566 protein-coding genes, 3 tRNA genes, 8 pseudogenes and 3 riboswitches are annotated in these 671,827 nt (G+C 69.7%); of the genes and pseudogenes, 262 read left to right on the forward strand and 315 right to left on the reverse strand.

Going from position 1 to position 671,827, the window contains the following annotated elements; all coding sequences use genetic code 11:
• Window positions 1-53: 53 nt before the first annotated feature.
• The 4 genes from ABZ348_RS03230 to ABZ348_RS03245 form a co-directional block, all read right to left on the reverse strand.
• Window positions 54-2,633, reverse strand: a complete 2,580-nt coding sequence (locus tag ABZ348_RS03230) for an ATP-binding protein (RefSeq protein WP_358928816.1) — start codon at window positions 2,631-2,633, stop codon at window positions 54-56.
• 427 nt (window positions 2,634-3,060) lie between these two features.
• Entirely contained in the window at window positions 3,061-3,384 is a 324-nt protein-coding gene (locus ABZ348_RS03235; protein ID WP_329023415.1) for an STAS domain-containing protein, read from the reverse strand.
• Between the two features lie 273 nt (window positions 3,385-3,657).
• Entirely contained in the window at window positions 3,658-4,515 is an 858-nt protein-coding gene (locus tag ABZ348_RS03240) for a 3-hydroxyacyl-CoA dehydrogenase family protein (protein ID WP_358928818.1), read from the reverse strand.
• 125 nt (window positions 4,516-4,640) lie between these two features.
• Window positions 4,641-5,282: a TetR/AcrR family transcriptional regulator gene (locus ABZ348_RS03245; RefSeq protein WP_358928820.1), complete on the reverse strand. Its 642-nt coding sequence runs from the start codon at window positions 5,280-5,282 to the stop codon at window positions 4,641-4,643.
• Between the two features lie 80 nt (window positions 5,283-5,362).
• Here ABZ348_RS03245 and ABZ348_RS03250 point away from each other — a divergent pair, with 80 nt between their 5' ends.
• From ABZ348_RS03250 to ABZ348_RS03260, 3 genes and pseudogenes are all read left to right on the forward strand, one after another.
• A complete protein-coding gene (locus ABZ348_RS03250) occupies window positions 5,363-6,178 on the forward strand; it encodes an ATP-binding cassette domain-containing protein (protein WP_358928822.1) in 816 nt (271 codons plus the stop codon).
• Window positions 6,154-6,901, forward strand: a pseudogene (locus ABZ348_RS03255) (ABC transporter permease). The gene ABZ348_RS03250 and the pseudogene ABZ348_RS03255 overlap by 25 nt, the downstream one beginning before the upstream one ends.
• Before the next feature lie 13 nt (window positions 6,902-6,914).
• Window positions 6,915-7,487 carry a cob(I)yrinic acid a,c-diamide adenosyltransferase gene (locus ABZ348_RS03260; protein ID WP_358928824.1) on the forward strand — a complete coding sequence of 191 codons (573 nt, stop codon included), beginning with the start codon at window positions 6,915-6,917 and terminating at the stop codon, window positions 7,485-7,487.
• Between the two features lie 96 nt (window positions 7,488-7,583).
• Here ABZ348_RS03260 and ABZ348_RS03265 read toward each other — a convergent pair whose 3' ends face one another.
• Window positions 7,584-8,162: a hypothetical protein gene (locus ABZ348_RS03265; RefSeq protein ID WP_358928826.1), complete on the reverse strand. Its 579-nt coding sequence runs from the start codon at window positions 8,160-8,162 to the stop codon at window positions 7,584-7,586.
• A 151-nt stretch (window positions 8,163-8,313) separates the two neighbouring features.
• Between ABZ348_RS03265 and ABZ348_RS03270 the strand changes: the two genes are divergently transcribed.
• The 3 genes from ABZ348_RS03270 (at window position 8,314) to ABZ348_RS03280 (ending at window position 12,221) form a co-directional block, all read left to right on the forward strand.
• Window positions 8,314-9,522: a histidine kinase gene (locus tag ABZ348_RS03270; protein WP_358928828.1), complete on the forward strand. Its 1,209-nt coding sequence runs from the start codon at window positions 8,314-8,316 to the stop codon at window positions 9,520-9,522.
• Window positions 9,519-10,208 carry a response regulator transcription factor gene (locus ABZ348_RS03275; protein ID WP_358928830.1) on the forward strand — a complete coding sequence of 230 codons (690 nt, stop codon included), beginning with the start codon at window positions 9,519-9,521 and terminating at the stop codon, window positions 10,206-10,208. The genes ABZ348_RS03270 and ABZ348_RS03275 overlap by 4 nt, the downstream gene beginning before the upstream one ends.
• Window positions 10,209-10,406: 198 nt before the next feature.
• On the forward strand, window positions 10,407-12,221 hold the full coding sequence (locus ABZ348_RS03280) for a glycoside hydrolase family 18 chitinase (protein ID WP_358929789.1): 1,815 nt from the start codon (window positions 10,407-10,409) through the stop codon (window positions 12,219-12,221).
• Between the two features lie 393 nt (window positions 12,222-12,614).
• Here ABZ348_RS03280 and ABZ348_RS03285 read toward each other — a convergent pair whose 3' ends face one another.
• From ABZ348_RS03285 to ABZ348_RS03410, 26 genes are all read right to left on the reverse strand, one after another.
• Window positions 12,615-13,064 (reverse strand): DUF2550 domain-containing protein, encoded by a 450-nt coding sequence (locus tag ABZ348_RS03285; RefSeq protein WP_329023397.1) that lies wholly within the window; start codon window positions 13,062-13,064, stop codon window positions 12,615-12,617.
• 138 nt (window positions 13,065-13,202) lie between these two features.
• Window positions 13,203-13,586, reverse strand: a complete 384-nt coding sequence (locus tag ABZ348_RS03290; protein WP_358928832.1) for a F0F1 ATP synthase subunit epsilon — start codon at window positions 13,584-13,586, stop codon at window positions 13,203-13,205.
• Between the two features lie 111 nt (window positions 13,587-13,697).
• Window positions 13,698-15,140, reverse strand: a complete 1,443-nt coding sequence (atpD, locus tag ABZ348_RS03295; protein WP_358928834.1) for a F0F1 ATP synthase subunit beta — start codon at window positions 15,138-15,140, stop codon at window positions 13,698-13,700.
• Window positions 15,140-16,057: a F0F1 ATP synthase subunit gamma gene (locus ABZ348_RS03300; protein ID WP_358928836.1), complete on the reverse strand. Its 918-nt coding sequence runs from the start codon at window positions 16,055-16,057 to the stop codon at window positions 15,140-15,142. The genes atpD and ABZ348_RS03300 overlap by 1 nt, the downstream gene beginning before the upstream one ends.
• A 20-nt stretch (window positions 16,058-16,077) precedes the next feature.
• Window positions 16,078-17,670: a F0F1 ATP synthase subunit alpha gene (atpA, locus tag ABZ348_RS03305; protein ID WP_358928838.1), complete on the reverse strand. Its 1,593-nt coding sequence runs from the start codon at window positions 17,668-17,670 to the stop codon at window positions 16,078-16,080.
• Between the two features lie 131 nt (window positions 17,671-17,801).
• Entirely contained in the window at window positions 17,802-18,617 is an 816-nt protein-coding gene (locus ABZ348_RS03310; RefSeq protein ID WP_358929791.1) for a F0F1 ATP synthase subunit delta, read from the reverse strand.
• A 5-nt stretch (window positions 18,618-18,622) separates the two neighbouring features.
• Complete coding sequence (locus tag ABZ348_RS03315; RefSeq protein ID WP_358928840.1) at window positions 18,623-19,177, reverse strand: F0F1 ATP synthase subunit B; 555 nt, start codon at window positions 19,175-19,177, stop codon at window positions 18,623-18,625.
• A gap of 41 nt (window positions 19,178-19,218) precedes the next feature.
• Window positions 19,219-19,449 (reverse strand): ATP synthase F0 subunit C, encoded by a 231-nt coding sequence (atpE, locus tag ABZ348_RS03320; protein ID WP_137993321.1) that lies wholly within the window; start codon window positions 19,447-19,449, stop codon window positions 19,219-19,221.
• A gap of 81 nt (window positions 19,450-19,530) precedes the next feature.
• Window positions 19,531-20,343, reverse strand: a complete 813-nt coding sequence (atpB, locus tag ABZ348_RS03325) for a F0F1 ATP synthase subunit A (RefSeq protein ID WP_358928842.1) — start codon at window positions 20,341-20,343, stop codon at window positions 19,531-19,533.
• A 225-nt stretch (window positions 20,344-20,568) separates the two neighbouring features.
• Window positions 20,569-21,006, reverse strand: a complete 438-nt coding sequence (locus ABZ348_RS03330; RefSeq protein ID WP_358928844.1) for a hypothetical protein — start codon at window positions 21,004-21,006, stop codon at window positions 20,569-20,571.
• 264 nt (window positions 21,007-21,270) lie between these two features.
• Complete coding sequence (locus tag ABZ348_RS03335) at window positions 21,271-22,635, reverse strand: MraY family glycosyltransferase (RefSeq protein ID WP_358928845.1); 1,365 nt, start codon at window positions 22,633-22,635, stop codon at window positions 21,271-21,273.
• 107 nt (window positions 22,636-22,742) lie between these two features.
• The gene (gene glyA, locus ABZ348_RS03340; RefSeq protein WP_358928847.1) at window positions 22,743-23,999 is read right to left on the reverse strand and encodes a serine hydroxymethyltransferase; all 1,257 of its coding nucleotides are present in this window, start codon (window positions 23,997-23,999) and stop codon (window positions 22,743-22,745) included.
• 226 nt (window positions 24,000-24,225) lie between these two features.
• The gene (locus ABZ348_RS03345) at window positions 24,226-24,894 is read right to left on the reverse strand and encodes a protein-tyrosine-phosphatase (protein ID WP_358928849.1); all 669 of its coding nucleotides are present in this window, start codon (window positions 24,892-24,894) and stop codon (window positions 24,226-24,228) included.
• On the reverse strand, window positions 24,891-25,538 hold the full coding sequence (locus ABZ348_RS03350; RefSeq protein ID WP_329023379.1) for an L-threonylcarbamoyladenylate synthase: 648 nt from the start codon (window positions 25,536-25,538) through the stop codon (window positions 24,891-24,893). Before ABZ348_RS03350 ends, ABZ348_RS03345 begins: the two co-directional genes overlap by 4 nt.
• Before the next feature lie 34 nt (window positions 25,539-25,572).
• The gene (gene prmC, locus ABZ348_RS03355) at window positions 25,573-26,418 is read right to left on the reverse strand and encodes a peptide chain release factor N(5)-glutamine methyltransferase (protein ID WP_358928851.1); all 846 of its coding nucleotides are present in this window, start codon (window positions 26,416-26,418) and stop codon (window positions 25,573-25,575) included.
• A gap of 37 nt (window positions 26,419-26,455) precedes the next feature.
• The gene (prfA, locus tag ABZ348_RS03360; RefSeq protein WP_358928853.1) at window positions 26,456-27,535 is read right to left on the reverse strand and encodes a peptide chain release factor 1; all 1,080 of its coding nucleotides are present in this window, start codon (window positions 27,533-27,535) and stop codon (window positions 26,456-26,458) included.
• Between the two features lie 100 nt (window positions 27,536-27,635).
• Entirely contained in the window at window positions 27,636-27,860 is a 225-nt protein-coding gene (gene rpmE, locus ABZ348_RS03365) for a 50S ribosomal protein L31 (RefSeq protein ID WP_250918244.1), read from the reverse strand.
• Between the two features lie 158 nt (window positions 27,861-28,018).
• Complete coding sequence (locus ABZ348_RS03370; RefSeq protein ID WP_358928855.1) at window positions 28,019-29,161, reverse strand: LCP family protein; 1,143 nt, start codon at window positions 29,159-29,161, stop codon at window positions 28,019-28,021.
• A 224-nt stretch (window positions 29,162-29,385) separates the two neighbouring features.
• The gene (locus ABZ348_RS03375) at window positions 29,386-31,107 is read right to left on the reverse strand and encodes a trypsin-like serine protease (RefSeq protein WP_358928857.1); all 1,722 of its coding nucleotides are present in this window, start codon (window positions 31,105-31,107) and stop codon (window positions 29,386-29,388) included.
• Window positions 31,108-31,442: 335 nt separating this feature from the next.
• Window positions 31,443-33,467, reverse strand: a complete 2,025-nt coding sequence (rho, locus tag ABZ348_RS03380; RefSeq protein ID WP_358928859.1) for a transcription termination factor Rho — start codon at window positions 33,465-33,467, stop codon at window positions 31,443-31,445.
• Window positions 33,468-33,858: 391 nt separating this feature from the next.
• Window positions 33,859-34,815, reverse strand: a complete 957-nt coding sequence (gene thrB, locus ABZ348_RS03385) for a homoserine kinase (RefSeq protein ID WP_358928861.1) — start codon at window positions 34,813-34,815, stop codon at window positions 33,859-33,861.
• Between the two features lie 466 nt (window positions 34,816-35,281).
• Window positions 35,282-36,364 (reverse strand): threonine synthase, encoded by a 1,083-nt coding sequence (gene thrC / locus ABZ348_RS03390; protein ID WP_358928863.1) that lies wholly within the window; start codon window positions 36,362-36,364, stop codon window positions 35,282-35,284.
• A 7-nt stretch (window positions 36,365-36,371) separates the two neighbouring features.
• Window positions 36,372-37,670: a homoserine dehydrogenase gene (locus tag ABZ348_RS03395; RefSeq protein ID WP_358929793.1), complete on the reverse strand. Its 1,299-nt coding sequence runs from the start codon at window positions 37,668-37,670 to the stop codon at window positions 36,372-36,374.
• 101 nt (window positions 37,671-37,771) lie between these two features.
• Entirely contained in the window at window positions 37,772-39,163 is a 1,392-nt protein-coding gene (gene lysA / locus ABZ348_RS03400; RefSeq protein ID WP_358928865.1) for a diaminopimelate decarboxylase, read from the reverse strand.
• Between the two features lie 10 nt (window positions 39,164-39,173).
• Window positions 39,174-40,145: an ArgS-related anticodon-binding protein NrtL gene (gene nrtL, locus ABZ348_RS03405; RefSeq protein ID WP_358928867.1), complete on the reverse strand. Its 972-nt coding sequence runs from the start codon at window positions 40,143-40,145 to the stop codon at window positions 39,174-39,176.
• Between the two features lie 55 nt (window positions 40,146-40,200).
• A complete protein-coding gene (locus tag ABZ348_RS03410; protein WP_358928869.1) occupies window positions 40,201-40,683 on the reverse strand; it encodes a response regulator in 483 nt (160 codons plus the stop codon).
• 194 nt (window positions 40,684-40,877) lie between these two features.
• On the opposite strand from ABZ348_RS03410, the gene ABZ348_RS03415 reads away from it, so the two are divergent.
• Window positions 40,878-40,949: transfer RNA gene (locus ABZ348_RS03415), tRNA-Arg, on the forward strand.
• Between the two features lie 228 nt (window positions 40,950-41,177).
• Here the strand turns inward: ABZ348_RS03415 and ABZ348_RS03420 are convergent.
• Window positions 41,178-42,494 (reverse strand): endonuclease domain-containing protein, encoded by a 1,317-nt coding sequence (locus tag ABZ348_RS03420; RefSeq protein ID WP_358928871.1) that lies wholly within the window; start codon window positions 42,492-42,494, stop codon window positions 41,178-41,180.
• Window positions 42,495-42,764: 270 nt separating this feature from the next.
• Here ABZ348_RS03420 and ABZ348_RS03425 point away from each other — a divergent pair, with 270 nt between their 5' ends.
• Window positions 42,765-43,325, forward strand: coding sequence for a dihydrofolate reductase family protein (locus ABZ348_RS03425; RefSeq protein ID WP_358928873.1), 561 nt, complete (start codon window positions 42,765-42,767; stop codon window positions 43,323-43,325).
• A 57-nt stretch (window positions 43,326-43,382) separates the two neighbouring features.
• Here ABZ348_RS03425 and ABZ348_RS03430 read toward each other — a convergent pair whose 3' ends face one another.
• The gene (locus ABZ348_RS03430) at window positions 43,383-44,243 is read right to left on the reverse strand and encodes a lipase (protein WP_358928875.1); all 861 of its coding nucleotides are present in this window, start codon (window positions 44,241-44,243) and stop codon (window positions 43,383-43,385) included.
• 129 nt (window positions 44,244-44,372) lie between these two features.
• The gene (locus ABZ348_RS03435) at window positions 44,373-45,035 is read right to left on the reverse strand and encodes a TetR/AcrR family transcriptional regulator (protein ID WP_358928877.1); all 663 of its coding nucleotides are present in this window, start codon (window positions 45,033-45,035) and stop codon (window positions 44,373-44,375) included.
• A 68-nt stretch (window positions 45,036-45,103) separates the two neighbouring features.
• Here ABZ348_RS03435 and ABZ348_RS03440 point away from each other — a divergent pair, with 68 nt between their 5' ends.
• From ABZ348_RS03440 to ABZ348_RS03475, 8 genes are all read left to right on the forward strand, one after another.
• Complete coding sequence (locus tag ABZ348_RS03440; RefSeq protein ID WP_358928879.1) at window positions 45,104-45,961, forward strand: AraC family transcriptional regulator; 858 nt, start codon at window positions 45,104-45,106, stop codon at window positions 45,959-45,961.
• A gap of 260 nt (window positions 45,962-46,221) precedes the next feature.
• The gene (locus tag ABZ348_RS03445; protein ID WP_358928881.1) at window positions 46,222-47,337 is read left to right on the forward strand and encodes an iron-siderophore ABC transporter substrate-binding protein; all 1,116 of its coding nucleotides are present in this window, start codon (window positions 46,222-46,224) and stop codon (window positions 47,335-47,337) included.
• 51 nt (window positions 47,338-47,388) lie between these two features.
• Complete coding sequence (locus ABZ348_RS03450; protein WP_358928883.1) at window positions 47,389-48,459, forward strand: iron chelate uptake ABC transporter family permease subunit; 1,071 nt, start codon at window positions 47,389-47,391, stop codon at window positions 48,457-48,459.
• Between the two features lie 32 nt (window positions 48,460-48,491).
• Window positions 48,492-49,595, forward strand: coding sequence for an iron chelate uptake ABC transporter family permease subunit (locus ABZ348_RS03455; protein ID WP_358929795.1), 1,104 nt, complete (start codon window positions 48,492-48,494; stop codon window positions 49,593-49,595).
• 101 nt (window positions 49,596-49,696) lie between these two features.
• A complete protein-coding gene (locus ABZ348_RS03460; protein ID WP_358929797.1) occupies window positions 49,697-50,524 on the forward strand; it encodes an ABC transporter ATP-binding protein in 828 nt (275 codons plus the stop codon).
• Window positions 50,521-52,335, forward strand: a complete 1,815-nt coding sequence (locus ABZ348_RS03465) for an ABC transporter ATP-binding protein (protein WP_358928885.1) — start codon at window positions 50,521-50,523, stop codon at window positions 52,333-52,335. Before ABZ348_RS03460 ends, ABZ348_RS03465 begins: the two co-directional genes overlap by 4 nt.
• Window positions 52,336-52,499: 164 nt before the next feature.
• On the forward strand, window positions 52,500-54,287 hold the full coding sequence (locus ABZ348_RS03470; RefSeq protein ID WP_358928887.1) for an ABC transporter ATP-binding protein: 1,788 nt from the start codon (window positions 52,500-52,502) through the stop codon (window positions 54,285-54,287).
• 3 nt (window positions 54,288-54,290) lie between these two features.
• Window positions 54,291-55,181 (forward strand): siderophore-interacting protein, encoded by an 891-nt coding sequence (locus ABZ348_RS03475; RefSeq protein WP_358928889.1) that lies wholly within the window; start codon window positions 54,291-54,293, stop codon window positions 55,179-55,181.
• A gap of 666 nt (window positions 55,182-55,847) precedes the next feature.
• Here the strand turns inward: ABZ348_RS03475 and ABZ348_RS03480 are convergent.
• From ABZ348_RS03480 to cseB, 4 genes are all read right to left on the reverse strand, one after another.
• A complete protein-coding gene (locus tag ABZ348_RS03480; RefSeq protein WP_358928891.1) occupies window positions 55,848-56,831 on the reverse strand; it encodes an endonuclease/exonuclease/phosphatase family protein in 984 nt (327 codons plus the stop codon).
• Window positions 56,828-57,793, reverse strand: coding sequence for a D-alanyl-D-alanine carboxypeptidase (locus ABZ348_RS03485; RefSeq protein ID WP_358928893.1), 966 nt, complete (start codon window positions 57,791-57,793; stop codon window positions 56,828-56,830). The genes ABZ348_RS03480 and ABZ348_RS03485 overlap by 4 nt, the downstream gene beginning before the upstream one ends.
• A 165-nt stretch (window positions 57,794-57,958) precedes the next feature.
• Window positions 57,959-59,233 (reverse strand): HAMP domain-containing sensor histidine kinase, encoded by a 1,275-nt coding sequence (locus ABZ348_RS03490; protein ID WP_358928895.1) that lies wholly within the window; start codon window positions 59,231-59,233, stop codon window positions 57,959-57,961.
• A 5-nt stretch (window positions 59,234-59,238) separates the two neighbouring features.
• Entirely contained in the window at window positions 59,239-59,964 is a 726-nt protein-coding gene (cseB, locus tag ABZ348_RS03495; protein WP_358929799.1) for a two-component system response regulator CseB, read from the reverse strand.
• A gap of 306 nt (window positions 59,965-60,270) precedes the next feature.
• Between cseB and ABZ348_RS03500 the strand changes: the two genes are divergently transcribed.
• Window positions 60,271-61,080, forward strand: a complete 810-nt coding sequence (locus ABZ348_RS03500) for an SAM-dependent methyltransferase (protein ID WP_358928897.1) — start codon at window positions 60,271-60,273, stop codon at window positions 61,078-61,080.
• Between the two features lie 58 nt (window positions 61,081-61,138).
• Here the strand turns inward: ABZ348_RS03500 and ABZ348_RS03505 are convergent, their stop codons facing one another.
• Together ABZ348_RS03505 and ABZ348_RS03510 are read right to left on the reverse strand one after the other, a co-directional pair.
• Window positions 61,139-62,893: a protein kinase gene (locus ABZ348_RS03505; protein ID WP_358928899.1), complete on the reverse strand. Its 1,755-nt coding sequence runs from the start codon at window positions 62,891-62,893 to the stop codon at window positions 61,139-61,141.
• Between the two features lie 144 nt (window positions 62,894-63,037).
• Window positions 63,038-64,069 (reverse strand): Ku protein, encoded by a 1,032-nt coding sequence (locus ABZ348_RS03510; RefSeq protein WP_358928901.1) that lies wholly within the window; start codon window positions 64,067-64,069, stop codon window positions 63,038-63,040.
• Window positions 64,070-64,127: 58 nt separating this feature from the next.
• On the opposite strand from ABZ348_RS03510, the gene ligD reads away from it, so the two are divergent.
• Window positions 64,128-65,003, forward strand: a complete 876-nt coding sequence (ligD, locus tag ABZ348_RS03515) for a non-homologous end-joining DNA ligase (RefSeq protein ID WP_358928903.1) — start codon at window positions 64,128-64,130, stop codon at window positions 65,001-65,003.
• 125 nt (window positions 65,004-65,128) lie between these two features.
• Window positions 65,129-66,034 carry an ATP-dependent DNA ligase gene (locus tag ABZ348_RS03520; RefSeq protein WP_358928905.1) on the forward strand — a complete coding sequence of 302 codons (906 nt, stop codon included), beginning with the start codon at window positions 65,129-65,131 and terminating at the stop codon, window positions 66,032-66,034.
• 20 nt (window positions 66,035-66,054) lie between these two features.
• On the opposite strand, the gene ABZ348_RS03525 is transcribed toward ABZ348_RS03520, so the two are convergent.
• Window positions 66,055-67,083 carry a nuclease-related domain-containing protein gene (locus tag ABZ348_RS03525; protein ID WP_358928907.1) on the reverse strand — a complete coding sequence of 343 codons (1,029 nt, stop codon included), beginning with the start codon at window positions 67,081-67,083 and terminating at the stop codon, window positions 66,055-66,057.
• 181 nt (window positions 67,084-67,264) lie between these two features.
• Between ABZ348_RS03525 and ABZ348_RS03530 the strand changes: the two genes are divergently transcribed.
• The 10 genes from ABZ348_RS03530 (at window position 67,265) to ABZ348_RS03575 (ending at window position 78,119) form a co-directional block, all read left to right on the forward strand.
• Window positions 67,265-69,448 (forward strand): PBS lyase, encoded by a 2,184-nt coding sequence (locus tag ABZ348_RS03530; protein ID WP_358928909.1) that lies wholly within the window; start codon window positions 67,265-67,267, stop codon window positions 69,446-69,448.
• Window positions 69,445-69,768, forward strand: coding sequence for a zinc-ribbon domain-containing protein (locus ABZ348_RS03535; RefSeq protein WP_358928911.1), 324 nt, complete (start codon window positions 69,445-69,447; stop codon window positions 69,766-69,768). The genes ABZ348_RS03530 and ABZ348_RS03535 overlap by 4 nt, the downstream gene beginning before the upstream one ends.
• 130 nt (window positions 69,769-69,898) lie before the next feature.
• The gene (locus ABZ348_RS03540; protein WP_358928913.1) at window positions 69,899-70,627 is read left to right on the forward strand and encodes a hypothetical protein; all 729 of its coding nucleotides are present in this window, start codon (window positions 69,899-69,901) and stop codon (window positions 70,625-70,627) included.
• A 134-nt stretch (window positions 70,628-70,761) separates the two neighbouring features.
• On the forward strand, window positions 70,762-71,964 hold the full coding sequence (locus tag ABZ348_RS03545; protein ID WP_358929801.1) for a HAMP domain-containing sensor histidine kinase: 1,203 nt from the start codon (window positions 70,762-70,764) through the stop codon (window positions 71,962-71,964).
• 112 nt (window positions 71,965-72,076) lie between these two features.
• Entirely contained in the window at window positions 72,077-73,432 is a 1,356-nt protein-coding gene (locus tag ABZ348_RS03550; protein ID WP_358928915.1) for an FtsW/RodA/SpoVE family cell cycle protein, read from the forward strand.
• A complete protein-coding gene (locus ABZ348_RS03555; RefSeq protein WP_358928917.1) occupies window positions 73,429-74,886 on the forward strand; it encodes a penicillin-binding transpeptidase domain-containing protein in 1,458 nt (485 codons plus the stop codon). The genes ABZ348_RS03550 and ABZ348_RS03555 overlap by 4 nt, the downstream gene beginning before the upstream one ends.
• Window positions 74,887-75,082: 196 nt before the next feature.
• Window positions 75,083-76,018 carry a diiron oxygenase gene (locus ABZ348_RS03560; protein ID WP_358928919.1) on the forward strand — a complete coding sequence of 312 codons (936 nt, stop codon included), beginning with the start codon at window positions 75,083-75,085 and terminating at the stop codon, window positions 76,016-76,018.
• A 53-nt stretch (window positions 76,019-76,071) separates the two neighbouring features.
• A complete protein-coding gene (locus tag ABZ348_RS03565; RefSeq protein ID WP_358928921.1) occupies window positions 76,072-76,806 on the forward strand; it encodes a TetR/AcrR family transcriptional regulator in 735 nt (244 codons plus the stop codon).
• Window positions 76,807-76,876: 70 nt separating this feature from the next.
• On the forward strand, window positions 76,877-77,179 hold the full coding sequence (locus ABZ348_RS03570; RefSeq protein WP_358928923.1) for a hypothetical protein: 303 nt from the start codon (window positions 76,877-76,879) through the stop codon (window positions 77,177-77,179).
• 124 nt (window positions 77,180-77,303) lie between these two features.
• On the forward strand, window positions 77,304-78,119 hold the full coding sequence (locus tag ABZ348_RS03575) for a hypothetical protein (protein ID WP_358928925.1): 816 nt from the start codon (window positions 77,304-77,306) through the stop codon (window positions 78,117-78,119).
• A 9-nt stretch (window positions 78,120-78,128) separates the two neighbouring features.
• Here ABZ348_RS03575 and ABZ348_RS03580 read toward each other — a convergent pair whose 3' ends face one another.
• From ABZ348_RS03580 to ABZ348_RS03600, 5 genes are read right to left on the reverse strand one after another with little or no spacing between them, the layout of a single operon-like run.
• A complete protein-coding gene (locus ABZ348_RS03580) occupies window positions 78,129-79,373 on the reverse strand; it encodes a styrene monooxygenase/indole monooxygenase family protein (RefSeq protein ID WP_358928927.1) in 1,245 nt (414 codons plus the stop codon).
• A gap of 40 nt (window positions 79,374-79,413) precedes the next feature.
• On the reverse strand, window positions 79,414-80,061 hold the full coding sequence (locus ABZ348_RS03585) for an ATP/GTP-binding protein (protein ID WP_358929803.1): 648 nt from the start codon (window positions 80,059-80,061) through the stop codon (window positions 79,414-79,416).
• A gap of 4 nt (window positions 80,062-80,065) precedes the next feature.
• Window positions 80,066-80,482, reverse strand: a complete 417-nt coding sequence (locus ABZ348_RS03590) for a DUF742 domain-containing protein (RefSeq protein WP_358928928.1) — start codon at window positions 80,480-80,482, stop codon at window positions 80,066-80,068.
• Window positions 80,479-80,961: a roadblock/LC7 domain-containing protein gene (locus tag ABZ348_RS03595; RefSeq protein ID WP_358876063.1), complete on the reverse strand. Its 483-nt coding sequence runs from the start codon at window positions 80,959-80,961 to the stop codon at window positions 80,479-80,481. The genes ABZ348_RS03590 and ABZ348_RS03595 overlap by 4 nt, the downstream gene beginning before the upstream one ends.
• Window positions 80,958-83,741, reverse strand: a complete 2,784-nt coding sequence (locus ABZ348_RS03600) for a nitrate- and nitrite sensing domain-containing protein (protein WP_358928930.1) — start codon at window positions 83,739-83,741, stop codon at window positions 80,958-80,960. The genes ABZ348_RS03595 and ABZ348_RS03600 overlap by 4 nt, the downstream gene beginning before the upstream one ends.
• A 373-nt stretch (window positions 83,742-84,114) precedes the next feature.
• Here ABZ348_RS03600 and ABZ348_RS03605 point away from each other — a divergent pair, with 373 nt between their 5' ends.
• The gene (locus ABZ348_RS03605; protein ID WP_358928932.1) at window positions 84,115-84,903 is read left to right on the forward strand and encodes a hypothetical protein; all 789 of its coding nucleotides are present in this window, start codon (window positions 84,115-84,117) and stop codon (window positions 84,901-84,903) included.
• A 71-nt stretch (window positions 84,904-84,974) separates the two neighbouring features.
• Here ABZ348_RS03605 and ABZ348_RS03610 read toward each other — a convergent pair whose 3' ends face one another.
• A complete protein-coding gene (locus ABZ348_RS03610; protein ID WP_358928934.1) occupies window positions 84,975-85,406 on the reverse strand; it encodes a MarR family transcriptional regulator in 432 nt (143 codons plus the stop codon).
• A 348-nt stretch (window positions 85,407-85,754) separates the two neighbouring features.
• Between ABZ348_RS03610 and ABZ348_RS03615 the strand changes: the two genes are divergently transcribed.
• The gene (locus ABZ348_RS03615; protein WP_358928935.1) at window positions 85,755-86,558 is read left to right on the forward strand and encodes a lysozyme; all 804 of its coding nucleotides are present in this window, start codon (window positions 85,755-85,757) and stop codon (window positions 86,556-86,558) included.
• Window positions 86,559-86,623: 65 nt separating this feature from the next.
• Here the strand turns inward: ABZ348_RS03615 and ABZ348_RS03620 are convergent, their stop codons facing one another.
• The gene (locus ABZ348_RS03620; protein WP_358928937.1) at window positions 86,624-87,463 is read right to left on the reverse strand and encodes a pentapeptide repeat-containing protein; all 840 of its coding nucleotides are present in this window, start codon (window positions 87,461-87,463) and stop codon (window positions 86,624-86,626) included.
• 286 nt (window positions 87,464-87,749) lie between these two features.
• Window positions 87,750-90,164, reverse strand: a complete 2,415-nt coding sequence (gene lon, locus ABZ348_RS03625; RefSeq protein ID WP_358928939.1) for an endopeptidase La — start codon at window positions 90,162-90,164, stop codon at window positions 87,750-87,752.
• A gap of 233 nt (window positions 90,165-90,397) precedes the next feature.
• Here lon and ABZ348_RS03630 point away from each other — a divergent pair, with 233 nt between their 5' ends.
• From ABZ348_RS03630 to ABZ348_RS03670, 9 genes are all read left to right on the forward strand, one after another.
• The gene (locus tag ABZ348_RS03630) at window positions 90,398-91,072 is read left to right on the forward strand and encodes an RNA polymerase sigma factor (protein ID WP_358928941.1); all 675 of its coding nucleotides are present in this window, start codon (window positions 90,398-90,400) and stop codon (window positions 91,070-91,072) included.
• Window positions 91,069-91,938: a zf-HC2 domain-containing protein gene (locus ABZ348_RS03635; RefSeq protein WP_358928943.1), complete on the forward strand. Its 870-nt coding sequence runs from the start codon at window positions 91,069-91,071 to the stop codon at window positions 91,936-91,938. The genes ABZ348_RS03630 and ABZ348_RS03635 overlap by 4 nt, the downstream gene beginning before the upstream one ends.
• Window positions 91,935-92,744 carry an ABC transporter ATP-binding protein gene (locus tag ABZ348_RS03640; RefSeq protein WP_358928945.1) on the forward strand — a complete coding sequence of 270 codons (810 nt, stop codon included), beginning with the start codon at window positions 91,935-91,937 and terminating at the stop codon, window positions 92,742-92,744. Before ABZ348_RS03635 ends, ABZ348_RS03640 begins: the two co-directional genes overlap by 4 nt.
• A 124-nt stretch (window positions 92,745-92,868) precedes the next feature.
• A complete protein-coding gene (locus ABZ348_RS03645) occupies window positions 92,869-94,188 on the forward strand; it encodes a hypothetical protein (protein WP_358928947.1) in 1,320 nt (439 codons plus the stop codon).
• Window positions 94,185-94,817, forward strand: a complete 633-nt coding sequence (locus ABZ348_RS03650; protein WP_358928949.1) for a hypothetical protein — start codon at window positions 94,185-94,187, stop codon at window positions 94,815-94,817. The genes ABZ348_RS03645 and ABZ348_RS03650 overlap by 4 nt, the downstream gene beginning before the upstream one ends.
• A 322-nt stretch (window positions 94,818-95,139) precedes the next feature.
• Window positions 95,140-95,841: a spermidine synthase gene (locus ABZ348_RS03655; RefSeq protein WP_358928951.1), complete on the forward strand. Its 702-nt coding sequence runs from the start codon at window positions 95,140-95,142 to the stop codon at window positions 95,839-95,841.
• Between the two features lie 91 nt (window positions 95,842-95,932).
• Window positions 95,933-96,670, forward strand: a complete 738-nt coding sequence (locus tag ABZ348_RS03660; RefSeq protein WP_358928953.1) for a response regulator transcription factor — start codon at window positions 95,933-95,935, stop codon at window positions 96,668-96,670.
• On the forward strand, window positions 96,667-97,761 hold the full coding sequence (locus ABZ348_RS03665) for an ATP-binding protein (protein WP_358928955.1): 1,095 nt from the start codon (window positions 96,667-96,669) through the stop codon (window positions 97,759-97,761). Before ABZ348_RS03660 ends, ABZ348_RS03665 begins: the two co-directional genes overlap by 4 nt.
• Window positions 97,762-98,061: 300 nt before the next feature.
• Window positions 98,062-101,949, forward strand: coding sequence for a multifunctional oxoglutarate decarboxylase/oxoglutarate dehydrogenase thiamine pyrophosphate-binding subunit/dihydrolipoyllysine-residue succinyltransferase subunit (locus tag ABZ348_RS03670; protein ID WP_358928957.1), 3,888 nt, complete (start codon window positions 98,062-98,064; stop codon window positions 101,947-101,949).
• A gap of 112 nt (window positions 101,950-102,061) precedes the next feature.
• Here ABZ348_RS03670 and ABZ348_RS03675 read toward each other — a convergent pair whose 3' ends face one another.
• The 4 genes from ABZ348_RS03675 to ABZ348_RS03690 form a co-directional block, all read right to left on the reverse strand.
• The gene (locus ABZ348_RS03675) at window positions 102,062-105,607 is read right to left on the reverse strand and encodes an SAV_2336 N-terminal domain-related protein (protein WP_358928959.1); all 3,546 of its coding nucleotides are present in this window, start codon (window positions 105,605-105,607) and stop codon (window positions 102,062-102,064) included.
• Window positions 105,608-105,611: 4 nt separating this feature from the next.
• The gene (locus tag ABZ348_RS03680) at window positions 105,612-106,625 is read right to left on the reverse strand and encodes a MoxR family ATPase (RefSeq protein WP_358928961.1); all 1,014 of its coding nucleotides are present in this window, start codon (window positions 106,623-106,625) and stop codon (window positions 105,612-105,614) included.
• 180 nt (window positions 106,626-106,805) lie between these two features.
• Window positions 106,806-108,812: a trypsin-like peptidase domain-containing protein gene (locus ABZ348_RS03685; RefSeq protein WP_358928963.1), complete on the reverse strand. Its 2,007-nt coding sequence runs from the start codon at window positions 108,810-108,812 to the stop codon at window positions 106,806-106,808.
• Window positions 108,809-109,345: a CU044_2847 family protein gene (locus ABZ348_RS03690; protein ID WP_358928965.1), complete on the reverse strand. Its 537-nt coding sequence runs from the start codon at window positions 109,343-109,345 to the stop codon at window positions 108,809-108,811. The genes ABZ348_RS03685 and ABZ348_RS03690 overlap by 4 nt, the downstream gene beginning before the upstream one ends.
• 118 nt (window positions 109,346-109,463) lie before the next feature.
• On the opposite strand from ABZ348_RS03690, the gene ABZ348_RS03695 reads away from it, so the two are divergent.
• A complete protein-coding gene (locus ABZ348_RS03695; protein ID WP_358928967.1) occupies window positions 109,464-109,646 on the forward strand; it encodes a DUF6104 family protein in 183 nt (60 codons plus the stop codon).
• 161 nt (window positions 109,647-109,807) lie between these two features.
• Here ABZ348_RS03695 and ABZ348_RS03700 read toward each other — a convergent pair whose 3' ends face one another.
• Window positions 109,808-110,623: a hypothetical protein gene (locus ABZ348_RS03700; protein WP_358928969.1), complete on the reverse strand. Its 816-nt coding sequence runs from the start codon at window positions 110,621-110,623 to the stop codon at window positions 109,808-109,810.
• Window positions 110,624-110,774: 151 nt separating this feature from the next.
• Here ABZ348_RS03700 and ABZ348_RS03705 point away from each other — a divergent pair, with 151 nt between their 5' ends.
• Entirely contained in the window at window positions 110,775-111,683 is a 909-nt protein-coding gene (locus ABZ348_RS03705) for a DUF4097 family beta strand repeat-containing protein (protein WP_358928971.1), read from the forward strand.
• 1 nt (window position 111,684) lies between these two features.
• On the forward strand, window positions 111,685-112,629 hold the full coding sequence (locus tag ABZ348_RS03710) for a PadR family transcriptional regulator (protein ID WP_358928973.1): 945 nt from the start codon (window positions 111,685-111,687) through the stop codon (window positions 112,627-112,629).
• Between the two features lie 240 nt (window positions 112,630-112,869).
• Here the strand turns inward: ABZ348_RS03710 and ABZ348_RS03715 are convergent, their stop codons facing one another.
• The gene (locus ABZ348_RS03715) at window positions 112,870-113,175 is read right to left on the reverse strand and encodes a beta-Ig-H3/fasciclin (RefSeq protein WP_358928975.1); all 306 of its coding nucleotides are present in this window, start codon (window positions 113,173-113,175) and stop codon (window positions 112,870-112,872) included.
• A 140-nt stretch (window positions 113,176-113,315) separates the two neighbouring features.
• Between ABZ348_RS03715 and ABZ348_RS03720 the strand changes: the two genes are divergently transcribed.
• Window positions 113,316-116,111 (forward strand): BTAD domain-containing putative transcriptional regulator, encoded by a 2,796-nt coding sequence (locus ABZ348_RS03720; RefSeq protein WP_358928977.1) that lies wholly within the window; start codon window positions 113,316-113,318, stop codon window positions 116,109-116,111.
• 102 nt (window positions 116,112-116,213) lie between these two features.
• On the opposite strand, the gene ABZ348_RS03725 is transcribed toward ABZ348_RS03720, so the two are convergent.
• Together ABZ348_RS03725 and ABZ348_RS03730 are read right to left on the reverse strand one after the other, a co-directional pair.
• Complete coding sequence (locus tag ABZ348_RS03725; protein ID WP_358928979.1) at window positions 116,214-117,179, reverse strand: zinc-binding dehydrogenase; 966 nt, start codon at window positions 117,177-117,179, stop codon at window positions 116,214-116,216.
• A gap of 387 nt (window positions 117,180-117,566) precedes the next feature.
• A complete protein-coding gene (locus ABZ348_RS03730; protein WP_358928981.1) occupies window positions 117,567-118,778 on the reverse strand; it encodes an NADP-dependent malic enzyme in 1,212 nt (403 codons plus the stop codon).
• A 528-nt stretch (window positions 118,779-119,306) separates the two neighbouring features.
• Here ABZ348_RS03730 and ABZ348_RS03735 point away from each other — a divergent pair.
• The 3 genes from ABZ348_RS03735 to ABZ348_RS03745 all read left to right on the forward strand — a co-directional run bounded on the left by ABZ348_RS03735 (window position 119,307) and on the right by ABZ348_RS03745 (window position 122,202).
• Window positions 119,307-120,296 (forward strand): ABC transporter substrate-binding protein, encoded by a 990-nt coding sequence (locus ABZ348_RS03735; protein WP_358928983.1) that lies wholly within the window; start codon window positions 119,307-119,309, stop codon window positions 120,294-120,296.
• Window positions 120,297-120,496: 200 nt separating this feature from the next.
• Window positions 120,497-121,438 (forward strand): amino acid ABC transporter permease, encoded by a 942-nt coding sequence (locus ABZ348_RS03740; RefSeq protein WP_358928985.1) that lies wholly within the window; start codon window positions 120,497-120,499, stop codon window positions 121,436-121,438.
• Window positions 121,435-122,202 (forward strand): amino acid ABC transporter ATP-binding protein, encoded by a 768-nt coding sequence (locus ABZ348_RS03745; RefSeq protein WP_358876082.1) that lies wholly within the window; start codon window positions 121,435-121,437, stop codon window positions 122,200-122,202. The genes ABZ348_RS03740 and ABZ348_RS03745 overlap by 4 nt, the downstream gene beginning before the upstream one ends.
• A 63-nt stretch (window positions 122,203-122,265) precedes the next feature.
• Here ABZ348_RS03745 and ABZ348_RS03750 read toward each other — a convergent pair whose 3' ends face one another.
• From ABZ348_RS03750 to ABZ348_RS03760, 3 genes and pseudogenes are all read right to left on the reverse strand, one after another.
• Window positions 122,266-123,006, reverse strand: coding sequence for a hypothetical protein (locus ABZ348_RS03750; protein ID WP_358928987.1), 741 nt, complete (start codon window positions 123,004-123,006; stop codon window positions 122,266-122,268).
• A complete protein-coding gene (locus tag ABZ348_RS03755) occupies window positions 123,003-123,497 on the reverse strand; it encodes a sigma-70 family RNA polymerase sigma factor (protein ID WP_358928989.1) in 495 nt (164 codons plus the stop codon). Before ABZ348_RS03755 ends, ABZ348_RS03750 begins: the two co-directional genes overlap by 4 nt.
• Before the next feature lie 133 nt (window positions 123,498-123,630).
• Window positions 123,631-123,804, reverse strand: a pseudogene (locus ABZ348_RS03760) (SAM-dependent methyltransferase); the annotation flags it as partial.
• A gap of 897 nt (window positions 123,805-124,701) precedes the next feature.
• Between ABZ348_RS03760 and ABZ348_RS03765 the strand changes: the two are divergent.
• The 5 genes from ABZ348_RS03765 (at window position 124,702) to ABZ348_RS03785 (ending at window position 129,059) form a co-directional block, all read left to right on the forward strand.
• Window positions 124,702-125,118 (forward strand): phage terminase small subunit P27 family, encoded by a 417-nt coding sequence (locus ABZ348_RS03765; RefSeq protein WP_358928991.1) that lies wholly within the window; start codon window positions 124,702-124,704, stop codon window positions 125,116-125,118.
• 170 nt (window positions 125,119-125,288) lie between these two features.
• A complete protein-coding gene (locus ABZ348_RS03770; RefSeq protein ID WP_358928992.1) occupies window positions 125,289-126,041 on the forward strand; it encodes a DUF6879 family protein in 753 nt (250 codons plus the stop codon).
• Window positions 126,038-126,883, forward strand: a complete 846-nt coding sequence (locus ABZ348_RS03775) for a helix-turn-helix transcriptional regulator (RefSeq protein ID WP_358928994.1) — start codon at window positions 126,038-126,040, stop codon at window positions 126,881-126,883. The genes ABZ348_RS03770 and ABZ348_RS03775 overlap by 4 nt, the downstream gene beginning before the upstream one ends.
• Before the next feature lie 507 nt (window positions 126,884-127,390).
• Window positions 127,391-128,512 carry an adenosylhomocysteinase gene (locus tag ABZ348_RS03780; protein WP_358928996.1) on the forward strand — a complete coding sequence of 374 codons (1,122 nt, stop codon included), beginning with the start codon at window positions 127,391-127,393 and terminating at the stop codon, window positions 128,510-128,512.
• 4 nt (window positions 128,513-128,516) lie between these two features.
• Entirely contained in the window at window positions 128,517-129,059 is a 543-nt protein-coding gene (locus ABZ348_RS03785) for an NUDIX hydrolase (RefSeq protein ID WP_358928998.1), read from the forward strand.
• A 160-nt stretch (window positions 129,060-129,219) separates the two neighbouring features.
• On the opposite strand, the pseudogene ABZ348_RS03790 reads toward ABZ348_RS03785, so the two are convergent.
• Window positions 129,220-129,600 (reverse strand): annotated as a pseudogene (locus ABZ348_RS03790) (class I SAM-dependent methyltransferase); the annotation flags it as partial.
• Window positions 129,601-129,688: 88 nt separating this feature from the next.
• On the opposite strand from ABZ348_RS03790, the gene ABZ348_RS03795 reads away from it, so the two are divergent.
• A complete protein-coding gene (locus ABZ348_RS03795) occupies window positions 129,689-130,321 on the forward strand; it encodes a CGNR zinc finger domain-containing protein (RefSeq protein ID WP_358928999.1) in 633 nt (210 codons plus the stop codon).
• On the opposite strand, the gene sodX is transcribed toward ABZ348_RS03795, so the two are convergent.
• Entirely contained in the window at window positions 130,222-130,644 is a 423-nt protein-coding gene (sodX, locus tag ABZ348_RS03800) for a nickel-type superoxide dismutase maturation protease (protein ID WP_358929805.1), read from the reverse strand. The two genes, ABZ348_RS03795 and sodX, sit on opposite strands and share 100 nt — an antisense overlap.
• A gap of 151 nt (window positions 130,645-130,795) precedes the next feature.
• Here sodX and sodN point away from each other — a divergent pair, with 151 nt between their 5' ends.
• The 3 genes from sodN (at window position 130,796) to ABZ348_RS03815 (ending at window position 132,813) form a co-directional block, all read left to right on the forward strand.
• A complete protein-coding gene (gene sodN, locus ABZ348_RS03805; protein ID WP_358929001.1) occupies window positions 130,796-131,191 on the forward strand; it encodes a superoxide dismutase, Ni in 396 nt (131 codons plus the stop codon).
• A 358-nt stretch (window positions 131,192-131,549) separates the two neighbouring features.
• Entirely contained in the window at window positions 131,550-132,029 is a 480-nt protein-coding gene (locus ABZ348_RS03810) for a hypothetical protein (RefSeq protein ID WP_358929003.1), read from the forward strand.
• A gap of 244 nt (window positions 132,030-132,273) precedes the next feature.
• Window positions 132,274-132,813 (forward strand): NUDIX hydrolase, encoded by a 540-nt coding sequence (locus ABZ348_RS03815; RefSeq protein WP_358929005.1) that lies wholly within the window; start codon window positions 132,274-132,276, stop codon window positions 132,811-132,813.
• Between the two features lie 3 nt (window positions 132,814-132,816).
• Here ABZ348_RS03815 and ABZ348_RS03820 read toward each other — a convergent pair whose 3' ends face one another.
• Window positions 132,817-133,773 carry a LysR family transcriptional regulator gene (locus tag ABZ348_RS03820; RefSeq protein WP_358929007.1) on the reverse strand — a complete coding sequence of 319 codons (957 nt, stop codon included), beginning with the start codon at window positions 133,771-133,773 and terminating at the stop codon, window positions 132,817-132,819.
• 233 nt (window positions 133,774-134,006) lie between these two features.
• Between ABZ348_RS03820 and snpA the strand changes: the two genes are divergently transcribed.
• On the forward strand, window positions 134,007-134,669 hold the full coding sequence (snpA, locus tag ABZ348_RS03825; protein WP_358929009.1) for a snapalysin: 663 nt from the start codon (window positions 134,007-134,009) through the stop codon (window positions 134,667-134,669).
• Window positions 134,670-134,885: 216 nt separating this feature from the next.
• Here snpA and ABZ348_RS03830 read toward each other — a convergent pair whose 3' ends face one another.
• The 4 genes from ABZ348_RS03830 to ABZ348_RS03845 all read right to left on the reverse strand — a co-directional run bounded on the left by ABZ348_RS03830 (window position 134,886) and on the right by ABZ348_RS03845 (window position 138,937).
• The gene (locus tag ABZ348_RS03830; RefSeq protein WP_358929011.1) at window positions 134,886-135,326 is read right to left on the reverse strand and encodes a DUF6304 family protein; all 441 of its coding nucleotides are present in this window, start codon (window positions 135,324-135,326) and stop codon (window positions 134,886-134,888) included.
• Window positions 135,327-135,532: 206 nt separating this feature from the next.
• Window positions 135,533-136,111 (reverse strand): dihydrofolate reductase family protein, encoded by a 579-nt coding sequence (locus tag ABZ348_RS03835; RefSeq protein WP_358929807.1) that lies wholly within the window; start codon window positions 136,109-136,111, stop codon window positions 135,533-135,535.
• A 139-nt stretch (window positions 136,112-136,250) separates the two neighbouring features.
• Window positions 136,251-137,288, reverse strand: a complete 1,038-nt coding sequence (locus ABZ348_RS03840; protein ID WP_358929013.1) for a family 2 encapsulin nanocompartment cargo protein polyprenyl transferase — start codon at window positions 137,286-137,288, stop codon at window positions 136,251-136,253.
• Between the two features lie 224 nt (window positions 137,289-137,512).
• A complete protein-coding gene (locus ABZ348_RS03845) occupies window positions 137,513-138,937 on the reverse strand; it encodes a family 2B encapsulin nanocompartment shell protein (protein WP_358929015.1) in 1,425 nt (474 codons plus the stop codon).
• Between the two features lie 286 nt (window positions 138,938-139,223).
• Here ABZ348_RS03845 and ABZ348_RS03850 point away from each other — a divergent pair, with 286 nt between their 5' ends.
• Complete coding sequence (locus ABZ348_RS03850) at window positions 139,224-139,814, forward strand: N-acetylmuramoyl-L-alanine amidase (RefSeq protein ID WP_358929017.1); 591 nt, start codon at window positions 139,224-139,226, stop codon at window positions 139,812-139,814.
• A gap of 98 nt (window positions 139,815-139,912) precedes the next feature.
• Window positions 139,913-140,830 carry a pyridoxal-phosphate dependent enzyme gene (locus tag ABZ348_RS03855; protein ID WP_358929019.1) on the forward strand — a complete coding sequence of 306 codons (918 nt, stop codon included), beginning with the start codon at window positions 139,913-139,915 and terminating at the stop codon, window positions 140,828-140,830.
• Here ABZ348_RS03855 and ABZ348_RS03860 read toward each other — a convergent pair.
• On the reverse strand, window positions 140,806-142,407 hold the full coding sequence (locus ABZ348_RS03860; RefSeq protein WP_358929021.1) for a Na+/H+ antiporter: 1,602 nt from the start codon (window positions 142,405-142,407) through the stop codon (window positions 140,806-140,808). The two genes, ABZ348_RS03855 and ABZ348_RS03860, sit on opposite strands and share 25 nt — an antisense overlap.
• A gap of 207 nt (window positions 142,408-142,614) precedes the next feature.
• On the opposite strand from ABZ348_RS03860, the gene ABZ348_RS03865 reads away from it, so the two are divergent.
• From ABZ348_RS03865 to ABZ348_RS03875, 3 genes are all read left to right on the forward strand, one after another.
• Complete coding sequence (locus tag ABZ348_RS03865) at window positions 142,615-142,875, forward strand: UBP-type zinc finger domain-containing protein (RefSeq protein ID WP_358929023.1); 261 nt, start codon at window positions 142,615-142,617, stop codon at window positions 142,873-142,875.
• Between the two features lie 242 nt (window positions 142,876-143,117).
• Window positions 143,118-143,531 carry an anti-sigma regulatory factor gene (locus tag ABZ348_RS03870; RefSeq protein WP_329023176.1) on the forward strand — a complete coding sequence of 138 codons (414 nt, stop codon included), beginning with the start codon at window positions 143,118-143,120 and terminating at the stop codon, window positions 143,529-143,531.
• The gene (locus tag ABZ348_RS03875) at window positions 143,528-144,526 is read left to right on the forward strand and encodes an RNA polymerase sigma factor SigF (protein ID WP_358929025.1); all 999 of its coding nucleotides are present in this window, start codon (window positions 143,528-143,530) and stop codon (window positions 144,524-144,526) included. Before ABZ348_RS03870 ends, ABZ348_RS03875 begins: the two co-directional genes overlap by 4 nt.
• Window positions 144,527-144,858: 332 nt before the next feature.
• On the opposite strand, the gene ABZ348_RS03880 is transcribed toward ABZ348_RS03875, so the two are convergent.
• Window positions 144,859-145,275: a hypothetical protein gene (locus tag ABZ348_RS03880; protein WP_358929027.1), complete on the reverse strand. Its 417-nt coding sequence runs from the start codon at window positions 145,273-145,275 to the stop codon at window positions 144,859-144,861.
• A gap of 141 nt (window positions 145,276-145,416) precedes the next feature.
• Here ABZ348_RS03880 and ABZ348_RS03885 point away from each other — a divergent pair, with 141 nt between their 5' ends.
• Both ABZ348_RS03885 and ABZ348_RS03890 read left to right on the forward strand, forming a co-directional pair.
• The gene (locus ABZ348_RS03885) at window positions 145,417-146,385 is read left to right on the forward strand and encodes a diacylglycerol kinase family protein (protein WP_358929029.1); all 969 of its coding nucleotides are present in this window, start codon (window positions 145,417-145,419) and stop codon (window positions 146,383-146,385) included.
• Between the two features lie 317 nt (window positions 146,386-146,702).
• Window positions 146,703-146,960 carry a WhiB family transcriptional regulator gene (locus tag ABZ348_RS03890; RefSeq protein WP_003953983.1) on the forward strand — a complete coding sequence of 86 codons (258 nt, stop codon included), beginning with the start codon at window positions 146,703-146,705 and terminating at the stop codon, window positions 146,958-146,960.
• A 181-nt stretch (window positions 146,961-147,141) separates the two neighbouring features.
• Here the strand turns inward: ABZ348_RS03890 and ABZ348_RS03895 are convergent, their stop codons facing one another.
• From ABZ348_RS03895 to ABZ348_RS03920, 6 genes are all read right to left on the reverse strand, one after another.
• The gene (locus ABZ348_RS03895; protein WP_358929809.1) at window positions 147,142-148,626 is read right to left on the reverse strand and encodes a histidine kinase N-terminal domain-containing protein; all 1,485 of its coding nucleotides are present in this window, start codon (window positions 148,624-148,626) and stop codon (window positions 147,142-147,144) included.
• Window positions 148,627-148,998: 372 nt separating this feature from the next.
• Window positions 148,999-150,066, reverse strand: a complete 1,068-nt coding sequence (locus ABZ348_RS03900) for an SIS domain-containing protein (RefSeq protein ID WP_358929030.1) — start codon at window positions 150,064-150,066, stop codon at window positions 148,999-149,001.
• 494 nt (window positions 150,067-150,560) lie between these two features.
• Complete coding sequence (locus ABZ348_RS03905) at window positions 150,561-152,096, reverse strand: glycoside hydrolase family 3 N-terminal domain-containing protein (RefSeq protein WP_358929031.1); 1,536 nt, start codon at window positions 152,094-152,096, stop codon at window positions 150,561-150,563.
• Between the two features lie 5 nt (window positions 152,097-152,101).
• Window positions 152,102-152,932 (reverse strand): carbohydrate ABC transporter permease, encoded by an 831-nt coding sequence (locus ABZ348_RS03910; protein ID WP_358929032.1) that lies wholly within the window; start codon window positions 152,930-152,932, stop codon window positions 152,102-152,104.
• Window positions 152,932-153,909, reverse strand: coding sequence for a sugar ABC transporter permease (locus ABZ348_RS03915; protein ID WP_358929033.1), 978 nt, complete (start codon window positions 153,907-153,909; stop codon window positions 152,932-152,934). The genes ABZ348_RS03910 and ABZ348_RS03915 overlap by 1 nt, the downstream gene beginning before the upstream one ends.
• Before the next feature lie 111 nt (window positions 153,910-154,020).
• Window positions 154,021-155,307 (reverse strand): extracellular solute-binding protein, encoded by a 1,287-nt coding sequence (locus ABZ348_RS03920; RefSeq protein WP_358929035.1) that lies wholly within the window; start codon window positions 155,305-155,307, stop codon window positions 154,021-154,023.
• Window positions 155,308-156,259: 952 nt separating this feature from the next.
• Between ABZ348_RS03920 and ABZ348_RS03925 the strand changes: the two genes are divergently transcribed.
• The 4 genes from ABZ348_RS03925 to ABZ348_RS03940 all read left to right on the forward strand — a co-directional run bounded on the left by ABZ348_RS03925 (window position 156,260) and on the right by ABZ348_RS03940 (window position 161,314).
• Entirely contained in the window at window positions 156,260-157,024 is a 765-nt protein-coding gene (locus ABZ348_RS03925) for a GntR family transcriptional regulator (protein ID WP_358929811.1), read from the forward strand.
• A 200-nt stretch (window positions 157,025-157,224) separates the two neighbouring features.
• Complete coding sequence (locus ABZ348_RS03930) at window positions 157,225-157,413, forward strand: hypothetical protein (RefSeq protein ID WP_358929037.1); 189 nt, start codon at window positions 157,225-157,227, stop codon at window positions 157,411-157,413.
• A gap of 222 nt (window positions 157,414-157,635) precedes the next feature.
• Window positions 157,636-157,715, forward strand: a riboswitch (cobalamin riboswitch).
• 162 nt (window positions 157,716-157,877) lie between these two features.
• Window positions 157,878-160,295 (forward strand): ribonucleoside-diphosphate reductase subunit alpha, encoded by a 2,418-nt coding sequence (locus tag ABZ348_RS03935; RefSeq protein ID WP_358929039.1) that lies wholly within the window; start codon window positions 157,878-157,880, stop codon window positions 160,293-160,295.
• Window positions 160,295-161,314: a ribonucleotide-diphosphate reductase subunit beta gene (locus tag ABZ348_RS03940; protein ID WP_358929041.1), complete on the forward strand. Its 1,020-nt coding sequence runs from the start codon at window positions 160,295-160,297 to the stop codon at window positions 161,312-161,314. The genes ABZ348_RS03935 and ABZ348_RS03940 overlap by 1 nt, the downstream gene beginning before the upstream one ends.
• Window positions 161,315-161,411: 97 nt before the next feature.
• On the opposite strand, the gene ABZ348_RS03945 is transcribed toward ABZ348_RS03940, so the two are convergent.
• Window positions 161,412-161,696: a hypothetical protein gene (locus tag ABZ348_RS03945; protein ID WP_358929043.1), complete on the reverse strand. Its 285-nt coding sequence runs from the start codon at window positions 161,694-161,696 to the stop codon at window positions 161,412-161,414.
• 82 nt (window positions 161,697-161,778) lie between these two features.
• Here ABZ348_RS03945 and ABZ348_RS03950 point away from each other — a divergent pair, with 82 nt between their 5' ends.
• A complete protein-coding gene (locus ABZ348_RS03950) occupies window positions 161,779-162,744 on the forward strand; it encodes a helix-turn-helix domain-containing protein (protein WP_358929045.1) in 966 nt (321 codons plus the stop codon).
• A 64-nt stretch (window positions 162,745-162,808) separates the two neighbouring features.
• On the opposite strand, the gene def is transcribed toward ABZ348_RS03950, so the two are convergent.
• From def to ABZ348_RS03990, 8 genes are all read right to left on the reverse strand, one after another.
• On the reverse strand, window positions 162,809-163,441 hold the full coding sequence (gene def / locus ABZ348_RS03955) for a peptide deformylase (RefSeq protein WP_358929047.1): 633 nt from the start codon (window positions 163,439-163,441) through the stop codon (window positions 162,809-162,811).
• A 122-nt stretch (window positions 163,442-163,563) separates the two neighbouring features.
• Complete coding sequence (locus ABZ348_RS03960) at window positions 163,564-164,565, reverse strand: hypothetical protein (protein ID WP_358929049.1); 1,002 nt, start codon at window positions 164,563-164,565, stop codon at window positions 163,564-163,566.
• A gap of 173 nt (window positions 164,566-164,738) precedes the next feature.
• On the reverse strand, window positions 164,739-166,058 hold the full coding sequence (locus ABZ348_RS03965) for an HD domain-containing protein (RefSeq protein ID WP_358929051.1): 1,320 nt from the start codon (window positions 166,056-166,058) through the stop codon (window positions 164,739-164,741).
• Window positions 166,055-167,521 carry an HD-GYP domain-containing protein gene (locus ABZ348_RS03970; protein ID WP_358929053.1) on the reverse strand — a complete coding sequence of 489 codons (1,467 nt, stop codon included), beginning with the start codon at window positions 167,519-167,521 and terminating at the stop codon, window positions 166,055-166,057. The genes ABZ348_RS03965 and ABZ348_RS03970 overlap by 4 nt, the downstream gene beginning before the upstream one ends.
• A gap of 216 nt (window positions 167,522-167,737) precedes the next feature.
• Window positions 167,738-168,067, reverse strand: coding sequence for a mycothiol system anti-sigma-R factor (gene rsrA, locus ABZ348_RS03975; RefSeq protein WP_358929055.1), 330 nt, complete (start codon window positions 168,065-168,067; stop codon window positions 167,738-167,740).
• Complete coding sequence (locus ABZ348_RS03980) at window positions 168,064-168,933, reverse strand: sigma-70 family RNA polymerase sigma factor (protein ID WP_358929057.1); 870 nt, start codon at window positions 168,931-168,933, stop codon at window positions 168,064-168,066. The genes rsrA and ABZ348_RS03980 overlap by 4 nt, the downstream gene beginning before the upstream one ends.
• A gap of 87 nt (window positions 168,934-169,020) precedes the next feature.
• Window positions 169,021-169,701 (reverse strand): alpha/beta family hydrolase, encoded by a 681-nt coding sequence (locus tag ABZ348_RS03985; protein WP_358929059.1) that lies wholly within the window; start codon window positions 169,699-169,701, stop codon window positions 169,021-169,023.
• Window positions 169,702-169,939: 238 nt separating this feature from the next.
• Window positions 169,940-170,755 carry an SOS response-associated peptidase gene (locus ABZ348_RS03990; protein ID WP_358929061.1) on the reverse strand — a complete coding sequence of 272 codons (816 nt, stop codon included), beginning with the start codon at window positions 170,753-170,755 and terminating at the stop codon, window positions 169,940-169,942.
• A 49-nt stretch (window positions 170,756-170,804) separates the two neighbouring features.
• Between ABZ348_RS03990 and ABZ348_RS03995 the strand changes: the two genes are divergently transcribed.
• The 4 genes from ABZ348_RS03995 (at window position 170,805) to ABZ348_RS04010 (ending at window position 174,502) form a co-directional block, all read left to right on the forward strand.
• The gene (locus ABZ348_RS03995) at window positions 170,805-171,602 is read left to right on the forward strand and encodes a M50 family metallopeptidase (protein WP_358929063.1); all 798 of its coding nucleotides are present in this window, start codon (window positions 170,805-170,807) and stop codon (window positions 171,600-171,602) included.
• A gap of 69 nt (window positions 171,603-171,671) precedes the next feature.
• Window positions 171,672-172,994, forward strand: a complete 1,323-nt coding sequence (aroA, locus tag ABZ348_RS04000; protein WP_358929065.1) for a 3-phosphoshikimate 1-carboxyvinyltransferase — start codon at window positions 171,672-171,674, stop codon at window positions 172,992-172,994.
• Window positions 172,995-173,006: 12 nt separating this feature from the next.
• Window positions 173,007-174,020: a ribosome small subunit-dependent GTPase A gene (gene rsgA, locus ABZ348_RS04005; RefSeq protein ID WP_358929067.1), complete on the forward strand. Its 1,014-nt coding sequence runs from the start codon at window positions 173,007-173,009 to the stop codon at window positions 174,018-174,020.
• 158 nt (window positions 174,021-174,178) lie between these two features.
• Window positions 174,179-174,502: a multidrug efflux SMR transporter gene (locus ABZ348_RS04010; protein ID WP_358929069.1), complete on the forward strand. Its 324-nt coding sequence runs from the start codon at window positions 174,179-174,181 to the stop codon at window positions 174,500-174,502.
• A 52-nt stretch (window positions 174,503-174,554) separates the two neighbouring features.
• On the opposite strand, the gene ABZ348_RS04015 is transcribed toward ABZ348_RS04010, so the two are convergent.
• Window positions 174,555-175,217, reverse strand: coding sequence for a TetR/AcrR family transcriptional regulator (locus ABZ348_RS04015; protein ID WP_358929071.1), 663 nt, complete (start codon window positions 175,215-175,217; stop codon window positions 174,555-174,557).
• Window positions 175,218-175,406: 189 nt separating this feature from the next.
• Here ABZ348_RS04015 and hisN point away from each other — a divergent pair, with 189 nt between their 5' ends.
• Complete coding sequence (hisN, locus tag ABZ348_RS04020; protein WP_358929073.1) at window positions 175,407-176,207, forward strand: histidinol-phosphatase; 801 nt, start codon at window positions 175,407-175,409, stop codon at window positions 176,205-176,207.
• Between the two features lie 375 nt (window positions 176,208-176,582).
• Entirely contained in the window at window positions 176,583-176,984 is a 402-nt protein-coding gene (locus tag ABZ348_RS04025) for a CBS domain-containing protein (RefSeq protein WP_358929075.1), read from the forward strand.
• A gap of 487 nt (window positions 176,985-177,471) precedes the next feature.
• On the opposite strand, the gene ABZ348_RS04030 is transcribed toward ABZ348_RS04025, so the two are convergent.
• Entirely contained in the window at window positions 177,472-178,923 is a 1,452-nt protein-coding gene (locus ABZ348_RS04030; RefSeq protein ID WP_358929077.1) for a catalase, read from the reverse strand.
• A 138-nt stretch (window positions 178,924-179,061) separates the two neighbouring features.
• Between ABZ348_RS04030 and ABZ348_RS04035 the strand changes: the two genes are divergently transcribed.
• Complete coding sequence (locus tag ABZ348_RS04035) at window positions 179,062-179,478, forward strand: Fur family transcriptional regulator (RefSeq protein WP_358929079.1); 417 nt, start codon at window positions 179,062-179,064, stop codon at window positions 179,476-179,478.
• Window positions 179,479-179,621: 143 nt separating this feature from the next.
• Here the strand turns inward: ABZ348_RS04035 and ABZ348_RS04040 are convergent.
• From ABZ348_RS04040 to ABZ348_RS04055, 4 genes are all read right to left on the reverse strand, one after another.
• A tRNA-Met gene (locus tag ABZ348_RS04040) sits at window positions 179,622-179,695 on the reverse strand.
• A 327-nt stretch (window positions 179,696-180,022) separates the two neighbouring features.
• Window positions 180,023-182,185: a tetratricopeptide repeat protein gene (locus ABZ348_RS04045; RefSeq protein WP_358929081.1), complete on the reverse strand. Its 2,163-nt coding sequence runs from the start codon at window positions 182,183-182,185 to the stop codon at window positions 180,023-180,025.
• A 202-nt stretch (window positions 182,186-182,387) separates the two neighbouring features.
• Window positions 182,388-182,461 (reverse strand) — tRNA-Met (locus ABZ348_RS04050).
• Window positions 182,462-182,664: 203 nt separating this feature from the next.
• Complete coding sequence (locus ABZ348_RS04055; RefSeq protein WP_358929813.1) at window positions 182,665-185,616, reverse strand: UPF0182 family protein; 2,952 nt, start codon at window positions 185,614-185,616, stop codon at window positions 182,665-182,667.
• 175 nt (window positions 185,617-185,791) lie between these two features.
• On the opposite strand from ABZ348_RS04055, the gene ABZ348_RS04060 reads away from it, so the two are divergent.
• The gene (locus ABZ348_RS04060; protein WP_358929083.1) at window positions 185,792-186,460 is read left to right on the forward strand and encodes a PPA1309 family protein; all 669 of its coding nucleotides are present in this window, start codon (window positions 185,792-185,794) and stop codon (window positions 186,458-186,460) included.
• Between the two features lie 255 nt (window positions 186,461-186,715).
• Here ABZ348_RS04060 and ABZ348_RS04065 read toward each other — a convergent pair whose 3' ends face one another.
• Complete coding sequence (locus ABZ348_RS04065) at window positions 186,716-187,807, reverse strand: PDZ domain-containing protein (RefSeq protein WP_358929085.1); 1,092 nt, start codon at window positions 187,805-187,807, stop codon at window positions 186,716-186,718.
• Window positions 187,808-187,923: 116 nt separating this feature from the next.
• Window positions 187,924-188,097 (reverse strand): hypothetical protein, encoded by a 174-nt coding sequence (locus tag ABZ348_RS04070; protein ID WP_358929087.1) that lies wholly within the window; start codon window positions 188,095-188,097, stop codon window positions 187,924-187,926.
• Between the two features lie 187 nt (window positions 188,098-188,284).
• On the opposite strand from ABZ348_RS04070, the gene ABZ348_RS04075 reads away from it, so the two are divergent.
• Window positions 188,285-188,569, forward strand: coding sequence for a hypothetical protein (locus ABZ348_RS04075; protein ID WP_358929089.1), 285 nt, complete (start codon window positions 188,285-188,287; stop codon window positions 188,567-188,569).
• An 8-nt stretch (window positions 188,570-188,577) separates the two neighbouring features.
• Here ABZ348_RS04075 and ABZ348_RS04080 read toward each other — a convergent pair whose 3' ends face one another.
• Both ABZ348_RS04080 and ABZ348_RS04085 read right to left on the reverse strand, forming a co-directional pair.
• Window positions 188,578-189,036: a molybdenum cofactor biosynthesis protein MoaE gene (locus ABZ348_RS04080; RefSeq protein WP_358929091.1), complete on the reverse strand. Its 459-nt coding sequence runs from the start codon at window positions 189,034-189,036 to the stop codon at window positions 188,578-188,580.
• A gap of 87 nt (window positions 189,037-189,123) precedes the next feature.
• Complete coding sequence (locus ABZ348_RS04085; RefSeq protein WP_358929092.1) at window positions 189,124-190,251, reverse strand: SDR family oxidoreductase; 1,128 nt, start codon at window positions 190,249-190,251, stop codon at window positions 189,124-189,126.
• 192 nt (window positions 190,252-190,443) lie between these two features.
• On the opposite strand from ABZ348_RS04085, the gene ABZ348_RS04090 reads away from it, so the two are divergent.
• Window positions 190,444-191,952 carry a zinc-dependent metalloprotease gene (locus ABZ348_RS04090; RefSeq protein WP_358929094.1) on the forward strand — a complete coding sequence of 503 codons (1,509 nt, stop codon included), beginning with the start codon at window positions 190,444-190,446 and terminating at the stop codon, window positions 191,950-191,952.
• A complete protein-coding gene (locus ABZ348_RS04095; RefSeq protein WP_358929096.1) occupies window positions 191,949-192,473 on the forward strand; it encodes an NUDIX hydrolase in 525 nt (174 codons plus the stop codon). Before ABZ348_RS04090 ends, ABZ348_RS04095 begins: the two co-directional genes overlap by 4 nt.
• A 141-nt stretch (window positions 192,474-192,614) precedes the next feature.
• On the opposite strand, the gene ABZ348_RS04100 is transcribed toward ABZ348_RS04095, so the two are convergent.
• From ABZ348_RS04100 to ABZ348_RS04115, 4 genes are all read right to left on the reverse strand, one after another.
• Window positions 192,615-193,355: an AIM24 family protein gene (locus ABZ348_RS04100; protein WP_358929098.1), complete on the reverse strand. Its 741-nt coding sequence runs from the start codon at window positions 193,353-193,355 to the stop codon at window positions 192,615-192,617.
• 19 nt (window positions 193,356-193,374) lie between these two features.
• A complete protein-coding gene (locus ABZ348_RS04105) occupies window positions 193,375-194,055 on the reverse strand; it encodes an AIM24 family protein (protein WP_358929100.1) in 681 nt (226 codons plus the stop codon).
• Window positions 194,056-194,068: 13 nt separating this feature from the next.
• Window positions 194,069-195,688, reverse strand: a complete 1,620-nt coding sequence (locus ABZ348_RS04110) for a TerD family protein (protein ID WP_358929102.1) — start codon at window positions 195,686-195,688, stop codon at window positions 194,069-194,071.
• Window positions 195,689-195,894: 206 nt separating this feature from the next.
• Window positions 195,895-196,518, reverse strand: coding sequence for a M48 family metallopeptidase (locus ABZ348_RS04115; RefSeq protein WP_358929104.1), 624 nt, complete (start codon window positions 196,516-196,518; stop codon window positions 195,895-195,897).
• Between the two features lie 258 nt (window positions 196,519-196,776).
• On the opposite strand from ABZ348_RS04115, the gene ABZ348_RS04120 reads away from it, so the two are divergent.
• Window positions 196,777-198,057, forward strand: a complete 1,281-nt coding sequence (locus ABZ348_RS04120) for a ThiF family adenylyltransferase (protein WP_358929106.1) — start codon at window positions 196,777-196,779, stop codon at window positions 198,055-198,057.
• A gap of 39 nt (window positions 198,058-198,096) precedes the next feature.
• Window positions 198,097-199,545, forward strand: coding sequence for an AarF/ABC1/UbiB kinase family protein (locus ABZ348_RS04125; RefSeq protein ID WP_358929108.1), 1,449 nt, complete (start codon window positions 198,097-198,099; stop codon window positions 199,543-199,545).
• 602 nt (window positions 199,546-200,147) lie between these two features.
• On the opposite strand, the gene ABZ348_RS04130 is transcribed toward ABZ348_RS04125, so the two are convergent.
• The 5 genes from ABZ348_RS04130 to ABZ348_RS04150 form a co-directional block, all read right to left on the reverse strand.
• Window positions 200,148-200,351, reverse strand: a complete 204-nt coding sequence (locus ABZ348_RS04130; RefSeq protein WP_358929110.1) for a hypothetical protein — start codon at window positions 200,349-200,351, stop codon at window positions 200,148-200,150.
• A gap of 91 nt (window positions 200,352-200,442) precedes the next feature.
• Window positions 200,443-200,766, reverse strand: a complete 324-nt coding sequence (locus ABZ348_RS04135) for a hypothetical protein (protein WP_358929112.1) — start codon at window positions 200,764-200,766, stop codon at window positions 200,443-200,445.
• Complete coding sequence (locus ABZ348_RS04140; RefSeq protein WP_358929114.1) at window positions 200,763-201,131, reverse strand: WhiB family transcriptional regulator; 369 nt, start codon at window positions 201,129-201,131, stop codon at window positions 200,763-200,765. The genes ABZ348_RS04135 and ABZ348_RS04140 overlap by 4 nt, the downstream gene beginning before the upstream one ends.
• Window positions 201,132-201,327: 196 nt before the next feature.
• A complete protein-coding gene (locus tag ABZ348_RS04145; protein ID WP_358929116.1) occupies window positions 201,328-201,654 on the reverse strand; it encodes a hypothetical protein in 327 nt (108 codons plus the stop codon).
• Window positions 201,655-201,818: 164 nt separating this feature from the next.
• Window positions 201,819-203,993: an ATP-dependent DNA helicase UvrD2 gene (locus ABZ348_RS04150; protein ID WP_358929118.1), complete on the reverse strand. Its 2,175-nt coding sequence runs from the start codon at window positions 203,991-203,993 to the stop codon at window positions 201,819-201,821.
• A gap of 313 nt (window positions 203,994-204,306) precedes the next feature.
• Here ABZ348_RS04150 and ABZ348_RS04155 point away from each other — a divergent pair, with 313 nt between their 5' ends.
• Complete coding sequence (locus tag ABZ348_RS04155; RefSeq protein WP_358929120.1) at window positions 204,307-204,561, forward strand: glutaredoxin domain-containing protein; 255 nt, start codon at window positions 204,307-204,309, stop codon at window positions 204,559-204,561.
• Window positions 204,562-204,738: 177 nt separating this feature from the next.
• Here the strand turns inward: ABZ348_RS04155 and nudC are convergent, their stop codons facing one another.
• The 5 genes from nudC to ABZ348_RS04180 all read right to left on the reverse strand — a co-directional run bounded on the left by nudC (window position 204,739) and on the right by ABZ348_RS04180 (window position 215,319).
• Complete coding sequence (nudC, locus tag ABZ348_RS04160; RefSeq protein WP_358929815.1) at window positions 204,739-205,626, reverse strand: NAD(+) diphosphatase; 888 nt, start codon at window positions 205,624-205,626, stop codon at window positions 204,739-204,741.
• Window positions 205,627-205,863: 237 nt separating this feature from the next.
• Entirely contained in the window at window positions 205,864-207,258 is a 1,395-nt protein-coding gene (locus tag ABZ348_RS04165; protein ID WP_358929122.1) for a dipeptidase, read from the reverse strand.
• Window positions 207,259-207,268: 10 nt separating this feature from the next.
• Window positions 207,269-210,946 (reverse strand): UvrD-helicase domain-containing protein, encoded by a 3,678-nt coding sequence (locus tag ABZ348_RS04170; protein WP_358929123.1) that lies wholly within the window; start codon window positions 210,944-210,946, stop codon window positions 207,269-207,271.
• A 90-nt stretch (window positions 210,947-211,036) separates the two neighbouring features.
• Complete coding sequence (locus tag ABZ348_RS04175) at window positions 211,037-214,636, reverse strand: ATP-dependent DNA helicase (protein ID WP_358929125.1); 3,600 nt, start codon at window positions 214,634-214,636, stop codon at window positions 211,037-211,039.
• A 110-nt stretch (window positions 214,637-214,746) separates the two neighbouring features.
• On the reverse strand, window positions 214,747-215,319 hold the full coding sequence (locus tag ABZ348_RS04180; protein WP_358929127.1) for an MGMT family protein: 573 nt from the start codon (window positions 215,317-215,319) through the stop codon (window positions 214,747-214,749).
• A 182-nt stretch (window positions 215,320-215,501) separates the two neighbouring features.
• On the opposite strand from ABZ348_RS04180, the gene ABZ348_RS04185 reads away from it, so the two are divergent.
• The 3 genes from ABZ348_RS04185 to ABZ348_RS04195 all read left to right on the forward strand — a co-directional run bounded on the left by ABZ348_RS04185 (window position 215,502) and on the right by ABZ348_RS04195 (window position 221,993).
• Window positions 215,502-218,525, forward strand: coding sequence for a lysylphosphatidylglycerol synthase domain-containing protein (locus tag ABZ348_RS04185; protein ID WP_358929129.1), 3,024 nt, complete (start codon window positions 215,502-215,504; stop codon window positions 218,523-218,525).
• Window positions 218,526-218,683: 158 nt separating this feature from the next.
• Window positions 218,684-220,264, forward strand: a complete 1,581-nt coding sequence (locus tag ABZ348_RS04190; protein WP_358929131.1) for an alpha/beta hydrolase — start codon at window positions 218,684-218,686, stop codon at window positions 220,262-220,264.
• Between the two features lie 142 nt (window positions 220,265-220,406).
• A complete protein-coding gene (locus tag ABZ348_RS04195; protein ID WP_358929817.1) occupies window positions 220,407-221,993 on the forward strand; it encodes an alpha/beta hydrolase in 1,587 nt (528 codons plus the stop codon).
• Between the two features lie 222 nt (window positions 221,994-222,215).
• Here the strand turns inward: ABZ348_RS04195 and moeZ are convergent, their stop codons facing one another.
• The 3 genes from moeZ to ABZ348_RS04210 form a co-directional block, all read right to left on the reverse strand.
• A complete protein-coding gene (gene moeZ, locus ABZ348_RS04200) occupies window positions 222,216-223,394 on the reverse strand; it encodes an adenylyltransferase/sulfurtransferase MoeZ (protein WP_358929133.1) in 1,179 nt (392 codons plus the stop codon).
• Between the two features lie 63 nt (window positions 223,395-223,457).
• Window positions 223,458-224,348 carry a spherulation-specific family 4 protein gene (locus ABZ348_RS04205; protein ID WP_358929135.1) on the reverse strand — a complete coding sequence of 297 codons (891 nt, stop codon included), beginning with the start codon at window positions 224,346-224,348 and terminating at the stop codon, window positions 223,458-223,460.
• Entirely contained in the window at window positions 224,336-225,304 is a 969-nt protein-coding gene (locus ABZ348_RS04210; protein ID WP_358876140.1) for an NAD-dependent epimerase/dehydratase family protein, read from the reverse strand. The genes ABZ348_RS04205 and ABZ348_RS04210 overlap by 13 nt, the downstream gene beginning before the upstream one ends.
• Window positions 225,305-226,115: 811 nt before the next feature.
• On the opposite strand from ABZ348_RS04210, the gene ABZ348_RS04215 reads away from it, so the two are divergent.
• Complete coding sequence (locus ABZ348_RS04215; RefSeq protein ID WP_358929137.1) at window positions 226,116-226,559, forward strand: hypothetical protein; 444 nt, start codon at window positions 226,116-226,118, stop codon at window positions 226,557-226,559.
• Window positions 226,560-226,892: 333 nt separating this feature from the next.
• Here the strand turns inward: ABZ348_RS04215 and ABZ348_RS04220 are convergent, their stop codons facing one another.
• Window positions 226,893-228,233, reverse strand: a complete 1,341-nt coding sequence (locus tag ABZ348_RS04220) for a DUF3152 domain-containing protein (RefSeq protein ID WP_358929139.1) — start codon at window positions 228,231-228,233, stop codon at window positions 226,893-226,895.
• A gap of 147 nt (window positions 228,234-228,380) precedes the next feature.
• On the reverse strand, window positions 228,381-229,355 hold the full coding sequence (locus tag ABZ348_RS04225) for an alpha/beta hydrolase (protein WP_358929141.1): 975 nt from the start codon (window positions 229,353-229,355) through the stop codon (window positions 228,381-228,383).
• Between the two features lie 155 nt (window positions 229,356-229,510).
• Between ABZ348_RS04225 and ABZ348_RS04230 the strand changes: the two genes are divergently transcribed.
• The 4 genes from ABZ348_RS04230 to ABZ348_RS04245 all read left to right on the forward strand — a co-directional run bounded on the left by ABZ348_RS04230 (window position 229,511) and on the right by ABZ348_RS04245 (window position 231,454).
• Window positions 229,511-229,777: a hypothetical protein gene (locus ABZ348_RS04230; RefSeq protein WP_358929143.1), complete on the forward strand. Its 267-nt coding sequence runs from the start codon at window positions 229,511-229,513 to the stop codon at window positions 229,775-229,777.
• 167 nt (window positions 229,778-229,944) lie between these two features.
• Window positions 229,945-230,598 carry a TetR/AcrR family transcriptional regulator gene (locus ABZ348_RS04235; protein ID WP_358929145.1) on the forward strand — a complete coding sequence of 218 codons (654 nt, stop codon included), beginning with the start codon at window positions 229,945-229,947 and terminating at the stop codon, window positions 230,596-230,598.
• A gap of 122 nt (window positions 230,599-230,720) precedes the next feature.
• On the forward strand, window positions 230,721-230,948 hold the full coding sequence (locus ABZ348_RS04240; protein WP_329027770.1) for a DUF3107 domain-containing protein: 228 nt from the start codon (window positions 230,721-230,723) through the stop codon (window positions 230,946-230,948).
• Window positions 230,949-231,184: 236 nt separating this feature from the next.
• On the forward strand, window positions 231,185-231,454 hold the full coding sequence (locus ABZ348_RS04245) for a hypothetical protein (RefSeq protein WP_358929147.1): 270 nt from the start codon (window positions 231,185-231,187) through the stop codon (window positions 231,452-231,454).
• 391 nt (window positions 231,455-231,845) lie between these two features.
• Here the strand turns inward: ABZ348_RS04245 and ABZ348_RS04250 are convergent, their stop codons facing one another.
• Window positions 231,846-232,571, reverse strand: a complete 726-nt coding sequence (locus ABZ348_RS04250; protein ID WP_358929149.1) for a ferritin-like fold-containing protein — start codon at window positions 232,569-232,571, stop codon at window positions 231,846-231,848.
• A 479-nt stretch (window positions 232,572-233,050) separates the two neighbouring features.
• Here ABZ348_RS04250 and ABZ348_RS04255 point away from each other — a divergent pair, with 479 nt between their 5' ends.
• Both ABZ348_RS04255 and ABZ348_RS04260 read left to right on the forward strand, forming a co-directional pair.
• Entirely contained in the window at window positions 233,051-235,174 is a 2,124-nt protein-coding gene (locus ABZ348_RS04255; RefSeq protein WP_358929151.1) for a DEAD/DEAH box helicase, read from the forward strand.
• Window positions 235,175-235,306: 132 nt separating this feature from the next.
• Window positions 235,307-236,176: an alpha/beta hydrolase gene (locus ABZ348_RS04260; protein WP_358929153.1), complete on the forward strand. Its 870-nt coding sequence runs from the start codon at window positions 235,307-235,309 to the stop codon at window positions 236,174-236,176.
• A 14-nt stretch (window positions 236,177-236,190) separates the two neighbouring features.
• Here the strand turns inward: ABZ348_RS04260 and ABZ348_RS04265 are convergent, their stop codons facing one another.
• Window positions 236,191-237,102: an NYN domain-containing protein gene (locus ABZ348_RS04265; RefSeq protein WP_358929155.1), complete on the reverse strand. Its 912-nt coding sequence runs from the start codon at window positions 237,100-237,102 to the stop codon at window positions 236,191-236,193.
• Window positions 237,103-237,289: 187 nt separating this feature from the next.
• Between ABZ348_RS04265 and ABZ348_RS04270 the strand changes: the two genes are divergently transcribed.
• Window positions 237,290-237,442 carry a hypothetical protein gene (locus ABZ348_RS04270; RefSeq protein WP_358929157.1) on the forward strand — a complete coding sequence of 51 codons (153 nt, stop codon included), beginning with the start codon at window positions 237,290-237,292 and terminating at the stop codon, window positions 237,440-237,442.
• 116 nt (window positions 237,443-237,558) lie between these two features.
• Here the strand turns inward: ABZ348_RS04270 and ABZ348_RS04275 are convergent, their stop codons facing one another.
• The 4 genes from ABZ348_RS04275 to ABZ348_RS04290 all read right to left on the reverse strand — a co-directional run bounded on the left by ABZ348_RS04275 (window position 237,559) and on the right by ABZ348_RS04290 (window position 240,774).
• On the reverse strand, window positions 237,559-238,164 hold the full coding sequence (locus ABZ348_RS04275; RefSeq protein ID WP_358929159.1) for a MarC family protein: 606 nt from the start codon (window positions 238,162-238,164) through the stop codon (window positions 237,559-237,561).
• Window positions 238,165-238,206: 42 nt separating this feature from the next.
• Window positions 238,207-239,079 (reverse strand): PHP domain-containing protein, encoded by an 873-nt coding sequence (locus ABZ348_RS04280; protein ID WP_358929161.1) that lies wholly within the window; start codon window positions 239,077-239,079, stop codon window positions 238,207-238,209.
• Window positions 239,080-239,282: 203 nt separating this feature from the next.
• Window positions 239,283-239,921: a DUF6758 family protein gene (locus ABZ348_RS04285; protein ID WP_358929163.1), complete on the reverse strand. Its 639-nt coding sequence runs from the start codon at window positions 239,919-239,921 to the stop codon at window positions 239,283-239,285.
• Between the two features lie 250 nt (window positions 239,922-240,171).
• Window positions 240,172-240,774, reverse strand: a complete 603-nt coding sequence (locus tag ABZ348_RS04290; RefSeq protein ID WP_358929165.1) for a suppressor of fused domain protein — start codon at window positions 240,772-240,774, stop codon at window positions 240,172-240,174.
• Window positions 240,775-241,247: 473 nt separating this feature from the next.
• On the opposite strand from ABZ348_RS04290, the gene ABZ348_RS04295 reads away from it, so the two are divergent.
• Both ABZ348_RS04295 and ABZ348_RS04300 read left to right on the forward strand, forming a co-directional pair.
• Window positions 241,248-242,363, forward strand: a complete 1,116-nt coding sequence (locus tag ABZ348_RS04295) for a magnesium and cobalt transport protein CorA (RefSeq protein ID WP_358929166.1) — start codon at window positions 241,248-241,250, stop codon at window positions 242,361-242,363.
• 60 nt (window positions 242,364-242,423) lie between these two features.
• A complete protein-coding gene (locus ABZ348_RS04300; protein ID WP_358929168.1) occupies window positions 242,424-242,936 on the forward strand; it encodes a hypothetical protein in 513 nt (170 codons plus the stop codon).
• Window positions 242,937-242,949: 13 nt separating this feature from the next.
• Here the strand turns inward: ABZ348_RS04300 and ABZ348_RS04305 are convergent, their stop codons facing one another.
• Entirely contained in the window at window positions 242,950-243,720 is a 771-nt protein-coding gene (locus ABZ348_RS04305) for a hypothetical protein (RefSeq protein ID WP_358929170.1), read from the reverse strand.
• Between the two features lie 247 nt (window positions 243,721-243,967).
• Here ABZ348_RS04305 and ABZ348_RS04310 point away from each other — a divergent pair, with 247 nt between their 5' ends.
• From ABZ348_RS04310 to ABZ348_RS04320, 3 genes are read left to right on the forward strand one after another with little or no spacing between them, the layout of a single operon-like run.
• A complete protein-coding gene (locus ABZ348_RS04310) occupies window positions 243,968-245,236 on the forward strand; it encodes a CBS domain-containing protein (protein WP_358929172.1) in 1,269 nt (422 codons plus the stop codon).
• A complete protein-coding gene (locus ABZ348_RS04315; RefSeq protein WP_358929174.1) occupies window positions 245,229-245,810 on the forward strand; it encodes a DUF1003 domain-containing protein in 582 nt (193 codons plus the stop codon). The genes ABZ348_RS04310 and ABZ348_RS04315 overlap by 8 nt, the downstream gene beginning before the upstream one ends.
• Window positions 245,811-245,852: 42 nt before the next feature.
• Window positions 245,853-246,986, forward strand: coding sequence for an Mrp/NBP35 family ATP-binding protein (locus tag ABZ348_RS04320; protein WP_358929176.1), 1,134 nt, complete (start codon window positions 245,853-245,855; stop codon window positions 246,984-246,986).
• Window positions 246,987-247,252: 266 nt separating this feature from the next.
• Here the strand turns inward: ABZ348_RS04320 and ABZ348_RS04325 are convergent, their stop codons facing one another.
• The 5 genes from ABZ348_RS04325 to sigE all read right to left on the reverse strand — a co-directional run bounded on the left by ABZ348_RS04325 (window position 247,253) and on the right by sigE (window position 252,419).
• A complete protein-coding gene (locus ABZ348_RS04325; RefSeq protein WP_358929178.1) occupies window positions 247,253-247,951 on the reverse strand; it encodes a hypothetical protein in 699 nt (232 codons plus the stop codon).
• A gap of 121 nt (window positions 247,952-248,072) precedes the next feature.
• On the reverse strand, window positions 248,073-248,528 hold the full coding sequence (locus tag ABZ348_RS04330; RefSeq protein WP_358929180.1) for a sec-independent translocase: 456 nt from the start codon (window positions 248,526-248,528) through the stop codon (window positions 248,073-248,075).
• Between the two features lie 314 nt (window positions 248,529-248,842).
• Window positions 248,843-250,561, reverse strand: coding sequence for a trypsin-like peptidase domain-containing protein (locus ABZ348_RS04335; protein WP_358929182.1), 1,719 nt, complete (start codon window positions 250,559-250,561; stop codon window positions 248,843-248,845).
• Between the two features lie 107 nt (window positions 250,562-250,668).
• Window positions 250,669-251,655, reverse strand: coding sequence for a zf-HC2 domain-containing protein (locus ABZ348_RS04340; RefSeq protein WP_358929184.1), 987 nt, complete (start codon window positions 251,653-251,655; stop codon window positions 250,669-250,671).
• Window positions 251,652-252,419 (reverse strand): RNA polymerase sigma factor SigE, encoded by a 768-nt coding sequence (sigE, locus tag ABZ348_RS04345; protein ID WP_329023019.1) that lies wholly within the window; start codon window positions 252,417-252,419, stop codon window positions 251,652-251,654. The genes ABZ348_RS04340 and sigE overlap by 4 nt, the downstream gene beginning before the upstream one ends.
• A 107-nt stretch (window positions 252,420-252,526) precedes the next feature.
• Between sigE and ABZ348_RS04350 the strand changes: the two genes are divergently transcribed.
• Window positions 252,527-253,228, forward strand: a complete 702-nt coding sequence (locus tag ABZ348_RS04350) for an O-methyltransferase (RefSeq protein ID WP_358929819.1) — start codon at window positions 252,527-252,529, stop codon at window positions 253,226-253,228.
• A 292-nt stretch (window positions 253,229-253,520) separates the two neighbouring features.
• On the opposite strand, the gene ABZ348_RS04355 is transcribed toward ABZ348_RS04350, so the two are convergent.
• Entirely contained in the window at window positions 253,521-253,688 is a 168-nt protein-coding gene (locus ABZ348_RS04355; protein WP_009997451.1) for a DUF3117 domain-containing protein, read from the reverse strand.
• 321 nt (window positions 253,689-254,009) lie between these two features.
• Here ABZ348_RS04355 and ABZ348_RS04360 point away from each other — a divergent pair, with 321 nt between their 5' ends.
• The gene (locus ABZ348_RS04360) at window positions 254,010-254,810 is read left to right on the forward strand and encodes an enoyl-CoA hydratase-related protein (RefSeq protein WP_358929186.1); all 801 of its coding nucleotides are present in this window, start codon (window positions 254,010-254,012) and stop codon (window positions 254,808-254,810) included.
• A 45-nt stretch (window positions 254,811-254,855) separates the two neighbouring features.
• Here the strand turns inward: ABZ348_RS04360 and ABZ348_RS04365 are convergent, their stop codons facing one another.
• Both ABZ348_RS04365 and ABZ348_RS04370 read right to left on the reverse strand, forming a co-directional pair.
• Window positions 254,856-255,470: a DNA-3-methyladenine glycosylase I gene (locus ABZ348_RS04365; protein WP_358929188.1), complete on the reverse strand. Its 615-nt coding sequence runs from the start codon at window positions 255,468-255,470 to the stop codon at window positions 254,856-254,858.
• Window positions 255,463-255,819 (reverse strand): DivIVA domain-containing protein, encoded by a 357-nt coding sequence (locus ABZ348_RS04370; protein ID WP_358929190.1) that lies wholly within the window; start codon window positions 255,817-255,819, stop codon window positions 255,463-255,465. Before ABZ348_RS04370 ends, ABZ348_RS04365 begins: the two co-directional genes overlap by 8 nt.
• 121 nt (window positions 255,820-255,940) lie before the next feature.
• On the opposite strand from ABZ348_RS04370, the gene folP reads away from it, so the two are divergent.
• Window positions 255,941-256,801, forward strand: a complete 861-nt coding sequence (folP, locus tag ABZ348_RS04375) for a dihydropteroate synthase (RefSeq protein ID WP_358929192.1) — start codon at window positions 255,941-255,943, stop codon at window positions 256,799-256,801.
• 109 nt (window positions 256,802-256,910) lie between these two features.
• On the opposite strand, the gene ABZ348_RS04380 is transcribed toward folP, so the two are convergent.
• Complete coding sequence (locus tag ABZ348_RS04380) at window positions 256,911-257,660, reverse strand: TIGR00730 family Rossman fold protein (RefSeq protein WP_358929194.1); 750 nt, start codon at window positions 257,658-257,660, stop codon at window positions 256,911-256,913.
• A gap of 259 nt (window positions 257,661-257,919) precedes the next feature.
• Between ABZ348_RS04380 and ABZ348_RS04385 the strand changes: the two genes are divergently transcribed.
• Both ABZ348_RS04385 and ABZ348_RS04390 read left to right on the forward strand, forming a co-directional pair.
• Entirely contained in the window at window positions 257,920-258,909 is a 990-nt protein-coding gene (locus ABZ348_RS04385; protein WP_358929196.1) for a hypothetical protein, read from the forward strand.
• Window positions 258,910-259,239: 330 nt separating this feature from the next.
• Complete coding sequence (locus ABZ348_RS04390; RefSeq protein ID WP_358929198.1) at window positions 259,240-259,686, forward strand: ATP-binding protein; 447 nt, start codon at window positions 259,240-259,242, stop codon at window positions 259,684-259,686.
• Window positions 259,687-259,903: 217 nt separating this feature from the next.
• Here ABZ348_RS04390 and dapC read toward each other — a convergent pair whose 3' ends face one another.
• Together dapC and fdxA are read right to left on the reverse strand one after the other, a co-directional pair.
• On the reverse strand, window positions 259,904-260,998 hold the full coding sequence (gene dapC, locus ABZ348_RS04395; RefSeq protein WP_358929200.1) for a succinyldiaminopimelate transaminase: 1,095 nt from the start codon (window positions 260,996-260,998) through the stop codon (window positions 259,904-259,906).
• A 118-nt stretch (window positions 260,999-261,116) separates the two neighbouring features.
• A complete protein-coding gene (fdxA, locus tag ABZ348_RS04400) occupies window positions 261,117-261,437 on the reverse strand; it encodes a ferredoxin (RefSeq protein ID WP_250919434.1) in 321 nt (106 codons plus the stop codon).
• A 115-nt stretch (window positions 261,438-261,552) separates the two neighbouring features.
• Between fdxA and ABZ348_RS04405 the strand changes: the two genes are divergently transcribed.
• Window positions 261,553-262,560: a GNAT family N-acetyltransferase gene (locus tag ABZ348_RS04405; protein WP_358929202.1), complete on the forward strand. Its 1,008-nt coding sequence runs from the start codon at window positions 261,553-261,555 to the stop codon at window positions 262,558-262,560.
• A 120-nt stretch (window positions 262,561-262,680) separates the two neighbouring features.
• Window positions 262,681-263,529 carry a transglutaminase-like domain-containing protein gene (locus tag ABZ348_RS04410; RefSeq protein ID WP_358929204.1) on the forward strand — a complete coding sequence of 283 codons (849 nt, stop codon included), beginning with the start codon at window positions 262,681-262,683 and terminating at the stop codon, window positions 263,527-263,529.
• A 194-nt stretch (window positions 263,530-263,723) separates the two neighbouring features.
• Here the strand turns inward: ABZ348_RS04410 and ABZ348_RS04415 are convergent, their stop codons facing one another.
• From ABZ348_RS04415 to ABZ348_RS04430, 4 genes are all read right to left on the reverse strand, one after another.
• Window positions 263,724-265,778, reverse strand: coding sequence for a hypothetical protein (locus ABZ348_RS04415; protein WP_358929206.1), 2,055 nt, complete (start codon window positions 265,776-265,778; stop codon window positions 263,724-263,726).
• A gap of 235 nt (window positions 265,779-266,013) precedes the next feature.
• Window positions 266,014-266,424 (reverse strand): DUF6113 family protein, encoded by a 411-nt coding sequence (locus tag ABZ348_RS04420; RefSeq protein WP_358929208.1) that lies wholly within the window; start codon window positions 266,422-266,424, stop codon window positions 266,014-266,016.
• Window positions 266,421-267,311: an N-acetyl-1-D-myo-inositol-2-amino-2-deoxy-alpha-D-glucopyranoside deacetylase gene (mshB, locus tag ABZ348_RS04425; protein ID WP_358929210.1), complete on the reverse strand. Its 891-nt coding sequence runs from the start codon at window positions 267,309-267,311 to the stop codon at window positions 266,421-266,423. The genes ABZ348_RS04420 and mshB overlap by 4 nt, the downstream gene beginning before the upstream one ends.
• 177 nt (window positions 267,312-267,488) lie before the next feature.
• The gene (locus ABZ348_RS04430) at window positions 267,489-267,683 is read right to left on the reverse strand and encodes a hypothetical protein (RefSeq protein ID WP_329022991.1); all 195 of its coding nucleotides are present in this window, start codon (window positions 267,681-267,683) and stop codon (window positions 267,489-267,491) included.
• Window positions 267,684-267,839: 156 nt separating this feature from the next.
• On the opposite strand from ABZ348_RS04430, the gene ABZ348_RS04435 reads away from it, so the two are divergent.
• Both ABZ348_RS04435 and ABZ348_RS04440 read left to right on the forward strand, forming a co-directional pair.
• Entirely contained in the window at window positions 267,840-269,975 is a 2,136-nt protein-coding gene (locus ABZ348_RS04435; protein ID WP_358929212.1) for a prolyl oligopeptidase family serine peptidase, read from the forward strand.
• Window positions 269,976-270,118: 143 nt separating this feature from the next.
• Window positions 270,119-272,302, forward strand: coding sequence for a hypothetical protein (locus ABZ348_RS04440; RefSeq protein WP_358929214.1), 2,184 nt, complete (start codon window positions 270,119-270,121; stop codon window positions 272,300-272,302).
• Window positions 272,303-272,497: 195 nt separating this feature from the next.
• Here the strand turns inward: ABZ348_RS04440 and ABZ348_RS04445 are convergent, their stop codons facing one another.
• The 14 genes from ABZ348_RS04445 to ABZ348_RS04510 all read right to left on the reverse strand — a co-directional run bounded on the left by ABZ348_RS04445 (window position 272,498) and on the right by ABZ348_RS04510 (window position 293,475).
• Window positions 272,498-273,418 carry a hypothetical protein gene (locus ABZ348_RS04445; protein ID WP_358929216.1) on the reverse strand — a complete coding sequence of 307 codons (921 nt, stop codon included), beginning with the start codon at window positions 273,416-273,418 and terminating at the stop codon, window positions 272,498-272,500.
• Window positions 273,419-273,633: 215 nt separating this feature from the next.
• On the reverse strand, window positions 273,634-274,665 hold the full coding sequence (locus ABZ348_RS04450) for a dipeptide ABC transporter ATP-binding protein (protein WP_358929217.1): 1,032 nt from the start codon (window positions 274,663-274,665) through the stop codon (window positions 273,634-273,636).
• A complete protein-coding gene (locus tag ABZ348_RS04455) occupies window positions 274,658-275,665 on the reverse strand; it encodes an ABC transporter ATP-binding protein (RefSeq protein ID WP_358929219.1) in 1,008 nt (335 codons plus the stop codon). The genes ABZ348_RS04450 and ABZ348_RS04455 overlap by 8 nt, the downstream gene beginning before the upstream one ends.
• 10 nt (window positions 275,666-275,675) lie before the next feature.
• Complete coding sequence (locus ABZ348_RS04460; protein WP_358929221.1) at window positions 275,676-276,656, reverse strand: ABC transporter permease; 981 nt, start codon at window positions 276,654-276,656, stop codon at window positions 275,676-275,678.
• A complete protein-coding gene (locus ABZ348_RS04465) occupies window positions 276,649-277,572 on the reverse strand; it encodes an ABC transporter permease (protein WP_358929223.1) in 924 nt (307 codons plus the stop codon). The genes ABZ348_RS04460 and ABZ348_RS04465 overlap by 8 nt, the downstream gene beginning before the upstream one ends.
• 114 nt (window positions 277,573-277,686) lie before the next feature.
• On the reverse strand, window positions 277,687-279,318 hold the full coding sequence (locus ABZ348_RS04470; protein WP_358929225.1) for an ABC transporter substrate-binding protein: 1,632 nt from the start codon (window positions 279,316-279,318) through the stop codon (window positions 277,687-277,689).
• Window positions 279,319-279,477: 159 nt separating this feature from the next.
• Window positions 279,478-280,413 (reverse strand): GNAT family N-acetyltransferase, encoded by a 936-nt coding sequence (locus tag ABZ348_RS04475; RefSeq protein ID WP_358929227.1) that lies wholly within the window; start codon window positions 280,411-280,413, stop codon window positions 279,478-279,480.
• Window positions 280,414-280,561: 148 nt separating this feature from the next.
• Window positions 280,562-281,680, reverse strand: coding sequence for a dipeptide ABC transporter ATP-binding protein (locus tag ABZ348_RS04480; RefSeq protein ID WP_358929229.1), 1,119 nt, complete (start codon window positions 281,678-281,680; stop codon window positions 280,562-280,564).
• Between the two features lie 12 nt (window positions 281,681-281,692).
• Window positions 281,693-282,754, reverse strand: coding sequence for an ABC transporter ATP-binding protein (locus ABZ348_RS04485; protein WP_358929231.1), 1,062 nt, complete (start codon window positions 282,752-282,754; stop codon window positions 281,693-281,695).
• Window positions 282,755-282,764: 10 nt separating this feature from the next.
• Window positions 282,765-283,742 (reverse strand): ABC transporter permease, encoded by a 978-nt coding sequence (locus ABZ348_RS04490; protein ID WP_358929233.1) that lies wholly within the window; start codon window positions 283,740-283,742, stop codon window positions 282,765-282,767.
• Between the two features lie 107 nt (window positions 283,743-283,849).
• Window positions 283,850-285,643 carry an ABC transporter substrate-binding protein gene (locus tag ABZ348_RS04495; protein ID WP_358929235.1) on the reverse strand — a complete coding sequence of 598 codons (1,794 nt, stop codon included), beginning with the start codon at window positions 285,641-285,643 and terminating at the stop codon, window positions 283,850-283,852.
• 98 nt (window positions 285,644-285,741) lie between these two features.
• Window positions 285,742-286,779 (reverse strand): ABC transporter permease, encoded by a 1,038-nt coding sequence (locus tag ABZ348_RS04500; protein WP_358929237.1) that lies wholly within the window; start codon window positions 286,777-286,779, stop codon window positions 285,742-285,744.
• Window positions 286,780-288,352: 1,573 nt separating this feature from the next.
• Window positions 288,353-290,254 (reverse strand): translational GTPase TypA, encoded by a 1,902-nt coding sequence (gene typA, locus ABZ348_RS04505; RefSeq protein WP_358929239.1) that lies wholly within the window; start codon window positions 290,252-290,254, stop codon window positions 288,353-288,355.
• A gap of 425 nt (window positions 290,255-290,679) precedes the next feature.
• Window positions 290,680-293,475, reverse strand: a complete 2,796-nt coding sequence (locus ABZ348_RS04510; protein WP_358929241.1) for an ABC transporter family substrate-binding protein — start codon at window positions 293,473-293,475, stop codon at window positions 290,680-290,682.
• A 329-nt stretch (window positions 293,476-293,804) separates the two neighbouring features.
• Here ABZ348_RS04510 and ABZ348_RS04515 point away from each other — a divergent pair, with 329 nt between their 5' ends.
• The 6 genes from ABZ348_RS04515 (at window position 293,805) to ABZ348_RS04540 (ending at window position 300,779) form a co-directional block, all read left to right on the forward strand.
• Window positions 293,805-294,059 carry a hypothetical protein gene (locus ABZ348_RS04515; protein ID WP_358929243.1) on the forward strand — a complete coding sequence of 85 codons (255 nt, stop codon included), beginning with the start codon at window positions 293,805-293,807 and terminating at the stop codon, window positions 294,057-294,059.
• A gap of 37 nt (window positions 294,060-294,096) precedes the next feature.
• Entirely contained in the window at window positions 294,097-294,918 is an 822-nt protein-coding gene (locus tag ABZ348_RS04520; RefSeq protein ID WP_358929245.1) for a hypothetical protein, read from the forward strand.
• Between the two features lies 1 nt (window position 294,919).
• Window positions 294,920-296,845, forward strand: coding sequence for a fumarate reductase/succinate dehydrogenase flavoprotein subunit (locus tag ABZ348_RS04525; RefSeq protein ID WP_358929247.1), 1,926 nt, complete (start codon window positions 294,920-294,922; stop codon window positions 296,843-296,845).
• Window positions 296,842-297,636 carry a succinate dehydrogenase/fumarate reductase iron-sulfur subunit gene (locus tag ABZ348_RS04530; protein WP_358929249.1) on the forward strand — a complete coding sequence of 265 codons (795 nt, stop codon included), beginning with the start codon at window positions 296,842-296,844 and terminating at the stop codon, window positions 297,634-297,636. Before ABZ348_RS04525 ends, ABZ348_RS04530 begins: the two co-directional genes overlap by 4 nt.
• 130 nt (window positions 297,637-297,766) lie before the next feature.
• The gene (locus ABZ348_RS04535) at window positions 297,767-299,863 is read left to right on the forward strand and encodes a TPM domain-containing protein (RefSeq protein WP_358929251.1); all 2,097 of its coding nucleotides are present in this window, start codon (window positions 297,767-297,769) and stop codon (window positions 299,861-299,863) included.
• Window positions 299,864-300,065: 202 nt separating this feature from the next.
• Entirely contained in the window at window positions 300,066-300,779 is a 714-nt protein-coding gene (locus ABZ348_RS04540) for a PspA/IM30 family protein (RefSeq protein ID WP_358929253.1), read from the forward strand.
• 132 nt (window positions 300,780-300,911) lie between these two features.
• Here ABZ348_RS04540 and ABZ348_RS04545 read toward each other — a convergent pair whose 3' ends face one another.
• From ABZ348_RS04545 to ABZ348_RS04565, 5 genes are all read right to left on the reverse strand, one after another.
• Window positions 300,912-303,527 carry a SpoIIE family protein phosphatase gene (locus ABZ348_RS04545; RefSeq protein ID WP_358929255.1) on the reverse strand — a complete coding sequence of 872 codons (2,616 nt, stop codon included), beginning with the start codon at window positions 303,525-303,527 and terminating at the stop codon, window positions 300,912-300,914.
• A 147-nt stretch (window positions 303,528-303,674) separates the two neighbouring features.
• Window positions 303,675-304,091 (reverse strand): ATP-binding protein, encoded by a 417-nt coding sequence (locus ABZ348_RS04550; protein WP_358929257.1) that lies wholly within the window; start codon window positions 304,089-304,091, stop codon window positions 303,675-303,677.
• A gap of 360 nt (window positions 304,092-304,451) precedes the next feature.
• The gene (locus tag ABZ348_RS04555; RefSeq protein ID WP_358929259.1) at window positions 304,452-304,889 is read right to left on the reverse strand and encodes a (deoxy)nucleoside triphosphate pyrophosphohydrolase; all 438 of its coding nucleotides are present in this window, start codon (window positions 304,887-304,889) and stop codon (window positions 304,452-304,454) included.
• A gap of 231 nt (window positions 304,890-305,120) precedes the next feature.
• On the reverse strand, window positions 305,121-305,300 hold the full coding sequence (locus ABZ348_RS04560; protein WP_329022951.1) for an SPOR domain-containing protein: 180 nt from the start codon (window positions 305,298-305,300) through the stop codon (window positions 305,121-305,123).
• Window positions 305,301-305,577: 277 nt separating this feature from the next.
• Entirely contained in the window at window positions 305,578-306,330 is a 753-nt protein-coding gene (locus ABZ348_RS04565) for a GntR family transcriptional regulator (protein ID WP_358929261.1), read from the reverse strand.
• Window positions 306,331-306,607: 277 nt separating this feature from the next.
• Here ABZ348_RS04565 and ABZ348_RS04570 point away from each other — a divergent pair, with 277 nt between their 5' ends.
• Window positions 306,608-307,996, forward strand: coding sequence for a glycoside hydrolase family 18 protein (locus ABZ348_RS04570; protein ID WP_358929263.1), 1,389 nt, complete (start codon window positions 306,608-306,610; stop codon window positions 307,994-307,996).
• Between the two features lie 231 nt (window positions 307,997-308,227).
• On the opposite strand, the gene ABZ348_RS04575 is transcribed toward ABZ348_RS04570, so the two are convergent.
• Both ABZ348_RS04575 and ABZ348_RS04580 read right to left on the reverse strand, forming a co-directional pair.
• Entirely contained in the window at window positions 308,228-309,379 is a 1,152-nt protein-coding gene (locus ABZ348_RS04575) for a DUF4190 domain-containing protein (RefSeq protein WP_358929265.1), read from the reverse strand.
• A gap of 192 nt (window positions 309,380-309,571) precedes the next feature.
• Window positions 309,572-311,146 (reverse strand): S8 family peptidase, encoded by a 1,575-nt coding sequence (locus tag ABZ348_RS04580; RefSeq protein ID WP_358929267.1) that lies wholly within the window; start codon window positions 311,144-311,146, stop codon window positions 309,572-309,574.
• A gap of 650 nt (window positions 311,147-311,796) precedes the next feature.
• Between ABZ348_RS04580 and ABZ348_RS04585 the strand changes: the two genes are divergently transcribed.
• The 6 genes and pseudogenes from ABZ348_RS04585 to ABZ348_RS04610 form a co-directional block, all read left to right on the forward strand.
• Window positions 311,797-313,041: a helix-turn-helix transcriptional regulator gene (locus ABZ348_RS04585; RefSeq protein ID WP_358929269.1), complete on the forward strand. Its 1,245-nt coding sequence runs from the start codon at window positions 311,797-311,799 to the stop codon at window positions 313,039-313,041.
• Between the two features lie 305 nt (window positions 313,042-313,346).
• A complete protein-coding gene (locus tag ABZ348_RS04590; protein ID WP_358929271.1) occupies window positions 313,347-314,141 on the forward strand; it encodes a toll/interleukin-1 receptor domain-containing protein in 795 nt (264 codons plus the stop codon).
• On the forward strand, window positions 314,138-316,138 hold the full coding sequence (locus tag ABZ348_RS04595; protein WP_358929273.1) for a hypothetical protein: 2,001 nt from the start codon (window positions 314,138-314,140) through the stop codon (window positions 316,136-316,138). The genes ABZ348_RS04590 and ABZ348_RS04595 overlap by 4 nt, the downstream gene beginning before the upstream one ends.
• Window positions 316,135-317,505 (forward strand): hypothetical protein, encoded by a 1,371-nt coding sequence (locus ABZ348_RS04600; RefSeq protein ID WP_358929275.1) that lies wholly within the window; start codon window positions 316,135-316,137, stop codon window positions 317,503-317,505. The genes ABZ348_RS04595 and ABZ348_RS04600 overlap by 4 nt, the downstream gene beginning before the upstream one ends.
• A gap of 50 nt (window positions 317,506-317,555) precedes the next feature.
• Window positions 317,556-317,732, forward strand: a complete 177-nt coding sequence (locus ABZ348_RS04605; protein WP_358929277.1) for a type II toxin-antitoxin system prevent-host-death family antitoxin — start codon at window positions 317,556-317,558, stop codon at window positions 317,730-317,732.
• Window positions 317,725-317,969, forward strand: a pseudogene (locus ABZ348_RS04610) (type II toxin-antitoxin system RelE/ParE family toxin); the annotation flags it as partial. The gene ABZ348_RS04605 and the pseudogene ABZ348_RS04610, both read left to right, overlap by 8 nt.
• Window positions 317,970-318,121: 152 nt before the next feature.
• On the opposite strand, the gene ychF reads toward ABZ348_RS04610, so the two are convergent.
• A complete protein-coding gene (gene ychF, locus ABZ348_RS04615; RefSeq protein WP_358929279.1) occupies window positions 318,122-319,210 on the reverse strand; it encodes a redox-regulated ATPase YchF in 1,089 nt (362 codons plus the stop codon).
• A 226-nt stretch (window positions 319,211-319,436) separates the two neighbouring features.
• On the opposite strand from ychF, the gene ABZ348_RS04620 reads away from it, so the two are divergent.
• Window positions 319,437-320,033, forward strand: a complete 597-nt coding sequence (locus ABZ348_RS04620) for a DUF6542 domain-containing protein (protein ID WP_358929281.1) — start codon at window positions 319,437-319,439, stop codon at window positions 320,031-320,033.
• 95 nt (window positions 320,034-320,128) lie between these two features.
• On the opposite strand, the gene ppgK is transcribed toward ABZ348_RS04620, so the two are convergent.
• A complete protein-coding gene (gene ppgK, locus ABZ348_RS04625; RefSeq protein ID WP_358929283.1) occupies window positions 320,129-320,869 on the reverse strand; it encodes a polyphosphate--glucose phosphotransferase in 741 nt (246 codons plus the stop codon).
• Between the two features lie 30 nt (window positions 320,870-320,899).
• Window positions 320,900-321,904, reverse strand: coding sequence for a 4-hydroxy-3-methylbut-2-enyl diphosphate reductase (locus ABZ348_RS04630; protein ID WP_358929285.1), 1,005 nt, complete (start codon window positions 321,902-321,904; stop codon window positions 320,900-320,902).
• Window positions 321,905-321,992: 88 nt separating this feature from the next.
• On the opposite strand from ABZ348_RS04630, the gene ABZ348_RS04635 reads away from it, so the two are divergent.
• The 4 genes from ABZ348_RS04635 to ABZ348_RS04650 all read left to right on the forward strand — a co-directional run bounded on the left by ABZ348_RS04635 (window position 321,993) and on the right by ABZ348_RS04650 (window position 325,864).
• On the forward strand, window positions 321,993-323,411 hold the full coding sequence (locus ABZ348_RS04635; RefSeq protein ID WP_358929287.1) for an APC family permease: 1,419 nt from the start codon (window positions 321,993-321,995) through the stop codon (window positions 323,409-323,411).
• Between the two features lie 149 nt (window positions 323,412-323,560).
• The gene (xseA, locus tag ABZ348_RS04640) at window positions 323,561-324,769 is read left to right on the forward strand and encodes an exodeoxyribonuclease VII large subunit (RefSeq protein WP_358929289.1); all 1,209 of its coding nucleotides are present in this window, start codon (window positions 323,561-323,563) and stop codon (window positions 324,767-324,769) included.
• 119 nt (window positions 324,770-324,888) lie between these two features.
• Window positions 324,889-325,137 (forward strand): exodeoxyribonuclease VII small subunit, encoded by a 249-nt coding sequence (locus ABZ348_RS04645; RefSeq protein ID WP_358929291.1) that lies wholly within the window; start codon window positions 324,889-324,891, stop codon window positions 325,135-325,137.
• A gap of 136 nt (window positions 325,138-325,273) precedes the next feature.
• Complete coding sequence (locus tag ABZ348_RS04650; RefSeq protein WP_358929293.1) at window positions 325,274-325,864, forward strand: malonic semialdehyde reductase; 591 nt, start codon at window positions 325,274-325,276, stop codon at window positions 325,862-325,864.
• 71 nt (window positions 325,865-325,935) lie between these two features.
• Here the strand turns inward: ABZ348_RS04650 and ABZ348_RS04655 are convergent, their stop codons facing one another.
• Window positions 325,936-326,487 carry a DUF4245 domain-containing protein gene (locus ABZ348_RS04655; RefSeq protein WP_358929295.1) on the reverse strand — a complete coding sequence of 184 codons (552 nt, stop codon included), beginning with the start codon at window positions 326,485-326,487 and terminating at the stop codon, window positions 325,936-325,938.
• A 115-nt stretch (window positions 326,488-326,602) separates the two neighbouring features.
• Between ABZ348_RS04655 and glpX the strand changes: the two genes are divergently transcribed.
• Complete coding sequence (gene glpX, locus ABZ348_RS04660) at window positions 326,603-327,634, forward strand: class II fructose-bisphosphatase (RefSeq protein ID WP_358929297.1); 1,032 nt, start codon at window positions 326,603-326,605, stop codon at window positions 327,632-327,634.
• 333 nt (window positions 327,635-327,967) lie between these two features.
• Here glpX and ABZ348_RS04665 read toward each other — a convergent pair whose 3' ends face one another.
• Together ABZ348_RS04665 and ABZ348_RS04670 are read right to left on the reverse strand one after the other, a co-directional pair.
• Window positions 327,968-328,321: a WhiB family transcriptional regulator gene (locus tag ABZ348_RS04665; RefSeq protein WP_329022912.1), complete on the reverse strand. Its 354-nt coding sequence runs from the start codon at window positions 328,319-328,321 to the stop codon at window positions 327,968-327,970.
• A gap of 163 nt (window positions 328,322-328,484) precedes the next feature.
• On the reverse strand, window positions 328,485-329,162 hold the full coding sequence (locus ABZ348_RS04670; protein WP_358929299.1) for a DUF1707 domain-containing protein: 678 nt from the start codon (window positions 329,160-329,162) through the stop codon (window positions 328,485-328,487).
• A gap of 202 nt (window positions 329,163-329,364) precedes the next feature.
• On the opposite strand from ABZ348_RS04670, the gene ABZ348_RS04675 reads away from it, so the two are divergent.
• The 5 genes from ABZ348_RS04675 (at window position 329,365) to ABZ348_RS04695 (ending at window position 337,688) form a co-directional block, all read left to right on the forward strand.
• On the forward strand, window positions 329,365-331,050 hold the full coding sequence (locus tag ABZ348_RS04675) for a fumarate hydratase (protein ID WP_358929301.1): 1,686 nt from the start codon (window positions 329,365-329,367) through the stop codon (window positions 331,048-331,050).
• Window positions 331,051-331,257: 207 nt separating this feature from the next.
• Complete coding sequence (locus ABZ348_RS04680; protein WP_358929303.1) at window positions 331,258-332,652, forward strand: class II fumarate hydratase; 1,395 nt, start codon at window positions 331,258-331,260, stop codon at window positions 332,650-332,652.
• A gap of 66 nt (window positions 332,653-332,718) precedes the next feature.
• Window positions 332,719-333,399, forward strand: coding sequence for a DUF402 domain-containing protein (locus ABZ348_RS04685; protein ID WP_358929305.1), 681 nt, complete (start codon window positions 332,719-332,721; stop codon window positions 333,397-333,399).
• A gap of 516 nt (window positions 333,400-333,915) precedes the next feature.
• Window positions 333,916-335,847, forward strand: coding sequence for a SpoIIE family protein phosphatase (locus tag ABZ348_RS04690; protein WP_358929307.1), 1,932 nt, complete (start codon window positions 333,916-333,918; stop codon window positions 335,845-335,847).
• A 377-nt stretch (window positions 335,848-336,224) separates the two neighbouring features.
• Window positions 336,225-337,688: a catalase gene (locus ABZ348_RS04695; RefSeq protein WP_358929309.1), complete on the forward strand. Its 1,464-nt coding sequence runs from the start codon at window positions 336,225-336,227 to the stop codon at window positions 337,686-337,688.
• 63 nt (window positions 337,689-337,751) lie between these two features.
• On the opposite strand, the gene ABZ348_RS04700 is transcribed toward ABZ348_RS04695, so the two are convergent.
• Window positions 337,752-339,992 carry a transglycosylase domain-containing protein gene (locus tag ABZ348_RS04700; RefSeq protein ID WP_358929311.1) on the reverse strand — a complete coding sequence of 747 codons (2,241 nt, stop codon included), beginning with the start codon at window positions 339,990-339,992 and terminating at the stop codon, window positions 337,752-337,754.
• A gap of 476 nt (window positions 339,993-340,468) precedes the next feature.
• Here ABZ348_RS04700 and ABZ348_RS04705 point away from each other — a divergent pair, with 476 nt between their 5' ends.
• The 5 genes from ABZ348_RS04705 to ABZ348_RS04725 all read left to right on the forward strand — a co-directional run bounded on the left by ABZ348_RS04705 (window position 340,469) and on the right by ABZ348_RS04725 (window position 345,400).
• A complete protein-coding gene (locus ABZ348_RS04705) occupies window positions 340,469-341,413 on the forward strand; it encodes an SPFH domain-containing protein (protein ID WP_358929313.1) in 945 nt (314 codons plus the stop codon).
• On the forward strand, window positions 341,410-341,655 hold the full coding sequence (locus ABZ348_RS04710; protein WP_358929315.1) for a hypothetical protein: 246 nt from the start codon (window positions 341,410-341,412) through the stop codon (window positions 341,653-341,655). Before ABZ348_RS04705 ends, ABZ348_RS04710 begins: the two co-directional genes overlap by 4 nt.
• A gap of 78 nt (window positions 341,656-341,733) precedes the next feature.
• Window positions 341,734-342,258 carry a PadR family transcriptional regulator gene (locus tag ABZ348_RS04715; protein WP_358929317.1) on the forward strand — a complete coding sequence of 175 codons (525 nt, stop codon included), beginning with the start codon at window positions 341,734-341,736 and terminating at the stop codon, window positions 342,256-342,258.
• Window positions 342,255-342,941 (forward strand): ABC transporter ATP-binding protein, encoded by a 687-nt coding sequence (locus ABZ348_RS04720; protein ID WP_358929319.1) that lies wholly within the window; start codon window positions 342,255-342,257, stop codon window positions 342,939-342,941. Before ABZ348_RS04715 ends, ABZ348_RS04720 begins: the two co-directional genes overlap by 4 nt.
• Window positions 342,942-343,003: 62 nt before the next feature.
• Window positions 343,004-345,400, forward strand: coding sequence for an FtsX-like permease family protein (locus ABZ348_RS04725; protein ID WP_358929321.1), 2,397 nt, complete (start codon window positions 343,004-343,006; stop codon window positions 345,398-345,400).
• Window positions 345,401-345,481: 81 nt separating this feature from the next.
• Here ABZ348_RS04725 and ABZ348_RS04730 read toward each other — a convergent pair whose 3' ends face one another.
• Together ABZ348_RS04730 and ABZ348_RS04735 are read right to left on the reverse strand one after the other, a co-directional pair.
• The gene (locus ABZ348_RS04730; RefSeq protein WP_358929323.1) at window positions 345,482-346,423 is read right to left on the reverse strand and encodes a LysR substrate-binding domain-containing protein; all 942 of its coding nucleotides are present in this window, start codon (window positions 346,421-346,423) and stop codon (window positions 345,482-345,484) included.
• Between the two features lie 265 nt (window positions 346,424-346,688).
• A complete protein-coding gene (locus ABZ348_RS04735) occupies window positions 346,689-347,009 on the reverse strand; it encodes a hypothetical protein (protein ID WP_358929325.1) in 321 nt (106 codons plus the stop codon).
• 389 nt (window positions 347,010-347,398) lie between these two features.
• On the opposite strand from ABZ348_RS04735, the gene ABZ348_RS04740 reads away from it, so the two are divergent.
• Window positions 347,399-347,953: a peroxiredoxin gene (locus ABZ348_RS04740; RefSeq protein WP_347729811.1), complete on the forward strand. Its 555-nt coding sequence runs from the start codon at window positions 347,399-347,401 to the stop codon at window positions 347,951-347,953.
• Window positions 347,954-347,956: 3 nt separating this feature from the next.
• Window positions 347,957-348,493: an alkyl hydroperoxide reductase gene (locus ABZ348_RS04745; RefSeq protein ID WP_358929327.1), complete on the forward strand. Its 537-nt coding sequence runs from the start codon at window positions 347,957-347,959 to the stop codon at window positions 348,491-348,493.
• Window positions 348,494-348,598: 105 nt separating this feature from the next.
• Here ABZ348_RS04745 and ABZ348_RS04750 read toward each other — a convergent pair whose 3' ends face one another.
• The 5 genes from ABZ348_RS04750 to ABZ348_RS04770 form a co-directional block, all read right to left on the reverse strand.
• Entirely contained in the window at window positions 348,599-349,318 is a 720-nt protein-coding gene (locus ABZ348_RS04750; protein WP_358929329.1) for a hypothetical protein, read from the reverse strand.
• Complete coding sequence (locus tag ABZ348_RS04755; protein WP_358929331.1) at window positions 349,315-350,673, reverse strand: AI-2E family transporter; 1,359 nt, start codon at window positions 350,671-350,673, stop codon at window positions 349,315-349,317. The genes ABZ348_RS04750 and ABZ348_RS04755 overlap by 4 nt, the downstream gene beginning before the upstream one ends.
• A gap of 170 nt (window positions 350,674-350,843) precedes the next feature.
• Window positions 350,844-351,575: a transglycosylase SLT domain-containing protein gene (locus tag ABZ348_RS04760; RefSeq protein WP_358929821.1), complete on the reverse strand. Its 732-nt coding sequence runs from the start codon at window positions 351,573-351,575 to the stop codon at window positions 350,844-350,846.
• Window positions 351,576-351,934: 359 nt separating this feature from the next.
• Window positions 351,935-353,257: a PhoH family protein gene (locus ABZ348_RS04765; protein WP_358929333.1), complete on the reverse strand. Its 1,323-nt coding sequence runs from the start codon at window positions 353,255-353,257 to the stop codon at window positions 351,935-351,937.
• Between the two features lie 660 nt (window positions 353,258-353,917).
• Window positions 353,918-354,682 (reverse strand): isoprenyl transferase, encoded by a 765-nt coding sequence (locus ABZ348_RS04770; protein ID WP_358929335.1) that lies wholly within the window; start codon window positions 354,680-354,682, stop codon window positions 353,918-353,920.
• A gap of 225 nt (window positions 354,683-354,907) precedes the next feature.
• Between ABZ348_RS04770 and mgrA the strand changes: the two genes are divergently transcribed.
• Complete coding sequence (gene mgrA / locus ABZ348_RS04775; RefSeq protein ID WP_358929337.1) at window positions 354,908-355,963, forward strand: L-glyceraldehyde 3-phosphate reductase; 1,056 nt, start codon at window positions 354,908-354,910, stop codon at window positions 355,961-355,963.
• A 570-nt stretch (window positions 355,964-356,533) separates the two neighbouring features.
• Here the strand turns inward: mgrA and ABZ348_RS04780 are convergent.
• A complete protein-coding gene (locus tag ABZ348_RS04780; RefSeq protein WP_358929338.1) occupies window positions 356,534-356,887 on the reverse strand; it encodes a helix-turn-helix domain-containing protein in 354 nt (117 codons plus the stop codon).
• Window positions 356,888-357,000: 113 nt separating this feature from the next.
• Here ABZ348_RS04780 and ABZ348_RS04785 point away from each other — a divergent pair, with 113 nt between their 5' ends.
• Complete coding sequence (locus ABZ348_RS04785) at window positions 357,001-358,155, forward strand: winged helix DNA-binding domain-containing protein (RefSeq protein ID WP_358929340.1); 1,155 nt, start codon at window positions 357,001-357,003, stop codon at window positions 358,153-358,155.
• Here the strand turns inward: ABZ348_RS04785 and ABZ348_RS04790 are convergent, their stop codons facing one another.
• Together ABZ348_RS04790 and ABZ348_RS04795 are read right to left on the reverse strand one after the other, a co-directional pair.
• Window positions 358,156-359,727, reverse strand: coding sequence for a DUF2079 domain-containing protein (locus ABZ348_RS04790; protein ID WP_358929342.1), 1,572 nt, complete (start codon window positions 359,725-359,727; stop codon window positions 358,156-358,158).
• A 65-nt stretch (window positions 359,728-359,792) separates the two neighbouring features.
• Window positions 359,793-360,674, reverse strand: coding sequence for an A24 family peptidase (locus ABZ348_RS04795; RefSeq protein WP_358929344.1), 882 nt, complete (start codon window positions 360,672-360,674; stop codon window positions 359,793-359,795).
• A 228-nt stretch (window positions 360,675-360,902) separates the two neighbouring features.
• On the opposite strand from ABZ348_RS04795, the gene ABZ348_RS04800 reads away from it, so the two are divergent.
• Window positions 360,903-361,262, forward strand: coding sequence for a DUF192 domain-containing protein (locus ABZ348_RS04800; protein ID WP_358929346.1), 360 nt, complete (start codon window positions 360,903-360,905; stop codon window positions 361,260-361,262).
• A gap of 104 nt (window positions 361,263-361,366) precedes the next feature.
• Here ABZ348_RS04800 and ABZ348_RS04805 read toward each other — a convergent pair whose 3' ends face one another.
• The 15 genes and pseudogenes from ABZ348_RS04805 to ABZ348_RS04875 form a co-directional block, all read right to left on the reverse strand.
• Complete coding sequence (locus tag ABZ348_RS04805) at window positions 361,367-362,695, reverse strand: hypothetical protein (protein WP_358929348.1); 1,329 nt, start codon at window positions 362,693-362,695, stop codon at window positions 361,367-361,369.
• 121 nt (window positions 362,696-362,816) lie between these two features.
• Entirely contained in the window at window positions 362,817-363,473 is a 657-nt protein-coding gene (locus tag ABZ348_RS04810; RefSeq protein ID WP_358929350.1) for an OmpA family protein, read from the reverse strand.
• The gene (locus ABZ348_RS04815; protein WP_358929352.1) at window positions 363,473-364,072 is read right to left on the reverse strand and encodes a hypothetical protein; all 600 of its coding nucleotides are present in this window, start codon (window positions 364,070-364,072) and stop codon (window positions 363,473-363,475) included. Before ABZ348_RS04815 ends, ABZ348_RS04810 begins: the two co-directional genes overlap by 1 nt.
• A gap of 29 nt (window positions 364,073-364,101) precedes the next feature.
• Window positions 364,102-364,734: pseudogene (locus ABZ348_RS04820) on the reverse strand (pilus assembly protein TadG-related protein); the annotation flags it as partial.
• A gap of 44 nt (window positions 364,735-364,778) precedes the next feature.
• Window positions 364,779-365,072, reverse strand: a complete 294-nt coding sequence (locus tag ABZ348_RS04825; protein WP_358929823.1) for a hypothetical protein — start codon at window positions 365,070-365,072, stop codon at window positions 364,779-364,781.
• 174 nt (window positions 365,073-365,246) lie between these two features.
• Window positions 365,247-366,278, reverse strand: a complete 1,032-nt coding sequence (locus ABZ348_RS04830) for a response regulator transcription factor (protein WP_358929354.1) — start codon at window positions 366,276-366,278, stop codon at window positions 365,247-365,249.
• 15 nt (window positions 366,279-366,293) lie between these two features.
• Window positions 366,294-367,754, reverse strand: coding sequence for a histidine kinase (locus ABZ348_RS04835; protein WP_358929356.1), 1,461 nt, complete (start codon window positions 367,752-367,754; stop codon window positions 366,294-366,296).
• Between the two features lie 70 nt (window positions 367,755-367,824).
• Window positions 367,825-368,712 carry a DUF5936 domain-containing protein gene (locus ABZ348_RS04840; protein ID WP_358929358.1) on the reverse strand — a complete coding sequence of 296 codons (888 nt, stop codon included), beginning with the start codon at window positions 368,710-368,712 and terminating at the stop codon, window positions 367,825-367,827.
• Between the two features lie 12 nt (window positions 368,713-368,724).
• On the reverse strand, window positions 368,725-369,666 hold the full coding sequence (locus tag ABZ348_RS04845; protein WP_358929360.1) for a type II secretion system F family protein: 942 nt from the start codon (window positions 369,664-369,666) through the stop codon (window positions 368,725-368,727).
• Between the two features lie 102 nt (window positions 369,667-369,768).
• Window positions 369,769-371,109, reverse strand: a complete 1,341-nt coding sequence (locus tag ABZ348_RS04850; protein WP_358929362.1) for a CpaF family protein — start codon at window positions 371,107-371,109, stop codon at window positions 369,769-369,771.
• A gap of 93 nt (window positions 371,110-371,202) precedes the next feature.
• The gene (locus ABZ348_RS04855; protein WP_358929364.1) at window positions 371,203-371,556 is read right to left on the reverse strand and encodes a TadE/TadG family type IV pilus assembly protein; all 354 of its coding nucleotides are present in this window, start codon (window positions 371,554-371,556) and stop codon (window positions 371,203-371,205) included.
• Complete coding sequence (locus ABZ348_RS04860; RefSeq protein ID WP_358929366.1) at window positions 371,553-372,086, reverse strand: TadE family protein; 534 nt, start codon at window positions 372,084-372,086, stop codon at window positions 371,553-371,555. Before ABZ348_RS04860 ends, ABZ348_RS04855 begins: the two co-directional genes overlap by 4 nt.
• A complete protein-coding gene (locus ABZ348_RS04865) occupies window positions 372,083-373,330 on the reverse strand; it encodes an AAA family ATPase (RefSeq protein ID WP_358929368.1) in 1,248 nt (415 codons plus the stop codon). Before ABZ348_RS04865 ends, ABZ348_RS04860 begins: the two co-directional genes overlap by 4 nt.
• A 7-nt stretch (window positions 373,331-373,337) precedes the next feature.
• Entirely contained in the window at window positions 373,338-374,051 is a 714-nt protein-coding gene (gene cpaB, locus ABZ348_RS04870; protein ID WP_358929369.1) for a Flp pilus assembly protein CpaB, read from the reverse strand.
• A gap of 375 nt (window positions 374,052-374,426) precedes the next feature.
• A complete protein-coding gene (locus tag ABZ348_RS04875) occupies window positions 374,427-375,257 on the reverse strand; it encodes a hypothetical protein (protein ID WP_358929824.1) in 831 nt (276 codons plus the stop codon).
• 425 nt (window positions 375,258-375,682) lie between these two features.
• On the opposite strand from ABZ348_RS04875, the gene ABZ348_RS04880 reads away from it, so the two are divergent.
• Together ABZ348_RS04880 and ABZ348_RS04885 are read left to right on the forward strand one after the other, a co-directional pair.
• Window positions 375,683-377,377 (forward strand): glycoside hydrolase family 18 protein, encoded by a 1,695-nt coding sequence (locus tag ABZ348_RS04880; protein WP_358929371.1) that lies wholly within the window; start codon window positions 375,683-375,685, stop codon window positions 377,375-377,377.
• Between the two features lie 305 nt (window positions 377,378-377,682).
• Window positions 377,683-379,590: a protein kinase gene (locus ABZ348_RS04885; RefSeq protein WP_358929373.1), complete on the forward strand. Its 1,908-nt coding sequence runs from the start codon at window positions 377,683-377,685 to the stop codon at window positions 379,588-379,590.
• A 120-nt stretch (window positions 379,591-379,710) separates the two neighbouring features.
• Here ABZ348_RS04885 and ABZ348_RS04890 read toward each other — a convergent pair whose 3' ends face one another.
• From ABZ348_RS04890 to ABZ348_RS04900, 3 genes are read right to left on the reverse strand one after another with little or no spacing between them, the layout of a single operon-like run.
• A complete protein-coding gene (locus ABZ348_RS04890; protein WP_358929375.1) occupies window positions 379,711-380,121 on the reverse strand; it encodes a RidA family protein in 411 nt (136 codons plus the stop codon).
• 40 nt (window positions 380,122-380,161) lie between these two features.
• Window positions 380,162-380,914, reverse strand: a complete 753-nt coding sequence (locus ABZ348_RS04895; RefSeq protein ID WP_358929377.1) for an IclR family transcriptional regulator — start codon at window positions 380,912-380,914, stop codon at window positions 380,162-380,164.
• Entirely contained in the window at window positions 380,911-382,110 is a 1,200-nt protein-coding gene (locus ABZ348_RS04900; protein ID WP_358929379.1) for a sugar kinase, read from the reverse strand. Before ABZ348_RS04900 ends, ABZ348_RS04895 begins: the two co-directional genes overlap by 4 nt.
• A gap of 133 nt (window positions 382,111-382,243) precedes the next feature.
• Here ABZ348_RS04900 and ABZ348_RS04905 point away from each other — a divergent pair, with 133 nt between their 5' ends.
• Window positions 382,244-383,518: an alanine racemase gene (locus ABZ348_RS04905; protein WP_358929381.1), complete on the forward strand. Its 1,275-nt coding sequence runs from the start codon at window positions 382,244-382,246 to the stop codon at window positions 383,516-383,518.
• Window positions 383,519-383,537: 19 nt separating this feature from the next.
• The gene (locus ABZ348_RS04910; RefSeq protein ID WP_358929383.1) at window positions 383,538-385,169 is read left to right on the forward strand and encodes a D-aminoacylase; all 1,632 of its coding nucleotides are present in this window, start codon (window positions 383,538-383,540) and stop codon (window positions 385,167-385,169) included.
• 21 nt (window positions 385,170-385,190) lie between these two features.
• Here the strand turns inward: ABZ348_RS04910 and ABZ348_RS04915 are convergent, their stop codons facing one another.
• Window positions 385,191-385,391: a hypothetical protein gene (locus tag ABZ348_RS04915; RefSeq protein ID WP_358929385.1), complete on the reverse strand. Its 201-nt coding sequence runs from the start codon at window positions 385,389-385,391 to the stop codon at window positions 385,191-385,193.
• Window positions 385,392-385,665: 274 nt separating this feature from the next.
• On the opposite strand from ABZ348_RS04915, the gene ABZ348_RS04920 reads away from it, so the two are divergent.
• Complete coding sequence (locus ABZ348_RS04920; protein ID WP_358929387.1) at window positions 385,666-385,938, forward strand: chaplin; 273 nt, start codon at window positions 385,666-385,668, stop codon at window positions 385,936-385,938.
• A 92-nt stretch (window positions 385,939-386,030) separates the two neighbouring features.
• Here ABZ348_RS04920 and ABZ348_RS04925 read toward each other — a convergent pair whose 3' ends face one another.
• Together ABZ348_RS04925 and ABZ348_RS04930 are read right to left on the reverse strand one after the other, a co-directional pair.
• Entirely contained in the window at window positions 386,031-386,900 is an 870-nt protein-coding gene (locus tag ABZ348_RS04925) for a tyrosinase family protein (protein WP_358929389.1), read from the reverse strand.
• Window positions 386,901-386,920: 20 nt separating this feature from the next.
• Window positions 386,921-387,397, reverse strand: a complete 477-nt coding sequence (locus ABZ348_RS04930) for a tyrosinase family oxidase copper chaperone (protein WP_358929391.1) — start codon at window positions 387,395-387,397, stop codon at window positions 386,921-386,923.
• A gap of 242 nt (window positions 387,398-387,639) precedes the next feature.
• On the opposite strand from ABZ348_RS04930, the gene ABZ348_RS04935 reads away from it, so the two are divergent.
• The gene (locus ABZ348_RS04935; protein WP_358929393.1) at window positions 387,640-388,938 is read left to right on the forward strand and encodes a cytochrome P450; all 1,299 of its coding nucleotides are present in this window, start codon (window positions 387,640-387,642) and stop codon (window positions 388,936-388,938) included.
• Between the two features lie 55 nt (window positions 388,939-388,993).
• On the opposite strand, the gene ABZ348_RS04940 is transcribed toward ABZ348_RS04935, so the two are convergent.
• Complete coding sequence (locus ABZ348_RS04940; RefSeq protein ID WP_358929395.1) at window positions 388,994-389,497, reverse strand: DUF5949 family protein; 504 nt, start codon at window positions 389,495-389,497, stop codon at window positions 388,994-388,996.
• 45 nt (window positions 389,498-389,542) lie between these two features.
• Window positions 389,543-390,127: a DUF4352 domain-containing protein gene (locus ABZ348_RS04945; RefSeq protein WP_358929397.1), complete on the reverse strand. Its 585-nt coding sequence runs from the start codon at window positions 390,125-390,127 to the stop codon at window positions 389,543-389,545.
• A 410-nt stretch (window positions 390,128-390,537) separates the two neighbouring features.
• Between ABZ348_RS04945 and ABZ348_RS04950 the strand changes: the two genes are divergently transcribed.
• Complete coding sequence (locus ABZ348_RS04950) at window positions 390,538-390,837, forward strand: hypothetical protein (protein WP_358929399.1); 300 nt, start codon at window positions 390,538-390,540, stop codon at window positions 390,835-390,837.
• Window positions 390,838-390,898: 61 nt separating this feature from the next.
• Here the strand turns inward: ABZ348_RS04950 and ABZ348_RS04955 are convergent, their stop codons facing one another.
• Both ABZ348_RS04955 and ABZ348_RS04960 read right to left on the reverse strand, forming a co-directional pair.
• Window positions 390,899-392,170: an NAD(P)-binding domain-containing protein gene (locus ABZ348_RS04955; RefSeq protein WP_358929401.1), complete on the reverse strand. Its 1,272-nt coding sequence runs from the start codon at window positions 392,168-392,170 to the stop codon at window positions 390,899-390,901.
• Between the two features lie 39 nt (window positions 392,171-392,209).
• The gene (locus tag ABZ348_RS04960; RefSeq protein WP_358929403.1) at window positions 392,210-393,691 is read right to left on the reverse strand and encodes an ATP-grasp domain-containing protein; all 1,482 of its coding nucleotides are present in this window, start codon (window positions 393,689-393,691) and stop codon (window positions 392,210-392,212) included.
• 181 nt (window positions 393,692-393,872) lie between these two features.
• On the opposite strand from ABZ348_RS04960, the pseudogene ABZ348_RS04965 reads away from it, so the two are divergent.
• Window positions 393,873-395,021, forward strand: a pseudogene (locus ABZ348_RS04965) (glycosyl hydrolase); the annotation flags it as partial.
• A 618-nt stretch (window positions 395,022-395,639) separates the two neighbouring features.
• Here ABZ348_RS04965 and ABZ348_RS04970 read toward each other — a convergent pair.
• The 9 genes from ABZ348_RS04970 to ABZ348_RS05010 form a co-directional block, all read right to left on the reverse strand.
• Window positions 395,640-396,791 (reverse strand): GNAT family N-acetyltransferase, encoded by a 1,152-nt coding sequence (locus ABZ348_RS04970; protein WP_358929405.1) that lies wholly within the window; start codon window positions 396,789-396,791, stop codon window positions 395,640-395,642.
• Window positions 396,791-397,507 carry a lipopolysaccharide biosynthesis protein gene (locus ABZ348_RS04975; protein WP_358929407.1) on the reverse strand — a complete coding sequence of 239 codons (717 nt, stop codon included), beginning with the start codon at window positions 397,505-397,507 and terminating at the stop codon, window positions 396,791-396,793. Before ABZ348_RS04975 ends, ABZ348_RS04970 begins: the two co-directional genes overlap by 1 nt.
• Window positions 397,504-398,751 (reverse strand): glycosyltransferase, encoded by a 1,248-nt coding sequence (locus tag ABZ348_RS04980; protein WP_358929409.1) that lies wholly within the window; start codon window positions 398,749-398,751, stop codon window positions 397,504-397,506. The genes ABZ348_RS04975 and ABZ348_RS04980 overlap by 4 nt, the downstream gene beginning before the upstream one ends.
• A 5-nt stretch (window positions 398,752-398,756) precedes the next feature.
• Window positions 398,757-399,509, reverse strand: a complete 753-nt coding sequence (locus ABZ348_RS04985) for a polysaccharide deacetylase family protein (RefSeq protein WP_358929411.1) — start codon at window positions 399,507-399,509, stop codon at window positions 398,757-398,759.
• Entirely contained in the window at window positions 399,499-401,247 is a 1,749-nt protein-coding gene (locus ABZ348_RS04990; RefSeq protein WP_358929413.1) for a lipid II flippase MurJ, read from the reverse strand. Before ABZ348_RS04990 ends, ABZ348_RS04985 begins: the two co-directional genes overlap by 11 nt.
• The gene (locus ABZ348_RS04995) at window positions 401,244-402,599 is read right to left on the reverse strand and encodes an O-antigen ligase family protein (protein WP_358929415.1); all 1,356 of its coding nucleotides are present in this window, start codon (window positions 402,597-402,599) and stop codon (window positions 401,244-401,246) included. Before ABZ348_RS04995 ends, ABZ348_RS04990 begins: the two co-directional genes overlap by 4 nt.
• A 2-nt stretch (window positions 402,600-402,601) precedes the next feature.
• A complete protein-coding gene (locus tag ABZ348_RS05000; protein ID WP_358929417.1) occupies window positions 402,602-404,110 on the reverse strand; it encodes an exopolysaccharide biosynthesis polyprenyl glycosylphosphotransferase in 1,509 nt (502 codons plus the stop codon).
• Window positions 404,107-405,291: a glycosyltransferase gene (locus tag ABZ348_RS05005; protein WP_358929419.1), complete on the reverse strand. Its 1,185-nt coding sequence runs from the start codon at window positions 405,289-405,291 to the stop codon at window positions 404,107-404,109. Before ABZ348_RS05005 ends, ABZ348_RS05000 begins: the two co-directional genes overlap by 4 nt.
• Window positions 405,292-405,353: 62 nt before the next feature.
• Entirely contained in the window at window positions 405,354-406,478 is a 1,125-nt protein-coding gene (locus ABZ348_RS05010) for a DUF3344 domain-containing protein (protein WP_358929421.1), read from the reverse strand.
• A 517-nt stretch (window positions 406,479-406,995) separates the two neighbouring features.
• Here ABZ348_RS05010 and ABZ348_RS05015 point away from each other — a divergent pair.
• Entirely contained in the window at window positions 406,996-407,286 is a 291-nt protein-coding gene (locus ABZ348_RS05015) for a hypothetical protein (RefSeq protein ID WP_358929423.1), read from the forward strand.
• 217 nt (window positions 407,287-407,503) lie between these two features.
• Here the strand turns inward: ABZ348_RS05015 and ABZ348_RS05020 are convergent, their stop codons facing one another.
• Complete coding sequence (locus tag ABZ348_RS05020; RefSeq protein ID WP_358929425.1) at window positions 407,504-407,743, reverse strand: chaplin; 240 nt, start codon at window positions 407,741-407,743, stop codon at window positions 407,504-407,506.
• A gap of 241 nt (window positions 407,744-407,984) precedes the next feature.
• Between ABZ348_RS05020 and ABZ348_RS05025 the strand changes: the two genes are divergently transcribed.
• The 6 genes from ABZ348_RS05025 to ABZ348_RS05050 all read left to right on the forward strand — a co-directional run bounded on the left by ABZ348_RS05025 (window position 407,985) and on the right by ABZ348_RS05050 (window position 412,919).
• The gene (locus ABZ348_RS05025; RefSeq protein ID WP_358929427.1) at window positions 407,985-408,395 is read left to right on the forward strand and encodes a rodlin; all 411 of its coding nucleotides are present in this window, start codon (window positions 407,985-407,987) and stop codon (window positions 408,393-408,395) included.
• A 494-nt stretch (window positions 408,396-408,889) separates the two neighbouring features.
• Window positions 408,890-409,300: a rodlin gene (locus tag ABZ348_RS05030; RefSeq protein ID WP_358929429.1), complete on the forward strand. Its 411-nt coding sequence runs from the start codon at window positions 408,890-408,892 to the stop codon at window positions 409,298-409,300.
• 321 nt (window positions 409,301-409,621) lie between these two features.
• Window positions 409,622-409,855: a chaplin gene (locus ABZ348_RS05035; RefSeq protein ID WP_358929826.1), complete on the forward strand. Its 234-nt coding sequence runs from the start codon at window positions 409,622-409,624 to the stop codon at window positions 409,853-409,855.
• A 289-nt stretch (window positions 409,856-410,144) separates the two neighbouring features.
• A complete protein-coding gene (locus ABZ348_RS05040) occupies window positions 410,145-410,798 on the forward strand; it encodes a DUF4360 domain-containing protein (RefSeq protein ID WP_358929431.1) in 654 nt (217 codons plus the stop codon).
• A 346-nt stretch (window positions 410,799-411,144) separates the two neighbouring features.
• Entirely contained in the window at window positions 411,145-412,356 is a 1,212-nt protein-coding gene (locus tag ABZ348_RS05045) for a pyridoxal phosphate-dependent aminotransferase (RefSeq protein WP_358929433.1), read from the forward strand.
• A 176-nt stretch (window positions 412,357-412,532) separates the two neighbouring features.
• Entirely contained in the window at window positions 412,533-412,919 is a 387-nt protein-coding gene (locus ABZ348_RS05050) for a hypothetical protein (protein WP_358929435.1), read from the forward strand.
• Between the two features lie 335 nt (window positions 412,920-413,254).
• Here ABZ348_RS05050 and ABZ348_RS05055 read toward each other — a convergent pair whose 3' ends face one another.
• Entirely contained in the window at window positions 413,255-415,075 is a 1,821-nt protein-coding gene (locus ABZ348_RS05055) for a phosphoenolpyruvate carboxykinase (GTP) (protein ID WP_358929437.1), read from the reverse strand.
• Between the two features lie 303 nt (window positions 415,076-415,378).
• On the opposite strand from ABZ348_RS05055, the gene ABZ348_RS05060 reads away from it, so the two are divergent.
• Entirely contained in the window at window positions 415,379-416,065 is a 687-nt protein-coding gene (locus tag ABZ348_RS05060) for a hemolysin III family protein (RefSeq protein ID WP_358929439.1), read from the forward strand.
• An 81-nt stretch (window positions 416,066-416,146) separates the two neighbouring features.
• Window positions 416,147-416,806, forward strand: a complete 660-nt coding sequence (locus ABZ348_RS05065) for a TetR family transcriptional regulator (protein ID WP_358929441.1) — start codon at window positions 416,147-416,149, stop codon at window positions 416,804-416,806.
• 73 nt (window positions 416,807-416,879) lie between these two features.
• On the opposite strand, the gene ABZ348_RS05070 is transcribed toward ABZ348_RS05065, so the two are convergent.
• Window positions 416,880-418,889 (reverse strand): thioredoxin domain-containing protein, encoded by a 2,010-nt coding sequence (locus ABZ348_RS05070; protein WP_358929443.1) that lies wholly within the window; start codon window positions 418,887-418,889, stop codon window positions 416,880-416,882.
• 178 nt (window positions 418,890-419,067) lie between these two features.
• Between ABZ348_RS05070 and ABZ348_RS05075 the strand changes: the two genes are divergently transcribed.
• The 7 genes from ABZ348_RS05075 to ABZ348_RS05105 all read left to right on the forward strand — a co-directional run bounded on the left by ABZ348_RS05075 (window position 419,068) and on the right by ABZ348_RS05105 (window position 428,576).
• Window positions 419,068-419,340 (forward strand): hypothetical protein, encoded by a 273-nt coding sequence (locus tag ABZ348_RS05075; RefSeq protein WP_358929445.1) that lies wholly within the window; start codon window positions 419,068-419,070, stop codon window positions 419,338-419,340.
• Window positions 419,337-419,744, forward strand: coding sequence for a PIN domain-containing protein (locus tag ABZ348_RS05080; RefSeq protein ID WP_358929447.1), 408 nt, complete (start codon window positions 419,337-419,339; stop codon window positions 419,742-419,744). The genes ABZ348_RS05075 and ABZ348_RS05080 overlap by 4 nt, the downstream gene beginning before the upstream one ends.
• A gap of 135 nt (window positions 419,745-419,879) precedes the next feature.
• The gene (locus ABZ348_RS05085) at window positions 419,880-420,254 is read left to right on the forward strand and encodes a hypothetical protein (RefSeq protein ID WP_358929449.1); all 375 of its coding nucleotides are present in this window, start codon (window positions 419,880-419,882) and stop codon (window positions 420,252-420,254) included.
• 76 nt (window positions 420,255-420,330) lie between these two features.
• Window positions 420,331-423,543: a tetratricopeptide repeat protein gene (locus ABZ348_RS05090; protein ID WP_358929451.1), complete on the forward strand. Its 3,213-nt coding sequence runs from the start codon at window positions 420,331-420,333 to the stop codon at window positions 423,541-423,543.
• Between the two features lie 232 nt (window positions 423,544-423,775).
• Complete coding sequence (locus ABZ348_RS05095; RefSeq protein ID WP_358929453.1) at window positions 423,776-426,169, forward strand: hypothetical protein; 2,394 nt, start codon at window positions 423,776-423,778, stop codon at window positions 426,167-426,169.
• Window positions 426,166-427,452, forward strand: coding sequence for a CHAT domain-containing protein (locus tag ABZ348_RS05100; RefSeq protein ID WP_358929455.1), 1,287 nt, complete (start codon window positions 426,166-426,168; stop codon window positions 427,450-427,452). Before ABZ348_RS05095 ends, ABZ348_RS05100 begins: the two co-directional genes overlap by 4 nt.
• A gap of 146 nt (window positions 427,453-427,598) precedes the next feature.
• The gene (locus tag ABZ348_RS05105; protein WP_358929457.1) at window positions 427,599-428,576 is read left to right on the forward strand and encodes a hypothetical protein; all 978 of its coding nucleotides are present in this window, start codon (window positions 427,599-427,601) and stop codon (window positions 428,574-428,576) included.
• A 24-nt stretch (window positions 428,577-428,600) separates the two neighbouring features.
• Here ABZ348_RS05105 and ABZ348_RS05110 read toward each other — a convergent pair whose 3' ends face one another.
• Window positions 428,601-429,350: a TetR/AcrR family transcriptional regulator gene (locus ABZ348_RS05110; RefSeq protein WP_358929459.1), complete on the reverse strand. Its 750-nt coding sequence runs from the start codon at window positions 429,348-429,350 to the stop codon at window positions 428,601-428,603.
• A gap of 273 nt (window positions 429,351-429,623) precedes the next feature.
• Here ABZ348_RS05110 and ABZ348_RS05115 point away from each other — a divergent pair, with 273 nt between their 5' ends.
• Entirely contained in the window at window positions 429,624-430,844 is a 1,221-nt protein-coding gene (locus tag ABZ348_RS05115; RefSeq protein WP_358929461.1) for a saccharopine dehydrogenase C-terminal domain-containing protein, read from the forward strand.
• 22 nt (window positions 430,845-430,866) lie between these two features.
• Here the strand turns inward: ABZ348_RS05115 and ABZ348_RS05120 are convergent, their stop codons facing one another.
• A complete protein-coding gene (locus tag ABZ348_RS05120) occupies window positions 430,867-431,586 on the reverse strand; it encodes a helix-turn-helix domain-containing protein (RefSeq protein ID WP_358929463.1) in 720 nt (239 codons plus the stop codon).
• A 276-nt stretch (window positions 431,587-431,862) separates the two neighbouring features.
• Here ABZ348_RS05120 and ABZ348_RS05125 point away from each other — a divergent pair, with 276 nt between their 5' ends.
• The 10 genes from ABZ348_RS05125 (at window position 431,863) to ABZ348_RS05170 (ending at window position 443,965) form a co-directional block, all read left to right on the forward strand.
• Entirely contained in the window at window positions 431,863-433,602 is a 1,740-nt protein-coding gene (locus tag ABZ348_RS05125) for an amidohydrolase (protein ID WP_358929465.1), read from the forward strand.
• Complete coding sequence (locus tag ABZ348_RS05130) at window positions 433,599-434,585, forward strand: PDR/VanB family oxidoreductase (protein ID WP_358929466.1); 987 nt, start codon at window positions 433,599-433,601, stop codon at window positions 434,583-434,585. The genes ABZ348_RS05125 and ABZ348_RS05130 overlap by 4 nt, the downstream gene beginning before the upstream one ends.
• Window positions 434,582-435,220: an MSMEG_1061 family FMN-dependent PPOX-type flavoprotein gene (locus ABZ348_RS05135; RefSeq protein ID WP_358929468.1), complete on the forward strand. Its 639-nt coding sequence runs from the start codon at window positions 434,582-434,584 to the stop codon at window positions 435,218-435,220. The genes ABZ348_RS05130 and ABZ348_RS05135 overlap by 4 nt, the downstream gene beginning before the upstream one ends.
• A gap of 32 nt (window positions 435,221-435,252) precedes the next feature.
• The gene (locus ABZ348_RS05140) at window positions 435,253-436,926 is read left to right on the forward strand and encodes a CocE/NonD family hydrolase (protein WP_358929470.1); all 1,674 of its coding nucleotides are present in this window, start codon (window positions 435,253-435,255) and stop codon (window positions 436,924-436,926) included.
• 31 nt (window positions 436,927-436,957) lie between these two features.
• Window positions 436,958-438,664, forward strand: a complete 1,707-nt coding sequence (locus tag ABZ348_RS05145; RefSeq protein ID WP_358929472.1) for an ABC transporter substrate-binding protein — start codon at window positions 436,958-436,960, stop codon at window positions 438,662-438,664.
• A 14-nt stretch (window positions 438,665-438,678) separates the two neighbouring features.
• On the forward strand, window positions 438,679-439,626 hold the full coding sequence (locus ABZ348_RS05150; protein WP_358929474.1) for an ABC transporter permease: 948 nt from the start codon (window positions 438,679-438,681) through the stop codon (window positions 439,624-439,626).
• Window positions 439,623-440,549: an ABC transporter permease gene (locus tag ABZ348_RS05155; protein WP_358929475.1), complete on the forward strand. Its 927-nt coding sequence runs from the start codon at window positions 439,623-439,625 to the stop codon at window positions 440,547-440,549. Before ABZ348_RS05150 ends, ABZ348_RS05155 begins: the two co-directional genes overlap by 4 nt.
• Window positions 440,546-441,538, forward strand: a complete 993-nt coding sequence (locus ABZ348_RS05160; RefSeq protein WP_358929476.1) for an ABC transporter ATP-binding protein — start codon at window positions 440,546-440,548, stop codon at window positions 441,536-441,538. The genes ABZ348_RS05155 and ABZ348_RS05160 overlap by 4 nt, the downstream gene beginning before the upstream one ends.
• A complete protein-coding gene (locus tag ABZ348_RS05165) occupies window positions 441,535-442,350 on the forward strand; it encodes an ATP-binding cassette domain-containing protein (RefSeq protein ID WP_358929477.1) in 816 nt (271 codons plus the stop codon). The genes ABZ348_RS05160 and ABZ348_RS05165 overlap by 4 nt, the downstream gene beginning before the upstream one ends.
• A gap of 97 nt (window positions 442,351-442,447) precedes the next feature.
• The gene (locus ABZ348_RS05170) at window positions 442,448-443,965 is read left to right on the forward strand and encodes an AMP-binding protein (protein ID WP_358929478.1); all 1,518 of its coding nucleotides are present in this window, start codon (window positions 442,448-442,450) and stop codon (window positions 443,963-443,965) included.
• A gap of 232 nt (window positions 443,966-444,197) precedes the next feature.
• On the opposite strand, the gene ABZ348_RS05175 is transcribed toward ABZ348_RS05170, so the two are convergent.
• Window positions 444,198-444,431, reverse strand: coding sequence for a hypothetical protein (locus tag ABZ348_RS05175; RefSeq protein ID WP_358929479.1), 234 nt, complete (start codon window positions 444,429-444,431; stop codon window positions 444,198-444,200).
• Window positions 444,424-445,305 carry a mycothiol conjugate amidase Mca gene (mca, locus tag ABZ348_RS05180; protein WP_358929481.1) on the reverse strand — a complete coding sequence of 294 codons (882 nt, stop codon included), beginning with the start codon at window positions 445,303-445,305 and terminating at the stop codon, window positions 444,424-444,426. Before mca ends, ABZ348_RS05175 begins: the two co-directional genes overlap by 8 nt.
• A gap of 174 nt (window positions 445,306-445,479) precedes the next feature.
• Here mca and ABZ348_RS05185 point away from each other — a divergent pair, with 174 nt between their 5' ends.
• Together ABZ348_RS05185 and greA are read left to right on the forward strand one after the other, a co-directional pair.
• Window positions 445,480-445,881, forward strand: coding sequence for a DUF4307 domain-containing protein (locus tag ABZ348_RS05185; RefSeq protein ID WP_358929483.1), 402 nt, complete (start codon window positions 445,480-445,482; stop codon window positions 445,879-445,881).
• A gap of 344 nt (window positions 445,882-446,225) precedes the next feature.
• Window positions 446,226-446,723, forward strand: a complete 498-nt coding sequence (gene greA / locus ABZ348_RS05190; RefSeq protein WP_358929485.1) for a transcription elongation factor GreA — start codon at window positions 446,226-446,228, stop codon at window positions 446,721-446,723.
• A gap of 636 nt (window positions 446,724-447,359) precedes the next feature.
• Here greA and ABZ348_RS05195 read toward each other — a convergent pair.
• The 4 genes from ABZ348_RS05195 to ilvA all read right to left on the reverse strand — a co-directional run bounded on the left by ABZ348_RS05195 (window position 447,360) and on the right by ilvA (window position 452,047).
• Window positions 447,360-448,211, reverse strand: coding sequence for an ABC transporter permease (locus ABZ348_RS05195; protein WP_358929487.1), 852 nt, complete (start codon window positions 448,209-448,211; stop codon window positions 447,360-447,362).
• A complete protein-coding gene (locus tag ABZ348_RS05200) occupies window positions 448,208-449,227 on the reverse strand; it encodes an ATP-binding cassette domain-containing protein (protein ID WP_358929489.1) in 1,020 nt (339 codons plus the stop codon). Before ABZ348_RS05200 ends, ABZ348_RS05195 begins: the two co-directional genes overlap by 4 nt.
• 324 nt (window positions 449,228-449,551) lie before the next feature.
• Entirely contained in the window at window positions 449,552-450,346 is a 795-nt protein-coding gene (locus ABZ348_RS05205; protein ID WP_358929491.1) for a phosphotransferase, read from the reverse strand.
• Window positions 450,347-450,811: 465 nt separating this feature from the next.
• Window positions 450,812-452,047: a threonine ammonia-lyase gene (ilvA, locus tag ABZ348_RS05210; RefSeq protein WP_358929493.1), complete on the reverse strand. Its 1,236-nt coding sequence runs from the start codon at window positions 452,045-452,047 to the stop codon at window positions 450,812-450,814.
• A 158-nt stretch (window positions 452,048-452,205) separates the two neighbouring features.
• On the opposite strand from ilvA, the gene ABZ348_RS05215 reads away from it, so the two are divergent.
• The 4 genes from ABZ348_RS05215 (at window position 452,206) to ABZ348_RS05230 (ending at window position 454,196) form a co-directional block, all read left to right on the forward strand.
• Window positions 452,206-452,751 carry a MarR family transcriptional regulator gene (locus ABZ348_RS05215; RefSeq protein ID WP_358929495.1) on the forward strand — a complete coding sequence of 182 codons (546 nt, stop codon included), beginning with the start codon at window positions 452,206-452,208 and terminating at the stop codon, window positions 452,749-452,751.
• 322 nt (window positions 452,752-453,073) lie between these two features.
• On the forward strand, window positions 453,074-453,571 hold the full coding sequence (locus ABZ348_RS05220; RefSeq protein ID WP_358929497.1) for a sigma factor-like helix-turn-helix DNA-binding protein: 498 nt from the start codon (window positions 453,074-453,076) through the stop codon (window positions 453,569-453,571).
• Window positions 453,568-453,840: a hypothetical protein gene (locus tag ABZ348_RS05225; protein WP_358929499.1), complete on the forward strand. Its 273-nt coding sequence runs from the start codon at window positions 453,568-453,570 to the stop codon at window positions 453,838-453,840. Before ABZ348_RS05220 ends, ABZ348_RS05225 begins: the two co-directional genes overlap by 4 nt.
• Before the next feature lie 164 nt (window positions 453,841-454,004).
• Window positions 454,005-454,196 (forward strand): DUF1059 domain-containing protein, encoded by a 192-nt coding sequence (locus tag ABZ348_RS05230; RefSeq protein WP_358929501.1) that lies wholly within the window; start codon window positions 454,005-454,007, stop codon window positions 454,194-454,196.
• 149 nt (window positions 454,197-454,345) lie between these two features.
• Here ABZ348_RS05230 and ABZ348_RS05235 read toward each other — a convergent pair whose 3' ends face one another.
• The gene (locus ABZ348_RS05235; protein WP_358929502.1) at window positions 454,346-455,503 is read right to left on the reverse strand and encodes a cystathionine gamma-synthase; all 1,158 of its coding nucleotides are present in this window, start codon (window positions 455,501-455,503) and stop codon (window positions 454,346-454,348) included.
• 184 nt (window positions 455,504-455,687) lie between these two features.
• Between ABZ348_RS05235 and ABZ348_RS05240 the strand changes: the two genes are divergently transcribed.
• Window positions 455,688-456,794 carry a hypothetical protein gene (locus ABZ348_RS05240; RefSeq protein WP_358929504.1) on the forward strand — a complete coding sequence of 369 codons (1,107 nt, stop codon included), beginning with the start codon at window positions 455,688-455,690 and terminating at the stop codon, window positions 456,792-456,794.
• 90 nt (window positions 456,795-456,884) lie between these two features.
• Window positions 456,885-457,550 carry a peptide-methionine (S)-S-oxide reductase MsrA gene (gene msrA / locus ABZ348_RS05245; RefSeq protein WP_358929506.1) on the forward strand — a complete coding sequence of 222 codons (666 nt, stop codon included), beginning with the start codon at window positions 456,885-456,887 and terminating at the stop codon, window positions 457,548-457,550.
• A 232-nt stretch (window positions 457,551-457,782) separates the two neighbouring features.
• On the opposite strand, the gene ABZ348_RS05250 is transcribed toward msrA, so the two are convergent.
• Entirely contained in the window at window positions 457,783-458,067 is a 285-nt protein-coding gene (locus ABZ348_RS05250; protein WP_358929508.1) for a hypothetical protein, read from the reverse strand.
• A 370-nt stretch (window positions 458,068-458,437) separates the two neighbouring features.
• On the opposite strand from ABZ348_RS05250, the gene ABZ348_RS05255 reads away from it, so the two are divergent.
• Together ABZ348_RS05255 and ABZ348_RS05260 are read left to right on the forward strand one after the other, a co-directional pair.
• Window positions 458,438-459,121: an ATP-dependent Clp protease proteolytic subunit gene (locus tag ABZ348_RS05255; protein WP_358929510.1), complete on the forward strand. Its 684-nt coding sequence runs from the start codon at window positions 458,438-458,440 to the stop codon at window positions 459,119-459,121.
• Window position 459,122: 1 nt separating this feature from the next.
• Window positions 459,123-459,725, forward strand: a complete 603-nt coding sequence (locus ABZ348_RS05260) for an ATP-dependent Clp protease proteolytic subunit (RefSeq protein ID WP_358929512.1) — start codon at window positions 459,123-459,125, stop codon at window positions 459,723-459,725.
• Between the two features lie 63 nt (window positions 459,726-459,788).
• On the opposite strand, the gene ABZ348_RS05265 is transcribed toward ABZ348_RS05260, so the two are convergent.
• Entirely contained in the window at window positions 459,789-460,223 is a 435-nt protein-coding gene (locus ABZ348_RS05265; RefSeq protein ID WP_358929513.1) for a helix-turn-helix transcriptional regulator, read from the reverse strand.
• A gap of 317 nt (window positions 460,224-460,540) precedes the next feature.
• On the opposite strand from ABZ348_RS05265, the gene abc-f reads away from it, so the two are divergent.
• Both abc-f and ABZ348_RS05275 read left to right on the forward strand, forming a co-directional pair.
• The gene (abc-f, locus tag ABZ348_RS05270) at window positions 460,541-462,190 is read left to right on the forward strand and encodes a ribosomal protection-like ABC-F family protein (protein WP_358929515.1); all 1,650 of its coding nucleotides are present in this window, start codon (window positions 460,541-460,543) and stop codon (window positions 462,188-462,190) included.
• 233 nt (window positions 462,191-462,423) lie between these two features.
• Window positions 462,424-464,010: a hypothetical protein gene (locus ABZ348_RS05275; protein ID WP_358929828.1), complete on the forward strand. Its 1,587-nt coding sequence runs from the start codon at window positions 462,424-462,426 to the stop codon at window positions 464,008-464,010.
• Window positions 464,011-464,254: 244 nt separating this feature from the next.
• Here ABZ348_RS05275 and ABZ348_RS05280 read toward each other — a convergent pair whose 3' ends face one another.
• Window positions 464,255-465,526 (reverse strand): Ig-like domain-containing protein, encoded by a 1,272-nt coding sequence (locus ABZ348_RS05280; protein ID WP_358929517.1) that lies wholly within the window; start codon window positions 465,524-465,526, stop codon window positions 464,255-464,257.
• A gap of 260 nt (window positions 465,527-465,786) precedes the next feature.
• On the opposite strand from ABZ348_RS05280, the gene ABZ348_RS05285 reads away from it, so the two are divergent.
• Window positions 465,787-466,059 carry a hypothetical protein gene (locus ABZ348_RS05285; RefSeq protein ID WP_358929519.1) on the forward strand — a complete coding sequence of 91 codons (273 nt, stop codon included), beginning with the start codon at window positions 465,787-465,789 and terminating at the stop codon, window positions 466,057-466,059.
• Window positions 466,060-466,282: 223 nt separating this feature from the next.
• Here ABZ348_RS05285 and hutH read toward each other — a convergent pair whose 3' ends face one another.
• The 5 genes from hutH to ABZ348_RS05310 all read right to left on the reverse strand — a co-directional run bounded on the left by hutH (window position 466,283) and on the right by ABZ348_RS05310 (window position 472,573).
• The gene (gene hutH, locus ABZ348_RS05290) at window positions 466,283-467,842 is read right to left on the reverse strand and encodes a histidine ammonia-lyase (RefSeq protein WP_358929521.1); all 1,560 of its coding nucleotides are present in this window, start codon (window positions 467,840-467,842) and stop codon (window positions 466,283-466,285) included.
• Window positions 467,843-468,003: 161 nt separating this feature from the next.
• Window positions 468,004-469,419 carry a diguanylate cyclase gene (locus tag ABZ348_RS05295; RefSeq protein WP_358929523.1) on the reverse strand — a complete coding sequence of 472 codons (1,416 nt, stop codon included), beginning with the start codon at window positions 469,417-469,419 and terminating at the stop codon, window positions 468,004-468,006.
• 72 nt (window positions 469,420-469,491) lie between these two features.
• Window positions 469,492-470,286 (reverse strand): enoyl-CoA hydratase-related protein, encoded by a 795-nt coding sequence (locus ABZ348_RS05300; RefSeq protein WP_358929525.1) that lies wholly within the window; start codon window positions 470,284-470,286, stop codon window positions 469,492-469,494.
• A gap of 125 nt (window positions 470,287-470,411) precedes the next feature.
• Window positions 470,412-471,584 carry an adenylate/guanylate cyclase domain-containing protein gene (locus ABZ348_RS05305; RefSeq protein WP_358929527.1) on the reverse strand — a complete coding sequence of 391 codons (1,173 nt, stop codon included), beginning with the start codon at window positions 471,582-471,584 and terminating at the stop codon, window positions 470,412-470,414.
• Window positions 471,585-471,712: 128 nt separating this feature from the next.
• The gene (locus tag ABZ348_RS05310) at window positions 471,713-472,573 is read right to left on the reverse strand and encodes a biotin--[acetyl-CoA-carboxylase] ligase (protein ID WP_358929529.1); all 861 of its coding nucleotides are present in this window, start codon (window positions 472,571-472,573) and stop codon (window positions 471,713-471,715) included.
• A gap of 131 nt (window positions 472,574-472,704) precedes the next feature.
• Here ABZ348_RS05310 and ABZ348_RS05315 point away from each other — a divergent pair, with 131 nt between their 5' ends.
• The 4 genes from ABZ348_RS05315 (at window position 472,705) to ABZ348_RS05330 (ending at window position 475,671) form a co-directional block, all read left to right on the forward strand.
• On the forward strand, window positions 472,705-474,297 hold the full coding sequence (locus ABZ348_RS05315; protein WP_358929531.1) for an acyl-CoA carboxylase subunit beta: 1,593 nt from the start codon (window positions 472,705-472,707) through the stop codon (window positions 474,295-474,297).
• Between the two features lie 35 nt (window positions 474,298-474,332).
• Complete coding sequence (locus ABZ348_RS05320) at window positions 474,333-474,539, forward strand: acyl-CoA carboxylase epsilon subunit (RefSeq protein WP_358929533.1); 207 nt, start codon at window positions 474,333-474,335, stop codon at window positions 474,537-474,539.
• Window positions 474,540-474,910: 371 nt separating this feature from the next.
• A complete protein-coding gene (locus ABZ348_RS05325) occupies window positions 474,911-475,039 on the forward strand; it encodes a hypothetical protein (RefSeq protein WP_358929535.1) in 129 nt (42 codons plus the stop codon).
• 20 nt (window positions 475,040-475,059) lie between these two features.
• Window positions 475,060-475,671: a nucleoside triphosphate pyrophosphatase gene (locus ABZ348_RS05330; RefSeq protein ID WP_358929536.1), complete on the forward strand. Its 612-nt coding sequence runs from the start codon at window positions 475,060-475,062 to the stop codon at window positions 475,669-475,671.
• A 121-nt stretch (window positions 475,672-475,792) separates the two neighbouring features.
• On the opposite strand, the gene ABZ348_RS05335 is transcribed toward ABZ348_RS05330, so the two are convergent.
• On the reverse strand, window positions 475,793-476,245 hold the full coding sequence (locus ABZ348_RS05335; protein ID WP_358929538.1) for a hypothetical protein: 453 nt from the start codon (window positions 476,243-476,245) through the stop codon (window positions 475,793-475,795).
• 490 nt (window positions 476,246-476,735) lie between these two features.
• Here ABZ348_RS05335 and ABZ348_RS05340 point away from each other — a divergent pair, with 490 nt between their 5' ends.
• Window positions 476,736-478,490 carry a biotin carboxylase N-terminal domain-containing protein gene (locus ABZ348_RS05340; protein WP_358929540.1) on the forward strand — a complete coding sequence of 585 codons (1,755 nt, stop codon included), beginning with the start codon at window positions 476,736-476,738 and terminating at the stop codon, window positions 478,488-478,490.
• Window positions 478,491-478,799: 309 nt separating this feature from the next.
• Window positions 478,800-479,384 carry a helix-turn-helix domain-containing protein gene (locus ABZ348_RS05345; protein WP_358929830.1) on the forward strand — a complete coding sequence of 195 codons (585 nt, stop codon included), beginning with the start codon at window positions 478,800-478,802 and terminating at the stop codon, window positions 479,382-479,384.
• Between the two features lie 170 nt (window positions 479,385-479,554).
• On the opposite strand, the gene ABZ348_RS05350 is transcribed toward ABZ348_RS05345, so the two are convergent.
• Entirely contained in the window at window positions 479,555-480,529 is a 975-nt protein-coding gene (locus tag ABZ348_RS05350; RefSeq protein WP_358929542.1) for a DeoR/GlpR family DNA-binding transcription regulator, read from the reverse strand.
• Window positions 480,530-480,697: 168 nt separating this feature from the next.
• Window positions 480,698-482,137, reverse strand: coding sequence for an NAD(P)H-quinone dehydrogenase (locus tag ABZ348_RS05355; RefSeq protein ID WP_358929544.1), 1,440 nt, complete (start codon window positions 482,135-482,137; stop codon window positions 480,698-480,700).
• A gap of 179 nt (window positions 482,138-482,316) precedes the next feature.
• Between ABZ348_RS05355 and ABZ348_RS05360 the strand changes: the two genes are divergently transcribed.
• The 4 genes from ABZ348_RS05360 to ABZ348_RS05375 all read left to right on the forward strand — a co-directional run bounded on the left by ABZ348_RS05360 (window position 482,317) and on the right by ABZ348_RS05375 (window position 487,570).
• Entirely contained in the window at window positions 482,317-482,754 is a 438-nt protein-coding gene (locus tag ABZ348_RS05360) for a gamma-glutamylcyclotransferase (protein ID WP_358929546.1), read from the forward strand.
• Window positions 482,755-483,336: 582 nt separating this feature from the next.
• A complete protein-coding gene (locus tag ABZ348_RS05365; protein WP_358929832.1) occupies window positions 483,337-484,113 on the forward strand; it encodes a purine-nucleoside phosphorylase in 777 nt (258 codons plus the stop codon).
• Window positions 484,114-484,461: 348 nt separating this feature from the next.
• The gene (locus tag ABZ348_RS05370) at window positions 484,462-486,174 is read left to right on the forward strand and encodes a phospho-sugar mutase (RefSeq protein ID WP_358929548.1); all 1,713 of its coding nucleotides are present in this window, start codon (window positions 484,462-484,464) and stop codon (window positions 486,172-486,174) included.
• A gap of 187 nt (window positions 486,175-486,361) precedes the next feature.
• Entirely contained in the window at window positions 486,362-487,570 is a 1,209-nt protein-coding gene (locus tag ABZ348_RS05375) for a glycosyltransferase family 39 protein (RefSeq protein WP_358929550.1), read from the forward strand.
• Between the two features lie 102 nt (window positions 487,571-487,672).
• Here the strand turns inward: ABZ348_RS05375 and ABZ348_RS05380 are convergent, their stop codons facing one another.
• Window positions 487,673-488,308, reverse strand: coding sequence for a PH domain-containing protein (locus ABZ348_RS05380; RefSeq protein WP_358929552.1), 636 nt, complete (start codon window positions 488,306-488,308; stop codon window positions 487,673-487,675).
• A gap of 130 nt (window positions 488,309-488,438) precedes the next feature.
• On the reverse strand, window positions 488,439-489,971 hold the full coding sequence (locus ABZ348_RS05385) for an FG-GAP-like repeat-containing protein (protein ID WP_358929554.1): 1,533 nt from the start codon (window positions 489,969-489,971) through the stop codon (window positions 488,439-488,441).
• A 182-nt stretch (window positions 489,972-490,153) separates the two neighbouring features.
• On the opposite strand from ABZ348_RS05385, the gene deoC reads away from it, so the two are divergent.
• The 3 genes from deoC to ABZ348_RS05400 are packed head-to-tail and all read left to right on the forward strand — an operon-like array spanning window position 490,154 to window position 493,490.
• Window positions 490,154-491,101: a deoxyribose-phosphate aldolase gene (gene deoC / locus ABZ348_RS05390; RefSeq protein ID WP_358929556.1), complete on the forward strand. Its 948-nt coding sequence runs from the start codon at window positions 490,154-490,156 to the stop codon at window positions 491,099-491,101.
• A gap of 6 nt (window positions 491,102-491,107) precedes the next feature.
• Window positions 491,108-492,544, forward strand: a complete 1,437-nt coding sequence (locus ABZ348_RS05395; RefSeq protein WP_358929558.1) for an aldehyde dehydrogenase family protein — start codon at window positions 491,108-491,110, stop codon at window positions 492,542-492,544.
• Window positions 492,537-493,490 carry an aldehyde dehydrogenase family protein gene (locus ABZ348_RS05400; RefSeq protein ID WP_358929560.1) on the forward strand — a complete coding sequence of 318 codons (954 nt, stop codon included), beginning with the start codon at window positions 492,537-492,539 and terminating at the stop codon, window positions 493,488-493,490. Before ABZ348_RS05395 ends, ABZ348_RS05400 begins: the two co-directional genes overlap by 8 nt.
• A 166-nt stretch (window positions 493,491-493,656) precedes the next feature.
• On the opposite strand, the gene ABZ348_RS05405 is transcribed toward ABZ348_RS05400, so the two are convergent.
• Window positions 493,657-494,061 (reverse strand): hypothetical protein, encoded by a 405-nt coding sequence (locus ABZ348_RS05405; RefSeq protein WP_358929562.1) that lies wholly within the window; start codon window positions 494,059-494,061, stop codon window positions 493,657-493,659.
• Between the two features lie 118 nt (window positions 494,062-494,179).
• On the opposite strand from ABZ348_RS05405, the gene ABZ348_RS05410 reads away from it, so the two are divergent.
• The gene (locus ABZ348_RS05410; RefSeq protein WP_358929564.1) at window positions 494,180-494,896 is read left to right on the forward strand and encodes an ATP-binding protein; all 717 of its coding nucleotides are present in this window, start codon (window positions 494,180-494,182) and stop codon (window positions 494,894-494,896) included.
• A 185-nt stretch (window positions 494,897-495,081) separates the two neighbouring features.
• Here ABZ348_RS05410 and ABZ348_RS05415 read toward each other — a convergent pair whose 3' ends face one another.
• Entirely contained in the window at window positions 495,082-495,825 is a 744-nt protein-coding gene (locus tag ABZ348_RS05415) for a SigE family RNA polymerase sigma factor (RefSeq protein WP_358929566.1), read from the reverse strand.
• A gap of 194 nt (window positions 495,826-496,019) precedes the next feature.
• Here ABZ348_RS05415 and afsQ1 point away from each other — a divergent pair, with 194 nt between their 5' ends.
• The 5 genes from afsQ1 (at window position 496,020) to ABZ348_RS05440 (ending at window position 500,095) form a co-directional block, all read left to right on the forward strand.
• On the forward strand, window positions 496,020-496,697 hold the full coding sequence (gene afsQ1, locus ABZ348_RS05420; RefSeq protein ID WP_175257369.1) for a two-component system response regulator AfsQ1: 678 nt from the start codon (window positions 496,020-496,022) through the stop codon (window positions 496,695-496,697).
• 64 nt (window positions 496,698-496,761) lie between these two features.
• Entirely contained in the window at window positions 496,762-498,363 is a 1,602-nt protein-coding gene (locus ABZ348_RS05425; RefSeq protein ID WP_358929568.1) for a HAMP domain-containing sensor histidine kinase, read from the forward strand.
• Window positions 498,360-499,091 (forward strand): hypothetical protein, encoded by a 732-nt coding sequence (locus ABZ348_RS05430; protein WP_358929570.1) that lies wholly within the window; start codon window positions 498,360-498,362, stop codon window positions 499,089-499,091. The genes ABZ348_RS05425 and ABZ348_RS05430 overlap by 4 nt, the downstream gene beginning before the upstream one ends.
• A gap of 111 nt (window positions 499,092-499,202) precedes the next feature.
• On the forward strand, window positions 499,203-499,784 hold the full coding sequence (locus ABZ348_RS05435) for a VanZ family protein (protein ID WP_358929572.1): 582 nt from the start codon (window positions 499,203-499,205) through the stop codon (window positions 499,782-499,784).
• 101 nt (window positions 499,785-499,885) lie between these two features.
• The gene (locus tag ABZ348_RS05440) at window positions 499,886-500,095 is read left to right on the forward strand and encodes a PspC domain-containing protein (protein WP_358929573.1); all 210 of its coding nucleotides are present in this window, start codon (window positions 499,886-499,888) and stop codon (window positions 500,093-500,095) included.
• 95 nt (window positions 500,096-500,190) lie between these two features.
• On the opposite strand, the gene ABZ348_RS05445 is transcribed toward ABZ348_RS05440, so the two are convergent.
• Window positions 500,191-500,562, reverse strand: coding sequence for an ATP-binding protein (locus ABZ348_RS05445; protein WP_358929575.1), 372 nt, complete (start codon window positions 500,560-500,562; stop codon window positions 500,191-500,193).
• 125 nt (window positions 500,563-500,687) lie between these two features.
• On the reverse strand, window positions 500,688-501,842 hold the full coding sequence (locus ABZ348_RS05450) for an adenosine deaminase (RefSeq protein WP_358929576.1): 1,155 nt from the start codon (window positions 501,840-501,842) through the stop codon (window positions 500,688-500,690).
• A 262-nt stretch (window positions 501,843-502,104) separates the two neighbouring features.
• Between ABZ348_RS05450 and ABZ348_RS05455 the strand changes: the two genes are divergently transcribed.
• The gene (locus ABZ348_RS05455; RefSeq protein ID WP_358929578.1) at window positions 502,105-502,791 is read left to right on the forward strand and encodes an alpha/beta hydrolase; all 687 of its coding nucleotides are present in this window, start codon (window positions 502,105-502,107) and stop codon (window positions 502,789-502,791) included.
• A gap of 65 nt (window positions 502,792-502,856) precedes the next feature.
• Here ABZ348_RS05455 and ABZ348_RS05460 read toward each other — a convergent pair whose 3' ends face one another.
• Window positions 502,857-503,810 carry a LysR family transcriptional regulator gene (locus ABZ348_RS05460; protein WP_358929580.1) on the reverse strand — a complete coding sequence of 318 codons (954 nt, stop codon included), beginning with the start codon at window positions 503,808-503,810 and terminating at the stop codon, window positions 502,857-502,859.
• A gap of 62 nt (window positions 503,811-503,872) precedes the next feature.
• Here ABZ348_RS05460 and ABZ348_RS05465 point away from each other — a divergent pair, with 62 nt between their 5' ends.
• The 3 genes from ABZ348_RS05465 to ABZ348_RS05475 all read left to right on the forward strand — a co-directional run bounded on the left by ABZ348_RS05465 (window position 503,873) and on the right by ABZ348_RS05475 (window position 507,167).
• Window positions 503,873-505,159: an MFS transporter gene (locus tag ABZ348_RS05465; protein ID WP_358929582.1), complete on the forward strand. Its 1,287-nt coding sequence runs from the start codon at window positions 503,873-503,875 to the stop codon at window positions 505,157-505,159.
• Between the two features lie 281 nt (window positions 505,160-505,440).
• Window positions 505,441-506,109 (forward strand): L,D-transpeptidase family protein, encoded by a 669-nt coding sequence (locus tag ABZ348_RS05470; protein WP_358929833.1) that lies wholly within the window; start codon window positions 505,441-505,443, stop codon window positions 506,107-506,109.
• 68 nt (window positions 506,110-506,177) lie between these two features.
• Window positions 506,178-507,167, forward strand: coding sequence for a sigma-70 family RNA polymerase sigma factor (locus tag ABZ348_RS05475; protein WP_358929584.1), 990 nt, complete (start codon window positions 506,178-506,180; stop codon window positions 507,165-507,167).
• A 49-nt stretch (window positions 507,168-507,216) separates the two neighbouring features.
• Here ABZ348_RS05475 and ABZ348_RS05480 read toward each other — a convergent pair whose 3' ends face one another.
• From ABZ348_RS05480 to ABZ348_RS05515, 8 genes are all read right to left on the reverse strand, one after another.
• Window positions 507,217-507,576: an STAS domain-containing protein gene (locus ABZ348_RS05480; protein ID WP_358929586.1), complete on the reverse strand. Its 360-nt coding sequence runs from the start codon at window positions 507,574-507,576 to the stop codon at window positions 507,217-507,219.
• A gap of 110 nt (window positions 507,577-507,686) precedes the next feature.
• Window positions 507,687-508,964 carry a thymidine phosphorylase gene (locus ABZ348_RS05485; RefSeq protein WP_358929588.1) on the reverse strand — a complete coding sequence of 426 codons (1,278 nt, stop codon included), beginning with the start codon at window positions 508,962-508,964 and terminating at the stop codon, window positions 507,687-507,689.
• Window positions 508,965-509,060: 96 nt separating this feature from the next.
• A complete protein-coding gene (locus ABZ348_RS05490; RefSeq protein WP_358929590.1) occupies window positions 509,061-509,459 on the reverse strand; it encodes a cytidine deaminase in 399 nt (132 codons plus the stop codon).
• Window positions 509,456-510,745, reverse strand: a complete 1,290-nt coding sequence (locus ABZ348_RS05495) for an ABC transporter permease (protein WP_358929592.1) — start codon at window positions 510,743-510,745, stop codon at window positions 509,456-509,458. Before ABZ348_RS05495 ends, ABZ348_RS05490 begins: the two co-directional genes overlap by 4 nt.
• Window positions 510,742-511,854 (reverse strand): ABC transporter permease, encoded by a 1,113-nt coding sequence (locus ABZ348_RS05500; protein WP_358929594.1) that lies wholly within the window; start codon window positions 511,852-511,854, stop codon window positions 510,742-510,744. The genes ABZ348_RS05495 and ABZ348_RS05500 overlap by 4 nt, the downstream gene beginning before the upstream one ends.
• Entirely contained in the window at window positions 511,851-513,581 is a 1,731-nt protein-coding gene (locus tag ABZ348_RS05505; RefSeq protein ID WP_358929835.1) for an ATP-binding cassette domain-containing protein, read from the reverse strand. Before ABZ348_RS05505 ends, ABZ348_RS05500 begins: the two co-directional genes overlap by 4 nt.
• 240 nt (window positions 513,582-513,821) lie before the next feature.
• Window positions 513,822-514,865, reverse strand: a complete 1,044-nt coding sequence (locus tag ABZ348_RS05510) for a BMP family ABC transporter substrate-binding protein (RefSeq protein ID WP_358929596.1) — start codon at window positions 514,863-514,865, stop codon at window positions 513,822-513,824.
• Between the two features lie 367 nt (window positions 514,866-515,232).
• The gene (locus ABZ348_RS05515; RefSeq protein ID WP_358929837.1) at window positions 515,233-516,462 is read right to left on the reverse strand and encodes an amidohydrolase; all 1,230 of its coding nucleotides are present in this window, start codon (window positions 516,460-516,462) and stop codon (window positions 515,233-515,235) included.
• A gap of 489 nt (window positions 516,463-516,951) precedes the next feature.
• On the opposite strand from ABZ348_RS05515, the pseudogene ABZ348_RS05520 reads away from it, so the two are divergent.
• The 3 genes and pseudogenes from ABZ348_RS05520 to ABZ348_RS05530 form a co-directional block, all read left to right on the forward strand.
• Window positions 516,952-517,527: pseudogene (locus ABZ348_RS05520) on the forward strand (CBS domain-containing protein); the annotation flags it as partial.
• A 230-nt stretch (window positions 517,528-517,757) separates the two neighbouring features.
• Complete coding sequence (locus tag ABZ348_RS05525) at window positions 517,758-518,624, forward strand: universal stress protein (protein WP_358929598.1); 867 nt, start codon at window positions 517,758-517,760, stop codon at window positions 518,622-518,624.
• Between the two features lie 206 nt (window positions 518,625-518,830).
• The gene (locus tag ABZ348_RS05530) at window positions 518,831-519,841 is read left to right on the forward strand and encodes a nitroreductase (protein WP_358929600.1); all 1,011 of its coding nucleotides are present in this window, start codon (window positions 518,831-518,833) and stop codon (window positions 519,839-519,841) included.
• Window positions 519,842-519,915: 74 nt separating this feature from the next.
• On the opposite strand, the gene ABZ348_RS05535 is transcribed toward ABZ348_RS05530, so the two are convergent.
• The 3 genes from ABZ348_RS05535 to ABZ348_RS05545 all read right to left on the reverse strand — a co-directional run bounded on the left by ABZ348_RS05535 (window position 519,916) and on the right by ABZ348_RS05545 (window position 522,721).
• On the reverse strand, window positions 519,916-520,215 hold the full coding sequence (locus ABZ348_RS05535) for a DUF1876 domain-containing protein (RefSeq protein WP_358929602.1): 300 nt from the start codon (window positions 520,213-520,215) through the stop codon (window positions 519,916-519,918).
• Window positions 520,216-520,295: 80 nt separating this feature from the next.
• Window positions 520,296-520,958, reverse strand: a complete 663-nt coding sequence (leuE, locus tag ABZ348_RS05540) for a leucine efflux protein LeuE (protein WP_358929839.1) — start codon at window positions 520,956-520,958, stop codon at window positions 520,296-520,298.
• Window positions 520,959-521,140: 182 nt separating this feature from the next.
• Window positions 521,141-522,721: a methylmalonyl-CoA mutase family protein gene (locus ABZ348_RS05545; protein WP_358929604.1), complete on the reverse strand. Its 1,581-nt coding sequence runs from the start codon at window positions 522,719-522,721 to the stop codon at window positions 521,141-521,143.
• Between the two features lie 238 nt (window positions 522,722-522,959).
• Here ABZ348_RS05545 and ABZ348_RS05550 point away from each other — a divergent pair, with 238 nt between their 5' ends.
• Window positions 522,960-523,889 (forward strand): L,D-transpeptidase family protein, encoded by a 930-nt coding sequence (locus ABZ348_RS05550; RefSeq protein ID WP_358929606.1) that lies wholly within the window; start codon window positions 522,960-522,962, stop codon window positions 523,887-523,889.
• Window positions 523,890-524,141: 252 nt separating this feature from the next.
• On the opposite strand, the gene ABZ348_RS05555 is transcribed toward ABZ348_RS05550, so the two are convergent.
• Both ABZ348_RS05555 and ABZ348_RS05560 read right to left on the reverse strand, forming a co-directional pair.
• A complete protein-coding gene (locus ABZ348_RS05555; RefSeq protein ID WP_358929608.1) occupies window positions 524,142-525,299 on the reverse strand; it encodes a hypothetical protein in 1,158 nt (385 codons plus the stop codon).
• Window positions 525,299-526,105 (reverse strand): RNA polymerase sigma factor, encoded by an 807-nt coding sequence (locus tag ABZ348_RS05560; RefSeq protein ID WP_358929841.1) that lies wholly within the window; start codon window positions 526,103-526,105, stop codon window positions 525,299-525,301. Before ABZ348_RS05560 ends, ABZ348_RS05555 begins: the two co-directional genes overlap by 1 nt.
• Before the next feature lie 275 nt (window positions 526,106-526,380).
• Between ABZ348_RS05560 and ABZ348_RS05565 the strand changes: the two genes are divergently transcribed.
• The gene (locus ABZ348_RS05565) at window positions 526,381-526,584 is read left to right on the forward strand and encodes a hypothetical protein (RefSeq protein WP_358929609.1); all 204 of its coding nucleotides are present in this window, start codon (window positions 526,381-526,383) and stop codon (window positions 526,582-526,584) included.
• Between the two features lie 237 nt (window positions 526,585-526,821).
• Here ABZ348_RS05565 and ABZ348_RS05570 read toward each other — a convergent pair whose 3' ends face one another.
• On the reverse strand, window positions 526,822-527,418 hold the full coding sequence (locus ABZ348_RS05570) for a hypothetical protein (protein ID WP_358929611.1): 597 nt from the start codon (window positions 527,416-527,418) through the stop codon (window positions 526,822-526,824).
• Between the two features lie 402 nt (window positions 527,419-527,820).
• The gene (locus ABZ348_RS05575; RefSeq protein ID WP_358929613.1) at window positions 527,821-529,455 is read right to left on the reverse strand and encodes a glycoside hydrolase family 20 protein; all 1,635 of its coding nucleotides are present in this window, start codon (window positions 529,453-529,455) and stop codon (window positions 527,821-527,823) included.
• A gap of 655 nt (window positions 529,456-530,110) precedes the next feature.
• Between ABZ348_RS05575 and ABZ348_RS05580 the strand changes: the two genes are divergently transcribed.
• The 6 genes from ABZ348_RS05580 to ABZ348_RS05605 all read left to right on the forward strand — a co-directional run bounded on the left by ABZ348_RS05580 (window position 530,111) and on the right by ABZ348_RS05605 (window position 534,893).
• Window positions 530,111-530,566: a 2-oxo-4-hydroxy-4-carboxy-5-ureidoimidazoline decarboxylase gene (locus ABZ348_RS05580; protein ID WP_358929843.1), complete on the forward strand. Its 456-nt coding sequence runs from the start codon at window positions 530,111-530,113 to the stop codon at window positions 530,564-530,566.
• Window positions 530,567-530,789: 223 nt separating this feature from the next.
• Window positions 530,790-531,170: a succinate dehydrogenase, cytochrome b556 subunit gene (gene sdhC, locus ABZ348_RS05585; RefSeq protein WP_351495233.1), complete on the forward strand. Its 381-nt coding sequence runs from the start codon at window positions 530,790-530,792 to the stop codon at window positions 531,168-531,170.
• 8 nt (window positions 531,171-531,178) lie between these two features.
• The gene (locus ABZ348_RS05590) at window positions 531,179-531,655 is read left to right on the forward strand and encodes a succinate dehydrogenase hydrophobic membrane anchor subunit (RefSeq protein WP_329022437.1); all 477 of its coding nucleotides are present in this window, start codon (window positions 531,179-531,181) and stop codon (window positions 531,653-531,655) included.
• A 20-nt stretch (window positions 531,656-531,675) separates the two neighbouring features.
• On the forward strand, window positions 531,676-533,430 hold the full coding sequence (sdhA, locus tag ABZ348_RS05595; RefSeq protein WP_358929615.1) for a succinate dehydrogenase flavoprotein subunit: 1,755 nt from the start codon (window positions 531,676-531,678) through the stop codon (window positions 533,428-533,430).
• On the forward strand, window positions 533,430-534,188 hold the full coding sequence (locus ABZ348_RS05600) for a succinate dehydrogenase iron-sulfur subunit (RefSeq protein WP_358929617.1): 759 nt from the start codon (window positions 533,430-533,432) through the stop codon (window positions 534,186-534,188). Before sdhA ends, ABZ348_RS05600 begins: the two co-directional genes overlap by 1 nt.
• Window positions 534,189-534,368: 180 nt before the next feature.
• Window positions 534,369-534,893, forward strand: coding sequence for a hypothetical protein (locus tag ABZ348_RS05605; protein ID WP_358929619.1), 525 nt, complete (start codon window positions 534,369-534,371; stop codon window positions 534,891-534,893).
• Window positions 534,894-535,001: 108 nt separating this feature from the next.
• Here ABZ348_RS05605 and ABZ348_RS05610 read toward each other — a convergent pair whose 3' ends face one another.
• The 3 genes from ABZ348_RS05610 to ABZ348_RS05620 all read right to left on the reverse strand — a co-directional run bounded on the left by ABZ348_RS05610 (window position 535,002) and on the right by ABZ348_RS05620 (window position 538,723).
• Window positions 535,002-537,479 (reverse strand): DUF4132 domain-containing protein, encoded by a 2,478-nt coding sequence (locus tag ABZ348_RS05610; protein WP_358929621.1) that lies wholly within the window; start codon window positions 537,477-537,479, stop codon window positions 535,002-535,004.
• Window positions 537,479-537,775 (reverse strand): hypothetical protein, encoded by a 297-nt coding sequence (locus tag ABZ348_RS05615; RefSeq protein ID WP_358929623.1) that lies wholly within the window; start codon window positions 537,773-537,775, stop codon window positions 537,479-537,481. Before ABZ348_RS05615 ends, ABZ348_RS05610 begins: the two co-directional genes overlap by 1 nt.
• Before the next feature lie 132 nt (window positions 537,776-537,907).
• Entirely contained in the window at window positions 537,908-538,723 is an 816-nt protein-coding gene (locus ABZ348_RS05620) for an alpha/beta hydrolase (protein WP_358929625.1), read from the reverse strand.
• Between the two features lie 361 nt (window positions 538,724-539,084).
• Here ABZ348_RS05620 and ABZ348_RS05625 point away from each other — a divergent pair, with 361 nt between their 5' ends.
• The 3 genes from ABZ348_RS05625 to ABZ348_RS05635 are packed head-to-tail and all read left to right on the forward strand — an operon-like array spanning window position 539,085 to window position 540,792.
• A complete protein-coding gene (locus ABZ348_RS05625) occupies window positions 539,085-539,531 on the forward strand; it encodes a hypothetical protein (RefSeq protein WP_358929627.1) in 447 nt (148 codons plus the stop codon).
• 4 nt (window positions 539,532-539,535) lie between these two features.
• Window positions 539,536-539,973 carry a DCC1-like thiol-disulfide oxidoreductase family protein gene (locus ABZ348_RS05630; RefSeq protein WP_358929628.1) on the forward strand — a complete coding sequence of 146 codons (438 nt, stop codon included), beginning with the start codon at window positions 539,536-539,538 and terminating at the stop codon, window positions 539,971-539,973.
• A 9-nt stretch (window positions 539,974-539,982) separates the two neighbouring features.
• Complete coding sequence (locus ABZ348_RS05635) at window positions 539,983-540,792, forward strand: TetR family transcriptional regulator (protein ID WP_358929630.1); 810 nt, start codon at window positions 539,983-539,985, stop codon at window positions 540,790-540,792.
• 45 nt (window positions 540,793-540,837) lie between these two features.
• Here ABZ348_RS05635 and ABZ348_RS05640 read toward each other — a convergent pair whose 3' ends face one another.
• The gene (locus ABZ348_RS05640) at window positions 540,838-543,267 is read right to left on the reverse strand and encodes an MMPL family transporter (RefSeq protein WP_358929845.1); all 2,430 of its coding nucleotides are present in this window, start codon (window positions 543,265-543,267) and stop codon (window positions 540,838-540,840) included.
• A 222-nt stretch (window positions 543,268-543,489) separates the two neighbouring features.
• Between ABZ348_RS05640 and ABZ348_RS05645 the strand changes: the two genes are divergently transcribed.
• Together ABZ348_RS05645 and ABZ348_RS05650 are read left to right on the forward strand one after the other, a co-directional pair.
• A complete protein-coding gene (locus ABZ348_RS05645) occupies window positions 543,490-544,197 on the forward strand; it encodes a response regulator transcription factor (RefSeq protein ID WP_358929632.1) in 708 nt (235 codons plus the stop codon).
• A complete protein-coding gene (locus tag ABZ348_RS05650) occupies window positions 544,194-545,876 on the forward strand; it encodes a HAMP domain-containing sensor histidine kinase (protein ID WP_358929634.1) in 1,683 nt (560 codons plus the stop codon). The genes ABZ348_RS05645 and ABZ348_RS05650 overlap by 4 nt, the downstream gene beginning before the upstream one ends.
• Here ABZ348_RS05650 and ABZ348_RS05655 read toward each other — a convergent pair.
• Window positions 545,842-547,215: a metallophosphoesterase gene (locus ABZ348_RS05655; protein WP_358929636.1), complete on the reverse strand. Its 1,374-nt coding sequence runs from the start codon at window positions 547,213-547,215 to the stop codon at window positions 545,842-545,844. The two genes, ABZ348_RS05650 and ABZ348_RS05655, sit on opposite strands and share 35 nt — an antisense overlap.
• 11 nt (window positions 547,216-547,226) lie before the next feature.
• Window positions 547,227-547,478, reverse strand: a complete 252-nt coding sequence (locus ABZ348_RS05660) for a hypothetical protein (RefSeq protein WP_358929638.1) — start codon at window positions 547,476-547,478, stop codon at window positions 547,227-547,229.
• A gap of 145 nt (window positions 547,479-547,623) precedes the next feature.
• Here ABZ348_RS05660 and ABZ348_RS05665 point away from each other — a divergent pair, with 145 nt between their 5' ends.
• Window positions 547,624-548,844 (forward strand): D-alanyl-D-alanine carboxypeptidase, encoded by a 1,221-nt coding sequence (locus ABZ348_RS05665; RefSeq protein WP_358929847.1) that lies wholly within the window; start codon window positions 547,624-547,626, stop codon window positions 548,842-548,844.
• A gap of 10 nt (window positions 548,845-548,854) precedes the next feature.
• On the opposite strand, the gene ABZ348_RS05670 is transcribed toward ABZ348_RS05665, so the two are convergent.
• The 3 genes from ABZ348_RS05670 to ABZ348_RS05680 are packed head-to-tail and all read right to left on the reverse strand — an operon-like array spanning window position 548,855 to window position 551,325.
• Window positions 548,855-549,757: a YihY/virulence factor BrkB family protein gene (locus ABZ348_RS05670; protein WP_358929640.1), complete on the reverse strand. Its 903-nt coding sequence runs from the start codon at window positions 549,755-549,757 to the stop codon at window positions 548,855-548,857.
• A gap of 55 nt (window positions 549,758-549,812) precedes the next feature.
• A complete protein-coding gene (locus ABZ348_RS05675; protein WP_358929642.1) occupies window positions 549,813-550,784 on the reverse strand; it encodes a decaprenyl-phosphate phosphoribosyltransferase in 972 nt (323 codons plus the stop codon).
• Complete coding sequence (locus tag ABZ348_RS05680) at window positions 550,777-551,325, reverse strand: phosphatase PAP2 family protein (RefSeq protein WP_358929849.1); 549 nt, start codon at window positions 551,323-551,325, stop codon at window positions 550,777-550,779. Before ABZ348_RS05680 ends, ABZ348_RS05675 begins: the two co-directional genes overlap by 8 nt.
• A 293-nt stretch (window positions 551,326-551,618) precedes the next feature.
• Here ABZ348_RS05680 and ABZ348_RS05685 point away from each other — a divergent pair, with 293 nt between their 5' ends.
• Together ABZ348_RS05685 and ABZ348_RS05690 are read left to right on the forward strand one after the other, a co-directional pair.
• Window positions 551,619-553,046 carry an FAD-binding oxidoreductase gene (locus ABZ348_RS05685; protein WP_358929644.1) on the forward strand — a complete coding sequence of 476 codons (1,428 nt, stop codon included), beginning with the start codon at window positions 551,619-551,621 and terminating at the stop codon, window positions 553,044-553,046.
• A gap of 80 nt (window positions 553,047-553,126) precedes the next feature.
• Window positions 553,127-553,882: a decaprenylphospho-beta-D-erythro-pentofuranosid-2-ulose 2-reductase gene (locus ABZ348_RS05690; RefSeq protein WP_358929645.1), complete on the forward strand. Its 756-nt coding sequence runs from the start codon at window positions 553,127-553,129 to the stop codon at window positions 553,880-553,882.
• A gap of 79 nt (window positions 553,883-553,961) precedes the next feature.
• Here the strand turns inward: ABZ348_RS05690 and ABZ348_RS05695 are convergent, their stop codons facing one another.
• Together ABZ348_RS05695 and trpS are read right to left on the reverse strand one after the other, a co-directional pair.
• Window positions 553,962-554,552 carry a 2'-5' RNA ligase family protein gene (locus ABZ348_RS05695; protein ID WP_358929647.1) on the reverse strand — a complete coding sequence of 197 codons (591 nt, stop codon included), beginning with the start codon at window positions 554,550-554,552 and terminating at the stop codon, window positions 553,962-553,964.
• Between the two features lie 335 nt (window positions 554,553-554,887).
• Window positions 554,888-555,901, reverse strand: a complete 1,014-nt coding sequence (gene trpS, locus ABZ348_RS05700) for a tryptophan--tRNA ligase (RefSeq protein ID WP_358929649.1) — start codon at window positions 555,899-555,901, stop codon at window positions 554,888-554,890.
• An 87-nt stretch (window positions 555,902-555,988) separates the two neighbouring features.
• Here trpS and ABZ348_RS05705 point away from each other — a divergent pair.
• A pseudogene (locus ABZ348_RS05705) lies at window positions 555,989-556,273 on the forward strand (sigma factor); the annotation flags it as partial.
• Window positions 556,274-556,332: 59 nt separating this feature from the next.
• On the opposite strand, the gene glyA (ABZ348_RS05710) reads toward ABZ348_RS05705, so the two are convergent.
• Window positions 556,333-557,601 (reverse strand): serine hydroxymethyltransferase, encoded by a 1,269-nt coding sequence (glyA, locus tag ABZ348_RS05710; protein WP_358929850.1) that lies wholly within the window; start codon window positions 557,599-557,601, stop codon window positions 556,333-556,335.
• A gap of 30 nt (window positions 557,602-557,631) precedes the next feature.
• A riboswitch (ZMP/ZTP riboswitch) is annotated at window positions 557,632-557,722 on the reverse strand.
• A 176-nt stretch (window positions 557,723-557,898) separates the two neighbouring features.
• On the opposite strand from glyA (ABZ348_RS05710), the gene rocD reads away from it, so the two are divergent.
• On the forward strand, window positions 557,899-559,104 hold the full coding sequence (rocD, locus tag ABZ348_RS05715) for an ornithine--oxo-acid transaminase (protein WP_358929651.1): 1,206 nt from the start codon (window positions 557,899-557,901) through the stop codon (window positions 559,102-559,104).
• 334 nt (window positions 559,105-559,438) lie between these two features.
• Window positions 559,439-560,104 carry a polysaccharide deacetylase family protein gene (locus ABZ348_RS05720; protein ID WP_358929653.1) on the forward strand — a complete coding sequence of 222 codons (666 nt, stop codon included), beginning with the start codon at window positions 559,439-559,441 and terminating at the stop codon, window positions 560,102-560,104.
• A 173-nt stretch (window positions 560,105-560,277) separates the two neighbouring features.
• On the opposite strand, the gene ABZ348_RS05725 is transcribed toward ABZ348_RS05720, so the two are convergent.
• Together ABZ348_RS05725 and ABZ348_RS05730 are read right to left on the reverse strand one after the other, a co-directional pair.
• Complete coding sequence (locus tag ABZ348_RS05725) at window positions 560,278-561,459, reverse strand: glutathionylspermidine synthase family protein (protein ID WP_358929655.1); 1,182 nt, start codon at window positions 561,457-561,459, stop codon at window positions 560,278-560,280.
• Window positions 561,460-561,472: 13 nt separating this feature from the next.
• Window positions 561,473-561,757 (reverse strand): hypothetical protein, encoded by a 285-nt coding sequence (locus ABZ348_RS05730; protein ID WP_358929657.1) that lies wholly within the window; start codon window positions 561,755-561,757, stop codon window positions 561,473-561,475.
• A 132-nt stretch (window positions 561,758-561,889) separates the two neighbouring features.
• Here ABZ348_RS05730 and ABZ348_RS05735 point away from each other — a divergent pair, with 132 nt between their 5' ends.
• On the forward strand, window positions 561,890-562,702 hold the full coding sequence (locus ABZ348_RS05735) for a hypothetical protein (RefSeq protein WP_358929851.1): 813 nt from the start codon (window positions 561,890-561,892) through the stop codon (window positions 562,700-562,702).
• Window positions 562,703-562,952: 250 nt separating this feature from the next.
• The gene (locus ABZ348_RS05740; RefSeq protein ID WP_358929659.1) at window positions 562,953-563,921 is read left to right on the forward strand and encodes an alpha/beta hydrolase; all 969 of its coding nucleotides are present in this window, start codon (window positions 562,953-562,955) and stop codon (window positions 563,919-563,921) included.
• A gap of 141 nt (window positions 563,922-564,062) precedes the next feature.
• Here ABZ348_RS05740 and ABZ348_RS05745 read toward each other — a convergent pair whose 3' ends face one another.
• The 4 genes from ABZ348_RS05745 to ABZ348_RS05760 form a co-directional block, all read right to left on the reverse strand.
• On the reverse strand, window positions 564,063-565,052 hold the full coding sequence (locus ABZ348_RS05745; RefSeq protein ID WP_358929661.1) for a malate dehydrogenase: 990 nt from the start codon (window positions 565,050-565,052) through the stop codon (window positions 564,063-564,065).
• A 261-nt stretch (window positions 565,053-565,313) separates the two neighbouring features.
• Complete coding sequence (locus tag ABZ348_RS05750) at window positions 565,314-566,369, reverse strand: DUF2690 domain-containing protein (protein ID WP_358929663.1); 1,056 nt, start codon at window positions 566,367-566,369, stop codon at window positions 565,314-565,316.
• 412 nt (window positions 566,370-566,781) lie between these two features.
• Window positions 566,782-567,624, reverse strand: coding sequence for a DUF3017 domain-containing protein (locus tag ABZ348_RS05755; protein WP_358929665.1), 843 nt, complete (start codon window positions 567,622-567,624; stop codon window positions 566,782-566,784).
• A 20-nt stretch (window positions 567,625-567,644) separates the two neighbouring features.
• Complete coding sequence (locus ABZ348_RS05760) at window positions 567,645-568,508, reverse strand: bifunctional methylenetetrahydrofolate dehydrogenase/methenyltetrahydrofolate cyclohydrolase (RefSeq protein WP_358929667.1); 864 nt, start codon at window positions 568,506-568,508, stop codon at window positions 567,645-567,647.
• Between the two features lie 255 nt (window positions 568,509-568,763).
• Between ABZ348_RS05760 and ABZ348_RS05765 the strand changes: the two genes are divergently transcribed.
• Window positions 568,764-569,363, forward strand: coding sequence for a hypothetical protein (locus tag ABZ348_RS05765; protein ID WP_358929669.1), 600 nt, complete (start codon window positions 568,764-568,766; stop codon window positions 569,361-569,363).
• A 316-nt stretch (window positions 569,364-569,679) separates the two neighbouring features.
• Here ABZ348_RS05765 and purH read toward each other — a convergent pair whose 3' ends face one another.
• Both purH and purN read right to left on the reverse strand, forming a co-directional pair.
• Entirely contained in the window at window positions 569,680-571,242 is a 1,563-nt protein-coding gene (purH, locus tag ABZ348_RS05770) for a bifunctional phosphoribosylaminoimidazolecarboxamide formyltransferase/IMP cyclohydrolase (protein WP_358929671.1), read from the reverse strand.
• Between the two features lie 23 nt (window positions 571,243-571,265).
• The gene (gene purN / locus ABZ348_RS05775) at window positions 571,266-571,907 is read right to left on the reverse strand and encodes a phosphoribosylglycinamide formyltransferase (RefSeq protein ID WP_358929673.1); all 642 of its coding nucleotides are present in this window, start codon (window positions 571,905-571,907) and stop codon (window positions 571,266-571,268) included.
• A gap of 304 nt (window positions 571,908-572,211) precedes the next feature.
• Between purN and ABZ348_RS05780 the strand changes: the two genes are divergently transcribed.
• Complete coding sequence (locus ABZ348_RS05780) at window positions 572,212-572,985, forward strand: hypothetical protein (RefSeq protein ID WP_358929674.1); 774 nt, start codon at window positions 572,212-572,214, stop codon at window positions 572,983-572,985.
• 120 nt (window positions 572,986-573,105) lie between these two features.
• Here the strand turns inward: ABZ348_RS05780 and ABZ348_RS05785 are convergent, their stop codons facing one another.
• Complete coding sequence (locus tag ABZ348_RS05785; protein WP_358929676.1) at window positions 573,106-575,220, reverse strand: DUF6350 family protein; 2,115 nt, start codon at window positions 575,218-575,220, stop codon at window positions 573,106-573,108.
• 116 nt (window positions 575,221-575,336) lie between these two features.
• Here ABZ348_RS05785 and ABZ348_RS05790 point away from each other — a divergent pair, with 116 nt between their 5' ends.
• Window positions 575,337-576,908: a helix-turn-helix domain-containing protein gene (locus ABZ348_RS05790; protein WP_358929678.1), complete on the forward strand. Its 1,572-nt coding sequence runs from the start codon at window positions 575,337-575,339 to the stop codon at window positions 576,906-576,908.
• A 249-nt stretch (window positions 576,909-577,157) separates the two neighbouring features.
• Here the strand turns inward: ABZ348_RS05790 and sucD are convergent, their stop codons facing one another.
• From sucD to ABZ348_RS05815, 5 genes are all read right to left on the reverse strand, one after another.
• Window positions 577,158-578,042: a succinate--CoA ligase subunit alpha gene (gene sucD / locus ABZ348_RS05795; protein ID WP_358929680.1), complete on the reverse strand. Its 885-nt coding sequence runs from the start codon at window positions 578,040-578,042 to the stop codon at window positions 577,158-577,160.
• A 21-nt stretch (window positions 578,043-578,063) separates the two neighbouring features.
• Entirely contained in the window at window positions 578,064-579,245 is a 1,182-nt protein-coding gene (sucC, locus tag ABZ348_RS05800; RefSeq protein WP_358929682.1) for an ADP-forming succinate--CoA ligase subunit beta, read from the reverse strand.
• A gap of 661 nt (window positions 579,246-579,906) precedes the next feature.
• Entirely contained in the window at window positions 579,907-581,184 is a 1,278-nt protein-coding gene (locus ABZ348_RS05805) for a VWA domain-containing protein (protein WP_358929684.1), read from the reverse strand.
• A complete protein-coding gene (locus ABZ348_RS05810) occupies window positions 581,181-583,982 on the reverse strand; it encodes a DUF5682 family protein (protein WP_358929686.1) in 2,802 nt (933 codons plus the stop codon). The genes ABZ348_RS05805 and ABZ348_RS05810 overlap by 4 nt, the downstream gene beginning before the upstream one ends.
• A complete protein-coding gene (locus ABZ348_RS05815; protein ID WP_358929688.1) occupies window positions 583,979-585,103 on the reverse strand; it encodes an AAA family ATPase in 1,125 nt (374 codons plus the stop codon). The genes ABZ348_RS05810 and ABZ348_RS05815 overlap by 4 nt, the downstream gene beginning before the upstream one ends.
• A gap of 118 nt (window positions 585,104-585,221) precedes the next feature.
• Here ABZ348_RS05815 and ABZ348_RS05820 point away from each other — a divergent pair, with 118 nt between their 5' ends.
• Together ABZ348_RS05820 and ABZ348_RS05825 are read left to right on the forward strand one after the other, a co-directional pair.
• Window positions 585,222-586,559, forward strand: a complete 1,338-nt coding sequence (locus tag ABZ348_RS05820) for an SWIM zinc finger family protein (RefSeq protein ID WP_358929690.1) — start codon at window positions 585,222-585,224, stop codon at window positions 586,557-586,559.
• A gap of 17 nt (window positions 586,560-586,576) precedes the next feature.
• Complete coding sequence (locus tag ABZ348_RS05825) at window positions 586,577-588,226, forward strand: DUF5691 domain-containing protein (RefSeq protein ID WP_358929692.1); 1,650 nt, start codon at window positions 586,577-586,579, stop codon at window positions 588,224-588,226.
• 504 nt (window positions 588,227-588,730) lie between these two features.
• On the opposite strand, the gene ABZ348_RS05830 is transcribed toward ABZ348_RS05825, so the two are convergent.
• Window positions 588,731-589,144: a cobalamin B12-binding domain-containing protein gene (locus ABZ348_RS05830; protein WP_358929694.1), complete on the reverse strand. Its 414-nt coding sequence runs from the start codon at window positions 589,142-589,144 to the stop codon at window positions 588,731-588,733.
• Between the two features lie 595 nt (window positions 589,145-589,739).
• Between ABZ348_RS05830 and ABZ348_RS05835 the strand changes: the two genes are divergently transcribed.
• Together ABZ348_RS05835 and ABZ348_RS05840 are read left to right on the forward strand one after the other, a co-directional pair.
• Window positions 589,740-590,777 (forward strand): alpha/beta fold hydrolase, encoded by a 1,038-nt coding sequence (locus tag ABZ348_RS05835; RefSeq protein ID WP_358929852.1) that lies wholly within the window; start codon window positions 589,740-589,742, stop codon window positions 590,775-590,777.
• Between the two features lie 346 nt (window positions 590,778-591,123).
• A complete protein-coding gene (locus tag ABZ348_RS05840) occupies window positions 591,124-592,908 on the forward strand; it encodes a M23 family metallopeptidase (RefSeq protein WP_358929696.1) in 1,785 nt (594 codons plus the stop codon).
• A gap of 206 nt (window positions 592,909-593,114) precedes the next feature.
• Here ABZ348_RS05840 and pcrA read toward each other — a convergent pair whose 3' ends face one another.
• A complete protein-coding gene (pcrA, locus tag ABZ348_RS05845; protein ID WP_358929697.1) occupies window positions 593,115-595,589 on the reverse strand; it encodes a DNA helicase PcrA in 2,475 nt (824 codons plus the stop codon).
• A gap of 346 nt (window positions 595,590-595,935) precedes the next feature.
• On the opposite strand from pcrA, the gene ABZ348_RS05850 reads away from it, so the two are divergent.
• Together ABZ348_RS05850 and ABZ348_RS05855 are read left to right on the forward strand one after the other, a co-directional pair.
• Window positions 595,936-597,576: an ATP-binding cassette domain-containing protein gene (locus ABZ348_RS05850; protein ID WP_358929699.1), complete on the forward strand. Its 1,641-nt coding sequence runs from the start codon at window positions 595,936-595,938 to the stop codon at window positions 597,574-597,576.
• Between the two features lie 324 nt (window positions 597,577-597,900).
• Window positions 597,901-598,065: riboswitch (cyclic di-AMP (ydaO/yuaA leader) on the forward strand.
• A gap of 62 nt (window positions 598,066-598,127) precedes the next feature.
• Entirely contained in the window at window positions 598,128-599,168 is a 1,041-nt protein-coding gene (locus ABZ348_RS05855; protein WP_358929701.1) for a C40 family peptidase, read from the forward strand.
• A gap of 222 nt (window positions 599,169-599,390) precedes the next feature.
• On the opposite strand, the gene ABZ348_RS05860 is transcribed toward ABZ348_RS05855, so the two are convergent.
• Window positions 599,391-599,744 (reverse strand): hypothetical protein, encoded by a 354-nt coding sequence (locus tag ABZ348_RS05860; protein ID WP_358929703.1) that lies wholly within the window; start codon window positions 599,742-599,744, stop codon window positions 599,391-599,393.
• A gap of 256 nt (window positions 599,745-600,000) precedes the next feature.
• Here ABZ348_RS05860 and ABZ348_RS05865 point away from each other — a divergent pair, with 256 nt between their 5' ends.
• Window positions 600,001-601,050: an NlpC/P60 family protein gene (locus ABZ348_RS05865; RefSeq protein WP_358929705.1), complete on the forward strand. Its 1,050-nt coding sequence runs from the start codon at window positions 600,001-600,003 to the stop codon at window positions 601,048-601,050.
• A gap of 31 nt (window positions 601,051-601,081) precedes the next feature.
• On the opposite strand, the gene ABZ348_RS05870 is transcribed toward ABZ348_RS05865, so the two are convergent.
• The 3 genes from ABZ348_RS05870 to ABZ348_RS05880 form a co-directional block, all read right to left on the reverse strand.
• On the reverse strand, window positions 601,082-604,708 hold the full coding sequence (locus ABZ348_RS05870; protein ID WP_358929707.1) for an ATP-dependent DNA helicase: 3,627 nt from the start codon (window positions 604,706-604,708) through the stop codon (window positions 601,082-601,084).
• A gap of 292 nt (window positions 604,709-605,000) precedes the next feature.
• Window positions 605,001-605,696: a response regulator transcription factor gene (locus tag ABZ348_RS05875; protein ID WP_358929709.1), complete on the reverse strand. Its 696-nt coding sequence runs from the start codon at window positions 605,694-605,696 to the stop codon at window positions 605,001-605,003.
• The gene (locus ABZ348_RS05880; RefSeq protein WP_358929711.1) at window positions 605,693-607,000 is read right to left on the reverse strand and encodes a PspC domain-containing protein; all 1,308 of its coding nucleotides are present in this window, start codon (window positions 606,998-607,000) and stop codon (window positions 605,693-605,695) included. The genes ABZ348_RS05875 and ABZ348_RS05880 overlap by 4 nt, the downstream gene beginning before the upstream one ends.
• 257 nt (window positions 607,001-607,257) lie before the next feature.
• On the opposite strand from ABZ348_RS05880, the gene ABZ348_RS05885 reads away from it, so the two are divergent.
• Together ABZ348_RS05885 and ABZ348_RS05890 are read left to right on the forward strand one after the other, a co-directional pair.
• The gene (locus tag ABZ348_RS05885) at window positions 607,258-608,661 is read left to right on the forward strand and encodes a PspC domain-containing protein (RefSeq protein ID WP_358929713.1); all 1,404 of its coding nucleotides are present in this window, start codon (window positions 607,258-607,260) and stop codon (window positions 608,659-608,661) included.
• Entirely contained in the window at window positions 608,648-609,058 is a 411-nt protein-coding gene (locus tag ABZ348_RS05890) for a hypothetical protein (protein WP_358929715.1), read from the forward strand. The genes ABZ348_RS05885 and ABZ348_RS05890 overlap by 14 nt, the downstream gene beginning before the upstream one ends.
• On the opposite strand, the gene ABZ348_RS05895 is transcribed toward ABZ348_RS05890, so the two are convergent.
• Complete coding sequence (locus tag ABZ348_RS05895; protein WP_358929717.1) at window positions 608,962-609,474, reverse strand: DoxX family protein; 513 nt, start codon at window positions 609,472-609,474, stop codon at window positions 608,962-608,964. The two genes, ABZ348_RS05890 and ABZ348_RS05895, sit on opposite strands and share 97 nt — an antisense overlap.
• Window positions 609,475-609,696: 222 nt before the next feature.
• Complete coding sequence (gene guaA, locus ABZ348_RS05900) at window positions 609,697-611,283, reverse strand: glutamine-hydrolyzing GMP synthase (protein WP_358929719.1); 1,587 nt, start codon at window positions 611,281-611,283, stop codon at window positions 609,697-609,699.
• A 330-nt stretch (window positions 611,284-611,613) separates the two neighbouring features.
• Here guaA and ABZ348_RS05905 point away from each other — a divergent pair, with 330 nt between their 5' ends.
• Complete coding sequence (locus ABZ348_RS05905) at window positions 611,614-611,910, forward strand: chorismate mutase (protein ID WP_329022317.1); 297 nt, start codon at window positions 611,614-611,616, stop codon at window positions 611,908-611,910.
• A gap of 472 nt (window positions 611,911-612,382) precedes the next feature.
• On the opposite strand, the gene ABZ348_RS05910 is transcribed toward ABZ348_RS05905, so the two are convergent.
• From ABZ348_RS05910 to ABZ348_RS05920, 3 genes are all read right to left on the reverse strand, one after another.
• The gene (locus tag ABZ348_RS05910; RefSeq protein ID WP_358929721.1) at window positions 612,383-612,991 is read right to left on the reverse strand and encodes an SMI1/KNR4 family protein; all 609 of its coding nucleotides are present in this window, start codon (window positions 612,989-612,991) and stop codon (window positions 612,383-612,385) included.
• 35 nt (window positions 612,992-613,026) lie between these two features.
• Window positions 613,027-623,631: a LamG-like jellyroll fold domain-containing protein gene (locus ABZ348_RS05915; protein WP_358929722.1), complete on the reverse strand. Its 10,605-nt coding sequence runs from the start codon at window positions 623,629-623,631 to the stop codon at window positions 613,027-613,029.
• Window positions 623,632-624,070: 439 nt separating this feature from the next.
• Window positions 624,071-624,382 carry a hypothetical protein gene (locus ABZ348_RS05920; protein WP_358929724.1) on the reverse strand — a complete coding sequence of 104 codons (312 nt, stop codon included), beginning with the start codon at window positions 624,380-624,382 and terminating at the stop codon, window positions 624,071-624,073.
• Between the two features lie 52 nt (window positions 624,383-624,434).
• On the opposite strand from ABZ348_RS05920, the gene ABZ348_RS05925 reads away from it, so the two are divergent.
• Window positions 624,435-625,022, forward strand: a complete 588-nt coding sequence (locus ABZ348_RS05925) for an LPXTG cell wall anchor domain-containing protein (protein ID WP_358929726.1) — start codon at window positions 624,435-624,437, stop codon at window positions 625,020-625,022.
• Between the two features lie 118 nt (window positions 625,023-625,140).
• On the opposite strand, the gene ABZ348_RS05930 is transcribed toward ABZ348_RS05925, so the two are convergent.
• The 7 genes from ABZ348_RS05930 to ABZ348_RS05960 all read right to left on the reverse strand — a co-directional run bounded on the left by ABZ348_RS05930 (window position 625,141) and on the right by ABZ348_RS05960 (window position 640,510).
• Window positions 625,141-627,105 (reverse strand): GMC family oxidoreductase, encoded by a 1,965-nt coding sequence (locus tag ABZ348_RS05930; RefSeq protein WP_358929727.1) that lies wholly within the window; start codon window positions 627,103-627,105, stop codon window positions 625,141-625,143.
• 51 nt (window positions 627,106-627,156) lie between these two features.
• Window positions 627,157-628,761 carry a succinic semialdehyde dehydrogenase gene (locus ABZ348_RS05935; RefSeq protein ID WP_358929729.1) on the reverse strand — a complete coding sequence of 535 codons (1,605 nt, stop codon included), beginning with the start codon at window positions 628,759-628,761 and terminating at the stop codon, window positions 627,157-627,159.
• A gap of 188 nt (window positions 628,762-628,949) precedes the next feature.
• Window positions 628,950-630,644 carry a serine/threonine-protein kinase gene (locus tag ABZ348_RS05940; protein WP_358929731.1) on the reverse strand — a complete coding sequence of 565 codons (1,695 nt, stop codon included), beginning with the start codon at window positions 630,642-630,644 and terminating at the stop codon, window positions 628,950-628,952.
• A 104-nt stretch (window positions 630,645-630,748) separates the two neighbouring features.
• Complete coding sequence (locus tag ABZ348_RS05945) at window positions 630,749-632,515, reverse strand: serine/threonine-protein kinase (protein ID WP_358929733.1); 1,767 nt, start codon at window positions 632,513-632,515, stop codon at window positions 630,749-630,751.
• Window positions 632,516-632,679: 164 nt separating this feature from the next.
• The gene (locus tag ABZ348_RS05950; protein WP_358929735.1) at window positions 632,680-635,649 is read right to left on the reverse strand and encodes a serine/threonine protein kinase; all 2,970 of its coding nucleotides are present in this window, start codon (window positions 635,647-635,649) and stop codon (window positions 632,680-632,682) included.
• 170 nt (window positions 635,650-635,819) lie between these two features.
• Complete coding sequence (locus tag ABZ348_RS05955; RefSeq protein ID WP_358929736.1) at window positions 635,820-638,540, reverse strand: protein kinase; 2,721 nt, start codon at window positions 638,538-638,540, stop codon at window positions 635,820-635,822.
• 263 nt (window positions 638,541-638,803) lie between these two features.
• Window positions 638,804-640,510 (reverse strand): glycerol-3-phosphate dehydrogenase/oxidase, encoded by a 1,707-nt coding sequence (locus ABZ348_RS05960; protein ID WP_358929738.1) that lies wholly within the window; start codon window positions 640,508-640,510, stop codon window positions 638,804-638,806.
• Between the two features lie 457 nt (window positions 640,511-640,967).
• Between ABZ348_RS05960 and ABZ348_RS05965 the strand changes: the two genes are divergently transcribed.
• Window positions 640,968-642,197: a nucleotide sugar dehydrogenase gene (locus tag ABZ348_RS05965; protein WP_358929740.1), complete on the forward strand. Its 1,230-nt coding sequence runs from the start codon at window positions 640,968-640,970 to the stop codon at window positions 642,195-642,197.
• A 165-nt stretch (window positions 642,198-642,362) separates the two neighbouring features.
• On the opposite strand, the gene ABZ348_RS05970 is transcribed toward ABZ348_RS05965, so the two are convergent.
• The 4 genes from ABZ348_RS05970 to ABZ348_RS05985 all read right to left on the reverse strand — a co-directional run bounded on the left by ABZ348_RS05970 (window position 642,363) and on the right by ABZ348_RS05985 (window position 647,235).
• On the reverse strand, window positions 642,363-643,487 hold the full coding sequence (locus tag ABZ348_RS05970) for a GuaB3 family IMP dehydrogenase-related protein (protein ID WP_358929742.1): 1,125 nt from the start codon (window positions 643,485-643,487) through the stop codon (window positions 642,363-642,365).
• Between the two features lie 150 nt (window positions 643,488-643,637).
• Window positions 643,638-645,140 (reverse strand): IMP dehydrogenase, encoded by a 1,503-nt coding sequence (gene guaB, locus ABZ348_RS05975; protein ID WP_358929744.1) that lies wholly within the window; start codon window positions 645,138-645,140, stop codon window positions 643,638-643,640.
• 382 nt (window positions 645,141-645,522) lie between these two features.
• Complete coding sequence (locus tag ABZ348_RS05980; RefSeq protein WP_329022294.1) at window positions 645,523-646,098, reverse strand: sigma-70 family RNA polymerase sigma factor; 576 nt, start codon at window positions 646,096-646,098, stop codon at window positions 645,523-645,525.
• A gap of 525 nt (window positions 646,099-646,623) precedes the next feature.
• The gene (locus tag ABZ348_RS05985; protein WP_003948568.1) at window positions 646,624-647,235 is read right to left on the reverse strand and encodes a response regulator transcription factor; all 612 of its coding nucleotides are present in this window, start codon (window positions 647,233-647,235) and stop codon (window positions 646,624-646,626) included.
• Between the two features lie 429 nt (window positions 647,236-647,664).
• Between ABZ348_RS05985 and ABZ348_RS05990 the strand changes: the two genes are divergently transcribed.
• A complete protein-coding gene (locus ABZ348_RS05990) occupies window positions 647,665-648,030 on the forward strand; it encodes a WhiB family transcriptional regulator (protein WP_358929746.1) in 366 nt (121 codons plus the stop codon).
• A 245-nt stretch (window positions 648,031-648,275) separates the two neighbouring features.
• Here ABZ348_RS05990 and ABZ348_RS05995 read toward each other — a convergent pair whose 3' ends face one another.
• Window positions 648,276-649,199: a LysR family transcriptional regulator gene (locus tag ABZ348_RS05995; RefSeq protein ID WP_358929748.1), complete on the reverse strand. Its 924-nt coding sequence runs from the start codon at window positions 649,197-649,199 to the stop codon at window positions 648,276-648,278.
• 81 nt (window positions 649,200-649,280) lie between these two features.
• Here ABZ348_RS05995 and ABZ348_RS06000 point away from each other — a divergent pair, with 81 nt between their 5' ends.
• From ABZ348_RS06000 to sigJ, 5 genes are all read left to right on the forward strand, one after another.
• On the forward strand, window positions 649,281-649,958 hold the full coding sequence (locus ABZ348_RS06000) for an MOSC domain-containing protein (protein ID WP_358929750.1): 678 nt from the start codon (window positions 649,281-649,283) through the stop codon (window positions 649,956-649,958).
• Window positions 649,959-650,142: 184 nt separating this feature from the next.
• Complete coding sequence (locus ABZ348_RS06005) at window positions 650,143-651,654, forward strand: multicopper oxidase domain-containing protein (RefSeq protein WP_358929752.1); 1,512 nt, start codon at window positions 650,143-650,145, stop codon at window positions 651,652-651,654.
• Window positions 651,655-651,664: 10 nt separating this feature from the next.
• Window positions 651,665-652,438: an SDR family oxidoreductase gene (locus tag ABZ348_RS06010; protein WP_358929754.1), complete on the forward strand. Its 774-nt coding sequence runs from the start codon at window positions 651,665-651,667 to the stop codon at window positions 652,436-652,438.
• Between the two features lie 57 nt (window positions 652,439-652,495).
• Window positions 652,496-653,530, forward strand: coding sequence for a hydroxyacid dehydrogenase (locus ABZ348_RS06015; RefSeq protein ID WP_358929756.1), 1,035 nt, complete (start codon window positions 652,496-652,498; stop codon window positions 653,528-653,530).
• Window positions 653,531-653,640: 110 nt separating this feature from the next.
• Entirely contained in the window at window positions 653,641-654,525 is an 885-nt protein-coding gene (gene sigJ, locus ABZ348_RS06020) for an RNA polymerase sigma factor SigJ (protein ID WP_358929758.1), read from the forward strand.
• Window positions 654,526-654,654: 129 nt separating this feature from the next.
• On the opposite strand, the gene groL is transcribed toward sigJ, so the two are convergent.
• The 3 genes from groL to ABZ348_RS06035 form a co-directional block, all read right to left on the reverse strand.
• Window positions 654,655-656,280 carry a chaperonin GroEL gene (gene groL / locus ABZ348_RS06025; RefSeq protein WP_358929760.1) on the reverse strand — a complete coding sequence of 542 codons (1,626 nt, stop codon included), beginning with the start codon at window positions 656,278-656,280 and terminating at the stop codon, window positions 654,655-654,657.
• Between the two features lie 132 nt (window positions 656,281-656,412).
• Window positions 656,413-656,721 (reverse strand): co-chaperone GroES, encoded by a 309-nt coding sequence (groES, locus tag ABZ348_RS06030; RefSeq protein ID WP_329022280.1) that lies wholly within the window; start codon window positions 656,719-656,721, stop codon window positions 656,413-656,415.
• A gap of 456 nt (window positions 656,722-657,177) precedes the next feature.
• Window positions 657,178-658,149: a polysaccharide deacetylase family protein gene (locus tag ABZ348_RS06035; protein WP_358929762.1), complete on the reverse strand. Its 972-nt coding sequence runs from the start codon at window positions 658,147-658,149 to the stop codon at window positions 657,178-657,180.
• A 202-nt stretch (window positions 658,150-658,351) separates the two neighbouring features.
• Here ABZ348_RS06035 and ABZ348_RS06040 point away from each other — a divergent pair, with 202 nt between their 5' ends.
• Entirely contained in the window at window positions 658,352-659,533 is a 1,182-nt protein-coding gene (locus ABZ348_RS06040) for an RsmD family RNA methyltransferase (protein WP_358929853.1), read from the forward strand.
• Between the two features lie 37 nt (window positions 659,534-659,570).
• On the opposite strand, the gene ABZ348_RS06045 is transcribed toward ABZ348_RS06040, so the two are convergent.
• The 3 genes from ABZ348_RS06045 to ABZ348_RS06055 form a co-directional block, all read right to left on the reverse strand.
• Window positions 659,571-660,821: an RNA polymerase sigma factor gene (locus ABZ348_RS06045; RefSeq protein WP_358929764.1), complete on the reverse strand. Its 1,251-nt coding sequence runs from the start codon at window positions 660,819-660,821 to the stop codon at window positions 659,571-659,573.
• 46 nt (window positions 660,822-660,867) lie between these two features.
• On the reverse strand, window positions 660,868-661,224 hold the full coding sequence (locus ABZ348_RS06050; RefSeq protein ID WP_358929766.1) for a YciI family protein: 357 nt from the start codon (window positions 661,222-661,224) through the stop codon (window positions 660,868-660,870).
• A gap of 93 nt (window positions 661,225-661,317) precedes the next feature.
• The gene (locus ABZ348_RS06055; protein WP_358929768.1) at window positions 661,318-662,793 is read right to left on the reverse strand and encodes an MFS transporter; all 1,476 of its coding nucleotides are present in this window, start codon (window positions 662,791-662,793) and stop codon (window positions 661,318-661,320) included.
• A gap of 81 nt (window positions 662,794-662,874) precedes the next feature.
• Here ABZ348_RS06055 and ABZ348_RS06060 point away from each other — a divergent pair, with 81 nt between their 5' ends.
• Window positions 662,875-663,597: a TetR/AcrR family transcriptional regulator gene (locus tag ABZ348_RS06060; protein WP_358929770.1), complete on the forward strand. Its 723-nt coding sequence runs from the start codon at window positions 662,875-662,877 to the stop codon at window positions 663,595-663,597.
• Between the two features lie 27 nt (window positions 663,598-663,624).
• Here the strand turns inward: ABZ348_RS06060 and ABZ348_RS06065 are convergent, their stop codons facing one another.
• The 4 genes from ABZ348_RS06065 to tsaB are packed head-to-tail and all read right to left on the reverse strand — an operon-like array spanning window position 663,625 to window position 666,228.
• Window positions 663,625-663,909: a hypothetical protein gene (locus ABZ348_RS06065; RefSeq protein ID WP_358929772.1), complete on the reverse strand. Its 285-nt coding sequence runs from the start codon at window positions 663,907-663,909 to the stop codon at window positions 663,625-663,627.
• Window positions 663,906-665,069 (reverse strand): tRNA (adenosine(37)-N6)-threonylcarbamoyltransferase complex transferase subunit TsaD, encoded by a 1,164-nt coding sequence (gene tsaD / locus ABZ348_RS06070; protein WP_358929774.1) that lies wholly within the window; start codon window positions 665,067-665,069, stop codon window positions 663,906-663,908. Before tsaD ends, ABZ348_RS06065 begins: the two co-directional genes overlap by 4 nt.
• On the reverse strand, window positions 665,069-665,536 hold the full coding sequence (gene rimI, locus ABZ348_RS06075; RefSeq protein WP_358929854.1) for a ribosomal protein S18-alanine N-acetyltransferase: 468 nt from the start codon (window positions 665,534-665,536) through the stop codon (window positions 665,069-665,071). Before rimI ends, tsaD begins: the two co-directional genes overlap by 1 nt.
• A 29-nt stretch (window positions 665,537-665,565) precedes the next feature.
• Window positions 665,566-666,228 (reverse strand): tRNA (adenosine(37)-N6)-threonylcarbamoyltransferase complex dimerization subunit type 1 TsaB, encoded by a 663-nt coding sequence (gene tsaB, locus ABZ348_RS06080; RefSeq protein WP_358929776.1) that lies wholly within the window; start codon window positions 666,226-666,228, stop codon window positions 665,566-665,568.
• Window positions 666,229-666,353: 125 nt separating this feature from the next.
• Between tsaB and ABZ348_RS06085 the strand changes: the two genes are divergently transcribed.
• The gene (locus ABZ348_RS06085) at window positions 666,354-666,905 is read left to right on the forward strand and encodes a hypothetical protein (RefSeq protein ID WP_358929778.1); all 552 of its coding nucleotides are present in this window, start codon (window positions 666,354-666,356) and stop codon (window positions 666,903-666,905) included.
• Window positions 666,906-666,964: 59 nt separating this feature from the next.
• Here ABZ348_RS06085 and ABZ348_RS06090 read toward each other — a convergent pair whose 3' ends face one another.
• From ABZ348_RS06090 to alr, 4 genes are all read right to left on the reverse strand, one after another.
• Complete coding sequence (locus ABZ348_RS06090; protein ID WP_358929780.1) at window positions 666,965-667,201, reverse strand: hypothetical protein; 237 nt, start codon at window positions 667,199-667,201, stop codon at window positions 666,965-666,967.
• A 199-nt stretch (window positions 667,202-667,400) separates the two neighbouring features.
• On the reverse strand, window positions 667,401-667,910 hold the full coding sequence (tsaE, locus tag ABZ348_RS06095; RefSeq protein ID WP_358929782.1) for a tRNA (adenosine(37)-N6)-threonylcarbamoyltransferase complex ATPase subunit type 1 TsaE: 510 nt from the start codon (window positions 667,908-667,910) through the stop codon (window positions 667,401-667,403).
• An 11-nt stretch (window positions 667,911-667,921) separates the two neighbouring features.
• Window positions 667,922-669,133: an alpha/beta hydrolase gene (locus ABZ348_RS06100; protein WP_358929784.1), complete on the reverse strand. Its 1,212-nt coding sequence runs from the start codon at window positions 669,131-669,133 to the stop codon at window positions 667,922-667,924.
• A gap of 21 nt (window positions 669,134-669,154) precedes the next feature.
• Window positions 669,155-670,372 (reverse strand): alanine racemase, encoded by a 1,218-nt coding sequence (gene alr / locus ABZ348_RS06105; protein ID WP_358929786.1) that lies wholly within the window; start codon window positions 670,370-670,372, stop codon window positions 669,155-669,157.
• A gap of 727 nt (window positions 670,373-671,099) precedes the next feature.
• Between alr and ABZ348_RS06110 the strand changes: the two genes are divergently transcribed.
• Window positions 671,100-671,540, forward strand: coding sequence for a VOC family protein (locus ABZ348_RS06110; RefSeq protein WP_358929787.1), 441 nt, complete (start codon window positions 671,100-671,102; stop codon window positions 671,538-671,540).
• Window positions 671,541-671,827 lie beyond the last annotated feature (287 nt).

Consider the following 671,827-nt stretch of genomic DNA (forward strand, 5'->3'; position numbering starts at 1 on the left):
GATGCGGCCCCGGAAGCTTGAGCTTCCGGGGCCGCATCCTGTGTCGTGGACGCTCAGGCCAGGGACGGCGACGCTCCGGCCGGTCCCGTAGGCGCGGAGGCCGAGGACGGTGAGCCGCTCACGGGCGCACTGCTGATCGGCGCGCTCGCGGTGACCCCGCTGGAGGTGGACGGGTTCGGATTGCTCGGACCGGTCGGTGGCTGGGAGGTGGAGGGCTCGCCCGGGTTCGAGGGGCCGGTGGGCGGCTTGCTCGTCGGTGGGTTGGACGGCGGCTTCGAGGTGGGTTTGGTCGACTGCGAGGTCGACGGACCTCCTCCCGGCTCTTCCGATGCGCTCGACGACGGGCCCCCGCTCGTACTGCCGGGGCCATCGGACTGGCCGGACTGGCTCGGGCGTGAGCGTTCGGGCGTCCTCGACGAACTGGGTCCCGGGTCGACCTCGTCGGAGCTACCGGGGAGGGGGTTCGCGGGGTCCTCGGGCTCGTCGGCGGGCTCGGTGTCCGGCTCGTCCGCCTGGAGGCCGTCCTGTTCGTCGTCCACGTTGGCGGACTGTCCGTTGCGGACGTTCACGCTGGGCTGTTCCTCACCGTCCCCGGCCATGCCCAAGGTCAACACCGTGCCCAGTAGGGCGACGATCACCGCACCGGCTCCCGCGGCGACCAGATTGCGCCGCGCGCCGCGCAGCACGGCGAACCGCTTGCCGGGCGCCGAGCGCGGCTCGTCGCGCCGGAAGGTGTACGGGGGTGGTGCGTGCGCGGCCACCAGGGTCTCCGGGATGACCGCCGTTTCCGCGGTGCGCGGCTCCTCCGATCGCCCGTCGACGGGGGCCGGCGGTACGACCTCTTTGCCGGGGGGCAGGGCGAGAACGGCCCGGGCAGCAGGCAGTTCCACCTCGGGCGCGGACACCGGCGGGGGTTGTACGGGACTCTGGGCGGCGCTCGGAACGAGACCGTTCTCACGGTCGGCCACCAGGGCCAGCGCACGGCGCCCGGCAACGGTGCCCCGTTTGTCGGCGAGTGCTCCGCGCATGGCGATGGAGGCTTCCAACTCGGCCCGCGCCCGGTCCAGACTGTCCGTGCAGAGGGCCAGAACGCCCAGTTCGTGGTGGAAGTAAGCCTCTTCGGCGACCTCGCCCGCGATGCGGGCGGCTTCCGAGCCGACGCGCAGAACGCGCTCCCAGGCACCCCAGTGCATCCCGGCGGCGAAGGCCGGTGCGGCACTGCGGGCGAGGAGGACGGCCGTGCTGGCGTCAGCGGCTTCCGTGCCGGGCACCAGTGCCGTGAGGGCAGCGACGATGGCGTCCACTTCGGCAACGGCCCGCTCGGGGGTGACGGAGGGGTGCGCGGTCCACCAGGCGTAGTGCTGTGCGGTGGTACGGGCGAGGGCCGCGGCCTCGTCGGCGTACCCCCGTTCGGTGAGCTGCACCAGCACGCCCGCGGCGAGCCGGTACCGACCGCCGACGGGTGAGAGCAGTCCGCAGCGCATCAGTTCGCCGATGGCGGTGTCCGCGTGGGTGTCACCGATGAGCGCCGGCAGATGCGCCTGGTGCGGGACCTCCCCGCCGAGGGCGACGGCGAAGCGCAGGGTGTTGCGGGCGGACTCGCTGAGTCGGGAGGCGAGCAGGGCGGCGGGCGCGGCCCCCTGTCCCAGGGTCGGTAGGGGGACCTCGCCGCCCGTGGCGTCGATGCGCACGAAGGCTTCGAAGGCGTCGGGGTCCTCTTGGAGTTCCTGGATCTCCTGGCGCAGCGCGTCGCACTGCCGCAGGAGCGCACCGGCCTGGACGAAGCGCAGGGGCAGGCCCTCGGACTCGAACCAGAGGTCGCCGGCCCAGTTCTGCTCGTCCTCGGTGAGGGGCCGGTCCACGGCGCGCTTGAGCAGTTCCAGGGAGGCGGGGCGACCGAGACCGACCAGGGTCACCTCTTCGAACCGTGAGCTATCGGTGGGCCCGGGCACCTCCGGAGTGGTCGCCGTCAAGAAGGCGCACTCGGGTGCGGCGTTGAGGAGTTCATCGAGGGCCGCGCCGCCGAAGTCGAGGTCGTCGAGGACGACGATCGCACCGATCTCCCCGATGTGGGCGAGGAGTTGACTGCGGTCGGGACGCTGCTCGGGGGTGGTGTGGATCGCGTTGAACAGGTCGTTCAGCAGATCGCTCGGCGTGCGCTGGCGGCCGTTGAGACGGACGACGCCATCGGGTGCGAGATCGGTGCACTCCGCCGCGACGGCGTCCAGCAGGGCCGTACGGCCGGAGCCCGCAGCTCCGGTGACGCGTATGGAACGGCCCCTGGCGAGCATCCGTATCAGTCGCTCGCGCTCCTCGTCCCGCTCCAGGAGCGGCAGTCGCGGAGTGGCCGGCCCGGCGAGCGCGGGCGGCCTGCCGATGCGCTCGTGCTCGATCCGTTCGGAAGTGCTACGGCGCACGGGTGCGGTGAGTCGCACCAGGCCGTCGGGGGTGCCTCCGGGTGGACAGAGTTCGACTTCGCTCCCGTCCACGGGGTTGACGGTCAGCAGAAAGTCGCCGGAGATCAGTCGGACCATACGGGCCGGTGCCGGCCCCGTCTGTCCGAAGCCCGGTGCCGCGACGTCACGGGGCGGGCGCGCCGCGCCCTCTTGTTCGCCGAAACTCTCGTTGTCCATCGTCCAAGCCCCCAAATGCACTGTGCATAGGTTCGTCCGCCGCCACGGTCCTCGCGGAGCCCGCGACGAAGGGCAGCCACGAAGGGGCCCTCCCGGTCACTTCGTACGCCCGGCCGTCGCTTCGGCTCCCCGCCAGCCGGTACGAGCCCCGTGAGGTGCTGGAACGGCGGGTGGGTGAGCCTTGAGACCCCCGCAGGGTATCCACCTGCGGTGGGGTACTGCCCCGTCCGCGACGTCACAGTCTCATGAGAATGGCCGCAGGGGTCCGCTCGGAGCCGACTACCGGGCTCTGTCACCGCAGGTGTTGTACAGCTGTTACCGCGCGGTCGCAGGAGCGTCACCGCTGGCCCGCGCCTTTTTCACATCACGGTCATCCCAGAGAATCCGGCGCATCCCGGAGATCCCGGGAGGCGGCGCTGGGTGCGCGTCAGACCCGAGGAAGCGATTCAGCGGCCAGTCCGCCTTCGATCGCGAGGATGCGGTGCAGCCGGGTGGCCACCAGGAGGCGCTGCATCTGCGGTGGTACGCCGCGCAGCACGAGTCGTCGGCCGCAGCGGCCGGCCCGGCGGTGGGCGCCCATGATGACTCCGAGTCCCGTTGCGTCCCAGGAGTCGAGGTCGGTGAGGTCGAGGACGAGATCGCCGTGACCGTCGTCGACCGCCGAGTGCAGGACCGTGCGGGCGTCCGCCGCGCTGCGCACGTCGAGGCGGCCCCCGACGACCAGCTCGGTGTGGTCGCCCCTGATGTGCATATGCGCTCCCCGGGAAGTGCTTCAGTGCCCTGTGCGAATGCCGCCGGCCGCCCTGGCATCACTCGCGCTGGCTGCTCTGACTGTGCTCGTTCGGTGCTCGTTCGGTGCTCGTGTCGTGCTTGAACCGCTGTGCTGGGCGCTCGCCCTGCGGTTCCAGCGGTGTTCTTGGGTGTTCTTGTCTTTCATCAACTGACTGCCCGAAGGGCACTCCAGTTGCTGGTTGTAAGCGAACCGATACCGAATTCACCCCTGAGGGTGATGTTCGACGGCCTGTCAGCGGGTTTCGTGGGTGTAGAAGCCCTGGCCGCTCTTCCGTCCGATGTCCCCGGCGTCGACCATCCGGCGCATCAACTCCGGCGGGGCGAACTTCTCGTCCTGGGACTCGGTGTAGATGTTGCTCGTGGCGTGGAGGAGGATGTCGACACCGGTCAGATCGGCGGTGGCGAGCGGGCCCATCGCATGTCCGAAGCCCAGCTTGCAGGCGATGTCGATGTCCTCGGCCGAAGCCACTCCCGACTCGTAGAGCTTGGCCGCCTCGACGACCAGCGCCGAGATCAACCGGGTGGTGACGAAGCCCGCCACGTCGCGGTTGACGACGATGCAGGTCTTGCCGACCGACTCGGCGAACTCACGGGTGGTGGCGAGGGTTTCATCGCTGGTCTTGTAGCCCCGTACGAGTTCGCACAGCTGCATCATCGGCACGGGCGAGAAGAAGTGGGCGCCGACGACCCGTTCCGGGCGGTCGGTGACCGCCGCGATCTTGGTGATGGGGATGGCCGAGGTGTTGGAGGCGAGCACGGCGTCGTCGCGGACGAGCCGGTCGAGGGCGCGGAAGATGTCGTGCTTGACGTCCAACTGCTCGAAGACCGCCTCGACGACGATGTCCGCGTCGGCGACGGCGTCGAGTTCGGTCGTGGTGGTGATGCGCGCCAACGCCGCATCGGCCGCTTCCGCTTCGAGCTTGCCCTTGGCGACGAATCTGTCGTAGGAGGTCCGGATGCCGTCGGTGCCCCGGGTCAGCGCCTTGTCGGTGACGTCCCGCAGAACCACGTCCCAGCCCGCCTGGGCAGAGACCTGCGCGATCCCGGAACCCATGAGTCCGGCCCCGATGACGGCGAGCTTCCTGGCCACTGCGACACCCCTTAACACACGTTTACATTTCGCCTCTCGGGCGGAGGTTAGCGGTCTGCGGCGGCCGTGTGGCGGTGAAGAGATGCGCGTCACGTCTCAAATGACGGACATCACACCGGGGTCGGTCAGCGAGCCGTCCGCACGGCGTAGTCACGGACCTTCGCGCCCAGCAGGTCTTCGATCTCGTCCAGGACGGCGAGGGCTTCGCGGGAGACCTCTTCCGGAGCACGGCCGGCCATCATCTCGCGTCCGATGAAGCTCATGGTGGCCTCGTGCGCCCAGGTGATCTGACCGGCGATCAAGCCGGGCAGCGGGTCGGCGGGTCCGGTCGCGAGTTCCGCACGGAGCTCCGCCTCCAGGTTCTCCTGAACCTCCTGCTGCATTCCCCAGAGGCTGGAGCGCAGGGTGGGCGCCGCATGGATGACCAGCAGGAACCTCTCCCATCCCGGGACCAGCCCCACCTTCGGTGAGATCGCCTCGACCTCCGCGCGCAACTCGCGCAGTACGGCGGCGGCGGCCGACTCCCCCGCGGGACGTCCCCGCACCCAGCGGGCGAGGCGGGTGGTGACCTCCTCGCTGCGGTCGAGGAACAGGTCCTCCTTGGTGGCGAAGTAGTTGTAGACGGTGTTGACGGAGACATCGGCCGCCTCGGCGATCTCCGCGATGGTCACGGCGTCGAAGCCGCGCTCCAGGAAGAGGCCGGTGGCGGTGTCGGAGATGTGCTGTCTGGTCTGGCGCTTCTTGCGCTCCCTAAGTCCCTCGGCCATGCCGGGCATCGTAGCTTTTCCTCCCTCTCTTAAATTTTAGAGTCATTGCAAAGTTTGAGTGACTCTGCTTTTCTGGGGCCATGGCAGTCATCAGCACGACCGGGCTCGCCCGGACCTTCCCCGGCAAGAACGGGCCCGTGGAGGCCGTGCGCGGGATCGACCTCACCGTCGAAGGCGGCGAGATCATCGGATTACTCGGCCCCAACGGCGCCGGCAAGACCACCACCCTGCGGATGCTCACCACCCTGCTGGCGCCCACCGGTGGCCGGGCCACCGTCGCCGGCTGCGATCTGGTGCGCGACCCCGTCGGCGTACGTCTCCGTACGGGCTACGTCGCCCAGTCCGGCGGGCTCGACCCCCACGTCACCGTTGAGGAGGAACTCACGACGCAAGGCAGGCTGTACCGGATGCCCAAGGCCGCGGCCGTCGCCCGTGCAGCAGAACTCGCGGAGGACTTCGGCTTCGCGGAGTTGACGGAGCGTCCGACCGCGGCCCTCTCCGGTGGCCAGCGACGCCGAGTCGACCTGGCCATGGGCCTGATGCACCGGCCCGACGTGCTCTTCCTCGACGAACCGACCACGGGGCTCGACCCCGGCAGCCGGGCCGACCTCTGGAACCTGGTGCGCAGACTGCGCGACGAACACGGCACGACCGTGTTCCTGACCACGCACCACCTGGATGAAGCCGACGCGCTCGCGGACCGCCTGATCATCGTCGACCGGGGCGTGATCATCGCCGAAGGAACTCCCGGCGCGCTCAAACTCCAGTACGGCGGCTCGCGACAGGCCACCCTCCAGGACGCGTTCCTCGCCGTCACCGGCCGCGCCCCGGCCCTGCCGACCCCGCGCCCCTCGCCGTCTAAGGACCGCCGATGCTCTTCCACGACACCGCACTGATCTTCGGTCGCTACGCCCGACAGACCCTGCGCTCCCGGTTCCACGTCCTCATCGGCATCCTGACGCCACTGCTCCACCTCCTCTTCTTCGGGCCGCTGCTCACCGGCTTGTCTCTAAGCTCCCGGGGCGACTCCTGGCAGGTCCTGGTGCCGGGGCTCCTGCTCCAACTCGCCCTCTTCTCAGCCGCGTTCGCGGGCTTCGGCGCCATCGTCGAACGGGGCCAGGGCGTGGTGGAACGCATGCGGGTCACGCCCGTGAGCCGCCTCGCACTGCTCCTCGGCCGAGTCCTGAGGGACACCGCACTCGCGGTCTTCCAATCCGTACTGCTGGTGCTCGTGGCGCTGGCGATGGGCCTGCGCGCACCGTTCGCCGGCGTTCTGATCGGTCTGGCGTTCGTCGCCCTGCTGGTCGTCTCCCTGGCGTTGTTGTCGTACGCGCTGGCGCTCAGGGTCCGCGCCCCCACGAGTTCGGCCCGGCCGTCAACGCGTTCGTGATGCCGTCCGTGCTGCTGTCGGGCCTGATGCTGCCGATGACCCTGGGCCCGACTGGTTGGACGGGCTCTCCCGGCTCGTGCCGTTCCGCCATCTGGTCGACGCGGTGCGGGACGCCTACGCGGGCGCGTACGCAACGACCTCCATGCTGTACGGCGGGATCGTGGCGGTCGCGTTCGCCGTGCTGGCCGTGACGGTGGGCACACGTGTCTTCCGTACGGCCAGCGCATAACTACGCTGGGCCCATGGTCAACCTGACACGCATCTACACCCGTACCGGCGACCAGGGCACGACGGCCCTGGGCGACATGAGCCGCGTCCCCAAGACGGACCTGCGGATCTCCGCGTACGCCGACGCCAACGAGGCCAACGCCGCGCTGGGCACGGCGATCGCCCTGGGGCACCTGCGGGAGGACGTCGTCACCGTGCTCGTGCGCGTCCAGAACGACCTCTTCGACGTGGGGGCGGACCTGTCGACCCCGGTGGTGGAGGAGCCGAAGTACCCGCCGCTACGCGTCGAACAGTTCTACATCGACCGACTGGAGGCGGACTGCGACCGTTTCCTGGAGGAACTGGAGAAGCTGCGCAGTTTCATCCTGCCGGGCGGCACCCCGGGCGCGGCCCTCCTCCACCAGGCGTGCACCGTCGTACGGCGGGCCGAGCGTTCGACCTGGGCGGCCTGGGAGGTCCACGGCGAGAGCATGAACCCGCTGGCGGCCACCTATCTCAACCGCCTCTCCGACCTGCTGTTCATCATGGCCCGGCTGGCGAACAAGGAGACCGGGGACGTGCTGTGGGTCCCCGGCGGAGACCGCTGAGACCTCGGCGTCCCTTCTGATCGCCGCGGCCCCGTCGACCGGTTCTCCCCGGTCGGCGGGGCCGTTCGTCCGGCACCGGCCCTCAGACCCGGGCGGCTACGGGCGGCTCACCTTGACCGGCTCACGGTCCGGCTCCCGGTTCCCGGGGTCCTTGTTGGGCCAGAGCACGTACGTCAGTGCGATCAGCCCGTGGATACCGGTGATCTTCCAGGCCTGGAAGATCCAGCCCTCCAGCGAGGCGGAGCCGGCCGGGTCTCCGACGTACCAGATCGCGAGGAGCAGCAGCACGCTCGCGACCGCGGCGCCGATCACCGTGCCGAACCAGATCCTGGCCTCGTGGGCGGCCCGTGCCTTCCCGTAGCGCGGCGGCTTCACGGGCGGCGGCGCACCGCCGAAGCGATGGGCCGCATGGCCGTCGAGCCAGGTGACCGTGCGGTGGCCATGCCCGACGGTGTAGCCGATGTAGAGGGCGGCCAGACCGTGCTTCCAACTGGGGTCCGCCCCGTTCTTGAGGTCGATCGCGGTGACGACCAGCAGCACGACTTCCAGCAGGGGCTCACACAGCAGCAGCGCCATGCCCGCCTTCGGCTTCTTCAGGATGTACCGCGTGGCGAGCCCCGCCGCCAGGAGCACCCAGAATCCGACCTCGCAGATGATGATCAGCGTGACGATCACGGCACAACTCCTTTCACTACCTCCAGCGTCTCCCCGAACGGGCCGCTGATCGTCGTCGCCGGTGACGAAGTCGTCCTGCATCTTTCGATGTACTCGCAGCTCACCCGGGCCGAGGACGCCCTGGAGCCGCCCCGCCGTGTTGGATGGGAACGTGACGTTTCCCCGCCCTCACCGTGACGATGTGATCCTCGCCGTCGCCGCGTTCCTCGGCGGTGTGCTGCTCTGGTCGCTGGGGCTGCACACCCAGTCCTCCCGCGACGAGTTGCCCGCCTGGGTGGCGCTGGTGCCGCTGGCGGTGATGTCCGCGCAGTCGCTGCTGCGCCGGATCCTGCCGCTCTCCATGCTGCTGGTCGCCACGGTCGCGCTGATCGCCGATCAGTTCACGGTCGGCAATCTGGTGGTCGTGGTCCTCTTCACCGACGCGGTGTACGCGGCGGTGCTCTACGGCCCTCCCTCTGCGGCCCACCGTGTCCCCGTGGTCTCGGGGCTGATCACCGTGGCGTCGACGATCACCCTGCTCGCCGTGCTCCAGGATCCGGTCGGGCTACTGCTGGGGGTGATCATCGGGCTGATCACCCTCACACCGGCCATCACGGGGAGCATCATCCGCAACCACCGGGAGGCGGCCGACGCGGCCCGGCTGCGCGCCGAGCAGACGGCGTTGCTCGCCGAGATGGACCGGGTGCAGGCGGTGACCGCCGAACGCAGCAGGATGGCCCGCGAACTGCACGACATGGTGGCGAACCACCTCTCCGCCATCGCCATCCACTCCACGGCCGCGCTCTCCCTCAACGATCCGCGGACGACCGAGGAGGCCCTCGGGGTCATCCGGGAGAACAGCGTCGCCGGCCTGTCGGAGATGCGACGGCTGATCGGGCTGCTCAGACAAGGCAGCGACGACAACGAACCGGCGGCGGCCCCGACCCTCGCGGGACTCGATGCCCTGGTCGCCCAGGCCCGTACCAACGGGGCGGCCAGCGGGCTCACCTTCCACCTGGACGACCGGCGGGAGCCGGGGATCGCGCTCCCCGCGCCGGTGGAGCTGGCGGCGTACCGCATCGTCCAGGAGTCGGTGACGAACGCCCTGAAGCACGCGGAGCCGGGGGAGGTGGAGATCCTCCTCTCCCACCGGGCGGGGCGCACCCTGACCGTGGAGGTGAACAGCCCCTTCGGGAGGAGACCGGGCCCCCGGGCACCGGGCTCCGGGGCCGGACTGGTGGGGATGCGGGAGCGGGTGGCCCTGTTGAAGGGCGAACTAGTCGCGGGTCCCGTCGAGGGGCCACCGGGCGGCCCGGCCAAGATCTGGTCCGTACGGGCGGTGCTCCCCGTACGGAATGACGACAAGGAGCCATCGGCATGACGGACGGAACCGACGGAATGCGCGAACAACCGGGCACGCCCATCCGGGTGTTGGTGGCCGAGGACCAGAGCTCGGTGCGCGCGGGACTGGTGCTCATCCTCAGGAGCGCCGCGGACATCGAGGTCGTCGCGGAGGCCGCCGACGGCGAAGAGGCGGTGGAGCTGGCCCGGAAGATCCGTCCCGATCTGGTGTTGATGGATATTCAAATGCCCCGTCTCGATGGGGTTTCAGCTACCCGACAGATCGTGGAGGACCGTCTCGCAGATGTCTTGATACTGACTACGTTCGACCTTGACGAGTACATCTTCGGAGCGCTAAGAGCGGGCGCCTCCGGGTTCCTCTTGAAGAACACCGAGGCACATGCCCTGTTGGACGCGGTGCGGACGGTCGCCCGCGGAGAGGGCCTGATCGCCCCGGCGGTGACCCGGCGTCTGATCGCAGAATTCGCTGCTCCGAGCCGTGTTCGCTCCCCTGACGCCCCTGACCCCGCCGTGCTGGACGTTCTCACCCGGCGCGAGCGGGAGGTCCTCTCGTGTCTCGGCCAAGGACTGTCGAATGCCGAAATCGCGGTACGGCTGTGCATGGCTGAGGCTACTGTGAAAACGCATGTGAGCCGACTGCTCGGAAAGTTGGACCTCCGTAGCCGGGTCCAGGCGGCCGTTCTGGCGCAGGAGTTGGGAATCTGACCCCATCTCTTCACGCCACCGGCTAGCTTTGGTCTGGACCTATTGACGATTGGTCCAGACCTCCTTACTCTCACCGCAACACACGCTGCAGTGAGCCACGCAGAGTGCGCAGTGCACGGTCCTACCCCACTATCCGGACCTCCCCAAGGAGCACCCTTGAGCACTCAACCCCCACCACTCAACGGCTTGAGAAAACGTATGTCTAAAAGATCGCGAATAGTCGCGGGCATGACCGCGCTCGCCCTGCCCCTGGCCGCAATGGTCGCCATGGCATCCCCCGCACAGGCCGCCACCTCGGCCTCCGCGAGCTATGTCAAGGGCTCTGACTGGGGCAGCGGCTTCGAGGGCAAGTGGACGGTGAAGAACACCGGCACCACGACCATCAACGGATGGACCCTTGAGTGGGACTTCCCCACCGGAACTAAGGTCCTCTCCTCCTGGGACGCCGACGTGACCAGCGCCGGCAACCACTGGACGGCGAAGAACAAGCCCTGGGCCAACACCCTGGCCCCCGGTGCTTCGGTGACCTTCGGCTTCAACGGTCAGGGCACCGGCGCCCCGACCGGCTGTAAGATCAACGGCGCTTCCTGTGACGGCACGGGCGGCGACGCTCCCCCGAGCGCTCCCGGCACCGTGACCGCTGGCGACGCGGACGTGACGGAGACCCAGGCGAAGATCAGCTGGGGCGCTGCCACGGACGACAAGCAGGTCAAGAACTACGACGTCTTCCGGGACGGGAACAAGGTCGCCACCACGACCTCCCTGACCCACACGGACACGGGCCTGGTCAAGGGCACCACCTACTCGTACACCGTCCAGGCGCGCGACAGCATCGACCAGCTCGGTCCGCTGTCCGGTGCCCTCTCGGTGACGACCAAGGGCGGGGTCATCGACCCGGGCGCCAAGAAGAAGATGGGCTACTTCACCAACTGGGGCGTCTACGGACGCAACTACTTCGTGAAGAACCTGGACACCTCCGGCACGGCGTCGAAGATCACCCACATCAACTACGCCTTCGGCAACGTCCAGAACGGTCGCTGCACCATCGGTGACGCCTACTCGGACTACGACATGGCGTACGGTGCGGACAAGTCGGTCGACGGTGTCGCGGACACCTGGGACCAGCCCCTGCGCGGTAGCTTCAACCAGCTGCGGAAGCTGAAGAAGAAGTACCCGCACATCAAGGTCCTGTACTCGTTCGGCGGTTGGACCTGGTCCGGCGGCTTCGGCCAGGCCGTTGCCAACCCGACCGCGTTCGCGCAGTCCTGCTACGACCTGGTTGAGGACCCGCGCTGGGCCGATGTCTTCGACGGCATCGACCTGGACTGGGAGTACCCGAACGCCTGTGGTCTGACCTGTGACACCAGTGGTCCCGCGTCCATCACCAACATGATGAAGGCCATGCGGACCAAGTTCGGGCCCAACTACCTCATCACGGCGGCCACCACGGCCGACGCGTCTGACGGTGGCAAGATCGACGCGGCCGACTACGGCGGCGCCGCTCAGTACATCGACTGGTACAACATCATGACGTACGACTTCTTCGGCGCATGGGACGCAAAGGGCCCGACGGCTCCGCACTCCCCGCTGACGGCGTACTCGGGCATCCCGAAGCCGAAGTTCACCTCGGCCGAGGCGATCGCGAAGTTCAAGGCCAAGGGCGTGCCGGCGAGCAAGCTCCTGCTCGGCGTCGGCTTCTACGGCCGCGGCTGGACCGGTGTGACCCAGGCTGCTCCGGGTGGTACCGCCACCGGTGCCGCCCCCGGCACCTACGAGCCCGGCAACGAGGACTACAAGGTCCTCAAGAACACCTGCCCGTCCACCGGCACCATCGGCGGCACCGCCTACGCCCACTGCGGCAGCAACTGGTGGAGCTACGACACCCCGGCGACCATCAGCTCCAAGATGGCGTGGGCCAAGCAGCAGAACCTGGGTGGCGCCTTCTACTGGGAGTTCAGCGGAGACACCGCCAACGGTGAACTCGCGAACGCCGTGCACACCGGCCTCCAGTAGCCGTACCCCGTAGGTAACCAGCACTGCACTGCACACAGAAGGGGCCGGGGAGAACCATCTCCCCGGCCCCTTCCGCATGTCCGCACCCGTACGGCTCCTCGGGCACCGCACCTCGGACCGTGCGATGAACGGCACCACTCACCGCTTGAGTGCTCAGCTCACCACGGGCCCCTCGCCCGGGTCGCCCCCACACTGCGGACGTGCCCGAGGTGGTCGGCCGCATCGCACCGCCCACGACGCCGGACCCGACCCGGCGGGTACGACCGACTGCCGGGCTCCCGGCCTGAGCGGCGGGCACGACAAAGGACGCTGCCCGGTGGACAGCGCCCCTGTGTTCCCTCACGTACGCCGGATCTGTCGGATCCCTCGGATCCTGCCGACTGCCGGCCGCCCCTACGCCACGTTCACCCGCTGGCCGGGAGGCGCCGCCTCCAGCCAGGCCAGGAAGCCGGTCAGGGCGTCCTCGCTCATCGCCAGTTCCAGCCGGGTTCCGCGATGCAGACACCCCAGCACCACCGCATCGGAGAGCAGGGCCAACTCCTCCTCGCCCTCCGGAGTGCGACGGGCCACGACCTCGATCGCCGAACGCTCCAGGGTGCGACGGGGGCGCGGGGCGTACGAGAAGACCCGGAACCACATGATCCGATCACCGCTGTAGCGGGCCACTCCGTACACCCATCCCTTGCCCGAGAGATCGGGCTCCTCCGGGAGGTTCCAACGGAGACTGCAGTCGAAGGTGCCGCCGGAGCGCTGGATCAGTCGTCGGCGCAGACCGAAGACGAAAAGGCCGATCCCCACCAGTGTGACGACGGCCAGGACGCTCACCAGCACTGCGAGGAACATCTCCACCGACCTCCTCGCATCGTGCTCGTCCTCGTAACCAAACGCACTGCTCTATGCACCTGCATCGCCTCAGCCGCGACACGGTCTGGATGAGTCCAGACCGGGCCGCGGCTGAGGGTTTGACTGTTGGCGGGGTGCTCAGCGCACCGCCACCGCACGCAGTCGGATGTCGGCACGACGCTCGGCGGCGGCGTCCTCCTCCGACTTGGCGCGCTCCAGCGCGCGCTCGGCGCGCTGGGCATCGATCTCGTCAGCCAGCTCGGCGATCTCCGCCAGCAGCGACAACTTGTTGTCGGCGAAGGAGATGAAACCGCCGTGCACAGCAGCGACGACCGTCCCGCCCCCCTCCTCGGAAGAGGTACGGATCGTCACCGGGCCCGACTCCAGCACACCGAGCAGCGGCTGGTGACCGGGCATGACGCCGATGTCGCCGGACGTGGTGCGCGCGACGACCAGGGTGGCCTCGCCGGACCAGACCTTCCGGTCGGCGGCGACCAGCTCGACATGCAGCTCAGCAGCCAAGGGTGGCTCCTCGGGTCACCACCCGGCGAAGACGCCGGGTGTTGGGTCAAAGTCTAATGGGGCTTGCGAAGGGGGACGGGACGGACCCGCCCCCCTTCAAGAGTCAAAGACTCAGGAGACGCCCAGCTCCTTGGCGTTGGCCTTGAGGTCCTCAATGCCACCGCACATGAAGAACGCCTGCTCGGGGAAGTGGTCGTACTCGCCGTCGCAGATCGCGTTGAACGCGGCGATCGACTCGTCGAGCGGCACGTCCGAACCGTCCACGCCGGTGAACTGCTTGGCGACGTGGGTGTTCTGGGACAGGAAGCGCTCCACACGACGGGCACGGTGGACGGCGATCTTGTCCTCCTCGCCCAGCTCGTCGATACCGAGGATCGCGATGATGTCCTGGAGGTCCTTGTACTTCTGCAGGATTCCCTTGACCCGCGTGGCGGCGTCGTAGTGCTCCTGCGCGATGTAGCGCGGGTCCAGGATGCGGGACGTGGAGTCCAGCGGGTCCACGGCCGGGTAGATGCCCTTCTCGGAGATCGGACGGGAGAGAACCGTCGTCGCGTCGAGGTGGGCGAAGGTGGTGGCCGGGGCCGGGTCGGTCAGGTCGTCCGCGGGGACGTAGATCGCCTGCATCGAGGTGATCGAGTGACCACGGGTCGAGGTGATGCGCTCCTGGAGGAGGCCCATCTCGTCCGCGAGGTTCGGCTGGTAACCCACTGCGGACGGCATGCGGCCGAGCAGGGTGGATACCTCGGAACCGGCCTGGGTGTACCGGAAGATGTTGTCGATGAAGAAGAGCACGTCCTGCTTCTGCACATCGCGGAAGTACTCCGCCATGGTCAGACCCGCGAGCGCGACGCGCAGACGGGTGCCCGGGGGCTCGTCCATCTGACCGAAGACCAGGGCGGTCTTGTCGATGACGCCCGACTCACTCATCTCGTCGATGAGGTCGTTGCCCTCACGGGTGCGCTCACCGACACCCGCGAACACCGACACACCGTCGTGGTTGTTGGCGACGCGGTAGATCATCTCCTGGATCAGCACGGTCTTGCCGACACCGGCACCACCGAACAGACCGATCTTTCCACCCTTGACGTACGGGGTGAGGAGGTCGATGACCTTGATGCCAGTCTCGAACATCTCCGTCTTGGACTCCAGCTGGTCAAAGCTGGGGGCCTTGCGGTGGATGGGCCAGCGCTCGGTGACCTCGGCGTTCGCCTCGGGCACATTGAGCACCTCACCGAGGGTGTTGAACACCTTGCCCTTGGTGAAGTCACCGACGGGAACGGTGATGCCCGTACCCGTGTCGGTCACGGCAGCCTGGCGGACCAGACCGTCGGTGGGCTGCATCGAGATCGCACGGACCACGCCCTCACCGAGGTGCTGGGCGACCTCAAGGGTCAGGGTCTTGAGCTTGCCGTCCTCGGCCGGGTCGGCCACCTCGACGGTCAGCGCGTTGTAGATCTCCGGCATCGCGTCGACGGGGAATTCCACGTCGACGACCGGGCCGATGACCCGGGCGACGCGGCCCGTGGCAACGGCCGTCTCAACTGTCGTCGTCATTACTTGTCACTCCCCGCGGTCGCGTCGGCCAGGGCACTGGCTCCACCGACGATCTCGCTGATTTCCTGGGTGATTTCGGCCTGGCGGGCCGCGTTGGCAAGCCGGGAGAGGCTCTTGATCAGCTCTCCGGCGTTGTCGGTCGCCGACTTCATCGCGCGGCGGGTGGCAGCGTGCTTGGAAGCAGCGGCCTGAAGCAGCGCATTGAAGATCCGGCTCTCGACATAGCGCGGCAGCAGGGCGTCGAGGACGTCCTCCGCCGACGGCTCGAAGTCGAACAGGGGCAGGATCTCGCCCTTGGTCCCGCTCTCCTCCACGGCCTTCTCAAGGCTGAGCGGCAGCAACCGGTTCTGCACCGGCGTCTGCGTCAACATCGAGATGAACTCGGTGAAGACGATGTGGAGCTCGTCCACACCACCGTCCGCCGTGTCCTTCTGGACCGCCGCGATCAGCGGACCCGCGACCTTCTTGGCGTCCGCGTAGGTCGGGTTGTCGGTGAAACCGGTCCACGACTCCGCGACCTTGCGCTCACGGAAGCCGTAGTACGAGACACCCTTGCGGCCGACGATGTAGCTGTCGACCTCCTTGCCCTCGGCCCGCAGCCGCTCGGTGAGCTGCTCCGCCGCCTTGATGGCATTGGCGGAGTAGCCACCGGCGAGACCGCGGTCGCTCGTGATGAGCAGGACGGCGGCCCGCACCGGACTGTCGGCCTCGGTGGTGAGGGGGTGCTTCGTGTTCGACCCGGTCGCCACCGCCGTCACCGCGCGGGTGAGCTCGGTCGCGTACGGAGTGGAGGCCGTCACCTGGCGCTGCGCCTTGACGATGCGCGAGGCGGCGATCATCTCCATCGCCTTGGTGATCTTCTTGGTCGCGGTGACGGATTTGATGCGACGCTTGTAGACCCGGAGCTGGGCTCCCATGAGTCAGGTCCCTTCCGTCGTCACTTGCTGGTGCTGACCGGAGCGTCTTCGCCCAGAAGCTTGCCGTCCGAAGTCTCGAACTGGCGCTTGAAGGCGGCGATCGCGTCGCCGATGGCCTGGATGGTGTCATCCGACATCTTCGCGCCCTCGGCGATGCTGGTCAGCAGCCCCTTGTGCTCACGGCGCAGGTGCTCCAACAGCTCGCTCTCGAAGCGGCGGATGTCCTCGACCGGGACGTCGTCCATCTTGCCGGTGGTGCCGGCCCAGACGGAGACGACCTGCTCTTCGACGGGCATCGGCTGGTACTGAGCCTGCTTGAGCAGCTCGACCATGCGCTTGCCGCGCTCCATCTGCGCCTTCGACGCGGCGTCCAGGTCGGAACCGAAGGCGGCGAACGCCTCCAGCTCACGGAACTGGGCGAGGTCCACGCGGAGACGACCGGACACCTGGCGCATCGCCTTGTGCTGGGCGGAGCCACCGACTCGGGAAACCGAGATACCGACGTTCAGGGCCGGACGCTGGCCGGCGTTGAACAGGTCGGACTCCAGGAAGCACTGGCCGTCGGTGATGGAGATGACGTTGGTCGGGATGAACGCCGAGACGTCGTTGGCCTTGGTCTCGACGATCGGCAGACCGGTCATCGAACCGGCGCCCATGTCGTCGGAGAGCTTGGCGCAGCGCTCCAGCAGACGCGAGTGCAAGTAGAAGACGTCACCCGGGTAGGCCTCACGGCCCGGCGGGCGGCGCAGCAGCAGCGACACGGCGCGGTAGGCGTCGGCCTGCTTCGACAGGTCATCGAAGATGATCAGGACGTGCTTGCCCTGGTACATCCAGTGCTGACCGATGGCCGAACCGGTGTACGGCGCCAGGTACTTGAAGCCGGCCGGGTCGGACGCCGGGGCGGCGACGATGGTCGTGTACTCCAGGGCACCTGCCTCCTCCAGCGCGCCGCGCACGGACGCGATGGTGGAGCCCTTCTGACCGATGGCGACGTAGATGCAGCGCACCTGCTTGTTGACGTCGCCCGAGCGCCAGTTGTCACGCTGGTTGATGATCGTGTCGACGGCCAGGGCGGTCTTGCCCGTCTGGCGGTCGCCGATGATCAGCTGACGCTGACCGCGGCCGATCGGCACCATGGCGTCGACGGCCTTGTAGCCGGTCTGCATCGGCTCGTGCACCGACTTACGCACCATGACGCCGGGTGCCTGAAGTTCGAGGGCACGGCGGCCCTCGGTGTCGATCTCGCCGAGACCGTCGATCGGGTTGCCGAGCGGGTCGACGACCCGGCCCAGGTAGCCCTCGCCGACGGCGACGGACAGAACCTCGCCGGTACGGGTGACCGACTGGCCCTCTTCGATTCCGCTGAACTCGCCGAGGACGATCGCACCGATCTCGCGCTCCTCAAGGTTGAGGGCGAGACCGAGGGTTCCGTCCTCAAACTTCAGCAGCTCGTTCGCCATGGCCGAGGGGAGACCCTCGACCTTCGCGATACCGTCGCCGGCCACGCTGACCGTACCGACCTCCTCGCGCGAGGCCGCGTCCGGCTTGTACGCCTGGACAAAGTTCTCCAGTGCGTCCCGGATCTCCTCCGGCCGGATCGTGAGCTCCGCCATCTGGGTTCCCTGCTCTCCTTGTTGGGCCCGAAGTTTCTTAAGGGGGTCTGGGGGCGACCCCCAGGAATCTTCTGCAATCTCTGCACGGCCCAACCGGGCCGCTTACTGCCTTGTTCAGTTGGTGACGGCTGTCAGCCGGCCATCCGACGGGTTGCCTCGTCCAGACGGCTCGCGACGGTCCCGTCGATCACCTCGTCGCCGACCCGCACCGAGATCCCGCCGAGGACCTCGGGGTCCACATCGAGGTTCAGGTGCATCTCGCGCCCGTACAGCCTGGCCAGCACACCGCCGAGGCGCTGCTTCTGGCCGTCGGTGAGCGGTACCGCCGAGGTGACGACCGCAACCATCCGGTCCCTGCGTGCCGCGGCGAGCTTGGACAGGGAGTCGAGTCCCTGTTCCAGGCTACGTCCACGAGGCGCGGTGACGAGACGGACGACCAGTCGCTCGGTGACCGGGTTCACCTTGCCGCCCAGCAGGCTGCGCAGCAGCCCGGCCTTGGCGGAGGGGGTGGCGGCCTTGTCGCTCAGCGCGGCGCGCAGATTCGGGTGGGATTCCGCGATCCGGCCGAAGCGGAACAGCTCGTCCTCGACGTCGTCCAGTACCCCGGCGTGCTGGGCCGAGCTGAGATCGGCGGTGGCCGTCAGCTCCTCCAGCGCGTCGACCAGGTCGCGCGACCTGGACCAGCGGGAGCGGACCATGCCGGAGACCAGATCGAGGGTCTCGCCGCTGATCTGCCCGCTGAGCAGGCGCGACACCAGCTGGGCCTTGGCTTCGCCGGCCTGCGCCGGGTCGGTCAGGACCCGACGCAGCGACACCTCGCGGTTGAGCAGCGCGGTGACGGAGGCCAGCCCCTCGGCGAGCGCCGACCCATCGACGGACGTGGAGTCCGTCAGTGCGTCGAGCGACTCGCGCGCGGTGGCGAGGGCCTCACGGCTCGCTCCGTTCAGGGGCTTCACCGGGTGGCCTCTGCCTTCACAGCGCCGTCTTCCAGCTCGTCGAGGAAACGGTCGATCGTGCGGCTCTGTCGGGCGGTGTCCTCAAGGGACTCGCCGACGAGCTTGCCGGCCAGATCGGTCGCGAGCTTGCCGACGTCCTGACGGAGCGCGGCGGCTGCGGCCTTGCGGTCGGCCTCGATCTGGGCGTGACCTGCGGCGATGATGTCCTCACGCTGCCGCTGGCCTTCCGCCCTCATCTCCTGGATGATCGCGGTGCCCTGCTCGGTGGCCTCCTGGCGCAGCCGAGCGGCTTCGTGACGGGCCTCGGCGAGCTGGGCCTTGTACTGCTCAAGTACGCTCTCGGCCTCGGTCTTCGCCGCGTCGGCCTTCTCGATGCCGCCTTCGATGGCTTCCCGACGCTGCTCCAGAACCTTGTTGATGTTCGGGAGGAGCTTCTTGGCGAGGAAGAAGAAGACGATGGCGAACGCGATCAGGCCGATGATGAGCTCGTCGGCGTGCGGGATGAGCGGCGGCTGCTCCGCCCCCGCTGCCGCAAGATTGAACTGAGTCACATCAGTGCCTTCCGTGAAATGTTGGCTGTCAGGTCCGCGTCTTAGTAGACGAAGCCCATGACGATGCCGATGAGGGCGAGCGCCTCACAGAAGGCGAAACCCATGATCTGGTTGGTACGGATCAGGCCGGCAGCTTCGGGCTGACGGGCGAGGGCCTGGGTACCGTTACCGAAGATGATGCCGACGCCGACGCCGGGGCCGATGGCGGCGAGACCGTAGCCGATCGAGGCGACGTTTCCTTCGACGGCGGCAAGGGTCTGGAGAGCGGACATGCCGGTTCTTCCTTCTCTTTCAAGGACCCGGTGGGGGTTGGCCACCGGACGTCTGGGGTGGAGTGACGGGCGAGGCTTGACTCAGTGGTGCTTGGCGAGCGCGCCCTGGATGTAGCTGGAGGCCAGCAGGACGAAGACGTACGCCTGGACTGCCTGGATGAAGAGCTCGAAGACGATCATCACCATGACCAGCACGAAGGACGTGCCGGCGTAGGCGAAGCCGATGCCGCTCATCAGGTAGTAGGTGGCGAGACTGAACATCACGATCAGCAGGTGGCCGGCGAACATGTTCGCGAACAGTCGGACCGCGTGCGTGAACGGGCGGATGAGCAGGTTGGAGAAGAACTCCAGGACCACGACGAGCGGCAGGATCGGGCCGAGCGACTTGTCGTAGCCGGTGATGTTCTTCCAGCCGCCGACGAATCCGTGGGTCTTGAAGGTCAGGCCGACCCACAGGACGTACACGATCAGGGCGAGGCCCGCCGGGAACGCGATGAGCGACGTCACCGGGAACTGGGCGAGCGGAATGATCGACCAGAGGTTCATCAACCAGATGAAGAAGAACAGCGACACCATCAGCGGGACGTACTTCTCGCCGTCCTTCTTGCCGATGATCTCGTAAACGATGCCGCGGCGAACGAAGTCGTACCCCGCCTCACCGATCATCTGGACCTTGCCCGGAACCAGCTTCGGCTTGCTGAAAGCGGCCCAGAAGAAGGCAACGACCAGGAACGAGCTGATGAAGGCCAGCAACATCGGCTTGGTGAACTCGAAGCCGCTCACCGTGAAGATCGGCTCGTAGAGGAAGGTGTGCAGGCCCGGAGCTGGGAACCCGCACCCAGAAAAGAGCTGGCAATCGGGGTCGAAGGCGAGCATCTGGGGGTCAGCACTCACCGCGGGCTCCTTCAGCGTGGCGCATAGGTACGGCAACCTCGTTGTGTCGGCGCGGCGCGCAGCCGCGGTTCGGCACTGGACTGGTGTTACGGATGTGAGGGCGGCTGGCGGGCAAGGAGCCTCGCGAATGAGCAGGCGTCAGCTCAGATGCCCGCGCCCGCAGAGCCGCAGTTGGCACCGGACGATAGCAGGAACGAGAACGGGTCTTTATACCGCCCCTACCTTTCACGTCGGAGACCCTGCGTTCTCGGGCTTCTGCGCCTTGGTGCCCTCGGGTTCCACGTAAAGGATCTTGGCCTTCATGTACGCACGCGCCTGCGCGGCGACCCATACGAGGGTCGTCGCGAGCAGCGTGAAGGCCATGGCCCTGGCGTTGAAGGCCGTGGTGTCCTTGAACGCCGCCATGAAGATGAAGAGCAACAACAACTGTGCCGTGTAGAGCATCAGACCCATGGCCTGGAACAGGTGCGGCAGGGACCTCGCCGTCCGCTGGAGCACCACGAGCCCCATCCCCATGAAGAGAATGACCACCAAGGTGCCGATGGCCGCACCGATCGCCCCCTTGCCACCGGCGATGCCCGCGCTCACCGCGACGGCGACAACGCCCGCGGCAGCCGTGGGTACGGCGGTGTGAATCAGGGTGCGTGCGTCATTTGACGGCATGGCGGCAGCTCCGCTTGCTTGGTGGGGGCAGTGGTGTCGTCATGGACGAGCCTAATCCGGGTCCGAGTTGGGTCCTCGGGGCCAACAGACCGTCGCACTACGGTCCCTTGGCTCTGTCGCCGGTTCTCGTGAACCGTATCACAAACTATTTGAAGAGGTCTTTACCCGACCGTGTGCCAACTATCACACATGAGAGCGAACCTGCCCGTGTGTGCATAGACCGCCCATTGCTTCGTCTGGTATTGGGCGGCAGTGGGCACTTTGTCAGCGGCGACTCACGGCCTTCCGGTGGTCAGAAATGCGCGAACGAGCGCCCATGGCGGTCGCCCCGTTGACGCCGACGGGAAGCGGAGTGCGCCCTTCCGGCGCCTCTCCAGTCTCAGTCGTCTCATCCGTGTCAAGAGTGTCGGCGCCCGAAGTCCCGTTCGGGTGAGCGGAAAGCGATGGCGTCGACTTCTTGCGCCGTCGATAACGGGGCGGAACGAACGCCTCCGCCCATCGCGGTGCACGCGGAGTGAACCTCGGCAGCAACAACAGCACCAGGCCGAGCGTGCTCAGCGCGACGATCACCATGACGATCCACATCGACGCCGAGTTGACCGAGTAGCCGACCACACCGAAAGCGATCAACGCCGACCAGAAGTACATGATGAGCACCGCACGGCTGTGGGAGTGCCCGATCTGGAGCAACCGGTGGTGGAGGTGCCCGCGGTCGGCCGCGAACGGCGACTGGCCGTTCCAGGTGCGCCGGACGATGGCGAGCACCAGGTCGGCGACCGGAATGGCGATGATCGTCAGTGGGAGCAGCAGGGGGATGAAGACCGGCAGCGCCGCATGGGTCGCCTGGCGTGTACTGCCCTCGAAGAAGATCTTCAGGGCGTCCGGGTCCACCTGGCCCGTCACCGAGATCGCCGCCGCCGACAGCACCAGGCCGATCAGCATCGACCCCGAGTCACCCATGAAGATGCGCGCCGGGTGCATGTTGTGGGGCAGGAAGCCCAGGCACATGCCCATCAGGATCGCGGTGAAGAGGGTCGCGGGCGCCGCTGCCTCGATGCCGTAGCTGAACCAGATCCGGTACGCGTAGAGGAAGAAGGCCGCCGCCGCCAGACACACCATGCCGGCGGCCAGACCGTCGAGTCCGTCGACGAAGTTCACCGCATTGATGCTGATCACGACGAGCGCGACCGTCAGCAGGGTGCCCTGCCACGACGTCAGCGAGACCGTGCCCACGCCGGGCACCGGAATCCACAGGATCGTCAGACCCTGCACGACCATCACACCGGCGGCGATCATCTGACCGCCCAGCTTGATCAGGGCGTCGATCTCGAACTTGTCGTCGAGCACCCCGATGATCCAGATGAGGGCAGCACCGGAGAGCAGCGCCCGCGGTTCGTTCGACAGCTCGAAGACGCTGTTCAGGTTCTGTAGGTGGTCGGCGACCAGCAGTCCCGCACACAGGCCGAAGAACATGGCGATGCCACCGAGCCGTGGTGTCGGTTCTCGGTGTACGTCACGTGCCCGGATCTCCGGCATCGCCCCGGTCGCGATGGCGAACTTGCGCACCGGACCGGTGAGCAAATACGTCACGGCGGCTGTGACACAGAGCGTCAGCAGATAATCACGCACGGGCTGCCCCACAGGAATCGCTGGCCATCTCAGCCCCACACCCTAGCTGTGGCGGCCACATGTTTGAGGACACCAGGGGTGCTGGCGATGGTTGCACTCGATTCCGGCTACCCCCGATAAGGCGGAAATCTACCTGCAAGCTCGCGTACTTCTGTACTTACTCTCCGCGACAGCTCCCCGTCATCACGGAGTGCCAGCGCGAACAGGGCCCCGATCCGTGCCATCTCCCGCTCCCCCATGCCCTGTGTGGTGACCGCCGCCGTACCCAGGCGGAGGCCCCGCGCATCGCCGTGGGGCAGCGCGCACGTGTCCAGGACCACTCCGGCAGCCGCCAGGTGCGCCCGTGCCGTTCTGCCGTCCCGACCGAGCGGGGCGGGGTCTGCGCCGATCAGATGGGTGTCCGTGCCGCCGGTCAGCACCTCGAACCCCTCCGCCTCCAGACCGGCGGCCAGTACCCGGGCATTGGCCACCACCTGATGGGCGTACGTGGTGAACGCCGGTGTCGCCGCCTCGCCGAACGCCACGGCCTTCGCCGCGATGGTGTGCATCTGGGCCCCGCCCTGGGTGAAGGGGAACACTGCGCGGTCGACCCGCGCGGCAAGCTCCCTGCCGCACAGGATCAGTCCGCCGCGCGGACCGCGCAGCACCTTGTGGGTGGTGGCGCAGACGACGTCCGCGTACGGAACGGGACTCGGTGCCGCCCCGCCCGCGATCAGCCCCATCGGATGGGAGGCGTCCACGATCAGACGGGCGTCGACCTCGTCGGCGATCTCCCGGAACAGGGCGTAGTCCGGATGCCGGGGATAGGAGATGGAGCCGCACACGAGCGCCTGGGGACGGTGTTCGCGCGCCAGCGCACGGACCTGGTCGTAGTCGATCAGGCCCGTCTCCCGGTCGACGCCGTAGCCGATGAAGCGGAACCAGCGGCCGGAGAAGTTCGCCGGGGAGCCGTGGGTCAGATGACCGCCGTGGGACAACCCCATCGCGAGGACCGTGTCACCCGGTTCGAGCAGGGCCGCATAGGCGGCCAGCACCGCGGACGAGCCGGAGTGGGGTTGTACGTTCGCGTGCTCGGCGCCGAAGAGTGCGGTGGCGCGCCGTACCGCCAGCCGTTCGGCCTCGTCCACCAGCTCGCACCCGCCGTGGTGCCGGGCGCCGGGGTAGCCCTCGGCGTACTTGTTGACGAGCGGGGAGCCGAGGACCGCAAGGACCGCGGGGGAGGTGAAGTTCTCGGCGGCGATCAGCTGGAGTCCCTCCGCCTCGCGAGCCGTCTCCCCCCGCACGATCTCGGCGATCTCCGGGTCCTGGCGCAGGAGGGAGTCGAAGTCCGCGGGGATGACGGGGGGTGCGGCGATGACGGCCATCGTGGGCTCCGGACCTGGCAGGCGCGGTGGGGGCTGCCCCTCCAATGTAGACCGCGGGGGGCCGGGATGCGGAGTGGTCGCCCCGTGACCCGCTCCTGCGGCAGGGTGTTGCGCTGTGCCCTCGGCGCGGTCCGGCATCGGGGGAACACAAGCGCGGCACTGAGGGTCGACGGCTCGGCGCCGCGGCCGTGCCGAGACGGTCCGACCAGGTCGCGCGCCGCGCCGATCAGCGCGGCGGAATGCCGGTGAGTGCCGTCAGCACCGGGTCGAGGGCCTGGTTGATCTCGTCACCGATCGAACGGAAGAACGTGATCGGTGCACCGTAGGGGTCGTACACCTCGTCCGCATCCGGGGTCGGGGCCAACAGCCAGCCGCGGAGCGCAGCCGCAGCACGCACCAGAGCGCGCGCACGCTCCACGACGCCTTCGTCCTTGGGGTCCGGCAGGGTCGTCGGATCGATCGCCCGCACCAGACGGGTGAACTCCTTCAGGGTGAAGGTCCGCAGGCCCGCCGAGTGGCCCATGGAGATGACCTGTGCGCGGTGGTCGCGGGTCGCGGTGAGCACGAGGTCCGCCCGGATCACATGCTCGTCGAGGAGTTCACGGCCCGTGAATCCCGTCGAGTCCGCGCCGAAATCCGCGAGGACCACTTCCGCATTGGCCTCCATCGGGGCGCCCTCGTGCCCCCAGGTGCCCGCGCTCTCGACGATCAGACCGCCGATGGGCGCGCCCGCGGCGAGGGTGGGCACGCGATCGCCGAGGCGGTCGCTGAGGGCATGACGGGTGAGCCGCTCGGTGATCGGCGAGCGGCAGACGTTGCCCGTGCTGACGTGGAGGATCCTGAAGGTGTCGCCGATGGCGTTCGCACCTATGCCACGCCCCTCAGGGGTGATCAAGGGGCCACCTCAAGGTCGGGTACGACCTTCCGGAGCTCATCGGCGTCGAGCGCGCCAACGCGCAGGAGGACCGGTACGTCGCCGGTGACGTCGACGATCGAGGAGGGCACGATCCCGGGGGTCGGACCGCCGTCGAGGTAGACGGAGACGGAGTCGCCGAGCATTCCCTGGGCGGCGTCGCAGTCCTCGGGTGCCGGGTGACCGGTGAGGTTGGCGGATGACACCGCCATGGGCCCGACCTCGGTGAGCAGCTCGATGGCGACGGGGTGCAGGGGCATCCGGATGGCCACCGTCCCCCGGGTGTCCCCCAGGTCCCACTGGAGGGAGGGCTGGTGGCGCGCGACCAGGGTGAGTGCGCCGGGCCAGAAGGCGTCGACCAGTTCCCAGGCGTCTTCGGAGAAGTCGGTGACCAGGCCGTGGAGGGTGTTGGGCGAGCCGATGAGGACGGGGGTGGGCATGTTGCGCCCCCGGCCCTTGGCGTCCAGGAGTTCGGCGACGGCTTCGGAACTGAAGGCGTCGGCACCGAGGCCGTAGACGGTGTCGGTGGGCAGCACGACCAGTTCGCCCCGGCGGACGGCGGACGCGGCCTCGCGCAGGCCGGTCGTACGCTCGTCGGCTTCGTTGCAGTCGTATCGCCGTGCCATCAGGGGGCCTCCTCGTACACGTACACGGTGGTCGTCACGGTGTCGCCTTGCGGGCGGTGGCGAAACGCGGACGGTTGTTGAGATCGGGGTGGTCCGCGGCGTCCGCCCAACCGGACTCCTCGCTGAAGATCCAGGGCACTTGGCCGCCCTGGGTGTCCGCGTGCTCGATCACCACGAGCCCGCCCGGCCGCAGCAGCCGGTGCGCGGTGCGCTCGATGCCGCGGATGGTGTCCAGTCCGTCCTCACCGGAGAAGAGGGCCATCTCCGGGTCGTGGTCACGGGCTTCGGGCGCCACGTACTCCCACTCGGTGAGCGGGATGTAGGGCGGGTTGGAGATGACGAGGTCGACCTGGCCGTTGAGTTCGGGCAGCGCGGTGAGGGCGTTGCCCCGGTGGATGGTGACCCGGGAGCCGTCGGCGTTCTTGCGGGCCCAGCCGAGGGCGTCGTCGGAGAGTTCCACGGCGTGGACGCGCGAACGCGGAACCTCCTGCGCCATGGCGAGGGCGATGGCACCCGAACCCGTGCACAGGTCCACGATCAGCGGTTCGACGACGTCCATGGCCCGGACGGCGTCTATGGCCCAGCCGACGACGGATTCGGTCTCCGGGCGGGGTACGAACACACCCGGGCCGACCTGGAGTTCCAGATAGCGGAAGAAGGCACGGCCGGTGATGTGCTGGAGCGGTTCGCGGGCCTCCCGGCGGGCGACCGCCTCCCAGTAGCGGGCGTCGAAGTCGGCGTCGTCGACGCTGTGCAGCTCTCCCCGCTTCACGCCGTGCACGAACGCGGCCAGCTCCTCCGCGTCGAAGCGCGGTGACGGCACGCCGGCGTCGGCCAGCCGCTGGGTGGCCTGGGCCACCTCGGCAAGCAGCAGGTTCACTGGTCCTCCACCCGATTCGTACGGGGTCTACTGCGGATTACTGGGCGGCGGCGAGTTTGGCGGCGGAGTCGGCGTCGACGCACGCCTGGATCACGGCGTCGAGGTCGCCGTCGAGCACCTGGTCCAGGTTGTACGACTTGAAGCCGACGCGGTGGTCCGAGATCCGGTTCTCCGGGAAGTTGTAGGTACGGATCTTCTCGGAGCGGTCCACGGTGCGGACCTGGCTGCGCCGGGCGTCCGCCGCGTTCTTCTCGGCTTCCTCCTGCGCCGCGGCGAGCAGCCTGGAACGCAGGATACGCAGGGCCTGTTCCTTGTTCTGGAGCTGGCTCTTCTCGTTCTGGCAGGAAGCGACGACTCCGGTGGGGATGTGCGTGATCCGGACGGCGGAGTCCGTGGTGTTGACGGACTGCCCGCCGGGGCCCGACGAGCGGTAGACGTCGATGCGGAGTTCGTTGGGGTTGATCTCCACCTCGATCTCCTCGGCCTCGGGGGTGACGAGCACGCCCGCAGCCGAGGTGTGGATGCGGCCCTGGGATTCGGTGGCCGGTACGCGCTGGACGCGGTGCACACCGCCCTCGTACTTCAGCCGCGCCCAGACGCCCTGACCGGGCTCGGTGGCGCCCTGGCCGCCCTTGGTCTTCACCGCGACCTGGACGTCCTTGTAGCCGCCCAGCTCGGATTCGGTGGCGTCGATGATCTCGGTCTTCCAGCCGACGCGCTCGGCGTAGCGCAGGTACATCCGCAGCAGGTCCCCGGCGAAGAGGGCGGACTCGTCGCCGCCGGCTCCGGCCTTGACCTCCAGGATGACGTCCTTGTCGTCGCTGGGATCGCGCGGTACGAGCAACAGCCGCAGCTTCTCGGTCAGCTCGTCGCGCTGCTTCTCCAGTTCCTTGACCTCGGCGGCGAAGTCGGGATCCGATGCGGCGAACTCGCGCGCCGTCTCGATGTCTTCCCCGGTCTGCTTCCAGGAGCGGTAGGTCCCGACGATCGGGGTCAGCTCGGCGTAGCGCTTGTTGAGCTTGCGGGCGTTCGCCTGGTCGGCGTGGACCGCGGGGTCGGCGAGCTTCTTCTCCAGATCGGCGTGCTCGCCGATCAGTTCCTCGACCGCCTCGAACATCGGGGGCTCCTGATCGTCAACGAATACCTGAGGGACGCCAAAGCGCCGGTCCCAGCCGCCCGCGCAGTGGGGGCGGCCGGGGACCGGCGCAAGTGACTCGCTACTTCTTGGCGGCTGCGGCAGCCTTGCCGAAGCGGGCCTCGAAGCGGGCCACGCGGCCACCAGTGTCGAGGATCTTCTGCTTGCCCGTGTAGAACGGGTGGCACTCGGAGCAGACCTCGGCACGGATGGTGCCGCTGTCGATGGTGCTACGAGTGGTGAACGAGGCGCCACAGGTACAGCTGACCTGGGTCTCGACGTACTCGGGGTGAATGTCGCGCTTCAAGGTGTCTCCTAGTTTCGGGAGGGCACCGGGTCGCAGGGACGGATTGTCGATGCGTGAACCGGGGCCGACGAACCAGTCTGCCAGGACTGGCCGTATCTCCCAAAACCGGGGTGGTCACGGAAGTATTCCCCCGTCCCGGAATCAACCGCTCCGGGCGGTCATCCGTGCGGTTTGGGTGCCGTATCGGACGGTACGGCGACGGTGTCGCTGACCATGTCGGCGGCATCGCCCTTGTCGCCTGCGGAATCCTTGAGCGCGGCGGCGGGAATCGGCTGGTCCAGCCGCAGGGCGGTCCACACCTGCTGGGACTCGGCCTTCAGCGGTATCACCCGGTTGGGGTCGACCGGGTCGTACTCCACCGGCATGGTGACCATCTGGACGTCCTCGGCGCCGAGCCCGCCGAGGCTCCGCGCGAAGCCCATGAGCTCGGTCACGGAGTCGAGCTCGGAGTCGGGGGTGATCGCCTTGGTGGCGGTGTCGGCGATGTCGAGCATCTTCTTGGGGTTGCTCAGGGCTCCGACGTCCTTGGCCTGCTGGATGAACGCCTTCATAAACGCCTGCTGGAGCTGGATGCGGCCGAGGTCGCTGCCGTCACCGACGCTCTTGCGGGTCCTCACCAGGCCCAGCGACTGCTCTCCGTCCAGGACGTGGGTGCCCGGCTCCAGATCGAGATGGCTGTCGTCGTCCTTGATCGGCTTGGTGGTGGTGATCTTCACACCGCCGAGTTCGTCGATGAGCCCCTTGAACCCGGTGAAGTCGACTTCGAGGTAGTGGTCCATGCGGATGCCGGAGAACTGCTCGACGGTCTTGACCGCGCAGGCGGGTCCACCGGTCTCGTACGCGGTATTGAACATGGCGCGCTGCTGACCGCGGACGGTCTCGCCGTCACTGTCGGTGCACTCGGGGCGTTCCACGAGGGTGTCGCGCGGTATGGACACGACGCTGGCCTTCTGATGGCCCTCATACAGATGGACGATCATGGCCGTGTCGGAGCGGGCACCCCCTTCGGCGCCGCCGTACTTGGCGTTATCCCCGGAGCGGGAGTCGGATCCGAGGACGAGGATGTCCATGGAGCCGTTGTCGACGTCGTCGGGCCGGTTCTCGCCGAGCTTGGCGTTGATGTCGACGCCTTCGAGGTTTCCGTCGATCTTGAAGTACACATAGCCGCTCGTGACCCCCCCGACGAGCAGGGCGGCTGCTATGGACCAGGCCGCGATGCGCAGGGGTCTGCGCCCCTTGGTCGGCGGTCTGTCCCGACGACCGCCCGCGCCGGATATTCGGCCTGTGCTCTGGTCTCCCATGTTTCCCCGGTTCCCCATCCGCTGCGTACTAGGCCGTGTCCCTATCCCCTCGTCCCCCTTGTCGACGACGAGTGTGCCCGACCTGTCAAGTTTTGCTCCGCCATTGGGGAGACACTCTGGGCGCCGCAAGGGTTGCACGTACGGCTGAGAACTCCCTGAGAAAAGGGCTGTGCCCACCGTGCGGTGCACGGTGGGCACAGGAGCGACGGGGCCGGGGCCGACCGTCAGCCGAAGAGGTTGTACGAACTCCAACCGGTACCGAACTGCTTGCGGGTCGCGAAGGCACCCACGGACTTGCCGGAGCCCGGGTAGAGCCAGAGCTTGCCGGCCGTGTCACGGGCCCACATGTCGGCGTGGCCGTCACCGTTGACGTCACCCGTGACCGCGATCGCGTTCAGGCTGCTGTTCGTGGTCAGCAGGGTACGGCCGCTGAGCGGCGCGGACGCCTTGCCGGTGCCCTTGTACAGGTAGATCTTGCCGCCGGCGGCACGGCCCACGACGTCTGCGCGTCCGTCACCGTTGAAGTCGCCGTGACCGCGGAGCATGGAGAACTGGCTCCAACCGCTGCCGACGAGCGTACGGGCGCCGAACGAGCCGCCGCCGTTGCCCAGGTAGAGGTACGCCTTGCCCGCGCTGTCGATCGCCAGCAGATCGGGGAGGTCGTCACCGGACAGGTCGTTCGGAGCGAGGATCTGCTTGTACGCCTTCCAGGTCGATCCGGAACCGATCTTCCGGTCGGCCAGGGTGTTGCTGTACGCCCAGAACACATCACCGTTGGGCGTGCGGTAGATCAGGTCCTGGCGGTCATCACGGTTGAGGTCCGCCTGCACCAGCAGGTTCACACCGGAGAAGTCCCCGTAGTTGAACCGGCGGGTGATGCTGCTGCCCCGGGACTCCCACGCGTACAGGGTCTTGCCGCTGCGGCCGAACAGGTCGGCGCGGTGGTCGTCGCCGGACCAGTTGGAGTCGTTGATCCGGTTGCGCAGGACGCCCTGGAAGGCGCTGACCTTGGCGTAGACGCCGTACTTGCCCCGCTTGGAGCAGTTGATGTCACCCCAGGAGACGATGCCGACGAGTCGGCCACCGGCCACCAGCGGACCACCGGAGTCACCGTTGCAGGTGGTCTCGGAGGTGCTGTCGCTTCCGGTCGGCGGCTTGCCCGCGCAGAGCATGGTGCCCGCGATGAAGCCAGTGCCGTAGGCGGTGCGGCAGGAGGTGTCGGACACGATGTCGGCGTCCGCCCGCTTCAGCACGTCGGACATGCTGTTGGGGTTGGTGGAACTGGTGCGGCCCCAGCCGTAGACCTTGCCGTCGGTGCCCGCGTTGTAGAGCGCGGTGTCCGTCGACCTGATCAGCGGCAGCGGCTTGGCCTTGGTCGGCGTGATCAGGGTCAACACGGCGACGTCGTTGTTCAGCGTGCGGCCGTCGTACTTCTCGTGGTGCCACTGCCGGTACACACCGCTGACCTTGCCGCCGTGGAGGTTGAGCGCTCCGGACGAGGTGGTGGTGGGCACGTGGTTGGTGCCGGTGACGACGGCACCGGTGGAGGCGTAGTTGATGCCCTCGACGCAGTGTGCGGCGGTGACGATCTTCGACGGGGAGACCACGACTCCACCGCAGAAGTAGTTGTCGCCCGCGCTGTCCTGGAAGTAGAGCTGTGCCATCCAGGGCGCGGAAGCGATGGTGGTCGTGCCGCCGCCGATGATGCGGGCGCTGGGCACCGACTGCTTCCCCGTACGGGGAGCCTTGGAGTCCGTCTCGGCCTTCAGTGCGGCGGCCACGCGCTGGCGCAGTTCGCTCTGCGAGGGCTCGGATGCCTGCGGGGCGCTACGGGGCGCCGGCTGGCTGGCGGACGGGGTGTTGTCGACGGCCTGGGCACTGGTCGCCAGCAGGCCGGTGCCGGCGAGGGCGAGAACGGTCGCCACGGCCGGAATCTCGCGTCTCATGCGGCGCTGCGGCCGACCACCACGGGTGCGTTGCTGCACTCGGTTAACCACCTTGGGTATGTATGGGGCGAGGCGCGGTGCGCCTGCCGGTGAACATGAGGTGGTGGGGCTCGAAGAATGTACGAAGCAGGTCTGGTTGTTGAGGCCCCCCGGCCTCTCCCGACACTGCGAACTCCCCCAGGAAATCCCCCCTGGAAACCCCCACCTGGGCTGATGATCGTATGTGTCGGAAGTATTGCTTGGCCAGCGTCGTACAGCTATCGCACAGAAATGAGACCGCCCCGTCACCTCGAAGGTGACGGGGCGGTCCCGTGGTGCGTCGTGCTGACCGTACGTCAGTCGTTGTTGCTGGCCGACGGGGTGGTCTTCTGGATCTGGAGCAGGAACTCGCCGTTCGACTTGGTCTGCTTCATCTTGTCCAGCAGCAGCTCGATCGCCTGCTGCTGGTCGAGGGCGTGCAGCACCCGGCGCAGCTTCCAGACGATGGCCAACTCGTCGCTGCCGAGCAGGATCTCTTCCTTGCGGGTGCTGGACGCGTCCACGTCCACCGCCGGGAAGATGCGCTTGTCCGAGAGCTTCCGGTCGAGCTTGAGCTCCATGTTGCCGGTGCCCTTGAACTCCTCGAAGATCACCTCGTCCATGCGCGAGCCGGTGTCGACCAGCGCGGTGGCCAGGATGGTCAGCGAACCGCCGTCCTCGATGTTGCGCGCCGCACCGAAGAAGCGCTTCGGCGGGTAGAGGGCGGTGGAGTCGACACCACCGGACAGGATGCGCCCGGAAGCCGGGGCCGCGAGGTTGTACGCACGGCCCAGACGGGTGATCGAGTCCAGCAGGACGACCACGTCGTGACCGAGTTCGACCAGACGCTTGGCGCGCTCGATCGCCAACTCGGCAACGGTGGTGTGGTCCTCGGCCGGACGGTCGAAGGTCGAGGAGATGACCTCGCCCTTGACCGACCGCTGCATGTCGGTGACTTCTTCGGGGCGCTCGTCGACGAGCACGACCATGAGGTGGCACTCGGGGCTGTTGACCGTGATCGCATTGGCGATGGCCTGGAGGATCATGGTCTTACCGGTCTTCGGCGGAGCCACGATCAGTCCGCGCTGGCCCTTGCCGATCGGCGACACGAGGTCGATGATCCGCGTGGTCAGCACGCCCGGGTCGGTCTCCAGACGGAGCCGGTCCTGCGGGTAGAGCGGCGTCAGCTTGTTGAACTCCGGTCGACCGCGGCCCGATTCGGGCGCCATGCCGTTGACGGAGTCCAGTCTGACGAGCGCGTTGAACTTCTCGCGACGCTCGCCCTCCTTGGGCTGACGGACCGCACCGGTGACGTGGTCGCCCTTGCGCAGACCGTTCTTGCGGACCTGGGCGAGGGAGACGTACACATCGTTCGGGCCCGGCAAGTACCCCGACGTACGGATGAAGGCATAGTTGTCGAGGATGTCCAGGATGCCAGCGACGGGGATCAGCACATCGTCGTCGGCGACCTGCGGCTCGTTGGTCGCGAACTCCTCGCGGCCACGACGGCCACGACGGTCGCGGTAACGGCCGCGACGACCGCGACGACCGCCGCCGTCCTCGTCGAAGTCGTCCTGCTGCTGGCTGCTGGGGCCCTGACGCTGCTGGCTCTGCTGCTGTTGGCGCTGACCGCCCTGCTGCTGGTCGTCGCTCTTGCCCCGGCGGTCCCGCTGACGGTCACGGCGTTCGCCGCGCTCGCCACGCTCACTGCGGTCGCCGCGCTGACCGCGCTCACGACGGCCTTCGCCGTCCTGTGCGGACGCGCTGACCGCAGCTTCCGCCTTGGCGTCACCCTGCGGCTCGGCCTTGACGTCCTTGGCCTCGACGGACGTGTCGGCGCGCGCTTCGCTCTGCGCGTCGGGACTGCCCGCCTGTGCGGTGGCCCGGCGACGACGGCGCTCGGCGACCGGCTGGTCGTCGCTGGCCGGCTGCCCGGGGATGTCGATCTGCTGCTGGGTGGCGGCCTTCTCGGCCGCAGGAGCCACGTCGGCGGCAGGTGCTTCCGCCGTACGCGCCCTTGATGTGGCGCGGCGCTTCGGCTTGGCCTCGGCCTCGTCGGCAGCCTTCGACGCGGGCGCCGTCGACGACTTGGCCGTGGACGCTCCGCCGCCGGCCTGCGCCTCCTTGATGACCTCGATCAGCTGGCTCTTGCGCATGCGCGCAGTGCCCCTGATGCCGAGGCCGGACGCGACCTGCTGCAGCTCGGCCAGGACCATGCCCTCTAGGCCGGTGCCGGAACGGCGGCGCCGTGAGGTGGTGCCGGAGGCAGCACCTTCGGCGGGCGCGGAGGTGTCGACATTGTTGTCGGCAGTCACGCCCATCAGATCGGTGGTGTCGCTCACGAAGGGTCCTTCCCTGGAGCGGACGTCGGCCTTCTGGCTCGGCGACCGGTTGTGCTGTCCGGAGGTCCGGATGTGCGGACCGTGCCGGGGCGGTGGTCCCCGCCGAATGTGGTGCGGCGGAGAGTCAGATACATGCAGGTCCGGCCCGAGATCCCCCTGCTCGGCCCACTCCTGGCGGAACGGGAGGTGTCGTGCCGGTTCCGGAGCGTGCTCAAAACTGCTCAGGCGGGCTGCTCAGGCAGTTGGGGAGGCTCCCGGAAGAATGCGCGGTCCCGAATGGGACACGAAGCTCCGAGCCGCAATGGCATCGGTTGCAGACTTGAGGTTAACACTACCGGCTCCAACAAACATTCCCCCTCTCCATCACCGGCAATCCCGTGTCACTGCGAAGTCACTGCGGAGGCGAGTCGTCACCGGACGAAGTCGCGCCCGCCGGTGCGAGCGGCAGCACGCTCGCACCCGAGGTGTCGATGGCGAGCCGGTTGGCGGCCCAACCGGTACCGGCCAGTAGGGCGATCTTGTCGGCCGTGCCCTCGTCAGCCAGCGCCAGTACCGTGGGACCGGCACCTGAGATGACTGCGGGGACGCCGTCCGCCCGCAAACGGTTGACCAGATCGACGCTCTGCGGCATCGCCGGGGCGCGGTACTCCTGGTGGAGACGGTCCTCCGTGGCGGGTAGCAGCAGCTCGGGACGCCTGGTCAGCGCCTCGACGAGCAAGGCGGAGCGGCCCGCGTTGGTCGCGGCGTCCACATGGGGGACGGTGCGCGGCAACAGGCCACGCGCCGTCTCGGTGAGCACCGGGTTCTCGGGGACGAAGACCACCGGGACCACGGAATCGGCCGGGTCCATCCTGATGGCACGGGCCGCTCCCCCGTCCGTCCACGCGAGGGTGAAGCCGCCGAGGAGACAGGCGGCGACGTTGTCGGGGTGGCCCTCGATCTCGGTCGCCAGCTCAAGCAACGCGGTGTCGTCGAGCCGGGCGTCGCCGCCTATCGTCACCGCGCGGGCGGCGACGATTCCGGCACAGATGGCCGCGGACGAGGAGCCGAGACCGCGCCCGTGTGGGATGCGGTTGGCGCAGACGACTTCCAGACCGCGCGGCTGACCACCCAGCAGCCCGAACGCCGTACGGAGCGACCGTACGAGCAGATGACTCTCATCGCGGGGCAGTGTGGATGCACCCTCACCTGCGATGTCGATATGCAGACCGGAGTCCGCGACCCTGACGACGACGTCGTCGTACAGCCCCAGAGACAGGCCGAGGGCATCAAAGCCCGGGCCGAGATTGGCGCTGGTGGCGGGCACGCGCACTCGGACGGCGGCGGCGCGGAACGCTGGACCGGCCATCGCTCGATGACACTCCTTGGTTCTGACTGCGAGATTTCGAGAGATTCACAGAGATTCACAACGACGAAACTACGAACAACCGGACACCCGAGGGCCGTAACGGCAACAGCACCGCGGCACACGCGGCGGGGCGGGTTCAGTACAGCCTATCGAAGGAAGGTTCTGTGGCGACATAGGGCGCACAGGAGGCGCACGATGCGTGTCGCAAGCCTGCTGTGCCTCTACGTTCGCCGATGCCCGGCTTTGCCGGACTTTCGCGGGGGTAGATCTTTCCTTCGGTCCGAAATACGCCTCAGCGGACCGGTGCGTTCACCGATTCGCCGACGTTCGGGAAAGACGCCGGAATCAGGTCCCGGAAAAGCGGATGCTTCGAATTCCGGAAGGCGATGCCTTGGGCCCGGCCGGAGGTCGTCCGGGGAGTTCGTGGTGAGCCCCTCCGGAGAGGGGCTCACCTCATGTTCGATGCTCAGGCGAGCCCGAGCCGCTCCGCCGCTGCGACCGCATCCACCGGGACGGTCACCGGCTGCGGCGCACCCGCCACGGCCCAGTCCGGGTCCTTGAGCCCGTTCCCGGTGACCGTGCAGACGATCCGCTGACCGGGGTCGACCTTCCCCGCCTCGGCCGCCTTGAGCAGTCCGGCCACGGAAGCCGCCGACGCGGGCTCGACGAAAACGCCCTCCTGCGAGGCCAACAGCCGGTAGGCGCGCAGGATTTCACGGTCCGTCACTTCGTCGATGAAGCCGCCCGACTCGTCGCGTGCGGCGATCGCCTGCTGCCAGGAAGCCGGATTGCCGATCCGGATCGCCGTGGCGATGGTGGACGGGTCCTTGACGACCTCGCCCCGGACGATCGGCGCCGAACCCGAAGCCTGGAAGCCCCACATGCGGGGCTTCCGCGTGGACAGACCGTCCGCCGCGTACTCCTGGTAGCCCCTCCAGTACGCCGTGATGTTCCCGGCGTTGCCGACGGGCAGGACATGGATGTCGGGTGCGTCCCCGAGGGCGTCGACGATTTCGAATGACGCGGTCTTCTGCCCCTCGATCCGGTACGGGTTCACCGAATTGACCAGGGCGACCGGATAGTTCTCGGACAGAGTTCTGGCCAGATTCAGGCAGTCGTCGAAGTTTCCGTCGACCTGGAGGATTTTGGAGCCGTAGACGAGCGCCTGCCCCATCTTCCCCAGCGCGATCTTGCCCTGCGGCACCAGGACCGCACAGACCATTCCCGCCCGTACCGCATAGGCGGCTGCGGACGCGGAGGTGTTGCCGGTGGAGGCGCAGATGACGGCCTGGGCGCCCTCCTCCTTGGCGCGGGTGATCGCCATCGTCATCCCGCGGTCCTTGAACGAGCCCGTGGGATTGGCGCCCTCGACCTTGAGGTGGACCTCGCAGCCGGTGCGCTCGGAGAGGACCTGGGCCGGAACGAGCGGCGTACCGCCCTCGCGGAGCGTGACGACCGGCGTCGTTTCCGTCACCGGAAGACGGTCCCGGTACTCCTCGATGATGCCGCGCCACTGGTGGGTCCCCCGCCGGGGGCTGTTGGTCGTCATGGGTCCCTTACTCCCCTTCAACACGCATGATGCTGGCGACACCGCGAACGGTGTCGAGCCTCCGCAGCGCTTCGACCGTCCCCGAGAGGGCGGCGTCCAGCGCACGGTGGGTGACGACGACCAGCGAAGCCTCGCCGCCGCCGTCCGGACGTCCTTGCTGACGAACGGTGTCGATCGACACCCCGTGCTCGGCGAAGACCGTGGCCACCTGGGCGAGCACACCCGGCTTGTCGGCGACGTCGAGACTGATGTGGTACCGCGTGACCACATCGCCCATGGGACTCACGGGCAACTGGGTGTACGCGGACTCGCCCGGGCCCGTGGCACCGGCGAGCTTGTTGCGGCAGACGGCCACCAGGTCACCGAGGACGGCGGACGCGGTCGGCGCACCGCCGGCTCCCGGACCGTAGAACATCAACTGCCCGGCGGCCTCCGCCTCGACGAAGACCGCGTTGTACGCCTCGCGGACGGAGGCCAGCGGATGGCTGAGCGGAATCATCGCCGGGTGCACCCGGGCGGTGACGGACCGGCCGTCGGCGGCGCGCTCACAGATGGCGAGCAGCTTCACGGTGCAGCCCATGCGCCGGGCGGATGCCATGTCCGCCGCGGTCACCTCGGTGAGGCCCTCGCGATAGACGTCGTCGAGGCGCACCCGGGTGTGGAAGGCGATCCCGGCGAGGATCGCGGCCTTCGCCGCGGCGTCGAAGCCCTCGACGTCGGCGGTCGGGTCCGCTTCGGCGTACCCGAGGGCCGTGGCCTCGTCGAGCGCCTCGGAGTAACCGGCGCCGGAGTTGTCCATCTTGTCGAGGATGAAGTTGGTGGTGCCGTTGACGATGCCGAGGACCCGGTTGACCTTGTCGCCCGCGAGTGATTCGCGCAGCGGCCGGATCAGCGGGATGGCGCCGGCGACGGCGGCCTCGAAGTAGAGGTCACGGCCGTGCTGCTCGGCGGCGGCGTAGAGCGTGGCACCGTCCTCCGCGAGGAGGGCCTTGTTCGCGGAGACCACCGACGCGCCGTGTTCGAAGGCGGTGGTGATCAGGGTGCGGGCGGGCTCGATGCCGCCGATGACCTCGATGACGACGTCGATGTCGCCGCGTTTGACCAGGGCGGTGGCGTCGGTGGTGATGAGGGCGGGATCGATGCCCTCGCGCACCCGGTCGGGGCGGCGGACGGCCACGCCCGCGAGTTCCACCGGGGCACCGATCCTGGCCGCGAGGTCGTCGGCGTGCGTCGTCATGATGCGCGCCACCTCTGAGCCGACCACTCCACAGCCCAGCAGCGCCACCTTCAGCGGACGCGTACGCATCATCCGACCTCGCTTCTCAATCACTTCTCAGGGTTGGACCAGTCTCACTCACCGGACGGTGATTTCTATCCCCCGTCCGGTATGCGAGACATCTATCTCACTCAACCGACGTCCAGACGCAGGAGATCTTCCTCCGTCTCACGCCGGACGATCACTCGTGCCGCCCCGTCGTTGACCACCACGACCGGGGGCCGAAGGGCATGGTTGTAGTTGCTCGCCATCGACCGGCAGTAGGCACCGGTCGCGGGTACGGCGAGCAGGTCCCCGGGGGCGACGTCAGCGGGCAGGAACGCGTCCTTGACCACGATGTCGCCGCTCTCGCAGTGCTTCCCGACGACGCGCGAGAGCATCGGCGCGGCATCGGAGGTACGCGAGACCAGGGCGACGCTGTACTCGGCGTCGTACAGCGCGGTACGAATATTGTCCGACATCCCGCCGTCGACGCTGACATAGGTCCGCAAACCCTCCAGCGGCTTGATCGTCCCCACCTCGTACAGCGTGAACGCGGTCGGGCCGACGATGGCCCGCCCCGGCTCGACCGAGATGCGGGGGGTGCGCAGCCCTGCGGACTCGCACTCCCGGGTGACGATCTCGTGCAGCGCCTTCGCGATGTGGTGCGGCTCGCGGGGGTCGTCGGCGGGGGTGTACGCGATCCCGAGACCGCCGCCGAGGTCGATCTCGGGCAGTTCGACGCCGTGCTCGTCCCGGATCTGACGCAGCAGACCGACGACGCGGTGTGCGGCCACCTCGAAGCCGGAGGTGTCGAAGATCTGGGAACCGATGTGGGAGTGGAGCCCGACCAGTTCCAGGCCGTCCAGCGTGAGGGCCCTGCGGACGGCTTCGGCGGCCTGGCCGCCGGCCAGCGGAATGCCGAACTTCTGGTCTTCGTGCGCGGTGGCGATGAACTCGTGCGTGTGTGCTTCCACACCGACCGTGACCCGGATCTGCACCCGCTGGCGCACCCCGAGGCCGGAGGCGATGTGGGCGACGCGCACGATCTCCTGGAAGGAGTCGAGGACGATCCGCCCGACCCCGGCCCGGATGGCGCGCTCGATCTCGTCGGGCGACTTGTTGTTGCCGTGGTAGGCGATGCGATCGGCGGGCATTCCCGCATCGAGGGCGGTGTTCAACTCGCCACCGGAACACACGTCGAGGTTGAGCCCCTCCTCGTGCAGCCAGCGCACCACGGCCCGGCTCAGGAACGCCTTGCCGGCGTAGAAGACGTCGGCGTTCTCCCCGAAGGCGTCCGCCCAGGCGCGGCAGCGGGCCCGGAAGTCCACCTCGTCGAGGATGTAGGCGGGGGTGCCGAACTCCTCGGCCAGGCGGGTGACTTCGATGCCACCGACGGTGACCACACCGTCCTCGTCACGACGGACGGTACGCGCCCAGACCTTCTCATCGAGGGCGTTCAGGTCGGCCGGGGGCGCGGAGTAGTGCCCCTCGGGGAGCACATCGGCGTGACGGGGCCCGGCGGGGTGTGCGGAACGGCTCATGGTGTCTCTCTCACAGATGTACGGGTGCGCTGATGCCGAGCAGGGACAGACCACCGGCCAGCACCGTCCCGGCGGCTTCGGCGAGGGCGAGCCGGGAGCGGTGGGCGGCCCTGGGTTTCTCGTCACCGAGGGGGAGGACGGCGTGCTGGAAGTCGAGCAGGGCGTCGGCGATCGCCTCAAGGTGCCGGGCGAGCCGGTCGGGCGCCCCCAGCCGGGCGGCGGAGGCCAGGACGCCGGGGTAGTCCTCGACGAGCCCGGCGAGCGGCGTCTCCACCTGCTCATCGGGCACGCCGACGAAGCCCAGCTGGGCGGCGTTACGGGTGAGGGCGTGGGCCCGGGAGTGCGCGTAGCGGACCTGGAAGAGCGGGTTGTCCTCGCGCTGGTGGAGGAAGTGGGCCGGGGGCCGGGGACGGTCGTGAGCGGCAGCGGAGAGCATGGCCCACCGGGTCGCATCGTCGTTCGGCCCGCCCGGTTCCAGGGCTTCCGAGTAACCGTCCCCCTCGGCGCACCCCTGTGTCGCCCGGAGCTGCTGAACCGTCCGGGCCCAGAGCCGGGCGCGGAGGTCGTCGGCACCCTGGCCGCGGGGCGCGTCGTACGGCGTCATCTCCGACTGCGCCCGAAGACCTTCCGGCTGTCCGTCCCGGTGTCCGTAGCGCAGCCCCTGCTCCAGCACGCGCCGTACGAGGTCCTGCTGTGCGCCGGCCCGCAGCGTGATGTTGAGGAAACCCGGCCCGGTGATCTCGATGCCGGCGATCCGTGGGTCATCGGCGATCCGCGCCCGCAGGGTCTCGGCGACGGCCCGGGGCGGCTGCCCCGCGGGGCCTGCGAGCCTGAGCGCAACGTTGGTGGCGTAGTCCCCGCACCCGCCCGGACGGGGTCGCTCCACACTGATCCGCTCGGGGACGGGCGCACTGAGCACACCGTCCTGCACCGCGCGATGCACAGCGTGCAGCACGGTTCGTGAGAGCTCAGCGGGGGTCACGGGACAAGCGTAGGGGAGGGAGGGGGGCGCTTAGCGAACGTGTTTCGACATGCGGTCAGCCACGGGCACTCCCCGCGTGCCCGGCCCCGTGCCGTCCGTCGACGGAGGGCGGGCCGTCCCGCCGCATCAAGCGCTCCACGAGCCGGACCAACTCGGTGGGCTCGAAGGGCTTGGCCAGAAAGGCGTCGACGCCCGCCGCGATACCGCTCTCGACCTCGTACTGTGTGCAGGCACTGATGATCGCAACGGGCAGATGGCTGGTTGCGGCATCGGCCCGCAGTCGAGCGGCGGTGCGGAGCCCGTCGAGCCTCGGCATGACGACGTCGAGCGTGACGACATCGGGGCGCACCTGCTGGACGACCTCCAGGCACTCGGCACCATCAGCCGCGGTCACGACCTCGAAGCCCTCCAGCTCAAGGTTGACCCTGATCAACTGCCGGATGACTCGGTTGTCATCGACAACGAGCACACGGCCGGACGCGCCTGACACAACTTGAGGGTAGGTCGCCGCCCAGGTTCCCGTCCGGGTTTTCCCCACTTCCACCCCGTGCGAGCGACCCCACCACACCCACACGGACGCCCGCCCACCGCCGTTCGTCCGAGGTGGAAGGGGGTGCGGGACGGCTCCGAGGGACGCGTGGGGCGATGGAAATACCTGTTCATGGGGAGCCCATGGGAGCTGGTAGTGTTCTACCCGTCACCGCCGAACGGCACTGCCGGGCGGGGTGGTACGCCCCCGTAGCTCAGGGGATAGAGCAACGGCCTCCGGAGCCGTGTGCGCAGGTTCGAATCCTGCCGGGGGCACCGTAGTTCAGGTGCCAAAAAGACTGCCTGATCAGCTGAAACGCTGGTCGGGCAGTTTGCATGTCAGGCATCATCCCGCAGCCCCTTCCACGTCAGGGACTCCAAGGACGTGGTGCGCCAGCCCTTCGCCGTCGGGCGCGGAGCGTAGGCGCGCAGGGTGGGCGCGGATCGTGCCGTGCGCGATGGTGGGCTGAGCGGTACTCGCGGCCCGGCAGCGGGGGCTTCGTCTCAGAACAGCGCCAGGCCCTCGCCGCTGGTGTCCGCGACGACCGGGCGGGGCTGGGCGGGGAGGCGGTCCAGGCGGTCGGGGCCCGCTGCGGTGGCCACCGTGGGGGCCGTGTCGGCCAGCCACGCGCGGAAGCGCTCGGCGGCCTCGCGGTAGGGGACCCGTGCCAGGACACGGTGCTCGCCTGCGGGGCAGAAGTCGACCGTGACCATGAACAGGCAGGACCGGGGCGTGTTCTGACTGCCCGTCCAGGACACCCGCAGAACGCCGCAGGGCTCGCGACCCCGCGAACCCCGGTGGCTCGGGCGCAGTGACCGGCAGCCTATGAAGGCGGTCCAGGCGGCCAGGTGCGGCAGTGGCAGGACGGTGCGTGCGCGACAGCCAGTGCAGCGGTGCCAGTGGCGCAGCCAGTCGGCGGCGTCGGTGTGGAAGAGGCGGGTGTAGCGATGCGCCACGCGGACATCGTTGGCGTACAGATGGTCGGGGCGTTCCCGCGTGTTGCAGGACTGGCAGACGGGGGCGCGGACGTAGCCGTGTTCGTGGCAGTGGTCGAGGACCGTGGCGGGCGCACCGTGGCAGACCGCGCACAACCACCCGGCCACCTTCCTGGCGATGCCGGGCTTCCTGCTGAGCACCGAGTACAGCTGACCTTCGAGCTCCTTGCCGTACGGGTGCGGTGGGACAGCGGGCTCCTCGGGGCTCGTTGACCGGCGGCCTTCGGCTTTCTCGGCCCGGCGGGTACGGGAGGGCGCCTGGGGCGGCACGGTCGTGGCCGTCTCACGGGTCCGCGCGGCCCGCAGCCACCGTGCCTCGGCGTGCTCGGCCGCATCGAGCAGCCGCACCAGCGCGCGGGGCAGCCACCACGTCGGCAGGATTCCGTCGCGGGTCTGCTCTACGAGCATCCGTCGCCAGTCGATCCCCGCCAGATGGCAGCCGGGACCGCCCGGCTCCCGCAGTTCCTCCGCGACGCAACGCCGCCAGCGCAGGGGCGCCTGCTCGCCGTGTTCCGGTTCCGGCGCCCCGCGGAACGGACCGACGCGGACCAGGTCCCGCCGGTCCAGCCCCAGCGCGTTCAGTTCCTCGGCGGCCCGGCGCACCTCGCGCTCCGCGACGCCCCACCGCCCTCCGTCCACCCCGACCGTCGCCACCACACGGCTCCCGAGCAGGACGTGCCCCGTCCGGGCACGGGCGGGTGAGCGGGTGAGGGCCCCGGAAGCCGTGGGCACGGCACCGCCTGCCGTGAGACCGACCCACAGTGCGTCCGCGACGTCCAGGGTGATCAGGCCGTCCGCTCGGCCGGGCACGACACGCTCCGTCATGCCGACAGGCTAACGGCGTCGACCGACCCGCCGACGGTTCTTCGAGCGCCCCGGCCGGGATGCCCGTTGGCGGCCGGCGGGGTTCGCGTCACGGGCCTGAGTCGCGCCTGCCCGGGGGAATCAGGGCCTGGTACGGCTGATTCGCCGTGCCTTCGATGACGACCCAGGGGTTGGTGGTGTCGTCCGGCCCGGGGGCGCTTTCGCGAGTCGCGATGAGTTCTGTGGGGTGGAGCGGTCGTACTGTCGAACCCGTTACCGAGGAGGACTTCGATGCGCAGCGTGACCTATTCGATGAACGTCTCACTCGACGGCTACATCGTGGGACCGGACGGCGGCTTCGACTGGAGCGGGCCCGACCCGGAGGTCTTTCGCTTCTGGATCGACGAGATTCGAGAGGTCGGCGTCCACCTGCTGGGGCGGCGGCTGTACGAGACGATGCTGTACTGGGAAACCGCCGACCAGGGTGCACCGCTCGACGACGCGACGCGTGAGTGGATCTCCCTCTGGAACCCGCTGCCGAAGGTGGTGTTCTCCACCACCTTGTCGGCCGTGGAGGGTCATGCCCGGCTGGCTTCCGGTGGTGTGGCGGAGGAGATCGAGCGGTTGCGCGCCGAGCCGGGGGAAGGTGACATCGCCATCGGGGGCGCGACTCTCGCCGCCGAGGCGGCTGCGGCGGGGCTGATCGACGAGTACCGGGCCGTTGTCTACCCGGTGTTGGTGGGCGGGGGCATTCCGTTCTTTCCCCAGGACGAGCGCCATGTGGACCTCGAACTCGTCGAGACCCGTAGGTTCAACTCAAAGGTCTATCTGCGCCACCGCGTGGCGCGCTAGCCGTCAGCGCTCACCGCGTGACCGCTGACGGCTCATCCTGCCCGCCGTTGCGCAGCGCTAGATGCCGAGGGTGGTGAAGGGGCGGCAGCGGAAGGGTGGGGAGTGGGTGGGGTCGAGGCGGTTGAGGACGAGTTGGGCGACGTTCGGGTCGATGGCCAGGCCGAGGTGGCCTGCCGAGTCCAGCCTGCACCTGTCCTGGAGCACGATGTTGGTGACGTTGTCCCCGCCGGTGAGCAGACCGTTGGTGTACGGCGTGACGACGGTGTCGTAGCGGGTGACGATGCTGGTGTACGTCGGTCCGGGCACGGCGACCGGGCCGTCGTTGAGCTTGGCGAGGAAGGCCGAGCCCGGCAGATAGTCCGTACAGGCTCCACAGCCGACACCCGTGAGCAGGCCCTGGAGTTTAAGGGCGGCTGCGAGGGTCGCCAGGCCGTTCAGCGTGGTGCCGCGGAAGTTGGAACCGAATCCGATGAAGTCGTCGACCTTTGTGGCTCCGCCCAGGTACTTGATGTAGTACGCGGGGACGGTGGTTCCCTCGGAGTGGCCGACGATGTCGACCTTTGCGGCTCCTGTGGCGGCTCGGACGCGGTCGACGAACGCGCCGACCTCGGCTGCGCTGTCCGCCATGGGAGCGAGTCCGCCGGCCAGGCCCCCCAGCACCGTTTTGCCGTACGTCTCGGAGAAGACGCAGTAGCCGGCGGAGCGGAGGGTGGGCGCCAGGGTTAGGAAGTTGTCCCAGCTGTTGCCGCCGAGTCCGTGGACGAGGACCACCGGCTCGGGGTGGGCAGCGCTGGGGCGGCAGGACCAGTTGTTCCACCCTGACCGCGGCGGCGCGTCGGCGGATGCCGTCGTCGTCAGGGTGGTCGAAGCGAGTACGGACAGCGCGAGCGCTGCCAGGAACGTGCGGAGCTTGGCCATGGGGCGACTCCTTGTTCGCGGTAGGTTACTCGAAAGTAGAGCACGCACTCTTGTTAGGAACAAGGCATCGTTTCCAAAGAAGGAGAACGGCTCGAAGGGCACATGCGGGGCGTGGGACGTGATGGGCCGTCAGGCGGCGCTGAGGCCGGAACTGATCACCGTGTAGAAACGGTCGAGTCCGGCCTGGAGGGAGGTGCGATCGGCAGGCTCCGCGGTGCCGGCGTCCAGGAGCCAGTCCGCGATGATGTCGAAGAGGCCGCCGATCAGCCCCATGGCCACCGCCCGCGACTGCGGGCCGGCGACGATGCCCAACCGCCGCCAGGCGCTCTCGACGAAGGAGGCCGCCCATCGGCGATTGGTCCGGCGCTGCGCCTCGACCAGCGGGGTCACGGCCCGGCCCTCGCCGAACGTCACGCGCGCCACCCGGACGTCATCCACGAAGGCGTCCGCAAAGTGCCGGATGAGGGCCCGCGCGGCCTCTCCCTCGTCCTGGTTGTCGCCCAGGGCTTCCAGTGCCGTGGTGAGACGTTCGGTCACGTCCTTGACGATGCGGTCGAGCAGCGCCAGGTACAGGGCTTCCTTGCCGGTGAAGACCTCGTAGAAGCTCTTGGTCCCGACGTACGCGTGCTTGCAGATCTGCTCGATCGAGGTGTCCTGGTAACCCTGCGCGGAGAACAGCTCCAAGGCTGCGTCCAGGAGGTCCTCGCGGCGCCTGGCCCGGCGCTCTGCGGCGTCCAGACCGCGGATCCGCCGCCCTTTGCCGCCTTCGTCACCCACCGCCGCACCAGCCACCGGCCCAAGATACAGGCCGTCACACCCGGGCCTCACGAACGAGAAAGAGGTTAGGCTAACCTAACTTCATGTCGGTTGCTGATATGTCGGGTTACACGCACGTCGAGACGGCGGCCTCGGTGGTGCCGCTCCGGTGGGCCGCCCCGGTGGCCGGTGGGGCCGAGGTGCGGGCTCCCTATCTGCTGACCACCGCCATCTTTGACGGGAGCGATTCTTCCGGTCCGGCGTTCAGCGAGCCGCACACCCATGTCGAAGCGCTCCTCATGTGGCCCCACGCCCGGTCCATGACGCTCCACACCAGTGCGGGGGTGCGGCGGCTGATCCCCGGGCAGGGGGTCTGGGTGCCGCCGGGGGTTCCCCATGCCGCCACTGCGGACCCCGGTGGCGTCGCCTGCTACACCTACGTGGCGCGTTCCGCGATCCCCGATCGCTGGACGTCCTTGCGGATGGTGAAGGTGGGGCGGGCGCTTCAGGAGATGCTGATCCACCTCGACGCGACGCCCATGCCCGACGACCTCCGACTGCGGACCCAGCGGGTCATTCTGGAGATGCTCCAGGAGGACCCGCTTCCGGTGCTGGAGGTGCCCGTTCCGGTGGACTGGCGCATCCGGGCGCTCGCGGACGACGTCCTACGCGATCCGGACAGCGACCGTTCGGTGGAGGAGTGGGCGGCCCGGCACTCGCTCAGCGTGCGGACGGTCACCCGGGCGTTCAGCCGTGACATCGGCATGTCGTTCACCCGCTGGCGCTCGCTCGTGCGGATGTCGGCCGCAACGGCGATGCTCACGCAGGGCCAACCGGTCAACCTGGTCGCGCACCGCTGCGGATACTCGACGACCAGTGCGTTCAGCGCCGCGTTCCGACGGGTCACCGGGGCGAGTCCCACGGAGTACCTCCGCGAGCGCTCCGTGGCCGCGGCTCCCTGAAGCGCGGCTTTCTGAAGCCCTTGTCGAGCGACCGGTGGGCGGCCCGCCGGGTGGTGGCCGATTCACGACGCACCATGGCCGGGACGCGACGCCCGAGAGCTCAGGGGTTCCCTAGCGTTGACCGAAGTGAGGGTTACCTAACTTCGGAAGGCCGACACCGCCCCTGCGCTCCGGCCACGCCCATGTCTCGCACCGCCGCGACGGCCCTCACCCCTGACAGCCGTCGCGATCCCTCGCGGTGCGCACAGCCGAGGAGAACCATGTCCCTACCCACGGTCGTCCCCGCGGCCTCCCCTACTCCGGCGCCCCGCCGACCGGCCAAGGTCTGGACCCGGGTCGCGGGACTCGCCGTCGCCGCCGCCCTCGTCCTGACGGGTTGCGGAGGTACCGCCGCCTCGGGCTCCGACGGGGAGGGGAAGTCCGAGAAGAAGACCTCATCCGCCGCGTTCCCGGTCAGCATCAAGCACGCGCACGGCACCACCGAGATCCCCGAGAAGCCCAAGCGCGTCATCGCCGTCAGTTGGATGTCCCTGGATGTCGTGGCCGCACTCGGCACCGTTCCCGTCGGTGTCGACGAGCAGTGGGGCGGTGACAAGGACGGCTACAACCCCTGGTTCAGGACCCAGGTCGAAAAGCTCGGCGGGGAACTCCCCGAGATCCTCAACTACGGCGACGCCGGAGAGATGGACTTCGAGCAGATCCTCTCCCTCGACCCCGACCTCATCATCGGTCTGTACTCCGGCATCTCGGACGTCGACTACAAGCGGCTCTCCGAGATCGCGCCCACGCTGCCGTATCTGGAGAAGCCCTTCGACGGCGGCACCTGGCAGAACATGACACGCACCATCGGCAAGGCCCTCGGCGAGAGCGACAAGGCGGAGGCGCTGGTGACCGATGTGGAGGGCCAACTCGCGACCGTCGCGAAGGAGAACCCCCAGTTCAAGGGGAAGACCTTCGCCTACGGCGTCGCCCTCACCCCCGGCTCCACCGAGGTCGGAATGTACGTCCCCTACGACCCGCGGGTGCGACTGCTCACCGAGATGGGCTTCGAGAACACCCCGTCCATGAAGGTCATCACCGACACCGTCAAGGGCACCAACTGGTACGGCGGCGTCAGCCTGGAGAAGCTCGACACCGTCGAGGCCGATGTGTTCGTGGCCTGGGCCAACGACCCCAAGGAGATCGGGTACTCCCTGAAGGACCCCCTCTTCAAGCGCTGGGCGCCGATCAAGACCAAGAACTACGCCTTCGTCAAGGACGCCACCCTCGGCATGGCGACCAGCGGACCCACCGTGCTCTCCATCCCCTGGGCCATGGAGCGGTACGTGCCGATGCTCGTTGACGCGGTCGCGGGCAAGGGGACCCCCGCCTCCTGAGCCGGCGCAAGCGCCCTCGTACCCCGCACCACCCATCCACGAGGATCACCCGTGACGACGACCGCATCACCCCCCGCACGGCGTGACGCACCAGACCCGTACTCCGGTACGGGTCTGGTGCCGCGCCACCGGCACCGCTTCGCGGTGCTGTTCGCCGCCATCGCGGTGCTCCTCGCCATGACCGTCCTCAGCGTCATGGTCGGCGCCCGCGGGATCTCACCGGGGACCGTGTGGGACGCCCTGTTCCACTTCGACTCCTCCCTCGACGAGCACGTCATGGTCCGCGAACTGCGCGTGCCGCGCACCCTGATCGGTGTGCTGGTCGGCGCCGCGCTCGGCATGTGCGGCGCCCTCATCCAGGCGTTCACCCGCAATCCGCTGGCCGACCCCGGCGTGCTCGGCGTCAACGCGGGCGCGGGATTCGCCGTGACCTTCGCGATCGCCGTGCTCGGCCTCACCGATCCGGCCCAGTTCGTGTGGTTCGCGCTCGCCGGCGCGTTCGGGCTGACCGTCCTCGTCTACACCCTCGGATCGCTGGGCGCAGACCGGGCCACCCCCGTGAAGCTCACGCTCGCCGGGGTGGCGCTCACCGCCGTGTTCAGCGGCTTCACCTCCGCCCTCACCCTGAAGAGCCTGGCCACACTCGACCTGATGCGGTTCTGGGGCGTCGGCTCCATCGGCGGACGCAGCCTCGACATCCTCCCCATCGCCGTCCCGCTCATCGGGGCCGGACTCCTCATCGGACTGCTCTCCGCCCGCCCGCTCAATGCGCTCGCGCTCGGCGACGACGCCGCCCGTGCACTGGGGGTGCCCCTCGGGGTGACCCGGGTGGGGGTTGTCCTCGCGGTCACCCTGCTCGCGGGAACCGCCGTCGCCGTCGCCGGTCCCATCGCCTTCGTCGGGCTGATGGTGCCGCACGTGGTCCGCTGGTTCACCGGTCCCGACCAGCGCTGGATCCTGCCGCTGACGATCCTCGTCGCGCCCGCCTTCCTGCTGGCCGCCGACGTCGTGGGACGGGTGGTGCTGCCCTCCGGAGAGCTTCGGGTGGGCCTCGTCACCGCGCTCGTCGGCGCCCCCGTCCTGGTCGCCCTCGTACGACGTCGGAAGGTGAGCGGACTGTGAGCGACCACCCCATCCGAGAGCGGGAACCCGCTGTGCTCACCGCCCGCGTCCCGACCCGGGCGCCCGCCCCGGTCACGCTCGACAAGCCTCCCGTACGCGTCGACTTCGGGCGTTCCACCTGGACCGTACGACGGTACGGAGCCGCCCTGCGCGTGGACCGTCGCACCGTCCTGGTCTGTCTCGCGCTCACGGCCGCCGTCTGCGTGCTCAGCGTGCTGACCCTGGGGACGGGCTCCATCTCGCTGACCCCCACCCAAGTGCTGACCGCGCTCTTCGACGCCGATTCGGAGCGTCGGGCGCGGCTCGTCGTCGTGGACTGGCGGCTGCCGAGGCTGCTGTTCGCGCTCCTGTGCGGCGCCGCGCTGGCCATCAGCGGGGCGATCTTCCAGTCCCTGACCAAGAATCCGCTCGGCTCCCCCGACATCATCGGCTTCTCCTCCGGCTCCTACGCCGGGGCGAGCGTCGTGATGCTGCTCTTCGGCACCGCGAACTACCTCGCGGTCGGTACCGGTTCGCTGATCGGCGGGGCCGTGGCCGCGCTGGTGGTGTACCTCCTCGCGTACCGGGGCGGGCTGCACCCCTTCCGGCTGATCATCGTCGGCATCGCCGTCGGCGCCGGGCTCAGCTCACTGACCTCGATGCTGCTGCTGTCGGTGAGTCCGCACCAGGCGATGCTCGCCGCAACCTGGGCGGCCGGGTCCCTCAGCGGTCTGGGCTTCGGGGAACTGGGCCCGACCGTCATCGTCTTCGTCGCCCTGCTGCTCTGTTCGGTCGCGGTCGTACGGCCCCTGGTCCAGTTGGAGATGGGCGACGACACCGCGGTCGCCCTCGGTGTCCGTGCGCAGCGCGCCCGGCTGGCCGGAACCGTCGTCGGGGTGGCGCTCACCGCCCTGGTGACCGCCGCCGTCGGCCCGATCGCCTTCATCGCACTGGCCGCCCCGCAGATCTCCCAGCGGCTGACGCGGAGTTCCACCACGCTGCGGATCGTGCCGGCCGCGCTCACCGGGGCCCTGGTCCTGGTCGCGGCCGACTTCGCCGCGCTGCGCATCGACCTGCCGGTCGGAGTGGTGACCGTCTGCGTCGGCGGGGTCTACCTCGCCTGGCTCCTCGCCCGTCAGTACGCGGCCCGCCGATGAGCACCACCCCGCTCGCACCCCAAGGACCCCTCATGCCCCCGAAGACCGACCACCCCGAACCCCACGGCACCTCAGCCGCCGTATCCGTCCGGCAGGACTCCATGAGCACCGCGGAAGGCGGTACGCCCCAGGGGGGAGCCCCGCGGCTTGAGGTGCGCGACGCGACCATCGGCTACGCCCGCCACCCCGTCTCCGAACATCTGGACCTACGGATACCGGACGGTTCCTTCACGGCGATCATCGGCCCGAACGCCTGCGGCAAGTCGACCCTGCTGCGTGCGGTGGCCCGGTTGCTCGCACCCAGCGGGGGCCAGGTGCTGCTGGACGGCCGGTCGATCTCCGAGTACCGCTCCAAGGAGGTCGCACGCCGGCTCGGGCTGCTGCCTCAGACCTCCCTGGCGCCGGACGGCATCAGCGTCGCGGAACTGGTCGCCCGGGGCCGCTACCCCCATCAGAAGATGACCCGCCAGTGGACCGCCGAGGACGAGCGAGCCGTCGCCGAGGCGATGACCGCGACCTCGGTCACCGATCTGTCCGGGCGGCTCGTCGACGAACTCTCCGGCGGCCAGCGCCAACGCGTGTGGGTGGCGATGGTCCTCGCCCAGCAGACGCCCGTCCTCCTCCTGGACGAGCCGACCACGTTCCTCGACATCGCCCATCAGATCGACCTGCTGGAACTCTTCACGGACCTGCACCGCTCGGGTCGTACGCTCGTCGCGGTCCTGCACGACCTCAACCACGCCGCCCGCTATGCGTCCCACCTGGTCGCCATGCGGGACGGGCGGGTCGTCGCCCAGGGCCCGCCGGGCGAGGTGATGACGGCCGATCTGGTGCACGAGGTGTTCGAACTGCCCTGCCGTGTGGTGCCCGACCCGGAGACGGGCACCCCGATGGTCGTACCGCTGGCTCGCCGCCGGGAGACCGTATGAGCCGGGACACGCACAGCATGAACCGGGGCACCCACACCATGAGCCGGGATGCGCGCACACGGTCCGCCGGGGGCGCCGGACCGCTGTTCAAGATGGCGCTGCTGCGGGGCGGGCGGGGGCTGCGACTGGGCCTCACCACCGTCGCGTTCATGCTCCACCAGCTCTGCGAGGCGCTGGTGCCGATCCTCATCGGCGTCATCATCGACCGGGCACTCGAACCCGCCGACCCCGGTGCCCTGCTGCGCTGGCTCGCCGTGCTCGCCGGGGTGTTCCTCGTCCTGTCGCTCTCCTACCAGCGGGCGTCGGCCGCGATGGTCAACGTCTACGGCTACGCCGAGCACGAGTTGCGCCAACTCACCATGACGCGCCTCCTCGACCCGTACGGGCTGCGTCGCCGCCCCGGCGCGGGTGAGGCGCTGTCCCTGGTGACCTCCGACACCTACCGGGTCGCCGGGGTGTCCTGGAGCGTCGTCGAGCAGGCGGCGACGATCACCGCGATCCTCACCGCTTCGACGGCGCTGCTGCTCATCTCCGTACCCCTCGCGCTCGGGGTCATCGCCAGTACGGTCCTGGTGCTGGTGTTGATGCGACGGCTAGCGATGCCGCTGGAGGCACGCGGGATGGCCGAGCAGGGCTCGGCCGCCCGTGCCGGGGAGGTCGCCACCGACATGATCACCGGGCTGCGGGTGCTGTCCGGCATGAACGCCCAGACCGAGGCCGCGGACCGCTACCGCGCCGCGAGCGAGGCATCGAAGCGCGGTGCCGTCGCCGCGGCGCGCGCTGTCCTCGGGTACTCGGCCCTCAGCCTGTCGCTGTCCGGTGTCTTCCTGGCCGGGCTCGCCACCGCTTCCGGCTATCTCGCCCTCCGGGGCGAGCTCACCATCGGCCAGTTGGTGACCGTCCTCGGTCTCGCCCAGTTCCTCCAGGGCTCGCTCGCCCACGTCGGAACGTTCGCTTCCAACTGGGCCCACAAGCGGGCGTCCGCCCGGCGGATCGGCGAGTTGCTGGCCGAACCGCCGCTGATCACCGTACCGGCGGCGGGAACGGTACCGGCGGTAGGAACCGTGCCAGCGGCGGGAACGGTGCCGGTTCAGCGGTCGGCGGTCGACGCATCGACCGCGCCCGATTCGACCGCACCCACTCCCTGGGCCGTCCCGGTCGTCTGGCAGCCGCCCGGCCACGGGACGCCGGTGGAGTTGGTGCCCGGCGAGCTCATCGGGTTTGTGCCCCGGCACCCGGCGCACGCACGGGACCTCAGCGACCGGCTGGCCTGTCGCGTCCCACCCGTCCGCGGGGACATCGTCATCGACGGCGCCGACGCCGTCGACCTCGGCCCCGAGACGGTCCGCGCACACATCGCGGCACCGCCCCACCGGGGCACCCTCTTCTCCGGCACCCTGCGGTCCAATCTGACCCCGCCCGGTGTCGCCCCCGTACCCGACGTGGTCAGGGCGGCGGTACTGGATGACGTACTGGAGCACATCGGCGGCCCGGACGCCGACATCGGCGAGCACGGGCGCAGGCTGTCGGGCGGGCAACGCCAACGTCTGCTGCTGGCACGGGCACTGCACGCGGACGCCCCCGTGGTCGTTCTGGACGAACCAGCCACCGCGGTCGATCCGGTGACCGAACGACGGATCGCGGAGGGGCTCGGCCGGCTGACGGGCACCACCGTGCTGATCACCACGAGCCGCATTCTGCTCTCCACCTGCGACCGGGTGGTCGACCTCACCGGAGCGACCGGGGACGGCGCCGACGACCCCACCCACGGCGGTCGAGCAGACGACGAATCGAACGGAACCCTGCGGTGACCCCGACCTCTTCCGGCCCGAAGCTGCCCATGGTCACGGACCCTGAGACTGAGACTGAGACTGAGACTGAGACTGCCGCTGCCGCTGGTGCTGATGCCGATGCCGCCGAGGCGGGCGCGGGGCGTCGGCTGCCCGTCGCGACACCCGCCCGGACGCGACGGGAGGTGATCCGCCGACTCGGTGACCACCGCCGACGGTTGGCCACCACGCTGGGCGTACTGCTCGCCGGGACCGCCAGCACCCTGACCACCCCTCCCCTGCTCGGCGCCATCGTCGACACGGTCGTCGACCGGGCCGGAACCGGGCGCCTGCTCGCCCTCGGCGCCGCCCTCGTCTGCGCCTCGCTCATCGGTGCCGCACTCGTCTACCTCGGTGGCCGGATGCTGGTCGCCCTGGTCCAGGACGTCCTGGCCGGGCTGCGCGAGGACGTGTTCGACGCCGCGGTGCGACTGCCCGCCGACACCCTGGAGGCGTCCGGCACTTCCGATGTGGTCTCCCGGGTCACGGGCGATGTCGAGGCAGTGTCCGAAGCCGCTTCGGGAGTGCTGCCCGAACTCACCGGCGCGGCCCTCACCATCGGCTTGACCGTGGCCGGCCTCGCCGTCCTCGACCCGCGCCTCGCGGTCGCCGGACTCGTCTGCGTACCCCTGCACTGGTACGCGACCCGGCGGTTCCTCGCCCGCTCGCACCACGTGTACGGGGACATCCGCCAGTTGGAGTCCACGCGCGGGCAGACCGTCATCGAAGCGGTACGGGGAGCCGAGACGATCCGGGCGTACCGTGCGCAGGACGTGCATCTGAGCGAACTCGCCGTGCGCAGCGAACGCGCCATCGAGCGGCAGCGCGACGGGGTACGGCTGCGCAACAGCTTCTTCGCGGTGCTGAACACGGCCGAGTACGTGGGCCTGGCCGCCGTGTTGATCACCGGGTACGCACTGCTCGGCCGGGACGCGATCACCCTGGGGGCGGCCACGGCAGCCGCCCTCTACTTCCACCGGTTGTTCGGCCCGATCGGTGTGTTGCTGACCAGCTTGGACGACCTCCAACGCGCCACGGTGGGCCTGGCCCGGCTGGTCGGCGTCACCGATCTGGCCCCGCCACGCGACTCCGCGCCCGAGCCCGCGCCGCACCCGCTGCGGGCACCCGCCGTCGCGGTGACCGGCGTCTCGTACACGTACGACGGCGCCGCCCGCGAGGCCCTGCGCGACATCACCCTGTCCGTCCCCGGTGGCAGGACCGTGGCCCTGGTGGGCGCCAGCGGCTCGGGCAAGAGCACCCTGGCGCGACTGATCGCGGGGGTCGGCCGGCCGGGGCGGGGCCGGATCACGGTCGGCGCCGGGGCACAGCGGGTCGCCGGCTATCTGGTGACCCAGGAGGTGCACCTCTTCGGCGGCACGCTCGCCGACAACCTCCGCCTCGCCAAGCCGGACGCGACCGATGGAGAACTGGTCACCGCACTGCGCGAGACGGGTGCCGACTGGGCGCTGGAGCCGGGCCGGGGACTCGATGCGGTCCTCGGCGGTCCGGACGGTGTGCCTCTGGACGACGGATCGGTACAACATCTGGCGCTGGCCCGGGCGCTGCTCGCCGACCCACCCGTCCTCGTGCTCGACGAGCCGACCGCGGAGTCGGGCCCGTCGAGTCGGACCGTCCTCGGCGCGGCTCTCGAACGGGTCACGCGCGACCGGACGAGCGTGATCGTCGCCCACCGGCTGGAACAGGCACGGGACTGCGACCACATCGTCCTCCTCAAGGACGGGAAGGTGGCCGAAGAGGGCACGCATCAGGCGCTGCTGGCCTCGGCGGGCGAGTACGCGGGACTGTGGAGCGCCTATGCGAGTCGCCCCGCACCACACACCTCGGGAGAGCAGCCAACCACGGCCGCCCCCGGAACCCACCCCAACGCGGCACCGGCACCCACCGCCGGTGCGCAAGTCGACAAGGAGCACTGAACCGTGGAGATCTACCGAGCCGTCGTCGCCAGGGTCGAGACCCTCACCCCCACCATGATCCGTGTGACGCTGACCGGCCCGGAACTGCCGGGGTTCACCTCGACGGGTGTGGGCGACGAGTACGTGCGCCTGTTCTTCCCCCACGGCCCGGACCGTTCGGACCTCTCCCTGCCCGTCGCGACGGAAACGAGTTGGGAGACCCCCGAGGGCCGTCCCACCGCACCCATGCGGACGTACACGATCCGCGCGGTGCGGCCGGAGCAGAACGAGATCGACATCGACTTCGTCGTGCACGACCACGGGGTGGCCGCGACCTGGGCGTCTGGCGCCGGGCCGGGTGATCCGTTGGGCTTCAACTCCCCCACCGGGCTCTACGACCCGCCGAAGGACATCACCCGTCAGATCCTGGTCGCGGACCAGACCGGGCTGCCCGCCGTGGCACGACTGCTGGAGAACACCCCGGACCACATCACCACCAGGGTCATCGTCGAAGTGCCCGACGAGGCGTCGGTGCAGCCACTGCCGGTCCACCCGCGCACCAAGGTCACCTGGGCGTACGGGGGCAACGGCCACGGCCCGAGCCGACTGGCTGACCTGGTGACGGCGGCGCTGCCCGATGACAGCGATCTCACCGGGACCTATGTGTGGACGGCGGGTGAGACCACGGCGCTGCGCACCGTGCGCAAACACTTCCGCAAGACGCTGGGCCTGTCGTCCGACCGGTTCAAGGTGGTCGGCTACTGGTCGCCCAACGCCGACTCGTGGACGGAGCGTTGGGAAGCCCTTCCGGCCGAGGTGAAGGCGGAGCTGGAGGCGCTGTGGGAGGACCCGGTGGACGATCTGGAGGACGTCACGATCGCCTATGAGGAGAGGTTGAGTGTGTTGGGGCTCTGAGCTCTGAGGCGGTTTCGGGGTGCCTGTTCGTTGGGCTTGGCCCTGGGGGCCGAGGGGGCCGTTCGTTGGGCTCGGCCCCGGGGGCCGAAGGGTCCGTCCTCAAGCGCCGGACGGGCTGGGAGGGCTCGGGTTCGGGGGTGCTGGGCTTTGGGGGGTCCGGGTGCGGGTCTGGGGTGGGGTGCGGGTGGTGGGGGTGCTTTCGGGCGTGACTCCTCAGCGTCGGCGGCCAGCGGCTGATCCGTAGGTTTCAGCTCTGGATGCCGCCAACGCTTCCGGGGACACCCCCTGCGCGCCCCCAGAACACCAGCCAAGGGGCTCAGGGGTCCTCGGCCTGGTCCGCGGGTGCGGGTTGGGGAGGGGGCAGAACACCAACCAGAGCTCCGGGACCTCCGGCCCGATCCACGGGTGGAGGCGAGGGCCCGCGGGACCCCGGCTGAGCGACGAGCAGGGCCCCGGGAGGGTCCCGAACAAACCCGCCAAAGCTTGCGGCACCCCAGCCGATCCACAAACACAGCCTCGGAAGAACCCCGAACAACCCACCAAAGCCTGCGGCACCCCGCCGATCCACAAACACAGCCTCGGGTTGGTTTCAGGGGCGGGCGTCAGGGTGGGGTGAGGCGGCCAGCGGGGGCAGGGGGTCTGCTTTGGGGGGTGGGTGGGGGTGGGTCAGAAGGTGAAGGAGGCGATCACGGGGAGGTGGTCGCTGCCGGTCGGGGGGAGGGTGTGGGCGGACGTCGGTTGGAGGCCGCGGGCGAGGACGTGGTCGATGCGGGCCAGGGGGAAGCGGGCGGGCCAGCTGAAGCCGAAGCCGTCCCCCGCCTCTTCCTGTGCGGAGGTCATGCCGTCCAGGAGCGGAGCGAGGCCGCGGTCGTCCGGTGTGCCGTTGAAGTCGCCCACGAGGAGGAGCCTCGCTGCGGGGTCCCGGTCGACGGCCCGGGTGAGCAGACCTGCCGCGTGGTCGCGGCGGTCGGTGGTGAAGCCGGATTCCGAGGTCACGCGCACCGAAGCGAGATGCGCGACGAACACGGTGACGGGCCCCTGCGGTGTGGTGAGGGTGGCGCGCAGGGCGCGTGGCCACGGCATGATGTCCACGGGTTCGGCCGCCGTCATCGCATGGATGCTCCACAGGCCCACGCCGCCGTGCACGGTGTGGTGTCGGTATCGGGCGGGCAGCCCCCGCTGGAACTCCTCACGTGCGGTGGCGGAGAGTTCTTGGACCGCGATCACCTGGGCACCGGTCTCGGCCAGGGCGCGGGCGGTGCCTGCGGGGTCCGGATTCTCCGCGCCGATGTTGTGGCTGACCACGGTGAGTTCCCCGCCGGCACCCCGTTTGTCGGTGAGTGAACCTCCGAAGAGGGCGAGCCAGGCCAGGCCGGGCAGGAGTGCCGCGATCAGGGCGAGCGGGGCGCGGCGCACCAGTCCGATGAGGAACAGCGGTGGGACCGCCAGCCACGACCAGGGCAGGAACGTGTCGACGAGACTGCCCGAGTTGCGGGCCCCGTTGGGTACGAGGGGATGGGCGAGCAGCGCGACCGTGCACAGCAGGCTCACGGCGGCGGTCCACCGTCCGTTGCGCAGCTGGAACTTTCGCGGTGGTCTGCCGTCTTCGGGGAGCGGCGGAGTGGTGGTGGGGGGTTGCTCGACAATCATGATCGGCCGCCCTGGCGTGCGGCCTCGGCGAGCTGTTCGGCGGCCAGGAAGGCTGCGTCGAGTCCCTCGGCGGGTGTGGTGTTGGGCTTCTGGTGGAGTACGACACCGAGGATCAGCCCCGTGTCCGGTGCTCGTCCGGTCGTGGCGGCCCACATCAGGGCCCCGCCGGCAGGAGTGCTCGATCCGGTCTTGACCCCGATGTTGCCCGCGGTGCCGAGCAGTCGGTTGGTGTTGGCGACGGTGCCCGTGGGGCCGCCGACGGTGACCTCCGGGGTGGCGACGATCGCCCGGAAGGTCGCGTTGCGCATCACCTTCCGGGCCAGTCGCAACTGGTCGTCGGAGGTGCTCATGGTGGTGGGCCCGAGTCCGCTGGCGTCGGTGTACGTGGTGCGCCGCATGTCGAGGTCGGCCGCGGTGCGGTTCATCTTGGCGACGAAGGCCGCTTCGCTTCCCGCGTCCCAACGGGCCAGCAGTCGGGCGATGTTGTTCCCTGAGGGGAGGAGCAGCATCTCCAGCAGTTGCCGTTGGGTCAGGCGTTGACCTGCTTCGACGCGGACGGTCGACTCAACGGACGAGACGGATTCGTCCTCCGCCTGCTGGTCGACGGTGATGAGCGGCCCCGACTGCCCCTGCTTGAGCGGGTGGCCGGTGAGAATGACGTGTGCGGTCATCACCTTGGTGACGCTGGCGATGGGTACGGGTTCCTGTTCGCCACTGGTGCCGGACGCACCGGTGCGGGTGTCGGTGACACTCGCCTGGCCGTCCCGCGGCCACGGCAACGAGAGGGCACCGGTGGACACCGCGCGCTTCGCCTCCCGGTCCTGACCGGTCCCGGTGGAGATGACCCATCCGCCGAGTGCGGTCAGCAGCAGCGTCATCGCCGCGCCCCAGATCACGGGGGCGGGTGCCCGTCGCGGTGGCCGGCGGTCGGGGATCGGACCGTGGTCGGACGGGATGTGCATGGCTGCCTCCAGGCGACGGACACGCGGGATTGCGCATATCGGTCACCTTGGAGGAGGGGTGTGTCCACACCGTCGAGACCACTCGTCGGGCAGCGCTCGGTCGTGTCTCCTGCGTGTATCAGATCGCGGGCGGCACACCTCGGCGGGTACGCGCCACGGCCGGGGTCAGGGGGCGGCCGGGGGCTGGTCGGGAAGGTGGAGCACGGCGAGCGCACCGCCGTCGTCCGCGTTGGAGAGGAGCAGTTCGGCCCCGATGACCCGGGCCTGTCCGAGCGCGATGGTCAGTCCCAGCCCGTGGCCGTGACCGCGTTCCGTGACACCGGTGCGAAACCGCTGCGGGCCGTTGGCCAGCAGGGATTCGGGAAAGCCCGGGCCGTGGTCCCGTACGGTCACGCTCGTGCCGTCCACGCGCACCTCGACGGGCTCGCGGCCGTGGCGGTGGGCGTTGAGCACCAGGTTGGTGATGATGCGGTCCAGGCGACGCGGGTCGGTGGGGACGCGCTGGTCGTGGACGATCACCGTACGGGTGGGCAGCCCGGTCCGTGCCACCGACTCCTCGACGACACTGCCAACCGGCACGATCCGTTCGTCCGCCGCCTCAGCGTTCGCGTCGAGGCGGGAGATCTCCAGGAGGTCTTCGACCAGTCCGCGCAGCACGCGCACCCGGTCCCGTACCAGTTCCGTCGCCGGTCCCTCTGCCAGCAGTTCGGTGGAGGTGACCAGTCCCATCAGCGGGGTGCGCAGTTCATGGGCGACGTCCCCGGTGAACCTCTGTTCGTCGATGAGCCGCTGTTGGAGGGAGTGGGCCATCGAGTCGACCGCTCCGGCGATCTCGGTGACCTCGTCGCCCTTGCGTCCACCCGCACCGGTACGGGTGTCCAGCTCCCCGTCCGCGATGCGTCGAGCGGTGCGCGCCACCCGGCGGAGCCGGCGGCAGAGGAGTTCGCTGAGGACCAGTGAGAGGGGGGTGATCACGCTGAGGGTGGCGGCGGAGACCTTGACGGTGGTGCGGTCCAGGGCGGCCAGATTCCGCTGGGCCGTGCCCATCTCGATTTCCACGGCGAGCACCTGGCCGCCCACCGACTGGCCGGCCCACATCCATGGACCGTGCCGGCTCTCGGTGTCGTACCAGGTGCTGGGCCCGCCTCGGTCGCGTTCCACCCGGCTGAGCAGTTGGGGCGGGATCTCCTCGCCCACCATCACGGTTCCGTCCCGGAACACCTCGTCGCCGCGTGTGTACTGCTCGACGACGGTCTCCAGTTCGCCCAGGGCACGCCCCTCGCCCTCGCCCAGTTGTCGCTGTGCGGTGGCCCGGTGGACGAGCACTCCGACCGTCACCGCCACCGCGCAGGACGTCAGGACCACCAGCGCGGCGATCTTCCACCGCAGTGATCGCCAGTTCCACGAGCTCCGGGAGGGGTCTTCGTTCCGTGTGCGCATCGCGGTCAGCGCCGCAGCTTGTAGCCGAAGCCGCGGACCGTTTCGATGCGGTCCGCGCCGATCTTCCTCCGCAGGCGCTGGACGCAGAGGTCCACAACCCGGCTGTCGCCGTCCCAGCCGTAGTCCCACACGTTGCGCAGCAGTGTCTGTCGGTCCAGGACGATCCCGGGGTGCGCGGCGAACTCCAGCAGGAGTTTGAGCTCGGTGGGGGCCAGGGCGATCCGCTCGCCGTCGCGGAACACGTCGAGCCCTCGGGTGTCCACCGTCAGATCGCCGAAGACGAGCAGGTCACGGTCCGATTCCAGGGCCCCATCGGTGGCGGCGGGATCGGGGGTGAAGGTGGTCCGCCGCAGGAGGGCGCGGATGCGGGCAACCAGTACGGGGGTGTCGACCGGCTTCACCACATAGTCGTCGGCGCCCGCTTCCAGGCCGAACACCACGTCCAGGGAGTCGCCGCGTGCCGACATCATCAGGATCGGGACCTGGCTGGTCTCCCGCACCTTGCGGCACAGCCCGATGCCGTCCAGTTCCGGCAGCATCACATCGAGCAGCAGCAGGTCGGGGGCGTGTTCGCGGAACATCTCCAGCCCGGTCAGGCCGTCGGCGGCCGAGTGCATCCCAAAGCCGTAGCGCGCCAGCGCCATCGAGACGGAGGTGCGGATCACCTCGTCGTCCTCGACGAGGAGGATGATCGGAGCTCCTTCGGGCGGCTGGGGGGTGCCGGGCACGATGTCGTCCTGTGTTGCTGCGCTCACTGCGGGCCTTTCGGTGTGGGGCTCTGGTCCACGATCCTCCCTGTTGGTGTGCCGGAGTCTCGCCGCGAGTGCCTCGACCCGCCGGACCCACTGTGCGACAGTCACCCATCCGTTCTGCGGAGGCCGTGTATCCATCAGGTATGCACTGGGCATCGGCCCGCGCATGTCAGCCGGTGGGCGGTCGCACCTCATTCCCAACGACGTTGCACCGCGGGCGGGTTGGGATCCAACGGGTCCGTACGCCTCTACACTCCAAGCCCCACCGACTTATGGAGGAACGTTGTGAAAGACGAGCGGCAGGCGGCGGACGGGATCGATGCGGGCCAGGCGCACTCCGCCCGCGTCTACGACTACCTGTTGGGTGGCAAGGATCACTACGCGGTCGATGTGGAGGCCGGCGACGCCATGTGTAGGGAGTGGCCGGCCCTCCCGATCCACATGCGGGCCAACCGCGAGTTCATGCACCGGGCAGCGCGCCATGTGGCCCGCGAGGCGGGCATACGGCAGTTCCTGGACATCGGTACGGGGCTGCCCACGTCTCCCAATCTCCATGAGGTGGTCCAGGGCGAGCGTCCGGACTCGGCGGTGGTCTACGTCGACAACGACCCCATCGTCCTCGCCCACGCCCAGGCGCTGCTCACCAGTTCGCCCGGGGGGCGGACCGCCTATGTGGATGCGGACATGCGCACCCCGGACGCCATCATCGACTCCCCCGCGTTCCAGGACGTGCTGGATCTGCGCGAACCGGTGGGGCTGATGATCATCGGCATCCTCCACTTCATCCTGCCCCCCGAGGACCATGCCTTGGTGCGGCGACTGCTCGATCCACTGCCGTCCGGCAGCTATGTGGCGATGTCCATCGGCACGGCCGACTTCGCCCCGGTGGAGGTGGGGCGGGTGGCGTCCGAGTACGAGCGGCGGGGGATGCCGATGTGCCTGCGCACACGGGAGCAGGCCGAGGCGTTCTTCGACGGCTTGGACCTCGTCGAACCGGGCGTTCAGCAGGTGCACAAGTGGCGACCCGGGGCGGATCCGTCACCGGTCGATGACCGTGACATCGCCATGTACGGGGCCGTGGCGCGCAAGCGCTAGTGGGGACGTGCGTACGGGGCGCTGCGGCGGGCCGGGGGTGACGGGAGTCAGTCGGTGATCATTGCGTGGCCGGCACCGTTCTGAGGACCTTGCCCTTGCGGTCGGCCAGGAGATAGCCCGAGCCGTAGGCGTCCGAGAGATAGACCGAGATGCCGGCGGGCGACTGTCGCAGGGAGTTCGGCATGGACAGCACCACATAGCGCGAGGTGGGATTCTTCACGCCCAGATCCCTCTCGGCCCGTTTGATCAGCGCGGGAAGGACGTCCCAGTCGTAGGTGTCGAGCCCCACCGGCTGCTCGCCGCCCATGAGCGTGCCGCTGATCAGGCCGCGGGATGTGCCCTGGCCCACGCGGTAGTCGTAGCTGTCGTAGCGGGTCTTGCTGCCCTTGACCATGGTCCAGGCGGATGCGTACTCCGGGTACACGACAAATCTGCCCACCTGGTCGGTGCCCGCCTTCGCCTTCAGTTCCTTCGTCACGAGCCGCAGCCCGGCGGGGGTCAGCAGGCTGTCCGGCTCGCCCTTCTCCTGCTCCTGGTCCTGTTCCTGCGGGGTGTCGTCCTTCTGTTGTGCTCCCGAGCCCGACGGGGACGCCACGACGCCCTTGGCGTTGGACGGGGAGGCGGCGCCGCCCGGCGTCGCCGAGGTCTTCTTCCCGTCGTCGGGCTCGGGCAACAGGTTCCACACGAGTACGGCGATCAGGGTGGTGGCGAGGAGCGAGGAGACGACGGCCGTCCGGCGCCCGAGCCCGGATCGCCGCGGTGGGGCGGACGGGGGCACGACCGTCGGCGGCAGCCCGCCGTGCCCACCCGTGGCGTACGGGGGAACGGCATCGGCGTGGGAGACGGGCGGGCCGAACGTGCCGAGCGGTGCGGTGGGCGGCACGCCCGCGGGCGCCAGTCGGTACGAGGTCTCGTCCGGTGCGAAAGCGGGCGGTGCGAAGCCGAGCGGTGCATAGCCGGGCGGGCTGCTCTCTCCGCGGGCGGCGGCAGCCAGCATCCGGTCCACGGACTCCGCGTCGGGTCGTGCGGCGGGGTCCCTCACCAGCAGGGCGCTGAGCACTGCGGTCAGCGGACCGGCCTGGCGCGGGGGCGGCAACTCCTCGTTGAGGACGGCGGCGAGCGTGGCCAGCGTCGTCCCCCGGCGCAGCGGATGGTTCCCCTCCACGGCCACGTAGAGCATCATCGCCAACGACCACAGATCGGAACCGGGCCCGCCGTCCTGTCCGGCAATGCGTTCCGGCGCCATGTAGTCGGGCGTGCCGATGAGGGAGCCGGTCGCGGTCAGCACGGTCGACTCGCGGATGGCGGCGATGCCGAAGTCGGTGAGCACGGGGCGGCCGTCCGGCCGTAGCAGCACATTGGCGGGCTTGACGTCCCGGTGTTGGATGCCGACGTCGTGCGCGGCGCGCAGGGCTGCCGATATCTCCAGTCCGAGTGTGGCGGCCTCCACGGGGGCCATCGGTCCACGGGCCAGCCGGTCCTGGAGCGAGCCCCCGGTCACGAGCTCCATGACCAGCCAGGGGTAGGTGTCGTCGCCGCCGTCGACCACGTGGTGGATGGTCACCACATTGGGGTGTTCGACGCGCGCCAGTGCGCGGGCCTCCCTCAACACCCGGGCGCGCAGCAGTCGGGCGGCCTCGGGGTCGTACTCGGCGAGCCCGGGGTCGGGAGGTCGCACCTCCTTCAGCGCCACCGCACGATCCAGTACCAGATCGCGCGCACGCCACACCGTGCCCATGCCACCGCCGCCGAGTCGTGCCTCCAACTCGAAGCGCCCGTCGATGACCCGTCTTGCCGCATCCCCGCCGCTCATGGCCCGGAGCTTACGAGATCGGGGCGACATCCCACTCGTCCGGCCGTCTGGTGGACTTCTGCCGGCCGTGGCGATCAGGCCGGGCGGCGGCCCGACGGGGACGGTCGGCGCGGGCCGCGCACGGCCGGGGCCGTGGCAGTCCGGTCAGGAAGCGCGCTTCTTCGGCGTGGACCGCGCGGTCTTCTTCGCGGCCGTCTTCTTCTCGGCTGCCTTGGCGGCCGTCTTGGCTGTTGTCTTCTTGGCGGCTGTCTTCTTCGTGGCCGTACCGGATTTGGCCGTACTGGCCTTCGCGGTGGTCTTCTTGGGGGATTCCCGCGTGGACGTGCTCTTTTTCGCAGTCCGCTTCCGTCCCTTGATCGACGTCACCTCGGCGACCGCTTCGCCCTCGGCGCCCTCGCCCCTGGCCTCCTGTGCCGCCTTCACACTGCTCTCCAGCGCGGCCATCAGATCGATGACCTTGCCCCCGCGCTCGGCGGGTTCGGCCTCGGGCAGTGCCCCGCCGCCCTCGACCTTGGCGGCGATCATCGATTCGACAGCGGTTCGGTAGTCGTCCTGGAGCGAATCCATGTCCACCTGGCCGAGGGTCTCCATCAAGGCGTCCGCCAGATCGAGTTCCGCGTCCCGGACGGTCACCTCTGTCTCCGGGGCCACCCCTTCGGGGCGTCGGATCTCGTCCGGCCAGAGCAACCCGTGCATGGCGATCACATCGTCGACGACTCGCAACATGCCCAGCCGCTCCCGTCCCCGGAGCGCGAACTTCGCCAGGGCGACCTTCTGGCTCCGCTTGAGCGCTTCGCGCAGGAGCGTGTACGGCTTGGCGGCCGGGACCCCGTTGGCGGAGAGGTAGTAGGCGGCGTCCATCTGCAAGGGGTCGATCGATGCGGCCGGCACGAAGGCCACGATCTCGATCGTCTTGGCCGTCGGCAGCGGGAGGGCGGCGAGGTCCTCGTCCGTGATGGGGATGATCGAGCCGTCGGCCTCCTCGTACCCCTTGCCGATCTCGGCCGCCGTGACCTCCTTGTCCTCCAGTTCGCAGACCTTGCGGTAGCGGATGCGTCCGCCGTCGGCGGTGTGGATCTGGCGGAAGGAGATGGAGTGGTTCTCGGTGGCGTTCACCAGCTTGATCGGGATGCTGACCAGGCCGAAGGAGATCGCGCCGTTCCATATGGATCGCACGTTAGATCCCTTTCATGAGATTCATACGCATATACGGCTTTCATGCGATTCTCATCGTATGACGCCGATCACCGAGGTCGCCGGACGGCGGCTGGCGCTCAGCAATCTGGAGAAGGTCATCCATCCGGCGACCGGAACCACCAAGGGCGAGATCCTGCACTACTACGCCACCACCGCACAGGCGCTCCTCCCCCATGTCCACGACCGGCCGGTCTCCTTCCTGCGCTACCCGGACGGGCCCGAAGGTCAGCTGTTCTTCACCAAGAATCCGCCGCCCGGTACGCCATCGTGGGTAACGACCACCCCCGTGCCGCGCTCCGAGGACCCACGCGCCCGCCAGGTCGTCATCGCCGACCTGCCGTCGCTGGTGTGGGCGGCCAACCTCGTGGTGGAGCTCCACGTACCGCAGTGGACGGTCGCCGCGCCGGCCGTCGCCGACCGGATGGTCTTCGACCTGGACCCGGGCCCTCCGGCCACGATCGAGGAGTGCTGCGAGGTCGCCCTGTGGCTGCGGGAACGACTTGCCGCGGACGGTCTGGACGCCTACGCCAAGACCTCCGGGTCCAAGGGCATGCACATCCTGGTGCCGCTGGTGCCCACCCCATCGGCACAGGTGTCCGCGTACGCCAAGCAACTCGCCCAGGAGGGGGAGAGCGCCCTCCCCCGGCTGGTCCTGCACCGGATGAAGCGCAGTCTGCGGTCCGGGAAGGTCTTCGTCGACCACAGTCAGAACGCCGCGGCCAAGACCACGGCCGCCCCCTACACCCTGCGGGCGCGCGCCGAACCGACCGTCTCCGCGCCACTGACCTGGGAAGAAGTGGAGGCCCGCCGCAATCTGGTGCTCAGGCTGGCGGACATCGCACCCCGGCTCGACCGGTACGGGGATCTGATGGGCCCGCTCACCGACCCCGATCGGGCGCGCCCGCTGCCCTGAGTCCGCCCCCACCGCATGGGCACCCGCTCAGCACGGCCGTGCGGTGGGGCCGTCCCGGTGACGCGCCGCCCGCGCCCGGCGAGCCCGCACCCGCACCGACGACCGGCCGGGCCCACCCTGGCGCCATGGACGAGAGGCCCCCGACCATCGCACTGCGCCCGCCCGTCGATGTGATGCGCCCGCGGCCCGTCGACGAGATCCCCGACCAGGGCAGTACGCCCGGTGGCTTCCAGTACACGCTCAAACTCGACGGCTTCCGCGCGGTCGCCTTCGTCCTGGACGGCGGGCGGGTCTTCCTCCAGTCGCGCTCCCGCAGGGACCTGGCCCGGGAGTTCCCCGAGATCGCGACCGAGTTGGGGCGGCGGCTGGCGCCCGGAACGGTCCTGGACGGCGAGCTCTGCGCCTATCGGGACGGCAAGCTGAGCTTCACCGACCTGCTGAAGCCCGCCGCCGAGCGGCAGCGGCTCGCCGTGCCCGTCTCCTACATCGCCTTCGACGTCCTCGCGGTCCCGGGCCGCGACGTCAGAACACGACCGCTGCACGAGCGGTGGTCCCTGCTCGGCGAGGTGCTGGCCACCGTGGGCCCACCGCTGCAACGCGTCCTGGCGACGGAGGACCGGGCCACCGCTGACCTGTGGTTCCACGAGCTGCGCGGGGCGGGGGTCGAGGGGATCGTGGCCAAGGCCCTGGACTCCCCCTATCGACCCGGCACCACCTGGTCCTGGCGCAAGATCCGGCACGCCGATACCCGCGACGGGGTCCTCCTCGGTGTCTTCGGCCGCCCCGAGCGCCCCCAGGCGCTGCTGGTCGAACTCCCCGACGGTCAGGTCGTACGGACCTCACCCCGGCTGACCGCCGCACAGTCCTACGAGGTCGGCCGGCTGGTGGGCGGTCGACTGGGCGAGCAGGTGGAGCGGGAGGGACACGGGCCGGTGCGCCCGCTGATCGAACCGCTGCTCGTCGAGGTGCGCCAGCCGGCGGGCCGACGGGAGCCCACGGCCCGGTTCGTCCGGGTGCGCTCGGAGGGCTGACGCCCCGGGCACCCCGTGGGTCAGCTGCGCAGCCAGGTGCGGCGATCACGCGCCAAGGCGTGGAGCGCCGCGATGTCGGCGGGCTTGTGCACGGCCCCGAGGCGCGCGAAGGCCGACGCCTCCCCCTCCCGGATCACCCGTACGTCCCCCGGCGCCCGCACCACCTCCAGCCGTGCCGCGCCCACCACGGCGAGAACCGGGCGCACCGCCGTCGCCAGGGCCAAGCAGGCACGTTCCGCACGACGGCGGGTGAGCCGCAGAAGGGGCACGGGACCGCCCCGCCCGGCGCGGACCTCCGGGTCGGCGATCCGCAGCCGCAGCCGGTGGGCGGGCACCGTGTGCACGGCGAACACACCGCCGGGGCCGATCAGCAGATGGTCGATGCGATCGCCGCCCGGCAGCGGTACGGCGTGCAGCACCCGCCAGCCGGCGGCGTCGAGCTGCTCCAGTTCCGCGCCGAGCATCTGATGGGCCCGCAGTCGTGCCCGTGCGGAACGCCGGGGGTCGCGCGCCCAGCGGTGGGGCGGCCCGCTCGGCAGGTCCACTTCGGCATGGATCGTCTCGCCCGGCCGGTTGGGCGCCAGGTCGTCATCGGGGTGGAGGGAGAGCCTGGCCAGGTCGGCCCGGGTGGGCACGGGCGGCGGGCCGATCGTCCAGTCGCCGGTGAGATGGGGCGCGAGGGCGGACAGCACCGCCTGGCGGTACCGCTCGAAGACCAGGCTGATGTGCCCGGCGCAGCCCCGGGAAGCGCCCCGCACGGCACGTGGACCGCCCGTACGGCCGTTGTCGGGTACGGCGCCCGGTGGTCCGCCGCTCGGCTCGGAACCCGCTTCCGCGGTGCCGCGGGCTCCGCGTTGGTCGGGTTCGGCGGGGTCGGCAGGGTCGTCGGGTTCAGCAGGGTCGTCGGGTTCGTCAGGCTGGTCGACGGGGGATTCGCCCTCGACACTGCCACCACTGTCGTACCAGGCGACGTGTTGGCCGTTCGCCAAGCTGACGTAGAGCCGGGTGCGGCCCTCCCAGTGTGCTGGTGTGACCCGTAACGACGTCATGGCACCGCTCCAACCCCCGCGACCGGGAACCGCTCCTGGGATCCATGGGAACAGCCCCGGGGCCTTTGGGGCAATAACCCCTTGGGGCCTTGGGTGTGGTGCAGACTCTCCCCAAGCGCGGGGTTCAGGCGCATAGTTCTGCCGCGGAGTTGTGGCGCTCGGCTCTTGGGAGGGGGCAGGCGTGTTCGGGGGAATCGACGAGGTCGACTGGGCCGCACTGGAACATGCCTACGGTCCGGCGGACGACGTGCCCGAGTTGCTCCACGGGTTGACGTCGCAGGATCCGCAGGAGCGGGAAGCCGCGCTCGACGGGATGTACGGCGCGGTGCACCACCAGGGCGACGTCTACGACTCGACGCTGGCCTGCATACCGTTCCTGCTGGAGCTCGTCAGCGATCCGTCGGTCCCCGACCGCGGCGGCATCGTCGAACTGTTGACCAGCATCGGGGGCATCGACCTCGACGGGGACGACGAACTCGACCCCGATGACGCGGAGTTCGAGTACGCGGCGAACTACGCGATGGCGGCATCGGCGGTGACGGCGAGCGCGGACGTGTTCCTCGCCCTCGTCGACTCCGACGACCGCGGTGTGCGGCTCACCGCCCCGCTCGCCCTCGCGACGCTCCACGGCGAACCCGAGCTGGTGCTCGGATTGCTGCGGGAGCGGTTGAAGATCGAGCAGGACCCGGAGGTGCGCTTCGCCTGTGTGGAGGCGGCGGGCCGGGTGGCGCTGAGGCACGACTGGTTGGCGTCCGAGGTGGTGGAGTGGCTGGTGGAACTGGCCGGGCTGCCCGAAGGGGTCACCGGACCCTTACCGCCCGCGCTCCCGCCGCCTCCCGGACCCGTGGGCGCCTCCCGCACCTACGACGCGGGGCTGCGGCTCTCCGCGCTCGCCCAGCTCGCCCGCTGCGCTCCCCACGCCCTGCCCCCGGAGGTCGTCAGCGGAGTGACGGGCCTCCTGCGCGAGCTACGGGAGGAATCCTCGATCTCGGCCGCTCCTGCGGCAGAGGGGACGCCGCCGGCCGGCACACGACCGGAGCGCGGCGGCCTGGTCACCGGCCGGCCCACCCCCTGGACCGGGGACCTGTTGCGCACGCTCCACTCCGGTCTGGGCGATCGGGTCGCCGATCGCACGGCGCTCCTGGGTGACCAGCTGCGCAGCCCCGACGGCGGACAGCGGTTGGACGCGGTACGGATGAGCTGCGCGCTGCTGCGCACCTGGCGCGGGGAGTACGGCGAGCTGGTGAGCCTCGTCGGGGCGCAGTTGGCGACCCGGGAGCCGCGGCTGGCCGACGCCGCAGCGGTGACGTTGGGCGAGTTGTTCTCCCTGGCGGCACCCGCGGCGGACGCGCTGGCCGAGTTCGTGACGGCCGATCCGGGCCGCTGGGTCCAGGAGTGGGCCACCGGGCCGCGGATGCTGGGCAGCGCGCTGACCGCTCTGGCGCGTACGGGGGACGCGCGGGCGGTGCCGGTGCTGGCGCGCCTGTTGGAGTTGCCCGAGACCCCGCAGGACCTGGGGCAGGTGCTGGATCCGCTGGGCGCTGCGGCGACCGCGCTCATACCGGCGTTGCGCGGGCGGCTGGCCCGTATGTCGCTGGACCACCGGCTGTACGACCTCGCGGGGCCCGTGCTGTCCGGGTTGACGGCGCTCCGGGCGGTGGAGTCGCTCCCGGAGGTGCTCAGGGTGCTCAGGGGGGCACCGGAGTACCGCAGGGAGTGGGTGATCGAGTTGGTGCTGCGGGCGCTGACGGCGTTCGGGCCGGCGGCCCGTGCCTCGATACCGGACCTGCGGGCGCTGTTGGTGCGGGCGGGTGGCTCGCAGGCACTGTCGGGGGCGTTCGGGGCGAAGACGGCGGGTGCCCTGTGGGCGGTGGAGGGCGATCCTGCGGTGGTGCTGCCGGCGCTGCGCACGGCACTGTCGTCGACGGAGTCGGGGGCTCGGCGTTCGGCGTCCTCGGTGCTCGGTGCCATGGGCTCGGCGGCGCGCGAGACGGCGCCCGAGCTCGGTGCGCTGCTGCGGGCGCCGGACCCGTGGACACGGGTGGACGCCGCGCTCGCCCTGTGGCGGGTGACGGGCGAGCCCGACCGGGCGTGGCCGGTGCTGGCGGGTGCGTGGGAGGCGTTGCCGTTCACGCGCGTCCCGATCGCGGAGCGACTTGGCGAGCGGCTGACCCGGCCGGCCGGCGATGGCGCCACGGTGATGGAAGGGGCGGATGGGGCCGCGGAGATGCTCAGGGCCGAGCTGGGCCGGGTCCGGCGCCATAACGCCATCGACGGCGGGTACGGAAGCCATGACATCGTGAGGGACGAGAAGCTGCTGGCCCTGTGCCGGCGGGCGCTGACCAGGGAGAGACCTACGACATGATCATTTTCGGTACCAAGGGATACCTCCACCAGCTGGCGATGCTGACCCTCGTCTGCGGATCCTGCGGCAATCCGGCCGCGCACGCCCTGCGCAAGCGGGTCACCAAGTTCACGCTGTTCTTCGTCCCGCTGTTCCCGGTCTCGACGAAGTACGCCACGCAGTGCACGTTCTGCGGGGCCGAGCAGAAGCTCGTCAAGGAGCAGGCGGACCAGTTGCTGGCGCAGGGCGACGGCTGGCAGCAGGGCGGCCCGTCGTACGGAACCCCCCAGGGGCAGCAGGGACACCACGGCCAGCAGGGCCAGAACCCGTACCAGCGCTGAGCGCGGCGGTCACGGACCGCGTTCGTGACCGCCGGCGCCCGCCCGGTCGCGCTCGGTCCACCATCGGGGAGCGGGGGCCGCTGCGCATAAAGTGGTCGGGACCTCTTCGCCACGCCCGCCCCGGAGGACCGTGCCGCCGCGCCCGCCCCGTACGCCGCTATTCGCCGCCGCGCTGACAGCGGTCCTCGGCGTGCTGCTCGTGGGGTGCGGCGAGGCGGGTGAGCTGCGCAGCGCGGGTCCCACGGCCACCGCCACCGGCCCGGTGCAGCTGTGGCCGGGACTGGCGCCGGTCACCTCTCCCCCGTACGACTACGGCGAGACGAACACCGCGACCATCCCGGGCGTCGCGGTGCCGACGACCGGGGTACGCGACCTCGATCCGGTGGCGGTCGTCACGGCCGAGTCAATGGCGCATCCGGAGCTGTACACCGGGCCCGACGGCGTCTTCAGGACCACGCTCGCCCAGCTCAAGCAGTGCGAGAAGAAGCCGGAGGTCTGTCCGGTGATGTCGCCGTACTACCGCGACCTCACGGGTGACGGACTGGAGGAACTGATCTTGGGCATCAAGCTGCCCGATCAGTTGACGGCGGTCCGGGTCTACCGGCCCGAGGCGCGTTCCGACTCCCTGACCCGGATCATGTCGACGGCCGACCAGTTGGTGCGCGTGCAGTTGGCGGGGCGGGACATCGTGTTGCGCTCGGTGTCGGCCGGCATCCCCGGTTACGAGTACCGCACGGCCTGGTCCTGGGACGCGAGGAACGGCGCGATGCTGCCGACGCGCGACGAGATCGTCAGGGTCAAGCCGTCGACGGACGCCGTCGCGCCCGATGCCACGGGCTCCGCGGCGGAGCCCCAGTGAAGACCGCAAGCAGGGCGCAGGAGCATCGGGGCGGGTCCGCCCCCCACTCGGTCCCGGGGGTCAGGCGCCGCTGGACCGAGCTGCCCCGGTGGGCCGTCAGCCTCACCTGGAAGGCGGCCGTCTTCATCGTGGTCATGTGCTGTGTGCTGGCCACGCTGCTCGGGACGCTGGTGCACGCCGCCGTCACCAGTCAGACCGTCGAGCAGTCCCGGGAGAAGGCGCTGGACAAGCTGGACGAGGTCGCGGACGCCTATCGGGCCGGTGAGCCCCTGCCCCCGTATGCAGGAGTGGACCACGCGGCGCTGCCGGCCTCCTTGCGGACGCTGGCGGTGAGCGGTGAGCGCGGCACGGTGGTGAGCAGCTATGACGGTCGCCCCACGATGTGGGCGGCGGGCCCCGCGGACGGTCGGGCCCTGTACGTCCGCATCGACTACACGCTCAGCGCGAGCACCATCACGGGGCTCGATCGGGCGATCGTCGGTTCGTCGGTGCTGGCGATCGGGGCGACGCTGCTGGTGGGTGCGTTCGCGGTGACGCGGGTGACGCGGCGGCTGCATCTGACGGCGCAGGTGGCGCGGCGGATCAGTGCAGGCGATCTCGATGCACGGGTCAACGATCCGCGGACGCGCAATCCGTCCCGCCCTCAGGACGAGGTCGCCACGGTCTCGGTCGCCCTGGACTCCATGGCGTCCTCGCTCCAGGGCAAGCTGCTGAGCGAACAGCGCTTCACGGCGGATGTGGCGCACGAGTTGCGGACCCCGCTGACGGGGCTGACGGCAGCCGCCGAACTGCTGCCCGACGGCCGGCCCGCGGAGATGGTGCGGGACCGGGTGCGGGCGATGCGTTCATTGACGGAGGACCTGTTGGAGATCTCCCGGCTCGACGCGGGCAGCGAGACGGTGGATCTGGACGTCCACGAGTTGGGGCTGGTGGCCGAGCGGGTGGTGCGCGCTTCGGGCACCGAGACCGAGGTGCGTCTGGTGCGGGATGTGACGGTGGAGACCGATCGGCGCCGGCTGGAGCGGGTGCTCGGCAATCTGATCGCCAACGCCCATCGGCACGGGAAGGCGCCGGTGGTGCTGACGGTGGACGGACTGACGGTGACGGTCACCGATCGGGGGCCCGGCTATCCGACGTATCTGTTGGAGCACGGCCCGGCCAGGTTCCGTACGGAGGGCGGCAGCAACGGGCACGGTCTGGGGCTGACGATCGCGGCGGGTCAGGCGGCGGTGATCGGGGCGCGGCTGCACTTCGCCCAGGGGCCCGAAGGCGGCGCGGTGGCGACGGTGACCCTGCCGTGCCGTCCGGTGCCCGGGCAGCGGGGGCCGCTGGCCTGAGAAGTCCGCTGGCCTGAGAGTGCACGGGCCTGAGCGTGCATGGGCTCGCCAATCGGACCGCACATGCGCGACATAAAGGACATAAGACTTACCGCTTGCTAAGTTGCCTGCCATGACCGCCACCACCAAGGCGCCGGCACACCCCCCACCCCTCGCCCCCCACCCCACACGGCGTCGGGGCGTCGAACTCTCCCTCGTGGTCTGCGCCGTTCTCATCTGCGTCTACGGATACACCGCGGTCGGCCTCGCCCGGAACCACGCCGTCCCCGAAGACGCACTGCGCTACGGCGGCGGTCTCGGACTCGTCGCCCTCCTCGCCCACCTCGCCGTACGACTGCGCGCCCCCCACGCCGACCCGCTGCTCCTGCCGATCGCCGTGCTCCTCAACGGCCTCGGACTCGTCCTGATCCACCGCCTCGACCTGGAGACCCCCCACCGCACGGCGGCACCCGCCCAACTCCTCTGGTCGGCGCTCGGCGTGGCGCTGTTCACGGCGACCGTACTGCTGCTGCGCGACCACCGGGCCCTCCAGCGGTACGCGTATGTGTCCGTGGCCGCAGCGCTCGCCCTGATGACCGCCCCCATCCTGTTCCCCGCCGTCAACGGCGCCCGGATCTGGATCCGGATCGGCGAACTCTCCTTCCAACCGGGCGAGTTCGCCAAGATCCTGCTCGCGGTGTTCTTCGCGGCCTACCTCGCCGCCAACCACCACGCGCTCGCGGTCACGGGCCGCCGCATCTGGCGGCTCCAACTGCCCACCGGGAGGGTGCTGGGCCCCATCGTCACCATCTGGCTCACCAGCGTCGGGGTGTTGGTCCTCGAACGGGACCTCGGCACCTCGCTCCTCTTCTTCGGACTCTTCGTGATCATGCTCTACGTGGCCACGGGCCGAACCGGCTGGATCGCGGTGGGACTGACGCTCGCCGCCGCCGGGGCGTTCGCCGTCGGCATGTTCGAGCCCCATGTGCACGGCCGCGTGGAGGACTGGCTTGACCCCTTCGCCACCATCGAAGCCGGCCTCGGCGCCGGCCAGGTGGCACAGTCGCTGTTCGCCTTCGGCGCCGGCGGCGTCCTGGGCACCGGACTGGGCCTCGGACACTCCACCCTGATCGGCTTCGCCGTGAAGTCCGACTTCATCCTGGCCACCGCAGGCGAAGAACTCGGGCTGGTCGGCCTCACCGGCATCCTCCTGCTGTACGGGCTGCTCGTGGCCCGGGGCTTCGACGCCGGGCTCCATCTGCGCGACCCCTTCGGCCGGCTCCTCGCCATCGGCCTCGCCTCCATCGTCGCCCTCCAGGTCTTCGTGATCACCGGAGGCGTCACGGGGCTGATCCCGCTCACCGGGATGGCGATGCCCTTCCTCGCCCAGGGCGGCTCGTCCGTCGTCGCCAACTGGCTGATCGTGGCGCTCCTGATCAAACTGAGCGACTCGGCCCGCACCCCCCTCGACCCGCCGGAGGCGCGGTGATCCGCTACATCCGACGCGCGGCCTGGCTGTGCTGCGCCCTGCTCATCGCCCTGTTCGCCAACGCGGTCCGCCTCCAGGTCGTCGAATCGGACGCGCTGGGCGAGAGCCCCGCGAACCGCAGGAGCGCCATCGCCCGTTACGCCGAACCGCGCGGGAACATCATCGTCGGCGGACGTCCCGTGACGGGCTCCAAGGACACCCGACAGCAACTGCGGTTCGAACGCACCTATCCACAGGGCTCCTTGTACGCGCCCGTGACCGGGTTCTCCTCGCAGACGTACGGCACCTCCCTCATCGAGAACGCCCAGGACGGTGCCCTGGCCGGCACCGATCCGCTGTTGCGGCCCCTTCCCCTGTGGCACGACATCAGCCGGGGCCGACCGCCCGGCGGGGACGTCATCACCACCGTCGAACCGTCCATGCAGCAGGCCGCGTTCGCCGGGCTCGGCGGCAAGCGGGGCGCGGTCGCCGCGCTGGAGCCGTCAACCGGGCGGATCCTGGCCCTGGTGAGCAGCCCCTCCTACGATCCCGGGGTGCTCTCCGGCACCGGCCAGGAGGTGACCTCGGCCTGGAACCGGCTCCAGGCCGAGGAGACGCGCCCGCTGGTGAACCGGGCCATCCGTCAGACCTATCCGCCGGGCAGTGCGTTCAAGATCGTCACGGCTGCCGCGGCGTTGGACGCCGGGGTCGTCACCGATGTGGACGCACCCCTGGGAACACCCGACCCCTATCTGCTGCCCGGCACCAGGACCCGCCTCCCCAACGCCGTGCGCGGCTGCGCCGACGCCTCGCTCGCCCATGCCGTCCAGTGGTCCTGCAACACCGTCATGGCCGATGTCGGAGCCCGGGTGGGGCTGAGCGGGATGCTGGCCACGGTGAGCGCCTTCGGCTTCAACGACCGCGAACTGCGCATCCCCTCCGCGGTCACCCCGTCGAACTTCGACACCCGGATGAGCGTCGACCAACTCGCCCTCTCCTCGATCGGGCAGTTCAACACGACCGCCACACCGCTCCAGATGGCGATGGTGGCCGCGGCGGTCGCCCACGGCGGTGAGGTGATGCGGCCCCATCTGGTGGACCGGGTGGTGGCCCGCGGCACCCGGGCGATCTCCCGCACCCATCCGAGCCTCTACCAACGGGCGATGAAGCCCGCCACGGCCCGCCGGCTCCAGGACCTGATGGTTCGGGTCGTCGAGGACGGCACGGGGGCGAACGCCGCGATCCCGGGCGCGCGGGTCGGCGGCAAGACGGGCACCGCCCAGCACGGCCTGGACAACTCGGGCACGCCGTACGCCTGGTTCATCTCCTGGGCCCAGCGGGACGACGCCTTCCAACCCGCGGTGGCGGTGGCCGTGGTGGTGGAGGACGCGGAGGCGGTACGCACCCAGATCAGCGGTGGCGGCAGCGCGGCGCCCATCGCCCGGGCCGTGATGGAGGCGGCGCTCCGCAGGTGACCCGTCCTCCCCACAGCGGGAACCTCCCCCTCCCGTCCAGCCCGGGCGGCTGACTATGCCCAGGGATTGACGGACTTGCTGACGAAGAGTCTCATAAGGAGTGGCGCCCTCGGAACCGGCCCGCGCAGAAGGTCGCGCCCGTACCCGAAGGCAACCGGCCAGGCACTCCCCCGACGTTCGCGAGGTGTTCTCCACCATGACGACCGTGTCCGAATCCGAACTGCGCACCCTCCACGACGCGCTCGGCCCCCTCCGTGACCGGGAACAGGTCGCCGCCCGGCTGCTCGAAGCCTCCGCCAAGCACTCGTTCGACCCGGACAGCGAACTCGACTGGGACTCCCCTGTGGAGGAGGGCAAGTGGTTCTGGCCACCGGAGTTGGTCTCGCTCTACGACACCCCGCTCTGGCGCCGGATGTCCGAGGAGCAGCGGATGGACCTCGCTCGACACGAAGCCGCTTCACTGGCCTCGCTCGGCATCTGGTTCGAGATCATCCTGATGCAACTGCTGGCACGCCACATCTACGACAAGCCCGTGACCAGCAATCACGTACGGTACGCGCTCACCGAGATCGCCGACGAGTGCCGACACTCCATGATGTTCGCCCGGATGATCGACAAGGGCGGGGGCCCCGCGTACCCCGTACCGCGGCTCTACCACAATCTGGCCCGCGTCCTGAAGACCGTCTCCACCACCCCGGGATCGTTCGCCGCCACTCTGCTCGGCGAGGAGATCCTCGACTGGATGCAACGGCTGACCTTCCCCGACGAGCGCGTCCAGACGCTGGTGCGCGGCGTCACCCGCATCCACGTGGTGGAGGAGGCGCGCCATGTGCGGTACGCGCGGGAGGAGTTGCGCCGACAGATGGTGACCGCGCCGCGCTGGGAACAGGAACTCACCCGAGTCAGCTGTGGGCACGCGGCCCAGGTGTTCTCGGTCTGCTTCGTCAACCCGCAGGTGTACACGAACGTCGGACTCGACCGGCGCGAGGCCGTCGCCCAGGCACGGGCCAGCGGTCACCGTCGGGAGGTGATGCAGTCCGGGGCGAAGCGCCTGACGGACTTCCTGGACGACATCGGGGTGCTGCGCGGCCCGGGCCGCAGGCTCTGGCAGCGCTCCGGACTGCTCGCATGAGAGCTTCCTCCCTCGCCGCCCGCGGACCCTGCCGTGCGGTTACGCTGCGAAGCATGAGCACTCCCGTCCCGGCGCCCCGCGCCTACCGGCGGCTGAGCGTCGAGGAGCGCCGCAGCCAACTGCTGTCTGCCTCGCTGCGCCTGTTCGCCCACCGGGCCCCGGACGACGTCTCCCTCGACGACGTGGCCGAGGCGGCCGGTGTCTCGCGGCCCCTCGTCTACCGCTACTTCCCGGGCGGCAAGCCCCAGTTGTACGAGAGCGCCCTGCGCTCGTCGGCGGAGGTGCTGGAGCGGTGCTTCACCGAGCCCCGGTCGGGGCCTCCCACCGAACGGCTCGCGCGGGTCCTGGACCGCTATCTCGTCTTCGTCGACGAGAACGACACCGGGTTCAGCGCCCTGCTGCGGGGCGGCAGCGTGGTGGAGACCTCCCGGACGAACGCGATCGTGGACGGTGTGCGCAGGGCAGCCGCCGAACAGATCCTGGTCCACCTCGGCGCCCAGCAGCCGGGCCCCCGGTTGCGGATGGTGGTGCGCACCTGGATCGCGGCGGTCGAGGCTGCCTCGCTGATCTGGTTGGACGAGGGCAAGCAGCCGGCGCCGGACGAGTTGCGCGACTGGCTGGTGGACCACTTGATCGCCCTGCTCACCGCATCGGCCGCCACGGACGGGGAGACGGCCACCGCGGTGCGCTCGCTCGTCGCCCTGGAACGTCCCGAGGGCCCGGTGCACCGGCTCGTCGCCCGAGTGCTCCCCCTGCTGTCGGACGTCTCCCCCGCGCCCACGGAGTAGCACGGCGGCCCGCCCGCACCCACCGGGTGGCCGCCGCCGTTCGAACCCGACGGTGAGCGAGACTGTGCAGGTGAGAAGCGAAAGCACGCCTTTTGTCGGTGGCCCGCTCGATGGGCAGGTGCTGCCCGTCCTGGTGGGACCCACCGGGCATCCGCCCAAGTGGTACGAGATTCCCGTGCCGGGCGACGACGGGTCCACCGCGGTCGTCCACGCCTACCGTCGGGTCCCCCGCGGCTACACCAAGCGGCTCGGTCTCCAGCGGGGCTGGATGTACGAGTACGCGCCCGATGGCAGGGAGCGGCGCGAGCTGCGCTGGCCCTGGTCGAAGCCGTCGGGGCCGTCGAATCCGTCGGGGCCAGCCGACACGCCGTAGACCGCGGGCTCGTGCCCCCAGGAGTGACCTCGTTGGGCCGATCCGGCCACCCGGGAGGCGCGGCGGGACCGTGGGCCGCAGCCTCGGTCCGGGTGGAGGGGCCGCCCCGACCGGAGGTGATGAGGTGTCAGCGAGGTTGTGGGGCGGGACGGGCCTGGCGATCGTGATGGGAGCCGTCCCGGTGCTGGACCCGGTGGCAGCGCCCGCCTGGAGCGCCGCTTCGGCAACCGTCCGGCCGGGGGAAACCGCGCCGGCCCCCACCGCCGGCCCGTCCGCACTCCCCGGTACGGGGACGGCCGCCGACACGGACGGGAAGCCCGGGGCCGCGCCGCTGACCGTGGCCGGCGCGCTGGCCCAACTCCAGACGCTCTACCGCCAGGCGGGGGCGGCCGAGACCGACTACCGGACCGTCAAGAAACAGTTGGTCGCCCAGCGCACCCGGACGATCGCGTTGAACCGCGGGTTGAAGGCCGCGCGGAAGGCGCTGGCGGCCAGCCGCGACGAAGTGGGCCGCATCGCCCGTGAGCAGTACCAAGGGCGGTCCGAGGTGGGCGAGCTGTCGCGCTATCTACAGATCTTCCTCGGCCGTGAGCCGCAGCGTGCCCTGGACGAACGCCATCTGTGGGAGCGCGTCGCCGCCGACCGGCTGGCGACCCTGGACCGCCTACGGGACGACACCCGCCGGGCGACCACCCTGGCGGCGGCCTCCCGGCAGGCGTACGACCGCGAGCTGAAGCTGGCCGCCCGTCAGCAGGAGGCACGGCGGACGGCGGCCGACCGGCTGGCGGCGGTCGAGGAGCTGTTGGCCTCCCTCTCGCCCGACCAGCTGACCGCCCTGGCGGCCGTGGAGGGCGGCGAACTCACCGCGGGCGGCTCCGCGAACCCGTCGCGGTCTCCCGAAGAGACCGCGACGGACGACAGTGCCACTGACACCGACTGACGCCTGCCCCTACCGGGCTGCCGCGGCGCCGACCTCGGCCACGTACGCCTCGGTGCGGGCCGGGTCGTAGAAGAAGTTCTCGAAGTCCGCGGGGTCGTTGAAGCCGTTGGCGAACCGATCGGCGATCGGCTGGAGCTGGCCGGCGGCGCCGATCAGGTTGAGGATGTGCTCCGGCGGGGGCGCGAGCATGGCGTTCGTCCACTTGGTGACGTGCTGGGCGGTCTCCCAGTAGCGGTCGAAGGTGGCCTGCATCCAGTCGCCGTCGAACGGCTTGTCGCCGTGCTCGACGATGGAGTCGAGATAGGCCGCGGCGCACTTCGACGCCGAGTTCGAGCCCTGGCCGGTGATCGGGTCGTTGGCGACGACGACATCGGCGACCCCGAGGACCAGACCGCCCCCGGGAAGCTGTCCCACGGGCTTGCGCACGGTCGGCGCGTACCGCCCGGCGAGGGTGCCGCCCGCGTCGGTCAGTTCGACCTTGGTGGCGCGGGCGTACTCCCAGGGGAGGAAGCGCTCCAGCAGCTCCAGGGTGAGTGCGAGGTGCTCGGAGGGATCCTTGATCGACTGGAAGACGTCGAGCGGACCGCCGGGGACGCCCTCCCAGAACAGGATGTCGGCCCGGCCGGAGACCGTATAGGTCGGCATGACGAAGAGTTCACCGACGCCGGGCACCAGGTTGCAGCGGACCGCGTCGAACTCGGGGTGCTCGGGGCGCGGGCCCAGACCGTGGACGTAGGCCACGGCGAGTGCGCGCTGGGGGGCGTCGTACGGGGAGCGGGAGGCGTCCCGGCCGAACATGGAGACCAGTTCGCCCTTGCCCGCGGAGACCATGACCAGGTCGTAGGTGCGGGCGAAGTAGTCGAGGTCGCCGACGGCCGCGCCGTGGATGACCAGTTGTCCGCCGCGCTGGGCGAAGGTCTCCATCCAGCCGGCCATCTTCACGCGCTGGTCGACGGACTGGGCGTATCCGTCGAGCTTGCCGACCCAGTCGATCAGCCGCTGGGACTCCGGTCCCGCGACGGAGACTCCGAGGCCCTCGATCTTCGGGGCCTGGGTCTCCCAGAAGTTGACCCCGAGGTCCCGCTCGTGTTGGAGCGCGGTGTGGAACATGCACTGCGTCGACATGACCCGGCCGGAGCGGATCTCGTCGGCCGTGCGGTTGGACATCAAGGTGACCTCGTAACCCTTCGACTGGAGGCCGAGGGCGAGCTGGAGACCGGACTGACCGGCTCCGACTATGAGTATCTTCCGCATCCGGGGGATCTCTTTCGTCTGGGCAGAGCGAGCTGATGGACTATTCGGGGGTGGCTTCGAGCGCGTGGGCCACCAGAGCGAGGAGTGCCTCGATCACGGTGGTCCGCCTGCGCGCGTCCATGATCACAATCGGTACATGTACCGGTATGGTCAAGGCCTCCCGCACGTCATCAACTTCAAACATTTCCGAGCCGTCGAAGTGGTTCACCGCAACGACGTAGGGCAGCCCGCTGCTTTCGAAGTAGTCCAGGGCCGGGAAGCAGTCCGACAGCCGACGGGTGTCCGCCAGCACCACCGCGCCGACGGCGCCGCGGGCCAGGTCGTCCCACATAAACCAGAACCGTTGCTGTCCCGGGGTGCCGAAGACGTAGAGGACCAGGTCCTCGTCGAGCGTGATCCGGCCGAAGTCCATGGCGACCGTGGTGGTGAGCTTCTCCGGCGTCGCCGTGAGGTCGTCGGTCTCCTCGCTCGCCTGCGTCATCAGCGCTTCGGTCTGGAGCGGGGTGATCTCGGAGACCGAGCCCACGAAGGTCGTCTTGCCGACGCCGAAGCCGCCCGCCACCACGATCTTGGCCGCGGTGGGAGCGCGGGCGTGGTCGAGCTGCCAGTCCCGGAAACCCTCGTCCGCGGCCGTGACCGCGCTCGGGGGATCGTGCTGCGGCTGCTCGGGGTGATTCTGGGCAGGCAGAGTCTCAGAGGCGGCGGAGTCCACTCAGCACCCTTTCCAGCAGTGCGCGTTCGGGGCGTCCCGAGCCTTGCCCGGTGCCATATACACGAATCTTTCCCTGGTCCGCCAGATCGCTCAACAGCACCCTGACGACACCGAGCGGCATCTTGAGGAGCGCCGAGATCTCCGCGACGGTACGCATCCGGCGGCACAGCTCGACGATCGCTTGGAGCTCGGGCATGACCCGGGGGTTGCCCTGGGTGAGCTCGGGGCGCTCCGGCGGCGCATCGATGGCCGCCACGAAGGTCTCCACGAGCAGGACATGGCCGAATCGCGTCCGTCCGCCGGTCAGCGAGTAAGGCCGTACGCGGGCGGGGCGGCGGTTCTCACCGCGGACCGGCAGCCCCGAGGGGCCGATGGCGTGGGGCCCGGTGGCGGTCATCGAGCCCCCTCCAGGGACTGGCGCAGTTCACTGCGGAGTTCGGGGGTGAGCACATGGCCGGCCCGGCCCACGAAGAGGCCCATGTGGTAGGCGACGACGGACATGTCGCAGTCGGCGTCGGCGCTGACGCCGAGGAGTGAACCGTCGCTGATCGACATGATGAACACGCAGGCGCCCTCCATCGCGACCATCGTCTGTTTGACCCCGCCACCCTCCATCAACCGGGCGGCGCCGATGGTCAGGCTGCCGATCCCGGAGACGATGGTGGCGAGGTCGGCGCTGGAGCCCTTGGGGCCCTCCCGGTGGACCGCCCCGAGGGGGACGGCGTTCTGGGCCGGGTCGGACGACAGCAGCAAGAGCCCGTCGGACGATACGACGGCCACCGAGCGTAGACCTGGCACCTCCTCCACCAGATTGCTCAGCAACCAGTGCAGATTGCGGGCCTCACTACTCAGGCCGAACGTGCTGGTCGCAGTCAACTGCGTGCCTCCTCGACTGTGTCCCCCGCTTCTTCTGTCGCCTTGCGCGCGCCCTGGGCCAGCTCCGCTTCGGCTTCTCGGCGGCCCTCGTCGGCAGCGCGCTGGAATCCGCCGAGCCTGCGTCGCAGGGCATCGGCGTCAACGCTGCCGGTCCGCTCGCCTTGTGCGGCGGCGGGCTTGACCACCTTGGGGGTGCGCTTGGGCAGGCCCTTGTCGGTGACCCGGTCCCAGACGGGCGCGGGACCGGCCAGCGGCCCGGGCGCCTCGGCCGGCGCGGGGTCCCCGGCCGGCGCGGGATCCGACGCTACCGGCTCGACCGACCGGACGGGCGTCGCCTGGCCGGGCATGACCGGATACTGCTCCGGCTCGGGGAGCCGCATCTCAAACGTGGGCTCATCGGGCCCCTGGGTCTCCGGAGCGCTGTCCGCGGCCCTCTCGTGCACCTCGGGCTCGGCAGCGCGCACGGCCGCTTCGGCAGCTTCGACCAGGGGGTCGACGAACGGACCGGGGGCTGGTCCGGGCAGCGGCTGACGCGGCGTGCTGGGCAGGGTGTTGGAGTTGGCCTCGGCGACCGAACCGGGGAGGTGGACCGCGGCCGTGTCGGCGTTCTGGGCACCGGGGCGGTGCTCGCCGTGCGCGCCCTTGGGCAGCAGGCCCTGGGGCAGGACCACCACGGCGGCGACCCCGCCCTGTGCCTGCTCGCGCAGTTGTACGCGCACGCCGTGCCGGGCGGCCAACAGCGCGGCGACCCGCAGCCCGAGCCCCTCGGCGTCACGGCCGGATGCGGCCGGGGGGGCCGCTTCGTACGACTCCGGGTCCTCCAGCCGGACGTTGAGCTCGGCGAGGCGTCCCGCGGTCATCCCGATGCCGCTGTCCTGGACCGAGAGCATGATCTCGCCGCTCTCCAACAGCCAGCCGGAGAGCTCGACCTGGGCGTCCGGCGGGGAGAACGACGTCGCGTTCTCCAGCAGTTCGGCCACCAGGTGGCTGAGGTCGTCCGCGGCGAAGCCGGCGACCTGGGCGTGCGGCGGCAGCGACTGGATGACCACCCGCTCGTACCGCTCGATCTCGCTGACCGCGGCGCGCAGCACGTCGACGAGGGGCACCGGGCCGGTGTGGGTGTGGCCGTGCTCGGCGCCCGCGAGGACGAGCAGGTTCTCGCTGTGGCGGCGCATGACCGTGGCCATGTGGTCGAGCTTGAAGAGGGTGGCGAGCCGCTCGGGGTCCTGCTCGCGCTCCTCCAGCTTCTCGATCACCCCCAACTGGCGCTCCACGAGCCCGAGGGTGCGCAGCGAAAGGTTGACGAAGGTGTGGTCGACCGTGTGCCGCAGCCGTTCGAGCTCCGCCGTGAGCTCGGCCGCGTTGTGACGCATCTCGGCACGGGCCGCGGCGAGCTGGGCAGCCGCCAGGTCCCGTGCACCGGCCAGCTCGCCCCGGTCGTCCTCCAACTGCTCGGCGCGGGCGCCGAGCTCGACGACCTTGCCGTGCAGGCTGTTGAGGGAGCGCACGACCTGGGCGAACTCATCGTTGCGCCCGGTGAAGCGCACCGGCTCCTCGGTGTCGGGGGACGCCGCGAGCCGGGCCGCGCCGATCCGCAGCACGGCGAGCGGGCGGGTGAGGGTGCGGGCGATGGCGGCCAGGGCGCCGATGGTCAGCAGCAGGGTGCCGCCGAGGAGCGCGATGCGGATCTCCAGGGCGGTGACATCGTCGTCACGAAGCTGCTCGAACCCGATGATCCGGTCGGACGCGAGGGACGATTCGATGCCGCGCATCAACTCGATGCGGGCGGTGAGCGAGGACTCCAGCTTCTCCCGGTTGGACTTCCGGTCGCCTTCGGACAGCTGGGGCTGGTCGGTGAGTTTGGTGAGGTAGCCCTCGGCGGTCTTCACCTCGGCGCCGGTGACCGTGGCGGCCAGCGACTCACGGGCGTCCTTGCCGGCGGCCTGGTCGAAGTCGGCGAGCGCCGCGAGTTCCCTCACGCGGGACTGCTGGGCCCCGGAGCTCAGGGCGTTGCGGATCTCGGCGGCGGCCTTCGACTCCTCAGTCTCCCTTTCGACGGGGAGTCCGCTGATCGGGTCGATCTCCTGCTCGACCTTCCCCGCGGGCACGGAGAGGGCGGCCAGCAGCAGCCCGCGGGTGGCGGACGCCTGCTCGGCAGCGAGTCCGAGTGCGGCGGGAGCGCGGGTGGCCGCGGTGGCGCCCGGGGCGCGGGAGGGCGTTTCGTCGGCGAGTTCGACGGCGAGCGCGTGGAGTCCGGTGATGACGGTGGTGTAGGCGCGGTGGGCCTCCATCGCCGTGCCCTTGCCGGTCATCGCATCACGGCGCACGGACGGAACGGCGGCCAGTTCCCTGCGCAGCCCGGCGCGGTCGTCGGGTATGGCCGCGGTGATCTCGTCTATCTGCCGGTCCACCCGGGCGCTGCGGTTGGCGGTGACTTCGCGCCGGTCCTTGTCGCCGGCCTCCGCCTCCTGCTCCTCGCGTCCCGCGGCGATGAACGCGGTGACCTCGTCGCGCTCGTCGGCGAGCGAGTGGGCGAGGGTGACGGCCTGTCGGTTGAGTTCGGCGAGGGTGACCAGCCGCTGGGACTCGTTCAGTTCCGCCGAGACCGCGAGGACTCCGGGCAGCCCGGCGCCGACGACGACCAGGCTGACGAGGGCGACGCCCGCGACCAGCCGGCTGCGCACGCGCTTGACCCGGCCGTACGCGACGGGGGCCGGCGGGACGGGCTGTGCCTGGAACGTCTCAGGAACCAGGGGGGCCTGAGGCCGCTTCTTCTGCACCGGTGCTCGCAATCCTGCTTGACTCGTCCGCCCTTTGAACCGTGAAGCAGAGGTGACGACCGGTCATACACCTGATCCCACCCCTGGCATGACTTAAGACCATTCCAGTGCATTTGGGAGGGAGGTGCACATCGGCCGCTCCGCCACCTGAACGAGTGAACAACACCAGGGAGTTGGCGAACAACTCCTCTCGGTTGCGACCGGGCGTCAGGAATGGACACTGACTGGATCTTCCGGCCGTGCTTTGACAGGATGCGCGCCCGCAGCTTCGCCTCTCGCCGGTTCAGGACCGGCGAACACCCCCTGACCTGGCCGTACGGATGGTTTGCACGATTGTGCAGGCAACGTGAACGACTGATGCAGACTGAGTGTCATGCGCATCGAACTCGCCACTTCGCCCGGCTCGGCCGACCGCCCCAACGAGGACTGGGCAGCCGTGGCGCTGCCCGCGTCGGGGCAGGGTGGAGCACTCGTCGCCCTGGATGGAGTGACCCCTCCGGAGGGCGACTACGGCTGTGAGCATGGAGTCCCCTGGTTTACCGCTCGACTGGGCGGGGCCCTGCTCGAACTGTCCGTTTCTCTGCCAGAAGATCCCCTGACCGAGATCCTCGCGGCGGCAATTCGACGCACCGCCGATGTTCATCGGATCGGCTGTGACCTTTCTCACGTGAGAACGCCTCAGGCAACCGTCGTCATGGCGCGCTGGGGCGGCCCCTCGGGCGAGGTGGAGCACCTCGTCCTCTCGGACTCGGTCCTGTTGCTGGAATCCCCCGAGGGAGAGGTGCGGGCGGTCCTGGACGATCGCATCGACCGGCTGCCCCGCGAGTCCCTCCGGACCCATGCGTCGGCGGATCGCCTGCGCAACGCGGAGGGCGGGTTCTTCACCGCAGCCGCCGATCCGGGGGTCGCGGCCCGAGCGGTGACGGGCAGCACGCCGAGGAATCGGGTCAGGGCACTGGCGGCCCTCACGGACGGGGCCTCGCGCTGGGTGGAGATGTTCGACGAGGGCGATTGGGGCGCCTGTCTGGGGGTGCTGCGCAAGGAGGGCGCCCAGGGGCTGATCGACCGGGTGCGGACGGTGGAGACCGGGGTGGAGGAGAGCGGACGGGTCGTCCGGTGGAAGCTCCACGACGACGCGGCGGTGGTGTTCGCAGAGCTGTAGCGGGACGGCCTGGCTCTCCGACACCGAGCGGAGGCGCCGGTGCCCCGTCGGGGACCCCACGAGCGCGTCGGTCAGGACTCCGCAGTGACGTTCAGTTGGTGCAGCAGCCTCGCCAGCTCCGCGATCTCCCCGCGGTCCCACGCGGCCAACTTGCGCACATAGGTCGCCCGCCGGGCGTCCCTCACTCGGCGGAACCGCTCCAGACCTTCTTCCGTGAGCCGTACGAGTGATGCCCGGCCGTCCGCGGGATCGGGCTCCCTGGACACCAGTCCCACCTCTTCGAGCGCACGCAGCTGACGGCTCATCGTGGCCTTGCCGACGCCGAAGTAGGCCGCGAGGTCCGTGCCCCGCTGGGCCCCCGTCGCCTCCAACTGCACGAGCAACCCGTAGGCGGCGGGCTCCAGTCCGGGGTGCACGGCACGGGCCATGTCCCCCGAGGAGGCACGGGCGCGGCGGAGGAAGACGGCCAATTCCTTTTCCAGGGCGAGGAATGCACGGTCCACATCCGTTGCACCGTGGGGCTCCGTCTCGCTCCCCGTACCACTTCTGTGCACGTCAACACCCCTCGTACGCTGATCCGTTGGGAAAAGTCCTCGCCGGCGGTGGTCAGCTGCGCGGCCCGGTCAGTATTTCGCAGGCGCGGGTCGACGGCGCCCCCGTGTGCGCCTTCCGTCCCTCCGCGTTCGGTGCACGGAGTGCGGGATGGCGTGTGCACACCATATTGCTCCGTTCAGGCATGTCAGGACATCACAGGCAATCGATCCCGGTGAGCGGTTCAGAGGCACGCTATGCCTGTGGACAGACCAGGAAGAAAACCACCATTTCCCCCGTCAGGGAGACCGCGCCGCTCGTTGATAGCGACGTCCGGCGCGTTTCTCGTAGCCCTCTCCCTCTTTGTCACGTTCCCCTCCGCCGCCGGGGCCAGCGACATCCCGCCCCGTGGATCGGCGCACCTGGGCATGGGCGTCGTCGCCCATGACGGCGAAGGGGGCCTGCCGCCACAACGGCGCAGCCCCGAGCCGGAAGCCACCCAGACCGAGGGCGTCGACGTCTCCAGCCACCAGGGCAACGTCGACTGGCCCGCGCTGTGGACCAGCGGTGTGAAGTGGGCCTTTGTGAAGGCCACCGAGGGCACCTACTACAAGAACCCCTACTTCACCCAGCAGTACGACGGCTCTTACGACGTCGGGATGATCCGCGGCACCTACCACTTCGCCACGCCCGACACCGCGACCGGAGCAGCCCAGGCCGACTACTTCATCGACCGAGGCGGGGCGTGGTCCCCGGACGGCCGGACCCTGCCGGGTGCGCTCGACATCGAGTGGAACCCGTACGGAGACGCCTGTTACGGCAAGACCCAGACCGGCATGGTCACCTGGATCAGGGACTTCCTCACCCGGTACAAGAGCCGCACCGGACGGGACCCCGTGATCTACACGGCGACGAGTTGGTGGACGCAGTGCACCGGGAACTACGCCGGCTTCGGCGCGGTCAACCCGCTGTGGATCGCCCGGTACGACACCGCCCCTGGCGCCCTGCCGGCCGGTTGGTCGGTGCACACCATGTGGCAGTACACCTCGTCCGGGCCGCTCGTCGGCGATCACAACAAGTTCAACGGAGCGCTGGATCGGGTCGTGGCCCTGGCCAACGGCTGAGCCATCCGCCGGACGTACCGGACGGGGTCGCCAGGACCGGCCCGCGTACGGTCGTGGCCCGTGGGTCAGGACCAGTGCGCGGGCCGCTCCAGTGCGGTCGGCAATCGGGTCGCGCCGTCGCCGCGGGCCGCGTTCAGCTGCGGCTGGGTCAGAAAGATCGCACCCGTCAGATCGGCACCCGAGAGGTCGGCGTCCCGCAGGTCCGCGCCGATCAGGTCGGTTCGTCGTAGATCGGCGCCGCGCAGATCGGCCGCGATGAGATAGGCGCCGCGCAGGCTCGTGCCCCGCAGATCGGCGCCGCGCAGTCGGGCGCCCATGAGGTCAGCGCCGCGCCGGTCCTTGGGGCGGCGCCCTTTACCGGCCGGGCGGGCGCCGGCCCGTACCAGTTCACTGGTGCGCAACAGCAGGACGTTGACGCGCTGGCGATGGGCCGGGACGTCGAGTGCCGCGAGGCCGTCAGGGGCCAGGAGGGTCAGGTCTTCGGTCTCGGCGAGCAGTTCCCGCAGCGCGCCGTGCACTTCGCGGGCGGCGGCCAGGGTGAGGGCTTCGGTGAGGTACCAGAGCAGTTCGTGGAGCTGTCGTACGACGGGGAAGGCGGCGAACATGGCGGGCGCCGCTCGGGGATTCCGGCGCCAGTCCTCGCCGCCGAAGGTGACCCGGGAGACCTTCTGGCCGGCGCCGAAGCAGTCGTAGACCGTGCATCCGGTGAATCCGCTGGTGCGCAGTCGGGTGTGGATGGAGCAGCCGAAGTCATCGTTCAGTTGCGCACAGGGGGTGCCGGCCGGCTTGTCGACGGCGAAGTCCGCGGAACGGCCGAAGGGGAGGGCCACACAGCACAGGCCGAAACAGTTGGTGCAGTCGGCCCGCAGGGTGAGGGCGTCGGCCTGCCGTTCAGTGGACTCCATGGCCCCATTGTGCGTGGTCGCGGGAGTGCGCCGCGCTGTTGGCGGCGGTCCGGGAGCTGTGCGGGGGCGCCCGGTGCGCGCCTGCTGTGGCGTGGGTCCGGGTGGTCGGAGCGCCCGTGCCGCCGGCGGTGGGGCACAGGGCGAAGGGGCCGCAGGGGAGAGTGCGGCCCCTTCCGTCGGGGGGACTCCTCCCCTGGGGGAGGTGTGGCCGGCCGGACCGACCTCTAGGGGAGGTGTGGCCGGCCGGACCGGGCGGGGAACGCCCCGCCCGGGGGCCGGCCGTGGCTCAGGCCGCTGCCGGAACCAGTACGTCCGCCGGGGACAGGGCCAGTTCCAGCACCTGCCGCACGTCCGTCACGGGGTGCACCCGGAGCGTGTCCAGGATCTCCTGGGGCACGTCGTCCAGGTCCGCCTCGTTGCGCTTGGGGATCACCACGGTGGTGATGCCCGCCCGGTGGGCGGCCAGCAGCTTCTGCTTGAGCCCACCGATCGGCAGGACCCGACCGGTCAGGGAGACCTCGCCCGTCATCGCCACGTCGGTGCGCACCTGCCGCCCGGAGAGCAGCGAGGCGAGCGCGGTCGTCATGGTGATGCCGGCACTCGGACCGTCCTTGGGCACCGAACCGGCCGGGAAGTGGATGTGGACGCCCCGGTCCTTCAGATCACCCACGGGCAGTTCCAGTTCGGCCCCGCGCGAGCGCAGGAAGCTCAGCGCGATCTGCGCCGACTCCTTCATCACGTCGCCCAGCTGTCCGGTGAGGGTGAGCCCGGAGGCCCCCGTCTCCGGGTCGGCCAGGGACGCCTCGACGAAGAGCACGTCGCCGCCCGCGCCGGTGACCGCGAGTCCGGTGGCGACACCGGGCACGGCGGTACGCCGTTCGGCCGGGTCCTGTGCCGACTCCGGCACGTGGTGCGGCCGTCCGATCAGCGGGCGCAGTTGCTCCGCTCCGATGGTGAACGGCAGCTCCCGGTCGCCGAGCTCGTGCTGGGCCGCGACCTTGCGCAGCAGCCTGGCGACGGAGCGCTCCAGGTTTCGCACGCCCGCCTCACGGGTGTACTCGCCCGCGAGCTTGCGCAGCGCCGAGTCCTCCAGGACGACCTCGTCCTTCTCCAGGCCGGCCCGCTCCAGCTGGCGCGGCAGCAGGTGGTCCCTGGCGATGACGACCTTCTCGTCCTCGGTGTAGCCGTCCAGCCGGACGAGTTCCATCCGGTCGAGCAGCGCCTCCGGGATGGCCTCCAGCACATTGGCGGTGGCCAGGAAGACGACGTCGCTCAGATCGAGCTCGACCTCCAGGTAGTGGTCACGGAAGGTGTGGTTCTGGGCCGGGTCCAGGACTTCGAGGAGGGCCGCGGCCGGGTCGCCCCGGAAGTCCGAGCCGACCTTGTCGATCTCGTCGAGGAGGACGACCGGGTTCATCGAGCCGGCCTCCTTGATGGCCCGGACGATCCGACCGGGCAGCGCGCCGACGTAGGTGCGCCGGTGGCCCCGGATCTCGGCCTCGTCCCGCACGCCGCCGAGGGCGACCCGGACGAACTTCCGTCCCATGGCGTGGGCGACCGATTCGCCCAGCGAGGTCTTGCCGACACCGGGAGGTCCGACCAGCGCGAGCACGGCTCCGCCGCGCCGTCCGCCGACGACCCCGAGCCCACGGTCGAGACGCCGCTTGCGCACGGCCAGGTACTCGGTGATCCGCTCCTTCACGTCTTGGAGACCGGCGTGCTCGGCGTCCAGGACGGACTTGGCGCCCGCGATGTCGTACTGGTCGTCGGTGCGCTCGTTCCACGGCAGTTCGAGGACGGTGTCCAGCCAGGTGCGGATCCAGGAGCCCTCGGGGCTCTGATCGCTGGCCCGCTCCAGCTTCTCGACCTCCTTGAGGGCGGCTTCGCGCACCTTCTCGGGCAGGTCGGCGGCTTCGACGCGGGTCCGGTAGTCGTCGGACTCGTCCTCGCCGTCCTCGCCATTGATCTCGCGCAGTTCCTTACGGACGGCTTCGAGCTGACGGCGCAACAGGAACTCGCGCTGCTGCTTGTCGACGCCTTCCTGCACGTCCTTGGCGATGGACTCGGCCACGTCCTGCTCGGCGAGGTGTTCCCGCAACTGCTCGGTGGCGAGCTTCAGCCGGGCGATCGGGTCGGCCGTCTCCAGCAGCTCGATCTTCTGGGTGGTGGTCAGGAACGGCGAGTACCCGCTGTTGTCGGCGAGCTGGGAGACGTCGTCGATCTGCTGGACCCGGTCCACGACCTGCCAGGCCCCACGCTTCTTCAGCCAGTCGGTGGCGAGGGCCTTGTACTCCTTCACCAACTCGGCGATCTGGCCGGGCAGCGGGTCGGGCACGGTCTCGTCGATACGGGTGCCCTCGACCCACAGGGCGGCCCCGGGCCCGGTGGTGCCCGCGCCGATGCGCACGCGGCCACGGCCGCGGATCAGCGCTCCGGGATCACCGTCGGACAGTCGCCCGACCTGCTCGATCGTCCCGAGCACACCGATCCCGGCGTAGTTGCCGTCGACCCGTGGAACAAGGAGCACCGCGGGCTTGCTGTTCTCGGAGCGGGAGGAGGCGGCCTGCGCGGCCTCCACCGCTGCTCTCACCTCGGTGTCGGTCAGGTCCAGCGGCACCACCATTCCGGGCAGCACGACCTCGTCATCGAGCGGCAGCACGGGCAGGGTGAGCGGTGTGAACGTCTGGGACTCAGCAGCCATGATCTCCCCTTAGGCAGTGAAGTTGAGCTCTGTCGACTCAATACCCACTCAATGCAGGACGCCCCCCAGATGTTCCCGGCACCCCGTTCGCTCTGGGCGATCATCTCGATCAAGCCTCTGAGCTGGCCTTTCGCCTGGCCGTGAACCAGCTGCCGTCCGCTGACCGATAGAGGAGTGTGAGAGGGAACCACCCCTCAGGGGGATCAGAACGCGAAGCGTGGCGGGGGCCAGCAATGCCGGAATCGCCTTTGCGCCGTTCCGGACGGGCGCCGGAGCCGAGGCCACGGCGTTGGCCGCGCTGGCCAGCGCGGCGGGAGAGCGAACCCGAGACACCTGACGACGCGGCCCTGCTGCGGGCCGTCGCCCGCGGGAACCCCGACGCGCTGGCCGCGCTCTACGACCGACACGCAGGCTGGCTGCACGCCCGGCTGACCCGACGCTGCGGCGATCCCGAAACCGTCTGCGAGGTCCTCCAGGACACCTTCGTCACCGTCTGGCGCTCCGCGGGCACACACCGGGGCGGGGAGGTGGGCGGCTGGCTGTGGGTGATCACGACCCGTCGGCTGGCGGACGCGGGAAGGGCGAGGGCCCGCCAATGCCCCGGAGCACCGGCCCAGGCCGATCCTGCGCGCTCGATCTCCGAGCAGAGCACGCCGTCCGCCGAGGAACGGGTGCTCAGCGGATTGGAGTACGGCGATGTGGGCGCGGCCCTGGACAGCATCCCGGCCGAGTTGCGGGCCGTGCTGCGCGCCACGGTCATCGACGGACTCACCACCCGCGAGACCGCCCAGTTGCTGGGCATACCGGAAGGCACCGTCAAGACCCGCGCGCTACGGGCCCGTCGCGAACTGCGGGCGGCGCTGGCCCGACTCGCTCCGGACACACAAACTCTGGGAGGGATCGCATGAGCCGACGGCGGAGCCGGCGGACGAACTGCCGGCAGGTCGACGAACCGCTTGCCCGTCTCTACGCGGATGGCGCAGCCCTGGCGCCCGCCGCCCGCTCGCTGGAATCACACATCGAAACGTGCGGACCGTGCGCGGCCCGGGTGTCCACCGCGGTCCGCAATGGTGCGGCCGGCCCGGTGCTCGACCAGATGCGCAGAGCGGTGCTGGCTCGGGCCACCGCCGTACCGGGACGGGTGCAGTGGAGCGCTCGGATGATGTGGGCGGCCGGGCCCGCCCTGCACAGCGCTTGGCTCGTGGCGGTCGTGCTCGTGGTGGGCTGCTCCGTGGGCCTGGCGCACGGGATGGACCTGGTCTCAGGCCGACCGCTGCTGCTGGTCGTGGCGCCCGCCGTCCCCCTGGCGGGAGTGGCACTGTCCTACGGGCGCCGCGCGGATCCGCTGTACGAGATCGCCGCGTCGACGCCGTCCGGCGGGCTGCGACTCCTGCTGACCCGGACCGTGGCTGTGCTGCTTGTGAGCATCCCGCTACTGACGGCGGCAGGCGCTCTCATCCCCCGGTCCGCAGGTTCCCCACCGATGCCCGGCGCGACGGCCTGGCTACTGCCGGGACTGGCGTTGACCGTCGCCGCCCTCGCACTGGGCTCATACATCGGCTGCCGGCCCGCGGCAGGAGTGCTGGCGTGTGGCTGGCTGACGGTCGCGGTCGTACCGACCCTGCCCGCTGCTGACCCCCACCTGTTGGCGGACCAGTTGGCGCGCTTGGTGTCGGGGTCGGGTGTCCAAGGGGGTTGGGCCGCCCTGGCCGTGCTGTGCGGGGGGCTGCTCATTGCCCGCCGTTCCTCGTTCGATCACCTGGAGAGGGTGTGAAGTTCTTGTTTTCGCGCACGGACACGACGACCGGTTCCGTCCGGACGGCCGGTCTGACCGTACGGCACCGGCGCACGATCGCGCTGGACGCGGTCGACCTAGTCTTCAACCCCGGCGTGCACGGTTTAGTCGGGCCGAACGGAGCCGGGAAGACCTCCCTAATCCGGGTACTAGCCACGGTCGTACCACCGGCAGCGGGCAGGGTCGAACTCCTGGGCCACGACGTCTCGACGCACCAGGGCCGCACGGAGGTGCGGCGGCGGCTGGGGTACCTACCGCAGGAGTTCGGCTACTACCCCGGCTTTACCGTGCGGGAGTTCGTGTCCTACGTGGCATGGCTGAAGGAGGTGCCCGCGCACACGGTCCCCGGCGCCGTGGCGGCCGCAGTGGCCAGGGTCGGGCTCACCCACCGCATCGATGCCAAGGTGAAGACGCTATCGGGCGGGATGCTCCGACGCGTGGGCATCGCCCAGGCCCTCGTCAACGAACCCGAGCTGCTACTCCTCGACGAGCCGACCGCGGGCCTAGACCCGGAGCAGCGGGTGGAGTTCCGGGCCCTGCTGCGCGAGGTTGGCACCGACGCCACCGTGATCGTCTCGACCCATCTGGTGGAGGACGTGGTGGCGGCCTGTAGCGAGGTGACGCTGATCGAGACGGGACGGATCGCGTACCGCGGGACCACGGCCTCCCTGACCGAGTTGGGCGGGTCGGCCGATGACACGGGCTCCGGGACGACCGGCGCCATCGAACGGGGATACGCCGCAGCCATGCTCGCCCATCGCGGCGGCGCGGGGGCGGCGCGGTGAAGCACACCGGACACCGTCCGCCGGACGAGGGCACTTGGGACCCGGGTCTGCTGGCGCACGTGTGGCCCGCCGATGCGGCGCCGCGGTGCCGCATCGCTCCGGACACATCGGTGGAGGGACGCTCATGAGCCGTCCGGACGACCTCGCTGGGGCCATCAACCGCCGTCCCCAGCTCACTGGCCCGCCTGTCGTCGAGTTGCGCCGCGGCGTCGGCCCCTGGAGCGGTCTGGCCATGGCCATCGCGCTGGGGATCGCCCTGGTCGACCAGGCCGACGAGTTGCCGGGTTGGCAGAACAGTTGGAGGGACGTCACCGATCTGCTGCGTCCGTTGGCCCTTCTCGTCGGCGGACCGATCAGCATCGCTGCGGGCTGCTGGCAGGGCGGCCGGGAGCGCCGGCACGGCACGGGCGAACTACTGGCCGGCGGCGCACGCAGCCCGCTGCGGCAGGCGCTCACGGCAGCGGTGCCAAGTGCGCTCTGGCCCGCCGTCGGCTATCTGACGGCGGCAGCCGGAGCGCTGCTGGCGGCATGGCCCTACGTGGGCGCTTGGGGTCGCCCCTCCTTCTCGCTGATCGTCTCGGACGCCTGTGCGCTCGCCTCACTGGGAATCGTCGGATTCGTCGTGGGTCGGCTGGCGCCCTGGCGGCTGACCGCGCCCGCGCTCGGAGGGCTCGTCTATCTGGGCTTCGGAACGCTCTCCTACACCGGGGCCCGGAGTTGGCTCAACCCGGCCGAGCAGTACTTTCCACGCTGGGACGCCCCGGTGTGGTGGTACGCCCCTGCATCGATCATGTGGACCGGCGGGCTGGCCTGCGCCATCTTCCTGGTCTTCGCAGCGCGGCGGCGCGCAGTCGCGCTGGTGCCGCTGACGGCCGCCGCGCTTGCCGCAGCACTGCTGACCGGCGAGGAAGGGCCCTGGCGCCCCGACCCTCGGGCCGGCCGGCTCGTCTGTGACGGGGGCGCGCCCCAGGTCTGTGTCAGTGCTCGGGACCGGAGTCTGTTGCCACAGGTCACCGCTGCCCTGAACGGAGCCAATGCCAGGCTCCACGGCATTCCGCACGCCCCCAGCCGCTGGGTGAGCGGGCCACAGCGCACCCGGGCCGGGGAGGCTCCGCTACCGCCGCCCGGGTTCTTCTCCCTGCGGGGACGGCTGCGGGAGCCCGCCGAGTACGCCAACTGGGCGGTCGGCCAACTGATCATGAAGGAGTGCCGGTCGGGAGGCGGTGACAGCGCCAGCCACCTTCGTGCCCAACGAGTCGGTATGGGAGTGGTGCAGTGGCTGGCGCCCTCCGCCGTCTTCGACGCCGCTCCCTGGCCGGAAGCGAAGGAGCACGCGGCCCGGCTCCACGCTCTGCCCCCGTCCGAGCAGCACGCCTTCCTCACCCGCTATCTGGCCTTCCTCTCATCGGAGGTCTGCCGGCCCGAGAAGGTTCCGCTGCCATGACCGCTCCCACCGGACACGGCCGTACCACCAGTGCCCTGGTTCTCTACTGCCGCTCCCGCAGGCTGCCCGCCGCCCTCGCCCTGTTGGTGGCGACGGCCCTGCTCACCGCCAGGGCCGGCGACTGGTCAACCGGGCAGACGCGGTGGGACCAGGGAGCCTCGGCTCCGGCAATCGTGTTCGCTCCGCTGCTGGCCTCGGTCGTCGTAGGCAGCACTCTCCCCTCGCCCGGCGACGAGCTGGACCGACTGTCGGCGAGGGCTTGGTGGCCGAGGCGGCTGGTGCATCTGCTCGGCCTCACCTCGCTGGCCGCGCTCCTGCTGGCACTGGCCGTGCCGGGGGCACCGGGCGATTCCGGTGCCCCCGCGGCGGTGCGCAACCTGCTGGGCGCCATGGGGCTCGTCACGCTTGCCACAACCCTGTGCGGGGCACGGGTTAGTTGGCTGCCGGTGAGCGTGTACGCGGTCATGGCCTTCACTGCGGCGCCCCACGCCCGTACGGGTGGGCTGGTGGTCTGGGCATGGGCGCTCCAGCCGGGCGCGGCGTCGTGGACGTGGCTGGTGGCGGGTGCTCTGTTCACGGCGGGAGCCGTCCTCCATGCGGGGCGAGGAGCACGGCGCGAAGGACCGTGAACGAGCACGCCGCGGGGGCGAGGCAGCAGCAGACCGCACACAGCAGACGAGCAGGCCCCGCTCTGTTGGTCCCCTGCACCGACCGCACCCACCGCGCCCGTCTCAGGCCCGTCCGGCCACCCGTGGAGTACGCCCGTCGCTCGGCTCACCCCAGATGTCCGGGCCCCCGCACGCCCCATGCGCCCCCAGAGCACCCCGTACCACCCCACCGCACACCGCGCGCCCTCCATTGACCCCGAACACCTCGCCTTGGCCTAAAGCAGATGCCAAGTGCAGATATCGAGACCACGATGACCACCACCCCATCGACCGGAGGTCACCCGTGTTCCCGTCCTCGCACCCCGTCACCGCCCTCGCCGCGCCCCTCCCCGTGACCCTCGACCGGCGCGACGGCCCGTGGGGCGAGGTCGTGCTGCGGCAGCGCGGGGAGCACCACGAGATCATCGCCAACGGCTGCTTTCTGATGGACACATCCGACGGGCGCTCCGAACGGCTGCTCATCGACGCAGCCGCCGAGGCCCTGGCCGGGCAGCACGAGCCCGCGTTGCTCATCGGCGGGCTGGGGGTCGGCTTCTCGCTCGCCCGGGCCGCGGCCGATCCGCGATGGCGACATATCGCCGTCGTCGAGCGCGAGGAAGCGATCGTCGACTGGCATCTGTCCGGACCGCTCGCCCGTATCTCCGCCCCCGCACTCGCCGACCCCCGCAGCGTGATCGTCCGCGCCGACCTCCTGGCGCACCTGCGCTCCACGAACGAGCGCTACGACGCCTTGTGTCTGGATATCGACAACGGCCCGGACTGGACCGTGACGGACGGCAACGAGGCCCTCTACACGCCGCGCGGCCTCGCCCTGTGCGGTCGGGTCCTCAGACCCGGGGGCGTACTCGCCGTATGGTCCGCGCAACCCTCGCCCGCCTTTGAACGAGCCCTACGGAAGGCCGGGTTCAGCGGGGTGCGGACCGAGGAGATCCCCGTGGCCCGAGGCGTGCCCGACGTGGTCCACCTCGCCATTCACCCTGCGTAGCCCCGAGCCCATGTATGCCCTTACGCTGCTGAGCTACACACCGGATCTACAACGAGCGTAAACCTCATGAGAGCGCTCACAGGGGCGGGCGATGGAACAGACGCAGACCACCCACAACGGCGCCAGCGCCACGCCGGCGGCCCAGCGCCGGGTGCTGGTCGTCGAGGACGACACCACGATCGTGGACGCCATCGCCGCCCGGCTCCGGGCCGAGGGATTCCTCGTCCAGACCGCTGCCGACGGCCCGGCGGCCGTCGACGCCGCGCAGGCGTGGCAGCCCGATCTGATGGTGCTCGACGTGATGCTGCCCGGCTTCGACGGGCTGGAGGTGTGCCGCCGGGTGCAGGCCCAGCGACCCGTCCCCGTCCTCATGCTCACCGCCCGTGACGACGAGACCGACATGCTCGTCGGCCTCGGAGTCGGAGCGGACGACTACATGACCAAGCCGTTCTCGATGCGGGAACTGGCTGCCCGGGTGCACGTGCTGCTGCGCCGGGTCGAGCGGGCGGCGCTCGCCGCCGTGACACCCCGCAGCGGAATCCTCCGTCTCGGGGAACTGGAGATCGACCACGCCCAGCGCCGCGTGCGGGTCCGCGGCGACGACGTCCATCTGACCCCCACCGAGTTCGACCTGCTGGTCTGCCTCGCGAACACCCCCCGCGCGGTCCTGTCCCGGGAGCAGTTGCTCGCCGAGGTCTGGGACTGGGCCGACGCCTCCGGCACCCGGACCGTGGACAGCCACATCAAGGCGCTGCGCCGCAAGATCGGCGCCGAACGCATCCGCACCGTCCACGGGGTCGGGTACGCCCTGGAGACGCCCGCTCCATGAGGCGCCACCCCCGGCCGGGGCCGTCCGAGCGGCGCACCGTCTCCATCTCGATCAAGACCAAGTTGGGGATGCTGGTCGTCGTATCGGTCTTCATCACCACGGGACTGGTCCTGGTCGCCCTGCGCACGTCGACGGAGTTGCGCTTCATCACCGTCTTCTCCGTGATAGCGACCCTGTTGATCACGCAGTTCGTGGCGCACGGGCTCACCGCGCCGCTGGACGACATGAACCGGGTGGCGAAGGGCATATCGCACGGCGACTTCACCCGTCGGGTGCGGGGAGCCGACCGCCGCGACGAACTCGGCGATCTGGCGTCCACGATCAATCGCATGGCCGACGACCTGGAGGCCGTCGACCGGCACCGCAAGGAACTGGTCGCCAATGTCTCCCACGAACTGCGCACCCCCATCGCAGCGCTGCGGGCGGTCCTGGAGAACGTGGTCGACGGGGTGTCCGCGGCGGACCCCGAGACCATGCGGACCGCGCTGAAGCAGACCGAGCGGCTGGGGCGGCTGGTGGAGACCCTGCTGGACCTCTCCCGGCTCGACAACGGAGTCCTTCCGCTGCGGGCGACCCGGTTCGAGGTGTGGCCCTATCTGTCGGGGGTGCTGAAGGAGTCCAATCTGGCCGCGGCCCGCCGCGGTCTGGCCTCGGGGTCCGGGCACCACACCCGTACGGATGTGCATCTGCACCTCGACGTCTGGCCGCCGGAGCTCACCGCACACGCGGACGCGGAGCGGCTCCACCAGGTCGTCGCCAATCTGATCGACAACGCCGTGAAGCACTCGCCCCCGCACGGGCGGGTGACGGTGCGGGCCCGCCGTGGCGCACAACCGGAATCGTTGGAGCTGGAAGTGGTCGACGAGGGACCGGGCATCCCCGAGCAGGAGCGGCACCGGGTCTTCGAACGCTTCAACCGGGGCAAAGTGGCCGCTCCGCACGGCAAGGGGAGCGACGGCGGCACCGGGCTCGGTCTGGCCATCGCCCGCTGGGCCGTGGACCTCCACGGCGGGCGGATCGGGGTGGCCGAATCAGCCAGGGGGTGTCGGATCCTGGTCACCCTTCCCGGGATTCCGCAACCCCGCGGTTGACGCTTTGACATAGGGTCTCTTCCGTACGGGACGGTTGTCCGCCCCCCGGGGACGCCGAGGTCAGAGAGGGCGGCCCCGGTCTGAAAGGCCGCGGTGCGCCGCGGGGGCCGCTCACGGGGGAGCGATAGCCGCACCGACGGCAAAACGCGCTTGTTTCCCGCCATTCTCGGCCCCGAAACCCGTCTTTCGGTGTGACTTGCGCGACGATGCCCCATCCAGCCTGCACCTCCCGCCCCTAGGGGCGTAGCCTTGATTCCCGCTGTCCACCACCTTGTGAAGCGGAAGAGGGCGGTTGCCGCCGTGTCGTCTCAGTCCCCCAGTAATTCCAGCTCCCCCGACCTTCGGCCGGGCGGTGCCCCCACGACCGACCAAAGCGCGCAGGGCATTGATCCCTCCGCCGCTTTCGGTGCCAATGAGTGGCTCGTCGACGAGATCTACCAGCAGTACCTCCAGGATCCGAATTCGGTAGACCGTGCCTGGTGGGACTTCTTCGCCGACTACAAGCCCGGCGCCGAGAACACGGCTGCGACCGCGAGCCCGTCCCCGGAGGCCGCGGCTGAGCCCGCTGCGGCACCGGTGACACCGGCTCCCGCCGCACCCGCCGCCGTGGCGCCCGCCAACGGCGCGGCGCAGCCGGGTCGCCCGGTCGCGCAGGCCGCGACGTCGGCGGCCCCCGCGGCACCCGCGCCTGTCACCCAGCAGGCCGCGCCGCCGCAGCAGGCTCCCGCACCCGCGGCTGCTCCGGCAAAGCCCGCCGCTGCTGCTGCACCCAAGCAGGAGGCGCCCGCAGCCAAGGCGGCGCCGCCGGCCGAGTCGGCGGGCGGCCCCGAGTTCGTGACGCTGCGCGGTCCGTCCGCCGCGGTGGCGAAGAACATGAACGCCTCGCTGGAGGTGCCCACGGCCACGTCCGTGCGCGCCGTCCCGGTGAAGCTGCTCTTCGACAACCGCATCGTCATCAACAACCACCTCAAGCGCGCCCGGGGCGGGAAGGTCTCCTTCACCCACCTCATCGGGTACGCGATGGTCCGGGCCCTCAAGGCCATGCCGTCGATGAACTACTCCTTCGCCCAGAAGGACGGCAAGCCGACGCTGGTCAAGCCGGAGCACGTCAACTTCGGCCTCGCCATCGACCTGGTGAAGCCGAACGGTGACCGCCAGCTGGTCGTCGCCGCCATCAAGAAGGCGGAGACGCTCAACTTCTTCGAGTTCTGGCAGGCGTACGAGGACATCGTTCGCCGCGCCCGCGGCAACAAGCTGACGATGGACGACTTCACCGGGGTCACGGTCTCCCTGACCAACCCCGGCGGCCTCGGCACCGTCCACTCCGTGCCGCGTCTGATGCCCAACCAGTCGGTCATCATGGGCGTCGGCTCGATGGACTACCCGGCCGAGTTCCAGGGCACCTCGCAGGACACCCTGAACAAGCTGGGCATCTCCAAGGTCATGACCCTGACCTCCACCTATGACCACCGGGTGATCCAGGGTGCGGCCTCCGGCGAGTTCCTGCGGGTCGTGGCGAACTTCCTCCTCGGCGAGGACGGCTTCTACGACGACATCTTCGAGGCGCTGCGCATCCCGTACGAGCCGGTCCGCTGGCTCAAGGACATCGACGCCTCGCACGACGACGACGTCACCAAGGCCGCACGGGTCTTCGAGCTGATCCACTCCTACCGGGTCCGCGGCCATGTGATGGCCGACACCGACCCGCTGGAGTACCGCCAGCGCAAGCACCCCGACCTGGACATCACCGAGCACGGCCTCACGCTCTGGGACCTGGAGCGCGAGTTCGCGGTCGGCGGGTTCGCCGGCAAGTCGCTGCTGAAGCTGCGCGAGGTGCTGGGCGTCCTGCGCGACTCGTACTGTCGCACCACCGGCATCGAGTTCATGCACATCCAGGACCCGAAGCAGCGCAAGTGGATCCAGGACCGGGTGGAGCGCCCGCACTCCAAGCCGGAGCGCGAGGAGCAGTTGCGCATCCTGCGCCGGCTGAACGCCGCTGAGGCGTTCGAGACGTTCCTCCAGACCAAGTACGTGGGTCAGAAGCGCTTCTCGCTGGAGGGCGGCGAGTCCGTCATTCCGCTGTTGGACGCGGTCATCGACTCGGCCGCCGAGTCGCGGCTCGACGAGGTCGTCATCGGCATGGCCCACCGCGGCCGGCTGAACGTGCTGGCGAACATCGTCGGCAAGTCGTACGCGCAGATCTTCCGCGAGTTCGAGGGCAACCTCGACCCGAAGTCGATGCACGGCTCCGGCGACGTCAAGTACCACCTGGGCGCCGAGGGCACCTTCACCGGTCTGGACGGCGAGCAGATCAAGGTCTCGCTGGTCGCCAACCCCTCCCACCTGGAGGCGGTCGACCCGGTGCTTGAGGGTGTCGCCCGCGCCAAGCAGGACGTCATCAACAAGGGCGGCACGGACTTCACCGTCCTGCCGGTCGCCCTCCACGGTGACGCGGCCTTCGCCGGACAGGGCGTGGTCGCCGAGACGCTGAACATGTCGCAGCTGCGCGGTTACCGCACGGGCGGCACGGTCCACGTCGTCATCAACAACCAGGTGGGCTTCACCGCAGCTCCGGAGTCCTCCCGCTCCTCGATGTACGCCACCGACGTGGCGCGCATGATCGAGGCGCCGATCTTCCATGTGAACGGTGACGACCCCGAGGCGTGCGTGCGGGTGGCGCGGCTCGCGTTCGAGTTCCGCCAGACGTTCAACAAGGACGTCGTGATCGACCTCATCTGCTACCGCCGTCGCGGTCACAACGAGGGCGACAACCCGCAGTTCACCAACCCGCAGATGGTCGCCCTGATCGACAAGAAGCGCTCGGTGCGCAAGCTCTACACCGAGTCCCTGATCGGTCGCGGCGACATCACGCTGGAAGAGGCGGAGCAGGCGCTCCAGGACTTCCAGGGCCAGTTGGAGAAGGTGTTCGCGGAGGTCCGCGAGGCGACCAGCCACCCGGCCCCGGCGCTCGTCCCGGACGCGCAGGCGGAGTTCCCGGTGGCGGTCACGACCGCGATCTCCCAGGAGGTCGTCAAGCGGATCGCCGAGTCCCAGGTCAACATCCCCGACAACATCACCGTCCACCCGCGGCTGCTGCCGCAGCTCCAGCGGCGGGCGTCCTCCGTGGAGGACGGCACGATCGACTGGGGCATGGGCGAGACGCTGGCCATCGGCTCGCTGCTGATGGAGGGCACCCCGGTCCGGCTGTCCGGCCAGGACACGCGTCGCGGCACCTTCGGCCAGCGGCACGCGGTGCTCGTCGACCAGGTGACGAACGAGGACTACACCCCGCTGCTCTACCTCACCGACGAGCAGGCCCGTTACAACGTCTACGACTCGCTGCTGAGCGAGTACGCGGCGATGGGCTTCGAGTACGGTTACTCGCTCGCCCGTCCGGACGCACTGGTGATGTGGGAGGCGCAGTTCGGCGACTTCGTCAACGGCGCCCAGACCGTGGTCGACGAGTTCATCTCGTCGGCCGAGCAGAAGTGGGGCCAGACCTCCGGCGTCACCCTGCTGCTGCCGCACGGTTACGAGGGCCAGGGGCCGGACCACAGCTCCGCCCGCCCGGAGCGGTTCCTCCAGATGTGTGCGCAGAACAACATGACGGTCGCGATGCCGACGCTCCCGTCGAACTACTTCCACCTGCTGCGCTGGCAGGTCCACAACCCGCACCACAAGCCGCTCATCGTCTTCACGCCGAAGTCGATGCTGCGCCTGAAGGCGGCGGCGTCGAAGGTGGACGAGTTCCTGACCGGCGGCTTCCGTCCGGTGATCGGCGACGCCTCGGTGGACCCGACGGCCGTGCGCAAGGTGGTCTTCACCTCCGGCAAGGTCTACTACGACCTGGACGCCGAGCGGATCAAGCGCGGCATCACGGACACGGCGATCATCCGTCTGGAGCGGCTGTACCCGCTGCCGGGCGCGGAGCTCCAGGCCGAGATCGCCAAGTTCCCGAACGCCGAGAAGTACCTGTGGGCGCAGGAGGAGCCGGCGAACCAGGGTGCGTGGCCGTTCATCGCGCTGAATCTGATCGACCACCTCGACCTGGCCGTCGGTGCGGACATTCCGCACGGCGAGCGGCTGCGGCGGATCTCGCGTCCGCACGGCTCGTCGCCGGCGGTGGGTTCCGCCAAGCGTCACCAGGCGGAGCAGCAGCAGTTGGTGAACGAGGTCTTCGACGCCTGATCCGATTCCGGTGAGGGCCGAGGGGTCCGTTCCGCGCGCAGGCGCGGGGCGGGCCCCTCGCTCGTGCCCGGGCCGCTCCCTCGTGCCCGGGCCGCGCCTGTGGGCCTCGCGCTCACCCCGTCGCGGCTTCCAGTCGGGCGACCTCCCTGCGGAGCAGTCCGGTCCCGGTCTTGACGCCCGCCGCGGACAGCAGTGCCAACACCGCCCGGTGCTCGTCGAGCGCCCGCTCGGGACCTCCGGTGCGCTCCAGTCGTCCCGCGCGGGCCCAGTGGGTCATCACGGCCGTCTCCAGCAGCCCGGTGGGCCCCCGCTGGGCCCGGTGGCAGTAGTCCACGGCCAACTGGAGTCGGGCGGCGGATCCAGCGTGCCGGGCGAGCAGCGCCGAGCACAGGGCCCGGTACCACCAGGCGTACGCGGCGAGTTCCGGGTCGTCGACGGTACGGGCGGCTGCGCCGAGCGCCCAGTCGGCCAACTGGAGGTCGGCGGGCTTGCCGTCGGCGCGGAACCGTTCGATGTACGCCTGCCCCAGGAGGGCGCGCCGCCGCGGGAGTTCCGGGTCGGCCGGCCCGGTGGCCTCGATCGCGGCCCGCAGGGCCCGTACCGCGGCGTGGACGTCGGTGGCGGTGTCCTTGTCGACGCCGCGTTCCGTCAGCTGTCGTCCGAGGGAGGTGAGGACGGCGGCCCGGTTCGGATCACGCCGGGCGAGGAGGGGCAGGGCCTCGGTCCAGGCGGCGACGGCCGAGTCGCGGTGGGCCCAACTGCCGGTGGACAGGTAGCGCTGCTCCAGCAGCCTGGCCATGCGCAGCAGGATGCCCGCCCGGGACCTCTCGTCCTGGCCGACCGAGCGACGGGCCTGGTCGAGGGCTTGGAGGATGCGCAGTCTGGCGTCGTCGTCGAGGAGGTCGGTGGCGAGTTCGATGGCGTCGGCGTAGTCCAGCCAGGCCCGGCACAGTTCGCTCGGGTCGACGGCGTCCCAGTCCATGCCGTCGATGCCGGCGTGGAGGTCCTCCCCGGCCCGTTCGGCGTACTCGCGGGCGGTCGTCGGATCCACGGCCGCGGGTCGTACGGGCCCTTCGCCGCGGTGGTGGCGGGCGAGGTCGAGGAAGAGTCCGCCGCGCAGCAGCAATGCGGATTCGCGTCGCTCGGACGGCTGGGTCCCGGGGTCGCCGTCGGGATAGGTCTCCTCGGTGTTGGCGGCCCGGTCGAGGAGCCGTTGGACGACGCCGACGGCGATCCGCAGGGTGGCGGTGAACCACTCGCCCGCGGATGCCTGGGGCTGTCGGGCCGGTCGCGGGCGGTCGTCGCCGCGGTGTCGGGGCGGGGGCGTCCGGTCTGGGGGGTCCTGGACCTCGGTCGGTGCGGGGGGTCGCAGGCCGTGTGGTGCGCCGAGGGCCGCGAGGCGCCGCAGGACCCGGATGCGCGTGGTCGCCGCGGTGACCGCGATGTCCTCGTACCGGCGGTCGTACTGCTCGGGCGGCACGGTCAACTCGGCGAGGCTGCTGTCGGCGGCGGAGAGCAGTACGGCGGCAGCCGACTCCCTGCGTCGGACGGGTTCGTCGGTCGCCCCGGACTGGACCCAGACCCAGTCGGGGACGAGTTTGGTGTCAAGGCGTCCCGTCGCGACCTCCTCCGCCATGGTGTGCAGGACGCGGGCGAGGGTGAGGTGCGCTCGCGGCGGGCCGTCGGAGATGGCGTTCTGTGCGGCGTCCAGGGCGGCGGTGAGGTCTTCGGGCAGTGGCCTGACCAGCCAGCGCCGGAGGAGGGCCTCGCCGAGTTCTTCGAAGAGTGCGGCCCGTTCAGTGGTGCGTCGCTCCTCCTGGGTGGCGGAGCCGAGCAGTCGGATCGCGGTGTCCAGATCGCGTACGGTGCCGTGCTCGCCGAAGTGGGTGTAGGCGGCACGGGCCTTGGCGACCAGGGCGGCCGGTCCGCTGTGGGTCAGGCTGTCGGGGACCGTCGAGGGCGGCGGGGTGCCGAGGCGGCGCAGGACCTGGGTGGAGACCTGGGCGAAGGCCCAGAGCCCCGGGCCGTCCTGGTCGGCGAGGTGGGACAGGGCCGCCGGGTCGACCGGGGTGGGTGCGGGGACCGCGCCGGTGAGGAAGGCCGCGGCCAGGGCGGGGAAGTTGCGTACGGTCCGCCCGTAGCGCGCTTCGATGTAGTCGGAGCTGTGTTTGAGGACCAGGGCCGCACTGCTGGCGCCGAGTTGGCCGAGGAGTTCGTCCCGTACGCCGTCGAGGAAGGCGTACGCGGGGCCGCCCTCGGCCTCGGTCGGGCCGCTGTCGTCCCGCCGGAGCAGCCCGCTGAGGAGCACTTCGGCGAGGACGTCGGGGCCGCTGCGCACCAGCATGGCGCGTTGGACGAGTTGCATCACCGGCAGCATCAGGGGGACGGCGGCCAGGTAGACGGCGAGTTGGGCGGCGGCCGGTGAGGCGTTCTTGCGGAAGGCGCGTACGCGTTCGGCGGGTTCGAGGTCGACCGTCGTGCGGGGGCGCTCCACGGCCGGTGGGTGGCGCCGCAGGACCATGGCTGCGGCTGCGGGCAGGGTCTGCCCGGTGGCTCCGGTGACGAGCCGGGTCCACGCCTCGAAGGAGGAGCGGCGCGGGGCGAGCACGGGGATGGGGATGCCGCCGGCGGGTGGGACCGTGGCCCGGCCGGTGCCCCGGACGGTGAACTCCATCCGTCCCGCGGGTCCCTCGCGCCGCCGCAGCACTCCGGGGCGGGCCGGGAGGTGGGTGCGGGCCCACATCCGCTGGGGCAGTGGCTGGACGACGGCGACCGGCGCGTTCGCCGCCCAGGTGTGGAGGAGTTGTTGGAGCCGTCCGCTGCGCCACATCGGTCCGACGCAGTCGCTGAGCACCAGGGTGAGCCGGCGGCCCGAGGGGTCGCCGAGGTCGGTGGGCAGGGGGGTGTGCGGGTCGATGCGGTGGACGACGATGTCCCGGAAGGCGCCGGCGCGTTCGCAGATCTGTCGGAGTTCCTCGAACGCGCCGCGCCACACCACCGAGGAGCTGGAGTCGTCCATGACGAGGGCGAGGTGTGCTTCGCGTCGGCGGCGGGCGGCGAACACGGGGACGACGAGCCCGGTGTCGGCGGCGCGTTCGGCGGTGGCGGTCTCATCGAGCGCACGGCGTTCGGGGCGGGTGGGCGGCCGGTAGCGCTGGAGGGCGCGCAGCGAGCGTTCGAGGGCCAGCGGGTTGGGGAGGACGGCGGGGTGCGGGACCGGGATCCGACGTCGTGGCTCGCCCGTCGGGGTGACGGGGGTGCCCTCGATGGGTGCGGGGCCGTAGAGGCTGGTGGTACGGGTGGGCGCTGGCGGGGCGGCGGTGCGTCCCCGTGAGCGGAGGTGTTCGTCCGCGTTGTGGACGTCCGTCGGCGGACGCGCCTCGGGTTCGGTCGGCGGCGGCCGGTCACCCGGGCGGTCGACGGGGGTGACGGCGGGAGGTGGCCGGAGTCCTGCGGCGGGGGTGTGGCCGGCGAGCCACAGTGCGTCGGCGAGCTCCTTCGCGGTGGGGGCGAGGTCGGCCGCGCGCAGCCGGGCGGTCAGAGCGGTCAGGAGGGTGTGGAGGGTGTCCGGCGGCAACCGGTCGGGCGGGGTCGCCGCCGGGGTGCCGCGGGGGTGCGGGGCCTGCGCGGGGTCCTCGGGCCTTCGCGGTGAGCCCATGGCGTCACCCCTGCCTGGTGTCGAGGGGCCGCATCAGGAGGTCGGCGATCTCCTCGCGGCGTCCGGGCTCGGTGCGCACCGTGTGCTGGGTGAGGTAGATGGCGTTCAGCAACTGGTCGGTGGGGCGCAGTTCGCCGTCGCCGTCCTCGCTGGTGAAGTGACCGATCAGATCGAGGTTGCGTTCGTCGGAGCCGGTCCCGAAGTGCGCCTGCACCATGGCGGCCAGTCGCTCGTCGCGCGGCGGGTCAAGGTGGAGTCGGATGCAGCGGCGCAGCAGGGGTGCGGGGAAGTCGCGTTCTCCGTTGCTGGTCATCACCACCAGGGGGAAGGCGTGGCAGCGCACCCGTCCGTCGTGCACGGGGACGCGGCGGCCGTCGTCGGTGAGGACGCGGATCTCGTCGTGGCCGGGGCGGTCAGCGATCCGTTCCAGTTCGGGCAGGGCGAATTCGCCTTCCTCCACCACGTTGAGCAGGTCGTTCGGGAGGTCGATGTCGCTCTTGTCGAGTTCGTCGATGAGCAGGACGCGGGGCCGGGTGGCGGGGAGGAGGGCGGTGCCGAGCGAGCCGAGCCTGATGTAGCGGCCGATGTCGTCGCTGTGGGAGGGGTTGCCGCGTTCGGCGAGTTGGGCGTCGTGGAGTCGGCCGATGGCGTCGTAGGTGTACAGGCCGTCGGTGAGTTCGGTGCGGCTGACGATGGGCCACTGGAGGACGCGGCCGAGGCCGAGTTCGTACGCGATGGAGTGGGCGAGGGTGGACTTCCCGGAGCCGGGTTCACCGGTGACCAGGAGGGGGCGGCGCAGATAGAGCGCAGCGTTGATCAGTTGGAGCGCTTCGGCGTCCTGGGCGGGTGGTGTCTCGATGCGGTTGCCGAGCCGTCGGAGCGAGGAGGCTTCGATGGGCGGTGCGGCGTCAGGCAGCGGCTCGCCGCAGAAGGCGCGCCAGGGCGGGGGCGGGGGGAGCGACAGGATGCGCTCGGGGTCGGGGGCTCCCGTGCCCCGGTAGATCAGCCAGTCGTCCATCGCTCGCTCCTTAACGGCGGCCCGGGGCCGTGGCGGGCAACGCGGAATACGTACCCAGTGCCCCGCCGTCCCATGACTGGTCCCGGCGGCGAGGGGGTGGTGGCGGGTGGCGGTCGGTCGGGGGGGTCAGCAATCGGTCGGGGGTCGGTCGGGGGTCGGTCGTCGCGGGTGCGGTGCCGGTCAGGGCGAGTCCAGCGGGTCGCCGTCGTCGGTGGGCAGTGGACGGCCGGGATCGTCGTAGAGCATGGCGGCCCCTTCCGCCCAGTGCCTGCTGTTCCGCGATCCGCTGATGTCATCCCTGATGCGTCGTAGGCGGTCGGGCAGTTCCCGTGCGTCTGCGGCCTGTCCCAGCAGGAGTGCGGCGCCGTCGTGGAAGCGGTCGCAGGTCTCGGTGCAGCCGTACTCGGGGTGTCCGTCGGTGTGCCAGAGGGCGATGCCGTACCCGGCGGCGAGCGCCAGGCCGATGGCCCGTCGTCCCACGCCGCTGCCCGCGGGTCGACACAGGACGGGTACGGCTGACGGTGCCAGGGCGTCGAAGTGCCGGGCCCTGGGCACCTGTCGTACGGGAGGCGTGCGGTGGGCCGTCGGTGCGCCGGCGTGCTCCAGTGCTTCCCAGCGCTGTCGCCAGCGCTCGTCCGGGTTCCCCCTTCGGGAGATGTCGCGCAGCACCACCATCCGCCGCACTCCGACATGGGCCGGGTGGTGCAGCCGGGCCATTTCGGTGAGTTGCCAGCGGTGTACGGCGGTGTCGAAGCGGTCCGCGGGGAGTGCGACCTCCAGGGGCGCGGGCGCGCCGGGTGCGTCGACGGCGGCGAAGACCTCGGCGAGGGGGGTGCGCAGCCGTTGGATCAGGCGCTCGGGCGGTACGCCGTCGCCGTGCTGCTCCTCGTGGAGCGGTTCATCGACGCCGTGGCCGTCGTCGACCCGGATGCGCCAGTAGAAACGGGGAGTGCGGGCGTCGATGACGGGGTCGAGTTCGACGACGACGACGGCCCGGCCGTCCCCGACGCAGGGGTAGCGGACGACGGCGGGCCGCTGCCCGAAGGAGGCGGGGCCCTGGAGGAGTGCCGGCGGCAGGGTGGCCTGGGTGACGACGGTGTGCACGATGCGGGGCACCTCCTGGAGCCGCAGCGCCACCCAGCGGACCAGGGCCGTCGGGTCGCCGCCGCGCAGCCGCTCGTACTCGGCGACCAGTTGGAGGTAGTGGAGCGCGGCGATGGCGGCGACCGGCTGGCCGGCCTCGTACAGCAGGCCGTGCCCGTCCCGCCAGGTGTACGGGGGCAGTTGCCCGGGTGGTGGGGGGATCTCGCCGCGGGCCTTACGGGCCAGCGCGGCGACCGGTCTGATGCCGTCAGGGGCGGTCATGGCGGCGAGTTGGGAGAGGGCTTCGCGTCGGTCCCGGGGGCTCCACTGGTCGCCGCCGCTGTGGATGCCGGAGCCGGGGAGTTGGTGTTGGCGTTCGATCCAGTTGTGTCCGGTGATCTTGGGGGACTGGCCGTGCCAGCGGTCGTGGTCGGCCATCAACTGGTGGTAGCGGGTGCCGAACCGGCGCAGGGCGGTGGCGGCGATGGCCGTTCCGCCGTCCTTGCCGATGCGCCGGGACTTCAGCAGGCCGACGACCGCTCCGGTGTGGGCGTCCAGGACGGGCGATCCGGAGCCGCCCTTGGGGAACTCCGCCTCGGGGCGGAACCGCAGGCCGTGGTCGTCGTCGAAGCCGTTGATCCGGACGGTCGCCTTCCAGCGCACGGCGCCGCGGGGAGCCCCTTCGGCGGTATCGGGGTGGTAGCCCTGGACGACACCGCGACCGCCGGGGTAGTCGGTGCGGTCGGTCAGCCACACGCACTCGTGTTCCACCGCCGCGTCCAGCAATCGCACCAGTGCCAGGTCCTGTTCGACGGGCACCCGCACCTCGGGCCTGGCGGGGCCGTCGAGGAGCCAGGCGTCCAGCCGGGCGGGCAGCGGATCGCCGCCGTTGACCTCGCTCCCCTCGATCCAGAAGATCCGGTCGGGGGCGCCCCGCAGATGGGGCGCGAGGACGTGGGCGCAGGTGAGGAGTCGGCCGGGGGCGACGAAGAACCCGGTGCCCCAGCAGGCGCCGCCGTGTTCGTCCGGTGCCCGCAGTTGGACGGTGGCGGCCCGGGCGAGGGCGTCGATGATGGGGTCGGCACCGGACTCGGAGGCGATCACGGGAGAGTGGGTGGACGTGGGGGGCTGATGGGGTGGGCGGGGGCGGGTGGGTGTCGGGGCGGAGCCGGCAGCGGATCGGGCTGCTGGGGCGGTGCGCCCGGCGGCTGCTGGGGCGGTCCGGGTGGGCCCGGCCCGTCCGCGGTGGTGGCAGTCGGGTCGGGAACGGCGTCCGGCCGTCCGGGGGCTCGTCCGGGGCGGCCCGGCGGCTGGTCCTGGAGGTACCAGGTCAAGGAGACCTGGACGGACGCCTTGCTCTCCCCCGTGGCGAGGACGGCGAGTGCCGCCCCGGACTTGGCGGTCAGTTCGATCCCGAAGGTGACGCTCGCCTCGTCGGGGCCCGCGGCGGCTGCCGCCTGGAGCACCGAGTCGCCGATGCCGGCTATCAACTCGCGTAGCTGCCGGACCCGGGCGACGGCGTGTTCCCCGACTCCCACGTCCTCCTCGTCTTCCCAGTAGCCCCCTCCGGGAGGGGAGAGCCGGGCGTGCACGACGGCTCCCCCGGGCAGTTCGATCTCTTGGATGCGTCCGTTCACGGTTCCCCGCTTCTCGGTGGCCGGCCGGTCGTCACGGGTCCGCCGGTCCGGCGGACCCGGCCGTCGACGATCGCCGTAGTCTGATGAGGTAGTCCCCCGTTAGCCCCAGGAGCATGTCTTGTACTTCACCGATCGCGGCATCGAGGAGCTGGAGAAGCGGCGCGGCCAGGAGGAGGTCACCTTCGAGTGGCTGGCCGAACAGTTGCGCACCTTCGTCGACCTCAACCCTGACTTCGAGGTGCCGGTGGAACGGCTGGCCACCTGGCTGGCCCGGCTGGACGACGAAGACGAAGACGACTAGGCAGACTAAGCAGAGTGGGCAGAGTGGGCCGACGAGAACGACTCGGCCGGCCACGACGCAGAACCAGGCGGGACGAGAACGCGTACAAAGACTGGTACGTGTAGGAGGTCCGGGGCCGGGACCGTGTGGGAGGACATGAGCGGGCGCGCCGGAACGCCCGCTCAGACGGTGGGATCGCGTCGTCGTTCGGCGCTCAGTCCCGCACAGCCGTGCAGGATCAGCACCGCCCCTGCGACCACCCAACCGGGACTGCGCCGCCGCAGGCCCCAGAGGGTGAGGGGCACCCCGGCACCCAGTTGCAGGGCTGCGATCGCCCGGACCGGCGAGCGCTCGTGCGAGGTGCCGAGCCAGTGGTCGAGACCGTCTTCGACGGCCTGGATCTCGGCTCGTACCGCACCGCGCCAGCCCACCCACTGGACGGTCTGCGCGCCGTGCGCCTGTGCGGTCGCCCGCAGCTGGCCGGCGGATTCTCCCGGGGCGAGCCCGGGCGGCAGTTCGAGTCCGGCCCGGGACAGTACGGCGATCAGCCCGAGCAGCCGGGAGCGGGCATCAGATTCGGGGTCCGGACGGGTGAGGGGTTCGAGCGACTGGACGTCCAGGACGGGATCGAGGCCGAGGCGGGCGGCGAAGGTCCGCATCGCCTCGTCCTCGCCGACGGCGGTGCCGTCCGCCAGCCATACGTACCCGACCTGACGGCGGAATCCGGAGGCCAGGGTCGCCCCCGCGCGCTCGCCGTCCCACCACAGGGCGACCACGGGCCCGCTGGTCCCGATGGCCATCGCGGAGGCCCAGCCGGCGAGGACCCTCTCCACGGACTCGCCGCTGTCCCGCCAGGGCCTTCCTTCCGGTACGAGAACGCTCCAGCCCTCACCGGCGGGGGCCAGCAGGAGCTGTTCGCGCAGCAGCTGCGCCGGGGGCCGGGTGGCGAGGGGGTCGGCCCGGCACAGCAGGAGTGCTCCGGTGGGTGTTGCGTTCATGCATCTCACGCTAGGCCAGTTCGCCCGCTTATGACCCGCTACGGCCCTCCACTGGCCCGATGGGCGAACCTTGACACCCGCCGTTCGCGATATATCGTATCTAGGGAAAGACGCGATATGTTGCGTCACGGCCGACGGGGAGGTCAGCGTCATGGCGGTGTCGACGTGGGAGGTCAAGGAGCCGCAGAAGCTCTCCTTCGACGGGCCCGTGACCGCGCTCAAGGTGCGGGTCGTCAACGGAACGGTCAATGTCGTGGGGACGGAAGGCGACTCGGCCCGGCTGGAGGTCACCCAACTCGACGGGCCCGCCCTGGTGGTGACCCAGGAGGGTTCCACCCTCACCGTCGCCTACGAGGACCTGCCCTGGACCAACTGGCTGAAGTGGCTCGACCGCAAGGGCTGGCACCGTGACGTGGTCGTCTCGCTCGCGGTGCCCCTCGACGCCAGCGTGGAGATCGGCGTGGTCGGCGCGGGCGCGGTGATCTCCGGTGTTCGCGGCGCGACATCCGTCCGCAGCGTCCACGGCGACGCCACCCTCGTCCGGCTCGCCGGCGACGTCCTGGCCGAGACCGTGTCGGGCAATCTGGAGACCCAGGGCGTCACGGGACGGCTGCGCTACCACTCGGTGTCCGGGCATCTGACCGTCATCGAGGGCGGAGCGGGCTCGCGGGTGAGGGCCGACACCGTCAGCGGGGACATGCTGGTGGACCTCGCCGCGCACGACGACGGCAGGGCGGTCCCGACCGACGTCAGTCTGACGACGGTCTCCGGCGAGGTGGCGATCCGGCTGCCGCACCCCGCCGATGCCGAGGTCGACGCCAACACGGCCAGCGGTTCAATCTCCAACGCCTTCGAGGACCTGCGGGTGAGCGGGCAGTGGGGCGCCAAGAAGATCACCGGCACCTTGGGGTCCGGAACGGGCAAGCTCAAGGCGACCACCATGTCAGGCTCCATCGCCCTGCTCCGCAGGCCGCCCGAGGCTTCCGAGGTCCCGGAGGACGAACCGCCCGCCGGGGGCGCGGACGACACCGACACCCCCCACCCCGGAAAGGTGCTCTGACATGCCTCCCGTCTTCGCGCACGGCCGACTGCGCCTGTACTTGCTGAAGCTCCTGGACGAATCACCCCGCCACGGGTACGAGGTGATCCGCCTGCTGGAAGAGCGCTTCCACGGCCTGTACGCGCCGTCCGCAGGAACGGTCTACCCCCGGCTCGCCAAACTGGAGGCGGAAGGGCTCGTCACCCACGCCACCGAGGGGGGCCGCAAGGTCTACTCGCTCACCGATGCGGGGCGCGCGGAACTCGCGGGCCGCAGTGGCGAACTGGCGGATCTGGAGTTGGAGATCCGGGAGTCCGTCTCCGAACTCGCCGCGGAGATCCGCGACGACGTGCGCGGCGCAGCGGGCAAGCTGCGCAGCGAGGTACGGGCGGCGACCTCCCGGGCGGGCACTTCGCCCAGCCAGGAGAAGGAGGAGTGGGCCAAGGTCACCCACGAGTGGCAGGAACAGGCGCGCCGCGCCCGTGAGGACGCCCAACGGGCCCGCCGGCAGGCCAAGGAAGCCCACGAGAAGGCGCGGAGCGATGTGCAGCGCATCGCCAAGCAGGTCCAGGACCAGGTTCAGGACCACTTCGCCCGCGGGGACTGGCCGACGGGTCTGCGGGAGGGGCTGTCGGAGCTGACGTCGCAGCTCAGCGGTTTGGCGAGGAACGCAGGGATGCCCCCGTCACCGGAGGACTCCCCGGCGCCCCCGCCGCCCGCCCCACCGGCGGCCCCGTCTCCCCCGACACCTCCCCGGCCGGATTCGGCGGACGAGGAGTGGCCCAGGGACATCCCGTCGACGGGTGACCCGGCAAGAGACCTGGACCGGTTGCTGGACCGGTTCCGCGACGACATCCGCGACGCGGCCAGGGACCACGGCGTGACCGAGGCGGAGTTGGTCGCCGCCCGCCGGCACTTGTCCACGGCCGCCGCCCACATCGTGGCCGCGCTCGTCCGGAGGAAGTAGGCCACCGCGGGCCCGTCTCTCGGTGGTACCGCCCAGGGCGGTCGTGCGAGCGGGCCCCGGGGTTCCCGGGGCCCGCTGTGGAACGCGCCCCACATCCGCCCCGAGATCCACCGTTCTCACCCGGCGTGACGGTGGCAGGAGCACACTACGGCCCGTCCGGCGTCGTCAGGCACCCCCGCGGCCGACGCGTCGTTGTGGCTGCGTGGCGATGTGGCTGCGCACTGCTGTCGCGGCGTGGCGTCAGCAGTTCACCGTACGGTCGTAGTTCCCGAGGACTCCGCGGTAGATGTACAGCGTGCTCGCACCGCGCGCCAATGTGTAACAGCGGCTGTCCGAAGCCAGGGAGACAACGACCTTCACCGAACGGGTGCCGGAGCAGTTGTTGGTGAGCAGGACGTCGAACCCGTTGGTCGTCTCCGTGACCATGCGGCCGATGCAGGACGGGGCCGTGGTCGCCGCCGCCGCGGGCGCCGCCGAGAGCGCCAGGGAACCGACGAGGGTCACCGCGGTCACCGCGGCCTGTGCAGCCTTCCGGGACATTCGCATCACGTACTCCTTGCCAAGAGGTTGTTCACAACAGCCCGAAGGTTAGGCTGCCGTGCGCACAACGTGCGCACGACGTGTGCACAACTCGACGTCGGACGGCCCGCGTTGTGGGCCCCACTCTCGCGACATGGTTGGTGACGGTGCGCTTCGCTCTCCTCGGCCCCCTGGAGGTCACTCTCCATGGCCAACGCATCGCCCTGGGCTCCATCAAGCAGCGCCTGCTGCTGGCCACCCTGCTCAGCCGCCCCTCGGAGACGGTGCCGACCGGTGTGCTGGTGGCCGCCCTGTGGGGCGAGGACCCACCGGCGTCCGCCGCCGCCAACCTGCGGACCTATGCACGGGGGTTGCGCGGCGCCCTGGGCGGCGACGGCTCCTGGACCGGCATGCCGCACACCCGGGGCGGCTATCTGCTCCGCGTCCCACCGGGCGGGACGGACGTGGAGCGCTTCGACGAGGCCGCCTTCCGGGGCCGCCGTGCCCTGGCGGCCGACGATCCCGCCCTGGCCTGCGAGGAGTTGTCCCGGGCGCTCGCCGTGTGGCGCGGCCGGGTCCTCGAAGGGCTCTCGCTGCCGGAGGTCCTGGAGCCCTGGGCCACCGGTCTGGAGGAACGCCGCTGCCACACCGAAGAGGACTACGCCCAGGCGCTGCTCGCGGAGGGCGACCTCTCCCAGGCGGTGCTGCGGATGCGGAGACTGGTGGCCTCCCATCCATTGCGACAGCGGGCCTGGGGCCATCTGATGCTCGGCCTGTACCGGGTGGGCGATGTGGGGGGAGCCCTGGAGGCGTACCGCAAGGTGCGCGACGCCCTGGTCAGGGAGACCGGTCTGGAACCCGGCCCGGAGTTGACGCGCCTGCACGGGGACATCCTCAAGCAGCGATCGACCACGGCCGCCGGCGACTCCCCGCCACCGCCGCCCCGACCCCGGCAACTCCCCCTCATCACACCCGATTTCGTCGGCAGGGATGAGGCCGTCGCCGTGCTCGACTCCGGCCTCCGCCCCACGGACGACCAGGCTGCCCGAGCGGCGGGGGTGGTGATCACAGCCATCTCCGGGATGGCCGGCGTCGGCAAGACGACGCTCGCGCTCCACTGGGCCCACCGGGTCGCCGACCGGTTCCCCGACGGACAACTCCACGTGGACCTGCGGGGGTACGACGAGAGCGGGGTGGTGTCCGCAGCCGACGCCCTCCAGGGGTTCGTCCAGGCGCTGGGCGTACCGCAGGCCCGGATACCGTCCGGTACACAGGCCCGTGCGGGTCTGTTCCGCAGCCTCCTGGCCTCCCGGCGGATGCTGCTGGTGCTGGACAACGCCCGGGACTCCGCCCACGTCCGGCCGCTGCTCCCCGGCGCCGGCAGCAGCGTGGTGGTCGTCACCAGCCGGGACCGGCTCCAGGGTCTGGTGACGTCCGAGGGTGCACGGTCGCTGACCCTCGACGTGCTGAGCGCACAGGAGTCGGCCCGGATGCTGGCCCGCCGGTTGGGCCCGCGGGTGGAGGCCGAACCGGACGCCGCCGCCGACATCGTGGCCCTGACCGGGCGGCTGCCCCTCGCCCTCGCCGTCGTCGCCGCACGGGTGGCGAACCACCCGTCGTTCCCCCTGCACTCCTTCGCGGCCGAACTCCGCCCCACCGGAGCCCTGCTGGACGTACTGGAGGACGGCGATGCCCAGCGGGTCCTGTCCTGGTCCTATCTGGCCCTCTCCGAAGAGGCTGCCCGGCTGTTCCGGCTGCTCGGGCTGCACCCGGGACCTGATCTGACCCTTGACGCCGCAGCTGCGCTGGCCGGTGCCCCGGTGCACTCCGTCAGGCCCCTCCTGCGGGAGTTGACCCGGCTACACCTGCTGACCGAACACCTCCCCAGCCGCTATCTGTTCCACGATCTGTTGCGGACGTACGCCGCCGCGCTTGTCCTGTCCACCGAGCCGTCCTCCGGTGTGTTCCAGGCCCGGGAGCGGTTCTACGACCACTGTCTGCACCGCGCACACGCCGCCGCCGTGCTCGTGCAGCCGCAGTGGCCGGCCGTCGTGCCCGTACCACCGCTGCCGTCGAACAGCGGCGACTGCGCCCGGGACGCCGAGGCCGCGCTCGTGTGGTTCGCCGACGAGCGCCAGGTGCTGCTGCGAACGGTCGCGCAGGCCGCGGCGTGCGGCTTCGAAACGTACAGTTGGCAGCTCGCCTGGGCCCTCACCGCCTATCTGGCGCCCCTCGGCCTCTGGCAGGACCAGCGCACGGTCCAGGAGACCGCGGTGGCCGCCGCCGAGCGCTCCGGCGACGAGGTGGGCGAGGCCATGGCCTGTCGACTGCTCGCCCGGGCCGATGCCAGGCTCGGCGCCCTCGACTCCGCCGAACGGCTCCTGCGCAGGGCCCTGGAACTGTACGAGCGGCTGGACGAGCGGACCGGGCAGGCCCAGACCCTGCACAACTACGTCGAGCTGTGTTACATGAGCGGTCGGCTGGCGGAGGCGCTGGAACACGGGCGCGAGGCGCTGCGTCTGCACGGGCTCTCCGGCAACCGGGACGGCGAGGCCCGCACCCTCAATGCGATGGGCTGGCTCCACGCCGCTGCGGGCGACTACCCGGCCGCCATCGACCACTGCACCCGCGCGTTGGAGCGACAACGGCAGGCAGGCGATCGCAACGGGCAGGCCGCCACCCTGGACAGCCTGGGGTTCGCCTACCACCACCTGGCCCAGTACGACCGGGCGGTGGACAGCTATGAGGAGGCGATCGGGCTGTTCCGGTCCTCGGCCGACCGCTACCACGAGGCCGAGACCCTGGTCAGGCTGGGCGACACCCTGATGGTGACGGGCCGTACGGCGGAGGCCGAGGAGGTCTGGGAGCGGGCCGCCGCGATGTTCGACGCACTGTGGGACCCGGAGGCCAACGCCGTACGGGAGCGCCTGGCCGGACTGCGCGAGGGCGGCCGGGGTGAGTGACCCACCGGGGGTGTCGCCAGTCGGGCCGCTCGTACGGTTCACGGCGACGCATCACGACGCCTCCCTCCACCACGCGAGGTCGGGTGCGGGCACCACCGGCGGTCAGGACGGCGTGAGCACGATCTTGCCGAACACCCCGCCCGACGCCATCCGCTCGAATCCCTCCCGGGCCCGGTCCAACGGCAGCACATCGTCGATGACCGGCCGCACGCCCTTCGCAGCACAGAAGTTGAGCAACGCCTGGAGTTCCTCCTTGGAACCCATCGTGGAGCCGACGACCTTCAACTCCAGGAAGAAGATGCGGGTCAACTCGGCATGTGCGGGACGGTCCCCACTGGTCGCCCCTGAGATCACCAGAGTGCCCCCGGGGCGCAGCGATTTGACCGAATGAGACCAGGTGGCGGCGCCGACGGTCTCGATCACCGCGTCCACGCGGTGCGGCAGCCGCGCCCCCGGCTCGAACGCCTCCTCAGCGCCGAGTTCCAGGGCCCTCAGCCGTTTGGACTCGTCCCGGCTGGTGGCGTACATCCGCAGGCCCGCGGCCTTGCCGAGGACGATGGCAGCGGTGGCGACCCCGCCGCCGGCGCCCTGCACGAGGACGGAGTCCCCGGGACGCACCCCGGCGTTGGTGAACAGCATCCGGTACGCGGTGAGCCAGGCCGTGGGCAGACAGGCCGCCTCCTCGAAGGAGAGCTCCTTCGGCTTGGGCAGCACGTTCCAGGTGGGTACGGAGACCCGCTCGGCGAACGTGCCCTGATAGCGCTCGGTGAGGATGGAACGGGGTTCGGCGGGGCCGACGCCGTGACCGCTCTGGCCGATGACGGAGTGGAGCACCACCTCACGGCCCTCGGGGTCGATCCCCGCGGCATCGCACCCCAGGACCATCGGCAGCCGCTCTTCGGGCAGACCAACACCGCGCAGCGACCAGAGGTCGTGGTGGTTGAGTGAAGCGGCTCTGACGGTGATCGTGGTCCAGCCGGGCCGGTCCTGCGGAGCCGGGACGTCACCCAGCTCCAGCCCGTCGAGGGGGCGGTCGGGGTCGATACGAGCGGCGTAGGCGGCGAACATGGCTCGACCCTAGGGCTGGGGTGCGGGCGGCGGAACCACGCGGGAGTGTGACACGTAACGCCTTCGCGATCACGGTGAGGTGGTGGTACATCCGTCCGGAGTAACCGGCAGGGGCTGGGGCGAGCAGAGGGCCCTGCGCCCGGGTGCCGGCAGCGGTCGGACCGCTCCGCGTCCCGGATGGCCGCCGCCGTCCGAGGGACCACCGGCCGGCACACCGACCGCCGCGGCGGTTCCGAACAGCAGCCAGGGCCCCTCCCCCGCTTGATTTCCATGGGGGGTGGGGCCCTGAGGCGTCCTCGACGGGTCGGCGGGCTCCCGGTCCGGAGTGGGTGCGCCGGCCCGCAGGTCAGCGCCCGACCACTCGGGGGCGGGACGGCCCGCCCGGCGTCACCGTCGGGCCACGCCCTCCGCCCGGGCGGCAGCGGCCACAGCAGCCGTCACGGCCGGTGCGACGCGCTCGTCGAACGGCGAGGGGATCACGTAGTCGGCGGCCAGCGCGTCGCCCACGACGTCGGCGAGTGCCTGGGCCGCGGCGATCTTCATGCCCTCGGTGATCCGGGACGCCCGCACCTGGAGCGCGCCCGCGAAGATCCCGGGGAAGGCCAGCACGTTGTTGATCTGGTTCGGGAAGTCACTGCGTCCCGTCGCCACGACGGCCGCGTACCGGTGGGCCACGTCGGGGTGGATCTCGGGGTTCGGGTTGGCCATGGCGAAGACGAACGCGCCGGGCGCCATGGAGGCCACCGCTTCCTCGCGGATCGTGCCGCCGGAGACACCGATGAAGACATCGGCCCCGGCCAGGGCCGACTCCAGCGATCCGCTGAGTCCCGCCCGGTTGGTGATCTCGGCGAGCTCGCGCTTCACCGGGTTGAGGTCGTCGCGGTCCTTGCTGACGATCCCCTTGCGGTCGGCGACGGCGACATCGCCGAGACCGGCTTCCAGCAGGAACTTGGCGATGGCCACGCCCGCCGCGCCCGCGCCGGAGATGACCGCACGCAGTTCGCCGATGCCACGGCCGGTCAGCTTGGCCGCGTTGTTCAGCGCCGCAAGGGTCACCACGGCCGTGCCGTGCTGGTCGTCGTGGAAGACGGGGATGTCCAGCCGCTCCTGGAGCCGGCGCTCGATCTCGAAGCAGCGCGGCGCCGAGATGTCCTCCAGGTTGACCCCGCCGAAGGAGGGCGCGAGCCGGACCACGGTCTCGACGATCTCGTCGGTGTCCTTGGTGGCCAGCGCGATCGGCACGGCGTCGACGCCGCCGAACTGCTTGAAGAGGATCGCTTTGCCCTCCATCACCGGAAGGGACGCCTCGGGTCCGATGTCACCGAGGCCCAGCACCGCGGTCCCGTCCGTGACCACGGCGACGACCTGGGACTTCCAGGTGTAGTCATGGACCAGCTCGGGCTGCTCCGCGATGGCGGAGCACACTTTGGCGACGCCGGGGGTGTATGCGAGGGACAGGTCGTCCTTGTCCCGCACGGGAACGGTGGCCGAAATGGCCATCTTCCCGCCGCGGTGGAGCGCGAAAGCCGGATCGAAGGGCTCCTCAGGAGCACTCTCCGTCGTGCTGTCGCTATGGGGGTTGACGATCTCCGCTGCCATGGGTTGACCCCTTATTTCTTCATCAGTTGAGGGTTTCCACTCCTGGTTGAGGAGGGGCGGGCACCGTGTCCGTGCCCCACGTCGACGGTTGGCCCGCCGGGCAGGGTGAATACGCACACGCGGGCGCGCCGCACACGCGCCCTGAGCCCCGGATGAGGGGTGTAATCGTCCTTCATACCGGACGGAGGCCCCCGAAGACGAGTTCATATCCCGTTGGACGGCATGACTCATCGCCGAATATCACGACACGTCGAGCTTGTGCCGTATGTCCTTCCCGTGAACCGGCAGAAGCCGTAGATCTTCCGGCCAGAAGGCGGCCCTCCCGTCAATGATTCGGCCCCGGTGGCCCGATCGACGGGAGGTCGGGGGTGTCCCGTTATGCGATTTTGACATGCGCGGCCCCCTGATTGGGCTAGTCCGAATGGCAAGATGCCGAAAACACACAAGGTCGGGACACTCGACGGTGAGTACCTGACCTGGATACGAACAAGAAATGGCAGCTTTCTGACACGCCGGAGGACCCCGCTCATGACCGCAAGCATCACGCGCACGACGACCACCCCGAAGACCCGGAAGACCCTCAACTCCCGGTTCATCGCGGTAGGCGTTGTCGCGGTCGCCGGCTCCATGCTGCTGACCGCGTGCGGCGACCAGACCGACGGCGGCAGCAAGAAGACGACCGAGAGCACCGGTTCCAGCTCACAGGGCGGAGCGCCGCTGCACGATCTGCTGCCCAAGGCGATCCAGGACCAGGGCAAGGTCAAGGTCGGATCCGACATCGCCTACCCGCCGGTCGAGTTCAAGGACGACGCCGGCAAGACCGTGGGCATCGACCCCGACATCGCCGCAGCCCTCGGCAAGCAGCTCGGAGTCGACTTCGAGTTCGAGAACGGCACCTTCGACACCTTGATCACGGGCCTGCGCTCCAAGCGGTACGACATCGCCATGTCGGCCATGACCGACACCAAGGACCGCCAGGACGGTGTCGACTCCGAGACCAAGAAGAAGGTCGGCGAGGGCGTCGACTTCGTCGACTACTTCACCGCCGGGGTCTCGATCTACACCAAGAAGGGCGACGACAAGGGCATCAAGTCCTGGGCCGACCTGTGCGGCAAGAAGATCGCCGTCCAGCGCGGCACGGTCTCCGAGGACCTCGCCAAGGCCGAGAGCGCCAAGTGCGGCGCCAAGGGCAAGATCACCATCGAGGCGTTCGACAACGACCTGGAGGCCCAGACCCGGCTGCGCGCCGGTGGCGCCGACGCCGGTTCGTCCGACTTCCCGGTGGCCGCCTACGCCGTGAAGACCTCGGGCGGCGGCAACGACTTCCAGATCGTGGGCGAGCAGGTGGAGGCCGCCCCGTACGGCATCGCCATCGCCAAGGGCAACGACCAGCTGCGCGACGCCGTCCAGAAGGCGCTGGAGGCGATCATCAAGAACGGCGAGTACCAGAAGATCGTCGACAAGTGGGGCGTCGCCGCCGGTGCGGTGACCGAGGCCAAGGTCAACGGTGGTACCTGACCCCAACGGGTAGGAATCCCCGGCCGGACCGACCCCCGGCCGGGGTTTCACCGGGCCCGTCACCGGGCGGTTCAGCACGACGCAGGCCAACGCGAGTAGACACCTGCGAGCGCCGTGCACCGCCCGGTGCTTCACCCCGGTGAAGTACAGGACCCCCGACCAGGCCATGTCCCGGCCGACTCGGCATTGAAAGGCTCGTTGTGACAGTCGACATCGAAAAGACGGGGCCGGACGACACACCGCCGCCACCACCCACCCGCCCGGAGGCCATCAAGGCCATCCCCGTGCGCCACTACGGCCGGTACATCGCCGCCGTTGTCGCGATCGCGCTCTTCGCGCTGGTCGTCAACGCCTTCTCCCAGGGCAAGGTCAACTGGGATGCCATCCCCGACTACTTCTTCGACGACCGCATTCTGGACGGCGTCTGGAAGACCCTGGTCCTCACCTTCCTGTCGATGCTGATCGGCATCGTCGGAGGCATCCTGCTGGCGGTGATGCGCCTCTCCAAGAACCCGGTGACCTCCTCCATCGCCTGGTTCTACATCTGGTTCTTCCGCGGCACCCCGGTCCTGGTCCAGCTCTTCGTCTGGTTCAACCTGGGGCTCGTCTTCGAGACCATCAACCTCGGCTTCTACAAGGACGAGTGGTCCCAATTCATGACGCCGATGCTGACGGCGCTCCTGGGGCTCGGACTCAACGAGGCCGCGTACATGGCCGAGATCTGCCGTGCGGGTCTGCTCTCGGTCGACGAGGGGCAGACAGAGGCGTCGCACGCGCTCGGCATGAGCCAGAGCAAGACGCTGCGCCGCGTCGTGATCCCGCAGGCGATGCGGGTCATCGTGCCGCCGACGGGCAATGAAGTCATCAATATGCTCAAGACGACCTCACTGGTCGCCGCGGTCCAGTTCACGGAGTTGTTCCGGCAGGCGCAGAACATCGGCCAGTCCTCCGGCGCCCCGGTGGAGATGTACTTCCTGGCCGCCGCCTGGTACCTGGTGATGACGTCGATCCTGAGCGTGGGCCAGTACTACCTGGAGCGGCACTACGCCCGCGGCTCCAGCCGCAGCCTGCCCCCGACCCCGTTCCAGAAGATCAAGTCCACCGTGTTCTCGGTGCGCCGCCCGAAGGGAGTCTCCGCATGAGCACGAACGCCATGGTCAAGGCGGAGGGCGTGCACAAGTCCTTCGGTCTGATCGAGGTCCTCAAGGGCATCGATCTGGAGGTCGCCCCCCGAGAGGTCTTCTGTTTGATCGGTCCCTCCGGATCCGGCAAGTCCACCTTCCTGCGCTGCATCAACCATCTGGAGAAGATCAACGCCGGCCGGCTCTACGTCGACGGCGAGTTGGTCGGTTACCGCCAGAAGGGGGACAAGCTCTACGAGCTGAAGGACAGTGAGGTCGCCGTCAAGCGCCGGGACATCGGCATGGTCTTCCAGCGGTTCAACCTCTTCCCCCATATGACGGCCCTCGCGAACGTCATGGAGGCTCCGGTCCAGGTCAAGGGCGAGGCCCGCGCCGTGGCCCGCGCCCGGGCCGAGCAACTCCTCGACCGGGTGGGCCTCGCGGACAAGGCCATGAACTACCCGTCCCAACTGTCGGGCGGTCAGCAACAGCGGGTGGCGATCGCCCGGGCGCTCGCGATGGAGCCCAAGCTGATGCTGTTCGACGAGCCGACGTCCGCGCTCGACCCCGAACTGGTCGGCGACGTACTGGACGTGATGCGCGGTCTGGCGGAGGACGGGATGACGATGGTCGTCGTCACCCACGAGATGGGCTTCGCCCGCGAGGTCGGCGACGCCCTGGTCTTCATGGACGACGGCGTGGTGGTCGAGTCGGGCCATCCGCGCGATGTGCTGACCAACCCGCAACACGACCGGACGAAGTCCTTCCTGTCGAAGGTGCTCTGACGGCACGAAAGAGGGCGGTACGGGGCGCTTCGCCCCGTACCGCCCTCTTTCGCAATTCGGGGGCTACATGCCCTCGGGCAGGAACTCGACGCGGAGCATCAGCTCGCGGAACTCGTCCCGGGTAAGCGACTTGAGCCGAGTCTTGATCGAGACCGCTTCACTGATGGTGAGTACGGAACCGTTCTCCAGTTTGAGGACTCCGGAAAACCCCCCGCGAAACCCATGCCACTGCGAAATGGGCGGCTCCTTCTGCTCCCAGATTTCCAACTTTCCAATCCCGGGCAGATCCGTGGTCGAACAATTGTCCTGGTACCTGCCCTCGCACAGGGTGTGCATGTGGATCGCACGTGTGGTCCGCATCAGATCGTCCTCGTCGAAGACCTCGATGTAGAGGTATCCGCTGGGAATGCGGAATCGCCCGTCGAAGGGCCCGATCACGTCCTGGGGAGCCTGGTGGCGGCGGTCGTAGAGACTGTCCGTCTGAATGAAGCCACCCCCTGGGTGCAGTCGCTCTGGCAGCAGCTCGACGATGGCTTCCAGCCGTTGAATCTCATTGATCGGGATCGGGAACGCCCTCGCCGGACGCTTCTGGCCCGCCGCCGATGAGTGCCGTTCATCGAGCCAGGTATCGAACGCCGGACGCACGAACGCCACCAGCGCGAGGACGACCACCAGCACCCCGCTGGCCACCGCTCTGCGGCAACTGCGAATGTAGGCCGCCCGGGCGTAGACATGCTCGCTGGAGACCGTGGAGCGTCCCGCATCCGCCGCCGCCCGCTCCAGTAGGTCCTTGACGTCGTTCATACGAATTCCTCCCGCACCTCAGCCCGCAGCGCGGCAAGACCGCGGGCCGCATGGCTCTTCACCGTGTTCTCCCGCATGTGGAGCAGCTCGGCGGTGGCCGAGACCGTCTGGTCCTCCCAGTAGCGCAGCACGACGACGGCCCGTTGCATCGGTGTCAGTCGTGCCAGTGCTTCACGGACCAGCAGACCCGTTTCCCGGTCGGTCTCCGGAGCCCGGGCCTGATCGGGGACCTCCGCGTACGCGTGCTCCCGCCGCCAGAACCGCCGACGGGAGGCGATGAAGGTGTTGATCAGGGTCTTGCGCGCATACGCCTCGATGTTGTCCAGGCGCACGTGCCGGCGCCCGCCGAGGACGACCTTGACCAGGGTCGTCTGTACAAGGTCGTCGGCTTCGTCCCGGTCGCCGCACAGCAGATAGGCACTGCGGAACAGTGCTGCGCGTCGCCCCTCCACGAATGCGTGCAGCGCGGCATCCTCTTCGGCCCGCCTCATCGCCGCCCCTCCCCCGGGCCCACCGAGCGCGGGCCGCCGTCTCTCTAGTGCGATGGGCCCATGGAAGGGTTGCACCCGGGGTCGATGTACATCGGAAGACGGCCGGGAACCGTCGAATGCCAGTGACGGAACGTCACTTCAGGGCGAGGACCATGCAGTCCGAGGGAGAGGACCAGACCGTGCGCGCTTCGCCGCATCCGGCAGCCCGCAGGGTTTCGGCGTGCCATCCGGCGGAGGGCGTCTCACCGTCCGCGTGTTCGCCGTAGATCGCGAAGCGCTCCGCGACCGGCCCGGCGAGGGCGGGGTCCTGACCCGCCCAGCTCAAGACGCGTGAGGACTTTGAGGCCGACAGTCCGCCGTTCTAGCGGGTCGTCAGCCACGCCGTTAGGCCGGACCCTCCGAGGGTGACAAGGACAGTCAGGAGCCGTACAGGGATCCGCTGCACGGTCAGACGAAACCCCCCGACTCGGATGTCAACCGCCGGTCGTTCCTCCGTAGTACTCACAGCCGCTCTCCCATCGAAGGCCACCCAATTGCACACCAGCTCTCGATAGTTCATTGTCCCGCACCCCGCAGAGCGGTCAGGGCTTGAGCCACTCCTTCCACCTGCCGAGGAGGTGCCCCCATGCCCAGACGTCCTCGCCCCCCGTGCTCGGTACCCGGGTGCCCTGAGCTGACCAGAGCCGGCGGGCGCTGTGCTGTCCATGAGCGCGAGGCGAACGCGGACCGTGCTTCACGTGGTGGCGCTGTGTATGACACGCGTTGGCAGCGCATCCGTAGGGCCTACCTGTACCAGCATCCGTGGTGCGTGCTGTGTGGCCGTCTGGCCAATCACTTCCCTTTCAGTCGACGCGCGTTGATTGCACAGGGTGATGCGAACCCTGACGCTGCGGGTCATCTGCGTCCGCTGTGCGTTGCGTGCCACAACCGAGAGACCGCACGTAATCAACCGGGCGGTTTGGTTGCTGAGGCTCGGTCACAGCGGGAATCGCGCGAGCTCCCGCCGTTCTGACCAGGGGGAGGGGGTCACCCCCGCCCAATCCCGAGCGGCAGGGAGCGCAAGAACTCTCGGCAGAGCTGCATGCATTTTTGGGTTCCTTGGAACCTGTTCAAGCACAGGAAGTGAGAATGCGTGGCGGATAGATACGGACCAAAGTCGGCAGTCCAACGCGCACGGGAAGGGGCCCCGGCTGTCAAGGAGGGCGTGATCGTTCCGCGTGCGGTCCTCGCCGAGCCGGACTGGTCTGACGTGTTCAAGTTCTCACCCGAACCCGCTGTCGAGCTGGCGAACGTCCGCTGTCACGGGGTCGCGTCGGAGGAGTGGCGGCGCATTGTTCCGATCCTGGAAGTGGCAGCGGGTATCGGGGAGGTGGACCACACCACGGTCGAGGATCTGTGCGTGTGCGTTGCCCGAATCGACCAGGCGGAGCGGGACCTCTCCGAGCGCGGGCTGATCGTGACGGCCGAGCGCGGGACCGTGAAGAACGGCGCCGCCACCATCGCAGGGCAGTACCGCACGCAGCTCGCCCGGTACATCCGGGAACTCGGCCTCTCATCAAGCGCCCGGACCAGCATCACCCTGCCCGAGCCACAGCAAGACGACTCGGATATCTGGGACTAGTGCAGAAATCAGCCACACCATGCAGCCCCCGTGTTCGTCTCCTTCGGGTGACGCGTACGGGGGCTTTCTTCGTGTTTCCGGGGATGCGAATAATCGAGAATCACCCCGGACAGGTGCCCCGCTGGATCATCATGCTTGCGCTGTTGTGTCCGACGACGAGGGGAACAGCCATGGCTAGGCGTCTGCGGGTCCTCGGGAGCACGTCCGGAGTGGGCGACTGCCCGACACTGTACGAGGACCTGGACACAGGGGAAGTGGTCGTGCAAGGGGACGCGGTGACCGACCCGACGGACGTGGCGCAGCTCAAGTACGTCAAAGAGGGAGAAGCGTTCGTGGTCGTCCCTCGGGCGCTGCTGGCGAATTTCACTCCGAGGGAGGTCACGCACGTGCCGGAGTTCGTTCCGCAGCAGAAAATCAACGAGTTCATCAATGACGGATTCGAGCACACCGCATGGCGGCTGGAGACCCGGAGCGGGTACGCGTCCGACCAAGCGATGCCGTCGTACCAAGAGTTCCTGCGGACCGGCGACACCGCAGGGGAAGTCGGGCACCCGTGGTTCGCCAACGTGCGGCGCATGGTGGAAAGCGGCAAGCGGTTCGAGCGGGTTCGGATCGTGGACAACCCGCCGACCGTGGGACAGCAGTACCTACTGGCGTGCGCACGGACGAACGTCGCAGCCGGCGAGGACATCCGGCATCTGTGGCGGGATGATGCCGAGCGCCACGGCGTGAACCTCTCGGACTTCTGGCTGTTCGACTCCCGTACCGTGGCCCGCTTCCATTTCGAGGGTGAGCGCACCATCGGCATGGAGATGATCACTGATCCGGCCGAAGTGCTGCGGGCCTGCCAGACGCGGGATGCTGCTTGGCACCACGCAGTCCCGTACCGGGAGTTCACGGCTCAGGTACCGTCCGCTGAGTGAGTACGGACTTTCAGCAAGCCCGGGTGTCCCTCGGTGCGCGCCTGCGGGAACTGCGTACCGAGGGTGGGATCACGGGTCGCGAACTGGCCGACCGGCTTGAGTGGGGCCAGTCCAAGATCAGCAAGCTGGAGAACGGCAAGCAGACGCCGACCGTCGCTGATCTCACGGCGTGGGCCGAGGGGACCGGGAACCCAGGGGCCGCAGGCGAGCTGGTCGGGCGCCTGCGGGGGTTGGAGACGCAATACCGGTCCTGGCGTCGGCAACTGGCCGGCGGATACCGCGCCGCGCAGGAGGCGCACTGGGCGCAGGCGCAGAGGACGCACTCTCGCCGCAGCTTCGACCCCGCACTGATACCGGGACTCTTGCAGACCGCCGACTATGCCCGCTCCGTCCTGACCCGGTACTCCGCGATCCATACCGCCCCCAGGGACATAGAAGCTGCCGTACAGGCGCGCATGGGGCGGCAAGACATCCTCACCGATCAGAGCCGGTCGTTTCACTTCCTCATGTGGGAGGGAGCGCTACGGGCCCGGCCGTGCCCACCCGCTGTGCTCTCCGCACAGCTCGACCGGATCGTGGGGCGGCTCGGTCCGGGGAACGTCAGGGTAGGGATCGTGCCGTTCGAGGCGGACATGAACGTACCCGCCGGGGTTGGCTTCTCCGTGCATGACGACAGTCTCGTGATCACCGAGACATGGCACGCCGAGATGTGGTTGGACGATGCCGAGGACGTTGCACTGCACGTGCGTGCATGGGAGGCATTGGAGAGGAACGCTCTGTACGGAGCCGAGGCTCACCGTGCGCTCGTACGGGCGAAACAGTTCCTGAGCCCGCGAGAATAACCGCGAATACGGCCCTTCTGGCTTCCTCCACCTTGCTTAGCGTTCTGGCACACAAAGCCAGATACGAAAGGCGGGACGGTGAGCCAAGACAGTACGAACATCACCAGGCGCAGCGCGATGACGCTACGTGTCTCTCGGGACAGCGGAAAGACATACGGCCCCGTGACCATCGTGCCGAGCGATCCGCAGAGTCCGCTGCCTGTCAACATCGCCGAGCCCCGCTGCACCTGCCAGCGATGCGAGGACACGCGATGAGCGGGCGCGCGGTGATCCGGGTCTGCCGGTTTCGTATGCACCGCCACCCTTCGGCCGAGACGACAGCGACCGCGCGCTGTCTGGCCCCTGAATGTGGTTGGACCTCCGCCCCGACAGGAAAGGCGGACGAGTGCAGCGACATGTGTATTCGGCATCGGGGCCGCACGGGGCACATGACATTCGTCCGGGAGTTCTCGGAAATAGCTGTTGTGGAACCCAGCCAATGACCGACGACAACAAGAAGGGGTGCCCATGGAAACGACCGATCGCGCGCGGCTCGACGCATACTTCGGCAAGGTCGCTGAAGCGTTCACACTGCCTGAGCGTCCGTCCTCGCTGCTGATCACTCACCTGCTGCCCGAGCGACCCGCCTTCGTCGGGGCCGTGGGCAAGGTGTCACACCTGCGTGCCGTGCTGCCCAAACCCAAGTCCATCCACGCGAGTGCCCGCCGAGAGATCGAACGCACCGTGGCGTGCGACGACCTTTCCCGTGACATGTTCAGCGACCCCGACACCGCCGTGACGTATCTGGAGACCAGGGCAGCCGGCGAGAGTGTGGTTCTGCTCGACGTGGGCGGGTACTTCGCCCCCTCCCTGGACATGCTGTGTGAACGGTTCTCGGGAACCATCCTCGGTGTGGTCGAGGACACCGAGAACGGGCACAAGCGCTACGCCGAACGCGACAAGCTGCCGTGCCCGGTCGTGTCCGTGGCTCGCTCGCCCCTCAAAGACCCGGAAGACTTCCTGGTCGGTCAGTCCGTCGTGTTCTCGGCCGAAGCGCTTTTACGGCAGCGTGGGGACATCCTTCACGGGCGCCCGGCCCTGGTCCTCGGGTTCGGAAAGCTCGGGTCCAGCATCGCCCGTCTGCTGCACGTCAAGGGTGTGCGGGTCATCGTGTACGACATTGACCCCGTACGACGCGCACAGGCCATGTCACAGGGGTTCGAGGTAGCCCGGGACCGGGATCAGGCCATAGCCACCGCCGGACTCGTCCTGTGCGCAACCGGGGCCCTGTCCCTGCGGGGCGAAGACTTCCCGCAGCTCAAGAACGGGGCCTACGTGGCGACCGTGACCAGCTCGGAAGACGAGCTGGAGCTGAGCGGCCTGCCCTCGGGCTACGTCCGCGACAGCGCCGGCGAGCACGTGAGCCGCTACAGCACTACTGGGCACTACTTCTATCTGCTGAACGGGGGCGAGGCGGTCAACTTCATCCACGGCGCGAGCGTTGGACCGTTCATCTTCCTCGTTCAGGCCGAGATCCTCGCGGGCGCAGCAATGCTGGCGCGCGGCGGGCTGGACGCAGGCATGTACGAGGTGCCCACCGCTGACCGGGAAGCCATCGCGGCTACCTGGCTCCACTACTACAACAGGTGATCGCATGCCCATCACGGCAGACCACATCCGTACGACCCTCGCCGAGTACACGGACGCGCACCCCGAGGACAAGCACGCACTAGCCCCTCTGGCCGAGCTCCTGGACCAGGGCACTGACGTGACCAGCCGGAAGGAGTTCCGGGGACACGTCACAGCGGGCGCTGTGCTCGTCAACGACCGGGGCGAGGCCCTGTTCATCCATCACAACGCGCTCGACAAGTGGCTGACCCCGGGTGGGCACCTTGAGCCCGAGGACATGGACCTTCTGGGCGCCGCTCTCCGCGAACTGGTCGAGGAGACGGGGGTGACGCTCAGCCTCGCCCCCGTTCAGCCCACGCCCGTGCACATCGATGTGCACCCGATCCCTGCGAACGACAGCAAGGGCGAGGGCGCCCACTGGCACGCGGACTTCCGGTACGTCTTCCGTGCTTCCGGCGACCAGGCCGTGACGCTTCAGGAGGAGGAAGTGAGCGGCTACGCGTGGCGCAGCGTGGACACGATCACTGACGAGACGCTGCGGGCTCGCGTCGCCGCATCGCTCCGATAGCCCCGCCTCAGGAACCTCCGCACCTGCCCGTCGTGTAGTGCCCCTGAACAGCAAAAAGGCCCCGTTCGTCTGCCGTCTCGTCTGGCAGGTGGGCGGGGCTCACGCATGTTCGGACGTTCGTCGTACTAGATCAACAACGGCGCAGTAGGGTGTGTGTTTAGAGGGATCTCCCGGTCAGGACGGCGTCGTACGTGTCGTGGGGCAGCTTCGCCGTCCACTCGGGGTCCGTGAGGTCGGCGCTGATCAGGGTGACGCCGTGGTCCGCGGCGAAATGACCCCGTGCGATCGTCAGGAGCGCCGGGTCGAGGTCGACGCCGGTGCTGGTGGCGTCGGGCATCCGGGCGAGGAGACGGTCGGTGATGGTGCCCGTGCCGCAGGCGAGGTCGAGCACGCGCGGGGCCGGCCCCACGGTCGCCTCGACCATGTCCAGCATGACCTGGAACCGCTCTTCGCGGTCGGGCATGTACCACTCTTGTTGACGGTCCCAGCTCCGCTGCCAGGCATCCCAGTCCGCACGTCCGGGCAGCCGCGCCTCTCCCATGGAAACCTCCCGCTCGTAATACCCTGAAATCGGTAACATCCATTACTTCGACAGCCCGACTCTAGACCGCCCTCGGTAAGGACTACAAGTGGAGCTAGCCCATTACTCGGACTTCGCCGTGCGCCTGGTCAACACCGAGGAGCCGGCCCGCGGCAGGGACTCCCTCACCTCGGTCGAGGTGGTCCGGGAGCTCTTCGGGGCGTCCGCCCAGGCCGCTCGGCGCGCGACGGAGGCCGACGTGACCCGTTTCCGCTCGGTGCGCGGCCGACTGCGGGCGGTCTTCGCCGCGGCCGACGCGGGCGATGAGACCCAAGCGGTCGACCTGCTCAACTCGCTCCTGCTGGAGTTCCCCGTCAGCCCGCAGATCTCCGGGCATGACTTCCGGGACGACGACGGCCGCCCCAAGTGGCACATGCATCTCGCCGAGCACCCCTCCAACGCCACCGCGGGCTATGCGGCGATCGCGGCCATGGGTCTCGCCGTCCACCTCACGGAGTACGGAGTCGATCGACTCGGCCTGTGCGAGGCGGCGCCCTGCCGCAACGCCTATCTCGACACGTCGACCAACCGCTCCCGCCGCTACTGCTCGGACCGGTGCGCCACCCGCGCCAATGTCGCCGCTTACCGCGCCCGCAAGCGCCTGGAGAGCACCGACCGGCTGCACGACACGGGACGTACGGCGGTCAAGGCCCAGGAGACCAGTCCCAGCGCCGACCGCTGACCCTCGGCCCGCGGCCGATAGCGGCCCCGCACCCGCCCCAGGAGCAGTTCGGGCGGGACGGCTCCGAACACCCGGCTGTCTCCCTCCGCGCCGGGGTTGTCGCCGAGCACCCACCAACCGCCCGGCCGCCGCTCGGCGAGCCGCTTGACGATCAGGAGGTCCTGTTGGAGTGGGTGGCGCAGTACGGCGACGTCGCCGGGCCTGACCTGCGCACCGTAGTGGACCAACAGCTGGTCGCCGGGCTTGAGCGTCGGATACATGGACGGTCCCGACACCTCGGCCACACCGAACGGCGCATTCTGCGCCCGCCCCCGCTCCGACATCAGGCCACCTCCGAGTACCAGGGTATGTTCCGCCACCAGTCCCATACTGACCCCGGACTTTCGTCCTAAGCCCTAGGGGGCACTCGCGAAATCGACTCTCTCACGGAGTAATGTCCCACCTGAGAAGACGATCACGAGGAAGGACTGCACCATGCTCTCCCGCCTGTTTGCCCCCAAGGTGAAGGTCAGCGCCCACTGCGATCTGCCCTGCGGTGTCTACGACCCGGCCCAGGCCAGGATCGAGGCCGAATCGGTCAAGGCAGTCCAGGAGAAGTTCCAGGCCAACGAGGACCCGCACTTCCGCGCCCGCGCCACGGTCATCAAGGAGCAGCGCGCCGAGCTCGCCAAGCACCACATCTCGGTGCTGTGGAGCGACTACTTCAAGCCCCCGCACTTCGAGAAGTACCCCGAGCTCCACCAGCTGATCAACGACACCCTGAAGGCGCTGTCGGCGGCGAAGGCCTCGACGGACCCCGCCACGGGCCAGAAGGCGCTGGACTACATCGCCCAGGTCGACAAGATCTTCTGGGAGACCAAGCAGGCCTGACGCACATGCCCGGTTCGTTGAGGGCATCACGGCAGCTCAGAAGGGCCCCACCGCTTGCGGGCAGTGGGGCCCTCAGCGTGTCCCGAAGGCCATTCGGGAGCGGAACGGGCAGGTGGAACCGCCACTGCGGGTGGTGGCCCCGTACGCGGGCAGGAGTGCACCCGACCGGCCCGCGAGGTTCGCGGGCCCTCCCCGCTCCTGGCGGACGCGCGCCCGGGCGACCCGTACGGGAACCGTTGCCGACGGCAACGACCCACGGCGGATTCCCGGCGAGCTGCTGTGCCACTGTCGTACTGTCATGCACACCCGCGGGGAGAGGTACCCCGGTTCAGGGCGGGCGACGTGGATGGTGGCCTCAGTGAACAAGTTCAAGCGTCCCGCGAGGAACGACAAGCCGAGCAACGAGGCCATCAGGTACCGGCCGAGTCGGATGCAGATCGCGGTGCCGGCGACGGTGGGCATCCTGCTGGCGACCGCGCTGCTGTACGTGGGACTGCTCTTCACCGACGATCCGATGCCCATGAGCCAGATCCGCAACGGTGTGCTGCTGGCGGCGATAGCGGGCGCGGTGTGCTGTGTGCTGCCCCGACCGCGAGGCGTGCAGGCCACGTCGTCCGCCCTGATCGTGGGGCGCGGCCCGCGGGGGAAGATTCCCTGGGGGGACGTTGCTTCGATCCAGGTGGGGCGGACCATCTGGGGGCGACGGCTGGTGGTGATCCGGAAGAACGGCAACCAGTTCGCCCTGTCGTCCCCCATGTCCATGCTGGACAAGCAGTTCGACGAGAAGGCCGCCCAGTTGCTGGGGTACTGGGAGTCCCGCCGCAAGCGCAAGCGGTGAGGCCCGCCACCGCAGGGTCCCCGAACCGTTCCCCTCGGTCCTCGCGAGAGCTGTGGGCATCGTCCCTCTGAGGAGGCGCCCGCTGTGGACGCCGGCTGGGACGGGTGGTCGACCGCTCCTCCGTCGTAGGCCGCACGGGTGACGGATTGCCACGCATGGTCGCTCATGGGCGTAGACAGGAGCCCGGCAGACCAGTTCAGTGCCCGGTGCTGCACGGGGCGCTGGGGGCGAAGGAGTTGAGCTGATGCGGTGGACCGTCCATGGGGAACGGCAGATCTACACCAACCCGTGGGTCAATCTGTGGCTCGCGGACGTCCAACAGCCGGACGGTCACCGTCTAGAGCACCACATCGTCCGGATGCGGCACCTCGCGGTGGCGGCGGTGTTGGACGAGCGGTCCCGGGTGTTGATGATGTGGCGGCACCGCTTCATCACGGACACCTGGGGGTGGGAGCTCCCGATGGGGCTGATCGAGCCCGGTGAGACGCCCGAGCAGACGGCGGCCCGCGAGGTCGAGGAGGAGACCGGCTGGCGGGTTTCGTCGATGAAACCGTTGGTCTATGCACAGCCCGCGAACGGCATCACGGATTCCGAACACCATGTGTTCCGGGCGGACGGCGCGCACTATGCCGGCCCGCCGACCGAGTTGAATGAGTCGGACCGCATCGAGTGGATTGAGTTGTCGCAGGTCCGGGCGATGATCGACCGTCGAGAGGTGGTCAGCGGCGGCAGTCTGGTGGGGCTGCTCTACCTGCTGCTGGACCAGGCCACGTCGGCGGGCTGAGGGTCAGGCGGCCGGGGTGATCAGTGGGCTCTTGTGGCGGCGCAGCCACTGGCGGTAGACCGCGGCCCGGGTCGCCGCCTCCCGATAGGCGGACTCCAGGTCCGTGTACACCTCGTCGTACGGTTCCTGGGGTCCGGGCGGGGTGCAGAGCAGCAGCCGTACGGCGAGGGGGTCGCCGCGCAGGGGCCGTACCGCCATGTCCTCGCGTCCGCCCGAGGTCGGCTGGCAGGGGGCGACCGCCTCGCCGACCGCGATCAGCGAGGCGGCCGTGTGGTAGTCGCCGTGCAGGACCGGCGGGTTGAGTCCCGCTGCGGCCAGCACCCGGCGCAGACCGTCCCATTCTCCGTCGACGGTCGGATCGACGATCCATCGGTCTTCGGCCAGATCCTGCAGTTCCACCACGGGTGCAGCGGCGGCCGGATGGTCGCGCGACATGGAGACGAACTGCGGTTCGCGCTCCATCAGCACCCGGCGGAAGACGCCGTCGGGAACCAGCAGGGGACAGCCTTCGACCTCATGGACGAACGCCACGTCGAGTTGCCCGGCCGACACCATCCTGAGCAGGGCGTTCGCCGAGACGTCGACGTGCAGTGAGATATCGGTGTCGGGGAGTCTGCGCCGCAGCCTGCCGAGCCAGCCCGGCAGGGCGCTGCTGGCGGTCGAACCGACGCGCAGCCGGGCTCCGTGCGCCCGGGCGGCGGCGGCCTTGACCTCCACGACGAGGGCGGCCATTTCGGCCACCAGCGGTCGGGCCCGGGTCAGTACGGCCCGCCCCAGGGGTGTCGGTCGACAGCCGGACCGCTCCCGTGAGAAGAGTTCGGCGCCCAGGGAGTTCTCGATCCGTCGCAACTGGGTCGTCAGGGACGGTTGGCTGACGCCGAGTCGACGTGCAGCCTTGTGCAGGCTGCCGGTCTCCGCGATGGCGCACAAGGCGCGCAGGTGCCTCACCTCTAGCTCCATGACCCGAGAGTAGGGCGGCGCCAACGGCCGCACCAGAGACACAGTTCGGGCACAGCGGACGGACGGGGACAGTGTGATGCACCTGGGTTATCACCAGTTGGCATCATCCGCGGTTGGGCGCTCTCCCCGAGACTCTGCGTTACGCATCCGTTCCCCGGGTCCAGCAGGACTCATCGGTTGCGTGCGCACGATCCGATTCACCGGATTCCCAACCGGACGAGTAGGAGCCCCCCATGCGTCACCCCAGAACCGCGTTCTCCGCCGCACTCGCGGTCGGCCTCACCCTGGCCGCCGCCCTCGGTGCCGTGCCCGCCACCGCCGCCGCCCCGGCCGACTCCCCCACGAGGGCCGCCGTCCCGTCCTACGTCGCCTACGAGGGGTCCGCCGCGGACACCAAGGCGACGAAGGCGTTCTTCCAGGCCGTGCTGAAGTCGGTCGCCGAGCAGCGGGCCGCCAACCCGGGCGCCCGGGTCGTCACCGTCACGTACAACGCCTCCAGCGCGCCCACCTTCCGCAGTCAGATAGCGCGCAGCACCCAGATATGGAACAGCTCGGTCACCAATGTGCGCCTCCAGGAGGGCAACAACCCGAACTTCCGCTACTACGAGGGAAATGACGCCCGCGGCTCCTACGCCAGCACGGACGGCCGTGGACGCGGCTACATCTTCCTCGACTACCGGCAGAACCAGCAGTACGACTCGTACCGGGTGACCTCGCACGAGACCGGTCATGTGCTCGGGCTGCCGGACAACTACCGCGGGCCGTGCAGCGAGTTGATGTCCGGCGGCGGTCCCGGCCCGTCCTGCCGCAACGCGGTTCCCAACACCCAGGAGCGGTCGCGGGTGAACTCGATCTGGGCGTACGGGCTGGCCGCTGCGGCTGCGCGCACCTCCTGACCACGAGCGGGCCCTGAGGTCTCACCGCCAGGACCGCAGGGGCAGGGTCCGCACTGCCGGGGGCGTCCCGTTACCAGGAAGCGGGGCGCCCCCTCCTCCTCTTCCCGTGCTCGCACCGCGGGGGATGGTCGTACCGCCCCGATGGCGCCCCTCGTCCGAGACGAGGGGCGCCGTTGGCGTTGTTGCACTCCCCGCCGCGCCGGGCCGTGCGTGGGATCAGACTTCGGCGCAGGTGTGGCTTCCCAACTCGGCCCCGGAGGGCAGCTGTTTCTGGATGCGGTCGAGTGCGTCGTCGAAGTCGCCTCCTGCGACTCCGGACTCGTAGGCGGCTCCGCCGTAGTGCAGGGTGAGGTTGAGATCCGCCCGATCGAGGGACCCCTCGGGCCTCAGTTCACCGAGCGTCAGCAGACAGCTCAGCGTGGCGCGCTCGACATCGCCGCCCACGTGGATCGGCAGCGGTATGTCCCACTCCAGTACGCAGGAGGAGAGGACTCCCTCCGCCCCGACGACCTCCAGGGCGGCAAAGGTCGCCCCTTCGTACTCAACACCCCTGATACGCGTGCGCAGTTGCCGTCCGTGCGCCGCGATCGTGACCGCTTCCGCGCCACGTCGGTCGCGGTACCAGCCCGCCCAGACTTCAGTCGAATCCGATGACATGGCGCGGACTGTAGCGGTATGTGGCCCTGCCCTGAACAGCCGGGATGGTTCATCGGCCATCGAAAGCCGGGGAGGGCGGCCGGCCGAGGGGTCGTACGGCCGGTTCGATGCGGGGCGGGCGGTCGGGGTCGTGGCGCCCGCCGGGGCTCCGATAGGGGGCGAACACCCCCACCGGGGCCCCCGCGACCGGGCGGGGCACGGCTCGGCTATCCGCGTTCGTAGGTGCGGACGACGACGCCGTTGTCGAAAGTGCGCGTGGAGATCAGCGTGAAGTCGTCGACGCGGAACCCGGCGTCGAACATCCGCATCCCCTCGCCCAGCACCACGGGATAGGTCTTGATGACGAGTTCGTCCACCTCGTCGCGGAGTTGGCCGGCGAGGTGGGCGCCGCCGCAGAGGTAGATGGAGAGCCCGTCCTCCTTCTTCAACTCCCTGACGCGACCGACGAGATCGGCGGAAACGATCTCCACCTCGGGGTCGGGTGATGCGGTGAGGGTGCGGGACGCCACGATCTCCCGCAGTTGGGCGTAGGGGCGGGTGATGCCCTCCTGGAGTGCGATGTCGTAGCTGACGCGCCCCTGGATCACGGTGTCGTAGCGGGTCAGGGGCCGGTCCTCGACGCCGAAGTGCCGGCGGGCGACGACGGGCAGGGTGTCGGCCTGCTCGGTGCGGAGGTAGTCGAGGTAATCGCCGACCACGAAGCGGTTGAAGAATCCGGCCTCCCCTCCCGGGGCGCCGATGAAGCCGTCGATCGATGCGGCGATGAGGTAGCTGAGCTTGCGCAAACCGGTCCCGTCCGTCGTGGAGTGGTCATCGGGCGGCGCGGCGGGATCACCCACCGCACAACCACTTCACCCATAGTGCTTCAGTCGTAGTGGTTTGGCAAGCGCCTTACTGCCCGGGACCGGTACCGGACGGGTGCGCTCAGCGGCTGCGGCGCGTGACGAACTCCGCGAGGGCCAGGAGGTCCCCGGCCGCGGCCAGGTCCGGAACCGCCCGGGACAGCTCGTGGACCGCCCTGGCCATGCGGTCGGACGCCTGGACCTGCGCCCAGTCCTTGCCCCCGGCCCGGTCCACCGCATCCGCCGCGAGACCGATCGTGCGACCCGTCATGGGACCGCGGTAGAGCTCCGCGAGCTCCTCCCCCGCCGGTGTCCCGGAAGTGAGCGCCGCCACCACGGGCAGCGACTTCTTGTACGCGGCGAGATCCGCGCCCGCCGGTTTGCCCGTCCGCCCCGGGTCACCCCAGATGCCGATCAGATCGTCGATGAGCTGGAACGCCAACCCGGCCTCCCGGCCGAAGGCGTCCATGGCCTCGGTCTCCTCCGGGCCCGCACCCGCGTACAGCGCCCCCACCGCACAGGCGCAGCCCAGCAGCGCACCCGTCTTCGCCGTGGCCATCTCCATGCACTCGTCCAACGAGACCTCGTGGGGAGCGCGCTCCTCGAAGGCGCAATCCGCCTGCTGGCCCGCGCAGAGCTCGATCACACAGGCGGTGAGCCGCTCCGAGGCCGCCGCCGCTGCCGGGTGGAGGTCCTCCGCCAGCAGCCGCAGGGCGAGGGCGAACATGGCGTCACCGGCGATGATGGCGTCCGCGGTGCCGAACACCGTCCAGGCGGTGGGGCGGTGCCTGCGCGTGGAGTCCTCGTCGATCACATCGTCGTGCAGGAGCGTGAAGTTGTGCGCCAACTCCACCGCAGCCGCGGCCTGTACGGCCTGCCGCGGATCTCCGCCCAGCGCCCGCACCGCGGCCAACACCAACGCGGGTCTGATGGCCTTCCCGGCGGGCTTGGTGGCCAGGGTCCCGTCCGCGTGTTCCCACCCGAAGTGGTACATCGCGACGTGGCGCAGGGAAGCGGGCAGGGAGGCGACGGCTGCGCGGAGTCGGGGGTCGACGGCCTCGCGGGTACGTTCCAGAAGGGCGAGCGCCTCACGGCCCTCGACGGCCTCCGACGTGGTCAACGGCTGGTCCTTTCACGGGACGGACGGGGCACGCCGCAACGGGACGCCCCACGGCGGCAGGCACGGCCGGGCAGGCCGCGGCCCCGCCGGCCGTGGCACGGGGAGCCGGGCGGCAGGGCCGGTTGTGGAGTTCGAAGGTGCGAGGAGCGGCCGGGCCCGGTACGGCAGGGCGGTGCGGCGGCCGGGCCGGGTGTGAGCACGGCCCGCCCCGGCCGCCGGACGGCTCAGCTCCAGCGGCTCACCTCGACGTTCTCCAGGACGCCCAGTGCGTCGGGCACGAGGACGGCGGCCGAGTAGTACGCCGTGACGAGGTAGGAGATGATCGCCTGCTCGTCGATGCCCATGAACCGCACGGACAGGCTCGGCTCGATCTCATCGGGAATGCCGGCCTGCTGGAGCCCGATGACGCCCTGCTCGGCTTCTCCGGTACGCATGCAGATGATGGACGTGGTCCTGGCCGGGGTGATCGGGATCTTGTTGCTGGGGAAGATGGGCACGCCGCGCCACGACGGCACATGGTGTCCGCCCACCTCCACGCTCTGCGGAACCAGCCCGCGGCGGTTGCACTCACGGCCGAAGGCGGCGATGGCCCGCGGATGGGCGAGGAAGAGCTTCGATCCCCGACGGCGGGAGAGCAGTTCGTCCATGTCGTCGGGGGTGGGCGCCCCGTCATGGGGCTGGAGGCGCTGCTCGTAGTCGCAGTTGGCCAGGAGCCCGAACTCCCGGTTGTTGATGAGCTCGTCCTCCTGGCGCTCGCGCAGCGCCTCGACCGTGAGCCGCAACTGCTGCTCGGTCTGGTTCATCGGCTGGTTGTACAGGTCGGCCACGCGGCTGTGGACCTTCAGAACGGTCTGCGCGACGCTGAGTTCGTACTCGCGCGGGGACGCCTCGTAGTCCACGAAGGTGTGTGGCACCACCGCTTCGCCGACATGTCCGGCGGAGAGGTCGATGGCCGCCTCGCCGTATGTGTTGGTCCGCTGTCGGGGCAGGGCCGCGACACCCGCCAGATGCGTGCGCAGCGACTCGGCCCGCTCCGCGAGGTTGAGCACATCACTGCGGGTGAGGACGAGGACGGTGCAGGCGGTGGCGGCCCGGGCGGTGTACTGCCAGGTGGCGTCGGACTCCACGAGCGACTGCTCACCGAGGTAGGCACCGTCGGCCAGGACATTGACGACGGCCTCGTCCCCGTAGGGCCCGGTGCCGAGCTGTTCGACCCTGCCGTGCGCCAGTAGCAGGACGCGGTCCGCGGTCGAGCCCGCCTCGGCCAGCAGTTGGCCGGCGCTGAACTCCTGCTGCTCGCAGCGGTTCGCCAACTCGGCGAGGACGCCCTCGTCGTCGTACTCCCGAAGGGCGGGGAGCTCCCCCAACTCGGCCGGGATCACCGCGACCCGCTCACCGGTCTGGACGAAGGTCACCCGGCCGTCGCCCACCGCGTAGCTCAGTCGGCGGTTCACCCGGTAGGCACCGCCCTGCACCTGCACCCACGGCAGCATCCGCAGCAGCCACCGCGAGGTGATCTCCTGCATCTGAGGGACGGACTTGGTGGTGGTCGCGAGATTCCGCGCGGCAGCCGTGCCGAGGCTCTGCTGCTTCGACGCCTGGAGATCACGTGCTTCGTCGCCGACGGAACCAACCGAACCAACCGACATGTAGGACTCCCTCTCGATCACGGTCTGATCTGCACGGCCCGACCACCCGGCCTGACCTGCGAGGGAAAGAATCCCAGCCCTTTATGGGCCAGCACCATTACACGAACGGATGGGAATACTTAACGACTAACGGGGCATGTTGCGCAGAATTCAACAATCCGTTTGATTGGGTGACCGGATCGGCTCGCACACCACTCGTACGCATGGCTCCCTCCGGAACAGCGGGTAGAGGCCGTAGCAGCCCAGTACGGACATTCCGTACTCCTCGTACCTCAGGGAGTCGGCCATGGCCTCACCCATGTCCGCCAGCACATTCCTCCAAGCGCTTCGCGACGAAGGACTGACCGTCGTTCAGGTGGGCGAATGGCGCACCCACAACCGCAACCACAAGGGGCCCTGGGGGCCCGTGCACGGAGTGATGATCCATCACACCGTCACCCGGGGCACGGCGGGAACCGTCGCCCTCTGCCGCGACGGGCGCAGCGATCTCCCCGGCCCGCTGTGCCACGGCGTCATCGACAAGCAGGGCACCGTGCACCTGGTCGGCTACGGCCGTGCCAACCACGCCGGCCCCGGCGACGACGACGTCCTGAAGGCGGTCATCGCCGAGAAGGCCCTCCCCCCGGACAACGAGGCCAACGTGGACGGCAACCGCCACTTCTACGGCTTCGAGTGCATCAACCTCGGTGACGGCAAGGACCCCTGGCCCGCCGCCCAACTGACGGCCATCGAAAGGGCATCGGCCGCCGTCTGCCGGGTGCACGGCTGGGGTGCGCGCTCGGTCATCGGACATCTGGAGTGGCAGCCGGGCAAACCCGACCCCAGGGGCTTCACGATGGCCTCGCTGCGCGAGCGCGTGCAGGAGCGGCTGAAGTGACGCGCCGCACACCGCACACCGATCCCCTGGGACGGGCCCGTCCCTCCCCCTGCGGACCGTCCGGTCTCCGCAGCTGACGAGCAGATGACAATGGGTCCATGGCCACGTCCACGCCCGACCACACCGCCGCCCTGGAGCCCCGGCTGCCCTCCCCGCTCCAACCCGTCGACGACGAGCGCTTCACCCGTCACGGCCTCCGTCTGCTGCTCAAGCGCGACGATCTGATCCACCCCGACATCCCCGGCAACAAATGGCGCAAACTGGCGCCCAATCTCAGGGCGGCTGCCGGACGCCCCCTGCTCACCTTCGGCGGCGCCTACTCCAACCATCTGCGCGCCACGGCGGCGGCCGGCCGGCTGCTCGGCTGCCCCACGATCGGCGTGGTCCGCGGGGACGAGTTGGCCCACCGCCCCCTCAACGACTCCCTCGCGCGCTGCGCCGAGCAGGGGATGCGGCTCGTCTTCGTGGACCGGGCCACCTACCGCCGCAAGGCCGAGCCCGAGGTGCTGGCCCGACTCCTGCGCGACCGTGCGCCCGCCGGCGCCTATGTGATCCCCGAGGGCGGCAGCAACGCGCTCGCCGCCGAAGGGTGCACCGCGCTCGGCCGGGAGCTGCGCGGGCACGCGGACGTGGCCGCCGTCGCCTGTGGCACGGGAGGGACCCTCGCCGGACTGGCCGCCGGCCTCGGCCCCGGTCAGCGCGCGCTGGCGTTCCCCGTGCTCAAGGGCGGATTCCTGGCCGCTGAGACGCTCCGCATCCAAGGCGCCGCATTCGGTGGCCGCCGGGGGCACTGGTCGCTGGACGAACGCTTCCACTGCGGCGGCTACGCCCGCACCACCCCTGAACTGGACGCGTTCGCAGCTGAGTTCGAAGCACTCCACGGAGTGCCCGTGGAACGTACATATGTCGCCAAAATGCTCTGGGGTCTGACCGTGCTCGCCGCCGAGGGCGCCTTCCCGCCCGGCACCCGGCTGGCGGCCGTCATCACGGGTCAGCCGGACTCCTCCTCGCGGTAGGCGGCGGCCTCCTCCAGATCGAGCCGCCGCAGCAGCGTGCGCATCATCTCGTCGTCGATGCCGCGGGCGTCCCGCAACCGTACGAACACCTCGCGCTCCGCTTCGATCATCTCCCCCGCAAGCCGTCGATAGGTGTCGTCGGCGGACTCCCCCGTCCGCTCGTTGACCGCGCCGAGCCGCTCCCAGACGGCGTTGCGCCGTCGCTCCATCACGGTCCGCAACCGGTCCTCCAGCGCCTGCGGCAGCGCATTGCGCTCGTCCGTCAGCAACTGGTCGAGCCGCTCGTCCGCCGCCTCGGACGCCTCGTTCTGCGCCTGCGCCTCGGCCAGTGTCTCGGCGTACCGGTCCTTCTTCGGCAGCTTGAGCAGCCGGATCAGCGCCGGCAGGGTCAGCCCCTGGACCACCAGCGTGCCGATCACGGTGGTGAAGGTCAGGAACAGCACCAGATTGCGTGCCGGGAAGGGCTCGTCGGCGGCCGTGGTCAGGGGGATGGAGAAAGCGATCGCCAGGGAGACGACACCCCGCATCCCCGCCCATCCCACGACCACCGGCGCCCGCCAGTCCACGCCCGGCTCCCGGTCCCTGATCCGCGAGGACAGCTTGCGGGGCAGGAAGGTCGCGGGAAAGACCCACACGTACCTCATGGCCACCACGAAGACGAAGACGCCCACCGCGTACCCGAGGGACTCGGCGACCCCGTAGGTGCCGAGCCCCTGGAGCACGTACGGCAACTGGAGGCCGATCAGGGCGAAGACCGTGGACTCCAGGATGAAGCCGACCATCTTCCACACCGCCTCCTCCTGGAGCCGGGTGGCGAAATCCACCTGCCAGCGGCGATGGCCGAGGTAGAGCGCCACGACGACCACGGCGAGCACCCCCGAGGCATGGACCTGTTCGGCTGCGGCGTACGCGATGAAGGGAATCAGCAACGACAGGGTGTTCTGGAGCAGCGCCTCCTTCAGATGCGTGCGCAGCCAGTGGATCGGCACCATCAGCAGCAGCCCCACCCCGACCCCGCCGACCGCCGCCAGCAGGAACTCGCCGATGCCGCCGGCCCAGCTGGCCCCCTCACCGATCGCCGCGGCGAGCGCCACCTTGTAGGCGGTGATCGCCGTCGCGTCGTTCACCAGGGATTCGCCCTGGAGGATGGTGGTGATCCGGTTGGGCAGCCCCAGCCGGCGGGCGATGGCCGTCGCCGCGACCGCGTCCGGCGGCGCGACCACCGCGCCGAGCACCAGCGCGGCCGTCAGCGGCAGCTCAGGAATCAGCTGGTGGGCGAGGTAGCCGACGGACACCGTGGCGAAGAGGACGTACCCCACGGACAGCAGGGCGACGGGTCGCACATTGGCGCGAAGGTCGAGGTACGAGCTGTCGAGCGCGGCCGTGTGCAGCAGGGGAGGCAAGAGCAGCGGAAGCACGATGTGCGGATCGAGGGTGTAGTCCGGCACGCCGGGGACGTACGCGGCGATCAGCCCGGCCGTGACCAGGAGCAGCGGCGCCGGTACGGGGGTTCTGCGGGCGGCCCCCGCGATCACGGCGCTGACCGCGATCAGCGCCACCAGTGGCAATGCGTCCATGCGCCGTCCCTCACGCTCGTTGCTCGGCGGCCCGGTTCGGCCCGCGCGTGCGCACGGGGTCCCGGTATCGTGCACCGCTCGTCCGGGCGAAGCATGGCCGATCGGTGGACGGCGCCGTTCGATCGCTCCGGTCGTGTCCCGCACCCGTTCCGGCGGTTCGGCGCTCCCAGCGAGAACGTCCGCCCTCGGCGCCGTAACCTGGCCACCATGAGCGAGTGTCCGCACACAGCAGCACTGCCCCGCCCGGAGCCGCCTCCGTCGAGCGAGACCTGTCAGGCGTGCCTGGCCGCGGGGGTCCAGCCCGTGCATCTGCGGCTCTGTCTGATCTGCGGTTCGGTGGGTTGCTGCGATTCGTCGCCGCTGCGGCACGCGAGCGCCCACTTCGCCGAGAGCGGCCACCCCGTGATGCGGAGCTTCGAGCCGGGTGAGAGCTGGCGATGGTGCTTTGTCGACGGTTCGATCGTCTGAAGTGTGGGTACGTCAACCCTCCCCCGCGTCCTCGCAATTGGGTCACGCAGACCTCTAGCCACTGTGTGTGGCTATATGCCTACCATGAGTGACAGTTGCTGAGGATGGGGGTCCTGCGACACAACGCTATGGATCGCGATAGCGTCGCCGGGCCAGTACTGCTACGCACGGACTGCGTAGCGACGGCTTCGGGATCTTTCTCCCGCGGCCCCGAAAGAGCTTGTGTCACCTTGGAGGTGAGGGTGTCCCAGATCGCAGGCGAGCCCGGGACCCAGGACTTCGTGGAAGTCCGGCTGCCCGCAGCGGGTGCCTATCTGTCGGTGTTGCGTACGGCCACGGCCGGTCTCGCGGCGCGATTGGACTTCACCCTCGACGAAATCGAGGATCTGCGGATCGCGGTCGACGAGGCGTGCGCGATCCTGTTGCAGCAGGCGGTTCCCGGCTCGGTCCTCAGCTGTGTGTTCCGGCTCATCGACGACTCGCTGGAGGTCACGGTCTCAGCGCCGACGACCGACGGCCGGGCGCCGGAGCGCGACACCTTCGCGTGGACGGTGCTCTCCGCCCTGGCGGGGAAGGTCGACTCGTCGGTCGCCGATGACCGGACGGTCTCCATCAGTCTGTACAAACAGCGCGGCGCCGGCCCCGGGCCGGCATGAGAGACGGGGACGGTCCGGTGCGGAACGAGGACGGTCCGGTGCGCGACGAGGCACCCGCGGTGCATGACTTCCCGGAACAGCAGGCGAGGCCGCACCCGGTGGACGGATCCGACGGCCATCCGGCAGGGGCGGAGCCGGCACAGGTCGACGGCGCACCCTCCGGCTCCGCCGGGGAGGGCCTCAGCCAGCCGAGTGTCAGGGGGAGGGCAGATTTCATGACCGACGATCAGCAGCACGATCCACGTGACCGCAGCGGGGCTCGGGCGATGTTCGTCGAGCTCCGAAAGCTCCCGGACGGGTCCGTCGAGAAGGCGGAGCTGCGCAATCGGCTGGTCCGGATGCATCTACCCCTGGTCGAGCATCTGGCCCGGCGGTTCCGCAACCGCGGGGAGCCGCTCGACGACCTCACCCAGGTCGCGACGATCGGGCTGATCAAGTCGGTGGACCGGTTTGACCCGGAGCGCGGCGTCGAGTTCTCCACCTACGCCACGCCCACGGTGGTCGGCGAGATCAAGCGCCACTTCCGGGACAAGGGGTGGGCGGTACGGGTGCCGCGCCGCCTCCAGGAGCTGCGGCTCTCCCTGACGACGGCGACGGCCGAGCTGTCGCAGCAGCACGGTCGCTCGCCGACCGTGCACGAGCTGGCCGAGCGGCTCGGCATCTCCGAGGAGGAGGTCCTGGAGGGGCTGGAGTCGGCGAACGCCTACTCGACGCTCTCCCTGGACGTCCCCGACACGGACGACGAGTCCCCGGCGGTCGCCGACACCCTGGGCTCGGAGGACGAGGCGCTGGAGGGCGTCGAGTACCGCGAGTCCCTCAAGCCGCTGTTGGAGGACCTGCCACCGCGGGAGAAGCGCATCCTGCTGCTGCGGTTCTTCGGGAACATGACGCAGTCGCAGATCGCCCAGGAGGTGGGGATCTCGCAGATGCACGTGTCGCGGCTGCTGGCCCGCACCCTGGCGCAGCTGCGGGAGAAGTTGTTGGTGGAGGAGTAGCGGGGGCCGCCCTCGCAGTTCGGGCCGTGATCGCCGAGGGCGGTCACGGCCCGCTCCCGTTCCCGGACCGAGCCGGATCAGCCCGGTGCAGCACTCGTGCGTGAGCGCGGCTCGCGCGTCGAAGGCCCGCGTATCGAAGGACCTCGTGACGAAGGGCGGAGGATGCGTGGTGGCAGCCATCGCGGTACGTCCGGGGCCCAGGACCTGCGGGGGTCGCGGCAAGGCCGTCCCAAGGGCCCCTGCACGCTTCCTGGGCCCCTGTCGTATCGGGCCGCAGTCGTACCGGGTGAGCTAGACGGGCCGTACGGGCCGTACAGGGGGTGTCGCCATCGCTATGCGTCGCGGGTGCCCGGGCCGCGGATCCCCAGGGCCTGGGTCGTCGTCGGATTGACGAGGAGCACCAGTCCGGTCACGGCGACGGCGGCGACGACCATGCCGAGCGGAATCAGTCCGCCCGACGAACGCAGCAGGGTCCACGCAGGGATCAGCGCCATCAGATGGGTGATCATCGCGGGGCCCCTGCTCCAGCTGCGCTGCCCGAGCAGACCGCGTGCGGCAGCCAGCGGCAGCGCGCCGAGGGCGATCAGGGTCAGCCCGCCCATCTCGGCCTGGGTGGGACTCTCGGGGGTGCCGAGCAAGCCCATGACCAGCATGTAGACGCCGTAGCCGACCAGCGCCAGGCCTTCCAGGCCGGACACGGCCGCGGCGGCGGTCAGGCGGGCGGGGCGGGGGGTCGGGTCAGTGCTCACCCCAGCAGGGTAACCGGCTCCCCTCCCCCAGGGCCGGCGCAGGGCCCGCCGCGGTCGGGGCGTACCCGGCATCCCCGCCGGGCACCGTCGGGTTCCCACCCGAACTGGGCCAGGTACCCCCAGGTAGGTACGCTGCCTCACATGCGCGCACTCCTCGTGGTCAATCCAGCAGCTACCACCACCAGTGCACGCACCCGTGACGTACTGATCCATGCACTGGCCAGCGAAATGAAGCTGGAAGCCATCACCACCGAATACCGGGGCCACGGGCGGGACCTGGCACGCCGGGCCGCCGAATCCGGTGAGATCGATCTCGTCGTCGCGCTGGGCGGCGACGGCACGGTCAACGAGGTCGTCAACGGACTGCTCCACCACGGACCCGAGCCGGAGGGGCTGCCGCGGCTCGCGGTCGTGCCCGGCGGCTCCACGAACGTCTTCGCCCGCGCGCTCGGCATTCCGAACGACGCCGTCGAGGCGACGGGGGCGATCCTGGATGCGCTCCGTGAGCAGAGCGAACGGACGGTGGGCCTCGGGCTGGCGTCCGGTACGCCGGGCACTGAGGACGAGTCCGTGCCCTCCCGCTGGTTCACCTTCTGTGCGGGGGTCGGCTTCGACGCCAGTGTGATCGGTCGCGTCGAACAGCAGCGGGCCCGGGGGAAGCGTTCGACCCACGCGCTGTACGTGCGCCAGGTGATGCGCCAGTTCCTGGACGATCCCCACCGCAGAGCGGGTGTGATCTCCCTGGAGCGCCCGGGCGCCGATCCGATCACCGATCTCGCGCTCTCCATAGTCTGCAACACGTCCCCGTGGAGCTTCCTGGGCAATCGCCCGCTGTACGCCTCTCCGAAGGCGTCGTTCGACACCGGTCTGGACGTTCTCGGTCTGACCAAACTGTCGACGCCGGCCGTTGCCCGCTATGCCACTCAGCTGTTGATGTCGAGCCCCGAGCGAGGGCCGCACGGGAAGCACGCGACGACACTTCACGACCTCACTGACTTCACCTTGAATTCAAAGGTTCCGTTGCCCTTTCAGATGGACGGTGACCATCTGGGGCTCCGTACGAGCGTGACGTTCACAGGCGTACGTCGTGCACTGCGTGTGATTGTGTGAGTGGAAGGGCCCCTAGTCCTTTATCTCGAACGTACGGACTGGACTCCACCCCTTAGAAGTACGGCTGTGACCTAGTCGACACCGAGGAATCAAAAAAAAGTTTCCGGAAGGGGTTGTATCCGTCGCCGAGGTTTGCGAGTCTCTTCATGGCGATCGGGACGGCCCGCAGAATCGGCCCCACAGACCGCCAGAACCCCTCCTCTAAACCCTGGACCACGTCGGCGTGTTCGGCGTTCGGCCCTTCCGTTGTGGGGGGATTCGTGAAAGCGTTCACATTCACAAGCAACCTGCATGTCATACAAGGAGAGGTAGCAGCCATGGACTGGCGTCACAACGCCGTTTGCCGCGAGGAAGACCCCGAGCTCTTCTTCCCCATCGGCAACACCGGTCCTGCGCTGCTGCAGATCGAGGAAGCCAAGGCCGTCTGCCGTCGCTGCCCCGTCATGGAGCAGTGCCTGCAGTGGGCGCTTGAGTCCGGCCAGGACTCCGGCGTCTGGGGTGGCCTCAGCGAGGACGAGCGCCGCGCAATGAAGCGCCGCGCCGCTCGCAACCGGGCGCGTAACGCCAGCGCCTGATTGCCACCGCACCGAGCCTGAGCCTCCGGCGGCGCGTACAGAGAGTACGCACTCACCGCCCACGAGTCGCAGCGCGCAGCCAGTAGAACCCACAGCATTCGAGCCCCGGACCATCACTTAGGGTCCGGGGCTCGCTGCTGTGTCATTTCACGACGGAAGACGCAGGGAATATCGACTGCGGCTATTTCTGGGCACTGACCGGAATGTCGAGCACCACTCGGGTTCCATGTCCCGGTTCTGTCACAGGAAGCATGTCGAACGCTCCGCCCAACTCGCCTTCCACCAACGTCCGCACGATCTGCAATCCGAGATTTCCGGCCCGTTGGGCGTCGAATCCCTCGGGCAATCCACAGCCGTCGTCCTGAATGGTGATCAGCAGCCGGCCCTTCACTTGGCCGTCGCCGGGGCGATCGCCGCGGACCACCGCGACTTCCACGAATCCGCGCTCCCCCGCGGGGAAGGCGTGTTCCAGGGCGTTTTGGAGCACTTCCGTCAACACCATCGACAACGGGGTCGCGACTTCGGCGTCCAGCACGCCGAACCGTCCCGTGCGGCGGCATTCGACCTTGCCGGGGGAGATTTCGGCGACCATCGCGATCACCCGGTCCGCGATCTCGTCGAACTCGACCCGCTCGTCGAGGGTCTGCGAGAGCGTCTCATGCACGATGGCGATGGACCCGACCCGTCGCACGGCCTCGTTGAGCGCCTCACGGCCCCGCACGGAGTCCATACGCCGGGCCTGGAGCCTCAAAAGTGCCGCGACCGTCTGGAGGTTGTTCTTGACCCGGTGGTGGATCTCCCGGATGGTCGCGTCCTTGGTGATCAACTCGCGTTCGCGGCGACGCAGTTCCGTGACGTCGCGCAGGAGGACGAGGGAACCGATCCGAGTGCCCTTGGGCTTCAACGGAATGGCCCGCAACTGGATCACTCCACCGTTGCCCTCCACCTCCGTCTCCCGCGGCGCATAGCCGCTGGCGAGCTTGACCAGGGCCTCGTCGACCGGTCCGCGCGAGGGGGCGAGATCGGCGGTCACCTGGCCGAGGTGGTGGCCGACGAGGTCGGACGCCAACCCGAGGCGGTGGTAGGCGGAGAGGGCGTTGGGGCTCGCGTACTGCACGATGCCGTCGGCGTCGAGGCGGATCAGTCCGTCGCCGACCCGTGGGGAGGCGTCCATGTCGACCTGCTGGCCCGGGAAGGGGAACGTTCCGGCAGCGATCATCTGGGCGAGGTCGGATGCGCTCTGGAGATACGTGAGCTCCAGTCGCGACGGCGTGCGCACGGTCAGCAGATTGGTGTTCCGGGCGATCACGCCCAGCACCCGCCCGTCCCGGCGCACGGGGATCGACTCGACCCGTACGGGCACCTCCTCGCGCCACTCGGGATCGCCCTCGCGCACGATCCGGCCCTCGTCGAGCGCGGCGTCGAGCAACGGGCGGCGACCGCGCGGCACGAGATGGCCGACCATGTCGTCCTGGTAGGAGGTCGGGCCCGTGTTCGGGCGCATCTGGGCCACCGACACATAGCGGGCGCCGTCCCGGGTGGGCACCCACAGGACGAGGTCCGCGAAGGACAGGTCGGAGAGCAGCTGCCACTCCGAGACCAGCAGATGCAGCCATTCGAGATCGGACTCGCCGAGCGCGGTGTGCTGGCGTACGAGGTCGTTCATGGAGGGCACAAGTGCGAGCGTACCCGCGGGTCGGTCGCTCACCCGGGCCGGGCTTGATGAGACTTGATGAGAGATGGATGAGAGTACGAACAAACAGCGCCAGATAGATGGACATCTTCGAATGGTCTAGTCCACAATAACGAGCACAAGAACTTCCGCTCTCCCCGCACAGGAGAGTGGAACCGAGGCCCCGGTGCTCTCTGCCCTGACTGCATCGAGACCTCCCCCACGGCCCGGCGGGCCCGCACACCCGCCCGGCCGGAGCACTCCGGGCTGCGGTGCCGGACGGGTTGAGGGTCCCGTCAGGCGCCGCGGCCCGCGGGTATGTCCGGGCCCGTCACGGTCCGATCGGCCCCAGTCGCCCCTCGGCGCTCAGTGGGTCTCCGTCACCTTCGCCAGCGCCCTCGGCGCATCCGGGTCCTGACCCCGGGCGATCGTCACCTCATAGGCCAACAGTTGCAGCGGCAGGATCTCCAACACCGGCTGGAGTTCCTCCGCCACTCCCGCCGTGGGCAGGGCAAAACCCGCCGAGGCCGCCGCCACCTGGGGCGCCGGGCCCACGACCACCAGATCCGCGCCCCTGCCGCGCAGCCGGTCGAGGACCGGTTGCAGGGCTTCGCCGCCCTTGCCGTCCGTAACCACGGCGATCACCGGGGAGATGTTGTCGACCATGGCCAGCGGGCCGTGCAGCAGATCGGCTCCCGAGTACGACAGGGCCGGGATGTAGCTGGTCTCCATCAGCTTCAGCGCGGCTTCCTTGGCGGTGGGATAGCCGTAGCCGCGCGAAGTGATCACCATGCGTTCGGCGAACCGGTAGCGCGAGGCCAGCTGGCGTACCTCGTCCTGGCGCGCGAGCACCTCGGCGGCCAGGTCGGGCAGCACCCGGGCCGCGGCCCCGTCACCTCCGCGCAACCCCTCCACCAGCAGATAGAGCGACAGCAGCGAGGCGGTGTACGTCTTCGTCGCCGGTAGCGCCTTCTCGGGGCCCGCGAGCACATCGATGTGGAACTCGGAGACCGCGGCCAGTGGGGAGTCCGGGTTGTTGGTGACCGACAGGGTGATCGCACCGGCGTCCCGGGCCGCCCGGGTGGAGGCGACCAGATCGGGCGAGCCGCCCGACTGGCTGACGGTGATCACCAGGACGTCGCGCAGATCGGGGCGGGCGCCGTACGCGGTCGTGGTGGACATCGAGGTCAGCCCGCAGGGCAGCCCGAGACGCACTTCCAACAGGTACTTCGCGTACAGCGCGGCGTTGTCGGAGGTGCCGCGGGCCGTCAGCAGGACGAAGCGCGGGGCGCGGGCGGCTATCTCGGAGGCGATCCGGTGGATCTTCGGCGCACCGCGACTGAGGATGCGCCGGAGCACCTCGGGCTGCTCCGCCATCTCACTGGACATGATGCGTCCCGGACGCTCGCTCTGATCGGCTGACGTGGCGGTCATGCGCTGTGCCTCCAAAGAGCGTTCCGTGCTCCGGGGCGGGCGTACTGCTGCCGCTCGGGGCCTGCGGGCCGCTGGGGCCGTCGTGCGACATCGCGGAGGGCCGCCAGTACCCGTGGCACGCAGCGCTCATCGGCCGGCAGGGACGGGACGAGGAAGCCCGAGCCCCCCGACCGGGAACCGCACGCACCACTGCCACGATCGTACGGTCTGGTGCCAACGCCAGCACGTTCCGCGGCGGGCTCAGGCTCGGGGTGGGGACACCGCGGGCTTAGCTTTCAGGACGACGTTCACCGCCGGCACGACCCGGCTGGGGGCACGAAAAAGGGCCGGTGTCGGGCGCGGTCCCCTCCTGCTGTGCCGCGCCCGACACCGACCCTCCGAGGCGGCCGGCCGCTGACGATCGCGGCGGCCCTCCCGGGGCTCGTACGAACGGGCCCCTCGTGGCCGCTCGTCCCCGGTCGGGGAGTGCGGCGGCGAGAGGCCCGCTCCATGGTTCACCTTCCGGCGATGACCTCCGCCGCGGCCCGGCCGCAGACGGGCGCCGCGCCGAAGGTGGCGATGTGCAGGGCACCGGTCGGCTCCGCCTGCGGCACCCCCATCTCCACCACGATCGTGTCGGGGCGGGCGGCCACCAGGGCCGTCAGCGCCTCGGCCATCCACGGGTGCCGGTGGGCATCGCGCACCACGGCGACCGTGCGGCGCTCACCGGCGGCGCCCAGGACCTTCGCGACCAGCACATCGGTGCCGTCGGCCGCGGCCTGGTCGCCGGTGTAGGTCTCCTGGCCGGATCCGGGCAGCAGTTCACCGATCGCGGTGGCGGCGCCCCAGGGGGTCTCCGCGCCGGCGGCGCAGTTGGCCTCGGGCGAGAACGTCGCCACCTGGACCGGGCCGGTGACGGGGTCGTGCTGGGCACCGCGGGTGACCCGCAGGGCCTGACGGGCGGCGGCGAGACCGACGGCTGCGTCCGGGGCGCGACGGCCATCGGGGTGGGCCTGCTCGGCGGTCCACGCGGCGAGCGCACGGACCCGGCTTGCGGCGTCGACGAGCCGCTCCTCGGGCAGTTCGCCCGCGTGGACGGCGTCCACGATGGCGCCGGCGAGTTCGATGACGGTGTCCTCGCCGAAGGAGTCACCGCCGGTGCAGATGGCGTCAGCGCCGGCGGCGAGCGCCAGCACCGTGCCCCTGGCCACGCCGTAGGTACGCGCGATGGCACCCATTTCGATGCCGTCCGTGACGATCAGCCCGTTGTAGCCGAGCCCGCCTTCGGACTTGGGAGCGCGCAGCAGGGAGGTCAGCACTCTGCGGCTCAGGGTCGCCGGGTGCTCGGTGTCGAGCGCGTTGACCATGATGTGCGCCGTCATGACGGCCTTGACGTCCTGGTCGATCGCGGCCTGGAAGGGGACCAGGTCCCGCTCCCTCAGTACGGTCTCGGAGACCTCGATGCTGGGCAGGCCCAGGTGCGAGTCGACCGCTGTGTCGCCGTGGCCGGGGAAGTGCTTGGCACAGGCGGCCACGCCGACGGACTGGAGTCCCTCCACCCAGGCGGCCGTGTGCCGGGCGCAGAGCTGGGTGTCGGCGCCGAAGGCCCGGACCCCGATGACGGGGTTGTCGGGGTTGGCGTTGACGTCGGCCGAGGGGGCCCAGTTGAAGTTGACGCCGCAGGCGGCCAGCGAGTGGCCGAGTTCGCGGGCCACGTCACGGGTGACCGCCAGATCGTCGATCGCTCCGAGCGCGAGGCTGCCGGGCCAGGACGAGCCGCCCACGACCTCCAGCCGGGTGACGTCCCCGCCCTCCTCGTCGATGGCGACGAGGATGTCGGGGTTCTCCTTGCGCAGCTCCGACGTGAGCGCCGCTACCTGCTCGGGATCCTTGCAGTTGCGGCCGTACAGGGCCACCGAGAGCAGGCCCTGAGCGACGGTGCGACGGACCCATTCGGGTGCCGTGGTGCCTCCGAAGCCTGGCTGCAGGACAGCCAGGGCGTCCGCGTACAGAGGGTCCTGCGCGCGGAGTCCGCTGGTCGGGATTCCCACCGGGATCAGCCTTTCACTGCGCCGTCAGTAAGGCCGCTGACGGCCTTGCGCTGAAGGAAGACGAAGAGGAGCAGGATCGGGATGGCGAAGATGGTGGAGGCGGCCATGGTGGCGCCCCAGTCGTCGCCGAAGGTGGAACGGAAGCTGGACAGCCACAGCGGCAGCGTCTGGTATTCCACGTCCTTGTTGAGCACCAGCACCATCGGGAACTCGTTCCACGCGGTGATGAAGCCGAACATGGACGTCGACATCAGACCCGGCGCGAGCAGCGGCAGGATCACCTTGACGAACGCCTGACGACGGGTGCAGCCGTCGACCATCGCCGATTCCTCCAACTCCTTCGGCACGGCGGCGACGAAGCCGCGGAGCGTCAGCAGGGTGAAGGGCAGCACCATGACCATGTAGAACAAGGTCAGCGGGATCAGGCTGTTGAGCATGTCGGCGTCGCGCACGATGAAGTAGATCGCGATGACCATGACTTCCCACGGCGCCATCTGGGCCATCATGAAGCCGACGATGAAGCCGCGCCGGCCCTTGAAGCGCATCCGGGCGAGGGCGAAGGACGCCGCCAGCGAGATGATCAGCGAGAAGACGACGGCGAGGATGGTGACGGTCAGCGAGTTGCGGACCAGCGTCCAGAAGTTGTCGGCGTCGAGCGCCGTCTGGAAGTGCTGGAAGGTCGGGTCCGTGGGGAACCAGACGGGGGTGTCCGAGACGATGTCCGGCGTCTTCTTGAACGACGTGGCGAACATCCAGTACACGGGGAAGATGAAGCCGACGATCAGCAGTGCGGCAGTGATGTTGGGCCAGAGACGGCCAAGCAGTGAGCGCTTCATCACGCATCCTCCTCTTGCTTCAGGACGATCCGGAGGTAGTACGCGGTGAGCGCCAGCATGATCACGATGGTGAGCATGGCGATCGCCGAGCCCATGCCGTAGTGCTGGTTACCGATGCCCTCGATGTACGCGTACACGGGCAGGATCTCGGTGAGACGGTCCGGGCCACCGGCATTGATCGTGTAGACCTGTACAAACGCCTTGAAAACCCAGATGATCTCCAGGAAGGTCGTGGCGTACAGGAACGGCCGCATGAAGGGGAGCGTGACCGAGGTGAAGCTCTTCCACGCGCCTGCGCCGTCCAGCGACGCGGCTTCGTAGAGCTCCTTGGGGATGGTGGTCGTCGCGGCGTAGAGGTTGATGGCGACGAACGGTATGGACTGCCACACGATGAGCAGCGTGACCACGAAGAACGTGGACATCTGGCTGCCGAGCCAGTTGTAGTCCGCCATGCCGTCGAAGCCGAACTGGACGAGGACCCAGTTGACGACACCGAAGCGCTGGGCGAAGAGCCACTGGTAGACGGTGGTGGAGGCTACGACCGGCATGGCCCAGGCGAGGACGAGGCCGATCAGCAGGGCCACGCGCATCCGCTTGCCGAGACGCGCGAGCAGCAGCCCGACGAGCGTTCCCAGCAGCATGATGAGGACGACGTTCGCGGCGGTGAAGGCGATGGAGCGGCCGGTGACCCGCCAGAAATCCGAACCCGTCAGGATTTCCTTGTAGTTGTCGATTCCGTTCCATTCCGTGAGGTGCTGGATCAGCTGCCTCATGTTCAGGTTCTGGAATGACAGAATGCCGTTGTTGATCAGCGGATAACCGAGGAAAACCAAGGTGACCGCGACAGCGGGGAGCAGAAGCAGATAGGGCAGAAGCGCTCCGGCTCGTCTGCTCTCCGGAGGTTTCCCGTGTCCTCCATTGGTCCGCCGGTGGACCTTCATCGGGCCGGATGGCGGCCTCTCGGTCTGCACGGTCATGCTCTTGCCATCTCTTCCTAGGCAACTGGGGGGAAGCAGAAGTCGGGGGCAGCACGTGTGCCTGTAGGGGGGCGGGTTCCGGTCCGGAACCCGCCCCCCTACAGCGGGTGCTTACTGCTTCTGCGAGAGACGCTTGTTGAACTCGCCCTCGACCTGCTTCGCAGCGTCGGCCGGGGACTTACCGTTCAGGACCGCGGTCAGGTAGGTCTTGATCGGGTTCGGAGCGTTCTCCACGGCGGCCCACTCGGCGATCAGCGGGGTGGTGCCACCGAACTTGGCGGACGGCGCGGCGGCCTCGGCGACCGGGTTGCCCGCGAGGTTGGTGTTGAGCGACTCCTTGTTCGGGATGACACCGTTCAGCTTGGCGAGCTGGCCCTCGAACTTGTCGGAGAGGGCGAGCTTCAGGAACTCCTTGGCGAGCTCCTTCTTCTTGCTGCCCTCGGCGACGGCGAGGTTGGAGCCACCGAGGAAGACACCCTCGGGCTTGTCGGCGGTCTCACCCGGGATGGTGAAGTAGCCGATCTCCTTCTCGATGGCCGGGTTGGCCTTGATCGCCGTGCCGGCTTCCCAGCCCATGCCGATGAAGGCGCCGGTCTTGCCCTTGGCGAAGATGTCGGCCTGCTGGGGGGTGGCCTCGTCCTTGTCCTTGGGGGCCTTGGAGTAGGACTGGAGCTTCTTGTAGAGCTCGGCAGCCGCAGCGACCTTCGGGTCACCGAGGTTGGAGACCCACTTGTCCCCGTCCTTCTTGACGAGCTCGGCGCCCTGGCCGATGGTCAGGCCGACGAAGTAGTACCAGTTCTGGCCGGGCAGGTAGATCGGCTCGGCCTTGCCCTTGGCCTTGATCTTGTCCAGGGCGGCGTAGAACTCGTCACGGGTCTTCGGCGGCGCGGCGATGCCGGCCTCCGCGAACACGGACTTGTTGTAGAGGACCACGCGGTTGGCGAAGTACCACGGGGCGGCGTACTGCGTGCCGTCGATGACGGACGCCTCGTTCAGGTTCTCGGCCCAGTCGCCGCCGATCTCCTTCTTCAGGTCGCCCAGGTCCGCGAGGCCACCGGTCTTGGCGTAGGCGGCGGTCTGGGTGTTACCGATCTCGAAGACGTCCGGCGGGTTCTCCTCCGAGAGGGAGGTGGTCAGCTTCTGCTGGATGCCGTTCCACTGCTGGACCTCGAACTTGACCTTGGCGCCCGTGGTCTTCTCGAACTCGGCGGTCAGGTCCGCCTGCCACTGGTCGGGGGTGGAGCCGTCCATCGCCCAGACGGTCAGCGTCTGACCCTTGTAGCTGTCGGGGCCCTTCGACTCGCTACCCTTGTCGCTGCCCTTGTCGTCGCTGCCGCATGCGACGAGACCGACCATCATGCCTGCGACGCCGATCGCCGCGATGAGCTTGCGCTTCACGCCACCCTCCTCAGGGATGTCTGCAACCCCTGCCCACCGCGAAGCTGATGCCTAGTACTGCTCGTACCGCCAAGCCGATGCCTAGTACTGCTCGTGGGGCTGGGAACTGATCTTTAGTGGTTTAGACCAGCACCCGGAGCTTGGCCTAGACCTTTATGGCTGTCAAGGCTCGACCGGAAGGCCCGACACGTCCGTTATCAGACCGACATCTGACCGTCAGCGTGAAGCCATGACGGAACGGGCATCCATGTTCAACCGTCCCGACAGAGGCCCCAGACTTCAGCAGTATCTCCCGGAGCGAGGGGCGTTGTGGGCGGTTCGGGAAGACCGCTCGTCAGACAGTTCGAAAGCCGCCGTCGCACTGGCGCACGGGCTGCCTTCGACCCCGGAACGCCGCTGGACCGCGGCGCCCGCGGCGGGCCCGTCCACCGCGCTCCGCCCGTCGACGGTTCAAACCGCGCCGCCCGACGGAACGCTCCGGTCGAGCGCCCCGCGCCGTCGTAGCCCCCGCGCCGTCGTGGCCCCCGCGCCGTCGTGGCCTCCGCGCCGTTGTGATCTCCGGGCGCCGGCCCGTTCCCGTACGGACGCTCCGGCACCCCTCGACACACACCGCCGCCGGCCTCCGCCACCACGATCCCGGTGATCGACGAGGGCTGCCGGAACCGGCCGCGAGACGTCATCCACAGCCCGCTCACAGGAGACGGAGGCATCCTCCCCAAACCCTTCCGGGTGCCCTGACCGGCCATGCCTTCCGTACTACGGTCTGGCAGCAACATTGCCCGATGGACTAGACCAAGCGTGGTGCCCTCGGTGTATAAGAGGTGCACTCGTGCCCGTTGCCCGGCCGGGCGCCCGGGAGGGTGACGCCCCGAGGCCAGCCCATGCCACGATGTGAAACCTAGTGATGGAGGAATCGGTGACGGCAGCAGCACAACAGCCAGGCAATCAGGGCTTGGCCACGGACGGGGGCGGCACCGAGGGCAGGACGGGCCCTGTCACACGCACGTCCCGCGTGCCCAAGTACTACCGCCTCAAGCGTCATCTGCTGGAGATGACGGAAACACTCCCCCCAGGCACACCGGTGCCGCCCGAACGGACACTGGCCACCGAGTTCGACACCTCGCGCACCACCGTTCGCCAGGCGCTCCAGGAGTTGGTCGTCGAGGGGCGGCTGGAGCGGATCCAGGGCAAGGGGACCTTCGTCGCCAAGCCCAAGGTCGCCCAGGCGCTCCAGCTCACCTCCTACACCGAGGACATGCGCGCCCAGGGGCTCGAACCCACTTCGCAGCTCCTCGACCTCGGCTACGTCACGGCGGACGACCGGCTCGCCGAGCTCCTGGAGATCAACACCGGCGGGCGGGTCCTGCGCATCGAGCGGCTGCGGCTGGCGAGCGGGGAGCCGATGGCGATCGAGACCACCCATCTGTCGGCCAAGCGCTTCCCGGCCCTGCGGCGCTCGCTGGTGAAGTACACCTCTCTGTACACGGCACTCGCCGAGGTCTACGACGTCCGCCTCGCGGAGGCCGAGGAGACGATCGAGACCTCGCTGGCCACCCCGCGTGAGGCCGGGCTGCTCGGGACCGATGTGGGGCTGCCGATGCTGATGCTCTCCCGACACTCGGTGGACGCGAACAATGAACCGGTGGAGTGGGTGCGGTCCGTCTACCGGGGCGACCGTTACAAGTTCGTGGCGCGTCTGCGGCGCCCACTGAACTAGGGAGTACGGACCCGAGAGCACACGACCGACACCGACGGCCCGGACAGCACCGGCCGTGCGGACGGGCACCGGAAACGGCCGCCCCCGTCGCGCGACCCGGATCACCCCCACCGGGCCCTCCCAACGCGCGACGCCCCCGCCCCTCCCCTCCCGCACCCCTCCCGCACCCCTCGCGCGATCCGGACGCGATCGGCGCAGCAGTGGGACGGCACGCCCCGGGACTCCCCTCCGTCGATGAACGACGTCGAATCGCCGGGCGCCACGCCATCGCCTTCCAGCCCTTCAGCAGCTCCTCGGCCGAGCGGTACACCGTCGGTACGAGCCGTGCCCCTGCCGACTTCGGCACGTACGGGGCGGACACCGGTGTGAACTCGGCCTCCCGCCCGTAGAGGTCCCCCGCTGCCGCACACACGCCCTGCTTCGAACGAATCGCGGCTCACGGACCGCGTCGAACGGCCGTCCCCAGCCCGGGAAGACCGGGCTTTCCAGGGCCACACCCCCTGTGCGCCAAGGGCTTCCGCCTCCCCCTCGCGTTCCACCACGACACAACATGTGGTGGGTACTTCCACCATGCCCCCCCACATGTATGCTCATCTCGCTGTCGTCGCAGAGGAATCCGGTGTGAATCCGGAACTGTCCCGCAACGGTATGTCGTGGTGCGCTTTGTCGTACCTGTACGAGTCCGGCCGACTGCCGACAGCGCGCCCGGCTCAATCGAGCCGGGTGCCCAGACGTCCGGGCCTCGCGGTTGGGCCGGTGGACGCCGCACAGTGCTGCCCCTAGCCGGGCAGGCACTTGGGCGGCCCTGCCCTCCCGCCCTTCGGCCCGCGAGCCGAGCGAGGGAGAGCACCACGTGACCATCGCGCCTGCCGATCCGGTTTCAGGCACCGCCGACATCTCCGAGCAGATGCCGCAGCAGGTTCCCCCGTCGCGGAACGGCGAGGACGGACCGGGAACCGCACTGCTGCGGACCCTGACCGACCTGACCGCCGATCTGCCGGACACCGACCCCGGTCGGGTCGCCGCCGCCGCGCTGCGCGGACGGAACGCCGGATCGGACACGGCCGAACTCCGTGGGCTCGCCACCGACGCCGCCGCCGGACTGATCTCCGAGGACCCGGCGTACTCCCGACTCGCCGCCCGGCTGTTGACCCTCACCATCGCCGAGGAGGCCGAGAGCCAGGGGGCCTCCTGCTTCTCCGCGTCCGTCGCCGTCGGACACACCGAGGGTCTGATCGCCGACCGCACCGCCGCGTTCGTCACGCTCCACGCCGAACGCCTCGACGCCGTCCTCGACCCCACGGCCGACGACCGCTTCGGCTACTTCGGACTGCGCACCCTCTACAGCCGCTATCTGCTGCGCCACCCCATCACCCGTCAGGTCATCGAAACGCCGCAGCACTTCATGCTGCGCGTCGCCTGCGGTCTGGCCGAGGACGACTCCGTCCGCGCGCTCGACGAGGTCACCGCGCTGTACCGGCTGATGAGCCGGCTGGACTACCTGCCCTCGTCGCCCACCCTGTTCAACTCGGGCACCCGCCACCCGCAGATGTCGTCCTGCTACCTGCTGGACTCGCCCCTGGACGAACTGGATTCGATCTACGGCCGCTACCACCAGGTCGCCCGGCTCTCCAAGCACGCGGGCGGCATCGGGCTCTCGTACTCGCGCATCCGCGCCCGCGGCTCCCTGATCCGCGGGACCAACGGCCACTCCAACGGCATCGTGCCCTTCCTGAAGACGCTGGACGCCTCCGTGGCCGCCGTCAACCAGGGCGGTCGGCGCAAGGGCGCAGCCGCCGTCTATCTGGAGACCTGGCACGCGGACATCGAGGAGTTCCTGGAGCTGCGCGACAACACCGGCGAGGACGCCCGGCGCACCCACAACCTCAACCTCGCCCACTGGGTGCCGGACGAGTTCATGCGCCGGGTCGACGCCGACGGCGAGTGGTCGCTGTTCTCCCCCTCCGACGTGCCCGAACTCGTCGATCTGTGGGGCGATGAGTTCGACGCCGCGTACCGCGGCGCGGAGGCCCGCGGCCTGGCCCGCAAGACCATGCCGGCGCGTGAGCTCTACGGCCGGATGATGCGTACCCTCGCCCAGACCGGCAATGGCTGGATGACCTTCAAGGACGCCGCCAACCGCACCGCCAACCAGACCGCCGAACCGGGCCACACCGTCCATTCGTCGAATCTGTGCACGGAGATCCTGGAGGTCACCGACGACGGCGAGACCGCCGTCTGCAATCTGGGCTCGGTCAACCTGGGTGCCTTCGTCGTCGACGGCGCCGTCGACTGGGAGCGCCTCGACTCGACCGTCCGCACCGCCGTCACCTTCCTCGACCGCGTGGTGGACATCAACTTCTATCCGACCGAGCAGGCGGGCCGCTCCAACGCCCGCTGGCGTCCGGTGGGCCTCGGCGCCATGGGCCTCCAGGACGTCTTCTTCCAGCTGAAGCTGCCGTTCGACTCCCCCGCCGCCCGCGCGCTCTCCACCCAGATCGCCGAGCGGATCATGCTCGCCGCCTATGAGGCGTCCTGCTCCCTCGCCGAACGCCACGGCACCTTCCCCGCCTGGGAGAAGACCCGTACGGCCCGCGGGGTGCTGCACCCGGACCACTACGGCGTCGAACTGCACTGGCCCGAGCGCTGGGCCGCCCTGCGGGAGCGGGTCGCGGCGACGGGAATGCGCAACTCGCTGCTGCTGGCCATCGCCCCGACCGCGACCATCGCGTCCATCGCCGGCGTGTACGAGTGCATCGAGCCGCAGGTCTCCAACCTCTTCAAGCGCGAGACGCTCTCCGGTGAGTTCCTCCAGGTCAACAACTACCTGGTGGAGGAGCTCAAGCGGCTCGGCGTCTGGGACGCGACCACCCGGGAGGCGCTGCGCGAGTCCAACGGCTCGGTGCAGGGCTTCACCTGGGTACCGGCCGAGGTGCGCGAGCTGTACCGGACGGCCTGGGAGATCCCGCAGCGCGGTCTGATCGACATGGCCGCCGCGCGCACCCCGTTCCTCGACCAGTCGCAGTCGTTGAATCTCTTCCTGGAGACGCCGACCATCGGGAAGCTCAGCTCGATGTACGCCTATGCCTGGAAGAAGGGCCTGAAGACGACGTACTACCTGCGGTCACGGCCGGCGACCCGGATCGCCCGTGCGGCGTCCGGCTCCACGAACGCCGCGGCCGCTCCCGTCCCCGTCCCCCCGCAGCAGGCCCCCGAAGAGGCGGTCGCCTGCTCCCTGGAGAACCCCGAGTCCTGCGAGGCCTGCCAGTAATGTCCACCCCCCAGCCCGTCAAGAACCTGCTCGACCCCGGCTTCGAGCTCACCCTGCGCCCGATGCGCTACCCGGACTTCTACGAGCGCTACCGGGACGCGATCAAGAACACCTGGACCGTGGAGGAGGTCGACCTCCACTCGGACGTCTCCGACCTCGCCAAGATGACCCCGGCCGAGCAGCACCTCATCGGCCGGCTGGTCGCCTTCTTCGCGACCGGTGACTCGATCGTCGCCAACAACCTCGTGCTCACGCTGTACAAGCACATCAACTCCCCGGAGGCGCGGCTCTACCTCAGCCGTCAGCTCTTCGAGGAGGCCGTGCACGTCCAGTTCTATCTGACGCTGCTCGACACCTATCTGCCCGACCCGGAGGACCGCACCGCGGCGTTCGCGGCCGTGGAGAACATCCCGTCCATCCGTGAGAAGGCGCAGTTCTGCTTCCGTTGGATGGACTCGGTCGAGAAGATCGACCAGTTGGAGTCGCAGTCCGACCGGCGCCGGTTCCTACTCAATCTGATCTGCTTCGCCGCGTGCATCGAGGGGCTGTTCTTCTACGGCGCCTTCGCATACGTGTACTGGTTCCGCTCCCGCGGTCTGCTGCACGGCCTGGCCACCGGAACGAACTGGGTGTTCCGGGACGAGACCATGCACATGAACTTCGCGTTCGAGGTCGTGGACACGGTCCGCAAGGAGGAGCCGGAGCTCTTCGACGACGCCCTCCAGCAGCAGGTCACCGACATGCTGAAGGAGGCCGTGGAGGCCGAGCTCCAGTTCGGTCGGGACCTGTGCGGCGACGGACTGCCGGGCATGAACACCGAGTCGATGCGCGAGTATCTCCAGTGCGTCGCCGACCAGCGGCTCACCCGGCTCGGCTTCGCCCCGGTGTACGGCTCTCAGAACCCGTTCTCGTTCATGGAGTTGCAGGGCGTGCAGGAGCTGACGAACTTCTTCGAGCGTCGCCCGTCCGCGTACCAGGTGGCCGTCGAGGGGTCGGTCGATCTGGACGAGGACTTCTAAGAGGCCCGGGACCGCCAGGTCCCGCAAACGACCATGGGGACCCGATGATTCGGGTCCCCATGGTCGTTGCGCTCTCCACGCCTCGGTTCACCGCGGCCTACCGTCCGGCGTCGACCGTCCGTCCGGGGGCGATGGCGGCGTCCGCCGGGGCCAGCTCGACGGAACCCGGCCCGAGCTCGCCCGTGGTGGTGGCGACCGGGGTGAAGCGCACGGCAACGGCGGCCGGCCGGGTGCCGTCGACCCGGGTCGTCGGGGAGGGTCCGCGCTCGGCCGCCCGCAGTTGACGATCGACGGCACGATCACGGGCATGTCCGATAAGCGAAGGAAGTACTAGAAGAGCGAGAAGACCCATGACGATGAGGTAACCGAGGAATGTATGCATGTCCTCTACTCTCCCGCCGCCGCAGCAGAAAAGTCAGTGGCAGGACTGTCATGGACCATCGAATTACTGCCACACTCGATCCATGTTGAAGAATGTCGCCACCGTGCTCCTCGAAGGCGTACATCCCTTTGAACTCGGTGTGATCAGTGAGGTGTTCGGCCTCGACCGCAGCGAGGACGGCATGCCCGTCTACGACTTCGCGGTGGTCTCCGCAACACACCGGACCCTGGCCACCCACGCCGGCTTCTCCATCACCGCGCACCACGGCCTGGAACGGCTGGACAGCGCGGACCTCATCGCCGTACCCACGGGCGGTGACTATCCGACGCGCGACTATCCCGAGGACCTGCTGGTCGCCCTGCGCCGGGCCGTCGACCGTGGCGCCCGGGTGCTGAGCGTCTGCACCGGGGCCTTCATCCTCGGCGCTGCCGGGCTGCTCGACGGCCGCCGCTGCACCACCCACTGGCGTCACGCCACGGCACTCGCCGAACGCTATCCGCACGCCGTCGTCGACGCGGACGTGCTGTACGTCGACGAGGGGTCGATCATCACGTCGGCGGGCACGGCAGCGGCGATCGACGCCTCCATCCACGTACTGCGGCAGGAACACGGCCCGGAGATCGCCAACCACATCGCCCGGCGCATGGTGGTCCCGCCGCATCGGGACGGCGGCCAGGCCCAGTACATCGAACGGCCGCTGCCGCGCACCCGCTGCGACACCGTCGGGGACGTGCTCGGATGGATGGAACGCCATCTCGACCGGGAGATGAGCGTGGACCAACTCGCCGCCCGCGCGCACATGTCCACCCGCACCTTCGCCCGCCGCTTCCAGCAGGAGACCGGGACGACGCCGTACCGCTGGCTGCTGCGCCAGCGGGTGCTGCTCTCCCAGGAGCTGCTGGAGTCCACGGACGAAACCGTCGACGCGATCGCCAGCCGCTCGGGCTTCGGCAATGCGGCGGCCCTGCGCCACCACTTCCTGCGCACGCTCGGCACCACGCCGAACGCCTACCGCCGCACCTTCCGCGGTCCGGTTCCGGTGGCCTGAGGCGGCGGGGACACCCGGCTGGACGCGGGCCCCGACGCAGGTGCCGGGACCCGCTCGCCTCAGCTCAGTCGTTGGCGACGACCGCGTAGCGCGGGGTGCCCTCGGCCATCTGCCGCAGCGCGTCCTTGCGGTCCCGCTTGGAGAGCCGGTCGATGTACAGGTACCCGTACAGGTGGTCGGTCTCGTGCTGGAGGCAGCGGGCGAAGTAGCCCTGGCCGCGCACCTTGATGGGGTTGCCTTCGAGGTCCTGGCCGCGCACCACCGCGTAGTCGGGGCGGGCGAGCGAGGCGTAGGCGGTCGGGACGGAGAGGCAACCCTCGTTGGAGTCGTCGAGGTGACGCTCCTCGGGGGACAGTTCCTCCAGCACCGGATTGACGACGTACCCCACGTGGCGCACGCCGTCGTCGTCCGGGCAGTCGTAGACGAAGACCTTGAGGTCCACGCCGATCTGGTTGGCGGCCAGGCCCACGCCCTCGGCGGTGCGCTGGCTGGCGAACATGTCGTCGATCAGCGCAGCGAGCTTGTCGTCGAATTCGGTGACGTCCTTGCACTCCTTGTGGAGCACCGGATTGCCGACGACCGTGATGGGGTGCGAGGTACCGCGCTCGCGATGTGCGAGCTCACGTGCCTCGCAGTCTTCCGTGTCCACGACGAAACCATCATTGACCTGCTGGTCCGTCTCCTGCTGCGACGCCATGTCAGCCGTACGCCTTCCTCAGTACCTAGTGGATGCCCAGTGCCCGCCCGGTGGGGGCCATGTCTGCCAGCGTCAGCCGGTTGGTGCGGTCGCGCTGTGCCCCTCCACACTACGGGCAGCGTTCAGCAGACTTCTTCGAGATCACGCCACTCGCGGGTGTCCGGACTGTCGGAGACCCAGCCGTCCAGCAGGCCGCGCACCAGGCCGGCGGGGGCCGCGATGCCGCACTCGCGCTCCGGCGACCAGAGATCGCCCGACGTACGGTGGCCGAGCGGCCCGGGCTGACCCGGTTCGCTGTGGTCGTGCGGATCGAGGTGCTCCCCCTCGCCCTCGGCGCTCGGCATCCTGCTCTCGGAGCAGGCGCGGCAGAGCAGCCGTACGGACGAGGACCAGTCCTCGGCGGCGAACCCTGCGTCGGACGCCAACTGCTCCAGCGCGTCCCGATCGGCCTCGGTGGCGGCCTCCAGCAGCACCACCCAGGTCGGTACGGGGGAGGGCGCCCACAGCTCGATCTCGTCGAAGACGGGGTACGACGGTCCGGCGGAGGTGGTCCGCTCGCCGTTGGGCACCCCGTCGTGGAGGACGACCTCGCCCCAGCGGCGCCCGGAGGAGGGCAGCGGGATCGACAGGACTTCCATCCGGGCGGGGTCGAGCCGCCGTCCCCAGACGACCTCGGCCTCGCCCTCGGGCGAGAGCCGCACCGCCGCACTGCCGAGGTTCATGCCGACGGCGGCACCGCTCGGCCCTGCGCCCACACCCGTGCGGGTCGGCAGCCCGGGGACCTTCAGTCCGTATGCCTGCCAGGCCCGGCGGGCCAGTGGCCAGTCCTGTAGGGCGGTGGCTGCGATGCCCACGTTCCACCAGTCGGGGGCTCCGGTCTCCTTGTCCAGGAGGGCCACGGCCCGCAGCCCCGCTGCGCGCGCCTGCTCCCAGTCGTGCCGGAACTTGTGCAACAGCGCCAGGTTGAACCAGGACTCCGAGAGCCAGGGCTCCAGATCGGCGGCCCTGGTCAACAGCGCGCCCGCATCCTCGTACCGGCCGTCGCCGATCAGCGTGAACGCGCGGTCGGTGGCCTGCCGCCACGAGGCGGAGGGCCGATGCCGTACCTTCCCGAAGATCTTCACGATTCCCGCCTGCCGATCGCTCGGGGAAGTTCCCCCGGACGCTCTGTGTGTGTCTGCTTGACGCTGGTTCTCTGTCCTCTTTCGCATCCAACCATGCCCGGTCGACAGCTGGCTCATTACCCATGGGTTACCCAGGCTGGAGGGGTACCAGACCCGCCCGGAACGTACCCGGATCACCCTTGGCGGACCGGTGCCTGTGCACCCCGCGCCAACACCCTGGCCAGCGCTTCGACCACTTCTCGCTGATGATCGGCCCCGGGGGCGAGCCGCAGCCGCTCCAGAGCGCCCAGTGCCCCGCCCGCGCCCCCTCCGTGTGCCCCGGTGAGATCGTCGTACGCATTAGCCGTACGGACGATCCGGGCCGCCAGCGGCTGTTCGTGCGAGGGGTCGGCCTGGCGCTCCACGATGACGGCAACCGCGGGCGGTACTCCGGTCTGACGGGCCACGGCTCCGCTGAGCAGGGCGATCCGACGCTGTTCGGTTACGGGGAGTAGTGCGGTCGCTCCGTCGGGCACCGGATCCACCAGGGAGAGCTGGCCGATGTCGTGCATCAGGGCCGCGTACTCCAGGACGGTGAGGTCCTGCCCCGCGAGCCCCATCTCCCGGCCGACCGCGCAGCTCAGCTCGGCGACCCGGCGGGCGTGCCCCGGCGGGGTGTAGCCGGCGATCTCAGTGGCGCGGGCCAGCGAGACGATGGTCTGTCGATAGGTCGCGCGCACGCCTTCGTACCGCCGGAAGGAGAGCTGGGTGAGCAGGAGAGGTACGCAGAAGACGGGCAGCGCCCAGAGCCCGGCGGCGGCGACGGCCAGGGCGATGACGGCACCGGTGGCGCAGACCGCCGAGCCGATGCCGAGCAGCGCGCGCAGCTCTTCCCGGAGCAGGGACAGATAGGGGAAGCCGGTGCGGGCGCGGGTCATCACGGCGGCGAGCACTGCGTCGCACAGGGCCGTGAGGAGCAGCAGCACCAACAGGAACACCGCGTAGGAGGACTCGTCCGACCACAGGGGCAGCTCGCCCGAGTTGTACAGCGGCTGGAAGCAGACCGCGGCGAACCCGACGGTGAGGACCCGACGGACAACGTGGTCGGGTGACGGGCCCCTGCCGCGCGCCACATGGGGGACGATGCCGGTGAGCACGGCGGCGAAGACGACGGTGGTGACCTGGAAGACGCCATGGCTGGTGGGACCGCCGCCGCACTCGCCGAGCAGGGCGTACGCCAGTGCTCCGGCGGCTCCGAGCGGTGCGGCTTCGCGCTCCGATGGGACGGTGCCGCAGCGGGCCAGTTCACCGATGGCGATCAGGGCGCCGAAGGCCAGTGCCGCGGCCGGTTGGTGGATTCCGTGCCACAGGGTGGCGGCGAGGGCGGTGCAGACCAGCGCGCCGGCCGCGAGGTAGATGAGTGCGATCACGGTCGCGCCGGTGACCCCGGGTGCGGATATCGGGCCGGCCGTGCCCCCGAAGGGGCGTGGGTCGACTGCGGGAGGGGGTGTCATCCGGAGTCTCCCGGGGGGCGTTCGGCGGGGCCGGCGCGGTGCGCGGACGCTTCGTCGGTGGCTGCCCACCGGCCCGCGCTGCCGTGGGCGAACACCCGCACGGGCTGGGTCGGGATGTCATGGGCTGCGGGCCGGTCGAGCCGCCCCCACGGCCCCTGGGGCGGCGGCTCGTCGGAGGTGACCTCGGTCTCCCAGCCGTGCCGGTCGAGCGCACGGACGAGCGCGTGCACCATGCGGGGGTCGAACTGGGTGCCCGCGCAGCGCTCCAGTTCGGCGAGGGCGGTGGAGACCGGTCGGGCACGGCGGTAGGAGCGGGTGGAGGTCATGGCGTCGAAGGCGTCGGCGACGGCCACCACGCGGGCGCACTCGGGGATGTCGTCCCCGGCCAGTCCGTAGGGGTAGCCGGTGCCGTCGACCCGCTCGTGGTGGTGCAGGATCGCGGCGCGGGCCTCGCCGAGGAAGTCGATGCCGCGCACGATCTCGTGACCGTACTCCGGGTGCAGTTCGATGACCCGCCGCTCCTCGGGAGTGAGGGGGCCCTCCTTGCGCAGCACGCGGGTGGGGACGCCGAGCTTGCCCACGTCGTGCAGGATTCCGGCGAACCGGATGACCTCGATCCGGTCCTCGTCGAGATCCAGTTCACGGGCGATGAGGACCGAGGCACGGCCGACGCGCTCGCTGTGGCCACGGGTGTAGCGGTCCTTGATGTCGACGGCTTGCACCAGGGCGCGGATGGTGGCCTGGTAGGCGGTGCGTTCCCGGCTGTACTGGGCGAACAGCCAGCAGGAGATGTACATGGGGAGCAGGACGAAGAGGGCGGACGGCCATCCGTAGGGGCTCTGCCAGAGCACGGCCATCATCAGTCCGGCCAGCCCGTGCACCAGGTGGGGCAGGAGTGCACCGAGGACGGGGCCGTGCCAGCCGGCCCGCAGGGGGGTGCGTTCGGCGGTGGCGAGGATGCCGGCTTCCAGGACGGTCAGCACCAGGCAGAAGGCGAGCGCGCCGGCCGCGCCGGGCAGCAGGACCAGCGGGAAGTCGAGGTGGGCGGGGCTCGGGTCGGCACCGGGCGCGCTATGGCCGCCCAGCAGGTCGTAGGTCTGTGCGGCGCCCCAGATGGCGAGGGCCAGTTGCGCGGCGCGCCAGATGCGGCGCAGCGCGGCGGGGCGGCGTTGGACCTGTCCGACCAGGGCCCCGGGCACGGCGACCAGGAGCGCGGCGGCCGGCGGCAGCAGAAACGCAGCGGCCAGCAGGACGGGGAAGAAGGATCCCGCGCTGACCGGGACGGACCGGCCCAGATGTCGGCAGCGGGCGGGCAGCTCACACAGGGCGTACAGCCCTGCGAGCAGCGCCACCGCCACCCAGTCGATGCCGGCTCCCGGCCGCAGCGCGGGCAGGGCGAGCATCACGGTGCTGAGCACGGCGCAGAGAATGTACGCGTGTGCTGCGGCCGGTACGGACCTCAACTCCCCGCCCCCTTCTCACCTCGCGCGTCACGCTAGCGAGTTGGGGCGCCTGGGGCGGGTGGTCGGGGGATCGTTCGCACAGACGAGTGACACCGGGCGCGTACGAAGGTGTCGTACAGGTGTTCTCTTCGGATACTCGGCGGTAGGGGTACGGCAAAGGGTGCCCCGCAGCCACTGCGACGCACCCTCGGCGGGCGTCCTTCCGGACGCCCTCGGTCACTCGCCCTGGGCCTGCCCCGGACCGACCGAGGCACGGGACGCGCCCTGTACGTCCTCGTCGGGCACGGTCTGCCCCGAGCGGATCAGATCGATCCGACCCATGACCTTCGCCCGCAGGTCAGAGGGCACGTCGTCCTGCCCGCAGCAACGCTTGACGAGCTTCTTCACGGCCTGTTCCAGACCGTACTTCTCCAGGCAGGGAGAGCACTCCTCGAAGTGGACCTCGAACTTGGTGCAGTCACTGTCGGGCATCTCGCGGTCGAGGAACTCGTAGAGGTGGTCGAGAACCTCCGAGCAGTCCGTCTCGTGCGGATCTCCGCAGCTCATGAGCCCGAGCCTTTCGCTTCGTTCGACTCCCCCGCACCGGCCGGGACGAGCCCACGCTCGCGGGCGTAGTCCTCCAACATGCCGCGCAGTTGGCGACGGCCCCGGTGCAGGCGGGACATCACCGTCCCGATGGGTGTACCCATGATGTCCGCGATCTCCTTGTACGCAAAGCCTTCTACGTCGGCAAGATAGACCGCGATGCGGAACTCCTCCGGAATGGCCTGGAGCGCGGCCTTCACGTCGGAATCCGGAAGATGATCGAGGGCCTGGGACTCGGCGGAACGCAGACCGGTCGACATGTGCGACTCGGCGCGCGCCAGCTGCCAGTCCTCGATCTCCTCGGCAGCGCTGCGCTGGGGCTCGCGCTGCTTCTTGCGGTACGAGTTGATGAACGTGTTCGTCAGGATCCGGTACAGCCACGCCTTGAGGTTGGTGCCCTCACGGAACTGGTGGAACGAGCCGTACGCCTTGGCGTAGGTCTCCTGAACGAGATCCTCGGCATCGGCCGGATTGCGCGTCATGCGCAGCGCGGCGGAGTACATCTGGTCCAGGAAGCCGAGGGCGTCCCGCTCGAAACGGGCGTTGCGCTCCGCAGCCGTCTCCGCGGGCCGTGACGTCTCCGCGGGCTCTGCGTCTGCCTGTGCCGCCTGGCCGTCGTCGGTCCCAGTGACCGGACCCACCTCCTCCAACGCTGTGGCGGGACCGAAGGTGGACCCGCTCGAATCGGAGAATAGTCGACCTTCGGTGGCACGCTCCTGTCGACCGGCTCCGCCCGGCGCCCGAACAGGGGCGGTCTTCGCCGCCGTGAGCACGGTCCACTCCAGGTCAGCGGTGTGCGTACGGCGGGGGCAGATGGTCGAACTCATGCGAGGTACTCCCTACTCCGAGCTCGGATGACCGAGGTCCTGACATCCGCTGCAACAGAGCCGGGGCACCCGACATTCCCGTCCGCGTCACGCCTCGCCCAACAGGGGGCGCAGCCACTCCCGTACGGCTTCGGTGATGATCGTCACGGTTTCCCGTTCGGTCTGCCCCGAGCGCTTGGGTACGGCAAAGGCATGATCGGCGTGGGGGACTTCCGTGAGCGCGTACGCCCCTTCGGGGAACTCGTCGGGGGTGCCGAAGGGGTCTCGGGCGCCCTGGACGACGAGCGTGGGGACGCCGGTGTCGAGGAGTTCCGCCGCCCGGGACCGCTCGGGACGTCCCGGCGGGTGGAGGGGGAAGGCCAGGGCGAGGACGGCGGCGGCGAGTTCCGTCGCCAGTCGGCAGGCGACCCGGGCTCCTGCGCTGCGTCCCCCGGCGACGACCGGGAGGCCGGGGCCGGCCAGGGTCGGCCACACGCCACGCCAGCCGCGGTCGAGGGTGGCGGGGGCGGGGGCGACCTTCTTCCCGGCCACGCGCCAGGGCTGCTCCACGAGGGCGACGCTCACCCCGTCGAAGGGGAGCGCGGCGGCGAGGCCCGCCAGATCGCGGGCGTGGACACCGCCGCCCGCCCCATGGCCGAGTGCGAGCACGAGCCGCGGGCGGGCGGCGTGGTGCCAGTTGATGCGGGCGGTCCCGGCGTCGGTCTCGACCTGCTCCGTGCTCCGGGCGTGCGGTGCGGGTGCTGCGGGTGTGGCGGACGCTTCAGTCATGTGCTCGACGCCGTCGCCGCCCGCCGGTTTCCGGGCGGGCTGGGCAGTCTGGCGCGTCCGGGCTGCGGGGGCGCTGGTGCGGCGGTTGGTCACTGTCCCATCCTGCCCCGGGCGACCGGCGTCGTCGGGCAGCACGCACGGGACGGGTGAAACGTACCGGACCAGACAGGGCCGGACAGGATCAGGACCGGGCCGGACTGCCCGACCCACGAGCGGGGCGACCTGCGGGCCGGTGCCGTCAGAACAGCGTGCTCTCCTCCGGCGCGGCCAGCTCCGCCAGCAGTTCCGGCCCGTTGTTGCGGACATTGCTCACGGCCGTGGGGACGGCGTAGGCCCGCATCAGCCCCTCGGGCGGCGGCGTCAGCAGCGACTTCAGCTCCTCCACGTCCGTGCGCGAGGGGTCCAACCAGTCGTCCCAGCGGTCCGGGGTCAACATCAGCGGCATCCGGGGGTGGATGTCGGCCAGCGACCGCGGGCCCTCGGCGGGTGCCACCCCGAGCGGCCCCTGCTCCGCCTCGGTCGTGAGCACCGTGCAGGTGACCCACCAGGCCCGGGGGTGATCGTCGGGAAGGGTGCGGTCCCGCCAGAACTCGTACAGGCCCGCCATGGCGAAGACCGAACCGTCCGCGGGTGTGACGAAGTACGGCTGCTTGCGGGGCCGCTTCTTCTTCCCCGCCTCTTCCAGCTGCCGCTCGTCGACGCCGGTGACCCACTCGTAGTAGCCGTCGGCGGGCAGGATGCAGCGGCGCGAGGCGAAGGGGCGGCGGAAGGAGGGCTTCTCGTGCACGGTCTCGGACCGTGCGTTGATCATCCGGGCTGCGCCCTCGGGACTCTTCGCCCAGGACGGCACAAGACCCCACTTCAAGGTGCGCAGCTGGCGAACCGGACGCGGGTCGTCGGCGTCTTTCAGAGGGCGTTCGAGGATCGCGTAGACCTCTTTGGTCGGCGCCACGTTCCAATCGGGGGCCAGGGTCTCCTTCGGCTCCCACTGCTCCACGTCGAAGACCCCGACCAGGTCCTCGGGCTTACGACTCGCCGCATACCGTCCGCACATAACTGCAACACTGCCACTTCGGAACGCCGTCCAAGGAGCCGCCCCAGAAATGGATGAGATCCATTCCGCTTACCGTGAGTCCCTGGCTTCCGCCGCGCCCGACGGCCGGACGGACCAGACCCTGGCCGCCGACTCCATCGGGCCATCACTCGGCGATCTCTGGGACCGGGTCATCAGCACCCAGCCCGCCCCCGAACAGTGGCTCGTCATAGCCACCGCGGTGCTCGCGCTCGTCGCGGTCGCACCGCGCCCCCTGTGGCGACTCTCCCGCAACGCCATCACCATCGCCCACGAGGGCGGCCACGGTCTGATCGCCCTGCTGACCGGCCGCAGCCTGGAAGGCATCCGGCTCCACTCGGACACCAGCGGCCTCACCGTCAGCCGCGGCAAGCCCACCGGCATCGGCATGATCCTCACCGCCGCCGCCGGATACACCGCCCCGCCGCTCCTCGGCCTCGGCGGCGCCTGGCTCCTCTCGGCCGGGCACATCACCCTGCTCCTCTGGCTGGCCACCGCGCTGCTCCTGCTGATGCTGGTCATGATCCGCAATGCGTACGGCGCGCTGACCGTGATCCTCACCGGAGCGGCCTTCCTGCTGATCTCCTGGCTGGCCGGCACCGAGGTCCAAGCGGGCTTCGCGTACACGGCGGTCTGGTTCCTGCTGCTGGGAGGCGTCCGCCCGTCCTTCGAACTCCAGGTCAAGCGCCGCCACGGCGGAGCGCCCGACTCCGACGCCGACCAACTCGCCCGGCTCACCCATGCCCCGGCCGTCCTGTGGCTCCTGCTGTTCCACGCGGTGGCGGCCTGCTCGCTGATCGGCGGCGCACGCTGGCTGCTGGCCCTGTAGGCGTCGTGCACGGTTTCGCCAGCATTTGATCAAACAGGCGGTCGTCCCGGAGCCACTAAAGTAAAGGCCATGACCGAAGCCTCCGTGCACCCCGCCCTCTGGCCCGCCCCGCTCGCGACCGGAGCCGTCGACGCGACGGTGACCGTGCCCGGATCGAAATCGGTCACCAACCGCGCCCTGGTACTCGCGGCACTCGCCGCGGAGCCCGGCTGGCTGCGCCGCCCCCTGCGGTCCCGTGACACGCTGCTGATGGCCCAGGCACTGCGCGCGCTCGGCGTCGGCATCGAAGAGGGCGTCGGTGCGGACGGCGAGGGCGAGGTCTGGCGGGTCATCCCGGCAGGGCTCCACGGCCCCGCCACCGTCGACGTAGGCAACGCCGGCACGGTGATGCGCTTCCTGCCCCCCGTTGCCACCCTCGCCGACGGCCCGATCCGCTTCGACGGCGACCCGCGTTCCTACGAGCGCCCCCTCCACGGAGTGATCGACGCCCTGCGGGCCCTCGGTGCCCGCATCGACGACGACGGCCGCGGCGCACTGCCGCTGACCGTCCACGGCGGCGGGGCGCTCGACGGCGGCCCGGTGGAGATCGACGCCTCGTCGTCCTCGCAGTTCGTCTCCGCGCTGCTGCTCTCCGCACCCCGGTTCAACCAGGGCGTGGAGGTGCGGCACATCGGCGCCACCTTGCCGTCCATGCCCCACATCCGGATGACCGTGGACATGCTGCGGGCCGTGGGAGCGCAGGTGGACGAGCCGGAGACGGGCGGCGAGCCCAACGTCTGGCGGGTCTCCCCCTCGGCCGTCCTCGGCCGTGACGTCACGATCGAGCCCGATCTGTCCAACGCCCAGCCGTTCCTCGCCGCCGCCCTGATCACCGGCGGCCGGGTCACCGTCCCTGACTGGCCCGAGCGCACCACCCAGCCCGGCGACGCCCTGCGCACGATCTTCACCGACATGGGCGGCTCCTGCGAACTGACGGACGCCGGTCTCACCTTCACCGGCACCGGCCGGATCCACGGCATCGACGTGGACCTCGGCGAAGTGGGTGAGCTCACCCCTGTGATCGCCGCTGTCGCCGCGCTGGCCGACTCGCCGTCCACCCTGCGGGGAGTGGCTCACCTGCGGCTCCACGAGACGGACCGGCTGGCCGCGCTCACCAAGGAGATCAACGAACTGGGCGGCGATGTCACGGAGACCGAGGACGGGCTCCACATCCGCCCCCGCCCCCTGCGCGGCGGTGTGTTCCACACCTACGACGACCACCGGATGGCCACCGCGGGCTCGGTGATCGGGCTCGCCGTCGACGGCGTCCGGATCGAGAACGTGGCGACCACCGCGAAGACCCTGCCCGATTTCCCGCGCATGTGGGCGGACATGCTCGGAGCGGGAAGCTGAACGGGAACTGAGATGCGGCGCTACGGCAAGAACCCCGACGAGGACGACGTACGTGTCCGCCCCAACCGCAAGGGCAACCGACCGCGGACCAACATCCGCCCCAAGCACGAGGACGCCAGCGAGGGCATGGTCCTCACCGTCGACCGGGGACGGCTCACCTGCCTCGTCGGCGACCGGGTCGTCGTTGCGATGAAGGCCCGGGAGTTGGGTCGCAAGGCGGCGGTGGTCGGCGACCGGGTCTCCATCGTCGGCGACCTCACCGGGGACAAGGACACCCTGGCCCGCATCGTCCGCATCAGTGCACGGACCTCCGTGCTCCGCCGCACCGCCGATGACGACGACCCCTTCGAGCGGGTCGTCGTCGCCAACGCCGACCAGTTGGCGATCGTGACCGCCCTCGCTGACCCCGAGCCCCGCCCCCGGATGATCGACCGCTGTCTGGTGGCCGCGTACGACGGCGGCTTGGACCCTCTGCTCGTCCTCACCAAGTCCGACCTCGCGTCCGCGGACGAACTGTTGGAGATGTACGGGGCGCTGGGCGTCCCCCATGTGGTGACCAGTAGGGAGGAGTTCAGCGACGGGGTCGCGGCCGACCTGGTGCGCGAGCATCTGTCCGGTCGCACCACCGCCTTCGTCGGGCATTCGGGCGTCGGCAAGACGACGCTGGTCAACGCCCTCGTACCGGAGGAGCGCCGACGCACCACGGGCCATGTCAACGCGGTCACCGGCCGGGGCCGGCACACCACCACGTCGGCGCTCGCCCTCCCCCTGGCGGACGAGAAGGGCGGCTGGGTCATCGACACCCCGGGAGTGCGCTCCTTCGGGCTGAACCACGTGGACCCGTCCCGGGTGATCCTCGCCTTCCCCGACCTCGAACCGGGTACGGCGAACTGCCCGCGCTCGTGCAGTCACGACGAACCGGAGTGTGCGCTGGATGCCTGGGTGGCCGAGGGCCATGCCGATCCGGCCCGGTTGTACTCGCTCCGGCGGCTGCTTTCGACCCGTGAGCGACGCGAGGGCGACTGACGACGCGCGAGTGAGTGACGCCATGAGGGTGACAGGCGACGCGAGAGCGACAGGAGCGTGCATTCGCGAGCTTCGGATATCGATACGGGCATAATCACATCAAGCCCTATGAAGTGTTACGAAGTACGACGAAGCAGTCACCGACTGATGGAGGCGCCATGGCGTGGCTGCTCGTGGTGGTCGCCGGGGTTCTGGAGACGGGATTCGCCGTCTGTCTGAAGCTCTCGCACGGGTTCACCCGTCTCTGGCCGACCATCGCCTTCGCCGCCTTCGCCCTCGGCAGCTTCGGATTGTTAACGCTCGCGCTGAAGAAGCTCGACGTGGGTCCGGCGTACGCGGTGTGGACGGGCATCGGCGCAGCGGGCACGGCGATCTACGGCATGGTCTTCCTGGACGACGTGGTCTCGGCACTCAAGATCGTCTCCATTTCCCTGGTGGTCATCGGAGTCATCGGGCTCCAGTTGTCGGGCTCGGCACACTGACACTCCGTAGGACCTGAAAACGGGTCGACCGGGCCGCCCGGGTCAGGTCAGGTCAGTCGACCGCGGAGCACAGCAGCGGGCGCACGGTCGCGGCACGGACGTCTCCCACCGGAGCGACGACGAGGGACAGCGTGAGCCGGACCGCGAACTCACAGCCACGAGCGGACTCGGGCGACTCCCGGGGCGCGGAGCAGTCCAACCCGTCCGCCGTCAGAGTGGCGCAGAGGCGGTCCCGCACCAGGGCGACCATCTCACCCGGCGTCACCGGGCCGGCGTCGAAGGCTCTGCCGTTCTGGACGGGCCTGGGCTCGGGGAGCCGATCGTCCCAGCAGCCGGTGAGGAGGGCGCGCAACAGGCGGTTCGCCGCCGCCTCCTGGACCGTCCACTCAGCCAGGGCCGCCCAGCGCCGCGCACCGATGTCGGAGGACTCCCCCACGGCGGCCCTCGCCTCGGGCGCCGCAGGATCGTCCACGCGCGATAAGCGCGGCCGGTCGGGGGGCGCGGCCAGCAGTTGGTCGACGCCCCGGAGATAGGCGTCCGCCTCACGCTGCACCAATGCCCGCGCCAGCCCGTCTTTGCCACCGAACTCGTTGTAGAGCGTCTGGCGGGACAGCCCGGCGGCGGCTGCGACGTCCACCATCCGCACCGCGGACCACGGCCGTTGCGCCAGGGCTTCGAGGGCGGCGTTGAGCAGGGACTCTCGGGCTGACGGCATATCGCCTCCCCGGCCGGAGGAACGGGATCGGGCGTCCGGCCCCGCGTACGGCTCTTCACCCAGACTTGGGGTGCGGTCCTGGAGTGTCAAGGGTGGCTGCCCGGCCCCGACCGTACGCCCGCCCATCCGCCGGGACCCCTGCCGCCGCTCGCCGTGATCATGCCCGGGGCGCCCCGATAGGGTGAGGGCATGCCCGACTACCACGACGATCTACGTCTCGCCCACGTCCTCGCGGATGCCGCCGACGCCGCCACGATGGCCCGGTTCAAGGCGCTTGACCTCAAGGTCGAGACCAAGCCGGACATGACGCCGGTGAGCGAGGCGGACAAGGCCGCTGAGGAGTTGATCCGCGGACAACTCCAGCGGGCCAGACCGCGTGACGCGGTGCTCGGCGAGGAGTACGGCATCGAGGGAACGGGCCCTCGGCGCTGGGTGATCGACCCGATCGACGGAACCAAGAACTACGTCCGCGGCGTGCCGGTCTGGGCGACGTTGATCTCCCTGATGGTGCAGGGGGAGGGCGGTTACCAGCCGGTCGTCGGAGTCGTGTCGGCGCCGGCACTCGGACGGCGTTGGTGGGCCGCCCAGGGCGGCGGAGCCTATACGGGCCGCTCGCTGACCTCGGCGAGCAGACTTCAGGTGTCCAAGGTCAGCGCCATGGAAGACGCTTCCTTCGCCTACTCGTCGTTGAGCGGCTGGGAGGAACAGGGCCGGCTCGACGGGTTCCTCGATCTGACCCGCGCCTGCTGGCGGACCCGCGGCTACGGGGACTTCTGGCCGTACATGATGGTCGCCGAGGGCTCGATCGACATCTGCGCCGAACCGGAGCTCTCGCTCTGGGACATGGCGGCCAACGCCATCATCGTGACGGAGGCGGGCGGCACCTTCACCGGCCTCGACGGCCGCCCCGGTCCGCACAGCGGAAACGGCGCGGCGTCCAACGGGCTGCTCCACGCCGACATGCTCGGCTATCTACACGGACAGGGCTGACCCACAGCCGTTGCGCCGGCTCGCTCCGCATCCGTACCGAACAGAGCGGGGCGGGGTGGGTGTGCGCGCTTGACGCCGCCCGGCTGGTCGGGGTGCCGGGGGCGCCGAGCGTAGAAGCACGTCCGGGACCGGGTCCTTCGCCGCTTCGGGCCCGGTGTCCCACCGGCTCGAAGATCGGAACGCACTCGGGCATCCGGAGTCGACCCTCCCTGTTATCTGAACCAGTCGTGCGCACCCCCTTGCTGGCCCTCCCCAAGGCTGGGACTCTGAAAGTCGACCCTCTTGTGAACTTGTGAATTCTTTCTCTAAGACTCACGCACGCGTTCACGGAGGGCCGCCAGAGGCCCGAATCCCTCAAAGGAGGTGGCTCCATCCATGCTCGTCCGTGACGCCATGAGCACGGTGGTCCTCACCATCGGACCCACCCACACGCTCCGTCAGGCCGCCGGCCTGATGGCTGCCCGTAGAGTCGGCGCGGCCGTCGTCCTCGACGGTGACGCCGGGGGCGTGGGCATCCTGACCGAGCGCGACATCCTCAAGTCGGTGGGCATCGGGGAGAACCCCGATCGTGAAACCGCCGGCGCCCACACCACCACCGACGTCGTCTTCGCGGCACCCTCGTGGACGCTGGAGGAGGCGGCGGACGCCATGGCTCATGGCGGCTTCCGTCATCTCGTCGTCCTCGACGGAGAGGGGCCGGTGGGCATCGTCTCCGTCCGCGACATCATCCGCTGCTGGGCTCCCGTACGTCGTCAACGGGCGGCGCTCGTCGGATAGCGGGGCTCCCGGCGGACTCGCCGTCGGCGAGGATCGCCCACGCCCCGGTCCTTCACGGAACGACCTCCGCACGCGCCGACCCGAGTACGGAGCCTCCGCGACCAGGACCGCCCCCACCACGGCCGGCCACAGCTCGGCCGGGGGACGCCAACCGCCCCACGGTGTCGATGAACCATCCGTACCGACCGACAAGACCCTCGACCGGACGGCCCGAACCCGTGCGCGATGAGTGACGCGCGGCGAGTGGGCCACGACTTTCATCCGAAACGACCGATCCGTGCGACGCAACCGGATCGGTGGCCTCGATGTGCGCACGTCGAGGCCACCGATCCGAACCGACCGCTCCCCCGCCCTGACGAGCCGTCCACCGATCCGGGCGATTGACCCGGCCGTTCCGGGGCGAACGCATCTCGGCACGGCCGCGCAGAAAAGAGGGCCGGACCCCCCTGGACAGGGGTCCGGCCCTCCGCTTCACGGCAAGCGCGTATCAGCCGCGCAGGGCCTGAACGGCGGCTTCGAGCCGCTTGCCGAAGTCTCCGTCGGCCTGACGGAAGTTGTTGATCGCGCGCTCGGCGATGTCGTCGCGCGAGACCTTGGCGATGAAGCCGGAGAGGTTCTCGATCAGTCGACCCCTCTCGTCCTCGGACATCAGCCGATAGAGGTTGCCCGCCTGGACGAAGTCGTTGTCCTCGGCGTGGCTCGGAGCCTCGTGGTTTCCGGTGGCACCGGAGACCGGGGTGGCCGACCACAGCGGCTTGTCCGTCTGGAACGGACCGCCGAAGCTGTTCGGCTCGTAGTTCTTCGCGCCCCGGTGACGGCCGTCGTACAGGAATCCGTCCCGGCTGTTGGTCCGCGCCTCGGTGGCGTGCGGGCGGTTCACCGGCAGATGGTCGGCGTTGATCCCGACGCGGTAGCGGTGGGCGTCGCCGTAGGCGAAGAGACGGCCCTGGAGCATCTTGTCGGGGGACGGTCCGATGCCCGGCACGAAGTGGGCGGGCGAGAAGATGGACTGCTCGACCTCGGCGAAGACGTTCTCCGGGTTGCGGTTGAGCTCCAGCTTGCCGATCTCGATCGGCGGGTAGTCCTCGTGCGGCCACACCTTGGTGAGGTCGAACGGGTTGAAGCGGTAGGTCGCCGCGTCGGCCGCGGGCATGATCTGCACCTGCACGGTCCAGGAGGGGAACTCGCCCCGCTCGATGGACTCGCGCAGATCCCGCTGGTGGCTGTCGGGGTCCTCACCGGCGAGGAGGTTGGCCTCCGTCTGGGTGAGGTTCTTGATGCCCTGGTCGGTCTTGAAGTGGTACTTCACCCAGAAGACCTCGCCGTTGGCGTTGTTCCACTGGAAGGTGTGCGAGCCGTACCCGTTCATGTGACGCAGGGTGGCGGGAATGCCCCGGTCGCCGAAGAGCCAGGTCACCTGATGCGTGGACTCGGGCGACAGACCCCAGAAGTCCCATACGTTGTCGGCCTCCTGGGAGCCCGAGTAGGGGTCGCGCTTCTGGGTGTGGATGAAGTCAGGGAACTTGATGGCGTCCTTGATGAAGAACACCGGGGTGTTGTTCCCGACGAGGTCGTAGTTGCCCTCTTCGGTGTAGAACTTCAGCGCGAAGCCGCGGGGGTCGCGCACCGCGTCGGCCGAACCGAGGTTTCCCGCCACCGTCGAGAAACGGAGGAAGGTCTCGGTCTCCTTGCCGATCTCGGAGAGGAAGGCGGCGCGGGTGTACTGCGTGACGTCGGCGGTGACGGTGAACGTGCCGTACGCACCCGCCCCACGGGCGTGCACCACGCGCTCCGGAATGCGCTCGCGGTTGAAGTGGGCGAGCTTCTCCAGGAGTGCCTGGTCCTGGACGAGAACAGGACCGCCGACGCCCGCGGTCTCGCTGTTCTGGTTGTCGGCGACCGGCGCCCCGGCCTCCGTGGTGAGCGGTCCCTGCGTCACGTGCGCCTCCTGCGTCCTTGCGTTCCTGACCCTTGCTTGTTTCGAACCCGATCCTACGATGGACTTTGTCTAAGTCAAGTGAACATCCAAAGTCACACCCGTTCGGGATCAGGGGATCCCGCTGCTAGGCTGGGCCTTATGAGTGACCTGTTGGAACGGCTTCGTGGGCGCGGCTGGCGCATGACCGCACAGCGGCGTGTCGTCGCAGAGGTCCTCGACGGCGATCACGTCCACCTCACCGCCGACGAGGTACATGCACGGGCGGTCGCCAAACTGCCGGAGATCTCCCGGGCGACCGTCTACAACACGCTCGGCGAGATGGTGTCCCTCGGCGAAGTGCTGGAAGTCGCCACCGACCGCCGCGCCAAGCGGTACGACCCCAATGCGCACCGCCCGCACCAGCACCTGGTCTGCGGCATGTGCGGGGCGATCCGCGACGTCCACCCCTCGGGCAACCCACTGGCAGACCTGCCGGACTCGGAGCGCTTCGGCTTCACCGTCTCGGACGTCGAGGTCACCTATCGCGGCATCTGCCCGGGGTGCGCGGGCGCCTGAGTCCGCCACAGCATCCCGCGACGGGCAGCACGGCGATCCCCCCGACCCTTCCACCGGTCACGATGAGAACAGGCCAGCAGCGGGGCCGGTCAACGGAACATGACGAAGGCCCGGACTCAGAAGAGTCCGGGCCTTCGTTTCAGTAGCGGGGACAGGATTTGAACCTGCGACCTCTGGGTTATGAGCCCAGCGAGCTACCGAGCTGCTCCACCCCGCGTCGGTGAACCCAACCTTACGCTGCCCCTGTCGACCAGAGCAAATCCATTAACGGGAGCGTGCTCCAGGCTCTCTTTCCCCGCAGGGACCAGGGAGGGGCCGACCCGACCCGGGCGCTACGCACGCACGACGGGGGGCTCCACGTCCCTGACTGCCGCTCCGAGCCCTGCCGGTTCAGGACAGGGCTCGTCACCGAACGTGACCGCCGGTCGTACAGATCCAGGCCAGACCCAGACGGGTCCAGACGGGTCCAGACGGGTCCAGACGGGTCCAGACGGGTCCAGACGGGTCCAGGCAAATCCCGACGGTCTAGGCAAATCCCGGCGGTCTACGCGGTCAACTCCTGGTGGAGTGCCTCTCGCAGCCGGGCGGCACGCTCGGCGACCTCCGCGGGCCCGAGCTCCACCGCACGGGCGCACCAGCGCTGCCCTTCGGAGAGCTCGCCGCGACGGGCGGCGAGGAGCGCGAGACGCAGGGCAGCCCGACCGTGGCCGGCCCGGGCGGCACGGGTCCACCACAGGGCGGCCTCGCGCTCATTGCCCTCACGGGCGAGGAGCAGACCCAGGTTGAACGCGCCGTTGCGACTGCCCGCCGATGCCGCCTCGCGGTACCAGCGGGCCGCTCCGGTCATGTCCCCCCGGGCGGCGGCGAGCATGCCGACCCTCACCTGCGCCCGGCGGTGCCCCTGCTCGGCGGCCCGCTCGTACCACTGTTCGCACTCGCTCTTCTCGGCCATCGACTCACCGAGCGCCGGCGCCCCCGGAGGCGGCTGTCTGGCGTCCAGCAAGGTCGCGAGCCGGAAGGCTGCCTCGGCGCTGCCCCCACCGGCAGCGCAGCGCAGATGGCGTTCGGCCGCGAGTTCGTCGCCGTCCCTCAGCCGGGCGATGCCGACCTGGAGCGCGGCCTCCGTGTGCCCGGCGGCTGCGGCGCGCTCGTACCAGGTCAACGCCGTACGGTCGTCGTCACGGCCGACGTAGAGGATGCCCAGGTTGAAGGCGGCGTCGACGCTTCCCGCCTCGGCCGCCTTGGAGAACCAGGGCTCGGCGCCGACCGGGTCCCCCGACTGCAGGAGCAGCACGGCAAGCGCGTTGGCCGCCTCACGGTGACCCGCGTAGGCGGCCTGGCGGTACCACTGCTCGGCCTGCGCGATGCGGTCCTGCGCGGCGCAGAGCAGACCGAGGTTGTACGCGCCGTTCACATCGCCGGCCGTCAGGGCCGCGCGGTACCAGCGCTCGGCCGTCTGCGGCTCACCGCGGGCCGCGTGCAGGGCACCGAGGGCGTTCGCCGCGTTCCCGTCGCCGTCCTGGGCCGCGCGCAGCCACCAGACGGCGGCGCTCTCCTCGTCTCCGGCATCCCGGAGCAGGAAGGCGAGCGCGCAAGCGGCCCGGGCCTCACCGTCCTTGGCGGCGCTCAGGTACCAACGGCCGGCCTCCTTGAGTTCGCCGCGTCGCTCCAGAATCGCCCCGAGGTGCAGGGCGGCCCGGCGATGTCCGCGTGCAGCGGCCTGGCGGTACCACTGGGCGGCCTCGTCGAGGGTGGTCACCACGAGGTTCGTCGCGCTGCTGGCAGGCTGGTCCGTCTCCTCGCCGCGCTCGGCCGATCGGGAGCCCGGCGCGGCGAGACGTGCTCCGCCCCGGGGGTCTGCGGTGTCGGGCGCCGCATCCCGCGTGGCGCGGGTACCGCTTTCCACGGCCGCGGCAGCCCCGCCCACATCGCCCGCTCCCGGCCGTGCGGGAAGTGCGCGACCACTGCCCAGCATCAACTCCGCCGCGCCCGCCGAGCGCGTCTCTTCCGCGGCGCGCGACTCAAGCGCACGCGCCAGCCGATAGGCCGCCTCACGGTGGCCCTGTTCGGCGGCGGAGCGCAGCCAGCGCTCGCCGCCCCGCTCGCCACGGTGCTCCAAGAGGTCGGCAAGTGCGTACGCGCCCAGGGCATGGCCCTGTTCGGCGGATTGGCGCAGCCAGTACTCGGCGGCGGGCTCGTCTCCGCGCTCACGGAAGTGGCGGCCCAGGGCGTGGGCCGCCGCTGCGGACCCGGCGACCGCGGCCACCCGCCACCATGCCGCCGCCTCTTCGGCATAGCCGCGCTGGTGGAGGAGGACACCCAAGTTGTTGGCTGCGGCGCGATCGCCGTCCGCTGTCGCACCGCGCAGATGGGGTTCGGCGCCGTCGAGGTCTCCTCGGCGCAGCAGTGCGGCGCCCAACAGGCTCATGGCGGCCGTGTCGCCGTCGGCGGCGGCCCGTCGGTAGCGCTCTTCCGCTTCGGCGCTCTCCACCGCGTCGGTGGTCTCGCCGGTCACCGTGGGCGCGTTGATGTCCTCGGGGGTGGTGGGGTTGGTGCCCGAGGATGCGGGATGACGCATGGCGGGGCGGGCGGTGGTGCCGGCGATGCTGTCAGCAGCGGAACTCGTTGCATCCGCTGCATTTACGGCATTTCGCTGCACAAACCGCCCTGTCTTCAACAGAGTCGCCCTGTCCCCCATAAATTCCATCGTCGCACCACCCGCAACCCGCGTACACCTGGTATACCGCAGCCAGTGAGGTCACTTCAGCGTTTTGTCGACATGCCCACAGAGAGACAAGTCAAACACTTACCGAGCCAACTCGCAGCACGCCACGCGCAGTTCCCCACGTGATCACATACGCATAAAGAGGGCCCGGATCCTCAAAGGATTCGGGCCCTCTTTATTTCAGTAGCGGGGACAGGATTTGAACCTGCGACCTCTGGGTTATGAGCCCAGCGAGCTACCGAGCTGCTCCACCCCGCGTCGTTGTGTTCACACACTATCACGGCATGGGATGTTGCCTGATCAGAGCAGCTGTGACGAGCCCTGACCCAGCTGTCCCGCAAGCTGTTCCGATGAGCCGTTCCCGCAGGGCGGGCGGGGCAGATGGGGCAGTCGCGAGGCTAGGCCGTATCGGTCGGCTCGGGCCGGGGCACATGCTGCGGCCCGAGCCGACCGATGGATCCCTAGGTCGACGTGGACGGCGAAGGGGACGGTGACCGCGACGGAGCCGCACTCGGTCGACCCTGGGCAGCCGCAAGGCGCTCGATGGCGGCCTCCAGCTTGTCCTGGGCCCTGCCGTAGCCCTCCCGGTCCTTCGGATCCTTCTCCAACAGCGCGTCCATCTCCTCCTGCGCCTTGACGACGTCGCTGATGGCCGCCTTCAGGGCCGCGTCACCCGTGGCGGGTGGCGTCGTCGGTTGGGGCGTCGGCTTGGTGGGATCCTCGCTCGGCGGAGTCGTCGGCTCCTCGGTGCCCTCTTCGCCGAAGACCGCGTTGAGCGCCTCCGACAGGCTGTCCTTGAAGACCGGTTTGCCTCCGCCGTAGGCGACGGCCACCTTCCGCAACAGCGGATAGTTGGCGCTACCACCCCGGGCGTAGACGGGCTCCACGTAGAGGAATCCGCCGTCCAGGGGGATCGTCAGCAGATTGCCGTACTCGATGTCGGAGTCGGTGCCTCTGAGGTCGCGTACAAACGTGGCGACCTCTGGCACACCGTTCAACTCGGACTGCACCTGCGAGGGACCTTGGACGGTCTCCGTGACTCTGAGCAGTCTCATCGAGCCGTAGCTATCGCTGTTGGCATCGGCGTCCACGGCCATGTACGCGCCCAGGTTGGGGCGACCGGCCGGGGTGAACGTCGTCGTCAGCGAGAACTTCTGCTCCTTCTCGCCCGGCATCTTCAGGCTCAGGTAGTACGGGGGCACCGCACTGCTGTCCTTGTTCGTCGGGTCGTCCGGCACCTGCCACGCGTCACTGCCGCTGTAGAACTGCTCGGGCTCGGTGACGTGGTAGCGGGTGAGCAGTTCGCGCTGCACCTTGAACATGTCCTGCGGATACCGCAGGTGCGACTTCAGCTCGGACGAGATCTCGCTCTTCGCCTTCACCGTGCCGGGGAACGCCTTCATCCAGGTCTTGAGGACCGGGTCCTTGGTGTCCCACTGGTACAGCTTGACCTTGCCGTCGTAGGCGTCGACGGTGGCCTTCACCGAGTTGCGGATGTAGTTGACCTGGTTCTGCTGGGCGACCACGGCGCGCTGGTTGGTGGTCAGCGAGTCGGTCGTGGTGTCCCCGAGCGTCGTACGCGATGCGTAGGGGTAGCCGTTGGTCGTGGTGTAGGCGTCGACGATCCACTGGATGCGTCCGTCGACCACGGCCGGATAGGCGTCGCCGTCGATGGTCAGCCATGGTGCAACGGCCTCGACGCGCTCCTTGGGGGTGCGGTTGTACAGGATCCTCGACCCGTCACCGACGGCACCGGAGTAGAAGATCTGCGGCTCGCTGAACGACACCGCGTAGGCGGCCCGGTTCAAGGCGCTACCGAGGCTCACACCGCTCTTGCCCTGATAGCTCGTGTACTTGGTCGGCCCGGTGCTGGCCTCGTAGTCCAGTTCCTTCTGCGGCCCACCGACGATCGAATACTGCTCGGTCTTCTCGCCGTAGTAGATCTTCTGCTCGTACGAACCGAGCTGCCCCTTGGTGGGCATTCCGGATTCGGTGAAGTCAGGCGATCCGACCGTGCCCTTGTTGGGGTCGCTGACCACGCTGGTGCCCTTGGCCGCGATCGCGCCGTAGCCGTGGGTGTAGGTGAAGTGGTCGTTGATCCAGTTCCGCTTGGGGATGCCCTCGATGTCGAGCTCCCGCAGACCGATGACGGTGTCCTGCGGCTTCCCGTCCGGACCGGGGTAGCGGTCGACGTCCAGCGTGTCCGGGAACTGGTAGTACTTCCGCTCCTGCTGGAGCTGCTGGAAGGCGGGCGAGACGACGTTGGAGTCGACGACGCGGTAGCTGGCGGCGGTCTTGGCGTCCTCCCGCTGCTGGGACCTGCGCGTCGGGTCGCCCTTGCCCTTGTAGTCCTCGGCCTTGGCACTGTCGATGCCGTAAGCCTTGCGGGTGGCGTCGATGTTCTTCTGGATGTAAGGGCTTTCCTTGGCCTGCTCGTTCGGCTGGACCTGGAACTTCTGCACGATGGCCGGGTAGAGGCCGCCGATGAGGATCGCCGAGAGGACCATCAGCCCGAACCCGATCACCGGCAGCTGCCAGGTGCGCCTCCACAGCGTGGCGAAGAAGAGCAGGGCACAGATCACGGCGATGCAGAACAGGATCGTCTTCGCCGGGAGGTAGGCGTTGGCGTCGACGTAGCGCAGACCGGTCCAGTTTCCGGTGGCCTTGAAGTCGCTGGACTTCACCGCGAGCCCGTACCGGTCGAGCCAGTACGCCACGGCCTTCAAAGAGACGAAGAGACCGAGCAGCACCGAGAGGTGTCCGGTGGCAGCGGCGGTCGCGCGGGCCCCGGGGCTGGTGATGCGCAGCCCGCCGTAGAGGTAGTGGGTCAGCGCGGCGGCGATCAGCGAGAGGACGGCCGCCGCGAAGCCGAAGCCGAGCAGGAACCGGTACCACGGCAGGTCGAACGCGTAGAACGCCACGTCCAGACCGAACTCGGGATCCTTCTCGCCGAAGGGCACGCCGTTGACCCACATCAGCCAGGTGCGCCACTGACCGGTCGCGGAGGCGCCCGCGATCAACCCGACCAGAGCGGTGATCGCGAGGAGCACCCACTTCTTGTACGGGGCGATGCTCATGCGGTACCGGTCGAGGCTCTGCTGCTCCAACGACATGGCGCTCAGCGGCGGGCGCAGTCGGTGCGCCAGCCAGATGTTCACCCCGACGGCGAGCGCCATCAGCAGGCCGAAGACGGCAAAGAGTCCGACCTTGGTCCACAAAGTGGTGGTGAACACCGATGAGTAGTCAACGGACCGGTACCACAGCCAGTCGGTCCAAAAGCCGGCGAACATGACGAACGCCATCGCCAGGACCGCCAGCACGCCCAGCGTCATCAGCAGGGTGCGGACGCGGCGGGACGGCCGGCCCACTCTGATCCGTGGCCCGGTCGGGGGGCCTCCGCCGCGGTCCGGCATCTGGAAAGCCAACGTGCGCACCTCGAAGTTCGCGGTTGTGTAGAGGTCGCGGCCATGTGGGTCATGGACGCGGTGGTGTCAAGCTGGGCCCCGCGATCGTAGAGCCCACTTGTGCAACTTACTGAGGCTTTACCTAGTTCCCATCCCGGGCCCAGAAGGAGGCAGGATATTGCGCATGTCCAATGTTTCTTCTTCCGCCCCCTCCGATCCGCCCGCCGGCTCATCGTCGTCAGGGTCCGCATCCGGAGCCGCCAAGAGCACCAACACACCTGGTGGGGCCGCTTCCAGCGGCTCAACGGGTGCTCCTTCCGGGCCGATCGCGGCCAGCCCGTTGACCCGAGCCGTGCTGGAGATCGACGAATACGCATCGGGCCTTGGCTGGGATCAGCCTGCGCGACTGTTCGCGCTCGTCGACACGACACGGCTCCGCACCCAGGAACCCGGCCTGGCCGCGCAACTGGGGCTCGACGGGGACGAGGCGGCGGCGCCGCTGACACCGGTCGAGCAGGACGAGATCCCGGCGGGCAAGCCGCTGGACGAGTTCCTCGCCACAATCGCGTGGCCGGACGCGGTGGCGGGCTGTGCCTTGACGGTGGAGCGTCAAATGCTTCCGTCGTCGGCCGAGGCCGCGGTCCCGAAGGGGCTCGACGACGCGTCACTCGCAGAATGGGTGGCCGCTCACCCGGACCGCCAGGAAGTGCGGATGACGGTGGCCGTCCTGCGCGACGGGACCCGTGAGTCGGCGCTGCGTCTGCGGGAGAAGGACTCACCGACCGAAGTCCTGACCGGTTCGGATCTGGTGCCCGGACTGGCGGAGGCGCTCTCGGCGACCTTCGAGGCTTAGCCATCCTGCGCGGGGGCCGAGGTTCCCGCGCGGCGTGGTGACGCACCGTCGGCCGGTCCTCGCCGTACCCCCCGGGGCGGGCGAGTCCGGCCGGGCGTCAGCCGATCACCCGGTTCGTACGCCCTGGACACCCGCACCCGTCCGGGCGGCAGGACTCTCGGGCCGGGGAGGGCAGTCCGCCGGGCAAACCCGGGCGGAGTGGCTCGGGCCCGAGCAGAGCGGGGCACCGAACTCATCCAGAACTCAGCCGAGGATTCAGCCGACCGAGCAGCGGGGCAGGTCCGAGGTCTTCCCGGTCTTGATCTTCTCCAGGGACTGGGTCGCATCGGCCATGGTCTTCACCTTCACCAGGGTCAATCCATCCGGAATGTCCGATACGGCGGTAGCGCAGTTGTCGCTCGGGGTCAGAAAGAACTCGGCACCGGCCTGCCGCGCACCGACCAGCTTCATCTCGATTCCGCCGATCGGGCCGACTTTCCCGTCGTCGTCGATCGTGCCCGTACCCGCTACGAACTTCCCTCCGGTCAGATTCTCCGGAGTCAGTTTGTCGACGATGCCCAGGGCGAACATCAACCCTGCGCTGGGCCCTCCGACATCGGCGAGGTTGATGTCGATGGTGAAGGGAAACGTGTGGTCGGTGCCGGCCTCGATGCCGACGATCGCACGGTCGGCCTGGCCCGGGGCGGGCACCGTCGTGACCGTGATCTTGCGCGTGACGGTCGGCTCCTTGCCCGCCTTCTCCGCGGCCGCCGCCTCCTTCGCGGGCACGATCGTGAAGACGACCCGGTCACCGGGCTTGCGCTGGGTGACGAGCTTGGCGACGTCGCCCGGCTCCTTGACGGCCTTGCCGTCCACGGCACGGATCAGATCACCGGCGTGCAGCCGGCCCTCTGCCGGAGAATCCTTGCGCACGGACGCGACGAGGACGCGGGTCTCCACGGGAATCTTCAACTGCTTCAGCGCAGCGACCTTCGCGCTCTCCTGCGACTGGGTGAACTCCTCGGCGTTCTCCTGCGTGGACTCCTCCTCCGTCTTGCCGTCCGGATAGAGGGTGTCGTGAGGTACGACGACATTGTCGTGAGCCAGCCAGCCGTAGACGGTCTCCACGATGTTCATGCGGTAGTCCGCGCCCGTGACCCGGACCGTCGTCATATTGAGATGACCGGTCGTCGGGTAGGTCTTCCGCCCCTTGATCTCCAGCACGGGCTCGCCGCGCGCATCCCCCAGGGTGTTGACCGTCGGGCCGGGCGACATCTCCGAGTACGGGACGGGAAGGAGCACCCCTGCGCAGAGCAGCGCAATGAAGAGGAGGGTCGACGCGAGCATCGTCGCAGTGCGGCGTGGCATGGAACGACAGTACGGGACACGCCCATAACTGCACTGTCGGGGCCGCTCCGTCCGGGACCGGTCGCCAGGCCCCTCACCACGGACCCCGGATGCACCGCCTCGGCGGGAAGGTGCAGCTACGAGGTGCGGCCACCGCCGGAGTCAGCCTTCTCCATCGCGTCTCGGAAGCGCGCGTAGCCGGCCAGTTCGGCAACGTCTCCGGTGGTGCGGTTCCGGGAGGCCCAGCCGCCCCATATCGCAGCACCGACAACAGCGAAAAGCGGAATCAACAACCAGGCGAGTGCTGCCATCGCGGCCTCCCTACCCCATGAGCAAACAACCGAGTGATCAGCAGATTAGCCATCTGCACGTTCAACGCTCGTGGCAGGGGGGCGGTTACGCAAATCGGGGCGCTTGGGTGCCGTAGGGGTTTCAGTTGCGATCTTCCCCCATGTCACCGCGAAACGCCGTCATGGATGCAAGACCTTCCGGTCTGCCATGCCGTCCGCCACACCGCTGCCGACCGGGTGCGACCCAGGACGTCACACGAAGGACGACGCCACCTACCGCTCCCAGCACCTCAACGGTACGGGACCCGCGGGGGCACCGACGTACACCGAAAGGCCCAACCTCCTACGCCTCAAGGCGTACAAGAAGCCATCGGGCGCAGAGCGCCACCCCCTCAGCGAGGCGCTACGCGCCCACCCGTCGCCCGACCACCACCCCCTGAGGGAGGCGCTACGCGCCCACCCTCCCACCCGTCGCCCGACCACCACCCCTTGAGCGAGGCGCTACGCGCCCACCCATTCTTCTGTGCCGTTGGTGAAGGTCTGGTGTTTCCAGATGGGGACGTCGCGCTTGAGGTCGTCGATGAGTTTGCGGCAGGCGGCGAAGGCTTCGGCCCGGTGGGCGCACGAGACCGCGACGACCACCGCGAGATCCCCGATCCGCAGGTCGCCCACCCGGTGCACGGCGGCTATCGCCCGCACCGGGAACTCCGCGGCCACCTTCTCCGCGACCCGTGTGATCTCGGCCTCGGCCGAGGGGTGGGAGGAGTAGCCCAGCCCCGCCACGTCCGCGCCGCCGTCGTGGTCGCGCACGGTGCCGACGAACAGCGCCGTGCCGCCCGCCGCGCCATCGCTGACGGCAGTGAAGACCTCGTCGAGGGAGAGCGGGGTGTCACGGACCGCGATGAGCCGGACGGGGTCTTCCGCCGCCCGCTCACCAGGGTGGTCGTACGTAGTGGCCATGGACTCATCGTGCCCCACGCCACCGACAACGGAGGAAACCGCAGCTCATCGCTGCCAACGCTCGACCGCCAGCCGGCCAGGGGGGCGTTACAGCCGTCGCCGTGCCTTGCGGGCGCGACGCACGAGCGCAGCCGTACCCAGCAGGGCGACCGTCGCCCCCGCTGCTCCCGCGGCGGTCGCGTCCTTGCGGCCGAGGCGGCGCCCGGCCACGGTGTGACGGCCCTCCACTTCGTCGAGGAGGGCGGAGAGCACCTCCTCGTTGGTCCACTGCGGCCGCCAGCCGGCGTCGTGGAGGCGGCTCACGCTGACCACCCACGGATGCATCGTGTACGCGAGGTCACCGGCCGGTGAGGGGGTCAGTCCGATGCGGTGCAGCCTGGCAGCGGCGCCCAGGGCGACGGCCGACGGCAGCTCCATCCGGCGGATGCCGCTGAGCTCCTCGACGTCGTCCTGTTCCAGCCAGCCGTCGCAGCCGACGGCGAGTTCACCCTCGACCTTCTCCAGGGCCGCGTACTCCAGCGCGCTCACCAGGTCCTCGACATGGCAGAACTGCCAGGCGGGGCGTGATCCGGCGACCACGAGGAGGCGGGGGGACTCGAAGTAACGGGTCAGCGCCGTGTCCGTGCCGCCGACCAGCACCGTGGGCCTGACCACCGTCACATTGAGCCCGGGGTGGGCTCGGGGTGCGCGCCGGCCGAGTCGTTCGATCTCCAGGAGATCACCGACGCCCGTCGCCTCGGCGGTGGCGCGCAGTTCGGCGTCCTCCGACAACGGAATGTCATTGTCCGGGAGCGCCCCGTACACCATGGCCGACGTGCACAGGACGACCCGGTGCACGCCAGCCGCAGCGGCGGCCGTCAGGACGGTCTGCGTACCGCGTACGTTGTACGCGGTACGGGCCGCCGCATCGGTCTCCAGGTCGAGGTCGAGTGCCAGGTGCACGACGACGTCGGCCCCGCGCAGCTTCTCCGCGATGGCCGGGTCCCGGACGTCCAGGATGTGCCACTGCGCCTCGGCGACCTCGCCTCGACGCTCGTCGATGGCAATGACCTGCTTGACCTCGTCGGACGCGGCCAGCCGTCGGGCGAGCAGATCACCGATGCCGGTTGCGGCACCAGTGATCGCGACGACGGGACCACGGCCCGACGGCCCCTCGCCCGGGGTCGGGGTTGAGCGGTTTCGCGCTCCGCGAACCTGCGGATCTGGGGAACTCACCAGGTGTCTCCAGCGGTTGTCTTCAGTACGTAAGCGAATGACACGTACGTACAGGTGGCGTCCATCCTGCCGCAGGCCACGAGTCAGTGAAGCACCGAGCCCATTGGCGGGCCCGGATGTCTACGCTGGGTGGTGAACACTGGGCATTCGCCGCCGGCCCGGAGCCGGCGGCCCTACGAGCCGAGGAAACCCGTGAGTGACACCCCATTCGGATTCGGCCTTCCGCCGGAGGAGCCGGACGACGGCGACAAGGGCAAGAAGGGCGATCCCACCGGCGGTGGCCACGGCGCCGGCGGCCCTTCACCTGCCAACCCCTTCGGATTCGGCTTCGGAGGCGGGGACGGGGGTGCCGACAATCCCTTCGCCGCCATGTTCGGTTCGCTCAACCCCAATGACCTGGGCGCCGCCTTCCAGCAGCTGGGCCAGATGCTGAGCTACGAGGGCGGCCCGGTGAACTGGGACATGGCCAAGCAGATCGCCCGGCAGACGGTCTCCCAGGGCACGTCGGACGGCACCAAGGACGAGAGCGTGAGCCCGGGCGACCGCACCGCGGTCGACGAGGCGCTGCGGCTCGCCGACGTCTGGCTGGACGGTGCGACGTCCCTCCCGTCCGGGGCGAGTACCGCGGTGGCGTGGAGTCGCGCCGAGTGGGTCGAGGCGACGCTGCCCGCCTGGCAGCAGTTGGTCGACCCGGTCGCCGAGCGGGTCGGTGTGGCCATGGGCGACGTGCTGCCCGAGGAGATGCAGGCCATGGCCGGCCCACTGCTCGGCATGATGCGCTCCATGGGCGGAGCCATGTTCGGCCAGCAGATCGGTCAGGCCGTGGGCGTGCTGGCGGGCGAGGTGGTCGGCTCGACGGACATCGGGCTGCCGCTGGGCCCTGCGGGGAAGGCCGCCCTCCTGCCGCTGAACGTTGCGGCGCTCGGCAAGGACCTCGGCGTGCCCAAGGACGAGGTGCGCCTCTACCTGGCCCTGCGCGAGGCGGCTCACCAGCGGCTGTTCGCCCATGTGCCCTGGTTGCGCTCGCACCTCTTCGGCGCGGTCGAGGGGTATGCGCGCGGAATCAAGGTCGATACGTCGAAGCTGGAGGACGTCGTCGGGCAGTTCGACCCGACCCATCCCGAGCAGTTGCAGGAGGCTCTCCAGCAGGGCATGTTCCAGCCGGAGGACACACCGCAGCAGAAGGCGGCGCTGGCCCGACTGGAAACGGCGCTCGCGCTGGTCGAGGGCTGGGTGGACGCGGTGGTGCACGAGGCGGCGGCGACCCGGCTGACCTCGGCCGGAGCCTTGCGCGAGACCTTGCGCAGGCGCCGTGCCTCGGGCGGCCCGGCCGAGCAGACCTTCGCCACGTTGATCGGCCTCCAATTGCGTCCTCGCCGGCTGCGGGACGCCTCGCGGTTGTGGGCCTCCCTCACCGACGCCCGCGGAATGGACGGGCGGGACGCTCTGTGGGAGCACCCAGACATGCTGCCCACGGCCACGGATCTGGATGACCCCGATGGTTTCGTCCACCGCGAGCAGATGGACTTCTCCGAGCTGGACAAGATGCTCGGCGAGGCCGCCTCTCGCGGCGGTGCCGGCGGCTCGGGCACCGAGAGCGAGGGGGATACCCGGGGCTCGCAGGGCGAACAGCAAGGCGACGGCCCCACCGACGGCCCCTCGGGCGATGCGTCCGACGATCAGGGCGGCCCGGGTCGGTGAGCCTGCACGACGACGCCGTAGCGGTTCTGAAGGGCTACGGGGAGCAGCAGGAGCTGCAGCAGGCGTATCTGGACCATCTGTCGGCCCACCCGGACGGCATGTGGAAGTCATGCTCCGCGGGTCATGTGACGGCGAGTGCACTGGTCATCGATCCGGGGCGGCAGCGGGTTCTGCTGACCTTGCACAGGAAGCTGGGCATGTGGCTCCAGATGGGTGGCCACTGTGAGCCCGGGGATGTGACGCTCGCGCGGGCCGCACTGCGGGAGGCGACCGAGGAGTCAGGCATCGACGGTCTGACGTTGCTGCGGTCAGGTGAGCCGGTCCGACTCGACCGGCATCCGATCCCGTCGCCCTGCAACTGGCATCTCGATGTGCAGTTCGCGGCACTCGCGCCACAGGGAGCGGTCGTCGAGATCAGCGAGGAGTCCTTGGACCTCCGTTGGTATGCCTATGACGAGGTCGCGGACGTGGCGGACGAGTCGGTCGTCCGTCTCTTGGAGCGGACCCGGGCTGTTCTGTAGCCATGGGTGTGGGCGGTGGCACGACACAAGGGTGGGCGGTCTCGACGAGACCGCCCACCCCCAAGTCCGTGGTGACGGACATCACCCTGCTACTCCGCCCCTGGCGGGGACCTGACGGTCCCGCGGCGGGAGGAGTCCCTGCTAGTTCCAGGCGTTGTTCTGGTTCTGGCCACTGTTGCCGAACTGGCCCCGCAGCCCCTCACCGATCTGGGCGTTCTGCGGCGGCATGACCTCACTGGGCTGTACCAGGGCGTACCCGTTTCCGGTGAAGCTCAGTTCCCAGCCCTCACCCGTGTTGCCCCGCCTTCTGACGACGCTCGACGAGTGGGTCTGCGCCTGCATCTGGACCCGTAGCTGTGTCGACCAGGCGACCACCGCGTCGGCGTCCACGCTGACGTACTTCTCGGGCGTGACCTGCATCATCAACGGCTGGCCCGAGGTCATCAGGGCGACCTTGCCGCGCCCGGTGATGTTGAGCTGGTACTTCCCCGAACCGGAGATCCCGTACTGGCTGTCCACCGCGATGACCTCGGTGTGCAGGGCCGAGTCCAGCGCCAACACGTAGGCGCTGTCGACGGTCAGCCCCTCCTGGTCGACGTCCAGGAGGTGGACGTACTGGGCGAGGTTCGCGAAGTAGATGGTGCCCTGGCCGGAGCAGCGCATCAGATCGAGTCCCTCGCCCGTGCGGGCGCTGGCACGGCGCTGGCTGGTGGACTGGTACTCGCCGTCGAAGTCGATGGCTCCCTGGTAGGCGACCATCGCGCCCTTGCGGGCGAGGATGTCGTCGTGTCCGGTGAGCGCGACCCGCAGCAGTTGGGGATTCTGGAGTGCGTAGCGCTCCTGGGACTGCTGGTCCGCGTGGTTGAAGAGTGGACTCTGCATGGTGTGTTCCCGTTTCCCCTCAGCCCCGAATGCGCAGACGGTCGGTGCTGTCCTCGTTCGGTTGTACGACGACGATGCCCTGGCCCGAGAAGGCCATCTGGAAGGCTTCGCCGCTGCCCCGTCCGATGAGGGAGGAAGCCTTGAAGCTCCGCTTGCCCTTCACCTTGAGGTTGGGCGACCAGGCGACGAGGGCGTCGGGGTCGACGTAGGTTTCGTCGTCTCCACGTCCGCAGTCGACGACGATGGGGACACCGCGCGAGGTGACGGCGACCCAGCCGGTGCCCGCGATCTCCACGTTCCACAGGCCCTGACCGGCGAGCTTCGCCAGCCCCTTGACCTTTTCGACGCCCCACTGGAGGTGGGCGTCGAAGGCGAGGACGTTGGTGCCGTTGACGGAGATGGACTCGTTGTTGAGGTTGATCACCAAAACGTCCGCACCGTAGTCGGCGAGGTAGAGCAGTCCGTCACCGGAGCACTTCATGATGGGCGCGCCCTCGCCCGTCGCCCACTGGGCGGCGGCCTGACGGGCTGCCGGCGGGTTCGGCTCGTACTGGATGAAGCCCTCGTACGAGACCATGGAGCCCGTGCGGGCGAAGAGGTCCTGGCCGGTGGCCATGGCGACCTTGAGCATGGTCCGGCCGTGGTTCTCCATCCGGGCGGTGACCGGGGTGGGGGCAAAGCCCGCGAGTTGCTGGTTCATTCTTCGGGCTCCCTCAGACCTCGTAGGGCTGGACGACGATGAAGTTGCCGGGGGCGCCCCGGAACTGGAGGTTGACCGTCTCGCCGCTGTGGCCCGGGTAGGCGTTGCGGCGGAGTCGGACCTGGCTGGTGATGATCACCTGTGCGGCGGACGACCAGGCCACGACGGCATTGGAGTCCGCATAGGTGGCCGGGGTGACCGGCAGGACGACGGGGATTCCCTGCGTCTTGACCACGACGGTGCCGGTGCCGCTGAAGTGCATCGTGAACAGCGCGCCGCCGGGGATGCCGTGCCCCTCGATCCGACGGATCTCGTACTGGAGGTCCTCGTCGAAGGCCAGGACGTTCTCGGCGGAGACGCAGATGCCGTCGCCCTGGAGCTCGATGGGGTGCAGATGGGCGGCCTCTTCGGCGAGGAAGACCTGACCACGGCCGGAGCAGCGCATCAGCTGCATCTCCTGGCCGGTGGCGTCGCCCAGTTTGCGACCGATGAATCCGGCGCCCTTATGACTGAAGTCCACCTTGCCCTGATACATCACCATGCTGCCTTGGCGTGCGAGCACGCCTCCGCCGCCCAGCGCGAGTTCGACCCGCATCAGGTTCTGGTTCTGCGGAGTCCAGCGCAGGCCGGTGGCGGTCTCCCGGTACGGCTGGAGCGCGGCTTGCAGGCCGGGGCCCGACTGCGGCATCGCCTGGGGTGCGGCTGCGTGCTGGCCGAACGGCGCGGGTGCGGGCTGGCCGTAGGGCGCAGCCGCCGGTTGACCGTACGGCGAGGGCGCCGCGGGCTGGCCGTAGGGGGAGGGCGCCACGGGAGCAGCGCTCTGCCCGGGGAACTGCCCCGGAACCTGGCCCTGGGGTGGCTGCTGAGCCGGCTGTCCGGGAGCGAACGCCTGGGGCGGCGCCACCGGTGCGGCAGCAGGTGTGGCATACGGCTGGGGCGCCGGAGGAGGCGTCGGGGCGGACATGGGTGGAGCACCGAACGAGGGAGCCGGTGGAGGAGGCGGTGCCTGGGCCGCCGCGGGAGCACCGAACGACGGCGCCGGAGCGGGCTGCGCCGGTGCAGTGAATCCGGGCGCGGCCGGCGGTGTCGGCGCTGCCGGCTGGTCGTCGGCGACCTCGCCGCCGAAGTTGCGCAGGAGCGCGTCCAGCCCGCCGTCGAAGCCCTGGCCGATGGCGGCGAAGCGCCATACGTCCTTCAGATAGAAGTCACCCAGCATCACCGCGCGTTCCGTGGTGAATTCCGAGCCGGTGAAGGGGTAGCGAACCACCTCTTCCCCGCCGGCGACGATCCGGATGTAGCCGGGGCCGACCTGGGACATCTGCCCGTCGCCGTCGATGGTGGCGGTGAAGGAGAGCTTGTGGATGTTCGCAGGTATCCGGTCCAGAGTGACTCGGAACGACTCGGTGTCACCCGCCTGGGCACCGAGCTGCTGAATGGACTCCTCCGGCGATTTCGGCTGGTTGAAGAAGATGAAGTACCGGTCGTCCGAGAGCTGTTCATTGGCGTCGAGGCCAAAACAGCTGATGTCGAACGTCAGACCAGGAGCCGCGATCTGCACACCTACGTACAGATCCGTTCCCGGCGTGAGATCACTGATCTTGGCCTTGTGGCCGCGTTGGAATTCCCTGGCCATGCGTAACGACCGTCCCCCATCCCAGAAATACGAATGCGTCGCGCCAGGCTAAGCCGCATGTGACATTCAGCCAAGCCCGGGCATGTGTTGGGACAGATTCGGTACGCACGGTTCAAGGGAGAACACGCGGTGATGGTTTCCAGGGACAGTGGGATCGCCGCCGAGAACCCTCGCGCGCTCCTGCGATTCGCCAGGGCGACCAGTGATCATTCCCCGTCGGTGGCAGAAGGCTGCGGCAATCGGTCAGCGGCGATGACCCCTTCCAAATACCCTCGGGCCCGCTCGGTACGTGGGTACGCCTCAAGGAGTTGCCAGAAGCGGGCGCCGTGCCCGGGCACCAGCAGATGCGCCAGTTCGTGGAGGAGTACGTAGTCGACGACGTACTCGGGCATCCCCTGAAGCCGGTGCGACAGTCGAATGCTGCCCTCCGCCGGCGTGCAGGAGCCCCAGCGGGTGTTCTGGTTGGTCACCCACCGCACCGAACTGGGTGACGCCCGCCCGTCGAAGTACTGCGCGGACAGGCGCTCCGCCCGCTCGGTCAAGTCGCTGTCGCCGAGCATTCGCTTGCTCTCCTGGGCGGCCAGCTTGTCGAGCATGACACCGACCCAGCGCTGTTCCTCGGCCTCCGACATCCGGGCCGGGATCAGTACGACGGTCCGATCGCCCTCGCGGTACGCGGACACGGTCCTGCTGCGACGGGCGCTCCTGCGGACCTCGACCGCGCTCGCCGCCACCCCTCGGGGCGGGCGTACGACCAACTCGCGCGGTTGACTCCCCGACGGGCGTGCGGGGGTCTCCCCTGTGGCGCGGGAGGACGGATCGACGGACACGTCTCGACGTTACCCGCTGGCGCCGGGGTAAGTCCCACCCCCGGATCGGTTCTGTGTGATCCCCCCGATGACCGCACCATTCTTACGACTAATACACCGCCCTGTGGATAACTTTTTCCCCGCTTCCTCCCCGCCCTGCATTCTGAGATCAGTCCGACACGCGATCAGACGGGACCGGGCACGGTCCCGCCGCGCTCAAAGACACATCCATGCCCCATGCATGTTCGATGTGCTCGACATCTTCGAGGGGGAGTTGTTATGCATCCGATGGTGAAGCCCGCGCTGCGGCGGGCATGGCGCGAGCGACAGACCGTCCAGTTCGGTGTGACACCCGCCCACGCGGTGGTGGTCGGGCCGATGGACACGGCGACCGGGAGCCTCCTCCAGTTACTCGACGGAACCCGTGGGCTGGCGCTCTTACGCAAGGAGGCCCGCGCGATGGGACTCCCCGAGGGGCAGACGGACGCCTTGGTCGACCACCTCACCGCGGCAGGGCTGCTCGACGATCCGACCGCCGGCGGACCCGGCGCCGACGCGTTGCGCACCAAACCCGAACGACTGCACCGTCTCAGGCCCGACCTGGCGTCGCTCTCGGTGGTCCACCCCGAACCGGGCGCTGCGATGAGCCAGCTGGCAGCCCGCCACGCGATGCGGGTACAGGTCCGTGGTGCCGGACGGGTGGGCGCAGCCGTGGCAGCACTGCTGTCCGCGGCCGGGGTGGGGCGGGTCGACACGCTCGACGGCGGATGCGTCGAACCGTGGGACACCGCCCCCGGCGGACTGCCTTCAGGGACCGTGGGCGAACGGCGCGATGTCGCGGCCCACCGGCTGGTACGCGATTGTGCGCCACACCCACCGCCCCGGGCCGGAGGTCGCACCCGCGGCCAGTCCGGGCGAGCTCCGAACCCTCCCCGCGAACCCACGGCAATCAGAAAGGGGAGGAAGGGCGTCGCCCCATGTACTCCCTCCCCCGCAGAAGACGAGGCCCCTGCATTGAGTTGCTCGGAGCCCGCGGTGTCACTGGTCGTGGTCTGCCCTCGTGACGGTCTTTCCGCATACGCACCCGATCCGGCCCGGGCCGAGCACTGGATCACCACCGGCACACCCCACCTCTACGCGGGAGTGGTCGAGGCAACGGGTTTCGTGGGTCCGCTGGTCCTGCCCGGCGGGTCTCCCTGCGCCGGCTGCTGGGAACGGTGCAGGGCCGACCGCGACCCGGGATGGCCAAGGCTGCTCGCCCAGTGGCGCTCCGGGAGCCGAAGGAACGCAGTGCCCTCGTGTGACATCTCTCTCGCCGCCACGGTGGCAGGGCTGGCAGCGGCGCACACGCTGTCGTTCCTCGACGGAAGCCTGCCCCTGAGCATCGGCGCACGCTGGGAGGTTGCCCAGCCGGCGCTGAGCTGGCGGTCGGAGAACCTCAGGGCGCACCAGGCGTGTGGCTGCGGTGCCTCCGGGAAAAGTGAGGGGGCCGAAACCTCGGGCTCACGGTCGAGTCACGAGACAATGAACCATCCGCAGTCAACGGAGTCAGGGCCGTAGGACGCACGCGGCGCAACTGTCTGGGTTTTGGAGGGGCTTATGTCTGATCTTCCCCGGAAGGCGGTCACCCGGACCGCCAAGTTGGCCGCACTGCCCTTGGGGTTCGCCGGCCGAGCGACATGGGGGCTGGGCAAACGCATCGGTGGCAAGTCCGCGGAGATCGTCGCCCGGGAGCTGCAACAGCGCACCGCCGATCAACTCTTCAAGGTCCTCGGCGAGCTGAAAGGGGGAGCCATGAAGTTCGGGCAGGCACTGTCCGTCTTCGAATCAGCCCTCCCCGAGGACATCGCGGGCCCCTATCGCGCCGCGCTGACCAAGCTCCAGGACGCGGCTCCTCCCATGCCGACGAGGACCGTGCACAAAGTACTGACGGAGCAGCTGGGAGAGGACTGGCGGGAGCTGTTCTCCAACTTCGAGGACAAGCCGTCCGCGGCGGCGTCCATCGGACAGGTTCATCGTGCCGTCTGGCACGACGGCCGTGAGGTAGCGGTGAAAGTGCAGTATCCGGGGGCGGGCGAAGCACTGCTCGCAGATCTGACGCAGCTCAGCCGGTTCGCCAAGCTACTGGGCCCACTCATTCCGGGGATGGATCTCAAGCCCCTCATCAACGAGCTACGCGACCGAGTGTCGGAAGAGCTGGACTACAGCCTGGAGGCCCAAGCACAACGGGAACACGCCGAGGAGTTCGCGGACGACCCGGACGTGCTGGTGCCCGATGTGGTCCATCAGTCCGACCAGGTGCTGGTGACGGAGTGGATAGACGGCATTCCCCTCGCCGAGGTGATCGCGGACGGGACGGTGGAACAGCGGGACAGAGCCGGTCAGCTGCTGGCCCGCTTCCTCTTCTCCGGCCCTGTTCGAACCGGACTCCTGCACGCCGATCCTCATCCGGGCAACTTCCGGCTCCTTCCCGAAGAGGAGGGCGAGGGCTGGCGACTGGGCGTCATGGACTTCGGAACGGTCGACCGGCTGCCCGGAGGCCTCCCCGAGCCCATCGGCGACTGCCTTCGGATGGCGTTGGAGGGCGAAGCGGAGACGGTGTACGACCTTCTCTGTACCGAAGGCTTCGTCAAGGACGAAATAGACCTCGACCCGGACGCGGTACTGGAGTACCTCGTACCGATCATCGAGCCCGCCGACCTGGAAGAGTTCACGTTCACCCGGCAGTGGATGCGCACGCAGGCGGCGAGGATCGCCGACATCCGCTCCCCCGCCCACCAACTGGGCAAGCAGTTGAACCTGCCACCGGCCTATCTACTGATACACAGGGTGACCCTGAGCACCATAGGTGTCCTCTGCCAACTCAATGCCACCGTACGGCTCCGGGACGAACTGGAGGCATGGGTACCGGGCTTCCTTCCCGAGGAGGAAGACAGCGAGGAAGCCGGCGGTGCGGAAGACACAGCATCCACGGACAAGACGCCATGCACACAGAACATGACGAACACCGGGAACGCGGACACCACGGCGGCTCCCAGCGGGCCCTAGTTGGTTGAGGAGCGTCACTCGGCGGTTGGGGCAGCGCCCGGATCACGAAACCGGATTCGCCGAGGCCGCGGAACCTCACTCGGGCACACGTCACGAGTCGCTGAGCCCTGAGCACCAGGCACTGACCGACAAGGAAGGTTCGGCAGACGGAAACTGCCTGGTCTGGCTCTGACACGGGTAGCAGAAGATCGGCCCGAGCCGCTCGGGTACGGGTTTGCCATGCGCACCGGCCTCGCCACACCAGTCCCGGCCGTCCGAGTCGGAGCAAGCGTGCGCCTGGCTGTGGAACAACCGGACAACACAAGACAACAACGCAACACCAAGGGGCGGGAGGGGGAGGGGAGGGGGGGAGGGCCCCCAACTATTGAAGAGAACGCGACTCCAGCGCCCCCTCCCCCTGTGTCCCGGTTGAGGCAGGGCCATGAGGTCGGCATTACGGCACCTCGGTTGTGTTCCTTCGCCGAAGGAACCGGACCGGCGGGGGCGGCAGGAGGGTGTGAGGCAGGGGGGCGGGTGGTGTTGCCTCGGAAGCTGTGGCTGTTGTGGGGACGGGTCGGAGCTATGGCGGAGACGGTGGAGTGACGGCTCTCGTGGTCGGGCCGTCACCACCAGGTGGAGTCGAGTCTGCTTTCGATCGATCTGATGTTGGCGCGGGCGCAGTCGTCGCAGTAGTAGCGACGATGCCCGTTCTCCATGGAGTAGGTCCAGGTGGCCGGGGTTCCCTCCCCGTCTGCGGCTCTACCGCAGCGGGCACACACGATGTGCTGGGCTTCCGACGGTTCCGGGCAGGGCTGCTGCTGGTCCACGAGGTGACGATAACCCCGGGGCGACGGGCTGGGGAGACAACGCACCGCAGGGGCCGGTCCGATCGGACCGGCCCCTGCGAAGTTCGGGTTGTCAGTTCATGACGGCCATGGCGAGCGCACGGCGAGCGCGGAGAGATACGCGTTCGGCGCGGCGCTGCATGCGTCGGGCGGCTACGAGGCGAACGGCTCTGCGCTCCCTCTCTGCCTCACGCATGCGGTCGTGCATATGCGCACGAGCCAGGGCTTCTGGGATGAGTTGCATTTCGCGGGTCCTGTTCTGGCGCGAGGCGTTCGCGCCGGTGGTGCTGACGTCTGGGGTCGCGGAGCCGGAAGGCTCACTCGCGGAAGAGGGCATGGGGGCCTGCTTCTTGGGTTCGTGCGTGAGAGGTCGATCGATGGTCCCGATGATGTTCATGCCGAGACCGGGTTCTTGCGCGGACGCCCACGGGGCCGCTTGCGGGCAACGACCACTCCCTGGACGAAGAGCTCTCCGCCCCACACGCCCCACGGCTCGCGCCGCTCCTTGGCGCCTGCGAGGCACGCCTCCATGAGCGGGCAGGTACGGCAGAGGGCTTTGGCGTACTCCACGTCGGCGGGCGACTCGGCGAAGAAGACCTCCGGGTCGTAGGTGCGGCAGGGAACGGGTACGCCGAGGTTCTCGATGGCGTCGTCGAGCGCGGTGAGCGCAGTCAGCGGGGTCAAGGGGGAGTCCTCCGGGCGGACACGCGGGGCGATGGTCTCGGAAGGCGGTACGGACGGGGCGTGCGCTTCGAGTTGCACGGTGGTGTCATTCCTCGTCTTGTTCGGTCCGGCCGGTCGGCCGGTTGGTGGTCCCCCGGGCGGACCGGGGGGCTGGTACCGGGTGGTGCTGTCCCGAGGCCCCTTCGCTCTGACTCCCCTTGGTTTTGGGGAAAACAGAAGGGCCGCGGTACCCGAGTGGGGTTCCGCGGCCCTGAAGGCGCCGGCCTGATCTACGTCAGGCTGGATCACTCCAGGGTTCGAGCCCGCGGAAGGCCCACTTCGTGTCGTGCTGCGTCTGCTTCGCGGTGACGGCACTGGCTGCCGCAAAGGCATAGGCCTTGGCCTCTGCCGCTGCTACTCCTGCTTCCAGTGCCTTGGTCGGTCGCTCGGTCCGCTCCAGGACGGGGAATCCGCCCAGGGGAGCCAGAGGCATCTCAGCCGAGAAGCCGGACACACCGGTGCCATGGAGCGACGCGGAGAAGCCGAGCGGGCAGGCGGAGACGATGACCGAGCGATCGGTCAATTTCACGGCGTTGGTGAAGCTGGTGTTGTTGGTGATCACTGGACTCGCCTCCTCTCGGCGTCTCGGGACCGGCCGGGGGCCGATCGCTGTATTCGGATAAGTACACCACGATGACAGCGCTTCGGAGAAGCCGCTGTTCGCGTGGTTAAGAACCTATGGGGAGCGCTGGTGCGTGCGCAAACTATTTTTCCGACGAGTTTCCCTCAGTCTTCGTCGGCGCCCTCGTCAAGCTCCTGGCCTGCGCAGATGGCGAGGACGTCGGTTCCGAAACGGTCCAGCTTGCGCCCACCGACTCCGGAGATGGCGGACAGTTCACGCTCGTCCCCCGGGACGGCTTCGGCGATCGCCATGAGCGTCTTGTCGGTGAACACGCAATAGGCAGGTTGCCCGAGCTGTTTGGCTTGGCCGGAGCGCCACTCCCGCAAGCGTTCGTAGAGTCCTTCGTCCATGTCGGAAGGGCAGTCTTCGCAGCGCATCAGCTTCATCTCGCCGGCGTCCGTAAGTGTCTTTCCACAGACTCGGCACAGGGCCGGGCCCCGGCGCTTGCGGCGTCCGCCGGCGCCCCGCTCGATCCCGCCTTGGCCTGCGGCGTTCCGAGCCCCGGGAGCAGTGCTTCCCGGCCTCATCCCGTTGAGGAAGCGCGTGGGGCGGCGAGTGGCTCGACCACCGGGTGATCGGGCCAGTGCCCAGGACAGGGCGAGGTGGAGTCGGGCTCGGGTGACACCGACGTAGAGCAGTCGTCGCTCTTCCTCGATCTGCTCGTCCGTCTTGGCATAGGTGATCGGCATCATGCCCTCGGTGAGGCCGACGAGGAACACTGCGTCCCATTCGAGGCCCTTGGCCGAGTGGAGGGAGGCGAGGGTGACGCCCTGGACGGTGGGTGCGTGCTGCGCTGCGGCCCGCTCGTCCAGTTCGGCGACGAGATCGTTGAGGGTGGCTTCGGGCCGGGCTCGGGTGAAGTCCTCGGCGAGCCGCACCAGGGCGGCCAGGGACTCCCAGCGGTCGCGCACCGCTCCGGAGCCCGCCGGGGGCTCGGTCGTCCACCCCTTCGTGGAGAGGACGGCCCGCACTTGGGAGGGCAGGTCCTCGGCATCGTCGAGCAGGGAGTCATTGCCGCCGGCGCGGGCGGCGCCGCGCAGGGCGACTCCGGCTTCCCGCACTTCCTGGCGTTCGAAGAAGCGCTCGGCTCCGCGCAGCTGGTAGGGGACTCCCGCGTCCGCGAGGGCTTGCTCGTAGACCTCGGACTGGGCGTTGATGCGGTAGAGCACGGCGATCTCGCCGGCGGGGACGCCTTCGGAGATCAGTTCTCGGATGCGGTGTGCGGTGCCTTCGGCTTCGGCCGGCTCGTCCGCGTACTCCGTGTAGGAGGGGTCGGGACCGGGGTCGCGTTGTGAGATCAGTTCGAGCCGGTGTTCTGCGGCCCGGCCGCTGGCTTGGCTGAGCAGGCCGTTGGCGAGATGGACCACCTGGGGGGTGGAGCGGTAGTCCCGGACCAGTTTCACGACGGTTGCGGACGGGTGTCGGGTGCGGAAGTTCAGCAGGTGGTCGGGGGTGGCACCGGTGAAGGAGTAGATCGTCTGGCTGGCGTCGCCGACGACGCAGAGGTTGTCGCGGTCTCCGAGCCAGAGGTCGAGCAGGCGTTGTTGGAGCGGGCTGACGTCCTGGTATTCGTCGACCACGAAGTGGTGGTACTGGCGGCGGATCTGGTCGGCGATGTCGTGGCGGTCTTGGAGGATGCCGACCGTGAGGAGGAGGACGTCCTCGAAATCAATCACCGCGCGATCCCGCTTCAGCTGCTCATACATCCCGTAGATTTGGCTGATTTCCGATGTGTCGCGAGGGGCGTCACGGAGGGACTTGGCGACGGCAGCCGGATAGTCAGAGGGAACCGTCTGGGTCACTTTCGCCCATTCGATCTCACTGGTGACATCACGCAGTTCATTGCGGTCGAGGCGAATACGGCAGCGGGCCGCGGATTCGGCGACCAGTTGGATCTTGCGCTCCAGAAGTCGGGGCATATCGCCACCAACAGCTTTCGGCCAAAAATACTGGAGTTGTCGAAGCGCCGCGGAGTGGAAGGTGCGTGCCTGGACACCGCCTGCGCCCAGCTGTCGAAGTCGACCCCGCATCTCTCCCGCGGCGCGGTTGGTGAAGGTGACGGCGAGCACGCTGGAGGGTTGGAGGATGCCTGCGCGGACCCCGAAGGCGATGCGGTGGGTGATCGCTCGGGTCTTGCCGGTGCCCGCGCCGGCCAGCACGCACACGGGACCGTGCAGAGCGGTCGCCACTTCGCGTTGCTCGGGGTCGAGCCCGTCGAGCACCGCGTCGGCCGACTCGGGGACCTGCGGGAAAAGGGAGGAGTGCGTTGCTGCTGTCACCCTGCCATGCTGCCAGGTCCGCGGAGGCGGCTGCGGCCTTTGTCCACAGGGGGGTCGCAATAGTCGTATGAATCGACCCTCGACGGCGAGCCGCGCCCGGAAGCCCGGCACGGGGACGCCGAAGCGCCCTGGCTCGCTCCACGTAAGACGGGTCGGAGGCTTCCGCGCAAGACGGGTCGGAAGCTGGGCCGGAGGCTAGCGCGGAGGCCGTAGTGCCGGAATCGGGAATGGTGGCCGAGGCCCGCGCGTTTGACGTGGTGCGCGCACCAGCGGGTGTGACGGGCCGCCGTGAGTTGAAGGAGCACGAGGGACGATGTCGGGCACTGTGACGATGTACAGCACCACATGGTGCGGATACTGCCGTCGGCTGAAGGGCCAGATGGATCGGGAGGGCATCGCGTACACCGAGATCAACATCGAGCTGGACCCGGAGTCCGCGGCCTTCGTGGAGAAGGCGAACGGCGGCAACCAGACGGTTCCGACACTGTTGATCGTTTCCCCCGCCGGCACCGAGTCGGTCATGACGAACCCGAGCCTGGCCCAGGTGAAGCAGGCCCTCGCCGCCTGATCCCCGTCTCCGTACGGACTGATGCCGTGCGTGCATGGGCTGACGCCGGAGGGACCCCGCGAGCGCGGGGTCCCTCCGGCCTTTGGTGTCGTCGCTGTCGCACGGACGCACCACGTGGGTGTGATGGGCGGAGGGTGCACCGGGCCGGGCACGGCCGAACCCGGCACGTTGCCTCGGTCAGACTCCGCTGCCGGGCCTGGGCAAGGGCTGGCCGTACCACCGCTCGATCAGGCGGGCCGCGATGGAGATCCCGTACGGCGGGAGCACGTCGCCGGATTCGAATGCCTTGCGCAGGTCGTCCCGGGAGAACCAGCGCGCCTCGTGCAGTTCTTCACCGTCGACGGTGATGTCGGACGAGGTGGCGCGGGCGGTGAAGCCGAGCATCAGGCTGGACGGGAAGGGCCACGGCTGGCTGGCAACATAGTCGACCTCGCCGACAGTGACCCCGGCTTCCTCCCAGACTTCGCGGCGTACGGACTGTTCGATGGATTCCCCGGGTTCCACGAAGCCCGCGAGGGTGGAGAAGCGCCCTTCGGGCCAGTGCAGCTGGCGTCCGAGGAGCGCCCGGTCGTCCTCGTCGGTGACGAGCATGATCACAGCCGGGTCCGTACGGGGGTAGTGCTCGGCGCCGCACGCCTGGCAGCGTCGGATGTGGCCGGCAGCGGCGATCACGGTGCGGTCGCCGCAGCGCGAGCAGAAGCGGTGCAGCCGCTGCCAGTTCTCCAGTGCGACCGCGTGGACCAGGAGTGCGGTGTCGCGCGGGGAGAGCAGCAGTCCGGCTTCGCGCAGTCCGGCCGGGCGGGCCGATTGGTCGATCCGGCCCGGGAGTGCGTCCTTCTGGAGGGCGAAGTAGCGCACGCCGTCCTCGTCGGTGCCGAGGAAGTAGCGGTGGGTCTCGGTGACGGGCGCTTCGAAGGCGGGGGTCATCACGAGTTCGGTGCGGCCGTCGGGGGTGTCGTCGATGAGTGCCTGGCCGCCGCAGACCACGAACACTCTGGTGGTCGGATGGCTCCAGGCCGCCGCCAGCCAAGCCTCGTCGAGCCGGTGGTGTGCCTGACGGTCGATTCCGCTGGGCGCGGTGAGGCTGACGGGCGCGGTCGGGCCTCGGTGGTCGCTGCGGACCGCGCCATCGGTACGGACCGCGCCATCGGTACGGACCGCGGCATCGCTGCGGCCCTGTCCTCCGGTACGGGCCGCGCCATCAGTGCGGTCCTGTCCTTCGGTGCGGTCCGCAGGTGCTTGGCCGTTAGTGCTCACGTACTTCCAACTCCCCCGGTGGATCGGGTTTCGGTTCTGCGCGGATCAGTTGGTGGTGGCGAGGTCGCTCCAGAGGTGTGCGGCGGTCTCGACACCCTTGAGCAGAAGGTCCACCTCGACCTTTTCGTTGGGTGCGTGCCAGCCGTCGGAGGGGACGGAGATGCCCAGGAAGAGCACGGGCGCACCGAGGACGTCCTGGAGGTCGGCCGCGGGGCCGGAGCCGCCTTCACGGGTGAAGAGGATCTGCTGCCCGTCGAAGGCCCGGCTCATGGCACGGACGACGGACTGGAGCGCGGGGTGGTCGAGCGGGGTCAGGCACGGTCGGGTGGAGGGGGCGAAGCTGATGTCGAAGCGGACGCCGTCAGGGATGCGGTCGGTGATCCAGCGGCTGACCGCGACTTCGATCACGTCCGGGTCCTGTCCTGCGACCAGTCGGAAGGTGAGCTTCAGCCTGGCTGACGAGGGGATGATCGTCTTGCCGCCGGGACCTTGGTAGCCTCCGCCGATTCCGTTCACCTCTGCGGTGGGGCGGGCCCAGATACGTTCCAGGGTGGAGTAGCCGCTTTCCCCGAGCGTGGCGTGGGAGGTGGCAGTGGCCAGCCAGGCTGCTTCGTCGAACGGCAGTTTCGCGAACAGGGCCCGTTCGGCGTCGGTGAGGGGCGTGACGTCGTCGTAGAACCCGGGGATGGCGACACGTTCGTCGGCGTCGTGGAGGGAGCCTGCGATCCGGGCGGCGACGGTCGCCGGGTTGGGTACGGCACCGCCGAACGATCCGGAGTGGATGTCCTGGTCGGGGCCGTGCAGTTCGACCTCGCACTCGGCGAGGCCGCGCATTCCGGTGCAGACGGTGGGTGTGGTGGGCGACCACATGCCCGTGTCCGAGACGATCACCGTGTCTGCGGCGAGTCGGTCCTTGGCGCTCTCGACGAGGGCCCGGAAGTTCGGTGATCCGGACTCCTCCTCGCCCTCGACGAGGAGTTTGAGGTGGACGGCCGGGGTGGTGCGGCCGGTGCCGGCGAGGTGCGCCCGGACGCCGAGGGTGTGGAAGAGGACCTGACCCTTGTCGTCGGCCGCGCCACGGGCGTACAGCCTGCCCGCGTCGGTACGGGGCTCGAAGGGGTCGCTGTGCCAGCCGTCCTCAAGCGCGGCGGGTTGGACGTCGTGGTGGCCGTAGACGAGGACGGTCGGTGCGTCGGGGTCGTCCGACGGCCATTCGGCGAACACCGCGGGCGCGCCCGGTGTCGTCCACACCTCGACGGTGGGGAATCCCGTCTCGCGCAGTTTGGCGGCGAGCCAGTCGGCGCTGCGCCGGACGTCCGTCGCGTGTTCGGGCTGGGCCGACACGGAGGGGATACGCAGCCATTCCACCAGGTCGTCGAGGAAGGCGACGCGGTGCTGCTCGATGTACTGGCGGACGGCGCTGTCCGGGGTGTCGCTCATATCAGTGAGCCTAACGGGCGTCGGTGAGCCCTTCCTCCGCCGTCTCGCCCTGCAGGATGCGTTCCAGGTCGGCGCGGCCGGGCAGGTTCTGGGGGCGTACGACCTCCCCGCTGCGTACGAAGACGAAGGCCGCGTCGACGGCGTCGGTGGCGAGGCCGTGCTGCTCGGCCCAGGCGAGGCGGTAGATCGCGAGTTGCAGTGGGTCGGCGGTGAGGGTGCGGCTGGTCTTCCAGTCCACGATCTCGTACGTATGGGTGGGGAGGCCGTCCGCCGTGGTGCCGGGGGTGCGGTAGACGGCATCGATGCGGCCTCGGATGACCCGTCCGGCGAGGGTGATCTGGAAGGGCGATTCCATGCGGTGGGGCGTTCGGCGGGCGTAGGGGGTGCGTTCGAATGCTTCTTTGAGGGCGGCGAGATCGTGTTCGTCGGTGATCTCGGAGTGATCGGTGTCATGGGCGTCGGGGTCGGCGCCGGGCAGTTCGTGGGGGCCGAGCATGGGGAGGGGCAGTTCCTCGAACCGGGATTCCACCCAGGCGTGGAAGCGGGTGCCGCGCCGGGCTGCGGGCTGGGGCGGGCGGGGCATGGGACGGGCCAGCTCCTGGGCGAACCCGTCGGGGTCGGCGGCCAGCCGCATCAGCTGGGAGGCGGTGAGTGAGGCGGGGAGCGGGACGGTCCGGGTGGTGGAGCGGGACCGCTGGAGTTCGCGGGTGAGGGCGTGGAGGTCGCGGTCCCAGGAGGCGATGGTGCGGGCTTCCTCGGCGGTGGTTCCGTCGGTGGTCGGGGCGGCTTCCCGGCGGGGGTGAGGAAGGTCGCTCCGGCTCTGGGCGGGGTCGCCGGGGTGGGTGCCGGCCATGGTGTGCGGCCGGGGTGCGGGCGCGCCGGGCACACCCTCTGAGCCGCGCGGTTCGGCCTGTTCGTTTCCGGGCTGCTCGTTTCCGGCCTTTTCGTTTCCGGGCTGCTCGTTCTCAACCGGGTGCGCCCCCGGTGACTGCGGCATGACGTCGTCGTACGGTTCGGGCTCGTACGACTCGTCCTCGTACGGTTCGGGCTCTTCCAGTCCCGCGGGGAAGAGGTCGTCCTCCGGGCCGGTCGGCACCGGGGCGAGGGTCTCGGGGCGACCGTGTTCCTCTGCGTACGGGTGTTGTGACCCGCGGTCGCGCCGGGACGGGCCGTCCAACGGCCCGTGATCCGGTGTGGCGGAAGCCACATGGGCCCGTACGAGGTCGGCCGCCCTTCGTCGGCGGACCAGGGATTCCGGGTCGAGGGGAAGTGGCCAGGCCCGCTCCGGTCCGGACTGTTGGAGGAAGGGGTTCTCCAGGTCCGCCGGTGGTGCGTCCGCCCATGCCTCGATCTCGCCGTGGCCCTGGGCACAGTGTGCGTACAGGGCTTCCAGGAAGGCCGATGGTCCCCTTTTGCGCTTCTGTGTGGGTCCCCACCAGTGCCCCGAGGCCAGGAGCAGCGAGCGGGGTCGGGTGAAGGTGACATAGCCGAGGCGGAGTTCTTCGGTGTGTTGGTGGGCCTTCATCGCGTCCTTGAAGGCTTTGATCCCCTTGGCGTCCCAGGAGGCGAGTTCGGGCAGGGTCGCCGCGTCGCCGCGGAGTGCGTGGGGCAGCACCCGGGCGTGTGCGGTCCATGCTTCGCGCGGCTGATCGCTCGGGAAGTGTTTGGTGACGAGCCCGGGGACGGCGACCACGTCCCATTCGAGGCCCTTGGACTTGTGGGCGGTGAGCACCTTGACGGTGTTCTCACCGCCGGGCAGTGCGTTGTCCAGGCCCTTCTCGTACTGCGCGGAGGTGCGGAGGAAGGCGAGGAAGGCGAGGAGAGTGGTGTCCGTGTCGAGGGCCGCGAAGCCGGCTGCGACGTCCAGGAAGTTTCCGAGGGTCTCGCGGCGGCGGGCGGCGAGGGCATGGGGGGATGCGGACAGTTCGACGTCGAGGCCGGTCGTGCCGAGGACGCGGTGGAGGACGTCCATGAGGGGGTCGGCGAGCGCGCGTCGGAGTTCGCGCAGTTCGGCGGCGAGGCGGGCGAAGCGGCGGCGGGCCTCGGCTGAGAACGGCAGGCCGTCGTCTGGGTGACCGCCGCCCGCATCGAGGAAGGTGTCGAGGGCGTCGGCGAGGGAGGTGACCTCGGCCGGGTCGGTGCCTTCGACGGCTGCGGCGAGCCGTTCGTCCGGGTCGTGGTCGTCGGCCGAGGCGCGGTGCACCAGCAGTCGTGCGCGGCGTCCGAGGAGGGCGAGGTCCCGAGGGCCGATGCGCCAGCGGGGGCCGGTGAGGAGCCGTACGAGGGAGGCGTTGGCTCCGGGGTCCTGGAGGACTTCGCAGACGGCGACGAGATCGGCGACTTCGGGGAGGTGGAGCAGTCCGGAGAGGCCGACGACCTCCACCGGAACGTCCCTGGCGACCAGGGCGCCTTGGATTTCGGGGAAGTCGGCTGCCGTGCGGCACAAGACCGCGATCTCGCCGGGTGCCTTGCCGGTGCGGACGAGGTGGGCGATGGAGTCCGCGAGCCAGTCGATCTCCTGGGCGTGGGAAGGGAGCAGGGCGATGCGGACCGTTCCGTCGCGCTCGGCTCCCGGCGCGGGTCGTAGGGCCTCGACGCCTTCGTGCATGGCCCGCAGGGGGGTGGCGAGGTCGTTGGCGAGGTGGAGGAGCCGGCCGCCGCTGCGGCGGTTCTCGCTGAGCGAGTACCGGGTGGCGGGCGTGCCGTCTGCGGCGGCGAAGTGGTGGGGGAAGTCGTCGAGGTTGGCGACGGACGCTCCGCGCCAGCCGTAGATGGCCTGGCAGGGGTCGCCGACGGCGGTCACGGCGTGGCCGGTGCCCTGGCCGAAGAGTCCGGAGAGGAGGAGCCGCTGGGCGACGGAGGTGTCTTGGTACTCGTCGAGGAGGACGACGCGGAACTCGTTCCTGAGGGTCGTTCCGACGGCGGGTCTGGTGAGGGCGAGGCGGGCGGAGAGCGCGATCTGGTCGCCGAAGTCGAGGAGTTCGCGGGCGTTCTTCGCGGCGCGGTAGCGGAGGGTCAGTTCGAGGAGTTCACGGCGGACTGCGGCGGTTTCGGGGATCTTGCGCAGATCGGCGTTGGAGAGGCTGCGGTCGTCGAGGTCGCGGAGCAGGTCCGTGTCGTGCGCGGCGAGGTCTTCGGGCGGTACGAGGTGTTCCGACAGTTCGGCGTCGAGGGCCAGCAGATCGGTGACGAGCAGCGGGAAGGAGCGGGTCAGGGCCGGGTAGGGGCCGGGCGCTTCACGCAGGACGCGGGCGGCGAGCTGGAAGCGGGTGGCGTCGGCGAGGAGTCGGGCGGTGGGTTCCAGGCCGATGCGCAGCCCGTGGTCGGTGAGCAGTTGTCCGGCGAAGGCGTGGTAGGTGGAGATCCGGGGTTCGCCCGGGGGGTGGTCGGGGTCGATGACGTCGGGGTCGGTGACGCCGGCCCGGATGAGGGCCTTGCGGACGCGCTCGGCGAGCTCGCCGGCGGCCTTGTTGGTGAAGGTGAGCCCGAGGACCTGTTCGGGTGCGACCTGGCCGGTGCCGACGAGCCAGACGACGCGGGCGGCCATGACCGTCGTCTTCCCCGAGCCGGCGCCGGCGACGATGACCTGTGGGGCGGGCGGCGCGGTGATGCAGGCCGTCTGCTCCGGGGTGAAGGGGATGCCGAGGAGCTCCTTGAGCTGCTCGGGGTCGGTCAGGCGCACGGTCACAACGGAAGAGGCTAACGGGCGCCTGTGACAGTCGGCCCTCAGAAGCCCTGCGTACGGCTGGTGCGGGCGGGCTTTCGATGCGGCGGAGGGTCACTCCACGATGTGGCGGCCTTCGGGGCGGGCGCTGCACGAAGCACGGAACGCGCAGGTGGTGCAGTGCTGTCCGGTGGCGGGGGTGAAGCGTTCGTCCAGTACGCGACCGGCGGCGGTGGCGAGGAGTTCGCCGACCCACTCCCCCGCGAGCGGCTCCTGTGCCTGGACCTTGGGCAGGGCGTCGCCGCCCTCCTTCTTGGCGGCGCCCTGACGGAGGTGGACGAGTTCGGCGCCGCCCGATTCGGGCCGGTTCCCGTCGAAGGCCTCGTCGAGCGCGCCTTCGCGCACGGCGAGCTGGTAGACGGCGAGCTGGGGGTGGCGGGCGACCGCTTCGCCGGTGGGTGCCTGTTTGCCGGTCTTGAAGTCGACGACGTACGCACGGCCGTCGGCGTCGCGTTCGACGCGGTCCATGGAGCCGCGGATGCGCACCTCGTACTCGCCGGCTTCCAAGGTGACGGAGAACTCCTGTTCGGTGGCGGCGGGGGTGCGGCCGGCACGGTCCATCACATGCCAGCGCAGGAAGCGTTCCAGCGCGTCCCGAGCGTGTTGTTTCTCCTGTTGTGACTTCCAGGGGGCGTCGAAGACGAGGCCGTCCCAGACGGAGTCGAGGCGTTCCATGAGGACGGCGAGATCGGCGGGGGTACGGCCGGAGGCGACTTCGTCGGCGAGTACGTGGATGACGTTCCCAAAGCCTTGGGCGGCGGTGGCGGGGGCGTCGGCCTTCACCTCGCGGCCCAGGAACCATTGGAGTGCGCAGGTGTTGGCGAGCTGGTCCAGGGCGCTGCCGGAGAGGGTGACGGGCTGGTCCCGGTCGCGCAGGGGTACCCGGCTGAGGGTGGGCTCGTCGAGGCCCCACCAGCGGTCGGGGTGCGCGGACGGGACGAGCGGCATCCCTTCGTCGTCGGTGAGGGTGGCGAGCCGGGCGAGCCTGCGGGCGGCTGCGTCGCGGAGGGTCGGGGTCGCCTCGGGGTCGACGGTGGTGGCGCGGAGTTCGGCGACGAGCGCGGCGACGGCGAGGGGCCGGCGCGGGCGGCCGGTGATGTCGTGCGGCTCCTTGCCGAGTTCGGTCAGGAAGCGGGAGGGCTGGTCGCCGTCGTCTGCGGGTGCCTTGACGGCGGTGACGACCAGCCGGTCGCGGGCGCGGGTGGCGGCGACGTAGAACAGCCGGCGTTCTTCGGCGAGGAGCGCGCCCGGGGTCAGGGGTTCGGCGAGTCCGTCGCGGCCGATGCGGTCGGCTTCCAGGAGGGAGCCGCGGCGCCGGAGGTCGGGCCAGAGCCCTTCCTGTACGCCGGCGATGACGACGAGGCCCCATTCGAGGCCCTTGGAGCGGTGCGCGGTCATGAGGCGTACGGCGTCGGGCCTGGTCTCCCGGCCGGTGAGGGTGTCGGCTGCGATGTCCTGGGCTTCGATCTCCTCGATGAAGTTCAGGGCGCCCCTGCCTCCGGTGCGTTCTTCGGCGCGGGCCGCCGTGTCGAACAGGGCGCACACGGCGTCCAGGTCGCGGTCGGCGTTGCGGCCGGCGGCACCGCCACGCAGGGCCGCCCGCTCCAGCCGGGCGGGCCAGGTGGTGCCGTTCCACAGTTCCCAGAGGGCTTCTTCTGCGGTGCCTCCCCGTTCGAGGAGCTCCCGGGTTTTGTGGAGGAGTCGACCGAGGTCCTGGGCTCTGCGGGCGTACGAGGGGTCGTGCGCGACCAACCGCTCGGGCTCGGCGAGCGCGCGGGCGAGGAGGAGGTCGGAGGGCGGTGGTATGCGGTTTCCGGCTGCGCGCTCCTCGTCGCGCAGGGCGCGGCCGAGCCTTCGCAGGTCGGCGGTGTCCATGCCGGCGAGCGGGGAGGCGAGGAGGGTCAACGCGGTGTCGACGTCCAGCCAGGGTGGGGGGACGTCGTCGGGGTGGGCTGGGATGGAGGTGTCCGAGGCGGGCTGCACCGGACCGCTGGGCGTGGTGGGCGACTCGTCGGTACCGGTTTCTACGGCCCTTGGCTCCGCGAAGACTGACTCCGCAGCCCCAGGCTCCGCCGCCTCTGGCTCTGCCTCCGCGGGGCGGGCGTCCATGGCCCCGGGGTCCATGGCCTCTGGCTGCGGCTTCGGCTCCAGCTCCAGCTCCCGTGACTCCTGCGGCTCGCTGGGGTCACGCGGTTCATGCGACTCCTGCGACTCCTGCGACTGATCGTCCTTCTTCGGCTCCTGCGATCCCGTCGACGTGGCTCCCGCTGCCCCCGCCACCACGCGCAGTGCGGCCAGCAGGGGGGCCACCGCGGGTTCGTGGCGCAGCGGCACGTCCGCCCCGTCCACTTCGAGCGGTACGCCCGCGGACGTCAGGGCTCGGCGGATGGACGGGAGCGTGCGGGTGCCGGCGCGGGCGAGGACCGCCATGTCCTGCCAGGGGACGCCGTCTTCCAGATGGGCCCGGCGCAGGATGTCGGCGATGTTGTCGAGTTCGGTGGAGGCGGTCGGGAAGGTGTACGTCTCGACCGTGCCGCCCTCGCGGGTGGGTTCGAGTTCCCGGTGGGCCCGCACCTTGTCGACGGGCAGCTGCGTCAGCGGCATCCGTCGGGTGAGCAGTCGCGTGGCTTCGAGGAGCTTCGCTCCGCTGCGGCGGGACCGGGTGAGGACGGCCACTTTCGCCGGGGACCCGTCGGGGTGCGGAAAGGCGTCGGGGAAGTTGAGGATGCCGTTCACGTCGGCGCCGCGGAAGGCGTAGATCGACTGGTCGGGGTCGCCGAAGGCGACCAGGGTGCGGCCCCGGCCCACGAGTGCTTGGAGCAGGCGCACCTGTGAGGGGTCGGTGTCCTGGTACTCGTCGACGAAGACCGTGTCGTAGGGGAAGGTCAGTGGCGAGGCGGCCCGCTCGGCGAGGAGCACGGCGCGGTGGACCAGTTCGGCGTAGTCGAGGACGCCCTGCATGTCGAGGACGTCGAGGTACTCGGCGAGGAAGGATGCGGCGGCCCGCCAGTCGGGGCGTCCCGTACGGGCGGCGAAGCGGGCGAGGGAGGCGGGTCCGAGGCCCAGTTCGCGGCTGCGCGCCAGTACCGCGCGGACCTCGTCGGCGAAGCCGCGGGTCGTCAGACAGGCCCGTAGTTCATCGGGCCAGTGGTGGCGGGCGAGCCCGCGGGCCTCCAGGTCGAGCTGGCCGGTGAGGAGCTCCCGTACGGCCACGTCCTGCTCCGGGCCGGACAGCAGGCGCAGGGGTTCGGCGAAGAGGTCGGCGTCCTGGTGGGCGCGGACCAGTGCGTAGCAAAAGGAGTGGAAGGTGGTGGCCTGGGGGCCGCGGGTGCCGCCGAGGCGCAGGGCCATGCGGTCGCGCAGTTCGACCGCGGCCTTGCGGCTGAAGGTGAGGACGAGGATGCGCTCCGGGTCGGCGCCCTCGGCCACTTTGCGGGCCACGGCCTCGACCAGGGTGGTGGTCTTGCCGGTGCCCGGACCTGCGAGGACGAGGAGCGGGCCGGAGTCGTGGTCAACCACCGCGCGCTGTGCGGCGTCCAGCACAGGGGAGCCCGCCGCGCCCGGCTGCGTCCGCACCAGCCGGTATGCGCCCGGGGTCCGCCGCCGTACCTGTCGCTGGTACGGGGGATTCCCGGTGGTGGAGGAGGAGCTCACGTGGATCGCCGGTCCTGGTGGGTGTGCTGATGGTGACGGAGCGGTCGGTGCCGCGCGTCGACGACGCTACGCCGGCCGACGCCTACCGTGTAGGGGGGTGGGGCCCTGCGTCAGCCGTTGCCGTGCCGGCCTCCGCTCGCCGTTTCGTCCCGGTCGGTGCTGCGGGCCGGGGTCCATCGCCGGGTGGCCGTTCTGCTCGGGGGCTCGCTGCTCGCGGGCGGGGCGCTCTCCTCGTACGGGCTGGTGTGCGGGGCGCCGTGGCCCGCCCCGCCCGGCGGGGGCTCCTGACCGCCGGTGCCGTCGCCGATTCCGCCGTCCCACCGGGCGCGCTTCATGTCGATGCGGGGCACGTGCCCCTCTGCACCGGGCGGGGCCTGGCGCAGCGGCGTGCCCTCGGTGCGGTAGGCGGCCATGGCCTCCTGTTCGTGGCCGGGCAGCAGGGTGCCGTCCGCCCGGACGACGCGCCACCAGGGCACTGCCGAGCCGTACAGGGCCATCGCTCGACCGACCTGGCGCGGTCCGCCTTCTTCGAGCCACTCCGCGACGTCGCCGTAAGTCATCACCCGACCGGGCGGGATCAGGTCGACCACGTCGAGCACCCTCTCGGCGTACTCGGGATACTCGGGATACCCAGCGCCCTCGGGGTGGTCGGCGGTGTGCGGCTGCTCTTTCACCCCTCCCATCCTGCCGCACCCCACCGACAGCCTTCGGTGCACCTGTGGATAAACCGCAGGAGGGACGGCGGGGGTGGACAATGGTCAGCATTCGATGAAGTGCTCCGTATCACCCGGTTCATCTCCCCGCGATACACCCTGATTCCCCTCTCTGTCCTCAGGTCGTGCCACCATCGTGCGGGCGGTGACTGGTGATACGAGATCAAGAAGAGACCGAGACGACCGAGGAGCAGGGCGTGCAGCCAGGTGGGGCGGCGAGCACTCCTGAGACCGAGGCGTACCCGGACGCATCCGTTCCGTCCAAGGGGCTCGACAGGGTGGAAGATCCGCACGGTTCCGGTAGGGCCTCGGGCGACGAGGGGCCCGGACCGCTGTCGCCGATGCACTCGCCGACGGACGGCACCCCACCGGACAGCACGGACGATCCACACGACACGGACGGTTCGGAGCAGTCGGCGGCCGGCGGCGACCGTTCCATGCCCGGCGGCCGGCCGGCTCGCGGCTCGGGCGTCGAGGGCGGCCCGTCCGGGGTGAGCGAGCCGACGAGCGACGAGGGTGATGCCGCGGAGGACGTCTGCCGGGACGCACCGGACATCGGCGGAGTCGACCGGGTCTCCGGCGACGAGCCGCTGCTCGCCGCCCGGGTGCACCGCCCGTCCGACCTGCTGCGCCTGCTCATCGGCGTGCTCGCCATCGCCGTGGTGCTCGCCATCGCCGCCTTCGCCAGTGGCACCACCTCCGGCCTGGAACACGACATCAGCAAGGGCACCGGACAGGCCCCCGACCTCCTGGTGAAGATCGCCGGTCTGGTCTCCAGCATCGCCGTGCTGCTCGTCCCGGTCGCCTTCGCCATCGAACGACTGATCAAACGCGACGGACTGAGGATCGCCGACGGCGTCCTCGCCGCCGTGCTCGCGCACGGAGTCACGCTCGCCACCGACCTCTGGGTCGCCCGGGCCGCCCCCGGGACCCTTCAGGACGCCCTCACCCAGACCCAGACCAACGGCGGTCTCACCGATCCGGTCCACGGCTATCTGGCACCCGTCATCGCCTACATGACCGCGGTCGGTATGGCCCGAAGACCGCGTTGGCGGGTGGTCCTGTGGGTGGTGCTGCTGCTGGACGCGTTCGCGATGCTAGTCGCGGGCTATACGACACCGTTCTCGATCATCCTGACGGTGCTGCTCGGATGGACGGTCGCCTACGGCACGCTGTACGCGGTCGGCTCGCCGAATGTGCGCCCGACCGGCCAGACCCTGATGGCGGGACTGCGTCACGTCGGTTTCCACCCGGTCAAGGCGATGCGCGCGGAGGACGTTCCCGAGTTGGTGCCCCTGCGCCAGGACGGGGCCGGTGCGGACCAGAGCGACCGGGGCCGGCGCTATCTGGTCACCCTGGAGGACGGCCCGCCGCTCGACGTCACGGTCGTCGACCGGGAGCAGCAGGCGCAGGGGTTCTTCTACCGGGTGTGGCGGCGGTTGACCCTGCGTTCGATCACCACCCGGCGTTCGCTCCAGTCCCTGCGTCAGGCGCTGGAGCAGGAGGCGTTGCTCGCGTACGCGGCGATCGCGGCCGGCGCGAATGCGCCCAAGCTGATCGCCACCTCGGAGTTGGGCCCGGACGCGGTGATGCTCGTCTACGAGCACCTCGGCGGGCGTTCCCTGGACGCCATGACGGACGACGAGATCACCGACGACGTGGTCCTCGGAGCGTGGCGGCAGGTCCAGGCGTTGCAGTCGCGCCGGATCGCACATCGGCGGCTGAACGGCGACGCCATCTTGGTGGATCGTTCCGGCAAGGTGATCCTGACCGATCTCCGTGGTGGTGAGATCGCCGCGGGCGATGTGGTGCTCCGCATGGACATCGCCCAACTGCTGACCACCATCGGGCTACGAGTGGGTGCCGGACGGGCGGTGTCCACCGCGCTGGAGGTCCTCGGCCCGGACAAGGTGGCCGACTGTCTGCCCCTGCTCCAGCCGATCGCCCTCACCCGATCGACCCGGGCGACGCTGCGCAAGCTGGCGAGGGAGCGCTCCGAGCGGGAGCGGGAGGCCACTCTGGAGGCGTCCGCCGCCGCCAAGCGGGCCCGTGCGGAGGCGTCAGGAAAGTCCTCGGACGAGGACACCAAAGCCGCGCGCAAGGCGGAGCGGGCGGAGAAGCAGGCCGACAAGAAGGCCATGGACGAGGCCCTCGACGAGGTACGGGAAGAGGATCTGCTCACCCAGATCCGTCATCAGGTGCTGTTGATCCGGCCGCAGGCTCCGGTCGAGCCGGTCCGGTTGGAACGCATCCGGCCGCGCACGCTGGTCAGCCTGATCGCCGGCGCGGTCGCCGCGTACTTCCTGCTCTCGCAGATCGCGGGCAATGACTTCGGTACGGACTTCAGCCATGCGCACTGGGGTTGGGTCGCCGCCGCGGCGGCGTTCTCGGCGCTCACGTACGTGGCCGCCGCGATGAGCCTGCTGGGCTTCGTGCCCGAGCGGGTGCCGTTCCCGCGGACGGTGGCGGCGCAGGTTGCCGGGTCCTTCGTGAAGATCGTCGCGCCGGCGGCGGTGGGCGGTGTCGCACTGAACACCCGCTTCCTCCAACGTTCGGGGGTCCGGCCGGGGCTCGCGGTGGCGAGCGTGGGAGCGTCACAGCTCTTCGGTCTGGGTGCGCACATCCTGTTGCTGCTCACCTTCGGCTATCTCACCGGTACGGAGAAGACTCCGTCGCTCAACCCGTCCCGGACGGTGATCGCCGGTCTGCTGACAGTCGCGGTGCTGGTGCTGGTGGTGACGGCGATCCCGTTCCTGCGGAAGTTCGTCGCCACCCGGCTGCGCTCGTTGTTCGCGGGTGTGGTGCCCCGGATGCTCGACGTGCTCCAGCGGCCGGGGAAGCTCCTCACCGGGATCGGCGGGATGCTGCTGCTGACCGGCGCGTTCGTGATGTGTCTGGACGCCTCGATCCGGGCCTTCGGCGACGGGCACCAACCACTCAGCTACGCCAGCCTCGCCGTGGTCTTCCTGGCGGGCAATGCGCTCGGGTCGGCGGCGCCCACGCCGGGTGGCGTGGGCGCCGTCGAAGGCGCCCTGATCCTGGGTCTGATCGCCGCCGGAGTGCCCAAGGAGGTCGCGACGGCCTCGGTGCTGCTGTACCGGACGCTGACGCTCTGGTTGCCGGTGCTGCCGGGGTGGTTCATGTTCAACCATCTGACGCGCAAGGGCGCCCTGTAGTCCACACCGCACACAAGGCGCCCTGCGGCTCGTACGGTGCCCGGCAGCGCTGACGGGGCAGGCGCACCGGCGGTCGGCTCCTCCCGGCCGGCTCCGTCACACCACCCGCTTGGCCCGCCACGGGGGCGGAGCGGCCCGCCGCACCGCACGATGGCGTCATGCCGACCACTTCCACCGCCGTGCGTGCGGTCGCCTTTGCCGCCTCCTTGACCGTGTTGCTGGCCGCGGGCTGCTCGGACGGCGGCAGCAAGGACGGTGATGGCGGGTCGGAGCGGTCGACGGTGGACGACTTCGCCACCCAGCGGCTGACCTGGACGGCGTGCCCGGCTCCGTCAGCCGCGGAGGGCGGCGGGCCTTCGCCCTCGCCCCTGCCCGGCGGTGCGACCTGGCAGTGTTCGTTCATGGAGGTGCCCCTGGACTACGACGAACCCGGCGGCGAGACCATCGAACTCGCCCTCATCCGGGCGCGGGCGATCAACCAGGAGGAACGGATCGGCTCGTTGATCTTCAACTTCGGGGGTCCGGGTGGTTCCGGAGTCGCCACCCTGCCCTCCCTCGCCCCGGACTACGCCGCCTTGCGCAGCCGCTACGACCTGGTGAGCTTCGACCCGCGCGGAGTGGGCCGCAGCGTACCGGTGGAGTGCGAGGACGACCGTCAACTGGATGTGTTCTACGCCCAGGACGCGACCCCCGACGACGCGGCGGAGGAGAAGGCGTACACGAACAGCCTGAAGGGTTACGCCAACGCCTGCGAAGAGAACTCCGGTTCGGAGCTGCCCCATGTGGGGACCGTCAGCGCCGCCCGGGACATGGATCTCATGCGTCGCGTGCTCGGCGACCGGAAGTTGCACTACTTCGGCATCTCGTACGGCACCGAACTGGGTGGGGTCTATGCCCATCTCTATCCGAAGGACGTCGGCAGGGCGGTCTTCGACGCCGTCGTCGATCCGACGAAGAACGCGGAGCAGAGTTCGTTGGGCCAGACCGAGGGGTTCCAGCTCGCGCTCACCAACTTCGCCGAGGACTGCGTCGCCCGCGGCGACGCATGCCTGCTGCCCGGCACCTCCGCGCGAGAGATCCAGGACGGGATCGTGGAGTTGCTGCGGAAGCTGGACGCGAAGCCGATCGCCGGCATCGGCGACCGGAAGCTGACCCAGACCCAGGCGACCAACGGCATCGCCCAGGCCCTGTACTCCACTGAGTACTGGGAACTCCTGGAACAGGGGCTCGACGATGCGGACGGCGGGGACGGGGCCCTGTTGCTGGCCCTGTCCGACGCGATGAACGGACGCAGCGACAACGGCCACTACAGCAATACGGGCGCGGCGAACTCGGCCATCAACTGCGTCGACTCCAAGGAGCGCTACTCGGTGGAGCAAACGAAGGAGAAGCTCCCCGAGTTCCGTGCGGCCTCGCCGGTCTTCGGTGACTACCTCGGCTGGGGCCTGTTGGGATGCACGCACTGGCCGGTGCCCGGGGAGTGGAGTTCGCCGGACGTGTCGGCGCCGGGAGCCGCACCGATCGTCGTCATCGGAAACACCGGCGACCCCGCGACCCCGTACGAGGGTGCGCGGGCCATGGTCGAAGCACTGGGCGAGGGCGTCGGTGTCGAGTTGACGTACGACGGCCAGGGGCACGGCGCGTACAACAGCGGCAACCGTTGCGTCCAGCGCGCGGTGGACGGCTACCTCCTCCAGGGCACGGTCCCGGCGTCCGGAACGGTGTGCAAGGAGACCTGACGACCAACGGGCGTCGCGAAGTACGGGCGTTACGTGAGAGGTGGGCGGTACGCAGGAGGTGGGCCTCGGCCGTTGTGTCAGTGCCGCCGCCTAGGATGGCGGAACATCTCACAAGGCCATGGGGGGCTCCGTGTTCAGGACCATGCGCAGGCGCGCGGGCGCGCTGGTGGCGGCGGGCTTGCTGCTGGCCGCCGCCGTGGGATGCAGTGACGATCCCGCTGGGGACGGCACCCCGGATGCCGGAGGCAGCACCTCGCCGAGCACGCTCGACACGGCAGCACCCCCCGCCGATGGCTCCACCACCCAGACCGTGCTGCCAGCGGCGCTCACCGGACAGAAGCTCGTCTGGAAGGGGTGCAAGGCACCCGTGAAGGCGTACGGCAGCTATGCGGAGAAGCCCGACCGGCAGTGGCAGTGCGCCACGCTCAAGGCGCCGTTGGACTACCGCAAACCGACGGGGGAAACGATCGGGATCGCCCTGGTGCGGGCGAAGGCGCAGAAGCCCGGCAGCCGTATCGGGTCGCTCCTGTTCAACTTCGGTGGGCCGGGCGGCTCCGGCGTCGCGGCCCTGCCGAACAGCGCTTCGGAGTTCAAGACCCTCAACAGCCGCTACGACCTGGTCAGCTTTGACCCTCGGGGGGTCGCCGAGAGCTCCGCGGTGGTGTGCCGCGACAGCAAGCAGGCCGAAGCGGGCTTCCTCCTGGACAACACCCCGGACACCCCTGCCGAAGAACAGGCGTTCCTCAAGGACTCCCGGGCCTTCGGTGCCGGCTGCGCCCGCATGTCGGGCCGGGTGCTCCCCCATGTGGGCACGTCGAACGCGGCCCGGGACATGGATCTGATGCGCCAGGTCCTCGGCGACGACAAGCTGCACTACCTGGGCTTCTCGTACGGCACGGAACTGGGCGCCGTCTACGCCCACCTGTTCCCCGGCAAGGTCGGTCGGCTCGTCCTGGACGCCGTGGTGGACCCGAGCGCGGACTACGTGGGCCATGCGCGAAATCAAGCGCTGGGCTTTCAGCGGGCCATGGACAACTACTTCAAGAGTCGTGACATCAGTGCGAAGGACGGCACCGCGCGGGTGGTGAAGCTGCTGGACCGGCTGGACCGGGAGCCGATGCCCGCGGGAGACGGCCGGAAACTGACCCAGGGCCTGGCCCTCACGGGAATCGTCCTGCCGCTGTACTCAGAGAGCCAGTGGCAGTATCTGACGGATGCGCTGGCAGGCGCCGAGAAGGGGGACGGCACCCAGTTGCTGGCCCTCGCCGACTCGTATAACGGGCGCGACGAGAACGGCGACTACACCACGCGCGACCACTCCCAGCGGGCCATATCCTGCGCCGACACCAAGGCGAAGGTGTCGGCCGACGAGGTGAAGTCCCGTCATCTGGCCGACTTCACCAAGGTCTCACCGGTCTTCGGCCCCTATCTGGCCTGGGACCTCGCCGGCTGGTGCGCCGATTGGCCGGTGGCCGGCGCATGGGAGACCCCGGAGGTGTCGGCGAAGAGTGCCGATCCGATTCTGGTCATAGGGACCACGGGCGACCCCGCGACCCCGTACGAGGGTGCACGGAGGATGGCGGACGAGTTGGGCCCGGATGTGGGGGTGCTGGTGACCAACAAGGGCGAAGGACACGGTGCCTACGGCAACAGCTCCTGTGTGACGCGCACGGTGGACGACTACCTACTGGGCGGGAAGGTCCCGGCCGACGGCAAGACCTGTTCCTAGCCGAGGGGCTCGCGCATGGCGCCGGGCTGGATACCCGCGGTGGGCTTTGCCCCGGTCCCGCCCGAACACCGCCCGGTGCCCGGGCGGAACCCTCGGGCGCCGATGCGGGGTGATCGCGATCGACAGGGCGTGGGGCCGTGCGGGGAACCTCGATACCGGTGCGGAAAACAGCCAGGGCTCCGGACCGGTGACCGGTCGGAGCCCTGGCGGATGGTGCGGAGATCAGTAGATGGGCTTGCTCGGCTCGATCTGGTTGACCCAGCCGATCACTCCACCGCCCACGTGCACCGCGTCGGCGAAGCCCGCCGACTTCAGGACGGCGAGCACCTCCGCACTACGGACACCGGTCTTGCAATGCAGGACGATCTTCTTGTCCTGCGGCAGGCTCTGGAGGGCCGCCCCCATCAGGAACTCGTTCTTGGGGATCAGCTTCGCGCCCGGGATGGAGACGATCTCGTACTCGTTGACCTCACGGACATCGATGATCTCGATGTTCTCGCCGTCGTCGATCCACTCCTTGAGCTGCTTGGGAGTGATCGTCGAACCGGCAGCCGCCTGCTGGGCCTCCTCCGAGACCACACCGCAGAACGCCTCGTAGTCGATCAGTTCGGTGACGGTGGGGTTCTCGCCGCAGACCGCGCAGTTCGGGTCCTTGCGCACCTTGACCTGGCGGTACTGCATCTCCAGGGCGTCGTAGATCATCAGTCGCCCGACCAGGGAGTCACCGACACCGGTGAGGACCTTGATCGCCTCGGTGACCTGGATCGAGCCCACGGAGGCGCAGAGCACACCGAGCACACCGCCCTCGGCGCAGCTGGGAACCATGCCCGGCGGCGGGGGCTCGGGGTAGAGGCAGCGGTAGCAAGGGCCGTGCTCGGACCAGAAGACGGAAGCCTGACCGTCGAAACGGTAGATCGAACCCCAGACGTACGGCTTGTTCAGCAGCACGCAGGCGTCGTTGACGAGGTACCGGGTGGCGAAGTTGTCCGTGCCGTCCACGATCAGGTCGTACTGGCTGAAGATGTCCATCACGTTCTCGGCTTCGAGCCGATCCTTGTGCAGGACCACGTTCACGTACGGGTTGATGCCGAGGACCGAGTCCTTGGCGGACTCCGCCTTGGAGCGGCCGATGTCGGCCTGACTGTGGATGATCTGGCGCTGGAGGTTCGATTCGTCGACCTCGTCGAACTCCACGATGCCGAGGGTGCCGACACCGGCCGCCGCGAGGTACATCAGGGCCGGCGACCCGAGGCCGCCGGCGCCCACACAGAGCACCTTGGCGTTCTTCAGCCGCTTCTGCCCGTCCATCCCGACATCGGGAATGATCAGGTGGCGGGAGTACCTGCGGACCTCGTCGACGGTGAGCTCAGCAGCTGGCTCGACCAGGGGTGGCAGCGACACGGGGACTCCGTTGCGTCGGTAGGTCAGTACGGTTGTTCTCCGGTAACACTGCCACGCGCCTCCTCATTCCGAGACACCCGGTCCGATCTGCGAGACGAATTCGTCCCAGTAGCCGGGCAGGGTGTCATACGGGGATATCTGTCCCGTATGCACTCCTCGCAGCCGTAGGCCGCCCGCTCGCGTCCGGCGTTCCTGAGCCCGGGTCCCCCGCTCGCCGAACGTCTCTTCACAGCATCGCCCCGGGCCGAGTCGACCGGCCCCCACTCCACGGCCGAGACGGTCAAGACGGTCCGTGCGGTCGGTGAAGAAGATCGTCCCCGCGCCCTGCCAGCGGGCGATGCGGGTCGCTTCCTGTAGATGCGTGCGTGGGACCCCGTGCACCAGGTGGACGAAACGCTCCGGCGGATGGTCAGCCGTCCACTCGGCGACCTGCGACCAGCGGTAGTCGGCCCAGGGCCCGGAGAAGGTGACCAACTGGTCGGCTGCCTCCAGATAGCCGGGGTAGGGGTGGGTCCCGTGCCCGAGGACCAGATGGCCCCCGTCGGACAGGGCGGCCAGGGTCGCGGTGACACTGCGCACGGCGGGCAGGTCCTGGCGGCCCGTCGGACAGCGGTCGAGGAGGAAGCCGCCCACGCGGTACCACTCCCGATAGCGCTGCGCTTCGGCGGTCACTTCGGCGACCGTGCGCCGGCCGTGGGCCAGGTCGATGTGACCGAGCACACGCACCCCGGCGTTGGTCAGCCGCCCGGCCGCCGCCAGACCGTGCGGATCGGGGCAGTCCCCGGGCCCGTTGGCGACGTTCAGCACGACCCAGTGCAACGGGGTGCCGGGCCGGGACAGCTCCGCCCACTCATTGGGTGCCAGCAGGGGGTGGGCACAGCCGGGCACGCCCAGCCCGAGCTGCTCCGCACCCGTCGCCGAGAGCCGGGCGTCGGCGGTGGTCAGATGCGACATGCCGCCTCCATCCAGATGTCCGCGAGCGACTCCTCCAGATTGATGCGGGGCCGCCAGCCGAGCCGGTCGCGTGCCGTGCGCACGTCCGCCTGCTGCCAGCCGCCGCATCCGTCGGGATAGGGCACCGGGGTGGCACCGAGTTGCTCCAGGACGGATTCGGAACGCGGTGCGCCGATTCCCATTCCCGGTGGCCGGCCCGGTGGGGTGTCCACCTCGTGCAGGGCACCGGCGAACCCGGCGACCCGGGAGAGGACGGCCGCCGCGTCGCGCAGACGCACCGCCCGACCCGTACCGATGTTGACCACGCCCTGGGCGGCCGACAGGGATGCGGCGTGGACGGCCCGTGCGACGTCCCGGACGTCGACGAAGTCGCGCTGCACCCCGAGTCCGCTGAGCTTGAGCTCACCGTCGCCCGACTGCATCGCACGGCGCATCGCCTCGGCGAGGCGGCCCAGCGGGGATCCGGCCGGGGTACCCGGCCCCACCGGCGAGAAAACGCGCAGCACCACGGCGTCCAAGCCGGAGCCGAGCACCAACTCGGTCGCCGCGAGCTTGCTGACGCCATAGGGTCCGCCCGGTCTGGGAATGGCGTCCTCCGCGGTGGACGAGCCCTGTTGGGAGGGGCCGTACTCGGAGGCGCAGCCGAGTTGGACGAGTCGGGCACCGCACCCACTGCGGCGCAGCGCTTCGCAGACCGTGGCCACGGCGACGGTGTTGTGTCGGGTCAGATCACGGGCACCGCCGCGCGTCGCGCCCGCGCAGTTGATGACGACGCCGGGGTGGACGGCGCTCAAGAAGCGGGTCAGTGCGCCGGGGCTGCCGCCGGCGAGGTCGAAGCGGACGTCCGCGTCATCGCCCCGGCCGAGTGCGGTCAGATGCACGGCGGGGTCGGCGAGCAGTCGATCCGCGACGAAGCGGCCGAGGAATCCATTGGCTCCGAGCAGCAGCACCCTCATCGCGTGCCCCCTGCGTGCCGACGGGTCGCGGCCGGGAGTTGGCTGGTCATGTCGTGGTTCTCCTTCGGAGGTCGATGCGGCTGTTGGCGGGTGGTCGGTCGCCGATGGTGCGGACGCCGCGGTTGGGGGTCGGGGAGGTGGACGGACGGGGGAGGCGGGTGCACTGCCGAGAGCGGCGGGACACTCGGTACAGGGGGTTCGTCTCCGGACGGACCGTGCGGAGGGCGTGGAGAGCTCCGAGGTCCGTTACGGCGGTGCTCCGACCGGTCGGCCCGGCGGTCCACAGCGGGAGGGTCGGACCGACGCCCCGGCGCTGTGGGGCGGCTCGGGGCCGGTCGACCGGTCCATGCCCGGGGGCCGGCAGACCATCGACCTGCGTGGGCGGCCCTCCCCGGGCGGGGCATGGGGGTGCTGGACCGCGAGGGGGTGCGTTCGTCCGCATGGGGAACGTCGGCTTGCGATCCTCCGGCGCGTACTGCTGAGGGGTACGGGTTGCCCGCGCAGCACCGGGTCCTGGGGGGAGGAACGTGCTGTCGGGCCCGAACCCGTCGCCTCGTCGGAGCGCACGCGAGCAGCGCTCACACCAAATGCCGTGAAATGCCATGCGATTCCACCCGGCCGTGGTCAGGGCGCGGAGGCCGGTCGACGGCGATCGGCGGCGGCAGGGTCGACGCAGGACTCCACCAGTCAGCGGCAGTTGTCGGAACGGGGTTCGACGCTTGGTGGACAGGCCGTGGCGGTGCAGGGCGCCGGCAACGGGCAGGTTCAGAACGGCCGGGCGCGGCCCTTTCGTACGGTGGGTCCCCGGTCGATGGGTGCATTCGTGTGCCTCGCACCGGGCGTCCGACGACAGGTGTTCGCAGAAGCGTTTAGCCAACGACCCGTTCAGGGGCTGCCGTCCACCGCGCAGCACCGGGCGGCCGTCCGTGCCCCCCGCGTGAGCCTCGGCGTGACCCTGTCCGTCGCGGCGTACTGCGGGGGCGGACGGTTGGGGGCGTTCGACGCAGTGGTCGCTCGGCCCGATCTGCACGGGTGCGGCGATCTGCGGCAGGACGCGCGCGGACGTGGGCGTGGAGCGGGGGCCGCTCTGCTGCCCTCGGGCATCGCCGTCGAGTCGACCGTACCGGCCCGGTCCACCACGGTCCGCACGGGAGTGGACACCGTACGTGAGCAGCGCGTTCCGCACCGAATACACCCCCGATCACCCTCGTCGTCGGCAGCCGTCGATGCGGCGACCACAGCGGGACGACGGTAAGCCGGGGTGACGGTGGTGTGATGGACGGTTGTCCGTCGCGCCACCGGAAGGGGTGAATGCACGTAACTTTCGCCCCCGGCGGACGTTTCGTCGCGCTAAGAGAGATCGCCATTACGGTGCGTCAAGCCAAGGCCACCCCTTCGCGCGGGGCGCCTCATGGCACGCGCCCGGGCAGGGCGAAGCAGCCGGGTCAACACATCACGCGCCCACGGGTTTTCGGGGGACGACGGGGCCAGCTCGATCAACGGACGCGAGCAGGGCCATCCCGAAGTGGCTGTGCCACCCATGGGCACATGCACGGAACCACCCCTGGGCGGGTGCCGGCGGCGGGTGTCAGCCGCCCGGATGGACCCAGGGGTTGGGCCGGCAACTGATGCCCTTGACGTTGAGGGACTTCGTCTGCTGCTGCATCACGGGAGCGAGCGCACCCTCAGTGGAGCAGTTCACGTGGTCATGGCCGAGGCGGTGTCCGACCTCGTGGTTGATGAGCATCTGACGGTAGGCGTACAGAGCGCGTGGGCCGTAGGTGTCCGACCCCTGTGCCCACCGAAAGGCATTCACCATCACTCGGTCGGTGGCTGCGGAATCGCAACTGACATTGTCGATCGACGTATCGAGGCCGGATTTCTCGCACCACACATCGGTCGTCCCGGGACTGGCGAGGGTCACGATGAAATCCGGTTCACCGGAGGAAATCCGCTCGAATGTCCGCTGGCCTCCGTGCGCCCAACTGCGTTCGTCGTTGAGGGTTTTCTGAACGGCGGTCGCGAACAACAGACCGTCCATTCCCAACCCCTGCTCGATGTCCACGCGATAACGGATCTTACGTCCCTTTCCCGGCGCCTTCTCAAAACCGGGAACGGCCTCGAAAGTCCCGTCCGCAGTCAGTTTCGGGTCAATGGGGAAGGGTGAGGCCATCAGTTGCTCATAACTGGGCGCGGCGGGCTGCACCTCGCGCGCCGGGGCCTTGCGCCCCTCGGAACGGGATGCGGGACCCACACCGCCCCGCTCGTCCCCGGTGGTGGCGGTGCCGGGCTTTGCACCGGCCTCCTCGGCCACTTGTCCGGCGACGACGATGGCGAGCACCGTGGTCACGGCCGCCGCCGCGATGCCGGTGACGGTACGTCCCTTGCTGGGCTTGGGCGGTTCGGGTGAGGGACGGTCGGACGGACGCTCCGCCGCCCTGCGGTCCCCCTCCATGGCATCGGCGGTATCGGCAGCGACGGCCGCACCAGAGGCATCGGCGACATCGGGGGCGTCAGCGGGCCAGGTGGTGACGGATGCGTACGGGTCCGCCCCCGGGGCCGGTCGGCCACCGTCGAACGCCTCCACGAACTCCCTGCGAGGTCCCGGTATCCGCGCACCCTGCGCCATGGCCCCCCGGAGCCCCGGCACACCGGCGGCAGCCTGCTGACGCGGGCCTCCCGTACGGCCCGAAGGCCCACCCGGTGCGCCCTGCCCCTGCTGGGGGCGGGGGACTCCCCACCCTCCCCCGGCCTCGTGCTGCTCGGGGTGCCCGCCGCGCGCCTGCTGGGGGGCGTACCCGGCGGGCAGGTGCTCAGGGCCGGAGGGCGGGGCCGTGCGCCGCCGGCCGGCGTCCGGCTGGGGCTGCGGGGTACGCACTCCGCCCGGCGCCGGCGGTGCGGGACGCGCCGCCGCTTCGGCTTCCCCCACACGTGGGGCGCGTCGGCCCGAACCCGGTGAACCGGAGCCGTACGCGCGGGAGTCGGACGTACCGGACGGGGATGCACCCGTTTGGGGATCGCGACCCGAACCCTTCGGTGCGGGGCCTTTGCGGCTGTGTCGTCCCACGGGCGCCGATCAGCTCCTACCAGTGTCGTCAAGCAGTTCTCGGACGGCCTGCGCAACCGTCTCCGGGTACTCCATCATCGCCACGTGCCCGGCGTCCGGCAGGGTCAGGAGCCGCGAGTCCCGGAAGGTCGCGGCGGCCCGGCCCGCCATACGGTACGAGACGAGTTGGTCGCGCCCCCCGTAGACGAGGAGCGTCGGCGCGAGCACCCGCTCCGCCTGTCGCCACAGTCCGTGCTGGCCGCCCAGCGTGTAGGCATCGACGATACCGCGTGCCGAACGGGCCATCGCATCCCAGAAATGGGGGAGTTGGACCCGGCGCTCCATCTCCAGCACCGCGTGCCCCAGGGCTTCATCGGAGACGCGTGAAGGATCTCCGTAACAGAGAGCCATCACACCGCGGGTGCGCTGCTCCGGCGTCCAGTCCTTGGTCAACCGGCTGAACAGTCGGGCGATGCCGGGCAGGGCCAGCATCCCGGTGGGCACGGCACTGCGCTGGACGCGCAACTCGGGCAGGGCGGGCGAAACGAGCGTCAACGTGCGCACCAGATCCGGCCGGACGGCCGCGACCCGAACGCTGACCGCGCCGCCGAGTGAGTTGCCGAGCAGATGGACGGGACCGCGCCCCGACGCTTCCAAGTAGCGGATGACGGCCCGGGCGTGTCCGGTCACCGAATAGTTGCCGTCGCACGGCGGCGGGGAGTCGCCGAACCCGGGGAGGTCGAGGGCCTCGCCGTCCACGACGCCCTCCAACAGCGGCATCATCGCCGACCAGTTCTGCGAGGAACCGCCGAGGCCGTGGACGAAGAGCGCGGGCGGCAGCCCGGTGCGGACCGGCGGACGCGACCTGACCGAGAGGGTGAGGCCCGCCAGGGCGACGGAGCGCAACTCCTCCCCCGGGGCAACCCGTGCGGTGCGGGGTTTGACGGGTTCGGGTGCCTCGTCGGCGGTGGCGGAGTCGGTGTCCGGCAGCTCGGTCGAAGACATGCGTGCAATGTTACGAGACGATCACACCGCGAATCGTGTGTTCGGCGTCACACATCGCGTAGCGCCGTGAATCAGTAGCTCCTACGCTTCATAGACAAGGACCATCACCGAAGCTCCAAGGACGAGCACCCCTGCTGCCGGGAAAGCGGTGCCGCATGGCTATCGATCCCACCGACCCAGAGACCCTGTACGAGGCCGAACGCGAGGCCGCCGAAACGACCGGCCCCGACGCCACGGACACGACGGACGCCGCGGACATCACGGACGCAGACGTGCCCGAGGCCGATGCCGCCGAGCAGGAGAGCGAGGTGCGTCCGGAGCACGACGATCCGGTGCCCCACATCGACAAGGACCACGTCAACGAGGCGGACGCCGTGGAGCAGGCACGCGTGGTCGCCCTCGATGAGGACGACTATCGCTGACCCGAATGGCCTTGACCTCTTTGCCCACCTATTGCCCGCGACCAGGGAGCTACCGCGACTGTCCGGTCCGTGAAATTCTGCGTCCGCGACGCCCACGACTGGGTTACCCAAAAGTACGATGGCGGGCGCGGCGCACAGCGCGCACATCACAGATTTTGGGAGGCGGCGTGACAGCCATCGAGCAGACAGAGGCGGCGCGCCCGCGAGGCACGCGTCTGCCGCGCCGAGCCCGTAGGAACCAGCTTCTGGGCGCGGCCCAGGAAGTATTCGTCGCACAGGGTTACCACGCGGCTGCGATGGACGACATCGCCGAGCGGGCAGGGGTCAGCAAGCCCGTGCTCTACCAGCACTTCCCGGGCAAGCTGGAGCTGTACCTCGCCCTCCTCGACCAGCACTGCGAGGCGCTGCTGCTGGCCGTGCGCACGGCGCTGGCGTCGACGAACGACAACAAGCAGCGCGTCGCGGCCACCATGGACGCCTACTTCGCGTACGTGGAGGACGAGGGCGGCGCCTTCCGACTGGTCTTCGAGTCGGACCTCACCAACGAGCCCGCGGTACGCGAGCGGGTGGACCGGGTCTCCCTCCAGTGCGCCGAGGCGATCTCCGAGGTGATCGCCGAGGACACCGGGCTGTCCAAGGACGAGTCCATGCTGTTGGCCGTGGGACTGGGCGGCGTCTCGCAGGTGGTGGCGCGGTACTGGCTCTCCAGCCGTTCGAGCATCCCGCGGGACACCGCGGTCCAGCTGTTGACGTCCCTGGCCTGGCGCGGCATCGCGGGCTTCCCCCTCCACGGCACGGAATCCCCGACCGAACAGCCCTGACGCGCGGGCACTGTTCGCTCTTGGCGTTCACCCAGGGCGACTGACCGCCGGCTCGGCCCGGCTAGTGTGTGCTGGGTACGGCGCGAAAGACCGCGCAACGCACCGTTCGGAGGGACATAGCCGTGGAGGTCAAGATCGGCGTGCAGCACGCGCCCCGGGAGATCGTTCTGGAGAGCGGGGACTCCGCCGAGGACGTCGAGCGCGCCGTGGGCGAGGCGCTGGCCGGCAAGGCGCAGCTGCTCAGCCTCTCGGACGACAAGGGCCGCAGGGTTCTCGTGCCCTCGGACCGGATCGCGTACGTGGAGATCGGTGAGCCCGCGACGCGGCGCGTGGGCTTCGGCGCGCTGTAGGACGGCTTGAGTCGAGCAGTTCGGGGCCCTGGTGGGAGTTGATTCCGCCAGGGCCCCGAGCCGTGTGCCGGATTCCTGTGCCGGACTCCCGTGTCCCGGTTGGCCGGTTACCCCCTCCTCGGGCTCATGATCCGGCCAGCTTCCGGCGCCTCGCCGGAAAGGGTTGTTCCCGGTGGTCAACGGGTAGTACGCGCTAGACCGACCTACCCCTACCGGTGTTCGTGAGGTGATCAGCAGTGCAGTGGGAAGCGATCGGTTCGATTCTGCTCGGACTAGCCCTTGCGTGGCTCGCCGACCGTCAACTGGCCGACCGTCTCCCGGAGCGTCGTGTCGTCTTCCTCACGGGAGCGTTCGGTGCCCTCTTCGGTGGCTATGTGACGCACGTCGCGCTCGGCCCCGGCCAGTTCCTGGGGACGCTGGTAGGTGCGGTGCTGATCGGGGCCGTACTGCTGTCGCTGCTGCTGCGGCCGTCAGGGCGTCGACTGCGGCGGGCGATCCCCTTCTGACCCCTGGGGCCCAAGAGGGCCCGTGGATCGTCTGGAGACCGCCGACCGCACGGGCCCTCGGGCCCGGCTCACGGTTCTCGTATCTCACGGTTCTCGTATAACGCATACGCCGTTACGAAATCGATCCGTATGACCGTACGCATCCGATCCGTGGGAGCCGGACCTAGGGCCCTTCTTTCGGATCTTGCTGGGCTCGCGTGCCCTGGCACCGCGCTCCCCCTGTGCCTAGCGGCACGGGAGGTACCCCCACGCCGCGTTGTCGTCAATCACCAATGGCCCCCTGTGCCTAGCGGCACGGGAGGTGCCCCCACCGCAGTGATTCATTCCTCCGCCTTGCGATCCACGGCACCAGACCCCGCTCCCTGATCCAGCCTGATCCAAAAGAAAGACCCTAGGCGGCGAGTCCGAGGGCCGCCATCCGCTTGGTGTGCGCCTTCGTGATCCGGGTGAACATCTCGCCCACCGCGGCCAGGTCGAAGCCGTCCGCCACACCACCGACGAGCATGGTGGACAGCGCGTCGCGCTCGGCGACCACCCGCTGCGCCTGGGACAGCGCCTCCCCCATCAGCCGTCGGGCCCACAGGGCGAGCCGTCCGCCGACCCGCGGGTCGGCCTCGATCGCGGCGCGGACCTTCTCCACCGCGAAGTTGCCGTGCCCGGTGTCGTCGAGCACGGCGAGGACCAGGGAGCGCGTGTCGGCGTCGAGGTGGGCTGCGACCTCGCGGTAGAAGTCACTGGCGATCGAGTCGCCGACGTACGCCTTGACCAGGCCCTCCAGCCAGTCGGACGGAGCGGTCTGGCGGTGGAAGTCGTCCAGTGCCTGGGCGAAGGGCTCCATGGCACCCGTGGGGTCCGCTTCGATGGCGGCGAGCCGGTCCCGCAACTGCTCGAAGTGGTGGAACTCGGCGGAAGCCATCTTGGCCAGTTCTGCCTTGTCACCGAGGGTGGGGGCGAGCTTGGCGTCTTCGGCGAGCCGCTCGAAAGCGGCCAGCTCGCCGTAGGCGAGCGCCCCGAGCAGATCCACGACTGCTGCGCGGTACTGGGGGTCCGCGGACGCGGTGGCCCAGTCCTGGGCCGCGATCCCGGTGTGTTCTGTGGCGTTGTCTGGCGTCTCCATGTCGGGCACAATAGCCCGCTGACCGCGGGTGGTAAGGCCCTGGTCAGAGGTGCTCGTACGGCATTCCCGCCGGCCCGCTGCCCCGGTTCCTACGGATTCGCCCAACACACATGCGCGAATCCGGGGTACAGTGGTATTGCGCCTGCTGAGCGTTCTGAGGTGACGTACTACTTCACTCAGCGGGCGATCGCAGTGTTCGCAGTGATTGTTGGAAAGATCTTTATCTTTCCGACTCCCCATGAGGATGCCCGGTCGGTGGCACGATCGGCTCCGACCCGACCGCCCTCCGTGCGGATATGCGCCCCCGCGTATGACCGCAGATGAGGGGCCCCTCAGCGGCACGAGCGCTTGAGCGAAGGCAGTGGTCCCGCGCCATCCGGCCAATCCACGGTCGGCCCAGTACCCAGGTGCGGCACGACCCCCATCGTTCGCCTCACGTCGCGTCTCACAGAAGAGGCAACACCCTGACTACGCAGCCCATGACTTTCCGGGATCTTGGAATCCTGGACGAGACCGCCGAAGCACTCGAAGCTGTCGGCATTCTGTCCCCCTTCCCCATTCAGGAGATGACGCTCCCCGTCGCGCTTTCGGGCAGCGACGTGATCGGACAGGCCAAGACCGGTACGGGCAAGACGCTCGGTTTCGGCCTGCCCCTGTTGGAGCGCGTCACCGTGCCCGCCGACGTCGAAGCCGGCCGGGCCACCCCCGAGCAGCTCACCGACGCCCCGCAGGCGCTGGTCGTCGTGCCCACGCGCGAACTGTGCACCCAGGTCACCAATGACCTGCTGACCGCGGGCAAGGTGCGCAATGTGCGCGTCCTCGCGATCTACGGCGGTCGTGCCTACGAGCCCCAGGTCGAAGCCCTGCGCAAGGGCGTCGATGTGATCGTCGGCACGCCCGGCCGACTGCTGGACCTCGCGGGCCAGAAGAAGCTCGACCTCTCCAAGGTGCGGGCCCTGGTGCTCGACGAGGCCGACGAGATGCTCGACCTCGGGTTCCTGCCCGACGTCGAGAAGATCATCCAGCTGCTGCCGCCGCGCCGGCAGACGATGCTGTTCTCGGCGACCATGCCGGGTGCGGTCATCGGGCTGGCGCGCCGCTATATGACGCAGCCGACCCACATCAGCGCGACCTCGCCCGACGACGCGGGCGCGACCGTCGCCAACATCACCCAGCGCGTGTACCGCGCGCACTCCATGGACAAGCCCGAGCTGGTCTCGCGCATCCTCCAGGCGGACGGCCGTGGCCTCGCCATGATCTTCTGCCGTACGAAGCGGACCGCGGCGGACATCGCCGAACAGCTCGCTCGTCGCGGTTTCGCCTCCGGAGCCGTCCACGGCGACCTCGGCCAGGGTGCGCGTGAGCAGGCCCTGCGGGCGTTCCGCAACGGCAAGGTGGACGTCCTTGTCTGCACCGACGTCGCAGCGCGCGGCATCGATGTGGAGGGCGTGACCCACGTCATCAACTACCAGTCGCCCGAGGACGAGAAGACCTACCTCCACCGGATCGGCCGCACTGGCCGCGCTGGTGCGCTGGGTACGGCCGTCACCCTTGTGGACTGGGACGACATCCCCCGCTGGCAGCTGATCAACAAGGCGCTCGACCTGTCGTTCCACGACCCGGTCGAGACCTACTCCACCTCCGCCCACCTCTTCGAAGAGCTGAAGATCCCCGCGGACACCAAGGGCGTGCTGCCGAGGGCCGAGCGCACCCGTGCCGGTCTTGCCGCGGAGGAAGTGGAAGACCTGGGCGAGACCGGCGGGCGGGGCCGCAAGGCCGCGGCCACCGTCGCCGTCGAGGAGCGCCCCGCGCGCACCAGGACCCCGCGTCAGCGCCGTCGCACCAGGGGAGGCACTCCTACGGAGATCGCCGCCGATTCCCTGGGCGCGCCGGCCCAGGACGCACCGGCCGCCGATGAGGACGCAGCACAGCCGCGGACTCCGAGGCGTCGACGTAGGACCCGGGCGACCGGAGCAGGAACCACGGTCGTGGCGCAGGCCCCGACCGCGGTGGAGACCGTGGCGGAAGCCGAGCCTGCGGTCGCCGTCCTCCCGGTGCCGGCCCAGCCGACGGAGCCGCTCCAGGAGACCGAACCGGAGGCCAAGCCGCGCCGTCGCAGGACGCGTGCGGTCAAGGCCGTACCGGAAGCGGTGGAGACCGTGTCCGAGGCAGCGCCCGCCGTGGAGGCGGAGGCTGTCGCACCGGAAGCCAAGCCCCGCCGACGCACCCGCGCGGTCAAGGCCGTACCGGCAGTGGCGGAGACCGTGTCCGAGGCAGCGCCCGCCGTAGTGGCCGAGGCTGTCGCACCGGAAGCCAAGCCGCGTCGTCGCACCCGCGCGGTCAAGGCGGTCGCCGCGGTCGAGACGACCGAGGCCGCACCGGAGGTCAAGCCCCGGCGTACGCGTGCGGTGAAGGCCGTCGCGACCGCCGGTGCACCGGAGCCCGTGGAGGCGGAGGCCGAGGTCAAGCCGCGTCGGCGCACCCGTAAGACGGTTGCCGCAGCGGACGCCCCGGCTGCCGCCACGGAGGCGGCGGTCACCCCGGAGGCGGCGCCTCGTCGTCGCACCCGTACGGCCAAGGCCGCGGTCCAGGCCGAAGCCTGATCTGATCGACGGACGGCCCGGTTCCCCCGTGGGGGACCGGGTCGTTCTGCATGTGCGGGCCGTTCTGCGTGTGCGGGCCGGTAGCCGCGTGCGGTCGGGTGGGCGCGGCGACCCGCGGGTAATCTCCCTGTCATGAGTCGTCCGCCGACCTTCGTCCCTCCTCCCTGCTCCCGTTCCCGGATGCTGCGCACCTCGCGCGGGGAGTTCGCGGTGCTCGACGCGGTGCCGGCTGCTGAGCGCGGCGCTCCTTCGGCCACTGGGCTGCTGCTCCCGGGTTTCACGGGGAGCAAGGAGGACTTCATCGCCCTGCTCACCCCGCTCACCGACGCGGGCTTTCGTGTCGTGTGCGTCGACGGCCGGGGTCAGTTCGAGACGGCGGGCCCGGATGACGTCGATGCTTACTCCCAGCGGGAGTTGGCACTCGATGTGCTGGCGCAGGTCGATGCGGTGGCGGCTGACGGGTCGGTGCATCTGCTGGGGCATTCGCTCGGTGGGCAGATCGCCCGCGCCGCGGTGCTGGAGGTGGCGGCGACCGCCGCGGCATCTCCCTTTCGTACGTTGACCCTGATGTCGTCGGGTCCGGCCCGGATCACTGCCGCCCAGCAACAGAGGGTGGCGCTGCTGAGCCGGGCGCTCACGGAGTTGAGCATGGTCGAGGTGTGGGCGGCGATGCAGGCGTTCGAGACACCGGAGGAAGCCGCCGTCGACGGCGAGGACCTGCGCCGGCGCTGGCTGCGGCACCATCCGAAGCAGCTCATCACCACCGGTCGGCAGCTGTCGGTCGAGCCGGACCGGGTCGATGAACTCGCGGCCGTCCCCGGGCTTCCCGTGCATGTCATCAGCGGTGAGAGCGACGACACCTGGCCCGTGCCGCTGTTCGACCGGATGGCGGAGCGACTCGGTGCCCGGCGGACCGTCATCGCCGGTGCCGGACACTCCCCCAACACCGATCGCCCGCAGGAGACGGCGGAGGCCGTGGCGAAGTTCTGGGCCGCCCACTGAGAGCGGACGGTCCGTCAGAGCTGGGACTGGAGGTGCTGCCAGAAGCCGTCGCGCAGCGCCCTGCGCAGGACGGCGTGCCCTCGTAGCGACCGTTGGAGCAGTGCCTCCGCCTCGATCAGTAGGTCCTGGTCGACGGGCCCCGGCAGATAAGGATGGCCGGGCAGCAGTTCGGCGAGTGCGTCGCTGCCGCGCTCGGCCAACCAGGTGGCGGCGATCCGTGCGCCCACGAACCGCACCTCCTCGCGCGAGGGCGGCGGCGCGCCTTCGTTCTCGTACGTCGTGACGGAACGTCGGGTCAGGTACGGGCGGCAGAAGTCCAGGTCGAAGGTGCGGGTGCTGTCGACCTCCCAGCGCAGCGCCTCGGCCTGGTTGGCGCCTTCGGAGGCGTCGATGCCCCAGAGGTGCACCCGTGCCCCGTAGCCCTGGGCCGCTTCCACGGCCGACACCAGGTCCTCGTCACCGCCCACGAGGGCCGCGTCGCTGATGGCGCGGTGGCGTGCGAGGGACTCCAGATCGGTGCGGATCAGTGAGTCCACGCCCTTCTGCTGGTTGTTGGCGTTGAGGTTGCCGAGTCGCACCTTGACGTCGGGCAGTTCGGCGATCGACTGCTGTTCCGGTGTGGGGATGCGGCGGCGGGCGCCGTCGTACCAGTACACGCGGAGCAGCCTGCTGTCAGCGAAGATGCTGCGGGCCTTGTCGATGAACGCGTCGATCAGACCTTCCGCGTCCAGATCGAAGGAGCGTCGGTCCTCGGTGCCCGCAACCAGCAATCCCGCCGCAGCATAGACGTAACCTGCGTCCACGAAGATGGCGTGGGTGGAGGGCGTCTTGGCCACCTCGGCGAGCATCCGGTGCAGGAGCTCGTTGGTGTGGTCCAGACGTGCGCTGATCTGGGTGATCGCTGTGTCGATCGTTGCCTCGTTCATACGGAGCTCATTCTCAGGGCGCTCGGCGACACCCACCAGTAGTTAGCGTGCCAAAGATTTTCTTTAGTGTAAGGAATATTTGCCGGGCGCATCACTGTTGAACCGACTGGAACCTGCGCACCCACAGGGGGTCGGTGCGCGCTACCAACAGTTCTCCCTCGGGGAGGATCAGACGAAGGGAGAAGCCTTGCGCTTCGAGATCATGCGCCTGGACGACGTTGACGGCACGGCCGTCGACAGCACCGTCGTGGACGCCGCCTCCGTCAACCGGATCGTGCAGCAGGCCGCCGCCACCGGCCAGCGCATCGACATCCGCCCGGCCGAGACCTCGGCCTTGTAGTGCCGGCGTAGTGCCATCGGCTCGATGCCGCCGGCGCACACATGACGTCATTCGCCCCCGCAGCGGACACCGGTCCGTACGGGGGCGTTGTCGTGGGTGGACCCATGTCCACCGCCTCAGGCGCCCTGTACGACTTGGGTGACGCCGTTGATGATCTGCTGCACGGCGATCGCGGAGAGCATCATGCCGGCGAGCCGGGTCACCAGCACCACTCCCCCGTCCTTGATCACGCGGATGATCCCCAACGAGTAGCGCATGGTCAGCCACAGCACCGCGTGCATCGCCACGATCGCGCCCCAGACCGCGATGTGCTCGGGTGCGCCATCGGCGTTCTGCACGGCGAGGATGACCGAGACGATGGCTCCGGGCCCGGCGAGCAGCGGCATTCCCAGCGGTACGAGGGCGACGTTGACGTCCTTGGTCTGCTGGGGCTCGTCCGTCTTGCCCGTCAGCAGGTCGAGGGCGATCAACAGCAGCAGCAGACCGCCGGCGATCATCAGGGCAGGCACGGAGACGTGCAGGTAGTCCAGGATCTGTTGGCCGACCAGACCGAAGACGGCGATGACGCCGAAGGCGACGGCGACCGCCTGCCAGGCCATCCTGCGTTGCACCTTGACCGGGCGTCCGGAGGTGAGGGCGAGGAAGATCGGCGTGATCCCGGGCGGGTCCATGATCACGAAAAGGGTGAGGAAGAGGGAGCCGAAAACGGCAGCGTCGAACACGTTGGTGCCTTGCGGGAAGAGGGGTCGAACGGGCGGCGAAGGTCAGGTACGACGTCCGCCCGCACCGGGGACCGGGAAGGCGCCGGTGGCACGGCGGGTGATCTCGCCGTAGATCTCGGGGTCGGTGGTGTAGTCGCCGAGCCCGACCGTCTTGCGGCTGCCGTGGTAGTCGCTCGATCCCGTGGTGAGCAGACCGAGGTCGGCGGCGAGACCGCGCAGGCGTTCGCGGGCCGGGCCGTCGTGGTCCATGTGATCGACCTCGATGCCGTCCAGACCGGCCGCTGCGAGGTCGGCGATGGCCTGCTCGGACACCGTACGGCCGCGCTTGGCAGCCGCCGGATGGGCGAAGACGGACACTCCGCCGGCCGCCTTCACCAATCGGACCGCGGTGAACGGGTCCAGTTCGTGCTTGGTGATGTGCGCCCGGCCGCCGTCGGCGATCCACTGCGGCGTGAAGGCGTCGGAGACGCTCGGGACGACGCCGAGTTCCACCAGGGCGGTGGCGATGTGCGGACGGCCGACCGAGCCGTCGCCTGCGATGCGGGCGACCTGCTCCCACTCGACGGGGACGCCCAACTCCTGGAGCTTGGCGACCATCGCCTGCGCGCGGGGCACCCGGTCGTCGCGCACCAGTTCCCGCTCGCGCAGGAGGGCGGGCTCCTGCGGGTCGAAGAGGTAGGCCAGCAGGTGCAGGCTCACTCCGTCGAGCGCACAGGAGATCTCGGCACCGGTGACGAGGGTCAGCCCGCTCGGGACCTCGGCCAGGGCGGCGATCGCCTCGGCGTGGCCGCGCGTCGTGTCGTGGTCGGTGAGGGCGACGACGTCCAACCCGGCCGCCGCGGCCTTGTGCACCAGTTCGGCGGGGGTGTCCGTACCGTCCGACGCCGTGGAGTGGGTGTGCAGATCGATGCGCACGAGCGGCACTCCAGGTTGATCGGGCGGGCGGGGGACGGTTCAGTGTATCGGCAGCCGAAGGCGGCCCGATCGCCCGTGCAAAGGCAGCCCGACCGCCCGGGCAAAGGCAGCCGGGCCGCCCGTGGGTCGGCGCGAGCGGCCCATCCGCCGTCAGCCCTCGACCGGTTCGCGAGCGCGCCGGTGTCGGGCCCGCGGTGCGCGGGTCAGGACAGCAGCCGTGGGGAGAGCGCCCCGCAGGGCACCAGCTCGACCTCCGCCCCGGCGTCGCGCAGATCGGTGAGCACCAGTTCGTCGTACATCAGGAGGCCGGACTGTTCGGGCCAGACGATCGCCCACAGCCAGAGCCCGCGGGCCTCACCAGCGAAGACGGCACGGTCCGAGGGGGTGCCCTGGACGTGCCACAGGGGGCTGGGGCGACCGGCGGCGAGCACCTTCGCCTGAGCGGGTTTGCCGATGTCGATGTGCTGGCCCGGGTCGGGGCCGTCGATTCCGGCGTAGCGCGAGCCGAGTCCGACACCCAACTCCTCGGCGATCAGGAGCAGTTCTCCGATCCCGCCGAGCGGGCCTGGACCGGAGCAGGCGACGGCGGTGGCACGACCGCCGCTGCGGTCATCGCCCGCATAGGCGACCCCGGTGAACAGCCAGCCGACCGGGAGCGGCCAGGGCATCCACACCGGGACCCTGGCCCGGTGCACAACGACCCCGAGGGCTTCGACACTGGGCGGAATCACCGGCTGGAGTGGGTGCACGGTGCCGTGCACACCGCACTGCCAGGCTTCGGCAAAGAGACCGGGCGCCCTGACCCGGCCACCGCACTTCGGGCAACTGGGTTCGCCCCTCATAGCGTTCACGGTCCTACCCGTCCGGCGTCGCGTCAAGGACGATCACCCGTCCGGAGTGAGCTGCTCACTCAGAGCCGATATGGCTCAACTGAGCGTCACTCTCCGTGCGACCTCGTGGCGTGATTACCCGAACACAACTCGAACACGTGCGGTGCATCCGTGCGGTGCATCCGTGCGGTGCATCCGTGCGGTGCATCCGTGCGGTGCATCCGTGCGGTGCGCCACTTCCGGGCCCGGCGAGGGGCGGCCGTCAGTCGAGGGGCACGGACCTGCGGTGTGGGTCGCGCAGATCCGTCCCTCGTGCCAACCAGCGCTCCTGGAGTTCCGATGCACCGTGCACCCGCTTCCACGCAGCCTCGTTCGACGTCATGGGCAACAGGGGGAGGAACCGCACCGACTCCCGCGGCGCATCGAGTTCCAGATCGTCGACGAGACCACCCGGTTCGGCGACCAGTACGGAGCTGAAGGGCGCGGCGGGCCAGAGCGGTTCACCGAGGTCCAAAGAGGCCCCGGGTGCAATGACCACACCTTCGACCTGCGGGGACGCCGCCAGGACCGCCAGGGGCCGCAGCACCTGGTCGGTGTCGGCGCCGCCCGGGCGCACCGAGAGGAGCAGTTCCGCACGCGGGCCCTTCACCGGGTCGGCGATCGCTGCGGTGGGATCGCTCATCGGGTGGGCGGACATCCCCAGGGTGGCGTAACGGACCAGATCGGCCGCCGACCCCTCACCGGGGGTGCGAAAGCGCAGCACCTCGATCCGGTCCGTACCGAGGAAGGTCACCGCGGCCCGGGCGTCCGGCTCGCCGAACGCCGTACACAGCCTGGCCTCGACCAGAGCGAGAACATCTGCCATTCGGCGAGCATAGAACGCGTATGGATGGGGCAATCACAGGGATTGACCCGCAGTCGGCTGATAGTCTTGGCCGCTGGCCGGGTTGGTGTGCTCCGAGCGCACAGGCCGGCGGCGCCAAGGCGCCGCCCGCTCCCGGCGTCACGTTGTCCCCTACGGGGGACCGGCCGGAGGAGGTGGGGTCTGCGGTGGATCGAAGTCGACCGTGCAGTACCAACCGCTCTTCCGTACGGCGTCACTTCCCGGCGGTCTAAGGCCCTTCGCACAGGCCCACGGCATTCCGACGGCGTTCCGTACCACGGCGTTCCGTATGAGGAATCCCGCACGACGGAAGAGCAGCTCGTTTTTGCCTGTCTGTAGCGAACGCCGTCACCGCGATCCCGCGGTGCCGCCCGCTTTGCGGACGTAGTGCCCACGTCCCCATTCCGGGCTGTGCCACGCCACTCGCCGACGGCCTCTCCGTGAAGGAGCCAGCCATGTCGATGATTCGTGACCTCCGTGCCGCCGTCCGTCCCGCCCTGCGGAGGAGCAGCACCGCCTACCACTCGTACGACACCACCCGCGACCCCTCGGCCTCCACCGCCGTCGTGGACTGCGCGGTCTACCGCGACGGGCGCCGTCTTCCCGGCGACGGCACGCCGACGCCCCGCGAGGCGATGCTGAGGGTGCGGGAGGGCGGCGGGTTCGCATGGATCGGTCTGCACGAGCCGACGGAGGAGGAGTTCGCCGGTATCGCCGCGGAGTTCGGGTTGCACCCGCTCGCCGTGGAGGACGCGGTCCACGCCCACCAGCGGCCCAAGTTGGAGCGTTACGACGACACCCTGTTCACCGTCTTCAAGACCGTCCACTACGTGGAACACGATGAGTTGACCGCGACCAGCGAGGTCGTGGAGACCGGCGAGGTGATGTGTTTCACCGGTCGGGACTTCGTGATCACGGTCCGACACGGTGGCAAGGGTTCGCTACGAGCCCTGCGGTACGGGTTGGAGAAGGACGCCGAACTGCTCTCGAAGGGCCCATCGGCGGTTCTGCACGCCATTGCCGACCATGTCGTCGACGGCTACATCGCGGTCGTGGCAGCTGTTCAGGACGACATCGACGAGGTGGAGATCGATGTCTTCTCCGCCCCCTCGAAGGGTAGGCAGCGGGGCAGTGACGCCGGGCGGATCTACCAGCTGAAGCGCGAGGTGCTGGAGTTCAAGCGGGCCGTCTCCCCGCTGCTGCGGCCGATGCAGTTGCTCAGCGAGCGACCCATGCGGCTGATCGACCCGGACATCCAGAAGTACTTCCGTGACGTCGCCGACCACCTGGCCCGGGTGCAGGAGGAGGTCATCGGCTTCGACGAACTGCTGAACTCGATCCTCCAGGCGAACCTGGCGCAGGCGACGGTCGCCCAGAACGAGGACATGCGCAAGATCACCTCCTGGGCGGCGATCATCGCGGTGCCGACGGCGGTGTGCGGGGTGTACGGCATGAACTTCGACTACATGCCGGAACTCCAGTGGAAGTACGGCTACCCGATGGTGCTCACCGCCATCATCGGGATCTGCTTCACCATCCACCGGACGCTCAAGCGCAACGGCTGGCTCTAGGTGATCGCCCTGGGAGGTCGTGGCTACGGCTGGCGGCCGGCGGCTGGATAGGCTGCGCTCATGACAGACACGCTGCTCGCCCAGGCACTCGTCGAGGAAGCCACCAAGAAGTCCGGCCTCATCTGGGTGCGTTCCACGGGTCCCGAGCGCACCCTGTGGCACGTGTGGCACGAGGGTGCGGCCCTGGTCGTCGGGGACGGGCCCGGGGAGCAGCCGTTGCCGGGCCTCGTCGACGGAGGAACCGCCGAGGTCACTGTCCGCAGCAAGGACAAGGGCGGCCGGCTAGTGTCCTGGACCGCCGCGGTGAGTGAGTTGGAGCCCGGATCCGAGTCCTGGGAGTCCGCGGTGGCTGAGCTCAAGGGGAAGCGGTTGAACGCGGTGGACGCGGAGACCGTGCCGGAACGGTGGCGGCGCGAGTGCCGGGTGGTGCGGCTGACCCCCCGGGATTCGACGACCGACCACCCGCAGACCTCGCTTGCGACCCCTCCGCTGCCCACCGACGCGACGACCCGACGACCGATCCCCGCCGCGCTGCCCCGACTGCTGCTGTCCCGCAAGAAGAAGCGCGGCTGATCGACCTCCGGGCTCAGCCGCTGGTCTTCGGGAGTTGCTTCCCGTAGTCCACGGTCTCCTCCTTGGCGGGCGGCACCAGCGCGAAGTCCACGTCCCACTCGCCCAGGGTCAGCACGCCCTTGCCGCCGGCCCGCGCGAACTGGAGCGGATAGGGCTGACCCTCCAGCGAGACGTCGAGCACGCCGCCCGCACCCTCCTCAGCCTGGACCTTGATCGCCTGTACGCCACCGACCTTGGTGCGGTCGCCCTTGCTCAACTTGCCCTGCATGCCGAGGAGACCGTCCAGCAGCACGTCCATGTCCGTGAAGCCGCGGAACCTGTCGTACGCCGGGTCGCCCTGCGGAACCTTGACGTACTTGTCGCGCAGCTTGAGCGCGGCTTCCTCGTCCGCCTCGCTCGGTTCCTCACCGGACGCCCCGTCGTCGTGGCTCCAGAAGCCCACGTCGGCCTTGAGGTACAGCTCGTCACCGATCCTGAGCAGCTCGAAGGCGTTCTCGCTGGTGGTCACCGAGCCGGTGCCGCCGTCCTGCTTGAGCCGCATGTTCAGCTTGAAGGTGCCGCCCTTGCTGACCAGCGTGCCGGCCAGGCGGACCGCTGATGCTGCGTCGGCCGTGGCCCGCGCCTTGCTCTCGATCTCGGCGGCCGGGAGCCTGCCGACACCGTTGGTGCCCTTGTCCGGATCGACCTTCTCCTCGCACGCCGTCGCGGACACGGCCAGCCCTGCGCAGAGCACCAGGGACAGGGCGGTCCTGCGGGCGCGGGAAACCGGGGGGAGGAGAGTCACCAGCACACTGCCTCTCGTCTGCTGGGCAGCTGATCGCCAACTGCTTCGCCTGCGGATGATCGGGGAGCAGACCGCAGCGTACCGGGGTGGCAGTCGGCGTTCAGCAGCCAGTCGTGCCATGCGCGCACGGGGTCCGCGCCCACTCCGTACGGACCCCGGGCGGCAGCGGTACACAACGGTACGGGCTAGCCTGAAGCACCTGAAGAACAGTGTTTCCGGCGAAGTGCCGCAGAACGGGATGGAGGCGATGGCTGTGGTTGCCAGTGTCACGCGCGTCTTCGTCTCGCACCTCTCCGGGGTCCCTGTCTTCGACCCGAGCGGTGACCAGGTCGGCCGGGTCAGGGACCTGGTGGCCATGCTGCGGGTGGGCCGCCGTCCGCCGAGACTCCTGGGCATGGTGGTGGAGGTGCTGAGCCGACGGCGCATCTTCCTGCCGATGACCCGCATCACCGGCATCGAGTCGGGCCAGATCATCACCACCGGAGTGCTCAACGTACGACGGTTCGAGCAGCGCCCCACCGAACGGCTCGTCCTCGGTGAACTGCTCGACCGGCGCGTCCAACTCGTGGAGAGCGGCGAGGAGGCCACCGTCCTCGACGTGTCCGTCCAGCGGCTGCCGGCACGCCGCGACTGGGAGATCGACAAGGTGTTCGTGCGGCGCGGGCGCGGTGGGGCGCTGCGACGGCGGGGGGAGACGCTCACCGTCGAGTGGTCGGCCGTGACGGGTTTCTCCCTGGAGGAGGACAGCCAGAGCGCGGAGAGCCTGGTCGCGACCTTCGAACGGTTGCGTCCGACCGACGTCGCCAACGCCCTGCACCATCTGTCGCCCAAGCGACGGGCCGAGGTCGCCGCCGCACTCGACGACGACCGGCTCGCGGACGTGCTGGAAGAGTTGCCCGAGGACGACCAGGTCGAGATCCTCGGGAAGCTCCAGGAGGAGCGCGCCGCGGACGTCCTGGAGGCGATGGACCCGGACGACGCCGCCGACCTCCTGTCCGAACTCCCCGAGGAGGACCAGGAACGGCTGCTCGCCCTGATGCGCCCGGACGACGCGGCTGACGTGCGTCGACTCCTGTCGTACGAGGAACGCACCGCGGGCGGTCTGATGACCACCGAGCCCATCGTGCTGCGGCCGGACGCCACGGTCGCCGACGCCCTCGCCCGGGTGCGGCAGCAGGACCTCTCCCCCGCGCTCGCCGCCCAGGTCTATGTGTGCCGGCCCCCGGAGGAGACGCCGACCGGGCGTTACCTGGGCACGATCCACTTCCAGCGGCTGCTGCGGGACCCCCCGTTCACCCTGGTCGGATCGATGGTGGACAGCGATCTGCCGCCGCTCGGTCCGGACACCCCACTGCGGGCCGTGACCAGCTATCTCGCCGCGTACAACATGGTGGCCGCCCCGGTCGTCGACGAGATCGGGTCGCTGCTCGGTGCCGTGACCGTGGACGACGTACTGGACCACCTGCTGCCCGACGACTGGCGCGAGACGGACTTCGAGGAGTCCGAGCATGGGTAGCGGGAGCGAGCGGGAGGAGGCGAAGGACCGGGCGGGCTCCGGGGCGGGTACCGCCTCGCGCCCCCGGGTGCGGCTCGACCTGCCCCGCGCGCCCCGCCGTACGCTGCTGCCCGAGTACGACCCGGAGGCGTTCGGCCGGCTCTCGGAGCGGATCGCACGGTTCCTGGGCACCGGCCGGTTCATCGTCTGGATGACGCTGATCATCATCCTCTGGGTGGTGTGGAACGTCTTCGCCCCCGAGGCACTGCGCTTCGACGAGTACCCGTTCATCTTCCTGACCCTGATGCTCTCCCTCCAGGCGTCGTACGCGGCGCCGCTGATCCTGTTGGCGCAGAACCGGCAGGACGACCGGGACAAGGTCACCCACGAACAGGACCGCAAGCAGAACGAGCGGTCCATCGCGGACACCGAGTACCTGACCCGGGAGATCGCGGCACTGCGGATGGGGCTGGGTGAAGTGGCCACCCGGGACTGGATCCGCTCCGAGATCCAGGACCTGCTGAGGGACGTGCAGGACCGCCGGGGCCACCACCCCCACGAAGGCGGCCAGGCGAGTGACGAAGCTGACCGCTGACGGGCTTCCCGGGCCCGGTGGGCCGCGCCGTACCATCGTCGTATGGCTACGGAAGACGCGGTGCTTGAAGCACTGGCGACGGTGAACGACCCCGAGATCCACCGACCCATCACCGACCTCGGCATGGTCAAATCGGTCACGGTCGGAGCGGACGGCGTGGTGGCCGTCACGGTGTACCTCACCGTCTCCGGTTGCCCGATGCGCGAGACGATCACCAACAATGTCACGGAGGCCGTACAGCGCGTCGACGGAGTCACCCGCGTCGATGTGACGCTCGACGTGATGAGCGACGAGCAACGGCGCGAACTGGCGACCTCACTGCGCGGGGGCACCGCCGAACGGGAGGTTCCGTTCGCCCAACCCGGTTCGCTGACCAGGGTGTACGCGGTCGCGTCCGGCAAGGGAGGCGTCGGCAAGTCCTCGGTGACGGTGAACCTCGCGGCGGCGATGGCGGCCGACGGGCTGAAGGTCGGCGTCGTCGACGCGGACATCTACGGCCACTCCGTGCCGCGGATGCTCGGCGCCGACGGCCGTCCCACCCAGGTCGAGAACATGATCATGCCGCCGTCCGCGAACGGTGTGAAGGTGATCTCCATCGGCATGTTCACCCCGGGCAACGCGCCCGTGGTGTGGCGCGGCCCGATGCTCCACCGTGCGCTCCAGCAGTTCCTCGCCGATGTGTACTGGGGCGATCTGGACGTGCTGCTGCTCGATCTGCCCCCGGGCACCGGCGACATCGCGATCTCGGTGGCACAACTGGTGCCGAACGCCGAGATCCTGGTGGTCACCACCCCGCAGCAGGCGGCGGCCGAGGTGGCCGAGCGAGCCGGTTCGATCGCGGTCCAGACGCATCAGAAGATCGTCGGCGTGGTGGAGAACATGGCGGGCCTGCCCTGTCCCCACTGTGACGAGATGGTCGACGTCTTCGGCACCGGAGGCGGCCAGCGGGTCGCGGAGGGACTGACGAAGACGACCGGTGCGCACGTTCCCGTGCTCGGCTCCATCCCCATCGACGTACGGCTGCGCGAAGGCGGCGACGACGGCAGGCCCGTGGTGCTGTCCGACCCGGAGTCCCCCTCGGGCGCGGCGCTGCGCGCCATCGCCGGCAAGCTGGGCGGCCGTCAGCGGGGTCTGTCGGGCATGAGCCTGGGCATCACGCCGAAGAACAAGTTCTAGGGGCCGACCCCCTTCGGAGACCGGTTCCGGCCGGGCGGGTGCAGCCGATGTGATCCCGCCCGGCGCCGTTCCGGATCTCCTCCGCTTCGGCGCCCGGGTCTACAAGGCCCGCCGTACGTCGCAGGCGCGGCCCCGCCCCGCCCAGAGGCCCCCGTTGTACGCGGGAGTCGACCCGGCGGGGTGTGGCGCCGCGCGGGAGCCGATCCGGCGGTTGTGGCGCCGGGTGGGACGATCGCCCGTCCGTCACCCACGTCGACCGGGCACGCTCAGACGTAAGGCGCCAGATCACGCACTTCGAAGAAGCCGAGGCCGTAGGCGCTCATCCCGCGCCCGTACGCCCCGATGTGGACGCCCGCGGCCGTGGAGCCCGCCAGCACCCAGCCGAACTCGGACTCGCGGTAGTGGAAGGTCGTCGGCTCCCCGTCCACCGGAAGCGAGAGCGTGGACCAGGCCGACCCCTCTCCTTCGAGGTCGTCGGCCAACTCGAACGCCGTCTCCGTCTGCTGGTCCAGCCAGTCGTCCCGCAGCGAGTGGTCGAGTTGCGGGGGCCAGGTGTGCGCCAGGAGGCCCGAGCCCGCCAGCCAGGCCGCCGACGAGGCCGTGGTGGCGTCCAGCACTCCGGTTCCGTCGCCGCTGCGGCGCACCGGACTGGCGGCCACGGTGATCACCACCGCGAACCGCTCCTTCTCCACCGCCGTGGCCTCGGTCCGTATCGACGGTTCATCGCCGTGGCCCAGCGAACCGTGCTGGACCACTCCGTCAGCTGCGGAGCCGACCTGCATCAGCCAGCGCGGACCGGTGAACGCCTCGTCGAGGCCGTACCAGGGGAACGGGGCACGCGCATAGGCGTCAGCCGCGCTCCGGGCCGCGGCTGCCGCGCGCTCCGCCGACTGGGCGTCCTCAACGTCGGGACCGGGGGAATCGCTGGCCGTGTTCTGCGCCGTCGGCCGACTGGTCGTCTCCATCGAGCGGGCCGCCTCCTCTGTGTCCGAGGTCTGGAGCGGACCCGCCCCCCTCGGGCGTCCTCGCGTCCTGACAGATGGAGAGAATAGCCACCCGGTCCCCTGTCGCAGGGATTGACCGTGCTCAGGTGGCGTCGGCGTCGAACGGCGGACGCTCGTCCTTGACCGGCTGGTCACGCTTCTTCAGCAGGTCCGGAGTGCCGGACGAACCGTTCACGGCAGCAGGAACAGAAGCGGAGGAAGTGGAGGAATCGGTGCCGTGGACCGTGTCGGCGACGTCGTTCATCTCCTTGGTGAAGTCGAAGGAACTACCCAGCTCCTTCAGCTCGCGCAGATCGTCGCTCTCGTTGAGGTGCTTGCGGATGAAGGTCTTGGGGTTCAGGTCCTCGAACTCGAAGTCCTTGAAATCCGGGCCCAGTTCACTGCGGATGTCGTGCTTGGCGCTGTCGGAGAACTCTCGGATCTTCCGGATGAAGCCGGCGACGTCCTGGATGACCTTGGGCAGCTTCTCGGGGCCGAAGATGAGCATCGCGAGCACCACGAGAGTGAGCACTTCCAGTATGCCTATGTCACTGAACACCCTGTAGCTCCTCGTGTTCTCAGCTGATTCCCCACGGCCCGGAGGTCGGACGGGCACCCGAGCCCGATCCACGGTACCCGCCGGAACTCGGGAGAGTCACGTGTCGGGGGCCCGTGATCCCGGATCGACGACCACACATCACCGGTCGTTCATGCTGCCGGGGGCCTCGGCCCCCTCCCGAACCCGGCCCACGGGGGCCTGTCGGGGTGGTGGGACGGGGCCGAGCCGGGGTTTCGACGGCCGGGTGCCGTCCGGTGATTCTTCCGCTCGGCGAGTCCTGCGGTCCTCACCGAACTTCACCCGGTCGGGCCCGGTCAGTCTCCGCCAGCCGAGCCGAGGGTGAGCGTCAGGGAACGCTCCTTCCCCGCGCGGGTGAGCGTGAGCTCCAAGGTGTCGCCCGGACGATGCGAACGGATCTTCACGATGAGCTCCTCACCGCTGTGGACCCGCTGGCCGTCCACCTTGGTGATGACGTCGCCCGGTTTCACGCCCGCCTTGGCGCTGGGGCCGCCCGGAGTCACGGACGGAGTGCCGTCCTTGCCCTTGTCCCCCACTCGCGCACCGTCACCTGTGTACTTCATGTCGAGGCTGACCCCGATGACGGGGTGGGTGGCCTTGCCCGTGTTGATCAGCTCTTCGGCGACCCGCTTGCCCTGGTTGATGGGAATCGCGAAGCCGAGACCGATGGACCCGGACTGACCTTCCGCACCTCCGGTGTCCGCCGCGCGGATGGCGCTGTTGATGCCGATCACCCGGGCCTGGAGGTCCACCAGCGGACCACCGGAGTTTCCGGGGTTTATCGGTGCGTCGGTCTGGAGGGCGTCGACGTAACTGACGTCACTGCCGTCGCCCTTCTCCCCGCCCGCGGTGATCGGACGCTCCTTGGCGCTGATGATTCCCGAGGTCACGGTGTTCTGGAGATCGAAGGGGGCACCGATGGCGACGACCGGATCGCCGACCCGGACGCTGTCGGAGTTCCCCAGGGGCAGGGGCGTGAGGCCCGAGACCCCCGTGACCTTCACTACGGCGAGGTCGTAGCCGCTGTCCTTGCCGACCAGGGTGGCGCGGGCGGTCTCGCCCCCGCTGAAGGTGACGGAGATGTCACCCGAGGAGCCGGCCGGGTCGACGACATGGTTGTTGGTGAGGATGTGGCCCTTGCGGTCGAGGACGAACCCGGTCCCGGTGCCCTGCTCGCCCCCGCCGCTGACATGGAGGGTGACCACGCTCGGCAGGGCACGGGCGGCGATGCCGGCAACACTGGTGGGCGCACGGTCCCCGTCATCGGGCGGGGCCTGGTCGAGTTCGATCTGGGTGATCCCGCCGTGGCGCTCGATGTAGGCGCCGACGCCACCGCCGATCCCGCCCGCGACCAGCGCGAGCAGTACGGCGCCGACCAGCAGCGCACCGGTCCGTCGTCCCTTGCGTCGGGGCGGGTCCGGTTCACCGTGCCCGGTGAGCGGCGCGGGCCCGGGCGCGCTCCACGGGTCGTACTGGAACTGACTCGTCGCCGGTGCGGCGGGCATGAGTTGGGGTTGCTGGGGTGGCGGCTGCGGGCCACCGTACTGCACGGGCACCGAGGCGTCCCCGGGCTGCGGAAGGGGCGTGCCCTGAGCGGGAGTGGGCATCGGGCGCTGCACGGGAGGTGCGGGCGCCCACGGCCCGGGTCTGCCGTACGGAGGGGTGCTGTACCGGTCCGGCTCGTGCAACGGCTGTGGTCGGCCGGGGGCGCCCGGATGTCCGCCCTCCGACGCTCCGGGGCCGTTCGGTTGCGGAACGGCCTGACCGGCCGCGGGCGGGCGCGGTGGGCCGTACCGCTCCACGGGCGGCAGGGGGGCGCCGTACGCGGGCTCGGATGCATGAGGCGAGGGATCAGGGGGCACATGCGGTACGGGAGCCCCTGGCGCGGTCTCAGCGGGCGGCACGGCGTCCCTGGGCTCGCCGTGCGGGCCGTGGGCTGCTGGACGGGTCGTACCGCCCGGACGCGGACGGCTCCACCAGTTGGCTTTGGCGCCCATGGGCTTCCCGTCGTCCATGCACTCTCCGCATACAGGTGTCCGCCACGGCACCCCCGCGGGCACCCGTCCCAGGATTCAACCAGGTTTGAGAATGCCCGCGCAGGGTCTGGTCGGCGGTGGTGGGGTCAGCGTGCGGATGGGTGCGTCGGTGCCATGAGGTGGGACGGGGCGGGGGTCGCCCAGGGAGTCAGCCCCGATGCGGTGGCGAGGTGGAAGGCCGATCCCGTCGGACGTATCAGGGGGGGTGGTGTGAAGCCCCCGAACGCCGTCAGCGAACTGACTGGTCCGGCCGCCGCCGGGGTGGCGAGGGATCGGTTCAGCGGTCCGGGCGAGAGCGGACCCGAGACGGAGAGACCGATGGCCCTCTCCTCGGAGCGGGTCGGCGTGTGGACCGAACCGCGGCGACGCTCGTAGTCGCTGCTCCGGACGGTGGCGGTGGAGGTGGTGACCCCGGGAGACCCCGTGGCCGCGGGTCTGAGCGGCGTCACGTTGTTTCCGGTGGTGCCGCCACGGGGGCCGGCTTGGAGCGAAGCCTCCAGGGGGAGGGCCCCACCGAGGGCGATGGCCGCGAAGGAGACCGCGCTCGCAGCAGCGAAGGCGAACCGACGCCCTTTCCACGGGGAGCGCTCTGCCTCGCGCCCGACGTCGTGGATACGGAAGCCGCCTCCCGGTCGAACGGAATCCTGCACAGGACCGGGTCCCCCGGGAACCACCGAGGCACCCGCGTGTCCGCCCGGAACGAATCCGAAAGTCTCCCCGTGACGGTCACGAAGACGACCCGCGGATGGCGTCACTCCCCCGAAGACGGGCTCGCCTTCCCGTCCCCCCAGGGTTCCCTGGAAGGGTCCACCCCTGCCGAGGTCACCACCTCCCGGCCCTGCGGGTAGCCCTTGGAGCCGAGCCAGCAACCCTTCGGACAGGGGGGGCGGCGCGGCTTGTGCGAAGACGTTCTTGAGCCGGCGCTGGGCGTCTGCCTCGGCCTTGCACTTGGGGCACGTGGCGAGGTGCGCGAGAACGCGGTCCCTCGCGTCGTGTTTGAGCTCGCCGTCGACCAGGGCGGCGAGCCGGTCCCCCAGATGCTGCTCCGCTGGGGTGGGGCCTGTGCCACTCACGCCGGTCCTACCTCCCCTGCGAGTCCGACCGCTCCCGCCAGAAGACGCTGCTCGGCACGGGCCTCGGGGGAACGGTGCTTCAGTGCCTTGCGCAGATGCGAGCGGCCACGGTGGATACGGCTGCGGACGGTGCCGAGCTTGACCCCGAGGGTCGCGGCGATCTCCTCGTACGACAGTCCTTCGATGTCACAGAGCACCACTGCGGCACGGAATTCGGGCGCAAGGGTGTCCAGCGCCTGCTGGACATCTGCGTCGAAGTGGGTGTCGTTGAAGACCTGCTGGGGGGAGGGCTCCCTGCTGGGGAGCCGCTCGGCGGCGTCATCCCCGAGCGCATCGAAGCGGATGCGCTGCTTCCTGCGGACCATGTCCAGGAAGAGATTGGTGGTGATGCGATGGAGCCAGCCCTCGAAGGTGCCCGGCGTATAGGTGGACAACGACCGGAATACACGGACGAAGACTTCCTGCGTCAGGTCCTCGGCATCGTGTTGATTACCCGTGAGGCGGTAGGCAAGGCGGTACACGCGACCGCTGTGCGTGCTGACGATCTCCTCCCACGTGGGCGGTGTCCACGCCTGGGATTCCGCATCCGATGCGAAGGTCGCGGTTGTAGCGGAGTCGGCAGTGGCGGAGCGGTCAGCAAAGTTGGTCACGGATTTCGGCTCACCCGGTGACCTGAGGAAGCGTCTGAGCGCTCCTCTCCGATCCGCAGGTGCAGCCGCACCTCCCCTATCGGCTCTGGTGGTGTCCAGCGGAGCCCCTACCATAGCCACCTCGCCCGTTAGCTCCGGATAAGAATCTTTACGCGAATTTGGGTGCTGCTTCCCGCTCTGATCCATTGCGCCCCCCTGCCCCGTACAACGCCTGGTCCCATCTGCGGGTTCCCAGAGCCAGCGGATACAGTCAACGTCGCGTTCAACTACGGGGACAGGAGAGGCCCATTACCGCAAACCGGCAGACGAGCTGGGCGTTCGCCGACGCCTTTGTCGCCGAGGACGACGCACTGCACTGGGCCCGCGACCGGGCCCGGGAGTCAGGAGTCCCCTCGGTGTCGCCAGGCACCGGCGCCGCGCTGCGACTGCTGGCGGCGACCGCGGACGCGAAAGCGGTGGCGGAGATCGGTACGGGGACGGGCGTGTCCGGGATCTATCTGCTCCAGGGAATGCGGTCGGACGGCGTGCTGACCACGGTGGATCCCGAGCCGGAACGCCAGCAGTTCGCCCGGGAGGCGTTCCGCGAGGCCGGCTTCGCCGGGAACAGGGCCCGCTTTATCCCCGGCCGGGCCCTCGACGTGCTGCCCCGCCTCGCCGACGGCGGTTACGACCTCGTCTTCTGCGACGGGGACCGGATGGAGTCGTTGGAGTACCTCGCCGAATCGTCCCGCCTTCTGAGACCGGGCGGGCTCGTGTGCTTCGAGGGCGTCTTCGCCCGCGGTCGTACCGTCGACTCGGCCGCACAGCCGGCCGAGGTGCTGCGGCTGCGGGAGTTGCTGCGATCGGTGCGGGAGAGCCAGGAACTCCTGCCGTCCCTCCTACCCGTGGGTGACGGGCTCCTGTGCGCGGTACGCCGGGCCTAGGTCGTGTCGCACCGCGAGGAAGGCATCTCGTGGGGGCGCGCCGTGGGGAACACATCGCGGCGCGGCAGCTGACCGCCGAAGACGAGGATTCGCCCGTCCAGGGCCATCCGGGGGTCACGGCGCTCCGGGAGCAACGGGCCGGGGCACAGTCCGAGCGTGAGGCCGGGTGGTGCCGCCCGATCGGAGCCGCACGGCACACGGCGGTCCGCACAGTCGTGCCGAGGTGGAGATGCATCTCGCCCCGGCACCCACCAGGGGTGCCGGGGCGAGGAGAACATCGGGCGCTCGCAGGTTAGCCAACGACCTTCTTCAGGGCATCGCCCAGCGCTTCGGCCTCGTCCGGAGTCAGCTCGACGACAAGCCGACCGCCGCCTTCGAGCGGAACGCGCATGACGATGCCCCGCCCCTCCTTGGTCACCTCGAGCGGGCCATCGCCCGTCCGCGGCTTCATGGCCGCCATGCTCGTTCCCCTTCCTGAAACCAGCTCATCGTCAGCCGACGGCCCCTGGGTAGGCACGAGTCACCGGCATCGAACACATTGCTTCCTGGTCATTATCCCGCATCGCAGGACCCGATGACCAACATCGGTCGGCATCGCTTAGGCAACGCGCTCTCGCAAAACCACCCAATTCGCCGATCGTCCTGCGATACTTTGCCGCCGCTCCCCCCATCGGGCCGTCCGTTCGGCCGCTCGTCTTTGACGCAGGTCACATGCGTGCGGCCCGAAATCTCCGCCATGCTGTGCCCTGCACCCACCCGCTGAGCCACCAAGGGGACTGACATGGCCGACTCCGTGCTGTACGAGGTGAGCGACGGACTCGCAACGATCACGATCAACAGGCCCGAGGCTATGAACGCCATGGATGCCGGGTCGAAGGTCGCCCTGCGGGACGCCGTTCTGGCGGCGGCAGCGGACGCCTCCGTACGGGCGGTCCTGCTCACCGCGAACGGGCGTGCCTTCTGCGTCGGGCAGGACCTCAAGGAGCACGTCGCCGAACTGGGCGAGGCACGGAAGTCCGGCTCCGATGATGTGATGAGCACGGTGCGGGAGCACTACAACCCGCTCATCCGGGCGTTGGCGTCCATGCCGAAGCCGGTGGTTGCCGGGGTCAATGGAGTGGCGGCGGGAGCAGGGCTCGGGCTCGCCCTCGCAGCGGACTACCGGGTCGTCGCCGACACCGCGAAGTTCACCACCGCCTTCGCCCATGTGGCGCTCACCGCGGACTCCGGGATCTCCTGGACGCTGCCGCGGCTGATCGGCCAGAGCAGGGCCGCTGACCTGCTGTTCTTCCCGCGTTCCTTCTCGGCCCAGGAAGCGTTTGACCTGGGCATCGCCAACAAGGTCGTCCCCGCGGACGCCTTGGCGACCGAGGCCGCCGCGGTGGCCAGGGCACTGGCCGACGGCCCGACCGTGGCCTATGCGGCGATCAAGGAATCCCTTGCGTACGCCGCTGACCACTCGCTGGACGAGACGCTGGACAAGGAGGACGAGCTCCAGTCGCGAGCGGGGCTGTCCGAGGACCATGTGACCGCCGTACAGGCGTTCATCGCCAAGGAGCAGCCGAAGTTCCTGGGGCGTTAGGCCATTCGGGGGAACGACTGTTCCCCGGCGAAACGGGGGTGGCGCTCAGTGGGGCGCCACTCCGGCATCGAGGGCACCGGCGCCGCGTGCGACACAGCCTTCGAGGTGGTCGTCGACCAGGCCGCACGCCTGCATCAGGGCGTAGGCGGTGGTCGGGCCGATGAAGCGGAGGCCCTTCTTCTTGAGGGCCTTGGCGAGTGCCGTCGACTCGTCGGTCACCGCGGGCACGTCCGCGATGGTGCGGGGTGCCGGACGAGCCGCGCCGTCCGGCGCGAACGACCAGATCAACGTGTCGAGGTCGCCTTCGGCCCACTCGGCGAGCAGCCGTGCGTTGGCCACGGTCGCCTCGATCTTGGCGCGGTTGCGGATGATCCCCGCATCGCCGAGCAGCCGCTCCTGGTCGGTCTCGGTGTACGCGGCGACGGAGGCGATCGCAAAGCCGTTGAAGGCTCGGCGGAAGCCCTCGCGCCGCCGCAGAATCGTGATCCAGGAGAGACCCGATTGGAACGCTTCCAGACAGAGCCGCTCGAAGAGTGCGTCGTCCCCGCGCACCGGTCGACCCCACTCGTCGTCGTGGTAGGCGATGTAGTCCGCGGTGGACAGCCCCCAGGGGCACCGCGGCTCGCCGTCGGGTCCCGCCACGAGGCCGCCGTCACTCACCGTGGGGCTCCTCGCCGGGCTTGGCGAACAGATCGGGTCCGCCCACGGCCGTGGCCTGAGCACCCGCCAGGGCCGATTCCAACTCGGCGATGCGGGCGTCCCGCTCGGCCAGTTCCGCGCCGAGGCGGGCGAGTACGTCATCGACGTCGGCCATGCGATAGCCGCGCAGACTGACGGGCAGCCGCACCGCTTCCACGTCGGCCCTGCCGATCGGGCGGGTGTCCGGCAGCGGATCGACGAGTTGCTCGGGCGCGGTGTCGGGCAGGGCCGCGCTGTCGCCGCCACCGAGCACGGCAAGCGTGACCGCGCCGACGACCACAACCATCGTGATCAGCAAGAACAAGAACACGGACGACCCTCTCCCCGACCTTCGGGCGCTTCCCGGACGGAAACCGTTCCCGGCTCTGATCGTGCCACGCCGGTGTGACAGTTAGGGTCTCAGCCGGACGACCTGAGGAGGAAAACAGCTGATGCTGCGGCTGGGACAGCGTGAATTCGGTCCGCACGAGCCCGTGATCATGGCCATCGTGAACCGTACGCCCGACTCCTTCTACGACCAGGGCGCGACCTTCCACGACGAACCCGCGCTCGCCCGGGTCGAGGAGGCGGTGTCGGAGGGCGCTGCCATCATCGACATCGGTGGGGTGAAGGCGGGCCCCGGGGAGGAGGTCACGGCCGACGAGGAGGCCCGGCGGACGGTCGGATTCGTGGCGGAGGTGCGCAAACGCTTCCCGGACGTGGTGATCAGCGTCGACACCTGGCGCCACGAGGTGGGCGAGGCGGTCTGCGAGGCGGGTGCGGATCTGCTGAACGACGCGTGGGGCGGGGTCGATCCCAAGCTCGCGGAGGTCGCCGCCCGTTACCGCGTCGGTCTGGTGTGCACCCACGCCGGCGGTGCCGAACCCCGCACCAGACCGCACCGGGTGGCGTACGAGGACGTGGTCGCGGACATCCTGCGGGTGACGCTGGGACTGGCCGAGCGGGCAGTGGAGTTGGGGGTGCCGCGCGAGTCGATCATGATCGATCCGGGGCACGACTTCGGGAAGAACACCCGGCACTCGCTGGAGGCGACCCGCAGGCTCGGCGAGATGGTGGAGACGGGCTGGCCGGTGCTGGTCTCCCTGTCGAACAAGGACTTCGTCGGCGAGACCCTGGACCGTCCGGTGAAGGAGCGGTTGACGGGGACGCTGGCGACGACGGCGGTCTCCGCCTGGCTGGGCGCCCGGATCTACCGGGTCCACGAGGTGGCGCAGACCCGCGAGGTGCTGGACATGGTGGCGTCGATCGCAGGGCACCGGCAGCCTGCGGTGGCGCGCAGAGGGCTGGCCTGACCTGCCCGGACGCCGGCGGCACTCGGCTGGCCCGGGCGCCGTCCGGCGTCATCGCCTGTCGCCCGCCCGGGGCGGGCGACAGGCCGGGCGGGCGCTCAGGGAGCGGGCCTCAGAGTCCCGTCTCCTTCGTCACCAGGGACACGGCTTCCTCCACGTCGTCCGTGACGTGGAACAGCAGGAGGTCCTTCTCGGACGCCTTGCCCCCGCCCACCACGGTGGTCCGCAGCCAGTCCACGAGCCCGCTCCAGTACTCCGTACCGAAGAGGACGATCGGGAACCGGGTGACCTTGCCCGTCTGGACGAGCGTCAGCGCTTCGAAGAGCTCGTCCAGGGTCCCCAGCCCACCGGGCAGGACGACGAACCCGGACGCGTACTTCACGAACATCGTCTTGCGGACGAAGAAGTAGCGGAAGTTCACCCCGATGTCGACGTGCTGGTTGAGGCCCTGTTCGAAGGGCAGCTCGATGCCCAGGCCGACCGAGATCCCGTTGGCCTCACGCGCACCACGGTTGGCCGCCTCCATCGCCCCCGGACCACCACCGGTGATCACTGCGAAGCCGGCGTCGACGAGCGCCTTGCCGATGCGGATGCCCGCCTCGTACTCCGGGGTGCCCGGCTTGGTGCGGGCCGATCCGAAGACGCTGATCGCACTGGGCAGTTCGGCGAGCGCGCCGAAGCCCTCGACGAACTCCGACTGGATGCGCATGACCCGCCAGGGGTCTGTGTGCACCCACTCGGAGTCGCCCTCGGTGTCCAGCAGCCGCTGGTCGGTTGTCCCTGGCTGCACCTGGTCCCTACGACGCAGCACCGGCCCTTGTCGCTGCTCCTCCAGCGCCCGCGAACCTTCGGGGTTGCCCATGACCTGCTCCCTCCGCCGAACATCAATTGCTGGAGGCAAGGGTAGGGCGACGAAGGCGACGAGGAGGGAAACTCGGAACGTCAGCCAGTCCTGCAACGGTCCTTCGCGCTGTGTGACCTTGACGCCGGCCCCATGCCCGGCCCTCCCGGGGGCCTTCGGGCCGCCCGTCCGACCGACGCGTCGGAACCGAAGCGAACCACCTGCGGACAGGGCCGGTTCGGACGGCCCCGTCGTGGACACTCCCTAGTACGGTGGGCGGGTGTCCAAGCACGCTTCCTCCGCCGCCCGGCGCAGCCGCGTACCCCGCTCCGCGGTTGCGTTCTGCGTCCTGCTGCTGCTGGTCGGCTATGTGGCCGTGCAGTACATCGCAGGTGACCGTGCTGCCCGCTGTGTCGTGCGGGCGTCTTCGAGCGGTGGTGGGCCGTCGTACGAGTTGAGTACGGAGATGGCCGCGAACGCGGCGACGATCTCCGCGGTCGGCACCAGGAGGGGGCTGCCCGAGCGGGCCGTCACCATCGCCTTGGCCACCGCCATCCAGGAGTCGTCGCTCCGCAACATCCAACACGGCGACCGGGATTCGCTGGGCCTGTTCCAGCAGCGGCCATCGAAGGGGTGGGGCACCCCGAAGCAGATCCTCGACCCGGTGTATTCGGCGGGGAAGTTCTACGACGGGCTGGTCGAGGTGCAGGGATATTCGCGACTGCCGCTGACGGTGGCCGCGCAGCGCGTCCAGCGCAGCGGCTTCCCCCAGGCGTACGCGAAGCATGAGCCCAATGCCTCCTTGCTGGCCGCGGCACTCACCGGGCGGACGGACGCGGCACTGACGTGCGCCACCGCCAAGGGCACCGCGGCAGGTGACCCGGTGAAGGTGCGGGCCGAACTGCTGCGGGCGTTCGGGCCCGACGTGGCCCCGAGGGCGGTGTCAGCGGGTTCCTTGGGCCGGTCGGGCGGCGCGCCCGCGGGCGAGGTGCTGATTCCGCTGCCGCCGGCACTGGTCGCCAACGACGGCACGCACGGCAGCAAGGCGTCCAAGCGCGGCTGGGAGTTGGCGCACTGGGCGGTGGCGCGTGCGGACGGGCTGCGGATCGACGCGGTCTTCTTCGGGGGCAAGGTGTGGCGCGCCGAGGACGCGAGGACGTCCGGCGAGGGCTGGCGCCCCGGTGCCGCCGGAAAGGCTCGCGAGGGCGCCGAGCGATCTGCCGCAACCGCGACCGGCCAGGACGAAGTCCGCATCCGCATCGCGCGCTGACCGGAACGAAGCCCACATCCGCATCGCACGCCGATGCGAACGTTCCCCCGTGCGAATTACGGGGTGCCATCACTCCAATGCACCAACGGAGCACGTGGTCCGGTTCGCGCCCCCCTGCCGCTCACCCCTTGGGGAGCAAGGGAAGTGACGGTTCGGCAGGGTGTCGGGCGTGGGAATGTTTGCCCGTCTTTATCCGGGGCCGATAATGCGACACATTGCCAAGTCTTTACCTTGGGGCACCGCAACTTCACCCGCCCTCCGAGCGGTTGTCACTGCGTCCGATCACCCAGACCGGGCTTCCCCCCAAGTCCTTCTGTCTCAAGGAGCATCATGTCCCTCCCCCTGACCCGTCGGATCGCCCGTGCCGCGCTGCTCATCGCCGCGGGCACAGTTCCCGTGGTCGGTGCGGCCGGCTCCGCAAGTGCCGTGGAACTCCAGCAGGCCAACCCCCTCGGTGGACTGACCGCCCCTGACGCCGGCGCCCTCAACGGTGTCGTGGACGGCGCCGCGCAGAAGACCTCCGAGCTCGCCGACAGCACCGGCAACGACACCGTCAAGGAGACCGTCCCGGCCGCCACCGAGACCGTGAGCCAGGTCGGCAAGGCCGCGACGCCGGCCGCGCAGAAGGCCGCCGGAGAGGTCGCCAGCAGCGCGAGCACCACCCTCGGTCGGGCCACGGGCAGCACGGGCGGCTCCCTCGGCGGCCTGCCCACCGGACAGCTCGGCAGCACGCTCCCCGCCGACCAGCTGCCCCTCAAGGGCCTGCCGCTGGGCTGACCGACCCCTCGGGTTCGGCAGACCCGCCGCCGCCCGCCCACGGCGGTACGGCAGATCGCCGGGTCATCGCGGATCGCCGATGGCCGCGCACCTCGCGGTCATCGGCGTAGCAGATCCGCACAGGGCGCACCACGAACAGGGCCCCGGGTTCACCCCCGGGGCCCTGTTTCGTCTGTAGGTGTCCGCCTGCCTCGTCTACGTCGCCGCCCGGCGAAGATCAGCCGAGGCGCTTGACGGCCGCCTCAACACGCTCGTCGGTCGCCGTGAAGGCCACCCGGACGAAACGCTCGCCCGCCGTGCCGTAGAAGTCGCCGGGTGCCACCAGGACGCCCAGCTCCGACAGGTGCGCCACCGTCTCCCAGCACGGCTCGTCACGCGTCGCCCAGAGGTACAGGCTCGCCTCGCTGTGCTCGATCCGGAAGCCGTGGCCCTCCAGCGCCGCCCAGAGCGCCGAGCGACGTGCCGCGTACCGGGCCCGCTGCTCGACGACGTGGGTGTCGTCCCCGAGCGCTGCGACGGCCGCCGCCTGCACCGGAGCGGGGGTCATCATTCCCCCGTGCTTGCGGATCTGGAGGAGTTCGCCGAGCACCGTCTCATCGCCGGCGATAAACGCGGCCCGATAGCCGGCCAGATTGGATCGCTTGGAGAGGGAGTGGACGGCGACCAGCCCGTCGAAGGAGCCGCCGCAGACGTCCGGGTGGAGCACGGAGACCGGTTCGGCCTCCCAGCCCAGCTCCAGATAACACTCGTCGCTGAAGACCAGCACCCCGTGCTCACGCGCCCAGGCGACGATCCGCGTCAACTCGTCCTTGGCCAGCACCCGCCCGCTCGGGTTGGAGGGCGAGTTGAGCCACAGCAGCTTGAGGTCGGTCGCATCCAACTCGGTGGGGTCGTCGTAGACGACGGGGGTCGCCCCGCACAGCCTCGCGCCGACCTCGTACGTCGGATAGGCGAGCTGGGGGTAGGCGACCCGGTCACCGGCGCCGAGGCCCAGTTGGGTCGGCAGCCAGGCGACCAGTTCCTTGGAGCCCACGACGGGCAGCACCTGGCGGTGGGAGACGGCGAGCGCACCGAGTCGGCGTTCCACCCAGCCCGTCAACGCGTCACGCAGGGCGACCGTGCCCCACACCGTCGGATAGCCCGGTGAGTCGGCCGCGTCGACGAGGGCCTGCTGGATCAGGTCGGGGACGGGGTCGACCGGTGTGCCGACCGAGAGGTCCACGATGCCGTCGGGATGGGCGGCGGCCCTGGCCTTGTAAGGCTCCAGCCGGTCCCACGGGAAGACGGGGAGTCGCGAAGAGACTGCGGACACGGGACTTTCTCTCTGCTCGTGGGGCTTACGCCCCGGCCCGAGCCCGGGCCCTCGCCCGGGGCTCACGGTGCCTCGGTCCCGCACGAACGACGACCGTACGGGACCGGAAGACGTACCCCTAGCCGTTCTGCGGCGGGAGGGAGGCGACAAACGGGTGGTCGCGCTCGATCAGCCCGAGCTTGGACGCACCGCCGGGAGAACCCAGCTCGTCGAAGAACTCGACGTTCGCCTTGTAGTAGTCCTTCCACTCCTCCGGGGTGTCGTCCTCGTAGAAGATCGCCTCGACGGGGCAAACGGGCTCACAAGCCCCACAGTCGACGCATTCGTCCGGGTGGATGTACAAGGACCGCGAGCCCTCGTAGATGCAGTCGACGGGGCACTCCTCGATGCACGCCTTGTCCTTGACGTCGACACAAGGCTGCGCGATGACGTAGGTCACGCTGTCGTTCCTCTCGGTAGGGCTCTGGCAGTGCGCGGGAGCGCGGCGTCGTCGATGCCCACACCTAGTATCTCCGTTCCTGACCACGATCCGCACAGGAGGGGCGTGCACAGCTGTGGAATTCACTGGCGCCGGACGGCTCGAAGTCCGTATTACACCCCATGACGTGGGCAAACGCGTATCAATCCGACGTCTCACCGATCCCGCCGTGGGGGGCATGAAGTTCACCGACACCATCGGGGTTCTCACATCCTGGGACAAAGGTGTGCTGCTCATCACACGGAAGACCGGGGAGGGCGTCCGCATCCCGGAATCCGCACTCGTCGCGGGCAAGGTGGTGCCGCCCGCGCCCGCCCGACGCCGCGGCCCCGCCGCGGACTTCGCCGAACTCGCCCGCGTGACCGGGCGGGCCTGGCAGCCGGTCGAGAGCGAACGCCTCGGCGACTGGGAGTTGCGGGCGTCCGCCGGCTTCACCCGCCGTGCCAATTCGGTCCTGCCGCTCGGCGACCCCGGCCTACCGCTGTCCGATGCGCTCGCGCGGGTGCGCGGGTGGTACGGGGAACGGGGGCTGCCCGCGTACGTCCAGGCTTCGACCGGGGCCGCGGGCACCCAGGAACGGCTCTGCGCGGATCTTGAGGCGCACGGTTGGCGGCGCGAGGTGTCGGCGCTGGTGCGGATCGGGGCACTGGCTCCCGTCGCCGATCGTGTGGCGCCCGTCGAGCGGGTGCGGCTCTCCCGTGACCTGGACGAAGGGTGGCTGCGGCGCTACCAACGGGCCGGGCAGTACGGGGAGGCCATGCTCAAGGTGCTGACCAGCGGGCCTTCGGTGTGGTTCGCATCGGTGTCCGCCCCGGACGAGCACACAGGCAACGACGTGCCGGTGGCCATCGGCCGTTGTGTCGTCGACGGCCGCTGGGCCGGGTTCATGGCGGTGGAAACCTCTCCGGAACAGCGCAGGAAGGGCCTGGGCACCGCCGTGATGACCGCCCTGGCACAACGTGCCCTGGCGGAGGGCGCGTCGGCCGCATGGCTCCAGGTGGAGGCGGACAATGAAGGGGCACGGGCGCTGTACGACGGGATGGGATTCACGACCCACCACAGCTACCACCACTTCCGCCCCTAGAGGCCGCAGGCATATGAGGTACGCGAGCCCGACGGGCCCGGGGTGAAGGGCAGCAGACCGACCGGGTCCGTGCACCGCACGGGAACGGCAGCGACGAGCGCGGACGGACAGGGACGACACATGCACGACGACGGCACCGACCATCGCGAGCGATTCGCCGAGGAGGCGCGCGCCGAGCGGCCCGACCTCGCGCTGCTCTGTCTGCTGCTCGGTGCGGTGGCCGACCCCTCCCTGGACGAAGCGGGCCTGGACGCCGCCCAGATCGAACTGGACCGGCTCGCCGGGCTCGTCCCCTACGGCGCCAAGGACCCGCACGCGTGGGCGACGGCGCTGGCCGCCCTGCTCGGCGACCGCTGTGGCTTCCACGGGGAGCCCGACGACTACCAGCGGTTGGAGTCGTCGCTGCTGCACACCGTGCTTCGACGCCGTCGCGGACTGCCGATCCTGCTGTCGGTGGTCTGGATCGAGGTGGCACGGCGGGCCGGTGCACCCGTGTACGGAGTCGCCCTGCCCGGTCACTTCGTGGTCGGCTTCGGCGACCCGCAGGAACTCTCGGAGACCGATGCGCCCGTGCTCGCCGACCCCTTCGCCGGTGGCGCCCCACTGACCGGGGCGGACGCCGAACTGCTGGTCGTGGAGGCGACAGGGGCTCCCCTCCACCCGGAGATGCTCTCCGCGGCCGAGCCGTTGGACGTGATCACGCGCATCCTGAACAACATCCGGGCGTGGGCTTCCGGGCGCCCCGACCGATCCCAGGTGGCGCTGTGGGCGGTGGAGCTGTCGTTGCTGCTGCCCTCGCATCCGGCGAAGCTGCGTTACGAGCGGGCGCAGTTGCTCTTGCAGCGTGGTGACTTCCTGACGGGGGCCGCGGAGTTGGACGCCTATGCGGAGGTGGTGGCCGCGGTCGAGCCCGACACGGCGCAGACGCTCAGGGGGCGCGCCCGTGCGGCCCGGGCCCGGTTGAACTAGCCGCCTTTCTTCACCCGTCCGAGTGAGGCCGTGGGACGGACCCGGCTGACGTCCGCCCCGACCCGAGGTGACGACCGGCCGGACCATCCGGACCGCGGCGACCGTGCAGCCGCTCACCGTCTCCCGCCGCAGCGGTGAACGCACCGTGCCCGGCCACCCTGGCAGGGCGACCGGGCACGGTATGCGCAGATCCGTCAGCTGGGGTCGAGGGAGATCTCGACCGTCCGCTCCTGCGTGGTCTTGCCACGGAGCGCCGGCCCCATGGCCTGTGCCACATCGTCGGCGTTGAGCTGGTGCTTCTGACCGTCACCCTTGGTGATCATGACGCCGGCGAAGACACCGCCCATGAGTTCTTCGATCGCCTTCTTGTCGTAGAACTCGACCAGTTTTCCGTCGACCGCCTTCATCGACAGGATCTGGGGCAGCGACCTGGCCGGGCCGAAGGGAATCGACTGACCACCCGCCTTGATGGTGATCCGATCGGACATCGCGGGTTCCGCGAACTCCTTCATGGCCCGCTGGATCTCCGCGTCGCTGACGGTCGGCTCCCGAGAGACCACCGGCAGTTGCACCACATTGGGGCGGCCGGTCTCCACCTGGGCGCGGTACGCGTCCTTCACCGAGGTCGTCGACCGGGCGACGTCCAGTCCGTTGCCGGGCTTGCCCGGTACGGCCGTCACCTTGTTCGGCTCGAACTTGATGGTGCCCTCGACGGCCGAACCGGAGTTGCCCGCGAGGTCCGTGAGGGCGACGCTCAGCTTCTCCTCGTCGACGACGATCACCGGTTCGGCGACGCGCTGCTCCCCGAAGAGCGACCCGATGACGGAGATCGGGTTGTAGTCGCTGCCCGCTGCCTGCCGGACGGTGGCCTGACTGTCCAGGGACAGCCCCGCCTTGTCCGGGGCGAGTTGTTCCTTCTTGTCGCCGATGGTGAGTTGCAGGGGGGTGGCGGCCCGCTTGCCGAGGGCGGCGTCGAGCTTGACGACCGCCTGTTCCTTGGTGCCCCCACCGATGTCCACACCGAGGACCGTGGTCTTCTTCGGTACCTCCGAGTGGTTCAGCAGGAGACCTGCGCCGTACGCGACGCCCAGCAGCCCGACGACGCCCACGCCCAGCAGCACCAGTTTGGAGCGCCCCTTCTTCGCGGGGGGCGCCGGCGGGGGTGCCGGTCGGGCGGCCGGCGTCGGAGCGGCGGCGGTGCCGGGTGCGCTCGGACGGGCACCGCCCGGCCCGGCGGGGAAGTCGGACGGGGCGAAGTCGCCGCCCGGTCGACGCCCATGGGGACCCGCCGCGCCCGCGGCGTCGGCAGGGACGACCGGAAGGCCGCTGGTGAGCGTGTCGCCGGAGACCTGGTTGCGGGCCGCGGGGGCCCCGGCCTGCTCCGGGATGGGTTTCTGCGGGGTCAGTACGGCGGTGTCGTCGGACATCCTCGGTGCGCTCGCTACCGGCGCCCCGTGGCCGGCAGCGGTCTGCTGGCCGGGGAGCGCCGCGAGATGACCGGCGGGAGCCGAGGCGCCGGTGGCCTTCGGGCCGCCGTCCGTCCGCGGGCGGACCGGCATGTTGCCCTGCGCCGGCCCCGCGGTCGCCCCCGTCGGCTGCTGGCGCGCCGACGCGGCGGTGCCGGCACCCGCGGCCAGATCGCTGAGGGACCCCTTCGAACTGCTCTGCTGGCTCTGCTGCCCCGGCACGGTGGGCACGGGTGCGCCCGCCCGCTCCTCGATCGCGGGAGAGGGGATGCCCGCGCCGTTCGTGCCCGACTTCCGCGGTGCGAACCAGTCGTTGGACGGGGACTTCTCCGTCGGCTGCCCGGGCGGGGCGCCGGTCGGCCCTACCGGGGCCGAGGGCGCCTGCGGGCCGCCTATCGCCGGCATGGCGGCGGTGCGCTCGGCATCCTGCTCGACGGCCGGACGCGCCGGCGCCTTGGCCGGTGCCTCGGCCTCGCTCATGGGCTTGCGCATGACGACGGGGGGGATCGGCCGCGAACCGGGAATGTTGATCCGGATGCGGGTCGTCAGCGTGGTCTCTGTCTTGGGCTCGGGCTTCGACGCCGCCACGGCCTGGGGCGCGGCAGCGTCGGACCTGGGGTCACGAGCCCTGTCTATGGCATCGGTCGCCGCTCCGTCCGGAGCGTCCTGCGTCGGGTGCAGCGGCGGATACTGGCGCGACCCGTAGGGAGGTGTCCCTGAGGGGTACGCAGCCCCCCCGCGCCCCTGGGGCCCGGAGGACGAACTGTCAGTTTCACGACTCAAAGCAGGTTCTCCCGGTTGGCTTCGCCGCCCGTTTCTTACTGGATAGCTACTGCTGTGGGCGGCTCGGCGGCGCGCACCACCATACTGGCCGCCAAGGACACTCATCGTGCGACGGGGAAAGCATCATCCCGTCGACCGTACGCGCATGGTTAGTTCGAGGGGCGATCGCCCTCCGTGGCGCTCCACCCCAAGGGCCTGTCGATCCGTCGCTTTCCGCGGGGTTCGTCACAGGTCCCTACCGGTCAAGTCGGGCTTTGTCGCCGTTCGGTTGCGCGGCCCCGACCATCGTGGCGCACATCACAGCAAGGGCCATGCCGACGACGATGTACGCGAGCGGACCGATGCCCGCCGAGAACAGCCCGTCGCCCTCGGAGCGCCCGGTGCTGAGGACGACGATCGCTATCAGCCAGCCCGCACCCGATGCGATCGCACCCAACTGGGTACCTGTGGTGCGGGCGGAACCGTAGAAGAGTGCGCCCGACGCCAGCAGTGCGAGCAGCAATCCGCCCGGGAACCAGGCCCCTTGGACGAGCGAGCCAGCAATCCCGACGACCGCGCCGAACAGGGCGAGCCCGAGATAGGCGGCGATCCGGCCCGGCCGTGCGGGCCGGGTCAGCCAGGCGCCGGGGGTGTTCCCGCCGCTCATGCGGTCACGCCCGCGAACAGGTCCTGTTCCCGCTCGCCCTCGGGCGCCCCGGGGACGCCTTGGGCCAACTCGTAGAACTCGGTGGTGAGGATCGGCTGCCCCAACCGGTTGGAGAGCACGAAGTTGGTGCCCTCGACGGTGATTTGCGTGGCGTGGGCCGCCATCGCGGCGGCTTTGCGCTCCGCGTACTTCGTTCCGTCGACCTCGGCGGTGATCCGTGCATCGTCGGTCACTCCCGGAACGTCGTCGATCGGGGCGATGCCCTCGAAGTCGACATCGGTGTCGGCGTGCAGCCGGGCGAACGCGGCCTCCGCGACCGAGCGGGGCACCCGGTTCCAGTAGATCTTGGTGATGGTGTGCGGTTCGCCCAGGTCGCGGCGGTAGGCACGCTCGGCGGCCAGTTCGGCCGCCCGCATCGCGACCCGGTGCGCCTGGATGTGGTCGGGGTGGCCGTAGCCCCCCGTGGGGTCGTAGGTCACCAGCACCTGGGGGCGCACCGCACGGATGATCTCCACGAGGTAGCCGGCTGCCTCGTCGACGGGGGTCTGCCAGAACGCGCCTTCGCGGCGGTTCTGCTCGACGCCCATCATCCCGGAGTCCCGGAAGCGCCCCGGTCCACCGAGGAAGCGGTGATCGGTGACGCCCAGTTCCTTCATGGCGGCGGCGAGCTCGCCGATGCGATGGGGACCGAGCCGGTCCTCGCGATCGGACGCGAGATGGGCGAGATCCGGTGGGATCACCTCGCCCTCTTCGCCGAGGGTGCAGGTCACCAGCGTGACCTGGGCGCCGACGGCGGCATACCTGGCCATGGTGACGCCATTGTTGATCGACTCGTCGTCCGGGTGTGCGTGCACCAGGAGCAGACGACGGGCGGAAAGATCCTTCATACAGGACAGCCTACGAGGGCGAACCGCGCCGCCGTGCGAGAACGTGCGGCCCTCGTTGGCCGTATTTGCCCTCCCCATGGTCACAAGCGACGACCGGGACGACAGAAACAGCCGCGAAGGGCCGCAGAAGGACCACCTGGAGTCCGGTGGAAGCGCCGCCTGGGCGCGTGGGAGCGATCAGAACTTGAAGTCTCCGATCATTCCGGCGACGTTCGTGGTCAGATCGGTGATCGTCGGAGCGATGGACGAGCTAGCGAGATAGAACCCGAGCAACACGCAGACCGCCGCGTGCCCGCCTTTGAGTCCGGACTTCCGGATCAGCAGGAACATGATGATCGCCAGCAGCAACACCGCCGAAATCGAGAGGGCCACGGCGGTTCACCTCCACAGATATTCGGTCGGGACAGGCAGGTTGCATGTGCCAGGTGGTTCCTACCCACCTTGCGCTACGGATCATAACTATCCGTGCGAACGCATCGATCGGTGCACGGCAGCACACGGGGGCGCACGACCGCTAGGTTCGGTCACATGACCATGAGGACGCAGCTCTCCTTTCCGCGCCAGAACGCCCGGACCCAGCGCTATGCGTTGGGCGCACCCCGGTCTTTCACCATCTCCCCGGACGGCTCCAGGGTGGTCTTCATCCGTTCGGCGTCGGGAACCGATCGACGCGGGCAGCTGTGGGTCATCGACCTTGCGGACGGCGGGGATCGGCTCCGGGAGCGGCTGGCGGCCGACCCCGAGGTACTGCTCGACGGCGGGGACGAGCAGTTGACGGTCGAGGAGCGCGCGCGGCGCGAACGCGGGCGCGAGGGCGGGACGGGGATCGTCGCGTACGCGGTGGACGGGGCGGCCGAGTTGGCCGCCTTCTCGCTGTCGGGGCGGTTGTTCTGTGCGGAACTGCAGGCGGGGACCGTCAGCGAACTCCCGGCGGCGGAAGGGGTGATGGACCCGAGGCCCTCGCCCGACGGTCGACACATCGCCTATGTCAGCGGGCGTTCCCTGCGGGTCGTCGAGGCCGGGGGCGGCGGGGACCGGCCCCTCGTCGAGCCGGAGGGCGAGCACATCGCGTACGGGACGGCGGAGTTCGTCGCGGCGGAGGAGATGGGCCGTTCCCGCGGGTTCTGGTGGGCTCCGGAGTCGGACCGGCTGTTGGTGGCGCGGGTGGACGCATCGAAGGTGCAGCGCTGGTGGATCGCGGATCCCTCGCGTCCGGAGCGGGCACCCGAGCCGGTGGCCTACCCGGCCGCGGGGACGGCCAATGCCGAGGTACGGCTTTTCCTGGTCACCTTGGACGGCAACCGTATGGAAATTGGCTGGGATCATATCCAATTCCCTTATCTTGCGCGGGTTCACTGGTCCAACGACGGTGCTCCCATCTTGCTTGTACAGAGCCGCGACCAGCGAACTCAACATTATCTCGTGGTGAATACAGATAACGGCAGCACAAGCACCATTCAGATCGACGAGGATTCCGTATGGCTTGATCTATTCCATGGAGTACCGGCCTGGGGTCCTGGTGGCGCCCTGGTGCGGATCGTCGATGAGGACGGCGCACGCGTCCTCGTCGTCGGCGACCGCGTCTGGACGGACTCCTCGCTCCACCTCAAGGCGGTGCTCGACATCGGGACGGACGACGTCCTGGTCCTGGCCTGCGCCGGGGAGACGGCGACGGATCCGGAGATCGGTGAGATCCATGTCCACCGGGTCACCGAGCGGGGCGTCGAGCGGATCTCCCACGGTCAGGGCGTGCACACCGCGGTGCGTACGGGCGCGGTGACCGTGCTGGCCTCGTCCCGGCTCGACATCAGCGGCCAGTCGGTCCGGATCCTCAAGGGGAGCGAGGAACTCGGCCCGGTGGCGACCCGCGCCGAGGAGCCGGTGCTGACCGCGCGGCCCCGGCTGGGTGTGGCCGGCGTACGGCGGATTCCGTGTGCCGTACTGCTGCCACAGGAGTACCAGGAGTCGGACGGACCGCTTCCGGTCCTGCTGGACCCCTATGCCGGGCCACGCGGTCAACGCGTCTACGCGGCCCACAACAGCCATCTCACTTCCCAGTGGTTCGCGGACCAGGGGTTCGCGGTGATCGTCGCGGACGGTCGGGGCACGCCGGGCCGCTCACCCGCCTGGGAGAAAGCCGTCAAGGGGAACTTCCTGCTGACGCTGGACGACCAGGTGGACGCCCTCCACGCACTGGCCGGGCGCTATCCCCTCGACCTCGGACGGGTGGGCATCCGGGGATGGTCCTACGGCGGCTATCTGGCGGCCCTCGCGGTGCTGCGGCGGCCGGACGTGTTCCACGCCGGCATCGCGGGCGCTCCGGTGTCGGACCTCGGGCTCTATGACACCCACTACATGGAACGCTATCTGGGCGACCCGAACGCACACCCGACGGTGTACGCGTCGAACTCACTGGTGACGCAGGACGGACTGACCGCTCCGGAGAACCCCCACCGGCCGTTGATGATCATCCATGGTCTGGCCGACGACAACGTGGTCTTCGCCCACAGCCTGCGACTGTCGTCCGCCCTGCTCGCGGCGGGTCGCCCCCACGAGGTGCTGCCGCTGAGCGGGGTGACGCATATGACTCCGCAGGAGCAGATCGCGGAGAACCTGTTGCTGCTCCAGGTCGGGTTCCTGAAGCGGACGCTGTTGGGCTCCTGAAGCGAACAGCGGGGTGAGGTGGCGGGGGCTGGCACCGCGGGACATCGGTGCGTCGGCGTCGGCGTGGGCGGATCAGCCTGCACGGTCGAACGGCGTACGAAATCCGTATGCGTCGGCGCGTACGGCTCTGCGATCATCCCGGGATGTCCCACCGCCTCGAACCCCTGGTCATCCGGCACACCCATCGACTCCCCGCCCCCGTCGGAGCCCCCGTCGGACCCACCGGACCAGGCGAGGTCGCAGCACGACAGTTCGACGCGGCACTGATGTCCGTGGGCTTCAAGCTCTCGGCGGCCCTGCTGGAGCACCTGTCGGAACTGGACCGGGAAACGGTCGTCGCCATCGCCGGGCGGACCCTGGACACCGTGCGCGCGATGGTCGGCGACGACGTCCGGCACAACGTCTACTTCGTGGACTTCCCGGCCAACGTGCCGGACACCTTCGAGTTCTGGACCCAGTGCCTGATCGAAGCCCTCGCCGACCGGGCCTCGCGTGACGAGACGCTCGCCCAACTCGACTCGGGCGTCCTCGATCTGCTGACCCTTCCGTCGTACGGCAACTACCGGCACGCCTACGCCGAGATGCTCGCCGCTCACGATGAAGTCCTGGCCGCCGCGGGTGATCGCACCACGGTCCTGCACCTCGGCGACACCGCGGAGGCCGAGATCACCTCCCTCTATCTGGCACTCGCCGGCAGCACCACCCCGTTGGGCGCGGAGGGCCTCCACGACCTTGTCACGCTCGCCAGGCACTGCGTCGACGGGCCCCAGCCCGAGGTGATCCCGGTCCGGGAGAACCGCGCCGTGGTCAATGCCGCCTGTCTCGCCGTGGGTGCGGACCTCCTGCTGGACACCGTCACGGACGTGCTCCGCCTGGCCTGCCAGCTCTCGGGCGGCGATGTGACCCTGGCGGTGCCCACCCGGTTCACCTCACTGCCGCGACGGACGCGCCGCGCCCTGCTCGCCGGCCTCGACTCGGTGGTCGCGGCGGCCCCGGCCAAGCTCGCCGACGTCACCGCGCACCGCGAGGCGTTCAAGCGGCTCGGCGAACGCCTGCACCCGCACGAGTTCCCGCGCTGGCCGCACGCGGCCCGCGTGTTCGCCGTGGCCCGGGGCGAGTTGACCGCCCCCACCTTCGACAGTCGCGTCGAAGCGCTGCTCGGCGCCGACGACATCAGGGGCGCCGCACGGCTGCTGACGGCGGCGCCGGGCAAGCTGTTCCGATCCCTGGACCGGCTGCTGCGCACCTGTCGCACACAGGACGAGCGCGACGTCGTCGTGGCCGCGGCGGAGCAGGTCGCACCACAGATCTCCGGCCGCGTACTGCTCTCGGTCCGCGAACACTTCGACAACCGCGCACGGCAGCCAGGTCACAGCCGTGTCTTCGTCAATCGCTACGGTCGAGCCCAGGTCATCGCCGACGTACGCCCACGGGTGCCGACGGCCGAGCGGGAACGGTTGGTCGCCGCCCTGGACGACGAGATGCGCCGTCGTCTCCCGGCTCCAGGACGACTGCTGATCGATCCGGACGTCCTCGACGTCGCGCTCCCGCTCAGCGGCAAGGCGACGACCGCCGGTCTCGGCGTACTGCCCAGGGGTTCCCTCTCCCCGGTCGACGGCGAACTGCTGAGGTTCTTCATCCACTGGAAGCAGACGGAACGCACCACGGACTACGACTTGTCGGCGCTGGTGCTCAGCTCCGCGTACAAGACCGTCTGCTGGCTGTCGTACACCGCCCTCACGGAGGTCGAGGGCGAGCACTCCGGGGACATCACCAACGCACCCGACGGCGCTTCGGAGTTCATCAATCTGCGTCTGGCCGCCGTGCGCGGGGACTTCATCGTTCCGCAGGTGAACATCTACTCGGGGGAGGGTTTTGAAGAGGCCGAGGAGTCCGTGTTCGGTTTCATGCTGCGCGAGGGCGAACAGCGGGGCCGGCCCTTCGAGCCCCGTACGGTGCGTATGAAGTCGGAGGTGCGCGGTCCTGGGCGGGTCGCGCTGCCGCTCGTGTTCGTGCGCGGGGACGACGGCAGGTGGCGGGCCAAGTGGCTCCATCTGTATCTGCGGGGCAATCCGGCCTGGAACCGGGTCGAGGAGAACCGGGTGTCGGTCGCGACGCTGGTGCGCGGTGTCGTCGAGCGCGACCATCTGACGGTCCGGTACCTCACGGATCTGATGGCCGAGCGCGCCACGGCCACCGAGCTGTGGGACGGTACGGAGGTCCCGGACGGTCCCGTCACATACATCGGTCTGGAACGGCCGGACGGGCTGCACCCGGACTCCCTGGTCATCACCCCGGAAAACCTGCGTGCCCTGATCCCCGGCTGACTGCTAGCTTTGGCTGCGGCGAGGCCATGGACGGACTTCCTTCTCACTCACTCTGATTTAGTCCCTCCGCTTTCCTCACCGTTGATGTACGCCGGGGTTGCCGTTCGGTACCCCGGCGTTGTCGTGCCCGCCGGGAAGCACCGCCCGGTCGATGAACCCGCACCCCGCTTGAGCCACCCTCCGCTTGAGCCGCACTCACCATCCCGGTGGCGGGGCCGACGGCGGTGGCGGACCGATCGCCGGCGGGCTCATCGGCAGGACCGGGCGGATCGGCTCCGGTCGCGCCAACAACACCAGGACCACCGCACCCGCCGTGGCTTCGAACCCCCAGGACACCACCATGAGCTGCTCCTCCACGGGTAACTCCTTCAGCCGCGCAACGACCCCGTCACGGAGCATGGCGCCCAGATGGCGAACGCCCGCGCCGACCAACAACGCCGCCGTCACCAGCCCCAGCGAACGGATCGTCCCCAGCGCCGCCACGAGCGCGAGCACCGCGGTGAAGGCCGCCAACCAGCCGGACGGAGCACCCAGGAGCGGCAGTAGCGCCGACTCGCTGCCGGCGAACCGGTCGAGGGCGTCGCCGTCCGATGACCGCAGGGCGGAACGGATCTCCCAGCCGGCGAGCACTCCGGCGGCGGCCCCCAGGAGGACCGAGGTCAACACCGGGGCCCGGTACGTCGAGCGGGTGGCAGCGCCCCGCCCCGCGATTGCGGTGATCAACAGGCCCGTGCCCAGGCCGAGGGCGGCGAGCGAGGTGTAGACGGCCCGCATCCTCAGTTCGTCCGTGGCCCGCAGATCCATCCAGGGCGTGGTGAGCACCCACAGCCCCGGCAGCCGGACCGCGAGGGTCATCAGCCCCGCGGCGACCAGCGCACCGGCGGTGATCCGCCGTCGGACGGCGTTGCCGAGGACGGTGACGTAGGCCGCCAGGAGCAGCGGGGCTTCCGCGGTGGTCGTGATCGACGTGTCGTGGAGCCGGCCGGTCCAGGAGTGCCACAGATCGAGTGACGATCGCACGGCCGACAGGTCGCGGACGATCCAACCGCCTTCGATCAGCGCGAGGGCGATGCAGAGCGCCGCGCCGGTGGCCCTGGCTCCTCTGGTAAGCGTCACCCTGAGATCCTGCAACCGCCGCGGGCGGCTGGACAAGGCCGTGTCCGGACGATCGGCAGGGGGCCTGTATCCGGACGATCGGCCGGGGGAAGTTCAGGAACCCCCGGCCGATCTACGGCACCCGCACGGCCGTACCCTCCCGAGCCTGCACCGTCCGTATATCGAGACCGCGACGGACACGTTGCCCGTGCGTTAAACCGCTGCGGAAGCGGGCTTCACTCGGCCGTCGGCACCACGTGCTTCTCCTCGGCGAAGTGACAGGCGGACGGGTGCTGCGCCGGCCCTTCGCCGAGGCGGAAGACCGCGGGCACGGCCAACAGCGGCACTTCCAGGGCGCAGCGCTCCTGGGCCTTCCAGCAGCGGGTGCGGAAGCGACAGCCGGAGGGGATGTTCGCCGGTGAGGGGACGTCCCCGCCGAGGATGATCCGCTCGCGGTCCTCGCGGGCCTGGGGGTCGGGCACGGGGACGGCGGAGAGCAGGGCCTGGGTGTAGGGGTGGGTGGGGTGTTCGTAGATCTCCTCGTCGCGCCCGAGTTCGACGACGCGTCCCAGGTACATCACGCCCACCCGGTCGGAGATGTGGCGGACGATGGAGAGGTCGTGGGAGATGAACACCAGGCTGAGGTTGAACTCGTCCTGGAGACCTGACAGCAGATTGATGACCTGGGCCTGGACGGAGACGTCGAGGGCGGAGACGGGTTCGTCGGCGACGATGATCTCCGGTTGGAGCGCGAGTCCGCGGGCGATGCCGATGCGTTGGCGCTGGCCGCCGCTGAACTGGTGTGGATAGCGGTTGATGTACTCGGGGTTGAGGCCCACCACGTCGAGCAGGTCCTGCACCCGGCGGCGGCGATCGCCGCGGGGTGCGACCTCGGGGTGGATGTCGTACGGCTCGCCGATGATGTCGCCGACCGTCATCCGCGGGTTCAGCGAGGTGTACGGGTCTTGGAACACCATCTGGATGTTGCGTCGGACGGCCTTCAGGGCGCGCCCGGAGAGCTTGGTGATGTCCTCGCCCTTGTAGCGGATGGTCCCGGCGGTCGGCTGTTCGAGGTGGACGATCATCTTGGCGAGCGTGGACTTGCCGCAGCCGGATTCGCCCACGATGCCGAGCGTCTCGCCGGTGATCAGGTCGAGGTCGACGCCGTCCACCGCCCGGACCGCGCCCACCTGCTTCTTGAACAGGATCCCCTGGGTGAGCGGATAGTGCTTGGCCAGGTCGCGGACTTCGAGGATCGCCTCAGTCATCGGCCGCCGCCTCCTCTCCTTCCAGTGTGCGCTGCCAGAAGTGGCAGGCGCTGGCTCGCTCCCGGGAGACCTCGTACAGCGGTGGTTCGTCGGTGCGGCAGATGTCCTGGGCCAGGGGGCAGCGCGGGTTGAAGGCGCAACCCGGTGGGATGTTCATCAGGTTCGGCGGCAGTCCCTTGATCGCGTAGAGCTCCTGGCCCTTCTGGTCCAGTCGCGGGATCGACCGGAGGAGTCCGCGGGTGTAGGGGTGGGCGGGTGCCTGGTAGATGTCGTGGACGGGGGCGGTCTCCACGATCCGGCCCGCGTACATCACGGCGATCCGGTCGGCGACGTCGGCGACGACACCGAGGTCGTGGGTGATCAGGATCAGTCCCATGTTGAGTTCGCTCTGGAGTTTGGCGAGGAGGTCCATCACCTGGGCCTGCACGGTGACGTCGAGTGCGGTGGTGGGCTCGTCGGCGATGATCAGGGCCGGCTCCAGGGCCAGCGCCATGGCGATCATGATGCGTTGGCGCATCCCGCCGGAGAACTGGTGCGGGTACTGCCGTACGCGCTCTTTGGCGGCGGGGATGCCCACCCTGTCCATCAGTTCGACGGCCTGGGCCCGGGCCTCCTTCTTCGAGGTACCCCGGTGGACGGTGAACATCTCGGCGAGCTGATCGCCGACGTTGATCACCGGGTTCAGCGAGGAGAGGGCGTCCTGGAAGATCATGGCCATCTCGGACCCGCGGATCTTCCGCCGCTCCTCCTCCTTGAGCTTCAGCAGGTTCCGCCCGCGAAAGACGATCTCACCGCCGGTGATCTTTCCGGGCGGGGTGTCGAGGATTCCCATGATGGCTTGGGCGGTGACGGACTTCCCGGAGCCGGATTCGCCGAGCACGGCGAGCGTCTGGCCCTCGTGAACGCTGTAGCTGACGCCGTTGACGGCCTTCGCCACCCCGTCGCGGGTGCGGAACTCGACCTGGAGGTCGCGTACGTCCAGTAGGGGTTCGGTGCTCATGGCGGGCTCCTCAGCGCAGCTTCGGGTCGAGGGCGTCGCGCACCGCGTCGCCGAGCATGATGAACGCGAGCACCGTGACCGCCAGCGCACCGGCCGGCCAGAGCAGCATGTGCGGGGCGTTGCGGATGTAGGGGGAGGCCGAGGAGATGTCGATGCCCCAGGAGACGGTGGGCGGTTTCAGTCCGGCGCCGAGGTAGGACAGCGTGGCCTCCAGGGAGATGAAGGTGCCGAGCGCGATGGTGGCGACGACGATGACCGGCGCCACGGCGTTGGGGGTGATGTGCCGCAGGAGCAGCCGGGAGTTGGAGGCGCCGAGGGCTCTGGCGGCCTGGACATAGTCGTTCTGTTTGGCGGTGATGACCGATCCGCGGGCGATGCGGGAGATCTGCGGCCAGCCCAGGAGCACCATGAATCCGACGACCGGCCACACGGTGGTCGAGCTGACGACGGAGAGCAGCACCAGGCCGCCGAGGATGACGGGGATGCCGAAGAAGATGTCGGTGAGTCGGGACAGGACTCCGTCCCAGCCGCCGCCGAAGAATCCGGCGAGCCCGCCGAGCACCGAGCCGAGCAGTGCGACGCCCAGGGTGGCGCAGACACCGACGGTGACCGAGGTGCGGGCCCCGTAGACCACTCGGGTGTAGACGTCGCAGCCCTGTCCGTTGAAGCCGAAGGGGTACCCGGGTTGGGAGCCTTCCTGGGCCTTGGCGAGGTCGCACTGGAGGGGGTTGCCGGACGCGATCAGCGACGGCCAGATCGAGATGATCACCAGGAAGATGATGAAGAGGCCCGAGATGATGAAGACGGGGTTGCGTCGCAGATCGCGCCAGGCGTCGGACCACAGGCTGCGGGGTTTGCCGCTGGGGCCGGTGCCCAGCGGCCCGCCGGGGGTCCTCTCCAGTGTCTCGCCCTCGCTGGTGGCGAGGTCCATCGGCCCGCCGGCACCGGTGGATGCGATGGCTCCGTCGTCGTCGTACCGCGGCTCAGGCATAGCGGATCCTTGGGTCGAGCACGGCGTACAGCAGGTCCACGATGAGGTTCGCCAGCAGGAACACCAGCACCAGGACGGTCACGAAGCCGACGACGGTCTGGGTGTTCTGGCGGACGATGCCCTGGTAGAGCTGGTAGCCGACGCCGTGGATGTTGAAGATGCGCTCGGTGACGATCGCCCCGCCCATCAGCGCGCCGATGTCGGTGCCGATGAAGGTGACCACCGGGATCAGGGAGTTGCGCAGCAGGTGACGGGTGATGACCCGGTGTCTGGGCAGACCCTTGGCCTTGGCGGTGCGGACGTAGTCGGAGCGGGCGTTCTCGGCGATGGAGGTGCGGGTGAGACGGGTGACGTACGCCAGGGATACGGAAGCGAGCACCAGGCCGGGGATCAGCAGCTCGTTGAAGGGTGCTTCGGGTGACACCGCGGGCTTGATGATGCCCCACTCCACACCGAGGAGGAGTTGGAGGAGCAGACCGGTGACGAAGGTGGGGATGGAGATGACGACGAGGGTCAGCAGCAGGACCGTGGTGTCGATGGGGCGCCCCCTGCGCAGTCCGGTGAGGACGCCGAGGGTGATGCCGATGACGATCTCGAAGCAGATGGCGACGATGGTGAGCCGGATGGTGACCGGGAAGGCGGAGGCCATCAGTTCGGTGACGGGCTGGCCGTTGAAGGCGGTGCCGAAGTCGCCGGTGAAGACGTGGCCCATGTAGGTCAGGTACTGCTGCCAGACGGGCTTGTCGAGACCGAACTCCTTGCGGAGCTGGGCTGCGGTCGCGGGGTCGCACTGGCGCTGGCCGCAGAGTCCGGCGATGGGGTCGCCCATCACATTGACCATCAGGAAGATCAACAGCGTCGCACCGAAGAAGACCGGGATCATCTGTAGCAGACGCCGGATCACATAACGTCCCATGAAGGACTCCAGGGGTCGTGTTCGTGGTCAATGCCGGATCTCACGGGGTGACCGCTGTGCTGGGGGAAGGGTGCGGCCCGGTGTACGGGACACCGGGCCGGTCGTCCTCCCCGGTCAGTTGACCTTGATCTCGTTGTAGACGGGGACGCTGAAGGGGTTCAGCTCCACGTTGGAGATGCGCTCCGAGTACCCCGCGCTGCCGTTCTGGTACCAGAGCGGAATGGCGGCCATTTGGTCCCGTACGACCTCTTCGGCCTGTTGGAAGGTCTGCACCGCCTTGGTGGTGTCCGACTCGGCGTTGGCCTGGTCGACGAGGCGGTCGAAGTCGTCGTTGCTCCACTTGCCGTCATTGGAGGAGGCGTTGGTGTAGTACAGCGGCTGGAGGAAGTTCTGGATGAGCGGGTAGTCCATCTGCCAGCCGGCGCGGAAGGGGCCGGGCATCTTGGACTGGGTGATCTGGTTGCGGAAGTCGGCGAAGGTGCCGATGGGGTTGCCGACGCAGGCGCGATCGTTGCCGAGGGCGTTGTTGATGCTGTTGCAGACGGCGTCGACCCAGTCCTTGTGGGAGCCGGTGTCCGCGTTGTACGAGAGTTGGAGCGAGCCGCCGGGGATGCCGCCGCCCTCCTCGACCAGCTTCTTCGCCTCGGCCGGGTCGTACTCGCAGGCGTCGCCGCAGAGGGTGTCGCTGAATCCGCCCTCCTCACCGAGCACGGGCGAGGTCCAGTCCTTCGCGGGCGTGCGCGTCTTCTGGAAGATGGTGTCGGTGATCTGCTGGCGGTTGATGGCCCTGGAGAGCCCGGTGCGGAGCTTCTCGCTGTTCGGCCCGTTCCACGCGTCGTCGTAGAACGGGAAGGCGAGGGTCTGGATGATGCCCGCGGGCGTATTGATGTAGCGGTCGCCGAGGTCGGCCTTGACGTTCTTCAACTGGGAGGCGGGGACGTCGTCGACGAGGTCCAGGTTGCCTGCGGTCAGATCGGTGTAGGCGGTGTTGTTGTCCGTGTAGACCTTGAGGTCGACGCCGCCGTTCTCGGCCTTGTCCGATCCGGGGTAGTCGTCCCACTTCCGCAAGGACATCTGGGAACCGCGTGCGTACGAGTCCACGGTGTAGGGCCCGTTGCCCACGGGCTTGGCGAGCCAGGAGTCGTGGTCGTCGAAGAATGCCTGGGGCAGCGGGGCGAAAGCGGCGTACCCGAGGGTCTCTGGCCAGGTGGAGAACTTCTGCGTGAGCTTGACCGTGAAGGTGCGGTCGCCCGTGACCTTGAGACCGGACAGGGTCTTGGCGGTCGGCTGCCCCGAGTCCGGGTGGATCTTGTCATAGCCCTCGATGTAGCCGAAGAAGTAGGCGTTGCGCTGGTTGTTGCGCAGGTCTGCGCCGTAGTTCCAGGCGTCGACGAAGGACTTGGCGTTGACCGCCTCGCCGTTGCTGAAGGTCCAGCCGTCCTTGACGGTGATGGTGAAGTTGATCGAGTCGGTGGTGTCGATCTTCTCGGCGAGCATGTCCTGGGCCTCGCCCGTCTTGGGGTCGTACCGCTTCAGCCCGCGGAAGACCATGTCGAGGACCTTGCCGCCCTGGACCTCGTTGGTGTTCGCGGGCTCCAGCGGGTTCTGCGGGTCGCCCCAGGAGGCACTGACGATTCCGCTGGCGCCGCCACCACCGCCACCGCTGTCGCCCCCGCCGCAGCCGGTCGCCACGAGGGCGACCGCGACCGCGCCTACGACCCATGTGGCGTGCGTGGCTCCACGCATGGAGTGCCTCCCATGTTCTAAGTCTCACTTAGAACGGATATCACCCTATTTAGGGCGATACTGCACGCCAACCGCGGCCGTCCGGACGAGGTCGGGCCGTCCGGACGGGTCAGATCGCGACGAGGGGCCACCGCTCACGCTCCCGAGAAGCGGCGGACCCTACGGCTGGACCGGCAGGGTGACCTCCCAGGTGTTCACGGCGAAGTGCGTCGTCATGCCGTGCGCCTTGTACAGGCCCAGGGCACCCGTCTCGTTGTCGGTGTCCACACCAAGACCGATGGTGTCGCGCCCCAGCCCCGCGTACACCCCGAACGCATGGCGCAGCAGATGGCCGGCGATGCCCCGGCCCCGGAACTCCTTGCGCACGCCCAGATAGCTGATCCACCCGGTGCTCTCCCGGTCGTTGCGGGTGACCGTCACCGCGACGTCACCCGTACCGGGGAGGGAGGCTATCCACACCAGGGACCAGTCGATGTGCGCCCCCCGGTCGGCGAGCCACTGCTCGTAACTGCGCTTCTGGTGGTCGAAGTGCTCCGCGAAGGTCTCCTCGATCAGCTGGTGGGCCAACCGTCGGTCAGACTCCTGTGCGCAGTCGCGCAGGGCCAGCCCCTGGCGCGGCTCGGGCACCAGGTCGACGGAGGTGGACAACGCCCGGGTGAGGGCGTGGTAGCGGCGCACGGTGTGCCAGCCGCGATCGACCAGGACCGCCGGATCGAGAGTGGGGCGCACATTGAGGTGCATATGGACGACGGCCTGCGCAGCGCCGTTGCGCGCGGCCCGACGCACCGCCTGCGCCTCCATCAGATCGAGCAGCAGCTCCCCCGCGTCCTGGTGGCCGGGGCGTATGTACTGGTCCATGTCGATGCGCTCGGCGCCGGAGTCATCCCACATCAGCCCGTATCCGACGAGCTCCCCCTCGCGAAAGGCCAGCCAGGAGTTCTCCTCCAGCCCGGCTTCCGGGTGGTCGAGATCGGCGGCCACCTCGTGCAGATCCGTCTCCTCCCGCCCGATCTCGACGAGGTCCACGGCATTGAGCAGTCGGCAGATCTCGGGCGCGTCCCCGGGGACGGCCGGCCGAACGGTCAGTTCTTCCATCCGCCCAGGGTCCGTTGGACGGTACGGGCGGTGCAACGCGTTTTCCGCGCCGGAGCGCAACCGACGCGGGTACCGACACACAACGGTGAAGGCCCCGGACACCCCGCTTGAGTGCTGGTGGTTGTCCGGGGCCTTCACTGCGCGGAACTCAGTCGGTGGTGTGGTTCTCCTCCAGCGCGGCGAGCGCCGGGTCCATCACCACGTCCTCGGTACGGGCCGCGATCGAGGGCGCCTCGGGGAAGTGGCACGCGGTCAGATGGCCATCGTCACTGCCGGCGATCTGCACCAGCGGCGGCTCGTCCGTCGCGCACTTGTCCTGCGCCTTCCAGCACCGGGTGCGGAAACGACAACCGGACGGCGGCATGATCGGCGAGGGAACGTCACCGGAGAGGCGGATGCGCTCCTTCTTCGAGGAGTCGACGTCGGCCTCGGGCACGGCCGAGAGCAGTGCGTGGGTGTAGGGGTGACGCGGCCGGGTGTACAGCGACTCGCGGTCGGCGACCTCCATCACCTTGCCCAGGTACATCACGGCCACGCGCTGCGAGAAGTGTCGTACGACGGCGAGGTCGTGGGCGATGAAGAGGAAGGAGATCCCCAACTCGTCCTGGACCTTCTTGAGCAGATTGACGACCTGCGCCTGGATCGACACGTCCAGCGCCGAGACCGGCTCGTCGGCGACGATCAGCTTCGGTTCGAGCGCGAGCGCCCGGGCCACGCCGATGCGCTGCCGCTGACCGCCCGAGAACTCGTGCGGGAAGCGGTTGTAGTGCTCCGGGTTGAGACCCACGGTCTCCAGCAGTTCCTGGACCCGCTTCTCGCGCCCGCCCGGCGGGTTGATCCCGTTGACCTCCATCGGCGACTTGATGATCGTGCCGACGGTCTGCCGCGGGTTCAGCGACGAGTACGGGTCCTGGAAGATCATCTGGATCTCGGACCGCACCGGCGCCATCTGCTTGCGGCTCGCGTACGTGATGTCCGTACCGGCGTAGGTGATCTTGCCGGCTGTGGGGTCCATCAGCTTGGTGATCAGCCGACCGGTGGTCGACTTGCCGCAACCCGACTCACCGACGAGGCCGAGGCTCTCGCCGGAGTGCACGGTGAGGTCCACACCGTCGACGGCCTTGACCGCACCGACCTGGCGCTTGATGGGGAAGCCGCCGTAGATCGGGAAGTGCTTGGTCAACCCTTCGACGGTGAGCAACGGCTCACCGGTGGTCTTGGTCTTCTGTGTTCCCTGCTGCTGCGGCAGAGTGACGTTCTCGCTCATGTCTGCGTCTCCCTAGCCGAGCCGGGGCTTGATCTGATCGATGAAGATGGACTGCTTCTGGTCCCCCGTGAGGTGGCAGGCGGAAGCGCGCCCCTCGGCGAGCGACGGGCGCTCGCCCGAGCACAGTCCACCGCTGACCTGGTCCTTGAAGGCACAGCGCGGGTGGAAGGGGCAACCGGACGGCGGGTTGAGCAGGCTCGGCGGCGAACCGGGGATCGGCATCAGCGCCTCGTCGAGAGGGCTGGACAGACGCGGCATCGAGCTGAGCAGACCCCAGGTGTAGGGGTGCTTCGGCGTCTGGAGCACCTCACGGACGGTGCCGCGCTCCACGGCCCGGCCCGCGTACATCACCAGCAGGTCGTCGGCCATGTTGGCGATGACGCCCAGGTCGTGGGTGATGAAGATGATCGCGGAGCCCATCTCCTGCTGGAGGTCCTTGAGGAGATCGAGGATCTGGGCCTGCACCGTCACGTCGAGCGCCGTGGTCGGCTCGTCCGCGATCAGCAGGTCCGGGTCACAGATCAGCGCCATCGCGATCATGGCGCGCTGGCGCATTCCGCCGGAGAACTGGTGCGGGTAGTCGTTGAAGCGCGTCGCGGGCTGCGGGATGCCGACCTTGTCGAGCATCTCGATCGCGCGGGCCTTCGCCTCCTTCTTGGAGGCGCCGGTGTGCTTCATGTACGGCTCCGCGATCTGGCGGCCCACCGTGTAGTACGGGGAGAGGGCCGTCAGCGGGTCCTGGAAGATCATCGCGACCTTGTTGCCGCGGAGCTTCTCCATCTCCCGCTCGGGAGTGTCCAGCAGTTCCTGGCCGTCGAGGTGGATCTCGCCGTCGATCGCGGTGGTCTTGCGGTTGTGCAGACCGAGGATGGTCAGGTTGGTCACGGACTTGCCGGAGCCCGACTCGCCCACGATGCCCAGCGTCTTGCCGCGCTCGACGTCGAAGGAGAGGCCGTCGACCGCGTTGACGATGCCGTCCTCGGTGGAGAACCGCACCCGCAGGTCGCGGACCGAGAGGAAGGCCCCCGGCCCGGTCGGGGCCGGTGTGTCTTCGGTCTTGGTCAGAGTGGTCACGGTCGTTCTCCTAGGCGAGGCGTACGCGCGGGTCGATGTAGGCGTAGGCGAGGTCCACGAGGATGTTCAGGAGCAGGATGAAGAAGGCTCCGAACAGCATCACGCCCATCGTCAGCGGCAGGTCCTTGTCGAGTGACGAGTTCACGGCCAGCCGTCCGATGCCCGGCAGGTCGAAGGTGAACTCGGTCACGACGGCGCCCGCGAGGAGGCCGCTGAGGTCCATGCCGAGAATGGTGACGATGGGCGTCAGGGAACCGCGCCAGGCGTACCGGAAGAATACGTACCGCTGCTTCATGCCCTTCGCGCGGGCCGTGCGGACGTGTTCCTCCTGGAGTTGCTCGATCATGGTCGAGCGCGCCATACGCGTGTACTGAGCGGTGAAGATGGTCGCCATCACGGCCCAGGGGATGAGCAGTCCGATGACCCATCCGGCCGGATCCTCGGTGAACGGCACGTACGACGGGTTCTCCATCCAACCCGTGCTGTAGACCATGATGCCGAGGACGATCGGGCCGAGGAAGTAGATCTGGAACGAGCTGAGCAGCATCGACGTGCCGCTGACGATCTTGTCGATCACCGTGCCGCGCTTCCAGGCGGCGAGCAGACCAGCACCGAGGCCCAGGGTCAGGAAGATGACCAGGCCGCCGACCGTGAGGGAGAGCGTCAGCGGGAAGCGGTCCATGATCGAGTCCCAGACGAACTCGTTCGACGAGAAGGAAACGCCCAGGCACGGCGCGGGGCAGTGACCCACGGCGAAGTCCCGACCGGAGACGATCCCGCCCATGAACTCCCAGAACTGGGCGGTGATGGGCTTGTCCAGCCCGAGGTTCTCGCGGATGACCGCGATGTTCTCCTTCGTGCAGGTCTTGCCGCAGGCGAGTTCGGCGAAGTCCTGGGGAATTGTATAGAAAAGGAAGAACGTGAACGCAGCGATCAAGAACATGATCGCGACTGCGCCGGTCAACCTGCGGATGAGGAACTGAAGCATCTCGGGAGGCTGCTCTCTTGGGAAAGGCGGCGGGGGGTGACATACGTGGGCCCTTGGGGGTGCGCTCCGCCTGGCGCGCACCCCCAAGGATCATCCGTGCGGGGTTGTTACGGGTTGATCAGGTACAGGTCGTTGATGTCGATGTAGCTCGACTCAGTGCTGTACTTGGCGCCACCGACGTTCGAGCCGGAGAGCTGGATCTGCTTCGAGTAGTAGACCGGAGCAGCCGGGTTGATCTCCTCCACGATGCGGTGGTGGATCTCCTCCCACTTCTTGGCAGCGGCCTGCGGGTCCAGCTTCAGGGCCTCGTCGATGCCCTTGGTGACCTGCTCGTCCTTGATGTGCGAGTAGTTCGAACCACCGTCGGCGACCAGGTCACCGTCGTAGACCGGGGTCACGACCGTGGCCGGGGACGGCCAGTCCTGGCCCCAACCGGTCATGTAGAGGTCGAAGCTGTTGTTGACCTTGCCGATCTGCTCGTAGAACGAGGCGCGGTCGATCTCCTTGGCCTGGACGTCGAAGCCGACGGCGTTCAGCGCCTCCTTGATGATGACCATCTGCTTCTGCCCACGCGGGGTGTTGGAGTACGCGTAGCTGAGCTTCGTGCCCTTGGCGACGCCCGCCTCCTTCAGCAGCTGCTTGGCCTTCGCGGGGTCACCGTTGGGCTTCTTCTGCTTGCCGAAGGGGTCGTACGTCGGGTCGTAGCCCGGCAGGGTCGGCGCGAACAGACCGCCCGCCAGTTCGCCGCCGTACTTGCCGCCGTCAGCCTGGATCATGCGCTGGTTGGGCAGCGCGTAGGTGATGGCGTCGCGGATCTTCTTGTCCTTGAGCCGGTCCAGGTTGAAGGTCATCTGCCACACGTAGGGCTGGTAGCCCTTGACCGTGCGCTTGTTGACCTTCGCGTCGGTGATGACGTCACGCATCTGCGCCGGGTCGACCGAGTCCGTGAACTGGATCGCGTTCTTCGCGTCGCCCTGGTCGGCGATCAGACGCTTGGTCTGGCTCGGCTGGTCGATGGTGGTGGTGAAGTCGTAACCGTCGACGTACTGGTGGCGGACCGCGTCGGTCTTCGGGTCCCAGTTGGTGTTCTTGACCAGCTTCATCGACTTGCCGGCCTTGTACTCGGCCAGCTTGTACGGGCCGAGCGCGGCGGGGGCCTTGTCGTACTTCTCCTTCGTGTCCGCCTTCGCGGGCACGATGCTGTAACCGGCCATGGCCAGCGCCTGCGGGAGGTCGGGCTGCGGGTCGGTGAAGTTGAAGACGACCGTCTTGGCGTCCGGCGTCGCGAGCACGCTGTCGGGCAGGTGCTTGCCCGTGTACGGGCCGTCCGGCAGCGCGTCACGGTACTTCGCACCGGAGAGCCAGGTCTGGACGAAGGTGGGACCGTCGAAGATGACCTTGGAGTAAAGGCGCTCGATGGTGTGGCGGACGTCGGCAGACGTGATCACGTTGCCCTTGTCGTCCTTGATGCCGTCCTTGAGCTTGAACGTCCAGGTCTTGCCGCCGTTGGACGACTGACCGGAGTCGGTGGCGACGTCACCGACGACCGTCAGGTTGCCCTTGTCGTCCTCCTGGAAGTTCGTCAGACCGCGGTGGATCAGGTTGGAGAACTGACCGGCGTCACTGACGTAGATCTGACCCGGGTCCATGTGGCTCAGGTCGGACTGCATGTAGACGTTGATGGTGCCGCCGTTCTTGGCACCGGCCACCGGGGCGGCGGGACCGTTGGACGCGGCAGCGTCGCCGTACTTGACCGGAGTGGACTGCGCGGCGGCGTCCTTCTTCGACTTCGACTCGTCCTTGGTCGATCCGCTGTCCTTGGAGCAGCCGGTGAGCGCCAGGGAGCCGGCCGCGGCGGCGACGACTATGACGCGCGCTGAGCGCGAACGAATGGGCTTCATGATGCTCGATGCACCTACCTGTCCTTTGTAATCATCAAGAGCTGCCTGACCGTCCGGTTGCCCGGCGCGAGGGCGGCAGCCACCCTCGCCCTTGGACGTCACCGTCCGGTCTTGGGGTCGAACGCGTCCCGGACCGAGTCGCCGAGAAGGTTGAACGCGAGGACGAACACCACCATGGCGACGCCCGGGAAGAACATGAACGCCGGGTTCTGCTCGTAGATCTCAGATCCCGTGGCGAACATCCGGCCCCAGTCGGGGGTCGGCTCCACGAAGCCCACACCCACGTACGAGAGGAAGGCGATGGTCAGGATGGAACTGGGCAGCTGATAGGTGCCCTGGACCAGGATCGGGGTGACGATGTTGGGCAGGATCTCCTTGCGGACGATCCGCCACCGGGAGGCGCCGGAGACCTTGGCGGCCTCCACGAACTCCCGCTCACGCAGGGACAGTACGGAGCTGCGCACCAGACGGGCCATGCCCATCCAGCCCAGGAACCAGAGCACGAGGATCATCACGACCGCGCGCAGATAGGTGGGCGTCTCGTCCGTCGGGGAGACGAACAGCGCGGTGACCACGGGCATGAAGGCGATGAAGAACAGCTGGTTGGGGAAGGCCAGGAAGAAGTCCGTGGTCCGACCGAGCCAGTAGTCCACCTTGCCGCCGAAGTAGCCGCTCACCATGCCGATGACCACGCCCGTGAGGACACAGAGGAAGGTGAGGACGAGCGCCATGTAGAGCGAGGTGCGCATCCCGTAGAGCAGCATGGTGAACACATCGCGACCCAGGTTGGGCTCGACGCCGAACCAGAAGTCGCCGGAGATGCCTCCGAAGGCTCCGACGGGCAGGGAGAACTCGTCCAGGAGCCCCTCGTAGCCGGGCTTGTCCGCATAGAGCGTGTACGGGTCCTTGCCGTACAGCTTGGAGATCACCGGAGCCAACGCGGAGACGACGAAGAAGAGGATCACCACTACGGCGGAAACCATGCCGACGCGGTCGCGCTTGAAGCGCATCCACATCAGCTGGCCCGGCGAACGGCCGGTGAGGTTCACGCCGTCGGCAGCGTCGTTCTTGGTCGCGGTGTCTTTGTCCAAGGCGACGGAGGCGGTCGAGGCCTCAGTCTCGATTGGACTGGTCATGATGTGTCCATTCACGGGTGTCGGGTGACCCGCGGTCCTGCGCACGGCGACTGGGACGGCCGGGTGTTGTGCACCCGTACGTCAGAGCCACCGCATGACGATCCCCCAGTCGGCCAGCCTCAGTGGGCGGGACCGTACTGCCTCGTGCCCATGGGTCTACCCACGGACAAAATGGCTGGAAAGTGCGTCAATAGGGATTGATTCCACCCTCAGGATCGCGAGCCGAGCGGTTGACCGGGGCTCAGGATCGGTGGCCGCCGTCGTCGGCGGCAAAACCGGATGGAATGCGCTGGAAACCGGCCGTACACGGCATCGGTGACGACCCGACCCCACTGGCGCTCGTGGCACCGCGCATGGGTTCCTCCTCATGAGTCCACGTGTTCACTGCAAGGTTGGGCACATGACACCCGCCGACACCCCTGACGGCGAAGAGCTGTACCCCGTGTGCTCGTGAGTCGGCGCTCCCCACAGCGCATGACCCGTTGACCCGAGCTCAGTGAAGCCAACTATTGGGTAAGTTCGGGCCGTAAACCACACTTAAAGCATCTCGTTTTGGCAACATCAGCGCGGGCCCGAGGACCAAAATTCGGACAAAGGGATCGCAGACAGACACACTCGAAACGGACTGTTAATACAGGTTTCCGGTGAGCTACGCCCGATAGTCGGACGTGGTTAAGAGGAAAACCTGTTGACGGGCGAGCCCCCGCCGGTGGTCCAATCCCACAGCTTCCCACGCATGGGGTAGGGCCAAACGGCCCGGGTGGTCCCTCTTGGAGGCCGCCCCGGCAGCTCGTCATTCCCGGCCGCCTCACCTCGGGTTCGAGGCCGTCGCGACGGCCGAAAGCTGTCGCAGAAGCAAACCGAGTCTCCGAAGGATGCGTCCGCGTCACCGAGGGCGAGACTCGGAGGGCTCTCTGGAGACACGTTAGAGGCTTAGGGGTCCGGGGGTGCTCGTGGGGCGTACGAGTCCCAGGAGGGCGGTGTGAGGGCGTTCTCGCCCCCTTCCGTACGCCTTGGGGGAACGTCGACCGCAGGAGTATGGGTGGATGCGCCCCTGAGATGGGCTGCTCCGAGGCCCGATGCGAGCCGGGGTTTGACCACCGGCCTACTCGTGGAGGGAAGTGCGCTCCCCTCGGGAGAGCTACGCCCCGCAGTGGGAGAGAACGGTCAAGGTCAGGAACCGGCCGACTCACAACGGCGCGAAATCATCCTCCGGAGGGCCGAAGCCGGCTCGCCCACCCGCCCACGTGCCTGGCCGGCTTCGACAGGCTTCGGCGGGCGACGAAACAGCCGAGAACGGAAGAACGGCCGGGTACGACCCCTGAAGCGAGGTCATACCCGGCCGTTTCAGACCGTGCGGAGCGGCGGTGCTCCGGCGATTTCTCCCGCCGCTCCGGACGTGCCAGCCGCTCTAGGGCCCTTCTTTCGGATCTTGCTGGGCTCGCGTGCCCTGGCACCGCGCCTCGCCGCGTTGTCGTCAATCACCAATGCTCCGCAGTGATTCACTCCTCCGCCTTGCGATCCACGGCACCAGACCCCGCTCCCTGATCCAGCCTGACCCAAAAGAAAGACCCTAGCCGTGCTTGGCGCGGGAAGCCGCACGGGCACGCTCGCGCCCGTCCAGGTTCACCTTGCGGATGCGGACCGCCTCCGGAGTCACCTCGACGCACTCGTCATCGCGGCAGAACTCCAGCGACTGCTCCAGCGAGAGCTTGCGCGGCGGGACGATCGCCTCGAAGGAGTCGGCGGAGGAGGAGCGCATGTTGGTGAGCTTCTTCTCCTTGGTGATGTTGACGTCCATGTCGTCGGAGCGGGAGTTCTCGCCGACGATCATGCCCTCGTAGACCTCGGTGCCCGGCTCGGTGAAGAGCACACCGCGCTCCTGGAGGTTGGTCATCGCGAACGCGGTGACGGCACCGGAGCGGTCGGCGACCAGGGAGCCGTTGTTGCGCGTGCTGAGAGTGCCGAACCACGGCTCGTGACCCTCGTGGATGGAGTGGGCGATGCCGGTGCCGCGGGTGTTCGTCAGGAACTCCGTACGGAAGCCGATCAGACCTCGGGACGGAACAACGAACTCCATCCGGACCCAGCCCGAGCCGTGGTTGGACATGTTGTCCATCCGGCCCTTGCGGACTCCCATGAGCTGGGTGACCGCGCCCATGTGCTCCTCGGGAACGTCGATCGTCATCCGCTCGACGGGCTCGTGAACCTTGCCCTCGACCTCCTTGGTGACCACCTGCGGCTTGCCGATGGTCAGCTCGAAGCCCTCGCGGCGCATCTGCTCGACCAGGATGGCCAGCGCCAGCTCACCACGGCCCTGCACCTCCCAGGCGTCCGGCCGCTCGGTCTCCAGGACGCGGAGCGAGACATTGCCGACGAGCTCGCGGTCGAGGCGGTCCTTCACCTGGCGCGCGGTGACCTTGCGGTCCTTGACCGCGGCCTTGTTGTCGGCGCCCTTGCCGGTGCCACCACGGCCGACCAGCGGCGAGGTGTTCGTACCCACCGTCATGGAGATCGCCGGCTCGTCCACCGTGATCAACGGCAGCGCGATCGGGTTCTCCGGGTCAGCCAGCGTCTCGCCGATCATGATGTCGGGGATGCCGGCCACGGCGCAGATGTCACCGGGACCCGCCACCTCGGCAGGCTTGCGGGTCAGGGCCTCGGTCATCATCAGCTCGCTGATGCGGACGTTGGACACGGTGCCGTCGCGCTTGATCCAGGCCACGGTCTGGCCCTTGCGCAGCTCGCCCTGCTCCACGCGGAGCAGCGCGATGCGGCCGAGGAAGTTGTCGGCGTCCAGGTTGGTGACGTGGGCCTGGAGCGGCGCGGACTCGTCGAACTCGGGGGCCGGAACCGTCTGCAGGATGGTGGAGAAGAACGGCTCCAGGCTGTCGCTGTCCGCCGGAACCGTGCCGTCGGCGGGCTTGGTCAGCGAGGCGACGCCGTCACGGGCGCAGGCGTAGACGATGGGGAACTCGATCTGGTCCTCGTCGGCGTCCAGGTCGAGGAAGAGGTCGTAGGTCTCGTTGACGACCTCGTCGATCCGGGAGTCAGGACGGTCCGTCTTGTTGATGCAGAGAATGACGGGCATCCGGGCCTGAAGGGCCTTGCGGAGGACGAAGCGGGTCTGCGGCAGCGGACCCTCGGAGGCGTCGACCAGCAGGACGACCGCGTCGACCATGGACAGACCGCGCTCGACCTCGCCGCCGAAGTCGGCGTGACCGGGGGTGTCGATGATGTTGATCGTGATGGGCGCACCCCCCGCCTTGGGGTGGTACTTCACCGCCGTGTTCTTGGCGAGGATCGTGATGCCCTTCTCACGCTCCAGGTCGTTCGAGTCCATCACCCGGTCGTCGACGTGCTGGTGCGCGGCGAAGGCGCCGGCCTGCTTCAGCATGGCGTCGACCAGGGTGGTCTTGCCGTGGTCGACGTGGGCGACGATGGCGACGTTACGGATGTCGTGGCGCGTGGGCATGACTGGCTGGCGCTTCTCTCGATCGTGGGATGCGGCGTTTTCCTCTGTACGCCCCGCCGGGGCAGACGCGCCACGGCTTTGTCCCATGGTACGGGGCTGTTGCGTCCGGGGCTTCCCGGACCGATCAGAGAGGGAGTTCCGCAGGTGGGGCGGGTGGACCGCAAGGGTTCGGGGGCTGGGAAGCGTCGATCGGGTCGAACCACCGGTCAAGGGGTGGAGATGACCTTGCCCGCCGGTGGTCCCGGCGGGCAAGGAGTTGAGGGAGCTCTGAGATTGTGGGGGAGCGTTGTGACCCGTGCCTCAAGGCCGTGCCTCAAGGTCGGGCCTCAAGGTCGGGCCTCTCCGACCCGTTTGACCAGCGATGACACGGCAGGGGCGCCGGTCGGCCGTTGGCCGTCGGGGCCCGCGGACACCGTCGTCCGCCGCTACCGCTGCACAGCGTCCACGGACCCCGCCGCCGGTACGGACCCCTTGGCGAAGCCGATGTCCTGGTAGCGCGGAGTGGCGAACCCGAACGCTCCCGCATTGCGGACGCTCGGCTTGGCGGCGACCAGTTCCGGGCGCTGGTAGAGGGGGATGGACCCGGCGGCGGCCCAGATCCGGGCGTCTGCCCGGCGCATCAGGTCGCGCGCGGTGTCCTCGTCGAGTTCCGCCGCCGCCTGGTCGAAGAGCTGGTCGATGTGGTCCGTACCGACGCGGGTGTAGTTCTGCTCGACCAGGAGCGATCCGTCGCTCGCGGGCTCGGGCTTGGCGTAGATGGGGCGGGCGTCGGTGGCGGGGTAGGCGGTGGCCGGCCAGGAGTAGAGCGCCAGGTGGTAGTTCCCCGAGGCGATGTGGTCGCGGAAATAGCTCTCGTCGGCGACCTTGACGATCTCCGTCCGGATGCCGATCCGGTCCAACATGCGCACGATCTTGTTGCCGACCGTGCGCAACGCCTCCGAGCCGGGGCCCGAGGGCAGGACGAACCGGAGGGAGAGCGCCTTGCCGTCCTTGCCCAGCTGGCCGCCCGCGGCGACGGGTGCCGCCGTACCGGCCGGTGCGTACGCACCCGCTTGGCCGCCCGGCTGGCGCTGCGCCCCGGCGGCGCCGTCAGCGCGGCGCTGCATCGACAGGTCCTGGAAGTCCACCGGAGCGGGGGCGAGGACATGGGTGCGGTCGCTGCCCACGGCGGCGGCACCGATGCCCTCAGCCTTGCCGTCCTTGCCGTCCTTCTCGTCGCCGACGATGTAGAGGCCCTCGTTGGACGGGGTGTCCACGGCCCGGTTCCCCGCCTTCGCAGCGTGATTGTCCTGAGCCTTGCCGTCGTCGGCGGTCGAGGTGGCGCTGGCGGCCTTGCTGCGGTCGTTCTTGCCGGCGTCGTGCGTGCCTGCGTCGTTCTTGCCGTCGTCCGGGGCCTTCTCCGCGGGCACGCGGGACGTGTCGGACTGATCGGCCGGGCTGTCCACCCGCTCGCCGCCCGCCTTGGCGGGTTCAGGCCTGGTGAGCGCCCCGCCGGGCACCCAACCGGCGTCGGCGAGGAGAGCCTGTGCCTCCTGGGTGTTCTGTTCGCCGAGCGCTCCGCTGTTGTCGGTGTACGCGCGCTGCCCGGCCAGGGCCAAGTGGCTGCCGGGCGGGACGGCCGGGAGCCCAAGCGGGCGGAGCACCGTTTCGGCGAGTTCCTTGCGGTCCAGCGCCCGGGCGACGGCGCGGCGGACGCGGTCGTCGGCGAGCGGGCCGGTCTCGCCGTTCAGTGCGAGTTGGGTGAACGCCGGCTCCAGCGACTTGCGGACCGTGTAGCGGGTCAGCCCCCGCTGTTCGGCTGCGTACACGTCGATCGCGCGGGCGGTCCGCAACCGGGCGGCCTGCGCCTTCTCCGCGGCTTCCGGGTCGGAACCGTGGGCCAGTGCCCAGGACAACAGCGCGTCGGACGGGGTGACGGCGGCTGCCGGGCCATGGGCGAGTTCCCGGGCGCTCTGCTCGGCGTTGGTCGCGGACTGCGCTCCCTGCGCGGGCGGCTGGCCGTCGGTGCGCGGGCGGGCTGCGCCGCCGGCGCCCTCTCGGTGCTGCTGGCCGGCGGCGCCCCGGTCGCGCTTGGCCAGGGCGATGCGTTCCGCCGTGCCGCGGTCGATCTCGGCGACGTCCACCTTGCCCGCGGCGAGGGCGGCGGCCCGCTCCGCACGCGGCACGGCGGTGAGCACCAGTTGGTTGAGCTTGGCCGGCTCGCCCCACCAGCGGGGGTTGCGTTCGAGTACCGCGGTGCCCGCCTTGCGGTCGACGGCGCCCAGTCGGAACGGTCCCGCGGTGGCCTTGAGGGTCTTGCGGGCACCGTCGTTGAAGGCGTCGGGGCTGGCGGTCACCTGCTTGGGGTACAGCGGTGTGAAGAGGGACTGCCAGTCCGCGTAGGGCTTCTTGAAGGTGACCTTGACCTCCAGGTCGTTGGCGCCCCTCTGGATCTCCTCGATGCGCTCGTACCCCGCGTTGCGCGCGGTCCAGTACGCGGTGTCGCGACCGCTGAGCGCGCGCCACTGGGCGGCGAAGTCGGGGGCCCCGATCTCGCGGCCGTCGCTCCAGACCGCTCGTTGGTTGAGCTTGTAGAGCACGACCTGCTTGGGTTCCCGGGCCACGACCGCGGCGGATTCCACATAGTCGGGATTGCGCTGGGGGCGGCCTTTGGTGTCGAGGGTGAAGAGGGCGGGCAGCACGGCTCCCGCAATCCGGGAGGTCGCGGCGTCGGCGTCCGCCTGGAAGGTGTTCAGGGTGGTGGGGACGGCGTCGATCGCCCATCTCAGGCTGCCGCCGTGGCCGACGCCTTCGCGTGCCGTTGGGGCGATGTCCTGGGGCGCTGCTTGGCCGGTGCCCTCGTCGTCGGCGGTGCAGCCGGCCAGTGCGGGTACGACGAGCGCTCCGCAGGCGAGGAGGGCGAGAGCTCGGCTTGTGCGGTGGGCGGTGCCGCGCGGACGGCGGCCCCGGCTGGTCGGCCGCGCCCCTTCGGGCGCGGGCGACGCGTCCGCGCGGAGTCGGACTGCTGATTCCGTTTGGGTCCGCTGGGCATCGATCGGCGGATGCGGTCCGCCCTGTGCTGCGGCTGTTTCGACGGCGGGTGGGGAGGCGGCCCCGGCCGCGCCGGCCGAGGGTTCGGCGGGGGGCGCGGACGTCTCCGAAGGCTCGGTGGCCCCGGGGGTCCTGGCGGCCAGGAAAGTCCGGGAGCGGGCCCTTCCGCTCGGCTCGTCGGCCTGGGGCATGAGCTTTACCTCTTCATCCTATTTCATGGCATTTGGGATGATCACACCGATTCCGGCTCACTGAAGTGGAGAGGGAGCGTCCAGGGGCGCAGACACGGCGTCGACACCCCGAAAAGTCACCCGTGCGGCGCAATGGGCGACTCCGCGCAACCAGAAATATTCCAAGAAAACAGCAGAATAGGGACAAAACCATCAAGGGTGCGTCGACCACGTCCGCGATGAGAGGGGATGAGAATCCCGCTCGTCCCCTTCCCAAGGGGGATGCGAGGCGCAACACTCGCAGGCGCATGAACGACGCCACCCGCACCCTGCGGAAGTGAGGGCAAGTCATGTCCCAGCAGGTAGATCTGACGACCATTCAGCAACAGCTCGACGAGCTGGCCCACCGCGTCCACGAGCTGGAACGAACCGTCGATCGACTGAGTGGCGCAGGCGACCGGCGACACGGTTCGACCTCGGCCCCCGGGCACAGGCCGACGGACCGCGTCGACCTGGTCACCATCCCCGACGTTCCGTACGACAACACGCTGTGGACGGACTCGGACGACGAGGGTCTGGGCGTCCGTGACAGGCGTGCTCCCTGATCCGGCCTGGCCGAAAGGCAGGCCCTAGGAGACCTCGTTGGCCACTGGTACCGAACCGACACAAGTCCATACCGGCGTGCACGGCCCCACGCGTGCCGCCATCGGCCCCCGCCATCTGCGGACCGACCGATGGTGGCTCGCACCGGGCCTGACCGCGGGCGGACTGCTCGCATTCATCATCTATTCGACCTGGCGCGCATTCGCCAACGCGGACTACTACGCGGCACCGTACGTATCGCCGTTCTACTCACCGTGCCTCGCGGAGAACTGCGAGCCCATGAAGGGCGGCCCCAACTGGGAGATCCTCGGCAGTTGGTGGGGCCTCTCCCCCGCCCTGCTGATCCTGATCTTCCCCCTCGGCTTCCGGCTGACCTGCTACTACTACCGCAAGGCCTACTACCGGGGCTTCTGGGCCTCGCCCCCGGCCTGCGCGGTCGCCGAGCCCCACAAGAAGTACTCGGGCGAGACCCGCTTCCCGCTGATCTTCCAGAACATGCACCGGTACTTCTTCTACGCGGCCATCCCGGTCGCCGGAATCCTCACCTATGACACGGTGCTCACCTTCCGCGACGAGAACTACGAGTGGGGCCACATGGGTCTCGGCACACTCGTCTTCCTCGTCAACATCGTGCTCATCTGGGCCTACACGCTCTCCTGCCACTCCTGCCGGCACATCATCGGCGGCCGGCTGAAGCACTTCTCCAAGCATCCGGTGCGCTATCGCATGTGGGGCTGGGTCGGCAGGCTCAACGAGCACCACATGCTGCTCGCCTGGGCCTCGCTGATCAGCGTCGGACTCTGCGACTTCTACGTGTATCTGATCGCGTCCGGTGCCTTCGACGATCCGAGGTTGTTCTGAGATGACAGAGCTGGAACGACAGCAGTGGGACGTCGTGATCGTCGGCGCGGGCGGCGCCGGTCTGCGGGCGGCCATCGAGGCGCGCGAGCAGGGCGCCCGTACGGCCGTGATCTGCAAGTCCCTGTTCGGCAAGGCCCACACGGTGATGGCCGAGGGCGGAATTGCCGCCTCCATGGGCAATGTGAACTCCGGAGACAACTGGAAGGTGCACTTCCGCGACACCATGCGCGGAGGGAAGTTCCTCAACCAGTGGCGGATGGCCGAACTCCACGCCCAGGAGGCCCCCGACCGGGTCTGGGAACTGGAGACCTGGGGCGCGCTCTTCGACCGCACCCACGACGGAAAGATCTCCCAGCGGAACTTCGGCGGGCACGAGTACCCCCGACTCGCCCACGTCGGCGACCGCACCGGCCTTGAGCTCATCCGCACCCTCCAACAGAAGATCGTCTCGCTGCAACAGGAGGACGAGGCCGAGTTCGGCGACTACGAGGCGCGGCTCAAGGTCTTCCAGGAGTGCACGGTCACCCGCATCCTCAAGGACGGCGACCGGGTCTCCGGCACCTTCTGCTACGAGCGCGAGACCGGCCGCTTCTTCGTCCTGGAGGCCCCGGCGGTCGTCCTCGCCACCGGCGGCATCGGCAAGTCCTTCAAGGTGACGTCCAACTCCTGGGAGTACACGGGGGACGGACACGCACTCGCACTCCTCGCGGGCGCGCCACTGCTCAACATGGAGTTCGTGCAGTTCCACCCGACCGGAATGGTCTGGCCGCCCTCGGTGAAGGGCATCCTCGTCACCGAGTCGGTCCGCGGAGACGGCGGAGTGCTGCGCAACTCCGAAGGCAAGCGGTTCATGTTCGAGTACATCCCCGATGTCTTCAAGGAGAAGTACGCGCAGACGGAGGAGGAGGGCGACCGCTGGTACGAGGACCCGGACAACAACCGCCGCCCGCCGGAACTGCTACCGCGCGACGAGGTCGCCCGGGCCATCAACTCCGAGGTGAAGGCCGGCCGCGGCTCACCGCACGGCGGAGTGTTCCTCGACGTCTCGACCCGGATGCCTGCCGATGTCATCCGGCGCCGACTGCCGTCGATGTACCACCAGTTCAAGGAACTCGCGGACGTGGACATCACCGCCGAGGCCATGGAAGTGGGTCCCACCTGCCACTATGTGATGGGCGGGATCGCGGTCGAGTCCGAGAGCGCTGCGGCCGTCGGGGTACCCGGGCTGTTCGCAGCGGGCGAGGTCGCGGGCGGTATGCACGGCTCCAACCGACTGGGCGGCAACTCCCTCTCCGACCTCCTGGTCTTCGGCCGCCGCGCGGGACTGCACGCCGCCGAGCACGCGGCGGCGCTCGTCTCCCGTCCCGCCGTGGACGAGGCGCAGATCGACGCGGCGGCTGCCGAGGCGCTACGGCCGTTCCGGGCGGAGGCCCAGCCGGGTGGTGCGCAGCCGGAGAATCCGTACACGCTCCACCAGGAGCTCCAGCAGACGATGAACGACCTGGTCGGCATCATCCGGCGCGGTGGGGAGATGGAACAGGCGCTGGACAAGCTCGGTGATCTGCGTGGCCGGGCCCGGCGGGCGGGGGTCGAGGGACACCGCCAGTTCAACCCCGGCTGGCACCTCTCGCTGGATCTGCGGAACATGCTGCTGGTCAGCGAGTGCATCGCCCGGGCGGCGCTGGAGCGTACCGAGAGCCGCGGCGGCCACACCCGCGAGGACTGTCCCACGATGGAACGCGAGTGGCGACCGGTGAACCTGCTGTGCCGACTGGTCGATCCCACCGGAAGTCCGGCGGCCGATCCACGGCAGGGACAGATCGCCCTGGAACGCCGTGCCACCGAACCCATCCGTCCGGACCTGCTCGCTCTCTTCGAGAAGGAAGAGTTGGTCAAGTACCTCTCCGAAGAGGAGCTCTACCAGTGAGTGCGACGGCTTCCACCCAGTACACGGCGCACTTCCGGGTGTGGCGGGGCGATCAGGACGGCGGGCAGTTGGAGGACTTCGCCGTCGAGGTCCACGAGGGCGAAGTGGTGCTCGACATCATCCATCGCCTCCAGGCCACGCAGGCGTCGGACCTCGCGGTCCGCTGGAACTGCAAGGCCGGCAAGTGCGGTTCGTGTAGCGCCGAGATCAACGGCCGACCGCGGTTGCTCTGTATGACCCGGATGTCCGTCTTCACCCGCGAGGAGACGATCACGGTGACGCCGCTGCGGGCGTTCCCCGTGGTGCGCGATCTGGTGACGGACGTGTCCTTCAACTACACCAAGGCGCGCGAGGTGCCGTCGTTCGTACCGCCTCCCGGGGTGGCGGCGGGCGAGTACCGGATGCAGCAGGTGGACGTGGACCGCTCGCAGGAGTTCCGCAAGTGCATCGAGTGCTTCCTGTGCCAGGACACCTGCCATGTGGTGCGTGACCACGAGGAGAACAAGGAGGCGTTCGCCGGACCGCGGTTCCTGATGCGGGTGGCCGAGCTGGACATGCATCCGCTGGACGCCGCGGCCCAGACCGGCCTCGACCGTAAGAAGACCGCGCAGGACGAACACGGTCTCGGGTACTGCAACATCACCAAATGTTGTACGGAGGTCTGCCCCGAGGGCATCAAGATCACGGACAATGCGCTCATTCCCCTGAAGGAACGCGCCGTGGACCGCAAGTACGACCCGTTGGTGTGGCTCGGCAGCAAGATCGGCCGGCGGCCGGGCGCGCGGGGCTGAGGCGACGAGCGTGGCTCGGGGTCCCGTGCGGCCCCGAGCCACACTCGCCCACGGCCGCTGAAGACATCGCCTACCCCGTCTGGCCTCCGTCGGCTCGCGAGCCATAAAAGCCGGGCATAGCCTCCCGAATGTGACCCGAATAGCCCTTCGGACGCTGCTGGCCGTGCTGGTGGCGGCATGGTGGCTGATCGTGCCCGCCGAACCGACCGCTCGGGCCGACGGCCCCGTCGTCCTGGAGCGCCAGGGTCAGATCACCGATCGGGTGGACGCACTCGGTGACCGCCGCGCGGGCGTCGCGCAGGCCCTCGAACGGCTCGACCGCCAAGAGCGGCTCCAACTCTTCGTCGTCTACGTACACGACTTCTCCGGCCGTCCGGCCCAGGAGTGGGCCGACGCCACCGCACGCCGCAACGGCCTCGGGCAGAGCGATGCCCTGCTGGCCGTGGCCACGCGCGATCGGCAGTACACGTACTGGGTGCCCGCGGACTCGCCCCTGACGGACGCCCGACTCTCCGAGGTCGCCGCGGTGGCCATCGAGCCTCCCCTACGACAGAACGACTGGGCCGGCGCCGCCATCGGGGCGGCGAACGGCTACGCCGCCGCACTGAGCGACCGACCGGTGCCCACGCCCGTCATCACACCCGGTGATCCCGACCCCGGCGGATCGGCATCCGGCGTGGACGCCGGCGATCTGGTGCTGCCCCTCGTGCTCGTGGGCGGAGCGGGGGCGATCGGCGCCTACGCCTGGGCGAGACGCCGACGGCGCACAACCACCCGGACGACTCCACAGGGCGATCGGGGTTGGGCGGGCGGCGGCGCTCCTGCACCAACGCCCCTGCCCGAACTGGACCAGGAGGCCAGGAAGGCGCTCGTCGAGACCGACGACGCCGTACGCACCAGCCAGGAGGAGTTGGGCTTCGCTGCGGCCCAGTTCGGTGACGCCGCGGCCAGGCCCTTCCAGGAGGCGGTGACGTACGCCAAGGACGAGTTGACCGCGGCCTTCCGGCTGCGCCAACAACTCGACGACGCCCATCCCGAGGACGACGACACCCGGCGGCACATGCTGGACGAGATCCTCGCCCGGTGCGCCGACGCCAATCGACGACTGGACGCCGAAGCCGACGCCTTCGACCGGCTGCGCGCCCTGGAGCAGAACGCCCCGCAGGCACTGGCCGCCGCGGAAGCCGCCTTCGCCGACCTCGACGGACGGGTGATCACCACCGAAGCCACGCTGTCCGTGATGCGCGAACGGTACGCGCCCTCGGCCTCCTCACCGGTCGCCGCCGACGCCGACCAGGCCAAGGAACGGCTCGTCTTCGCGCGGGCCGGGCTCGACCGGGCCCGTACGTCGATCGAGGCGGACGACAGGGGCACGGCAGCCGTCCACGTACGAGCCGTGGAAGGGGCGCTGGACCAGGCCGGCCGACTGATGGAAGCGGTGGACCGGCGGGCCAGGGAACTCGCCGAGGCAGCGGGCAAACTGCCCGGCGCACTCAGTGAGACCGACAGCGACCTGGCCGAAGCCGGAGGTCTGTTGAAGGGGACCGGACCGGGTGAGCCGACGGCGGCCCTTCAGGGCCGCATCGCCAGGGCGGAATCGGTGGCGGCCGAAGTGCGGGCGGAGATGGCGGCAGGGCCCTACGACCCCATCGACGCGCTCCGGCGGGTGGAGGAGGCGGATGCGGCACTCGACGCCTCGTTGGCGGGGGCACGGGAGAACGAAGAGGGCGGACGGCGGGCCAGAGCGCTGTTGGAACAGGCCACCCTCACGGCCCGCTCCTCGATCGGCGCCGCAGTCGACTACATCACCACGCACCGCGGTGCGGTGGGCAGCGAAGCCAGGACCCGCCTCGCGGAGGCCCAGCGCCGACTGGCGCACTCGGCGGAGCTCGCCGGTCCCGATGCCGCAGCGGGCGGTGGTGGGAACCCGCAAGCCGCACTCGCCGAGGCCCAGCAGGCCGATGCGCTGGCCCGTCGGGCACAGGACCTGGCCGAGGACGACGTCAGGGGATTCGGGAACCGATTCGGGCCGGGCGGTGTACCAGGGGCAGGAAGCGCAGGAGGAGGACTCGGGGGCGCGGTGCTCGGCGGGATCCTCCTCGGCGGACTGCTCGGCGGTGGAAGGGGTGGGGGCTATGGCGGCGGCATGGGGGGCGGCTTCGGCGGCGGTCCCGGGAGTTTCGGCGGTGGGGGCACACGCGGCCGGATGGGCGGGGGGCGGTTCTGATGCACCGGGTCCCGGGTCACAGCGCCGGGGCGTCCCACCTCAGTGCTGGGCAGGCTCCCCCCGGGGGCCGTTCTCCTGGGTCGGGGCCATGCACCGGGCACCCGTCCCTTCGGTCGGGGCACTGCACCCGCAGCCAGCGCGTACGACGGACGAGGAAGCCATCGCCGGAAGGCGTCCAGCACCCCCCTCAAGGAGATGTGCCATGACCAAACAGACCATCCTCGGCCGGGTGACCCAGTTGGCGAAGGCCAACATCAACGCCCTGATCGACCAGGCGGAAGACCCGCAGAAGATGCTCGACCAACTGATCAGGGACTACACCAACAACATCAGCGAGGCGGAGCAGGCGGTGGCGGGCACCATCGGCAATCTGCGGCTGATGGAGCAGGACCACAAGGAGGACGTGGCGGCGGCGCGGGACTGGGGGGACAAGGCGCTGGCCGCCAGCAAGAAGGCCGACGCCCTGAGGGTCGAAGGGCAGGGTGCGGACGCCGACACCTTCGACCGTCTCGCCAAGGTGGCCCTCCAACGACAGTTGCAGTCCGAGAAGGAGGCGCGCACGGCGGAGCCGACGATCGCCTCCCAGACGGACGTGGTCGAGAAGTTGAAGAGCGGACTCGACGAGATGAAGATCAAACTCGGCGAGCTCCAGTCGAAGCGGGACGAACTGGTGGCCCGCTCACGGACTGCGTACGCCCAGAACCAGATGATGGACGCGGTGAAGAGCATCAACGTGCTCGATCCCAGCAGCGAGATTTCACGGTTCGAGGACAAGGTGCGTCGCGAGGAGGCCAGGGCACTGGGCAAACAGGAACTGGCCGCGTCCTCGCTGGACGCCCAGTTCGAACAGTTGGACAGCCTCGGGGACACGGCGGAGGTGGAAGCCCGACTGGCGGCCCTCAAGGCCGCCTCCTAGCGTCTTTCTTTTGGATCAGGCTGGATCAGGGAGCGGGGTCTGGGACGAGGTGCCCGGGAGGCGTGCGGTCCCGGGCTCGCTGGAAGGGCGGGGTCTGTCGTCCGGCGAGCCCGTCGGCGGTGGGGAGGCCGATCAGAACATGCTGAGCAGTTGCTCCACGGTGGGTTCGGCGGCCGGTCCGTCGTCCGGCAGGGCCAGTTCGAACCAGACGGTCTTGCCGCGGGGCGTCCGGCGCGAGCCCCAGCCTGCGCTGAGCATGCCCACCAGTTGGAGGCCCCGGCCGCCTTCGTCGGTGTCCCGCGCCCTTCGGCGTCGCGGCTGGACCAGCCCCGCGTCCCACACCTCACAGACCAGGGTGCGATCGCGCAGCAGCCGAAGCCGAATCTCGCCCTCGCCGTACCTCAGGGCGTTGGTCACAAGCTCGCTCACCAACAGTTCTACGGTGTCGACGAGGGCGTCGAGGTCCCAGGAGAGCAGTTGGCCCCGGGTGAGTTCACGGGCGCGTCCGACCGAGCGCGGCTCGCGCGGCAGTCGCCAGTCACCGACGGCGTCGGCGGGCAGTCCTTGCACCTGGGCCATCAGCAGGGCGATGTCATCCTCGCCGTGCCGGGTGTCGAGCGTGTTCAGCACGTGGTCGCAGACGTCCTCCAACGACTTGGAGACGTCCGCGGGCCGTATCGCCGCCGGCGACCGGTGCCCCGGTGCGGGCCGGGAGGGGTCGGTCAGAGCGGTGCGGAAGGCAAGCAGTCCGTCGTCGAGGGGCTGGTCACGGGATTCGACGAGACCATCGGTGTAGAGGGCGAGGAGTGCTCCTTCCGGGAGCTCGACCTCGACCTCTTCGAAGGGCTCACCGCCGACGCCCAGGGGCATCCCCGGAGGCACGTCGAGCAACAGTGCCTCCTCGCCCGGTTCGACGAGGACGGGCGGCAGATGCCCCGCGTTGGCGAAGGTGCACCGCCGGGTGACCGGGTCGTAGACGGCGTAGACGCAGGTGGCGAGGTACACCTCGGCGAGGTCGGCCTCACGGGACTTATGGGCGACGCGTGCGGACTGCTGGGCGCCGATGGGGCTGCCGAGTCCTCGGGCGACCTCGTCCAGCGCGGAGAGCACCTCCGCGGGTTCCAGGTCGAGCAGTGCCAGGGTCCTGACCGCCGTCCGCAGTTCGCCCATGGCCACCGCCGCCCGCAGTCCCCGCCCCATCACATCGCCGACGACGAGTGCCGTGCGGTGCCCGGGGAGTTCGATGACGTCGAACCAGTCCCCGCCGACTTCGGTCGCGGTGTTGCCGGGGAGGTAGCGACAGGCGATGTCGAGGCCGGCGGCCTCGGGGTCGCCCGGTGGGAGGAGGCTGCGCTGGAGGATCAACGCCCGCTCGTGCTCCCTGCGGTAGAGGCGCGCGTTGTCGATGCAGACCGCGGCACGGGCGGCGAGTTCCGTCGCCAACGCCCGGTCGCGCTCGCCGAAGGGCTCGCTCCCCTTGGCCCGGGAGAACTGCACCAGTCCGACGACCGTGTCGTGGGCCATCATCGGCACGGCGAGCGTGGACTGGACGAGGCTGCCCTCCTCGCCGGGTATCAACTGGACGCGAGCCGCGCGCAGGGCGTTGGCGCACGGCGAGTTGAAGGCGTAGCGGTGGACCTCGCCCACGGAGGTGGGGGTGTTGCCGCGGGAGCCGCAGCCCGGTGTCGTGATCAGGGGGGCGTCGGAGACCGCGCTGGCGAAGGCGACGCGGCGGAGGGTGGCGGTTCCCGCACCGGCGCCTTCGGCGCGCGGGGAGTCCCACCGGCCGGGCGGGGCTTCCTCTCCGGTGAGCAGCCCCTGGTAGAGGTCGACGGACGCGAGGTCGCAGAAGCCGGGGACGGCGACGTCGAGGAGTTCGCGGGCGGTCGTCTCCAGATCGAGCGAGTTGCCGATGCGGGCGCTCGCCTCGTTGAGGAGCGCGAGGTTGCGGCGGGCGTTCGCGGCTTCACGGGCGGCGACATGACGGCGGGTGACATCGGTGCCGATGCCGGCCACGCCGACGGGGCGTCCGGAGCCGCTGTGGACGCGGTAGAGATTGATCGACCAGTGCCTGCGGTCCGTGCTGTTGGGTATCGAGCCCACGAGTTGGAGGTCGATCGCCGGTTCACCGGTCGCGAGGACCCTGCGCAGCGACGCCGTCATCCGGTCCGCTTCGGAGCGGGAGAGGTAGTCGTAGACCGTCCGCCCCCGGTGGTCATCGGCGGAGCCCCCGAAGAGGGTGGCGAAGCGCTGGTTGGCGCGCTGCACCTTGAGGTCGGTGCCGAAGAGGAGAAACCCAAAGGGGGATTGGCCGAAAATGGCCTGCGAGGCAGCGAGATCGGTTTCGATCCGACGCAACGCTTGGACATCGACGACGATACAGAGGGCCGCGCGGGCCCCCGTCTCCGTCTCACTGGGCATCACATAGATCTCGGCTACCCCTTGGGCACCTTCGACTCCCGGCAACCGGTAGGGGACGAGTCCCGTCCACTCCTTGCCGTCGAGGATCTCCGCCACCTGGCGCCGACCGCGCGGGCGCAGCTCAGCGGGGACGAAGACCTCGACCGGGTCCTTGCCCCTGACCTCGGCGGCCGTCATGCCGAAGAGCTCTACCGCACGTTGACTCCACTGATCGATCCGACCGTCAGGACCGATCGAAAAAGAGGCGGCCCTGATGTAGTCATAGATCGAGCCAGGCGGGTTGCTCTGCCATACAACGCTGCCTGTCGACCCAGATATCTCGCTCACGCGACCGTCCCCTCCAGCTCACCGCACCGGACCGGCCATGACCGCAGTATTCAGCACTACGGCGCTGACGGACACGGCGTTCACGATCACAGCACGGTCTCGTTCATTTTGCGCCGTACGAGCTGTGATCGTTGTCCCTTCACACTTTTAACCGGCAAGTGCCAGCTCGAACCACACCGTCTTGCCTTCTGTGTCCCGTCTGGTACCCCAGCGGCGGGCGGAACCGGCGACCAGTTGGAGGCCCCGACCGCCCTCGTCATCGTGGGCGGCGACCCGTTCGGTGGGGGGATCGGGCAGGGGGTCGGAGACCTCGACCAGCAGGGAGGGAGGGCCCTCGACCGGTTCCCGGTGGGCGACCCGGACGCCGATCGGCCCCGAGGCATAGCGCAGGGAGTTGGTCACCAGTTCGCTGACCAGCAGGACGGTCACATCGCGCGTACCGGGGTCCAGCCCCCAGGCGTTCAAGGTGTCGCGAACGGCGTGGCGTGCGGTGCGTACGGCGTTGGCCTCGGCAGGGAAGGTCCACTCGGCGCGTGCGCCGTCAATGTCGATCACGCCGCTCACTTCCCGGATCGCAGCAGACTCGCACCCCTCTCAACGGGGTTAACCAGCACATACCCGGTATTTGGTGTGGGATATCGCGATAAGCCACTTAAACGGCATGTCGCTGATGCACTTGGCGTAGGGGATGAGCGGCACCCGCCATGCCGGACGCGGTGTCGTCGCCGACTGCGTCGAGGGCTCTCACCTGGGGAGGGCTGCCGGAAGTCGAGGAGCCGTCACCCCCGGCGGGATGTGGGAGTGGCCCACCCCTTCGATACGCGGCCCCGCGCACCCGTCCAGCGCAATCCACGAGCGCCCTTCCCGCCGAGGACCGACGGTCGAGTCGTCATCCATTGCCGGACAAGGGGCGCAGGTCGCCACTCAGACCGAGCGCCCATCGCCTTCGACCGGGAACGCGTCGCGGGTTTGACGCAACTGACGTGCTGCTTCGGCCACGGCCGGGCGGTCCTGGTCGAGCCAGTCCACGCTGTCGGTCTCATCGGGGAACAACCAGCGCAGGGCGTCGTGGTCTTCCAACGGCTGCGGTTCGCCCGACACCAGTCGCGCTGTCCACACCTGGAGCACATAGCCCGACTTCAACGGCCACTCACCAGGGATCCTGTTGAGGATCTCGGCTTCCACCCCGAGTTCTTCCCGCAGCTCACGCAGGAGTCCGTCCTCGGCACTCTCCCCCGGCTCCAACTTGCCGCCCGGCAACTCCCAGCGACCGGCGACATCCGCGGGGGCGCTGCGCCGTGCGGCGAGCATTCGCCCACCGTCGTATACGGCTGCGGCCACCACCACCACGGGATCAGTCATATGCGGGAGCCTACTGCGCGGGCCACCGGCGGGAGCATTGAACGGTTGAGGGGCACCCCCAAGGAACTGCGGCGACCCGTCCCCGAAGGGGTCGCCGGGTCAGGAGTCAGGGGCACGAAGCATCGACGCGATCGGACCCGTTCAGAACGCCCTGTGCCAGCGGAATGCTCCTCCGCGGGAGCGTCAGCGCAACGCCCCGAGCGAAGCGCGGCGGCAGAGAGAGGCGCCGTTTCAGAGAGTTGTGCGCTCGATCCGCTCAACCCAGTAGACCTGTTTGTGCCCCTTGCTATCGAGCGAGGTGACCATCCGCTGAGCCTCGTCCTCGGTGGCGTACCGGCCGACGCGATAGCGGTTGCCGTTGTCGTCCTCGCGTATGACGAGCCAGGGGAGCACAGCGCTGGTGTCACTCATCGCACTCCTCCTTCGATTGATTCGCACGCCCGTAACCGTGGCCAGGAAACCGCAATGCGCATATGCCCGAGCCTACGCCTGACCTTCACTCAGCGGATACGGGTTTACACAAAGAGGCAGGAAACAGAGGGCGCGCGGTGGTCAGCGCACTCCCTGGAGTCAATCCCAGCACCATGGAGCACTCCCCCGCTCTCCCGCCACCCGCTCCACCACCATGGGGCAGACCGTCTTCAACGAGCACCACGGGCTGCACTCACGACGGTGTGTCCGCTCGAACTCATTTCACCGGGAGGCGATAGGCCACCCGGAACCGATCGGCGAGGACGACGACGTCCGCCGTCTCGACCGGTTGGCCGGAGGCGTAGTAGGTGCGCGCCACCACCATCACCACATGTCCCGGCACCCCGCCGAGCGTCATCAGTTCCTCAGCCAATCCCGGTCGAGCACCGACCTCTTCCGAGACGTTGTCCACGACGACATCGATGGCCGCCATCCGTTCGACCACCCCGCACCCGCCCAACGGCCCCTCTTCGGGCAGCATCACGGGGGTGCGCCCGGTGACGGCCAGCGGCTCCCACGAGGTGGAGAGCATCATCGCCTCGCCGCCGTCGCGAAACACATAGCGGGTGCGCATCAGACGGGCGCCGACGTCGACACCGAGGCGGGCCGCGATCTCCGCGCTTGCCGCCTCCTGCTCGCTACTGGACTCCCAGGTGCCCCGCGCGCCCTGAGCCGCCTGCTCCTGCCGAAAGGGATTGCCCCCTTGCGGCGAGCGGTAGCCGGTCCGGGAGATCCGACGGGGAACCGGACGCTCCCGTACATAGGTCCCCGATCCGGAACGGCCCTCCACGAGGCCCTCGGCCATCAGCACCTTGCGCGCCTCCAGAGCGACCGTGTCCGAAACCCCGTATTCCGCACGAATGCGAGCCTGCGAGGGGAGACGGGTGTGGGGCGGCAGGGAACCATCGACGATCTTCTGGCGGAGATCGCCGGCAACGCGCAAATACGCGGGCTGCTCACCGAATGTCACTGGCCACTCCCCTCACATTGACAGACAGCAACAGCCTGACAACGGCGGATTGTTGCCCGCAACTATGGGCCAGAGTTTCACTCGAAGTGATGACTTGGCCCCCTACGACCGATTCCCACCTGCCTCAGCAGACACATTTCCTCAACCCAAATGATCGTTCATTACCTAAGCATTGACCTTATTGGTACAGACCAATAACGTCCTGAGCTGCACGACGCCCGTTCACGGAGATGTGTCGGCGCACGACCACGCCGAGACACACAGAGGAATGAGTCATATGCGTCGAAGAACCCTTGTTCGCACCGCAGTTGCAGCCTGCGCGCTTTCCCTCATGGCGACCGTCGCCCCCGCGGCGACCGCCGACCCGGCGGGTGCGACCGTCACCCCGAGGGCCGCCGCCGGCGCCTCCCACGACGACGATGACGACAAGCGCTCCTACAAGCGCGTCGGCTACTTCACCCAGTGGGGCGTCTACGGCCGGAACTACCAGGTCAAGGACATGGACAAGACCGGTCAGGCGGCCAAGCTCACCCACATCAACTACGCCTTCGGCAATGTCAGCCCCGAAGGCAAGTGCTACATGCCGAGCACGCTCGGCGAGGGTGACCCCTGGGCCGACTACGTACGCCCGCTGGACGCCGCCAACTCGGTCGACGGCGTCGCGGACGACTGGAACCAACCCCTCGCAGGAAACTTCAACCAGCTCGTCGAGCTGAAGGCCAAGTACCCCGGCCTGAAGGCGCTGATCTCGCTGGGCGGCTGGAGCTGGTCGACCCACTTCTCCAACGCGGCCCTCACCCCCGAGTCCCGCAAGGCTCTCGTCTCCTCCTGCATCGACCTCTACATCAAGGGCAATCTGCCCGTGGACGGCACACGGGGCGGAGCCGGAGCGGCAGCCGGAGTGTTCGACGGCATCGACGTCGACTGGGAGTGGCCCGGCTCCTCCGGTGAGGACGACACCCCTTACCGCCCCGAGGACAAGAAGAACTTCACCGCCCTGGTGAAGGAGTTCCGCACCCAGCTCGACGCCTACGCGAAGAGCGAGGCCGTCCGGACGGGCAAGAAGGCCAAGCACTACGACCTCACCGCCTTCGTCCCGACCGCCCCCGCCAAGATCGACGCTGGCTTCGAGGTCCGCAAGATCATGCGCGATCTGGACTGGGTCAACCTCCAGGGCTACGACTTCCACGTCTCAGGTGAGGCGACCACGAACCAGCAGTCCGCCCTGCGGGCGAAGAACGACTTCAGTGTCGACCAAACCGTGAACGACTGGCTCAAGCGCGGCGCTCCCGCCCGCAAGCTGGTCGTGGGCCTCCCGTTCTACGGTCAGGGCTGGACCGGAGTGACCGGTGGGGGCGACGGGCTGAACCAGCCCGCCGCGCGCCCCGCGCCCGCCACCTGGCAGGCCGGCTACGAGGACTACAAGGCCCTGAAGAAGCTGGTCGACTCGGGGACGTACCAGGTCCACCGCGACAAGAAGAACGGGCACGCCTGGATCTTCGACGGCAACACCCTGTGGACGTACGACGACCCCCAGGTGCTGCGCGCCAAGACGGAGTACATCCGCGAGGAGGGTCTCGGCGGGGCCATGGTCTGGTCCCTGGACGGAGACACCTCAGACGGTGAGTTGATGTCCAGCATCGACCGTGGACTCAAGCGCCGCTGATGTGGCACAGCTCCCCCGGAGTCAGTGACTCCGGGGGAGCGATCGGAACGAGGCCGGCGTCGTACGGGCTGTCGGTGGCCCGGGGGGCGCCGGTCTCTTCCGCACCACCCCCCGGGCGGCCGGGTGTACCTACCCGTCTGCCGAGGCCGACCGCGCGGATCGCCACCCGTGGAAGCTCGCGCCCGTACCCGGCCAGCCCGACCACCACCGAGAGCGCCGGACGGCATCGACTCAGACGGAGCTCTCCTCGCCGACCTCATCGACCGGCGGCACGGTCTCCAGCCCGATGGCACTGCGGAGGGCGATCTCCGTCTTCCGGGCCAGGGTGGTCTCCCCCGCCCGGCTGTGCTCCCAAAAACGCTCCTCGTCCCGAGCCTCGGCCGCCTTCTGCCAGCGCGCCCCGGCCCGTTCGAACTCCGCGGCCCGGGTCGCAGCCACGCCGGCCGCGCCCTGTGGCCAGGCGTGCTGTCGCAGCGCCCGCGCCTGCCCGGTGAGGGCCGCGGCCACGCGTGTCGCCCAGCTCTGGTGACCTGCGACGTCCTCGGCGAAGTCCGCTTCGGGAATCACGTAGTGCGCCTGAAGGATCAGGCTTTCGGCCCGGAGGTACGCCAGCTGGTGGGTGTCGAGGACGGTGGCGTCCCGCCGTACGGAACCCGTCGTCATCTCGCCCTTGGTGGTGGCGAACCCGCAGGTGATGCTTCTGTCACCCAACCGCCAGCTCTCACGGGTCGGCAGGTAGTAGTAGAAGTCCATGGCGTGGGGCACCACCCACGGGTCCATCGCATAGGCGTCGTTGATCTTCTGGCAGCCCGTTTCGGCCAGGGCCTCCAGCCGTCGTGCACCCGGGAACTCGCCGTATCCGGTGATCTTGTGGTCTCCGGCGATCTCCGCCTGGTGCTCGCCGGCACACTCCACCGTCTCGACGGCGGCGGTCTCCTTCTCCTCGGTCACACCCTCGCCCGGCAGGTTGAAACAGTCACCCGTGCGCAGATCGAGGGTGCTGCGGGAACGCGACGCCTCGTCCATGCCTTCCTTCATCCCCTCCCACGCGCTGCCGAGGACACCGGTCGCCAGCAGGGCGAGCGTCAGCAGGGTGCTGATCGAGGAGAGGACGGTGCCCGCTATCGCCATGCCCTTGCCGCGCTCCCCACGGCGCCGGATCTGCCTCAGCGAGACCAGACCGAAGACGAGACCGAGCGGCGGCAGACAGCAGACGATGCCGCTCACCAGGGAGACGATGGAGAGGCCGTTCACCGCGGGGGGCGGCACGAAGGGCGGTACGGGGTACGACTGATACGGCTGGTTCGGCAGATAGGCCGGGTGTTGGTGTGGTGTGGGGTGCGGCTGGTACGGCTGCTGTCCGCCCTGCTGCGATGGATCCACGGATGCGGCGCTCCTCGTCGGAAGTGGAGTGGGGCCGGGGTAGGCCGAAATCGTATAGACCGACCAACCGCCCGCCGTGCGCCGGGTCCACAGCGAAAAGGGGCGGTCGCGATGGCGACCGCCCCTCTGTCGAACACCGACACCACATCAGCGGGAAATCTCTGACGTACTGTCAGTCAAGCCGTTCCACGATCAGAACTGGAGTGCCCACAGGTCGATCTTGCCGACGTCCTGGGAGGCGTTGTCGCTGACCCTCAGCTTCCAGGTCCCGTTGGCGACCTCGGACGACGCATTCACCGAGTAGGTGGTGTTCACGTTGTCCGTGCTGCCGCCCGCCCCGTACGCCTTGAGGTTGTAGACGGTCCCGTCGGGCGCGACCAGGTCGATCCGCAGATCGCCGATGTAGGTGTGCTTGATGTCGACGGGCACGCTCAGCGCGGCCGGGGCGTTGCCGGCGACACCGCTCACCGTGACCGGCGACTCCACGGTGGCGTGGTCGTTGATGGCGTGGTCAGCGGCGTTCTCGAAGCGCTTGCCGGGGGGATTGGTGTCTCCGGTGCCGACGTAGAGCAGGCGGTTCGGCGATCCGGGGCCCGGGTTGGTGACGACTCCGGCGGTGGCTGCCGTGGTCAGTGCGGTGGAGACCTGTGCGGGGGTCGCACCCGTGTTGGTCGCGAGGTACAGCGCCGCCGCACCCGCCACGTGCGGTGCCGCCATCGATGTGCCGGAGATGGTGCTGGTCGCCGTGTCGCTGGTGTGCCACGCGGAGGTGATGGACGAACCGGGGGCGAAGATGTCCAGCACGCCTCCGTAGTTGGAGAAGCTGGACCGGGCGTCGGTGTTGGTGGTGGACCCGACGGTGATGGCCTCGGTCACCCGCGCGGGCGAGTAGTTGGCGGCATCCGCGTTGGAGTTGCCCGCGGCGATCGCGTAGGTGACCCCGGAGGCGATCGAGTTGCGCACGGCGGCGTCGAGGGTGGCATCGGCGCCGCCGCCGAGGCTGAGGTTGGCGACGGCGGGCTTGACCGCATTGCGCGTCACCCAGTCGATGCCGGCGACGACACCGGCGGTCGTCCCCGAACCGGCATTGTTGAGCACCCGCACGCCGACGATCTTCGCCTTCTTGGCGACGCCGTGGGCACTACCGGCGATGGTCCCGGCGACATGGGTGCCGTGTCCGTTGCCGTCCTGGGCGACGTTGTCGTTGTCGACGGCGTCGTAGCCGTCGCTGGCACGGCCGCCGAAGTCCGCGTGCGAGATGCGCACCCCGGTGTCGATGACGTACGCGGTCACGCCCTCACCGGCGGTGTCCGGGTAGGTGTAGCTGCCGTTGAGGGGCAGTGCGCGCTGATCGATCCGGTCCAGTCCCCAGGACGGCGGATTGGGCTGGGTCGCGGCAATGGTGAAGGTGCGGTTCTGGACGACGGTGGCAACGGCCGGGTCGGCGGCGAACTTCTTGGCCTGCGCCTCGGGCAGCTGTACGGCGTACCCGTTCAGCGCCTCGTGGTACGTGTGCCGGATCTTGGCTCCGTACTCGGCGGCGAGGGCCCGGCCTTGAGGGGAGGCGGCATCGGCGGCCGAGTCGCGCAGGGTGACGATGTAGCTGTCCTTGATGACGCCCGGGGCGCCCGCGTTCTGAATGATCCCTTCCGGCGCCTGCTCGGCCGCGGCGGCCGGAAGCACGGAGGCCGCGCCGAGCGCGAGGGCAGCAACAGTTATGGCACTGGCCGCAGTAAGTCTTCGACGCGGAATACGCAGCACTGTCATGTCGGGGGATCCTCCTCGATGGGTGACACATGCGATCTTCATCATGGGCATGACAATTAATGGCAGCTGAATCTGCCATGTACATGCCTTGACTGCTGAGCGAAAGATTGGCCGCTCCATAGGAATCCCACAAGGGGCCGCACGCCGATGTAACACATGCGCCACACAAGTCACTCAGCGTTCAACACCCGTTGGCGCCGCCACCCCTGCCACCGTGCACACCACCCGACTGGGGCTGCGACCGGCGAACCAGGCACTCCGACAGGAGGATGCCCGCGGGGGTTCAGAGCCCAGGTCTCGCCGACTCCGGTGCGCGAGACCGCAACGACGGGAACACGTTCGTCGGCGAGTGTGGCGCGATGGCGATGGTCACACGGGCGGAACCCGTGATTCGAGAAGTACGGCACGGGCCGGTCAGGCAGGGACCCGGAGGCATACGTCCCGGAGCGAATCGAAGAGGCAACGGGCAACCCCGCCGAACCTCGATCCTTCAAACGCACCTCGTGCCAGACTCGCTTTCGGATGCACAGCGAGACGACTCCGTCACGACGGGTGTTCGCTGCCGAGTCCTTACTTCGTCTTGCGAATTCGAACCAAGGTCCCTCGTGGGCCTGCACGGCTCTCATGGTCGCTGTTCAAAGGGGAGGTTGATGGTGAGTGCGAATGTACGTTTCGGCCCGGAGCTCCGCCGTTTACGACAGGAAGCGGGGCTCACTCTGACCGAGTTCTCCGCGGCCCTCAACTACGACAAGGGGCATCTCAGCAAGGTCGAGCGCGGGGAGCGTTCCGCGTCCCCCCAGTTGGCCAGGCGGTGCGACGCCTTCCTCGGGGCGGACGGCGAGTTACAACGCCTGGCCGCCAGCCCGGAGATCGACGCGGACACCGCAGAGAACCCTGCTCCGAGCCCGTGGCTCGTCGGGCGCCGGGCGGTTCTCGCAGCGGGTTCGGGCGCGTTGATCGACCTCGGCCTAAAACTCGGCAGCCAGGCGCCCCCTGCTACCAACCCTCTCCTCCCCTCCTTCCTGGCCCAGTTCGACCAGTTGCGAAAACTCGGCCAGTCCACCGCGCCGAAGGTCCTGCTTCCCCTGCTGGAGACGCAGACGCGCACGGTCGCCGGCCTGGTCACCGACACCCCGTCCGCCACTCGATCCCCCATGCTCCTGCTCGCATCGCGGTTCGCAGAGTTCACCGGCTGGATGGCTCAGGAAGCCGGAGACAGCGGCGCGGCACTCGGCTGGACCGGCGAGGCAGCCGAACTGGCGCGTGCCGGGGGTGATCCGTTCCTCGGTTCCTACGCGCTCGTCCGACGTGCCCTGGTCACGCTCTACGACGGGGACGCTGTGGGCACGATCGCCCTGGCCCGCCAGGCCCAGGGCGACGAACTCCCGCCGCGCATCCGGGGACTCGCGGCCCAGAGGGAGGCGCAGGGACACGCGCTCGTCGGTGACGAACGCGACTGCCTCCGCAGTCTCGACCGGGCGCGGAAGCTCCTCGACAGCGACGACGCCCGTAACGGCACTGAGCCTCTGATCGGCACCACCCATGTGAGCGATCCGGCGGAGATGACGACCGGCTGGTGCCTCTATGACCTCGGCCGCCCCAAGGCCGCCGCCGAGATTCTCGACCGGGAATGCCGTCGCCTCCCGCCGCACGCGTTGCGCACCCGCGCCCGGTACGGCTTCCGTAGATCCTTGGCCCACGCCGCCTCCGGAGAGGTCGAGCACGCGTGCACGATCGCCGCGGAGTTCCTAGGGGTGATGCCGGCCGTGCCCTCAGCCACGGTGAACAGCGACGTCCGACGTCTCGCGCGGGAACTCTCCCGGTTCCGGAGCAGCCGGGCCGTACGCGATCTCCAGCCGGCACTGGCCCAGGTGCTCGCCCCCGCGCACGACTGACACGCGCCCCACGAACGACACCTGCTTGAGCCGCCCGGTACGTCGGACCATCCGGCAGCCCGGCTCGTCCGGATCCGACGATTCCACCACCCTCTGATCCCCACCTGTCGCACCGCACCCCGGTTTCTTCGGGCTGCCCTCGACCGGTGACGCGCCCATGGCCACCCGTACGCCTCCCGTGGTCGCGCTGTACCGCCTCACGGTCCGCCCCCGGACCAGAGGGACCGGGGGAACCAGCGCCACGGAGCCCTGGTTCCCGACCTCCGCGCTCATATCCATGCGCACTCTCCCGAAGGGACCCGTACATGAATGACGTCTTCGTCAACTACCGCACAGGCGACGAGGAATCCGCCGCGACCATGATCGCCGGAGAGCTGAGCCGGCGCTTCGGCGACGATCGGATCTTCTTCGCAAGCAGCTCGATCAAAATCGGGCACCGCTTCCCAAAGGAACTGGACAAGGCGATGAACGAGTGCGAGGCGCTCCTCGCCGTGATCGGCCCGCGCTGGACGGAGGTACGGGGGGCCGATGGCCGCCCCGCCCTTGAAGCAGAGCAGGACTGGACCCGTCGGGAGATCCAGACCGCGCTCGACCGCGGGATCCTGGTGATCCCCGTACTCGTTGGACGGGCCACACGGATCGACAGCGCCATCCTCCCGGACGACCTGCGGGAGCTGGCGGACTGCCAGTACAAGCGGTTCGACCACCGCAACCACCGGACGGACCTGACGGCGCTCGGCGACGACCTCGCCCGTCTTCTGCCCGACTTGAGCACGGTGGACCACGACGCCCGTGCAGCGCGGGAGCGGGCGGCGGCGAAGCCCCGTACGAAGTCGATCCAGCGCACCGAGCACACCAGGATGCGGACACATGCCGTCGAGCAGCACATGCGCGGCAGCATCGGAAACCTCAACGGAGACCTGTCCGGCACCTTCGTCAACGAGCCGCAGGGGCCCGTGAACACCGGTTCGGGACGCCAGTACAACGCACCCCACTTCGAGGGCGACAACACCGGGGTCCAGTTCACGGCGGGCGACAACAGCGGAACGGTGCACCAGCGTTTCGAGCGCGAGCGCCGACGCTCGGACGACGAAGGATGACCGAACAGGACCGCGTCACCGTCAATGATCCGCACGGTCCGGTGAACAACGGCGAGGGCCACCAGTACAACTTCTACGGCCGCAGCGCGGCGGAGTGGATGATTCGCAGAGGGGTCGAATCGCTTCGGATCGCCCGTGAGGACCGGATGCGGCTCGCCGACCGGTTCACTGCACCGATGGGCTACCGCGTCGCCGCCGACCGCCTGGAGAAGCCCGGATCGGTGGTGCTGCTGGACGCTGCGCCGGGCAGCGGCCGGCGCGCCGCGGCGATCATGCTGCTGCACAGGCTCCATGAGGAAGGGGGAGTCGACGAGGAAGGGGTCCGGTTCGAGGAGCTTCTCGCCTCGGACCGGCAGGAGGGCACGGACGACAGACGTCTCGCCCCGGGTGAGGGGGATCGCTTCCTCTTCGACCTCTCGGGGATCGTCGACGAGGAGGTGTACGTCAAGGATCAGGGCCGCCTGGCCGTGTACCGGTCACAGGTCCAGGAGGCCGGGGCACACATGGTCGTCGTTCTGCCTTGGGGCATGAAACCCGTCCACGCGTCGGACCTCGAACCACACACGGTGACGCTGGGGCGCCCCCGGGGCGTCGCCGTCGTCACCGGACACCTCCGCATGGACCGGATGGCTCTCAGCCCCACGGATCTGGAGAACGCCGACCTTCAGCGCCTCTGCGACCGCTCCCCCATGCGGGAACTGGCAGGGCTCGCAGGGCTGGTGAGGGCCGCTCGCGACAGCGGGCGGTTCGGCGGCGACTTCGCCGGATGGCTCGACCAGGCGATGCACGCGGTGACCGACCGAGCCGGTGAGGTGGGCCGACAGATGGCCACGGTCCGCACCGCACCCGAACGGGCCCTGCTTCTCGCGACGGCAGTGTTCGAGGAAGCCCGCGCCGATGCCGTCTACGAGGTGTGGCACGGCCTGATGAGGACGGTGAGGCACCGGGGAGAGCCGACGACGGAGCTTGCCCAGACGGATTTTGGGGAGCGATTGACTGCGCTCGGGATCGAGCGGGATCCGGATGGACGGCTCCGCTTCGAGCGCCTGGCCTACGCCGACGCAGTGCGAACCTACTTCTGGGCGAACTTCCCCGGGGTGCGCGACGACCTCAGGGACTGGATCGGTCATGCCGCCGATCTGCGTACTCTGACCACCGATGACCGGGTGAACGTCGTCGTCCGCTTTGGCGAGCAGTCGCTGGCCGTCGGGCGGCCCGACCACCTCTTCAACCTCGCGACCCGCTGGGCAAACAGCACGACCGCGGCGTCTCGTGACCCGCGAGCCGTGGCGGCCCTCGAAATCGGCCTCAACCACCAGAGGTTCGGGGGATGGTTCCGCAAGCGGATGTACGACTGCGTGACGTCCGGCCACTTGTCGGACGGTCTCGCCCGTGTCCTGGCCAGCGCCTGCGCCCAGAACCTCGGCAGGACGCATCCGGACCAGGCGGTCGTCCGGCTCCACCACCTCGCCGTACGAAAAGGGGAGGCGGCGGGCGAGGCCCGGGAGGCACTTCTCGACCTCGTCGGCCGCGACCGTCGGCTCTACCGGCTGCTGATCGACCGCTTGCGGGACCGGACGCGTCGAGGGCCGCGCGGGGCGGAACCCCATCTCCGTCTGCTCACGGAGCTCTTGAGAAGCGACCGGGCACCGGACCCGCCACAGTGGCCGGACCTGTTCCTGGGCTGGAAGACGGTCTTCGCCCAGCCGCCGACGGAGCTTTGGACCCCGCTGGTGAGCAGCTGGCTGAACTCCGTGGCGGGCGACAACACGCAGAAGATCGCGCTGGAGGTGATGGTCGGGGCGACACACGGCGGCACGGCGACTCTCCACCGCCTCTACGCCATCGCCTGCGACTGGGCAGGGCCGGCGCGCCACCCTTCCCGAGCGGCTGTCGCCACCCTCTTCTGGCAGTACATCGACCAGGCCCAGTACGCCCGCACGGAGAGTACGGAACATGCGGGCGCCGAACCACCGACCACGGAAGAGGAACGATGAAACACCGCATTCCCAACCTGCTGTTCGTCGCCCTCTGCGGCCTCACACCCACGGTTCTCGGAAACATCCTGGACTGGTCGGTGTTGCTGTGGGGCTTTATGTCCGCGGTCACGGCCTCGGGCTCCCTGCTGCTCGTGATGACGGTCTCCACCAGGGGCCGCGCACCGGCCGACCCGTACGGGCCCGCGGAACCCGAACCTCTCGCAGCACCGACGGAGCAGCCGTACCAGGAGACCCGGGTGACCGACGCGGCGCTGCTGAGCGCAACGGACGGCTACGACTTCCTGTTCTCCGCCACCGTGCGGTGGCGGCCGACCTCACACCACGCCGACCGGTCGGACGGTGCCTCCCGGGCCCTCGCCGTGGCCTCGGTCGTCAACCGCGCCGTGGAGGTCGTCCGCCGGGAGGAGCCCGGCCGGGCGAGCTTCGCGCAGTATCTCCTGGAGGGCGAGCTGGGCGTCCCGATCCCGGACCCGGGCGGACGAGTGCAGGCCATGGCGACCGATGTGACGCTGACCCTCGCCCCCGCCGACCGTGAGCGTTTGCGGAAGTTGAACGACCTCCGCAAGGACGAGGAGATCTGGGAGTACGAACGCGAGCACGAGCGCAACAAGCGCCGCTATCTCGGTGACGACGTGCTCAAGAGCGCGGGCAGCGCCGTGGTGTGGTGGCTGGCCCGTCACGAGAACGAGATCGAGAAGGCGGTCGACATGATCGGCCCACTCGCCCAGGTCGCAGCGGCAGCCAATGACGACGAGGTGCCCGAGCTCTTCCGCCATCTGCTCGTCCCGCCCGTCGATGCGCGGAGCGGAGCGGCGGTCGGAGGACCGCTGTGGGACGGGCACGGCCAGGGAGGAGGGGCGTTCAACCGGGAGGAGGAAGTGGGGGTTTCGGATCGGTTGCTCCTCCTGCTGACGGCGCTGGGCCTGAAGCCGGACACGGACGAGTGCACAGCGTTCGTGCACCGTGTGGTGCGGAGCCTGCACATGGCCGGACTGGACGAGGCCGCCGAGGAGATCAGGCAGACCCTGCTCGGGGCGCACGACGGGGGCTGGGACGCGGGGCAGGAGGATGGGCCTTCATCCGCGGGGAACGCCGAGGAGCCCTGGTCACCGCCTTACCCAGCTCCCGAGGATCCAGCGTTCACCGAGGCGGCGGATGCCGAGGACCCGACTGCCGACACGGGAACGGGCACCTTCACTCCCGGGTCGGCCGAGAGCGGCCCGGACGTCCGGAACCAAGGCTGGGGGGAGACGAGCGAGGACGAGAGGACACCCCCGTACTTCTGGGACACCTCACACAGCCCGCACCGACCCACGACACCTCAGCCACAGGACGAGGAGGAGGACGACGAGGACGGGAGCTGATCCGGTAGGCGAGTCGGGGCTCCGAAGCTCCCCTCCACCGCACACCACGGGTGATCACGCTCCGCGGCAAGGAAGTCGCCGCCGTCGTCTCCATCGAGGTGCTGCGCAAGTATCAGGAGTGGGAAGAGCGCGAGATCAACCGCATCATCGACGAGCGCATGGCCAACCGGGCACCCGGCATCCCGATCGAGGACATCATGAGGGAGACGCTGGCGCGCGGTGAGTGAGTACCGAACCGTCTTCTGCCCCGAGGCGCAGGCCGGGCTCCGGAAGATCCCGCGCGAGATGGCGCTGCGCATCCTGGCCAAGCTGACCGAGCTGGAAAGCGATTCGCTCGGCTTCAACACCATCGCACTCGTGTCCCAGCAGACCGCCGACGGCTACGGGTCGGCGACTACCGCGTCGCCTACGCGATCGACAACGGGGAACTGGTGGTCTGGGTCGTTCACGTGGGGCACCGGTCCGCCAGTTCACGACACCTGACCACCGCTGACCACACGTCAGAATATCCAGCACCCAGCCAGCACGGCGACGACGAAGGGGGCGGACTCAACAGAGCCCGACCCCTTCCGACGTGCACGTTTGACTCAAGACCTAACATGCAGTAAGTGCACGACTACACGTTGAACCTGAACTCCACCACGTCCCCGTCCTGCATCACATACTCCTTGCCCTCCATCCGCGCCTTCCCCTTGGCGCGGGCCTCCGCCACCGAGCCCGTGGCGATCAGGTCGTCGAAGGAGATGACCTCGGCCTTGATGAAGCCCTTCTGGAAGTCGGTGTGGATCACACCGGCCGCCTCCGGGGCCGTGGCGCCCTTCTTGATCGTCCAGGCGCGGGTTTCCTTCGGGCCTGCCGTCAGATAGGTCTGGAGGCCCAGGGTGTCGAAGCCGACCCGGCTGAGGGTGGCGAGGCCCGGCTCTTCCTGGCCCATGGACTGGAGGAGCTCAAGCGACTCCTCGTCGTCCAGTTCGATCAGCTCGGACTCGATCTTGGCGTTGAGGAAGATCGCCTCGGCCGGGGCGACCAGCGCGCGCTGCTCGTCCTTGAAGTCCTCGTCGACGAGCTCATCCTCGTCCACGTTGAAGACGTAGAGGAAGGGCTTCGTCGTCAGCAGGTGTAGTTCGTGCAGCAGGTCGCCCTGCTCGGTGCCCTTGGTGATGCCGGCCGAGAACAGCGTCTGGCCCGACTCCAAGATCTTCTGGGCGGCCTCGACCGCGGCGAGGACCGCCACCTTGTCCTTCTGGAGGCGGGATTCCTTCGTCAGCCGCGGCACGGCCTTCTCGACCGACTGGAGGTCGGCGAGGATCAGCTCGGTGTTGATGGTCTCGATGTCGTCCTTCGGCGAGACCTTGCCGTCGACGTGCACCACGTTGTCATCCTTGAAGGCGCGGATGACCTGGCAGATCGCATCGGACTCACGGATGTTCGCGAGGAACTTGTTGCCGAGCCCCTCGCCCTCGCTCGCGCCGCGGACGATGCCCGCGATGTCGACGAAGTCGACCGTCGCCGGCAGGATCCGCTGGGAGCCGAAGATCTCCGCCAGCTTCGCCAGTCGGTCGTCGGGAACTCCGACCACACCCACGTTCGGCTCGATCGTGGCGAACGGGTAGTTGGCCGCCAGCACGTCGTTCTTGGTCAGGGCGTTGAAAAGGGTCGACTTACCGACATTCGGCAGGCCGACGATTCCGATCGTGAGCGACACGTTGGCGACTTCCTGAGTGAGGATGCTGGGTGGGGACCGCCCCGGTGCTGGGCGATCCCGGTCGGTCCGGACGGGGACCGACCACCCAGTTTACGGGCGGGTCGGAGCCGGCGAGGACGGGATCGTACGCCGCTCGGTGCGGCGGGGAGTCGAACTCTTCGCCAAGGTCATCCAAAGTGCGTGTCCCGTGCCGACTTCCGGCCCGCTCGCAACCTACGTTGGGGGCGTGGAGCAGCACAGGACGAGTAACCCCCAGCGCCGGCAACGGCCGCAGCCCCCTTTGACGCCGCAGGGACCCCTCTCACCGCAGAGCGCCCTGGCCGATGCGCCCGCCGTGTACGGGCTTCGACCAGCGGCACCGGTCCGGCCCGAATCCGCCCTGGTCGTCGCCCTGCGCCGATTGCCGGCACCGCGGCTGACCGGGCTGGGCGCCGGTCTGTTCGCCATCGTCACGATGCTGGTGATCGGCGCACTCGACTGGCTGTTCTTCGACGGCTCGGCCACGGTGTTCGGGGTGCTCTATCTGCCCGTCTGCGCGCTGACGGCCCTCTGGGTGCGGGAGGCGGACCTGGTCACGGCACCCATCGGGGTGCCCATCGCGTTCGCCGTCGGAGTGGTGCCCATCTCCGGCGGGGAGGGAGGCATCGGCGGCCAGATCATGGCCGTCGTCACCTCGCTCGCCGTCCACGCCGGGTGGTTGTACGGCGGCACCCTGGTGGCCGGCGTGATCACCTGCGTACGGAAGGTACGGGCGATGGGCCGGCGTCGGCGCAAGGTCCGCCCGGGCACCCCGCCTCCCGCTCACCGGCCGCACGTGCACTGAGGCGCGTACCGGGCCGTGGGTGGAGGACTGGGCTGTCGTCCGGCCCGGTCCGGGCCCGGTCCGTCCGGGCCCGGCACGATCCGTACGACAGGGTCCTAGCGGCTCTTCGTCGCCATGGCGGCGCCGACGATGCCCGCGTTGTTCTTGAGCTCCGCGGGGACGATCTCCGCTCGGATTCCCTCGATCAGCGGCACGAACTTGTCCGCCTTCCGGCTCACTCCACCGCCCAGGATGAAGAGCTCGGGCGAGAACAGCATCTCCACGTGGGCGAGGTACTTCTGCACCCGACGGGCCCAGTGGTGCCAGCTGAGGTCCTCGTCCTCCTTCGCCTTGGTGGAGGCGTGCGTCTCGGCGTCGCGGCCGTGCAGTTCGAGGTGCCCCAGTTCGGTGTTGGGGAGCAGGTGCCCGTTGGTGAAGACGGCACTGCCGATGCCGGTCCCGAGGGTCAGGACCATCACCGTGCCCGTGCGGCCCCGACCGGCGCCGAAGGTCATCTCTGCGATGCCCGCGGCGTCCGCGTCGTTCAGCAGGGTGACGGGAGCACCCTGGAGCCGCTCGCTGAGCAGCTTCGCCGCGTCCTTGTCGATCCAGCCCTTGTCGACGTTGGCCGCCGTGCGCGTCACTCCGCCCGTGACCACTCCGGGAAAGGTGATGCCCACCGGGCCCGACCAATCGAAGTGCCGCACCACTTCGGCGACGCCGTCCGCCACTGCGTCCGGCGTCGCCGGGTGCGGTGTGAGCACCTTGTGGCGTTCCTCCGCCAAGTCGCCGCGCTCAAGATCTACGGGAGCGCCCTTGATTCCCGATCCACCGATGTCCACTCCGAACACGTTCATGGACCCCACGGTAAGGGCAGCTCCGCACTGTCACTCGCCAGAGCGCGCGGATGCCCGGGCGACCAGCTCGGCGGCCTCGGAGCGCAGATCGCGGCGCAGTTCCTTCGGCAGCGAGAAGGTGATCGACTCCTCGGCCGCCTTGACCAGTTCGACGTCCTCGTAGCCGCGCTGGGTGAGCCACTCCAGTACGCCTTCGACCAGGATGTCGGGAACGGACGCCCCGGACGTGACGCCGACGGTGGAGACCCCTTCGAGCCATGCCTCGTCGATCTCCTCGGCGAAGTCGACCAGATGGGCGTCTGAGGCGCCCGCGCCGAGGGCGACCTCGACCAGTCGTACGGAGTTCGAGGAGTTCTTGGAGCCGACCACGATCACCAGGTCCGCTTCGGCGCCCATCTGCTTGACGGCGATCTGACGGTTCTGGGTGGCGTAGCAGATGTCGTCGCTGGGAGGCGAGATCAGCTGGGGGAACTTCTCCTTCAGCCGGTCGACGGTCTCCATCGTCTCGTCGACCGAGAGCGTGGTCTGGGAGAGCCACACCACCTTCGACTCGTCGCGGACCTCGACCTTGTCGACGTCGTCGGGGCCGTCGACGAGCGTGATGTGGTCCGGGGCCTCGCCGGAGGTGCCGATGACCTCTTCGTGGCCCTCGTGGCCGATGAGGAGGATGTCGTAGTCCTCCTGGGCGAACCGGACGGCTTCCTTGTGCACCTTGGTGACCAGGGGGCAGGTGGCGTCGATGGTCGCGAGCTGGCGGCTGGCGGCCTCGTCGTGGACGACGGGGGCGACCCCGTGCGCCGAGAACATCACGATGGAGCCCTCGGGGACCTCTGCCGTCTTGTCGACGAAGATGGCGCCCTTCTTCTCCAGGGTCTGGACGACGTACTTGTTGTGGACGATCTCGTGACGGACGTAGATCGGTGAGCCGTACTGCTCAAGGGCCTTCTCGACGGCGATCACGGCACGATCCACTCCCGCGCAGTAGCCACGGGGCGCGGCGAGCAGGACGCGGCGGACAGGAGGCGTAGCAGTCATGGACCCATCGTAAGGCCGCCCAGAAGAGGCGGAAGATCACCTCCCGGGCCGAGACTGGTGTGCGGACGGGTGACGGACGGAGGGCCGGATGGGCACGGCGGGAGTCTCGGCGGCTGGTGGGGGGAGCCAGGGCGAGGGTGCGGAAGGGCCGGAAGGCTCCTCCGCGCAGGGCCCTGACAGCGGTGAACTGCGGCGCACCCTGGGTTTTCGCGACCTCGTCGTCTACGGGCTGCTGTTCATCGCCCCCATGGCGCCCGTCGGCGTGTTCGGCACGCTGGACGCCCGCTCACACGGCGCCGTGGCACTGGTCTACGTCGTCGCCACGGTCGCGATGGCCTTCACCGCGGTGAGTTACGCACAGATGGTGCGGGTCGCTCCGCGGGCCGGGTCGGTCTACACGTACGCGCGCAAGGGCCTCAGCGACTCCGCCGGCTTCATCGCCGGCTGGATGATGATGCTCGACTACCTGCTGATTCCGGCGGTCGCCTATCTGTTCTCGGGGATCGCGATGGAGGCCCTCGTCCCGGGTGTGGACCGGTGGGTGTGGACGCTGATCGCGGTGGTGGTGACCACGCTGCTGAACCTCTGGGGGGTGCGGGCGGCTGCGCGGGTGGGGTTCGCGGTGCTCGCGATGGAGATCGTCGTGCTGGTGGTGTTCGTCGTGTCGGCGGTGGTGGTGCTCGCCCGCGACGGGGCCCAGCGCGACTGGTGGTCACCCTTCACCGGGGACGGGAACTTCTCCCTGGCGGCGGTGTTGGGTGCGGTGTCGGTGGCGGTGCTGTCCTATCTGGGGTTCGACGCGATCGTGTCCTTCGCCGAGGAAGTGACGGGCGGATCGCGGAAGGTGGCCCGGGCGGTGTTGTTCTGTCTGGTGCTCGCGGGGGTGCTGTTCATCGTGCAGACGTATCTGGCGGCGCTGTTGCAGCCGGTGTCGTCCGCCGAACTGGCGGCGGACCCGGCGAAGCAGGGGGCGGCGTTCTACGGGGCGGTGGACGCGTCGGTGGGGACCTGGCTGCATGATCTGATCGCCCTGAGCAAGGCGATCGGGGCCGCCTTCGCGGCGCTGGCCGGACAGGCGGCTGCGGGGCGGCTGCTGTTCGCGATGGCGCGTGATCGCCGTTTGCCCCGGGGCCTGGCGCGTACGGGTGGGGGTGTGCCGCGGGTGGCGTTGCTGCTGGCTGCGGTGGTGACGCTGGTGGCCGCGGTCTGGGCGGCGCGTCGGGACGACGGCCTGGACCACCTGGTGTCGGTGGTGGACATCGGGGCGCTGACGGCCTTCGTGTTGTTGCACGCGAGCGTGGTGGGCTGGTTCGTGGTGCAGCGGGGCGGTGGGCGGACGGGGCGGATCGCATGGGGCCGGCATCTGGTGGTGCCGCTGGTGGGGGCGGCGATCCTGATCGCGGTGATGGCGAGGGCGGCTGGATCTGCACAGGTGGTGGGTGCGGTGTGGTTGGCCGTGGGGCTGGCGGTGCTGGGAGTGCGCACGGTCCGGGCAGCACGCGGCTGAGGGACCGGGCCGGCGCACAAGCGGCACGGGCCTGGGGAGCCTGTACCGGTATCCGGGCAGCACGCATCTGAGAGCCGAAGGCCGGCGCACGGGCACGGGGACCGGCCGAGGCGGGGGCGTTGTCGGAGGGGGCCGATACGCTCGTTCGCATGGCTTTGAACACATCTCCCGAGGCCCCCCTCCCCGTCGGCGAGGTGTCCCGGCTCATCGGCGGGTGGATCGACCGGCTGGGCGCGGTCTGGGTCGAGGGGCAGATCACCCAGCTCTCTCGGCGCCCGGGGCAGGGGGTCGTCTTCATGACCCTGCGGGACCCGTCGTACGACATCTCCGTGGCCGTCACCTGCTACCGGCAGGTCTTCGACGCGGTGGCCGACATCGTCTCCGAGGGTGCGCGGGTCGTGGTGCACGCCAAGCCCGAGTGGTACGCGCCGCGGGGGCAGCTGTCGTTGCGGGCGGTGGAGATCAAGCCCGTCGGCATCGGGGAACTGCTGGCCCGGTTGGAGCAGCTGAAACGGGCGCTGGGTGCGGAGGGGCTGTTCGCCGCGGACCGGAAGCAGGCGTTGCCGTTCCTCCCCCATCGGGTGGGGTTGGTGTGCGGGCGGGCGTCGGCGGCCGAGCGCGATGTCCTGGAGAACGCCCGGCGGCGCTGGCCGGCCGTTCGGTTCGAGGTGCGCAATGTGGCCGTGCAGGGGATCCATGCCGTCACCCAGGTGATCGAGGCGGTCCAGGAGCTGGACGGGGATCCCGCGGTGGACGTGATCATCGTGGCGCGCGGCGGCGGGAGCGTGGAGGACCTGCTCCCGTTCTCGGACGAGCAGTTGGTGCGGGCGGTCTTCGCCTGTCGTACACCGGTGGTGTCCGCGATCGGGCACGAGCCGGACTCGCCGCTGCTGGATCTGGTCGCCGACCTGCGGGCCTCCACACCGACGGACGCCGCCAAGAAGGTGGTGCCCGACGTGGGTGAGGAGTTGCAGCGGGTGCGCCAGTTGCGGGACCGGGCGCTCCGGACGGTCCGCGGGTTGTTGGAGCGCGAGGAGCGCGGTTTGGCCCATGCACTGGGGCGGCCGGCCATGGAGCGTCCGCACCGGATGGTGGACGAGCGGGAGGCCGAGGTGGATGCGCTGGTGGCGCGCAGTCGGCGCGTGCTCGGCCACCTCCTGGACCGTGCGGACTCCGAGCTCTCTCACACCCGCGCCCGGGTGGTCTCGCTGTCTCCGGCGGCCACGCTGGAGCGGGGGTATGCGGTCCTTCAGCGTACGGATGGTGCGGTGGTGCGCGCGCCGGGCGAGGTGGCCGCCGGGGATGAGTTGCGTGCTCGGGTCGCGGAGGGCGAGTTCGTGGTGCGGGTGGCGGAGTGAGGGCCCGGGGGCGGCGCCCTTGAGGTGGAGCCCCCGCGGTGAGCAGGGCCGATGCGGGCGACGGGCTCGCATAGACGGTGGAACAGGACCTCGTGTCCGGGATCTTTAGGGTGGTTGGCATGGCGGCGAAGACGGACGGGGCGGCGCTCGGCTACGAGCAGGCGCGGGACGAGTTGATCGAGGTGGTGCGCCGGCTGGAGGCGGGGGGCACGACCCTGGAGGAGTCGTTGGCGCTCTGGGAGCGGGGTGAGGAGCTGGCCAAGGTCTGCCGTCGTTGGTTGGAGGGTGCCCGCGCCCGGCTGGACGCCGCGCTGGCGGGTCCCGAGGCGGGTGAAGGCGAGGGGTCCGCCACCGAAGAGGTCGACTAAAACCGCTGGTGAGGAGCGTGCGGGCCGGCTGGCGCCGGTGAGGGTCGTCACAACGGGCTAATTAGTTGAAATTTAATACACTCGGCTACCGTTGTGCCGTCGTACACCCCCACGAGCACCGAAAGGCACTCCGAGCATGAGCATCGTCCTTGACCCCACCGCCCAGGACCTCCTCTTCCGCGAGGCACGCACTGCCAACACCTTCACCGACGAGCCGGTGACCGATGAGCAGGTCCAGGCGATCTACGACCTGGTCAAGTTCGGCCCGACCGCTTTCAACCAGAACCCCCTGCGGGTGGTCCTGGTCCGCTCAGCGGAGGCCCGTGAGCGCCTGGTCCCCCACATGTGGGAGGGCAACCAGGCCAAGACCGGTACTGCTCCGCTCGTGGCGATCCTCGCCGCCGACAACGAGTTCCACGAGGAGCTCCCGTCCCTGCTGCCGCACTTCCCGCAGGCCAAGGACGTGTTCTTCGCCGAGCGCCCGGTGCGCGAGGAGGCGGCCAGCCTCAATGCCGCGCTCCAGGCCGCGTACTTCATCGTCGGCGTCCGCGCGGCAGGTCTGGCCGCGGGCCCGATGACCGGCTTCGACTTCTCCGGGGTCCGGAACGAGTTCCTGGACGAGGACCACACCCCGCTCATGATCGTCAACATCGGCAAGCCCGGCGAGGACGCCGCCTTCCCGCGCTCGCCGCGACTTGCGTACGACGACGTGGTCACCACGGTCTGACCGCACCCCGAACACACGAGGACCGCCGCACCCCTTACGGGCGCGGCGGTCCTCTCGTATGTAGGGGGCGGTCAGGCAGCGCCCGCGGCTTTGGCGTCCTTCGTCTTGAGCGCGGCCGCCATCTCGGCGAGCCGGTCGAGCGGGGCGGTACCGGTGACCACGGTCGTCGCCCCCTGGTGCTCCCGGACCAGGGCGTCGTACTTGGGCCCCTCCCAGATCTGCCAGCTCTCGCCCTTGACCTGCCGGGTCTCGCCGGTGTCCTGGGCCCGGTGGGTGACCCGTCCGACGTACTTGTCGAACGGCGCGGTCGACTGCTCCACGGCGACGTACTCGCGCTTCGGGTCCAGGAATCCGAGGTGCCAGGCGTTGGAGTCGCTCCGGTCATAGGTCACCGAAGTGGGCTTCCACTCCTTCGACAGGCCCTGGGGCGCGACCACCGGGTAGGGGGCCGCCCGCTGGGCGGTCACCAACTCGATCGTGTAGTCGACCCGCTTGACCGGGTCCTTCGTATCGTCACGGGGGATGAAGATGTACGTCACACCGACGACGGCCCCGATGACCACCATCGAGAGCACCATGTCCCGAACCGTCTGCTTGCCTCGCATACCTGCCACGCACACCATCGTCGCATCCGTGGTGCGCGCTCAAACGTGGGCCCCTCTGCTCATTTTGTCGGCCTACGGATAGAGTCACATCACCCTCTATTCCGGCCGTCGTCGTACAGAAAGGTGCGCTCCGATGACCGAGCACAATCTGCCGTCCCAGCTGGAGGTCTCGCCCGAGGCCCCCGATCGCAACCTCGCCCTGGAGCTGGTCAGGGTCACCGAGGCCGCAGCCATGGCCGCGGGCCGATGGGTCGGGCGCGGCGACAAGAACGGCGCGGACGGTGCGGCCGTCAAGGCCATGCGGACCCTCGTCCACACCGTCTCGATGAACGGCATCGTCGTCATCGGCGAAGGTGAGAAGGACGAAGCGCCGATGCTCTTCAACGGCGAGCGCATCGGCGACGGGACCGGCGCCGAGTGCGACATCGCCGTCGACCCGATCGACGGTACGACCCTGACCGCCAGGGGGATGCCGAACGCCATCGCCGTCCTCGCGGCGGCCGACCGCGGCGCCATGTTCGACCCGTCCGCGGTCTTCTACATGGACAAGCTGGTCACCGGCCCGGACGCCGCCGACTTCGTCGACATCAACGCCCCCGCGTCGGTGAACATCCGCCGAGTCGCCAAGGCGAAGCGGTCATCGCCCGAGGACGTGACGGTCGTCATCCTCGACCGTCCGCGCCACGAGAGCATCGTGAAGGAGATCCGGGAGACCGGCGCACGCATCAAGTTCATCTCCGACGGCGACGTCGCCGGCGCGATCATGGCCGTACGGGAGGGTACGGGCGTCGACATGCTCATGGGCGTGGGCGGTACGCCGGAAGGCATCATCACCGCCTGTGCGATCAAGTGTCTCGGCGGCACGATCCAGGGCAAGCTCTGGCCCAAGGACGAGGCCGAACGACAGAAGGCCCTGGACGCCGGCCACGACCTCGACCGGGTGCTCAGCACGGACGACCTCGTGAGCGGTGACAACGTCTTCTTCGTCGCCACCGGCATCACGGACGGCGAATTGCTACGCGGGGTGCGGTACCGCGCGGAGACCGCCACCACGCAGTCCCTCGTCATGCGGTCCAAGTCGGGCACGATCCGCCAGATCGACTCCACCCACCGGCTCTCCAAGCTCCGCGCGTACAGCCAGATCGACTTCGACCGCGCGCAGTAGTTCTCACCGCGCACCGCAGTTCCCACCGCGCACCTCGGACGGCACCGGTTCGATGCCGATTCCGCCGGTGTCACCGCGAACAGGGGTGCCCCGAGCCGTTGGCGGCTGTCCGGGGCGCCCCTGAGCAGGCCCAACGTCGTACCTCGGCGATCCGATGAAGACCCTCGCGGCGCGCATCGGAGCCGGACACGCTCGACCCGCCTCCCGTACGACCCTCACCGGCGCGGGTCTCTCAGCAGCACCGGTGGGCACGTTCGAGCGCAGGGTGTTCGCCGGCGAAGCGTCCGTCCCCGGGGTCCGGGCGACCGTGGGCCCGGCGCTCCCGCGCTCCGCTCAAGCCGCAGACTGGGACTTCTTGGTCTCCACGTCCCGCCGCCTGCGCCGGGCGAGCACCACCCGCCGCTCAGCCGCCGTGAGTCCGCCCCACACTCCGTAGGGCTCCGGCTGGAGCAGTGCGTGTTCCCGACACTCGACCATCACCGGGCAGCGCCCGCAGACCCGCTTCGCGGCTTCTTCACGCGATAGCCGTGCCGCCGTTGGCTCCTTGGACGGCGCGAAGAACAGCCCGGCCTCGTCCCGACGGCACACCGCCTCCGCATGCCAGGGGCCGTCCTGGTCTTCCCGAGCGGGCGCACGCTGAGGCGGTACAGCGGCCACCTGCAAGGACTGGTACGGCAGTTGCAGCACGGTCTACTCCTGACGACGGCTTCGCGAGCGAGAGACGATGCAGCTCTCCCTACCCGCTGTGCGCACGCCTATGCACTGAGTGGCATCGAGTTCCACCTCGGCGGAACCCCGCACAGCCGTTCGTGACCGAAATCCAGCCAGGGGGCTTGCCCCCGAGAAGTTCCTAGCCCAGGAACTTCTTCAGGCGGTGCTGGAGGTCGGAGACCCGGCGTCCCCGCTTCGCCTTCGCCTCGACATTGCCGAAGACCGAGTATCCGTTGACGACGACCACCGGGGCCTCGGGGTCCGCGGCTTCGAGACCGCGCACCTCGAAGTTGCCGAAGATGCCGCTGCCGTTGCCGCGCAAGGTGATGTTCTCGGGCACGCGCACTTCAACATTGCCGAAAATCGATGTTGCATTGATCACTGTCACCCGCTGCTGGAACAGCGCCTGGGTGAGGTCGATCTCCACGCTGCCGAACAGGGAGAAGGCATTGGTGCGACGGCCGACCCGCCAGCGGCCCTTGCGGGTGGAACTGGAGAACACCGCGATCAGGTTCTCCGTCTCGCCCGTCGGATCGTCGGGCCCGTAGGAGTACCCGGACGTCTCGGAGCCCTTGCGCACGGCGGGCAGGTCCTGCACCAGCGGCTGGAGTTCGCCGACGGTCTTCGCGCGATAGACGGCGTCGATCCGCTCGGAATGCTCCTCGGCGTCCAACCGGCCTTCGGCCAGGGCGTCCCGGAGGATGTCGGCGATGCGGTCGCGATCCGCGTCGGACGCGCGGATCGCACCGGGCGCGCTCGGGGCAGCGCCGCGCTCCGCTGGGACGGCGGGCTTCTGGGGGTGCTTTTCGAGGTCCACGGGGCAAGGGTAGCGAAACGCGATAGATCGCGGATAGGTCGCGACTGGGGGGCACCGTCCGAAGGCCGAGGAAGGGCGTCCTGCCAGCACCTTCTCCACTGAGCCTTACCTCACCGGAGGCCGCGTCGGAGAGCGTTCTACGCTGGAGGGCGCGCCGCCGATGGAGGCGGCGCCGCTGCCCGCCGAGTGAGGAATGGCCGCAATGTCTCTAGTCCCCCGCCCATCCAGCCCGGCGTTCGCCTACACCGACCTGCTCCCCCTGGGAGAGGACACCACGTCCTATCGGCTGGTGACCGCCGAGGGCGTCTCCACCTTCGAGGCCGACGGACGGACGTTCCTCAAGGTCGAGCCGGAGGCCCTGCGCCGGCTCGCCGCAGAGGCCATGCACGACATTTCACACTATCTGCGGCCGGCGCACCTGGCGCAGCTGCGGCGGATCGTGGACGACCCCGAGGCGTCGTCCAACGACAAGTTCGTCGCGCTGGACCTCCTCAAGAACGCCAACATCGCCGCCGCCGGCGTGCTCCCCATGTGCCAGGACACCGGTACGGCGATCGTGATGGGCAAGCGCGGTCAGAACGTCCTCACCGAGGGCCGGGACGAAGAGGCGCTGTCGCACGGCGTCTTCGACGCGTACACCAAGCTCAATCTGCGCTACTCGCAGATGGCCCCGCTGACCATGTGGGAGGAGAAGAACACCGGCTCCAACCTCCCGGCCCAGATCGAGCTGTACGCGACCGACGGCGGCGCGTACAAGTTCCTCTTCATGGCCAAGGGCGGCGGTTCGGCGAACAAGTCCTTCCTGTACCAGGAGACCAAGGCCGTCCTCAACGAGACCTCCATGATGAAGTTCCTGGAGGAGAAGATCCGCTCGTTGGGCACGGCCGCGTGTCCCCCGTACCACCTGGCGATCGTCGTCGGCGGTACGTCGGCGGAGTTCGCGCTCAAGACGGCGAAGTACGCCTCCGCGCACTACCTGGACGAACTGCCGGCCGAGGGCTCCCCTGCCGGGCACGGCTTCCGGGACAAGGAGCTGGAGGAGAAGGTCTTCGAGCTGACGCAGAAGATCGGCATCGGGGCGCAGTTCGGCGGCAAGTACTTCTGCCACGACGTGCGGGTCGTCCGCCTCCCGCGGCACGGGGCCTCACTGCCCGTCGCCATCGCGGTGTCCTGTTCGGCGGACCGGCAGGCGGTGGCGAAGATCACCGCCGACGGCGTCTTCCTGGAACAGTTGGAGACCGATCCGGCGCGGTTCCTGCCGGACACCACCGACGACCACCTCGCCGACGGCGATGTCGTGCGCATCGACCTCAACCGCCCCATGGACGATGTGCTGGCCGAGCTGACGAAGTACCCGGTCAAGACCCGTCTCTCGCTCACCGGACCGCTGGTGGTCGCCCGTGACATCGCGCACGCGAAGATCAAGGAGCGGCTGGACGCGGGCGAGGAGATGCCGCAGTACCTGAAGGACCACCCGGTCTACTACGCGGGACCGGCGAAGACCCCCGAGGGGTACGCGTCGGGCTCCTTCGGGCCGACGACAGCGGGCCGGATGGACTCGTACGTGGAGCAGTTCCAGGCCGCGGGCGGCTCGAAGGTAATGCTGGCGAAGGGCAACCGCTCCCGGCAGGTCACCGAGGCGTGCGGCGCGCACGGCGGCTTCTACCTGGGGTCCATCGGCGGACCTGCGGCGCGGCTGGCACAGGACTGCATCAAGAAGGTCGAGGTCGTCGAGTACGAGGAGTTGGGCATGGAGGCCGTGTGGCGGATCGAGGTGGAGGACTTCCCGGCGTTCATCGTCGTCGACGACAAGGGGAACGACTTCTTCACCGAGCCGGCTCCGGCCCCGACCTTCACCTCCATCCCGGTGCGCGGACCGGGTCTGTGACCCCGGCGGGGCCGCCCCCACACTGGGCGCGGCCCCGCACCTCACCTGGCGTTCGGCGGGCGTGCGCGGGTCTGTCGCCGTGGTCCGCCGGACGCTCGGGTATTTACTGGTCGGTACGCAGCGGGGAATAGCAAGAACCGGACAACCGCTCACCTATCCGCGGGGGACCGCGCCCGGCGGGCCCCCTGAGCTGGAGGTACCGTCCCGATGACCGACGCCGCCGACCACCGCATCGAGCGTGACTCCATGGGCGAGGTGCGGGTGCCCGCGCACGCCAAGTGGCGCGCCCAGACCCAACGGGCGCTGGAGAACTTCCCCATCTCGGGGCAGCGGCTGGAGCGGGCGCACATCGAGGCACTGGCCCGGATCAAGGCGGCTGCCGCCAAGGTCAACGCCGAGTTGGGGGTGCTCGACGAGGACATCGCGCAGGCCGTCGCCGAGGCCGCGGCCGAGGTCGCCGAAGGACGGTGGGACGACCACTTCCCCGTGGACGTCTTCCAGACCGGTTCCGGCACCTCGTCGAACATGAACACCAACGAGGTGCTGGCGACGCTCGCGGGTGAGCGCCTGGGGCGCCCGGTCCACCCGAACGACCATGTGAACGCCTCCCAGTCGTCCAACGACGTCTTCCCCTCCTCCATCCACATCGCGGCCACCGCGGCCGTCACCGCCGATCTGATCCCGGCGCTGGAGCACCTCGCCGGTTCGCTGGAGCGCAAGTCGGTCGAGTTCGCCGATGTGGTCAAGTCCGGGCGCACGCATTTGATGGACGCCACACCCGTCACCCTCGGCCAGGAGTTCGGCGGCTATGCGGCGCAGGTCCGCTACGGGGTCGAGCGGCTGGCCTCGGCGCTGCCGCGGCTGGCCGAACTGCCCCTCGGGGGGACGGCCGTGGGCACCGGCATCAACACCCCGCCGGGATTCTCGGCGGCCGTGATCGCCGAGGTAGCCCGGGCGACCGGGCTGCCGCTGACCGAGGCCCGCGACCACTTCGAGGCGCAGGGCGCCCGGGACGCCCTGGTGGAGACCTCCGGCCAGTTGCGCACGATCGCCGTCTCCCTCACCAAGATCGCCAACGATCTGCGCTGGATGGCCAGTGGTCCGCGTACCGGATTGGCCGAAATCAATCTGCCCGACCTCCAGCCGGGTTCGTCGATCATGCCGGGCAAGGTCAATCCGGTGATCCCCGAGGCGGTGCTGATGGTCGCCGCGCAGGTGATCGGCAACGACACCACGGTCACGGTCGCGGGCGCCGCGGGGAACTTCGAACTGAACGTGATGCTGCCGGTGCTGGCCCGCAATCTGCTGGAGTCGGTGCGGCTGCTGGCCCATGCGTCCCGGCTGCTCGCGGACCGCACGGTCGACGGCATCACCGCCAACGTCGAACGGGCCAGGGAGTACGCCGAGTCCTCTCCGTCCGTGGTCACCCCGCTCAACCAGTACATCGGGTACGAGGAGGCGGCGAAGGTCGCCAAGAAGTCGCTCGCGGAGCGCAAGACCATCCGCGAGGTCGTGCTGGAGTCGGGGTACGTGGAGCGCGGCGCCCTGACGCTGGAACAGTTGGACGAGGCCCTGGACGTGTTGCGGATGACCCGCCCGTAGCTCGTTGGGACGGGCCGTTGTGAAGATCCGGTACGGACTGGTGTGCCGTACTCCTAAAATCTGCTCATGACAGGCACGGAACGCATTGAACGCTGGAGCCCCGGAGACCACATCCTCTGGCGCTATCGCGGCCATGCCCCGGACCTGGCGGGACATTACGGGGTGGACATCTGCCGCCCCGTCACCGTCGTCCAGGACACCGCCGACGTGCTGGCCGTATGGATGGCTCCGGGTACGGAATGTGTGAAGCCGGTGCTCGTGGACGGCACCCCCGTCCACGAACAGCCGCTCGCCACCCGCTACACGGCTCCGCGCACGGTCAAGCGCGACCACTGGTTTGGCACTGGTGTGCTCAAGTTGGCCCGACCGGGCGAACCCTGGTCGGTCTGGCTGTTCTGGGAGCCGGGCTGGCGGTTCAAGAACTGGTACGTGAACCTGGAGGAGCCCCGCACCCGTTGGGCGGACGGCATCGACTCCGAGGATCACTTTCTGGACATCTGCGTCTATCCCGATCGCAGTTGGCGCTGGGAGGACGAGGACGAGTTCGACCAGGCCCAGCGGGTGGGTCTGATGGACGCCCAGAAGGCCGTGCAGGTGCGGGCCGCCGGGCTGGCGGCCGTGGAGGTCATCCACGCCTGGGCGGCGCCGTTCTCCGAGGGATGGGAGCACTGGCGGCCCGACCCCGGCTGGCGGGTGCCGGAGCTGCCGGCCGACTGGGATCGCACGGCCGCCAGGCTGGCGTCCTGAGGAGCGGCGGGCCGCCGTACACGGCCCGTCCCGTCCCTCACGCACGCGACGGTCGGGGCGGGCCCGGCACAGAGCGGGCGCCCCGCCCGCCCCCGGGAGCCGCCCCGCGGCACTCGGGCCGAGGTTGCCGGCGCGAGGTGACTTCAACGGGTGCACCTCCGGGGGCATGATGGTCCCGCGGGTGCGTCGGACACCCGTCCCGCAAGATGTCGGACTCCGGTCCCTGAACACACTCCGGCGCATACAAGGCCATGAGACTCTTGATACGCCCCCTGGGGGCAAACGTAGGATCGTCGTCCGCAGGGCTGCGTCGTTCGGAGTCGCTCGGAACCAACCGGTAACTCTTCGGCGCAGCGCACGACCTGACCGTAAGTCACCAAGTCAGCACAAGTTACTTCTAGGGGGTGGAGCCGTGCCGGATGCCCGCCACCCTGTCGACGCCACCTGTAGAGCGGGTACACCGCCTCACGAGGCGTTCGCATCGCACACCCGGCCCAGACGGACGGAAGCCCACGCGTGACGGAGCAGCCAACCTCCCACGAAGGCCGCCAGCCCTTGGCTGCGAGGCCCCAGGAACGCACCCGGCCGCGGGCGGATTCGGCCGGTTCGCCAGCCGTGCCCGCCCCCGCCGCCCCCTCCGTGGTCCCCGCGCCCAACGGCCCGCCGGCCGACATGCAGGATCTGGCGGCGACCGCGCGGCGCGAGGGTGACCGGCTGCGCTTCACCGGCGCAGCGACCCGCAGGATCGCTCGTGGCATAGACCTCGACGAGATCGTGCTGGGGCTGTGTCGGGCGACCGTGCCGACGTTCTCGGACGCGATCCTGGTCTTCCTCCGCGACCCGCTCCCCGTCGGGGACGAGCGCCCGGTCGCGCCGTTCGTGTTGCGGCTGCGGCGAACCGATCGGCTGCGTTTAGCCGAGGACAGCGGCGACTTCAGCACCTCCGCGCTGCTCGCCGGCGTCACCGGCGCCTCCCTTTCGACCTCGTCCCTCACCTCGCCGTCCGTCGATCCGCACACCGATCTCACACCCGCTTCGGAGCTGTGCGAGGTGCGGCCCGGTGGTGCGCTGTCGGAGGTGCTGCGCGGGGTGCGACCGGTCTTCGGCGATTCCGCCGCGGCCCGGGCAGCCCTGCCCGAGTTGCTGGGCGCCGATCGGACCGTGCCGAACGGACACCGCGCCATACTCGCCCCGCTGCGCGGACGCCGGCGGGTGATCGGTGCTGCGGTCTTCGTCCGGCGCCCCGACCGTCCGGCCTTCGAGCCGAACGACCTGCTGGTCGCAGCCCAGCTGGCCACGCACACCGCGCTCGGCATCGACAAGGCCGTGTTGTACGGGCGGGAGGCGTACATCGCCGACGAGCTCCAGCGCACGATGCTGCCGGACTCGCTGCCCCAGCCGACCGGAGTGCGCCTCGCGTCGCGGTATCTGCCCGCGGCCGAGACCGCACGGGTCGGCGGCGACTGGTACGACGCCATTCCACTGCCCGGCAGTCGGGTGGCGCTGGTGGTGGGCGACGTCATGGGGCATTCGATGACGTCTGCGGCGATCATGGGCCAGCTGCGGACGACCGCGCAGACGCTCGCCGGGCTGGACCTGCCGCCGCAGGAAGTGCTGCACCACTTGGACGAACAGGCGCAGCGGCTCGGTACGGACCGGATGGCGACCTGCATGTACGCGGTCTACGACCCGGTCTCGCACCGGATCACCATCGCCAACGCCGGCCATCCGCCACCGGTGCTGCTCCATCTGGGTGGCCGGGCCGAGGTGCTGCGGGTTCCGCCCGGGGCGCCGATCGGTGTCGGCGGGGTGGACTTCGAGGCTGTGGAGTTGGACGCACCGGCGGGGGCGACCCTGCTGCTGTACACGGACGGTCTGGTCGAGTCCCGGCTGAGGGACGTGTGGACGGGCATCGAGCAGCTCCGGGAGCGGCTGGCCGCGACCGCACAGCTGACCGGTCCCGATCACTCACCGCCGTTGGAGGCGCTCTGCGACGACGTCCTGGACATGCTGGGACCTGGCGATCGGGACGACGACATCGCCCTGCTCGCAGCCCGTTTCGACGGGATCGCGCCGAGTGATGTCGCCTACTGGTTCCTGGAGCCGGAGGACGCCGCCCCCGGGCGGGCCCGCCGGCTGGCTCGCCGTGCCCTGTCCCGATGGGGTCTGGAGGAGCTCAGCGATGCGGTAGAGCTGCTGGTCAGCGAGGTGGTGACCAATGCCGTGCGCTATGCGGAACGCCCGGTGACCCTGCGGCTGCTGCGGACGGACGTCCTGCGCTGTGAGGTCGGCGACGACTCTCCGCAGTTGCCCCGACAGCGTCGGGCGCGCGATACGGACGAGGGTGGTCGCGGGCTGTTCCTGGTGAACCGACTGGCGCGGCGCTGGGGTGCCACCCGGCTCTCCAGCGGCAAGGTGGTCTGGTTCGAGCTGCCCACCCGGGCCTGAACCCGGCCGCGCTGTGACGCACCCGCGCCCGGCGCCCCGGTAGCGCGAGCTGAGGGCCGCATCCCCGGTTCGGGGATGCGGCCCTCAGCCATGGGCGGCTGAGCCGTCGGTGGCGTCCATCCGGAGTCTTCTCCCCGTGGCGTCCCGAGCGGACGACGTCGGCGGACGGCCGTCACCCGATCGGGTTCAGGGCCCGGCCCCTGGGGGCATCGAGCGTCCCCGCTCACCCCACGCGCGGGCCACCGGTCGGACGGACGGGTCCGAGCACCGGGGGGACGGATCCGTACAAAAGTTGCCGACGAAGTGTCGGCGGAGTTGACTGGGGCACACGGCCGAAGCGACCACACCCTCATCCCCCATGCCCCGGGAGGACGCTCGTGACCGAGACATCGCCCAAAGCTCCGTACACGACCAACAACGCCGGCATCCCGGTGGAGAGCGATGAACACTCGCTCACCGTCGGCCCTGCGGGGCCGATCCTGCTCCAGGACCACTATCTGATCGAGAAGATGGCCCAGTTCAATCGCGAACGGGTCCCCGAACGGGTGGTGCACGCCAAGGGCTCGGGAGCGTACGGCTTCTTCGAGGTCACCCATGACGTCAGCCAGTTCACCAAGGCGGACCTTTTCCAGCCGGGGAAGCGCACCGACATGCTGGCCCGGTTCTCGACGGTCGCGGGTGAGCTGGGATCGCCCGACACCTGGCGCGACCCGCGCGGGTTCGCGCTGAAGTTCTACACCGAGCACGGCAACTACGACATGGTTGGCAACAACACGCCGATCTTCTTCGTGCGCGACCCGATCAAGTTCCAGGACTTCATCCGGTCCCAGAAGCGGCACCCGGCGACCGGGCTGCGCAACAACGAGATGCAGTGGGACTTCTGGACGCTCTCCCCCGAGAGCGCGCACCAGGTCACCTGGTTGATGGGGGACCGCGGCATCCCCCGCTCCTACCGGTTCATGAACGGCTACAGCTCGCACACGTACATGTGGGTGAACGGCGGCGGCGAGCGGTTCTGGGTGAAGTACCACTTCAAGACCGACCAGGGCATCGAGTTCCTCACCCAGGACGAGGCCGATGAGCTGGCCGGTCATGACGCGGACAAGCACCGCCGGGACCTCTACGAGGCGATCGAGTCCGGGAACGCCCCGAGCTGGAGCCTGAAGGTGCAGATCATGCCCTTCGAGGACGCGCCGGACTACCGGTTCAACCCGTTCGACCTGACCAAGGTGTGGCCGCACGGCGACTACCCGTTGATCGACGTCGGTCGGATGGTGCTGAACAAGAACCCCGATGACTACTTCGTCCACATCGAGCAGGCGGCCTTCGAGCCGTCGAACCTGGTGCCCGGCATCGGCCCGTCACCGGACAAGATGCTGCTCGGGCGGCTGTTCTCGTACCCGGACACCCATCGCTACCGGATCGGCCCGAACTACGCACAGCTGCCGCCGAACCGGCCGCACTCCGCGGTGAACTCGTACGCCAAGGACGGCCCGATGCGGTACGTGCCGTCGAACGCCTCGATGCCGTACGCACCGAACTCCTTCGGCGGGCCGGCGGCGGACGTGGACCGCTTCGGCGATCCGGCGGGTTGGGCGACGGCGGGCGACATGGTCCGCGAGGCGACCAAGGTGCACCGGGAGGACGACGACTGGGGCCAGGCGGGCACCCAGGTCCGTGAGGTGCTCGACGACGCGGCGCGCGACCGGCTGGTGGCGAACGTGTCCGGACATCTGCTCCAGGGCGTGTCCCGGCCGATCCTGGACCGGGCCTTCCAGTACTGGCGCAACATCGACAAGGAGATCGGTGACCGGATCGCCAACAAGGTGAACGGCGGCTGAGCCCCCTCCCTGAACGACGTGACGGCGGCACCCGGCCACAGGGCTGGGTGCCGCCGTCCTGTCTCATTCGCGGGAGCTGCTGCCCTCGCTGCCCTGGGTGGGGCGGCCGGACCTGCTGGGCTTGGGGTTGGGCTCCGTCGAGCGGCTGCTGCTGGTCGAGGGCTCGGGTTCCGCCTCGGACCTGCTCGGCGACGGCTCCTCGGCCGACGGCTCGGGTTCCGCTTCCGAGCGGCTCGGCGACGGGTCGTCGGTGGGCTCGGACGACTTGCTCGGAGTGGGGCTCGGCTCGTTCGACACCGAGGGCTCGGGCTCGGGCTCGCTGCGGGCGGGCTCCTTGACCTCCAGGTCGAAGCGGGCGTCCGCGTCCTGGCCGAGCGCCTTGGCCGTGTACTCCTGCCAGATCCGGGCGGGATAGCCACCGCCGCCCGTCCGCCCGGGGCTGATGGCGTCGGTCAGGGTGACCCGGCCGGTGCCGTCCTGCTTCTCGCCGAACAGCGCGACGGCCGTGACGAGCTTCGGCGTGTATCCGACGAACCAGGCGGCGAAGTTGTTCTCCGCGGTGCCGGTCTTGCCTGCGGCGTCGTAGTCGCCCTGGGCGTTGCGTCCCGAGCCGTTGCGCACGACGTCCTCCAGGGCGGAGGTCACGGTGTCCGCAGTGCCCCGGCTGATGACCTGCTTGCCAATCGGGTCGGCCAGGTCGGGCTTGCGCAACTGGTGCTCGGCGGACTTCAGGATGGTCGGCGTGACCTTCTTGCCGTGGTTGTCGAGGGTCGCGTACACCCCGGCCATGTCCCAGGTCGACGCGTGCATGGTGCCGAGCGACATCGCGGGGCGCTCGGGCCAGTCCTTGCCGTCGCGCATCCCGAGGTCGAGGGCGGTCTTCTTGGTCTTGTCGGGTCCCACGTCGACGATCATCTGGGCGTAGACCGAGTTGATCGAGCTGTTGGTGGCCTTCTGCACGCTGACCGGGCCCCAGTCGCGATCGTCCTCGTTCTCCGGATCGAAGGGCGTGTCACTGCCTTCGACCGGACGCTTGCTGGTGCCGTCGTAGATGGTGTTGAGCCCGATCGGCTGGTCGTCCTGGGTCTTCGCCTCGTTCTCCAGCGCGGATGCGAGGACCACCGGCTTGAAGGTGGACGCCGGGGTGTAGTCGCGGCGGGTGGCGTTGGACAGCCAGTGCTCGGTGGCGCCGATGCCGCCGTAGAGCGCGACGACGGCACCGGTCTCGGGGTCGACGGAGGTGGCGCCGGCCTGGACGGTGGCGTCCTTCTTGTCGCCCTTGCGGTCGAGCTTCGCCTCCAACTCCTTCTGGACGGACTTCTCCAACGCCTTCTGCCGCTTGCTGTCGACGGTGAGCGTGATCGTCCAGCCGCCGGCCTTGATGTCCTCTTCGCTGACTCCCTGGCGGACGAGTTCGGCGTTGGCGGCCTCGACGAGATAGCCGGTCTGTCCCTCCATCCCGGGGGCCGCCTTCGGCGCCTTGGGCACGGGGAAGGTCAGCCGATCGCGCTCGGCCGCGTCCAACCGGCCTTCCTCGACCATGTTGTTCAGGGTGTAGCGCCAGCGTTCGGTGACCAGCTTCTTGCCGGTGTCGGACGCCACCGCCCAGTCGTACTGGCTCGGCGCCTGGAGCAGGGCGGCCAGATACGCCCCCTGTGCGAGGGTCAGCTTCCCGGCGTCCACCCCGTAGTACGCCTGGGCGGCGGCCTGGATTCCGTAGGCGCCCCGCCCGTAGTAGCTGGTGTTGATGTACCCGGCGAGTATCTCGTCCTTGCTCTTCTCCCGGTCCACCTTGAGCGCGATCACCAGCTCCTTGAGCTTGCGCGTGACCGTCTGGTCCTGGTCCAGGTAGTAGTTCTTGACGTATTGCTGGGTGATCGTGGAGCCGCCCTGCTTGCCGCGGCCGGTGACGGTGCTGACGAGGGCGCGGGTCGTGCCCTTGAGGTCGACGCCGTGGTCCTTGTAGAACGACTTGTTCTCCGCCGCGACGAAGGTGTACCGGACGTCCTCGGGGATCTTCTCCAGACCGATGATCTCGCGGTTGACCTTGCCGGTACGGGTGAGGATCTTGCCGTCGCTGTACTTGTAGACGTTGCTCTGCATCTCCGCGTGGGCGTTGGCGGTGGGCACCGGAACCAACAGGTAGACGACGAAGAAGGCGCCCACGAGGAGCAGGCAGAGCCCGAGGAAGGTGCCCAGGAGCTTCCTCCAGGTGAAGAAGCGTCGTATGCCCTGGGGTGTGGCGGCCCTTCTGGACTGGCGGGCGCCGGTTTCCCGCGCCCGTCGGGCTTCCGCTCGGCCCATCGCTCGTCCGCTCCGCTCTCGCTCGCTGTCATCGGCACCGGTCGGTCCGGCGGTGGCTGTTGCTGACCGCAGGTCCGCCCACCGGTGCCGGGTGTCGGTCACCGCTTCGTGCGGCGTCGATGCCTGACGGCTGCCCGCACCCGGCGGCGCGAACCGTCCGGACGGCTACCGCCCGTGCCGTTGACTCCGGTTCTGGGTGCCGCCCGCCGGGACCAGGCCGCACGCAGGAAGCAGCTCAGAAAACTAGCACCGGCTCCTGTGACAAAGGTCCACCGATCCGGTCTTTACGGACGTGACAAACAGCACCCCGCCCGCTGGAACCGACCACCGGGGGGTGCAGAAGGTTGCCCCGCTGACGCCTGCCGAGATAATGTGTAATCACTTAGCTAGCTGGAGCACATCACTCTCCGAGGGATCGCTCCGGCCGTGACCTCATGCCGGCCACGGCCGAACGGACATGGAAAACGGGGGACCCCATGACGACAACCGGTGCCACGAACGCTCCACACACCGACGACGTACCGCAGATGCCGGCACCGCGCGTCCGCGAGTTCGCCGCGCACAGCATCGGCGGCGGACTCGCGCTCCTACTGGGACTGCTCGGCCTCGCCCTGGGCGTCCTCACCATCGTCTTCGGCGCCATGACCGGCAGTCCCGCGCTGATCGCGACCCTGGTCGTCCTCGGCAGTCTGATCACGTTCGCGGCGTTCCTCGCCATGTGCGGACTGAACATGGTCGCGCCCGGTGAGGCCCGGGTCGTCCAACTCTTCGGCCGCTACCGGGGCACCATCCGCACCGACGGGCTGCGTTGGGTCAACCCCCTCACCTCGCGGGAGAAGATCTCCACCCGGGTGCGCAACCACGAGACCGCCGTGCTGAAGGTCAACGACGCCTACGGCAACCCGATCGAGTTGGCCGCCGTCGTCGTGTGGAAGGTCGAGGACACCGCTCAGGCGCTGTTCGAGGTGGACGACTTCCTGGAGTTCGTCTCCACCCAGACCGAGGCCGCCGTGCGTCACATCGCCATCGAGTACCCCTACGACGCACACGAGGAGGACGGTCTGTCCCTGCGCGGCAACGCCGAGGAGATCACCGAGAAGCTCGCCGTCGAACTGCGCGCCAGGGTCGAAGCGGCCGGTGTGCACATCATCGAGTCCCGCTTCACCCATCTCGCGTACGCTCCCGAGATCGCCTCCGCCATGCTCCAGCGCCAGCAGGCGGGCGCCGTGGTCGCGGCACGCCGACTGATCGTGGACGGTGCGGTGGGCATGGTCGAAGAGGCGATCAACCGGATCGGGGAGCGGGACATCGTGGAACTGGACGCGGAACGGAAGGCGGCGATGGTGTCCAATCTGATGGTGGTGCTGTGCGGGGACCGCTCGGCCCAGCCGGTCCTCAACACGGGCACTCTCTACCAGTGACGCCCCCGGCCGAGCGCAAGCAGGTACTACTGCGGCTGGACCCGGTGGTCTACGACGCGCTGGCCCGTTGGGCGTCCGACGAACTGCGCAGCACCAATGCACAGATCGAGTACTTGCTAAGACGTGCACTGTCCGAGGCGGGTCGGCTGCCGGGGGGCGTGGGTCCCATCCCCCGGCGGGGTCGTCCGCCCAAGGGCACCCCCGGGGAGCAGCCGCCCCCGACAGCCCCGACGCAGGAGTGAGGGAACGCCCGGGCCGGTCAACACCGGTTCGGGCGCTCGTATGCAAAGGGGCCGTACTCACCACGTACAGTGCTGGGCATGTCGATAGGTCACACCCTCCTAGCGCTCCTGGAATCCGGGCCGCGCCACGGTTACGACCTCAAACGTGCCTTCGACGAGAAGTTCGGGCACGACCGTCCTCTGCACTACGGACAGGTCTACTCGACCATGTCGCGGCTGCTCAAGAACGGGCTGGTCGAGGTCGACGGCATCGAGGCGGGCGGCGGACCGGAGCGCAAGCGCTACGCGATCACCGAAGCCGGGATCACCGATGTGTCGACCTGGCTCACCCACCCGGAGAAGCCGGAGCCCTACCTCCAGTCCACCCTGTACACCAAGGTGGTCATCGCCCTGCTCACCGGGCGCAGCGCCGGCGCCCTGCTCGACACCCAGCGTGCCGAGCACCTGCGGCTGATGCGGGTGCTCACCGACCGCAAACGGCACGGCGACTTGGCGGACCAACTGATCTGCGACCACGCGCTGTTCCACCTCGAAGCCGATCTGCGCTGGCTGGAGCTGACCTCCACCCGGCTGGACCGGCTCGCCGCGGAGGTCGGCGCATGATCCCCGAGGGGTCCCTCCTCGTCGCCGAGGACCTCCACAAGTCCTACGCCCGCACCTCGGCCCTCGCGGGTGCCTCCTTCTCCATCCATCCCGGCGAGGTGGTGGCGGTGCTGGGCCCGTCGGGCTCCGGCAAGTCGACGTTGTTGCACTGTCTCGCGGGGATCGTCCCACCGGACTCGGGCACGGTTCGCTACGCCGGGCAGGACCTGGGTGCGCTCTCCGACGCCGAACGCAGCGCGCTGCGGCGCTCCGACTTCGGGTTCGTCTTCCAGTTCGGGCAACTCGTCCCGGAGTTGACCTGTACGGAGAACGTGGCCCTGCCGTTGCGTCTGGCGGGGATACGTCGCAAGGCAGCCGAGGCGACCGCCGTGGAGTGGCTGGAGCGTCTGGAGGTCACCGAAGTCGGCGCCAAACGCCCCGGGGAGATCTCCGGCGGCCAGGGGCAGCGCGTGGCCGTCGCCCGCGCCCTGGTGACCTCGCCGCGGGTGGTGTTCGCCGACGAGCCGACCGGAGCCTTGGATTCCTACAGCGGCGAGCGGGTCATGGAGTTGCTGACCGAGGCGGCACGGTCGTCGAACGCGGCCGTCATCCTCGTCACGCACGAGACGCGTGTTGCCGCCTACTCGGACCGGGAGATCATCGTCCGCGACGGCATGACCCGCGATCCCGACCACGCCCTGTGACCCCCTTCCACCTCCCCCGCCTCCCCCACCTCGGCTGACTCCATGATCCGGACCCCCACACCATGACCCTCATACAAGAGCGCGAGGACCGTGCCCCCGTTCGGTACGAACGTCCCGGACGCACCCGCAGTTGGCTGCGGGACCTGGCCTACGGGATGCGTTTCGGGGCGTTCGGCGGACGCGAGGGTTGGGTGCGCAATGCGCTGACGGCCGTGGGCGTGGGGCTCGGGGTCGCCCTGCTGCTGATCGCGGCGTCGATACCGCAGATCATGGACAACCGGGATCGACGCGCCGAGGACCGTACCCCGTCCGAGATGGCGGCGTCCGAGATGACGGCGCCCGAGATGGCGAAGCCGTCTCCGACCGGGGCGACTCCGACCGGAGTCCTCTACGCGGACGCGTCCACCGAGTACCGCGAGAAGATGGTCAAGGGGCTGCTCCTGCACGCGGAAGGCGCCCGTCCGGCGCTGCCGCCCGGCATCGGGGAACTGCCAGGGCCGGGCGAGATGCTGGTCTCCCCCGCCCTCGCCGACCTGCTGGCGTCCGACGAGGGCCGGTTGCTCGTCGACCGGTTGGACTACCGGACGATCGGCACCATCGGGAAAGAGGGCCTCCTCGACCCCGGTGAGCTCTACTTCTATGCGGGGAGTCCCAGCCTGGTTCCCGGCGACGGGGTCGGCCGGACGGACGGCTGGGGCGGTCCCGCATCGGAATCCCTCCCGTACGATCCGCTCCTCGTCGTGGTGATCACCCTCGCCTGCGTCGTCCTGCTGGTGCCCGTGGCGGTGTTCATCGCCACCGCCGTGCGGTTCGGCGGGGATCGCCGCGATCGACGACTGGCCGCACTGCGTCTGGTGGGGGCGGATGCACCCACCACCCGGCGGATCGCCGCGGGCGAGGCACTGTTCGGTTCGGTGCTGGGGGTGGTCTGCGGCATCGCCCTGTTCGTCCTGGTCCGGCAGTTCGCCGGCTGGATACGCATCTGGGAGTTGAGCGCCTTCCCCTCGGACGTGGTCCCGCTGCCCGAGCTCACCGCCGCGCTGTTGGTGACCGTTCCGGTGGCATCGGTCGTGATCACCCTGATCGCCCTGCGTTCGGTGATGATCGAACCGCTCGGCGTGGTGCGCCGTTCGACTCCGCCGCGCCGGCGGTTCTGGTGGCGGCCACTGGTGCCCGCCACGGGACTCCTCCTCCTGCTGAACGAGAGCGGCATCGACGGCGACCCGCCCGAGTTCGTCCGGCCGCTCCCCATCGCGGCGGGCTCGATCCTGACGCTCCTGGGCGTGTCCGCCCTGCTTCCCTGGCTGATGGAAGCCTCGGTGGGCCGGCTGCGCGGTGGGCCGCTCTCCTGGCAGCTGGCGACCCGCCGACTCCAGCTGAACAGCGGCCCGCCGACCCGTGCGGTGAGCGGGATCATGGTCGCGGTGGCGGGGGCGATCGCCCTCCAGATGCTGTTCGCCGGGATGCACGACGAGTTCAACACGATGCTGGGCAAGGACCCCGGTTGGGACCGGCTCAACGTCTCCGCGGAACGCCCCAGCCGGGAGCTGGCGGACCGCATGACCCGGGAGCTGGGGCGGACCGAGGGGGTCCGGGATGTGGTCACGACGATCAGGGCAGAGGTGCGGGGGCCCCGGGAACATGCGATGACCTCGCTGACCATGGGCGACTGCGCCACCCTGAAGAAGTTGGCCACCATCCCTTCCTGCACGGACGGGGACGCCTTCGTCGTCCACAGCGCCCGTGACAAGGAGCAGAACGCCTGGGTGGACAACACCGCCCGCAAGGGGACCGCCCTGCTCCTGGGCGCCACCGGATCCACATCCTGGACCCTCCCGCGGAACGCGGCGACCGTCGTGACCAAGGACCCGGACGGCTGGGAGAACACCGGTGTCTTCGCCACCTTCGGCGCGCTGGACGTCTCACGCTTGCCGGGCGGCGCGACGACATCCCTGGTGACGCTGGACGGAAGCGTCCCCGACGCCCGGGAACACGCCCGGAACACCGTCGCCGCCGTCGCCCCCGGTCTACGGATCTGGTCGATCCGGATGATCGAGCGCGATGCCCGGTACGAGAGCCTCCAGACCGGCCTGCTCGCAGCGGCCACCGCCACGCTGGGCCTGATCGCCGCCTCGATGCTCGTGTCACAGCTCGAACAGCTCAGAGAACGTCAACGGCTGCTGTCGTCACTGGTGGCCTTCGGAACCCCTCGCTCCACCCTGGCGCTCTCCGTGCTGTGGCAGACCGCCGTGCCGGTGGTGCTCGGAACGGCGGTGGCCGTTGCCGGCGGTCTGGCCCTCGGGGCAGCGATGCTGAATCTGAGCGGGAATGAGATCACTCGCTGGTGGCTGTTCCTACCGGTGGCGGGGGTGGGCGCCGGGGTCATCCTGCTGGTGACGCTGCTCAGCCTGCCGCCGCTGTGGCGGATGATGCGCCCGGACGGCCTCCGAACGGAATGACCCGGCCCGCGGTCTTGCCCTTCCGCTCGATCTGCTCCTGCTGAGGCCGGAGACTCGCGGAGGTCAGAAGACCCGCCAGGGTCAGGAAGCGATCCGCACCGGCAGCGGGCGCAGTGCCTCGCGCAGCTCCCCGGCGAACTCCGCGAACTCCCCCTGCCGTGCGGCTCCGGGGCGTGCGACCAGGGCGATCCTGCGGGTGGGGGCGGGCTCGGCAAACGAGGCGGTCTTCAGCCCGCCCCGACCGGCTTCGACCTCGACGGCCGTACGGGGAAGCAGCGTGACCCCCAGACCACCGGCCACCAGCTGGACCAGGGTGGAGAGCCCCGCGGCCGTGGTGGTCACCGACGCATCGTCCCCCCGACCTGCCTCGCGACAGATGTCGAGGGCCTGGCCGCGCAGACAGTGCCCCTCGTCCAACAGGAGCAGTGGCAGTTCCCTGAGCGCCCCCGGGGCTATGTCCGGCCGGCCCCCGAGGGGATGGCTCTCGGGTGTGACCAGGACGAAGTCCTCGTCGAAGAGCGGGAACTCGGTCAGTCCGGGCAGCCCCAGCGGCAGGGCGAGCAGCAGCAGGTCGAGCCGCCCCGCGGTGAGACCGTCGAGCAGTGAGGCAGTCTGCTCCTCGTGCACCTGGAGTTCGAGGTCGGGGTAGGTGTCCTGGACCAGTCGGAGGACCGTCGGCAGCAGATAGGGCGCAACGGTGGGGATCACCCCGAGCCTCAGGAGGCCCGTGAAGGGCGCCCGTACCGCTTCGGCCTCGTCCATCAGCGTGCCGACCGCCTGGAGGACGTCATGTGCCCGGGCGGCGAGCCGCTCGCCCGCGGGGGAGAGCAGCACCTTGCGGGTCGTCCGCTCGACCAGCTGCACCCCGAGGGCGTCCTCCAGAGCGGAGAGCGCGCCGGACAGGGCGGGCTGGCTCATCCCGATGGCCGCGGCGGCATCCCTGAAGTGCAGATGCTCGGCAACGGCCGCGAAGGCGCGCAACTGGGTGAGGCTGGGCTGCTTGCCCCGGTTCACTGCGCCCACTGATCAGCCCTTTCAATCATTCCCTAGGAGTTTAATCGACTTCTCGACATCGTTTTCCCGGGCGAAGTCGCGGGGAACGCCGTGAGACGGGTTACGGACGCCGTGCCCGAGGCGGTCACGCAACCGATCCGTCGTGCAGGAGACGCGGTCGCCGCCAAGGCCATGCGACCGGCGCTCGGCGCCACGGCGGCGTTGCTGGAGTTTGGTCAACGACTGGGCCATGGAACTCAACGACCCGAAGGTTGTACGGCTTCGGGCGACAGCCCTACTCAGGCGCCCGTACGACGGCCGGCGTCGTCATCCCGTTGTACTCAAGGGCGATCGGGTCCAACTCGACGCTCTGGACGAGGACACTCGGGAGGTCCTTGAATCGCGCCAGGCCGTCAGCGATGGCCTGCGTCATGGCCTCCGCCTCGAAGGAGCAGGTGAACCAGGAGCGCTCGGGGGATTCGACCAGCGAGATCCTTCCGTCGTGAAAGCTGGCCAACTGTGCCAGCGCATCGGACTGCTCCTCGGTCATGACATCCTGGAGAATCAGATTGAAGTACCAGTTACGCGCAAGCGCGGTGCTGCCTGACGAATCCATCGATATACCTCCCTTCTTCGCTCGGGTTCTGCGGCGTGCACGAAACCGTGCGCCGCTGGTTGCACGGACAGCACAGCACGTATCCCCACCGGTGCCCGCCTCCCGTGCGAGTCACCTTGAGCCCGGCAGCCTCCGCCCTCTTAAGCGCTGCCTCAACATCCTTCTTCTGATGCCGGTCGCCGAATGCATAACCGTGGTTCTACTCGCCGACCGCGAGGAAGATACGAAGCTCAAGGCGGAGTCGCCCGATCGAGCTAGCCGGTATCAGTGCGGCCCCAGGCATTGATCGCTCCACCCGATCACACTGACCACATTGATCAATTTCATCCGCGATCAAGGGTGTGACAGGGTGCATTTGTCCACACCCTCATGCACCTTGGAGTAACACCGTGCTCACTGTCGGCGACCAGTTCCCCACCTTCGAGCTCACTGCCTGCGTCTCCCTGGAGACCGGCAAGGAGTTCGAGGTCATCAACCACAAGTCCTACGAGGGCAAGTGGAAGGTCGTCTTCGCGTGGCCGAAGGACTTCACCTTCGTCTGCCCCACCGAGATCGCGGCCTTCGGCAAGCTGAACGACGAGTTCGCCGACCGTGACGCCCAGGTCCTCGGCTTCTCCGGTGACTCGGAGTTCGTCCACCACGCCTGGCGCAAGGACCACGCCGACCTGCGTGACCTGCCCTTCCCGATGCTGGCCGACTCCAAGCACGAGCTGATGCGCGACCTGGGCATCGAAGGTGCCGACGGCTTCGCCCAGCGTGCCGTCTTCATCGTCGACCCGAACAACGAGATCCAGTTCACCATGGTGACCGCCGGCTCCGTCGGGCGTAACCCCAAGGAGGTCCTGCGGGTGCTGGACGCGCTCCAGACCGACGAGCTGTGCCCGTGCAACTGGACCAAGGGCGAGACCACCCTGGACCCCGTCGCCCTGCTGGCCGGTGAGTGATCCATGTCCCTCGACGCGCTGAAGTCCGCCATACCGGACTACGCCAAGGACCTGAAGCTCAACCTCGGTTCGGTGATCGGCAACAACGACAAGCTCTCCCAGCAGCAGCTGTGGGGGACCGTCCTCGCCACCGCGATCGCCTCCCGCAGCCCGATCGCCCTGCGCGAGCTGGAGCCCGAGGCCAAGGCCAACCTCTCCCCGGAGGCGTACACCGCCGCCAAGTCCGCCGCCGCGGTCATGGCGATGAACAACGTCTTCTACCGGACCCGGCACCTGCTGTCTGACCCGGAGTACGGCACCCTGCGCGCCGGTCTGCGGATGAACGTCATCGGCAACCCGGGCGTGGAGAAGGTCGACTTCGAGCTGTGGTCGCTCGCGGTCTCGGCCGTCAACGGCTGCGGGCAGTGCCTCGACTCCCATGAGCAGGTGCTGCGCAAGGCCGGCATGGACCGCGAGACGATCCAGGAAGCCTTCAAGATCGCGGCGGTCGTCCAGGCCGTCGGCACCACGCTGGACTCCGAGGCGGCTCTGGCCCAGTAGTCCGGCCCCACCGCTCCACCGCTCCACCGCTCCACCGCAAGAAGGACCCCGCCAATGTGCGAACGGCGGGGTCCTTCGTCGTCCGCGCCCGGCGGACCGGTGGTCTCAGCTCTGGAGCTTGGCCATCAGCGCCCTGGTGTCGGCGATCATGGACGCCTTGATCCCGGAGAGATTGGTGGGCGGACGGGCGCCGCTCTCGCCGTACTCGTCGAGGACGACACTCAGACTGAGCACGGCCTGACCGTCCAGGACATGGAGAGAGGGCTCCGCTCCACTCCCCAGGATGAAGAAGGCGTTCTCGCCCAGTCGTTCGATGCGTGTGAGCGAGGTGGGGGACTCGTCGACCCCGAGCGGCGGCATCAGACCGGCCTCGAACTCCGGCCCCGGATCGATCTTCTTGTGCAGGGTGTACTTCACACTGACCAGGGCCGGATAGCGATTCTGCGACTCGTCACCCTGGAAGGAGAAGGAGCAGCCCGTCCCGTGCTGGTCCGGGTGGACCCGGGTGAACGGGCTGGTCGCCGACGGTGATGTGCCCAGCTCCGTCCTCAGCGCCTTGAGCTGTGCGTCGAGACAGAGGTTGCCGGTGGCCCGCCATGCACCGGTGTCGGGCTCCGGTGTCGGTCCATCGTGCGCGTAGAGCACACCGGCCCAGACCGCCGATGCGGCGAGCGCTCCCCCGAGCGCCCAGAGCCAGGGCCGACGCCCTGCATCGGAGGACGGTTCGGGCTCCACGGGCGGGTGGGGCTCCGGGCGCTGTTCCGGGATCGACCGCGCATCCCTGAAGAAATCGTTCCCGTCGGACAGTTCCGGCTCGGATATCACGGCGCTTCCCTCGTCGTCGACTCCGGCGGCACGGCGGGCGAGGAGCCCAGTGCCGTGGCGCCGTGCGGCTTCGCCGTGCCCTTCAGCGCCTGTTCCCTGCTGTACGCCCGCAGGTAGCCCACCACTGTATTGGTCACGGCGACCAGCGGTACGGCGACCACCGCACCGCCGATGCCGGCCGTCAGTCCGCCGACTGCGACAGCGAGCACCACGGCGAGCGGATGGACGCGTACCGCGCGGCCGAGGATGAAGGGCTGGAGTACGTGGCCCTCAATCTGCTGCACCGCCAGCACCACGATCAACACCATCAACGCGGTGAACACGCCCTGGGTGACCAGTGCGACGACGACCGCCAGCGCTCCCGAGATCACCGCGCCGACCAGGGGGATGAAGGCGAACAGGAAGATGAAGACGGCGAGCGGTACGGCCATCGGCACATCGAGGATGTAGATGCCGAGTCCGATGAAGATCGCGTCGATCAAGGCGACCAGCACCGTGCCGCGCACATAGGCGGTCAAGGTGCGCCATGCCCGGGGACCTGCGCCGGCGACCCCCGCACGGGCCTGGGCGGGGACCAGTTTGAGGGTCCAGTTCCAGATCCGGTTGCCGTCGTAGAGCAGGAAGAGCGTGGAGAACATCGCCAGCAGTATTCCGGTGAGGATCTCCACCATCACCGTCACACCCTGCAACCCCGCCGAGGTGATCTCCTCGGTGTTGGTGCCGATGGTGTCGCTCAGGTTCTCCGCGATGTCATTGATCTGGCTTTCCGTGACGTGGAAGGGGCTGTCGAGGAGCCAGCGCTTCAACTCCTCGATGCCGTCCCTGACCCGGTCGGAGAGGTCGCCGAGGTTCTCCAGGACCTGCCAGACGACGAACCAGCCGACCAGTCCCATGATGACGAATCCGGCGACGGCGGTGACCGCGGTGGCCAGTCCGCGCGGTAGCCCGAACCTGCGCAGTCGGGCCACGGTCGGTTGGAGCAGGGCGGTGATCAGCAGGGCGGCGACGAAGGCGAGCACCACGAGTTGTACGGCACTGATCACCCGCATCAGCACCCACAACGTCCCCGCCAGCACCAGGAGCCGCCATCCAGCTTCGGCCGCCACCCGCATCCCCCACGGAATGGCGGCCACCGGATCGGGCCTGGGCAGGACGGCGGGCGCGTACGGAGGAGGCGCGGGCACGCTCTGCGGCCCGATCCCAGAGGCCGTGAAGTCCTCGCCGTCGGCCGGTTCCTCGACGTTCACATCCAGGTCGGCCGGATCGGGGGAACGTTTCTGGCCCTCGCCCATGCGCTCGGACATACGGGTGAGCGACTCGCCCCAACCGGCGAGCCACCCTGGCACTTTCGACATGACGGTCCTTCTTCCCCCCATAACTCCTCCCGAGACCCCGGGATCGACGACGCTACACGCAACGGAGCCCCTCACCGTAGGGACGGTGAGGGGCGTGCCGAAGTTGAGCGGGAGTCATGACGGGCTGGAGGGCCCGTGCGACCTCTGCTTCGGTGACCGACAGCAGGCGTCTAGTACCAGCGGTTGGCCTGCCAGAACGACCAGGCGCCGCAAGGGCTGTCGTACCGCTCGTTCATGTACTTCAGACCCCACTTGATCTGGGTCGCGGGGTTGGTCCGCCAGTCGGCGCCGGCCGAGGACATCTTCGAGCCGGGCAGCGCCTGGACGAGTCCGTACGCCCCGGAGGACGGGTTCTGCGCCAGGTAGTTCCAGGTGGACTCTTTTTGAACGATGTTGCTGAAGCACTGGAACTGATCGCCCGGAATCATCTGCCGGGCCATCGCCTTGACTTCGGCGACGCTGTACGAGCTCTTGGCGGTGAAGCTGGAGGCGTCGCGCACGGAGTCCCGGCTGGCGCGCTCGGCGGCCTTGGCCTTCTCCTTGGCCTTGGCCTCGGCTTCCTTCTTCGCCTTGGTGTCCGCGGCGTCCTTCTTGGACTTCGCGAGCTGGGCCGCCTGGATGCGGGCGGATTCCTCGGCGGACTTGCGCGCCGACGCCTCGGCGGCTGCCGCCTGGGCATCGGCCTGCTCTGTCAGCGAGGAGACCTGGACCTGGGCCTGCTGACCCATGGGTATTTCAGCGAGGAGGGTCGTGTCGGCAGCCGCCGCCTCGAAGTTGTCACTTGAGGACTGGGGGTCGCCCGAGGCCACGCCCACGACTGCTCCGACGGTGGTGACCGCAGTGGCAGACGCCACCGCGAACCCCCGGACCGAGATCCGGCTCACACGGTTTCCTTCCAGCATCGCCTTAGGTGACCCCACGGGCGAATCGTGCCCCTGACGCTGGCCTCCACTGTCTTGGGTCACAGGAGGCGCGGGCCCGTGGTCAACTCCCAGCGGGAGAGCCGGTGAAACTTGCGGGCGGCACACGACGGCAGTTCTTGAGTTGTGTGTTGCTCGCACCACGAGTGGTGCAGGTGTCGTATGCGGGGCCTGACGGAAGCAAGACTCTGCCCCAACGTCACGCCGCAAGGCAATTATTCGTTACGTGGGATAGCTCACACGCCGTTTGGTGTGGAACCTTCCTGGAAACAACAGCACAGCACAGCGCCGCCCCGCTACGCTGCTGCGCTTGCGGGGCGGCGCGAAGAGGTTCAATCCTCCTAGATCTGGCCTTCCTCCAGCATTTCGGTCACCAGGGCGGCGATCTGCGAACGCTCGGAGCGGGTGAGCGTGACATGGGCGAAGAGCGGATGCCCCTTCAGTTTCTCGACCACGGCGACGACTCCGTCGTACCGACCGACCCTGAGGTTGTCCCGCTGGGCCACGTCGTGGGTGAGCACGACCCGCGAGTTCGCCCCGATCCGGGACAGCACCGTGAGCAGGACGTTCCGCTCCAGTGACTGCGCCTCGTCGACGATGACGAACGCGTCGTGGAGCGAACGGCCGCGGATGTGCGTCAGCGGCAGGACCTCCAACATGCCGCGCCCCAGGACCTCCTCGATGACCTCACGACCGGCGACGGCCGAAAGGGTGTCGAAGACGGCCTGCGCCCAGGGGCTCATCTTCTCGGCCTCGGTCCCGGGCAGATAGCCCAGTTCCTGCCCGCCCACCGCGTACAACGGACGGAAGACCATCACCTTCTGGTGCTGCTGCCGTTCCAGGACCGCTTCCAGACCTGCGCAGAGCGCGAGCGCCGACTTGCCCGTACCGGCACGGCCGCCGAGCGAGACGATGCCGACGTCGGGGTCGAGCAGCAGATCGAGGGCGATGCGCTGTTCGGCGCTGCGGCCGTGGATGCCGAACGCCTCCCGATCGCCCCGGACCAGCCGTACGTTCCCTTCGGCCGTGACCCGGCCGAGTGCCTTGCCCCGTTCGGACTGGAGCACCAGTCCGGTGTGCACGGGCAACTCGGCGACCTCGGGGACGTAGAGGGTCTCCTCCGTGTAGAGCAGATCGACCTGGTCGGCGGAGAGGGACAGCTCCGACATCCCGGTCCAGCCGGAGTCGGTGATGGCCAACTCCGCGCGGTACTCCTCGGCGAGGAGACCGACCGAGGACGCTTTGATCCGCAGGGGTAGGTCCTTGGAGACGACCGTGACGTCATACCCCTCAGCCTGGAGGTTCCTCGCCACCGCCAGGATCCTTGAGTCGTTGTCACCGAGCCGGAAGCCGGCCGGGAGGACCCCTGGATCGGAGTGGTTGAGCTCGACCCGGATCGTGCCGCCGAGGTCGCCCAGGGGAATGGGGGCGTCGAGGCGTCCGAACCGGATGCGGAAGTCGTCCAGCAGGCGCAGTGCCTGCCGGGCGAAGTACCCCAGTTCTGGATGGTGCCTCTTGGCCTCCAACTCCGTGATGACCACGATCGGGAGCACCACTTCGTGCTCTTCGAAACGGGTCGGGGCGCTGGGATCGGCCAGCAGGACGCTGGTGTCGAGAACGTAAGTGCGCCTATCGGGCATCCGGCGCTTTGTGCTGTTCACCACGGAAGGACGTACCCCCTCGGATGAGGTCGGCGGTGCGACGCCGTCGCGGGCCTTGGTGTCTGCCGCCGGAGGACAGCAGACAGATCTCCCCGCCCGGGGCGGGGAAGGGGCCGGGTCTTCGGCCACGATGCACGGGCCGAGCACCGGCCCCTGTCCAGGTCCGCACGAGGAGTGCGATCCATCGAGTGCAAAGGGCCTCCCGGGTGAGCGGTCACGGCCACTCACTGAGATACGACGTTCGTGGATCGGACGTCGACCTGCAAGGGGTATTCCCTCGAACACGTGTGACCATGCCCGATGTGCCACGACACCTGGATGAACGCGGGGTTATCGGCTCTGGTGGGCGCAACGGTCCGAGTGGGTCGAACGCACCGCGTCACCGGGCCCGGGTGCCACGGGGAGGCCGTGCCCACAAGGGGCGCCCGGGCGGTCGATGAGAGCGATCGGGGTGGCGGTCGCCGTCAGTGACGACGGGGGACACGGTGTTCGGACACCGAGGGGAGCAGGGCCGTGTCCAGCCGTACAGACGGGCCGTACATACGAGGTCGGACGAATGAGCCGGACGAACGGGGCCGGGATGCGCGCCTGCGCGGCGGTTCTTGTGACAGCAGTCCGCCCGACCGGGCGTCGGAAGGTGCCGTCCCCGGGCCGACCGGGACGTCAGCTGCCGTAGCGGCGGTGTCGGGCCGCGTAGTCACGCAGCGCACGCAGGAAGTCCACCTTGCGGAAGGCGGGCCAGAAGACTTCGCAGAAGTAGTACTCGGAGTGGGCGCTCTGCCAGAGCATGAAGCCCGACAGCCGCTGTTCTCCGCTGGTGCGGATCACGAGGTCCGGGTCGGGCTGACCGCGCGTGTACAGGTGTTCGGAGATGTGTTCGACGTCGACGGTCTCGGCGAGTTCCTCGACGCTGGTGCCCTTCTCGGCGTGTTCCAGCAGCAGGGAGCGGACCGCGTCCGCGATCTCTTGGCGGCCCCCGTACCCGACGGCGACGTTGACGAGTATCCCGCCCCGGATGCCCAGCGTCGCCTGTTCGGCCTCCTTCAGCACCGACTGGGTGCGGGCGGGGAGCAGATCGAGGGTTCCGACGTGGTGCACCCGCCAGCGACCGTCCGCGGCCAGGGCCCGTACGGCGTCCTCGATGATCCCGAGGAGGGGAATGAGTTGGTCGTCCGGCCGGTCGAGGTTGTCCGTGGAGAGCATCCAGAGCGTGACGACCTCGACGTCGGTCTCCGCGCACCAGCCCAGCAGCTCTTGGATCTTGCTGGCGCCCGCCTTGTGACCCGATTCGGGGGTGTTGCCGGACGCCTTGGCCCAGCGGCGGTTGCCGTCGAGGATGACTCCGATGTGCTTGGGCACCTGGGTATGGTCCAGTCGGCCTTCCACCCGGCGTGCGTAGAGCCTGTACACCAGGTCACGCAAGTTCACAGAGTTCACCTCTCGGTTCTGGCGGGCGCATCAGCCCTGGGTGCCGGGGGTCGGGGGGTCCGCTGCCGGGGCCCGTTGCGTTGAACGGCTCGATGACCGGTCCCGGCCACCGCCATGCGGCAATTCGCCCGCGCCGTGCGGCATCCCCTGAAGCGGCCACATTACTGCGCATGGGGCACAGCGGCCCAACCCGGTCTGTCACAAGTCCGTGATAAGCAGACAGGTGTGACTGATTCCTCCGCGGTTCCTTCCCCGTCCCTCTATCTCGCCTCCACCGACCGCTACGACTCCATGGAGTACAGGCGCAGTGGTCGCTCGGGGCTCAAGCTGCCCGCGATCTCCCTGGGGCTCTGGCACAACTTCGGTGACGATCGGACCCTCGATTCCCAGCGCGCCATCCTGCGTCGCGCCTTCGACCTGGGAGTGACGCACTTCGACCTCGCGAACAACTACGGCCCGCCGCCGGGTTCCGCCGAGCTGAACTTCGGCAAGATCTTCGCCCGGGACTTCGCCCCGTACCGCGACGAGCTCATCATCTCCACCAAGGCGGGCTACCTGATGCACCCCGGACCCTACGGGGAATGGGGCTCCCGGAAGTACCTTCTGTCCTCGCTCGACGCGTCGCTGCGCCGAATGGGTCTGGAGTATGTGGACGTCTTCTATTCGCACCGCTTCGATCCGGACACCCCGCTGGAAGAGACCATGGGGGCGCTGGCCTCCGCCGTCCGCCAGGGCAAGGCCCTGTACGCGGGGGTCTCCTCCTACAACGCCGAGCAGACGGCCGAGGCAGCACGGCTGCTCCGGGAGATGGGGGTGCCCGCGCTGATCCACCAGCCGTCGTACTCCATGATCAACCGCTGGATCGAGGACGACGGACTCCTCGGCACCCTGGAGGCGGAGGGCATGGGCTGCATCTCCTTCGTCCCCCTCGCCCAGGGACTGCTCACGGGGAAGTACCTCAAGGGCATTCCCGAGGGCTCACGGGCGACCCAGGGCAAGTCACTGGATCCCGGGCTGCTCTCGGACGAGGTGGTGCGACGGCTGAACGGGTTGAACGACATCGCTGCGCGCCGGGGGCAGAGCCTGGCTCAGTTGGCGTTGGCCTGGGTCCTGCGGGACGCACGGATGACGTCGGCGCTGATCGGCGCGTCGAGCGTTTCGCAGCTTGAGGAGAACGTGGGCGCGCTGGCCGGGGAGCCGCTGACCGATGCCGAGCTGGTCGAGATCGACACCTTCGCCGTGGACACCCACGGCACGAACATCTGGGCCGACCGGGGCTGAGGAGTCCGGGCCCGCCCGTGCGACAGCGGTCCGGGGGCTCTCTTCGATGGCCCTCGGCCGCCTCGTCGAGATGCGGCGCGGACAGCGCCCGCTGATCTGCGGGGGCGGGGTTCCGACCCGGGCCGGAACATAAACCGGGCCGGTCCGTGGGGGGGATACGGACCGGCCCGAGGGGGGGCTTCCACCATAACGCTTCGCAGGTCGTGCTGCTCGCCACCGCCGCGCCGATGGCCTTGACCAGGTTTCGGGTCGAAGGGGCACGTCCGTTCCCCGAGGTTGTGGAACGGGCGGGGAACCCGGTTGCGGGGTGCTCACGGGGTGCCGTCGCCACGATTCCGTCGCTCTCCGTGGCGCTCGGTCGCTCTCGGGACGACTCCTCGTCGACGGTCGTACGCGATCCGGCCCCCGGCCACCCGCCCGGTCGCGGCCCGGCGGCCTGGTGGCTAACCCGCATGGGTGACCCGGGGAAGGGGCGTCGCATTGACCGGGCGATGCCGTGGCACGGACCTCGTCGATGAGGCTCATGCACCGGGGGTCCCGGGCGACGCTCAGCCCCGACTGTGCGCCGGCTCAGACCGCGCACTCCTTGGTCTTGCGCTCGATGATCTCCTGCATATAGGTCTCGCCCCAGGCCCCCAGGGGCTCCAGCGCCCTGTTGAGCGCCTCTCCCAACTCGGTCAGGGAGTACTCCACCCGCGGCGGCACCTCGCGGTACACCTCACGATGGACGATCCCGTCCGCCTCCAGCTCACGGAGTTGCTGGATAAGCACCTTCTCGCTGACCGCGACCAGCTCGCGCCGCAGCTCGCCGAAGCGGTGGGTGCGCTCGTGCAGGGCCCACAGGATGAGGGGCTTCCACTTTCCGCCGACGACATCGACCGCGGCGTCGAGGCCGCACTGGTAGACGGGCTTGGCCTTGGGCACGGCAACTCCTCGGATGTCCCTGACACTTACCGTCCGGGCAGTACACCATTTCTCGATGAGTGAGGGCGCAAACGAGGTCAGGAACTGACCTAATCCAACCCTAGGCTCGGGCCATGACGACACGCACCGTGACCTGGACGCAGTCCAATGCCCGCACCCTCGCGCGCCAGGGACTGGACGAGCCCTTGACGGTCACCCCGGCCGCGATCACCTCGGCGATGCTGGCCGCCCAGGCGCAGGTACTGAGCGCCGCCGAGCTCTCGGTGGCCCTGCGGCTCGGGGGCGGGGTGACGCGCACCGCCGTGTCCGATGCACTGTGGACCGAAGGCTCCCTGGTGAAGACCTACGGCCCCCGCGGCACGATCCACCTGTTGGCCAGGGACGACCTCCCCATGTGGACCGGTGCGCTGACGTCGATCCCGGACAGCGCGCTCCGGATGCCCGAAGCCGTCGGCCTGACCGCGGCCCGGACCGAGCAGATCATCGCCGCCATCGCCGACGCCTTGACGGACGTCCACCTGACCACCGACGAACTCACCGAAGCGATCGTGACCCGTACCGGCCCCTGGGCGGGCGACCTGGTGATGGAGGCGTTCCAGGGCAAGTGGCCGCGCTGGCGGCAGGTGACCCATCTCGCCGCGCACCGGGGCGTCCTCGCCTTCGCGCCGAACAAGGGGCGCCGCGTCGCCTATACCAACCCCCTGACCACGCCCATGGAGCAGCGCGAGGCGCTCGGTCGGCTGGTCGTGCGGTATCTCGGTGCCTACGGACCGGCCACCTCCGGTCACTTCGCCCGGTGGCTGGCCGCGCCGCAGGGGTGGGCCAGGCAGACGTTCGCGTCCCTGGCGGGTGAGGGACGCATCGAGCCGGTGCGGTACGAGGGCGATACCGCCTGGGTGGCGGCCGGCGACGGCGAGTTCCCCGAGGGCGGACCGAGGGGCGTCCGGCTGCTGCCGTACTTCGATGCGTACGCCATCGCCTCGCAGCCGCGGGACCTGCTCTTTCCCGGGCCGGCACGGGAGCGGGCGCTGGCAGGCGGCCAGGCGGGGAACTATCCGGTCGTCCTCGTCGACGGAACGGTGGCGGGCGTGTGGCACCTCAAGCGGTCCCGGAAGCGGATCGCGGTGACGGTCGAACCGATCGGGGCCGCCCTGGACCGGACGGCTACCCGGGCGGAGTTGTCGGCGCAGGTGGAGCGGGTTGCGCAGGTGCTGGAGTCACGGGCGACGCTGACGGTCGGCACGGTGCTGGTGGGGCCGCACGCATAGTCAACGGGAGCGTCGCAGCAGGGTGATGCCGTCCCGTTCGGCGACGAGCCGGTAGCCGTGGGCCTTCCGGGCGGCGGCGAGTTCCACGGCCTGCTGCTCGGGCGGGTAGGGCCAGTGTCCCGTGTGGTAGGGCCATGCCTCGGGCGCCCTGGCGTCATGGATGATCCATTCGGCCGTGGGGGGAGGCAGCTTGCCCTTGTCGTACTCGTACAGCCGGGCGTCGACCGGGAAGGTGGGGAAGAGCACCACGTCACAGCGCGAGGTGAGTTGGGGCACCAGTCGGTTGGAGGCTGCGACCGATGCGCCGTTCGGGATCTCGGCCAGCAACTCACGGGCGCCTTCGATGTGTGCGGTGGTCCGCCAGGTGGCGCGCTGGGCGAGTTGGGCGAGCGGGAAGGACGGCAGCATGACGACGGTCACCGCGAGGACGGTGGCGAGCGAGGCCCGGACATGGCGGGCTCCGAGCGGATGGCCGCTGCCGCGCCACCTCCGCAGGGAGTCGATCAACCCGGCACAGACGATCGGCATCAGAACGGCGCTGTAGTGGAAGGACGTGCCCCAGTGGAAGCCGTTCTGCGACAGCATCCGCCACGCCAGGGTGGGCACGGCGAGCAGGGCGAGGGGGGAGCGCAGGGCGAGCAGGGCCGACGGGGCGAAGACGAGGATCAGGGTCATGGCCTTGATGTCCGGCCGCAGTGCGTCGAGCGGTGCGAAGGCGATGGTGGCCAGCCATGAGGTGTGGAGGTCGGCGCCCAGGTTGTCGCCGTGCGCATAGCCGCCCGCGGGGTTGAAGGCGGGCAGGAGGTAGGTGATCTCGATCAGCGATGCCCCGGCGCCGACCGCCGCGGTGACCAGACCGAGCCGGCGCGGCCCCTGGTAGGCGATGAGGCAGCCGAGCGCGGCCAGGGTCAGCCCCAAGTCCTCCTTGATCAGTACGAGGGGTGCCGCCCAGGCGACGGCGGCACGCCAGCGTTGTTGTCCCACGGCGGCGAGGGCGTAGGAGAGCAGGGGGACGGCGAGCGCCACCTCGTGGAAGTCGAAGGCGGCGGCGGATGCGATGCCCCAGCTCAGCCCGTAGGCCAGGGCGATGACATGGGCGGATCTCCGCCCGAGTGCGCGGGCGGCCCAGCCCACCAGCGGTACGGCGGCGACCGCGAGGAGCGCGGACTGGACGAACAGCAGACAGAGCGGCGAGGGCCAGATGCGGTAGAGCGGTGCGAGGACGGCGAGCGCGGGGTGGAAGTGGTCGCCGAGGAGGTTGAAGCCCTCGCCGCGCAGCGGGACGATCGGGGGGCGGAGTCGGGCGTAGGCACGAACGGCCTGTTCGAAGATGCCGAGGTCGTACCCGGTGGTGCGCATCAGCAGATGGCGGCGGACGGCGACGGTGGCGTAGAGGGCGAACAGGACGGCCGCCCAACTCCAGGGCAGCGATGCCCGGCGGCCGGTGCGGAGGCTCGTCGGACGGGGCGCCGTGGTGTGGGCCGGTTGGTGCGGGGTGCGGGCCCGGGTGGGGGTGACGACCTTCAGTAGTTCCTCACGCCACACCAGTGAATTGTCCAAGAACGTCCGCATACATCCGGATGCTAGACGGGGGCGAACGGTCGACCGCACACCTCCATGGGGGCGTGTCACCGCCGTCAGTGGGCGACGGTGAACGCTCCCCACAGCACTCCGGAGAGTGCGCCGAGGATCATGAAGGGGCCGAACGGGATCGCGCTCTTGCGGTGGGCGCGCCCGAGGGCGATCAGTCCGAATCCGTACAGCGAACCGAACAGGAAGCCTGCGAACGCCCCCGTGATCAGCACGCCCCAGCCGTACCAGCCGAGGACTGCTCCCAGCGAGAGCGCGAGTTTGACGTCACCGAACCCCATGCCGCCGGGGTGGATCACGAACAGCAGACAGTAGAAGGCACCCAGGGTCAGTCCGCCGAGGAGTGCGGTGTGCCAAGAGCCCCCGGCCGACGGCAGGACGGCGGCGAGACCGAGCAGGGCGACCGCGGCGGCGGCCAGCGGAAGGGTGAGGTGGTCGGGCAGTCGGTGAACGCGGGCGTCGACGACGGCGAGCAAGGTGGCGAAGGGCGTGAGCACCAGCCAGACGGCCAGTTCGGGGCGGCCACCGGTGGCGACCGCGAGGGCCGCACAGACCCCGGCCGTCAACAGGGGGACGACACCGGGCGTGATCCGGGCGCGAGGGCTGCCCTCCGCCGCGTACGCCCGTACCAGGGGCTGCGGCTCCGACGGCGTCCCGTTCACCGTGCCGGACCGGCCGTCGAGTTGCATCGTGCCGTGCGGCCCGTCCCCCCGGTCCTGCGGTACGGGACCGGTCAGCGCTGTCGAACAGGCGGAGCACCGCGGCGCGCCCAGCCAGCCGCCGAGAGGTCCGCGCAACCGGTGCCCGGAGGGGCAGTCGTCGCGCCAAGGGTCCGTCGCCGGGACGGCCAGCCGGTACGCGGCCCGGGGTATGAGGAGTCCAGTGGCGAGGCCCCACAGGACGGCGGCGGCGATGAGCGTGGCGTACACGGCTCAGAGACTATTTGCTCGGGTGAGCGCGGTCATGGGCCTTCGCCGATCCGGTTCGGGGCGGCTCCATGGGCCCGGGACCTGGGCCCTGTCGGCCGTTGGGCCGCGCCGGAACTGATGCGTGCACCGCCCACGGGCTCGATACGGTCCCTTCGTTGGGTCACCGCACGGGAAGCCGGACGACGATCGGGAGCCTGACACCGGCCCGGGCGGGCTACGGTCTCGACCATGCGACGAGGACACCAATGGCAGGACGGCAAGGGCGTGTTGTGGGTACCGGGCAACGACGCCCTGCCCCTGGAGATCGCGGCGAGCCGGGCCACCCGGCGTCGCGGACTCCTCGGGCGGGCGGGTGTCGACGGGGCCCTGCTGATCACCCGATGCAGCGGCGTGCACACCTTCCAGATGCAGTTCACCATCGACGTGGCCTATCTCGACCGGAATCTGACGGTGGTGGAGGTGCACACGCTGAAACCGGGACGGCTGGGCCGACCGCGGTTTCGGGCTCGCCATGTGTTGGAGGCCCAGGGCGGGGCGATGGCGGGGTGGGGAGTGCGACGGGGCGTTCAGTTGGAGGTCGACGGCTGAAGGCAGCCTGCCACCCGGCAGTCGGGGGTCGACGGCTGGAGGCAAGAACGGTCGCCCGGGAGCGGCAGCGCTCCCGGAGGGCCCGGACGCTGCCCACCGAGCGATCAGTGGGACATCGGCTTGAACGGCGTACGCGCGGTGATGCGTCTGCGACGACTGCGGCGGCTCAACACCGCCCATACGACGAGCCATAGGACCAGGAGCGTCCCCATCACCAGCCCCACGACCCCCACGATCAACAGTGCTTCCGCACGATCGTCATCATCGTCGAGGAAGGCGTTCTGCTGGGCCGCCGCCCGTTCGAGTTCGGAGATACCGAAACCCGCCTTCGTGGCATCGCCCTCGTACTCGGGCCCGTCCTGCGGCTCACCCGAGATCCCCACGCGTAACGTCACCGGCAGCGGGCCGGAGATGCGTTGGTCCAGTGATATCCGCAGGTAGTACCAGCCGGAGAAGCGCATGGCGCTCCTGTCGTCCTGGTCGGATATCCGATTGGCGAAAGCAGCGGGTGCGGTGCTCAACGACAAGGTCGTGGGGGTGCCCCGGTAATCGCCACCGACGTCTTCGACGAAGCCGCGGGCGGTGTTGAAGACGGTCATGCGCACGCCCGCCGCCACCGATGAGGCGTCGGATTCCGCGTCCCCGAACTCACCGTCGAGAAAGAGCTGCTGCCCCCAGTCGATCGGCACCCGGTAGAAGCGGCTCTCGCCGGGAGCGAGTCGATCGCGCCACACCCCGTGTCCTACCGGGGTCGCGTCGTAGAAGCCGGACCCGCCGCTCGCGCCCTTCGCCGTGCCCTTCACCCGTTGGGGCAGCCGCGTGCTCCAGGATGCGGGCGCGGACGGCATCACGGACCCGGCCTTCAAACCGGGCTCCGTCATGTACTTCAACTCGACGGGCCACCGGTTCGCCTGGGACGCGCCCGCAGAACCGATCCACTCCACCGAGTACACGTAGTCCCCCGCGGCCTGGCACTCCCGGCCCTCGCCGATGCGGCGGGTGGAGTAGTCGGCGACGGGCAGCGGGGTCGTACCGCCGAAGGTGATGTCGTTGCTGACGCTGCACTGCGCGCCCTCGGTCGAGCGCAAGGAGACCTTGATGCCGTCGGTGGCGCTGACGGTGCCGTTGGACGGTGGCGCGAGGACGGCCGAAACGTACGCGTTGGACGTGCCGTCGAGCGCAACGCGGTAGTACTTGCGCTCGCCGCCGGAGATGGTGTCGACGTACGTGCCGGGCGTGAGCCGGGGTGCGTCTGCCGAAGCCGAAGAGGCACCCTTCACCGGCTGCGCATCGGGAGCCGTCTCGTACGAGCTCAGCCAGTCCGGGGTGGCCGCGGCGGCGGTAGGGGGCGTCTGGACAAGGGCGAGTATCAGCCCACAGGCGATCCCCGCTCCCGTGGTCCTGACCCCTGCCGTCGTGCCGCCCCGTCCCATTGCATGCTCCTCAGCCCATCAGTCGATCAGCTCACGCGTCGACAGCCGGCCCGCAGCGTACTGCGGGTCCCACCTGCCGCGTATAGCTGGCCTCTCATACGACTGACGGGATCTCGCGTACTCAACCGGCCCCGCCCGTGGGGAAGGAGACCTCGACACGGCGGTTCTTCCTGCGCCCTTCCTCACTGGAATTGTCCGCGATCGGATAGTCCTCGCTGTAGCCGCGGACCTCATAGGTGATGCCGGCGTCGTTGAGTTGCTGACTGAGCACTCCGTGGACGGCGTCGGCGCGCTTCTTCGACAGCACCTTGCCGTGTTCGTAGGTGCCGAGGTCATCGGTGAAGCCGAAGACGCGCAGGCGAGTGGCCTTGTGTCGACGGACCTCCGCCACGATCGAGGAGATCCGCCCGCCCGCCTGGGAGGTGAGCTTCGCACTGTCCTTGCCGAACAGGACCTCCGCCTGGAGGGCGAACTTCAGCGAGACGGGGGTCTCTTCGCGGCGCTCCTCACCCCCCTCGGTCTCCACGATGGAGACGATGTCCAGCACACGCGACGAGGCGAGCGTGGCCCCTTCGCGCATCTTGAGGCCGGGGCTGCCGCCGTCGATCACGGGCGCCGCGGAGGTGGGTGCACTGCCGGGCGGCTCGCTGGGGTCGTCCTCGGCCGCGGCACCGGAGGCGCCACCGAGCTGGAGCCCGGTGAACAGCAGCACGACGGCGAGGGGCACCGCCACCACGGAACGGGGGTCTCTCCGCCTCCGGGCGGCCTCCGCCCCCATCAGGAGAGCTCGATCGTCGCGGTGGGCATCAGCGGAATCTGGATCTCGGCCGTCTCGGTCTCTCCGGGCGGCGCGGGGAACTGGGCGAAGAAGTCCACGCTCTGGCCGGCCGTGAACATGCTGAGGCCCGTGGTGGTCAGCGGATATCCATCAGTGTCGCGCAGGACGTAATAGCGCTTCTTGGCCTTCTTGTCGACCAGGGTCATGCCCGCCAACGAAGGACCGGTCCTGGTGACTTCGTTCTCCGTGCCGTTCCACTGGACCGGAGTCGTCAGACCCTTGCCGCTGGTGTTCTTGAGCACGCCGGACACCGTGAGGAAACCGCCCTGGTCCCGTACGGCGCTGTTGATGGTGAACTGGAATCCATTGCTTCCGTTGATCGTCGCCAGGACCTTGGCGGACTCCGGCGTGTCTCCCCCGTCGCCCTGGTCCGGCTGCTGCGGCTGCTCCGGGGCGCCCGCGGTGGACGACGAGGACTTGGCGTTCTTCTTGTCCGAACCGTCGTCACCGCCGCCGCAGGCCGTCAGGGAGAGCGACAGTGCCGCGGCCAGCACGGCCCCGGCCGCCCTGCGGTGCTTCGCTCTATGCCGAATGCTCATCAGTGCTGTTCCTTTGCGTTCGGTCGCGGTCAGTCCTCGGCCAACCGGACGGTGAAGAGTTCGGACATGTCGGGAAGGGGGTCCGGACTGTCGGGGTCGAGCGTGAACTCCTTGCCACCGTCGCACTCGAGCACGCCCGTCAGGATCGGTTCGTCCGAAGGAGAGGGGCTCGGTTCTGCTTCCTCGCCCTCGCCGCCGTCCGTCGGGGGCTCCTCGTCAGGAGGCTCGAAGGTGCACCGCGGCAGCACGACGGCGGTCGCGGTGGCCTTGGCCGTCTCGTTCTCGGTGCCGGGCAGGATCGTGTCGCCGACCGGCTCCTGTGTCCTGACGGTCACGGTGTAGCCCCAGCGATCACCGCCGAGGGCCTGGCAGCTGCCCGGGACGACCACGGTCCCGTTGAGTTGGGCATAGTTGTGCGCCGCGGGGCAACCGTCGCCGGTGTCACCGAACAGCTCACCGTCGAAGAGCTTCTCAAGGAAGTCGAAATCGGTCAGCCGGTCCGCGAGTTCGACGCCGAACTGATCGCGGGAGTCCATGGCCGCAGCGAGGGCCGCCGCGTCGGCGCCGGACTGGGCGCCGTTGCGCGTGGCACCCGCCTGCCCGACCGCGAAGAACGCGAGTGCCAGGGCCAGGATGCCGACCACCACGGCCACGTAGAGCGGGGCGGCCTGCCCCGCGTCACCGTCGCGGGGTGACGGGGCATCGGCTACTCGCCGCCTCCGCCTCCACCCAGGATCTTCGCCACCTGGTTCTTCAGACCGTTGGCGATGTCGCCGGCCACGCCCGACCCCACCAGGGCCGCGATGATCGCCGCCACCAGCACGATCACCCCGACGTACTCGACGGAGTCCTGGCCGGCGTCGCGGCGCTTGCGCATCGACTCGGTGACTGCTGCCGTCCGGGCCGAAATGAACAGACGGGCCTTGACCGCGGCCTTCAGCGTCACGTTCTGCATGGTGTTCCCCTCCGGCGCCGACGGCCCGATCACCGGCCGGCTCATACGACTCCATGGCACCGCCCGCCCTATCGCTACTCTCCGTATCGACATAGACGGCAGCGTGAGAAATGTACGCCGGGAGTGCTCTGTCGTGAATGGGTCCGAGGGCCCAACTCCGGGCCCAATGGCGGATTCGACGTCTTTGGCTAAACCTGCCGGTGGTGTCCGTGTCCCTGTTCACCGTGGACCGGCCTCCCTCCGGACGACACCGCGCCATACGTCGATGGCCTCGCCCCTACCTTGGGCGTTCAGCTTGGCGAAGATGCGGTTGATGTGATTCTTGACCGTCTTCATGCTGATGAAGCAGGAGGCGGCGATCTGTTGATTCGACAGTCCGGATGCGATCAACTCCATCACCTCCACCTCCCGACGACTCAACTCGCCCAGCACGCCCTGCGGTCGGCCCGTCACCGGACCACCCGAACACGAATGTCCCACATTCGCTTGCTTAAGCGAAGACAGTTGCGAAAGTTTTCCCTCGACAGGGCCATACTGCCGCTGAGCCAACCCGGCATGAGCTGCTCGGTATTGCAGATGCATACGCGATCCCGCACCGGAGAGCAGTGATTCCAATTGCGAAGGCTCGGTTCGGTTGAAGGAAGGGGACGATGCGCCGAGCCCATCCGGAAGCGGTCCCCTGATCCGATCGGCCAGCTGATCTCCACGGATACCCGCCAGCAGCGCACCGGAAGCGGAAGGGGAGAACACGGCCCGCCCCGCGGTGATGTCGTGGATGGCCGATACCAGTTGCTCCACGGTGAACTCCCCGTGGACGAGATAGCCACCCGCCCCCCGCCGGAGGGCCTCGTGCACGATCCGGCTCTCGCTGCTGTACGTCATCATCAGGACCGGAGCGAGCCCCACCAGATGAGGGAGGACGGAGATACCGTCCACCCCAGGCATCCGGACGTCCAACAGCACCAGATCCGGTCGATGGCTGACGACCGCCTCGTACGCCTGGGCACCGTCCGCCGCTTCGGCGACGACCGTCAGACCCTCCTGCCCCCGCAACAGGGCGGCAAGACCGGCCCGTACGACCGGGTTGTCGTCGGCGATCACGATGCGTACGGCAGTGGACGGCGGGTGGGACGTGCCCGATACCGCTCCCTCCATCTGCCCAGCGGGCTCAGCGCACTCGGCATCCTTGATGTGCGGGACGCACGCGGTGTACGGAATGTGCTCGGTGTACGGAATGTACTCGTCGGACATGGCCGGGGCCTCCTCTCAGTGGACGACGGGGGACGGAAAGGGCCCGGGCGACGATGGAGACTGCTCGGCCGGGAGGGGGAGTTCGAGGCGGACCTCCGTGCCCCGGGTCGCCTCGCCCTTCCCTATGCGGATGCGCGCGCCAATCGCAGCCGCCCGCTCCACCATGCCGACCAGCCCGAAGTGCCCCTTCCTGCGCAGTTCCGCCAGGGAGGTACCGGCGGGCAGCCCCGTACCGTCGTCGTAGACGCTGATGCGCAGGACGCCGTGTACGACCCCCGCCGACACCTCCAGTCGTGCCGGGTTGCCGTGGCGGCGGGCGTTCTCCAATGCCTCCGAGACGATGGTCAGCACCTGGCGGGCCACCGTCGGCGGCAGACGGACCACCGTGGGCCGGCCAAGGGGGCGAAACTCCCATCGCACGGCGCTGCGCCGGCCGAAGTCAGCCGCCCGTGTCCGCAACTCGGCCAGGACGTCCACCGAGTCGCCGTTGTATCCGTCGTCCACTCCGGAGGAGCGGCGCAGATCAGCCAGGATCTCCCGGGACTCCGCCGCTGCCCGGCGGGCCGAGCGGGCCACCAGTTCGGCCTCGCTGCGCACGGTGTCCGGGTCCGAGCGGGCGGCGGAGCGGGCGAGGCCGTCCGCCGCGAGGGCCAGCCCGTGGAGGGTCTTGGTCACCGAGTCGTGCATCTCGCGGGCCAGTCGGGCGCGTTCCTGCTCGACCGCCCCGCTGGCCGCGAGTCGGGCCCGCGCCTCGGTGAGTGCCTGGCTGGCCGTTCCGAAGCCGAGTACCAGTTTGCGCAGGGTGGTCCCGAGCACCCCCGCCAAGGCGCAGAGCCCGGGCAGGAACAGTGCGGTGAAGCGGGCCTCGGTGCCGTCGTTGAGCGCGTAGGCGCCGGCGACGATCAGGGACTGGAGCACGGCGAAGACGACGGCACCGCGCAACCCGGAGATCAGTCCGGCCAGCAGGGGCGTGCAGATGGTGACGTACGCGAGGGGCGAGTCGGGCGAAGCGGTGACCAGCAGGAGCGCCCCGAACGCCATATCCGCGGCGAGGAGCCAGGGGTGTCGCAGCAGAACGGGGCCGAAGCGCTCCCAGTCCCGGAGCAGGGCGTACGAGGTCATAAAGGTGACCAGGACGGCCGCGCCGATCAGCCAACTCGTGGGGCCGGACGCCGTGCCCGCGAGGGCGAAGGGGGCGGCCAGCGCGATCATCGCGAGTCGAAAGCCGAAGACCTGGCGGCACAGCGCTTGGAGGGCGTTGACCTGGAGCGGCAGTGAGGGGGCCGGAGCGTGGGGATCGCCTAACAGGATCCTGCGTACGCGGGCCAGACCACCGGCCGCGGGGGGCGGGGCGATCGGGGGCGTGGTGCGGCCCGTGGGGACCAGGGCGCCGCCTCCCGTGGGGAGCGGGGGTCCTGCGGCACCGCCCGCGCGGGGCAGTGCCTTGGCTACGAGTGCTCGGCGGGCCGAGGGCATCGTCTGTCACCTCCTGTCTGTGACGGTCCGTACCTGTTCTGGCTGCTCATGGCTGTCCGGGAAGCGAGGATCAGCCGCCCAGCACTTCGGCGAGGTCCACGCCGGAGCCGTAGTAGAAGCTCACGACGATGAGGATCATGGTTGCCGGGAGCATGATCAGGGTGACGACGAGAGTGGATTTGGGGACGGCCCGAGCGGCGTTGCGCCGGGCGTTCTGGGCGTCCGTGCGGCGCATGTCGGTCGCGATCTGGATCAGCGTGTCGACGATCGGCGCGCCCAGTTCCTCGCCCTGCTGGAGGGCGGTGACGAACTTCGACACCTGGTCGGAGTCATTGCGCTTCCTCAGTTGGTCGAAGGCGTCACGGCGGCTGACGCCCATGTCCATCTGCCGCAGTGTGATGCGCAGTTCATCGGCCCAGGGGCCTTGGTACTTCTCCGCGACGCGCTCCAGGGCCTGCCGGAAGCCGAGTCCGGCGGAGACCACGACGGCGAGGACGTCGAGGAAGTCGGGCAGCGTGCGTTCGATGTCGGCCCGGCGGCGGCGGATGGCGGCCTTGATGATGACGTCGGTCCAGAACATCCCGTACACGAAGAGCAGGATCGCGAGGACGAACTGGCCGCGCGCCAGCATCGAGAGGGCTGCCAGGACGCCCAGGAATCCGTAGACGGCACGGCGGGCCGCATAGCGGTCGACGGTCATGCCGCCCGGGTTTCCGGCCATGTCCAGCCGGCGGCGCAGGGCGTCGACCCGGGTGGGGCCCATGGTCCGCAGGATCGCCGGGGCGTACCGGATGCCGAGCCGGTCGATGACCGAGCCGACCGCGGTGGTGCGGGTGGCGCCGACTTCCAGGGCGAGTTGGAGGTCGCCGGGGAGTTTGGCGTCGGCGCGGTACATCCGTACGCCGTGGAAGACCCCGTACACCGAGAGGGCGAACAGCAGAGCGAGCAGCAGTCCCATGGTTCGTCCCCCTCAGACCTGGATCCGCGAGACGCGGCGGATCAGGAAGGCGCCCAGTACGTAGAGGCCGAAGGCGACCAGGGTGGCCGCCTGGCCTGTGACCGAGCCCGTCATCTTGTCGAGCGCGCCCGGTGTCATGGTGTTGATCATCAGCAGGAAGCCCAGCCCCAGAAGGGGTACGGCGATGGCGGTGACCTTGATCTGGGAGAGCATGGTGGTGACCTCGCGACGGGTCTCCTTGCGCTCTTCCAGGGACTCGGTCAGGTTTCTCAGGGAGGTGACGACCTGGCCGCCGGCTCGGTTGGCCAGGATCAGGGTGGTGACGAGGACCATCAGTTCGCGGGACGGGAGCCGGTCGGCGAGTTCCCCGAGGGCGTCGTCGAGGCTCTTTCCCACCGCGAGTTGATCGGCGACGATGCCCAGTTCATGGCCCGCGGGCTGATCGAGTTCTTCGGCGGCCATGGCGAGGGCGGTGCGCAGGGCGAGTCCCGCCTGGGTGGCGTTGGCGAGCACGCGGGTGAACTCGGGCAGTTGGCCGATGAACGCCTCGGTGCGTTTGGTGCGCTGCCAGTTGAGGAAGGCATTGGCGCCCCAGACGCTGGCGACGGCGGCGATGAGTCCGAAGAAGGGGGCCAGGATCGCGCCGACGACGAAGTAGAGGGCCAGTACGACGGCGATCACGTACACCAGGTACTCGCCGGCCGTCAGGTCCAGCCCGGTCGCGGCGATCTTGCGTTCGATGCGACGGCCGAGGCCGGTGTTCCGCATCCGTCGGTCGATGCCGCCGAAGCGCCGTTTGCGACCCGGCCGGCCGAGGGCGCCGCCGGTCTGCGCCATGCGTTCGACCAGTGCGTGCTGTTGGGCCCGGCCCGAGGAATAGGCGTGTACGCCGATGACTCCGAGCACACCGGCGAGTAGGGCCACTCCGGTCGTCAGTAGCGGGAGGTTGTCCATGTCGGGCGGGGCCTTTTCGGTGGGCTGGCGGTGGGCGGGGGCTCGGTTCGGCCGACGGTGCGGGGGCGCGGGTCGTACGGAGGGTGCCGGTTCAGGGGCCGGTCATAGGACGGTCCTCCGTACGGCGAGCTGGTCGTCCCGGTCGGCGACGCCGAAGACCGGGGGGAGCGCCTCGTTCTTCATGTAGAGGCGTTCGGCGATCCTCCGGGGCACCGGGTAGTAGCCGAACTCACCGTGGATCCGTCCGTCGGCGGCCATGGGGCGGGCGTGGAAGCGGCAGACGGAGACGATGCGGTACTCCTCGCGCCCGTGGGAGTCGACGACGGCGATCTCGGTGACGCGTCGGGAGCCGTCCGCGTGCCGGGTGAGTTGGACGATGACGTCCACGGCGCTATTGATCTGGTCCTTGATCGCCGCGAAGGGGATCTCCACCTCGGCCATGGACGCCAGGGTCTGGAGCCGCATCAGCGCGTCCTCCGCGCTGTTGGCGTGGACGGTGGCGAGCGAGCCGTCGTGACCGGTGGACATGGCCTGGAGCATGTCGAGGGTCTCGCCGCCGCGGACCTCACCGACGATGATGCGGTCGGGGCGCATACGCAGGGAGTTGCGGACGAGGTCGCGGATGGTGATCCGGCCCTTGCCCTCCACGTTCGGGGGCCTGCTCTCCAGGGTGATCACATGGGGTTGCTGGAGCTGGAGTTCGGCCGAGTCCTCGATGGTGACGATGCGCTCGCCCTCGGGGATGAGGCCGGAGAGGGAGTTGAGGAGGGTCGTCTTGCCGGTGCCGGTGGCTCCGGAGACGATCACGTTGAACTTGGCGCGGACCAGTCCGGCGAGCAGCAAAGTCATCTGCTCGTCCAGGGAGCCGATGGCGATCATCTCTTGGAGGGTGAAGGCGCGCGGGAAGCGGCGGATGGTGAGGATGGGGCCGCTGAGGGAGAGGGGCGGGATGATGACGTTGACGCGCTCGCCCGAGGGGAGGCGGGCGTCGACCATGGGGTTGGCCTCGTCGACCCGTCGGTTCACGGTGGAGACGATCCGCTCGATGGTCTGCATCAGCTGTTCGTTGGAGGAGAAGCGCAGCGGCAGCATCTCCAACCGTCCGGCGCGCTCGACATAGACCTGATCATGGCCGTTGACCATGATTTCGCTGATGGAGGCGTCTTCGAGGAGCGGTTCGAGGATGCCAAGGCCCAGTGCTTCGTCGACGACGCGTCGGATGAGCTGGGAGCGCTCGACGGTGGAGAGGACGGGACCCTCTCGGCTGATGATGTGGCCGAGGACCCGCTCCAGCCGTACTCGCCGGTCGGCGGCGGCGAGCGCGGACATCTCGGCGAGGTCGATCTCCTCCAGGAGCTTGGCCCGGTAGACGCCGACGAGTCGGTTCTCCTCCCCGTGGCCGTTGACCGGCTCGGGACTGTTGATGCGTGCCCGCAGACTCATCTCGCCATCTCCCCAACTCCCCCGTTTCGTGCCGTGTTTCCCGGTGCTGCCCGGCGTTTCGCCGGTGTGGTGCTCGTGGGTTCGGACACTCCTTCAGTCGCAGGGCATGGTGACGCTCCGACGTGCGCTGCCGAAGTCGAAGATCGGCAGCACTTGGGGGATGTCGATCGTCACCGAGACGGTGATCTGGTCACCACACGATCCGGACTGCGTCTTCGGGGTGAGCCATGAGCTGACCGCTGCGTCCGCTGCGAGGCCGGCTCGGCCGTCCCCGTCGGGCAGGGTGGCGGCGCGGGCTCCGGCCCGGGCCGCGGTGCCCGCCTGCTGGGCGGCGTAGGCGGCGACGCCGAGTTGGATCGCGGCGAGCGCGACGAACAGCAGCAGGGCGATCACCCCCGCGTACTCGACGGCGGCCTGTCCACGCTCCCTGTGTCGCTGTCGGATCACGGCGCGTCCTCCCGGGGGGCTGCGGCTTCGCCGCGCACGGTGACCGAGAAGCTCACTCCCGGGAAGAGCAGGGGTACGTCGAGGGCCACGGTGGCCCGGTAGTGCTCCCCACTCTCACCGCAACTGAAGCCGGGGCCCTGCCAGGCCGCCGGGAGATGGGCCTGTCCCGCCGCCTGGCAGGCGCCGTCCCCGCCGACGACCCCGGCGCGGACGGCTTCGTCCGCCGCGTTCCCCGCGAGGGCGAAGGTGTAGCCGGTCAGGGCCGCCTGCCACATCAGGACGATGGTGATCAGGATGATGGGGATGGTGCCGGTGAACTCGACGGCGGCCTGGCCCCGATCGTCCCCGAGGCGCTGGCGAAGGGTCCGCGCGGGAGCATCGCTGACGCAGTTGCCGTCAGCCCTATCAGCCCTGTCGGCCCCCGCTATTCTCCCGGTCCGCTCGACGCGGCAGGGCGCCAGGGCTCGTCGAAAGCGCGACCCGCCCGCCGTCGGGTGCCGCCCCGGCACCGGCGCCCCGTCCCCCGTCATCGTGAACGTGTCCTTCGCAACCCGATCGAGCCCCGATCGCCGCGGAACTTGCCCTGGCGCTGCTCCGCCTCCGCCACGGTGACCAGCGACAGTTCGGCCGCCAGTTGCCACAGCGCCTGCTTGACCGCGGACTTGGCCTCCAGGTCCTGCATCCGGCCGGCGTCGACGACGGGCTGGAGCTCCTTGAAGCCCGCGGGGACCGTCGTCCGGGCGATGCGGGTACCGGTGATCCGCTCGATCAGCGGCGGTTGGATCTCGGTGGACCTGCTGTGGCGGTTGACCACCGCCACCGTCTCCTCGGCCTTGCGGATCTGGAGCCGGTCCCAGAGCCTGACCATGCGTTTGGCCGCGCGTACGGCGATCACGTCGGGGGTGGTCACCAGCAGCGTCGTATCGGCCATTTCGATGGCGGCGGCATTGGCACTGTTCATCTGCGTACCGCAGTCGACGACGACCACGTCGTAACGGTGGCGCAGGGCGCTGACGACCTGGCGCACGGCCCTGTCGTCCACCTCCTCGCCGCGTTCGCCGTCGGTGGGGGCGAGCAGCAGCCCCAGCCCGGTGTGATGGGCAAACACGGCGTCCTGGAGCACACGGGGCGAGATGTCCTGGATGCCGGCGAGATCGACGATGGAGCGCCGGAACTGGACGTCGAGGTAGGAGGCGATGTCGCCGGCCTGGAGGTCGAGGTCGGCGAGCGCCACGGACCGACCGGACGCCTGGGCGGCCAGGGCGAGCTGGACCGCGGTCACGGTGGCGCCCACCCCGCCCTTGGCGCCGCTGACGGTGACGACCGTGCCGCCGGGTCCGGTGAACACCTCCGCCCCGTGCCCGAGGTGCCGCCGCACACCGGTGGACCAGCCCGCAGCCGCCTGCACCCGCTGGGCCAGTTCCTCGTACGAGAGGGGGAACCCGATCAGTCCGCGGGCGCCGGAGTCCATGGCCGCCGAGTACAGGCCCGGGCTGGCGTCGACCGTGACCAGGATGACCCCCACGGCGGGGAAGCGCAGCGCCACCTCCCGGATCAGCTCCAGTGCGGGCACGGGTCCGATCCGCTCGTGGACCAGGACGACCTCGGGCAGTTCGTCGATCGACTCGGCCGCGAGCCGGGCCAGCAGATCGAGCAGCGAAGTCGAATCGGATACCGGATTCGCTGGTTCCGTCTCCGGTAGCTGGCTGAGCAGGGTGGTGATGGACCGGGCCGCGTCGAGATCACCGACGGCCGGGAGGATGCGTATGGTCATACAGCCCTCACCTGTTCTTGTCTTCGCCGAGGGTGTACGTGCTGTCCCCGGGGCGCAAGGTGGCCGGGCTGCCCTTGGCAAGGAGGGCGAGCCGCACGTTCTCGGCGAAGGACTCCGCGTACGCCAGGCGCTGGGCGTCCGTGGTGTTGAGCGCGAAGGTGATGGGCACGGCCTCGCGTGCGGTGCTGCGACGGTCGCCTTCCTTGCGCTCCAGCGGGGTCAGTCTGCCGACGTCGATGACCTTGGCGTTGGGGACGATGATCCGGGACTGGTCCGGATCGCCCTTCTCCTTGCCGGCGAAGGTCGCGAAGATATTGACCAGATCACCGGGGGTGATCTTGCCCGCGACACCGGTGGCCGCGTCGATCATGATGGCGATCTCCTGCTCGCCCGCCGCCAGTTCGGGCCGCTTGACGATCATGTCTTCCTGGAGCAGGGAGCCCTTGCGCAGCTGGGTGACCGCGATCTTTCCGCGCAGCACGGACAGTTCGGAGACGGCACTCGTCGGCAACCAACGCTTTGGTATCCGCACCTTGGTGAACTGAGCGGGCTGCAGAGCCGTATAGGGAGACACATCCGTCTTCAGCTCGTACGCCGTGGCCTCTGGACCGACTTTGGAATTCACGTTGTTGATCACTGAGATCACGCCGGCGAACGCGGCGAGGGCGCACAGCACCGAAAGGAGCAGAAGGAGAACGCCACGGCGTTGGCGTGAATTCATTGGTTGGACGACCTCGTTCGCAGATCATGGGCTGACGGAGCGGACAGAGTGGGACGTACGGCTGGAAGGGGGTTGCGCGCCGCGGTGGGGCGGATGCGCGGCCCCTTGCGATGCACAACGGTGGGTATGGATCGCGGACCCGCCGTACGTCCCGCCGTCGGCGGTCGCAGCCCTATGGGTGGACACCCGGGGTGGGTGTGCCGCTCTGGCGAGATGCGACGGGCGGGTCGGACGGTTCTGACGGGCCGGACGGTTCTGACGGGTCTTCGGCCGTGGTGGGAGAGCCGCTGGCCCCTGCGCACCGAGCCGTATGGGACGGCCGCACCGGGTGGGAGCGGCTCGGCCGGGGCAGGGGCGAACCCGCCGTCACCCGACTCACGAACCGCGGTGCGCGACTGTTCCATGGTTCAGTACCCGGGAATCCCGGCCCTGTCCTTCGGCCGCAGCGAGCAACGCCGAACAGAAGCCGCAGCGATCACCGATGATGTCAATTCCGCACCAGGTGCACACCTCTCTCCTTACGGACGAGACCAGTTGGTAGAGGATGGAGATGTCCGGCAGGAAGGCCGCGAATTCAATGAGCTTGCCGGTGCCCCACCAACCGGGCGAATCCGCCGGCAAGTCGTTCTCCTCCAAACTCTGCGTGCGCCACTGCGGGATCAGCGTCTCGCTGATCCATTCAGACTGCAACTGTCCTTTGGCGACGACCAACCGGGTGGCGAAGTCGGGCCCGGAGAGCTGCCCCGTCCCGATCCTGATCAATTCCGGGCGAGGATTGGCCAGTACCCCGAACTGCGAGCCGGGAACCCAGGACTTCGCATGGGACTTCAGACTGACCGGCACCCGGTCCAGCCTGGCCACCGAGTTCAACTGGGCGCCCGCGTAGATGTAGTGCGACAGCAGTCGGGCGGCGGAGGCGACGATTCCCGCCCCGAAGTCGCAGATCGACAACTGCCGCAACTGGCGCACGAGGACGCCGATCGCGAGCGGCGGGAGGTCGAGCTTCAGCAGGGCGATGCGATTGGTCTCCAGCACGGACCGCACGGTGTGCAGCCGCCGTTCATGGGCGAGGCCGATCGTCGACGGATAGAGCGCGATCACCGATCCGTGCTGCTCCAGCAGTACGGTCATGTCCGCGAGGGCGGCGTCGAGCGACTGGTCCTGCGGCGCGGCGAGGAGAGCCGCCGTGGGCGTGTGCTGGTCCATCGCCGGTAGCACCAGATCTGCGCTGGTGACAGCTATTGCGGTCGGCACGCTGGTTCCCCGTTCGGCTCCGGCCGCCGGGGGTCCCGTGACCGCAGATACGCACTCGCTGCTCCTGCCTCAGCACTTTATCTGCGACTTTGACGGCAGAGAACACCTTCTTGAACTCACAGCCCCAGCCCGTGCACGCTCCGCACACGCCAAAGGGGTCGAAAAGCTGACGATCCACCATCCTGCCCCATCAGACCCGTCAGGGGGTCTACGCTCCGCTGTGGCCGAAAAGCGATGACCACGTCGTAGGACGAATCAGCGTCAGAGGACTTGACAAGCCTATTGGTCTGGACCAGCTTTACGGGCAACAACGGTGGCCACCGTACGTACCTCTTTTCTTCCTCCATCCCCCCAACTCCCCCACCTGGAGGCAGCAAGTGGAACCCATCACGCGCAAAAAGAGATGGCTTGGCGGTGTGCTGGCGCTCGCCGTCGGCGCCGGCGTGGCCATCGTGGGCACCACGGGAACCGCACAGGCAGCCGACGTCAACGTCGCCAAGAACGCCGGCTTTGAGTCAGGACTGTCCAACTGGACCTGCTCCGGAGCCTCCGGCGCCAACGTCTCGACGCCCGTCCGCACGGGGGCATCCGCCCTCAAGGCGACACCGGCCGGACACGACAACGCCAAGTGCACCCAGACCGTCACGGTGAAGCCCAACTCGACCTATGCGCTGAGCGCCTGGGTCCAGGGCGGACACACCTATCTGGGCGCCAGCGGCACCGGCACCACCGATGTGTCGACGTGGAGCCCCGGCTCCACCGGCTGGACCCAGTTGAACACCACGTTCCGTACGGGCGCGAGCACCACGTCCGTCACCGTGTACACGCACGGCTGGTACGGCACTCCCGCCTACCAGGTCGACGACGTGAACGTGTACGGCCCGGACGGCGGTGGCGGCACCGAGGAGCCCGTGGTTCCCCCCACGCCCACCGGGCTCGCGACCGGCGCCGTGACCCCCTCGTCCGTGGCGCTGAACTGGACCGCGTCCGCCGGCGCCACCGGCTACAACGTCTACCGCGACGGCACCAAGGTCCAGTCCGCAACCGGCACGTCGGCCACGGTGACCGGCCTCACCCAGGACACGCTTTACCAGTTCCAGGTGACCGCCACCAACGGCGCCGGCGAGTCCGGCCGCACCGCGAACGTCGCGGGTCGCACCTCCAAGGGATCAGTGGAGCCCAACCCGAACGTGCCCAAGCACGCGGTGACCGGCTACTGGCAGAACTTCAACAACGGCGCGACCGTACAGAAGCTGCGCGACGTGCAGTCGGAGTACGACATCATCGCCGTGGCCTTCGCGGACGCCACCACGACCCCGGGCGAGATCGTCTTCAACCTGAGCCCGGCCGTCGGCTACGCCTCGACCGCCGACTTCAAGGCGGACATCGCCGCGAAGAAGGCCGCGGGCAAGTCCGTGATCATCTCCGTCGGCGGTGAGATCGGCAACGTCACCATCAACAGCGACGCCTCGGCGACCGCGTTCGCCAACAGCACCTACGCGCTGATGCAGGAGTACGGCTTCAACGGGGTCGACATCGACCTCGAACACGGCATCAACTCCACGTATCTGACGAAGGCGCTGCGGCAGCTCTCCGCCAAGGCGGGCCCGGGCATGGTCCTGACCATGGCCCCGCAGACGCTGGACATGCAGTCCACCGCCTCCGAGTACTTCAAGCTGGCGCTGAACGTGAAGGACATCCTCACCGTCGTCAACACCCAGTACTACAACAGCGGAGCGATGCTCGGCTGTGACGGCAAGGTGTACTCGCAGGGCTCGGTGGACTTCCTCACCGGTCTGGCCTGCATCATGCTGGAAGGCGGCCTCGACGCCTCCCAGGTCGGCCTCGGCACCCCGGCCTCCACCCGCGGTGCGGGCAGCGGCTACGTCAGCCCGACCATCGTGAAGAACGCGCTGGACTGCCTGGCCCGCGGCACCAACTGCGGCACCTTCAAGCCGGCCAAGACCTACCCGGGCCTGCGCGGTGCGATGACCTGGTCCACCAACTGGGACGCCACCGCCGGGAACGCCTGGTCGAGCGTGGTCGGCCCGCACGTCCACGGACTGCCGTAGCCAGAAGCGGCGGAACCTGTCGTACGTACCGTCCAACCCCACGCCCAGGTCGTACGACGTAAGCAGCAGCGTCACCGTCTCCGGTGGCGCTGCTGTCCGTTGTGGCGGCCGGGCGAGGCGCACCAGACAGTCGGCGGTGCCGGCCGGAGGTGACCGGTGTGACCGGTGGGGACGCCCCTTCCCCGTACGACGTCCGCCACCCCTCCTCGGGTGAGCGCAAGCACCCCGAGCCGTGACACAACGGGCGCTGTTCCGAGCGCCGTTGGTCGGTACGCTGCACTCCGGCATCACGGCAGGGGGAGAGGATGACCGGCACGGGGGCGCGGCTGTTGCCGCTGACGGGGGAAGATCCACAGGGCCTGGGGCCCTATCGGCTGCTGGTGCGGCTGGCGGCGGGCGGGATGGGTCGCGTCTATCTGGCCCGCTCCACGGCGGACGGCGGACTGGTGGCCGTGAAGTCGCTCCTCGCGGAGGGGGTCGTCAGCGAGGTCGACCGCAGGCGGTTCGCCCGTGAGGTCACGCTCGCCCGACGCATCAACAGCGCCCACACCGCCAGGGTCAGGGCGGCCGATCCGGAGGCCGAGCGGCCGTGGATGGCCATCGACTACATTCCGGCGCCCTCGCTCGCCGAACTGGTCCGCGTGGCGGGCGTCCTGCCCGCACAGGCCGCCTCCTGGGTGGCGGCCGGTGTTGCGGCGGCGCTGTTCACCCTGCACCGGGAGGGCATAGTCCACCGGGATGTGAAGCCCCAGAACATCCTGCTGCCCGGTTCCGGGGCCCGGGTCATCGACTTCGGCATCTCGCACGCCGTCGATGTCACCCGCACCGGCCTGACGCTGGGCACGATCTCCTTCACCTCGCCCGAGCAGGCGCGCGGTGAGTCGTCCACGGCCGCGTCCGACGTGTACTCCTTCGGCGCCACCCTGTTCCACCTCGCCGTCGGCCGACCGCCCTACCCGGAGGGCGAGGACACGCTGCAACTCCTGGCGAGGGTCGCCCGCGGGGAGATCGACACCACCGGGTTGCCCGCCGCCCTGGACGACGTCGTCCACCGCTGTCTGTCGCTGGAGCCGGCACGGCGCCCCGGCCCGGACGAACTGCTGGCCGAGTTCGCGACGGAGTTGGCCGCGCCGTCGGCCTCGCAGTCCGGTCGGCACTGGCTGCCGGCGAGTTGGGCACGGCTGATGGGGGCGTACGAACGGCAGGGCGCGGAACTCGCGGCGACGCTGGGCAAGGAGGTCAAGGGCGCGCCCCCACGGCCCGACAGGGCACCGGCAGAGCCCAGGCAGCCCGCCTCCCCCACGCCCTCCCCCACGTCCTCTCCCAACGCACGACCGGCCGAAGCGCGATCAGCGGCAGCGCGACCAGCAGACGCACGACCGGCAGGCGCCGTGCCGGCACGGGCACAGCCGGCCCCCGTGCGGTCCGCCGCCGCGCCGTCCCGGGCGCACGCCGCTGCGAGCACGAACGCCGCGCCCCCGGCAGACACCCGTCCCGTACCCGGGGCCGCAGCCAGCCCCCCGCGCCGGGCGAGGGCCGCCACGCGGACCCCACGACCGACTCCCCCGGCGGTCCGTTCCGATGCGGTCCTCCCCGAGGCTGCGAAGGGCAGGGCCCGGGTGGACCATGCCCGGGACGAGCAGATCGATCGAGCCGTCCCGCCAGATCCAACCGGGCCAACCGGGCCAACCGGGCCAGCAGATCCAGCCGGCCCGCCAGATCAGGGCGACCAGGCGTCCGGGCCCGTCACGCCCCGGCGACCGGTGGTCCTGCACCGCTATCCGGCACCGCCGCCCGCGCCGATCCGCCGCTACCCCGTCGCACCCACGGCCAACGGCGAGCACGGCTCCAGGGCCCGTTGGCTGTTCGCCTGCGGGGTGGCGCTCGTACTGATCGTCATCGGAGTCGTGCTGGCCCTCTCCGGGGACGGTGAGGGCGACGGCGACGACCGGAGGCCGGCCGCCTCCTCGTCGGACAGGCCCATCGACCGGGCCAGACACACCGATGCCGGCGACTGTCTGGCGGAGTCGTACCAGTCCGTCGAGGTCGTGTCCTGCGCATCGGAGCGGGCGAGTTGGCGCGTCACCTTCGCGCGGACGGAGGAGTACGACGGTGCGTCGACCACGTCCTGTCCCACGGGCCCGGGGCGTCAGTCGTCCGAGTACATCGACGCGACGCGGCTGCGGACGCTGCTCTGTCTGCGCTCGCTCTGAGCAAGCGCAGGACACGACCGAACGGGCCGTACCGGACGCCCGGTACGGCCCGCTGGAATGCGCCCCGCCGCCCCGGTGCACGCGTGTGCTCCGACGCGGGCGCCGCTGTCGGCGCCGCTGTCAGCCCAGGACGGCGAGCGCGTCGATCTCGATGAGGAGTCCTGCCGGCAGCCCGACGTACACGGTGGTCCGGGCCGATGCGGGGGCCTTGAGGCCCTGCTCCTCGAAGTACGCGTTGTAGATCTCGTTCATCTCGGCGAAGTGGTCGACGTCGGTGAGGTAGACGCGCATCATCATCACGTCGTCCCAGCTCGCGCCGCCCTCCTCCAGGATCGCCTTGACGTTGGCGAAGGTCTGGAGGGTCTGCTCGCGCAGGGTGGGCCCTGCGGGCGTCGGGGCCTGGCCCGCGACGGCGGGCAGGAACCCGACCTGGCCGGCGACCTGGAGGATGTTGCCCTTCTTCACGCCGTGGGAGAACTTGGCGGGCGGGGCGGTGTGGGTGGCGGGGGTGATTGCGGTCTTCTCGGTCATGGAACTACCTTCGGGGCCTTTCGTGCGGGGTGGCTGGGACTCAGTGGGGCGTGACGGAGCCGGAGTACTCCCGGCTGATGGTGTCGGCGGTGCGGCGCACCAGCGGGAGGAGGGTGAGGAGTTCCTCGGCGGTGACGACCACGTTGGGCGCGGACACCGACATCGCGGCGACGACCCGGCCGGCAGCGCCGCGGATGGGCGCGCCGATGCAGTTGATGGATTCCTCGTGCCCGCCGAGGTCGGTGGCCCACCCCTGCTCGCGCACGGCGGCGAGTTCCTTCAGGAAGGCCCCGGCGTTTGGCGTCGAGCGGGACGTGTACATGGGGTAGTCGAGCTTTTCGGCGATGGCGCGGCGCTCGGACTCGGGGAGGTCGGCGAGGAGGAGTTTGGCGACGGCCGCGACGGTGATCGCGACCGGCTTCCCGATGCGGGAGTACATCCGTACGGGATAGCGGCTCTCGACCTTGTCGATGTAGAGGACTTCCCTCTCCTCGTAGACGGCGAGGTGGACGGTGTGCCCGATCTGCTCGTTGAGGGTGATGAGGTGGGGATGGGCGATCTCACGTACGTCGAGGTTCTCCACCGCCTCTTGGGCCAGCGCGAGGAGCCGTGCTCCGAGGCGGTAGCGCTGGTCCTGCTGACGGTAGACGAGCCCGTGGTCGTGGAGGGTACGCAGTAGTCGCAGTGCGGTGGATTTGTGTACGCCGAGGCTCGTCGCGACCTGTCCGAGGTCGGCGGGTCCCTGGGCGAGCAGCGGCAGGATGCTCAGGGCTCGGTCAACGGTCTGGCTCATGGTGTGCGTACCTCCTCATCCACGGCTGAAGTCCAGCCGGGGCCGAGACGAAGTCTCTCCCAGTCGGCGTCGTCGAGTGCCGCGAGCCGGTCCGCGCGGGCGGTGGGGGGCGGCTGTCCGACGTCTCCGGGCACGGTGAGCGCCGCGGCGGCCATCAGATGGCCGTGTCGGATCCGGTCCTTGATCGGCAGTCCGCGCAGGGTGGCGGAGAGGAAGCCCGCGGCGAAGGCGTCCCCGGCACCGACCGCGGCGACGATCTCCACCCGGGGTGCGGGGACGAAGGTGACGGTGTCCACCGGGCTGCCCTCGCCGGTCGTGGTGCCGCCGGGCGCGGTCCCGGCCGCCACAGCCGTCCCGGCCGCCACAGCGGTCGGGTCCACCACCCGGGACCGTGGCTCCGCGCCCGGCTGGAGCGCGGGGAGGGTGGGGAGGGTGGGGAGCACCTGGCCGTCCCGGTCCGCCGCGAAGACGACGGCACCCTTGCCGCCCTGCTTAACCACCAGCAGCGCGGGCTGGGGCAGCGCGTCCCGGATGGCGCGGGCGCCCCGCAGGCCCCAGGCGTGTTCGGCTTCGTCCTCCCCGACGAAGACGAGGTCGGCGCCGCGGGCGAGTTCCAGCAGCACTTCGGCGCCGCGGTCGTCGCGCCACAGCCCGGGGCGGTGGTTGATGTCGAAGGAGACGAGGGGGCGGTCCGCCCGCGGCGCGGTGAGGGTGCGCATGAGGGCCAGGCAGTCGTCGGAGAGTGCGGCGGTGATGCCGGACAGGTGCAGCACGCGGGAGCCGGTGAGGTCCGCGGCGGGCACGGTATCGGGGGACATCGCGGAGGCCGCGGAGCCCGCCCGGTAGTAGACGACCTCGTGGGTGGCGGCGGAGCGGTCGGTGGCCGTGCGGAAGTAGATGCCGGTGGGTCGGCGGGGGTCACGGCCGACGGCGGAGGTGTCGACTCCGTAGGCGGAGATCGCCTCGATCAGATGGTCGCCGAAGCCGTCCCTGCCGACCCTGCTGACCCAGCGCACGCGATGGCCGGCCGTCGCGAGCGCGCAGGCGACATTGGATTCGGCGCCCCCGATGGCGCGGGCGAAGGAGGGGACGTCGGCGAGGCGTCCCGGCCGTGACGGCAGGAAGGTGACCATGGACTCGCCGAGGCAGATGACGTCAGTCGTGGCCACGGTTGCCGTTCCGGTCGGGCTGCTCACCCTGGGGCTCCTCGCGGGATGGGGGGCGGTCGAGTCCATTGACCCGGCACTGCGCCGGATGTTAGACAACATCGAGCAATATGCGCAATGAACGTTGCAAGTAGCGCAACGGTCGTCTCAATGAGGAGGCTCTATGCCCGCCGACCAGCTCGCCCTGCTCCGGCACGAGCGCGTCGACCACCGGTTCAAGGCGCTCCCGCCGGACGCCGTGGGCCTGACAGTCGGCGAACTGGCCTCCGAGCGCCTCAACCTCTTCACCGGCGGCTTCACCACCCCCGTGCTCGCGCTCTCCGCGGAGTCCGTCGAGCACAACCTCACCCTCCTCCAGACCTACTCCGAGCGCCACGGCCTGGCGTTCGCCCCGCACGGCAAGACCTCGATGGCACCGCAGCTCTTCGCCCGGCAGTTGGAACACGGCGCCTGGGGCATCACGGTCGCCGTGCCCCACCAGGCCCGGGTCTGCCGCGCCCACGGCGTCCAACGCATCTTCCTCGCCAACGAGGTCGTCGACGCCGCCGCCCTCTGCTGGCTCGCCGACGAGCTCGCCGACCCCGACTTCACCTTCATCTGCTACGTCGACTCCGTGCGGGGCGTGGAGCTGATGGACGAGGCGCTCACCAGGGCAGGGGCCTGCCGCCCGCTGGGCGTGGTGGTCGAACTCGGCGCCGGCGAAGGTGCGCGCACCGGGGCCCGCACGGAGGCCGAATGCGCCGCCGTCGCGGACGCCGTCGCCGCCGCCCCCTCGCTGCGGCTGGTCGGGGTCGCCGGGTACGAGGGCGAAGTACCGGCCGCCGACGGCACGAGCGTCCGCGCCTGGCTGCGCCGCATGGTCGCGCTCGCCGTCGACTTCGACAAGGCCGGACGGTTCGCCGACACGGACGAGATCGTGATCAGCGCGGGCGGCAGCGCCTGGTTCGACGCCGTCGCGGACGTGTTCGCCGAGATCCCGGAGCTGTCCCGACCAGCGCTGAAACTGCTCCGCTCCGGTGCGTACGTCTCCCACGACGACGGCCACTACCGCCATCTGACGCCGTTCAACCGCGTCCCCGAGGAGGGCGCGCTCCAGCCTGCCTTCCGCCTCTGGGCCCAGGTGGTCTCCCGCCCCTCCCCCGAGCAGGCGTTCATCAACGCGGGCAAGCGGGACGCGGCGTACGACCTGGACCTGCCCGAGGCACAGGTGGTGCGCGACGGGCGCACGGGCGCGATCCGGCCAGCCGACGGCATCAGCGTCAGCGGACTGTCCGACCAGCACGGCTGGGTGCGCACCACCGCGGAGGCCCGGTTGGAGGTCGGGGACTGGATCGGCCTCGGTCTGTCCCACCCCTGCACCGCCTTCGACAAGTGGCAGCTGATCCCGCTGGTCGAGGCGGACGGCACGGTCAGCGACTACATCCGCACCTTCTTCTAGGACCGGGGAGTCCGGAACCATGGATCTCGTCATCCGTGAGGCACGTGTCATCGACGGCACCGGCGGCCCCTCCTACCGCGCCGACGTCGGTGTGCACGAAGGACGGATCGCCGCGATCCGCCGCGAGGGCGACCCGGCCCTGTCCGCACCGCGCACGCTCGACGCCGCAGGGCTCGCCCTGTCCCCCGGTTTCATCGACATGCACGCCCACAGTGACCTCGCGCTGCTGCGCGACCCGGCCCACGAGGCGAAGGCCGCCCAGGGCGTCACACTGGAGGTACTGGGCCAGGACGGTCTGTCGTACGCGCCCGTCGACGACCGGACCCTGGCCGAGGTGCGCCAGGCCATCAACGGCTGGAACGGCGGCGGACCGGGCGATGAGTCCGTGGACTTCGACTGGCGCACGGTCGGCGAGTACCTCGACCGCCTCGACCGCGGCATCGCCGTCAACGCCGCCTACCTCGTCCCCCAGGGAACCGTCCGGATGCACGTCGTGGGCTGGGACGACCGCCCCGCGACCCCCGCCGAACTGGAGCGGATGAAGCAACTCATCGCCGAAGGGCTGGAACAGGGCGCGGTCGGCATGTCGTCGGGCCTGACCTACACCCCCGGCATGTACGCACCCGACGCCGAGCTCACCGAACTCTGCCGAGTCCTCGCCCGGTACGACGCCTACTACTGCCCCCACCACCGCTCGTACGGGGCCGGCGCACTGCGCGCGTACGAGGAGATGGTCACGCTCACCCGGGACGCGGGCTGCGCCCTCCACCTGGCCCACGCCACCATGAACTTCGGAGTGAACAAGGGCAGGGCCGCCGAGCTGCTCGAACTCCTCGACACGGCCATCGACGCCGGCGCCGACATCTCGCTCGACACCTATCCGTACACGCCCGGCTCCACCACGCTCGTCGCCATGCTCCCCAGTTGGGCGAGCGAGGGCGGCCCGGAGGCGACGCTGGCCCGGCTCGCGGACGACGGGAGCGCCGAGCGGATCCGGCACCACCTGGAGGAGATCGGCTCCGACGGCTGCCACGGCGTGCCCATCGAATGGGAGACGATCGAGATCTCCGGTGTCAGCGACCCCGCGTTCGGCCCGCACGTGGGCCGCACGATCGAGCAGAGCGCCCGCGAGCGCGGCGAGAGCCCCTGGACCACGGCACGCAGGCTGTTGATCGGCGACCGGCTCGGCTCCACCATCCTCCAGCACGTCGGCCACGAGGAGAACGTCCGCGCGATCATGCGCCACCGGGTGCACACCGGCGGCAGCGACGGCATCCTCCAGGGCACCAAGCCCCACCCGCGCGCCTACGGCACCTTCCCGCACTACCTCGGTCGGTACGTGCGCGAACTCGGCGTCCTCGGACTGGAGGAGGCCGTCGCACATCTGACCTCGCGCCCCGCGGCCCGGCTTCGGCTGCCGGACCGCGGGCTCGTGCACGAGGGGTACCGTGCGGACCTCGTGCTGTTCGACCCGCTGACGGTCGCCGCCGGATCGACCTTCGACGCCCCGCGGACCCTGCCCGTCGGGATTCCCCACGTACTGATCGACGGCCGGTTCGTGATCGAGGACGGGGTGCGCACGGACGTCCTCGCGGGCCGGTCGGTACGCCGTGTCCCGGGCCGTGTCCCAGGCCGTGTCCCAGGCCGTTGAGCGGATTGTTCAGCGGATTGATCAGCGGCGGGGCAGCAGCTTCGCGGCTGCGTCGGCGACGGGGGCGAGCACCCCACCGGGCGGCGGCTTGATGAGGTTGCGGTCGATTTCCCCGGACGACCGGGCGGTGGTCAGGGGAGCGGCGTGGGCGGTGGCGACCGCCGGGACGACGAGCGCACAGGCGAGGACGGCCACTGCGGTGGCCTTCGTGTAGAGGGTCATGTGGTGTGCAACGTCCCTGCGGGCGGTCAGTCACCGTGTCCGCGTCGATGACACCGGGCGCACCCCGGCGCACCCGCCGTAGTGCGTTCCCTGCCACCGCGCCCGGCACTTCTTCCGACACCTCACCGGACCTGCGCGAACCCGTGCGCGGCCGTCCACTACGGCAAAGGGCGGGCACTTTGCCCTCCATCCGTTACCGGCCAAGGGTTACGGCGTTGTAGCAGCGTGAAGGCCGCAAGTCCTGTGGCCGAGTTCAGATCTGCAAGGAGAACTGATGTCGCGTATCGCGAAGGCCGCTGCCGTCGTCGCCGGCTCGGGCGCCATCCTGGCCGGCGGCGCCGGCCTGGCCGTTGCCGACGCCGGAGCGCACGGTGCCGCTACCCACTCCCCCGGTGTGATCTCCGGCAACGCCATCCAGGTGCCGGTCAACATCCCGATCAACCTCTGCGGCAACACCGTGAACGTCATCGCCCTGCTGAACCCCGCGTTCGGCAACACCTGCGTGAACGCCTCGGATGGCCCCGAAGGCAACGCCTACGGCCACTGAGCCGTTGCACACCCCGAGCACCGAGGCCCCCCTTCCGCGGAAGGGGGGCCTCGGTCCTGTGCTGCCCCGATGGTGTTCCGATGCGGACGCGCCTACGCGTACCGGTACCAGCGGCTGTGGTCCAACAGGTCCGCCGTGGTGGTCCGCCACGGCGGCAGCGGCTCTTCGAGGGCGAAGACCCGACCGCTCTGGGGGTCGGAGGCGGGCAGCGGGGTCCGCGGCAGGTACTCGGCGTTCGGATGCGCCTTCTGCCAGCGCTGCCAGAGCAGATCGATGAAGGAGTGGTGCAGCCAGAACACCGGGTCGTTGGGCGAGGTGGCGCCCAACATCAGCCCGCCCACCCAGCGGTGCACGCGGTTGTGGTTGCGCCAGCGCACGGGGGCGTCCATGCCGCCTTCGGTCCACCCCTCGATGCGGTTGCGGAAGCCGGTGCCCACCGTCGAGTTCCAGGGCGCCGCGTCGTAGACCGGCTCCTTGAGCGCGTCGGCCACGTCCTCCTTGGTGGGCAGGGTGACGGGGTCGGAGGGGCGACCGAGGTTGCGGGTGAGGTACCTGCCGTCGGTCACCCGGGAATTGATGCGCCAGTTCCCGTTGGCGTAGGCGAACGGACCGGTCATCACCTGTCGGTCGCCGACCCGGCCGGTGCCCCCGAGGAAGTCGTCGGCCCACAGCGTGGACGCGGGCGAATCGTCGACCGTCCAGTCCCAGTAGGGGATGCTGACGTCCGCATCGACCTCCTGGAGGGCCCGCTCGAAGTCAAGGAGGAAGGCGCGGTGCCAGGGGAAGAACGACGGCGTCATATGGGCCGCCCTCGGGCCCTCCTCCGCATCGGTGACGTAGAAGTCGCCGTGCATCCGTACGAACTCGTCGTACCGCCCCGATCGTTTGAGCGCCAGCAGCGCGTCGACCAACCGCCGCTTCTCCGTACGGGTCAGGTTCCGCTGGTTCTTGCGGGTGTACACGGGTGTTCGGACCTCCGGGCTCAGTGGGTCTGCGGGACGACGGAGTGCCCCCGGGGTGGCGTGGCCGCCAACTGCGCGGGGCCCAGGTCGTCGACGGCGGCGCGGGCCACGTCGCGCAGCGTCGGGAAGGACTCGTAGTGGTTGACCAGGCTGAGGTAGCTGCCGTCGGCCCGACGCATCACGTGCAGGGGGCGACCGTCGATCCTGACCTCCACGCTGGGCACGGCGACGGGCACCGCACGCGCCCGGTCGTCTCCGTCGACGGGGACCATCACGGTCGCCGTGCCCTCGATGTGCCGGCCCCGGTACACCTCTGCGAACCGTTCGAGACCGGGTGGGCGTGCAACGCCCCGGCGCGGGGGCTGTACCGGCCGGTTGCGGGCGATGATCGGCGCGAGGGCTCCGGCCGTACCCGCGACGACCCCGATCGTGAAGGCGGTGCGCAGCAGGAAGCGGCGGGTCAGGAAGCGTGCGGGCGGACGGTCGAGCAGTGGCATGGACGCGCTCTTTCGCTGGGGCTGTGCATCGATCTGTCAACGAGGGGGCCGCGAAAGGGTTGCTCGTCCGAGTGGCCGGCACCGTGTGGGGACGTTCCCCTGTCCGCAGCAATGTCCGTCGTGGCGTGCCCGCCCGTACGGCGCCGTCAACCAGCATGTTCCCCGTCGTGTTGGACATCCGGCTGTCCCGTTGTGGTTCAGCGTGGTTCGGCACGGCCGCCCTACCCCAGGAGGTGGTGACCATGACGGTCCCGATGCAGGCGCCGGTGTCGACGGCGTTGACGGTCGACGATGTCGATCTCGCCGATCCGTCGTTCTGGCGGCTGCCGCGCGCACAGCGGCTGCGCTCGTTCGCCCTGCTGCGACAGGAGGCCGCCCCACGGCATTTCGGGTCCGAGCCGGGGTTCTACGCGCTCGTGAAGCACGCCGATGTGCAGGAGGCGAGCCGCACCCCCGGGAACTTCGCCAGTGCTCCCGGTGTGACCACGCCCGAACCGGCCGCGTGGGCGAAGGCGGTGTTCGGCAACTCGATGGTCAACATGGACGGCGCCGAGCACGCGGCGCTGCGCAAGATCGTCGCCCGGGCCTTCACTCCCCGACTGCTGGCCGCCGCCGAGGACAACGTGCGCGAGGTGGCCCACCGCATCGTCGCCGAGGTGGTCCGGGACCGCCCGGGGGACTTCGTTGCCTCGGTGGCTTCCCGGATGCCGTTCGAGGTCATCTGCGATCTGATGGGCATTCCCCCGGTGTACCGCCGGCAGATCGCCCGACGCGTCGACGAGGCGTCGCAGAACGTCGGGGTGAAGCGCTCGCGGCTGCGCGTGCCGGGGCGCGGGCTGCACGCGCTGGCCCACATGCAGTGGATGATGGCGCGGCTGGCGAGGGAACGCCGCCGTCGCCCCGCGGACGACCTGGTCTCCGCGCTGGTGTGCGCGGACATCGACGGCGAGGCGCTGACCGCCCGCCAACTGGGGGCGTTCTTCTCCCTGCTGCTGGTCGCAGGGGTGGAGACCACCCGCAACGCCATCGCCCACGGCCTGGTGCTGCTGAGCGACCACCCCGAGCAGCGCGAACTGCTCGCATCGGACTTCGACCGGTACGCCGACGGCGCGATGGACGAGGTCGTACGCCACTCCACGCCCATCATCCAGTTCCGCCGCACGGTGAGAACCGCATGTGCCCTGGGCGGCCGGGAATTCGTACCGGGCGAGAAGGTGGTCCTCTTCTATGCGTCGGCCAATCGCGATGAAAGGGTGTTCGACGATCCGGACGCATTCGACATCACCCGGAATCCCAATCCCCATCTGGGATACGGGGGTGGCGGACCGCACTACTGTCTGGGAGCCCATCTGGCCCGACAGGAAATGAGGGCGATCTTTCATGAACTGTTGACCGTGTCATCGGGACTGAGGGCCACGGGTGCGGCGGAGTTGATCGATTCCAGTTTCGACAACCGGGTGAAGTCGCTGCCGTTCGCATGTGGACCGGCCGAGCAGGGCCGGCCCAGGTGCGAAGGGGGTGTCGTCGAGCGCCCGCAGTGAGCGCGGATTCCCCGGCCCCGAAGCGTTCTCGGGCCGGGGACGCGCAGCCCTGCCGTCAGCGGCGCAGTTGGCTCACCGGCAGCAGGACGTGGCCGGAGGCCATCAGCGTCTCCTCGTCGCCCAGGAACGCCTGGAGGGTCTCCTCGCTGATGGGCTCGCCGGGGGTGGCGGCGGCCCACGGGCGGGCCGCGATGATGAGGTGGACGTGTCCCCGCTGGTCGACCGCGGTCAGCCACTCCTTCGGGGCGGGGCACTGGGCACTCAGATACGGCATGGTGAGGACGGCCTGACCGCCCTCGACCAGCAGTCTGATCGGCGAGTTGAAGGAGCCCGTCGTCGCATCGGTCATCGCCGATCCGACCCTCAGTCCCACCTTCTCGATGAGCGCTCGCAGGGCCGTTTCGCTCACGCCGTCCGCCCCCGCCCCATCACCCAGGGAATAGACGAGCAGATACGGCATGTCATATCCGGCTTCGGGGTCACCGGTCCAGGCGAGTACGGAAAGGGTGCCCAACTGGCTTCGCTGGACGGATGATTGGGTGGAGTTCGCAGTGGTCATGGATCGGCACCTTAGTGCCCGATCCCTTGTGGTCGGGCCCTGCGTTCACCTGGATGGTGGAAAGTGGAGTTGCCATGACACGGTGGTGCTCCCCAGAGTGGAGAAGAACCGTGTGATGCGAGCATCCTCCGGAACTTCGAACACCAACCAACCCTGCGTTTGTTCGCCTGCCGCGACCGTGTTCCATTTCAGGGGAATTCCCGTGGTGATTCCCGCCGTACGGGTCGCCGTATGGCGTTTTCCCTGCTCGTCCACGACCCACGCCTGGGCCCGGGAGGCGTCGTACGGCTTGCCGCCGACATTGGCGAGGGTGACGTCCACCGCGATCCGACGGTGTCCCGCCGCCGGCTTCTTCGCGGTGGTGCCGGTGGCGACGGCCGGATCGACGAAACCGAGCACGGAGATGCGCAGGTGCTCGCCGAACGCGCGGCCCCCGATGTTCACCGAGTCGCCGATCCAGGCGGGACCGGTCTGCTTCCCCTTGGCGTCGGTGGCGGGTGCGCCGGCCGCATGGGTGCGCTCGACGCGGTCGGTCCGTTCGTCCCGCTCGCCCCAGATGCTCTGGCAGGCGGTGGCGGTACCCATCACGAGCGCCGAAGCCAGCAGCGCGGAAGTGATGTGTCGTCGCATCGGTCCCCTTAGGACGGGCGTGAGCGAGCCCCTTGGGTCGCCCCGGATTCTGAGTGGCGGGCCGTGGAGTCTCCCAGTGGGGGCTCCGACGGCGCGGCCCGCTGGATGATGGGCCGTTTTCCGTATCTTCTCGACCCTTCGGCCCGAAGTCCCCCATCGACGGCCCGTGTCGTGGGGCGTGTCACCCGCAGGGGGCACGCCACGGCATCAGCGGACCACGTGGGCGGGGCGCACAGGATCGGCGCACATCTCCGGGTCACGCTCGGGGGGCGCACTCCGAGTGGTCTTGTGGGCGTGAAGTCCGATCAACGGGAGAGGTCGCGGACGCGGACTCGAAATATCGTTCCTGCGGTACTCCGGCATCGACGTTCGTCAGTGACTTCCCCCAGGGGCCGGGCGTTGGCCGACACATGGCGAGGACTACCGGACCTGCCCGATGGCAGCGCGTTCAGACGCTTCAGCCCCCACGGGCGCATTCCCAGCCGCGTCCCCAGCCGGACCCGCGGCCCCTGGGCCCACCCCACGAGGAGATCCCGATCTACGAGCAACTCGCCCAGGAGTGGGCCGCGGCCGGACGTACCCTCCCCGGGGTGCCCGACCTGGAGTGGGTCCGTCTGATCCAGTTCCCGGTGCGCCCGCCCGTCCCACCCGGCCACGGCCCCGCTCCCGCACCGCACCGCAGTTGGTTCCAGAGCAGACCCCCGTACTGAGCCGGGGGCTGTGGGGTGGGAACTCCCGCAGCCCCCGATGGGATCACCAGCCCCGGTGGAGTCAGCGCTCGTGCACAGCAGCCGGCTCCTCCACCGGACGGACGGTCGCGGCAGGGCGGGGCAGCAACGGGGTACGACGGACCCGTAGCCGTCCACGGGCTCCCGCCACCAACCGGCGGGCGGTGTAGGTCGCCCCGTAGACGAAACGCATCGAGGGCCCGAAGGAAGGGGCGCTCAACAGTCCGGCGAAGAACAGCCCCGGGCAGGAGGACTCGAATCCGGCGTTGAGCTCAGGGGCCCGGCCGACGCCCAGGGTGGCGATCGCACGGCGCAGGGGGGCGTCCAGGAGGGCGAGCCGGTCGAGGTCGGGGGTGAAGCCCGTGGCTGCGATGACGTGATCGGTCTCCACCACGGACGTCGTGGCGTCCGGTCCGGCGAGTGTCAGTCGTACGCGTCCGTCGTGCACCGCGGCGCCGTGCAGCCGGTGCCCGAGCAGGGCGGGCACCTGGCGTTCGTAGCGCTCCCTGAGCCACCAGGCACCCGCCGGGCCCAGCGCGGTGCGCGCGATGCGCTCCCGGGTCGAAGCGGGCAACGTCCGTACCGCCCACGGCAGCTGTGCGTAGGACCAGGTGGTCCAGCCGCTGCCGAGGCCGCTGATCGGGGTCCGCGCCGAGTGCAGGGCACCACGGTCGAGAGGGAGCGGAACGGTGTTCCAGCGCACGTGATCGGCACGGGCGACGAGCCGTGGCCGCGCGCCCTGTTCGGCGAGGAGGGTCGCGGTCTCCAGCGCCGCCTGCCCCGCGCCGATGACCGTGACCTCCCGGTCCCGGAAGGCGGAGAGGTCGTGGTGCGCACTGCTATGGGTGGCGTGCTCGGCGGACAGGTCGGCCAGTGGCTGCGGGACCCGGACGAACGGCAGTACGCCCACCGCGACCACGACCGTGCGGGCGCCGATGCTGTCCCCGTCGGCGGTCCGCACCGCGAAGCCGTTCCCGGCGGCGGCGACCGAGGTGACCGTTCGCTCGTCGACCTCGGGCACCGCGCGTCGGGCGAACCACAGGCCGTACTCGGTGAACGCACCGATCGGCAGCGGACTCCCGTGGACCGCCTCGAAGCCACGTTCCGCACTGAACCGGCCGAGCGTATGACGGTCGGCGGGGTCGCTGAGGTTCGACGCCCAGGGCTCGGACTTGAGGAACATGCCGCTCGGCATGTGGTCCCGCCAGGACTCCATGGTCCGGCCGAAGATGCGGATGCTCATGCCGGCAGCCGCCGCGTGCGCGGCGACGGACAGGCCGTAGGGTCCGGCGCCGATCACTGCCATGTCGTACATCGTGGGTTCCTTCACGGGGGTCGAGGGAGCGGGAGCGGGTCAGGGAAGCGGGGGCACGTGGTCCGGCTCCCGGGGGCGCTGCGCAGGGCGCGGAACCCGGCGCGGCAGGAGGGCCGGGGGCCGCAGCCGCCGGCCGGCCTTGACCGCTCCGCGCCCGAGCCAGGCGCGGAGCATGGCGAGGAAGGGCCGCGGATCGTCACCGGCGTACCAGGCGGTCTCCCAGCCGGGCCGCCCCGCCGGTGTGCCCACCCCGGCCGCAGCGGTCCCGCCGCCCTGGCGCGGGCCGTGGGCGGGAGTTGTGGCAGGGGCGTGCCGCGGCCGTTCGGCCCGTTGCCCCACGGCCGTGCCACGGCCCCTGCGGCTGTCACGCCCGACCGTCCCGGCCGTCCGGGGCTCCTCGGGCCGTGGCCGCGTCCCCAGCGACATCGCTGCGGAGAGCAGCGCATAGTTCTCGGCCACGAAGACCCGCCCCGGTCTACCGGCCGACTGCGGCACCCGCTGTCCGGTCAGATCGAGGTACTGGGCCCGGACGACATCGAGCCCGCCGGCATCGGTGAAGAGTCGGAACTGCGCCCCCGGGCGCGGGTTGACGTCCAGCAGTTGGTACGAACCGGTGCCCCGGTCACGGCGGAAGTCGAGGTCGAGGATGCCCCGGTAGCCGACCTGGCGGACGAGCCGCCGTGCAGCGTCCTCGACTTCTGCGTTGGGGTGCCAGCGGCCCTTGGCGGTGAGACCCGTCCGAGCGGGCCAGGACAGTTCCTTGAGCCCGCTGCCGCCCACCAGACAGCGGGGGCCCACCGGCTCGCCCGTCTTGGCGTGATCGGCCGGCGGGTCGGAGAAGTAGCCGTGGAAGAACCAGTCCGTGCGCGGCGCGTCGGGGACATAACGCTGGAGGAGCAGTGGGCTGCCGGCGCACTCAGCCCGCCCGTAGAGCTCCCGGGCCGCGGCGGGAGAGCGCACCAGGGTGGTGCTGCGCAGTCCGCTCACGGGGCTGAGCAGCCACGGGCGACTCCACTTCGCCACCAGTGGCAACCCCAGCACGCCCACCGCATCGGCGGCTTCGTCGGCGCTCCCCGGCACCACGCTCGACGGGTGGCCGATCCCTGCGCGCGCACAGACCGCCGCGAGTTCCGCCTTGTCGGCGAGGAGCCCCGGGAGTCCGACCGGTTGTGACGGCAGCAGATAGCGGTCCCTCAACAGAGCCCGGTGCGCGGCCACGTGGATGGCGCTCGCGTCGTCCATGGCGATGAGCACGGCTGTCGTGCCGATCCGGTCGGACACCCGCAGGAGCAGTTCGGTGAACTCCCGTGCCCCGAGGGGCCCGGGCGGGGCGAGGTGCGCGCCGCGCAGAAAGCGGGAGCGCACCACGGGGCTGTCAGCCGCCTCGACCACGGCATGGACTTCGACACCGGCGCGCCCCAGCGATCGGACGGCGCCCAGGGTGCCGTGGTGAAAGGGGTTGCGGTCGAGGCGGAGCACCAATGCGGGCACTTGTGCGTCGAACGTTCGGATCAGCGTCATGACGTTCACCTGGATGGTCCTGAATATCGCTAGGACTTATCACGAATGGGTTACTGACGTGTCGTCAATAAGCTCACTAGTAGGACTTTCCGCCTACGGTCTGGTACGCCGTTAAATCAGCGGCGGTTTCGCCCCCGCGGATTCGCTTGCCGGGGGCGAACGGCTTTCCTAAGGAGGAGCTATGAACCGTCGGCGCCGTCTCACGGGTATCTCCATCGGGACGATTGCCGTCAGCCTCCTCGCCTCAACGGGCGCGTGGGGAGTACAGATGGCTGGCGTGGCCCGCGCCGCGGAGGTCGATCCCGTTCCGCCCGCCGCGTCCGCCACCGCCACCGCCATGGGCGCCTATCTCACCTACGGGGCCGACGGCGTACGGCGCATCGAGCAGTTCTCGCGCTGGCTGGGCGGGGCGCAACTTCGGGTAGGGCACACCTATCTGCCCGGCGACCGGTGGAGCAACATCGAAGGAGCACCCCTGTTCCTGCGGGACTGGGCGCACTGGCGACGCAGTGCCGCCGATCGAATGCTGGTGCTCAACGTGCCCATGATGGAGCGGAACGAGGCCCGGCTCAGTGACTGGGAGGTCGCCCGTCTGCTCAGGGCCGGTGCGGCGGGTCACTTCGATCACCATTTCCGGACGCTGGCCGAACGACTGGTCAATCTGGGGGTTCCGGACACGGTGATCGTGCTCGGATGGGAGATGAACGGCACCACCTACAGCCACCGCTGCGGTCCCGACCCCCGCTCGTGGCGAACGTACTGGAAACGCATCGTCACGACGATGCGTTCTGTTCCGGGTCAGTCGTTCCGCTTCGATTTCGCCCCGAACAGGGGTACGGACGCGATTCCCTGGACCGATTGTTACCCCGGTGACGAGGTGGTGGACATCATCGGGATGGATTCCTATGACCAAGCGCCCGGAAAGACATTCGAGGAGCAGGCGTCGGCACCGTACGGACTCTACAAGCAGGTGGAATTCGCGGCGGCCCACAACAAGCAGATCTCATACCCGGAGTGGGGACTCTTCCGGAACGGCGACAACCCCGACTATATGCGGGGGATGCTGGAATGGATCGCACGGCACAAGCCGCTGTACCAGACCATCACGGACTACTGTCCCCACGGCGTCTGGCAGTGCGGCAACAACCCCGAGTCGTCGAAGGTCTACCGTTCCATGCTGCTGGGGCAGCCGGGTACGGTGCCGACGATCCCGCCCGTACCGACCGTGCCGCCCCTTCCCACGCCGTTCCCCACGCCCTCGGTTCCCACCCCCACGATTCCCACACCGTCCGCTCCCCCTCCCTTCCAAACGCCATTCCCCACGCCTTCCGCGCCGACGCCCGCAGCACCTTCCGCTCCGGCACCTTCCGCTCCCGCGCCGTCCGCACCCGTGTCCTCCGCTCCAACGCCGTCGGTACCCGCGCCTTCGGTGACGGCCCCCGCCCAACCGACCCCGCAGGCACCGACCCCGAGCACACCCGTGCCGTCCACACCCGTGCCATCGGCTCCCGCTCCTTCGGCTTCCGCGCCGAGCGTGACTCCCACACCCACCGCCACATCAGCGGCGCCCACGACGGCACCCACACCGGCCGAGCCATCCCCCACAACACCGACACCGACAGCCACTCCCACCGCAACACCGACACCGACACCGACGGTCGCGCCAGAGGAGCCCGCTCCCGCCCCGACACCCACGCCCACACCCACCGCCCTGCCGAGCCCGCTGGTGCCCGTACCGCTCGGACCCGTGGCCCCGCTCAACTCCAGGAAGTGGTGCGTGCCCCTCGACCTCGGGGACTGGATCAGCAGATGGGTGTCCAAAGACACGTTCTGCGTCACGGTCCCCTGGCCGGCGACCTGGCCCTTCGGCACCAACAACACAACCGATACAGCCGACTCGACAGCCGACTCGACCAACACTGCCGACTGACACACCGGCAGCAGTCCGCTAGCGCGGGCGGGACTGCGCCCGCCAGTCGTTGAGCCGGGCCCGCCACTCCTGCGCGGCGGGGAACCGTGCCACCACGGTCTCCGCCGCGCGACTGCGCGCCTGTGCTCGCGCGGCGTGCAGCCGAAGGGCGGGCTCCCACGCGGCCGGGGCCATCAGCAGCCGCTGGTTGGTCACGGCCCGGGGCCGCCAGTGGTTCTTGTAGGACTCCTGACCGCGCAGCAGGCTCACCACCCGGCGGCCGGTGGCGTCGGCGTGGTCCGCGTCATGGCGGAGCAACATCGTCGCCACATCGACCTTCTGCTCCCGCAACCCCGGGTGGGCGCCGTACAGATATCCCCCGGAGAGGTTGGCCGAGAGCAGCGTCAGACTGGCGGCGACCACTTCGCCGTCCTGCCGGTACTCGATCAGCGAGGCGCTTCCGTCGCGGATCATGCGCCGGGTGGCCCGTACCAGGTGCTCCGCGAACCGCGGACGCACGTGTTCGAGGGTGACTCCGCGCCCCCGCCACTGGAGTTCATGGAGTCGCAGCAGATGTCCGACGGCATCGGGCACCTCGTCCTCGCTCACCCCGCAGTCCTCGATCTTCAGGGAGTCGATCTTGCGGAGTTTGGCGCGCACCCGTTGCGCACGATGGGCCGGCAGCCGTTTGACCAGGTCGTCCATGGGCTCGGCCGGCAGTTCCAGACAGATCGAGTCCACCAGTCGCCGCTTGGCGCCGCGCCACTGGTCGTAGAGGCACTCGGCGGCGGCACCGGGGCGCACCTCCCGTAGGTCGATGACGGCGTGCCGGGCGGCGGCGAGCAGTCCGCGCTCCAGGGCCGCGAGCGCTTCCTCGATGTGGTCATCGTCGACGAGGACGTCTCCGTAGTCGGAGATGGTCCCGCCGAGGGGGACCAGGACCGGCAGCGGTCGATGGACCAGCATCAGCGGCGCCGCGGCGATGAGCCGGCCCTCCCGGCGCACCAGCACCACCCGCAACCGCCCGGAGGTTCCGTAGGAGAGCCACCACGAGTCCAGCCAGGCGTGGCTCTGGAAGGGGGTGGCGCTGGCGCAGCGGCGTTGGAGGTCGTCCCACTCCGGTCGGAGCCGGGCGAAGGTCCGCGGGTCCCGGCAGAGGGTGACGGCCGCAGCCGTGTGCTGTGCGCTCATCAGACGCGCCCGCGCTGCTTGCCGGTGGCTTCGCCGGCGGGTGCCGGTACCACGGTGGCCGTCGCCGGCTGGCCGGTCTCCGGGGCTGCCGTGCCGTCCCCGCGTGCGCCCGAACGGTCGCCGCGCCGGGGGCGCACCAGGAGGATCAGACCGCCGAGGAGCCCGCCCGTGCAGCCGCCGACCGCGGTGGCCACCCGCGCGGACGGGGAGGTGGGCGAGGCCGGGGGGATGGCCTGGGAGAAGCTGAGCAGTCGTACCCCGGTGCTCTTGGCGACCTGGTTGCTGCTCACGAAGAGGGCGTCGGCGACGGCGTTGGCGATGTCGGCGGCTTCGCCGGGCCGGCTCGACGTGCCGGTGATCGCGATCATGGGCGAGTCGGGCGAGGTCTCGGTCCGCACCTGGCTGCGGAGCTTCCGTACGGGCATGGCGGCGGCGACCCGGGCGTAGGCGAGGGTGGAGTCGCTGGTGGCGATGCGGCCGTACGCCTGGGCGAAGCCGAGCGCAGCACCGGGTTGGGCTTCCTTGGCGGGTACGGCGATCGCATAGCTGGTGGCCGTGTACTGGCGCGGGGCGAGCAATCCGTACGCGGCTCCGCCGATCGCGCCGACCAGCACCCAGACGGGCAGGGTCCACCAGCGGAACAGACGGGCGAAGCGGGCTCGGACGCGCCCCTTCTGCCGGTGGGGGGCGGGCTCTTGCTCGGGCGACTCGGTCATGGGCGTGCCTTCTCGGTCGAGACGGGGTGGAGGGGGTCGGTGCGGTACCGGTCGGCGGACCGGGCGAGGGCACCCGCGTAGACCTCCATCAGGAGTTCGCCACTGCGGGTGATGTCGTAGTGGCCCACGACGGCCGGTGGGGGTTGGCGTCGCTGCCCGGCGGCGAGTTGTCTGCGCAGTGCGGCGACGAGTTGATCGGTGCTGCCGTCACAGCGCAGTGCACCGGGGGATTGGTGGGCGGGCAGGTCGTCGACGGCGGGGCAGGGGCCGTGCAGTACGGGGAGGCCGGCGGCGAGTGCTTCGATCACGGCCAGTCCGAACGCCTCCTCGCGGGAGGCGGAGACGAAGACGTCGACGGCGGAGAGCAGATGGGGAACGGTGCAGGTGCCGGCCATCTCAGTCGGGTGTCCGGCCGGGTGTCCGGCCGGGTGTCCGGCCGGGTGTCCAGTCAGGTCGGGGCGGTGCCCGTCGCCCGCGTCGCCGTCGCACTCGCCGAGCAGCCGTACGCGATCCGCGGCGCCCAGTTCGGTGGCGAGGGCGGCCAGACGGGTGCGTTCGGGGCCGTCGCCGGCCAGCAGCAGTTGGACGCCCGGCAGTGCCGCCACCGCCCGTACCAGTGCGTCGAAGCGCTTCCCGGGCACCAGCCGGCCCACTCCGCCCACCACGAACGCGTCCGGGGGAATGCCGAGTCGGGCCCGTACGTCCAGTCTGGCCTGCGGGTCGTAGCGGAAGTGCGAGGCGTCGATGCCGTTGGGGACGACATGGATGCGCTCGGCCGGTACGCCCCAGTCCCGCAGTCGGCGGGCGACCGTCTCGGACACGGCGACGGTCGCCGTTCCGAGCCGTTCCGTCCCGAGGTAGAGGGCGCGCGTCGGCACGGTCAGCGGCCGGCCCTCGATCTCGGCGGCGCCCAGGGAGTGTTCGGTGGCGACCGTGGTGCGCACCCCGGCGAGGCGGGCGGCGAGGCGCCCGTAGACACAGGCCCGGTAGAGATGGGTGTGCACCAGGTCGTACTGGCCGTGTCGGATCAGTCGGGTGAGCCGGGGCAGCGCCCCGAGGTCGCGGTTGCCGCGCATCCCCAGATGGGTGACGTGGACGCCGTCGGCGCGCAGCCCTTCCGCCACGGACCCCGGGTTGGTGAGGGTGACCACGTCGCAGCGCACCGGGAGTCGGCGCAGGAGCAGCCGCAGTTGCTGTTCCGCGCCGCCGGCCCCGAGCCCGGTGATCACATGGAGTACACGCATCCGGTTCACCGGCCGAGCCGGTGCCGCAGTCGCTTGACTCCGAGGCGTACGGACCGGTCGGCCTGGCTGATGTGGGTGCGGGGAAGGGCGTAGGGGCCGGTGAGCGCGCCGGCGGGTCTGATGGCGCAGGCGTAGCCGTAGCCGGCGTCACGGACGGCGCCGACGACCCTCGCGTCGACCGTCCCGTACGGGTAGCAGAAGCCTTCGGGTGCGGTTCCGGTCAGTTCGGCGAGCCATTGGCGGCTGTGCCAGGTCTCCCGGCGCAGTTCCTCGTCGTCGGTCCGGGTCAGATCGGTGTGGGCGAGTCCGTGGGAGGCGATCTCGATGCCGGCGGCGATGGCGGTGCGGATGCCGTCCTCGCCGACGAGCGGGCGGCGGGGCCCGTCCGGATCCCACTCGTTGGTGCCTCCGATGCGTCCGGGCAGCACGAACAGCGTGGCGGTGCAGCCGTGGTGGCGCAGGACGGGCAGGGCCGCGTCGATGAAGTCGGCGTACCCGTCGTCGAAGGTCAGCCCGACGAGGTTGGCGGCGTGGCCGTGCGCATGGGCGCGCAGCAGGGTGCCCACACCGACGCCGATCAGGCCGCGGCGGCGCAGCCAGCGGAGCTGGAGGTCGAGCCGGTCGCGGGCGACGGTGATGCCGTACGGGTCGTCGGTGGGGTCGGCGACCGAGTGGTACATCAGGATCCAGGGCCGGATGGTGGAGTCGAGGGCGGTGGTGTCGGCGGCGCTGTGGGCCGTCGCCGTGTCAGCGGACATGACGGATCCTCTGTCGGGTGAGTGCCAGCAGATGGACGACTTCCGGGGCCCGGACGGCGAGTCCGGTGACGGTGAAGACCGCGGGTACCACGAGGCACCCGATGGCCAGGGCGGTCAGGGAGTGGGGGGTGAGGGAGGAGGCGAGCCGGCCGGCCACTGCGGCGGCGACGGCGGCGACGGCGAGACGGGCCAGGGCCAGGCTGATGGCGGGCACGTGGATGGAGACCACCCGGGAGCCCAGCCCGTACAGGAGCAACAGGGCGGTGGTGGTGATGCCGGCGGCGTTCGCGGCGGCGATGCCGTAGACGCCCCAGGGCCCGACCGCAGCGGTGCCGGCGGCGACGGTGACGACGAGCCCGACGGCCATGGCGGCTGCGGGGTACCAGGTGGGGCGGCCGGAGGAGAAGAACGGCCGGCCCAGTGCGCCGACGAGGGTGTGACCCAGCAGTCCGGCCGCGTACACGCGCATCACGGTCGCCGTGGTCGCGGTGTCGGCCGCGTCGAACTGTCCTCGTTGGAAGAGGACTTCGATGATCTGGGGCGCGTATCCGAGGATGAGGGCGGTGCCCAGGAGCACGACGAGGCCGGCGAGGGCGAGGTCGTTCTCCACCCGGCGGCGGGCCCGTTCGCGGTTGCCTTCCGCCATGGCCTTGGCGACGGCCGGGAAGGTGACGGTGCAGATCATCAGCGACAGCACCATGGGCATCTGGGCGACCTTCTGCGCGTAGTTCAGGTGCGAGATGGCCCCGCCCGGCAGCGACGAGGCGAGGAACCGTTCGACGAGGACCTGCGACTGCCGGCTGACGGCGAACAGCACGATCGGTGCGACGACCGCGAAGCCGATGAGGGGTGCGGGCTCGCGCTGGCGCGGGACCCGTCGACGCGGGCCCGGCTGGCCGGCTGCGGTGGGGTGGTTCACCTGGCGCAGGAAAGCGGGGAGTTGGGCGAGGACCATCAGCAGGCCGCCGACGGCGACCCCCGCGGCGGCGGCCCGCACGCCCCAGACGGTGTGGAGGGCGAGGACGGTGGCGATGATGCCGGTGTTGTAGGCGACGTAGACGCCGGCGGGGGGCAGGAAGCGGCCGTGGGCGCGCAGGGCTGCGCTGAAGTACCCGGTGATGCCGAAGCTCAGTACGGTCAGGGCGGTGAGCCGGGTGCAGTCGACGGCCAGCTCGGGATCGGCGAATCCGGGGGCGAGGACGCGCACGAACTGCGGTGCGAGGGCGATCAGCAGCACGGTGGCGAGGGCGAGGGCGGTGAACAGCCGCGGCAGGGTGGCGGCGACGAGATCCCGTACCGCATCGCGGGTGGGATCGGTTCGGGGGTCGGGGTCGCGGGCGCGGTCGGCGGCTCGGCGCGCGATGGCGTGGCTGAAGGCGGGGACGAGGAGGAGGGCCATCGCGTCCTCGATGAGGAGGGTGGCGGCCATCTCGGGGACGGTCCAGGCGATGAGGAACGCATCGCTGTCGGTGCTCGCGCCGTAGAACTGGGCGATGGCCTGGTCGCGGACGAGCCCGAGGAGGGCGCCCGCGACGGTGAGGGACGCGGTGACGGCGGCGGCTCGGGCGAGGAAGTTCCCCAGCCGGGGCGTGGCGTCCGCGGCGCGGTCCCGGACCGGCCCGGGCGGCTTCGGTACCGGAGGGGGCCAGCCGGCGGACCTGTCGACCTCCTGTGGGTCCTCCGCGGGTCGCGCCGGTGCCTGCGGTGCCCCGTCGGCCTGTGCGTCCCGGTCGTTCACGCGGTCTTCGCCCCGTCGCGTGCGGCCGGGGCCAGTGCCCACCACGCGGCGAGCCCGAGTACCACCCCGGTGAGCACCGTGGAGGGCCCGCCGATGTCCGCGTACAGGAAGTCCACCGTCTGCCAGAGCATCAGGGCGACGGCGGCGAGACCGCAGTCGGCCGCCCCGCAGCGCGCGCGCAGCCGTCGGAGCGAACCGAGGAGGATGGCCCCCCAACTGCCGAGGAACGCCGTCGCGCCGATGAGGCCCTGTTCGCTGAGGATCAGCAGGTACATGTTGTGCGGCGAGAGCAGGGGCTGTCGTTCGAAGGCACGGCCGGCGCCCGCGGTGTCACTGCCCGATGACAGGCCGATGGAGGCATGGCCGTCGCGGTGGGTGGGGAAGCCCTTGAGGCCGACCCCGTGGACCGGCTCCCCGCGCCACATGCTCGCGGCGGCGGACCACATGGTGTAGCGGTCGGTGACGGATCGGTCGGGGGCGTCGGTGACCTGCGTGATGCTGGTCAGCCGCTGTGCGACCAGTTCGGAGCCGACGCCCAGACCGCCGACGAGCACCACGGACACGGCGGTCAGCACCAGCAGTACCCGTACCGCCCTGGCCACGCCGGTGAGCACGATGACGGCGACCGCGGCCACCGCGGTGGCGATCCAGGTGCCGCGGCTGAAGGAGAGTGCGAGCGGCACGACGAGCGCCGCGGTCGTCGCGATCGCGAGGGGCCGCAACCAGCGCGGGGCACCTTCGGGCGGACGCAACGCCATCGCGGCGGCTGCCAACAACCCGTAGGCGACGACGGTCGCCATCCCCATCACATCGGTGGGCCCGAAGGTGCCGACGGCCCGGATGTCCTCCCCCATGTACGAGGCCCCGGTGCCGGTGACGTACTGGTGGACGCCGATCGCGCCTTGGACGAGGGCGAGCAGTGCCAGCGCTCCGGTGACGACCCGAAAGTCCCGGGCGTCGCGCAGCAGCAGGACCACCGCGATCGGCACGAGGACGAAGACCTGGAGGTAGCGGACGTATCCGGTGAGGCCGGCCATCGGGTCGGCGGCGGTGACGGTGGCGACGGTCACCGCGACGGCGGGCAGCGCGAAGACGACGGCGCAGACCCGGGTGAGGGGGCGTGCGCGCAGCCGGAGCGTGCGCAGCAGACAGAAGACGACCAGCCCCACGGACGCCAGGTCGGCGGGGGCGAGACCGCCGGCGCCCGCCTCGCTGCCGGCGGGCAGGGGCGCAGCGAGCAGCAGGACCGTACCCAGCAGTGGAAGGAGCGGCAGCCATCTCGACCGGAGGACGGCCGTGCTGCGTGCGCTGCTCCCGCGAGGTCGCGACGGTACGAGTGGGAGGGCCGTCATCGTCAACTGCCTCCGAGCCGGAACAGCGAGGTGGCCGTGCGCGCCAGGATGCACATGTCCCGCCAGGGCGACCAGGTGGCGATGTAGTGGTTGTCGAAGCGGGCCCGCTCCTCGATGGACGTGTCTCCACGCAACCCGTTGACCTGCGCGAGCCCGGTGATTCCGACCGGCATCCGGTGGCGGTCGCGGTAGCCGGGGTAGGTGTGGCTGAACTGGGTCACGAAGTACGGCCGTTCGGGCCGGGGGCCCACCAGGCTCATGTCACCGCGGAGCACGTTCCACAACTGGGGGAGTTCATCGAGCGAGGTGCGCCGCAGCAGGTTTCCGGTGGTGCTCATCCGCCGGTCGAGCGCGATGTTCCACCGGGTGGCGGACTCCTGCTCGTCGGTCGGGCGCAGGGTGCGGAACTTCAGCAGGGTGAAGGGCCGTCCGCCCAGGCCGATGCGTTCCTGCCGGAAGAGGACGCCGGGGCCGTCGGCGATGCGTACGGCCAGCGCGCACACGGCGAGGACCGGTGCGGCGCAGACCAGCACGACCGCGGCGACGAAGGTGTCGAGGGCCCGCTTCACCGTCCGGGCGAGCGGACGGTGCAGTCCGCTGTGCAACGGTGTGACGGAGAAGCCCCAGAGGTGGTCGTGGCCGGCGGCCCGCCGCCAGGTCTGCCCCACGGCCGCACCGCCGTCGACCAGCCACAGGGCGCAGCGGTGTTCGGCGAAGAGGGCGAGGAGGGCATCGGACTCGGTGTCCGATGCGGGTGGTTGGGTGAACACCGCGTGACGGACGGCGTTTTGGATGACGGCCCTGCTGACGTCCTGGGTGGAGGTCAGCAACGGCAGGGAGCCCGTGTCGGACGCGGGCGCGGGTACGGTGGCCGCCCTGCCGATGTCGACGTGCCCGACGGGCCGCATCCCGTACTCCGCGTGGTCGTACAGGGTGGTGGTGAGCTGTTGGGTGAGGGCGGTGCGGCCGACGATGAGGACCGATTGCGGGGAACGCCGTGCCGACCAGCGCCGCGCGCGGTGGACGAGGGCGCGGGCGGCGCAGCACAGTGCCGTCTGGGAGACGACGGCGAGCGCGATGTGCCGCCAATCCGCGGCGTACTGCGGGTCGTGGGCGGCAAGGACCTCGGCGATGGCGAGCCACTGCAGCAGCGCGAGGCCGCCGAGTGCGGGCGCGTCCACCAGGGGGGACGGGGAGAGGACGGGACGGTACAGCCCTCGGCAGGCGTGCAGCGCGGGCGGTACGAGGGCCAGCAGCGCAAGGAGGGGCCCGGGCCAGTCGTGCGGTGCCAGCAGGGCGGCGGTCACGGCGTACGCCAGTACGTCGGCGGTGAGCAATCCGGCCAACTGTCCGTGCCGGCGCAGACCGTGGGTGTCCCAGGCGTCGAAGGAACCGTGGGGCGCGGGCCCGCGCCGAGCGCCGCCGCGCGGTGGATGGACGGTGGTCTTGACGGCCGTGGTGACCGACATCGTGCGGGCGGTGTGGTGCGCTGGAACACTCTCCGTCGTCATCGTGTGGCGCTCTTCCTCGTCAGGGGGCGGGGCGAGTTGAGAAGGTCCTGGTAGAGGCCGGACACGGCGGCGGCGGTCGTCCGGAAGTCGCGGGTGGCCCGGGTGTGGCTGCGTGCCTGCTGTCCGAGGGCGTTGCGCAGGGCGGGGTCCCTCAGCAGGGCGGTCACGGCGTCGGCGAGCGCCCGGGGGTCTTCGGACGGTACGAGACCGTGGGCCTCCTGGCCGGGCGGCAGGCTCTCGCGGGCCCCGCTGACGTCGGTGACCACTACGGGCAGCCCGCACGCCATGGCTTCCAGCGGAGCCAGCGCCATGCCCTCCCAACGGGACGGGAGGACCATCAGGTCCGCCGCGTGCAGCCAGGGCCTGACGTCGGCGGTCGCGCCGGCGAAGGTGACGTGCGGCAGGGCGGCGAGGCTGAGGCGTTCGCGTTCGGGGCCGTCGCCGACGAGGACCAGGTGGGCCGAGGGCACGGCGTCCCTGATCCGGGGCCAGGCGGCCAGCAGCACGTCCTGGCCCTTCTGCCGGCAGAGCCGACCGACGCACACGACGAGCGGGGCGTCGACGGGGACACCGCTGAGGGCGCGTTGTTGTGCGCCGGCCCGCCGTTGTGCATCGCCGCCGTGGTCGGTACCGAAGTGGTCCAGGTCGATGCCGTTGTGGATGACCGCCCAGCGGGCCTGAATGCCTGCGGCCTCACCTGCGCGGCGCTCGGATTCGCTGACGCACAGGGTGCGGGTGCTCCAGCGGGCGCCGTGCCGCTCCCATGTCAGTGCGAGGCGGGCGGCGGTGGGACCGACGGCGTCGAAGGACCAGGCGTGCGGCTGGAACACGGTGGGAACGCGCCCGCGGACGGCGAGTCGTGCGACGAGCCCGGCCTTGGCGCTGTGGGCGTGCACCAGGTCGGGAGCCAGTTCGCGGATCAGCCGGGCGGCGGTGAGGACTTCCGGTACGAGCCGTGGGCCGGGTGCCCGTACGGCCTGCCAGGGGTGGACGGGAGCGCCCACCGCCGCGGCACGGGCGGCGAGTTCACCGCCGTTCGGGCAGGCCACGACGGCCCGCAGCCCTTCTTCGGTCTGCGCCTTGACCAGTTCGGTGACGACGCGGGCGACTCCCCCCTCCACCGGCTGCACGAGGTGGAGGATGGTCGGTGGGCTCGGCTCAGTCCGGCTTCGTTGCGGCACGTGCGGCTCTCTTGGTACGTGGGCTGGGGACCTGCTCGGGCGAGCAGCGCCGCGGTCGGGACTCAGCGGCGCGTATCTGCCTGCACGAAGAGAACGCCGAGGAAGTATCCGAGGTTTTCGGCGGAGAACGTGAAATTCAAACGACTACCGCCGGATGCCAGCGCGGGAGAGATGTCGAACACGTCCGAGTCATAGCCCAGGGTGTTCACATGAGCAGGCTGTCGTTTCATCGGATTACCCGGTCCGGTGATGGTGGAGTTCATGATGTCCGTCGCCGGATTGGTCGAACTGGCGAGCTCGAACGCCTTTCCCTGGTCCGCCACCACGTTCACCGCATCCCCGCTGACGCCCCGGTCGCCGTCGTAGGAGACGAATCCGGCCCGGGCGGCAGCGCGGGCGGGAATGCGCAATCCGGCGAGCGCGATGTCGTGGCTCCTGCGGTCGGCGTCCAGGGTCTCGAATCCGTCCCAGATCGAGACGTGGCGCAGCGGCTCGGTGCTGTTCTCGTAGGCGACGACGAGGGTCCAACCGCCCCAGGAACCGACGCCGGAATACCCCATCGCCACATTGATCTGGGTCACCGTGTAGAGACCCGAACCGCTCTGCCTGACCAGGGGGGTGACATCGGCCGAGGCTTGGAACGCATCGCTGCCGTCCGTGTCCCGATGGGCGATCTGGGTATCGGCGAGGACTTCCTTGTACTTGCCGCCGGGTTCGGTGATCAGAATGCGGCCGTTGTCCTTGGGCGGCTTCTGTTCACCGACTCTCAGGTTTCCGCCCCAGTAGAGCCGGGCGTAGGACACCCGGGAGCTCTTGGGCAGGACGAGCTCGGCCCGGCTGGAGTTGTATGTGTTGGCGTCGTCGTCCTCGTCGATGTAGAACATCTCGAAGTCGCCGTTCGTTCCTGACGCTCCCGTTTTGACCGAGGAACAGGAGGAAGGAGCAGTGGACTTGGCGGTCCGACAGGTGATCGAGGAGTTCGCGGCGCGCACGATGCCGCCGTGGTGAACCGCCTGATACCGCTGGGTGAAGGGAATTCTCGACGATTCCTCCACGGCGGCTGGAGAAGTGGCGGCCGGAGAAGTAGCGCCCGGGGAAGTCGCAGCCGACGGCGGACTGCCCGAGAATGCGAGAAGGATCAGCGCAGCCAGGATGCCGCGCGCGGCGAAGCCCGTCGATGTCGTCATGAGGCTGGCTCTCCATGCCTGGTCAACAATGACAAAAGCAGGAGTGCACTTTGTCAGAAAGCTAGTTGGAAATCACGCAGACTCGCTTGTAGGGCCATCTGGAGGTTATCCGAGCTGTAGGTACTATGACCGGCAGCTCAGCAACACCAAAGAGGACGGCGATTGCCCGGTGGATACCGAAAACAAATATCCCTTCGAGTGATTCCGCACATCCCTTTCAGGTGCTGCTCGTTGGGCGCCCGGCCCCGGCTCTCCCGGCCACCCGCACGGGATGCCGCACGGGAATCAGTTCCGTATGGATCTCCCGCACCCCGCAACCCTTCGACCCCGCAGGGCACGTCGGCTTGTCGCACCCCGTCGACGTCGGGCGTTCACCGCACGACCGGTTGATCCGATGTGCGGACAAGAGCATGAGCCTTTGATACGAGGATCTCCGCAAGGGTTTCTCCGACGTCCGCACCTCGTTACCCAAGGCGAAGGCGACGATGACCGTCGCCGGAGAAAGGGATGCGAAGAGATGAAGTACACGAGGGTTGCCGCGATCATCGCCGGCTCGGTGGCCGCGCTCGGCGCGGCGTCTCCGGCCATGGCCGCCACGTCCGGCATGCCTCCCATGAGCCTGAACGGCGGCCTGGCCCACGCGGTGAGCGAGACGCCGCTCCTCAACGGCGGCAGCGGTGACGCCGTCAAGGACGTCGCCGACACCGCGACCGGACTGAACCAGATCAAGGGCGACGCTCCCCAGCACGTGCTCCGGACCGCGGGCGAGCTCACGCCGCTGCTCGGTGGCGTGGAACTGGGCGGCTGAAGCTCGGGCCCGCGGGCCCGAGCACCACGAGGAGGGGGTGCGGCAGTTGAGCCGCACCCCCTCCTCGTGTGCCCGTGCTCCTCATCGACCGAGGACGCGGGCCGTGGATGCGAACCAATTCCCGGGCGTCCGACTGCGCAGCCGTACCGGACGCAGACAGTGGCGCCACCAGCGGATGCCGGTGACGCCACTGTCGATGTGTGGCGCGTGCGGAACGTCAGCTGTTCACACCGGTGTTGCCGAAGGCCGGGTTCAGCAGGCCGATGACGTTGATGGTGTTGCCGACGACGTTCACCGGCACGTTGACCGGGACCTGGACGAGGTTGCCGGAGAGGACACCCGGGGAACCAACGGCGGCACCGTGGGCCGAGCTGTCCGCGAACGCGGAGCCCGCGGCGGCACCAGCGGCCATACCGGCAGTGGCCAGGACCACGGCGACCTTCTTGGCAGTCTTCATGGGAGATAGCACCTTCTGTTCGATGTTCTGCCCAGCGATGGGCTCACACAGATCGAAACGGACGACCGGGGAAGACGACACGGGCGACATCCCCGCTACCCCCTGTTCGGCGGATTGGTCTGATGAACGGCCCGCGAAAGGTCGCGAAGGCCCATTGGAGTGAACCGGGAGAACCAAACGACCGAGGTCGTAGTTGTCAGGGCGCTCCAGCAGTGGGCATCCACGAACAGAAGGACGGAACATGTTCAAGAAGGTTATGGCGACCGCGGCGGTCACCCTCTCCGTGGCGGGCGCGGGCGCAGCAATGGCGCCGCAGGCTATGGCCATCGGGGACCACCAGGGCACCACCTCGGTCAGCGGCAACGGCTCCTCGCAGTCGTACGGCAACTCCGAGACGTACGGCGACCTGAGCCCGCAGCTCGGCCTCGTCCAGGGCTCCCTGAACAAGCCCTGCATCGGCCTGCCGCTCAAGGCGAACGTCGGCTCCCTCATCGGCGCCATCCCGATCGCTGTCCAGGACGTCCCGATCCTCTCGGCGGCGCAGAACCAGCAGTGCACCGAGAACTCCACCCAGGCCAAGGGTGACGAGCCGCTCTCGCACATCCTCAGCAACATCCCGGTCCTCTCCGGCAACGGCGTCGCCAACAGCTGACCCCGTTCCGTCTCCGGTCGGCCCCTGGCGCTCCCGGCCTCCGGAGACGGCGGTTTCCCTCAGCATCACGAGCACCTCGACCCCTTGGGGCGTCGAGGTGCTCGTGCTGTTTCGGCGCCCGGGTCATTGCTTTTGTGGAAGCGTTCCCGGATTCATTCCGCAGACGGGTGAAGTCGCGCCGGTACGGGCCGGGCGCGCTGCTTGAATGGAGCGGGCGGATCGCCCCTGGACTTCTTCTTCGCGCAAGCCTCCAGCCGGCGGCGCATTGCGTCGTGGGGCAGTCGTGCTTCCTGCTTGGCATGGCGCGCGGGAAGACGCGCGGCGGTCCGCCCCTTCCTGCCGGTGTCCGTTTGTATGAACCTCCGCTGATATTCCGTTCGTCATCATCGTCGGGGGCAGTGCCGCATTCGAGTGAACGGGCGGAACCAAACGGGTCGAGGGCAGTTGATCAGTCTGCTCCACGATCGATCGTTCATAGCGAAAAGGGACATCAAGTGATCAAGAAGATTCTGGCTACCGCAGCGGTCACCGCTTCGATGGTGGGCGCCGGTGCGGCCGTGGCCTCCCCGGCCCTGGCCATCGGCAACGACAACGGCACCACCTCCTTCAGCGGCAACGGCGCCTCGCAGACCTACGGCAACTCCGCCACCCACGGCGACATGAGCCCGCAGTTCGCCCTCGTTCAGGGGTCGCTGAACAAGCCCTGCATCGCCCTGCCCGCGAAGGCCAACGTCGGTTCGCTGATCGGCCTCATCCCGGTCGCCGTCCAGGACGTCCCGATCCTCTCGGCGCCGCAGAACCAGCAGTGCACCGAGAACTCCACGCAGGCCAAGGGCGACGAGCCGCTGTCGCACATCCTCAGCAACATCCCGATCCTGTCGGGCAACGGCGCCGGCAACAACTAAGCGCCGAACTGAGTGTGCCCCTGAGCGCAAGGCGTTCGGGGGCACACTCATTCCCCCCGCCGCGGGCGCTGTCGTCCTCGCGAAAAGGGAACGAAGTCACCCCATCGCTTTACGTTGAGTTATCACTTAAAGCAATTTGCTGCCGATCCGAAGAAATATAGTGCGGCATACGAGTGACATTTCGAACGATTAGCCATATGGCGGTTTCCTCCCGGGAATCCACTCGTTACTAGATCTGCGGGGGAGCGAATGCACAGAAAACTGTCGACGCAGCGCGAAGGCCGTCGCTGCGTACGCACCGCCGCTGAAAGGATCAACATGATGAAGCACAAGAAGGCTGCTGCCGTCATCGCGGGTGTCATCATGGCGCTGGGCTCTGCCGCCCCGGCCATGGCCGACGCCGACGCCACTGGTGCCGCGATCGGTTCGCCCGGCGTCCTGTCCGGAAACGTGATTCAGATCCCCGTACACGTGCCCATCAACGTCTGCGGCAACTCCATCAACGTGATCGGGCTTCTCAACCCCGCCTTCGGCAACACCTGTGTGAACGCCTGACTACTTTCCGTCTTCACTGCCGACAATTTGTCAGCAGTGAATAACTGACCATGAGTCAGCAAAAAGGCCCCGGGGTATGCGAAAGCAAGCCCCGGGGCTGTTTCACGCCAACTCATTGCCGATATCGACCAGAGTCGCTAACCCTCTGGCAACTACACCCCCCGGTATCTAGCATTCCGCTATCCGCTCCTTCAGGAAAGTGCTTCATTCCTTGAAGGATTGTCATGACCCTGCCCGGTCATGGGCTTTTCTGGATGAAAGAATTCTCATTCCCATCGAACGGAGAATCATGTCTCGTGCACTTTTCGCAAGTGGTGCTGCGGCGGCCATATTGGCGTCACTGCTCGGTGCTTCGAACGCCTCCGCGAAAACGGTGACTTTTGCCGCACCGCCCGAGAAAATCACCATCGACATCGCGACCATCAATGGATCGGGCTGTCACCCCGGCACCGCGGCCGTGGCCGTCTCCGAGGACAACACCGCCTTCACCGTGACCTACAGCGACTACCTCGCCAAGGTGGGAGTCGGCGCCTCGCCCACCGACTTCCGCAAGAACTGCCAGCTCAGCCTGGTGCTCCATGTGCCGCAGGGCTTCACGTACGCAATCGCCAGCACCGACTACCGCGGCTTCGCCAGCCTGGAGCCCACCGCGATCGGCACCCAGAAGGCGTCGTACTACTTCCAGGGTTCGCCGGTCACGGCCTCCCGCACCCACAACTTCCGCGGCCCCCTGAACGACAACTGGCAGGCCACCAACTCCACCGAGTGGGGCCAGCTGGTCTGGGCTCCCTGCGGAGTGAAGCGCAACTTCAACGTGAACACCGAATTGCGGGTGAGCCCCGGGCTCTCCGACCGGACGAAGACCACCAGCTTCATGGCGATGGACTCCACTGACGGCGCCATCGACACCGTCTACCGCCTCGCCTGGAAGGAATGCCCCTGAACAGCTGACCCCCTGGCGTTGAGGTAAGTGAGCAACCCCGCCCCGGCCGCTTCCTTCCGACGGCCGGGGCGGTGACTTTCTCCCTCTTTCATGGTTTTCGGCCTCGCGGAGCCTCCTCATTAGGGCCCTTACGGGCGAGGTGACGAGCGCAACATTCATCCCCCACTGACGGTCGGCCCGGGGGCGAACCGCAGGTTCCGGGCTCATCCGGGGAACGTTTTCCAAGGACGCGGGCCACTCTCGCCAAATGAAGCACCAAAGAGGACATTCCCGTACCGGTGCTCCTTGTCGCGAGTCGCAGAAAAACGCACGGCGCCCGCCGATACGCAGCCGTAAGCTCACGGTCATGCAGGTGATCCAGTCGACGAAGCTCGCGAATGTCTGTTACGAGATCCGGGGTCCGGTCCTTGAGGAAGCAATGCGGCTGGAGGCAGCAGGGCAGCGCATCCTCAAGCTCAACACCGGCAACCCGGCAGCCTTCGGGTTCGAATGCCCGCCCGAGATCCTGGAGGACATCCTCCGCAACCTCGGCAGCGCACACGGATACGGCGACGCCAAGGGGCTGCTGTCCGCACGGCGCGCGGTGATGCAGCACTACCAGACCAAGGGCATCGAGTTGGACGTCGAGGACGTCTACCTCGGCAACGGCGTCTCCGAGCTGATCCAGATGTCGATGCAGGCACTGCTCGACGACGGCGACGAGGTGCTCGTACCCGCCCCGGACTATCCGTTGTGGACCGCATCGGTGTCACTGGCCGGCGGTACGGCCGTGCACTACCGCTGCGACGAGCAGTCCGACTGGATGCCGGACCTCGCGGACATCGAGCGGAAGATCACGGACCGCACCCGTGCGATCGTGATCATCAATCCGAACAATCCCACCGGTGCGGTCTACGACGACGAGATGCTGCGCGGTCTGACCGAACTCGCCCGGCGTCATCAGCTGGTCGTCTGCTCCGACGAGATCTACGACAAGATCCTCTACGACGGCACGACCCACACGCCGACCGCCGCGATCGCCCCGGACCTCCTCGTCCTCACCTTCAACGGGCTCTCGAAGAACTACCGCGTGGCCGGGTACCGCACCGGGTGGATGGCGGTCTGTGGGCCCAAGGACCACGCGGCCTCCTACATCGAGGGGCTGACCGTCCTCGCCAACATGCGGCTCTGCGCCAACATGCCCTCCCAACACGCGGTGGCGACGGCGCTCGGCGGTCGACAGTCGATCGAGGACCTGGTGCTCCCCGGCGGGCGCATCCTGGAGCAGCGGAACGTCGCGTACGACCTGGTCACGCAGATTCCCGGGGTGACCTGCGTCAAGCCCAAGGGTGCGCTCTACCTCTTCCCCCGGCTCGATCCACAGGTCTACAAGATCAAGGACGATCGACAGATGGTCCTCGACCTCCTCCGGGCCGAGAAGATCATGGTGGTGCACGGGACCGGGTTCAACTGGCCGGAACCGGATCACTTCCGGATCGTGACCCTGCCCGCCGCGCCGGAACTCGCGGACGCGATCACCAGGATCGGATCCTTCTTGGACGGCTACGGCCAGCCCTAGGTCAATGCCACCGCAGGTACGGCCATGCCCTCCGTCCCGGGACGCGGAGGGCATGGCCGTACCTGGGGTGGCACCTGCCCGCTCGGTCTGCGCACCCCACGAATCCGACCGAAGTCAACTTTAGACTTGATCTAAGCTAGGATGGTCTCCTGGAAGTGAGCAGGAGGCTATCCCCCATGTACGAGCCGATCCGCACCAAGTCCGTCCACTCCACTCCCCCGTCCGACGGCTATCCGCACCGGAGCCGCGAGGAGGAGTTGGACATTCAACTGGCCGGCCATCTCTCCGCGCTGCTGACCGTCACCGACGAGTTGGCCCTGAGCGAACCCGCCGAACGCATCGCCGCCCAGATCACCCGGTTGCGGGGCGCGGCACCCGTGCGCCGCCGGGCGGTGAGCGCGGGCGATCCACAGGTTCTGCACCGAAGGGCGCACGCCCTCGCGGGCCGGGCGCTGGTGGTCGCCGCCTCCCGCGCCGACACCACGGTCGCCATCCTCGCCGCGGAACGCATGGATGCCCATGCCGCGGCCCTGGACGCGCCCCGACTGGTCGGGGCCCACTGACGGCCCCGGTCCACGGGCCGCTCAGGCACGTGGACCGGGTGCCCTGCACGAGCTCACAGCGTCCGGCCCGTCCCCGGAGATAAAACGAACGGCCCCCGGAAGCCGTGAGGGGGCTTCCGGGGGCCGGGGCGGGCGCGATGGCGCCCCTGGGGCCCGTCCTGGATCGGTCTGCGGACCAGCCCGACCGCTGGTGCAGCCCGACCACAGGTCGGGCCCCTGTCGCGACAGACCGTGGCGACCCCACGGGTCAGGGCGGATGTCGAGTGTTCTGCCGCGACGCTTTCGGGTGCCCGGCCGCTGCCGCCCGTGGCCCCGGACGGCAGCGGAGTCGGGCGTCAGCCCAGTCGGGCCACCAGTGCGTGGTACTCGTCCCACAGCTCCTTCGGGGTGTGGTCACCGAAGGTGTTGAGGTGCTCGGGCACGAGCGCGGCTTCCTCGCGCCAGACCTCGGTGTCGACCTTCAGCAGGAAGTCGAGGTCGTCGGAGGCCAGCTCCAGACCTTCGGTGTCCAGCGCCTCGGCGGTCGGCAGGATGCCGATGGGGGTCTCGACACCGTCCGCCTTGCCTTCGAGACGCTCGACGATCCACTTCAGCACGCGGCTGTTCTCGCCGAAACCGGGCCAGACGAACGTGCCGGCGTCGTTCTTGCGGAACCAGTTGACGTAGTAGATCTTGGGCAGCTTGGCCGGGTCGGCGCTCTCGCCGACCTTGAGCCAGTGGGCCATGTAGTCGCCCATGTTGTAGCCGCAGAAGGGGAGCATCGCGAACGGGTCGCGGCGGAGCTCGCCCACCTTGCCCTCGGCCGCCGCGGTCTTCTCGCTCGCCACATTGGCGCCCAGGAACACGCCGTGCTGCCAGCTGAACGACTCCGTGACCAGCGGGACGGCGCTGGCGCGCCGGCCGCCGAAGAGGATCGCGGAGATCGGAACGCCCTTCGGGTCCTCCCACTCGGGGGCGACCGTCGGGCACTGGGCCGCGGGCACGGTGAAGCGGGCGTTGGGGTGGGCGGCCGGGGTGCTGGACTCCGGGGTCCAGTCATTGCCCTTCCAGTCGGTGAGGTGGGCCGGAGTCTCCTCCGTCATGCCCTCCCACCAGATGTCGTTGTCGTCCGTGAGGGCGACGTTGGTGAAGACCGCATTGCCCCACAGCGTCTTCATGGCGTTGGCGTTGGTGTGCTCGCCGGTGCCGGGGGCGACGCCGAAGAAGCCGGCTTCGGGGTTGATCGCGTACAACCGACCGTCCTCGCCGAACCGCATCCAGGCGATGTCGTCGCCGATGGTCTCCACGGTCCAGCCGGGGATCGTGGGCTCCAGCATGGCGAGGTTGGTCTTGCCGCAGGCGGAGGGGAAGGCCGCGGCGATGTACTGGGACTCGCCCTTGGGCGGGGTGAGCTTGAGGATCAGCATGTGCTCGGCGAGCCAGCCCTCGTCACGGGCCATGACGGAGGCGATCCGCAGGGCGTAGCACTTCTTGCCGAGCAGGGCGTTGCCGCCGTATCCGGAACCGTACGACCAGATCTCGCGGCTCTCGGGGAAGTGGGAGATGTACTTGGTGGAGTTGCAGGGCCACGGAACGTCCGGCTGGCCCTCGGCGAGGGGGGCACCCAGGGTGTGGACGGCCTTGACGAAGAAGCCGTCGGAGCCGAGTTCGTCCAGGACGGGCTTGCCCATGCGGGTCATGGTGCGCATGGCGACGGCGACGTAGGCGGAGTCGGTGATCTCGACGCCGATCGCGGACAGCGGCGAGCCGACGGGGCCCATGCAGAAGGGGACGACGTACATCGTGCGACCGCGCATGGCGCCGCGGAAGATGCCCTGCTCACCGGTGAAGATCTCCCGCATCTCAGCGGGGGCCTTCCAGTGGTTGGTCGGGCCTGCGTCCGCCTCCTTCTCCGAGCAGATGAAGGTGCGGTCCTCCACCCGGGCGACGTCGGACGGGTCGGACGCGGCGTAGTACGAGTTCGGACGCTTGATCGGGTCCAGGTTCTTGAAGGTGCCCTTGGCGACGAGCTCCTCGCACAGGCGCTCGTACTCGGCCTCGGAACCGTCGCACCAGACCACGCTGTCCGGCTCGGTGATTGCTGCGATCTCGTCGACCCAGGAGATCAGCTCCCGGTGATGAGTGGGGACAGTGGGAGCCGCGATGTCGCGCGCCACGATCGCTCCTAAGTGAGGGGTTTGGGATGGTTGCCCCGTGGGGGCTGCGACCCGGATGCTTCGTAGCCGCTCATCCGGTGCCGACCGCACTCATCTGATCATCCGTGGCTCACGCCCATATGTCCAGAGGGCATCTCACGTGAGCATCGCCACTCGTGTCGCGCCCCGGCCGCCACCCGAAGGGCCGGCGGCCGCACCGTCGGGTTCTGTCATAAAGGTCATATAAGCGCTGGTCACATCGATCTGCGCGTGAAAGTGCGGCAGCTGTGTGGGACCTACGGTTCCGTAGGTACCATCCAAAGCATGACCTCTGCCGCGAACTCCGCCGCGCCCGAAGTGACCGAGATAGAGCCCATGCCCGTCAAGCCGAGGATGCGCGGTTGGATTCACGCCGGAATGTTCCCTGCGGTGGTCGTCGCGGGCCTGACGCTCACGGCCCTGGCCGGCACCACACGGGCCCGCGTGGCCTGCGCGATCTACGTGCTGACCGCCTGCCTGCTGTTCGGCGTGAGCGCGCTCTACCACCGCGGCAACTGGGGTCCGCGCGGCGAGGCCATCCTGCGCAGGCTGGACCACGCGAACATCTTTCTGATCATCGCGGGCACCTACACCCCGCTCACGATGCTCCTGCTCCCCGATTCCACCGCGCGGCCCCTGCTGTGGGCGGTCTGGGCCGCGGCGGCTGCCGGCATCGCCTTCCGGGTGCTGTGGGTCGGTGCACCACGATGGCTCTACACCCCGTGCTACATCGCGATGGGCTGGGCCGCGGTCTTCTTCCTGCCCGACTTCATGCGCACCGGGGGGATCGCCGTACTCGTCTGCGTGATCGTCGGCGGTCTGCTCTACAGCGCGGGCGGAGTGGTGTACGGGATCAAGCGGCCGAACCCCTCACCGCGCTGGTTCGGCTTCCACGAGGTCTTCCACTCCCTGACGCTGGCCGCGTTCGTGGTGCACTACGTCGGCATCTCCCTGGTCGCGTACCAGCACTGATCCCCGTCCGACCATCTCCACGGAGGTCGCCAACACCCAGCTCAGCGGCTTGGCGACGGGCCGATGCCGGACAATGAACGCATGGCCGCCCCCACACACGCCTCCGCCCCGACACCCCCGGGCGACCGCCGCACCGGATCACAGCAGTCGACAACGCCCCGACCGGGGTTGCGCGAGCGCAAGAAGGTGAAGACGCGGCTCGCGATCCGCAAGGAGACGTACCGGCTGATCGCGGAACAGGGGTACGAGGCGACGACGGTGGAGCGGATCGCGGCGGCAGCCGACGTGTCGCCCTCGACGGTGTTCCGCTACTTCCCCACCAAAGAGGACATCGTCCTCGCCGACGAGTACGACCCCGTCATCGAGGCCCAACTGCGCGCCCGGCCGGCCGGCGAACACCCGCTCGACTCGATCCGCCGGGTGATCGTGCGGGGCGTGACGTCCACGGTCACCGCGGAGCGGGACGAGATGGTGCAGCGCACCCGGCTGATGGTGGAGATCCCCGCGGTACGGGCCCGCATGGCCCAGACGATGGCCGCCACCTCCACCGTCCTCGTCCGCGTCATCGCCGATCGTGCCGGCCGGCCCCATGATGACCTGGAGGTACGGGTGCGGGTCGCGGCGGTGATGGGAGCGCTGCGCGAAGTGCTGCTGTACTGGGCCGAGCGGGGGCACCAGGACGATTTGGCAGAACTGATGGATGCTGCGCTGCTGGGGGTCGGCGCCGGCTGGCGGCCCTGACCCACTCGATCGCGCCCGGTCGGCCCGTGCCCGGCTCGGATCGCACACCGCTCACGGTTGGATTTCGTGCTCCCTACGGTTGGAGTTCACGCTCCAGGTCCGCCGGCGTGGTCACCGGCATCCGGCATACGAAGCCCCGGCACACATAGGCCGCCGCCGCGCCCGCCACCAGCGGACGGTCCCTGAGCAGGGGGAACTCCTCACCGCCCGGTTCGCCCCAGGCGACCACCGCGCCAGGGGCGCGGGCGAGGAGCGCCGCACGGTGGAGTGCGACGGCCGACGGATCAGCCGGCGGTCCCACCACCGCCACCTCGCGGGGGCCATCCAACTGTGCTTCGGCCACAGCCAGTCCCCAGCCGATGAAGCGGGGGGCCTTGGGCGCAAGGGCCTTCACCACGCCGAGGGCGTCCTCGGCCGCCGTGCGGTGAGCCGTCGAACCGGTGTGGGCGGCGTACGACAGCAGGGCGCCGGCAGCCGCCGTCCAACCCGAGGGGGTCGCGTTGTCCGTCGGGTCCTGGGGACGGCGGATCAACTGCTCGGCGTCGTGCGCCGTGTCGTACAGGGTGCCGTTCTCGCCCCTGAACTGGTCGAGCACGATGTCCAGGAGGAAGCCCGCGAACTCCAGCCACACCCCCTCGCCCGTGACACCGGCCAGGGTGAGGAAGCCCTCCGCCACATCCGCGTAGTCCTCCAGCACTCCGGCGTTGGCCCCCGCCCGCCCGTCCCGGGAGGTGCGCAGGAGCCTGGCGTGCGGGTCGAGATGGAGCCGGACCAGGAGGTCAGCGGCCTCGGTCGCACGCTCGATGAGATCGGGCCGGTCGAAGTAGGCGCCGACCTCCGCGAGGGCCGCGATCGCGAGTCCGTTCCAGGCCGACACCACCTTGTCGTCCCGCTCCGGATGAGGTCGCTCCTCCCGAGCGGCGAGCAGTCTGCGGCGCAGTTCCGGATCGGCCTCTTCGCCGGGGAGTTGGAGCACCGAGGCACCGGCTTCGAAGGTGCCTTCGGCCGTCACACCGAACAGGTCGGCCGCACGTCCGCCGTCCTGCTCGCCGAGCACCTCGCGCAGTTGCCCGGGCGTCCACGCGTAGAAGGCACCCTCGACGGTGCGACCCGTGCCGTCGTCGCTGTCCGCGTCGAGTGCGGACGCGAATCCGCCCTCGGGCGTGCGCAGTTCGCGCACCATGAAGTCAGCGGTCTCCAGTGCGATCCTGCGGGCCAGGTCAGAGCCGGTGGTGCGCCACAGATGGGCGTACACCCGGCAGAGCAGCGCATTGTCGTAGAGCATCTTCTCGAAGTGCGGAACGACCCACTCGCGATCCACCGCATAGCGGGCGAACCCGCCGCCGAGTTGGTCGTAGATGCCGCCGCGCGCCATCGCCTCACAGGTTTCGGCAACCATCTGGAGCGCGCCGTCCGCCCCGGTACGGGCATGGTGGCGCAGGAGGAACTCCAGCACCATCGACGGCGGGAACTTGGGTGCTCCACCGAATCCGCCGTGGCGTTCGTCGTAGTCCCGGGTGAGGTTGAGGAGCGCCTGAGCGAGTTGTTCCTCGCCGGGGGCTCCACCGCCGCCGTGCGTGAACGCCCGCTCGGCCAGATCCCGGGTGATCCGCTCCGCGACCTCCGCGACCTCCGTCCGCCGGTCCTTCCACGCCGCGGCAACCCCTTCGAGAACCTGCCGGAAGGAGGCCATGCCGTGGCGCGGCTCGGGCGGGAAGTAGGTACCGAAGTAGAAGGGCTCGCCGTCCGCGGTGAGGAACACGGTCATGGGCCACCCCCCCTGCCCGGTGGCCGCCTGAACGGCTTCCATATAGACGGCGTCAACGTCGGGCCGCTCCTCGCGGTCGACCTTGACGGCGACGAAGTGCTCATTCAGATAGACGGCGGTCTGCTCGTCCTCGAAGGACTCGTGGGCCATGACGTGGCACCAGTGGCACGCCGAGTAGCCGACCGACAGCAGCACGGGCAGGTCACGCCGCCGCGCTTCCTCGAAGGCCTCGGGGGTCCAGGGCCACCAGTCGACCGGGTTGTCGGCGTGCTGCAACAGATAGGGGGAGGTCTCCCCCACGAGTCGATTCGGCATCCCCCCAACCTATGCCCCCGCCCCCTTCACCCCACCCGCCAGTCGGGAACGGCGTGCCGCGGTCAGGTGGGGGCGTCTGTGGTCGGCGGGCTCGCTGGTTCTTGAGATGCGGAGCACCGCAAGCCCTCGCTCCCTCACAAACCCTCTTCTATAATAGACAATGTATTACACTAGGGCCATGAAGCCATCTCGCCCCGGGACCACCGAGAACATCTCCGTGTCCATGCCCGCCGAGCTGGTCAGCGAGCTCCGCTCCCGAACCGGCCGCCGCGGGCTGTCCAGCTACATCACCGAAGCTGTCAGACACCAGCTCGCCATGGACGGGCTCGCCGAGATCGTCACGGCCCATGAGGAAGAGCACGGCGCGCTCACGGAGCAGGAGATCGAAGCCGCTCGTCGCGAGCTGTTCGGAGACGTGAACGCCGAGGATGTCGAGCGGGGCGCCACGTGAAGGAGCAGCCAGCCCGCTCGCTGGTGCTCGACTCCGGGGCTCTCTCCCTGCTCCTACGCAACGACCGAGGCATGGCGGCTCGCATCGAGGCATCCCGACAGGTTGGGGTTCCCGTCCTCGTGTCCGCACTGACCATCGTTGAAGCAGTACACGGGAAGACTGATCTGGCGCGCTTGAAGTGGGTGCTCTCCCGGCTGCGGGTGGAACCGGTCAGCCAGGAGGACTCGCTGACCGCGGTGGCGTTGCTTCAGGACGCAGGCGGGCTGCACGGGAACAAGTACGCCATCGATGCCCTTGTCGCCGCGCTCGCGCTCCGCGTTCCGGCCCCCATGGTCGTCCTGACCTCCGACCGCGATGACTGGTCGAAACTCTGCGGGAGCCGCGTGATCGTCAGAGAGGTGTGAGCACCACTTCCTGCTGGGTGACCCCAGCCCCACCCGGAACCGCCCCCCGGTGTCGGCGCGTCCCTTGTCCCTGGGGAGGGGGTGGGCGTCGTGGAGCGGGGCGAGGTGCGGAAGCCGCCGTGGGGGGTCGGGTGTTTGAGTTTCGTGGGGAGCGGGGTTGCCGGGTACGGCATCCATCGGCTGTCCCTCGCGGCCCGGCGTGAGTGTCGCGTCGCGCAGGAGCATCGGCTTAGCGTCCTGGACTGGTGGATGTGGGAGGCGCCGCTCACGGTGCTGGTCACCGCCTTCTGCGGGTTGTTCGGATGGGCGTTGGCCGCGGCCGTGGTGCACCGGGCGGGGCCGATGGTGCGGCGGGTCGTGCCCGCGGTGGTGTTCGTCGGGGTGCTGGTTGCGCTGGCGCTCGTGCACTTCTCCTGGTTGGGGACGCCCTACGCGATGGGCACCGTCAGCGAGGGCACGTGCGGCGACGACAACGTTCCGCCCTGGTGGCCGGGCTGGCTGCCCGCATAGGGCTCTCTCGCGCGAATGCTTCGCACACAGGACACTTGGACCCGAAACGGGAACCGAATCTTGAGGGGGAACCCCTATGCGGGACAGCCATCGGACCGAAGCCGAGCGGCTGTTGGTACGCGCCGTGGAGGAAGAGACACGGCGTACGGGTGGACGGACGGACGGCGGGGCACTGTTGGCGCGGGGGCGGGCGGCGCTCGACGGGATGGCTTCGAACGCGTCCGATGAGTACGCGGCGTACGAACAGGCCCTGACCGCTGCGGAGTCGGCGAGACGGCCCCTCGGTGCGCAGTTCAGTCGGAAGAACCTCTCCACCCCGCTGGTGGTGACGGCCGTGGCCGCCGCCGCCGCGGTCAGTGCCGATATGGCGTTGGGGACGACAACGGGTACGGCGCTCGGTGCCGGGGCGATCGTCGCAGCCGCGGGGGCGGCGACCATGGTGGCCAAGGTGACCGCGTCCCACTGGCCGGCGGCCCATCGCCGGGCGGGCGCGCTCAATCAGCCGGGCGGTACCGAGCAGTTGCGGCTCCAGTGGCTGACGGCGCTGGAGGTGCGTGGCATCAGACCCTTCCTGGACCAGCAGCGGATGCTGGCCGCCGCGGCCCTTCCCGCCCAGCAGAAGCCGGCGGGGGCTTCGGTGCGGCTGCGCGGTGCGGACCGTAGCGCTGCCGCCCGGATGCGATCAGTACTGGCCCAGTCCTTCGGTCATCTACCCCAGCCCGACGGGGTGTTCAGCGGTCGACGGGACGCGATGGCGCAGATCAACCAGTGGGTGCAGGCGGGGCGCGCCACCACCGAGACCAAGCCGACGGTCGTCGTGCTGTACGGGGAGCGCGGTACGGGTCGCACCGCGCTCGCGATACGCGCGGCACACCATCTCAAGGATCAGTTCCGGGGTGCGTGCGTGGTGGGCCTGCGGGGTGACAGCGAGCATCCGCTGACCACCCGGGAGGCGTTGTTGCACCTGTTGAATCGGTTGGGCGCGCCGCGCGAGCAGTTGCTGTTCCGGGAGCGTTCGTCGACGGAGCAGCAGGTCCGCAGGTTGAGCGAGCTGTACCACCAGCAGTTGACCGGACTCCCGGTCACGGTGATCTTGGATGACGCGGGCGATGCGGAGCAGGTGCGGACCCTGCTGCCGGAGCGTTCGGACAGTCTGGTGCTGGTCACCTCCCGGGCCCGGCTGGAGCTGCCGGCCGATACCCCGGCATGGGTGCACCACCTGCCGGTGGAGGCGTTGGACACGGCGGCGGCCGAGGAATTGTTGCGCGATCAGGAGCCGGAGCCGTCGTGGGGCGTGTACGACGGCCAGTCGGTGGAGCGGCTGCGGGATGCGTGCGGCGGGTTGCCGCTGGCGCTGCGGATCGCGGGGTCCTCGCTCGGTTCGCGTACGCCGGAGCAGTTGGTCACGGCACTCAAGGAGTACGGGGACGCGAGCCCGGTGGAGCGCGCCCTCCGGCTGCGCTACGCCGATCAGCCGGACGCCGCGCGTCGACTGTTGAGGCGGCTGGCGCTGGCCGGACGGGCTTCCCTGGGGTCAGCGGCGGCGTCGGCGCTACTGGACACCGATCGGGAGGAGGCACAGCGGCTGCTCGGCGAGTTGGCCGCGGCGGGGCTGATCGACCGGGTGCGCTCGGATCGCTACCGGTTGCATGACTCTGTACGGGCCTTCGCCCGGGCCCGGTTGTTGGCGGAGGAGCCGGCCGATGCCAGGACCGCCGCGCAGGGTCGTCTGATCCAGGGCTATGCGGATCTGGCGGGTGCCGTGATCCGTATGGTCGACGGCAAGCTCTCCACCCGGGCCGGGCAGTTCGGGGCGCACGGCTTCTCCTCGCTGGAATCGGCGTTGCGCTGGCTCGACGACGAGTCGAGCTTCATCACGTCGGCGCTGCGCCACGCCGAGGGCGTGGAGCAGCAGACGGTGCTCAATCTGCTCGGCGCGCTGGCCGACTACTGCTTGCTCCGTGGTGACCTCTACCGCCTGGGGGAGATCAGTGAGCTCTCGCAGGCGGTGGATCAGGGGTTGTTGGAGCGGTCGGTGCAGTGGCGCACGGGCATCGCGGCGCGTCAGTTGGGCGAGTTGGACAAGGCGCGGACGACCCTGTCGTCGGTGGTGGGTCTGTACCGGGAGGCCCAGAACGACTCGGGTACGGCGTTGGCGTTGTGTTCGTTGGGAATCACCCTGCATCACCAGGGCAATCTGACGGAGGCCGCGGCCCGGCTGACGGAGGCCGTGGAGCTCCAGTCGTCCCCGGAGCGGGATGAGGACCGGGCGTGGTCCCTCCATGCGCTGGCCGCGGTCCGTCGGGATCAGGCGAGGCTGGCCGAGGCGCTCGACCTGTTGGCGACGGCGCAGCGGCTGCACCGCGAGGGCGAGTCGGTGCACGGCGCCGCCTGGACCCACTACCAGCTCGGGCAGGTGTACCTGCGGATGGACGATGTGCCGAGTGCGGACGGGGAGTTGCGTACGGCGCTCGATCTGTACGGGCGGACGGGGGACGCCCGTGGTGCCGCATGGGCGTTGACGCAGTTGGCGCGCGGTCGGCTGGTGCACGGTGAGCCGGCCCCTGCGGTGGACCAGTTGCGCCAGGCGCTGTCCCGGCACCGTGAGAACGAGGACGCGCGGGGTGAGGCGTGGACCCTGTACTACCTGGGTCAGGCCTTGGAGGAGCGGGGTGACGGCGATCAGGCGGTGAGGGAGTTGGAGCGGTCGCGGACGATGTTCTCGCGGATGCGCGATGTCTATGGGCTGGCATGTGCTCGTCATCATTCCGGCCGGCTGACACGTGATCTGCGGGCCGCCCAGACGGGCAATCTCCGTAACTCCGGGTTCGCCCGACAGCTATTGACGGACGCACGGGCAGACTTCCGCCGGATCGGAGTCGCCCACGGTGAGGGCTGGTGCACCCTGGAACTGGCGGTCGTCGACGCGGGCAACGGCAAGCCACAGCAGGCACTGGCCCTGTGCGACGAGGCGGTGGAGCTGTTCGCCTCGTACGGGGACGAGCGCGGCGGGGACTGGGCGCGCTTCCTGCGCTGCACCGTGCTGCCGTACGCGTCTCCCGGTGGGATCGAGGTCGGGACCGTGGTGGCACAGGAGGAGCTGGCACGGCTGCGGGAGGCGGGCCACGACACCCGGGACGCCAAGTTGGACGACTGTGCACGGGCGTTCTCGGTGATGCTGGAGCGCGGGGTGCGACTGGAGGACGGCTGGCAGGCGTGGACCCTGGGGATGGTGCCGGGACGTCATGCGCGGGAGGTGATGGGCGTTTCGGTGGTCGCGGTGAACTGATGCGTCAATACTGGGTGGTTGGGGGTGCGCGATGGCCGGAGTGCTGGGCGATGTACTCGACACCGGGCGATTGGTCGGTCGCGATGCACTGATCGCGCAGGTGGCATCCGAGGCGCACAGGGGTCCCGTGTCCGCCCGGCGCCCTGGGGGCCGGGCGGAGAGCGCAGGTCCACATGGGCTGATCACGTTGCACGGGCGCGCGGGCTCGGGCACATCTGCCGTCGCCCGTCGGGTGGCGGAGTTAATCGGTGGCGATCGCGGCCAGCCGGTGCACTGGCTGCCGTGCCCGGGCGACGACCCCCAGTCGCTCCTTCTGCTGCTCGCGGCCCGGGTCGGTGTGCCGCCCGAGGACCTGATGGGGATGGTGTGGGAGCCGCGCGAGATCTCCTGGCTCAGCCGGATCTGCCATGACGCGCTGCAACGACAACCCGCCGTGGTGGTGGTCGACGGGATACCGGCGGGGCCCAGAGGACTGTCGTTGGTGAGTGCGGTGGAGAATGCCGTGCGAGCCACCGGCGGGTTGATCGTGGTCGCTTGCGCGACGGATGTCTCCCCCCTCTTCGCCTGGAATGTCCCCCCGCTCCCCCTGCACCACAGCGCCGACCTCCTGGGCGTGCCCGATGCGGTCGCCGCGCCGCTGCACCGCGTCTGCCAGGGGTTGCCCGCCCTGCTGCGTCCGGCTCGGGCACTGCTTCGGGACGGACGGTGGGTGGGTCCGGTCCCCGGGAGCTCCGAGGAGCTGTTCCTCCGGGTGCACGAAGCCCTGAGCGGTGCCGCTCGGGAGGTGCTGTCGGCCTTCGCCGCGCTGGACCTGGCGGAGCTTCCGGACGCGATGGCCCGGGCCCTGCCCGTACCGGAGGTGGAGTCCGGCCTTCAGGAACTCCTGGCGCGGGGCGTGTTGCACCGGCCGCGCCCCGGGTACTGGCGGCTGCCCTCCGTCCTGGCCGATCTCGTACGCGTCGGACAGCGCACCCCGGGGGCGTCCGCCCTGCGCCGCGTGGAGCGGACGGTGCTGGACAGTATGTCGTCCGCGCCGCTGGAACCGTATGTCCTACTGGTCGAGCGGATGCTGGCCTCGGGCGATTCCGACGCCAGGCGCCAGGTCCCGGCGATCGCCCGGGCCCTGGTGCGGCGCAATGATCTGGCCAGGCTGCTGGTGCTCGCGCAGGTCACGGAGGTCGCCGTGCCCCTGGCGGCCCTCGCCCGCCAGGCCGGCCAGATCGACTTGGCCCAGTACATTGTCGATTCCTTCGGAGACCCAGCCGCCACCCGGTTCGAGTCGACCGTGTTGGCGCGTGAGACCGGACAACTCGGCAGGGCCGATTGGACGCTGTACATGGCAGAGGCTGAGCTGCCCCATGAGGGGAACGCCCGGTTACGGGCCGCCGTCCAGTTGGACCAGGGCCGGGTGGGTGGTGCGGCGCAGCTGATCAGGTCCGCCGTCGAACATCACCAGGTCATCGGGGACGAGAGCGGCGAGGCATGGGCCGCGTACGAGTACGGGCGGCTACGACTGGTGGTGGGCGACCCCGAGGGCGCCGAGGTGCATCTGCGTACCGCGCGCCGGCTCTTCGGGGTCGGCGGTGAGCTACGCGGAGTGGCCTGGGCCGATACGGGGCTGGCGTGGGCCCTGTTGTTGGGCGGCGATCCGCCCCGGGCCGTGCCGGCGCTCCAGCGGGCGGTGACCAGTCATCGGCGGGCCCATGATCCCCGCGGGGAGGGTTGGGCACTGCTCCGGTACGGCCTCGCGCTCGCCGACGAGGGCTCCCCCGACTCCGCGGAGCAGTCGCTGGAGGGTGCGTTGGACCGCTTCGAGGACGTCGACGACGCCCTCGGCGCGGCCTGGACCCGTCACCATCTGGCACTCCTTTGGTCACCCGGCAAGGTGTCGATGCCCGCGCTGTGGGACGTGGCACACGACTTCCAGACGATCGGCTGCACCGGCGGGCTGGCGTGGACCCGGCTGGAGATCGGGCGGCGTACCGCACAACAGTTGCTGATCACCGAGGCGCGCGAGCTCTTCGTGGGCATCGGGAACGAGGCCGGGGAGCACTGGGCCGACTTCACCACCGCCGTCATCGAGCGGAACGGCGATGCACGGGTGCGCGCGCTGAAGGAGTTGAGCCGCTTCCACCCGCCCGCCCTGTTACCGAGGGCGCCCGCCGCCCATGTTCCGCGGGCCGCGCGCTACACGGTTCCCGAACCCCTGCCGGACGGCCGGGCATCGACGGGAGCCTGCCGCCCCGAGGATCAGTGCAGGGTCAGGCTCACCCTCCTGGACGAGGTGTACGAGGGCGGCACCGCGCGGATCACGGTGGGCGTCGAACCGGGTACCGCCCACCCGTGGGCGGTCGTAGGCCCCGAGGACACTCCGCTGCTCAGTGTGAGTGCGACGCCACTCGGGGACGCCGAACTGCGTCCCGAACACCCGGTGACGGTCTGGCCTTCCGCCGGGGCCGGGGAAGGGGGGCGTTCGGAGTTTCGGATCACGCCCCGTCGAGCCGGTCCGCTCCGGCTGCGGTTCACGGTCGAGGACCAGCACAGCGGTGTGGTGCTCCAGCAGGTGGAGACGGAAGTCCAGGTGCTCACACCCGCTTTGGTGCCCTCGACGCGGGGGGAGGGATGAACCCGATGGTCCGCGAACTGCCCGTCCGGATCGTGGAGGACCCCAGCCGGGGGTTCACCACACTGCCCCGGCGCACCATGGCGGCCCCCGATCTGGTGCTCGCCCTCGATGTGCTCGGGGACGACCGTCTCCAGTTGCGGATGTACGGGCCCGCGGTCCCGGTCATCGGCACGGAACACCGGGTGGTCGTCCACCGCAGGCCCGGGGAGATCCGTGGAGTGGCGTCCCGGCTCCGGCACCTGTGGAAGCGGGAGCTGATCGACCTCCAGCCGTTGGACGCCCGCGGCCGACCGGCGCGCAGCCGGGCGGTGCTGCCGTACGCGACACAACTCGACCTCACCGGGGAGCCGGAGCACGAGTTGTCCGGGGTGCTGACGGAACTCGCCGATCAAGGGGCGCATCTGCTGTTCCGGCTGCTCCTCGCGTCCGACGGGCGGGGAGACGTGGAACGGTTCCGGACGGTGTTGCTCTCGGTACTGGCCGGTCCGCCCCTGCGCATCCGGGTCGACTCGGACCTCTTCCTGCCCTGGGGGATGCTGGCGCTGCCGGCCCGGGGCATGGGCGGAGGCGGACCGTCGGCGTTGTTCTCCCGGTTCCTCGGCCACCGCCATCAGATCGAGCAGGCGGGCGGCCACTACATCGCCGCGCCGGACGGGCTCCGGCCGCCGCCCCGGATTCCCGTCGTGTCCCTGAACCACGACACCACGATCGATCCGGCCGGACGCACCCGGGCCGCCGACGTGGCCGCCGCGCTGGCGAAGAACACCGCGTTCACCGAGCGCACCACGCGCCGTGAGCTGTTGCGGGCCCTGGAAGACGGCACGCTGAACGAGCAGTTGATGTACTTCTGGTGCCACGGCAGCTTTCGCAGCGACGAAGGCCAGACATCCTGTCTGGTGGTGCGGCTCACCGACGGCGGTGAGATCGACGCGTACACCGTGGCCGCCCGGCCCGCGGCGGGGGACGAACCGGAGGCGTTCACGCCGCTGGTCCTGCTGAACGCCTGTTACGCCGGGCTGTCGGGCGGTGCCGATCTGGCCTATCTGGGACGGGCGTTGATCGAGCGCGGCGCACGGGGGGTCATCGGACCCCAGATCGAGATGCCGCAGGTGTTCGCCGCCGAGTACGCGCTGGCGTTCGTCACCCGGTATCTGGAGGGCGATCGGACGGCGGGGGCGATCGCGCACGAACTGGCGCGGCACTTCGCAGACGAGTACCGCAACCCGTTGGGGTTCGCCTACGGCTTGCACGGCGGCATGGACGAACGGCTGGAGCGCGGATGACGGCACGGCTCCCGGCGCGGTGCACCCAGCGACACGGGCACCGGCGAGACAGCCTCCGTACCTGGTCGGTCACCCCACCCGTACCGACGAACCCCGTTCCCCACCGATCGCCCCGGCCCTTTCCGGAACTCCTTGAGGCAGGTGTCATGACCGCGCTGCACATCGTCGATCTGGATGAGAGCGGCTGGTTGCTGGACGGTGGCGAACCCGTAGCGGCGGACCGGTTGGACGAACACTTCGCTGCGGTGCTGACACCGCCGGCCTGGGCCAGCGACATCATCGTCTACGTCCACGGCTGGCAGACCGCTCCCGAGTCGGCCGCGGCGGCGGCGAACCGACTGCTGGCGCTGGCCGACGAGCAGTACGCGAGCAGGCGCGCCCTCTACCCCGCGCTCGGTGAGCGGTTCGCCCCCTGGCTGGTCCTGCTGCGCTGGCCGTCGCGCAGCGGTCCGCATCTGGGCGGCTACCGTCGCATTCGCGACCGTGCGCACGCGCTGTCCGACGAGACCGGTCACGCCGGGCGGGTCATCGGACAGTTGCTGGGCTATCTCGACGGCACTCGGGTCGACCCGGCGGCGGCTCCCGTCCTCGCCAACCGTTCCGGGCAGTACTTGCACCTGGTGGGGCACTCCTTCGGCTGTCGGGTGCTGTGCGAGGCGGTGCAGTGGGCGGCACAGGGCCGGCCGGGGGCGACTTTGGGGTGGAGCAGACCGGGTCCGGCCGGGCGGCAGTTCACCGTGGATTCGATGCTGCTGCTCCAGATGGCCGCGCCGCGCGACGCCTTCGCGACGACCTTCACCGCCCTCGCGGACGCACCACTGCGCGGCCCGGTGGTCGCCACGTACGCCGAGCGGGACTGGGCGACGGGGTTGTGGCACCGGGTCGCGGAGAAGCAGCGCGGCATCGGGAGCCAGGGCATCGGTACGGCTCCCGAACCCGTGTCGTCGATCAGGATGCGGTCGGTCGCGGAGGCGTACGAACTGGGCGTGCTCGACCACTGGTTCGTCAGCGTGGACGCGGGAGGGGTCTTCACGGCCGGCCGGGGTCCTGCCGGCTCCCACTCGGACCATCTCCGTGCCGAGACCGCGCATCTGCTGCTCTCGCTGGCGAACCACAGCCGCTGACGGCCGCTGATGCTCCCGTGCAGGTCAGCGCCCCGCGGAAAGGTGGTCCTTGGGAAGTCGATCGGTGGGGAGGCGATCGGTGGGGAGGCGGGCTGCGGTGGCGTCGAGCAGCATGTCGAGGGTCGCCGGATAGGCGCTGCCCTCGACACAGCCGACCAACAGTCCCGCGGTGGCGGCGATATGGGGATGGGTGCGGGCGGTCAGCGTGCCGTAGCGGCTGCGCCACACCGCCCGGTCGGCGTCCCGCTTCTCCTCGGGAAGGGCGAGCGCCGCACCGTCGAGGGCGGCGAACGCCAGGCTGAGGTCCACCAGACTGCGGTAGACGCGCACCGTGTCGGCGTCCGCGAACCCCGCGGTGCGCAGCACTCCGAGGATCGCCTCGATCGCCGCCGCCTCATGGGGCCGTCCGGTGATGCGGCTCGCCGCGAGGACCGCGGCCTGGGGGTGGGCGAGATAGGCGGCGTGCAGTCGCAGTCCGAGGGCACGCAGATCGGACCGCCACTGACCGCTCGGCCGCCAACCGTCGATGGCACGGCCGATGAGTTCGTCGGCGATGGCCAGGGTGAGGTCGTCCATGCCGCGGAAGTACCGGTACAGGCTGCTGGGGTCGGCTCCGAGCGCGCCACCGAGTCGGCGCACGGTCAACCCCGCACCCGAGTGGTAGCGCAGCAGACGCAGGGCGGTCTCGACGATGAGCCGTTCGGAGAGCACCGCGCCCTGGCGAGTGGGCCGTCTGCGCCGGCGCTCCCCTTCGGGCACCACCTTCTTGGCCATGGTCAGCTCCTCTCCCTGCTGGGGAATCCCCCGCTGTGCACTTCTCCGGCCTGCGCTTTCCCGGCCTGCGCTTCTCCGCCGAGCACTTCCCCGGCCCCGCGCTTGTCCGCCGCCGTCAGGGGATACGGCCGTTCCTCGGTGACCCGTGGGGATTCGGGCGCCCGTGCGGCTTATGCCAACACCGTTGCGCCCGGATGTCCGCGGGGCGTTGTATCGGCGTCCGGGCTCCTCTCCACGAGCCCGAAGAACCGAGCGACGGATGGGATGGACGCGATGAGAGTTCTGCTGGTCGGCGCAGGAGGCGTGGGCAGTGCGATCACCAAGATCGCCGCCCGACGCCCGTTCCTCGATCACATGGTGGTCGCCGACTACGACCTGGGACGGGCGGAGCGTGCGGTCGCGGCGCTCGGAGAGGCGGGCGACCGCTTCACCGCGGCGCACGTGGACGCGAACGATCGGACGGCGGTGGCCGCACTGCTCACCGAGCACCGTTGCGACGTGTTGCTCAACGCCACCGATCCGCGTTTCGTGATGCCGCTGTTCGAGGCGGCTGCGTCGGCGGACACCCACTACCTGGACATGGCGATGTCGCTGTCCCGGCCGCATCCGGAGCGTCCGTACGAGGAGTGCGGCGTCAAGCTCGGCGACGAGCAGTTCGCGCAGTCGGACGCATGGGCGGACGCCGGCCGGCTGGCGCTGGTGGGCTTCGGGGTGGAGCCGGGGCTGTCGGACGTCTTCGCCCGTCATGCGGCGGACGAACTCTTCGACGAGATCGAGGAGATCGGCATCCGCGACGGCGCCAACATCACCGTCGACGGCTATGACTTCGCCCCTTCGTTCAGCATCTGGACCACGATCGAGGAGTGTCTGAACCCTCCGGTGGTCTACGAGGCGGACCGGGGGTGGTTCACCACCGAACCGTTCAGCGAGCCGGAGGTCTTCGACTTCCCCGAGGGCATCGGTCCCGTGGAGTGCGTGAACGTGGAGCACGAGGAGGTGTTGTTGGTCCCGCGTTGGGTGAAGGCGGGGCGGGTCACCTTCAAGTACGGCCTGGGCAACGAGTTCATCGAGGTGTTGAAGACCCTGCACAAGCTGGGACTCGACGGCACCGAACCGGTGACGGTGAACGGCGGTTCGGGCCCGGTCCGGGTGTCCCCGCGCGATGTGGTGGCCGCCGCACTGCCCGATCCGGCGACGTTGGGCGACCGGATGCGCGGCAAGACGTGCGCGGGCACCTGGGTCAAGGGCACCAAGGACGGACAGGCCCGCGAGGTGTACCTCTACCACGTGGTCGACAACGAGTGGTCGATGCGCGAGTACGGTTCGCAGGCCGTGGTGTGGCAGACGGCCGTCAATCCGGTGGTGGCCCTGGAGTTGGTGGCGACCGGTGCGTGGAGCGGCAGCGGGGTGCTCGGTCCCGAGGCGTTCGCACCGGGGCCGTTCCTCGATCTGCTGACCGCGTACGGGTCGCCCTGGGGGATGCGGGAGCAGTGAGCGGTCGCGGGGCGCGCGCCCGTCAGCCCGAGGGGTCCGGTCGGGCGCCCCGGGGGGCTCGGCGCTCCATGGAGTCCAGCAGCAGCCGTAGCGCGGTCTCGAAGACGTCGGCCGAGTCGACCTCGAAGAGCGGGTCGCGTACGCGGTGGATGTGCGGGTACTCCTCGGGGTCGGCGGCGCGGTAGGCGCGCTTCCAGCCGTCGGCCTCGCGCGCCTGGGTTTCGGCGTCGAGGCTGTGAAAGGCGGCCTCGCCGCCCGACCACAGCAGTGCGAAGTCGGCGACGACCCGGTAGAGCAGGGCGGCTTCGGCCGGATCGAATCCGGCGTCGCCGAGTGCTCCGATCACGGCGTCCGCCGCGTGCATTTCGGCGGGGCGGCGGGTGGTGCGGGGCCCGGAGAGCGCCGCAGCCGCGGGGTGCGCGAGGTAGGCGCCGCGCACCCGCCGGCACACGTCGGCGAGGGTGTCGGCCCAGTACGGCTGGGCCGCGAAGCCTTCGAAGGCTTCTTCGAGCAGCCGGTCGGCGACCGCGAGCAGGATGTCGTCCTTGCCGGAGAAGTGGCGGTAGACCGCGGTCTGGTCGGCGCCGAGGGCCTTGCCGAGGCGCGGCATGGAGAAGCCGTCGGTGCCGTGTTCGTCGAGGAGCTTGAGGCTCGTTTCGACGATGCGTTCCGGGGTGAGGGCGCCCCTGGGCAGCCGGGTTCGACTGGCGGCGCGGGTGGTGCGGCCGGATGTGGTGGTCACCGCTTCATCATCTCGCTTCACGAAGTCCTGTGTCACGGCTGGCGCAGATCAGGGTATATCACGTTAGACAAAGCCTTAGTCCAAGGCATTGACATGAATGGAGCGCGGGTGTTTCCTCAGACCCACCAGCCCGGCCCATCAGCCGGAGCCGCCAGCCCGGCCGGTCAACCAGACCCGCCAGCCCGGTACACCAGCCCGGCCCATCAACCAGACCACCGGCCCGATACACCCCCTCCCCGACCCGATTCGCCCCTCCCACGGAACAGGCCGAACCGCATGACCGAGACCCACGTCCAGCCCCGCCCGAGCGCCGCCCGGGGCGCCACGGCCCCGCACGGCCGGGCTGATCTGGTGTTCGTCGGCGGCCCTGTCTTCACCGGCGACGCGGCCCGCTCCTGGACGGACGCGGTCGCGGTGCGGGCGGGCCGGATCGTCGCCGTCGGCGCCCCCGCGGCCCGTACCCTGATCGGCCCGGGAACCGAGGTGGTCGAGCTGGCCGGGCGGCTCCTGGTCCCCGGCTTCGTCGACGCCCACGCCCACCCCGTCTTCGGCGGGCTGGAGCGGGCCCGCTGCGACCTCCTCGGGGCGACCGGACCCGCCGGCTGTGCCCGGCTCGTCGGCGCCTATGCGAAACGCCACCCCGAACGGCCCTGGGTGGTGGGCGGCGGTTGGTCGATGGACCACTTCCCGTCCGGCGCGCCCGACCGGGCGACGTTGGACGCGGTGGTCCCCGACCGTCCCGTCTTCCTCCTCAACCGGGACCGGCACGGGGCCTGGGTGAACAGCCGCGCCCTCCGGCTCGCGGGCGTCGACCGCCACACCCCCGACCCGCCCGACGGCAGGATCGAGCGGGCGGCGGACGGCACCCCCACCGGCACCCTCCACGAGGGCGCGGCCGATCTGGTCGCCCGGCACCTGCCCGCGATCACCGCCCACGAGTACGAACAAGCGCTCCTGGAAGGCCAACGGCACCTCCACTCCCTGGGGGTCACCGGCTGGCAGGACGCCCTGATCGGCGCCTATCTGAGCTATCCGGACCCGCTGGACGCCTATCGGAGCCTCGCCGGCTCCGGGCGGCTCACCGGCCGGGTCACGGGCGCCCTGTGGTGGGACCGGGAACGCGGCGTCGAGCAGCTGCCCGAACTCGTCGAACGCCGCGCGAACAGCCACATCGGCCGCTTCCGTGCGACCACCGTCAAGGTGATGCAGGACGGCGTCTGCGAGAACTTCACCGCCGCCCTCCTCACTCCGTACCTCCACGGCCCCGGCCATGACACGAGCCCCGGCAGCGGGCACAGCTATCTGACGCCCGCCGAACTCAACCGCGCGGTCACCGCACTCGACGGCGCCGGCTTCCAAATCCACTTCCACACCATCGGTGACCGCGCCGTACGCGAGGCCCTCGACGCCATCGAGGCCGCGGAGGACGTACGCCGCAACGCGCCCCGCTCCGACGGCGCCGGGCACGGCGGCGACAACCGACACCACCTGGCCCACATCCAACTCGTGCACCCGGACGACGTACCCCGGTTCCGGCAGTTGCGGACCACCGCCAACATGCAGCCGCTGTGGGCGGTGTGCGACGAGCAGATGTCCGAACTGACCGTTCCGTTCCTCGGGGGCGAACGAGCGGCGCGCCAGTACGTCTTCGGCGCGCTGCGGGCCTCGGGCGCCACCCTGGTCGCTGGCAGCGACTGGCCCGTCTCCAGCGCCGATCCGCTCGCCGGGATCCACGTCGCCGTCAACCGGACCATCCCGGGCACCGGCCCCGACACCCCGTTCCTGCCCGAACAGCGACTGCTGCTGGCCGACGCGCTCGCCGCCTACACCTCGGCCGGCGCCTGGATCAACCACCTCGACCAGGTCACGGGCACCATCACCCCGGGCACGTACGCCGATCTCGCCGTGCTCGACCGCAATCCGTTCGACGGTCCGGCGCACGGGATCGCCGACACCCGGGTCGACCTCACGTTCGTCGAGGGCGTCCCGGTCCATCGACGGGAGGGCGCACCGTGAGCACCCCGGCGCTCCCCGGCGCGCCAGACGAGTTGCGGCTGCGCGTGCACCAACTGCGCTGGGAGGCGGACGGCGTACTGTCACTGACACTGGCCGACCCCTCCGGCGGCCCGTTGCCGCCCTGGCAGCCCGGCGCCCATCTGCGGCTCACCCTGCCTACGGGGGTGGAACGGCACTACTCCCTCTGCGGTGATCCCGACGCCGTCGACAGCTACCGGGTGGCCGTGCTGCACGAGCCCCGCGGGCGCGGCGGCTCCGAGTACATCCACCGCTTCCTACGGCCCGGCGCGGTCATCCCGGTCGGCCCGCCCCGCAACAACTTCCCGCTGCTCCCGGCTGCCCGCTACCTCTTCGTCGCCGGCGGCATCGGCATCACCCCGATCCTGCCGATGCTGCGCGAGGCCGACCGCCGGGGCGCCCCCTGGCAGCTGTTGTACGGCGGACGGGGTCGCGCGTCGATGGCGTTCCTGGACGAAGTGGCCGGCTACGGCGACCGCGCAAGGATCTGGGCCCACGACGAGAACGGGCGGCTCCCCCTCGCCGACGCACTCGCCGACGCGGCACCCGCCCCGGGCGGGGATCCGGTGGCCGTCTACTGCTGCGGCCCCGAGGGACTGCTCGACGCCTTGGCCGAGGCGTGCAAGGGCCACGACGGTCTGCGTCCGCACACGGAACGGTTCAAGCCGCCCGCCGCTGCGGGCGCCGCGGATTCCAACTCCCCGGTTCAGGTGCGGTGCGTGCGCTCCGGGACCACCGTCGACGTCCCCGCGAACGAGAGCGTCCTCGATGCGCTGCTCGCCGCCGGCATCAAGGTCCACGGGTCCTGTCGTGAAGGCATCTGCGGCACCTGCGAGGTCACCGTGCGCGCCGGTGTCCCCGACCACCGCGACCACATCCTCGACGCGGCCGAACGGGAGACGGGCCGCTTGATGTACCCGTGCGTCTCGCGCTCCCTCACTCCCGTACTGGAGTTGGACCTGTGACCACCGCCCCGCTCGCCACCCGCCCCGGTCGGATCGACCTCGCCCGCGTACGGGAGATCGTCGGCACCCCCGAGCCGGTGATGCGCCAGAAGGTCCTCGACCGCCTCGACGACCACTGTCGACTCTTCATCGCCCACTCCCCGTTCTGCTGCGTCGCCTCCGCCGACCTCGCCGGCCGGACCGACTGCTCGCCGCGCGGCGACCATCCCGGTTTCGTCCGCGTGCTCGACGACCGGACCCTGCTGATCCCCGATCGTCCCGGCAACCAGCTCGCGGACACCTTCACCAACATCTGTGAGAACCCCGGCGTGGGACTGCTGTTCCTGGTGCCCGGTTACGCGGAGACCCTGCGGGTCAACGGGCGCGCCTACCCCACCGACGACCCCGATCTGCTGCCCATGCTGGAGTCCCGAGGCCGCCCGGCGAAGCTGGCGACCGTGGTCGAGGTCGACGAGGCGTATCTGCACTGCGCCAAGGCCGTCATCCGATCCGGCCTCTGGGACGACGAGCCGCGCGAACTCGCCGCCCAGCTTCCCTCCGGCGGCACCATCGCCGCCGCACACTTCGGCATCGCCGGACTCACCGCGGCCCTCCTCGACGACGATCTCGCCGACGACTACCGCCACAACCTGTAGCCCCTTCCGTCCGTCGCCCCGAGAGGAATCCCATGACCGTCCCGTTCCTGCGGATCGGCCCGTCACCGCTCCACGAGGGTGCCGAACAGCACCTGGTGTCCATGCGCGACGGCACCCGTCTCGCGACCGACGTCTATCTGCCCGATGCCCCGCGCAAGCACGCCGCGGTGGTGAGCCGGCTGCCGTACGACAAGGCCAGCGCCTATATGGCGGTGCACAAGATCGCACCGCTCTATCTGGAGCGCGGCTATGTCTTCGTCGCCCAGGACGTGCGCGGCAAGTTCCGCTCCGAGGGCGACACCGTGCCCTTCGTCCACGAGATCGAGGACACCTACGACACGCTCGACTGGATCGCCGCCCAGCCCTGGTCCAACGGATCGGTCGCCATGGTCGGCGACTCGTACCACGGCTACACGCAGTGGGCCGGGGCCGCGGGCGGCCATCCGGCGCTGCGGGCCATCGTCCCCCGGGTCACCAGCATGGAGATCTCCGACCTCAGCGATCTCGCGGGCAGTGGCACCGCCCAGGCGCTGTGCCTGTACTTCGCCAACTACTTCGCCCATATGTGGGTGGACCAGAACCTGTACGCGTACGAGGTGGACTGGTCCGTCCGGCCCCTGCGGGACCTGTTCGAGGACGCGTTCACCGCGATCGGGCACCGCTCCGCGGCCGTCGACAGCGTGATCTCGGGGCGTCCGCCCGTCGACCCGTTCCGCACCAGGGCACCCCTGTCCGGTCGGCCCGTGCCCGTACTGCACCGCGTGGGTTGGTTCGACAACCTCATCGACGCGTCGATGCGCGACCACACCGCACAACTCGCCGACCCCCGCTGGCGCGACCACGCCTATCTCGACGCCGACGCCTGCGACCACCACACCTACCACCTCGACCAGGCGCCCGTACCGCCCGAACTGGACCACGGGGTCCACGAGTCGGTGCTGGACGCGGTCCTGCCGCGCTACCTCGGTCGCACCCTCGACTTCCTGGACGCGTTCGTCGGCGGGCGCGGTGACCCCGGCAGCTTCCCGCGGGCCGTCTGGTACCAGGGGCACGAGGGCGAACGCACCGCGGCCAGTTGGCCGCCGCCCGGCGTCCGCGAACTGCGACTGCACCCCGCGGGCGCCTCGCTGGCCACGTCCAGCGCGGACGGCGGCACGCTGACCGAGACCGCGGAGCAACGGCCCACGGCCGTGCGCTGGACCCATGACCCGCTCGATCCCGTACCGTCCGCGGTCCGCGACCCGTGGGTGCACCTCCAGGAGTACCCCGACGAGCAGGCCCTGCACGGCCGGCCCGATGTGGCGACGTTCACCGGCCGACCGGTCGACGCGCCCCTCGACCTGGTCGGGCCGGTCACTGCCACGGTCGACATCGAGACCAGCGCCGAGGCGGGGCACCTCTTCGTCAAGCTCCACGACGTCTCCCCCGACGGCACCGCCCGCATGATCGTGCGCGGCCAGTGCCTGATCTCCGGCCGGGGACCGCAGGGCGTCCGGGTGGACCTCGGCCACACCGGCTACCGGCTGCGCGCCGGCCACCGGCTGCGCCTCCAGATCTGCGGCAGCGACTTCCCGCTGTACGCGCCGCACCCCGGCACCGACGGGGACCTGTGGCAGGCCACCAAGTTCAGCCCGGCCGAGCAGACCCTGCGCATCGGCGGCAACCGCACCCATCTGACCCTCACCGTCTCCGACGGCTCCGCATAGAAGCTCCACAGACCCCAAGGAGACATCCCTCATGAATCTCCAGATATCGCCACGCACCTCAAGACCGCCACGCACCTCAAGACCGCCACGCGCCTCAAGACCGGCGCGCACCGCGCTGATCGGTCTCGTCGCCGGTGCCCTCGCCCTCACCGCGTGCGGCGGCGGGGGCGGCAGCGCCGACGAGCCGGCCGCCTTCACCAAGGGCCGGACGGACACCCCGGCCGCCAAGGGCGACCTCGACTCCTACACCTGGTACGGCGACTACCGCGCCCCGTACAGCCTCGATCCGATTCTGAACGCGGACTACCCCGAGCAGACCGTGCTGCCCAACATCTGCGAATCGCTGCTGCGCGTCCGCAGCGACTACGCCTTGGAACCGGGGTTGGCGACCGCCTGGAAGCAACCCGATCCACAGACCCTGACCTTCACCGTGCGCGAGGGCGTCAAGTTCACCGACGGCACTCCGATGACGGTCGACGACGTCGTGTTCAGCCTCCGACGCAACATGGACCCGGCCGCGGTCTCCTCGTACAGCTCCCTGTACGCCAACGTCGCCTCGATCACCGCGGGCACCGGTACGTCGGCCCGGTCGGTCACCATCACGTTCAAGAAGCCCGACGCCGTGTTCGTCAACGTCCTGGCGACCCTGGGCGGTTCCGTCCTGAGCAAGGCGCACGCCGTGTCGCAGGGGGCGAAGCTCGGCACCCCGGCCGGCGGGGTGCTCTGCACCGGCCCCTACCGGGTCACCTCCTTCGACGGCACCAACGATCTGGCGATGGAACGCAACGACCACTACTGGGACGCGAAGGCCGTGCGCTCCAAGAAGGTCACGTTCGTCTTCCCGGCGGGTGCCAAGGCCCTGTCCAACGCGATCGCCGGCAAGTCGGTCGACGGCGGGTTCAACATCCCCTCCCAACTGGTGCCCACGCTCGGCAAGGCGAGCGGCGGGAAGCTGTGGACCGGAGCCGAGGGCAGTTCGCCGCAGAACCTCGATCTGATCGTCAGCGATCTCAAGGGCGGCCCGCTGGCCGACGCCCGGCTGCGTCAGGCGCTCTCCGCCGCCATCGACCGCGAGGGCATCGCCCGCAGCATCTTCTCCGGCGCGGCCGACCCGCTGTACGCGGTCGCAGGCCCCGGCACCTGGGGGTACGCCCGCGGCCAGTACCAGAAGGCGTACGACGACCTCACCGTGAAGAAGGACCCGGCCCGGGGCAAGGAGTTGGTCGCCGAAGCCGGTGCCACCGGCCGCAAGGTGAAACTCGCCTACCCCACCGGCATCGACCTGTACTCCAGCGTCGCCACCACCCTCCAGCAGGCGGGCAAGGCGATCGGCCTCGACCTGGAGATCGTCGGTCTGCCGCTGGCCCAGTACGGGGAGATGTTCATCGACCCCGCCGCCCGCAAGCCCTACGACGCCTTCCTCACCATGAACTACATCCAGGTGATGGAACCGGCGTTCCTGTACGGCTTCATCGCCACCCCCGACGGCCCGCAGAACTACGGCGGCTACGACGATCCGACGGTCACCGAGAAGATCCGGACGGCCTTCGGCACCACCGACGACGAGGCCAGGGCCGGTCTGCTGATCGAAGCGCAGAAGCAGTTGGCGAAGGACCTGCCCTGGATTCCGATCGTCGCCCCCCGCGCCACGGTCTACCTCAGCGACAAAGTCGCCGGCGTCCCCCTGACCTTCGCCTACATGGGCCGCCCCTGGGCCGCCTCCGTCGGCTCTCCCTGAGACGGGAGCGCACCATGATGCGATTCCTCGCCGGACGCCTCGCGGGGCTGTTCATCACCTTGTCGATATCGAGCTTCGTCGTCTTCGCGGCGCTCTACCTCGCGCCGGGCAGCCCCGAATCGGTACTCCTCGGCAACAGCACCCCGACCCCGGAGCGCCGCGCCGCGATCCGGGAACAGTACGGACTCGACGACCCGTTCATGGTGCGCTACCTGCACTGGCTCGGTGATGCCCTCCGGGGCGATCTGGGCACCTCGTTCGTGGGGAACCAGCCCGTCGCCACCCGGATCGGCGCGGTCTTCGACACCACGCTCTCCCTGGTGGCCGTCACCGCCGTACTGATCGCCGCCATCGGTCTGGGCCTCGGGCTGCTCTCGGCCCTCAAACCCGGCCGCATCGACGACCTGGTGTCCGCGGTGACCGCACTGACGGCCGGTGTCCCGGCGTTCGTCGCCGCGTCCATCGGCATCTCGGTCTTCGCGGTCCGACTGGACTGGTTCCCGGCGTACGGCGCGGGTGACCCCGGCCTCCTCGGCCGGCTGCACGCCCTCGTGCTGCCGGCGCTCTCCCTCGCCCTGATCTCGTCCGCCCTGCTGGCCCGGGTCACCCGGGCCGCCGTCCGCGCCGAACTCGACAAGGAGTACGCACAGACCGCCCGGGCGCGCGGCATCCCCCACCGGCAGGTGCTGCGCCGCCACGTACTGCCCAATGCGGCGCCGCCCGTCGTCACCGTCGGCGGGCTCCTCGTCGCCGCGCTGTTCGCCGGCACCGTGGTCGTCGAGAACGCCTTCGGCCTGCCGGGCCTCGGCTCGCTCCTCATCGGGTCCGTCAACCAGAAGGACTTCCCGACCGTGCAGGCCGTCACCCTGCTGATGGTGATCGCGTTCGTCCTCGCCAACCTCGCCGTCGATATCGCCCAACAACTCCTCGACCCCCGACTGCGGCAGAAGGGCACGGCATGACGACGACCCAGCCCCCGCCGGCAGCAGAACCGACCGCTCCGACCGCGGTTCCGGCCGTCGCACCGATCGCCGGTCGACTGCACGGCCGGTTGGGGATCGCGGGCCTGATCGCCCTCGGGTGGATCGCGCTGATGATCGCAACCGCCCTGTCGGCTCCGGTGATCGCCCCGTACGACCCCGACGCCCAGAACCTGCTCAACGTCTACGCCCCGCCCGGCGGCGACCACCTCCTCGGCACCGACGGCACCGGCCGCGACATCCTGTCCCGGCTGATCTGGGGCGCCCGCACCAGCCTGGTGGGCCCCGCCCTGGTCGTCCTGCTGAGCCTGGTGATCGGGCTGCCGCTCGCCCTGGCCGCGGCCTGGCGCGGCGGTTGGCTCGACGCGGTCGTCAGCCGCTTCCTCGACGTCGTGTTCTCGCTGCCTGCCATCCTGCTCGCGGTCCTGGCCGTCGCCGTCTTCCGCCCCGGCCCGACGCCCGCGGTCCTCGCGCTCGCCGTCGCCTATCTGCCGTACGTGGCCCGGGTCGCCCGCAGCGCGGCCCTGAGACAACGCGCCATGCCGTACGTCGCCACCCTCACCGTCCAGGGCCACAGCGGCACGGCGATCTGTCTACGCCATCTGCTGCCCAACATCAGCCCCGTGGTCGGTGCGCAGCTACCCATCGCGTTCGCCAGCGCGCTGATGGACCTGGCGGCCCTGTCCTTCCTGGGCCTGGCCGTCCAATCCCCCCAGGCCGACTGGGGCGTCCTCGTCAACGACGCCCAAGCGGTCCTCCAAGGCCACTCGTCCCAGGTCGTGTACGCCGGTGCGCTGATCGTCGCGACCGTCGTCGCGCTGATGCTCCTCGGCGACCGCCTCGGCGGCGACATCCGTCCCCGACGCACCCGCCGGGCGTCCCAGTCGACCGGGAGGACCCCGTGAACCCCCTGCTCCACCTCGACGGGGTGTCCGTGAGCATCCCCATCGACGGCGTCCCGCGCCCGGTGATCTCCGATCTCACCCTCACGATCGCCCCCGGCGAGGCGTTGGGCGTCGTCGGCGAATCGGGCTCCGGGAAGTCGATGACCGCCCGGACCGTCATGGGCCTGCTGCCCCACGGCCACACCGTGACGGGCCACGTCCGGTTCGACGGCACCGACCTGTACGGGCCGACTGCACAGGGCCGAACCGGGCGGGCCACAACCGCCGCGGCCCGCCGTCGGATCGGCATGGTGTTCCAGGACGCCAGGGCCCATCTCGACCCGCGCCAGCGCATCGGCGACTTCCTCACCGAGACCGACCGCACCGCAGCCGCCCGCAAGGCCGCCGTCGGGATGCTGGACCGGGTCGGCATCGAGGACCCGCCGCGCCGGATGCGCCAGTTCCCGCACGAGATGTCCGGCGGAATGCTCCAACGTGTCATGATCGCCTCGGTGCTCCTCGCCCGCCCCGGGCTGATCCTCGCCGACGAACCCACCACCGCCCTCGACGTCACCACCCAGTCCGAGGTCGTCTCGCTCCTCGACGAACTGCGCCGCGAGGAGGGCACCGCACTCGTCTTCATCACCCACGACCTCGATCTCGCGGCCACCTTCTGCGACCGGGTCGCCGTCCTGTACGCGGGCTGTCTCCAGGAAGTCCGCGAGGCGGACGCCCTCGTCCACGCCCCGCTCCACCCGTACACCCGCGGACTGCTCGCCGCCCGGCCCGCACCCGACTCCCGCGCCCCGCGTCTGCCCGTCGTGCCCGGCCGGCCGCTGTCCGCGTTCGAGGCCCCGCCCGGCTGCGCTTTCGCCACCCGCTGCGCCCACACCGTGGACAGGTGTCGCCGCGACCGTCCCGCGCTGACCGCCCGCCAGGACGGCTTCGTGCGCTGCGACCGACTGGCCGACATCCCCGCCGCTCCCGCATCCCGGCAGGTGACCCGATGAGCGCGCCCAGGGAACCCGTCGTCGACGTACGGGACCTGCGCAAGGTGTATCCGACCGGCACCGTGGGACCGCTGGGCCCTCCGCGGGGCGAGTTCGTCGCCGTCGCCGGGGCCACCTTCCAGGTCGCGGCCGGCGAGTGCCTCGGCATCGTGGGCGAGTCCGGCTCGGGCAAGAGCACGGTCGCCCGGATGCTCGCCGGGCTGGAACGCCCCACCGCCGGAACGATCTCCGTACTGGGCCGTGACCGCAGCAGGCCCGCCCGGCGGACCGCCGAGCGCCACCGCCGCGGCGGCCAACTCCAGATGGTCTTCCAGGACCCCTACACCTCGCTCGACCCCCGCCAGAGCGCCCGGGACACCATCGACGAGACCCTGCGGCTGCACACCCGGCTCAGCAGGGCCGAACGCGCCGACCGGGTCACCGAGATCGCCGCTTCCGTGGGCTTGGACGAACGCCAGGCCCGGGCGCTGCCCGCCGGACTGTCCGGCGGGCAGCGCCAACGGGTCGCCATCGCCCGCGCGCTTGCCGCCGACCCCCGGGTCATCGTGCTGGACGAAGCGGTCTCCGCGCTCGATGTCTCCATCCAGGCCCAGATCCTCAATCTGCTCTGCGACATCCGGGACACGACCGGTGTGGCGTACGTCTTCATCACCCACGATCTGGCGGTCGTCCGGCACCTGGCCGATCAGGTCCTGGTGCTCCGGCACGGGGAGATCGTGGAACAGGGCCCCGCCGAACGGGTCCTGGACCATCCCCGGCACCCGTACACCCGGCGGCTGCGCGAGAGCGTCCCCGGCCGGGGCACGCGATGAGCCCGCTCCCGCCGCCGTACGCGCCCGCACCGCGCGGGGAACGCCCCCGCCCGACTCCCATCCCCCGACCAGGTACGCGAGAGCGACGGAGGCACCAGTGAACGGACCCGGAGACATCCTGCGCCGGGCGGCGGCCCGGTTCGGTACGAAGACCGCACTGATCACCAGCGAGCGGACGCTCAGCTTCGGCGAACTCGACCTGCTGGCCGACCGGGTGGCAGCCGCGCTCGCCGACCGCGGCGTCGACCCGGGTCGGACGGTGTCGCTCTACGCCCAGAACCGCTGGGAGTGGATCGTGGCCCATCACGGCGCGCTACGCGCCGGGGCGATCGTCAACCCGGTCAATGTGATGCTCACCCGCGAGGAGCTCGCCTACGTCCTCCGGGACTGCGGAGCGGCGGCCGTGTTCACCTCGGTCGAACAGGCGGCGACGGTGGCCGAGCTCACCCGGGAGCTGCCGGAACTGCGAACGGTCGTGTCGTTCGGCGGCCCCGCGGACGGCGCGATCGCCTTCGACGAACTCACCTCCTTCGAGGGGCCGGCCCCGCACGTCACCGCCGATCCGGACCTGCCCTGCACGATCGGCTACACGTCCGGCACCACCGGCCACCCCAAGGGCGCGGTGCAGAGCCATCGCGCGGTGCTCCTCAACTGCGCCATGACCGCCACCATGCACGCCCGTACGGAACACGACGTGGTGGTGACCGCGCTGCCCGCGCCCCATGTGTACGGCAATGTCGTCATCAACGGCACGTTCCTCGTGGGCGGCACCGTGGTCCTCATGGAACGCTTCGCCCCCGCCGCCGCGCTCCGGCTGATCGACGAGCACCGCGCCACCCTCTTCGAGGGCGTACCGGCCATGTACGCCATGATGCTGGCCGACCCGGCGCTCGGCGGGACCGACCTGTCGTCGTTGACCCGGTGCACGGTGGGCGGCCAGACCATTCCGACGGCGACGATCAACCGCTGGGAGCAGCGCAGCGGCGCCCCGCTGATCGAGCTGTGGGGCATGACGGAGATCTCCGGCCTCGGTACGACCCACAGCCCCCACGCGCCCCCGGTGCCGGGGTCCATCGGGGTGTCGCTGCCCGGGGTGGAGGTGCGGATCGCCGACATCGACGACCCCGGCCGCAGCACCGCTCACGGGGTGCCGGGCGAACTGCTGGTCCGGGGTCCGATCGTGATGCTCGGCTACCACGGCGATCCCGAGGCGAGCGCCCGTGCGATCGACGCCGACGGCTGGCTGCGCACGGGGGACATCGCCACGATGGACGCCACCGGCCATGTCTTCATCGTCGACCGGCGGGGGGACATGGTCATCACCGGGGGCTACAACGTCTATCCGGCGGAGATCGAGCGGGTGCTGGCCGAGCATCCCGCGGTGGCGCTGGTCGCGGTCGGGCCGGTGCCCGATCCGGTGAAGGGCGAGCTGGCGTGCGCCTACGTGGTGCTGGCTCCGGGCGCACGGACCACGGAGGGGGAACTGTCGGCGTTCGCCGCGGACCGGCTGGCCGCCTACAAACGGCCGCGTCTGATCCGTTTCGTGTCCGACCTGCCGAAGACGTCCACCGGAAAGATCATGCGGCGCGCGCTGATCACCTCGTTCGACCACTGAGGACCCGCGCACTCTCGCCAGACGGCCTCCGCGACGCGCCCTCCGCAAGGCGGCCTGCGCGGGACGGTCTTCGCAACCGGAAAGAAGCACGGCTCGCCGACCACACCCGGCCAGCGCGCGGTGACCCTGCGCCACCGGCGAGCGGCATGCGCGCAGGGCTACCGCCCCCGGGCCCTCGTGGGGCTGCTCGGGGGCGGCGGGCGCCTCGGCCGGACGTCAGGCGCTCCGGAAGTCAGGCGCCGTTGGGCCGCGGAGTCCGCTCAGCCTTGGGGTCCTCGGCCTCTTCGAAGTCGACCCGCTGCATGGACCGGTTCATCGACTTCATCAGGAACCAGACACCCACGGCCAGGGCAGCGAAGACGAGGAAGCCGAGGACACCGGGGGTGACCTTGTTCTCGTCGAGCTCCTTGGCCAGGGTGGCCGCGTGCGTCATTGCGAGGTTTGCGCTTGCGCTCATATCAGGCATTGTCGCGGATGCCCGCGAAGAGGTCGTCCTCGGGGAGGGAGGTATCGACGAGAGACTTCGCCAATTCGTACTCCTCGGTCGGCCACACCTCGCGCTGGAGGTCGAGCGGTACGCGGAACCAGCCGCCGTCCGGGTCGATCTGGGTGGCGTGCGCGAGCAGCGCCTTGTCGCGGATCTCGTAGAACTCCGCGCACGGTACGTGGGTGGTCAGCGTCCGCTCCACGCGCTCGAACTCCTTCCAGCGCTCCAGCCACTCCCCGTAGGGGGACTCCAGACCGCGCGCCAGCAGTGCCTCGTGCAGCGCGACCGTACGCGGCCGGTTGAAGCCCTGGTTGTAGTAGAGCTTGAGCGGCTGCCACACCGGACCGAACTCGTCCTCCGGGAAGCGCTCGGCGTCCGTCGCCCCTTCGAAGGCCACCATCGAGATCTTGTGGGTCATGATGTGGTCGGGGTGCGGATAGCCGCCGTTCTCGTCATAGGTGGTGATCACCTGCGGGCGGAAGGAGCGGATCGACCGCACCAGGCGTCCCGCGGCACGCTCGACGTCCTCCAGGGCGAAGCAGCCCTCGGGGAGCGGAGGCAGCGGATCGCCCTCGGGGAGACCCGAATCCACGAATCCCAGCCACTCCTGGTCGACGCCGAGGATCTCGCGCGCCTCGTCCATCTCCTTCTTGCGGACCTCGTGGATGTTCTCCTCGATGTAGGAATCGCCCACGAGCTTCGGGTTGAGGATGGAGCCGCGCTCGCCTCCGGTGCAGGTCACCACCAGCACGGCCACCCCCTCGGACACATACTTGGCCATCGTGGCCGCGCCCTTGCTCGACTCGTCGTCGGGGTGGGCGTGAACGGCCATCAGCCGCAGCTGCTCAGTCAAGACTCAGTCCTCAATGACTCGTAGCGATACAAAGCAAAATAGGTCGTTCTGTCCGGCTGGGCCGGCCGCCAAGACGTCATACGGGGTGGCAGTCAGGACGTCTCAGGGGGCTTCTATAGTGACCGAATCGGGGGAGGGAAAATTCCGGCATCCCCCCGTCCTGGAGGAAAGACCATGACCGCCGTGCGCGAGGAGCTACCCGAAGGCCGTTACGGGCGCTCCGCCGACCAGCGGGCCGACCGCAAGCTCAAGGTCCTGGGCACGGTCCTGGGCGTGCTGTTCGTCGGCATGGTGGGCTGGTTCGGCTACGACTACGTCGCGGGCCAGAAGATCAGCGCCGAGGTGATCAAGTTCTCGGTGGTGTCCGATTCCGAGGTCCAGCTGCACCTGGAGATCCGCAAGGACGAATCGGCGACGGGAAGCTGCACCGTGCGCTCCCGCTCCGAGGACGGCGCCGAGGTCGGCTGGCTCGAAGTGCCGGTGCTCGCGGGCGAGACCCGGATCGACCAGGTAGTCAAGATCCGCACGACGGCCCGCGCGACCAGCGCGGAGCTGGCCCAGTGCACGGTCGGCTAAGGCCTCCCGAACAGATCGTGCCGGGGTCCGAACATACGCACCCCCGAGCCCGACACGCCGGACCCCGAAACCAACCAGGAACCACAGCAGACCCAGCTGCCCCACTGGCAACGCAGGGTCGCCCCGCCGCTGCAACCAGTGAGAAACGCCTTCCCCGCCGCTGACGAAATCTCGTCGCCGAGGGCGGGATTCCGACACTGACCTGCACAGACGCATGTCTGATGGCTTTTGTTCTCCCCCTTCCGCCACGAAATTGTTAGGGTCGTGGTTTCGCCCACCCGGGAAGGCATCATCCTTCTGGGTAGGGCGATGCTTTGTATTCCCAGTACCTACGAGGAGCACCTGTGACCCAGACCAGCGAGAACGTCACCTGGCTCACCCAGGAGGCGTACAACCAGCTCAAGGCCGAGCTGGAGTACCTGTCTGGTCCCGCGCGCACCGAGATCGCCAAGAAGATCGAGGCTGCGCGTGAGGAGGGGGACCTGCGGGAGAACGGCGGGTACCACGCGGCCAAGGAGGAGCAGGGCAAGCAGGAGCTCCGTGTGCGCCAGCTGACCCAGCTTCTCGACACCGCGAAGGTCGGCGAGGCGCCGGCCGACGACGGCATCGTGGAACCCGGCATGGTGGTGACGATCGCCTTCGACGGCGACGAGGACGACACCCTCACCTTCCTGATGGCGTCGCGCGAGTACGCGAGCTCCGACATCGAGACCTACTCCCCGCAGTCCCCCCTGGGCACGGGCGTGAACGGCAAGAAGGTCGGCGACACCGCGCAGTACGAGCTGCCGAACGGCAAGAGCGCTTCGGTGAAGATCCTGGCCGCCAAGCCCTACGGCGGCTGAGCAGCCGCCGCCCGACCGGTTCGGTTGACGGTCGGGACGCGGTTCACCGAGCCGGATGGAACATAAGGGGCCGGATCGCACCAGCGATCCGGCCCCTTTGTTCCATCCGCGTGGGCCCAGCGGACGCACGGCTGTAGGCCACGGTTTCGCCCAGGGCCCCAGATCCCCGGCATGTGGATGGGGTGGGGAGTTCCGTGTCGGCGGTGTGTGAGCCGTAGGAGGTGCCGAGCACACACCAGGGCACGACGGATAGCATCACGCATACGTGGTTCAGTTCCTCCGGGGGCTGTACGGCGCCCCTACAGGGTGATTCAGGCGTTCTGTAGGGGCGCTCACACGTTCGTCAGACGGCCCAGCTTTCGGCCGAGCGCTTCCAGGATCAGAGTCCTGTGCCACCTGGAGTGAGGCGTTGGACGAGTACCCCGTGGTCCATAGCGGCAGGATCGACCGACAGGTTCAGAACATGATGAGGTTGATCAAACCTCGTCGGAGAAACCACTCGGCTTGCGACCTCTATGAACGAGCACGATCGGTCACACACCTGTCATCACCATCGAGCTGAGGCCAGGCGCAGGCAGACAGCGGAAGGCCCCCACCAAACCCATCGTGGGGGCCTTCCGCTGGAGAGTGGTGTGGTCAGACGGCCGCCGAACGGTACTTGCGGACCGACAGGGTTCGGAAGATCACGATGATCAGGACGGACCAGATCAGCGACGCCCAGACCGGGTTCTGCATGGGCCAGGCGTCCGACTGTGAGACCCCGGGGTTGCCGAAGAGTTCGCGGCACGCCTGGACGGTGGCGCTGAAGGGGTTCCAGTCGGCGATGTGCCGCAGCCAGGGGGTCATCTGGCTGGAGTCCACGAACGCGTTCGAGATGAACGTGACGGGGAACAGCCAGATCAGCCCGCCGGAGGTGGCCGCCTCGGGCGTACGGACCGAGAGCCCGATCAGGGCGCCGATCCAGGAGAACGCGTACCCGAGCAGGAGCAGCAGACCGAAGGCGGCGAGCGCCTTGGGGATGCCCTCGTGGATGCGCCAACCCACCAGCAGGGCCACGATCACCAGCACGATGATGGTGAGGGTGGTCTGGACGAGGTCGGCGAGCGTCCGACCGGTCAGCACCGCCCCGCGCGCCATCGGCAGTGATCGGAACCGGTCGATCAGCCCCCTGTGCATGTCGTCCGCGATGCCCGCGCTCGATCCCGCAGTGGCGAAGGTGACGGTCTGCGCGAAGATGCCCGCCATCAGGAAGTTGCGGTAGTCGACAGCGCTGGTGCTGCCGCCGACGCTCACGGAACCGCCGAAGACATAGCTGAAGAGCACCACGAACATCACCGGCTGGATGAGCCCGAACAGAATGACCTCGGGAATCCTGGTCATGCGAATCAAGTTCCGTCGGGCGACGACGAGCGAGTCGCGTACGGACTGCACGATGCCGCCACGGGGCAGGGGGGCCGCCAGATCGGCGGTCTCCGTGGTGGTGGTCACTTCGTCCTCCCCTTCTGGCCTTCACGGCCGTCCTGCTGACCGGCGGCGTCCGCCTCTTCGGCTTCTTCCGCCGCGATCTCGGCGGCATGTCCGGTCAGTGAGATGAAGACGTCGTCGAGCGTGGGCCGACGCAGTCCGATGTCGTCGATCTCCACCCCGCGGGAGTCGAGGTCCCGAATGACCTCGGCGAGCAGCTTGGCGCCGCCGGAGACCGGGACCGTGAGCTTGCGGGTGTGCTCGGCGATGGCCACTTCGCCCTTGCCGAGGCCGGCGAGCACCTCACGGGCGGGGGCGATCTGATCGCGCAGATGGACGACGACCTCCACGCGCTCCCCGCCGGTGCGGGCCTTGAGCTCGTCGGCGGTGCCGCGGGCGATCACCCGACCGTGGTCGACGACGCAGATGGTGTCGGCGAGATGGTCAGCCTCTTCCAGGTACTGCGTGGTCAGCAGCAGGGTCGTCCCGCCCCTGACGAGTTCCTGGATGACCTCCCAGAGTTGCTGTCTGTTGCGGGGGTCGAGTCCGGTGGTGGGCTCGTCCATGAACATCACGGGCGGGGAGACCACGAGGGCGGCGGCCAGGTCGAGCCGGCGCCGCATACCGCCGGAGTACGTCTTGGCTGGCCGGTCGGCGGCATCGGCGAGGTTGAACCGCTCCAGCAGTACGGCCGCCCGCGCCTTGGCGTCGCGCGAACTCATCTGGTAGAGCTGGCCGACCATATGGAGGTTCTCGCGGCCGGTCAGATACTCGTCGACGGCGGCGAACTGGCCGGAGAGGCCGATGGATCGGCGGACTTCGTTGGGGTGCTTGAGGACGTCGATGCCGCTGACGACGGCCTTGCCGCTGTCCGGTTGGAGCAGGGTGGTGAGAACGCGCACGGTCGTGGTCTTGCCGGCGCCGTTGGGGCCGAGCAGTCCAAGGACCGTACCTTCGGGTACGTCGAGATCGACGCCGTCCAAGGCCCTGACCTCGCCGAAGGTCTTGACGAGCCCTTCGGCATAAATCGCGCCTGGCATATGGGGACTCCCATGGTGGCAGATGGCTCGGGGCATGGTGGTGGGGCTGCGGGCCCCACACCAGGATGCCCTGTATCAACATATTTCTACGGATGTGTCGCGCCCTTTTCGCCGCTCACGCCAGGGCGGACGACCGGAGAACCGTAACGCGATGTATCGCGACTCTCAAGGGAATTATCGCGATGCATCGCGCCTTGCTGGGACGGCTGGTCAACCCCAGGGCGGCAGGCCCCGACCAGGTCGGGCACCGCACCGTCCGGCCCCACGGGCAGCGGGGCACACGCCGCAGAACACTAGCCGCCGAACGGAGACCCTTCCGGGTATTTACCGCGGGGTGCGGAGCAGTCGACGGAAGCGGGCGTTGCACTCGGCCGCACCCCTCTCCCCGACCCGATCGCTCCAGTGCCGACAGGTGACCTCCACGAACGCAGCCACGGCCCGCGGATCCGCGGCCCGCCAACTGGGAAAGCCGGCGAGCCATCGCAGAGCCGTCTCGGGCGGCTGTCCACACTCCATGATCCGTACGGCCGTGTTCGCTGCGTCGACCCAGGCCGGCCCCAGCGCGGGCATGGCCCAGTCGATGACGGAGGCCCGCCCAGCACCATGGCCGATCATGAGGTTGTGCGGGTTGGTGTCGGTGTGGAGCAGATGCCCGCCGACCAGTAACTCCTTCTCGCCCGGCTTGAGATAGCCGACGAACCTCTCCACCAGGGGAGGGACGGGAAAGTCAGGAACGCGCAGGCTCTGCATCGTGCGCAGGGTGGCCCCGATCGCCTCCCGATCCCCCGCCGCCCCCAGATCGGCGTGCCGACCGTCGAGGTACGCGAACGCCAGGCAGTACCACCCGGCCGCCTTGACGCTGTGCCGGATGTCCGGGGCCACCCCGCGGACGGTCTCGTTGATGAGTTCTTCCCGGCACAGGGCGGAGACCTCGTCGAGATGGGATTCGTGCACGCCCTTGAGGAAGAGTCGACCGTGTCGCCGAACGTGCAGGACCAGGGCGGTTGAGCAGTTCAGCCCTTCAGGCACGGTTTCGGACCCGGTCACCTCCCCCGTACGCTCCTCGATCGCTGCGCGCAATGCCCCGGGGAGGGCATCCCAACCGACACGTTCAGACATGCTTACCTCTCGGGGTGTACGAGGCCGCCTCGCTGCGACGACCCCGTCTGCTCAGTCGTCGAGCCCTGCGTGGCACCGCACTTGCGGCACCGGTTCTTCCCGCTCCAGCCAACCCACTGGTGGTCGCACTGGCTCAGAATCCAGGGCTTCATTCATCGCTCCTCGGCCGATTCTGTCGTGTTCAGCTGTTCGAAGATCTCCTGCCAACTATCTCTTTCCCGACTCCCGTTGGCATGGTGTATAGCCCGCCCGTCTAACGCCCCCAGCGCCCTTGGGGAAAGGGCCGCACATTCGCTCGGGCGTTGTGGTGGGGGCTGTTGGGCTGTTGGGTCCAACCGAAACGACACGGTCGGTGGGTCTCGTCGAAACGGCACGACGGAGGGTTCCCGCCGTTGCGGGAACCCTCCGTCGTGCCGTTGGCGCATCGGGAAACACACACTCCCGCAGGCGCGGAAGCGGGCGGGCTCAGCCCGTGACCGTGACCCTGTATCCCGCTTCCCGCAGCGCAGCCGCCACCTGGTCGCAGTGGGCCGGGCCCTTCGTCTCCAGTTGGAGTTCGACCTCCACCTCTGTGAGTCCGAGCCGGGGGTCGGTCCGGACGTGGCTCACATCGAGGACATTGGCGTCGAGCACGGTGAGGGCCCCGAGCATCGCCGCCAGCGCGCCGGGGCGGTCGGTGAGGCGCAGCCGCAGCGAGAGGTAGCGCCCGGCCGCCGCCATACCGTGCCGCAGGATGCGCTGCATCAACAGCGGGTCCACGTTTCCGCCCGACAGGACGGCGACCACCGGACCCCGGAAGCTCTTCGGATCGCTCAGCAGAGCCGCCACCGGGGACGCCCCGGCCGGCTCGACGACCAGCTTCGCCCGCTCAAGACAGAGCAGGAGGGCGCTGGACAGCGCGTCCTCGGAGACGGTACGGACCTCGTCGAGGAGTTCACCGATGATCTTGAAGGGCACGTCTCCCGGGCGACCCACCTTGATCCCGTCGGCCATCGTCACGGGAGCGCTTATCGACACCGGCCGACCGGCGGCCAAGGACGGCGGATACGCAGCGGCGCCCTCCGGCTGCACCCCGATCACCTGCACATCGGGGCGTACCGCCTTCACCGCGACCGCGATGCCCGCGGCCAGCCCGCCACCTCCGACCCCGACGAGAATCGTGCGCACCTCGGGGCACTGCTCCAGGATCTCCAGGCCCACCGTGCCCTGCCCGGCGATGATGTCGGGGTGGTCGAACGGGTGGATGAAGACGGCGCCCGTGGCTTCCGCATAGTCCTGCGCAGCGGCCATCGTTTCATCGACGACCTGCCCATACAGCCTCACATCAGCGCCGTACTCCCGTGTCGCCGCCACCTTCGGCAGCGGCGCACCCACGGGCATGAAAACCGTGGAGCGCACCCCGAGGAGCGCAGAGGCGAGAGCCACTCCCTGCGCATGGTTCCCAGCGGACGCGGCGACCACTCCCGCGGCTCTCTCCTCCGGCCGCAACCCCGCGATCCGCACATAGGCGCCGCGCAGTTTGAAGGAGCCCGTTCGTTGGAGGTTCTCGCACTTGAAGTGCACCGGAGCACCCACCAGCTGGGACAGATGCCTGCTGCCTTCCATGGCGGTCATGCGCGCTACGCCGGAGAGCATCTTCTGCGCCCCGCGGACATCGTCGAGGATGACAGGGCGAAAGGTGTCAGGCGTACTGAAGGTCATGACGCCAAGTCTCGCAGCTCTCTGGACGGACGGCCCGCGCGTACCAATCGCCGTCGCCACCACTTGTTATGGGTTTCCCCAGGCCCCGTACGCACCGCCCCACGTCCGCGTACTCTGTCCCCCACCAATCGACCACCGCACGAGAGAGCCCCCTGGCCATGCCCACTTCTCAGGACATGACGACTCATCTCGAACCTGGCCTCCTCGATGCTCTCCAGCACCAGGTCGCCCTCTTCGCACGTCGCGCGGAGCAGACCCGGCTCGGCGGGGTCGGCCAGGTCCGCAATTCCATGGACCGTGCCGCCTATCTGCTGCTCAACCGGCTCGACCGGGAGGGCCCGATGGGTGTGAAAGCACTCGCAGCAGGGATGGGTATCGACTCATCGACCGTCACCCGCCAAGTCGCCCCGTTGGTCGACACCGGTTTGGTGAAACGCACCTCACACCCGGAGGACGGCAGGGCCGTCGTACTGCAACTCTCCCCTCGTGGCCAAGCTCGCCTCGAAGAGGTCCGCAGCTCACGTCGGGAACTGATGGCGCAGGTCACAGACGGTTGGACGGAGTCAGAGCGCGAGTCGTTCTGTAGCCTGCTCACCCGTTTCAACACCGCGCTCTCGGCCCGTCAGGCCGGCATGTCCCCGATGGACCAGGGGGCGGCCGGACTGCCCTCGATCAACGCACAGAACCCATCGGCCATGTCATAGGCCACGACTGCATCCAGTCCGTTGAGGTGCCACGCGCACCGCGTTCGATCCCCACGCCCCTAAGCCGTCCCGTCAGGCCCTTGGGGGCGCATGACAACCAGGGCTCGTGCGGCCCGATCAACCCGCACTCCGCAGCGCATTCCACTCGGAAGACCGCCCCGCTGACCAGGACGAATACGGCCCCACCGACCCGTACGGCTCCTGACGGCAACCGCTCGGACCCCCCGCACCACAACCCAGGTGCCCGGGTTCCCGACGCAGGCGCACGAAGGGCTGCGCCGACCTCTTGACCGGGACTGCACAGCTGCCTCTATATGAGGACGTGAGCGAGCGGCGGTCGGCACTGGCGGATCGCCGCGTCCGGGAGTTCGAGGCATTCACCGCGGGCGCGGCGGGACGGCTGCTCCATGCCGCGACGCTGTTGACGGCCGAGACCCCGGATGCCAATCCCCGAGCACAACACCTGCTGACGTCCGCACTGGCGCGTACCTATGCGCAGTGGGACCGGCTGCGCGGCGAGGATCCGTACGACTGCACCCGTCAGGAACTCGTCCACCGTTTCGCCCGCGGCTCCTGGCGTCGACACCGTACGGGTGGTGGGTTGCTGGCGCGGTTGACACCCCAGGAACGCCTGGTCGTTGTGTTGCAGTTGTACGAGGGGGTGGCGGAGGAGCAGACCGCGGCGCTGCTCGGGCTCTCCCCCGAGCGGGTGCGCACCGACTGTCGCCGTGTGGTGGCCGCGTTGTGCGCGGAACGCGCTGCGGCGAAGTTCCCCCGACCAGGTGATGCCTCCGGCTCCTCGATGGAGTCGACGTCATGACCGGCCCAAGCCGCATACCGGGCGGAGGGCCGAGCCGGAAGGAGCGCGAGGTACGCCGCATGTTGGAGGCGCGTCCCGCAGCCGTCCCCAAGGACCTCGGAGTCCGGTCCGCATCGCTCGGGACCCGGCTGTTGCGCCGCCGTCGCACGCTGCGCCGCGTGGGCTGGTTGCTGCTGGTGGCGGTGGTGATCGCAGCGGTGGTGTGGGCGATGGCGGTCGAGCCGTGGAACATGCGGCCGGTGGAGACGACCCCGCCGACGGACGGATGACGACGGGTGACACCGGATGACTGCGCATGACTGCGCATGATGACGGGCAACTGCGTGATCGCGCCGTAACGGATAACCCATCCGTTACGCCCCATTTGCCCGCACATACCCCTTGGGGATCTATCCTGGAGATGCGGTGTACCGACAGCTCCGAGGAGGTCGCCATGACCAGGAAAGTCGCTGACTGCCGCAAGTTCCCGAGCGAGATGGACTGCACCCTGACCATCACGGGCGAGGAAGAGGAAGTGGTACGGGCAGCGACCGAGCACGCCGTGTCCGTGCACAGCCACGAGGACACTCCCGAGTTGAGGGAGCAGGTCCGCGCCTCGCTCGAAGACGAGAAGGTAGCCGTCTGACCCGCGCCGCACCGATCACGCCCGTTCCGCACACAACTGCGCCCGCTCACGCAAAGTGAGCGGGCGCAACCCATGACAGGCGTCGAACACCAGGGGTGGGACGTACGACGGCACGAGATCCGGGCCCCGGACGCCTGCCGGACGTCTCCCTAGCGGCCGAGCGCTTGGTGCAGGTCAGAGAGGAGATCGTCAATCGCTTCAAGGCCCACGGACAGACGCACCAGATCCGCCGGAACCTCCAGCGCCGAGCCCGCAACCGAGGCGTGGGTCATCCGCCCCGGGTGCTCGATCAACGACTCCACCCCACCCAAAGACTCACCGAGAGTGAACAGCTGGGCCCGGTTGCAGACCTCTACCGCGGCCTCTTCGCCGCCCTCGACCCGGAAGGACACCATCCCGCCGAACGCCTTCATCTGCTTGGCGGCGATCTCGTGCCCCGGGTGCTCGGGCAGCCCCGGGTAGAGGACCTGACTGACGCGCGGGTGCCGGGTAAGCATCTCGGCGACCTTGCCGGCGTTCTCGCTGTGCCGGTCCATCCGGACCGGGAGGGTCTTGATCCCGCGCAGCACCAACCAGGAGTCGAACGGTCCCGCGACCGCGCCCATGGCGTTCTGGTGGTACGCCAACTCCTCACCGACGGCGGCGTCCGCGGCGACCAACGCACCGCCGACCACGTCGGAGTGGCCCCCCATGTACTTGGTCAGCGAGTGGACGACGATGTCAGCGCCCAACGCGATGGGCTGCTGGAGGTAGGGGCTGGCGAAGGTGTTGTCCACGACGAGTCGGGCGCCGGAACCGCGGGCGATCTCGGCGAGCGCGGTGATGTCCGTGATGCCCAGGAGGGGGTTCGACGGGGTCTCCACCCAGATCAACTTGGTCTTGGGGGTGACCGCGGCCCGTACCGCCGACGGGTCGGAGGTGTCGGCCACCGACCACTCGACGCCCCAGCGCGCCACGACCTTGGCGAACAGCCGGAAGGTGCCGCCATAGGCGTCGTTGGGAATCACCACGTGGTCGCCGGGTTCGAGGAGCGCTCTCAGCAGGCAGTCCTCGGCCGCGAGCCCGGACGCGAAGGCGAGACCGCGCCGGCCGCCTTCCAGCGCCGCGAGGTTCTCCTCCAGAGCGGTACGGGTCGGGTTGGCGCTACGGCTGTACTCGTAGCCGCCACGCAGTCCCCCGACACCGTCCTGCTTGTAGGTGGAGACCTGGTAAATGGGCGGGACGACCGCGCCGGTCAACGGGTCGGCGGTGTTGCCGGCGTGAATGGCGAGGGTTTCGAGGTTCTGGGAGCTGTGCTGGTGGCTCATAAGTCCCTCAGGGTAGTCCCGCTCGGGGGATGGGGCCTCTACCGTCCATGGGCGTGGCCCCCGCCCGCTCGATCCGTGGACGGGTCCGTCCTCCCGCGCGGTGTGCGACCGGTCCGGCCCCGCGGCGCTGTGCACCGACCGCCGGCCGTGGCCGGTTTCCCGAACGGTCCGGGACAATGGCGTCATGGAGATTCTGTGGTTCCTGATCGCGATGGCCATGCTGGCCGCGGTCATCGGTCCTTTCGTCATGCGCCGGCGCCACGTTGGCATCCAGCAGGTGGCCCCCGGCTCACCCGATGCGGCCGACCCGCAGAGCTATGGATTCCTGCGCCAGGAAGAGCTCGACATCCGGCTCCCCGGCCCTGACCAGGATCTCCTCGATGTGCTCGACGTGGTCCAGCGGACCCAGGACTGGCGGGCCGCCGCACAACTGCTCTCCGGCACCCCCAAGGAGGGCGAGGTCCGCTGGCAGCGGGTGCAGGCGTTCGCCGGCGCCGCGTCGCTGGAGCTCCAGGAGAAGCCCGGCGTGGGCGGGGCCTGGTTGCGGGCGTGGCGCTCGGAGTCCCCGAAGGACGCGGGCGGTGCACAGGTCCACGCAGAGTTCCTGGTGCAGCAGGCGTGGCGGTCGTCCACCGTCGGCTCGGACGACTTCCGGATCATCCTCGAAGAGGCCCGTACCGTCTGTGGCGAAGCGGCGCTCCTCGGCCCCGGGGACCCCGTCCCGTACATCGTGGAACTGGCGGTCGCCCGCGGGCTCGGCTATCCGCACGAGCAGTTCGACCAGCTCTGGGCCAAGGTCATCGACCGCGCCCCGGAACACATGGGGGCCCATCTGGCGGCCCTGCGGTACTGGAGCGAGAAGTGGCACGGCAGCCGTGCCGAGGCGGACCACTTCGCCACCACGTCCGCGGCGCGCGCCCCGCGGGGCTCGCTGCTGGCGTCGCTGCCGCTGTTCGCCGTGCACGAGCACATGCCCGACCTGGTGATGGTCCAGGGCTTCTACCAGACCGCCGTCGTGTCGAAGGCGATGGAGGGCGCGCTGTACGCAGTGCACTCGGCCCGCGCCGACGACCCGATGCTGGCGCACGTACGCCATCTGCTGATCCTTTTCCTCGTACGGTCGGAGCGGTGGGCCGAGGCGATGCACCAGCTCGTACGGGTGGACGGGCACGTCGGCGCGGTTCCGTGGACGGAGAGCTCGGATCCGGCGGCCGAGTACACGGTGTACCGGAACCTGGCGGTGGCCGGGTACGAGGCCAACGGCGGCAGCCCGGCGACCCTGTCCCACTGAGCCCGGGCACGGGGGCCGGCGGGCGGTCCGGGGAATGCGCGATCCGTTTCGTACGTTGCTCGATAAGCCAGCAATCTCAAGGAGCCCCCTATGTTCCTGTCCCGTCGCCCCCCTCAGCTGCCCGCCCCCGACCAGGCCCTCAAGGGACGCACGGAGCCCGCGTTCGAGGTTCCCTCGCGCCACACGGTCCTGGGCAATCCCCTGCTGGGGCCCTATCCCGCGGGCCTGGAGATCGCCGACTTCGGTCTGGGGTGTTTCTGGGGCGCCGAGCGCAAGTTCTGGCAGACGCCGGGCGTCTGGACGACCCTCGTCGGCTACCAGGGCGGCATCACCCCCCATCCCACGTACGAAGAGGCGTGCTCGGGCCTGACGGGTCACACCGAGGCCGTCCGCGTCGTCTTCGACCCGTCGATCGTGTCGTACGAACAGCTCCTGAAGGTCTTCTGGGAGTCACACGACCCGACCCAGGGCTTCCGCCAGGGCAATGACGTGGGCACCCAGTACCGGTCCGCGATCTACACCCACACCCCGGACCAGGCAGCCGCCGCAGCAGCATCGCGCGACGCCTACCAGCAGGTCCTGAACGGCTCAGGCTACGGCGACATCACCACCGAGGTCCTACCGGAGGAAGGCCGCCCCTTCTATCCTGCGGAAGCCCACCACCAGCAGTACCTCGACAAGAACCCAATGGGGTACTGCGGCATCGGCGGCACGGGCGTGAGCTGCCCGATCGGCGTCGCCAAGACCGACGGCTGAGCCTTCCGCCTAGACATCGGCCGAGGCACCGGCAGCACTGCGGCGGCGAGCAGGCCGTCCGGCCCGCCCGTCGCCCGCACATTGCGCAACGCGTTCGCCGCCGACGGCGGTGTGGAGCCGAGTCGTCTCGCAAGCGCAATGCACCACCAACGACGCCGGCCGCTTGGGGCAGTCCGGTCGCTGCCGCATCACGGTGGGATATCCGCCCCTTCGGAGTCGTTCGGCACCCTGCCTACGGGCCCTCCTGGGCAGAGGGGCTCAGATGGACGAGTAACGGCCCGGCGGCCGTGCTCCAGGATTCGCCCCGTTCCAGCGCGCCCGCTCCCTGGACGCGTAGGGCCTCGACGGCGGGCGTGAGGAAGGCTTCCCGCCAGTGCCGTACGGCTTCGGCCTTCATCCCGCTCGCTCCCACCACCGACCCGACCTTCGCTTCGAAAGCCGCCGCGCCCGAGTCCACGTCCTCCCCGACCCATTCGTCGACGTGAACGTCCAGAAGTGCCCATGAGATCTTGATCATGCGCTGAATCGTAGGCATGGGGAGGGTCGGGGCCGGAAGCCCGAGTGCGGAGATATCTGCGTGGACACCCGCGCCGAGCCACTGCCGAGCGTGTTCCGTCCGGTGTCCGAACACCGAGCCGAAAGACCCCGGCGCTACGGGAACAATGCGGCGCCGCCCCCTCACCGAGGTCGAGGTGCGGGCCCTGCCCGTGCGCGATGGTTCTCATGAGGACAGCATCTGACCTGCAAGGACACGATCGTTGATCGCATCCGGCAGGGGCTCTGCTCTGGGCGAATCTGCCGCGGGCAGAGAAAGCAGAAGATCCTGCGGAAGGCCGCCGACAGTGGTGAGTGCGGCACACCGGGGCCGCCGATCACGAGGAGGTTCCATGTCAGCGCTGTTGTCACCGTGGGAACGGACAGAACACCCACAGGATCGGTACGCAGGGGGCGTCCGGCCACGATCGGCCGAAGGTGAGACGTCCACCACGGTCTTCGACGACCAACTCGCCGGCCAACTCCTGGCGCGACGCATCGTCTTCCTCGGCACCCAGGTCGACGAGGTGTCCGCGAACCGGGTCTGTGCCCAACTGCTGTTGCTCTCCGCGGAGGACCCGCAGAGCGACATCGCGCTGTACATCAACAGCCCGGGCGGATCGGTGACCGCCGGGCTCGCCATCTACGACACGCTGCGGCTGATCCCCAACGACGTGTCCACGCTCGCCATGGGGTTCGCCGCGAGCATGGGCCAGTTCCTGCTCACCGTGGGCACTCCGGGCAAGCGCAGCGCCCTTCCGAACGCGCGGATCATGATGCACCAGCCGTCCGCCGGCATCGGGGGCACCGCCGCCGACATCGCAATCCAGGCGGAGAACCTTGAGTTCACCAAGCGGACCATCGAACGGATCACGGCCGAACACACCGGGCAGAGCGTGGAAACGATCTCCCACGACAGCGATCGGGACCGCTGGTTCACGGCGGAGCAGGCGAGGGAGTACGGCATGGTGGATCGCGTCGTCACCTCGCTCGACGACATCCGGCCCGCGGGTGCCCGGCGACGGATGGGGCTCTGACATGGCCCAGTACACGATTCCGACCGTCATCGAACGCACCGCCCAGGGCGAGCGCGCGTATGACATCTACAGCAGGCTGCTCTCCGAGCGGATCGTCTTCCTCGGGACGGAGATCGACGACGGTGTGGCCAATGTCGTCATCGCCCAACTGCTGCACCTCGAATCGTCCGGCCCCGAGCACGAGGTGGCCATCTACATCAACTCCCCCGGCGGCTCCTTCACCTCGTTGATGGCGATCTACGACACGATGAGCTTCATCCGTGCGCCGATCTCGACGTTCTGCGTCGGGCAGGCCGCCTCGACCGCCGCGGTGCTGCTGGCGGGCGGCGACCCGGGGCGACGGTTCGTGCTGGAGCACTCCCGGGTGTTGCTCGGGCAGCCGTCCAGCCGTGGCAGGCAGGGGGTGGTGTCGGACCTCAGCCTGGAGGCGAAGGAGATGCTGCGCATTCGCTCGCAGGTGGAGGAGGTGTTGTCCCGGCACACCGGGCACGACGCGGGTGCGTTGCGGGCCGCCATGGACCGGGACCGGGTGTTCACCGCGCAGGAGGCGGTGGCGTACGGGCTTGCGGACGAGGTGATCAGGAGGCGGGCGATGCCTGCGTGAACCGATGGGTGGTGAGGGGCGGTCCACCTCTCACCACTCCGTCCGGCTCCGGGGTGCACGGTGTCAGGCTGCGAGGCTCACCTCGCCCCGGTGCCGGAGCGGACCGCCGCTCCGGTTCCGGGGTGCGGTCGTGCGGGACGCCACGCTCAACGGCGGCACGGACCCGACCCTGCCAAGTCGCCCGCCGGCTGCGGCGCGGCGCGCCAACTCGTCCTGGGTGAGTGCGAGGAGGTCGGCGAGGTCCAGTCCCAGGGCTCCGGCCGCCGCTGCGAGGACTTCGGACGAACCCTCCTTGCGTCCCCGTTCCAACTCGGAGAGGTACGGCATCGAGATACGGGCCGCGTCCGCGACGTCCTGGAGCGTGCGCTCCTGTGCGAGCCGTTCACGGCGCAGGACCCCGCCGACGACATCGCGCCACAGTGGTTCCTTCCCCGTGGGGCCGGCGGACGCCGGGCGCAGAGGGACGACGCGGGCTGGATTCGACGCGTGGCTGCTCACCTCGCCAGCGTAGGAAGCGCACGGGCCATTGGGGAGGTGGCGGCGTTGCGCCCCCGGCGTAATCGGCGGGCGGGCACACCCGAGGCGGGCGGGCGCGGCGTCCGGATCGGCCGAGCCGCTGGCCGGAGCACCGGGGCGCGCCCACCGGGTGGATCTGGTTACAGTGGATGCATGGGTTCGCACCAGCACTACTTCTTTCTCTGATTCCGGGCACGGACGCCGCGTCCGCAGCGCGTGACCGCGCTGCGCTGACTTCGCGTGCCGTCCGCCCTGCCCGTTGAGTCCGAACCCCTCCAGTGTTTCGTCAGGGAAAGATCATGCGCGAACGCGCCCAATTGTCCATGAAGGACGTCTCCAAGTCCTACGGAGACCGCTCCGTTCTCGATCAGGTGACGCTCACCGTCCGGCCCGGCGAGCGGGCCGGCGTCATCGGTGAGAACGGCTCAGGCAAGTCCACCCTGCTCAGGCTGATCGCCGGGGTGGAGCCCGCCGACAGCGGTGAGATCACGGTCCGTGCGCCGGGAGGCGTCGGCCATCTCGCCCAGACCATCGCCGAGACCTTCGGGCTCGGCCCCACCCACACCGTCGACGACACGATCGATGCGGCACTCGTCGAACTGCGGGAGATCGAACGCCGGCTACGACGGGCCGAGCTGACGTTGGCGGACGCAGACGAGGACGCGCTCGCCGCCTATGGGGAACTCCTCACCGCCTTCGAGGACCGCGGCGGTTACACGATGGATGCCCGGGTGGACGCCTCGCTGCACGGGCTCGGTCTGGCCGGTCTCTCCCGGCAGCGCCGGCTGGGCACGCTCTCGGGCGGTCAACAGTCCCGACTCGCCCTGGCGTGCGTCCTGGCCGCCTCCCCCGAACTGCTCCTCCTCGACGAGCCGACCAACCACCTCGACGAACAGGCGGCGAACTGGCTCGAAGACCGGCTGCGCACCCATCGCGGCACGGTGGTCGCGGTCACCCATGACCGGGACTTCCTCGATCGCATCGCCACGACCATCCTCGAAGTGGACCGGGACACCCGTGCCGTGTCCCGGTACGGGGACGGCTGGCACGGCTATCGCACTGCGAAGGCGGCCGTGCGTCGGCGCTGGGAGCAGCGCCACCAGGAGTGGTTGGAGGACGTGGCGCGCACCGAGGAGTTGGTGTCGGCGGCGGGGCAGCGGCTCGCTTCGAGCGGAAAGGATCCTCGGGAGGGTTTCGGCAAGCACCGCCGATCCCATGAGGACAAGCTGTCCGGGCAGGTCAGGGCGGCACGTCAGCATCTGGAGCGACTGCGGAGGGAGCCGGTGCAGGCCCCGCCCGAGCCGTTGCGCTTCCGGGCCAGGCCCACGTCGACCGTGGGTGCCGGGGTCCTGGTCGAGTTGACGGATGTGAGCGTCGGGCGACGCCTGCACCGGGCCGGGCTGCGGGTGGAGTCGGGCGGTCGGCTGCTGGTGACGGGCCCCAACGGCGCGGGCAAGACGACCCTGCTGAGTGTCATCGCGGGAGAACTGCGTCCGGATTCGGGGGCGGTGACCCGTCGCAACGGGAGTCGGGTGGGCTATCTCCGGCAAGAGTTGCCGGCGGAACCGTCCCGGCTGCCGTTGCTGGCCGCCTATGCGCTGGGTCGGCCGGGGCAGCCCGAGGAGTACGCGGACGAACTGCTGGGCGTCGGTCTCTTCCACGAGGTGGACTTCGCCGTCCCGGTGGCCGCACTCTCCGTCGGTCAGCAGCGGCGGCTGGAGTTGGCCCGGCTGCTGGCCGCGCCGGTGGACCTCCTCGTACTCGACGAACCGACGAACCACATGGCGCTGAGTCTGGTGGAGGAGCTCGAAGCGTCGTTGGCGGAGTACGCCGGTGCGGTCGTCGTGGTCTCGCACGATCGCAGGTTCCGGCGGGGGTTCGCCGGGGATCGGTGGGAGTTGAGCGCCGGTCACAGCGTGCCGGACCGAGTGTCGTCCGTCTCGATCTGATGCGGGCGGGCCCGTGCCCCGCACCCGGTCGGACACGGGCCCGTGGCGTACCGCACGCCTCAAACACGGAGGCGGGTGGGGCGATGGGGTAGCAGGTGGCTGATGTGGTCGGCGCATCGATGGCCGGCGGACGACGCCCCACCCGCACGGACCCCGAAGGGGCCCACAGCCGACAGTAGGGTTTGCGCGTGGGGTTCAGTGAACAGGCAACAGCGACCAGACCGGCAACGACCATCGTCGAGCGGGACGCGCCACCCGAGTGGCGCGTCCCGCTCCTGGTGACGGGGGTGATCCTGCCGTTCTACGCCGTCTGGGCACTGTGGCTGGCCACCGGCGGCGGCGATCTGGCCGCCCAGTTCGCCTGGACGGCCTTCGTGGAGCGGCATCCGTGGTCCGCGTACAACCTGTCCTGGTACGGGGGAATGCACACCGCGAACTACAGCCTCCTGGCTCCGCCGTTGATGGCGGCCTTCGGCGTTCCGGCGGTGTCCGTCGCCTCGGGGGTGGTCGGTACCTGGGGGCTGGCCCGTCTCCTCCAGCGCGCACGGGTACGGGCGCCCCTCTGGCCCGCGCTGCTCGGTGCGGTGGCGATCTGGTGCAACGTCGCTTCCGGACGTACGACGTTCGCGCTGGGGTTGGCGATCGGGATGCTCGCGCTGGTGTGGATGCGCCGCACGGCACTCGCCGTGCTGCTCGCCGCGCTCGCGACCATGGCGAGCCCGGTCGCAGGGCTGTTCCTGCTGGTGGTGGGCGCGGCCCTGGCACTGGAGCGGCGCTGGCAGCGCGCCGCAGCCCTCCTCGTGCCGCCGACGGTGGTGGTGGCTGCCGTGACCGTGCTCTTTCCCTTCGCGGGCGAGATGCCGATGCCTTCCGGCAAGCTGTGGCTGCCGATCCTGGTCTGCTCGGTCGTGTTCCTCGCCGCGCCGGACGACTGGCGGACCGTTCGGTACGGGGCCGGCATCTACGGCCTCGGCGTGGTGCTGACGTTCTTCATACCGTCGCCGATCGGGACCAATGTGGAGCGGCTGGCCGGTCTTGCCGGGCCGCCCGTGCTGCTGGCTGCGGTGTTGGCGCACGGCGGTTTCGGACCCGTGTTGCGTTCGGCGACCAGCGGGGTGACGGGTGCGCTGCGTGCGGCGCTCGTCGTCGTCCTCGCCGTGAACACGATCTGGGTGCTGGAGAAGACGAAGGACGACCTGGTCGTCTCGGTCGAGGTGCCGTCCTGGGCTGCGAACACGGACGGTGTCGTCGGGGCGTTGACGCGACTGGGTGCCGACCGGACCCGGGTGGAGGTCGTCCCGGCGCGCAACCATCGGGAGGCGGACGTCCTCGCGAAGCACGTGAACCTGGCACGCGGATGGAACCGTCAACTCGACGTGGAGCGGGGTCGTCTCTTCTACGACGGTTCGCTGAGCCCGTCGACCTACCGCCAGTGGTTGGACCAGCGAGGGGTCGGCCTGGTGGTGGTGCCGCACGGTCAGGTCGACGGGCCCGCCGAAGCGGAGGCCGAGGTCGTCGGCAGTGCGCCGGCTTGGCTGGAGCGGGCGTGGGGGGACGGCGACTGGACGGTCTACCAGGTACGGGACGCCGTACCGCTGGTGTCGTCACCGGGTGCGGTCGTGCGCAGTGACGCGGCCGAACTCGTGGTGCGGATGCCGGCGGCGGGGTCGGTGACGGTACGGGTCGCCCACTCGCCCTGGCTGCGGGCCGAGGGGGCGTGTCTGCGGCCGGAGGGCGAATGGACCCGGTTGACGGTGGAGAGCGGCGGGGAGTACCGGCTGGGCTCCCGTTACGGGTTGACGCGCCAGGGGGAGTGCTGAGGGCGGTCCTCCTGCGCGATCGCATGGACCCGGAACGAGAGCGGCGGCGATGTCCCGATGGGGACGTCGCCGCCGCTGTGTGTCGTGCTCCGGGCTCAGCTACCGCCCCGCCCGAACTGCATGAACTGCATGAACTGCATGAACCAGTCGAGAGGTGGGATCAGCCGATCGATCTGATCGACGGCGACCCGTCTACCGAACGCGCGAGCCCGGTTAGCCCACTAGCCCTTTAGCCGCTAGCCCGTCAGGCCTTCGAGCCGGCCTTCCAGTCGGCCCAGTTCATGTTCCATCCGTTCAGACCGTTGTCCGGCTGGATCGTCTTGTCCTTCGAGTTCTTCACGACCACCACATCGCCGATGATCGAGTTGTCGTAGAACCAGGCACCGGGCTGCTTGGAGTCGTTCGCGCCCTGTGCGTCGTTGAGTCCGACACAGCCGTGGCTGGTGTTGCTCCGACCGAAGATCCCGTCGTCGCCCCAGTAGTTACCGTGGATGAAGGTGCCCGACGTGGACAGTCGCATCGCGTGCGGAACGTCCTTGATGTCGTACTCGCCCTTGCCGTCGTCATCGGTGAACCCGACCGTGGCGCCGTTCATCCGGGTCTCCTTGAACTTCTCGGAGATCACCATCTGACCGTTGTACGTGGGGGTGCTCGGCGCTCCTGCGGAGATCGGGATCTCACGGATGGTCTTGCCGTCCTGAGTCACCGTCATCATCTTGGACTTGGCGTCGACGGTGGAGACCTGATTGCGGCCGATCTTGAACGTGACGGTCTTCTGCTGGACACCGACGACACCGGGCGCGCCCTCGACCCCGTCCAGGGCGAGCTTGAGGGTGACGGTCGAGTTCTCCTGCCAGTACTGATCGGGGCGGAAGTCGATGCGCTGCGAGTTGAACCAGTGGCCCACGACCTCCTGACCGCTGGTGGAGGAGACGGTGATCCCGGCCTGGACGGCCTTCTGGTTGGCGATCGGCTTGTTGAAGTTGATGGAGACCGGCATGCCGACACCGACGGTGGAACCGTCCTCGGGGGTGAAGTTGCCGATGAAGCTGTTGTTCGGTGACACGGTGGTGAAGGAGGCGTTCTCGTGGGCGGTGAGACCCGCGGAGTCCTTCGCGGTGACGGCGATCTTGTAGGTGGTGGAGCGCTCCAGCTGTCCGTCCGGGGCCCAGCTCTTGCCGTCGCCGGCGAGCGTGCCCTTGACGGTCTGACCGCTCTCAGTGGTCATGGTGACCTGGGTGAGCGTGCCTTCCGCGACGGTGACCTTGGCGGCGTTGTTGATGCTGGCGTTGGTCGCGCCGTTCTTCGGGAGAATGGCTATTCGCGCCTGGGACGTCTCCTTGGCCGCCGCCTCGTCGACCTGCGCCTGGGACTTCTTCGAGCCGTCGGCGCTGTCCCCGCCCTTGTCCCCGCCGTCGCTACTGCAGGCAGACAGCACCAGCACACCGCTCAGCACTGCTGACACGGCCACAAGACCCTTGCGCCGCCTGCTGTCCGTCATCACACGCTTCTCCATCGTCCCGTTTTCCCCTGACCGAACTACTGAGTTCAACACCCATTTCGGGCTACCCGGTTCCCTGCTCCCCCATCAATGTGGGGAACGCCACTCGCCGGATGCCTACACGGCCGCCTCCATGGTGTATCACCATCTTCCCTGGTGGGGTCCCGGCATTCACGGGTGGGTCTTGCGAGCTCCCGGCTTTCCTCCGAACCGCTGCTTTCACTAGCATCAGCGCATCCGGCCAACTCCAGTACCACTCAAGGGAGATCGTGTCCGTGTCCGTCGCACGTCGACCGCTTCTGACCGCCGCAACCGCAGGGGCCCTTCTCTGTGCGCTGTGGTTCGTTCCGTCAGCGAACGCCACAGCAGACCAGGACGGGACGGGGAACCAGCGAACCACAGCAGGGGTGACCGGCGAGGAACTGAGACTTGCCGACTCCGGTAGCCCCGACACCACTCCGTATCTGATCGGCGGCACTGCGTTCCTCGGCATAGGCGTGGGCTTCGTGACCTACGCCGTGCGCCAGCGGGCATCCCTCGTGACCTGATGATCCTTGCCGCCCTCGGGATCCTTACCGACAGGGCGGCAGCACCGGACGCACCGAGCCACGAGACTCGTCCGCCGTTCCCGAGCACTCCGTTCCCGAGCAGTTCCGTACGAAGGGCCGTCTCTCCGCAGTGTCTGCGGGGGAGACGGCCCTTCGGCCGTGCGGTGCCGGACGGGGCATGTTGTGCACGGCCGGCCAGACCAGACCAGACCAGACCAGAAGATCAGACCAGAGGCCCGGTGACCTCTTCCACGGCCGAGACGAGCTTTCCCTCCCGTACGAACGCCTCCGCAGCTGCCAGGTCAGGCGCGAGGAACCGGTCGGGGCCGGGGCCCTCGACTCCGGCCTTGCGCAGGGCGGTGATGGCGGCGCGGGACGCGGGCGCCGGGGTCAGGCCGTGGCGCAGTTCGATGGCCCGGGTCGCGGCGTACAGCTCACAGGCGATGATCTTCCCGAGCGCGTCGACAGCGGTGCGCAGTTTGCGCGCCGCGGACCACCCCATCGATACGTGGTCCTCCTGCATCGCCGATGACGGGATCGAGTCGACGGACGCCGGGACCGCGAGTCTCTTCATCTCGCTGACCAGGGCGGCTTGGGTGTACTGGGCGATCATCAGGCCGGAGTCGACGCCTGCGTCGTCAGCGAGGAAGGGCGGCAGGCCGTGGCTGCGGTTCTTGTCGAGCAACCGGTCGGTGCGGCGCTCGGCGATCGAGCCGAGGTCGGCAGCGGCGATGGCGAGGAAGTCGAGGACGTACGCGACCGGCGCGCCGTGGAAGTTGCCGTTGGACTCGACCCGTCCGCCGCCTTCGTCGTCGACGAGGACGACGGGGTTGTCGACGGCGGCGGCCAACTCGCGCTCGGCGACCAGCCGGGCGTAGGCGATGGTGTCCCGGCCCGCGCCCGCGACCTGGGGTGCGCAGCGCACGGAGTAGGCGTCCTGGACGCGGGGGGCCTCGTCCTGCTGGAAGTGGCCGGTGAGCCCGGAGCCGTGCAGGACGGCGGCCATCTGGGCGGCGGAGACGCTCTGGCCGGGGTGGGGACGGATCGCGTGGAGTTCGGGGGCGAGGACCCGTGCTGTGCCCAGGAGCGCTTCGAGGGAGAGCGCGGCGGTGATGTCGGCCGATGTGTAGAGGCGCTGGAGGTCGGCGATCGCCATGATCAGCATTCCGAGCATGCCGTCGGTGCCGTTCAGGAGGGCCAGTCCCTCCTTCTCCCGCAGCTCGACGGGGGTGATGCAGTGTGCGGCGAGGAGTTCGGCCGCGGGGCGCACCTGCCCGTCGGGGCCCTCTGCCTCGCCTTCGCCCATCAGGGTGAGGGCGCAGTGGGAGAGGGGTGCGAGGTCTCCTGAGCAGCCCAGGGAGCCGTACTCGTGGACGAGGGGGGTGATGCCGGCGTTGAGCAGGGCGGCCATGGCCTGCGCGGTTTCGGGGCGTACACCGGTGTGTCCCGAGCAGAGGGTCTTCAGCCGGAGGAACATCAGGGCGCGGACGACTTCGCGTTCGACGCGGGGGCCCATGCCTGCGGCGTGGGAGCGGACGATGTTGCGCTGGAGGCGGGCGCGGAGATCGGGGCCGATGTGCCGGGTGGCGAGGGCACCGAAGCCGGTGGAAACGCCGTAGACGGGCTCGGGTTTGGCGGCGAGGGCGTCCACGACGGTCCGGGAGGCGGCGAGGGCGGCGAGGGCATCGGCGGAGATCTCGACGCGGGCGTCGGCGCGGGCGACGGCGATGACCTCATCGGCGGTGGTACCGGACGTTCCCACCACGACGTTGTGCATATCCATATTCAGCAGCGTACGGATTGTATGGCGCTATGTCACCAGGGGTGGCGGACTCATCCTGCGCCCGGGCCGTACCGGAAACAGTCCATGGCCGCAGCTGGGCACGGTCCCGGTCATCGCAGAGAGCACGGCGTCGGTCGGCTCAGGGCACGGTCCCGGTCGGCTCAGGGCTCGCTCCAGGGCTCGGCCGCGTCCTCCGGTGCGACACCGCGGAAACGACGGCGTTCCTGCTGGTGCTGGGGCCGGGGCGGGGTATCGGCCAGTTGGAGCACCGTTCCGTCCCGGCCCGCCACCACCGGCTTCGCGGAGCGCGCCGCCTTGGCCCGGTACTGGGCCGCGTCGGCGAGCCTGAAGAGCCTGCGGGCACTGCGCACCTGGCCGATGGGGTCGCCCGTCGACGCGACACCGCAGGCCACACCCTCACCGAGGTCCATCTCCGCGGCCCGTACGCACAGTTCGTCGGCGACCCGGACCACCTCGTCCGATGTGGGCCCGACCGAGACCAGACAGAACTCGTCCCCGCCGAGCCGGGCCGCGAGCGCTCCCGGAAGCATCGCCCCGCACAGGGAGAGCACCGAGCCGAACCGCTCCAACAGGCGGTCGCCCACCGCGTGGCCGTGGGTGTCGTTGACCTGTTTGAGTCCGTTGAGGTCACATACGACCAGGCTGACCACACAACCGTCGTCGCGATGGCGTTCCAGGGCCTCGTCGAGCCTGGCGTCCACGGCGCGGCGGTTGGCGAGCCCGGTCAGGGGGTCGGTGAAGGCCAGTCGGCGGACCTCTTCGAGGCGTTCGGTCTGGGCGATGCCCGAGGCGATGACGGAGGCGAGGACCGTGGCGAAGTCGGCGTCCTCCCGTCCGAAGACGGGGGCGCCGAGCGGTCTGGCCACGTACAACTCGCCCCAGGCGCGCCCGTGCAGCACGATCGGGGCGACGACGCAGCATCCGCGCCGACGCCGACGCAGTGCGGCCACCCGGGCCTGGGGTCCGGTGGGGCCGGGCGGAAGCGAAGGGTGTCGGTAGCCGCGGGAGAGGGGCTGTCGATCGGCGCCGGCCGCGGCCGGCGCTGTGGGTTCTTGCGGTTCTCGCGCAGCCGAACCGGCGGGGGCGAAGGGATCCGCGGACAGTTCGTGCCCGGGCCAGAGCGCCCCGGAGGCGGTGTCCCCGCTCCGGGAGTCCCCACCGGCCCCGACCTTCCCACCGTCCCCACCGGGCGGGCCCGGCTCCCGCTCCTCCCCCTGCTCGGGGAGCAGCGGACCGTCCGCCGACTCCACCCATGCGTCCGGTTCGCCGCCCCCGGCCCAGCGCTCGTGCAGGAACTCCGTGATCTCCGGGAAGCGGTTCACCGGATAGGTCTCCGACTCGGGGAACTCCTCCTCGTCCGGCGCCCGCTCCCCCGCGTTCACCAGCACCCTCAGCCGCCCCCGCTCGCGCTCCCACACCGAGAGCGCCGCGAAGGACCCGGCCAGCGCCTGGCACGCACCCAGTGCCGCCGCCCGCCAGGACTCACGCGGAGTGTGCGCGGCTGCCATCGCCTGCGCCAGCGCCACCACGGCCCGCAACTGCCGATCCTCAGCCATCACCCCAGCTTAGGGACGTTTGGCTGGATTTGATCGGTTGGAATCAGCCGCGGTTTTGATGGTCACTCGGAGTCACTCTCCGGGCCAGTCGGGCTTCCGCTTCTCGTTGAACGCCGCAACGCCCTCGGCCCGGTCGCCCGAGAAGGCGACCGAACGCCACGCCGCGTCCTCCACTTCGAGCCCCGACCGCAGGTCGAGGCCGTGTCCCAGCCGCATCGCCCGCTTGGCGGCCCGCAGTCCGACCGGCGAGTTCCCGGCGATGCGCGCCGCGAGTTCCAGGGCCGCCGTCCGGGCGTCCGCCGCCAGTTGATCGACCAGCCCAAGGCTCAGCGCCTCCTGCGCCTCGACCCTGCGGGCGGTGAAGACCAACTCGGCGGCACGCGCCGCGCCGACCCGCCGCGGGAGCAGTTGGGTGCCTCCACCGCCGGGGATCACCCCGACGGACACCTCGGGCAGTCCGACCACCGTCGTGTCGTCGCCGACGATCAGATCGCAGGACAGGGCCAGTTCGAATCCGCCGCCCAGGGCGAACCCGTGGACGGCCGCCACGGTGGGCATGGGCAACTCCAGTACGCCGGTGTAGGCGGCCCGGGCCGTGGGCCGCTGTCGTACCAGTTCGGCGTCGGTGAAGGAATTGCGCTCCTTGAGGTCGGCGCCCACGCAGAAGGCCCGGTCGTGCGAGGAACTGACGACGGTGACGCGTACGGCGGGGTCGGCCGCGAGTGCCTCGCAGGCCGCGGCGATGGAGCGGGCCATGGCTGTGGAGACCGCGTTCATCGCCGCTGGGCGGTCGAGGACCAGTTCGGCGACATGGCCGCTGCGACGGATGACGACGAAGTCATCGAAGCGCTGCTCGGCATCGGACATGGGAACCCTCCCGGTTAACGTCGGTTCACCGGATCATAGGGGCACGCCGAACGTCGGTCCCGGGACGTAGGGGGAACAGGGCCGGGCGAACGAGCGGCTCTGGGTGTCGAGACCCCGCCCCGACCTCAGTGGCGGCGTGTCAGCAACCAGGGCTCGACCACGCCCAGCCCACGCACCGGGCGCTGCCACATCGGCTGGAGCGCGAACCGGTACGAGACCGGCACCTCGCCGTTCTTCTCGGCCGCAGCCGCCTCCTCCGCCGCCGCGGTCTCCGAAGCCGGAGCGTCTCCCGTGCGGATCAGCCCCTCGGCGAACGCCCCGTCCACCAGGACGGCGTCCTTCGGCGCTATCGACGTCAGTCGGCTCGCCAGGTTCACCGTCGTACCGAAGACGTCGCCCATCCGCGTGGTGACCGTGCCGAAGGCGATGCCGACCCGCAGTGCGGGCATCGTCTCGTCCTGGGTCATCGCGTCGATCAGCCGGAGCGCTATCTCGGACGCGGTCCTCGCGTCGTCGGCCGCGAAGAGCACCTCGTCGCCGAGGGTCTTGATCAGCCGTCCGCCGTGCGCGGCCACCAGATCGGCCGCCGTGGTCTCGAACGCCTCGACCAACTCGCCGAGTTCCTCCTCCTCCAGCCGCCGGGTGAGCCGGGTGAAGCCCACCAGGTCGGCGAAGCCCACGGCGAGACGGCGGTCGACCATCTCCTCGTCGTCAGCGGCTTGGACGACCCGCCCGGTGGCCGCGGCGAGCTGCCGCCGCCAGACGTACACCAGGAACTCTTCAAGCTCCGGAAGGAGCAGTTCCACCAGTGGATAGGTGACTTCCGTACGGGTCATGCCGGGCTCGGGCGGCTCGGTCAGCCCCTCAAGGAAGGAGTCGATCTGCCACTCGGCGAGCCGTGCCGTCGTCTGCCCCGTCGAACGGGCCACCTGGATCGCCATGGGCTCGCTCAGCAGTCCGGCCTCCACCAGACCGGCGAGCCGGCGCAGTGCCAGCACGTCCGCCTCGGTGAGCGCCTTGGCCTGCCCGATGTCCGCGAAGCCCATGGCGCGCCAGAACCGGGAGGCCAGTTCCATGGAGACGCCCGCGGTGCGCGCCGCCTGGAACGGCGTGTAGCGGCGGTCCGCGCCCAGGATCAGCTGTTCCAGCCGGATGGCCAGCGGGTCGTCGGTGGGTTCCGCGGTGTGGTCGACCGCATGGTGAGGGGTCGGATGAGCGGCCCCGGAGCCCGTGGCACCGCGGGAGCCGGCGGACCCGTCCGGCGCGCCCGCGCCGGAAGTGGTGTCGTCGACGGTCACCACCCGCCTCCTGCCCGTTCCCTGCGCGCTGCCCTGCCGGTCTGTCGCTCGATCGCCTCAACGATACGGCAGGTGTGCCCTGGCTCACGTGCCAGTCGCCGTACCCGTTCACCCGGGAGCACGGAAGATCAGCCGGCCGGTCTCAGATGCACGATGTCACCGGCGCCGATCGGCTGCCGCTGACCGTCCGGGAGGGCGAGCACCAGCCGCCCGTCACCGTCGAGCGCCACGGCCTCGCCGGTGAGCGAGCGGTCTCCCGGCAGCTCGGCCCGGACGGTGCGGCCCAGCGTCGAGCAGCCGGCCGCGTACGCCTCCTGGAGTTGGGAGAGCCGGGGGTCGCCGTCGACCGCACACCACTGCCCGTACCAGTGCTCCAGCGAGCGCAGGACCGAGCGCAGCAGCGGGTCGCGGTCGGTGGACACCGCGTTCGCGAGGGCGAGGGACGCGGCGGTCGGCACGGGGAGCTCATCGGCGCGCAGGGTGACGTTGACGCCGATGCCGATCACCACGGCGTCCTCTCCCGCCCGCTCGGCGAGGATGCCTCCCACCTTGCGTTCTTCGCCATCGATGGTGACGAGCAGGTCGTTGGGCCATTTGAGGGACATGTCGACGCCCGCGGACCGGCTCAGGCCGGTGGCGGCGGCGACTCCGGCGAGCAGGGGCAGCCAGCCCCAGCGTTCCATCGGGATCGCGGCGGGTGGTCGCAGCAGCACGGAGAGGAAGATTCCCGAGCGCGGCGGTGCGGTCCACACCCGGTCGAGCCGCCCCCGCCCCGCGGTCTGCTCCTCGGCGACGAGCACCGCGCCCTCGCCCGGGATCGAGGCGGCCCTACGGACGAGTTCGGTGTTGGTGGAACCGATCGCGGGCAGCAGTTCGAAGGAGCTCCACAGGCTCTCCTGGCGGATGAGGGCACGGCTCAGGGCGGCGGCGTTGAGGGGCGGCCTGTCCAGGTCGGACCAGCGACTGAAGGGCGCATTCCGGGGCGTCATGCAAGACAGGTTAGGTGTGGCAAACACCGCACTGCCGAACGGTATCTGCGCGGATACGCTACGAAATAGAGCCAGGGAGTTCCGCCAAAGGCCGCCCTCAGGCGGTTGACCAGCCAGGGAGCCGCATCCCGATGTCCGAGCCGGCACAGATCGACATCCACACCACCGCGGGAAAGATCGCGGATCTTCAGCGCCGTACCGACGAGGCCACGCACGCCGGTTCCGCACGCGCGGTGGAGAAGCAGCACGCGAAGGGCAAACTGACGGCCCGTGAGCGCATCGGCCTGCTGCTGGACGAGGACTCGTTCGTGGAGTTCGACGAACTGGCCCGGCACCGCTCGACGAACTTCGGCCTGGAGGCGACCCGTCCGTACGGAGACGGTGTGGTGACCGGCTACGGCACGGTGGACGGCCGCCCGGTCGCCGTGTTCTCGCAGGACTTCACCGTCTTCGGCGGTGCGCTGGGCGAGGTCTACGGGCAGAAGATCATCAAGGTGATGGACTTCGCCCTGAAGACCGGCTGTCCGATGATCGGCATCAATGACTCCGGCGGCGCCCGCATCCAGGAGGGCGTGAGCGCGCTGGGCATGTACGGCGAGATCTTCCGCCGTAACACCCACGCATCGGGCGTCATCCCGCAGATCTCGCTGGTCGTCGGCCCGTGCGCGGGAGGTGCCGTGTACTCCCCTGCGATCACCGACTTCACGGTGATGGTCGACCAGACCTCGCACATGTTCATCACGGGCCCGGACGTCATCAAGACGGTCACCGGTGAGGACGTCGGCTTCGAAGCCCTCGGCGGTGCGCGCACGCACAACACGACGTCGGGCGTGGCGCACCACATGGCGGGCGATGAGAAGGACGCCATCGAGTACGTGAAGTCGCTGCTGTCCTATCTCCCGTCGAACAACCTCTCCGAGCCGCCGGCCTTCCCCGAGGAAGCCGACCTGGCGCCCAGCGACGAGGACCTCGACCTGGACACACTGATCCCGGACAGTGCCAACCAGCCGTACGACATGCACACCGTGATCGAGCACGTGCTGGACGAGGGCGAGTTCCTGGAGACGCAGGCGCTGTTCGCACCGAACATCCTGACCGGCTTCGGGCGCGTGGAGGGCTTCCCGGTGGGGGTGGTCGCCAACCAGCCGATGCAGTTCGCGGGCTGTCTGGACATCAATGCGTCCGAGAAGGCCGCACGTTTCGTGCGCACCTGCGACGCGTTCAACATCCCCGTACTGACCTTCGTGGACGTTCCCGGCTTCCTGCCGGGCGTGGACCAGGAGTACGGCGGCATCATCCGGCGCGGCGCCAAGCTGATCTACGCCTACGCCGAGGCGACCGTCCCGCTGATCACGGTCATCACCCGCAAGGCGTTCGGCGGCGCGTACGACGTGATGGGCTCCAAGCACCTGGGGGCGGACATCAACCTCGCCTGGCCGACCGCGCAGATCGCGGTGATGGGCGCCCAGGGCGCGGTGAACATCCTGCATCGGCGCACGATCGCGGCGGTCGACGACGCGGACGAGGCGGAGGCCACCCGGGCACGGCTGATCCAGGAGTACGAAGACGCCCTGCTCAACCCGTACACGGCGGCCGAACGCGGCTACATCGATGCGGTGATCATGCCGTCGGACACCCGGGCGAAGGTGGTGCGCGGTCTGCGGCAGTTGCGGACCAAGCGCGAAAGCCTGCCGCCGAAGAAGCACGGCAACATTCCGCTGTAGGTCACGGGCTCCAGGCCATCAGAGAGGGCGAGGCCATGATCAAGGTCATTCGGGGCAATCCCACGCCGGAGGAGTTGGCCGCCGCACTGGCGGTGGTCCGGGCTCGGGCGGCTGCATCGACATCCGCAGGGGCGGATGCCGTGGCGCCGCCCGAACAATGGGCGGATCCGGCGCGGATCGCCCGCGGCGGCAGTCAGCTCCCGGGCCCGCGGGCCTGGGCCCGGACGTACTGGCCGGTGTGAGCGACCTCCATCGGAACACGATCGCACCCGTCGTGGCCGGGCACCGGAGCTCCTCTCGCCCGGCCGGAACCGGGGCAGGGCCATGACGCGGTGTCGGGGACCGGCGCAGGAATCCCTGCGCCCGCCCGGCGCCGACGCCGCCTTCTGCTCGGGTACGTGAGCTGCGCGTACGGGGCCGTGCGCGGGCGGGAATCCCACCGCCCGTGTGCAGGTCCCTCCCCTGCACACCGGGGTCGGCAGCGCAAGGAATCCACCCGAGAACACGCTGTTATCACGCGATAACCCCGTCTCGGGATCTGGTCTCGGGCACCCGTGCGATTGAGTACCGGTACTCAGGCGTCAGGCGCTGCCCCGACCGCAGGATCGAAGACATGCTGTGGTCGGACCCCCAGAACGAACCGCCCGAGGAACTGCGCGAGACGCAGGCGATGATGCGCCGCGTCGGCCTGGTGCTTGCCCTGGCCATGGTGCTCGCCATGTTTGTGGTGGGCCTGCATTGACCACCGCCTAACATGGCGGCATGACCGCCCCCACCCCCCGCCTGCGCCTGATCCTCGCCTCTGCTTCGCCCGCCCGGCTCGGCCTCCTGCGGACCGCCGGATTCGCCCCCGAAGTGATCGTCAGCGGTGTCGACGAGGACGCTCTGAGCGCTCCGACCCCCGCCGAGCTCGCCCTCGTCCTCGCCGAGGCGAAGGCCGCGGTCGTGGCCGCACTGCCCGAGGCCGCCGACGCCCTGGTCGTCGGCTGTGACTCCGTGCTCGAACTCGACGGCGAGGCGCTGGGCAAGCCCGCCGACCCCGAAGAGGCCACCGCGCGGTGGAAGGCGATGCGCGGACGTTCGGGCGTGTTGCGCACGGGCCACTGCGTCACCGACACGGTGACCGGCCGGATAGCGTCCGCGACCGCATCGACGACGGTTCGCTTCGGCGAGCCGTCGGACGCGGAGATCGCGGCGTACGTCGCCAGCGGCGAACCCCTCCATGTGGCGGGGGCGTTCACGTTGGACGGACGCTCCGCACCGTTCATCGACTCGATCGACGGCGATCACGGCAATGTGATCGGCCTTTCGCTGCCGCTGCTGCGCACCCTGCTCGCAGAACTGGACCACTCGATCACCGAGCTGTGGACCTGAGTGCTGCCAGCGGGCGGTAAACCCGGGGAGGAGTCGGCTTCCTGACGGTCCCGGGGCTTGGCGGTCCCGGGGCTGGGGGCTGGGCGCCCCCGGGGACGTGTGGCGCGCTCCGCCCCGGTGACTACGCCGGCGCGACCCCACTGCTCGGCATCGCCCCGTCCGCGGTGGTGCGCGCCTGCGGCCCCCGCCTCCCGTACGACACGAGCACCCACACCGTCAGGGCGAGTGCCGCCATGAGCAGCACGAACGCGGACCAGCCCACCAGCCCCACCGCGAGCGCGCCGAGCACACCGTGCAGTACGGCGGCGCAGACCAGGAGGGTGTGGGCGAACCGGCCGGGCGCCCGGTCGCGTACGCCCGTCCGGAAGGCCACCAGCGCGCACGCCCCCAGGAAGACACCGAGGGCGAGCCCCGCCCCCCAGGTCGCGGTGACCATCGTGCCGGGCGCCAGGCCATCCAGGGACATGTTCTGCCCCTCGACGACCAGCGCGAGGACCCCGTGGATCGCCACCGCCCCCACGGCCTCCACCAGCAGCACTCCCGCGGTCACCACGGCCACCGTTCGACGCCCCATGCTGCCCACCCCTTCGTCACCGCCGACTCACCGCGGACCCACCGCCGACGGACACGGCGAATCCCCGCACGTTACTAACGGGTAGAAAGGGAGACAAGGCTTTGCGCAAAGGCCGAACACGCTCGGTCACGCCGCAAAGAATCATTCGCCCATTCGTAGGGACTCCACAAAGAAACCCATTCTTCGGCTGGCCCCTCGAACAGAGACCTCTACCACATATCGGGGCTAGTGTTCGGAGAGGAAACCCGCCGCACCACGGTTCGACAAGGGGTTTCCTGCTGTGCGTGCGTCTTGGATAACGCTCTGTGTGGGCAAGCTCACCCTTGTGGACGGGTCGAAAGGCCGTGTCGGCAGTCCCTAAACTCAGCGTGATCCGGGAAGCCATCGAAGTCATCGGCACGGTGACCTTTCGAGCGCCCTGGCTCGGGTGTGTCCGACCAGGGTCCCCGGGGCCGCCCCCCGGGAAAAACACTGCAAGGAGGGAGCCATCGTGCGCAAGGTGCTCATCGCCAATCGAGGCGAAATCGCTGTCCGGGTCGCCCGTGCCTGCCGGGACGCCGGGATCGCAAGCGTAGCCGTCTACGCGGACCCGGACCGGGACGCGCTGCACGTCCGCGCGGCCGACGAGGCGTTCGCCCTCGGTGGTGACACGCCGGCCGCCAGCTATCTCGACATGGCCAAGGTGCTTCAGGCCGCGAAGGACTCCGGCGCGGACGCCATTCACCCCGGATACGGATTCCTTTCGGAGAACGCCGAATTCGCGCAGGCCGTCCTGGACGCCGGTCTCATCTGGATCGGCCCGCCGCCGTCAGCCATTCGCGACCTCGGTGACAAGGTCGCCGCCCGCCACATCGCCCAGCGCGCCGGCGCCCCCCTCGTGGCAGGAACCCCCGACCCGGTCTCGGGGGCCGATGAGGTCGTGGCGTTCGCCAAGGAGCACGGCCTGCCCATCGCGATCAAGGCCGCGTTCGGCGGTGGCGGTCGTGGTCTGAAGGTGGCCCGCACCCTGGAAGAGGTGCCCGAGCTCTACGACTCCGCCGTACGTGAGGCGGTCGCCGCCTTCGGCCGCGGGGAGTGCTTCGTCGAGCGTTACCTCGACAAACCGCGTCACGTCGAGACCCAGTGCCTGGCCGACAGCCACGGCAACGTCGTGGTCGTCTCGACCCGTGACTGCTCGCTCCAGCGCCGCCACCAGAAGTTGGTCGAGGAGGCGCCCGCACCCTTCCTCAGCGACGAGCAGAACGCCCAGCTCTACTCCGCGTCCAAGGCCATCCTCAAGGAGGCCGGATACGTGGGCGCGGGCACGGTGGAGTTCCTCGTGGGGGTCGACGGCACGATCTCCTTCCTCGAAGTGAACACCCGTCTCCAGGTGGAGCACCCCGTCACCGAAGAGGTCACCGGCATCGACCTCGTACGCGAGATGTTCCGGATCGCCGACGGCGAGGCCCTCGGCTACGACGACCCACCGATGCGCGGCCACTCCTTCGAGTTCCGCATCAACGGCGAGGACCCGGGCCGCAACTTCCTGCCCGCCCCCGGCACGGTCACCGTCTTCAGCCCGCCGAGCGGCCCCGGTGTGCGGCTGGACGCGGGAGTGGAGTCGGGCAGTGTGATCGGCCCCGCGTGGGACTCGCTGCTCGCCAAGCTGGTCATCACGGGCGCCACCCGGGAGCAGGCGCTCCAGCGTGCCGCGCGCGCCCTGGCCGAGTTCACCGTCGATGGCATGGCCACCGCCATCCCCTTCCACCGTGCGGTCGTCACCGACCCGGCGTTCACCAGTGACCCGTTCCGGGTGCACACCCGGTGGATCGAGACCGAGTTCGTCAATGAGATCCCGGCCTTCGCCGCGGCCACCGACACCGAAGCGGAGGACGAGACGGGCCGGGAGACGGTCGTCGTCGAGGTCGGCGGAAAGCGACTTGAGGTCTCCCTGCCCGCGTCGCTCGGCATGACCCTGGCCCGCACCGGTCTCGCCGCCGGTGCCCGTCCCAAGCGGCGGGCGGCGAAGAAGTCCTCGTCCGCGGCCTCCGGTGACACCCTCGCCTCTCCGATGCAGGGCACCATCGTGAAGGTGGCCGTCGAGGAGGGCCAGGAGGTCAACGAGGGCGATCTGATCGTCGTCCTGGAGGCCATGAAGATGGAGCAGCCCCTGAACGCGCACCGCGCGGGCACGGTCAAGGGACTGAGTGCCGAGGTCGGCGCGTCCATCTCGTCCGGCGCCGTCATCTGCGAGATCAAGGACTGACACCGGCACCTCATCCGGCGCCGATCATCACCGTGTGACGACGAGCCCGCCCGAAGCCGTTCGGCTTCGGGCGGGCTCTGTCAACTGCCCCAGCAGCGGGCACGACCGATGGCATCCTTGGTCCCGGGGCTGACCCAGGGAGGGTGGTAACGGATGGCGACTGATACGGCGGCGGGCGGGGCACGGACGGGCGACGACCCGTTGCGTCCGCACACCGACCCGTGGTCCGGCGAGTGCGTCTCGCCGACCGGGTCGGCCGCGAGCCCGACCGCCACCCGGGACGACACGCCCTCCGGTGCCGTGCGCCCGATGCGCGCCGATGCCCGGCGCAACTACGAACGGCTGCTCGTCGAGGCCCGTACCGTCTTCTCCCAGCAGGGCACGGACGCCGCGCTGGAGGAGATCGCCCGTCGATCGGGGGTGGGCATCGGCACGCTCTACCGCCACTTCCCCAACCGCCAGGCGATCATGAACGCCGTCTTCCAGGAGGCCAAGACCGCGCTCCTGGAGCATTCACGGGAGTTGGCCCACGCCGAACAGCCGTGCGGCGCGCTGATCGAGTGGCTGCGCGCCCTGATCTCCCATGCGAGCGAGTACCGGGGGCTGGCCGGGGCCCTGATGTCGGCCTCCCGCGACGAGACGCTCGCGTTGTCGCAGTGCTGCGTCCCGCTGGCCGAGGCGGGTAACACCCTGCTCGCGCGGGCACGGGAGCGCGGGGCCGTGCGCGCGGACGTCTCCATCGACGATCTGATGCAGTTGACGAACGCGATCGCGCTCGCCGCCGAACAGGCACCCGACGATCCCGAACTACCGGACCGTCTGCTGCTCCTGACCCTGCACGGGCTACGGGACGATCGACGGGCCTACGCCTCCGCGACCGCGTCGACCCGATAGCGCTCGACGACCTCGGCCCCGTCCTCCACGCTTGCGTTCTCGTGGTGGACGGGGCCGATGCCCTTCTGACTGGTGCTCAGCAGGACTTCGGAGCTTCCCAGATCAACAACTACGGGATCGGCAGCTCCGAGACTGGCGGCTCCGAGACTGGCGGCTCCGCGATCGACGCCTCAGCGTCGGCGCAGATCGGCCACCCGGGCCCGCCGCTCGATCGCACCCGAACCTGCACCCGGCTCCAGCCCGCCCGCCGCGCTCAACCGCGTCGGCCCGGGGCCGGCCCCACCGCGTGTACGACGCTGACCGGGCAACGGCACCTCACGACGAGAGCGCCCCGGAGCCGTGTCGGCGTCGGAGCCGGGGTCACCCGAACCGGCGATGGCGATCTGCACACCCTGGTCGGCGAGGGCCTGGAGTTCCGTCGCGGCACGATCGTCGTGGGGCGGCGGCTCATCGGTGACCAGACGGGTGATCACATCGGTGGGCACCGTCTGGAACATCGTGTCGGCGCCGAGTTTGGTGTGGTCGGCGAGGACCACCACTTCGGCTGCGGCCTGCACCAGCGCCCGATCGACGCTGGCGGAGAGCATGTTAGAGGTGGAGAGCCCCCGTTCGGCGGTGAGCCCGCTCCCGGAGAGGAAGGCACGCGAGACCCGCAGGCCCTGGAGGGACTGTTCGGCGCCGCTGCCCACGAGCGCGTAGTTGGAGCCCCTCAGGGTGCCGCCGGTCATCACGACTTCGACGCGATTGGCATGGGCCAGTGCCTGGGCGACCAGCAGGGAATTGGTGACGACGGTCAGACCGGGAATGCGAGCCAGCCTGCGGGCCAGCTCCTGTGTGGTCGTACCGGCTCCGACGACGATGGCCTCGCCTTCCTCGACGAGGCTCGCGGCGAGATCGGCGATGGCCGTCTTCTCCGCGGTGGCGGACAGCGATTTCTGCGGGAACCCGGACTCCCTGGTGAAACCGCCCGGTAGCACCGCACCGCCGTGCCGGCGGTCGAGGAGTCCCTCTGCCTCCAGTGCCCGCACGTCGCGTCGTACGGTCACTTCGGAGGTCTGGACGACGCGGGCGAGCTCACGGAGCGATACGGCTCCGTTGGCGCGCACCATTTCTAGGATCAGTTGGCGACGTTCTGCAGCGAACACGAAACTGACAGTAACCTGCGCGGCCGATAGTTTTCAGCAGTATGCGCCGAATAACAAGTATTGCGCTCAGCAAGGGCTGCCAAGTGGTATACGCAAGCGCATAGTTGATCGCTCACCGAGGGAAGTGCCCGGGGTTCGGTGGATTTCGTCCCCCCGGGCGTCGGTACCTCAGCCCTCGCCTGCGGATTTGCGGGTGTGCAACTGCCGTGCGACCTCGGCGATCGACCCCGACAGGGACGGGTAGACGGTGAAGGCGTTTGCGATCTGTTCCACCGTCAAGTTGTTGTCGACCGCGATCGAGATGGGGTGGATCAGTTCGCTCGCCCGGGGTGCGACGACACAGCCGCCGACCACGATCCCGGTACCGGGGCGGGCGAAGATCTTGACGAAACCGTCCCGGATGCCCTGCATCTTGGCCCGTGGGTTGCGCAGCAGCGGCAGCTTCACCACCCGCGCATCGATCCGACCGGCGTCGACGTCCGCCTGGGTGTATCCGACGGTCGCGATCTCCGGATCGGTAAACACATTCGAAGAGACCGTCTTGAGGTTGAGCGGGGTCACCGCGTCACCCAGGAAGTGGTACATCGCGATCCGGCCCTGCATGGCTGCGACGGAGGCGAGGGCGAAGATCCCCGTCACGTCACCGGCCGCGTACACGCCCGGTGCGCTGGTCCGGGAGACCCGGTCCGTCCAGATGTGACCGGACTCCTTGAGGCGCACGCCCGCTTCCTCCAGGCCCATGCCCGCGGTGTTGGGGATCGCGCCGACGGCCATCAGGCAGTGGCTGCCGGAGATGACCCGACCGTCCGAGAGCGTGACCTCCACCCGGTCGCCGACCCGCTTGGCGGACTCGGCGCGGGAGCGGGCCATGACGTTCATGCCGCGGCGCCGGAAGACGTCCTCCAGGACCGCTGCGGCGTCCGGGTCCTCCCCGGGGAGCACCCGGTCTCGTGAGGAGACGAGGGTGACGCGCGAGCCGAGCGCCTGGTAGGCACCGGCGAACTCGGCACCGGTGACACCGGAGCCGACCACGATCAGTTCCTCGGGCAGTTCGTCGAGGTCGTAGACCTGGGTCCAGTTGAGGATGCGCTCGCCGTCGGGGAGGGCGTCCGGGATCTCCCGGGGGTGACCGCCGGTCGCGATCAGCACCGCGTCCGCGGTGAGCGTCTCCTCGCTGCCGTCAGCGGCCCGCACGACGACCTTGCGGGAGCCGTCCATGGCCTGCTGGCCCTCCAGCCGGCCCCGACCCCGCAGCACCCGGGCGCCCGCCCGGGTGACCGATGCGGTGATGTCGTGCGACTGTGCGAGGGCGAGCCGTTTGACGCGTCGGTTCACCTTGCCGAGATCGACGCCGACCACGCGGGCGGCCTGCTCCATCGGCGGGGTGTCGTCGGCGACGATGATGCCCAGTTCCTCGTACGAGGAGTCGAAGGTGGTCATCACCTCGGCCGTGGCGATGAGGGTCTTGGACGGTACGCAGTCGGTCAGCACGGAGGCGCCACCGAGCCCGTCGCAGTCGACGACGGTCACCTCCGCGCCTAGTTGGGCGCCCACCAGGGCCGCCTCGTATCCGCCGGGTCCGCCGCCGATGATCACGATCCGGGTCACTGGGGTTACGCCTCGCGCTCTCGTTGTGCCGGGTGGGGGGAGTTCCCGCTGGACTGGAGTACGTACACCATTGTCCCGCACGCATCAAGCATCGCGCCCCCGGGGCCCGGATTCGGCCCAGTGGCCTTCGCCACGTCGGGAAAGGCGTTCACCGCCACCCCTCCCGTACCCTCAATCCCATGTCGCTCTACGCCGCGTACGCCGGCAACCTCGACGCGCGGCTGATGACCCGCCGCGCACCGCACTCACCGCTGCGCGGCACGGGCTGGCTCAACGGCTGGCGGCTGACGTTCGGCGGCGAGCAGATGGGCTGGGAAGGCGCGCTGGCCACCATCGTGGAAGCGCCGCGCTCGCAGGTCTTCGTCGCGCTGTACGACATCGCTCCGATGGACGAGGACTCGATGGATCGTTGGGAGGGTGTCGGCATGGACATCTACCGGCGGATGCGGGTGCGGGTGCACACGCTGGACGGTGAGGAACCCGCCTGGGTGTACGTGCTCAACGGCTACGAGGGCGGGCTGCCGTCCGCCCGCTATCTGGGCGAGATCGCGGATGCCGCCGACTCGGCCGGGGCGCCCCACGACTATGTGATGGAGCTGCGCAAGCGCCCTTGTTGAGCGACGCCGACAGCCCCGCCGGTGCCTCGTACGGTCACCGGCGGTGCTTCGTGCGGTCGCCCGCCAGCAGCCTCCGGAGCGGCTCATGGTCGTCGGAGGCACGGCCTCCCCCACCCGGACCGCGGGGCTTCGCGTCCGACAAGCGGACCGTGTTCCTTCGCTCTGGGCACGGCGTCCGGGGGGCGCCGGTCTGATGGGTGGTCATGCGCGCGGGCCGCGCATCGGACGTCCCAACCCGGCACCACCGGCCACATCGACGCGCCCGGGGGCCGGGGCCGCCCCGCCCCGGGCCGCCCTGACTCCGTCCGGCCCGGCCCGCTGAACCGGCCGTCGCGCGTCCCGTTCCCGCCCACCGGGGGCAGCCCGCCCCACATCGCCCCTAACCCACCTCAACCCGCACCCATCCCTTTGGGGCCCTGGTCAGCACACTCGCCGTCGCCACCTCGCCGGAAACGACAACACAACGATCCGGGAGGTGATGGCCACAACATCTACGCGCGTAGGGAAACTCCGGCTACCCTCATTCGCGTGAACGCAACTGTGAAGCCGGATACCAACGGCGCTACCGCCTCTCCCCTCGACATGGCCGATGCCGCAGCCGCGCGACTGCGCGAGCTGACCGGCGCCGAGACCCACGACGTCGCCCTGGTGATGGGCTCCGGCTGGGCACCCGCCGTGGACGCGCTCGGCTCGCCCGAGGCCGAGTTCCCGGTCACCGAGCTGCCCGGCTTCCCGCCGCCCGCCGTCCAGGGCCACGGCGGCAAGATCCGCTCGTACCGCATTGGTGCCAAGCGGGTGCTGGTCTTCCTCGGCCGTACGCACTTCTACGAGGGCCGGGGCGTCGCCGCCGTCGCCCACGGGGTGCGCACGGCGGTGTCCGCGGGCTGCAAGACCGTGGTGCTCACCAATGGCTGCGGCGGTCTGCGCGAGGGCATGAGCCCCGGTCAGCCGGTGCTGATCAGCGACCACATCAACCTCACGGCGGCCTCTCCGATCGTGGGCGCGAACTTCGTGGACCTGACCGACGTGTACTCGCCGCGGCTGCGCGCGCTGTGCAAGGAGATCGACTCCTCGCTGGAGGAGGGGGTCTACGTGCAGTTCACCGGCCCGCACTACGAGACGCCCGCCGAGATCAACATGGTCCGGGTGATGGGCGGCGACCTGGTGGGCATGTCGACCGTGCTGGAGGCCATCGCGGCACGGGAGGCGGGCGCCGAGGTCCTCGGGATCTCCCTCGTCACCAACCTGGCCGCCGGCCTGTCGGGCGAGCCGCTGAACCACGAAGAGGTGCTCCAGGCCGGCAGGGACTCGGCGTCGCGCATGGGTGAACTGCTGACCCGGGTCCTGGAACGAATCTAGGGGCTTCGGGCGCCTCCTGGGGCAGCCCTGCGTCGGATGGCAGGAACCGGGTAGCAGAGCCAGCAGTCATCCGCCCCTCAGCACGGGCACGTACGCCGGGCAGCGGTCGGCCCCCACCGACCGCGCCCCGGCCGGCCCGGTACGCACCCGTTCCCCGCAGCGCTGCGAGAAGGCGCCGACCCGTCAGCGGCGCCGGCACCCAACCCAGCACCCGCACCCAGCACCCAGCACCCAGCACCCAGCACCCAGACGATCCGCGGGTCCACCGCACGGGCGCCCCGATCCGGAACAGACTGGCCCTGCCCCTCCCACCGGCCGACCCCCGAGAGTTTCAGTCCCACACAGATCATGAGAGGCGGAGCGACCGTGCAGCAGCAGGACCTGATCGCCCGGGCCCGGACGTGGCTCGCGGAGGACCCGGACCCCGAGACACGGGCCGAACTGGCCGAGCTGATCGAAGCGGAGCGGCTGGACGAGTTGGCGGCGCGCTTCAGCGGCACGCTCCAGTTCGGGACGGCCGGGCTGCGCGGCGAACTCGGCGCGGGCCCGATGCGGATGAACCGCGCCGTCGTCATCCGGGCGGCTGCCGGCCTCGCCGCGTATCTGCGCGCCCAGGGCCACGGCGAGTACGCGCCGCACCCGAAGAGCAGCGGCCTGGTCGTCATCGGTTACGACGCCCGGTACCGGTCAGCCGACTTCGCCCGGGACACGGCCGCCGTGATGGTGGCGGCCGGGCTGCGCGCCGCGGTGCTCCCCCGCCCGCTGCCGACGCCCGTCCTGGCGTTCGCAATAAGGGAACTGGGCGCCGTGGCCGGCGTCGAGGTGACGGCGAGTCACAATCCGCCGCGGGACAACGGCTACAAGGTCTATCTCGGTGACGGCTCCCAGATCGTGCCGCCCGCGGACGTGGAGATCGCCGCCGAGATCGCCGCGATCCGCAGTCTCTACGACGTGCCGCTGGCCGAGTCGGGCTGGGCAACCCTCGGGGACGAGGTCCTGGACGCCTATCTGGCCCGTACCGACGCGGTCCTGACCGAGGGCAGCCCCCGTACCGCGGAGGTCGTCTACACGGCGATGCACGGCGTCGGCAAGGACGTGCTGCTCGCGGCGTTCGCCCGGGCCGGATTCCCCGCGCCCGTGCTCGTGGCCGAGCAGGCGGAGCCCGATCCGGCATTCCCGACGGTCGCGTTCCCCAACCCGGAGGAGCCGGGGGCGATGGACCTGTCCTTCGCGACCGCGCGCCGGGCGGCCCCGGACCTCGTCATCGCCAATGACCCGGACGCGGACCGCTGCGCCGTCGCCGTCCCCGACCCGGAAACGGCAGCCGGCTGGCGGATGCTGCGCGGCGACGAGGTGGGCGCCCTGCTCGCGGCCCATCTCGTACGCTCCGGAGCGCGCGGCACCTTCGCGGAGTCCATCGTCTCGTCATCCTTGCTGGGCCGGATCGCGGACGCGGCCGGACTGCCGTACGAGGAGACGCTGACCGGATTCAAGTGGATCGCCCGCGTCGACGGCCTGCGGTACGGCTACGAGGAGGCCCTCGGCTACTGCGTGGACCCCGACGGCGTCCGCGACAAGGACGGCATCACCGCCGCCCTGCTGGTCACCGAACTGGCGTCGGTCCTCAAGGAGGAGGGGCGCACGCTCACCGATCTGCTGGACGACCTCGCCGTACAGCACGGTCTGCACGCCACGGACCAGTTGTCGGTGCGCGTCGATGACCTGGGCGTCATCGCCGAGGCCATGCGGACGCTGCGCGAGCGGCCCCCGACCGAGCTCGCGGGACTGCGGGTCACGAGCGCCGAGGATCTGGCTGAGTCGTCTGAGTCCTCTGGGAGGCCGGCGAAGCTGCCTCCGACGGACGGTCTGCGGTACCGCCTCGGCGGCGATTTCACGGCCCGGGTGATCGTCCGCCCGAGCGGCACCGAGCCCAAGCTCAAGTGCTACCTGGAAGTCGTGGTGCCGGTCGCGGACGCCGACGGCCTGCCCGCCGCCCGCACGCGCGCCGACGACGTCCTCACCGCGTTGAAGCGGGACTTCGCTACGGCGGCGGGCCTGTAGGTAGGGCCGTTCGAGCCTTCGGAGAGCGTCCGAACAGCCGATCGCGCGGCGCCGCGCCCGGCGGACCGTACGGGTGAATCTCGTCCGGATCCGTCGGAGCGCGACCCGCTGTGCGGACCACGCGGGCAATGGTGGCCCGGTAATCCCCACGGATTCAGTCCCTCCGGATTCCGAGGAGCAGCCGCCGTTGTCCCCCGCCGCGACCATCCGTGCCTTCGTCCCCGCCTCCCGTCGGCCCCCGGCCCCGGGAGGCGGCGGCGCGCCGGGGGTGCGCGGACGGCTGCTGCGGTCGCTGCGGTACGCGGCGCCGGCCCTCGGCGGCTATCTGGCGGTACGGCTGTGCGGTCTCGCCGTCCTGGTCAGGCTCTCCGCGGCGACGGGCGACGGCGTCTGGCGGACGCTGGCCGCCTCCTGGGACTCGAACTGGTACCTGGGGATCGCCGATCACGGCTACACCGACACCCTCGGCACCCGGGTCAACGAGAACAACCTGGCCTTCTTCCCCCTCTACCCACTGCTGGTGAAGGTCTTCGCTGCCGTGACTCCGGGCTCCCGCGCCTCGGTGGGCCTCGCCCTCGCGATCGGCTGCTCGTTCATCGCCGCCTGGGGGGTGTTCGCGGTCGGGGCACGGCTCTACGGCAGGCGTACGGGGATCTTCCTGACCGTTCTGTGGGGCGCGCTGCCGGTCGGGGTCGTGCAGTGGATGGGGTACACCGAGTCGCCGTTCACCGCGCTGGCAGCCTGGGCGCTGTACGCGGTGCTGACGGGCCGCTGGCTGTGGGCGGGCACGCTGGCTTCGCTGGCCGGTCTGACCCGTCCGACGGGAATCGCGGTCGCCGCTGCGGTGACGTTGGCGGCAGTCCTGTCCCTGCGCCGCTCCCCGCCCGGCACGCGCTGGCGGGCGGTGACCGGCGCGGTGATCGCCCCGCTGGGTTGGCTGGCGTTCCTGGGCTGGGTGGGGCTGCGGGTGGGCCGACTGGACGGGTACTTCGCCGTCCAGCGCCTCTGGAAGAACGAGTGGGACGGCGGCCGGGCGACCCTGCTGGAATTGCGTCAGCAGTTCCTGTACGCAGCCGAACCGCCGCTGTTCCTGCTGCTGGTCTCCACCGTCCTCGTCCTGTCCACGGTCCTGTACGCCCTCGGCGTCGCCGACCGGCAGCCCGTCGCGCTGCTGGTCTTCACCGGGGTGCTGCTGGTGGTGGTGCTGGGCAGCGCGGGCGTGTACTTCCCGCGGGCGCGCTTCCTGCTGCCGGGCTTTCCGCTGCTGCTGCCCGTGGCACGGGGGCTGGCGAGGGCACGACGTGCGGTGACCGCATGGGTGGTGCTGGGTACGGCGACGCTGGTGTCTGCCTGGTCGGGCGCACACATGCTGCTGGTCTGGCAGGGACCGCCCTGAGGGACCGGCCCAGAGCTGACGGCGCGTTCCGGTCCGGGCTCGCCCGACCCAGCTGACCGCCCCGGGCTGTCCGACGGCTCCGAGCAATCTGAGCTGTCTGGGCTATCCGACGACGAACAGCACGATCATCAGGACGGCACCGACGGCGGCGGGCACGATCAGCTCGAACGCCCAGCGGGTCCGCGGCTCGCCCTGGGCACTCGCCCGACCGGCGTTGTGCTCGATCAGACCCCGGAGATCGCTGATGGTCTGATCGGCGGGAGCCAGTTGGGTGCCGTGGTCGGGCAACTGGGTGCCGACGGTGTTGGCGCGCCCCGCCTTCGCCCGCTCCTCCCGCTCCCGCCGCCGAGCCGCACGGTTGCGCTGCCGCAGCGACACGGGCACGGCCCACAGCTGGAACTTGTCGCCCGCCTTCGTCCAGACCTCACTGGAGTAGCCCGCGCGGAAGTCCTCGATGGCGCCCCAGGGCAGATGGACAGTGCGGAAGGGGTTGCGGATCAGCACCCGGTCATCGCTGACCATCACGGCCGGCCGAATGCTGAGGGCGACCACCAGCGGCACCACCAGCAGCACGGCGGCCACGGCGAACCAGGGCGTACGACCGGCGCCGCGGACGATCGCGTCGATGGCGAGCCAGCCGATGAGACCGAGCAGCAGGGTGCCGCCGATGATCCCGCCGAGCGATCGGTAGACGCGATCGGCGTACGTGGGCTCCACTGGCGACTTCGGGCTGCTCATACCCCGATTCTGCCCCACGAGCCCCGCAGACCGCGCTCGGGGCGCCCGCCCCACGGCGTACGGGCCCACGACACGGTGCTGTGCCCCTGACCGGCGCGCGGGTCAGGGGCACAGCGCTCTGTTCGTGGTCCTACTCGCCGAAGGACCAGCCGAAGCCGTTCTCCGCGAATCCGGGAAGCCCCACCTCGGTGGGACCGAACACCTTCGCGCCCACCACGGTGCTGCCCTGCGCCGAGCCGGGCAGCAGCGAGATGCGTCCCTGGTCCCTGTTCGCCTTCGGGGCACCGACGAGGAGGTCGGCGCGGCGGTCGCCGTTGAGGTCCGTCAGCTTCACCGCGGCGCCGAACATGTCGTAGACGTGGTTGCCCGCTGTGCCGACCGCGGCCTGGTCGTAGACCTTGCCGCCCGTACCGGTGAGACCCTTCGGGGATCCGAGGAGGGTGGTCACCTCGCCAGCGCGGGGGCCCTCGTCGTAGTCGGCGGTGGCTCCGACAGCGACGTCGGCGTAGCCGTCACCGTTGATGTCGTCGACCGCCACTGACCGGCCGAAGGCGTCGTAGTCCTCGCTGACGCCCGGCACTCCTTCGGTGTCCTGGGAGAGCACCTGCACGGGCCGGGTGGTCGACTGGCCGTTCTTGCCGCCGTAGACGACGGAGATCTGTCCCGCCGCCTTGAGCCCCGCGGGGGAGACATGGGCCTGGCCGACCACGATGTCCGCGTGCCCGTCCTTGTCGAGGTCGCCGACGGCGGTCCGGCCCGCACCGTGACTCTCCAACAGCTTCCCCTGGGCGTCCGTGAGGTTGCCGGCCCTGACCAACCCCTTCGCGGTGCCCCGGTGGACCTCGATGCGGCTGAGGGTGCCGCGGCCCGAGAAGACCTGCACCACCAGGTCGGAGATGCCGTCTCCGGTCACATCGCCGCTGTCGAGGGACGGGTGCACATAGGTTTGGCCGTCCTTCAGTCCAAGACTGACCGTGGACTTCGGCTTGCCCTGGCGGGTGATGGGCCCGTAGAGAACGTCGCCGCCGCGGCCCTGGCTGTAGTCACCGGTCGCCAGATCCGTCTTGCCGTCGCCGTTGAAGTCCCCCGCCGCAAGGGCGGTGCCGCGGCGGACGTCGGGGCCGGTGATCGCGAGTTGCTTCACCGTGGTGGCACCGTGCTTGACGAGTCCGTTTCTGCCGCCCCAGATGATCACGGTCTGACCGGCATTGCGGCGGTAGACACCGCCGATGGTCATGTCCTCACCGCTGATGGAAACGGCCAGGTCGGCGTAGCCGTCCCCGTCGTAGTCCCCGGAGACCGCCTGGGCTCCGAAGCGGTCTGCGTACTCAGAGGAGCCGGGGACCCCCGCACTCTCCTGGCTGATGATCTGGCGCTTGCCGGGGTCGACGCCCTTGGCGGAGCCGTAGAGCACGACGACGGCGCCACCGGAGGCGGGTGCACCGGACGGTGCGTTCGTGGGTGCGGTGATGACGAGGTCGCGGTAGCCGTCACGGTTGAAGTCCGCCGCGTTCTTCGGGGCTGTCTTCGCCGCCGACGGGGTCGCGACGGCGGGTGTGACGGCGCCGGCGAGGCAGGCGGACGTCACGGCGATCGCGGTGACGAGCGTGCGCTTGCGCAAGGTGTGTTCCCCCAGACATAGATCAACGATCTTCGCATTCACGCAGGAGACCCCTGAAGCCGACAGAAGGTTGCACACCACACCGGTTGCCCAGCCCGTCCAACGCACGGGGCGATCGCCGGCCGGTGGTGAAGTGGTCACCCGTCACCACACAGGTGGCCCATGAATCACCCCCACCCCCCTGTACAGGCTGCTACGCGCGTAGATATGCTCATCTGGTGAGCATGTCCACCAATACCCTCGCCCTCCCGGACGTCACCGCCTCCGACCAGGCACTTCGCCGCTTCCTCCATGGGCTGCCCGGTGTCGACCCCGTCGGTCTCGAAGCCCGGGCCGCCTCCCTCGGGACACGGTCGATCAAGACCACCGCCAAGGCGTACGCGATCGACCTCGCCATCTCGATGATCGACCTCACCACGCTCGAAGGCGCCGACACCCCCGGCAAGGTCCGCTCCCTCGCCGCCAAGGCCGTGCGGCCCGATCCGACCGACCGGGACACGCCCGCCACCGCCGCCGTCTGCGTCTATCCGGACATGGTCGCCACCGCCAAGGAGTCGCTGAAGGGCTCCGGCGTCAAGGTCGCCTCCGTCGCCACGGCCTTCCCCGCCGGGCGCGCGGCGCTCGACGTGAAGCTGGCCGACACCCGGGACGCGGTCGCGGCCGGAGCCGACGAGATCGACATGGTCATCGACCGCGGTGCCTTCCTCGCCGGGAAGTACCTGAAGGTGTACGACGAGATCCGCGCGGTCAAGGAAGCCTCCGGTTCGGCCCGGCTGAAGGTCATCTTCGAAACCGGTGAGCTCTCCACGTACGACAACATCCGGCGAGCGTCCTGGCTCGGGATGATCGCGGGCGCCGACTTCATCAAGACGTCGACCGGCAAGGTCGCGGTGAACGCCACCCCCTCGAACACCCTCCTCATGCTGGAGGCCGTGCGCGACTTCCGGCAGCAGACCGGGGTACAGGTGGGAGTGAAGCCCGCGGGCGGCATCCGCACCACCAAGGACGCGATCAAGTTCCTCGTCCTGGTCAACGAGACCGTCGGCGCGGACTGGCTGGACAACCACTGGTTCCGCTTCGGCGCCTCCAGTCTGCTGAACGATCTGCTGATGCAGCGCCAGAAGCTGGCCACCGGCCGCTACTCCGGCCCCGACTACGTGACTGTGGACTGAGCGGACATGACCAAGCCCTTTGAGTACGCCCCCGCCCCCGAGTCGCGGGCGATCGTCGACATCGCCCCCTCGTACGGACTGTTCATCGACGGCGAGTTCGTCGAGTCCACGGGCGCGGACCGCAACAAGACCGTCTCCCCCGCCACCGAAGAAGTCCTCGCGGAGTACGTCCAGGCCAACGCCGAGGACGTCGACCGAGCCGTGAAGGCCGCTCGCAGAGCGTTCGAGAAGTGGTCGGCACTGCCCGGCGCCGAGCGGGCGAAGTACCTGTTCCGCATCGCCCGGATCATCCAGGAGCGCAGCCGTGAGTTGGCCGTTCTGGAGACCTTGGACAACGGCAAGCCGATCAAGGAGACCCGGGACGCCGACCTCCCCCTGGTCGCCGCCCACTTCTTCTACTACGCGGGCTGGGCCGACAAGCTCGACCACGCGGGCTACGGCGCGAACCCCCGCCCCCTCGGGGTCGCGGGCCAGGTCATTCCGTGGAACTTCCCGCTGTTGATGCTGGCGTGGAAGATCGCCCCGGCGCTCGCCACCGGCAACACGGTGGTGCTGAAGCCCGCCGAGACCACTCCCCTGTCCGCCCTCTTCTTCGCGGACATCTGCCGTCAGGCGGGGCTGCCGAAGGGCGTCGTCAACATCGTCACGGGCGACGGCCGCACCGGTACGGCGCTGGTGCAGCACCCGGGGATCAACAAGGTCGCGTTCACCGGTTCCACCGGGGTCGGCCGGGCGATCGCCCGCGAACTCGCGGGCACGGACAAGAAGCTGACGCTGGAGCTCGGCGGCAAGGGCGCGAACATCGTCTTCGACGACGCACCCGTGGACCAGGCAGTCGAGGGCATCGTCAACGGCATCTTCTTCAACCAGGGCCAGGTCTGCTGCGCGGGCTCCCGGCTGCTGGTCCAGGAGTCCGTCCAGGAAGAGGTGCTGGACTCCCTCAAGCGCCGGCTGTCCACGCTGCGCCTCGGTGACCCGCTCGACAAGAACACCGACATCGGCGCGATCAACTCCGCCCAACAGCTCGCCCGGATCACCGCACTCGCCGAAACGGGCGAGGCGGAGGGCGCCGAGCGCTGGTCCGCGCCCTGCGAGCTGCCGTCGTCCGGCTACTGGTTCGCGCCCACGCTGTTCACGAACGTGACGCAGGCGCACACCGTCGCCCGCGACGAGATCTTCGGCCCGGTGCTCTCCGTCCTGACGTTCCGCACGCCGGACGAGGCCGTCGCCAAGGCAAACAACAGCCAGTACGGGCTGTCGGCCGGCATCTGGACCGAGAAGGGCTCCCGCATCCTCGCGGTGGCGAGCAAGCTCAGGGCGGGTGTCGTCTGGGCCAATACGTTCAACAAGTTCGATCCGACCTCGCCGTTCGGCGGCTACAAGGAGTCGGGCTTCGGCCGTGAAGGCGGCCGTCACGGCCTGGAGGCGTACCTCGATGTCTGAGCGCAATGACCGTCTGAGCGTGTTCAAGACCTACAAGCTGTACGTCGGGGGCAAGTTCCCCCGCTCCGAGAGCGGCCGGGTGTACGAGGTGACGACGAAGACGTCAGCCGCCGGCGCGGCGGACAAGGACAAGAGCAACGGCAAGGGCAAGGACCACGGCAAGGGCGTCTGGCTGGCCAACGCTCCCCTGTCGTCGCGCAAGGACGCCCGGGACGCGGTGGTCGCGGCCCGCAAGGCGTTCGGCGGCTGGTCCGGGGCGACCGCGTACAACCGCGGGCAGATCCTCTACCGCATCGCCGAGATGCTGGAGGGCCGCCGCGAGCAGTTCGTGCGCGAAGTGGCGGACGCGGAAGGGCTGTCCAAGTCCAAGGCCGCCGCCCAGGTGGACGCCGCGATCGACCGCTGGGTCTGGTACGCGGGCTGGACCGACAAGCTCGCCCAGGTCCTGGGCGGTGCGAACCCGGTCGCGGGTCCCTACTTCAACCTCTCCACGCCCGAGCCGACCGGTGTGGTGGCCGTGCTCGCGCCGCAGGAGTCGTCGTTCCTCGGGCTGGTCTCGGTCGTCGCCCCGGTGATCGCAGCCGGCAACACGACCGTGGTGATCGCCAGCGAGCGGGCGCCCCTGCCTGCCCTGTCCCTCGGCGAGGTGCTGGCCACATCCGATCTGCCGGGCGGAGTGGTCAACATCCTCTCGGGCCGTACGGGCGAGATCGCGGCCCCGCTCGCCGCGCACCTCGACGTCAACGGGATCGACCTCACCGGAGCCGATGCGGTGCTGGCCAAGGAGTTGGAGATCGCGGCCGCTGAGAACCTCAAGCGGGTGCTGCGTCCGGCCCCGCTGGACCTCGCCGCCGATCCCGGCACCCACCGGATGACGGCCTTCCTGGAGACCAAGACGGTCTGGCACCCGACGGGCGCCCTGGGCACGTCCGGCGCTTCGTACTGACACGGTCGACCCAACACGGTCGACGCATCCCACGTACTGCGCGGAGTCGGTCTGAACGGACGGCCCCGCACAGTCGTACTGGGCGTAGCAACGCCCCCTTGATCGGGAGTCCCCTGCCGTCCCGTCCGGCGGCAGGGGGCTCCTTTCCCGTACGTACCGGGCCGTCCTACAGCGGCAGGGCGTCGACGACCTTTCCGACCAGCGGCAGGTCCGTGAGCGATCCGCCGTCGGAGAGCGGCCCCGTGACCAGGTCGGTGCCGATGGGCTTGAAGTCGGCGATCTGGGTGCCCACGCCGTTGGCCAGCGGGTCGACGCCGGTCTTCGCCAGGGGGTTGAGCTGGAGGTGCTTGAGGTACCCGATCCCGGAGACCGAGTTGGTGATCGCCCCGGTCACCCCGCTGCCGGGCGCCAGGGCCGTTTCGAGGGTTTCGAGCCCCACCGGTGCCGCCGGAAGGGTGGGAGCCGCTTGTGCGGTGCCCCCCGCCCCGAGGGCCGCGGCGGCTGCCGCGACGGTCAGACCGGCGCCGTAGGCGATGCGCCGGCGAGGGTGGGGAGCTGCGTGACGTGCCATGGAAATCCCGCCTGGGGTAGTAATCGGACGAGTACGCAGCGTAGTTGAGGGAGGTTTCCGGAGCCACCGGACACCCGAAGGGTCCCCTTCACGGGTCAATGCCTCACACTGGTGTCCCGTGACCGCATACCCCGCCACCAGCGCCCTCTCGGCGCGCGTCGTGCTCCTCACGGGCCCATCAGGATCGGGCAAATCATCCCTGGCCGCCCGTACCGGACTCCCCGTGCTACGCCTGGACGACTTCTACAAGGAGCAGAACGACCCGACCCTGCCGCTGGTACCGGGCAGCGCGGACATCGACTGGGACTCACCGCTCTCCTGGGACGCGAACTCCGCGGTCGCCGCCCTCGCAGAACTCTGCGACACGGGAAGCACAGCCGTACCGGTGTACGACATCGGCACCAGCTCACGGGTCGGACGCGAGGTGTTCACGCTCGGCGGTGCGCCGCTCTTCATCGCGGAGGGCATCTTCGCCGCGGATCTGGTGGCGCGCTGTGCCGAGTCGGGCCTCCTGGCGGACGCCATCTGTCTGCGCGGACGCCCCTCGACGACCTTCCGCCGCCGGCTGCTCAGGGATCTGAGGGAAGGCCGCAAGTCGGTGCCGTTCCTGCTGCGCAGGGGGTGGCGGCTGATGCGGGCCGAACGCGGCATCGTGGCGCGACAGGCAGGTCTGGGCGCTCGCCCCTGCGCCAAGCGGGAGGCGTTGGCACGGATCACCTCCGCCCTCGCGGTGCCTGTGCCACCACGCCCCCGGGCGGCCGTCGACCCGGCCACCGAGACGGCCACCGAGACTCCCGCGTCGACGCCGGTGACGGAGCGAGGGGCGTCCGTCTAACCCTCACGGGCCTTCACACATGTCACGGTGCCGCACGCAAAAAGATGCGGGACCGAACAAGACCCCCCGGCCCGTTCGGTCCCGCTCTTCCCCCGTGGCTCCCGCGAGGTCCCCCATGACCCCACAGCCCCCCACCGTCGCCGTCTCCCCCGAGACGGCGTCCCCCCGGTCTATCCCCCGTGCCTTCAGGCCACCAGCTCGCCGAAGGACTCTTCCTCGTCACGGCCGAAGCTGAGGACGTCGTCCTCGCGCAGCCGGCGGAGCGACCGCCAGATGCTCGACTTCACCGTGCCGACACTGATGTCCAGGATGTCCGCGATCTCCGGGTCGGTGCGGCCCTCGTAGTAGCGAAGGACCAACATCGTCCGCTGGAGTTCGGGAAGCCTGGCGAGCGCCTGCCACAGCACCGCGCGCAGTTCGGTACCCCGCATCGCATCGATGTCGCTCGCCGTCTCCGGCAGCTCCTCGGTGGGGTACTCGTTGAGCTTGCGCCGACGCCAGGCACTGATGTGCAGATTGGTCATGGTGCGGCGCAGATATCCGCCGACCGCCGCCTTGTCGCTGATGCGGTCCCAAGCGCGGTACGTCGAGAACAGCGCGCTCTGCAACAGGTCCTCGGCCTCGAAACGATCCCCGGTCAAGTGGTAAGCGGTCGCGTACAGGGAGGAGCGACGCTCCTTCACATAGGCGGTGAACTCCGCCTCGGAAAGGCTGACATCGCTCTCCCGGTACGCTTCCCCGCTCCCTCCGGTCCCCCCACCGGCCCCCGTGGTCGCGTCAACCACCGTCATGTACGACGGCTTGTGCTGACGCCCGGTGCCGCGAACGCACCCCCGCCCGTTCACGGCACCGGACTTTTCCGTGGTCCGCCCGACGTCGTGGAGACGCGTGACAACTGCGCTTGTGGCGGTGCTGTGCAGTGCGTTCATCTTGCGCCCCCCGTCGAGTGGAGTCCGTTTCCGTCCGTGTGTCGAAAATCTTGCCCAGGCGATTTCATGGGCCTGTCCGCCGACTGTCACAGGGCTGTCACAGGGGCTCCCGACGGGCGGTGGCTCGGGTCGCGCTGCTGTCCGGTCCTTCTCCCAGTCGAACTCCGGCGCGGCCATACGCCAGAATGGCCCCTGTGCCTTTCCTGTTGCTGATCGAGGACGACGACGCCATCCGCACGGCCCTCGAACTCTCCCTGTCGCGCCAGGGCCACCGTGTGGCCACTGCGGCGACGGGCGAGGACGGCCTCAAACTGCTGCGTGAGCAGCGACCTGATCTGATCGTGCTGGATGTGATGCTGCCCGGGATTGACGGCTTCGAGGTGTGCCGCCGCATCAGGCGCACCGATCAGCTGCCAATCATTTTGCTGACCGCCCGCAGCGACGACATCGACGTCGTCGTGGGCCTGGAATCCGGGGCCGACGACTATGTCGTCAAACCCGTGCAGGGTCGGGTGCTCGACGCCCGTATCCGTGCCGTACTGCGCCGGGGCGAGCGGGAGTCCACGGACTCCGCCACCTTCGGGTCCCTGGTGATCGACCGCTCCGCCATGACCGTCACCAAGAACGGCGAAGACCTGCAGCTCACGCCGACCGAGCTGCGCCTTCTGCTGGAACTGAGCCGCAGGCCGGGACAGGCCCTGTCCCGACAGCAGTTGCTGCGGCTGGTGTGGGAACACGACTACCTGGGGGATTCGCGGCTGGTGGACGCCTGTGTCCAACGGCTGCGGGCGAAGGTGGAGGACGTCCCGTCCTCGCCGACGCTGATCCGGACCGTGCGTGGCGTGGGCTATCGGCTGGACGTTCCCCAGTGACCCTTGCTCCGCCCCCGAAGCTTCCCCATGCCATCGACCCTCCCCATGAGTTCGGCAGCGCCCGGTGAGCGGTGCCGTGAAGCGCGCGGTGCTCGCCAGCCTCCGCTGGACGAGCCTGCGGCTGCGCCTGGTCGTCGTCTTCGCCGTGGTCGCCCTGACCGCGGCGGTTTCGGCGTCGGGCATCGCCTACTGGCTCAATCGCGAAGCCGTACTGACCCGTACCCAGGACTCTGCGCTCGGGGACTTCCGTCAGCAGATGCAGAACCGGGCGGCCTCCCTGCCCCTACATCCGTCCCAGAGCGAACTGCAGATCACCGCGGACCAGATGACCCAGGGCAAGGCCGGGTTCACCGTGCTCCTGATCGGGGAGCGCGACGAGGGCAAACCGATCGTCGCCACTTCGGACCCGGACGACTTCACCTTCGACGACGTGCCCCAACAGCTCCGGGAAGCGGTGAACGACCGCCAGGAGAACGTGGCCGGGAACTCGTCCCCGTACCACCTGTACTGGCAGCGCATCCAGTTGCGGGGCAAGCCCTATCTGGTCGGCGGCACCCGGATCGTGGGGGGCGGGCCGACGGGGTACGTGCTGAAGTCGCTGGACCAGGAGCGGGAGGACCTCAACACCCTGGCCTGGTCGCTGGGGATCGCCACCGCGCTCGCGCTCGTCGGCTCCGCACTGTTGGCGCAGGCCGCGTCGACGACCGTGCTCAAGCCGGTGCGACGGCTGGGAGAAGCCGCGCGCAGGCTCGGCGAGGGCAAGCTCGACACCCGGTTGAGGGTGTCGGGCACCGACGAACTGGCCGAACTCGCACGGACCTTCAACAAGACCGCCGAGTCGCTGGAGAAGAAGGTCGCGGACATGAGCGCGCGGGAGGAGTCCAGCCGTCGCTTCGTCGCCGACATGTCCCACGAGCTCAGGACCCCGCTGACCGCACTGACCGCCGTCACCGAGGTGCTTGAGGACGAGATCGACAATCTGGACCCGATGATCGCGCCCGCGGTGAACCTCGTGGTGAGCGAGACGAGACGGTTGGGCGACCTCGTCGAGAACCTGATGGAGGTCACCCGCTTCGACGCGGGCACCGCCAGGCTGGTGCTGGACGACGTCGACGTCGCCGACCAGGTCACGGCCTGCATCGACGCACGGGCCTGGTTGGACGCCGTCGAGTTGGACGCGGAGCGCGGGCTGATGGCCCGGCTCGATCCGCGGCGACTCGATGTGATCCTGGCCAATCTGATCGGCAACGCCCTCAAGCACGGCGGCTCCCCCGTGCGGGTCTCGGTGCGGCCCGTCGACGGGGAACTGCTGATCGAGGTCCGCGACCACGGGCCCGGCATCCCCGAGGACGTGCTGCCGCACGTCTTCGACCGGTTCTACAAGGCCAGCGCGTCCAGGCCACGGTCCGAGGGCAGCGGGCTCGGACTCTCCATCGCCGTGGAGAACGCGCACATCCACGGCGGGAACATCACGGCCGCGAACTCACCGGACGGCGACGGCGCCGTGTTCCTCCTGACGCTGCCGCTGGACCCGTCGGCGCCCAAGGAAGAGCCCGCCGGATCGGCGACCGCCGCAGATGCCGACACCGGGGACCTCGACGGGCCGGGCCCCGACCGTCCCTCGGACACCGACAGCCCCGGACGGGGAGAGGAAGGCCAGCGGTGACGGATCAGGTCCGGGGGCTGCGCACCAGGCGGACGGCGGCGGGACTCGCCGCCCTGCTGGGCGTGCTCGCGCTCGGCGGCTGCGGGATCAGGCCCACGCAGGTGCCGGTGGACGGCGGGCCCGCGCCGTCACGGGTGCCGTGCGAGGTCAACGGCGACGACATCACCCAGCAGTCCCAGTCCCGGGACGTGCCGGTACGGATCTACCTGGTCTGCGCCTCCCAGCTGGAGCCGGTGGACCGTACCGCGGAGATACCCGAGTCCAAGTCCGTGGAGGGCCGCGTCCAGGTCGCCCAGGCGCTCCTTGAGGAGTTGCAGCGCGAACCGTCGACGGCAGAGCGGGAAGCGGGGTTCGCGACCTACGTACGGGGGCCGATAGCGGTCAGCGGTCAGCGTCGCAGCGACCCCGACGGCACCCTTCGACTGAGCCGACAGCCGGAGGACCTGCCGGCGGCTGCGCTCGCGCAGATCGTGTGCACATTCTCGGAGAGCCAGGCGTCCGCCACCGGTGGGGCCGTGATCCTCGGGGGACCGGGCGAGTACGCGCCCCGCGGGTACGGCTGCTCAGGGAAGGCCAAGGACCGGCCAGAGGACGTACTGCCCACGGTCGGCCCGCTGCCGTCGCCCTCGCGGGCCGACGGTACCGCCGCGACCTCTCAGGCCGTCCCGCCCGGGGCCGGGGCAGCCCTCTCGACACCGCGCAGCGGCGGCCCGACCACGGTCGAGTGACCGCGGCACAGGGCGCGGGGAACGTCGAGATCTCGCCATGGAGGGATGGGCCCGGCACTCGATGCCGCGGGCCGGGGAACCATTCCGCACGGGGGGTGCGTCTTGTGCATCGTGCAGCGTCAAGGTAAAGGCGGCAGTGCCGTCATCCGCTTCCGTGTGGCGGGGGTCGTCCTCCTCCTCGTGCACCTGTTGCTCGTCGGATGGCTGACCCTGCGCCCTCTCGATGTGCCGTGGGTGACGGCCGCCAACCTGGAGCCGTTCGCGGGCATCAGGGCCGATCTCCAACTCGGGCCGATGGAGGCCGCGCGGCAGATCGGCGGCGGACTCCTGCTGCTCGCCCCGCTCGGGGTGCTCCTCCCGATGGTGAGCGGTCGGATCGCGGTCTCTCCACTGGCGTCCCTCGCCCGGACGGTGACGGCCGGTGCCCTGCTCTCGCTAGGCATCGAACTCCTCCAGACCGGAGTGCCGGGCCGGGTGGTCGACGTGGACTCGCTGCTGCTGAACACCACCGGAGTGGCCCTCGCCCATCTGCTGGTGGTGCCCGCGGGCCGGGCACGGCTGCGCCGGCGTCGGCTGCGCCCGCCGAACCGGGTCGCCGGAGGCCGGCGCCCCGGGCGGGCCGGTCAGGCCACCGGTACGGAAGCACCTCAGGGGTCGACCCCGACGATTTCCAGGGTCGGGATCGCCCCGTAGAGCGACGCTTTGCCCCTCTTCGTGGAGCAGGCTGGAGTCAACGGAACGCAGAGAGAAGCGTTCCAGCCAATTGACCGCACGTCTGCGAAGGAGAGTCCTCCATGGCCGCACTTGTCCGCCCTCGCGAAGGACGCATGATCGGCGGTGTGTGCGCGGCGCTGGCACGGCGCTTCGGCACCTCCGCCAACACCATGCGGGTGATCTTCCTCGTCTCCTGTCTGCTGCCCGGCCCGCAGTTCCTCGTCTACGCGGCGCTCTGGCTGTTCCTGCCCGCGGAGAAGGGCGGCAAGACGGCAGCGACCGCCTGGTAGAAACACGCGTGGGGCGCCGCACCGAAGTACCGGTGCGGCGCCCCACGGCTGTGCCGTACGGCCGTCTCAGGGGAAGTGACGGTGAACGGGGTGGGTCAGGCGATGCCGCCGAGGCCGCCGGTCGGCAGGGCCTTGGTCAACTGGGCCACGGGCAGACCGCCGAGCAGCGAGCCCACGACGTCCTTGGACGCCTCGGGGGCCAGCACCCGCTGCCCGGCACCCTGGAGGGTGCCCGGCAGGGTGGCGGTGCTCTCGATCAGGGCGCGCTGGCCGCCGGAGAGGACCTCGGCGCCGGCCGGCAGCTTGGTCAGGGTGTCCTTGAGGGGCACCACGTTGCCGACGGTGTCGAGGGAGGTGGCGGAGTCCGGGAACGGAGCGGGCTCCGCGACGGCCGAGCCCGCGGCGACAGCGGCGAAGGCGGCGCCGAGGGCGACGACGCCAAGGGACTTGGCAGCAGACTGCTTCATCAGGGGTGTGTCCTTGGGACGGGGAATATGAGCGGCTCCGCAAGCTAGCCACCGTCATGAGGCGTAAGCAAACACCTCGGGGTGAGGGAGTGTTGACGTTCCCGGTCGCCGCCGAACAGCCGACGTCAGCCCTGTTCGGGCAGAGATTCGCTGGTGGCGGCCGTCTGCCGGAACAGCCATTCGGATTTCAATTCCGCATACCCGGGCTTGATGACGTCATTAATCATGGCGAGCCTTTCATCGAAAGGGATGAAGGCGCTTTTCATCGCATTGACGGTGAACCACTGCATGTCGTCGAGCGTGTATCCGAAAGTATCGGTCAACAGCTCGAACTCCCGGCTCATGCTGGTCGCGCTCATCAGCCGGTTGTCCGTGTTGACCGTGGCCCGGAAGTGCAGTTTGCGGAGCAGGCCGATGGGGTGCTCCGCGTAGGAGTCCGCGGCTCCGGTCTGGAGGTTAGAGGTCGGGCAGAGCTCCAGCGGGATGCGCTTGTCCCTGACGTACGCGGCGAGCCTGCCGAGCTGCACCCCGCCGTCGTCCGAGACCTGAATGTCGTCGATGATGCGCACGCCGTGCCCGAGGCGGTCCGCACCGCACCACTGGAGCGCCTGCCAGATCGACGGGAGGCCGAACGCCTCTCCCGCGTGGATGGTGAAGTGGTTGTTCTCCCGCTTCAGGTACTCGAAGGCGTCGAGGTGGCGGGTGGGCGGGTAGCCGGCCTCCGCGCCCGCGATGTCGAAGCCGACGACGCCCAGGTCGCGGTAGCGGTTGGCGAGTTCGGCGATCTCCAGGGCGCGGGCCGCGTGCCGCATGGCGGTGAGCAGGGCGCCGACCCGGATGCGATGGCCATTGCCCCGCGCGATCCGCTCGCCTTCGCGAAAGCCCTCGTTGACGGCTTCGACGACCTCTTCGAGCGTGAGCCCGCCCTCCAGATGCTGTTCGGGGGCGTACCGCACCTCGGCGTACACGACGCCGTCCTCGGCGAGGTCCTCGGCGCACTCGGCCGCGACGCGGAACAGTGAATCGCGGGTCTGCATGACGGCGCAGGTGTGCGCGAACGTCTCCAAGTAGCGTTCCAGCGAGCCCGAGTCGGCGGCTTCCCGGAACCAGGTGCCCAGTTTGTCGGCGTCCGTTTCGGGCAGCGCCGCATAGCCGGTCTCCCGGGCGATGTCGATGATCGTGCCCGGACGCAGCCCGCCGTCGAGGTGGTCGTGGAGGAGCACCTTCGGAGCGCGACGGATCTGGTCCGCGGTGGGCGTGTGGAGGGTCTGGCTCGTCATCTGGGCACTCTAGCCCCTACGCGCGTAGAGAGCGCCTGGCCGATACGTAACAGTGACCGTGCGTCCGGGTGGCGTAGACCGGTGCTTCTGACACTGTTCTGCCATGGCACACCGTGCACTGCCCCCCGGGCGGGGGCGTCCTGGAGATCGTGAGCGAGACGCAGCGGACAAAGGGGGAAGGCAGGGAGGCAGCGGGCAGCGACCACGGCTGGGCAGGCGCTACGGCGGGCGGCCGAGCGGGTCGGGACCACTGGTCGCAGGAGTGGTACTGATCCTTCCGGACGGCGATCGGGAATCACCGCGCAGACCGTCGGCACTGTCGCTCTCGCTCGTGCGGGCGCTGCCGCTGGGGCGGGCGCTGGCGAAGGCAGGACGCCAGGACGGGCTGGTGGTGCACCCGGTGCACTACCGCACCCGCGGGTGGAACGGCGATGCGGCCCAGCACGCGGCGGACGCGACGTGGGCCGCGGACGAGGTGGTCCAGCAGTACGGCGACGTACCGGTCTGTCTGGCCGGGCACGGGTTCGGAGGGCGGGCGGCCCTCCGAGCGGCCGATCATCCGGCGGTGACCGCGGTACTGGCGATGGCTCCCTGGCTGCCCGATGAGCAGCCGGGGTCCGAGCCCGAGCCGGTGAAGCAGTTGGTGGGCAAGCAGGTGCTGGTCGTGCACGGGACCAATGACGCGCGTACGTCCCCCGAGTTGTCGTACCGGCTCGCAGAGCGGGTCAAGAAGGTGAACCGGAACATATGCCGGTTCGAGGTGCACACCGACGGCAACGCGCTGCGCCAGCACCACGCCGAAGTCCTCGCGCTGGCGACCGACTTCGTGCTGGGCTCGCTCTTCCCTCACCCCTACTCCCGTCCGGTGACGGACGCACTGGCCGCGCCACCGCCGCTGGGGTTGCGGATGCCGCTGGCGGCGGGGTTCGGGAAGTCGCTCAGGCACTGAGCTCCGGTCCGGGCGCGGGGCGGTGGCCGCACGGCGCCCGGAGCCCGGATTGGCTGCGGCCGTGGTCACTCCGGGAGGAGTTGGCCACGGCGGGAGAGCAGGAACTTCTTGAAGGCGGCCACCGGCGCGGTGTCGGGGTGCCCGTCCAGCCAGGCCACTCCGATCTCCCGGACGGCGCGCGGCGCGGTGACGGTCAGTTCGGCGACGCCGGGGCGGGCCACGGCGGGCGGCGGCAGCAGTGCCACCCCGAGCCCGGCTGCGACCAGGCCCCGCAGGGTCTCCGCCTCCTCGCCCTCGAAGGCCACCTTCGGGGTGAAGCCGGCCTGCGCACAGAGGTCGTCGGTGATCCGCCGCAGTCCGTAGCCGGACTCCAGGGTGACGAAGGTCTCGTCGGCGGCCTCGGCGAGCTTGATGCGCTTGCGGCGGGCGAGGCGGTGGTCGTCGGGGACGACCAGTCGCAGCCGCTGTTCGTCGAGACGGCGGGCAACGAGGTCGGGGGCGTCGGGTACGGGGGAGGTCAGACAGAGGTCGAGTTCTCCGGTGCGCAGTCCGCCGAGCATCGCCTCGCCGTAGTTCTGGACGAGGGTGAAGCGGACGCGGGGGTGGTCCGCGCGGAAGGCGCGCAGCAGCCCGGGGACGGTCTCGGAGCCCATGGTGTGCAGAAAGCCGAAGGCGACCTTTCCCGCGTGGGGGTCGGCGTCGGCCCGCACCGAATCGGCGGCCCGTTCGACCTCGCCGAGCGCGCGTTCCACGGAGGCGAGGAAGGTACGGCCCGCCGGGGTGAGGGAGACCGTACGGCCCTTGCGGGCGAACAGGGTCACGCCGAGGTCGCGCTCCAGCCGCACGACCGCCCGGGAGAGCGTCGACTGGGGCACCCCCAGCTCCTGTGCGGCGCGGGTCACATGCTCATGGCGGGCCACTCCCGCGAAGTACGCGAGCCGGGGCGCAAGCAGCAGCGCCATGTCTTCTTCGTAACTACCGTGTGACAGGCGAGGCTGTGAACTGGGGTCATGCACCATGGGAACGATTATGCCCGTTCCATGCATTGGACGCATGAATCCGACGGGCATACGTTTTAGTCATGCCTGCCAGTACCAAGGCGTCCACCCCGGTGGGCGCCGCCCTCGCCGAAACGTCCTCCACCGAGCCCCTTCCCGAGCCCATCGCCCCCGGGCGTCCCGGCTACCGCCGGATGAACCTCGCCCTCTTCGCCGCGGGCATGGCGGCCTTCGCGCTCCTGTACTCCACCCAGGCACTGTTGCCTGCGATCTCCACCGCGTTCGGTGCGAGCGCCTCCGCGGCCAGCTGGACGGTCTCCGCCGCGACGGGCGCGCTGGCCCTCTTCGTCCTCCCGATGAGCGCCCTCTCCGAGCGCTTCGGTCGACGGACGGTGATGACGGTGTCGTTGACGGTGGCGGTGGTCCTGGGGCTGGTGGTGCCGTTCGCGCCAAACCTGGAGTCGCTGGTGGCCCTGCGGGCGATCCAGGGCGCGGCACTGGCGGGTCTGCCCGCGTCGGCGATGGCGTACCTGGCCGAGGAGGTCCGCCCGAAGGCGCTGGTGGCCGCGATCGGGCTCTTCGTGGCGGGCAACAGCATCGGCGGTATGAGCGGCCGGATCGTCACCGGCTGGGCGGCGCAGCTGTGGGGGTGGCGGGCCGGGCTCGCCGCGGTGGGAGTGCTCGCGCTCCTGGGCGCCCTGGTCTTCCGTGCGCTGCTGCCGAAGGCCCGGCGCTTCACCCCGGGCACGCTGAACCCGAAGGTGCTGGCGGCGACCGTGCGCGGTCATCTGGCCGATCCGCTGCTGCTGCGGCTGTACGCGATCGGCGCCCTGTTCATGACGGTCTTCGGGGCGGTCTACACGGTCATCGGCTACCGGCTGATCGGTGAGCCGTTCAACCTGCCGCAGGGCGTCATCGGTTCGATCTTCCTGGTCTACCTCGTCGGAACGCTCTCGTCTGCCACCGCGGGCCGGCTGGTGGGCCGCCTCGGCCGCCGCGGGGCGCTGTACGCGGCGGTGGCCACCACCGCGGTCGGCCTCGGGCTCTCGCTCTCCGACTCGCTGACGGTCGTGCTGGCCGGTCTGGTGCTCATCACCGCGGGGTTCTTCGCGGGCCACGCGGTCGCCTCCGCTTCGGTGAGCCGGACGGCGCAGACGGGGCGGGCTCAGGCGTCGGCGCTGTACCAGTCCGTGTACTACCTCGGCAGTAGCGTCGGCGGCACGCTCGGTGCGATCGCCTTCCACTCCGGTGGCTGGGCGGGGACCGTGGGACTGGGCCTGCTCGCGGTGCTCGGGGTCGTGTCGATCACGCTGTACGGGACCAAGGTGGCCCGTCAGGAACGGCTCGCCGTGGCCGTGGCAACGCGCTGAACTGCCTCTGACCGGCCGGCACCGAAGCGGTGCCGGCCGGTCGTGCGTGAGCGGCGGGCCCGAGCGCACTTCCGGCCGGGGAGATGCCCGAAGGGTTCCGGTCGGGGTGCCGGCGCCGACCGTAGCGCGATTGAGACATGTTCCGTACAACTACCCGTCTCCGGGGAGCGTCACATGGACAGACTGCCGCAATCGCGGCGGTAGACGGAGGGGAGTGGGGAACGGTGGGAGTCGGCACGCACAAGACGCACGGGGGACGGCGACTCGGTAGGCGGGCGGGAATCACCCTCGCACTGACGGGGTTGATCGTCCCGTTGACGACGGCACTGGGGGCGGGAACCGCGCAGGCGGCCTCGTGCACCGCGGGGACGGGACCGTACCAGAAGCAGGTGGAGAAGTTCCTCGGTCGTCCCGTGGACGGGAAGCAGTCGCAGACCGACTGCAAGGCGATCAAGGCGTTCCAGGCCAAGCACGGAATCACCCCCACCATCGGCTACGCGGGGCCGCTGACCTGGCAGACGATGAACACGATCCTCCAGCAGCGCGCGGCCGGCAGCAATCCGAACAAGGCGGGCAAGTGCCCGACCAACAAAGGCCGCATCGCCTGTGTGGACCTGACCCGGCAGCTGAGCTGGATCCAGGACGGCAAGAAGCTGAAGTACGGCCCCGTGCCGGTGCGCACCGGCCGGGACAAGGCCGAGACCCGGTCCGGCGCCAAGAAGATCTACTGGCGCAACATCGACCACGTCTCGTCGCTGTACAACGTGCCCATGCCGTACGCGCAGTTCTTCGACGGCGGCCAGGCGTTCCACTCGACGACGAAGTCGATGTACAACCCGCCGGGCTCCGCGGGCTGCGTCAACCTGCGACCCGCGGATGCGAAGTCATACTGGAACCTGTTGAGGAACGGCGACGACGTCTTCGTCTACGGCGCCAAGCCGGGAACCTGAGTCCCGCTGTCAGTGGCCTCCTGTAGGTTCCCAAGGGCTGGTGCCAGTGGGCGACAGGGGTGGACCCGATGAGTGAAACAGCAACGACACAGGACCTCAATGCGGAGCTGGAGCGGTATCGGCGCGAGCTGACCGGCTACTGCTACCGCATGCTGGGTTCGTCCTTCGAAGCGGAGGACGCGGTCCAGGACACGATGGTGCGGGCCTGGCGGAACATCGAGAAGTTCGAGGGGCGTTCGTCGCTGCGGTCGTGGTTGTACCGCATCGCGACGAACGTCTGTCTCGACATGTTGAACGCGGGCAACCGCCGGGCCCGGCCGATGGACCTCTCCGGGCCCACGCCGGTCGCCCAGGCGCAGTTGAGCGCCCGGCCCGAGGCGACCTGGTTGGAGCCGGTCCCGGACGGGCGGGTGCTGCCGTCGGCTGCGGACCCGGCGGAGACGGCCTTGGAGCGGGAGTCGATTCGGTTGGCGTTCATCGCGGCACTCCAGCACCTGCCGCCCAAGCAGCGGGCCGTTCTCATCCTGCGCGAAGTGCTGGCGTGGAAGGCGGCCGAGGTCGCCGAACTGCTGGACACCTCGGTGGCGTCGGTGAACAGCGCGCTCCAGCGGGCGAGGGCGACGCTCGCCGAATCGCCGCCGAGCGAGTCCGATGCGGCGAACCCCCTCGACGAGGAGCAGCAGAAGCTGCTTGAGCGCTATGTGGCCGCCTTCGAGGGGTACGACATGGCGGCGCTGACCGCGGTCCTCCACGACGACGCCACCCTCTCCATGCCCCCGTACGACCTGTGGCTCCAGGGCCACGAGAACATCGTGGGCTGGATGGAGGGCGTCGGTTCGGTCTGTCGTGGCTCGCGCCTCATTCCGACCGTGGCGAACGGAATGCCGGCCTTCGCCCACTACCACCAGGCAGAAGACGGGAACGGGCACACTCCCTGGGCCCTGATGGTCATGGAGATCCGCGACGGCAAGATCGCGGGGATCAACTCCTTCCTGGACACCGCGCGCTGGTTCCCGCTGTTCGACCTGCCGGAGCGGTTGGAGCCCGAGGGTTCCTGAGCAGTCGGGCCTTGCCCCGGGGGCGATCAGTCGTGGGGGGCGGCCCGAATCAGGTGGGGGCGGCACCGTCCGGCCGGGCGAGGCCGTCGAGACCCATCAGGGTCAGCAGGGCCAGCAGTTCCGGTCCCGTGTTGCGCATCCGTACGGTGCGTCCGGCCCTACGGGCGGTGAGCTTCAGTCTGGCCACCGCCTCCACCGAGGCCAGGTCCGCCCGGGTCAGCTCCGCCAGATCGCACACCACCTCATCGGCGCCCGCCCCGTACAGGGCTTGCAACCGCTCGCAGAGGGGCGGGACGTCGGCGAAGGCCACCGGCGCGTGCACGATGAGGACGACGGGGTCGGGGGCGACCGGGCTGGGATCGACCGGGTCGGGGCCAGGGTCGACCGGGCCCGCGGTTTCCACACTCATGTCTCTTGAGACCGGCCCCCCGGACGGAACTCATCGGTACGCCCTCCGCCGCAGCCGTGGCACCGACCGCGGTGGAGGGCCACCTGACCTCGCCCCCGTGTACCGGCGGGTCAGGCGATGCGGTCCCGCACGATCGGAGGTGCGGTGAACTCCGTACCGGGCGCGGAGACGTCGTAGGCCGACTCCAGCGAGCGGAGCGCGTAGTCGAACTTCTCCGGGGTGTCGGTGTGCAGGGTCAGCAGCGGCTGACCTGCGGTGACGGTGTCACCGGGCTTGGCGTGCAGTTCCACTCCCGCACCCGCCTGCACCGGGTCTTCCTTGCGGGCGCGGCCGGCGCCGAGCCGCCAGGCGGCGATGCCGACGTCATAGGCGTCGAGACGGGTCAGTACGCCCGAGGCGGGAGCGGTGACCACGTGCTGTTCCCGGGCGACCGGCAGGGCCGCGTCGGGGTCGCCGCCCTGGGCGCTGATCATGCGGCGCCAGACGTCCATCGCCGAGCCGTCGGCCAGCGCCTTCGCGGGGTCGGCGCCTTCGATGCCGGCGGCGGCCAGCATTTCGCGGGCGAGGGCGAGGGTCAGTTCGACGACGTCGGCGGGGCCGCCCCCGGCGAGGACCTCGACGGACTCGCGGACCTCCAGCGCATTGCCGGCGGTGAGGCCGAGCGGGGTGGACATGTCGGTGAGCAGCGCCACCGTCTTCACTCCGCTGTCGGTGCCGAGCGCCACCATGGTGGAGGCCAACTCACGGGCGTCCTCGATGTTCTTCATGAAGGCGCCGGAGCCGACCTTGACGTCGAGGACGAGGGAGCCGGTGCCCTCGGCGATCTTCTTGGACATGATCGAGGACGCGATCAGCGGGATCGCCTCGACCGTGCCGGTGACATCACGCAGGGCGTAGAGCTTCTTGTCGGCGGGGGCGAGACCGTCGCCGGCCGCACAGATCACGGCTCCGGTGGTGTCGAGGACGTGCAGCATCTCGTCGTTGGAGAGCAGGGCGCGCCAGCCGGGGATGGACTCCAGCTTGTCGAGGGTGCCGCCGGTGTGACCGAGCCCGCGGCCCGACAGTTGGGGTACGGCCGCACCGCAGGCGGCGACCAGCGGGGCGAGCGGCAGGGTGATCTTGTCGCCGACACCGCCCGTGGAGTGCTTGTCCGCAGTGGGGCGGGAGAGCGTCTCGAAGCTCATGCGCTCACCGGACGCGATCATCGCGGCGGTCCAGCGGGCGATCTCGGTGCGGTTCATGCCGTTGAGCAGGATGGCCATCGCCAGGGCCGACATCTGCTCGTCGGCCACCGCACCACGGGTGTAGGCGTCGATCACCCAGTCGATCTGCTCGGGGCTGAGCTCACCCCGGTCCCGCTTGGTGCGGATGACGGAGATGACGTCCATGGCATTCCTCCAGAGTGGCGGCACAATCGCGCTCTACGCGCATAGAGACGAGGGTAAGGGAGCGGCCCCTCCGTCGGAACGGAGGGGCCGCAGGGGCTACGCCGGCAGGTGCTGCGGGCCGAAGGGCTGCGGCAGTATCTCAGCGAGCGGGACGATCCCCGCGGGGGTGTCCAGCAATAGCTCCGATCCGCCGAACTCGTAGAGGAGCTGACGGCACCGACCGCAGGGCACCAGGCTCTCGCCCCGGCCGTCCACACAGGTGAAGTGGGTCAGCCGGCCGCCTCCCGTGGCCTGGAGCTCGGAGACGAGTCCGCACTCGGCGCACAGGGACAGTCCGTACGAGGCGTTCTCGACGTTGCAGCCGGTGATCGTCCGACCGTCGTCGACGAGGGCGGCGACCCCGACCGGAAAGCCCGAGTAGGGGGCGTACGCACGCGTCATGGCCGTGCGCGCGTGCTCCCGCAGGGCCGCCCAGTCGACCGCCGCGGCCGTCATTTGCCCTGGCCCTTTCGATAGCGCATACCGTCCGCCTTCGGCATGCGGAGCCGTTGCGCGGACAGGGAGAGCACCAACAGGGTCACGACGTACGGGGTGGCGGTGACGAACTCGTTCGGCACGGTGTCGGTGCCGAGGTACCAGACCAGCACGCCGAGGGAGAGGACACCGCTGATCGCGGCCGTGAGATAGCTCTTGCGGTAGAGCTTCCACAGCGCGATGCCCGCGAGGACGACCACGAGGAGCAGCAGCAGGGCGTGTACGGACTGGCCGCCGTTGCGCAGTTGCAGGGCGTCGGCGAAGCCGAACAGTCCGGCGCCCATCGCCAGCCCGCCGGGCCGCCAGTTGCCGAAGATCATCGCGGCGAGACCGATGTAGCCGCGGCCTCCGGTCTGGCCCTCGTTGTAGATGTTGGAGGTGACGAGTGCCAGGAACGCACCGCCGAGACCGGCCATGCCGCCGGAGACGATCACCGCGATGTACTTGTACTTGTAGACGTTCACACCGAGGGATTCGGCGGCGATCGGGTTCTCGCCGCAGGAGCGCAGCCGCAGACCGAAAGACGTCTTCCAGAGCACGAGGAAGGTCAGGACGAACAGCGCGACGGCGACGATCGTCAGCAGCGACAGGTTCGTCATCAGACCGCGCAGTACGCCGGCGAGGTCGGAGACGAAGAACCAGTGGTGCTTCTCGATGTCGCCGAGCCAGTCGGAGACCCCGGGCACGGTGACGGTGCCGATGTCCTCGGACGGCGGCGACTGCTTGGGGCTGCCGCCCTTCGCGGACGCCTCCTCCGTGTTGAACCACAGCTTGGCGAAGTAGGTGGTGAACCCGACGGCCAGGATGTTGATCGCGATGCCGGAGATGATGTGGTCGACGCCGAAGGTGACGGTGGCGATCGCGTGCAGCAGACCGCCGGCCATGCCGCCGAGCACACCGGCGAGGACGCCGATCCAGGGGTCGGTCTGCCAACCGGCCCAGGCACCGAAGAAGGTGCCGAGGATCATCATGCCCTCAAGGCCGATGTTGACCACGCCCGCGCGCTCGGCCCACAGGCCGCCGAGACCGGCCATGCCGATGGGCACGGCCATGGCGAGGGCGGCGCTGATCTGGCCCGCCGATGTGATGTCCTGCGCGCCGGTGATGGCGCGCACCGCGGACAAGGCGAGCAGCCCGCCCGCGATGATCAGCAGGATGACCGGGAAGGAGAGGCGGGTACGCCCTCCCTTGCCGCCACTCACCTTGGGTGCCGTGGGCGGCGGGGTGGAAGTCGCCGTGACGGTCACGCCGACACCTCCTGCTTCTCGGAGTTACGGGCTTGGGCGGCGAGTTTGGCGCCGACCTGCCGCTGCTGGCGCTTGAGGCCGTAGCGGCGCACCACTTCGTACGCGATGACGACGCAGAGGACGATGACGCCCTGGATGACGCCGACGATCTCCTTGTCGTAGCCCTGGAACTCCAGCTGGCCGCTGCCGCGCTCCAGGAAGGCCCAGAGCAGGGCGCCGAGTGCGATGCCCACCGGGTTGTTGCGGCCGAGGAGGGCGATGGCGATGCCGGTGAAGCCGATGCCGACGGGGAAGTCGCCGCCGTACTCGTAGGAGTCGTTCAGAAGGGTCGGCATACCGATCAGACCGGCCATGGCGCCGGAGATCAGCATCGAGGTGACGATCATCTTCTTGACGTTCACACCGCTGGCCTCGGCCGCGCTGCCGGACTGGCCGACCGTGCGGAGGTCGAAGCCGAAGCGGGTGCGGGCGAGCGTGAACCAGAAGGCGATGCCCGCGATGATCGCGACGACGATGAAGCCCCAGACGGGGGCGGGCTCGGTCGGGAACTCGAAGAAGTGCGCCGACTCGGGGAGCGGCTTGGTGGAGATCTTCGTCCCCGCCTCGTCGAGTTGGCCGAGTCGTCCCACCTGGAGGAGATAGCCGATGACGGCCGTCGCGATGGCGTTCAGCATGATCGTGGAGACGACCTCACTGACGCCGCGGGTGACCTTGAGGACACCGGCGATTCCGGCCCACATGGCACCGACGATCATCGCGCAGAGGATGATCAGCGGGATCTGGACGATACCGGGGAGGGTGAGCGCACCGCCGAGCGCCGCGGCGAAGAAGGCCGCGAGGCGGTACTGGCCGTCCACGCCGATGTTGAAGAGGTTCATGCGGAAGCCGATGGCCACCGCGAGTCCGGCCAGGTAGTACGTGGTGCCCTTGTTCAGGATGTAGACCTGGCTGTCCGACTTCGAACCGTAGTCGAACATGATCCGGAAGGCGTTGAACGGCTCCTTGCCGGTGGCGGCCAGCACCACGGCCGTCACCAGGAACGCGACCACGATGGCCAGGACGGGGGCCGCGAGCCCCAGGAGCACGCGCTCCTTGTCGAACTTCTTCATCGGTCCTCTCCCCCGTCGGTGTCGCTGTCCGTGCCGCTGTCGGGGTGGGGACCATCCGTGCCGGCGGTGTCAGCTGAGTCGGCAGTGCGCTCGGGGGTGGCACTGTCGGATGGGGCGGAGGCGTCGGTGGACGCGTCCGCGGTGCCGGAGGCTTGCTCCGCGGTGCTGCTGGAGGCTTGCTCCGCGGGGGCTTCGAGGTGGCCGGTGGCCGCACCCGTCATGGCCGAGCCCAACTCCTCCGGGGTGATGGTGGCCGGGTCCGCGTCGGCGACCAACCGGCCCCGGTACATCACGCGCAGGGTGTCGGAGAGGCCGATCAGCTCGTCCAGGTCGGCGGAGATCAGCAGGACCGCGAGGCCCTCCCGGCGGGCGGCCCGGATCTGGTCCCAGATCTGTGCCTGCGCGCCGACGTCGACACCGCGGGTGGGGTGCGCGGCGATCAGCAGCTTCGGTGCGTGGCTCATCTCCCGGCCGACGATCAGCTTCTGCTGGTTGCCGCCGGACAGGGACGCCGCGGTGACCTCGATGCCGGGGGTGCGGACGTCGTACTCGCGCACGATCCGCTCGGTGTCGGCGCGGGCGGCCTTGGGGTCGAGGAAGACGCCCTTGCTGTTGGGCTTCTCGGTGACGTGGCCGAGGATGCGGTTCTCCCACAGCGATGCTTCGAGCAGCAGACCGTGTCGGTGGCGGTCCTCGGGGATGACCGCCATGCCGTCCTCACGCCGCTTGCGGGTGGGGCGGTGGGAGATGTCGTCGGAGTCCAGGTGGAGCGTGCCGCTGTCCAACGTCCGCATACCCATGATGGCCTCGACCAGTTCGGACTGGCCGTTCCCCTCCACGCCGGCGATGCCCAGGACCTCGCCCTTGTGGATGGTGAAGTCGATGCCGTCGAGCAGGGAGCGGACGACTCCGTCGGGGTCGGTCGCGGTCAGCCGCAGGTTCTCGACCTGGAGCATCGGCACGTCGGTGACGGTCGACTCGCGGGTCTCGGGCGAGGGCAGTTCGCTGCCGACCATCAGCTCCGCGAGCTGCTTGGTCGTGGTGTTCGCCGGGTCGGCGGTGCCGACCGTGGTGCCGCGCCGGATGACCGTGATCTCGTCGGCTACCGACAGCACCTCGCCGAGCTTGTGGGAGATGAAGATGACGGTCAGACCCTCGGCCTTGAGTTCGCGCAGGTTGTCGAAGAGGGCGTCGACCTCCTGCGGTACGAGGACCGCGGTCGGCTCGTCGAGGATCAGGGTGCGGGCGCCGCGGTAGAGGACCTTGAGGATCTCCACGCGCTGGCGGTCGGCGACTCCGAGGTCCTCGACGTGGACGTCGGGTCGGACGTTCAGTCCGTACGCGTCGGAGATCTCCCTGATCTTGGCGCGGGCCCGGTCGCCGATGCCGTACAGCTTCTCCGAGCCGAGGACGACGTTCTCCAGGACGGTGAGGTAGTCGGCGAGCATGAAGTGCTGGTGCACCATGCCGATGCCGCGGGCGATGGCGTCGCCCGGATTGGAGAACGTGACCTGTTGGCCGTCGACCTCGATGGTGCCCTCGTCCGGCTTCTGCATGCCGTAGAGGATCTTCATCAAGGTGGACTTGCCGGCGCCGTTCTCGCCGATGAGGGCGTGGACGGTACCGCGGCGCACGGTGATGTCGATGTCGTGGTTGGCCACGACGCCGGGGAATCGTTTGGTGATGCCGCGGAGCTCTACGGCATGGGAACTGCTGGACGCGTTGATGGCGCACTCTCCCTGGGCAGGAGCGGAGGAGGAGCAGAGGCGGGGGTGGCAGCGGGGGCTGCCGGACGGTGCGGGATGTTGCCTGGTGTGTTGCCCGATGCGTGGTGGCGAAAACTACCGTGCACAGGAGAGAGCTACGCGCGTAGCGTCAGCAACTTATTGAGGCGGTGGGCCCACGACGTGCATCGGGGCCCGGGAGAGCGGCACGGCCACTCCTCCGGGCCCCGACGATCAGGCCGGTCAGGTCGTGGTCTTGACCTTGATCTGGCCGTCGATGATCTTCTTCTTCGCCTCGTCCAGCTTGGGCTGGATGTCCTTGAGGTGGTCACCGGTCGTGGTGAGGCTGACACCGTTCTCGGCGAGCGAGTAGGTGTGGACGCCGGTCAGGGGCTTGCCGTCCTTGACGGACTTGGCCAGCTCGAAGACGCCGGTGTCGACGTTCTTCACGACCGAGGTCAGGATCGAGGACGCGTACTTGGAGAGCGCCGGGTCCTTGGCCTGGTCCGAGTCGACGCCGATGCCCCAGGTGCCGGGCTTGGCCGCGACGGCCGCGATGGCGCCCGCACCGGAGCCGCCCGCCGCCGTGTAGATGACGTCGATGTTCTTGTCGAGCATGCCCTGGGCCGCGGCCTTGCCCTTGTCCGGGCTGGTGAAGCCCGAGGTGTCCGTACCCGTGGAGAGGTACTGGATCTGCACGGTGGCCTTCGGGTTGGTCTCCAGGACGCCCTGCTCGAAGCCCGCGGCGAACTTCTTGATCAGCGGGAGGTCGACGCCTCCGATGAAGCCGATCTTGCCGTCCTTGGACTTCAGCGCGGCGGCGACACCGGCGAGGTAGGAGCCCTGCTCCTCGGTGAAGACGATGCTGTCGACGTTCTTCGCGTCGGAGACGGAGTCGACCAGGCCGAACGTGGTGTCCGGGTACTCCTTGGCGATCTTGTCGACCGCGCTCTTGTAGAGGAAGCCCACGGCGAGGACGGGGTTGTAGCCGTCCTTCGCGAGCGAGGCGAGACGGGTCTCGCGGTCGGCCGGGGTCTCGCTGGTCCGGGCGGTGAGCTCCTTGGTCTCGGCACCGAGCTCGGCCTTGGCCTTGTCGAGGCCGCGGGCGGCGGAGTCGTTGAAGGAGTTGTCGCCACGGCCGCCGACGTCGTAGGCCATACCGATCTTCAGCTTGCCGCTGTCGTCGGAGCTGCCGCCCTCGGTCGACGACTCGCCACACGCGGTGGCGGTGAATGCCATGGCCGCGGCTGCGATGGACGCGACCGCGATCTTTGATACCTGGCGCAAGAGGAGGTCCCTTCAAGGCTGACCGAAAGCGCCTCTTCCGGCGCTGGTTTCGCCGCGATCGTAACGCGCGTAGATGTCAGTTAAAACCACGTTCATGAGTCGTTATCGGATCGTCGCAAGAGGGGGTCGGACGGGAAGCGGGGAGCCCGTCCGGGCCGTCGGCCGCCTTGATCTTGCCCCTGGGAGGGTGGTGGGCGAACCGGATCAAAGGGGGCAGGGGCGACCGGCCGTACGGCGGAAGTCACATCACGCCCCTGGCGCCGCGGAGGTCGGTGTGCCCAACCCGCACGGAGAAGCGGCGGGCACCCGTACACCGGGGCGCCCGCCGCCTCGTCATCCCTGTTCGTCGCGCCCGTTCGGCGCGGGGTCAGCCCCGGTCCACCTCGGCGTCGAGGAGCACCGCAGCGGTGAACAGCTCCACTCCGACCGCGATCGCGTCCTCGTCGGCGTCGAAATCGCCCCGGTGGAGGTCCCGCTTGGTCGTGTCGCCCGGGGTGCGCACCCCGAGCCTGGCCATCGCGCCCGGCACGTGCTCCAGGTACCAGGAGAAGTCCTCGCCGCCCAGGCTCTGCTCGGTGTCCTCGACGGCCTGAAGCCCGCGGCGGGCGGTCTGGGCGGCCCGGAGCAGCTCGGTGACGTCCGGGTCGTTGACGACCGGCGGAACCCCACGGATGTAGTTGATCTGCGACTTGGCACCGTGCAGGGTCGCGATCTCGTCGATGGCCGCGTGGACGAGGTCGGGGGCGGCCCGCCACCCCGGGAGGTCGAGGCAGCGGACGGTGCCGGAGAGTTCGGCGTGCTGGGGGATGACGTTGCAGGCGTGTCCCGCCTCGATGCGGCCCCAGGTGACGGCGAGCCCTGAGCGGGCGTCCACCCGGCGGGAGAGCACCGCGGGGACCTCCGTGGCGACCTTGGCCGCCGCCGTCACCAGATCCGTGGTGAGGTGCGGGCGGGCGGTGTGGCCGCCCGGACCGTCGAGGGTGACTTCGAGCCGGTCGCAGGCCGAGGTGATGGGCCCGGGGCGGAGCCCGATGACTCCGGTGTCCACCTTGGGGTCGCAGTGCAGGCAGATGATCTTGCCGACGCCCTCCATCACCCCGGACTCGATGGCGTCGGGCGCCCCGCCGGGCAGCACCTCTTCCGCGGGCTGGAAGATCAGCCGCACCGGTTGCGGCAGGAGCCCCTGGCGGTCCAACTCGGCGAGTACGAGTCCGGCGCCGAGCACCACGGCGGTGTGGACGTCGTGGCCGCACGCGTGGGCCCGGTCGGGCACGGTGGACCGGTACGGAACGCCGGTCTTGGTGTCCGGGATGGGCAGCGCGTCGATGTCCGCGCGCAGCGCGAAGAGGGGCCGGGTGCCGTCCGAGACGCCGATGTCACACATGAGTCCGGTTCCGATGGACAGCACGCGCGGTGCCAGCCCGGCGCTCTCCAGACGGGCCTTGAGCGCGGCCGTCGTACGGAACTCCTGGTTGCCCAGTTCGGGATGCATATGGAGATCCCGACGGAAGGCGATCAGCTCAGCACGGAGTTCCGGGGACAGGATGCCGGGCAGTGCGACGCTCCCGGGCAGGTCTGCTGCGGACTCACGGGACATCAGTTGGTTCACCTGTTGAAGGGTAAGCCCAGGCAAGGCCCAACTGGCCACCGATCAAGGAAAGTTCAATCCGATAGGGGAAGGAAAAATGCCCCCTAGCGGCATGATTACCCGGGCGTGTGGGTAAGCTCACGGCTCTTTATCGACGGTACCGCAACCCACCGCACCCGGCCTTCGGGAGGAGCGGGGCAGGAGCGGACGGGACGCGCGAGCCGCAGATGTCGGGCCCAGTCGCAGATGTCGGGCGCAGGGTCCACGGCCGGGTCGGCGCCCGTACGAACCGACGGGCCGGGCGGGCACGACAGCCCCCGCGACTCGGGCGCGATACCGCCCGCCGAGGTGCCGGAACGGCCGCCGGGGAGCACCTCGGGACCCTGGGGCCCACCAAAGGGTCCAAGGTCCCTGTGCCTTTGCTGCGCCCCGGGTCCACTCTTGTGGTCAGATCATGTGTTCATAGGCGAATGTTTTGACATGTCGGAAAGGCCAGCCATGAGGCACCGCAGGGTCACCGACCTGATGACGCCCACCGCGGTGAGCGTCCAGCGGGGAACCGGGTTCAAGGAGATCGCGCGCCTCCTCGACGAGTACGGCATCACCGCCGTTCCCGTCGTCGACGAGGACGAGCGACCGGTCGGCGTGGTGTCCGAGGCCGATCTGCTGCGCCGCCAGACCTCGCAGACGACCGGGAACACGGCCGAGGCGCTGATGTCCAGCCCCGCCGTGGTCGCACAGCCGCACTGGAGCGCGATCCGAGCCGCCCGGGTGATGGAGCAGCACCGCATCAAGCGACTCCCCGTGGTGGGCGGGGACGGCCGGCTGACAGGGGTGATCAGCCGCAGCGATCTGCTCCAGCTCTTCCTGCGCCGGGACCGGTCCATCCAGGAGGAGATCTTGGAGGACGTCCTCACCCAGACGCTCGGGCTCTCCCCTTCGGCCCTGACGGTGGACGTCACCGACGGGGTCGTCACCCTCAGCGGCGCGGTGGAGCGGAGCAGTCTGATCCCGGTGACCGTGCGGCTCTGCGAGAGCGTGGACGGCGTGGTGGACGTGGTGGACCGGCTGGTCTCCGAGGTCGACGACACCGGCGGGACGGCCGCGCCCCGCACGGCCGGGCGGGAAACAGCGGCCGGGGCGTCCGCCGGTCCGTCGGGGAGCGCGCTCCCGCGCCACTCGGTGCTCGAACCCGCTCCGCCGGTCCCCCTCCCGGAGGCGTCGCCGGGAAACCCGCCACCCTCCCCCGCGGACGGCCCGCCGCCGCTGGGCGACGCCGCGACGACGGGCGGGAGGTGGGAGCGATGACGACGCACCACGTGGCCGTGGGGGTGGACGGGAGCCCCGAGGGCTTCGCCGCCGCCGAGTGGGCGGCCGAGGAAGCGCTGCTGCGCGGTGTGCCGCTACGGCTGGTGCACGTGGCCGACAAACCCCTGACCCTGGTGGTGGCCGCACTCGCGATCTCGGCGAACGACGACAGCGCGGCCGGGGACACCGTCCTCCGGGAGGCGGCCGACACCCTGCGGGCACGACACCCGGCCCTGGAGATCACCACGCGCAAACGCTCGGGCCGCGCCCCCGCCGCCCTGGCGTCCGAAGGGGACGAAGCCGGTCTGCTGGTCCTCGGCTCGCGCGGGCTGGGCTCGGTGGCGGGTTTCCTCATCGGCTCGGTCGGCACCGCGACGGTCGGGGCGACCACCCGTCCGGTGGTCCTGGTGCGTACGGGAACGGGCGACGACCCCGCTCCGGCGCCGGGTGAGGTGGTGGTCGCCGTGGACGTCCACGACCCCGTCGATGCGCCCCTGGCCTTCGCCTTCGAGGAGGCCGCCCGGCGCGGCTGCGCCCTCCGGGCCGTGCACGGCTGGCGTCCGCCCTTCGTCCACGGGCTGTCCTTCGACGCGGCAACCCGCCTGGAGGTCGAGCGGGAGTTCACCCGTACCCTGCGCGATCTCCTGCTCCCGTGGCGGCAGCGGTATCCGTCGGTGAAGGTGGTCGAGGAGGCACATGCAGGCCCCGCGGCCCGTGCCGTACTCGGTGCCACCGGCGATGCGGCCCTGGTGGTGGTGGGACGACGGGCCAGGCGGTCTCCCGTGGGCGGCCACATCGGCCCGGTCGCCCATGCGGTGATGCACCACGCCACCGCCCCGGTGGCGATCGTCGCCCACGACTGAGGCGCCGCGCACGATGGCGGCCCCGAACCGCGGACCAGCGAACCAGCGAGACACCGAGAAGTGAGACCCCCAGGAGAAAGGTTTCGCCTCAGCTCACGGAAGACGCCGTACAGCTTCTGAAGAAACGATTCTCTGAGCGCCCGACCAGGCCCGGACGGCATTCGGCCCGGCCCGTACGCGCAGCACTGCTCACCCGAGGAGGACCCGTGCCCGCACGACCACTCGACCCGGCCGTCGTGACGGCCCTCGTCCAGGACGCAGCAGCCGCCCCTTCGCTGCACAACGCCCAGCCCTGGAAGTTCCGGCTGCTGCGCGAACGCGGCGTACTCCAGGTGCGGGCCGATCCCACCCGGGCGCTGCCGGCCGAGGACCCAGCGAACCGCGCCCTGCACCTGGGGTGCGGAGCCGCCCTGTTCAATCTGCGGGTCGCAGCCGCACACCACGGATGGGAGCCGACCACGGTGTTGTTGCCCGACGGCTCCGACCCGGCGCTGCTGGCCGAGGTTCGGCTCGACCGACCGGTCCGCGACGAGGACGATCTGGCCCCGCTCCACCCCGCGATCGCCCGACGGCACACCAGCCGCCATCCCTTCACGCACGAGGCGGTCCCGGTCGAGGTGCTGGACGGCCTCAGCGCCGCCGCACTGCTGGAGGGGTGCCGGCTGGTCTTCCCCGACGACTTCCACGTACAGACCGTGCTGGACCTGGTGCACGAGGCCGAGGAGCGGGCGGTACTGGACCCGGAGGCCCGGGCGGAGTTGGCCTCGTGGACCAGGACCGAGGTGCGGGCACCGGACGGGGAGGACGGTCGGCAGCAACCGGGCGACGGCATTCCCGTGAGCGCTTTCGGTCCCCGGCCGCGCGGGAACACCGGGCCGATGCGGGACTTCGCCCAGGGCCGACCCGTACCCGGACGGGAGTCGGTGGAGTTCGAGCACGTCCCACGGCTCGGACTGCTCGGTACCGCAGAGGACCGGCCGGTGGACTGGCTGCGGGCGGGGCAGGCGTTGGAACGCGTCCTGCTCCAGGCCACGCTCGACGGGCTGGCCACCTCCCTGACCTCACAGGCCCTGGAGTGGCCCGAGTTGCGGTGGGCGGTACGGGAGCCGGGCTCGGCATCGGGCGGTCAGATCCAGATGGTGCTGCGCCTGGGGTACGGGCCCCACGGCGAGTCGACGCCCCGGAGGTCCGTGGACGACATGTTGGACGTCCGCTGAGCGAACCGGCGGCGCAGTGCGACCGGGCACGCGGGACGAACCGCAGACCCGGCGTCCCGCCCCGTGCGTTATGGCTATCCGGCCGCCGATGACCAGCCGGTGTCGGGCACCGGGGGCTTCGCCGGCGGAGCGGCCCCCATCGCCTCCAGATCGCGATCGGCCTCCCGCATCAACTGCCCGGACAGGTCCCGCATCGCCCGGGCAGCCGCCAGTTCATCCCCGATCTTCGGGATGTCGGCATCTGCGGGGCTACAGCGGGCGGTGCCCCGCCCGGTGAGCCGTCCCGATCCGGTGTCGAGCTTCGCGCTGGCCCTGGTCGTACCGTCCTCTTCCGACAGGACGAGATCGACCTTCCACTCCAGGGTCCGTGTCATGGCACACCTCCTCGGCCGTGCCCGGCCCACGTCAGCCGCCGGGGCGCGGTCCTCTTCTCAGCATCGCACCCGGGGCGGTTTCAGGCGCTGCTGAGCGACAGCTTCACGGCGAAGCCGAGGAACAGGGCGCCCGCAGCCGACGTGGCCCCCGCGGAGAGGCGCCTACGGCGCCTGAAGGCCGCCGCCAGATGGGTGCCGGTGAAGATCAGCAAGGTCAGATAGAGGAAGGACGCCAACTGCGCGAAGGCTCCGAGCACCACGAACGACAGAGCGGGATAGGCATAGGCGGGGTCCACGAACTGGACGAAGAAGGCGATGAAGAAGAGGATCGCCTTGGGGTTGAGGAGGCTGATCACCAGCGCCCTGCGGAAGGGGCGCTCCGCGCCCGTACCCTCCTCCCCGCCCTGCTCGGTCATGGCCACCTCGGGCGATTCGCGCCGAGCCCGCCACATCGACCAGGCCGCACGCAGCAGCCCGATCGCCAGCCAGGTCAGATATCCGGCGCCGGCGAACTTCACGATGCCGAAAAGGACCTCGTTCGCCTGGAGCAGTGAGGCGACACCCGCCGCGGAGAGCACCATCAGCACGGCGTCGCCGCACCAGACCCCGGCGGCAGCGGTGTATCCGGTGCGCACGCCGCGGCGGGCGGCGACCGAGAGCACATAGAGGGAGTTCGGCCCCGGCAGCAGGACGATGAGGACGAGGCCCGTCAGATAGGTCGGGAGATCGGTGACACCCAGCATGAACCGGAGTTTCGCACAGAGTTGCGATGATTCATCAGTGTGTTCCCCGTCACGGATCACCGCATAGGGGGCGACGGCTCGCCCCACGGAGGGGCTACGGCTCACGGGCTGAGCTCTACGGCTCACAGCGCTGAGGGCGGTCGGCCGCTCCGGTGCGGCCGTCAGAACACGTCAGAAACACGTCAGAACATATCCGTCGGCACATGGGTCCCCCAGACCTCCCGCAGCGCATCACACACTTCGCCCACCGTGGCCCGGGCTCGCAGCGCTTCCTTCATCGGGGGCAGGACGTTGTCGGTCCCCCCGGCCACCTCCTTGAGCGCCCCCAGCGCGACCGTCACGGCTCGTCCGTCGCGCTCCTCCCGCAGCCGTGCCAGCCGCTCGGTCTGACGGGCCTCGATCAGCGGGTCGACGCGCAGCGGCTCGTAGGGCTCCTCGGCGTCCAGCGTGAAGCGGTTGACGCCGACGACGACCCGTTCGCCGCTGTCGGTCTCCCGGGCGATGCGGTAGGCGTTCCGCTCGATCTCCCCCTTCTGGAATCCCCGCTCGATCGCGCCGACCGCACCACCGAGGTCTTCGACCCGTCCCATCAGCTCCAGGGCGGCTGCCTCCACCTCGTCCGTCAGGCTCTCCACGGCGTACGAACCGGCGAACGGGTCCACGGTCGCCGCGATGTCGGTCTCGTACGCAAGGACCTGCTGGGTGCGCAGGGCCAGCCGGGCGGACTTGTCCGTCGGCAGCGCGATGGCCTCGTCGAAGGAGTTGGTGTGGAGCGACTGGGTGCCGCCCAGGACCGCGGCGAGGCCCTGCACCGCGACCCGTACCAGATTGACTTCGGGCTGCTGTGCCGTCAGTTGCACGCCGGCGGTCTGGGTGTGGAAACGCAGCATCGCCGACTTGGGGTCGCGGGCCCCGAACTCCTCCCGCATCACCCGGGCCCAGATCCTTCGTGCCGCACGGAACTTGGCCACCTCTTCGAGGAGCGTGGTCCGGGCGACGAAGAAGAAGGAAAGGCGCGGGCCGAACTCGTCGACGTCCATGCCCGCCGCCAGGGCGGTGCGTACGTAGGCGATGCCGTTGGCGAGGGTGAACGCGATCTCCTGTACGGGCGAGGCACCGGCCTCCGCCATGTGGTATCCGGAGATGGAGATGGTGTTCCAGCGCGGGATCTCGGCGCGGCAGTGGCGGAAGACGTCGGCGACCAGCCGTAGCGACGGCTGGGGCGGAAAGATGTAGGTGCCGCGGGCGATGTACTCCTTGAGCACGTCGTTCTGGATGGTGCCGGTGAGCCGATCGGCCGGGATGCCCCGCTCCTCGGCGATGAGTTGGTAGAGCAGGAGCAGCAGCGCGGCGGGTGCGTTGATGGTCATCGAGGTGGAGACGCGGTCCAGGGGGATCCCGTCGAAGAGGACCCGCATGTCGTCGATCGAGTCGATGGCCACCCCGACCTTGCCCACCTCGCCCTGGGCGATGGCCGCATCGGAGTCGTAGCCCATCTGGGTGGGCAGGTCGAAGGCGACCGACAGACCGGTGGTGCCGTGCTCGATGAGTCGTGCGAAGCGGGCGTTGGACTCGGCGGCCGTGCCGAACCCGGCGTACTGGCGCATCGTCCAGGGGCGGCCGGTGTACATGGAGGGGTGGACTCCGCGGGTGTACGGGTACGCGCCGGGCTCGCCCAGGCGCTCGGCGGGGTCCCACCCGGCGAGCGCGTCCGGTCCGTAGACAGGATGGATGGGCAGTCCCGATTCGGAGTGGTGGGCCATGGCTGTGCCTCTCCCCGTAAACGACTGGTCGTCACAGCCCTTCCCGCACGGCACGGGGTTGTGCAACCGAACCGGACGGGAATTCATCTCCTGGTGCAGAGTCCCTGCACTCGGACTTCTCACTTCTTATCGGATTTTCCTTATTATTCGGGGTTTCTCGGACTTGCCGGATGCTGCGGGACTCCACAGGACCCTGTCGGATGGATCACCTTCTTCGGTTCATTGGGGGGCACAGAGGATGAAGAGGTTTCGAGGGACCGTCGTCCGGGGTCCGCACACCGCCCTGGCCGTTCGACGAGGTCTGGCCGCGGTCGCCGTGCTCGCGGTGACGGCGGGGTGTTCGGCACGGGCGGTCGACGCCCCTTCGGTGGGCACCGATGACGCACCGCCGGGATCGACGGTCCCCGGCGGGATCGTGACCCCGAGCGCGACCCCGAGCGCGGCGCCGTCGGGGTTGCCGACCGGCGGTGCACGTCCCGAGCCGAGCGAGGAGCCGGACGAGCGCCCCACCGAGCAGCCGAGTGCCCGGCCGGCCGAGGTGTTGATGTCCGAGGGGGCGCAGGGCGCGCGGGTACGGGAGCTCCAGGCCCGACTCGCCCAGATCGGTTGGTTCGACGACGCACCCACCGGTGTCTACGGGCGGATCACCGTCGCCGCGGTCAAGGGCTTCCAGGGCAAGCGCGGACTGCCGGCCCACGGTGCGACGGACACGGTCACCTGGCAGCGACTGCTGGGGATGACGACCGAGCCGACGCGCGGTGAACTCGACGGCAAGGCGGTCAACAAGCCGACGACCACGCTCGATCCGCGCTGTCTCAACGGTCGGGTGATGTGCGTCAGCAAGACCACGCGCACCCTGTCGTGGGTGGTCGACGGCACGGTGCGCTCGACGATGGACGTGCGCTTCGGCTCCCAGTACACCCCGACCCGCGAGGGCTCCTTCAGCGTCTTCCTGAAGTCGAGGGACCATGTGTCGACTCTCTACGACACCCCCATGCCCTACGCGATGTTCTTCAGCGGAGGCCAGGCGGTGCACTACTCGTCGGACTTCGCCGCCCGCGGCTACAGCGGCGGTTCGCACGGCTGTGTGAACGTGCGCGACCGGCAGGCGATCGCCGCCCTGTACGCGCAGGTGCGCAACGGCGACAAGGTCGTCATCCACTGGTGAGGATTGCCCGGTGCGGGCCGAGGGAGGCCGTGGGAGAAGGGCGCGGGCGGGACCGGGGGAACGTGTCCCGCCCGCGCCTGATGCGCCCAGCCGTAGGTACGGGGGGAACCCCGGCTTCTGGCGCCGCCGATGACCAGTCGGCTCACTTACTACTGCGCCGTACGCTCCAGAAACGTCACACCTGACCGTACGAGAGCAAAGAACCGCTGGTCACACGACTGATGTGACTGCGCTGAGCGGCCGGGGGACCGCTCAGCCGCGCGGTCGGTGCACCGGGGTGACGGCCTCGGGGCCCGCAGCCCGAACGCTCCGGCCGCCCGGCGCACTCCCGGCGCGCTGCTTCGGCTGGCCGTGGACCTTGATGCCGTTGCTCTTGTCGGGCTTGCCTGGTTTGGCAGGCTTGGCAGGCTTGGCGTACGGGCGGTTGACGACGCCCGCACCGACCTCGGCGTTGGAGTTGGTGCTCTGTCCGCCCTGGATGCCCTGGCCGCCCTGCCCCCCGTGGCCGCCCGGGCCGTTGGCGCCGTTCTGACCGTTCTGCGCGCCCTGACCCCCCTGGCTGCCCTGGCTGCCCTGACCGCCGTGGCTGCCGCTGCCGCCCACCGGGGTACCGGCGAGGACATCGGTGCAGAACCGGTCCACCGTGACGCCGTGCCTCTGTGCGGTCTTCTCCAGGCGCTTCAACCGTTTGGCGTCGATCGTGCCGGCCCGGTGGTCCCGGCAGGCGGCGACCAGCTTGCGCTGCTTGCCGTTCATCTCCTGGGGCTTCTCGGTCGCCGTGACGTCCGGCGTCCCGGGCGGCGGTTCGGCCGGTTCGACGGTGGCGCCGGGGAAGGTGGGCTCGGCGGTGGACGTCTCCTCGCGCGGAGGCACCGTGGTGGGCTCGGCGCCTCGCAGGGGGGAGCGCGGGGTGGGCTGCCCGGTGCGGGCCCGAGGGGGCTCCTCCGTCACATGGGGGCCGGTGGGCGCGCCCGACACCGAGGTCGCGGGGGCGGAACCCTCGTCGAACGGCGAGGGCAGCAGCCCCGTGGTCGCCCCGACCGCCACCCCGCCGAACGCGAAACCGGCGAGTGCGGCGATCACCCCGTAGCGCACGGGCTGCATCAACCGGGACGCGAGCGAGGGGCGCGGTGCCGGAACCACCCGTACGATCCCGAAGTCGCCCTCCTGGTCCGCCGTGCCCCGCTCCCGGGCCCGGGCCCGGCGGAAGGCGATCACGGCGGCGGCCTCGCCCGCCAATTCACCGTCGGGAGAGCCGAGGGGCGCCTCCGGTCGGCGCGCGTAGCGCAGCGCTACGGTCAGTCGTGCGGCCTGTGTACGAGCGGGTTCGTCGGGGACGTCGACCGGCTCACCGCGCAGCAGTTGCTCCGCCGTCTCCTCGTCGAGCCACTCGTACCGCTCATCGGCCATCACATGTCCTTCTGCGTCCGCAGCCGTGTATGCGTCACACCGGCGGGTGCCGTCGCACCCGGCCGTGGTCCGCGTTGCGGAGGCACGCCGTTGAGATCCGCACCGCACTCCGCGGGGTCGGCAACCGGCTGCCCATCGGCGTCCGTGGCACCACCCGGACCGTTGGCACCGTACGTGCTGGCGGTCGTTCGGGGGTAATCGGCTTCCTGTGCGGTGAAGTCGGACGGCCCGTCGGTGAACTCGGCCTCATCCAAGCTGTCCGCACCGAGGAGTTCAGCGAGCCGCTTGAGCCCGCGGTGGGCTGCGGTGCGTACGGCCCCGGGCCGCTTGCCCAGGGTCTGGGCGGCACTCTTGGCGTCGAGCCCGACCACCACCCGGAGGACGACGGCTTCCGCCTGGTCCTGCGGGAGCTGCGCGATCAGCGCCAGGGTGCTTCCGGTGGAGAGGGCCTCCATGGCCTCGTCCGCGGTGTCGGACTGCGCCGGTCGACCGGTGAGTTCGCTCTCGTCACCCCCGACCGCGGGACGGCGCCCCCTCATGCGGACGTGGTCGAGGGCCCGGTTGCGGGCGATCCTGGCGGCCCAGCCCCGGAATCTGTCCGCGTCGCCGTTGAACCGGTCGAGATCGCGGGCGATCTGCAACCAGGTCTCGGACGCCACGTCCTCGGCGTCGGGCTCCCCGACGAGTGTTCGTACATAGCCGAGCAGCCGCGGATGCACGGCGCGGTACACAGTACGGAAGGCGCACTCGTCCCCGTCCTGCGCCGCGAGCACTGCGGCGGTCAGCTCCGCGTCGTCCCCCAGCACTACCTCTACCTGTTCCGAATCGCAGCTGGTCATCACTGCCCGCGTCCCCTGTACGCGAGTGAGCACGCTACGGCTTGCTCGGGGGCCACGTCCATGGCTTGTACAACTTGCAACAATATGCCGACTCGCCCGACACGAAAGGGTGTGTGACAGAAATCGCCTGCTTGACGCTGAATGGAGTACGGGGCCGCTTTGCGGCCCCGTTGGACGGCGACCGGGGCCTCTCCTGTGGGGGGTGGCGGCCCCGGTCGTCCTTCCGTCTGCCACTGCCGAGCGTGGGCAAACCCCTGCCGAGCCGGCGCCCGCCGACCATCAGGCGACAACGCATCCCGCACCATCTGCCGACCCCCAAGCGGACGCGCGGAAGCACGGACGCAGACGCAGCGGCCACCAACAGCCACAAGGGCAGCCTGGGGTGGGGGCAGGGCGAGGGGATGGCGACCGGCGCGGTGGCGCTCCCGATTCCCGGGCAGGGCTGAGCGCCGTCGGGACAACGGTGAGCCCAGCCAGCCCGGTCATGGAGATCGGCCAGGGCTACCCCGTTTACTCGGCCGACCCGGTCTGCCCGGTCTGCTCGCCCTACCCAGCCTGCTCGGCCTACCCAGGCTGCTCGGTCTGCTCGGTCTGCTCGGTCTGCTCGGTCTGCTCGGTCTGCTCGGTCTGCTCGGTCTGCTCGGTCTGCTCAAGGGGGGTCTCCCCTGCGCGCTCACCAGCACTCAGCGCTGGACCCGGGCCCTTCGGGAGACCACCGCGCGCAGCACCCGCTGCCCCTCGGTGGAGACGCGCTGCACTTGCCGCAGACCAGCCCGCCCCTCACCTTCGGCCAGGATCTCCAGCACCCGCAACTGTCGGCGCAACTCGGCGGTCACCAGGGGGCCGGCATGGGTGGGCTCGCCCTCGCGGCAGCCCTTGAGCACCTCGATCACGGCGGATGCGTCGGGCTCGCCGCCGGGACCGGCATCGAGTCGGTGGTGGAGTTCGAGTGCCGCCACCGAGCAGTCGTCGGCCCACTCGCGCAGCGGCTCGACCTGCCAGTCGTCCGGTGCGGCATCGAGCATGTTCCGGATCAGGGCGACCGTCTCGTCCGCCTCGCCGTCGCCCGGGGGTGCGGCACGCGCCAGCCCCTCCCTGGCTTCGGCCAGTCGTCCCGGCCAGCCCCCCGCCCCTTCGGCGAGCCCGGCCCACAGCGGGCCGAGCGCATCGGCCTCGGAAGCGAGCACAGGCAGACAGCGTTCCAGACAGGCGAGGCCGCTCGCGGCCAAACCCCGCTCGTCCGCCTGTGCGATCAGTTCCCTCAGGCTCTTCGACGCCACTGACGCCTCCCATCGCGTACGCATGTCATTACCGCGCACACCTGAGCCCCGTGGCTCAATCGCGTCATGCCGAAGGCACCGGAGAACCGGGTCCTTGCAGGGCGGTACTACGAACCGCTCATCAGCATGGGTCTCGGGCTGCTTGGCGCAAACTACTCCCATCCAAGCCCCGTCCGCCACGTTTGTGCGGAGCTGAGCGGTCTTGGACACCCCACATCCTGACTTATCAAGTGAGCACTACCCATACACACTTGCAGCACACTTCTGTTACATTCTGCGCACCTGGAGCTCGGTTGACGGAGCGGCGCACTGTTCCCACGGGCTCCCGGGAAGCAGCGGTGCGAGTCCGCACACCCCCGGGCGGACTCGCACCGCACCCTCTGGACCACCCTGTGCGCAGGCTCAGTTCAGCTGTTCGGCGAGTGCCCGGAACCGGGCCCACCCGAGGGTGGGTTTCCGCGGGTCCCACACCTTCTGCGCCAAGGCGCTCAGGGGCAGCACGATCCCGCGGGCGATCTGCTCCGGTGTCTGGGAGCCCGCCAGATCGCACCAGATCGCGAACCGCGCCCCCAGGATCTGGCCGGAGTACTTCGTGGGGACCGGCCTGGTGCCACGGAGTACCAACGGGGTCCACTGCTCATAGATCCGCTGACCGGTCGGGTAGCGGAAGTCATTGGGCTCGCCGAGGACGTAGTAGAGGTACTCGTCGTTGACGTTCACCACGCGTCGGCCCTCCGCGAGGTACTCGACGGGCGGACGGGCCCCTATTTCCTTGCCCGTCCAGTACTCGACCTCGATGTCCTTGTCGACGGTGACCTGACCGCCGCGGAAGAAGCCGTCGTTCCACGCCTTGAGGCGCCGGTCCAGCGGGCGCAGCACGTCGGCCCGGTCGTTGACCCACTGCGTTGCCAGGTCCTGGACGCGCCCCTCGGGGCCGTACTCCTGCCGGGCTATGGCCGCGAGTCGGGGGAAGGACGCCTCGGGGTTGCGCCGGGTGAGGGCCTGGTACTCGTCACCGCCGAGATGCCAGTAGGCACCTTCGAACAGATCTGCGTACTCGGTGAGGAGTTCGTCGACCAGTCGTGCGGAAGCCGGATTGCCGATGTCGATCGCACCGCGCACGGTGCGGCCGGACGTGTCCTTGAGCCGGAGTTGCGGATGGGCGGCGAGGACGGCCCCCAGATGGCCCGGTGAGTCGATCTCGGGGATCACGGTGATGTGCAGCGAGTCGGCCAGCGCGAGTATGCGACGGACCTCCGCCTTGGTCAGGTGATCGCGGGACACCACCTCGGGATGACGGTCCGACTCGATGCGAAACCCCTGGTCGTCGGAGAAGTGCAGACCGAACTGGTTGAGCTTGAGGTCGGCCATCTCCCGCAGGCGCCCCTCGATCCACGCCGCGCTGAAGTGTTTGCGCGCGGTGTCCAGCATCAGTCCGCGCTGGGGCCGGTCGGGTGCGTCCCTGACGACGCCTTCGGGCATGGCACCGCCGGAGCGCACGGCCTGCTTGAGCGTGCGGGTGCCGTAGAAGACACCCGCCTCGGACGGCCCCGCTATGCGGACGCGGTTGCCGGCGGTGTGGACGGTGTACGACTCGGGGCCACCCTGTTGGGAGGGGGCGAGGACCAGTTCCACATCGCCCGGCCGGGCAGGCCCGGTACCTCGGTAGGAGATCTTGAGCTCACGGGCGAGCAGTGCGGCCTCGTCCGCCAACGCCTCGCCGCCCGCGGCGACGACGACCCCCGCACCGGACGCCGGCCGCCAACCCGGGCCGCGCGCCGGCTCGTGGTTCCGTACGGCGGGGATGGTCGCGGGCGCGGTGGAGAGGGGGTACGTCCGGGTGGGTGACGGACTGGGCGTGGGACTGGCCGCGCCACGATCGGCACCGGCATCGGTACGACTGGATTGCCCCGACTGACCGGAATCTCCCGGCTCATCCGAGGTTCCCTGTGAACAACCGGTCGCTGCTATCGAGAGGGCAGCGGTCACGGCGACTGCCGCACTGCTCCATCCGATGCGCCCAAAGTGCCGTATCACTTACATACCTCCCTTAAATCCACTGAATCCGATGAAAGAACACAACTGCCTCACATCACCCAATACAGCCGGAGAAACTCTCCCGTCCGGGTGAAAATCGCTCATCCGTCGGACAGCCCTTCGCCGGCATCGCTAGCGTGGAGACACTTCCGCCCCTCCTGTCACTTAGTTCACATGGTTCTGGGGTTCTCGCTCAACCATCGACGCCCTCTCACCCTCTCCCTCTTTGACGCCTCCCGCCTCCCTTCTCCACCTCCCGTCCCCTTGAGCCCCTTACTTCCCTTTGCTCGCTTGTTAACTATTTGATCTCTCTTGTCGCCCTGCCTTGGCACCCCGTCTTGTCCCTCTTCTCGCCCTCGCCCGCTTCCCTTCGTCACGGCCCCTGCCCCTCTGCTGTCCGTCCTCTTCATCTCCCGTCCTCCTTCATCTCCCGTCCTCACTTCATCTCCCGCTCTCCCGCTCTCCCGTTCGATCAGCGACCTCTCGGCGGTCGAGCCCGTTCCTGTTCGAGGAGCCCACGCTGTCCAGCGAAGTCCCCGTCGGCCTTCCGAAGCGACCGGCACCCCCGCACCCCCGCCCGCCCGAGGCTCCCGGCGCCCTGACGCCCCGATCACGAGCCCGACCGCCCGGGCGGCAACCCTTCGCGCCCGCAGGGCTGGAACGCCTCAACCTGATGGACCAGGAGGCGGCCGTCACCACCCTTCTGACCTGCTGCGGGAGCCGGCATTGGGCCGAACGGCTGGCTGCCCACCGCCCGTACCCCGATCTCGATGTCCTCCTGGCCGCCTGCGACGAGGCCAGCTACGACCTCTCCCCCGCCGACCTCCACGAGGCGCTCGCCAGGGAACCCGCCGCGGGACCGGACCGCGACCTGGCGGACGTACCGACATCGGCCCTGACCGCACTGGCCGCAGCCCATGCCGCGTACGAGAGCAGATTCGGCCATTCCTTCGTGATCTCCCTCGGCGCTTTCCAGCCAGCCGAGCACCTCGACCAGATCTTGATCGGCATCCGTGCGCGACTCGCCCATGCGCCGGATGCGGAGCGGGACGTCGCCGCCGAGGAATTGCGCGGTCTGGCCCGATCCCGACTGATCCGCCTGATGCCCTAGCTCCCTCGGCGACCACGGCCCCGGCGCGTCCCCATACCACCCGGCCTGCCGATAGCCCGTCCGAGGCTCTTTGATTGCCTGTTTGATCACACCTGCCGACCCGGCGCGAACGAACCGACAAGTCGTCGCTACGATGGCCGGGGCCGGTGGACCATACCCGGCCGGGCCAGACCGACCATCGCAAGCCGGCAGGCCCCAATCCCCGCTCCCGGAGGGCTCTTCCGTGCCGGCTGGAACGCTGTACCGCGGCCGGGAAGGAATGTGGTCATGGGTGGCTCATCGAGTCACCGGCGTCCTCATCTTCTTCTTCCTGTTCGTCCATGTCCTTGACACCGCTCTCGTCCGTGTCTCCCCCGAGGACTACGACAAGGTCGTAGCCGTCTACAAGACGCCGCTCGTTGCACTGCTGGAGTACGGCCTCGTCGCCGCCGTGCTGTTCCACGCGCTCAACGGCCTGCGGGTCATCGCCGTGGACTTCTGGTCCAAGGGACCGCGCTACCAGAAGCAGATGCTCTGGACCGTCATGGGCATCTGGATCGTGCTGATGGCGGGTGCGCTCTACCCCGTCCTCGGACACGCCGCACGCGAAGTCTTCGGGAGTTGATGCCGGACATGTCTGCTGACACCTCTTCCGCGATCGGTCCCGTCGAGAGCGGCTCGCTCTACGACGTGGACAACCCGGCCCCCCTGATCGAGGCCCCGCGCAAGCGCACCGGCAAGACCCCGCGCGCCACCCGCGGCAACTTCGAGATGGCCGCCTGGCTCTTCATGCGCCTCTCCGGCGTGGTGCTGGTCGTGCTGGTCATCGGCCACCTCGTGATCCAGCTGGTGCTGGACGGCGGTGTCTCCAAGATCGGCTTCGCCTTCGTCGCCGGTCGCTGGGCATCCCCGTTCTGGCAGGTCTGGGACCTGCTGATGCTCTGGCTCGCCATGCTGCACGGCGCCAACGGCCTGCGTACCGTCATCAACGACTACGCCGAGCGCCCGAACACGCGCCTGTGGCTCAAGGGCCTGCTGTACACCGCAACGGTGTTCACCATCCTGCTGGGCACGCTGGTGATCTTCACCTTCGACCCGAACATCCGCTAAAGCCGGGGCTGACGAACCACATGAAGATCCACAAGTACGACACCGTCATCGTCGGCGCTGGCGGAGCGGGAATGCGGGCGGCCATCGAGGCCACCAAGCGCAGCCGTACCGCCGTCCTGACGAAGCTCTACCCCACCCGCTCCCACACCGGTGCGGCGCAGGGCGGCATGGCCGCCGCGCTCGCCAACGTGGAAGAGGACAACTGGGAGTGGCACACCTTCGACACGGTCAAGGGCGGTGACTACCTGGTCGACCAGGACGCCGCCGAGATCCTGGCGAAGGAGGCCATCGACGCCGTCCTCGACCTGGAGAAGATGGGCCTGCCGTTCAACCGCACCCCGAACGGCACCATCGACCAGCGCCGCTTCGGCGGGCACTCCCGCAACCACGGTGAGGCCCCCGTCCGCCGGTCCTGCTACGCCGCGGACCGCACCGGCCACATGATCCTCCAGACGCTGTACCAGAACTGCGTCAAGGAGGGCGTCGAGTTCTTCAACGAGTTCTACGTCCTTGACCAGCTGATCACCGAGGTGGACGGGGTCAAGAGGTCGTCCGGCGTGGTCGCCTACGAGCTGGCCACCGGCGAGATCCACGTCTTCCAGGCGAAGGCCGTCATCTACGCCTCCGGCGGCACCGGCAAGTTCTTCAAGGTGACCTCCAACGCCCACACGCTCACCGGTGACGGGCAGGCCGCCTGTTACCGGCGCGGGCTGCCGCTGGAGGACATGGAGTTCTTCCAGTTCCACCCGACGGGCATCTGGCGCATGGGCATCCTGCTCACGGAGGGCGCCCGCGGTGAGGGCGGCATCCTGCGCAACAAGGACGGCGAGCGCTTCATGGAGAAGTACGCGCCCGTCATGAAGGACCTCGCCTCGCGCGACGTCGTCTCGCGCTCCATCTACACGGAGATCCGCGAGGGCCGCGGCTGCGGTCCCGAGGGCGACCACGTCTACCTCGACCTGACGCACCTGCCGCCGGAGCAGCTGGACGCCAAGCTGCCCGACATCACCGAGTTCGCGCGCACCTACCTGGGCATCGAGCCCTACACGGACCCGATCCCGATCCAGCCGACCGCGCACTACGCCATGGGCGGCATCCCCACCAACGTCGAGGGCGAGGTCCTGGCGGACAACACCACCGTCGTTCCCGGTCTGTACGCCGCCGGCGAGGTCGCCTGCGTCTCCGTGCACGGCGCCAACCGGCTGGGCACCAACTCGCTGCTGGACATCAACGTCTTCGGTAAGCGCTCCGGCATCGCCGCCGCCGAGTACTCCGCGAAGAACGACTACGTCGAGCTCCCCGAGGACCCGGCGTCGCTGGTCCAGGAGCAGGTGGAGCAGCTGCGCAACTCCACCGGCAAGGAGCGGGTCGCCGACATCCGCCGGGAGCTCCAGGAGACCATGGACGCCAACGTCATGGTCTTCCGCACCGAGCAGACCATCAAGACGGCGGTCGAGAAGATCGGCGAGCTGCGCGCCCGCTACAGGAACGTGTCCATCCAGGACAAGGGCAGGCGGTTCAACACGGACCTGCTGGAGGCCATCGAGCTGGGCAACCTGCTCGACCTGGCCGAGGTCATGGCCGTCTCCGCGCTCGCCCGCAAGGAGTCCCGCGGCGGTCACTACCGCGAGGACTACCCCAACCGCGACGACGTCAACTTCATGCGCCACACCATGGCGTACCGCGAGGTCGGCGACGACGGCTCCGAGAGCATCCGTCTCGACTACAAGCCGGTCGTCCAGACCCGCTACCAGCCGATGGAGCGTAAGTACTGATGGCTACCCCCGTACTGGACAAGGTCGAGGCCGAATCAGCCGCCTCGCCGTACATCACGGTCACCTTCCGCATCCGCCGCTTCAACCCGGAGGTCTCCGAGGACGCGGTCTGGGAGGACTTCCCGATCGAGATCGACCCCAAGGAGCGGGTCCTCGACGGCCTCCACAAGATCAAGTGGGATGTGGACGGCACGCTGACGTTCCGCCGCTCGTGCGCGCACGGGATCTGCGGTTCGGACGCGATGCGGATCAACGGCAAGAACAGGCTCGCCTGCAAGACGCTGATCAAGGACCTCAACCCCGCCAAGCCGATCACGGTCGAGCCCATCAAGGGCCTGACGGTGCTCAAGGACCTGGTCGTGGACATGGAGCCGTTCTTCCAGGCGTACCGGGACGTGATGCCGTTCCTGGTGACCAAGGGGAACGAGCCGACGCGTGAGCGCCTCCAGTCCGCCGAGGACCGCGAGCGCTTCGACGACACCACCAAGTGCATCCTGTGTGCCGCGTGCACCAGTTCCTGCCCGGTGTTCTGGAACGACGGGCAGTACTTCGGCCCTGCGGCCATCGTCAACGCGCACCGCTTCATCTTCGACTCGCGCGACGAGGCCGGGGAGCAGCGGCTGGAGATCCTGAACGACAAGGACGGCGTGTGGCGCTGCCGTACGACGTTCAACTGCACGGACGCCTGTCCGCGTGGGATCGAGGTCACCAAGGCGATCCAGGAAGTGAAGCGGGCGCTGATCACCCGTCGATTCTGATTGGCCGTCATATCTGCCCGTCCGGACGCGCTTCCGGGCTGGCAAGGGCCCCGGTTCCCTGCGGACCGGGGCCCTTGCGCTTGGCACCGTTACCGGTACGGACTTCACCGGGCGCGGCGAGACCTGGCAGGATCGGTGGGAACGTCTGTATGTGTCGCAGCGGGAAGCGGGGAAACCAAGATGACCGAGCCGAATCCATACGCGGCGGAGGGCGAGCCCGAGTACCAGTGGGGGCCCACACAGCCCTATGGATACCCTCATGACACGCCGGGATACGGCTACCCGCACCAGCCTCCGGGTTACTCCCAGACCCAGCCGGCGGGGGTCCCGGTGCCCGTGCACGGGCCGGCGACCGGGGGCACTCCGCTGCTGGCGATCGGCGACATCACGGTGATGAGCGAGTCGATCATCACGCCGGCCGGGCCGATGCCGTTGAAGGGCGCCGTCTGGAACGCCACGGACATGTCGCGCACGGAGGAGAAGATCCCGACGTACGCGGTGGTGCTGGCGATCGTCTTCGCGCTGGCCTGTCTGCTGGGTCTGCTCTTCCTGCTGATCAAGGAGCGCAAGACGACGGGCTTCGTCCAGGTGACGGTGGCCAGCGGTGGCAAGCACCACGCGACGATGATTCCGGTGCACAGCCCCTATGCCTTCCAGGAGATCATGGGGCAGATCAACTACGCCCGCTCGGTGAGCAGCCTTTAGCCGCGGGGTACGGGGGAGCATTCGGGGTGGGGCAGACGTCCGTCGGGCGTCTGCCCCTTTCCTTTGGACGGCCGCGCGGTCCTTCCGTGGCGGGCCGCGGGACCGGTGTCACAGCTGGGTGGTGATGGTCGGGTCGGTGATCTCCTTGTCGCGGGCCAGCAGCATCGCCTTGCTGAGGATCACCGCGAGGGTGCTGTCCCCTTCGAACGGCAGGTATCCGCTGTCCGCCGCGCTGGACCGCCCTCCGGGCACGATGCAGAGGTATCGATCCATCGGGGCGATCAGGATGTTCCCCGAGCCCAGGTGGATGCGGTACAGGTGCAGTTCCCCCTGGACATGGAGGAACCGCCCCTCGACCGTGCAGCGGTCGCCGATCGCCAGCCGGGGCAGCAGTCGGGTGAGCAGTTCGCCGCGGGTCTGGGCGGTGCGGGAGAGCTCCCCGAAGGCGAAGGAGTGCCAGTAGTCGCGGAACCGACCGGCCGGTCCGCCGTCCTGCCAGGTGGGGTCGTTGCCGACGGACGCCACGCCGACGAAGAGGTCCACGTCGCGCAGGACTTCGGAGAGGACCAGTTCGGGCACGGCGTGCAGCGGCAGGGGGTCGAGCGCCGGAGCCCCGCCCCTGCGCCAGTAGGCGTTCTGCGCATAGGCGCCGCCCCCGACGTGGGCCCAGTTGTGTGCGGCTTCCAGGGGATAGAAGCGGACCTGGTCGGTGGAGATGCGCTGGTAGGCGCCCGAGGAGCTGAGGTCGCCGTCCGCCGGACCGCCGACGCTCTCGATCCAGAACTCGGCGCGCAGCCCCCACAGGGGCAGCTCCTTGTAGGCGGGCGGGGCTACGTCGTCGACGCACAGCCTCAGCTTGGAGGTCCAACCGCGGGCGGCGGCCAGTGCGTGGAACTGGTACTGCCGCAGGAAGTGGCCGGCGAAGCGGTTGGAGTAGTTACCGGTGGTGCGCTCGGCGTCGGTCAGGGGATAGGTCTCCCGGTGGGCCTGCTTGAACGGCTGGGTGATCTCGCGCTCCTCCAACCACCTCCGCCAGCCGGCGGCTTCGGCATCGGGGCGGCCCACGGGGTGCCAGAGGGTGACGGTCGCGCCGGGGTCGGGGGTCACCGGTTCGCCTTCGGCGGTGCGCAGTTCCGTGCCGTCCAGCATGACCGTCACGCCGTCGACGGTCCAGATCAGTCTGCGCGCCACGGTGCCCACCAGTGGATGGTCCAGGATGCGTTCGCGCCAGGGGCCGAGGGACCAACTGCGGCGGGCGAGGAACTGGCGGTCCAGTCGCTCGGACTGTGCCGTGAGCATCTTGTCGATGTCCTTGACCGCTGCCCTGACCTCCTTGACCTCCTCCGCGAAGGCGCTCCTGACGGCGGCGGGCGGGCTCTTCACGGTCCGCCCGGCGGCGGTCCGCCAGGAGAGCCGTGCCTTGCTCCCGCTCACCTCCAGCAGGGCGGTGGCATCGCCGATGATCCGCTCGCCGCACCCGACAGAGGTCAGCCCGTAGGTGGGGGTGCTGAGTTCCTCGATCTCCTCCCGGGAGATGCCGGCGTCCTCCGCGCGTGAGTCGAGTGCGGTGCCGATCATCTTCAGCGTGGGCTTGTAGACGACCCGGGTGGACAGTCGTGCCAGTTCCGCGAGGGCCGGCTCCCCTTCCGTACGGGAGAGCGCGACGACGGCTGCATTGGCGACCTTGGGGCATCTGGGGCCGATGTCCGGGAGCTTGCGCAGCGAGGTTTCGACCAGTGCGCCCAGTGCACGCACCGTGTCCTGGCCCGGCTCCAGCAGGGAGGTCAGCCAGGCGAGGCCGCGCACGGCGTCGGCGTTGTAGGCGTCGTACTGCTCGTCCGATCCATAGTCGTAGGTGAGCGGGAACGTCCGTGGGCTTCCGACCAGCTCCAGCCAGGCCAACACCGTGGTGCGAACGGTCTGCTGGCCGATCTCCGCGACCAGGGCGCGAACGGCCCGCTCCCAAGCACGGCTGGGTTTGGTGGACTTGGCCGCCAGGAGCCGCCGGAGCAGCAGCCGCCCGGGCTCGCCCCAGGTCGCGGCGTCGGCGAGGGCCCGGTCCGCCCATGCTTCACCGGGGTTGAGCACGGGCTCGGTGAGCTCGGCCAGGAGGCCGTCGAGGGGTTCGCCGGACCAGTACGCCGTCAGTCGGGAGCGTCGGACCATGGCGATGAAGGGTCCGGGCAGGGGGCGGCCCGCCTTCTGCTCGCCCCGGATGAGTGCCACCAACTGGTGGGCGTCATAGCAGGCCGCGTCCCGGGAGAGTCGCTCGATCCGCTCCCGGCGCTCGTCTTCGAGCAGTCCGGCGTCGGGGTCGACGGTCCGGATCAGGGTGATCATGACGCTGAGGGCCACTCCGGTGTCCGCCCCCTGGTGATAGCGGGTGCTCCACAGCAGGGCCAGCTCCTGCCGCTGTTCCTCGGAGAGTTCGCGCAGCCGTCGGAGCAGGGACGCCCGGTCGCCCGGCCATTGGTTGCCCTCACGGGTGCCAATCCGGACGAACAGATCGGCGAGCTCGGTGAGGTCTCCCGCGGCGATGGCCGCGCGGACGGCCATGATGTCGGCGTGCGCCGATCGCCAGTCCATCAGCCACCGACCAGGGGAACGAGCTTGAGGAAGGTGACTTCGGTCGTCTCCGCGAGGCGGACGACCTCGTCGAGCTCGGTTATCTGCCGCTCTCCCACGAGCACCAGGAAGCCATTGCGCCCGAACGCCTCCAGGGCGCGCTCGTAGGCGGCGTCCGCGCCTTCGCCGGGGGCCTCTTGACCCACCCGCCGTCGGATGAGCTCCCTGAGCGGCAATCGCTCCTCTGTCACCGAGACGCCCACGGAGCCGAGGCGTTCACCTGCTGTCGTCTCATCGACGAAGGTCACCATTCCCATGTGAAGGACGGTAGCCGGGCCCACTGACAATGCCGGTCGGAGCCAGGGGTCGCCTCAAAGGACGACCAGGACGACCAGGACGACCAGGACGGCCAGGGGCAGTCAGGGAGGGGCAGGGGTGGCCGCGGCGGGTCAGGGGCGGTCGGCACCTGGCGCGGTTCGGCGGGCAGGCGCGTCAAGGCCATGGGTACGGAGGAAGTCCAGCAGGAGCCGATTGGTCTCCTCCGGGCGTTCCAGGGCGGGCAGATGGCCCGCCCATGGCAGTTCCCGCAGCTCGGCCGAAGGGAGCAGGGCGGCCAAACGGGTCGCGGTGGCGCGGAATTCGGGCAGGTCATGGGCGCCGGAGACCACGAGCGCCGGTACGGGCACCTCGGCGAGCGCCGCGGGGTCGAAGTCCCGGTCGCCGTAGTGCTCGCCGTGCTCGCGGGCAGCTGCGACCTGGATCTCGAAGGCGTGCTGCTGCATCGTGCGGACCGCTGAGTGCGCTGCGGGCCCCGCGTCGGGGCCGAGCCAGGTGTGGGCGTTGAGTTCGGCCGTGGCGTACAGATCGCCTGCTTCGAACAGTTCCGTCTCCCGCTCGTCGAAGGCGTTGAATTCGGGGCTGGTGCCCTGGTCGGGCAGTCCTGCGCAGAGCAGGGCGAGGGTCGTGACGCGTTCGGGGGCTCGGGTGGCGATCTCCAGCGCGACCCGACCGCCGTACGAAGAGCCGACCACGGCGGCCCTCTCGATCTGGAGCGCGTCCAGAAGGTGGAGGACGTCGTCCGCGTCGCTGTAGGGGCCCCGGGCCGCGGGGGTTTCCCCGTACCCCCGGAAGTCGCAGCGGACCACCCGCCAACCGGCGTCCACGAGGGCGGACCACTGGGGGTCCCACATGCGGCGGTCGCAGACGGTGGAGTGCAGGAGGAGCACGGCAGGGCCGGTGCCGGCGAGGTCATAAGTCAGGTTCACGGTGCCGACCCTAGGGCCTTCTTTCGGATCTTGCTGGGCTCGCGTGCCCTGGCACCGCGCTCCCCCTGTGCCTAGCGGCACGGGAGGTACCCCCACGCCGCGTTGTCGTCAATCACCAATGGCCCCCTGTGCCTGGCGGCACGGGAGGTGCCCCCACCGCAGTGATTCATTCCTCCGCCTTGCGATCCACGGCACCAGACCCCGCTCCCTGATCCAGCCTGATCCAAAAGAAAGACCCTAGGCCGGTGCCGTGGTCGGGCGCCCCTGGATTTCCCCTCGTCAGATCCGCTTGAACATGTTCAAAAACAGGTCTACATTCAATCCCGTCAGCATTTTTGAACGTGTTCAAGGAGCGTGTGGCATGGACCTCAACGTGGTCGCGTACATCGTCTATCTGCTGATCAGCGTGGCCCTGACGATCTGGGTGGCCCGCACCCTCAGCAAGAACGGACGGATCTTCCTGTCGGACGTGATGCACGGGAACGAGAAGTTGGCCGACGCCGTGAACCACCTGCTCGTCGTGGGCTTCTACCTGGTCAACCTCGGCTTCGTCGCCCTCTATCTGCGGGTCGCCGAAACCGTCGACGACGCCCGGGAGCTGTTCGACGCCCTCTCGGTGAAGCTCGGCGTGGTGCTGCTGGTCCTCGGTGTGATGCACCTGAGCAACGTCTACGTCCTCAACAAGATCCGCAGGCGGGGCGTGATGGAGCGCGAGCAGGTGCCGCCCGTGCGTCCGCAGGGCTGGACCAACCCCGCCGACCGCACTCCTCCGACCGCCGACGGCGGCCGAGCCCGGGCCGGAGCGTGACCCGATGGGCACCCAGCCGACCCCCGACGCCCCGATCGCCTCGCTGACCGTCCTCTACGACGCCAACTGCTCCCTCTGCGTCCATCTGCGGCACTGGCTCAAGGGACAGCCCCAACTCGTACCCCTGCACCTGGTACCCGCCGGATCGCACGAGGCACAGCGGCTGTTCCCCGAGCTGGACCACGCCCGCACCCAGCGGGAGATCACCGTCATCGGCGACCGGGGGCAGATCTTCAGCGGATCCGCCGCATGGATCGTCTGTCTGTGGGCGCTCGCCGAACACCGTCCGAAGGCCCACTGGCTCGCCACCCCAAGCGGGGCGCCCTTCGTCCGCGGCACGATGCTCGCCGCCGCCAAGTACCGCGAGCTCTCGGGCGCGGGCACGGGGACCGGTTCCGGGCAGGCGGCGGCCTGCGACGACCAGTGCGAACTGCCCGGCTAGGCTCGCACCGTGAGCGAAGAGAAGGCCCCCAGGAGCATCCCGAAGAGCGAACAGACCCGGACGCTCATCCTCGAAACCGCGCTCCGGCTGTTCCAGGAGCGCGGCTACGACAAGACGACCATGCGGGCCATCGCCAAGGAAGCCGGGGTTTCCGTCGGCAACGCCTACTACTACTTCTCCTCCAAGGAGCACCTGATCCAGGGCTTCTACGACCGGATCGCGGCCGAGCACCAGGCAGCCGTCCGTCCCGTGCTGGAGCGGGAGACCAAATTGGAGGCCAGGCTCGCGGGGGTGCTGCTGGCCTGGTTGGACATCGCGGAGCCGTACCACGAGTTCGCGGCCCAGTTCTTCAAGAACGCCGCCGATCCGGACAGCCCGCTCAGCCCGTTCTCACCCGAGTCGGAACCCGCGCGCGAAGAGGCCATCGACGTCCACCGCCAGACGTTGGCCGGTGCCAAGGTGAAGGTCCCGGAGGAGTTGGCCGACGCCCTGCCCGAGTTGTTGTGGCTCTCCCAGATGGGGCTGGTCCTCTACTGGGTCTTCGACCGCTCGGAGGGCCACGAGCGCAGCAGGCTGTTGGCGGCGCGCGGCGCCCGGGTCACCGCCCGGGGCATCAGCCTCGCCCGCTTCCGGGTGCTGCGGCCCCTCGTCCACGACGTGCACGAACTGCTGACGGACCTGATGCCCGGCATGGCGCAGAACGCAGCGGCCCGCAAGGAGAAGGCCCCTGCCGCGAACCGTCAGACCACGGCTCCTCCGGCACGGGCCCGGTCGGCGACCGCCCCGGACACCGGGGCGGCCACCGACCGGGACGAGTAGGACCCGGCACGACCCGGCACGAGTAGGACCCGGCCACCCGCGACCTCAGCGGCTGGCACCCACCGGTGCCAGCACCACGTCCTGCACCAGCGGATCGTCCCCGATGACGATGTGCCGTACCCACTGCTCGTGCCGGGGCGAGGTGACCGTGAGCAGATGGGCACCCCCCTCGGGAGCCGAGAGGATGTACGACCCGTCCGCCAGCGAAACCACCCGGTCGATCTGCGCGCCCTCGGGGGACTCCAGTGTGAGGACGGCACCCATCAGGGGCTCGCCGTGCCCGGTGTGGACCAGTCCGTGCACGACCGAACCGGCCTTCGGCCCTGCCGTACCGGAGGCGGGAGTCGGCTCGTCAGGCCCGGCGTCCGCCGGTTCGACCGCCAGATGGGGCAGTCGCGCGTCCAGTGCGGCGGGCAGCCACCAGTTGGAGCGCCCGAGCAGATGCATCACGGCCGGGACCAAAGCCGTACGCAGGACGAACGCGTCCAACGCCACCGCGACCGCCAGCCCCACACCGGCCATGCCGGCCTCCATGTCACCGCTGAGGACGAACGCACCGAAGACACAGATCATGATCAGGGCGGCGCAGTTGATGACCCTGCTGGTCTCGGCGAGTCCCACCCGCACGGCCCGGGCGTTGTCCTGGGTGTGCACCCATTCCTCGTGCATCCGGCTGACCAGGAAGACCTGGTAGTCCATGGAGAGCCCGAACAGCAGCGACAACATGATGACCGGCAGGAACGCGGTGATCGGACCCTCCTTGCCGATGCCGAGGAGTTCGGTACCGTAACCCCACTGGAAGATCGCCACCAGGACGCCGAAGGACGCCGCCGCGGCAATCAGGTTCATCACTGCGGCGGTCAGCGGCACCACGATCGAACGGAACGCGATCATCAGCAGGATGAAGCCGAGCACGATGATCGTGGCGACGAAGTACGGAAGCCGCTCGCTGGTCACCGCCGCGAAGTCCTTGAAGACCGCGGTGACCCCGCCGACGTGGACCTTCTCACCGGAGTCGGCGATGACGTCCTCCCGTAGGACGTCGATCAGTCGATCCGTCTCCTCGGACTGCGGCGATGTCGTCGGCACCACTTGGATCACGGTCAGCCCCGAGCCAGGCCGGGACGGCAGGGCGGCGGCGAAGGCCACGCCCTCGGTGCCGCGCACCCGCTCGACCAGTTCCTCCACGGCAGGGGGTTCGACACCGTCGGCGACCAGTTGGAGCGGCCCGTTGAAGCCGGGGCCGAAGCCGTCCGCGAGCAGGTCGTACGCCTGACGGGTCGTCGACTCCTGCGGATGGTTGCCCTGGTCGGTCGCACCGAGCCGCAGCGAGAACACCGGGATCGCCAGGGCCACCATCACCACCAGCGCCACCGCGCCGATCGCGCGCGGTCGCCGCTGGACCACCGCGGACCAGCGGGCCGCGAGACCGCTCGCCTCGGCGGGCGCGGGCCCGTCCGCCGCCAACCGCCGCCGCTGACGCCGGCTGAGCACCCGCGGCCCGAGCACGCCCATCAGCGCGGGCAGCAGCGTCACGGCGGCCAGCACGCTCAGGACGACCGTGAGCGAGGTGGCGATCACCACCCCGTCCAGGAAGCGGAGGTTCATCACCAACATGCCCGCGAGGGCGATGCACACCGTCCCGCCCGCGAACAGCACCGCACGCCCGGACGTGTTGAGCGCATTGACCGCGGACTCCTCCGGTTCCATGCCGCGCAGCAGGCCCTTGCGGTGCCGGGTGACGATGAACAGCGCGTAGTCGATGCCGACCCCGAGGCCGATCAGCGAACCGAGGAGGGGAGCCACCTCGGGCACGTCCGTGACATGGCTGAGCAGGACGGTCGCCATCATCGCCGTACCGACCGCGAAGACGGCCACGACCAGGGGCAGGACCATGGCGAAGAGGGAACCGAACGCCAGGAAGAGCACGACCGCCGCAGCCCCGAGGCCCACCAACTCGGCCGTGCCCAACGGTGGTTCCTGGATGCGCTTGACGGCCTGTCCGCCGATCTCCGTCTGCACCCCGTCGCCCGACGCCTCCTCGGTGAGGTCGACGACGTCCTGCACGAGCGCCTTGGGCACCGCGTCCGCCTGGTCGACGAAGGTGATCTGGGCGTAGGCGGTCCGGCCGTCCCTGCTGATCTGCGTCGCGCCTTCGGGTGCGTAGGGGCTGATGACCTCGCCGACCCCGCGCATCCCCGCGATCTCCCGCAGCGCGGGCTCCAGTCGCTGTCGTACGGGGGCGTCCCGCACCGAGCCTTCCCCGACCCGCCACACCAGCGTGTTCTGGTCCCCCGACCGTTCCGGGAACGCCTTGACCAGCAGGTCGAACGCCTTCTTCGAGTCGGTGTCGGGGAGGCTGAAGACATTCGAATAGTGGGTGCCCGCGGCGGTTCCGGCCGCCCCCAGGCCCATCAGCGCCCCCACCCACAGCACCAGAACCACCAGTCGGTGCCGATAGCACCACCGTGCCAACGCCGTCACGTTCACTGCTCCTTCGTATCCCCATCGCCCCCGAGTGGGTTCAGAATCAGCCGTGCAGTGCGACCGTGGCGGGTTTCGTCCCCGACTCACAAGGAACTCCCAGGCAGCGAAGGTCCCCTCACCCGTCCGGGGTGCCGATACTGAGATCCCCATCGACCGGGATCGGTGGGAGGAGGCGGCAGCTCGGGGAACATCGGGCCGGGAGGGGGAGGCATGGGCCAGGAGGAGCGGGGCGGGGACTGCGCGGGGGCGACGGTCCTGGTCGTGGAGGACGAGCCGAGCATCGCCGACGTGCTGACGATCGCGCTGAAGTACCACCGGTTCGAGGTGATGACGGCGGGCAGCGTGCGCCAGGCGCAGCGGCTGACCAGCCGGACCCGCCCGGATGCGGCCCTGCTCGACGTGATGCTCCCGGACGGCGACGGCCGGGTGTTGGGTCGCGAGATGCGCGCGCTGCACCCGGACACGGCGATCGTCTTCCTCACCGCCCGGGACGCGCCCGCCGAGATCGTCGGGGCGTTGGGTTTTGGTGACGACTACATCACCAAACCGTTCAACGTCGACGAGGTCGTGGCCCGGGTCACGGCCGTCCTGCGGCGCACCCGACCGGCCGACGTGCTGTCCGTGCCTCCTCCCCTGCGATACGGGGACCTGGAGTTGGACGAGACGACGTACGCCGTGCGGCGCGGGGGCCGTTCCGTACAGCTGACGCCCACCGAGTACGCGCTCCTGCGGTTCCTGGTGCGCAACGGCGGCCGGGTGGTGCCCAAGGACCAACTGCTGCGACACGTCTGGCAGTACGAGCACGAGGCGGAGTCGACCGTGGTGGAGACCTACATCAGCTATCTGCGGCGCAAGCTCGACCCGCTCGGACCACCGCTGATCACCACCCGTCGAGGTGTGGGGTACGGACTCTCATGACGGAGCTGCGGAACCGTCCGCGCCGCCGACACCGGCACCGGCACGCGCCGCACTCGCTGCGCGCCAAACTGACCGCCGTCAACGTCCTATTGCTGGCCCTGGGCATCACCGTGGCGACCGCCGTCAGTCTGATGGGGATGCGGCACTTCCTGATCGACCGGGTCGACACGGAACTCATCGGCAACCGCAACGCCCTGGCGCGAACGGGCTTCACACAGAAGGAGATCTCCTCACTCAAGGCGCTCGGCACCCTGCTGGAGCAGTTCGCGCCAGGCCACCGGCAGTCGGGCCTGCCCCGCTCGGACACCATGATCGTGGCGCTGGACGCCCATGGCCGCCCGACCGCGTTCGCCGGAATCGAGCCCACCTCCCGGCAGCGCGCCATCGCATCTGCGGTCGCCGATCCGGCCGCGCTCGTCCGCTCGGGCGCGGTGCTGGAGATCCAGGTCAAGGGGGAACCGTACCGGGCCGTGGGCACCCGGCTGAGCGACGGCACGGTCGTGTTGATGGCGACCAGTACGGGGGCGATGCACAACGCGCTGCGCAAGGCGCTGAAGTTCGACATCGTCTTCGGACTGCTGCTGCTGGTGCTGTTGGCGTTGGTCACCATGGGGTGGGCCAGGCGCAGGCTGCGTCCGCTGGAGGACATGGTGGAGACGGCGTCCGCCATAGCGGAGGGCGATCTGACCCGCCGGGTGCCGGCCGACTCCCCCACGGCGACCGAGATCGAGCAACTGAGGGTCGCGCTCAACTCCATGCTCCACCAGGTCGAATCGGCCTTCGAGACACGGGAGCGCAGCGCGGCCCAACTGCGCAGGTTCGTCGCCGACGCCTCGCACGAACTGCGCACCCCGCTGTCCGCGATACGCGGTTACCTCCAGTTGTACGACCGGGGGATGTTGAGCGGGCCGGTCGAGCGGGCGCGGGCACTGGCGCGGATGAACGCCGAGGCGGACCGGATGGGCCGGCTGGTGGAGGAGTTGCTGACGCTGGCCCGGCTGGACCGGCAGACTCCGCTGCGGATGGCCGCGGTGGATCTGGGACAGCTGGTGCGGGACGGGGCGGACGATCTGCGGGCGCAGCAGCCGGACCGGCCCGTCGACCTGCGCACCGGGGGACGGACGGCGGTGCAGGGCGATGAGTCGGCGTTGCGTCAGATCGTGGGGAATCTGTTGGGGAACGTCCGGGCGCACACGCCGGAGACCGCGCGGGTGCGGGTGGAGTTGGCGCGTGAGGACGCCGGGGACGACCGCCCCGGGTGGGTGCGGTTGACCGTCGCGGACGAGGGCCCGGGGATGGCTGCGCGGGACGCGGACCGGATCTTCGACCGCTTCTTCCGGGCGGCGGGAGGGGCTGCGGCCACCCGGGAGACGGCCGCGGAGGAGCCCCCTGTGCGGGAGGCGGAGACCGGGGAGGCTGAGACCGGGGAGACGGAAGTCAGGGGAACGGAAGTCAGGGAAGACCCATCGCCGCAGGCTCCCGGAAGTGGTCTCGGCATGGCGATCGTGCAGGCGGTCGTCGCGTCCCACGGGGGCGAGGTGACGGTGCGTACGGCACGGGGCCGGGGGTTGGCCGTGACGGTCCTGCTGCCAGCGGCCACCCCCGGTGCGTCCCTCGCTCCCTCGTCGTCGGACGCCGACGCGATCACGCCTGGCGTGAGGCCAGCTCCACCACGGTGATGTCCGACGAGGCACCGACCCGCACCGGCGGCCCCCAGGCTCCGGCGCCGCGGGTGACGTAGAGCTGGGTGTCGCCGTACCGCTCCAGGCCGGCGACGGTCGGATTGGCGAGCGCGGCAAGGTGGTTGCCGGGCCAGAGTTGCCCGCCGTGGGTGTGGCCGGAGAGCTGGAGGTCCACGCCGTGTTCCACGGCGTCGTGGATGACCACGGGCTGATGGGCCAGTAGTACGGCGGCCCTGGCGCTGTCGCGGTCGCCGAGTGCCTTGCGGAAGTCAGGGCCCCTGCCGAACTTCTCGCCCTCGATGTCGTCGACGCCCGCGAGGTCGAACCCGGCGATCTCGACGCGTTCGTTCTCCAGCGGGCGCAGACCGAGTTCCCGCACGTGGTCGACCCACTCCTCGGCCCCGGAGAAGTACTCGTGGTTCCCGGTGACGAAGAAGGTGCCGTGCCGGGCCTGGAGCTGTTGCAGCGGCTCGGCGGCGGATCCAAGGTCGGCGACGCTGCCGTCGACCATGTCACCGACGATCGCGACGAGGTCGGGCCCCGAGGCGTTGATGGTGTCCACGATCCGCTGGGTGTGGCCGCGGCCCAGGATGGGCCCGAGGTGGATATCGCTGACGACGGCGATGCGGAAGCCGTGCGCGGCCCGGGGCAGTTTGGCGAGCGGGACGGTCACCCGCTTGATCTTGGGTCCGCGGAGCACCCCGTAGGCGCCGTGTCCGACGGTGCCGAGCGCGGCGGCGGCGGCACCGGCGCCGACGACCCGGGAGACGAAGAGGCGCCGGGAGACGGTACGGGGATCGTCGGCCGCGGGAGTGGGCTTCACCTCGTGGGCCGGTGCCGGATCCGGACCAGTGGTCGTGTCCGTGGCGGTGGCGGTGTTGCTGACGGTGTCTGTGGCGGTGGCCGTGTGATCCGTCCCTCGTACGGATGACGGGGTCTCCGCTGTCACGGAAGCGGTGCCCTGGGCGGTCACCGGAGTGGGCACCGCACCCGACCCGGAGGGCCGGGGTTGCTGCGAGGTGCGGGAGCTGCGCAGCCACACCGCTCGGACGACCTCTCCGACCAGCAGCGCGAGCACCAGATAGAGCAGCACGGCCAACCAGAGGTACCCCGGCCAGGCCACTATCTTTTCCAGCCAAAATGGCGCGCCCGCACGACCTGCCACCAGCGCCCCGAAGGAGAACAGCGGCAGCACCCAGAGGGCCACGGTGCCGATGCCCCGGGCCACGCCACGGACCGGTGTGGTGTCGCGGACCAGTCTCCGCCAGACGTACCAGTGCGCGCCCGCCAGCAGCGCGAGCACCGCCACGAAGACGAGCACGACGACCACGATCACAGAAAGCTCCCCTATTCTTCGCGTTCTTCGCGCCGCAAGGCGCGGACCCCACGCAACCCGATGAGTCCTACGACCGTCCCCAGAAGGAAGGACGTGATGGCGAGCAGCAGATGAACCCAGAAGTAGCCCGTGGGATCGCCCGCTTCGTTGAAGGCGAGTCCGCTGCCGTCCTGCCATAGGTTTTTGACGAAGGTGACCCAGATGAACCAGCTCCACACCCCGAACACGAGCAGGAACCAGGATGTGGGGCGGTTGAGCTTCATCCGTCCAGTATCGCTGCCGTTCATCGTTCGAGGTGTCCGGGGTGGGCCGTCCTGGCGGCGTTCCCGGCGAGTCATCAACCCGATAAGCATATTTTCTGATCAGCACTGTAATTTCACGCACGTGCCCGCTTTGAAGATGATCACGATGAAGGCCGCGCGCCGGACCGCGTTGACGGTCACCGCCGCCTCGCTGCTGCCGCTCCTCGTCGCCGCACCGGCCGCAGCGGACGCCCATGAGCGCACGGTCGACGGCAAGGCACGCAAGCAGCCGAACCCCCCGTCGGTGATGTCCACGGTCGGCGGGGCCCAACTCGGCAAGCCGGGCACCCAGGTCAATCTCGGTACGGGCGCGCCCGTACTCCCCAAGGACCTCAGCAGCAGGTCCTGGATCGTGGCGGACGCCGAGAGCGGAGACGTCCTGGCGTCGCACAACGCCCATTGGCGGCTGCCGCCGGCCTCGACGATCAAGATGCTGTTCGCGGACACCCTGCTGCCGAAGCTCCCGAAGGAGGCCGTGCACAAGGTCGCCCCCGCCGAGCTCTCGGAGGTCGGCGCGAACAGCAGCCTCGTCGGGGTGAAGGAAGAGCTCACCTACACCGTCAACGACCTCTGGCTCGGTGTCTTCCTCCGTTCCGGCAACGACGCGGTCCATGTCCTCTCCGCCATGAACGGCGGCATCCCCAAGACCGTCCAGGACATGCAGGCCCACGCCGAGGAGTTGCAGGCGCTGGACACCCGGGTCGCATCCCCCGACGGCTATGACGCCGCGGGCCAGGTCTCCTCCGCGTACGACCTCACGCTCATCGCGCGCAACGGGATGCAGAAGAAGGACTTCCGGGACTACGCGGCCACCGTGCGCGCCCAGTTCCCCGGCGAGATGGACGGGGACAAGCGGGAGACCTTCGAGATCCAGAACACCAACCGGCTGCTGACCGGTGAGGACGGCGTCACCCCGTACCCGGGGATCGCCGGCGTCAAGAACGGCAACACCACCCATGCGGGCTCGACGTTCACGGGGGTCGCCGAACGCAACGGGAGGGTGCTGCTGGTCACCGTCATGAACCCCGAATCCGGTGAGAGCCAGGCCGTCTACAAGGAGACCGCCCGACTGCTGGACTGGGGCTTCGCCGCCGGTGGGAAGGTCACCCCGGTCGGTGAGTTGGTCCCGCCGCGGTCGGCGCGACTGGACGAGGCGCGCGGCGCCGGCCCGGGGAAGAACGGTACGCAGGCGAAGCCGGTGGCCATCGCCCGGGAGGAGTCGTCCGGGGGCGTCGGCATCGCCCTGGCGATCGTGGGCGGTGTCCTGGTGGCGCTGGCCGCGGCGTTCTTCGTGGTGAACCGCCGCTGGCCCTCCCAGCGGGGATGACGGACGGTACTCAGGTCGCCCGGGGTGTCCTCGGTCCCTCGATGTCCGCCACGATCGTCGAACTCCTGCTCGGCGTCGCCGTCCAGGCCGCACAGAACAGCAGCAGCTTCGCCGTGAAGTTGATCCACAGCAGCAGGGCGATCGGAACACCGAAGGCCCCGTACATGCTCTTGGACGCCACGCCCGCCATATAGCCGCTGAGCAGCAACTTCAACAGTTCGAATCCGACGGCGCCGATCAGCCCCGCCACGATCAGCCGACGCCGCTCGGGCTGGGCGCCCGGGAGCAGGGTGAGCAGGTAGAGCAGCATGAGGAAATCGGCGAGGACGGCGATGGCGATCGCCACGACGGACAGCAGCACTCCCCAGGCGCCGTCCTTGTCGAGGCCGAGTCGATCCGCCGTCCACCCCACCGCGCTGGAGCCGAGTGCGGACGCGGCGAGGGAGACGAGCGCGGTGGCGCCGAGGCCCAGGAGTACGCCCGCATCCTTGGCCTTGCGGAGGATGGGGTTGCCCTCGTCCTCGTCGTCGGTCCCCCACACGGCGCGCAGACAGTCCCGCATGGCGCCGACCCAGCCGATGCCGGTGAGCAGCAGCAGCGCACCGGCGACCAGTCCGATCGTGCCGGCATTGGCCACCAGCGAGTTGATGTCCAGCTGATCGGAGATGCCGGGCACCTGCTCGCTGACCTTGTCCTCCAGCTTGCCGAGCTGATCATCGCTGAGCAGTGCGGCCCCGACCGCGGCGGCGACCGTGATCAGTGGGAAGAGGGCGAGGAAGCTGAGGAAGGTGATGGCCGCGGCGAGGCGGGTCCAGTGCACGCGTTCCAGCGTCTCGTAGGAACGCCAGGCGTGGGTCTGCATCAGCCGGGCGGCGGTGGGCCCGACGACGGGGAGCTTGGTCAACCAGTCCATGGCGTACGCCTACCCTCCGCGGCCGATGACAGTGGCCGGATCATGCATCGGAAGATCACAGTCCGGCGACTGCACATGCGTACATCGCGGCCCACACCAGACCGATCACGGCGAGTGCACGATCGCCCAGCACCACGTCTTCGGGTTCGCCGGCCGTGCCGCGGTCAGCGAACACGGCGTACCGCAGGACCGCCAGGATGAAGGCGATCATCGAGAGCTGTCGCCAGGGCAGCAGCGCCGACCGGTCGGGAACGCCGTTCTCCAGGGCCCACAGACAGTAGGCGAGTACGGCGACGGAGGCGGCGAGCTGCCAGACGAACCGCAGATATCCGGTGGTGTACTCGCTCAGGAGTGCCCGAGTAGCGCCCTTGCCGCCGCTCCTGCCGTCCATCTGCACGGCTTCCGAGTACCGCTTGGCCGCCACCATGAACAGCGCTCCGAAGCCGGTGGTGATGAGGAACCACCGGGAGAGCGGAATGCCCAGTGCCACGCCACCGGTCATGGCCCGCAGCAGAAAGCCGGTGGTCACGACGGCCATATCGACGACGAGTACGTGTTTCAGCCAGATGCAGTAGGCGAGTTGCATGGAGAGGTACGCGGTGATCAGCGCGCCGGTCATGGCGTTGCAGAAGGCGGCGGCGCCCGCGACGGCGAGGACCGCGAGGAGCGCACCCACGGCGTAGGCGAGGTGCGCGGGGACGAGTCCGGCCGCGATCGGGCGCCGGCACTTGACCGGATGGGCACGGTCCGCTTCGGCATCGCGGGCGTCGTTGATCAGATAGACGGCCGCTGCGGCTGCCGTGAAGAGCACGAAGACGACCGCGAGTCGGGCGATGGTGTGCCGGGAGTCCAGTTCGCCCGCGGCGGCGGGAGCCGCGAGGACCAGCAGGTTCTTCACCCACTGACGCGGTCTGGCGGTCCTCAGCAGCCCGGCCAGCAGACCACCGCGCCGGGGCGGTGCGGGGCGGCGCGAGCGCTTGGACCGCCGCTCGGGCCGTACCAGCAGGGCGGTGCCGGGATCAGTCATCGCACCTTCCTCCCGCGGTGAGGGGACGGATCGTCCAGCGGTGTCCGAGGTGGGCGGCCAGCCCGCCGAGCGCGGCGCCCGCGGCGATGTCGGTGGGGTAGTGGACGCCCACGACGAGCCGGGAGACGCACATGGCGGCGGCGACCGGGGGCAGCAACTGCCGCGCCGCGGGCAACAGCGCCCCGAAGGCGACGGCAGCCGCTGCGGCCGAGGTGGCGTGGGAGCTGGGGAAGGAGTACCGACCTGCGGTGCGCACCAGGGGGAACGGGCGCGCAGTCGTCCCGGGGCGCGCTCTGCGCACCACCCGTTTGACGCCCATGCTCACCAGATGCGCCCCACCGACCACGACCGTCGCCCGGAGCCATGCCGTTCGCCGTGGACGGTCCGCCGCCGCGTGCACCAGACCGGCGGCGAGCCAGAGCGCGCCGTGCTCACCGACGTAGGAGAGCGCCCGGGCGACGGCGGCGATCTCCGGTTGGGCGCCGCACTCCCGCATCGCGGCGAGCAGCCGTCGGTCGGCCGCCAACCAGCCGCCGTCCATCGGAACCCGGCCGCGGTCCACCGGAGCCCGGCCGCGGTCCATCGAAACCCGGCCACGGTCGGCCGAAGCGTCCCCGGTGGCCGTGCCGCGTCGGACGACTGTGGCGCTTTCGACGACTGTGGCGCTTTCGGAGTCGGTCATCCGCCACCCCTTCCCATGAACCAGGGGCGACTCTTCTGCGCGACCGCTCAGTTTTCACGCCATTCTTTGATGACACTCGTTTAATCACCCATTTCGGCGAGTCAGCCAGGCACTACGAAAATGCGGGCATAACCGGCTATACGGTCGGCGCTATGTCTGTCGACGCTCCCTCTGACGCCGCTCGGCCCGATGACTTCGTGAACGCCACCACCCCACCGAGCGCCCTCGACGAGGCCGATCCGTTCGTTCGCCTGAACGGCTGGGGACGCACCGCACCGACCACCGCGCGGGTGGTGCGCCCGCACTCCGCCGCCCAGACCGCGGAGCTCGTGCGCCAACTGGGGGCCCGCGGTGGAATCGCCCGCGGCCTCGGCCGCGCCTACGGCGACGCCGCCCAGAACGCGGGCGGCTGCGTGCTCGACATGACCGCCCTCGCCCGCATCCACGCCATCGACACCCACGCCGGAACCGTCACCTGTGACGCCGGAGTGAGCCTGCACCGGCTGATGGAGGTGCTGCTCCCCCTCGGCTGGTTCGTCCCGGTGACGCCCGGCACCCGACAAGTGACCGTGGGAGGGGCGTTCGGCGCGGACATCCACGGCAAGAACCACCACGTCAGCGGCTCGTTCTCGCGCCATGTCGACTCCATCGAGCTGCTGACGGCCGATGGCGGGGTACGAACCGTCGGGCCGGGCACCGACCTCTTCGACGCCACGGCGGGCGGCATGGGGCTGACGGGGGTGATCCTGTCCGCGACGCTCCGGCTGCACCGCGTGGATACATCCTCGGTGTCCGTGGACACGGAGCGGGCCACCGACCTCGACGACCTGCTGTCCAGACTCACCACCGACGACCACCGCTACCGCTACTCCGTCGCCTGGATCGACCTCCTCGCCCGCGGCCGTTCCCTCGGACGCTCGGTCCTCACCCGGGGCGACCACGCCCCGCTGGACGCACTGGATGCACGGGCCCGGCGGGCACCCCTGGCCTTCCGCCCCGGCCGACTGCCCGCACCCCCCTCCTTCGTACCGCGGGGACTGCTCACCCGGACGTCGGTGGGGCTCTTCAACTCCTTCTGGTACCACCGTGCACCGCGGTCCCGCAAGGCCGAACTCCAGCCGCTGACCAGGTTCTTCCACCCCCTGGACGCCGTGCCGCACTGGAATCGGATCTACGGCCCCGACGGCTTCGTCCAGTACCAGTTCGTGGTCGGCCACGGCCGGGAAGAAGCCCTGCGGCACATCGTCCGGCGCATCGCCGAACGGGGCTGCCCCTCCTTCCTCGCCGTGCTCAAACGCTTCGGCGCTGCGGACCCCGGCTGGCTGTCCTTCCCCGTGCCCGGCTGGACGCTCGCCCTGGACGTTCCCGCCGGGCTCGACGGTCTGGGCGCCTTCCTGGACGAACTGGACGAGGAGGTCGCGGCGGCGGGCGGTCGCGTCTACCTCGCCAAGGACTCCCGACTCCGCCCCGAACTCCTCGACGGCATGTATCCACGGCTCGCGGACTTCCGTGAACTGCGGGCCCGACTGGACCCGCAGGGGGTCTTCACCTCCGACCTGGCCCGTCGTCTCGCCCTCTGACACCGCGGTCGTACCCCGGCGCGCCCCGGACACGGCAGAGCAGAACGCACACCCCCCACACACATCAGGAGTCATCCGGTATGAAGGACGCCTTCGGCACCCCACAGTCCCTGCTCGTCCTCGGTGGCACATCGGAGATCGGGCTGGCCGTCGCCCGCAGAATGATCGCCCGCCGCGTCCGTACGGTCTGGTTGGCCGGCCGGCCCTCCCCCGAGTTGGAGTCCGCGGCCGACGCACTGCGCACACTCGGCGCACAGGTGCACACCGTGCCCTTCGACGCCCTGGACCCGGGAGCGCACGAGGAAGTGCTGGGCAAGGTCTTCGCGGAGGGCGACATCGATGTGGTCCTGCTCGCCTTCGGGGTCCTCGGCGACCAGGCGAACGACGAGGGCGACCCACCGGCCGCCGTCCGCGTCGCCCAGACGAACTACACGGGAGCCGTCTCCGCCGGGCTGATCTCCGCGGTCGCCCTACAGAACCAGGGGCACGGCTCGCTGGTGGTGCTCTCGTCGATCGCCGGTGAACGGGCCCGCCGCACCAACTTCATCTACGGCTCCAGCAAGGCCGGTCTGGACGCGTTCGCCCAGGGCCTCGGGGACGCGCTCCACGGCACCGGAGCGCACGTCATGGTGGTGCGCCCCGGATTCGTACGGACGCGCATGACGGCCGGACTGCCCGATGCACCCCTCGCCACCACCCCCGAGGCCGTCGCCACGGCCGTGGAGCTGGGGCTCAGGCGCAGGTCCGAGACGGTCTGGGTACCGGGAGTGCTACGCGTGGTGATGGCGGCCCTACGGCACACGCCGCGCGGCCTCTTCCGCAGACTGCCCCTGTGATCTCCCCCACCGGGCCCTGAGAACCGCCCGACGCGACCGGCACCCGGCGGTTCTCCCCCGGCACACGGGCACACGGGCGCTACGAGGTGAAGGGTGCCGTGGCCGGCTCGTCGACCGGGGAGCCCTGCGCCGGCACGGATCCGATGCCGCCGCCGAGCGCGTACTCGTGCAGCTTGCGCCACACCCCGTCCGCGCCCTGTTCGTAGAGCGCAAAGGATGCGCATGTCCAAGCGGCCTCGAACTCCGCAAGCTCCGCGTACGCGCAGTCCATGGCCTCTTCGGAGATGGCGTGCGCCACCGTCACGTGCGGGTGGTACGAGAACTGGAGCTCACGCACCAGCGGCCCGGACTCGTCCCGCACCCGCTTCTGCAACCAGGAGCAGGCAGCCGCGCCCTCCACCACCTGGATGAAGACCACCGGCGACACGGGGCGGAAGGTGCCCGTACCCGACAGACGCATCGGGAACGGCCGGCCGGCGCGGGCGACCTCCGTGAGGTGGGCCTCGATCGCGGGCAGCAGCGCGGGGTCGGCCTCGGTCGGCGGCAGGAGGGTGATGTGCGTGGGAATCCCATGTGCGGCGGGGTCACCGAAGCCCACACGCCGCTCTTGGAGCAGGCTGCCGTAGGGCTCCGGGACCGCGATCGAAACGCCGAGCGTTACGGTCCCCACGTCGTTCTCCTCATCGTCTCGTACGGGCTGGCTGTCCATCCGCACGTCAGCTGTTGACGGATGTGGTGCAGCCGCCAGTGTGGCGGCTGCACGGTGCATGTGACCAGAGGCGTTGGACACACCTGGCGCTGCCGACCGTCATCCCGCCTGCCTCATCGCTGGTCAGGGCTGGTGCGGACGGCTGCAATACCGCCCGTCCGCGGCCAAACACAGACCTTCACCGATCTTCGCCGGCGAGCGGCCGGCGGGCGGACGCCGGGGCCTCGGTGGACGCAGGACCCGACGGTACGGGGTCGGCGCCACCGGGGCGAACCCAACCCGGTGCCGGTGCGCGCTCAGTGCTTGGCGGGCAGGAAGCCGACCTTGTCGTACGCCGCCGCCAGGGTCTCGGCCGCCACCGCCCGCGCCTTCTCGGCACCCTTGGCGAGCACCGAGTCCAACGTCTCGGGGTCGTCCAGGTACGCCTGCGTCCGGGTACGGAACGGAGTGACGAACTCCACCATCACGTCGGCGAGGTCCGTCTTCAGTGCGCCGTACATCTTGCCCTCGTACTCCTTCTCCAACTCGGCCACGGTGGTGCCGGTGAGGGTGGAGTAGATCGTCAGCAGATTGCTGACCCCAGGCTTGTCGACCGGATCGAAGCGGATCACGGTGTCCGTGTCGGTGACCGCACTCTTGATCTTCTTCGCGGTCGTCTTGGGCTCGTCGAGCAGATTGACCAGACCCTTGGGCGTCGAGGCCGACTTGCTCATCTTGATCGTCGGGTCTTGGAGGTCGTAGATCTTCGCGACCTCCTTGACGATGTGCGGCGCCGGGACCGTGAACGTGTCGCCGAATCGGGTGTTAAAGCGCTCTGCGAGGTCCCGGGTCAGCTCGATGTGCTGGCGCTGGTCCTCGCCGACCGGTACGGCGTCCGCCTGGTAGAGCAGGATGTCCGCGACCTGGAGGACCGGATAGGTGAACAGACCCACGGTCGCCCGGTCCGCGCCCTGCTTGGCCGACTTGTCCTTGAACTGCGTCATCCGGGACGCCTCGCCGAAGCCCGTGAGGCAGTTCATCACCCAACCGAGCTGGGCGTGCTCCGGGACGTGGCTCTGGATGAAGAGGGTGCAGCGCTCGGGATCGAGGCCGGCGGCCAGCAGCTGGGCGGCAGCGAGGCGGGTGTTGGCCCGCAGCTCGGCCGGATCCTGCGGCACGGTGATCGCATGCAGGTCGACGACCATGTAGAACGCGTCATGGGTCTCTTGCAGCGCCACGTACTGGCGGATCGCTCCCAGGTAGTTACCGAGGTGGAACGAGCCGGCGGTGGGCTGGATGCCGGAGAGAGCACGGGGTCGGAGTGCGGCCATGTCGCTCATTCTCTCAGGTGTGGAACCGATCTCCGGTCGGCGGTGCATCAAAGGCGTGAGCACGCGGGAGGGCCCCTTCGGGGGAGGGTGCGGAGGGGAGGCTGTGGCGCCCTGGACGAAAGCGCGGTGATCGCTCGGGTGCGCGCCGGGGAGCCGGAGGCGTACGCGGAGCTGGTGCGCGCCCACACTCGGATGGCGCTGCGGGCGGCAGTGGCGTTCGGGGCCGGCGACGACGCGGAGGACGTGGTGCAGACCTCCTTCCTCAAGGCGTACCCATCACTCGACCGCTTCCGGGAAGGCGGTGCGTTTCGTCACTGGCTGCTACGGATCGTGGCGAATGAGACGAGGAACACAGTGCGCTCGGCGGTGCGGCTGAGCGGCCCACCGGGCTGGCCGGGGCGTCCGGCGGGGGCGTCCCGGCCAGCCGGTCGCTAGCCGGCGAGTCCGGGGGCGGGATGGGCCGACATCAGTTCGGCGACCTCCGCGCGGATCGCGGTCAGTGCGTCCTCATCGCCCAACCCGGCCGCGGTCACACCGCGGTCGATCCAGTCGGCCACGGTGGCCATGTCACCGGTGCCCAACCCGCGCGAGGTGAGGGAGGGGGTGCCGATGCGGATGCCCGACGGATCGAACGGCTTCCGCGGGTCGTAGGGGACGGTGTTGTAGTTCACCACGATCCCGGCCCGGTCGAGGGCCTTGGCCGCGACCTTGCCGGGGACGTCCTTGGGGGTGAGGTCCATCAGGATCAGATGGTTGTCCGTGCCACCGGAGACCAGGTCGAAACCGCGTGCGAGCAGTTCCTCGGCCAGCGCCCGGGCGTTGGCCACCACCGCGTGGGCGTAGTCACGGAAGGAGGGCTGCGCTGCCTCCTTGAGGGCCACGGCGATGGCCGCGGTGGTCTGGTTGTGGGGGCCGCCCTGAAGGCCGGGGAAGACCGCCTTGTCGATCGCCTTGGCGTGCTCCTCTCGGGACAGCAGCATCGCCCCACGGGGGCCCCTGAGCGTCTTGTGCGTGGTGGTGGAGATGACATCCGCGTGCGGTACGGGGGAGGGATGCGCACCGCCGGCGATCAGCCCGGCGATATGCGCGATGTCGGCGACCAGTACGGCACCGGACTCATGGGCGATGTCCGCGAAGGCGGCGAAGTCGATGGTTCGGGGAAGGGCGGTGCCACCACAGAAAATGATCTTCGGGCGTTCCTTGAGCGCCAGCTCGCGGACCTCGTCGAAGTCGATCGACCCGGTGTCCTGGCGTACGCCGTACTGCACCCCGCGGAACCAACGTCCCGTGGCCGAGACGCCCCAGCCGTGGGTGAGGTGTCCACCCATCGGCAGCGCCATCCCCATCACGGTGTCCCCCGGCTCGGCGAAGGCCAGATATACGGCGAGGTTGGCAGGGGAACCCGAGTAGGGCTGCACATTGGCGTGCTCGACGCCGAAGAGGTCCTTGGCCCGGCTGACGGCGAGCCGCTCGACCTGGTCGATGTTCTGCTGGCCCTCGTAGTAGCGACGGCCGGCGTATCCCTCGCTGTACTTGTTCTGGAGCACCGTGCCGGTCGCTTCCAGAACTGCCGCGGAGACATAGTTCTCGCTGGGGATGAGCCTCAGCGTGGTGGCTTGAAGCTGTTCCTCCGCGCCGATGAGTCCGGCCAGTTCCGGATCGGTGGCAAGAAGCGCGGGATGGGGCAGGGGCAGGCTCATGATGTCCTCCGGGTCATCGTTGGTGACGATCCCGGGTGCCCAGGCGGGCGGCACCTCGTTCACTGCTGCGCACACGGCTTCATCGGGGTCAGTTCCCCGTGCGCCAGTCGCCGTGCGTACCGGCCACCTTAGTACCCGCCCCCACGGAGGACTCGACCGCTCGGAGTGCGCAGCAAGGTTTCTTCACCCACTCGGCGAGCGACGATAGAAACAGGGGCATCACCCTGTCCCAGCCGGAAGCCTTGTCTTGACGACTTGCCTCCGCATGAGCCATGTGAACTACGGATCGGAGATCCCGTGTCTGCATCAGAGAGCGCCATTGCCGCCGCTGAAGCGCACAGCGCGCACAACTACCACCCGCTTCCCATCGTCGTGACCTCGGCGGAGGGCGCGTGGATGACTGATGTTGAGGGCCGTCGGTATCTCGACATGCTCGCGGGATACTCGGCGCTGAATTTCGGCCATGGGAACCGTCGTCTGATCGATGCCGCCAAGGCGCAGTTGGAACGCGTCACGCTCACCTCCCGCGCCTTCTACCACGACCGCTTCGCGGACTTCTGTGCGCAACTCGCCGAGCTGTGTCAAATGGAGTCGGTCCTCCCGATGAACACCGGCGCCGAGGCCGTGGAGACAGCCGTGAAGACCGCCCGGAAGTGGGGCTACCGGGTCAAGGGCGTGGTCGACAACATGGCGAAGATCGTCGTCGCGTCGAACAACTTCCATGGACGCACGACGACGATCATCAGCTTCTCGACCGACGCGGAGGCCCGTGCGGACTTCGGCCCGTACACCCCGGGCTTCGAGATCGTCCCGTATGGGGACCTCACGGCGATGGAGGCGGCTCTCACCGAGAACACGGTGGCCGTACTACTGGAGCCGATCCAGGGCGAGGCGGGGGTCCTGGTGCCGCCCCCCGGGTACCTGGCCGGGGTCCGCAGGCTCACCCAAGAACGGAACGTCCTCTTCATCGCCGATGAGATCCAATCGGGCCTCGGCCGTACGGGGCGGACGTTCGCCCTGGAGCACGAGAGCGTGGTGCCGGACATGTACGTGCTCGGCAAGGCGCTGGGCGGCGGAGTGGTGCCGGTGTCCGCGGTGGTCTCTTCGCAGGAAGTGCTCGGCGTTTACCGCCCTGGGGAACACGGTTCGACCTTCGGCGGGAATCCGCTGGCCTGCGCGGTGGCACTGGAAGTGATCGCGATGCTGCGCACCGGGGAGTACCAGCAGCGGGCGAGCGAACTCGGCGAGCACCTCCATCATGAACTCGGCCTCCTGGTCGGTACGGGCGCGGTGGAAGCCGTGCGCGGCCGGGGCCTGTGGGCGGGTGTGGACATCGTGCCCGAGCGCGGTACGGGTCGGGAGATCTCGGAGAAGCTGATGGACCGGGGCGTACTCGTGAAGGACACCCATGGTTCGACCATCCGGATCGCGCCGCCCCTGGTGATCAGCAAGGAGGATCTGGACTGGGGGCTGGACCAGTTGCGGGCGGTGCTGGCGAGCTAGGTCGTGTCTTCAGAGTCCCGTCTGCCCGGGCCGGGGGCAGTTACCGCCCCCGGCCCGAGTGAACCAGCACCGACCAACCAGCACCGATCGGACCCGCGCTGGCCGGACCCGCGCCCGAACGTGCCCGGCATCCCCTCCCCCACGGTGACCACATGGAGTCGCGAGCACGTGGTGTTGCGGTGCCCCGAGGCCGTACCCCGCGGTACTCATGAGCCCCCAGGGAAGGGTGAGTTCAGCCCGGGCTGACACGTTCCACCAACCCGCGGCAAAGCGTCGGACCGGGCGTCATCCAGGCCATTGACACGACAGCTGGTCTGGACCAATGATGCGGGCCATGCCGAGACCCCGAGTGCTTCTCGCCGTCCTCGTACCTCTCCTCGCCCTCCTGGGCCTGACCACGCCTGCGCAGGCCGCCTGGCCGGAGCCGGTCCCCGTGATCTCGAAGGTCACCACGAACGATCCGGTCGTCTTCATCACCATCGACGACGGATGGGCGAAAAACCCCGCCGCCGCAAAGATCCTGCTCGACCGGAACGTTCCCGCGTCCCTGTTCCTGGTGTCGGACGCCGCCGACTACGGCGTTCCGTACTTCCGCAATCTGCTCGACAACGGCCCGTCCCGGATCGAGAACCACACCGTGACCCACCCGGACCTCACCTCGCTGGACCTGGCGGGTCAGCGGGCCGAGATCTGCGGTGCACGTCAGCGGGCCCTGTCGACCTTCGGTCTGGAGCCCCGGCTGTTGCGTCCGCCTTACGGCGCCTACAACGAGCAGACCCGTGTCGCGGCCGGCGCCTGCGGAGCGAAGGCGCTGGTGACCTGGACGCACGACTTCACCACCTGGGGCACCTGGCAGCCCCCCACCCCCCAACTCCAGGCCGGCGACATCATCCTGCTGCACTTCACCGACGACCTGGCGTCCGACCTCAACCGGGCGCTGGCAGCCGCCGACGCCGCCGGTCTGAAGCCCGCGCGACTGCGCGACTACATCGCCGACTGAGCCGACTGAGCCGCTGAGCCGACTGACGATCCACCGGGTCCATGCGTGCCCCTGCGACGGCTACGTCGACTGTGACAGCCGCGTGCCTCGGCCCTCCCCCAGCACTCCCTGGGCACTCCCTCAGCACTCCCTCGGGTCCCGACGAAGCTGCGGGCGACACAGGGGATGACGCCTCAGAGGATGACGTGCGGCAGGAAGCGGGCGTACCCGTCCGTGATCGGACCCGACGACTCACGAATGCCCAGCCCCGCTGCCTCTCCCTCGACGGTCCACGCGCCGAGCACCACCCGGTTGCCGTCGAAGTCGGGCAGCGGGGCCAAGCCCTGGTAGCAGCAGGGCTCGTTCCGTGAGAGGGGCGCGGCGCCCGGCTCGTGGATCGTGACGCCGGCTCCCTCGCGCCCCAGGAGCGGTTTGGCGACGTAGCCACCCTTGTCGGCCAGTTCCCGCGGACCGTCGAGATAGGCGGGCAAGAGGTGGGGGTGGCCGGGGTAGAGCTCCCAGAGGATCGCGAGCAGCGCCTTGTTGGAGAGGAGCATCTTCCATGCGGGCTCGATCCAGCAGGTGGTGCCGGTGCCGCCGCCGTTGTCGAGCGTTTCGAGCACGTGGGGGCCGAAGCGGTCGGTCGTGAGCCACTCCCAGGGGTAGAGCTTGAAGCAGGAGCGGATAAAGCGCAGCCGCCGGTCGACGAAGCGCCTGGAGAGCCGGTCCCACCCGATCTCCTCCACGGCGAGCGCCTCCGTGACGAGTCCGGCCTGTTCGGCGGTCTCCCTGAGGTAGGCGACCGTCATCAGGTCCTCGCCGAGGTCGTCGCCGGCGGAGTGGGCGAAGTGCACGGGTCCCGGCGGCAGTAGCGGCGCCTGTTTGCGCCAGGCGTCGACGAGCCGCTCGTGCAGGGAGTTCCACTGGTCGGCCCCGGGGAAGCGGTCTTCCATCCAGAACCACTGGGGGCTTGCGGCCTCGACCAGTGAGGTCGGCGTGTCGGCGTTGTACTCCAGCATCTTGGCGGGTCCGGTGCCGTCGTAGCGGAGGTCGAACCGGCCGTAGAGGGTGGGGAGTTCGGCGCGTCTGCGCCAGGACTCGGCGACCAGGGGGACGAGCCGGGGGTCGGTGATGCCGAGTTCGGCGAACCGGTCCCGTTCAACGATGTGCGCAGCGGCGGCGAGGCACATCGCGTGTAACTCCTCGACGACCTCTTCCAGCGCTTCCACTTCGGGCAGCGAGAACTCGTAGTAGGCACTCTCGTCCCAGTAGGGCCGGAGGGAGTCGTCCGGGTAGCGGGTCAGGGGGTAGATGCACCCCTGTTGCTCGACGATCCCCTGCCAGCCCGGGCGGGGGTCGATGGTGTGACGCTTCATGGCACGGCCCCGTTCATCCGCCGCCGGAGCCCGAGCAGCCGAAGCCGCCGCGCTCGACCGCGTCCTCGTCGAAGCTGCCGCCCGCGACCAGGCCGCCCTCGACCCGCCCGGCGCGGTGGTCGGGGTAGTGGTCGCCCTGGCCGTCGTGCCCATGGCATTCACTCATGGTGAGCCGTTCCGGGGAGAGCCGGTCCGCGCAGCGCTTGTCCGGTTCCGAGCCGCACGAGGCGAGGGACACCGCCAACACCCCCATGCCGCCCAGCAGTACCGTGCTTGACCTCAGGCGTCGACGCGCCATCACCCAACCCCCGTTCGTATGACTTTCCCACCGCACCCCGGCAAATCGCCCACAGACTAGTGGCCGACAGGCGCACCGCCTTCGATTCGATGAACAACCCCTCTGCTCTACAGTCGTTTTGTGATGTTCGGCATGCTTTGCGCGCTTGGTTCGGCACTCTGCTACGGCACCGCATCGGTTCTCCAGGCGATGGCTGCGAAGGCCGCCGAACCGGGCTCGGGTTCGGGTGTCGATGCGGCGCTGCTGCTGCGGGCCCTGCGTCAGTGGCGCTATCTGTTGGGACTCACGCTCGACGGGTTCGGTTTCGCGTTGCAGATCGTGGCCCTGCGGTCGCTGCCCATCTACGTGGTGGGGGCGGCGCTCGCCGGCAGTCTCGCGGTCACCGCCCTGGTCGCCTCCCGTCTGCTGCACCTGCGGCTGAGCGGCGTGGAGTGGGGTGCGGTGGTCACGGTCTGTGCCGGCCTGGCGATGCTGGGTCTGGCCTCGGGTGCCGAGGGGGACCGCCCGGGCTCCGCCGCTCTGCGCTGGTCGATGCTCGGGGTCGCGGTCGCCGTTCTGCTGGTGGGGGCGTTCGCAGGACGACTGCCTGACAGGCCGCGGGCGCTGGTGCTGGGGTTGGGTGCAGGTGCGGGCTTCGGGGTGGTGGAGGTCGCGGTCCGGTTGATCGATTCGGTCGCCCTGCCGGAGGTGCTGGCCAACCCCGCGCTCTATGCGCTGCTGCTGGGCGGGGCCGCGGCGTTCCTCCTGCTGACCTCGGCCTTCGCCCGCGGTTCCGTGACGGTGGCGACGGCGGGGCTCGTCCTCGGGGAGACGATCGGACCGGCCGTGGTCGGGGTGGTATGGCTGGGGGACGACACCCGTGCCGGGCTGGCGTGGTTGGGGGTGCTGGGCTTCGCGGTGGCGGTGGCGGGAGCCCTGGCCCTGGCGCGATTCGGCGAGCCCTGACCGGTTGCACCCCGCCGGGTCGATCAACGGCCTGGACGGCCGTGCAGCCCCCGGAGCGGCCCTGATCGAGTCTTCGCCCCGCACCGACTCCTTTGATCTTGTGGGGAGTTGGGGCACCATGAGCGGACAGATGTACGACCGAGTTGGGGGATGTGTGACAACACGTCGGACGTTTCTTTCCGCGGGCGCGGGAGCCGTCGCCACGATGGGTACGGGGGCGGCAGCCGTCACCACGGCACATGCAGCCGCTGTGCCGCACACAGCCGGCGACCCAACGTACGACCAACCGCTCGGAATCGCCATGGAGGGGTATCCGACCGCGTACCCCGTGCGGTTCCTGCGGCTGGTCAACCAGGGCGAGACCGTCGACATGGCGTACCTGGACATCGCGCCCTCGGGCCCGTCCCCCACCGGACGCACGGTCCTCCTGCTGCACGGCAAGAACTTCGACGGCGGGGCCTGGACGACCACGGCCCGCGCACTGGCGGCGGCCGGACACCGGGTCGTGGTGCCGGATCAGATCGGGTTCGGCCGATCGTCGAAGCCCGCACTCGACTACACCTTCGCCCTTCTGGCGGGCAACACCGCGGCGCTCCTCGACCACCTCGGCATCGCGGACGTCGACGTGGTGGGCCACTCCATGGGCGGAATGCTCGGGGTGCGCTTCGCCCTGCTGCATCCGACACGCGTTCGACGCCTGGTGCTGGCCAACCCGGTGGGGCTGGAGGACTACCGGGAACTGGTGCCGGCACACACCACCGAGCGGCTGTTCACGGACGAACTGGCGAACACCGGCCTCACGGGGATCAGGGCCTTCTACCGGTCGTACGTGGTGACCTGGCGGCGGGCCTACGAGCGGAACGTCGAGTTGCGGTACCGCATCACCCTGAGCGGCGAGTACCCGCGCTGGGCGCTCGCATCGGCCCACACCTACCAAATGGCGTACCACCAGCCGGTCGTTCAGGACCTGCCGGCACTACGGCTGCCGGTCCTGCTGATCATCGGCCAGGAGGACCGTGCCGCGGTCGGCAAGTCGTACGCCACCCCCGAGAACCGGGCGAAGCTGGGGAACTTCCCCGTACTGGGCAGACAGGCAGCCGCCGCGATCCCCGGCTCCCGACTGGTGGAACTGCCCGGCGTGGGCCACCTTCCGCATCTGGAGGCGAAGAAGCGCTTCGAACGCGAGGTGCTGTCGTTCCTCGGGACGAGCCGTTCCTAGGGACCTCGTACCACCACGACGAGCGGGCCGCGCTCCACCGGCACACCCGCTGTTGGTGTCCTCACCCGCGCGAACGCCCCCGGCCGCGCCGACCGCGACCAGGGGCGAACCCGCTACGAGCTGTGGGACTAGGCCACCGGCTCAGAGGAGGCCGAGAGCACGCACCGCGTCGCGCTCCTCGGCCAGCTCCTGCACCGAGGCGTCGATGCGGGCGCGCGAGAACTCGTTGATGTCCAGGCCCTGGACGATCTCGTACCGGCCGTCCTTGGTCGTGACGGGGAAGGAGGAGATCAGGCCCTCCGGCACACCGTAGGAACCGTCCGACGGGATGCCCATGGAGGTCCAGTCGCCATCGGCGGTGCCGTTGACCCAGGTGTGGACGTGGTCAATCGCCGCGTTGGCGGCGGAGGCGGCCGAGGACGCGCCACGCGCCTCGATGATCGCCGCACCGCGCTTGGCGACGGTCGGGATGAAGGTGTCGGCCAGCCACGCCTCGTCGTTGACGACCTCGGCGGCGTTCTTGCCGGCGATCTCCGCGTGGAAGATGTCCGGGTACTGGGTGGCCGAGTGGTTGCCCCAGATGGTGAGCCGCTTGATGTCGGAGACCGCGGAACCCGTCTTTGCGGCCAGCTGCGAGATGGCGCGGTTGTGGTCGAGGCGGGTCATCGCGGTGAAGCGGTCTGCCGGTACGTCCGGGGCCGCCGCCTGCGCGATCAGGGCGTTGGTGTTGGCCGGGTTGCCGACGACGAGGACCTTGATGTCGTCCGCGGCGTGGTCGTTGATGGCCTTGCCCTGGGGCTTGAAGATGCCGCCGTTGGCCTCCAGGAGGTCACCGCGCTCCATGCCCTTGGTACGCGGGCGGGCGCCGACGAGGAGGGCGACGTTCGCACCGTCGAAGGCGACGTTCGGGTCGTCGCTGATGTCGATGCCCTGGAGCAGCGGGAAGGCACAGTCGTCCAGTTCCATGGCCGTGCCCTGGGCGGCGCCGAGCGCCGGCGTGATCTCCAGGAGGCGCAGCTTGACCGGCACATCCGGGCCGAGCAGGTGGCCGGACGCGATACGGAACAGCAGCGCGTAGCCGATCTGGCCGGCCGCGCCGGTCACGGTGACGTTGACGGGAGTGCGGGTCATGGCGATCTCCGTAAGACAGCTGGCGTGGGGGGCGTTGCTGCCCCGGGTCCGGAACACCCCTTCGCACCCGTCAGGAAGCACGGTGACTCCTGATGAATCTTGATGTGAAGAGACATCCAGCGGTCAGGCTATCCGACCCGAGGCGGCGTGCTTCGGCGGGCCCTTGTGGTGCGGCTCACGCCCACACGAACGCCGGAAACCTCGCAGCTCAGTACGGGTGCGTACGGCGACGGCGCGCCCGGCGTCACACCGGGCGCCGGCTCACTGCACCTTGGTGCAGGTCTTGACCCCCGTCGTCTTCGCGGTCGCGCACGCCTTGGGTACGGCGCCCGCCGCCACGGCCGTCATCGGCGTATAGGCGTCGTTGTCCGCATTCACCAGACCCTCTTGGAGGCCCTTCCCGCGCACGCTGATCTCCACGGTGTCACCCGGTGCTGCTGCCGTGAGCCTGGCCCAGGCCGCCTTGCAGATCTCGCTGTAGCGGACCTCCACCTTGGCCTCGCCGATCTGTGCGGTCGCGGTGGTCTTGGCGAACTCGCCGCCGCAGCCCATCGTCTCCGGGTCCTGCCCGGTGCAGTCCTTGCCGCTGCACTTCACCCCTTCCGGCAACACCGGGGTGCTGCTGGTGGAAGCCTGCGAGGGGGTGGCGGCCACGTTCTTCGTGTGGTCCTGCTCCCCGCCGAGATCGGTGAGCAGCACAGCACCGGCGATCACCGCGAGCGCGCCGACGACCCCGCCGAGGAACATGCCGACCCTGCGCTTGCCGGGGTTGGGCGCGTTGTTGCCACCGGAGTGCCGCCGACCCGCCGGGGCCGCCGCCCGATGACCGGCCCGGCCGGGGACCTGCCCCATGCTCGCCGCCTGACCCGTGTACGGGGGAAAGCCCGCGGGGGCGGCCGTGCCCGGGCGGGTGGCGGCGCCTCTGGGCCGACCGCCGTCCGTCGGGTGGCCGATCCCCTGCGGCTGCCCGACGGAGCCCGGCTCGCCGAGTGCGGCCCGCGCCTGGGATATCCGTATCTGTTCCATCGTCCGGTCGTGGCGCATCTCGGCCCGGCTCCAGGCGCGCTCCGCCAACTCCCACAGGGTGGTGAGATGGATCGTGCTGGTGCCCGTCACTTCCGCCAGTGCGACGACAGCGCCCTTGGGGGCGAGTATTCGCCCGTTCAGATAGCGCTCCCACGACGTTTTGCTGTAGCCCGTGCGGTCCGATACTGCCGCGATGCTCAACCCGCTGCGGTCCACGAGTCGCCGTAGGTTCTCGGCGAACTCCCGGACCTCCGGGTCGAGCTCATCTGGCAGCGCTTTCCAACGAGGCATGGTCTAACCCCCCTTGTCCCCCGAACGTAGGTGCAGTGCCCCGCGCCTATCCGCCCCCTGCGCTGTTCAGGACGGTCCACCACGGCGAACTGTCCTAGAAGATGCGCAGGCCCAGGATGTCAGTTCCTGCCACCGGCGTGCACGGGAGCATTCGGAATGACGGCTGCGCCCCTCATGCGCCCCCACACCGAATGCGCCTTCAGTCTCCCACTCCGCGGACTGCGGGTTCACACCATGGCGGAATGGTCACTTCCGTGCCACAGGCCGTCTTCGTCCCTTGAAAGCGAATTGGCGCGTCCATGACTCTGGACGGGCCGCGGCGCCTGTCCTTCCTCGGGGGAGGGGACAGGCGCCGTGAGCCGGCTGCACCGGGCCCGGATTTCCTGGCCGCGCACCGCACGGCCGGAATCGGTCAGCGCACCGTGAATTCGACCAGGTCCTTCAAGAACGGCAGTTCCAACCAGGGATTCGGCTGCGCCATCAGCGCGAGCAGGGTGATCGCTCCACCGAGCACCGCGTACGTGACCATGTCGGTGAAACGCGAACGCACCGCGAGCATCCCGACCGAGGGCAGGGTGCGACGCAGTACGGCACCTGTGATCAGGGCCACACCCACCAGGATCGCGCCGATGCGGAACGCCTCCGCGAACGGGTCGAGCCCGATGATCAGCAGACCCGTGCCGGTGAGCGCGAGGACGGCGAGCAGCGGCCACTGACGTGCGGGGGCCGGGGCATCACCCGGGGCTGCCCGTCCGCCGCCTTCGGGGCGGGCCGTATCGGTGGTGAGAGTGGGCGGTCGACGCGAGGTCCCCTGCGAGGGCGCGGCGGCGTCAGCGCTCGCACCCGCTGAGCCCACAGAACCTGCCGAACCCGCCCGGGCCCTTCCGTTGACCCGTTCCCCGCCCTGCTCCTTGCCCTGCTCCTTGCCCTGTTGCCCGCCGTGTTCCCGCGGCTGCTCCCGCCCGCGCTCGGCTTCCCGCTCCTCAAACTGCTCAGGTTGCTCGCGTTGCTCGGTGTCGCCGTCGGGCGTCGGAGTGCCGTCGTCGGACGGGCGGACACCACCCGCCGTGCCCGGCTCCGACCCAGCGGGGTCGGCCGGACCCTCCGCCGGGGCCGATGGGTCCTGCTCGGCAGGACGACCCCCGGAACCGGAGCGCTCGGCGACCGGCGCGCCGGCGCCCGTGCCCGCCCGCCCGGCGACCTCCCGGGGCGCCGGTCCCCCCGTCTCGGGGTCGTCATTCGTACGTACGCCCATCAGGGCAGCCTCTCTCCTGATCAACCCGCCACTGCGACCGAGCGTTCCGCCGCTTCGACCACGTTCACCAGCAGCTGGGCCCGGGTCATCGGACCGACGCCACCCGGGTTCGGAGCGACCCAGCCGGCGACCTCGACGACCCCCGGATGCACATCACCGACGATCTTGCCGTTCTCGTCGCGGCTCACGCCGACATCCAGGACCGCCGCGCCGGGCTTCACGTCCTCGGGCTTCACCAGGTGCGGCACGCCCGCCGCCGCGACGATGATGTCGGCCTGTCGCAGATGCGCGGCCAGATCACGCGTACCGGTGTGGCACTGCGTCACCGTGGCGTTCTCCGACTTCCGGGTGAGCACGAGCGGCATGGGACGGCCGATGGTGATGCCCCGACCGACGACGACGACATGGGCGCCGTTGACCTCCACACCGTGGCGGCGCAGCAGCTGCACGATTCCGTACGGGGTGCAGGGCAGCGGCCCCGGCTCGCCGAGCACCAGGCGGCCCAGGCTCATCGGGTGCAGCCCGTCCGCGTCCTTCTCCGGGTCCATCAGCTCCAGCACCCGGTTGGCGTCGATGCCCTTGGGCAGCGGCAGCTGCACGATGTAACCCGTGCACTCGGGGTTCTCGTTGAGCTCCCGGACGACGTCCTCGATCTCCTCCTGGGTGGCGGTGGCGGGCAGCTCGCGCTGGATCGAGGCCATGCCCACCTGTGCACAGTCGCGGTGCTTGCCATTGACGTACCAGCGGCTTCCCGGGTCGTCCCCCACGAGGAGGGTGCCGAGCCCCGGTGTCACCCCTTTCTCCTTGAGGGCCTCCACACGGGCGGCAACTTCGGATTTGATCGCGGCTGCGGTGGCCTTGCCATCGAGAATCTGGGCAGTCATACACCCATCCTCCCGGATGGACCCGTCCTGGTTCCAATCCCCCGTGTTCGCCTCGGGACCGGGGAGGGAAAGCCATGACCAAGCGCCCGTGACCGAGGTTGCACTTGCACAACACATAGGCATACCGACTGGACAAAAAGTCCGTGTCAACACCACGATGACGAGGCAGACAACCGCGGAAGGTCGGGGGGACAACCGCTCGCTCGACCGTCCTCCGTCGGCCGCGCGTCCCGCTTTCAACGGAGGAATCCCCCCATGAGTTTCGGCGACCCGAACAACCCCTACGGCCAGCAGCAGGGCGGTCAGCCGGGCTACGGCTACCCCCAGCAGGGACAGCCCCAGGGTCAGCCCTCGTTCGGCTACCCCCAGGCCCCGCCGGTGCAGTCCTTCGGTGGTGGCGGCTACGGCGGCGGGTACGGCGGACCGCCCACCGAGATGCCTGGCGGGGTGAAGGCGGCCCGCGCGATGCTGTACGTCATCGGCGGATTCCAGGTCATCGGCGCCCTGTTGTTGTTCTGGGCGGGCGTGGGCATCGAAGAGCTCAAGGACGACCCGGAGTTCCGCAACGACCAGGCGTTCCAGGATCTGGCCCAGTACAGCGACAGCTTCCACGTCGTCGGTGTCCTCGCCCTGCTGTGGGGCATATTTGCGATATTCCTGGCTGCGAAGCTCGCCAAGGGCGGCAACGGCATCCGGGTCACCACGATCGTCTTCGCCGTCATCACGGCGGTGCTCGGGATCTACCCGTTCATCTTCATCCTCGTCGGCCTGATCTACACGGTGCTCGCCGTGCTGATCGCCGTGTTCGTCGGCAAGTCGGACGGCGGGGCCTGGTTCAACCGCCCCCGGCACTGACCGCTGCGCCGGTGGTCCGGCCCTCCTCGGAGGCAACCGCCGGCCGGCCTTGCTGCGGCCCGAGGCCGTGACGACTCCCGATGGTGTTCCCATCCCTGGAGAAACGTCACGGCCTCTTCTCATTCCGCCCGCCGGGAACACCGGGCTGGTGGCCACGAGCTCGCAGGCGATGGGCGGCGGGTCCTGGCGGAACACCCATCCGGTACGCGCGACGGCCCGCAGCTCCCGTGGGAGCTGCGGGCCGTCGCGGTGTCAGTGGCGCTGTCGGTGTCGCCGTCGCTGTCGGTGTCGGTGTCGGTGTCGGTCAGCGTCAGTGTCAGTGGAAGAAGTGGCGCGTGCCGGTGAAGTACATCGTCACGCCCGCGGCCTTGGCCGCCTCGATGACCTCGTCGTCGCGGACCGAGCCGCCCGGCTGGACCACGGCCTTCACACCGGCCGCCGTCAGGATCTCCAGCCCGTCGGGGAACGGGAAGAACGCGTCCGACGCGGCGTACGAGCCCCGTGCGCGCTCCTCGCCGGCGCGCTCCACGGCGAGCTTCGCGGAGTCGACCCGGTTGACCTGGCCCATGCCGACGCCCACGGACCCGCCGTCCTTGGCGAGCAGGATGGCATTGGACTTGACCGCCCGACAGGCCCGCCAGGCGAACGCCAACTCGGCCAGTTCATCGGCGCTGAGGGCCTCACCGGTCGCCAGGGTCCAGTTCGCCAAGTCGTCGCCAGCGGCCTGGAGCCGGTCGGTGACCTGCACCAGCGTGCCGCCGTCGATGGGCTTGGCCTCGATCTGGGACGCGGGGGCGTCGGGGCAGCGCAGGACCCGGATGTTCTTCTTGCGGGCGAGCACCTCGACCGCGCCGTCCTCGTAGGCGGGGGCGACGACGACCTCGGTGAAGACCTTCGCGATCTGCTCGGCGAGGGTGACGGAGACCGGACGGTTGACCGCGATCACGCCGCCGAACGCGGAGACCGGGTCACAGGCGTGCGCCTTGCGGTGGGCCTCCGCGACGTCCTCGCCGATGGCGATGCCGCAGGGGTTGGCGTGCTTGATGATCGCGACACAGGGCTCGTCGTGGTCGTACGCGGCTCGGCGTGCCGCCTCGGTGTCGGTGTAGTTGTTGTACGACATCTCCTTGCCGTGCAACTGCTCCGCCTGGGCGAGACCGCCCTGCTGCACGTCACCGCCCACGTACAGCGCGGCGGCCTGGTGCGGGTTCTCGCCGTAGCGCAGCACCGAGGAACGCTCGTAGGTGACGCCCACGAAGTCCGGGAAGCCCGACTCGTCGGCAGGCGCGTACGAGGAAGCGAACCAGGAGGCGACGGCCACGTCGTACGCGGCGGTGTGCTGGAACGCCTCGGCGGCCAGACGCTTGCGGGCACCGAGGTCGAAGCCTCCGTCCTGGACGGCCGCGAGGACGTCGGCGTACCGCGCGGGGCTGGTGACCACGGCCACCGACGGGTGGTTCTTGGCGGCGGCGCGGACCATGGACGGCCCGCCGATGTCGATCTGCTCCACGCACTCGTCGGGCGAGGCGCCGGAGGCGACGGTCTCCCGGAAGGGGTAGAGGTTGACGACGACGAGCCCGAACGGCTCGACGCCGAGTTCGGCGAGTTGGTCGCGGTGGGACGCGAGCCGCAGATCGGCGAGGATGCCCGCGTGCACCCGGGGGTGGAGCGTCTTGACCCGCCCGTCCAGGCACTCGGGGAAGCCGGTCAGCTCCTCGACCTTGGTGACGGGCACCCCGGCGGCGGCGATCTTCCCGGCGGTGGAGCCGGTGGAGACGAGCTCCACACCTGCCTCGTGCAGACCGCGGGCGAGGTCCTCCAGGCCCGTCTTGTCGTACACGCTGATCAGCGCTCGCCGGATGGCCCGCTTCTCGGCCACGGCAGTCTCAGTAGCCTCAACAGTCACGGGATAACTACCTTTCGTCCCTCAATGCGGTAGCCGTTGCGGGCCAGACGCCCCACGACCTCGACGAGCAGCGCTCGCTCGACTTCTTTGATGCGCTCATGGAGAGCGGCTTCGTCGTCCTCCTGCCGGACCTGCACCGCGCCCTGCGCGATGATCGGGCCGGTGTCGACGCCGTCGTCGACAAAGTGGACGGTGCATCCGGTGACCCGGGCGCCGTACGCCAGGGCGTCGCGCACTCCGTGGGCACCGGGAAAGCTGGGCAGTAGCGCGGGGTGGGTGTTGATGCACCGACCGCCGAAGCGGGCCAGGAACTCCTTGCCCACGATCTTCATGAACCCCGCCGACACCACGAGGTCCGGTTCATGGGAGGCGGTGGCGTCCGCCAGGGCCCGATCCCACGCCGCACGGTCCTCGTGGTCCTTCACCCGGCACACGAAGACCGGCAGTCCCGCTTCCCGGGCGCGCTCCAGGCCGGCGATGCCGTCCCGGTCCGCGCCCACCGCGACGACCCGGGCCCCAAACTCGGGGTCGGCGGCACAGGCGTCGAGCAGGGCCTGGAGATTGGTGCCGGAACCGGAGACCAGGACCACCAGTCGGGCCGGACGGTCGGCGGAAGGGGCAAAGGACGGAGAGGCCACAGCGGGTCTCTTTCTGCGTGATCGACGTGGGTGGTACGCGATCGACCGGAGGTGACGGCTCCCAGCGGATCGTCTCCAAGGGCGGTCGATCGTCTTTGTACGGTCGTACGAACGAGTCACGCTCCCCCATACGGGGAACCCTACGAAGAGGCCGACCGTCAGCAACGATACCGGCACGCGGGAAGGCCCCCACGGGACGGGGGCGGAGCAGGGAGGTAGCGTCAGGGGAACACACCCGTCTCACAACGGGTACGACGACACACGACCCCATGTGCACAGGGTCTGAGGGGAAGACGTTCACCAGATGCGGGACCGACGCCGCCGTACGGACCTCCTGTTGCCGCGGGAGCGCCAGTCCACGGACGACAACAACCCCTTCGCGCCGCCGCCGGAGGGGAAGCCGGACCAGCCGTGGCAGCCACGGCGTCCCTCGAACGACAACTCGTCGGGCTCCGGATCCTCCGGTTCGGAACCACCCGACAACGGCTCATCAGGGTCATCGGGGTCCTCCGGCTCATCCGATGAGCGCGGTAGATGGGGAAGCCAGTGGAGCAGCCGTCAGCCTGGCCGGTCCTCCGGCGGCGGCTTCGGCGGTCGCCCGGGCGGCTCCGACGGATCGAACGGCGGACAGCAGGGCCCCGGCGGCACCCCTCCGGGGCTGCGCTGGGACCCCACCGACCCGGCCCAGCGCCGGGCCCGCTACTCACTGCTCTCGGGTATGTGGGCGTTCTTCTTCGTGCTGTTCGACTTCACCGAGATCGCCCTGCTGCTCGGCGCCCTTTCGCTGTACTGGGGCATCAGCTCCCTGCGGGCCAAGAAGGGCGCACCGGCCGCCGCGGGCGCCACGGCCGGCGGGGCGTCGAACCCGGCCGCCGGGAGGTCTATGCGCACGGCCGCGGTGACCGGTGTGGTGATGGCGGGCATCGCCCTGCTGATCGTCGCCGGTGTCTTCGCCGCCCAGCTGATCTTCCGGGACTTCTACACGTGTGAGCGGGACGCGCTGACCAAGGATGGCCAGATCGCCTGTAACCAGGAGCTGCCGAAGGACCTCCGCGGAGTGCTCGGCGTCCAGGAGTAGAACCGGGGCTCGGCCCAGGAGCACGCCCGGGACTCGGTGAAGCAGTCGATCCAGGTGCAGACCGGGCGCCACATCGAGTGTGGTGCCCGGCAGCATCTGCCCCCAACAGGGATCGTCGCCTCAGCCGGACGGGGAGTCGGGCTGCGTCGGGGCTGCCCCGTCCGCGTCCTCGGGCTCCGGAGCCTCTGACGGCCCGGGATCCTGGGACACGGTCCGGGCGCTCTCCGAAAGCCGATCCTCGCAAGCGCCCGGGGTGCTCTTCCGTTGACCTCCGGTGGATGCCTCGTCGCCCGGTCCGGAACTGCCCGTACGGGAACTGCTCGTACCAGGACTACCCGTGCCGGAACTGCCCGTGCCGGGGCTGTTCGGCCAGGGGCTGTTCGGCCAGGGGCTGGGAGGCGCGGCCCAGGGTTTGCGCGGGGAGATCTCTGGCCCGGCCGCGACGTCGTGGGACGCCCCGCTCTCGTCCCCGGAGTCGGTCGGCGCCTCCCCGGGGGAGGTCGGTTCCGCCGTGGGGACTGCTTCTTTCGAGTGGACGTCGATGGAGTCCGACCGCGCTTCTGCGGGTGTGGTGCACCCCGGTTCCGCCCCTGAACCCGGTCGCGGGGCCGTCCACGCCGTACCGATCTCCGGGGCGCGTTTCGTCCAGTCGACGGGCGAAGGCCCCTCCGGTGCGGGCCGTTCGTCTTCGGGCCCGTCGACGCCCGATTCCGCGGTGGGGACGTCACCGGCGTTGAGTTGCACCGGCGCCGGCGGAACGACCAGGGCCGACGGTCCCCCTCCCGCAGAACTCGTCGTCGAGACGGTGAACTGCGCCGCCGTGCCGTCGCGCTCCTGCCAGGACTCCGTGGGCAGGAAGTCATAGGGCGCGCTGGTGTCAGCGGTGCCGGCCGCGTCGATCCGCGGCGACCGCTGGGCCGTCGACGGCTGTGGACCGGACGCCTCTGCCGTCGGCCCATCCTGCCGTCCTCGTACCCGCCACATGCGCAGCAGTACGGATACGGGGACCGCGATCACGGCCGACCAGAGCAGGGCCGCACCGCCCGACTGCCACCACACCGGACCGAAGTGCGTCATTCGGCCGGTGCCCAACGAGCCGCCCGAGGCCGCGGCCATCGCCGCCGTCGACAGACCGCACCCCACCGCGGCGCACAGCGCGGTGAGCGCGGTCTCGCGATTGCCCCACACCGCCTCACGCGGGGCTCCCCGCGGCGCCGCCGCCGTCACTACGAACCACACGATCACCAGCGCCGCGACCAGCGGCACCCCTGCGCAGGCCCAGTTCCACGGAGTTCCAGGTCCCTCCGCGGGGACCGCGGCGAGGAGCGGGAAGGGGGGCAGTGCCGGATCCGCCGTGACGAAGAGGGGCGTGGCGGTCGCTCCCGTACCGAGGGCGAAACCCGGTCCGAGGCCGTAGGCCGCGGCCCAGATCGCGGCGTTCGGTACGAGCACCAGCCCCAGGAGCAGCACGGCGAGGCGGCCCGACCACACCGACGCGAGGTGGAGGAAGGTGTCCTGGGTGGCGTCCGCGTGCCACACCAGAGCGGCGGCGACCAACAGCGCTCCACCGCCGAACAGCGCCAGCGCACCCGCAACGGCGGCGCGCAGGACCGTGATCACACGGGTGCGGGCGAGCGTGAGCCGCCACGATGTCGGCAGCCAGGTCGGGAGGGTTCCGTCGGGCCGACCGCTCGCGGTCCATGCCCCCGCCGCGGCGGCCAGGACCGTCACGAGCGGGAGGTGCAGCAGTGCACTGTGGGTGTCCGCGATCAGGGGACCGCGGGCCGCATAGACCGTGGCCGCCGCGCCGACCAGCAGATATCCGGCGCTCACCGCACAGATGGCACCGCCGGCCGAGGGCCGGGGCCGCCCGTTGGCCGGCAGCAGCGCATCACGGGCCGCGCGGTGGACGAGCCACACGGGCAGCACCACGAGCAGGAGGGGCACCAGTCCCATCGGCGCGGGCGGCCCGGTGAGGGTGTCGGTCCTGATGAGTTCGGTGCCGTGGGCCAGCAGCCAGATGCCGGCGGCCACGTGGAGCGCGCCCTGAGGTCCGCTGTCGGGGTAGGGGGAGCTGATCCACAGCACCATCACCAGCACGGCGACCGCACCGAGTCCCAGCCCAGCGGTGGTGGCACCCCGAGCGAAGCAAGCCACCAGTGCGGCCTTCCGTCTGCCCTGTACGAGAACGGGTGCAGGAGCGGAGAAAGTGCCGTGATCGGTCGTCTGGGTCACCGGGCCATGCTCCCAACGACACGCGCTCTATCCATGTAACAGGCGAATGGCCGTTGTGTCGCTCAAGATACGTTTATGTACTTTTACTCCGAGTGCAGCGCTTCGGGGAGCCCCACATGACCCAGAGCACCACCCATTCCGCTTCCGGGACGCCGCTGCCATCCCCGAAGGAACGGCGCAGACTACGCGAGGCGAAGTCGATGAGTGAGCAGGAGGTCGCCGTCGCGCTCGGTGTGACGAAGGCGACCGTGCGGGCCTGGGAGTCGGGCCGCAGCGACCCGCGCGGCCGGCGCCGCGAGGCGTACGTGAGACTGCTGGAGCCGGCGGGGAAGCCGTCCGGGCCGGATGCCGCCACCGGCCCCGACTCGGCGGTGTCGGACGGCGAAAGCACGCGGAAGCCGTCGGACGAGATCGCTGCGGTCCCGCTTCCGGACGTCCCGGACACTGGCGCGGAGGGCGCCGTCACGGGGGCCGCCGGTACCACCGGGTTGGCTGACGCGGACGACTTGGCGGCGGAGGGCCCGCGTCCGAAGGATGCCCCGACCGCCGACCAGGTCGGGGAGGCGTCCGGCCCGAGACCACCCCAGGTGCAGGCCGCCCACGCACCCAAGCCCGCCCGGGGGAAGCAGCCGCACGACACGACCCGGCCCGTGCCCGCGGTGAAGCGCGCCGCCAGACCGACGCCCCCGCATCCGGCCAGTCCCGCACTGCCCGTCGTCCACCCCGCTCCTCCCGGGGAACCGCCCGTACCGCCCTCTGTCACCGCCCCTGTCTCCGGGGAGCACCCCGCCGCAACGGGCGAGGCCGAGGAAGGGGCCGAGGGGGCGCCACAGGAGTCTGCCTGGCCCCACTGGTCACCGCGTGACTCACTGCCGGACAGCACCTGTGGGCTGACCCCGGCGGAGGCGTTCGACGACCTGTACACCCGGTCGGCGCCCGACCTCGTACGACAGGCGTTCCTGCTCACCGGGCGGAGCACGCTCGCCCACGAGTCCGTGGAGCGGGCCTTCCACCTCGCGTGGCAGCACTGGCCGGAGGTGGCGACCGACCGGGACCCGATCGGTTGGGTACGCGCCGCGGCCTACGAGTACGCGATGTCCCCCTGGCAGCGGCTACGGCCCGGCTACCGTGACCCGGACACCCCACCGCTCGCCCCCGCGTGGCGCGAACTCCTCGACGCCCTGTTGGAACTCCCGCCCGCCTACCGCCGTACGCTCCTGCTCTACGACGGTCTACGCCTTGACCTCCCCGAAATGGCGGCCGAGACGGAGGCGAGCACGCCGGCCGCGGCGAACCGGGTGCTCCACGCACGGGAGGCCATCGCGGTGCGGATGCCGCAACTCGGTTCCGAGGAAGCACTGCACGAGCAGTTGATCGGCTTGGCGGACGCCTGTCCGGCGCCGCAACCGGCACCGGCGGTCGTGGTCCGCAGGAACAGCGAACGGCACGTCTGGTTCTGGACGCGAACCGCTCTGACCGTCACCACGCTGCTCATCGGGATCACCGGGCTGACAGCAGCGACCGCGCCCACCCAGTACCAACCGGCGATCGCCCCAGGACAACAGGTCCAGGGCATCCCGGCCCATGCCGGACCCCCGCAGTTGTCGGAGCGCAGCAAGGAGTTGCGGGAGAGGCTGCTGTCCGACCCGGCGCACGGCCCGGGTCGGCTCGTGCCACAGACCCGCTGATCCCCAGGTCAAGCCTTGTACGTCGGGGGTGTGATGCGGTCGACCATCATGGGTCGACCGCATGTGGGTGCCATCGGCCCGCGCTGACGTCCGGTCGCCCGTACGGTCTGCGGCTCCAGTTCGGACGCATCAATCGCACGCACGACGCGACACGATCCCACGGCCGGGTGGAAACGGGTGCGGGCCCCGCCGTCGTTCCCCGGCAGGGCCCACACCCGTGTTCACCACACGTCATTCACTCGCGGGCCATCAGCCCTTGAGCAGCTCCCGAGCCAGCACGGCCGTCTCGGTGGGGGTCTTGCCGACCCGTACTCCGGCGGCCTCCAGGGCCTCCTTCTTCGCCTGCGCCGTGCCGGACGAACCGGACACGATGGCGCCGGCGTGGCCCATCGTCTTGCCCTCGGGGGCGGTGAAGCCCGCGACGTAGCCGACGACCGGCTTGGTGACGTGGTCCTTGATGAAGTCGGCCGCGCGCTCCTCGGCGTCGCCGCCGATCTCGCCGATCATCACGATCAGCTCCGTCTCCGGGTCGGCCTCGAAGGCCGCGAGCGCGTCGATGTGGGTGGTGCCGATGACCGGGTCACCACCGATACCGACGGCCGAGGAGAAGCCGATGTCCCGCAGCTCGTACATCATCTGGTACGTCAGCGTGCCGGACTTGGAGACCAGGCCGATCCGACCGGGCTTGGTGATGTCACCCGGAATGATGCCGGCGTTGGAGGCACCGGGGGTGATCAGGCCGGGACAGTTCGGGCCGATGATCCGGGTCTTGTTGCCCTTGCTGGTGGCGTACGCCCAGAAGGCCGCGGAGTCGTGGACCGCGATGCCCTCGGTGATGACGACGGCCAGCGGGATCTCGGCGTCGATGGCCTCGACGACCGCGGCCTTGGCGAAGGCCGGGGGCACGAAGAGGACCGAGACGTCAGCGCCGGTCTCCTTCATCGCCTCGGCCACCGAGCCGAAGACGGGTACTTCGGTGCCGTCGAAGTCGACGGTCGTACCGGCCTTGCGGGGGTTCACTCCGCCGACGATGTTGGTGCCGTCGGCCAGCATGAGCTTGGTGTGCTTCATGCCCGTGGCACCGGTCATGCCCTGGACGATGACCTTGCTGTCCTTGGTGAGGAAGATAGCCATGGTTGTGGAGTCCCTCGTCCCTTACTTCGCAGCCGCGGCGAGCTCGGCAGCCTTGTCGGCCGCGCCGTCCATGGTGTCCACGCGCTGCACGAGCGGGTGGTTCGCGTCGGAGAGGATCTTGCGACCCAGCTCCGCGTTGTTGCCGTCGAGGCGCACGACCAGCGGCTTGGTGACGTCCTCGCCCTTGGTCTTCAGCAGCTCCAGGGCCTGGACGATGCCGTTGGCGACCTCGTCACAGGCGGTGATGCCACCGAAGACGTTGACGAACACGGACTTGACGTCCGGGTCGCCGAGGATGATCTCCAGGCCGTTGGCCATCACCTCGGCGGAGGCGCCGCCGCCGATGTCAAGAAAGTTGGCGGGCTTGACGCCGCCGTGGCCCTCGCCGGCGTAGGCGACGACGTCGAGGGTCGACATCACCAGACCCGCGCCGTTGCCGATGATGCCGACTTCGCCCTCAAGCTTGACGTAGTTGAGGTTCTTGGCCTTGGCCGCGGCCTCCAGAGGATTGGCCGCGGCCTTGTCCTCAAGGGCCTCGTGGTCGGGCTGGCGGAAGTCGGCGTTCTCGTCGAGGGAGACCTTGCCGTCCAGCGCGATGACCCGACCGTCGGCGACCTTGGCCAGCGGGTTGACCTCGACGAGGAGCGCGTCCTCGGCGATGAAGGTCTTCCAGAGCGTCACCAGGATGTCGGCGACCTGGTCGGCCACCTCGGCCGGGAACTTCGCAGCCGCGACGATCTCGGCGGCCTTCTCCGGGGAGACGCCCTCGTTGGCGTCGATCGCGATCTTCGCCAGGGCCTCGGGCTTGGTGGCGGCGACCTCCTCGATGTCCATGCCGCCCTCGACGGAGGCCATGGCGAGGAAGGTGCGGTTGGTGCGGTCGAGGAGGTACGAGACGTAGTACTCCTCGGCGATCTCGGGGGCGGTCTCCGCCAACATCACCTTGTGGACCGTGTGGCCCTTGATGTCCATGCCCAGGATCTGACCGGCCTTCTCGACCGCGTCATCCGGGCTGGAGGCGAGCTTGACGCCGCCGGCCTTGCCTCGGCCCCCGACCTTCACCTGCGCCTTGACGACCGAACGGCCGCCGAGTCGCTCGGTCACCTCGCGCGCCGCCTCAGGCGTGTCGATGACTTCACCGGCCAGCACCGGTACACCGTGCTTGGCGAAGAGGTCCCTCGCCTGGTACTCGAACAGGTCCACGCGCGTCCGTCCCTTTTCTGATGATCGCGGTTCGTTGTCTGCGTGGGCGTGCCGCGAAGGGCAACGTGACTGCGATGTCACTAGGGAGGCGCACACGATGTCCGGGCACGCGGCATGTCCGTCTCGCAGGTTATCCCCGTGGACGGTGGCTCCCTAAATTGGAGCTCACACAGGAGTGGTGATAACAGTCACAGATCGATCGACGGGCCGTGTCGCGGTGGCGCCGTGATCCGGGAGCCGCCCGTCGTCCACTCGTGCTGGCCTGCGGAATCCGTAGCGGAAGGGCGACTGGACCAAGATCGATCAGCTGCCATGAGCCGGGCCCGCACACTGTGACGCAGGTCGCGCCCGGGGTGAGGGGCCTGAGGTGTCACCTCGCGTCTCCGTGGCGAACGAGGCCGTACGGACGAAACGGAACCGATGGCGAGCAGACGGGGCAGCGACCCGCTCCCCGAGGTCCCTCCTCCGGCCTCCCCTCGCGTCGCCCGGCACCCTTCCCCCGCCTCCGTCGCCGCCCGCCCCCATCGAGCTCCACACTCCGTGCCGCCCCTCCGAGACCGAGCCCCTCGCACCGGTCGGGGATCCGGTACTCGTACAGATGACATCGGTCGAGCACGGGGCTCAACCGTCGGGTGCGGGTGTCATCGGCAAGGCACGGGGGTCATCGGTCGGGTATCGGGAGCGGCCTCTTCTCTATCGCCGCGGCCATGACGTCGGGGAAGAGGTCCGGCGTGCAAGCGAAGGCTGGCGCCCCGAGTTCGGCCAGTGCGGCCGCATGAGTGCGGTCGTACGCGGGCGTCCCTTCGTCCGACAGGGCGAGCAGTGCCACGAACTGCACCCCGGACGCCTTCATCGCCGCCACCCGCTTGAGCATCTCGTCCCGAATCCCGCCCTCGTAGAGATCGCTGATCAACACCACCACAGTGTCGGCCGGCCGGGTGATCCGCGACTGGCAGTACGCAAGGGCCCTGTTGATGTCCGTGCCACCGCCGAGTTGGGTACCGAACAGGACGTCGACCGGGTCGTCGAGTTGATCGGTGAGATCGACCACCGCGGTGTCGAAGACCACCAGACGGGTGGCTATGGCCCGCATGGAGGCGAGCACGGCCCCGAACACGGAGGCGTAGACGACGGAAGCCGCCATCGAGCCCGACTGGTCGATGCAGAGCACGACCTCCTTCTTCACCGACTGGGAGGCGCGCCCGTAGCCGATCAGCCGCTCCGGCACGACCGTGGTGAACTCGGGCAGGTAGTTCTTGAGGTTGCTGCGGATGGTGCGGTCCCAGTCGATGTCCCGGTGCCGGGGGCGACTGGTGCGGGCCGAGCGGTCGAGCGCACCGGTGAGGGTGGACCTGGTACGGGCGGCCAGCCGCTTCTCCAGGTCGTCGACGACCTTCCGGACCACGGCCCTCGCCGTCTCCTTCGTCGTCTCCGGCATGGCCTTGTTCAAGGAGATGAGGGTGCCGACGAGATGGACATCCGCTTCCACGGCCTCCAGCATCTCCGGCTCCAGCAACAGGGTCGCGAGGTCCAGTCGATCGATGGCGTCGCGCTGCATGACCCGGACCACGGAGCTGGGGAAGTACGTACGGATGTCGCCGAGCCAGCGGGCCACGGAGGGCGTGGAAGAACCGAGACCGGCGACCCGGTCCTTGGCGCGGCCACCATCCGCCGGGGTGCCGTAGAGCGCCGTGAGCGCACCGTCCATCGCGGCGTCGGCTCCGACGAGGGAGCAGCCCGTGCCATCGGCCGACTCACCCCCGAGGACCAGTCGCCACCGCCGCAGCCGCTCGTCGTACGACGCCCCGGCCAGTTGCCCGGCCCCCACTGACCCCACTGACTCCTCGGTCGCCTGGGCCCCCTCGGTCGCCGGGGTCGACGCGGACGGTTCATCGGCCCGTGTCAACGCCGTGTCCACGGTCGTGTCGTCCACCGTCATCTCACACCGACCTCTCTGATCACACTGACCTCTCTGGCGCCCGTACGCACGCTCGTGCCTGGTCCGCTTCCTGTGCCCACGCTTTTTCTCGCGCCGGCTCCAGTCGTGGTTCCACTGGTGATTCCTGTGCTGGTTCCTCGGCTGACTCCAGTGATTCCAGTTCCGGTCTCGGGCCTGGCCGCTGGGGCCTCTGCGGTGAACGGATCCGCCATGGTCGGCTCCCCACCGACATGGCCCACCGTTGTCGCGCACTCCCTCTCACCGGTCCCGAGGATCAATCGCAACAGCGGCAGCACGGCGTCGGCCCGCGGCTCGTCGATACCGGCCCCGAACCCATCGGAACCGGTCGCGTCAAGCCCGCGCGCCCCGCGGCCACGTACCTTCCGATCTGCCGGGGATCGCCGCACCAACTCGCCCAAGGTCCGGCGAACGGGTGGCTCGTAGGCGGCGAAGGTACGACGCAGCAGCGGAAGGACATCGGTGAACGCGTCCGCGGACACTCCGCTCAGCCAGGTGTCGACCAGCCCCCTCAGACGTTCGTCGTGCACCAGGAGCAGCCCGCCGCCCGATGCTCCGCCGACGAACCCCTCGATCCAAGCGGCGGCTTCGGCCGGCGGAGCACTGCGGGACAGGGCCAGGCTCATCAGACGGGCCGCCTCCGTCTCTTCGAGTTGTCCGTCGTCGAGGAGGAGCCGGGCAGCGCGCCCCCGCAGCAAGCCGGGCACGGAATCCCGGGACGCCAGTCGCACCAGCGTGGAATGCCAGCGCCCGGCCAGTTCATCCGCGGTCGGCAGCAGTCCCACAGCCGTGTGGACGGCGTCGAGGTGGAGGCGCATGGCGGTGGCGCCGTCCCCGTCGAGTCCCGAACAGGCGGGAGGCAGTCCCACGCAGATTCGTTGGGCGAGGCCGGTCGCGACCTCGCCGAGCGCGGCGGTGTCGGTGGCGCGGACATCTCCGTACCGCAGGGCGCGGGCGAGGGCGGGCAGCGCCTCGGCGAGGTGGCCGACGTCCGTGTCCAACGCGGCCCGGTCCGCGAGTGCACGCATCACCACGGGGAGCGCGTCCGTCAGTTCGGCCAGCAGACATTCTTCGGCGAGTGCCGTGATCTCGCGGAGGGTGGTTGCAGAGAGCGCCCGGTGCTCCGCCTTGGCCGTGGCGGCGGACAGGACAGTGGTGCCCCACACACCCGCCTCGGCGACCCGGACGAACAACTCGGGCTCCCAGCGCAGTCGCCAACCCTCCCGAAAGGTGCCCGTACTCGCCCGTCCGGCGCGCGGCTCGCCCCACTCCACGGAGAGCAGCAGCAGCCGGTGGAGCAGCCGGCTCCGCGCCGCATCGCCCTCAGACCGGAGATCGAGCTCCAGCTGTCGCTCTGCCGCTTCCGGTTTCAGCCTCAGTCGGCGTTGGGCCCGGGCCAGGTCCCGTTGGAGCGGAACGGCAGGGGCGCCGTCCGGAACCGCGCCGAGGACATCGCCGACGGTCAACCGGTCCTTGATCAACTGGAGGGGTATATCGGAGCCGTCGCACATGACCGCCCGGATCGCGTCGGTCGTCTCCGCGAGCCCGGCCAGGGGCCTCCCGCGCAGGACCGCCAAGGTCTGCGCGAGCCGCACGGCCTCGATGACATGGGCCGATGAGACGAGCTGGTCCTCTTTGCGCAGGAGTTCGGCGACCTTGACCAGCCAGCGCTCGATGGGACGCTCGTGCGTGTGGAAGAGGTGCTGGTACCACCCCGGGGAGTCGATCCCCGCGCCGTATCCGCTGTGGCGGGAGAGCCTTCGATGGGTCCAGGGCACCCAGGTCATCTCCGTCTTGATCTTGGGCAGGCCCTTGAGCACCGCTCTGTCCGCGGCCAGGGTGGTCCTCTCGCTGAGGGCCGGCACGTGCCACGCGCCGCAGACCACGGCCACCCCGTCGCCGAACTCCTTGCGCGCGGACCGCAACTGGAGCCTCATATGGGCCTCTCGCACCAGGTCCCGATGGTGTCCGCCGTGACCGTAGGTCTCGCGCAGCGCGGCCATGGCTTCACCCAGGACCTCGAACGCCGCCAGCGGGTCACTGCCCCTTCCCTCCCGGGCACCGGACAGGGATCCGCCAGGCGCAGGCGCGGACAGTGATCGCTCCCCCTGCGCGAATTCCGGGGCTGCTGGTGCGCCGCGGTGCTCGACGACGTCTTCCCACCAGCGTTCCGGATCGTCATAGCCGGCGGTCTCCGCCAGGACCGTGAGCGGGTCGATGCGGACCTCGGCCTCCGCGGCCCGTGCGGTGTTCGCGGGCGCACCCTGCGAAGCCGGACCGGCTTCCCCCTCCTCCTCCCGGTCTGCTGATGGTGCGCATTCCGGCTCAGCGGCCGTTGTTCCAGGGGTGTCCACGAGGGCTTCGGGCTGACTGGGCCGGCCTGAGTCTTCATCCGCCGACTCCCCGCCGAACGGCATGGGTCCGCCGCCCGATTCCCGCTGCTGCTCCTCTTCCGCCGCGAGCGCCAGCGAATGTGCGGCTGGCAGGTCGATGAAGCGGACGGGAACGCCCCGCGCCAGTGCCCAGCGGATCGCGACCCATTCAGGGGAGAACTCAGCGAGCGGCCAGAACGCCGCCCGCCCCGGATCGTCCACCGCGTGGGCCAGGAGCGCCACGGGAGGCCGCATCCCCTCCTCCGCAGCGAGGGCAATGAGGTCGTTGGCCTCGGGCGGGCCCTCGATCAGGACCGCAGCCGGACGGGCGGCGTCGAGCGCGGCCCTCACCGCCCGCGCCGATCCCGGTCCGTGGTGACGGACTCCGAGCAGCAGCGGGCCGGTCATGCGCTCACCTCGCGGCAGGCCCGGTAGAAGTCCTGCCAGCCGTCGCGCTCACGCACCACGGCCTCCAGATACTCCTGCCAGATGACACGGTCGGCGGCCGGATCACGCACCACGGCACCGAGGATTCCGGCCGCCATGTCCGCAGGACGCAGCACCCCGTCACCGAAGTGGGCAGCGAGGGCGAGCCCACCGGTCACCACGGAGATCGCTTCGGCGGTGGAGAGCGTTCCCGAGGGGGACTTGAGCTTGGTGCGACCGTCGGCCGAGACTCCCTCCCGGAGCTCCCTGAACACGGTGACCACCCGTCGGATCTCCTCCAGCCCCTCGGGCGCACCGGGCAGGTCGAGCGATCTTCCGAGCTGGTCGACCCGACGGGACACGATGTCGACCTCCGCTTCGGTGGTCGCCGGCAGGGGCAGCACCACGGTGTTGAAGCGCCGGCGCAGGGCGCTGGAGAGGTCGTTGACACCGCGGTCGCGGTCATTGGCCGTGGCGATGAGGTTGAACCCCCGGACGGCCTGGACCTCCTGTCCGAGCTCCGGAATCGGCAGGGTCTTCTCGGACAGGATCGTGATGAGCGTGTCCTGCACATCGGCGGGGATGCGGGTCAGTTCCTCGACACGGGCGGTCATCCCCTCGGCCATGGCGCGCATCACGGGGCTGGGCACCAGGGCGTCCCGGCTCGGGCCGTGGGCCAGCAGCCTCGCGTAGTTCCACCCGTAACGGACGGCCTCCTCGGGGGTGCCGGCCGTGCCCTGCACGAGCAGGGTCGAATCCCCGCTGACCGCGGCGGCCAGATGCTCGGACACCCAGGTCTTCGCGGTACCCGGGACCCCGAGGAGCAGCAGCGCCCGGTCGGTCGCGAGGGTGGTGACGGCGACCTCCACGATCCGGCGGGGCCCCACGTACTTGGGGGAGATCACGGTGCCGTCGGGCAGGGTGCCGCCCAGCAGATAGGTGGCCACCGCCCAGGGGGAGAGCCGCCATTGGACGGGACGCGGGCGGTCGTCGGCCGCTGCGAGGGCCTTCAACTCCTGTGCGAAGGCGACCTCCGCATGGGGCCGGATGGCCTCGCCTTCGGCTTCCGTGCCGCTTTCCGAACCGGTCTCGGGCGTGGTCATGTGTCCCCCTCCAGATCGAACGATCCGATGTGGTCCCCACCCTGCATCACACCACTGACAATCACCCGTCTGCGCAGGTCAGAGCGGATTGTCAGTGGTGGGGGCTAACGTCGTGGACATGAATCAGACGGGGGTTCGCTGGACATCGGAACAGGTCCTGGCACTGGCTCCTGACGCCACGTCACAGAAAGCGGGGAGCAGGCTCGGGACGACGGGCCAGTGGTCGGGCGCGGGTTGGAGCGATGCCGGAGCTATCTGGGGTCTGTGCAAGGGCAGCGGGAGCAAGCCCTATCAGACGGTCGTGGACATCACGGGCCCCGCGTACAAGTGCAGTTGTCCGAGCAGGAAGTTCCCCTGCAAGCATGCGCTGGGGCTACTCCTGCTGTGGGTCGCGGACGAGGAGGCAGTACGGGCGAGCGCGGAGCCGGACTGGGCCGAGCAGTGGCTGAGTGGGCGGCGGATTCGGGCGGAGCAGGGAAGCGAAGGAGCGGAAGCGGGGAAGGTCGCGGATCCGGAGGCGGCCAGGCGCCGGGCGGCGCGTCGGGCCGAGCGGATCACGTCGGGCGCGATGGAGTTGGAGCAGCGTCTGACCGACCTGCTGCGCGGCGGGCTGGCGACGGCCGAACATGCGGGGTACGGCCTCTGGGAGGAGACCGCGGCGCGCATGGTGGATGCCCAGGCGCCTGGTCTGGCCTCTCGGGTGCGGGAGTTGGGGGCGATTCCCGGCTCGGGGCCCGGCTGGCCCGCCCGGCTGCTGGCGGAGTGCTCGATGGTCCATCTGTTGAACCGGGCGTGGTTGGGGATCGAGCGGCTCCCGGAGCCGCTGGCCATCACCGTGCGCACCAAGGTCGGCCTCCCCTCATCCGCCTCCGGGCAGGGGGTGAGGGATCACTGGTCCGTTCTGTCTCAGTACGACAGGAGCGAAGCGAAGATCACCACACGCCGTATATGGGTGTACGGAAGGGATTCACAGCAGATGGCCTTGCTTCTTTCTTTCGGTGCGGCGGGGCGGGCTCCACAACTGTCGCTTCCCGTGGGGACCGTCATCGACGCGGAGTTGACACCCCATCTGGGTGCGGGACAGCTCCGCGCGGATCTCGGCGGGCAGTTCGGGATTCCGGTCCCGATGGGCTCGGCACCGCCCGGTGGTCCTGTTGCCTCGGCCGTCGAGGCGTACGGGCGGGCGTTGAGCGATGACCCGTGGCTCGACGGCTGGCCGGTGACCCTGACGGACGTGATTCCCGTCCCCGACGGCGAGGGTTGGCAACTGGCCGACGCAGAGGGTGGATCAGCGCTGCCCATCGCCCCGGCTGCGGTCTCCCGGCCGGGACTGTGGAGGCTCGCAGCACTGTCCGGTGGGGGTCCGATCACCGTGTTCGGGGAGTGTGGGCACCGCGGGGTGACTCCGCTCGCCGCCTGGTCGGGGAACGCGTTCGAGACGGTCGTCCTGATCTGAGAGGGAGGGATGTGACGGTGAGGAGCAAGGAGGACGAACGGGCGGACCGCCCCCTCCCCCACTGGGAGGAACTGGTCACCGCGGCACTGCTGGGAACCGACCGTCGTCGACTGCCGGAAGGGGTCGTGTCGCCCGGCCGGGAAGCCACCGCTGCACTCTTGGATGCGGCAGCGGTGCACACCGTGCGCAGCAGGGCGGGCCTGGTGCCCGCAGCGGCGGCCTCCCGGCCGGCTCCCGCACCGGTCGACGACAGACCACTGCCGCCGTTGGCTGCCCGTCGTCGACTCGCACAACTGTTGGCTGACCGGGCGGCTCCGTCGTCCGGCGGCCGTCGGGGGGCGGCACCGGATCTGACGGAACTGCTGCCCCAGTGGTTGGCCAGGGCGAACGACCACGGCTACCAGGCCCCGCCGCCGCTGCTGCCGGCACTGCTGGACGCCGCGCGCGCCCGCACGGATCTACGGGCTCTGGTGCTCACCTTCGTCGGATCGCGGGGTCTTTGGCTGGCGCAGCTCAATCCGGAGTGGAAGTTCGCCCTGCGGGGGACGTCGGGCACCGGTGCGCTGTCGCTGGACCTGGGTGACGCGGACGTCGTGGAAAGGCTCTGGGGCGAGGGGCTGTTCGCGGAGCGGGTGACCCTGCTGACGGCGGTGCGCGCCCGGGATGCGGGCCGGGCGTTGGCGCTGCTCGTCGGGACCTGGTCCACGGAGCGGGCCGAGGACCGTTTGATGTTCCTCGACTCACTTCGGGCGGGACTGTCCCCGGCGGACGAGCCCTTCTTGGAGCAGGCGCTCGCCGACCGGAGCCGCAATGTGCGGGCCACGGCTGCCGAGCTTCTGTCGGCGCTGCCGTTCTCCGCGCTCGCCGGGCGCATGGCGGAGCGGGCACGGGCCTGTGTGGGACCGGCGCCCGTGGCTGGGGGGCCGTCGGCGGGACCGTCCATCGCGGTGGCCGCCCCACGGGAGTGCGATGCGCAGATGCAGCGGGACGGCGTTGCATCCACTCCGCCGACCGGCCGCGGCGCGCGTTCCTGGTGGCTGGGGCAATTGGTGGAGTCCGCTCCGCTGTCCACTTGGTCGAAGGAGTTCGGCGGTCTTTCGGCTCGGGAGATCGTGGCCCTGCCCGTCGCCGACGGTTGGGGGGAGGAGCTCCACGCGGCCTGGTGCAGGGCTGCGGTGCGACAGCGGAATGCCGAGTGGTCGCGTGCGCTGCTCGGGCCACCGGGTGTGCCGCCGGAGTCGGGACAGGGCACGTCTTCCCTGGCCGAGCGGGCCAAGCTCCTGTCCACTCTGCCCGAGGCGGAACGGGCTTTCTGGGTGGCGCAGTTCATTGCGGCGCATGGCCTGTCGGAGGCGTTCCAACTGCTGGGTGTGTGCGCAGTGCCTTGGTCGGAGCCCTTGGGCCACTCGGTGGTGGATGCACTCGACATCGCCCGGGAAGCGGGGAGCTATCCCTGGAGCTTCAGCGGGGTGATGGGGCTGGCCGAGCGCTGTCTCGCCCCGGTCGAGGCGGGCCGCCTCGATCTGCTGACAGCCACTCCGGCCGAAGTCGAGGGGGCGTCACCAGGCGCGGGCGGCTACTGGTCGGAGGCTTTCCAACGGTTGGTCTCCACCTTGCGGCTGAGGGAGGCGATGCAGGGAGAGTTGGCGGGGACGCTCCCCCGCTGAGCGATCCGGGCCACACGATGGTCTTTCGATCCGGGCCGGGAGGGGGCGGCGCACCGCACTGCCGGTCCGGACCAGAAGGCCGACACATGGCACCGCCGCTCCGGATGTAATGGTCACCGTCCGGGCCGGAAGGGCGTCACGGGCCGCTCCACCGGGGCGGCGCCGGGGCGGTCCACGGCTCTCGAAGCGCCTCGTCGCGGCGCCTCACGTCGGGGCGCGCTGGACCACCGCAGCAGGTGAGCGGTACCCCAGTGGGGTGCCGCTCACCTCGGGTCACGCTCACCTCGGGTCATCAGAGCGGACAGTGGCTTGAGCACGGGAGTGCCGCCCCCTCGGCCCATCCGGCTACAGCGGATCACCCTCAGTAGCCGTCCCCACTCCAAGCCAGCGCCCCCTTTGGGCCGAACGACTGAAAATCGGCCTCTTCAGCACCCTTCACCCGGCTCGCCCATGAGGCCGGCCGGTGACCGCGTACCCAAGAGTGCTGCCGTACGAGCGCCCCGTTCAGGTCCCGGCGGGCTCCCTGACGTTCGCCCTCACCCAGTCGACGATGGACGTCGTCGTGGCGCCGGGTGTAAAGATCTCGGCCACGCCGAGCTCTTTCAGCGGTGGGATGTCGGCGTCCGGAATGATCCCGCCCCCGAAGACCTTGATGTCCTCCGCCTCCCGCTCCTTCAACAGCTCGATCACCTTGGCGAAGAGAGTGTTGTGAGCGCCGGAGAGGATGGAGAGTCCAATCGCGTCCGCGTCCTCCTGAATCGCCGTGTCCACGATCTGTTCGGGCGTCTGGTGCAGGCCCGTGTAGATGACTTCCATGCCCGCGTCGCGCAGGGCCCGCGCGATCACCTTGGCCCCGCGATCATGGCCGTCGAGCCCCGGCTTGGCCACCACCACGCGGATCGGACCCGTCACACCCATCGCTGCCTCCACATAGCCGACTCCGCCGCAAGTGAACGAACGTTATCTCCAGCATCCCGCAGCTGCCCGTTTCGCGGTGAACAGGGAGGGGGAAATCACACACTGGGACATGTTCGCTATGCGTCGTACCCGCTGCCCCAGGCGGACAAGCCACGGCGAGGCCGGCGCGAGGGAGCCGCTTCAGCGCTGAATGGCCCTGCCGTCAGCCGCACGGCACGGAGGTTCAGCACAGCGCTCGCCGGCGCCGACACCATCGGCGCTCGCGAGAGCCTCTGAGGAGGCCCCACTGAGGGCATCCCGAGTGACGATGTCGTCCTTCGGGATGTCATACGGAGGTCGGCCCATGCAGGTCCTACCCTTCTTCCCCCTCAGCTTGAGCCTCGGCCTGGCCCCGCTGCCCCAGTGCCTGTCACTGAATCCGGGCATGAACGGCTGGGACCTGCATGCGGTCAGCCTGCGCACGGCCCAGCAGCTGCGTTCCCTGCGCGACCTCCGCATCCCCACCACGGTGCTCCGCGCGACCGCCCTTGAGCTGGCCATCCTCGCCGGGCACGCACTGCTCTACCCGTCCGGTTTCGCCCCGGAACGCACCGGCATCCCTTGTCCCCAAACGCCGCCGACCACGCCTGACGGCGAGTCTCCCGACGCAGAAGACGAGCGATCGACGCGACGCCACGCCCGACCGGAAGGCGCAAAGTCGGATCCGGGGGCCGGCACGGAACCGAACGACGCCAAGCAGGGGTCGAGAGCCCGGCGCCTCGACCACCCGGGGCCTCGCAACGGCAGCACGGCACCGCGCCCGCGCCAGAGTGGACGGCAGAAGCAGGCCCCTCGCAGCGGCCAGAGCCGCACGGCCAACCGGGCCTCGCTGCCGGCGCCCGAGCGGGCACCCCGCAAGCCCCGGAACAGTTCACGCACTCAGCCGGAACGGCCCCCGGCAACCCCGCTGCCCCAGCGCGGCGACGCACAGGAGCACCCTCCCGTCGTCATGCTGCACGGTTTCGCCGACAACCGATCGGTCTTCGTCCTGTTGCGGCGGTCCCTGGCCCGACACGGCTGGCACCATCTGGAGTGCCTGAACTACTCCCTGCTGACCTGCGACATCCGCGCCGCCGCCGATCTGTTGGGCCGGCACATCGAGGAGATCTGCGAGCGCACCGGTCAGTCCAGGGTCGACATCGTCGGCCATAGCCTCGGCGGACTGATCGCCCGCTACTACACGCAGTGCCTCGGCGGTGATCTCCGCGTCCGCACCCTGGTCACCCTGGGCACCCCGCACTCAGGGACCACGGTCATCCCGCTCGCCAGCGCGCACCCCATCGTGCGTCAGATGCGCCCCGGCTCCTCGGTGATCGAGGAACTGGGACGGCCCGCGCCCGGGTGTCGTACGCGTTTCATCAGCTTCTGGAGCGATCTCGACCAGTTGATGGCCCCGGTGGAAACAGCGCGCCTGGACCACCCCGACCTCTCGGCCACGAATGTGCAGATCAGCGGCGTCGGCCATCTCGCTCTCCCGGTCCACCCGGCCGTTGCGGCAGGCATCCGAAGGGCGTTGGAGCCCGATGGTTCCCGTGTCGAAAGGGATGGAAGTGCCGGAAGTGCTGGGAGTGCCGGGACTGCCTCAGTCGCCTGACCCTTCGGCACCACGGCACGCACGACGGCTCCCCACTGCCCCCGGAACGGTCACAGCACCCACGTATCTCCGCCCCAAGACCCTCATGCTCGACGGCCCTTTACATAGACGACAGCGACAAAACGGTCGACCGGCGCTCGAACGTGTTTCGAACATAGAGCCAAAGCTAGGTCTGCACCCCACCGAAAGACGCTCGAATGCCCGTTTACTGATTGGCCAAAACCTCAGGAAGATTGTCGCCGTCGCATACCGCCGGGTACAGTCGCGCCACTGGTTCCCCCGCTGGGATTCCACTGCTCCATGGCCCCAGAAGCCAGTTCCTGCTGCCGAGGCGAGAGAGAAGTTGGTGAACGACCAGCACGCCCACGCCGGGCACGTCGGCTACGACAACAACCCCACCGGCAGCTTTGACATCGATCCGCTCTTCGGTGCCATCGCGCACACGCCGACCGGGTACGACTCGGTCCCCCACGGCGGCTATGACTCCGGTGCCTGGGACACGGGCTCGCACCAGAGCGCCGGCTATGGAACGTACGCAGAGCCGCAGCAGATCGACCCGTTCGTCCAGGTCGACACCACCGGGCAGTACGACACGACCGGGCAGTGGGACGCCACAGCGTGGAACCAGACCGGTCACACCGGGCAGTTCGACACGGCTGCGGCCACCTTCACACCCGAATCGACCGGTCAGTGGACGGTCACGAGCACCGATAGTGGCGCGTACGACGCCACCGCGTGGAACGTGGGCGCGGAAGCGGGCGTACCCCAACAGTTCACACCTGATCATGAGTTCGCTGCAACTGATTTCGTCGTCAACCACGGTGATTTCGGTGCCGAAGCGTCTTCGGCACCGGTGGCGGACCACTCCCAGGAGTTCAGCGCCGAGTCCTTCCAGCCGGACGTCTACGGATCCGAGGCGTTCCAGACCGAGACCTACGGGCCCGACACGTACGACACCGACGCCTATGACACCGGCTCGTACGCGACGGGGTCCTATGAGGCGGGGTCATACGAGGCGGGCGGGTACGAAACGGGTCATCAGGAAGTCGACGCCTTCGACACCGGGGCGTACGAGACCACCTCGTACGAAACCGGCTCGTACACCTTCGCTGCGCACGAGGGCGGGTCGGAGCACTCCCCGGCCCCAGACCTCGACGGCACCGGAGAGCTCGGCCTCCATCACGACGTCGACACCGACCACACCTTCGTGTTCGACATCGAGGCAGATCCCGCACACGGCGCTGGTGAGACGACCGATTTCACCGAAGAAGACGGCGCCGACACGGACGCGGAGCAGTCGTCCGATGAGGAGTTGGGGCTGATCACGCCCGTCGCTCCGGTGACCCCCCGTCCCGTGCGCCGTTCACACGGCAGCACTGGCCGAGGGCGTCGACGCACCCCGGCCAAGCGTTCCGCTTTTCTCACGGTCGCCGTTCCATCCGCCTGTGTGATGGGCGTCGCCGGGATCGCCGCCGCCTCCGTCGGTGGCCTCAGCGGAGGCGACGCCAAGAAGGACGACACCACCAAGCTCGCCGCCGCCGACGTGGCTTCCACCGCCGCGACGACTGCTGCCGCCAACAACAAGATGGACACCCAACTCGCCGCGCTCCACGCGGAGGCACGCGACTTCGGTGATCGTGCCTCCCGCACCCAAGAGCGCATCGATCTGAAGGTGCGCCAGGAAGCCGAGCGGAAGAAGCGCGAGGACGAGGCCAAGCGGCGCGAGGCCCTGCGCCCCAAGTTCTCCCTGCCCGTGCGGCAGAACGGCATCAGCGCCTACTACGGCCAATCCGGCGTCAACTGGGTCTCGCTGCACACCGGCATCGACTTCCCCGTGGGTTACGGCACCGAGGTCCTCGCCGCGACGGACGGAACCGTACGCACGAAGTACCACAGCGCCTACGGCAACATGGTCATCCTGACCGCCCCCGATGGAACCGAGACCTGGTACTGCCATCTGAGCAGCGCCAAGATCCGCTCCGGGACAGTGAAGGCCGGAGAGGTCATCGGATACGCCGGCGACTCCGGCAAGTCGACCGGACCGCACCTCCACTTCGAGGTCAGGCCCGGCGGCGGCGCGGCGATCAACCCCTTGCCGTGGCTCCAGAGCCACGGACTCAGCCCCGTCTAAGAACGCGCCCGGCTCCTCCCGCATCCGACGCCTGGGTGCGGGAGCGCAGCCACCCATGACGTCCGGGCCTCCCATCCATATCCGTACGAACCCGTCCGTTGCCGTGATCAACCCGGCCGAGCGGGCCCTCTCACGGCCAGCCGAGGCAGCGCAAAGGCCCGCGCGGACGGCCTCATCGGCGAACGGGCCCTTCCGGGCCCGCTCCCTCACAGCTTCTCGACCGGCGCGTACCTCAGCAGCAGACGCTTGGGCTTCTCGTCCCCGAAGTCGATCGTCGCCTGGGCGTCCGCACCCGCGCCCGTGACCGCGGTGACCGTGCCCAGGCCGAACTGGTCGTGGGTGACCCGATCGCCGATCGACAGCGAGATCACCGGCTTCTCCGAGGCGCCGCCGCGGCGGGTGGCGAACCCGGAGGCACCCGCCCGCCCGCGGGACGCGGGCGCGGAGGACAACCGCGACCCGAGGCCCGACACGGGGCCCGCGGGCGCAGCCATGGGCCCCGTCCGCTTCCACTGGAGGTACTGGCCCGGAATCTCCTCCAGGAACCGCGACGGCGGGTTGTACGCGGGCTGCCCCCAGGCGCTGCGCATCGTCGAGCGCGTGAGGTAGAGGCGCTCGCGCGCCCGGGTGATGCCCACGTACGCGAGCCTGCGCTCCTCTTCCAGTTCCTTCGTCTGGCCAAGGGCGCGCATATGCGGGAAGACTCCGTCTTCGAGGCCGGTCAGGAACACCACCGGGAATTCAAGGCCCTTGGCGGTGTGCAGGGTCATCAGAGTGATCACCCCGGAGCCGTCCTCGTCCTCGTCGGGGATCTGGTCGGAGTCGGCGACCAGCGCGACCTGCTCAAGGAACTCGGCGAGGGTGCCCGCGCCCTCGTCCTCGGTTCGGGCCTGCTCGAACTCCAGCGCGACGGCCGCGAGTTCCTGGAGGTTCTCGATGCGGGTCTCGTCCTGCGGATCGGTCGACGCCTGGAGTTCGGCCAGATAGCCGGTCTGCTCCAGCACCGCTTCCAACACGACCGCGGGCCCGGCGCCCGAGTCGGCGATCGTGCGCAGCGTCTCCATCAGTGCGTTGAACCGCTTGACGGCGTTGGCCGAGCGAGCCGCCATGCCGTACGCCTCGTCCACCCTTCGCAGCGCCTGCGGGAAAGTGATCTTCTCGCGCAGGGACAGGGCGTCGACCATGGCCTCGGCGCGATCGCCGATGCCGCGCTTGGGCACGTTGAGGATGCGGCGCAGCGGGACGCTGTCCTCGGGGTTGGCCAGCACCCGCAGGTACGCGAGTACGTCCCGGACTTCCTTGCGCTCGTAGAAGCGCACTCCGCCGACGACCTTGTACGGCAGTCCCACCCGGATGAAGATCTCCTCGAAGACCCGGGACTGGGCGTTCGTCCGGTAGAAGATGGCGACGTCGCCCGCTTTGGCGTCCCCGGCGTCCGTGAGGCGGTCGATCTCGTCGGCGACGAACTGGGCCTCGTCGTGTTCGGTGTCGGCGACGTAACCGGTGATCTCGGCGCCCGCGCCGGCGTTCGTCCACAGGTTCTTGGGGCGACGGCTCTCGTTCCGCTCGATGACGGCGTTGGCTGCGGAAAGGATCGTCTGTGTGGAGCGGTAGTTCTGCTCCAGCAGGATCGTCGTCGCGTTCGGGTAGTCCTCCTCGAACTGGAGGATGTTGCGGATCGTCGCCCCGCGGAAGGCGTAGATGGACTGGTCCGCATCGCCCACGACGCAGAGTTCGGCGGGCGGGAGGTCCTCGTACCCCTGGCCCACCAGCTCGCGTACGAGCGTGTACTGGGCGTGATTGGTGTCCTGGTACTCGTCGACGAGGACGTGCCGGAACCGCCGCTGGTAGTGCTCGGCGACATCCGGGAACGCCTGGAGCAGATGCACGGTGGTCATGATGATGTCGTCGAAGTCCAGGGCGTTGGCCTCGCGCAGCCGCGCCTGGTACATCCGGTACGCCTCGGCGAGCGTCTTCTCGAACTGGTCACCCGCCTGGTCGGCGAAGGTCTCCTCGTCGATCAGCTCGTTCTTCAGGTTGGAGATCTTGGCGCTGAACGACTTCGGCGGGAACTTCTTCGGATCGAGGTCGAGATCGCGACAGACCAGGGCCATCAACCGCTTGGAGTCGGCCGCGTCGTAGATCGAGAACGACGAGGTGAAACCGAGCTTCTTGGATTCGCGGCGCAGGATGCGGACGCAGGCGCTGTGGAAGGTGGACACCCACATGGCGTTGGCGCGCGGCCCGACCAGTTGCTCGACGCGCTCCTTCATCTCGCCGGCGGCCTTGTTGGTGAAGGTGATCGCCAGTATCTGCCCGGGGTGCACGGAACGGCTCCCCAGCAGATGCGCGATCCGGTGCGTCAGAACCCGGGTCTTGCCCGAACCCGCACCGGCGACGATGAGCAGCGGGGAGCCCGTGTGCACGACGGCGGCTCGCTGCTGGTCGTTCAGCCCGTCCAGGAGGGCCTCCGGGTCCACCACGGTGCGCGGCGCGCCGTCCCGGTGGTACGCGTCCCGGGCGGGGGGTACGTCGAAGGCACCCTGGAAGAGATCGTCGGGGATCTCCTCCCGGGTGTGGCCCTCGGGGTCCTCATGGCCGTCGTGGTCCTCGGGCGGCGGGGGCTCCTGCGCGGCGTGCTGGAGGTTCGCCAAGAAGTCTTCGTCAAAGAGGCTGCTCATCGCTCTCCGAGTCTAGGCCGCCCCACTGACAACCCGGGCCCGCACCGGCCGATCCGGGGGGTCACGGGCGGCGAAGAATTGCGTTGGCGGGGCCCTGGCGGCCGTGTAGCGTCGCTCGCGTATCTGTTGTCGCCGTGAGGAGAGGCCGTTGCGTCGCTGAGGTTCGAGATGCCGTGCCCCGCACTTCCGGTGTGCACGAGCGCGACCTCAGAAGCGAGCTGCCCGGGAGCCGACGCTCCCCTCGTCCGGCGATCTCCCCTCTGCGTTCTCCCCCTGTGCCGTGGTCCGCGGTGCACGGCATCTCCCTGTGCAGCCCTATTGGCTCGTCGATGGTGGAGATCCGCTGATGTCTCGTCCCCTTCCCGCTTCCGTCGTCTGTTCCCGTCTGTCGTTCGCCTGGCCGGAGGGCACCGCCGTGCTCGCCGAGGTGTCCTGTGCGCTGGGCACCGGCCGTACCGGGCTGGTCGGCGACAACGGCAGCGGCAAGTCCACCTTGCTCCGGTTGATCGCCGGTCTGCTCACTCCCACGAGCGGCACTGTCCGGGTCGAAGGGGAGGTCGGATACCTCCCGCAGGATCTGACGCTGGCCACCGGACGGCGTGTGGACGAGGTCCTCGGCATCGCGGGCACGCGCGCCGCCCTGCACGCCATCGAAGGCGGTGACGCCCGCCCGGAGCTGTTCGACGCCGTCGGCGACGACTGGGACGTCGAGGAGCGAACCCTGGCCCTCCTGGACCAGCTCGGCCTCGGCCGCATCGGGCTCGATCGCACGGTGGGCGAGGTCTCGGGCGGCGAGGCCGTACTGCTGTCGCTGGCCGCGCTCCTGCTGGCCCGTCCACGGGTGCTGCTGCTGGACGAGCCGACGAACAACCTCGACCGGGCCGCCCGTCGACGTCTGTCGACGGCCCTCGACGGCCACGCCGGCACGGTGATCGTCGTCAGCCACGATCGGCAGCTGCTGGAACGGGTGGATCAGATCGCCGAGCTGCGGAGCTCGCAGGTACGGGTCTTCACGGGCGCCCTGAGCGCCTACCGCAGCGCCATCGCCATCGAGCAGGAGGCCGCCACCCGTATGGTCCAGGCCGCCGAGGCGCAGGTGACACGGGAGAAGAGGGAGCTGGACCGGGCCCAGACGCGGCGGGCCCGCAGTGTCCGGTACGGGAAGAAGATGTATGCGGACAACCGGCTGGACAAGACGACCATGCAGGCCAAGAAGCGTTCGGCCCAGGTCGCGGCTGGCAAGGAGCGCGGCGTCCACGAGGAGCGGCTGACTGTGGCGCGGGAGCGATTGGACCGGGCCGAGGCGCAGGTGCGCGAGGACTCGACCATCCGGCTCGACCTGCCCGCCACGGCCGTGCCCCCGGGGCGGAGCGTCCTGAGCCTGCGGGGGCTGAGGCTGCGGACGGGCGCGGTGATCGATGCCGTCGACGTGCACGGGCCGCAACGCATCGCCCTGCTCGGCGGGAACGGCGCGGGCAAGACGACGCTGCTGCGCACCATCGGCGGAGGGCTCACCCCGGTCGGGGTGGATGCGGCGGACCCGGTGTCCGTGCACGTACCGATGCGCCATCTGCCGCAGCGCCTGGACGTCCTCGACGACGACCGTACGATCGCCCAGAACGTGGCCCGGTTGGCGCCCACCGCGACCGACAACGCGATCCGGGCCCAGCTGGCCCGCTTTCTCTTCCGGGGCGCCCGGGCCGAGCAGCAGGTGCGGACGCTCTCCGGGGGTGAACGCCTTCGGGCCGCGTTGGCTGCGCTCCTGCTGGCCGACCCCGCTCCGCAGTTGTTGATGCTGGATGAACCCACGAACAGTCTCGACCTCGCCAGCGTCACCCAGCTCACCCAGGCGTTGGCCGGCTATCGCGGCGCGTTGATCGTCGCCAGCCATGACCGGGCGTTCCTCGGGGAGTTGGACATCACCCGCTGGTGGAGCCTGGACGGTGAGGGGCTGACCGAGGGGCTGGTCGAGGAGCCGGGGTGTTAGACAGCAGTCCCGGCCCGTCGCGTCTCGTCTCGGCCCGTCGCGCATCCCGATCGCGGCCCATAGGCGTCGGCTGTGGGCGCCCTGGCCTGATTCGGTCGCCCGATCGAACGCTTCAGCCTGCACAAATACCGCAGAAGGCCACGTTCGGTCACTCCTGGAACCGATACGGATGCGAAAGGTAATCATCCGAGCTCGACGGCACACCGAATGAAAAGGTCACGAAAATGTATCGGACAAATCGAACACCAATCTTCACAGCAGCCACACGGTTTGGCTAGCGTGCTGGCTCAGGCAGCCCGCACCACTGCGGCGATCCACGCCGATCGGGCAGCCACGCCGCATTCGGTCTCCACCCCCATGGGAGACCGGAGCCGGGGAACCACCGTGCAGCACCGGGGTGAATCGGGCCTGTTCGTGCGCAGGCCCGTAGGGCGCTTCCGTCCGCCCGAGCCCTCCAGCCAACCCGGTAGGCGACCTACGGAAGAAGGAGATGCCGGCCCTTGGTGTCGCATCGCAAGGCCCGAAGTCGCAACGTAAAACCCTCAACGGCCGTGGGGCTCACCACGGCAGCCATCGCTTCCGTCGGGCTCCTCCCGGCGCAGGACGCGCAGGCGGCGGATGACCGGACGCCCTCCGTGGAGGAAGTCCAGCAGAAGATCGACGCCCTCTACCGAAAGGCCGGTTCGGAAACCCGCCCCCGGGGAGCGGCACAGCAGGCAGCAGCCGAAGAACGCCGGGAGGTCGAGGAGTTGCGGTCGGCCTACGCCCGGCGCGCGGAGCGCCTCAGGCAGATGGGCAGAGCCCTGGGTTCCGCAGGGGCGCAGCACGGCGAGGCGGCGACCGTATCCGACGGCACCCGAAGAGACCTCTCGGCGGGGCCGGACGAGGGGCAGCGCGGCGCGACCGTCGACGGGACGGCCCCATCGACCGGGCCCACCGAACCGCCGTTCGCGACCGGCCTGCCCACCTCGCTCCCCCGCCCCCCGAGCGCCCTCCGTACGGGAAAGCAGCAGGTGCAGTCGAAGCTGGCCGAGGCGCGCTCCCTGTTGTGGCGGGGAGACGCCGAGACCAGAGCGCGGTTCGCGGCCGTCGAACAGGAGATGGCCGCCGAGGCGTGGCGCATCTCCCAGGAGGAGGCCAGACACACGGCGATGGCCCGGGCCGCGGAGGAAGCGGAACTGAAGCGTCTGGAGCGGCAGCGTCAGCAGCACCCCGGCTCGGCCTGGGGTGCGGCTCCTGCGGACGGGGTGCTCGCCTTCGCCCGGGCCCAGTTGGGCAAGCCCTATGTGCGGGGTGCGACGGGACCGCGTTCCTATGACTGTTCGGGGCTCACCCGGGCCGCGTGGAGAACGGCGGGGGTGGACCTCCCCCGTACCGCCCGGGAGCAGGCAGATGTCGGCCGGCAGGTGGACATGGGCGCACTGCGTCCCGGTGATCTGGTCTTCTTCTATGACGACAGCAGCCATGTGGGCATCTCCGTCGGCGGCGACAGAATGATCCACGCGCCGCAGCCGGGGGTGGACCACCACGTGGAGGTGCGTGAGGAGTCGATCTACACCATGCCGATCCGGGGGATCGTCCGACCGGCCTGACGCCGCGGCGGGTCCGTCGTCGCGCGGACCGCTTCCATCGTTCTGCTCCGGTTGATCACGACCTCATGGTCCGGCCGGTCCGTTCGGCCTGTTCCGGCCGGTCCGAAGGGGTCGGCCCGTCCCGGTCGGGCGGACCGGGGCGGCCCGTTCCGGCAGGGCTGCCCTCGCAGACCGGGTCTTTCTGGGGTGCGGGCGGCTCGCTGCCGTGAGTGCCGCGGGCCGTCAGGTCCAGACGGTGGCGATGAAGATATTCACGACCGTCAGTCCGCCGACGGCGGCGAACAGCCCCTTCTCGACGGTCTCCTCGTCCCGCTTGACGTACACCAGCCCCAGGATCACGACCAGCACCGCCATCTTGATGCCGATCTTGATGTTGTTCACGGTCTCGCCGTCGGCCTGGTTGAGGCCCACCAGTGCGACGCCGGTGACCAGCATGGTCAGCGCGCCGTGCAGCATGGCCGGGGTGAAACGTGCGGTACCAGTAGATATCGACTTCATCTGGGTGAGGAATCCACCCAGGAGAGAAGCGATACCGATGATGTGCAGCGCGACGAAGACATTGATGAGTACGTCCATGGGGCGGAGCCTAACCCTCCCCATATCACCACCCTCGGGTCAGGTGTACCTCATTCGCCGTATCGGTCATGGGGGTACGAAGTGGGTCACACCCATCGGGCGAACCACTCCAGAAATAGGTGCGAGACAGACAGCTTCAACCACATTCAGCCCATGGCCCCCTTCTTCCGTCATCTCGGGCATACGGTCCTGGCCCAGGCGACCTCCCGCCTCCGGTTCCCCCCGACCGGCCTCACGGAAGGACGTGGACGCTCTCGTGGCCGCGCATCATCAGCACCGCAAGCCCCGAAAGTCCCAGCAGCATCTGCTCACCGGCTCAGCCGTCCGCACGGCCGGCGTTCTCGCACTCGTCGGAACCGCAACCGCCACCGCGTTCCAGGGCAGCGGCCAGGCCGCCCCCGCACCCACCCCCGCACAGCTCAGGGCCGAGGTCGACAGTCTCCAGCGGGAGGCCACGGCCGCGGCGGAGCGCCAGGAGCTGGCTCGGCAGGCAGTGGCCCGGGAACACATGGCGCTCGACCAGCTGCGGGACGCGGCCGTACGCGAGGTTGAGCGGCTCAACACCACCCGCCGGCTCCTCGGCTCCATCGCCGCCGCGCAGCACCGGACCGGGGGCGTCGCACCCGGTCTTGCGGTCGCCTTCACCTCGGACCCGGACGAGTACCTCCGGCGGGCCGCATTCGCCGCGCACATCGGCGACCGACAGGCAGCGACCGTGGCGTCCGCGGAACAGCAGGCGAAGGACGTCGCGGCGCTACGGAAGCAGGCGAGCCGCCGCAGCGTGGCGCTCCGCACCCACGAGGACGCGCAGGCGCGGCACAAGGCGACCCTGCAGGGCAAGCTGGCAGCCGCCCAACGCCTCCTCGGCACCCTGCGCTCGCTGCACGTCGACCGGGATTCCGCTCCGGGAACCCCACGGGCGGCGACCGTCGCGCCCGTGACCGCGAGCACCCCGACGAACCGCGCCGCCCGAGCGATCGCCTTCGCCCGCGGGGCCATCGGGAAACCGTACGTCTGGGGTGCGACCGGGCCCGATGCCTTCGACTGCTCGGGGCTGACCCGGGCCGCCTGGCAGACCGCCGGCGTCCGCCTGCCGCGCACCACCTACGGTCAGATCGACTCCGGCACCCGCATCCAGCGATCCGCGCTCGCCCCGGGCGATCTGGTCTTCTTCTACTCCGGGATCAGCCATGTGGGGCTCTACATCGGCGACGGCAAGATGATCCACGCGCCGCGGCCCGGCTCGTCGGTCCGCATCGCGCCGATCGACGAGATGCCGTTCGCAGGAGCCACCCGCCCCGGGTGACACCCAGCGATGCGGCGCTCCGGGGCGGACGTCAGACCTCGGGAGAGTTCAAGGCCGCCGCCGCGTGCTGGCCGCCCCACCCTTGAGGACTGCGCCAGAGGACGTGGACGTCGAAGACATCGCGAATGGTGTCGGCGGACCAGTCCTCCGCGGGCGGTTCGCACAGCACGAGGTAGAGGCCGTCGGCCTGCTCGGGCAAGGTGTGGTTGATCTCCAGCAGACGGGTGGCTCCCGAGCGGAGGTCCGCATAGCTGGAACGGCCGGCGCCCAGCGCCTCGTAGAGGAACGTGCCTCCCTCCGTGACACAACTGACGTCGACGATCGGGGAGTCCGTGGGCTGAAGGTCCGCCCACAGCAGGGCGGACTTCAGCGCGTGCCGTACCGCTTCGTGCTTCTTGCACCCGCGGTCGGCGCTCGCCGCCTGCTCAAGCGCCCGCAGGAATCCCTCCTTGGTGGTCGTCATGGCGCGGGAGGGCGGAGCGTCGTCGACGGTGGGCACGGGTTCGCTTTCCTTCTGCTCGGGATGCTCGGGATGCTCGGAGTTTTCGGAGTTCTCAGGGCTCTCGGGACCCTCGCGGTGCGAGGGGCTCTCAGGGTGCTCCTGCTCGGCGGTGGCCGGTGCATCCGATGTGTTCGGGTTGCTGGGATCGCTCGGGTTGCTGAGCGTGTTCGGTGTGTTCGGGGCTGCGGCGGCTTCGGCAAGTCGTGCGCGCAGTGCCTCCCGTGCATCGGCCAGAGCATCGCCCCAGCCGGACCTCTCCAGCTCTCCCCGAAGGCCGTCGGCGTCCATCGTGCCGTCCTTGAGCGCACGGTTGGCTCCCGCAGCGAGGTCACGCAGCAGCCCGAGACGGTGCCTGTCCGGGGACCCGAGCACGCTGCGCACGTCCACCCAGTCCGCCTGGTCTCGGCGGAGGATGCGGTTGGCCATGCCCTGGAGTTCGGACAGCCGAATGCGGGCGTCCTGCGGAGCGCTTCCGTCCCCGCTCGGCAGTTCCCCGCTCGTCAGTTCATCGAGTACGCCGAGTGCCGCCGCATAGCGTGCCGCCATCTTGGGCGTGATCGGCAGCCGGCCGCGCTGGTCGGTGGTGAGGACGCTCTGGTTGGTCTCGTTGGCGAAGACCCAGCAGTCCAACTCCTCTCCCGGGCGCGGCGGAGCGGAGCCGTGGCGGACCGTCAGAACGAGGGGCCGGTCGAGGTCGGGGGAGAGCGCCTTGACCTTGTACCGGCCGCCCGGCCCGAGGCCGAGAACCCGCACCCGAAGGTCGGTCCCGATCTCCGGGGCGTCATCCGGCTCGACGGACTCGGCTTCGCCGGGGTCCTGTGCGGTCGATGTCGGTCCGCTGGAGCCCGGTTCGCCGACCGTCGGGGTCGGTGTGCCGCCCGAGTTCGTCAGGGCGTCCGGAAGCGGTGAGGTGTGCAGCACGGTCAGGCTCTGTGTGCTGCGGGTGAGGGCGATGTAGAGCTGGCGGAGGCCGGCCGGGCCGCGATCGGCGATGGTCGCGGGCTCGACGACCAGGACATGGTCGTACTCCATGCCCTTGGCCTGGGCTGCGGCCAGTACGGAGACCGCTTCGCGGGGCGCACCCGTGATGCCGCTGTCGAGGCGGCGGGTGATCTCTTCGAGCCACTCCGAGTCGTCGGGGACGATGACCGCCACGGAACGCAGGCTGTGGCCGTCGTTGCTGCCCACCAGGCGGGTCACTTCGGCGGCGGTGTCGTCCAGGAGCTTCCACGGTCCGCTCGGCACGGTTCGTACGGCGTCGTCTCCCACCTCCCGCACGGCCCGGGGGTACGGCAGCCCCGGGGCGACCGCCCGGGCGAGGGGTGCCACGAACTGCATGATCTCCGCCGGCACCCGGTAGCTCGTGTTCAACTCGGCGACCCGCCAGTCACCATGGTCGGACAGGAGCGTGCCGAGGCGGTCCCAACTGGTGTGGGTGTGCGGGCCGGTGGCCTGGGCGAGGTCGCCGAGTACCGTCATCGAACCGCCGACGGCGCAGCGCCGGCGCAGGGCGCGGGCCTGCATGGGGGTGAGGTCCTGGGCCTCGTCGACCACGATGTGTCCGTAGCGCCGGGGGATCTCCCCGTCGATGAGGAATCGGAGTTCTTCGAGGCAGACGTGGTCTTCGAGGGTCCACGCTTCGGCGTCGGCGCTGGCGGCCCGGGGGCGGTGCAGTGCGGCTCGCTCGTCGTCTTCGAGGATCCCGTCGGCGCAGGTGCGCAGCAGATCGGGCGAATCGTAGAGGCTGCGCAGGGCCTCCCTGGCGCCCGGTGACGGCCAGATGCGTTCGACGAGCCTCTCGACCCGGCGGTTGCGTTCGAGGTCGCGGCGGATCGTGCCGCCCTGGGCGCGACGCGGGGCGACGGTGGCGAGTTCCTGGAGCAGACGGTCCACGAACAGGCTGCGGAAACGATCGCGGCGCTGTCGGTAGGGGCCTTCGCCGCTGCGGGCCTCGTCGAGGAGGGCGATGACAGCGGAACGGGGTACGCGCAAGGTCGTGCTGCCGGCGATGACCACCACGGCGGGTTCGTCGCCTTCGAAGGAGGGCGCGGCAGTGAGGGCGTCGAGGGCAGCCGGACGGTAGTCGTTCTCCACGCGGCGCCGCAGGACTGCGCCCATGCGGTCGTCCGACTTCACCGACCGCGCCTGCGGCCCATCGCCGCCGTGGACATCCGCGTCCCACAGTCGGCTCAGTTGTACGGCGTTGACGTCGCGCGTGCCGAGCGTGGGCAGGACCTGTCCGACGTAGTCGAGGAATCCCTGGTGGGGACCGATGACGAGGATGTCCTGGGCCTTGAAGTGCTCGTTGTTGACAAGCCAGGTCACGCGGTGGAGGCCGACGGCGGACTTTCCGGTGCCCGGGCCGCCCTGGACGACGAGGATGTCGGAGGGCGATCCGGTGACCAGGTCCAACTGGTCGCGGCGGATGGTCTCGACGATGTCCCGCATCCGGCCGCTGCGCGAGCGCCTGAGCTCGCGCAACAGGAAGTCGTCGGGTTGGAACGGCTTGCGGCGCTGGACGCGGTCGATGTCGCCGGGCGTGCGTACGGGCCGGGGTTCGCCCTCCTGTGGTGTCTCCGGTGCGGGTCGCACCCCGTCCACGGTCTGGCTCGGGGGCTGCTTCGGTGGGGCCGCCTCGGTCGCGGCCGTGTCGTCAGCGGTCGTATCGTCAGCAGCCGGGCGCGGCGGCGGAACGGTCTCGACCACCGTGGGCCTCGTCAGCGCGATCTCGTCGAGGTAGTCCTTGACGATGCGCTCCACACAGCGCAACTGCCGCCGTAGAACCACTTCCCCCGGGTTCTCGGGCCGTGCCTTCGACCAGGCGGTCGCCAGCGGGCTGGTCCACGGGAGGACCACCAACTCCCGCGTGGCGTCGTACACGACCCGGCGACCGATGTACCAGGGCCGCGGCTCGCCGCCCGGGTCCTCCGGCGCGTCGACGCGTGCGAAGACGAGCGCTTCGGTGCCGAGTCCGCCGTACTTCTCGGCGCGGGCCTCGGCTTCAATGCGGTTGGTGATGCCGTCCTTGGGATTCGCCGATGCCGTGGCGGCCGATGTTCCGGTCATCTCGGCCAACCGTGCGGCGTAGCAGTCGTACGCGTGGTCAACGGCCTTCTGCTCGATGCCGATGACGGTTTCGCGCGTGGTGGTGCCCATGTGCATCCCTCCCCCGCGGCGACCCCGGGCCGCCGCTACGGGCAGTGCGCCCGTACCCCTTGGAAACAACTATCAGAAACCGGCCGGTGACGAACAGTCAGGAAGAGGATCACGGGGTGCTCCGCGCGATGTTGTCGGGCGCGGGGGGAGTCCTCGCCCGCACGAGCCGTGCGCAGGTGCGCAACAGCTCAGCGAGAAGCGCCGGCCCGTCGAGAACGGCCGGGACGGTAATCGGGCCGGCGGGAATGGGGCCGGCGCGAATCGGGGGAGCGGGAATCAGTTCTGGGCGGGCTCACACCAGGCGTCGGGCCGTCGCCCAGCGCGTCAGCTCATGGCGGTTCGACAGCTGGAGCTTGCGCAGGACCGCCGAGACGTGCGACTCCACGGTCTTCACCGAGATGAACAGTTGCTTGGCGATCTCCTTGTACGCATAGCCGCGGGCGATCAGCCGCAGGACCTCGCGCTCGCGCTGGGTGAGCCGGTCCAGGTCCTCGTCGACCGGGGGCGCGTCGGTGGAGGCGAACGCATCGAGCACGAAGCCCGCGAGCCGCGGGGAGAAGACGGCGTCCCCCTCCTGGACCTGGAAGATCGACTCCACCAGATCGGTACCGGTGATCGTCTTGGTGACATAGCCGCGGGCACCACCCCGGATCACCCCGATCACGTCCTCCGCGGCGTCCGAAACGGAGAGCGCCAGAAAGCGGACGGGGTCCTCGCCCGCCGCCATCAGGGAAGCGCAGCGCCGCAGCACCTCGACGCCACCACCGCCCGGCAGATGGACGTCCAACAGGACGACCTCGGGCCGCGTGGCCGTGATCACGGTGACCGCCTGGTCCACATCGGCGGCCTCGCCGACCACCTCGACGCCCGTGCGCTCGGTCTGGCCGATCTCCGCCTGGACACCCGTGCGGAACATACGGTGGTCATCGACCAGCACCACCCGCACCCGCCGCTCGTCGCTCTCCCCCGGCGCCGTCGCTTCGGTCATTGTTCCGCCCTCTCCATGGCCCGTTCCATCTGCAATTCGACCTCCGTGCCTCCGCCGGGCGCCGGACGGAGTCGGGCCGTACCGCCGTGACGCTGCATACGGCCGATGATCGACTCCCTGACGCCCATCCTGTCGTCCGGTACGGAGTCCAGGTCGAACCCGGGCCCCCGGTCCCGTACGGAGACGTAGACCGTGCGTCCGTCGACTTCTGCGAAGACCTGGACGGCACCGCCATCGCCACCGTACTTGGCTGCGTTCACCATCGCCTCGCGCGCGGCCTGCATTTGTGCGCTCAATCCGTCATCGAGCGGGCAGTCGCCGACCACCACGACCTCCAACGGGACACCGTGCTTGTCCTCGACCTCGGCCGCCGCCTTCTTCACCGCGTCCGCGAGGGTGTCGGGCTCCTCGTCCTCGTCCTTGCCGGTGCCCTCCGGCTTGTAGAGCCAGTTCCGCAACTCCCGTTCCTGGGCGCGGGCGAGGCGACGCACCTCACCGGCGTCATCGGCGTTGCGCTGGATCAGCGTGAGGGTGTGGAGCACGGAGTCGTGCACGTGCGCCGCGACTTCGGCGCGCTCCTGGGCCCGGATGCGCATGGTCCGCTCCTCCGAGAGGTCCTGGCTCATCCGCACCAGCCACGGGCCGGCGAGCAGGGCGATCCCGGCCAGCACGGCGATCGCGGCGGTGAGCACATTGCCAAGTTGGGCGGCGGAACCGCGGACGACGACGAAGACGCTGAAGCCCATGCCGACCAGCGCCACCCCGGCCACGCCGCGTCCGAGCTGGAAGAGTCGGCGGCGGCGGGTGTTGGCCTCGCTCCAGCGGGCGCGCCGGGCGTTGTCCGCCTGCCGCCACACCAGGACGACACCCGCGCCGATCAGCACCGTCGGCCAGACGTAACGGTTGGTGCCGCTGCTGGTGTCGATGTTGCTCATGAAGATCGACGCGCCGAAGAACAGGGCGACCATCGCGAACAGCTGGCCCTTGTCGGGCTTGCGGAGTCTGCGTCTGCCGTCGTTCGCCACCTCGAAGAGGGAACGCGGCTGGGCACCCTTGCCGCCCACTCCGAGCGGCACGACGACCCAGAACACCGCGTACAACAGGATGCCGAGCCCCTCGGTCATCAGCAGCCCGAGGAAGACCAGTCGGACCCAGACGACCGGCAGACCGAGATGACCGGCCAGGCCCCGGGCGACCCCGCCGAGGAACCGGCCGTCGGCGCTCCGGTAGAGCTTGCGCGGCGGTGCTTCCTCGGGCACCGGGGCGCGCGGAGGGGCGGCGGATCGTGGCGTGGCGGCGGGCATGGACCGATCGTCACACGAGAGCGGGCGCCGCGGTATCGGGGGCGACCCTGAGACCACCCCGGGAAGGAACCCGGTCACCACCCGTACAAGCAGCCGCCGCCTCGGGGCGGATCTCAGGGAACCTCAGGGAATCTCAGGGAAAGGGGGACGGATCTCAGGGAAGGGCCAGGGTCGGTGCGGGTGCCATCACGACCGAACGCCCGTCACCATGGACACATGACAGAGCCGATCGCCTTCCCGTGCCGGGTGGTGCACGTATGACCGGGCCGACCGCTGCACGGGGAGCCGGCAGTGGCGCTGCGTCCGCGCAGGACGCGGGCCCCGGCGACGCGGGCGGGTCGGCGCCTGGCGCGCGCTCGGGCCCTCCCCCGACCAGTCAGCCCGGCCAGCATGACCAGACCGGTCAGCCGGACCATTCCGGTCAGCGCCCGTTGCGACGCACGTCCCGGCAGAAGGTCCTGGGCGGAGTCTGCGGCGGCCTGGGCCGGTACTGCGACATCGACCCGGTGATCTTCCGGATCGTGATCGGCGTGCTCGCGGTGGCGGGCGGCATCGGGCTGATCCTCTACGGGTTCGCCTGGCTGCTGGTCCCCCTGGACGAGGACGGCGAGACCGAGGCCCGCCGACTGCTCTCGGGCCGGGTCGACGGACCGGCCCTGACCGCCATCTTCCTCGCCCTCCTCGGCTGCGGGCTCTTCCTCACCATGCTGAACAGCGGCGGGACCCTCGCCTTCGCCGCCCTGCTCACCCTCACCATCTCCGGCGCCGCCGTGTGGTCGCAGCGCCGTCGCACGATCCAGGAGGCCGCGCACCTCGACCGGGCGACCGCACAGGCGGTCGCCGAGGCACCGCCCGAAACGAAGGCCCCTCCCGTACGGGAGGCCCCGTCGTGGTGGCGGGACCCCATCGTCAAGGACGGCTCCACGGGCCAGTCCCCCTCCGGCTATCTCTGGGGGCCCGAGAGCGCGCTGTCCGAGGCCGCGAGGGCCATCCCCGGCAAGGGCGCGCCCCCGAAGTCCCGCCCGGTGGGGCCGCGGCGCATCGGCGGCACGGTGTTCGCGCTGGCGGTGTTCGCCGGTTTCCTGGGCACCCGGCTGAGCTGGGACGGCCACCCGCTGGGCACCAGTCTCCAGATCGGGCTGGTCTGTGCGCTGGGGGTCTTCGGCCTGGGCATCGCCATCAGCTCGGTGATCGGCCGCACCGGAGTCGGTACGGTCATGATGACGGTCCTGACCGCGCTGCTGCTCGCCGGGGCGGCTGCGCTCCCCAAGGACATCACCACCCGTTGGATGCAGAAGGAGTGGGCGCCCACGGCGGTCTCCGCGATCCAGCCCCGCTATGAGCTGGGCTCGGGCGATGCGACCCTGAACCTCACGGCCGTGGCCGTGCCGACCGGGAGTTCGGTGTCCACGACGGCAGAGGTGGGCGCGGGTCGGCTCAAGGTGGTCGTACCGAAGGACGCCGTGGTCACCGTGTGGGCGACGGCGGACTTCGGCCAGATATCCCTGCCGGACGACACCAAGAACGACATCGACATCTCCACCGACGTGGAGCGGCGGCAGAGCTTGCCCGCCCCCAAGGGCGCCGCGCCCACGGGTGGAATCGAACTCCGGCTCAAGGTGGCCATCGGCCAGGTGGAGGTGACCCGTGCCGCGTCCTGACACCGGACGACCGGAGACCGAGGATCCGGACATCGAGCAGCGGGAAGGCACGGACGGAGTGACCGCGTCCCGCGACGCTCGAGCCGATGGGAATCCGCCGCACCGGTCGCCCCGCTTCTCCGGGGCGGCACACATGCTGCACGGCTTCAGACCGGGCCGACTGCTCGCGGGCCTCACGGCTCTCGCACTGACCCTGTTGTACGCGGGCGATGCGTCCGGGGCCTGGCACGTCCCCTGGTTCGTCGTCTTCCCGGTGGTCGTGGGCGGTCTGTCCCTCGCCGGTGTGGCGGGCTTCGTGCACTACGGGCTTCGTCGCCGCCGCCGGACTGCCAGGGCCGCGTCCAGCGAGAGCACGGACGCCCCCGCCAGGACCAGCGGCAACCAGGCCATCAGATAGACGAGGTCGTTGCCGTAGTAGTACGGCTCGGTCTGCCAGCTCACGGTCAGCCAGAGGCTCAACGAGATCAGGGCACCGCCGAGGGCGGCGAGCCGGGCCAGCAGCCCGACGAGCGTGCCCAGGCCGACGGCCACCTCTCCCCAGGCCAGCGCGTAGCCGAATCCCTCGGGGTTCCTCAGCCCGAGGTCGACCAGCCAGGGCACGGCGGAGGTGTCCCGGACATTGCGCATCAGATCGCCGATGGATCCGGGGCCGCTGTCGCGGAGGAAGCTGCTGTCCGTGAGCTTGTCGATGCCGGCGTAGACGAACGTGACTCCGAGGAAGATCCGCAGCGGCAGCAGGGCGTACCGACCCACCTGCTCCCGGCGGGTCTGCGTCGTGCCGTCCCCGGCTGTCCACCGATGGCTTGTGCTCATGGCTCTCCGACCTCCCGTTGGCCCGTCATTTGACACTACGGACACCCGGGCGGAAAAGCTCACCAGATGTTCGATTTCCCCAGCGGCGCCCCGGTCCGGACATCGACGCCTACGCACGCGAACACGCCACCGACACCGACACCGACACCGACACCGACACCGACACGGCGAACGCCGCCACCCAACGAACGGGTGACGGCGTCGGCCTTCAGCTGTGGGGGATCACTCCCATTCGATGGTGCCCGGCGGCTTGCTGGTCACATCCAGCACCACACGGTTGACATCGGCAACCTCATTGGTGATCCGGGTGGAGATCTTCGCGAGTACGTCGTACGGCATCCGGGTCCAGTCGGCGGTCATCGCGTCCTCCGACGACACCGGCCGCAGCACGATCGGATGGCCGTAGGTCCGCCCGTCGCCCTGGACGCCCACACTGCGGACGTCGGCGAGCAGCACGACCGGGCACTGCCAGATCTCACGGTCGAGACCGGCCGCCGTCAGCTCCTCACGGGCGATGGCGTCCGCCTCGCGCAGCAGGTCGAGGCGCTCGCGGGTGACCTCGCCGACGATACGGATCCCGAGGCCCGGGCCCGGGAAGGGCTGGCGCTGGACGATCTCGTCGGGAAGGCCGAGCTCCTGGCCGACCATCCGGACCTCGTCCTTGAACAGCTTGCGCAGCGGCTCGACCAGCGCGAACTCAAGGTCCTCGGGGAGGCCGCCCACATTGTGGTGCGACTTGATGTTGGCGGTGCCCGTGCCACCACCGGACTCCACGACGTCCGGGTAGAGGGTGCCCTGCACCAGGAAGGCGACTTCCTCGCCGTCCGCCGCACCCTCGGCGACGATCTCGGCCTGGGCCTGCTCGAAGACCCGGATGAACTCCCGACCGATGATCTTGCGCTTCTGCTCCGGGTCGGAGACTCCGGCGAGCGCGGTCAAGAAGCGCTCCTGCGCGTCGACGACCTTCAGCGATACACCGGTGGCCGCGACGAAGTCCTTCTCGACCTGCTCGGTCTCGCCCTTGCGCATCAGCCCGTGGTCGACGTAGACGCAGGTCAGCTGGGATCCGATGGCCTTCTGCACCAGCGCAGCCGCGACCGCGGAGTCCACCCCGCCGGAGAGGCCGCAGATGGCGCGCTTGGTGCCGACCTGCTCGCGGATGACGGCGATCTGCTCCTCGATGACATTGCCGGTCGTCCAGACCGGTTCGATGCCCGCACCGCGGTACAGGAAGTGCTCCAGCACCTGCTGCCCGTGCGTGGAGTGCATGACCTCCGGGTGGTACTGGACGCCGTATAGCTTCTTCTCGTCGTTCTCGAAGGCCGCGACCGGTACGACATCGGTCGATGCGGTGACGGTGAAGCCCTCCGGCGCCGCGGAGCAGGCGTCGCCGTGGGACATCCACACGGGCTGCTCGGACGGCGTGCCCTCGAAGAGGGTGGAGCCGGGCTTGCTGACGTGCAGCGGAGTGCGCCCGTACTCGCGCGCACCGGTGTTGTCGACGGTGCCGCCGAGGGCGGTCGCCATCAGCTGGAATCCGTAGCACATGCCGAAGACGGGGACACCGGCCTCGAAGATGGCCCGGTCGAGCCGCGGGGCGTGCTCGGCGTAGACGGAGGACGGGCCGCCGGAGAGGATGATCGCCTTGGGCTTCTTGGCCAGCATCTCGGCGACGGGCATCGTCGACGGGACGATCTCGCTGAAGACCCGTGCCTCACGGACGCGGCGGGCGATGAGCTGGGCGTACTGCGCGCCGAAGTCGACTACGAGTACGACATCGGGCTCGGCAGCGGGAGACGCTGATGACACTGGCGGCCTTCCGGCGGAACTGGGTTTCGGTTCTCCCGATTCTACCGGGGTCCGGGGGCGCCCCGGTCTGCGGAATTTCCCGCTCCGTCTCACCATCCGAACCCGGCGTTGGCTGCGCTGCGTCACCGGTCCATACTGTTTCCATGCTTCAGCAGCTGACCTTCGTCTTTACCTATGGCACCGGCCCGTCCGGCTGCCATGGTCGTGCTGTTTGAGCCAGTGACAAACGACTTCCCAGGCGCCCCGGGCCGACATGGCCCGGGGCGTTCTGTCATTCCCGGGCCATTGCCGCCCCGGGGCAGCCCCCTTGAGACAGAGGAGCCCCGCACGATGACCACGACGGCGAAGACGATCACGGAACAGACCGGTGCCCGCACGGAGGAGGCGGCCGGGCTGATCACCGACGCACGCGAGCGCATCGACGCGCTCGACGACCGGATCATCGGTCTCGTACAGGAACGGATGGCCGTTTCCGCGGTGATCCAGGACGCACGGATCTCCTCGGGCGGGCGACGGGTGAACCTGTCACGTGAGATGGAGGTGCTCGGCCACTTCCGGGAGGCGTTGGGCAAGCCCGGGACGGCGCTGGCGATGACGCTGTTGGAGCTCTGCCGGGGCCGCGTCTGAAACGCCTGACCCGCTGCCCGACCAGGTGGTCGGGCGCAACTGAGTTCGGGTCCGCTCTCACCCGTACGGCGCGTGACCGAGGCCGAGCGGGCTTCGTTGGAACCCATGTCCGTGTCAGCCAGGGGCGGGCCTGGAAGGAAACCACGCGTGGCTCCGCTGGGGCGTGTGACGTGCCGACGGCACGTCGTGGGACCTCGCACCAGCGCATGTGACCGGTCGGCAGGGGACAGCATGCCCGGTCACCCCAAGCGGTCGACTCCGAGGACGCTCGGGGTCGACCGCAATCCGGTCGCAGCAACTGCGCACTGCGTCCCCATCGCCCCGCGCCACCCACCGCGGCGCCCGACAGACCTCTCCCCCGCGGCGCACCCCCCAGCGCCGCACCCGTCGGCACCACCGCCGCCCTGACACCGGCGCCGACGGGCATGGGCCCCGCGGACGGTGTCCGCGGGGCCCATGCTGTGTTCGAGCGCTAGGTGAAGTCGGGCAACCGATCTCCTGTCCAGGGGTCGATCCCCGCCTCTACGAGCCGCTCCTCCTCCCGGAAGTTCAGGAAGCGGGGCGTGGGATCTCCCCAGACGGACCGGTCACTGAGCGGGCAACGGTCGAACTCCGCTCGCAGTACGCGCAGGAGGAATTCCACGATGCCGCATTCGTAGACGGCCCACCCCTCGCTCTGGCGCTTCCACACCGCGATGGGCCAGTCATCAGGGCTGTCGCCCGTCGTGACCCAGCACAGCGCATCGGCACCTGCGGCCTGGCCCCAGAGCAGCATGTCCTCCAAGCGGTACGAGGCACGCTGCGCCGGGTCTTGCCAGCCCTGCATGGAGGGAGCACTGATGGTGTCCTCGGGGAGACGTTGCAAGGTCAGCGGTTCCGCTCGTGCACCCCTCGGCCGGGGAATCGACACGGTCACGTCCTCGCTGATCGTGCCAGCTCCGTACTGCTCGACGAAGCCGCGGTAGTCCCGGGGAAACGCCGTTCCGTACTCGGCCTCTGCGAGTCCCCAGTCGACGACGTCCCCAGCCCCCTCGTGCGGTGGCATGAGATCCATCAACTGCTGGAGTAAATCGCGGCTCATCCAGTCACCCTGTTCACTCGTCCGAATTGCCTTTCCTAAGGTGTCGCCCCGACGGGCACCGGCACACCCTGGTGCACGACGGTGCCCAGGTTGCGCCAATGACCGAACCGGACACTGTAGGTGGAGTTCGGTATGGATACGTGCTCCCGAATCCCGCGACGCCCATCGGGAGTGGTTCCTTGCGCCATCATCTCGTACCTCACGGGAACGGTTCGAGCTCCGACGTAGTGGGGCACGACCCGATAGAGCACGGTCTGCCCCTCCGCCACCGCATCGCCGACCCTCTTCTCGACGTGCCGCATGTTCTCCGGCATGCCCGGGTCCTCTGCCGCCACACGATTCGCGTTAGCCGCGCGGGAGCAAGTGGACAGGTTCCTCAGGTCCTGGCCGCTGCCGCCGAGAGCAGAAGCAAGCAGGTGGCAGGCGTTGACCCAGTGCTTGGGCGGCTTGTTGCCGAGGTAGTAGGAGTTCGCGCGTGCCCACTGGTATCCGGGCGGGGCGACCTTGCGGGTGTCGGTGTCCGATCCGGGCTTGGCGGTTATGTAGGCCGTGTTCACACACGCTGTGACTCCCACGGCACGGCTGCCGTTGGCCGGATCGGTCGACTCGTAGTCGACCCATCCGTCGCCGTCCCGGAGGCAGTTCCTCTCCCTCTCATCGTCGTTCCTTCCCTGGCCCGACCCCGGATCTGCTCCGGGTGCCGCGTGCTCCTGCGGGACTCGCGTGGGGTCGAAGTCCAATCCGTCGACGAGGTCCAGCATCTCCAGGGCGCCCACGATCATCTTCAGGCCGTCGCCCGGCTTCCAGCCGCCGCCCTTCGGATTCCAGTCGGGTCGGGGCACTGGCCTGACCGGGGCGGGGATCGGGTTGCGGCCGTTGTTGGGGTTCTGGTCGATTACCGGGCGGGGCGGGCGGACCGCGGTCCGTGCGGACTGGGCGATGCCGCTGCCCGTGCCGGGCCGGGTGAAGACCCGCGGTTGCGAGACGGTGCCCCCGTTGCCTGAGCCACCACGTCCGGCGGCCTTGCTGGAACTGCTGCTACTGCTGGCCCCCTTCCTGAGGGCGTCGACCTGGGCCTGAACGAGACTGGCCACTGCGCTGGTCCCCAACGCACCGCTGAGGGGGTAGGTGACATCGGACGACGAGGAGGGTTCGTAGCTGTTCTCCTTGTAGTTCTGGTACGCCTCATCAGCCTTCACCGCGCCGTAGCCGAGACCCAGCGTGATACCGGTGGCAGCGGCGAGGCTCTTCCCTCCGCCCGACAGACCGAGGAGGATCGGGATGAAGAGGGCGTGGCCGCTCGGGTCCGTGCCGTTCAGCGGGGAGCCGCCCGCGTACGTGTACCGGTTGATCTGCTCCTTCGTCGGGTCCAACAGCCAGGTGTCCCGGGAGGCGAACGATCCCGTGCCCGGCTGGTACCAGCGGGAGGCCATGTTCACATCGCCCGACGCGGGGTCAGTCCAGCCCGACTGGTAGCCGAGTGAGCTTCCCGTGCCCGAGGAGGCCGTCACTTCGCCGAAGGGCGAGTAGGACGTCGAGTTGGTGACGGTGAGACCGTCGGGCGACAGGCCCGCCACCAGGTCCGTGTGCTGGTCGGTGACGGACCACCGCTTCGTCGTGCCGGTCTCCATCGCCTGGAGGCCGCCGCCGGGCTGGCGGGTGAAGTGGTTGGTGCCGTCGCTCATCAGGTTGTTGGAGCCGCCGTCGTACGAGAACGACGTCGATCCGTGCCCGCGCACCCGGTCCAGCGAGTCGTAGGCGAAGGACGCCGACCCGTCACTGATCTTGCGCTCAAAGGCGTCGAAGGTCAGGTTGCGGGCCGGTGATCCGGTCGCGGTGACCGAGGACAGCGTGCCGCGGGGGCTGTAGGCGTAGCTGGAAGTGCCGTCCGTCAGCAGACGGTTGCGGGCGTCGTAGGTGGCGGTGGCCGTGCCCTCCTTCGTTCGGTTGCCCGCTGCGTCCCACTCGTACGCCGTGGTCGTGGTGCCCTTGGTCCAGGACGTCATCCGGCCGGACCTGTCGTACGCGTAGGCGTTGCCCGCGGCGCCGGCCGTGCCCGCGGTGGTCTTCTGGGTGACCCGGTCGTCGTGGTCGTATCCGTAGGTGGTGGACGCCTTCTCCACGGTCTCCGCGGAGTTGCTGACCCGGTCGCCGGTGAGGCGGCCGAGGTCGTCGTAGCTGTACTTCCTGCGGGCCTGCGAGGTCCAGCCCTCGACGCCGCCCAGGTTGGTGGCGTACTGCTCGATGAGCGGTCGGCCGGCGGCGTCGAAGTCGTGCCAGACCTGACCGCCGGTGATCGAGTCCCAGGTGTGGTCGAGACGGCCGGCGGCGTCGTAGCCGAAGGTCGCCTGCTTACCGCCGGCGTCCCGGCTGGTCATCAGGCCGTCACCGTTGTAGGCGTAGGCCGAACTCCCGCTGGGGCCGGTGGCGGTGAGCAGTTGGCCTCGGTCGTTGTAGGTGTAGACGTTGCGGCCGGTGGTGGCGTCGGTGCCGGCGGCCGTCATGCGGCCCGCGAGGTCGTACTCCAGCTTGCGGGCCGTGGTGGCGGCCTCACCGCCGGTGCCGGTCTCGCCGGTGAGCTTGCCGAGCGCGTTGTACGTGCGGTCGCGCCGCACCCCGCCGGGCAGCAGGTCAGCCACGCTCTGGCCGGCCGCGTCGTACGCGATCTGCCAGGTGCGGTCGGCCGCGTTCGGGTGGGCGGTGGTGGCGGGTTCGATGGTGGAGTCGGGCAGTTCCCAGGCGGTGAAGGTGTACGAGGTGGAGTTGCCCCGGCCGTCGGTCAGCCGGGTTCGGCTACCGAGCGCGTTGTAACCCGACGTCGTGGTGATGGTCGAGGTCGCGGTCACGGGTTCGACCATCCGGGTGACTCGGCCGAGGGCGTCGACCGTGTACTCGGTGCGGCTGCCGGTCGCGGAGGTCGCGGCCGTCTTGTGGCCGTCCGCGTCGTACTCGGCGGACACGGTCCGGTGTGCGGTGACGCCGGTGCCGAAGTCGCTCCCCGCGGTCTGGTTGCCCAGCGCGTCGTAGCTGGTGGTGGAGCGGCGACCGGTGGCGTCGGTGGTTTCGATCGGGCGGCCCAGTCCGTCGTACGCGGTCCGGGTGATCCCGCCCAGCGGGTCGGTCACGGCCTTGGCCTCGCCCACCGCGTTGTACTGGACGTTGGTCGTGTGTCCGCCGGGTGTGGTCGAGGCAGTCTGGTGGCTGGCGTCGTCCCAGACGTAGCGGGTGACGAGGTTCTGGAGCGTCGGATGGCGCTCGACGGCGGTCGTGGACACCTGACGGCCCAGTTCGTCGTAGGTCGCCTCCGTCCTGGCGCCGATCGGGTCGGTCACCGAGAGCTGGAGCCCGGTGGGCGTCCAGGTGTGACGGGTCACTCCGGCACCGGCCAGATTGACCTGTGCGGAGTTCAGCGGGTCGGGGGCCCGCAGGCCGGGGCCGGCCAACGGGGTTGCCGTCAGTGGATCGGTCTTGGTGAGCAGTTGGCCGAACTGGTCGTAGTCGAAGCTGGTCCTGCGACCCAGTGGGTCGACCGATGCCTTGACCTGGCCCGCCTTGTCGTACTCGGTACGGGACACCGCATTGATCAGGCTGCCGCCTGGCGGTGCGTATCCGGGCAGGTGCACGGCGGTGGGCCGGCCCGTCTTGTCGTACTCGGTGCGGGTCAGCTTGCCGCGCGCGTTCCTGACGTGGGTGGGTTCACCGGCGTTGTTGTATCCGGTGAGTGTGGTGGGACGTACGGATTCTGCGGTTCCGCCGACCTCCTCGGTCTGGACCGGGGGCGCCTTGGTCTCCACGAGACGGCCCAACGCATCATGGCGCTGGGTGGTAGTGAAGGCGGTGGCATCGGCTCCGGTGACGTTGCCGCGCGGGCTGACGCTGGTGAGCCGCAGTCCGCGGTCGTCGTAGGTGGCGGTGGTGACCCGCGGGGAACCGGTGCCGTCGGTCAGGGACGTCCGAAGGGGGTTGCCCGCGAGGTCGTACTCGGTCGTGGTGGTGAGCTTCTTGCCCGCGGTGTCGATGGACCGGGTCGTCTCGGTCACCAGGTCATCGGCGTTGTAGGCGAAGGTGGCGATGCGGTTGACGCCGGCCGGGTCGACGACCGTGCGCGTGGTGCGGCCGGTGGCGTCGATGGTGTGGACGGCCGTGGTGCGGCCTCCGCCGGTCACCTGGTGGGTCAGATGTCCCGCCGGGTCGTAGGTGTTGGACTCCAGGACGATGTTGCGCTTGGTGCCGTCGGCCTGGGTGACCTGCCGTGCGGTCGTGGTCGCCGGGAGGCCGTCGTCGTAGTAGGTGAATCCGGTGGTCGCGCCCATCGCGTCGGTGCTGGAGGCGAGCCGCCCCGCCGGGTCATAGGCGTGCGAGGCGACCACCAGGTCGCGCGGGGTGCCCGAGGGGTCGCCCGTCCAGTTCTTCAGGGTCGTTTCGGCGAGTTTGCCCAGGGTGGTGAAGCGGTGGGTGAAGGTGGTGCCCACCTCGTTGGTCTCGCTGACCACCCGTCCGAAGTTGTCGTGGACGGAGGCGATGGTGCCGCCTTCGGGGTCGGTGACCAGGTTCTGCCGGCCGAACGCGTCGTAGCCGTAGGTGGTCGTGCGGGCTGCGTCCGCGCCGGTGGTGTCCTCGACGGACTGGGTGAGCACCGCCCCGTCCGCGTCGAAGGTCCGCGCGATCTTCGTGGTGTGGGTGACGTTGACCAGTTCGTTCTGCACGCCCGGCCCGGTCTCGCGCACCACCTTGGACTGTGCGTTGTACCCGTAGGTGGTGGTCACCCCGGTCGGGAAGGTGTCCGAGACCTGGGTCTCGGAGATCTTGCGTCCCAGACCGTCGTACGCGTACCGGGTGATCAGCCCGGACGGGGAGGTGACCTGCGCCGGGTCGCCGCTGGCGTAGTAGCCGTAGGCGGTCACCGCTCCGGCCGCGCTGGTCCTGGTCTTGAGCAGTCCGGCCGGTGTGGTGCCGCCGCCGGTCGCGGGTTCGGTGCCGTCGGTGTAGGTGGCGCTGCTGCTGCGGCTGTCCGCGAGGGTGCTGGAGGTCGGCAGGCCCAGGGTGTTGTAGGCGTGCGTGGTGCGGAAGCGGGCGTCCGAGCTGCTGGTGGAGCGGGCGTCGGACTGGGTGAGCGTCTTGTCGTTGCGTTGGTCGAGGGGGTCGGCCGGATTGTTGTAGTAGGTGGCGAACGACGTCCAGCAGGAGTTGGGGTCCCGGCAGGTGGTGCGGGAGAGCGCATTGCCGGAGGCGTCATGGCCGGTGATGACGGAGTGTCCGTTGGGGTTGGTGACGGTGTGGGGGAAGCCGCCCGTGTCATAGGCGTAGGTGGTCAGACCGCCGTCGGCGTCGGTCACCGACAGCGGACGCTTGCCCCGCAGTGCGTCGTAACTGGTCCTGGTCGCCTTCCCCGCGGGGTCGGTGACGGTGACCGTGGAGGCGAGCGCCGAACCGCTGCTGTACTCGCGGGCCCGGAAGTGCTCCGCGACCTGCTCGGCCGTCAGCGGGGTGTCGTAGATCGCGGCCTCGTCGAGTTCTCCGGTGAGGCGGTAGGTGCCCGATGGGACGCCCATCCAGCCGGAGCTGGCGTAGCCCGCGCCGAGGTAGGCGTGGCCCACGGCCTGGTTGGTGATGGTGCCGCTTAGGGTGCCGATCTGGGCGCCGTCGAGGTAGAGCTGTTGGGTGGTGCCGGAGCCGCTGAGGACGACGTGGTGCCACTCGTTGTCGTTGACGGCGGCCGGCGAGACGATCGGGGTGGCCCCGGCGGCGCCGCTCAGCCAGAACTGACCGCGGAGCTTGCCGGACTGGTCGATATTGAGGACCGGCCGCCAGGACGTCGGTGTCGTACCGATCGGCTGGTTCTGGAAGCCGAGGAGGACACCGGATCCCGTGGTGCGGAACCAGAGTTCGGCCGCCAGGGAGGTGTCTCCGGCGATGATCTCGTCGGGGATGGAGACGCTGCCGTTCCCCGCGAGGCGGACGGCGCCTCCGTCACCCGTGCCGAAGATGCCGGTGCGATCGAGGACGGCCTGTTCGTAGCTGCCGTTCGCCCGGCCGCCTGCGCTCTCGCTGCGGGCGGTGCTGCCGGAGGTCTCGTCCATCCTCCAGTACCCGACGGGTGCGTCGCCGACGACCGAGCCCCGGTACTGGACGCTGTCACCGCCGACCATGGCGTTGCGCGCCTTGTAGTGGCGGACCACGGCGGCGGCGCTCAGCGGTGCCTGGTAGACGGCCACCTCGTCGATCTGGCCGGGGAAGTGGCTGACGTCGGCGGGCGAGTTGGGCCAGGTGCCGCCGGCGAATCCCGCGCCCACGTAGGTGCGCTTGTTGCCCTGGTGGTTGACCGCGCCGGTCAGGGTGCCCTGTCGCACCCCGTCCAGATAGAGCGTCTGGGTGGTGCCGGATGCGGAGATCACCGCGTGGTGCCACTTGTTGTCGGTGACGGTGTCGGTCGAGCCGAGCCGCACCGGGGTGTTGGTGGAGGTCGAGTAGAACTTGCCGTGGAGCTTGTTGTCGGAGCCGACGTAGAGGATCGGGGTGCGGGCGCCGGTGGCGGTGGTGGCGTTGTCGATGGAGTTGACCTGGTCACCCACGAGCACGCCCGGTTTCGCGGTGCGGAACCAGAGCTCCACGGCGAGGTCCGTGGAGTGGTGCAGGACGTCTTCGGGGATCTCGGCGTAGTTGCCCGGGCCGAAGCCCGCGGAGGTGTCATCGCCGTCGGCGAACGCTCCGGCCAGCCCGAGGTCCACGTTGCCGTGGTAGGAACCGTCGGTTCCGTCACCGGTCTGGCTGTGGGCGGTGCCTCCGCTGCGTTCCCCCAGCCGCCAGTAGCCGCCCGGGTTGGATGCCCGTACGGAGTCGGAGTAGGCGGCCGAGCCGCTGCTGAACTGCTCGGCGGAGACCTGCCACAGTCCGCCGTCCTTGTCGGTGGTGCGGATGACGCGGCTGTTGACCGGGTCGTACTCGACGGTGGCGTGGGTGCGTCCCGAGGGCAGCACGGTCTTGGTCATCCGGCTGGCCGTGGTGCGGGCGTCGTAGTGCTCGCGGACCGTACCGGGGTCGAGGTCGTGCCGGTAGACGGCCACCTCGTCGATGGAGCCCTGGAAGTGGTGGGCGCCGGTGGTGGTGCCCGTCCAGCCGGTGTTGCCCCAGCCGCCGCCGACGTAGGCGTACTGGTCGTCCCGCATCTGGACGGTGCCGGTGAGGCTGCCGACCACTGCGCCGTCGAGGTAGAGCGTCTGGCTGGTGCCCGAACTGGTGAGCACGGCGTGGTGCCACTGGTTGTCGGTGACGGTCTGGGTGGAGGTGATTGGTTGGTTCCCGGCGTGTTCGGCCGTGTAGAACTGCCCGCGCAGCTTGCCCGCCGCGTCGACGCTCAGATAGGGGCTGAAGCGGGTGGGCTTCCGTCCCGGTTCCGAGTCCTGGAGCGTGGCGAGCACTCCGCCGGCCTTGGTGGTCTTGAACCAGAGCTCCACGGAGAGGAACGACGAGGTCCGGAAGGTGTTGTCCGGCAGCTCCAGGACCGAGTCCGTACCGTCGAAGGTCGCCGCGGTGTCGGTGGTGCCTGCAACGGCCGAAGGGGAGCCGAGCGTCACATCGCGGTACACGGCGTCGTTGAGACCGGTCCGCGAGGGGGCCTCGCTGTTGGCCTTGGAGCCTTCGGACTCGCCGAGGCGCCAGTAGGAGGCGGGGTTGGAGTCGAGCACGCTGGCCCGGTAGAGCGAGCCGTTCTCATAGGTGTAGTGCGTGCAGGCGGTGGTGGACGCCGGCGGGCAGACCTTGGTCAGTCGATTGCCGGTATAGGTGTAGGTCCAGGTCAGGCCGGGGGTCGTGGCGTCGATGGCGCTGGTGGTGACGGACGAGACCCGATCACCGGACCAGGTGAAGGAGATGCTGCGGCCGGAGACGGCGTCCGTGGCCCGGGTCAGTGGGCCGCCGTCCTCCATCAAGCGCTGGAGGTTCTGCGCCCGGCCCGCGCCGTCGACGATGCGGGCGAGAAATCCGGAGTGGCCGAAGTAGTAGGTGTGGCCGGACCGGTCCCGCAGCACCCAACCGTCCACCTTGCGGCTCAGTTTGGCGGTGGAACCGGACGGTCCGGCGTAGCCGCCACCGGGGTTCTCGCCGTACCGGACCTGGGAGCCGTCGGCCACCGTGATCAGCACGGACCTGGTCTTGGGCTCCTCGCGCAGCCGGGTGTCCCAGCGGGTGGACCAGCCGGCGCCGAAGGCCCCGTCGGTGCGGGGGTCGAGCGAGTTGTAGGTGCGGGTCACCGCCAACTCCGGTCCGACCGTGGTGAGCGTGGCGTCGGTGGCGGCGGTGGTGTAGTTGCCGGTGCGGGCGCCGAGTTCGTCACCGGTGTCGGCGCCGCCGAGGTGGCTGGTGATGCCGGGTTGCGGCACTTCGGTGGTGAAGAGGGCGGGCCCGGGTCGGGCCGAGGTCGCCGCGCCGTCGTAGGCGTACGGGTACCAGGCGTAGGTCTTGCCCCAGGACAGCCAGCCGGCGGGCACGGCCCACTGCTTGTTGGCGCTGCGGGTGCCGGTGCGGCAGTTCTTGCGGGTGTTCTTGCCCTCGGTCTCACAGATCTCGAACTGGTACTGGAGGGCTCCCGGGTAGCGGTCCTTGTCGGTGCCGGTGGCCCACAGCGTCGGTGTCAGCGAGTCCAGGACCACCCCGCTGGGCGGTGAGGCGGCGGTGATCTGGGGCGGGATGTTGATCGCGGCGAAGTTCACGGCGGGGCCGGGAATGCCCACGCTGGTGAAGCGGGTGACACCGACGTCGTCCATCGTCCACTGGAGGGTGTACGTGCCCGGTGTCAGCGGGGCGATCTTCCCGCTGAGGGTGACGCTCTCCCCCGGCGAGACCGCGGTGGGCAACGATGTCCAACGGATCTTCGCGTTGTCGGTGATTTCGTTGTCGGCGGAGTCGAAGAGGTTGTAGCGGAGCTTGATGTTGCCACCGGCGGGCCAGGTGTTCTGGCCCTGATTGGTGACGGTGACCTGCATCGCGCCCTCGGCGGTCGCGGTCACCGGGGTGGTGAACTCGCCCAGCCGGTAGGTCGCCCCGTACGGGGTCCAGGTGACGTCCAGGCTCGGCTTGCCGCTCGGATAGTCGTCGGAGCCGAACTCCTTCCAGCCCCGGGGATCGGTCGACGACGCCTTGATCGCCAGGCCGTAGTTCTTCTTGCGGCCGTGGGTCCAGTCGTCGACCAGCTTCCGACCCGCGCTGCCGAGCTTGATGCTCTCCCAGGCGGGTGCGCAGGCCCAGTTGGTGGTTCCCGCTGGCCGCCAGCCGTTGGCGAAGCTCTTGCCCGCGAGGGAGGCGCCGGTGGCCGGGCCCGGGTACTTGGTCGTGGTGCTCTCGGCCCAGTTGGAGGTGATCGGGTGGATCGTCACCGGTCGGGCGGTGCAGGAGTACGACCACGAGTTGTAGAGCGACAGATTGGCGCTCAGCACCCAGGCGTTGTTGAGCGAGGTCTCCACTCCACTGAACCGCAGGAAGGAGGCGGCCTTGTGGGTGCCGTCGTGGGTGCCGGCCTTCAGCACGGTGTCCGTGGAGTAGTCGGCGGTGTACGGCTGCTGGACGTACGTCCCCGAGGTGGCCTGGACCGTGAGCAGGGAGGGGTCGACGCGCACGGGGTAGACCCGGTCGGATGCGTCGAGCCACTTCTCGTCCAGGGTGACGGTGAGGACCTGCCGTCCGCCCTCACGGGTGAGGCCGTAGGCGACGCGGTCGGAGATGGCGCCCTGGTTCGCACGGGGGTCGGTCTTGGAGTCCTCCATCCAGCCCCGGGGCATCCGGGCGCGCTCCTTGCCCGCGGCGTCGGTGAACACCACGGCGCCCTGGGCGTCGAGTGCGGCACTCAGCCCGCGCAGGTCCAGCGGGAAGCGCCACTCGGCGGGAGCGTTCCGGTCCTTGAGGACCAGGGTCTCCTTCACCGTGTTGGGGCCGGCGAGCAGTTCGAGGTCGGCGGAGGGTCGAATGTCCGGATACGTCACGGTGCTGCCGGCGATGACCGCACGGCTGCGGGCCGCACCTTCGACTCCGTACGCCAAGGAAACGTTGTCACCGACCCGGATCCGGGCAAGGTCTGCGGCATCGGAGCGGTCGGCGAAGGCGATGTCGTCGGGGGTGGAGCGGGGCCGCCAGGACTGTGCGGCGCTGCGGCTCGGGGTTCCTTCGGGGACGAGGGCGGTGTCGATCGGCTGCCAGTTGCCGTCGGCCCGACGGAAGTTCACCGGCTCGTTGTAGTAACGGGTGGTGAACGACCCGTCCTCGTTGCGGAAGGTCGTGGCGGTCTCCGCCCGCTTGGCGGACACCTCTCTGCTGGTCTTGGTGTCGAACCCGGTGGGCGCATCGGCCACGGGCGCGGTGACGGCCTCGGCCTTGCCCATCGCGGGTGGACGGGCGGGTTCGCGGAAGCGGCGTTCGGTGACGGCGGGCTCGCGGGACAGTTGGCCGGGCGCGGTGAGTGCGCCGTCCCGGCCTCCCTTGGCGGCGGCATCCGTGGCGGCTCCGGCCGCCCGGTGACTTCGGCCGTCCGCGCTGCCCCACTTCTGGTCGGGGGCGTCGGCGGAAGCGTTGGGGCCTCTCGCTGGTTGGCCGACGGCGAGCGCGGCCTGTTCCGTTCCGGTGATGACGGTCATGAGTAGCGCGGCGGACACGACTAATGGACGTAAGGCGCGCACGTAGAGCCCTCTCGTGAGATCGCGGAGGCTCTACTCCTACCGACCTTCACTGATAGCGCACAAGAAGGCCACAGTCCGTCACACGTTCGAATGTGACCTGGGTCACGCGATCTTTTGGAACCAATCGCCATGAACGCGTGTACGACCCATGGATTATCACCGGGAAATACTTCGTGGCCCACACCACATAAAATTTCTGTCAGATGATGGGCAACCATTCCGGTGGGTCACGGGTCAACCATGCGTACCGACGGCCTCACCCGTGCACCACAGCTTCGGAAGGCCAATTAGCCGGTGCCGCATCGAAGCGGCGCCCAGACACCGCCGAGGTCTTCATGAAGCTCCGCCGCGCCATGGCCATCGCCGCAGCGAGCGCCGTCATGGCTCCTGCCACCTTCCTGGCAGCCCCGGCCGCCTACGCAACCAGCCCGAGCCCCTCCGAGTCCTCGCCGAGCGCCTCACAGAGCCCGTCCGAGAAGCCCTCGGAGAGCACCTCGCCGAGCACTTCCGAAAGCCCGTCCGAGAGCACGTCACCGAGCAACTCCGAGAGCCCGTCCGAGAGCAGCTCGCCGAGCAACTCGGAGAGCCCTTCGCAGAGCGAGAGCCCCTCCCAGAGCCCGAGCCCGAGCAACTCCGAGTCCTCCCCGCCGGCGTCGCCGAGCCCGAGCGCCTCCGAGTCGGAAGAGCCCCCGGTCGAGTGCAACGACTCCGCGGTCGACGTCTCCATCAGCGGACTCCCCGGCAAGATCGCGGCGGGCAGCGGCTGGCACAAGTTCTCCATGAACGTGCACAACACCTCGAAGGACACCCTGACCGACCTGGCGTTCTTCGCCGGGGCGTCGTCGGACAAGCTGGGCGAGGACCTCTTCAAGAAGAAGCACGTCGAACTCCAGGCGTACGACCCCGACACCAAGTCCTGGGAGGGCCTGGAAGGCCCCGACGGCGAGGCGGTCGGCTTCGTCGGCTGGACCGACGAGCTGAAGCCCGACTACGAGGTCAACCTGCCGCTGCGCCTCAACGTCAAGGCGAAGGCGCCCGTGGGTTCGGGCTTCTCACTCGGCGCGAGCCTCTACTCCAGCGGTGAGGGCGAGTGCGAGGGCTTCGGTGAGGTCGCGTACAAGTTCCAGATCGTGAAGGCCGGCACGGACACCGACGGCACCGAGCCGCAGGAGGGCGGCAAGGTCCCGGTCGCCACGGAGAAGCCGTCCAAGGAGACCAGCGGGGCCGTCGTCGAGGGCAGCCTGGCCGAGACCGGCTCCAGCTCCGTCGTCCCGACCATCGGGATCGTCGGCGGCATCGCCATCGTCGCCGGTGCGGGTGTCGTCTTCGCGATGAAGCGTCGTCGCGCGAACGGCGCCACGGCGTAACCGTCACCGATAGACCCGGAGAGGTCGCTGCGCTTGGAGGGGGGCGCAGCGGCCTCTCTGTCTGTCCGGGGTCTCTCTGTCTGTCCGGACGGCCGCGTGCCGCTGCCGGTACCCGCTGTCAGTCGCTTTTCGGACGGATCGTGGCGTCCTCGGCTGCGGAGGTTTGGGAGCGCGGCGGAACGGCCGGGATACCGAGGAACGGCAACCGCAGAGCGCCGAACGCGCCCGCCGGCACCACGGGCGCGACCGGGGGCACGGCCGGAACCCTTTGGTACGGCGCACCTTGGGCGGGGCGCGGGTCCACCTCACCCCTGTTGGGCCACATCGATAGCGCCCGTTCCGCCTGGGCGGTGATGGTCAACGATGGATTGACGCCCAGATTCGCGGTGACGGCTGCGCCGTCCACCACCGAGATCCCCGGGTGCCCGTACAGCCGGTGGTAGGGATCGATCACGCCCGTGTCCGCCGATGCCCCGATCGGGCAGCCGCCGAGGAAGTGCGCGGTCAGCGGCGTACCCATCAGCTCACCGATGTTGGAGCCGGCAAAGCCGTTGATCTCCTCGGCGAGCAGCGATGCGGCCCGGGTCGCCGCGGCGATCTGGCCGGGGTTGGGGGCTCCGTGGCCCTGCCGGGCGGTCAGCAGCCCCTTGCCGATGCCAGCGGGCTTGCGGTAGGTGGTGAGCGAGTTGTCCAGGGACTGCATGACCAGCCCGATGATGGTCCGCTCCGACCAGCGCCGGTTGGACAGCGAGCGGACCGCCCGTACGGGGTGCCGGGCCAGCTGGCCGAGCCAGCCGCGCACCCGGGCCCGGGTGCGGTAGGGCACCTGGAGGATCGTCAGCAGGCCCATGGCGTTGGAACCCCTGCCGTAGCGCACCGGCTCGATGTGGGTGTCGGCGTCGGGGTGGATGGACGAGGTGATGGCGACGCCCCGGGTGAAGTCGGCCCTCGGTGCGCCGTGGCGCCGACGGTAGCGGCGGTCGTCGGTCTGGGCGCCCACCAGCGCTTCGGAGTTCGTCCGGGTCAGTTCGCCGAGCCGGGCCGAGAGTGCGGGGAGCCCTCCGGTGTCCTTCATCCGGTGCAGCAGGGTCTGGGTGCCGTAGGTGCCCGCCGCGACGATGACCCGGGGCGCCATGAACGTGCGCCCGCGGCCCCGGCGCCGGTCGCTCGGCACGGTCGTGACCGTCAGTCCGCCCTGGGGGTCCTGGGTGAGCGCGATCGCGGTCGTCATCGGATGGACCACGGCTCCCGCGCGCTCGGCGAGGTGGAGGTAGTTCTCGTTGAGGGTGTTCTTCGCTCCGTGGCGACAGCCGGTCATGCACTCGCCGCACTCCCGGCAGGCCGTGCGGGAGGGGCCGACGCCGCCGAAGTAGGGGTCGGGCACCTCCGTACCGGGGGCGGTGCACACGGTTTCGTCGGCGTCCGCGCCGTCGCCGAAGAACACTCCGACCGGCGCCAGGTGGAAGGTGTCGCCGATGCCCATCGCCCGGGCCGTGGCACGGAGGTGGACGTCGGACGCGGTCACGGTCGGGTTGGTCCGCACACCGAGCATCCGCCGCGCCTGGTCGTAGTGGGGTGCGAGTTCTTCCTGCCAGTCGGTGATGTCCCGCCACTGCGGATCGCGGAAGAAGGGCTCGGGCGGCACGTAGAGGGTGTTGGCGTAGTTCAGCGAGCCACCGCCCACCCCGGCGCCGGCCAGGACCATCACCTTGCCCAGCAGATGGATGCGCTGGATGCCGAAGAGTCCGAGGCGCGGGGCCCACAGGAAGTTGCGCAGGTCCCAGGAGTTCTTGGGCAGCGTCTCACGGGTGAAGCGCCGGCCGGCTTCCAGCACCGCGACCCGGTACCCCTTCTCGGTGAGCCGCAGCGCCGCGACGCTGCCGCCGAAGCCCGAGCCGATCACGATCACGTCGTAGTCGCCGCGATCGTCGTCGGACCCGGCCTGTTCGTCGGACAGGGTCGGTTCATCGGGCAGGGTCGGTTCATCGTGGGCGCTGAGCTCATCGGAAGTACTGGACTCGTCGGGGGTACCGGGCGGCTCGGGGTCCTCCGGTGTGCGGAGCACGGGCGTTGCCTCGGGCATGGCTCTCCTCGTACCGGGAGGGTGTCGTCCGGCTGGCCGAAGGCTGGCGGGCTAGCGGAGGCGCAGGGCCTTCATCGCCCGCAGCGAGCGGCTCATCACGTCGGTGTACTTCCGGTCGTCCATGCCGTGCGACGGCGCGAGCGGCAGGAGCCGTTGTTGGGCGACGGTCTGGGCCTCGGTGTACTTGAGGATGCCCTCCGAGCCGTGGCGCCGCCCGAGGCCGGAGTCCTTCATCCCGCCCATCGGGGACTGGACGCTTCCGTAAGCCGACGCGTACGCCTCGTTGATGTTCACCGTACCCGCGCGCAGTCGGGTGGCGAGCGCCCGTCCGCGCCTGCCGTCGCGCGTCCAGATGCTGGCGTTCAGTCCGTACGGGGTGGCGTTGGCGGCCTCGACCGCCGCGTCCTCGTCGGTGAAGCGGTAGAGGGAGACCACCGGTCCGAAGGTCTCCTCGGCGCAGACGGCCATCGGCGGCTCGACGCCGTCCAGGATGGTCGGCTCGTAGAAGTAGGGGCCGATGTCGGGTCGTGCGGTGCCGCCGGCCACCACGGTCGCGCCCTTGGCCACGGCCTCCTCCACGTGCCGGGTCACGGCGGCGAGTTGGCGTTCACCGGCGAGGGAGCCCATGTCCGCACCGTAGGCGAGCGCGTGTCCGAGACGCATGGCCCGGGTGCGTTCGGCGAACCGCTGGACGAAGCGGTCGGCGATGGACTCGTGGACGTAGAGCCGTTCGATGGAGATGCAGAGCTGACCGGCCGACGAGAAGCAGGCGCGGACCGCGCCGGCGGCGGCCTGCTCGATGTCCGCGTCGTGCAGCACGAGCATGGGGTTCTTTCCGCCGAGCTCCAGCGAGACGCCGATGAGACGGGCCGCCGCGCCCTGGGCGACCTCGCGTCCGGTACGGGTGGAGCCGGTGAAGGAGACGTAGTCGGCGTGCCGGACGACCTCGGGTCCGACGACGGGCCCCTCCCCCAGGACGATCTGGAACACCTCTGCGGGGAGACCCGCCTCCAGCAAGAGATCGCGGGCCCACAGTGCCGTCAGCGCGGTCTCCGTGTCCGGTTTCATCACCAGGGCGTTGCCGGCGACGAACGCGGGGAGCGCATCGCCGATGGAGAGTTCAAGCGGGTAGTTCCAGGGCGCGATCTGGCCCACGACCCCGCGCGGCTGACGGAACTCGGTCACCTTCGTCAGTACGGGAACCACACCCGTGTGCCGTCGGGGGTTGAGGTAGGCGGCGGCCCGGCGGCCGTAGTGGCGGGCGGCGACGGCCACCGCCTGCACCTCTTCGTGGGCGTGCAGCCGGGCCTTGCCCGTCTCCAACTGGATGAGGTCGAGCACCTCGGCCTGACGTTCCAGGAGCAGGTCGTGGAAGCGTAGGAGGACCGCGGCGCGGGCGCGGACCGGAGTCGCCGCCCACGCGCCGCCGGCAGCACGGGCCCGCTCGAAGGCGATGGCCACGTCCTCGGGCGTCGCCTCGGGGAGGTTGGCGAGTTCCGCCCCGGTGAAGGGGGTGTGGTTGGTGGTGCGACGGGAGCCGATGACGCCCCGGGTGAGCTGGGCGACCACCTCCGGAGTGACCACGTCGTCGGCGGTGCGCGCGCCGGCCGGTGCGGGGGCGGTGGGGTTGGTACCGAGGGGCTTCGACTCCGTCATGGGGCCGAGGGTAACGAGCCGGAGCCCGCTTTGGGTACCCGCCGGTAACACCTTTCGTCCCACTACGGCACCGCGCCAGCGTTCACTGGCACATAAGCCCTGATCAGGGGGTTGCACCGAGAAGGGCCCGCGCCGCCCGGGACCGTCCCGTTCCTGAGCGCCGCCGTGCTCGTGCGCTTGCGATTCCCTCACAGCTCCTGGATGTCCAGGTGCTTCACCACCCGTTCGAACAGCGCACTGCCCTCCTCGGCGGCCCATCCCTGGGCGGGACCGGAGACCCGCAGGCGCCAGTACACCTCGCTCGCCCCTTCGCCCGTGGCGACGATCCGCTCCTGCCAACGCATCCGGGTCGGGTTGTCGCCGAAGGCGTTGGGCGGCAGGAAGTCGACGGTGGTGTCGAACGCCTTCTTCCCCTGCTGCTCGGTCGCCGTGATCGTCACCTTGGGTTCGTCGATCTCCCTCCCGTTCTCGCCGCCCCTCTCGTAGTGGGCGCGCCAGGCGCTTTCGGTCGGCGGCAACGCCTTCTCCTCCTCGGCGGTCTCGATCCGCTCCAGATGGATCAGGAACACACCACTGGGGTCGTAGTAGGTGACGCTCGACCCCCGGTTCTCCTCCACCCGCTGGTACTCGGAGGGCACGGCCATGTTCGCCGCCACCACCTCGCGGTCGGAGCGGACCTCCCACCCCTCGGGCATCTGCCCTGCCGTCCCGCCGAACGGGTCGGCCAGCACGACGACCAGGGTGACGAGGGCTGCGAGCAGCCCGCCGCCGAACCCGTACCGGGCGCCCTTGCTCTGCTGGAGCACCGGCGGCACCCATCGGTTGCCGCCGGTGGTGCTCTGCGGGCGACCCAAAGACGACTGTGTGAGGTCGTGGGCGAGCTGCGGTGGCCGGGCGACGCCCTCCAGGACCTGCCGGATCTCCGCCGCACCCGGCCGCATGGCCGGATCCTTACGCAGGAGTTGCATCACCAGGGTGCCCAGGGCGCCCGATCCGCGCGAGGGCGTCTGCGGCTCGGCGGACAGCACGGCCTGCAAGGTCGCCGGGACGTGTGAGCGTCGGTACGGGGACACTCCCTCGACCACCGCGTACAGCACCACGCCGAGCGACCACAGGTCGGATTCGGGCCCGGGGCGCTGCCCCAACACCCGCTCGGGGGCGATGAACTCGGGCGAGCCGACGAAGGCACCGGTCTCCGTCAGCCCCTGCTCGCCCTCGATCTGCGCAATGCCGAAGTCGGTGAGGACCACCCGCTCGGCCCGTCCCAACAGGACGTTGTCCGGTTTGACATCGCGGTGCAGCACTCCTGCCTCATGGGCGGCGGTCAGCGCCCCGAGCACGGCGAGCCCGATCCGGGCGGCTTCCCGGACGTCGAGCGTGCCCTCTTGGAGGCGGTCCGCGAGGGACTGGCCGTGGACCAACTCCATCACGATCCAGGGTTTGCCGTCCTCGATGACCACGTCGTGCATGGTGACCACGGCCGGATGCTCGATACGGGCCGCAGCACGGGCCTCGCGCTGCATCCGCACATAGACCTTCTCCCGTTCAGCGGCGCTCAGATGGTCGGGAACACGGGGTTCCTTGACCGCGACCTCACGGTCCACGACCTCGTCGTGCGCCCGCCAGACCGTGCCCATGCCGCCGTGTCCGAGCCTGCTGACGAGTCGGTACCGCCCGCCGATGCGACGCCCCTGCTCGGTCCCGGCCGCTGCCGGCGCGGGCACGGCCGCCGTCGGCAGCGGTGGCAGGCCGCTCACCGACGGCTGTGGACTGCGGTGTTCCGGCGGCATCGGCGGGGGAACGTGCGTCGGGACCTGCGGAGCGTGCGGTGGCCTGAGGTCATAGCTGGTGGGCTCGTTCCTCCGGCCACGGTTGTTCGTCATGCACACATCCTGGTCACTTTTCGGCCGTGGACGCCATGGGCGCCGTCCAGCGGATGCAGAGCCGTGACAGTTGGTGCCGGGGGCGGTCACCAGCGCACGAGGCGTCAGTTCGGGGGCCGCCAGCTGCGCAGCACCGTGTCGAACTGGTCCTGGGTCACCGACCAGTCCTCGGCCGGACCGGACATGTAGAGCGCGTACTCCGTACCGTCCGCACCGAAGTACATCTGGTCGACGGCCCGTCGTGGACCGGGGAAGGTCTTCTCCTCGTTCCAGGTGAACTCCCACAGCGCCGACTTGGCCTGGTCCCGGAAGAGGTTCGGCGTCAACGTGACGCGTTGGTAGTCGGGAAGCTTCGCAAGGACCTTCTCCAGGTCCAGCATGTGCGCGTGCGGATGGTCGTAGTCGGGCGAGTCGTCGATCCCGATCCGCAGGAGGTGCCGGCCGCCGTCGGGGGTGTAGTCGATCTGACCGCCCTGGACCCGTCGTTCCCAACCGTCCGGTACGAGCAGACTGAAACCGGCCGGATCGACGACCCGTCGCCAACCCTCCGGCACTTCCTGGGAGGTCTGGGGAGTGCTGGAGGCCGCCGCGGAGGCTTCGGGCCCCTGGGCGGCGGGGCTGGGCGGCGGCTGGGAGATCGTCGGCGTCAAGGAGACCGTGACCTGCGGCGCCGCCGACTTCACCGTCTGCGGGGACTTCCGCTCCCCGTTGAAGTAGACGAAACCGGCGATCCCGACGCCGGTACCGACGACCACCGCGAGCGCGATGACGACCAGGGACGTCCGTATGCCCGTGGCGCGCGGACGCTCGGGCGGCGGCGGCAGGGGATGCGGAGCGTACGGAGTGTGCTGAGGGGGCGTGTGATGGATCGGCGTGTGGTGGGGTGGCGTGTGGTGGGGTGGTGTCGGCCCGTTCATGGGCGGCGGCGGCACGGGTTGGGGCTGCCGCTGGGGTTGCGTCACGGTCCGAGTGGGCGACGCAGCGAAGACCGCCGCGGGATCCTGGCCATCCAGAACCGCCTGAAGCATCCCTTCCGTCTCCTGCAACGAAGGCCGGGCCTGCGGGTCCTTCTGCAACAGGGCCATGACCACAGGAGCGAGCGGCCCGGCCTGTTGCGGGTGGACGGGCTCCTCGTCCACCACCGCCTGCATGGTCATCAAGGGCGAGGTCCGCCGGAAGGGGGAGGTGCCCTCCACGGCCGTGTAGAGCGTCGCTCCCAACGACCATAGGTCGGAAGCGGCACCCGGGTCGGCCCCGCGCACCCGCTCGGGCGCCAAATAGTCGAGGGACCCCACGATCTCACCGGTCCTGGTGATCGTGGAATCCCCCTCGATGGCCGCGATGCCGAAGTCGGTTATGCGGGCCCGGCCGTCCGGACCCAGCAGGATGTTCGCGGGCTTCACGTCCCGGTGGAGAACGCCTGCGGCATGGGCGGCGCCCAGCGCCCGCAGCACCTCAAGGCCGATCCGGGCCACCTCGCGCGCCGGCAGACAGCCGGTCGGCCCCTGCGCCGCGGCCGCATCCGCGAGCGAGGGGCCGTTCACGTACTCCATGACGATCCAGGGCCGACCGTCGTGGTCGAGCACGTCGTGCACGGTGACCACACCCGGGTGGCTGATGCGAGCCGCGGCGCGCGCCTCGGTCCGCGTACGCGTGTGCAGTACGGCGCGGTCCGCCTCGGTGGCGTACATCCCCGCCGTCATTTCCTTGATCGCCACCACCCGGTGGAGCACTTCGTCATGGGCGCGCCACACCTGCCCCATTCCGCCACGCCCGATGGCCTCGGCCAGTCGATAGCGCCCCGCCAGCACCAGACCTGCGCCGATGCCCTGAGAGTGCACGGCGTCGCCGCCGTGATGAGCGTTTTCCACGATTCCCCCGCCCGTTCCAGGGGACCAAGGGTACGGAAGACATGGCCGAGAAGGATCAGGTGGGGCCCGACCAACTCGCGCGCTCCGTAGGTTCGTCGCCGATCGTCAACAACTGATGGACGCTCAAAGTCATGCGCCAACAGCCCTGTCGAGCAGCTCAGGGATCAACTGGTCGCGCGATAGCTGTCCGCGGCCTCGCGGTACGCCTCGTTCACCTTGTCCCGCTGATCGTCGGGGCCGATCACCTGCACCACGTGGTAACGACCGTTGAGGATCATGGCCAGATTGCGGACGAAGACGTTGCGACCGTTGGTGTCCTGCCAGGTGTACTGGCCCTCGGCCATGACCCGCTGACCGACTTCGATCCGGCGCTGACCGGTCACATCGGCCCAGGTCGAGTCGCGGAAGGGCTGGAGCTCTCGCTCCTTGTCCTGCTGGTAGACCATCGGATCGTCGCCGCTCGTCTGCACACTGTCGCGGCCCGGGACGATGATGAGGGTGAAGTCGCCGTTACTGAAGCGGACCTGGCCGATGTCGTTCATCGGGCGGCGCTCCCACCCCTCGTTCACCACCACCTGGAAGTCCTCGGGGTCCTTGCGCAGGGCGTAGCCGGCCGGCAGATCACCCGCGGTCGCCGAGGTCTGGGGCTGCTGCGAGCGGGGGCTCTGCGTCGACTTCGGCGGGCTGGAGGCCGTGGTGCGTCCCGGGTCGGGCGTCTGGCCCGAAGGAGCCGGTCGGGTCGGCTGGGGCCCTACGGACCCCTGCGGTGCGGTGCGGTCCTGCTCGTCCGCCTTCGGCATGAAGAACAGGGCGTACGCGACAGCCCCGGCCAGCAGCAACAGTATGAGCGCGAGCAGGGTGCGGCCGAGTGCCCCCGGGCCGCGACGCTGTTCACGCGGCTTCTTGTGACGGTGCCGCCCGTGGACCATCTCGGAGTTCGTGCGGCGCCGTCGGACCAGTTCGCCGCGGCGGCGGATGACCGGAAGCCGGCTGCTGTCCGGCTTGATGGGCGGCGAAGGGACCGGTACGACGTCCACGCCGGCCTCGGGCTCGGGCGCCGAACGCACCAGGGAACGCAGCCAGCCGCGCAGTTCCTCGAAGTCCGGCCGCTCGGTGGGGTCCTGGCGCAGCAGGGACTCGACGACCGGGCGCAGCGGCCCGCACTCCTCGGCGAAGGCCGGTGGCTCGGAGCAGACGAGTTGCACCAGTTCGGCGGCGTTCTCCTCGGGGTAGGGGGCGTGGCCCTGGACGCACCGGTAGAGGAGGGCGCCCAACGCCCAGAGATCGGTCGCCGGGCCGACCGGGGCCGCGAGCTGCCAGTTCTCATGGACGGGGCCGGCCTGTTCGGGAGCCCAGCGCTCGGTCACGGCACCGACGACCGCGATCCTGGCCTGTCGGGCCCGCTCCGCCGCCAGTGGGGTGGCCGGCCCGTGGTGGACGGGGACTTCGGCACCGGCCCGGACCTCTTCCCAGCCCACCGGAGTCGGCTGCGCGACGACCGGAAGGCTCGATTGACGCTGGGCGTCGGCGCGCAGCGCCTCGCTTCCCCCTCCGCCCCGGCTGTCCCAGCCGCCCGCGGCCGAGACGGCCGGGGTGCTCGGGGTGCGGGGTGCGGGCAGTGCGCGGGAGTCGGCGTCGCCGTCCGGGCCTGGGTGCGGAGCCTGATCGCCCTCCGCCTCCTGCTCGTGGCCCGGGGACTGGCTGGGGACCCGGGCCGGCGGCAGTTGACGCACACCGTAGGGGTCGCTGTTGCGATGGGGGTTGTGCCGCGGTTCGAATCCACCGCCTGCGGGGAGCGGCGGCGGACCGTCCTGCCCGGGGAAGGGTGCGTCCTGCCAGGTGCCGGTGAGGCGAACCCGTCCGGGGCGGTCGGGGTCGTCGGTGTCGGCGTCTTCGGCGTAACCGGCGTAACCGCTGTGGTCGGCGTGATCGGTGTCTTCGTCGTGGTGGACGGGTTCCCGGGTGAGGTCACTGGGCTTCCTGGCCCACCAGTCGGGATCGTGGCCCGTCTGTACCGGAGGCCCGCCGAGACGCTGGTCCTCCGAGATGCGTGCCGCTGCCTGCGCACCTGCGCGGTAGGCGGCTATCGCTCCGGCGCGGGCGGCCCGTGCGTCGGGCACGCCGGCCGAGGGGGCCTCGACCGACCGGGAGGCGTAGGGGCGCACCAGGCCGGGGTCGGCAGGTATGCCGTACGGGCTCGGCCGCCCCCCGCGGTCCACATCCGATGAGTCGTCACCGTCGTAGCCGGTGGTGCCGCGATCCGCCGCGCCCACGCCTGGGTTCGGAGCGTGTCCGCCGTACGGATCGACGCCTTCGGTCCCGTGGAACCCGGCGTCATCATCCTCGGCCGCCGCGTACGGCCCTTCGTAGCGCTCGTGTTCCGCGTGCCCGTCGGAGGTGCCGTAGCCGTCGTCGTGAGCCTCGGCGTACGTCTCCGCATTCGTCTCGGCATACGCGCCGTCGTACGCATCGTCATACGCGTTGTCGTACGCATCGGGGTCGAGTGATGAGTCAAGTGCCGCGGGCTCGGGGAACTCCTGGGGAACCGGCGCGTAGCCGCAGAGCGCCTCCTCGGCCGCGCCGGCCGCCAACCCGGTGAGGACGACCCGGCCGTCGTCGCAGACCAGGACCGTGCGAACCGTGATGTTCCGGTGGGTCCAGCCGTGGGCGTGCAGCACCAGCAGTGCGGTCAGCACGTCGGATGCGACCTCAGCGGCCCGGTACGGTCCCAGGGGCCGCTCGGCGAGCAGTGCGGCCAGCGGCCTCGCGGCAACGCGTTCGCTCACTATCCACAGCGAGCCGGCTTCGGCGAAGACGTCGAAGACCTGGTCCAGACGCGGATGATCGGGGATCCGGGCGGCGGCCTGCGCCGCCTCGATGGCGCGCCGCACCGAGGGGTCGGCCGCATCGCGTACGGACCGCCCCGGCGGGACACGTCGGGGAGGGGCGCCCACGACGCCGTCGACGTCGACGACCTCGGCCTCGACGATCTCCGGCAGCGGCACCTGCCGCACCAGGACCTCTTGCCCGCTGTACGTGTCGAACGCCCTGGTCTCCGCCAGTTCGTACTCGTCCGACGGCGGTAGCGGCAGACGGTACCGGTCGGCGAGCACCCTGCCCGCGTACTCGTCCATGTCGCCTCCCCGCAAGCCTGCTGCGCCGTCTTCGACTGTCTTCAACGTGCTTCCGGGAGCCGCAGCCAAACCCCGGTCCCACCAGTTGGTCAATACCCGTCAGTTCCGGTCACTCAACGGCATAGAGCGGCTGCGGACCGTTCGCGCGCTCTCACGATACGTGTACCGCCTCAATCCTTGGGAGCGAATGTGGCGAACGCCGTCTTACGGAGCGTGTCGCACTCCGCCGCGTCCCACGCAGCCGCAGGACAACTGATCATGATCGAGTATCCGCGACGGTCGTCCACCTTGAACCCCCGGTTGAGTATCCGAACCTTCTGCCCCTGCTGGGTGCGCTCGAACTCCCAGTCGGCGACCGTGGGATAGCCCTTGTACTCGACGGTCCTTATGCCCCGGTGCACATATCCGTTGCTCGTTGCGCTGACCGCCGCGACCGCGGCGGTCCAAGCGGCCTGGGCGTTGTCCTTGGGGCTGTCGTTGAAGTCCACCTGGAGCCGCGGGAAGCCGCCGTCCTTGCTGAATATGGCGCCCGAACTCTGCCCGGCCGTACCGGTCCGCTTGAAGCCCTTGGGCATGGCGATGGTGAAGCGGAACTCGTCGTTGGAGACCAGGGCGTAGCCCGCGGGAAGGCCGTTCCCCGGGGGCAGGGACGAAGCGCTGGGCTGGGTGGAGGGCTTGGGGTTGGTGCCCTGTCCAACGCCCGGGCTCTGGTTCGCGCTCTGCGTCGGCTCCTTGCCGGCCTCGCCGGGCTCGCCGCTCGTGCCGGGGTCGCCCGACTTGGACTCCTGACCCGTGGTGGCACCGGCGGACGCGGTCGCCTTCGGCTTGGCCTGCGGACCGTCGTCATCGTTGCCGTCGACGATGGCGAACACCACGGCGGCGATCACTGCGAGCGCCACCACGACCGCCACGATGACCAGGGTGCGGCGCGGCACGACATCGGTGAGCGCGGCACGGCCTGCTGCCCGCTGTACCGGGGGCGTCGCCGGCTTGGGCGGCGGAGTGCTCCCTTCGCCCTGGAGGGAACTGACGCTCGTCTCCGGCTCCTTGGCCACGGCTGCGCCCCGCACGGCGTCCGACGCACCCCTGCGGCGATCCGCCGCGGGAGCCGGCGGAGCGACCGGCGGCGTCGGAAGCGGCGGCGGAACGCTCGGGAGGACCATGGCGCGGGTGGCATCCCGCGGCGGCTCGGGCGTCGGCGGCGGGGCGTACACCACTTTGGTGAGCAGGGCCCGCGCCCCGGCGTCGTCCAGGCGCTGCGCGGGGTCCTTGGCCAGCAGGCCGTAGATGACCTCCTCCAACGGGCCCGCGTTCTTCGGCGGGTCGAGCGGCTCGGTCATCACCGCGGTGAGGGTCGCGATCGCCGAACCCTTGTCATACGGCGGGCAGCCCTCGACGCTCGCGTAGATCAGTCCGCCGAGCGACCACAGGTCGGCAGCGGGCCCCGGTCGATGCCCGCGCGCCCGCTCCGGAGAGATGTACGAGGGGGCTCCGACGAGCATTCCGGTGGAGGTGATCGACGGATCGCCCTCGACCTGGGCGATCCCGAAGTCGGTGAGCACGACCCGGCCGTCTTCGGCGATCAGCACGTTGGACGGCTTCACATCGCGGTGCAGGATGCCCTCGCGATGGGCGGAGCGCAGGACGTCCAGGATCGCCAGTCCCACCTCGGCGGCGCGGTGGGGCGTGAGAGTGCCGTCCTCACGGATCGCTTCGGCGAGGGACTTGCCCTCCACCAACTCCATCACGATCCAGGGCCGGTCGTCCTCGTCGACGACATCGAAGACCGTCACGGCGTTGTTGTTGCGGATGCGGGCGATGGCCTTGGCCTCGCGCAGCGTCCGGGTGATGAGCCGCCGCTTCTCCTCGTCGTCGATGCTGTTGGGGAAGCGAAGTTCCTTCACGGCGACGGTGCGATCGAGGGTCTCGTCGACCGCGCGCCAGACCGTGCCCATTCCGCCGCGCCCCAACACCCCGCCGAGCCGGTACCGTCCGGCCAGCAGTCGACCTTCGGAGTCCTGGCGTCCCGAACCGGAGGCGGCGCCCCGCCCGGAGCCTCGGTGCGATCGGTCGCCCGAGTCCCCGGCGGCCTTGCCGGACGACCGGTCCCGTGCCGTCACCGCATCTCGTGGGGCTTCTTGAGGGGTGTTGCGGGGACCGTCCTGCTCCTGTGGAGACGTCACTTCCGCACCGGGGGAACGGCCTTCGTCGTCCGTTGCGGCGCGGCTCGACGGTTCACCTGGCGCTGCTCCACCGGCGGACGCCGATGCGTGGTCGACGGGCCGCGCCTCATCGGACGCGGTGGCGCCCTTTCCGTCGGAGGCGCCTTCCGCAGGTGTCTCGGCGGCGGACGCTTCGCCACGAGCGGACCGGGATGCGTCGTCGCCCTGCTGCTCGCCCGCCGCAACCGCCGGGGCCTGCCTGCCGGTCGTCTGTCGTGGCACCCGCGTCGAGCCGTCCGAAGCGGACGCTCGTGATGCGCCCTCACCCCCGCTGGGGCGTCCGGACTCGTCCTCCGAGCCCCATCGCGCCGAGGAGGCGCCGGACGCCTCACCTCCGGTTGTGCCGCTGCCCGCTGCGACGGTCGACGGAACATCAGCTTCCGTCTTGGCAACGGCCTTGGCGTCGCCCCGGGCCGCCGAGTCCGTTTCGTGCTCCGAATCGCCCCGCGCACCGGAGGTCTTCGTCCCGAGCTTCACCCCGGCCTCCGCACCGGATCCCCGTCCGGCCCGCTCCTGCGACGCCGCCGCACCGGCCTCCCCCGACGCCGCGTCAGCCCGCTCACCGGCACCAGTACGAGAACGGCCCGCGTCATCCCGCTGAGAGCTGGACGCCTTGGGCTCCTTCGACTTGTCCCGCTGGGGCTCCCGCGACTGTTCCGCCTCCGACATGCGTCCCCTCTGCGATCCATGATCTTCGCCCGCGCCTGCCGCTCCCGCGCGATGCGGTAACACGCCCTGGCAGAGGCTTCATTGTCCCTCACCCCGGGATCGGCTTCTCTCCCGGGTCCGCGGAGCACCGGCGCACAACCCCGAAGCCGGGGGCCACCCACAGTGCCAACGCTCGACATGCGGCTCGCGGTTCACACGGTCACCGCCGCAGGCTCCGCGCGGACCGGGATCGCCAGAACAACAGGATCACAAAGGGGGCGCAATCACAAGGGCACGATGTCGGGTGCGCCCAACCTCGCAGCGTCCGCCGTCAGATCGTCGGGCTGCCGCTGTGATTCGCGTTCCGCTTCGACCCGCTTCTTGTAGTGGGCGACCTCCTTGTCGATCTGCCCCTCGTCCCATCCCAGGACCGGTGCCATCAGCCCGGCGCACTCCCGCGCACTGCGTACGCCCCGGTCGAAGGTCTCTATGGAGATCCGGGTACGGCGGGTGAGCACATCGTCCAGATGCCTCGCCCCTTCGTGGGAGGCGGCGTAGACGACCTCGGCCCTCAGATAGTCGTCGGCTCCCGTGAGCGGCTCACCCAGTGAGGGGTCTTCGGTGACGAGGGCCAACACCTCCTCCGTCAGGGCCCCGTAGCGATTGAGCAGGTGCTCCACGCGAACCACGTGCAGACCGGTGCGCGCGGCCATCCGGGCACGGGCGTTCCACAGGGCCGTGTAGCCCTCGGCGCCGACCAACGGCACGTCCTCCGTGACACAGTCGGCGACCCGCTGGTCGAGGCCGTGCACCGCCGCGTCCACCGCGTCCTTCGCCATCACCCGGTAGGTCGTGTACTTGCCTCCGGCGACCACGACCAGTCCGGGCACGGGATGGGCCACCGTGTGCTCGCGCGAGAGCTTGCTGGTGGCGTCCGACTCCCCGGCGAGCAGCGGCCTCAGCCCGGCGTACACCCCTTGGACGTCATCGCGGGTCAGCGGCACGGCGAGGACCGAATTGACGTGCTCCAGCAGATAGTCGATGTCGGCGCTGGAGGCGGCGGGGTGCGCCTTGTCGAGGTCCCAGTCGGTGTCGGTCGTGCCCACGATCCAGTGCCGTCCCCAGGGGATGACGAACAGCACCGACTTCTCCGTGCGCAGGATCAAACCGGTGGTGGAGTGGATGCGGTCCTTGGGAACAACCAGGTGGATGCCCTTGGACGCCCGCACGTGGAACTGTCCGCGCTCACCGATCAGGGCCTGGGTGTCGTCCGTCCACACCCCGGTGGCGTTGACGATCTGCTTGGCCCGGATCTCGTACTCGCCGCCGGCTTCCACGTCCTGCACGCGGGCACCGACGACCCGCTCCCCCTCACGGAGGAAGCCGACCACGCGCGCCCGGGAGGCCACGTGCGCCCCGTAACCCGCGGCCGTGCGCACCAGGGTCGCCACGAACCGGGCGTCGTCCATCTGGGCGTCGTAGTACTGGAGGGCCCCGACCAGAGCGTCCTTCCGGAGACAGGGGGCGACGCGCAGGGCGTGGCGACGCGAGAGGTGGCGATGGGTCGGCAGACCGCGGCCGTGCCCGGAGGAGACCGACATCGCGTCGTAGAGCGCGACGCCGGAGCCCGCGTAGAGCCGCTCCCAGCCCTTGTGCTGCAAGGGGTAGAGGAAGGGCACCGGCTTGACCAGATGGGGTGCGAGCCGCTCAAGGAGCAGACCCCGCTCCTTGAGGGCCTCGCGGACGAGGGCGAAGTCCAGCATCTCCAGATAGCGCAGTCCGCCATGGATGAGCTTGCTGGAGCGGCTCGATGTGCCGGACGCCCAGTCACGGGCTTCGACGAGTCCGGTGGCGAGCCCTCTCGTCACCGCGTCCAGTGCGGTGCCGGCTCCGACCACTCCGGCGCCGACCACCAGCACGTCCAGTTCCCGCTCGGCCATGCTGGCGAGCGCCTGGACGCGCTCCTCGGGTCCCAGTCTCGCTGTCTTCACTGCGATGCCTCCCGTCGCCCCCGCGTACCCCTGCCGGGGTCCGTGGCCCCGCTGTCGAACCCCGCTCGGACCGTCTGCCCACGGACCCGCGGTCCATGGGTCTGACCGGGCCGGGCACGAGCCCGTGCGGCCGGGCGTCCGGTGCCCGGACCGGCCGGACCCTTCGACCGGGACCGGCAGGAACCCCGATGGCCGGGGCCCGCACGGGACCCGTGGTCCATGGGCCCATGAACGCCGACCGACAGGACACGCGTCCCGGCGATCACGCTCACACCATCGATTCTGTCCGCACTCTCCGACTTCAGCCACCGCCTGTGGATAACACTCGCCCACCCATGAGCCCGCAATGCGGCATATCGGTCATATTTACGCCTAGTCTGACATTGCGCACCGCCCGTTTCGCCCACAGGGCTTGCGCCAACGCTCCCCTCCGGCTATGGGAAGGACGGCCAACACCATGCCCGCAGATCTCGCCGTCATCGGACTCGGACACCACGGCCTACCCCTCGCCCAGGCCGCCGTCGCGGCCGGGATCGAAACCATCGGCTACGACCCCGACCCCAGGCACCTCACCGAACCCGCGGCGGGCCGCACCCCCGCCGACATCCGCAAGATGTTCTCGGGCGGCTTCAGAACCGTCACCGACCCGGCCGAACTCGGCCGCGTACGTACCGTCGCGATCTGCGTGCCCACCCCACCGGACGGACAGGGCAACCTCGACCTCAGCGCCCTCGGCGACGCGGCGCGCGCTCTCGCCTCCCGGCTCCGCCCCCACACCACGGTGCTGCTGGAATCCGCCGTCCAACCCGGTACCACCGAAACCTTCCTCCGCCCCCTCCTGGAGGCGGGCTCGGGCCTGCGGGCAGGACGGGACTTCCACCTCGCCTACTCCCCCGGCCGGACCGACCCCGGCAGCCGGACCCACGACTACACCAACACCCCCAAGGTCATCGGCGGCCTCACCCCCGCCTGCACCGAGTCCGCCGCCGCCTTCTACGGCCGGCTCACGGACAAGGTCGTCCGCGCCCGCGGACCGCGCGAGGCCGAGACCGTCCAGGTCCTGGAAACCAACTTCCGGCACGTCAACATCGCCCTCGTCAACGAGATGGCCGTCCTCTGCCACGACCTCGGCGTCGACCTCTGGGACGTCATCCGCTGCGCCGAGACGAAGCCCTACGGCTTCCTCGCCTTCCGCCCCGGCCCGGGTGTCGGCGGTCACGGCGTCCCCCTGGACCCAGGACCCCTGCCGCACGCCGGTCGACCGCTCCGGATGGTCGGCCTCGCCCGGGAGATCAACACCCGGATGCCGCAGTACGTCAGCCAGCGCTGCGCGACCCTCCTCAACGAGTACGGAAAGTCCGCCCGCGGAGCCAGGATCCTGCTGCTCGGCGTGACCTACAAACCCGATCTGGGCGACCTCCGGGGCTCCCCCGCCCCCGAGATCGCCCGCCGGCTGATGGATCTGGGCGCCTCCGTCAGCTACCACGACCCCTATGTCCAGGACTGGCGGGTGGGGGATCGTCCCGTACCGCGCGCCGACTCGCTGTACGAGGCCGCGGCAGGGGCGGACCTGACCGTACTGCTCCAACAACACCGGACCTACGACCTGCAAGGACTCTCGGTCAAGGCCCAACTGCTCCTCGACACCCGAGGAGCCACTCCGGTGGGCGCGGCGCACCGGCTCTGACCCCCGGAGTGACCGCCGGCATTCCTGTGCGACCTCCCGGCTCCGCGGGCAGCCGCTCACGCCGAAGGGCCCGACACCCCGATGAAGGGGTGCCGGGCCCTGGACGACCGGACCGACGTCCACCGCTCAAGGGCTGGCGGTGGTGACAACGCCGATGGACATGCGTCAGCGACGGTGCTGGGAGTCCGCCACCGTCACCTCGACGCGCTGGAACTCCTTGAGCTCGCTGTAGCCCGTGGTCGCCATGGCGCGGCGGAGCGCACCGAAGAAGTTCATCGAGCCGTCGGGGGTGTGCGAGGGCCCGGTGAGGACCTCCTCCGTGGTGCCCACGATGCCCAGGTCCACCAGCTTGCCGCGCGGCACGTCCTCGTGGACGGCCTCCATGCCCCAGTGGCGGCCCTTGCCAGGGGCGTCCGTGGCACGGGCCAGCGGGGAGCCGATCATCACCGAGTCCGCGCCACAGGCGATGGCCTTCGGGAGGTCGCCGGACCAGCCCACTCCGCCGTCGGCGATGACGTGTACGTAGCGACCGCCGGACTCGTCCATGTAGTCACGGCGGGCCGCCGCGACGTCAGCGACGGCCGTCGCCATCGGCACCTGGATGCCCAGCACGTTGCGCGTGGTGTGCGCGGCCCCACCGCCGAAGCCCACCAGCACACCGGCGGCGCCGGTGCGCATCAGGTGCAGGGCCGCGGTGTAGGTGGCACAGCCACCGACAATGACCGGTACGTCCAGTTCGTAGATGAACTGCTTGAGGTTGAGCGGCTCGGCCGCGCCCGAGACGTGCTCGGCGGAGACCGTGGTGCCACGGATGACGAAGATGTCCACACCCGCGTCGACGACGGCCTTGGAGAACTGCGCAGTCCGCTGCGGGGAGAGCGCCGCGGCCGTCACCACGCCCGAGTCGCGGACCTCCTTGATGCGCTGCCCGATCAGCTCTTCCCTGATCGGCGCCTCGTAGATCTCCTGGAGACGGCGGGTCGCGGTCTCGACCGGCAGCTCCGCGATCTCGTCGAGGAGCGACTGCGGGTCCTCGTAGCGCGTCCAGAGGCCCTCAAGGTTCAGCACGCCGAGGCCCCCCATCTCACCGATGCGGATCGCCGTGCTCGGGGAGACCACCGAGTCCATGGGAGCGGCGAGGAAGGGCAGCTCGAAGCGGTAGGCGTCGATCTGCCAGGCGATCGAGACCTCCTTCGGGTCGCGCGTGCGCCGGCTCGGTACGACGGCGATGTCATCGAATGCGTACGCCCTACGACCGCGCTTGCCGCGCCCGATCTCGATCTCAGTCACCTTGTGTGGCCTTTCCCTCTACGTCTGCGCCTACCAGTATCCCCGACGCACACCACAGGGGCGGTTCCGGAGGTCGCAGACCTCCGGCGGATCTCCGCCAGCGGTCCCGACCGGGAAACGCCCCTGTGCTGCCTACGAGGTTCTGCCGGCCTACTTCTTGCTGTAGTTCGGCGCTTCTACCGTCATCTGGATGTCGTGCGGGTGGCTCTCCTTGAGCCCCGCCGACGTGATGCGGACAAAACGGCCATTGTTCTGGAGCTCGGGCACCGTCTGTCCGCCGACGTAGAACATCGACTGGCGCAGCCCGCCCACCAGTTGGTGGACGACGGCCGAGAGGGGACCGCGGTAGGGCACCTGGCCCTCGATGCCCTCGGGAACCAGCTTCTCGTCGGAGGCGACGCCCTCCTGGAAGTAGCGGTCCTTGGAGAAGGAACGCTGCTCACCGCGGGACTGCATCGCACCGAGCGAGCCCATGCCGCGGTAGGACTTGAACTGCTTGCCGTTGATGAACATCAGCTCGCCGGGCGACTCCTCGCAGCCGGCGAGGAGCGAGCCGAGCATCACCGTGTCCGCGCCGGCCACCAGGGCCTTGGCGATGTCACCCGAGTACTGGAGGCCGCCGTCGCCGATCACCGGCACACCGGCTTCCTTGGCGGCGAGCGAAGCTTCGTAGATCGCCGTGACCTGGGGAACTCCGATGCCGGCCACGACGCGCGTGGTACAGATCGAGCCCGGTCCGACACCGACCTTGATGCCGTCCACGCCGGCGTCGATCAGGGCCTGGGCACCGTCACGCGTGGCGATGTTGCCGCCGATGACGTCCACGCCCGCGGCATTCGACTTGATCTTGGCGACCATGTCGCCGACCAGACGGGAGTGACCGTGGGCGGTGTCGACGACGATGAAGTCGACACCCGCCTCGATCAGGGCCTGGGCGCGCTCATAGGCGTCGCCGGCGACTCCGACAGCCGCACCCACGAGCAGCCGGCCTTCCTTGTCCTTGGCCGCCATCGGGTACTTCTCGGCCTTGACGAAGTCCTTGACCGTGATCAGGCCCTTGAGGATCCCGACCTCGTCGACCAGGGGCAGCTTCTCGATCTTGTGGCGGCGCAGCAGTTCCATCGCGTCGACACCGGAGATGCCCACCTTGCCGGTGACCAGCGGCATCGGCGTCATGACCTCGCGCACCTGACGTGTGCGGTCCGACTCGAAGGCCATGTCCCGGTTGGTGACGATGCCGAGCAGCTTGCCGCCGCGGTCCGTCACCGGAACGCCGCTGATGCGGAACTTCGCACAGAGGCGGTCGGCGTCCGCGAGCGTGGCGTCCGGGAGCACGGTGATCGGATCGGTGACCATGCCCGACTCGGAGCGCTTCACCAGATCGACCTGATTGGCCTGGTCGGCGATGGAGAGATTGCGGTGGAGGACACCTGCGCCGCCCTGCCGTGCCATGGCGATCGCCATGCGGGACTCAGTGACCTTGTCCATCGCCGCGGAGAGCAGCGGGATGTTCACCCGCACGTTCTTCGAGAGATACGAGGCGGTGTCGATCTGGTCCGGGGCCATGTCGGAAGAGCCCGGCAGCAGCAGTACATCGTCGTAGGTCAGCCCGAGTGTCGCGAATTTCTCGGGCACTCCGTCGACGTTGGTCATGACACCTTCCCCAAATGGCCTTGATCGGTGCGGATGTCCATGCTAACGGCCTGAAACGCCGTCCCATTCCACGATCAAGATCCGTCAGCGGCTTTGTGTGTTCGTACGTACGAACGATCTGGTGCGAAGTCATACGCAAAGAGGGCGGTGACCGCTCATTCCGGGGCCCTACCGGGGGTTCGGGTGGCGCTGATCACGTTGGCGCTGGAGAAATCCGGAGAAAGAACGCCGGAGGGAACGCGGGAGAGAACGCAGGAGAGAAAACTCTGCCCCGGACGTGCGTCCGGGGCAGAGATTGCGCTGAACTCTCGGGCCAGGCCACCCGCCCTCGTCGAACCCTGCTCGGCATCGAACCCGGGCGATCACCAGGCGGGTACGGGACCTACTGTTCCGCCAGCGCCCGCAGCCGACTGAGTGCCCGGTGCTGGGCGACCCGCACCGCGCCGGGGGACATCCCGAGCATCTGTCCCGTCTCCTCGGCGGTCAGACCGACGGCGACCCTGAGCACCACCAGCTCCCGCTGGTTCTCCGGCAGGCTGGCGAGGAGTCTCTTCGCCCACTCCGCGTCATCGCTGAGCAGGGCCCGCTCCTCTGGCCCCAAAGAATCGTCGGGGCGCTCGGGCATCTCATCGGAGGGAACCGCCGTTGATCCCGGATGTCGCATCGCCGCCCGCTGAAGGTCGGCGACCTTGTGCGAGGCGATGGCGAAGACGAACGCCTCGAAGGGCTTTCCGGTATCTCGATAACGCGGTAGGGCCATCAACACCGCCACGCAGACCTCCTGAGCGAGGTCCTCCACGAAGTGGCGCGCATCACCGGGCAACCGGTTGAGCCGGGTGCGGCAGTAGCGCAACGCGAGCGGATGGACATGTGCGAGTAGATCGTGCGTGGCTTGCTCGTCTCCGTCGACAGCACGGTGAACGAGCGCGCCGATCACCGTGGTCTGGTCGTCACGCATCGGTCCATGGTGCCTTGGTGGCCGCTGATCCGTCGCACCGCGTCCCATGTTGTGCACCGAAGCGTTATGAGTAGGTGCGCCGGAACTCATTGCCTGCGCCCTCCCCTTCCGCTCGCTGGACTCGTCCCCGAGGAACTCCACCCCTCAAGAATGCGGCATCGCGAGGGAAACGGGCGCCCGTGCGGGCCGTTTCCCCGCCCGCCGTGCGGCGAGCGGGGTCGATCGCACCCCCCGGGCGGCCCCTGACCAGGGTCTACGGAGTGCCCTCAAAGGAACGTCGTCCGCCCGAAGTGCGGGTCCGGCGGGGCCTGGCGCTCCCCCTCGGCCTTCCGCCGGAGAGGTTCCCCCTGCATCGCAAGGCGGAGGGAGAGGCCCAAGCGATGGGGGGCACCTCCCGTACCCGCCGGGCACAGGGGGTCATGGGCGACCGACGACAACGCCGCTCGGGGACGCCTCCCGTGCCGCCGGGCCCGGGGGGAGTGCGCGCCAGGGCACGACAGGCAGACGGGAGTGTGACGACCCGACCTAGCGGACCAGGCCCCAGCGGAATCCGAGAGCCACCGCGTGCGCCCGGTCCGAGGCTCCCAGCTTCTTGAACAGCCGGCGTGCGTGGGTCTTCACCGTGTCCTCGGAGAGGAACAGCTCACGGCCGATCTCCGCATTGGACCGGCCGTGGCTCATGCCCTCAAGGACCTGGATCTCCCGCGCGGTGAGCGTGGGTGCGGCACCCATCTCGGCCGAGCGCAGCCGCCGGGGGGCGAGCCGCCAGGTCGGGTCGGCGAGCGCTTGGGTGACCGTGGCCCGCAGTTCGGCGCGCGATGCGTCCTTGTGCAGATAGCCACGGGCTCCGGCGGCGACCGCGAGCGCGACCCCGTCGAGGTCCTCGGCGACCGTGAGCATGATGATCCGGGCGCCGGGATCGGCCGACAGCAGACGGCGCACGGTCTCCACACCGCCCAGACCGGGCATCCGTACGTCCATCAGAATCAGGTCCGAGCGGTCCGCGCCCCAGCGGCGGAGGACTTCCTCGCCGTTGGCCGCGGTCGTCACACGCTCGACGCCGGGCACGGTGGCAACCGCGCGGCGGAGCGCCTCTCGGGCAAGCGGGGAGTCGTCGCAGACGAGGACGGATGTCATGGCCGCCCTCCGCAGCTGATGCGCGTCACCTTGTGCCTCCAGGCTGGGTACGTTTCGTCACCTGTGCGGTTGAACGCACTCGGACATGTGCCCGAGCACCTATTCCTTCAACCGCCTCAGCCCTACCAACGACGGTCACTCGAAAGAGTTACGGGTTGGACAGCCCTCTTCGGCACTCTATGTGAGGGCCCGCACACAGGCGCGCCCGAACCGCGGGAACGGTTCTTCATTCAAGCGTTATGCCCCATTTAGCGGCTTTTCTTCACTTTAGATGCTCTATGTGGCTAGTTTCGTAATGAGTCATATTTACATCTACTTAGATAGTAGATGTACGGTCGTGGGGCATGGTGCGGTGTCGGATACGACTCGTATCCCCCACTCGTGCGCCAACCGACCGACAACTCAGCACGGTTTCAAGGGGCAAGCGCTATGGCAGATTTCTCCCGCCTTCCCGGACCCAACGCCGACCTGTGGGACTGGCAGCTCCTAGCGGCCTGCCGCGGGGTGGACAGTTCACTGTTCTTCCACCCCGAAGGCGAACGGGGCGCGGCGCGAAGTGCGCGCGAGAACTCGGCGAAAGAGGTGTGCATGAGATGCCCGGTCCGCGCGGAGTGCGCGGCACACGCGCTCGCCGTACGGGAGCCGTACGGCGTCTGGGGCGGGCTGACCGAGGACGAACGCGAGGAACTGATGGGTCGCGCGCGCCATCGCCTGGTTCCGTCGACCGGTGCTTCCCACAGCGCGGACACCACGGGAAGCACCACCGGAGCGACGGCGGGGGCAGGGCGGGGCTGACACCCGCTCCAGATCTCGCAGAAACGTTTCTTCGCCGATCCCGCCGATCCCGCCGATCCCGCCGATCCCGCTACGGATCTCTCCATCGGAGATCCTCCGGGGTCTGCGCACGGCCGACCGACGGACCGGCCGGGCAGGGCCGTGGTGCGCTCACGGACACCGCGAACGGCCGCGCCGAAGCTACGGATACGGATACGGATACGGAGCAGCGGACCGACCCGGCCGAGCCGGACCGAGCCGCCCCGTCAGCAGGAGGCAACGAGCGACAACTGGTCCAGGGTGGCCGCCACCGCCGGCACCTGTGCCAGGTCGGGGAGGGTGAGCGCGACGATCTCACGGGCGACGGGCGGGTCGAGCGTGATGGTGCGCGTGCCCTTGAGCCGCACTGTCTCCAAAGCGAGCTCCGGGAGTACCGCAACACCCAAACCGGCCTTGACCAGGCCGATCACTGCGGGTGAGTCATCGGTCGCGAAGTCGATGCGGGGGGTGAATCCGGCCGCGTCACAGACCTCGACCAGCTGCCGCCGACACCGAGGGCAGCCCGCGATCCAGGGCTCGTCCGCGAGATCGGCGATGGTGACCGTGCCGGCGTCCGCCAGGCGGTGCCCTTCCGGCACCAGCCCGACCAGGCGGTCCGTGAGGAGGGGCCGAACGACCAGATCGTCCCATTCGGCCGAATCGCCGGAACTTTCACCGCCGGCCCCGTCCGCCCCCTTCCCGTAACGGAAGGCGAGGGCGACATCACAGTCGCCGTCGCGGAGCATTTCGACCGAACGCGGCGGCTCGGCGTCGACCAACGAGACCCGGGTGCCGGGGTGCGCGGCGCGCAGTGCGGCGAGCGCAGCGGGGACGAGGGTGGAACTGCCGCTGGGGAACGAGACCAGCCGAACCCGGCCCGCCCGCAGCCCCGCGATGGCGGCGACCTCCTCCTCGGCGGCCGTGAGGCCCGCCAGGATGCCGGACGCATGGCGCACCAGCGCCTCCCCGGCCTGGGTCAACCGCATCTCACGCCCCGTACGGATCAACAAGGGGGTGCCCGCGGAGGTCTCCAGCGCCTTCATCTGCTGACTGACTGCCGGCTGGGTGCAGCCCAGGGTGCGGGCCGCGGCGGAGAAGGAGCCGGTCGTGGCCACCGCGCGCAGCACTCGAAGGTGTCGGGCCTCGATCATTTCTTCAATATAAGTGACACTTGGACGTAACGGCAATTATCGCCTGTTTCATTTGAGATTGCAGCGATTAGCGTATGGGCCATGAAGCTGCTGACCGTGAATGTGGGCAAACCCTTGGCCGTCGACTACACCGCCACTCCGGGGGGCCACACCGGGATCGACAAGCGCCCCGTCGAGGGCGCGGGCGCGGTACGCGTGGCAGAGCCGGGGCCACGAGGCGTGGGAGGCAGTGGGGTGGCGGGGGACACCGTCTGCGATCTGCGTCATCACGGCGGCAGCGACCAGGCGGTGTACGCGTTCGCCCGTGAGGATCTGGACTTCTGGGAGGCGGAGTTGGGGCGTCCCCTCGCCAACGGCTCCTTCGGGGAGAACCTCACGACGACCGGTCTCGATGTGAACGGTGCACTGATCGGCGAGCGCTGGCGGATCGGCGGTCAGTTGGTCCTTGAGGTGACCCACGGCCGGGTGCCGTGCCGGACGTTCGCGTCCTGGCTGGACGAGAAGGGCTGGGTCAGGCGCTTCACACAGCAGGCCGCGCCCGGTGCCTATCTGCGGGTGATCGAACCCGGGGAGATCCGGGCCGGCGATGCGATCGAGATCGTCCACCGCCCCGACCACGACGTGACGGTCACTATGGCGTTCCGTGCCGGGACCACCGAGCGGGCGCTGCTGCCGAAGGTCTTGGCCGCGGGCGATGCGCTCCACCTGGGCCTGCTCACCACGGCGCGGGAGTACATGGAGAAGAGGGGCATCGCCTGAGACCTGCGCCTGAGACCCGCGTCAGGGACACGCGCCCGGAGTCGGGCCCGGAGCACGAACGGCCCGGCTGTCGACCGCGGGTGACCGTGGGGGAGATCCCCGAGGGGACGGCGGCGCCGCTCTCCGGGATGACTGGGGGCTGCCCCCGATGCCCGCAGCGGTCGGTGATCGGAACGCTACTGCCATGCCTCGGCTCAAGCGCGTCCTCATCGTCACCGTCACGGTCGTCGCCGTGCTCGCGACCGTTCTCGGAGCCGCCGCGACCTGGCTCTACGCGGGCGCCGACGTCTCCACGGCGGGTACCCGCTTCAGCCGCGCGCTCGTCATACCCCCGCTGGCCGAACCGACCGTAGCGGCGGACGGCACCAAGGTCTTTGACCTGACCATGCAGTCCGGTCGGAAGGAGTTCGCCGCCGGCAAGAAGAGCACGACCTGGGGCTTCAACGGCGCCCATCTGGGACCCACCCTGCGCGCCCAGCGCGGCGACAAGGTGAAGGTCCGCATCAAGAACACCCTGGACGAGCGGTCAACCGTCCATTGGCACGGGATGCACCTGCCAGCGCGGATGGACGGAGGCCCGCACCAGATGGTGGCCCCCGGCGCCACCTGGACTCCGGAGTGGACGGTGGACCAGCCGGCGGCTTCCCTCTGGTACCACCCGCACCCCCACGGCAAGACCGCGCAGCACGTACAGCGCGGTCTCGCCGGGATGTTCCTGCTCGATGACGATGTCTCAGCCCCCCTCGCCCTGCCGAAGACCTATGGGGTGGACGACCTCCCGGTGATGGTGCAGGACGTGACCCTCGACGGCGGGAAACTCGACTTCGACCGCCGACTCCTTCGCAACACGGGGTTCCTGGGTGAGCGGACGATGGTCAACGGCACCCTCGATCCCTATCGAAGGGTGAGCGACGAACTGATCCGGCTGAGGCTGCTGAATGCCTCCACCGCACGGATCTACGACTTCGGATTCTCCGACGACCGCCCGTTCTCGATGATCGCGACCGACGGCGGACTACGGGAAGAGCCCTTGAGGCTCGATCGCCTCAAGCTGTCACCCGGCGAACGCGCGGAGATAGTCGTACGCATGGAACCGGGCGAGCGCGCAGTGCTCCGGAGTTTCCCGCACGAGGGGTACGGAAGCAGTTGGCAGCGGCGGTTCGCCGGTGGCGACGACACGTTCGACATTCTGGAACTGCGGGCCGACAAGACCCTTCGGCCGTCGCCCGAACTGCCGTCCGCATTGGCCGAGCCGGAAGTGCCCGATGGCTCGGACTCGGTGCGGGAGCGGTACTTCGGTCTGGTGACCAGCAGCATCAACGGTCGCGAGATGAAGATGGACCGGATCGATCTGACCGTCACCCGGGGCACGGCCGAGACCTGGACCGTCCGCAATGAGCACGGCACCCCGCACAACTTTCATGTCCACGACGTGCAGTTCCGCATACTGGAGATCGACGGTCGACAGCCGCCGCCGGAGTTGCGGGGCGCAAAGGACACCGTCTATGTCCCGCCCAACACCACCGTGAAGCTGGCGATGCGGTTCGACGGCCCGGCCGACCCCAACACGCCGTACATGTACCACTGTCATCTGCTCTACCACGAAGACTTGGGAATGATGGGTCAGTTCGTGGTCGTCGAGAAGGGACAGAAAGCCGGGACCGTGGGTGCACCGGACTCCCACACGGGGCACTAACGTGCCGCATATGACGACTGCACTGATCACGGGAGCCACCGCGGGCATCGGCGCCGCCTTTGCCCGGCGGCTCGCCGCCGATGGACACAATCTGGTGCTGGTGGCCCGCGACACGAAGCGGTTGCAGGAGCAGGCCACGGAACTGCACGACCGCCACGGCATCGAAGCCGAGGTGTTGACCGCCGACCTCTCCGAGGAATCGGGCATCTCCGCGGTGGAGAAGCGGCTCGGTCACCCGAAGAGTCCGGTGGACCTGCTGGTCAACAATGCCGGCTTCGGAAACAAGGGGCACTTCCTCCAGGTCTCCATGGCGGACGAGTTGACGATGCTCAAGGTGCACTGCGAGGCGGTGCTGCGGCTCACCTCGGCCGCCGCCGAGCCGATGCGGGAACGCGGTCGGGGCGGGGTGGTCAACGTGGCGTCGGTCGCCGCCTTCGTACCCCGGGGGACCTACGGCGCTTCCAAAGCGTGGGTGGTGCAGTTCACCCAGGGAGCCGCCCGGGACCTCGCCGGGTCCGGGGTGCGGTTGATGGCGCTGTGCCCGGGTTTCGTACGGACCGAGTTCCACCAGCGGGCGGGGATGGGGACGGACAACATCCCGGGCTGGATGTGGCTGGACGCGGACAAGTTGGTGGAAGCGGCCCTGGCGGACCTGGCGCGGGGCAAGACCGTCTCGGTCCCCGACCCGCGGTACAAGGCGCTGATGGGACTCGTGAAGTTGGCGCCGCGCAGCGTGCTCGGGGGGCTCACGAACAAGACCGGACGCAAGTACGGACCGCAGTAGGGAAACGGCTCGCACCAGCCGTCCACCCCGACCGTCCCCAGGGAGTCCGGTTCCACCATGCACGCGCACCACACCGGCGACGATCGCCCCCGGGTCCTGCTGGCCATGGGACCGGGAGTCGCCGAACGGCTCCTGACCCGGCGCCACCGGGAACGGCTCACCGCCATCGCCCGCACCGACCCCACGCTCATCGCCCACGATCTGACCGATCCGTCCCCCGCCGTGGTGACCGCGCTCGCCTCGGCCGATGCCCTCCTGACCTGCTGGGGCGCTCCCCCGCTCACCGCCAGCGCGCTGGTAGGTGCACCACGGCTGCGGGCGGTCGTCCATGCGGCGGGTTCCGTGAAGCACCACATCACCGACGCCTGCTGGGAGCGCGGAATCACCGTGTCGTCCGCCGCGGGCGTCAATGCACTGCCCGTCGCCGAGTACACCCTCGCGGCGATCCTCTTCGCCGGAAAGGGAGTCCTCGCATCCGCCCGGCGGTACGCACGGTCGCGCTCGACCGGCGACCAGCTCGACGCCTTCGCCGACGTGGGGAACTACGGCCGTACGGTGGGGATCGTCGGGGCGTCCCGCATCGGCCGCCGGGTGATCGAACTGCTCCGCCCGTTCGACTTGCGCGTCCTGCTGTACGACCCCTACTGCACCGCAGACGATGCCGAGGCCCTCGGTGTGGTCCGGGTCGACCTCGACGAGCTGTGCCGTGCCAGCGACATCGTTTCCGTACACGCCCCCGAGGTGCCGCAGACCCGTCGGATGATCGACGGAAGGCGCCTGGCCCTGATGCCGGACGGGGCGACCTTGATCAACACTTCCCGTGGGTCCCTCGTCGACGAACGGGCGCTCATCGACGAGTTGTCCGTGGGGCGGCTGCACGCGGTCCTCGACGTGACCGAGAGCGAGCCGCCGCCCGCGGATTCGCCCCTCTACGACCTGCCGAACGTCCTGCTCACCCCGCACCTGGCCGGATCGCTCGGCAATGAGCTGCACCGCATGGCGGATTTCGCCCTGGACGAGTTGGAACGCCTCGGCCGGGGGCTACCGTTCGCGGGGTCCGTACCGATCGGGACGCTCGACCACTCCGCGTGACGGCTGCCGCGCACGGCGTTCGCGGGTGACCGATCCGGGGCGGGGCTGTCACATGCGCCCCGGCGGATTCGTCATACCAACGGAACGGACGGCGGAGCAGGAGCGGATGCATGGATGACTTTCTGACGGAACGCTTCACTGCGGACCGACCGCGGCTGAAGGCGGTCGCCTATCGAATGCTCGGCTCGCTCAGCGAAGCCGATGACGCGGTTCAGGAAGCGTGGCTGAAGCTGCACCGCACCGAAGCGGCCGGGGTCGAGAACCTCAGTGGCTGGTTGACCACCGTCGTGGGACGGGTCTGCCTCGACATGCTGCGCTCGCGCACCGCACGCCGTGAGGACTCCATCGACGTCCGCGTACCCGACCCGGTCGTCCAGCACGAAGATGCGAGCAACCCGGAGCACGAGGCGCTGATGGCGGACTCGGTGGGACTGGCCCTGCTGGTGGTGTTGGAGACCCTGGGCCCTGCCGAGCGGCTCGCCTTCGTGCTCCACGACATGTTCGGTATGCCGTTCGACGAGATCTCCCCGATCGTGGACCGGTCGCCTGCGGCCACCCGGCAACTCGCCAGCCGGGCCCGGCGCAGGGTGCGCGGCACCACCGCGATACCCGACGACCTGCCCCGCCAGCGCGCCGTGCTCGAAGCGTTCCTCGCCGCCTCACGCGGTGGTGACTTCGATGCGCTGGTGGCCCTGCTCGATCCGGACGTGGTACTGCGGGCGGATGTCGGCAGCGCACCGATGATGGCCTCGAAGGAGGTGCGCGGAGCGCGGAAGGTGGCGGATCAGGCGATGCTGTTCCGGCAGTACGCGCAGTACGCGCATCCGGTGCTGGTCAACGGCGGTGCGGGAGTGCTCACCGCACCCGGTGGACAGCCGCTGTCGGTGATGGGGTTGACCATCACGGGCGGAAAGATCGTGGCGATCCACATCCTCGCCGATCCGGAGCGGCTCGGCGGGCTGGAACTGACGCTGCCCGGGTTCCCGGGGCAGTGAACGCGCGAGCCGGGCCCGGTGCTTCCGCGACGGAAGCACCGGACCCGGCTCGGTACTGCGCTCACCACCACCGTACGAGCGGCGCGGCGGCCGGTGGGCCGCTACGCCGACGTACGAGGGGTGCGTGCGTCAGTGGGAGTGACCGTGACCACCGTGGCCGGCGTCGGCCTCTTCCTCGGCCGGCTTCTCGACGACCAGGGTCTCGGTCGTGAGCAGCAGGGAGGCGATGGAGGCGGCGTTCTCCAGGGCGGAGCGGGTGACCTTGACCGGGTCGATGACGCCGGCCTTCACCAGGTCGCCGTACTCGCCGGTCGCGGCGTTGAAGCCCTGGCCCTTGTCGAGCTCGGCGACCTTGGAGGTGATGACGTAGCCCTCAAGGCCGGCGTTCTCGGCGATCCAGCGCAGCGGCTCGACGGCGGCGCGGCGGACGACCGCGACACCGGTGGCCTCGTCGCCTTCCTTGCCGAGGTTGTCGGCGAGGACCTTGACCGCGTGAACGAGCGCGGAGCCACCACCGGAGACGATGCCCTCCTCGACCGCGGCGCGGGTCGCGGAGATGGCGTCCTCCAGACGGTGCTTCTTCTCCTTGAGCTCCACCTCGGTGGCGGCACCGACGCGGATCACGCACACGCCGCCGGCCAGCTTCGCGAGGCGCTCCTGGAGCTTCTCGCGGTCCCAGTCAGAGTCCGTGGAGGCGATCTCGGCCTTGATCTGGTTGACGCGACCGGCGATGTCGTCGCTGCCACCGGCACCGTCGACGATGGTCGTGTCGTCCTTGCTGACCGTGACGCGACGGGCCGTGCCCAGCATGTCCAGACCGGCCTGGTCGAGCTTGAGGCCGACCTCTTCGGAGATGACGGTGGCACCGGTGAGGGTGGCCATGTCCTGGAGCATCGCCTTGCGACGGTCGCCGAAGCCCGGGGCCTTGACGGCCACGGCGTTGAAACGACCGCGGATCTTGTTGACGATCAGGGTGGAGAGGGCTTCGCCGTCGACGTCCTCGGCGATGACCAGCAGGGGCTTGGAGCCACCCTCCTGGATGACCTTCTCCAGCAGGGGAAGCAGATCCTGGATGGACGAGATCTTGCCCTGGTTGATCAGGATGTACGGGTCCTCAAGGACGGCCTCCATACGCTCCTGGTCGGTGACCATGTACGGGGAGAGGTAGCCCTTGTCGAAGGCCATGCCCTCGGTGAAGTCGAGCTCCAGACCGAAGGTGTTGGACTCCTCGACGGTGATGACACCGTCCTTGCCCACCTTGTCCATCGCCTCGCCGATCAGCTCACCGACCTGCTGGTCCTGAGCGGAGAGGGCGGCGACGGCTGCGATGTCGGCCTTGTCCTCGATCGGACGGGCGCTGCGCAGGAGCTCATCGGACACGGCCTTGACGGCGGCGTCGATGCCCTTCTTCAGGGAGGCGGGGGAGGCGCCGGCGGCGACGTTGCGCAGGCCCTCGCGGACCAGCGCCTGCGCGAGCACGGTGGCGGTGGTGGTGCCGTCACCCGCGATGTCGTTGGTCTTGGTCGCCACCTCCTTCACCAGCTGGGCGCCGAGGTTCTCGTACGGGTCGTCGAGCTCGACCTCACGGGCGATCGTGACACCGTCGTTGGTGATGGTGGGGGCGCCGAACTTCTTGTCGATGACGACGTTGCGGCCACGGGGGCCGATCGTCACCTTGACCGTGTCGGCAAGCTTGTTGACGCCGCGCTCGAGGGCGCGACGGGCGTCCTCGTCGAACTTCAGGATCTTCGCCATGGGAGCGTTTCTGTCCTCTTCTGAGACGAACTGCGCCCCTAGCGCCCGGATATGGATGTCAGCGGGGGCCAGGGGCGCAGCTCAATAACAAACGGGGTATGAAGTGTTCCGGGCGCGACCCGGAAACCCGTCCTACTTCTCGACGATGGCGAGCACGTCGCGGGCCGAGAGGACGAGGTACTCCTCGCCGTTGTACTTCACCTCGGTGCCGCCGTACTTGCTGTAGAGCACGACATCGCCGGTGTTGACGTCGAGCGGAAGACGCTCGCCGTTCTCGAAGCGACCCGGGCCGACCGCAAGGACGACGCCCTCCTGGGGCTTCTCCTTCGCGGTGTCCGGGATGACCAGGCCAGAGGCCGTGGTCTGCTCGGCGTCGAGCGGCTGGACCACAATGCGGTCCTCAAGCGGCTTGATGGCAACCTTGGAGCTGGTGGTCGTCACGATCCGACCTCCCCCTTCGGAGATCTCACGGGGTTAACTGATCTTGGGTGGCGACCAGATCGATCCGTCGTCGCGGGTGCCGGACCTGCCTGTCGCTGTGCTGGCACTCTCCAGTGGGGAGTGCCAGAGCCGAGACTATGACTGCGATTAGCACTCGGTCAAGCGGAGTGCCAATGCTGGCGGGTCCGACGCCCTCTTCTCCTTGTCGGCGCGCCACCTCCGCTTAACCGTATTGCCTGGTCAGGGGCTTCCGATGGCGCCGGTCAAGCATTCGGCGACAGGTTTTCGCCAACACGTCACACCTGCGGATGACACCTGTCCACCGGGTGGATCGGCCGCGTCGGAGCATCCGCCCCCGGGGCGGCCGACGGGAAGCGGGGCGAGCTCGGCCCGGTACGGGGCGGGCCGATGCGGCGATCGAACGAGCAGTGCGCGCGGCGAAGGCGGTCGCCCTGCTCAGACGTAGTCCTCCAAGCGGGCCACCGCGTACCCCTTTTCGGTCACGGTCTTCATCACCTGACGGATCATGTCGGTCATGGTGCCGTCCCAGTCCTCACGGCCCCGGAAGTGGGTGAGGATGATGTCGCCGGGGTGCAGGTCCCGGTCCCATTCGCGCCATTCCATCCGATCGGGGAACGCCTCGGCCGCCCAGAGCGGCACCGCGGTGACCCCGCACGCCTGCGCGGCCCGCAGGGTGTCCTGGTTGTAGTTGCCGTACGGGGGCCTGAAGAGCGCGGGGCGCTTCCCGTACAGCTTCGCCAGTTTGTCCTGCTGACCGCAGATCTCGCGCTTCTGCGCGCCGTAGGACAGGCCGGGCATGTAGCGGTGGTTGAGCGTGTGGTTGTGGAGCGCCACTCCGCGGTCGCGCATCTGGCGGAAGTAGCCGTAGTTGTCGTCGATCACGTAGTCACTGAGGAACGCGCTGTAGGGAATCTTCAGCTCGCTCATCATCCGCAGGAGTTCGGGGTCCTTCTCCGTGCCGTCGTCGATGGTCAGGAAGACCACCCTTTCCGTCACCGGCACCGTGGTGAAGACCGGCGGCAGCGAATCGCCGCCCTCGACCTCGAAGCCCTTGCGGGTGGTGAGCTCGGGCTTGATCGCGGGCGGGGCGGGGGCGGTGAGCGGGGTACGGGCGAGGCCCCACCTCTTGGCGGCGGCCACCCGGGCGACCTGCGCAGCCTTCGCAGCTCGCTCGGCCTGCGCAGCCTTCTCCGCCCGTTGCGCCTGTTCAGCCCGTTGCGCCTTCTCGACCCGTTGGGCCTTTTCGGCCAACGCACCGGCTGCGCCTGCGTCCTCCTTCGCCGGCTGCCCCGGGCGCGGGCCACTCCCTTGTTCGGCGGCCCCCGCGCACGCCGAGCCGAGGAGACAGACCAGCAGCACGACGCCGATCGCACCCCCCGTACGGAACCGTCCTCTCCGCCGGCGCACGCCTCCCGTGCCGGACGGGCCACCGGGTCGGTTCACCCGTCTGCCCGGCAAGGTCGAGAGCCCACCACTCACTTCAGTGATTTCGAGTAGATTCTTTACGTTTTGTCGGTTTAGCTGCATGGCGCTGGATACTGTCAGCCACCCTCCGCCCCACCACGCCGACACCGCCGCCGACCCCAACCCGTCCCCCACCTGGCCCACAATGGACCGGGTGAACGACCTCTCCTCACTCTCCGCGCTCCTCACGGACGAGGGCCAAGCCCTGCTCACGCAGTTGCGCGACCACTCCCCCGCCCAGGAGTTGGCGATCGCCACCCGACTGCGCCGCGAGCACCCGCCCGAGCTGGTCTCGGCAGCACTCGGACAGGCACGACTGCGCCAACGGGCGGTCGCGAAATTCGGAGCCGAGGACGCCTACCGGATGTACTTCACGCCGAACGGAGTCGAACAGGCGACCCGGCGGACGGTCGCCGAACACCGTGCCGCCCGCTTCTCCGCACTCGGCGTCCAGAGCGTCGCCGATCTCTGTAGCGGCATCGGCGGCGACGCCATCGCACTGGCCCGCGCCGGCGTACGGGTACTGGCCGTGGACCGAGACCCGCTCACCGCCGCGACCGCCCAGGCCAATGCACGAGCCCTCGGCCTCACCGAGCTCATCGAGGTCCGCTGCCAGGACGTCACGGAGACGGACACCGACCCGTACGACGCGGTCTTCGTCGACCCGGCCCGCCGGGGCGGCCGGGGCAGGATCTTCGACCCGGAGGTGTACTCACCACCCCTCTCCTGGGCGATCGAGGCAGCCCGCGCACGCCCCCGTGCGGCACTCAAGATCGCGCCCGGCATCCCGCACGAGCTGGTGCCCGCGGACTTCTCGGCCGAGTGGATCTCGGACGAAGGGGACGTGAAGGAGGCCGTGCTCTGGCACGGCACCCCGGCCTCGCCCCGGATCTCCGCCACCCTGCTGCCCGGAACCCACACCCTGCCCTCGCACGACCTGCCCGATCCCCCCGTGCGCCCGGTGGGCCGCTATCTGTACGAGCCCGACGGCGCGGCCATCCGCGCCCATCTGGTCGCCGAGGTGGCCGCGGAGCTCAACGGCGGCCTCATCGACGCGACCATCGCGTACATCACATCGGACGAACTGCGCCCCACCCCGTTCGCCACGGCCTACGAGATCACCGACGTACTGCCGTTCAGCCTGAAGAAGCTCAAGGCCCTGCTGCGCAGCCGGAACGTCGGAAACCTCACGGTCAAGAAGCGCGGATCGGCCGTGGAACCCGAGGAGTTGCGCCGCCGGGTGAAACCACAGGGCCCGAACGCAGCCACGGTCTTCCTGACCCGAGCCGCCGGCGCACCCTCGATGCTGCTCGGCCACCCGGCTTGAGAGCTGGGGGTGTTCGTTCCCCCGGGAACCATCGAGATCAGCCGTGCCCCGCGTCCCCCGCCCCCGCAGCCCGAGCCAGCAGCAGTTCCCGTTCCCTCTCGTTGCGGGTCAGGGCAGCCGCCCGGTGGAACTCCTCGCGGGCCTCGTCGGGTCGGCCCAGTCGGGCCAGTAGATCGCCCCGTACGCTCGGCAGCAGGTGGTACTCCTTCAGGGCGGGTTCGGCGGCCAGGGCGTCCACCAAGGCGAGGCCGGCTGTCGGGCCTTCGGACATCGAGACCGCGACCGCTCGGTTCAACTCCACCACCGGGGACGAGACGAGCGTCGCGAGTTGGCCGTAGAGCGCGGCGACCGTGGCCCAGTCCGTGTCCTCGTAGCGGATCGCCCGGGCGTGGCAGGCCGCGATGGCCGCTTGGAGCATGTACGGGCCGGGGGTTGCGCCCAGTGCGTTCGCGTTGGCCAGTGCGGAGAAGCCGCGCTGGATGAGCAACCGGTCCCAGCGGGTGCGCACCTGGTCGGCGAGGAGGACCGGCGCCCCGTCCGGGCCGACCCTCGCCCCCATGCGGGACGCCTGGATCTCCAGCAGGGCCGCGAGTCCGTGCACCTCCGACTCCTCGGGCATCAGGCCCGCCAGCACGCGGGCCAGCCGCAGGGCGTCTTCGGCGAGGGCGGGGCGTATCCAGTCGTCGCCCGTGGTGGCCGCATAGCCCTCGTTGAAGATCAGATAGATGACCTCCAGCACGGAACCGAGGCGGGCGACGCGATCCGGCCCGTACGGCACCTCGAACGCGACGCCTTCCCTGGCCAGTGATCGCTTGGCCCGCACGATGCGTTGGGCGACCGTCGCCTCGGATGTGAGGAAGGCACGGGCGATCTCCTCGGTGGTGAGCCCGCCCAGGAGTCGAAGGGTCAGGGCGATCCGGGAGTCCGTGGACAGGACCGGATGACAGGCGGTGAAGATCAGCCGCAGCAGATCGTCGTCGATGTCACCGGGCCCCGACACCTCGGGCGGCGGTACGTCCTCCAGGCTGCGCCCGACCTCGGCCAGTTTGCGGGCGTAGTTCTCCTTGCGGCGGACGAGGTCGATCGCCCGGTGTTTGGCCGTGGCCATGAGCCAGGCGCCCGGGTTGTCCGGGACACCTGACTCGGGCCACTGCTCCAGCGCCGCGACCAGGGCGTCCTGCGCGATCTCCTCGGCGATGCCCACGTCCCGAACGATTCGGGCGGCACCGGCGATGAGCCGCGCCGACTCGATCCTGAACACCGCTTCCACCGCGCCCGCTACCGTCACCGCCTCATCACAACAGCAGCGGCGGGCACGGGCAAGCGCGGTTGGATCAGTTCTCCGCGATCTGCCTGACCTCGGCGGTCACGGTCCAGACGTCGTCGTGGGTCTGGAGGAACCGCTTGGTCCACTCGACCGCCTCGGCCTTGTCCTTGGCTTGGATGATGGAGTAGCCGCCGACGACCTCCTTACTCTCCGTGAAGGGGCCGTCGGTGTAGCTGAGCTTGCCACCGGACCAGGTGACCTTGGTGCCCTCGGCACTGGGGGTGAGCCCTGCGGTGTCCAGCATGACGCCCGCCTTGGTGATCTCCTCCAGCAGCGCGCCCATGCGCTCCCCCATCTCCGGGCTGTGACCTTCGGCCGGGATGTTGTTCTCGTCGATGCGGATCATCGTCAAAAAGCGCGGCATGGTGGCTCCTCGGTTCTTCCGGGTCGGCGGCGGGGTCGTTTCCCCACCGCTCACCCCTATGTCGAACGGGAACCGGTCGGATCGACACCGCTCTCAGAATTCTTCTGAATTCTTCTGAAGATCACGCCAAGCAGCCGCGGGCGTACGGTCGGTGACGGCGGCAGTGGCCGTCGCGGTGGGGCGGTCGCGGCCCGGAAGCAGGGCCATCGCCGTTGCCGAGGCCAGTGCCAACAGTCCCGCACAGACCCAGTAGGCCGCCCGATAGCCCTCGGCCAGCGCCGCCGGCGTACTGCTTCCCGCGCTGATCGAAGCGGCGACGGTCACCAGGGCCGCCAACCCGAGCGAGCCACCGATCTGGCGCGAACTGTTGAGCAGCCCCGACGCCATGCCCGCCTCACTCGGCACCACGTCCTTGGTGGCCGCCGTGCCCAGCGGTATGAAGCAGAGTCCGATGCCCACGCTGCCGAGCAGCGACGGCCCCAGGATGGAGAGGGCGAAGCTCCCGTCGGGGGTGGCGGTCATCGCGAACAGGGCGATCCCCGCCGTCCCGAGCAGCCCACCCGCCACCAGCAGCAGACGGATACCGACGACGGCGACCGCCTTGGTGCCTATCAGCGAGCCGGCGACCACTCCCACGCAGAAGGGCAGGAACGCCGCACCCGTCTTGGACGCCCCGTACCCGAGCACCTGCTGCATGTAGAGGGAGCAGAAGTAGAACGATGCGAACTGGGTGGAGCTGAGGAGCAGCGAGAAGAGGTTCGCGCCGAGTACGGGACGGTTCGCCAGCAGTCCCAACCGCAGCAGCGGTTCGTGCACCCGCCGTTCGACCAGGGCGAAGGCGACCAGCAGAGCGAGCGCGGCGCCCAGGGTCAGTAGGGTGCTGGGGGCGCTCCAGCCGTGTGCTTCGGTACGGGTGACGCCGAGGACCAGCAGTGACATGCCCGCGGTGACCAGCAGCGCGCCCGCGACGTCGAGTCGGGGCCCGGTGGCGCGGTCCGGGGCGACGGGCAGTGCGGCCCGTACGACTCCGAAGAGTGCGAAGACCACGATGGGAACGTTCACCAACATCACGGCTCGCCAGCCGGCGACGTCCGTGAGGAGCCCGCCGGCCAGTACGCCCACGGCACCGCCCGCGGCGCCCGCCATGCCCCACATGCCGAGCGCCTTGGAGCGCTCGGGCCCCGCCGGGTAGGTGACGGTGATCAGGGTGAAGGCGCCGGGTGCCAGGGCGGCTGCTCCGATGCCCTGGACCGCACGGGCGGCGATCAGTGCGCCGGGTGACTGGACGAGGCCGCCGATCAGGCTCGCCCCGCCGAAGAGTACGAGTCCGGCGACGAGGATGCGGCGTCGGCCGAGGATGTCGGTCAGTCGGCCGCCGAGCATCAGGAGCCCGCCGAAGGTGAGCGCGTAGGCGCCGACGACCCATTGCAGGCCGTCGGGGGTGAAGCCGAGGTCGTCGCGCATGTCGGGCAGCGCCACATTGACGACGGACATGTCCAGCGCCACCAGGAACTGCACGATGAGCGCCACTGTCAACACCCAGCGCGTGCGTCGCGCTTGGTCGTTCATGGGTTCCCCTTCCCGGTATGCCCTGGGCAGGACCGCACATTACTATACGCGTATAGAAAACAGGAGCGGGAGAATACGCAGGTGGCAGCAGAGAAGAAGCCCGCAGGCAAGGTCGGCAAGAAGGCCGTGGGGCGTCCGCGTCGGCTCGACCCCGAGACGATCGTCAGCACCGCGCGCCGGATCGTCGAGGAGGAAGGGGTGTCCGCGCTCTCCATGCGACGGGTGGCCAAGGAGGTCGGCAGCACGCCGATGGCCCTCTACCACTACGTGCGCGACAAGGACGAGTTGCTGATGCTCACGCTCTCGGGCGTCGCGGCCACCTTCCCGCGCCCCGCCCTGCCGGCCGATCCCCGACAGCGGCTGATCGACACGTCCGTCCATATGCACGCGGTGCTGGCGCAGTTGCCGTGGGTCGTGGAGATCCTGGCGTTGGGCGATCTCACCGACAAGGGTGCGCTCTGGATGGCCGAGGAGATCCTGGAGTCGTCGATCGCGTGCGGACTCACCCCTGAGCAGGCCGTCCGCACGTACCGCACCATCTGGCACTTCGTGTACGGAAACCTCGTCTTCACGGCGGCCATGGCCCGGCGGGAAGCCGAACCGGAGCGGCGGTGGAACTTCCCGGCGATGCTCACCGACGCGGACGCCGAGGAGCTACCGCGGCTGACGGAACTGGCGCCGCAGTGGAACAAGCTCGGGGAGTACGAGGTACGGGAGCAGTTGGAGGCGATCGTCGACGGGCTGCTGAGCCGGGCCCGGCACACCCGCCCCGATGGGCCGACGCATCCGCACCCGCTCGACTGACACCACTCCTACGGGTCACCGACGGCGCTACGCCGGGTCGACGCCCACCGACTCGAACCGCCACCGGTGCACCGGCCTGGTGATCAGGTCCGCCGCCGGCTCCGGGAGCTCCGGTAGCGCCGCAGCCGCGTCAACGGCCTCCCACCAGGTGATCACCAGCACCCGGTCCTGGCCCGCCTTGAACGATTCGCGCCGCAGCGGCTGCGCCGGCAGTTCCTGCGCACGGGCCCACTCCAGCAGTTCCGCCCCGCGTTCGCGTACCGCCCGCGCCTCCCACATCAGCGCGACCACGGTCGTCTTGGGGGCGGTCATGAGTACAGGTTGTCCTTGCTGATCTCATGCACGTGATCGTGATCGTGCGCATGGCCGGGTGCACGGTCATGCCCGTGGTCATGCCCGTGGTCGTGGGTGTCGTCGTGGGCGTGGTTGCGGCCCGGGACATGGGGGTCGGTCACCGGCAGCGAGGAGTCCGCCGACAGCTCAAGGTCCGACGCCGGACGGTTGCGCGCGACCATCTCCGCACCGAGTGCCGCCACCATCGCGCCGTTGTCCGTGCACAGACCGGGTCGCGGCACCCTCAGTCGGATGCCGGCCCGCTCGCAGCGCTCTTGGGCGAGGGCCCGCAGTCGGGAGTTCGCGGCCACCCCGCCGCCGATCATCAGATGGTCCACACCCTCGTCCACACAGGCGCGCACCGCCTTGCGGGTGAGCACGTCGACGACCGCCTCCTGGAAGGACGCGGCCACATCGCGCACCGGCACCTCTTCGCCCGCCGCCCGCTTGGCCTCGATCCACCGCGCCACCGCGGTCTTCAGCCCGGAGAAGGAGAAGTCGTACGCGGGGTCACGGGAGCCGGACAGTCCGCGGGGGAACGCGATGGCCCGTGGGTCGCCCTCCCGCGCCAGCCGGTCGATGACGGGTCCGCCCGGGAACCCGAGGTCGAGCACACGGGCGATCTTGTCGAACGCCTCGCCGGCGGCGTCGTCGATGGTCGCGCCCAGCGGCCGGACATCGCTGGTGATGTCCGGCGCCAGCAGCAGCGAGGAGTGCCCGCCCGAGACCAGCAGCGCCATCGTCGGCTCGGGGAGCTTGCCGTGCTCCAACTGGTCGACGCAGATGTGGGACGCCAGGTGGTTCACGCCGTACAGCGGTTTGCCGAGTGCGTACGCGTACGCCTTCGCCGCCGAGACCCCCACCAGCAGAGCGCCCGCGAGTCCGGGGCCCGCGGTCACCGCGATCCCGTCGAGGTCGCGGGCCGAGACGCCCGCGTCCTTCAGGGCGCGCTCGATGGTGGGGACCATCGCCTCCAGATGCGCCCGGGAGGCGATCTCAGGCACCACACCGCCGAACCGGGCGTGGGTGTCCACGCTGGAGGCGACGGCGTCGGCGAGCAGTGTGGTGCCCCGGACGATCCCGACGCCGGTCTCGTCGCAGGAGGTCTCGATGCCCAGTACGAGCGGTTCGTCAACCATCAGTGACCATTCCCTTGCAGATGGAGCCGCATGACGAGCGCATCGACATTGCCCGGCTTGTAGTAGCCGCGACGGAATCCCACGGGCTCGAAGCCGAAGCGCTCGTACAGCTTCTGGGCCCTGGTGTTGTCCACCCGAACTTCGAGGAAGACCTCGTCGCATTCGAAGGCGGTGGCGTGGTGCAGCAGATCGGAGAGCAGCCGGGAGCCCAGCCCGGTCCCCTGCGCCGCGGGGGCGACGGCGATCGTCTGGACGTCGCCGAGGCCGCCGACCGCGGCGAGACCCGCATATCCCACGATCTCACCCTCACCGGTGTCCGTGGCCCTCTCGGCGACGACGTAGCGGCGGGTGGCCTGCGGCCCGCGGGCATGGGCCAACTCGGACCAGAACATCCCGGGCGACCAGGCGTCCTCGGGAAAGAGGCGCTGTTCCAGGTCGAGTACGGGGCCAAGGTCCCACCAGCGCATCTCGCGCAGTACGGGGTCCGGTGCGGCGGTCACTTCGGGGTGACCACCTTGTAGTTCTTGGGCACCTGCGCATCCGGCCTGCGGAGGTAGAGCGGCTGCGGCGGGAGGAAGTCCATTTCCTCGGCGCCCCCGGCCAGCTTCCGCACGGCCAGGGAGGCGAGGGCACCGGCCGATACGTGCTCGGGGTCGCGGGCGTCGGGGAAGACGTCCGGGTACAGCCGGGCGCCGGCGCCGACGGCGGGCAGGCCCGCGACCTGCTCGGCGATGTCGGCGGGCCGGTCCACCGCCGGTTCGCCGACCCGATTGCCCGAGGCGTCGTAACGGGCCCAGTACACCTCCTTGCGGCGCGCGTCGGTGGCCACCACGAAGGGGCCGTCGAAGTCGCTGGCATGGGCGAGGCCGTCGAGCGTGCACAGTCCGTAGACAGGCACGTCCAGCGCCGAACCGAAGGTCGCAGCCGTCACCAGACCGACCCGCAGGCCGGTGTACGGGCCCGGGCCGACGCCCGTGACCACGGCGGTGACGGCGTCGATCTTCAACCCGGCCTCGGCGAGCACGCGGTCGATGGCGGGCAGCAGCAGTTCGCCGTGCCTGCGCGCGTCCACACGGCTGGACTCGGCGATGACGGAGCTGCCGTCGTGCAGCGCGGCGGTGACGGCGGGAGTGGCGGTATCCACGGCAAGCAAGAGCACGCGAACAGCCTACGGCTCCCGCGCGGCAGGCACGGCGCCCCGCCCTCGGGGGGCGGTGGCTGCTACCGTCGCCCCGAAGATGTTCATCCGAAGAACTGACACGAATCGGCGAGGGGTGGAGCACGGTGGCACGGAGCAGCTCGGGACTGGTGGCCGGGCTCACGGCAGCAGCCCTGACCGCCGTCTGCTTCCTCGCCTACCAGGCGTCGGCGAGCGCTCCGGATGACCTGGGCAAGCCGCGCACCCCTAGCGCGCTGCCCAGCGCCGAGAACCCACAGCAGCAGAAGAAGGACCCGCTGGCCCTGCCCGTGAATTCGGGGTCCGGACTGCGGGTGGTGTACGCACTCAGCGAGCGCCGCGTCTGGCTGGTCACGGCGGGGAACAAGGTCAGCACGACGTTCCCGGTGATGCCGTCACCCATCAATCCCCCGCCCGGCGCGTACGCGGTCACCTCCCGATCGGGTCAGGTCAACGGCTCGGACGGAACGGCGATCGAGCACGTCGTGCGGTTCGCGAACGTCAATGACGTACCGATCGGCTTCAGCGCGGCGGTGAACGGGTCGATGGCGGCGCCCGACCCGTCGAAGAAGACCGGTGGCGTACGGATGAAGCGGGCGGACGGCGACGCCATGTGGCGCTTCGCCACCATCGGCACCAAGATCATCGTGGTGCCCTAGGACCTTCCCTCCCGGTCCGACCAGTGGGGCTGCGGGCGGGTGCAGACCACCGGATACGACTACGCGGCGTCGCGGCGCTCTCTGCGGTTGACGATCGCAGGAACGGCGGGGTCCGCCTCACGTGGCGGGGTGGAGATCGCCCTGGCCGCCGTGCACGACGCCAGCAGGTCGTACATCGAGGGCGCCGTCGACGACGGTCTGATCGACGCGGGCCGACCGGGCACGGCGCGCGACGACGGCAGGGGCTCGGCGGTGGGCTGCTGCGCTGGCTCGGACTCACGCGGATACGCCGGCATGATGCCTCCTGGATCGCCGGGGGCAGACTGGTTAGGCAAACCTAACCACGTCTCCGTGCCATGTGACCACGCTCGGCACGGCATGCGCAATATTTTGCCGACGTCTTGTCGGAATATCCACCGAACCTGCCAACGGGTCGGAGAATCGATCGACACCGCGATGAGCAGATGGTTACGGAGCGTAAGTTCCGGCGGTCCTTCAGGCCGCACCGAGGTCAACGGAGGACCAACGCGGCCCGTACCCCGTCAAGGTCACCTGCCGCCGGTCGTCGTCCGTGTCGCCCACGACCCGGTGGATCACCACATGGAGGCGATCATCCGATAGGTCCTCGACCTTGCCGTCACCCCACTCCACGACCACCACCGAATCCGGCAGCGAGACGTCGAGATCCAGGTCCTCCATCTCGTCCAGGCCCCCACCCAAACGATAGGCGTCCACGTGCACCAGGGCCGGGCCACCGGTCAGGGACGGATGGACCCGGGCGATGACGAAGGTCGGCGAGGTGACCGCTCCCCGCACCCCCAGGCCCTCCCCCAGGCCCCTGGTGAGCGTCGTCTTGCCCGCGCCCAGTTCACCGGTGAGCATCACCAGATCACCCGGACGCAGCATCTTCGCCAGCCGCCGCCCGAGGTCCTGCATCTGCTCCGGGGAATCAACGGCGATGTGTGCGACGGCGGTCCCGGCCGCCGTGCTCTGCGGTGCTTCCATGCCGCCCAACGTTAGCCGCTGCCGGCACCGGTGGCGTCGGCCCTCTCGGGCACCGCTCCCACCCGCACCAAGAGGTCGGCCAAGCGGTCGGTGACGGCTTCCGGGTGCTCCAGCATCACCAGATGGCCCCCGTCCGGGACGATCACCAGCTCCGCGCCCGGCAACAGATCGGCAATCGCCTCACTGTGTCCGCTCGGGGTGACCAGATCCCGGTCACCGGCCAGCACCAGGACGGGCACGTCGGCGAAGGCCGGCAGTGCGTCCGCCTTGTCGTGCTCGTCGAAGGCCGGATAGAACTCGGCGACCACGTCGATCGGAGTCGACTCGATCATGCGCTCGGCGAACCGGGCCACCGCAGGATCGACGTCCCGGGACGAGAAGCTGTACTTCTTGATCAGACCGGCGAAGAGGTCCGCGGTCGCCCCACGGGCGCGCTCCACCAGCTCCGCCTGTGAGCCGAGTGCCCGCAAAACACCCGGGAGCACCCGGCGCACCGCATTGACGCCGGCGACCGGAAGCCCGTAGTTGACCTCTCCGAGCCGACCGCTCGACGTGCCGATGAAGGCCGCACCAACCACCCGATCCCGAATCAGCTCCGGGAACTGGTCCGCCAGCGCCATCACCGTCATCCCACCCATCGAATGCCCCACCAACACCAGCGGCCCCTCAGGTGCCGCCGCATCGATGACCGCCTTCAGATCGCGGCCCAACTGGTCGATGGAGACCGGCGCTCGATCGGGCCCCGACTGCGCCGACCCACGGGCCGAACGACCGTGACTGCGCTGATCCCAGTGGACCGTACGGACCAGACCGCGCAGGGCTGCCCGCTGGAAGTGCCAGGAGTCCTGGTTGAGGCAGTAGCCATGGCTGAAGACGACTGTGACCGGCGCGGGAGACCTACGGCCGAAGATCCGACGACGACGCGGACCGGCGGCCTCCGGGTCAAGGTCGTCCGTCTCGTAGTACAGCTGGGTGCCGTCATCGGCGCTCGCCCGGCCCGGGGTGCCGCGCAACGCGCCGTACGGGCCCGAGGCGTCCAGGGCCAACCGCGCCTTCTTGCGCATACCGCGCCCCACGGTGAGCCGCTCGATGGCCACGCCCGCCGCGGCCCCCGCAGCGATCACCCCTATCGCCGCACCGGCGATTCCCGCCCGGCGCCAATGGCCCGACGCGGCAGCACCCGCCGCCGCCACGACCGCATCGCCCGTGCTGGTCTCGCTCACCGTGCCGTACCCCTCTTCGACCTACGAGACGTCCGTACCGACGCCCTCGTGCAGATACACGCGCGGAACCCTCGACCCGATACGGGTGACGATCTCGTACGCGATGGTGCCCGCCGCCTGCGCCCAGTCCTCGGCCGACGGCTCGCCGCGATCACCAGGACCGAACAGCACCGCATCGGCCCCCTCCTCGATCTTGTGCCCACGCCCTTGACCGCCCACGCCCCCGGCCGGGCCGAGATCCACCACGAACTGGTCCATCGCGATCCGCCCCGCCGCGCGATGCCACTCACCGCCGACCAACACCGGGCCACGGCCCGACGCATGACGCGGGACGCCGTCCCCGTAGCCGAGCGGAATCAGCCCGAGCTCCGTCTCGCGCGGGGTGACGTAGTGGTGCCCGTAGCTCACCCCATGACCGGCGGGGACCTGCTTCACCAGGGCGACCGAAGCGGCCAGAGTCATCACCGGCCGCAACCCCAACGCCTGGTGGGTCCCCAACTCGGGCGCGGGCGACACCCCGTACATGGCGATGCCCGTCCGTACGAGATCGAAGTGCGACTCGGGGAGGGTGAGCGTCGCCGGGGAGTTCGCAATGTGTCGCACCTCCGGCTCGACACCAGCCTTCTCGGCGTACGCGACGAGTTCCCGGAACACGTCCAACTGGGCCGCGATCGAGGGGTGCCCGGGCTCGTCGGCACATGCGAAGTGCGACCACAGACCGGTGACCTTGACCGTGCCCTCGGCTTCGGCGGCAAGCGCGGCGGCGACGAGTTCCGGCCAGTCCGCGGGCTGGCAACCATTGCGGCCGAGGCCCGTATCGGCCTTCAACTGAATGCGCGCCGGCTGCCCGACCTCACGGGCCGCGGCAGTGACCTCTGCGAGCGCCCAGAGCCCACTGACCGACATGTCGAGGTCGGCTTCGATGCCCTCGCGCCACGGATCACCAGGCGTCCACAACCAACACATGATCCGCCCCGGCAGACCCGCGGCCCGCAGGGCGAGGGCCTCATGCGGGGTGGCCGTCCCCGTCCAACTGGCACCGGCCTCCCGCGCTGCGAGCGCACAGTGCAGAGCACCGTGCCCATAGCCGTCCGACTTCACAACGGCCATCAACGCGGCCCGGGGCGCCCGCGCCCGCAGCGAAAGCACATTGGCCCGCAGCGCCGCAAGATCGATCTCGGCCCGGGCGCGGGGGCGGGGACGGGGGGTGTCACGAGGAGGTGGTGGTGTCTGGGTCATCGGCTCCAGTCTCTCAGAGAGGGGGTGGCTCGTGCTGGGGCCTGCCTTGGGGGTGGCAGGGTTCTGTCCTCAAGCGCCGGACAGGCTGGGAGGGCTGGCGCTGGGCCTTTGCCCGGGGCTGGGCCCTTGCCCGGGGATGAGGTACGGGGGTGCCGGCTTGTTCCGGGTGGGGCCCGTTTGTTGGGCTCAGCCTTGGGGGGCTGAGGGTTCCGTCCTCAAGCGCCGGACGGGCTGGGTTTGCTCGGGTTTTGGGGTGTGCGGGTTTTGGGGGTCCGGGTGCGGGGTTGGGGGTGGGGTGCGGGTGGTGGGGGTGCTTTCGGGCGTGACTCCTCACCGTCGGCGGCCCGAAGCTGATCTGTAGGCGTCAGCTCTGGATGCCGCCAACGCTTCCGGGGACACCCCCTGCGCGCCCCCAGAACACCAGCCAACAGCTATCGGGGTCCTCGGCCCAATCCACGAGCAGAGGTACGGAAGAGACACAAAACGGGCTGGAACACCCACCAGGGCCAAGAACACTGGATCTGATCCACGAGGTGACGTACAGGGGGAAGGGCTGTGAGTGCGTGCCGCTCCAGAACACCAGGGCGGTCATCGCGAGCCGTCCGCCCTCGGCAGGGTGAAGTACCTGATGCATCCGCACTTTCCAGGTGGCGAGAATGAGGCACCGACTGCGTCCCAGGGGTACCAGTAGCCAGAACCGGCTGCGCAACGAAGCAAGGAGCACCCCGTGACGATTCAGCGGATGGACAACGTAGGCATCGTCGTCGACGACCTGAAGGCTGCCATCGCCTTCTTCACCGAACTCGGCATGGAGTTGGAGGGCGAAGCTGAGATCGAGGGAGTCTGGGCGGACCAGACGGTCGGCCTCGACGGGGTCCGCAGCGCCATCGCGATGATGCGCACACCGGACGGCCACGGAAAGCTGGAGCTGACGAAGTTCCACGCCCCCGCTGCAATCACCGCCGGACCGCTCAACCCACCACCCAACACTCTGGGCCTGCACCGTGTCATGTTCGCCGTCGACGACATCGACGACACGATCACCCGCCTGCGCCGTCATGGCGCCGAACTCCTCGGCGAGGTGGCGCAGTACGAGAACATCTATCGACTCTGCAACCTCCGCGGCCCTTCGGGGATCATCGTCGCCCTGGCCGAACGGATCGGCTAGTTTCTGCCACTTTGGCCAGGTTCTGGTCCAGATGCGGATGCCCGCGCGGGGAGGCCCCTCTCACCCCGGACCTCATTTCGTGATCGCGCCGGGGCAGCCTGGCCCTGGTGGGTATTCCAGCCCGTTTTGTGTCTCTTCCGTACCTCTGCTCGTGGATCGGGCCGAGGACCCCGATAGCTGTTGGCTGGTGTTCTGGGGGCGCGCAGGGGGTGTCCCCGGAAGCGTTGGCGGCATCCAGAGCTGACGCCTACGGATCAGCTTCGGGCCGCCGACGGTGAGGAGTCACG

Origin of the sequence: Streptomyces sp. NPDC005963, from assembly GCF_040638655.1 — a bacterium.
Taxonomy (GTDB): domain Bacteria; phylum Actinomycetota; class Actinomycetes; order Streptomycetales; family Streptomycetaceae; genus Streptomyces.

Excerpts from the sequence above, each read along its gene's own strand:
- ABZ348_RS04310 (WP_358929172.1), top strand. The coding sequence starts at position 243,968 with ATGGCTGTGGTTGCCAGTGTCACGCGCGTCTTCGTCTCGCACCTCTCC.
- leuE (WP_358929839.1), bottom strand. The coding sequence starts at position 520,958 with ATGCTGGGTGTCACCGATCTCCCGACCTATCTGACGGGCCTCGTCCTC.
- ABZ348_RS05000 (WP_358929417.1), bottom strand. The coding sequence starts at position 404,110 with ATGACGACGGAGAGTGTTCCAGCGCACCACACCGCCCGCACGATGTCG.
- ABZ348_RS04435 (WP_358929212.1), top strand. The coding sequence starts at position 267,840 with ATGACCATGAGGACGCAGCTCTCCTTTCCGCGCCAGAACGCCCGGACC.
- ABZ348_RS04470 (WP_358929225.1), bottom strand. The coding sequence starts at position 279,318 with ATGCGTGGAGCCACGCACGCCACATGGGTCGTAGGCGCGGTCGCGGTC.
- ABZ348_RS05660 (WP_358929638.1), bottom strand. The coding sequence starts at position 547,478 with ATGAAGCTCAACCGCCCCACATCCTGGTTCCTGCTCGTGTTCGGGGTG.
- ABZ348_RS03700 (WP_358928969.1), bottom strand. The coding sequence starts at position 110,623 with ATGAACGCAACACCCACCGGAGCACTCCTGCTGTGCCGGGCCGACCCC.
- ABZ348_RS05100 (WP_358929455.1), top strand. The coding sequence starts at position 426,166 with ATGAACCCGATGGTCCGCGAACTGCCCGTCCGGATCGTGGAGGACCCC.
- ABZ348_RS05405 (WP_358929562.1), bottom strand. The coding sequence starts at position 494,061 with ATGGCACGTCACGCAGCTCCCCACCCTCGCCGGCGCATCGCCTACGGC.
- ABZ348_RS04290 (WP_358929165.1), bottom strand. The coding sequence starts at position 240,774 with ATGGCAGATGTTCTCGCTCTGGTCGAGGCCAGGCTGTGTACGGCGTTC.
- aroA (WP_358929065.1), top strand. The coding sequence starts at position 171,672 with ATGACCGAAGCCTCCGTGCACCCCGCCCTCTGGCCCGCCCCGCTCGCG.
- ABZ348_RS05315 (WP_358929531.1), top strand. The coding sequence starts at position 472,705 with ATGTCCGAGCCGGCACAGATCGACATCCACACCACCGCGGGAAAGATC.
- ABZ348_RS03705 (WP_358928971.1), top strand. The coding sequence starts at position 110,775 with ATGGCGGTGTCGACGTGGGAGGTCAAGGAGCCGCAGAAGCTCTCCTTC.
- ABZ348_RS05360 (WP_358929546.1), top strand. The coding sequence starts at position 482,317 with ATGTCGCTCTACGCCGCGTACGCCGGCAACCTCGACGCGCGGCTGATG.
- ABZ348_RS04745 (WP_358929327.1), top strand. The coding sequence starts at position 347,957 with ATGTCCCTCGACGCGCTGAAGTCCGCCATACCGGACTACGCCAAGGAC.
- ABZ348_RS04805 (WP_358929348.1), bottom strand. The coding sequence starts at position 362,695 with ATGGGACGGGGCGGCACGACGGCAGGGGTCAGGACCACGGGAGCGGGG.
- ABZ348_RS03755 (WP_358928989.1), bottom strand. The coding sequence starts at position 123,497 with ATGAGGCGGGCCGAAGAGGATGCCGCGCTGCACGCATTCGTGGAGGGG.
- ABZ348_RS03845 (WP_358929015.1), bottom strand. The coding sequence starts at position 138,937 with ATGTCGGTTGGTTCGGTTGGTTCCGTCGGCGACGAAGCACGTGATCTC.
- ABZ348_RS05965 (WP_358929740.1), top strand. The coding sequence starts at position 640,968 with ATGCCCGCAGATCTCGCCGTCATCGGACTCGGACACCACGGCCTACCC.
- ABZ348_RS03815 (WP_358929005.1), top strand. The coding sequence starts at position 132,274 with ATGCGGTGGACCGTCCATGGGGAACGGCAGATCTACACCAACCCGTGG.
- ABZ348_RS05610 (WP_358929621.1), bottom strand. The coding sequence starts at position 537,479 with ATGGACTGGCGATCGGCGCACGCCGACATCATGGCCGTCCGCGCGGCC.
- ABZ348_RS04885 (WP_358929373.1), top strand. The coding sequence starts at position 377,683 with ATGACCGGCACGGGGGCGCGGCTGTTGCCGCTGACGGGGGAAGATCCA.
- ABZ348_RS04940 (WP_358929395.1), bottom strand. The coding sequence starts at position 389,497 with ATGACCACTGCGAACTCCACCCAATCATCCGTCCAGCGAAGCCAGTTG.
- ABZ348_RS05940 (WP_358929731.1), bottom strand. The coding sequence starts at position 630,644 with ATGACGAACAACCGTGGCCGGAGGAACGAGCCCACCAGCTATGACCTC.
- ABZ348_RS05810 (WP_358929686.1), bottom strand. The coding sequence starts at position 583,982 with ATGACCGGCCCGCTGCTGCTCGGAGTCCGTCACCACGGACCGGGATCG.
- guaB (WP_358929744.1), bottom strand. The coding sequence starts at position 645,140 with ATGACCAACGTCGACGGAGTGCCCGAGAAATTCGCGACACTCGGGCTG.
- ABZ348_RS03245 (WP_358928820.1), bottom strand. The coding sequence starts at position 5,282 with ATGGCCGAGGGACTTAGGGAGCGCAAGAAGCGCCAGACCAGACAGCAC.
- ABZ348_RS04980 (WP_358929409.1), bottom strand. The coding sequence starts at position 398,751 with ATGCGTGTACTCCATGTGATCACCGGGCTCGGGGCCGGCGGCGCGGAA.
- ilvA (WP_358929493.1), bottom strand. The coding sequence starts at position 452,047 with ATGACCTTCAGTACGCCTGACACCTTTCGCCCTGTCATCCTCGACGAT.
- ABZ348_RS05515 (WP_358929837.1), bottom strand. The coding sequence starts at position 516,462 with ATGTCCCGTGAGTCCGCAGCAGACCTGCCCGGGAGCGTCGCACTGCCC.
- ABZ348_RS05990 (WP_358929746.1), top strand. The coding sequence starts at position 647,665 with ATGGCAGATTTCTCCCGCCTTCCCGGACCCAACGCCGACCTGTGGGAC.
- ABZ348_RS05335 (WP_358929538.1), bottom strand. The coding sequence starts at position 476,245 with ATGGGGCGTCGAACGGTGGCCGTGGTGACCGCGGGAGTGCTGCTGGTG.
- ABZ348_RS04685 (WP_358929305.1), top strand. The coding sequence starts at position 332,719 with ATGACAGGCACGGAACGCATTGAACGCTGGAGCCCCGGAGACCACATC.
- ABZ348_RS03770 (WP_358928992.1), top strand. The coding sequence starts at position 125,289 with ATGGCTAGGCGTCTGCGGGTCCTCGGGAGCACGTCCGGAGTGGGCGAC.
- ABZ348_RS04015 (WP_358929071.1), bottom strand. The coding sequence starts at position 175,217 with ATGCCGTCAGCCCGAGAGTCCCTGCTCAACGCCGCCCTCGAAGCCCTG.
- ABZ348_RS05950 (WP_358929735.1), bottom strand. The coding sequence starts at position 635,649 with ATGGACGAGTACGCGGGCAGGGTGCTCGCCGACCGGTACCGTCTGCCG.
- glyA (WP_358929850.1), bottom strand. The coding sequence starts at position 557,601 with ATGAGCCTGCCCCTGCCCCATCCCGCGCTTCTTGCCACCGATCCGGAA.
- ABZ348_RS04580 (WP_358929267.1), bottom strand. The coding sequence starts at position 311,146 with ATGACAGTGCTGCGTATTCCGCGTCGAAGACTTACTGCGGCCAGTGCC.
- ABZ348_RS03860 (WP_358929021.1), bottom strand. The coding sequence starts at position 142,407 with ATGGACGCATTGCCACTGGTGGCGCTGATCGCGGTCAGCGCCGTGATC.
- ABZ348_RS04515 (WP_358929243.1), top strand. The coding sequence starts at position 293,805 with ATGTCCCAGCAGGTAGATCTGACGACCATTCAGCAACAGCTCGACGAG.
- sucD (WP_358929680.1), bottom strand. The coding sequence starts at position 578,042 with ATGGCTATCTTCCTCACCAAGGACAGCAAGGTCATCGTCCAGGGCATG.
- ABZ348_RS03785 (WP_358928998.1), top strand. The coding sequence starts at position 128,517 with ATGCCCATCACGGCAGACCACATCCGTACGACCCTCGCCGAGTACACG.
- ABZ348_RS05590 (WP_329022437.1), top strand. The coding sequence starts at position 531,179 with ATGTCTGCTGACACCTCTTCCGCGATCGGTCCCGTCGAGAGCGGCTCG.
- ABZ348_RS05015 (WP_358929423.1), top strand. The coding sequence starts at position 406,996 with ATGAAGTACACGAGGGTTGCCGCGATCATCGCCGGCTCGGTGGCCGCG.
- ABZ348_RS03430 (WP_358928875.1), bottom strand. The coding sequence starts at position 44,243 with ATGGCCAAGCTCCGCACGTTCCTGGCAGCGCTCGCGCTGTCCGTACTC.
- ABZ348_RS04300 (WP_358929168.1), top strand. The coding sequence starts at position 242,424 with ATGACAGACACGCTGCTCGCCCAGGCACTCGTCGAGGAAGCCACCAAG.
- ABZ348_RS04465 (WP_358929223.1), bottom strand. The coding sequence starts at position 277,572 with ATGGGACGTTATGTGATCCGGCGTCTGCTACAGATGATCCCGGTCTTC.
- ABZ348_RS03885 (WP_358929029.1), top strand. The coding sequence starts at position 145,417 with ATGCGCGCACTCCTCGTGGTCAATCCAGCAGCTACCACCACCAGTGCA.
- ABZ348_RS03460 (WP_358929797.1), top strand. The coding sequence starts at position 49,697 with ATGAGCACCGCGGAAGGCGGTACGCCCCAGGGGGGAGCCCCGCGGCTT.
- ABZ348_RS04800 (WP_358929346.1), top strand. The coding sequence starts at position 360,903 with ATGCGACGAGGACACCAATGGCAGGACGGCAAGGGCGTGTTGTGGGTA.
- ABZ348_RS04475 (WP_358929227.1), bottom strand. The coding sequence starts at position 280,413 with ATGGAAGAACTGACCGTTCGGCCGGCCGTCCCCGGGGACGCGCCCGAG.
- sodX (WP_358929805.1), bottom strand. The coding sequence starts at position 130,644 with ATGTCGGAGCGGGGGCGGGCGCAGAATGCGCCGTTCGGTGTGGCCGAG.
- ABZ348_RS04500 (WP_358929237.1), bottom strand. The coding sequence starts at position 286,779 with ATGACCAGTCCAATCGAGACTGAGGCCTCGACCGCCTCCGTCGCCTTG.
- ABZ348_RS03675 (WP_358928959.1), bottom strand. The coding sequence starts at position 105,607 with ATGGGCTCACCGCGAAGGCCCGAGGACCCCGCGCAGGCCCCGCACCCC.
- ABZ348_RS05860 (WP_358929703.1), bottom strand. The coding sequence starts at position 599,744 with ATGGACGTACTCATCAATGTCTTCGTCGCGCTGCACATCATCGGTATC.
- ABZ348_RS03590 (WP_358928928.1), bottom strand. The coding sequence starts at position 80,482 with ATGACCGCCACCGGGCCCCACGCCATCGGCCCCTCGGGGCTGCCGGTC.
- ABZ348_RS05240 (WP_358929504.1), top strand. The coding sequence starts at position 455,688 with ATGGAGATTCTGTGGTTCCTGATCGCGATGGCCATGCTGGCCGCGGTC.
- ABZ348_RS05735 (WP_358929851.1), top strand. The coding sequence starts at position 561,890 with ATGCTTTGCGCGCTTGGTTCGGCACTCTGCTACGGCACCGCATCGGTT.
- ABZ348_RS05200 (WP_358929489.1), bottom strand. The coding sequence starts at position 449,227 with ATGCCAGGCGCGATTTATGCCGAAGGGCTCGTCAAGACCTTCGGCGAG.
- ABZ348_RS04380 (WP_358929194.1), bottom strand. The coding sequence starts at position 257,660 with ATGGGCAACCCCGAAGGTTCGCGGGCGCTGGAGGAGCAGCGACAAGGG.
- ABZ348_RS05895 (WP_358929717.1), bottom strand. The coding sequence starts at position 609,474 with ATGAGCACAAGCCATCGGTGGACAGCCGGGGACGGCACGACGCAGACC.
- ABZ348_RS05910 (WP_358929721.1), bottom strand. The coding sequence starts at position 612,991 with ATGAGCCGCGATTTACTCCAGCAGTTGATGGATCTCATGCCACCGCAC.
- ABZ348_RS05215 (WP_358929495.1), top strand. The coding sequence starts at position 452,206 with ATGCCCACTTCTCAGGACATGACGACTCATCTCGAACCTGGCCTCCTC.
- ABZ348_RS05820 (WP_358929690.1), top strand. The coding sequence starts at position 585,222 with ATGAATCAGACGGGGGTTCGCTGGACATCGGAACAGGTCCTGGCACTG.
- ABZ348_RS05090 (WP_358929451.1), top strand. The coding sequence starts at position 420,331 with ATGCGGGACAGCCATCGGACCGAAGCCGAGCGGCTGTTGGTACGCGCC.
- ABZ348_RS03275 (WP_358928830.1), top strand. The coding sequence starts at position 9,519 with ATGACGGACGGAACCGACGGAATGCGCGAACAACCGGGCACGCCCATC.
- hutH (WP_358929521.1), bottom strand. The coding sequence starts at position 467,842 with ATGGATATGCACAACGTCGTGGTGGGAACGTCCGGTACCACCGCCGAT.
- ABZ348_RS04845 (WP_358929360.1), bottom strand. The coding sequence starts at position 369,666 with ATGGACAACCTCCCGCTACTGACGACCGGAGTGGCCCTACTCGCCGGT.
- ABZ348_RS04295 (WP_358929166.1), top strand. The coding sequence starts at position 241,248 with ATGTCGATGATTCGTGACCTCCGTGCCGCCGTCCGTCCCGCCCTGCGG.
- ABZ348_RS04585 (WP_358929269.1), top strand. The coding sequence starts at position 311,797 with ATGGTGAGTGCGAATGTACGTTTCGGCCCGGAGCTCCGCCGTTTACGA.
- ABZ348_RS06015 (WP_358929756.1), top strand. The coding sequence starts at position 652,496 with ATGCACGCGCACCACACCGGCGACGATCGCCCCCGGGTCCTGCTGGCC.
- ABZ348_RS04390 (WP_358929198.1), top strand. The coding sequence starts at position 259,240 with ATGTCCCTCCCCCTGACCCGTCGGATCGCCCGTGCCGCGCTGCTCATC.
- ABZ348_RS04570 (WP_358929263.1), top strand. The coding sequence starts at position 306,608 with ATGCGTCGAAGAACCCTTGTTCGCACCGCAGTTGCAGCCTGCGCGCTT.
- ABZ348_RS05450 (WP_358929576.1), bottom strand. The coding sequence starts at position 501,842 with ATGACGAGCCAGACCCTCCACACGCCCACCGCGGACCAGATCCGTCGC.
- tsaD (WP_358929774.1), bottom strand. The coding sequence starts at position 665,069 with ATGGTTGACGAACCGCTCGTACTGGGCATCGAGACCTCCTGCGACGAG.
- ABZ348_RS03730 (WP_358928981.1), bottom strand. The coding sequence starts at position 118,778 with ATGGCAGCGGAGATCGTCAACCCCCATAGCGACAGCACGACGGAGAGT.
- thrB (WP_358928861.1), bottom strand. The coding sequence starts at position 34,815 with ATGGCCGGTCCAGCGTTCCGCGCCGCCGCCGTCCGAGTGCGCGTGCCC.
- cpaB (WP_358929369.1), bottom strand. The coding sequence starts at position 374,051 with ATGAATTCACGCCAACGCCGTGGCGTTCTCCTTCTGCTCCTTTCGGTG.
- ABZ348_RS03940 (WP_358929041.1), top strand. The coding sequence starts at position 160,295 with ATGTCCACCCCCCAGCCCGTCAAGAACCTGCTCGACCCCGGCTTCGAG.
- ABZ348_RS04720 (WP_358929319.1), top strand. The coding sequence starts at position 342,255 with ATGATCCCCGAGGGGTCCCTCCTCGTCGCCGAGGACCTCCACAAGTCC.
- ABZ348_RS04555 (WP_358929259.1), bottom strand. The coding sequence starts at position 304,889 with ATGACTGATCCCGTGGTGGTGGTGGCCGCAGCCGTATACGACGGTGGG.
- ABZ348_RS03545 (WP_358929801.1), top strand. The coding sequence starts at position 70,762 with ATGTGCTGTGTGCTGGCCACGCTGCTCGGGACGCTGGTGCACGCCGCC.
- ABZ348_RS03620 (WP_358928937.1), bottom strand. The coding sequence starts at position 87,463 with ATGGAGTCCACTGAACGGCAGGCCGACGCCCTCACCCTGCGGGCCGAC.
- ABZ348_RS05880 (WP_358929711.1), bottom strand. The coding sequence starts at position 607,000 with ATGCCCGCCGCCACGCCACGATCCGCCGCCCCTCCGCGCGCCCCGGTG.
- ABZ348_RS05550 (WP_358929606.1), top strand. The coding sequence starts at position 522,960 with ATGAAGAGGTTTCGAGGGACCGTCGTCCGGGGTCCGCACACCGCCCTG.
- ABZ348_RS04890 (WP_358929375.1), bottom strand. The coding sequence starts at position 380,121 with ATGACCGAGAAGACCGCAATCACCCCCGCCACCCACACCGCCCCGCCC.
- ABZ348_RS05780 (WP_358929674.1), top strand. The coding sequence starts at position 572,212 with ATGCGGGACCGACGCCGCCGTACGGACCTCCTGTTGCCGCGGGAGCGC.
- abc-f (WP_358929515.1), top strand. The coding sequence starts at position 460,541 with ATGCGCGAACGCGCCCAATTGTCCATGAAGGACGTCTCCAAGTCCTAC.
- sigE (WP_329023019.1), bottom strand. The coding sequence starts at position 252,419 with ATGGTAGGGGCTCCGCTGGACACCACCAGAGCCGATAGGGGAGGTGCG.
- ABZ348_RS05295 (WP_358929523.1), bottom strand. The coding sequence starts at position 469,419 with ATGGCTGAGGATCGGCAGTTGCGGGCCGTGGTGGCGCTGGCGCAGGCG.
- ABZ348_RS03890 (WP_003953983.1), top strand. The coding sequence starts at position 146,703 with ATGGACTGGCGTCACAACGCCGTTTGCCGCGAGGAAGACCCCGAGCTC.
- ABZ348_RS04735 (WP_358929325.1), bottom strand. The coding sequence starts at position 347,009 with ATGGATTCGTCAGGCAGCACCGCGCTTGCGCGTAACTGGTACTTCAAT.
- ABZ348_RS04985 (WP_358929411.1), bottom strand. The coding sequence starts at position 399,509 with ATGTCCGCTGACACGGCGACGGCCCACAGCGCCGCCGACACCACCGCC.
- ABZ348_RS04410 (WP_358929204.1), top strand. The coding sequence starts at position 262,681 with ATGCACGACGACGGCACCGACCATCGCGAGCGATTCGCCGAGGAGGCG.
- ABZ348_RS04960 (WP_358929403.1), bottom strand. The coding sequence starts at position 393,691 with ATGACGCTGATCCGAACGTTCGACGCACAAGTGCCCGCATTGGTGCTC.
- ABZ348_RS05065 (WP_358929441.1), top strand. The coding sequence starts at position 416,147 with ATGGCCGCCCCCACACACGCCTCCGCCCCGACACCCCCGGGCGACCGC.
- ABZ348_RS05150 (WP_358929474.1), top strand. The coding sequence starts at position 438,679 with ATGATGCGATTCCTCGCCGGACGCCTCGCGGGGCTGTTCATCACCTTG.
- ABZ348_RS04455 (WP_358929219.1), bottom strand. The coding sequence starts at position 275,665 with ATGAGCACCGAACCCCTACTGGACGTACGCGACCTCCAGGTCGAGTTC.
- ABZ348_RS03995 (WP_358929063.1), top strand. The coding sequence starts at position 170,805 with ATGGATGAGATCCATTCCGCTTACCGTGAGTCCCTGGCTTCCGCCGCG.
- ABZ348_RS03865 (WP_358929023.1), top strand. The coding sequence starts at position 142,615 with ATGAGCGAGTGTCCGCACACAGCAGCACTGCCCCGCCCGGAGCCGCCT.
- ABZ348_RS03605 (WP_358928932.1), top strand. The coding sequence starts at position 84,115 with ATGCGCATCGAACTCGCCACTTCGCCCGGCTCGGCCGACCGCCCCAAC.
- ABZ348_RS03990 (WP_358929061.1), bottom strand. The coding sequence starts at position 170,755 with ATGTGCGGACGGTATGCGGCGAGTCGTAAGCCCGAGGACCTGGTCGGG.
- ABZ348_RS04225 (WP_358929141.1), bottom strand. The coding sequence starts at position 229,355 with ATGTCTTCGACCGAGCTGCCGGACACCGACTCCGCCACCGCCGACGAG.
- ABZ348_RS04215 (WP_358929137.1), top strand. The coding sequence starts at position 226,116 with ATGGGTGCATTCGTGTGCCTCGCACCGGGCGTCCGACGACAGGTGTTC.
- ABZ348_RS05955 (WP_358929736.1), bottom strand. The coding sequence starts at position 638,540 with ATGTCGGAGGCGGAACAGTCGCGGGAGCCCCAGCGGGACAAGTCGAAG.
- ABZ348_RS05465 (WP_358929582.1), top strand. The coding sequence starts at position 503,873 with ATGCCTGCCAGTACCAAGGCGTCCACCCCGGTGGGCGCCGCCCTCGCC.
- deoC (WP_358929556.1), top strand. The coding sequence starts at position 490,154 with ATGTCCACCAATACCCTCGCCCTCCCGGACGTCACCGCCTCCGACCAG.
- ABZ348_RS05755 (WP_358929665.1), bottom strand. The coding sequence starts at position 567,624 with ATGGGCGTACGTACGAATGACGACCCCGAGACGGGGGGACCGGCGCCC.
- ABZ348_RS04725 (WP_358929321.1), top strand. The coding sequence starts at position 343,004 with ATGACCCTCATACAAGAGCGCGAGGACCGTGCCCCCGTTCGGTACGAA.
- ABZ348_RS05525 (WP_358929598.1), top strand. The coding sequence starts at position 517,758 with ATGACGACGCACCACGTGGCCGTGGGGGTGGACGGGAGCCCCGAGGGC.
- ABZ348_RS03850 (WP_358929017.1), top strand. The coding sequence starts at position 139,224 with ATGGCCTCACCCATGTCCGCCAGCACATTCCTCCAAGCGCTTCGCGAC.
- ABZ348_RS04865 (WP_358929368.1), bottom strand. The coding sequence starts at position 373,330 with ATGACCATACGCATCCTCCCGGCCGTCGGTGATCTCGACGCGGCCCGG.
- def (WP_358929047.1), bottom strand. The coding sequence starts at position 163,441 with ATGGCGTCGCAGCAGGAGACGGACCAGCAGGTCAATGATGGTTTCGTC.
- ABZ348_RS05010 (WP_358929421.1), bottom strand. The coding sequence starts at position 406,478 with ATGACGACATCGACGGGCTTCGCCGCGCGCGGCATCCTGGCTGCGCTG.
- ABZ348_RS05685 (WP_358929644.1), top strand. The coding sequence starts at position 551,619 with ATGTCTGTCGACGCTCCCTCTGACGCCGCTCGGCCCGATGACTTCGTG.
- ABZ348_RS06050 (WP_358929766.1), bottom strand. The coding sequence starts at position 661,224 with ATGCCGCGCTTTTTGACGATGATCCGCATCGACGAGAACAACATCCCG.
- ABZ348_RS04355 (WP_009997451.1), bottom strand. The coding sequence starts at position 253,688 with ATGGCGGCCATGAAGCCGCGGACGGGCGATGGCCCGCTCGAGGTGACC.
- ABZ348_RS03285 (WP_329023397.1), bottom strand. The coding sequence starts at position 13,064 with ATGTTCCTCGCAGTGCTGGTGAGCGTCCTGGCCGTCGTCACACTGGTG.
- ABZ348_RS03445 (WP_358928881.1), top strand. The coding sequence starts at position 46,222 with ATGTCCCTACCCACGGTCGTCCCCGCGGCCTCCCCTACTCCGGCGCCC.
- ABZ348_RS03250 (WP_358928822.1), top strand. The coding sequence starts at position 5,363 with ATGGCAGTCATCAGCACGACCGGGCTCGCCCGGACCTTCCCCGGCAAG.
- ABZ348_RS05440 (WP_358929573.1), top strand. The coding sequence starts at position 499,886 with ATGGCCGCACTTGTCCGCCCTCGCGAAGGACGCATGATCGGCGGTGTG.
- atpE (WP_137993321.1), bottom strand. The coding sequence starts at position 19,449 with ATGTCCGCTCTCCAGACCCTTGCCGCCGTCGAAGGAAACGTCGCCTCG.
- ABZ348_RS03560 (WP_358928919.1), top strand. The coding sequence starts at position 75,083 with ATGACGACCGTGTCCGAATCCGAACTGCGCACCCTCCACGACGCGCTC.
- ABZ348_RS05300 (WP_358929525.1), bottom strand. The coding sequence starts at position 470,286 with ATGTCCGATGCCGAGCAGCGCTTCGATGACTTCGTCGTCATCCGTCGC.
- ABZ348_RS03350 (WP_329023379.1), bottom strand. The coding sequence starts at position 25,538 with ATGGCACGGCGATACGACTGCAACGAAGCCGACGAGCGTACGACCGGC.
- ABZ348_RS05070 (WP_358929443.1), bottom strand. The coding sequence starts at position 418,889 with ATGCCGAATCGACTCGTGGGGGAGACCTCCCCCTATCTGTTGCAGCAC.
- ABZ348_RS04420 (WP_358929208.1), bottom strand. The coding sequence starts at position 266,424 with ATGAGCGGCGGGAACACCCCCGGCGCCTGGCTGACCCGGCCCGCACGG.
- ABZ348_RS04995 (WP_358929415.1), bottom strand. The coding sequence starts at position 402,599 with ATGACGGCCCTCCCACTCGTACCGTCGCGACCTCGCGGGAGCAGCGCA.
- lon (WP_358928939.1), bottom strand. The coding sequence starts at position 90,164 with ATGGCTGCTGAGTCCCAGACGTTCACACCGCTCACCCTGCCCGTGCTG.
- ABZ348_RS05105 (WP_358929457.1), top strand. The coding sequence starts at position 427,599 with ATGACCGCGCTGCACATCGTCGATCTGGATGAGAGCGGCTGGTTGCTG.
- ABZ348_RS04590 (WP_358929271.1), top strand. The coding sequence starts at position 313,347 with ATGAATGACGTCTTCGTCAACTACCGCACAGGCGACGAGGAATCCGCC.
- ABZ348_RS05205 (WP_358929491.1), bottom strand. The coding sequence starts at position 450,346 with ATGTCTGAACGTGTCGGTTGGGATGCCCTCCCCGGGGCATTGCGCGCA.
- ABZ348_RS05250 (WP_358929508.1), bottom strand. The coding sequence starts at position 458,067 with ATGATCAAGATCTCATGGGCACTTCTGGACGTTCACGTCGACGAATGG.
- ABZ348_RS05445 (WP_358929575.1), bottom strand. The coding sequence starts at position 500,562 with ATGAAGCAGTCTGCTGCCAAGTCCCTTGGCGTCGTCGCCCTCGGCGCC.
- ABZ348_RS06005 (WP_358929752.1), top strand. The coding sequence starts at position 650,143 with ATGCCTCGGCTCAAGCGCGTCCTCATCGTCACCGTCACGGTCGTCGCC.
- ABZ348_RS03485 (WP_358928893.1), bottom strand. The coding sequence starts at position 57,793 with ATGCACATCCCGTCCGACCACGGTCCGATCCCCGACCGCCGGCCACCG.
- ABZ348_RS05480 (WP_358929586.1), bottom strand. The coding sequence starts at position 507,576 with ATGAGTGTGGAAACCGCGGGCCCGGTCGACCCTGGCCCCGACCCGGTC.
- atpA (WP_358928838.1), bottom strand. The coding sequence starts at position 17,670 with ATGGCGGAGCTCACGATCCGGCCGGAGGAGATCCGGGACGCACTGGAG.
- ABZ348_RS04100 (WP_358929098.1), bottom strand. The coding sequence starts at position 193,355 with ATGCAGAGTCCACTCTTCAACCACGCGGACCAGCAGTCCCAGGAGCGC.
- sdhA (WP_358929615.1), top strand. The coding sequence starts at position 531,676 with ATGAAGATCCACAAGTACGACACCGTCATCGTCGGCGCTGGCGGAGCG.
- ABZ348_RS04680 (WP_358929303.1), top strand. The coding sequence starts at position 331,258 with ATGACCGACGCCGCCGACCACCGCATCGAGCGTGACTCCATGGGCGAG.
- alr (WP_358929786.1), bottom strand. The coding sequence starts at position 670,372 with ATGACCCAGACACCACCACCTCCTCGTGACACCCCCCGTCCCCGCCCC.
- ABZ348_RS03915 (WP_358929033.1), bottom strand. The coding sequence starts at position 153,909 with ATGACCGTGCAGACCGAGAGGCCGCCATCCGGCCCGATGAAGGTCCAC.
- ABZ348_RS05730 (WP_358929657.1), bottom strand. The coding sequence starts at position 561,757 with ATGGCGCGTCGACGCCTGAGGTCAAGCACGGTACTGCTGGGCGGCATG.
- ABZ348_RS05475 (WP_358929584.1), top strand. The coding sequence starts at position 506,178 with ATGAGTGAAACAGCAACGACACAGGACCTCAATGCGGAGCTGGAGCGG.
- ABZ348_RS05380 (WP_358929552.1), bottom strand. The coding sequence starts at position 488,308 with ATGAGCAGCCCGAAGTCGCCAGTGGAGCCCACGTACGCCGATCGCGTC.
- ABZ348_RS05325 (WP_358929535.1), top strand. The coding sequence starts at position 474,911 with ATGCTGTGGTCGGACCCCCAGAACGAACCGCCCGAGGAACTGCGCGAG.
- ABZ348_RS04135 (WP_358929112.1), bottom strand. The coding sequence starts at position 200,766 with ATGAACATCATCGGGACCATCGATCGACCTCTCACGCACGAACCCAAG.
- ABZ348_RS05680 (WP_358929849.1), bottom strand. The coding sequence starts at position 551,325 with ATGGACGGCGGCTGGTTGGCGGCCGACCGACGGCTGCTCGCCGCGATG.
- ABZ348_RS03830 (WP_358929011.1), bottom strand. The coding sequence starts at position 135,326 with ATGTCATCGGATTCGACTGAAGTCTGGGCGGGCTGGTACCGCGACCGA.
- ABZ348_RS05280 (WP_358929517.1), bottom strand. The coding sequence starts at position 465,526 with ATGGAGAAGCGTGTGATGACGGACAGCAGGCGGCGCAAGGGTCTTGTG.
- ABZ348_RS04645 (WP_358929291.1), top strand. The coding sequence starts at position 324,889 with ATGGCGGCGAAGACGGACGGGGCGGCGCTCGGCTACGAGCAGGCGCGG.
- ABZ348_RS05115 (WP_358929461.1), top strand. The coding sequence starts at position 429,624 with ATGAGAGTTCTGCTGGTCGGCGCAGGAGGCGTGGGCAGTGCGATCACC.
- ABZ348_RS04830 (WP_358929354.1), bottom strand. The coding sequence starts at position 366,278 with ATGTCCGACGAGTACATTCCGTACACCGAGCACATTCCGTACACCGCG.
- ABZ348_RS04460 (WP_358929221.1), bottom strand. The coding sequence starts at position 276,656 with ATGCCTGAGCCGCGGTACGACGACGACGGAGCCATCGCATCCACCGGT.
- ABZ348_RS05850 (WP_358929699.1), top strand. The coding sequence starts at position 595,936 with ATGTCTCGTCCCCTTCCCGCTTCCGTCGTCTGTTCCCGTCTGTCGTTC.
- ABZ348_RS05485 (WP_358929588.1), bottom strand. The coding sequence starts at position 508,964 with ATGGACGTCATCTCCGTCATCCGCACCAAGCGGGACCGGGGTGAGCTC.
- ABZ348_RS03370 (WP_358928855.1), bottom strand. The coding sequence starts at position 29,161 with ATGGGAGACCAGAGCACAGGCCGAATATCCGGCGCGGGCGGTCGTCGG.
- ABZ348_RS03550 (WP_358928915.1), top strand. The coding sequence starts at position 72,077 with ATGACCGCCACCACCAAGGCGCCGGCACACCCCCCACCCCTCGCCCCC.
- ABZ348_RS05630 (WP_358929628.1), top strand. The coding sequence starts at position 539,536 with ATGGGCACCCAGCCGACCCCCGACGCCCCGATCGCCTCGCTGACCGTC.
- ABZ348_RS05500 (WP_358929594.1), bottom strand. The coding sequence starts at position 511,854 with ATGAAGAAGTTCGACAAGGAGCGCGTGCTCCTGGGGCTCGCGGCCCCC.
- ABZ348_RS04010 (WP_358929069.1), top strand. The coding sequence starts at position 174,179 with ATGGCGTGGCTGCTCGTGGTGGTCGCCGGGGTTCTGGAGACGGGATTC.
- ABZ348_RS04035 (WP_358929079.1), top strand. The coding sequence starts at position 179,062 with ATGAGTGACCTGTTGGAACGGCTTCGTGGGCGCGGCTGGCGCATGACC.
- ABZ348_RS04825 (WP_358929823.1), bottom strand. The coding sequence starts at position 365,072 with ATGAGCCGGCCGGTGATCGGGCCGTCGGCGCCGGAGGGGAACACCATG.
- ABZ348_RS04060 (WP_358929083.1), top strand. The coding sequence starts at position 185,792 with ATGTCCAATGTTTCTTCTTCCGCCCCCTCCGATCCGCCCGCCGGCTCA.
- ABZ348_RS03260 (WP_358928824.1), top strand. The coding sequence starts at position 6,915 with ATGGTCAACCTGACACGCATCTACACCCGTACCGGCGACCAGGGCACG.
- ABZ348_RS04320 (WP_358929176.1), top strand. The coding sequence starts at position 245,853 with ATGGCTACGGAAGACGCGGTGCTTGAAGCACTGGCGACGGTGAACGAC.
- snpA (WP_358929009.1), top strand. The coding sequence starts at position 134,007 with ATGCGTCACCCCAGAACCGCGTTCTCCGCCGCACTCGCGGTCGGCCTC.
- ABZ348_RS05985 (WP_003948568.1), bottom strand. The coding sequence starts at position 647,235 with ATGACATCCGTCCTCGTCTGCGACGACTCCCCGCTTGCCCGAGAGGCG.
- ABZ348_RS04045 (WP_358929081.1), bottom strand. The coding sequence starts at position 182,185 with ATGGAATTTATGGGGGACAGGGCGACTCTGTTGAAGACAGGGCGGTTT.
- ABZ348_RS05025 (WP_358929427.1), top strand. The coding sequence starts at position 407,985 with ATGTTCAAGAAGGTTATGGCGACCGCGGCGGTCACCCTCTCCGTGGCG.
- ABZ348_RS05050 (WP_358929435.1), top strand. The coding sequence starts at position 412,533 with ATGTACGAGCCGATCCGCACCAAGTCCGTCCACTCCACTCCCCCGTCC.
- ABZ348_RS05330 (WP_358929536.1), top strand. The coding sequence starts at position 475,060 with ATGACCGCCCCCACCCCCCGCCTGCGCCTGATCCTCGCCTCTGCTTCG.
- ABZ348_RS04525 (WP_358929247.1), top strand. The coding sequence starts at position 294,920 with ATGACAGAGCTGGAACGACAGCAGTGGGACGTCGTGATCGTCGGCGCG.
- ABZ348_RS03680 (WP_358928961.1), bottom strand. The coding sequence starts at position 106,625 with ATGGACGACTGGCTGATCTACCGGGGCACGGGAGCCCCCGACCCCGAG.
- ABZ348_RS03780 (WP_358928996.1), top strand. The coding sequence starts at position 127,391 with ATGGAAACGACCGATCGCGCGCGGCTCGACGCATACTTCGGCAAGGTC.
- ABZ348_RS05490 (WP_358929590.1), bottom strand. The coding sequence starts at position 509,459 with ATGACGGCCGCGGCGGTCGACTGGGCGGCCCTGCGGGAGCACGCGCGC.
- glpX (WP_358929297.1), top strand. The coding sequence starts at position 326,603 with ATGACCGAGCACAATCTGCCGTCCCAGCTGGAGGTCTCGCCCGAGGCC.
- ABZ348_RS04325 (WP_358929178.1), bottom strand. The coding sequence starts at position 247,951 with ATGGAGACGACCAGTCGGCCGACGGCGCAGAACACGGCCAGCGATTCC.
- ABZ348_RS04630 (WP_358929285.1), bottom strand. The coding sequence starts at position 321,904 with ATGACTGCTACGCCTCCTGTCCGCCGCGTCCTGCTCGCCGCGCCCCGT.
- ABZ348_RS03280 (WP_358929789.1), top strand. The coding sequence starts at position 10,407 with ATGTCTAAAAGATCGCGAATAGTCGCGGGCATGACCGCGCTCGCCCTG.
- ABZ348_RS05870 (WP_358929707.1), bottom strand. The coding sequence starts at position 604,708 with ATGGGCACCACCACGCGCGAAACCGTCATCGGCATCGAGCAGAAGGCC.
- ABZ348_RS05175 (WP_358929479.1), bottom strand. The coding sequence starts at position 444,431 with ATGCCTGATATGAGCGCAAGCGCAAACCTCGCAATGACGCACGCGGCC.
- ABZ348_RS04165 (WP_358929122.1), bottom strand. The coding sequence starts at position 207,258 with ATGAGCGACACCCCGGACAGCGCCGTCCGCCAGTACATCGAGCAGCAC.
- ABZ348_RS05165 (WP_358929477.1), top strand. The coding sequence starts at position 441,535 with ATGAGCGCGCCCAGGGAACCCGTCGTCGACGTACGGGACCTGCGCAAG.
- ABZ348_RS04905 (WP_358929381.1), top strand. The coding sequence starts at position 382,244 with ATGCCCGCCGACCAGCTCGCCCTGCTCCGGCACGAGCGCGTCGACCAC.
- ABZ348_RS04440 (WP_358929214.1), top strand. The coding sequence starts at position 270,119 with ATGTCCCACCGCCTCGAACCCCTGGTCATCCGGCACACCCATCGACTC.
- ABZ348_RS04450 (WP_358929217.1), bottom strand. The coding sequence starts at position 274,665 with ATGACTGAGGCGATCCTCGAAGTCCGCGACCTGGCCAAGCACTATCCG.
- ABZ348_RS05725 (WP_358929655.1), bottom strand. The coding sequence starts at position 561,459 with ATGAAGCGTCACACCATCGACCCCCGCCCGGGCTGGCAGGGGATCGTC.
- ABZ348_RS04650 (WP_358929293.1), top strand. The coding sequence starts at position 325,274 with ATGAGCATCGTCCTTGACCCCACCGCCCAGGACCTCCTCTTCCGCGAG.
- ABZ348_RS03710 (WP_358928973.1), top strand. The coding sequence starts at position 111,685 with ATGCCTCCCGTCTTCGCGCACGGCCGACTGCGCCTGTACTTGCTGAAG.
- ABZ348_RS03650 (WP_358928949.1), top strand. The coding sequence starts at position 94,185 with ATGACCGCTCCCACCGGACACGGCCGTACCACCAGTGCCCTGGTTCTC.
- ABZ348_RS04655 (WP_358929295.1), bottom strand. The coding sequence starts at position 326,487 with ATGGTGTGCGTGGCAGGTATGCGAGGCAAGCAGACGGTTCGGGACATG.
- ABZ348_RS04970 (WP_358929405.1), bottom strand. The coding sequence starts at position 396,791 with ATGAGCGCACAGCACACGGCTGCGGCCGTCACCCTCTGCCGGGACCCG.
- ABZ348_RS04560 (WP_329022951.1), bottom strand. The coding sequence starts at position 305,300 with ATGAGTGACACCAGCGCTGTGCTCCCCTGGCTCGTCATACGCGAGGAC.
- ABZ348_RS03465 (WP_358928885.1), top strand. The coding sequence starts at position 50,521 with ATGAGCCGGGACACGCACAGCATGAACCGGGGCACCCACACCATGAGC.
- ABZ348_RS04110 (WP_358929102.1), bottom strand. The coding sequence starts at position 195,688 with ATGGCCAGGGAATTCCAACGCGGCCACAAGGCCAAGATCAGTGATCTC.
- ABZ348_RS03855 (WP_358929019.1), top strand. The coding sequence starts at position 139,913 with ATGGCCACGTCCACGCCCGACCACACCGCCGCCCTGGAGCCCCGGCTG.
- ABZ348_RS03985 (WP_358929059.1), bottom strand. The coding sequence starts at position 169,701 with ATGACTGAAGCGTCCGCCACACCCGCAGCACCCGCACCGCACGCCCGG.
- ABZ348_RS04285 (WP_358929163.1), bottom strand. The coding sequence starts at position 239,921 with ATGAGGGGCGAACCCAGTTGCCCGAAGTGCGGTGGCCGGGTCAGGGCG.
- ABZ348_RS05670 (WP_358929640.1), bottom strand. The coding sequence starts at position 549,757 with ATGGACTGGTTGACCAAGCTCCCCGTCGTCGGGCCCACCGCCGCCCGG.
- ABZ348_RS04180 (WP_358929127.1), bottom strand. The coding sequence starts at position 215,319 with ATGGGAGGGGTGAAAGAGCAGCCGCACACCGCCGACCACCCCGAGGGC.
- ABZ348_RS04495 (WP_358929235.1), bottom strand. The coding sequence starts at position 285,643 with ATGAAGCCCATTCGTTCGCGCTCAGCGCGCGTCATAGTCGTCGCCGCC.
- atpD (WP_358928834.1), bottom strand. The coding sequence starts at position 15,140 with ATGACGACGACAGTTGAGACGGCCGTTGCCACGGGCCGCGTCGCCCGG.
- ABZ348_RS04700 (WP_358929311.1), bottom strand. The coding sequence starts at position 339,992 with ATGGGCCGAGCGGAAGCCCGACGGGCGCGGGAAACCGGCGCCCGCCAG.
- ABZ348_RS03820 (WP_358929007.1), bottom strand. The coding sequence starts at position 133,773 with ATGGAGCTAGAGGTGAGGCACCTGCGCGCCTTGTGCGCCATCGCGGAG.
- ABZ348_RS05645 (WP_358929632.1), top strand. The coding sequence starts at position 543,490 with ATGGGCCAGGAGGAGCGGGGCGGGGACTGCGCGGGGGCGACGGTCCTG.
- ABZ348_RS05925 (WP_358929726.1), top strand. The coding sequence starts at position 624,435 with ATGAACGTGCACAACACCTCGAAGGACACCCTGACCGACCTGGCGTTC.
- ABZ348_RS05760 (WP_358929667.1), bottom strand. The coding sequence starts at position 568,508 with ATGACTGCCCAGATTCTCGATGGCAAGGCCACCGCAGCCGCGATCAAA.
- ABZ348_RS04790 (WP_358929342.1), bottom strand. The coding sequence starts at position 359,727 with ATGCGGACGTTCTTGGACAATTCACTGGTGTGGCGTGAGGAACTACTG.
- ABZ348_RS03635 (WP_358928943.1), top strand. The coding sequence starts at position 91,069 with ATGAGCCGACGGCGGAGCCGGCGGACGAACTGCCGGCAGGTCGACGAA.
- ABZ348_RS06000 (WP_358929750.1), top strand. The coding sequence starts at position 649,281 with ATGAAGCTGCTGACCGTGAATGTGGGCAAACCCTTGGCCGTCGACTAC.
- ABZ348_RS04080 (WP_358929091.1), bottom strand. The coding sequence starts at position 189,036 with ATGGCCACTACGTACGACCACCCTGGTGAGCGGGCGGCGGAAGACCCC.
- ABZ348_RS05230 (WP_358929501.1), top strand. The coding sequence starts at position 454,005 with ATGACCAGGAAAGTCGCTGACTGCCGCAAGTTCCCGAGCGAGATGGAC.
- ABZ348_RS04895 (WP_358929377.1), bottom strand. The coding sequence starts at position 380,914 with ATGAGCCAGACCGTTGACCGAGCCCTGAGCATCCTGCCGCTGCTCGCC.
- ABZ348_RS03580 (WP_358928927.1), bottom strand. The coding sequence starts at position 79,373 with ATGCGGAAGATACTCATAGTCGGAGCCGGTCAGTCCGGTCTCCAGCTC.
- ABZ348_RS03520 (WP_358928905.1), top strand. The coding sequence starts at position 65,129 with ATGGACGAGAGGCCCCCGACCATCGCACTGCGCCCGCCCGTCGATGTG.
- ABZ348_RS05665 (WP_358929847.1), top strand. The coding sequence starts at position 547,624 with ATGAAGGCCGCGCGCCGGACCGCGTTGACGGTCACCGCCGCCTCGCTG.
- ABZ348_RS05310 (WP_358929529.1), bottom strand. The coding sequence starts at position 472,573 with ATGACGCCCCGGAATGCGCCCTTCAGTCGCTGGTCCGACCTGGACAGG.
- ABZ348_RS03735 (WP_358928983.1), top strand. The coding sequence starts at position 119,307 with ATGACCGCAAGCATCACGCGCACGACGACCACCCCGAAGACCCGGAAG.
- ABZ348_RS04945 (WP_358929397.1), bottom strand. The coding sequence starts at position 390,127 with ATGCGACGACACATCACTTCCGCGCTGCTGGCTTCGGCGCTCGTGATG.
- rsgA (WP_358929067.1), top strand. The coding sequence starts at position 173,007 with ATGCGGCGCTACGGCAAGAACCCCGACGAGGACGACGTACGTGTCCGC.
- ABZ348_RS04635 (WP_358929287.1), top strand. The coding sequence starts at position 321,993 with ATGGGCACGGCGGGAGTCTCGGCGGCTGGTGGGGGGAGCCAGGGCGAG.
- msrA (WP_358929506.1), top strand. The coding sequence starts at position 456,885 with ATGTTCCTGTCCCGTCGCCCCCCTCAGCTGCCCGCCCCCGACCAGGCC.
- ABZ348_RS05805 (WP_358929684.1), bottom strand. The coding sequence starts at position 581,184 with ATGACGGTGGACGACACGACCGTGGACACGGCGTTGACACGGGCCGAT.
- ABZ348_RS04510 (WP_358929241.1), bottom strand. The coding sequence starts at position 293,475 with ATGCCCCAGGCCGACGAGCCGAGCGGAAGGGCCCGCTCCCGGACTTTC.
- folP (WP_358929192.1), top strand. The coding sequence starts at position 255,941 with ATGCTGCGGCTGGGACAGCGTGAATTCGGTCCGCACGAGCCCGTGATC.
- ABZ348_RS04250 (WP_358929149.1), bottom strand. The coding sequence starts at position 232,571 with ATGGAGACGCCAGACAACGCCACAGAACACACCGGGATCGCGGCCCAG.
- ABZ348_RS04540 (WP_358929253.1), top strand. The coding sequence starts at position 300,066 with ATGACCAAACAGACCATCCTCGGCCGGGTGACCCAGTTGGCGAAGGCC.
- ABZ348_RS05400 (WP_358929560.1), top strand. The coding sequence starts at position 492,537 with ATGTCTGAGCGCAATGACCGTCTGAGCGTGTTCAAGACCTACAAGCTG.
- ABZ348_RS05345 (WP_358929830.1), top strand. The coding sequence starts at position 478,800 with ATGCGCGCCGATGCCCGGCGCAACTACGAACGGCTGCTCGTCGAGGCC.
- prfA (WP_358928853.1), bottom strand. The coding sequence starts at position 27,535 with ATGTTCGAGGCGGTCGAGGAACTGATCGGCGAGCACGCCGATCTGGAG.
- ABZ348_RS05625 (WP_358929627.1), top strand. The coding sequence starts at position 539,085 with ATGGACCTCAACGTGGTCGCGTACATCGTCTATCTGCTGATCAGCGTG.
- typA (WP_358929239.1), bottom strand. The coding sequence starts at position 290,254 with ATGCCCACGCGCCACGACATCCGTAACGTCGCCATCGTCGCCCACGTC.
- ABZ348_RS05045 (WP_358929433.1), top strand. The coding sequence starts at position 411,145 with ATGCAGGTGATCCAGTCGACGAAGCTCGCGAATGTCTGTTACGAGATC.
- ABZ348_RS03665 (WP_358928955.1), top strand. The coding sequence starts at position 96,667 with ATGAGGCGCCACCCCCGGCCGGGGCCGTCCGAGCGGCGCACCGTCTCC.
- sigJ (WP_358929758.1), top strand. The coding sequence starts at position 653,641 with ATGGATGACTTTCTGACGGAACGCTTCACTGCGGACCGACCGCGGCTG.
- ligD (WP_358928903.1), top strand. The coding sequence starts at position 64,128 with ATGACGCCGATCACCGAGGTCGCCGGACGGCGGCTGGCGCTCAGCAAT.
- ABZ348_RS03425 (WP_358928873.1), top strand. The coding sequence starts at position 42,765 with ATGCGCAGCGTGACCTATTCGATGAACGTCTCACTCGACGGCTACATC.
- ABZ348_RS05790 (WP_358929678.1), top strand. The coding sequence starts at position 575,337 with ATGACCCAGAGCACCACCCATTCCGCTTCCGGGACGCCGCTGCCATCC.
- ABZ348_RS05040 (WP_358929431.1), top strand. The coding sequence starts at position 410,145 with ATGTCTCGTGCACTTTTCGCAAGTGGTGCTGCGGCGGCCATATTGGCG.
- ABZ348_RS03660 (WP_358928953.1), top strand. The coding sequence starts at position 95,933 with ATGGAACAGACGCAGACCACCCACAACGGCGCCAGCGCCACGCCGGCG.
- ABZ348_RS05460 (WP_358929580.1), bottom strand. The coding sequence starts at position 503,810 with ATGGTGCATGACCCCAGTTCACAGCCTCGCCTGTCACACGGTAGTTAC.
- hisN (WP_358929073.1), top strand. The coding sequence starts at position 175,407 with ATGCCCGACTACCACGACGATCTACGTCTCGCCCACGTCCTCGCGGAT.
- tsaE (WP_358929782.1), bottom strand. The coding sequence starts at position 667,910 with ATGGAAGCACCGCAGAGCACGGCGGCCGGGACCGCCGTCGCACACATC.
- ABZ348_RS04715 (WP_358929317.1), top strand. The coding sequence starts at position 341,734 with ATGTCGATAGGTCACACCCTCCTAGCGCTCCTGGAATCCGGGCCGCGC.
- ABZ348_RS04075 (WP_358929089.1), top strand. The coding sequence starts at position 188,285 with ATGCCGTCCGCCACACCGCTGCCGACCGGGTGCGACCCAGGACGTCAC.
- ABZ348_RS05035 (WP_358929826.1), top strand. The coding sequence starts at position 409,622 with ATGAAGCACAAGAAGGCTGCTGCCGTCATCGCGGGTGTCATCATGGCG.
- ABZ348_RS04120 (WP_358929106.1), top strand. The coding sequence starts at position 196,777 with ATGCATCCGATGGTGAAGCCCGCGCTGCGGCGGGCATGGCGCGAGCGA.
- ABZ348_RS05535 (WP_358929602.1), bottom strand. The coding sequence starts at position 520,215 with ATGACACGGACCCTGGAGTGGAAGGTCGATCTCGTCCTGTCGGAAGAG.
- rimI (WP_358929854.1), bottom strand. The coding sequence starts at position 665,536 with ATGCGCTGGTGGGACCTTGGCCCCGTACTCGACCTGGAACAGCGCCTC.
- ABZ348_RS06010 (WP_358929754.1), top strand. The coding sequence starts at position 651,665 with ATGACGACTGCACTGATCACGGGAGCCACCGCGGGCATCGGCGCCGCC.
- ABZ348_RS04930 (WP_358929391.1), bottom strand. The coding sequence starts at position 387,397 with ATGCCACTGCTCGACCGTCCGCCCGCACGCTTCCTGACCCGCCGCTTC.
- ABZ348_RS04755 (WP_358929331.1), bottom strand. The coding sequence starts at position 350,673 with ATGTCGAAAGTGCCAGGGTGGCTCGCCGGTTGGGGCGAGTCGCTCACC.
- ABZ348_RS04705 (WP_358929313.1), top strand. The coding sequence starts at position 340,469 with ATGACGACAACCGGTGCCACGAACGCTCCACACACCGACGACGTACCG.
- ABZ348_RS03900 (WP_358929030.1), bottom strand. The coding sequence starts at position 150,066 with ATGACCGCCACGTCAGCCGATCAGAGCGAGCGTCCGGGACGCATCATG.
- ABZ348_RS03565 (WP_358928921.1), top strand. The coding sequence starts at position 76,072 with ATGAGCACTCCCGTCCCGGCGCCCCGCGCCTACCGGCGGCTGAGCGTC.
- ABZ348_RS04190 (WP_358929131.1), top strand. The coding sequence starts at position 218,684 with ATGCCGACCACTTCCACCGCCGTGCGTGCGGTCGCCTTTGCCGCCTCC.
- ABZ348_RS04125 (WP_358929108.1), top strand. The coding sequence starts at position 198,097 with ATGTCTGATCTTCCCCGGAAGGCGGTCACCCGGACCGCCAAGTTGGCC.
- sodN (WP_358929001.1), top strand. The coding sequence starts at position 130,796 with ATGCTCTCCCGCCTGTTTGCCCCCAAGGTGAAGGTCAGCGCCCACTGC.
- ABZ348_RS05545 (WP_358929604.1), bottom strand. The coding sequence starts at position 522,721 with ATGGCCCACCACTCCGAATCGGGACTGCCCATCCATCCTGTCTACGGA.
- ABZ348_RS04210 (WP_358876140.1), bottom strand. The coding sequence starts at position 225,304 with ATGAGGGTGCTGCTGCTCGGAGCCAATGGATTCCTCGGCCGCTTCGTC.
- ABZ348_RS03420 (WP_358928871.1), bottom strand. The coding sequence starts at position 42,494 with ATGACGGAGCGTGTCGTGCCCGGCCGAGCGGACGGCCTGATCACCCTG.
- ABZ348_RS05415 (WP_358929566.1), bottom strand. The coding sequence starts at position 495,825 with ATGAACGCACTGCACAGCACCGCCACAAGCGCAGTTGTCACGCGTCTC.
- lysA (WP_358928865.1), bottom strand. The coding sequence starts at position 39,163 with ATGAGCCGTTCCGCACACCCCGCCGGGCCCCGTCACGCCGATGTGCTC.
- ABZ348_RS05935 (WP_358929729.1), bottom strand. The coding sequence starts at position 628,761 with ATGACGGAGTCGAAGCCCCTCGGTACCAACCCCACCGCCCCCGCACCG.
- ABZ348_RS04260 (WP_358929153.1), top strand. The coding sequence starts at position 235,307 with ATGAGTCGTCCGCCGACCTTCGTCCCTCCTCCCTGCTCCCGTTCCCGG.
- ABZ348_RS04975 (WP_358929407.1), bottom strand. The coding sequence starts at position 397,507 with ATGACCGAGTCGCCCGAGCAAGAGCCCGCCCCCCACCGGCAGAAGGGG.
- ABZ348_RS04360 (WP_358929186.1), top strand. The coding sequence starts at position 254,010 with ATGGCCGACTCCGTGCTGTACGAGGTGAGCGACGGACTCGCAACGATC.
- mshB (WP_358929210.1), bottom strand. The coding sequence starts at position 267,311 with ATGAAGGATCTTTCCGCCCGTCGTCTGCTCCTGGTGCACGCACACCCG.
- ABZ348_RS03525 (WP_358928907.1), bottom strand. The coding sequence starts at position 67,083 with ATGACGTCGTTACGGGTCACACCAGCACACTGGGAGGGCCGCACCCGG.
- ABZ348_RS05980 (WP_329022294.1), bottom strand. The coding sequence starts at position 646,098 with ATGCGTGACGACCAGACCACGGTGATCGGCGCGCTCGTTCACCGTGCT.
- ABZ348_RS04025 (WP_358929075.1), top strand. The coding sequence starts at position 176,583 with ATGCTCGTCCGTGACGCCATGAGCACGGTGGTCCTCACCATCGGACCC.
- ABZ348_RS05110 (WP_358929459.1), bottom strand. The coding sequence starts at position 429,350 with ATGGCCAAGAAGGTGGTGCCCGAAGGGGAGCGCCGGCGCAGACGGCCC.
- ABZ348_RS03375 (WP_358928857.1), bottom strand. The coding sequence starts at position 31,107 with ATGAGACGCGAGATTCCGGCCGTGGCGACCGTTCTCGCCCTCGCCGGC.
- ABZ348_RS04155 (WP_358929120.1), top strand. The coding sequence starts at position 204,307 with ATGTCGGGCACTGTGACGATGTACAGCACCACATGGTGCGGATACTGC.
- ABZ348_RS06040 (WP_358929853.1), top strand. The coding sequence starts at position 658,352 with ATGGACCGGGTGAACGACCTCTCCTCACTCTCCGCGCTCCTCACGGAC.
- ABZ348_RS05995 (WP_358929748.1), bottom strand. The coding sequence starts at position 649,199 with ATGATCGAGGCCCGACACCTTCGAGTGCTGCGCGCGGTGGCCACGACC.
- ABZ348_RS05060 (WP_358929439.1), top strand. The coding sequence starts at position 415,379 with ATGACCTCTGCCGCGAACTCCGCCGCGCCCGAAGTGACCGAGATAGAG.
- ABZ348_RS04910 (WP_358929383.1), top strand. The coding sequence starts at position 383,538 with ATGGATCTCGTCATCCGTGAGGCACGTGTCATCGACGGCACCGGCGGC.
- trpS (WP_358929649.1), bottom strand. The coding sequence starts at position 555,901 with ATGGCCGCACTCCGACCCCGTGCTCTCTCCGGCATCCAGCCCACCGCC.
- ABZ348_RS04950 (WP_358929399.1), top strand. The coding sequence starts at position 390,538 with ATGGCGAGGACTACCGGACCTGCCCGATGGCAGCGCGTTCAGACGCTT.
- ABZ348_RS03945 (WP_358929043.1), bottom strand. The coding sequence starts at position 161,696 with ATGCATACATTCCTCGGTTACCTCATCGTCATGGGTCTTCTCGCTCTT.
- ABZ348_RS03725 (WP_358928979.1), bottom strand. The coding sequence starts at position 117,179 with ATGTTCGCCGCCTACGCCGCTCGTATCGACCCCGACCGCCCCCTCGAC.
- ABZ348_RS04055 (WP_358929813.1), bottom strand. The coding sequence starts at position 185,616 with ATGCCGGACCGCGGCGGAGGCCCCCCGACCGGGCCACGGATCAGAGTG.
- ABZ348_RS04955 (WP_358929401.1), bottom strand. The coding sequence starts at position 392,170 with ATGTACGACATGGCAGTGATCGGCGCCGGACCCTACGGCCTGTCCGTC.
- ABZ348_RS04480 (WP_358929229.1), bottom strand. The coding sequence starts at position 281,680 with ATGAGCGAGAACGTCACTCTGCCGCAGCAGCAGGGAACACAGAAGACC.
- ABZ348_RS05370 (WP_358929548.1), top strand. The coding sequence starts at position 484,462 with ATGAGAGGCGGAGCGACCGTGCAGCAGCAGGACCTGATCGCCCGGGCC.
- ABZ348_RS03630 (WP_358928941.1), top strand. The coding sequence starts at position 90,398 with ATGCCGGAATCGCCTTTGCGCCGTTCCGGACGGGCGCCGGAGCCGAGG.
- ABZ348_RS05075 (WP_358929445.1), top strand. The coding sequence starts at position 419,068 with ATGAAGCCATCTCGCCCCGGGACCACCGAGAACATCTCCGTGTCCATG.
- ABZ348_RS05720 (WP_358929653.1), top strand. The coding sequence starts at position 559,439 with ATGCCGAGACCCCGAGTGCTTCTCGCCGTCCTCGTACCTCTCCTCGCC.
- ABZ348_RS05745 (WP_358929661.1), bottom strand. The coding sequence starts at position 565,052 with ATGACCCGCACTCCCGTCAACGTCACCGTGACCGGCGCGGCCGGCCAG.
- ABZ348_RS05875 (WP_358929709.1), bottom strand. The coding sequence starts at position 605,696 with ATGACCGAAGCGACGGCGCCGGGGGAGAGCGACGAGCGGCGGGTGCGG.
- ABZ348_RS04860 (WP_358929366.1), bottom strand. The coding sequence starts at position 372,086 with ATGACGGGGGACGGGGCGCCGGTGCCGGGGCGGCACCCGACGGCGGGC.
- ABZ348_RS06090 (WP_358929780.1), bottom strand. The coding sequence starts at position 667,201 with ATGCCGGCGTATCCGCGTGAGTCCGAGCCAGCGCAGCAGCCCACCGCC.
- ABZ348_RS04810 (WP_358929350.1), bottom strand. The coding sequence starts at position 363,473 with ATGGGGGCGGAGGCCGCCCGGAGGCGGAGAGACCCCCGTTCCGTGGTG.
- ABZ348_RS05690 (WP_358929645.1), top strand. The coding sequence starts at position 553,127 with ATGAAGGACGCCTTCGGCACCCCACAGTCCCTGCTCGTCCTCGGTGGC.
- thrC (WP_358928863.1), bottom strand. The coding sequence starts at position 36,364 with ATGACGACCAACAGCCCCCGGCGGGGGACCCACCAGTGGCGCGGCATC.
- ABZ348_RS03950 (WP_358929045.1), top strand. The coding sequence starts at position 161,779 with ATGTTGAAGAATGTCGCCACCGTGCTCCTCGAAGGCGTACATCCCTTT.
- ABZ348_RS04205 (WP_358929135.1), bottom strand. The coding sequence starts at position 224,348 with ATGTCGCATCTGACCACCGCCGACGCCCGGCTCTCGGCGACGGGTGCG.
- ABZ348_RS03645 (WP_358928947.1), top strand. The coding sequence starts at position 92,869 with ATGAGCCGTCCGGACGACCTCGCTGGGGCCATCAACCGCCGTCCCCAG.
- ABZ348_RS05605 (WP_358929619.1), top strand. The coding sequence starts at position 534,369 with ATGACCGAGCCGAATCCATACGCGGCGGAGGGCGAGCCCGAGTACCAG.
- ABZ348_RS04935 (WP_358929393.1), top strand. The coding sequence starts at position 387,640 with ATGACGGTCCCGATGCAGGCGCCGGTGTCGACGGCGTTGACGGTCGAC.
- ABZ348_RS05255 (WP_358929510.1), top strand. The coding sequence starts at position 458,438 with ATGTCAGCGCTGTTGTCACCGTGGGAACGGACAGAACACCCACAGGAT.
- ABZ348_RS04600 (WP_358929275.1), top strand. The coding sequence starts at position 316,135 with ATGAAACACCGCATTCCCAACCTGCTGTTCGTCGCCCTCTGCGGCCTC.
- ABZ348_RS04815 (WP_358929352.1), bottom strand. The coding sequence starts at position 364,072 with ATGAGCATTCGGCATAGAGCGAAGCACCGCAGGGCGGCCGGGGCCGTG.
- ABZ348_RS05320 (WP_358929533.1), top strand. The coding sequence starts at position 474,333 with ATGATCAAGGTCATTCGGGGCAATCCCACGCCGGAGGAGTTGGCCGCC.
- ABZ348_RS04255 (WP_358929151.1), top strand. The coding sequence starts at position 233,051 with ATGACTTTCCGGGATCTTGGAATCCTGGACGAGACCGCCGAAGCACTC.
- ABZ348_RS05555 (WP_358929608.1), bottom strand. The coding sequence starts at position 525,299 with ATGGCCGATGAGCGGTACGAGTGGCTCGACGAGGAGACGGCGGAGCAA.
- ABZ348_RS03895 (WP_358929809.1), bottom strand. The coding sequence starts at position 148,626 with ATGAACGACCTCGTACGCCAGCACACCGCGCTCGGCGAGTCCGATCTC.
- ABZ348_RS03750 (WP_358928987.1), bottom strand. The coding sequence starts at position 123,006 with ATGAACGACGTCAAGGACCTACTGGAGCGGGCGGCGGCGGATGCGGGA.
- ABZ348_RS04675 (WP_358929301.1), top strand. The coding sequence starts at position 329,365 with ATGTCTCTAGTCCCCCGCCCATCCAGCCCGGCGTTCGCCTACACCGAC.
- ABZ348_RS05920 (WP_358929724.1), bottom strand. The coding sequence starts at position 624,382 with ATGGAGACGTCGACCGCGGAGTCGTTGCACTCGACCGGGGGCTCTTCC.
- ABZ348_RS03490 (WP_358928895.1), bottom strand. The coding sequence starts at position 59,233 with ATGCGCACACGGAACGAAGACCCCTCCCGGAGCTCGTGGAACTGGCGA.
- ABZ348_RS05830 (WP_358929694.1), bottom strand. The coding sequence starts at position 589,144 with ATGGGTGTGACGGGTCCGATCCGCGTGGTGGTGGCCAAGCCGGGGCTC.
- ABZ348_RS05225 (WP_358929499.1), top strand. The coding sequence starts at position 453,568 with ATGACCGGCCCAAGCCGCATACCGGGCGGAGGGCCGAGCCGGAAGGAG.
- ABZ348_RS03235 (WP_329023415.1), bottom strand. The coding sequence starts at position 3,384 with ATGCACATCAGGGGCGACCACACCGAGCTGGTCGTCGGGGGCCGCCTC.
- ABZ348_RS05185 (WP_358929483.1), top strand. The coding sequence starts at position 445,480 with ATGACCGCCGTGCGCGAGGAGCTACCCGAAGGCCGTTACGGGCGCTCC.
- ABZ348_RS04335 (WP_358929182.1), bottom strand. The coding sequence starts at position 250,561 with ATGGACGACGGGAAGCCCATGGGCGCCAAAGCCAACTGGTGGAGCCGT.
- ABZ348_RS04840 (WP_358929358.1), bottom strand. The coding sequence starts at position 368,712 with ATGGGACTGCTGCTCGCTCTGCTGTTCGCCCTCTCGGTGTACGGGGTC.
- ABZ348_RS03330 (WP_358928844.1), bottom strand. The coding sequence starts at position 21,006 with ATGCCGTCAAATGACGCACGCACCCTGATTCACACCGCCGTACCCACG.
- ABZ348_RS03535 (WP_358928911.1), top strand. The coding sequence starts at position 69,445 with ATGATCATTTTCGGTACCAAGGGATACCTCCACCAGCTGGCGATGCTG.
- ABZ348_RS04065 (WP_358929085.1), bottom strand. The coding sequence starts at position 187,807 with ATGCCACGCCGCACTGCGACGATGCTCGCGTCGACCCTCCTCTTCATT.
- xseA (WP_358929289.1), top strand. The coding sequence starts at position 323,561 with ATGGCTTTGAACACATCTCCCGAGGCCCCCCTCCCCGTCGGCGAGGTG.
- ABZ348_RS04915 (WP_358929385.1), bottom strand. The coding sequence starts at position 385,391 with ATGACCCTCTACACGAAGGCCACCGCAGTGGCCGTCCTCGCCTGTGCG.
- ABZ348_RS04835 (WP_358929356.1), bottom strand. The coding sequence starts at position 367,754 with ATGCCCTCGGCCCGCCGAGCACTCGTAGCCAAGGCACTGCCCCGCGCG.
- ABZ348_RS03980 (WP_358929057.1), bottom strand. The coding sequence starts at position 168,933 with ATGAGTTCGACCATCTGCCCCCGCCGTACGCACACCGCTGACCTGGAG.
- ABZ348_RS05600 (WP_358929617.1), top strand. The coding sequence starts at position 533,430 with ATGGCTACCCCCGTACTGGACAAGGTCGAGGCCGAATCAGCCGCCTCG.
- ABZ348_RS03505 (WP_358928899.1), bottom strand. The coding sequence starts at position 62,893 with ATGAGCGGCGGGGATGCGGCAAGACGGGTCATCGACGGGCGCTTCGAG.
- ABZ348_RS05815 (WP_358929688.1), bottom strand. The coding sequence starts at position 585,103 with ATGACCACGCCCGAGACCGGTTCGGAAAGCGGCACGGAAGCCGAAGGC.
- ABZ348_RS03440 (WP_358928879.1), top strand. The coding sequence starts at position 45,104 with ATGTCGGTTGCTGATATGTCGGGTTACACGCACGTCGAGACGGCGGCC.
- ABZ348_RS05235 (WP_358929502.1), bottom strand. The coding sequence starts at position 455,503 with ATGAGCCACCAGCACAGCTCCCAGAACCTCGAAACCCTCGCCATTCAC.
- ABZ348_RS05365 (WP_358929832.1), top strand. The coding sequence starts at position 483,337 with ATGGCCGATGCCGCAGCCGCGCGACTGCGCGAGCTGACCGGCGCCGAG.
- ABZ348_RS04315 (WP_358929174.1), top strand. The coding sequence starts at position 245,229 with ATGGGTAGCGGGAGCGAGCGGGAGGAGGCGAAGGACCGGGCGGGCTCC.
- ABZ348_RS03395 (WP_358929793.1), bottom strand. The coding sequence starts at position 37,670 with ATGCGTACGCGTCCGCTGAAGGTGGCGCTGCTGGGCTGTGGAGTGGTC.
- ABZ348_RS04875 (WP_358929824.1), bottom strand. The coding sequence starts at position 375,257 with ATGGACCAGCACACGCCCACGGCGGCTCTCCTCGCCGCGCCGCAGGAC.
- ABZ348_RS04785 (WP_358929340.1), top strand. The coding sequence starts at position 357,001 with ATGACGACACGCACCGTGACCTGGACGCAGTCCAATGCCCGCACCCTC.
- ABZ348_RS05125 (WP_358929465.1), top strand. The coding sequence starts at position 431,863 with ATGACCGAGACCCACGTCCAGCCCCGCCCGAGCGCCGCCCGGGGCGCC.
- ABZ348_RS06055 (WP_358929768.1), bottom strand. The coding sequence starts at position 662,793 with ATGAACGACCAAGCGCGACGCACGCGCTGGGTGTTGACAGTGGCGCTC.
- ABZ348_RS05020 (WP_358929425.1), bottom strand. The coding sequence starts at position 407,743 with ATGAAGACTGCCAAGAAGGTCGCCGTGGTCCTGGCCACTGCCGGTATG.
- ABZ348_RS03715 (WP_358928975.1), bottom strand. The coding sequence starts at position 113,175 with ATGCGAATGTCCCGGAAGGCTGCACAGGCCGCGGTGACCGCGGTGACC.
- ABZ348_RS03480 (WP_358928891.1), bottom strand. The coding sequence starts at position 56,831 with ATGATTGTCGAGCAACCCCCCACCACCACTCCGCCGCTCCCCGAAGAC.
- ABZ348_RS03230 (WP_358928816.1), bottom strand. The coding sequence starts at position 2,633 with ATGGACAACGAGAGTTTCGGCGAACAAGAGGGCGCGGCGCGCCCGCCC.
- ABZ348_RS05765 (WP_358929669.1), top strand. The coding sequence starts at position 568,764 with ATGAGTTTCGGCGACCCGAACAACCCCTACGGCCAGCAGCAGGGCGGT.
- ABZ348_RS05905 (WP_329022317.1), top strand. The coding sequence starts at position 611,614 with ATGACCACGACGGCGAAGACGATCACGGAACAGACCGGTGCCCGCACG.
- ABZ348_RS05145 (WP_358929472.1), top strand. The coding sequence starts at position 436,958 with ATGAATCTCCAGATATCGCCACGCACCTCAAGACCGCCACGCACCTCA.
- ABZ348_RS05260 (WP_358929512.1), top strand. The coding sequence starts at position 459,123 with ATGGCCCAGTACACGATTCCGACCGTCATCGAACGCACCGCCCAGGGC.
- ABZ348_RS05155 (WP_358929475.1), top strand. The coding sequence starts at position 439,623 with ATGACGACGACCCAGCCCCCGCCGGCAGCAGAACCGACCGCTCCGACC.
- ABZ348_RS03300 (WP_358928836.1), bottom strand. The coding sequence starts at position 16,057 with ATGGGAGCCCAGCTCCGGGTCTACAAGCGTCGCATCAAATCCGTCACC.
- ppgK (WP_358929283.1), bottom strand. The coding sequence starts at position 320,869 with ATGAACGTGTTCGGAGTGGACATCGGTGGATCGGGAATCAAGGGCGCT.
- rsrA (WP_358929055.1), bottom strand. The coding sequence starts at position 168,067 with ATGAGCTGCGGAGATCCGCACGAGACGGACTGCTCGGAGGTTCTCGAC.
- ABZ348_RS05615 (WP_358929623.1), bottom strand. The coding sequence starts at position 537,775 with ATGGGAATGGTGACCTTCGTCGATGAGACGACAGCAGGTGAACGCCTC.
- groL (WP_358929760.1), bottom strand. The coding sequence starts at position 656,280 with ATGGCGAAGATCCTGAAGTTCGACGAGGACGCCCGTCGCGCCCTCGAG.
- ABZ348_RS05885 (WP_358929713.1), top strand. The coding sequence starts at position 607,258 with ATGACCGGGCCGACCGCTGCACGGGGAGCCGGCAGTGGCGCTGCGTCC.
- ABZ348_RS05395 (WP_358929558.1), top strand. The coding sequence starts at position 491,108 with ATGACCAAGCCCTTTGAGTACGCCCCCGCCCCCGAGTCGCGGGCGATC.
- ABZ348_RS04230 (WP_358929143.1), top strand. The coding sequence starts at position 229,511 with ATGGCTATCGATCCCACCGACCCAGAGACCCTGTACGAGGCCGAACGC.
- pcrA (WP_358929697.1), bottom strand. The coding sequence starts at position 595,589 with ATGAGCAGCCTCTTTGACGAAGACTTCTTGGCGAACCTCCAGCACGCC.
- ABZ348_RS04760 (WP_358929821.1), bottom strand. The coding sequence starts at position 351,575 with ATGCTGGAAGGAAACCGTGTGAGCCGGATCTCGGTCCGGGGGTTCGCG.
- ABZ348_RS04595 (WP_358929273.1), top strand. The coding sequence starts at position 314,138 with ATGACCGAACAGGACCGCGTCACCGTCAATGATCCGCACGGTCCGGTG.
- ABZ348_RS04105 (WP_358929100.1), bottom strand. The coding sequence starts at position 194,055 with ATGAACCAGCAACTCGCGGGCTTTGCCCCCACCCCGGTCACCGCCCGG.
- ABZ348_RS05140 (WP_358929470.1), top strand. The coding sequence starts at position 435,253 with ATGACCGTCCCGTTCCTGCGGATCGGCCCGTCACCGCTCCACGAGGGT.
- ABZ348_RS03745 (WP_358876082.1), top strand. The coding sequence starts at position 121,435 with ATGAGCACGAACGCCATGGTCAAGGCGGAGGGCGTGCACAAGTCCTTC.
- ABZ348_RS04070 (WP_358929087.1), bottom strand. The coding sequence starts at position 188,097 with ATGGCAGCACTCGCCTGGTTGTTGATTCCGCTTTTCGCTGTTGTCGGT.
- ABZ348_RS04265 (WP_358929155.1), bottom strand. The coding sequence starts at position 237,102 with ATGAACGAGGCAACGATCGACACAGCGATCACCCAGATCAGCGCACGT.
- ABZ348_RS04490 (WP_358929233.1), bottom strand. The coding sequence starts at position 283,742 with ATGCTTCAGTTCCTCATCCGCAGGTTGACCGGCGCAGTCGCGATCATG.
- ABZ348_RS04920 (WP_358929387.1), top strand. The coding sequence starts at position 385,666 with ATGTCGCGTATCGCGAAGGCCGCTGCCGTCGTCGCCGGCTCGGGCGCC.
- ABZ348_RS06065 (WP_358929772.1), bottom strand. The coding sequence starts at position 663,909 with ATGACCGCCCCCAAGACGACCGTGGTCGCGCTGATGTGGGAGGCGCGG.
- ABZ348_RS04195 (WP_358929817.1), top strand. The coding sequence starts at position 220,407 with ATGCGCAGGCGCGCGGGCGCGCTGGTGGCGGCGGGCTTGCTGCTGGCC.
- ABZ348_RS05650 (WP_358929634.1), top strand. The coding sequence starts at position 544,194 with ATGACGGAGCTGCGGAACCGTCCGCGCCGCCGACACCGGCACCGGCAC.
- ABZ348_RS05750 (WP_358929663.1), bottom strand. The coding sequence starts at position 566,369 with ATGCCTCGTTGGAAAGCGCTGCCAGATGAGCTCGACCCGGAGGTCCGG.
- glyA (WP_358928847.1), bottom strand. The coding sequence starts at position 23,999 with ATGGCCGTCATCGCCGCACCCCCCGTCATCCCCGCGGACTTCGACTCC.
- ABZ348_RS03965 (WP_358929051.1), bottom strand. The coding sequence starts at position 166,058 with ATGACACCCCCTCCCGCAGTCGACCCACGCCCCTTCGGGGGCACGGCC.
- ABZ348_RS04850 (WP_358929362.1), bottom strand. The coding sequence starts at position 371,109 with ATGAGTCTGCGGGCACGCATCAACAGTCCCGAGCCGGTCAACGGCCAC.
- ABZ348_RS03875 (WP_358929025.1), top strand. The coding sequence starts at position 143,528 with ATGAGAGACGGGGACGGTCCGGTGCGGAACGAGGACGGTCCGGTGCGC.
- ABZ348_RS03910 (WP_358929032.1), bottom strand. The coding sequence starts at position 152,932 with ATGAAGCGCTCACTGCTTGGCCGTCTCTGGCCCAACATCACTGCCGCA.
- ABZ348_RS05930 (WP_358929727.1), bottom strand. The coding sequence starts at position 627,105 with ATGCCCGAGGCAACGCCCGTGCTCCGCACACCGGAGGACCCCGAGCCG.
- ABZ348_RS05675 (WP_358929642.1), bottom strand. The coding sequence starts at position 550,784 with ATGACTGATCCCGGCACCGCCCTGCTGGTACGGCCCGAGCGGCGGTCC.